This window comes from Pararhodobacter zhoushanensis (genome assembly GCF_003990445.1).
Lineage (GTDB): Bacteria > Pseudomonadota > Alphaproteobacteria > Rhodobacterales > Rhodobacteraceae > Pararhodobacter > Pararhodobacter zhoushanensis.
The window spans coordinates 1-686,347 of sequence record NZ_REEZ01000001.1 but is presented as its reverse complement, the minus strand read 5'-3'; the positions used below and the strand labels follow the sequence as shown (position 1 = coordinate 686,347).

At 64.8% G+C, this 686,347-nt stretch carries 671 protein-coding genes, 9 tRNA genes, 2 pseudogenes and 2 riboswitches; of the genes and pseudogenes, 320 read left to right on the top strand and 362 right to left on the bottom strand.

Annotation, left to right across the window (positions count from 1 at the left end):
• Both EAE28_RS24140 and mraY read left to right on the top strand, forming a co-directional pair.
• Positions 1-854 (top strand): glutamate ligase domain-containing protein (locus EAE28_RS24140; RefSeq protein ID WP_246022247.1); only part of this gene is annotated, 854 nt, incomplete at its 5' end.
• A 2-nt stretch (positions 855-856) separates the two neighbouring features.
• Complete coding sequence (mraY, locus tag EAE28_RS03380; RefSeq protein WP_127104396.1) at positions 857-1,942, top strand: phospho-N-acetylmuramoyl-pentapeptide-transferase; 1,086 nt, start codon at positions 857-859, stop codon at positions 1,940-1,942.
• Between the two features lie 93 nt (positions 1,943-2,035).
• On the opposite strand, the gene EAE28_RS03375 is transcribed toward mraY, so the two are convergent.
• The 4 genes from EAE28_RS03375 to EAE28_RS03360 all read right to left on the bottom strand — a co-directional run bounded on the left by EAE28_RS03375 (position 2,036) and on the right by EAE28_RS03360 (position 6,017).
• Entirely contained in the window at positions 2,036-2,296 is a 261-nt protein-coding gene (locus EAE28_RS03375) for a DUF6455 family protein (RefSeq protein WP_127104395.1), read from the bottom strand.
• A gap of 196 nt (positions 2,297-2,492) precedes the next feature.
• A complete protein-coding gene (gene der, locus EAE28_RS03370) occupies positions 2,493-3,971 on the bottom strand; it encodes a ribosome biogenesis GTPase Der (protein WP_127104394.1) in 1,479 nt (492 codons plus the stop codon).
• Between the two features lie 60 nt (positions 3,972-4,031).
• Complete coding sequence (locus EAE28_RS03365) at positions 4,032-5,339, bottom strand: outer membrane protein assembly factor BamB family protein (RefSeq protein WP_127104393.1); 1,308 nt, start codon at positions 5,337-5,339, stop codon at positions 4,032-4,034.
• A gap of 18 nt (positions 5,340-5,357) precedes the next feature.
• Positions 5,358-6,017, bottom strand: a complete 660-nt coding sequence (locus EAE28_RS03360) for a hypothetical protein (RefSeq protein ID WP_127104392.1) — start codon at positions 6,015-6,017, stop codon at positions 5,358-5,360.
• Between the two features lie 395 nt (positions 6,018-6,412).
• Here EAE28_RS03360 and EAE28_RS03355 point away from each other — a divergent pair, with 395 nt between their 5' ends.
• On the top strand, positions 6,413-7,555 hold the full coding sequence (locus tag EAE28_RS03355) for an efflux RND transporter periplasmic adaptor subunit (protein ID WP_127104391.1): 1,143 nt from the start codon (positions 6,413-6,415) through the stop codon (positions 7,553-7,555).
• Positions 7,556-7,559: 4 nt separating this feature from the next.
• Positions 7,560-11,279 (top strand): efflux RND transporter permease subunit, encoded by a 3,720-nt coding sequence (locus EAE28_RS03350; RefSeq protein ID WP_127104390.1) that lies wholly within the window; start codon positions 7,560-7,562, stop codon positions 11,277-11,279.
• 376 nt (positions 11,280-11,655) lie between these two features.
• On the opposite strand, the gene tig is transcribed toward EAE28_RS03350, so the two are convergent.
• Positions 11,656-12,987, bottom strand: a complete 1,332-nt coding sequence (gene tig, locus EAE28_RS03345) for a trigger factor (RefSeq protein ID WP_127104389.1) — start codon at positions 12,985-12,987, stop codon at positions 11,656-11,658.
• A gap of 202 nt (positions 12,988-13,189) precedes the next feature.
• Here tig and EAE28_RS23685 point away from each other — a divergent pair, with 202 nt between their 5' ends.
• The 11 genes from EAE28_RS23685 (at position 13,190) to EAE28_RS03295 (ending at position 23,381) form a co-directional block, all read left to right on the top strand.
• Positions 13,190-13,366: a hypothetical protein gene (locus tag EAE28_RS23685; RefSeq protein ID WP_164736541.1), complete on the top strand. Its 177-nt coding sequence runs from the start codon at positions 13,190-13,192 to the stop codon at positions 13,364-13,366.
• A 300-nt stretch (positions 13,367-13,666) separates the two neighbouring features.
• Complete coding sequence (locus tag EAE28_RS03340; protein ID WP_127104388.1) at positions 13,667-14,650, top strand: TRAP transporter substrate-binding protein; 984 nt, start codon at positions 13,667-13,669, stop codon at positions 14,648-14,650.
• A gap of 69 nt (positions 14,651-14,719) precedes the next feature.
• Positions 14,720-15,259: a TRAP transporter small permease gene (locus EAE28_RS03335; RefSeq protein ID WP_127104387.1), complete on the top strand. Its 540-nt coding sequence runs from the start codon at positions 14,720-14,722 to the stop codon at positions 15,257-15,259.
• Positions 15,256-16,548, top strand: a complete 1,293-nt coding sequence (locus tag EAE28_RS03330; RefSeq protein ID WP_127104386.1) for a TRAP transporter large permease — start codon at positions 15,256-15,258, stop codon at positions 16,546-16,548. The genes EAE28_RS03335 and EAE28_RS03330 overlap by 4 nt, the downstream gene beginning before the upstream one ends.
• Positions 16,549-16,560: 12 nt before the next feature.
• Positions 16,561-17,871, top strand: coding sequence for a histidinol dehydrogenase (gene hisD / locus EAE28_RS03325; protein ID WP_127104385.1), 1,311 nt, complete (start codon positions 16,561-16,563; stop codon positions 17,869-17,871).
• Positions 17,868-18,632: an SDR family NAD(P)-dependent oxidoreductase gene (locus tag EAE28_RS03320; RefSeq protein WP_127104384.1), complete on the top strand. Its 765-nt coding sequence runs from the start codon at positions 17,868-17,870 to the stop codon at positions 18,630-18,632. Before hisD ends, EAE28_RS03320 begins: the two co-directional genes overlap by 4 nt.
• Entirely contained in the window at positions 18,629-19,654 is a 1,026-nt protein-coding gene (locus tag EAE28_RS03315; RefSeq protein WP_127104383.1) for a LacI family DNA-binding transcriptional regulator, read from the top strand. Before EAE28_RS03320 ends, EAE28_RS03315 begins: the two co-directional genes overlap by 4 nt.
• A gap of 19 nt (positions 19,655-19,673) precedes the next feature.
• The gene (locus EAE28_RS03310) at positions 19,674-20,642 is read left to right on the top strand and encodes a cupin domain-containing protein (RefSeq protein ID WP_127104382.1); all 969 of its coding nucleotides are present in this window, start codon (positions 19,674-19,676) and stop codon (positions 20,640-20,642) included.
• Complete coding sequence (locus tag EAE28_RS03305; RefSeq protein ID WP_281279565.1) at positions 20,639-21,334, top strand: alpha/beta fold hydrolase; 696 nt, start codon at positions 20,639-20,641, stop codon at positions 21,332-21,334. Before EAE28_RS03310 ends, EAE28_RS03305 begins: the two co-directional genes overlap by 4 nt.
• Positions 21,331-22,023, top strand: a complete 693-nt coding sequence (locus tag EAE28_RS03300) for an RraA family protein (protein ID WP_127104381.1) — start codon at positions 21,331-21,333, stop codon at positions 22,021-22,023. Before EAE28_RS03305 ends, EAE28_RS03300 begins: the two co-directional genes overlap by 4 nt.
• Before the next feature lie 872 nt (positions 22,024-22,895).
• On the top strand, positions 22,896-23,381 hold the full coding sequence (locus tag EAE28_RS03295) for a hypothetical protein (protein ID WP_127104380.1): 486 nt from the start codon (positions 22,896-22,898) through the stop codon (positions 23,379-23,381).
• On the opposite strand, the pseudogene EAE28_RS24420 reads toward EAE28_RS03295, so the two are convergent.
• From EAE28_RS24420 to EAE28_RS03160, 30 genes and pseudogenes are all read right to left on the bottom strand, one after another.
• Positions 23,382-23,456, bottom strand: a pseudogene (locus EAE28_RS24420) (DUF6471 domain-containing protein); the annotation flags it as partial. It abuts the gene before it with no gap.
• A 612-nt stretch (positions 23,457-24,068) separates the two neighbouring features.
• A complete protein-coding gene (locus EAE28_RS03290) occupies positions 24,069-24,311 on the bottom strand; it encodes a hypothetical protein (RefSeq protein WP_127104379.1) in 243 nt (80 codons plus the stop codon).
• Entirely contained in the window at positions 24,308-25,315 is a 1,008-nt protein-coding gene (locus tag EAE28_RS03285; RefSeq protein ID WP_164736540.1) for an N-acetylmuramidase domain-containing protein, read from the bottom strand. The genes EAE28_RS03290 and EAE28_RS03285 overlap by 4 nt, the downstream gene beginning before the upstream one ends.
• On the bottom strand, positions 25,312-25,644 hold the full coding sequence (locus EAE28_RS23680) for a hypothetical protein (protein ID WP_164736539.1): 333 nt from the start codon (positions 25,642-25,644) through the stop codon (positions 25,312-25,314). The genes EAE28_RS03285 and EAE28_RS23680 overlap by 4 nt, the downstream gene beginning before the upstream one ends.
• 49 nt (positions 25,645-25,693) lie before the next feature.
• Entirely contained in the window at positions 25,694-25,879 is a 186-nt protein-coding gene (locus EAE28_RS03280; protein ID WP_127104377.1) for a hypothetical protein, read from the bottom strand.
• A gap of 64 nt (positions 25,880-25,943) precedes the next feature.
• Positions 25,944-28,919 carry a hypothetical protein gene (locus EAE28_RS03275; RefSeq protein ID WP_127104376.1) on the bottom strand — a complete coding sequence of 992 codons (2,976 nt, stop codon included), beginning with the start codon at positions 28,917-28,919 and terminating at the stop codon, positions 25,944-25,946.
• A 63-nt stretch (positions 28,920-28,982) separates the two neighbouring features.
• Complete coding sequence (locus EAE28_RS03270) at positions 28,983-31,274, bottom strand: phage tail protein (protein ID WP_164736538.1); 2,292 nt, start codon at positions 31,272-31,274, stop codon at positions 28,983-28,985.
• 5 nt (positions 31,275-31,279) lie between these two features.
• A complete protein-coding gene (locus tag EAE28_RS03265; protein WP_164736537.1) occupies positions 31,280-31,648 on the bottom strand; it encodes a DUF6950 family protein in 369 nt (122 codons plus the stop codon).
• A 14-nt stretch (positions 31,649-31,662) separates the two neighbouring features.
• Positions 31,663-32,259, bottom strand: coding sequence for a hypothetical protein (locus EAE28_RS03260; protein WP_127104373.1), 597 nt, complete (start codon positions 32,257-32,259; stop codon positions 31,663-31,665).
• Positions 32,250-32,987: a hypothetical protein gene (locus EAE28_RS03255; RefSeq protein ID WP_127104372.1), complete on the bottom strand. Its 738-nt coding sequence runs from the start codon at positions 32,985-32,987 to the stop codon at positions 32,250-32,252. The genes EAE28_RS03260 and EAE28_RS03255 overlap by 10 nt, the downstream gene beginning before the upstream one ends.
• Entirely contained in the window at positions 32,984-34,744 is a 1,761-nt protein-coding gene (locus tag EAE28_RS03250) for a phage tail tape measure protein (protein WP_127104371.1), read from the bottom strand. Before EAE28_RS03250 ends, EAE28_RS03255 begins: the two co-directional genes overlap by 4 nt.
• A 161-nt stretch (positions 34,745-34,905) precedes the next feature.
• Positions 34,906-35,118 carry a hypothetical protein gene (locus EAE28_RS03245; RefSeq protein ID WP_127104370.1) on the bottom strand — a complete coding sequence of 71 codons (213 nt, stop codon included), beginning with the start codon at positions 35,116-35,118 and terminating at the stop codon, positions 34,906-34,908.
• 35 nt (positions 35,119-35,153) lie between these two features.
• Positions 35,154-35,552, bottom strand: a complete 399-nt coding sequence (locus EAE28_RS03240; RefSeq protein WP_127104369.1) for a hypothetical protein — start codon at positions 35,550-35,552, stop codon at positions 35,154-35,156.
• Positions 35,553-35,554: 2 nt separating this feature from the next.
• Positions 35,555-35,980, bottom strand: a complete 426-nt coding sequence (locus EAE28_RS03235) for a phage tail tube protein (RefSeq protein ID WP_127104368.1) — start codon at positions 35,978-35,980, stop codon at positions 35,555-35,557.
• The gene (locus tag EAE28_RS03230) at positions 35,977-36,369 is read right to left on the bottom strand and encodes a DUF3168 domain-containing protein (RefSeq protein WP_127104367.1); all 393 of its coding nucleotides are present in this window, start codon (positions 36,367-36,369) and stop codon (positions 35,977-35,979) included. The genes EAE28_RS03235 and EAE28_RS03230 overlap by 4 nt, the downstream gene beginning before the upstream one ends.
• On the bottom strand, positions 36,369-36,542 hold the full coding sequence (locus tag EAE28_RS23675) for a hypothetical protein (RefSeq protein WP_164736536.1): 174 nt from the start codon (positions 36,540-36,542) through the stop codon (positions 36,369-36,371). Before EAE28_RS23675 ends, EAE28_RS03230 begins: the two co-directional genes overlap by 1 nt.
• On the bottom strand, positions 36,542-37,015 hold the full coding sequence (locus EAE28_RS03225; RefSeq protein ID WP_127104366.1) for an HK97-gp10 family putative phage morphogenesis protein: 474 nt from the start codon (positions 37,013-37,015) through the stop codon (positions 36,542-36,544). Before EAE28_RS03225 ends, EAE28_RS23675 begins: the two co-directional genes overlap by 1 nt.
• Positions 37,008-37,349: a head-tail adaptor protein gene (locus EAE28_RS03220; protein ID WP_127104365.1), complete on the bottom strand. Its 342-nt coding sequence runs from the start codon at positions 37,347-37,349 to the stop codon at positions 37,008-37,010. The genes EAE28_RS03225 and EAE28_RS03220 overlap by 8 nt, the downstream gene beginning before the upstream one ends.
• Entirely contained in the window at positions 37,349-37,906 is a 558-nt protein-coding gene (locus EAE28_RS03215; protein ID WP_127104364.1) for a head-tail connector protein, read from the bottom strand. The genes EAE28_RS03220 and EAE28_RS03215 overlap by 1 nt, the downstream gene beginning before the upstream one ends.
• 6 nt (positions 37,907-37,912) lie before the next feature.
• Positions 37,913-38,260: a hypothetical protein gene (locus EAE28_RS23965; protein ID WP_181954473.1), complete on the bottom strand. Its 348-nt coding sequence runs from the start codon at positions 38,258-38,260 to the stop codon at positions 37,913-37,915.
• A complete protein-coding gene (locus EAE28_RS03205) occupies positions 38,260-38,721 on the bottom strand; it encodes a hypothetical protein (protein WP_127104363.1) in 462 nt (153 codons plus the stop codon). Before EAE28_RS03205 ends, EAE28_RS23965 begins: the two co-directional genes overlap by 1 nt.
• Before the next feature lie 70 nt (positions 38,722-38,791).
• On the bottom strand, positions 38,792-40,096 hold the full coding sequence (locus tag EAE28_RS03200; protein WP_127104362.1) for a phage major capsid protein: 1,305 nt from the start codon (positions 40,094-40,096) through the stop codon (positions 38,792-38,794).
• A 12-nt stretch (positions 40,097-40,108) separates the two neighbouring features.
• Entirely contained in the window at positions 40,109-41,050 is a 942-nt protein-coding gene (locus tag EAE28_RS03195; RefSeq protein ID WP_127104361.1) for a S49 family peptidase, read from the bottom strand.
• 11 nt (positions 41,051-41,061) lie between these two features.
• Positions 41,062-42,306, bottom strand: coding sequence for a phage portal protein (locus tag EAE28_RS03190; RefSeq protein ID WP_127104360.1), 1,245 nt, complete (start codon positions 42,304-42,306; stop codon positions 41,062-41,064).
• A gap of 3 nt (positions 42,307-42,309) precedes the next feature.
• Positions 42,310-43,890, bottom strand: a complete 1,581-nt coding sequence (locus tag EAE28_RS03185; RefSeq protein WP_246022243.1) for a terminase large subunit — start codon at positions 43,888-43,890, stop codon at positions 42,310-42,312.
• A 108-nt stretch (positions 43,891-43,998) separates the two neighbouring features.
• Positions 43,999-44,475 (bottom strand): hypothetical protein, encoded by a 477-nt coding sequence (locus tag EAE28_RS03180; RefSeq protein ID WP_246022241.1) that lies wholly within the window; start codon positions 44,473-44,475, stop codon positions 43,999-44,001.
• Positions 44,476-44,532: 57 nt separating this feature from the next.
• Entirely contained in the window at positions 44,533-44,889 is a 357-nt protein-coding gene (locus EAE28_RS03175; protein ID WP_220443877.1) for an HNH endonuclease, read from the bottom strand.
• Between the two features lie 235 nt (positions 44,890-45,124).
• Positions 45,125-45,751, bottom strand: a complete 627-nt coding sequence (locus tag EAE28_RS03170) for a transcription termination/antitermination NusG family protein (protein WP_164736535.1) — start codon at positions 45,749-45,751, stop codon at positions 45,125-45,127.
• A 2-nt stretch (positions 45,752-45,753) separates the two neighbouring features.
• Positions 45,754-46,338: a hypothetical protein gene (locus EAE28_RS03165; RefSeq protein ID WP_127104356.1), complete on the bottom strand. Its 585-nt coding sequence runs from the start codon at positions 46,336-46,338 to the stop codon at positions 45,754-45,756.
• Positions 46,339-46,548: 210 nt separating this feature from the next.
• Positions 46,549-47,199, bottom strand: coding sequence for a hypothetical protein (locus EAE28_RS03160; RefSeq protein WP_127104355.1), 651 nt, complete (start codon positions 47,197-47,199; stop codon positions 46,549-46,551).
• A 194-nt stretch (positions 47,200-47,393) separates the two neighbouring features.
• Between EAE28_RS03160 and EAE28_RS03155 the strand changes: the two genes are divergently transcribed.
• Positions 47,394-47,618, top strand: a complete 225-nt coding sequence (locus tag EAE28_RS03155) for a hypothetical protein (protein ID WP_127104354.1) — start codon at positions 47,394-47,396, stop codon at positions 47,616-47,618.
• A gap of 110 nt (positions 47,619-47,728) precedes the next feature.
• Here EAE28_RS03155 and EAE28_RS03150 read toward each other — a convergent pair whose 3' ends face one another.
• The 6 genes from EAE28_RS03150 to EAE28_RS03125 all read right to left on the bottom strand — a co-directional run bounded on the left by EAE28_RS03150 (position 47,729) and on the right by EAE28_RS03125 (position 51,041).
• The gene (locus EAE28_RS03150; RefSeq protein ID WP_127104353.1) at positions 47,729-48,208 is read right to left on the bottom strand and encodes a DUF1937 family protein; all 480 of its coding nucleotides are present in this window, start codon (positions 48,206-48,208) and stop codon (positions 47,729-47,731) included.
• A gap of 151 nt (positions 48,209-48,359) precedes the next feature.
• Positions 48,360-49,220 carry a DUF2303 family protein gene (locus tag EAE28_RS03145; protein WP_127104352.1) on the bottom strand — a complete coding sequence of 287 codons (861 nt, stop codon included), beginning with the start codon at positions 49,218-49,220 and terminating at the stop codon, positions 48,360-48,362.
• A gap of 33 nt (positions 49,221-49,253) precedes the next feature.
• Positions 49,254-49,601, bottom strand: coding sequence for a hypothetical protein (locus EAE28_RS03140; RefSeq protein WP_127104351.1), 348 nt, complete (start codon positions 49,599-49,601; stop codon positions 49,254-49,256).
• Positions 49,602-49,906: 305 nt separating this feature from the next.
• A complete protein-coding gene (locus EAE28_RS03135) occupies positions 49,907-50,575 on the bottom strand; it encodes a hypothetical protein (protein WP_127104350.1) in 669 nt (222 codons plus the stop codon).
• On the bottom strand, positions 50,572-50,796 hold the full coding sequence (locus EAE28_RS03130) for a hypothetical protein (RefSeq protein ID WP_127104349.1): 225 nt from the start codon (positions 50,794-50,796) through the stop codon (positions 50,572-50,574). Before EAE28_RS03130 ends, EAE28_RS03135 begins: the two co-directional genes overlap by 4 nt.
• Entirely contained in the window at positions 50,796-51,041 is a 246-nt protein-coding gene (locus tag EAE28_RS03125; protein ID WP_246022239.1) for a hypothetical protein, read from the bottom strand. The genes EAE28_RS03130 and EAE28_RS03125 overlap by 1 nt, the downstream gene beginning before the upstream one ends.
• A gap of 364 nt (positions 51,042-51,405) precedes the next feature.
• On the opposite strand from EAE28_RS03125, the gene EAE28_RS03115 reads away from it, so the two are divergent.
• The 3 genes from EAE28_RS03115 to EAE28_RS03105 all read left to right on the top strand — a co-directional run bounded on the left by EAE28_RS03115 (position 51,406) and on the right by EAE28_RS03105 (position 52,873).
• Positions 51,406-51,720, top strand: a complete 315-nt coding sequence (locus EAE28_RS03115; protein ID WP_127104347.1) for a helix-turn-helix domain-containing protein — start codon at positions 51,406-51,408, stop codon at positions 51,718-51,720.
• Positions 51,721-52,015: 295 nt separating this feature from the next.
• Positions 52,016-52,348: a hypothetical protein gene (locus EAE28_RS03110; protein ID WP_127104346.1), complete on the top strand. Its 333-nt coding sequence runs from the start codon at positions 52,016-52,018 to the stop codon at positions 52,346-52,348.
• A 42-nt stretch (positions 52,349-52,390) separates the two neighbouring features.
• Entirely contained in the window at positions 52,391-52,873 is a 483-nt protein-coding gene (locus EAE28_RS03105) for a hypothetical protein (RefSeq protein WP_164736534.1), read from the top strand.
• A 43-nt stretch (positions 52,874-52,916) separates the two neighbouring features.
• On the opposite strand, the gene EAE28_RS03100 is transcribed toward EAE28_RS03105, so the two are convergent.
• Positions 52,917-53,162: a hypothetical protein gene (locus EAE28_RS03100; RefSeq protein ID WP_127104344.1), complete on the bottom strand. Its 246-nt coding sequence runs from the start codon at positions 53,160-53,162 to the stop codon at positions 52,917-52,919.
• Between the two features lie 4 nt (positions 53,163-53,166).
• Positions 53,167-53,334 (bottom strand): hypothetical protein, encoded by a 168-nt coding sequence (locus tag EAE28_RS23670; RefSeq protein WP_164736533.1) that lies wholly within the window; start codon positions 53,332-53,334, stop codon positions 53,167-53,169.
• Between the two features lie 179 nt (positions 53,335-53,513).
• Here EAE28_RS23670 and EAE28_RS03095 point away from each other — a divergent pair, with 179 nt between their 5' ends.
• From EAE28_RS03095 to EAE28_RS03040, 11 genes are all read left to right on the top strand, one after another.
• A complete protein-coding gene (locus EAE28_RS03095) occupies positions 53,514-53,720 on the top strand; it encodes a hypothetical protein (protein WP_127104343.1) in 207 nt (68 codons plus the stop codon).
• On the top strand, positions 53,720-54,004 hold the full coding sequence (locus EAE28_RS03090) for a hypothetical protein (RefSeq protein WP_127104342.1): 285 nt from the start codon (positions 53,720-53,722) through the stop codon (positions 54,002-54,004). Before EAE28_RS03095 ends, EAE28_RS03090 begins: the two co-directional genes overlap by 1 nt.
• A complete protein-coding gene (locus EAE28_RS03085) occupies positions 54,004-54,432 on the top strand; it encodes a hypothetical protein (RefSeq protein ID WP_127104341.1) in 429 nt (142 codons plus the stop codon). Before EAE28_RS03090 ends, EAE28_RS03085 begins: the two co-directional genes overlap by 1 nt.
• Entirely contained in the window at positions 54,429-54,743 is a 315-nt protein-coding gene (locus tag EAE28_RS03080; protein WP_127104340.1) for a phosphopantetheine-binding protein, read from the top strand. Before EAE28_RS03085 ends, EAE28_RS03080 begins: the two co-directional genes overlap by 4 nt.
• Complete coding sequence (locus tag EAE28_RS03075; RefSeq protein WP_127104339.1) at positions 54,740-54,985, top strand: hypothetical protein; 246 nt, start codon at positions 54,740-54,742, stop codon at positions 54,983-54,985. Before EAE28_RS03080 ends, EAE28_RS03075 begins: the two co-directional genes overlap by 4 nt.
• Positions 54,986-54,994: 9 nt before the next feature.
• The gene (locus EAE28_RS03070) at positions 54,995-55,204 is read left to right on the top strand and encodes a hypothetical protein (protein ID WP_127104338.1); all 210 of its coding nucleotides are present in this window, start codon (positions 54,995-54,997) and stop codon (positions 55,202-55,204) included.
• Positions 55,201-55,392 carry a hypothetical protein gene (locus EAE28_RS03065; RefSeq protein WP_127104337.1) on the top strand — a complete coding sequence of 64 codons (192 nt, stop codon included), beginning with the start codon at positions 55,201-55,203 and terminating at the stop codon, positions 55,390-55,392. Before EAE28_RS03070 ends, EAE28_RS03065 begins: the two co-directional genes overlap by 4 nt.
• 264 nt (positions 55,393-55,656) lie before the next feature.
• Positions 55,657-55,845 (top strand): hypothetical protein, encoded by a 189-nt coding sequence (locus EAE28_RS03055; protein ID WP_127104335.1) that lies wholly within the window; start codon positions 55,657-55,659, stop codon positions 55,843-55,845.
• A 195-nt stretch (positions 55,846-56,040) separates the two neighbouring features.
• The gene (locus EAE28_RS03050; RefSeq protein ID WP_127104334.1) at positions 56,041-56,337 is read left to right on the top strand and encodes a DUF4031 domain-containing protein; all 297 of its coding nucleotides are present in this window, start codon (positions 56,041-56,043) and stop codon (positions 56,335-56,337) included.
• Complete coding sequence (locus tag EAE28_RS03045; protein ID WP_127104333.1) at positions 56,334-56,579, top strand: helix-turn-helix domain-containing protein; 246 nt, start codon at positions 56,334-56,336, stop codon at positions 56,577-56,579. The genes EAE28_RS03050 and EAE28_RS03045 overlap by 4 nt, the downstream gene beginning before the upstream one ends.
• Positions 56,576-57,616: a tyrosine-type recombinase/integrase gene (locus tag EAE28_RS03040; protein WP_127104332.1), complete on the top strand. Its 1,041-nt coding sequence runs from the start codon at positions 56,576-56,578 to the stop codon at positions 57,614-57,616. Before EAE28_RS03045 ends, EAE28_RS03040 begins: the two co-directional genes overlap by 4 nt.
• Before the next feature lie 53 nt (positions 57,617-57,669).
• On the opposite strand, the gene EAE28_RS03035 is transcribed toward EAE28_RS03040, so the two are convergent.
• From EAE28_RS03035 to EAE28_RS03015, 5 genes are all read right to left on the bottom strand, one after another.
• A tRNA-Arg gene (locus tag EAE28_RS03035) sits at positions 57,670-57,746 on the bottom strand.
• A gap of 56 nt (positions 57,747-57,802) precedes the next feature.
• Positions 57,803-58,543 (bottom strand): alpha/beta fold hydrolase, encoded by a 741-nt coding sequence (locus tag EAE28_RS03030; protein ID WP_127104331.1) that lies wholly within the window; start codon positions 58,541-58,543, stop codon positions 57,803-57,805.
• Complete coding sequence (locus EAE28_RS03025; RefSeq protein WP_127104330.1) at positions 58,540-59,361, bottom strand: creatininase family protein; 822 nt, start codon at positions 59,359-59,361, stop codon at positions 58,540-58,542. The genes EAE28_RS03030 and EAE28_RS03025 overlap by 4 nt, the downstream gene beginning before the upstream one ends.
• A gap of 57 nt (positions 59,362-59,418) precedes the next feature.
• Positions 59,419-60,087 carry a DNA-3-methyladenine glycosylase I gene (locus EAE28_RS03020; protein WP_127104329.1) on the bottom strand — a complete coding sequence of 223 codons (669 nt, stop codon included), beginning with the start codon at positions 60,085-60,087 and terminating at the stop codon, positions 59,419-59,421.
• A 55-nt stretch (positions 60,088-60,142) separates the two neighbouring features.
• The gene (locus EAE28_RS03015) at positions 60,143-60,694 is read right to left on the bottom strand and encodes a cysteine hydrolase family protein (protein WP_127104328.1); all 552 of its coding nucleotides are present in this window, start codon (positions 60,692-60,694) and stop codon (positions 60,143-60,145) included.
• A gap of 75 nt (positions 60,695-60,769) precedes the next feature.
• Here EAE28_RS03015 and EAE28_RS03010 point away from each other — a divergent pair, with 75 nt between their 5' ends.
• Positions 60,770-61,690: a GlxA family transcriptional regulator gene (locus EAE28_RS03010; protein WP_127104327.1), complete on the top strand. Its 921-nt coding sequence runs from the start codon at positions 60,770-60,772 to the stop codon at positions 61,688-61,690.
• An 85-nt stretch (positions 61,691-61,775) separates the two neighbouring features.
• Positions 61,776-63,722 (top strand): threonine--tRNA ligase, encoded by a 1,947-nt coding sequence (thrS, locus tag EAE28_RS03005; protein ID WP_127104326.1) that lies wholly within the window; start codon positions 61,776-61,778, stop codon positions 63,720-63,722.
• Positions 63,723-63,788: 66 nt separating this feature from the next.
• Here thrS and EAE28_RS03000 read toward each other — a convergent pair whose 3' ends face one another.
• Both EAE28_RS03000 and EAE28_RS02995 read right to left on the bottom strand, forming a co-directional pair.
• Positions 63,789-64,259, bottom strand: coding sequence for a hypothetical protein (locus EAE28_RS03000; protein WP_127104325.1), 471 nt, complete (start codon positions 64,257-64,259; stop codon positions 63,789-63,791).
• A gap of 1 nt (position 64,260) precedes the next feature.
• Entirely contained in the window at positions 64,261-65,304 is a 1,044-nt protein-coding gene (locus EAE28_RS02995; protein ID WP_127104324.1) for an aldo/keto reductase, read from the bottom strand.
• Positions 65,305-65,397: 93 nt separating this feature from the next.
• On the opposite strand from EAE28_RS02995, the gene EAE28_RS02990 reads away from it, so the two are divergent.
• The gene (locus EAE28_RS02990) at positions 65,398-66,147 is read left to right on the top strand and encodes an ImuA family protein (RefSeq protein WP_127104323.1); all 750 of its coding nucleotides are present in this window, start codon (positions 65,398-65,400) and stop codon (positions 66,145-66,147) included.
• A gap of 232 nt (positions 66,148-66,379) precedes the next feature.
• Here EAE28_RS02990 and nusB read toward each other — a convergent pair whose 3' ends face one another.
• The 3 genes from nusB to ribB are packed head-to-tail and all read right to left on the bottom strand — an operon-like array spanning position 66,380 to position 68,502.
• Entirely contained in the window at positions 66,380-66,844 is a 465-nt protein-coding gene (nusB, locus tag EAE28_RS02985; RefSeq protein WP_127104322.1) for a transcription antitermination factor NusB, read from the bottom strand.
• Positions 66,841-67,380: a 6,7-dimethyl-8-ribityllumazine synthase gene (locus tag EAE28_RS02980; RefSeq protein ID WP_127104321.1), complete on the bottom strand. Its 540-nt coding sequence runs from the start codon at positions 67,378-67,380 to the stop codon at positions 66,841-66,843. The genes nusB and EAE28_RS02980 overlap by 4 nt, the downstream gene beginning before the upstream one ends.
• A gap of 3 nt (positions 67,381-67,383) precedes the next feature.
• Positions 67,384-68,502 (bottom strand): 3,4-dihydroxy-2-butanone-4-phosphate synthase, encoded by a 1,119-nt coding sequence (gene ribB / locus EAE28_RS02975; protein ID WP_127104320.1) that lies wholly within the window; start codon positions 68,500-68,502, stop codon positions 67,384-67,386.
• A 236-nt stretch (positions 68,503-68,738) separates the two neighbouring features.
• Here ribB and EAE28_RS02970 point away from each other — a divergent pair, with 236 nt between their 5' ends.
• Positions 68,739-69,455, top strand: coding sequence for a transmembrane-type terpene cyclase (locus tag EAE28_RS02970; protein WP_127104319.1), 717 nt, complete (start codon positions 68,739-68,741; stop codon positions 69,453-69,455).
• A gap of 27 nt (positions 69,456-69,482) precedes the next feature.
• Here the strand turns inward: EAE28_RS02970 and EAE28_RS02965 are convergent, their stop codons facing one another.
• The 5 genes from EAE28_RS02965 to EAE28_RS02945 all read right to left on the bottom strand — a co-directional run bounded on the left by EAE28_RS02965 (position 69,483) and on the right by EAE28_RS02945 (position 76,769).
• Positions 69,483-72,035 (bottom strand): HWE histidine kinase domain-containing protein, encoded by a 2,553-nt coding sequence (locus tag EAE28_RS02965; RefSeq protein WP_127104318.1) that lies wholly within the window; start codon positions 72,033-72,035, stop codon positions 69,483-69,485.
• Positions 72,032-72,532 (bottom strand): heme oxygenase-like domain-containing protein, encoded by a 501-nt coding sequence (locus EAE28_RS02960; RefSeq protein WP_246022238.1) that lies wholly within the window; start codon positions 72,530-72,532, stop codon positions 72,032-72,034. Before EAE28_RS02960 ends, EAE28_RS02965 begins: the two co-directional genes overlap by 4 nt.
• 187 nt (positions 72,533-72,719) lie before the next feature.
• Entirely contained in the window at positions 72,720-74,615 is a 1,896-nt protein-coding gene (locus tag EAE28_RS02955; protein WP_127104317.1) for a heavy metal translocating P-type ATPase, read from the bottom strand.
• A 386-nt stretch (positions 74,616-75,001) separates the two neighbouring features.
• Positions 75,002-76,195: a GAF domain-containing sensor histidine kinase gene (locus EAE28_RS02950; protein ID WP_246022236.1), complete on the bottom strand. Its 1,194-nt coding sequence runs from the start codon at positions 76,193-76,195 to the stop codon at positions 75,002-75,004.
• Between the two features lie 232 nt (positions 76,196-76,427).
• Positions 76,428-76,769 (bottom strand): lysozyme inhibitor LprI family protein, encoded by a 342-nt coding sequence (locus tag EAE28_RS02945; RefSeq protein WP_127104315.1) that lies wholly within the window; start codon positions 76,767-76,769, stop codon positions 76,428-76,430.
• Between the two features lie 573 nt (positions 76,770-77,342).
• Between EAE28_RS02945 and EAE28_RS02940 the strand changes: the two genes are divergently transcribed.
• Positions 77,343-78,035, top strand: a complete 693-nt coding sequence (locus EAE28_RS02940) for an outer membrane protein (RefSeq protein ID WP_127104314.1) — start codon at positions 77,343-77,345, stop codon at positions 78,033-78,035.
• A 72-nt stretch (positions 78,036-78,107) separates the two neighbouring features.
• Here the strand turns inward: EAE28_RS02940 and EAE28_RS02935 are convergent, their stop codons facing one another.
• The 3 genes from EAE28_RS02935 to EAE28_RS02925 all read right to left on the bottom strand — a co-directional run bounded on the left by EAE28_RS02935 (position 78,108) and on the right by EAE28_RS02925 (position 79,791).
• The gene (locus tag EAE28_RS02935) at positions 78,108-78,728 is read right to left on the bottom strand and encodes a hypothetical protein (protein WP_127104313.1); all 621 of its coding nucleotides are present in this window, start codon (positions 78,726-78,728) and stop codon (positions 78,108-78,110) included.
• A gap of 59 nt (positions 78,729-78,787) precedes the next feature.
• Positions 78,788-79,411, bottom strand: coding sequence for a hypothetical protein (locus EAE28_RS02930; RefSeq protein WP_127104312.1), 624 nt, complete (start codon positions 79,409-79,411; stop codon positions 78,788-78,790).
• 296 nt (positions 79,412-79,707) lie between these two features.
• A tRNA-Leu gene (locus tag EAE28_RS02925) sits at positions 79,708-79,791 on the bottom strand.
• Positions 79,792-79,938: 147 nt separating this feature from the next.
• Between EAE28_RS02925 and EAE28_RS02920 the strand changes: the two genes are divergently transcribed.
• Positions 79,939-80,451, top strand: a complete 513-nt coding sequence (locus tag EAE28_RS02920; RefSeq protein ID WP_127104311.1) for a Hint domain-containing protein — start codon at positions 79,939-79,941, stop codon at positions 80,449-80,451.
• A 22-nt stretch (positions 80,452-80,473) separates the two neighbouring features.
• Here the strand turns inward: EAE28_RS02920 and EAE28_RS02915 are convergent, their stop codons facing one another.
• Positions 80,474-82,003 (bottom strand): NAD(P)H-hydrate dehydratase, encoded by a 1,530-nt coding sequence (locus tag EAE28_RS02915; RefSeq protein WP_127104310.1) that lies wholly within the window; start codon positions 82,001-82,003, stop codon positions 80,474-80,476.
• Between the two features lie 184 nt (positions 82,004-82,187).
• Between EAE28_RS02915 and EAE28_RS02910 the strand changes: the two genes are divergently transcribed.
• The 4 genes from EAE28_RS02910 (at position 82,188) to EAE28_RS02895 (ending at position 85,428) form a co-directional block, all read left to right on the top strand.
• Positions 82,188-82,526 carry a P-II family nitrogen regulator gene (locus tag EAE28_RS02910; protein WP_127104309.1) on the top strand — a complete coding sequence of 113 codons (339 nt, stop codon included), beginning with the start codon at positions 82,188-82,190 and terminating at the stop codon, positions 82,524-82,526.
• Between the two features lie 33 nt (positions 82,527-82,559).
• Positions 82,560-83,966 (top strand): type I glutamate--ammonia ligase, encoded by a 1,407-nt coding sequence (glnA, locus tag EAE28_RS02905; protein WP_127104308.1) that lies wholly within the window; start codon positions 82,560-82,562, stop codon positions 83,964-83,966.
• 121 nt (positions 83,967-84,087) lie between these two features.
• The gene (locus EAE28_RS02900; RefSeq protein WP_127104307.1) at positions 84,088-84,513 is read left to right on the top strand and encodes a hypothetical protein; all 426 of its coding nucleotides are present in this window, start codon (positions 84,088-84,090) and stop codon (positions 84,511-84,513) included.
• A gap of 114 nt (positions 84,514-84,627) precedes the next feature.
• Positions 84,628-85,428: a hypothetical protein gene (locus EAE28_RS02895; RefSeq protein WP_127104306.1), complete on the top strand. Its 801-nt coding sequence runs from the start codon at positions 84,628-84,630 to the stop codon at positions 85,426-85,428.
• Here EAE28_RS02895 and EAE28_RS02890 read toward each other — a convergent pair.
• Positions 85,425-86,204, bottom strand: a complete 780-nt coding sequence (locus EAE28_RS02890) for a heme-dependent oxidative N-demethylase family protein (protein WP_246022234.1) — start codon at positions 86,202-86,204, stop codon at positions 85,425-85,427. The two genes, EAE28_RS02895 and EAE28_RS02890, sit on opposite strands and share 4 nt — an antisense overlap.
• An 82-nt stretch (positions 86,205-86,286) precedes the next feature.
• On the opposite strand from EAE28_RS02890, the gene dddP reads away from it, so the two are divergent.
• Positions 86,287-87,621 (top strand): dimethylsulfonioproprionate lyase DddP, encoded by a 1,335-nt coding sequence (dddP, locus tag EAE28_RS02885; protein ID WP_127104305.1) that lies wholly within the window; start codon positions 86,287-86,289, stop codon positions 87,619-87,621.
• Between the two features lie 160 nt (positions 87,622-87,781).
• Here dddP and EAE28_RS02880 read toward each other — a convergent pair whose 3' ends face one another.
• The 6 genes from EAE28_RS02880 to EAE28_RS02855 form a co-directional block, all read right to left on the bottom strand.
• Positions 87,782-88,600 carry a DMT family transporter gene (locus tag EAE28_RS02880; protein ID WP_127104304.1) on the bottom strand — a complete coding sequence of 273 codons (819 nt, stop codon included), beginning with the start codon at positions 88,598-88,600 and terminating at the stop codon, positions 87,782-87,784.
• Position 88,601: 1 nt separating this feature from the next.
• Positions 88,602-89,735, bottom strand: coding sequence for an aminotransferase class V-fold PLP-dependent enzyme (locus EAE28_RS02875; RefSeq protein ID WP_127104303.1), 1,134 nt, complete (start codon positions 89,733-89,735; stop codon positions 88,602-88,604).
• A gap of 66 nt (positions 89,736-89,801) precedes the next feature.
• Positions 89,802-90,500, bottom strand: a complete 699-nt coding sequence (locus EAE28_RS02870; protein WP_127104302.1) for a polysaccharide deacetylase family protein — start codon at positions 90,498-90,500, stop codon at positions 89,802-89,804.
• A 38-nt stretch (positions 90,501-90,538) separates the two neighbouring features.
• Positions 90,539-91,144, bottom strand: coding sequence for a LysE family transporter (locus tag EAE28_RS02865; protein WP_127104301.1), 606 nt, complete (start codon positions 91,142-91,144; stop codon positions 90,539-90,541).
• A gap of 3 nt (positions 91,145-91,147) precedes the next feature.
• A complete protein-coding gene (locus tag EAE28_RS02860; RefSeq protein ID WP_127104300.1) occupies positions 91,148-91,600 on the bottom strand; it encodes an Lrp/AsnC family transcriptional regulator in 453 nt (150 codons plus the stop codon).
• 104 nt (positions 91,601-91,704) lie between these two features.
• The gene (locus EAE28_RS02855) at positions 91,705-92,595 is read right to left on the bottom strand and encodes a LysR substrate-binding domain-containing protein (protein WP_127104299.1); all 891 of its coding nucleotides are present in this window, start codon (positions 92,593-92,595) and stop codon (positions 91,705-91,707) included.
• Positions 92,596-92,680: 85 nt separating this feature from the next.
• Between EAE28_RS02855 and EAE28_RS02850 the strand changes: the two genes are divergently transcribed.
• Genes EAE28_RS02850 through EAE28_RS02825 form a run of 6 tightly spaced genes read left to right on the top strand, consistent with a single transcriptional unit; the run spans position 92,681 to position 97,934 of the window.
• Positions 92,681-93,886, top strand: coding sequence for a trans-sulfuration enzyme family protein (locus EAE28_RS02850; protein WP_246022227.1), 1,206 nt, complete (start codon positions 92,681-92,683; stop codon positions 93,884-93,886).
• A gap of 51 nt (positions 93,887-93,937) precedes the next feature.
• Positions 93,938-94,819, top strand: a complete 882-nt coding sequence (ehuB, locus tag EAE28_RS02845) for an ectoine/hydroxyectoine ABC transporter substrate-binding protein EhuB (protein WP_127104298.1) — start codon at positions 93,938-93,940, stop codon at positions 94,817-94,819.
• Between the two features lie 24 nt (positions 94,820-94,843).
• Positions 94,844-95,503, top strand: a complete 660-nt coding sequence (locus EAE28_RS02840) for an amino acid ABC transporter permease (RefSeq protein ID WP_127104297.1) — start codon at positions 94,844-94,846, stop codon at positions 95,501-95,503.
• A complete protein-coding gene (gene ehuD / locus EAE28_RS02835; RefSeq protein WP_127104296.1) occupies positions 95,493-96,152 on the top strand; it encodes an ectoine/hydroxyectoine ABC transporter permease subunit EhuD in 660 nt (219 codons plus the stop codon). Before EAE28_RS02840 ends, ehuD begins: the two co-directional genes overlap by 11 nt.
• Positions 96,153-96,177: 25 nt before the next feature.
• On the top strand, positions 96,178-96,921 hold the full coding sequence (locus EAE28_RS02830; RefSeq protein ID WP_127104295.1) for an amino acid ABC transporter ATP-binding protein: 744 nt from the start codon (positions 96,178-96,180) through the stop codon (positions 96,919-96,921).
• A gap of 11 nt (positions 96,922-96,932) precedes the next feature.
• On the top strand, positions 96,933-97,934 hold the full coding sequence (locus tag EAE28_RS02825) for a succinylglutamate desuccinylase/aspartoacylase family protein (RefSeq protein ID WP_127104294.1): 1,002 nt from the start codon (positions 96,933-96,935) through the stop codon (positions 97,932-97,934).
• 353 nt (positions 97,935-98,287) lie between these two features.
• Here the strand turns inward: EAE28_RS02825 and EAE28_RS02820 are convergent, their stop codons facing one another.
• Positions 98,288-98,758 carry a hypothetical protein gene (locus EAE28_RS02820; protein ID WP_127104293.1) on the bottom strand — a complete coding sequence of 157 codons (471 nt, stop codon included), beginning with the start codon at positions 98,756-98,758 and terminating at the stop codon, positions 98,288-98,290.
• A gap of 175 nt (positions 98,759-98,933) precedes the next feature.
• Between EAE28_RS02820 and EAE28_RS02815 the strand changes: the two genes are divergently transcribed.
• The gene (locus tag EAE28_RS02815) at positions 98,934-102,470 is read left to right on the top strand and encodes an Ig-like domain-containing protein (RefSeq protein ID WP_127104292.1); all 3,537 of its coding nucleotides are present in this window, start codon (positions 98,934-98,936) and stop codon (positions 102,468-102,470) included.
• A 169-nt stretch (positions 102,471-102,639) separates the two neighbouring features.
• Here EAE28_RS02815 and EAE28_RS02810 read toward each other — a convergent pair whose 3' ends face one another.
• Both EAE28_RS02810 and EAE28_RS02805 read right to left on the bottom strand, forming a co-directional pair.
• A complete protein-coding gene (locus tag EAE28_RS02810; RefSeq protein WP_127104291.1) occupies positions 102,640-103,875 on the bottom strand; it encodes a sensor histidine kinase in 1,236 nt (411 codons plus the stop codon).
• Positions 103,872-104,525, bottom strand: a complete 654-nt coding sequence (locus tag EAE28_RS02805) for a response regulator transcription factor (RefSeq protein WP_127104290.1) — start codon at positions 104,523-104,525, stop codon at positions 103,872-103,874. The genes EAE28_RS02810 and EAE28_RS02805 overlap by 4 nt, the downstream gene beginning before the upstream one ends.
• Positions 104,526-104,710: 185 nt before the next feature.
• On the opposite strand from EAE28_RS02805, the gene EAE28_RS02800 reads away from it, so the two are divergent.
• The 3 genes from EAE28_RS02800 to EAE28_RS02785 all read left to right on the top strand — a co-directional run bounded on the left by EAE28_RS02800 (position 104,711) and on the right by EAE28_RS02785 (position 107,104).
• Positions 104,711-106,360, top strand: coding sequence for a phosphoethanolamine transferase (locus tag EAE28_RS02800; protein WP_127104289.1), 1,650 nt, complete (start codon positions 104,711-104,713; stop codon positions 106,358-106,360).
• A complete protein-coding gene (locus tag EAE28_RS02795; protein WP_127104288.1) occupies positions 106,357-106,752 on the top strand; it encodes a diacylglycerol kinase in 396 nt (131 codons plus the stop codon). The genes EAE28_RS02800 and EAE28_RS02795 overlap by 4 nt, the downstream gene beginning before the upstream one ends.
• A 278-nt stretch (positions 106,753-107,030) precedes the next feature.
• Positions 107,031-107,104, top strand: a tRNA-Gly gene (locus EAE28_RS02785).
• Between the two features lie 17 nt (positions 107,105-107,121).
• Here EAE28_RS02785 and EAE28_RS02780 read toward each other — a convergent pair.
• Positions 107,122-107,718, bottom strand: a complete 597-nt coding sequence (locus EAE28_RS02780; RefSeq protein ID WP_127104287.1) for a sulfotransferase family 2 domain-containing protein — start codon at positions 107,716-107,718, stop codon at positions 107,122-107,124.
• 173 nt (positions 107,719-107,891) lie between these two features.
• Here EAE28_RS02780 and recA point away from each other — a divergent pair, with 173 nt between their 5' ends.
• Positions 107,892-108,959, top strand: a complete 1,068-nt coding sequence (recA, locus tag EAE28_RS02775) for a recombinase RecA (protein ID WP_127104286.1) — start codon at positions 107,892-107,894, stop codon at positions 108,957-108,959.
• A 12-nt stretch (positions 108,960-108,971) separates the two neighbouring features.
• The gene (locus EAE28_RS02770) at positions 108,972-109,523 is read left to right on the top strand and encodes an MOSC domain-containing protein (protein WP_127104285.1); all 552 of its coding nucleotides are present in this window, start codon (positions 108,972-108,974) and stop codon (positions 109,521-109,523) included.
• A gap of 6 nt (positions 109,524-109,529) precedes the next feature.
• Here the strand turns inward: EAE28_RS02770 and EAE28_RS02765 are convergent, their stop codons facing one another.
• Complete coding sequence (locus tag EAE28_RS02765) at positions 109,530-110,705, bottom strand: aminotransferase (protein WP_127104284.1); 1,176 nt, start codon at positions 110,703-110,705, stop codon at positions 109,530-109,532.
• A 124-nt stretch (positions 110,706-110,829) separates the two neighbouring features.
• Between EAE28_RS02765 and EAE28_RS02760 the strand changes: the two genes are divergently transcribed.
• The 9 genes from EAE28_RS02760 to EAE28_RS02720 all read left to right on the top strand — a co-directional run bounded on the left by EAE28_RS02760 (position 110,830) and on the right by EAE28_RS02720 (position 120,061).
• Entirely contained in the window at positions 110,830-111,999 is a 1,170-nt protein-coding gene (locus EAE28_RS02760) for an RsmB/NOP family class I SAM-dependent RNA methyltransferase (RefSeq protein WP_127104283.1), read from the top strand.
• Positions 112,000-112,079: 80 nt separating this feature from the next.
• A complete protein-coding gene (locus EAE28_RS24135) occupies positions 112,080-114,608 on the top strand; it encodes an ATP-binding protein (protein WP_246022226.1) in 2,529 nt (842 codons plus the stop codon).
• Positions 114,609-114,686: 78 nt separating this feature from the next.
• Positions 114,687-115,688, top strand: a complete 1,002-nt coding sequence (gene cobT / locus EAE28_RS02750; protein ID WP_220443876.1) for a nicotinate-nucleotide--dimethylbenzimidazole phosphoribosyltransferase — start codon at positions 114,687-114,689, stop codon at positions 115,686-115,688.
• A gap of 3 nt (positions 115,689-115,691) precedes the next feature.
• Entirely contained in the window at positions 115,692-116,420 is a 729-nt protein-coding gene (cobS, locus tag EAE28_RS02745; RefSeq protein ID WP_127104280.1) for an adenosylcobinamide-GDP ribazoletransferase, read from the top strand.
• The gene (gene cobC / locus EAE28_RS02740; protein WP_127104279.1) at positions 116,411-116,932 is read left to right on the top strand and encodes an alpha-ribazole phosphatase; all 522 of its coding nucleotides are present in this window, start codon (positions 116,411-116,413) and stop codon (positions 116,930-116,932) included. The genes cobS (EAE28_RS02745) and cobC overlap by 10 nt, the downstream gene beginning before the upstream one ends.
• Entirely contained in the window at positions 116,929-117,453 is a 525-nt protein-coding gene (cobU, locus tag EAE28_RS02735) for a bifunctional adenosylcobinamide kinase/adenosylcobinamide-phosphate guanylyltransferase (protein WP_127104278.1), read from the top strand. Before cobC ends, cobU begins: the two co-directional genes overlap by 4 nt.
• Positions 117,454-117,500: 47 nt before the next feature.
• A complete protein-coding gene (gene radA / locus EAE28_RS02730; RefSeq protein WP_127104277.1) occupies positions 117,501-118,859 on the top strand; it encodes a DNA repair protein RadA in 1,359 nt (452 codons plus the stop codon).
• Between the two features lie 19 nt (positions 118,860-118,878).
• Positions 118,879-119,445: a CvpA family protein gene (locus EAE28_RS02725; protein WP_127104276.1), complete on the top strand. Its 567-nt coding sequence runs from the start codon at positions 118,879-118,881 to the stop codon at positions 119,443-119,445.
• 4 nt (positions 119,446-119,449) lie between these two features.
• Positions 119,450-120,061: an aldehyde dehydrogenase family protein gene (locus EAE28_RS02720; RefSeq protein WP_127104275.1), complete on the top strand. Its 612-nt coding sequence runs from the start codon at positions 119,450-119,452 to the stop codon at positions 120,059-120,061.
• Here the strand turns inward: EAE28_RS02720 and ppk2 are convergent.
• Entirely contained in the window at positions 120,027-120,899 is an 873-nt protein-coding gene (ppk2, locus tag EAE28_RS02715) for a polyphosphate kinase 2 (protein WP_127104274.1), read from the bottom strand. The two genes, EAE28_RS02720 and ppk2, sit on opposite strands and share 35 nt — an antisense overlap.
• Before the next feature lie 377 nt (positions 120,900-121,276).
• Here ppk2 and EAE28_RS02710 point away from each other — a divergent pair, with 377 nt between their 5' ends.
• Entirely contained in the window at positions 121,277-121,636 is a 360-nt protein-coding gene (locus EAE28_RS02710; RefSeq protein ID WP_127104273.1) for a TfoX/Sxy family protein, read from the top strand.
• Positions 121,637-121,647: 11 nt separating this feature from the next.
• Positions 121,648-122,127, top strand: coding sequence for a lytic transglycosylase domain-containing protein (locus tag EAE28_RS02705; RefSeq protein ID WP_127104653.1), 480 nt, complete (start codon positions 121,648-121,650; stop codon positions 122,125-122,127).
• 69 nt (positions 122,128-122,196) lie between these two features.
• On the opposite strand, the gene ndk is transcribed toward EAE28_RS02705, so the two are convergent.
• Both ndk and EAE28_RS02695 read right to left on the bottom strand, forming a co-directional pair.
• The gene (gene ndk / locus EAE28_RS02700) at positions 122,197-122,619 is read right to left on the bottom strand and encodes a nucleoside-diphosphate kinase (RefSeq protein WP_127104272.1); all 423 of its coding nucleotides are present in this window, start codon (positions 122,617-122,619) and stop codon (positions 122,197-122,199) included.
• A gap of 115 nt (positions 122,620-122,734) precedes the next feature.
• Positions 122,735-123,925, bottom strand: a complete 1,191-nt coding sequence (locus EAE28_RS02695; RefSeq protein ID WP_127104271.1) for a multidrug effflux MFS transporter — start codon at positions 123,923-123,925, stop codon at positions 122,735-122,737.
• A 125-nt stretch (positions 123,926-124,050) separates the two neighbouring features.
• On the opposite strand from EAE28_RS02695, the gene EAE28_RS02690 reads away from it, so the two are divergent.
• Positions 124,051-125,895 (top strand): ABC-F family ATP-binding cassette domain-containing protein, encoded by a 1,845-nt coding sequence (locus EAE28_RS02690; RefSeq protein ID WP_127104270.1) that lies wholly within the window; start codon positions 124,051-124,053, stop codon positions 125,893-125,895.
• Positions 125,896-125,920: 25 nt separating this feature from the next.
• Here the strand turns inward: EAE28_RS02690 and EAE28_RS02685 are convergent, their stop codons facing one another.
• Positions 125,921-126,802: a hypothetical protein gene (locus tag EAE28_RS02685; protein ID WP_127104269.1), complete on the bottom strand. Its 882-nt coding sequence runs from the start codon at positions 126,800-126,802 to the stop codon at positions 125,921-125,923.
• A 107-nt stretch (positions 126,803-126,909) separates the two neighbouring features.
• Here EAE28_RS02685 and EAE28_RS02680 point away from each other — a divergent pair, with 107 nt between their 5' ends.
• Together EAE28_RS02680 and EAE28_RS02675 are read left to right on the top strand one after the other, a co-directional pair.
• The gene (locus EAE28_RS02680; protein WP_127104268.1) at positions 126,910-127,524 is read left to right on the top strand and encodes a MarC family protein; all 615 of its coding nucleotides are present in this window, start codon (positions 126,910-126,912) and stop codon (positions 127,522-127,524) included.
• Between the two features lie 76 nt (positions 127,525-127,600).
• Positions 127,601-128,209, top strand: a complete 609-nt coding sequence (locus EAE28_RS02675) for a retropepsin-like aspartic protease family protein (protein WP_127104267.1) — start codon at positions 127,601-127,603, stop codon at positions 128,207-128,209.
• Here EAE28_RS02675 and EAE28_RS02670 read toward each other — a convergent pair.
• Positions 128,206-128,694, bottom strand: coding sequence for an RrF2 family transcriptional regulator (locus EAE28_RS02670; RefSeq protein WP_127104266.1), 489 nt, complete (start codon positions 128,692-128,694; stop codon positions 128,206-128,208). The genes EAE28_RS02675 and EAE28_RS02670 overlap by 4 nt on opposite strands.
• Positions 128,695-128,972: 278 nt before the next feature.
• Here EAE28_RS02670 and EAE28_RS02665 point away from each other — a divergent pair, with 278 nt between their 5' ends.
• The 10 genes from EAE28_RS02665 to EAE28_RS02620 all read left to right on the top strand — a co-directional run bounded on the left by EAE28_RS02665 (position 128,973) and on the right by EAE28_RS02620 (position 137,721).
• The gene (locus EAE28_RS02665) at positions 128,973-129,917 is read left to right on the top strand and encodes a DMT family transporter (RefSeq protein ID WP_127104265.1); all 945 of its coding nucleotides are present in this window, start codon (positions 128,973-128,975) and stop codon (positions 129,915-129,917) included.
• Positions 129,918-130,108: 191 nt separating this feature from the next.
• Complete coding sequence (gene cysS / locus EAE28_RS02660; protein ID WP_127104264.1) at positions 130,109-131,527, top strand: cysteine--tRNA ligase; 1,419 nt, start codon at positions 130,109-130,111, stop codon at positions 131,525-131,527.
• 112 nt (positions 131,528-131,639) lie between these two features.
• The gene (gene cimA / locus EAE28_RS02655) at positions 131,640-133,307 is read left to right on the top strand and encodes a citramalate synthase (RefSeq protein WP_127104263.1); all 1,668 of its coding nucleotides are present in this window, start codon (positions 131,640-131,642) and stop codon (positions 133,305-133,307) included.
• 61 nt (positions 133,308-133,368) lie between these two features.
• Positions 133,369-133,770, top strand: coding sequence for a hypothetical protein (locus EAE28_RS02650; RefSeq protein ID WP_127104262.1), 402 nt, complete (start codon positions 133,369-133,371; stop codon positions 133,768-133,770).
• Positions 133,767-133,970: a helix-turn-helix transcriptional regulator gene (locus EAE28_RS02645; protein ID WP_127104261.1), complete on the top strand. Its 204-nt coding sequence runs from the start codon at positions 133,767-133,769 to the stop codon at positions 133,968-133,970. The genes EAE28_RS02650 and EAE28_RS02645 overlap by 4 nt, the downstream gene beginning before the upstream one ends.
• Positions 133,967-134,950 (top strand): alpha/beta hydrolase, encoded by a 984-nt coding sequence (locus EAE28_RS02640; protein WP_127104260.1) that lies wholly within the window; start codon positions 133,967-133,969, stop codon positions 134,948-134,950. Before EAE28_RS02645 ends, EAE28_RS02640 begins: the two co-directional genes overlap by 4 nt.
• Before the next feature lie 45 nt (positions 134,951-134,995).
• Positions 134,996-135,751 carry a squalene/phytoene synthase family protein gene (locus EAE28_RS02635; RefSeq protein WP_127104652.1) on the top strand — a complete coding sequence of 252 codons (756 nt, stop codon included), beginning with the start codon at positions 134,996-134,998 and terminating at the stop codon, positions 135,749-135,751.
• A 138-nt stretch (positions 135,752-135,889) separates the two neighbouring features.
• Positions 135,890-136,345, top strand: a complete 456-nt coding sequence (locus EAE28_RS02630) for an SRPBCC family protein (protein WP_127104259.1) — start codon at positions 135,890-135,892, stop codon at positions 136,343-136,345.
• Positions 136,346-136,347: 2 nt separating this feature from the next.
• Positions 136,348-136,956: a nucleoside/nucleotide kinase family protein gene (locus EAE28_RS02625; RefSeq protein WP_127104258.1), complete on the top strand. Its 609-nt coding sequence runs from the start codon at positions 136,348-136,350 to the stop codon at positions 136,954-136,956.
• Between the two features lie 264 nt (positions 136,957-137,220).
• A complete protein-coding gene (locus EAE28_RS02620; RefSeq protein WP_127104257.1) occupies positions 137,221-137,721 on the top strand; it encodes a BLUF domain-containing protein in 501 nt (166 codons plus the stop codon).
• Positions 137,722-137,734: 13 nt separating this feature from the next.
• Here the strand turns inward: EAE28_RS02620 and EAE28_RS02615 are convergent, their stop codons facing one another.
• Positions 137,735-138,886, bottom strand: a complete 1,152-nt coding sequence (locus tag EAE28_RS02615) for an ROK family transcriptional regulator (protein ID WP_127104256.1) — start codon at positions 138,884-138,886, stop codon at positions 137,735-137,737.
• A 131-nt stretch (positions 138,887-139,017) separates the two neighbouring features.
• Between EAE28_RS02615 and EAE28_RS02610 the strand changes: the two genes are divergently transcribed.
• From EAE28_RS02610 to pstB, 5 genes are all read left to right on the top strand, one after another.
• On the top strand, positions 139,018-139,923 hold the full coding sequence (locus EAE28_RS02610) for a carbohydrate kinase family protein (protein ID WP_127104255.1): 906 nt from the start codon (positions 139,018-139,020) through the stop codon (positions 139,921-139,923).
• 172 nt (positions 139,924-140,095) lie between these two features.
• Positions 140,096-141,106: a PstS family phosphate ABC transporter substrate-binding protein gene (locus tag EAE28_RS02605; RefSeq protein WP_127104254.1), complete on the top strand. Its 1,011-nt coding sequence runs from the start codon at positions 140,096-140,098 to the stop codon at positions 141,104-141,106.
• A gap of 72 nt (positions 141,107-141,178) precedes the next feature.
• The gene (gene pstC / locus EAE28_RS02600; RefSeq protein WP_127104253.1) at positions 141,179-142,543 is read left to right on the top strand and encodes a phosphate ABC transporter permease subunit PstC; all 1,365 of its coding nucleotides are present in this window, start codon (positions 141,179-141,181) and stop codon (positions 142,541-142,543) included.
• On the top strand, positions 142,540-143,904 hold the full coding sequence (pstA, locus tag EAE28_RS02595; protein WP_127104252.1) for a phosphate ABC transporter permease PstA: 1,365 nt from the start codon (positions 142,540-142,542) through the stop codon (positions 143,902-143,904). The genes pstC and pstA overlap by 4 nt, the downstream gene beginning before the upstream one ends.
• A gap of 28 nt (positions 143,905-143,932) precedes the next feature.
• The gene (pstB, locus tag EAE28_RS02590) at positions 143,933-144,742 is read left to right on the top strand and encodes a phosphate ABC transporter ATP-binding protein PstB (protein ID WP_127104651.1); all 810 of its coding nucleotides are present in this window, start codon (positions 143,933-143,935) and stop codon (positions 144,740-144,742) included.
• A 217-nt stretch (positions 144,743-144,959) separates the two neighbouring features.
• Here the strand turns inward: pstB and EAE28_RS02585 are convergent, their stop codons facing one another.
• The 10 genes from EAE28_RS02585 to EAE28_RS02540 all read right to left on the bottom strand — a co-directional run bounded on the left by EAE28_RS02585 (position 144,960) and on the right by EAE28_RS02540 (position 155,645).
• On the bottom strand, positions 144,960-145,970 hold the full coding sequence (locus tag EAE28_RS02585; protein WP_127104251.1) for an SMP-30/gluconolactonase/LRE family protein: 1,011 nt from the start codon (positions 145,968-145,970) through the stop codon (positions 144,960-144,962).
• Positions 145,971-145,974: 4 nt separating this feature from the next.
• Positions 145,975-146,850 (bottom strand): SDR family NAD(P)-dependent oxidoreductase, encoded by an 876-nt coding sequence (locus tag EAE28_RS02580; RefSeq protein ID WP_181954472.1) that lies wholly within the window; start codon positions 146,848-146,850, stop codon positions 145,975-145,977.
• Complete coding sequence (locus tag EAE28_RS02575) at positions 146,843-147,322, bottom strand: OsmC family protein (protein ID WP_127104250.1); 480 nt, start codon at positions 147,320-147,322, stop codon at positions 146,843-146,845. The genes EAE28_RS02580 and EAE28_RS02575 overlap by 8 nt, the downstream gene beginning before the upstream one ends.
• A 2-nt stretch (positions 147,323-147,324) precedes the next feature.
• Complete coding sequence (locus EAE28_RS02570; protein ID WP_127104249.1) at positions 147,325-148,107, bottom strand: cyclase family protein; 783 nt, start codon at positions 148,105-148,107, stop codon at positions 147,325-147,327.
• A gap of 9 nt (positions 148,108-148,116) precedes the next feature.
• Positions 148,117-149,430: a TRAP transporter large permease gene (locus EAE28_RS02565; RefSeq protein ID WP_127104248.1), complete on the bottom strand. Its 1,314-nt coding sequence runs from the start codon at positions 149,428-149,430 to the stop codon at positions 148,117-148,119.
• Positions 149,427-149,981, bottom strand: a complete 555-nt coding sequence (locus tag EAE28_RS02560; RefSeq protein WP_127104247.1) for a TRAP transporter small permease subunit — start codon at positions 149,979-149,981, stop codon at positions 149,427-149,429. Before EAE28_RS02560 ends, EAE28_RS02565 begins: the two co-directional genes overlap by 4 nt.
• 69 nt (positions 149,982-150,050) lie before the next feature.
• Positions 150,051-151,130 (bottom strand): C4-dicarboxylate TRAP transporter substrate-binding protein, encoded by a 1,080-nt coding sequence (locus tag EAE28_RS02555; RefSeq protein ID WP_127104246.1) that lies wholly within the window; start codon positions 151,128-151,130, stop codon positions 150,051-150,053.
• A 69-nt stretch (positions 151,131-151,199) separates the two neighbouring features.
• Complete coding sequence (locus tag EAE28_RS02550; protein ID WP_164736531.1) at positions 151,200-151,859, bottom strand: TetR/AcrR family transcriptional regulator; 660 nt, start codon at positions 151,857-151,859, stop codon at positions 151,200-151,202.
• Positions 151,860-151,956: 97 nt separating this feature from the next.
• Positions 151,957-154,518: an AAA family ATPase gene (locus EAE28_RS02545; RefSeq protein ID WP_127104244.1), complete on the bottom strand. Its 2,562-nt coding sequence runs from the start codon at positions 154,516-154,518 to the stop codon at positions 151,957-151,959.
• Complete coding sequence (locus EAE28_RS02540) at positions 154,515-155,645, bottom strand: metallophosphoesterase family protein (RefSeq protein ID WP_127104243.1); 1,131 nt, start codon at positions 155,643-155,645, stop codon at positions 154,515-154,517. The genes EAE28_RS02545 and EAE28_RS02540 overlap by 4 nt, the downstream gene beginning before the upstream one ends.
• Positions 155,646-155,975: 330 nt before the next feature.
• Here EAE28_RS02540 and urtA point away from each other — a divergent pair, with 330 nt between their 5' ends.
• The 5 genes from urtA to urtE all read left to right on the top strand — a co-directional run bounded on the left by urtA (position 155,976) and on the right by urtE (position 161,516).
• Positions 155,976-157,247 carry an urea ABC transporter substrate-binding protein gene (gene urtA, locus EAE28_RS02535; protein WP_127104242.1) on the top strand — a complete coding sequence of 424 codons (1,272 nt, stop codon included), beginning with the start codon at positions 155,976-155,978 and terminating at the stop codon, positions 157,245-157,247.
• A 118-nt stretch (positions 157,248-157,365) separates the two neighbouring features.
• A complete protein-coding gene (urtB, locus tag EAE28_RS02530) occupies positions 157,366-158,964 on the top strand; it encodes an urea ABC transporter permease subunit UrtB (RefSeq protein WP_127104241.1) in 1,599 nt (532 codons plus the stop codon).
• Positions 158,965-158,980: 16 nt separating this feature from the next.
• Complete coding sequence (urtC, locus tag EAE28_RS02525; RefSeq protein ID WP_220443875.1) at positions 158,981-160,078, top strand: urea ABC transporter permease subunit UrtC; 1,098 nt, start codon at positions 158,981-158,983, stop codon at positions 160,076-160,078.
• Complete coding sequence (gene urtD / locus EAE28_RS02520; RefSeq protein WP_127104239.1) at positions 160,075-160,812, top strand: urea ABC transporter ATP-binding protein UrtD; 738 nt, start codon at positions 160,075-160,077, stop codon at positions 160,810-160,812. The genes urtC and urtD overlap by 4 nt, the downstream gene beginning before the upstream one ends.
• 2 nt (positions 160,813-160,814) lie before the next feature.
• The gene (urtE, locus tag EAE28_RS02515) at positions 160,815-161,516 is read left to right on the top strand and encodes an urea ABC transporter ATP-binding subunit UrtE (RefSeq protein WP_127104238.1); all 702 of its coding nucleotides are present in this window, start codon (positions 160,815-160,817) and stop codon (positions 161,514-161,516) included.
• On the opposite strand, the gene EAE28_RS02510 is transcribed toward urtE, so the two are convergent.
• Positions 161,517-161,852 (bottom strand): winged helix-turn-helix transcriptional regulator, encoded by a 336-nt coding sequence (locus EAE28_RS02510; RefSeq protein WP_127104237.1) that lies wholly within the window; start codon positions 161,850-161,852, stop codon positions 161,517-161,519.
• Positions 161,853-161,947: 95 nt separating this feature from the next.
• On the opposite strand from EAE28_RS02510, the gene EAE28_RS02505 reads away from it, so the two are divergent.
• Positions 161,948-162,655, top strand: a complete 708-nt coding sequence (locus EAE28_RS02505; protein WP_127104236.1) for an MBL fold metallo-hydrolase — start codon at positions 161,948-161,950, stop codon at positions 162,653-162,655.
• A 2-nt stretch (positions 162,656-162,657) separates the two neighbouring features.
• Here the strand turns inward: EAE28_RS02505 and EAE28_RS02500 are convergent, their stop codons facing one another.
• Genes EAE28_RS02500 through EAE28_RS02490 form a run of 3 tightly spaced genes read right to left on the bottom strand, consistent with a single transcriptional unit; the run spans position 162,658 to position 163,862 of the window.
• Complete coding sequence (locus EAE28_RS02500; protein ID WP_127104235.1) at positions 162,658-163,077, bottom strand: GFA family protein; 420 nt, start codon at positions 163,075-163,077, stop codon at positions 162,658-162,660.
• A gap of 21 nt (positions 163,078-163,098) precedes the next feature.
• A complete protein-coding gene (locus EAE28_RS02495; RefSeq protein ID WP_127104234.1) occupies positions 163,099-163,545 on the bottom strand; it encodes an SRPBCC family protein in 447 nt (148 codons plus the stop codon).
• Positions 163,542-163,862 (bottom strand): ArsR/SmtB family transcription factor, encoded by a 321-nt coding sequence (locus EAE28_RS02490; protein ID WP_127104233.1) that lies wholly within the window; start codon positions 163,860-163,862, stop codon positions 163,542-163,544. Before EAE28_RS02490 ends, EAE28_RS02495 begins: the two co-directional genes overlap by 4 nt.
• 146 nt (positions 163,863-164,008) lie before the next feature.
• On the opposite strand from EAE28_RS02490, the gene nagA reads away from it, so the two are divergent.
• Complete coding sequence (nagA, locus tag EAE28_RS02485; protein WP_127104232.1) at positions 164,009-165,127, top strand: N-acetylglucosamine-6-phosphate deacetylase; 1,119 nt, start codon at positions 164,009-164,011, stop codon at positions 165,125-165,127.
• A gap of 37 nt (positions 165,128-165,164) precedes the next feature.
• On the opposite strand, the gene metK is transcribed toward nagA, so the two are convergent.
• The 14 genes from metK to ssb form a co-directional block, all read right to left on the bottom strand.
• Complete coding sequence (metK, locus tag EAE28_RS02480) at positions 165,165-166,331, bottom strand: methionine adenosyltransferase (RefSeq protein ID WP_127104231.1); 1,167 nt, start codon at positions 166,329-166,331, stop codon at positions 165,165-165,167.
• Between the two features lie 7 nt (positions 166,332-166,338).
• A riboswitch (SAM-SAH riboswitch) is annotated at positions 166,339-166,387 on the bottom strand.
• A 32-nt stretch (positions 166,388-166,419) separates the two neighbouring features.
• A complete protein-coding gene (gene lnt, locus EAE28_RS02475; RefSeq protein WP_127104230.1) occupies positions 166,420-167,970 on the bottom strand; it encodes an apolipoprotein N-acyltransferase in 1,551 nt (516 codons plus the stop codon).
• Position 167,971: 1 nt separating this feature from the next.
• Positions 167,972-168,901, bottom strand: a complete 930-nt coding sequence (locus EAE28_RS02470) for a hemolysin family protein (protein WP_127104229.1) — start codon at positions 168,899-168,901, stop codon at positions 167,972-167,974.
• Between the two features lie 20 nt (positions 168,902-168,921).
• Positions 168,922-169,464: an rRNA maturation RNase YbeY gene (gene ybeY, locus EAE28_RS02465; protein WP_127104228.1), complete on the bottom strand. Its 543-nt coding sequence runs from the start codon at positions 169,462-169,464 to the stop codon at positions 168,922-168,924.
• Positions 169,461-170,510: a PhoH family protein gene (locus EAE28_RS02460; protein WP_127104227.1), complete on the bottom strand. Its 1,050-nt coding sequence runs from the start codon at positions 170,508-170,510 to the stop codon at positions 169,461-169,463. The genes ybeY and EAE28_RS02460 overlap by 4 nt, the downstream gene beginning before the upstream one ends.
• 169 nt (positions 170,511-170,679) lie before the next feature.
• Complete coding sequence (locus EAE28_RS02455; RefSeq protein WP_127104226.1) at positions 170,680-171,015, bottom strand: hypothetical protein; 336 nt, start codon at positions 171,013-171,015, stop codon at positions 170,680-170,682.
• Between the two features lie 16 nt (positions 171,016-171,031).
• On the bottom strand, positions 171,032-171,613 hold the full coding sequence (locus tag EAE28_RS02450; RefSeq protein ID WP_127104225.1) for an OmpA family protein: 582 nt from the start codon (positions 171,611-171,613) through the stop codon (positions 171,032-171,034).
• A gap of 238 nt (positions 171,614-171,851) precedes the next feature.
• A complete protein-coding gene (gene miaB, locus EAE28_RS02445; RefSeq protein WP_127104224.1) occupies positions 171,852-173,186 on the bottom strand; it encodes a tRNA (N6-isopentenyl adenosine(37)-C2)-methylthiotransferase MiaB in 1,335 nt (444 codons plus the stop codon).
• Positions 173,187-173,560: 374 nt separating this feature from the next.
• A complete protein-coding gene (locus EAE28_RS02440) occupies positions 173,561-174,016 on the bottom strand; it encodes a carboxymuconolactone decarboxylase family protein (protein WP_127104223.1) in 456 nt (151 codons plus the stop codon).
• 205 nt (positions 174,017-174,221) lie between these two features.
• Positions 174,222-174,974, bottom strand: coding sequence for an SDR family oxidoreductase (locus EAE28_RS02435; RefSeq protein ID WP_127104222.1), 753 nt, complete (start codon positions 174,972-174,974; stop codon positions 174,222-174,224).
• A 487-nt stretch (positions 174,975-175,461) separates the two neighbouring features.
• On the bottom strand, positions 175,462-179,988 hold the full coding sequence (locus EAE28_RS02430; RefSeq protein WP_127104221.1) for a peptidoglycan-binding domain-containing protein: 4,527 nt from the start codon (positions 179,986-179,988) through the stop codon (positions 175,462-175,464).
• Between the two features lie 300 nt (positions 179,989-180,288).
• Positions 180,289-180,687, bottom strand: a complete 399-nt coding sequence (locus EAE28_RS02425) for a type II toxin-antitoxin system HicB family antitoxin (protein WP_127104220.1) — start codon at positions 180,685-180,687, stop codon at positions 180,289-180,291.
• A 420-nt stretch (positions 180,688-181,107) separates the two neighbouring features.
• Positions 181,108-181,181, bottom strand: a tRNA-Gly gene (locus tag EAE28_RS02420).
• Between the two features lie 94 nt (positions 181,182-181,275).
• Positions 181,276-181,797 (bottom strand): single-stranded DNA-binding protein, encoded by a 522-nt coding sequence (gene ssb, locus EAE28_RS02415; protein WP_127104219.1) that lies wholly within the window; start codon positions 181,795-181,797, stop codon positions 181,276-181,278.
• Positions 181,798-181,985: 188 nt separating this feature from the next.
• On the opposite strand from ssb, the gene EAE28_RS02410 reads away from it, so the two are divergent.
• Positions 181,986-182,567, top strand: coding sequence for a lytic transglycosylase domain-containing protein (locus tag EAE28_RS02410; protein ID WP_127104218.1), 582 nt, complete (start codon positions 181,986-181,988; stop codon positions 182,565-182,567).
• A 77-nt stretch (positions 182,568-182,644) separates the two neighbouring features.
• Here the strand turns inward: EAE28_RS02410 and EAE28_RS02405 are convergent, their stop codons facing one another.
• Together EAE28_RS02405 and miaA are read right to left on the bottom strand one after the other, a co-directional pair.
• Complete coding sequence (locus EAE28_RS02405; protein WP_127104217.1) at positions 182,645-183,478, bottom strand: AraC family transcriptional regulator; 834 nt, start codon at positions 183,476-183,478, stop codon at positions 182,645-182,647.
• A gap of 129 nt (positions 183,479-183,607) precedes the next feature.
• Complete coding sequence (gene miaA / locus EAE28_RS02400) at positions 183,608-184,498, bottom strand: tRNA (adenosine(37)-N6)-dimethylallyltransferase MiaA (RefSeq protein ID WP_127104216.1); 891 nt, start codon at positions 184,496-184,498, stop codon at positions 183,608-183,610.
• 158 nt (positions 184,499-184,656) lie between these two features.
• On the opposite strand from miaA, the gene pyrH reads away from it, so the two are divergent.
• From pyrH to lpxB, 14 genes are all read left to right on the top strand, one after another.
• A complete protein-coding gene (gene pyrH, locus EAE28_RS02395; RefSeq protein WP_127104215.1) occupies positions 184,657-185,379 on the top strand; it encodes a UMP kinase in 723 nt (240 codons plus the stop codon).
• A gap of 7 nt (positions 185,380-185,386) precedes the next feature.
• Complete coding sequence (locus EAE28_RS02390; RefSeq protein WP_127104214.1) at positions 185,387-186,049, top strand: hypothetical protein; 663 nt, start codon at positions 185,387-185,389, stop codon at positions 186,047-186,049.
• 102 nt (positions 186,050-186,151) lie between these two features.
• Positions 186,152-186,715, top strand: coding sequence for a ribosome recycling factor (frr, locus tag EAE28_RS02385; RefSeq protein ID WP_127104213.1), 564 nt, complete (start codon positions 186,152-186,154; stop codon positions 186,713-186,715).
• 52 nt (positions 186,716-186,767) lie between these two features.
• On the top strand, positions 186,768-187,481 hold the full coding sequence (gene uppS / locus EAE28_RS02380; RefSeq protein WP_127104212.1) for a polyprenyl diphosphate synthase: 714 nt from the start codon (positions 186,768-186,770) through the stop codon (positions 187,479-187,481).
• The gene (locus EAE28_RS02375; protein WP_127104211.1) at positions 187,481-188,284 is read left to right on the top strand and encodes a phosphatidate cytidylyltransferase; all 804 of its coding nucleotides are present in this window, start codon (positions 187,481-187,483) and stop codon (positions 188,282-188,284) included. Before uppS ends, EAE28_RS02375 begins: the two co-directional genes overlap by 1 nt.
• Positions 188,284-189,465: a 1-deoxy-D-xylulose-5-phosphate reductoisomerase gene (gene dxr, locus EAE28_RS02370; RefSeq protein WP_127104210.1), complete on the top strand. Its 1,182-nt coding sequence runs from the start codon at positions 188,284-188,286 to the stop codon at positions 189,463-189,465. The genes EAE28_RS02375 and dxr overlap by 1 nt, the downstream gene beginning before the upstream one ends.
• 14 nt (positions 189,466-189,479) lie before the next feature.
• Positions 189,480-190,805, top strand: coding sequence for an RIP metalloprotease RseP (rseP, locus tag EAE28_RS02365; RefSeq protein WP_127104209.1), 1,326 nt, complete (start codon positions 189,480-189,482; stop codon positions 190,803-190,805).
• A gap of 86 nt (positions 190,806-190,891) precedes the next feature.
• Positions 190,892-191,059 carry a hypothetical protein gene (locus EAE28_RS23660; protein ID WP_164736530.1) on the top strand — a complete coding sequence of 56 codons (168 nt, stop codon included), beginning with the start codon at positions 190,892-190,894 and terminating at the stop codon, positions 191,057-191,059.
• A 332-nt stretch (positions 191,060-191,391) separates the two neighbouring features.
• A complete protein-coding gene (bamA, locus tag EAE28_RS02360; protein WP_164736529.1) occupies positions 191,392-193,689 on the top strand; it encodes an outer membrane protein assembly factor BamA in 2,298 nt (765 codons plus the stop codon).
• On the top strand, positions 193,689-194,303 hold the full coding sequence (locus tag EAE28_RS02355) for an OmpH/Skp family outer membrane protein (protein ID WP_127104207.1): 615 nt from the start codon (positions 193,689-193,691) through the stop codon (positions 194,301-194,303). Before bamA ends, EAE28_RS02355 begins: the two co-directional genes overlap by 1 nt.
• Before the next feature lie 93 nt (positions 194,304-194,396).
• On the top strand, positions 194,397-194,882 hold the full coding sequence (gene fabZ / locus EAE28_RS02350) for a 3-hydroxyacyl-ACP dehydratase FabZ (protein WP_127104206.1): 486 nt from the start codon (positions 194,397-194,399) through the stop codon (positions 194,880-194,882).
• Positions 194,883-194,885: 3 nt separating this feature from the next.
• Positions 194,886-195,683 (top strand): acyl-ACP--UDP-N-acetylglucosamine O-acyltransferase, encoded by a 798-nt coding sequence (gene lpxA, locus EAE28_RS02345; protein ID WP_127104205.1) that lies wholly within the window; start codon positions 194,886-194,888, stop codon positions 195,681-195,683.
• On the top strand, positions 195,680-196,480 hold the full coding sequence (locus EAE28_RS02340; protein ID WP_127104204.1) for an LpxI family protein: 801 nt from the start codon (positions 195,680-195,682) through the stop codon (positions 196,478-196,480). Before lpxA ends, EAE28_RS02340 begins: the two co-directional genes overlap by 4 nt.
• On the top strand, positions 196,477-197,634 hold the full coding sequence (gene lpxB, locus EAE28_RS02335) for a lipid-A-disaccharide synthase (RefSeq protein ID WP_127104203.1): 1,158 nt from the start codon (positions 196,477-196,479) through the stop codon (positions 197,632-197,634). The genes EAE28_RS02340 and lpxB overlap by 4 nt, the downstream gene beginning before the upstream one ends.
• 275 nt (positions 197,635-197,909) lie before the next feature.
• On the opposite strand, the gene mnmA is transcribed toward lpxB, so the two are convergent.
• Positions 197,910-199,049, bottom strand: a complete 1,140-nt coding sequence (mnmA, locus tag EAE28_RS02330) for a tRNA 2-thiouridine(34) synthase MnmA (protein WP_127104202.1) — start codon at positions 199,047-199,049, stop codon at positions 197,910-197,912.
• Positions 199,050-199,205: 156 nt separating this feature from the next.
• Here mnmA and sciP point away from each other — a divergent pair, with 156 nt between their 5' ends.
• The 5 genes from sciP (at position 199,206) to EAE28_RS24315 (ending at position 204,908) form a co-directional block, all read left to right on the top strand.
• Complete coding sequence (sciP, locus tag EAE28_RS02325) at positions 199,206-199,484, top strand: CtrA inhibitor SciP (protein WP_127104201.1); 279 nt, start codon at positions 199,206-199,208, stop codon at positions 199,482-199,484.
• Positions 199,485-199,578: 94 nt separating this feature from the next.
• Complete coding sequence (gene ctrA / locus EAE28_RS02320) at positions 199,579-200,292, top strand: response regulator transcription factor CtrA (RefSeq protein ID WP_127104200.1); 714 nt, start codon at positions 199,579-199,581, stop codon at positions 200,290-200,292.
• Between the two features lie 83 nt (positions 200,293-200,375).
• The gene (gene ligA, locus EAE28_RS02315; RefSeq protein ID WP_127104199.1) at positions 200,376-202,616 is read left to right on the top strand and encodes an NAD-dependent DNA ligase LigA; all 2,241 of its coding nucleotides are present in this window, start codon (positions 200,376-200,378) and stop codon (positions 202,614-202,616) included.
• Complete coding sequence (recG, locus tag EAE28_RS02310) at positions 202,613-204,700, top strand: ATP-dependent DNA helicase RecG (protein WP_127104198.1); 2,088 nt, start codon at positions 202,613-202,615, stop codon at positions 204,698-204,700. Before ligA ends, recG begins: the two co-directional genes overlap by 4 nt.
• 79 nt (positions 204,701-204,779) lie before the next feature.
• Entirely contained in the window at positions 204,780-204,908 is a 129-nt protein-coding gene (locus tag EAE28_RS24315; protein WP_281279558.1) for a hypothetical protein, read from the top strand.
• Positions 204,909-205,036: 128 nt separating this feature from the next.
• On the opposite strand, the gene EAE28_RS02305 is transcribed toward EAE28_RS24315, so the two are convergent.
• Positions 205,037-205,477, bottom strand: a complete 441-nt coding sequence (locus EAE28_RS02305; RefSeq protein ID WP_127104197.1) for an iron-sulfur cluster assembly scaffold protein — start codon at positions 205,475-205,477, stop codon at positions 205,037-205,039.
• A gap of 33 nt (positions 205,478-205,510) precedes the next feature.
• Between EAE28_RS02305 and hisI the strand changes: the two genes are divergently transcribed.
• A complete protein-coding gene (hisI, locus tag EAE28_RS02300) occupies positions 205,511-205,870 on the top strand; it encodes a phosphoribosyl-AMP cyclohydrolase (protein WP_127104196.1) in 360 nt (119 codons plus the stop codon).
• 95 nt (positions 205,871-205,965) lie between these two features.
• Here hisI and gluQRS read toward each other — a convergent pair whose 3' ends face one another.
• The 5 genes from gluQRS to gyrA all read right to left on the bottom strand — a co-directional run bounded on the left by gluQRS (position 205,966) and on the right by gyrA (position 211,843).
• The gene (gluQRS, locus tag EAE28_RS02295) at positions 205,966-206,820 is read right to left on the bottom strand and encodes a tRNA glutamyl-Q(34) synthetase GluQRS (RefSeq protein ID WP_127104195.1); all 855 of its coding nucleotides are present in this window, start codon (positions 206,818-206,820) and stop codon (positions 205,966-205,968) included.
• A complete protein-coding gene (trmFO, locus tag EAE28_RS02290; RefSeq protein WP_127104649.1) occupies positions 206,808-208,142 on the bottom strand; it encodes a methylenetetrahydrofolate--tRNA-(uracil(54)-C(5))-methyltransferase (FADH(2)-oxidizing) TrmFO in 1,335 nt (444 codons plus the stop codon). The genes gluQRS and trmFO overlap by 13 nt, the downstream gene beginning before the upstream one ends.
• A gap of 81 nt (positions 208,143-208,223) precedes the next feature.
• Positions 208,224-208,616 carry a DoxX family protein gene (locus tag EAE28_RS02285; protein WP_127104194.1) on the bottom strand — a complete coding sequence of 131 codons (393 nt, stop codon included), beginning with the start codon at positions 208,614-208,616 and terminating at the stop codon, positions 208,224-208,226.
• A gap of 111 nt (positions 208,617-208,727) precedes the next feature.
• Positions 208,728-209,078: a DUF6614 family protein gene (locus EAE28_RS02280; protein WP_127104193.1), complete on the bottom strand. Its 351-nt coding sequence runs from the start codon at positions 209,076-209,078 to the stop codon at positions 208,728-208,730.
• Between the two features lie 56 nt (positions 209,079-209,134).
• On the bottom strand, positions 209,135-211,843 hold the full coding sequence (gene gyrA, locus EAE28_RS02275; RefSeq protein WP_127104192.1) for a DNA gyrase subunit A: 2,709 nt from the start codon (positions 211,841-211,843) through the stop codon (positions 209,135-209,137).
• Between the two features lie 156 nt (positions 211,844-211,999).
• On the opposite strand from gyrA, the gene EAE28_RS02270 reads away from it, so the two are divergent.
• Positions 212,000-212,590 (top strand): rhodanese-like domain-containing protein, encoded by a 591-nt coding sequence (locus tag EAE28_RS02270; protein WP_127104191.1) that lies wholly within the window; start codon positions 212,000-212,002, stop codon positions 212,588-212,590.
• An 81-nt stretch (positions 212,591-212,671) separates the two neighbouring features.
• Positions 212,672-213,076 (top strand): universal stress protein, encoded by a 405-nt coding sequence (locus tag EAE28_RS02265; RefSeq protein ID WP_127104190.1) that lies wholly within the window; start codon positions 212,672-212,674, stop codon positions 213,074-213,076.
• Here the strand turns inward: EAE28_RS02265 and EAE28_RS02260 are convergent.
• Together EAE28_RS02260 and uvrB are read right to left on the bottom strand one after the other, a co-directional pair.
• Complete coding sequence (locus EAE28_RS02260; RefSeq protein WP_127104189.1) at positions 213,073-213,564, bottom strand: YdcF family protein; 492 nt, start codon at positions 213,562-213,564, stop codon at positions 213,073-213,075. The genes EAE28_RS02265 and EAE28_RS02260 overlap by 4 nt on opposite strands.
• 34 nt (positions 213,565-213,598) lie before the next feature.
• The gene (gene uvrB, locus EAE28_RS02255; RefSeq protein ID WP_127104188.1) at positions 213,599-215,785 is read right to left on the bottom strand and encodes an excinuclease ABC subunit UvrB; all 2,187 of its coding nucleotides are present in this window, start codon (positions 215,783-215,785) and stop codon (positions 213,599-213,601) included.
• A gap of 175 nt (positions 215,786-215,960) precedes the next feature.
• Between uvrB and EAE28_RS02250 the strand changes: the two genes are divergently transcribed.
• Positions 215,961-216,272: an ETC complex I subunit gene (locus EAE28_RS02250; protein WP_127104187.1), complete on the top strand. Its 312-nt coding sequence runs from the start codon at positions 215,961-215,963 to the stop codon at positions 216,270-216,272.
• 61 nt (positions 216,273-216,333) lie between these two features.
• On the opposite strand, the gene EAE28_RS02245 is transcribed toward EAE28_RS02250, so the two are convergent.
• The 5 genes from EAE28_RS02245 to EAE28_RS02225 form a co-directional block, all read right to left on the bottom strand.
• Positions 216,334-217,200 (bottom strand): universal stress protein, encoded by an 867-nt coding sequence (locus EAE28_RS02245; RefSeq protein ID WP_246022224.1) that lies wholly within the window; start codon positions 217,198-217,200, stop codon positions 216,334-216,336.
• 10 nt (positions 217,201-217,210) lie between these two features.
• Positions 217,211-218,701, bottom strand: a complete 1,491-nt coding sequence (locus EAE28_RS02240) for a SulP family inorganic anion transporter (protein ID WP_127104186.1) — start codon at positions 218,699-218,701, stop codon at positions 217,211-217,213.
• A gap of 169 nt (positions 218,702-218,870) precedes the next feature.
• Positions 218,871-218,945: transfer RNA gene (locus tag EAE28_RS02235), tRNA-Gly, on the bottom strand.
• Positions 218,946-218,994: 49 nt separating this feature from the next.
• Complete coding sequence (locus EAE28_RS02230; RefSeq protein ID WP_127104185.1) at positions 218,995-219,630, bottom strand: winged helix-turn-helix transcriptional regulator; 636 nt, start codon at positions 219,628-219,630, stop codon at positions 218,995-218,997.
• A 340-nt stretch (positions 219,631-219,970) separates the two neighbouring features.
• Positions 219,971-220,612 carry a TetR/AcrR family transcriptional regulator gene (locus EAE28_RS02225; protein WP_246022223.1) on the bottom strand — a complete coding sequence of 214 codons (642 nt, stop codon included), beginning with the start codon at positions 220,610-220,612 and terminating at the stop codon, positions 219,971-219,973.
• Positions 220,613-220,721: 109 nt separating this feature from the next.
• Between EAE28_RS02225 and EAE28_RS02220 the strand changes: the two genes are divergently transcribed.
• Positions 220,722-221,330: a DUF2306 domain-containing protein gene (locus tag EAE28_RS02220; protein ID WP_127104183.1), complete on the top strand. Its 609-nt coding sequence runs from the start codon at positions 220,722-220,724 to the stop codon at positions 221,328-221,330.
• A gap of 49 nt (positions 221,331-221,379) precedes the next feature.
• Here the strand turns inward: EAE28_RS02220 and EAE28_RS02215 are convergent.
• Positions 221,380-221,454, bottom strand: a tRNA-Gly gene (locus tag EAE28_RS02215).
• 243 nt (positions 221,455-221,697) lie between these two features.
• Here EAE28_RS02215 and EAE28_RS02210 point away from each other — a divergent pair.
• A complete protein-coding gene (locus EAE28_RS02210) occupies positions 221,698-222,222 on the top strand; it encodes a PhnA domain-containing protein (RefSeq protein ID WP_127104182.1) in 525 nt (174 codons plus the stop codon).
• Between the two features lie 84 nt (positions 222,223-222,306).
• Positions 222,307-222,501, top strand: coding sequence for a CsbD family protein (locus EAE28_RS02205; protein ID WP_127104181.1), 195 nt, complete (start codon positions 222,307-222,309; stop codon positions 222,499-222,501).
• Positions 222,502-222,553: 52 nt separating this feature from the next.
• Here EAE28_RS02205 and EAE28_RS02200 read toward each other — a convergent pair whose 3' ends face one another.
• The 5 genes from EAE28_RS02200 to EAE28_RS02180 form a co-directional block, all read right to left on the bottom strand.
• Positions 222,554-225,994, bottom strand: coding sequence for a pyruvate carboxylase (locus EAE28_RS02200; protein WP_127104180.1), 3,441 nt, complete (start codon positions 225,992-225,994; stop codon positions 222,554-222,556).
• A 100-nt stretch (positions 225,995-226,094) separates the two neighbouring features.
• Positions 226,095-226,511 carry a hypothetical protein gene (locus tag EAE28_RS02195; RefSeq protein ID WP_127104179.1) on the bottom strand — a complete coding sequence of 139 codons (417 nt, stop codon included), beginning with the start codon at positions 226,509-226,511 and terminating at the stop codon, positions 226,095-226,097.
• 84 nt (positions 226,512-226,595) lie between these two features.
• The gene (locus tag EAE28_RS02190; protein WP_127104178.1) at positions 226,596-227,543 is read right to left on the bottom strand and encodes a Gfo/Idh/MocA family protein; all 948 of its coding nucleotides are present in this window, start codon (positions 227,541-227,543) and stop codon (positions 226,596-226,598) included.
• 194 nt (positions 227,544-227,737) lie between these two features.
• The gene (gene typA / locus EAE28_RS02185; RefSeq protein ID WP_127104177.1) at positions 227,738-229,558 is read right to left on the bottom strand and encodes a translational GTPase TypA; all 1,821 of its coding nucleotides are present in this window, start codon (positions 229,556-229,558) and stop codon (positions 227,738-227,740) included.
• A 69-nt stretch (positions 229,559-229,627) separates the two neighbouring features.
• Positions 229,628-230,242, bottom strand: coding sequence for a YitT family protein (locus EAE28_RS02180; protein ID WP_164736527.1), 615 nt, complete (start codon positions 230,240-230,242; stop codon positions 229,628-229,630).
• Between the two features lie 158 nt (positions 230,243-230,400).
• On the opposite strand from EAE28_RS02180, the gene EAE28_RS23655 reads away from it, so the two are divergent.
• From EAE28_RS23655 to EAE28_RS02170, 3 genes are all read left to right on the top strand, one after another.
• Entirely contained in the window at positions 230,401-230,571 is a 171-nt protein-coding gene (locus EAE28_RS23655) for a hypothetical protein (protein ID WP_164736526.1), read from the top strand.
• 81 nt (positions 230,572-230,652) lie between these two features.
• Positions 230,653-230,862 (top strand): hypothetical protein, encoded by a 210-nt coding sequence (locus EAE28_RS02175; RefSeq protein ID WP_127104176.1) that lies wholly within the window; start codon positions 230,653-230,655, stop codon positions 230,860-230,862.
• A 59-nt stretch (positions 230,863-230,921) separates the two neighbouring features.
• Positions 230,922-231,476 (top strand): dihydrofolate reductase family protein, encoded by a 555-nt coding sequence (locus EAE28_RS02170; RefSeq protein WP_220443874.1) that lies wholly within the window; start codon positions 230,922-230,924, stop codon positions 231,474-231,476.
• 56 nt (positions 231,477-231,532) lie between these two features.
• Here the strand turns inward: EAE28_RS02170 and EAE28_RS02165 are convergent, their stop codons facing one another.
• From EAE28_RS02165 to EAE28_RS02155, 3 genes are all read right to left on the bottom strand, one after another.
• Complete coding sequence (locus tag EAE28_RS02165) at positions 231,533-232,912, bottom strand: 5'-nucleotidase C-terminal domain-containing protein (RefSeq protein WP_164736525.1); 1,380 nt, start codon at positions 232,910-232,912, stop codon at positions 231,533-231,535.
• A 92-nt stretch (positions 232,913-233,004) separates the two neighbouring features.
• Positions 233,005-233,610 carry a YitT family protein gene (locus EAE28_RS02160; RefSeq protein WP_127104174.1) on the bottom strand — a complete coding sequence of 202 codons (606 nt, stop codon included), beginning with the start codon at positions 233,608-233,610 and terminating at the stop codon, positions 233,005-233,007.
• Between the two features lie 27 nt (positions 233,611-233,637).
• Positions 233,638-233,967, bottom strand: a complete 330-nt coding sequence (locus EAE28_RS02155) for a DMT family transporter (protein ID WP_127104173.1) — start codon at positions 233,965-233,967, stop codon at positions 233,638-233,640.
• A gap of 358 nt (positions 233,968-234,325) precedes the next feature.
• Here EAE28_RS02155 and EAE28_RS02150 point away from each other — a divergent pair, with 358 nt between their 5' ends.
• The gene (locus tag EAE28_RS02150) at positions 234,326-236,527 is read left to right on the top strand and encodes an NADP-dependent isocitrate dehydrogenase (protein ID WP_127104172.1); all 2,202 of its coding nucleotides are present in this window, start codon (positions 234,326-234,328) and stop codon (positions 236,525-236,527) included.
• 357 nt (positions 236,528-236,884) lie between these two features.
• Here the strand turns inward: EAE28_RS02150 and EAE28_RS02145 are convergent, their stop codons facing one another.
• Positions 236,885-237,409, bottom strand: a complete 525-nt coding sequence (locus EAE28_RS02145; protein WP_127104171.1) for a TetR/AcrR family transcriptional regulator — start codon at positions 237,407-237,409, stop codon at positions 236,885-236,887.
• 10 nt (positions 237,410-237,419) lie between these two features.
• Complete coding sequence (locus EAE28_RS02140) at positions 237,420-238,871, bottom strand: MFS transporter (RefSeq protein ID WP_246022222.1); 1,452 nt, start codon at positions 238,869-238,871, stop codon at positions 237,420-237,422.
• Positions 238,872-239,456: 585 nt separating this feature from the next.
• Here EAE28_RS02140 and EAE28_RS02135 point away from each other — a divergent pair.
• The 3 genes from EAE28_RS02135 to EAE28_RS02125 all read left to right on the top strand — a co-directional run bounded on the left by EAE28_RS02135 (position 239,457) and on the right by EAE28_RS02125 (position 241,608).
• A complete protein-coding gene (locus EAE28_RS02135; protein ID WP_127104169.1) occupies positions 239,457-239,723 on the top strand; it encodes a hypothetical protein in 267 nt (88 codons plus the stop codon).
• A gap of 110 nt (positions 239,724-239,833) precedes the next feature.
• Positions 239,834-240,532 (top strand): aspartyl/asparaginyl beta-hydroxylase domain-containing protein, encoded by a 699-nt coding sequence (locus EAE28_RS02130; protein ID WP_164736524.1) that lies wholly within the window; start codon positions 239,834-239,836, stop codon positions 240,530-240,532.
• Positions 240,533-240,579: 47 nt separating this feature from the next.
• Positions 240,580-241,608, top strand: coding sequence for an alpha/beta hydrolase (locus tag EAE28_RS02125; protein WP_127104167.1), 1,029 nt, complete (start codon positions 240,580-240,582; stop codon positions 241,606-241,608).
• Here EAE28_RS02125 and EAE28_RS02120 read toward each other — a convergent pair.
• Positions 241,605-242,135 carry a dihydrofolate reductase family protein gene (locus EAE28_RS02120; protein ID WP_127104166.1) on the bottom strand — a complete coding sequence of 177 codons (531 nt, stop codon included), beginning with the start codon at positions 242,133-242,135 and terminating at the stop codon, positions 241,605-241,607. The two genes, EAE28_RS02125 and EAE28_RS02120, sit on opposite strands and share 4 nt — an antisense overlap.
• A gap of 127 nt (positions 242,136-242,262) precedes the next feature.
• On the opposite strand from EAE28_RS02120, the gene EAE28_RS02115 reads away from it, so the two are divergent.
• Positions 242,263-243,669 (top strand): amidohydrolase, encoded by a 1,407-nt coding sequence (locus tag EAE28_RS02115; RefSeq protein WP_127104165.1) that lies wholly within the window; start codon positions 242,263-242,265, stop codon positions 243,667-243,669.
• A 10-nt stretch (positions 243,670-243,679) separates the two neighbouring features.
• Here EAE28_RS02115 and EAE28_RS02110 read toward each other — a convergent pair whose 3' ends face one another.
• On the bottom strand, positions 243,680-244,120 hold the full coding sequence (locus EAE28_RS02110) for a MaoC family dehydratase (protein WP_164736523.1): 441 nt from the start codon (positions 244,118-244,120) through the stop codon (positions 243,680-243,682).
• Between the two features lie 313 nt (positions 244,121-244,433).
• On the bottom strand, positions 244,434-245,747 hold the full coding sequence (locus tag EAE28_RS02105) for an Nramp family divalent metal transporter (protein ID WP_425466752.1): 1,314 nt from the start codon (positions 245,745-245,747) through the stop codon (positions 244,434-244,436).
• A 136-nt stretch (positions 245,748-245,883) separates the two neighbouring features.
• Here EAE28_RS02105 and mntR point away from each other — a divergent pair, with 136 nt between their 5' ends.
• The 3 genes from mntR (at position 245,884) to EAE28_RS02090 (ending at position 248,298) form a co-directional block, all read left to right on the top strand.
• Positions 245,884-246,342, top strand: a complete 459-nt coding sequence (mntR, locus tag EAE28_RS02100; RefSeq protein ID WP_127104163.1) for a manganese-binding transcriptional regulator MntR — start codon at positions 245,884-245,886, stop codon at positions 246,340-246,342.
• 97 nt (positions 246,343-246,439) lie between these two features.
• Positions 246,440-247,891: an IMP dehydrogenase gene (gene guaB / locus EAE28_RS02095; protein WP_127104162.1), complete on the top strand. Its 1,452-nt coding sequence runs from the start codon at positions 246,440-246,442 to the stop codon at positions 247,889-247,891.
• A gap of 104 nt (positions 247,892-247,995) precedes the next feature.
• On the top strand, positions 247,996-248,298 hold the full coding sequence (locus EAE28_RS02090; RefSeq protein WP_127104161.1) for a DUF4389 domain-containing protein: 303 nt from the start codon (positions 247,996-247,998) through the stop codon (positions 248,296-248,298).
• Positions 248,299-248,548: 250 nt separating this feature from the next.
• On the opposite strand, the gene trpE is transcribed toward EAE28_RS02090, so the two are convergent.
• The 6 genes from trpE to EAE28_RS02060 form a co-directional block, all read right to left on the bottom strand.
• Positions 248,549-250,069 carry an anthranilate synthase component I gene (gene trpE, locus EAE28_RS02085; RefSeq protein ID WP_246022215.1) on the bottom strand — a complete coding sequence of 507 codons (1,521 nt, stop codon included), beginning with the start codon at positions 250,067-250,069 and terminating at the stop codon, positions 248,549-248,551.
• Positions 250,070-250,110: 41 nt separating this feature from the next.
• Entirely contained in the window at positions 250,111-251,970 is a 1,860-nt protein-coding gene (locus EAE28_RS02080; protein ID WP_164736522.1) for a peptidylprolyl isomerase, read from the bottom strand.
• Positions 251,971-252,292: 322 nt separating this feature from the next.
• Positions 252,293-254,029: a SulP family inorganic anion transporter gene (locus EAE28_RS02075; protein WP_127104159.1), complete on the bottom strand. Its 1,737-nt coding sequence runs from the start codon at positions 254,027-254,029 to the stop codon at positions 252,293-252,295.
• A gap of 396 nt (positions 254,030-254,425) precedes the next feature.
• Complete coding sequence (locus EAE28_RS02070; RefSeq protein ID WP_127104158.1) at positions 254,426-255,493, bottom strand: 4-oxalomesaconate tautomerase; 1,068 nt, start codon at positions 255,491-255,493, stop codon at positions 254,426-254,428.
• A gap of 101 nt (positions 255,494-255,594) precedes the next feature.
• Positions 255,595-256,266, bottom strand: coding sequence for a 4-carboxy-4-hydroxy-2-oxoadipate aldolase/oxaloacetate decarboxylase (locus EAE28_RS02065; RefSeq protein ID WP_220443873.1), 672 nt, complete (start codon positions 256,264-256,266; stop codon positions 255,595-255,597).
• Between the two features lie 94 nt (positions 256,267-256,360).
• Positions 256,361-257,092: a PIG-L deacetylase family protein gene (locus EAE28_RS02060; protein ID WP_127104157.1), complete on the bottom strand. Its 732-nt coding sequence runs from the start codon at positions 257,090-257,092 to the stop codon at positions 256,361-256,363.
• A 128-nt stretch (positions 257,093-257,220) separates the two neighbouring features.
• Here EAE28_RS02060 and EAE28_RS02055 point away from each other — a divergent pair, with 128 nt between their 5' ends.
• Both EAE28_RS02055 and EAE28_RS02050 read left to right on the top strand, forming a co-directional pair.
• Entirely contained in the window at positions 257,221-258,072 is an 852-nt protein-coding gene (locus EAE28_RS02055; protein WP_127104156.1) for an NAD(P)-dependent oxidoreductase, read from the top strand.
• Entirely contained in the window at positions 258,069-259,238 is a 1,170-nt protein-coding gene (locus EAE28_RS02050; protein ID WP_127104155.1) for a LysR family transcriptional regulator, read from the top strand. Before EAE28_RS02055 ends, EAE28_RS02050 begins: the two co-directional genes overlap by 4 nt.
• Here EAE28_RS02050 and EAE28_RS02045 read toward each other — a convergent pair.
• From EAE28_RS02045 to EAE28_RS02015, 7 genes are all read right to left on the bottom strand, one after another.
• A complete protein-coding gene (locus EAE28_RS02045) occupies positions 259,235-260,809 on the bottom strand; it encodes an acyl-CoA dehydrogenase family protein (protein WP_220443872.1) in 1,575 nt (524 codons plus the stop codon). The two genes, EAE28_RS02050 and EAE28_RS02045, sit on opposite strands and share 4 nt — an antisense overlap.
• Entirely contained in the window at positions 260,806-262,107 is a 1,302-nt protein-coding gene (locus tag EAE28_RS02040) for a TRAP transporter large permease (protein ID WP_127104154.1), read from the bottom strand. The genes EAE28_RS02045 and EAE28_RS02040 overlap by 4 nt, the downstream gene beginning before the upstream one ends.
• Positions 262,104-262,598 (bottom strand): TRAP transporter small permease, encoded by a 495-nt coding sequence (locus EAE28_RS02035; RefSeq protein ID WP_127104153.1) that lies wholly within the window; start codon positions 262,596-262,598, stop codon positions 262,104-262,106. The genes EAE28_RS02040 and EAE28_RS02035 overlap by 4 nt, the downstream gene beginning before the upstream one ends.
• A gap of 77 nt (positions 262,599-262,675) precedes the next feature.
• Complete coding sequence (gene dctP, locus EAE28_RS02030) at positions 262,676-263,800, bottom strand: TRAP transporter substrate-binding protein DctP (protein ID WP_127104152.1); 1,125 nt, start codon at positions 263,798-263,800, stop codon at positions 262,676-262,678.
• A gap of 34 nt (positions 263,801-263,834) precedes the next feature.
• On the bottom strand, positions 263,835-264,716 hold the full coding sequence (locus EAE28_RS02025; RefSeq protein WP_281279556.1) for an amidohydrolase family protein: 882 nt from the start codon (positions 264,714-264,716) through the stop codon (positions 263,835-263,837).
• Positions 264,707-265,186: a MarR family winged helix-turn-helix transcriptional regulator gene (locus EAE28_RS02020; protein WP_127104151.1), complete on the bottom strand. Its 480-nt coding sequence runs from the start codon at positions 265,184-265,186 to the stop codon at positions 264,707-264,709. The genes EAE28_RS02025 and EAE28_RS02020 overlap by 10 nt, the downstream gene beginning before the upstream one ends.
• Before the next feature lie 12 nt (positions 265,187-265,198).
• A complete protein-coding gene (locus EAE28_RS02015; protein WP_127104150.1) occupies positions 265,199-265,972 on the bottom strand; it encodes a crotonase/enoyl-CoA hydratase family protein in 774 nt (257 codons plus the stop codon).
• 149 nt (positions 265,973-266,121) lie between these two features.
• On the opposite strand from EAE28_RS02015, the gene EAE28_RS02010 reads away from it, so the two are divergent.
• The 10 genes from EAE28_RS02010 (at position 266,122) to EAE28_RS01965 (ending at position 276,209) form a co-directional block, all read left to right on the top strand.
• Positions 266,122-267,954, top strand: coding sequence for a feruloyl-CoA synthase (locus EAE28_RS02010; RefSeq protein WP_127104149.1), 1,833 nt, complete (start codon positions 266,122-266,124; stop codon positions 267,952-267,954).
• A 3-nt stretch (positions 267,955-267,957) separates the two neighbouring features.
• Entirely contained in the window at positions 267,958-268,719 is a 762-nt protein-coding gene (locus tag EAE28_RS02005) for an SDR family NAD(P)-dependent oxidoreductase (protein WP_127104148.1), read from the top strand.
• A 270-nt stretch (positions 268,720-268,989) separates the two neighbouring features.
• The gene (locus tag EAE28_RS02000) at positions 268,990-269,736 is read left to right on the top strand and encodes a GntR family transcriptional regulator (RefSeq protein ID WP_127104147.1); all 747 of its coding nucleotides are present in this window, start codon (positions 268,990-268,992) and stop codon (positions 269,734-269,736) included.
• 127 nt (positions 269,737-269,863) lie between these two features.
• Positions 269,864-271,279: a vanillate/3-O-methylgallate O-demethylase gene (gene ligM, locus EAE28_RS01995; RefSeq protein ID WP_127104146.1), complete on the top strand. Its 1,416-nt coding sequence runs from the start codon at positions 269,864-269,866 to the stop codon at positions 271,277-271,279.
• A 195-nt stretch (positions 271,280-271,474) separates the two neighbouring features.
• Positions 271,475-272,464, top strand: a complete 990-nt coding sequence (locus EAE28_RS01990) for a TRAP transporter substrate-binding protein (RefSeq protein ID WP_127104145.1) — start codon at positions 271,475-271,477, stop codon at positions 272,462-272,464.
• Position 272,465: 1 nt separating this feature from the next.
• Positions 272,466-272,975: a TRAP transporter small permease gene (locus EAE28_RS01985; RefSeq protein ID WP_246022213.1), complete on the top strand. Its 510-nt coding sequence runs from the start codon at positions 272,466-272,468 to the stop codon at positions 272,973-272,975.
• The gene (locus EAE28_RS01980) at positions 272,972-274,276 is read left to right on the top strand and encodes a TRAP transporter large permease (protein ID WP_127104143.1); all 1,305 of its coding nucleotides are present in this window, start codon (positions 272,972-272,974) and stop codon (positions 274,274-274,276) included. Before EAE28_RS01985 ends, EAE28_RS01980 begins: the two co-directional genes overlap by 4 nt.
• A gap of 2 nt (positions 274,277-274,278) precedes the next feature.
• Positions 274,279-274,959, top strand: coding sequence for an alpha/beta fold hydrolase (locus EAE28_RS01975; protein WP_127104142.1), 681 nt, complete (start codon positions 274,279-274,281; stop codon positions 274,957-274,959).
• A 12-nt stretch (positions 274,960-274,971) separates the two neighbouring features.
• Entirely contained in the window at positions 274,972-275,286 is a 315-nt protein-coding gene (locus EAE28_RS01970; RefSeq protein ID WP_127104141.1) for a YciI family protein, read from the top strand.
• A 17-nt stretch (positions 275,287-275,303) separates the two neighbouring features.
• The gene (locus tag EAE28_RS01965) at positions 275,304-276,209 is read left to right on the top strand and encodes a methylenetetrahydrofolate reductase (RefSeq protein ID WP_127104140.1); all 906 of its coding nucleotides are present in this window, start codon (positions 275,304-275,306) and stop codon (positions 276,207-276,209) included.
• A gap of 103 nt (positions 276,210-276,312) precedes the next feature.
• On the opposite strand, the gene EAE28_RS01960 is transcribed toward EAE28_RS01965, so the two are convergent.
• The 8 genes from EAE28_RS01960 to aroQ all read right to left on the bottom strand — a co-directional run bounded on the left by EAE28_RS01960 (position 276,313) and on the right by aroQ (position 283,245).
• Positions 276,313-277,056 carry a hydroxypyruvate isomerase family protein gene (locus EAE28_RS01960; protein WP_127104139.1) on the bottom strand — a complete coding sequence of 248 codons (744 nt, stop codon included), beginning with the start codon at positions 277,054-277,056 and terminating at the stop codon, positions 276,313-276,315.
• A complete protein-coding gene (locus EAE28_RS01955) occupies positions 277,053-278,099 on the bottom strand; it encodes a DUF1513 domain-containing protein (RefSeq protein WP_127104138.1) in 1,047 nt (348 codons plus the stop codon). Before EAE28_RS01955 ends, EAE28_RS01960 begins: the two co-directional genes overlap by 4 nt.
• A 3-nt stretch (positions 278,100-278,102) precedes the next feature.
• Positions 278,103-279,086 (bottom strand): imelysin family protein, encoded by a 984-nt coding sequence (locus tag EAE28_RS01950; RefSeq protein WP_127104137.1) that lies wholly within the window; start codon positions 279,084-279,086, stop codon positions 278,103-278,105.
• Positions 279,086-280,621 carry a di-heme oxidoreductase family protein gene (locus tag EAE28_RS01945; RefSeq protein ID WP_246022211.1) on the bottom strand — a complete coding sequence of 512 codons (1,536 nt, stop codon included), beginning with the start codon at positions 280,619-280,621 and terminating at the stop codon, positions 279,086-279,088. Before EAE28_RS01945 ends, EAE28_RS01950 begins: the two co-directional genes overlap by 1 nt.
• Complete coding sequence (bfr, locus tag EAE28_RS01940; protein ID WP_127104135.1) at positions 280,608-281,093, bottom strand: bacterioferritin; 486 nt, start codon at positions 281,091-281,093, stop codon at positions 280,608-280,610. Before bfr ends, EAE28_RS01945 begins: the two co-directional genes overlap by 14 nt.
• Positions 281,094-281,095: 2 nt before the next feature.
• On the bottom strand, positions 281,096-281,335 hold the full coding sequence (locus EAE28_RS01935) for a (2Fe-2S)-binding protein (RefSeq protein ID WP_127104134.1): 240 nt from the start codon (positions 281,333-281,335) through the stop codon (positions 281,096-281,098).
• Positions 281,336-281,368: 33 nt separating this feature from the next.
• Entirely contained in the window at positions 281,369-282,628 is a 1,260-nt protein-coding gene (locus EAE28_RS01930) for an imelysin family protein (RefSeq protein WP_127104133.1), read from the bottom strand.
• A gap of 173 nt (positions 282,629-282,801) precedes the next feature.
• Positions 282,802-283,245 carry a type II 3-dehydroquinate dehydratase gene (aroQ, locus tag EAE28_RS01925; RefSeq protein ID WP_127104132.1) on the bottom strand — a complete coding sequence of 148 codons (444 nt, stop codon included), beginning with the start codon at positions 283,243-283,245 and terminating at the stop codon, positions 282,802-282,804.
• Positions 283,246-283,438: 193 nt separating this feature from the next.
• Here aroQ and EAE28_RS01920 point away from each other — a divergent pair, with 193 nt between their 5' ends.
• On the top strand, positions 283,439-284,797 hold the full coding sequence (locus tag EAE28_RS01920) for a DUF1800 domain-containing protein (protein ID WP_164736521.1): 1,359 nt from the start codon (positions 283,439-283,441) through the stop codon (positions 284,795-284,797).
• A gap of 2 nt (positions 284,798-284,799) precedes the next feature.
• Complete coding sequence (locus tag EAE28_RS01915; RefSeq protein ID WP_164736520.1) at positions 284,800-285,954, top strand: DUF1501 domain-containing protein; 1,155 nt, start codon at positions 284,800-284,802, stop codon at positions 285,952-285,954.
• Positions 285,955-285,992: 38 nt separating this feature from the next.
• Here the strand turns inward: EAE28_RS01915 and EAE28_RS01910 are convergent, their stop codons facing one another.
• The gene (locus EAE28_RS01910; protein ID WP_127104129.1) at positions 285,993-289,049 is read right to left on the bottom strand and encodes an efflux RND transporter permease subunit; all 3,057 of its coding nucleotides are present in this window, start codon (positions 289,047-289,049) and stop codon (positions 285,993-285,995) included.
• Positions 289,046-290,170 (bottom strand): efflux RND transporter periplasmic adaptor subunit, encoded by a 1,125-nt coding sequence (locus tag EAE28_RS01905; protein ID WP_164736519.1) that lies wholly within the window; start codon positions 290,168-290,170, stop codon positions 289,046-289,048. The genes EAE28_RS01910 and EAE28_RS01905 overlap by 4 nt, the downstream gene beginning before the upstream one ends.
• A gap of 207 nt (positions 290,171-290,377) precedes the next feature.
• Between EAE28_RS01905 and EAE28_RS01900 the strand changes: the two genes are divergently transcribed.
• The gene (locus EAE28_RS01900) at positions 290,378-290,836 is read left to right on the top strand and encodes a GbsR/MarR family transcriptional regulator (protein WP_164736518.1); all 459 of its coding nucleotides are present in this window, start codon (positions 290,378-290,380) and stop codon (positions 290,834-290,836) included.
• Positions 290,837-290,851: 15 nt separating this feature from the next.
• On the opposite strand, the gene EAE28_RS01895 is transcribed toward EAE28_RS01900, so the two are convergent.
• The 10 genes from EAE28_RS01895 to EAE28_RS01850 all read right to left on the bottom strand — a co-directional run bounded on the left by EAE28_RS01895 (position 290,852) and on the right by EAE28_RS01850 (position 302,069).
• Positions 290,852-292,138 (bottom strand): flavin-dependent oxidoreductase, encoded by a 1,287-nt coding sequence (locus EAE28_RS01895; RefSeq protein ID WP_127104126.1) that lies wholly within the window; start codon positions 292,136-292,138, stop codon positions 290,852-290,854.
• Positions 292,139-292,234: 96 nt separating this feature from the next.
• On the bottom strand, positions 292,235-293,500 hold the full coding sequence (locus EAE28_RS01890; protein WP_127104125.1) for an FAD-dependent monooxygenase: 1,266 nt from the start codon (positions 293,498-293,500) through the stop codon (positions 292,235-292,237).
• Positions 293,501-293,528: 28 nt separating this feature from the next.
• Complete coding sequence (locus EAE28_RS01885) at positions 293,529-294,710, bottom strand: cytochrome P450 (protein WP_127104124.1); 1,182 nt, start codon at positions 294,708-294,710, stop codon at positions 293,529-293,531.
• A complete protein-coding gene (locus tag EAE28_RS01880) occupies positions 294,707-295,906 on the bottom strand; it encodes a cytochrome P450 (protein WP_127104123.1) in 1,200 nt (399 codons plus the stop codon). Before EAE28_RS01880 ends, EAE28_RS01885 begins: the two co-directional genes overlap by 4 nt.
• Positions 295,876-297,156, bottom strand: coding sequence for a TRAP transporter large permease (locus EAE28_RS01875; RefSeq protein WP_127104122.1), 1,281 nt, complete (start codon positions 297,154-297,156; stop codon positions 295,876-295,878). The genes EAE28_RS01880 and EAE28_RS01875 overlap by 31 nt, the downstream gene beginning before the upstream one ends.
• Positions 297,156-297,671 (bottom strand): TRAP transporter small permease, encoded by a 516-nt coding sequence (locus tag EAE28_RS01870; RefSeq protein WP_127104121.1) that lies wholly within the window; start codon positions 297,669-297,671, stop codon positions 297,156-297,158. The genes EAE28_RS01875 and EAE28_RS01870 overlap by 1 nt, the downstream gene beginning before the upstream one ends.
• Positions 297,672-297,724: 53 nt before the next feature.
• Complete coding sequence (gene dctP, locus EAE28_RS01865; RefSeq protein ID WP_246022209.1) at positions 297,725-298,732, bottom strand: TRAP transporter substrate-binding protein DctP; 1,008 nt, start codon at positions 298,730-298,732, stop codon at positions 297,725-297,727.
• 36 nt (positions 298,733-298,768) lie between these two features.
• On the bottom strand, positions 298,769-299,893 hold the full coding sequence (locus EAE28_RS01860) for a CaiB/BaiF CoA transferase family protein (protein ID WP_127104120.1): 1,125 nt from the start codon (positions 299,891-299,893) through the stop codon (positions 298,769-298,771).
• 47 nt (positions 299,894-299,940) lie between these two features.
• Positions 299,941-301,200: a 2-hydroxyacyl-CoA dehydratase family protein gene (locus EAE28_RS01855; RefSeq protein ID WP_127104119.1), complete on the bottom strand. Its 1,260-nt coding sequence runs from the start codon at positions 301,198-301,200 to the stop codon at positions 299,941-299,943.
• The gene (locus tag EAE28_RS01850; protein ID WP_127104118.1) at positions 301,197-302,069 is read right to left on the bottom strand and encodes a hypothetical protein; all 873 of its coding nucleotides are present in this window, start codon (positions 302,067-302,069) and stop codon (positions 301,197-301,199) included. Before EAE28_RS01850 ends, EAE28_RS01855 begins: the two co-directional genes overlap by 4 nt.
• Before the next feature lie 111 nt (positions 302,070-302,180).
• Here EAE28_RS01850 and EAE28_RS01845 point away from each other — a divergent pair, with 111 nt between their 5' ends.
• A complete protein-coding gene (locus tag EAE28_RS01845; protein ID WP_127104117.1) occupies positions 302,181-302,717 on the top strand; it encodes a MarR family winged helix-turn-helix transcriptional regulator in 537 nt (178 codons plus the stop codon).
• 110 nt (positions 302,718-302,827) lie between these two features.
• Here EAE28_RS01845 and EAE28_RS01840 read toward each other — a convergent pair whose 3' ends face one another.
• Genes EAE28_RS01840 through EAE28_RS01830 form a run of 3 tightly spaced genes read right to left on the bottom strand, consistent with a single transcriptional unit; the run spans position 302,828 to position 305,816 of the window.
• Entirely contained in the window at positions 302,828-303,949 is a 1,122-nt protein-coding gene (locus tag EAE28_RS01840) for an ABC transporter permease (RefSeq protein ID WP_127104116.1), read from the bottom strand.
• Positions 303,946-304,869, bottom strand: a complete 924-nt coding sequence (locus EAE28_RS01835) for an ABC transporter ATP-binding protein (protein WP_127104115.1) — start codon at positions 304,867-304,869, stop codon at positions 303,946-303,948. Before EAE28_RS01835 ends, EAE28_RS01840 begins: the two co-directional genes overlap by 4 nt.
• The gene (locus EAE28_RS01830; protein WP_127104114.1) at positions 304,866-305,816 is read right to left on the bottom strand and encodes an HlyD family secretion protein; all 951 of its coding nucleotides are present in this window, start codon (positions 305,814-305,816) and stop codon (positions 304,866-304,868) included. The genes EAE28_RS01835 and EAE28_RS01830 overlap by 4 nt, the downstream gene beginning before the upstream one ends.
• 204 nt (positions 305,817-306,020) lie before the next feature.
• Between EAE28_RS01830 and EAE28_RS01825 the strand changes: the two genes are divergently transcribed.
• Positions 306,021-306,923: a LysR family transcriptional regulator gene (locus EAE28_RS01825; RefSeq protein WP_164736517.1), complete on the top strand. Its 903-nt coding sequence runs from the start codon at positions 306,021-306,023 to the stop codon at positions 306,921-306,923.
• A gap of 156 nt (positions 306,924-307,079) precedes the next feature.
• Here the strand turns inward: EAE28_RS01825 and EAE28_RS01820 are convergent, their stop codons facing one another.
• Entirely contained in the window at positions 307,080-307,556 is a 477-nt protein-coding gene (locus EAE28_RS01820) for a GFA family protein (RefSeq protein WP_127104112.1), read from the bottom strand.
• A 164-nt stretch (positions 307,557-307,720) separates the two neighbouring features.
• Here EAE28_RS01820 and EAE28_RS01815 point away from each other — a divergent pair, with 164 nt between their 5' ends.
• From EAE28_RS01815 to EAE28_RS01795, 5 genes are read left to right on the top strand one after another with little or no spacing between them, the layout of a single operon-like run.
• Positions 307,721-308,812 (top strand): type 2 periplasmic-binding domain-containing protein, encoded by a 1,092-nt coding sequence (locus EAE28_RS01815; RefSeq protein ID WP_127104111.1) that lies wholly within the window; start codon positions 307,721-307,723, stop codon positions 308,810-308,812.
• Between the two features lie 58 nt (positions 308,813-308,870).
• Entirely contained in the window at positions 308,871-310,835 is a 1,965-nt protein-coding gene (locus EAE28_RS01810; protein WP_127104110.1) for a tripartite tricarboxylate transporter permease, read from the top strand.
• A gap of 12 nt (positions 310,836-310,847) precedes the next feature.
• Positions 310,848-311,924, top strand: a complete 1,077-nt coding sequence (locus tag EAE28_RS01805; RefSeq protein WP_127104109.1) for an amidohydrolase family protein — start codon at positions 310,848-310,850, stop codon at positions 311,922-311,924.
• Positions 311,917-313,026, top strand: coding sequence for an amidohydrolase family protein (locus EAE28_RS01800; protein WP_127104108.1), 1,110 nt, complete (start codon positions 311,917-311,919; stop codon positions 313,024-313,026). Before EAE28_RS01805 ends, EAE28_RS01800 begins: the two co-directional genes overlap by 8 nt.
• Positions 313,027-313,048: 22 nt before the next feature.
• Positions 313,049-313,462 (top strand): Rieske (2Fe-2S) protein, encoded by a 414-nt coding sequence (locus EAE28_RS01795; protein ID WP_127104107.1) that lies wholly within the window; start codon positions 313,049-313,051, stop codon positions 313,460-313,462.
• Between the two features lie 6 nt (positions 313,463-313,468).
• Here the strand turns inward: EAE28_RS01795 and EAE28_RS01790 are convergent, their stop codons facing one another.
• From EAE28_RS01790 to uraD, 6 genes are read right to left on the bottom strand one after another with little or no spacing between them, the layout of a single operon-like run.
• On the bottom strand, positions 313,469-314,371 hold the full coding sequence (locus EAE28_RS01790) for a BMP family protein (RefSeq protein ID WP_127104106.1): 903 nt from the start codon (positions 314,369-314,371) through the stop codon (positions 313,469-313,471).
• Positions 314,372-314,380: 9 nt separating this feature from the next.
• Positions 314,381-315,367 (bottom strand): ABC transporter substrate-binding protein, encoded by a 987-nt coding sequence (locus EAE28_RS01785; RefSeq protein WP_164736516.1) that lies wholly within the window; start codon positions 315,365-315,367, stop codon positions 314,381-314,383.
• Positions 315,367-316,335, bottom strand: a complete 969-nt coding sequence (locus tag EAE28_RS01780; protein WP_127104104.1) for a Bug family tripartite tricarboxylate transporter substrate binding protein — start codon at positions 316,333-316,335, stop codon at positions 315,367-315,369. The genes EAE28_RS01785 and EAE28_RS01780 overlap by 1 nt, the downstream gene beginning before the upstream one ends.
• A 35-nt stretch (positions 316,336-316,370) precedes the next feature.
• Complete coding sequence (locus EAE28_RS01775) at positions 316,371-317,882, bottom strand: tripartite tricarboxylate transporter permease (RefSeq protein ID WP_127104103.1); 1,512 nt, start codon at positions 317,880-317,882, stop codon at positions 316,371-316,373.
• Between the two features lie 3 nt (positions 317,883-317,885).
• A complete protein-coding gene (locus tag EAE28_RS01770) occupies positions 317,886-318,413 on the bottom strand; it encodes a tripartite tricarboxylate transporter TctB family protein (RefSeq protein WP_127104102.1) in 528 nt (175 codons plus the stop codon).
• Positions 318,410-318,967, bottom strand: a complete 558-nt coding sequence (uraD, locus tag EAE28_RS01765) for a 2-oxo-4-hydroxy-4-carboxy-5-ureidoimidazoline decarboxylase (RefSeq protein WP_127104101.1) — start codon at positions 318,965-318,967, stop codon at positions 318,410-318,412. Before uraD ends, EAE28_RS01770 begins: the two co-directional genes overlap by 4 nt.
• A 96-nt stretch (positions 318,968-319,063) precedes the next feature.
• On the opposite strand from uraD, the gene EAE28_RS01760 reads away from it, so the two are divergent.
• Positions 319,064-319,996 carry a LysR family transcriptional regulator gene (locus tag EAE28_RS01760; RefSeq protein WP_127104100.1) on the top strand — a complete coding sequence of 311 codons (933 nt, stop codon included), beginning with the start codon at positions 319,064-319,066 and terminating at the stop codon, positions 319,994-319,996.
• Here EAE28_RS01760 and EAE28_RS01755 read toward each other — a convergent pair whose 3' ends face one another.
• From EAE28_RS01755 to EAE28_RS01735, 6 genes are all read right to left on the bottom strand, one after another.
• Positions 319,997-322,087, bottom strand: coding sequence for a molybdopterin oxidoreductase family protein (locus tag EAE28_RS01755; protein WP_127104099.1), 2,091 nt, complete (start codon positions 322,085-322,087; stop codon positions 319,997-319,999).
• A 106-nt stretch (positions 322,088-322,193) separates the two neighbouring features.
• Positions 322,194-323,453, bottom strand: a complete 1,260-nt coding sequence (locus tag EAE28_RS01750; RefSeq protein ID WP_127104098.1) for a D-amino acid dehydrogenase — start codon at positions 323,451-323,453, stop codon at positions 322,194-322,196.
• Between the two features lie 129 nt (positions 323,454-323,582).
• Complete coding sequence (locus EAE28_RS01745; protein WP_127104097.1) at positions 323,583-324,611, bottom strand: NADP-dependent oxidoreductase; 1,029 nt, start codon at positions 324,609-324,611, stop codon at positions 323,583-323,585.
• Between the two features lie 208 nt (positions 324,612-324,819).
• Positions 324,820-326,025 (bottom strand): MFS transporter, encoded by a 1,206-nt coding sequence (locus EAE28_RS01740; RefSeq protein WP_127104096.1) that lies wholly within the window; start codon positions 326,023-326,025, stop codon positions 324,820-324,822.
• A 182-nt stretch (positions 326,026-326,207) separates the two neighbouring features.
• Positions 326,208-326,339 carry a hypothetical protein gene (locus tag EAE28_RS24310; protein ID WP_281279554.1) on the bottom strand — a complete coding sequence of 44 codons (132 nt, stop codon included), beginning with the start codon at positions 326,337-326,339 and terminating at the stop codon, positions 326,208-326,210.
• Between the two features lie 120 nt (positions 326,340-326,459).
• Entirely contained in the window at positions 326,460-326,732 is a 273-nt protein-coding gene (locus EAE28_RS01735) for a putative quinol monooxygenase (RefSeq protein WP_127104095.1), read from the bottom strand.
• A 97-nt stretch (positions 326,733-326,829) separates the two neighbouring features.
• On the opposite strand from EAE28_RS01735, the gene EAE28_RS01730 reads away from it, so the two are divergent.
• Entirely contained in the window at positions 326,830-328,974 is a 2,145-nt protein-coding gene (locus tag EAE28_RS01730; RefSeq protein ID WP_127104094.1) for an esterase-like activity of phytase family protein, read from the top strand.
• 53 nt (positions 328,975-329,027) lie between these two features.
• Here EAE28_RS01730 and guaA read toward each other — a convergent pair whose 3' ends face one another.
• Positions 329,028-330,599 (bottom strand): glutamine-hydrolyzing GMP synthase, encoded by a 1,572-nt coding sequence (guaA, locus tag EAE28_RS01725; RefSeq protein WP_127104093.1) that lies wholly within the window; start codon positions 330,597-330,599, stop codon positions 329,028-329,030.
• A 219-nt stretch (positions 330,600-330,818) separates the two neighbouring features.
• Here guaA and EAE28_RS01720 point away from each other — a divergent pair, with 219 nt between their 5' ends.
• Positions 330,819-331,055 carry a hypothetical protein gene (locus EAE28_RS01720; protein WP_127104092.1) on the top strand — a complete coding sequence of 79 codons (237 nt, stop codon included), beginning with the start codon at positions 330,819-330,821 and terminating at the stop codon, positions 331,053-331,055.
• Positions 331,056-331,169: 114 nt separating this feature from the next.
• Complete coding sequence (locus tag EAE28_RS01715) at positions 331,170-332,714, top strand: trimethylamine methyltransferase family protein (protein ID WP_127104091.1); 1,545 nt, start codon at positions 331,170-331,172, stop codon at positions 332,712-332,714.
• 206 nt (positions 332,715-332,920) lie between these two features.
• Here the strand turns inward: EAE28_RS01715 and EAE28_RS01710 are convergent, their stop codons facing one another.
• Positions 332,921-333,385 (bottom strand): Lrp/AsnC family transcriptional regulator, encoded by a 465-nt coding sequence (locus tag EAE28_RS01710; protein ID WP_127104090.1) that lies wholly within the window; start codon positions 333,383-333,385, stop codon positions 332,921-332,923.
• A 123-nt stretch (positions 333,386-333,508) separates the two neighbouring features.
• On the opposite strand from EAE28_RS01710, the gene EAE28_RS01705 reads away from it, so the two are divergent.
• The 4 genes from EAE28_RS01705 (at position 333,509) to EAE28_RS01690 (ending at position 337,121) form a co-directional block, all read left to right on the top strand.
• Positions 333,509-335,119, top strand: coding sequence for a GMC family oxidoreductase (locus tag EAE28_RS01705; protein ID WP_127104089.1), 1,611 nt, complete (start codon positions 333,509-333,511; stop codon positions 335,117-335,119).
• Between the two features lie 92 nt (positions 335,120-335,211).
• Positions 335,212-335,667, top strand: a complete 456-nt coding sequence (locus tag EAE28_RS01700) for a DUF934 domain-containing protein (RefSeq protein ID WP_164736514.1) — start codon at positions 335,212-335,214, stop codon at positions 335,665-335,667.
• A gap of 73 nt (positions 335,668-335,740) precedes the next feature.
• Positions 335,741-336,553, top strand: a complete 813-nt coding sequence (locus EAE28_RS01695; RefSeq protein WP_127104087.1) for a ferredoxin--NADP reductase — start codon at positions 335,741-335,743, stop codon at positions 336,551-336,553.
• Positions 336,554-336,566: 13 nt separating this feature from the next.
• On the top strand, positions 336,567-337,121 hold the full coding sequence (locus EAE28_RS01690; RefSeq protein ID WP_127104086.1) for a sugar O-acetyltransferase: 555 nt from the start codon (positions 336,567-336,569) through the stop codon (positions 337,119-337,121).
• Between the two features lie 5 nt (positions 337,122-337,126).
• Here EAE28_RS01690 and EAE28_RS01685 read toward each other — a convergent pair whose 3' ends face one another.
• The 3 genes from EAE28_RS01685 to EAE28_RS01675 all read right to left on the bottom strand — a co-directional run bounded on the left by EAE28_RS01685 (position 337,127) and on the right by EAE28_RS01675 (position 341,703).
• Positions 337,127-337,801, bottom strand: a complete 675-nt coding sequence (locus tag EAE28_RS01685; protein ID WP_127104085.1) for a pentapeptide repeat-containing protein — start codon at positions 337,799-337,801, stop codon at positions 337,127-337,129.
• 2 nt (positions 337,802-337,803) lie between these two features.
• Positions 337,804-340,332 carry a penicillin-binding protein 1A gene (locus EAE28_RS01680; RefSeq protein WP_127104084.1) on the bottom strand — a complete coding sequence of 843 codons (2,529 nt, stop codon included), beginning with the start codon at positions 340,330-340,332 and terminating at the stop codon, positions 337,804-337,806.
• Between the two features lie 114 nt (positions 340,333-340,446).
• Complete coding sequence (locus tag EAE28_RS01675) at positions 340,447-341,703, bottom strand: N-acetylmuramoyl-L-alanine amidase family protein (RefSeq protein ID WP_127104083.1); 1,257 nt, start codon at positions 341,701-341,703, stop codon at positions 340,447-340,449.
• A 187-nt stretch (positions 341,704-341,890) separates the two neighbouring features.
• On the opposite strand from EAE28_RS01675, the gene EAE28_RS01670 reads away from it, so the two are divergent.
• Positions 341,891-342,655 carry a DsbA family protein gene (locus EAE28_RS01670; RefSeq protein ID WP_246022207.1) on the top strand — a complete coding sequence of 255 codons (765 nt, stop codon included), beginning with the start codon at positions 341,891-341,893 and terminating at the stop codon, positions 342,653-342,655.
• Between the two features lie 226 nt (positions 342,656-342,881).
• Positions 342,882-343,922 (top strand): hypothetical protein, encoded by a 1,041-nt coding sequence (locus tag EAE28_RS01665; RefSeq protein WP_127104082.1) that lies wholly within the window; start codon positions 342,882-342,884, stop codon positions 343,920-343,922.
• 66 nt (positions 343,923-343,988) lie between these two features.
• Here the strand turns inward: EAE28_RS01665 and infC are convergent, their stop codons facing one another.
• Positions 343,989-344,528 (bottom strand): translation initiation factor IF-3, encoded by a 540-nt coding sequence (infC, locus tag EAE28_RS01660; RefSeq protein WP_127104081.1) that lies wholly within the window; start codon positions 344,526-344,528, stop codon positions 343,989-343,991.
• Positions 344,529-344,702: 174 nt separating this feature from the next.
• On the opposite strand from infC, the gene EAE28_RS01655 reads away from it, so the two are divergent.
• The gene (locus EAE28_RS01655) at positions 344,703-345,548 is read left to right on the top strand and encodes a hypothetical protein (protein WP_127104080.1); all 846 of its coding nucleotides are present in this window, start codon (positions 344,703-344,705) and stop codon (positions 345,546-345,548) included.
• A gap of 73 nt (positions 345,549-345,621) precedes the next feature.
• Here EAE28_RS01655 and EAE28_RS01650 read toward each other — a convergent pair whose 3' ends face one another.
• On the bottom strand, positions 345,622-346,029 hold the full coding sequence (locus EAE28_RS01650; RefSeq protein WP_127104079.1) for a GFA family protein: 408 nt from the start codon (positions 346,027-346,029) through the stop codon (positions 345,622-345,624).
• A gap of 61 nt (positions 346,030-346,090) precedes the next feature.
• Between EAE28_RS01650 and EAE28_RS01645 the strand changes: the two genes are divergently transcribed.
• The 29 genes from EAE28_RS01645 to EAE28_RS01505 all read left to right on the top strand — a co-directional run bounded on the left by EAE28_RS01645 (position 346,091) and on the right by EAE28_RS01505 (position 372,332).
• The gene (locus tag EAE28_RS01645; protein ID WP_127104078.1) at positions 346,091-346,552 is read left to right on the top strand and encodes a winged helix-turn-helix transcriptional regulator; all 462 of its coding nucleotides are present in this window, start codon (positions 346,091-346,093) and stop codon (positions 346,550-346,552) included.
• Between the two features lie 67 nt (positions 346,553-346,619).
• Positions 346,620-347,258, top strand: a complete 639-nt coding sequence (locus tag EAE28_RS01640) for a glutathione S-transferase family protein (RefSeq protein ID WP_127104077.1) — start codon at positions 346,620-346,622, stop codon at positions 347,256-347,258.
• The gene (locus EAE28_RS01635; RefSeq protein ID WP_127104076.1) at positions 347,251-348,108 is read left to right on the top strand and encodes a hydroxymethylglutaryl-CoA lyase; all 858 of its coding nucleotides are present in this window, start codon (positions 347,251-347,253) and stop codon (positions 348,106-348,108) included. The genes EAE28_RS01640 and EAE28_RS01635 overlap by 8 nt, the downstream gene beginning before the upstream one ends.
• Positions 348,105-348,890, top strand: a complete 786-nt coding sequence (locus EAE28_RS01630) for a crotonase/enoyl-CoA hydratase family protein (RefSeq protein ID WP_127104075.1) — start codon at positions 348,105-348,107, stop codon at positions 348,888-348,890. The genes EAE28_RS01635 and EAE28_RS01630 overlap by 4 nt, the downstream gene beginning before the upstream one ends.
• Positions 348,891-349,483: 593 nt before the next feature.
• Positions 349,484-349,849 (top strand): NADH-quinone oxidoreductase subunit A, encoded by a 366-nt coding sequence (locus EAE28_RS01625; protein WP_127104074.1) that lies wholly within the window; start codon positions 349,484-349,486, stop codon positions 349,847-349,849.
• On the top strand, positions 349,849-350,373 hold the full coding sequence (locus EAE28_RS01620) for a NuoB/complex I 20 kDa subunit family protein (protein ID WP_127104073.1): 525 nt from the start codon (positions 349,849-349,851) through the stop codon (positions 350,371-350,373). The genes EAE28_RS01625 and EAE28_RS01620 overlap by 1 nt, the downstream gene beginning before the upstream one ends.
• An 11-nt stretch (positions 350,374-350,384) precedes the next feature.
• Complete coding sequence (locus tag EAE28_RS01615; protein ID WP_127104072.1) at positions 350,385-350,996, top strand: NADH-quinone oxidoreductase subunit C; 612 nt, start codon at positions 350,385-350,387, stop codon at positions 350,994-350,996.
• Positions 350,996-351,901 (top strand): sulfotransferase family protein, encoded by a 906-nt coding sequence (locus tag EAE28_RS01610; RefSeq protein ID WP_127104071.1) that lies wholly within the window; start codon positions 350,996-350,998, stop codon positions 351,899-351,901. The genes EAE28_RS01615 and EAE28_RS01610 overlap by 1 nt, the downstream gene beginning before the upstream one ends.
• 37 nt (positions 351,902-351,938) lie before the next feature.
• On the top strand, positions 351,939-353,159 hold the full coding sequence (locus tag EAE28_RS01605; protein ID WP_127104638.1) for an NADH-quinone oxidoreductase subunit D: 1,221 nt from the start codon (positions 351,939-351,941) through the stop codon (positions 353,157-353,159).
• Positions 353,156-353,812, top strand: a complete 657-nt coding sequence (locus EAE28_RS01600; protein ID WP_127104070.1) for a hypothetical protein — start codon at positions 353,156-353,158, stop codon at positions 353,810-353,812. Before EAE28_RS01605 ends, EAE28_RS01600 begins: the two co-directional genes overlap by 4 nt.
• A 79-nt stretch (positions 353,813-353,891) precedes the next feature.
• A complete protein-coding gene (locus EAE28_RS01595) occupies positions 353,892-355,064 on the top strand; it encodes an NADH-quinone oxidoreductase subunit E (RefSeq protein ID WP_127104069.1) in 1,173 nt (390 codons plus the stop codon).
• A 17-nt stretch (positions 355,065-355,081) separates the two neighbouring features.
• A complete protein-coding gene (locus EAE28_RS01590) occupies positions 355,082-355,315 on the top strand; it encodes a DUF5337 domain-containing protein (protein ID WP_127104068.1) in 234 nt (77 codons plus the stop codon).
• Between the two features lie 3 nt (positions 355,316-355,318).
• Positions 355,319-356,617 (top strand): NADH-quinone oxidoreductase subunit NuoF, encoded by a 1,299-nt coding sequence (gene nuoF, locus EAE28_RS01585; protein ID WP_127104067.1) that lies wholly within the window; start codon positions 355,319-355,321, stop codon positions 356,615-356,617.
• Between the two features lie 157 nt (positions 356,618-356,774).
• A complete protein-coding gene (locus EAE28_RS01580; RefSeq protein ID WP_127104066.1) occupies positions 356,775-357,206 on the top strand; it encodes a DUF5333 domain-containing protein in 432 nt (143 codons plus the stop codon).
• A 3-nt stretch (positions 357,207-357,209) separates the two neighbouring features.
• Positions 357,210-359,231, top strand: coding sequence for an NADH-quinone oxidoreductase subunit NuoG (nuoG, locus tag EAE28_RS01575; protein WP_127104065.1), 2,022 nt, complete (start codon positions 357,210-357,212; stop codon positions 359,229-359,231).
• A 3-nt stretch (positions 359,232-359,234) separates the two neighbouring features.
• The gene (locus EAE28_RS01570; RefSeq protein WP_127104064.1) at positions 359,235-359,654 is read left to right on the top strand and encodes a hypothetical protein; all 420 of its coding nucleotides are present in this window, start codon (positions 359,235-359,237) and stop codon (positions 359,652-359,654) included.
• 9 nt (positions 359,655-359,663) lie between these two features.
• Positions 359,664-360,704: an NADH-quinone oxidoreductase subunit NuoH gene (gene nuoH, locus EAE28_RS01565; protein ID WP_127104063.1), complete on the top strand. Its 1,041-nt coding sequence runs from the start codon at positions 359,664-359,666 to the stop codon at positions 360,702-360,704.
• A gap of 1 nt (position 360,705) precedes the next feature.
• Positions 360,706-361,200, top strand: a complete 495-nt coding sequence (gene nuoI / locus EAE28_RS01560) for an NADH-quinone oxidoreductase subunit NuoI (RefSeq protein ID WP_127104062.1) — start codon at positions 360,706-360,708, stop codon at positions 361,198-361,200.
• Complete coding sequence (locus EAE28_RS01555; RefSeq protein WP_127104061.1) at positions 361,197-361,598, top strand: carboxymuconolactone decarboxylase family protein; 402 nt, start codon at positions 361,197-361,199, stop codon at positions 361,596-361,598. The genes nuoI and EAE28_RS01555 overlap by 4 nt, the downstream gene beginning before the upstream one ends.
• Positions 361,595-362,005 (top strand): carboxymuconolactone decarboxylase family protein, encoded by a 411-nt coding sequence (locus EAE28_RS01550; RefSeq protein ID WP_127104060.1) that lies wholly within the window; start codon positions 361,595-361,597, stop codon positions 362,003-362,005. Before EAE28_RS01555 ends, EAE28_RS01550 begins: the two co-directional genes overlap by 4 nt.
• On the top strand, positions 362,002-362,619 hold the full coding sequence (locus EAE28_RS01545) for an NADH-quinone oxidoreductase subunit J (protein ID WP_127104059.1): 618 nt from the start codon (positions 362,002-362,004) through the stop codon (positions 362,617-362,619). Before EAE28_RS01550 ends, EAE28_RS01545 begins: the two co-directional genes overlap by 4 nt.
• A 63-nt stretch (positions 362,620-362,682) precedes the next feature.
• Positions 362,683-362,988 (top strand): NADH-quinone oxidoreductase subunit NuoK, encoded by a 306-nt coding sequence (nuoK, locus tag EAE28_RS01540; RefSeq protein ID WP_127104058.1) that lies wholly within the window; start codon positions 362,683-362,685, stop codon positions 362,986-362,988.
• Between the two features lie 5 nt (positions 362,989-362,993).
• A complete protein-coding gene (nuoL, locus tag EAE28_RS01535) occupies positions 362,994-364,961 on the top strand; it encodes an NADH-quinone oxidoreductase subunit L (protein WP_127104057.1) in 1,968 nt (655 codons plus the stop codon).
• Entirely contained in the window at positions 364,961-366,550 is a 1,590-nt protein-coding gene (locus EAE28_RS01530) for an NADH-quinone oxidoreductase subunit M (RefSeq protein WP_127104056.1), read from the top strand. The genes nuoL and EAE28_RS01530 overlap by 1 nt, the downstream gene beginning before the upstream one ends.
• 13 nt (positions 366,551-366,563) lie before the next feature.
• The gene (gene nuoN / locus EAE28_RS01525; protein ID WP_127104055.1) at positions 366,564-368,003 is read left to right on the top strand and encodes an NADH-quinone oxidoreductase subunit NuoN; all 1,440 of its coding nucleotides are present in this window, start codon (positions 366,564-366,566) and stop codon (positions 368,001-368,003) included.
• Complete coding sequence (locus EAE28_RS01520; protein ID WP_127104054.1) at positions 367,993-368,736, top strand: biotin--[acetyl-CoA-carboxylase] ligase; 744 nt, start codon at positions 367,993-367,995, stop codon at positions 368,734-368,736. The genes nuoN and EAE28_RS01520 overlap by 11 nt, the downstream gene beginning before the upstream one ends.
• A 15-nt stretch (positions 368,737-368,751) precedes the next feature.
• Positions 368,752-369,531, top strand: a complete 780-nt coding sequence (locus EAE28_RS01515) for a type III pantothenate kinase (protein WP_127104053.1) — start codon at positions 368,752-368,754, stop codon at positions 369,529-369,531.
• On the top strand, positions 369,528-371,201 hold the full coding sequence (locus tag EAE28_RS01510; RefSeq protein WP_127104052.1) for a ribonuclease J: 1,674 nt from the start codon (positions 369,528-369,530) through the stop codon (positions 371,199-371,201). Before EAE28_RS01515 ends, EAE28_RS01510 begins: the two co-directional genes overlap by 4 nt.
• 72 nt (positions 371,202-371,273) lie before the next feature.
• Entirely contained in the window at positions 371,274-372,332 is a 1,059-nt protein-coding gene (locus tag EAE28_RS01505; RefSeq protein WP_127104051.1) for a FliM/FliN family flagellar motor switch protein, read from the top strand.
• A 14-nt stretch (positions 372,333-372,346) separates the two neighbouring features.
• Here the strand turns inward: EAE28_RS01505 and EAE28_RS01500 are convergent, their stop codons facing one another.
• From EAE28_RS01500 to bcoG, 11 genes are all read right to left on the bottom strand, one after another.
• The gene (locus tag EAE28_RS01500) at positions 372,347-373,087 is read right to left on the bottom strand and encodes an ABC transporter ATP-binding protein (RefSeq protein WP_127104050.1); all 741 of its coding nucleotides are present in this window, start codon (positions 373,085-373,087) and stop codon (positions 372,347-372,349) included.
• Positions 373,084-373,866: an MlaE family ABC transporter permease gene (locus EAE28_RS01495; RefSeq protein WP_127104049.1), complete on the bottom strand. Its 783-nt coding sequence runs from the start codon at positions 373,864-373,866 to the stop codon at positions 373,084-373,086. Before EAE28_RS01495 ends, EAE28_RS01500 begins: the two co-directional genes overlap by 4 nt.
• The gene (alr, locus tag EAE28_RS01490) at positions 373,863-374,906 is read right to left on the bottom strand and encodes an alanine racemase (protein WP_127104048.1); all 1,044 of its coding nucleotides are present in this window, start codon (positions 374,904-374,906) and stop codon (positions 373,863-373,865) included. Before alr ends, EAE28_RS01495 begins: the two co-directional genes overlap by 4 nt.
• 259 nt (positions 374,907-375,165) lie before the next feature.
• On the bottom strand, positions 375,166-375,981 hold the full coding sequence (locus EAE28_RS01485; protein ID WP_342773055.1) for a cytochrome c: 816 nt from the start codon (positions 375,979-375,981) through the stop codon (positions 375,166-375,168).
• Between the two features lie 103 nt (positions 375,982-376,084).
• A complete protein-coding gene (locus EAE28_RS01480; RefSeq protein ID WP_127104047.1) occupies positions 376,085-376,543 on the bottom strand; it encodes a c-type cytochrome in 459 nt (152 codons plus the stop codon).
• Between the two features lie 154 nt (positions 376,544-376,697).
• The gene (locus tag EAE28_RS01475) at positions 376,698-378,011 is read right to left on the bottom strand and encodes a 3-deoxy-D-manno-octulosonic acid transferase (protein WP_127104046.1); all 1,314 of its coding nucleotides are present in this window, start codon (positions 378,009-378,011) and stop codon (positions 376,698-376,700) included.
• A 63-nt stretch (positions 378,012-378,074) separates the two neighbouring features.
• Positions 378,075-378,869, bottom strand: a complete 795-nt coding sequence (locus EAE28_RS01470; RefSeq protein ID WP_127104045.1) for a carnitinyl-CoA dehydratase — start codon at positions 378,867-378,869, stop codon at positions 378,075-378,077.
• Entirely contained in the window at positions 378,866-380,854 is a 1,989-nt protein-coding gene (locus tag EAE28_RS01465; protein ID WP_127104044.1) for an acetate--CoA ligase family protein, read from the bottom strand. The genes EAE28_RS01470 and EAE28_RS01465 overlap by 4 nt, the downstream gene beginning before the upstream one ends.
• Positions 380,855-381,174: 320 nt before the next feature.
• Complete coding sequence (locus EAE28_RS01460; protein ID WP_127104043.1) at positions 381,175-382,338, bottom strand: acyl-CoA dehydrogenase family protein; 1,164 nt, start codon at positions 382,336-382,338, stop codon at positions 381,175-381,177.
• Positions 382,338-383,798 (bottom strand): carnitine 3-dehydrogenase, encoded by a 1,461-nt coding sequence (locus tag EAE28_RS01455; RefSeq protein WP_127104042.1) that lies wholly within the window; start codon positions 383,796-383,798, stop codon positions 382,338-382,340. The genes EAE28_RS01460 and EAE28_RS01455 overlap by 1 nt, the downstream gene beginning before the upstream one ends.
• A gap of 10 nt (positions 383,799-383,808) precedes the next feature.
• A complete protein-coding gene (gene bcoG / locus EAE28_RS01450; protein WP_127104041.1) occupies positions 383,809-384,723 on the bottom strand; it encodes a 3-dehydrocarnitine:acetyl-CoA trimethylamine transferase BcoG in 915 nt (304 codons plus the stop codon).
• Between the two features lie 69 nt (positions 384,724-384,792).
• Between bcoG and EAE28_RS01445 the strand changes: the two genes are divergently transcribed.
• Positions 384,793-385,764, top strand: coding sequence for a GlxA family transcriptional regulator (locus EAE28_RS01445; RefSeq protein ID WP_127104040.1), 972 nt, complete (start codon positions 384,793-384,795; stop codon positions 385,762-385,764).
• A 124-nt stretch (positions 385,765-385,888) separates the two neighbouring features.
• Here EAE28_RS01445 and tyrS read toward each other — a convergent pair whose 3' ends face one another.
• Positions 385,889-387,139: a tyrosine--tRNA ligase gene (gene tyrS, locus EAE28_RS01440; RefSeq protein ID WP_127104039.1), complete on the bottom strand. Its 1,251-nt coding sequence runs from the start codon at positions 387,137-387,139 to the stop codon at positions 385,889-385,891.
• Positions 387,140-387,203: 64 nt separating this feature from the next.
• On the opposite strand from tyrS, the gene EAE28_RS01435 reads away from it, so the two are divergent.
• The gene (locus tag EAE28_RS01435) at positions 387,204-388,283 is read left to right on the top strand and encodes an anhydro-N-acetylmuramic acid kinase (protein WP_127104038.1); all 1,080 of its coding nucleotides are present in this window, start codon (positions 387,204-387,206) and stop codon (positions 388,281-388,283) included.
• A gap of 227 nt (positions 388,284-388,510) precedes the next feature.
• On the opposite strand, the gene EAE28_RS01430 is transcribed toward EAE28_RS01435, so the two are convergent.
• Positions 388,511-388,666, bottom strand: a complete 156-nt coding sequence (locus EAE28_RS01430) for a hypothetical protein (protein ID WP_246022205.1) — start codon at positions 388,664-388,666, stop codon at positions 388,511-388,513.
• A 63-nt stretch (positions 388,667-388,729) separates the two neighbouring features.
• Here EAE28_RS01430 and EAE28_RS01425 point away from each other — a divergent pair, with 63 nt between their 5' ends.
• The 6 genes from EAE28_RS01425 (at position 388,730) to EAE28_RS01400 (ending at position 395,224) form a co-directional block, all read left to right on the top strand.
• Positions 388,730-389,236: a MerR family transcriptional regulator gene (locus EAE28_RS01425; RefSeq protein WP_246022201.1), complete on the top strand. Its 507-nt coding sequence runs from the start codon at positions 388,730-388,732 to the stop codon at positions 389,234-389,236.
• 57 nt (positions 389,237-389,293) lie between these two features.
• On the top strand, positions 389,294-390,547 hold the full coding sequence (locus EAE28_RS01420; RefSeq protein ID WP_127104037.1) for a sarcosine oxidase subunit beta family protein: 1,254 nt from the start codon (positions 389,294-389,296) through the stop codon (positions 390,545-390,547).
• Positions 390,510-391,451 carry a hypothetical protein gene (locus EAE28_RS01415; protein ID WP_127104036.1) on the top strand — a complete coding sequence of 314 codons (942 nt, stop codon included), beginning with the start codon at positions 390,510-390,512 and terminating at the stop codon, positions 391,449-391,451. The genes EAE28_RS01420 and EAE28_RS01415 overlap by 38 nt, the downstream gene beginning before the upstream one ends.
• Positions 391,452-391,516: 65 nt before the next feature.
• Positions 391,517-391,777, top strand: a complete 261-nt coding sequence (locus tag EAE28_RS01410; RefSeq protein ID WP_127104035.1) for a sarcosine oxidase subunit delta — start codon at positions 391,517-391,519, stop codon at positions 391,775-391,777.
• Entirely contained in the window at positions 391,774-394,701 is a 2,928-nt protein-coding gene (locus tag EAE28_RS01405; RefSeq protein WP_127104034.1) for a sarcosine oxidase subunit alpha family protein, read from the top strand. The genes EAE28_RS01410 and EAE28_RS01405 overlap by 4 nt, the downstream gene beginning before the upstream one ends.
• Positions 394,694-395,224 carry a sarcosine oxidase subunit gamma gene (locus tag EAE28_RS01400; RefSeq protein ID WP_127104033.1) on the top strand — a complete coding sequence of 177 codons (531 nt, stop codon included), beginning with the start codon at positions 394,694-394,696 and terminating at the stop codon, positions 395,222-395,224. Before EAE28_RS01405 ends, EAE28_RS01400 begins: the two co-directional genes overlap by 8 nt.
• On the opposite strand, the gene EAE28_RS01395 is transcribed toward EAE28_RS01400, so the two are convergent.
• On the bottom strand, positions 395,221-395,994 hold the full coding sequence (locus tag EAE28_RS01395; protein WP_127104032.1) for a DeoR/GlpR family DNA-binding transcription regulator: 774 nt from the start codon (positions 395,992-395,994) through the stop codon (positions 395,221-395,223). The two genes, EAE28_RS01400 and EAE28_RS01395, sit on opposite strands and share 4 nt — an antisense overlap.
• 156 nt (positions 395,995-396,150) lie before the next feature.
• Here EAE28_RS01395 and glpD point away from each other — a divergent pair, with 156 nt between their 5' ends.
• The 6 genes from glpD (at position 396,151) to EAE28_RS01365 (ending at position 400,263) form a co-directional block, all read left to right on the top strand.
• Positions 396,151-397,728, top strand: a complete 1,578-nt coding sequence (glpD, locus tag EAE28_RS01390; protein WP_127104031.1) for a glycerol-3-phosphate dehydrogenase — start codon at positions 396,151-396,153, stop codon at positions 397,726-397,728.
• A gap of 78 nt (positions 397,729-397,806) precedes the next feature.
• On the top strand, positions 397,807-398,319 hold the full coding sequence (locus tag EAE28_RS01385; protein ID WP_127104030.1) for a peptidylprolyl isomerase: 513 nt from the start codon (positions 397,807-397,809) through the stop codon (positions 398,317-398,319).
• Positions 398,306-398,884 carry a peptidylprolyl isomerase gene (locus EAE28_RS01380; protein ID WP_127104029.1) on the top strand — a complete coding sequence of 193 codons (579 nt, stop codon included), beginning with the start codon at positions 398,306-398,308 and terminating at the stop codon, positions 398,882-398,884. Before EAE28_RS01385 ends, EAE28_RS01380 begins: the two co-directional genes overlap by 14 nt.
• 132 nt (positions 398,885-399,016) lie before the next feature.
• Positions 399,017-399,391: an NADH:ubiquinone oxidoreductase subunit NDUFA12 gene (locus EAE28_RS01375; protein ID WP_127104028.1), complete on the top strand. Its 375-nt coding sequence runs from the start codon at positions 399,017-399,019 to the stop codon at positions 399,389-399,391.
• On the top strand, positions 399,392-399,856 hold the full coding sequence (gene mlaD / locus EAE28_RS01370; protein ID WP_127104027.1) for an outer membrane lipid asymmetry maintenance protein MlaD: 465 nt from the start codon (positions 399,392-399,394) through the stop codon (positions 399,854-399,856).
• A complete protein-coding gene (locus tag EAE28_RS01365; protein WP_127104026.1) occupies positions 399,853-400,263 on the top strand; it encodes a DUF2155 domain-containing protein in 411 nt (136 codons plus the stop codon). The genes mlaD and EAE28_RS01365 overlap by 4 nt, the downstream gene beginning before the upstream one ends.
• On the opposite strand, the gene EAE28_RS01360 is transcribed toward EAE28_RS01365, so the two are convergent.
• Positions 400,250-402,040, bottom strand: a complete 1,791-nt coding sequence (locus EAE28_RS01360) for an aminopeptidase P family protein (RefSeq protein ID WP_127104025.1) — start codon at positions 402,038-402,040, stop codon at positions 400,250-400,252. The genes EAE28_RS01365 and EAE28_RS01360 overlap by 14 nt on opposite strands.
• A 144-nt stretch (positions 402,041-402,184) precedes the next feature.
• Here EAE28_RS01360 and arr point away from each other — a divergent pair, with 144 nt between their 5' ends.
• Positions 402,185-402,598 carry an NAD(+)--rifampin ADP-ribosyltransferase gene (arr, locus tag EAE28_RS01355; protein ID WP_127104024.1) on the top strand — a complete coding sequence of 138 codons (414 nt, stop codon included), beginning with the start codon at positions 402,185-402,187 and terminating at the stop codon, positions 402,596-402,598.
• Positions 402,599-402,622: 24 nt separating this feature from the next.
• Here arr and cobT (EAE28_RS01350) read toward each other — a convergent pair whose 3' ends face one another.
• Both cobT (EAE28_RS01350) and EAE28_RS01345 read right to left on the bottom strand, forming a co-directional pair.
• On the bottom strand, positions 402,623-404,497 hold the full coding sequence (gene cobT / locus EAE28_RS01350) for a cobaltochelatase subunit CobT (protein ID WP_127104023.1): 1,875 nt from the start codon (positions 404,495-404,497) through the stop codon (positions 402,623-402,625).
• A gap of 133 nt (positions 404,498-404,630) precedes the next feature.
• Entirely contained in the window at positions 404,631-405,233 is a 603-nt protein-coding gene (locus EAE28_RS01345) for a hypothetical protein (RefSeq protein WP_127104022.1), read from the bottom strand.
• Between the two features lie 155 nt (positions 405,234-405,388).
• Here EAE28_RS01345 and EAE28_RS01340 point away from each other — a divergent pair, with 155 nt between their 5' ends.
• Entirely contained in the window at positions 405,389-405,973 is a 585-nt protein-coding gene (locus tag EAE28_RS01340; RefSeq protein ID WP_127104021.1) for an NADPH-dependent FMN reductase, read from the top strand.
• Between the two features lie 252 nt (positions 405,974-406,225).
• Here EAE28_RS01340 and cobS (EAE28_RS01335) read toward each other — a convergent pair whose 3' ends face one another.
• Positions 406,226-407,200, bottom strand: a complete 975-nt coding sequence (gene cobS / locus EAE28_RS01335; RefSeq protein WP_127104020.1) for a cobaltochelatase subunit CobS — start codon at positions 407,198-407,200, stop codon at positions 406,226-406,228.
• 203 nt (positions 407,201-407,403) lie between these two features.
• On the opposite strand from cobS (EAE28_RS01335), the gene EAE28_RS01330 reads away from it, so the two are divergent.
• From EAE28_RS01330 to EAE28_RS01315, 4 genes are all read left to right on the top strand, one after another.
• The gene (locus EAE28_RS01330; protein WP_127104019.1) at positions 407,404-408,324 is read left to right on the top strand and encodes an AEC family transporter; all 921 of its coding nucleotides are present in this window, start codon (positions 407,404-407,406) and stop codon (positions 408,322-408,324) included.
• A 55-nt stretch (positions 408,325-408,379) separates the two neighbouring features.
• Positions 408,380-409,348 carry a DUF808 domain-containing protein gene (locus tag EAE28_RS01325; RefSeq protein WP_127104018.1) on the top strand — a complete coding sequence of 323 codons (969 nt, stop codon included), beginning with the start codon at positions 408,380-408,382 and terminating at the stop codon, positions 409,346-409,348.
• A 64-nt stretch (positions 409,349-409,412) separates the two neighbouring features.
• The gene (locus tag EAE28_RS01320) at positions 409,413-410,129 is read left to right on the top strand and encodes a DUF5765 domain-containing protein (RefSeq protein WP_127104017.1); all 717 of its coding nucleotides are present in this window, start codon (positions 409,413-409,415) and stop codon (positions 410,127-410,129) included.
• A gap of 200 nt (positions 410,130-410,329) precedes the next feature.
• Complete coding sequence (locus EAE28_RS01315; protein WP_127104016.1) at positions 410,330-411,412, top strand: zinc-binding dehydrogenase; 1,083 nt, start codon at positions 410,330-410,332, stop codon at positions 411,410-411,412.
• Positions 411,413-411,414: 2 nt separating this feature from the next.
• Here the strand turns inward: EAE28_RS01315 and EAE28_RS01310 are convergent, their stop codons facing one another.
• Positions 411,415-411,849: a GNAT family N-acetyltransferase gene (locus EAE28_RS01310; protein ID WP_164736513.1), complete on the bottom strand. Its 435-nt coding sequence runs from the start codon at positions 411,847-411,849 to the stop codon at positions 411,415-411,417.
• A 31-nt stretch (positions 411,850-411,880) separates the two neighbouring features.
• Between EAE28_RS01310 and EAE28_RS01305 the strand changes: the two genes are divergently transcribed.
• The 5 genes from EAE28_RS01305 to EAE28_RS01285 all read left to right on the top strand — a co-directional run bounded on the left by EAE28_RS01305 (position 411,881) and on the right by EAE28_RS01285 (position 419,539).
• Positions 411,881-413,113 carry a mandelate racemase/muconate lactonizing enzyme family protein gene (locus tag EAE28_RS01305; RefSeq protein WP_127104014.1) on the top strand — a complete coding sequence of 411 codons (1,233 nt, stop codon included), beginning with the start codon at positions 411,881-411,883 and terminating at the stop codon, positions 413,111-413,113.
• Between the two features lie 214 nt (positions 413,114-413,327).
• Positions 413,328-414,971 (top strand): ABC transporter substrate-binding protein, encoded by a 1,644-nt coding sequence (locus EAE28_RS01300; RefSeq protein ID WP_246022199.1) that lies wholly within the window; start codon positions 413,328-413,330, stop codon positions 414,969-414,971.
• Positions 414,972-415,101: 130 nt separating this feature from the next.
• Positions 415,102-416,187, top strand: a complete 1,086-nt coding sequence (locus tag EAE28_RS01295) for an ABC transporter permease (RefSeq protein ID WP_127104013.1) — start codon at positions 415,102-415,104, stop codon at positions 416,185-416,187.
• Positions 416,188-416,199: 12 nt separating this feature from the next.
• On the top strand, positions 416,200-417,360 hold the full coding sequence (locus EAE28_RS01290; RefSeq protein ID WP_127104012.1) for an ABC transporter permease: 1,161 nt from the start codon (positions 416,200-416,202) through the stop codon (positions 417,358-417,360).
• A gap of 94 nt (positions 417,361-417,454) precedes the next feature.
• A complete protein-coding gene (locus tag EAE28_RS01285; protein ID WP_127104011.1) occupies positions 417,455-419,539 on the top strand; it encodes a dipeptide ABC transporter ATP-binding protein in 2,085 nt (694 codons plus the stop codon).
• Positions 419,540-419,554: 15 nt separating this feature from the next.
• Here EAE28_RS01285 and trmB read toward each other — a convergent pair whose 3' ends face one another.
• The 4 genes from trmB to EAE28_RS01265 all read right to left on the bottom strand — a co-directional run bounded on the left by trmB (position 419,555) and on the right by EAE28_RS01265 (position 421,955).
• Positions 419,555-420,289: a tRNA (guanine(46)-N(7))-methyltransferase TrmB gene (gene trmB, locus EAE28_RS01280; protein WP_127104010.1), complete on the bottom strand. Its 735-nt coding sequence runs from the start codon at positions 420,287-420,289 to the stop codon at positions 419,555-419,557.
• A 39-nt stretch (positions 420,290-420,328) separates the two neighbouring features.
• Entirely contained in the window at positions 420,329-420,775 is a 447-nt protein-coding gene (locus EAE28_RS01275; RefSeq protein WP_127104009.1) for a DMT family transporter, read from the bottom strand.
• Between the two features lie 65 nt (positions 420,776-420,840).
• A complete protein-coding gene (locus EAE28_RS01270) occupies positions 420,841-421,419 on the bottom strand; it encodes a thymidine kinase (protein WP_127104008.1) in 579 nt (192 codons plus the stop codon).
• A 107-nt stretch (positions 421,420-421,526) separates the two neighbouring features.
• On the bottom strand, positions 421,527-421,955 hold the full coding sequence (locus EAE28_RS01265) for an FKBP-type peptidyl-prolyl cis-trans isomerase (protein ID WP_127104007.1): 429 nt from the start codon (positions 421,953-421,955) through the stop codon (positions 421,527-421,529).
• A gap of 530 nt (positions 421,956-422,485) precedes the next feature.
• Here EAE28_RS01265 and EAE28_RS01260 point away from each other — a divergent pair.
• The 3 genes from EAE28_RS01260 to EAE28_RS01250 all read left to right on the top strand — a co-directional run bounded on the left by EAE28_RS01260 (position 422,486) and on the right by EAE28_RS01250 (position 426,578).
• Entirely contained in the window at positions 422,486-424,237 is a 1,752-nt protein-coding gene (locus EAE28_RS01260; RefSeq protein WP_164736512.1) for a bifunctional helix-turn-helix transcriptional regulator/alpha/beta hydrolase, read from the top strand.
• Between the two features lie 101 nt (positions 424,238-424,338).
• On the top strand, positions 424,339-425,058 hold the full coding sequence (locus tag EAE28_RS01255; protein ID WP_127104005.1) for an endonuclease/exonuclease/phosphatase family protein: 720 nt from the start codon (positions 424,339-424,341) through the stop codon (positions 425,056-425,058).
• The gene (locus EAE28_RS01250) at positions 425,058-426,578 is read left to right on the top strand and encodes a phospholipase D-like domain-containing protein (RefSeq protein ID WP_127104004.1); all 1,521 of its coding nucleotides are present in this window, start codon (positions 425,058-425,060) and stop codon (positions 426,576-426,578) included. Before EAE28_RS01255 ends, EAE28_RS01250 begins: the two co-directional genes overlap by 1 nt.
• On the opposite strand, the gene aat is transcribed toward EAE28_RS01250, so the two are convergent.
• From aat to accB, 3 genes are all read right to left on the bottom strand, one after another.
• The gene (aat, locus tag EAE28_RS01245) at positions 426,573-427,205 is read right to left on the bottom strand and encodes a leucyl/phenylalanyl-tRNA--protein transferase (protein ID WP_127104003.1); all 633 of its coding nucleotides are present in this window, start codon (positions 427,203-427,205) and stop codon (positions 426,573-426,575) included. The genes EAE28_RS01250 and aat overlap by 6 nt on opposite strands.
• A 110-nt stretch (positions 427,206-427,315) precedes the next feature.
• Positions 427,316-428,662: an acetyl-CoA carboxylase biotin carboxylase subunit gene (gene accC / locus EAE28_RS01240; protein ID WP_127104002.1), complete on the bottom strand. Its 1,347-nt coding sequence runs from the start codon at positions 428,660-428,662 to the stop codon at positions 427,316-427,318.
• Between the two features lie 9 nt (positions 428,663-428,671).
• Positions 428,672-429,166 (bottom strand): acetyl-CoA carboxylase biotin carboxyl carrier protein, encoded by a 495-nt coding sequence (gene accB, locus EAE28_RS01235; RefSeq protein ID WP_127104001.1) that lies wholly within the window; start codon positions 429,164-429,166, stop codon positions 428,672-428,674.
• A 206-nt stretch (positions 429,167-429,372) separates the two neighbouring features.
• Between accB and EAE28_RS01230 the strand changes: the two genes are divergently transcribed.
• From EAE28_RS01230 to EAE28_RS01215, 4 genes are all read left to right on the top strand, one after another.
• Positions 429,373-430,710: a helix-turn-helix transcriptional regulator gene (locus EAE28_RS01230; RefSeq protein WP_127104000.1), complete on the top strand. Its 1,338-nt coding sequence runs from the start codon at positions 429,373-429,375 to the stop codon at positions 430,708-430,710.
• Between the two features lie 115 nt (positions 430,711-430,825).
• Positions 430,826-431,263, top strand: a complete 438-nt coding sequence (locus EAE28_RS01225) for a response regulator transcription factor (protein ID WP_127103999.1) — start codon at positions 430,826-430,828, stop codon at positions 431,261-431,263.
• 7 nt (positions 431,264-431,270) lie between these two features.
• On the top strand, positions 431,271-431,567 hold the full coding sequence (locus EAE28_RS01220; protein WP_127103998.1) for a hypothetical protein: 297 nt from the start codon (positions 431,271-431,273) through the stop codon (positions 431,565-431,567).
• Positions 431,564-434,293, top strand: coding sequence for an ATP-binding protein (locus EAE28_RS01215; protein ID WP_127103997.1), 2,730 nt, complete (start codon positions 431,564-431,566; stop codon positions 434,291-434,293). Before EAE28_RS01220 ends, EAE28_RS01215 begins: the two co-directional genes overlap by 4 nt.
• A 141-nt stretch (positions 434,294-434,434) precedes the next feature.
• On the opposite strand, the gene EAE28_RS01210 is transcribed toward EAE28_RS01215, so the two are convergent.
• Positions 434,435-436,213: an ABC transporter ATP-binding protein gene (locus EAE28_RS01210; RefSeq protein ID WP_127103996.1), complete on the bottom strand. Its 1,779-nt coding sequence runs from the start codon at positions 436,211-436,213 to the stop codon at positions 434,435-434,437.
• A gap of 161 nt (positions 436,214-436,374) precedes the next feature.
• Between EAE28_RS01210 and EAE28_RS01205 the strand changes: the two genes are divergently transcribed.
• A complete protein-coding gene (locus EAE28_RS01205) occupies positions 436,375-438,135 on the top strand; it encodes an SLC13 family permease (protein WP_127103995.1) in 1,761 nt (586 codons plus the stop codon).
• A gap of 77 nt (positions 438,136-438,212) precedes the next feature.
• Here EAE28_RS01205 and EAE28_RS01200 read toward each other — a convergent pair whose 3' ends face one another.
• The 3 genes from EAE28_RS01200 to EAE28_RS01190 all read right to left on the bottom strand — a co-directional run bounded on the left by EAE28_RS01200 (position 438,213) and on the right by EAE28_RS01190 (position 442,246).
• On the bottom strand, positions 438,213-440,075 hold the full coding sequence (locus EAE28_RS01200) for a pentapeptide repeat-containing protein (protein ID WP_127103994.1): 1,863 nt from the start codon (positions 440,073-440,075) through the stop codon (positions 438,213-438,215).
• Between the two features lie 160 nt (positions 440,076-440,235).
• On the bottom strand, positions 440,236-441,750 hold the full coding sequence (locus tag EAE28_RS01195; protein ID WP_164736511.1) for a pentapeptide repeat-containing protein: 1,515 nt from the start codon (positions 441,748-441,750) through the stop codon (positions 440,236-440,238).
• A 73-nt stretch (positions 441,751-441,823) separates the two neighbouring features.
• Positions 441,824-442,246, bottom strand: coding sequence for a hypothetical protein (locus EAE28_RS01190; protein ID WP_127103992.1), 423 nt, complete (start codon positions 442,244-442,246; stop codon positions 441,824-441,826).
• Positions 442,247-442,417: 171 nt separating this feature from the next.
• Here EAE28_RS01190 and proS point away from each other — a divergent pair, with 171 nt between their 5' ends.
• Positions 442,418-443,758: a proline--tRNA ligase gene (gene proS / locus EAE28_RS01185; protein WP_127103991.1), complete on the top strand. Its 1,341-nt coding sequence runs from the start codon at positions 442,418-442,420 to the stop codon at positions 443,756-443,758.
• A gap of 190 nt (positions 443,759-443,948) precedes the next feature.
• Complete coding sequence (locus tag EAE28_RS01180) at positions 443,949-444,857, top strand: isopenicillin N synthase family dioxygenase (RefSeq protein WP_127103990.1); 909 nt, start codon at positions 443,949-443,951, stop codon at positions 444,855-444,857.
• Positions 444,858-444,893: 36 nt separating this feature from the next.
• On the opposite strand, the gene EAE28_RS01175 is transcribed toward EAE28_RS01180, so the two are convergent.
• From EAE28_RS01175 to EAE28_RS01160, 4 genes are all read right to left on the bottom strand, one after another.
• A complete protein-coding gene (locus EAE28_RS01175) occupies positions 444,894-445,076 on the bottom strand; it encodes a hypothetical protein (protein ID WP_127103989.1) in 183 nt (60 codons plus the stop codon).
• A gap of 470 nt (positions 445,077-445,546) precedes the next feature.
• Positions 445,547-445,783, bottom strand: coding sequence for a hypothetical protein (locus tag EAE28_RS01170; protein ID WP_127103988.1), 237 nt, complete (start codon positions 445,781-445,783; stop codon positions 445,547-445,549).
• Positions 445,761-447,167 (bottom strand): IS30 family transposase, encoded by a 1,407-nt coding sequence (locus EAE28_RS01165; RefSeq protein ID WP_220443871.1) that lies wholly within the window; start codon positions 447,165-447,167, stop codon positions 445,761-445,763. Before EAE28_RS01165 ends, EAE28_RS01170 begins: the two co-directional genes overlap by 23 nt.
• Positions 447,168-447,642: 475 nt before the next feature.
• A complete protein-coding gene (locus EAE28_RS01160; protein WP_127103986.1) occupies positions 447,643-448,335 on the bottom strand; it encodes a nitroreductase family protein in 693 nt (230 codons plus the stop codon).
• Between the two features lie 264 nt (positions 448,336-448,599).
• On the opposite strand from EAE28_RS01160, the gene EAE28_RS01155 reads away from it, so the two are divergent.
• Positions 448,600-449,652: a DMT family transporter gene (locus EAE28_RS01155; RefSeq protein ID WP_127103985.1), complete on the top strand. Its 1,053-nt coding sequence runs from the start codon at positions 448,600-448,602 to the stop codon at positions 449,650-449,652.
• Here EAE28_RS01155 and ureG read toward each other — a convergent pair whose 3' ends face one another.
• Genes ureG through EAE28_RS01135 form a run of 4 tightly spaced genes read right to left on the bottom strand, consistent with a single transcriptional unit; the run spans position 449,653 to position 451,721 of the window.
• Positions 449,653-450,270 carry an urease accessory protein UreG gene (gene ureG / locus EAE28_RS01150; RefSeq protein ID WP_181954471.1) on the bottom strand — a complete coding sequence of 206 codons (618 nt, stop codon included), beginning with the start codon at positions 450,268-450,270 and terminating at the stop codon, positions 449,653-449,655.
• Positions 450,267-450,905: an urease accessory protein UreF gene (locus EAE28_RS01145; protein WP_127103984.1), complete on the bottom strand. Its 639-nt coding sequence runs from the start codon at positions 450,903-450,905 to the stop codon at positions 450,267-450,269. The genes ureG and EAE28_RS01145 overlap by 4 nt, the downstream gene beginning before the upstream one ends.
• Complete coding sequence (locus tag EAE28_RS01140; protein ID WP_127103983.1) at positions 450,898-451,179, bottom strand: YrhK family protein; 282 nt, start codon at positions 451,177-451,179, stop codon at positions 450,898-450,900. Before EAE28_RS01140 ends, EAE28_RS01145 begins: the two co-directional genes overlap by 8 nt.
• Positions 451,176-451,721, bottom strand: a complete 546-nt coding sequence (locus EAE28_RS01135; RefSeq protein ID WP_127103982.1) for an urease accessory protein UreE — start codon at positions 451,719-451,721, stop codon at positions 451,176-451,178. The genes EAE28_RS01140 and EAE28_RS01135 overlap by 4 nt, the downstream gene beginning before the upstream one ends.
• Positions 451,722-451,792: 71 nt before the next feature.
• On the opposite strand from EAE28_RS01135, the gene EAE28_RS01130 reads away from it, so the two are divergent.
• Positions 451,793-452,107, top strand: a complete 315-nt coding sequence (locus EAE28_RS01130; protein WP_127103981.1) for a hypothetical protein — start codon at positions 451,793-451,795, stop codon at positions 452,105-452,107.
• 256 nt (positions 452,108-452,363) lie between these two features.
• Here EAE28_RS01130 and EAE28_RS01125 read toward each other — a convergent pair whose 3' ends face one another.
• The 8 genes from EAE28_RS01125 to EAE28_RS01090 form a co-directional block, all read right to left on the bottom strand.
• Positions 452,364-452,585, bottom strand: coding sequence for a hypothetical protein (locus EAE28_RS01125; protein ID WP_127103980.1), 222 nt, complete (start codon positions 452,583-452,585; stop codon positions 452,364-452,366).
• Positions 452,586-452,901: 316 nt separating this feature from the next.
• On the bottom strand, positions 452,902-454,611 hold the full coding sequence (gene ureC, locus EAE28_RS01120) for an urease subunit alpha (RefSeq protein ID WP_127103979.1): 1,710 nt from the start codon (positions 454,609-454,611) through the stop codon (positions 452,902-452,904).
• 11 nt (positions 454,612-454,622) lie between these two features.
• The gene (locus tag EAE28_RS01115; RefSeq protein ID WP_127103978.1) at positions 454,623-455,117 is read right to left on the bottom strand and encodes a GFA family protein; all 495 of its coding nucleotides are present in this window, start codon (positions 455,115-455,117) and stop codon (positions 454,623-454,625) included.
• Positions 455,118-455,120: 3 nt separating this feature from the next.
• A complete protein-coding gene (locus EAE28_RS01110; protein WP_127103977.1) occupies positions 455,121-455,423 on the bottom strand; it encodes an antifreeze protein in 303 nt (100 codons plus the stop codon).
• Positions 455,423-455,728: an urease subunit beta gene (locus tag EAE28_RS01105; RefSeq protein WP_127103976.1), complete on the bottom strand. Its 306-nt coding sequence runs from the start codon at positions 455,726-455,728 to the stop codon at positions 455,423-455,425. The genes EAE28_RS01110 and EAE28_RS01105 overlap by 1 nt, the downstream gene beginning before the upstream one ends.
• Positions 455,729-455,737: 9 nt before the next feature.
• Positions 455,738-456,292: a HupE/UreJ family protein gene (locus EAE28_RS01100; protein WP_127103975.1), complete on the bottom strand. Its 555-nt coding sequence runs from the start codon at positions 456,290-456,292 to the stop codon at positions 455,738-455,740.
• A gap of 10 nt (positions 456,293-456,302) precedes the next feature.
• Positions 456,303-456,605: an urease subunit gamma gene (locus tag EAE28_RS01095; RefSeq protein WP_127103974.1), complete on the bottom strand. Its 303-nt coding sequence runs from the start codon at positions 456,603-456,605 to the stop codon at positions 456,303-456,305.
• Between the two features lie 9 nt (positions 456,606-456,614).
• On the bottom strand, positions 456,615-457,409 hold the full coding sequence (locus EAE28_RS01090; RefSeq protein ID WP_127103973.1) for an urease accessory protein UreD: 795 nt from the start codon (positions 457,407-457,409) through the stop codon (positions 456,615-456,617).
• 242 nt (positions 457,410-457,651) lie between these two features.
• On the opposite strand from EAE28_RS01090, the gene EAE28_RS01085 reads away from it, so the two are divergent.
• Together EAE28_RS01085 and tsaA are read left to right on the top strand one after the other, a co-directional pair.
• Positions 457,652-458,530: an HAD-IIA family hydrolase gene (locus EAE28_RS01085; RefSeq protein ID WP_127103972.1), complete on the top strand. Its 879-nt coding sequence runs from the start codon at positions 457,652-457,654 to the stop codon at positions 458,528-458,530.
• Positions 458,527-458,976 carry a tRNA (N6-threonylcarbamoyladenosine(37)-N6)-methyltransferase TrmO gene (tsaA, locus tag EAE28_RS01080; protein ID WP_127103971.1) on the top strand — a complete coding sequence of 150 codons (450 nt, stop codon included), beginning with the start codon at positions 458,527-458,529 and terminating at the stop codon, positions 458,974-458,976. The genes EAE28_RS01085 and tsaA overlap by 4 nt, the downstream gene beginning before the upstream one ends.
• Here tsaA and EAE28_RS01075 read toward each other — a convergent pair whose 3' ends face one another.
• The 8 genes from EAE28_RS01075 to EAE28_RS01040 all read right to left on the bottom strand — a co-directional run bounded on the left by EAE28_RS01075 (position 458,977) and on the right by EAE28_RS01040 (position 466,561).
• The gene (locus EAE28_RS01075; protein WP_127103970.1) at positions 458,977-460,485 is read right to left on the bottom strand and encodes an MDR family MFS transporter; all 1,509 of its coding nucleotides are present in this window, start codon (positions 460,483-460,485) and stop codon (positions 458,977-458,979) included.
• Between the two features lie 159 nt (positions 460,486-460,644).
• Positions 460,645-461,109: an RrF2 family transcriptional regulator gene (locus EAE28_RS01070; protein ID WP_127103969.1), complete on the bottom strand. Its 465-nt coding sequence runs from the start codon at positions 461,107-461,109 to the stop codon at positions 460,645-460,647.
• A 119-nt stretch (positions 461,110-461,228) separates the two neighbouring features.
• Positions 461,229-461,477: a hypothetical protein gene (locus EAE28_RS01065; protein ID WP_127103968.1), complete on the bottom strand. Its 249-nt coding sequence runs from the start codon at positions 461,475-461,477 to the stop codon at positions 461,229-461,231.
• Positions 461,478-461,623: 146 nt separating this feature from the next.
• Positions 461,624-461,950 carry an SH3 domain-containing protein gene (locus EAE28_RS01060; protein ID WP_127103967.1) on the bottom strand — a complete coding sequence of 109 codons (327 nt, stop codon included), beginning with the start codon at positions 461,948-461,950 and terminating at the stop codon, positions 461,624-461,626.
• A 95-nt stretch (positions 461,951-462,045) separates the two neighbouring features.
• Positions 462,046-463,866: an adenylate/guanylate cyclase domain-containing protein gene (locus tag EAE28_RS01055; RefSeq protein WP_164736510.1), complete on the bottom strand. Its 1,821-nt coding sequence runs from the start codon at positions 463,864-463,866 to the stop codon at positions 462,046-462,048.
• Positions 463,859-464,548 carry a Crp/Fnr family transcriptional regulator gene (locus tag EAE28_RS01050; protein WP_127103965.1) on the bottom strand — a complete coding sequence of 230 codons (690 nt, stop codon included), beginning with the start codon at positions 464,546-464,548 and terminating at the stop codon, positions 463,859-463,861. Before EAE28_RS01050 ends, EAE28_RS01055 begins: the two co-directional genes overlap by 8 nt.
• Positions 464,549-464,612: 64 nt before the next feature.
• The gene (locus EAE28_RS01045) at positions 464,613-465,221 is read right to left on the bottom strand and encodes a FecR domain-containing protein (protein WP_127103964.1); all 609 of its coding nucleotides are present in this window, start codon (positions 465,219-465,221) and stop codon (positions 464,613-464,615) included.
• 86 nt (positions 465,222-465,307) lie between these two features.
• A complete protein-coding gene (locus EAE28_RS01040) occupies positions 465,308-466,561 on the bottom strand; it encodes a glycerate kinase type-2 family protein (protein ID WP_127103963.1) in 1,254 nt (417 codons plus the stop codon).
• A gap of 146 nt (positions 466,562-466,707) precedes the next feature.
• Here EAE28_RS01040 and EAE28_RS01035 point away from each other — a divergent pair, with 146 nt between their 5' ends.
• Positions 466,708-467,016, top strand: coding sequence for a Dabb family protein (locus tag EAE28_RS01035; protein WP_127103962.1), 309 nt, complete (start codon positions 466,708-466,710; stop codon positions 467,014-467,016).
• Positions 467,017-467,566: 550 nt separating this feature from the next.
• Here the strand turns inward: EAE28_RS01035 and EAE28_RS01030 are convergent.
• The 6 genes from EAE28_RS01030 to EAE28_RS01005 form a co-directional block, all read right to left on the bottom strand.
• Entirely contained in the window at positions 467,567-468,484 is a 918-nt protein-coding gene (locus EAE28_RS01030; protein ID WP_127103961.1) for a LysR substrate-binding domain-containing protein, read from the bottom strand.
• Between the two features lie 13 nt (positions 468,485-468,497).
• Complete coding sequence (locus tag EAE28_RS01025) at positions 468,498-469,703, bottom strand: NAD(P)/FAD-dependent oxidoreductase (RefSeq protein WP_127103960.1); 1,206 nt, start codon at positions 469,701-469,703, stop codon at positions 468,498-468,500.
• A complete protein-coding gene (locus EAE28_RS01020) occupies positions 469,700-470,521 on the bottom strand; it encodes an NAD-dependent epimerase/dehydratase family protein (protein WP_127103959.1) in 822 nt (273 codons plus the stop codon). Before EAE28_RS01020 ends, EAE28_RS01025 begins: the two co-directional genes overlap by 4 nt.
• Before the next feature lie 63 nt (positions 470,522-470,584).
• Positions 470,585-472,204, bottom strand: coding sequence for a hydantoinase B/oxoprolinase family protein (locus EAE28_RS01015; protein WP_127103958.1), 1,620 nt, complete (start codon positions 472,202-472,204; stop codon positions 470,585-470,587).
• Complete coding sequence (locus tag EAE28_RS01010) at positions 472,201-474,285, bottom strand: hydantoinase/oxoprolinase family protein (protein ID WP_127103957.1); 2,085 nt, start codon at positions 474,283-474,285, stop codon at positions 472,201-472,203. Before EAE28_RS01010 ends, EAE28_RS01015 begins: the two co-directional genes overlap by 4 nt.
• Positions 474,282-475,946, bottom strand: a complete 1,665-nt coding sequence (locus EAE28_RS01005; protein ID WP_127103956.1) for a thiamine pyrophosphate-dependent enzyme — start codon at positions 475,944-475,946, stop codon at positions 474,282-474,284. The genes EAE28_RS01010 and EAE28_RS01005 overlap by 4 nt, the downstream gene beginning before the upstream one ends.
• Before the next feature lie 247 nt (positions 475,947-476,193).
• Here EAE28_RS01005 and EAE28_RS01000 point away from each other — a divergent pair, with 247 nt between their 5' ends.
• Complete coding sequence (locus EAE28_RS01000; RefSeq protein ID WP_127103955.1) at positions 476,194-476,619, top strand: hypothetical protein; 426 nt, start codon at positions 476,194-476,196, stop codon at positions 476,617-476,619.
• Here the strand turns inward: EAE28_RS01000 and EAE28_RS00995 are convergent, their stop codons facing one another.
• From EAE28_RS00995 to EAE28_RS00965, 7 genes are read right to left on the bottom strand one after another with little or no spacing between them, the layout of a single operon-like run.
• On the bottom strand, positions 476,620-477,594 hold the full coding sequence (locus EAE28_RS00995; protein WP_127103954.1) for an ornithine cyclodeaminase family protein: 975 nt from the start codon (positions 477,592-477,594) through the stop codon (positions 476,620-476,622). It lies immediately after the preceding gene.
• Positions 477,591-478,448 (bottom strand): alpha/beta fold hydrolase, encoded by an 858-nt coding sequence (locus tag EAE28_RS00990; protein ID WP_127103953.1) that lies wholly within the window; start codon positions 478,446-478,448, stop codon positions 477,591-477,593. The genes EAE28_RS00995 and EAE28_RS00990 overlap by 4 nt, the downstream gene beginning before the upstream one ends.
• Positions 478,445-479,920 carry a M81 family metallopeptidase gene (locus EAE28_RS00985; protein WP_127103952.1) on the bottom strand — a complete coding sequence of 492 codons (1,476 nt, stop codon included), beginning with the start codon at positions 479,918-479,920 and terminating at the stop codon, positions 478,445-478,447. Before EAE28_RS00985 ends, EAE28_RS00990 begins: the two co-directional genes overlap by 4 nt.
• A complete protein-coding gene (locus tag EAE28_RS00980; protein WP_127103951.1) occupies positions 479,917-480,471 on the bottom strand; it encodes a TRAP transporter small permease in 555 nt (184 codons plus the stop codon). The genes EAE28_RS00985 and EAE28_RS00980 overlap by 4 nt, the downstream gene beginning before the upstream one ends.
• 14 nt (positions 480,472-480,485) lie before the next feature.
• Positions 480,486-481,460 carry a TRAP transporter substrate-binding protein gene (locus tag EAE28_RS00975; protein WP_127103950.1) on the bottom strand — a complete coding sequence of 325 codons (975 nt, stop codon included), beginning with the start codon at positions 481,458-481,460 and terminating at the stop codon, positions 480,486-480,488.
• A gap of 40 nt (positions 481,461-481,500) precedes the next feature.
• On the bottom strand, positions 481,501-482,787 hold the full coding sequence (locus EAE28_RS00970) for a TRAP transporter large permease (protein ID WP_127103949.1): 1,287 nt from the start codon (positions 482,785-482,787) through the stop codon (positions 481,501-481,503).
• Positions 482,784-483,917, bottom strand: coding sequence for an NAD(P)/FAD-dependent oxidoreductase (locus EAE28_RS00965; RefSeq protein WP_127103948.1), 1,134 nt, complete (start codon positions 483,915-483,917; stop codon positions 482,784-482,786). Before EAE28_RS00965 ends, EAE28_RS00970 begins: the two co-directional genes overlap by 4 nt.
• 117 nt (positions 483,918-484,034) lie before the next feature.
• Here EAE28_RS00965 and EAE28_RS00960 point away from each other — a divergent pair, with 117 nt between their 5' ends.
• Genes EAE28_RS00960 through EAE28_RS00950 form a run of 3 tightly spaced genes read left to right on the top strand, consistent with a single transcriptional unit; the run spans position 484,035 to position 486,236 of the window.
• A complete protein-coding gene (locus EAE28_RS00960) occupies positions 484,035-484,670 on the top strand; it encodes a helix-turn-helix domain-containing protein (protein ID WP_127103947.1) in 636 nt (211 codons plus the stop codon).
• A 43-nt stretch (positions 484,671-484,713) separates the two neighbouring features.
• The gene (locus EAE28_RS00955; protein WP_127103946.1) at positions 484,714-485,376 is read left to right on the top strand and encodes a DUF1007 family protein; all 663 of its coding nucleotides are present in this window, start codon (positions 484,714-484,716) and stop codon (positions 485,374-485,376) included.
• Complete coding sequence (locus tag EAE28_RS00950) at positions 485,358-486,236, top strand: nickel/cobalt transporter (protein WP_164736509.1); 879 nt, start codon at positions 485,358-485,360, stop codon at positions 486,234-486,236. The genes EAE28_RS00955 and EAE28_RS00950 overlap by 19 nt, the downstream gene beginning before the upstream one ends.
• Before the next feature lie 243 nt (positions 486,237-486,479).
• Here the strand turns inward: EAE28_RS00950 and EAE28_RS00940 are convergent, their stop codons facing one another.
• The 7 genes from EAE28_RS00940 to EAE28_RS00910 all read right to left on the bottom strand — a co-directional run bounded on the left by EAE28_RS00940 (position 486,480) and on the right by EAE28_RS00910 (position 491,890).
• Entirely contained in the window at positions 486,480-486,950 is a 471-nt protein-coding gene (locus EAE28_RS00940; protein WP_127103944.1) for a MarR family winged helix-turn-helix transcriptional regulator, read from the bottom strand.
• A 19-nt stretch (positions 486,951-486,969) separates the two neighbouring features.
• Complete coding sequence (locus EAE28_RS00935; RefSeq protein ID WP_127103943.1) at positions 486,970-487,839, bottom strand: alpha/beta hydrolase; 870 nt, start codon at positions 487,837-487,839, stop codon at positions 486,970-486,972.
• Complete coding sequence (locus EAE28_RS00930) at positions 487,836-488,642, bottom strand: aspartate dehydrogenase domain-containing protein (protein ID WP_127103942.1); 807 nt, start codon at positions 488,640-488,642, stop codon at positions 487,836-487,838. The genes EAE28_RS00935 and EAE28_RS00930 overlap by 4 nt, the downstream gene beginning before the upstream one ends.
• 30 nt (positions 488,643-488,672) lie before the next feature.
• Positions 488,673-489,569, bottom strand: a complete 897-nt coding sequence (locus EAE28_RS00925; RefSeq protein ID WP_127103941.1) for an ABC transporter permease — start codon at positions 489,567-489,569, stop codon at positions 488,673-488,675.
• Between the two features lie 9 nt (positions 489,570-489,578).
• A complete protein-coding gene (locus EAE28_RS00920; protein ID WP_220443869.1) occupies positions 489,579-490,379 on the bottom strand; it encodes an ABC transporter ATP-binding protein in 801 nt (266 codons plus the stop codon).
• Positions 490,366-491,337, bottom strand: coding sequence for an ABC transporter substrate-binding protein (locus tag EAE28_RS00915; RefSeq protein ID WP_127103940.1), 972 nt, complete (start codon positions 491,335-491,337; stop codon positions 490,366-490,368). Before EAE28_RS00915 ends, EAE28_RS00920 begins: the two co-directional genes overlap by 14 nt.
• 160 nt (positions 491,338-491,497) lie before the next feature.
• Positions 491,498-491,890, bottom strand: a complete 393-nt coding sequence (locus tag EAE28_RS00910; protein WP_127103939.1) for a DUF2177 family protein — start codon at positions 491,888-491,890, stop codon at positions 491,498-491,500.
• 128 nt (positions 491,891-492,018) lie between these two features.
• Here EAE28_RS00910 and EAE28_RS00905 point away from each other — a divergent pair, with 128 nt between their 5' ends.
• A complete protein-coding gene (locus tag EAE28_RS00905; RefSeq protein WP_127103938.1) occupies positions 492,019-493,191 on the top strand; it encodes a winged helix-turn-helix domain-containing protein in 1,173 nt (390 codons plus the stop codon).
• Positions 493,192-493,197: 6 nt separating this feature from the next.
• Here the strand turns inward: EAE28_RS00905 and EAE28_RS00900 are convergent, their stop codons facing one another.
• Positions 493,198-494,250, bottom strand: coding sequence for an AraC family transcriptional regulator (locus EAE28_RS00900; RefSeq protein WP_164736508.1), 1,053 nt, complete (start codon positions 494,248-494,250; stop codon positions 493,198-493,200).
• A gap of 103 nt (positions 494,251-494,353) precedes the next feature.
• Between EAE28_RS00900 and EAE28_RS00895 the strand changes: the two genes are divergently transcribed.
• From EAE28_RS00895 to EAE28_RS00845, 11 genes are all read left to right on the top strand, one after another.
• Positions 494,354-495,676 carry a type I glutamate--ammonia ligase gene (locus EAE28_RS00895; protein ID WP_127103936.1) on the top strand — a complete coding sequence of 441 codons (1,323 nt, stop codon included), beginning with the start codon at positions 494,354-494,356 and terminating at the stop codon, positions 495,674-495,676.
• A gap of 3 nt (positions 495,677-495,679) precedes the next feature.
• Positions 495,680-496,414, top strand: a complete 735-nt coding sequence (locus EAE28_RS00890; protein ID WP_127103935.1) for a glutamine amidotransferase-related protein — start codon at positions 495,680-495,682, stop codon at positions 496,412-496,414.
• Positions 496,411-497,673, top strand: coding sequence for a cytochrome P450 (locus tag EAE28_RS00885; protein WP_127103934.1), 1,263 nt, complete (start codon positions 496,411-496,413; stop codon positions 497,671-497,673). The genes EAE28_RS00890 and EAE28_RS00885 overlap by 4 nt, the downstream gene beginning before the upstream one ends.
• Positions 497,674-498,294: 621 nt before the next feature.
• Positions 498,295-498,708: a Rieske (2Fe-2S) protein gene (locus EAE28_RS00880; protein WP_127103933.1), complete on the top strand. Its 414-nt coding sequence runs from the start codon at positions 498,295-498,297 to the stop codon at positions 498,706-498,708.
• Positions 498,709-498,734: 26 nt separating this feature from the next.
• Positions 498,735-499,808 (top strand): amidohydrolase family protein, encoded by a 1,074-nt coding sequence (locus EAE28_RS00875; RefSeq protein WP_127103932.1) that lies wholly within the window; start codon positions 498,735-498,737, stop codon positions 499,806-499,808.
• 1 nt (position 499,809) lies between these two features.
• The gene (locus EAE28_RS00870; RefSeq protein ID WP_127103931.1) at positions 499,810-500,916 is read left to right on the top strand and encodes an amidohydrolase family protein; all 1,107 of its coding nucleotides are present in this window, start codon (positions 499,810-499,812) and stop codon (positions 500,914-500,916) included.
• Between the two features lie 397 nt (positions 500,917-501,313).
• A complete protein-coding gene (locus EAE28_RS00865; RefSeq protein ID WP_220443868.1) occupies positions 501,314-502,354 on the top strand; it encodes an ABC transporter ATP-binding protein in 1,041 nt (346 codons plus the stop codon).
• On the top strand, positions 502,351-503,370 hold the full coding sequence (locus EAE28_RS00860; RefSeq protein WP_127103930.1) for an ABC transporter ATP-binding protein: 1,020 nt from the start codon (positions 502,351-502,353) through the stop codon (positions 503,368-503,370). Before EAE28_RS00865 ends, EAE28_RS00860 begins: the two co-directional genes overlap by 4 nt.
• A 48-nt stretch (positions 503,371-503,418) precedes the next feature.
• Entirely contained in the window at positions 503,419-504,996 is a 1,578-nt protein-coding gene (locus EAE28_RS00855) for an ABC transporter substrate-binding protein (protein WP_127103929.1), read from the top strand.
• Positions 504,997-505,020: 24 nt separating this feature from the next.
• Positions 505,021-505,977, top strand: a complete 957-nt coding sequence (locus EAE28_RS00850; RefSeq protein WP_127103928.1) for an ABC transporter permease — start codon at positions 505,021-505,023, stop codon at positions 505,975-505,977.
• Entirely contained in the window at positions 505,974-506,852 is an 879-nt protein-coding gene (locus tag EAE28_RS00845; protein WP_127103927.1) for an ABC transporter permease, read from the top strand. The genes EAE28_RS00850 and EAE28_RS00845 overlap by 4 nt, the downstream gene beginning before the upstream one ends.
• 67 nt (positions 506,853-506,919) lie before the next feature.
• On the opposite strand, the gene EAE28_RS00840 is transcribed toward EAE28_RS00845, so the two are convergent.
• Positions 506,920-507,744: an aldo/keto reductase gene (locus EAE28_RS00840; protein WP_127103926.1), complete on the bottom strand. Its 825-nt coding sequence runs from the start codon at positions 507,742-507,744 to the stop codon at positions 506,920-506,922.
• 78 nt (positions 507,745-507,822) lie between these two features.
• Positions 507,823-508,143, bottom strand: coding sequence for a nuclear transport factor 2 family protein (locus EAE28_RS00835; RefSeq protein ID WP_127103925.1), 321 nt, complete (start codon positions 508,141-508,143; stop codon positions 507,823-507,825).
• Between the two features lie 95 nt (positions 508,144-508,238).
• Between EAE28_RS00835 and EAE28_RS00830 the strand changes: the two genes are divergently transcribed.
• Positions 508,239-509,147, top strand: a complete 909-nt coding sequence (locus EAE28_RS00830) for a LysR substrate-binding domain-containing protein (protein ID WP_127103924.1) — start codon at positions 508,239-508,241, stop codon at positions 509,145-509,147.
• Between the two features lie 59 nt (positions 509,148-509,206).
• On the opposite strand, the gene EAE28_RS00825 is transcribed toward EAE28_RS00830, so the two are convergent.
• The 3 genes from EAE28_RS00825 to EAE28_RS00815 form a co-directional block, all read right to left on the bottom strand.
• Complete coding sequence (locus EAE28_RS00825; protein WP_164736507.1) at positions 509,207-510,739, bottom strand: hypothetical protein; 1,533 nt, start codon at positions 510,737-510,739, stop codon at positions 509,207-509,209.
• 338 nt (positions 510,740-511,077) lie between these two features.
• Positions 511,078-511,407: an arsenate reductase family protein gene (locus EAE28_RS00820; RefSeq protein WP_127103922.1), complete on the bottom strand. Its 330-nt coding sequence runs from the start codon at positions 511,405-511,407 to the stop codon at positions 511,078-511,080.
• Between the two features lie 81 nt (positions 511,408-511,488).
• Positions 511,489-511,716: a DUF1127 domain-containing protein gene (locus tag EAE28_RS00815; protein ID WP_127103921.1), complete on the bottom strand. Its 228-nt coding sequence runs from the start codon at positions 511,714-511,716 to the stop codon at positions 511,489-511,491.
• Positions 511,717-511,803: 87 nt separating this feature from the next.
• Here EAE28_RS00815 and EAE28_RS00810 point away from each other — a divergent pair, with 87 nt between their 5' ends.
• Positions 511,804-513,204, top strand: a complete 1,401-nt coding sequence (locus EAE28_RS00810) for an aminotransferase-like domain-containing protein (protein ID WP_127103920.1) — start codon at positions 511,804-511,806, stop codon at positions 513,202-513,204.
• Between the two features lie 25 nt (positions 513,205-513,229).
• Here EAE28_RS00810 and EAE28_RS00805 read toward each other — a convergent pair whose 3' ends face one another.
• Both EAE28_RS00805 and EAE28_RS00800 read right to left on the bottom strand, forming a co-directional pair.
• Entirely contained in the window at positions 513,230-514,117 is an 888-nt protein-coding gene (locus tag EAE28_RS00805; RefSeq protein ID WP_127103919.1) for an SDR family oxidoreductase, read from the bottom strand.
• Between the two features lie 69 nt (positions 514,118-514,186).
• Positions 514,187-514,984 carry a fumarylacetoacetate hydrolase family protein gene (locus EAE28_RS00800; RefSeq protein ID WP_127103918.1) on the bottom strand — a complete coding sequence of 266 codons (798 nt, stop codon included), beginning with the start codon at positions 514,982-514,984 and terminating at the stop codon, positions 514,187-514,189.
• A gap of 859 nt (positions 514,985-515,843) precedes the next feature.
• Between EAE28_RS00800 and EAE28_RS24415 the strand changes: the two are divergent.
• A pseudogene (locus EAE28_RS24415) lies at positions 515,844-516,223 on the top strand (FAD-dependent monooxygenase).
• A gap of 240 nt (positions 516,224-516,463) precedes the next feature.
• On the opposite strand, the gene EAE28_RS00780 reads toward EAE28_RS24415, so the two are convergent.
• The 3 genes from EAE28_RS00780 to EAE28_RS00770 form a co-directional block, all read right to left on the bottom strand.
• Positions 516,464-516,553 (bottom strand) — tRNA-Ser (locus EAE28_RS00780).
• Positions 516,554-516,593: 40 nt separating this feature from the next.
• Complete coding sequence (locus EAE28_RS00775) at positions 516,594-518,603, bottom strand: hydantoinase/oxoprolinase family protein (protein WP_127103915.1); 2,010 nt, start codon at positions 518,601-518,603, stop codon at positions 516,594-516,596.
• A 64-nt stretch (positions 518,604-518,667) separates the two neighbouring features.
• Complete coding sequence (locus EAE28_RS00770; RefSeq protein ID WP_127103914.1) at positions 518,668-522,705, bottom strand: PAS domain S-box protein; 4,038 nt, start codon at positions 522,703-522,705, stop codon at positions 518,668-518,670.
• Between the two features lie 140 nt (positions 522,706-522,845).
• Here EAE28_RS00770 and EAE28_RS00765 point away from each other — a divergent pair, with 140 nt between their 5' ends.
• Positions 522,846-523,712 (top strand): urea carboxylase-associated family protein, encoded by an 867-nt coding sequence (locus tag EAE28_RS00765; protein ID WP_127103913.1) that lies wholly within the window; start codon positions 522,846-522,848, stop codon positions 523,710-523,712.
• A 278-nt stretch (positions 523,713-523,990) separates the two neighbouring features.
• On the opposite strand, the gene EAE28_RS00760 is transcribed toward EAE28_RS00765, so the two are convergent.
• Together EAE28_RS00760 and EAE28_RS00755 are read right to left on the bottom strand one after the other, a co-directional pair.
• Entirely contained in the window at positions 523,991-524,983 is a 993-nt protein-coding gene (locus EAE28_RS00760) for an SUMF1/EgtB/PvdO family nonheme iron enzyme (RefSeq protein WP_127103912.1), read from the bottom strand.
• Between the two features lie 13 nt (positions 524,984-524,996).
• A complete protein-coding gene (locus EAE28_RS00755) occupies positions 524,997-526,742 on the bottom strand; it encodes a hypothetical protein (RefSeq protein WP_127103911.1) in 1,746 nt (581 codons plus the stop codon).
• Positions 526,743-526,991: 249 nt separating this feature from the next.
• Between EAE28_RS00755 and fumC the strand changes: the two genes are divergently transcribed.
• The 3 genes from fumC to EAE28_RS00740 all read left to right on the top strand — a co-directional run bounded on the left by fumC (position 526,992) and on the right by EAE28_RS00740 (position 529,601).
• Entirely contained in the window at positions 526,992-528,386 is a 1,395-nt protein-coding gene (gene fumC, locus EAE28_RS00750; protein ID WP_127103910.1) for a class II fumarate hydratase, read from the top strand.
• A 136-nt stretch (positions 528,387-528,522) separates the two neighbouring features.
• Positions 528,523-529,422, top strand: coding sequence for a KPN_02809 family neutral zinc metallopeptidase (gene ypfJ, locus EAE28_RS00745; protein WP_127103909.1), 900 nt, complete (start codon positions 528,523-528,525; stop codon positions 529,420-529,422).
• A complete protein-coding gene (locus EAE28_RS00740) occupies positions 529,422-529,601 on the top strand; it encodes a DUF4169 family protein (RefSeq protein ID WP_127103908.1) in 180 nt (59 codons plus the stop codon). The genes ypfJ and EAE28_RS00740 overlap by 1 nt, the downstream gene beginning before the upstream one ends.
• A 129-nt stretch (positions 529,602-529,730) precedes the next feature.
• Here EAE28_RS00740 and EAE28_RS00735 read toward each other — a convergent pair whose 3' ends face one another.
• From EAE28_RS00735 to EAE28_RS00710, 6 genes are all read right to left on the bottom strand, one after another.
• A complete protein-coding gene (locus tag EAE28_RS00735) occupies positions 529,731-530,720 on the bottom strand; it encodes an NADPH:quinone reductase (RefSeq protein WP_342773048.1) in 990 nt (329 codons plus the stop codon).
• An 11-nt stretch (positions 530,721-530,731) separates the two neighbouring features.
• On the bottom strand, positions 530,732-531,874 hold the full coding sequence (locus EAE28_RS00730; RefSeq protein ID WP_164736506.1) for a CapA family protein: 1,143 nt from the start codon (positions 531,872-531,874) through the stop codon (positions 530,732-530,734).
• 167 nt (positions 531,875-532,041) lie between these two features.
• Complete coding sequence (locus EAE28_RS00725) at positions 532,042-533,427, bottom strand: glutamine synthetase family protein (RefSeq protein ID WP_127103906.1); 1,386 nt, start codon at positions 533,425-533,427, stop codon at positions 532,042-532,044.
• Positions 533,424-534,782, bottom strand: a complete 1,359-nt coding sequence (locus tag EAE28_RS00720; protein WP_127104630.1) for an aspartate aminotransferase family protein — start codon at positions 534,780-534,782, stop codon at positions 533,424-533,426. Before EAE28_RS00720 ends, EAE28_RS00725 begins: the two co-directional genes overlap by 4 nt.
• 264 nt (positions 534,783-535,046) lie before the next feature.
• On the bottom strand, positions 535,047-535,721 hold the full coding sequence (locus tag EAE28_RS00715; protein WP_127103905.1) for a GntR family transcriptional regulator: 675 nt from the start codon (positions 535,719-535,721) through the stop codon (positions 535,047-535,049).
• Positions 535,721-537,085 carry a formimidoylglutamate deiminase gene (locus EAE28_RS00710; RefSeq protein ID WP_127103904.1) on the bottom strand — a complete coding sequence of 455 codons (1,365 nt, stop codon included), beginning with the start codon at positions 537,083-537,085 and terminating at the stop codon, positions 535,721-535,723. The genes EAE28_RS00715 and EAE28_RS00710 overlap by 1 nt, the downstream gene beginning before the upstream one ends.
• 82 nt (positions 537,086-537,167) lie before the next feature.
• On the opposite strand from EAE28_RS00710, the gene hutI reads away from it, so the two are divergent.
• The 4 genes from hutI to hutU are packed head-to-tail and all read left to right on the top strand — an operon-like array spanning position 537,168 to position 542,345.
• Positions 537,168-538,337 carry an imidazolonepropionase gene (gene hutI, locus EAE28_RS00705; RefSeq protein ID WP_425466757.1) on the top strand — a complete coding sequence of 390 codons (1,170 nt, stop codon included), beginning with the start codon at positions 537,168-537,170 and terminating at the stop codon, positions 538,335-538,337.
• A complete protein-coding gene (hutH, locus tag EAE28_RS00700) occupies positions 538,331-539,848 on the top strand; it encodes a histidine ammonia-lyase (protein ID WP_127103902.1) in 1,518 nt (505 codons plus the stop codon). The genes hutI and hutH overlap by 7 nt, the downstream gene beginning before the upstream one ends.
• A complete protein-coding gene (gene hutG, locus EAE28_RS00695; RefSeq protein ID WP_127103901.1) occupies positions 539,845-540,648 on the top strand; it encodes an N-formylglutamate deformylase in 804 nt (267 codons plus the stop codon). The genes hutH and hutG overlap by 4 nt, the downstream gene beginning before the upstream one ends.
• Before the next feature lie 17 nt (positions 540,649-540,665).
• Entirely contained in the window at positions 540,666-542,345 is a 1,680-nt protein-coding gene (gene hutU / locus EAE28_RS00690) for a urocanate hydratase (RefSeq protein ID WP_127103900.1), read from the top strand.
• A 104-nt stretch (positions 542,346-542,449) separates the two neighbouring features.
• Here hutU and EAE28_RS00685 read toward each other — a convergent pair whose 3' ends face one another.
• The 3 genes from EAE28_RS00685 to EAE28_RS00675 are packed head-to-tail and all read right to left on the bottom strand — an operon-like array spanning position 542,450 to position 544,070.
• A complete protein-coding gene (locus EAE28_RS00685; RefSeq protein ID WP_127103899.1) occupies positions 542,450-543,424 on the bottom strand; it encodes an NAD(P)-dependent alcohol dehydrogenase in 975 nt (324 codons plus the stop codon).
• A complete protein-coding gene (locus EAE28_RS00680; RefSeq protein ID WP_127103898.1) occupies positions 543,414-543,620 on the bottom strand; it encodes a helix-turn-helix transcriptional regulator in 207 nt (68 codons plus the stop codon). The genes EAE28_RS00685 and EAE28_RS00680 overlap by 11 nt, the downstream gene beginning before the upstream one ends.
• Positions 543,621-543,623: 3 nt before the next feature.
• Positions 543,624-544,070, bottom strand: coding sequence for a hypothetical protein (locus tag EAE28_RS00675; protein ID WP_127103897.1), 447 nt, complete (start codon positions 544,068-544,070; stop codon positions 543,624-543,626).
• A 179-nt stretch (positions 544,071-544,249) separates the two neighbouring features.
• On the opposite strand from EAE28_RS00675, the gene EAE28_RS00670 reads away from it, so the two are divergent.
• The 8 genes from EAE28_RS00670 to EAE28_RS00635 all read left to right on the top strand — a co-directional run bounded on the left by EAE28_RS00670 (position 544,250) and on the right by EAE28_RS00635 (position 552,314).
• On the top strand, positions 544,250-545,536 hold the full coding sequence (locus EAE28_RS00670) for a lipoprotein-releasing ABC transporter permease subunit (RefSeq protein WP_127103896.1): 1,287 nt from the start codon (positions 544,250-544,252) through the stop codon (positions 545,534-545,536).
• A complete protein-coding gene (locus tag EAE28_RS00665) occupies positions 545,529-546,218 on the top strand; it encodes an ABC transporter ATP-binding protein (RefSeq protein ID WP_127103895.1) in 690 nt (229 codons plus the stop codon). Before EAE28_RS00670 ends, EAE28_RS00665 begins: the two co-directional genes overlap by 8 nt.
• Before the next feature lie 108 nt (positions 546,219-546,326).
• Positions 546,327-546,752 carry a L,D-transpeptidase gene (locus EAE28_RS00660; RefSeq protein ID WP_127103894.1) on the top strand — a complete coding sequence of 142 codons (426 nt, stop codon included), beginning with the start codon at positions 546,327-546,329 and terminating at the stop codon, positions 546,750-546,752.
• A gap of 151 nt (positions 546,753-546,903) precedes the next feature.
• The gene (nrdR, locus tag EAE28_RS00655) at positions 546,904-547,371 is read left to right on the top strand and encodes a transcriptional regulator NrdR (RefSeq protein ID WP_127103893.1); all 468 of its coding nucleotides are present in this window, start codon (positions 546,904-546,906) and stop codon (positions 547,369-547,371) included.
• Between the two features lie 112 nt (positions 547,372-547,483).
• Positions 547,484-548,566 (top strand): bifunctional diaminohydroxyphosphoribosylaminopyrimidine deaminase/5-amino-6-(5-phosphoribosylamino)uracil reductase RibD, encoded by a 1,083-nt coding sequence (gene ribD, locus EAE28_RS00650; protein WP_425466756.1) that lies wholly within the window; start codon positions 547,484-547,486, stop codon positions 548,564-548,566.
• 219 nt (positions 548,567-548,785) lie between these two features.
• Entirely contained in the window at positions 548,786-551,194 is a 2,409-nt protein-coding gene (lon, locus tag EAE28_RS00645) for an endopeptidase La (protein ID WP_127103891.1), read from the top strand.
• 189 nt (positions 551,195-551,383) lie between these two features.
• A tRNA-Val gene (locus EAE28_RS00640) sits at positions 551,384-551,458 on the top strand.
• A 196-nt stretch (positions 551,459-551,654) separates the two neighbouring features.
• The gene (locus EAE28_RS00635) at positions 551,655-552,314 is read left to right on the top strand and encodes a glutathione S-transferase family protein (RefSeq protein WP_127103890.1); all 660 of its coding nucleotides are present in this window, start codon (positions 551,655-551,657) and stop codon (positions 552,312-552,314) included.
• A gap of 6 nt (positions 552,315-552,320) precedes the next feature.
• On the opposite strand, the gene EAE28_RS00630 is transcribed toward EAE28_RS00635, so the two are convergent.
• Complete coding sequence (locus tag EAE28_RS00630; protein WP_127103889.1) at positions 552,321-552,872, bottom strand: alpha/beta family hydrolase; 552 nt, start codon at positions 552,870-552,872, stop codon at positions 552,321-552,323.
• A gap of 187 nt (positions 552,873-553,059) precedes the next feature.
• Here EAE28_RS00630 and parE point away from each other — a divergent pair, with 187 nt between their 5' ends.
• Together parE and EAE28_RS00620 are read left to right on the top strand one after the other, a co-directional pair.
• Positions 553,060-555,012 (top strand): DNA topoisomerase IV subunit B, encoded by a 1,953-nt coding sequence (gene parE / locus EAE28_RS00625; RefSeq protein WP_127103888.1) that lies wholly within the window; start codon positions 553,060-553,062, stop codon positions 555,010-555,012.
• 303 nt (positions 555,013-555,315) lie between these two features.
• Entirely contained in the window at positions 555,316-555,735 is a 420-nt protein-coding gene (locus tag EAE28_RS00620; protein ID WP_127103887.1) for a hypothetical protein, read from the top strand.
• 92 nt (positions 555,736-555,827) lie between these two features.
• On the opposite strand, the gene EAE28_RS00615 is transcribed toward EAE28_RS00620, so the two are convergent.
• Positions 555,828-556,220: a YccF domain-containing protein gene (locus EAE28_RS00615; RefSeq protein WP_127103886.1), complete on the bottom strand. Its 393-nt coding sequence runs from the start codon at positions 556,218-556,220 to the stop codon at positions 555,828-555,830.
• Between the two features lie 88 nt (positions 556,221-556,308).
• On the opposite strand from EAE28_RS00615, the gene EAE28_RS00610 reads away from it, so the two are divergent.
• Positions 556,309-558,135: an ABC-F family ATP-binding cassette domain-containing protein gene (locus EAE28_RS00610; protein WP_127103885.1), complete on the top strand. Its 1,827-nt coding sequence runs from the start codon at positions 556,309-556,311 to the stop codon at positions 558,133-558,135.
• Here EAE28_RS00610 and EAE28_RS00605 read toward each other — a convergent pair.
• From EAE28_RS00605 to EAE28_RS00595, 3 genes are read right to left on the bottom strand one after another with little or no spacing between them, the layout of a single operon-like run.
• The gene (locus tag EAE28_RS00605; protein WP_164736505.1) at positions 558,132-558,752 is read right to left on the bottom strand and encodes a DedA family protein; all 621 of its coding nucleotides are present in this window, start codon (positions 558,750-558,752) and stop codon (positions 558,132-558,134) included. The genes EAE28_RS00610 and EAE28_RS00605 overlap by 4 nt on opposite strands.
• Entirely contained in the window at positions 558,724-559,068 is a 345-nt protein-coding gene (locus EAE28_RS00600; RefSeq protein ID WP_127103883.1) for a hypothetical protein, read from the bottom strand. Before EAE28_RS00600 ends, EAE28_RS00605 begins: the two co-directional genes overlap by 29 nt.
• A 7-nt stretch (positions 559,069-559,075) precedes the next feature.
• Positions 559,076-560,710 carry a hypothetical protein gene (locus EAE28_RS00595; RefSeq protein WP_127103882.1) on the bottom strand — a complete coding sequence of 545 codons (1,635 nt, stop codon included), beginning with the start codon at positions 560,708-560,710 and terminating at the stop codon, positions 559,076-559,078.
• Positions 560,711-561,003: 293 nt separating this feature from the next.
• On the opposite strand from EAE28_RS00595, the gene EAE28_RS00590 reads away from it, so the two are divergent.
• Positions 561,004-561,477: a peptidase S1 gene (locus tag EAE28_RS00590; RefSeq protein WP_127103881.1), complete on the top strand. Its 474-nt coding sequence runs from the start codon at positions 561,004-561,006 to the stop codon at positions 561,475-561,477.
• A gap of 63 nt (positions 561,478-561,540) precedes the next feature.
• On the opposite strand, the gene EAE28_RS00585 is transcribed toward EAE28_RS00590, so the two are convergent.
• Complete coding sequence (locus EAE28_RS00585; protein WP_127103880.1) at positions 561,541-562,257, bottom strand: SDR family NAD(P)-dependent oxidoreductase; 717 nt, start codon at positions 562,255-562,257, stop codon at positions 561,541-561,543.
• A 240-nt stretch (positions 562,258-562,497) separates the two neighbouring features.
• On the opposite strand from EAE28_RS00585, the gene EAE28_RS00580 reads away from it, so the two are divergent.
• Together EAE28_RS00580 and EAE28_RS00575 are read left to right on the top strand one after the other, a co-directional pair.
• Positions 562,498-563,070 carry a biotin transporter BioY gene (locus EAE28_RS00580; RefSeq protein ID WP_127103879.1) on the top strand — a complete coding sequence of 191 codons (573 nt, stop codon included), beginning with the start codon at positions 562,498-562,500 and terminating at the stop codon, positions 563,068-563,070.
• A 118-nt stretch (positions 563,071-563,188) separates the two neighbouring features.
• Positions 563,189-564,370 carry a trans-sulfuration enzyme family protein gene (locus EAE28_RS00575; RefSeq protein WP_127103878.1) on the top strand — a complete coding sequence of 394 codons (1,182 nt, stop codon included), beginning with the start codon at positions 563,189-563,191 and terminating at the stop codon, positions 564,368-564,370.
• A 176-nt stretch (positions 564,371-564,546) separates the two neighbouring features.
• Here EAE28_RS00575 and EAE28_RS00570 read toward each other — a convergent pair whose 3' ends face one another.
• Entirely contained in the window at positions 564,547-566,196 is a 1,650-nt protein-coding gene (locus EAE28_RS00570) for a hypothetical protein (protein ID WP_164736504.1), read from the bottom strand.
• 220 nt (positions 566,197-566,416) lie between these two features.
• Between EAE28_RS00570 and EAE28_RS24410 the strand changes: the two genes are divergently transcribed.
• Positions 566,417-566,794, top strand: a complete 378-nt coding sequence (locus EAE28_RS24410; RefSeq protein ID WP_127103876.1) for an RCC1 domain-containing protein — start codon at positions 566,417-566,419, stop codon at positions 566,792-566,794.
• A 24-nt stretch (positions 566,795-566,818) separates the two neighbouring features.
• Here the strand turns inward: EAE28_RS24410 and EAE28_RS00560 are convergent, their stop codons facing one another.
• The 4 genes from EAE28_RS00560 to EAE28_RS00545 are packed head-to-tail and all read right to left on the bottom strand — an operon-like array spanning position 566,819 to position 570,730.
• Positions 566,819-567,550, bottom strand: coding sequence for an SDR family oxidoreductase (locus EAE28_RS00560; RefSeq protein WP_127103875.1), 732 nt, complete (start codon positions 567,548-567,550; stop codon positions 566,819-566,821).
• On the bottom strand, positions 567,547-568,866 hold the full coding sequence (locus EAE28_RS00555; RefSeq protein ID WP_127103874.1) for an FAD-binding oxidoreductase: 1,320 nt from the start codon (positions 568,864-568,866) through the stop codon (positions 567,547-567,549). The genes EAE28_RS00560 and EAE28_RS00555 overlap by 4 nt, the downstream gene beginning before the upstream one ends.
• Positions 568,866-569,297 (bottom strand): GtrA family protein, encoded by a 432-nt coding sequence (locus EAE28_RS00550; RefSeq protein WP_127103873.1) that lies wholly within the window; start codon positions 569,295-569,297, stop codon positions 568,866-568,868. Before EAE28_RS00550 ends, EAE28_RS00555 begins: the two co-directional genes overlap by 1 nt.
• Positions 569,294-570,730 (bottom strand): UbiA family prenyltransferase, encoded by a 1,437-nt coding sequence (locus EAE28_RS00545; protein WP_127103872.1) that lies wholly within the window; start codon positions 570,728-570,730, stop codon positions 569,294-569,296. The genes EAE28_RS00550 and EAE28_RS00545 overlap by 4 nt, the downstream gene beginning before the upstream one ends.
• A gap of 765 nt (positions 570,731-571,495) precedes the next feature.
• Between EAE28_RS00545 and EAE28_RS00540 the strand changes: the two genes are divergently transcribed.
• Positions 571,496-572,200 carry a sulfotransferase family 2 domain-containing protein gene (locus EAE28_RS00540; RefSeq protein ID WP_164736503.1) on the top strand — a complete coding sequence of 235 codons (705 nt, stop codon included), beginning with the start codon at positions 571,496-571,498 and terminating at the stop codon, positions 572,198-572,200.
• 16 nt (positions 572,201-572,216) lie between these two features.
• On the opposite strand, the gene EAE28_RS00535 is transcribed toward EAE28_RS00540, so the two are convergent.
• Genes EAE28_RS00535 through EAE28_RS00515 form a run of 5 tightly spaced genes read right to left on the bottom strand, consistent with a single transcriptional unit; the run spans position 572,217 to position 578,350 of the window.
• A complete protein-coding gene (locus EAE28_RS00535) occupies positions 572,217-573,458 on the bottom strand; it encodes an NAD(P)/FAD-dependent oxidoreductase (protein WP_281279571.1) in 1,242 nt (413 codons plus the stop codon).
• A gap of 31 nt (positions 573,459-573,489) precedes the next feature.
• Positions 573,490-573,738: an acyl carrier protein gene (locus EAE28_RS00530; RefSeq protein WP_127103869.1), complete on the bottom strand. Its 249-nt coding sequence runs from the start codon at positions 573,736-573,738 to the stop codon at positions 573,490-573,492.
• A 9-nt stretch (positions 573,739-573,747) separates the two neighbouring features.
• Positions 573,748-575,265 carry an amino acid adenylation domain-containing protein gene (locus EAE28_RS00525; protein ID WP_127103868.1) on the bottom strand — a complete coding sequence of 506 codons (1,518 nt, stop codon included), beginning with the start codon at positions 575,263-575,265 and terminating at the stop codon, positions 573,748-573,750.
• Positions 575,262-576,389 (bottom strand): acyl-CoA dehydrogenase family protein, encoded by a 1,128-nt coding sequence (locus EAE28_RS00520; protein WP_127103867.1) that lies wholly within the window; start codon positions 576,387-576,389, stop codon positions 575,262-575,264. The genes EAE28_RS00525 and EAE28_RS00520 overlap by 4 nt, the downstream gene beginning before the upstream one ends.
• A gap of 2 nt (positions 576,390-576,391) precedes the next feature.
• Positions 576,392-578,350: a lysophospholipid acyltransferase family protein gene (locus EAE28_RS00515; RefSeq protein ID WP_127103866.1), complete on the bottom strand. Its 1,959-nt coding sequence runs from the start codon at positions 578,348-578,350 to the stop codon at positions 576,392-576,394.
• A gap of 113 nt (positions 578,351-578,463) precedes the next feature.
• Here EAE28_RS00515 and EAE28_RS00510 point away from each other — a divergent pair, with 113 nt between their 5' ends.
• The 4 genes from EAE28_RS00510 to EAE28_RS00500 all read left to right on the top strand — a co-directional run bounded on the left by EAE28_RS00510 (position 578,464) and on the right by EAE28_RS00500 (position 582,021).
• Positions 578,464-579,453, top strand: a complete 990-nt coding sequence (locus EAE28_RS00510) for a hypothetical protein (RefSeq protein ID WP_127103865.1) — start codon at positions 578,464-578,466, stop codon at positions 579,451-579,453.
• A gap of 75 nt (positions 579,454-579,528) precedes the next feature.
• On the top strand, positions 579,529-579,951 hold the full coding sequence (locus EAE28_RS00505; protein ID WP_127103864.1) for a hypothetical protein: 423 nt from the start codon (positions 579,529-579,531) through the stop codon (positions 579,949-579,951).
• On the top strand, positions 579,944-580,456 hold the full coding sequence (locus tag EAE28_RS23650) for a hypothetical protein (protein ID WP_164736501.1): 513 nt from the start codon (positions 579,944-579,946) through the stop codon (positions 580,454-580,456). The genes EAE28_RS00505 and EAE28_RS23650 overlap by 8 nt, the downstream gene beginning before the upstream one ends.
• Positions 580,453-582,021, top strand: a complete 1,569-nt coding sequence (locus EAE28_RS00500; RefSeq protein WP_164736500.1) for a rhamnan synthesis F family protein — start codon at positions 580,453-580,455, stop codon at positions 582,019-582,021. The genes EAE28_RS23650 and EAE28_RS00500 overlap by 4 nt, the downstream gene beginning before the upstream one ends.
• A 144-nt stretch (positions 582,022-582,165) precedes the next feature.
• Here the strand turns inward: EAE28_RS00500 and EAE28_RS00495 are convergent, their stop codons facing one another.
• Positions 582,166-586,119 carry a glycosyltransferase gene (locus tag EAE28_RS00495; protein ID WP_164736499.1) on the bottom strand — a complete coding sequence of 1,318 codons (3,954 nt, stop codon included), beginning with the start codon at positions 586,117-586,119 and terminating at the stop codon, positions 582,166-582,168.
• Between the two features lie 393 nt (positions 586,120-586,512).
• Between EAE28_RS00495 and EAE28_RS00490 the strand changes: the two genes are divergently transcribed.
• Both EAE28_RS00490 and EAE28_RS00485 read left to right on the top strand, forming a co-directional pair.
• Positions 586,513-587,697, top strand: coding sequence for a serine hydrolase domain-containing protein (locus tag EAE28_RS00490; protein WP_127103861.1), 1,185 nt, complete (start codon positions 586,513-586,515; stop codon positions 587,695-587,697).
• 34 nt (positions 587,698-587,731) lie between these two features.
• A complete protein-coding gene (locus EAE28_RS00485) occupies positions 587,732-589,312 on the top strand; it encodes a serine hydrolase (protein ID WP_127103860.1) in 1,581 nt (526 codons plus the stop codon).
• Between the two features lie 38 nt (positions 589,313-589,350).
• Here EAE28_RS00485 and EAE28_RS00480 read toward each other — a convergent pair whose 3' ends face one another.
• The 3 genes from EAE28_RS00480 to EAE28_RS00470 are packed head-to-tail and all read right to left on the bottom strand — an operon-like array spanning position 589,351 to position 591,654.
• Positions 589,351-590,049, bottom strand: coding sequence for a pirin family protein (locus EAE28_RS00480; RefSeq protein ID WP_127103859.1), 699 nt, complete (start codon positions 590,047-590,049; stop codon positions 589,351-589,353).
• 1 nt (position 590,050) lies between these two features.
• Positions 590,051-590,662, bottom strand: a complete 612-nt coding sequence (locus EAE28_RS00475) for an alpha/beta hydrolase (RefSeq protein WP_127103858.1) — start codon at positions 590,660-590,662, stop codon at positions 590,051-590,053.
• 59 nt (positions 590,663-590,721) lie between these two features.
• Positions 590,722-591,654 (bottom strand): ring-cleaving dioxygenase, encoded by a 933-nt coding sequence (locus tag EAE28_RS00470; protein WP_127103857.1) that lies wholly within the window; start codon positions 591,652-591,654, stop codon positions 590,722-590,724.
• 124 nt (positions 591,655-591,778) lie between these two features.
• Here EAE28_RS00470 and EAE28_RS00465 point away from each other — a divergent pair, with 124 nt between their 5' ends.
• The 3 genes from EAE28_RS00465 to EAE28_RS00455 all read left to right on the top strand — a co-directional run bounded on the left by EAE28_RS00465 (position 591,779) and on the right by EAE28_RS00455 (position 594,783).
• Positions 591,779-592,678 (top strand): LysR family transcriptional regulator, encoded by a 900-nt coding sequence (locus EAE28_RS00465; RefSeq protein WP_127103856.1) that lies wholly within the window; start codon positions 591,779-591,781, stop codon positions 592,676-592,678.
• A gap of 117 nt (positions 592,679-592,795) precedes the next feature.
• The gene (locus EAE28_RS00460) at positions 592,796-593,473 is read left to right on the top strand and encodes a hypothetical protein (protein WP_127103855.1); all 678 of its coding nucleotides are present in this window, start codon (positions 592,796-592,798) and stop codon (positions 593,471-593,473) included.
• A 527-nt stretch (positions 593,474-594,000) separates the two neighbouring features.
• Positions 594,001-594,783 (top strand): 3-hydroxybutyrate dehydrogenase, encoded by a 783-nt coding sequence (locus EAE28_RS00455; RefSeq protein WP_127103854.1) that lies wholly within the window; start codon positions 594,001-594,003, stop codon positions 594,781-594,783.
• A 49-nt stretch (positions 594,784-594,832) separates the two neighbouring features.
• Here EAE28_RS00455 and EAE28_RS00450 read toward each other — a convergent pair whose 3' ends face one another.
• Positions 594,833-595,969: an alpha-D-ribose 1-methylphosphonate 5-triphosphate diphosphatase gene (locus tag EAE28_RS00450; RefSeq protein WP_127103853.1), complete on the bottom strand. Its 1,137-nt coding sequence runs from the start codon at positions 595,967-595,969 to the stop codon at positions 594,833-594,835.
• 83 nt (positions 595,970-596,052) lie between these two features.
• Here EAE28_RS00450 and EAE28_RS00445 point away from each other — a divergent pair, with 83 nt between their 5' ends.
• Positions 596,053-596,715, top strand: coding sequence for a DUF1045 domain-containing protein (locus tag EAE28_RS00445; RefSeq protein WP_127103852.1), 663 nt, complete (start codon positions 596,053-596,055; stop codon positions 596,713-596,715).
• Here EAE28_RS00445 and phnN read toward each other — a convergent pair.
• The 7 genes from phnN to phnG all read right to left on the bottom strand — a co-directional run bounded on the left by phnN (position 596,688) and on the right by phnG (position 601,702).
• The gene (gene phnN, locus EAE28_RS00440) at positions 596,688-597,236 is read right to left on the bottom strand and encodes a phosphonate metabolism protein/1,5-bisphosphokinase (PRPP-forming) PhnN (RefSeq protein ID WP_127103851.1); all 549 of its coding nucleotides are present in this window, start codon (positions 597,234-597,236) and stop codon (positions 596,688-596,690) included. The genes EAE28_RS00445 and phnN overlap by 28 nt on opposite strands.
• The gene (gene phnL, locus EAE28_RS00435; protein ID WP_127103850.1) at positions 597,233-597,910 is read right to left on the bottom strand and encodes a phosphonate C-P lyase system protein PhnL; all 678 of its coding nucleotides are present in this window, start codon (positions 597,908-597,910) and stop codon (positions 597,233-597,235) included. The genes phnN and phnL overlap by 4 nt, the downstream gene beginning before the upstream one ends.
• 61 nt (positions 597,911-597,971) lie before the next feature.
• Complete coding sequence (gene phnK / locus EAE28_RS00430; protein WP_127103849.1) at positions 597,972-598,748, bottom strand: phosphonate C-P lyase system protein PhnK; 777 nt, start codon at positions 598,746-598,748, stop codon at positions 597,972-597,974.
• Positions 598,745-599,611, bottom strand: a complete 867-nt coding sequence (locus EAE28_RS00425; protein WP_127103848.1) for an alpha-D-ribose 1-methylphosphonate 5-phosphate C-P-lyase PhnJ — start codon at positions 599,609-599,611, stop codon at positions 598,745-598,747. The genes phnK and EAE28_RS00425 overlap by 4 nt, the downstream gene beginning before the upstream one ends.
• Positions 599,608-600,678 carry a carbon-phosphorus lyase complex subunit gene (locus EAE28_RS00420; protein ID WP_127103847.1) on the bottom strand — a complete coding sequence of 357 codons (1,071 nt, stop codon included), beginning with the start codon at positions 600,676-600,678 and terminating at the stop codon, positions 599,608-599,610. Before EAE28_RS00420 ends, EAE28_RS00425 begins: the two co-directional genes overlap by 4 nt.
• Positions 600,678-601,262: a phosphonate C-P lyase system protein PhnH gene (gene phnH / locus EAE28_RS00415; RefSeq protein WP_342773047.1), complete on the bottom strand. Its 585-nt coding sequence runs from the start codon at positions 601,260-601,262 to the stop codon at positions 600,678-600,680. The genes EAE28_RS00420 and phnH overlap by 1 nt, the downstream gene beginning before the upstream one ends.
• Positions 601,262-601,702, bottom strand: coding sequence for a phosphonate C-P lyase system protein PhnG (gene phnG, locus EAE28_RS00410; protein ID WP_127103846.1), 441 nt, complete (start codon positions 601,700-601,702; stop codon positions 601,262-601,264). Before phnG ends, phnH begins: the two co-directional genes overlap by 1 nt.
• 77 nt (positions 601,703-601,779) lie before the next feature.
• Between phnG and phnF the strand changes: the two genes are divergently transcribed.
• Both phnF and EAE28_RS00400 read left to right on the top strand, forming a co-directional pair.
• Entirely contained in the window at positions 601,780-602,493 is a 714-nt protein-coding gene (gene phnF, locus EAE28_RS00405; RefSeq protein ID WP_127103845.1) for a phosphonate metabolism transcriptional regulator PhnF, read from the top strand.
• A 57-nt stretch (positions 602,494-602,550) separates the two neighbouring features.
• Positions 602,551-603,711: an alpha-D-ribose 1-methylphosphonate 5-triphosphate diphosphatase gene (locus EAE28_RS00400; protein WP_127103844.1), complete on the top strand. Its 1,161-nt coding sequence runs from the start codon at positions 602,551-602,553 to the stop codon at positions 603,709-603,711.
• Here the strand turns inward: EAE28_RS00400 and EAE28_RS00395 are convergent.
• Genes EAE28_RS00395 through EAE28_RS23645 form a run of 6 tightly spaced genes read right to left on the bottom strand, consistent with a single transcriptional unit; the run spans position 603,708 to position 608,511 of the window.
• On the bottom strand, positions 603,708-604,325 hold the full coding sequence (locus EAE28_RS00395) for an LbetaH domain-containing protein (protein ID WP_127103843.1): 618 nt from the start codon (positions 604,323-604,325) through the stop codon (positions 603,708-603,710). The genes EAE28_RS00400 and EAE28_RS00395 overlap by 4 nt on opposite strands.
• A gap of 20 nt (positions 604,326-604,345) precedes the next feature.
• On the bottom strand, positions 604,346-605,674 hold the full coding sequence (gene phnE / locus EAE28_RS00390; RefSeq protein WP_246022193.1) for a phosphonate ABC transporter, permease protein PhnE: 1,329 nt from the start codon (positions 605,672-605,674) through the stop codon (positions 604,346-604,348).
• Between the two features lies 1 nt (position 605,675).
• Positions 605,676-606,542 (bottom strand): phosphonate ABC transporter, permease protein PhnE, encoded by an 867-nt coding sequence (phnE, locus tag EAE28_RS00385; RefSeq protein ID WP_127103841.1) that lies wholly within the window; start codon positions 606,540-606,542, stop codon positions 605,676-605,678.
• 60 nt (positions 606,543-606,602) lie between these two features.
• Positions 606,603-607,505 (bottom strand): phosphonate ABC transporter substrate-binding protein, encoded by a 903-nt coding sequence (gene phnD, locus EAE28_RS00380; protein WP_127103840.1) that lies wholly within the window; start codon positions 607,503-607,505, stop codon positions 606,603-606,605.
• Positions 607,506-607,559: 54 nt separating this feature from the next.
• Positions 607,560-608,378 (bottom strand): phosphonate ABC transporter ATP-binding protein, encoded by an 819-nt coding sequence (phnC, locus tag EAE28_RS00375; protein ID WP_127103839.1) that lies wholly within the window; start codon positions 608,376-608,378, stop codon positions 607,560-607,562.
• Positions 608,371-608,511, bottom strand: coding sequence for a hypothetical protein (locus EAE28_RS23645; RefSeq protein WP_164736498.1), 141 nt, complete (start codon positions 608,509-608,511; stop codon positions 608,371-608,373). The genes phnC and EAE28_RS23645 overlap by 8 nt, the downstream gene beginning before the upstream one ends.
• 207 nt (positions 608,512-608,718) lie before the next feature.
• Here EAE28_RS23645 and EAE28_RS00370 point away from each other — a divergent pair, with 207 nt between their 5' ends.
• The 4 genes from EAE28_RS00370 to EAE28_RS00355 are packed head-to-tail and all read left to right on the top strand — an operon-like array spanning position 608,719 to position 612,094.
• Positions 608,719-609,834 (top strand): MFS transporter, encoded by a 1,116-nt coding sequence (locus EAE28_RS00370; protein WP_127103838.1) that lies wholly within the window; start codon positions 608,719-608,721, stop codon positions 609,832-609,834.
• Positions 609,831-610,412 (top strand): cupin domain-containing protein, encoded by a 582-nt coding sequence (locus EAE28_RS00365; RefSeq protein ID WP_127103837.1) that lies wholly within the window; start codon positions 609,831-609,833, stop codon positions 610,410-610,412. Before EAE28_RS00370 ends, EAE28_RS00365 begins: the two co-directional genes overlap by 4 nt.
• Positions 610,413-610,418: 6 nt before the next feature.
• Positions 610,419-611,195 (top strand): SDR family NAD(P)-dependent oxidoreductase, encoded by a 777-nt coding sequence (locus tag EAE28_RS00360; RefSeq protein WP_127103836.1) that lies wholly within the window; start codon positions 610,419-610,421, stop codon positions 611,193-611,195.
• Positions 611,195-612,094, top strand: coding sequence for an NAD-dependent epimerase/dehydratase family protein (locus tag EAE28_RS00355; protein WP_127103835.1), 900 nt, complete (start codon positions 611,195-611,197; stop codon positions 612,092-612,094). Before EAE28_RS00360 ends, EAE28_RS00355 begins: the two co-directional genes overlap by 1 nt.
• Positions 612,095-612,098: 4 nt before the next feature.
• Here EAE28_RS00355 and EAE28_RS00350 read toward each other — a convergent pair whose 3' ends face one another.
• From EAE28_RS00350 to EAE28_RS00335, 4 genes are read right to left on the bottom strand one after another with little or no spacing between them, the layout of a single operon-like run.
• A complete protein-coding gene (locus EAE28_RS00350; protein ID WP_127103834.1) occupies positions 612,099-612,734 on the bottom strand; it encodes an ABC-type transport auxiliary lipoprotein family protein in 636 nt (211 codons plus the stop codon).
• 7 nt (positions 612,735-612,741) lie between these two features.
• Entirely contained in the window at positions 612,742-614,481 is a 1,740-nt protein-coding gene (locus EAE28_RS00345; RefSeq protein WP_127103833.1) for an MlaD family protein, read from the bottom strand.
• Positions 614,482-615,285 carry an ABC transporter ATP-binding protein gene (locus EAE28_RS00340; protein ID WP_127103832.1) on the bottom strand — a complete coding sequence of 268 codons (804 nt, stop codon included), beginning with the start codon at positions 615,283-615,285 and terminating at the stop codon, positions 614,482-614,484.
• Between the two features lie 2 nt (positions 615,286-615,287).
• Positions 615,288-616,424: an ABC transporter permease gene (locus EAE28_RS00335; protein ID WP_127103831.1), complete on the bottom strand. Its 1,137-nt coding sequence runs from the start codon at positions 616,422-616,424 to the stop codon at positions 615,288-615,290.
• Between the two features lie 200 nt (positions 616,425-616,624).
• Here EAE28_RS00335 and EAE28_RS00330 point away from each other — a divergent pair, with 200 nt between their 5' ends.
• The 5 genes from EAE28_RS00330 to thiE all read left to right on the top strand — a co-directional run bounded on the left by EAE28_RS00330 (position 616,625) and on the right by thiE (position 623,245).
• On the top strand, positions 616,625-617,770 hold the full coding sequence (locus tag EAE28_RS00330) for a lytic murein transglycosylase (protein ID WP_127103830.1): 1,146 nt from the start codon (positions 616,625-616,627) through the stop codon (positions 617,768-617,770).
• A gap of 55 nt (positions 617,771-617,825) precedes the next feature.
• A complete protein-coding gene (gene ggt / locus EAE28_RS00325; protein ID WP_127103829.1) occupies positions 617,826-619,616 on the top strand; it encodes a gamma-glutamyltransferase in 1,791 nt (596 codons plus the stop codon).
• 174 nt (positions 619,617-619,790) lie between these two features.
• Positions 619,791-619,913, top strand: a riboswitch (TPP riboswitch).
• Between the two features lie 97 nt (positions 619,914-620,010).
• Positions 620,011-621,813 (top strand): phosphomethylpyrimidine synthase ThiC, encoded by a 1,803-nt coding sequence (gene thiC, locus EAE28_RS00320; RefSeq protein ID WP_127103828.1) that lies wholly within the window; start codon positions 620,011-620,013, stop codon positions 621,811-621,813.
• Positions 621,810-622,619 (top strand): hydroxyethylthiazole kinase, encoded by an 810-nt coding sequence (gene thiM, locus EAE28_RS00315; protein ID WP_127103827.1) that lies wholly within the window; start codon positions 621,810-621,812, stop codon positions 622,617-622,619. Before thiC ends, thiM begins: the two co-directional genes overlap by 4 nt.
• Complete coding sequence (thiE, locus tag EAE28_RS00310; protein ID WP_127103826.1) at positions 622,616-623,245, top strand: thiamine phosphate synthase; 630 nt, start codon at positions 622,616-622,618, stop codon at positions 623,243-623,245. Before thiM ends, thiE begins: the two co-directional genes overlap by 4 nt.
• A gap of 36 nt (positions 623,246-623,281) precedes the next feature.
• Here the strand turns inward: thiE and EAE28_RS00305 are convergent, their stop codons facing one another.
• The 7 genes from EAE28_RS00305 to EAE28_RS00275 form a co-directional block, all read right to left on the bottom strand.
• Positions 623,282-624,028 carry a sulfite exporter TauE/SafE family protein gene (locus EAE28_RS00305; protein WP_127103825.1) on the bottom strand — a complete coding sequence of 249 codons (747 nt, stop codon included), beginning with the start codon at positions 624,026-624,028 and terminating at the stop codon, positions 623,282-623,284.
• A complete protein-coding gene (locus EAE28_RS00300; RefSeq protein WP_127103824.1) occupies positions 624,025-625,626 on the bottom strand; it encodes an FAD-dependent monooxygenase in 1,602 nt (533 codons plus the stop codon). Before EAE28_RS00300 ends, EAE28_RS00305 begins: the two co-directional genes overlap by 4 nt.
• Positions 625,627-625,640: 14 nt before the next feature.
• Positions 625,641-626,657 (bottom strand): amidohydrolase family protein, encoded by a 1,017-nt coding sequence (locus tag EAE28_RS00295; protein ID WP_127103823.1) that lies wholly within the window; start codon positions 626,655-626,657, stop codon positions 625,641-625,643.
• A gap of 25 nt (positions 626,658-626,682) precedes the next feature.
• On the bottom strand, positions 626,683-627,474 hold the full coding sequence (locus EAE28_RS00290) for an IclR family transcriptional regulator (RefSeq protein WP_127103822.1): 792 nt from the start codon (positions 627,472-627,474) through the stop codon (positions 626,683-626,685).
• On the bottom strand, positions 627,471-629,411 hold the full coding sequence (locus EAE28_RS00285; protein ID WP_127103821.1) for a TRAP transporter permease: 1,941 nt from the start codon (positions 629,409-629,411) through the stop codon (positions 627,471-627,473). The genes EAE28_RS00290 and EAE28_RS00285 overlap by 4 nt, the downstream gene beginning before the upstream one ends.
• Positions 629,412-629,420: 9 nt before the next feature.
• On the bottom strand, positions 629,421-630,368 hold the full coding sequence (locus EAE28_RS00280; RefSeq protein ID WP_127103820.1) for a TAXI family TRAP transporter solute-binding subunit: 948 nt from the start codon (positions 630,366-630,368) through the stop codon (positions 629,421-629,423).
• A 680-nt stretch (positions 630,369-631,048) separates the two neighbouring features.
• Positions 631,049-631,123 (bottom strand) — tRNA-Gln (locus EAE28_RS00275).
• A 338-nt stretch (positions 631,124-631,461) separates the two neighbouring features.
• Between EAE28_RS00275 and EAE28_RS00270 the strand changes: the two genes are divergently transcribed.
• The 4 genes from EAE28_RS00270 (at position 631,462) to EAE28_RS00255 (ending at position 636,111) form a co-directional block, all read left to right on the top strand.
• Positions 631,462-632,625 (top strand): BaiN/RdsA family NAD(P)/FAD-dependent oxidoreductase, encoded by a 1,164-nt coding sequence (locus EAE28_RS00270; RefSeq protein ID WP_164736497.1) that lies wholly within the window; start codon positions 631,462-631,464, stop codon positions 632,623-632,625.
• 61 nt (positions 632,626-632,686) lie between these two features.
• The gene (locus EAE28_RS00265; RefSeq protein ID WP_425466751.1) at positions 632,687-633,451 is read left to right on the top strand and encodes an RNA methyltransferase; all 765 of its coding nucleotides are present in this window, start codon (positions 632,687-632,689) and stop codon (positions 633,449-633,451) included.
• Between the two features lie 48 nt (positions 633,452-633,499).
• Positions 633,500-634,645: a heme A synthase gene (ctaA, locus tag EAE28_RS00260; RefSeq protein WP_127103817.1), complete on the top strand. Its 1,146-nt coding sequence runs from the start codon at positions 633,500-633,502 to the stop codon at positions 634,643-634,645.
• Positions 634,642-636,111 (top strand): carboxypeptidase M32, encoded by a 1,470-nt coding sequence (locus EAE28_RS00255; protein ID WP_127103816.1) that lies wholly within the window; start codon positions 634,642-634,644, stop codon positions 636,109-636,111. The genes ctaA and EAE28_RS00255 overlap by 4 nt, the downstream gene beginning before the upstream one ends.
• 177 nt (positions 636,112-636,288) lie before the next feature.
• On the opposite strand, the gene EAE28_RS00250 is transcribed toward EAE28_RS00255, so the two are convergent.
• The 6 genes from EAE28_RS00250 to EAE28_RS00225 all read right to left on the bottom strand — a co-directional run bounded on the left by EAE28_RS00250 (position 636,289) and on the right by EAE28_RS00225 (position 644,106).
• Positions 636,289-636,918 carry a thiamine phosphate synthase gene (locus EAE28_RS00250; protein ID WP_127103815.1) on the bottom strand — a complete coding sequence of 210 codons (630 nt, stop codon included), beginning with the start codon at positions 636,916-636,918 and terminating at the stop codon, positions 636,289-636,291.
• Between the two features lie 90 nt (positions 636,919-637,008).
• A complete protein-coding gene (locus tag EAE28_RS00245; protein ID WP_127103814.1) occupies positions 637,009-638,646 on the bottom strand; it encodes an ABC transporter ATP-binding protein in 1,638 nt (545 codons plus the stop codon).
• On the bottom strand, positions 638,639-639,457 hold the full coding sequence (locus tag EAE28_RS00240; protein WP_127103813.1) for an ABC transporter permease: 819 nt from the start codon (positions 639,455-639,457) through the stop codon (positions 638,639-638,641). Before EAE28_RS00240 ends, EAE28_RS00245 begins: the two co-directional genes overlap by 8 nt.
• Positions 639,454-640,410, bottom strand: coding sequence for an ABC transporter permease (locus tag EAE28_RS00235; protein ID WP_127103812.1), 957 nt, complete (start codon positions 640,408-640,410; stop codon positions 639,454-639,456). The genes EAE28_RS00240 and EAE28_RS00235 overlap by 4 nt, the downstream gene beginning before the upstream one ends.
• Before the next feature lie 6 nt (positions 640,411-640,416).
• On the bottom strand, positions 640,417-642,003 hold the full coding sequence (locus EAE28_RS00230; protein WP_127103811.1) for an ABC transporter substrate-binding protein: 1,587 nt from the start codon (positions 642,001-642,003) through the stop codon (positions 640,417-640,419).
• 141 nt (positions 642,004-642,144) lie between these two features.
• Positions 642,145-644,106 carry a CocE/NonD family hydrolase gene (locus EAE28_RS00225; RefSeq protein ID WP_127103810.1) on the bottom strand — a complete coding sequence of 654 codons (1,962 nt, stop codon included), beginning with the start codon at positions 644,104-644,106 and terminating at the stop codon, positions 642,145-642,147.
• 153 nt (positions 644,107-644,259) lie between these two features.
• Between EAE28_RS00225 and EAE28_RS00220 the strand changes: the two genes are divergently transcribed.
• Positions 644,260-645,666 carry an amidase gene (locus tag EAE28_RS00220; protein WP_127103809.1) on the top strand — a complete coding sequence of 469 codons (1,407 nt, stop codon included), beginning with the start codon at positions 644,260-644,262 and terminating at the stop codon, positions 645,664-645,666.
• A gap of 106 nt (positions 645,667-645,772) precedes the next feature.
• Positions 645,773-645,979: a Flp family type IVb pilin gene (locus EAE28_RS00215; RefSeq protein WP_127103808.1), complete on the top strand. Its 207-nt coding sequence runs from the start codon at positions 645,773-645,775 to the stop codon at positions 645,977-645,979.
• Positions 645,980-645,981: 2 nt separating this feature from the next.
• Here the strand turns inward: EAE28_RS00215 and pyrC are convergent, their stop codons facing one another.
• Positions 645,982-647,019, bottom strand: coding sequence for a dihydroorotase (gene pyrC, locus EAE28_RS00210; protein WP_127103807.1), 1,038 nt, complete (start codon positions 647,017-647,019; stop codon positions 645,982-645,984).
• Positions 647,020-647,059: 40 nt separating this feature from the next.
• The gene (locus EAE28_RS00205; protein ID WP_127103806.1) at positions 647,060-647,986 is read right to left on the bottom strand and encodes a phosphoadenosine phosphosulfate reductase; all 927 of its coding nucleotides are present in this window, start codon (positions 647,984-647,986) and stop codon (positions 647,060-647,062) included.
• 236 nt (positions 647,987-648,222) lie between these two features.
• Between EAE28_RS00205 and EAE28_RS00200 the strand changes: the two genes are divergently transcribed.
• Positions 648,223-648,924 carry a class I SAM-dependent methyltransferase gene (locus EAE28_RS00200; protein WP_127103805.1) on the top strand — a complete coding sequence of 234 codons (702 nt, stop codon included), beginning with the start codon at positions 648,223-648,225 and terminating at the stop codon, positions 648,922-648,924.
• Between the two features lie 95 nt (positions 648,925-649,019).
• Entirely contained in the window at positions 649,020-649,931 is a 912-nt protein-coding gene (locus tag EAE28_RS00195; protein WP_127103804.1) for a tetratricopeptide repeat protein, read from the top strand.
• Here the strand turns inward: EAE28_RS00195 and hpt are convergent.
• Positions 649,924-650,460 (bottom strand): hypoxanthine phosphoribosyltransferase, encoded by a 537-nt coding sequence (gene hpt, locus EAE28_RS00190; RefSeq protein WP_127103803.1) that lies wholly within the window; start codon positions 650,458-650,460, stop codon positions 649,924-649,926. The genes EAE28_RS00195 and hpt overlap by 8 nt on opposite strands.
• Positions 650,461-650,536: 76 nt before the next feature.
• On the opposite strand from hpt, the gene EAE28_RS00185 reads away from it, so the two are divergent.
• The 4 genes from EAE28_RS00185 to EAE28_RS00170 all read left to right on the top strand — a co-directional run bounded on the left by EAE28_RS00185 (position 650,537) and on the right by EAE28_RS00170 (position 652,477).
• The gene (locus tag EAE28_RS00185) at positions 650,537-650,992 is read left to right on the top strand and encodes a type II toxin-antitoxin system RatA family toxin (RefSeq protein WP_127103802.1); all 456 of its coding nucleotides are present in this window, start codon (positions 650,537-650,539) and stop codon (positions 650,990-650,992) included.
• A gap of 121 nt (positions 650,993-651,113) precedes the next feature.
• Positions 651,114-651,398 carry a PepSY domain-containing protein gene (locus EAE28_RS00180; RefSeq protein ID WP_127103801.1) on the top strand — a complete coding sequence of 95 codons (285 nt, stop codon included), beginning with the start codon at positions 651,114-651,116 and terminating at the stop codon, positions 651,396-651,398.
• A 1-nt stretch (position 651,399) separates the two neighbouring features.
• Entirely contained in the window at positions 651,400-651,933 is a 534-nt protein-coding gene (locus tag EAE28_RS00175) for a cytochrome b/b6 domain-containing protein (RefSeq protein WP_127103800.1), read from the top strand.
• A 1-nt stretch (position 651,934) separates the two neighbouring features.
• Entirely contained in the window at positions 651,935-652,477 is a 543-nt protein-coding gene (locus tag EAE28_RS00170; protein ID WP_127104628.1) for a helix-turn-helix transcriptional regulator, read from the top strand.
• Here the strand turns inward: EAE28_RS00170 and EAE28_RS00165 are convergent.
• The 4 genes from EAE28_RS00165 to EAE28_RS00150 all read right to left on the bottom strand — a co-directional run bounded on the left by EAE28_RS00165 (position 652,467) and on the right by EAE28_RS00150 (position 655,917).
• Positions 652,467-653,645, bottom strand: coding sequence for an ammonium transporter (locus tag EAE28_RS00165; protein ID WP_127103799.1), 1,179 nt, complete (start codon positions 653,643-653,645; stop codon positions 652,467-652,469). The two genes, EAE28_RS00170 and EAE28_RS00165, sit on opposite strands and share 11 nt — an antisense overlap.
• A 162-nt stretch (positions 653,646-653,807) precedes the next feature.
• The gene (locus EAE28_RS00160; protein WP_127103798.1) at positions 653,808-654,278 is read right to left on the bottom strand and encodes a CinA family protein; all 471 of its coding nucleotides are present in this window, start codon (positions 654,276-654,278) and stop codon (positions 653,808-653,810) included.
• Positions 654,275-654,769, bottom strand: coding sequence for a phosphatidylglycerophosphatase A family protein (locus EAE28_RS00155; protein ID WP_127103797.1), 495 nt, complete (start codon positions 654,767-654,769; stop codon positions 654,275-654,277). The genes EAE28_RS00160 and EAE28_RS00155 overlap by 4 nt, the downstream gene beginning before the upstream one ends.
• Positions 654,766-655,917: a bifunctional 2-C-methyl-D-erythritol 4-phosphate cytidylyltransferase/2-C-methyl-D-erythritol 2,4-cyclodiphosphate synthase gene (locus tag EAE28_RS00150; RefSeq protein ID WP_127103796.1), complete on the bottom strand. Its 1,152-nt coding sequence runs from the start codon at positions 655,915-655,917 to the stop codon at positions 654,766-654,768. The genes EAE28_RS00155 and EAE28_RS00150 overlap by 4 nt, the downstream gene beginning before the upstream one ends.
• A gap of 228 nt (positions 655,918-656,145) precedes the next feature.
• On the opposite strand from EAE28_RS00150, the gene dusB reads away from it, so the two are divergent.
• The 9 genes from dusB (at position 656,146) to hflX (ending at position 668,055) form a co-directional block, all read left to right on the top strand.
• Positions 656,146-657,135 carry a tRNA dihydrouridine synthase DusB gene (gene dusB, locus EAE28_RS00145; protein WP_127103795.1) on the top strand — a complete coding sequence of 330 codons (990 nt, stop codon included), beginning with the start codon at positions 656,146-656,148 and terminating at the stop codon, positions 657,133-657,135.
• Positions 657,132-658,235, top strand: a complete 1,104-nt coding sequence (locus EAE28_RS00140) for a two-component system sensor histidine kinase NtrB (RefSeq protein ID WP_127103794.1) — start codon at positions 657,132-657,134, stop codon at positions 658,233-658,235. The genes dusB and EAE28_RS00140 overlap by 4 nt, the downstream gene beginning before the upstream one ends.
• The gene (locus EAE28_RS00135) at positions 658,235-659,635 is read left to right on the top strand and encodes a response regulator (protein ID WP_127103793.1); all 1,401 of its coding nucleotides are present in this window, start codon (positions 658,235-658,237) and stop codon (positions 659,633-659,635) included. The genes EAE28_RS00140 and EAE28_RS00135 overlap by 1 nt, the downstream gene beginning before the upstream one ends.
• Positions 659,636-659,718: 83 nt before the next feature.
• The gene (locus EAE28_RS00130; protein ID WP_127103792.1) at positions 659,719-662,019 is read left to right on the top strand and encodes a sensor histidine kinase NtrY-like; all 2,301 of its coding nucleotides are present in this window, start codon (positions 659,719-659,721) and stop codon (positions 662,017-662,019) included.
• Positions 662,016-663,407, top strand: coding sequence for a nitrogen assimilation response regulator NtrX (ntrX, locus tag EAE28_RS00125; RefSeq protein WP_127103791.1), 1,392 nt, complete (start codon positions 662,016-662,018; stop codon positions 663,405-663,407). Before EAE28_RS00130 ends, ntrX begins: the two co-directional genes overlap by 4 nt.
• A 21-nt stretch (positions 663,408-663,428) precedes the next feature.
• Entirely contained in the window at positions 663,429-664,805 is a 1,377-nt protein-coding gene (trkA, locus tag EAE28_RS00120; RefSeq protein ID WP_127103790.1) for a Trk system potassium transporter TrkA, read from the top strand.
• Between the two features lies 1 nt (position 664,806).
• Positions 664,807-666,303 (top strand): potassium transporter TrkG, encoded by a 1,497-nt coding sequence (locus tag EAE28_RS00115; RefSeq protein WP_127103789.1) that lies wholly within the window; start codon positions 664,807-664,809, stop codon positions 666,301-666,303.
• A 168-nt stretch (positions 666,304-666,471) separates the two neighbouring features.
• On the top strand, positions 666,472-666,705 hold the full coding sequence (gene hfq, locus EAE28_RS00110) for an RNA chaperone Hfq (protein ID WP_107750348.1): 234 nt from the start codon (positions 666,472-666,474) through the stop codon (positions 666,703-666,705).
• 21 nt (positions 666,706-666,726) lie between these two features.
• Positions 666,727-668,055, top strand: coding sequence for a GTPase HflX (hflX, locus tag EAE28_RS00105; protein ID WP_246022191.1), 1,329 nt, complete (start codon positions 666,727-666,729; stop codon positions 668,053-668,055).
• Between the two features lie 8 nt (positions 668,056-668,063).
• Here hflX and EAE28_RS00100 read toward each other — a convergent pair whose 3' ends face one another.
• The 5 genes from EAE28_RS00100 to EAE28_RS00080 all read right to left on the bottom strand — a co-directional run bounded on the left by EAE28_RS00100 (position 668,064) and on the right by EAE28_RS00080 (position 673,998).
• Positions 668,064-669,185 (bottom strand): flagellar motor switch protein FliG, encoded by a 1,122-nt coding sequence (locus tag EAE28_RS00100; RefSeq protein WP_246022189.1) that lies wholly within the window; start codon positions 669,183-669,185, stop codon positions 668,064-668,066.
• Between the two features lie 254 nt (positions 669,186-669,439).
• The gene (ispG, locus tag EAE28_RS00095; protein ID WP_127103788.1) at positions 669,440-670,564 is read right to left on the bottom strand and encodes a flavodoxin-dependent (E)-4-hydroxy-3-methylbut-2-enyl-diphosphate synthase; all 1,125 of its coding nucleotides are present in this window, start codon (positions 670,562-670,564) and stop codon (positions 669,440-669,442) included.
• 104 nt (positions 670,565-670,668) lie between these two features.
• Positions 670,669-671,880 carry a helix-turn-helix domain-containing protein gene (locus EAE28_RS00090; protein ID WP_127103787.1) on the bottom strand — a complete coding sequence of 404 codons (1,212 nt, stop codon included), beginning with the start codon at positions 671,878-671,880 and terminating at the stop codon, positions 670,669-670,671.
• 151 nt (positions 671,881-672,031) lie between these two features.
• A complete protein-coding gene (hemA, locus tag EAE28_RS00085) occupies positions 672,032-673,261 on the bottom strand; it encodes a 5-aminolevulinate synthase (RefSeq protein ID WP_127103786.1) in 1,230 nt (409 codons plus the stop codon).
• Positions 673,262-673,407: 146 nt separating this feature from the next.
• Entirely contained in the window at positions 673,408-673,998 is a 591-nt protein-coding gene (locus tag EAE28_RS00080; RefSeq protein ID WP_127103785.1) for a 5-aminolevulic acid synthase, read from the bottom strand.
• A gap of 177 nt (positions 673,999-674,175) precedes the next feature.
• On the opposite strand from EAE28_RS00080, the gene EAE28_RS00075 reads away from it, so the two are divergent.
• Positions 674,176-675,564: a dipeptidase gene (locus EAE28_RS00075; protein WP_127103784.1), complete on the top strand. Its 1,389-nt coding sequence runs from the start codon at positions 674,176-674,178 to the stop codon at positions 675,562-675,564.
• Here EAE28_RS00075 and EAE28_RS00070 read toward each other — a convergent pair whose 3' ends face one another.
• Positions 675,565-675,930, bottom strand: coding sequence for a hypothetical protein (locus EAE28_RS00070; RefSeq protein ID WP_127103783.1), 366 nt, complete (start codon positions 675,928-675,930; stop codon positions 675,565-675,567).
• Positions 675,931-676,053: 123 nt separating this feature from the next.
• Here EAE28_RS00070 and EAE28_RS00065 point away from each other — a divergent pair, with 123 nt between their 5' ends.
• Complete coding sequence (locus EAE28_RS00065; protein ID WP_127103782.1) at positions 676,054-677,235, top strand: cytochrome P450; 1,182 nt, start codon at positions 676,054-676,056, stop codon at positions 677,233-677,235.
• Positions 677,236-677,401: 166 nt separating this feature from the next.
• Here the strand turns inward: EAE28_RS00065 and EAE28_RS00060 are convergent, their stop codons facing one another.
• The 4 genes from EAE28_RS00060 to EAE28_RS00045 form a co-directional block, all read right to left on the bottom strand.
• Positions 677,402-677,974: a nucleotidyltransferase family protein gene (locus EAE28_RS00060; protein WP_127103781.1), complete on the bottom strand. Its 573-nt coding sequence runs from the start codon at positions 677,972-677,974 to the stop codon at positions 677,402-677,404.
• Positions 677,971-678,336: a hypothetical protein gene (locus tag EAE28_RS00055; protein WP_127103780.1), complete on the bottom strand. Its 366-nt coding sequence runs from the start codon at positions 678,334-678,336 to the stop codon at positions 677,971-677,973. Before EAE28_RS00055 ends, EAE28_RS00060 begins: the two co-directional genes overlap by 4 nt.
• The gene (locus EAE28_RS00050; protein WP_127103779.1) at positions 678,333-678,698 is read right to left on the bottom strand and encodes a hypothetical protein; all 366 of its coding nucleotides are present in this window, start codon (positions 678,696-678,698) and stop codon (positions 678,333-678,335) included. Before EAE28_RS00050 ends, EAE28_RS00055 begins: the two co-directional genes overlap by 4 nt.
• A 178-nt stretch (positions 678,699-678,876) precedes the next feature.
• Positions 678,877-680,007: a GlxA family transcriptional regulator gene (locus EAE28_RS00045; RefSeq protein ID WP_127103778.1), complete on the bottom strand. Its 1,131-nt coding sequence runs from the start codon at positions 680,005-680,007 to the stop codon at positions 678,877-678,879.
• 217 nt (positions 680,008-680,224) lie between these two features.
• Between EAE28_RS00045 and EAE28_RS00040 the strand changes: the two genes are divergently transcribed.
• A complete protein-coding gene (locus EAE28_RS00040; RefSeq protein WP_127103777.1) occupies positions 680,225-681,595 on the top strand; it encodes a class II 3-deoxy-7-phosphoheptulonate synthase in 1,371 nt (456 codons plus the stop codon).
• Between the two features lie 140 nt (positions 681,596-681,735).
• Here the strand turns inward: EAE28_RS00040 and EAE28_RS00035 are convergent, their stop codons facing one another.
• On the bottom strand, positions 681,736-682,365 hold the full coding sequence (locus EAE28_RS00035; protein WP_127103776.1) for a PAS domain-containing protein: 630 nt from the start codon (positions 682,363-682,365) through the stop codon (positions 681,736-681,738).
• A 153-nt stretch (positions 682,366-682,518) separates the two neighbouring features.
• On the opposite strand from EAE28_RS00035, the gene EAE28_RS00030 reads away from it, so the two are divergent.
• Genes EAE28_RS00030 through EAE28_RS00020 form a run of 3 tightly spaced genes read left to right on the top strand, consistent with a single transcriptional unit; the run spans position 682,519 to position 684,594 of the window.
• Positions 682,519-683,421 (top strand): YicC/YloC family endoribonuclease, encoded by a 903-nt coding sequence (locus tag EAE28_RS00030; RefSeq protein ID WP_127103775.1) that lies wholly within the window; start codon positions 682,519-682,521, stop codon positions 683,419-683,421.
• A gap of 4 nt (positions 683,422-683,425) precedes the next feature.
• Positions 683,426-684,079, top strand: coding sequence for a guanylate kinase (gene gmk / locus EAE28_RS00025; protein ID WP_127103774.1), 654 nt, complete (start codon positions 683,426-683,428; stop codon positions 684,077-684,079).
• The gene (locus EAE28_RS00020; protein ID WP_127103773.1) at positions 684,076-684,594 is read left to right on the top strand and encodes a gamma carbonic anhydrase family protein; all 519 of its coding nucleotides are present in this window, start codon (positions 684,076-684,078) and stop codon (positions 684,592-684,594) included. Before gmk ends, EAE28_RS00020 begins: the two co-directional genes overlap by 4 nt.
• A 5-nt stretch (positions 684,595-684,599) precedes the next feature.
• Here the strand turns inward: EAE28_RS00020 and EAE28_RS00015 are convergent, their stop codons facing one another.
• The 3 genes from EAE28_RS00015 to EAE28_RS00005 all read right to left on the bottom strand — a co-directional run bounded on the left by EAE28_RS00015 (position 684,600) and on the right by EAE28_RS00005 (position 686,180).
• Positions 684,600-685,094, bottom strand: a complete 495-nt coding sequence (locus EAE28_RS00015) for a hypothetical protein (RefSeq protein ID WP_127103772.1) — start codon at positions 685,092-685,094, stop codon at positions 684,600-684,602.
• Between the two features lie 73 nt (positions 685,095-685,167).
• On the bottom strand, positions 685,168-685,386 hold the full coding sequence (locus tag EAE28_RS00010) for a ribbon-helix-helix domain-containing protein (RefSeq protein WP_127103771.1): 219 nt from the start codon (positions 685,384-685,386) through the stop codon (positions 685,168-685,170).
• Positions 685,383-686,180, bottom strand: a complete 798-nt coding sequence (locus EAE28_RS00005) for a phytanoyl-CoA dioxygenase family protein (protein WP_127103770.1) — start codon at positions 686,178-686,180, stop codon at positions 685,383-685,385. Before EAE28_RS00005 ends, EAE28_RS00010 begins: the two co-directional genes overlap by 4 nt.
• Positions 686,181-686,347: the final 167 nt, after the last annotated feature.

Sequence of the window (686,347 nt, the reverse complement as noted above, 5' to 3'; positions counted from 1 at the left end):
TTGCGCCCGCACATCTGGAGGCCTTCGCCGATCTGGCGGGCATCGCGCGCGAAAAGGCCGATATCTACGCTGGTCTCACCCCCGGCGGCACCGCGATCTACAACGCCGATCTTGAGACCTCGCCGATTCTGGCCGATGCCGCCGGCCCGCAGGGCGTGAGCTTCGGCAAGGCCGGTCAGGTGGCGTTGACCTCACTGCGTCAGACGCCGTCGGCGCTGGTCGCCACCGCGAGCGTGGACGGCGACAGCTATCACATCCGCCTCTCTGACGCGGGCGCGCATTTCGCGCTGAATGCGCTGGGATGTCTGGCGGTGGCGCGCGCGCTCGGCCTCGATCTGGCGCTGGCCGCGCAGGGGCTTGGCCGCTGGCAGCCCCCCGCTGGCCGGGGCAAGCGCGAAACGCTGCTGCTGGATCCCGCGACCGAGGCGACAGCGATCCTGATCGACGACGCGTTCAACGCCAACCCGACCTCGCTGGCCGCCGCCCTTGACGTGCTGGCGGCCACCCAGCCCGGCCCCGGTGGCCGCCGCATCGCCATTCTGGGCGATATGCTGGAACTTGGCCCCGATGAGACAGCGCTGCACGCCGCCATCGCGCAGCACCCGGCTGTCGCCAAAACGGATCTGATCCACACCGTTGGCCCGCGCATGAAAGCGCTCTGGCAAGCGCTGCCGCAGGGCAAGCGCGGCCATTGTGCCGCGCAGGCCGACGATCTTGGTGCCAAGGCGCATCACCTTGTGCATCCCGGAGACGTGGTGCTGGTGAAGGGGTCCAAAGGCAGTTATGTGTCGCGCGTCGTCGACGCGCTGCGCCATCTGGGCCACCCATTGCCTGACGATACCACGGGAGAGTAGCCATGCTGTATTGGCTCGCAGAATTTTCCGAAGCCTTCATCGGCTTCAACCTGTTTCGCTATATCACCGTGCGGGCAGGGGCGGCGTTCTTTACCGCGCTGATCTTCGGCTTTGTCTTTGGCAAGCCGCTGATCAACTTCCTGCGCAAGCGGCAGGGCAAGGGCCAGCCGATCCGCGAGGACGGGCCGGAATCGCACCTGCTGACCAAGAAGGGCACGCCGACGATGGGCGGGCTCTTGATCCTGTCGGCACTGACCTTCTCGACGCTGATGTGGGCGCGGCTGGACAATGTCTATGTCTGGCTGGTGCTGGGCGTGACGCTGGGCTTTGGTGTGATCGGTTTTGCCGATGACTATGCCAAGGTGACCAAGGCCAATACCAAAGGCGTCTCGGGAAAGATCCGCATGGCGGCGGGCCTGGTGATTGCACTGATTGCGACGGTGATCGCCGCCTATGCGCACCCGACCGAGCTGTCAGGCCAGCTGGCGCTGCCGGTGTTCAAGGAATTCCTGCTCAATCTGGGCATCTTCTATGTGCCCTTCGGGATGATCGTCATCGTCGGTTCGGCCAATGCGGTCAACCTGACCGATGGTCTGGACGGGCTGGCGATCATGCCGGTGATGATCGCCGCCACCACGCTGGGCGTGATCGCCTATGCCGTGGGCCGGGTCGATTTCACGTCCTATCTGGATGTGCATTACGTGCCCGGCACCGGCGAACTCTTGATCTTCACCGCCGCGCTGACGGGCGGGGGACTGGGCTTTTTGTGGTACAACGCGCCGCCGGCGGCGGTGTTCATGGGCGATACCGGCTCGCTTGCCTTGGGCGGCGCGCTGGGGGCGATTGCGGTGGCGACCAAGCACGAGATCGTGCTGGCCATTGTCGGCGGCTTGTTCGTGGTCGAGGCGCTGTCGGTGATCATCCAGGTGGCGTATTTCAAACGCACCGGGCGACGGGTGTTCCTGATGGCCCCTATTCACCACCATTTCGAGAAAAAGGGCTGGGCCGAGCCCCAAATCGTCATCCGCTTCTGGATCATCTCGCTGGTGCTGGCGCTGATCGGTCTGGCGACGCTCAAGATCCGCTGAACGGGCGGCTGTCCCATCGTGGGACAGCCCGGCCGGTTGTGGTTTTTCAACGGGTTGAGCGGGTGCGGTAACGCTGTGTTAACCGCTTTTGCGTCAGAGCGGCTTTTGCAGGCGCTGTAACAGCGCGCTGTTGCGACAATAGGCGGGCGTTTCATCGGCCCCGTCGGCATGCGCCTCGAGCCAGCTTTCGCAGTCGCAGACACCCTCGCAGCCGATGCAGGTAAAGATCGCGTTGCGCAGCTCTTGCGCCGACAGATCGGCGCGGATGATCGCCTCGTCCAGATCGGCATGAACGGTCGTCGCCATGCGGTTCATCAGGTCGGCGTGGCGGTCGATTTTGGTAAACAGGCCCATCGGTCAAACTCCTTGCTATTGCAACAGAGTGACCCGCGCCGCGCCGCTTCACCTTGATTCAGATCAACCGCGCTTCTTTGCTCAGAAAATATCCACGGGGGGATTCCCAAGGGGGGCGCGTGCGCCTCCCTTGGGCGGGGTGTGGGGCTGGCCCCACCGGGCCGAGAGGGGGCTCGATGCCCCCCGAGGCCCGCTCTTAGTGCCCCGGCTTGATGTGCTTCTTCAACCGTGACGGCTGCGAGGATTTGCGGTCTTTGTAGGGGTTCTGCTCGGCACCGCTGCGCAGGAACAGCCGGATCGGCGTGCCCGGCATGTCGAAGCTCAGCCGCAAGCCGTTGACCAGATAACGCTTGTAGCTTTCCGGCAGCGCCTCGGGGTGCGAGACCTTGACCACGAATCCCGGCGGGCGGGTCTTGGCTTGGGTCATGTAGCGCAGCTTCACCCGCTTGCCGCCCGGAGCGGGGGGCGGGTGGGCCTCGGTCATCGCGGCCAGCCAGTTGTTCAGGCGCGAGGTGCCCACACGGCGGTTCCAGATCGTATGCGCGCGGATGATCGCCTCGTGCAGCCGGTCCATGCCGCGCCCGGTCTTGGCGGACACGGTGACCAGCGGCGCACCCTTGAGCTGCGGCAGATAGCGCTCGAAGGACTCGAGCAGCAGTTTCAGCTTGTCTTGCCGGTCTTCCTCGATGTCCCATTTGTTGACCGCGATGACCACGGCGCGGCCTTCGGTCTCGGCCAGATCGGCGATGCGCAGATCCTGGGTTTCGAACGGAATGGCGGCATCCAGCAGCACCACGACCACCTCGGCGAATTTCACCGCGCGCAGCCCGTCGGCCACTGACAGCTTTTCCAGCTTGTCGGTCACGCGGGCGCGGCGGCGCATGCCGGCGGTGTCGAACAGCCGCATCGGCGTGCCGTTCCACGAGAAGGGCAGGGCGATGGAATCGCGGGTGATCCCGGCCTCAGGCCCGGTCAGCAGGCGCTCTTCGCCGATGATCTGGTTGATCAGCGTCGATTTCCCGGCATTCGGTCGGCCAATGACCGCCACCTGCAGGGGGCGCTTTTCGGACGGTGCCCAGTCGGGGATCTCTTCGCCGAAGCCCTCGGTGTTGTCGGCTTCGCTGTCTTCGTCAATGCTGACGTCGGTCTGCGGCGCTTCGGCCTGCGAGCGTTCTTCAAACGTGGCGGCCAGCGGCACCAGCAGGTCGTAAAGCTCGTCCATGCCCACGCCATGCTCGGCGGACAGGCGCACAGGCTCGCCAAGGCCCAGCGAGAAGGCTTCCAGATAGCCGCCTTCGGCCGCGTTGCCTTCCGATTTGTTCGCCGCAAGGATCACATGCCGCGCGCGGCGGCGCAGGATGTCGGCGAAGATCTCATCCGCCGGGGTCACGCCGATACGGGCGTCGATCATGAACAGGCAGACATCGACCATCTCGACCGCGCGCTCGGTCAGGCGGCGCATGCGGCCCTGCAGGCTGTCGTCGGTGACGTTTTCCAGCCCGGCCGTGTCGATGACGGTAAAGCGCAGGTTGTTGAGCCGCGCATCGCCTTCGCGCAGGTCACGGGTCACGCCCGGCTGGTCGTCGACCAGCGCAAGGCGGCGACCGACCAGACGGTTAAACAAGGTAGATTTGCCCACATTCGGGCGGCCCACGAGGGCGACAGTGAAGCTCATTGCGGCCCCTGGATGCTCAGAAGCCGCCGACATAGGCGTCGGCGGGAGCTTTGTAAAGCGTCAGCGGTAGGCGAGCAGGTTGCCCTCGCGCGACAGGATGTACATGACACCCCCCGCAACGATGGGCGACGAGGCCGCGCCACCGGGGATCGGGATCTCGGCGACGGTGTTGCCCGAGACCGGATCGAAGCCGCGCAGCACCCCGTCACCCGAGGCGACCCACAGCTTGCCACCGGCCAGAACCGGGCCGTTTTGCGGGTAGATCGCCAAACGGCGGCGCACGCGGTCCGAGGTATAGAGCGGCAGATCCTGCGCCCAGATCAGTGAGCCGTCGCTGGCGTCCAGGCGCATCACGCGGTTCTGGTCGCTGACCAGAAACACCGAGCCGCCCACCGGCCACACCGGGTCATTGGCCCCCTCGGGGCTGGTCCACAGCGTTTCGCCCGAGCGCACGTCGATGGCGAACACACGGCCCGACTGGTTGGCGGCGTACAGGCGGTTGCCGTCAATCACCGGATCGCCGGTCAGCGCCGGGATCGAGGCCAGCGCGGCCCCGGTGCGGCGGCCTGCGGCGACCGTGGTCCACATCCGCGCGCCGTTCGAGCGGCGCACGGCGGTCAGTTCACCGGCTTGCGTCGGGAAGATCACCGTATCGCCCGCGATGGCCGGGGCCGAGCCGCGCGCGACGGTGGTCAGGGCAGGGGTGCCAGGCAAGGTCCAGTCGATGCGGCCGGTGGCGGCGTTGAGGCTCCACATGCTGCTGTCGATGGCGGTGACATAGACGTTGTTGCCATTCACCGCCGGCGAGCCGGTCAGCGGGGCGTCAAAGTCCACCCGCCAGATCTCCGCCCCGGTTGCGGCGTCCAGCGCGGCAAGGAAGGCATAGGCCGAGGTGACATAGACCCGCCCGCCCGACACGGCCAGCGATCCGCCCGAGGCCGAGGTGCCCCGGTCACGCGGTGCGGTCAGGTCTGTGCTCCACAGTACCGCCCCGGCGGTCGAGGTGGCTTGCACCCGGGCCGCGGCGTCGAGCGTATAGACGCGGCCATCGGCGACCACCGGATCGGTGGTCAGGCGTCCACGGCGGGTGTCGCCGGTGCCGATGCTCGCGGACCAGATCAGCTGCGGGTTGGCCGACAGTGCCGGGTGCTGCGGGCGCGCGCCGGGCGTGCCCTGACGTTGGGTCCAGCTGGCATTGGCGCTTTGCGCCGGCAGCGAGATCGGCAGCGCGCGGTTGGCTTGCACGCCGTCCGAGCCGCCCCACGGGGCGCGCAGGGCGACGCGCTCGCCTTCCAGCGGGCGTTCACGGTTACAGCCGGCGCTCAAAGCCACCAGGCCAATCAGGGTCGCGGTACGGATCAGGCTCACGGGTTATCCCCCAGTAGGTCAGCCGAGGTCGCTGGGCTGGTCACCGCCCAGGACGACGATCAGTTGCGCGACCCGGCGCCGCAGCGCATCGGTCACATCGGGTTCTTGCAGCAGGGCCTGCGCCTGGGCCAGCGCGCCCTCTTGGTCGCCGGTCTCCATCGTCAGCAGGGCCAGCTGTTCCAGCGCCAGCGGGCGGAAGGTCTGCCCGGGCTGTGCCAGCCCTTGCAGCGTCGCACGGCGTTCGTCGACCGGAATGTCGGCGCCGCCGATGATCACCCGCTTGAACGCGGCGATCTGGCGATAGGCCAGCGGCATGGTGGAATCGTTTTCGACGCGGGCCAGCGTTTCCATCGCACCGGCGCGATCGCCGGCCTCGATATCGGCAGCGCCCAGCAGCAGGTTCAGGATGCCCGCGCGGTCGCCGGTTGCATCGATAGCGGTCAGTTCGGTCCGCTGGGCAGCCGGGTCGGTGGTGTCGAGCGCGGAAATCACCGCATCGCCAAAGCTGCGCGCGGCGGCTTCGTCCTGCGCCTTGCGCCATTCGTTGAAAGCCGCAGCGCCGACGATAATCAGGACCAACGCAATCGCGATCCAGCCGTATTTGCGCATCGCCCCATACAGGCGGTCGCGCTTGAGTTCCTCGTTCACCTCGTCGATGAAGCTGTCGGGGTTGCTCACGTCTGGCCTCCGGTTTTCTGAACGGCTGCGCCTTTTGGCACACGTCGCCTCTCATAGCCCGAGACGCCAGCCCTTGCCAAGGGCGCTGCCTGCGCAGGCGCGGTGGTTCGCCGTTTTTCCTATCAACTCATTGTTTGAGGGCCTGCCGCCTGTGCAGGTGCAGAATCTTGGGTGCAAGTGCCGCATGACGCTGCGGCAGGAGGCCCGCAACGTTTGCAAAATAAGGGGTTTGGGGGTAATCCACAGGCAACCTGTTGCGTATAGACAACGTGTCAGGCTGCTTGCGACAGACTCGCCTGACGGGCGAAGGGCGCAAGCTGCGCGATGATCGGATTGAAAAGGCCCGAGGAATTGCTGCGCCGCGCCGCGGTTCCCGGCCCCAAGAGGTTACATTGATGCGTGTCGTTCCGCTGATTACTGCCGCGCTGGTGTTGGCGTTCCTGTACCTGCTGGTCATGCAGCGCGACGCGCTGATGGCCTTTGTTGGTGTGGAACCCGGCCCGGCCGAGACGGCACCGATGGGCGCTGCCGCTGCGGCACCGGTCGAGGATACGCTGTTCACAGTCGTTGTCGAGCGGATCACCGAGCGCGATCTGGAAAGCGCCATCGTGCTGCGCGGCCGCACGGCGGCCTCGCGCAGTGTCGAGGTGCGGGCGCAGACCGGCGGTCTGGTCACGTCGCAGCCGCGCCCGCGCGGCGCGCTGGTCAGCGCCGGCGAGGTTCTGTGCCAGCTCGATCCCGGCACCCGCGCCGCGCAGATGAGCGAAGCACAGGCACGGCTGAGTGAAGCCCGTGCGCGGCTGTCTGAAGCGCAGATCAACCAGACCACCGCCACGCGTCTGGCCGAAGAAGGGTTCCGCGCGCAAAACACCACCGCCACGGCGGACGCTGCCGTTCAGGCGGCGCTGGCCGGTGTCGAAGCGGCGAATGCCGGGGTCGAGGCCGCCAGAACCGAGCTGGACCGCCTGACCATCGCCGCGCCGTTTGACGGGTTGCTTGAGGTGGACTCGGCCGAGATCGGCAGCCTGATGCAATCAGGCGGCCTGTGCGCGACGGTGATCCAGCTCGATCCGATGCTGATCGTCGGCTACGCCGCCGAGGCGCAGATCGACCGTCTGGCCGATGGTGCGCTGGCCGGGGCGCGGTTGTCGAACGGGCGCGAAGTTCAGGGGCGGGTGACATTCCTTGCCCGCGCCTCGGACCCTGCGACGCGGACTTTCCGGGTCGAGGTGACGGTGCCCAACCCCGATCTTGAGATCCGCGATGGCATGAGCGCCGACATTCTGGTCGCCGCCACCGCAACGCGCGGGCATCTGGTGCCCGGCTCGGCGCTGACGATCAGCGATGACGGCACGCTGGGCCTGCGTCTGGTCGATGAGACCAACCATACCTTCTTTCAACCCGTCACCGTGCTGCGCGATGCGCCGCAGGGTTTCTGGGTCAGCGGGTTGCCGGAACAGGCCGATGTGGTCGTGGTCGGGCAGGAATACGTAACCGACGGCATCGAGGTGCGGGTATCGCGCCGCGGCGAGGACTGAGCGCATGCATGGCATGATCGACTGGGCGGCAGCCCGCGCGCGGATGGTACTGGCCTTCGTGTTCCTGACGCTGGGCGCCGGGGTCATGGCCTATGTCGGACTGCCCAAAGAGGGCGAGCCGGATATCGAGGTGCCCGCGCTGTTCATCTCGGTGCCGTTTCAGGGCATCTCGGCGGCGGATTCCGAGACGCTGCTGGTCCGCCCGATGGAGCAGGAGCTGTCGGGGCTGACGGGTCTGACCGACATGACCGCCACCGCGCGGCAAGGCTACGCCAGTGTCGTGCTGGAATTCGAGTTCGACTGGGACAAGACCGCCACCATTGCCGACGTGCGCGACCGCATGAGCCGGGCTGCGACGAATTTCCCCGACGGTGCAGACAGTTACTCGATCAACGAGTTCAACTTCAGCCAGTTTCCCATCGTGATCATCGCCGTATCGGGTGACGTGCCCGAACGCACGCTGTTGCGCGCCGCCCGCAATCTTGAGCGCGCGATCGAGGGCGTCGATGCGGTGCTGTCCGCCGATGTGTCGGGCACCCGCGACGAGATGGTCGAGGTGATCATCGATCCCCTGCGGCTTGAGGCCTATAACGTCAGCGCGGTCGAGCTGATCAACGCCGTGACGATGAACAACCAACTGGTTGCGGCGGGGGATATCGAGACGGACTCGGGCCGCTTCTCGCTGTCGTTGCCCGGCAATTTTGAAGACCCGCAAGACATTTACGATCTGCCGATCAAGCATGACGGCGACCGGGTGGTCACGTTGGGCGATCTGGCGACGATCAACATGACCTTTCAGGACCGACAGGGCACCGCCCGGTTCGAGGGGCACCCGACACTGGCGCTGCAGGTGGTCAAGCGCAAGGGCTTCAACCTGATCGGCACGGTCGAAGAGGTGCGCGCCGCTGTCGATGCCGAGGTCGCCAGCTGGCCGCAAGAGTTGCGCGATTCGATCACCGTCACCCCGGCGCTGGACCGCAGCTATCAGGTTGCCTCGATGATCAGCCAGCTGGAAGGCTCGGTGCTGACCGCTATCGCGCTGGTGATGATCGTGGTGCTGGCCAGTCTGGGCACGCGCACGGCGCTGCTGGTCGGCTTCTCGATCCCGTCGTCGTTTCTGCTGTCGTTCATTCTGTTGGGCGTGATGGGGGTGACGATTTCCAACATCGTCATGTTCGGCCTGATTCTGGCCGTGGGGATGCTGGTGGACGGGGCCATCGTGGTCGCCGAATACGCCGACAGCGAGATCGCCAGCGGCAAGGGGCCGATGCAAGCCTATACCACGGCGGCCAAGCGGATGTTCTGGCCGGTGATCTCGTCCACCGCGACGACGCTCTGCGCCTTTCTGCCGATGCTGTTCTGGCCCGGTGTGGCCGGTGAGTTCATGGGCATGTTGCCGATCACGCTGATCTTCGTGCTGTCGTCCTCGCTGATCGTGGCGCTGATCTTCCTGCCCATTCTGGGCGGCGTGACGGGCCGGATTGCCCGCAGCTTTGACGGCATCGCCCAGCAGTTGCGCCGCCTGCCTTGGCTGCTGCGCCTGCCGTTTCTGGCCGTGGCGCTGGTGGTGATGGTGGGCGGGCTGGCCACGATGCTCAACCCCGGCCTGCTGATCCCCGACGCCGATGCCGTCGCGCAGATGGGCGTGCTGGCCGTGCTGCCCGGTGCGCTGGCGACGATGCTGGGGGCGGCGGGGATGTCGATCAGCCTGAACGCGGTCAAGCCGCGCCCGCGCGCCCGCGCGGTGCAATCGGGCTATCGCCGCACGCCGTTCGGCTGGCTGACCAAGGCGGTTGTCGGCAACCCGGTGATGCCCTTCGTGGTCACGGCGGGCATCGTGTTCGGCGTCTGGCAGGTGTTCTCTTATTACGGCGAGAATAACTACGGCGTCGATTTCTTTGTCTCGACAGAGCCTGAGCAGGGCATTGTCTATGTCCGCGCACGGGGCAACCTGTCGCTGGCCGAAAAGGACGCGCTGCTGCAACAGGTCGAGCAGATCGTGCTGGCCGAACCCGGCATTGCCTCGAGCTTTGCCTTCGGCGGCTCGGGCGGGCTGGAGCAGAACACCGGCGGCGGTCAGGCTCCGCGCGATATGGTCGGGCAGATCCAGTTCGAGCTGCTCAACTGGGATGAACGCGATGGCCATCCCGAGCTTTTGGGGCAGGTGGTGCTGGACCGGATGGAGGCGCAGTTCCGCCAGATCCCCGGCATCATCACCGAATACATGATCATGTCGGGCGGGCCGGCCTCGGCCAAGCCGATCCACCTGCGCCTGACGGGGCAGGATTTCGATGTGCTGGGGCAGGCGGTGGAAACGGTCGAAGCGCGGATGCGCGAGATCGGCGGCATCACCGGGATCGAGGACAGCCGCCCGCTGCCCGGCATCGACTGGGAAATCCGCGTCGATACCGCCACGGCGGGCCGCTTTGGTGCCGATGTCGCCACGGTGGGCGGCATGGTGCAGCTTGTCACCCGCGGGCTGATGCTGGACACGATGCGCGTCGATACCTCGGATGAGGAAATCGAAATCCGCGTGCGCCTGCCCGAAGAGGACCGGTTGCTCGCCACGCTCGACACGTTGCGCGTGCAGACGCCGCAGGGGCTGGTGCCGCTGTCGAATTTCGTCACCCGCGAGGCTGTTGCGCAGCGCGGCACCATCGACCGCTATGGCGAGCAACGCTATTTCGACGTCAAGGCCGACGCCGCGCCCGAGATGGTCAGCGTGGTGAATGCCGATGGCTCCATCGCCCGTCTGGCGCCGCTCGCCACGCTTGACGCCCGCGTGCACCCCGAAGGCTCGGAGGCGGCGCAGGCGGCCCAGAGCGCGCGTCAGGCGGTCGTCGAGGCGGGCCAGCATATCGTGCCCGTCACCCCGACCGAGCGCATCGCGGCGCTGACCACCTGGCTTGAGCAGGAGGCCCCGCTGCCCGACGGCATCGGCTGGCAATGGACCGGCGAACAGCAGGATCAGGAAGAGACCGGCGCGTTCCTCGGGGTCGCCTTTGGCGCGGCGATGGGGCTGATGTTCATCATCCTGCTGGCGCAGTTCAACAGCTTTTACAATGCGGTGCTGGTGCTGCTGGCGGTGGTGCTGTCCACGGCAGGCGTGTTGATCGGCATGCTGGTGATGAAGCAACCCTTCTCGATGATCATGACCGGAACGGGGGTGGTGGCGCTGGCCGGGATCGTGGTGAACAACAACATTGTGCTGATCGACACCTATCAGGACTTCCTGCGCTACATGCCCCGGATCGAGGCGATCATCCGCACGGCGGAACAACGCCTGCGCCCGGTGCTGCTGACCACGATCACCACCATGGCAGGGCTGGCCCCGATGATGTACGGGCTGTCCATCGACTTTGTGAACGGCGGCTATACGCTGAACAGTCCGACGTCGATGTGGTGGAAGCCGCTGGCCACGGCGGTGGTGTTCGGGCTTGGCATCTCGACGGTGCTGACGCTGGTGCTGACCCCGGCGTTGCTGGCCGCGCGTATCTGGATCGAGAGCTTCGCCAAGGCCCTGCTGCCCTCGCTGCGGGCTTTCGCGCCGGGCCGCGCCCGCGCCGACCGCGCGCTCAAGCGGCGCAGCGGCAAGGTGCGTCATGCCGAGATCATCTGGGACCCGGCACCTGCCGCCGCGGGTCCGGCGCTCCCGTCCGTCGCGACGCCCGAGGCACCGCCTGCGCCCCCGCTCAAACGCGGCCCCCGCCACGCGGCGGAGTGAACGGCATCAGGGGGCTCCCGCCTCGGCTTACGGATCAGAGATCCGCTCGCCTCGTTGGGCCGGGCGCGCCACGCTGACGCGTGGCGCGCGCCGCCTCTGGCTCAGCGGCGGGATGAACCGAGCCGTTGCTGAGTATTTAAGACAAGATGATGGGCAGGGGCGCTCTGGCGCGCGTCTTTGCTCATCAAGTATCCTCAGGGGGTGAATTCGGCTTTAGCCGAAGAGGGGGCTGACAGCCCCCTGACACCGCGCGGCGGTAACGCCGCGCTTACAGGCGCGCGCGGCCTTCGGGCCGCGCTCCGTCGGGTAACCGAAAACCCCCGCGCCGGTTGGGGCGCGGGGGCGATTGCAGGGTCGCGATGCCGTCAGACGGTGATCAGGCTTCGTTTTCCAGCGCGTCCAGAGCGGCTTTCAGCTCGTCCTTGGTGACCTCTTTTTCGGTCACGGCGGCTTTGCCGAGGATCAGGTCGACGACCTTGTCTTCAAAGATCGGCGCGCGCAGCTGCTGTTGCATCTGCTGGTTCTTTTGCACGAATTCAAAGAACTCGCGCTCCTGACCCGGGTACTGACGGGCCTGGCCCATGATCGCCTGGGTCATCTCGGCGTCGCTCACCTGAACCTCGGCCTTGCGGCCCACTTCGGCCAGCAGCAGACCCAGTTTCACCCGGCGCACGGCGAGCGATTTGTGCTCGTCGGTCGGCTCGACCGTGTCGTGGTTGTGGTGGTCGACCTCGGGGTTTTCGTCATGCCACAGCTGGTGGGCAATCTGCGAGGCTTCGGCGTCGACCAGCGATTGCGGCAGCTCGAAGGTGACAGCCGTGTCCAGCTGGTCCAAGAGCGCGCGTTTCACGATGGCGCGCGAGGCCTGGGCGTATTCGCCTTCCAGACCGTCACGGATCTGACCCTTCAGCGCGTCCAGCGACTCGGCGCCAAAGCGGCTGGCCAGCTCGTCATTCAGCTCGGCTTCTGCCGGGGCCTTGACGCCTTTGATCACGCATTCGAAGACGGCTTCCTTGCCGGCCAGATGGGCAGCCTGGTATTCCGCCGGGAAGCTGACGGTGACGTCCTTGGTCTCGCCGGATTTCACGCCAACCAGTTGCTCTTCAAAGCCGGGGATGAACTGGCCCGAGCCCAGAACCAGCGGGTAGTCCTGCGCGGTGCCGCCGTCAAAGGCTTCGCCGTCGATGCGGCCGGTGAAGTCGAACACCACCTGATCGCCGTTCTCGGCCGCGCCGTCCTTGTCTTCGAAGTTCTGCGCTTGCTTGGCGAGGTTGCCCAGCGCCTCATCCACAGCAGCGTCGTCAGCCTTGACGACCAGACGCTCCAGCGTGACGCCCGAGAAGTCGGGTTCTGCGATGTCGGGCAGGGCCTCGTAGGACAGATCGACGACGACATCGTCGCCCTCTTTCCAGGTCTCGCCGTCTTTCATCTCGACTTTCGGCTGCATCGCCGGACGCGCGCCGGTTTCTTCGAAATGCGACTGCATCGCGCCGTCGACGGCTTCCTGCATCGCTTCGCCGATCAGGCGTTGGCCGAATTGCTTTTTCAGCATGGCCATCGGCACCTTGCCCTTGCGGAAGCCCTTGATCTCGACCTCGGGCTGGGCCTCGCGCAGCTTTTCGTCCACCTTCGCCGTCAATTCTGCGGCGGTAACGGTGATCGTGTAGCCACGCTTCAGGCCGTCATTCAGGGTCTCGGTGACTTGCATTGTGTTCCTCGCATATGCTGACAGGCCGCCCGGACGGCGGCCTGAAGAAATCTGCGCCTTACTAGTTTGCGGGCCGGGGCGGATCAACCCTGAATCGGCGTGTGGACAAAGGCGATGCGCGGGCGTTGGGCCCGGCTCTGGCTACCGGTGGCGAAGGCACGCATACTTGGCGGCGAAACACCCGATACCAAGGGAGGCGCCAGTGCCGCTTATCGTCCTCTTGTTCCGCCTTTTTCGGCGCACAGCCCGCCAGCCGCGGGGCCGGGTGGTGCTGACTTTCGCCATCACGCTTGTCGTGATTGCGGTGATCCTGGGGATCGAGGCCGCAGGGTTGTGGCCGGACTGGGCGCATGTACAGGGCCGCGGGCGGTTTTACTGAAGCGGGATTGCGCCGCTGAAGACGGCTTGCCGGCGAAGGCCGAGCGAAGATTGCGGAAGGGAAGGGGGACGACAAGCGGAACAGGCCGCTTCCCTCTCTCGGCAACCCCGCACCGCTGGAATTCTCCTTGAAATCGAGATTGGCAACCAAGGCTGCATGCGGCTGCAGATAGACGACTGCTCGCCATGAAAGGGGACGTCTCAGGTCATGGCTTGACTTGCATACGAATGCATTGCATACGAATGCAAGAGTATCGGACCACGAGGAATGGCCCGAGCGACTCAGATCAGGGAGGAAACCATGAAGACGCAATTTCTTGCGGCGATGACGCTTGCCGCCAGCCTTCTCGCAACCACCGCGATGGGGCAGACCGTCATCCGCATCGCCCATGCCCAGCCCGAAAGCTCGCCGCTGCATCAGGCGATGGAGCATTTCCGCCAGACGCTGCAAGAGCGCTCGGAGGGCGGTTTCGAGGTCGAGATCTATGCCGGCGGTCAGCTGGGCAGTGTCAACGAGACGCTGGACCTTGTGCAATCGGGCAATATCCAGATGGCTACCGGCGCTTCGGTCAACCTGTCACCATCGATCCCCGAACTGGGCGTGCTGGACCAGTTCCTGCTCTTCGCCGACGAGGACCACGCGCGCTCGACGCTGGACGGCCCGGCCGGTGACCTGCTGAACGCGGCGATGGAAGAGCGCGGACTTGCCGGTATGGGCTTTCTGGAGCTTGGCTTCCGCAGCTTCTCGGGCAACCGCGCGCTCGACAGCCTTGATGCCTTCCAGGGCTTCCGCCTGCGCTCGGCTGACAATCCGGTGCAGATCGCGGCCTGGCGCGCCATCGGCGCGGTGCCGCTGCCGCTGGCCTGGGGCGAGATCTATTCTTCACTGCAGCAGGGCCTGATCGACGGACAGGAAAGCGCGCTTTCCTCGATGGTCGTCGAGCGCTTTTACGAGGTGCAGAGCAATGTCTCGCTGACCGGCCATATCTATTGGCCCGAGGTGTGGTTTGCGAACCTTGAGTTCGTCAACAGCCTGTCCGAGGAAGACCGCGCCCTGATGATGGAGGTTGCGGCAGAGACCGTGACGCTGCAGCGCCAGCTGGTGGCCGAGGCCAATGCCGCGACGCTCGCCCAGCTGACCGAGGCGGGGCTTCAGGTCAGCGAGCTGCCCGCCGAGGATCGCCAGCAGATGGCCGCGACGATGAATGCCGCCATCGAGCGCATGATCCGCGAGCGCGTCGGTGACGCCTTCTTCGACCGCTTCAGCGCCTATCTGGCGGAGTAAGCACCTTTCGGTCGGCCGATCAGGCCGACCGTCCCCCCCCAAAAGACAGTTCGCTCAGGAGGAGCGCATATGCGTCGCAGGCTGAGACTGGCGGAAAGGTTCTTTGAGCCGACGATCATCGTGACCAGCCTTGGGGTGGTCATCATCCTGCTGTTCGCGGATGTGGTCGCGCGCTTTGCCTTCCAGACTTCGGTGCCCTGGGCCGGAGAGGTCGCGCGGTTCGCTTTCGTGTACATGATCTATTTCGGCATCAGCTATGCCATCCGCGAGAAACGCCATTTGCGCGTGACCATTCTGGTCGATGCCATGCCGCGCGCCCTGCGCCGCTGGACGCTGGCTTTCGCGGAAGCTGTCTTTCTGGCCTATTCCATCGCCGTCTGCGTGCTGGGCATCCAGATTACCGCCAATGCCATCGAGCGCGGACAGTCGCTGTCCGCCACGCAATGGGCGACCGGCTGGCTCTATGCGGCGATCATCTTTTCTGGCGCCTTGTCGGCGCTGCGCCTGTCGCATTCCCTCTGGCGCATCCTGCGCCACGGCGAGGAGCCGCTTCGGGCGGATACCGCGCTTGAGGACGAAGGCCTGAAACCCGGCGAGGCCCGCTCATGACCACCGCCATTCTGTTCGGCAGCTTCGCCGTCCTTCTGCTGGTGGGCGTGCCCATCGGTATCGCACTCGGCGCGGCAAGCTTGCTCGCCATCGCCTATATCCCCTTCCTCGGCTTCGATTTCTATGCGCTGGGGCTGGTCAGCGGCATCAACTCGTTCACGCTGATCGCCGTTGTGCTGTTCACGCTTGCCGGCAGCGTCATGAGCCGCGGCGGCATCTCGCGCCGGCTGATCGCGGTGGCCGAGGCCTTCTTCGGCAATGCGCCGGGGGGCTTGGGCACGGTGACGATCATGGCCTGCCTGTTCTTCGCGGCGATCTCGGGCACCGGCTCGGCCACGGTTGCGGCCATCGGGCTTGCGATGATCCCTGCGCTGGCACGGCGCGGCTATGACCGGGCCTATGCCGGGGCCATGGTCGCCTCGGCCGGGGCGCTGGGGGTGATGATCCCGCCCTCGGTGGTGATGATCATCTATGCCGTGACGGCGCAGGTCTCGGTTTCGGCGCTGTTCCTTGCCGGCATCATCCCCGGCATCGTCATCGCCATCGCGCTGATCCTCTACAACATCTACCAGACCCGGAAAGGCGGCTGGGAGGCAAAGACCATAGCCGTCAGCTGGCGCCAGCGATGGGCAGCGGTGAATCAGGCGAAGCTCGCGCTGCTCATGCCGATCGTCGTGCTGGGCGGGATCTATGGCGGCATCGTCACGCCGACGGAAAGCTCGGCCGTTGCGGTGGTCTACGCCCTGCTGGTCTCGACGCTGGTCTACAAGGAACTATCGTGGCGCGAACTGGGCCCGATCATGCTGCAATCGGCGCTGTTGGTCAGCGCGGTCCTGGTGATCATCGGCGCTTCGGTCGCCTTCGGCCGGATCATCGCGCTGGAACGCATTCCGCTGGAACTGTCGCAGTTCGTCCTTGGCATCACTGACAACTGGATCGTCGTGCTGCTGGCCATTCTGGTGCTGCTGCTCATCATCGGCACCTTCCTTGAAACGCTCGCCGCCATCGTCATCCTGACCCCGGTCCTTTTGCCGATGGTGACGCAGCTTGGCATCGATCCGATCCATTTCGGCGTCATCATGATCGTCGCGCTGGCCATCGGTTTCGTCACGCCGCCGCTTGGGGCGAACCTCTTCATGGCGTCGCAGGTCGGCGGCATCCCCTTCGACGATTTGGTCAGGCGGATCTTCAAATGGGTGCTGGTGATGACCGCTGCCCTGCTGGTGATCAGTTTCTGGCCCGATCTCTCGCTCATCCTTCCGCGCCTGTTTCTGGGCTACGGGTCATAATCAGGAGTTCCCATGACCATCACCTATCTCAAGACCGCCAAGCCAGAAGCCGAGCGCGCCGAGGACGATGCCAAGGTCCGCTCCACCGTCGAGGAGACCCTGCGCGAGATCGAAACGGGGGGCGACGCAGCGATCGCCAGCCTGAGCCAGAAGTTCGACGGGGTCAGCCGCCCGTCCTTTCGTCTGACGCAATCCGAGATCGAGGCGGCGATGGCCAAGGTTGGCGCCCGCGACATGGAGGACATCCGTTTCGCCCAGACCCAGATCCGCCGCTTCGCCGAGGCGCAGCGCGCCAGCATGACGGATATTGAGGTCGAGACGATGCCCGGCGTGGTTCTTGGCCATCGCAACATCCCCGTGCAGAGCGTCGGCTGCTACGTGCCCGGCGGCAAGTTCCCGATGGTGGCCTCGGCGCATATGTCGGTGCTGACCGCGACCGTGGCCGGCGTGCCGCGGATCGTCGCCAGTGCGCCCCCGGTCAAGGGCGAGCCCCATCCTGCCATCGTCGCCGCCATGCATCTGGGCGGCGCGCATGAAATCTATGTGCTGGGGGGCATTCAGGCCGTCGGCGCCATGGCCATCGGCACCCAGACCATCGATCCCGTCCACATGCTGGTCGGCCCCGGCAACGCCTTCGTGGCCGAGGCCAAGCGCCAGCTCTATGGCCGCGTCGGCATCGACCTGTTTGCCGGGCCGACCGAGACCATGGTGATCGCCGACGATACCGTGGATGCCGAACTGGTGGCGACCGATCTTCTGGGCCAGGCCGAGCACGGCTACAACTCGCCCGCCTGCCTGATCACCAATTCCCGCGCGCTGGCTGAGGCCACGCTGGCCGAAATCGACCGGCTGCTGGCCATCCTGCCGACCGCCGAGACCGCCTCGGTCAGCTGGCGCGATTATGGTGAAGTCATCCTGTGTGACAGCCATGACGAGATGCTGCGCGTGGCCAATGACATGGCTTACGAGCATGTGCAGGTGATGACCGACCGCGACGACTGGTATCTTGAGCAGATGCACAGCTACGGCGCGCTGTTCCTGGGGCCGCGCACCAACGTGGCCAATGGCGACAAGGTCATCGGCACCAACCACACGCTGCCCACCAAGAAAGCTGGCCGCTATACCGGCGGGCTCTGGGTCGGCAAGTTCCTGAAGACCCATTCCTACCAGCGCGTCACCACGGACGAGGCTGCCGCGACGGTAGGCGAGTACGGTTCGCGGCTGTGCATGCTGGAAGGCTTCGTTGGCCATGCCGAGCAGTGCAACATCCGGGTGCGTCGCTACGGCGGGCGCAATGTCGGCTACGGGATGGCTGCCGAATGAGCCTGCCGCGCACCCCGTCGTTCCGGCTCGAGGGCAGGCGCGCCCTCGTCACCGGGGCTTCCTCCGGCATCGGCTTGGCCTGCGCCAGCGCGCTGGCCGATGCCGGAGCCGAGGTCACCATGGTGGCGCGCGGCGCCGAGCGGCTGGAGGCGGCAGCCGCCGACCTTCGCGCCGCGGGCGGCAGCGTCCGCGCCCGGTCGCTGGACATTGCCGATACGACGGCCTTGCGCGCCTTTGTCGCCGCCGAAGGCCCCTTCGACATCCTCGTCAACGCGGCGGGGATGGCGCGGCACAGCGCGGCGCTGGAGACCACCGAGGACGATTTCGACTCAGTCACGGCGATCAACCTTAAGGCCGCGTATTTTACCGCTCAGGCCGTGGCGCAGGGGCTGGTCGCGGCGGGCAAGCCCGGCAGCCTGATCCAGATTTCCAGCCAGATGGGCCATGTCGGCGGCGTGGATCGCGCGGTCTATTGCGCAACCAAGCACGCGGTCGAGGGCATGACCAAGGCCATGGCGATGGAATGGGGCGCGCATGGCATCCGCGTCAACACGATCTGCCCGACCTTCATCCTGACGCCCTTTACACAAGCCACTTTCGACGACCCCGCGCGCCGCGCCTGGATCGAGGAAAAGATCAAGCTGGGCCGTGTGGGTCGTGTCGAGGACGTGATGGGCGCGGTGGTGTACCTTGCCTCTGACGCCGGGTCGATGGTGACCGGGACGGCGCTGAAGGTCGACGGGGGATGGACGGCAGGATGAGCATCAAGGGTCGGATCACTGCACAGGATGTTGCACGGCTTGCCGGGGTCAGCCAATCGGCGGTCAGCCGGGTCTTCACCCCGGGCGCCTCGGTTTCGCCGGCGACGGTCAAGAAGGTCCGCACAGCGGCCGAGACGCTGGGATACCGGCCCGACGCGCTGGCCCGCGCAATGATCACCGGGCGCAGCCGCATCATCGGTCTGGTGGTCGCCTATCTGGAAAACATGTTCTACCCGCTGGCCATCGAGAAGCTGTCGCGGGCCTTGCAGGCGCGGGGCTACCACGTGCTGATCTTCATGGCCGAGAATGCCACCGAGAATGTCTCGGAGGTGGTGCGCGAGCTTATCGACTACCGCGTCGACGGGATCATCACGGCTTCGGTTTCGATGTCGAACGAGCTGACCGGCCGGCTGGCGGGGCAGGGGATTCCGGTGGTGAATTTCAACCGTGGTCAGGAAAACCCGCAGCTGACCGATATCACCTCGGACAATGTCTCGGGCGGGCGCCGCGCGACCGAGCATCTGATCGCCGCCGGGCATCGCCGCATCGCGCATATCATGGGCTGGCAGGGCTCTTCGACCGGCCGTGACCGGGCCGAAGGGTTCCGTCAGGCGATGGCCGCAGCGGGGCTGGAACCGGTGGCGATGGTCGACGGCATGTATGCCCGCGACGTCACGATCCGTGTCACGCGCGAACTCTTCGAGCGTCCTGACCGGCCCGATGCGCTGTTCGTCGGCAACGACCACATGGCCTTCGCCGCGATGGATGAGCTACGGTTCGGCCTTGGGCTCAGCCTGCCCGGCGATGTGTCCGTCATCGGCTATGACGACGTCCCGATGGCCGCCTGGCCCGCCTATGACCTCACCACCATCCGCCAGCCCGTGAACCGCATGGTTTCGGCCACCGTCGAGGCCATCCTTGGCCTGATCGAGGGGGTGCTCGAACCCCAGAAAACCTTCATCGACGGCCCGCTGGTCGTGCGGGGCTCGACCCGCCAGCCGCCGGCCGATCCCGCCCCGTGACCGCAAAGGAAGACACGACATGACGCCTGCCCAGATGGACGCCCGCATCGTCCGCTACGGGGATCTCAAACCCTGCAAGACCGCCTTCATCGACGCCCATACCCCGGGCAGCGACCAGAAAGAGAATTTCACCATCATCGGCGGCGGCGTGTCCGAAAGCGCCGACCAGCATGTCCACATCACCGAGACCCCGGGCTTCAACATCGGTGCTGCCGGTCAGCCGCCGAAATGCCGCAACAGCCTGCACAGCCATCGCACCGCCGAGGTTTTCTTCGTTCTCAAGGGGCGCTGGCGCTTCTTCTGGGGCCGTTGGGGCACAGCGGGCGAGGTGGTGCTGGAAGAGGGCGACATCATCAATATCCCGACGGGGATCTTCCGCGGCTTCGAGAATATCGGCACCGATTACGGGATGATCATGGCCGTGCTGGGCGGCGACGACGCGGGCGGCGGCGTGATATGGGCGCCGCAGGTGATCGAGGATGCGCGCGACCACGGCCTTGTGCTGGGCGCGAACGGCAAGCTCTATGACGCGAAGAAAGGCCAGAGCCTGCCCGAGGGGGTTGCGCCCATGCCGCTGCTCACCGACGCGCAGCTCAAGGATTTCCCCGAACTCACCACGGCGCAGGTCCTGCCCGATTACGTCGCCCGCTATTGGGACATGGTCGCGCTCTCGGACCGGCAGCCGTGCAAGGTACTGGGCGCCGAGGGGATGCTGCGCGATCGCCCGGGGTTTGAAATCGACTTTCTGACCCGCGGCTCGATCCCCGACACCGCCTATGCCACCCAGCGCCACGAGGTGCTGATGCCGGTGCGTGGTCATTGGCGGCTCGATTGGGACGGTGGCAGCACGGTGCTGAACCCGGGCGATACGGCGGCGATCCCGCCGGGCCTTTCGCATGCACTGAGCCCCGCGATGACGGGTGAGGCCGCGCTCTACCGGGTCCGCAACACCGACGATCCCGCGGGCCTGACCGGACGCCTGTCGTGAACGATCCGCTGCCGCTGGTCCTTGTGCCCGGCATGATGTGCGACGCGCGGATGTGGGGGGCGCTGCCTGCGTCCCTCGGTCCGCGCGCCGTCCGCCACGCGCTGCCCACAGGCGACGAGACGCTGCCCGGCATCGCCGCTTCCCTGCTGCGCGATCTGCCTGCGCGCTTCGCGCTGGCGGGGCTGTCGATGGGCGGCATCGTCGCCATGGAGATGCTGGCGCAGGCGCCCGGGCGGATCGACCGGTTGGCGCTTCTGGACACCAACCCCTTGGCGGAGTTGCCCGAAATCCGCGCCCGCCGCGAACCGCAGGTGGCGCGGGTGCTGGCCGGGGGGCTCGACGCGGTGATGCAATCCGAGATGATGCCGCATTACCTTGCCGACCCTTCGGACACCGCCACGCTGGCGCTGTGCCTCGACATGGCCCGCAGCCTTGGTCCCGAGGTCTTTCGCCGGCAGTCGCTGGCCCTGCGCGACCGCGCCGACCGGACCGAGACCCTGCGCGCCTTCAAAGGCCCCGCGCTGGTGCTGACCGGCGCGGAAGACCGGCTGTGCCCCCGCGACCGGCACGATCTGATGCACGCGCTGATGCCGCAATCGCGGCTGGTCGTCGTGAAAGGCGCCGGACATCTGCCGCCGCTGGAACAACCTGCCGCCACGCTCGCGGCGCTGAAGGAATGGCTCGAGACATGACACCGACACTTCTGGACCTGCTGCGCCGGGTCGACACGCCGACCGTCTGCAACGCCATCGAGGTGGTGCAAGGAAAGCGCGGCTTCGACGGTTTTACCCGCGGCACCATGCTGTGCTCGGAACCCGGACGCAGCGTCGTGGGCTATGCCGTCACCGCGCAGATCGCCGCCCTCGCGCCCCCGAGCGAAGCGCCCGAGGTGATCCGCGCCCGCCGCATGGCCTATTACAAGGCGATGCATGACGCGCCCAAGCCGTCGGTCGCGGTGATCGAGGATCTGGACTACCCCGACTGTATCGGCGCCTATTGGGGCGAGGTGAACACCACCATCCATAAGGGCTTCGCCATGGCGGGCGCGCTGACCAACGGCGTGATGCGCGATCTTGGCGACCTGCCCGAGGGCTTCCCGGTGATCGCCGGCAGCATCGGTCCCAGCCACGGTTTCGTCCATGTCCGCAGCCTTGGCACCCCGGTCACGGTCTTTGGCCTGCGGGTGGCGCAGGGGGATCTGGTGCATGCCGACCGCCATGGTGCGCTTGTCATTCCGCCTTCGGTGATGGCGGGGCTCGAGGCGGGCATCGGGCAATTGCTGGCCTCGGAGAAGCTGATCCTCGATCCGGCGCGGGCGGAAGGGTTTGACTTCGCAGCTTTCGAAAAAGCCTGGACCGACTTCGAGAACGCACGCACCTGAGGGCGCAGATGCCGGGATCTGGTGGATTCGCTGGATCGTGACGCTGTCTGGCGCTGAAGTCGAGGTCTTGCCGCTGTTCTCGCCGGGCCTGAGGCCGCTCAGGGCCTTGAGTTAGCGCGTAAAATCGTAAGCTGCCATCAGGTTGCAACTCGTCATGGATGTTCCACTGCAAGCGCCTGGCGTTGGCGTCCCTGACCGTGCGGATCCTCCGTTCTACTTGGCCAGCCGTCCGTGGCGGATTGGGCTTGGTCAGGCGATGCCCGATCCCGTTGGCGGTCAGGGGCGGATCCACGCGGCAGGGAAGCACGTCAGGCCGGTGCCCCAGAAACGCCCAAGCCGTCCGCCTGTTGGCCTTGGCCACGAAACGCCCGCGAGCGGCCGGTCCAGCGCTCTCCCATCGAGAGCTACTGAATCCTTGCGCAAGCGTATGCGCTCGTTGCTTGCTCTGGCTTCAAGGCTTTGTGGCGATCCCGGAAGGAACGGAAAAATCCCATGATTGCAACGCGATGTGCTGTAAAATAGCGCCTTGTTAGATCATGTTATTTCAATGGCTTACAAACTGAATTGTAAAACTGCGCCGGCGACAGCCGGGAAAGGAAGACGATGATGCAAAGCCGAAATCTAAGCCGTGCCGCGCTGACCCCTGTGTCCACGCATATGCCCAGCGTTATGTATCAAACGCACCAAGCCATCAGAAAATGGGTGCGTGAAATGACTTCCAGAATCATCCCGCGCCGCGCACTATCGGCCGCATGCTGCAAAGGTTTCTTGCGTGGGTCTTCTCTATCGGTGGAATTCTCTGGGGTGCCCTTACGCACTTCACTGGGGCGATCACTGTATGGCCGGACCTTCACGATTTCTGGATCGAGAACATGAGCGGCGATCCGTGGATGCCGTGGGCTCTTATGGCCTTTGGGTTAGCCATGCTAGCTTGGACTTACTGGCCCGCACTTCGCCACAAGTTTATTGGAGGGAAGAACTTGGCTGATGAGGGAAATAAGGGACTAAACCAATCTGTAAACATCGGGACAATGACCGGCGGCGCCGTGTCGCCTGTTTACAACAACAACTTCAATACAATTGTTGCGCCAGGTCGGGCAGAGCTGTCCGATGACGGATTCGAGAAACTTGTAAATGCTTTGAGTGGCAAGACAGTGAATGTCGAAATCGTGGGTGATGACAAGTGCCAGGAAATCGGCAACCGGCTTATCGCGCGGCTTGCCGAACGAGGGATCAGCCTAGGTTCCATTTTCCGCATCGGCATGCACTTTCCGCCGCCATCCGACCCCTACTCCATTCGGCTTACTGGAAACGGGGGGCCTGCGGCCCTGATCATCAGCCCAGCGACTTTGCCTTAACTAAAGCCGAAGATCTTGCGCCCCTATCGCGTTTAGGCACTGCAACATGAACGCCGCCGTGAACTTCCCTCGGGAAAGAGCGTCTGCAAGCCAAACTCAGCATGTGAGCGAGAACGAAAGGAAGAGATGATGCTGAACCCTTCGCAGATAGACCGCCGCATCAAGGCTCTCGCTGGCAAGATCCTTGACGGAGATCAGAGCGTTGAAGCTTGGGGCGAGCTTGCATCGCTACAGGCTATCCGGCGGGATGGGTTGATGATGCGCAACGGAGAGGCTTTCCGGCTAAAATCGCGGTATCGGCGCACTCGCATGGCCATTTACTCGCGCCGATAGCTGCCCCGATAGGGCGGCGTCGTCTCGCCAGCATGCCATGACTTGATGATGTCCTCGCGCGCGGCCTGCCGCCCGCAGGCACTGCACCGCAGCCGGTGGAAGGCCATGAAGCGCGCTGGCTCGCAGCCGAGCTGACCAGCCCCGAGGGTCGCGGAATGACCGCAGCCAGGGCAAATGACGTGGATAAGAATCGCGCCGGACATGCGCGGAACGTAGCGCGAACATGCGGGCGCGGAAAGGTGTCAGGTGCACGTCCCTGTCATGCGTGTGTCAGTGGTCGCTATCCAGTCGCCCCACGCGCCCTCTGGCACCGTCTCGGGCGGCGGCATTGACAGCCGGGCCTCGCCATAGCTTTCACATCCAGCGCCCATCGTTCCGACGCAGGCGCTCGGCAGGATCAGAAACATCATCGCGCCGAACCGCATCGCGGCCCCGCTCGACCGCATCGCGTGTGTCTTGTGCATCTTCTTCCCTTTGGTTTGAACTGCCATCACGTCGTCCGGCGGCATAGGCTGCGAGAACCGCCACCAGCGCGGCGGCGGCCAGCGCCAGCCACGTCTGCACGCGGCGGCCCAGCCCCATGATAAAGGCGATCATCGGACGGCCCCCCGCCAGCGCCGCAGCGCCCTTGCCAGAAGCCAGATCGCCGCAAGCCCCACAGCGCCCCAGACAAGCACCGAGAAGGCGCTCTCCGGCAGCGCGGTGCGCAGTTGCGCAGCACCCGCACCGATGGCCGTCATGGCCGCCCCTGCGCCCGTAACCGTGGCCGTGATATCAGTGCGCCTGTCAACGGGCGTCTCTTGGACGGGAGGCTCTGCGGCATCCGGCGCGGCGACCCCCAGGGCGTCCCATGTGCGCCGACCGACCACGCCATCCACCGGCAGGCCAGCGGTGGCTTGGAACGCCCGCACAGCCTGATCAGTACCGGGGCCGAACACGCCATCGTCCTGCGTGCCGAGAGCGCGTTGCAGAGCCGTCACAGCCGCGCCACGGTCGCCAATGCGCAAGACAACGGGCGACGGGACGCCAGAGTGCTGACGATACGCCGCCTCGATGCGCGCGGCATAGACGGGAACCTGACCGCTGCCGTTGTAACGCGCGGCGAAGGTGGTCCAGTCCTGCGCCCGCAGCGCGCTGTCCAGCCCCCAGCCCTCAACCAGTTGCACGAATGCGCCCAGCTGGTGCGCTGCGCTCACCGCCATGTGCGAAACCATCGCCTCGGCAGTATCGAACCCAGCCGACCGGCAGTTGAAACCCATGATCTGAGGTGCCCCCCAGCTGGATGCGGCCATTGCAGCAGTTTGGTCAATCGCCGCCGCGCTCTGAAACATGGTCTCAGTGGACAAGCGAACGCTTGCCCGCCATGCAGCCTCACCGGCGCGCGGGAAAAAGCCGATGCGCTCCCAGTGCTCACGGGGGAAGTGATGCGGCTCGAACCGACGCACGACTGACCCATCAGCGAGGAAGTGCCGCCCTGCCGCCTCGACCCCCCAGACGGCCCTGATCGCCGCCGGGTCACAGCCCAGACGGCTTGCCGCAGCAGCGAAATCGACATCACTCAATTCGCGCGGATTTGCCGCGCCGATCCATTGTGTGTTCATGGCGTTCTCGCCTCCAATAGCCGCTCGATCCGCGTCAGGCTGGCCGACATGGCGCGCAGATCTGACGACTGACCGGCCTGCGTCAGTTCCGTGGCGCGCAACCGAGCCTCGCGTCCGGCTGCATCCGCCCGAATGGCGGTCACCTCTGAGGCGATCTCCGCGCGCTGGCGGGATAGCTCGATCTGCAACTGGGTCACGTCGGCGCGCAGATAGATCACCCCGGCGAGAACGGTGCAGGCGACCGTGGCGGCGGTGAGAATGTGACCGAGATTCACCGTCCGGTCGTAGTGCATCCAGCCGGAGCCGGGTGGGTGTCCTTGATCCGCCATGCGGGCCTCTCATTTTGAGATTGGCATTTCGAAAGGGCGCGCGAGATTACTATTCGACCTGAGCGTCTGTCGATTGTGCCTCTGCTGGTCCTTTGCTTGCCCCCTGTTCAAGCTCGGACACCCGCTGTGACAGCGCCTGATTACGCACCTGCGCGTCGATCATGCCGATCATCGCTTGCCCAAGTTGCGTGGCGATTTCCTGCTGGACGCGTTGGTAGATTTGGCTCTGGTTCACTTCTCGTTCCTTCCTTATTTTAAGACGCCACGGCCAATTGTAGCTGTGCGTTCATGTTCCATTCTCACCAAGGACTGACGGAATACGGCTTGTAGACCAAGGTTCCATTGGCGAGCTTTTCTGCAATATAGCCGTCTGCTGAGAAGGCCGCGGGGTTAGACGCGGCCACGCCAACGCCGTGACGCAGAACGCCAGAACCCTTTGGAAGTATCCGCATATCAACATTCGCGCTGTCGCCCTCCGCGTAGAGGGTCGCGAGTCCGTTTCCATTTTGGAGCGCTGGATAATCGACCGCGCCAGCGCCACTGTCCCTCATTTGCCACAGTATCTTATTGTCGGACGTCCTGCGCCCGGTCAGGCTCTGTGCGCCAGCTGTGAGATACCATGCCTCTGCGGCAGTTTTCACGGAACTGTGGAACGAGAAACCAACCGTCTCCGTACCCGGCTCGAACCACGCAATCCTGTGCATCCTGGCAAGCTTTATGGCGTCACCAGTCGTAGTGGACGCGGCAGAACCATCCGTGCCAAAAATCGCATCCGCCCTGACCGTGAGCGCCGACTCCCACCCGCCGACGCCAAGCCCGCTTAAATTATTCCGCAGGCAATGGATCAAACTGTCCGCCGGTTTAAGCGCCGGGTCTCCGAAACTAGCGTCGCCGCCTCCAGCGCCCCAAATACCAAATACGCCGCCGCGCGTCACGTATGGTGTTGATGGGTTCCTTGATGCAGTCGAGGTGTCCTTAGCCCCGATTTCCATGCCATAGATAGTGCCGCCGGCGCGTTGCAGGTCCAGTTCTGCGATCCACGCCCATGCCGCAGTCGGGTCGCCATCATAGCCGTCGTTAACGACGTATGACCCCGCCCCAATAGTTGGGCGCTGGTCAGTTGTCCTGTCCGATGTCCGCGAGACAAAGGCTGCACCAACGAGGCCGTCGCCGGAAAACACCGCGCGCGCGTCGCGCGGCAGATATGACGCCCCGTTCGCGCTATCACCAAACCACGCCGAACCGCCATCGTTGCCGACCATGGTATCCGCAGCATACTGCGCCGCTGCCTGAAACCCGACAAAAAGGCGGTCAGGCATCCGGTAGGGATAGCCCGGAATGGGGCTTTGTTCCTCAGCTTGCGTGACCCTGCCACCGCCCCATGTGATGCTTCCGCCACCAGTCAAGGTTTCCCAACTCGCTGTTGCGTCAAAGATTGCATCAACAGCATCGAGCGCGATGGGCGCAGACAAGTTCCATGCTGTGGGTGGAACGGGGATGTAAGCTCTCCCGCCTGCCGCGTTCATTTCGGCAAAGGCTGGACGATCATTTGCGGAGTCATCGCCAAGCGCCCCATGGTGCCACGGCGTGCGAACACCATCTGCAATCCAGCCCGGAAGCGCGGCAAACTCTGTCGCCAACGCTAAGCGGGCAAAGGCGATCGTGCTCCCGTCAGGGGCCTTGCAGGCCACTCGGGTGATCGATGCGGACAGCGAAGATGCCACCGCAGTGAATGCCGCCAGGTTCGGATAGACATAGCCGCCCCAGACGCCAGCGCTTGCCGCCGCCTGCTGAGCCAGCCAGCTTTCCGTCACATCACGGAACTGGATGCTTCCGATCAGCACGACGCCAGTTCCAGCCGCGTCATAGGCATAGATATAGGCACGGGCAGATGCCGCTGGATCAAGCAAATGATCCACGCCCGCAACGTCGAGAGAGAACGTCTGGCCGATCGTCTGCCGTCCGTCTGCAACAGAGAATGAGTTGTCGCTGTAGGAGATCATATCGACCTGCGTGGTGCCGTCAGCCTCCCACGTCCTGACCCGCAGGTTGATACTGCCCGCACCCGACAGATCGGTTGCGCGGCGGAAATCCCAAGTGGCCTGAAACACCCGGCCCGGCACAAGGTCGATGCGCGCCCGGTCTGAGGCATAGAGGTTTTCGCCGCCAGTCAGCTGAATTGCCGATCCGAGAACAGCATCAGCCACAACGTCATCGTCGCTGAACCCGGTCAGGCTCGCTGCCGAACCCGTTACCTCGGAAGAGAGAAGCCACGGACGGTCAGCGCCTGGCGAGCCAGTTGCTACTGCCTGCGCATCGAGGGCTCGGCTTGTGGAAGTCGAAACATCCAGCCCAGTCTGAACGCTCGCATCGGTAGCCTCCCCCGCTTTCGTCGTTGCGACCACTGCAGCAGCAACAGCGGTCGCAGAGGCATCTTCGGCCCGCAACCCTACCCACGCGCTGCTGATGTCAGTCAGTTCGACACGGGCGATCCGCGTTTGATGATCGGTGCCATAGGTGCGGACCCATGGGGCACCAAACGCAGCGCCCGCTGGAATGGTGTAGTCGACGCCTTCGACATCGATCGAGAACGTCGCGTCGAAATATTGCCAGCCATCAGCGGCAACAAGCGGGTCATCGATCGAGATAACCCGGTTGCCCGAGCCGCCTGCAACACCGGTCAGAGCGGGCTGCAAGAAGCGCACCCCGTATTCAACGGCATCACCCAAGGGGTCGGCGGGGTCGGACTCGCGCTTGACGGCAACACGCAACAGATAGACCCGGCCGGGCTCAGTCGGCGTCGGCTGGCGGGCAGCAACATGGGTCGCCACGTCAACCAGCTCGATACACGCGCCGAGTTCGTCATCGACGACCACATTCGAGCCGCTATAAGGGGTGCCCGCGCTGGCCGCGCCGGTGATCTCGCTGCGGTATGCTTCCGGCATTTCCCCCGGGCGGGCATAGCCGACAATCACGTCGCTGAGGATTCGGCCCGCTGTTTCGGTGGTGAGGGCGGACAGCGCGGCCTTGGCGTCAAGCGCCGCTTGCGTTGCGGTGCTCACCGGCTTGTCGACGTCCGCGGTGTTGTCCACGCTGCCGAGGCCAAGCTGCGCCTTTGTCACGCTGTGCGGGTTGTCCGTGGCCGCCTTGTGCGCCTCGATGTTGCCGTAGTTTTCGGCCAGCGCGCCATCAATTGCGGCCTTGTCTGCCTCGATCGAGATGCCCTTGTTGGGCGCAGTGCCCGTGACGGGCCGCGTGACTGTCGGTGCTGGCATGGGGATTACCTCAACGAATAAAGCCCCGCACGAAGCGGGGCAGGCTTGCTGCTAATTGCGGGATCAAGTTGGGGTGGCAGTGACGGTCGCGGCCCAGGGGCCAACGGCGGTGTTTTCGGTGACGGCGCGGACAAAGACGCGGTGCAGGACGCCAGCAGGAAGACCGGTGACGGTGGTGTTCACCGGGTCCGAGGGATCGCAAAGGATCTCGGCATAGAGGATGGCAAGCTCTGGATCGGTGCTGGTGCCAATCCAGATCTGAAGCGCCGCGCAGGCCGTGTCAGACGGGGCAGTGGCATCAACCTCGATCGAACCCGCGCCAGCGGTAAGGGCGACGCCGGAAGGTACGCCAAGAGTGAACCCTACCTGTGCCGCATATTCGATGTTCCACGCTCCGACGCGATCATCCACAAGAGACCGAAGCCGAAAATCATAGCTCGAACCCGAAACAGCTGGGTTGATGGTTTGCGTGAACGGTCCGCCGTCACCCATGATCGCAACGGGAAGCCAGAAAGGATCTTGATTGCGTCGGTATTCAAGCTCCAACGCGTCGATCACGTTGAAGATTACGCCGATGCCGACAACCACGACCTCGATTTCAGTGCCGGTGACGGTGATTGAAGTATAAGCGGCATCGATAACTGTCGGGTCTGGCGGGACCGTCGATTGGTCGGGCCGCTCAACTTCGTCGGTGGCAGCGTCCCACGCATAGACGCCCTCTGCATCCTCTTCGAGATCGAGCGGCAATTGCAGCGCCACCCCGTCGCCACTTTCGAGCCACTGCGCCGGGTGTGAACGCGTCACACGATAGGTGCCGTTGCGGGCATCTGTCGGGCGATCGAGAAGCGACACTGATACCCTGCCACCGGCTTGCGCTTTCAGGGCGCTTGGGGGGAACAGCGCGGACAACTGCCGCTGCACTTTCAGGCGCTCCGCGATGATCTTCTGGATCCGCTGCGCCTGCGGGCTCGAGAACACCAGGCCAAGGTCAAGCGAGGTGATCCTGTCGTCTGCACCTTCCCAGTCAGCCGATACCGGATAGGGCGATTCTTCGGTGCTTTCCCATCCGGCTGAAGGATCTGGATGCACAGCCTTGATCGCGCCGGGGAGGTCGCGCGTGGGCCGCGTGCGGCGGAATACCACCGGCTGGTTGCGCAGGCACTCTGTCAGCGTCACCTCGGGCGCTTCCCAGGCCCCCGGCGAATAGCCGATCCTTCCGCCCGAGCGGAACAATGACCCCGCCCCGGCGCTTTCCAACGGTTTGAGCACGTCGGAAAGCTCAGCCCCATTGCCGTAAGCGATCATCCCGCCCACGCGATAGCGCCGCTCTGCCCCTCCTGATTTAAGAGGGACAACCTCATCCGCAATATTTGCCGCATCCGTGAAGTCATCGAGCCTGATCTGCGCCGAACTATATCGGGCGATGGGATTGAAACGCAGCGCGTCCAGCAGACATAGTGCTTGATTGTCGCTCACGGCCCATGTTTCCGGGTCATCCGCATCCTGATCGGGATCGCGCGGGTCCCAAACAGTTGTCCAATCAGCTTGGACTTCAACCATCGGTGGGCTGGACGGCCAGCGGTCTAAGCGCTCCTCATCGTCACCAGCCGCAAACCGTACCCAGAGCACCGTGCGGCCAGTCCAGCGATCAGTCGCCCAGAACTTTGTCGGGTTCAGGCCGCGCAGGTCTCCGACCTCCTCAAGGATTTTAGACGGCGGATGCGTTTGGTCGCCTCGGCCAAACCACACATTGACATGGCCAGAAAACGGATAGTTCAGCCCGACGCCGCCATTCGTTCCTTTGACTGCCCGCCACGTTACGATGGTGCCACCCACGGGCGCAGCTGCGCCAAGAGTGACCCTCAAAGTGGTTGAGCCGACGGTCGAGATCGTTACCGGGCCATCATCGGTCCATGCGGCCATACCGTCACCAATGGGTGCGGAGGCAAGTCCGTGCGCAAAATCGACTGTAGTGTTGCCCTCAAGGACGGTGGCCGTGCCAGTTGAGTGTCCGCCGAAATCGTACGCATCGCCAGACAAGCCGACAGCGCGGCGGTCGATGTAAAGTGAAAAGTTTCTCCCCTCGCTGACGCGGCTGCTCAGGAGCAGGCAGCCAAAGAGCACCCCATTCTTGACTACCCAATACGGCGCAGGAGACCCTTGGATGCGTACGTTGCGGCCATAGGCCGTGCGGTATGGCGGCAGGCTATCTGGCGTCGCAAGCTCGCGCGAAAGATCAGAGCCTTGGCTATTTTTCTGAAGCAGCTGACTCGCAGCCGATAGAACAACCGACACGCCGAGATTCGCGATGACGACCGCAAGGGTTTTGCTTACGCCCCAGCTGATGAGCTGCATTGTGATCAACTCTGGCATGACAGGATCACTTTCTTGAACGTCGCAAATCCGCCATCGACGCGGGATGCCCACATGTCGCCCCCGACCGATATGGCGAGCGCCCGCCGCCCACCCGCACGAATGAGGCCAATTTCCCCCGGTGAGCCGTCACCGGGCTTGAGGTTCGATTCAGCAGCCAGCCCCATGAAAAGCCGTCGCCAGCCCCCTGCATCACGGATCAGCGCATAGGCCCCAGCCTCGGTGCTGTACCTGCCCCGCAGCGGTGCCATCGCGTCAATGCCGTGCAGGCGCTGGAACACGTCGCACGCCGCCGTGCAGCAGTCCGACACCCCCCAGACCCACGGCCCGGACATTACGTCCAGAACCGCGTCCATAGCCGCATCGTGCGTCACCATTTCGGCAGCGACGCCACGAGATTGCCGATTGCCCCCGACACCCACCGCCCTGCCGTGTCGTCAGGGTCGGTGCGCCGCTGGTCATCCCAGCTGTGATGCGTCGCGGCGCGCGAGCGCTGCGACGGGCCGCTGGTGATCTGCAGGCTCACCAGCCGGACCATATCAATGTCGCCGTCGGCAGTGTCCTCATCGCTGACCGTGCCAATGCCACCGGTGAAGCACAGCATGGGATCCCCGATCAGGACCGTTCCGGCCCGCTCGGTTGTCGCGCCGAACCATACCTGTACCGTCCGGCCGCGCGCTGCCTCGGCATCGCCAAGGATCTCATCGATCAGGTCTGGATCACCGCCCGCCGTTGCCGTGCCCTCGACCATCGCCAGCGATGCTGCCTCATCGGGCAGGGTCACGGTTCCGGCGTTCATTTCATGCAGGCCGATCCAGTCGTGCCCGCCCCAGCTGATCGTCCCTGACCCGGAATGCACGCGCACGGGGTCATCCGGCCAGTCCACGAAAACCAGCGTCACAGGGTGGAAGCCGCCCGCCGAGATGGCCGCGAGCAGATCATCATCGATGTCGCGCGTCAGGCCCATGGGTCAACCTCGGTGGCATCCTCGGGATACTCATCCGGCAACACCTCGCGCAGCGCCCAGGAATACATCCAATTGCCGCTGACCGGCTGGTCCGATGGCGACCGGCTGGTGACCCGGAAAACCGCTGTCTCGGTGTCGCCCACGCTGACGATCCCGGCAGGCAGCGCATCGAACAGCGGGATCACCGCATCGCCCGACGCATCCGCAAACACTGTCTTGACAGCGCGCGATGCCCCGCCGTCTTCGCCCTCGACGTATACCCTGATCACATCATAGGCGCGGCAGACCAGAGCGCCCGGCGTCAAGCCCGTGAGCGCCAGCGCAGCAAAGCCGTTCAGCGTGGTGACAGTCGCCGCCAGGGCAGGGCCGGTGAACCACAAGAGCGGATCGCCGCCATCCGTCCATTCAAGCGGGTCACCCTCGGTTGTCCAGGTCAAAGGAGCCGAAGCCAGCGGGCGCGCTTCATGGCACCAGTTGATCGATGGGCACGCCATGCGCACCAGATTGACACCGCCGTCCAAGAGGCGATTGAGGCTTGCGCTCATGCCCGCCCCGTCGCGGTTTCCCGACAGCGATGACGCTGTGACGCGAATGACCCGGCGGCGAGGACCCGACGACGACACATAGTCCTGCCCGCTGAACACACCGCGAGACGACCGCGACGGCAGTTCGTCGTCGAGCAGCGTGGCGGTGTATTTGAGCGGCGGAAAGGCGTAGATCACCGTCATGCGGGACGCACCTCACCGAAGCTTTTATGCGTCGCGGTGACTGAATCGCGGATGATTCCCGGCTTGGCGCGCCGCAGTGCCTGCTCGATCTGCTCGGCAACGCCCTGCTGCGCCCCGCGCGCGTCGATGTAAAAGGTGCTGGATCCCGTGCTGCCGCCGTTCTTGTGATCAATAACGGTCTCATCAGGATGCACCATCGCAAGCTTGCCGCCGCGACCATCCAACCCACCGGCGCGCACCCCCATCCCGGTATAACCGCCCCCTTCAAATGAGATCATGGAAAGCAACCCGCTCAAGAAGCCGCCGCCTTTGCCGCCAGACCCACCGCCGAGCAAGGACATAAAGGCTTGGTTTGCCAAAGCCTCAGCAGCTCGGGACAAGAGCTGCGATAGCGCCTGTCGGGCCGCATCTGCGCCCCGCGTCGCGGCCATAAACAGTCCCGTTAAAGTCTGCGCTTGCGATTGCAGGCGATCATTGGCCTCTTCGCTCGCGTCGGTGACCTCTTCAACTGCTGCCGCAGAACCGCTTGCGGCTGCGCCTGTCGCAGCCACTGCGACATTCAAAGTTTGGGTTGTGGCCGTCAGGTTTGCCGCGACTTCGATGTTCTCGGACATAGCGCCCGTCACTGCTCGAACCGCGCGGTCGGCAGCGGCCTCTGCCTCGATAAGCGAAGCGCGGGCGCGGTCGAGATCCACTTGAGCTGCAAGCACATCATTTGCGCGGTTGCGCTCTTCACTGTCGCCAGTCATCAGCCCGCGCTCTTCAACTGGCGCGTTCTGGAACCGCGTCAGCTCGGCCTCGAGCAGCGCAAGCTGTGATGCCGCAGCATCGCGAGCTGCTGCCGCCTGTGTGCGCAGTGCGTTCGCGGCGGTGATCGCACTGCTTGCAGTCTGCGGTGAAGCTGACGTGTAGAATGTGCCCATCGCCGTATTCAGCGCGCCCATGGCTGCTGCCGTTTCCTCGGCGGCGGTTTGTGCCGGGGCGGCATTATCGCGGAACAGCAGAAAGTAGCCCGCTGCAGCCGCGACAAGAGCCGCCAAAATGCCCCAGGGGCCCGATGCCGCCACAAGGGCAACCCGCAACGCGCCGAGAGATCGCACAAGAGTGCCCAGCACAATCAAGGCCGGGCCGCCCACAATTGTAATCCCCGCGATCGCCGTCGCCAGCGTGCGCATTTCGGGCGAGAGACCAGCCATTCCAGCGACGATCTGTGAGAACCATTCAGCCAGCGCGCCCAGAACCGGGATAAGTCCGGCGGCGAGCTGCGTCATCAGTCCCGAAGCGGCTGCCTGCAGTCGCGTGATCGCATCATTGAACTGGGCCGCAGAGGTAGCGGTCTCTTGCGATATTGTTCGCCCGAGGGCGTCGGCCTCGGCCATCATTCCACGCAACGCAGCAGATCCGCCATTCAACAGCGGGATCAACTCAGCCCCCGATCGACCCATCAACTCGATCGCCAGAGCGGTTTTTTCGGCCCCATCTGGCATCGCAGCAAACCGATCCGCGAGTTCTGCCATTACATCCGTCACGGGCCGCAGTGTGCCGTCCGAATTGCGCGCGGCTATCCCCAGTGCCGTCAGGCGATCAGAACCATCAGCCATCCCGCGTGAAAGCCGCTGGACCCCGCTGTCCAGCGCGGTGACCGACGCCGCCGACAGATCCGCTGCATAGCGCAGTTGCGACAGTGCCTCGACCGGGATCCCGATGCGTTGCGCAGCCTTGCCCATCTCATCTGCGGCATTGATCTGCCCGCGCATCGCAACCACGATCCCCGCGCCGATGGCCGAGATGCCCGCCCCAAGGCGCTGCATTTGAGCGCCGAGGCGCTGCGTCGTGGACTGGGCCTGCCGAGCCCCACGCGTGAACTGCGCCGAATCCAGCCCTAAGTTTACGCGCAGCGCTCCGATGACCGATTGTGTCATTTATCCACCCATTCCGCGCCCCAAGCTGTCGCCAGGGCCATCAGCACCGCGTTCAGTTCCTCGCGCGACTGACGCGTCGCACGCGGTTTGGGCCGCACGAATTCGTCATGACTTGGCCGTTTCTTGAGGTGGGGCATCATGGCACCGAACCAGGTGAGCGAGCGTTCGCGCTCAGCACGCAGCCGGGCACCGCCCAACTCGATCAACATCAGCCGCGGCGTGATTTCCCAAAAGCGTGCGGGATCTAGCCCCGCGCCGACGTATTCCGTGAGCCACGCGGTGAGGTCGATGGCTTTCGCGTCTTCCTCACCTTCTGGGCGTTTCCCTGGCCACCATCGGCGTCAGGAAACGCAGCTGCCATCATTTGCGACATGCCATCAGCATTCTGTACAAACAGGTCGTCGGGCAGATAGGGATCGGCAACAAGGTCATCGACGTGGAAGCGCTGCAGCGCCTCACGATAGATATCGACCACAATCCCGAAATCGAGGCCAGCACCGCCCGCCTCGATCGCGCCCTCAAGTTCCGCCAGGAAGTTTTTCCCGTATTTTGCGCACAATGCCGCAAGTGCAGTCGTGCCAAAGAACATCCTGTATTCTTTGCTGTTCGCCGTCAGCCGCACGACACCGGTGATATCAGCCATGATCAAACCGCCGCATGCAGGGTCGGCTTGCCGGTCGTGCGCTTGAGCACCGCCTCGGCCCGCATGATCCCGTTCTCAAGCGTCGGCGTGGTGTAGCTCTCAAACGCGCCGACAAAGCGCATCATAACGCCGTTGGGGAAGGTGAGCTGATAGCCGGTCGCTGCAGCGAGCATCTGGGTGTAAAACACATCGCTGGCGCTGGGGGCGAAGTTCAGCGTAAGCGGCACCGAACCCGTGTCGAACAGGCCCAGGACGTATTCCTTGAACCGGTCGTCGCTTTTCAGATGCGTGGCATCGAAAAACTCGCGGGTGAACTGCATGCCGCCGATCGAGACGATCTCGGCGAGCGCAGTGTAAGTGCCCGAGCCCTTGGTGGCCTCGAACCCGACTTCGGAATCATAGCCGATGTCTGCTGCAGTTTCGGTCATGTCATATCCCTCCAATGGGTGATGAAATCTTGGCTGCGACGGTGCGGCCGGTCAGGTTCGTTGGAGCCGCCCTCGCGGTTGTCGCGGGTGCCGACATGCTCGATCAGGCGGAAGTTTCCGGCGCGGTAGCCATGCAGGGCGTGGCGGATCAGCTTGCCCAAGGTCATCGCACCCGATGCCGTCGAGGCGTAGCAGTCGACCTGCACCCGCCCTGCGGACAAGCCGTCGCTGCCCTTGAGCGTGAGGCCCGCACCATCGCCAATGGTCGTCAGAACGACATAGGGCAGGGCGGTGCCCTGCGGTGCTTCGCCGAAATTGATCGCTGTCGTCGGCGCGATAGCCGTGATTGCCGACGTGCCGGTGAGGATGGCGCGGAATTCGGCCTCCATCAGGAATCGACCCGGATGCCAGCGCTAACCCATGCGGCCACCCGGTCACACCAACGATCGGGGGCGATTGTGCCGGGGAGCAGCCATTCGATGACTGAAAGGGCAGAGATGAACGGCCTGGCGGCGCGGATACGCCAGCGCGGGATACGAATTTTCAGGATCACCTGTGCCATCACTGCCCCCTCGCGGCCAACTGCGCTGCACGTCGCTCGGCCCGAGCGACGGTGCGGTGAATGTCGATTGCCAGTTCCCGCCCCAGCTGCTCGAGCATCGCGGCGCGGTCCTGATCCCACGCCGGGCGCAAATATGGCTGGGCGGCGTGGATCCGGTTGCCGAACTCTTGGTTCCAGCTGGCTGGATGCGGGGCGGCCCCGACGAACATCTCGACCGCCGCCCGGTCGTCGCGAAACATGCGGCGATGCTGGCGCGCCTGACGGCGGCTTAGCCGGGTGCCGACAAGCACCTCGATGCTCTTTCCCTCGGTGGACGTATCATTCGGCGCCAGGCCATTCGCCGTCGCGGCCATCGGCTCAGCCGACTTGCGCAGCGCCCGACGCGCAGACGCCTTGCGCGCCGTTGGGTTTGCGAGCTGCGCATAGACCGCCTCAAGCTCGCGGAAACCTGTGAGGGACACGGTGCTAGACATTTTCGACCGCGCGGGCAACGGCGCTGATCTCGATAAAATCGAGATTGTTGCCGACTGGCTTGATGCCCGTTATGTCATAGAGTTCGCCGCCGCAGCTCAGGCGATCCTTGAGGGTCAGGCCCCGCGAAAATGCGGATGACCACAGCTTGAAACGGGCGCTGATTTGCGCCTGAACCTGCTGCGCACGCCACTTTTCGCCGTCGCTGGCATAGACCCGTTCTGCCCAAACAGGATCGCCAAGCGCAGTGAAGGTCTCGACCTGTTCAACCCCGTTGTCGGTTTTTGACGCGCGCAGGAACTGAACTTCCTGATCAAGTTGGCCAGCACTTGTCATCACAAAACCAGCCGGTTGGAGACAAGCAATCCTTCATATGAAGGATTGATGTAGCGCTGCGCCCCCGCTGCCTCGGGCGTGCGCAGGAAATCGGCGGCGCGCATCATGACCAGTTGGCTCAGCGCCGGGTCGCTGGCGTCCGCGCCACCGACCATCGTCAGGATCACCGGGAAATCTTCGGTCTGAGACAAGCCGGGCAGCACTGTCGCGTCCCACTCTACAATCGGCCGTCCCCGGAAGGGCAGGCGCAAGGTGTACGCAGTTTCGGGAAGTGTCTGTGTGTCGCCGACCGTGTCGACATATTCCACCGTAAGGCTTTGCAACGGGGTGATCGGCAGCGCGATCGGCCCGCCAAAAAGGGCGAGCCGAAGAACCCATGTCTGGGTCATAATGCACCTGCCCAACGTTCCGGCAGGGCCATCGAGTTCGCTTGCTGCGGCTGACAGGTAGGTCGCGAGCAAGGCGTCCTGATCGTCGTGCCGAATGCGAAGATGTTCCTTGAAGGTGGCCAGAGTGACGGGCGCACTCTCAGGCGGAACGGTACGCTGCAGGTTCATTGTGGGTCAGCCCTTCGCAGCCTTGCCGCCTTTCGTCTTGGCAGCCTCCTCGGCAGCCAGGCGATCGGCTTCTGCCTTGGCAGCCTCCTCGGCGGCCAGGCGATCGGCTTCTGCCTTGGCAGCCTCCTCGGCAGCCAGGCGATCGGCTTCTGCCTTGGCAGCCTCCTCGGCGGCCAGGCGATCGGCTTCTGCCTTGGCGGCCTCCTCGGCAGCCAGGCGATCAGCTTCTGCCTCGGCCGCGACATCGACGACGAAACCCTGGTCGATCAGCGTTTTCGCTTCGCTCTCAGGGAACCCGGCAAACTCACCTCGCATCAGGTTGCGGAACGGCCGGTTGACACGAACCCGCAGCATCAGATCGGCAACCTATTGGAACCACCGAATGCGATCACCGCGCCCACACGGGCGGTGTCGGTGGCACCTGCGGACAGGTCAGGGGTAAAGTTGAGGCGCACATAGCGCTTGGCCCCGGCGAGGCTGACATCAACCTCGATCTGCGATTGCTCGGTACTGCCCCCCGATTCACCCGTGGCGGCGACACCGGAAGCGATAGCGGCGAAGGTCGCGGCATCACTCAGCGCCGAATTGTCGCCGTCTTGCAGCGTGGCCGTCACCGAAAGCGTTGCTGCGGCGGCAAGGGTCGCGATGAAGGGGATCACCACCGTGCAGGACTGCGGCCAGTTCAGCGCAGCGCGGTCGATGATGACGCCGGTCACGGCGGTGTTGTCGCCGGTCCCGGCTGCGGTCAGCGCGGCGGGGCCCGCCGCGTTGCGCACGGCGATCAGATCGCCGATCGAGCGGATTTGCGTGGTCATAATCTTGACTCCACTTGGATCTGTGAGCGGCGCGGCAGGTCATTCCGCCGCGCCAATGGCAAGGCCGCGATCAGACGCCCCAGGTGACGCCCGTCAGCCAGGCAACGGCGGGCAGGTGGCGCAGGCCGATGTCGTGGTGCATGATCAGCCGCATCAGCGTCTCATCGCGACTGAAAGCGGCCTGCATCGTCCCGTTGCTGTCCTTGTAGGCAGCCTCGGTCGACATCGCGATTGCGATTCCCCCTTGCTCACCGATCACGACATGCGAGGGATGGATCAGTCCGATTTCGGACTCGGTGCCACCGCCCAGATTCGACGGGATCTGGTTGGTCACCTTCACCGGCTTCATGCGCAGTTGGCCAGCCGACATTTCGGGATAGACCTTGTTGCCGTTGCCATCGCGCAAATTGGTCAGATACATGGCCGAGCGCGGCGACATCACCCAGTGCGCGGCACTGGGGTCGATGCTTTGGTTCATCATCGCCAGCTCCAGCCGCCCGAGATCGTTGTCGATCTTCTGAAGGTCCGGAGACGCCGTCATGGTCAACACATTGAGGCTCGCGAAGGCGCTACCGATCAGCTGGTTGCGAAGCCCCAAGGGCGCGTTCTCGGTGCCAGGACCGCGAAGGAAGTACAGATCTTCCGACGATGCCGCGCCTTCGACGATGTCGTCGCGCACCAGCATGTCGACGCTGGTTGAGGCCGAACGCAGAAGATCATTCGAGATGGGCACCAGTCCCGCAAACTTCTTGGCCGACAGTTTCATCTGCCCGAAGGTCATGCCCGACGCCGCGACATCCTGCTGCTCACCGACATAGCCGAACGTGGCACCCGTGGCGCGCCGGTTGGTGGTCAGGTTGCCATTGGGCAGCGGAATGACACGCGGCCCCATCGCCCGCACAACACTGCGCGGGCGCAGCAGTTCGATGATCTCGGCCGACACGTCTTCGGGAACCAGGAAGCCGCCGGCACCGCCGCTGCCCATGTTCTGGTTGGCAAACAGACCACTGTCGCCGTTGGCCTCGGCGATCTGAGTTGCCACGAACACGTTGCCGCTGCCGGCCGCCAGGTAACGCGTCATCCGCGCAAAGGTCAGGCCCTGAACGGCTGGGGTCGCTGGAACGCTTGCGCCCGCGGCTGGTTGCGCCGGGGTCGGAATGATCCCGACCGGGCGTGCCTGCTCGGCCTTGCGCCGCTCGATGTCCTCAAGAACGTCGATCTGCTCCTTGAGCTTGTCGTCTTTGACGCGCATGGCTTCAAAATCGGCGCTCTGCTCGGCGCTCATGCCGCCGTCATCATCGAGGGATGCGACCAGCGCTTCCATCTGATCGTGAAGGGCCGCGCGTTCGGCCCGGAGTTGCGTGATACGGTCCATGTGTCCGTTCCTCTACTGCGCGGCCAGTCGCCGCAGTTGCATCTCGGCAGCCAGCCGCGCACGTTGGCCGCCCACCACTTTACCGCCCGCACCGCGAGCGCCTTTCAGAACGCCCTCGAGCGTGCCGATCTTGTCCGCCATCCCCAGTTCGACGGCGCGGCGCGCGGCAACTGTTGCCCCACGCCCGAATTCACTGCGCACAGTGGCGACACTGACCTTGCGGCCCTTGGCGACGTCGGCGTGGAACACCGATTCGATCCCGTCGAGTTCCGATTGAAGCGCCGCGAGACCATCATCGGTGGTCGGATCAGGGCGTTTGTTCGGCGCATTCGAGCTGACGATTTCGTAGTTCATGCGTCCATCGGCACCGGGCTGAACCTGCCGCGACATCGAAAAGGCAACGCCGATGCTGCCAACCTGTGCCGATGAATCGAGCACGATTTCCGATGCCTGGCTGGCTAGCCAATATGCCGCCGACGCACCAAGCCCAGTGACAAAGGCCGTCACCGGCTTCGCTGATCCGCGAATGGCGGCCGCTGCTTCTCCGAGACCGGAGACAACGCCGCCCGGGCTGTCGATCATCAGAACGATCCGGCTCACATCAGCATCGGCTTGCGCAACGCGGAAGTCGCGCATGATCCCATCGAGAGACGTGCCGCCGGCCGACGAATTGAGCATCGTGGCACGCGGGAAAATCGGGCCAAAAACCGGGATCACGGCGGTGCCATCGCGCACCGTGGACATCGTCGCGCCTGCAAGGGGTGTCCCTGTCGCCGCGATTGCCGTCATATCAGCAGCAAGGCGCGCTTGGTGACCATCCTCTGCGACCGCAGCCAGCGCGCCCGTCTCAAACGCGCGCATTGCGATGGCCTCGATCGCGGCCAGATAGTCGGGCATGATCGCCCAGGGATGCGAATGGATCGCGCCGAGAACGCGTTGCAGGGAATCGGGCATGTCAGGATCTCCTAAGGGGTGCCGGGCACTGGCTCTGCGGCATCGACCATGTTACCGGGGCGCCAGTATGTGGTGCCCGCTGCACCGCCGATCGGCTTGATGTTGTCGCGCTGGCGCAGCTCATCGGCGCTGACCATGCCCATCTGACGCTGCAGCCAGTAGGCTTCCATGCGGCTTTTAAGATCGCCTTTCACCAACGCATCCGTCAGGTGTTCGGCAAAGTGGTCGGCCTCGGCGAGCCGCATTGTGATTGCCGACGAAACCCGCTCGAAATGCGGGCCAAGGTGATAGGTCAGGAATTCTAGTGACTGCTGCTCGATGTTCGAGAATGTCGCCTTTGACAGATCAAAGATCAGATGGGGCGGAACGCCCCAGATCCGCGCGAGATCGCCCAGCTGGTAGCCGCGCGTTTCCAGAAACTGTTGCTTTTGGTGGTCACTGTTCAGAAACTGCGCGGTGACGTCCTGGTCGAGCACGGCGACATTGGTCGCCTCAGGGTTTCCATAGAGACGCGCCCAGTCTTCGCGCATAACCGCCTTGTTCTCGCGGCTGATGCGACCCTTGCCCTGCAGAACGGTGTCGACCTTGCCGCCGCGCGCCCAGAACCGTTGTGCGTGGCGTTCGGTGGCGATGGCGCCGCCTAAAGCTTCCCTGGCATAGCGGATGGGGTTCATGCCGTTCAGGCCGTCGCGACTGAGGCCAACGATGTGCAGGATGTCACGACCAGAGAACCGGGCAGAATGCCCATCCGGCAATGTCGCATCGTAAAAGACCGTTTCGCCTTCTGCCGCGCTGAAATAGAGCGCCGGGGTACAGGTTCCGGGGCGCAGACGGGTCAGAGCTACAGGGCGTCCGAGGCGGTCGCGACTGACATAGGCGTTGAATTCGCCGGCCAGAAGGATGTCGCCCATCATCAGTTCACGGAAATGGAACGCGCTCTGGTGACCATTCGCTGCGACCCGCAGCAGATCGTAAAGGATATTCCCGCGCGCTGGCGTACGCCCCTCACCATCGCGGCGATAGTAGACCAGCGGCGTCATCGCGAAGACACCGCACAACACGCGCAGGGCCTGCAGTGTTCCCGGCAAACCGATCACGGTGGACTCGTCAACCCGAACCCCCGCCGTCGCCATGCCCGGCGTGATAAATCCGTTCGACCATTGGGTCGTGCTTTCGACCGACGACGCGGCCTGCAGGCTGGGCTCTACCCGTGCCTGAGACGGCTCCGAGCGGCGGAAAAAATCGATCAGGCCCAAGGGTCACATCCCATCATAGGTGTAAGCAGCGGCTGCAGAGGCTACCGGATTAGCGAGCATTAAGATCGCCGCGTTCATCGTCGCCATGAATGGGTCGATCTTCGCCGCGCCCGCTGCCTGTTTTGTCACCACGATGTTGGATCCTTTCAGCTCGGCTTTGGCGTTACCCACGGACCAAGCCATGATGGCCTGTCCGCAATGCCGCATGGTGCGGTCTTTGATCTTGCGCGGCACGGTGTTGATAGCGCTCTGCAGCTTGTATCCTTGCGGCACAGCAGCGGTGAGCGCGCCCAACTCCGCTTCGTCCAGCGCATCGAGGATCGTGGCGACCCCAAAGGCATCGAGGCCTATGCCAGCGGTTTCCGGGAATAGTCCCGCCTCATTGACGCGTTTGCAGATCTCGGCGATCTCAGCTGCGTCCTGGTCTGTCGATGTGCAGATGACCAGATCGCCATCAGCCTCGAAATCTCGCAACCGCGGCACGATCGACTTGCGCCGCTCAAGAACGTCTGGCTGCGCCCAGGCGCGCACCCAATGCAGCCAACGACGCGAGCCCTTTTCCCGGCCAATCAGCGACAACGCAACGAGATCATCCAATCCACCGCCGTCGATCCCCGCAACCACTACGTCGCAGCGCCTTATGATCGCGTCGAAATCCAGCCCCGGTTCCGCCGCTGCTTCCCAATAGGGCGCGCCAGCCCAGGCATTCGACATCAAACCAAGGCCGATCTGCACGTTCAGGAACTGCGACGCGAAGAGTGCCAGCGATTCCGGGCCTGAATCCTTGGCCTCGATAAACTTCGAGCGCAACACATCCAGCGATGTCGAGCGCTCCAGATTGGGATTGACCAGCGCCCAGTTTACTTCGTCTTCCCAGCGGCGATCCTTCTGCATCGCTTCGGGAAATTCGTAGATGATCGGCAGCATTGGCAGGTCAAGCCGCCCGTCACGCACATCGCGGGCGCGGTCGAGCCGCTTCTTGAACTCGCCATGCGGCGGAACCTTCGACTGCGTGGTGATCTCCAGGACAAAGCCTTCTGGCCTCGATGATAGGCCGCCCTCGATCTCAAGGAACACTTCCGCGGCCTTAGCCTTGTGACCCAGCACATGAGTTTCGTCGATCAGGACATAGGCGGCTTTCGAGCCGGTCACCACGTCGCCGTCCGCCGACAGGATCTTGATCACCGCGCCTGTGTTTAGGTGGGTGATCTCTTTCAAATTGGTGTTGACCCGGAATAGCGCCTTTATGCCGTCATCCAGTTCGATGATGCCCTGCGCCTGCCGGAAGGCGATCTTGGCGATATTCTGCGTCTCGGCGATCAGGATAAGCTCGGCCATCGGCCGATCGTTCAGAATCGCCGCAACGACGATGATCGCAGCCGAGATCGAGGACTTGCCGTTCTTTTTCGGGATCATCAGGAAAAAATTCCTGATCATCCGACGCCGGGCTTCCGGGTCGTACGATCCAAAAATAACCCGCACAAGGTCGAACACCCATTGTTCGCAAACCTCGTCATTGGTCGGCGTCCCGGTGATGTCTGGCACCCGCAGGCGCTTGAAGATCCGCAGCGCCTTTTCCGCCACTGCGTCGAACAACGGAAGGTCGGGGATCAGGCTCTGGCCTTTGACGATCCGTTCTTCCCAGTCCGGGCAAGCCATGGACCAAGCTTGTGCTGCTGGAGCTGCAATCATCTAGTGCCAGAGCCCCGGCGTGAGATCGTTGTCACCTGCGGCAGCCGTCTTCGCGGCACGCCGGGCCTGTTCCTTCTTGCCGACAGCTTCGGGTTCGGACACAGCGTCGCGCAACTTTTTCTCTGCCGCTAGACGATCGAATCGCAGCATGGTCTTTTCCAGTTCCTTCAGCGCGCCGACGTTTCCGCAGTCGCCCAATTCCGCAAGTTTGGCGGCGCGCCACAACTCATAGCGAGTCCTGTGCATGTCCCGCCGCTGAAGCGCAGAAAAATAATACTTGCGCAGCGTGGGAAGGCTTACCCCGATCCCCTGCGCAATTTCGCCGTCGCTCAGCCCCAGTGCACAGCCCATTGTCACCATGTTTTCAGTCGAGAGCGCCCAGCAATGAGCGGGCCGTCCACGCCGCCCGGAGGGCAGCACAACGGTGTCCCCGAACAGGTTGACCCCAACAGCGGACTGATTTTCGCTCTTTCCCAAAAAAAAATCTCCGCGTGAGATGTACGCCGGTCTAGAGCGGGTAGGGGGTTGGGGAGATTAGACCCCCCCCTCCCTCTCGGCCCGCCGGTCTTGGCGCTGCTTGATGGTGTCGTGGCACGCCTTGCACAGGCACTGCAGGTTGCCTGGTCCCCAGAACAGGGCGGCGTCGCCTTTGTGCGGTCTGATATGATCCACGACCATGTCGGGCGCTTTGCCCTTGATCAGATCGCTGCGACCCAACGCCTTGAGGGCGATGGCATCACAGGTGAGAGGATGCTCGAAACCGCAAGAACGGCAGGTGAAGTCGTCGCGGATCAGGATATCCCAGCGAAGGCGCTGCCACTGCGCAGTCTTCTGCAGCTTGCGCCAGGGCGATGCGGCATCGCGAGAATGTTCGTCTGTGTGGTCGACCATCGGTGCAAGGCGTCGGGGTGCTGATGTCACCAATCGAGACGAGATCGCTGTGAGCCTGCCCATACCCTGAAACGCAAAAGCGCCCGGCGTTTCCGCTAGGCGCTATTCAGGCGTGGTGGGCCTCGCGTTTGAACGAACCCTCGCCGCCCACCCGACTGCGTCCGATGCCCGTGTGGGTGGGTTGCGCAGCCATGAGGCTATGAGCAGGGACATTAGCGACGCCTTGGGCCGTCTGTCAACTGGCCTTGCGGATCGAGATCAGATCTTCTGCGTGTGCCGAGACCAGGTGCTCAGCCCCAAAGAGGCGCAGACGAACCCGCACATCGCCCGATCCTGCAATCTCGATCACCTCGCAGCGTGTTCCAGCCATCGGCCCCGCGCGAAACAGTGCACCACCGCCGGCACGCAGAGCACGCGCTGCCTTGCGCCGCGCCGCGGCTGCTGCCTCGGCATCCTTAATCTTCGCATCGACCTGCCGCATGTCATAGAGCGCGCGCAGATCCTCGGGCTTGATGCAGGCCCAGTTACCATCCTGCCCCGTCAGCGCGCCCAGAACATGAGGCAGGGTGCGGATGGCATGCACGACAGGATACCCAGGGAACCGGGCGAAGACATAACCGGGCAGGTAGCGCTTGGCGTGAAGAATCTTGCGCCCGCGGCGTACCACCATGCGGGTCTCAACCGGATGGAACCCCATCACACCCCGCAGTGATAGCCAGCGCTCAACGAAGTTTTCGCGCTGCGCTTCCACACGCAGGGCGTACCACTGCGCCGGGCCGGGGCGGAACAAGGGTTCAGGGCCAGAGGTGCTGACCACATCGCCCACAGCCACGGCACCGCGCCCGTCAAATGCTCTTGCCATCATCATCCCTGCACCGCCTCTGCCTTTGCCGCGCGCACATCCTGCAGCAGCTTCATCATCCGTTCCTGATCGCCCTCATACAGGCGCACGAACTCGGCCTCTGCCCGGTCGACACCCCAGCCGCCATCCCGGCGCTCATGGACGATGGCAATGCGCCGGGCAGCGTCGCGCGCCCGGTCCAGCACCAGCGCCCGCGCTTGCGGCGTGGCGGGCGGAATGCGCTTGGCCTCGAAATAGCGCCAGGTCTCGACCAGCGTGCCGTCCTGCACCATCTGGTCGCCCTCGCGCGAGGCGAACCAGCTGATCAGCTTGGTGTCAGCTTCGAGGGGCAGGGGCTGGCACAGATGCGCAAAGCTGATGAAGGCGGCGCGGGCGGGCCAGAAGTCGCGCGATGATCCTTCGCCATGCACCCGCATCATACGCGCCAGCACGGCAAGGTTGTCGTCGCTCATATAGGACAGCTCATCCGCCACGGCGTTCAGCATCGCGACGCCCGCCGCCTCTGCCACCTTCTTTGGGTGCCTGAACCCCAGCGGCTCGAACAGCAGCCTGCGCACCCGGTCCCGATTGGTCTCTGTCGTTTCCATCTTCGCCCCTTTCTCAGCCCTGCCGGACTTATCCACATGCAACCGGTTGCCGTTGTTTCCTAAGTTTTTCATTTCCTTCTCTTCTCCTTTCAGTCCGGAAGGTTTTCGGGCCGCAAAAACGGGCAAATGTGCCCGTTTGGTCGGTTTCTTTCCGAAAACGTTCCAGAAACTTTCCGGCGGAAGGTTTTCGGAATGTTTTGACGCGGCCCCTCAGCGGCCCATAGATGCCAGATCCAGTGCCTCCATTGCCTGCTTGACCCGCAAAACGGTGCGCGATGTGCCGGGCTCCAAGGTTTCGCAAAGCACCTGATCCAGCCGGACCACATAGGACTGATCTTCCGACATGCGGCGTGACCCGCCCGCGCGCAGAATGCGCTCTGGCAGGTCTTTCAGACGCTTGCGCTCGCGGTCATCTGCACGCCTCTGCTCGGCGTCGACCTTTGACTGCGCTGCCGATTTTGTGACGGTCAGCAGCTTGGGATGATAAAGCCGCACGCGCCCGTCGCTGACGATGCAACGCGTCCAGCCATAGAGCGGCGTAATCGGCCGGGCCATCAAGCGCATCCACTCGTCCAGGCTGATACGCGCGACCCACGCCAGATCGCTATCGCTGACCGGCAGCGTGCCAACGGGATCTTCATCCTGCGACGCGCAGAGCAAATCGAGGAACACGCCGCGCACGTCGCGGTCAGCATCCCTGCGGAAATCAGACGTGCGCCACCACGCGTGGTGGAACTGGAACCAGCCGTGCGATTCCAGCCGGACGCCAAGCGGTATCGGGTAACGGAACACATCGTCGGTGCCGACTGGCTGTAAATGCGGCTTGGCGCTCATTGTCGCCGGGGTGCTGCTTTGGGTCATGAACGCCACTCACTGCATTCTGCAAATATTTCCCGTTTTGCAGTGCAAATTGGGTGAACAAAACAGGACTCCCGCGACATGTCGTCACAGGCTAAAATCCGTGGTGTGGGGGCGACCCGTCCAACCGAATCGCCCCCCGCAGCAGTCGAGAAATCCGTCTCGCTGCCACTCATAGCCATATGAAAGGACAACCCATGGCTACGATCCGACACCCCACGACAGGGGTGATACTCAATGAACTGTCCGTTCTCAGGCCTCGCAATCTCAGCGAAGCCGAAGCGGAGACGGCGCGCCTGCTGCGCGACGCAGGGCACAAGGTTCAGGACATCAGCTCTATGCTGGGTACGAACCAAGGCCGCGTGCAGACTGCTATCGGAGGAACGGGAGGTTCTTCTGATACGCAGTCCAGCCTGTTCTGATCCGCAAAAATGTTGTTTTTGGGAGGAGACAACCAGTTTTGCAGACTGAACTGACGGGCGGCAGCGCGAGCTGATCGCCCGTCTTTTGTTATGACGAACCGAAGCCGCGCTCATGGCCAGCCCGCCACATAGACCGGCCGGGGCCGCGCGACGAAACTGCTCACCTCATGCCGGATCCCGTCCGAGTCGCGCCACCCGGCGATGTCGGGCACATAGATCGCGCTGGACGCATCGAGCATCGGCGAACACCAGCGGGTCCAGAACGCAGCGTCCAGCGCAAGAGAAGCCGCAGCTGCGCCACCTTTCCACGACCGGACATCCCGGGTAACGGCCTGCGACTGCACGATCGGCGAGACGGCGGTGACGCCCCGCATCGCCAGCCAGCGCTGCCATTGCGCCGCAAGAGCGGCGGCATCCTCTGCCCGGGCCGGATCGTAAACCCCAGCGGGCGCGGCAAGGCGCGTGTAGGGTGTCGCCAGGTACACCTGACCCCGCGCGACCTTCGCCATCAGTTCCACCGTAACGCCAAAGCGCACGGAGGGGTGGTCGCGCAGATCGGCCCAGAAGGCCTTGGCGTCGAGCGCGCTCATGATGCCACCCCCGGCACCCACCGCAGGCAGTCACCGGCCACGCCGATTTCCCGGAATGCCAGCAGGATGAACCGACATATCTGCTCATCGGCCAGCAACCCCATAGGCTGCTGGCCTGAGCCTGTCTCAAGCATGAGGCGCCAGAAGATCATCAGCCGGCCAACCGACCGTAGAACAGCGGGCGCCCGGTTCCCTCGGACGCCGCAGCGGCGATCTGCGCGAAATAGGCCTGACGCAGGTACTCGACCCGGCGCCACTCGAAACCCAGCACCAGCCCGCCGCCGCCCACGTTCCAGCGGAAGGCACAGCGCAATTCGACCGGCTCTTCGCCCTGATAGAGCGGGATCAGGATCTTGAACTCGCGCGGGATATGCAGCTCGCCACGGGTGCGCGTGTCGGTCTCATAGACGAAGCTGCGATCGCCATTCTCCAGGCGCACCGACGATTTGAAGGTGACCCCCTGCGTCGCTTCAAGATCGCGGCTGATCTCGATCATCACGGTCGGGTCCGGCTCGCAGATGTCCTCCGAGTTTTCCTCGAGGAAGGCCGCGAATTCATCCTGCGGGATCTTCTTGCCCTGCATCGCGTTCCAGCGCTTGAATTCTTCGCTGTCGCGCAGCTTCAAGGTGACGGCGTGCTTGAGCGGCCCGGCCAGCAGATCGCCTGCGCCGTTGTCGCCGTGATAATCGAGCATCGCCCGGATCGCGCCTGCGTCATAGTCAGCCACGAGCACCGAGCGGGGATCCGAGAAGCGGTTGACATAGGCGACCAGCGACGCGCGGTCATCGACCGTCACCAACTGCTTGATGAACGGCGCAGGCCGGTCAGGGTTGGACACGTCCTGCAGCTTGTGGTCGCCGGGCAGGCGGATGAATTCGCGCCCGTCGGTCAGCTCGATATGCGGATTGTTGAGCGCAACACCCGCCAGCACGGTTTCCAGCGTCTCGCGCGGGCTGCAGATGTCTGCAACCAGAGGCACGTCGGCAGGGGTTTCAGTCGATTTCTGGGCCATGGATCAATCCTTCACGGCAAGGGGGTTTCGGGGTTACTCGGCAGCGTCGGCACGGGCGCGCGCACGCCGCCCGGACAGTTCCTGCTCTTCCAGCCAGTCCGCCTGGTTGGGGTCGCGGCGGGTCAGCTTGCCGTCGTCGGTGGCATAGAAGATCCCGGTGCCCAGCGGGCGGCGCGGCTTCTTGGCAGCGACCACCGGCAGGCATTCCAGCTGCCCGGCCTTGTTGACCTTGAACGGCAGCTTGAGAACCAACTCGCCGCTGCCACCGGTTTCGGTGACGGCGGTGATCAGCTCGGACAGCTGCGTGTCGGCCTCGTTCAGCAGGTCGCCACGGCGAAAACCCTGCAGGAATTCCAGAAAGTTCAGCTCTTCGCGGGCCATGGCCTACCTCATGATGCTGGGAACAGATCGAGCGCGCCCGCACCGGCCGGAATGGCCACCGTATGGGGTGCGGTTAACAAAAACGGAACCGGACGCGCTCGGGGCTGCGTCACGCGGGCGCAGGCCGGAAAGCGGCTGAGAAAAGGCCCCGGCAGCGTGGGCCGCCGCCGGGGAAGTTGACAGGAAGCAAGCAGCGCGGATGACCCGCCGCGCACGGGATAAGGTGCTGCCGACAGCAACGGGGGAGCAACTGTCGGCAGCGATCCGCGCGGGGAGGAGGTCGCGCGAATGGGGAACGGGGGCGCTCACGCGCTGACCCCGCAGGAGGCGTTGCACAAGGCCCGGGCGGCAGCGCCGGCCAGCGGCTTGCGGATCGCCCAGGTCCAGCGGCGGGGATCGACATGCACCGGATCCTCGGGCCAGCTGGCCATCGCGCAACCCGCCGCGTCAGCAACGTCGCGCGCGATCCGGCCCAGTGCCGGGGCAGGGCGGTTCACCCCGGTGTGGAAGGCCAGCAGATGCCCGGCGGGCAGCGCGTCCAGCTGCTCGGCTAGCGCCTGCACCAGCACCGCGCGTGGCTCTGCCACATCGGCAACCCAGTCGACGCGCCGCGGCACATGGCGCAGCGGCGCGGGCGCGTCAGGATCGGCGTTGACGCGATCCACCTCGATCAAGGCCCAGACGGCGGACAGCGGTTCACTGGCCCGCCCGGCGCGTTGCTCGACAATCGCCAGACCCTGCGTGCCAAGCTTGCCCACCAGACTGTATTTTGACACGGCAAACGACCGCGCGATGATGCGGTCAGGGTTGTGACGGAACTCACGCGGGCCGAAAGTCCGCAGCGCCAGCCGCGACAGATCGCTGGGCCCTTCGCTCAGAATGTCGACCAGCTGATGACCCAATGATGTGGGGTCCAACAGGGCGCGCACCCGCGACAGCTTGGCCTCGGGGATCGGGGTCCACTCGGCGCTCACGAGATCGCCCCCCGCACCGGCACAGACACGACGGTTTCGGTCGACGCCTTGCGTTCCACGGAAGGGCCTGTGCTTTCCGCATCCATTTTCAAGGGGGCCGCACATCCCCCGGAAAACTTTCCCAACCGGCGCGCAGCCTTGGCCTGCCACCACGCGCCGAACGCGCGCACATGGGTGGCAAGCAGCAGCTCGGCGACCGTCGCGCGAAACCGAATACCCATCACACGGAACCCCCCAGAAAACGCGACGCCGCATCCGGCGCCAGTGAAAACGCATAGCCAACAGCAAACCCCGAGGGCGCATGACTGCCCTCCCACCATTTGCGCGCGGTCGATCCATCGACGCCGAACAGATGCGCCGCATGCTCGGGGCTGTCGAAGCTTGCGCGCAGGAATTGCGACCATGCCTCGGCAAAATGCTGGCGATAGGTCAGCGCCTGCCGCTTGGAACTCTTTCCGGGGGACATGCTCAGACCTTCCATGGTTGAGTGACGCGCGGCATCATCGAGGGGATAGGGGTTTGGAACGGATGGCATCAGGACGCAGCGGGAAGCGGCGGTTCTTCTTGTTCTTCCCGCATGAATGCGAGGAGGCGTTGCGCGACATCGGTCGTGCAGTCCCCGCCGTTCTTCATGCGAGAGTACAGGCGACTATTCCGAACGGCTCGCTCGGTTACAGTCGATGGCGCGAGGCTGTGCTTCGCAGCGTAGGCCTCTATAGCGCTGATGATATCTGTGCGGTTCATGGCCGCAATGTGGACTATTGTCCATTCGCAGTCAATGGACTTTTGTCCGGTGGCGCAAAAGCCCCCAGAAGCCGTACAAGTGCGACATGACCAAGCGCTTCTATGACGCCCTAAAGGACGCCCTGACCGTCGCTGGATGGTCGATCCCGCAGCTTTGCGAGAAGGCTGGCGTATCTAAAGACCAGGTCACGAAATTCATGCAGCGATCAGCTAAGGGCGTAAAGGCATCCACGAATGTCGATGATGCAGTTAAGCTCGCTCACGCTCTTGGTTTTACTCTTGACGAAATGCTGCAGGACGACTCAGCCGCTCTTCGATCAGACATCGCGTCTCTGTGGCGATCACTTGATGAAGGAGAGCGGGATCTTCTGAGAGCTGCTGCACGAGGGCGGCGCGAATAGTTGGGTCTGTTTCATCCACAATAGCAGTCAGTGCCAACTTAAGCGATCTTAGGTCGCAGCGCGCCATACCCAATCCTAGCCATTGAAATTCCGTTAATAGAACATTCAGTGAACAATCTGCGCCCGTCAATTCGGCAGAATTTGTGTCGAATGATCGAACAGCGGGCACCGATGGTGTCATAGCAACTAACGGTTGCAGAATCATCCCTGCTGGTCCTGCCTTCTTTTCGTCACTTTCAAATCGCGGCTACGTGTGAAAGCGTAATAGACGCAACTCTCGGGGGGGGAGAATCACATGAAACGCGCTCTTATTGGGGCATCGGCCCTTTGCATCTTGGTGTCATGCGCCGAGCGGCCCGAAAACATCGCCGCCGCTGATATTGGCAGCGATGTCTATCGCGGGCAGACGTGCTCGCAACTGGCAGAGCGAAATCTGCACTACACACAGCAACTCGAAACTCTCAGTGCCGATCAGAACCGCGCCGCGAACGCCGACACCTGGGGTGTCGTTCTCTTGGGTCTGCCCCTATCCAGTATGAGCGGAAATGACCGCGAAACCGAAATCGCCGTCACACGAGGGCACCTCAACGAGATCGAGACGGCACGTCAGGCGCGCAACTGTGAGTGATTGGACTGATCAACCGGACGGCGCTGAATATAAGAGGGAAAAATGGAAAAATACGGAGCAGCGCGCGCGATAAACCTGATGATCACGATTCTGGGGTGGTGCACCATCGCCTTGGCTGGCTTCATGGCTTTGGGTATGTTCGAACGCCTCGGCCTTGGCGGCGTCCTCACAGTGGCACTTCCCGTTGCGCTTGGCGGCCTAGCGCTTCTGGCCGTGGCGCAGATTGCGTCTGCCCAGCTCGACACCGCCGAAAGCACGGCGCGCATGGCAGATGACATGGCCGCGATCCGAAAGCGCCTGACGCTGGGCAAGGCCCGCGAACAAAAACCGAGGCACTACGCGCCGCCCGTTCGCCAGCGCGAGGCAGAAGCGGAAGAGCCGGGTGCTGCGGTGGTCGTTCACAAGGGAAAGCCGATCATGCGTGAACCCCTAGGCTACAGCGTCGATGGCCGCGCCTTCGGTAGCATCGCTGCAGCGAAGGTCTGGATCGAGGCCGAGGCGTTGCGGCCCGGTTCTGGGTCGTAACCAAACGAGATCGCCGAGCGATGCTGGAAAAGTGAAGTCAGGACTAAAATGAGAAAAGACGGTTTCGCCTCAATAGGCGATCAACCATATCCAGAGCGAAATTGTCGATCTGCGCGGCGAGATAAAAACCGTTGCTGCTCTCGCCACGCTGAATAACGCTCTGAACAAGATGAAAATTGGCGCCCTGATCGACCTTGGCTTTGTCTCGTACGACGGACTTCGCAGCAGCTTGGAGCAGCTCAGCGAAGTGGCCGCTGACAATCCTGAGCGGCAGGGCATGATCAACCATCTTATCAGTTCAATGTGCGCGCCACAGCAATCCGAGGCACCGGCTGAGCCAACGCGGCTTCGACTTGTTCACGAACTGCCGTCGCCACCGCCATATCCTGAAGATTGACGGTCACGGTTAGCTGGTGCGCCACCCTTCGTGGTGCAGGGCTGCCCAATATCAGTTTCTTCATCACCACCTTCGCCCCGCCTCGTGCGGGGTTTTTTCATGCACGCCACCATGGCGCGGTGTGGGAGGTATAGCACCGATTCGCCGCCAGCAAAGGACAAATGTCCATTTTCCTGTTGACGTGGACATTTGTCCATCGCATGTTCACTCAGTCGCCCATCACGGCCCAACTGGAGAAACAGCATGCCCGCCACCCCCGAACCCCAGACCGCCACGGTCCTGCACGACGCGCCGACCGCCGAACTGCTGCGCCAGTTCCGCCGCGCGCTGATCGTCCGCCCCAACACCCCCATCCTCGACGCCGAGGACCGCCTCGATATCTGGGGCACCCTCTTGACCGCCGCCCGGCGCAAAGCCCCCACCCCCCGCCAGGCCGGGGGTGCCGCGTGATGACCAGCCCAAAGACTGCCCAAGACGCGTACGACGAAATCCGCGCCATCTTGGACAGGCAGCTTTCCCGCGTCGTCGCGGAATGGCTGGGCTCCGGTGCGCTGGAGCGTTTCATACTTCGGGGCGACGGCACCGGTCACAAAGACATCGCGCTGTCGCGCTTCAGCCAAGGCCCCAAGCGCGCTTGGGGTTGGCGGCGTCTTGCGAAGTTCAAAACCATCAACGGCAGGCGCTTCCAGCTTCACGCGACGCGCGGCTGGAAGTGCATCGGGCGGGCCCAGTGATGACCAGCCCCATCCACCACCCCAACCACGTCCGCGCGGCCATCGACCGCCTCGGCCTGCCGGTCGACGACGTCCCACGCGCCGATCCCCAAGCCCAAGGAACCCCCGCTATGGAAATCCCCCACCGCGCCACCAGGGTCAGCACCGACACGGTGCAGCGGCTCGGCATCGTGCTCGACAGAATCGTGCAGCTGTCCCAGCTGATTGAGGATCTGAACAGGGCGCGCAATAGTGGCGTCGCCCTCGCTACCCTCGGTGCCGCTCTGCGGCAAAGCTTTGAAGATCAGGGGCCCGTTAGCGTCAACGCCTTGCCGCACAATGCCGAACTTGGGCGGGGCGTGATCGACGGAATCGTAGCCGTAGCGTCCGTCATGAGGGACGAGTTGCGGGAGCAGGCTGCCCCTTACGTCAAGGAATTCTGCGGATGACCTTTGACGCCGTGATCACGCTGGCGCAGGGCAGCCAGATCCACAACGCCGCGACGCCCGTGCTCGACCGCATCGCCGCAATCCTGCGCCTGCTGCGCGAGACCCTTTGTCTGGGCGACGTCGACCTGACGCCCGAAACCACCTTCGCCGAGCTTCCAATCGACAGTCTCGACAAGGTCGAACTGATTATGGCGTTCGAGGATGCCTTTGCCGTCGACCTGACCGACGACGACATCGAGGCGATGCAAAGCGTCGGGGCGGCGATCCGCATCCTGACCCGCGATCTGGTGATCGAAGGGGCAAGCGCATGACCGCGCTCGCCCGGCGGGCCGGGATCCTGTGCAACGACGAACGGTTCCGCCTGTTCGTGGCCCTGCGGATCACCCAGCCGGGCGGGCCGGTCACCGCGACCGCCGCCGCAGAATACCTGCGCGGTCAGTGCGGCATCACCAGCCGCCGCGCGCTGGACACCGACCCCGACGCCGCCGACCGCTTTGCCGCCCTGTGCACCGACTTCGACGCATGGCGCGGTCGCATCGCAACCCAACGCTGAGGTTTAGCCATGACCACCGCTTCCACCAACCCGCCCCTGCGCCACGGTGCCGTCGCACTGATCTGCGCCGCGCCCATCGTCGCGCGCCGCTGGGCGATGAAAGACACCAGCCTTTCCCTGGCCACCCGCCAGCGCGCCGCCCACTGGCTGCGCCTGCACGGCACCCCCGCCGATCAGGCGGCGGCGCAAAAGTTTTTGACGCAAGGAGTTCAGCCGTGACAAGCAAACACCCCAGCTGCTGGGCCACGGCCCATGAACGCGCGCGCGCTCGCCTTGCTGCCGCCAGAACGGTCAAGCGCATCCAGCCAGACGACACGCCGCTGCGCACCACCCCGCTGGTCATCGTGATCTACCTGGTCGCCCTCGCAAGCCTAGCGTTCGCGATCGCCCTTCCGTTTGTGATGTGAGGGCACCATGCACCCAGCCCGCCACAGCACCGGCCATGACCTGCCGCCCATGATCATCGACAGCTTTGCCGGGGGCGGTGGCGCATCCAGCGGCATTGAGAACGCCCTCGGCCGCAGTCCGGACGTGGCGATCAACCACAACGCGGCGGTGAGGGAGGGGCACAGCGACGTTGGGTCTCTTGTCCTACATCTGCTAGAGGCGGCTGAGGATGCCCGCGCCGCCCTTCGCGCCCTCGCCGGGTCCAGTGATGGGGAGGGCGGGGTGTGAAGTGGTTCCTGATGATTGCTGGAATCTTAATGGCAAGTTCCATCGCGAAGAACATCACACCTGCTGCTGCTGAGGTCTTTATCGACGCTATCGCGTTCGGCGTTTGCAATGCCATCAGCTACGTGCGTGGCCGCATGGATATGCGGAAAGAGATCCGCGATGCATTCTTGAGGTTCAAGCAATGACCGCCCTCCACCTCACTCTCAAGCGCCTGCTCTGCCGCCACCAGTGGGAGCAGATCGGCGACCACAGCGAATGCATCAAATGCGGAAGGACCAGGCAATGAGCGCGCGTGCAATCATCACCGTCGCCGCCATGCGAGAGGCCATCCAGGCCGCCCTGCGCGCCCTCGCCGGGTCCAGTGATGGGGAGGGCGGGGTGTGAGCGTCTACGTCGACCCAGCCCGCCACCCATACGGGCGCATGATGATGTGCCACATGATGGCGGATTCAACCGAGGAGCTGCTGGCGATGGCGGACAAGATCGGCGTCGCTCGAAAGTGGATACAGAAGGCGGGAACCCGGTTTGAGCATTTCGACATCGCCAAGAGCAAGCGCACCGAAGCTATAGCTCTGGGTGCTGTCGAGGTGAGCGCGATGGATATGGCGCGCATAACCAGGTGGCGCGCAGGGCGCGGACCGAGGCCGAGCTTCATATCCGATCAGGCAAAACCATGACCGCCCGCGCCAGCATCACCTTTGCCCCGCGCCTGCTGCCGGTTGCCGAGGCTGCGGCGTATCTCGGGATCTCGCCATCGAAGCTGCGCGAGTTGCAGATCCCGCGTCGGATGCTGGGCGGCAAGCGCGTGTTTGACCGTATGGACCTTGACCGGTTTGCGTCGGATCTGCCCTATGAGGGCGACGATCAGAGCAAACGAGACGAGGCTGCATGCGACCAAGCATTCGGGATCACGCCGTGAAACTGCCCCGGGTCCATAGGGTCAAGCGCGGCGGCCGCGTCTATCGGTATCACCGCGTGACCCGTGCCCTGCTGCCCGACCTTCCCGAAACGCACCCTGATTTCATCGCCGCATGGGTGGCCGAGGACTCGCAAACGCCGGTCAGATCCAAGAGCGAGTGCGGATCTCTGGCGCATGCCGTCGAGGATGTCAGCCGCGCACGCAGTTTTTCCGCCCTGTCCGAGGGTTACCGCGCGATGATGCGCCGCGAGTTTGATATCATCCGTTCGGACTATGGCACGGTCAAGATCACCACGCTGCGCCCCAAGCACATCCGGGCTGATCTGGCGAAGTTGGAGCCGATCAAAGCCAACAAGCGCCTGCGGGCGTGGCGGCTGGTTTTTGCGAATTGCATTGAACGGGCGTGGCTCGACGCAGACCCAAGCCTTGGCATCAAGAAGCAAGCCGAGGGCACCATGAACCGCGCCGCCTGGACGCACGAAGAGGTCGCCGCCTTCCGCGCGCGCTGGCCTATCGGCACCTCGGCGCGCGGGTGCTTTGAACTGCTATGGTGGACAGGCTGCCGGGACAGTGATGCGGTGAAACTGGCCTGGTCGCAGATCGGCCCTGACGGCGTGCTGACCTTCCGGCAGGAAAAGACCAAGGGTCTGGCGTATGTGCCATGGACCGCCCCGCTGCCAACTTGGGCGGCCAGCTGGGCCGGGGACCGCGCCACCGCGATCGAGGCCGTGCGCGCCGTAGCACCGGGCGGGTTCACCATGCTCGAAGCCCACGGCGGGCGCTCGCGATCGGCAAAGGGTCTGTCCAATCTGATCAGCGCCTCAGCCCGGGCCGCTGGCATTATCGGAAAGACAGCTCACGGCCTGCGCGTCGCGCGCCTGACGGCCATTGCGGAATCGGGTGGCCCGACCCAGGCGATCATGTCGTGGGGCGGGCACAAGACGCTCAAGGAAGCCGAGCACTACACCCTCACGGTGAACCGGAAACGTCAGGTCGTCGGGGCGGAACAAGAACAGAACGATGTAAAACAAGCGTAACGGCCTGTAAAACATGAAAATAAAGCAGTATTTTCAAACGCTTGCGGATATAGTGGCGATCCCGGAAGGACTCGAACCCTCAACCACCTGATTAGAAGTCAGGTGCTCTATCCAGTTGAGCTACGGGACCGCTGGGTCTGTACATGCTTCACCCGGGCGGGGAAGGTCAAGACGTCGTGTGGCCGGTCACAGGGACAAGCTGTCTAAAGTCTCGGCCAGCAGACTCAGGTTATCGGGGTTCGAGAAGCGGTGATCGGCGCCTTTGACCAGTGTCAGGGTCATGTCGGGGCTGTCGGCATGCGCGAAGAGCCTGAGTGCGACGTCTTGCGGGACGTCCACATCCGCCGAGCCTTGCAGCAGGCGGACAGGGAAGGGCAGCGGCAGCGGGTCGCGCAGGACCAGCTGGGTGCGGCCATTCTCGATCAGGCGGCGGGTGATGATATAGGGGCCGTCGTCATACTCGGACGGCAGGGCGACGTGCCCGTCCCGCTCCAGCGCGGCGCGCTGGGTCGCGTCAAAGCTGGCCCACATGCTGTCTTCGGTGAAGTCGGGGGCGGCGGCGATGCCGACCAGGGCTGCGATGCGCTCGGGCATCGCCTTGGCGGTCAGAAGCGAAATCCAGCCGCCCATGGACGAGCCGACCAGCACCAGCGGCCCAGCGGTCAGCGCGGTGATCGCCTCGACTGCGTCCTGCGCCCAGTCGCCGATGCTGCCGTCAAGGAAGTCTTCGCTCGACTGGCCGTGGCCCGAGTAGTCGAACCGCAGAAAGGCGCGGCCGCGCTCTTTCGCCCAGGCTTCAAGGAATTGCGCCTTGGTGCCGGTCATGTCGGATTTGAACCCGCCGAGGAACACCACGGTGGGGCCGGTGCCCGGCGTCAGGACATAGGCCAGACGCCGGCCTTGCGGGGTGGTCAGGTACTCGGTCACGCGAAGGGCACCCCTTGCGTGCCCTCGCCGCGCTTGTCGGCGGGAGCGGCCCAGGTGGCGGGGTCGGTGATCAGGGCGGCGAGCGCCTCGGCCCCGGCCTCCAACATCTTCTCGCCCTTGTCGGCACTGGCGCGGGTCGGATTGCCCGCCATGCCGTTGCCGGTCGCGGCGGTAAACGGCCGCCAGCGATAGCTTGCCTTGCCTGCCTTGAGGAACCCCGCACCGTCCATCCCGTCGGTGATGCCGCCAAGGTTCGAGGCATCGACCAGTTCCGGCTCACAAGCCAGCATCATCGAGGTTTCCGCCTCGCCTGCGTGCATCACGCCCGGCTGATCCTCGCAATACTGCGCCAGCGATTGACCGGCCTCGGACACATAGGTCGTCGCCACCAGCGTCGCGGGCGAGGTCGGGCTGAGTTCGTCACAGATCTGCTGCATGGCGATCTGGTTGCCGCCGTGGCTGTTGGAAATAAGGATGTCGCGGAAACCGTGGCGGGTGATCGCCTCGATCAGATCGCGGATCACGGCGCGGAAGGTGGCGTGGCTGAGCGTCAGGGTGCCGCCATAGGGCATGTGATGCTCGCTGAGGCCCGACCAGACGACGGGGGTGACCACCACCGGGCGCTGCTCATAGGCCTTGCGCGCGGCGCGGGTGGCGATCTCGTATCCCAGACGCGTGTCGGTCATGGTGGGCAGGTGGGGCCCGTGCTGCTCGATCGAGGCGATGGGCAGGATGACCACGGCGTTCTGCGCGGCGAGGGCGCGCAACTCATGCGCCTTGAGCTGGGACCAATCGACGATAGGCATCTCGGTGGGCATGGGCAGGCACTCCTTTTGCCGGGCATTCTGCACGGGCGCGGGGCAGGTGCAAGCGGCTCAACCCACGCTTTGCGCCAGCACCCGGCTGATGGTGGTCAGCGACTGGCCTGATTGCGCGCGCCAGTCGTTGAACGCGGCCTGCACGGCGGCATGGGCCTTCTTTGAGGTGGGTTCCTTGTCGATAACCCCCTCGGCCACCAGCCGGGCGACTACGTCCTGCGACAGGATATAGCTGTCCTTGCCCATCTGGCGCAGCATGTAGGGGCCGGTGTTGCCGCCCAGCCGCGCGCCCTCGGACTTGAGCCATTGCACCAGCCCGCCGAAATCATCCTCGGGCCAGTCGGCGATGAAGCGGCCAAAGCCGCCGTGGCTGTCACGCACCCGGCGGATCAGGGCGGCATTGTCGAGGATGGCGCGCAGTTTGGGCGGCGAGCGGATGACGCGCTTGTCCTCGCACAGGTCATAGAACCAGTCGTCGGGCTGAAAGGTGATCGCGCTGATGTCGAAGTGCAGAAACGCCTCTTCGATGCCCGGCCATTTATTCTCGACCACCTTCCAGCTGATCCCGGCCTGCAGGATGCCGCGCGCCATTTGCGCCAGCCAGCGGTTGTCAGGGATCGCGGCCAGTTGGTCGGGGGTCAGCGGGGTGGGGATCGCTGCCATCACGGCCTTTACGCCGCCCTTGCGGGCGGCGGCAATCGTCAGGATTTCGTCAAAGCTGCGCATCGCCTCACCCCCGTTTGGCGCGATCCTGCGGGGTGAGGCGTCGCATGGCAAGCCCTCAGGCGAGATGGGCCAGAACCGCGTCAGCCGGTGCGACAGTGGCGTAGCTGGTCAGCCCGGCCATCATCGTCGCGTGGACCTGTGCGGCGGGCACGTCAACGCCGCCGTGGCTGAGCGCGAGGGTGGCGCAGGCGTCGTCGGCGACAAGGCAGGTATAGCCCAGGTCGCCCGCCGCGCGGGTCGTCGCGTCGATGCACATGTGGCTCATCGCTCCGGCGATCACCAGCCGCTCGATGCCCAAAGCGTCCAGCGCGGCCTTCAGCCCGGTTTCGCGAAAGCTGTTGGGGAAGGCTTTGACGATCAGCGTCTCGCCGTCCTGCGGGGCCAGCGAGGGATGGATTTCGGCCCCCTCGGTCCCGGCCTCGAAAAAGGGTGCGGGGCTGCGCGCCATGATGTGCTGAACGTGCAGCACCGGCCAGCCCTGCGCGCGGAAGTGTGCCATCAGCTTGGCGGCCTGCGCGGCGGCGGCGTCGGTTCCTTCCAGCGCCATGCGGCCGCCGGGGAAATAGTCGCGCTGCATGTCGACGATGAGAAGGGCGGTCTTGGGCATGGGAACTCCTGTGGTTGTTGCGGCCAGCTTGCACCGTGCGGCGTGCGCGTGCTACTGGCGGAACAGACATAAACCATGCCGAACCCGCCAAACCGCACCCTTGCCCTGATCGCCTATCCCGGCGCCTCGCGCGCCGCGCTTGAGGGGCTGGACGAGATGTTGACCTATGCGGGCAGGCTCTGCGCGCAGCGCGGGTTGCCGGTGATCACGGCCAGCCGCGTCGGTCCCGATATGCCCCAGCAGCGTTTTGACGCGGTGGTCGTGCCGCCCGCCTTTGGTTCGCTCGATTACCTCACCCCCGATCCCGCGCTTGCCGACTGGATCGCCGGGCAGCGGGCGCAGGGGGCGCTGATCGCCTCGGCCTGTGCCGGGGCGTTCTATCTGGGCGCGGCGGGACTGCTGGACGGGCGGCGCGCGACGACGCATTGGGCGCTGGCCGACCAGCTGGCGATGCGTTTTCCCGAGGCCCGGATCGAGCCCGAGCGGGTCACGCTGAACGACGGGCCGGTGCTGACGGCGGGCGGGTTGTTTTCGTGGATCGATCTGGGGCACGAGCTGATCGCGCGGCTGGCGGGCAGCGCGGTGATGCGCGAAGTCGGGCGCTTTTTCGTGCTCGACACCGGGCGGCGCGACCAGCGTCCCTATCGTCCGGCACCGCAGGGACGCGCACATGCCGACGCCGCCGTACACCGCGCGCAAGAGGCGATGCAGGCCGATCCGGCGCGGGGCTGGCGTATCGCTGATCTGGCGCGGCTGGCGGCGCTGTCCGAGCGCAGTCTGCACCGCCGCTTTGCCGCCGCGACCGGGCAGTCGCCGCTCGACACCCTTGCCGCGCTGCGCATCGCGCTGGCGCAGGATCTGCTGGCCGACACCAGCGCGCCCATCGACGCCGTTGCCGCCAGCGCCGGTTATGCCAATACCGACGCGTTTCGCCGCGCTTTCCTGCGCCATACCGGGCAGGCGCCTTCGGCCTACCGACGTCACCTGCGGCGTTGACAAAGCCCGCCGGGCGGCGCAGAAACCGCCGACATAACCCGCAACCGGGCGCTCCGTGGGCGCCAAAATGACGAGGAACCGGCCGATGAGCCAGATTTCCCTGACCTTTCCTGATGGCAATGTGCGCGACTACGCGGCAGGCGTGACGCCTGCTGAAGTGGCAGCCTCCATCGCTCCGTCGCTGGCCAAGGCCGCGATTTCCGCGCAGGTGAACGGCGCGCATTGGGATCTGCAATGGCCCATCACGGCCGATGCGAATTTCTCGATCAACACGCTGAAAGACGACGCCCCGGCGCTGGAGCTGATCCGGCACGATCTGGCGCATATCATGGCGCGCGCCGTGCAAGAGCTGTGGCCGGACACGAAAGTGACCATCGGCCCGGTGCGCGATTACGGCTGGTTCTATGACTTTGACCGCGCCGAGCCTTTCACGCCCGACGATCTGGGTGCGATTGAAGCGGTGATGAAGAAGATCATCAACGCCCGTGATCCGGTCCGTACCGAGGTCTGGTCGCGCGCGGATGCCATCAAGTTCTACGAGGACGCCGGCGAGCCCTACAAGATCGAGCTGATCAACCGCATCCCGGCGGATCAGGATCTGCGCATGTACTGGCACGGCGAGTGGCAGGATCTGTGCCGCGGCCCGCATTTGCAGAACACGGGCCAGGTGCCCGCCGACGCCTTCAAGCTGACGCATGTCGCCGGGGCCTATTGGCTGGGCGACAGCTCGCGGCCCATGCTGCAGCGCATCTATGGCGTGGCGTTCCGCAAGCGCGATGACCTCAAGGCCCACATGACCATGCTGGAAGAGGCCGCCAAGCGCGACCACCGCAAGCTGGGCAAAGAGATGGACCTGTTCCACATGCAGGAAGAGGCCCCCGGTCAGGTGTTCTGGCACCCGAACGGCTGGACGATCTATGCCGCGCTGCAAGACTACATGCGCCGCAAGCAGCGGGCGAATGGCTATGTCGAGGTGAACACGCCGCAGGTGGTGAACCGCAAGCTGTGGGAAGCCTCGGGGCATTGGGAAAACTACCGCGAGAACATGTTCATCGTCGAGGTTGACGAAGAAGGCGCGCGCGAGAAGGTGGTCAACGCCCTCAAGCCGATGAACTGCCCGTGTCACGTGCAGATCTTCAACCACGGCCTGAAAAGCTACCGCGACCTGCCGCTCCGCATGGCCGAGTTCGGCTCGTGCGCGCGGTATGAACCCTCGGGCGCGCTGCATGGCATCATGCGGGTGCGCGGCTTCACGCAGGATGATGGTCACATCTTCTGCACCGAAGAGCAGATCGAAAGCGAGGCGCGCGACTTCATCGAATTCCTGTCGGGCGTTTATGCCGATCTGGGCTTTACCAAGTGGCGCATCAAACTGTCGACGCGCCCCGAAAAGCGCATCGGCACCGAGGAAAGCTGGGACTTCGCCGAGGGCGCTCTGGCTGGCGCCGTGACGGCGGCGGGGCATACCTATGAGATCTTCGAGGGTGAAGGCGCCTTCTATGGTCCCAAGCTGGAGTTCGTGCTGACCGACGCCATCGGCCGCGACTGGCAATGCGGCACGCTGCAGGTTGACCCCAACCTGCCCGAGCGGCTGGACGCGGAATATGTCGGCCCGGACGGCGCCAAGCATCGCCCGATCATGCTGCACCGCGCCACGCTGGGCTCGTTCGAGCGCTTCATCGGCATCCTGATCGAAGATCACGCCGGGAAACTGCCGCTGTGGCTGGCGCCGCAGCAGGTGGTCGTGGCCTCGATCGTGTCGGATGCGGATGACTATGTGTACGAGGTCGTAGCGGCCCTGACCAAGGCCGGGCTGCGCGCCGAGGCGGATATCCGCAACGAGAAGATCAACTACAAGGTCCGCGAGCATTCGCTGGCCAAGGTGCCGGTGATCCTGGCGCTGGGCGCGCGCGAAGTGGCCGAGCGCACGGTCTCGGTGCGCCGTCTGGGCGATACGCGCACCGCGTCGATGGGGCTTGAGGATCTGGTGGCCGAACTGGCCGCCGAGGCAACGCCGCCCGATCTGGCCTGATCGCAGAATGACAAAACCCCGCCTTTCGAGGCGGGGTTTTGCATGGCGGGCCTAAGTGGCTTGGCCTCAGTCGATGCAGAGCGTCTCGCGCCGACCGGGAGCGGTAAACACCTCCTGACAGCCAAACAGCGGCGTGAACGGCGCGCAGGTGCCCGAGCGCGCCAGACACAGCCCCTCGCAATCGCTGGCCGCATCGCAGCGCTGCCCTGCATCGCGCGTGGTGTGGAGGCAGGCATAAAGTCCCCCACCGCGCGGTGTGAGACTGCCCCCGTCGCGCAGACAGGCGGCGCGTTGCTGGGCGAGCATCGGGGGATCGGGCGGCGGCGCGGGTGCGGGGATGTCGGCTGGCTGGAGTATGGTGACCGGCTCGGGGAGCAGATCAGCGCCTGAGCCCGCTGGGGGCAGGGTGGTTTCGGTGATTGCCGGTGCCAGTGCCTGTACGGGTGCCTGTGCGGGGACCGGGGCAGCGGCAGGGGCCATCTGACAGGCCGCCACCAGCAGTGCTGTCACCAGGATCAGGGCGTTGCGCAGGGCCATCTTAATACGGCATCGGATGCGCGCGGTGGATCGCGTCGAGCTGGGTCACCAGCTCTGCATCCAGCGCCATGTACAATGCCGGAAGCTGCTGCTCCAGCTGCGCGGTGGTCGTTGCCCCAAGGATCGGCAGCACCGGGAAGGGCCGGGTCCTGAACCACGCCAGCGCCATCTGCACCGGGTCCACACCCCAGTCGCGCGCCGCGCCCAGATAGGCGGCAACGGCGTCGAAGACGCGCGGGGTGATCCGCCCGCCCAGATCCGGCGTCGCGCCGCGGCGCGAAGGGTCCGGCGTCACATCGCCTGCGTATTTCCCGGTGAGCAGGCCCGCTGCGAGGGGCGAGAAGGCCAGCATCGGCACCTGCTCCATCGCCAGCGCCTCGGCCATGTCGGTGTCGGCCAGACGGCAGAGCAGGGAATATTCGTTCTGGATCGAGGCGACGCGGGGCAGGCCCTCCTCGTCGGCGATGCGCAGCCATTGCGCCAGCCCCCAGGCGCTTTCATTCGACAGCGCGATCTGGCGGATCTTGCCCTCGGCGATCAGGGCCGCTGCCTCGGTCAGCACCTCGGTCATGTTGGCGCGCACGGCGGCGGCGTCATGGCCCGGCTTGAAGCCCCAGTTGCGGCGGAAATGGTACGAGCCGCGGTTGGGCCAGTGCAGCTGATAGAGGTCGATATGGTCGGTCCTGAGGCGGGACAGAGAGGCCTCGACACCAGCGCGCAGCCGCGCCGCGTCGATCAGGGGCGCGCCGCCGGGGATCACCGCGCTGCCCTCGCCGGTGACCTTGGTTGCCAGGATCAGGCGGTCGCGGCCCCCGTGCCGGGCGATCCAGTCGCCGATGACCGTCTCGGTGCCGCCCAGCGTTTCGGGCTGCACCGGATTGGTCGGGTACATCTCGGCGGTGTCGAGGAAATTCAGCCCGTGCTCGAGCGCCAGATCAATCTGGCGATGCGCGTCCGGGGTCGCGGTCTGGCGGCCCCAGGTCATGGTGCCAAGGCAGAAATCGGGAATTTCGGGGCCGTTTGGGCCGAGGGTGTGGGTGCTCATGCGGTCTCCTGTTGCGGTGAACGTAACCTGTCGGGGGGGAAAGGCAAGCGGAGCGAGGTTGAGAACATAAAGGGAACATGCTAGAATTCTGGGATGGCTGATCCCGACGATTCCTCCTCGCAACGACGGCTCGCGGACCTCGCCGCGCTGGCGCAGCAGATTGCGGCAGTGCAGGGCACAGGGGGAGAGAGCGGGCCGCTGCCGCCCCCCGCACCGCTGGCCCCGCTGCCGCAGATGACGCTGGCGCGCGGGCGCGTGCATGAACTGACAGGCCCGGCCCGCACCACGCTGGCGGCGCTGGCGGCAGCGGTCGCGCAGGCCGAGGGGCCGGTGCTGTGGCTGCGGCCCGGCTGGCGGAACGAACAACTCTGCCCGCAGGGGCTGCGCGCGCTGCTGCCCGATCCCGGCGCGCTGATCGTGGTGCCCTGCGCCAAACCGGTGGATGTGCTGTGGAGCCTGGAAGAGGCCCTGCGCGCGGGCTGCGTGGCGCTGGTGCTGGCCGACCTGGCCGAGGCCCCCGACCTGCGCGCCCTGCGCCGCCTGCACCTGGCGGCGGGCGAGGGGCTGGCGCGCAACCGGCAGGCCGGCCGCGCGCTGCCCGCACCGCTGGGGCTGGTCATGGCCTGCGACAGCGCCGACAGCCGCATCGCGGGGGTGGAAAGCCGCTGGGCGCTGCACCCGCTGGCGCCGACACCGGACGCGCGCCGCCATCGCTGGCGGCTGGACCGGCTGCTGACCCGCAGCCAGCCACCGCGTGACTGGGAAATCGACGGCGGCCCACTGCCTGAGGGTACGTCCTGCATGCCGCTGGGCCCTGACGAGGATCTGCGCGACGTTGCGTGACCGCGCGGAGAGCCCTGCGGGCTCACGCCTTTGAGTGCGTTTGAGGGGCGCTGCCCCTCTGGCGCGTGCCGCGCCATTCACCCCGGGATACTTAGCAGAGCAAAGAGCGGCGTTAACGAAGGATTAACAGCGCTTTCTTTGCTCTTCAAATATCCTCGGGGGGTGAATTCGCTGAAAGCGAAGAGGGGGGCTGAAGGCCCCCCTTTACCCGGTCCGCCGTCTTGCGCTGCGATCAGAAGGCTTCGGGGCGGATCTCGTGCGCCATGTGGTCGAGCACGGCGTTGACGAATTTGGACTCGCGGCCCTCGGGAAAGAACGCCTGCGCGATCTGGACGAATTCGGTGATCACCACGCGCGGCGGGGTGTCGGTTTCGGCCATCTCAGCCCCGGCGGCGCGGAAGAGGGCGCGCAGGGTGGGGTCGATGCGCGCAATCGGCCATTTGGCGACCAGCGCGCGGTCGGTGAGCTGGTCGATCTTGCCTTGCCGGTCCACCGCAAGATCCACCAGTTTGCGAAACAGCGGCACGTCGGCGTCGACCCAGTTTTCTTCCTCGGTCTCGGCCCCGATGCGGTGGGTTTCGAACTCGGCGCGCACCTGCTCGACCGTCTGGCCCGAGATTTCCATCTGGAACAGCGCCTGAACGGCGTAGAACCGGGCGGCGGCGCGTTTGGCGCGTTTGTCGTTGGGCGCGCTCATGCGTCAGAGCCTCCGTCAGCCATCAGAACCGGGTCGCCTGCCGGACGAAAGCCGACAGTGCCGCGGGCACCGCCCCAGCGGCGTTGCAGGGCGATCAGATGCAGTGCGGCCGCCGCCGCGCCGCCGCCCTTGTTCTGGTCCTTGGGGTCGGCGCGGACGGTGGCCTGTTCGATGGTTTCCACCGTCAGGATGCCATTGCCCAGACACGCGCCTTGCAGGCCCAGCAGGGTCAGCGCGCGCGAGCTGTCGTTGCACACGGTGTCGTAATGCGTGGTTTCCCCACGGATGACGCAACCCAGCGCCACAAAGCCGTCGAAATTGGCCATGCGATGGGCCTGACCAATCGCCGCGGGCACTTCCAGCGCGCCCGGCACTTCGATCAGCTCATGCGTTGCGCCGGCCTCGTCCAGGGTCGCGCGGGCGCCGGCGATCATCATGTCGGCGATGTCGCGGTAATAGGGCGCAACGACGATCAGCAGTTTGACCGGTTTGTCAAAGCTGGGCAGCGGCAGGGTATAGTGGCTGGCTCCGGCCATGGCTCACTCCTTGGGAATGGGGCGGGTGCCCGCAATGCTGAGCCCGTAGGCCTCGAGTCCCACCACACGCGGGGTGGGCGAATTGGTCGCCAAGGTCAGCACATGCAGGCCAAGCGCGGCGAGGATCTGCGCACCCAGACCGTATTGGCGCAGGGTGCTGGGCGAGGCGCCTTCGTCCAGATCGAGGGTCATCGCCGTATCGCGCAGCAGAACGACAACGCCGCGCCCCTCGGTGGCGATCATCTTCATCGCGCAGCGCAGGTCGCCCGCGTGGTCCGCGCCGATGCCCAGCACGTCCTCGAGCGGGTTGAGCTGGTGCATGCGCACCAGCACCGGCTCGGGCGTGGTCAGGTCGCCCATGGTCAGCACGACGTGTTCGGCCCCCTGGGTCTGGTCGGTGAACACGCGCATCGACCAGTCGCCGCCATGCGCCGAGGTCACGGCGCGCTGCGCGGTTTCGCGCACCAGATTGTCGTGGCGGCGGCGATAAGCGATCAGGTCGCTGATCGTGCCGATCTTGAGGCCGTGCATCTGGGCAAAGGCGATCAGGTCGGGCAGGCGGGCCATTTCGCCGTCGTCCTTCATGATCTCGCAGATCACGCCCGACGCGTTCAGCCCCGCCAGCCGTGAAATATCGACCGCCGCTTCGGTATGACCGGCGCGCACCAGCACGCCGCCCTCGCGGGCGCGCAGCGGGAAGACATGGCCGGGGGTGGCAATATCGGCGCCGGTTTTGGACGGGTCGATGGCCACCGCGACGGTGCGCGCGCGGTCATAGGCCGAGATGCCGGTGGTGACGCCTTCGCGCGCTTCGATCGACACTGTAAAGGCGGTCTCGTGGCGCGAGGCGTTGTTGGTGGACATGAGCGGCAGGCCCAGAGCGTCGATCCGGTGCCCGGGCAGCGACAGGCAGATCAGCCCGCGGCCATGGGTCGCCATGAAATTGATCGCCTCGGGCGTGGCCATCTGGGCCGGGATCACCAGATCGCCTTCGTTCTCGCGATCCTCATGGTCGACCAGAATGAACATCCGTCCATTGCGGGCCTCGTCGATGATCTCTTCGATCGACGAGATGGCGTCACGCCAGTTGTCCTCGACCGGGCCGGGCTTTTCGTAATCCATCGCGCGCTCCTGTCCGCTTGATGTGCAGATAGCGCAAGGCAGAGGCAGGTGAAAGGGGGCGAGGGGTGCTACGTGGCGGTGCTGCGCGCATTGCAGGCCCCGCTTGGTAGACAAGCGACGCAAACCGTGATCAATCCTGCCCTGTTTTGCGGACAGGCAGCTTTCGGCAGCGGCCTGCCATGGACCCGGAAATGATGCCCCGCAAGGGCAAGACGACACAACGGACGGCCCCGAGCATGCAGAGCTACACCATTTTCGCCTATCACCTTTGTACCTACGCCTGGGCGCTGGCCTATGCGGCGATCATCTATCGGGGGTTCAAGGATAAGTCCTACGGCATGCCGATTGTCGCGCTGACGCTGAACCTGGCCTGGGAGCTGGTGTTTGCGCTGCTGATCCCGCCTTATGGCAGCGCCGATGCGACGCTGATCCCGCATGGCGGGCTGAAGGCGCAGATGATCTTTCTGGTCTGGGCGACGCTGGACGTGGTGATCCTGTATACGTATTTCAAATACGGCTACAAATATTTCGTCGAGAAATACAATGTCAGCCGGCGCTCGTGGGTCGCGTTCACCGTGGCGATGCTGATCTTTTCGTTCTTCATCATGTACAACGGCGGCAATTTCCTGCGCCAGTTCACGCTGTATTTCAACAACGACCAGATCGAGGGCGCCAAGGTTATCGCCTTCATCCAGAACGCGTTGATGTCGATCTCGTTCATCGCGATGTACTACATGCGCGGCAATACCGACGGGCAGAGCTTTACCATCGCCTGGGCCAAGTGGATCGGCTCGTCGATGACCGGCGGGATTATCTATACGATCACCCATGCCGATGACGGGGCCTTCGTGATCACCTTCATTGCCGCGATCTTCGTGGCGGATCTGTACTACATGTTCCTGATGTACCGCGCGCTCAAGCGTCAGGGGATCAACCCCTGGACGCGGTTCTGAGGCGGCAAGACCGGCGCGTGGGGCCCCTCACGCGCCGGGTTCGTCCCGGGTAAACGCCGCCTTGATCGAGGCGGCCGAGAATGGCTTTTGCACGATGGGGCAGGGCGGATAGACCTCGGCCAGTTCGGCCGAGGCGCCATAGCCGGTAGCCAGCACGAAGGGCACGCCCTTGGCATGCAGGGCTTCGGCCACCGGGACCGACTGTTCCTCACCCAGATTGACATCGAGCAGCGCCAGATCGACCGGGTTATTCGCGATCCAGTCCAGCGCGGCGGCGACGCTGGCGACGATCTTGACTTCAGACGCACCCAGATCCTCAAGGATGCCTGCCGCGTCCATGGCGATGATCAAGGTATCCTCAAGCACCAGCGCCCTGCCGGAGATGCCGGCCGTGCGCGCGGGGTCAACGGCCGGCGGGCCGGCGGGTACGGTTTCGGTGGTGCGGATTTCACTGATCGCGGTGGGGGGCAGGCGGAATTGCGCCTCGACCCCCGACGTCCGATAGGCAATCTGCGCATCGCCGCGCAGCTCGTGCGGGATGGAATTTTCGATGATCGTAGAGCCAAAGCCGCGCCGCTTGGGAGGCGACACCGGCGGACCGCCGCGCTCGACCCAATCGATGAGCAACCCGCCCGAACTGTCGGTGCCCAGCGTGATCTGGATGCGCCCCGATCTGTCGCAGAGCGCGCCGTATTTCATCGAGTTGGTCGCCATCTCATGCAGCACCAGCGCCATCGTCGTATAGGCCCGCGGGGTGATCATCGCGTCGGGGCCGGTGATGTGCACCCGTTCTGTCTTGTCGTCGGCATAGGCGGCAAATTCGCAGGTGATCAGCGAGATCAGCGAACTGGGCTCCCAATGCTCGGCGGTCAGCTGGTCATGGGCGCGGGCCAGCGACTGAATGCGACCGTCCAGATTGTCGGTGAACTCCTCCAGCGTGCGGGCTGAGGACCGCGACTGTGCCAGCAGTCCGCGCATCAGGTTGAGGATGTTGCGCACCCGGTGGTTCAGTTCGGAGATCAGCAGCTCTTGCTGCTCTTGCGCGCGCTTGCGCTCGAGGCTGGTCGCCTCGGTGATCTTCAGGAAGATCTCCAGCAGCACCGTGCGCAGTATCTCAGCCGCGTGAACCTGCTGGCCCGTCCACGGCGCGCTGCGCCCCTGAGCCGTTTCGCGCCAGACATCGAAGCTTTTGCGCGGGGTCAGGCGGACGCCGTTGGGGCCTACGGTCACCGGCTTGGACGGATCGCCTGCCCAGTCGATGGTCTCATGCACCGGGCGGCGCGAGAGCAGCAGATAGTCGCGCGGGCGCTTGGAGATCGGGATCGCCAGAATGCCCGCGACCCGGTCCTGATAATCGCGCGCCGTGTCATGCACCTTGCCCAGACACTCGCTGGCGAACACGCCCGAGCCGATGGAGCGGTCCAGAAACCGGGCCAGCGCGCGGGCTTCTTCTTCGCTGAGTGCGGTGCCGGTGGCGCTGTAGGTGCCATCTTCGATCAGCGCGAGGCCGTCATGCGGGATGACGCCGCGAATATCCTCGGACGCAAACAGCAGGCTTTCCGACAGCGCGCGGCCATCGGCCATATGGCTCATCAACAGGGTCTGCAGGCGGCCGGTCTGTTGCTCGGCCTCCTTGCGGGCGCGGTCTTCGAAGCTGGTCAGCTCATACGAGAAGATATGCCCGAACATCTCGATCGCGGTGCGGCGCTCGTAGTCGATGTAGCGCGGGCTGTGGTGGTGGCAGGCAAACAGGCCCCACAGCTTGCCCTCTTTCATGATCGACACCGACATCGAGGCCTGAACGCCCATGTTGGTCAGATATTCGATATGGATCGGTGACACGGCGCGGGTCACGGCCAGCGACAGGTCAAGCGGACGGCCCGACAGGTCAATACCCGGATGGATCGGGCTGCCGGGATCGCTGACATCGGCGATCAGCCGCAAGAGCGAGCGTTGATAGAGCGCGCGGGCCTGTACCGGAATGTCCGAGGCCGGGAACATCATCCCGTCATATTTCTGCCGCCCGTCCAGGCGGGCCTCGGCGATGACCTTTCCCGAATGATCAGGCTGGAACTGATAGACCATCACGCTGTCAAAGCCCGACAGCGCCTGCAATCCGCGCGCCGCGTCCATCGCCAGCGTGCGCAGGCTGCCATTGCGGCGGACGGCGGCGATCTGGGGGTAAACCTCGGACATCACGTCACGACCGCTGGCGGCGCGCTTGGGCTCAAACTCGACAATCAGATGCGTGCCGGATTGATGGATCGACACGTCAAACGCCCGGCCATTGGCGCGCATAACCACGCCAAACAGCCGCACCACGCCATCGGGAGACTGCACGCTGCGCAGGGTCTCACGGATGCGGGCGAAGCCGTCGGACACGATCAGCGCCGTCAGCGGCGCGCCGAGCGCCTGCTCAACCTCAACCCCCAGAATATCGGGCAGGTTGGCCGAGGCATGCTGCACGATCCAGTCGGATGAGACAGCCAGCAACGCGCCGTAAGATTGCACGCGGCCCAGCTGGTGGATCGGCTCGCGGTCGCAGTTGGTCAGATCGACAGAGGGGGTGGGAGAGATCATAGAGCAGCAACTTTTTCAGGGGCGTCTTGCAGGCGCGCGGCCTGCTGAAACAGCGAGAAGGCGGTGTTGGTATCGGCGATGACCGCCGCCGCGCGGGGCGACGCCGGATCAAGGGCGTCAAGCGCCGCGCAATGCGCGCGCCACAGGTCGGGCTGCGGCGACAGCTGGAAATAGGTCGGGATGGCGCCGGGCGGATGATCGCCAAAGATCTGGCGGCGCAGCACCTCGGTGCCCAGCCGCGAGCCGAGGATCAGGTAATCGACCGCCAGCGGGTCAAGCCCCCGCAACGGCTGCGCCGGGTGCGCAGTTGTCCCGCAGGCCGCAAGATCGGCATCGAGACGAGCGATCAGATCCCGCAGCACGGGCGTGCAGATCAGTGCCCCAGGGTCAGCGCTGCAAAAAACCGCCCACAACCCGGCGCGCTGGGTCGCCAGAAACCACAGCAGGTGTTCGATCGGAGCGGCGGTGAAACGGGCGAGGCCGTGCTCGGTTGCCACGTGCTGGGCCTGCGTCTGCTGACGCAGATCGTGTCGAAAAGAGAGACGCGTCAAAATAGGCCGACCCTTTGTGCACCTTGGCTTTCAAAGCGTTTCACAATTGAGAGTCGCAAAACGTTGAACACAACGTTGATGGACTGCAAAAAGTTCCGCGCGGCGAGGGGATTTTTCCAATAAAACGTACGTTCTACCGGCGATTGTGCGACCGGTCGGCGCGGATCGGATCGCCCAGCAGCCGCAACCCGTTGAGCACCACCAGAACCGTCCCGCCCTCATGCCCGATCACCGCCAGAGGCAGCGGCAGTTCGAAGAAAAGTCCGCCGGTGACCAGCACCGCCATCGCCCCCAGCGCGAAGATCAGGTTCTGCTTGACGATCCGCGCCGTGCGCCGCGCAAGGCGATGCGCCTCGGCCAGACGGGTCATGTCGTCGGACAGCAGTGCCACATCGGCGGCCTGCAACGCCACCTCGGACCCTGCCGCGCCCATCGCGATGCCGACATCGGCCCGCGCCAGCGCTGCCGCGTCATTCACCCCGTCGCCGACGAAAGCCACCTTGCCCCGCGCCGCCATCGCGGCGACCAGCGCCACCTTGTCGGCGGGCAGCAGGTCGGCGTGGATTTCATCGGGTTCCAGCCCCAGATCCGCCCCGATCCTGAGCGCCACGGCCCTGCGGTCACCGGTCATCATCGCGCGCTCGGATATGCCGCCCGCGCGCAGCGCCGCCAGCCCGGCGCGCGAGCTGGGGCGCGGCTGGTCGGCCACCGTGACCGCGCCCAACAGCTCGGCCCCGCGTCCCGCATAGATTAACGTCTGTGCGCCGTCGGCCAGTGCCGTGACCGCAGGCCGGGTCACATCCGCCCCCATCCGCGCCGCCATGCGGGCGTTGCCGGCCCAGAGCGCGCCCTGCGCATCCTCGCCCAGAATGCCCTCGCTGGGCGCGGCATGGACGTTTTGCGCCGCGACGATGGTCAATCCGCGCCGCGTCATCTCGGCGCGCAACGCGTGGCCAATGGGATGCTCTGAATGCGCCTCAAGCCCTGCCAAAGTCGACAGAAACGCGTCTTCGTCGCCCGCCGCCCAAACCCCTGTCACCTCGGCCTTGCCGGTGGTCAGCGTCCCGGTCTTGTCGAACGCAAAAGCGCGCACCTCGGCCAAGGTTTCCAGCGCCGCGCCGCCCTTGAACAACACGCCGCCCCGCGCCGCTGCCGACAGCGCCGACAGGATCGCGGCGGGGACCGAGATCACCACGGCGCAGGGACTGGCCGCCACCAGCAGCGTCGCGGAACGGTAAAGCGCGTCGTCCCAGCTCCAGCCCAGCAGCAGGAAGACGCCCAAGGCCAGCGACGCGCCAAGAAGTACCGCCACAGTATAGCGCTGGCCAAACCACGCGCTGAACCGCTCGGACGGGGCCTTGGCCGCCTGCGCATCGGTGACCAGCGCGATCATCCGGGCCACGGTTGACTCGGCTGTGCCATGCGAGACGGTCACATCGAGCACGCCGTCCAGATTGACCGTCGCCTCGAACACCGGGTCTCCGGCGGCTTTGTGAACGGGCATCGACTCGCCGGTGATCGTGCTTTCATCCAGCGCGCCATCGCCCGAGGCAATCACCCCGTCCACCGGCACCCGCGCGCCGGGGCGCAGGACGACGGTGTCGCCGGGGATCAGCGAGGCCACGGCGACCTCGCGCAGCGCGTCGCCTTCGCGCTTCAGGGCCGTATCCGGGCGCAGCGCCATCAGCGCCTCGACCGCGCGGCGGGCGCGGCCCATGGCGCGATGCTCCAGCGTGTTCGACAGCGAGAAGAGCGTCAGCAGCACCGCCCCCTCGATCGCGGCCCCGACCGAGAGCGCGGCCAGCGCGGCGACGACCATGAGCAGGTCGATGTCGAACACACGCGCGCGCCACAGTTCACGCCCCGCCGTCAGCGTCGCGGGCACCCCACCGGCCAGATAGGCGAGGATCAGGGCGGGCGGGCCAAACCCGTCGGGCATCGGTGTCCAGTGCGCCAGCGCGGCCACGATCAGCCCCAGCGCCGTGAGGGCGCTCAGCGCCAGGTCCATCGTGTCGATCCAGCGTTTCATGGCATTCGTCCTTGGTTCACGCCGCAGGCAGAGCATGGCGGGCGGTCTGAAACAAGGGCCAAGCACGCGTTGTGGGCTCTTGGCCTTCGGGCACGGCGTCGCAGCTTCCCCACTGAAAACCCGCAAGACGATTTGGGGACTGGGATTGTGGCGCGCGGTCAGCCGACTGTCCTGACTGTCGCGAGCTGGGGGCCTTGTGCGTACATCAGCGCTTTTGCTTGAGGGACGGCTGGCTGCCGCTATCGTCGGCCCGTATCGCGGTGTGGTAAATCCGGCCTTTCGCGAAAAGGTACGCGAAGCCGTGAAGGTGCCCCTGACAGTTCCACGCCGCATCATGAGCGGTTGAGAGCGCGACCGGCCGGGGGCCGGGCGCGCCTTTGTTGGTTTCACGCCCGGCGCGCGGTGGCGGGTTCGGGGATCTCGGTGCGCCAGACGGGCAGGCGGATGACCGCGCGCGTGCCGGTGTCGGTGGTGCGTACCAGAAAGTCGCCGCCGTGCAGCTCGACCAGCTTGCGGGTCAGCGGCAAGCCCAGCCCCAGACCGCCGCGCGTGTCACGGTTCTTGATGGCGCCGCCCACCACGAAGGGCTCATAGAGCCGCGCCAGATCGACGTGATCTTCCAGCCGCCCGTTGTCGGAGACCCACAGCTCAAGATTACCGTCGTCATCCAGCTGCGCACCGACGCTGATCTGGTCGCCGCCGTGGTTGATGGCGTTCAGCGCCATGGCATTCAGGGCGGTTTTCATATGGTCGGGATCAAGCTGAACACGCAGTGACACGGAATCCGGATCGCGCTTAATGGTTTTCAAAGCACCCGAGGCACCCGGCAGCGTCATGCCCTCGATGGCCGCGAACAGCTCGGACAGGTCACACAGTTGCTCGTTCAGCTGCACCTCGCCCGTCGTGGCATCACTGAAATGGATGATCGTCTCGACCAGTGCCATCAGATGTTCGACGGATTTGCGCGCGGCATGGGTCAGGCGTGGGTTCGCGGGCTCGCCTTCGTGCATTTCGAGCAGGCGCAGGCTGCCAAACAGGATGGTCAGCGGTGTACGCAGTTCATGGCCGATCAGGGCAATGAAGGCCTGCTTGGCCGACAGATCCTCGGTAAGGGCAGCGGGCTGCGGCGGGGCCGCTTCCAGTGCTGCGACAACGGCCCGTCCCAGATCGGCGAGGATGGCGATCGGGGCTTCGGAGGGGCTTTCATGCGGCTTGAGATCGAGCGCACAGAGACTGCCCAGCCGCTGGCCCGAGGTCAGAACCAGCGGCACACCGGCGTAAAACCGGGCCTGCGGACCGCCCGGAGCCACCATCGGGTGACGCTTGAAGCGGGGATCGGCGGACAGGTCGGGGACAACGAGCGGATCGCTGGTCATGACCGTATAAGCGCAAAAGCTCATTTCCCGCGGCATGCGGTTAAGATCCATGCCGACGACGCATTTGTACCATTGGGTATCGTCTTCAAGGATGCTGATATGCGCTACGGGGCAATCCAGCAGCTTTCGGGTGGCTTCGCAGATCGCCTCGAACAAGGCGTCATTGTCCGACCCGAGGCCGGGTACGGCGAAAACAGACCGCAAACGGGCTTCTTCGTTAAAGGGGATAGGGTAAGTACGCAACGAGATCGCTTCCTAAGGGACAGTAGTGTTGACCTAATGGTAGCGCGATTTGGGGCGCGTCAAGGGAACCCGGCTCAACGGGTTCCCGCTGCGCTGTTGCAAGAGCCGAAACTGTGCGGTTTGTGCCACGCTTTGTTTCCGGGCGCGCCCTGCTGCGGACCGGTTCGAAAGGCGCTGACAGCGCATCGTTGCCTCAGATCGGGCGGTCGATGCCGTCGTAGACCGCCTGCAACGCCCGAATGCGCCGGGTGTAGGCGTCGCGGATGCAGGCAGCATTGGCGCCGCAGGCCATACGCTCGTGCAACCAGGCACTCTGATCGTCGTGCATTGCGCCGCGCATGCCCATTGCGAACAGGCCCGAGAGCAGCCGGTACATGGTGGCCATCTCGACATCGAGATCGTTGAGGTCGCGGTTCTGGCAGATCACCTGTTCGTTGGGGGTGAGCGTGGTCAGCGTGCAGTCAAAACTGGCCGCCTGCACCGCGCCGGGCAGCAGCAGGGCAAGACAGGTAAGAGCGCTCAAAAAGCTCCGCATGGGTGTGCTCCAATCGGGCGGGGTGCCCGCGCGAAGGATACACGACGCCGCAGAGCGGTCCATGGTGCTGGCGGCTGTCCATTGGCGTCGTGACGCTAGCCTTTGGCCGGTGGGGTGCAGCGAGGGCCGCCGGACAGCAGGCAGCCGAGCGACCGTGCTCCCAAAGGGCTGGCTGTCAGCATGAGGTCCTGTCACACCCCGCGCTCGCGCTGAGAGAGGGGAGGGGCACTTATCCTGACCGACGTGCCCTCAACGCGCGCGTTTTGGTCCTGACGATATTTGCGTGCAGAAAGGGGCGGGTGGGCCAGTTTTGATTCGTTGGAATGCACAGGCGTTTGCGGCGGGTCGGGTTTTATCGGCACCGTTCCCGCAATTTGCCTCGTTAACACGCCTCTCGATTGAAGGAGACTGCTGTGGTGGTTGAGATCGGCGGGGGTTTAATCCCTTGATATCAATTTGGGGCATTTATGGCCGAGAAATATTATCGGTTGTCCTTTTCTCCCTTCTTTGTCTAGGTTTCGCGCGTCTTGCATTGCCTGTCGCAACGAATCAATTGTCCATTTGGAGACGTCTATGCCTGTTCCCAGTCGCCCCGTCGCCGTCGCCGCTTGCGCCCTGCTATGCGTCGCGGCCCCTGTCTCTGCGCAGGACTGGTCAGGCACTTACGCAGGCCTGAGCGCGGGTTACGCGGAGAGCGACGTCGATTGGACGGCCATGGGCACAAGCCTGTTCGTGCCGCCGAATGCTGGCTATTCCGCCGCCGAAAACGGCACAAGCTACGGGTTGCACGTCGGCCAGCGTTTTCAGCGGGACAATGGTCTGGTGCTTGGCTGGGAAATCGGTGTTACCGAGCTTGGCCATGATCGCCTCGCCGAGAATCCCTACACATCCGGCGAAACTTTTCAGACCCAGTTCGGCCCAATGCTGACGGTCACCGGGCAGATTGGTCAGGCGACCGGTAATTGGCTGGTTTATGCCGAAGCTGGTTTGGCATGGGCTGATCGCCAGGTCACCAATCGTGCGCCGTATTGCTCCATGGGGCCTTGCACGCTTGATCTGGCGTCCTCGCGGCCGGGGCTCGTTCTTGGGCTTGGCGTGGATTATAAAGTGAACGACCAGATGTCGATTGGCGTCAATTATCGCAACACGCGCTTTGGCTCGAGCGAAGAAGCGGGGACTGTCTCGCAGATTGGCTTCGCGGAACAGCTGCGTATTGATGGCGATGCGTCTGTCGTCAGCCTGCGGCTGAACTGGTACTTTAACTGAGCGCGTCGCCGGCACGGTCGCTGACGATTGTGCCGCGACAGCGCATTATCCGCATACCGCTTGGCGCGCCGTTCACTCAGGTGATCGATCCAGCCGTGCGGCGTCTGTGATGGCCTGCGCGACGGCCACGGGCGGCAGCGCCGTGACGGGTGTGCGTCCGACGGCCATGCGGCGTTGCCAGTTCCGGCCCCCGGCCTCGAGCCGCTGGTTGATGGCGCGCGTCGTGGCACCCTCGCTCGCCGGCAGCGGGCCGCCGAGCTGGACCGCGAGCGTATCGATGGCCTGAGTTTGTGGCCCGGCCCACAGGCACGAAAGGCTGTCGCCGTCCCACAGGATCAACGCGCGTTCATTGCCCTTGATCAACAGCGTGCCGCCGCTGTCGAGCGTGCGTTCGACCGCGGCGGTCAGCGAGTCGAGAAGCTCGATCTGCGCCTCGGGCGTGCGGTCCGGCAGGAAAGACCACAGATGCGCCGCGGCGAGTGTCGTGAGAGCGGCGCGACGCTCGGCGGTGTCGGGCTCGACCCACCCGCGCGCGTAGAGACCGTCGATAATCTCTGCGCCCTGCGCTGTCGTCGGCGTGCAATCGGCCATCAGGGCCGAAACCTCGGGCGCGGCGGTTACGGTGATCTGCGCGGCGGCGGGCAGAGGGCCGAGGCACAGGGCAGCGGCGAGCAAAAGCGTATGCGTTTTCATCTTTATCCTTCTTGCGTGAACCGGCAGCAATGACGGAAGGGGCTGGCAGTGCGCCCCGCTCAACCCTGGGGCGTCAGGCGTTCCATGTAGAACAGGTCGGTCAGCGGCGTCGGCGACGGCTCGTGCGTAAGCCGCGACCAAAGGCGCATCGACCGGGTGCCTGCATCGTCGTCCTCGATCACCCGGCGGCTCAGCTGGCCGGTGTCGGCATCGTCCTGTGCCCCGCCGTGCTGCTCCATCAGCGCGTCTGTCTCGGGGTCGCGCGGCATGCCGAGAATGCAGGTCACCTGTTCGCCACCCTCGAGCAAGGGGCGCATCGCCACAAACAGAAGTGCTGCGTCCTTTTCATAGACACGCGCCGCACCAGAGAGGACCATTTGCTCAAAATTCCCCGCCAACTGGGGGGCGCGCGCGAAGCGCTCGTCAAGATCGGCACCCTCGTCGGTGATCTCGAGCACCAGCGCGGTGGCGAGGTCCGTGTAGCGGCCGTCGCGATCGACCACGGCTTGGTGCCAGCCCTCTTGCTCAAGCGTGGCGCGGATCCCGAGACCGTCACGGCTGCGGTCGAAACACAGGGCGCTGACATCGGCCATGGTGCCGCCAAAGGCAGTGGTCGCGGTAAGGGCAAGGATGAGGCTTTGGGCGACGAGGCGAGGGGCTCGGGTCGGCAGGAAATGGGGCATGGTGTCTCCGTCAATCTGGGCGGGCATGGTGGCAAGCCCTGCCACGCATGACAAGGCGCTTGCGATCTGCGGCAGATCTGGGAAGGGACAGGAAGCAGCTCTGCGGGTCCGCGAGAAGGCAGGGCGCGAAGCCATTGGAACGGGTCTTGGCGATCCGGGGCTGGCGCTGCAATGCCGCTCAGCTGCGCCGAGGACGGAACAGTGACAGGACGTGAGGGCTGGAAACTAACGGGAAAACATGTCCATCCGGCCACCGGTTGTTGCTGCGGTGTGTCGCGAAAAATGGGTAGTCAAAGTGGTGCGGGTGAAGGGACTCGAACCCCCACGCCAAAGGCGTCAGAACCTAAATCTGGTGCGTCTACCAATTCCGCCACACCCGCAAGCCAAGGCGGCTTCTAGCAAGCCATGGCCCCGAGCGCGAGGGGGAATCGCCGTCAAAATGCGCCGGGCAGGTCATAATTTTGCCCTGATTGGTGCCAAAATGGAAACAATATAGAGCATCGCGTTTTTGTCAGAGGAAGTCATCCATGTTGTCATCCATCACGCCCCAGCTGTCGCCGCTTCCGCTTGCCACGCGCCGGTCGCGTCCGACCGGGTTGGTGCCGGGAACGTTGGTTCGGACGCGGGATGGCGAGATGCCGGTGGAGTTTCTGCTGGCGGGGGATCTCATCGAGACGGCCGACGGTCTGGTCGAGCTGCGCGGCACCTCGGTGCTGGCGGCGCGGGATGTGGATGTCGTGGTGATCGAGCCGGGCGCGCCGGTCGCGGCGGTCGGGCAGGGGCGGGCGCTGGTGGTGCCGGTGGATCAGCAGGTGCTGGTCAGTGACTGGCGGGCGATGATCCTGCACGGGCAGACGCAGATGCTGACGCCGGCCTCGTCTCTGGTGGACGATCTGCTGGTGCGCCGGGAGACGCGCGCCGCCGTGCACCTGATCCGGCTGCATTTCGACACACCCCAGGTGATCCGGGCCGACGGGATCGAGGTCGCCAGTGCGAGCACCCGCGCGCCCGTAGCCGGGGTCGAGCGCTACCTGCACTGAAGACGGTGCGCTCAAGCGCACCCTACCCGGTGGGGCCGATTACGCTACTCAGCACCGCAGGCAGGGCTTCGGGCAGATCCTCGGCGATCAGGCCCGGTCCGACGTGCCGAGCGGCGGCGGCGTGCAGCCACGCGCCGGTGCAGGCGGCAGCGTAGGGGGCAAAGCCCCGGGCCAGCAGGCCGGTGACGATCCCCGCCAGAACATCCCCCGATCCCGCCGTTGCCAGCCACGGCGCAGCCTGAGCACCGCTGGCGGCGTGGACCGCGCAGCGGCCATCGGGCGCGGCGATGACCGTATCGGGGCCTTTGAGCACCACCACGCAGCCCGCGCGCACCGCCGCCTGCCGCGCAGCGTCGAGGCGCGAGAAGGCGGGGCCGTTGACCGGTTCGGCGCCCAGACGCGCCGCCAGATCGGGAAACAACCGGGCGAATTCGCCGCCATGCGGGGTCAGCACCCAGTCTTCGGGCAGGGTGCCGCTGACCGGACCCAAGGCGGTCAGCGCATCCGCGTCCACCACCGTACGGCGGGGTTTCACCCCGCCTTCCCGCAACACGTCCATCAGCGCCGCCGCGCGCTCGATCCCCAGACCGGGGCCGAGGCAGAGCGCGGTGATGCGTGCGTCTGCCAACGCTTCCGCCAGTGTCTCGGGGCCATCGATCCGGCGCAGCATAAGCGCGGTGATCTGCGCGGCGACCTCCATCATCGCCGAGCCCGGCACACCGAGTGTCACCAAACCGGCCCCGATGCGCAGCGCGGCACGGGCAGAGAGACGGGCAGCACCGGTACGGCCCATGCCGCCGCTCAGGATCAACGCGTGGCCATGGGTGAACTTGTGCGCGGCGGTGGTTTTGTCGAGCTGCGCAAAGGCGGGGTCGGTGGGGGTGACGAGGCTGACCGTCCCACCCGCAACCTTTCGCCATGCGCCCACGCCGATATCCACGGTTACCACGTCGCCGCACAGCTCTGGTCCCAGGGCCAGCACATGACCCGGCTTGCGCCAGCCGAAGGTGACGGTGAGCGCCGCACGGGCCGGAGTGCCGCCGGGGATCAGGCTGCGCCCGCTGTCCAGGCACAGGCCTGAGGGGGCGTCGACGGCCACCAACCGTTCGGATACTCCCGCAAGCGCTGCCATGACCCGCGCCAGTTCGCCCTCGAGCGGCCGCGACAAGCCAGTGCCGAACACCGCGTCGATGAAGACATCCGCCTGCGGCCCCTCTGCCAACGCCTCAACCGTCAGAGGCGCAACCGGCCCTTTCCATGCCCGCGCGTTCCACGCGGCGTCAGGGGGCGTCCGGTCCGCGCCTGCGGCCGCCAGAACCCGCACCGTCCAGCCCCGTGCCGCCAGCAGCCGCGCAACTGCGAACCCGTCGCCGCCGTTGTTACCCGGCCCGCAGAGCACGCAGCCGCTTTGCGCTCCCGGCCAGCGGGTCAGAAGGGCGGCAACGACCCCCCCGGCGGCGCGTTCCATCAGGGTCAGACCGCTCACCGCCGCCGACTCAATCGCAGCCGTTTCTATGGCGCGCATTTGTGCAGATGTTACTAATTCGGTCACGTCCGCCCCGTTTGCATTCAGTTGAAGCCTAAACTATAGTACATTTGCACAAATAATGTGCGATATAGGGGGATTTCCGCCGCGAATGGTGGAAAAGCCGTAGCCCGGCAGGCTAGCGGATTGTCGCCTTGGCGGGAACGTGGTCTGAGGGTTGCGAGCCCGAACCCGGAGGGAGCGTCCGCGCATGAAAAAGATCGAAGCTATCATCAAGCCCTTCAAACTGGATGAAGTGAAGGAAGCCCTTCAGGAAATCGGTATTCAGGGGCTGTCGGTGATCGAGGTCAAGGGCTTCGGACGCCAGAAGGGGCACACGGAACTCTATCGCGGCGCTGAATACGTCGTCGATTTTCTGCCCAAGGTTAAGATCGAAGTGGTGCTGACCGACGATATGGTTGATCCCGCGATCGAAGCGATCATTGCCGCCGCGCGGACCGACAAGATCGGCGATGGCAAGATTTTCGTTTCACCCGTCGAACAGGTGATCCGCATTCGTACCGGTGAAACCGGCGACGACGCGGTCTGAGCCTAAACTTTACACTACAATCAGGGGACAAATATGAGCGTTGAAACGGTTCTCAAACTGATCAGCGACGAGCAGGTCGAGTATGTGGACATCCGCTTCACCGATCCGCGCGGAAAGCTGCAACACGTCACGGTCGTGTCGGATCTGGTCGATGAGGATTTCCTCGAAGAAGGCTTCATGTTCGACGGCTCGTCGATCGCCGGCTGGAAATCCATCGATCAGTCGGACATGAAACTGATGCCGGACACCACCAGTGTCTACATCGACCCGTTCTATGCCGAGAAAACCATCGCGCTGCACTGCGACGTGGTCGAGCCGGACACCGGCGAGTCCTATGACCGCTGCCCGCGCCAGACCGCCAAGCGCGCCGAGGCCTATCTGAAGTCGTCGGGTATCGGCGATGAAGCGTTCTTCGGCCCGGAAGCCGAGTTCTTCCTGTTCGACGACGTGCGCTATTCGGTCACCCCGCAGAAAGTGGCCTTCCAGATCGACGCTGATGCAGCGGCCTGGAACACGGATGCCGAGTTCGAGAGCGGCAACCTTGCACACCGCGCCGCGCATAAGGGCGGCTATTTCCCGGTCAACCCGGTGGACGAAGCGCAGGACATCCGGTCGGAAATGCTGTCGACGATGAAGTCGATCGGCATGAAGGTCGACAAGCACCACCACGAGGTCGCGACCTGCCAGCACGAACTGGGCATGATCTTTGGCGGCCTGTGCGAGCAAGCCGACAACATCCAGAAATACAAATACATCATTCACAACGTGGCCGCTGCTTACGGCAAGACCGCGACCTTCATGCCCAAGCCGATGAAGGGTGACAACGGCTCGGGCATGCACGTGAACATGTCGATCTGGAAAGACGGCAAGCCGCTGTTCGCGGGCGACCAGTATGCGGATCTGTCGGTGGAAGCGCTGTATTTCATCGGTGGTATCCTCAAGCACGCCAAGTCGCTGAACGCGCTGACCAACCCGTCGACCAACAGCTACAAGCGCCTGATCCCGGGCTTCGAAGCCCCCGTTCTGCGCGCGTATTCGGCCCGCAACCGCTCGGGCTGCGTTCGCATCCCGTGGACGGAATCGCCCAAAGCCAAGCGCGTCGAAGCCCGCTTCCCCGATCCGGCAGCGAACCCCTATCTGGCCTTCGCCGCTCTGCTGATGGCTGGGCTTGACGGCATCAAGAACAAGATCCACCCGGGCGAAGCCTCGGACAAGGATCTGTACGACCTGCCGCCCGAAGAACTGGCTGCCATCCCGACCGTCTGCGGCTCGCTGCGCGAAGCCCTGGAAGAGCTGGAAAAAGATCACGACTACCTGCTCGCAGGCGGCGTGTTCACCAAAGGCCAGCTGGAAGGCTACATGGCGCTGAAATGGGACGAGGTTTACTCTTTCGAGCACACCCCGCACCCGATCGAATACGCGATGTACTACAGCTGCTGATCTGAGGATCACGGTTTTGAGGGGCGCCCATAAGGGCGCCCCTTTTCCGTTTGGGGACGGGCGGATATAGACTACAGTTGCGCCGGACCCTCATGGTGTCGGGTCTCTGCAAGGACGGGCTATGACCAAGTACCACCCCCTCGATGTGCGTCATCCCGACAACCGGCCGTATCTGAGCAAGAATTACCTGCTCGACCCGCCGTCGATGACGCATAACACGCGCTATGACGCGGTCGAGCCCGCCCGTGGACGCGCCGCGCGTCTGGCCGAAATGGTTACCGCGCCGCTGGGCCGGGGACAGCGCGCCAGCACCGCCACCCCGTCCAGCCCGGTTCAGGCGACCGCGCCCTGGGGCAGCACGCCGTCCCGCGCCACACCGGTCGGCGCGACGTCCTCGGGTTCATCCCGCGCCGCCGGGATCTTGCGGACCGTGTTCTTTCTGGGGGTGTTTGGTTTCATCGTGCTGAACCAGACCGATGCGTTCGAGCAGATCACCGCCGAGCTGCGCGCTTGGTTCGCCGCGATGGGCATTGCGTTTCCTTTCTGATTTCTTCGGTCAAAGTCGTGCAAAATTGTTCAGACTTCCGGCGCGCTTGCGGGCCGGGCCTCTGGTATCCTTGCCCTCTGCGCGGCCAAGTCAGCGCAGCGGTGAAAGGGCATTATGCGCAAAGGGACAGGCATCGCCGGGGCAACGCTGCTCTTTGATGCGCGGGACAGTGAGCCGGACCTCGTGCTGGCCATGCAGTACCTGCTGGATGATCTGCGCGCCGAGGGGCGGCGCATTGTCGGCCTCAAGCTGACCTCCAGCACCCTGCGCCTGCGCGCAGAGCCGTATGAGATGGTGGTAACCGTCGCGCCTGATCCGCTACCCGCCAGCGCGATGCACGGCCTGCTGCGGCCCGCCATCGGCGACGCGCCCGATTTCGCCCGCGTCCATCTGGGTCGCGCCTTGCGCACCCATAGCCGTGCGATGGGGTTCCTGCTGCGCCGCCGGGGCGCTCCTCTGGCCGATCTGGACGAGGGCGAGCGTTTGCTGGTGCATGAAGGCCGCCATTGCCTGTTGTCGGTGCTTGAGGCGGCGACGCCCTCGTTGCTGATCTGGCAGCCGGGGGGCCTGGTGCTCAGCCTTGACGAATTCCGCCGCGCCGACGCCGCTGTACTGATCGCTCAGGGCGACCTCTCTGCGCCGCTGACCGCGCCGTCGCCGGACCGGCTCAGCCTGCCGCGTCCCGGCACCGAACGGGAACCGAGCGCCGAACAACCGCCGCCGGAAGCCGCCCTGCTGACCCGCGCGGATCGCCATGATAAACGCAGCCTCGGGCGGCTTTTTGGCAAGCCATCGACGCGCCCGCCCGTGGTGCCGCAGCTTGACCGCCAAAGCGAAAGGCTTGCCGTCGCGCTGCGTCAGGGCGACGGGCCAGAGCCACCGCCAAAGCGCCGCTTCTGGGCGGGCCGTGCTTAGCCGCGATGGCGCGCGTCAAAGGCGGCTTCTTCGACCGGGGTCAGCGTCTCGCGGCGCACCTGATAGGTGTGGATGGCAAACAGCACCGCCCGCGTCCGTTGCAACCGCATCAGGACCTGCCGCTCGCTGCGGATATAGCCACGCCGCTCGGTATCGGGCGCCCGCTTCTCGGCTTCGCGTCGCGGCTGAAACAACGCCGGATCGATGTAATCGAGCACATTGCCGCGCCACAGCGGTTGTTCTGGCCGGATCAGATCAAACAGGCGCTGAACCCGCTTCCCAAGGTTGGTATCATAGGACGAGACCGGCGTGTGAATGCCGGGCAAGCCGCGCCCGATCTTTTCGCTCAGCGTCCAGCTGGCGGGAAAGCAGAGCACGGCGGCCGTCATCACATGATGCCCGTCGGGGCCATCCTGCAACAGCACCAGATCCTCTTGCACCAACCTGCCCAGCACCGCCAGCGGCGCTCCCTCGCACGCGACAAACCGTCCGTCCGGGCAGCGCCAACCATCGCTCTGTGCCGTAAACCCCAAGGCGGGCAGCCGCGCCGTGACGGCTTCGAACAGCTCATCGACCGCCGCTTCCGAACCGGGCAGGGCGGCCATCACCGCGCAGGGTCGCTCGGCGAGCAGGCGTTCGCGCTCGGCCATCTGCTGCGCGTACACCTCGTCAACGCGCAACCAGTCCTCGGGATCGAGGGGCTGAATGCCGGGCAGGCGGCTCAGGCGCGGGTCCATCCAGGTCTTGAACGGCAAGGCATCGTGCAAAATCGCCATTGTGGCCTTTCCCCAAGTCGCTTTTGGACAAGACTGTCCATAAACCCTGCGCAAGGCTGGGCAGGGATTTCGGGGGCAGACGATGGACCACTACGCAGACCGGCGCAAGATTGACCCAACCCGCGGCGCAGAGCTGGGCGACGGCAGCGCCAATGACAATGACCGGGTCGAGATCGGCCCGACCCAACTGTCCTTCCGCGAATGGGAGGCTGCCGGCCTGACCTTGCCCGACCTGGCCAGGATGCGCGAGTACCGGCTGTCCCGGCTGGTGCAGGCGATACAAGCGCGCGATCTGGCCGGGCTTTTACTGTTTGATCCGCTCAATATCCGATACGCCACCGACACCACCAACATGCAGCTGTGGAACAGCCACAACCCGTTTCGCGCCTGCATGGTCTGCGCCAACGGGCACATGGTGGTCTGGGAATACAAGAACGCGCCGTTTCTGGTCGACTTCAACCCGCTGGTGAAGGAACTGCGCCACGGGGCGTCGTTTTTCTACGCGGTGACCGGCGACAAGGGGGGCGACGCGGCCAACGGCTTTGCGGGGCAGATCACCGAGGTGCTGCGCGCTCATGCCGGGGAGAACAAGCGGCTGGCGATCGACAAGATCCAGATCCTCGGGCTCAAGGCGCTGGAACGCGCCGGCTTCGAGATTCATGAGGGCGAGGAAGTCACCGAACGCGCCCGCGCGATCAAAGGCCCCGACGAGATTCTCGCCATGCGCTGCGCGAGCCACGCGTGCGAGGCTTCAATCGCAGAAATGGAACATTTTGCCCGAACCGAAATCCCTAAAGGCGGCGTGTCCGAGGATGACGTGTGGGCTGAACTGCACAAATCCAACATCCGGCGCGGCGGTGAATGGATTGAAACCCGCCTTCTCGCCTCGGGTCCGCGCACCAATCCCTGGTTTCAGGAATGCGGGCCGCGGATCATTCAGCCCGATGAGATCGTCGCCTTCGACACCGATCTGATCGGGGCATACGGCTTTTGCATCGACATCTCGCGTACCTGGTGGATCGGCGAAGGGAGACCGACCAATGCCATGGTCTCGGCCATGCACCACGCCGTTGATCACATCGCGCAGAATATGGCGATGCTCAAGCCAGGTGTGACGATCAAGGAACTGGTCCACAGCGGCCACCCGCTCGCGCCCGAGTTCTGGGCGCAGAAATACTCGTGCAAGATGCATGGCGTCGGGTTGTGCGATGAATGGCCCTATGTACCCTATCCCGATGGTTGGGTTGAGGGAGCCTTCGACGTCGCCCTGGAGCCGGGCATGGTGCTCTGCGTCGAGGCGCTGGTCTCGCCTGAAGGCGGGGATTTCTCGATCAAGCTGGAAGATCAGGTGCTGATCACCGAGACCGGTTTTGACAACCTGACGCGCTATCCGCTTGACGCTGCTCTGCTGGGGTAAGCCGCGGAACCGGGAGGATTTTCCATCCTCCCGAACCCTCCTGGAGGATAGTTGAAGACAGAAAATGGCGCATGATCATCTGTCCTTAAATATCCTGGGGGGTGAATTGGCCGTCAGGCCAAGAGGGGGGCAAGGCCCCCCTTGCCCGGTCCGCCACCGATCACCGTCGGCGTGGCAGGGTGGCCAGGGCGACCCCGGCCAGGACCACCACGCAGGCGACAAGCGCACCGCTGCTCAGCCGCTCGCCCAGCAGCATGGCACCCGCCGCCAGCGCGATCACCGGCACCGTCAGTTGTGCGGCAGCAGCTCGGGCGGCACCGAGCTGCGGCAGCACTGCGTACCACAGCGCGTACCCCAGACCTGAGGTTACGGCGCCCGACACGATTGCCAGCACCCAGCCCATCGGGGCGATGCTGCCCAGACCAGCAGGGAGGCAGGCCAGCGCGACCATCGGCGTCGCCAGCAAGAAATTCGCCGCCGTCGCCTGAAGCGGATCGGCAGCGCGGCGACCGGCGAGGGAATAGAGGCCCCATCCAAGCGCGGCGGCGCCCATCAGCAGGGCGGGGGGAAGGGCGGGAACCGCATCAGCGCCCGGCAACAGCAGCCCGGCCAGCCCGGCCAGCGCCAGCCCCGCGCCCCAGAATCGGCGCGCGGGCGGCTGTTCGCCCCCCATCACGGCACCGGCCAGCATCGTTACCTGCACGCCCGCGAACAGGATCAGCGCGCCGATGCCGCTGTCCAGCGCCCGGTAAGCCAAGGAAAAGCCGACCAGATACAGCGTCAGCCAGACTGCCGGGAGCAGGTTCGTCCGCCCCGGTCGCGCCCGCGCCAAAACCGCCAGCACCAATGCGCCCGCCGTCACGCGGATCAGCGCGAAGGGCAGGGCCTCGATCAGCCCGCCGCCAACCGCGGCGCGGTTTAGCAGCGAGTTGGCGGCGAAGGCTACCATCACCAGCGCGCTGAGCGCGAGCAGGCGCATGTCAGGCAGTGACTTCCACGGCTTTCAATGCCGCATCGAGTCGCGACAGCGTACCCGGCACGTCCTTGAGCTTGTCCAGACCAAAAAGGCCGATGCGGAAGGTGCGGAACCCGTCACCCTCGCCAACCATCAGCGGCACGCCCGCCGCGATCTGATACCCGGCGGCGGCAAAGGCCGAGCCGTTCTGCAACTCAGGCCGCTCGGTAAAGCACACCACGACGCCCGGCGCGCCGAAACCCTCTGCGGCCAGCGGCGGGTGGCCATAGGCGGCCAGCAGCGCCCGCGCGCCTTTGCCAAGCGCGCATTGTGCCTTCTTCGCGGCCTCGAAGCCCAGTGCCTTGGTTTCCAGCATCGCATCGCGCAGACCGGCCAGCGCGTCGGTCGGCAGGGTGGCGTGATAGGCGTGGCCACCGTCCTCATAGGCCTTCATGATCGCGCGCCATTTCTTCAGGTCCAGCGCGAAACTGTCCGAGGTGGTCTCGGCCAGACGCGCCTCGGCGCGCGGGCCCATGACCACGATCCCGGCGGACGGCGAGGCGCTCCAACCCTTTTGCGGGGCGGAAACCAGCACGTCGACACCGAGCGCTTTCATATCGACCCAGGCCGCGCCCGAGGCGATGCAATCAAGCACCATCAGCGCGCCGATATCATGCGCCGCATCGGCCAGCGCCTTGATATAGTCGTCGGGCAGGATCATCCCGGCCGAGGTTTCCACATGCGGCGCGAAGACAGCCTGCGGGGCTTCGGCGCGGATCTTGGCGGTGACCTCGGCGATCGGGGCCGGGGCATAGGCCGCCTGCGGGCCATTGCCACCGGGGCGGGCCATCATCACCTCGGTGCCGTCGTTCAGATCGCCCGCGTCAAAGATCGCGCTCCAGCGGAACGAGAACAGCCCGTTGCGTACGACAAGGCATTTGCCCCGCGCGAACTGGCGGGCAACCGATTCCATCGCGAAGGTGCCGCCACCGGGCACCAGCGCCACAGCAGTGCCGTTGTAGACCTCTTTCAGCATGCCCGAGATGTCACGCATGACACCCTGAAAACGCTGGGACATATGGTTCAGGGACCGGTCGGTGAAGACGACCGAGAATTCCTCGAGTCCGCCTTGGTCGATGGCATCATGAAGCGCGGGCATCGGGTTCTCCGTGTTTGATTTGCGCGCCAACTTAGGCCGGGCGGCCCCCCGGCGCAACGTGGCGCGTCACGGCGTCGCGGCGATCAGCGCAGCGACCGTGACAAGACGGAAGCCGCGAGCGCGCAGCCCGTCGATGATCCCGGGCAGGGCTGCGCGGGTGGCGGTGCGGTCGGGGGCCATCGCGTGCAGGCGCAGGATCGAGCCGGGCCGAGCCGCGTCGAGTGCCGCGCGCACGATGCGTTCAGCGCCGGCGTTGGGGTCCTGATCGGGGGCAATATCCCACATCACGGTCGTGCGGCCCTGTTGGGCCAGCACCCACGGCAGCACAAACAGGCGTCGTCCCTGCGGCGGGCGAAACAGGATCGGCCCGGTAAATCCGGCGGCCCGGATCGCGGCATCGGTGCGGGCCAGCGTGTCTTCGACAAAGGCCGGTCGCACCAGCAGCAGGGGGGTGTCGCCAAAGGACTGGTTGCCCAGTTCATGGCCCGCCGCAACCAGCGTCGCGGCCAGGTGCGGGTGCGCGACAACCGCGCGTCCGGTGACAAAGAAAGTCGCCCGTACTCCGCGCCCGGACAGGATGCCGAGCAGGGCCTCGGTCTGGCCGGGTTGTGGCCCGCCGTCGAAGGTCAGGGCGATCAGCGGTTGCGCGGTCTCGACGCGGGCAATCACCGTCCCGAACAGCTGAAAGTTGCGCGCCTGCGACAAGAACCAGAGCGCGGCGGCGCCCAGCGTCAGGATCACGATCAGGGCAAGCAGGCGTCGCATCCGTGCAGCCTGCGCCCCGGGGGCAGGCTCAGTCCAGCCTAGAGCGCGGGGATGAGCGCCCAGCCGCCGAGGCCGATCAGCATCAGCGCCGAGAGCCGCGCAACGACGCGACCGAACCCTGCGGGCAGGCGGCTGCGAGTCAGCGCCACACCGCCCGACAGGATCGCCCACCACATCAGCGACCCAAGGAACACACCGGTCACGGCCAACGCCGCGCTGCTGGCGCTGGCGTCTTCGGCCAGCCCCAGCCCGGCGAACATCGCCACAAAGGACAGGATCGTTGCCGGATTGGCGATGGTCAGCGCATAGGTCGCCGCCGCGGTGGTGATCAGGGTGCGGGCATTGGCTGTGGCGGGCGTTGCTTGGCCGCCACCACTCAGCCAGCCGCGTATCCCCAGGCCGATCAGCAACAGGCCGCCAAGGATGCGCACCCAGCCCGCGCCACCATCCAGCACACTGGCCAGAGCGGCAAAGCCGAAAGCGGCGAAGGCGGCGTAGGTCGCATCGGCCAGCGCGGTGCCGACGCCCCCGGCAAACCCGGCGGCGAAGCCCATTTGCAGCGTGCGCGCGATGCATAGCGCGCCAATGGGGCCGAGCGGGATGGCCACGGCGAAGCCCAAAAGAATCGCTTTGAAGAACAACATGCTTCAGCCCGCGCAGGGCGGCACAAAGACCCCCGGCACCGGGGAGGACAGCGCCAGCACCGTTTGCGAGCGACCCAGAAATCCCTGCTGTTTCAGTCCCGCCAGAAACGTCTCAAGATCGGCCAGCGACCCTGTGCGCATCTTGACCAGATAGGACCACTCACCAGTGACATGATGGCACTCCTCGATCTGCGGATCGGCGGCGGCATGGGCGCGGAAAGCGGCCTCGTCGGCGCGCTCGGACAGGGCGATCCAGACAAAGGCGAGGATGGGCAGATCCAGCGCCTGCGCCTCAACCGCGACGGTGAACCGCTGGATCGCACCACTGGCCACAAGGCGGCGCAGACGTTCGTTCACGGCCGAGGGCGACAGGCCAACATGCGCGCCGATATCCGAAAGCGCGCGGCGGGCATCTTGGCTCAGAAGGCTGATGATTGTGCGGTCAATGTCATCCATGACCGCAATATTTGTTGAGAGGCTGGCGATTCGCAAGGTAAATTCATGGCTGGGTCAGCTTGGAGCGTCACGCTAGGGAAAGCCCGCACCTTCAAGGCACCCGATCAGCCGGTCTGCTGGCGCGCGACCTCTTCGAAGGCATCAATGCAGGCTTTGACAATCCGTGAGGGGCGGGTCTGCGGCGCGGTCAACAACAGCGTGCGGAAGTGGATCGCGGGCACAAAGGGGCGCAGTTCGATCTGGGTGCCGCGATACAGCTCGGCGGTGAGCGGATTGACAAAGCCGCAGCCGATCCCCGCCGCGATCATCGCACACACGGTCGAGGAATAGGGCGTCTCGAACACGATCCGCGGTGTCGATCCGGCGGCGCGCAGGATCGCGTCGGCCTCTTGCCGGGTGGTGTCTTCTGCGGCCAGCGCAACGAATTCCTGCCCGTCCAGATCCTTTGGCGTGATCGACTCCAACGCGCACAGCGGGTGCCCCTTGGGCAGACCAACCATCGCGCATTTGGTCACGAAGGACCGCGCATCGACGCCGCTCAGGTCGATTTCGTCGGCAGCAAGGCCAAAGTCGAATTGCCCGGCCACAACCAGATCACGCACAACGGACGACATATGCGTCTGCATGGTGATCGCGACCTCGGGGTACGCGCGGTGAAAGGCGGCCAGCGCCAGCGGCGCGATGGTGGTGCTATAGGCTGACAGGCAGGCGATGCGAATCTCGCCCGCGCCGAAATCGCGGATCCGCGCGGCAGCAGAGTTGAGCCGCGACAGGCCGATGAAGCAGGCTTCGACCTCTCGGTGCAGCATCTGCCCTTCGGCGGTGGGAACCATGCGGCCCTTGATCCGCTCGAACAGCGCAAAGCCGATGCTGCGCTCAAGCTCGATGATCGCCTTGGACGCGGCAGGTTGCGAGATGCGCAGCAGATCGGCGGCCCGTGACACCGTGCCGGCGGTCATGATGGTGTGGAAAATCTCGATCTGTCGTTGGTTCACGGCAAGGAATCCATAACCTGAGAGAATGGAGTAATCAGATCTTAGTATTGGACGGAATAGATCGCAACGCCGTAAAACCGGGGCTATGAAGACGAGTCCCGAGGATGCCATGCACGACCAGACGCTTTGCGTGACCCCGCCTGAGGCCGATATGACTGGCTTTGACACGCTGGCGGTGCCGGTCTACCGCGCCAGCACGATCCCCTTCGCCGATGCCGAGGGCTATCAGAACCGCCGCCTGCGCGGGCCGGATGGCTACAGCTATGGGCTGGGCGGTACGCCGACCACGCGGTCGCTGGAAGGCCAGATCACCGCGCTGGAAGGCGGCGCGCGGACCGTGCTGGTGCCGTCGGGGCAGGCCGGGATTTCGGTGGCAATGCTGACCTTGGTTCAGGCGGGGCAGAAGATCCTGATGCCCGACACGATCTATCCCCCCGCGCGTGATTTTGCCCGTCAGGATCTGGCGCGGATGGGGATCGTGACTGACTTCTACGATCCCGGTTCGCTGGATGATCTGCGGGCGCGGCTCGACGACCAGACGCGACTGGTGTGGCTGGAATCGCCCGGCTCGACCACGATGGAATTGCAGGATTTCGCCGCCATTGCCGATCTGGCGCATGCGCATGGCGCGCTGGTGGGCTGCGACAATACATGGGCGACGCCGCTCAATTTCAAACCCATCGCCCATGGTGCCGATCTGGTGGTCGAGGCGCTGACCAAGTATTTCTCGGGCCATTCCGATGTGCTGATGGGCTCGATCACCACCGCGTCGGTCGAGATGGGCCACCAGTTGCGCCGGTCGCTGGGGCGTTTGGGCATCGGCGTGTCGCCGGATGATTGCTCGCTGGTGCTGCGCGGTATGCAGACGATGAGCATTCGCATGCAGCATGCCTCGGCGGTTGCCCTGCGGGTGGCGCAGTGGATGCAGACCCGCGCCGCCGTGACGCATGTCCTGCACCCCGCGCTGCCCGACTGCCCGGGCCACGCGCTGTGGAAACGCGATTTCACCGGCTCAAGCGCCGTGTTCAGCATCGTCCTGACCGCCGAGGCGGAAGCGCGGCTGATGCGGGCGCTGGATACGTTGGACCATTTCGTGATCGGTGCCTCATGGGGCGGCACACGCAGCCTGCTGGCGCCGATGAACATCTCCGGGGACCGCAGCCTGCCGCGTGCAGGCGCACCCGAAACCTATCTGCGCGTCAGTATCGGGCTCGAAAATGAAGCCGATCTGATGGCGGACCTCGAGCGGTTGTTCGCAGCACTCGAAGAAACAGCGCGTGACGCTGAATAAAAACAAACCTGGCCGACAGCCAACCCCCCTCCCAACAGACAGGACGTCCAGATGACCCAGACCCGACGCAACTTTCTTGCCGCCACCCTGTGCAGCGCCGCGCTTGCCAGCGGATTTGCCGCGCCTGCCATGGCCGATACTGCCCTGACCGAGCGCCTGTCTTCGGACACGCTGGTCATCGGCATTCACAACCGTGCGCCCTGGGGCTTTCGCGGCACCGACGGCGAGGCCACCGGCTATCACCCTGATCTGGTGCGGGCCGCCTTCTCGCATCTGGGTGTCGAGAACATTGAATTCGTTATCTCGGATTTCGGCGCGCTGATCCCCGGCCTCAGCGCCAACCGTTTCGACATGATCGCCTCGGGGATCGCCATCACGCCTGAGCGGTGCGAGCAGGTAATCTTCAGCGAGCCGGATCTGTCCATCGGCGACGGGCTGCTGGTCGAGCAGGGCAACCCGCATAACATCCACTCCTACGCCGATTTCGTCCAGAACCCGGATCTGATACTGGCCGGGGGCCGGGGCACGCTGAACTCGCGCAACGCGATGGAAGCCGGCGTACCCGAGGATCAGATGCTGCAACTGCCCGAAACCAACGATCTGGTCTCGGCGCTGCTGGCCGGACGGGCACAGGCGGCGACGCTGTCGTCGCCCTCGGTGATCTCGCTTCTGGCTGATCCCAACCTGGCCGAGCGCGGACTCGAGCGCGCTGAGCCGTTTGAGGGCCTGATGCGGGCTGACGGCACCCCGGCGGCGATGTATACCGCCATCGCCTTCCGGCCCGAGGATACCGCGCTGCGCGACGCCTATAACGCGCAGCTGTCCGTCATGATCGAGGACGGAACGCTGGAAGAAATCATGGGCCGCTATGGCTTCGGCCCGGCTGAAATGCCGCCGTCGCGGACCACGGCTGATATCTGCGCCGCCAACTGACGTCGTCGTTGAAGGACAGGCTTCGTGACCTTCCCAAACATCCTTGCGGGCATCTTTGAGGGGTTCGGCGTCACCGCTACCGTGACGTTCTACGGCATGCTCTACGCCGTGCCCTTCGCCTTTGGCGCTGGCATCCTGCAGCACTTCACGCGCGGGTGGGCCCGGCTTGCCGTTACCGCCGTGATCGAGTTCTGGCGCTCGTCGCCGGTGATCATCACCTTGTTTGTGATGTATTACACGCTGCCCAGCTTCGGCCTCACCCTGTCGGGGATGACGGTCGGGGCGATGGCGCTGGGGCTCAACATCGGTGGCTATGGCAGCCAGGCCGTGCGGGCAGCCCTGCAATCGCTCGACAAGGGACAAGTTGAGGCCGGGCTCGCGCTCGGCCTCAGGCGCTGGGAGGTGCTGGGGCTGGTTGAGCTGCCGCAGGCCTTCACCGCCATGCTGCCCAGCTTCGTCAACCAGTTCATCCAGCTCGTCAAAGGGACTGCGCTGGTGTCGCTGATCACCCTGACCGACATGACCTTTCGCGCCAAAGAGCTGTCGCAGCTGAGCTATGACCCGGTTGGCACCTATACCGGCCTGCTCGTGGCCTATTTCATCGTCTGTTATCCCGCGACCATTCTGGGACGGATGCTGGAGCGGCGGGTCTCAACGCCCGCAAGGGGGCTTCATGACCTTTGATGTCGATTTCGCACTCTCGACACTGCCCTTCATTCTCAAGGGCTTGTTCACCACGCTTTGGGTCACGGTGGCCAGCGCGCTCGGCGCGTCGATCCTGGGGTTCGTGTTCGAGGTATTGCGCCGCACCAGCCGCGTGATGGGGCTGCTCATGCGCTTTGTCATCGACGCGATCCGCTCGACTCCGGTACTGGTGCAGCTCTATTTCTTGTACTTCGTGTTGCCGTTCTGGGGCGTCGTGCTGCCTGCGCTGGTCGTCGGCGTGATCGGATTGAGCGTCTATTACAGCGGCTATCTGGCCGAAGTGTTCAAGGCCGGGATTGATGCCATCCCGCGCGGGCAGACCGAGGCGGCCAAGGCCATCGGCCTGACCCGGCTCGATGTCATCGCCTTTGTCATCGCCCCGCAGATGCTGCGCAACATCGCGGCACCGATGGGCAACTACTTTGTGTCGATCCTCAAGGCGACGCCGTATCTGGCGGTCATCGCGGTGCCCGAGATGCTGGGCTCGGCGCTGGATATCGGCTCGCGAACCTTCCGCTATGCCGAACCCATGCTGGTGGTCGGCGCGATCTTCCTGGTGCTGGCCGTCGCGATCGGGCAGGGCGTCCGGTGGCTGGAACTGCGCCTGCTCGCCTCGGCCAAACGCTGAGCGCCGCGTATTGAAAGTGAGAGCAATGACCGAAACTGTGATCCCCGCCGTCTCGCTGCAGGGCGTGACCAAGAAATACGGGACGTTTCAGGCGCTGACCAACGTCTCGCTCACCGTCGCCAAGGGCGAGCGCGTGGTGATCTGCGGGCCATCGGGGTCGGGCAAGTCCACGCTGATCCGCTGCATCAACCAGCTTGAGCGGCACGACGGGGGCAAGATCATCGTCGACGGGGCCGAGATCGGCGCGCACGGCACCCGCCTGCCGGAACTGCGGCGCGAGGTCGGGATGGTGTTCCAGCACTTCAACCTGTTCCCGCACCTGACCGTGTTGCGCAACTGCACGCTGGCGCTGACCCGTGCCCGCAAGATGCCGCGCGCCAAGGCCGAAGAGATCGCGCATCATTACCTTGCGCGCGTGCGCATCCCCGAGCAGGCTGACAAGTTTCCCAGCCAGTTGTCAGGCGGCCAGCAGCAGCGCGTCGCCATCGCGCGGGCGCTGTGCATGAACCCGCAGGTGATCCTGTTCGACGAGCCGACCTCGGCGCTGGATCCCGAAATGATCAAGGAAGTGCTCGATGTCATGATCGACCTTGCGCAGGGTCAGATGACGATGATCTGCGTGACGCATGAGATGGGCTTTGCGCGCAAGGTGGCTGACCGGGTGGTGTTCATGGACCGGGGCGAGATCGTCGAAGCCGCGCCGCCCGAAGACTTCTTCAACTCCCCGCAGAACGAGCGGACGCGCTTGTTTCTCGGGCAAATCCTGTGAAAGGCGCGGCGATGGACAAGAGCATGGTCTGGTGTGGACTGGATTTCGACGCCGAAGGCAAGGACAGCGATTTCCTGCGCATTCCGCATTCGGTCGACACCTCGGCCTATGGCTGGATCGGCGTCCCGGTGGTGCGCATCAAGAACGGCGAGGGGCCGACCGCCTTGCTCTGCGCAGGCAACCATGGCGATGAGTACGAGGGACAGGTCGCGCTTAACCGTCTGGCCCGCGCGATCGACGCGGCGGATGTCACGGGCCGGGTGATCATCCTGCCCCCGCTCAACGCCCCGGCCGTGCGCGCCGGACGCCGTGTCTCGCCCCTCGACGAGGGCAACCTGAACCGCGCCTTTCCCGGGCGCGCTGCGGGGACGCCGACCGAGATGCTGGCGCATTACATCTCGACTGAACTTTTTGCGCGTGCCGATCTGGTCATCGACCTGCATTCGGGCGGGCGTTCGCTGAACTATGTGCATTGCGGGTTGGGACACTACGGCAAGGCACCCGAGACCGATGCAGCCATCCGCAAGCTGCTTGAGGTCTTCAGTGCTCCCTGGAGCATCTTGACGCAAGGCGGTGGTGGCGGGGGGGCGACAACCCTCTACGCCGCTGCCGCCGAGCGCGGGATACCGGCGATCACCTGCGAACTGGGGGGCGGTGCCACGCTGGACCCCGAAGGCACACGCCACGCCGAAGAAGGCACGCGCCGCGTTCTGGCGGCCTACGGGATCTGGCAGGGCGCTGACGTTCCGCCGCGCGCCGAGACGCGTTTTGCGCGGACCTTGCCGCGCGATCTGTCGATCTACGCCCGCCACGCCGGTCTGTTCGAGCCGCACGCAGCGCCGGGCGACGCGGTCAGCAAAGGCCAGAGTGCGGGCCTGCTCTATCACATCGATCAGGTGCTGACCCCGCCGACCGAACTGCGGTTCGCCGCGGAAGGCATCGTCTCATGCCGCCGGGCGCTGACGCTGGCGGGACTGGGCGATTGTCTGTTCAATCTGGCGGAAACGATCTGACGGCAGCGACGCCGAGACGTGGCGCGTGTCACCGGCATAAACGCGGGCGTGACGGGCGGCATTGCGCGGATCGCTGAGGCGGCCGGGGGAAGCCTGACGGTCTGTGCTTAGGGGCCTCTGGCGCGCCAATTGTCCACGCGCGGTCCATGGTGTCACGAAAGCCATGAACGGTGCCGGGCGGCTTTCGGCCCAAGGCAAACAGTCAAGCAATAGCGAGCGGGTGGTTGTTCTTGCCTGGGAAACAGAGATGGTTTGCCAGAGGCAATATCTGTTGATTTTTACAGACCAACGGTCGCAACAGAGTTTTCGGTTTTAATAGCTGTGACCTAAACGCCGCACAAGCCGTTGTTTTCTCATGACAAGCCAGCAGGCTCTTTTCCTTTTTCCTTTAATTGTGGAAATTGCCGCTGCTTGAGAACCCCCGGTGTAAACAGCCTCACCGGTAAGATGTCGGCTTTCGGGAAGATCCGAAGACGCGTATTCGCGTCTTTCCGTCGCAAGCAACTGGCTAAATGGATGCAGCGCAGTCGAAGGACTGTGTCACCCATGGGGTATGTTGCTTGTTCTTCATGCCCCAGACTTAAGGGGAAGAAGATGAACGGACGAAGTTTTCTCAAACACATCGCGATGGCTTTGGTGGTGCTGTGTTGCACCAGTGCTTTTATCCAGAAAGCCCATGCCCAAGACACCAGGCGACCACGCGTCGTGTCGATTACACGGTATGATCCTTTAGAGGAACGTGTCGATGCAAAAAGCGAATTGATGTGGGAAATAACCTTTTCCGAACCGGTGACAGACGTCAATCTCTCAACGGATTTTGGCATATATCACTCAAGCGGCCTTCCATTTCGCTCTGCCTTAGCAACGACAGAAACCGAAGTGTCTTCATCTGTCTATCGTTTGGGACTTACATTCGATGTTGGCGCGAGTGATGGTACGGGCACTGTAAGCTTAGGGTTATTCTCCACAGCGACCATCTACGATCTTGCGGGTAATGCCATGACCATTTTTTCAGTGATCGGCACGAGTGAGGGCTACCGCATTGACAATATGGGCCCGACGCTGTCGATCACCTCGTCGTCCAGCCAGCCGACCAACAATTCCGTGGTCCCGCTGACATTCACCTTTTCCGAAACCGCGACCGGGTTCGACGTAAGCGACCTGACCCTGGTTTCAGGCACCGGCTCCTTTTCGAATTTCAGCGGCAGCGGCAATACCTATACTGCCGATCTGACCCTCAGCTCCACAGGAGCGTTTCAGGTCTCCGTTGCCGATGCGGCAGCCGCCGATCAGCTCGGCAATCTGGGCACAGGCGCGACATTCAGCGGCACGCGGGATGTGACAGCGCCGAGCGCTGTGATCTCCGCGATCCCCACTGAGGTGAATGGCCCTTTCAATGTGACCGTGACCTTCAACGAGGACATGACCGGATTTGCACTTGGCGATTTCACCGTTGTGAACGGCACGGCGTCGAACCTTCAGACCGTCTCGGCACAGGTCTACTCTGCCACGATCACGCCCGACGCCGACGGCACGGTCTCCGTGTCCGTGGCTGCAAGCGCTGCCACGGATGCGGCGGGCAATGGCAACACCGTGTCCAACACGGTGAGCACCACGGCGGATGTGACCCGCCCGACGGTGACGCTCGATGTGCCAACCGGGCCTGTGAATGCGCCCTTCACGCTGACGATGACCTTATCCGAACAGGTGAGCGCGATCGCTTTGGGCAACATTTCGGTCAGCAATGGCGCGGCCTCGAACTTGCAACAAACCAGCACGACCACTTTCACGGCGACGATCACCCCCACCGCAGACGGCACGGTGACGGTCAATTTCCCTGCGAACCTCGTGACGGACCTTGCCGGTCTTGGCAACGAGGCGGCGACGGCGGCGACCATCACTGCCGACCTGACCGCCCCGACGCCGACGGTAAGCCTGACCGCCAACGCACCGGGCGACCCCTATACCGCCACGATCAGCTTCGATGAGGATGTGACGGGCTTCGCGCTCGACGACATCACCGTGACGAACGGCGTTGCCTCGAACTTGCAAACCGTCTCTGCACGGCTCTATTCGGCCTCGATCACGCCATCGGCCGACGGCACGATGACCGTGTCGGTGGCCGCGGGCGTCGCCAGCGATGCGGCGGGCAATAGCAACATCGCCTCCAACACAGCAAGCACCACGGCGGATGTGACCCGCCCGACGGTGACGCTGGCTATGCCCTCGGGTCTGGTGAACGCGGCCTTCACGCTGACAATGACCTTCTCCGAAGAGGTAGCCGGGCTCGAGCTTGGGGACATCAGCGTCACCAACGGCACGGCGTCCGATCTGCAACAGACGAGCGCCACGCTCTACACCGCCACGATCACACCCACCGCAGACGGGGCCGTGACGGTCAACTTTGCCGAGAACGTCGTGACGGACCTCGCCGGGCTGGGCAACACGGCCGCGACGGCTGTGACCAACACCGCCGACCTGACCGCCCCGACGCCGACGGTCAGCCTAACCGCCAACGCGCCGGGCGACCCCTATACCGCCACGATCAGCTTTGATGAGGATGTGACGGGCTTCGCGCTTGGCGACATCACCGTGACGAACGGCGTTGCCTCGAACTTGCAAACCGTCTCTGCACGGCTCTATTCGGCCTCGATCACGCCATCGGCCGACGGCATGATGACCGTGTCGGTGGGCGCGGCTGTCGCCAGCGATGCGGCGGGCAACGAGAGCATTGCCTCGAACACGGCAAGCACCACGGCGGATGTGACCCGCCCGACGGTGACGCTGGATATGCCCTCGGGTCTGGTGAACGCGGCCTTCACGCTGACAATGACCTTCTCCGAAGAGGTGGCCGGGCTCGAGCTTGGGGACATCAGCGTCACCAACGGCACGGCGTCCGATCTGCAACAGACGAGCGCCACGCTCTACACCGCCACGATCACACCCACCGCAGACGGAGCCGTGACGGTCAACTTTGCCGAGAACGTCGTGACGGACCTTGCCGGGCTGGGCAACACGGCGGCGACGGCTGTGACCAACACCGCCGACCTGACCGCCCCGACGCCGACGCTTACCGCAACGCCGGGCTTTCCCGGAACGCCTTATACGGTGACGATCAGCTTTGATGAGGATGTGACCGGCCTGGCGCTGGGGGATTTCGCCACCACGAATGTGGATCTTTCCAACTTGTCGGGCACGGGCGACAGCTACACGCTTCAGGCAACGGGCACCGATTTCGCGCAGTCGGTCCAGCTACTTGCCGGCACGGTTCTCGACGCGGCGGGCAATGGAAATCTCGCGTCGAACACCATTGTCGTGGTGCCTGATGGCAGTACGCCGGGTTTGACGATAGCGGGCGTCCCGGACAGGATCACCCGCGGCCAGACCTTCGATGTGACCTTTACCTTCAGCGAGACTGTTATCGGGTTCGAGGCGTCGGATATTTCCCTCACCAACGCGTCGATGGGGACGCTGAGGGGAAGTGGCGCGGTCTATTCTGCGACCCTCACGCCGAATGATCGCGGCAACGTCACCGTGGCGGTTGCAGACGGTGCGGCCCGCGACATCACGGGGGAGCCGTCTGTCGGGGCCACGGCTGTCGCGCAGCTCGACACATCGGCCGAGCAAAGCGAAGCGGTCGCGCATTTCTTGCAAGGACGCGCGCGCAGCCTGATCCAGAACCAACCGGACGTCGCGCGTTTTGTCACAGGGGAGCACTCGGGCAGTGCCTCTGTCAGTGTCACGCGTGCGGGCGGAAACTTCACCCTGAGCTCGCGTGGGAACGGACCGCTGTGGCTGGCCGTTTCCGGTTCGTGGTCCGAAAGCGATAGCGAAGAATTGCGCTATGGCCTCGCGTCCCTTGGCTATCACAGGCAGCTGTCTTCTGGAGCAATCGTCGGCGCGATGCTGCAATATGACTTCGCGCAACAAGAGGACGCGCGGGGGACCACGGTCGAAGGGACGGGCTGGCTTGTCGGCCCCTATTTCGCTGCCCAGATCGGCGATCATCCGTTCTTTGTCGATGGGCGGCTTTTGTTCGGACAGACGGACAACGACATCACCCTGTCCACCGGACAGAGCGGCCGCTTCTCGGGTGACCGTCTGTTGGCCACCTTGGGGGCGCAGGGGCGCATCGCGACGGAAAGGGGATGGACCCTTATCCCCAATCTGACGCTGAGCCATGTCAGCGACGCGCAAAATGCCTATGTCAGCGCCGGTACGGTTGTTCCTGAGCAAAGGGTGACCCTGACCGAGCTTGCACTCGGAATGGATTTCGAAGTTCCGATCCTTGTGTCCCAAGGCGATCTGCTGCTCGATTTCGGGGTCTCGGGGATCTACAGCCGCACCGAGGGCAGCGGGGCTGCCAGTGCCTATATTACGCAAGAAGAAGGCCATCGCCTGCGCCTGGATTTCGGTCTGAGCTATGACAACGGGCAGGGGCTTCGCTCCTCCGGCGCTGCCTTTGTCGAGGGTTTGGGCCGCGATGCCGACGTCTCCGGCTACGGCCTGTCTTTCGAGGTCGCCCTCACCTTCTGACCGTGAATGCGCCGAAACATGGAAATACAACGCCCGCTGACCCCTGGTTGGCGGGCGTTCTGTTTCGGGTGGTGCTCAGGTGTCTGATCCCAGGGTTTGATGGTGCGATCCTTTCGCCAAGACCTCGGGCGGCGAGGCTACTGCCGCAGGATCGCGGGGCTTTCGACGCTCACTCCGTCTCGAACTGAGGGAAGCGCAGTTCGACACGCACCACTTGCTGCCGTGTCGTCCGTGTCAGCGAAACCCCTATCGCCTTGGCGAGAGCCGCGACGATGGACAAGCCCAGCCCGACGCCCGAGGAGCCGTCGCCGCGACTGAAACGGGTCTCGGGAAGAAGGATGCTGTCTGCGGGGTTTTCAATGGTCAGTACACAGGAAGGCGTGAGGAGCAGGCGCACCTCGCCGGTGCCGTGCTCGAGCGCATTCTCTATCAGGTTGCGCAGCAGGATCGCCAGCGCGTCGGCATCGGCGGCGACCATCAGGCTCTCGAGGTCCGCATCGTCGAAGTGGATCGGGTGGGGGCTCGACGGGCGCAACTCGTCGATCAGCAACCGCAGGATGCGCACCAGATCCGTCGGGCCGCGGCCAATTCCGACGCCCGCTTCGAGCCGCGCAAGTTGCAGCAGCCGCTCTACCCGTCTGGTCAGCGCATCGACCGTCACCACGGCAGCCACCGCATCGGGATCAGCCGACAGCTCCAGCCGGCTGCGAAGGGCGGCAAGCGGGGTGCGCAGTTCGTGCGAGGCATTGGCGACGAAATCGCGCTCGGACCGGCGCAGCTCTTCGATCCGGGCCAGATAGGCGTCGAAGGTCTCGGCAAGTGGGATCAGTTCCTGCGGCAAGCCCGCGGCGCCGAGCGGCGAGAAGTCATCCGGGCGACGCACCGCCACCGCGACGGCCAGTTTGGCGACCGGGCGCGTGGCATCGGTCACGATGCGACGAAGGCCCCATAGCAGCAGTGCGACCAGCGGAAGGGTCAGAACCAGCAGCGCAGAGGCGGCTTCCATCACCTCTTCGCGCCGCCATGTGGTGGTATGAGCGGCCTCTATTACCGCGCCTTCGGCGGTTCGGCGCAGGATGCGCCAGCCCGGCGCATCCTGATAGCCGTCGACGGTGGACGATGGCCAGGGGGCCGGGGCGGGGGGCACCAGTGGTGAAAGAATGCGCAGCACGCGCTCACCGTCGCTGGTCTCGACCCCCAGACTGCGGGGAATAACCCCGTCCTGCGTGCTGTCAAGAAACAGCAGCGTGGCCTCGACAAGGACGTTCAACTCCTGGTCGAACATTTCGTTCATTTCATGGTTCAACGCCATGATCGAAAGCGTGATGGTGGCAAGCCAGCCCGCGATGACCAGACCCAGAACGCGCCCGCTCAGACGCCGGTTCAAGGACCAGGGCGTCGTCATGGCAGCACATAGCCGAGACCGCGCCGTGTCTCGATGAGGCCTGCCCCCAGCTTCTGCCGCAGGCGCGATACATAGACTTCGACGGCGTTGCCTTCGACGGCGGCATCGAAGGTATAGAGGGCCTCTTCCAGCGTGGATTTGCTGAGCACCCGCCCACGGGCGCCGATGAACGTATCGAACAGCGCCCATTCGCGGGCGGTCAGGCGGATCTCGGCGCCGTCGCGCCAGAGGCGCGCGGCCGCGCGGTCGACCTCAAGTTCGGCCACCTGCATCCGTGTTTCCGGCAGGCCCTGTCCGCGGCGGGCATGAGCGCGGATGCGGGCGGACAATTCGCGCAGGTCGTAGGGTTTGACGACGTAATCATCCGCACCCGCATCCAGTCCTGCGATCCGGTCGCTGATCTGGTCAAGCGCGGTGGCAATGATGACCGGTGTGCGGTCGCCCGCTGCGCGCCACGCTTTCAGCAGCGAAAGGCCGGACCCGTCGGGCAGGCCGAGGTCGAGAATGACGCAGGCAAAATCTGCCCCGTCGCGCGCAGCGCGGGCTGTCGCAGCATCGGGCGCATGATCCACGGCGTGGCCCTCGCCCTGCAGGAACCGCAGGACGGACCGGGCCAGATCGTCACTGTCTTCGACAAGCAGGAGTCGCATGGCCCTGCATAGCGCGCCCAAGCCGAGCCGGCGACAGAATTAATTGCAAAGGGCCGGGTCTGTAAGCTTGTCGAAAGTTTGGCTTGCTAGGACCGCCGTGTTGGCCGTGGCCGGGATCCGGCCAGGGATGATCCGATGATGCCTCCCCGGCGGCCAGTCCTCACAGTGCGAAAGTAGTCCACCCCATGACAGAAACCTCCGTCCAGCCCCCGAAGCTGTTCCTGACCCGGCCCGTGATCGGGCAGACACTGCTCACCGTCCTTGTTGCCAGCTATATCATGGTGATGCTGAACGCCGGGTTCTGGTCGCGGCTGTCGCAGATATTCCCTGACTCGCTCTGGCAGGAAGCCCTGTTCGGGGCGGCCATCTGGGCGCTGACGGTCCTGACGCTCGAGCTGCTGGGGCCCTGGCGGTTGCAACAGCCGGTGGCGGCGCTGTTGATCGTGATCGCGGCCTCGGCCAACTACTATGAGCAGTCTTTCGGTGTGCTGATCGACCGCGAGATGGTGCGCAACATTTTCGAGACGACGGTGGCAGAGTCGCGGCATCTGGTGACCTCGGGCATGGTGGTGCAGATCGCCCTTACCGGGGTGCTGCCGGCCTTGCTGGTGTTTTGGCCAAGGGTGCGCAGACTTGCGTGGTGGCATCACCTCTGGCGCTGGCCAGTGGCTGTGATCGTGTCTTTCGCGCTGATGTTGGGCGCCCTGTTTGCCGACTACAAAGCCTTCTCGGCGGTGTTGCGCGAGCACCATGACCTTATGACGGCGTATCTGCCGGGAGCCCCGATCATCGCCGCACTGCGCTATGGCCGCGAGCAATGGAGCACCGCCGATCCGGTTGCCCGCCCGCTTGGCACGGATGCGCACCCGGGACCGGCGCTGGCGGCGGCAGACGAGCCAGTGCTGCTGGTGATTTTCGCCGGTGAAACCCTGCGGGCGCAGAACTTCGGTCTGAACGGCTATGCGCGTGACACGACGCCGGGGTTGCGTGAGCGTGGCGTGATCAATTTCAGCGACATGACGTCCTGTGGCACCTCGACTGCTGTGTCGCTGCCGTGCATGTTCTCGCGGCTGACGCAGGCCGAATATTCCCGTTCCAGCTTTCTGCAAGAGGAAAATCTGCTTGATGTTCTGGGGCATGCGGGGCTGGCCGTGGAATGGTATGACAACAATACCGGCGACCAGCGGATCGCCGCGCGCGCTGGCTGGCAGCGGGTGGATGCCGCGCTGGCACCCGAGGCCTGTACCGGCGAATGTACAGATGAGGTCTTTTTGCCGCTGATCGAGGACCGACTGGCCACGATCACGCAGGACACGGTTCTTGTCTTGCACATGATCGGCAGCCATGGCCCGGCCTATCACCTGCGCTATCCGCCCGAACGGGCCGTTTTCCAGCCGTCCTGCGAGACCTCGCAGTTTTCAGACTGTGCCGTCGCCGAGATCGTGAACGCCTACGACAACTCGGTTCTGGAAACCGATTTCGTTCTGTCGCGCGCCATCGACCTGATGGCAGCCTCGAACAGGGTTCTGCCGGCGATGATCTTCCTGTCGGACCACGGCGAGTCGCTGGGCGAAAATGGCCTCTACCTGCACGCCGCCCCCGGCTTCATGGCACCGGCTGAGCAAACCCATGTGCCCATGGTGATGTGGTTGGGCGACGATTTCCGCACAGCCATGGCGCTGGACCCTGTCTGCCTGTCCGAAGCAGCGAACCAGCCGGTCAGTCAGGACAACCTGTTTCACACCGTGCTGGGGTTGCTGGACGTCACAACCTCGGTTCGTGACCCCGGACTCGACTTGGCCGGGCCGTGCCGCCGCGCGGAGGTCAGCGGATGACCGCACCGCTTCGCGATACACCCCGCGCCGTGACGCCTGCGCGAGGCGGGTTGCTCCATGTGCTCGACGCGGCCAGCTATTCCCTGGCCGGGCTGCGTCGGCTGTGGGGCGAAACCGCCGCCCGGCTTGAGATCGGCGGGGCTGGGATCGTCGCCATCGCCTTCGTGTGGTTCGGGGTGCAGCCGTGGCACTGGCTGGTCGCGGTCGGGCTTTTCGCCGCGATCCTCGCGACAGAGGCGATCAACACCGCGATTGAGGTGCTGACCGACCGTCTCTCGCCCGAATGGTCGCAGATGGCCAAAGACGCCAAGGATCTCGGCTCGCTCGCGGTCGGGCTCATGCTGCTGGTGGCCGCAGCCTTCGTCGGGTTGGTGTTGACGGGGTTGGTGTGACACGGGCGCGCTTAAGCCCGCCGTCACCCCGAAGATCATTGCCGCCGCCGCGGTGGCCGCCATGGCCAGCGCGCCCCGAAAGGTGACGCGGATGGCACCCTTTGCCCGGTTCGCACCGCTGACAGAAGGCCAGAGGCCACCCAGCACCGACGCTTTGGCGCGTCGGCTTGTCGGGGATGAAGACCCGACAGCACTCGCCTTGGGACCAAGATGCGGTCTTATCGAAGCGAGTGCTCTTGACGGGCGAAAGTCGATGAAATACCAGCACGACGTACTGTGCGGGCGTTGTGTAATGGTAAGACCTCAGCCTTCCAAGCTGATGACGCGGGTTCGATTCCCGCCGCCCGCTCCAGATTTTCCGCCCAGATCTCAGCCGATGGACGCATACAGCGCGTAGTCTGCCGACAGCCGCGATTGTGCACGGGCACGCAAAGCATCGGGCAGGGCACCGTCGCCCTTGGGTGAGACGTTCACCTCGGGCAGTTCGATGGCGAAATCCAGAAGCTCTTCCAGATACGCGACAAACCCGCCGATCGCTTCATAGCGAAACAGCCGGTCAACGCCGCAGGCGCTTCCGTCATCGCCCCTCAGAAACGCCGATTGGCAGCCCACATCGGCGACCACGCTGCGCGGGGTGTCGAGATGCCCCTCGATGAAGTCGGCAAAGCTCATGCCCATCGTCGAGCCCGGCAGCTCGAACATATCCTCGCGCTGGCGTACCCGGTACCACGAGCCCAGCCAGTCGATCGGCTCGCGCATCAGCGCCACGGCTGTGAAGTCCTGACCCGACAGCTCGCGCAGATAGGGCCGCAGGAACCGCTGCCAGTTGCGCGCATCGCTGTGCTTGAGCGCGCCGGGTTGCATCACCGACAGCGATGCGAGCGGTGCCAGCGCGGTTTCGATCGCCGTGGACCCGGTTTTTGGCGTGGCCAGGATCACCAGGCGCTGTTCCCAGAAGACAAGCATCGCGCGCCCTTTCCCCGACGGTTTGAACGGTTTCTTAACTAAACTGGCAAAAATAGGGAATGCGACAAAGAAAGCTTGAAATGTTCTCTCTATGTCCGCATATAGATGAGAACATTGACGGAACAAACGCTGTATTGTGGCCCCGGGCGGGCTGTGAAATAAGGGGCTAAACCATGGCAACCGCGAGCCTTCTCGACATGCAGGACAAGCGTTCACAGGATAAGCAGAAAGCACTCGACTCGGCATTGGCCCAGATCGAACGTCAGTTCGGTAAGGGGTCGATCATGCGTCTCGGGGCCGATAACCCTGTGGCCGAGATTGAGTCGACCTCGACCGGCTCGCTCGGTCTGGATATCGCGCTGGGGATCGGTGGACTGCCCAAGGGGCGGATCATCGAAATCTATGGGCCGGAAAGCTCAGGTAAAACGACTCTGACCCTGCATGTGATTGCAGAGGAACAGAAAAAAGGCGGCGTCTGCGCCTTTGTCGATGCCGAGCACGCGCTTGATCCGCAATATGCCAAGCGTCTGGGCGTCAATCTGGACGAGCTGCTGATCTCGCAGCCTGACACGGGCGAGCAGGGGTTGGAGATCGTCGATACGCTGGTGCGTTCGGGCGCGGTGTCGTTGGTGGTGGTCGACTCGGTCGCTGCCCTCACCCCGAAGTCCGAGCTTGAGGGCGACATGGGCGACTCCAGTGTGGGCGTTCACGCCCGCCTGATGAGCCAGGCCATGCGCAAACTGACCGGTTCGATCAGCCGGTCGAACTGTATGGTCATCTTCATTAACCAGATTCGCATGAAGATCGGCGTCATGTTCGGCTCGCCCGAAACGACGACCGGCGGCAACGCGCTGAAATTCTACGCCTCGGTTCGTCTGGACATCCGCCGCATCGGCTCGGTCAAGGACCGTGACGAAATCGTCGGCAACCAGACCCGCGTGAAAGTGGTGAAGAACAAGGTTGCGCCGCCGTTCAAGCAGGTTGAATTCGACATCATGTATGGCGACGGGATCTCGAAAACCGGCGAGCTGATCGACATTGGCGTCAAGGCGGGCGTCGTAGAGAAGTCCGGCTCGTGGTATTCCTACGGCGATGAACGGATCGGGCAGGGGCGTGAGAATGCCAAGGGCTATCTCAAGGCCAACCCGACCATCGCGATGGAGATTGAAGACAAGATCCGCGCCGCCAACGGTCTGGATTTCCACGTCGGTGAAGAAGAAGGCCCCGTGCTCGACGATTAAGGAACGGTTTGGATGAGCGATCAGGCGACCCGCGCCGAACTTGATGCCGCAATCCCGCATATCATGGCCGCGCCAAAGGACGGCGCGGCCATTGAACAATTGTGCCTGCGCCCCGGCTATGGGGCCCGTCAGTTCGTCGACCAGATTGCGCTGACCGTTGCCGGGGGGATCCCGGGCGAACGATGGTCGACTGCCCCTTGGTTGCGCTTGCCCGATGGCAGCCCGCATCCGGGCATTCAGGTCTGTATCCTGCAACGCCGCGTGCTCGATCTTGTCTGGCGTGACCGCAGGGCCACACCACATCCGGGCGATACGTTCATCGTCGATATGGACCTGTCCGAGGCCAATCTGCCGACCGGGACGGTGTTGCAGGTTGGGACAGCGCAGCTGCGTGTGTCCGACGTGTTCAATGATGCCTGCGTCAAATGGAAGACCCGCTACGGTGCCCCGGCCAAAGACTGGGTCACCGCGCCGGGCAACCCGGCTTTGCGGCTGCGGGGCGTCTTGTGCAGCATCACGCAGGACGGTGTGATTCGATCCGGCGACAGGCTGCGCAAAGGCTGAGACGGCTCAGGTCACTGCCTTGAGCCGTTCTATCAATTGCCCGATCTCGCCGACATCCGCGTTGGCAAAGGCGATTCGCATCTCACCGGCACCTTCGCTTTGTGTATCGGGCCGGAACATCGTGCCCGGAAGCATGAGAACGCCGACCTCTGCCAGCAACCGTTTGGCAACAGCGGTTGAATCGGTTTCAAACGGGTGGCGCGCGTAGCCGAAATAAGCGCCGCAGCCCAGCAGTTCCCACCCTGGAACCTGCGCGAAACCGTCCAGCATGGCGCGGCGCCGCCGCAAAATTTCCAGCCGCTCACCGGCCAGCCAGCTTTCAAGGTTCTCCAGCCCCCAAAGCGCCGCCATTTGCCCGGGGCCTGATACGCAAATCGTCACTGTATCGAGAAATTTCTCGATCTCGGCCAGACGCGCGGGCGACGCGGCGATCGCCCCGACGCGGTGGCCGGTCAGGCGATAGGCTTTGGAGAAACTGTAAAGATGAATGAAATTCCGGTCCCAGTCAGGGTTCTGGAACAGCCGATGTGGCGGCCCGTCTTGGGTGTGGAAGTCGCGGTAGGTCTCATCGACGATCAAGGCGATGCCATGGCGTTCGGCCAGGTCAGCAAATGCGTCCAGCGTCTCTGCGGAATACTCGACGCCGCCGGGATTGTTGGGCGTCACCAGAGTGATCGCTTTGGTGCGGGGCGTTATCAGGGCGGCGCAACGGTCCGGATCGGGCAGCAGATCCGAGCCCGTGGGCAGCGGAACAGCCGTTACACCGTTCATGCTCAGCCACATAACATGGTTAAAGTACCACGGTGTAGGCAGAATGACTTCGTCACCCGGCCCGGCGAGCGTGGCAATCACCGCGCAAAATGCCTGGTTGCAACCCGATGTCAGCGCCACCTGATCGCCCCGCACGACGCCAGCGTACAACCCAGCCGTCCGCGCCGCCAACCTCTCTCGCAAGGCGGCGTTGCCCAAAACTGGACCGTAGAGATGGATCTCTGGGTCTTGCTCGATTGCCCGCGCCATCGCTGCGCGCAGCTCTGCGGTCGGCGGTTCGACCGGGGCCGCTTGCGACAGGTTGAGCAGGGGATAGTCCAAGGGCAATGTGGTCTGGCTCAACCACCGGCGCGCTTCGGGTACCGGCGGGGCAAAGGTCGTGGCGAAGGCGGGGTTCAGGGGCAGGGACATGGCGTGCTCGCGTTTGATCGTGGTCAGAGTGCCGCATGCCGCCATGATCGGCAAGGTGGCGGGCCTTGCCATCCGTGCGACACTGCCGCATGCACGATCGGTAATCAAAAACCCCTGAGGCCCCATGACACCTGCCGCGCGCGAGGCTGCCGCTATTGAACTTCTGGACCGCTGGCTGGCCGGGCTCCCTGTTGAGCAGGCGCTCACCCTGTGGGCGCGGGCCAGCCGGTTCGCGGGTTCCGGTGATCGCGAGGCCGTGCGCGATCTGGTGTTTCAGGCGGTGCGGCGGCGACGGTCGGCAGCGGCTCTAGGTGGCGCCGAGACGGGGCGCGCGCTGCTGCTCGGCCTCGCCCGCGAGGCCGGGATCCGGCCAGAAGGCTGGACCGGCGTCGGTCACGCTCCAGCCGACCTAAGCGAAGCCGAGGCCCGCCTACTGGACGCACCTCTGCCTGTTCTGACCCGATCCGCCGCGCTCGACTGTCCGGATTGGCTGCTCGACCATTTTGACGCCGCACTGCAGGGGCAGACCGACGTTATTCTGTCACGGATGCGCGACCGCGCTCCGGTTTTTCTCCGCGTCAACACGGCACGGACAAGCCGTGACGCTGTGATCAGCGAACTCGCCGCGCTGGGGATCGAAGCGCGACCGCACCCGTTGGCGACCACGGCGCTCGAGGTCACCGCAAACCCCCGTCGTTTGCGCAACTCTGACGCGCTGATCGAAGGGCGGGTCGAGATGCAGGACGCAGCCAGCCAGGCCATTGCGCTCGACTTTGCCGCCCATGCCCGCGGCCCGGTGCTGGACTATTGCGCCGGGGGCGGGGGCAAGGCACTGGCGCTCGCCGCCGAAGGCTTCTCCGTTTCGGCGTATGATATTGATCCCCGTCGCATGGCCGACCTGCCAGCACGCGCCAAACGTGCAGGTGCAGCTGTCAAGGTTCTTTCCGGCCCGCCCACTGGGACGTGGTCCGCCATTTTTGCGGACGCCCCCTGTTCCGGCTCGGGCAGCTGGCGGCGTGCGCCCGAAGCGAAATGGGCCTTCACCCCTGCGCGGCTGGCCGAGTTGAAGTCAATACAGGACACGATCTTGCGCCAATGCGCGGACCTCACGGCGCCAGGCGGTTTGGTTGGATATGCGACCTGTTCGATGTTGCGCGACGAAAATGAAGATCGGGTTAAAGCGTTTTTGGAAAACCGGCCCGACTGGCGCTGCATTCTCGAGCGGCGCTTGTCGCCCTTGGACGGGGGCGATGGCTTTTATCTGGCGGTGTTGCGCAAGAGCTCTGCCAGCTAAACCTATGCGCGAAACCTGTTTCACGGTAATAAGGTCCTCTTGTTAATCATGCCTTAATGCCTTGGAGCCACAACGGGGTCATGCCCAGTCCCGTGCGCCATTCCGATTCGCAGATCCTCAACAACCATTTAGTGGTGTCAGAGGTGAAAGCACGCGGCGGTTTTGCTGCACTACTCAAGAGCGTTGCCGGCGCCGCGAATCGGATACTGGTCGCTGCTTTCGGGGGCGCTCTCATCGCGGCAGGGGCCGCTGTGTCTGGCTTCGGGGCGGCAGCACTTGTCATTGCCAGCGTCTCAGGAACCCTTGTGATACTGGCTTTTGCGGCGGCGCTGTCCCGTCTGCTGTATGAGAGGCGCGATTCAGTCCTAAGCGCTTCACTCCTGCAAGCGGCGGAGTTTGATCCTGATCCGTTGGTCATAACCACGCTCAACGGTGCACCACGGGCGGCCAATCCAGCCGCAAGAGAGGAGACGGATCCGGTACGGATCCTGGGTGCCTGGTGTGTTGAGGCCGCGTCGGTGGTCGCCGCACTCCTCGCAGAGGTTGAAGCGACAGGCGGCGTCACGCGTGAATTCTGGCGTCAAAAGAAGGGTCTAAGGCTTTCCGTTCATCGTCTGGACGCCGCTGGGGACCTGGTCGCCTGGCGTTTTTCCGCGCTCAATCGCGGCGGGGGCAGATATATTGAAGACTTGGGCATGCCGGTGATTACCCGCGATACCGAGGGCGTGCGCGCAAACGCGGCGACACGCAGTCTGATCGATCCTGGTGCGGAAACCGCGCAGGTCCTGGAGGCTGTCGAAGCCGCCCGCGACGCTGGCGAGCAAATGCCTTTGGCGCTCACGTTGCACAATGGCCATTGTGTGCGCGCCTTGCCGGTCGGTGGACGGGATGGGTTGCTTGACGTGGTCTTGATGCCAGCTTGGCGCGTGTTGCAAGAAGGTGAAGGGGCGGCGGCGTCAAATTTCGAAGAAATTCCAGTCGCTCTCATGCAGATCGACCCTGAGGGTCGCATTGGCGAAACAAACCGGCACGCGCGCGCCCTGCTGGGGGTGGCAGAGGGAGACCGACGTTTTTTCTGGGAGGTTGTCGAAGGGTTGGGGCGTCCGGTTGCCGATTGGCTTGAAGATGCGCGCAACGGTCGAACACTTGGACGCCCCGAGGTTTTGCGAGCGCCTTTGACGGGGCAGGACACTTTCGTCCAGATTATTCTGCGTCGTGCTACGGCGCCGGAGATGCAGGGGGCGCTGGTTGCCGTTGTTTCGGATGCAACCGAACTCAAGTCGCTTGAGGCGCGCTTTGTTCAAAGCCAGAAAATGCAGGCAATCGGGCAACTTGCCGGTGGCGTCGCCCATGATTTCAATAATTTGCTAACCGCGATCTCGGGTCATTGCGATCTGCTGTTGCTGAACCGGGATCGTTTTGATCCTGACTATAATGATCTGTTGCAGATCCACCAGAATGCCAACCGCGCTGCCGCTTTGGTGCGCCAGCTTCTTGCCTTCTCACGCAAGCAAACAATGAAATCCGAAGTCCTGCGCCTTGAAAGCCTTTTGGAGGATCTGACCCATCTGCTCACCCGGCTGGTCGGCGAACGCATCACCGTGTCCCTGAGCCACGACCCCGACGTTGGCGCGATTCGCGCGGATCGGCGGCAATTGGAACAGGTGATCATGAATTTGGTGGTTAATGCGCGTGACGCGATGCCGATGGGAGGAACGATACGGATTGAGACACAGTCTCTGCGCCTGCGCGAAGAGCGCGAATTGGGGCGCGCTCGCATTTCACCGGGGACGTATGCTCTTATCCGCGTGATTGATCAGGGTCTCGGCATACCGGACGATATTATTGACAAGATCTTTGAGCCATTCTTCACGACCAAAAAACTTGGTGAGGGGACAGGGCTGGGCCTGTCCACAGCTTATGGTATTGTCAAGCAAATGGGCGGTTACATTTTTGCGGATAGTTTTGAGGGTGCGGGGACTGTGTTCACCCTCTATTTCGGTATCGCGGCCGGCGTCGAAGCCCGTGACCCGGTTCAGCCAGGCCGGATGAGCACCACCCACACCAGCAAAGATGCTGCGCGTGCGTTTACCTCGCCGGTCACACTGACGGCAAAATTGGGCGGTTTTGACCAGCCCGCCGCACCGTTTACGACGATTCACCCGTCGCCGCAGTTGGCAGCCGCCCATACCGGTGATGCATGGCCGGTGGTCGCCTCGCGGGGCGCGTCAGTTCTTCTGGTCGAAGATGAAGCCCCCGTACGCGCCTTCGCCGCGCGCGCGCTGCGGCTGCAGGGTTACCAGGTGTTCGAGGCGCAAGATGGTGAACAAGCTCTGGAATTCCTGGCTGAATCCACGATCCGCGTCGACATATTCGTCACCGACGTCATCATGCCCGGCATCGACGGTCCTGGCTGGGTCGCCGAGGCGCTGGTCTCGCGCCCCGGGACACCGGTGGTCTTTGTCTCGGGGCACACTGCGGATACTTTCAGCGCGGCGCTGAACCGTACGCCGCGCGCGGTATTTCTGGGTAAACCCTTTTCGCTCAAGGATCTTACCGACACCATCGCCCAACAACTCGATCCACCCGGTGTCGCGGCGCGGGCATGAGCGGTCGCCCGTGGTGCTTGCAACGCAAGGGCGGGGTGTTAGGAAGGTCCGGAACCCGACCTGAACCCGAGGCTGACCTTGATCGATACTCTCGCCGCGCGCATCCGTCAGACCATCGACGCAAAGACCAAACCGCAGGGATCGCTGGGGCAAATCGAAACCCTCGCCGAAACCATTGCGTTGTTACAAGAAACCACCGAGCCTAAGATGCGCAGCTGTACGCTTGTCATCTTTGCTGCGGATCACGGCATCGCGCTCGAAGGTGTCTCAGCCTTCCCTCAGGTCGTCACTGGCCAGATGGTACTGAACTTCCTTTCCGGCGGTGCGGCAGCGAATGTGTTTGCCACGGTGAACGGCGTGATGCTCAAGGTCGTGGACGCCGGCGTCGCGGGCGCGCCGATTTCACATCCCCAGCTTATTGACCGACGCCTTGGCGCCGGTACCGCCAGCTTTTTGACGGCCCCCGCGATGAACGCGGCGCAGGCGCAGCTGGCGCTGGACCATGGGGCCGCCTGCGCGCGCGAAGCCGAGGGTGACGCGCTCGCTTTTGGCGAGATGGGCATTGCCAACACGGCGACGGCCAGCGCGTTGGCGCATAAGCTGACCGGATTGCCGCTCGCGGATTTGATCGGCCGTGGAACCGGACTGGACGATGCGGGCGTTCAGCGCAAACTTGCCATCCTGACCGAGGCCGTCGCGCGGACCGGTGCGCTGACACCCCAAGAGGCGATGACCGAATACGGCGGGTTTGAGATCAACATGATCGCCGGTGCGATGCTGGAAACCGCGCGCCAGCGCCGGGTGGTGATCGTGGATGGCTTCATCGCCACCGCTGCAGCACTTCTGGCGACCAGGCTCGAACCCGAGTCGCGCCGTGCCATGGTCTTCGCGCATCACTCGCATGAAGCTGGCCATACCGCTTTGCTCAACCTGCTCGACGCCAAGCCCTTGCTGGCGCTGGACATGCGGTTGGGAGAGGGTACCGGCGCATTGCTGGCTTGGCCTTTGCTCAAAGCCGCGGCGGCGATGATGACCGATATGGCCAGTTTTGAGGCCGCCGGGGTCTCGAACAAGGACTGAGCGATGCGAGGCGCGCGCGCAGCTCTGGCATTTCTGACGCGGCTCCCTGCGGGCGCGCTTGAGAGTGCCGATTTCGCCCGCGCGCCGGGCTGGTTTGCGGCTATAGGCCTGTTGATCGGTGGTCTCACGGCGGTGATCTGGTGGTTGGCGGCGCTGGTCTGGCCGCCTGTCATTGCCGCAATCATCGCGGTCGCGGCGGGATTGTTGCTGACCGGGGCGCTGCATGAGGACGGGCTGGCCGATACGTTCGACGGTCTCGGTTCGGGCTGTCCGCGTGAGCGCGCGCTCGAAATTATGCGCGACAGCCGGATCGGCAGCTACGGCACCCTGGCGTTGGGACTGGCGCTTGCGGCTCGCGTGGCGGCGCTCGCCGCGCTGGGGCCGTTTGCGCCCGTCGCCTTGATCGCGGGGCAGAGCCTCAGTCGTGCGGGCATGGCCATGATGCTGCGCGCCGGGCCCTATGTGCGTGCCGCAGGGGCGGGCACCGGAATGACCGGACCGCTGGGCGCGACCCGCTGGCCGCTGTTCGCAGCGCTGCTCGCGGCGACCGTGCTGACGGGCGCGACGCTCGGCTGGGCGCTGGTTCCGGCGCTGGGCGGTTTGATCGCCGCGCAAGGGTTGATGCGCGCCTGGGCCGTCAAGCGGCTGGGCGGACTCACCGGTGACGTGCTGGGCGCGGCGCAGGTGCTGGGTGACTTGGGCTTTTTGTTGGGAGTTTTAGCATGGCGTTAATACTTTTGCGTCACACTCGACCGGAACGGGCCGAGGGAACCTGCTATGGACGCACCGACATGCAACTGGACGACAGCTTTGCGGCCGAGGCCGCGCGCATCGCCGCGGAGTTGCCTGATGTAACGCGCATTCTGTCCTCGCCCCTGTCGCGCTGCCACCGACTTGCGCAAGCCGTGGCGCAAAGCCGCGACCTGCCGGTGGAACTGGATGAACGTCTGATCGAGATGGATTTCGGTGCGTGGGAGAACACGCCCTGGGATGCCATCCCGCGTGATCAACTCGACGACTGGATGCGTGATTTTCTGGGCGCGCGGCCACATGGGGGGGAATCGGTGCAGCAACTCTACGACCGCGTTACTGCGGCGCTGAGTGATGCGGCTCAGGGCCCCGGGCCTGCCTTGGTCGTCACGCATGCGGGGGTTATCAAGGCAGCGAAGACGGCGCGCGGCGATGAAAATGGCTGGCAAAGCGACATTGCTTTTGGCGGCTGGGTACAGGTGGACTGGGCATGAGCACGGTGCTGGTGCTGGGCGGCGCGCGTTCGGGCAAAAGTGCCCTAGCCGAGCGCCTGACGCTCGCAGCAGGTGCCGCGCCGCTCTACATCGCCACGGGGCAGGCGTGGGATGATGAGATGCGCCAGCGCATCGCCGACCACCGCCAACAACGGGACGGGCAGGGCTGGACGACCTGTGAAGCCCCCCTCGCGCTGGCTGACGCCCTTGCCGCCGCCCCTGACGACCAGCCTGTCCTGATCGACTGCCTGACGCTCTGGCTCACCAATCTGATGCTGGGCGAGCACCCCATTGACCCCGCCACGCAGACGTTGCGCGATACCCTCGCCGCCCGTCCGGGCCTGACGGTTCTTGTCGCGAATGAAGTCGGCCTTGGCATCGTGCCTGATAACGCGCTCGCCCGTCGCTTCCGCGACGCGGCGGGACGGCTCAACCAACAGATCGCGGCCCAGGCCGACACCGTGGTTTTCACCGCCGCTGGCCTGCCGATGATCCTGAAGGGGCACCTCCCGCCCGCGTGACCCGCGCCTCTCTTGCGCGGCGCGGACGGGCAGGCGATAACCCCTGCATGGCCAAGGCATCCCCCCAATTCACCTGCACGGAATGCGGCGCGCTCCATACCAAATGGAGCGGGCGCTGCGACGCCTGTGGCGCGTGGAATTCCATCGTTGAAGAAGCACCGCTGAACGCCGGTCCCAAGGGCCCGGTGGCGCGCGGCCGCTCGATCCAGCTGAGCACGCTGACCACGCAAGAGGCACCGCCCCCCCGCACCCTGTCCGGCGTGGCCGAATTCGACCGCGTGCTGGGCGGCGGTCTGGTCAAGGCATCTGCCATCCTCGTTGGCGGCGATCCGGGCATCGGCAAATCAACCCTGCTGTTGCAGGCCGTCGCAGCCTTCGCACGCAACGGTTTGAACACGCTCTATATTTCCGGCGAAGAAGCCGCCGCTCAGGTTCGCATGCGCGCGCAACGACTTGGCTTGGGCGATGCGCCGGTGCGGCTGGGCGCTGAAACCAACCTGCGCGACATCCTGACCACGCTCGACACCGAGCGCCCCGATCTGGTGATCATCGACTCGATCCAGACCATGTGGCTGGACAACATCGGCTCTGCCCCAGGCAGCGTTTCGCAGCTGCGCGCGGCGGCGCATGAGTTGGTCACGCTGGCCAAACAGCGCGGCGTGTCGGTGATTCTGGTCGGCCATGTCACCAAGGATGGCCAGATCGCCGGTCCCCGCGTGATCGAGCATATGGTCGACTGTGTGCTCTATTTCGAGGGCGAGCGCGGCCACCAGTTCCGCATCCTGCGCGCCGTCAAGAACCGCTTCGGCCCGGCTGATGAGATCGGCGTGTTCGAGATGACCGGCGCGGGGCTGGCCGAGGTGCCAAACCCTTCGGCCCTGTTCCTGTCCGAGCGCGGCAAACCCGCCCCCGGTTCGGTGGTTTTCGCCGGGATCGAAGGCACGCGCCCGATGCTGACCGAAATTCAGGCCCTCGTCGCGCCGTCCCCCTTGTCCAACCCACGGCGTACGGTGGTCGGACTGGACAGCGGGCGGCTGTCGACGATTCTGGCCGTGCTCGAGGCCCGCTGCGGCATCCCTTTCGCCGGGCTCGACGTCTTTCTCAACGTCGCCGGGGGGATGCGCGTCAGCGAACCCGCGGCGGATCTGGCGGTCGCTGCCGCACTTTTAAGTGCGCGGGAAGACATCGCACTGCCCGCAGACACTGTCGTCTTTGGGGAAATCTCTCTGTCGGGCGCGTTGCGGCCGGTAAGCCAGACAGAAAACAGGTTGAAAGAAGCCGCAAAACTTGGTTTCACCACGGCCATGCTACCCAAAGGTGGTAAAGCAGGGCCCAAGGTCGGCGTTCAGCTGCGCGAGATGACGGATCTCACGGGTTTTGTCGGCGAAGTTTTCGGCGCGGGATAGTGCCAAGGAGCGGATTTCTATGGATTCCTTTACTCTGGTCGACGCCGCAGTCGCGCTGGTCATCATTGTCTCGGCCATCCTCGCCTATTCGCGGGGGCTGGTGCGGGAGTTGCTGGCAATCGCGGGCTGGATCGTTGCTGCCGTGGTCGCCTTTGTCATGGCCCCCACGTTCGAGCCCTTGGTCCGCGAGATCCCCTATATCGGCAATATTCTGGGCGACAGTTGCGAGCTGACAATCATTGCGGCGTTTGCCGGGGTCTTTGCGATCATGCTGGTGCTGGTGGCGCTGTTCACGCCGCTGTTCTCCAGCCTAATCCGCAATTCGGCGCTCGGGGGGCTTGATCAGGGCCTGGGGTTCTTCTTCGGTGTGTTGCGCGGCATTCTGCTGATCGCTGTCGCGCTGATCGTCTTCCAGAACGCCGTGCCGCCGGGGACTGTGCCGATGGTCGACAACGCGCGCTCGGTTGCGCTGTTCGCTCAGGTTCAGGCCGCGATCACCGATACGCTGCCCGCCGATGCGCCCAACTGGATCGTTCAGCGCTATGAAGAGCTGACCGCCAGCTGCACGGCCACGACGGGCACCTGATCCCTTGATCGACCCTCAGTTTCGCGCCGAGCTGAACGAGAGGCTGTTCACCTGCTATATCGGGGGGCGCTGGACGGCGCCCCTTGGCACACGTGCCGTGCCGGTTCACCCGTTCGACGGCGGCCGCATGGGCACAATCGCTTGCGCCGAGCAGGGCGATATCGCACGCGCGGTCGCGGGTTTGCGCGGGCCGCTGCCCGAAAGGGCCGCGCTTGAGGAAGCCTATGCCGGCAGCGCCTATCTCTTGCGGGCGCTGCGCCGCGAGGAAGGGTACGCCGACGCTGTCGCGCCCCCGCGCATGCCGGTAACCTTACCGCCCGGTGACGGGCCGCTGATTGTGCTCAGTGCCGCCGCGACCGCCTTTGCGCGGATCGTCGGGGTGTTGCTTGCCGGGGCCGGGCGCGGGGTGATCTGGAAACCCGCGCCGCGTGCTGCCGCGTCCGCCCATCTGCTCATGCGGGCGCTGGGGCCGGTATCGGGGATGCGGCTGGCGATGGTGCAGGGCGATCACGCCACCGGCGCGCTGTTGGCGGGGCAGGGCGGGCTGGTGTGGCTGTCGCGCGCACCGTGCCCCTTGGTGGTTAACGACCCGGCCACAGCGCCACTCCGCCAGTGATCCCCGCGTCCAGCGCGCCCAGAGCCGCCTCATCCTTGCGGTCGTAGTCGAAGCTTGAGAGCAGCCGTTGCACAGCCGCGATCCGGGCACGGTATTTGTCGTCGCCGCGGATCACGGTCCAGGGAGCAAAGCTGAAATCCGAGCGCGCGAAGGTCTCGCCGATTGCCTTGGTATAGGCGTCCCATTTTTCCAGCCCGTTCACGTCAATCGACGACAGCTTCCATTGCTTGAGCGGGTGCTTTTCACGCTCCAGCATACGGCGGAGCTGTTCGGCCTGACCGACGTTGAACCACAGTTTGATCAGCTGGATGCCGTCATCGACCAGAGCCTTCTCGAAGCCCGGCAACTGGTCAAAGAAATGGGCGCGTTGCTCAGGGGTGCAGAAGCCAAAGACCTGTTCGACCACGGCACGGTTGTACCAACTGCGGTCCAGCAGCGCGATTTCTCCGGCGGCGGGCAGATGGGCGATATAGCGCTGAAAGTACCATTGTGTGCGCTCGCGGTCGGTCGGTTTGGGCAGGGCGACGGTCTTCGCACCACGCGGGTTGAGGTTCTCGCGCACCCGCTTGATCGCGCCGGACTTGCCCGCCGTATCGCGCCCCTCGAAGACCACGACGATGCGCTGGCCGGACGACTCGACCCAGCGCTGAAATTTGACCAGCTCGACCTGCAGGTCTTTCATCCGCGCTTCGTAGTCGTCCTTTTTCATCCAGCGGTCATAGGGGAAGTCGTCGATCAGGATGTCGCGCTTGGCACCCTCTTCAATCGCCTTGCGCACCGCCTTGGGGGCGCCATTCTTGAAATACTCGGAAATCGCGCCGTCGAAAGGCAGGTCCATGGGGAGGCTCCAGTGTTTTGCGCAGGCTAGGCTGGCGGGGCGGGAGACGACAAGCGGAATTCTGTTTATAGATGTCAGGCATTATAATGACTGACATTAAGTGTGGGCAAGTTTGATTAGTCTAAGTCCGTCGCCGGCATGCTGGGAAACAAGGTGGAGGTTTCCGACGCCAAAGCGCGGAAACCTGAACTATACGCTGCTTTCAGGTTGCAACGTGTTGAAAATAAATAATGCCTGACAATACGCATGGCCGCAACTTCCGCTGATACAAAACCGCGCGCATGGGTATCCGGCGGGCTGCACCGGTTCGCGCCCTGCTTAACGTCACTCTGTCACGACCTCTTGCCAACCGCCTCGCCACGCAGCACTCTTTACCCATGCCGACACCGATTTCAGACCTGCGCAACCTTGGCCCCGCGAGCGAAGAGAGCTTCGCCCGCGCCGGGATCCATGACGCCGAAACGCTGCGCGACCTTGGCGCTGATGCGGCCTATGCCCTTTTGCTCAAATCCGGCGAGCGGCCGCATTTCATCGTTTACTACGTGTTGCACATGGCCCTGCAGGGTCGGCCGTGGAATGATTGCAAGGGCGCGGAAAAGGACGCGCTGCGTCTGCGCTTTGATGGGCTGAAAGCCGCGCATAAGGCACAAGGGGGGATTGAGGGAATCGAGGCGATCCTTGATGAGATCGGCGTGATCGACCCTGCCGGACCCCGGCGTAAACGACGGAGCGGATGACAGTGCCGATGATGAAGACAACCCTGGCCTTGCTCGTGGTGCTGGCGCTGGCTGCCTGCGGTGGCGGGCGCCCGGATGACATTGACGTGCCCAGCCGCCTGTTCCCCGGAGAGACGCCGCAAATGCGCGTGCTCATCGTGCGGGCGTCGCGGGATCTGGAGATCCCCGAGGCGCTGCTGCACCGCGTCATCCAGCGCGAAAGCGACTACCGCGCCGATGCCCGCAACGGGCCGTATTACGGGCTGATGCAGATCCTGCCACAGACCGCCCGGACCATGGGCTTTCGTGGCGAGCCGCGCGAGTTGCTCGATCCCGAGGTGAACCTGCGCTACGCCGGGCGCTATCTGCGCGGCGCGTGGCTGGTGTCGGATGGCGATATGGATGAGGCGGTGATGCATTACGCGCGCGGCTATTATTACGACGCCCGCGACCGCTGCCTGCTGGTCGAGACCGGACTGGCCACGCGCGAAACCAACCGTCGCTGCCGGTAAGCGCCTGAACGCGCGCATAGAAAAAGGGCGGGGAAATTCCCCGCCCTCAATCGTTCATCAAGCGGTGGCTCAGCCGACCAGCTCTAGACCCGAGAAGAAATACGCGATTTCCTGCGCGGCGGTTTCCGGCGCGTCCGAACCGTGGACCGAGTTCTCGCCGACCGACAGCGCGAAATCGGCGCGGATGGTGCCTTCGTCGGCTTGCGCCGGGTTGGTTGCGCCCATCACTTCGCGGTTCTTGGCAATGGCGCCTTCGCCTTCCAGAACCTGCACGACGACCGGAGCCGACGCCATGAATTCACACAGTTCGCCATAGAAGGGGCGCTCTTTGTGCACTTCATAGAACTGGCCAGCCTGCGCCGGGGTCAGGTGAATGCGCTTTTGCGCGACGATCCGCAGGCCCGCATCCTCGAACTTGGCGTTGATCTTGCCGGTCAGGTTGCGGTTGGTGGCGTCGGGCTTGATGATCGACAGCGTGCGTTCGATAGCCATGTGACTCTCTCTCGATGTGCGACAAAGGCCCCATGCCCGTGCCGCCGGTTAAATCCCGTGCGCGTCTACCATGGGTCGCCGGGCTTGAAAACCCGCGACGGGTGGGCGTTGTGGCTCACAGGTCGTCAAATCCTCCGGCCCGGTCCAGCCAGATCGCGATGATCCCCGCCACCAGCGCTGCCAGCGCCGAGCCGAGAATCAGCGACAGCAGCATGATGGGCGTGCTGCTGCGCTCTACCGCCATCAAGGTGATCCACGTCAGCGCCGCGCCGCCCGACACCGCCAGCGCGCCCGCAAGGCTGGCCGCCGTCCCGGCCAGATCGGGCCGCACCGAGATTGCGCCGGTGTTGGCATTGGCCATGGTCAGGCCATTGCCGATCCCCACGGTCATGGTGAATCCGAACAACAAGAACGGGCTGGAATAGCCCATGAGGAAGGCCAGCAGACCCATGCTCAACCCCACCGCCGGGATCAGCCGCCCGACCAGGATCAGCCGGTGGATGCCCAGCCGGGGCGCCAGCCGTGCCGTCGCCAGCGCGCCCAGCAGGAACCCCCCGGTGATCGAGCCGATCCCGGCCCCGATCCACGCCGGCGACAGGTTCCACAGCCGGGTGGCCACGAACGGCGCGCCTGCGATGAACACATAGAACGCCCCGACCGAGAACGCCTGACACATCGCATAGCTCCAGAACCGGCCCGAGCGCAGCAGGGAGGTGTAATCCGACAGGCGCAGCGGGCGCGGCCCGGTTTTCAGCGTCTCGCCCAGATCGACCCAGACCAGCGCCAGCGCCATCGCCCCCAGCGCGGCATAGAGCGCGAAAATCGCCCGCCAGCCGATCACCGTATCCAGAATGCCGCCCACCGTCGGCCCCAGCATCGGCGCCAGCGCCATCGACGCGCCGATCACGCCCATCTTGCTGGCCGCCTCGCGGGCCGGGAACTGGTCGCGGATGATCGCCGCCCCCAGCACCGTGCTGGTGATGATCACCGCCTGTGCCATGCGGAAAACCAAAAACAACATTTCGTCCTGCGCCAGCACGCAACCGACCGAGGCCACCATATACAGCGCCACCGCGAACAGCATCACCGGGCGGCGGCCAAGCCGGTCGCTGATCGGTCCCATGATCAGTTGCAGCACGGCCGAGACGATCATGTAGCCCGAGACGGCCAGCGCCATGCTGCTTTCCGTTGCGCCCAGATCGACGATCATGCGGGGCAGCGAGGGCAGGAACATGTTCAGGCTGAGAACGGCCATCCCGGTCAGCAAGATCAGGGTGGTCAGATGGGGCGGTGTTCGCGTGTGCATGGATACCTCGGCTGTGTGCGCCATCCAAAGGCGGGCCGGCGGGGAAATGCAACCCGTTCAAGAATTTCTGCATCCGCAAAGGCCCCCGCTGGCGTGTGTCGCGCCCTTCTGCTAAGCGGCGCAGCATGTTGACCATAAATGACCTCAGTTACTCTGTTGACGGACGCCCGCTGCTTGTGGGCGCGTCGGCGCGCATTCCGACCGGCCACAAAGTTGGCCTCGTGGGCCGCAACGGTTCGGGCAAAACCACGCTGTTTCGCCTGATCCGGGGCGAGCTGGTGCTTGAGGGCGGCTCGATCAGCCTGCCGTCCCGCGCCCGCATCGGTGGGGTCGCGCAAGAGGTGCCGTCATCCTCGACCAGCCTGCTGGACACGGTGCTTGAGGCGGATGTCGAGCGCGCTTCGCTTATGTCCGAGGCGGAAACCGCCACCGACGCGCATCGCATTGCCGAGATACAGGCGCGTCTGGCCGATATTGATGCGTGGTCGGCTGAGGGGCGGGCGAGCACGATTTTGAAAGGTCTGGGATTTACGGCTGAGGAAATGCTCATGCCCTGCTCGGATTTCTCGGGCGGCTGGCGCATGCGCGTGGCGCTGGCAGGGGTGCTCTTTGCCCAGCCTGACCTTCTGCTGCTCGACGAGCCGACCAACTATCTCGATCTTGAGGGGGCGCTCTGGCTTGAGGCCTATCTCGCCAAGTATCCGCACACGGTCATCGTCATCAGCCACGACCGCGGCCTGCTGAACCGCGCGGTCGGGGCGATTCTGCACCTCGAAGACAAGAAGCTGACGCTTTACACCGGTGGCTATGACACCTTCGCCAAGACCCGCGCCGAACAGCGCGCGGTGCTGGCGGCTGAGTCCAAGAAGCAAGACGTGCGCCGCGCGCATCTGCAAAGCTTCGTGGACCGCTTCAAGGCCAAGGCGTCGAAAGCCCGTCAGGCCCAGTCGCGCGTCAAGATGCTGGAAAAGATGACGCCGATCACCGCGCCGGCCGAGGCGGCGAAGCACGTCTTCACCTTCCCAGCGCCCGAAGAACTCTCGCCCCCGATCATCAACATGGAGGGCGTATCGGTCGGCTATGGCGACACGATCATCCTGCGCCGTCTGGGGCTGCGCATTGATCAGGACGACCGCATCGCCTTGCTGGGCCGCAACGGTGAGGGCAAGTCAACGCTGTCCAAGCTGCTCGCCGGCAAGCTGGAGCCGCGCGGCGGCAGCTATACGCAGTCCAACAAACTGCGCGTCGGCTATTTCGCGCAGCATCAGGTGGACGAGCTGTTCCTTGATGAGACCCCGGTGCAGCACCTGCGCCGCATCCGTCCCAATGAGGGCGAGCCGCGTCTGCGCGCGCGTCTGGCCGGGTTCGGCCTGATGGCCGATCAGGCCGAGACGGTGGTGGGCCGCTTGTCGGGTGGGCAGAAAGCCCGCCTGTCGCTGCTGCTTGCGACCATCGAAGCGCCGCATATGCTGATCCTGGATGAGCCGACCAACCACCTTGATATCGAGAGCCGCGAGGCGCTGGTCGAGGCGCTGACCGCCTATAGCGGCGCGGTCATTCTGGTCAGCCACGACATGCACCTTCTGTCGCTGGTCGCGGACCGTCTGTGGCTGGTCAAGGACGGCGCGGTCGAGCCGTATCTCGAAGACCTCGACGCCTACCGCGCGCTGTTGCTGGGCGAGGGGTCGGAGAAGCCCAAGGCCGAGAAACCGGCCAAGCCCAAGGCCACGCGCGAGCAGGTTTCGGCGCTGAAATCCGAGCTGCGCAAATGCGAGCAGCGGGTCGCCAAGCTGGAAGAGATGCGTGAGAAGCTGGCCAAGAAGCTGGCCGACCCGCAGCTTTATGAAGACGGGCGCAAAGGCGATCTGGACGTCTGGAACCGCAAATATGCCGAAGTCATGGACGCCGTTGACCGCGCCGAAGCTTTGTGGATGAAAGCCGTGGAAGCGGTTGAAAACGCTGGTAAGTAAACGTCAGACTTTTAAGGTCTGACGTTTAATTACCTGCCGCTGCGACTGCGTGGCAAGGCGGCGTATCCAGATACGGCCCCGGTGCCGCCAGAAGCGCGAGAGCGGCTTGTGGCGCGGTGCTCTGCGGCGGCAGACAATTGTCTGACATAAAGGATTCCAGCGCGCCGGTGGTCTCTGGTCGGTCGGTGCCGTCCATCAGGCCCGGCTGATACCCGCGCAACGTCAACGCCACTTGCACGGCTTGAAGATCGCCTGCGGAAAGCGCCGCGTTGCGCGTCTCGTCACCGGCTTGCGCGGGCGACAACCACCCCAGCTGTTCGACCCGCTGCAACACGCCGTCGCGGAACTCGACCGCGCGCAGTTCAGCCCCGACAATCGCGCAGGCGCGGCAACCATCGGTCAAGTTCTCCATCAGCACAAAGCGCTGCAGGCCACCCGATTCACGATGCCCGGTGACGCGAAGCCGCGAGTCGCCAAAGGCCTGCGGATGGGCGGCCCGCAGGGCCCGCGATTGCGGGTCGTCGGGGTTTTCGGCGGTCAGCGTCTGCGGCAGCAGCGCGCCCCGTGCGCCGTTCACGAAGACCGGCTGCACATTGGTATTGGCGCGGAAGGGGAATTCGACCTCGGCCAGATCGACCACGCCCAGTTCAACAAAATCGGTGGCCACCCCCGGTTCGCCAATCCGCGGATCGTTGGCAAGGCGCTGCGCGAAGCGCAGGCCACCCGACGGCACGCCCGCCGCATCGAGACAGGCCCACAACGCGTCGGTGATCCCGTCGTGCTGACAGCCACCGGCAGCACCCGCCGGGGCGATGTCGAGACGGCTCAGCACGGGCTCGGTCTGCGCTGCCAGTGGAACGGAAAACAACAACGTTGCGACGGCTGCGGGCAGAAATGTATGGGGCATGAGAGCTCGAATAATCTTCGCGTAAGTCTTACCATATGGAGCTATGCTGCACTGCGTCAAATCACAGCGGCGTTGACTTTGACGCGCGGACACGGAAGCCTCTCACCATGCTTGATCTCGCGTTTCTCACCTCGGCCTTTGTGACCCTGTTCGTGATCATTGATCCGATCGGGCTGGCCCCGCTGTTCATCCCGCTGACCGCAGGCATGACCGCGCAGAATCGCCGCGCCGTGGGTCTGCGGGCCTGCCTTATCGCGGCCGCCTTGCTGACGCTCTTCGGGCTGGCGGGCGAAAGCATCCTGACGACCATCGGCATCACCATGCCCGCATTCCAGATCTCGGGCGGGGTGCTGTTGTTCCTGACCGCCCTGGACATGCTGTTCGACCGCCGCCAGCCGCGGCGAGAAGGGCACGCGTCGCAGGACGCGCCCGACCCGTCGGTGTTCCCGCTGGCGATGCCCTTGATCGCGGGGCCGGGGGCGATGACGTCGATGATCTTGTTGATGAACCAGACCACCGGCTGGGGCGGGGCGGCGGCGCTGCTGGGCGTGATGCTGGCCGTCGTCGGCTCGGCCTTTGTCTTTTTCCTGCTCGCCCCGCCGATCGAGCGCCTGCTGGGCCGTACCGGCGAGATGGTGATCACCCGCCTGCTGGGCATGCTGCTGGCGGCGCTGTCGGTGCAGTTTATCCTGAACGGCGCACGGGCGGCGGGGATCGTCTGACGCAGGCGTGACAGCCGGTATCCCTTGGCGCAGGCCCTTCGCGGGCCTACATTGAGCGAACCCCAAGGACATATGGATGCCCAGTTTCGAGCAACTCAGTGATGATCAGATCGCCCGGCTCGTCTATCTGACGATCCTTGGCGCGGTTCTGATCAGCTACATGCTGGTGGCCACACGCGGACGCATCCTGACCGTGGTGCGTCACCTTCTGCTCTGGGCGCTGATCTTCACCGGAGCGGTGGCGGCCTATGGGCTGTGGGACAACTTTCAATACACCACCGCAGCCGTGCAATCCGCCGATGGCGAGGGGCTGATCCTGCGCCGCAGCCATGACGGGCAGTATCACCTGACGCTCGACATCACCGGCCCGGATGGTCGCGTGCAACCGGTGCGTTTCATCATCGACACCGGCGCGACCGAGATGGTCCTTACCCAGCAGGACGCCGCCAAGCTGGGCTTCGACGCCGACGATCTGCGCTATCTGGGCACGGCCAGCACCGCCAATGGCATCACGCGCACGGCGCAGGTCACCTTGTCGCAAGTCACGCTGGAGGGGCACACCGCCCGGCAGGTGCGCGCGCTGGTCAATGAGGGCGCGCTGCATGCGTCCTTGCTGGGCATGGGGTATCTTGAGCGGTTCTCGCGCATCGAAATCATGCGCGACCGGCTCAGCATCACCTTTTAGGCCGCGACGGTCTTGGCCTTCTCGCAGCGCGCCTGCGACGCCCCGCGCGCAATCGAATCCAGCGCCAGGATCGATTCCAGACCCTCATTGCATTCCACCAGCTCGCCCACGGTCAGCGGGTCCAGCGTGGCATAGAAAGCCTCGACCGCGTTGGTCAGATGGCCGGCCATCCGGCACACGCCTTTGAGCGGGCAGGTGTTGTCCTTGGCCATGCATTCGATGAACGGCAGATCGGATTCGAAGGTGCGAAACACCGCCCCCACGCTGATCTCGCGCGCTGGCCGGGCCAGCATGAAACCGCCATGGCGACCGCGCAGCGTGGTGATATAGCCCGATTGCCCCAGTTGATTGACCACCTGCGCCAGATGGTTCTCTGAACCATTGATGACAGCGGCGACATCGCTTTTGCGCACGATCCGGTCCGGATTGACCGCGCAAACCATCAGCGTACGCAGGGCGAGGTTGGTTCGGGTTGTCAGGCGCATGGGCTCTCCGGGATACTGGGGGCACTGATTGATACGGGGCAGGGTCACGTTTTTTTGGCGCCATTACCTTGATTGAGATCAAATGCGCCCACGATTGGCGGTGCCGCACCTCGACCTGTTTGTGCGAGGGGGCCGCCGGGCGAAACGACGGTTGGCGCAGCCCGCGACGGGGGCGCGGCGGTTGCCGAAAAATCCTGCTCAGCGGGCCGAAGGGGCGATCTTTTCTTTCGCCTGTGAAGCGTCTAGGCTCGCCCGGAACAAGACCGGAATCCCCGCATATGCGCTCGACCATCCTGATTGCCGTCGTCTCGATGCTGGGCTGCACGATGCTTGTCGCGGGCACCTCGTTGATCGCCAAGGCGTTGGGTAGCGGGGCGCTCGGCACGGTGATCCATCCGCTGATGGTCAGTCAGGCGCGCTTTGTCTTCGGGTTTCTGGCCGTCGCCGTGGTCCTGTCCCTGCGCCTTGCCTCGGGACGCAAGGCCTGGGCACAAGGCCCTGACACGCCCAAACCCAACTGGACCCGCCACGCGGTGCGCACCCTGCTGGGCTGGACCGGCGGCGGGCTGATGTTCGCGGCGGCGGCGCAATTGCCGCTGGCCGATGTGAACGCGCTCAGCTTTACCAGTCCCGTCGCCACGATGTTCTTCGCCATGCTCCTCTTGGGTGAGCGGGTCGGTCCGTGGCGCTGGGGTGCTGCGGTGATCGCCATGCTGGGGGCGTTGGTGCTGCTTCGGCCCGGCGCGGGGGTGATCCAGCCCGCCGCGCTGCTGGCGGTGGGGGCGGCGGTCGCGATGGGGATCGAGGCCATCGTGATCAAGCGGCTGGCGACCTCGGAACCACCGGGGCGCACCATGCTGATCAACAACGCCATGGGCGCGGTGCTGTCCTCGGTTGTTGCGCTGACGGTCTTTGTCTGGCCGCAAGGCGCGACGGTCTGGGCCGGGCTGATCGGCATGGGCGTCGTCATGGTCACGGCCCAAATTCTGCTTCTGGGCGCAAACCGGCTGGTGGATGCCAGCTTTGTCGCCCCGTTCTTCTATCTCACCCTCGTCTGGGCGGCACTCTATGACATCGCGTTTTTCGGCGTCTGGCCCGATGCCGTCAGCCTGACGGGTGCATCGATCGTCATCGCGGGGGGGCTGGTGATGACATGGCGCGAGGTGCTGAATTCGCGCCGCGCGGCCGTTTCCGCCTCGGTCACGGTGCAGGCGCTGCGCTGATTGTCTTGCGCGTGCAGGGCCAGAGTGCTAGGGCAATCGCATGACAACGCTGCGCACCCTCATTTGCTGCTGCATTACCCGCTGACCGCAAGGTCGCGCGGGGCGCTGTCTTTCCCCACCCGGAAGGTCTGTCGCTAACCCCGCGCATGGGGTGTATTTGGCATGAGATCAGCACGGGAAAGGGACAGGAAATGACCGCGATCCGGCTTTACAACACGCGCTCGCGCTCGAAAGAGGGGTTCACCCCGTTCGATCCGCTCGATGTGCGGCTGTATGTCTGTGGCCCCACGGTCTATGACCGCGCGCATCTGGGCAATGCACGGCCGGTGGTGGTGTTCGACACGCTGTTCCGGCTGCTGCGCCACGTCTATGGCGATGGCCACGTCCGGTATGTGCGCAACTTCACCGACGTCGATGACAAGATCAACGCCACCGCGCTGGCCCGGCACGAGGCGGGGGCCAAAGGCACGCTAGAGGAACTGATCCACCAGCGGACCGAGGAAACAATCGGCTGGTATCACGCCGACATGGACGCGCTGGGCGCGCTGCGCCCGACGTTCGAGCCGCGCGCGACCGAGTATATCGGCGCAATGATCGCGATGATTCAAGGGCTTGTCGACAAGGGCCACGCCTATGAGGTCGAAGGCCATGTCCTGTTCGATGTGCGCTCGTATCCGGACTATGGCCGCCTCTCGGGCCGCTCGGTCGATGACATGATCGCCGGTGCCCGGGTCGAGGTCGCGCCCTACAAGCGCGACGCGATGGATTTCGTGCTGTGGAAACCCTCGGACGCCTCGCTGCCGGGGTGGGAGTCGCCTTGGGGCCGGGGCCGTCCCGGCTGGCATATCGAGTGCTCGGCGATGAGCTTCGAGCTGCTGGGCGCATCCTTCGACATCCACGGCGGCGGCATCGACCTGCAATTCCCCCACCACGAGAACGAGATCGCCCAAAGCTGCTGCGCGCATCCGGGGTCCGACTTTGCGCGGGTCTGGATGCATAACGAGATGCTGCTGGTCGAAGGCAAGAAGATGTCCAAATCTCTGGGCAATTTCTTCACCGTGCGCGAGCTGCTGGAACAGGGCTATCCCGGTGAGGTGATCCGCTTCGTGATGCTATCGACGCATTACCGCAAACCGATGGACTGGACCGCCGAGAAAGCGCGCGAGGCCGAGGCCGTGCTGCGCCACTGGCGCAGCCTGACGGCAGGGGCCGAGCCGTTGGGGCCGGACGTCGAGGTGGTTGACGCATTGGCCGACGACCTGAACGGCGCCGGTGCGATGGCCCGGCTGCACGCGCTGGCCAAAGCCATCGCCAGCAATCCGCAGAAGGATTGTTTTTACGAAAAGGGCGTTCTGCTCGCCTCGGCGCAGCTGCTCGGGCTGTTGGAACCGGGTATGGGCGATTGGGCTGAGGGCGTTGATCTGGCCCCGCTGGCCACGAAACTAACCGCGCTGCGCGAGGCGGCGATGGCGAGCAAGGATTTCGCGCCGGTCGATGCGCTGAAGGCGGCGCTGATCGAAGCCGGGGTTGAAGTGCGCATGTCGAAGGCGGGCGTCGAGCTGGTGCCGGGGCCGGGATTCGATGCGGCCAAACTGGGGGCGCTGCTGTGAGCGGCGCGCGGGTTTCGGTGTCGGAACCGGGGGTTTCACACCCCCGGACCCCCGTGGCGTATTTCGGGCAAGATGAAGCGCGCGGGTTAAGAAAAGGTAAACGGGGGGCGGTATGTCGTTGAATTCGCACGAGGCAGGCGCGCGTCCCATCGGGGGACAGCGCGAGCGGCTCTATCTGTATGACACCACGCTGCGCGACGGGCAGCAGACGCAGGGCGTGCAGTTTTCCACCCCCGAGAAGGTCGCGATCGCCAAGGCGCTGGATGGTTTGGGCGTCGATTATATCGAAGGCGGCTGGCCAGGCGCGAACCCGACCGACAGTGAGTTCTTCGAGGCGCGGCCGCAGACCAGGGCGGTTTTCACCGCCTTTGGGATGACCAAGCGGGTCGGGCGTTCGGCGGCGAATGACGAGGTGCTGGCCGGGGTGATGAACGCGGGCACGCCGGCGGTGTGTCTGGTCGGAAAGACGCATGATTTCCATGTGACGACCGCGCTGGGCGTTGCGCTTGAGGAGAACATCGAGGCGATCCGCGAGTCCGTGGCGCATATGGTGGCGCAGGGTCGCGAGGCGCTGTTCGACGCCGAGCATTTCTTTGACGGCTACAAGGCGAACCCGGACTACGCGCTGGCCTGCGTGATGGCGGCCTATGAGGCAGGGGCGCGCTGGGTGGTGTTGTGCGACACCAACGGCGGGACGCTGGCCGGTGAGGTGAGCGCGATCGTGCGGGCGGTGATCGCGGCGGGGATACCGGGCGATCATCTCGGCATCCATTGCCATGATGACACCGGCAGCGCCGTGGCGGCCTCGCTGGCCGCGGTCGATGCCGGGGTGCGCCAGATTCAGGGCACGCTGAACGGGCTGGGCGAGCGCTGCGGGAATGCCAACCTGACCAGCCTGATCCCGACGCTGCTGCTCAAGGAACCCTATGCCAGCCGCTATGAGACGGGGATCACCCGTGAGGCTATGGCGGGGCTGGTGAAGATCTCGCGCACGCTGGACGATATCCTGAACCGGGTTCCGCTGCGCTCGGCGCCTTATGTGGGCGCTTCGGCCTTTGCGCATAAGGCCGGGCTGCATGCCAGTGCGATCCTGAAAGACCCGACCACCTATGAGCATATCGAGCCCGCGCTGGTCGGCAACACGCGGGTGATCCCGATGTCGAACCAGGCCGGGCAGTCGAACCTGCGGGCGCGGCTGCAATCGGCGGGGATCGAGATCGACAAGGGCGACGACCGGCTGACGCGCATTCTGGACGCGGTCAAGGCGCGCGAGGATCAGGGCTATGCCTATGACAGCGCGCAGGCCAGCTTCGAGCTGCTGGCGCGTGCAGAACTGGGGCTGTTGCCGAGCTTCTTTGAAATCAAGCGCTACCGGGTCACCGTCGAGCGTCGCAAGAACCGATATGATCAGATGGTCAGCGCCTCGGAGGCCGTGGTGGTGGTGAAGATCGGCGATCACAAGGTGCTGTCGGTCAGCGAAAGCGTTGACGAGACCAGCACCGATCGTGGCCCGGTCAACGCGCTTTACAAGGCGCTGAGCAAGGATCTTGGACCGTATCAGGCTACGATTGACGATATGAAGCTGGTCGACTTCAAGGTGCGCATCACGCAGGGCGGGATAGAAGCCGTGACGCGGGTGATCATTGACAGCGAGGACGGGCAGGGGCGGCGCTGGTCGACGGTGGGGGTGAGCGCCAACATCGTCGATGCGTCGTTCAGCGCGCTGCTGGATGCGATTACGTGGAAGCTGGTCCGCGACGGGATTGAGCCGGTAATGTAACCTTGACGGGACATCTTGCTGCCGTTATGTAACCCTTGGGTTACTTGATGGAGGTGGCGCGATGCGGCCCGAAACGATTGCGGCGATACGGACGACGGCGCTGGGTCTGACCGGCTTGGGCTGTCTGGCCTATGGTCTGGCTGCTCTGGTGCTTGGGCGACCCGATCCCGTGGCGTGGTACTGGCCATCGGTGCTGGGGCTGTTGGCGGCGGCGGTGATCTCCGTGGCCTTCATGGCGGCGGGCCGCGCTGCCGCCACGGCCTCGAAGGACGAGCTGTACCGGTTGGTCTGGCAGCGCGCGTCGGCGCAGGCCTATTGGGTATCACTGGCGATCTTTGCGCTGTTTGCGGTACTGGGCGCAACGGGACAGGTGGTCTGGCCTGCCGCGGTTGCGGCGATGGGATGCCTGATGTCGACCGCGTTCCTGTTCCTCTTCGTGCTGCATGATCTGAGGATGCGATGAGCCTGATCGTCCATCTGGCCGAATACCGCCGCCGCGCGGGCCTGACGCAGGCGCAGCTGGCGCAGGAGGCGGGGGTCAGCCGCAAGACCATCAACACAATCGAGAACCGGGTGTTTGTGCCCTCGACCACGCTGGCACTGACCTTGGCGAAGGTGCTGGCGGTCAGCGTGCATGACCTGTTCGCATTGGAGGAAGAATGACTGTGCTCGGAAAAATTGCCGTCTCTGTTGCGCTTGGTGTCACGATTACAGGCGCGCTCGCGCTGGGATTGATTGCCAGTGACCGCCCCGTGCAGGATCTACGCGCCGAAACTGGCGGGCTGGACTTCAGCGTCTTGCAGGGTGCTGAGGTGCCAGAGTTGCAAAGCTACCGGGCGCGGGACGGGGCGGTGTTGGGGTTCCGGCGCTGGGACGCCGGGCAAGAGGGCGCGCCGCTGATCGTTGCCGTGCATGGCTCGGGCTGGCATGGCGCACAGTTTGCTGGGCTGGGGGCGGCGCTGGCCACACAGGGGTTTGACGTGATCGCGCCGGACCTGCGCGGGCACGGACCCGCGCCGCAGCGACGGGGCGATGTCGACTATATCGGCCAGTTCGAGGATGATCTGGCCGATCTGATCACGCTTGAGGCCGCGCCGGGGCAGGAGGTGATCCTGCTTGGCCATTCCTCGGGCGGTGGGCTGGTCATCCGCTTTGCGGGCGGCGCGCACCGAGGGCTGATCGGCCGCGCCATCTTGCTTTCTCCCTTCGTGCAATACGACGCCCCCACCGCGCGGCCCGAGTCGGGCGGATGGGCACGGGTGATGACGCGGCGGGTCATCGGACTGACGATGCTCAACGCGGTGCATATCCGCGCGCTGAACGCGTTGCCGGTGATCCAGTTTCGCTTTCCTTCCAGCGTGTTGGATGGCCCGCAGGGGCAGACGGCCACGCGCGCCTATTCGTATCGCCTCAACGCCAGCTTTGCGCCGCGTCGCAACTGGCAAGCGGATGTGGCCGCGCTGCCGCCCTTCTTGCTGATCGCGGGCGCGCCGGATGAGGCCTTCCGCGCCGAGGCCTATGAGCCCACCTTCCGCGCGATTACAGACCGAGGGCAATATGCGCTGACCGGGGCCACGCATCTCTCGGTGGTGGATGATCCCGAAACCGCGCAACGGATCGTCGCCTTCCTGCAAGGCAGCTAACGCGCGGGGCTGGTGAAACGCCCGCCGTCGCGCTATGCGGCGGGCATGACACCTGATGCCATCAATGCCTGCGCTGCTCTGGTTGACCGGGGCGATCCGGACCGCTTTCTGGCCGCGATGGCCGCACCTGTGGTCCAGCGTGGCCCGCTGTTCGTGCTCTATGCCTTCAATCTGGAACTGGCCCGCGCCCCGTGGGTCACACGCGAAGCGATCATCGCGCAGATGCGGCTGCAGTTCTGGCGCGATGTGGTGGCGCTTGAGGAACCCAAGGCGCATGAGGTCGCAGACCCCCTGCAGGTTCTGATCCGCGACGGGCTGCCGGTTGGGCCGCTCAACGCCATGATCGACGCGCGCGAGGCCGAGATCGGCACCTCGGCCCCGTTCGAGGATGAACCGGCACTGTGGCGCTATCTCGACGGCACGGCGGGCGCGCTGATGCAGGCCTCGGTTCAGGTGCTGGGCGGTCCGCAAAGCGATGCCGCGCGCAGTCTGGGGACCGCGCAGGGGTTGGCCAATTACCTGCTGGCAATCCCCGCGCTGGAGGCGGCAGGCCGTCACCCTCTGCCCGACGGTCGCCCCGAGAGCCTTGTCTCCCTTGCCCGGCAGGCGCGGGCACGGTTGAAGGCTGCACGTCCTGCGCTGCGCCAGTTGCCGCGCGCGGCGCTGTTGGCCGCATGGCGCGCCGATGCCTTGCTCGCGCAGGTCGAAAAGGCCCCGCAGACGGTTGCGCAAGGGTTGCTTGGGCAGTCCGAATTCGCCCGAAGGGGCAGCTTGCTGATGCGGAAACTGTCCGGCTTCTGAGCCAAGCCTCCATTGAACGGTTGACGCGTCTTGGCCCTGAGTTTACCTCAGAATTAGTTCTGTCCATTTGGTTATTTTTTTTGGCCAATGTCTCTGTTGCGTGGCTAAACTGTCTACAGCAATTTTGAGGAGACAAAGATGATCGGTCATGGCGTGCCGGGACTCGATATTCGGCAAGACCATGAGTTTGTCGCAACAGCTGCCGCGGTTTTCGCGGCGCTGACGATTGGGCTGGACGCATGGTGGCCGGTCAGCTTGCGGCTAACCGGTCAAGGCGGGCATATGCATCTTGAGCCCGAGCTCGGTGCAAAACTGACGGAACTGGGCCCCGGAGGGTCGGGCGTGATCTGGGGCGTGGTCGACGCCATTGACCCGGACCGCAGGATTTACATTCAGGGCTGGTTCGGTGTGCGCGGTGTCGTTGCCGGGCGCGTGCATTTCGATCTTGAACCCAGCCCAAGCGGCTGCCGCCTGAAGCTGGTGCATCAGGCCATTGGTCCGGTGCCCGAAGATCAGAACACCCGCTATCGCAAGATGTGGCGCGAAATTCTGGACGGGGCGCTGCGGCGCTATCTGACGGGAACTGCGGTCTGAGCATGGCTGTGCTTGCGCCTGACGCGCTTGCCGCCCTGATCGACGCGCGGCAGGCGGCGTCGGGCGGGCGGTTGATCGTAGCCCTTGCCGGGGCGCCAGCCAGCGGGAAGTCGACGCTGGTCGACGATCTTGCGCAAGAGCTGGGCACGCGGGCTGCTGTGCTGCCGATGGATGGCTATCACCTTGATAACGCTGTACTAGAGGCGCGCGGGCACCGCGACCGCAAAGGTGCACCCTGGACCTTTGACGTCGGGGGACTGGCGCGCGATCTGGCGCGGGTGCGGGCCGATGATGCCCCGGTTCTGGTGCCGGTGTTCGACCGCGCGCTGGATCTCTCGCGAGGCTCGGCCCGCGAGATCACCCCGGACGTGCGCATCGTGCTGGTCGAAGGCAATTACCTGTTGCTCAATGATCCGCCCTGGGCGGCGCTGGCCGGATTTTGGGATCTGACGGTGATGCTCGACGTGCCACTGTCCGTGCTGGAAGCCCGGCTCATCCAGCGCTGGGAGGGGCGTGCCGCCGCGGCGGACTGGATCCGGCTGAACGACCTGCCCAACGCGCGTATCGTGATCGAACGGTCGCGGCCGGCGGATGTGGTGATCGGCGGCTAAACGGCGCTTGCAGGCCGCAGGTCACGGCGTTTTCCGGCCCCGAGAGATTCCTTGACGTCACGGGCGACGGGCTGCGCTTTTGTGGTGGAACCCCCCGCTTTATTCATGTTAGCGCCCATAAGGTAAGGGTTCGCTTTGACGCATCTTTTCCAGCGTCTGTTGATGGGTTCGCCGCGGCTCGGCCTTTGATTTGTTGCGCGCGCCTTTGACCTGTGATCGCCTCTGGATCTGACATTCAGCGGCGTTGTGTGATCGCGTAAGCCCTTGAAAAGGGGCGGTAGCCATCCGTTTTTCCGTCCGGTTTCATCCTTCGATGCTGGGAGCAGCGCTATTCACTTGCACCATATCGCCTATGTCAGCCGATCGCTGGCACCGTTGGACGCATTGATGCTGGATGATATCCTCGATGCGTCGGTGCGTAATAATGAGCGTGACGGGATTACGGGTGTGCTCATGTACCATGATCAATTGTTTTTTCAGGTTCTGGAAGGTGGCAGGCAGGTTGTCGAGCTCTGTTACGAGCGTATCAAGAACGATCTGCGCCACAGCGGTGTCTCGCTGATCTGGAGCCATGTGGTTAAAGCGCGCGTCTTTGCGGAATGGGCAATGGGCTATGCGGGACCGGAAGAGATCGGCGCATACTCGGATGACAGTTTTCATTCCCTTGCCGACATTCTGCTCGGCAAAGACACTGTGCCTGCCAGCGAATGCGTCGCGCTCAGTCTTGCCCGGTTGATGTACAAAGACTTCAAGGACTGCGGCTGAGACCGCAACGGCGTCAGGTCTCGCTGAGAAACCGTGCCGCCAGTGGCAGGGCGGCGGCCCCCAGCGCGCGCGCATCGGGGCCGAGCGTGCCTTCGATCAGGCGCGGGGCGGTGATGCCGGGGGCGGGCAGGGCTTTCAGCGCCGCCTCGGTCGCGACCAGCAGGCGTGTCCGCAATGCCGCGGGCATCCAGCCGTCGATCACCATCGCGTCGATATCCAGCAGGGCTGTGGCCGTCAGTGCCACTTGCGCCAGCCCCTGCGCGGCGTCGGCCAGCCAGTCAGAGACCAGCGCTTCGGGCACGTCCCAAGCGTCGGGCGATGCCCAGAGCAGGTCTGGCGACAGGCCGTGACCCTGCAGGCGCTGCTCAAGGCCGACCGTCGAGGCGAGGTCGATCAGTTGGCGCGGCTGCCCCGCCCGGTCGAGGACGGTGAGCGATCCCAGCGCACCGGCATTGCCCTGCGGCCCGCTGCGCAACCGCCCGTCCAATGCCAGCCCGCCACCGGCAAAGAAGCCGACATAGGCATAAGCGATGTCGGCGGGCAGGGCGGTCTTGCCGAAGACCAGCTCGGCCTCGCAGGCGGCGCTGGCGTCGTTCTCCAGAAATACCGGATAGGGCAGGGTGGCCGAAAGATCGTGGCGCAGATCGGCCGTGCGCCAGGCCTCCATCGCCTGTTCCGAGCCGCCCGGCCAGTCCCACAGCCGGAACGGACAGGCGATGCCCAGCCCGGCAAGGCGCGGTTGCAGCGCGGCGGGCAGCTGGGCGATCAGCTCATCGGCGGCGAGTTGGGCAAATCGCAGGGCGGCGTCGGGCGTCGGCCAGTCGTGGCGACGCAGGCGGCGACCCCGGATCTGGCCGGTGAAATCAACCAGCAGCATCTCGTTCGAGCGACGGCCGATCTTGAGGCCCAGAAAGAACGCGCCATCCGGGTTCAGCGCCATCGGGACCGAGGGCTGACCCACCCGCCCGCGTTGCGGCTCGCCTCGGGTCAGCAGCCCTTCGGCTTCCAGATCGCGCAGGATGACCGACGCGGTCTGTGCCGACAGCCCGCTGAGCCGCGCCAGCGCCGCGCCGGGTTGCGGACCGTGGCGGCGCAGCAGGGTCAGCAGCAAACGGCCATTGGACTGGCGCATGCTGGTGGCGTTGGTCGCGTGAGAGGTGTTCATTGGCGGGTCTCCTGTCGCTGACCATGCGAAGGGGGCGGGGGGCTGTCAATAGATAAGTCAGAGTGATTTATTTATTGACAGACTCACCCGTTTCCCGCGAAGACAAAGCATCAAACCGGGGAGGGGACCAGATGATCCTGTGTTGCGGCGAGGCGCTGATTGACATGTTGCCCGTGGACGGCGGCGCTTTTGCGCCCCACGCGGGCGGGGCCGTGTTCAACACCGCGATCGCGCTGGGGCGGCTTGGCGCGCCGACCGGGTTCTTTTCAGGGCTCAGCGCTGATTTCATGGGCGATATCCTGCGCGCAAAGCTGGCCGAGGCGCGGGTGGATACCAGCCTGAGCGTCACGGCGGATCGGCCCTGTACGCTGGCTTTCGTGCAATTGGTCGACGGGCAGGCGCGTTATGCGTTTTATGACGAAGGGACGGCAGGGCGGCTGCTGAGCGTTGCCGACCTGCCGAACGTGACCGCTCAGGCGCTGTTCTTTGGCGGCATCTCGCTGGTGGTCGAGCCTTGTGGCGCGACCTACGAAGCGCTGATGCAGCGCGAGGCGGGCAAGCGCGTGCTGATGATCGACCCCAACATCCGCCCCGGTTTCGTGCGCGACGAGGCGGCCTATCGGGCGCGGCTGGGTCGGATGCTGGCGATGGCCGATATCGTCAAGCTGTCGCTTGAGGATCTGGACTGGCTGGCCCCACAAGGGCGCGAGTCCTTTGTGCAGGGGTTGCTGGACGGCGGCACGGCGCTGGTGCTGCTGACCGATGGCAGCGTCGGCGCGACGGCGATCACGCCAACGCTTCGGGTGTTCGAGCCCGCGCGCAAAGTGAGCGTGGTGGACACGGTCGGGGCGGGGGATACGTTCAACGCGGGTGTGCTCGACAGCCTTCAAAAAGCCAGCGCGCTGAGTCGCGAACGACTCAAGGATCTGGACGAGCAGACGATTCGTGACGCTTTGCGGCGTGGAGCGGCAGCGGCGGCGGTTACTGTCAGCCGGGCGGGGGCAAACCCGCCCTGGCCCTCGGAATTGATGGATTAACAAGGAGTTAGACGCAGCGGCCCGCGGGGCGGCTGCGTTTGGGCGCACGATCGCCTTGGGGTCTGTTACGGAACTGTCATGAAGCCGTGACAGAAGCGTCATGTATCGGGCGTACCCGGTGCACAGCCTCAAGAGTAGGGGCTGGACCCCGAACCGATCCAGGAGCAATTCCATGTTCGCCAAGACCACGAGCCGTATCGCGATTGTCGCCGCCACCGGCGCCCTGCTGGCCGCCGCGCCGCTGGCCGCGCAGACCCGCACCAACATTCAGGTCGCCGGTTCGTCAACCGTGCTGCCCTTCGCCTCGATCGTCGCCGAAGAATTCGGCCAGATCTTCCCGGAATTCGAAACCCCCGTCGTCGCGTCGGGTGGTTCGTCGGGCGGCCTGCGCCAGTTCTGCACCGGCGTTGGTGAGAGCACCATCGACATCGCCAACGCCTCGCGTGCGATCAAGTCGTCGGAAATCGAAACCTGCGCCGCCAACGGCGTGACCGACATCCGCGAAATCCGCATTGGCTATGACGGCATCGTCTTTGCCTCGGCTGCCGACGGCGACGCCTTCGCGCTCGAGCCGCGCGACGTGTACATGGCCATCGCTGCCACCATGCCCGAGGGCGTTGCCCAGCCGACCATGTGGGACGAAATCAACCCCGAGCTGCCGCACCAGCGCATCGTGATGGCGATCCCCGCCTCGAACCACGGCACGCGCGAAGTGTTTGAAGAGAAAGTCATCTTCCCGGGCTGTGAAGCCGTTCTGGGCGAAGACACCGACCACGAAGTCTGCGGCGCCCTGCGTCAGGACAACGTGATCGAAATCGCCGGTGACTACACCGAAACGCTGGCCCGTCTGGCCTCGGACCGTGACACCGTCGGCGTGTTCGGCCTGTCGTTCTACGAGCAGAACCGTGACACCCTGCGCGTCGCCACCATGAGCGGCGTCACCCCGTCGCTGGAAACCGTTGCCTCGGGCGAATACCCCGTGTCGCGCCCGCTGTTCTTCTACGTGAAGGGCGAGCACATCGGCGTCATCCCCGGCATCACCGAATACGTCGAGTTCTTCCTGTCGGACGCGATGACCGGTGCTGGCGGTCGTCTGGAAGAAGCCGGTCTGATCCCGATGCCCGACGCCGAGCGCGCTGCCGTTCTGGAAGCCTACACCAACGGCGTGTCGGTCGGTCAATAACCTGCCCTGATCCCATGTGGCGCCCCGATCCCCGGGGCGCCATGTCCTTGTCTCAAAGATGAAGCCGCGCGCATGACCAGCGTCCTGATCGCCGCCCTTGTTCTGGCCATGATGGCCTTCGCCTACCGGCAAGGGTATTCGCGCAGCCGCGTGTTGGCCGGGCAGTCCCGCCTGCACTCGCGGCCGCAGTACCACGGAGCTTTGCTGGCCCTCTGGGCTGTCGTTCCCTTCCTTCTCATTCTCGCGCTCTGGGGCCTGACCTCGGGGCAGGCGCAGGAATGGTATCTGGCCAGCCTGATGCCCTCGGATATCGCTGCGGGCTCAGACTATGCCTCAGCCGCCGCCCGGTTGCGCAACATTGCCTCGGGCTTTGGCGTCGCCGGTGACATGGCCGACTGGGAGCGTACCGCTGGCGAAAGCCTTGGCCGGTTCAATACCATCCTGAAACTCTCGGCCGTCGCGCTGGGTGCGCTTCTGGGCATCGCCGGTCTGGTGATGGCCCGCGCGCGTCTCTCGGCCCGGCTGCGCGCGCGCAACCATGTCGAAGCCGCCATCAAGGCGCTGCTGATCTTCTGCTCGATCGTGGCCATCCTGACCACGCTGGGCATTGTCATCTCGCTGGTCACCGAGACCGTGCGCTTCTTCACCTATGTGTCGCCGATCGACTTCTTCTTCGGCACCGTCTGGAACCCCGGCTATTCCACCACCTCGAATGAGGCGAGCGGCTCGTACGGCATGCTGCCGCTGCTGTTGGGCACCGTGATGATCTCAGGCATCGCCATGCTGGTGGCCCTGCCCATCGGTCTGATGAGCGCGATCTGGCTGACGCAATACGCCAAGCCACGCGTGCGCAACATGATCAAGCCGGTGATCGAGGTTCTGGCCGGGATCCCGACCATCGTTTACGGCTTCTTCGCCCTGGTGACCGTCGGTCCGGCCCTGTCGGGTCTGGGCGATGTCATCGGCCTAAGTATCAACGCCACCTCGGCGCTGACCGCCGGTATCGTCATGGGGATCATGATCATCCCCTTCATCAGCTCGCTGTCGGACGACATCATCCGGCAGGTGCCGCGCACCATGCGCGACGGCTCGCTGGGGCTGGGGGCGACGAAATCCGAAACCATCCGCATGGTCATCGTGCCCGCCGCCCTGCCGGGGATCGTCGGCGCCATCCTGCTGGCTGTCAGCCGCGCGATTGGCGAGACGATGATCGTGGTACTGGCCGCCGGGAACGCGCCGATCCTGCGCTTCAACCCGGCCGAGCCGACCTCGACCTTCACCGTGACGATCGTCACCGCCCTGACGGGTGATGCCGATTTCGCCTCGCCGCAGTCGCTGGTCGCCTTTGCGCTGGGCCTCACCCTCTTTGTCATCACCCTGATGCTGAACATCGGCGCGCTTGTCATCGTTCGGAAATACCGGGAGCAATACGAATGACCAGTGTCGAGACTGAATTCGACGCCAACACCCGTCGCCGTGCGCAGGTCCGCCAGTCGCTGACCCGCCGCAACCGCGCCGAGACCCGCTTTCGCCTGCTGGGGCTGGGCTCGGTGCTGGCGGCCATGGCCTTTGTCGCCGTGCTCTTTGGCAACATCCTGTCCAACGGTCTGCCCGCTTTCTGGCAGTATAACCTGCAGACCGAGGTCTACTTTGATCCCGACGTGATCAACGTCCCGGCCCCGCCGGTGCAGGAAGCCGGTCAGTCCGACGCTGACTATCAGGCGGCTTCGCTCGCCTGGCAGCGCCGGTTGGCGATGGTCAACTGGAACCGGCTGATCACAGCGTCGATTGCGCAGGCCATGCAGGGCGTAGATGTCGAGATCGACGACCGTTCGGCCCTGTCCATCGTCGACACCGGCACCCGCTTCGTGCTGCGCGACATGGTGCTGGCGAACCCGGATCTGATCGGCCAGACGCGCGACGTGAGCATGCTGCTCTCGGCGGATGGCGACAACTGGTCCAAGGGCAAGCTCAGCCGCGACCTGCCCGACGCGCGCCAGCAACTGACCCGACCGGCCCGCGACGCGATTGACGCGCTGACGGCGACCGGGGCGATCCACCCGGCGTTTGCCTGGCATATCTTCACCAATGTTGACAGCCGCTCGTCACCGGCAAGCGCCGGTCTGGCCGGGGCCTTTGTCGGCTCGCTATATATGATGCTGGTGGTGATCCTGCTGTCGGTGCCGATTGGCGTGTCGAGCGCGATCTATCTTGAGGAATTCGCGCCCAAGAACCGCATCACCGACCTGATCGAGGTGAACATCAACAACCTTGCCGCCGTGCCCTCCATCGTGTTCGGCCTGCTCGGGGCGGCGGTGTTCATCAACATCTTCCACCTGCCGCTCTCGGCCCCGCTGGTCGGCGGTCTGGTGCTGACGCTGATGACCCTGCCGACGATCATCATCGCCACCCGCTCCAGCCTGCGCGCCGTGCCGCCCTCGCTGCGGCAGGCGGCGCTGGGGATCGGCGCCTCGCGGATGCAAATGGTGTTCCACCATGTGCTGCCGGTGACCTTTCCGGGCATCCTGACCGCCTCGATCCTCGGCGTGGCACAGGCGCTGGGCGAAACCGCGCCGCTCTTGCTGATCGGCATGAACGCCTTTGTCGCCAACATCCCGGCAACGCCGCTGGAGCAATCGGCAGCACTGCCGGTGCAGATCTACCTCTGGCAGGGCAACGAGAACCGCAACTTCTTTGAAGAACGCACCTTTGCTGCGATCATCGTGCTTCTGGCGCTGATGATCCTTCTGAACGCTCTGGCGATCTGGCTGCGCAGCCGCCTTGAAAGGAAAGCATGACATGAACGCCACTTCCGAACCCCGGCCCATGGCCACAAGCCACCGCATCGTCCCCAGCGCACCGGCGTCGGCGGGCGAGCGCGCCAGCCGGATCTCGGCCCGCGATGTGACGGTGCATTACGGCCCGAAACAGGCGATTTTTGACGTGTCCATCGACGTGCCCGAACGCTCGGTGACGGCCTTCATCGGCCCGTCGGGCTGCGGCAAGTCGACCTTCCTGCGCTGCTTCAACCGGATGAACGACACGATCGAGGGCTGCCGCGTCGGCGGCACGATCACCATTGATGGCGAGGACATCTACGATCCCTCGCTCGACGTGGTCGAGCTGCGCGCCCGTGTGGGGATGGTGTTCCAGAAGCCGAACCCGTTCCCCAAATCGATCTATGACAACATCGCCTACGGCCCACGTATCCACGGGCTGGTGAAAAGCAAGGCCGAGACGGACGCGCTGGTCGAATCTTCGCTGAAAAAGGCAGGGCTGTGGAAAGAGGTGTCCGACCGCCTCGACGCACCGGGAACCGGGCTGTCGGGCGGCCAGCAGCAGCGCCTGTGCATCGCGCGCACGATTGCGACGGGGCCGGAAGTGATCCTGATGGATGAGCCTTGCTCGGCGCTGGACCCGATCGCCACGGCGATTGTCGAGGATCTGATCCACGAACTCAAAGAGCAGTACACGATCATTATCGTGACCCATTCGATGCAACAGGCCGCGCGGGTCAGCCAGAAGACGGCGTTCTTCCACCTGGGCAAGCTGATCGAGTACGGCGACACCGAACAGATCTTCGTCAACCCGCGCGACAAACAGACCGAGGCCTATATCACCGGGCGTATCGGCTGACGGCAACGGGGAAGGGGGGCTTTCAGCCCTCCTCTTCGCTTTCAGCGAATTCACCCCCCGAGGATATTTGAAGAGCAAAGAAAGCGCGGTTAACCAAATGTTAACGCCCCTCTTTGCTCTCTAAATATCCCGGGGGGCGGGCCGGAACGGCCCGGTGGGGGGCAGCGCCCCCCGCGCGGCGCGAAGGGGCTCGATGCCCCTTCGCGCCGCCACTCCGTTACCGCCAATGTGCCATCGGCAGGCCTGCGACCGGGCTGCGGAACGCCGGAATGCGGGTGCCGCGCAGCGAGCCGATGTAGAGGGTTTGCAGGTCAGCGCCGCCGAAGGTGACCGAGGCGAACCACGGCGCGATCTGGCCCCCGCAAGCGAGCATGTGGTTGGGCGTGACGGCGTCGCGCTCGAAGGCTTCATAGAGCGCCGCCGACGGGCCGGGGTTGTCATCGTCCAGGATCACCCGGAAATCCCCTTGCGGGGTGATCGCAAAGATCCGGTCGGACATCACATGTGTCCCCCAGAGGTTGCCGAAGCTGTCAAAGGCGATCCCGTCGATGAACCCGCCGGTATCCGAGGGCCCGAAAACCTCGCGTTCGAGCACCGTCGCACCCTCACCGATGCGCAGGCGGGTCACGCGGCGGCCCGAGGTCTCGACGACGTAGAGCCATTCCTCAGCCGCATCGAAGCGGATCTCGTTGGTGAACATGAACCCGTCCGCCACGATCCGCGCGCCGTCATTGTCCAGCACTGCTACGTAGCCGTCGCTCAGCTTTGGACTGATCGCGGCCATCCAGTTGGTGATCCGGGTCGAGATCGTCAGCCAGATCCGCCCCTTGCTGTCGCGCAGCACGAAATTGACCTTGCCAATGGCGGTGCCGTCGATCGTGTCCAGCACCACCGTCGTGCGCCCGTCGCGGGTCATGCGTTCCAGCCGGTCGGTGCCGAAATTCGAGATCAGGATCGAGCCGTCCACATCGAAGGCCAGACCGTTGGGCAGGGTGCCCTGGGTGAAGCGATCCGCCTCGTCCAGCGTGCCGCCGAAGCGTTGGTCCAGCGATTGCGCCACCAGCGCCTGCGTGCCGTCGGGCCGGATATGCACCACCCCGCCGCGCGCATCGGCGGACCAGAGCGAGCCGTCGGGCTCGGCCAGAATGCACTCGGGCCGTTGCAGATCTTCGCCGACGTACCACAGATCCTGCGCGGTGACGGTGAAGCCATCAATCGGGTTGCTCATCACGTCACCCTTTGCCCTTCGCCATATCGACGAATTTCTGCGTTTGCTCCCAGGCGGCCTGCACCGACTTGTGGATCGGTTGCGCCTGCAACGCCTCCCAGGCGGCAGCGACGTCATCGACATCGGGGGCGTCGCCCAAAGCAAGGCCCGGCGTTTCCTCGATCCGCGCCACGGCAAAGACACCGGCACCCGCCGTCAGGATGGTTTTCGTCGGCGCGCCCTCGCTGACCAGAAACAGCGCGGCGGGCGAGACTTTTTCCGGCCCCAATGCCTCGGCTGCGCCCGCGGGCAGCAGCGCTTCGGTCATCTGCGTCATCGCGGCGGGGGCAAGGGCGTTCACCCGGATGCCGCTTTTCTCGCCCTCGATCGCCAGCGTGTTCATCAGCCCGACAAGGGCCAGCTTGGCGCTGGAATAGTTGGCCTGACCGAAATTGCCATATAGGCCCGAGGACGAGGTGGTCATCAGCACCCGCCCATACCCTTGAGCGCGCATGATCTCCCAGACCGCCTGCGTGCAGACCCACGCCCCGCGCAGATGCACGTCGATCACCGCCTCGAAGAACTCGGTGGGCGTCTTGGCAAAGCTCTTGTCGCGCAGGATGCCGGCGTTGTTGATCAGGATGTCGATGCGGCCCCATTGCGCCATGATCCGCGCCACCATGTCCTGAACGGCGTCGGCATCGCTGACCGAGGCCGCGCTGGCCATCGCCTCGCCCCCGGCGGCGCGGATCTCGTCGACCACGGCCTGCGCGTTGCCCACGTCGTTAACCACGACTTTGGCGCCGCGCGCGGCCAGCGCCAGCGCATGGGCGCGGCCCAAGCCTCCACCGGCGCCGGTGACGATGGCAACGCGGGTGTCGAAACGGATCGGGTCAGACATCTACCCAGCCTCCTTGAGTTTTCAGCCGGTGGCGGATCGGATTGCTCCGCCCCAGCGTCTGTTCGATGAAACACCCCTTCTTAGCGGCCTCGATCAGGGCTGCAACCTCGGCTTGTGTATTGGGGCTTTCCATCAGCACATCGATCTCAAAGCTCTTGGGCGCGGTCTCGTAAACGCGGCCCTTGGCTTGCCAGTCCCACTGCACGCGGGTTTCGACCTTGAGGTCGCTCAGCGTCACGCCCATGCGTTTTGCGAAAGCGCGGATCTGGGTCATGATGCAGCCGGTCAGCCCGCCGACGAACAGCGCCAGAGGCGGGGGCGCGCTGGCGTCGCCCCCGTGGAACGAACCCTCATCGGTGGCCATTTCCCATGGCCCTTCGGCGAAGGGATGCACCATGGTGACGCTCAGATCGTTGCGCATCTTGCCCGAGGCGGTGCCTGTGGCGTCGAACTGGACGATTGCCTTTTCCATGCTCACTCCATGATCGCGACGGCGCGGACGAACCCGGCCGAGGCGCGTTTGATCTTGAACGGAAAGCAGGACACCTTGAAGCCGGTGGCAGGCAACTGGTCCAGATTGGCCAGCTTTTCCATGTGGCAATAGCCGATCTCCATCGAGGCTCGGTGCCCCTCCCAGATGATCGCCGGGTCGTGGCTTTCGGCGTAGCGCTGCGCGGTGTGGTAGAAGGGCGCGTCCCAGCTCCACGCGTCGGTGCCGGTCACGCGCACGCCACGTTCCAGCAGGTACATCGTTGCCGCTTTGCCCATGCCGCAGCCTTTGAGCAGGAAATCCGGCTGACCATAGGCCGCGCCCGCCGAGGTGTTGATCACCACGATTTCCAGCGGGCTGAGCGTATGGTTGATGCGTTTAAGTTCGGCCTCCACATCCTCGGGTGTGACCACATACCCATCGGCGAAATGGCGGAAATCCAGCTTTACGCCGGGCTGAAAGCACCATTCCAGCGGCACTTCGTCGATGGTGATCGACGGGCGGCCCCCCGGCACCAGCGCACGGTCCATGGTCGAATGGTGGTGATAGGGCGCGTCCAGATGGGTGCCGTTATGGGTGCTGACCACCAGCGTTTCGACCGCCCAGCCATCGCCGTCAGGCAGGTCAGCCGCCGTCATGCCGGGGAAGAAATCGGTCATCTGCGCCTGCGTCTCGCGGTGGTTCATGTAGTTGATCTGCGGCAGCATCGGCGGCGGGTCCGAGGCAATGCCGGATTCAAGCGCGACGGAAAGGTCGATGATCTGCATACAGGCTCCTTACAGCAGTCCGGTGGACATAGGGGGGAAGACGATCAGCGCCAGCAGCACCAGCACCATGATCGCGGCAAAGGGCAGCGCGCCTTTGAAGACATCGCCCAAGGGGATCGTGGGATCATCCAGCGCGCCTTTGATGACAAAGACCGACAGGCCGAGGGGCGGCGTGAGCAGCCCGATCTCGACCGCCAGCACGGTGACGATGCCGAACCAGATCAGGTCAATGTGCATGGCCTGCGCGATGGGAAGGACCAGCGGCAGGGTGATCATCATGATCGACGAGCTGTCCAGAATGGTGCCCAGCACGATCAGGATGGCGCAGAAGATCAGCACGAAACCGACGGTGCCCAGCTCCAGCGCGATGGCCCATTCGGTGACGGCGGCGGGCAGGCCGCTGAGCGACAGAAAGCGCGAATACATCGTGGCGGCGATGATCAGAAAGCAGATCGAGGCGGTGATATGCCCGGTCTCCAGCGTCACCTGCCACAACACGCGTGGCCCGATCCGGCGTTTGACACCGGCGATGATGATCGCGCCGAGGGCACCGATGGCCCCGGCCTCGGTCGGGGTGAAGATGCCGCCATAGATGCCGCCCAGCACCAGCGCGATCAGCGCGGCGATGGGGAAGAGTTTGGATAAGGTATCGCCCAGCAGCGAGCCTTCGTGCGCACTGGCCGGGGCCGGGCGCGGGGTGCCGGTGAAGCGGGGCCAATAGCGCACCATCAGCGCGATGCCGAGGCAATAGGCGACGGCCAGCACCAGACCCGGCCCGATGCCCGCCAGAAACAGCAGGCCGACCGATTGCTCGGCCAGAATGCCGTAGAGGATCAGCAGCAGCGACGGCGGGATCAGCATGCCCAGCACGGATGAGCCCGCCACCACCCCGGTGGCAAAGCGCGCGGAATAGCCGATGCGCATCATCTCGGGCACGGCGACCTTGGTGAAGACGGCGGCCGAGGCGATGGAAATCCCGGTAATCGCCGCAAAAATCGCATTCGCGCCGACCGTCGCCATGCCCAGCCCGCCCTTGAGCCGACCCAGCGCGCGATTGGCGACGTCAAAGGTATCGCGGCCAATGTCGGCGCGGCTTACGACCAGCCCCATCAGCACGAACAGCGGCACGACGCCGAACAGGTAGCTTGAAATGCTCTCGCGCGTGGCCAGCGACATCATGCGGGCGGCGTATTGCGCATTGTCGCGCAGCACCCAGATGCCGACGAACGAGGTCAGCGCCAGCGCGATGGACACATGCATGCCCAGCCAGATCAGGCCCAGAATACCGGCCAGCGACCACAGACCAATCTCGACGCCGCTCATGCGGGAACTCCTTTGACGGCCCGGATCGCCAGCACCAGCGCGCGCAGGCCAAAGACCAGCGCCATCATCGCTGCCCCCAGCAGCACGATGCCATGCACCGGCCAGATCGGTGCCAGAAACTGGCCGACTGTACCGACCATCTCATTCCGCCCGTAAGAGCGCAGGAACAGCGGATAAAACGCCGAAACCATTGTGCAAAGCAGTACCGCGCCCGCCAGATGCAACACCGCGTCAAAGGCTTCAGCCAGACGCGGGTTGTTTCGGTGGAGCGCCCCCAGCAGCGCGTCCGAGCGCGTCAGTTTGCCCTGTGCGGTGGTGTTGGCAATCTGCAGGAACACGATGGCGAGAATGGACATGGCGACCATCTCGGGCACCCCGGCGATGGGGTGGCCAAAGAAGAACCGCCCGACCACATCGGCGGCGATCAGCAGCATCACGGCCAGGATCATCAACGTGCCCAGAACGGAGAGCAGCGCGGTGATCCGGTCGATTAGGCGGGAAAAGGCGTCCAGCGGAGCGATGCCCGTGGAAAGCTGGTCGAGCGAGGCCATGGCAGGGGCTCCGTCAGAGGGAAAGGGCCGGGGGAAAGCACCCCCGGCCCGCAGGGATCAGCGCCCCGATCAGCGCATCGACCAGTCGCGGCCAAGATCGGCCCCGGCGGCTTGCAGCGTGGCGACATAGGCGTTCAGCACTTCGGTCGCGGGCAGGCCCGCCGCATCCGTCGCAGCAGCCCAGGTGCCAGCCACGTCGGGCAGAGCGGCGGCCCAGCGCGCGCGTTCTTCCGGGGCCAGCGTGTGCAGGTGCTCGGCATCCGGTGCGATGGCGGCCATGGCAGCCGTCACGCGGGCGCTTTGCTCTTCCAGATAGCCAGCCTGATAGGCCGCAGCCCCGGCGCGCAGCGCGTTCTGGACGACTTCCGGCTGATCGGCGAACCACGTCTGGTTGGCAACGATGCCACCGGCCGATTGCGCGCCAAAGTCGGTCACGGTCACATAGGGCGCGACCTCTTGCAGACGGGCAGGGGCGGCGGCGGTGGCGAACACGATCACCCCGTCAAACACCCCGGTCTGCAGATCGTTGTAATAGGTCGTCAGGTTGCCCGCCACACCAACCGCGCCGGTGCCTTCCAGCCAGTTGACCGCCGGCCCGGGCGCCGCGATGCGGTGACCGGCCAGATCGTCGATCGAGGTGACCGGGAAGTTGGTCATCAGGATGTAGTTGTCCAGCGCAAAGCCGCCGCCGAGGTATTCGGTATCATAGGTATGCCAGCTCTCGCCCATCGCCGGGATGGTGTCATAAAGCACTTCCATCGCGCTCATCACCATCTGCGCGCTGGAGGGGCCAAAGGGCGTGTTGTAGGTGACGTTCTGCAACGGCAGCTGGTTGGGCATGAACACCGTCGGCACGCTGCCGATCTCGGCCAGACCGTTCTCGATGGCTTCCAGCTCGCCGCCGACGCCGGCCAGCGTGCCGCCATACGCTTCGGTCCAGTTGATCGAATAGCCCGAGCCTTCAAGCGCTGCATCCACGGCGGGGATGAAGGATTCCGTCAGGTGCTTGACCCACAGAAAGATCGGCGGGTGGCCGTTGACGATGGTGATGTCGATGGTCTCGTCAGCCATTGCAGGAAGCGCCAGACCGGCGCTCAGTGCGGTTGCCAGTGCGGTGCCTGTCAAAAGGCGGCGGATGGTCAATGTCATGGTCTCTCCTCCTCGGTTGGTCGTTGCCGGATCCTCCCCGGACCCGGATTTCCGTGCGTTTTCGTTGGGCTAGTCGCCGGTTTGCGCCATCGCGCGGATACCCGCCGCGTTAAAGCGAACCGCTCCGGCGATGACCTCCTCCAGATCGTCATCGGCCAGCGCCCCGTCCGACAGGGCCTGCACGCGGCCTGTCGGAGCCATCAGCGTGATGCCGATGGAGATCGTGTTCAGATACCCGCGCACCGCGCCTGCGCGGCCCAGTCCGGGCACCGCAGCGGCCAGTTCGGCCACAAAGAGCCGCGCGATGTCGTCATAATAGGCCCCGATGATCCGCTGCGAGCGCGCATCGGTCCCGGTCGCTGCATGGCCCAGCAGGCGGGCATAGGATGCGCCGCCGCCTACCGGGTTGCGGCCCATCGTGATCGTCGGGCGCAGCAGGGCATCCAGCACCATTTCCAGCGTTACGTCGCCCGCCGCATGCAACTGCGCCAGCCGGGCGCGGCGCGCGTCGTTGATCGCCCCCGAGCGCCGGGCGATCACCGCTTCATATAGCGCTTCTTTCGAGCCGAAGTAGTAGTGGATCAGCGCCGCATTGGCCTGTGCACACAGGCCGATGGCACGGGTGGTGGCGCCATGAAAGCCGTTCTCGGCAAAGACGATCTCGGCGGCATCCAGGATCGATTCCTGCGCCAGACTCCGGTCCTGTCGCTGCTCAACGGGTCGCGTCACAACCGACTCCCCCCGGTTAATTAATCGCCTGATTAAATTGCGGCGCGCACGGCCATTCTGTCAATGGGAAACTTTGCATTCTGCAATGCAGCAAAGTTCAGTTTACGTGTTCGAACTGCAAAACCGTTCCGCCCAGTTGCCGTAAGGCTCTGGTACGGCAGCTGAAAACGAGGATCTGAAGATCGGCCGCCTGCGCATGCAGGGCGTTGAACATCGCTTCCATCCGCGTGTCATCGGTGAACACCAGTGCGTCGTCCAGGATCACCGGCGCATGTTGGCCGCTGCGCGCCAGCAGCCGGGCAAAGGCCAGCCGGACCAGCAGCGAAATCTGCTCGCGCGTGCCACCAGACAGGGTGCCAATCGACTCAACCCGCCCGTCGCGCAGCAATTCGACCGGCAAAAGGCTGTCGCCGTCGAAACTCAGCTCGGCACCTGGCCAGAGCAGGCGCAGCATCGGGCGCAGTTCGGTCAGCACCGGCTCGAAATAGCGGTCGCGCGCGGCGGATTGCGCCGCCTCCAGCGCACCGATCAGACAGCGCAGCACGGCGACCTCACGCTCATGCGCGTCGCGGGTGGCCTGTGCGGCGCTCAGGCGGGCGGTGGCATCGGCGAGATCTTCCTCGACCCCTTCGCCCGACAGGTGCGCGACGGTCGCGTCCAGCCCGGCGAGGGCGGTGTTCAGGGTGTTGATCGCGTCATCCGCCGCCTTCACCACGCTCTGCGCCCGATTGAGCGCGGCGCGGCTGAGGGTCAGATCGGGGGCCTCGGCGGCAAGGGCTTGGTGGGCTTGAGACGCGGTTTGGCGCTGGGTCTCGGCTTGCGCGAGGGCCTCATTCAGCGATTCGGCGTCGGGCTTTTCGGTCAGATCGGCACGCGCGTCGGACAGGCGCTGGCTGAGCGACCCAAGGTCGTGGCGCGCGCCCAAAGCGGCCTCGCGCGCGGTGTCGAAGCCGGGGCGCAGGCGGGCGGTTTCCAGCTCGGCAGCGGTCTCGGCGGTGCGGGCGCGCTCGACGGCGTCGGTCGCGGTGGGCAGATCGGGGGCCTCGGGCAGCGCTTGCGGGGCGAGGCGGGCCAGCGCGCCGCGCAGCGAGTCGATGCCTTCGGGGGCGAGTCGTTTGAGGGCTTCCTGCGCCTCTTTCAGCCGTTGCGCGGCTTCGACTCGTGCGCGCGCCGCGCGCCGCGCCGCCTCGGGTGCATCGGTTCCGGCCTGCGCCAGCGCGCGTGCCAGATCGTCTTGCGCACCGGCCAGCCGGTCGGGCGCATCTCCTGCGCCGGGGGCGATGTGCAGCGTGCCGAGGCCGGGCAGGTCGAGCGTAACGGCCTGCGTGATCGCATGGGGGCTGGCGTCAAGCGGGGTGCCGTCCAGCGTGACAGCGGGCGCACCGGGGCGGGGGGTGAAGGTCAGATGAGGCGCTGCCGCCTGTGCCAGCCCTTCGGCGATGGCGAGGGCTTTGGCCGCGTCCTCAAGGGCTTGCAGCTGGCGCGCGTCGGGACCGGTTGCTGCAGCCTCGCGCAAGGCGGGCAGGGTGGCGGCGAGGGTTTCGGCCTGTGCCAGCGTTTCCGCCAGCTGCGCGTGGCGCTCTACCTCGGCCCGGCGGGCTTCGATCTTGAGCGCGGCTTGCATCTGCGCTTCTGCCTCGCGCAGGGTTTTGCGGGCTGCGGTGTGGGTTTCGGTGGCTTTCGTCAGCGCGGTTTGCGCCTCGGTCGCGCGGGCGTCGGCAGCCTCGGCGGCGGCTTGCGCGGCGGTGCTTTGCACGGTGAGCGTCTCAATCGCCTGCACAGTGCGCGCCCGGTTGTCGATCTCGCGCCGGGCCGCCTGCAGTGCCAGATCGGCGGCCTTGAGCGCAGCCTCGGCGGCCTGCAATTGGCTGGCGTGACGGTCGGCGGCTTTGAAGGCGGCATCGGCCTGCGTCAGCCGTTCGGTGCGGGTCTTGACCTCAACCGGGTCGGTTAGCTCGGCCAGCTCCCGCCGCTTGCCGCGCCGCTCGCCCAAGGCCGCGCGCAGCTTCGATGCCTTGTCATTCAACTCACTGACACGGGTTTCCAGCACGGCCACGGCCTTGAGCGCGGTATCCAGCGGTCCGCCCGCCTTGGCCCCGCGCAACGTCACCAGCCGGTCAAGCTCTTCGCGCGCTCGGGCCAACGCCCGGTCCATCCGCTTGCCGCCAGTCAGCGCCGCGATTTCCCCGGTGACCGAAGTCAGCAGATCCTGCCGCGTCTTTACCGCAGCCTTGTCGGTGTCGTCGAGCGCCGTCACACCTTGGCGCACCCACAGCAGGCCAGCAGGTCCGCCGTCAGCTGGGGACTGGGTGAGGGCGGCGATCTGCGCCTCGGCCTCGTCCGATTTGGCGACAAGCTGGCCGCCGCGCCAGACCTCGGCATAGGGGCCACGGCCCCAGCGTTTGCGCAGGGTCAGCGGGCCGCGCGCGTCTTCCAGCGTGACCTCGATCTCGGGATTGCCGCCGACATCGGGGCGCAGGGATTTGATCTTGGCCGAGCGGTGGGGGATGAAAAACGCCGCATGGATCGCGTCGAACAGCGTGGATTTGCCGCTTTCATTGGGGGCCGAGAGCAGGTTAACGCCATCGCCGATGCCCGCCACGCGCACCGGGCTGGTGAACTGGCGCACGTCGTTCAGGGTGACCGAGCGCAGCTTCATGCGCCCTCGCTCAGATAGGCGTAGAGGCGGTTGAGCGCGCCTGCGGCGATGCGGCGGTCATCCTCAGCGCGGGCGGGGTCGCGGGCCTGGGCGGCCAGCGCCTCGGCGGCGACCCGCAAAGCGCCGCCGTGGTCGAGCGCGTCCAGATCGGCGGCGTCGATTTCGGTGTCGAGGGTGGCGGTGTCCAGCGCGAAGAAGGCGAATTCGGGGGCGGCGGCCTCAGCCGCATCGCGCAGCGCCTGCTGCTCGGCCAGCGTGGCACGACCCTGCGCGCGCAGGCGCAGGAGGTGGTCGCGGCGACCGGCACCCGAAGGGGGGAGGAGCGCCGACAGGGCAGCGGCGGCGTCCTGACCGGGGACCAGCGACAGCGGTTGCTCGGTCCAGTCGAACTGGCCGGTCTCTACCCGTTCGATCTGCGGAACAGCCCCGGCGAAGGCGGTGACGGCGAGACAGGCCCCGCGCCCTGCATGGCGGAATTCCTCGAACTCGGGCGTGCCGGCATAGGCGGTGCGCGGGCCGACGGTCATCTGCCCGTGCCAGTCGCCCAGCGCCAGATAGGCCAACCCGGCGGTGGCGGCGCGGTCGGGGGGGATGATGCCCTCGTCGCTGGCATCTTCCGAGAAGGTCTGCACGCCGCCATGGGCCAGCCCGATCCTGAGCGTGCCCTCAGCCGTGGCGGCGGCAGGCATCCAGTCGGTCAGGTCGCGCCCGGCGTGGCGGCGGGGCAGGGGGGCAGGCAGCAGGGTGACGCCGGGGGACAGCTCAACCGGCGCGGCTTGGGTCAGGGGCTGCACATTGGGTGGCGCGATGCGGGCGATGTTGTCCCACAACGCCTCGGCCGCGAGCGAATCGTGGTTACCGGGCAAGAGCCACCAGCGCAGCGCCGGGTCCGCGCCCATCGCCAGCAGCGCCTGCCGCCATGTCGGGTCCGCCGGGGTTTCGCTGTCGAATGTGTCGCCCGCCAGCAGGATGTCGCGCGCGCCGTGATCGCGCGCCGCCTGCGCCAGACGGGCGATGATCTGGTGCCGCGCTTCGATCAGACGACCGCGCACGCCGTCGGGCAGGCTGCCGAAACGGCGCCCGAGATGCAGGTCGGCAGAGTGCAGGAAGCGGAACCCGTCGGTCATATCCCGCGCAAGGTGAGCGAAAACTGCATCGGCGGCAAGGTGCCGATCCACTCACGCTGCCGTGATTCTGTGGGGTCATCGGCGGATCTTCGCTTTGTCAGACGCTTAAAACATGCACTCGCCGCTCAGATTTGCCGCTTGGAAGGGCAATAGGCGCTCAAAAAGACGGCGATCCCGGCCTGACATCCTGCCGTCGCGTAAAACCGCGCCACTTTCGCCGCGACGCGGCAATAGCGTGTCCTTGGGCGCATTGACGCCCAACGGAACGCAACTCCGCCCTGCCGGGCGCGACCGTCGCGCCGCAGGGAGAAAAAAGATGGACAGGGGATTATGAAAAAATTGCTGCTTTCGACCGCGCTCTGCGCGAGTTTCGCCACGGGCGCTTTCGCGCAAGAAGGCGAGCCGATCCGCGTTGGTATCCTGCACTCTCTGTCGGGCACGATGGCGATCTCGGAAACCACCCTGCGCGACGCGATGCTGATGCTGATCGAGCAGCAAAACGAAGCCGGTGGCCTGCTGGGCCGTCCGCTGGAAGCCGTGGTTGTGGACCCTGCCTCGGACTGGCCGCGCTTTGCGGAACTGGCCCGTGAGCTGATCGCCGGTGACGGTGTCGCGGCGGTGTTCGGCTGCTGGACCTCGGTCTCGCGCAAATCGGTGCTGCCGGTCTTTGAAGAGCTGAACTCGATCCTGTTCTATCCGGTCCAGTACGAAGGTCAGGAATCGCAACGCAACGTGTTCTACACCGGTGCCGCCCCCAACCAGCAGGCGATCCCCGCCGTTGACTATCTGCTGGCCGAGGGTGTCGAGCGTTTCTACCTTGCCGGGACCGACTATGTGTACCCGCGCACCACGAACCAGATCCTTGAGGCCTATCTGCTGGCGCAGGGCGTCGCGCAGGAAGACATCATCGTCAACTACACGCCCTTTGGTCATTCCGACTGGCAGACCATCGTGGCCGAAATCGCCGCGTTTGGCTCGACCGGCCGTCAGGCTGCCGTTGTGTCCACGATCAACGGCGACGCCAACGTGCCGTTCTACAACGAGCTGGCCGCGCAGGGCATCTCGGCCGAAGACATCCCTGTCATCGCCTTCTCGGTGGGTGAGGAAGAACTGGCCGGTATCGACACCGCGCCGCTGGTCGGCCACCTGGCCGCCTGGAACTACTTCATGTCGGTCGACACGCCCGAGAATGACGCCTTCATAGACGCCTGGCATACCTATATCGGCAGCGACGAGCGCGTGACCAACGACCCGATGGAAGCCCACTATATCGGCTTCAACATGTGGGTTGATGCCGTTGAAGCGGCAGGCACCACCGACGCCGACGCCGTGATCGACGCGCTGGTTGGCGTGGCGGTTCCGAACCTGACGGGCGGTCTGTCCTCGATGGGGGCAAACCACCACATCACCAAGCCGGTGCTGATCGGCGAGATCCAGGATGACGGCCAGTTCGAAGTTGTCTGGGAAACCTCGGGTCTGGTTCTGGGCGACGAATGGTCCGACTTCCTGCCCGAATCGGCTCCGCTGATCTCGGATTGGCGCGCGCCGCTGTCGTGCGGCAACTTCAACGTCGAAACCGGAACTTGCGGCGGCTCTGAATGAGCCATCGCCGGGGGGCGCCCCTTCCTGCCCCCCGATTTTTCTGACGCGCGCGGCGGCAGTGCCGCGCGCACCCCTCACAGAACCCGCGACCTGACATCCGCGTCCCCCCGGAGAACCCATGCTCCTGCGCCTGATGACGCTGTGCCTCGCGCTGCTGCTTCCCAGCCTCGCGTCTGCCCAGACCCTCGACGAGCTCGTGGGGCAATTGCCCGACGGAAATTACAACGACCGCGCCGCTTTGGTCACCCGGATCGCTGCCACCGGCGACCCGCGTGCCGCCAGCGTGCTGGACGCGCTGCTTGAGGGCGAGCTGGAGCAGCGCACTGCCGATGGGCGCATCGTGCGCGTCACCGGCTCGCGCAACAATGAGACGGCTGTGGATGTGCTGACCGGCGAAGAGCTGGGCACCGTTGCGCGGCGTTCCACCGAATCCATCCGCGTCAACAACAGCCTGCGCCGCCAGATCCGCACTGCGCTGGGCGTGCTGACCCTGCGTGATCCCGATCCCGCGCGCCGTCTGGCCGCTGCCGAGGCCGCGCTGCGCAGCCCCGACGCCGATCAGCTCGACCCGTTGACCGAGGCGTTGGAGGCCGAGCAGAACAGCACCATCCGCACCGCGCTTGAGCGCGCCCGCGCGGCCACGCTGCTGGGCACCGACGCGCCAATTGACGCGCGCCTCGCCGCTATCATCACGCTGGCCGATGCGCCCGCGATGACCGTGCAATCTGCCCTGAACGCGCACCGCGCCGATGCCGATCCGCAGATCGCTGCTGCGGTCGCTGCGGCTATTGCCGCAGCAGAGCGCCGTCAGGCTGTGTGGTCGCAGGCGCAGAACCTGTGGTTCGGGCTGTCGCTGGGATCAGTCCTGCTGCTGGCGGCGATTGGTCTGGCGATTACCTTTGGTGTGATGGGGGTGATCAATCTGGCGCATGGCGAGCTGGTTATGCTGGGCGCCTATACCACCTATGCCGTGCAGCAGGTGTTTCGCGCCTATGCGCCCGATATGCTGGGCTGGTCGCTGGCCGTCGCCGTGCCGGTCGCGTTCCTGCTGGTGGGGGCCGTGGGTGTCGCCATTGAGCGCGGCATCGTGCGCCATCTCTACGGGCGGCCGCTGGAAACGCTGCTGGCGACATGGGGCGTCAGCCTGATCCTGCAACAGCTGGTGCGCACGCTCTTTGGCCCGACCAACCGCGAGGTCGGCACGCCGGACTGGATGTCGGGCGCGTTCCAGCTGGGCGAGATGACCGTAACATGGTCGCGCGTGTCCATCGTGGTGTTTGCGCTGTTCGTGTTCTTCGGCCTGTTGCTGCTGATGCGCTATTCAGCCTTTGGCCTGCAGATGCGCGCCGTTACCCAAAACCGCCCGATGGCCGCCAATCTTGGCATCCGCACCGGCTATGTGGACGCGCTGACCTTCGGTCTGGGCGCAGGCATCGCCGGGCTGGCCGGTGTCGCGCTCAGCCAGATCGACAACGTCTCGCCCAACCTGGGCCAAAGCTACATCATCGACAGCTTTCTGGTCGTGGTGTTTGGCGGGGTCGGCAACCTGTGGGGCACCTTCGCGGCTGCGCTCAGCCTTGGCATCGCCAACAAGTTCCTCGAGCCCTGGGCCGGGGCCGTGCTGGGCAAGATCCTGATCCTGATCTTCATCATTCTCTTCATCCAGAAGCGTCCGCGCGGGTTGTTCCCGCAGCGTGGCCGCGCGGCCGAGGGCTGATCCCATGAAAGCAAGCATGACCCGTCTGATCGACCTGCGCCTCGGCCTGTTTCTGGCCGCGCTGTTCGCCGTCACCGTGCTGGCGCCGCTGGCCACCACGCTGTCGTCGTCCTCTCCCTTCAACCTGCCCAGCTATCTGATCCCGCTGATGGGCAAATACCTGTGCTATGCGTTGCTCGCTGTCGCACTGGACCTCTGCTGGGGGTACGCGGGCATTCTGTCACTGGGGCACGGCGCGTTCTTTGCGCTGGGCGGCTATGCGATGGGCATGCACCTGATGCGCGAGATCGGCGCGCGCGGCGTCTATGCCAACCCCGAACTGCCCGATTTCATGGTGTTTCTCAGCTATGACCACCTGCCGTGGTTCTGGTGGGGCTTTGGCAACTTCGGCTTTGCCGCCGTGATGGCGCTGGCCGTGCCGGGGCTGCTGGCCTTCGTCTTTGGCTGGTTCGCCTTCCGCAGCCGGGTGTCGGGCGTGTATCTGTCGATCATCACCCAGGCGCTGACCTTCGCGTTGCTGCTGGCCTTTTTCCGCAACGAGATGGGCTTTGGCGGCAACAACGGCCTCACCGATTTCCGCGACGTGCTGGGCTTCTCGCTCTCGGCCCCCTCGACCCGCATCGCGCTGTTCGTGCTGACCGCGATCTGCCTTGCCGCCTGCATCCTGATCGCCCGCGCGATCACCATTTCCAAGGCGGGCAAGGTGCTGGTCGCCGTGCGCGACGCCGAAAGCCGCACGCGGTTTCTGGGCTACCGGGTGGAAAGCTATTCGGTCTTTGTCTTCACCATCTCGGCCATGATGGCGGGTCTGGCGGGGGCGCTCTATGTGCCGCAGGTCGGCATCATCAACCCCAGCGAATTTGCCCCCGCCAACTCGATCGAGATTGTCGTCTGGGTCGCCTTGGGCGGTCGCGGGACGCTGGTCGGGGCAGCCATCGGCGCGCTGGTCGTGGTGGCGCTGAAAAGCTGGCTCACCGCGACCTTCCCTGACCTGTGGCTGTTCGCGCTGGGCGGGCTGTTCATTCTGGTGACACTGGCGCTGCCGAACGGGCTGCTGGGTCTGCTCGACCGCTTCCGCCGTGCCAAACCCGCCCCCAAGGAGGTCCCCGCATGACCGCGCAACTCTATCTGGATGGCGTGACCCGCAGTTTCGACGGATTCAAGGCGATCAACAATCTGGCGCTGTCGGTCGACAAGGGCGAGCTGCGCGCGGTGATCGGCCCCAATGGCGCGGGCAAGACCACGATGATGGACATCATCACCGGCAAAACCCGCCCCGATGGCGGCGAGGTACTGTGGAACATGGACACCGACCTGACCCGTCTGGACGAGGCGCGCGTCGCCCGGCTGGGCATCGGGCGCAAGTTTCAGAAGCCTACGGTGTTTGAGACCCACACGGTCGAGGACAACATCCGCCTGTCGCTGAAAGCGCCGCGCGGGGTGTTTGCTTCGCTGTTCCACCGCTCGACCAAGGCGGAAGAGACGCGGGTGACCGAACTGATGGACCAGATCCGCCTGACCCATCTGCGGTTTGAGGATGCGGCCAATCTGAGCCACGGTCAGAAGCAATGGCTGGAAATCGGCATGCTGTTGGCGCAGGAGCCGCAGCTGTTGCTGGTGGATGAGCCCGCCGCCGGCATGACCGACGCCGAAACGATGGAAACCGCCGAGCTGCTCAAATCCATCGCCGGAGAGCGCACGGTGATCGTGGTCGAGCATGACATGGACTTTGTCCGCGCGCTCGATTGCCGGGTGACGGTGCTGCATCAGGGCTCGGTTCTGGCCGAAGGGTCGCTCGACTATGTGTCGGGTCGTGATGACGTCATCGAAGTGTATCTGGGGCGCTGAGCATGTTGGAAATTACCGATCTCACGCTGCATTACGGCGCGGCGCAGGCCCTCAAAGGCATCTCGCTGACCGCGCAGGAGGGGCAGATCACCACCGTTCTGGGTCGCAACGGGGTGGGGAAAACCTCGCTCATGCGGGCCATTGTCGGGCGGCATCCGGCCTCGGGCGGGAAAATCCTGTGGAATGGCGAGGAGATCAACAAGCTCTCGCCCCCCGAACGCGCCAAGCGCGGCATCGCCTATGTCCCGCAGGGCCGCGAGATTTTCCCGCTGCTGACGGTCCGCGAGAACCTCGAAGCCGCCTTCGCCACCCTGCCGCGCGGCTCGCGCAAGGTGCCCGACGCGGTGTTCGAGCTGTTCCCGGTCCTGTTGCAGATGATGAACCGCCGGGGCGGGGATCTGTCGGGCGGACAGCAGCAACAGCTGGCGATTGGCCGCGCAATGGTTATGCAGCCGCGCCTGTTGGTGCTGGACGAGCCGACCGAGGGTATCCAGCCGTCGATCATCAAGGACATCGGCCGCGCGATTGAGTATCTGCGCGATCAGTTCGGCATGGCGGTGGTGCTGGTCGAGCAATATTTCGACTTTGCCCGCGCGCTGGCCGACCGCTTTGCCGTGCTCGACCGGGGCGAGCTGGTCATGTCCGGCACCAGCGCCGATATCGACGCGAACGAGGTCGAGCTGCGGCGTTGGCTGACGGTGTGATCACGCGGGCTGCGTGCTCCAGTCATAGAGCTGCGCGATGATCGCCCCCAGCGCCTGACCGCGCGGGGTGAGCGCATACGCCACCCGACGGCGCGCGTCCTGCTTGGGCGTGCGGCTGATCAGGCCTTCGGCCTCGAACACCCTGAGTTGCTCGGTCAGCACCTTGCGGCTGATGCCGCCAAGGGCGCGTGACAGCTCGAGAAAATGCATCTCACCGCCGGTCAGGCAATGCAGCAGGGTGGGGCCGTGCTTGCCACCCAGCAGGCGCAGCGTCTCGGCCACCGGGCAGACGCCGGTCACCGGATCGGCCCAGGGGCCGGGGGTATGTGCGGTCATCGTGAACCCTCCGGTTCCCAAAAAGTGCCCAATTGCGGGGTTGCGGTGTGGATGCGATCAGCCGGACCACAACACCATAATAGGCGGGTTCCTTGATGACGCAAACCTCTGTGCACCGGCTGGCGATGCTCCCTTTCGGCATGCTGAACGCGTTCCTGCTTGTCCGTCAGGGCAGGGCGATGCTGGTCGACACCGGCCTGCCGGGCGCACAGCCCCGGATCGAGCGGGCCTTGCGCGCGCAGGGGTTGGGCTGGTCGGATCTGGCGCTGATCGTGCTGACCCACGCCCATATCGACCACGCCGGGTCTGCCGCGCAACTCCAGCGCCACACAAAAGCGCCGCTGATCCTGCACCGGGATGAGCTGGCCTATGCGCAGGGCGCGAAGCCGCTGCTCAAGCCCTCGGGGCCGTTCGGCTGGCTGTTCCACAAGACCGGCGCGATCGAGCGTCCCTTCGAGCCGGTCACGCCCGACCGGCTGATGACCGCCGAGACGCTGGATCTGGCCGAGTATGGCTTCTCCGCGCATCTGGTCCACACGCCCGGCCACACGCCGGGGTCACTGTCGGTGGTGCTGGACGGGGGGCGGGTGATTGCTGGTGACTTGCTGGCCTCGGGCATCCTGCTGGGCGGGATCGCGTTGCGCGGGCGGCCCAAATCCCCGCCGTTCGAGGAAGACAGCGCCGCCGTCGCCGCCTCGCTGCACCGCCTTCTGGCAATGGGCTGCGAGACCTTCTACCTCGGCCACGGCGGACCCTTGCCCGCCGTGGCGGTGCGCCGCCATATCGACCGGCTGCAGCGCTGAGGTCAACCCGTCGGCCCCCTGTCGAATACCCTCAGGCCCGCGTCCAGCCGGTCCCAGTCCAGCCCGCGCGACCCGTAGGTGACGAAACCGGGCGCGAAACGCTCGGGCGCGTCCAGACTACCCGGGTGGATCGCGGTGATCCCGGGATTGGCGGCGAAGGTGACGTGGGTGGGGATGCCACAGACCGGACAGAAGGCGTGGTGCTTGTCTGTGCCGCTGTCACCCTTGAGGCTCCAGACCCGGACCTCACCCGTCAGCGTGACGGCATCCGGCCCGGCGAACACCAGATACGACGCGTGTCCCGTTCCGCTGCGCTTCCGGCAGTGGGTGCATTGGCAATGCAGTTGCGCGACCGGTCGGCCCACCGCCTGATAGCGCACCGCGCCACAGCCACAGCCGCCGATATAGACGTCGTCCGACATTCGCCTTCCTCCCGATAAAGGTTACAGATCAAAGCCCTGTCCGGTTTCGAGCAAGGATTTCAGGCTGGACAGCACCATCGGCCAGCCCTTGCTGATCCCGGCAAGCATGCCGCTGCCCGGTTGCAGATCGGTATGGGTGACCGTCAGCTTGACGCCATCCAGCGCAGGCTCGATGTCAAAGGCGACGATGCAGGTGTGGTCGGGGTCATGCTGCTGGCTCTCATTCGACCAGTTCAGGACCAGCCGTTTCGGCGGGTCGTTTTCCAGCACCGTGCCCACCAGATCGACCACATTGGCATCGCTGGCGCGCACATGTTTCCACGTCGAGCCGGGCTGCCAGTCGTCCGAGACATTGGCGTGGCCCCAATAGCGCAGCGCGATCTCGGGTTTGATGATCGCCTCGAACACCTGCTCGGGCGTGGCGCGGATATAGGTGACATAGATGAAGCTGGCGGATTTGTCGGTCATGGCTGGTCGCTTTCAAGCTGGGTTTTGAGGTCGTGCAAAAGGCTCAAGCGGCCTTCCTCGAACTTGCGGATCCAGCGCTCATAGACCTCGTACAGCGGGATCGGATTGATAAAGTGCAGTTTCTCCCGGCCCTTACGGGTCGTGCTGAGCAGGTTGGCATCCTCCAGCAGGCCCAGATGCTGGGTTACCGACTGGCGGGTCATTTCCAGCGCTGCGCAGAGTTGGCTCAGCGTCTGGCCGTTGTGATCACACAGGCTGTCCAGCAGCTTGCGGCGGCTGGGGTCGGCCAGTGTTTTGAAAACCTTGTCGTCGTCCATCGGGCCTCGTTTCTCTTGCGACTCAATTAAGCAGGTAAATGCCTGCCTGTCAAGAAAGGCAGGTGAATACCTGCATGATGGGTTGCGGACCCCTGTGACTTTCCCGCTGGCCTGTGCTTTTGTGCCCGCAACAACAGGAGGCTGACATGCGGCAGATCTGGCGCGGGGCGCGGGTGTTTGACGGCTGGTCGTTGCACGACCGCTGCGCGCTGGTGGTCGAGGGCGGGCGCGTTGTGGCGCTGGCCGAGGACACGGGCGCGGGCGTTGATCTGGGCGGCGGGATACTAGCACCCGGGTTCATCGACCTGCAGGTCAATGGCGGCGGCGGCGCGCTGCTGGGGCAGGGCGACCCGGATAAGGCCTTGGCGCTGATGTGCGCGGCACACGGGCGGCTGGGGACGGCGGGGCTGATGCCGACGCTGATCACCGCCGACCGCGCGGTGACCGCAGACGTGCTGGGGGCGGGTATCCGGGCGGCGAAGGTGGGCTTGCCGGGGTTTCTGGGCCTGCATCTGGAGGGCCCGCATCTGGACCCGCGCCGCAAGGGCGCGCACGACGCCCGCCTGATCCGCCCGATGGAGGACGCCGACCTCGCGCAGCTGTGCGCCGCCGCCCGCGCGTTGCCGGTGCTGATGGTCACGCTGGCCCCCGAGAGCGCTACGCCCGCGCAGATTGCCGCGCTGGCGGCGGCGGGGTTGCTGGTGAGCCTGGGCCACAGCGATTGCACCGAGGCGCAGGCGCACGAAGCGCAGGAGGCGGGCGCGCGCGTCGTGACCCATCTTTTCAATGCCATGTCGCCGCTCGGCCACCGCGCCCCCGGCCTGACCGGCGCGGCGCTTGAGGGCACGGCGCTGGTCGGCATCATCCCCGATGGCGTGCATGTCGCGCGCACGCCGTTCCGGCTGGCGGTGCAGACGGCGGGCGAGCGGCTGTTTGCGGTGACCGACAGCATGGCGGTGGCGGGAACGGACGACGACCGCTTCACGCTGAATGGCCGCACCATTCTGCGACAGGACGGGCGGCTGACGCTGGAAGATGGCACGCTGGCCGGGGCCGATGTCAGCTTTCCACAGGCGCTGGCGTGGATGACCGGGCAAGCCGGGATCGCGTTGGAAACCGCGCTGGCGATGATGACCCGCCGCCCGGCTCAGGTGCTGGGCCTGACCGACCGGGGCGTGCTGACCGAGGGCGCGCACGCCGATCTGGTGCACCTGAGCGACGCGGGTGCGCTGCTCGGTGTCTGGCGCGGCGGCGTGAGGGTGTAGAAAAAGGGCCGGGGAAATCTCCCCGGCCCTTACTGCTTCAGACCGCCTTCTTCAGCGTCTCGACCAGATCGGTCTTTTCCCACGAGAACCCGCCATCCGCCTCAGGCTCGCGCCCGAAATGGCCGTAAGCCGAGGTGCGCGCATAGATCGGCTTGTTCAGCCCCAGATGCGTGCGGATGCCGCGCGGGGTCAGGTCCATGCTGCGGGCCACGATCCGCTCGATTTCCTCATCCGGCATCACGCCCGTGCCATGCGTGTCGACATAGATCGACAGCGGTTTGGCCACACCGATGGCATAGGATATCTGCAAGGTGCAGCGTTTGGCCATGCCCGAGGCGACGATGTTCTTAGCCAGATAGCGCGCGGCATAGGCGGCAGAGCGGTCCACCTTTGTCGGATCCTTGCCTGAGAACGCGCCGCCGCCATGCGGGGCAGCGCCACCATAGGTGTCGACGATGATCTTGCGCCCGGTCAGGCCCGCGTCACCGTCCGGCCCGCCGATCACGAAAGTGCCGGTCGGGTTGACCCACCATTCGGTTTTCTCGGAAATCCAGCCCGAGGGCAGAACCTCACGGATGTAAGGTTCGACGATGGCGCGGATGTCGTCCGAGGTCTGGCTTTCCAGCGCGTGCTGGGTCGAGAGCACGATGGAAGTCACCTCGACCGGCTTGCCACCCTCATAGCGCAGCGAGATCTGCGATTTGGCGTCAGGGCGCAGCGTCGGCTCTTGCCCCGATTTGCGCACTTCGGTCAGGCGGCGCAGGATCGCGTGGGCGTACTGGATCGGGGCGGGCATCAGCTCGGGCGTTTCATCCACGGCATAGCCGAACATGATGCCCTGATCGCCCGCGCCGTCGCGGTCAACGCCCTGCGCGATATGCGCCGATTGTTCGTGCAGGAAGTTCAGGACGTGCAGGGTGTTCCAGTGGAAGTGCTCTTGCTCATAGCCGATGTCCTTGATGCAATCGCGCGCGATCTGCGGAATGCGGCCCATGTAGTCCTTCAGACGCTCGGGGTCGGACAGACCAACCTCACCGCCGATGACCACCATCGACGAGGTGGCGAAGGTCTCGCAGGCGACGCGGGCGTTGGCTTCTTCGGCGAGAAAGGCGTCAAGGATGGCATCCGAGATCCGGTCGCAGACCTTGTCAGGATGCCCCTCGGAAACGGATTCCGAGGTGAAAATATAGTTCTGTCGGCTCATGGGCGAGTGCTCCGTTAGGGTTCAGCCGTCACGCCAGGAAGCCGTTGTGACGGGATTATTAAGGCGCTAGCGCGTTGTGTCTGGCAGGTCAATCAGCTTGTCGGCTTAATTGGATGCGTTTCAGACCCCATGCCAGCATCGCCAACATCGCCAAACCCAGCGCGATATGCCACGGCAGGTCACCCCATCGCACATAGGGTGTCGGGGGCAGTGCGCCCGGAAGCACAGCGTCCAGCGCGCCCATCTGGTCCAGCGGCAGGGATGCCGTCACCCGCCCACGCGCATCGACAAAGGCCGAGATCCCAGTGTTGGCGGCGCGCACCAGCGGCAGGCCGGTCTCGATGGCCCGCAGCCGCGCTTGCGCGAAGTGCTGGTAGGGGCCGATGCTGGTGCCGAACCACGCGTCATTGGTGGCTTGCAGGATCCATCCGGGGCGCTGATCGGTGCGCAGGTCGCGGGGAAACACGGCCTCGTAGCAGATCAGCGGCAGCGCCATGCCTGCAGGGCCAAGGTCCAGCAGGGCCGGGCCGGGGCCGGGGGTGTAGCCCGACAGCGCCTGAGCGGCGAGGCCACCCCAGCCGTTGCGCGCGGCGTAGTCGCCCAAAAGCGGGATGTATTCACCGAAGGGCACGAGGTGGTGCTTGTCATACACGGCACCGACCGTGCCGTCGGCGGCGAGCACTGCCAGCGAATTGTAATAGCGCTGTACGCCCTCGGCATCGGTTTCGCGCCGCTGGATACCCATGATGAGGGGCACGCGTGCCGCTTCCGCTGCCATCTCAAGCCCGTCGCCGGAGCGGTCCAGAAAGAAGGGCGCGGCGGTTTCGGGCCAGATGACCAGATCGGGCGGGGTATCGGAGGGGGCGGCGCTCAGATCGAGATGGCGCTGATAAAAGCCGCGCACCAGATCGTGCTGCCATTTCAGATCCTGCGGGACGTTTGCCTGTACCAAACGCAAGGTCACGCCCGGCCCTTCAGGCAGGGGCTGCGCCAGCCGCGCCGTGCCCGCTAGCCAGACGCCGAGCAGCGCGACAGCTGCGACAGCCGCCACGACGCCCCCGCGCAACCAGCGGCGTTGTTTGAGGCGGAGTGCAACGGTTGCCAGAGCGGCGGACAGACCCAGCGTCAGCGCGCTGAGCAGCAACGCCCCGCCATAGGCGGCGATCTGATCCGGCGGCGTGCCGATCCAGATGTGCCCGCTCAAGGCCCAGGGGAAGCCCGTCAGAATCACTCCGCGCGCGTCCTCAAACGCCAGCAGCGCCAGTGCCAGCAGCCAGATCCGCGCCACGGGGCGGCGGGTGGCCCAGGCGACCAGCAGCGCCGGAACCGCCCAGAACAGCGCCATCCCCAGCGCCATCAGCGCCAGAGCAAACGGGGCCATCCACGCGGTGACGGCCGCGTCGACCAGAAACGGATCGATGATCCACGCCATCACCGGCGCGAAATGCGCAAGACCGGCGATCAGCGCGCGCGCGAACGCCGCGCGCGGCCGCGGTGCGCGGGCCACCAGCCACAGCATCCCCGCCATCCCGAGCAGCGTCAGCGGCCACAAGCCCCACGGCGCCTGACCGGGCGCGGCCAGCGCGCCGCACAGGGCGGCGGCAAGCCACGGGATCAGGCGCAGGCGGGCAGGGGTCATGTCAGGCGGTTTCGGTGCCGGTTTCGGCAGCTTCCACCACGGCACCCGTGCCGTTACCCTTGCGCCGCAGGCGCAGCCGCTTGACGCGGCGCGGGTCGGCTTCGAGCACTTCGATCTCGTGCCCTTTGGGATGCTCGATCACCTCGCCGCGCGCGGGAACCCGACCCAGCAGCACAAAGACCAGCCCGCCGATGGTGTCCATATCCTCGTCGGTGACGTCGGTGCGCAGATCGATCTGCAGCGCCTCTTCCAGATCGTCGATCAGCGCGCGGGCCTGAACCAGCCAGACGCCCGGCGATTCCTCGGTCCACAGGTTTTCGTCCTCGGTGTCGTGCTCGTCGTCGATCTGGCCGACGACCTGTTCGAGCAGATCCTCGATCGTCACCAAGCCGTCCACGCCACCGTATTCGTCGATCACCAGCGCCATATGCGTGCGCTCGGTCTGCATTTTCTGCAGCAAGACGACCAGTGGCATCGAGGGGGGCACGAACAACAGCGGGCGCAGCATGGACGCAATGTCCAGATCGCCCTCGCTCAGATTGAACCCGCGTTGCAGGACAACATCCTTGAGCAGCAGCAGACCCATCGGCTTGTCGAGCGTCTCGCTATAGACCGGCAGACGCGAGAAGCCCGACTCGCGGAACACCTCGATCAGCTCATCGCGGTCAATGTCGACGGAAATTGAAACGATCTCGGCCTTGGGCACCGACACATCGGCAACGCGCAGGCGCCGCAGATTGGCAAGTCCCGGCAGAACCTGCCGCATCGAGGCGCTGAGCGCCGTCTCGGCTTCGTTCTGGGCGTCGTGCGGGGTCAGGGCGTCGAACAGGCGACCGAACAGGCCGCGTTGTTGTTGATTGCCGTCCGGACTCTGGTCGGGGTCATCGGCAGGATCCGCCGATGGCGTCGAACCGGAAGTGATATCGCTCATGGGTCCTTTCCAGGATCGTTTCAGTCCACCGCCGTCACGCCGAGTGGCGTGGCGTCGTGGTCGTCTGCATATGGGTCCGCGATGCCCATCTGCGCAAGGACCAACACTTCGGTTTTCTCCATCAGAAGCGCGTCTTCGTCAGTTTCGTGATCGAATCCCAACAGATGCAGCGTCGAATGGACGATGAGGTGTGTCACATGGTCGGCGAATCGCTTGCCCTGTTCCTCGGCCTCACGCGCGCAGGTCTCATAGGCCAGCGCGATATCGCCAAGCGCTTCAGGGTCATCCGGGGTGCCGGTTTCAGGCTCATCAGGGGTGCTGCCGAGCGTTTCCGGCGACAGATCCCACGCAGGCCAGGACAGCACATTGGTCGGCTTGTCCTTGGCGCGAAACTGGCCGTTCAGGCCCTTGATGCGCGCGTCGTTGCAGGCCAGCAGACTGACCTCGAAACACGCAGGGTCATGGCCCAGATGCACCAGCGTCGCGTCAATGGCAGCGCGCGCCAGAGGGTCCAGATCCCCCCAGCGCGGCTCTTCATCGTTGATATCCAGAGAGACGCTCATACCTGTGCGGGCGACTGCCTGTCATAGGCCTCGACGATGCGGGCAACCAGCGGGTGGCGCACGACATCGACCGAAGTGAAGTAGTTGAAGCTGATACCCTTGACCCCGTTGAGCACCCGCTCGGCCGAGACCAGCCCCGATTGCATCCCGCGCGGCAGATCGACCTGCGTGCGGTCGCCGGTGATCGCCATGCGCGAGCCTTCGCCCAGACGGGTCAGGAACATCTTCATCTGCAACTCGGTCGCGTTCTGCGCCTCGTCCAGCACCACGAAGGCATTGGACAGGGTGCGGCCGCGCATGAAGGCGAGCGGCGCGATCTCTATGCGCTTTTCCTCCATCAGTTTGGCCAGCATCTTGGCGGGCAGGAAATCACCCAGCGCGTCATAGAGCGGCTGCATGTAGGGATCGACCTTTTCCTTCATGTCGCCGGGCAGATAGCCCAGTTTTTCGCCCGCCTCGACAGCAGGGCGCGACAGGATGATCCTGTTCACATGTCCTTCAATCAGAAAGTTCACCGCCGCCGCGACCGCGATATAGGTCTTGCCGGTGCCCGCCGGACCGATGCCGAAGTTCAGTTCGGTATCAAAGAGCGAGCGGGCATAGTCCTGCTGCGCCTTGGTGCGGGGTGCCACGTTCTTCTTGCGGGTGCGGATCTCAACCTGCCCGGTGCGGAACATTTCCAGCTGGTGCTCGCCGCGTTCGCCGGCGGACAGGCGCACCGCGCCGTCAACATCGCCCATTTCCACAGGGTTCCCTCCTTTGAGCCGGTCATAGAGCGATCTCAGTGTCTCGGCCGCGCGGGTGCGCGCCTCGACCTCGCCCATGATATGCAACTGATTTCCCCGGTGGATGATCTGGACGCCCAACTCGGTTTCCAGCTTGACCAGATTGCGGTCATATTCACCGCAAAGGTCGACCATCAATCGGTTGTCGGCGAATTCCAGCAGTGTCTGCATCGTATCACCGGCGGTGGGCGGGGGGGTCAGCGCGCTGATGCCCAAATGGCTCTCCTGCTTCAAAACGGGGCCCCGAGGGGATAGCCCCATGCTGCCGCGCGCGTGCCTTTCTCGCAAGCAAAGATCGTGTGACAGTCGCTCAATAGGCGAGATGCGGCTAATTGTTGTGCTTTTGCCATGGTGACTTGCAATATCTGGTCCGGAAATGCGGAACGGCCCCACCGGGGGCCGCACCGTTCTTGACAGGGTGATGGCAGACTCAGGTGCCGCGGCGATAGCGGCCCACGGCGATGGTCGGCGGGGCGATGCCCGAGCAGACCGGGTTGCCATACTGGTCCAGACGCGCGGACATATAGCCCTCGATGCCTTCGTCGATGATCCAGTGATCACAGCCATGCGGGTCGACCCAGATACCGGCGTCGCGCATGTTCGACAGATGGTTCGGCACGCCCAGTTCGCGGTCCGAGGTGTTGTCGGCGGTGTTGATCTCAAAGAACCCGGCTTCGCGGTTCTGGTTGCCGCCCGGAGCGGTGCTGACACAGGCCGACAGCGCAACGGCGCTGAGGCCAAGCAGGACGAGTTTCGTGGTTTTCATGATGTTTCCCCCGACCTTACTGCACGCACAGAACTTCGACGCGGCGGTTTTGCTGCATGCCCGCTGCCGAGTTGTTCGAGGCGACCGGATACATCGGACCAAAGCCGCGCACCGTCGACACGCGCCCGCCATTGGCGATGGCGACGTTGGCGACGACACGCGCACGGTTTTCCGATAGCGCCATGTTGTATTCGAACCCGCCGCGCGGATCGGTGTGACCGTAGACCACAAAGGCCGTGTCATTGCGCGACCGGAAGAACGCGGCCAGACGCTCTGCCGCACCCGAGCGCAGCGTATAGCTGCCGGTGGCGAACAGCGTGTCGGTGCTTTCCGACAGGCACACATTGGTGCGGTGGCAGACCGGGCGCCCGTCAGGCGTGCGATTCGGGGTCATATAGCCTTCGATCCCGTTGTCGATCACCCAGTGTTCGCAACCGTCCGGGTCGATCCAGATCGTTGGCACATACCGCTCGCCGACAATCGTGCGCTGGCGCTGCGCCGCTGCGTCGGTGGCCGTCAGGCTGATCAGCAGCAGTGCCATGGCAGCAGCACCGGCGATCAGCCGTACAGCGTTGGAAACTGACTTAACCACAGTCATTATCCTTTTAATTGTTAAACCCCCTGGCAAGACCCGCCGCCATCAAGATGTTCCGAGCAGAGAAACATCGGACGAGATAAGTGCCTACCACTTCGGAAACATTAGCAAATCGCAGCCGGTTTGGAAGACCGATTCCCCCAAACCGTGCCGAATCCTTGTCATCGACGTGCAACAAGGCACCACCTGTTCCGCTTTTGCGCGGCTCGCACCCAAAATATGGGTCATATCGGGGCAGGGGTCAGAGCGCCTCGCCAGCCAGCGAGTTGGTCGAACTGGCAGTGATTCTGACGCGTTGCAGCGTTCCGGGCTCTGCCTGCGACCCGCCGGGCTGGCCCGTGACATGCACCGCGTGCAGGTATTCGGTCTTGCCGACCATCTGGCCGGGCATGCGTCCGGGCTTCTCGAACAGCACGGAAACCTCGCGCCCGACCATCGCTTCCTGCGCCGCGCGCTGTTGCTCGGTGATCAGCGATTGCAGCGTATGCAGCCGCGCGTCGAGCACGCTATCGGGCAGCACCGGCCGCTCGGCGGCGGGGGTGCCGGGGCGGGCGGAGTATTTGAAGCTGAAGGCCGAGTGATAGCCGACCTCACGCACCAGTTTCAGCGTGTCCTCGAAATCCTGATCCGTCTCGCCGGGGAAGCCGACGATAAAGTCGCCCGACAATGCCAGATCGGGGCGCACCGCGCGCAGCCGGTCGAGCAGCCGCAGGTAATCCGCCGCCGTGTGCTTGCGGTTCATCGCCTTCAGGATCGCATCCGAGCCCGACTGCACCGGCAGGTGCAGATAGGGCATCAGCTTGTCCAGATCACCATGCGCGGCGATCAGATCATCGGTCATGTCGTTGGGGTGCGAGGTGGTATAGCGGATGCGCCACAGATCGGGGATCTCGGCCAGTTCGCGCACCAGCCGCGCCAGTGTCCAGGTTTTCCCGTCGGTCCCGGCACCGTGGTAGCCGTTGACGTTCTGGCCCAGCAGCGTGATCTCGCGCACGCCCCGATCCACCAGATCGCGCGCCTCGCGCAGCAGGCGCTCGGCCGGGCGGCTGACCTCGGAGCCACGGGTATAGGGAACAACGCAGAAGGCGCAGAACTTGTCGCAACCCTCCTGCACGGTCAGGAACGCGGTCGGCCCACGCCGGGCGCGCGGGCCCTTGGGCAGATGCTCGAATTTGTCTTCCTGCGGGAAATCGGTGTCGACGGGGCGGGCGCCGCCGCGCATGGCGATCTCCATCTCGGGCAGGCGGTGATAGGTTTGCGGTCCGACCACCAGATCGACCACCGGCGCACGGCGCAGGATCTCTTCACCCTCGGCCTGCGCGACGCAACCGGCGATGCCGATGCGCAGGTCCGGGTTCAGATCCTTGAGCGGGCGCAGGCGGCCCAGCTCGGAATAGACCTTCTCCGCCGCCTTTTCGCGGATATGGCAGGTGTTGAGCAGGATCATGTCCGCATCATCGGCCCGGTCAGTCGTCACATAGCCGTTCACGCCCAGCGCTTCGGCCATGCGTTCGCTGTCATAGACGTTCATCTGGCAACCATAGGTCTTGATGAACAGCTTGCGGGGCTGGGTCATTGTTCGATCCTGTTGAGGGCCTTTGAGGGCTAGCGCGTCAGATAGACCAGAAGCGGCTGTGCTTCAACGGGCAGGGGCGCTTAAGCAAACGGCGCCCCAAGGGGCGCCGGTCTGTCAGATCTGGAGGCGGGTAGCGGGAGCCGAACCTGAGCGTTTAGCTTGGGAAGCCTAGCTGATAATCTTGTAACTATATGAAAATAATTAGCTATCGTTATGTCTTCGGGGTTTCCTTGGGACTTATGTCCAGGTGCGGCGTTCCCAATTGAGCTGCAGCGTCTCGTTGCAATGTTCGATTCGGCCCATGATGGACGTTGGCGTCTGTTACGGCCAACGGCCACCTTAAGCGCCTTCGCCTCAGTCCGGCGCGATCCTGTCTACTCGGCGTCGGGCCGAACCTGATAGCGCATGGCGACGGCAAGGCGGTTCCAGAGGTTCATCAGCCCGATCAGCATCGTAAGATCGGCAATCTCCTTGGCGTCGAACAGATCGACAAGAGGGGAGTAGGCGTCGTCTGCGGCGCGGCTCTCGCTGATCTTGGTCACGGCATCGGCCCAGCGGAGCGCGGCCTGTTCCCGCTCGGTCCAGACGCCGGCCTCGTCCCAGCCGGCGAGCAAAAAGAGCTTGCGCTCCGACACGCCGGCCTTGATCGCCGCCTGGCTATGCATATCGAGGCAGAACGCGCATCCGTTGATTTGCGATATGCGCACTTTCACCAGTTCGATCAGTGGCTTGCCGAGAGATGAGCTATAAAGCTTTTGATCGACTGCGGCGATTGCCTTGTAGACCTCAGGGGAAACCTCTTGAGGCGAAATCCGGCTCGTTCCGGTCATTTTCCTGCTCCTCTAGTTTTGAGGCCCGACTATAGAATCTGCGGGGGAACGTCAAAGCCGGCACTGTCCACGCAGCGCAATTCGGTGCAGCTTCTACAAACCGGCCATCGCTGGCATCGTGCGCCTTGCTCTGGCGCGACAAGGTAAGGGGGGCAGGACGAAGCGGACGCTGTCCCTTAATTGAGCAAGGTCCGCTTCGAGTGCCTTAGAATTTGTTGATCGAGTTCCCGCCATCCGCGATCATTGCGGTCCCGGTCACGAAGGACGCATGATCGGAAAGCAGGAAGAGAGCCGCCTGCGCGATCTCGGATGGATCAGCCATACGCTTCAGTGCGTGGAAACCCCGCACGACCTCGTGAAACCCGGCATCCTCTCCAGCCATCGGCGTCATGGTGCCTCCGGGCAGGAGCGCGTTGACGCGGATGTTCTGGGCCCCATGTTCCGCTGCCAGAACCTGAGTCATGCCGATCAGGCCCGCCTTTGCCGCGGCATAAGCGCCCATGCCAGGCAGACCGATCGTGTGCCCGACGAAAGACGACGTGAAGACAATCGAGCCGCCGCCGCGTTTGCGCATCGCCGGTATCTGATGCTTTGCCGCATAGAATCCGCTGTTGAGATTCACGGCCATCACTTTGTGCCAGTTGCTCTCATCCATGTCGGGGATCGGCCCGACGTCTCCTGTTGTGCCAGCATTGTTGAACGCACCATCCAGGCCACCGAAGCGCTCTTCGGCGCGTTTTACCAACTCTTCTGCATAGCCGTTCTCTTCAACGTCCCCTACGATGAAATCCGCTTCGCCACCGGCAGCCGAAATCTCGTCGACGATTGTCTCAAGCAGTTCGGCACGGCGCGCACCGAGGACCAGTCGCGCGCCCTGCGCCGCGAAAATTCTCGCAGCCGAGGCACCGATGCCGCTGCTTGCGCCGGTAATAATGATTGTCTTGCCTTCCAGAAGCATTTCCGTCTCCGTCTGATGATGTCTCGGGAACTGCATAGGCAATGGCTCGCTACTCACTCGACCCGATTCTTGCGCAAACGCCCGCGTTTGAGGGTGAGATGAGGTATTCGCGTACTGTGAGGGATTCGGGAGGTTGGGCGACACGCCGCGCGGGTCATGCATGTCGCCTATCGGCTCGAAGTGGTCGTGGAGCGCTCGGGTAGCCCGCGCGCTTGGTCACTTGGCGCGCGCGTCGCTCCCGGCCCTTGGCAGAGCCTTCTGTTCGCCGCAGCGAATGACCTGCTCGGGCCGACGGGAGCCTGTCGATACGGCGCAAGAAGGTCACCCAAGTTTACTCGAAAACCGCTACCCGCGCGCCGTTCAACGGCTGTCGGGTGATACATATGCGTCCTGACTGATGTGCTGTCGCCGGTGACATGAGGGCAGAAAAAAGGGCCATGCACCTGAGATGCATGGCCCCGGACTTGATGACACGTCGTTCCCGCGCTTATTCGCTTCCGCGCAGACCCGGGATCAGTGTTTCGAGCAATGGCCCACCGAGCGAGACGCAAGCCCCGTTCAGCGTCAGGCCGGACCGGCAGGGCTCATCCGGGTTGTCGTGTGGCGCTGTCGGTGTCGGGGCAGGCACCGGCGCAGGTGCCACGACACGGCGGCAGCCTTCGCCCCCCACCAGCTCGGTCCCACGCGGGCACGAACAACTGGTGGCATTACGACGGGTCATGCCGTCATAGCGACAGGCACAACTCTCGCCCTGTGCGACGGTCGTCGCGCGGTTGCACTGCAACGCTGGCGCGGGCATGCGCGGCAGCGAGATCTGGGTGCAAGCCGGTTCCGTTGGCGGTGCCAGCCCCAGCGCGCTCAAGAGCGCCGGTTCGAGCTCGCGGCTGAGCGGCACGCCCAACCGCGCCTGCATCTGCGCCAGAGCGCCATAGGTCCGGCGCCCCGTGAAGCCGTCCACCGGCCCGGCGTCATAGCCGCGCTGGTTCAGGCTGTTCTGCACCATCGCAATACGCTGGCGCTGATTGTCGGGCGCGCCAAGCTGCGCGCAGACCTGCATCTGACCGCCATTGGGCCGACCGGGCACCACCAGCGACAGGTCGATCCGGTAAACGTGACGCGGCTCCCACGATACCTGAGGGATCGAACAGGTCACCGCGTTGTCGACGGGACCAGCGCAGGCTGCACCTTCGCCCGAGACCAGATGTGCGGCGTTGATGCCCGGTGCTCCGAACGTCTCAAGCAGAGCGATTGGGCCGCTGTAGGGTTGCGCGCCGGTGTTTTCGACCCGCACCCCGACCACACAGTCATAGACCTGACGATCCCGGTCCGCGTGGCAGCTGCCGATCTGCTCGGGCGTCAGCAGCAGCTCGGCGGAAGTGGGCAGCGCCTCGGGCTCGTGCAAGACGTCGATTTCGGCGCAAGCCGACGGTGCATCGACGTAATTGCTCAGGCTGTCGAGACGGACGGTAGCGCAGTTGCGCAAGGTGCGACCGGCGGCAAGCGGGCCAAGCTCAGCCGTCCACTCGAATGTCATGGTGCCACCGGCGGCATTCATCACATCGCCGGAAACCGAGCAGATACCAGCGCCATGGGCAAGACCATAGGGATAGTCATTGCAGGTCCAGCCGTTCGCGCCGGTGAGATTGCTGAACGGGCCGACGATCGGCACCACCGGATCATTTGCCGCCCAGGGCGAATAGCCCAACTGATCGATCAGATGCAGGCTGTTGGCCGAGGTCAGGTTGTGCCCCGTCACCGAGATGGTGCATCGCATCTGCGAGGTTTGCGCCCCGGCAGCGACGACGATGGGGTCGCATGTTTTCGATACCTCGATCTGCGGGGTCGGCGGAACGACCAAGCCTCCGCCGCCCAGAGTGCCGATGTTACCGCCAAAAACCGGACCCGAAGGGACAGCCGGATCAACAATGACGGGGTTGGCGACGCTGCCGATGGTGCCGCCGGGGGCGACAATCGGGCCCGTCGGATCGACCACCACAGCGGGGTCATTCAGGATCGGGTCGAGCGGTGAGTGGTTGAACAGAATGGGCACGCATTGGCGGTTATTCGCGCCTGCCGGTGCATGCAGGCTGGGGTTCGACAGATCCGCGTAGACGCAGTTCTGCGCTTGCGCGCCGTTCAGCGTCCGCCCGGCAGGCCCGGTGAAATCAGCGCTATAGGGGATCGTTACGCTGCCTCCCTGAGCGGTGATGAAATCGGTGGTCAGCGTGCAGGCGCTGCCAATCCCATTCGCGACGCCATACCCGCCACACGCCAGGTTCCACGAGGCCGAGGGCGTAAAAGCTCCCTGCCAGACGGATTGCGTGGCGGACGACGTGATTTCGTCGCGAACTTGCACCAGCTGTCCGCCGGGCAGGTTGCTGCCGGACACGATGATCGCGCAGGCGACATGCCACGCTCCAGGCGTACCCTGCACCGCAGGCTCGCAGGTCTTGATGATCGACAGTTCGGGGTCAAGACGCACGGGCGTGGGCAAGATTTCCACACAATCCGACGCTTGCGCAGCGCTGATGTCGACCACTGGCGCATCGCCCAAGGTCACACCAACGCAGTTTTCCGCCCCGCTGATGCTTGCCGGTCCGCCATAGAGTACAAAATCGACGAAAACTGTCGAGCTGCCTGCCGCATGCGGGAATTGTGCGCCTGAAATCGCGCAAACGGGAAGATTGGTTTGAGGCTGACCCGGCGCCGTATAGGGCGCCTGCGAGCACTGCCACGGGTCCGCCGAGGAGAGCGTTGCAAGCGTGCCGTTCATCGAGTTGGGACCATAGCTCAGCTCTTCGGTCAGCCACAACGGCGCGGTAAACGGCACACCGTTTGTGGTGACGGTCAGCGCGCAGCGCATTTGCTGCGTCCACATCGTCCGCGACAGAATTTGCCGATCACCGATCGCCTCGCAGGTCTTGGTGACATCAATCACCGGTTCGCGTGGGGTGTCACCGGGCTTGATCTCGGTCTGCACGCAGTAGTCACCGGTGTCGATCTGAGGGTCAGTCCCGGTGCCGAGACCGCTGACGCAATTGGTCCACAGGATGCTGCGATTGGCGTTTGTCGCGGTGGCAAACATTTGCACCGACATCGATTCCGCGCTGGAGGCAGTTGCCCCATCGATCTGACACTGCAGCACATCGGTGCCGATGCCGGTACAGGGTCGCGACGCCGACACGAAAGACGCGGTGCCATTGGTGATCTGACTGGCGTTCTCGGTCAGGGTAAAGCTGCCGTCGAAGGGCGCGGGGTTCAGAACGACATTGACCTCACAGTCCCACAGGAAGCCGTTGACACCCGCAACCTGACCCGCACGCGGGGCATCACAGGTTTTCCAGGTGTACGCATCTTCCAGCACCGGCAGGGGCGGGGTGGGCGCGGGCACATCGATGAACACGCAGCCGTCGGGCAGCCCGGCAGGCCATCCAGTGCCATCGGGGTTGCGCATCGTACCGGAAGCGCTGCGCTGGTTGCCGGGCATCAGCGTGTCTTCAATGCTCAGGATCGGGCAATTCATCACCTGCGTCGGTGCCTGATCGGTGCTGAAATCGAAGGTCATGTCGATGACCGAGCTGCCACCCGCGTTGAAAAGGTCCAGCGTGCTCAGTTGGCACACGCCCATCGTTCCCGTCCCGCCGGTGTTGGGGACGTCCTGACAGCTCCACGGCTGGGCAGAGGTGATGTTGGTCATCGGGCCCACGACGGTCGCTACGGCGGGTGGCCGTGCGGCGAACATGTCGATGAGCGAGACGTAGCCGTTGGCAGGCAGGTTGCTGCCAGTCACGGTGATTTGGCACGTCAGCGACATCACGCCGGAGTCGGTCGCAACCACCGGATCGCAGGTTTTCACCACGTCATGACGGGCCGACCAGCTGGCCTGAACGCAATTCCCCGGGACCGACACGGTCGAATCGTTCAACACATAGCTGCCGCTGGTGCAGTTTCGCAGTGACTCTGAACGCTCAGCCGTTTCGCTGGTGACAAATACCTCGAACAGCAGGGTCTCCGTACCCGTTGGGTCGAATTGCGCACCGTCAATTGTGCAAGAACTCACCGCCGAGCAATCAAAATTGCCCGATTGCGCGCTGCTGGAGAGGATCTCGCCGGTGACCGTGGCAGGCAGGCTCAACAGATCATTCACCGTCAAGCTGCCGGCAAACGGCGCCTGGGGCACGGTGACGTCGACTGAGCAGCGCCAGGTTTGTCCTAAAACGCCATTCTGAACACTTGCCTCAAGCGCTTCGCAGGACTTTGTCAGGGAGATATCGCTGGGGTTGAAGGGCGGCACGAAGGGGGCAAGATCAGGGACCATTACCGCTCCGATATTCGGCTCTGCCCCACAATCATCCATCGAAACAAATGTGACCGAGGCATTATCGACGTTGCCGTCGCCCGAAACACGCGCGGCAAAAGCATACGTTTGCCCTGCGACGACGTTCGCTGAATTGGTAGGCAAGACCACCCAAGAATGGGTGCGTGACGGCGTGCTGGGGAGCATTTCAGTCGTGGCGACCGCGTCGAACGCGGTACTGAACGCTATGAAATCCTGCGCGACGGCGCTCTCTTCAAGTAAATACTCACCGCGCACCGGGGCTGTGAGCGGGTTCGAAATTGGACCAACGATGCCCAGCGCAACCGGCGCACTGCGGTCGGCTCGGTTCGAAAATGCCGCCGATCCCTGAACCGGGCCTGAGCATTGCGGTGTGAAATACTGCCACAAGAGCATTTTGCGGCCACCGCCAGAGTCGTCGACATAATGCATGGCCGATCCGGCAGGACCACCGTCGGCATCGCTCTCGGGGCCTTGGATGCCGTAATCCCCACCCCCTGGTCCATCGACCTGAACGAGGTTACCCGAGTTCCAGGCGACAAAGTCACCAAACCAATCGCCACCCGATTCCCACGCTGGAATATCAAAGGATCGATGATCGCCAAATCCGATATCGCCTGAGGCTTCAAAATCACCGTTGGACAGCAGATTTTGCGAAAACGCTGGGGCTGCGGCCAATGAAGTGGCCGCCGCCAAAATGGGCAAAAAACGCACAGCATATCCTTAAATTATGTTTGCAGAACGCCGCATTCCTGCGATGGGCATTCTTTGATAGGCAATAACAGCCCACTGATACGCCGCGACACTAACGCACAAAACGTCAATTAAAAGCCGAAAGTGGAAAAAAGTCTTTCTGGGGTCAGGGCCGATTAATGCAAGGATGACCAAGCTTCGCAAAGAAACCGTTCATTCGCATCGCTGCCGTTGGCGTCAGCGCAGCGAATGGCCGCTTCATGACTTTTGTGACGCAAAGGCGTGTCAGCTCGCTCCCACCAGTTCACGACGGTTGGCTGAGGCGAGGAATGACGAACGGTTCATGCCCCTCGCTTTTGCTGTCTGATCGATCGCTTGTAACAGCCCGCGCTCAATCGGGATGTTGACGCGCTGCACGGCGGTGTCGGCGGGGATGTCTGGCACAGGAAGCAGATCTGCCCCGGCTTTACGTTTTCTGGAAACTTCAGGGCGGGCCCGGATCTCTGAAAGTGATGCCGGCTGTCCGGACGGCATGTCCTCGAACCAAAGATCGAGCGCTTCGGCGGCGGCAGCGGAGATCTCATCCCAGCTGTCGGCCGCGGCGAAGCAGCCAGGAAGGTCAGGGAAGGTCAGGCCAAACGCGCTGCCTTCGTTATGATGAACGATCGCGGTGTCGTCGCGCATGTCCAAGCGCGCAAGTTTATGCGGCGGAGGGGCGACAGGGTTGCCGGGCTAAAGAAGTCCGGCCTGCTGCTTTTGCCGGTTCCCAGCGATTGGTCTTTTTCCGGGTGGGGCAGGATCACAGTTCGAACGCCTTACCGACGTTTGAAGTCGGCGCCTAATGCGCGATGTGCGCTAAAGCGTGTACTTTGGGTCGCTCGATCTGAGATGCGTGGATCGCAGGTGTTCGACGTTGATGCTCAACACTCGAATGAGTGTGAGGAACAACTGCGGACGGTCTTCGGGATTTTCTTCGGAACTCTTCGGGAAACTCTGGCCGATTCTGGTAGAAGTTGTCCGAAAGTTCTCTTTTGTGGCTGCATCCAGCGGGGCCGGATGAAGCCTGTAAGGCTTTGACTAAGCTGACAAATGTTCGGAAAATATTGGAGCGGGTAGCGGGAATCGAACCCGCGCGTTCAGCTTGGGAAGCTGACAGGCTACCATTACATCATACCCGCGCTGATCGGGGGAATAGCGGCAGGGCGATGGGGCGTCAAGTGGCCCCGGTTCGCTCGCGTCTCGTGCTGCCGTTCCCCCGGTCGCGTTTGTTCCTCAGAACGGAATTTCGTCGTCCATGTCCGAGGCGCCGCCGCCAAAGCCGCCGCCCGAGGACCGGCCGCCGCCACCGCCACTGCCGCCCGACGAACCGCCGCCGTAGCCACCGCCACCGCCCATCGGATCGTCATAGCCGCGCCCACCGCCGCCGCCCGAACCGCCGTCATTGCGGCCATCGAGCAGGGTCAGTTCGCTGCGGAACGGACGCAGCACGACCTCGGTCGAATAGCGGTCCTGACCCGACTGGTCCTGCCATTTGCGGGTTTCCAGCTGGCCCTCGATATACACTTTCGAGCCTTTGCGCAGATACTGCTCGGCGATCTTGCCCAGCGGTTCGCTGAAAATCGCCACCGAATGCCATTCGGTGCGCTCTTTGCGCTCACCCGAGGCCTTGTCGCGCCACGTCTCGCTGGTCGCGATCCGCAGGTTCACAACTTTGCCGCCGTTCTGAAAGCTGCGCACCTCAGGGTCGCGGCCCAGATTGCCGATCAGAATGACTTTATTGACCGATCCCGCCATATTCAGCGCCCCTTGTTCTTGTTCCGAATCTGTTGACCGCTTGGGTACACCACATGAACTTGGTTGCGAAAGGGTTATCCGTGTCCGCGGAGCCTGCGCGCGCTCCCGCTCAGACCCCGGACGCCCCGCTTGGCGCATAAGCGATTCGGGCGTATAGTCCGCGCCACTTGGGGACAGGATTGGGGCGGATGATGCTCAGAACGCTGCTGGTGGCAGGCCTGATGGTCAGTGCAACGATGGCGGATGCCAGCGGGTTGCGGCTGGGTGGCGGCTCTGCGGCGCCGACGTCGCGGACCGAGGCGTTCCGCTCGCAAACCCGCCTGATGGACACCCGAATGTCACGGCAATATTCGGCGGCGGTTCCTGAAAACGCCGCCCCGGCAGTGGTCTACAATGGCGCGTACCGGGGCGAGTATATCGCGCTGGCCCGTGCCGCAGCACAGCGCCACAACGTGCCCGAAGAGCTGTTCCTGCGGCTGGTGCATCAGGAAAGTGGCTGGAACCCCAATGCAACCTCGCCCGTCGGTGCGCATGGTCTGGCGCAGTTGATGCCGGAAACGGCGGCACTGCTGGGCGTGAATATCAACGATCCGCGCCAGAACCTTGAGGGCGGCGCGCGCTATCTGCGTCTGATGTACGAGCGTTTCGGCGACTGGCGGCTGGCGCTGGCGGCCTATAACGCGGGGCCCGGCGCGGTCGAGCGGCATAACGGCGTGCCGCCCTTCGCCGAGACAACGCAATACGTCAGCATCATTCTGGGCGCGGGCTGAGGACGACCAGCCCCGTCGGACACACAAAAGCCGCGCCTGTTTTGGGGCGCGGCTTTTGTCTTGCATACACGGCGCACTTATACCCGGGGAACGACAGGCCCCGCCGGTTTCTTGCGGAACGCCGACGGGGTGACCCCGGCGGTTTTCTGGAAGGCGCGGGTGAAGTAACCCGGCGAGTTGAAGCCAAGCATCTCGGCCACGTCCTTGACCGGCAGCCGCGTTTCGGCCAGCAGGCGGCGGGCCTCGAACAGGATGCGGTCCTCAAGCAGCTGATGCGCACCCTTGCCGCAGGCCCCCCGGCACACGCGGGTCAGATGTGTCGGCGTAACGCCAAGCGCCTCGGCATAATCGGCGACGGCCCGGTTCGAGCGGAAATCGCGTTCCAGCAGCGAGGCATAGCGCGCCACCAGCTGCTGCGAGGCCGCAGGGCGGTGCGGCATCGTCTCGAACGCCTTTTCGCGTTCCAGCTGGCGGTCAAGCCAGACGCCCAGCAAGCCCAGATGATGCTGCGCAGCTTTCAGCGAGCCCGAGCGCGCGCTTTCCAGTTCGCGCTGGATCGCCTCAAGCGTGGCGATCAGCTCTTTTTGTGAGATCGGATCGCGGGGGCGCAGGAACTGCGGCGTGGCGGGCAGGTCGAGACCGTGGTTGCGGCCAAAGAACACCACTGTGCCTTGCACGCGCGGCGCGATCTCGAACCCGTGCATGACGCCGGGCGGAATGAAGGCCGCGTTGTTCGGGCCATAGGCGCGGGTGGTGCCGGCGACGGTGATGCGGCCCTGACCTTGCGTGAACCAGAGCAGCACCGGTTCGCGCAAAGAGCGCATCGCCTCAACGCGCCAACGCCCACCGGCGGCCAGACGCGAAATGGGCGTCAACCTCAGTTGCGAAGGGGTATCGGGTATGATTGTCATAATTCTTCCGTGGCAGCGGTGCCCCAGCGTAGGGAGCGTCACAGCCACTCTGGAAGGAGAATCACGGTCAAAGCTGGGCGGATTTGTGAATCGACTCACAGGCGTTGCAGTTTGGTGACTCTGGATAAGTCAGGGGATAACCACCGCGTTCCAGTTCTTCATGCGGTTGCGAAACCAGCTGCGCTGGCGTTTCGCGTATTGCCGTGTGGCTAATGTGGCGGAATCCCGCGCATTCTCTAACGACATGTGGTTTTGCAGATGGGCGATCAATTCGGGCGCGCCGATGGCTCTTGTCCACAACGGGGCCGAAGGTGTGCCTGCGTCGGCGGGCCAATGCGGCAATGCGGCCTGTGCCTCGATCAGCGCGCCGGTTGCCAGCATGGCGTCGAACCGGGTGCCGATTCGGTCGTTCAGCCAGTCGATTCGGGGGGTCAGCACCAGCCCGGTGGCCTGTGATAGCGGCAAGAGCGGCGCGCCGGTCTGGTCTTGCCATGCCGCCAACCCCTTGCCGGTGGCGCGCAAAACTTCCCAGGCGCGCTGCACGCGGGCCGGGTTGCGCTGGTCGAGGCGGGCGGCGGTCTGCGGATCCAGATCGGCCAGCAGCGTCGCAAGCCCGTCGTCGCGCAGGATCGCGTCCGCTTCGGCGCGGATCGCGGGCGGGGTGGGCGGGATCTCGGCCAGCCCCTCGGTCAGCGCGGTGAAATAGAGGCCGGTCCCGCCCACGATCACCGGGTTCGCGGCCAGCAGCGGCGCCACCTCGCGCAGCCAGTGGCCGACGGAATAGTCAGCGTCGCGCGCCACATGGCCATAGAGCAGATGCGGCACCATTGCCTCGTCGCGCGCATCGGGCCGGGCGGTCAGCACCCGCCAGCTGTCATGAACCTGCAACGCATCCGCGTTGATCACCGCGCGCCCCTGCGCCTGCGCGATGCGCAGCGCCAGCGCCGACTTGCCGCTGGCGGTGGGGCCGGCGATCAGCACGGGGCGGGACGGGTCGGGCAGGGGCAGCTCGGCGAACATGCGCGCTCTTCGTGCAATTGGGGGCGATCAGGCGTTGAACCTGCCGGGGTTTTCCGACATTTTGCAGCCGAATGAAACCACCCCCGATTGCCGCCCGCTGCCAGCGCCCGTGCCACCACCCGCACCCGGCCCGCATCGCGCCGCAAGGAAAGGCTCCGATGATCGACCAGTCCCCCTCGTATCGCCGCGTAATGTTGAAGATTTCGGGTGAAGCCCTGATGGGGGACCAAGGATACGGTCTGCATCCGCCAACCGTTGCGCGCATCGCGCAAGAGGTGAAGTCGGTGCATGACATGGGCGTTGAGATCTGCATGGTCATCGGCGGCGGCAACATCTTTCGCGGGCTTGCAGGCTCGGCGCAGGGGATGGAACGCACCACGGCCGACTATATGGGCATGCTGGCGACCGTGATGAACGCGCTGGCCATGCAGTCGGCGCTGGAAGGTGTCGGCATCTTCACCCGCGTGATCAGCGCCATTCCGATGGATCAGGTCTGCGAACCCTACATCCGCCGCCGCGCCGTGCGTCACCTTGAGAAAGGCCGCGTCTGCATCTTTGCAGCAGGCACCGGCAACCCGTATTTCACCACCGACACCGCCGCGACCCTGCGCGCCAGCGAGATGGGCTGCGAAGGGGTGTTCAAGGGCACCAAGGTCGATGGCGTCTACGACAAGGACCCCAACAAATTCGCCGACGCCAAGCGGTATGACACGGTGTCCTACGACGAGGCGCTGGAAAAGAACCTCGGCGTGATGGATGCAACCGCGATCGCACTGGCCCGCGATAACCAGTTGCCGATCATCGTCTTCTCGCTGGACGCTTCGGGCGGGTTCCGCTCGATCCTGAACGGCGAAGGGACGTATACCCGCGTACAGGGCTGATTTTGCCGTGTCGGAGAAGGTTGACGCTGCGATACTTCGGGCCGCTTCAGAGGTTCTGGACGTCGCGCCGGAACGGCTGAGCCCGCACTCTCGGTTCTCTCAGCTCAAGGCTGGCCCCCATGACCGGACGCTGATCCTCGAGCGGGCGGCTTTGGAGGTCGGGGTCAACCTGCATCCGATTTTCGAGACGATGCCTTACTATTCCGTTCGGTTTAACGGGATCACAATGGCCTCCTTGCGCTGGTTGTCGGGGATTTCCCCGTCAGCTAAGCACTTGCTCGCACGCTCGACACTGCAACCAGTCGACGACACGCTGGGCTCGATGGCCGCGTCGTTGCAGCAGGGGCGCTATGTCGACAGCGGTCTGCGCTGTGCGCCAATGCATCCGCCCAACAGCCCGTGGCGCAGTCTGCGCTGGGCTTTGGTGCCGCTGGCGATCGTGGTCATTCTGCTTGCGGTAACGACAGTACACACGATGGTGTTTGTCATGCCGGAGGGGACGCAGCCGCTGCCGTGGTGGTTCTTCTATGGCCGGATGATCGGCGTGGCCTGGGTGTATCAAACGCGAATAGAGCTGTTTTTGGCGATCTGGTATGGGCACTTGATCGTGCCCGGCCTTATTGCGCTGTACCGTGAATCCCGTAAGGCCGCACAACGCCGGTCGATGTAGCGCCCACCCCTCTATACCCAGAGGCGGCCTTGGCTTATAGAAACCCAAAGACGACGTGCTTCGGACCTGACGGTCGCAGGCGAGAAAAGGAAAACTACCATCATGTCCGACGAAATCGACATCGACATCGACGACCTCAGCCGCCGGATGGACGGCGCGATTTCCTCTCTGCGGGTTGAATTCGCCAGTTTGCGCACCGGGCGGGCCTCGGGCTCGATGCTGGAGCCTATTCAGGTCGACGCTTATGGCCAGATGACCCCGATCAACCAGCTGGGCACCGTCAACGTGCCCGAACCGCGTATGGTCACCATTAACGTCTGGGACAAGGCGATGGTGAACAAGGTTGAAAAGGCGATCCGCGAAAGCGGGCTGGGCATCAACCCGCAGCTCAACGGCACGATCATCATGCTGCCGATCCCCGAGCTGAACGAGGAACGCCGCCGCGAGCTGACTAAGGTTGCCGGTCACTACGCCGAAAGTGCGCGCGTCGCCGTGCGCAACGTGCGCCGCGACGGGATGGACCAGATCAAGAAGGCCAAGGCCGCCGGCATGTCCGAAGATGACCAGAAGCTCTGGGAATCCGAGGTGCAGGAGCTGACCAACACGCATATCTCGCTGGTCGACAAGGCGCTTGAGGCCAAACAAGAAGAGATCATGCAGGTCTGACGACACCTGGCTGTCGCGCTATTGTGCCGTCTGTTTCACGCTCGGAGTACTCATGTCTAATGCGCCCGCCACGCCTCGCCATGTGGCCATCATCATGGATGGGAATGGCCGCTGGGCGACGAGCAAGGGCTGGCCGCGTCTTGTCGGCCATCGCAAGGGCAGTGAGCGCGTCAAGGAGATCGTGCGCGCCGCGCCCGATCTGGGTATCCGGTATCTGACCGTCTACGCCTTTTCGACCGAGAACTGGAAACGCTCGACCGAGGAAGTGCTCGGGCTGATGAAGCTGTTCGGGCGCTACATCCAGCGCGAGGCCGAGGCGCTGTCGCGTGAAAACGTGCGCATGTGCTTTATTGGCGACCGCAGCCGTCTGGACAAGAAGCTGCAAGACCTGATGGGGTGGATCGAGCAGCGGACCATGGCGAACGACCGGCTGACCGTAACCGTTGCCATCAACTATGGCGGCCGGGACGAGCTGATCCGCGCTGCCCGCAAGCTGGCGCTGCGCGTCGCGGCGGGTGAAATCACCGCCGATCAGATCGACGAGGCGGCGCTGGACGGCGCCTTGGATACCGCGCATCTGCCCGACCCGGATCTGGTCATCCGCACCTCGGGCGAGACGCGGGTGTCCAACTTCCTGCTCTGGCAGGCGGCGTATTCAGAATATGAATTCACCCCGGTGCTGTGGCCCGATTTCACCCCTGAGGTGATGGCCGAGATCCTTGGTCGCTTTGGCACCCGCGACCGGCGTTTCGGCGGGGTTAAATAATGGCGAATTTTGGCGATCTGCGCGCTCGCGTGCTCTCGGGTATCGTGATGGCTGTGGTCGGTGTCGCCGCGATCTGGCTGGGTGGCTATACCTTCGGCGTGCTGGCCGTGGTGCTTGCCGGTCTGATGGGCTGGGAGTTGCACAAGATGATGGTCCCCGACGCGCCCGAAGGCCGCGCCGAGGCGACCGGCGTGGTTGCCGCCATACTGGTCGGTGTCTTCACCGTCTGGCAGGGCGGCTGGTTCGCACTGGCCGGGCTGGCACTGGGCGCGGTGGCGATGGCGTGGAAGATGCCGCGCGACCGGGTGATCTTTGGCCTTTATTTCGCGCTGATCCTGTGGGCCGCGCATGGGCTGATCGTGCTGCGTGAAGGTTACGGGCTGATCTTCGTGCTCTGGCTGGTCTGTGTGGTCATCGCGTCCGATGTCGCGGGCTATTTCGCCGGGCGGGTGATCGGCGGGCCGAAGTTCTGGCCGCGCGTCAGCCCCAAGAAAACATGGTCCGGCACCGTGGCGGGCTGGCTGCTGGCCGCTGGCGTCGGCGCGGGCTTTGTGGTCTGGGGCGGAATGCCGGGCGAAGTGATCGCACTGTCGTCGTTGCTCGCCTTCGCCGGGCAACTGGGCGACATCGCCGAGAGCGCCATCAAGCGTCGCATGAAGGTCAAGGATTCCTCGAACTTGATCCCCGGCCATGGCGGTGTACTCGACCGCTTTGACGCGATGATTGCCGTCGCCGCGCTGGCACTGGTTCTGGCCTATCTGGGCGCGTTCAGTGGTCACATCGTGCCCGGACTTCCGGGCTGATGCGCAAGGTTTCGGTCTTTGGCGCGACGGGATCTGTCGGGGTCAGCACGCTGGATCTGCTGGGCCGCCGGAATGACATCGCGGTGGTGGCGCTGACCGGCGGGCGCAACGTGGCGCTGTTGGCAAGGCAGGCCATTGCCCACAAGGCCGAGCTGGCCGTCACCGCCTTTGACGACTGTTACGAGCCGCTCAAGGCGGCGCTTGCGGGCACCGGCATCCGCGTTGCTGCCGGGACGCAGGCCGTGGTTGAGGCCGCGCATCGTCCCGCCGACTGGATGATGTCAGCCATTGTCGGCGCTGCCGGGCTTGCGCCGGGCTTTGCCGCGCTGGCGCAGGGGCGCACCGTTGCGCTGGCCAACAAGGAATCGCTGGTCACCGCCGGGCCGCTGCTGCTGGCCGAAGCCCGCAGCCATGGCGCGACGATCCTGCCGGTGGATAGCGAACACTCGGCGGTGTTTCAGGCGCTGGCCGGTGAGGATATTGCCGCCGTTGAGACCGTCACCCTGACCGCCTCGGGCGGGGGGCTGCGTGACTGGCCGATGGAACGCCTTGCGCATGCGACGCCCGACGACGCGGGCAAGCACCCCAACTGGGACATGGGCCAGCGCATCACCATCGACAGCGCGTCGATGTTCAACAAGGCGATGGAGGTGATCGAGGCGCACGAGTTCTTCGGCCTCGCCCCTGACCAGATCGCCGTGCTGATCCATCCGCAATCGCTGGTCCACGCGCTTGTCGCCTTCCGCGACGGCGCGGTGATGGGCCATCTGGGCGCGCCTGATATGCGCCATCCGATCGGCTATGCGCTCAACTGGCCACAGCGCGGCGACCTGCCGGTGGCGCGGCTGAACCTTGCGCAAGCCGGGCGGCTCGATTTCGCCGAGCCGGACCTGACCCGCTATCCGGCGCTGGCGCTGGCGTGGCAGGTCATGCGCACCGGCGGCGCGGCGGGGGCGGTGTTCAACGCCGCCAAGGAAATCGCGCTTGATCATTTCATTGCCCGCAAGATCGGGTTTCTCGACATGGCCCCGCTGGTTGAGGACACGCTCAGTGCCTTCGCCGCGCGGGCGGATATCACGCAAACCCCGCGTAGTTTGGCCGAGGTTCTGGCCATCGACACCGAGGCGCGCGCTCTGGCAGGCGAGGCCGCGCAGGCCCGTCACCGGGCCGCGCCAGCGTAACAAAGGAAGTCCCCATGGGTCTGCTGCCCGAATTCGGCAACCTCTTCTTCACGCTTGCTGCCTTCATCGTGGCGCTGTCGATCATCGTGACGGTGCATGAATACGGCCATTATATCGTCGGCCGCTGGTCGGGCATTCATGCCGAGGTGTTCAGTCTGGGCTTTGGTCCGGTGCTGTTCAGCCGCACCGACAAGCGCGGCACGCAATGGCAGGTCGCGGCGCTGCCCTTTGGCGGTTACGTCAAGTTTCTGGGCGACGCCAACGCGGCCTCGGCGGGTGCCGATGATGAGGTGATGTCACATCTCGACGCCAAGGAACGGCGGCGCACGATGCATGGCGCACCGCTCTGGGCACGGGCGGCGACAATCTTCGCAGGCCCGGCGTTCAACTTCATCTTCTCGATCCTGATCTTCACCGCGTTTCTGGCCGTGCAGGGCCTGCCCGACAAAACCCCGCGCGTCGGCCCGCTGTTCGCGATGCCGGGGCTGGTTGAGTTGCAAGAAGGCGACATGATCACCGCCATCGAAGGCCAGCCGACCCCGGAACTGACGGATTTCTACCGCGTCGGAAGCGACATCGCACCGGCTGAAACCGTGCTCTACACGGTCGAGCGCGACGGCCAGACGCTGACCGTGCAAGGCCCGCACCCGATCCCCGCCCGCGCGGCGGGTATCGCGCTGAACTCGGCGGCCCGCGATGCGTCGATGCAGACCGGCGATGTCGTGTTGTCGGTGAACGAAACCCCGGTCTGGGCGTTTTCGCAACTGCCGCCGCTGGTGTCTGATGGCGCGGGCGCACCGGTCGCGTTGCAGGTCTGGCGCGGTGGCAGCGAGCTTGACCTCAGCCTGACGCCGCGCCGCACCGACTTGCCGCTGCCTGACGGCGGGTTTGAAACCCGCTGGTTGATCGGGCTGCAAAGCGGGACGTTCTTTGAACATCCGACCCGCTCGGTCGGTGTGGTCGAGGCCGTGCCGCTGGCGGTCGCCCAGATCGGCGAGATCGTGACGAATTCGATCTCCGGTCTCTACCATATGATCACCGGGGCAATCAGCACCTGCAACCTGTCGGGGCCGGTCGGCATCGCCACCACCTCGGGCGAGATGGCGTCTGATGGCGCGGCCAGCTTCATCTGGTTCATTGCAGTGCTGTCGACCGCTGTGGGCCTGCTCAACCTGTTCCCGATCCCGATTCTGGACGGCGGGCATCTGGTGTTCCACGCCTATGAAGCGCTGGTCGGCCGTCCGCCCAATGAGCGGGTGATGGGGTATCTGATGAGCTTTGGTCTGGTCCTTTTGGGGGCGATGATGCTGTTTGCCCTGGGCAATGATCTGTTCTGCTGACGGTGTCGCGGCGGCGCCACGGTGCCGCCGCATTTACGCCATCTTTCAGCGGAAGATGGGCAGTTCCAGAGACATCGGAGGCTGCCATGCATCTCGTCCTTCCTGCCGCGCAAGGCCTGCGCACCCTGTATGCGCTGTCATCCGAACGGCTGTGGTTCTCGCTGGCTGTCGTCGCCGGCTTGGTGCTCGCCGCGGAACTGGCTGAGCTGATCTTGCTCCTCAACGCCCCGATGATCGAGCCGCTCGCCTTCTGAGCCGATTCTCTGATCCAGACGCACGCCCGCTCAGCCCTTTGGCCGAGCGGGATTTTTTTGTCTGAATGCCCCTTGCGCACCGAATCCTGTGGCCGTCATCGGCACGGAAACGGCGATAGCGGTACATTGAATCCCCATATGCTGCGAAACTGCCCTTCGGGTGACGCAACGCTTTGACAAGCAAGCCTCGCGTCGCTAGCAAGAGGAAAACAAAGTGCGGTAATAAACGGGGCTTGGAAATGCGCGTTTCTCACGTGGACATTTCTGCACGCGCCCTCACTCGGGCTACTCGCCCGGTGCGAGGTCTTGCAGCAGTTCTTCTATTTTCTTCAATGATTTCGGCTGGTGTTGGCACCAGCGCCGGAGCGCAGACCTATCAGTTCTCGACCATTCAGGTCGATGGCAACGCCCTGATCGATGACGATACCATTGTCTCGTTCGCCAGAATCGTTCGCAACCGCAGCATGAGTGCCGCGGAACTGAACGCGGCCTATCAGCGCGTCGCCGGGACCGGGTTCTTCCGTCAGGTCGATTTTACCCCGTCGGGCAACCGGCTGGTGATCAACGTTCAGGAATATCCGCTGATCGGTCAGGTCGCGTTCGAAGGCAACCGCCGCCTCGACGATGACCGTCTGCGCCCTGTGGTGACCTCGCGGTCGGGCGGCGTCTATTCGCCTGCCACCGCCGAAGCCGACGCCAACGCTATTGCCGAGGCATATGCCGACGCTGGCCGTCTGTCGGCACGGGTGACCCCGCGCCTGATCGAGCGCGCCGGTGGGCGTGTGGATCTGGCGTTCGAGATTGAAGAGGGCGCGGTCGTCGAGATCGAGCGCATCTCTTTCGTCGGCAACCGCTCGTTCAGCCCCCGCCGTCTGCGCAACGCCGTTGCCTCGGCTCAGGCTGGGCGTCTGTCGACCTTCTTCCGCGCCGACAACTACAACGAAGCCCGCGTCGCCAGCGACCGCCAGTCGCTGCAGGACTTCTACCTGTCGCGCGGCTATCTGGACGTGCAGGTGCTGTCGGGTGTGACCGAACTGGCGCGTGAGCGCGACGGCGCTTATGTCACCTTCACCATTCGTGAGGGCCAGCAGTACCGTGTCGGCAACGTCCGCGTCGTGTCTGAAATCGGCGGCATCGATCCGGCGGCGTATCAGGCTGGTCTCACCGACCGCACGGGCGTCCTGTTCACCCCGACCATTCTGGAGAACATGATCCAGCAGGCGGAAGAGGTGGGCTACGAATCCGGCCAGCGCTTCGTGCGCGCCGAACCGCGCCTGACCCGCGATGAGCGTACCGGCACCATCGACGTGGAACTGGCGCTGGTTCGCGGTGACCGCGTGTTCATCGAACGCATCGACATTCAGGGCAACGTGACCACGCAGGACCGCGTGATCCGCCGCCAGTTCGACGTTGCCGAAGGCGACCCGCTGAACCCGCGTGAGATCCGCGAAGCCGCGGCGCGCATCCGGGCACTGGGGTATTTCTCGGATGTGCAGGTCAACCCGACGCCGGGCTCCAACCCCGAGCAGGCCGTGGTCGACGTGCGGGTTGACGAAACCACCACCGGCTCGTTGGGCTTTGGCCTGAGCTATGGTGCCAGCGATGGCATCGGCGGCAACATCACCTACAACGAGACCAACTTCCTCGGCCGTGGGCAGGCGCTGAACCTGACGTTCTCGACCGTATCGAACGCGCAAAGCCTGTCGATGTCGCTGACCGAGCCCGCGCTGCTGGGCCGCAATCTGGCGCTGGGGCTCAGCCTTGGTCTGTCCACGACGACGTCGAACGGGTCGAGCACCCAGTTCGGCACCCGCGTGGTGCAGTTCTCGCCCTCTCTGACCTTCCCGGTCAGCGAATATGGTCGTCTGGGCGTGCGCATGTCGCTGTCGTCGAACGAGATCACGGTAAACCCAATCCCGACCCCTGCGACCGACGATACCGTCGCAACCCGCATCCGCCGCGATGCCGGTCGTGCCATAACCTCGTCCGTTGGCTACACCTATTCGTTCGACACGCGCAGAAACGGCGCCGATCCTGATCGGGGCTTCGTGTTCCGCTTCAGTCAGGATATCGCCGGCTTGGGCGGTGATCGTCGCTGGCTGCGCAGCACCCTGATGACCGGCTATGAGCGCCGCATCGCCAATGGTGATGTGACTCTGCGGGCCGAGTTCGAGGCGGGTGCGGTGTTCCACGAATCTGGCGCCAGCCGGGTCAATGAACGCTTCGTGCTGACTTCCGAGCAGTTCCGTGGCTTTGACTCCTACGGCATGGGCCCTGTGGCCTACAGCGCCAATGGCACCCGCAACGGTCTGGGCGGCAACTTCTTCGCCGTCGCCCGGTTCGAGGCCGAGTTCCCGCTGGGCCTGCCGCAGGAATACAACATGCACGGCGGCTTGTTCCTGGACGTCGGTTCGGTCTGGGGCGTGGATGAGCTTTACGCATCGGCCTGTACCCCCGGTGCCGAAACGAACTGTGCCTATAGCGACCGCGCCCTGCGCGCCGCTGCCGGCTTCTCGCTCTTCTGGGGTTCGCCCCTTGGGCCGCTGCGCTTCAACTTTGCGGTGCCGCTCATGGAAGAAGAATACGACCGGTCGCGTCGCTTCGATCTGTCGCTGGCTACCCGGTTCTGATGAACCGTTTGTCGATGATCCTGATTGCGGGGGTGCTCTTGGGCGCCCCCGTCTTCGCATCGGCGCAGTCCGCGCCGCCGCTGGCCCCCGATCCGTTGACCGGCATCTCGCCGGTGCCGTTCCGCGTGCTCGATCAGGACCGGCTTTTGCGCGGCTCGCGTCTGGGGCAGCAGATCCTTGCCGGTATCCGCCGTGCCGAACAGGCGCTTGAGGCCGAGAACCAGCAGATCGCCGACCAGCTCGCCGCCGAGGAAAGCGCCCTGACCGAGGCGCGCTCGACGCTGACACCCGAAGAATTCCGCACCCGTGCCGATGTTTTTGACACACGGGTCGAGCAGATCCGCGAAGAACGCGCGCAAGCCAGTCAGGCGCTTACCCGCCATTCGGAAACCGAAGCGCAGCGGTTTTTCGACACTGCCTTGCCGATTCTGGTGGAGATGATGAACGATCAGGGCGTGCTTGGTCTGCTCAAGCCCGACGCCGTGATCCTTGGCTCGGACTGGCTGGACATCACCGACGCGGCGATTGCCCGCCTTGATGCGTCACCGATCGACGCAGGCGACGCCCCGGCGCCCGCCACGCCCGACGACGCCACGCCGACGCCCGCGCCCTGAGCGTTGCCCAACGCCTTGTCGGCGCGGGGTTTCGTTGGTACGTCTTGAGCAGCGGGCGCGCGCGCCCACCCCGATTTCCAGCGGAGACACCCGATGCCCGATACCGCCCAAGCCCGCGACTGGTCCACCACGACCGAGGCCGATCTGTCGCTGATCATGCGCATCATTCCGCATCGCTATCCGTTTCTGCTGATCGACAAGGTGCGCGACATCAAGACCGGTGAAGAAGCCACCGGCGTCAAGAACGTCACTTTCAACGAGCCGCATTTTCAGGGCCATTTCCCCGGTGCGCCGATCATGCCCGGTGTGATGATCATCGAAGCGCTGGCGCAGACCTCGGCGGTGCTGGTCGGCCTGACGCTGGATCTGGTCGACAAAGAGCCGCTGGTCTATTTCATGTCCATCGACAAGGCCAAGTTCCGCCGCAAGGTGGTGCCCGGCGATGTGGTGGACCTGCACGTCAAGGTTCTTCGCGGATCGTCGAAGATCTGGAAATTCCAGGGCACGGCCACCGTGAACGGCGAAATGGCTGCCGAGGCCGAGTTCATGGCGATGATCGACCTGTCGGCCCGGGGCTGACCGATGTCTGTTGACGCCACAGCGCAGATCCACCCTTCGGCCGTCGTCGAAGAGGGGGCAGTGATCGGCCCTGAGTGCCAGATCGGCCCGTTTTCCGTGATCGGGCCCGAAGTTACGCTGGGCCGGGGTGTGGTGGTGAAGTCGCACGCCGTGCTCACCGGCTGGACCGAAATCGGCGACGGGTGCACCATCTATCCTTTCGCCACCGTTGGCGAAACGCCGCAAGACCTGAAGTTCAAAGGCGAACGCACGCGGCTGGTCATCGGCCAGCGCACCCGCATCCGCGAGGGTGCGACGCTGAACACCGGCACCGAGGGTGGTGGCGGCATCACCCGCGTGGGCGATGATTGCCTGATCATGACCGGTGCCCATGTCGGTCATGACTCGCAGATCGGCAACCGCGTGATTCTGGTGAACAACGTCGCTGTCGCCGGCCACTGCGTGCTGGGCGATGACGTGATCATCGGCGGCTTGTCGGGCGTGCACCAATGGGTCCGCATCGGCAAAGGCGCGATCATCGGCGCGGTGACCATGGTGACCAATGACGTGATGCCGCACGGGCTGGTGCAGGGGCCGCGCGGCGATCTGGAGGGGCTGAATCTTGTCGGTCTGAAACGCCGGGGCGTCGAGCGGTCCGAGATCACCGCCCTGCGCGCCGCGTACCAGATGCTGGCGCAGGGCGAAGGCACCTTCATGGACCGCGCCCGCCGTCTGGCCGACGAGACCGAAAGCAGCCATGTGCGCGAGATCACCGATTTCATCCTCGCGGCCTCGGACCGGTCGTTCCTGACCCCGAAATGAGCCGCATCGCGTTGATTGCCGGGGCAGGGGCCTTGCCTGCCGAACTGGCCGCCTTGCTCGACGCCCCGCTGATCTGCGCCCCCGCCGGGGTGCAACCGCAGGGACTGGCCGTGGATATGGTCTTCAATTTTGAGCGTCTCTCGCCTTTCCTGCGCGCGCTTGGCGATCAGGGGATCGACAGCGTCGCGCTGGTAGGTGCCATCCACCGTCCCCGCCTGGACCCCGCGCTGTTCGACCGTGAGACGGCCATGCTGGTCCCGCAATTGCTCGCCGCGATGAAGGGGGGCGATGATAGCGCGCTGCGCTGGATTATCGCCCTGATCGAAGAGTACGACCTGCAGGTGAAGGGCTTGGCCGAACTCGCACCATCCTTGCTCGCCGCTGAAGGGGTGCTCACCCAACGGGCGCCCTTGGACAGTGAACGCAGTGACGCCGCGCGCGGCCACGCCATCCTCGATGCGCTGGCACCTCAGGATGTGGGGCAGGGCTGCGTTGTGGCCGATGGTCTTTGTCTGGCCGTTGAGGCTCTGTATGGCACCGACGCCATGCTCGGTGATGTTGCGCGCCACCGGGCCGAGCGTACGCCGCAGCAAGGGGGCGTCTTCGTCAAACGCGCCAAGCTGGGGCAGGATCTGCGCGCCGATCTGCCCGCCATTGGCCCCGAGACCATTGCCGCAGCGCAGGCGGCTGGCCTGACGGCCATCGCCCTGCAGGCCGGGCGGGTGGTCGTTCTGAACCGCCCCGCCGTGCTGGCCGCCGCCGAGGCCGCGCAGATCGCCATCTGGGCCGCGCCATGAAGCTGTTCCTCATCGCAGGCGAACCTTCGGGCGATGCGCTCGGCGCGGCCTTGATTGGCGGCCTGCGTCAGTTGGTGCCCGACCTGACACTTGCGGGCGTCGGCGGGCCACTGATGCAGGCGCAGGGCCTGCAAAGCCTCTTCCCGATGGAAGAGCTTTCGGTCATGGGGCTGGCCGAGGTGCTGCCGAAATACTTCCCCCTCAAACGCCGCATCCGTGAGACCGCGCAAGCCATCGCCGATCATGCCCCCGATGCCGTGATCACCATAGACAGCCCTGATTTCTGCCTGCGTGTGCTGGCCATCGCCAAGCCGCTGAATCCTGCGCTCAAGACCATCCACTATGTGGCCCCCTCGGTCTGGGCGTGGCGGCCCAAACGCGCGACGAAGATGGCGCGCTGGGTGGATCATGTGCTGGCACTTCTGCCGTTCGAGCCGCCCTATATGCAGGCCGCCGGGATGAGCTGCGACTTCACCGGCCACCCCGTCACCACCGAACCCGTGGCAACGACGGCCGAGGCCGCAGAGTTCCGCACCACCCACGGCATCGCCGCCGATGCGCCGCTGTTGCTTGTGCTGCCCGGTTCGCGCAAAGGCGAGGTTGAGCGTCTTGGACCGCTCTTTGGGGCGACACTCGAACAGCTACATCAGCCCGGCCTGCGCGTTGTGATCCCCAGTGTCGCCGCCCGTGCCGATCAGGTGCGCGCGCTGGTCGCCGATTGGCCCGGCGACCCGCTGGTGCTGGACGCCGCCAGCACGCCGCTCGCGACCAAACGGGCAGCGTTCCGCGCCGCCGATGCCGCTTTGGCCGCGTCTGGCACGGTGTCGCTGGAACTGGCAGCGGCAGGCACGCCGATGGTGATCGCGTACCGGATGAATGCGCTCAGTCAGGCGATCATTACGCGGATGCTCAGGATCGACACGGTCACATTGGTTAATCTGGTCAGCGACACCCGCGCCGTGCCCGAATTCATCGGCCCGCGCTGCGATCCCGCGCGCATAGCGCCTGCCGTTCAGGCCCTGCTCAACCCCGGCCCCGCGCGCGACGCGCAAGTGGCCGCGATGGAGCTGACCATGACGCGCCTTGGTCGCGGTGGCGAGTCCCCGGGTTTGCGTGCTGCGCGGTCCGTTTTAAGTATTCTTGACGCAGGGTAAACTAGCGTCGGTCCGGCTTTGAGGCGTCACCTCGGCTTAGGCATAAACTCCTGAACCCGCAGTGATCGAGATTAACAGGTTAAATATTGATACGCGCGCGCTGAGTACGGCGAGTCGGATTTACCGCAATGCCATTTGGGTCCGAATCACTGGCCTGACAGGTTAACCGGCCAAAGCCGACTAATCTTACAATGCAAGATTAGTTAATCAATTAATTCCAGATACTGTATACGGGTTTAGGACTGATACGCCTTTTCCAGGCGGGCTGGAAAAAATTAATATCCGCGCCAGATCCATCCACCGCCGAAGACCCGGCTACCATCGGGCGCGTAGAACACGCAGGCTTGCCCCGGGCTGACACCATCCTCTGGCGTCAGCAACTCAACCATAGCGGTAGTCGGACCGGTTGGTCGCAGCACCGCTTCCGCGGGTGGTTTCGTCGACCGGATGCGCACGCGCATCGGCCATTCCGCCCGGCTCTCAAACGGGGTGTCGCCCAGCCAGTTGATCTCGCGGACCGGAACCGACTGAGTCGCCAGCGCCTCTTTCGGGCCGACAACCACCTGTCGGCTGTCCGCTTTCAGCGCCACGACATAGAGCGGATCGGCCAATCCGCCGATGCCAAGGCCCCGGCGCTGACCGATCGTGTAGTGGATCACACCGCGATGGGTTCCCAACACGCGGCCCTCCAGATCGACGATCTCACCGGGGTCGGCGGCACCGGGGCGCAGCTTCTCGATGACGGCCGCATAGTTGCCGTTGGGCACAAAGCAGATGTCCTGGCTGTCCGGCTTGTCAGCCACCGCCAGACCGTATTTGGCCGCCAGCGCGCGCGTTTCGGCCTTCGACGCCAGATGGCCCAGCGGGAAACGCAGGTAGTCCAGCTGCTCTTGCGTCGTCGAGAACAAGAAATACGACTGGTCGCGCGCGGCATCGGCAGCCATGTGCAATTCAGCCCGCAAGGGGCCCTGATGGCGCTGGATATAGTGGCCGGTGGCCATACAATCGGCGTCCAGATCCCGCGCCGTGCCCAGCAAGTCCTTGAATTTGACGCGTTCATTGCACCGGATGCACGGAACCGGCGTGGCACCGGCCAGATAGGCATCCGCGAATTCTTCCATCACGGCTTCGCGGAAGGTGTTCTCATAGTCCAGCACGTAATGCGGAAAATTGAGCATTTCGGCCACGCGGCGCGCGTCATGAATGTCACGCCCGGCGCAGCAGGCCCCGGCCTTGGCCAGCGCCGCGCCGTGGTCATACAGTTGCAGCGTCACGCCGATCACGTCATAGCCCTGCATCTTCAGTTCGGCGGCCACCACCGAACTGTCGACGCCACCTGACATGGCGACAACCACCCGCGTTTCCGACGGCGGTTTGGCAAAGCCCAGCGAGTTCACGTCCATATCGCGAGCCATCTTGGTCTCGTTTCATTGTGCAAGGGTTAACAAGGGTTGCGCGACATATAGTAAAATGCGCGACACTCTCAACCCCTGTGGCCCATTCGCCTCAACGGCTCCTTAAGCCTAACGCGCCACGCTCGGCAACGGGATGAAGGAAAGGGGTGAAAGCCAATGTATCTGAAACGGATTGACGGCCTGCGAGCGGTGACTTTGCCGGATGGCACTATTCTCAGCCGGGCGGATCTTCCGCCACCTGCAACGCGGCGCTGGGTGGCCAGCCGGAAAGCGATTGTGGTCAGGGCAGTCGCCCATGGGTTGATTCAGCGGGGTGAGGCGATCGAGCGATATGGCCTGTCCGAAGAAGAATTCGATACCTGGGTCAGCGCCATCGCGACGCATGGCGTCGACGGTCTGAAGGTCACGGCGATACAAAAGTATAGACAACTTTAGATGGTATCTGCTTTCCTAAAGCAACCAGTAACCGTGCGTTAACGATTGTTCTGCATGGTTTACAGATTAATAGGTAAAAGCGGAGTCCTGAACCATGCGTGTCCTGCTTGTTGAAGATGATCCGACGACGTCCCGTAGCATCGAACTGATGCTGTCTCATGCCAACTTCAACGTCTATTGCACGGACCTTGGTGAAGAGGCGGTCGAGCTTGGTAAACTCTACGACTATGACTTGATTCTGCTGGATCTGAACCTGCCGGACATGGCGGGGCTCGATGTCTTGCGGCAAATCCGGCTGGCGCGGATCAACACGCCGATCCTGATTCTGACCGGTGAGGACAGCACGGATACCAAGCTCAAGGGTTTCGGCCACGGGGCCGATGACTTCATGACAAAGCCCTTCCATCGCGATGAGCTTGTCGCCCGCATTCACGCAATCATCCGCCGCAGTCAGGGGCACGCCCAGGCGATTATCCATACCGGGCGGATTTCGGTGAACCTTGACGCAAAAACGGTCGAGGTTGATGGAATGGCTGTGCATCTGACCGGTAAAGAATACCAGATGCTGGAACTTTTGAGCCTGCGCAAAGGCACGACGCTGACCAAGGAGATGTTCCTGAACCATCTCTATGGCGGCATGGATGAGCCTGAGTTGAAGATCATCGACGTTTTCATCTGCAAGCTGCGCAAGAAGCTGACCGAAGCAACCGGCGGCGACAACCACATCGAAACCGTCTGGGGCCGCGGCTATGTCTTGCGCGACCCGGTCCACAAAAGCGAAAAGACCCCTCGCGCCGTAAGCGCGTGATGCGCCCGCACACGGCGTGTGCTTAGGCGCTGGAAAATCCCCCGCCGCCCCCCTATCACAGGGAGAGCAGACAGGAGGGGGACATGCCGCAAGAGCGTCCAGTTGAGGATCTGACCGAGGCGGACGCCAAGGCCGAACTTGACCGCTTGGCCAAAGCGATAGCGGCTGCGGATCAGGCGTATCACCAGAACGATGCGCCAGACATCACCGACGCCGAGTATGACGCGCTCAAACGCCGAAACCGGGCCATCGAGTCCCGCTTTCCAGAGTTGAAGCGCGATGACAGCCCGTCCGATAGCGTGGGTGCTGCCCCGGCAGACGGGTTTGGGAAGATCCGGCATGAAATCCGAATGTTGTCCTTGGGGAATGCCTTTGACGATTCCGATGTTACCGATTTTGATGCCCGTATTCGCCGGTATCTCGGCCTGCCCGGTGATGCGCCGCTGACTTACACGGCTGAGCCCAAGATTGACGGTCTGTCCTTGTCGTTGCGTTATGAAGCTGGCGTGTTGGTTTACGCAGCGACCCGTGGCGACGGCGAAACCGGTGAGGACGTCACCGCAAACGCCCGCACCATCGCGCAAATCCCCCAGAAGTTGACCGGAGCGCCCGCCGTGCTCGAGGTGCGCGGCGAGGTGTACATGACCCACGCCGCCTTCGCAGATCTTAATGCTAACGGCCCCAGAACCTTTGCCAATCCCCGCAATGCCGCTGCCGGATCGCTTCGCCAACTCGATGCAGAAATCACACGAGCCCGTCCGTTAAGCTTTTTTGCCTATGCCTGGGGGGTGGTGTCCGAACCTCTGGCCGCAACGCAGTTCGAAGCCCTCGAACGCCTCGCGTCGTTTGGTTTCAGCGTCAATCCCCTGACCCGGCTCTGCCTAAGCCCGGCCGATCTGCTGACGCACTACCGCCGTATTGAAGGGGATCGGCCCGATTTGGGCTATGACATCGACGGTGTCGTCTACAAGGTTAACGACCTTGCCTTGCAAGCGCGTCTTGGCTTCCGCGCGACCACGCCCCGTTGGGCCATCGCCCACAAATTCCCCGCGGAAACCGCCTGGACCCGACTCGAAGCGATCGATATTCAGGTTGGTCGCACCGGTGCGCTCAGCCCTGTCGCGCGCCTTGCGCCCGTCAATGTTGGCGGCGTTCTGGTGTCTAATGCCACGCTGCACAATGAAGACTACATCGCCGGGCGTGACTCGCAGGGCGAACCGATCCGCGGCGGCCGCGACATTCGCGTCGGTGATTGGGTGCAAGTATATCGCGCCGGCGACGTCATTCCCAAGATCGCGGACGTCGATCTCACGCGCCGGCCGGCCGATTCAACCCCCTATGTGTTTGAGACGACATGTCCACAATGCGGCTCGGCAGCGGTTCGCGAACCGGGCGATTCTACGCATCGCTGCACGGGGGGGCTGATTTGCCCCGCGCAAGCTGTTGAAAAATTGAAGCATTTCGTCAGCCGCAATGCATTCGATATCGACGGTCTGGGTGCCAAACAGATCGAGATGTTCTTTGCCGATGACGTGCTGTCGATACGGGAGCCGGCGGACATTTTCACGCTTGCCCGCCGGGACAGCAGCAATCTCGGCAAGCTGAAAAACCGCGACGGGTTCGGTGAGCGCTCGGCGACCAAACTCTTCGCTGCGATCGAAGAGCGTCGCACTATTCCGCTGGCCCGTTTGCTCTTTGGGCTCGGTATTCGCCATCTGGGTGAGGTTGCCGCTGCCGATCTGGCCCGGCATTTCGGCAGTTGGGATGCGCTGATTTCCACGGTCGACCGTGCCTCGCCAGCTGCCGAGCGCGCGGTCGCGGCGGATAGCGCCGAGCTGGTCGAGCGCGCACGTGCTGCTGATGAAGGGCGGCGTGCCGAGCTGAAGAAAACGCGCGATGCGATCTGGGATGACCCGCCTTTGCCCGACGGGGCCCGCACTGCTTGGGATGACCTCATCGGGATCGAAGGGGTGGGCTCGGTCTTGGCGGTGTCACTTGTGACCACGCTCAGTCAACCTGGCGAACGTCGATCGATCAACCGGCTGATCGCAGAGTTAACCGAAATTCAACCCCCGGAAGCCCGCGCGACCCAGAGTCCGGTCGCAGGCAAGACCGTGGTCTTTACCGGCACGCTCACCCGCATGACGCGCGCCGAGGCCAAAGCCCGGGCGGAAGCGTTGGGGGCCAAGGTCGCAGGCTCGGTGTCGGCCAAGACAGATATTCTGGTCGCAGGCGAAGCCGCCGGGTCCAAAGCAACCAAGGCCGAGGCACTGGGGATCACGGTGATGGATGAGGACGCCTGGCTTGCGCTGATCGGCGGATGACCGGACGGCCGGAAATCCTGTTTCCGTTGTTCGGCGATCTTGAAGGGCTTGACGGGATCGGTCCCAAAACAGCGCGCCTTTTCAAAGGACTGTCTGTTGAGACCCCGCGCGATCTGTTGTTCGTTTTGCCGCATTCCGGCATTGATCGTCGCCTGCGAAACAGCGTGCGGGATGTTGAGCCGCCCGAGGTTGCGACTGTTGAGGTCGAAATCGGCAATCATCTTCCGCCGCGCCAGCGGGGACGGCCGTACCGGATCATCGTGCAGGATGCGCTGCAGGAGTTCCAGTTGGTCTACTTTCATGGCAAAGGCGACTATCTGCAGAACCTGCTGCCGACGGGTCAACGCCGGATCATTTCGGGCCGGGTCGAGACCTTTGACGGCGTTTATCAAATGTCTCATCCTGACCATGTGTTGCGCCTGGAGGAGGCCGATACGCTTCCTGACTGGGAGCCGGTCTATCCGCTGACCGCCGGGGTTACGCAGCGGCTGATGTTCAAGGCGATGGCGAGCGCTTTGACGCGCGCGCCGGGGCTGTCGGAATGGATAGATCCCGCTCTGAAGGCGCGGATGGGATGGCACGATTGGCGCAGCGCGCTGCATGCCGCGCATGCCCCCGGGTCCGGAGCCGACCTCGCCCCCAGCGCCGCCCCGCGGCAACGGTTGGCCTATGATGAACTCTTTGCGCACCAGTTGACGCTGGCCATTGCGCGCGCGACGCGCCGCCGCGTCGACGGTGCTGTGACTCAAGGGGGCGGCCATCTGGTTAGCCGTGTCATGGCCTCGCTTCCCTATGAGCCGACATCCGCGCAACGCCGCGCCATTGGCGAGATAACAGCGGACATGGCAACCCCTCAACGGATGAACCGATTGCTGCAAGGCGATGTTGGTGCAGGCAAGACGCTGGTCGCTATGGCTGCCTTGCTCACGGCGGTCGAGGCTGGCGGGCAGGGTGCCTTGATGGCCCCGACCGAAATTCTGGCGCGGCAACATGTCGAGGCACTTGCCCCCCTTGCCGCTGCCGCCGGCGTGCGGGTCGAGCTGCTTACCGGCCGCGACAAGGGGCGTGAGCGGGCGCGCAAACTGGGCGCCCTGGCGGGCGGACAGATCGATGTACTGATCGGCACGCATGCGCTCTTTCAGCGGGATGTTACCTTTCATGACCTGCGGCTGGCCGTGATCGACGAGCAGCACCGGTTCGGTGTCGCGCAACGGATGGCGTTGGGGGAGAAGGGTGCCGCGGTCGATATTCTGGTGATGACGGCGACACCAATCCCTCGTTCGCTCGCACTGGCGCAATACGGCGACATGGATCTTTCGCTGCTCGATGAGAAACCGCCGGGACGGCTGCCCATCGTGACCTCGCTGGCGTCGACAGAACGGCTGGCTGAAGTGGTTGGGCACCTGCGCCGGGCTGTGTCGGACGGCAAGCAAGCCTATTGGGTCTGCCCTTTGGTCGAAGAGAGCGAATCCGTGAACCTGACGGCCGCGCAGGCGCGGTTCGAGCAATTGCGCGCGCAGCTTGGCGAGACTGTAGGGTTGATCCATGGTCAGCTACCGCCTGCAGAGAAAGACGCGGCGATGGCGCGTTTTGTCGCGGGCGAGTCGCGGGTTCTGGTCGCGACCACGGTGATCGAGGTCGGCGTCAATGTGCCCGCCGCTACCATTATGGTGATTGAGCGGGCAGAGAGCTTCGGCTTGGCCCAGTTGCATCAGTTGCGCGGGCGTGTCGGGCGCGGGGCGGGCGCGTCGACTTGCCTGTTGCTCTATGATCCGCCGCTCGGTGAGACGGCGGCGCGGCGGCTCAAGCTGATGCGTGACACCGAAGACGGTTTCAAGATCAGCGATGAAGACCTTGCGATCCGGGGTGCCGGCGACGTGATCGGCACGGCGCAATCCGGGCTGCCAAGGTTTCGTGTGGCCGATCTCGAGCGGCAGGCGCCGTTGATGCAAATTGCGCAGACGGATGCGCGCAAGCTTTTGCATGACGACCCGTCATTGCAGTCGCCCCGGGGTAAAGCGGCGCGCGTTTTGCTGTGGCTGATGGAACAGGAGAAGGCGATTCGGTTGATGCAAATTGGGTGATCTCTTTTTGTTCTCATTTGGTTCTTGCTTTTATCGCCCGAAAATGAGAACAAAGCGTTAACAGAACAGGAGATACGCCATGCGCCGCATCCTTCGCCAACTTCATGATCCGCGTGATGAACGCGTCGCCATGCTCACCGACGCGGTGGGGGCCATCGCACTGTTCGTTCTGCTGGCCGCTGCACTCTATATGCCGTTGATTGCCTGACGTTTTTGCCACTGCCTTGCGGTCTGGAGCAGTGCCACCTGTCCCGGCACTCTGACCCAACCAGACACGCCACTTGCCGCCGCACTCTCGTGCGGCGGTTTTTTTACGTTTTCTTAAGGCGACTCAGATCAGGATGAGGCTTGGCGGGCAGCTTCGGCGGTGGCTTGCACGGCCAATAGGATAGAGGCATGGCGATTCTTGAAGTCGCGCGCGGGCAGCAGGGCCTCGTATCCATCAAACGGCGCGCCTGGAACAGGGCCGTCCGTCTTGAGCATTGCTTCGAGGTCGCGCGCAGCGGCTTCAAGCTCTACTGCGCTGCGGCCGATCACCGCGGCGCCCAACACGGCGGCCGATGCCTGGCCAAGGGCACAGGCCTTGACCTCTTGCGCGAAGCGCGAGACGCGGCCGTCGGTTACATCCAGGTCGACGGTCACCGTCGATCCGCACAGCGGCGAGCGCTTTTTGACGCTGGCTTGCGGTGCTTCAAGCCGGCCCAGATGCGGGATATCGGCAGCAAGCGCGAGAATTCGCGTCGAATACAGCTTGATCAGATCGGAGGTTTCGGACACTTCAAGGCTCCTCTTCGCGAAAGGATATAAGCCATGGCCTTCGATCCGCAATCCCTGCTCTACGATGATAAGGGTCTCCTTCCCGTCGTCGCGCAAGACCATGCCTCGGGTGAGGTGCTCATGGTGGCCTGGATGAATGCTGAGGCGGTTGCGCGCACAATGTCGACGGGGAAGGTGACCTATTGGTCGCGGTCCCGGCAGGCGTTTTGGGTCAAAGGTGAAAGCTCTGGTCACGTGCAGCGGCTGGTCGATTTGCGGGTGGATTGCGACCGTGACTGCCTGCTTGTGTTGGTCGAGCAGACCGGGCCTGCGTGCCACACCAACCGGCGGACATGTTTCTACACAGCCGTGCGCGGTGAGGAAGAGATCGAGTTGATGAAGCCCGAGGTCTGACGCTCGCAAGGACTGGCCGCACGTGGGCAGCCATAACGGTGCGAAGTACCGCCGACAGGGCGTGTGGATGACGCGGTTTGCGCTTTCGGGCCGGGCTAAACCCGCCGAGCCAGTCCAACGAGGGCGCGGATGTCTTCCGGTGTTGCCCCCTCGGCACGATAAAGTCCAAGCGCCTGCGAGTCGTCGCGTTTGGCCAGCCGTTTTCCAGTGGCGTCGCGGATCAGGCGATGGTGATGGTAGGCGGGCGTTGGCAGGCCCAGAAGGCGCTGCAACACGACGTGAATGGCCGTCGCATCGAAAAGGTCGTCGCCACGTGTCACCAAGCTGACCCCCTGCGCCGCGTCATCGACGGTGACGGCCAGATGATACGATGTGCCGATGTCGCGGCGCGCGAGGACAATGTCGCCAACTCCAGCGATCAGCGCCTCAGGATCAAAGAGGTGCGGCCCCGTATGAAGCGGGCCCAATTCGTCGAACCCGAGGTCGCGAATGCGCGCGACGGCCCGCGCCATGTTCAGACGGATCGCTGCGTCGGGGGCGGGACGACCAGCGTCGCGGCATATGCCCGGGTATACGGGGCCATCCGGACCGACCAGAGGCAAGCCTTCTTGCGGGGCGGAGAGGGCTGCGCGAATATCCCCGCGCGTACAGGTGCAATGATACGTGACACCGAGGGACTCGAGCCGCGCGAGGGCCGCAGCATAGGCAGCGCTGCGCCGGGATTGGTGCAGGACGGGCTGCGGCCACTCGATCCCGAGCCAATGGAGATCTTCGTAAATCGCCTGCTCAAAACCCACTTTGCACCGCGCGGAATCGATGTCTTCAATCCTGAGCAGACAGTGCCCGCCAACAGCACGGGCATTGTCAAAGGCGGTCAAAGCGGAAAAGGCGTGGCCCAGATGCAGCGGCCCGGTGGGCGACGGTGCAAAGCGGGTGATCAGCCCAGCCACGCCGTGAAGGCCTCTTTGGCGCGGTCGGTATAGGCCTTGTAGCGGTCCTTGCGGCCCCGGCGGCCGCCGCGGATGTCGTCAATCGGCGTGAACAGACCAAAATTCACGTTCATCGGTTGGAAGGTCTTGGCTTCGGCGTCGCCGGTGATATGCGCGATCAGCGCGCCCATTGCAGTGACGCGGGGCGGGGCGGACAGCGTCCGGCCCTGAATCTCAGCCGCCGCAAGCCGACCGGCAACCAACCCCATCGAAGCCGATTCGACATAGCCCTCAACACCGGTGATCTGCCCGGCGAAGCGCAGATTGGGCCGCGAACGCAGGCGCATCTGATCGTCCAGCAGGGTCGGCGAATTGATGAAGGTGTTGCGATGAATGCCGCCCAGACGCGCAAAGCTGGCGTCCTGCAGGCCGGGGATCATGCGGAAGACCTCGGTCTGCGCGCCGTATTTCATCTTGGTCTGGAAGCCGACGATATTATACAGCGTTCCCAAGGCGTTATCTCGTCGCAGCTGAACCACGGCATAGGGCTTGTTCAGCGGGTCATGCGCATTGGTCAGGCCGACCGGCTTCATCGGGCCGTGGCGCAAGGTCTCACGGCCGCGTTCGGCCATGACTTCGATGGGCAGGCAGCCGTCGAAATAGCCAGCCGTCTCGCCCTCATGGAACTCGGTCTTGTCGGCAGCGAGGAGCGCGTCGATGAAGGCCTCATATTGCGGCTTGGTCATCGGGCAGTTGAGATAGGCTTTCTGCTCTTCCTCGGTCTCGCCCTTGTCATAGCGCGATTGCAGCCAAGCAGTGTCCAGATCGATGCTCTCATAATGCACGATCGGAGCGATGGCGTCGAAAAAGGCCAGCGCTTCGGCGCCGGTTTCGACGCGAATCGCCTGGGCCAGCGCGTCCGATGTCAACGGGCCGGTGGCAAAGATCCAGTGGCCCGACTCCGGCAAGGCATTGATTTCGCCCGCATGCGTGGTGATCAGCGGATGCGCCAGCAACCGCTCGGTCACCGCTTGGGCAAAGGCGTCGCGGTCGACGGCCAATGCGCCACCGGCGGGAAGGGCGTGCTGGTCGGCCATTTCCATGATCAACCCGCCCGCCGCGCGCATTTCCCAATGCAGCAGGCCGACGGCATTCTGTTCGTCATCGTCCGAGCGGAACGAGTTCGAGCAGACCATTTCGGCGAAGTTGCCGGTCTGGTGTGCGAAGGTGCCCACATGGGGGCGCATTTCATGCAAAACGACGGGCACGCCCGCTTGCGCGGCCTGCCAGGCGGCTTCGGATCCGGCCATTCCGCCGCCGACGATGTGGAGTGCTTCGGTCATGGTGCTGACATAGCCGCGAGGCCGGGCAAAGAAAAGGGGCGGCCCCAAGAGCCGCCCCGATTGTCCGTGTGCCATGTCGGCTCAGACGGTCGCGGGCTTGCGTCCCAGCATCGCGTCGATCGACCAGGCGCCGGGGCCGGTGACCCAGAGCAGCAGGAAACCGCCGGCCAGACCGAGGTTTTTCATGAAGCTGGTCATCTGCATCTGATCGGCCGGGTCAAAGTGGAACATCGCACCGGCGACCACACAGAACGCAGCCAGCGCCAGCGCAGCCGGGCGGGTGAAAAGACCGAACAAAATGGCCAGACCGCCCAGAACTTCCAGCGCGATCACCGGCCAGATCAGGAAACCGGGAACGCCGCCCGATTGCATATAGGCGGCCATGCCTTCAGCGTTGGGGATCTTGGCGAAGCCAGAGACGATAAACAGAACCGACAGCAGAATGCGGGCAACGAGGAGGGGCAGGGCGGTCATGGGGGCAAACCTTTCAGGGGTGCGAGTTGATCTGCCCCCTACATAGACTGCGCCCCGGGTTTCGCGCTATTCGGCGCAACCCAACAGATGTTCTGCGCTGGCGCACAGAAGTCAGATCAGCGCCATCCGCTCCACCCGCTCACGATCGGGGAAGGGGCGGTAGAGCCCAAACTCTGCCCGCGCGATGAATTGGTGCATCTTGTCATAGCGCTGCCACGCCTCATCATCACCGCGCCCCAGATAGCGAAAGGCCGCGTCCAGCTGGGCGAGATCCTCAACCTCGATCTCCAGCAGGAAATCGGCGCCGCCGTCCCCGGCAAGGTTCAGTTTGCGCCGCATCAGCCGCCAGCCCATGATCCGCCCGGCGTCGCGCAGCAGGGTCATCCAGGCGTCGAGCGCATGGGCGAAAGCCAGCGCGCGCGCGTCGGATTTCAGATCAATCATGCAGTGATAAACGTTCATGGCCGGGCCCCTCTCAGGTACCCGGCCATGCTACGCGCAAGAGGCTGAAGAAAGCGTTACGCTTCGGCCTCATCCTCGCTCTGTTCAACCACGCGGGCGACCGAGACGACCTCTTCGCCCGGCGCGGTCTTGAACACGCGCACACCACCGGCGCTGCGTGAGCGGAAGCTGATCTGACCCACCGGCGTGCGGATCGACTGGCCGGTCGAGGTGGCCAGCATGATCTGGTCGGTCGGATCGACCGGGAAGCTGGCAATCAGCGACCCGCCGCGCATCGCCTTGTCCATCGCCATGACGCCCTGGCCCCCGCGACCGCGCACCGGATAATCGTGGCTTGAGGACAGTTTACCCGCGCCGCCACTGGTGACGGTCAGGATCAGATCCTCAAGCGCTGACATCTCGGCGTAGCGCTCGGTGCTCAGTTGCCCGGCCTCGACCGCTTCTTCCTCATCGGCCTCGCCCTCATCGGGGGCACCGGCCATCAGGCGGCGTTGCTTGAGATAAGCGGCGCGTTCTTCGGCGCTGGCGTCGAAGTGGCGGATGACCGACATCGACACGACCTTGTCGCCCTCCGCCAGCCGGATCCCGCGCACCCCGGTCGAATCGCGGCCCTTGAAGACGCGCACGTCGATGGTCGGGAAGCGGATCGCGCGGCCCAGAGCCGTGACCAGCATCACGTCGTCCTGCTCGTCGGCGATGCGGGCGTTCACCAGCAAAACACCCTCAGGCAGTTTCATCGCGATCTTGCCGTTACGCATGACATTGGTGAAGTCGCTCAAGGCGTTACGCCGCACATCGCCCGCGCTGGTGGCAAAGACGATCTGCAGGTTCTGCCAGTCTTCCTCGGCCGCATCGACAGGCATGATGGCCGCAATCGACACACCAACGGGGATTGGCAGAATGTTGACGATCGCCTTGCCGCGCGCGTTGCGCCCGGACAGGGGCAGGCGCCAGCACTTGAGCTTGTAGACCATGCCGTCGGTGGTGAAGAACAACAGATGGGTGTGCGTGTTGGCCACGAACAGCGTGGTGACCAGATCGTCCTCTTTGGTCGACATGGACGACAGACCCTTGCCGCCGCGATTTTGCGCGCGGAATTCGGCCAGCGGCGTGCGCTTGATATAGCCGCCCGAGGTCACGGTGACGACCATGTCCTCACGCTCGATCAGATCCTCGTCGTCCAGATCGCCCGCCCAGTCGATGATCTCGGTCCGGCGCGGCACCGCAAAGAGCGTGCGCACCTCGTCGAGTTCCTCAACGATGATCGCCATGATCCGCGCGCGTGAGCGCAGAATATCTAGGTAATCCTTGATCTTGCCGGCCAGCTCTTCCAGCTCGTCGGTGACTTCCTTGACCCCGATTGCCGTCAGGCGCTGCAGGCGCAGTTCCAGAATGGCGCGGGCCTGCACTTCGGACAGGTTATAGGTGCCGTCCTCGTTCATCGTGTGGCTGGGATCGTCGATCAGCTTGATGTAATCGGCGATGTCATGCGCGGGCCAGCGCCGCGTCATCAGCTTTTCGCGCGCATCCGCCGGATCGGCCGAGCCGCGAATGGTCGCGACCACCTCATCGACGTTGGACACCGCCACGGCCAGACCGCACAGGATGTGGCTGCGCTCGCGCGCCTTGTTCAGCTCGAACGCGGTGCGGCGGGTGACGATCTCTTCGCGGAAGCCGACGAAATGGTGCAGGAAATCGCGCAGGGTCAGCTGCTCGGGACGGCCACCGTTCAGCGCCAGCATGTTGCAGCCGAAGGTAGTCTGCATCGGCGTGAAGCGGAACAGCTGGTTCAGCACCACATCCGCCGTCGCGTCGCGCTTGAGTTCCACCACCACGCGCACGCCGATCCGGTCGGATTCGTCGGCGACATGGCTGATGCCTTCGATGCGCTTGTCGCGTACCGCTTCGGCAATCTTTTCAACCATTTGCGCCTTGTTCACCTGATAGGGAACCTCGTCGATGACGATGGCGAAACGGTCTTTGCGGATCTCTTCGATATGCGTCTTGGCCCGGATAAGCACCGAGCCGCGCCCCTCGATATAGGCCTTGCGCGCCCCCGCCCGGCCCATGATCAGCGCCCCGGTCGGAAAATCCGGGGCCGGGATATACTGCATCAGCTCTTCACTGGTCAGATCGGGGTTCTCGATCAGCGCCTTGGTCGCGTCGATCACTTCGCCCAGATTGTGCGGCGGGATGTTGGTCGCCATGCCGACGGCGATACCGCCCGCACCATTGACCAGCATGTTGGGGAAACGCGCGGGCAGAACCGTCGGCTCGCGGTCCTTGCCGTCATAGTTGTCCTGAAAATCGACCGTGTCCTTGTCGATATCGGCCAGCAGATAGTTCGCCGTCTTGTCCATGCGCACTTCGGTATAGCGCATGGCCGCGGCCTTATCGCCGTCCATCGAGCCAAAGTTGCCCTGACCGTCCAGCAAAGGCAGCGACATCGAGAACGGCTGCGCCATGCGCACCAGCGCGTCATAGATCGCGCTGTCGCCGTGGGGGTGGTATTTCCCCATCGTGTCGCCAACCGGCCGCGCCGATTTGCGATAGGATTTGTCGAAGGTGTTGTTGGTCTCGTGCATCGCGAACAGGATGCGCCGGTGGACCGGCTTCAGCCCGTCGCGCAGATCGGGGATCGCGCGGCTGACGATCACGCTCATCGCGTAATCCAGATAGGCCGTGCGCATTTCCTGCACGATCGAGACGCCCGGGGATACGGGTTTCAGGTCGGTCTCTTCGGGGGGTTGCGTGTCGTCGCTCAAAGCCTGCCTCGCGCGCGAATTTACTCAAGATCTTGTTGTCGTTCTTATAGCCGAACCCTACCCGCAGGCGCAATGCCGCCGGGCTTGTACACCGCGCTGACCGGCGACAAACCTTCAGCGCCCTGCTACATTGCCCGCTCAACCGGAGGAGTAACCATGACCCGTGCCCTGATCTGTGCCGCCATCCTTGGCCTTTCCACCCCTGCGCTGGCTGAACCCGTCAACATCACGCCCGATATGGCCTCGGTCATGGTGCAAACCGATGCCGGACCGGCCGAGATCGCCCGCGTTCAGGATAATGACAATATGGTAAACGGCGAATGGGCCCGCACCTCGCGCCCCTGTCCGAATTTCTGCATCCAGCCGATGAGCCCGGCTGAGGGCGTCACCACCGTTGGCGAGCTTGAGGTCATCGCTGCGCTGCAAGACCCTGACGTCGTTGTGGTCGACAGCCGCGTGCGCGCCGATTATCTGGGCGGCACCATCCCCGGTGCGGTGCACATTCCCTATACCGAGATGACCGACCGGCTGGATGAAGTCGGCTGCGAGGTCGATTTCGACGGTTTCCAATGCGATGACCCGTCGCAGGTGCTGCTCTTTTGCAACGGCCCGTGGTGCGGTCAATCCCCCACCGCCATCCGCCGCATGATTGAGGCCGGCTTCCCCGCCGATCACATTCACTATTACCGCGGCGGTATGCAGGTCTGGCGGATGCTCGGCCTTTCCGTGCTGGTTCCTGCCAACTGATCTTGGGCCAGCGGGCTTCGCGCCCTACATAAAGAGTAAGCGGCGCCTGCTGTCGGGCGCCCCTTTGCCGGAGAGACCCTCATGTACGCCAAAATCCTGATCCCCGTCGCTTATGAACCCGGCTATGACATCGGCCGCGAGCTGCAGGTCGCTCGTGCCTTGGCCAAGCCGCATGGCGCGCAGGTCATACTGGCGCATGTGATGGAAAAAACGCCGTTTTATGCCATCGACTATATGCCGCAGGGCTGGCGCGAGGAACTGCACGATGCCATCCTCGCCGATCTGGCGCAGCACGCCGCCACGGTGCCTGGCGGCTCTGTCGCCGTGCTTGAGGGCGAGCCGGGCCGCACCCTGCTCGACCACGCGCAGGCCGAGGGCGTCGACTGCATCATCCTCGCCGCCCACCGCTCGGAGCCCGCGTTGATTGGCTCCACGGCAACCTGGATCGCGCGGAACGCGACCTGCGCGGTGCATTTGATTCGTTAACGCAGCCGCAGAAGCGTGGCGCAGAGCGCCAGCGCTTCGCGGGGGATGTGACGCAGGCGCTGCCGTGGGCCGATCTGGTGCCACGGCGGTGCCGCGGTGGTGATCCGCATCCCGAGTTGCCGCGCAATCAACCGCGCACGGGGCAGGTGGTAGGGGTCGCTGACCACCACGACGTCCGAGATCCCAAGCGCCCGCAGGATCTGCTGCGCATTAACCAGATTTTCCCGGGTGCTGGTCGATTGATCTTCCAGCAGCACCGCCGTTTCGGGCACGCCGGCCTCAAGGCAGAGCCGCGCCATCACCGCCGCCTCGCTCGGCCGATGCCGCCCGACACCGCCACAGCCCAAAATCGCCGCGACCCGCCCGTCGTGGTAAAGCCCAACCGCGCAGTCAACCCGTCTGCGCAGGGTGGGTGACGGCTCGCTTCCCGCCCAAACCGCCGCGCCGAGAACAACCGCGACGCGACTCACCGTAGGGTGCGCAGTCATTGCGCACCGTCACCGCACCAACCGCGCGCAGCCGTCACCGCTTGCGCTTCCCCGGTTTCCCAAACGACCCAGCCTTGCCGCCCGTCGAGCGCCCGCGCTGTTTCACCGCGCCCTCGACGGCCTCGTCCACCGCCGATTGCCGCGCCAGCGGGTCGTCGGCAATCGCCAGTTCCACGGCTTCCAGCCGCTTGACCTCATCGCGCAGCCGCGCCGCTTCCTCGAACTCCAGATTCTCGGCCGCCTTGCGCATCGCCGTGCGCAGCGCGTCCAGATGCGCGGCCAGATTGGCGCCGACCATCGGTTTGTCGACCTTGGCAGTGACGCGCGACTGATCTGTGTCGCCTTGCCACAACCCGGCCAGCACGTCGTCGACGTTCTTTTTCACCGTCTGCGGCGTGATGCCATGCTCGGTGTTATACGCCATCTGCTTGGCGCGGCGGCGGTTGGTTTCATCCATTGCGCGCTGCATCGACCCGGTGACGCGGTCGGCATACATGATCACCCGCCCGTCGACGTTGCGCGCGGCGCGGCCAATCGTCTGAATGAGCGAGGTTTCCGAGCGCAAGAAACCCTCTTTATCCGCATCCAGAATCGCCACCAGCCCGCATTCGGGAATATCCAAACCCTCGCGCAGCAGGTTGATGCCGACCAGAACGTCGAACGCCCCCAGCCGCAAATCGCGCAGGATTTCAATGCGTTCTATGGTGTCGATGTCCGAGTGCATATAGCGCACGCGGATGCCCTGTTCGTGCAGGTATTCCGTCAAATCCTCGGCCATGCGCTTGGTCAGCGTCGTTGCCAGCACACGCATGCCCGCCGCCGCCACCCGGCGCACCTCATCCAGCAGATCGTCCACCTGCATCGACACCGGCCGGATCTCGATCACCGGGTCCAGCAGGCCGGTGGGGCGGATGACCTGCTCGGCGAACACGCCGCCCGCCTGCTCCATTTCCCAGGCCGAAGGGGTCGCCGACACGAATACCGACTGCGGGCGCATCGCGTCCCATTCCTCGAACTTGAGCGGGCGGTTGTCCATGCAGCTGGGCAGGCGGAACCCGTGTTCCGCCAGCACCGACTTGCGCCGAAAGTCACCCTTATACATGCCGCCGATCTGAGGCACACTGACGTGGGATTCATCCGCGAAAACAATGGCGTTGTCGGGGATGAATTCGAACAGCGTGGGCGGTGGCTCGCCGGGGGCGCGGCCGGTCAGATACCGCGAGTAGTTCTCGATCCCGTTGCAGACGCCTGTCGCCTCCAGCATCTCAAGGTCGAAGTTGGTTCGTTGCTCCAGCCGCTGCGCTTCCAGCAGTTTGCCGCTCTCGTTCATCTGTTTCAACGTCTGGAACAGCTCGGCCTTGATGCCCTTGATCGCCTGCTGCATCGTCGGGCGCGGCGTGACGTAGTGGCTGTTGGCATAGATGCGGATCTTGTCGAAGCTGTCGGTCTTTTTCCCGGTCAGCGGGTCGAATTCGGTGATGCCCTCCAGCTCTTCGCCAAAGAACGACAACCGCCACGCGCGGTCATCAAGGTGGGCTGGCCACACCTCGATCACATCGCCGCGAACGCGGAACGCGCCGCGCGAAAAGGCCGCGTCGTTGCGCCGGTATTGCTGCGAGACCAGCTCGGAAATCACCACGCGCGGATCATAGAGGTCGCCCACCACCAGATCCTGCGACATGGCCGAGTAGGTCTCGACCGAGCCGATACCGTAGATACAGCTGACCGAGGCGACGATGATCACATCGTCGCGTTCCAGCAGCGCCCGGGTCGCCGAGTGGCGCATCCGGTCGATGGCTTCGTTGATCTGGCTCTCCTTCTCGATATAGGTGTCCGTGCGCGCGACATAGGCCTCGGGTTGGTAGTAATCGTAATAGCTTACGAAATACTCAACGGCGTTATCGGGGAAGAAGCCCTTGAATTCCCCATACAATTGCGCAGCCAGCGTCTTGTTCGGGGCCAGAATGATCGCCGGGCGCTGGGTTTCTTCGATGATTTTCGCCATCGTGAAGGTCTTGCCGGTGCCCGTGGCCCCCAGCAGCACCTGATTCTGCTCGCCGTCGCGCACACCGCGTGACAGCTCGGCAATGGCCGTCGGCTGGTCGCCGGCGGGTTCAAACGGGGTCGACAGGACGAATCGCTTGCCGCCTTCCAGCTTTTCGCGCTTGGGCACGGCGGCGAGGGGCATCTCGTTCAGCACGTCGGGGCGGTTGTTGTGCATCGGGCTCTCCGCACGGACTCGAAAGGGGATTGATCCCTACAATTGTGCCTATTTTGTTCTTCTGCAAGGGCAGGGGCATGATAGGATGGCAGCAACGGGTCAACAAAGGGGGAATCCCCTTGTCACAGCGGGTCGAATTTCGGATAAAGCCCCAGCACTTCACGGAGACCAGCCCATGCGCGCCCGCATCTATCGCCCCTCTCGCAATGCCATGCAATCGGGCATGGCCCGGACCAAAGCCTGGGTGCTGGACTTCGCCGCGAGCGAAGCGCGGGTGAAAGATCCGCTGATGGGGTGGACCGGGTCCAGTGATACGCAAAGCCAGGTCAAACTGCGCTTCGCCACGCAGGCCGAGGCTGAGGCCTACGCCAAGGCGCAGGGCATTGACTATGTCGTGCAGCAGCCCAAGGAACGCGCCGCGAATATCCGCAACGGCGGCTACGGCGAGAATTTCGCGACCAACCGCAAACAGGTCTGGACGCACTGAGACTGGCGGCTAAAGGCCCTCAGAACCGAAAACCCGCGCCAGAAGCGCGGGTTTTGTCGTTTCAGCGCATCAGCACCACCGGCACCTTGCACGAGCGCACCATTTCCGTCGTGGTCGAGCCGATGATCAGGCTGCGGATGCGCGAATGGCCATACGCACCCATCACCAGCATGCCGAACCCGGCTTCATCGACATAGCCGCCAAGCGCCTTGTCCGGCTGACCGGCCAGCACTCGCGTCTCGGCCATGATCCCCGCCGAGCGCAGCATCGCCTTGGCGTCGCTCAACCCCTTCGTGACCTCAGCCGTTTCGCTGCCGACCGTTACCACCTCGACGCTCAACCTCTTGAAAAGGGGCGAGCGGGCGATGTGATCGACGGCTTTCATCGCCGACGCGCCGCCATCATAGGCCACCAGCACCTTGTCGATCGGCCGGAACGCCCGCGAGGCCACCATCACCGGCTTGTGCGAGGCGCGCACGATGCGCTCCATATTCGAGCCCAGATGCCCCTTGGCGAAATCCGCCGCCTCGCCGCGCTTGCCGATGACGATGACGCGGGCCTGTGCCTCGACCTCGCTCACCGCCTCGATCAGATCGCCGTGGCGCAGGCGGGTCGTGACCTCGACCGAGCCCTGCGCGGCGACCAGCGCGCGCGCATCATCCAGAATTTCGCGCCCGCGGTGGCTGATCAGCTTGGCGCGCTGCTCGTCCAGCGCGGCCAGCTCGGCCAGCAGCGCCGAGCGCGCGCCCAGCCGGATCGAGCCGGACAGGTCCTGCGTCCCCGGTGCCTCGCGCCGTCCCAGCACATGCAGCAACTCGACCGGCGCGCCGGTGCGTCCGGCGATCCATGCCGCGTGTTCGCAGACCGAGGCGGCGTAGATCGAGCCATCCACCAGCGCGATGATCTTGTCCATCGGTGCTTCGCTCATCACATCCTCCTCAATGCGCGCCCAGCGCGTCCATCGCGCCGGGCTTGTCCTGCAGGGACAGCTTGTCCATCAGCGTCTCGGACGCCGCGTTCATGCCGACAATCTCGACCTCGGCCCCGTCACGGCGGAACTTGAGCACGGCCATGTCCAGCGCCTGCACGCTGGAAATATCCCAGATATGCGCAAGGCTGACGTCGATGGTCACCCGGTCCAGCGCTTCCTTGAAGTCAAAGGCGTTCATCAGATCTTCAACCGAACCATAGAACAATTGTCCCTCGACCACATAGGTCCGGCTGCGCCCGTCGCTGCTGGCCGTTGAGGTGACGCGGAACAGCTGCGCGATTTTGCCAGCAAAGAAGATACCCGACAGCAGCACGCCGACCAGCACGCCGATGGCAAGGTTATGCGTCCAGACCACCACCACGACCGTCGCCAGCATCACCAGCGAGGACGAGCGCGGATGGGTGCGCAGGGATCGGATCGAGGACCACGAGAACGTCCCGACCGACACCATGATCATGATCGCCACCAGCGCGGGCATCGGGATCTTGGCAACCAGATCGCCCAGAAACACCACCAGAATCAGCAGCACGACCCCCGCCGTGGCCGAGGACAACCGTCCCCGCCCGCCGGATTTCACGTTGATCATCGACTGGCCGATCATCGCGCAACCCGCCATGCCGCCAATGAACCCGGTGGCGGTATTGGCCAGACCCTGACCGATGCACTCCTGATCGCGGCTGGTTTTGGTGTCGGTCAGCTCGTCCACAAGGTTCTGCGTCATCAGGCTTTCGAGCAGCCCCACGACGGCCACGGCCAGCGAATAGGGCAGGATGATCAGCAGCGTGTCCAGCGTCAGCGGGATCTGCGGCAGCGCGAAGACCGGCAGCGTATCGGGCAGCGCGCCCATATCGCCGACGCTGCGCACGTCCCAGCCGAAATAGACGGTGAGCGAGGTGATCACCACAATCGTCACCAGCGGCGAGGGGATCGCCTTGGTCAGCAACGGAAACAGGTAAATGATCGCCAGCGACGCCGCGACCAGCACATAGGTCAGCCATGTGACCGAGGCCGGGTTCAACTCAGGCAGTTGCGCCATGAAGATCAGGATCGCCAGCGCGTTCACAAAGCCGGTCATCACCGATTTGGACACATAGCGCATCACAAAACCCAGCTTGAGCAGCCCCATGGCGATCTGCAGCAGACCAGCCAGAACAGTCGCGGCCAACAGGTATTCCAGCCCGTAATCGCGCACCAGCCCGACCATCAGCACCGCCGTGGCAGCAGTCGCCGCCGAGATCATGCCGGGCCGCCCGCCGGTGATTGCCGTGATCAGCGCGATGGAGAAGCTGGCATAAAGCCCGACCTTGGGGTCCACGCCTGCGATCAGCGAAAAGGCGATGGCTTCGGGGATCAGCGCCAGAGCCACGACAAGGCCGGACAACAGATCCCGCCGCGAGTTTCCGAACCATTGCGCGCGGTATGCGTCGAGCGAGATCATGCACGTCTCCTTTAGGGGCGCTGGCCTGATAGGCGCAGCCTTGCGGGAATGGCAACCCGCGCAGGCGGGGCAGCAGAGGTGGTCGGGCGTCACGGCCCGCAGTGTGGGCGGGCTTCAGGCCTTCGCCAAACAAAAAGGCCGGACCAAAGCATGGTCCGGCCTTTTCGTATGGAGCGGGCGAAGAGATTCGAACTCTCGACCCTAACCTTGGCAAGGTTATGCTCTACCCCTGAGCTACGCCCGCTCGATGGCCGCGAATTAGCACCGGGCGCGGCCGGGCGCAAGCGCTTCTGTCACGCTTTTAGCGTGAAACGATCAATGAGTGCCTGACCCACCGCCAGATCGCCCGACGCCTGAATGCGACCATCCGCAACCATGGTCGCCAGCGGCTTGCGGCCATAGATCACCGCCGACATCTCGTTGCCGGTGCCCTTGAGGATGATATCCCCCTCGGCGGCACCGACGCTGGCGGTCAGCCCATGCGGTCCGGCCTCGGCGACAAAGCTTTCATCGCCCATCACGAATCCGGCGTGCAGCCGTTTGGGCGCGGGGATGTAGAAGGCGAAGAGCGAAAACATCAGCGCCGTCGGGCTGATGAACTTGCGCGGATCATAGCCCGGCTGGCGCATGCCCCACCGGCACAGCGCGTCCAGAATGCCGCGCGTGCCTTCGCCCGCAGCGGTCAGCGCATAAGTGTGGCCCAGTGACGGCGGCGGCAGGTCACGGCGTTCGAGCAGGCCGGCAGCTTCCAGACCCTCCAGCCGTTGGGTCAGCACATTGGTGGCGATACCCGGCAGTCCCGACTTGATGGTGCTGAAGCGCTTTGGCCCCAGCATCAACTCGCGCAGGACCAGAATCGCCCAGCGGTCACCGATAAGATCCAGCGCGTGGGCGGCGAGGCAGCCCTCATTGTAGGATTTGCGCGCCATTGGGGTCTCCTGTCTTGCACTCGTACGGGTTCTCGGTTGCTCGTTAAAAAGACACGCCCGGACCACTGGGCGCTTGGTAGGGGTAGGGCGCAGGGCCCTGCGCGCCCCGGTGCTGATAAGGCTTGACCGGGCCTGATCGGCGAAATCTTGCAGTTCCATCGACTCGCCAAACAGTTGAAGCACGACAAAAGCGCCTAGGGAAGCTTTTGTTCACATGTGCATGTCTGGCAGCGAATCACGTATAGGATGGTTTGTAGCGCCGCCGGGCGCTGGGCTTCCAGTCGACAGAAGTGTTGATTTCGCCTTCTCGCCAGTGACGCTACGGCAAATTTTCGCGCGTTTACCGGGGCGTGCGTCCCGCTGGCAGAGGGTTGGTCGCCTGTGACGCAGCGTCCGGCAGGCGCTCATCGCCGTCGCGCGGCACGATCTGGGCCAGCATGGCCTCGAACGGCAGCACGGCGTCATTGACCCTGCGCGTCGGGTCATTGAACCCCAGCGTCGCGTAGCCATGCACGGACGACCACACCAGCCCCTCAAGCACGGGATCGGGCACGCCCCCCGAAAACGGCAGGCAGCCGATGCGCAGCGTGCCGTAAGCCCGGTCCGATTCGCGCACCAGATCGGGGTCGGTCGTATCCAGATCGGGGCAGCCGAACATGATGTGGAACAGACCGGACCGGCTTTTGGCAAAGTCGAGATACCCGTCGCTGATTGCCAGCAGCCGGGCGAAGGGGCGGTCCGGAGCCTCGGCCAGCCGGGTCAGCATCGCCTCGGCAAAGATCGCGAAGGCACGCGCGGCGATGGCGGTGCGCAGCCCGGACAACCCCTTGAAATGATGCGCCGGGGCGGCGTGAGACACGCCCGCCCGCGCAGCGGCGCGGCGCAGGGTCAGACCGTCGGGGCCGTCTTCGATCAGCAGGGCGAGCCCGGCCTCGATCAAACGGTCACGCAGAGAGTCGGGGGAAGTCGCAGCAGTGTCCATCATCCTCTCCCTATGCGCTGCGTGGTTTACACTGTCAAGTTTTCACCTTGACAGTGTAAAGTCCGTGCCTATTCTGGCCCTATCTTTACACTGTCAACCTGAGGTTCCCATGCTCCTGACACTCCCTCGCTGGTATTCGTGGTTTTTCTGGATCGGGGCGCTGTCTGTCGGTCTGATCTCGCTGCGGACCCTGGTTCTGCCGCTTGACGTGGTGATGCCCGCCATGGCGCATTACCTCGCTGATGTGCCGCTGGGCTTGCAGGCGCATATCATCGCTGCGCCCCTCGCGTTGATCCTCGCGCCCTTCCAGCTGTGGCACAGCCTGCGCGCGCGCCGTCCGGCGCTGCACCGCTGGACCGGGCGCGTCTATGGGCTGGCCGTGCTGGTCGCGGCCATCGGCTCGCTGGTCATGGTGCCGCATTTCACCGGCTCGACCTTTGCCGCCCTGGGCTTTGCCACGCTGGCGGTGCTGTGGATCGGCTTCACCGCGCTGGGCATCGCCAGGGCCCGCGCCGGAGACCTGAACGCCCACCGCCGCTGGATGCTGCGCTCGGTCGCGCTGACCTTTGCGGCGGTAACGCTGCGGCTGATCATGGCGCCGCTGATGGCGATGGGCTGGGAACTGAATGACACATATCTGATCACCGCCTGGGGCAGTTGGTTGCTCAATCTGGCAGTGCTGGAACTCTGGCAGGCCCGTCGCCTGCAACACGCCTGAGGGCGGTAAAAACAAAAACGGCGACCGAAAGGTCGCCGTTTTTGTTTACTGGAGCGGGCGAAGAGATTCGAACTCTCGACCCTAACCTTGGCAAGGTTATGCTCTACCCCTGAGCTACGCCCGCTCTCTGTGAGGGGTGATTTAGGGGAAGCGCGAACGGGCCGCAAGAGGGAAAAAGCACGCACGCAACGCTTTTTCTGTCGCCGCCAGATCGTCCCCGCTGGTGCTCCTGTCGTCAAAGCGTTGTCAGAAAGCCGTATGCTTTCCGCGTCTTACACAAAATCCGCAAAACCGCCGCCCAGACCGTGCTTGCCACGGGCCGGGCAGGGGCCTATGGCCGAAGCAACCCCAACCGACAGGAACCCCGATGACCGACGCCGCCCTGAGTGCCCGCGCCAACAACGAATGTGAATTTTGCGGCGCGAGCGGCGATCTTGCTGCGCTATCCTTTGCCCCCGGCGGCGATGTCCTGCTCTGCCCGGTCTGTCGCGGCGAGGCTGATCCTGACAGCCCGGCGCATTGGCAGTGCCTGCAAGGCGCGGCCTGGTCGGCCGAGCCGGACGTGCAGTTCGCGGTCTATCGCAAACTTGCCAGTCTTGATGAAAGCTGGGCGACCGAGTTGCGCGACACGATGGTTTTGTCCGACGACGCGCAGGCCTGGGCCGATGCACCCGTGGCGATCGAGCACCGCGATGCCAATGGCGTTCTGCTTGAGCGGGGCGACACGGTCGTCTTGCTCAAGGATCTGCCGGTCAAAGGGTCAAGCATGATCGCCAAACGCGGCACCGCTGTGCGCAGCATCGCCTTGGTGCCTGACAACGCAGGCCAGATCGAGGGCAAGGTTGACGGCCAACGCATCGTGATCCTGACAGAGTTCGTGAAAAAACGCTGAACGCGGAACCGAAATCGTTGTGGTGAGTTTTCCTTGCAAGCCGCGAGAAAAACTCTTGCGACACCTGACGATAAGGAGAATGCCATGAACAGCGACCAAGTCGAAGGCAAGTGGAAGCAACTCAAAGGTGAGGCCAAAGTCCAGTGGGGCAAGCTGACCGACGACGATCTCGACGTCGTGGCAGGCCACAAGGACAAGCTGGCCGGCAAGATCCAGGAACGCTACGGCAAATCCAAGGAAGAAGCCGAGGCCGAGGTCGACCGCTTCTGGGCCAAGTAATCCACTTGTCCTGACACCGATGAAGAAGGGGGCGCTGATGCGCCCCCTTTTGTCATTCCAGCTCGATCAGCAGATCATGCGCTTCGATCTGTCCGCCCGCCTGCACATGCACCGCCTTGACCTTCGCGTCGCGGTCGGCATGCAGGCCGGTCTCCATCTTCATCGCCTCGATGGTCAGCAGCAGATCGCCCGATTTCACCGCCTGACCCACGCTGACCGCGACCGATGCCACCGAGCCCGGCATCGGTGCGCCAATGTGGTCGGCGTTGCCGTCCTGCGCCTTGGGCCGCACCGCCTGCGTCGCCTTCACCTTGCGGTTCGGCACACGGATGGTGCGCGGCTGGCCGTTCAACTCGAAGAACACTTTGACGTCGCCGTCTTCGCCAGTCTCACCCACGGCCACCAGCCGGATTTCCAGAGTCTTGCCGGGGTCGATCTCGGCGCTGATCTGGTCGCCCGGCTCCATGCCGTAGAAGAAGTTCCACGTCGGCAGCGCGCGCACCGGACCATAGACGCGGTGGCGGCCCATATAGTCCAGGAACACCTTGGGATACATCAGGTAGCCGTTCAGATCCTCGTCGTCGATCTTGTAGCCTTCCAGCTCCTTGATGACCTGCGCGCGGACCTCTTCGACATCGACGGGGGCCAGATGCAGGCCCGGCCGGTCGGTCGAGGGCTTTTCGCCCTTGAGCACCTTGGCGGTGATGCCTTCGGGCCAGCCGCCTTCAGGCTGACCGAGATTGCCCTTGAGCATGTCCACGACCGACTCAGGAAACGACATATCCCGCGCCGGATCTTCGACATTGGCGCGGCTCAGTCCTTGCGTCACCATCATCAGCGCCATGTCACCCACGACCTTGGACGATGGCGTCACCTTGACGATATCGCCAAAGATCTGGTTCGCATCGGCATAGGCGCGCGCCACTTCCGGCCAGCGCTCTTCCAGCCCCAATGAGCGCGCCTGCGCCTTGAGGTTGGTGAACTGCCCGCCCGGCATCTCGTGCAGATAGACCTCGGAAGAGGGTGCCTGCTGCCCCGTCTCGAACGCGCCATACTGCGCGCGGACCTGCTCCCAATAGTCGGAAATCTCGCGCACCAGACCCATGTTCAGCCCGGTGTCGCGCTCGGTGTGGCGCAGCGCCTCGATCACCGAGCCCATGGTCGGCTGGCTGGTGTTGCCGCTGAACGCATCCATCGCCGCATCGACCGCATCCACCCCGGCATCGCTGGCCGCCAGAATGGTGGCGATCGCCGCGCCCGAGGTATCATGCGTGTGGAAGTGGATCGGCAGATCCACCGCGTCTTTCAGTGCCGAGAACAGCACCCGCGCGGACGGCGCTTTCAGCACCCCGGCCATATCCTTGACGCCCAGCACATGCGCACCGGCAGCTTCAAGCTCTTTGGCCATTTTCACATAGTAATCAACGGTGTACTTGCGCTGACCCGGGTCCAGCATATCGCCGGTATAGCAGATCGTGCCCTCGCAGATCCGCCCCGTTTCGATCACCGCATCCATCGCGACGCGCATGTTTTCGACCCAGTTCAGGCTGTCGAACACGCGGAACACGTCCACGCCGGTCTCAGCCGCCTGCTTGACGAAGCCCTGCACCACATTGTCGGGATAGTTGGTGTAACCCACCCCGTTCGAGGCGCGCAGCAGCATCTGCGTGAGCAGGTTGGGCATCGCCGCGCGCAGATCGCGCAGACGCTGCCACGGGCATTCCTGCAAGAAGCGGTAGGCCACATCAAACGTCGCCCCGCCCCAGCATTCGACCGAGAACAGCGTCGGCAGGTTGGCGGCATAGGCCGGGGCCACGCGGATCATGTCGATCGAGCGCATCCGCGTCGCCAGCAGCGACTGATGCGCGTCGCGCATTGTCGTGTCGGTGATCAGCAGGCGCTTTTGCTCTTTCATCCAGCGCGCCACAGCCTCGGCACCCTTTTCCTCAAGCAGCGTCTTGGTGCCCGGCGCGGGCAGGGCGCGCAGCGCGGGCGGCACCGGCGAGCGCGGCTGCGCGGCAGGCTTGGCGCGGCCTGCGGTCTCGGTATGGCCGTTGACGGTGATGTCGGCCAGATAGGTCAGGATCTTGGTCGCCCGGTCGCGGCGCTTCTTGAACTGGAACAGCTCGGGCGTGGTGTCGATGAATTTGGTCGTCGCCTTGTCGGCCAGAAACACGGGGTGTTTCAGCAGGTTCTCGACAAAGGCGATGTTGGTGGAAACGCCCCGGATCCGGAATTCGCGCAGCGCCCGGTCCATGCGCGCGATCGCCTCGGTCGGCGTCGGCGCCCAGGCGGTGACCTTGACCAGCAGGCTGTCATAGAAGCGCGTGATCACCCCGCCCGCATAGGCCGTGCCGCCGTCCAGACGAATGCCCATACCCGTCGCGCTGCGATAGGCGGTCAGGCGGCCATAGTCGGGGATGAAGTTGTTGAGCGGGTCTTCGGTGGTGATCCGGCATTGCAGCGCATTGCCCGACAGCGTGACATCGGCCTGACTGGGGGTGCCCGTCGCCTCGGCCAGCGTCGCGCCCTCGGCGATGCGGATCTGCGCTTTCACGATGTCGATGCCGGTGACTTCCTCGGTCACCGTATGCTCGACCTGAACGCGCGGGTTCACCTCGATGAAATAGAAGTTGTTCGAGTCCATATCCATCAGGAACTCGACCGTGCCTGCGTTCTGATAGCCGACCGATTGACCGATCTTCAGCGCCAGCCCGCAAACCTCGGCGCGCTGTTCGTCGGTCAGATAGGGGGCCGGAGCCCGCTCGACGACCTTCTGATTGCGCCGCTGTACGGTGCAGTCGCGCTCATACAGATGGTACAGCGCTCCATGCGTGTCGCCCAGCAGCTGCACCTCGACGTGGCGCGCGCGCAGGATCATCTTTTCCAGATAGCCTTCGCCGTTGCCAAAGGCCGCCTCGGCCTCGCGTCGACCCTCGCGCACCTTGGTTTCCAGCTCGTCAGGGCCCATAATGGGACGCATCCCGCGCCCGCCGCCGCCGTGGCTGGCCTTGAGCATCAACGGATAGCCCACCGCCTCGGCCATGGCGCGGACCGCTTCCATGTCATCGCCCAACAGCTCGGTCGCGGGGATCACCGGCACATCCGCCGCAATCGCCACCCGCCGCGCGCTGGCCTTGTCGCCAAGCGCGCGCATGGTGTCGGCAAGCGGGCCGATAAAGGTGATGCCCGCCTCGACACAGGCGTCGATCAGCGCGGGGTTCTCGCTGAGCAGGCCATAGCCGGGGTGAATCGCGTCCGCGCCGGCTTTCTTGGCCACGCGGATAATCTCAGGGATCGACAGATAGGCGGCGACCGGGCCCATGCCCTCACCGATGCGGTAGGCCTCGTCCGCCTTGAAGCGGTGCAGGCCCAGCTTGTCCTCTTCGGCATAGACGGCAACCGTCTTCTTGCCCAGTTCGTTCGCTGCTCGCATGACGCGGATAGCGATCTCGCCGCGATTCGCGATCAGAATCTTCTTGAAGCCGGACATGCCAACCCTCCCCTTTAGATCGGTCAGATACTTAGGCCAATTTCTGCGGTGCGGCGCAGTGAAATGCAAGGGAAGTTAAGGCGGGCGTCCGACTATCGGCTCACTCGGCCATCTGTGCGGCACCGTCGGCATCGTAAATTTGCACCAGTTGGCACTCCAGAAGATAAGAGCGCGTGCTGCGGTCGCACAGGGCTTCGGCCACCGCCTGACCCGCCTCGGCCGAGGGCAGGCCGCAGATCACCTCGTGCCAGTGCAGGCCCTCCTGATGCTGCAGGAACACGTCGATCGACCAGCCCGCGGGGTAGCACCAGTTGGTCTGAAGACAATCCTCGGCCAGCGCGCCGCCGTCGACGCATTGCGCCGTCGCGGCGGCAAAGGCTTCTTCCGGCGTCGCGCCCATGCCCATGCCCCAGCTCAGCTCGGGCGCCTGAACAAAGGCGATGCCGCCGGGGCCGTCTTGGGCGTGCAAGGGCAGGGCGGCGAGCGAGAGGGCGAGGGTCAGGGACAACAGGCGCATGGGGGCTCCTTTGGCGATGCCGCCCCAGCCTAACCCGACACGCGTCGTGGACCAACAACGCTTTTGGCCTTGGGCCAAAGGCGGTCACTGGGCCAGAATGCGGTTGATCATCATCTGGTTCGCGCGCGAGAATTCCAGCGGGCACGCGAAGGGCACGCCTTGGGTTGCCGAAACCTCGAACGCCTCGATCATCCGCTGATAGTGATCGACCGGCTCATAGCGCTCGATCCGCGTCTCGTCATAGCCGCGCTTGATCAACAGATGCGCCGGACCGGCGACCGAGGCGTTGAACGGGAAGGGCACCTCGATCACCCCTTCGGTGCCGTGAAACACCATGCCTTGCCGCGCCCCCATGCGAATGCCGCAATAGAACGACAGGGTGAAATCGTCGAAATCCGCCCACACGCGGCCAAAGACATCGATGCCGTTCTCGCGCCGCAGATCGGCGCGGACCGAGACCGGCTCGGCCCCGGTGGCATAGCGGGTGGTGGCGCAGGGATAGACCCCGATGTCATACATCGCCCCGCCGCCGGTCTCGGGCCGGTTGCGGATATTGGCCGGATCGGGGTTGTTGAAGGCAAAGGCCGCGTCGACATGCTGCAACCGGCCAATCGCGCCGTCGGCCAAGAGCTGGCGCACGCGGTGCCATTGCGGATGATGGCAGACCATGAAGCCCTCGGCACACAGCAGCCCCGAGGCATCGCGCGCCGCGATCAGCGGATCGATCTGCGCCGCCTCCAGCGCCAGGGGCTTTTCGCACAACACATGCTTGCCCGCCGCCAGCGCCTTCAGGCTCCACTCGACATGCAGATGGTTGGGCAGCGGGATATAGACCGCATCAATCGCGGGATCGGCCAGCAGGGCCTCGTAGCTGCTGTGCAGCGTCAACCCGGGCTGCAAGGCCCGGAAGGGGGCTGCCTTTTCTTCGGAACTGGTCGCCAGCGCGGCAAATTCCGCCCCACGGGCGCGCTGGATCGCCGGTGCCAGATTGGTCTGCGCGATCTTCGCCGCGCCCAGAATTCCCCACCGCATCGCCGTCTCCCCGTTCGCGCTAACAGGCCCCTTCATGCCAAAAGACATCAAAAAAGGCGAGGGAAAACCCCCCGCCTTAATCTTAACGAGCCGTTAAGCGCCAACTTTATGCCCCAAATATCCACGGGGGGTTTCCAAAGGGGGAGCGTGCTCCCCCTTTGGGCGGGGGTGCGGGGGCGGCAGCCCCCGCCGCCTCAGGTGTCGCTCTTGGCTTTGCGTTTGCGCTCATGCGGATCCAGATAGCGCTTGCGCAGGCGGATCGACTTGGGCGTCACTTCGACCAGTTCGTCATCGTCGATATAGGCAATCGACTGCTCCAGCGACATGATCACCGGCGTCGTCAGACGCACGGCTTCATCGGTGCCGGACGCGCGCACGTTGGTCAGCTGCTTGCCCTTCAGCGGGTTCACTTCCAGATCGTTGTCGCGCGAATGCTCACCGATGATCATCCCGGTGTACACGGCTTCCTGCGCACCGATGAAGAACTTGCCGCGATCTTCCAGTTTCCACAGCGCATAGGACACCGACACGCCGTTCTCCATCGAGATCAGCACGCCCTGACGACGACCCTGGATCTGCCCTTTATAGGGCGCCCACGAGTGGAACAGGCGGTTCAGAACCCCCGTGCCGCGCGTGTCGGTCATGAACTCGCCCTGATAGCCGATCAGACCGCGCGACGGCACATGCGCCACGATGCGGGTCTTGCCGACACCGGCGGGTTTCATCTCGGTCAGATCGCCCTTGCGCGGGCCGGTCAGCTTTTCGATCACCGCGCCCGAGTATTCGTCATCCACGTCGATGACGACTTCCTCGATCGGCTCGTGCCGCACGCCGTCGATGTCCTGATAGATCACCCGCGGACGGCTGATCGACAGCTCGAAACCCTCGCGACGCATGTTCTCGATCAGAACACCCATCTGCAATTCGCCACGTCCCGACACGACGAAGGCATCGCCACCCGGCGTGTCCTCGATCTTGATCGCGACGTTGGATTCGGCTTCCTTCATCAGACGCTCGCGGATGACGCGCGACTGCACTTTGGAACCGTCACGGCCCGCCAGCGGCGAATCGTTGATGCCGAAGGTAACCGAGATGGTCGGCGGATCGATCGGCTGGGCAGGCAGCGGGGTGTCCAGCGACAGATCGCACAGCGTATCGGCCACGGTGGCCTTGGTCATGCCGGCGATCGAGACGATATCGCCGGCGATGGCCTCGTCGATGGGCTGCTGGCCCAGACCCCGGAACGCCAGGATCTTGGTCACGCGGAACTGCTCGATCTTCTCGCCGGTGCGCGACAGCGCCTTCAGCGTCTCGCCCACTTTCAGCGTGCCCTCTTCGACACGTCCGGTCAGGATGCGCCCGATGAACGGGTCGGCGCCCAGCGTGGTGGCCAACATGCGGAAGGGGGCGGCGGCCTGAGCAACCTGCTTGGGGGCCTCGACATGGCGCATGACCATCTCGAACAGCGCCGTCATGTCCTTGCGCGGACCGTCCAGTTCCTCATCGGCCCAGCCATTGATGCCTGAGGCATAAAGTACCGGGAAATCAAGCTGCTCGTCGCTCGCGCCAAGGTTGGCGAACAGATCGAACACCTCGTTCAGGGCGCGGTCGGGCTCGGCGGCGGGCTTGTCGACCTTGTTGAGCACCACGATGGGCTTCAGGCCCAGCGCCAGCGCTTTCGAGGTCACGAATTTGGTCTGCGGCATCGGCCCTTCGGCCGCGTCCACCAGCAGGCAGACACCGTCCACCATGCTCAGGATCCGCTCGACTTCACCGCCGAAATCGGCGTGGCCGGGCGTGTCGACGATGTTGATGCGCGAGCCTTTCCATTCCACCGAGGTGGCTTTGGCAAGGATGGTGATCCCGCGCTCGCGTTCCAGATCGTTGGAGTCCATCGCGCGTTCGGTCGTGGCCTGACCTTCGCGATAGACACCGGATTGTTTCAAGAGCTCGTCGACCAGCGTGGTCTTGCCGTGGTCGACGTGAGCGATAATCGCAATGTTGCGAAGGTCCATAAAGCTGTCCTGTTTGCTGCGCTGCCGCGCATACACGAGGTTTGTGACTTTGGCGAGTCAGGTTACGACTCAGGTGACGACATACCAGTCACGGCGGTGATTGAAGGCAATCACCCCGTTCAGCACCAAAGCCCCCAGAAGCGACCACATAACCCGGTCAACGGGAAGAAGCCACAGGGCCAGCGCGAACAGAATGACGTCGTGGATCGCCTGAGTCCAGCCCGCCCTGAACCCCCAACGATCCTGCACGATCAGCGCCATGATCGACACGCCGCCCAGACTGCCCGAATGCCGGAACAACCCCAGCAGCCCGACGCCCGCGCTGATGCCGAACAAAAGGGCGGCAGCGGCGGGATGGATGGAGTCGATGTGCAACACCGGCTTGAGCGCCTCGGCCAGCACCGAAACCAGCGTAACGGTGCCAAGGCTCTTGGCGCAAAACACCGGCCCGCGCGCAACCCATGCCAGCGCGAAGAACGGGATGTTGAGCGCGAAGAACACAAGCGAGAAATTCCAGCCGGTCACATAGGCCAGAATCAGCGCCGTGCCCGCCGTCCCGCCCGTCACCAGCCCGGCGGCGCGCAGCAGATGAATGCCCAGCGCGGCCTGCACCGAGGCAATCACCAGACCCTGCAGGTCTTCGGTGGGGGTGTAGTGGTGGGGGGATGGTGGGTCAGTAATCATGACCTAAATATGCCGCTTCGCAGCATGCGCGTCCAATGCTCTCTGGGAAGGGTTGGCATGCGTCCCGCGAATGCCGGGGCCTGTGCCCCCGGGAACCGCCACGGGGCGCCGGATCGGGCAGGGTAGGGTCATCGCAACCCCTTATCGGAGCGCCCACCATGACCCGCCTTACCACCCTCACGCTGATCCTCGCCCTGCCGCTCATCGCCAGCCCCGCCGCCGCGCAACGCCGCCTCTGTGTGACCAGCACGATCGGCACCGGCCCCGACGCCTGGAGCCTGCGCACCTGCTACCCCATCGACCGCCCGCACATCCTGCCGCGGCGCTGAGCGCGCTGTTCCGCCGGGAACTGCCGAAACTCCCAAAATGCTGCACCATTATCCCCACGCAACCCGCCACCGGAGCCCCCCATGACCCACCTCATCGCCCGCTTCGCCCTCGCCGCTGTCCTCGCTCTGGCCAGCCAGACCGCACCCCACAGCGCCCACGCCAACGCCCCGGCCTTTGTTGCCGACGCGCTGGGTGACAGCGTGCAGGAGCTGCGCTTCTGCCGCCCCGGCGAGCGCCCCACGCGCCCCGGTCAATGCCTGATCCGTGGCCTGCAACGCCCGCTGCGCTGACGCCCGCGTTAGTCTGGGCGCGCTTGTCTGAGACCCGGCGCCGCGCTAATCATCGTGGCATGATCGCTCAAGCCCATGTCTTCATCGCCACCTCACTGGACGGCTACATCGCCGATGCCTCAGGCAGCGTCGACTGGCTCGCCACGCTCCCGGCAATCGAGGGTGAAGATCACGGCTACGCGGCCTTCATGGCCGGCGTGGACGCGCTCTTGATGGGAGCTGGCACCTACCGCTCGGTGCTGGGCTTTGACGACTGGCCCTATGAAAAGCCGGTGGTCGTGCTGTCGACCAGCCTGACGCAGGACGACGTGCCCGCCGCTCTGCACGGCAAAGTCCGCATCATGGGCCTGACCCCCGGCGCGGCGCTTGAAGCGCTGGGCGCCGAAGGCGTGAAGCGGGTCTATATTGACGGCGGAAAACTGATCACCAGCGCGTTGCAGGACGGGCTGGTGCAGCGCCTGACCGTCACCCGTGTCCCGGTGCTGCTGGGACGCGGATTGCCGCTCTTTGGCGATACCGGACGGCTGAGCCTGACGCATGTCGAAACCCGCTACTGGGCGAACGGTTTCGTGCAATCGACGTATGAGCTGGCCTCGCCCACAACGGTCGGCTGAGGCTACGACGCCCGGCGTCGCAGCCTCGTCCCTTTTCAGAAAAGTCTTGGGCCGTGTCAGAACCGCGCGGTGAAATCGTCGATGATCAGCTGACGCAGTTCCAGCCCTTCGACGGTCTCGAAGGCCAGATCCTGCGTGCCCAGATAAGCCGCCTGATTGGTCGCGGTCCAGCCGTTGACCGCCAGCCGGTACGTCCGGGCAGGGTCGATGTCCATCTCGGCGACATGCACGTAATCGCCGGTGCGCTGATCCAGCGATTGCGCGGCGAACTGGTTGCCCAGCGCCAGCATCCCGGCCAGCTGCGCGCCGGAGATCTCGGCCACCGCCACGGGGCCACCAAAGCGCAGATAGGCAGCCAGATCGTAGCGGGTCAGCGGCCCGGCAGCCAGCGGCGCACCAAAGGTGGTATGGCCCAGCATCGCCACATCCGCTTCGGTCGCCAGCCGCAAGGCCTCGGTCGCCAGCAGGATCGAGGCGTGCAGGTCATAGGGCTGCGGCAGCACGGCGATCACCTCGCTGTCCTCGGCGGTCAGATGCTCGGCCTTCAGCGCCTCGATCTGCGCGGCAAGCTCGGCATCGCCGCCGCTGGCGGCTACGTCTTGCGCGCTGTAGCGGGCCGAGACCGCGCCGCCGCTCTTGCTCAGCTCGATCATGCCGATCCGCGTGCCCCAGCTGCCGCCATGGGCGTAATGGACATTGGGCAGCGCGTAGTCGCACAGCAAATGGTCATGCGCGCCCTGCACCAGCGTGCCATCGGGCAGGGTGTCGAGGAACGTCTTGTCGGCCATCAGCCCGGCATGGCTGAGGATCATCGCCTGATCGGCCCCGCCCGCCACGCCCGGCAGGGCGTCGGCGACGAATTGCGCGGTGTCGAGGAAGGTGAAGGCACTGCGCGCCGGCTCGCGGTAGACGAAAGGATTGGTCGCAGCCAGACCCAGCAGCGACAGCTCGATCCCGCCCAGACCCAGATGCGCGGCATAGGGGGCCACGAAGCGTTCGGTGCGATTGTCGATCAGGTTCGAGATCACCTGCGCCCCGGCCCGGTCGGCGCGGGCGGTGAAGCTGGCGATGTCGTCCAGAATCGCCGTCTCATGGTTGCCGATGTTGATCACCACCGGCATCTCGGCGCAGAGCGCCTCGATGAAGGCCCAGTCGGCGGCAGCGCCCGAGCGCAGGCAGACCACGTTGCCCCGCTCAAAAATATCGCCGTTGATCAGCAGCGCCGCCGGGCGGTTGGCCTGCGCGCGCAGGCTCCGCAGCTGGTCGAGCATCGCGGGCAGACGGGCATAGGGCGCGTGCAGATCGGCGATGGTGAAAAGCACGGCATCGGCGCTGCTCTGCGCGCGGGCGGCAACGGGAGCGGCCAGCACAGCGGCAGTGGCGGCAACGCCGCGCAGCACGAAGCGGCGGTCAACGGAGAGGGTGAAGCGATCCATGGGGGTCTCCTGAAGGGAATCAGCGACTGACGACATGCACCCGGTTTGTGGCAGCTGTGTAATCCAGGCCGCTTTATGTTACGTCACCCCCCTCAGGTTGCAACATAGCGATCGCGCCGGTGGTTGATGGCGATCACCCCGTTGACCACCAGCGCCCCCAGCGCCGACCAGGCAACCAGCCGCCAGTCGGGCAGGATGAACAGCGCGACGGCGAAGAGCACGGCGTCAAAGCCCAGCTGCACCCAGCCCGCGCGCAGGCCCCAGCGCTCCTGTATCGACAGCGCAACGATGCCGATTCCGCCCAGACTGGCCCCGTGGCGGAACAGCGCCAGCAGGGCGGTGCCCGACACCATGCCAAACAGGATCGCGCCGACAGCGACGTTCAGTGTGTCAAAGCGAATCCAGTCAGGCGCGGCCAGATTGAGCGCCGACATGATCGCCACGGCAGCGAAGGTCTTGAGGGTGAAGGTCAGGCCAAAACGGCGATAGCCGATGAGGTAGAAGGGGATGTTGATCACGAAGAACACCAGACCAAAGGCCCAGCCGGTCGCGTAAGAGATCAGCACCGCCAGCCCGGCCGTCTGCCCGGTGATCAGACCCAGATGGGTGAGGATGGTGATGCCAAACGCCGCCATCGCCGCGCCGTAAGCGATGCCTTGCGCGTCCTCGAGGGCGGAATGGTGGGACGGGTCGGTCATCGGCACGGTCCTTTCAATGCGGTCCGTTCAATGGGGGGCCGTGTTGGAAAACAGGTTGATCACCAGAATCCCGGCCATGATCAAGCCGATCCCGGCAATCGCGGGCGTATCCAGCCGCTGGCCGAACGCCACATAGCCGATCAGCGCGATGAAGCAGATGCCCAGCCCCGACCAGATCGCATAGGCGATGCCAACCGGCACGGTTTTGAGCACGATCGCCAGCAGCCAGAACGACAGCGCATAGGCGACGACGACGATCAGCGACGGCCCGAGGCGCGAAAAGCCCTCGCTGGCCTTGAGGGCGGTGGTGCCGACGGTTTCAAACGCGATGGCGGCGGCGAGAAGGAACCAGTGCATGAGCGGGCCTTGGGTTGTTGCGCGGGATGTGTCGCAGGTTCGGGCGGATTGAGGAAGGGGGGGCGGCGCTCGGCCCCCGTTGAGGGGGCCTCGCGCCGCGTGGGTTGCCACCCACACCCGCCCGGGAGGATTTTCCATCCTCCCGGACCCTCCTGGAGGATATTTTCAGCATAAAGTTGGCGGGACGCGGTGCGCGCGTTCATTCATTGTATACCATTGCACACAGACCTTGACGCAGGCGCGGTTTTGCGTCAGAGAGCGGCCAGAGAACGGTGGCAGCCGCCGCCGTCCGATTCCCACGCGCCCGGTGACTGGCCGCGCAGGCCGCCCCGGTGCATCGCTCGCAGAGGACGCACGCATGGCCACGACCACAACCCCCGATATCATCTACACCAAGGTGGACGAAGCCCCCGAACTGGCCCGCATCTCGCTGGAGCCGATCATCCGGTCTTTCGCCAGTGCCGCCGGCATTTCGGTGGAAACCCGTGACATCTCTGTTGCGGGCCGCGTTCTGTCGCTGTTCCCCGAGCGCCTGACCGAAGCGCAGCGCGTCTCGGACGATCTGGCCTGGCTGGGTGAGCTGGTGAAGACGCCGGAAGCGAACGTGATCAAGCTGCCGAACATCTCGGCTTCGATGCCGCAGCTGAACGCCGCCATCAAAGAGCTGCAGTCCAAGGGCTATGACATCCCCGACTATCCCGAAGAGGCCACGACCGACGAAGAAAAGTCGATCAAGGCGCGCTACGATGCCGTCAAGGGCTCGGCGGTGAACCCGGTGCTGCGCGAGGGCAACTCGGACCGGCGCTCGGCCAAGGCGGTCAAGGCCTATGCCAAGGCCAACCCGCACCGCATGGGCACTTGGACCGCGGCGTCGAAAACCCATGTCTCGTCGATGCCGGGCAATGATTTCTACGCCAACGAGCTGTCGGCGACCATCACCGCCGCGCAGGCCGGGGCAGCGAAGATCGTCTTCACCGGGTCGGATGGCACGCAGACCGTGCTGAAAGACAAGGTGACTTATACCGAGGGCGAAGTCGTCGATGCGACCTTCCTGTCGGCCAAAGCCTTGCGCGCCTTCATCAAGGCGCAGATCAAGGCGACCGAGCCGGGCGTGCTGTTCTCGGTGCACCTGAAAGCGACGATGATGAAGGTCTCGGACCCGATCATCTTTGGCCATTTCGTCAGCGTCTATCTGGAAGACTTCATCGCCAAGCATGGCGCGGAACTGGACGCGCTGGGCTGGAACCCCAACTCGGGCATCGGCGATCTGGACAAGCGCATCGCGGGCAATGCCACGCTGGAAGCGGATCTGAAAGCCGCGATGGCTGCGCAGCCGCCGATGTATATGGTGAACTCGGACAAGGGGATCACCAACCTGCACGTGTCCTCGGACGTGATCATCGACGCCTCGATGCCTGCCGTGATCAAGGCGGGCGGCAAGGGCTGGGGCCCGGATGGCGCAGAGGCTGACGTCAACTGCTGCATCCCCGACAACGCCTATGCCAGCGTCTATGACGAGACGATCAAGTACTTCAAGGAAACCGGCACGCTGGACGTCACCACCTGTGGTGCGGTCTCCAACGTCGGCCTGATGGCGCAGAAGGCCGAAGAATACGGCTCGCACCCGACCACCTTCGAGATCCCCGGCAACGGCACGGTCGCGATCGTGCTGGCCTCGGGTGAGGTGCTGCATTCGCAGGCGGTCGAGAAGGGCGACATCTGGCGCTCGTCCACCGCCAAGAAAGCGCCGATCCTCGACTGGATCCAGCTGGGCATCGCCCGCGCCAAGGCCACCGGCGCTGCCGCTTTCTGGCTGGACAAGAACCGTGCCCATGACGCCGAGCTGATCAAATACGTCGTGCCCGCGCTGAAAGCCGCTGGCATCGACATCCCGATCATGGCTCCGCGCGAAGCCACCCGTTTCAGCTTTGAGACGATGCGCGCCGGCAAGGACTGCGTGACCATCACCGGCAACGTGCTGCGCGACTACCTGACCGACCTGTTCCCCATTCTGGAACTGGGCACTTCGGCCAAGATGCTGTCGATCGTCAAGCTGATGCAGGGCGGCGGCATGTTCGAGACCGGCGCCGGTGGCACCGCGCCCAAGCACGTCCAGCAGGTTTATGAAGAAAACCACCTGCGCTGGGACAGCCTTGGTGAGTTCTGCGCGCTGGGCGAGAGCTTCAACTTCCTGGCCGAGGCCAAGGGCATGCCCAAAGCCGCCGTGCTGGGCGCTGCGGTCGACTATGCGACGCAGCAGGTGCTCGACAACGCCAAGTCGCCGCGCGGCCGCGTGGGGCAGGACGACAACCGCACCTCGCATTACTACTTCGCCCGCTACTGGGCCGAGGCGCTGGCGGCACAGACGGACGACGCCGAGCTGGCCGCCCACTTCGCCCCCATCGCCAAGGCGCTGGTCGAGGGTGAGGACAAGATCGTCGCCGAACTGCACAGCGTCGAAGGCGCGCCCGCGGATCTGGGCGGCTACTACCTGCTCGACCCGGCCAAGGTCACCGCAACCATGCGCCCCTCGGCCACGCTGAACGCGATTATTGGCTGAGGCGGGGCTTTTGCGACAGGAAAGGGGGCGGTCCCGCGGGGCCGCCCTTTTTCGCGTGGTGGTGAGAACGTCGTATGCAACAGGCCCCTGACCGTGTTTCCGCAGGGGGCCTCTGCCAGCGCTGCGCTTCTGGGCATGCACTTTGACTGTCCGAAAGCGAGTACCGGTAAAATCTGGCCGTTTGCTGCGCTTCAAATGGGTGGCCGCTTCGCGGACCTTCCGGACTTTCGCTGCGTCTACACGCTCCCAACTGCTTTTTTCCAAGGCGTATTTGGGGAGGGGGGTAAGCCGACTGTCGGCAGTGCAGCATGACAATCGCGGCTAGACCGCGAAAGCACGCCTTCGTATGCGCCTCGGCTACTGCTTGATCAATTTTAGGATCGATCCGGATACCATGGCCTTGACCTCAGAGGGCAGAGGCTGCCCCGTCATGGTCCGGTGCGCCCAAAGTCCATCTGCGGCAATCCGCGCCAGGAAATGTGTCAGGCCTACAGGATCATCCGACTGTGGAACCGGTGGTGCCCAACGGTCGATTACGTCGGACCAAACCTGAGCCAAACGCTCATCTCCGGCGCTTTCCAGCATCATCAGCAGTTCGGCCCGAGTTGCATCCCGACTACAGCTTTGCACATAAGCTCTGTAGCGGTCGACGGGCAGGTCCGAGTCCGGCGTCAGGCTTCGCAGTTGCGCCTCCCATTGCCGGGCCAGATGCTGGTGGGTGGCCAGGATCAGCTCTTCGCGGGAGGAAAAGTGATAGATGATCCCGCCCCGGGTGATCCCCGTTTCCGCCGCCACTGCGTCGAAGGTGATGGCGGTGACGCCGTCTCTCTCGATTAGCCGCACCACCCCATCGAGGATCTTTTCACGGTTGCTCTCTCTCATTTTGATGACCTCAATGCGGAAAGTGTGACGATTGCGAACCCGGCCCATAGGACCGCAGCAGCACACCGGTGAACAGCGCGCCCAGTGCGATGACGCCTGCGACGACATACATCACCATCAGGAAAGCGCGGTCAAACGCCATTGATGCGGCTTGTTTCAGCACAGTGCCCTCAGGCCCCATTGTCTCGACGATTGACAGCGCATCGGACAAGCTGTCACGGGCCGCTGCAGGAATGCCCTCCGGCAGGATAATGCCCAGTGAATAGACCGCCGCCATTAAGCTGCCCAGCAGTGCAACGGCAATCAAGCTGCCGAACTCAAACGAGACCTCCTCAACTGAGGCGGCCATCCCGGCATTCTGCACCGGCGCATTACCGACGATGGCGGTCGAGGCTACGGACATGGTCGCCCCGACCCCGGCACCGGCCAGTGCCGATCCGGCGATCAGCCAACTGAGGCCGTGGCTGATCCCCAAGGTGGAGATCAGGACGCCGACGGTCGCCACCGCAAGCCCGCCGGAGATCAGTCTGAGCAGTCCGATCCGGTGCAGGAAGGCGCCGCCGAGCATCGCGGTGGGCAGCGAGCCAATGGCTGCCAATGAGACCAGAATCCCCGACTGCATGGGCGTGAAGCCGGCCACAAGCTGGAAGCGCTGGGTGATCGCTAGTTGCATCCCGGCAAAGGCGAACATGGCAAAGGCCGCCGCAAGAGTGCCCGCAAGGAAGGCGGGGTTGCGAAACAGAGCGAAGTTCAACAGCGGGTCTGCTAGCCGGGATTGTCGGCGTGTGAACAGGACACTGGCGATCAGGCCGATGACGGCTGCCGAGGTCGGGGTCGCCCAGGATTGCCCGGCATGGGCGGTTTCCTTGATGGCGATCACAAGTGCTGCCAGTGCCACCAGCGCCAGGACGGACGAGATGAAATCCCATCTTCGCGACCTGTCGGGAGCGACCTTCGGCGCCACGATTAGCGTCGAGATGAACGCCAGGATCACGACCGGCACGTTCACCAGAAAGACCGACCCCCACCAGAATTGCGACAGCAGGAAGCCCGAGATGATCGGCCCCAAGGCGATGCCGATCACCGAGATCGAACCCCAGATCGCGATGGCGACATTGCGCTCTCGCTCGTCGATGAAGCTGACGCGCAACAGCGCCAGCGTGGCGGGCATCATCGCCGAGGCGCCGACCGCAAGGAAGGCACGAGCAGCAATCAGGACATTGGCCGTGGGTGCAAAGGCTGCGACCAGTGAGGCGACGCCGAACGCGACGAGGCCGAGCAGAAACATGAGCCGATGTCCAAACCGGTCACCGAGCGTGCCCGCTCCAAGCAGCAGTCCGGCCATGACCAGCGGATAGGCGTTGATGATCCATAGGCCTTGGGTCTGGCTCGCCCCCAATTCTCGGGTCAGGGTCGGCAGGGCAGTGTAGAGGATGGAATTGTCTAGGGTGATAAGAAGCAAGCCCGCTGCCACGGTCACCAAAACTGCCCATCTGTTCCGGGGGGATTCAGTCATCTCTTATACACCTTATGTAACAACCAAACTTTACTATCATGTTTGTATAGTTTGACAAGGGTTATATGATTTGAGTCATCCGAGCCTGCATCTCTTGAACATGATCGAGACGCTCCTGCCTCTCGTTCCTTGTCCAAGCTCTTGCCGGGCGACAAAGTCTGGCACGTACCGCAAGCCCTATGACCAGCGCCGAGTAATTGCCGCACTTCAGGCCAAACGGGAAATTCGGCGAATGCCGCCGCGCAGCGTGAAGCTGGTTCGAACGGAGGGTAAGGCCTGGTCGCACCGAGGCCCGCCTAGCTGCACATGCAAACCCGCTCTGGCGCGCCGCGGGTGGTTTGGTCTGATAGCGGCCATCCACGACAGCGCGCGTAGGCAATCGCTTGGGTGTCGTCGAACTGGACCATCGGCTGAACTCTCCCGCTCCTTTGGTCTTCACCCCCGGAACCATCGTTAGGCCCCACGCCCCCGCCGTGCTAGCGTCCCCGATGCGCGGCCATGTCCCATGGTGGCACCGAAAAGGATACGCCCATGCGACTCTCCCTCGTGCCAGCCTTTGCCATTGCCCTGTTCCTGCCCCTTGCCGCCACGGCCGAAGGCACCGACACCTTCAACGAAGGTGCCTGCCAGCAGACCTGCGAGGTCTACCGGGACTGCGCCCATGACGCCCTGCAAGCCATCTATAACGGGACGTTTCAGGGCGAGTGCCGGGACTACAACAGTTGCGGCACCCGTGTTGAGCAATGCCGCGCCGCCAGCGGAACCTGCGAACAGACCTGCGCCGACCCGCGCAACTGACAGCGTCCTTTGCCATCAGACCGCCCCCGGTCCGTCATCGCCCTGTCACACCCGGCTTTCACACCTCGCGCAGTTTGGTCTACGCTGACCACGTTGCTCGCAGGTGCCCTATGCTCCAGAAACTCATCCTCAAGCGCCTGACGAAGCGGTTGCGGCAGGTCTACAGCGACCTCGACACGCCGCCCGTTCTGGACATGGCGCGCTATTTCCCGGCGCATACGGCGCTGGCCGCCCTCTATCCTGCGCTGCGGGCCGAGGCGCTGGCGGTCTATGCCGCCAACCCCGATATGCCGCGCTTTCATGACATCACCGCCACGCAGACGCGGATCTCGGCCGGGGATGGCAAGAACTGGCGGATGTTCATGGTGAAAGCCTACCGCCATCTCATCGCCGCCAACGCCGCGCAAACCCCGGTGCTGGCCGGTTTCCTGCGTGACCACCCCGAGGTGACCACCGCCACGCTGTCCTACCTCGACCCCGGCAAGCATATCCCGCCGCATCGCGGCCCGTTTCGCGGCGTGCTGCGTTATCATCTGTGCCTGTACGCGCCCGATTGCGGCAGTGACGCCGCCCCGTGGCTGAAAGTGGACGGCACCCGCGTACCCTATGCCGAGGGGCAGGCGCTGCTCTGGGACGATACCTTCACCCATGAGGTGCTCAACCCCGGCCCCAACCCGCGCATTGCGCTGCTGCTCGATATCCGCCGCCCGGTGCGCCGCTGGCGGCACCGCGCGGCGTTTCGCTGGGTGATGGCGGCGGGCTGGGTGCAGGCGCGGCTGTTAGAGCGGCGGATGTCGACAAAGGCTTGAACCTGCCGCGCGCCTCGTGTCCCTTAGGGCAAACCTGAGAGGACGCCATGGGAAAACTCACCCTTCTGACCCTGTTCGCGCTGACCCGCCTGCCGGAACCCGCCGCTGCCCTGTGGCTGACGGGACGGCGCAAAACCGTCGACGGGCGGCGCATCGATGCCAAGGCGCAGGTGCTGGGTGAGCTGTTCAACTCGGTCCGGGTGCCCGGCGTGACACCGACGCTGGCCGAGAGCCGCCAGTCGCTCAGCATTCTGGCCGACAAGTTCGACCTGCCATCCCCGCCGCAAGTCGCCAAGCGCGACATCACCATGCCCGGCGGTGACGGCGCGCGGCCCGCGCGCGTCTATGACACCCAGCCCGACGCCACCAACCGCCCGACGCTGCTCTATATCCACGGCGGCGGCTGGGTGCAGGGCAGTATCGACACGCATGACGGCCTGTGCGGCCAGATCGCTCTCGAGGCCGGGATCAGGGTGATCTCGCTCGACTACCGCCTTGCGCCGGAACATAAGTTCCCTGCCGGGCCGGATGATGTCCTTGCCGCTTACCGCGCGCTCATCGACGATCCGCAAACTTACGGCGTCGATCCCGCCCGCCTCGCTGTCGGCGGTGACAGCGCCGGGGGCAACCTGACCGCCGCACTGATGCATGACCTCGCCACCGCCGGTCTGCCGCTGCCCAAAGCGCAGGTGCTGATTTACCCGGCTGTCGATTTCCGCATGAACAGCCGCTCGATGCAGGTGCTCAAGGACGCTTATGTCCTGCCCGCCGACCGGGTGGACTGGTACATCGAGCAATACCTGCCCGCAGGACAGGACCGCAGCGACCCGCGCGTGGCGCCGCTGACCTCGGACCGGCTGACGGGCCAGCCGCAGGCGCTGATCCTCCACGGCGGCCATGACCCGCTGTGGGATGACGCGACCTATTACAGCGACGCGCTCAAGGCCGTGGGCGTGCCGGTGACGCTGCTGCCGTTCCCCGGCCAGATCCACGCCTTTATGTCCACCCGCCGCGCCATCCCGCAGGGCGTGCAGGCGACCACGGCGATCAGCGACTGGCTCAGGGCGAAACTCTAGGCCGGGACATAGCTGAGACAGACGTACTCCTCGGCGATGGTCTCGGTTGAGACCAGCCGCAGGCGCGGCAGGGGACCGCTGAAGAACGGCGTGCCCTGTCCCAGCACGACCGGGTGCAGATAGAGGCGATACAGGTCGATCAGCCCCAGCGCCCCAAGGCTCGCCGCCAGCGTCGGCCCGGCCACCTCGATCTCGCCCTCGACACGGGCTTTCAGCGCCCGGACCTCAGCTTCGACGTCATCGCCCAGCAGCGTGGCATTCGGCCCGACCGAGGTCAGACTGCGCGACACCACCCATTTGGGCTGCCGCCGCCACGCCACCGCAAACTCCTGCTCGGCATCACCCCAACCGGGCTGCTCAGCGTCCCAATAGGCCATCAGCTCGTACAGGGTACGCCCGTACAGGCTGCCCGCCTGACCCTTGGCCTGTTCGATGAAATGGCGAAACAGCGGGGGGCTGGGGGCAAATTCCGTGTAATCGACAAAGCCATCGAGCGAGACATTCATGCCAAAAACCAGCGTCGCCATCCGAGGCCTCCGTGACAGGGCTGCCAGCTCAGGCTAGCCCCCTTCGGCGCAGCTATCAACCGACGCCGCCCGCCCCGCTTGCCTTCTCGCGCCCGGCGTCGCAGGATCGCCCAAACCGGAGATTAACATGCGCAATACCCACCCCATCGACACCGCCATCGACACCCACCGCGACGACCTGACCGGCATGGCCGACCGGGTCTGGGGCACGCCCGAGCTGCTCTATCAGGAAAAAGCCTCGTGCGCCGAGCATACCGCGATGCTGAAAGCCAAGGGCTTTCGCGTGACCGAAAACGTCGCGGGCATCCCCACCGCCGTGATGGGCGAGGCAGGGCAGGGCGGTCCGGTGATCGCGATCCTTGGCGAATACGACGCGTTGCCCGGCCTCAGTCAGGTCGCCGGACTGGCCGAGCCGCAAGAACTGGTCAAGGGCGGCAACGGCCACGGCTGCGGGCACAACCTGTTGGGTTCTGCCGCGCTGCTCGCCGCCTGCGCGGTCAAGGACTGGCTGGAGCAAACCGGCACCAAGGGCCGCGTGCGCTACTACGGCTGCCCGGCGGAAGAGGGCGGAGCGGCCAAGACCTTCATGGTCCGCGATGGAGCCTTCGAGGGCACCGATGCCGCGATCACCTGGCACCCCGACAGCATGACCCGCGTCGCCGATCCCTGGTCGCTGGCCAACACGCGCATCGACTTCACCTTCCACGGCCGCGCCAGTCACGCCGCCATGTCACCGCATCTTGGCCGCTCGGCGCTGGACGCGGTGGAACTGATGTCCGTCGGCGTCAACTACATGCGCGAGCACATGGTGCAGGATGCGCGCATCCATTACGCCTATCTCGACGCGGGCGGCAGCGCGCCCAATGTGGTGCAATCCAAAGCCAAGGTGCGCTACTCGATCCGCGCGCTCAAGACCTCCGAGATGCTGGCACTGGTCGAGCGGGTCAAGGACATCGCCAAAGGGGCGGCGCTGATGACCGGCACCACGGTCGAGGCCAAGGTCTATTCCGCCGTCTCGGCCATGCTGGAAAACCTGACCATGGACCGCACAATGCAGCGCGTGCTGGATGCCATCGGCGGTGTGCCTTTTGATGACGCCGACCAGCCCTATGCCGCGCAAATTCAGGCGACGCTCACGCCCGAGGACATCGCGCTGCCTTACCGTATCGTGGCGATGAAACCGCGCGCCGACACGCCGCTGTCCGACTGGATCGTGCCGCTGCGACCGGGGGGCGAGATCATGACCGGCTCGACCGATGTGGCCGACGTCAGCCACGCCGTGCCGCTCACGCAGGTGCAGGTCGCCACCATGGCCATCGGCACGCCGCTGCATTCGTGGCAGGCGACGGCGCAGGGCAAAAGCCCCGCTGCGCACAAGGGCATGACCCACGCCGCCACCGCCATGGCCCGCTGCGCGCAGCTGTTGATCAGCGAGCCCGACACATTGGCCGCCGCCAAGGCCGAACACGCCGAGCATCAGGCGCAAGACCCCTACGTCTGCCCGATGCCCGAGGAGGTGAAGGCGCCGGTGTAAACCGCGCGTCTCAGCTCTGGCGCTTTTGAACCAGCAAGTTGTCCAGCATGCTCAGGACAATTTGGTTGTGTTGATTGATCAGCGTTTGCCGCGTGATCACAATGCCCCGCTGCGGGTTCGACGCCGATAGACGCTTGCTTTCGACATCAAGGATCAGCGTTACGGTGTCGTTCGCGTAGGCATGGGTATTGAACCGCACGTCGTCATACCCGAAGGACGCGATGATCGCCGGGGGTCGGTCCAGACCGTGGATCAGCCGGTTGCGCAGGGCCAGTAAATACGCTTCCGTGGCACGTATTTTATCGTGATTAACGCTTGAGATACGCTTGATCCCGAGCGCGCTGTCACCCCATGATTTTGCAAAAGCCTCAACTTCGGCTCGGCTGATACTCTGGCTGGCACCACGGATCCGAGAGGGGCATTCGATGTCGTCAAAATAAATTAAATCCACACATACACCTGAAACTGTCACCGCAATAAACACAGTGATTTAGTCCAGAGTTAGTTGCAAAAATCAAGTGTTGGGTTCCGATCAGCGACGGACCAGCGACTGAAGGCTGCGCAGCGCTCGCTTTGGGCGGTGTCGGTCCGGGACACTCAGCAGGTCTGGCCTTTTGCGCGCCATTGATGGCGCACAAATGAGCAGGTTCGCTGCCGCCTGATCCCGCGTTTATAGCGCCGGGGCAGGGTTGCGAAAAGGTTAATTTCTGTCGCTAAGTCCCTGTTTTGCATGCATCCGCCTGCCTGTCCCATCGTGGGACATCTCATCCCAGCCCCGGCACGCTGATCCCGAAGAACCCCGCCAGCAGCACAAAATTCAGACCCAGCACCACGACCGATCCCAAAACCGCCAGCCCGCGCATCAAAGGGCCGGTCACATGCTCGCCCATCAGATCGCGCCGTCCGGTAAAGATCACCAGCGCCACCATCGGCACCGGCAGGGCGATGGACAGCACCACCTGTGAGAGCACCAAAGCCTCGGTCGCATTGACCCCCATCGCCACGATGGCGAAGGCCGGGGCCATCGTCACCACCCGGCGCAGCCAGATCGGAACATGGATGCGCAAGAAGCCCTGCATGATCATCTGCCCGGCCATCGTCCCCACCACCGAGGACGAGATCCCCGAGGCGATCAGCGACACCAGAAACGCCCCCGCTGCCGCCGCGCCCAGCAGCGGGGTCAGCATGTGATAGGCGGTCTCGATCTCGGCCACCTCGGCGTGGCCCTGATGGAAGGCCGAGGCGGCCATGATCACCATCGCCATGTTGACCATCCCGGCCACTGCCAGCGCGACGATCACCTCGATGTTCGAGAAACGCACCAGCCTGCGGCGCTCGCCCGCCGTCGGGTTCGTCGCCCGCGCCTGCGTCAACCCCGAGTGCAGATAGATCGCGTGCGGCATCACCGTCGCCCCGATGATCCCCACCGCAATAGTCAGCGCCGCCGTGTCGGGCAGACCCGGCGTGACCAGCCCGGTCAGCGCGCCGCCCCAGTCGACGGGCGCAATGAGCATCTCGGCGAGATAGCACAGCCCGATGATCGCGACGAAGGTGCCGATCACCAGCTCCATCGGTCGAAAGCCGCGCTGCTCGACCATCAGGATCGCGTAGGTGATCACCGCCGTCGCGATCATCCCCTGCATCAGCGGCAGACCGAACAGCAGCGCCAACCCGATCGCGCCGCCCAGAAACTCGGCCAGATCCGTGGCCATAGCGGCCACTTCGCTGATCCCCCACATCACCCATACCACCGGGCGCGGGAAATGATCGCGGCACAGCTCGGCCAGGTTCTTGCCGGTGACGATGCCCAGCCGGGCCGAGAGCGCCTGAAACAGCATGGCAATCAGGTTCGCCATCAGCACGACCCACAGCAGCATATAACCGTAGCCCGCGCCGGCCTGAATGTTGGTCGCATAGTTGCCGGGGTCGATATAGGCGACCGAGGCGATCACGGCGGGGCCAACGAAGGACAACAGCGCGCGCGGTCCGCGTCGCCGTCCGGCAAGCGCTTCGGTCATGGTTGAGCGGGTACGGTCGGTCAGGCTGGCCGTGTTGCGGGGCTGGGAAGTGGGCTGCACGGGACGACTCCGGGGTGTTTGCGCGGAATGTAGCCAAGGCTACACTACTTGCAAGTGGCAAATTAATGGAGACGGCTTTGCATTCACGCCGCCTCGTCGATAGAATGGGTAAGGGTTCGCGACAGGGCGGCCCACAATGACGGACCCCGACACAGTGCCAGAGCCCGCCCCCGAGACCCTTCCAGACAGTGCCGAAACCTCGGACCGCTTCGCGCAGGCGCGCACCGCGCAATCGGTGGCCTTGCTGGAGGATTACGTCGAGCTGATCGGCGATCTGATCGCCGAGCATGGCGAGGCCCGCATCACCGATCTCGCGCAGCGCATGGGCGTGACGCATCCGACGGTCACCAAGGCCGTGGCGCGGCTGCGGCGTGAGGGGCTGGTGATCTCGCGGCCCTATCGGGGGGTGTTCCTGACCGACTCAGGCGCGGCGATGGCCGACAAGGTGCGCGCGCGCCACCGCACGGTGGTGTCGCTGCTGGTCGCGCTGGGCGTCCCGCCCGAGACGGCAGAACTGGACGCCGAGGGCATGGAACACCATGTTTCCGAGGTCACGTTGCAGGCTTTCGAGGCTTATCTGGCCCGTCAGGGCTGATTGACCACTCTCTATAGCCTGCGGCCCTTTCCTTTCCCCCAAACCCATGCCATAGGGCCGTGCCAAGCGACGACTCCCCCTGCCACAGGAGCATTCCATGCAGATTCGCGAGGCTCTCACCTTTGATGATGTCCTTCTGGTCCCCGCGGCCTCTTCCGTTTTGCCCTCGACGGCGGACGTTTCAACCCATGTGACCAAGTCGATCCGGCTGAACATTCCGCTGCTGTCGTCGGCGATGGATACCGTGACCGAGGCCTCGATGGCCATCGCCATGGCACAAGCCGGCGGCATGGGGGTCGTGCACCGCAACCTCGATCTGGAAGCGCAGGCCGAGGCCGTTCGCCGGGTGAAGCGCTTTGAATCGGGCATGGTCTATAACCCGATCACCCTGACGCCCGAGGCGACGCTGGCCGATGCCCGCGCACTGGGCGAGCGGTACAAGGTCACTGGCTTTCCGGTGGTCGACAAGGCCGGGCGCGTCGTGGGGATCGTCACCAACCGCGACATGCGCTTTGTCACCGATCCCAAGACGCCCGTGCATGCGATGATGACGGCGGATAATCTGGTGCTGCTGCAGGAGCCGGCGAACCGCGAGGACGCGCGCGACCTGATGCACGCCCGCCGGATCGAGAAGCTGCTGGTGGTGGACGCAGAGGGCCGCCTGAAGGGGCTGCTGACGCTGAAGGACACCGAACAGGCGGTGTTGCACCCGATGGCCTGCAAGGACGAACTGGGCCGCCTGCGCGTGGCGGCGGCCTCGACAGTGGGCGACGCCGGGTTCGAGCGCTCGGCCGCCCTGATCGACGCGGGCGTGGACCTGCTGGTCATCGACACGGCGCACGGGCATTCGGCCTCGGTCGCGGAAGCGGTAGAGCGGGTCAAGGCCCTGTCGAATGCGGTGCAGGTCGTGGCGGGCAACGTCGCGACGGCGGAAGCCACCAAAGCGCTGATCGGGGCGGGCGCGGATGCGGTGAAGGTCGGCATCGGCCCGGGCTCGATCTGCACGACGCGGATCGTGGCGGGTGTGGGCGTGCCGCAGCTGACGGCGATCATGGACGCAGCCTCGGCGGCGGGCGACGTGCCGATCATCGCGGATGGTGGCATCAAGTTCTCGGGCGACTTCGCCAAGGCGATCGCGGCCGGGGCCAGCTGTGCCATGGTCGGCTCGGCGATCGCCGGAACGGACGAGGCGCCGGGCGAAGTGATCCTGTATCAGGGCCGTTCGTACAAATCCTACCGCGGCATGGGTTCGCTGGGGGCGATGGCGCGCGGGTCGGCGGACCGATATTTCCAGAAGGATGCGGCCTCGGACAAGCTGGTGCCTGAGGGGATCGAAGGCCAGGTGCCCTACAAGGGGCCGGTGTCGACGGTCATCCATCAGATGGTCGGCGGCTTGCGCGCGGCGATGGGCTATACCGGCAACGCCACGGTGCCCGAGATGCGCAAGGGCTGCAATTTCGTGAAGATCACCGGCGCGGGCCTGAGCGAAAGCCATGTCCACGACGTGCAGATCACCCGCGAGTCGCCCAACTACCGGCTGGGCGGCTGAGGCCTTGACCTTGGCGCGCGGCGGGGCTTGAAGGCGCCGCCGGGCTGAGGCAGGCTTGCGGCGGGCGCTACACCGCCCGCATGCCCCAGACCCGGAGACCGCCGATGCAGCGCCAGCACCCGCACCTCGACGATGACGAGGACCCCGGTTTCGAGCCCGGCACCCGCGAGCTGATCCCGCGGATCCTGTGGATTGTGGTGATCACCATGATGATCAGCGGCGCGCAATCGGTGCTGCTGGCCGTGGCTGTGCTGCAGGTGGTGATCATGATCGCCAACCGCGGACGCCCGAACGAGGAGCTTGGGGATTTCGGCTCGATGGTCGGCGCTTGGGTCGCGAAGGCGGCGCGCTATCAATCGGCGGCGAGCGATCAGAAGCCCTGGCCCTGGACTCCGATGGGATCGTAGAGGGGGGCGGCGCTCGGGGGCATCGAGCCCCCTCGCGCCGCATGGGGCCAGCCCCACACCCCGTTCAAGGGGGACGCACGCGCCCCCCCTTGAAAATCCCCCCGTGGATATTTGACGAGCAAAGAGAGGGCACGTGGTTAACGAACCCTTATCATCTGTCCTTAAATATCCTGGGGGGTGAATTGGCCGTCAGGCCAAGAGGGGGGCAACGCCCCCTTTTCGGTCGCCCGAGGCACGAGGGCGAAACCGCTCAGCCATTGCCGCGCAAAAACAGCCCCGCGCCTTCGGCTGCCGCCCGCAGCGCCTTGGCCTTGTTCACCGATTCCTGCCATTCGGACTCAGGGTCGCTGTCATAGACCACGCCGCCGCCAGCCTGGGTGTACATCACCCCGTCCTTGACCACCGCCGTGCGCAGCGCGATGCAGAAGTCCATTTCGCCATTCGCCGCGAAATAGCCGATGCCGCCGCCATAGACGCCGCGTTTTTCCGGTTCCAGCTCGTCGATGATCTGCATGGCGCGGATCTTGGGGGCGCCCGACACCGTGCCTGCAGGCAGGCCTGCCAGCAGGGCTGACAGCGCGTCCTGATCGTCGCGGATCTCGCCGACGACGTTCGAGACGATGTGCATCACATGACTGTAACGCTCGATGATGAATTTCTCGGTCGGGTGCACGGTGCCGATCTTGGCCACGCGGCCCACATCGTTGCGGCCCAGGTCAAGCAGCATCAGGTGCTCGGCCAGCTCTTTTTGGTCCGCCAGCAGATCCAGTTCCAGCGCCTTGTCCTGCTCGGGCGTGGTACCACGCGGGCGGGTGCCGGCGATGGGGCGAATGGTGACCTCGCCGTCGCGCAGCCGCACGAGGATCTCGGGCGAGGCGCCGACAATGTGGAAGCTGCCGAGGTCGAAATAGACCATGAAGGGTGACGGGTTCATCCTGCGCAGCGAGCGGTAGAGCGCGAAGGGCGGCAGCGGGAAGTCCTGCGCCCAACGCTGCGAGGGCACGACCTGAAAGATGTCTCCGGCGCGGATGTAATCCTTGGCCTTGTCGACCGCCGCCTTGTAGCCGTCCTTGGTGAAGTTCGAGACCGCCTCGCCGACCTGCGCCATATCTCCCAGCGCGCGCCCGGTGCCCATCGCCTCGCGCTCGAGGTCGCGCAACGCGTCCATCACCCGCTCGGCCGCCTGTGCATAGGCGGCGCGGGCCGAGAGCCCGTTGCCGACCCAGGCGGGCGAGACCACCGTCACCTCGCCCTTGACCCCGTCCAGCACCGCCACGATCGAGGGGCGCATCAGCACCGCGTCGGGCAGGTTCAGCGGGTCGGGGTTGTTTTGCGGCAGATCCTCGACCAGACGGATCATGTCATAGCCCAGATAGCCAAAGAGGCCCGAGGCAACCGGTGGCAGATCCTCGGGCATCGCGATGCGGCTCTCGGCCAGCAGCCCGCGCAGGGCATCGAGCGGGTGTCCGGGCAGGTCGACAAACGCCTCGTCGTCAAACCGGGCATCGCGGTTCAGGCGGCTGGCGCCGCCCCGGCACTGCCAGATCAGATCGGGCTTGGTGCCGATGATCGAATAGCGCCCGCGCACCTCGCCGCCGGTGACCGATTCCAGCATGAAGCTGTCTTTGCGGTTGCCGACGATCTTGAGCATCAGCGAGACCGGCGTGTCGAGGTCGGCGGCCAGGCGGGCATAAACCACCTGGTTTTCACCGCGCGCCCATCCGGCTTCGAAATCGGCGAAACCGGGGGTCAGCAGGGCGGAATGGGTCACGGCTGGAAACCTTTGCAGCGGGACGGTCTGGGACGGTCAGATCAGGGGAAGGTGGCGTGTACCGCGTCGATGGCAGGCTGGTTCAGGGTGATCCCGGCCTCGGCCTGCAGCGCGCGGGCGAAGTAGGTGAACACATCCTGTGCCAGCGCCTGACCGATCTGCTCGTTGATCGCGCCGGTCAGCTGCTCGGTCTGCTCATCGGCGCTGTCGGGCGCTTCGGTCTCACCGACGTAGACCAACAGCAGCCGCCCCTCGGCCACCGACATCACGGGCGTGTTGGTATCGCTGGTCATGATGGTTTCCAGCATGGTGGCGGGAACCTGCGTCAGCCGGTCCAGACGGGTGATGTTCTCGAACACTTCGGGTGACAGGTCGCGCGTCTCGCCAAAGGTTTCCGGGCCTTCGGCAACCAGATCGGCGCTGAGCGTCTGGCCCATGCTTTGCAGGGCCGCATCGACAGCGGCGACACGGGCACCGGCAGCGACGGCTTCGCGCACGTCTTCAATCGGACGCGGGGTCGGCGGGGTGACCGAATCGAGCCGGATCGCAAACAGACCGCCATCCGACAGGCCGGCCAGTTCGGGGAAGTCATCGGCGCTGACGGCAGCGGCAGCCGTGCCGAATTCCGAATAGGCTGCGATGCCTTCGTTCGAGTCGCGGTTCCAGTCGATGGTGCCCAGCTGCATCGGGGTTTCCTCGGCCAGCTGTTCCAGCGTTGCGCCGCCCGCCAGAAGATCGTCAAAGCCTTCCTGCTGGTCCTGGATCGCCCGGCGCGCGCCATCGCCTGCCAGTTCGGCACGCAGCTCGTCGCGCGCGTCCTCATAGGGGGTTTCCTGGGCGTTCAGGATCGCGTTCATGCGAAACAGGGCTGGCCCGAGGTTCGAGGGCAGGGGGCCGACAACGGTGCCCGCATCGACCAGGCCGAAGACCGCAGCGCCGGCAGCGCCCAGTTGCGCCTCGCTCACATCGCCCATATCGGCGTCTTCCAGCGACAGGCCGCGCTCTTCGACCAGCGCGTCGAAGGTCATCTCGCCGGAATCAAGGCGCGCCTTGGCGGCCTGTGCTTCGTCATCCGAGCCAAAGACCAGACGCTCGACGAGGCGGCGTTCAGGCTGCACAAATTCGTCGATGCGCTGCTCGTAAAGGGCGCGGATCGAGTCCTCATCGACCTCGACCGTGTCGAGCACCATTTCCGGCGTGAGCCAGGCGTAGGTAATCGAGCGGGTTTCGGGGGCGGTGAAATCGGCGATATTGGCCGCGTAATAGGCGATGATCGCGGGCTCGTCAGGGTCCGCGACAGGCGCGGGCAGATTGGACTCGGTCAGCGTGAACAGCGTGAAATTGTGGCGCATGGCGTAAAAGCCAAGGAGCGCGCTGCGCAGGTTGTCGGGGGTTTCGACCCCGGCGGCTGTGGCCGCCTGCAAGATGCCGCGCGCGGCGTCGCGACGGACTTCCTCTTCGAATTCGGCCGGGGACTGGCCAACGTTTTGCAGGGCAAAACGGTAGGCATCCATGTCAAAATTGCCGGTCGGGCCCTGAAAGGCGCGGATCCCGACAACGGTGCGCTGGACGTTTTCGTCGCCAACCGAGATGCCGATGCGCGCCGCTTCGTTCTCCAGTGCCGCCTGTGTGATCAGTTGCGCCCGGACCTGTTGGTCAATGCCGACTTGCTGGGCGAAGGCGATGGTGACCGGCTGGCCGATTTGCTGTTCGACCGCGCGCATCTCGCTTTGCAGGGCGCGGGCATAGGCCTGCGTGCTGATCTGGCGGTCACCGACGCTGCCGATCGAGGTGACGCGGCTGCCAAGGAAACTGTCAATGCCAAAGCCACCCAACCCCGCAATCAGCAGGATCATCATCCCCCAGGCAAGGATGGATTGGGCGCTATTTTTCTTGGCCATCTCAGGGGCTCCGACTGTCAGGACTGGCCCTGTGTAGGGGCGAAAGCGCACAGGGGCAAGCGGGTTGCGCGGGGGTGATCGGGGGCTCCCGCCCGTCGGGCGCAGCATCACAGATGCTGCCCCTCCCGTTGGGCCGGGCGCCGCGCAAGCGCGGCGCGGGAAGGGGGGCCTTGCCCCCCTCTTCGGCTGCCGCCGAATTCACCCCCCAGGATATTTGGAGACAGATGATAAGGCTTCGTTAACCCTGTTTCATTTTCTGTCTTAAAATATCCACGGGAGGAGTCCAGAGGAGGGGGTGCGGGGGGCGAGCAGCCCCCCGCTTTTACGCAACCGCGTCGGGCAGCGGTCGGGGTGCGCCCGTAAGACTGCGCCAGCCGTCGTACTGCGACTGGAACACCCGCCCGTTCAGCTCCGCCAGCAGATGTGACTTGCGCAGGCGGTCCATAACCGGGCCTTTGACCTCACTCAGGTGCAGTCCGACGCCCAGATCCTTGAGCCGCCGGTTGATCGATTCCAGGCTTTCCAGCGCCGAGTAGTCGATCTCGTTCACGGCCGAGCACATCAGGATCACATGTTTGATCGCGCAGCCCTGGGTGACGCGGTCCTGGATCAGATCTTCAAGGAAGCGCGCGTTGACGAAATACAGGCTCTCGTCCACGCGCAGGCTGAGGATGCTGGGAAGGGTTTCAACCGTGTGGCGGTTGATGTTGCGGAAATGTTGGGTGCCCGGAACCAGACCCACCTCGGCAACATGCGGCCGCGAGGTCTTGTAAAGATGCAGGCCGATCGACAGAATCACCCCGGCAGATACACCGGTCTCAACCCCGAAGCCCAACGTCAGCAGGATCGTCGCGGCCACGGCAAAGAAGTCGGCGCGCGAGTAGCCCCATGTTTTCTTCAGGATCGAGAAATCCACCAGCGACAGCACCGCGACGATGATCGTTGCTGCCAGCGTCGCTTTGGGCAGGAAGAACACCAGCGGTGTCAGCGCCACCGCCGCGATGGCCAGGCCCACGGCGGTATAGGCCCCTGCGGCGGGCGTCTCGGCCCCGGCGTCGAAGTTGACGACAGAGCGGGCGAAGCCGCCGGTGACCGGGTAGCCGCCGGTAAACGCCGCGCCGATATTGGCCGCGCCCAGACCGATCAGTTCCTGATCCGGGTTGATGCGTTGGCGTTTCTTGGCCGCCAGCGTCTGCGCGACCGAGATCGATTCGACAAAGCCGATGATCGAGATCAGCAGGGCAGGGATCAGCAATTGCTTGAGCAGTTCGGGCGAAAACGACGGCATCGTCAGGGGCGGCAGGCTTTGCGGGACCGCGCCCACGACCGCCACCCCGTGATCCGCCAGCCCCAGCCCCCAGGTCAGCACCGTCGTCAGCACGACGGCTGCGACCGGCCCGGCCTTGGTCAGAACGTCAGCCATCTTAGGCCCCAGCCCGGCAGCGCGCAGCCGGGGTTTGAGCCCTTTACGCACCCAGAACAGGAACCCCGTCGCCGACACGCCAATCGCCAACGTGGCCGGATTGGTGTCGCCCAGATGTGCAACCAGCGTCTCGATCACCTCGATCAACGTGTCGCCGCCAGCGGCAACGCCTAGAATATGCTTGAGCTGGCTGGCGGCGATCAGGATGCCCGAGGCCGTGATGAAACCGGCAATCACCGGATGCGACAGGAAATTCGCCAGAAACCCCAGCTTGAACACACCCATCGCCAGCAAGAACACACCCGACAAAAACGCAAGCGTCAGGGCTGCGAGGGCGTAACCCATGGTCCCGCTCTGCGCCACCTGCCCAACCGCGGCGGCGGTCATCAGCGACACCACGGCGACCGGTCCGACGGCCAGCGCGCGCGAGGTGCCGAAGATCGCATAAAGCACGATTGGCGCGATCGAGGCATAGATACCGGCTTCAGGCGGCAAACCCGCCAGCAGCGCATAGGCCAGCGATTGCGGGATCAGCATGATCGTCACGATCACCGCCGCAATCATATCATTGGAGAAATTCTCGCGGTTATAGCTGCGGCCCCATTCAAGAACCGGGATGTATTTGGCAAGGGTCATGGTCTTGTCTTTCAGGGTCAAAGGCACCGGGCGCCATCCGTCGCCACCGTGGCAAATCGTTGAGCTTAGTTCGCCAGCTGGAATTTGCCGACAATCCTCGCGCTGACGGTGCGCCCAAAGGCGGCGTTCACGGCGACGATGCCGAGCCCGCCGCAGCAGGGAAACGTTGGATTTGAGGTAACGGGTCTGCGGCTGCGCTTCAGTGAGTTTGTCACAGAGGGGCGGGAAAACATATCTAAAAAATAAAATATGTTTATGGATGCCGGTAAATCAGGGCGTATCGGGGGGCTGCTCGCCGCCGTCGCCAGAAGGGGGAGCACGCTCCCCCTTCCGGACTTCTCGCGTGGATATTTTCAGGCAGAAAATGCCGCGAAGGGGTTGTTAAGGTTAACGCGGTCAGGCGCGTGGGAAGACCCGGCCGTCGAGGAGCTTGCGCGCCGTGCGCAGCGTGCCCGCACCCGTCACGGTACCCTCTGCATCCGTTTCGATCAGCACTTCGGCGGCGCCGGTCGGATGCTCGATGTGATAGCGCCCGTCGCCCGGGATCGCAGCCAGTCTGGCCGCCGGGCTGCCTTCAAGCGTGCAGGCCGTCGCCACGCTGACGGCGGCAAAAACCCCGATCGAGGCATGGCAGCGATGGGGAATGAAGCTGCGGGTATTGATCGCGCCGCCGTTTGTGGCTGGCGAGACCAGTGTCATCTTGGGCACGGATTTCTCGGTGACATCGCCCAGATTCATCATCGGGCCGACCTGCAGGCGGATCTTTTCCAGCCGCTCTTTCAGCGCCGTATTCGCCTCCAGCTCCTCGCGGCTTTCCTGCCCGGTCACGCCGAAATCCGAGGCCGCCATGATCACACAAGGCATGCCGTTGTCGATCAGGGTGCAGTCCACCCCATCAACGACATCAACCACGTTCCCCGAAGGCAACAGCGCCCCGCACATCGACCCGGCAATGTTCTGGAACATCAGCGGGATCGGCGCATGGCCGCCCGGCACCCCGTCAATCTGCGCGGTTCCGGCATAGGTTACCCGCCCGCCCGGGGTCTGCACCACGGCCTTGGCTACCTCACCGGTGTTGAGCATATGGATGCGCACCGGCGTCTCCTCGCCCGCCACCACCACCAGCCCGCGTTCGATCGCCGCCGGTCCGACGCCCGACAGGATATTCCCGCAGGCCTGCGCGCCCGAGACCAGCGCCTGATCCACGAAGACCTGCAAGAAAAGATAATCCACATCCGCATCGTCGCGGGTCGAGGGCGACAGGATCGCAACTTTCGAGGTCAGCGGGTCCGCCCCGCCGATCCCGTCGATCTGGCGCGCATCGGGTGAACCCATCACCCGCAACAACAGATCATCGCGCGCCGCGTCATTCCTGGGCAGATCCGAGGCCAGAAAATACGCCCCCTTCGAGGTCCCGCCCCGCATCCACAGGCAAGGGATACCGTCAATCGCTGGATCGCTCATCATCTGTCCTCAAATATCCACGGGTGGAGTCCAGAGGAGGGGGCGTGCCCCCTCCTCTGGGCAGGGGGTCCGGGGGGCAGCAGCCCCCCGGCTTTCCCCGCTCAGATATACTTCAGGCCTTTCTCGGCCAGCCGCTCGCGCATCGAATAGATGTCCAGCCCCAGCTCGCCCGCCGCCAGTTTCAGCCGCTTGGCTTCCTCGGCATCCAGACGCTTCTGGGCGGCGGCCTGCACCGCTGCCGCGTCGGCGCGCGGCACGATGACCACGCCGTCGTCATCGGCAATCACCACATCGCCCGGATTGACCAGCGCGCCCGCGCAGACGATCGGGATGTTCACCGAGCCCAGCGTTTCCTTGACCGTGCCCTGCGACGACACCGCCGTCGACCACACGCCAAACCCCATCGACCGCAGATCGCGCGTGTCGCGGACGCCCGCGTCGATGATCAGCGCGCGGCACCCCCGTGCCAGCGCCGAGGTCGCCAGCAGATCGCCGAAATACCCCATGTCGCAGGGCGAGGTCGGTGCCAGCACCATCACATCGCCCTCTTGCAGCTGCTCGATGGCGACGTGGATCATCCAGTTATCGCCGGGCGCTGCCGAAATCGTCACCGCCGATCCGGCGATGCTCAGATCCTGCTGGATGGGGCGCATCTTGCAGCCCATCAGGCCGGTACGCCCCTGTGCTTCGTGAACGGTGGCGACCCCGGCCTTGCCGAGGGCTTCGATGATTGCCTTGTCGGCACGCTCGATGTTCTGAACGACTACAGCCATGATCAGCCTCTTTCGTGAATATTCAGTCGGGGGCGCCGGTGATCGGCACCCCCGGGATCCTGTGGCGCGGGCTTGCATCCGCGCCGCAGGAGGCTCAAAGCTCGTCGACCGTGCGCGGGAAGATCGACTCAAACCCTTCAGCGTATTTGCAATCGCGCCCGCCGGACATGCCGCCCGAGTTGCGCTTGAAGTGGTTGGCGCGCTGCTGGGCGACACGGGTGTAGAAGTCCCACAGGTGGACCTGACCGTTCATGGCCTCCATCGCTGCGCGTTTCTTGTCCCAGACCGACGTGATGTCGAGGAACACGTCCGGCTTCCAGCCCATCTGCTCGGTCTGGTGCGGCTCGAACAGGTAGACCTGCGGCGCGCCAAGGACTTTCTCGCCGGGGTTATGGCCCCAGGCCTGCGCAGTGGCGCGGCATTCAAGCACGATCTGCGTGGTCTGCATGTGGTCCGAGTTATACGGATCCCATTTCGAGTGCGACATGATGAAGGACGGCTGCACCGCGCGCATCACATCGACCAGCTTGAAGCGGGTCTCGCGGGTGAAATCCATCGGGTAGTCGCCCAGATCGAACTCGACCAGATCATGCACACCCAGCGCTTTGGCAGCGGCTTCGGCCTCGGCCTTGCGGATGTCCTTGACCTCTTGCAGCGATTTGCCTTCTTTCCACAGCTTGGCGCTTTCGCCGCGCTCGCCATACGACAGGCAGGCGACGGTGACGTTATAGCCCAGCTCGGCGTGCAGGGCGATCGCGCCGCCGCAGCGCCAGACGAAATCGGCGGCATGGGCGCTGACGATGAGCGCGGTTTTCTTCGGTGTCATGATGGGTCCTCCAAATCTGCGCGCAGAGTGCGGAAAACCCGGCGTAAACGCAAATCGGAAAGCTGTGCGCAGGTATAAGGCGGTGCTATAGTCCCTGCCGAAGAGCAGGGGCTGACCCAGAGGAAAGAATGAACGGAAAACTGGCATTTGTCGGGTTTGGTGAAGCGGGACAGGCCTTTGCGGGAAGCCTGTCGCGGGGCGGGCTTGAGCGGGTCGCGGGCTATGACGTGAACCGTGAGCGGGCTGCCGCGATGCGCGCACTCGAGGTGATGCCGGGCGACCGGGCGCTGGCTTTGGCCGGTGCCGGGGCGGTGTGGTGTCTGGTGACGGCGGACCGCGCTGCCGCAGCGGCTGAGGACTGCGTGCCGCATCTGGCCCCCGGTACGCTGTGGTTTGACGGCAATTCCTGCTCGCCCGGCACCAAGACGCAGGCCGCCGCGCTGATCGAGGCGGGGCAGGGGCGGTATGTCGATGTGGCAATCATGGCGCCGGTTCATCCGCTGCGCGCCAGGGTGCCGCTGTTGCTGGCCGGGCCCTGGGCCGAGGAAGCCGCCGGGCAGCTGCGCAGTCTGGGGATGAACCCGACGGTGGTGGGCGACACGGTGGGGCAGGCCTCGACGATCAAGATGCTGCGCTCGGTGATGATCAAGGGGATCGAGGCGCTGACCGCCGAATGCGTGCTAGGCGCGCGCAAGGCGGGGGTTGAGGAGCGGGTGCTGGCCTCGTTGCAGGCGTCCGATCCGGGCTTCGACTGGACCGCGCGCAGTGCCTATAACTTCGAGCGCATGGCGGTGCATGGACAGCGGCGTGCTTCGGAAATGCGTGAAGTTGCCAAGACGCTGCGCGAGCTGGATCTGCCCGACCGCATGGCCGCCGCGACAGCGCAATGGCAAGATCAGATTGGCAGTTTGAAGGTGGCGATGGACAGGGACGACCTTGGCCCGCGCGCCGATGCGTTGCTGGCCGCGCTGAAACCATGACCCCCAGCCTGCGCCATTTGCGGGTGTTTCTGGCCGTGCTTGACTGCGGCACGATCACCGGCGCGGCGCGGGCGTGCAACATTTCGCAACCTGCGGCCTCGCAGGCCATCGCGCGGCTGGAACGCGAGGCGGGCATGGCGCTGATCCATCACGCGCGCGATGCGTCCGGTCCCACGGATGCCGGGCGCGCCTTTGGCCTGCGGGTGCGGCGCGCGCTGGCGCGGCTCGATGCGTCGCTGGCGGTGGTGGCCCCGCGTCTGGTGCTGACCGCCACGCGCTCGCAACTCGGCGCGCTGATCGCCGTGCGCGACGCCGAGAATTTTACCTTTGCCGCCCAGCGTCTTGGCCTGTCGCAGCCCAGCGTCCACCGCGCGGTGACGCAGCTTGAGTCCGAAGCGGGGCGGCCACTGTTCCAGCGCACCGGCAAACGGATGCAGCCGACCCGTGCGGCGCAGATGTTGGCCGATGCGGCGCGGTTGTGTTTTTCGGAACTGGAGCAGGCCGCCGCGGAATTGGCCGATCTGGCCGGGCATGAAGCCGGGCAGATCGTCATTGGCGCGTTGCCGCTGTCACGCTCGATTGTGCTGCCGCGCGCGATTGCCGAGTTCCGTCTTTTGCGCCCGACCATGCCGCTGCGCATTCTGGACGGGCCGTATACGGACATGCTGGCAGGTCTGCGGCGCGGCGAGATCGATATGATCGTCGGCGCGTTGCGCGAGCCTTTGCCGGTGCCCGAGGTGGTGCAGACACCGCTGTTCACCGACGATCTGGTGTTGGTGGTGCGACCGGGCCATCCGCTGCTTCAGGGCGGAGAGCCGAGCCTTGACCAGCTCGCGCGGTATCCGTGGATCGTTCCGCGCCCCGGTACGCCTTCGCGCGCATCGTTCGAGCGGTATCTGGCCGAATTCGGGCCGCGGCGGCTGGCGATGATCGAGTGCAGCTCGCTGGTCTTGCTGCGCGAGCTGCTGATCCTGAGCGATCACATCGGTTGCCTCAGCCGGATGCAGGCGGGGGCCGAGATCGCGCTGGGGGCGCTGAGGCCGCTCGATGTGACCTTGCCGGAAACCGCGCGGTCCATCGGGCTGACCACGCGCGAGGACTGGTTGCCCACCGCGGCGCAGGCTCAACTGGTCGAGATCCTGCACCGGGTGGGCGCCAGCCTTTAGGCGACGGGGGCTTGTGCCGTGGCGATGTGCATCGCCAACTGGGCTGAGGCGCTGGCCATGAAGTGCTTGGCCTCGGGCGTGTCGGCGATCCGCGTGGACAGCCACGCCTGCACCGCCACCCAGCCCGCACGCAACACGCTGTCGGCCATCCACGCCTGACGGCTGCGGTCGGGTTCGGCCATCGCGTCGTCCATGAACGCCGCGAATTGCTCGATCACCGCTGCCTGCGCCGGGTGATCGGCGCACTCAACGCGGGCGCGGGTCAGGAAGCTTTGCAGCGCCTTGCCGCCATCGCCCAGCGTCTGACGCAGGAAGAAATCCTGCCCCTGCATGCCGGTCGTGCCCTCATAGATCGCGAACACGCGGCTGTCGCGCAGCGACTGTTCCAGCGTGTAATCCTTGGTAAACCCGGCGCCGCCCAGCACCATGATCGCCTTGCCCGCGGTGTCGAAGGACAGCTCGGCGCCGAAGTTCTTGACCAAAGGCAGCATCCACGCGGTGAAGCGGGCGAGGTCTTCATCCTCGGCGCTCAGATCGGCGGCGGTGGCGGCTTCGAGCAGGGCCAGACGGTAGATGTCGATCGCGCTTTTCATCGCGATCAGCTGGCGGCGCACATCGGGGTGCTCGATAATCGCGACTGGCGGTTCCTTGGGGTTGCCGCCTTGGCGGCGGTCGGCGGCGTGGGTCGCGGCCACGTCATAGCATTTGAGCGCGGTGCCCAGACCCTGACAGGCAACGGTCAGGCGCATGTGGCGGATCATGGTGAACAGCTGCGGCAGACCGCGCCCTTCCTCACCGATCAACCGCGCGCGCGCGCCGTCGAATTGCAGCGCGCAGGTGGGAGAGCCGTGCAGGCCCATCTTTTCCTCGAGCCGCTCGCAGGTGACGCCGGGGCCGCGCTCGACCAGAAACAGGCTCAGGCCGCGCGTGCCCGGCGCGTCTCCGGTGCGCGCCAGCAGGCAGTGCCCGATACGCTCGCGAATGTCGTGATCGCCAAAGCTGATCCAGATCTTCTGGCCGCTGACCGACCAGCCATCGGCGTCCTTGACGGCCTTGGTACGGATTCGGCCCACGTCCGAGCCTGCGCCCGGTTCGGAAATGCAGATCGTTGCGCAGCGCTCACCGGCAACCAGCGCGGGCACCCAGTCATCGCGCAGCGACGGCTCGGCCCATTCGGCCAGCAGCAGCGCGGCCGAGCGGGTGCCGCCCACAGCCATCATGAAGGCAGGGCAGGCGCGCTCGAACAGCGGGTTGGCGGCGGCGAACATGGTCAGCGGCATACCCATGCCACCGAAGTCCTCGGGCTGTTCCAGACCCAGCCAGCCGCCCTCGACCAGCGCGTCAAAGGCGGGGTGATAGACAGCGGGGACACGCACAGAGCCTGCGTCAAACACCGCGCCCTCGCGGTCGGCGGGGATGTCGAGCGGGGCGATAGCGCCTTCGGCCATCTTGGCGGCTTCGGTCAGGATCGACTCGAGCGTTTCATCGTCGATGGGCCCGCGAACGCGGGCCCAGTTCGGTGTCACGGTGAGCGCCGCCATCATTGCGGACGCGTCATGTCTGTAAGTCACATCAACCTCGGCAGGAACAGGATCAGAGAGGGGAAGGCGATGACGATGAACACCACCACGATGTCAGCCGCCAGGAAGGGCACAACGCCTTTGAAGATCTGCGAAACGGTCGCGTATTGGCTGGCGACATTTCGGATGACAAAGACGTTCATCCCCACAGGGGGCGTTATCATGCCGATCTCAAGCAGCTTGACGAGCAGCACGCCGAACCAGATCAGGTCGATACCCTCGGCCCGGAAGATGGGCAGCAATACCGGCAGGGTGACCATCATCGCGCCGAAGGGTTCCATGAACATGCCAAGGATCAGGTAGATCACCACGACGCTGATCATCAGCTGAACATAGCTCAGCTCGGCACCGCTGACCCAGTTCGAGATATAGCTCGACAGCCCGGTGAGGCCCAGAAAGCGCGTGAACATCGCGGCACCAACGCCGATGATGAACAGCGAGGACGAGGTTTGCAGCGTCTCGATCATCGAGGTCTTGAAGATCTGCCAGTTCATCCGCTTGGTGCCGACACCGATCAACAGCGACCCCAGCGCCCCCACGGCACCCGCCTCGGTGGCGGTGAACAGGCCCGAAAACAGCCCGCCGAAGACGATGAACATCAGCAACAGGATCGGCCAGATGTTGAGCAGGGCCTTGCGGGTGTCCAGCCCGTCGGCATCCAGCGGCCGGGGCGGTGCGATGTCGGGGCGCAGCCAGCAGGTCAGCAGGACGATGATGGAATAGGACACCGCCGTGACCAGACCGATGGTGATGCCCCCGACGAAGACCTTGGTGATCGAGGTTTCGGCGAAGACGCCATAGACGATCATCAGAATCGACGGCGGGATCAGCGCGCCGATGGTGCCACCCGCCGCAATCGCGCCCGAGGCGAAGCTGGGCGAATAGCCCGATTTCACCATCTCGGGGATGGCGATGCGGCCCATGGCGGCAGCGGTGGCCAGCGACGAGCCGCAGACGGCGGCGAAGCCCGAGCAGGCGAAGATCGAGCTGATCGCCAGCGCACCGGGCACCCGGCGCAGCACGGCCTTGGCGGCCTCGAACAGGCCCGCTGTGAGCCCGGCGTGGTATGAGATGAAGCCCATCAGCAGGAACATCGGCACCGCTGAGAGGGTCCAGTTCGAGATGAACGAGAAGGGGGTGTTCGAGATGATGCCGATCGCCGGGGTCAGGCCCAGCATCCAGGCGACACCGCCAAACGAGACGCCGATCAGCGCGATGGCGACGGGCACGCGCAGGGCCAGCAGCACAAAGAGCACCGCGATGCCTGTAAAGCCGATGGTGATACTCATACGCGCGGATCCTTCAGCGGCGAGAAGAGGCGAAGCAGGGTGACCAGACCGGCAAGTCCGAAGCCCAGCGGGGGCAGCCAGTAGGCGGGCCATGTCAGCACGCGGGTGCTGTTGGCCATCAGGTAGCTGCCGCGGGCGGTGTTGGTCAGCGCGACCTTGAACGTGACCCAGGCGAGGATGAGGTAGACGATGGTCGAGATCAGCGCGACCATGCGGTCCGAAAAGCGCAGCACGCCGGGGCTCATGAAGCCTTCAAGCACCTCGACCTGCACCATGCCGCCCGACCGTTCGACCCAGGCCAGCGGAATAAAGGCCAGCGCGACCATGTAATAATTGGTGACGATCTCGAATGTCGCGGGGATCGGCGCGTTCATCAGGTTTCGCATTGTGATGTCGATGGCGACATGGGCCATCAGGGACAGAGTGGCCACGGCGCCGATGATGGCGAGCATGGCCAGCAGACTGTCTTCAATCCGTTCTAGGCGTTGCATGGTTCCTCCCCGGAAACCGGCCGCAGGGTAAAAGGCATGCCGCCGGGGAAGTTCCCCGGCGGCATGGTTTTTGCGGATTACTGGCCGTAGGTCGCGTAGTCGACGTTGGCCCAGACGGCCTCGTTCACACGCTCAGCCATGGCCACCGGGTCGTTGTTGACCTCTTCGGCAACAGCTGCCCAGTTGCTGTACAGCTCCTGGAAGCGCGCGATGCGCTCTTCGGCGTCGGCAATGCCGTAGCGTTCGGTCGAGATCTGCGCGGCGCTGGCCGCTTCGGTCGCGACGAAGTCCTGCACCGCAGCAACGAACTCGTCGTCCGCTTGATACAGCTCGATCCCGGCTTCACGCGCTGCAGCTTCGGCCTCTTCGGGCATCGAACGGCCCCAACGGTCGGTGAAATCGGCGTTGGCGCGGTTGGCAGCCCGGGCCATCGCGGCACGGTCCTCGACCGACAGGCTTTCCCAGGTCAGGCCCGAGGTCATGAAGTTCGACGTTGCCTGATACAGACCCAGCGGCACGAAGGTGACATGGGTGATCACGTCGACCAGACGGAACGAGATCAGGTCAGCGATCGACGCCATCGAGCCGTCGACAACACCCTGGCTGATGGCCTCAAACGTGTCGTTCACCGAGATCTGAGCCGGGACAGCGCCGAAATGCTCGGCGAAACGGGCCCAGGGCGAGCCGCCCGAGCGCAGACGCATGCCTTCCAGATCTGCGATCGAGTGCACCGGACGGGTCGACAGGATCTCGTAGACGTCCGACGCGCCCGAGCCCAGATAGACAAAGCCGAAGTCGTGCAGCTCTTGCTGGCACGGCTCGCATTCGACGATGAACTGGGTCATCGCGGCCGCGGCAGCCTGACTGTTGCCCGAGGTCAGCGACAGCTCACCGGCCAGCGCCATGTAGGGCAGTTCTGCCGGGAAGTAGAGCGGCAGGAAGTTACCGACTTCGGCAACCTGGCTCTGCAGCGCGTCCTTCATCTGGCCCAGATTGACCACTTCCGGGCCCAGCATCGTGGTGCCCAGACGGCCCTCGGATTCTTCGGGCAGATACTGCGCGAAGTTGGTGTAGAGCACACCGTTGGCCGGGTGCGCCGGCGGGGCCGCCGGTGCGATCCGCAGCACGCGGTCTTGCGCCGCTGCACTGAAGGCAAGTACCGAAGCTGCAATTGTGAGTCCGGCGAGTTTCGACAGTTTCATCTTGGTCTCCTCCCAAAGACGCCCTTTGTAATGCTCAGAGATTCAGCAGTCTCATGGCATTCTCTTTCAGGATGAGGGGGCGTACCTCGTCCCGAAATTCCGCTTTCTCGAAGTCGGCCAGCCAACGGTCCGGCGTGATCGCCGGCCAGTCCGAGCCGAACAGCATTTTCTTGCGCAGCATGGTATTGGCGTATTGCACCAGAATCTTGGGGAAATACTTGGGCGACCAGCCGCTGAGGTCGATGTAGACATTGGGCTTGTGGGTCGCCACCGACAGCGCCTCTTCCTGCCAGGGGAAGGACGGGTGCGCGAGAATGATCTTCAGATCGGGGAAATCAACCGCCACATCGTCCAGATACATCGGGTTCGAGTATTTCAGCCGCATGCCCATGCCGCCGCGCATCCCCGAACCGACCCCGGTCTGGCCGGTGTGGAACAGCGCAATCGCGCCTTCGTCCTGAATGGCCTCATAGAGGTCATAGGCCATACGGTCGTTGGGATAGAAGCCCTGGAACGTCGGGTGGAACTTGAACCCCTTGATGCCGAAATCGCGCACCAGACGGCGGGCTTCGCGCACACCCATCTTGCCCTTGTGCGGATCAATCGAGGCGAAGGGGATCAGAATGTCGTCGTTGGCCGCCGCGATCTCGGCGACTTCCTCGTTGTGATAGCGGCGAAAGCCCGTCTCGCGCTCGGCATCGACCGGAAAGATCACGGCCGCAATCTTGCGCTCGCGGTAATAGGCGGCGGTGTCCTGAATGGTCGGCAGCATGCCCTCGGCGCCAGCCGGGTTCTTGAAGTAGTTCGCCATGCCCGTCTGAAATTCATTATACCCGTCGTCACGGCAGGTATCGCAGGGCTCTTCGGCGTGCGTGTGAATGTCGATGGCGATGATATCGTCGAGATTCAGGGGCATTCAGGGGCCTCTTTGAAGGTAAGTTTGCCAAGCAGGCCGAGCAGTTGCTCGACTTCTTGTGGCGTCAGGCCGATACGTTCGGCGGCGTGTACGGCGAGAAAGCTCGCGCGGTAAGTATCCAGATGGGTCTGCCCGGCTGCCGTCAGCGAGAGCAGAACCGAACGGCGATCCTCAGCCGGGACCGTCCGCTTGATATAGCCTGCGCGCACCAGCCGTTGCACCAGCTTGGTGGTATGCGCAGGCTTGATGTTCAGCGTGCGCGCCAGCGTTCCCTGCTTGAGCCCCGGGTTCAGACCCAGAACCCAGATCACCGTGAATTCGCCGGGGCGCACATCGCTGTCGGCAAACTCGCGAAAGAACTGATCGTAAGCGCGGGTCTGTGACATGCGCAGCATGAAACCCACAGAGCCGCGCAGATCACCCAGCTCGACGATTTCTTCGTCGACGGTGGCAGGGAAGGGGGCGTTCATCGCGCCCGGTCCTTATTCGCCGGGGCGGGCGACTTTGCCCACCTTTTTGGACAGGAAGGCGTTCAGGCGTTCTTCGGCCTCAGGCGAGGTCGCGGTGAACGACGCGATGAAGCTTTCGACGAACAGCCCGTCATCGGTGCCCATGTCGTTGATTCGCGGCAGGGCGTTGATGATCGCATAGGTCGAGATCGGCGCGTTGGTTGCGGCATGCCTGGCCAGCTCGATTGCCTTTGCCAGCGCTTCGCCTGCGTCCACGACATAGTTGACAATGCCCCAACGCTCGGCGGTGACCGGATCGACCGAGCGGCCCGTCAGCATCAGATCGGTCATCCGCGACACGCCCATCAGGCGCGCCGAACGCACCGAGGCCCCGCCGCCGACGAAGATGCCACGCTGGCCTTCGGGCAGCGCAAAGAACGCGGTCTGGTCGGCAACACGAACGTGCACGGACGACGCCAGTTCAAGCCCGCCGCCGACAACCGCGCCATGCAGCGCCGCGAACCACGGCAGCTTGCCGCGCTGGATGCGGCCGAAGACTTCGTGCCAGCGGCGCGAACCGTGGACGCCCTCGAACGGGGTTTTCTTGACGTGCTCGGCCAGATCGAGCCCGGCGCAGAAATGCGGGCCGTGACCGTGGATCACGGCGGCTTTGGCGTTGGCTTCAACGTCGGTGATGACGTCGTTCAGCTCTTCGATGAAGGCGTCGGAAATTGCATTGCGCTTTTGCGGACGATTCAATCCCACAACCGCGACATCGCCGTTATACTCAAGTGTGAGGTAATCCATAGTTTGGCCCTGTCGCTGTCTGAAAAGCGAACCGCCCCTCCCGGTCGATTCCTGCGGAAGTATCCCCGCAAAAAGTATCCGTGTAAACAATAATTCGCTATCCGCGGAAAATGTATCCGAGTATACATTTTGCCACGGAGGACCCTACCATGACAGAATCACCGCTTCGCTCGGTTGAGCTATGGAATCCCGACGTCGACTGGGAGCGCCGCGATGACGGCTCGATCCTGGTCTGGCAAAACGGCAAGCTCGGCGATTATCCCGCACGCCTGTCCGACCGCATCAAGCATTGGGCCAAAGAGCGCCCCGACACCCCCTGGATGGCCGAGCGCGACGCTGACGGTGTCTGGCAGCGTGTCACCTTTGGTCAGCTTCTGACGCATATCCGCTCCATCGGGCAGGCCCTGCTGGACATGGGCCTGTCGACCGACCGGCCGCTTGTCATTCTCTCGGGCAATTCGACCCAGCACGCGCTGATCGCGCTGGGTGCGCAATACGCGGGCATCCCGTCGGCGGCGATTGCCCCCGCCTATTCACTGGTCGCCGGCGAGTTCGGCAAGCTTGACGCCGTACGCGACCAGATCACGCCGGGCGCGGTCTTCGTGCAGGATACCGGCCCCTTTGGCCGGGCGATCGAGGCGGTATTCGGCGATCTGCCGGTGCTGGGTGTTTCGGGCGAAGGCCTTGCGATGAGCTGGGACGCGCTGCTTGCCACCCCGGCGACGGACGCGGTGGACAAGGCCAATGCGGCCACCGGCCCCGATACGATTGCGAAATTCCTGTTCACCTCGGGCACCACGGGGTCGCCCAAGGCGGTGATCCAGACCCAGCGCATGATGTGCGTGAACATGGAGCAGATGACCGATTGCTACACCTATCTGCGCACCGAGCCGCCGGTCATCCTGGACTGGTCGCCATGGAACCACGTTGCGGGCGGGAACCTGTGCTTCAACACTGCCATCTATAACGGCGGTACGTTCCACATCGACGGCGGCCGCCCGACGCGTGAGATGATGGCCAACACGATCCGCGATATCCGCGAGATCAAGCCGAACTGGTACTGGAACGTCCCCTTCGGCTACGAGATGCTGGTCGAAGCGATGGATGCTGACCCGTCGCTGGCCGATGCGTTCTTCAAGAACCTCAAGCTGAAGTACTACGCCGGTGCGGCGATGGCCCAGCACACCTGGGATGCGCTGGAACGGCTGGCAGAAAAGTCCACCGGCGAGCGCGTGCTGCTGGCCACCGGGCTTGGCTCGACCGAAACCGCACCGTTTGCGCTGTTCAACACCGATCCTGAGGCCCCTGCCGGCTGCATCGGTGTGCCAGCAAAAGAGATCATCCTGAAGCTGGTTCCGGTTGAGGGCAAATGGGAGGCCCGCGTCAAAGGGCCGAACGTGACCCCGGGCTATTGGCGCAACGAAAAGCTGACGGCCGAAGCCTTTGACGACGAGGGCTTTTACTGTCTGGGCGACGCGCTGAAATTCGTGGACGAGCAAGACCCGTCCAAGGGCTTCTTCTTCGACGGGCGCGTGGCTGAGAACTTCAAGCTGTCCACCGGAACCTGGGTCGGCGTCGGCGCGCTGCGCGCCAAGCTGACCGATGCGCTGGGCGGGTTGATGCGCGACGCGGTGATCGTGGGCGAGGGTGAGGATTACCTCGGCGCGCTGCTGGTCCCGTTCCGCCCGGCCATCGAGAAACTGGTGCCGGGGGGCGAGGGCATGTCCGACGCCGAACTCTGCCGCCATCCGGTACTGACCGAGGCACTGGCCGAGAAGCTGGCAGCCTATAACGCCACCGCCACCGGCTCGTCGCTGCGCGTGCTGCGGGTGATCGTGATGGATGAGGCGCTGAACATGGATCGCGGCGAAGTGACCGACAAAGGCTCGGTCAACCAGCGCGCGGTGCGCGCCAACCGCGCCGAGCTGGTTGCCGACATCTATGCAGGCAGCAAGCGCGTTATTCTGGGCAAGAAGGGCTGAGCGATGCAGATTGACGGATGTTCGGTTCTGGTCACGGGCGCAGGCTCGGGGCTGGGCGAAGCAACGGCCCGCATGCTGGCCGCGCGCGGCGCCAAGGTCGCGATCCTGGACCGCGATCTGGCCAAAGCGCAGGCCGTGGCCGGTGAGATTGGCGGGATTGCGGTCGGCGGGGATGTGACCTCGGAAGAGGATGTGAACGCGGCGCTGGATGCGGCGACCTCGACGCATGGCATTCCCCGGATCGTGGTGAACTGTGCGGGCATCGGCACTGCCGGGCGCGTGCTCGGCCGTGACGGGCCGCTGGCGCTGGAGATGTTCCAGCGCACGATCAACGTGAACCTCGTCGGTACGTTCAACGTGATGCGTCTGTCGGCCGCCCGCATGGCGCAGGCCGAGCCGCTTGAGGATGGCGAACGCGGTGTGGTGATCAACACCGCGTCCGTTGCGGCGTTTGACGGACAGATCGGGCAGGCGGCCTATGCGGCCTCCAAGGGCGGCATCGTTGCCATGTCGCTGCCGGTCGCACGCGAACTGGCGCGGGTCGGTGTGCGCGTCAACGTGGTGGCGCCGGGGATTTTCCTGACCCCGCTGCTCTATACCTTGCCCGAAGAGGCGCAAAAGGCGCTGGCGGCGGACATTCCCTTTCCGCAGCGGCTGGGTGATCCGGCGGAGTTCGCTGACACCGTCTGTTTCATGGCCACCAATCGCTACATCAACGGCGAATGCGTGCGGCTGGACGGATCGGCGCGGCTGAAAGCGAAGTAAACCGCGCAAAGCGGCGCGCCGGTGGCCAGACCCGGGAGGGTTTTCCACCCTCCCGGACCCTCCCGGAGGATACTTTCAGACAGAAAATGCGGCGCGGTTAACGAAAGCTTAACGCGCCTCTTTGCTCTTCAAATATCCTCGGGGGGTGAATTCGCTGCAAGCGAAGAGGGGGGCTGAAGGCCCCCCTGTTGCGTTGACGGGCGTCGCGGCAACGTGGGGTTTGCGTGTCGCGGCGAAATGTATACATTTACTGTATACATGGGAGGGTTCATGTCCGAATCGAAAAGCGTCAACCTGACCAAGCGGGCGACCTACGAGTTGCGCCAGCGCATCATACACGGCGGATTGCCGGGTGGCACGCGGCTTTACGAGGTTGCTCTGTCCGAAGAGTTGCAGATCTCGCGCACACCGGTGCGGGAGGCGATGTCGCGGCTGGCCGAAGAGGGGTTGCTCGAGCGCGCGCCGGGGGGCGGGTTTCAGGTACGTTCGTTCAGCCTGCGCGATGTGACCGATGCCATCGAGCTGCGCGGTGTTCTTGAGGGCACCGCAGCGCGGCTGGCGGCGGAGCAGGGGGTTGAGCCTGCGCAACTGGTGGCGATCAAGGCATTGCTCGACAGGCTGGACGGCTGCTTTGCGCCGGGCGGTGCCACGGGGCGCGAACAGATCGATTTTGACGCCTATAGCGAGTTGAATGCGCTGTTTCACCAGCGTCTTTCGGAATTATGCGCCAGTCCCGTCATCCTGCGCGAGCTGGAACGCGTTGTGTCGCTTCCTTTCGCGTCACCCTCGGCCTTTGTGCTGGGGCAGGCGGATGCTGCACGCTCGAACCGTTCGCTGGCGTTGGCGCAGGCGCAGCACCGCGCGCTGGTGCAGGCGATCGAGCAGCGCGAAGGGGCGCGGGCCGAGTTCATCGCGCGCGAACACGCCCGGATCGCGCGCGGCAATCTTGAGGCCAGCTTCGTTTCGGACCCGCAGGCGCCGGAATGCGTGCCGGGCATGGCGCTGATCATTCGCTGACAGCCGGCGATGCATACACGGTTTGTGTAAAATCGGCCGAAACTGGCCGGTGAGGGGCGAATTTACTTGCATCCAGCCCTCCTTCTAAGCATGTTGTATACATTCTTGCCTTGGGAGGAGAATCGAAATGGTTGCAACCAGCCTTGAAGCCCTGATCGCACAAAACAATGGTGACCCCGTCACCATGCTGCGCAATTCGAAAATTGGCATGTATGTCTATCCGGTCGTCGCACCGGAATTCAGCAACTGGCGTGTAGAACAGGAAGCCTGGCGCAAGTCGGCCGTGCTGTTCGACCAGTCGCACCACATGGACGAGCTGATCGTCGAGGGCCCGCAGGCCACCGAGTTCCTGGCTCACCACGGGATCAACGCATTCCACAACTTCGGCCTGAACCGTGCCAAGCACTACGTTCCGGTCACCCCCGCTGGTCACGTGATCGGCGACCACATCATTTTCCGCGAGCGCGAAGACAAGTACATTCTGGTGGGCCGCGCGCCGACCTCGAACTGGCTGATGTTCTGCGCTTCGTACGGCAACTGGAACGTGCGCATCCGTTATGACCCGCGCTCGAACAGCCGCCCCGAAGGTGAGCGCGTTCTGCGTGAGCATTACCGCTTCCAGATCCAGGGCCCTGACGCCGGTGCGATCTTTGAGAAGATGAACGGCGGCCCGATCCCGGACATCAAGTTCTTCCACGTCGAGTGGATCAACATCGGTTCCAAAAAGGTGCAGGCGCTGCGTCACGGCATGTCCGGCGCGCCGGGTCTGGAAATCTGGGGTCCGTACAAGGACAAGGATTACATCCACTCGACCGTCATGCAGGCTGCACGCGACGCCGGTGTGAACCTGGTTCAGTGCGGTAGCCGTGCCTATTCGACCAACACGCTGGAATCCGGCTGGATTCCGTCGCCGCTGCCGGGCATCTACACCGGTGATGGCATGACCAAAGCCTACCGTGAATGGCTGGGCGCTGACATGTACGAGTCGGCGGGTGCCATCGGTGGTTCGTTCGTGTCGGACAACATCGAAGACTACTACGTCAACCCGTTCGAAGTTGGCTATGACTTCTACATCGGCTGGAAAAAAGACGACTTCATCGGCAAGGCCGCTCTGGAGAAAATCAAGGCCGAAGGTCCGAAGCGCAAGAAAGTCACGTTCGAGTGGAACCGTGACGATGTGCTGAAAGTCATCGCCTCGTCCTTCGAGCAGGGCACGCCCTACAAGTGGATCGACTTCCCGCAGCCGAACTACGCGTCGTCCTCGGCCGACCGCGTCGAGCGCGATGGCAAGATGGTCGGTATGTCGATGTTCAACGGCTACTCGTTCAACGAGCGGTGCCTGCTGAGCCTCGGCGTGGTGAGCACCGATGTCGAAATCGGCGACGTGCTGACCCTGAAATGGGGTGAGCCCGAGACCACCGGCAAGACCTCGACCGAAGCCCACAAGCAAGCCGAGATCCGCGTTCGTGTCTCGCCGACGCCGTATGCGGCTGAAGCGCGCACCTCGTACGCCGACAGCTGGCGGACCCGCACCAACGGGTGATACGATCTCTGGGCGGCGCCGGTGCAAACCGTGCGCCGCCTGGACCTTCGGGCCCGGGCCTGTTGGATGATTATAGCCGCTCCTTATGATGGGATCAGCGAAATCCATTTTAACGCGCGGTGTTCTTGGTCATAGTAGGTCCGGTCGAATGTAAACGATCCGGGGCATCGCGCCCCGAACCTTGGGAGGACTACCATGCTCAATTTCACAACCCTTCGCGCCGCTGGCGCGGTGGCTGCCACCGCTGCTGTTCTGGCAGCGCCCGCAGGTGCCACGACGCTGCGCTTCGCCCACTGGGTGCCGCCGCAGCACACGCTGACCGCCTCGACCATCCAGCCGCTGATTGATGCCACTGCCGCCTCGGGCCTGGAAATCCAGGTGTACCCCGGTGGTGAGCTGGGCGCCGGTCCGCTGGAGCAATATGTGCGTGCCGTGACCGGTGCTGCGGATATCGTCTGGGGGCTGCAAGGCTACACCTCGACCCAATTCCCCCGCACCATGATCTCCGAGCTGCCGGGCGCGCTGCCCGAAGGCATGCACGGCTACGACATGCTGTGGAACGCCTATGACGCGGGCGAGCTGGCCAACGAGTTCCCGGGCACCGTGCCGCTGGCGCTGTGGCTGTCCGAGCCCAACGTGTTCATCATGCGCGACCACGACATCCGCACCCCGGCTGATCTGGCCGGTCTGAAGATCCGTGTGTCGGGGTCGGCTGCTGCCGCTGCTGTTGAATCGCTGGGCGCAACGCCGGTGCAGATGCCGGCGGGCGAGATCTACAACTCGCTGCAAACCGGCCTGATCGACGGCGTGATCACCGGGGCGTCGGCCATTGGCGATTTCCGTCTGGATGAAGTTGCCAACAGCTACACGCTGGGCGCACCGCTGGGTCACATCTCGTTCTACGTGGTGATGAACCAGGGCGCCTATGACAGCCTGTCGGACGAAGAGCGTACGGCGCTGGACTCGATTGCCGGTCGCGAGCTGTCGGCCTCGGCTGAAGCTGGCTGGTATGCCCGCGCTGATCAGGTGATCGGCCAGATCACCGATGCCGGTGACAACACCGTCTACACGCTGACCCCGGAAGAAGCCGCTGCCTTCAGCGACCTGACCTTCCCGGTGCGTGATGCGGTCGTCGCCTCGATCGACGGCGGCGAGGAAGTCCTGCACACCATGCAGGGCATGTAACGTGCTTCGTACCCTCGATACGTTTGCGGGCAGGGTTATCGCCCTGGCCGCAGTCCTCGGCACCCTCGGCCTTTTGGCCGAGGTTGTCGTGATCCTGATCGACGTGATCGGGCGCTATTTCGGCTCGCCGCTGCGCGGCGCGCAAGACGTGACGCAAATGGCCATGGTGGTGCTGGTGTTCGGCGGCATGGCGTTGTGCGACCGTCAGGGCGGCCATATTGCCGTAGATCTGTTCGAGCGGTCCTTCCCCAACTGGCTGAACAAGCTGACCGATATCGTGGCGGCCGTGCTGGGCGCTCTGGTCTTTGGCCTGATCGCCTGGAACATGTGGAAGTCGGCTTCGATCTCGCAGATGCTGAACCTGTCGACCAATATCATCAATCTGCCCAAGGACTGGTTCCAGTATTACGTGGTTGTATGCTCGGTGATCACCGCTGCGGGCATGACGCTGCGCGCCGTCTACCTGAGCCTTGGCGGTTCGGTAACGCGACCGGAAGGTTATAATTCATGAGCGATTTCGGTATCGGCGTCACCGGGGTGGTCATTCTTTTCGCCCTGCTCGCCCTGCGCGTGCCCGTCGCCTTTGCGATGTTCGCGGTCGGATTTGTCGGGATTGCCATCCTTAACAGCCTCAACGCCGCTATGGTGTCGATGGCATCGGAAAGCTTCACGCTGGCCTCGTCGCCTGAACTGGTCGTGGTGCCGCTGTTCATCCTGATGGGCAACGTCGCGACCGAGACGGGGATGAGCCGCAAACTCTATGACGCGGCCTATGCGATGATCGGCTCGGTGCGCGGCGGTCTGGCCTCGGCCACGATCATCGGCTGCGGCGGGTTTGCCGCGCTGTCGGGCTCGTCGGTGGCCTCGGCGCTGACCATGGGCAAGGTCTCGCTCGGTGAGATGGAGCGGTTTGGTTACGACCCGCGCCTGAGCACTGGCGCTGTGGCTGCCGGCGGTACGCTGGGCATCCTGATCCCGCCGTCGACCGGCTTCGTGATCTACGCGATCCTGACGCAGGAATCTATCGGACGGCTGTTTCTGGCCGGGGTGTTCCCGGGCCTGCTGCTGCTGCTGATGTTTGTGCTGACCGCCACCATCCTGTGCTGGATCAACCCGGCCATGGGTCCGGCGGGTCCGCGTACCTCGGTGAACGAGAAACTGCGTGCGATGATGGGCGCGCTGCCGATCCTCAGCGTGATCGTGCTGACCATTGGCGGTATCTACACCGGCATCTTCTCGCCCGTCGAAGCCTCGGCTGTCGGTGCGGGTCTGATCATCATCATCGGCCTTCTGGCCCGGACGCTGACGCTCAACGCCTTCTGGACGGCGGCGAAAAGCTCGGTCACCACGACGGCCACGGTCATGCTGATCCTGATCGCCGCGCATATGATCAACCCGTTCCTTGCGCTCAGCCATATCCCGCAGGAACTGGGCCAGTTCCTTACCGAACTGAGCCTGCCGCCGATGGTGATTCTGGCGCTGATCCTGTGCTGCTACCTCATTCTGGGGTGCTTCCTGGAAGGTTTCGCCATGCTCGTGCTGACCATGCCGATCTTCTTCCCGATCATCCAGCAACTGGGCTTTGACCCGATCTGGTTTGGTGTGCTGGTCGTGCTGACGCTGGAGATGGGCCTGATCTCGCCCCCGGTCGGGGTCAACGTGTTCATCGTGAAATCGGTGGCACCCCATGTGCCGCTGGGCACGATCTTCCGCGGGGTCATGCCGTTCTGGTTTGCGATGATCATCACGCTGATCCTGCTGGTGGTCTTCCCGCAGATCTCGCTTCTCTTGCCTAACACGATGATCAACTGACCATGACAACGACGCTTCTGATCCCCGGCCTTTTGTGTGACGCCTATTGCTGGGAGCCGGTTCTTGAACGGCTCCCGGCGCAGGTGGCCGATCTGTCCACGCAGGACAGTCTCACCGATATGGCGCGGGATCTGCTGGCGCAGAACCCCGGCCCCCTGCGGGTGGCCGGGCATTCGATGGGCGCCCGTGTCGCGATCGAGATGACGCGGCTGGCGCCCGAGCGGATCGAGAAGCTGGCGCTGCTGGACACCGGCATCCATCCGCTGAAACCCGGCGAGCCTGCGAGCCGCGCCGAGATCGTGAAATTCGCCTATGACCACGGCATGCAGGCGCTGGCAGAGCGCTGGCTGCCGCCGATGGTCTGGACAGGCAACCAGACGAATGCAGCCCTGATGGCGGATCTGACCGCCATGGTGCTGCGCATGAACCCCGACCTGCACGCCCGCCAGATCAAGGCGTTGGTCGAGCGGCCGGATGCCACCGCGGCAATGGCGCAGATCACCTGCCCGGTGCTGCTGATGGTCGGCCGGTACGACCAATGGTCGCCGGTCGCGCAGCATGAGGACATGCTGGCGCTGTTGCCGGATGCACAGTTGGACATCATCGAAGACGCGGGCCATTTCGCTCCGGTCGAGCGGCCCGATGCGGTCGCGGACCGGCTGGTCCCCTTCCTGCGCGACTGACGGAGGGCGCTCATGTTTTTTCTTATGGAATGCCAACACTTCCCGGCCAAGGATTCCGAGCGGGACCGGCTGCGTGCGCAGCACCGCGACTGGGTTGCCTCGGGCGGCGAGGGGCTGTGCTCGGTGCTGATCGGCTCGGCTCTGTGGGCCGATGACGGCAGCGCGCTGGGGCATTGGGGCATCCTTGAGGCCGAGACGCCGCAGGCCGCCCGCAGCTTTGCTGAAGGCGATCCTTTTGCCCGCGAGGGCGTGGTTTCGGCCATCGATATCACCCGGCTGGCGGATGGCTTCAAAGCCGACCGTATCAGCCCCCGCATGACCACCTGACACTGGAGGACCCTGTCATGGCTCTGTTCAACCTGCGCGCCAACAAAGGCGCTGCCGACAAGCCCGAGCTGAAGACCGGCGCGCTGTCGGCGCTGCTTGAGGGCACCTCGATCGAGGTGATGCCGCGCACCGCTGCCAAGATCGAAAGCTTCGCCGAAATCCTGCCCGCCGGCACCCGCGTCTATGTCGCGCATCTGGACGGCACGCCGATCGACGAGATGGTCGAGACGGTCAAGCGGATCACCGATGAGGGCTTCCCGGTGATGCCTCACGTCCCCGCCCGCATCATCGACAGCCGCGCCACGCTGGAAACCTGGCTGAAACGCTACCGCAACGAGGCCGGTGCCGAACAGGCGCTGGTGCTGGCGGGCGGCGTGCCGACGGTGGCGGGTGAGTTCACCTCGTCCATCGACCTTTTGAAAACCGGGCTGTTTGACGAGCTGGGCTTCAAGCGCCTGCACGTCGCCGGGCACCCCGAGGGCAACAAGGACATCGACCCCAAGGGCGGCACGGCTGTCGTCGATGAGGCGATGCTGTGGAAGCAGAACTTCTCGAAGAACACCGACGCCGAGATGGCCATCGCCACGCAATTCGCCTTCGAGAGCGGCCCGATCATCGCCTGGGCTGAGCGTCTGCAAGCCATGGGCGTCACCCTGCCGATCCATCTGGGCGTCGCCGGTCCGACCAAGCTGCAAACCCTGATCAAATTCGCCATCGCCTGCGGTGTCGGCCCGTCGCTGAGCGTGCTGCAGAAGCGCGCGATGGATCTGACCAAGCTGCTGGTGCCGTTTGCACCGACCGAGATGCTGGCGGAGATCGCGGCCTACAAGACCTCGCATCCTGACAGCCTGCTGGAGCATGTGCACCTGTTCCCGCTGGGCGGGATCAAGACCTCGGCGACCTGGTTGAGCGAGCACAAGTAAACAGAAGCGGGGGGCTGCGCGCCCCCCGCACCCCTGCGCCAAAGGGGGGAGCACGCTCCCCCCTTTGGAAACCCCCCGTGGATATTTAGAGACAGAAAATGGGTCAGCAGGCGGAGAGCCTGGGGAGCCAGTCGAGCGAGGCGTCGGTCGGGCCGGTGGGTTTGTACTCGGCGCCGATGGGGCCGGGCCAGTTGAGCCGGGGTAGAAGCGTCGCGTAGTCGACACTGCCGTGATCGGGCGTGCCACGGTCGGGGACGGCGGCGATCTGGATATGGCCGATCAGCGGGCGCAGGGTGTCGAAGCGGTCGAAGACCTCGGGCTCGGTGCGGCCGACATGGTAACAGTCGAACATCAGTTTCAGGTTGGGGCGGTGGAGCGTTTTCAGCGTGTCGACCGCCTGGGCGATGGTGTTGAGGTGGTAGCCGGGCACGTCCCAGCGGTTGATCGCCTCGATCAGCAGGGTCATGCCGGGCGGCGCGCTGTCGCAGGCATAAGCGAGGTTGGCGTGGTAGGTCGCGTCGTCGCCGTGTTTGCCGGCCATGACGTGCACGGCGCGGGTGTCGGTGGCTAGCGCGTAGGCGAAGGCTTCATCGATGGCGGCGCGGGCCTCGGTTTCCCGGCCCTTCAGGGCAAGAAGCCCGAAGTCGCCGGGTCCACCGGGGCGGGTGTTAAGGCTCATCATCCGAAGGCCGGTCTCAACGAGCGCGGCGCGGGTCTCGGTGGCGGGGATGGCATAGGGGAAGTGGCACTCGACCGCTGCGAAGCCTGCGGCCTTGGCGGCGCGGATCGCGTCGGGCAGGGGGCGGTCGGTCCACAGGAAGCCGAGATTGGCCGAGAACGCCCTCACAGCGTGACGATGTGGTTGTCCCAGGCGCGCGGGCGCAGGCCCAGCGGCCGGGCGTGGCCTTGCGTGACGCGCAGGACACCGCCGCCGCCATCGGTGGTCAAGAACCCGCCGGGGCAGGGCGCAAGGCCGCAGATGTCAGCGCGGGGGGTGGCACCAAGGAACGCGCCGCTGGTGTCGAAACGGTGCAACCGGCCGCCGCGGGGAGAGGTGATCGCTACCTCACCGCCGGTGAAGGCGCAGGAGCCGGCGTAGCCCTGCATCAGGGCCTGCTCGGCGTGCGGGGCTGAGGCGAGGAGGGGCGCGTCGCCGCGACGGTGCAGGCCGAGGAGCGGGACGACCTGTGCCGGGTCGCCCTCCCATTGCATCGCGAAGGCGAGGGTGCCGTCCTCATAGCCAAGGTGGCGGATCGAGGCGAAATGCAGGGCAGGGTCCAGCGTAACCTGCTCGGAAATGGTGCCTGCGTCGATGTAGCTCAGCGAGGGGGCCATATCGGGCAGGTTCAGCTTGGTGCGGTCGCTGGGGTCGGTGGCAATGCCGCCATTGGCGACGGCGAAAACGTCGCCGGGCAGGCGCAGTACCTCATGCGGGCCGATGCCGCCGGTCTCGATTTGTCCGAGACGGCGATAACCGGCGTCCCAAATGCCCAGAAAGCCCTGACTGTCGGACGCGCGCTGCTCGGTGGTGTAGAGCATGCTGCCATCCTCGGTAAAGGCACCGTGGCCGTTGAACTGCATCCCCTCGGGCGGGGTCAGCTGGCGCAGCAGGCTGCCGGTCGCGCAGTCGAGCACCAGCGCAAAGGCACCGGGGCGGCGGGCGAAGACCACGGCCTGAGGCCGGTGCGGATGCCCGGCCCCGGCATGGCCGCGCGAGGGTAGGGGAAGGCGGAAGGTGTCCGCGCCATCTTCGGCGATGCCAAAGAGTGCATAAGCGCCGTCGCTTTCGCGCGCGCAGGCCAGCCAGCGGGGCCCGCCCGCATCGGCCCAGCTGGGTTTGGGCGCGGCGACGGCCACCAGCCCGGCGAGGAAAGCGCGGCGGCTGGTCATGGCTCAGTCTCCGTCCGCCGAGTTGAAGCCGGGCGCGATGCCCATCGTCTCGCCGATGTCGACGATCAGCACATCGCCAATGGTGCGCACCCGGCCTTGCAGTGATTCCAGCCGAAGCCGGGCTTGCGGATCGGTGATGTCCTGAAACGCCGGATCTGCGATCGTGCCGGCGAAATATTTCGCCGTGTCAAATGCTTGGTCGACTGCCTCAAGCGGTTGGCCTGCCAGCGCGGTGGCCATCTGGTGCAAAGCTTCCAGCGACAGGGTCACGTTGCGCATGCTGCGGTTCGCGCGCCATGTCTCGGCCCGTTGCGGGCGCGGGTGGTCCAGTGTGCCCATCGGGCGGCCAAGGCGCTGGTCGGCGATGAACTCGATCCCGCCGTGCAACTGGGTGAAGAGCGCGCGCTCGGCCTCTTGCGGCGAGAGGTAGACGCCGTTGTCGGTCGCCCCGGCATTACGCAACTCAGGCGCGAATTTCTGGTTCCAGGCGGCGTTCACGGCTTCGGCCTGATTGGCCAGATCCTGCGCCATGACCGTCACCAGCGTGCAGGAATAGCTGCCCGCCGCATAGTCGTTGAACTGCGGATCGTAGAGCATGGTTTCCAGCGCATAAAGCCCGCGCGCGGCGGCCGAGACCTCGGTAAAGGCCTCGGCGTCGGTACCCATCGTGTCCTCATCGGCGATCAGCCGGGCCAGTGTGCGCCGCCCGCTGCTGCGGTCGTCGGGCCAGTAGGCCATGCTGAGCGTCGCCTGCTCCTGCGGTCCCATGCGCAGATGGCTGATGCCCATCCAGGCGTCAAAGGCATTGTTCCACGCGGGGGGCAGCGCGTCGGGCAGGCAATTGTCGGCGGCGGCGCTGGCCAGATCCTGCGTGGCGCTGGCGAAGGCGGCCTCGCCGGGCAGGATGTGGGTGTCGATCACGGCGTTGACATCGGCCAGCGCGGGGGCGGCGGCGAAACACAGGGCGAAGGCTAGGCTGTGGCGCATCAGAGGGACTCCAGAAAGCGCAGCAAGGCCGCGCGGTCATCAGGGGCGAGGGCGACCACGGCATCGCGGGCTGTCTGCGCCTCGCCACCGTGCCAGAGCACGGCTTCCAGAAGAGACCGCGCACGCCCGTCGTGCAGGAACTGGGTATGCCCGCTGACCCGCTCGGTCAAGCCGATCCCCCACAAGGGGGCAGTGCGCCATTCGGTGCCGGTCGCGCGGGCTTCGGGACGGTGGTCGGCCAGAGCCTCGCCCATGTCGTGCAGCAGAAGGTCGGTGTAGGGCCAGATCAACTGGAAGCTTTGCTCAGGCCGGTCGGGCAGGCGGGCGGTGACAAAGGCGGGCTGGTGGCAGCTCGCGCACCCCAACTGGTGAAAGATCGCGCGGCCGCGCAGCACTTCCGCGTCATCCACGTCACGCCGGGCGGGGACGCCCAGATTGCGGGCGTAGTAGGTGACCAGATCGAGCGCTTCCTGACTGACCTCGACGCCGCCCTGCTCGGGGTCCGCGCCGTCGATGGCCATGCGGCAGACGGTTTGCGCCGCTGTGCAGTCGCCGGCGCTGTCGGGGAACAGCGGCGTCGACAGACCCATGTCGCCCGAGAACGCGGCGGCACTTTGCTGCATCACTGTGGGCGCGCCGGCCTTGTGGCCGAAACGGCCCAGCATGGGCGCGTTGAATTCAGGCGACCAGACGATGTTGGGGCGGCCCGAGATGCCGTCGCCATCGGCATCGTCGGGGTCGGCGTGGGCGAGGATGTCGGTGACTGGGATCGCTTCGAGCAGACCGAGGCCGAGCATCTGGGGGGCGACGCGGGGGCTGAGCAGGGCGTCGTCGCCCAAGGGGCCAAAGGCCAGATCCTCGGCCCGCCAGCTGGGACGCCGCAGCGAAGCGGTTTCGCCCCCGGCCAGTGCAACCGGGATTTCCTCCCAATCCACGGCCAGCCGGTATTCGGCCTGCTGGCCCTGCAGCGCGAAGTCCTGCATCTGCGCACCGTAAACCGGGTGCGGCAGGGTGGCGATGTAGTCGGCGATACCGGCGGGGCCAGCCGTGCCCTCGGGCGCGGGGACCGAGACGCGCAGGAACATCGAGATCGCGTTATCGTCGCCGGGGCCGGGCGGATGGCCGCGCCCGTCGAGCAAATGGCAGGTCTGGCAGCCGCGCGCGTTGTAGAGCGGACCCAGACCATCCGACGCAATCGTTGACGAAGGGGCCGAGACCCAGAGCCGGGTGAACAGCCCGTTGCCCAGACGAAAATCCATCTGGTCTTCAAAGCTCATGTTCGCCGACGGTTGCGAGAAAGCGTCATTGCCCGTGCGCGCCCGCACCGTCGCGGCACCGCCCGAGCGCAGCTCAAAGCGCTGCGGCAGGGTTGGATCGCTGGGCGGCGCTGTCACCAGAGCGACGCGCCGGGCTTCGGCTGGGGTGCGGGGGGTGGCGTTCAGGTGCAGGTCGGTCAGATCCTGCGCGGCCAAGGGAGCAGCGAGTGGCAGGGCTGTGAGCAGCCCTGCCAGCAGGCGGGCCTTACTCGGCCTCATCCATCGGCGCGGCGTTGAGCAGCGCATAGCGTTCGTCTCCGAGGCGGTCATAGAGCGCCAGCTGGGTTTCGAGGAAATCGATATGGCCTTCCTCGTCGACCAGCAGCGCCTGAAACAGCTCCATCGTGCCGAAGTCATTCACCGACTGGCAATAGGCGCGGGCCTCGCGGTAAAGCGCTACGGCTTCCTCTTCAGCCGCCAGATCGGCGGTCAGGGTTTCGCGCGGGCTTTCGCCGATGCGCAGCGAGTCGAGCTTTTGCAGGTTGGGATGGCCGCCCAGAAAGATGATCCGCGCGATCAGCTTGTCGGCGTGTTGCATCTCTTCGATGCTTTCCTCACGGCTTTTCTTGGCCATGCGGGCCAGGCCCCAGTCTTCCTGCAGACGGAAATGCAGCCAGTACTGGCTGACCGCCGTCAGTTCCGAGCGCAGGGCCTTGTTGAGATACTCGATGACCTTTGTATCACCCTTCATCGTCAGTCCTCCTGTTGGGCCGCGCGGCGCAAACCGCGCAGCTGACTGGGAACTTCCGTATTCGGATTTCCCCTCAGGGTCGAGAGGAAGGTCTTCATGCAACCACCACAATCGGCGGATTTACCCAAGGCGCGGTACACTTTGCCGGGCGTGATGATCGTCAGCGGGTCCGAGGCCCGCATCCAGTCCACGGCGGCATGGATGTCCCGGTCGGTGATGCCGGTGCAGGAACAGACGATCATCGCAAAGGCCCTCAGTGCTTGCTCTAAACGGGTTTACTCGAAAACGGCGCCGGGGTTGTCGAGGCTGTCCGAGCCTTCGATCGCCACACCGTCCAGATTGAGCGCGACAATGACACGCTCGATGTCACGGGTCTGCGCGACCAGCGCATCCACCGCTCCCATGATCACAGTCTCGCCGGTCTCGTTGCCGGGCGCGAGCATCATGTCATAGGTCATGCCGCCCTCGGCCGTGTCGACCATGGTTTGCAGCGCGGCGACCGAGGCATCCAGACCCGCGCTCAGCGCCTGATCCAGCGCCGGATCGGTTTGCGCGACCAGATCGCTCAGGCTGGGGCCGTCGACAACGCTGCCATCTGTGCGGGTATAGCTGCCGGTATAGACGTTCCGGATGCCCAGCCCGTCGTAGTAGTGGCTGTAATGTGTGTTGTCCGAGAAGCAGTCATGCTCTTCCTCGGGGTCGTTCAGCATCAGGCCCAGACGGATACGCTCGCCGGCCAGCTCGCCGTAAGACAGGCTGCCCATACCGGTCAGGATCGCCGCAAGGCCGGCGGTCTCATTGGCGGTGACCGCTTCGCGCGCTGCGCCGCCATCGGTCCAGTTGGCGGCCATTTCCTCAAGATCGGTGATCAGCAGCCCGGTTGCAGCGCGCAGATAGGCCGCGCGGCGGTCGCAGTTGCCATTGGTGCAGTCGTCGCCCTGCGCATAATCGGTCCAGGGGCGTTCGCCCGCGCCAGCGTCGGTGCCGTGCAGATCCTGACCCCAGAGCAGGAATTCGATGGCGTGATAGCCGGTGGCGACGTTGGCCTCGACCGCGTCGGCCTCTTGCAGCACGTCTTGCAGCAGGGTCGCGTCGATCACCGAGGCATCAATCGTCTCGCCCGAGAGGGTCAGACTGGGATTGGCGATCACATTGAGCTGCGCGGCGGGGTTGTCGTCACCACCGATATAGCTGCGCGCGACATAGTCGATCAGGCCCTCGTCCAGAGGCCAGGCGTTCACACGGCCCTCCCAGTCGTCGACGATCGGGTTGCCAAAGCGGTAGGCCTCGGTCTGCTGATAGGGCACGCGCGCAGCAATCCACGCAGCGCGGGCGTTCTCCAGCCCGGCTTCGGACGGGGCGGCCAGAAAGGCGGCAATCGCTTCGGACAGGTTCTGCGCGCTGTTCAATGAGTCGCTGTAGGCGGCTTCGGCGATGTCTGAATAGGTGGTCAGCACCTCGGCAGGCGTCACGGCGTTCGCGGCCATGGGGAACGTCAGGGCGGCGGTCAGGGCAAAGGTCGAAATATGGCGCATGAATCCTCGGGCTGGCTGGGCGCCGGGGATGGGAACGGCGCTTGAAAATCAGGCCGGGCTTGTCCGTGTCAGGGTGGCACAGCTTGGCTTGGCTGAGCGCAATCTGCGTCCGGCCAGCCTGAATGTCAATCCTGATATCTTTACTTGGAATAAGCGCGGGGCCGCGCGGCGGGCTATTTCCCCGCCAGCAACAGCGCCATATGCCGCATCGCCAGCGCGTAACCATGCACGCCGAACCCGGCCATCACGGCATCCGCGCGGGCACTGACATAGGAATGGTGGCGAAAGGCCTCGCGCTTGTGGACCTGGCTGATATGCACCTCGATCACCGGCCCCTCAAAGGTCATCAGCGCATCGAAAACCGCGACCGAGGTATGGGTCAGCGCAGCCGGATTGATGATGATCCCGGCCGCTGTTTCGCGCGCCTCGTGGATCCAGTCGATGATCTGCCCCTCCCAGTTCGACTGGCGCAGCACCGACTCAAGACCGGCCTCATGGGCAATGGCGGCACAGGCGGCGGCGACATCATCCAGCGTCTCGCGGCCGTAGATCTCGGGCTGGCGCTTGCCCAGCAGGTTCAGGTTGGGGCCGTTCAGGATATGGATGGTGCGGGTCATCGGATCTGCTCACAAAACTGTTTGCACAGCTTACCGATTGGGCAGGGGCTGCGCCAGCCCGTTGGCGCTGCGCTGTTTCCTGCCGAGCGGCCACGCGCACAGGGTTGTGTTTTCCAAACCGCTAGGTCTGTCACCGCAGGCGCGCTACCCTGTGTCATCGCCCCTGACCGGGGCGCGCACCACCGGGGGGCCCATGCGGACCATTGCCAGCTTTATCGCCCTCAATCGCTTCGGTCTGGGGGCTGCACCGGGTGAGGCCGACGCAATCGGCGATGACCCGCGCGGCTGGCTGAGCGCGCAGATTCAGCCAAGCGCGCCCTTGCCCGAGGCGCTGCGCGGCTTTCGCAGTTCGGAAGCGATCATCAACGGCATTCTGAGCGCCCGTCTGGAGAGCCCGGAGGCCCAGCAGCGAGAGCGCCGCCGCGCGCAAGAGCAGGATTTCGACGCCGAGATGCTGGCCCGCGCCAGCCAGATGATCACCACGCGCGCCCCGCTGGCCGAGCGTCTGGTGCTGTTCTGGTCGAACCATTTCACCGTGTCCTCGGCACGTCGTCAGATCGCCCCTGCAATCCCGTCCTTCGAGCGCGAGGCTATTCGCCCGCATGTCTTTGGCCGCTTTGCCGATATGCTCCTGACTGTCGTCCAGCACCCCAGTATGCTGGTTTATCTGGATAATACCTATTCCATCGGCCCCGGATCGCCGGCGGGCCTGCGCCATTTGCAGCGCAATCCCACCAGAACGACGCTGAACGAGAACCTCGCGCGGGAGGTGCTGGAGCTGCACACTCTGGGCGTTCACGGTGGCTATACGCAGGCCGATGTCATCCAGTTCGCGCTGGCCCTGACCGGCTGGACGCATGGCGGCGTGCGGCGCGGGGACCGGCCGCGGCACGGTGGTTTCCAGTTCATCCAGCGCCATCACGAGCCGGGCGACAAAACCGTTCTCGGCCAGCGCTATGCCGAGGGCGGTGTGGACGAGGGGGTGCAGATCCTCAACGCTCTGGCCCGGCACCCGGCCACGGCACACCATCTTGCGACCAAGCTGGTCCGTCATTTCGTCGCCGACGATCCGCCAGAGGCGGCCGTCGAGCAGATTGCGCGGGTCTATCTGGAGACCGACGGCGATCTGGGCCGCGTCATGCAGGCGGTGATTGACCTCGACGCGGCATGGGCGGATCCGCTGGCCAAGGTCAAACCGCACTACGACTATGTCATCGCCGTGCACCGCGCCGCGGGGCAGGGCGCGCCGCACCGGCGCGACATCGTCCAGCCCCTGCGGTTGCTGGCGCATTTGCCCTTCACTGCGCCGTCGCCGCAAGGCTGGGGCGACCGTGCGGCGGACTGGATCGGGCCTGAGGCGCTGATGATCCGGCTCGAATGGGTCAACCGCTTCACCTCGCGCCTGCCCGGCGGCGTCAACCCGCGCGCGGTGATGGAGCAAAGCATCGGTGCCGTGGCGCGCGATGTGACGCAGACATGGGTCTACCGTGCGCCCTCGGCGGATGCGGCGCTGACGCTGTTGTTCGGCAGCCCCGAGTTTCAGAGGAGATGAGCATGCTCACCCGCCGCCGCTTTCTGCATCTGACCGGCGCGTCGCTGGCCGCCTCGCTTGCGGCATCGCGTGTCGCCTTTGCCTCGGCCCCGACTGATAACCGCTTTGTCTTTGTCTTCCTGCGCGGCGGGCTCGACGGGCTGCACGCGCTCGCGCCCTTTGCCGACACCGACTATCAGCGCCTGCGCCCCTCGTTGGGGCTGAAGGCGGATCAGGTGCACAGTCTGGACGGCTACTTTGGCCTGCATCACGGTTTGGGTGCGCTGATGCCGCTGTGGCAGGCAGGCGAAATGGCCCTGATCCCCGCAGCGACCACGCGCTACCGCGACCGCTCGCATTTCGACGGCCAGAACCTGCTGGAGAATGGCACCGGGCAGCCCTTTGGCGCTGGCGATGGCTGGTTGAACCGGGCGATTGCCGGGCTGAACGGCGGCGATCAGCGGTTGGGCCTGTCACTGGGCCCCTCGGTGCCGCTGATCTTGCAGGGGCAGGCGCGGGTGCAGGCGTGGTCGAACGAGCAATTGCCGGATCTGGATGAGGATTTCCTCGCGCGGCTTGCCATCGTCTATCGGGGCGATCCGCTGTTCGCGATGGCGCTGGGCGAAGCCACGGGCGCGCCTGAGCCGGATATGGGCGGCGCCAGCGAGACCGGGAATTTCCAGATCGCCGCGCATGCGGCGGCGGACCTGCTGGCACAAGAACACGGCCCGCGCATCGCGGTGATGGAACTGGGCGGCTGGGACACGCACGTCAATCAGGGCGGGCGCCTGACTGGCCTGCTGGGGCGGCTGTCCGCCGGGTTGATGACGCTCCACGCCGGGCTGGGGCCCGAGTGGTCGCGCACGGTCGTCATGGTTGCGTCGGAATTCGGGCGCACAGCGGCCGAGAACGGCAACGCCGGCACCGATCACGGCACAGGCGGGCTGGCGCTGTTGGCCGGGGGCGCGGTCAACGGCGGGCGTATTCTGGGGGCGTGGCCGGGGCTTTCCAACCGGGCGCTGTTCGAAGAACGCGACGTGCTGGCGGTGAATTCCTACGAGGGGATCTTCAAGGCAATCCTGACCGGGCATCTGGGGCTGGACCCCGCTTATGCCGAGCGGGTGGTCTTTCCGGGCAGCACCGATCTGTCCCCGATGGACGGCCTCTTGCGCGGATAAGGAAATGGGGACCGAGCCTGCGCCCGGTCCCCGTTGTCTTAGTGGATCTGCTGCTCGTCAGGGCGTTTGTCCCCGGCCAGCACCTTGCCCAGCAGCCAGCGCAACCGGTCCTTGAGGCCCTCAAGCACCGAGAACACCGAGGGCACGAACAACAGCGACAGCGCGGTGGAGAGCAACAGCCCGCCGATCACCGCCACAGCCATCGGCGCGCGGAACTCGCCGCCCGTGGCGCTGCCCAGTGCCGAGGGCACCATGCCTGCCGCCATGGCAATGGTCGTCATCACGATGGGACGCGCCCGCTTGTGGCCTGCGTCGATCATCGCGGCGGCGCGGTCCTTGCCTTCGGCCACGCTGGTCAGGGCGAACTCGACCAACATGATCGCGTTCTTGGTGACGATCCCCATCAGCATCAGAAAGCCGATCACCACTGACAGACCGATGCCCGAGCCATAGATATACAGCGCAAAGATCGCGCCGCCGATGGCCAGAGGCAGCGACAGCATGATGGTCAGCGGCGTGACGAAGCTGTTGAACAGCAAGACCAGCACCACATAGACCAGCATCAGCCCGGCGCCCATCGCCAGCGCAAAGCTGGAGAAGATCTCGTTCATGGTTTCCACATCGCCCGAGGCCTGCAGCTCAGCCCCCTCGGGCATGTTGCTGGCTGCGGGCAGCGCGTTGATCGCCTCTGACGCCGGTCCCAGATAGACACCGGGCGCAAGGTCGGCCTGAATCGTGACGCGGTAGCGGCGGTCATACCGCTCGATGATGCTGACACCCGAGGCCAGCTGCACATCCGCCACCGCCGACAGCGGCACCATGGTGCCCGAGCTTGACGGGATGCGGAACCCGGCCAGCCGCGAGATGTCGCTGCGCGCCGCTTCGTTCAGGCGTACGCGGATCGGGATGCGTTCCTCACCGGCGTCGAACTGCGCCAGATTGGCGTCGATGTCGCCAATCGTCGCCACCCGGACCGCCGCGGCCAGCGTCGATGCCGTTACACCCATTTCCGCCGCCCGCTCGGGGTTGGGCGTGATCTGGATCTCGGGCCGCCGAAGCGCGGCTTCGGACGAGACGCCACGCAGCTCGGGCAGGCTGCGCATTTCGTGCAGCAGGTCGGTGGCGGCCTGCGCGACGGCGGTCTGGGTATCGGCCAGCACGTTGATCGAAATGTCGCGCTGCCCTTCTTCGCCCAGCACGAAGACGCGCAGGTCGGGCAGATCGGCGAGATGGGCCGCGATATCGGCGTTGACCTCGGTCCACGAACGCTCGCGCTCGGATTTGTCGCCGTAGTTCACCTGCAGGCTGAGCGAGGTTGCCGACGAGCCGTTGACAAAGACGCGCTGAATCTCCGGCACTTCGAAAACCCGCTCGCTGACCACCTGCGCGGTGCGGCGGGCTTCGGGCAGGGTGGTGCCCGGCGGCAATTCAACCGTAACGACCGAGCGGCCGGTATCCGAGGGCGGCACAAATTCCTGCGGCAGCAGGGTCGCGGAATAGATCGACCCGGCAAACAGCATCAGACCAAACAGCAAGGTGATCGTGCGGTTGCGCAGCGTCCAGCGCAGGACGCGCATATAGGCGCGCATGATGAAGCCGTCCTTGACCTCGTGCACGACGGCTTTGCTCTTCATGAAATAGGCAGCAAACAGCGGCGTGATCAGCCGCGCCACGGCCAGTGAGAACAACACAGCCACGGCCACAGTCAGCCCGAACTGCTTGAAGAACTCGCCCGCGATGCCGCCCATGAAGCTGACCGGCGCGAAGACCGCCACGATGGTCAGCGAGATCGCGACCACCGTGGTTCCGATCTCGGTGGCCGCTTCGATGGCGGCCTCATAGGCGGATTTGCCCATGTGGATGTGTCGGTCGATATTCTCGATCTCGACAATGGCGTCGTCGACAAGGATGCCGACCACCAGTGTGATCCCCAGCAGGCTGATGGTGTTGAGCGAAAAGCCCAGCAGATCCATGACGATAAACGTCGGAATGGCTGACAGCGGCAGTGCCACGAAGGCCACCACCGTCGCGCGCCAGTTGCGCAGGAACAAGAAGACCACGATGATCGCCAGCAGCGCACCCTCGTAGAGCGTCTCCATCGCGGAATCGAAGTTGGCCTCGGTATAGATCGTCGCGTCGTCGATCAGCGAAAATTCGGTGTCGGGGTACTGGGTGCGCAGCTCGTCAAGCCGGGCTTCCGCGTTCTCTGCGGCCAGCAGATCGCTGGCCCCTGTGGCGCGGTAGACGCCAAAAGCCACCACCGGACGCCCGTTATACAGCGCAAAGCTGCTCGCCTCGGACGCGCCATCGGTGACGGTGCCCAGCTGGTTCAGCGGCACGGTCTGGCCGGTGGGCAGCCGGATCGGCGTTGCCGCCAGTTGTTCCAGCGTCGGGGCCGACCCCAGCGCGCGGATCACGTACTCCGAGCCGAAAAGATCGCCCTGACCGCCGCCCTGATCCAGATTGGTCTGTGCCAGTTGCTGACTGATGGAACTGGCGCTCAGGTTCAGCGCCACCAGCCGGTCAGGGTCCAGATCGACGCGGATCTCGCGCTCGGCCCCGCCCAGACGCGTCACGCTGCCAACGCCCGCCGCCCCTTGCAGGGCGCGGGCCACCACGTCATCGACAAAGCTCGACAGCTCTTCGATGCTGCGCGTCTGGTCGGCAACGGCGAAGGTCAGGATCGGACGGCCGGTGAAGTCCAGCCGCTGCACCACCGGATCGCTGGTGGTGTCGGGCATCTGGTCGCGGGCCGAGGTGACGGCATCCTTGACGTCATTCAGGGCACGGTCGGTGTTCGTGCCCATCTCGAACTGGATCACCAGCTCGGCCACACCGTCGCGGGCGGTGGCCTCGATATGGCGCAGCCCGGCGATGTCGCTGACCTCATCCTCGATCGGCTGGATCACCTGACTGGCGATTTCCGAGGGGGCCGTGCCCGGTGCCGCGACGCCGATGGTGATTACCGGCAGGTCGACGTTGGGCATCTCGGTGACCGGCAAGCGGCCAAAGCTGACCAAACCGGCGATGCACAGCACGACAAACAGCGCGATCGGCGGCACGGGCTGCCGGATCGACCATGTGGAAAGGTTCATTCTGCGGCCCCTTCACGCACCGGGCGGATCACGTCGCCATCGCCAAAAAAGGCCCCGGCCCGCGCGACAACCTCATCGCCCTCGACCAGCCCGTCCGTGACCTCTTGCCAACCATCCCACGCGATGCCGGTCTGGATCATGCGGCGCTCAAGCGTGTCGTTGGCCCCCAGACGCAGCACGAAACTGCCCTCCACATCGCGCAAAACCGAAGCGACGGGAACTGCCAGCCCGGTGCGATCAGCCACCACGATGCGTCCGCCGACGTACAGGCCGGGACGCAGGCCGGTCGTGTCATCCAGCGAAATGCGCACCTCGCCCAAGCGGGTGGTCGGGCTGACCACCGGGGCGATCAGGCGGACATGGCCCGTGACCGGTGCCAGCCCTGCAATGTTCAGGGTCGCCGGATCGTCGGGGTGCAAGAGTACCAGCTCGGTCTCGATCACTTCGGCGGCGACCTCGACCACACCATCCTCGATCAACCGATAGATCGGCTCGCCGCCGGTTGCGGCAATCGCGCCGATCTGACCGTTGCGGTCCGAGACGATGCCAGCCACGGGCGCGGTGATTTCGGCGTTCTCGAAATCCAGCTGCGCCACTTCCAGCGACGCCTGCGCCTGTTGCAGCGCCGCCCCTGCGGCCTGCACGCCGTCGCGCGCCGATTGCGCATTGGCCTGTGCGCTCAGCTGCGCGGCCAGAGCCTCATCCAGTGCCGATTGCGTCGCGGTCCCGCTTGAGCGCAGCGCGCGCGCGCGTTCGAGCACCTGATTGGCTTGCTGAAGCTGGGCTTCGCTGGAGTTGACCTGGCTTCGGGCCTGTCCTTGCGCCGCTTCCGCATTGGCCAGCGCCGCTTCGGCCTGACGCACGCGCAGTGCCAGCGTGCGGTCGTCTATGCGCGCCAACACCTCACCGGCTTCGACATGATCGCCGATATCGGCATTCAGTTCGGTGATTGCGTAGCCGCCCGCGTGCGGCGAGACCAGCACCTCGCTGCGGGCGATCAAGGAACCCGACACCGGCACCACCTGCTGCAACGGATGCACCGCGGCCGTGGCGACGGTTACCGAGGGCGCCGGGCGCGGTTCGACCGACGCCTCTTGCGCCATCAGGGGCAGGGGCGCCATCAGCAAACCCAAGGCGGCGGCGGCCGTCCGGATAAGAGAGGAAGGGGCAGCGTGCATCCGGATCTCCGTCAATGGGCCAAGCGGCACCATGATTTGTTCAATTTTAACTGAACGCAGGTAGGGGTGCAGGGCCCCTGCGTCAAGGAGCGTTCAGTCTTGAATGACCTTTGGTGGCGTTTAAGATAGCAGGGGTTCATGGAAGATACGATGACAACGCATATTTTGACCACACGCGCCAATTTTATCGACTTTATGGGTCATGCTCTTGAAGGCAATGGCATGCCGCCGATTGCCGGGCGTATTCTGGGTCTGCTGATCTTTGACGGCGAACCGCGCTCGTTCAGCGATCTGGCAACCGAGCTGGGGGTCAGCCGGGGCAGCATCAGCGCCAATGCGCGCGCGTTGGTTCAGCGCGGATCAATCATCAAGGTGAACATGCCCGGAGACCGGCAGGACTATTTCCAGCTGGCCGACGAGTCATTCTGTGTGCTGTTGCAGACCATCGCAACCCGCATGCGCAGCACGTCGCAGGCCGTGCAGGGCTTTGCCAGCGAGTTGCCAGACGACGCCACGCCGCACAAGCGGCTCGACGGGCTGGCGGTGTTCTTCACGGCAATGGCCGACGGAATAGAAAACGCAGCCAAGACGCTCAATCAGCGCTGCTAGGCTGCGCTGTCCACGTCAGCCGACGACTGGCGCGGTTCTCTTGACGCGGGCACCCGCTGGGATCGTCGGCGGGGCCGCATTCAGCTTTTCGATGGCAAACCCCGCGGCGGCCTTGTAGCCGGCCATGAACCCACTGCGCTCGTCGGGTGAAATCACCGCATCGATATCATCGAACTCGCCGCCGCAGCGTTCATCCACCATGTTCAGCAAGCCAAACGGCCCGGCCCCCCGATTGCGCAGGATCACGGCTGAGATCGGGCCGCAGAGTTGCTGATCGAACGCGGCAAGCGCTTGCGTGGTCAAGCCGTTTGCAACCATGCTCGCGCCCAGAATGCGCGCGTCCACAATCGCCTGACTGGCCCCGTTCGAGCCCGTGGGATACATCGCATGCGCCGCGTCGCCGATCAGCAACACATTGCCATCGCGCCAGGTGTCCACCGGGTCACGGTCGATCATCGGGTTTTCATAGGCAATGCTGCCCGCCCGGATCAGCGCCGGTACGTCCAGCCAGTCATAGGTCCAGCCATCGAAGTGATGGGCGAAATCCTCGATCGCAACTTCACGGAACCAGCCGGTATTTTCGCGCGCCGAGGGGTCGTCATAGGTGACCTCGGCGATCCAGTTGATATCGGCCATGCCATCGGCATCGGGGTGCGAAATCGGATAGATCACCATGCGGTGTTTGTGCGTACCAAGGCCGACAAAACTGCTGCCCGTGCGGATCGGCTTGGCGCGCGTCACGCCGCGCCACATCACCGCGCCGCCCCAGTGGATCGGCGGCTGATTGGGGTGCATCTGCGCGCGGATGGCGGAATGGATGCCGTCCGCGCCAATCAGGAACGCCCCGGTTTCTTCGCGCCCATCGTCGAACAGGGCGGTCACGCTGTCATCGGCATTCTGGCGGTAGCCGGTCACCCGGCGGCCCAGTTGCACCGCATCGGCGCCCAACCGGTCGCAGACCGTCTGGTAAAGCAGCATGTGCAGCGCGCCGCGATGCGCGGCGTATTGCGGCCAGTTGTAGCCTGCCAGTTCACCGCGCGGTTCGGCATAGATGTCGTTGCCATTCAGCCCGACCAGCGCCCATTCGCGCGCCGGAACGCCGACGGAATCCAGAACCTCAGGCCCAAAGCCCAGATCATACAGTTCGCGCACCGCGTTGGGCTGCAGGTTGATCCCCACGCCCAGAGGTTTGAGCGCGCGCACGGATTCGAAGACCACACAGTCGACGCCGATCTGATGCAGCGTCAACGCTGTGACCAGACCGCCGATACCGCCCCCGGCAATCATCACCTTTTGCGTCATCCCTGTATCCCCCTGAATGATCCGCGCGCGTTTTCGCAAGAAAACGCCGCCGGAGCAACAGGGCGCGCGCGGCTTTTGGCGGCGTTGCAGGCTTGCTCAGGCAATCGAGGCCCGGGCGCCGGGCGCGATGATCGGCGGTGTCTTGTTCAACTGGTCAGCCGCAAACCCGGTGATGGCCACGAAGCGCGCCAGATACCGCGCGCGTTCGGCGGTGGGGCAGACCTCTTCGATATCGTCAAAGGACCCGCCGCAACGGGCGTCGATGATGCTGAACAGCTCGAAAGGCCCCTCGGCGCGGTTGCTTTCCACCACCGCTGAAATCGGTGCGCACAGCTTGTCATCATAGAGATCGAGCGCCCATTCCGTGAGACCATGTTCGACAATGCTGGCACCCAGCACACGGGCGTCGATGATACCCTGGCTTGCGCTGTTGGCACCTGTGGGAAACATCGGATGGGCAGCGGCACCCAGCAGCACGACGCGGCCATCGCGCCAAGTGGGGACTGGATCACGGTCCCGCATCGGCGTTTCGAAGGCGACCTCGGCGGTGCGGATCAACGTGCCAGCGTCGAGCCAATCCTTGCAAAAGCCAGCAAAGTGTTTTGCAATTTCAATGGGCTGGACAGGGTTAAACAAGGCTCCGTCCGGACGCACCGTTTGTTCGCCACGCACCAGATGCGCGATCCAGCAGATCTTGGCCAACCCTTCCCTGCCCGGATGCGAGATGGGGAAAAAGACGAGCCGCTTGTCTTTCGTGCCGACTGCTATCGCGCTTGAGCCTGTGCGCATCGGACGCGCACGCGTCACACCCCGCCAGAGCACACCTTCGGCCCGGTTGATGGGGGGCTGATCAGGGTACATCTGGGCGCGCACGCCCGAATGGATCCCGTCTGCTGCTACCAGAATCGCGCCCCTTTCTTCTCGGCCGTCAGCAAACAGTGCCGTCACACCGTCACGAGTCTGCCGGTAGCCTGTGATGCGCGCGCCCAGAACCACACAATGCGTGCCAAGGCGCTGCATCGCGATTCTATAGAGCATGGCATGGAGCATGCCGCGATCGACCGAGAATTGCGGCCAGTGAAACCCGGCATGGATGCCGCGCTGCTCACTGCTGATGTCCTTGCCATTCAGGCTGACCATGGCCCATTCCCTGAGCGGCAAGCCGACAGAGTTCAGGTGCGCCCCGGCGATCCCCAGATCGTAAAGCTCTCTCACCGCATTGGGCTGCAGGTTGATGCCAACGCCTGCGCGCTGCATCTCGGGCGCCGCTTCGTACACAGTACATGCGACCCCGATCTGGCGCAGCGTCAGGGCAGTAACCAGCCCGGCAATTCCGGCCCCTGCAATGATGACCCGTGTCATGCTCCCTCCGGTCTATGGTGACCGCAGGTTATCGGGCAGGTGTCAACGCAAGGTGAACGGCAAGGGGTCCATATTCCGGCCAGCGGGTCATTTCCATCGTGCCGGTCAGGCGCAGATCACGGGTTTTCTGCACGATTTGGAGCAGCACTTCGGCCAGCAGCACCCGCGCCAGCGGCGAGCCGGGGCACATATGTGGGCCACGGCCAAAAGTGACCAGATCGGGCTCGACCCGGTCCAGCCGGTAGCTGTGCGGATCGGGAAAGACATCCTCGTCCCGGTTGCCCGAGGTGAAGACCACGGCCAGCGGATCGCCCTCTTTGACCAGCTTGCCGCCCAGCTCGACGTCGCGCGTCGCCGTGCGGGCAAAGCCACGATAGGGGGTGTAGAGGCGCAGCAGTTCTTCCAGCGCAACCGGCACCAGGTCGGGGTTTGCGGTCAGTTCCGCGTGGTGCTCGGAGTGACGGGCAAGGTGCACGGCCATCGAGCCGATGAAGGTGGTCGGCGCGATGATGCCGACCAGCAGGAACTGCCGCAGCGCGCCGAGGATCTTGTCATCGGGGAGCGCCGCACCGTCAACCCGGACGGCCAGCAGGTTTGACACCGGGTCCAGATCGGGGTCTTGCGGGTTGGCCTTGCGGTCCTCGATCAGCCGCGCGGCGATGTTGTAAAGCGCATCCGAGCGTTCGCGCAGCAGGTCGAAATCCTGCCGTTGCAGCGCCATGTTGAACTCGGCACCGACGATGCGGATCTCTGCCGCTTCATCGGGCGCAAGGCGGAAGAACTCGGCCAGCAGCGCGATCGGCAGGGTGAACGAGAAATCGGCGCAGATATCGCCGCCGCCTGCCGCGACGAACGGGTCGAAATGCTCGGCCACCATCGCAGCGATCACCGGCTTCCACTCCTCGATCCGCCGGGGGCTGAGAAAGCGCAAAATGGCGTTGCGGTAGGGGATGTTACCCGGCGGGTCCAGATGCAGCGGCGGGCGGCGCTGGGTGGTGGCGACGCGGGGCACCACGTTCTGCACGGTGGTGGTAAAGGTCTGCCATTCGGTCAGCACGCGGCAGATGTCGGCGTGTTTGGTCACCGCCCAGAAACCGCCCATTTCATCGGCCCAGGCGACCGGACAATGCCCGCGCAGCTCGGCAAACAGGGCGTGCGGGCTGTCGAAATCCTCGACCTCGGGGACGGTGAAATCGGCGGGGTGGGTCATGATGCGAACCTCAGATCCAGATGGGTGACGCCGTATTCCGTCCAGCGTGCCCAGCGGGTGTTGTCGCCCAACGTGAAGGCGGGCAGGGCGGCCAGCACGTCGAGCGTGATACGGGCCTGCAGCTTGGCGACGGCTTGGCCGAGGCAGATATGCGGGCCGATGCCGAAGGCGAGGTGGCGGTTGGGGCTGCGGTCTTCGATGAAGTCCATCGGTGCGTCGAATACCTCGGGGTCGCGGTTGGCGCTGAGGTAGTTCAGCGCGACCGGGCAGCCCTGCGGGATGGTGACGCCGCGCAGTTCGGTGTCTTCGGTCGCGACGCGCACCAGCGCCTGATTGGGCGAATAGCAGCGCAGCATCTCTTCGATCAGCAGGCGGCGGTCGGCGGTGCCGTCGCGCAGGCGGGCCTGCAGGTCGGTGTCGCGCGCCAGATGCCACGCCATCGAGCACAGGAAGTTGCGCGGCACGACATGCCCGCCGATCAGCATCAGGCGGACCATGCCCGCCAGTTCCTCGAAACTATACGGCCCGCCTTCGGGCGCAAAGGCCATCAACCCGCTGACGATGTCGGTCTCGGGATCGCGCGGTTTGGCGACGCGGTCCTTGACCAGTGCAATGGCGAATCCGTCAATCGCCTGGCTGATGCGGCCCGCGGCGGGCATGTCGAGGCCCTGCACCGCGGCGACGTAATCATGGCCCAGACGGCCCAGCTCCTCGGCCTCGTCAAGATCCATGCCGGCCAGAATGCACAGGCTGCCCACGGTGAAGGGCGCGGCGAAGCCGGTGCCGAATTCCGGAGCCTCGGCGGTTTGCAGCGCCTCGGCCAGTTGCTCGGCCAGTGCCCGCGTCGGTGCTTCAATCGCCCGGATGCGGTTTTCCTTGAAGAACAGGTTCAGCCCCTTGCGATAGCGCATCGCCTCGGGGGGGTCTTTTTGCAACGGCAGGCGAGGCAGACCCTTGCGCGGGCTGGCCGGGATCACCGTCTGCACGGTCGCAGTGAAGCGTGCGTAGTCCTTGGACGCCATGACCACATCGTCATACTTGGTCAGCGTATAGAACCCGCCCCAGTTCTGCGATCCGGCGACCGGGCAGCGCTCGCGCAGATCGAGCAGCGCGGCTTGCGGATCGGCCTGCACGTCGGCCGAGGTCGGGTCCCAGTCATGCGGGATCATCGGGCGAACACCGTCGTCGGCAGCCATAGCGATATCTCCGGTATGTAGGTGACAAGGATCAGGAACACCGCCATCGCAGCCACGAAGGGCAGCACGCCGCGGATCGCCTCGCTGAGCGGGGCTTTGGCGATGGAGGAGAGCACGAACAGGTTCAGGCCAATCGGCGGCGTGAGGAACGCGATCTCCATGTTCACGATCAGGATGATGCCGAAATGGATCGGGTCGATGCCAAGGGCGGGCAGCAGCGGCAGTACGATGGGGGTGACGATCAGCAGCACCGCCACGGCATCAAGGAACATGCCCATGATAAGCATGATCACGTTCAGCGCGATGAGGAATTGCCACGGTGACAGGCCGGTTGCGGCGGCCCAGCGGACCAGCGCCGTGGGGATGCCGCTGCCGGTGATCCAATGGGCGAAGAGCATGGCGAACATGACGATGAAGGTCACGGCCGAGGCGGCTTTCATCGCCTCGGCGGTCATCCCGAAAATGTCGCGCCAGGTCACCTCGCGGTAGACCAGCACCGCGATCAGGACCGAGGCGATCGCGGCAACCCCGGCGGATTCGGTGACGGTGGTGATGCCGGTATAGATGCCGACAAAGACCGAGATCGGGATGAACAGCGCGGGCAGGGCGCGCAGGTTGCGGCGGACGAACTCGGCCCCCGACACGCGGGTGCCCGAGGCATAGCCTTTCTTGCGCGAGATGATCATCACCACGACCGCAAGGATCACCGCCTGAATGAGGCCCGGGATCACCCCTGCAAGGAACAGGCGCGGGACCGAGACTTCGGCGATCAGGCCATAGAGGATCATCGACAGCGACGGCGGGATCAGGATGCCCAGCGTGCCCGAGGCGCCGACAGTGCCCAGCGCGAAGGGGCGGTCATAGCCGCGCGCCATCATGGCGGGGATCAGGAAGGTGCCCATCGCCATCGCGGTGACCACGGACGAGCCGCTGATCGCCGCGAACAGCGTCGTTGCCAGCACGCAGACCAGCCCCAAGCCGCCACGGAAATGGCCGACCCAGGCCTCGGCGGCGTCGATGATGATGCGGGCGATACCGCCGCGCTGCATGAAGGTGGCGGCCATGACGAAGAACGGCACGGCAAGAAACGTCGTCGAGTTGATGCCCGAGATCGACGTCATCGCCGCGTCCATCAGCGGACGTCCCTCGAACGACAGCATGACCAGTGCCGACACGCCCAAAGCCACGAAGATCGGCGCGCCCAGTGCCATCAGCACCAGCAGCCCGCCCAGACCAAGGATCGCTTCCATTATTCGACCTTTCCGGGCAGCGCTTCAGCAGCAGTGGTGATCCCGCGTCCGACAATCGCCAGCAGAACGATGCGCAGGGCCATCAGACCCATGCCGACAGGCAGCGCCAGAAACAGTGTCCATGCTTGTGGTGTCCGCAGACTGGATGCCGAACGGTCATCGAGCATTTTCGAGAATTCAAAGGCTTCCCAGCCAAACCAGAACATCGCGGCACAGAACGCCAGTGTCAGCGCGCCGGTGAACAATACCGCCGCGCGGCGCAGATGCGGGGGCAGGCCGGTCACCAGAATTTCGGTGTTGATGTGACGGCCTTCTGCCGCCAGCACGCTGCCCCCCAGCGCGGTGGCCCAGACGATGAAATAGAGCGCAACCTCGTCGGCCCAGTCGACCGCATGCTGCGGGGCCAGAACCCGCAGCGCGGCGCCGCCCATGAAGGTGAACAGCGCGCACAGCACCAATGTGCCGATCAGCACGGTTTCGATCCGTGACCAGATCGAGAGTAATCGCTCAAGCATCTCAGACTCCGCGGGGAAGGGTGGTCAGGCGGGGCGGCCGCCTGACCGACGTGTCACTGGCTGTGCAACGCTGCCGCGACGCGACCAACGAAATCGGCGTTCATCCCTGAGGCGTCGACGATCGCGGGCTGAAGATCCATCATCTGCGTGCGCATCGCAGCGATCATCTCGTCGGACGGATCGGCATAGGTGATGCCGTTTTCCTCATTCGTGGCGCGGGCATGCTCCAGCTCTTCGGCCGAGGCGTCACGCGCCCAGCCGACGACCTGCGCCCATGCCTGATTGATCACGCCGCGCTGTTCTTCGGTCATGGCGTCCAGCGTGCGGGCCGAGACGAGGGGGATATAGACCCCCCAGCCCGCGTTATCGTTGAAGGCATAGCGAATGCCCGCCTCCCACAGACGCCCGCCTGAGATGGTCAGATCGGTGACCGACCCCAGCCCCTGAATCTGGCCCTGCGTCAGTTGCAGTACGATCTCGGTGCGCGGGGTGGCTACGCCGTTGATGCCCATCGCGCTCATGATCTGCACCACGACCGGGCTGGGCGGGGTGGCGACGGTGCGGCCCGCCAGATCCTCATAGCTGGCCGCGGGTTCGGTGGTGTAGGCGGTGTTGTTGGGGGCGAATTCGAAATGCCCGCCTTCGGGCACCACGATACCGCGCTGGGCGACCATGCCCCACAGCTCGGCCCCCAGCGGGCCATCCAGCACCGCGCGGATGTCATCGCGGGTGGCGCCAAAGAACATCGGCAGGGTGATCACGCTCAGGTTCGGCTCAAGCCGGCTCAGCGTCGGGCTGGCCTGAATTGACAGATCCAGCGCGCCCGAGGCCAGTGCCCGGATCGCATCGGCCGAGTTATAGAGCTGACCGGCCGGGAACACCTCGACCGTGATGTCGCCGCCCGACAGCTCGGCAATCGCCGCCGCCCAATGCTCGGCCGCCTGATTGCGCACATGGCCCGGCGGGGTTTCCACCGACAGCCGCAACTCAAGCGCCTGCGCGCCCGAGGCGATCATCAGTGCGGCGGTCAGAGCGCCGCTCAGTTTGAAAAGCTTAGTCATGGTGAATCCTCCTCCCAGTGGATTGCGATGAAGTCGTCAGCCAGCCCCCAGAACGGGGGCAGGCCGGTCGGTGCCCGGTCCGCCCTCGCGGAACCGGAACCCGGCGTTCAGAACGCGCTGCGTACCGCCATCTGGGGCAGGCAGCGTCAGAAACAGATCGCGCTGGGCGAGATGCGGCATGGCCACGGCTTGGCCCACATCCTGCACCCGCGCGGCGGGGACACCGACAGCCCGCAACGCATCCTCCCAGTGCGCTGCGGGCTGGGTCGCCAGCGCCGCCGCCAGCCTCGCGGCAAGCGCGTCGGCATGGGCGGCACGGGCGGTTCGGGTGGCATAGGCGGGATCGTCCAGCAGATCGGCCAGCCCCAGCACAGCAAGCAGCTTGGCGACATGCCAGTCCTCGACCGCGCCGATGGTGATCTCGCCGTCAGCGCAGGCGAAAGTGTCCGAGGTCGGCGCGCGGCTGAAGCCCCGGTTGCCGGTGCGCAGGGGTTCCTCGCCGGTCATCAGCAGCGGGTTGACCACCGACAGCAGCATGACCAGCGCCGCATCCAGCATCGCTACGTCAATCTCTTGCCCCGCCACAAGCCCGCGCTCGCGCTGCAGCAGCGCCGTCTGGATGGCAAAGGCGGCAAGCAGCCCGGTGAAGGTGTCGACCAGCGGAAAGCCGATGCGCAGGGCGGGATCGCCGGGCAGGCCGCTCAGCTGCATGACGCCTGACAGGCTCTGGATGATCTGATCCATCGCCGCGACATCGGCCATCGGCCCGGACTGGCCAAAGCCCGACACCGCGCACCAGATCAGATGCGGATATTTCGCCCGCATTTCGGCAGGCCCCAGACCGAGACGGGCCATCACGCCGGGACGGAAATTCTCGACCACCACATCGCTTTGCGCGATGATGGCTTCGGCCTTAGCGCGGCCCTCTTCGGTCTTGAGATCCAGCACGACCGAGGTCTTGCCGATGTTGATCCCGCCAAAGGCCGGGGCCATGCCGCGCTGCGCCGGGTCCAACGTGTAATTGCGCAGGGCATCGCCGCGCGGCGGCTCGATTTTGACCACCTCGGCACCGTTGAGGGCCAGAAAATGCGTGGCCAGCGGACCGGCCACGACATGGCTGAAATCCGCGACCCTGAGTCCGGTCAACGCGCGTTGTGCCATGAATGGCCCTCCCTTGTAGTTCATTCAATGAACTAATTGAGAGTCTGTCAACGCTCTTTTCGCGCCCGCTCGATCCCATCCATCACCAACGCCCGCGCTTTGTCGCCATCCCACGCCCGTGCATCGACCATATCGGCCTCGATTGTCACGGTTTTGACCCCGGCTTGCTCCAGCGCCCGCGCGATGAACCGTGTGCCATAGCCCGAGGGCCGGTCGCTTTCCGGCACGATGATCACCGCCAGATCAATCCGCGCACGTAGTGCTTCCTTGACGTGCCATGCACCGGCCCAGGGGGGCTGGTGCAGGTGTTCGTTCAGGTCGATGACCCGCGCGGCCAGCGCGCGCATCGGATCACCATGATCGGTGCGCAGATAGCCGTCAGCCGCAAAGGGAAGGTACATCGACCACGCGAACACGGCGCCAAGCGCTTCGAACGCCTGATAAAATCCAGTGTCGAACCACAGTCCCGCGCCTATCCACATCATGCGGACCTGCTCGTCCTCAACCACCGCTGCCCCCTCGGCGATGCGCGCCGCCACCGCGTCGCGGAACCGCTCGGCATGGGCCAGCGCCCAGTCGCTGCCGCGGTGCCATTGCGGGATCATCACGTTGGGGATCATTTCCGAGATGCGGATCGGGCAGCGCGGCGCTTCGGCGATCATCTGCGCGGCCTCGTCGAACAGGCGTTCCTGCCGGTCAATCCGCGCCATCAACCCCGCCAGCGCGCCGTCCGGCGTGCGCCGCCCGGCTACCTCCTCGGCCAGCGCGGTCAGATCCTCGATCTCGGCCACCATCAGGTCCAGCCGGTCGCCGCCGGTGCCTTTTTCCCATCCGTCACGCAACATGTCCCACCAGTCGGGTGCCGGGTCGGGATGCCCCGGCGCGCTGAGAATGCGCAGCGGAGCGCCGGTCAGGCGCGCCCATTCGGCAAAGATCAGCGGGTGGTCATCGGCACTGGCCCGCGCGCAGAGCAAACCCGGAGCAGGCAGGCCGCCCCACGGCTGCATCTCGGGCCGGCCATCCATCGCCGCAAAGAGCGGAAGGGCCGAGTATTTGGCCAGCCGCCCGTGAAACCCGGCGGCCTCGGACGCGGCCAGATGCGCTGCGCTCAGCTTCTTGGCCGCGATGACCGAAGACCACCACTGGTTGACCACCACCGGCATCCCCAGTGCATGAAACACCTCCATCGGCGTATCGGCATTGGCAAAGGCATAGGGCTCACCCGCTGCCAGCCGCGCGCGCAAACCCTTGGCCCAGTCGCGCTGATAGGCGGCGGCCTCGGCGGTACAATCCAGAGCGCGTGTCATCGCAGAACTTTCGGTAAATCAGGGCGTTGGGGCCAGGGAGAGAGGAAGCCAAGGTCGACAAACCGGATCCCCATCTTGGCACAGAGCCGCAAGAGCGCGGGTTTGCGCCAACCATGCAGATCGTCGTTCGGGTCGACCTGCCAGACCAGCACCGAGACCCTGCGCCGTGTGAGCAGGTCGCCGACATCATCGCGCGGCGCATCCGGCCCCTGCAGGTCAAGAACCAGTGCCCCCTGCCGGTCCAGCCATGCGTGCAACTCGCGTCCGCCGAGGGGGGCGCCGGCCAAAGCGAAACGGGGGCCGGCAGTACGGTCGCTCGCAGGCGCTTGAACCGGCGCGGTGCTTACTGGCTCGCCGCAGGCCCGCGCGCGCAACCGCCGCCGGAACGCCTCGCCGCCGGTGATCTGCGCTGCGGCCTGCATCGCCTCAAGCACGGCCAGAGGTCCGGCGCGGTCGACCGGTGTCTCGCGCGGCAAACGCGCCAGCGCCTGTGTGAGTTGCGCATCCTGCCGCGCGTCAAAGACCTGCGCCGCCGGGCCTGCGCTGACAGCGCGGTTCCAAAGATGCAGGGGCGGCCCCGCTGGCAGCAGGCCTTGCCGTCGCAGTTCCGTGGCATAGCGATAGGCATGCAGCGCCCCGGCTCCCTGTCGCCAGACGACAATCGCGGCGGCCTCATCGAAGGCCCGCGCTTCCATCCCCAGCAGGAAGCCGCGAACATAGGGGTCGAGGAAGGGTTCGAGCAGCGCGTCGATGCGGCTGCCGGGGGCGGGTTCCTGAAAAAGCCGGGTTATATCGCGCACGGCCAGTCCGGCGAGCACCGGGTCCGACAGGGGCACGCCGTGACCAAATAGCAGAACTGAAGCGCTCACGGTTCCTCCGAAGGCCGGTAAAGTTTATTTTATGAACTAAATGAGGCGCCGGTCAAGCGTGTCGAGCTGCGGCCCCTTGCCTTGGCCTCGCGCGCCGGGCAGGTTGGCGTGATGAGTGATCCCGTCCAGCCCGCCCCTCAGGAAGACCGCGCGTTCCGGTTCAAATCCGGCGCCGTCATCTGCGCCGGATGGCTGGCCGAGGATCTGCCGTTTCTCACCCGCAGCCTGCGCTATCTGCTGCGCCCGCAAGGCGAAGGTCTGCGCCACGATTTCGCCCTCGAGGCGGGGGATATCGGGGTGCTGGCGGTGCTGGACGCCAATCCCGGTGTGACCCAGAACGATCTTGCCGCATCGCTGGTGCTCAAGAAATCCGCCGTGACGCGGGTGGTGCAACGGCTCGAAACCCGCGGTTTCCTGACGCGCGAACGCAGCGCCACGGACCGACGCGCCAACTTGTTAACCTTAACCGCAGAGGGGACGCGCTGCGCCCGCGCGGTACAGGAAGCGACGCGCCTGCGCCATGCCGACTGGTTCACCGGCATCACCCCGCAAGAGCGCGCGGTGTTCTTCGATGTGCTGTACCGTCTTGTCGACCGGCTTGCCGAAACCCATGACGGCGATCTGCCCGAAGGGCGCGACGACGAATAAGCGCCGCATCATCTGTCCCTAAATATCCACGGGGGTTTCCAAAGGGGGCCCGTGGGCCCCCTTTGGCGAGGGGGGCTCGGGGGGGCGAGCAGCCCCCCCGATCTGCCCGGTCAATCCAGAGTCCGCCGGAACCGCAACAGCGCCATCAGCGCAAAGACCAGCACAAACGCCGTCAGCGCCGCCAGCGAATCCGCCACTGTCGCCGCATCCGCGCCCTTCAGCATCACCGACCGGATCAGCCGCAGGAAATGCGTCAGCGGAAAGATCTCGCCCAGCCACTGCGCCCACTGCGGCATCCCGCGATAGGGGAACATGAAGCCCGACAGCATCAGCGACGGCAGAAAAAAGAAAAACGTCACCTGCATCGCCTGCATCTGGGTGCGCGACACGGTCGAAATGACATAGCCGAGGATCACCAGCGCCAGCACGAACAGCAGCACGCCGCCCAGGATCAGCGCCAGCGAGCCGATCAGCGGCACGCCAAAGATCACCCTTGCTGCCAGTAGCACGACAACCACCTGCACCGCACCGACGACCAGATAGGGCAGCACCTTACCCAGCATGATCTCCAGCGGCGTCGCGGGCATCGACAGCAGGTTCTCCATCGTGCCGCGCTCGGTCTCACGGGTCAGCGCCATCGAGGTCATCATCACCATGGTCAGTTGCAAGATCACCCCCAGCAGCGCCGGGACGATGTTGTATTGCGTGATGCCTTCGGGGTTATAGCGCCGGTGCACGACGATCTCTACGGCGGGTTGCGGCGGGGTCACCCCCGCCTCGCGCGCCAGCGCCGAGGCGGCGACCGTGGACAGCGTCGAGATCGCGCCCGAGGCCACGGACGGGTCGGTTGCGTCCGCCTCGATCAGGATCTGTGCCGGGTCGCCGCGCTCGATCCGGCGGCCGAAATCTGACGGCACCGTCACCACGAAGGACACATCCCCGCGCGCGATCATCCGCTCGGCCGCGTCCGCCGTCGCGTCGGGGGCGATGAAGCGGTAATACCCCGTCAGCTCCAGCGCCGAGACCATCGAACGGGTGAAACGGTCCTGCGTCGGGGCCACCAGGGCTGCGGGCAATTCGCGCGGGTCGGTGTTGATCGCGAAGCCAAACAGCAGCAGTTGCACCAGCGGCACCGCCAGCATCATCGCAAAAGTCAGCCGGTCGCGGCGCATCTGGATGCTCTCCTTGACCAGCAGCGCGCGCAGGCGGGTGGGGGAGAAAAGCCGCCTCATGCCATGTTATCCGTGGCTTGGCCCATCAGCTGGATGAACACGTCTTCCAGCGAGGTCTCGGATGCCTCCGCCCGGCAGCCCGTGGCTTCGGCCACAATGGCCACCGTCGCGCGCAGTGCGGCACCATCGCGGCCCACCACATGCAGCGTATTGCCGAACGGGGCGACCTGATCCACTCCCGAGGCCCCGCGCAATTGCTGCGCCGCCTCGGCCACGCGCGGCCCGGTCAGCACCATCGTGGTCAACGCCGCATCGCGCACGACCTCGCCCACCGTGCCCTGCGCGATCAGCTTGCCATAGCTGATATAGGCGATGCGGTGGCAGCGCTCGGCCTCGTCCATGTAATGCGTTGAGACCAGCACGGTCAGACCGCCCACCGCCAGCCGGTGAATTTCGTCCCAGAATTCCCGCCGTGCCTTGGGGTCGACGCCCGCCGTCGGCTCGTCCAGCATCAACAAATCGGGCTTGTGCATCACGCAAGCCGCCAGCGCCAGCCGCTGTTTCCAGCCGCCAGACAGTGACCCGGCCAGCTGCCCCTTGCGCGTGGTCAGCCCCAGATCGGCCAGCGTATCGCGCACCACCGCGCGCGCGGGTTTCATCCCGTAGAGACCGGCCACAAAGCGCAGGTTTTCTTCAATCGTCAGATCCTCGTAGAACGAGAATTTCTGCGTCATATACCCCACACGCCGCTTGATCGCGTTGCGCTGGCGCAGGATGTCGAGGCCCAGCACCTGACCCTTGCCCTCATCAGGCTCCAGCAACCCGCACATCATGCGGATCGTCGTCGTCTTGCCCGAGCCGTTGGGGCCCAGAAACCCCAGGATCTCGCCCTTGGCGACTTCAAGCGTCACATCATCCACGACCGTGCGCGTGCCGAACCGCTTGGTCAGGCCGGTCACGCTGATCGCAGGGTCGCTCATTCCGACGCACCCGGCAGCGCGACATCGACGATCTGGCCGGGGCTGAGGGTGCTGCCCTCGGTTGGCGCTGCCTCGACCAGATAGACCAGCGTCTGACGGTTTTGCAGCGAGTAGATCACCGGCGGGGTAAATTCGGGTCCGTCCGAAATATAGGTGATGCGCGCCTGCGCGTCGGCGGCGCAGCCGTCGCAATGGACGTCCAGCAGATCGCCGACCGCGATGCGGGCAAAGGATTCCTCGGGCACATAAAGCCGCAGCTTGACCGCGCCGTCGCCAAGGACCGACAGCACCGGGGCTGACGGCCCGGCGATCTCTCCGGGCTGGCGGATCACGTCGACCACGGTGACCGGCTGCGGCAGGGTGAGCTGCCGCTGCTCCAACGCCCACCGCGCCTGATCGCGCGAAGCTTCCGCCGCGCGCACACTCGCATCCGCTTGCGCGATGGCCTGCGGTCGGGCGGGCAGGCGGGCGACGGCCAGTTGCGCCTCGATCTGGGCGACTGCCGCCTCGGCCACCTCAACGCTTGTCTGGGCGTCCTCAAGCTGCGCATCCGTCGCGACACCGCGTTCCGCCAGACTGGTAAAGCGTCCGCTGCGCCGCAATGCCTCGTCGCGCTGGGCCTGAGCCGAGGCGAGGTTGGCCTCGATCACGTTCAGCTCCTCGGGCCGCGCGCCCTGAGCAAGATTGCTCTGCGTCGCCTGTGCGCCTGCCAGATTGGCCTCGGCCAGCGCCAGCGCGATCTCGGCGTCTCGGGTCTCCATCTGCACCAGCAACGCCCCCGCTTCGACCCGGTCGCCGCGCACCACCAGCACTTGATCGACCTGCGCGACCTGCACCGGGGCGACCAGTGTATAGACCCCCTCGACATAGCCGGTGGCAAAGGGCGACGGCGGGGCACACAGGGTAAAGAGCGTGGCAGCGAGCGGGAGGGTGCAGAGAAAACTCATGGGCGCGCCTTTCGGTGTTGCATGATCCTTTCCCACGCATGGCGGGCTGGCAAGAGTGCAGTGAGAGCGCCGCACGCGGCCAATCAGCGCGTCGGGCAGTGCATCGGCCGTGTCAATGTCGACATTCCGACCGCCACAGGTTGTGCTGATGCTTGCGCCGCAGGGGGCAAAGCGTTTACCCCTTGGGGTCAGGAGGAAACACCCATGCGCGTTGACGTTCTGGGGTTGCAGGCGTTCATCGCCATTGCCGATCACGGCTCGTTTCAGGCCGCTGCCAAGGCGCTGAACCTGTCGCAAACGGCGCTCAGCCACCGCATCGCCAAGATCGAGGCCGATCTGGGCCTGTCGCTGTTCGTGCGCACCACGCGCAAGCTGGCGCTGACCCACGAAGGGCTGGCGCTGCTGCCACGCGCGCGCCGCGCCATCGTCGATCTGGAAAAGGCGATGAGCGAACTCAAACAGCTGGGAGAGCTGCGCCGGCAAGAGGTGACGCTGGGCTGCATCCCGTCGCTGGCAACCTCGGTGCTGGCCGAGGTGCTCACCGCCTATGCCGAGCAAATGCCGCAGGTCCGGGTGCGGGTTCACGACGGCTATGCCCGCGTCATCGCCGCGCAAGTCAATGGCGGAGAAGTGGAATTTGGCCTGGCTGTGCGCATGGGCACGCATTACGAGCTGGACTTCAAACCCATCGTTACCGAGCGTTTCGTCGCTGTCTGCCGGGTCGACCACCCGCTGGCCGGGCACACATCGGTCAGCTGGGACGAGTTGAAAGATCACCGCCTGATCGGCAATACGGTGATCAATCAGGCGCTGCGCATGTCGGCGCACCAGCCGTACTGGGACTATGAGGTCGAGACGATCTCGACCGCCGTGAGCTTCGTCAAGCAGGGGCTGGGCGTGACCTTGCTGCCTGCGTTCGAGCAGTACCAGCCGGGGTATCGCGAGCTGCGCAAACTGCCGGTTACAGGACCGGAAGTGACCCGGCAGGTCTGCTTCATGACCCGGCCCGATATGCCGCTGTCCAAAGCCTCGCAGGTTTTGATGGCAAGCATCGAGACGCATCTGAAGGGCTTGGCCGAGCGCGAGAATTCCGCCGCTCACCCGTGATCATCAACAGCCCTGACGGGCGATTGATGCATCTTGCTCATATATTATCCCATTCTTCGCGTTTGTCTTTTTGTATACATGGCGCGACCATCCACCCCGGGAACAAGGGAGGATGGCGTGACGATCTTAGCGTCGATCAGCGCGAGCGGGCAGGGGTCAGGCAAAGACCGGCGCGAAGCGCTCTTGCCACAGGCTGACGATCGGCTGCAGGTCGTCGGGCTGTCCGTCATAGATCAGCGTCTCGGCGCCGAAACTGACCCAGGGTTGCGCGCTGCTGGTCCAGATATGCGCCGAGGGGCGCAGCCAGCTGGTGTCGTCCAGCGTGCCGCCGCGCAAATGGCACAGCGCCGTGCCGGGCCGCGCGTTGAAAATGCGCCCGCCGCAGTCGGGGCAGCAGACCATCTCGGATTTCGTGCCCCGGTCGGTGTCGCGCAGGCGGGTTTGTGTCGGGCCCTCAAGATGCAGGTCGGCGCGGGTCACGCGCATCGACAGGCCAAAGGCGCTGCCCGACTGGCGCTGGCACAGGCTGCAATGGCAGGCGAACAGCGCCAGCGGCGCACTGGTCAGCGTATAGCGCAGCGCGCCACAGGCGCAGCCGCCGTGCAGGGGCAGGGAAACGGAAGGGCGGGGCATGGCATGTCCTTGGTCAAACTGGGGTGACCGCCATCAGAACAGCCGCGATGACGCAGGGCAATAGGTAAAATAAACAAAGACTTATCATCCGATTCCGCACCGGGAGGGGCGTGGTTTCGGGTGCGCGATACGACCACAACAATGACAATCAGGGAGGGACGACCATGCTTTTGAAGACCACACAGGCCGCGCTTTTCGGCGCCGCCGCCGCGCTTGCGCTGAGTGCCGCCAACCCGGCGCTGGCGCAGGTGATCGACCTTGAGGGGCGCACCGTGACCATCGTGCACAACGCCTCGCCCGGCGGCTCGACGGGACTGACCGCGCAGCTGGTCGCGGATGCCTGGACGCATACCATGGCGGGCGAGCCGACGATCATCGTGCAATCGGTCGAGGGTGGCGCGCTGTCGCGGGGCATCCTGCAGGTGATGAACGCGCGGCCCGACGGGCGCACGCTGGGCTGGCTGGCATGGCAGGGCTCGACCCGCATTCTGGACCCCGAGGATCGCCAGATCGCGTTTCAGGACTTTGGCCTGATCGGCGGGGCGGGGGGTGCGACCTTCGTGCTGCACGCTTCGGTCAATCCCGAGATCGGCCTGTCCACCGGCGACGATCTGCCATCGGTTGAGCATTTCACCTTCGGCGGGTTCTCGGCGCGCTCGGCGGCCTCGATCCGCACGGCGGGGGTGATGGATATGCTGGGGGTGGATTATACCTTCGTGTCCGGTTTTGCCGGCGACACGCCGCTGGAAGCCGCCCGCCAGCGCGGCGAGATCGACGGGTTCCCGGTGACCGGTGTCTATTATAACCGCACGCTGGTGCCGGGGCCGATTGCAGACGGCACCGACGTACCGATCTTCTATTTCACTGGCCCCAATGAGGACGGCACCGGGCTGGCGGTCGATCCGCTGATCGACGGGGTCGAGCCGTTCGACGTCTGGTACACCCGGGTGCGCGGCGAGGCACCTTCAGGCCCGATCTGGGACATGATCCAGTACCACGGACGGGTGACTGATCCGATCAACTGGCTGGTCGTCGCCCCTCCGGGTACGCCCGAGGAGCATCTGCAAATGCTGCGCGAAAGCTTCGCCGCCGCCACGCAAGACCCGACCTTCCTGGCCGAGGCCGAGCGCGTTCTGGGGCAGGTGCCACAGATTTCCTACTATGAGGACGTGCAGGCCATTGTGGACGAGATCGCGGCCACGCCCGAAGACATGCGCCAGCTGATGCGCGACTACATCGCGGCGATGGAGCACTGACCCGGCGCGGACCGGGCGCTGACGCGCGCCCGGTCCCGCCTCGGTGTCGAGGGAAGTCATGGAACAATTCTTCGCGGGCCTCGGCCTTGTGCTGCAGGGCACGACGTTTCTGTATCTGATGGGCGGCGTGCTGCTGGGCCTGTGGTTTGGCGCGATACCGGGTCTGGGCGGTGTCACCGCGATGATCCTTGTGCTGCCGTTCACCTTCGGCATGGAACCGGCGGCGGCCTTTGCGCTGCTTCTGGGGGCGCTGGCGGTCTCGACGACCTCGGACACAATCAGCTCGGTCATGCTGGGCATTCCGGGCACCATCGCCTCACAGGCGACGGTGATCGACGGGCACCAGATGGCCAAGCAGGGCAGGGTGCTGACCGCCTTTGGCGCGGCCTTCACCGTGTCGGCGATCGGCGGGGTGATCGGCGGGCTGGCGCTGGCGCTGAGCTTGCCGATCATGACATGGCTGGTGCTGACCTTCGGCGCGCCCGAGTTCTTCGTGCTGTCGCTGATCGGTCTGGTGATGGTCGGCGGCGTCAGTGGCAATGCCATCGGCAAGGGCATCTGCGCCGGGGCGCTGGGCCTGTTGATCTCGCAGATCGGCTATCCGGTGGCCAGTTCCGAGCCGCGCTACTGGTTCAACTCGATGTTCCTGATCGACGGGCTGCCGCTGGTGCCGGTGGTGATCGGCCTCTTCGGCATCCCCGAGATGATGCAGCTGGCGACATCCGGCAAATCCCTCGCCACCCGCAACTATGCGCAATCCGAGGGCGACAGCCTGATGGCCGGGGTGCGCGCCGCCTTCGCCCATCGCTGGCTGGCGCTGCGCTGTTCGGTCATGGGCACCTATATCGGTATGTTGCCGGGGCTTGGTGCTTCCGTGGTGGACTGGCTGGCCTATGGCCATGCGGTGCAAAGCGCCAAGGACGACCGCAGCCAGTTCGGCAAAGGCGACGTGCGCGGCGTGATCGCGCCCGAGGCCGCGAACAACGCCACCCTCGGCGGCTCGCTGATCCCGACGCTGTCCTTCGGCATCCCCGGCAGCGGCGCGATGGCGATCATGATGGGGGCAATGACCATTCATGGGCTGGTCCCCGGTCCGGCCATGTTGAACGAAAACCTGTCGCTGACCTTCAGCATGGTGTGGAGCGTGATCCTCGCCAATATCGTCGGCGCGGTGGCCTTGATGCTGTGGTCCAAGCAGGTCTCGCGCGCCGCCTTCATCAACGGCAATCTGGTGGTGCCTGCGGTGTTCGTGTTTCTGGTCATGGGCTCGTTCATTGGCCAGCCTGACATCCGCACGCTGATTGCCCTGCTGTGCATCGGTTTCGCGGGCTTTGCGCTGCGCGCCGCCGGATGGCCGCGCCCGCCGCTGATCCTGGGCTTCGTGCTGGGGCCGGTGATGGAGAACTCGCTGGCGATCACCGCACAGGCGTATACTTGGGGCGAGGTGCTGGCCCGGCCGACGATCATCATCCTTGGCCTGCTGCTGGTCGGTGTGTTCTTCGCGGCGTCCCGCACCATCGCCAAGCGCCGCAACGATTTCCAGATCGAGCTGAGCGAACGCAGCAAGGGCAGCCTGACCCTGTCGCTGGGGCTGGCACTGGGAAGCGTGGCGCTGTTCGTCTGGGCCTATCTGCAAGCGACCGAGTGGAGCTTTCTGAGCCGCGTGTTCCCGATGGCGATAGCCTCGGTTGGGGCGCTGACCGCGCTGTGCATCGTCGTTGCCGATGTTCGCGCGCTGAACCGCTATGTGCCGGTGGACGGGGGCGACACGCTGCGCGGGTTCTGGCACCGCCATGCAAGGGAACTGGCCGTGTTTGCCATGTTCGCGCTGGCCGTCGCCATGGCCCCTGTTGTGGGTCTTGCCGCAGCGATGGTCGGCTTCACTGCGCTCTATTTGCTGGCCTGGGGGCGGTTCACGCTGCTCACGGCACTGATCTACGCCGCCGCCGTAGGGACGTTCCTGTATGTGGTCTATCACCGCATGCTGCACGTTCCCTTCCTGCCGCCGTTCTTCCTGAGCTGAAGGGAAACCCTGATGACTAACGACACCCTGACGCCGCCGGACGCGCCATCGCGGCTGTGGCGCATCGACTGCGACGTGCATCCGCGTCTGCCGCGCATGGCCGATCTGGCCCCACATGCGCCGCGTTACTGGGCGCAGATGTTCGACTATCGCAACATCGACCGGCAAGAGCTGATGACCTATCCGGTCTCGACCCTGCCGTTCCGGCCCAAAGACCCGGCCGACGTGGCCGATGCCGCCGGGCTGGCGCGGGCGCATCTGGACCCGCTGGCGCTGGATGCCGCGATCCTGAACGTGCTGTCGGGCGCGCAGGCGGCCTATGACCCGTACCTGTCAACGGCGCTGTGCGAGGCGACGAACCGCTGGCTCGCCGCCGACTGGCTGGACCGCGATCCGCGATTGCGCGCCTCGGCGCTGGTGCCGTTCCAGAACCCCGAGGCCGCGGTGGATGAGATCGAGCGTCTGGCGCAGGACAAGCGCTTTGTGCAGATCCTTGCGGTGCTGGGCGGCGAGAAGCCGCTCGGACGGCGCGAATACTGGCCGATCTACAAGGCCGCCGCCGCGCATGGCTTTGCGCTGGGCCTGCATCCCGGCGGCACCAACCGCCACGCACCGACGCAATCGGGCTTTCTGGCCACCCGCGTCGAAGAGGTGTCGCTGCATCCACAGACCTACGCCAGTCAGGTCGCCAGTCTGGTGGCCGAGGGTGTGTTCCAGACCATCCCCGACCTGCGCGTCGTGCTGATGGAGAGCGGGATTTCGTGGCTGCCCGGTCTCATGTGGCGCATGTCCAAGGACTGGAAGGGCGCGCGGATCGAGGTGCCGTGGCTGGAAGAGCCGCCCTATGACATCATCGCCCGCCATTTCCGCTTGACCACCCAGCCCTTCGACGGCCCGCTCGACAGCGTTTCCGCCGCCAAGGTGCTGGACCAGCTGCCCGACCCGTCGATGCTGCTGTGGTCCAGCGATTTCCCCCACCGCCATTCAGGCGACGGGATGCCCCATGGTCTGCCCGATGCGCTGCACGGTGCGGTGCGCGGTGCCCATGCCCTTGCCACCTATCCCAGACTGGAGCTGTCCGATGTCTGACACGTTTACCAAGGATCTGACCGGCGCCACGCCCCCGGCGCGCACACAGCAGCCCGTGGTGGATTGCGACATTCATCCGGCCTATCGCTCACCCGACGAGATGGCCTCGTACCTGCCGCTACGCTGGCAGCGCCATGTTGCCGATTTCGGATTGCACTCGCCGTCACCCCTGATCGGCGCGCTGCCTTATCCGCGTCTGGCGCATGGGATGCGGCAAGACAGCTATCCGCCGGTCGGGGGGCCTCCGGCCTCGGATCTGGCGTTTCTGCAAGAGCAATTGCTCGATCCGCTCAACATCACCCACGGCATCCTGCAACCGCTCAGCGGCGGGCATGGGGTGCTGAACCATGCGCTGGGCGAGGCGCTGTGCGCGGGCACCAATGACTGGCAGATCGAGCGCTGGATGGACCCCGATCCGCGCCTCAAAGGCTCGATCGCGGTGATGCAGGAAGACGCGCCCGCCGCCTTGCGTGAGATCGAGGCGCGCGCCAAGGACAAGCGCTTCGTGCAGATTTCGGTCACGCCGCGCACCGCCGAGCCTGCCGGTCATCGCCGCTATTGGCCAATCTATGAGGCGGCGCAGGCGCTGGGCCTGCCGATCAGCCTGCACTCGGCGGCCTTCGGGGCGCGGGCGAATACCGGGGCGGGCTGGACCTCGTTCTATATCGAGGAACATTTTGCGTTCTCGCACGCCGCACAGCACACGCTGGTCAGCCTGATTTTCTCGGGCGTGTTCGATGCCTTCCCCAAGCTGAAGGTGGTTCTGGTCGAGGGCGGCTTCGCGTGGCTGCCACCGACCGTCTGGCGGATGGAGCGTGAGTTTGACCGCTATCGCGGCGAGGTGCCCGACCTCAAGCGCCGCCCGGCCGAGTATGTGCGCGATCACATCTGGCTGACCACCCAACCGGTCGAGGAACCGACGCGTTCGAGCCAGCTCAGTGACCTGATCGACTGGGTGGGGGTGGACCGGCTGCTCTTCTCAACCGACTACCCGCATTGGGATTTCGATCACCCCGATTTCGCCTTCCGCGTCCCGCTGCCGCCTGAGGACCGCGCGAAGCTGATGCATGACAACGCGGTCGGTGTTTTCGGCCTGACCTGACCGACCCTTTAGGAGTGACTGCATGACGGACCACGTCGTCTGCCGGCTGGATGAAGTCCCGGCCGGTGCCTCAAAACGCGTCTCGATCAACGGGCGCGCGATTGCCATCTTCAACGTCGCGGGCACGTTGTCCGCCATCGGTGACCGCTGCCCACATGAAGGGGCCTCACTGTGCCTTGGCCGCGTCACCGGCGTGGTGCGCGCTGATGGGCCGGGCAACTACCGGCTGGAACGCGAGGGCGAGCTGGTGCGCTGCCCGTGGCACGGGTGGGAGTTCGATCTGAAGACCGGCAAGTCCTATTGTGATCCGACGCGGCTGAAAGTGCGCACCTTTGACGTGCAGGTGAAACCCGGCGAAACGCTGGCCGAGGGGCCCTATACCATCGACGTTTTTGACGTGGCGGTGCGGGATGACTACGTGGTGGTGTCGCTGTAGCTTTGGTTAAAGCGTGAACTCGGGGCCGGTGTAGCGGGTCGGCACCGGTATGGTGCCCTCGGCGATCCGGGTGGCGATCTGCGCCATCTCCTCGGCCACCGCCGCGGGGACATCGGGGGCGAGGGTCAGCGAGACAGCCCCTTGCGCCAGACCCAGAGGCACGACCTCCGCCGGAACGCGGCCCGCCAGCATGTCGGCAATCGCCTGCTCGACGCCCAGATCTATCTGCGCCACGGCAGAGCCGACGAACACCGCCGGGTCCACCGCGCACCAGTCGGTCGCATTGCCGATCTGCCGCATGCCCGAGGCGCGGCAGGCGTCACTCGCCCCGTCGCGCGCGGCGTTGAGCATGGTGAACAACACACCCGCCCCCGCCGAGGCCTGCGCGCGTGCCCAGCTCTCGGTCACCGTGCTGTCATCCTGCGAGCCGCAAAAGCCGGTGAGCACAGGCATCTCTGGCGCCAGGTGCCTGACGCCCGCGACGAACGCCGCGCGCCCTTTCAGGCCCGGCGTGACCCGGTGGCCCGACAGATGCGCGACGGTGCCGGTCCTGGTCATCCGCGCCGCCAGACACCCGGCCAGAAACGCCGATTGTTCCTGCAGCACGTCATAGCTGGCCAGATTGGTCGCTGTGACCTCGCCTTGAACGATAGCGAAGCGGCGGTCGGGGTAGAGGCTGGCGATCTGCGGCGTGATCTGGTTGCCCTGACCGCCGATGAACACCACGCCGTCCGACTCGGCGGCGGCAAAGTTCAGCGCTTCGAGCATATCCGCCAGATCGAAGGGCACGCCGCTGACGATCTCGATCTGCGCACCGGGCAGGGCACGGGCGCGCTCGGCCCCTGCCAAAGCACGGCTGTTGAAGCCGTTGTCATGCAGCGTTCCGACGAAAAAAGCGATGATCTTCAAAGGTCTCTCCTAGCCCAACATCCGGGCGCGGTTTTCCATCGAGGGCAAAAAGAAACGATCGAATACCGCAGTTGGTTCCGGCTGTAGAGGATAATCCTTTGCCTCGGCAATCAATTTTGCGATCTCGCGCAGTCGGTCGTCGTCGACATCGCCCAGGCCCGCTTGCGCGGCCGCATCGCCCATTTCCAGCGCCAGCGTGCCGATCAGCCGCGCGCGGTTCGCCGCGCGGTCCAGCGCCGGATTGCGCCGGGCGACGGCGTCGATGGCCGCGTCGATGTCGGCCACGGTATCCGCCAGCCCCCGGCTGATCGCGCGGCACAGGCCTGCGACCGCCTGCGGATGGGCCGCGCGAAATGGCCGGCTGACCATCAACGCGCCGCCGTAAAACGCAGGCGCGTGGTCGATCCATGTCAGGTGATGCAGGGCTGTGGCCACGTCGACCCCGGCCTCGATCCCTTGCGCGTTCAGGGTGTTCACAAAGCCAAAGATGCCGTCCCACTGCCCGGCCAACATCTGCGGCACCATCCTTGTGTGTGGCGCGTCCGAGAAGGTGACGCTCACGCTGTCCGGGTCCAGCCCGGTCGCCCGGCAGAACTCAGGAAACAGCAACCACGCGGCGTCTTGAGGGTGCGAGACCAGCCGCGCGCCCGCCAGATCGGCAGGGGCTTTGATCGGCCCCGCCGCATCCACGGCGATGGAATAGGGCGGGCGGTTGTGGATCGCCATGACGGCGATGGGGGTTTCCTGCTCCGCTGCCTGCAGGCGCACCAGCTCATTGAGATCGCCGTATCCTGCGTCAAACCCGCCGGTAACCATGTCACCCACCGCACGGGCGAGCGAGGTGCCCTCGGTGAAGCTGACCTCAAGCCCCTCATCCGTGAAATAGCCATTGTCCGCAGCAAGGAAGAACCACGCCTGCGGGCCGGAATAGAAGGTGTTGAGCAAAAAACGCACAGGGAGCAGACCCCCCTGTGCGCGCAGACCGTCGCCGATCATCAGTTGCCGTTCACGTTGGCGGCTTCGATGAGCGGGCGCCAGACCTCGATGGTGGTGCCGACAAAGCCGGTGAACTCGTCCGAGGTCATCACGGTATGGGTGATGCCCCATTGTGCCAGCTGGTCGATGACCGGCTGCATCCCCATGATTTCCTCGATCGTGTCGTGGATCGTCTCCACCATCGCCGGGTCCATGCCCGCCGGGCCGCTCAGGCCGGTCCAGTTTTCGACCACGACGTCATAGCCCAGTTCTCGGAACGTCGGGATTTCGGGGAACAGCGGCGAGCGGGTGGGCGAGGCCAGCGCGATGGGCAGGGTCTCACCCTCGGTGATCAGATCGCGGTTCTGGGCGAGCATGTCATAGTAGCTTTCCAGCACCCCGGCGCGGAAGTCCTGAATGGCGGGGGCGCTGCCCTGATAGGGGACGTGGATCGTCTCGATCCCCAGCGCCTGATCGACGGCCTGACCGAGGATATGCGTGATCGAGCCGACACCGGACGAGCCATAGGTGATGCCCTCGGCATTGGCGCGCTCGATGAACTGATCGAGCGTGGTGATGCCCATCGACGGCTGCACGAAGAGCGCGGGCGTCGAGGCACCCAGATAGGCGATATGCGTAAAGCTGGTCAGCGGGTCATAGGGCAGGCTTTCGAACTGCGTCGGTGCGATGGTGAAGGGCGCGTTGTTGCCCAGGATCAGCGTCGTGCCATCGGGGGCCTGCTGCGCGACATAGTCGGCGGCGACCGTGCCGCCTGCGCCGGGGCGGTTGTCGACCACGGCGCGCTGGCCGTATTCGCTTTCCAGATACTGCGCCAGAATACGTGCGATCAGGTCGCTGGTGCCGCCCGGCGGGAAGGTGACGACGATGCGCACGGGCGCGTCGCTCCAGGCGCCGGCATCGGCATAAGCGGCGGTCGAGGCCAGCAGCGAGGCGCTGAGCGTGAGGGCAGTGAGGAGACGGGATTTCATCGGTGGCAGCCTTTCAGAGAGGGGGAAGGGGGGGATCAGGACACGCGCAACGCCGCACGGCTGCGCGCTTTGGCGCGCAGGGCCGAGACGATGCTGTAAACCAGCAACAGGATGGTAACGATGATCAGGGTTCCGCTGATCGGGCGGGTCAGGAACACGGTCGCATCGCCGCGTGAGAGCAGCATGGCGCGGCGCAGCTGTTCCTCCATCATCGGGCCCAGCACGAAGCCGATCAGCAGCGGCGCGGGCTCGAAACGAAAGAGCCGCATGAGGTAGCCCGCATAGCCGAAGATCAGCGTCAGCCAGATGTCGAAGACATTGTTGTTGAGCGAATAGATCCCCATGCAGATCAGCACGATGATCGTGGGGTACATATAGCGGTAGGGGATCTGCAGCAGGCGGACCCACAACCCGATCAGCGGGATGTTGAGGACGAGGAGCAACAGGTTGCCGATCAGAAAGCTGGCGACCAGACCCCAGAACAGATCGGCGTGGTCCACCAGCAGACGGGGCCCCGGCACGATGCCGTGGATCATCAGCGCGCCGATGACCAGCGCCATGCTGGCACTGCCGGGCACGCCCAGCGTCAGGGTGGGGATAAAGGCGGTCTGCGTGGCCGAGTTGTTGGCGGATTCAGGCACCGCGACGCCCTCGATGGCGCCTTTGCCGAACATGTCGCGGTTGCGCGAGACTTTCTTCTCAACCGCATAAGCCACTGCCGACGCCACGGTCTGCCCGGTGCCCGGCAGCGCGCCAAAGAAGCTGCCAATCGCCCCGCCGCGCAGGATCGGGCCGAATATCGCCTTGCATTCAGCGCGGCTGGGGTAGAATTTCTTATAGTCGATGTCGGTCTGATGCGCCCCGCTGGCATTGGCGCGGATCGACACGATCAGCTCACCCACACCAAACAGCCCCATCGCCACGATCACCAGACTGACCCCGTCGCGCAGCTCCGGCACGCCCATGGTGAAACGCTCGGCCCCGGTGGTGATGTCCACGCCGATGGTGCCCAGCATCAGCCCGGCGACGACCATGGCGATGCCTTTAATGGGGCTGCCGTTGGAGACCGCTGAGGCTGCCACCAGCCCCAGCAGGATCACCGCGAAATACTCGGTCGGGCCAAAATTGAGCGCCAGCGCGGCCAACCCCGGTGCCAGCACCGCCATGACCACCATGCCGATCATCCCGCCGCCAAACGAGGCAATCGCGCTGGTGAAGAGCGCAATCCCGGCGCGGCCTTCCCGCGCCATCGGGTAGCCGTCGATGCAGGTGATGGACGAGGACGGCGTGCCCGGAATGTTCATCAGGATTGAGGCGATAGAACCGCCATATTCCGCGCCGTAATACACCCCCGCGATCATCACCAGCGCCGAGGTCGGCTCCAGATAGAAGGTCAGTGGCAGGATCATCGAGATCGCCGCCATCGAGCCGATGCCCGGCAGCACGCCGATAAACGTGCCCAGAAACACGCCGATAAAGCAGTAAAGCAGGTTCTCAGGCTGCATTGCCACCATCAGCCCGTGACCAAAGCCGGTGAGAATATCCATAGCTCAGAACCCCTTGAACGCGCGGAACGGCAGGTCGAGGATGCCGATGAAAAGCCCCCAGCAGCCCAGAGCGACGACCAGCCCCAGCAGCAGCTTGCCCGTCAGGCGCAGGCTGGGATCGGGTAGGCTGGCCGTGAACACGGTCAGCAACACGCTGGGCACCAGACCCACACGTTCGACCGTCACGGCAAAGACCGCGAGCGCCGCGCCGATGGCCGCGAACGAGATCCAGTCGGGCCGCTCGGCATCCGACGTGTCGCGCAGATCCATCGCGATCACCGCCACCGACAGCGCCCCCAGCGCAAAGCCGGTCAGCACCGGGAACGCCCCGGTTCCCAGACGGCGCGGCGAGCCGACGCCCAGCCGCAGCCCGCCAATGACAAAGATCAGGCTCAGCGCCAGCAGCGCGATGCCGCCCAGTGCGCCAAGCCACGCATGCGGCAGGCGCGCGGTGTCATCAGACCGGCGCAAACGCAGCAGGAAGTCTTTCATCGCCCAGCCTCTCTCGTCGGGGGTCGCGAGTCGGGTCATGGTGTCACCGCGATACTGGCGGCAGGCCCGGCCTCTGAGAGTCGAGCCAACCGCGCGAGGACGACCGACACAACTTCACCCAGCGCGCGGGCGCGTTCTTCGTGGGGGGTGTTTTTCAGTCTGCCCTCGAACTGGGCAATTACGGCGTCCATGTCCGAAACCGCGTGCAGCGCGATGATGAAAGGAAAGCCGAAGCGCGTATTGTAGAGGCGGTTCAGGTCTGCCAGCCGGATCGCAAACGCCGCCGAGGGCCGCGCGAGGCTCAGGCGGCCCTGTTCGCGCTGCGAGGCTTCGGTCATCTCGTCAGGCGCGCTGGGCGCCAGTTCGGGATGCGCACGCAGCAAGCGCAGGGACTCGGGCTCGTTCAACCCCAGGATTGCGGCGTTGAGCGCCGCACCCAGTGCCGCCCGGTCGGCAAAGGGCCGCCGGGTTACGATCCGCTCGGCCAGCCAGGGCGACCGCTCGATCACCGGGGCAAGCATTTCAAGCGCTTGCGCGGTATCCGCCCGGTTCAGGGCATCGATTGACAGGCGGGGGCCAGTGGTGTCGGGCATCGGGTCTGTTCCTTGGTTGCGCAAACCCTAGCCAAGAAAACCATTGCTCTCTATTTCAATCAAGGTCACGCTGCATACGCAAAAAGAGAACGCACTATGCCCCTGCACCTGCTGCCCCGCTCGCTGCACTATCTCGAAACCGTGGCGCGCATGGGCTCGGTTCAGGCCGCGTCACGCGCGCTGGGCATCGCCGCCTCGGCCATCGACCGGCAGATCATCACCCTTGAGGAAGCCTGTGGCGCCCCGCTGTTCGAGCGTCACCCGCGCGGCATGCGTCTGACCACGGCGGGGGAAAGCGTCATCCTGATGGCGCGGCGCTGGCGGGCGGATGAGGACCGTCTGGAAGCCGAACTGCGCGAGATGCGCGGCCTGCAGCATGGCACGGTGCGGCTGGCGGCGATGGACAGTCTGGCCAACTCGATCCTGCCGGTGTTGATCGACCGGATGGCGCAGGATCATCCGCGTATCCATCTGGCCATCGACATCATGACCCCCAAGCAAGCCGCGCAAGAGCTGGACAACGGCACGATTGATCTGGCCATCGCGTTCAATCTGCCCAATGACCGCACCCGGCACGTCCTGTGGTCCGCACCCTTGCCCTTTGGCTGCGTGGTGGGGGCAGGGCATCCGCTCTGGGGGCAGGCCAGCATTGCGCTCAAGGACGCCGCCCAGTACCCCATCGCCGCGCAAAGCCGGGTGCTGCCGTCGCGCGAGTATCTGGACCGGCGCTATGGCTGGCTGTTTGACCCGGTGGAACCGGCGCTGGTGACCAATTCACTGCAATTGCTCAAGCAGGTGGTCAGGCAGGGGCGGTTGATGGCGATCTCATCCCAGTTGGACACGCTGGCCGAGATCGAGGCGGGCGAGCTAAGCTTTATCCGCCTGACTGACGCCGCGCTGAAACCGCAGTCGATCGGCGTTGTCGTCGACGCCCGCCGCATGCTGCCCCGCGCCGCCCGGCTGGTCGGTGAGACACTGGCCGAGGTGGTGGGCGCGCGACTGGCCCGCGTCACCGCCCCCGCCGCCTGATCACCCCGCCGCGCGCAGGGCGACAGGCACACCGTTAAAGGCCGCGTTGCCGCTGATCGGATCGACGCGGGCATCGTCGGTCAGGTCGTTGATCGACACGGTGCCCAAGGCTCCCGCGACGCTCAGCCCTGTGCCCGATTGCCCCCATCCTTGTGGGATCGAGACGACACCAGGGGCCATCGCGTCGGTGATCTCGGCGTTCAGGGTCAGCTGGCCGGTGCGCGACGACACCACCACCGCCGTCTCGTCGGCAATGCCCAGCTTCATGGCATCGTCGGGGTGGATCTGCACCGTGCAGCGGTTGCGGCCCTTGACCAGGCGCGGGCTGTTCTGCGTCCAGCTGTTGTGGCTGCGGGTCTGGCGGCGGCCGATCATCACGAAGGGATGCGCGGCGTCCGAGCCAGGGGCGAAGGCCAGCAGGCGCGGCAGGTCATCAAGGAACGCCCGCGGGGCGAGGTGGATACGCTCGTCCGGCGTCTCCAACCGCTCGGCCACATTCGGGGTCAGCGGCCCAAGGTCTACGCAGCCGGGCGTTTCCAGCAGCCTTTCCACACTGACCGTCCCTCCATGCGGACCCGTTGCAAGGAAATGCGCCAGCAGCGCCTCGGGGTCCGGTCCCAGCTCATTCGCCCCGGTCAGGGCGGCGGTCAGACGGCGGAGGATCTCGGATTCCGTCGGATTGCCATGCGGCGGCGGGAAAATCCCGTGCGCATAGCCCGCCGTGTTGCGCACGGCAAAGCTGTGGAACACCATGTCATAGACCGGCTCTTCCAGCGCCACGGTGCCGGGCAGGATCAGGTCGGCATGTTCGGTCGTGGCGTTGTGGTGGATGTCGATGGCGACCATGAAGTCGAGCTTTTCCAGCGCCTTGCCGATCCGTCGGCCATTAGGTGCGGTCAGCACGGGGTTGCCCGCAATCGCCACCAGCGCGCGGATCTGGCCCGCGCCGGGGGTTTCCATCTCTTCGGCCATGACTGACACCGGGAACTCGCCGTTGTAAAGCGGCAGGCCGGAAACGCGCGAGCGTTTCTCGGGGTAGCTGCGGGTGCGGCCCTTGCGGCTGGTCATCGCCACGTAATCGACAGCGGGCGTGGTGAACATCGCGCCGCCGATGGTGTCGAAATTCCCGGTGATCAGGTTGAGCACATTGGATGCCCACTGGCACAGGCTGCCGAAGCTTTGGGTCGAGGCGCCCATCCGCGCATAGCAGACCGCGCGCTTGGCGGCGGCGAAGTCGCGGGCCAGATCGCGGATGACCGGCGCGGGGATGCCTGTGCGCTCGGCGGCCATCTCGGCGGTGAACGGCTCAACCGCGACGCGCAGCGCCTCCAGCCCCACGATGATCGGGGCCAGATGGCCCAGATCCTCGGCCCCGGTCGCCAGAATCTCCCGGATCAGGGCGATCATCAGGAAAGCGTCGGTCTCGGGTCTGATGAAGTGATGCTCCCCCGCGCGCTCGGCCGTCTCGGTCCGGCGCGGGTCGATCACCACGGCGCGCCCACCACGCATCCGCAGCCCATCCAGCCGCTTGCCATAGCCCGGCGCGGTCATCAGCGAGCCGTTCGAGATCACCGGATTGGCGCCGATGATCACGATCATATCGGTGCGGTCGATGTCGGGGATCGGGATCAGCATCGGGTGACCCATCATGTGGATCGAGGCGACGTGATGCGGGATCTGATCCGCCGTGGCCGAGGAATAGCGGTTGGTCGTGCCCAAGGCGCGCACCAGCGGCGGGATGGTCATCAGGTTGCCGAACTTATGCGCGTTGGGATTGCCCAGATACACCCCCACCGCATCCGCCCCATGCGCCGCCTGAACGGCGCGCAGGCGGGTGGCGGCGATCTCGAATGCCTCCTCCCAGCCAATATCGCGCCACTGGCCGTTTTCCTTGAGCCGGGGTCGGGTGATGCGGTCGGGATCGGTGCGGAAATCCTGCAGGGCGACGGCCTTGGGGCACAGGAAGCCTTCGGACAAAGGATCGTCAGGGTCGCCCTTGATCGACAGAACCTTGTCCGTTTCATGGGTGATGATCAGGCCGCACATGGCCTCGCAGATGTTGCAGGTGCGTTTGTGGATGTGCGTCGTCATGGCCTGACCCTCCCAGAACAAGCAATGAGCGAAGGCTAGGGGCTGGCCCGGCCCAAGGCAAACGCTTTGCGCGGGGGTGCCGCTGCGGCAACCCGGCCCGCGCCCGTCAGCGCGCGTAGCGCTCGGCGGTCAGCCCGTCGAACGAGATGTCCGGCGTCTTGCCCAGCACCACATCCGCCACCGCCCGGCCCGAGCCGCAGGCCATCGTCCAGCCCAGCGTGCCATGACCGGTGTTGAGGAACAGGTTGTCATACCGCGATGGCCCCAGAACCGGCGTGCCATCGGGGGTCATCGGGCGCAGGCCCGTCCAACCCTCGGCCTTGCTCAGATCGCCGCCCTTGGGGAACAGATCGCTGATCACATGGCGCACCGTATCGGTGGCATGTGGCCCCAAGCGGCTGGAATAGCCGGCAATTTCCGCCGTGCCCGCCACGCGGATACGGTCGCCCAGCCGGGTGATCGCCACCTTGTGCGTCTCGTCCATGATCGTTGACTGCGGCGCAAAGGCGTCATCGGTGACCGGCAGGGTGACCGAGTAGCCCTTGACCGGGTAGACCGGCAGCTTGACCCCGATGGGGTTGAGCACCTTCGGCCCAAAGCTACCCAAGGCGCACACATAGGCGTCGCCGGTGATACGCCCGGCAACCTCGGTATCCACGCCCGCGACCCGGCCGTTTTCGATGGCGATGCCTTTGATCGACTGGCCGTACTGGAACTCGACCCCCAGCTCGGCGCATTTCTCGGCCAGCGCCATGGTGAACAACCGGCAATCGCCGGTGCGGTCGGCGGTCAGGCGCAGCCCACCGACGAATTTGCTGCGCACCTCGGCCAGCGCCGGTTCCACGGCGATGCACGCGTCGCGGCCCAGCACTTCGTAGGGGCTGTCGTATTCGGCCAAGATCTCCTGATCCGCCTTCGAGCCCTTCATCTGCTTGGCGGTGCGGAACAGCTGCAACGTGCCCTGCGCGCGTCCGTCGTATTCGATGCCGGTTTCGGCGATCAGGTCTGGCATCACGTCGCGCGAATAGTTCGAGATCCGCACCATCCGGCCCTTGTTGACGCGGTAGGCCTCGTCATTGCAGTTGCGGATCATGTTCAGACCCCACAGCCACATCGTCGGGCTGATCAGCGGCCAGATGAACAGCGGGCGGCGTTTCATGAACAGCCATTTCACCGCTTTCATCGGGATACCCGGCGCGGCCCAGGGCGAGGTCATGCCGTAACTCAGTTCGCCCGCGTTGGCGTAGCTGGTTTCCAGCCCCGGTCCCAACTGGCGGTCGAGCACCGTCATCTCGGCCCCGCCCTTGGCGAGATACCAGGCCGTGGTGACGCCGATGACACCGGCCCCCATGACGACGACTTTCATGCCCTGCTGTCCTTTTGCGCGACGTGCTCGGACAAGCCTTGCGCAGGTATGCGCGCATTGCAAGGAAAGAAGGGGGCGGCGGGTCGGGCGATGCTGCGCTGCCGCATTTCACGGCAGCGCAGGGGCCGGTCAGCTGACGCGGATCACGCGCTTGCCGAAATTCTCGCCGCGCAGCAGGCCGATGAAGGCCTCAGGTGCGTTTTCCAGACCGTCGATGATCTCTTCGCGGTACTTGACCTTGCCGTCCTTGATCCAGCCCGTCATCGCCTTGGCGAATTCGGGATAGAGATGGCCGAAATTGTCAAAGATGATAAAGCCTTGCACCCGCAGCTTCTTGCGCAGCACATTGCCCATCAGCCAGTTCATCCGGTCGGGGCCGTCGGGCAGGCTGGTGGCGTTGTATTGCGAGACCAGCCCGCAAATCGGCACCCGTGCAAAGGCGTTGAGCAGGGGGATCACCGCGTCGAGCACCTTGCCACCGACATTCTCGAAATAGATGTCGATCCCGGCGGGGCAGGCTTGTTTCAGCTGCGCGGCGAGATCATCGGATTTATGGTCAAGGCACGCGTCAAAGCCCAGTTCCTCCACCGCATAGGCGCATTTCTCGGGGCCGCCGGCGATGCCGATCACCTGCAAGCCCATGAGTTTACCGATCTGTCCCACCGTCGCGCCCACCGGCCCGGTCGCCGCCGCAACCACCAGCGTTTCGCCTGCTTTCGGCGTGCCGATCTGCGTCAGGCCAGCCCATGCGGTGAAGCCGGGCATGCCCATGATGCCCAAGGCCCAGGAGGGATGCTCAGGCGTTTTGCCAAGGTTGGTCACGCCCGTACCATCCGACAGCGCGTAATCCTGCCAGCCGTTGCCGGAAAGGACCAGATCGCCGGTGGCAAAGCCGTCGATATCCGAGCTGACAACCTCGGCCACCGTGCCACCAACCATCACACCGCCGACCTCAACGGGCGCGGCGTAAGAGGGGGCGTCGCTCATCCGTCCGCGCATGTAGGGATCAAGCGAGAGGTAACGCGTGCGCAGCAGCATCTGGCCTTTGCCGGGCTGTGGGATCGGGGCCTCCGTCAGACGCAGGGTCTGTGCGGTTGGCTCGCCCTTGGGGCGTTCGGCCAGAACGAGCTGGCGGTTGGTGGTGTCGGTTTGGGTCATGGTCGTCTCTTCCCTCAATCGGTGCCGTGTTGAGATCAAGGTAAGGACTTCGCCACCAGATAACAGGGGCGCGCTTGCCGAACGCCGCGCCCAGTCCGATCAGCAGGAAGGTTCCGGCAACGATCGAGCCGAAGCCAAGTGTCAGCGGACGCGTCGGCAGCCCGACCACGGCCATGGCGCGTCCCCCGATCGCGTGCCGCTTTCGGGATCAGGCCTGCCGGGTGGCGTTTCGGTGATCCAGCGTCACCAGCCCCAGCACCAAGGCCAGGGCGATCAGCACGGTGATGTTGAGCACAGCCCAGCTGCTCAGCGCAAACAGCACGCCTGCGAACAGCGAGGCGGCGGCGACAAAGGCGAAGATCAGGAAATCGGCCAGCCCCTGCAACGCCACAGACCCCGCCGCTGCCGAGGCGCGGGCGATCATCACCGTCGAGCCGGTATAGGCAAAGTTCCAGCCAACGCCCAGAAACACCAGCGTTGTCCAGAAATTCCAGCGCGCCTCGCCTGACAGCGCAAAGACCGCACCAATCACCACCAGAACGATCCCCGCCACCATCACCGGCCTGTAGCCATGGCGGTCAATGATCCGTCCGGTGAAAAAGCTCGGCCCGAACATCGCCAGAATGTGCCACTGGATGCCAAGCGCCGCGTCGCCCGCTGTAAAGCCGCAGGCGATCATCGCCAGCGGGGCGGCGGTCATCGTGAAGGTCATCGAGCCATAGGCGAAGGCCCCGCAGACCACCGCGATCATATAGGCGCGGGTCAGTGGCGGCAGGTTGAAACGCCCGGTATGCGTGGCGCGTGAGGCGGCTGTGCGCTCGGGCATCGGTGGAAGGCGCAGGCCGATCAGGAAGGGCAGCGTGCCCGCTGCCAGCATCGCCTGACCCAGAAACGCCGCCACATACGGCGCGCCGATGATCATGTCGTTGGAATGAATGGCGATCTGAGGGCCCAGAATGGCCGAGCCGATTCCGCCCAGTAACACCATCGACACTGCACGGGCGCGGTACTCCGGCGCGACCGCCTGTTGCGCGGCAAAGCGGTAGCTTTGCACGCAGGCGATGTTCAGCCCGAACATCAGCGCCCCAAAGCAGAACAGGCCAAACGAGCCGATGAACACCCCCAAAGCACAGAGCAACGCGCCGCAGACCGCGACCAGCGAGCCGAGGATGTAGATCGGCTTGCGGCCAAAGCGCTGGAACAGCATCGCGGCGGGAAGGGTGGCGATACAGGTGCCGACCATAAACATCGAGACCGGCAGCGTCACCAGATAGGGAGAGGGTGCCAGCATCGCACCGATCAGCCCGCCCAGCGAAACCATGATCGGAGGCAAGGCCCCGGCCAGCGCCTGCCCGATCATCAGCAGGTAAAGGTTCGCTGAAGGGCGGTGCGGGGCGGTGTCTATGGCTGTCATGTGGCATCCTGGCTGCGTCAATCCGGCGGTGACGTGCGAGTCGTCCGCTCAAACCGCCTATCATAAAAGCCGGATAGCCGCATCAAATTGATGCACAGGTGCAGTAATGGCGCGCAGTACGCAGGATGATGGCGAGCCCAACAGCCGCCCGCGTTGCCGCAGCCGCGCAGGCCGTTGTCGGCTCAGTGAACTTGCGGCCTCATCCGGCGGGCGAACCATGCGGCCAGCCCGGGCGTGCCTGCAGGGAGCTTGCGCAAGCCGGGCTCGCCGCGTTTGGCTTCCAGATCGAACGGGGGAAAGGGGGTGCTACTCATCGGTGCTCTCCAAATGTTTGGCCAGTTGTTGGCCTGAGGTTTGGAGAGAAAACGCAGGTCAGGCCGGTCAGGTTTCCGCGCGCGCCGTGAAGCCCATTCTTTGGGCGGAAACCCGCCGCGTTAGGTCTCGCTTATCTCGTATTCGCGCGCGATGTCGGCGGTCATCTGCCCCCAGACGCTCGCCTTGGTGCGTGCTTGATGCGCCTCGAAGGACGGGCGATCGACAAAGCGCTCATCCACGCTCCAGATCATCGAACCCTGATGATCTACCTCGAATTCAAGGCAGCCGGGTTCGGTGCGGCTCAAGCGGATATGCTCGGGCAAGTACTCGCGCACAAGGGCGGCTTGCTCGTCGGTGGCACAGATCAGTTTGCCGGTCAGTCGGATTGCCATGTCGTCACGTCCTGTCATCGAAGCGTCACTGAAACGTTGCGCTTCCGTGACGCGCGAGGGCTAGCGCACGCTCAGTCACTTCTCAAGGGAGAATTCCATGCCCGCCCGCCTCTTGGCCTCGACCGCGCTGCTCGCCGTGGTGGCCGTGCCTGCCGTCGCTCAGCAGATGAACTTCAACCGGATCGCGTCTTTCGCGGTTGCCCTGAACCTGCCTGAGGCCGAGGAAACCTCGTCCGAAATCATCGCCGCCACGGCAGATGGCCTGACGCTGGTCTATACTGACAGCCCCGCCGGTTCGCTGGGTTTTGTCGACATCACCGACCCCGCGCAGCCGCTCCCCTTGGGCGCGCTGGCGCTGGACGGCGAGCCGACCTCGGTCGGGATCGCGGGTGCGGTGGCCTATGTCGCGGTGAACACCTCGGCCAGCTATGTCGAGACCGGCGGCGCGCTGCTGAGCGTCGATGTCGCCACCCGCGCGATCACCGACAGTTGTGATCTGGGCGGGCAGCCGGACTCGGTCGCCATTGCGCCGGACGCCAGCTTCCTTGCCGTCGCGATCGAGAACGAGCGTGACGAAGATCTGGGCGACGGCGGCTTGCCGCAGATGCCCGGCGGCTGGGTCGCGATCCTGCCGATGACCGACGGTGCCGTGGACTGCGCCGCGATGATCCGCGCGGATGTGACTGGGCTGGCCGAGATCGGCGCGGAAGATCCCGAGCCGGAATTCGTCGCGATCAACGACGCGGGCGAGATTGCCCTGACGCTGCAAGAAAACAACCACATCGTCATCATGGACCGTACCGGCGCCGTGCTGTCGCATTTCAGCGCGGGCGAGGCGACGGCCGAGAATGTCGATACCGCCAAGGACGGCCAACTGGTCTTTGATCAGACGATCACCCGCCTGCGCGAACCCGACGAGATCGCCTGGGTTGACGCCGACCACGTCGCCATCGCGAACGAGGGCGACTGGAACGGCGGCAGCCGTAGCTGGACGATCTTTGATCGCGACGGCGGGGTGACGTATGGGAGCGGCTCCAGCCTTGAGCATGCGATCATCGAGATCGGCCACTACCCTGAGGGCCGTTCAGGCAAGAAGGGCACCGAGCTGGAAGCCATCGCGGCGGGGACGTTCAACGGCACGCCGATGATCTTTGTCGGCTCCGAGCGTGGCAGCGTGATCGGCGTCTATGACGTGACCGACCCCGCCGCGCCGGTGCTGCGCCAGTTGCTGCCCTCAGGCATCGCGCCCGAAGGCGTGCTGCCGATCCCGTCGCGCAACCTGCTGGTCACCGCGAATGAGGCCGATCTGGGTCAGGACGGCGCCGCCCGCTCGCATGTGATGATCTACGCGCTGCAGGACGCGCCTGCGGCCTATCCGCAGCTGACCTCGGCCGGAGCCGACGAACTGATCGGATGGGGCGCGATCTCGGGCATGGTCGCGTCGGACGACGGGATGCTCTATGCCGTCAACGACAGCGCCTATGGCGCGCAGCCGACGATCTTCGTGATCGACCCCGCGCAACAGCCCGCCCACATCACCCGCGCGATCCGTGTGACCCGCGACGGCGAAGCGGCGCAGCATCTGGATCTGGAAGGCATCACGCTGGACGGGCAGGGCGGTTTCTGGCTGGCCAGCGAGGGTCGCACCGACCGCGATGTGCCGCATGCGCTGGTTCACGTCGGTGCCGATGGCGCGATCCTGGAAGAGGTTACGCTGCCCGAGGCCTTACTGACCCACGAGACCCGCTTCGGGTTCGAGGGCGTCACCCTGATCGACGGAACGCTCTGGATGGCCGTTCAGCGCGAATGGGGCGACGATCCGGCGGGCTTGGTCAAGCTGGTCGCCTATACCCCGGCAACTGGCGACTGGGGCGCCGTTCACTACCCGCTCACGACGCCCGCGCGCGGCTGGGTGGGGTTGAGCGAAATTACTGTCCATGGAGACTATGTCTATGTTGTCGAACGCGACAACCAGCTGGGCGCCAATGCCGCGATCAAGCAGGTGATGCGCATCCCGCTGTCGCAACTGGTCGCCGCGCCTCTGGGCAGCGAACTGCCAGTGGTGACGCCTGAGCTGGTGGTGGATCTGCTGCCGCATCTGACCGCGACCGGCGGCTATGTGCTCGACAAGGTCGAAAGTCTGGCCATCGCGGCCGATGGCACGATGTGGACCGCCACCGACAACGACGGCGTTGACGATCATTCGGGCGAGACAATGTTCTTCGCGCTCCCGCCGATGTAAGCGCCTGACCCTAAACGAAAAGCCCCCGCGATTGCGGGGGCTTTTTGCGTTGGTCATTCCAGTTCGATCGTGCCCGGCGGCTTCGAGGTGCAATCATAGAACACCCGGTTGATGCCCTGCACCTCGTTGATGATCCGGGTCGAGGTTTCGCCCAGAAACTCATGCGTGAACGGGTAGTAATCGGCGGTCATTCCGTCGACCGAGGTCACCGCCCGCAGCGCCAACGCAAAGTCATAGGTGCGCCCATCGCCCATCACGCCGACCGTGCGCATGGGCAGGATCGCAGCGAAAGCCTGCCAGATGTCGTCATAGAGGCCGTGCTTGCGGATCTGGTCGATATAGATCGCGTCCGCCTTGCGCAGGATGTCCAGCTTTTCGCGGGTGATCTCGCCGGGGCAGCGGATCGCCAGACCCGGACCGGGGAAGGGGTGACGCCCGATGAACGAGGCGGGCAGGCCCAGCTCGGTTCCCAGCGCGCGGACCTCGTCCTTGAACAGCTCGCGCAGCGGTTCGACCAGTTTCAAGCCCATCTTCTCAGGCAGGCCGCCGACGTTGTGATGCGACTTGATCGTGACCGAGGGGCCGCCGGAAAACGACACCGATTCAATGACGTCGGGGTAGAGCGTGCCTTGCGCCAGAAACTCGGCACCCTCGATCTCATTGGCGTATTTCTGGAACACGTCGATGAACAGCTTGCCGATGGTCTTGCGCTTGACCTCAGGGTCGGAAACCCCTTCGAGCGCGTTCAGGAACAGATCGGATTCGTCGGCGTGGATCAGGTTCAGGTTGTAATTCTCGCGGAACATCGCGACGACCTGCTCGGCCTCATTGAGCCGCAACATGCCGTGGTCCACGAACACGCAGGTCAGCTGATCGCCGATGGCCTCGTGCAGCAGAATGCCGGTAACCGAGCTGTCCACGCCACCCGACAGCGCGCAGATCACCTTCTTGTCGCCGACCTCATCGCGGATCTTCTGGATCATCTCTTCGCGGTAGGCACCCATCGTCCAGTCGCCGGTGAACCCGGCCAGCTTGACGAAATTCGCATAAAGCGTCGCGCCGTTGGGCGTGTGATGGACCTCAGGGTGGAACTGCACGGCGTAGAAGCGGCGCTCCAGATCGGCGGTCATCGCGAAAGGCGCACCCGACGAGGTGCCATAGACGTCAAAGCCCGGCGCCAGCTTGGCGACGTGGTCGCCGTGGCTCATCCAGACCTGCTCGCGCCCGTTGGGGTCCAGGAACCAGCCGTTGAAGAGGTCGGTCTTCAGTTCGGTCGGCTTGACATAGGCGCGGCCGAATTCGGCGGTGTGGCTTTGCCCCGCTTCGACGATCCCGCCCAGATCCTGCATCATGACCTGCTGGCCATAGCAGATGCCCAGTATCGGCACGCCCATCGTATAGGCGCTTTGCGGCGGACGCGGAGAGCCCTCACGCGTCACCGAATCGGGGCCTCCCGAGAAGATGATCGCTTTCGGCGCGAACTCGGCCAGGAAGGCGTCGGTCACCTTCTGGTACGGGTGGATTTCGCAATAGACATTCAGCTCGCGCAGGCGGCGCGCAATCAGCTGCGTCACCTGGCTGCCGAAATCGATGATGAGGAGGCGGTCATGGCTGTGCTGGGTCATGGAAAGCCTTTAGGCAAGCCGCCCGACCGACGCAAGGGGGCGCGCGCGCGTTCGGCATTGTGGGCGGATCTGGTGGGGCTTATGAGCGCAGAAAACAAGCTCTCCTCGGGCCGTTCAGCCAGATCCGCGCGCGTCGCAAGGGCTAAGCGGTGCTGGGCTTGCCGCAGCGGGCGCGCTATGCGTCGCTGACGCGAAACCCCAAACGAAAGAGTCCGCCTTATGAGCACCGCCCCCGCAACCTGGAGAATCATCCTTGCCGCGATTCTCGATTTCTTCACCATCTTCGCCGTCGGCGGCTATGTCATTGCCAAGCTGACCGGTAACGTGACCGAGAGCGGCTTCAGCCTGTCTGGCATGCCCGCGGTCATGCTCTTTGCCGTGATGATCGGCTATTTCGTCGCGGGTCATTACCTTGGCGGCACGCTCTGGCAGAGGATCCTGCGCGCCCGTCGCTGAGAGCGGCGCGCCACCAATGTCGCCTTTCGCCCCCAAAGGGCGCTTCCGGCTGATCCCTCGGCGGGGCTTGGCCCTATTTCTCAGCCCCAGATCCATTTTTTCGGAGCCAGAGCGATGAATGAAGTCAGGGGCGAGCGTCGGACCCGAGGCGGCGGCGGAGCCGCACGGCGGGCCGAGCGGACAGCGGTGTCCATCGAGACCGCCAAATTCATCGAGCGCAAGATCCCCAACTTCGAGATCCTTAACGAAGAGGCGCTCGAGATCATCGAGTATAACGCCGACACCGTGCTTGAGGAAATCGGCGTCAACTTCGTCGACAACCCCGGCGCACTGGCGCTGTGGCGCGAAGCCGGGGCCGATGTGCAGGGTGAACGCGTGCGCATCCCCCGGGGTCTGGCCCGCGAATTGTGCAAGACAGCACCTTCGCGCTTCACCCAGCACGCCCGCAATCCTGAGCGCAATGTCGAGATCGGCGGCAAGTCGCTGGTGCTCGCACCGGTCTATGGCCCGCCCTTCGTGCGGGACCTCGAAGGCGGCCGGCGCTATGCCACGATCGCGGATTTCCGCAATTTCGTGAAGCTGGGCTATATGTCCAAGTGGCTGCACCACTCGGGCGGCACGGTCTGCGAGCCGACCGACATCGCGGTGAACAAGCGCCATCTGGACATGCTGCAGGCGCATATGACGCTGTCCGACAAGCCCTATATGGGCTCGGTGACGGAGCCCGTGCGCGCCGAGGATTCGGTGGCGATGTCCAAGATCCTGTTCGGCAACGACTTCGTCGACCAGAACGCAGTGATGACCTCGCTGATCAACATCAACTCGCCGCTGACCTTTGATGGCGTGATGATGGGGGCGCTTGAGGTCTATGCACGCGCCAATCAGGCGGCGATCATCTCGCCGTTTATCGTTGGCGGCGCGATGGCGCCGGTGACGGTGGCGGGCACGCTGACGCAGGTTCTGGCCGAGGTGCTGGCGGGCGTGGCGTATAGCCAGCTGATCCGCAAGGGTGCGCCGGTGATCTTCGGGGCCTTTGTGACCTCGATCGACATGAACTCGGGCGCGCCGACCTTCGGCACGCCGGAAGCGGCGCATATCACCTATGGTGCGGGGCAACTGGCCCGCCGTCTGGGGCTGCCGTACCGGTCGGGCGGGTCGTTCTGCGGCTCGAAGCTGCCCGACGCGCAGGCGGCCTATGAAACGGCGAACACGCTGAACATGGCGCTCTTGTCGGGCGTCAACTTCATGCTGCACGCCTGCGGCTGGCTTGAGGGTGGGTTGGTTTCGTCGTACGAGAAATTTGTGCTGGATGCGGACCAGCTGGGCGCACTGCATCACATCGCCAAGGGCGTGTCGATGGATGACAACGGGCAGGCCATGGACGCGATCCGCGAAGTGGGGCCGGGCGGTCACTATCTGGGCTGCCAGCACACGCAGAACAACTTCAAGACCGCCTTCTGGCGCTCGGATGTGCTGGACTACAAACCGTATGAGACCTGGGAAGACGAAGGCGGGCGCGATTCCGCGACGCTGGCCAATGTGCGGGTGAAAAAGCAGCTGCGCGACTATCAGGAACCCTCGCTGGACCCCGCGATCGCCGAAGCGCTGCAGGCTTATGTCGACCAGCGCAAGGCGAGTGAGCCAGACGCCTTCGGCTAAGCGCGCGTGTCGGGTGGGCTGCTCGCCCCCCCGACCCCCCCTCGCCAAAGGGGACCCACGGGCCCCCTTTGGAAACCCCCGTGGATATTTAGAGACAGATGATAATCAAGGTTAACAAAGCCTTATCATCTGTCCTTAAATATCCTGGGGGGTGAATGCGGCGCATGCCGCAGAGGGGGGCAAGGCCCCCCTTACTGTGCCGCGTCTCACACGGGCAGGATCGTGGTCGATTTGATCTCTTCCATCGACAAAAGCGCGGTGACGTTGTGGATTTTCACGTCTCTGATCAGCGCCTGATAGAAGGCATCATAGGCGCGGGCGTTGGTCACGCGGACCTTGAGGATATAGTCGATATCCCCCGCCAGCCGGTGCGCCTCCATCACCTCGGGCCGGGCACGGACGGAGCCGAGGAAGCGGTCTTGCCATTCAGGGTCATGATCCGCCGTGCGCACCAGCACGAAAAAGCAGGCCTCGAGCCCCAGCGCTTCGGGATCCAGCAGAACGGTCTGCCGACCGATCACGCCTTGCTCACGCATCTTGCGGATGCGGTTCCACACCGGGGTCTTGGACGAGCCGACCTTGCGGGCGATGTCGTCGAGCGATTGGCTCGCGTCTTCTTGCAGTTCCATCAGGATCTTGCGGTCGAGCGGGTCGAGATCGGGTCGGGTCATGGGCGCATCTCCGGTTCGCCCGACAGGTGTACCCTCGCGGCAACCCTGCGTCCAGCAGGAGCCCCCCTTGCGGGCCGCGCAGACATGACGTTTCAGTAACGCCAAACCCAAGCGGAGGCCGCCATGGATGGGACATTCGACTATGTGATTGTGGGCTCGGGCTCTTCGGGTTCAGTGTTGGCGGCGCGACTGGCCGACGCCGGGCGGCGCGTGCTGGTGCTGGAAGCCGGGGTCAGTGACCGGCGGTTTTATGTCCATATGCCGTTGGGTTACGGCAAACTCTTCTATGATCCTGCCGTTAACTGGGGCTACCGGACCGAGCCAGACCCCGGCCTGAACAATCAGCGCGACTACTGGCCGCGCGGCAAAGTGGTGGGCGGGTCGTCGTCGATCAACGCGATGGTCTGGATACGCGGGCATTCCAGTGATTACGATGACTGGCAGGCGGCGACGGGATCGTCCGCCTGGGGCTGGGAGGCGGCGCGCGCAGCGTATTGCGCGATCGAGGACAATGCCGACGGTGCCGACCATTGGCGCGGGCAGGGCGGGCCTTTGTCGATCCGTTCCAGCCGGGATGCTGCGCATCCGCTGGTCGCGCCCTATATTGCAGCCTGCGAGGCAGCCGGGCTGCCGCACAATGCCGACTTCAACGGCGAGAGTCAGGAGGGCAGCGGCACGTATCAGCTGACCATCAAGGACGGCCGGCGCAATTCGGTCGCGCGGGCTTTCCTGCGGCCGGCGCTCAAGTCGGGGCGCGTCGCGCTGCGCACCAAGGCGCAGGTGACGCGGGTGATGTTCGAGGGCAAGCGTGCCGTGGGCGTCGAATACCGCTGGAAGGGCGCGCTGCATCAGGCGCGGGCCGGAGAGGTGATCCTGTCGGGCGGCGCGATCAACACGCCACAGCTCTTGATGCTGTCGGGCATCGGCCCGGCGGCGGATCTGCGCGCACAGGGCATCGCGGTGCTGCACGATCAGCCCAATGCCGGCGCGCATCTGAATGACCATCAGGGCATCAATTATACCTACCGCATGACCGTGCCGACGATGAATGACATCTTGCGCCCATGGTGGGGCAAGGCGTTGGTCGGCATGCGCTATCTTCTGACGCGGGGCGGCCCGCTGTCGGTGTCGATCAACCACGGCGGCGGTTTCTTTCGTACAGATCCATCACTCGTCCGCCCGAACATGCAGCTCTATTTTCAGGCATTCTCAACCCTCATGCCGCGTGAGGGTGAGCGCCCGATCCTCAGCCCCGATCCGTTTCCGGGCCTGAGCATCGGGTTGTCGAACTGCCGCCCCACCAGCCGGGGACGGATCGAGCTGGCGTCGAGCGATCCCTTTGCCGCGCCGCGCATCATCGCCAATGCGTTCTCGACCGAGCAGGACGTGGCCGAGATGCTGGCGGCGGTCAAATTCATCCGCCATATCGCGGCGCAAAAGCCCATCGCCGATCTGATCGCCGAGGAATTGCGACCCGGTCCTCAGATCACCAGTGACGCGGCGTTGATCGATGACTTCCGTCAGCGCTCGGGCACGGTCTATCACCCCAGTTGCACGGCGCGGATGGGCGCGGATCCGGCGACCAGCGTCGTGGATGCCGATCTGAAGGTCCGTGGCGTCGAAGGCCTGCGTGTCTGCGATGCCTCGGCGTTTCCGACGCTGATCGGCGGCAATACCAACGCACCCGCGATCCTGATGGGCTGGCTGGGGGCTGAGCGTATTCTGGCAGGTTGATGCGTTAACTTGATCCGTATCATATCCGCCTGCCTGCGGCTCGGGCATGCTGGGATCTTCATCAAGGGTGGAGCAGGCGCATGACGGTTTTGGTGAAGGATAAGACATTCGTGCCGGACGACTGGCACGCAGGCTACGTGCCCTTGGCGGCACTGACGGATTGGCCGGATGGGGTGGGGGTTGATCTGTCGTCGCCGGAGCTGGGCGCACGGGACTGGGCACGGCTGGCAATGCTGCTTCCCCGCCTTGAGTTGGTACGCATCCGGTTACGGCATTTCGGTGATCTGGCGGCACTGGATCTGGCGCATGCGATCCGGGCGGCAGGGTATGACGGGCGGCTCAGGGCGCATGGCGCGGTGCTGGCGCGGGCTTACACGCTGATCCGCTGTTCAGGGTTCAGCGAGGTTGAGCTGGACCATGCCCAGGCGAGCCGCCAGCCTGCCGAACACTGGCGGCTGGACAGCGCGTGGCAACCGATACCACGGCGCGGAATCTGGGTGCCGTCGCAGCCCGCAGCGCTGCGTCGCGACGACGCAGAGCATCGCTGAACGCCGCGTCCGGGCTTTCGTTTTTGCGCAATCCGGCCTATGAGCGCCACAGACCCTTACAAGAGGCCGCAGCATGTCCGACGCCGCTCCCGCCCCGCAGATCAAGACCTTGCCCGATGCGCAGACCGTGACGGCGGTGACGCATTGGACCGATGCGCTGTTCTCCTTCCGCTGCACGCGGCCGCGCAGCCTGCGGTTCCGCTCGGGTGAATTCGTGATGATCGGGCTGATGGGCGAGAACGGTAAACCCTTGCTGCGGGCCTATTCCATTGCGTCGCCCAGCTGGGATGACGAGCTGGAGTTCTATTCGATCAAGGTGCCCGACGGGCCGCTGACCTCGAAACTGCAGCACATCGAGGTGGGGCAAGAGATCATCCTGCGACCCAAGCCGGTCGGCACGCTGGTGCATGACGCGCTATTGCCGGGCAAGCGTGTGTGGTTCCTGGCAACGGGAACCGGGCTGGCCCCGTTCGCCTCGCTGATGCGCGACCCGGAAACCTATGAGAAATTCGAGCAGGTGGTGATGATGCACACCTGCCGCACGGTGGAAGAGCTGGAATACGGCCGTCAGCTGGTCGAAAGCCTGAAGGACGATCCGCTGATCGGTGAAATGGTCGAGGGCAAGCTGCTCTACTACCCGACCACCACGCGGGAAGACTTCCACCATCAGGGCCGGATCACCGACAACCTGACCTCGGGCAAGGTGTTTGCCGATCTGGGCATCCCGCCGATGGACGCCGCGCATGACCGCGCGATGGTCTGCGGCTCGCTGGCGTTCAACGTCGATGTGAAGGCGGTGCTTGAGGGCTTCGGTCTGGGGGAGGGCGCGAACAGCGATCCCAAGGAATACGTGGTCGAAAAGGCCTTTGTGGGCGAGGGCGTCTGACAGCGGGGCAGGGATGAAAACCGAGCGGCAGAAGATGGAGGCGGGGGACTGGTACACCTGCCTCGATGATGAGCTGGAGGCGCTGCGTGTTGTCGCACGCTCGGCAGTACATCAGCACAACACGTTGCCGCCGGACGAGCGCGGTCCCATCGGGCCGAAGCTGGCGGCGCTGATCACCGCCCGAAACGCGATCATCGAGGCACCGTTTCACTGCGCCTACGGGATCAACATCCACCTTGGCGATCAGGTGTTTCTGAACGCGGGCTGCACCATTCTGGACACGGCAAAAGTGACGATCGGCGATCAGTGCCAGCTGGGGCCGAATGTGCAGATCTACTGCGCCGAGCACCATCAGGACCCGGTCAAACGCAATGTCGAGGGGCTGGAGGTGGCGCACCCCGTGACCTTAGGCAATCGCGTCTGGATCGGCGGCGGCGCGATCATTCTGGCGGGCGTGACGATTGGCGACGGGGCTGTGGTGGGCGCGGGCAGTGTGGTGACGCGCAATGTTGCCCCCGGTGCGGTCGTGGTCGGCAACCCGGCGCGGGTGATCGAGCGCAAGGGCTGACGCCCTTACATCACCCGCAGCCCCAGCTGACCCAGCAGATCGGCGGCCTGCGCCTTCGAGATCAGCGCGCCCTTGAACCGGCGCGCATCGGTCAGCTTGACGCCGCCCAGATCGGCCCCGCGCAGATCGGCATCCTCGAACCGGCAATCGACCAGATGCGCATCGCGCAGCGAGCATTCGTCCAGCACCGCTTCGCGAAAGTCGCAGGCGCGCATGTCGGCATCGCTGAAATCGACCCGCGTCAGGGTCTTTTTGCGAAACGACAGCTTCGGCAGCACGGCCAGCACCAGCAACACGTCTTCCAACGCGAGCCCGATGGCCTGCACATCGGTCAGATCGGCACCGGTCATCTTGCAGCGGCTGATCTTGACGTCGGTAAGGGTCGTGCCCCGGAAGTTGGCGTTGCTGAAATCGCCGCCTTCGATACTGCCATCCAGCAGATCGGCGCCGACAAAGCTGGAGCCCGCCGCCCGGCACCCGGCAAACCGCGCGCCTTCCAGCCGCGCGCCGTTGAACACGGTGCCCTTGAGCGTACAGCGCTCGAATTCCCAGCCGGTCAGGTCGAGGCCAGCCAGATCCATCCCGTCCAGATCGCAACTGGTCAGCGTGACCGGCTCGCCGTCGCGGCTCAGGCGTTCAAGATCGGCGCGTGTCGGGGTGACATCGGTAAGGGAGCGCATTCTCAGTACAATCCGCCCGCGCTGAGCGTACCGAAATCCGAGGTCGCCGGTACGGGGATCTGGCCCTGATCCACCGGGATCTCGGTGCCGTCCTCGGTCACCAACAGGTCGTTGACAGCGTCGGGTTCAAACACCGGCAGGGACATGCCCATGGCAAACCCGCCGTCGATCAGCGCGTCGATGCCGAAGACCGGCTCTTCGCCATCGCGGAAATACTCGGCCACCACGTCGCCGCCCGATCCGTCGGGCACCCGTTCGCCGGTATGGCGGTCGATCGAGATGAAATGACCACCCGGCGGCACGGCGAAGCGGCCACCGCCGTATTCCTGAATGGCCTGCGTCATGAATTCCTGAAACACCGGCGCGCACAGCCCGCCGCCCGAGGCCCGACGGCCCAGCGACCGGGGCCGGTCAAAACCGATGTAGCAACCCGCCACCATGGTCGAGGTATAGCCGACAAACCACACATCGCGCGCGTCGTTGGTGGTGCCGGTCTTGCCTGCCACCGGCACCGGCAGGCGGATCGCGCCCGACGCCGTGCCGCGCTGCACGACGCCCTGCAGCATCGAGGTCAGTTGATAGGCGGTGATCGGGTCCATCACCCGTTGACGCTGCGAAGCGATCCACGGGGCCTGACCGGCGGGCAGATCCGGCTCGGCGCATTCCACGCAGCGGCGCTGGTCGTGGCGATAGACAGTGCGGCCCCAGCGGTCCTGCACCCGGTCCACCAGCGTCGGCTCCACGCGCTCGCCGCCATTGGCGAACATCGCATAGGCGGCGACAACCCGGAACAACGTGGTTTCCTGCGCGCCCAGCGAGTTGGCGAGGAAGGGTTGCAAGCTGTCATAAACGCCGAACCGCTCGGCATAGCCTGCGACCACATCCATGCCGACCTCTTGCGCCAGCCGGACGGTCATCAGGTTGCGCGATTGCTCGATCCCGGTGCGCATCGGCGTTGGGCCAAGGTAATCGTGACCGGCGTTGTTGGGCCGCCAGATGCCTTCGCCGGTGTCGATCTCGATGGGGGCGTCGATGATGATCGTGGCGGGGGTAAAGCCCGAATCCAGCGCCGCGGCATAGACAAAGGGCTTGAACGACGAGCCGGGTTGACGCATCGCCTGTGTCGCGCGGTTGAAGCCCGAAACCTGATAGCTGAACCCGCCCTGCATGGCGATCACCCGCCCGGTGTTCACGTCCATCGCCATGAACGCCCCCTGAGCTTCGGGGATCTGGCGCAGGGACCAGCGCTGGAAGCTGCCGTCGCTGTTCGACGTCACGGCGCGCACATAGACCACGTCGCCGACGTTCAGCGTATCGGCCAGTGAGCCCGGCAGCCAGTCAATGTCGGGCCGGTCGATCTGGCCGATCTCGGGGATGCCTTCGATGCCGACACGGGCGCGGTCGGGGGTGACGTCCAGCACCACCGCGGGGTGCCACGGGTTGTCCAGCGTGATGTCGCGGGCCAGCCGGGTTTCCGCCAGCGCGGTGCGCCAGCTGTCCTCATCCGCCAGTGCATCGCTGTCCAGCGCGATGCCGGTGCCGCGCCATTCGCCTTGGCCCCGGTCGTAGTCTTCAAGCGCGCGCTGCAGGGCATGCGCGGCGGTGACCTGCAGGCCGGGGTTCACCGTGGCGCGGATGGTCAGGCCACCAGTAAAGAATTCCTCTTCACCAAAGGTCGTCGACAGTTGGCGGCGGATCTCGTCAGAAAAGTAATCGCGCTCGGGAAGGCTTTCGCGGAAGGACGGGATGTCGCCGCCTTGTACCGACAACAACGGGCGCGCTTGCGCGGCTTCGGCCTCGTCGGTGGTGATATAGCCGTTTTCGGCCATCTGCCCCAGAATCCAGTTGCGCCGCGCCGTGACGCGCTCACGGGCGCGGACCGGGTGGTATTCGGACGGGGCCTGCGGCAGCGAGGCGAGGAAGGCCATTTCCTCAAGCGACAGCTCTTCGAGGGTCTTGTTGAAATAGGTCTGCGCGGCAGCGGCCACACCGAACGAGTTCTGGCCGAGGAAAATCTCGTTGAGATACAGCTCAAGGATCTCGTCCTTGCTCAGCGATTGCTCGACCCGCCACGCCAGAATGATCTCGCGGATTTTCCGCTCGCCCGTGCGGTCCGAGGACAGCAGGAAGTTCTTCATCACCTGCTGGGTGATGGTCGAGGCCCCACGCAGATTGCGCCCGCGTGAGATCACGGCATCGCGGAACGCCGCGACGATGGCCAGCGGGTCAAAGCCCGAATGCTCGTAGAAATTGCGATCTTCGGCCGAGATGAACGCATCGCGCAGCAAGGGCGGGATGTCTTCGATGGGGGTGAAAAGGCGCCGTTCGCGGGCGAATTCGTCCATCATCTGCCCTTCACCCGCGTAAATCCGCGAGATCATCGGCGGTGAGTAATTCGCCAGCTGCTCGGTCGAGGGCAGATCATGCGTATAGACCCAGATCACCCCGCCCACCGTCAGTGCACCAAACACCATGCTCAGCAGCAAAAAGCTGAACAGGCCGCCGAAGAAGGACAGAATGGCTCGGGTCACTGGCAGCTCCGGCAGGGGTAGGATCAGGTCTTTGGCCCCGTCTATACACTCAAGTGTCAGGGGTCAAAACCTGCCGACGCTACAGGGGCAGGAAATCGCGTAGAGGTGATGCCGTCAGCGCAACCGCAGGGCCTGCTGGGCCACCTCGGCCTCGACCCAGGCGTCCAGCCCGCCGACCAGAGCCTGTTCCATGCTGGTGCGCCACGCACGATCGCGCAGCCGTTCGCGGTCGCGGTCCGAGGACAGAAACCCGATCTCCAACAGCGCCGAGGGCACCGAAGGGGATTTGAGCACCGAAAACGCCGCCTGTTGCCACGGGTGCCGATGCATACGCAGATCCGCGCCGCGGATCGCGCCAACCAGCGCGCGGGCCAGCCGGTCGGTGGCCGGGCCGGTTTCGGCGCGCGCGAGGTCCATAAGGACCGAGGCAACGGCGTCATCGGTCCCGGTCAGATCAACCCCGCCGCCCAGCATGTCGTCGCGGTCATGACGCTCTGCCAACGCGGCCCCGGCGGCATCGGTGGCGGATTGGGCCAGCGTGTAGAGCGTGGCACCGACGGCCTGACCATCCTCCAGCGCATCGGCGTGCAGGGACAAGAACACATCGGCCTGTGTGGAATGCGCTACCGTGATGCGGCCTTCAAGCGAGATGAAAGTGTCGTTGTCACGGGTCAGCACGACCTCATAGCGCCCGGTGCGGCGCAGGGCCTCGGCCAGTTCGCGCGCGAAGGTCAGGGTGATCGAGGCTTCGGTCACGCCCTCATGGATCGCGCCGGGATCGACGCCGCCATGTCCGGGGTCGAGCACCACGCGGGTAGGGCGCTGGCCCAGCGGCAACCGATCGGTCGCCGCGCGCAAAACATTCGGACCCGGTGCGCCATCGGTCGCGGCCAAAGCCGAGGCCTGCGCAGCAAAGCTGGTGTCTGACAGCGGCGACAGCGCAATCGACAGAACGGCCGCGCCGGTTTCCTGATCGGTGGCGAGACCGGCTTGCGCAAACCCCATCGGGCGGTTCAGTTCGATCACCAGCCGCGACCAGCCGCCGCCAGCATTGCCGACGCGCAGCGCCACAGCCTCGCCGAGCAGCGGCACGGAGGCAGGTTCGAATCCCGTCCAGTCCAGCGTGCGGAAATCGACGATGGCGCGCGGCGGGTCACTCATCAGTCGGGTGCGCCACGGCACGGCCTGAGTCATAGGGATCGACAGCGACAGGCTGCGCCAGCCGGCCTCAAGCGTCACGGCCCCGTCCAGACGTGCCAATCCGCCCAGTTCCTGCGCCGGGGCAGGCAGGGCAAGCGCCATGCACAGCGCCCAGACGAAAGCCACGGGCACCAGAAAACCCGCCCGCAATCGTCGCCAACCCTGCGCCATGCCCGCTCTCCTGTCGTTTTCCCGTTCCTAACGCGAAAGCCCCGTCGGGGGAATCCCCTGCCGAGAGACAGCGACGGCGGACGCTTCACGATTGGGTCAGCCTTAACGCGGCCCTGCGATTGGGGGCTTGATCCTGACTGTCCCGACGCTCAAAGTGCCGCAACCTCGCACAATGGAGCCTTTCCGCATGGTCCGCCAGCCGCTTATCGCCGCAACTCTTGCCGCCCTGACCTTCGCCTCGCCGGTTCTGGCGCAATCGACTGCGATGCAGATGAGCGACAGCGAGCGCTCGGCTTTCCGTGCGGAAGTGCGCGCCTATCTGATGGAAAACCCCGAAGTGATCTTCGAGGCTGTCTCCGAATTCGAGCGCCGCAATCAGGCGCAGCAGGGCGAAATGGATCTGGCGCTGGTCGAGATCAACGCCGAGGCGATCTTTGACGATGGTCATTCCTGGGCCACCGGCAACCTTGATGGCGACATCACGCTGGTGGAATTCATGGACTACCGCTGCGGCTTTTGCCGCCGCGCGCAGCCAGAGGTTCTGTCCATGCTGGAAGCTGATGGCAACATTCGCCTGATCATCAAGGAATTGCCGATTCTGGGGCCGGATTCGGAAATCATGAGCCGCTTTGCCGTCGCCGTGCAGCAACTTGCCGGGGATGAAGCCTACGGTGCCGTGCATGACGCGCTGATGGCGTGGGAAGGCAGCGTGACGCCCGACGATCTGCGCTCGATCGCCGCCGATATCGGCTTTGATGCCGAGCCTGCGCTGGCAGCGATGAACAGCCCCGAGGTCAATCAGGTGCTCAACGAGAACCGCGCGCTGGCGCAACGCCTGCAGATCAGCGGCACGCCGACCTTCGTCATGGGAGATGGCACGGGCGGCGAGCTGCTGCGCGGCTACATGCCTGCCGCCGAGATGTCCAACGTCGTGACCCGCCTTCGCGGCTGACCCCGCGACATCGGGTATACCCCGCGCAATTCCGGGCACCCAATGGGTGCCCGTTTTGCGCGAATGACACCGCAGGGCGGGCTTCGGGGCATAATTCGATTGCACAATCCGCGTGCAGTTCGCACAGTGCCGATGTCGGCACTGCATTTTTCGTGATCCGGGCAGGGGCCGGCCTTTAGGTCCGGTGATTCCTGTGTCTTTCCGCCGTCTTTCACCAGGTTTGCATTTGACCGATTGCCGCTTCCTCACTCGCTTTCTGGGCCGTACCGCACCGCGCTTTGCCGCCGTGCTGGGGCTGGTCCTGGCGGCGCAGGCCGTTCCTGCCACGACTCCGCCGCCGCTCGACGGCGCAACCGATGCCGTCTTCACGCAGGCGCTCGACGCCTGGCTGGCCGATGACGAGGCCAGCGCACTGCCGGCATTCTCGCGTCTTGCGGTCGAGGGCAACACAGCCGCGCGCATCCTGCTGGGGGTGATCGACAAATCCCCCGCGCTGCAAGGGCCGTTCCTGGCCCAAATGCCGCGCCACCAGCGTATCAGCCTGCTGCGCCTGCCCGGCGGCATGTCTGGGCAAAGCTGGCTGCGTGCAACGCCCGACGTGCCTTTGGCCGACGCCTGGGTCGCCTTGTTGAATGTGCGCAGCGGTTCTGACCTTGTGCTGCGATTCGAAGAACTGGGCGAAGACCGCGCCGCGCGCGAGGCGCTGATGGTGCTGTCGGCGCGCGGTCATCCCGATCTGGCGCAGCTTGATCCGCAAAGCGTGCCGCAGGACATGCTCTATCTGCTCTGGCGTCGAGCCGGCGCTGCGCGGCAGACCGAGGTCGCCTCTTTCGTGCCAGCCGGCCATCCGCAATGGCTGATGATGGGCGAGACGCTGGAGGAGGGGGTCTTGCAACGCTGGCTGGAAACCAGCGATGCGGCGGCGCCCTTGTCGTCTCTGTGCCGCAGCATCTGCGCACAGTCGGTCGGCAGCTGTGTCAGTGCGGCCTATGACGCCTTGGGCAGCCATGATGCGCTGATGACGCTGGGCACACCGGCCGCCGCGCTGGTTGATCAGACACGCTTCGTGGACAGCGCGCGTGGGCATGCCTCGGTGTTGCGCCGGATCATGCTGGGAACGCCGATGCGCGGCCGGCGCGTGTTGCTGGCGCGGGTGAGCGAACGCTCTGAATGTCTGGGCAATGCGCTGTCGACCGATGATCTGCGCTATCGCCCGCAGATTCCCGGTGTTTCGCCCGTACCGCTGAATGCACCCGAAGGCGGCTGAGCGGTGAATTGAAAACGCCGCCCACAAAAAGGGGCGGCGTTTTGAGGTCTTTGGCAAAAGAGCTGATCAGCGCGGGGCGATCATCATCACCATCTGACGGCCTTCCAGCCGCGGGAAGTTCTCGATCTTGCCGATCTCGTTCACATCCGCCGCAACCCGGTTGAGCAATTCCATGCCCAGCTGCTGGTGCGCCATTTCGCGACCGCGGAAGCGCAGCGTCACCTTGACCTTATCGCCTTCGCCGAGGAACTTCTCGACCGAGCGCATCTTGACGTCATAGTCATGCGTGTCGGTGCCCGGACGGAACTTGATTTCCTTGATCTCGATGATCTTTTGCTTCTTGCGTGCTTCGGCCTCACGCTTTTGCTGTTCGTACTTGAACTTGCCGAAATCCATGATCTTGCAAACCGGCGGCGCCGCGTTCGGCGAGATCTCAACCAGATCCAGACCCAGTTCCTGGGCCATCTGCATCGCCCGTGCGGGCGTCACCACCCCGACGTTTTCGCCTTCCGCACCAATCAGGCGGATCTCAGGCGCGCGGATCCGGTCATTGACGCGGGGTCCGGTGTCGCGGCTGGGCGGGGCATTGTGGGGTCTGCGGGCTATGGTTGAATTCCTTCTATGATCTATCGGGCCGCAAAATAGCCCTGCAGAGGCTCAGTTGCAAGAGGTGGTGCGCGTGATTGGTCCTGCAAACGTGGCAGAAATCTGCCCGTCGGGATTGCGTTTGCGGCACGGCAATGCCACATCATCTGTGAAGTGCGTTTTTGAGGATTAGTCATGAAAAAGCTCCTGATCGTTGCCGCGATCGTTCTGGCGGCCGGACTGGGTATCTGGGTTTCGCGTGAGCGGCCGCAGCCGCAACCCGCACCCGAGCCTGCCGCTGCGCCCGTCGCACCGGTTGAGCCTGTCGCACCGCCGCCGGCCGAGGCCGAAGAGCCGACCGCGCTCGAAACGGCAACGCAGGCGGTTCAGGACGCAATGGAAGAGGCGGCTGAGACCGGCGCCGATGCAACCGAAACCGCGGCCGAGGCCGTGGATGCGGCGACCGACGCGGTCAGCGAGGCCGTCTCGGACGCCGTGCAGAACGCCACCGGCATCGGCCAGGAAGCCAGCGACGCCGTCGGCGATGCGGTCAGCCAGGCAACTGAGCGTCTGCGCGATTCGGTGACCGACACCGCTCCGGCCGCTGACGCACCGGTCGTCGAAGCCGCGCCAGTGACCGAGACTGCGCCCGTGACCGAGGCGGCTCCTGCCGCTGAACCCGAAGCCGCAGCTCCCGAAGCTGCTGCCCCGGCGCAAGACGTCGCGCCCGCTGCTGAAACCGCCCCGGCACCCGCTGCTGAGCCGCAAGCCGCAGCCCCCGCCGCCGCACCTGAAGCTGCCGCCGCGCCGGAAGCGTCGGTCGAAGCCGAGGCCGCTGTCGAGGCAGAGGCGACGCCGCCGCTGGAGACGCTCTTCACCGCTGAAGGCTTCGACTATGATCAGGCCATCGCCGCGATCAACGCGTCCGATATGAGCGCGCTGCGCAAAGCCACCGCCCGTCGGGCGCTGGAAGGCGCGCGCGACAACCCCGAACTGCTGGGCGCTGCGCTGACGCAGGTGCGCGGTCTGCTGGGTCTCTGACCCAACCCTTTGCAGAGACTACAGGAACGGGCGGTGACCTTGGTCGCCGCCCGTTTTCCGTCGCGGGCGCGGTTTATCGCGGTGGCAGATCCGCGAACGCGGGCAAACCCTCGGGCAGGACGTGCCAGGGGGCTTTCTGCGCGGTGTAGATCGCAAAGCCCGGCCCTGACCAATCCTGCGCCCGGTCCAGCGTGCCGATCTTGACAATCACCGCCCGCTGACCGGGCCGCTGCGTGCTTACCTGCGTCCCGCAGGCGAGGCAAAAGGCGCGGGTCACGGCGTCGGCCTTGTCGGGATGGGTGAACACGGCGGGCTGGCCGCGCGTCCAGACAAAGCGCTCTGGTGCGACCAGTCCGAAGGCATTCGGCCCCCCGCCCGAGGCATGCTGGCAGGCACGGCAAAAGCACAGGCCTCCGCGCGGCATCTCGCCTTCGATCGAATAGCGCAACGCGCCACAATAACACCCACCCTCGATGGCCATGACTTTCCCTACCCAATCTGATACCGATTTCCGAACTCAGATTAGGCCAGGATAAGTCCGAATGGCAAACTCAGCTTCCTCTGCCCGCCGCGCCCCGGTGCCGGTCGAGCGCTGCGGCGCTGCCCGCGCGCTGGACGTCATCGGCGACCGCTGGACGCTGCTGATCCTGCGCGAGGCTTTCTATGGCGTGACCCGTTTTGACGACATGCGTGCCGATATGGGCATCCCGCGCTCGGTGCTGACCCAGCGGTTGGCGCGGTTGGTCGAGCACGGCTTGCTGACCCGCGTTCCCTACCGCGATGAGGGCGCGCGCGCCCGCAGCGGTTATGCCCTGACCGCGCAGGGCAGGGCGCTGGCCCCGGTGATTCTGGCGCTGATGCGCTGGGGCGACGCGCATCTGGCCCCCGATGGCCCGGCGCTGGCGGTAACCGACCGCGCCGGTCGGCCGCTCAAGGTGGCGCTGGTCGCGGGCGACACGCCCGAGGTCGCGCTGCGCGACGTGGTGCTGACGCCGCTGGTGTGATCTTCGTAACGTCACCCTTGCGCCGCGCCGCGCCGCCCGCTCAACTGACGGGCAGAGGAGAGCCGCCATGATCACCCTGCACCATGCGCCACAATCGCGCAGTTTCCGCATCCTGTGGTTCCTGCACGAGGCCGGTCTGGACCACGAGGTCCGCTATCACAGCTTTGCCGGCAAGGCGCTGCGTGATCCGGCGTTTCTGGCGCTCTCGCCCGCCGGACGCGTTCCGGCGGTGGAAGTCGATGGTGGCGCGCTGTTCGAATCCGGCGCGATTCTGGAGTACCTGTGCGAGACCCGCGCACCCGCTCTGGGCCGCGCACCCGGCTCGCCTGAGCGTGGCAAGTATCTGGAATGGCTGCATTACGGCGAGACCATCGCGCAGCATCTGGCGCAGCTGACCTTCCATCATATCGCCCTGCGCCCTGCCGACCGCAGCCCCGTTGTGCAAAAGCTCGAAGCCCTGCGCCTGCGCCGCGTGCTTGAGGGCGTTGAGACCGCCCTGCATGGCGAGTATCTGCTCGATGGCTTCTCGGCGGCGGATATCATGGTCGGATCTTCGGCCATGATCGGCGCGCGTTTCGTCCGGCTTGACGGCTTGCCGCGCGTTCAGGACTGGATCGCCCGGCTGAAAGCTCGCCCGGCCTTCAGCGCAGCCGAGGCGGTCGATGGCACGGCAGAGCTCTATCTCAAGGAGTATTACGGTGACTGAGACGGTCGAGATTTTCGAGGTCGGCCCGCGTGACGGGTTGCAGAACGAAAAACGCCTGATCCCGACGGCGGAAAAGATCGCGCTGGTCGATCTGCTGAGCCGCGCCGGGTTCCGCCGGATCGAGGTCGCCAGTTTCGTCTCGCCCAAATGGGTGCCCCAGATGGCCGACAGCGCCGAGGTGCTGGCGGGGATCACCCGCGCGCCCGGCATTTCCTACGCCGCGCTCACGCCGAACCTGCGCGGTTATGAGGGGGCCAAGGCGGCCCGCGCCGATGAGATCGCGGTGTTTGCCTCGGCCTCCGAGGGTTTCTCGAAAGCCAATCTCAACTGCTCCATTGCCGAGTCCATCGAGCGTTTCCTGCCCATCGTTGAAGCCGCCCAAGCCGATGGTATCCCGGTGCGCGGCTATATCTCTTGCGTCACCGATTGCCCCTTCGACGGCCCGACCCCACCGGGTGCTGTGGCCGCTCTGGCCGAGCGTCTGATCGCGCTCGGCTGCTATGAGGTCAGTCTGGGCGACACGATCGGCAAGGCGACGCCCGAGACATTGAGCGCAATGTTGACTGCCGTCACCGGCGCGGTCTCCGCCGCGCAGCTGGCGGGCCACTACCACGACACCGGCGGGCGCGCCTGCGACAACATCGAGGCCAGCCTCGGCTTCGGCCTGCGGGTCTTCGACGCCGCCGTGGGCGGTCTGGGCGGTTGCCCCTATGCGCCCGGGGCGCAGGGCAATGTCGCGACCGAGGCCGCGCTCGACCGCTTGCATTCCCTGGGATTCTCCACCGGCCTCGACCGCGCGCTGATCCTCAGTGCCGCCGAGTTGGCCCGCAGCATGAGGGCCGCGTTATGAGCTTCGACACCATCACCCTGAACACCGACCCCCGCGGCGTCGCCACGCTGACCCTGAACCGCCCCGACAAGCACAACGCGATGTCCGCGCCGATGATCGACGAACTGGCGCAGGCTGCGGCGCAGCTGGGTGCCGATGACGCCGTGCGCGTGGTGGTGCTTACCGGGGCAGGGGCCAGCTTTTGCGCCGGGGGCGATCTGGGCTGGATGAAAGAGCAGATGGCAGCTTCCAGCGCCGAACGTGCGGCGGGGGCCGCGCGGCTTGCAGGGATGCTCGGCGCGCTCAACACGCTGCCCAAGCCGCTGATCGGGCGCATTCAAGGCCCGGCGTATGGCGGTGGCATCGGCATGATGTCGGTCTGCGATGTGGCGATCGGGGCGAACACCGGGCGCTTTGGCCTGACCGAGACCCGGCTCGGGCTGATCCCGGCGACCATCGGCCCCTATGTGCTGGCGCGCATGGGCGAAGCCATGGCGCGGCGGGTGTTCATGTCCGCCCGCCTCTTTGGCGCGGACGAGGCGGTGACGCTGGGTCTGCTGGCCCGCGCGGTTGCGCCCGACGATCTGGATGCGGCGGTCGAAGCCGAGGTCGCGCCCTATCTCGCCTGCGCTCCGGGAGCCGTCGCCGAAGCCAAAGCCCTGACGCTGCGGCTGGGCGGCGCGATCACGCAAGCCGACATTGACCATTCCATCGGCGCGCTGGTCGCGCGGTGGGAAAGTGACGAGGCCGGGCAGGGCATCGACGCGTTCTTCGCCAAACGCAAGGCGCCCTGGGCGGGGTGAACGGCGCTTGAGGGGCGTAGAACCCCGGAAATCTAGGTCAAATTGCTCACAACCTTCGCTGCGCCGCCGCATCTCGATAGCTGCGGCGTGGCGTCGCGCCTGCGCAGGCATGAGGACGCCGACCAGCTTGTCGATGCAGCCCCCCGTGCACCACATCCGTCATCGGGCAAGCAGGTTCCCTTGTCGCGCCAACCTCCTGCAATTCCTCACCGCCTTTCAATCCAGCGCCCGTTGTGCCTTTCACCTTGCCACAAATACGCCGGGGGTGAGGCCGTCAGGCCGAGGGGGCTGGCCCCCTGCGCGTGGAACACGCGCCGCGGTGCCGGGGGCTCGATGCCCCCGGCACCGCGGCCCTGCTCCTGCGGACACCCCCGGTATGAGTCGTCCTGCCAGCCCTCCGATGCCTGAGATTGCCGCACAGCAGCGAAGCCGGACAAAAAAATTCTTAACCGTTTGCAGACAGGCGTGGAAAACCTTGAAAACAGACACCTGTTCACCGGTGCCCTCGGTTGACCCGCGCGGCGGGCGGGAGTAAACGGGCCATGAGCCAACTTGAGCAGCGCCCGGGGCACCGTGCGCCAAAGGAGCCAGCCTTGGACGACCTTCTCCGAGATTATCTCCCCATCGTCATCTTTCTCGTGATTTCCATCGGACTGGGCCTCATTCTGATGCTCTCGGCCATGGTGATCGCCGTTCGCAATCCCGACCCTGAAAAAGTGTCGGCTTATGAGTGCGGCTTTAACGCGTTTGACGATGCGCGGATGAAATTCGACGTACGGTTCTACCTCGTGTCGATCTTGTTCATCATTTTTGACCTCGAAATCGCGTTCCTGTTCCCCTGGGCCGTTGCCTTTGCGGATATGAGCATGGTCGCCTTCTGGTCGATGATGGTGTTCCTGGGCGTGCTGACCATCGGCTTTGCCTATGAGTGGAAGAAGGGAGCTCTCGAATGGGAGTGATGACCGGAGCCAACACCGCCGGTGCCGACCGCGAGGTCGCGACGCAGGCGCTGAACGCCGAGCTGCAGGACAAGGGTTTCCTGCTGACCACCACCGCCGATATCATCAACTGGGCGCGCAACGGCTCGCTGCACTGGATGACCTTCGGTCTGGCCTGCTGCGCCGTCGAGATGATGCACACCTCGATGCCGCGCTATGACCTTGAGCGTTTCGGCACCGCACCGCGCGCCAGCCCGCGCCAGTCGGATCTGATGATCGTGGCCGGCACCCTGACCAACAAGATGGCCCCGGCTCTGCGTAAGGTCTATGACCAGATGCCAGAGCCGCGCTATGTCATCTCGATGGGGTCATGCGCCAATGGCGGCGGCTATTATCACTATTCGTACTCGGTGGTGCGTGGCTGTGATCGTATCGTTCCCGTGGACATCTACGTCCCCGGCTGCCCGCCGACCGCTGAAGCCCTGCTCTACGGCATCCTGCAGCTGCAGCGGAAAATCCGCCGCACCGGCACCCTGATCCGCTGAGGGAGACACCCATGTCCGACGCACAAGACCAGGCGCTGCAAGAGCTGGGCGACTATATCGCAACCAAGCAGGCCGACGCGGTGATCGGGTCCGAGGTCGCCTTCGGCGAGCTGACCCTGACGGTGACCGCCGCCGCGCTGCCCGCGTTGGTGCGGTTCCTCAAGACCGACGTCACCTGCAAGTTCTCGTCGCTGGTTGACATTACCGCCGTCGACTACCCCGCCCGCCGGGCGCGGTTCGACGTGGTTTACCACTTCCTGTCGATGTACCGGAACCAGCGCATTCGTCTGCGCGCGCAGGTGCGCGACGATGAGATGGTGCCGTCGATCGTGCTCGAGCACCCCTCGGCCAATTGGTTCGAACGCGAAGTGTTCGACATGTTCGGCATCCTGTTCTCGGGCCACCCCGATCTGCGGCGCATTCTGACCGACTACGGTTTCCGCGGCCACCCGCTGCGCAAGGATTTCCCGACGACCGGTTATGTCGAGGTTCGTTACGACGAAGCCGCCAAGCGGGTCGTTTATGAGCCTGTCAAACTGGTGCAGGACTACCGTCAGTTCGACTTCATGTCGCCCTGGGAGGGCGCGAAGTACATTCTGCCGGGCGACGAAAGGGCCAAGTGATGGACGCGTCCGCCCCGAACATGCTGCGCTGGCCAACAGGAGTTTCGCTCCTGATGGGTGTTGGCGCGCAGAAATCGGGAACGACCTGGCTGCATCAAACGCTTTCCCGGCATCCGAACTGCCGAGCGTTTCCGATCAAGGAAGTGCATTATTTCGACACGGTTACCAACCTGACGCGGGCTGGCTATGTGTTGATGTTCAAGCGCCTGAAGGCGTTGAGCGCGCGCGGCGATGCCGCAGGCGAGGTGGCCAAGGTGTCGCGGCTGGTGGATCTGGTTGAAAAGCCGGGCGGCAATGATCAAGGCTACATCGATCTGATGACCGAAGGGCTTGCGCCCGGGTCGGTCGCTCTGGATATCACGCCTGCCTATGGGATGCTGGATGACGCGGGTTTCGCCCGTGCTGCCAGTCTGGGGGCCACGCGCTTTTTGTTCATTCTGCGTGAGCCAGTCGCGCGCTTCTGGTCCGGTGTTCGCATGATGGCCAAACTTACCGGCGACGCGGCTGACCCGGTCGAGATCGCTGCGCGTGAGATTGCCGATGAGGCCCTCTCGGCCAGTGGCGGGCCGCGGCTTGAGGCGATGGTGGCACGCGGCGATTATGCGACCACGCTGGATCGCCTTCAGCGGCATGTCCCGGCCCATCGGCGGCTGGTCGTGTTCTTTGAAGATCTCTTTACCCAGGCCACGCTGGATCGGATCTGCGCGTTTCTGGGTCTCTCACCGATGCCTCTGACGGATACGTCTCCCCGTCTGGAAGGCGTCAGTGCCACCCTGCGCCCCGATCAGATCGAGCGCGCAACAGAATTTTTCCGCCCCCAGTACGAGGCCGTATGCGCGGCACTCGGTGATGCGGTTCCAGCGGCCTGGCACGAGCGTTTCGCGCGTGGGTCGGTGGCAGCGTGAAGGGGATGTTGATTATGCGACGGAGGTTGCAGCGATGATGGACGGATCCAAAGGCTTTACGGACGCCCAGACGGGCGAACAGAAGATCCGCAACTTCAACATCAACTTCGGGCCTCAGCACCCGGCGGCACACGGCGTGCTGCGTCTGGTGCTGGAGTTGGACGGTGAGATCGTCGAGCGGTGCGACCCGCATATCGGCCTGCTGCATCGCGGCACCGAGAAGCTGATGGAAAGCCGCACCTATCTGCAGAACCTGCCGTATTTCGACCGGCTCGACTATGTCGCGCCGATGAACCAGGAACACGCCTGGTGTCTGGCGATCGAGCGGCTGACCGGCACTGTCGTGCCGCGCCGCGCCTCGCTGATCCGCGTGCTGTATTCGGAAATCGGCCGGGTGCTGAACCACCTGCTCAACGTCACCACGCAGGCCATGGACGTCGGCGCGCTGACCCCGCCGCTGTGGGGCTTTGTCGAGCGTGAGAAGCTCTGCATCTTCTACGAGCGCGCCTCGGGCGCCCGGTTCCACGCCGCCTATTTCCGCCCCGGCGGCGTCCATCAGGACCTGCCGCCCGCGCTGATCGACGATATCGAGGCCTGGGCCGAGGCGTTCCCGGCCGTTCTGGCCGACATTGATGGTCTCCTGACCGAGAACCGCATCTTCAAACAGCGCAACGCCGATATTGGCGTGATCACCGAAGAAGAGATCCAGCAATGGGGCTATTCCGGTGTGATGGTGCGCGGTTCGGGTCTGGCCTGGGATCTGCGTCGTTCGCAGCCCTATGAATGCTACGACGAGTTCGACTTCCAGATCCCCATCGGCAAGAACGGCGATTGCTATGATCGCTATCTGGTCCGCATGGAAGAGATGCGCCAGTCGGTGTCGATCATCCGTCAGGCCATCGCCAAACTGCGCGCGCCCGAAGGGCAGGGCGAGGTTCTGGCGCGGGGCAAGATCACCCCGCCGTCGCGTGGCGATATGAAGACCTCGATGGAATCGCTGATCCATCACTTCAAACTCTACACCGAAGGGTTCCACGTTCCCGCCGGTGAGGTTTACGCCGCTGTCGAGGCTCCCAAGGGTGAGTTCGGCGTCTATCTGGTCGCCGACGGCACCAACAAACCTTACCGCGCCAAGCTGCGCGCGCCGGGCTTCCTGCATCTGCAGTCGATGGACCACGTTGCTTCGGGGCACCTGCTGGCTGACGTTGCCGCGATCATCGGCACCATGGATATCGTGTTCGGTGAGGTTGATCGGTGAAGATCGCGGCTCCGACCCTGATCCTGTCTTTGCTGGCAGCGCCTGCGCTGGCCTTCACGCCCGAACGTGCGGCGCTGATGGTGGATGCCATTCGCACCAATGAGTGTGCCATGGCCAGTGATCAGGCCGAGGCAGCTTTGGGTCCGCTGGGTCTGGACGCGGTCGAGGTTCAGGCCTTTGTCGATACGCTCTACGGGGCCGGTCTGGTGTCGATCTCGGCCGATATGTCGGTGCTGAGCCTGCAGCCGATCCTGTGCAACGCGGGTGAAGATGCCTCGCTGGCGATGATCACGCAGGCGTTCGAAGCGCAAGAAACCAGCATCGAGGTCTGGCGCCCCGAGTTCGATCCTGCGCGCGGTGCCGAACTGATCGCGACCCTGCGCGGAATTGACTGCGTGCTGACCGAAGACGCCGCGCAAGACGTTCTGCCGCCGCTGGGTTTCACGCCGATTGAGACGCGCGACATCGTGGCGGTGCTGGTCGATAGTGATATGGCCAGCGTCACTGAAGACGGCACCGAGCTGCGCCTGAGCGAGGCCACCTGCGCCGCCGATCCTGCGACCGACGCCCCGGCACTGGCCGCGCTGCTCGCCGCATGGGACGAAACACATCCGGCCCCTGGGGTCGTCATCGAAGAACGGGCCAGCGAATGAGCCAGTCCGTCAGCCTTACGTCCGCCATGGCGGGCAGCATACCCCCGGCCCATGGCCGGTGCCAGTCAGGAGCGCTTTGATGCTACGTCGTCTGCATCACGAACAGCCCGCGAGTTTTGCTTTCACGCCCGCCAACATGGAATGGGCGCAGGGCCAGATCAGCAAATACCCTGAGGGGCGTCAGGCCTCGGCGATCATTCCGCTGCTGTGGCGTGCCCAGGAGCAGGAGGGGTGGCTGACCCGTCCGGCGATCGAGACCGTCGCGGACATGCTGGGCATGGCCTATATCCGCGCTCTTGAGGTTGCGACCTTCTACTTCATGTTCCAGCTGGTCCCGACCGGCTCGGTTGCGCATGTGCAGGTCTGCGGCACGCTGTCGTGCATGATCTGCGGGGCCGAGGATCTGATCGGCGTCTGCAAAGACAAGATCGCCACGTCCGCTCACGCGCTGTCGGCGGATGGCAAGTTCTCGTGGGAAGAGGTGGAATGCCTTGGGTCCTGTGCCAACGCGCCCATGGTGCAGATTGGCAAGGATTATTACGAGGATCTGACGGCCGAGAAACTGTCGTGGATTCTGGATGAAATGGCCGCTGGGCGAGTTCCGACGCCGGGCCCGCAGAACGGTCGCTTCACGTCCGAGCCGCTTTCGGGGCTGACCAGCCTGAATGAGGGCGAGCGGACCGAGTATCACAACGGTTCGGTGGCGCTGGCGGTTGAGCTGGGCGATACGATCAAGCGGATCGACGGCACCGAAGTGCCGATCCTGACGCCATGGCTGGACCGCAGCGACAAGCCGGTGAAAACGACCCGCGCCGATGGCAAGCCGGTCTCGCCGCGTCTGGGCAAGGCGCCGGCGGAAACCAAGCAGCCGATCCCGGCGGAGAAAGCTGGTCAGATCCCGGCTCAGCCCGAGGCTGCGGCGGCTGCCGTTCAGCCGGCGGCGACCGAGATCGCCGAAGCCGATCAAACCCGCCCCGCCGCGCTGGAAGGCGCGCGCGACGGCAAGGCGGATGATCTGAAGAAAATCAAGGGCATCGGCCCGAAACTGGAAACCCTGTGCAACAGCATGGGCTTTTACCACTTCGACCAGATTGCCGCCTGGACACCGCAGGAAATCGCCTGGGTGGACAGCAACCTCGAAGGCTTCAAGGGCCGCGTGACCCGTGACGAATGGGTTTCGCAAGCCAAGCAGCTGGCCGAAGGTGGTGAGACGGAATTTTCCAAGCGCGTCGACAAGGGCGACGTGTACTGAGGGACTGACAGAGCGGTATGCAGCACAACGCGGATCAGATACGGCAAGGGCGCGTGATCGCGCTGGTGATTGTGATCACCGCCCTGGTTTGGGTTGGCGCGCTGGCGCTGGGGGACTCGCTGGGCTGGACCCAACGGACCCTTGCCTTCTTCGATCTGGCAGCACTTGCCGGGTTCACGATGGCGCTGTGGTTGTTATACGGGCTCTGGCGGTCACGCCGGACGAACAAGGCCCCCGAGGCGAAGGATTGAGCGATGCTGAAGGATCAAGACCGGATCTTTACCAACATCTACGGCATGTACGACCGTTCGCTGAAAGGCGCGCAGGCGCGTGGCCATTGGGACGGGACCAAGGACATCATCGGCAAGGGCCGCGACTGGATTGTGACCGAGATGAAAGCCTCGGGCCTGCGCGGTCGCGGGGGCGCGGGCTTTCCGACCGGTCTGAAGTGGTCCTTCATGCCCAAGGAAAGCGACGGTCGTCCGGCCTATCTGGTCGTGAACGCTGACGAATCCGAGCCGGGCACCTGCAAGGACCGCGAGATCATGCGCCATGATCCGCATACCCTGATCGAGGGTTGTCTGATCGCCTCCTTCGCGATGAACGCGCATGCCTGCTACATCTACATCCGCGGCGAATACATCCGCGAGCGTGAGGCCCTTCAAGCCGCGATTGACGAGGCCTATGATGCCGGTCTGGTCGGCAAGAACGCCTGCGGCTCGGGCTGGGATTTCGACATCTACCTGCACCACGGCGCCGGGGCCTATATCTGCGGCGAAGAAACCGCGCTGCTGGAGTCGCTGGAAGGCCGCAAGGGCATGCCGCGCATGAAGCCGCCGTTCCCGGCGGGCGCGGGCCTCTATGGCTGCCCGACCACGGTGAACAACGTCGAGTCGATTGCCGTTGTGCCGACCATCCTGCGCCGGGGCGGCGCGTGGTTCGCGGGCTTTGGCCGTCCGAACAACGCGGGCACCAAGCTCTTCGCGATCTCGGGCCATGTGAACAACCCCTGCGTCGTCGAAGAAGCGATGTCGATCAGCTTTGAAGAACTGATCGAGAAGCATTGCGGCGGCATTCGCGGCGGCTGGGACAACCTGCTGGCGGTGATCCCCGGCGGCTCGTCCGTGCCGCTGGTGCGCGGCGAAAAGATGCGCGACGCGATCATGGACTTCGACTATCTGCGCAACGATCTGGGCTCGGGACTGGGCACCGCTGCGGTGATCGTGATGGATAAATCCACCGACATCATCAAGGCGATCTGGCGTCTGTCGGCGTTCTACAAGCACGAAAGCTGCGGCCAGTGTACGCCCTGCCGTGAAGGCACCGGCTGGATGATGCGCGTCATGGACCGTCTGGTCAAAGGCGAGGCCGAGCTGGAAGAGATCGACATGCTGTGGGACGTGACCAAGCAGGTCGAAGGCCATACGATTTGCGCGCTCGGCGATGCCGCTGCGTGGCCGATCCAGGGCCTGATCCGCAACTTCCGCGACGTGATCGAAGATCGCGTACGTTCGCAGAAAACCGGCCGGGTTTCGGCCGTGGCCGCCGAGTAAGATCATGACGCACACCGCTTTCCCTGCTCACATCGCTCAGGACCGCCTTTCGGCGGCTCTGACGGCGTGCGCGGGCCTCGCGGGTGTGATCACGCGTGTTCCCATGACTGTGCTATCTCTCTCGCGCGCACTCCTGCGCGTAAGGGAAGGATCACTCATGTCGATCAAACACGCTGCTTTTGGTGCGGTCGTCGCGGCCACTTTGGGGATTGCCGCCCCGGTTCAGGCGACCTCACAGGAAGAGATCAACGCAACGCTGCAGGCGGATCCGCAAATCTGGCGCGATCTGTTCTCGCTGGCCGTGGCCGATGAGATCCGCAAGAACTGCGAGACGATTGAGGCGCGAACCCTGCGGGCGACGGGGTTTGTGCTGGGCCTGTACAATGAGGCGCGCTCGCGCGGGTATTCGCGTCAGGAAATCCGCGCCTTCCAGACCGCCGATTCGACCGAAACGCGCATGCGCGCCGAGGTTATGGCGTATTTCGCCGAACACGGGGTGCGCGAGGGCGCACCGGACACCTATTGCGCGCTCGGCCTGTCCGAGATCGCTGCCGGCAGTCAGGCCGGTGAACTTCTGAGAGCAAGGTAAGCCATGTCAGATCTCCGCAAGATCATCATCGATGGCCGCGAGGTCGAGGTTCATCCCGCGATGACCCTCATCCAGGCGTGTGAAGTGGCCGGCGTCGAAGTGCCGCGCTTCTGCTACCACGAGCGCCTGTCGATTGCGGGGAACTGCCGCATGTGTCTGGTCGAGGTCGTCGGCGGCCCGCCCAAGCCCGCCGCGTCCTGCGCGATGCAGGTCAAGGATCTGCGTCCCGGGCCGGAAGGCCAGCCGCCGGTGGTGAAAACCAACTCGCCGATGGTCAAGAAGGCCCGCGAAGGCGTGATGGAGTTTCTGCTGATCAACCACCCGCTGGATTGCCCGATCTGCGATCAGGGCGGCGAGTGCGATCTGCAGGATCAGGCCATGGCTTATGGCGTTGATTTCAGCCGTTTCCGCGAGCCCAAGCGCGCGTCCGAAGATCTGGATCTGGGCCCGCTGGTCGAAACCCACATGACGCGCTGCATCAGTTGCACGCGCTGTGTGCGCTTCACCACCGAGGTCGCGGGCATCACGCAGATGGGTCAGACCGGGCGCGGTGAAGATGCCGAGATCACCAGCTATCTGAACCAGACGCTGGATTCGAACCTGCAGGGCAACATCATCGACCTGTGCCCGGTGGGCGCTTTGGTGTCCAAACCCTACGCCTTCACCGCCCGCCCGTGGGAACTGACCAAAACCGAATCCATCGACGTGATGGATGCGCTGGGGTCCAACATCCGCGTTGACACCAAGGGCCGCGAAGTGATGCGCATCCTGCCGCGCAACCATGACGGCGTTAACGAAGAGTGGATTTCGGACAAGACGCGCTTCGTCTGGGACGGGCTGAAACGCCAGCGTCTGGACACGCCGTATATCCGTGAAAACGGCAAACTGCGCAAAGCGGGCTGGGATGAGGCGCTGAAATTGGTGGGTGCCAAGCTGAAGGGTGCCACGAAAGTGGCGGGCCTGATCGGTGATCTGGTGTCGACCGAGGCGGCCTATTCGCTCAAAACGCTGGTCGAAGGCCTTGGCGGTTCGGTGGAAGCCCGCGTTGACGGCAGCCGTGTTCCAGCGGGCAACCGTTCGGCCTATGTGGGCAATGCGACGATCGAGGACATCGATTCCGCCAAGATGATCCTGCTGATAGGCACCAACCCGCGCGAAGAAGCGCCGGTGCTGAACGCGCGTATCCGCAAGGCGTGGCTCAACGGTGCCAAGGTTGCGCGGATCGGCCAGCCGGCGGACCTGACCTATGACGTCAGCGAGATCGGCACCGACCGCGCTGCTTTGGCAAAACTGGCTGCGATGGATCACAGCGAGAAGCACGGCGTGCCGGGCGTGATGATCATCGGGCAGGGCGCCCTGAATGAAGCCGATGGCCTTGCCGTTCTGGGCACCTGCATGAAAATGGCCGACGCCGCGCAGTCGAAGCTGATGGTCCTGCACACCGCCGCCAGCCGCGTTGGCGCGCTGGATATCGGCGCTGTGACCGAGGGCGGGCTGCAAGCCGCGACCGACGGCGCGGATGTCGTCTATAATCTGGGCGCGGATGAGCTGGACATCGATGCCGGTCCCTTCGTGATCTATCAGGGCAGCCACGGCGACCGCGGGGCGCACCGCGCCGACGTGATCCTGCCGGGTGCTGCGTATACCGAAGAGAACGGGATCTTCGTCAACACAGAAGGTCGTCCGCAACTGGCGCTTCGCGCCGGGTTTGCGCCGGGTGAGGCCAAGGAAAACTGGGCCATCCTGCGCGCCCTGTCGGCTGAGGTCGGCACGGTGCTGCCGTGGGACAGCCTTGGCGCGCTGCGCAGCCATCTGGTTGCCGCCGTGCCGCATCTCGAGATGATCGACGAGGTGCCGGAGAACGACTGGCAGCCGCTGGAAGCGGGCAAGCTGGGCGATGCCAGCTTCCGCCCGGCGGTCAAGGATTTCTACCTGTCCAATCCGATTGCGCGCGCCTCTGGCCTGATGGCCGAGCTGAGCGCATCGGCGGCGGCGCGCAAAGCGCAGCCGATGGCGGCGGAGTAACGCATGACGCTTGGCGCTCCCTTCACGCTCTCCCTGGCGCTGGTCCTGATCGGACTGGCGGGATGCGGCACTGCCGCACCGCAGCCGGGTGACGCGGTGCTGGGTGCGCCGGAAGACGCCGTTTACCGGGGCGTGCAAACGCAGCTGCTGGACGGTGATCTGGTCCATTTCGTGGTGGCGATGGAGGGTGCACGCGATACCCAGGATCCCATCGTCTATGCCCGCTGTGCGGCAGCGCAATACGCGCTGATCCGTGGCTATGGCTTTGCGCGACACGTGCGCACCACGGTGAACAACGAGGGTGCTCTGTGGCAGGCGGATGCGGTGTATACCGTGTCACCGTCGCTGCCACGGGGATTTCGGACAATCGACGCCGAAGTGACGGTGGCCGATTGTATCGAGCAGGGAATACCGACGGTCTGAGGACAACACATGGCTGACTTCTTTACCACAAACTACTTCGGGATTTTCCTGCTGATCGTCGGGCAGGTCCTTTTGGTCATTGTGCCGCTTCTGGTGGCACTGGCGTTCCTGATGTACGCTGACCGCAAGATCTGGGCCGCCGTCCAGATGCGCAAAGGGCCCAACATCGTTGGTCCCTTCGGCCTGCTGCAAAGCTTCGCCGACTTCATCAAGTATATCGTCAAGGAAGTGATCTTCCCCGCCGGGGCCGACCGCATCGTGTTCCTGCTGGCACCGATGGTGTCGCTGGTCATGGCGCTGATCGCCTGGGCGGTGATCCCGTTCTCTGAAGGTCTGGTCGTTGCCAACATCAACGTCGCGATCCTGTACATCTTCGCCGTCTCCTCGCTTGAGGTGTATGGCGTGATCATGGGCGGCTGGGCGTCGAACTCGAAATACCCGTTCCTGGGCTCGCTGCGGTCCGCGGCGCAGATGATCAGCTACGAGGTGTCGATCGGTCTGATCATCATCGGGGTGATCATCTCGACCGGGTCGATGAACCTGACCGATATCGTGCATGCACAGCAAGGCGACTACGGACTGCTGAACTGGTACTTCATCCCGCATTTCCCGATGATGTTCCTGTTCCTGATCTCGGCGCTGGCGGAAACCAACCGCCCGCCGTTCGATCTACCCGAAGCGGAATCCGAGCTGGTGGCTGGCTATCAGGTGGAATACTCGTCCACGCCGTTCCTGCTGTTCATGATCGGCGAACTGGTTGCGGTCGTGCTGATGTGCGCGCTGATCTCGCTTCTGTTCTTCGGCGGCTGGCTGTCCCCGATCCCGGGTCTGCCCGATGGCATCTGGTGGATGGTCATCAAGATGCTGCTGGCGTTCTTCGTGTTCTCGATGGTCAAGGCTATCGTGCCGCGCTACCGCTACGACCAACTAATGCGCATTGGCTGGAAGGTCTTCCTGCCGATGTCGCTGGGCTGGGTCGTGATCGTGGCGTTCCTGGCGAAATTTGAAGTGCTTGGCGGCTTCTGGGCTCGCTGGGCGATTGGGGGCTGATATGAGCCAGATCGATTATACCCGCGCCGTAAAATACTTCCTGCTGGCGGACTTCTTCAAAGGGTTCGGGCTGGGGCTGAAGTATTTCTTCCGGCCCAAGGACACGCTCAACTACCCGCATGAAAAGGGGCCGCTCAGCCCGCGTTTCCGCGGTGAGCATGCGCTGCGCCGGTATCCCAACGGTGAAGAGCGCTGCATCGCGTGCAAATTGTGCGAAGCGATCTGCCCCGCGCAGGCAATCACCATCGACGCGGAACCCCGTGACGACGGCAGCCGCCGCACCACGCGCTACGATATCGACATGACGAAATGCATCTACTGCGGCTTCTGCCAGGAGGCTTGCCCGGTCGATGCCATTGTCGAAGGCCCGAACTTCGAATTCGCCACGGAAACCCGCGAAGAGCTGTTCTATGACAAGGACAAGCTGCTCTCGAACGGCGACCGCTGGGAAGCCGAGATCGCCCGCAACCTGGAACTGGACGCGCCCTACCGATGACCGCTGACCTGCAACAGTCTGACGCCTACGCGCGTGGCAAGGCCTATACCGAGGCGACGAACCCCGGTATGGAAACGGCCCTGCGCGCGCGTTATGACGCGCTGTTGCCGGGGCTGGCCCGCGATCTGGTCGAGCTGAACGGGCGCACCTATACGCGCGGCGTTCTGGACGACAAAACGCGGGAGCTGGCCACCATTTCAGCGCTGACAGCCTTGGGCGCGCAGACCCGCCCGCAGCTGAAGATCCACGTTGCTGCCTGCCGCAAGCTGGGAGCCTCGCGCGAGGAAATCGCCGAAGTCATTTATCAAATGGCGCTTTATGGCGGGATGCCTGCCATGTTCAACGCGCTCAACGCGGCCATCGAGGTTTTCGACGCCGAAGGGGAGGGCGTGGCATGACCGAAGCGTACAACAAGATGCTGCAGCAGATGATGGAAAGCTCGCAAGAGATGCTGCGTGCTTTCAACCCGGCGCTGGAACAGTTCAAGGTTCCGGGCTTGGACAAGTTGATGCCCACCATGTCCAAGGACATGATGGAAATGTGGTTCGGGCGCACCTTCAACCGGGAAGGGCTGGACGCCAAGACGCGGCTTCTGGTGACCGTTGCGGCGCTGACCGTGCTGGGTGCACAGGCCGAGCCGCAGCTGAAGACAACCGTGCGCCACGCGATGGAAGCCGGGGCGACACAACGCGAGATCGCCGAAGTGATCTGGCAAATGAGCATGTTCGGCGGCTTGCCCGCCATGCAGAAGGCGCTGGAAATTGCCCAGAGCGTCTTTGCAGAGACCGAGGAGAAGAACGCATGAGCGTTGCCGATTTTGCCTTCTACGCCTTCGCCATTGTGGCGGTTGTGGCGGCTTTGCTGGTCGTGGTGGCCCGCAACCCGGTACACTCGGTCCTGTGGCTGATCCTGACCTTCCTCTCGGCAGCCGGGTTGTTCGTGCTGATGGGGGCTGAATTCCTCGCCATGCTGCTGATGATCGTCTACGTCGGCGCGGTGATGGTGCTGTTCCTGTTTGTGGTGATGATGCTCGACATCGACTTTGCCGAGCTCAAAGCCGAAATGGCGCGCTATTTCCCGCTCGCCTCGGTCGTTGGGATCGTCATCCTGATGCAGCTGGCGCTGCTCTTCGGGGCCTGGACCTCGGCCGAGGGCGCCGATGGCATGCGTCTGGCGGTGACGCCGGATCTGGCTCAGGTCGACAACGCCCGCGCGTTGGGCCTGTTGATCTTCGATCAGTATTTCCTGGCGTTCCAGTTGTCCGGTCTGGTCCTGCTGGTTGCCATGATCGGTGCGATCGTGCTGACCCTGCGCCACCGCACGGACGTCAAACGCCAGAACGTGTTGCACCAGATGTGGCGCGACCCGGCCAAGGCGATGGAACTCAAGGATGTCAAACCGGGCCAAGGCCTGAACTGACATCCACCAGACGATACCGGGGCCCCCTGCGGAGCCTTGGATAAAAAGATAACGAGGGACCAAATGGTGGGACTTGAGCATTACCTGACAGTGGCGGCAGCGCTGTTCGTGATCGGGATTTTCGGGATCTTCCTGAACCGGAAGAACATCATCGTCATCTTGATGTCGATCGAACTGATCCTGCTGTCGGTGAACATCAACCTGGTGGCGTTCTCCAGCCATCTGGGGGATCTGGTGGGGCAGGTTTTCACCATGTTCGTGCTTACCGTCGCCGCCGCCGAGGCTGCGATCGGTCTTGCGATCCTGGTCACCTTCTTCCGTAACCGCGGCACGATCGACGTCGAAGACGTCAACGTGATGAAAGGCTGAGTGTGATGGCGACGACGCTTCTCTTTGCTCCTCTGGTGGGCGCGATCATCTGCGGCCTGTTCTGGCGGATGATTGGCGAAAAGACGGGGATGGTGATTGCCACGGCGCTTCTGTTCCTGTCGGCGCTGCTCTCGTGGATCCTGTTTCTCAGCTTTGACGGGCACGACACCTCGATTCAGGTGTTGCGCTTCATCGACTCGGGCTCGCTGGTTGGCGGCTGGGGCATCCGGCTTGACCGGCTGACCACGGTGATGCTGATCGTGGTGACCACGGTCTCTGCGCTCGTGCACCTCTATTCGTTCGGCTACATGGCCCATGATGAAAACTGGACGCATGACGAAAGCTACCGCGCCCGGTTCTTCGCGTATCTCTCGCTTTTCACCTTCGCCATGCTGATGCTGGTGACCGCCGACAACCTGATCCAGATCTTCTTTGGCTGGGAAGGCGTGGGTCTTGCCTCGTATCTGCTGATCGGGTTCTATTGGAAAAAGCAGTCGGCCTCGGCCGCTGCGATGAAGGCCTTCATCGTCAACCGCGTGGGTGACTTTGGCTTCATCATCGGCATCATGATGCTGTATTTCCTTGCGGACTCGGTCCAGTTCGACGACATCTTCCATCAGGCCGAGGCTCTGTCTCAGCAGTCGATCCACTTCCTGGGCACCGACTGGAACGCGCTGAACACCGCCTGTTTCTTCCTGTTCATCGGTGCGATGGGTAAATCGGCGCAGCTGTTCCTGCACACCTGGCTGCCCGACGCGATGGAAGGCCCGACGCCCGTGTCGGCGCTGATCCACGCCGCGACCATGGTGACGGCGGGCGTGTTCCTGATCTGCCGCATGTCGCCGCTGATGGAGTATGCCAACGACACCCGGACGTTCATCGTGCTCATCGGCTCGGCCACCGCGTTCTTTGCGGCGACCGTGGGTCTGGTGCAGAACGACATCAAGCGCGTGATCGCCTATTCGACCTGTTCGCAGCTGGGCTATATGTTCGTGGCGGCGGGTGTGGGCGTCTATTCGGTCGCCATGTTCCACCTTCTGACGCACGCGTTCTTCAAGGCAATGCTGTTCCTTGGCGCCGGCTCGGTCATCCACGGGATGCACCACGAGCAGGACATGCGGAACTATGGCGGTCTGCGTAAAAAGCTGCCCTACACCTTCTACGCGATGATGATCGGCACGCTGGCGATCACCGGCGTCGGCATTCCCTTTACCCATATCGGCTTTGCTGGCTTCGTGTCGAAAGACGCGATCATCGAAAGCGCGATGGGCGGCGGGGCGACCTATGCCTATGTGGCGCTGGTTGTGGCGGCGGCGATGACCTCGTTCTACTCGTGGCGCCTGATTTTCATGACCTTCTACGGCACGCCGCGCGGCGATCATCACACGCATGACCACGCGCATGAAAGCCCGCTGACCATGGTGATCCCGCTGGGCATCCTGGCCATCGGCGCGGTTTTCGCCGGGATGATCTGGTACGAGCCGTTCTTTGGCTCGCACGAGGCGATCCATGAGTTCTTCGGCCATTCCATCGCCATGCTGGACACCAACGAGACCCTGCACAACGCGCATGAGAACCTGAGCGCGCTTACCAAGCTCGCGCCGTTCCTGGCGATGCTGGTGGGCTTCGTGCTGGCGTATATCTTCTACATCTGGAAGCCCGAGTCCCCGGCCAAACTGGCCGCGAACCAGCCGATCCTGTACCGCTTCCTGCTCAACAAGTGGTACTTCGATGAGATCTACAATTTCATCTTCATCAAACCGACGCTGGCCATCGGCCGATTCCTGTGGAAGCGCGGCGACGGCAATACCATCGACGGGTTCCTCAACGGGCTGACCATGGGCGTGATGCCGATGCTCAACCGCGTCTATGCCCGCGTCCAGTCCGGCTATATCTACACCTACGCCTTCGCCATGGTTATCGGCATCGCGGTGTTGGTCACTTACGTTACGCTCTCCGGAGGGGCGCACTGATGCTGAACCTGCTGTCCATCATCACTTTCCTTCCTGCGATTGCGGCGCTGATCGGGGCTGTCTTTCTGCATGGCGAGGATGAGAACACCCAGCGGCAAGCCAAGCTGCTGGCGCTGTTCGCCACCGGCGCGACGTTCCTGATCTCGCTGATCCTGCTGTTCGAGTTCAATCCTGCGGATACGGGCTTTCAGTTCGTCGAGCAACGCGACTGGATCCTGGGCCTGAAATACAGCCTTGGCGTTGACGGGATCTCGGTCCTGTTCGTCATGCTGACGACCTTCCTGATGCCGATCACCATCGGTGCCTGCTGGGGCGTCAAGACGCGCGTCAAGGAATACATGATCGCCTTCCTGCTGCTCGAAACGCTGATGATCGGCGTCTTTGTGTCGCTGGATCTGGTCCTGTTCTACCTGTTCTTCGAGGCGGGCCTGATCCCGATGTTCCTGATCATCGGCATCTGGGGCGGTCAGAACCGCATCTATGCGGCGTTCAAGTTCTTCCTCTACACCTTCATCGGCTCGGTGCTGATGCTGGTCGCGATGATCTACATGTACCTGCAAGCGGGCACGACGGATATTCCGACGCTTCTGGCGTTCGAATTTGACGCCGGGCCGATCTCGCTGCTGGGCTGGCAGATTGCTGGCGGCGCGCAGACGCTGATGTTCCTGGCATTCTTTGCCTCGTTCGCTGTGAAGATGCCGATGTGGCCGGTCCACACCTGGTTGCCCGATGCGCACGTTCAGGCACCGACGGCAGGTTCGGTCGTGCTGGCGGCGGTGCTGTTGAAGATGGGCGGGTACGGCTTCCTGCGCTTCTCGCTGCCGATGTTCCCGGTTGCCTCTGATCTGCTGGCACCGCTGGTGCTGTGGATGTCGGCGATTGCCATCGTCTATGCCTCGCTGGTCGCCTTGGTGCAGTCGGACATGAAGAAGCTGGTCGCCTATTCCTCGGTGGCGCATATGGGCTTTGTGACCATGGGCATCTTTGCCGCCAACCAGCAGGGCCTTGATGGCGCGATCTTCCAGATGATCAGCCACGGCTTTGTCTCTGGCGCTCTCTTCCTGGCGGTCGGCGTGGTCTATGACCGCATCCACACCCGCGACATCGACGCTTACGGTGGTCTGGTGAACCGGATGCCGGTGTATGCGGCCGTGTTCATGCTGTTTTCGATGGCCAACGTCGGCCTGCCGGGGACGTCGGGCTTTGTCGGTGAGTTCCTGACGTTCATGGCCGTGTTCCAGGTCAACACCTGGGTTGCTGCCGTGGCGGCGACCGGGGTGATCTTCTCGGCTTGCTACGGTCTGTGGCTCTATCGCCGGGTGGTCTTTGGTCAGCTGGTCAAGGACAGCCTGAAACAGATCACCGATCTGGACATGCGTGAAAAGCTCATGTTCGCGCCGCTGGTGGCGATGACCCTGCTTCTGGGTGTCTATCCGTCGCTGATCACTGATCTGATCGGTCCGTCGACCTCGGCGCTCGTCACCCAATACAACGCTGCGAACGGTATCGATCCCGCCGCCCGCGTGGTGGTTCACACCCCCACCGACGCAGCCAATGAGGCCGCGTCGCACGCGGCCCCCAGTCACTGAAAGGCCCGCTCCGATGACCTCGGTTGATCTTTCGATCGCGCTGCCCGAAATCCTGCTGTCGCTCTGGGCGATGGTGGCGCTGATGGCGGGCGCTTACTTTGGCAAGGACCGGCTGGCGCAGGCTCTGACCTGGGCGACGGTGGCTGTGTTCATCCTGCTCGCCGTGCTGATCGGCGTGCAGGAACCTGTCTCGCAGAGCGCCTTCGGCGGCCTGTTCGTCGAGGATGCCTTTGCCCGCTTCGCCAAGATGGCCATTCTGCTGGCCGCCGCGGCGGTGCTGGTGATGGGCATGGACTATCTCGAACGCACCAAGATGATGAAGTTCGAGTATCCGATCCTTGTTTCGCTGGCGACGGTCGGGATGATGGTCATGGTCTCGGCGCAGGATCTGATCACGCTCTACATGGGGCTGGAACTGCAATCGCTGGCGCTTTACGTCCTCGCCGCCTTCCGCCGCGACAGCGCCAAGGCGACCGAGGCCGGTCTGAAATACTTCGTGCTGGGCGCGCTGGCCTCGGGCCTGCTGCTCTATGGCGCGTCGCTGGTGTACGGCTACTCGGGCACCACCCGGTTTGAGGGGATCGCCAGCGTCGTGCACGGCGATCACCTGCCGGTTGGTCTGCTGATGGGGCTGGCCTTCATGCTGGCAGGCCTTGCTTTCAAGATCTCGGCGGTGCCGTTCCACATGTGGACGCCCGACGTGTATGAGGGCTCGCCCACGCCGGTCACCGCCTTCTTCGCCACAGCACCCAAGGTTGCGGCGATGGGGCTGCTGGCGCGTTTGGTGTTCGACGGCTTTGGACAAGCGCCGGGCGACTGGGGTCAGATCCTCGGCTTCCTTGCTGGTGCGTCGATGGTGGTCGGTGCGATCGGTGCGCTGGGTCAGCGCAACCTGAAGCGCCTGATGGCCTATTCGTCGATCTCGCATATGGGCTTTGCCCTGCTGGGCCTGACTGCCGGGACCGAGGCGGGCGTCAAGGCGACGCTGCTCTATATGGCGATCTACGTCACCATGTCGGTCGGCGTCTTTGCCTTCATGCTCACCATGCGCCGTGAAGGTCGCCCGGTGCAGAGCATCGACGATCTGAACCTGTTGTCCAAAGCCCAGCCGGTACAGGCACTGGCGCTGCTGGTGTTGATGTTCTCGCTGGCGGGCGTGCCGCCGTTGATCGGCTTCTGGGCCAAGTTCGCCGTGCTCGCTGCGGTGATCGGTTCCGGCTATGTCGTGCTGGCGGTGATCGGTGTGATCGCCTCGGTGATCGGCGCGTTCTACTACCTGCGGATCGTGTATTTCATGTACTTCGGTACCGAAATCGACCCGCTGGACGACGACGGTGCCCCGGCTCAACGCTGGCTGACGCTGGCCGCCGCTGCGGTCACCGTGCTGGGCGTGATCAATCTGTTCGGGATCGAGGGCGCGGCCGCCGTCGCGGCGCAGGCGCTTGTCAACTAACCCGGACTGGCCGCAGGGCCATGATCGGCTGGTGCTGTCCGAGACGGACAGCACCATGGCCGAGGCCCTGCGCCGACTGCCTGACCTCAAAGCTCCGACATGGATCCTCGCCCTGCGTCAGACCGCCGGGCGCGGGCGACGGGGCAGGGCGTGGGTTGACCCCTCGGGGAACTTTGCCGCGACGCTCATCCAACGCCTTGACGAACCACCACAACAACTGGCGCTGCGCTCCTTCGTGGCCGCACTGGCGCTGCACGAGGCGCTGATCGGGCTGACCGGGCTTGAGGCGGGCTTTGCGCTGAAGTGGCCCAATGACGTGCTGCTCAATGGCGGCAAGCTCTCGGGCATTCTGCTGGAAAGCCCGGGGCAGGGCGTGCTGTCGCTGGGCATCGGCGTGAACCTGCGCGCCTCGCCCCCGACGGACCCTGCGGCCGCCTTTCCCCCGGTCAATCTGCGCACGGAAACCGGCCTGACCGTGCAGCCCGAAGCCTTGCTCGATCACCTTGCCCCTGCCTTCGCCACGTGGGACCAGCGCCTGCGGACCTACGGGTTTGAGCCGATCCGCACCGCTTTCCTGCAATGTGTCACGCGGCTGGGCCAGACCCTCATCGCGCGCACGATGACCGAAGAGGTGCAGGGCACTTTCGAGACCATCGACGCCACCGGCGCGCTGGTGCTGCGCACCGCGCAAGGTCCGCGCGCCATCCCCGCCGCCGACATCTTCTTTCCCTGATCGCTGAGGATTGCCATGCTGCTCTGCATTGACTGCGGCAACACCAATACCGTCTTCTCCGTCTGGAACGGCTACGATTTCCTCGCCACATGGCGCACGGCGACCGATCACCGGCAGACGGCCGACCAGTACTACGTCTGGCTCTCAACCCTGATGAACCTCGGCAAGATCGACGCCGACATCACCGAGGTGATCATCTCCTCGACCGTACCCCGCGTGGTGTTCAACCTGCGTGTCCTGTGTGACCGCTATTTCGGCTGCCGCCCGATTGTCGTGGGCAAGCCTGACTGCCAGCTGCCGGTCCCGCCCCGCGTGGATCAGGGCACGACCGTCGGTCCTGACCGTCTGGTCAACACGGTCGCCGGGTTTGACCGTCACGGCGGCGACCTGATCCTTGTGGATTTCGGCACCGCGACCACCTTCGACGTGGTCGACACTGACGGGGCCTATATCGGCGGGGCCATCGCGCCGGGGGTAAATACCTCGCTTGAAGCGCTGCACAGCACCGCTGCGGCGCTTCCGCACGTCGATGTCACCCGCCCACAAAGCGCGATTGGCACGAATACGGTTGCCTGTATGCAGTCTGGCATCTACTGGGGGTATGTCGGCCTGGTCGAAGGCATTGTGCGCCAGATCAGGATCGAGCGTGAACGGCCGATGCGCGTGATCGCGACCGGCGGTCTGGCACCGCTCTTTGACCAAGGAACCGAGATCTTCGACTCGGTCGAGGACGATCTGACGTTGCATGGCCTCGTGCTCATCAACCGATACAACAGGGAATTGACGACCGCATGACGACCAGAGACCGTTTGATCTATTTGCCGCTGGGTGGCGCCGGAGAAGTGGGCATGAACGCCTATGTCTACGGCTATGGCCCCAAGAACAATGAGCGGTTGATCCTGGTCGATATCGGGGTAACCTTTCCGGACATGGACGGCACGCCCGGCATTGATCTGATCACCGCTGACATCAGCTGGCTGGAAAAGCGCCGCGACCGTCTGGACGGGATCTTCATCACCCACGCGCATGAAGACCATGTCGGCGGGCTGGGGCATCTCTACAGCCGCCTGAAAGCACCGGTCTATGCGCGCGATTTCACCGCGCGGATCGCGGCCAAGAAGATGATGGAGGCGGGGCAGCCCGTCGACAAGATCATCACACTGGGCAAAGGTGAGGTGGTTGAGCTGGGGCCGTTCAAGGTCTCGTTCCTGCCCATCGCGCACTCTCTGCCCGAAGCCTCGTCGATGCTGATCGAAACGCCGGCAGGCCGTCTGCTGCACACAGGCGATTTCAAGCTGGACATGGCGCCGGGCGTCGGCGATCCCTTCGACGAAGACCTGTACCGGTCGCTCGGCGACAAGGGCGTCGATGTGATGGTGTCGGATTCGACCAACATCTTCTCGCCGCATCCGGGCCGCTCGGAAAGCTCGCTGCCGCAGGCGATCACCGATCTGGTCAAGGGCGCGCCCGGGCTGGTGGTGGCGACGACCTTCGCGTCCAACGTGGCGCGCGTCCGCACGCTGGCCAAGGCCGCGCGCGCTGCCGGGCGCACAGTGTGCCTGCTGGGCCGCGCGATGCAGACCATGGTGCGCACCGCGACCGAGGCCAAGCTGCTGCACGACTTCCCGCTGGTGGTCAGCGCCGAAGAGGCCAACGAGATCCCGCGCGAAAACCTGATGCTGATCGTCACCGGCAGTCAGGGTGAACGTCGCGCTGCCTCGGCGCAACTGGCGCGCGGCTCGTATCTGGGCTTCTCGCTGAAAGAGGGGGATCTGTTCCTCTTCTCGTCGATGACCATTCCGGGCAATGAGCGCGACGTGCTGCGCATCGTCAACGCGCTGTCGGAAAAGGGCGTTGATGTCGCGGATAACAGCCAAGGCATTTACCACGTCTCGGGCCATGCCAACCGGCCTGACCTTGAGCGCATGCACGAGCTGGTGCGCCCCAATGTGCTGATCCCGATGCACGGCGAACACCGCCATTTGCGTCAGCACGCGATGCTGGCCCAGAAACGCGGCATGATTTCGGTAATTGCGCCCAACGGCACGATGCTGGACCTGACCGGGCCTGAGCCCAAGGTGGTCGAGCATGTCGATACCGGGCGGCTCTATATTGACGGATCGGCGATCTATGGCGCGATGGACGGCGTGGTGCGTGAGCGCATCAAGATGGCGCTCAACGGCATGGTGCTGATCACGCTGGTGATCGACGAAGACGGGCAGCCGCTGGGCGATCCTTGGGCCGATTGTTCGGGTCTGGCCCGGCAGGGACGCTCGAATCGGGCCTTGTCCGAGGTTATCGAGGACGAGCTGGCCGAAGAGCTGGAGCGCACGGGCCGCAAGGTTCTGGCCTCGGACGACCGGTTGACCGAAGTGATCCGCCGCCGCGTCCGCAACTGCTGCGTCGATGAGATCGGCAAGAAACCCGAAGTGATGGTTGTCATCAGCCGCCTGTCCGACGCGTAAGATAAAGCGGCGAATGGCAAGGGTTTTTTAACACCGGCCTGCGATCTTGCAGCACGTGCAGGAAATCAGGCCATGACCCTTTTAGACCGCGATCCGGTGCTGCGGCGCAAACTGTCGCCGCGCACCCCGCCCGCCGAGGCTGAAACCCCCGTGGTTCTCGGCCCTGCGCCGACGCTGGTGCGGGCCTTTGGTCACGCGGTGTCCTCGGGCGCGCCGCTGGTCGCCGAACAGGGCGAGGTGCATCGCAAATCTGCCACGCTGGCCGAGTTGCTCGATGGCATCGCGCCAGAGGCCTTTGTCACCTTGCTGGGCCCCACCAGCGCCGGGCCTGCGCTGGCGCTGATCGATCTGGACGGGTTCATCACGTTGATCGAGGCGATGACCATCGGTCGTCTCGGTGCAAAGCAGCCGGGGCCGCGCCGGCCGACCACCACAGACGCTGCCTTGTTGTCCGAAGTGATCGATACCACGCTGATCGCGCTGGGGCCGGATGATCCCTTATCCGCCTTGCGCTGCGCGCGCCCGGTGCCTGACCACCGGCTCTTGCCGATCCTGCTGGATGAAACCGACTATGATCTGGTCGCCCTGACGGCAACGCTGATCTCGGGCAATGTCACGCGACCCCTGCGGCTGATGCTGGCGCTGCCCCATTCCCCGGAAGTCGACCCGGTCGAGGCCGAGGCATTGGGCGCGGAAGCGGTCAAGGATTGGTCCAACGCGCTGGAAGAGGCAGTGTTGCGCGCCCCTGCGGCGCTGCGCGCTGAACTGGGCCGGGTCACGCTGCCTCTGGCTGAGGTGTTGCGGTTGGGGGTCGGCAGCGCGCTGGAGTTGCCGCTCTCCAATCTGGAAGAGGTGCGCCTGGTCGCGCTGGACGGTGTACCTCAAGCCATTGGCAGGCTGGGCCAGACGCGGGGCATGCGCGCGATACGTCTAACCGGATGGCCGGGGGGGATGCAGCAACACAGCATGATCGACGCCGCTCCGCCTGTCCGCGCCAGCGCGGTACCAGACGGGGGATTTTCCCCGCCTGCCGCACTGTCCTTGCCCCCCGATGCGGCAGAAGAAGAACTCATGGCATTCCCAGCAATGGCGCCGATGGCTGCGCTCAATCTGGGAGAGGCGGACGAATGAACGCGGTGGAGTGCTCAGCGCAGGGTAGGGATCGGTCCGGTGGTGCGGCCTTCGGTGAACTGGCGCATCACCGGATCATCGGTGGTCAACGCCTCTGCGGTGGTCCCTTGCCAGTAGAATCGCCCCTCATGCAGCATCGCTACCCTGTCCGCCACATCGCGCAGGGTGCGCATGTCATGGGTGATGGTCAGGGCTGTCGCGCCCATTTCTGTGACGATTTCGCGGATCAGGGCGTTGATCACCGCCGACATGATCGGGTCCAGCCCCGCCGTCGGCTCGTCAAAGAACAGCACCGGCGGATCGCCCGCGATGGCCCGCGCCAGACCGACGCGCTTTTGCATCCCGCCCGACAGCTCGGCCGGGAACAGATCGGCCGTGCCCTTGTCCAAGCCAACGCGCGCCAATTTCTCGATCGCCAGCGCCTTGGCCTCGGGCGCGCGCAGGCGTCCCGGCCCGCGCATCAGACGAAACGCGATGTTTTGCCAGACGGGGATCGAATCAAACAGCGCGGCCCCCTGAAACAGCATGCCGACATGCGCCGCCAAGACTTGCGGTCGCGGATTGCGCAGGCCCGCAACCTCGACCGATCCGCTGTCGGGGCGTTCCAGTCCCAGCAGGCATTTCAGCAGCACCGACTTGCCGGTGCCCGAACCGCCGATGACCACCAGACTTTCGCCCTTGGGCACATCAAACGACACGCCGCGCAGAACCTGCTTGGCGCCGAAACCTTTGAAAAGAGTGTCAGCGCTGATCATGAGGTGAAGAACGCCTCGGTCAACAGGTAGTTTGAGGCAAGGATCAGCACCGATGCCAGCACCACCGCCGATTTCGTCGCCTCACCCACACCCTGCGCGCCGCGGCCTGAGGTCATGCCGAAATAGCAGCCAGACAGGGCAACCAGAAACCCGAACACGGCACCTTTTACCAGGCCCGAGCCTATGTCCCAAAATTCAAGAAAATCGAGCGTATTGGCCAGATAGGTCGGACCATCAAAGCCCAGTCGGGTCACGCCAACCGCATAACCGCCCAGAATACCGATGGAATCGCCGACGGCCACCAGAACCGGCATCGCAAGCGTCGCTGCCAGCAGGCGTGGAACAGTCAGGTATTGCATCGGCTCAACAGCCAGGGTGCGCAAGGCGTCTATCTGCTCTGAGACTTTCATTGTGCCGATCTCGGCCGCAATGGAAGACGCCACGCGCGCCGCCACCATCAACCCGCCCAGCACGGGTCCCAATTCGCGCACCATGCCGATGGCGGTGATCGACGGAACAGCGAATTCAGCGCCATAACGCGCGGAACCTGCAAAGATCTGCAACGCCAGCGCGGCACCGGTAAAGAGCGCGGTCATGCCGACAACGGGCAGTGAGAGCCAGCCGATCTGGATCAGTTGAACACCCAGTTCGCGCAGATGAAACGGCCGGCGAAGCATCCAGCCGACCGCCTGCCCGGCGAAGCCGACAAAGCGACCCAGGGCACCCAGCATCCCGGCAAAACTCCGGCCCGTCGCCCCCAACAACGCAGCTGCGGTCATGCCCCGTGGCCCACATAGCGACGCCGATAGCGCCCGCCCAGCGAGGTAAGGATCTCATAGCCGATGGTTCCGGCGACCTCGGCCAGCGCGTCGACAGTCTGGTGCGCGCCCAGCATGTCGAGTGCGTCAGGCTCAACCGCCAGATCGGTCACGTCGCAGGTGATCAGGTCCATCGACACGCGCCCGACAACCGGGCAGGGCGTGTCACCGGCCCACAGTGTCGCTTTGCCCGACAGCGCGCGCAGCAGCCCGTCGGCATAGCCCGCCGCAACCGTGGCAATGCGCGAGGGGCGCGTGGCAACCCATGTGCCGGAATAGCCGACAGCCTCTCCGGGTTCGACATCACGGACCTGAATGATCGGCAGCGACAGCGTGGCGACCGGGTAGGCATCGTCATACGGCGCGCCGCCGTAAAGCCCGATGCCCGGACGCGTTATGTCGAAATGATAGTCGCGGCCCAGCAGGATGCCACCGGTCGCCGCCAGCGAGCGCGGCGCGTCGATGCCGCTTGTCATGCGGGTAAAGGTCTCAAGTTGCTCGGCGTTCATCACATGCAGCCGGTCGTCGGCGCAGGCAAGGTGCGACATGATCAGTTGGGGACCGGCCTGCAAGACCATGGGGCGCACGGCGGCCCATTCAGCGGGCTCCATCCCCAGACGGTTCATGCCGCTGTCAAGCTGAACGCCGAACGGGTGTCCGGCCAAGGCCTCGGCATGGCGCACCATCTGCTCGGCCGAGTTGATCAGCGGGATCAGGTTCAGGTTGCGCAGGCTCTGCGTGTCGCCCGCCATATGCCCCGAGAACACGAAGATCCGCGGACCTGTGCCGAGCGCCTTGCGCAGCGTCGCCCCTTCTTCGGCCAGCGCGACGAAGAAGGTGCGCGCACCCGCTTCGGCCAGACGCTGCGCCACCGGGCCGATGCCAAGGCCATAGGCATCGGCTTTCACCGTCGCCCCGGTTTCGGTTTCGGACAGGCGCGACAGCGCCTGCCAATTGGCGGCGATCGCGTCGAGATCGATGGTCAAACGTGCGGCTGTCATGCCCGTTGGTTTCCCGTTCCGGCCCGCTCAAGTCAAGCGCGAAAGCAGGCCCGGCACAGTTCCGCCGAGCTTGTCTTAAACTCGCCCAAAAGTGACCCGATTTTTCATTGAACCTCTTGAGGTCAAGGCACGACCCATAGATGTACACCGTGCGATTCGAACCCGGATCGTGCAGCACCCAAGGACAGGCAAATGTCGACCACCGCTCGTAAATCCGCCCCTCAGCCGGCACCCAAGCAACCGCGCCCGACGACGCGCTTCACGGACTGGGCGATGATCTGAGCGTCACCAGATAAGCCCCGATCGCTGCGCGATCCTGGGCCGAAATCCGGCTGGTGTTCGCAATGACCCCAGCCATTTCACCTCCGGCCGTATCAAATTCGGGGGTGAAGCCTGTCTCAAGATAGGCGGTGATGTCGAAAGCGCTCCAGCCTTGGGGTGGCAGCGCAGGGATCCGGCCCTGGCCCACGGGATTGGGCGCTCCGGCCAGCCAGTTTGCGCGGTCCAGTCCCCCAAGCGCGTCGCGCGGGGTGTGGCATTCGCCGCAATGGCCCAAAGCCTCGACCAGATAGTGACCGCGGGATTCCACCGGATCCGTGGGGACGGGGCGCACGAAATCAGTGTTGAAATTCAGCAGCTTCCACATGCCGACCGCCCGGCGCATCGAGAAGGGAAAACTCACGTCATGCGCGCGTGACGGTGTCGGATCGGCGGGCAGCGTCTGCCAGAACGCCCACAGATCGGCGACATCGCCCGGCGTGGCGTGGGTATAGGTCGTGTAAGGGAAGGCGGGATAGTAGTGCTCACCCTCGGGCGAGACACCTTCGGTGAGGGCTGTGGCGAATTCGGTCAGCGTCCAGGTGCCGATGCCCTGTTGCGGGTCCATCGAGATGTTGGGGGCGTAAAAGGTGCCAAAGGGTGTGGCAAATTCGCGCCCGCCGCCAAGCACCAGACGCGCCTCGGTCAGCGCATCGAACCCCACACCGGGGCCGGTATGGCAACTGGCACAGCCGCCCTGCCAGAAAACCGCCTCGCCGCGCGCTGCGTCAGCGTCATGGGCGGTGAGCGCTGCCAAAGTTTCCTCTGGCAGCGCCGATGGCCGGGTCAGGACCCAAAAAACGCCTCCACCAAGAGCGGCGAGGACGATGGCGCCTTGTACCAGCCGTTTCATCATCAGCTTATTGCGGCTGACGGAAGGACTGGTGGCAGCCGCCGCAAGCGCTGCCCAAGGGACCCATCGCGCCCTGGAGCGACGCCAGATCGGTGCCGGCGGCGTTCATCATGGTTTCGGTCGCGGTTTGCAGCGCCATGAAGTCCTCGCCAAAGCCTGCCATATCATCCCAGATCGCGGGCAGGGCGCGGGTGCCTTCGATGCTCATGCTGTCGGTGCCTTCGGGCCACATCCGGGCCGAGCCCGAGCGTGCCAGATGATACAGGCTGGTTGCCGCCGAGCTGGCCGCGTCTGCGTCATAGGGCATGCGCGCCTGCGCCATCGCGCCCAGCACGCCGAGGTTATAGGCGTAAAGATCCATCAACGACTGACGCGCGTGGACATTGGGGTCGACCTCTTGGGCCGAGGCGAGGCTGGGGAATGCGAAGGCGGCGGCAAGAGCCAGTGCGGCGAAACGGCTGGTCATTGGAAAACTCCCTGGAGTGAAATCTGGGTCGTGTGGCATCGTGAAGGATACGCATGAAATGCGCAATGCTGCGGTCGCGAATGCGTGATCGATGCGCACTCTGTGCACAGAGTCTGTGACCTGGCGCACAGTCAGTCAGCACGACAGGCAGCGCTCAGACCGGTTTCGACTGATCCAGATCCCGGAGCAAATCGTCCATCAGCGCCACCACCATCGTCAGCGGGTGCATGTTCTCGGCGTGAATTCTGGCGGCTCCGGCCAGAAACGGGGCGCGGAAAGCCGGGTCTTGTGCCGCCGTCACAGCCTGTGCCATCTCGACGGCGCTGGCCACTTCAAGCGCGCCGCCTTCGGCGTGCAGGCGCCCGTAGACATGCGCAAAGTCGCCGATCTGCGGGCCGTGCAGCACCATGACCCCCAGCGCGATGGCTTCGAACGGGTTGTGGCCGGTCAACACCATGCCCTCAACAGGCATTGAACTGCCGGTGTAAGCGACCGGCGTCAAACGATACCAAAGGCCCATTTCGCCAATGGTATCAGCGATATAGACCACGGTTTCCGGCGTGATCTGTTCGCCGCGTGACCGCCGGGCGATTGCCGTTGCCGGAAACAGAGCGCGCGCGGCGGCCTCGGTCTTGTCGGCTTCGGCCTTCTGGCGCGGCGCGATCAGCATCAACAGATCCGCCACCTGCGCGACCGCCAAAGCCTGCGCCTGCATCAACAGCGGCTCTTCCGCCGATTTGGTCGACGCCGCCAGCCACACAGGCCGCGTGCCGATCGCCGCCTGCATTGTCGCGCGTTCCTCAAGCTTGTCGGGCAGTGGGTCACTGGCCGCCTTGAGCACACCCATCAGGTGCATTTTCTCTGCCGGTGCGCCCAGATCCTTGAACCGCTCCAGCGAAACCGCGTCCTGCACCAGAATCTGATCGAACATATTCATCAGATAGCCGTTCGTCGCGGCAGCCTTGCGCCGCCGGTTATAACGCCGTTCGGTCACATGGGTGTTGAGCAGCACCATCGGCAGGCCGGCGCGCTTGGCCTGCATCAGCATCACCGGCCACATATCGGCCTCGGCCACGATCAGCGCGTCGGGTTGCCAATGCGCCATGAACCGCCGCACCGCGCCGGGGTAATCGGCGGGGGCATATTGGTGCATCACCCGCTCGGGCAGACCCCGCTGTGCCAGCGCCTGCGCCGAGGCTACGGTGTGCGTGGTCAGCAAAATGCTCAGCTCAGGGTGCGCTTTGGTCAGCCGGTCCAGCAGCGTCACCAGGGATTGCGCCTCACCGACCGAGACGGCGTGGAACCACAGCAGTCGTCCGGTCGGCCGGGGCAGGGTGAAATACCCGCGCTTTTCACTTACGCGCTCCGCGTCCTCACGCCCTTTGCGCTGGCGCAGCCAGAGCACAGTGCGCCAGAACGGGGCCGAGACGGCGGCAAAGCCAAGATACAGGCGCAAAAGCAACGGCATGGAGCAAAGACCCTTTCGCCCGATTGACTAGCGCCCGGGCGGCGGGGTGGCAAGGGTTGCGCCTTAACGCCCGCGCCAGACCGGATCGCGCTTTTCGGTAAAGGCGATCTGCCCTTCCTTGAGATCCTCTGACCCATAGAGCCGGTCGACGGTGGGAAACTTGCGCCCGGTGATCCGGTCCAGTGCTTCCTGAAAACGCATCGCTTCGGCCTCGCGCACGACCTCCTTGATCGCGGCATACACCAGCGGCGGGCCGCTTTCCAACAGCCGCGCCAACTCCCACGCTTTATCAAGCAATTGATCCGGCGCGCAAATCTCGCGGATCAGGCCCCATTGCTTTGCTTCTTGGACGTCAAACCAGCGCCCGGTGAGCAAAAGGTCCATCGCCACATGATAGGGAATGCGCTTGGGCAGCTTGATCGAGGCCGCATCGGCCACCGTGCCCGAGCGGATCTCGGGCAGCGCGAAGCTGGCCGTTTCGGACGCAAGGATCAGATCACAGCTCAGCGCCAGTTCCAGCCCGCCACCACAGCAGATCCCGTTCACCGCAGCAATCACCGGCTTGTTCAGATCGGGGAGCTCCTGCAAGCCGCCGAAGCCACCCACGCCGTAATCCCCGTCCACCGCGTCGCCCCCGGCAGCGGCTTTCAGATCCCAGCCGGGGCAAAAGAACTTGTCACCCTCGGCGCGCAAGATCGCGACACGGAGCGCCTCGTCGTCGCGAAAATCCGCGAAGACGCCCCCCATGATCCGGCTGGTGGCCAGATCAATCGCGTTGGCCTTGGGGCGGTCGAGGGTTACTTCCAGAATGCCCCCCTCGCGGCGGGTTTTGATCGGGCCCGTGGTCAAGTCTTTCATGCATCCCTCCAGATGACGGCATCGGCGGCGACAGCGCCGTTTGTTTTCACGATCAAGGGGTTGACCTCAATCTCGTGCAAGCTGGCGTCGGCCTGCATCATCGCCTGCATGCCCAGAACGGCTGTGATCACAGCCTCGGTATCCGCCCGGGGCCGCCCGCGCCAGCCGTCGAGCAAAGGCCAGAGCTTCAGGCGATGCAACGCTGCGTCAATGTCCGCGTCGGTGACCGGCGCGATCAGCGTCACCGTATCGGCGATCAACTCTGCCGTCACGCCGCCAAGCCCCAGCGTCAGCGTGGCCCCGTAAACCGGATCGCGGCGCAGGCCAATGAGCAGCTCGGCCACGCCGCCCTGGACCATCTCTTCCAACAAGTAACCTTCCGCGCCCGGCATCTCTGCCTCGGTGTACGGGTTGGTTACGCCCAGACGTACCGCCCCGGCCTCGGTTTTGTGTGCAAAGCCAAGGCCTTTCAGAGCGAAGGGCACACACAGGCTCGACGTGTCCAGCGCCGACAGCGTCGCCGCCGTCACCCCCTTGGGCACCGCCACGCCGGCCCTTGCGAGCGCGGCCTTCGCTGCCGCTTCGTCCAGCATCCGCGCGCGACCGGTTGGCGTCACGGACCACGGCCGCCACCCGATCTGTCCGGCAGGGACTTGCAGGGCAGCGAGCGCCTCAAGCGCCGTCTCCAGCCCCATCAACGGCACGACACCTCGGTCGATCATCGCGACTGCACGCGTTTCGTCGAAATTCTCGGGCAGCGAAGCGACCGGAAAAGCCGGTTTCCCCGTCGCCGCCTGCGCCGCTTCAATCGCGGCTATTGCAGGTTCGAAGCTGCACGGGTCGCAGCGGTCTGGTCGGGGCGGATCAATGAGGAAGAGGCCGGCGTCGTAACCGTCAAGCATGGCGGTGAAAACCTCGGTGGTCTTCGGCCCGTCCCCCCAGATGAAAGTATGGTAATCCAACGGGTTGGCGAGCGTCACCAAAGGGCCAAGCACCGCGCCCATGCGGGCCTTTTGTCCCGCGCTTGGTGGCTCGAACGCGATCCCCGCTTTGGCACCCAGATCCGCGACCAGCCCGGCCTCTCCGCCCGAGCAGGACAAAGAGCACAGGCGTGTGCCCAAACCGGGGCCGTGGACGTGCAGGATCTTGAGCGCTTCGATCAGCGCCCCCAAGGTGGAAACCTCGGCAACCCCGGTCTGACGCAGATAGGCAGCGCTCGCGGCACCGCTCCCGGCGAGCGCTGCCGTGTGGCTGGTCGCGGCGGCGCGCGAGGCCTCGGTCTTGCCCGATTTCACCGCAACGATCCCCTTGCCCGCCGCCCGCGCCGCCTCGGCCAGCGCGGCAAAGCCAGCGGTATCGTCGAAGCCCTCAACATAAAGCCCCAGCGCCGTGACCCGTGGGTCCCCCAGTACCGCCGCCGCCAACTCAGCCAGCCCGACCTGAGCGGCATTCCCCAGGCAGGCGACATAGGCCACAGCCAATCCGCGCGCCTGCATGGTGAGGTTGATCACGATATTCGACGACTGGCTGATCAGCGCCACACCGCGCTCAACCCGGCGTCCGCCATGCTGATCGGGCCACAGGAGCGCGCCGTCGAGATAGTTGATGATGCCGTAGCAATTCGGCCCGAGAATCGGCATCGCTCCTGCCGCTGCGACAAGTGCCGCTTGCAGAGCGGCATCGCCGGTTTCTTCCCAACCGCTGGCAAAGCAGATCGCACCGCCAGCGCCCATGGCCGACAGGTCTGCGACCACATCAAGCGTCGCGTGACGGTTCACGCCGACGAAAACGGCATCCGGCGCCTGCGGCAACTCTGCCAGCGACCGCAAGCAGGGAACGCCCGCAATTGCGTCGCGTGTCGGGTGGACCGGCCAGACCGGCCCGTCGAAGCCCATCTTGGCGCATTGCGTGATGACATTCGCCGCCCATCCGGCGCCAAGCACGGCGATGGAGCGCGGTCTGAGCAGGCGCGACAGATCTCTCATCCCCGACACCAGCGCGGATAGGCATCCGGGCAGGGGGGCCGTCTGCCCCCCTCTTGGCCGATGGCCAATTCACCCCCCGAGGATATTTCCGGACAGATGATATCGCGGCGTTGTCGCCCGGTCCCCAGCCAAGGGGACCGGGAAACATCACCTGCCGCGGTCATCGGCATCCCTGCCTGTACCGCCCCGCTATCATAGGGACAAAAAGTAAACATTTCGTTCCATCATCTGTCTGAAAATATCCACGGGGGGTTACCAAAGGGGGGCGCGTGCGTCCTCCTTTGGCGAGGGGGTTCGGGGGGCGAGGAGCCCCCCGATCTTCAGCCGCCGACCGAGCGCAACAGTTCTCGTGAAATGATATGCCTTTGGATTTCGCTGGTGCCTTCCCAGATCCGCTCGACCCGCGCATCGCGCCAGATCCGCTCCAGGGGCAGCTCGTCCATCAGCCCCATGCCACCGTGGATCTGGATCGCTTCGTCGGCAATCATCGCCAGCGCCTCGGTGGCCTTGAGCTTGGCCATCGCCATATCGGCATCGGTCACGCTGCCTTGATCAAATTTCCATCCGGCTTCGAGCGTCAGCAATTGCGCGGCCTTCAGTTCGAGCGCCATGTCGGCCAACTTGAAAGAGACGCCCTGGAATTTGCCAATCTGCTGGCCAAACTGCTTGCGCTCGGCGGCCCAGCTCAGCGCGTGGCCCAGTGCGCGGTCGGCGCGGCCGAGACAGGTGGCAGCGACCTGCAGGCGGGTGGCGCCGAGCCATTGGTTGGCGACATCAAAGCCGTGATGAACCTCCCCCAAGACATTCTCGGCAGGAACGCGGCAGGCATCGAACTCCAGCACCGCGTTGGAATAGCCGCGATGCGAGACGTTGCGGTACCCGTCGCGAACGGTGAATCCCGGCGTGCCCTTGTCGACGAAGAAGGCCGTGATGCGTTTCTTGCGCCCGCGCGCGGTCTCCTCTTCTCCGGTTGCCATGAAGGCGATGGTGAAACCCGCGATATCGGCGTGGCTGATGAAATGCTTGGTGCCGTTGAGCACCCAGTCGCCGCCGTCCTGCCGCGCCGAAGCGGTCATTCCACGCAGATCAGAACCCGCACCGGGTTCCGTCATCGCCAGGCAATCCCAGGTTTCGCCCCGAATGCAGGGCGTGAGGTACTTTTCACGCTGCCCGGGCGTTCCGGCCAGCAGGATGTTGGACGGGCGCGCAACACAGGTCCAATGCAGCGCATAATTCGCCCGGCCGAGCTCTCGCTCGTAGAGCAGCCAGCTGAGCGTATCGAGGCCGGCGCCGCCGATGTCCTCTGGCATGTTCGCCGCGTAAAGCCCTGCGTCCATGGCCTTTTTCTGGATCTCGCGGATCAGCTCAATCGGCAAATGACCCGTCCGCTCGACCAGCGCTTCGTGTGGATATAGTTCGTTTTCGACGAAGGCGCGCGTCGTCTCAACGATCATCCGCTGCTCGTCTGACAGTCCGAAATCCATCAGCTTTTCCTCTGTCCGACATGGCGGCCTGCGGTTTCCGGGCGCGGCAGCGCGGCGTGTGCTTCGGCCAGCGGACGCAGGCGCGCCAGAACCTCGGGCCTGGCCGAGCAGGATTTCCCGGCGGCCATATCGACATGCAGCAGCATTTGCTCGATCGAGGCGACCAGCGTCTCGCCGCGCTCGATACGGATGAAAAGATGCAGCCGTTTGTCGTCCGCCCCCAGCACCTGCACCGAGCCGGTCAGCCGGTCACCGAGCTTGGCTTCGCCCGCATGCATGATGTGGCTTTCGGCGGTATAGTAACTGAAGCCGCCCGCAACATAGTCCATATCGGCGCCGATATGTCGAAGGAAAGCGTCGCAAGTCTCTGACGAAGCGAACAAATATCGGCTTTCGGTCATATGACCGTTGTAATCGATCCAACCCGGCAGCACCTGCATATGGGCCAGCACCAACGGCACTGCGCTGTCAGGCGTCGGGTCCGGTGCGGTCACGCGGCGGCGGGCGTCATGCTCCAGCAGCACCTTTCCCGCGCCCCAGTTGCTGTCTTTCAGCACGCGCAGAAAGCCGATCAGGTTGCGGTCGCGGATGCGTTCCAGCTCGCGGATCGTGTGGTGGCCGGATTGCGCATCAGACTGACCGGCGATCAGATCGACAAGTTCGTCGGTAAATTCAGGCACATCCATCAGCTTGGTCCAGGGCCAGCTCAGGCAGGGGCCGAACTGCGCCATGAAGTGCTTCATGCCCGCCTCGCCCCCGGCGACGCGGTAGGTCTCGAACAGCCCCATTTGTCCCCAGCGCAGGCCAAAGCCCATACGGATGGCTTCGTCGATTTCCTCGGTGGTGGCGACGCCGTCCTTGACCAGCCAGAGCGCCTCGCGCCAGACGGCTTCGAGGAAGCGGTCGGCGATATGGGCGTCGATCTCTTTGCGGATATGCAGCGGGAACATCCCGATCTCGCGCAGGATTTCTTTCGCCTCCTCAATGCGTTGCGGATCGTTCTTTGGCGACGGGACGATCTCGGCCAGTGGGAGCAGATAGACAGGGTTGAACGGATGTGCGACGAAGATCACCGCCGGATTTGCGGAGTTCTCCTGCAATTCCGAGGGCTTGAAGCCGGACGTTGAAGAGCCGAGCAGCGCATCGGGCGCCGCCTGTTGGATATGCGCAAAGACCCGGTGTTTCAGATCCAGCCGTTCGGAAACAGATTCCTGAATATAGTCAGCGCTTTGCACGGCGTCCGTTAGCGTTTCGGCAAATGTCAGACTTCCCTCGGCGGGCATCGGCACATCGGCGAGCGCCGGCAGCGCAGCGCGGGCGTTGGCCAGCACCTCGCCGATCTTGCGCGGCGCTTCCGGGTCGGGGTCGAACACCGCGACGTCCCAGCCCGAAAGCAGGAAGCGTGCGGCCCAACCGCCGCCGATAACGCCCCCGCCGATGATTGCTGCCTTGCGTGCCATATCCGTCCCCTCAGCGTGCCAGCGGCGCGCGTTTTTCCAAGTTCAGCCGGGTGCGCACCTCGGCCGGTGTGATCACACGCGCGCCCATGCCCTCGATCACGCCAACGGCGCGCTTGACCAGTTGCGCGTTGGTCGCCAGCACGCCCTTGTCCAACCACAGGTTGTCCTCGAGCCCGACACGCACATTGCCGCCCGCCAGAACCGAGGCCGCGACATAGGCCATCTGGTTGCGCCCAAGTGCGAATGCGGACCAGTGCCAGTCGGCGGGGACGTTATTCACCATTGCCAGAAAGGTGTTCAGGTCATCCGGCGCACCCCACGGAACGCCCATGCACAGCTGCACCAGAACCGGGTCTTTGATGATGCCCTCGGCAACCAGTTGCTTGGCGAACCAAAGATGCCCAGTATCAAAGGCTTCGATCTCGATCTGCACGCCCGAGGCGGTCATCCGCGCGGCCATGTCGCGCAACATGCCGGGGGTGTTGACCATGACGTAATCGGCCTCGGCGAAGTTCATGGTGCCGCAATCGAGGGTGCAGATTTCCGGGCGGCACTCGACCACATGTGCTACGCGCTCTTCGGCGCCGGCCATGTCCGAGCGTTGCGACATGCGGTTCATCGTCTCGGTGCCGTCGAACAAAAGGTCGCCGCCCATGCCCGCCGTCAGGTTCAGCACCACATCGGTGCCCGAATCGCGGATGCGCTCGGTCACCTCGCGGTAGAGCACCGGATCGCGTGAGGGGGCACCGCTCTCGGGGTCGCGGACGTGACAATGCACCACCGCAGCACCCGCCTTGGCGGCGTCGATGGCGCTGTCGGCGATCTGTTGTGGCGAGCGGGGCACGTGCGGGCTGCGGTCCTGCGTTCCGCCCGAGCCGGTCACGGCACAGGTGATAAAGACCTCACGGTTCATGGTCAGCGGCATGGTAAACTCCCTTGTTGCGGTCAGCGTAACAGGCTTGCGGCGCAAGACTTGGCGATTTACGAAATGGATATGGCCATTCCCGCAACGATTTTTGCCCCCTCGACAGAGCCGCTCGACATCGCGGTGCTGGTTTTGCCGCGCGCCTCGATCCTTGAGGTGGCCTCGGTGCTCGACCCGTTGCGCGCCGCCAACCGGCATTTGGGACGCGAGGGGTTTCGCTGGCGTGTGATCACACCCGACGGCCAACCCGCGCCGCTGACCTGTGGGATTGAGTTGCCGGCGCGCGGAGGCTTGGCGGCAGCGGACGGGGCAGATGTGCTTATCGTCATCGCCGGGTATTCGCAGGCCGAGGTTGTTACGCGGGGGTTGCTGGCCGGGCTACGGCGCGCGGCGGGACGGTTCCGCGCGGTCGGTGGGGTCGATGCGGGGCCTTGGGTGCTGGCGCGGGCGGGGTTGCTGGACGGGCACCGGGCGACGGTTCATTGGGAGGATCTTGAGGATTTTTCTACTGCCTTCCCGGCAGTTGAGGTGGTGCCGGACCGCTTCGTGCTCTCGCGCAACCGCTTTACGGCGGGCGGTGCGGTTCCAGCCGCCGACTTGATGCTGCACCTGATCGGCACACGCTGCGGTGCCGGGGTGGCGGGGAGGGTCGCGGACTCGTTCCTGTTCGAGACCCGCGCCGATGGTGCAAGACCGCAACGGCCCGGGCTGCTGCCCGGTGCGCGTGACCCACGCCTGTCGGCGGCGCTGACGCTGATGAGCCAGCATCTGGACGAGCCGCTGTCGCTGGAGGCTGTGGCGGCGGCGCAGGGCGTCGGCCTGCGGCGGCTGGAGCAGCTGTTTCGCGATGGGTTGGGGCAGGGGCCGGGGGCCGCCTATCTGGAGCTGCGCCTGCAGGCGGCGCGGCGGATGATGGCGGATACGACGCATCCGATTCAGGACATCGCGCTCAGGACTGGCTTTGCCGATCGGTCGAGTTTCTCGCGGGCGTTTCGTCGGCGGTTCGGCGTGGCGCCGAGGGCGGCGCGGGCCGGGCGTTAGGCGAGGGTGAACAGGAAAGGGCGCGAGGATAACTCCTCACGCCCTTCAATTCAGAGACGGAAATCAATTCACTAACAGTAAGTTAATGGCATGGATAAATGACAGACAATTAAATGTCTGTCATTCAATCCAGCGCCACCAGAGCATGCCGCTTGCGGCCCGCCGTCAGTTTCAACGGTTCCGCCAGATCTTCGGCCTTGATCATCAGACCGGCATCCGACAGCGCCTCGTCATTGAGCCTTGCGCCACCCTCGGTGATCAACCGCTTGGCGTCCTTGCCTGACTTGGCCAAGCCTGCGCGCACGAAAAGCTGCGCGATGGACACGCCTTCGGCGGCCTCCTCGGCGCTCAGCACCACACGCGGCAGATCGTCGCCGGTGCCGCCCTGCTCGAACACTGCGCGGGCGGTGGCCTCGGCGGCAGCGGCCGCCTCGGCACCATGGCACAGGGCCGTCACTTCATTCGCCAGGATCACCTTGGCCGCGTTGACCTCGGACCCCTCAAGCGCACCCAGACGGTCGCACTCGTCCACCGGCAATTCGGTGTAGAGCTTGAGGAACCGTCCGACATCGGCGTCGGTAGTGTTGCGCCAGAACTGCCAGAACTCGTAGGGCGACAGCATGTCACCGTTAAGCCAGACCGCGCCGCCTTGGCTTTTGCCCATTTTGCGGCCGTCCGAGGTTGTCAGAAGCGGCGTCGTCAGGCCAAAGATCTGCGCATCCTGAACCCGACGGGTCAGGTCGATGCCGTTGACGATATTGCCCCATTGGTCCGAGCCGCCCATCTGCAACAAGCAGCCGTAGCGGCGGTGGATTTCAAGGAAGTCATAAGCTTGCAGGATCATGTAGTTGAATTCGAGGAAGCTGAGCGACTGCTCGCGGTCGATCCGCGACTTCACGCTTTCAAAGGACAACATCCGGTTGACGCTGAAATGCCGCCCGATATCGCGCAGGAATTCCAAGTAGTTCAGGTGATCCAGCCATTCTGCATTGTTCAGCATGATCGCGTCGGCAGGCGCGTCGCCATAGTCGAGATACTTGGCGAATACTTGCTTCATGCTGGCGATATTGGCGTCGATGGCTTCAGTGGTCAGCAGCGGGCGCTCATCGGCGCGAAACGACGGGTCACCCACTTTGGTGGTGCCGCCGCCCATCAAGGTGATCGGCTTGTGCCCGGTCTTTTGCAGCCAGCGCAGCAGCATGATGTTCAGCAGATGGCCGACATGCAGCGACTGTGCTGTCGCGTCGTAGCCGATATAGGCTGGCACCACACCGGCCATCAGCCGGTCATCGAGGGTCTGCAAATCGGTGCAATCGGCCAGAAAGCCGCGCTCGATGATGATACGCAGAAATTCGGATTTGGGTTGGTGGCTCATTTCGCTTGTCCTCGGCGCGCGGGTCGGGCTGTCTATAGCGCGAAGGCCGCACGAAGGGAAAGCCATGTTGAAAGCCGGAGTGCAACGCGTGCTGGGCACGATGTCGGGAACCTCGCTGGACGGGGTGGATGCGGCGGTGCTGCTGACCGACGGGGTCGAGATCGCGGGGTTCGGCGAAAGTGCCTACCGGGCCTACACCGCGCCGGAGCGCGCAGTGCTGCGCGCGGCGCTGGGGTGCTGGCCGGGGGATCCGCGGGTCGAGGCCGCGGCCGAGGTAGTCGAGACGGCGCATGCCGAGCTGCTCGCGGGCTTTGAGGCCGTCGATATGGTGGGCTTTCATGGCCAGACGCTGGCGCATGAGCCGGGCGGGCGCGGCACGCATCAGGCGGGCTCGGGGCAGGTGCTGGCGCAGGTGCTGGGCTGGCCGGTGGTCTGGGATTTCCGCTCGTCCGATGTGCGGCTGGGCGGGCAGGGCGCGCCGCTTGCGCCGTTCTATCACCACGCGCTCGCCCGGTATCTGGGCCTGCGCGCGCCGGTGGTGTTTCTCAACATCGGGGGGGTGGCGAATGTGACCTGGGTGGACCCGACGGTCGTTGCGCCGGAACAGGGCTGCGTGGCCTTTGACTGCGGGCCGGGGAACGCACCGATGGATGACTATTGCGCGCAGCATCTGGGCGTGGCGCGCGATGAGGACGGCGCATTGGCTGCGCAGGGGACGCCGCAAGGCGCGCTGCTGGACCGTTTCGCCGAGCACGGTTTCTTCCGGCGTATCCCGCCCAAATCGCTGGACCGTGCAGCGCCTGTCCCCGATGTGTCGGGCCTCAGCGCCCAGGACGCGCTCGCAACCCTCGCCGCTGCCTGCGCGACCGGGGTGGCGCTGGCGTTCGAGCATTTCCCGAAAGCACCGGAGAAAGTGCTGGTCTGCGGCGGCGGGCGGCACAACGCGACGCTGATGGCGATGATCGCGGCGGGCTGTGATTGTCCGGTCATGGCGATTGAGGCTGTCAATCTGGACGGCGACATGATCGAGGCGCAGGCTTTCGCCTTTCTTGCCGCACGCGTGGCGCGGGGGCTGCCGACCTCGGGGCCGATGACGACCGGTGTGGCTGCGCCCGTTGGCGGCGGGATACTGAGCAAGCCTTAGCCGATAGCGCAACAGAAAGGGGGGCCGTCTGCCCCCCTCTTCGGCTAAAGCCGAATTCACCCCCCGAGGATATTTTCAGACAGAAAATGCGCGGTTAACGGAATGTTAACGCCCCTATTTTCTGTCTTTAAATATCCCGGGGGCGGGCCGGTACGGCCCGGCGGGGGCAGCGCCCCCGGACGGGGCTCGGCCCCCTCGAAGGGGGGCCGAGCCCCGCACCTGCCGGCTCAATGCCCGTGCGCGATCTCGTGGCCGGCGCGGCGCAGGATTTGCACTGACGAAGACAGAAACAGCCCAGCCATCCCGACCGCGACCACCAGATCCGGCCAGCCCGAGTTCAGCGTGGTTACCGCGACCGCCGCCCGAGGCACCGTCGAAATCATGGGAATGGTCGTGGGGCATTCTCTTTCTTCCAGCTTCTCGGGGCCTGAGTCGCGGCCTGGGTCTTGCGGAACATCTCAAGTCGCTGGAGGAGCAAGGAGGAATTTTTTATCGCTGACCACACCATCGGCGAGGCCGCGCGCGTCAGCGGCATCAAGGTTAACACCATCCGGTTCCACGAGGGGCGCGGGCTGCTGCCCGAAGCCCCCCGCACCGAGGGCAACCGCCGCCTGTACGACCGCACCGCCATCGACCGGCTCAGTTTCATCCGCCACGCCCGCGATCTGGGTTTTGCGCTTGAGGACATCGCCGAGCTGCTCGCCCCGCAGGGTCAGCCCGGGGCCTCGTGCGCCCCTGCTGATTCCCTTGCGCGTCGTCACCTTGCCGCGGTCGAGGCGCGCATCAGGGCGCTGGAAGCGCTCAAGGCCACGCTGACCCAAATGGCCACCGCCTGCGACGGTGCGTATATTGCCCAGTGTCAGGTCATCGAGAGCCTGTCGGGTCACGCCCATTGCCAGAGTGATCACCGACTGGGGCGCGAGGCCGCAATCGGAGCGCAAGCGTCGGATTGAGGCTTGTCTTCGCGCTCTGGACAGGGTTGTCTGGAGCCTGAGACAAGGGGTTCGGTGATGCGCTACAGCGGTTTTCGCGTCTTTACGCAGGGTCTGTCCGGTAACCGGGGCTGGCGGCCTGCCTGGCGGCGGCCGGAGCCGAAACCGGCCTATGATATCATCATCATCGGCGGTGGCGGGCACGGGCTGTCGACGGCGTATTATCTGGCCAAGAAGCACGGGCTGAAGAACATCGCCGTGCTGGAAAAGGGCTATCTGGGCAGTGGCAACATTGGCCGCAACACGACGATTGTGCGCGCCAATTACTTCCTGCCCGGCAACAGCGAATTCTACAGCCATTCCCTGAAGCTGTGGGAAGGGCTGGAGGGAGAGCTGAACTATAATGTCATGCATTCGCAGCGTGGGTTGATCAACCTGTTCCATTCGGACGGCCAGCGCGACGCTTTCGCGCGGCGGGGCAATGCGATGCTGGCGCAGGGCGATGACGCGATCCTGCTCGACCGCGAGGGGGTGCGCGAAAAGCTGCCCTATCTGGACTTCGAGCAGACGCGCTATCCGATCTACGGCGGGCTTTACCACCCGCGCGGCGGCTCGGCCCGGCATGATGCCGTCGCATGGGGCTATGCGCGCGGGGCGGATCAGTTGGGCGTCGATCTGATCCAGAACTGCGAAGTGACCGGCATCGACATCGAGAACGGCAAAGTCACCGGCGTGCAGACCACGCGCGGCGCGATCAAGGCCAAGAAGGTGGCGATGGTTGCCGCAGGGCGGTCCAGTCAGGTGGCGGCGATGGCGGGCATGCGCCTGCCGATCGAGAGCCATGTGTTGCAGGCCTTTGTGACCGAAGGCCTCAAGCCCGTCATCGACCACGTTGTCAGCTTCGGCATGGGGCATTTCTATATCAGCCAGTCCGACAAGGGCGGTCTCGTCTTTGGCGGCGATCTGGATTTTTACGCCTCCTACGCCGCGCGGGGCAATCTGCCGATGGTCGAGCATGTGATGGAGGCCGGCATGACCCTGATGCCGATGATCGGGCGCGCCAGGGTTCTGCGCTCGTGGGGCGGGATCATGGACATGTCGCCCGATGGGTCGCCGATCATCGACAAGACGCATATCGACGGGCTCTACGTCAATTGTGGCTGGAATTACGGGGGGTTCAAGGCGGTGCCTGCCTCAGGCTGGTGCCTTGCGCATCTCATGGCAACCGACGCACCGCATCCGGTGGCGGCAAGGTTCAGGCTGGACCGGTTCCGCACCGGCAGGGGATTGATGGATGAAGAAGGCACAGGCTCGCAGCACAACCTGCATTGAGCGGGCGCTGGCCACCGGGGTTGCCCTGATGCTGGCCGGAACCGCCATTGCCCAGGCGCCCCAACAGGGGTGCTTTGTGCGCAGCTATGATGCGGCGCATCTGCAGGCGCATCCCGAGCATGGCGTGGCGGCGCTGCGCCTGTGGTTTTATTCCGAGACCAACGACCGCCCGTCGCCCGCCGCGATCATCGAGGCGCAGATGGCCGATCAGGGGCAGGGCGCACGCGACGGGGTAGGTGGTCAGACGCTGACGCAGGACGCGCTGTGCGAGGCGTCGGGGGATTGTTTCGTCGAATGCGACGGCGGGCATTTCGAGGCGCAAAGCCTTGCGGACGGCCGGGTGCAGATCGAGACGTCTTCGTTTGCCATCGGTGACGCGGATTCCTGCGGCGGCAGCTCGGATCTGGCCGAACAAAGCGGTACGCCGACAACCTATGTGCTGAACCCGGCCCCGACCGCCGCCTGCGAAACCCTTGCCCAGATCCACCCGCTGCCCGGTCCCGGCTGCTATGGCATCGACTATTCCGACCGGGGCCATGGGCAGGGCCTGCTGGCGCTGCGCCTGCTCTTGCGCGCGCCGCAGCCCGGTTTCACCTATCCGGTGGCCGAAGGCAGCATTGCCGTGCGCCTGCCCGATGCCGCGCGCGCCCGTGAGGCTGGACTGGCCGGGGTCAGGGTTTCTTTGCCGGTGGTCTGCTCGGCGCGCGACGGCGCGTGTCACTCAAGCCCCGGTGACGGATCGCTGGCTGTGGTGCCCATGGGGCAGGGGCTGGCGCTGTCGACGGCGCGGTTTCTGGTGTACGGGCCCGACTCGGAAACCTTCGACATCGCCGACCCAACGCAAGAACGCACGCGCCACCAGCTGCGGCTGATGCCCGATGATGCGTGCCGGGGGATGGAATGAGCCCCTCTCCCACGATCCCCAAACACGTAAGGCCCGCCCCATCGCGCGGCCTGCAGGAGTAACCCATGCGCATCCCCTGTCCCTGTTGCGGCCCGCGTGACCGGCGTGAGTTCACCTATTACGGTGCCTCCGACTATCTTGACCGTCCCGCCGAGGGCGCGGACCTTGAGGCATGGGACAACTACCTGCATCTACGCGACAACCCCGCCGGGGTAACGCGTGATCTGTGGTATCATGACCCCTGTCAGGCGTGGCTGGAAGTGACGCGCAACACCGTCACGCATGAGATCCTGTCGGCGCATCCCGTCAGCGAGGTGTCGGCATGACCAACGCGCACCGCATCCCCGGCAAGGGCCTGCTCATCGACCGGTCGCGCCCGGTGCGCTTTGCCTTCGACGGGCGCGAGGTCGAGGGGTTTCAGGGCGACACCCTGGCCTCGGCGCTCTTGGCCAACGGGACGCGCCTCATGGGGCGCAGCTTCAAGTACCACCGCCCGCGCGGCGCGATGACGGCGGGCAGCGAAGATCCGTCCTCGCTGGTGGAAATCCTTGACGGCGCACAACAAACGCCCAATGTCCGCGCGACCGTGCAAGAGATTTACGAGGGGATGCAGGCGCGCAGCCAGAACCATGTCGGCCCGCTGAATTTCGACCTGCTGGCGTTGAATGACCTGCTCGCGCCCTTCTTCAGCGCCGGGTTCTATTACAAGACTTTCATGTGGCCGCGCGCCTTCTGGGAAAAGCTCTACGAGCCGCTGATCCGCCGCGCCGCCGGGCTGGGGCGGTTGTCAGGGCTGCACGACGAGAGCATCTATGAAAAGGCCTGGGCGCATTGCGATCTGTTGGTGATCGGTGCCGGGCCTGCCGGGCTGATGGCCGCGCTGAGTGCCGCACGGGCTGGGGCGGATGTGATCGTTGTGGAAGAGGACGTGCGCCTTGGCGGCCGTCTGCTGGCCGATCAGCCGATGGTCGGCGGCATGGCCGGGCCGGTCTGGGCCGAGTGGGCGGCGGATGAACTCGCGTCCCTGCCCAACGTCCGGGTGATGACCCGCACCACCGTGACCGGCGCGTATGACGACGGCACCTATGGCGCTTTGGAACGCGTAGGCCTGCACCGCGCGCCGTCGGACACGCTGCCGCGCGAGTGTTTCTGGCGCATCGTCGCCAAGCGCGCGATCCTGACCACGGGCGCGCTGGAGCGTCCGATTGCTCACCCCGATAACGACCGGCCCGGTGTCATGCTGGCCTCGGGCGTCACGGCGCATCTGGCAAAATGGGGGGTGAATCCGGGCCGCGTGGTGGTGTTCTCGAACAACGATTCCGGGCTGCAGACTGCGCGCAACCTCACCGCGCAAGGCGTTGAAATTGCCGCCTATGTCGATCCACGTCCCGTATCGGTGCTTGAGGACTTCCCGGTCTACGCGAACGCGCAGGTCACCGGCACGCGCGGCCGTCTGGGCCTGCGCGACGTGGCGATCCGTCACGCGGGCGGCACCTCGATGATCGAGGCGCGCACGCTGGCGCTGGCCGGGGGCTGGAACCCGACGCTGCATCTGGCCTGCCACCGCAACGGGCGGCCAACGTGGGATGATAGCATCGCCGCCTTTGTGCCAACACCGGGCATGGTGCCGGGCCTGAGCGTCGCCGGGGCCGCGCGAGGCCGCTTCTCGACCGCCGCCTGTCTGGCTGACGGCGCTGCTGTTGCCGCCGAGGCACTCAGCGATCTGGGTCTGACCGCACGCCCCGCCGACGTGCCCGACGCCGAGGATACACCCTACGCCATCGCCCCCTTCTGGGCGGTCGAGGCGGGCGGGCGCGCGTGGCTCGATTTCGCCAATGACGTGACCACCAAGGACGTGAAACTGGCCGCGCAGGAAGGCTATTCCAGCGTCGAGCACATGAAACGCTACACGACGCAGGGCATGGCGCCGGATCAGGGGAAATCGTCGAACGTCGCAGCACTTGCAGTGCTGGCCGAGGCGACCGGACAGGGCATCCCCGCCACCGGCACCACCACCTATCGCCCGCCCTATGTGCCGATCTCGATTGCGGCGCTGGGGGCCGGGGGCCGGGCCGAGGGCTTCGCGCCCCAGCGCTTGCTGACCTCGGACGCGCAGACCCGCAGCATGGGTGCGCCGATGATCGAGGCGGGGCTGTGGTATCGCCCCAGCTATTTCCCGCAAGGTGGCGAGACCTCATGGCGCGCCGCCTGCGACCGGGAGGTCGGGCAAGTGCGCAACGCGGTCGGGGTCTGCGATGTCTCGACCCTGGGCAAGATAGACGTACAAGGCCCTGACGCCGCACGTTTTCTCGATTTCATCTATACCAACACCATGTCCACCTTGCCGCTGGGCCGCGTCCGCTATGGCCTGATGCTGCGCGAGGACGGGTTTGTCATGGATGACGGCACCTGCGCGCGCATCGGCGATCAGCAGTTTGTGGTGACAACCACCACTGCCGGGGCCGGTCAGGTGATGCGGCACATGGATTTCATCCATCAGGCTTTTTGCGCGGGATGGGACGTGCGCATGGTCTCGGTCACCGAAGGTTGGGCGCAATTCGCTGTTGCCGGGCCCAAGGCGCGCGATCTGCTCGCGGCATTGGGCATCACGGCCGATCTGCCGTTCATGGGTTGCGCCGACATCGCGCTGGGCGGTGTGCAGGCGCGGCTGTTCCGCATCTCGTTCTCGGGCGAGGAGGGGTACGAGATCGCCGTGCCCACACGCTACGGTGCCGCACTGTTTGCGCAGTTGGTCAGTGCCGCCGAAGCCTTGGGCGGCTGCGCTTACGGGATGGAGGCGCTCAACGTCCTGCGCGTCGAAAAGGGCTTTATCACCCACGCCGAAATCCACGGTCGGGTGACCGCCGGGGATGTGGGGCTGGGCAAGATGGTGTCCGCCAAGAAGGACTGTATCGGCAAGGGCGCCAGCCTGCGGCCCGGTCTTGTCGAAGAGGGGCGCGAGCAGCTGGTCGGGCTGATGCCGGTCAATCAGGGCGAAGTGCTCAGCGCCGGGGCGCATTTGTACAACGAAAGTGACCCTGCGAAACGCGAGCATAATCAGGGCTATGTCACCTCGGTCGCGCCCTCGCCGACGCTGGGGTGCTGGCTGGGCATCGGTTTTCTGAAGAACGGTCGGGCACGGCATGGCGAGGTGATCCGCCTCGTCGACGGGTTGCGCGGGTTGTCGGTGCTGGTCGAGGTCTGCAATCCGGTGTTTTTTGATCCTGACGGAGGACGGATGCGTGGCTGATCTGATCTCTCAACCGGCCCTGACGGGCCTGCCTGTCACCTTGGGGCGCGCCACAGTGGCGGCGCTGGATCCCGGCCGCGTCACCTCGATCGCGCCCTATCCGGGCCGTGATCTGTCCACAGCACTTGCCCCATTGCGCTTTCCGGCCCCCGGTGAGGTGGTCAGCAACGGCAGCATCCGTCTGGTCTGGGCCGGGCGCGAGATGGCGTTCCTGCTGGGTGCGCCCGCGCCGGATCTGACCGGGCTGGCGGCGGTCACGGATCAAAGCGACGGGTGGGTCTGGGTCTCCCTTGAGGGTGACGATGCCGCCGCTGTGCTGGCCCGGCTCTCCCCGCTGGACCTGCGCCCCGCCAGCTTCGCTCCCGGAACTGCCGCGCGCTCGACGCTCAACCATCTGCCCGCGCTGATCATCCGCACCAGCGAGACGCGTTTCGAGCTGGCCAGTTTCCGCTCCATGGCTGGCACACTCAAAGAAGAGCTCCACCACGCGATGCAGGCCGTCGCCGCCCGGGCTGCGCTTTAGACCGCCTCGGCGGGCGCGGTAACCACCCGTGTTTGCCACTGCGCGCAGCGCGCCATCAGCGGCGCGGGCAGGGGCTGGTCAGTGAACACGCTGTCCAGCACCGCCAGCGAATCGATCCGTGCCGGGGCGGTGCGGCTCAACTTGCTTTCATCGGTCACCAGCCACGCCTTGCGCGCCTGCGCGATCAGCGTGCGGCTGACACCGACCTCATGGATGTCGTAGTCGAGCATGTCGCCCGCGGCATCCAGAGCCGAGCAGCCGATCACGGCGATATCCACCTTGAACTGCCGGATCGCGGCTTCGGTCAGGGGCCCGGTCAGGCCGCCATCCGACCGGCGCAGCGTGCCGCCCGTGACGATCACCTGACATTGCGGGTTCTCCGCCAGGATATTGGCGACGTTCATGTTATTCGTCACCACCATCAGCCCGGCATGGCGGCGCAGTTCGCGCGCGACGGCCTCGGTCGTGGTGCCGATGGCAAGGAAGATCGACGCGCCCTCGGGGATCTCGTCGGCGCAGGCGCGGGCAATGGCGCGCTTTTCTTCGGCATGCAGCGCCGCGCGCTCCTGATAGCCGATATTCACCGTGCCCGAGCGCAGGATCGCGCCGCCATGCACGCGCTCCAGTTTGCCGGCATCGTCCAGCTCGGCCAGATCGCGGCGGATGGTTTGCGCCGTGACGCCAAAATGCTGCGCCAGCTCGTCCACCGTCACGCGCCCCTCGCTGCGGGCGCGTTCAAGGATCTCTGGCAAACGAAAACCCTGGGCCATGATTCGGCTCCTTTTGGCGCGATTTTCGGCGTTGGGCGCGCCGGTGGCAAGCAAGAGTGCGCGTTTCCGCGCTAACTTCCCCATCGTTCCTTGAGAAAATCGTTACAAAGCGCATATATTCGCGTGAAAACGAAAACCTTCGCGCACAGGCACCCCATGATTCGCTCCCAGACTCCGTCCGACAGCCCCGATGTGCTGGACCTCGTCGTCATTGGCGGGGGGATTAACGGCTGCGGCATCGCGCGCGACGCGGCGGGGCGGGGTCTCAGCGTCCTGCTGGCCGAGCAGGGGGATCTGGCGGGCGCAACCTCGTCGGCGTCGACCAAGCTGTTCCACGGCGGGCTGCGGTATCTGGAGTATTTCGAGTTCCGTCTGGTGCGCGAGGCACTGATCGAGCGCGAGGTGCTGTTGCGCGCCATGCCCCATATCGCCTGGCCGATGCGCTTTGTGCTGCCGTATCACAAGGCGATGCGCTTTGACGCCGAAACGCCGACCTCGCGCCTGCTGGGTTGGGTAATGCCCTGGATGAAGGGCCGCCGCCCGGCGTGGCTGATCCGGCTGGGGCTGTTCCTGTATGACCATCTGGGCGGTCGCAAGATCCTGCCGGGCACGGAAAAGCTGGACCTGCAGCACGTGCCCGAGGGCGGTCCGCTTAAGGAAATCTTCAGGACTGCCTATGAATACTCGGATTGCTGGGTGCAGGATTCGCGGCTGGTGGCCTTAAACGCGCGCGATGCGGCTGCGCGCGGGGTTGAGGTGCTGACGCGGACCAAAGTGACAGAAGCACGGGTAGAGGAGGGGGTCTGGACCGTTACGCTTAGCACTGGCCGCACAGTGAAAGCCCGCGCGCTGGTCAATGCTGCCGGACCGTGGGCCGGGGATGTGATCAAGGGTGTCATGCACCGTAACACCAAGGACCATGTCCGCCTGGTGCGCGGCTCGCATATCGTGACGGCCAAGTTGTTCGACCATGACAAGGCGTATTTCTTTCAGGGCAAGGACGGGCGCATCATCTTTGCGATCCCGTATGAGCAGGAGTTCACGCTGATCGGCACCACCGACGCCGAGCATTCCGACCCCGACGTCAAACCCCGCTGCACCGAGGAAGAGCGCGATTATCTCTGCGCCTTTGCCTCGGAGTACTTCAAGCGACCGGTCTCGCCTGAGGATGTCGTCTGGACTTATTCCGGCGTCCGCCCGCTTTATGACGATGGCGCGCGCAGTGCCACGGCAGCGACGCGGGACTATGTGCTGGTGCTCGACACCGGGGCCGGTGCGCCGGTGCTTAACGTCTTTGGTGGCAAGATCACCACCTATCGGCGGCTGGCGGAATCGGCGCTTGAGAAGCTGGGCGCGCATCTGCCGATGTCGGGCGACTGGACGGCGGGCGTGCCGCTGCCGGGCGGGGATTTCCCGGTCGACGGCGTGGCCGACCTGATCGCCGATCTGCGCGCGCGGCATCTGTTTCTGACCGCGCCCTGGGCGAAACGTCTGGTGCGCAGCTACGGGACCGAGGCGGCAGAGCTGTTGCACGGCGCTGAAAACGCCGCGGATCTGGGCGAGGATTTCGGCGCCACGCTCACCGCGCGCGAGGTGGACTGGCTGATCGCCAAGGAATGGGCGCGCAGCGCTGAAGACATCCTGTGGCGGCGCACCAAACTGGGTTTGCACCTGGACGAAGGCCAGGTTGCCCTGCTGGAAGCCTATGTCAGCGCGCATCTCGCTGTGTCTTGACGCGATTTTCACGGTCATAACCGTTTCCCTTGGCCGAAACCCGCGCTAGGGTGCGCGCAAATCGCAAAGGAGACCGGCATGGCCGAGTACAAGGACCCCGAGAACACCATCCTGATGGAGCTGAAGACCGGCACCGTCGTGATCGAGCTGCTGCCGGAAATCGCCCCCAAGCACGCCGAGCGGATGAAGGAACTGGCGCGCGCCGGGGCCTATGACAACGTGGTTTTCCACCGCGTTATCGACGGCTTCATGGCCCAGACCGGCGACGTCGCCAATGGTAATGCCGAGAAAGACTTCAACCTGCGCCGCGCTGGCACGGGTGCGTCCGAGCTGCCGGATCTGCCGGCGGAATTCTCGGGCATCCCGCATGACCGCGGCACGCTGGGCGCCGCGCGCTCGCAGAACCCGAACTCGGCCAACAGCCAGTTCTTCATCAACTTCAAGGACAACCATTTCCTGAACCGCCAGTACACGGTCTATGGCCGCGTCGTGTCGGGGATGGAGCATGTGGACCAGATCGTGCGCGGCGAGCCGCCTGCGACCCCCGACCGCATGATCAGCGTGAAAGTGGCCGCCGATGCTGCGTCGTAATCTGCTGGCTGCGGCAGCCCTTGCGCTGCTGCCCTTCGGCGCTCTGGCGAGCGATGCGCCCGCCGACGCGCCGCAACTGGTGATCGAAGTCGCGGGCCAGGCCAACGGCACGATTCGCATCGCGCTGCGCCCCGATCTGGCGCCGCTGCATGTCGAGCGGGTGATGGCGCTGGCCGAAGAGGGGGCTTACGATGGCGTCGTCTTTCACCGCGTGATCGACGGCTTCATGGCGCAGACCGGCGATGTGCAGTTCGGTCGCGCCGGTGCGGATACCGCGCGCGCGGGCATGGGCGGCTCGGAGCTGCCCGACCTGCCCGCCGAGTTCAGCGATGAGCCCTTTGAGGCTGGTGTGATGGGCATGGCCCGCTCGCGCAGCCCCAACTCGGCCAACAGCCAGTTCTTCCTGATGTTCGACGCGGCCCCGCATCTTAACGGTCAATACACCGTTCTGGGGCAGGTTATCGAAGGCATGGATGTCCTCGACGCGATCAAGCGCGGCGAAGGCCCGAACGGCGCCATGATCGGCGCGCCGGACGTGATGGTCTCGGTCAGCGTCGTCCCCTAAGGCGGCGGTCAGCATCATGGGGCAGGGCGGGGCAAATCCCGCCCGCCCCGTCCCGCCGCAGTGCAGCGGGGCTTTATTTCCCCGGCGAACTGCGTCATATGTCGGGGCAATCCAAGAACCGGGGACCTGCCCATGAATTTCCTGCTTCGCATCCTGACATGGTGGAACGGCCAGACCGTTGGCACCCAGCTTTTTACCTGGCGCAAAGGCGTCAAGGTCGGTGAGGACGCGCAGGGCAACCTGTTCTACAAGACCCGTGACGGCAAGCGCCGCTGGGTGATCTACAACGGAGAGATCGAGGCAAGCCGCATCGACCCCGAATGGCACGGCTGGCTGCACGGCACCTGGGACCAGACGCCCGCTGAGCGCCCGCTGGTTCACAAAACCTGGGAAAAACCGCACCACGCCAACTTTACCGGCACTGCGGCGGCCTATGCGCCTGCGGGCTCGCTGCGTCAGGCTGTCCCGGCTGACCGGCGTGATTACGAAGCCTGGCAGCCGGAATAAATGGCTTACCGCCTTTGGGAGATTGCGCTGGGTGCTGTCGTCATGGCCGCTGCCGTGGTGTTCGTCGTCTTCGCGCTGTCCGCCACGGGCACCCGCCTGTCCGAATCGCAGGGCTACGCGCTGACCGCGACTTTCCGCTCGGCTGAGGGGGTGCGTCCGGGAACGGATGTGCGTCTGGCCGGGGTCAAGATCGGCACCGTCTCGTCGCTGAGTTTGGACCCGCAGAGCTTTCGCGCGCAATTGTCGGTCACCATCAACAACGGCATCGACCTGCCGCGCGATTCGACGATCCAGATTGCGTCCGAGGGTATCCTTGGCGGCACCTTCGTCGAGATTCTGCCGGGCGGCGACATGGACAATCTTGCCGCCGGCGACCAGTTTCAGGACACGCAAAGCGCTGTCAGTCTGGTCACATTGTTGCTGCGCGCCTTCACCGGTTCCGATGCGTCGGCGGTTGCAGAATGATCCGCATCGCCGCCGCTCTTGCTCTGTCCCTTGCCGCATTGCCGGTCAGCGCGCAACAGGTCGACTGGCGCACGCTGGGCGAGGCACTGCACGACACCCGGCCGCAGGGCCCTGAGATGTCCTCGGGCACGCAGGCCGTGCTCAGGGCGCTGGACAAAGTGTCGGGCGATGTCGAGGATCTGCCGGTCGACGTGGGCGCGACCACCAGCTATGGCCGCCTGACCATCGCGCTGACCGCCTGCCGTTTTCCGACCGAAAACCCGGCCTCGGACGCCTTCGCGTTCCTGCAGATCACCGACAACATTGGCGCGGAATCGGTGTTTCGGGGCTGGATGATCGCCTCCAGCCCCGCGCTCAACGCGCTCGATCACCCGCGCTATGACGTCTGGGTGCTCAGCTGCTCGTAAACGGCGCGCAGGCTTTGGCCAGCCACGCCCTGGCGTTGTCACTGACCAGCGGGGCAATCTCGGCCAGGACACGCGCGTGATAGGCGTTGAGCCAGCTCACTTCGTCCTCTGACAGCGTGCCCGCAGCGATCAGCCGCGTGTCGATCGGGCAGAGCGTGATCGTCTCGAAATCGAGCATCCGGCGGTTGTCCCCCAGTGCCGGGGCCTCTTGCACCACCACCAGGTTTTCGATGCGGATACCCCAACCCCCGGCGCGGTAATAGCCCGGCTCGTTGGACAGGATCATCCCCGGCTCAAGCGGCAGCAGCGAGGTCCGCGACAGCCGCACCGGCCCCTCGTGCACACTCAGCGCCGCGCCGACGCCATGCCCGGTGCCGTGGTCGTAATCCAGCCCCGCCAGCCACAGCGGATAGCGGGCCAGCGCGTCCAGATGACCGCCCGCCACGCCGCGCGGAAAGCGCGCGCGGCTGACGGCGATCATGCCTTGCAAAACGCGGGTGTAGGCCTCTTTGCGGTCCTCGGCTACCGCCGGGCCTACGGGCAGGGTGCGGGTGATGTCGGTGGTACCGTCGGGATACTGGCCGCCCGAGTCGAGCAAGAACAGATCGCCGTTTTGCAGACGGCGGTTGGTGTCTTCGGTCACGCGGTAGTGGATGACGGCGGCGTTGGGGCCGGTGGATGAGATCGTATCAAAGCTCAGATCGCCCAATTCGCCCGTCGCGGCCCGAAAGCCCTCAAGTGCCTTCGCCATGTCGATTTCGGTCAGGGTTTCAAGGTCTTGCGAATCGTACCAGGCCAGAAACTCGACCATCGCCGCGCCGTCCCGGCGGTGGGCTGCGCGCATCCCGTCCAGCTCGGCGGCATTCTTGACCGCCTTGGCCATCAGGCACGGGTCTGCCCCAGCCACCCCATGCGCCAGCGCGCGCTGCACGGCCACGGGTGCTGTCGCAGCATCATAGCGGGTCGCGCCGTTCAGCGCCTTCAGGGCGGTTTCAAAGCTTTCAGGCGCGTGCCGGGTGACGCCCGCTTCTTCGGGGATATGCGAAACTTTGCCCGCCTCGACAAACAGATCCAGCCGCGCGTCATCATGCAGGATCGCGAAACCCTGCACGACGGGATTGCGGATGATGTCCGAGCCGCGCCAGTTCATCAGCCAGGCGATGGAATCGGCCAGCGTGATCACCGTTGCCCCCACGCCCGCGCGTTTGAGCTCCGCCGCCAGCGTCGCCCGCTTTTGCGCCGCCGTGACCCCGGCCAGCGCCAAGGGATGCTCGCGCACCGTCCCCGAAGTACCCGCAGGCCGATCCGACCAGACCGCATCCAGCGGGTTGTCGTCCGCCGCGCGCAGGGTGATGCCGGTGCCGCTCAGCCCGGCCTCGATCTTGGCGATCTCGTCGGGGGTGTGCAGCCACGGATCGAAGCCGATCACCGCCCCCTCGGCGGCATGCCCGCGCAGCCAGTCGGCGGCGCTGGTTTCGGGCCAGTCAACGGGGGTGAAATCGCTCAACGCCACCTGATCGCGCACCTGCAGCCGGTAGCGCCCGTCGATGAACACGCCCGCCACATCCGGCAGCACCACGCAAAACCCGGCCGAGCCGGTGAACCCGGTCAGCCATGCCAGCCGCTCGTCCTGCGCGCTGACGTACTCGCCCTGATGCGCATCCGAGCGCGGGACCAGAAACCCCGCCAACCCGCGCGCCGCCAGTTCGGCGCGCAACGCGGCCAGACGGGGCGGGCCGTCAGAGGGGCGGGTCGAGGCGGTGAAGGATTGGAACATGGGGCAACTCGCTGTCATTTGCGGCCACCATGGCATTGCCGCAAGGCACTGGCAACCAAAGCAGAACCGCCACAAAAGGGATCGCCTTATCGCATGCCGGTGTTACCTTGCCCACCTGACCTGTCGCCAGAAAGGGACACCAGCATGTCCGCAGCCGTCACCGTGTTCACGCGGCAGTATTTCCACGGCACGCGGGCCGATCTGGCCCCCGGTGATGTGATCAGCGTGGGCTACAGGTCGAATTTCACAACGGGCAGCGCGCTGTCCTGGGTCTATTGTACCGGGACGCTGGACGCGGCGATCTGGGCGGCGGAGCTGGCCACCGGCGAGGGGGCCGGGCGGATCTATGTCGTGGAACCCACCGGGCCGGTCGAGGATGATCCCAACGTCACCGACAAGAAATTCGCGGGCAATCCGACGCAATCCTACCGCTCGCGCGATCCGCTGCGGGTGGTGGCCGAGGTCGTGCGCTGGCAGGGGCACCCGCCCGAGCAGGTGCAGCAGATGAAAGACGGGTTGGCGCGCCTGCGTGCGCAGGGCGCCCAAATCATCGACTGACGCGCAGACTGACTCGGGCAGGCGTTACCGCCGCCCGACGTTCGCCATGCCCATCACCCGGGCCCGCGCGCGCGGGTCGCTGTCGAACAGCGCCGCCAGTTGCTCGGTCATCGCGCCCGCCAGTTGCTCGACATCGGTGATCGTCACCGCGCGTTCGTAGTAGCGGGTCACGTCATGGCCGATGCCGATGGCCAGCAGCTCGACGGCCTTGCGCTTTTCGATCATCTCGATCACGTCGCGCAGGTGTTTTTCCAGGAAATTGGCCGAGTTGACCGACAGGGTCGAATCGTCCACCGGCGCGCCGTCCGAGATCACCATCAGGATCTTGCGCTGCTCGCGCCGACCTGTCATCCGCCGGTGCGCCCATTCCAGCGCCTCGCCGTCGATGTTCTCTTTCAGCAAACCCTCTTTCATCATCAGGCCCAGATTGTCGCGCACCCGCCGCCACGGCGCATCGGCGCCCTTGTAGACGATGTGGCGCAGATCGTTCAGTCGACCGGGGCTTTGCTTGCGGCCTTCGGCGAGCCATTTCTCGCGGCTCTGGCCGCCCTTCCACGCGCGGGTGGTAAAGCCGAGGATCTCGACCTTGACCTGACAGCGCTCCAGCGTGCGGGCCAGAACATCGGCGCAGATGGCGGCGATCGAGATCGGACGACCCCGCATCGAGCCTGAGTTATCCAGAAGCAGCGTCACAACCGTGTCGCGGAAATCGGTGTCTTTTTCCCACTTGAAGCTGAGCGGCGTGGTCGGGTTGGCAACGACACGGGCCAGACGACCGGCATCGAGGATACCTTCCTCTTTGTCGAATTCCCATGAGCGGTTCTGCTGTGCCTGCAAGCGGCGTTGCAGCTTGTTGGCCAGACGGCTCACCGCGCCCTTGAGCGGCTCAAGCTGCTGGTCCAGATAGGCGCGCAGGCGCTCCAGCTCGGCGGGCTCGGCCAGTTCTTCGGCAAGAACCTCTTCGTCGAACTGCGAGGTGAAGACGGTGTAATTGGGATCGGCGTCCGAGTAGGGCGCGGGTGCCGGCGGCTCGGGCGGAGCCTCGGCCTGCGGCATCTCGGTTTCCTCGGACATTTCGTCCTCGGCCTGATCGTCCATCACCGTTTCGGTTTCGGCGGATTCCTCGCGCGGGCCTTCGTCCGATTGCTCGGTCTCGTCCTGCTGCTGGTCGTCGTCGCCCTGCGAATCCGGGTTTTCGGGGGCCTCTTCGGACTGATCCTCGGTGCCCTCTTCGTCATCGCCCATGTCGTCGGGATCGTCGCCCAGCTGATCGCCATAGCCCAGATCGCTGATCACCTGACGCGCCAGCTTGGCGAATTGCGACTGGTCGCGCAGCGCCTTGTCCAGACCTTCCAGCGTGCCGCTGGCCTGTTCTTCAAAGAACGGACGCCACATGTCGGCGACGGTGTTCGCGCCCTTGGGCAGCGGACGGCCCGAGGCCATCTCGCGGATCAGATACCCTGCCGCAACCGACAGCGGGGCCTCGGCCTGGCTGCGGATCTGTGAATAGCCTTTGCGATCCGCCTCATAGCCGATGCGCGCGTCGATGTTCGACGCGGTGCCGGGCATGTATTGCGCGCCGACGGCCTCGCAACGGGCGGTTTCCATCGCCTCATAGAGATCACGCGCCATCTGGCCTTGGGGCAGATAGCGGTTGTGCACGCCCTCATCGTGATAGCGCCGTTTCATGGCGAAACTGTCCGCCGTACCGCGCGCCAACAGGACCTCATCGCGGGTCATGCGACGGGTCACCTGCGGCAGGCGCATGGTCTCTTTGGTCATCCCCGGAGGATCAACCGTGAAGCTGACCGCAAGGTCGGCGTCATCGGCCAGAACGCGCGTCGCTTCGGTCAGCGCCTTCTTGAAGGGATCGGCGGGGTTATCTGAGGGTTTTTGCATGGGTCAGCGTCGGCCGTTCATTTGTCGTGAGGGGCGCACGCAAGCCTTGCTGGCCATCGCGCAGGTCTCTTTGCAACAGGTAAACCACCCTCGCCGGGTCGGGGCAAGGGGAACCACGGCCCGCAGCGTGGCGTCAGTCGAAAAGCCTGCTGCAGACGGGCGGCACGAAGTCTTCGGTCAGCGCACTCAGCGCGATCGCCCGGCTGCTGCTGGTCCCGGCTTCGATCACCTCGGCGCGGCCTTCGCCCGGGCCGTAAGTCAGCGTGTAGCGGCCGGTCAACAGGTTGACCGAGCAAGTGCCGTAGTGGTCGAGGTCAATCCGGTCGTGGAACGTGTAGTCATAGCCCGCGACCTTCCACATCCCGTCGCGCCAGGCCACGGTGATGTGCTGGTCCCACGGGGTTCGCCCGATGGCGGTCTGCGTGGAGCGGATCGCGAAGCTGGTGGCGCTGCGGGCCTCAAGCCGGGGCGTCTGCCCGGCCATGGGTCCGGCCCAGATCACCCCGTCGAGCCGCAACACCGGCTCGAGCCCGGTCATCTCGTTGCCCTCATAAAGCACCAGATCCGCCATTCCCTCATCGCGCAAGAACAGGATGGCCGCATCGGCGCTTTGATTGGCGTTCCAGTCGCCCGACAGCACCGAAACGATCCGCGATTCCGCCTGAGCAGGCAGGGCCGAGCCAAGGCAGATCAGGGCCGCAAACCCCTGCAGATACGGAGAAATTTCGTGTTTCATGAGGCTATTGTGCCACCGACGGCTGCGCCTTGGCAAGTCCTTGCCAAGCGTTTCACGCAGTTGCGCACACTGCATGTGCGGCATTGCGGGAATGACAAATGCTGCGTCATGCACATCTTAGGCACAGCAAACAACACAGTGCCAGGAGACTTCCAATGACCAGCAAACCCCGCATCGGCGTTATCATCAGCTCGACCCGCGACTCGCGCTTCGCCGACAAGCCCGCCCAGTGGATCCTTGAAAAAGCCAAGGCGAAAGACTGGGACGTCGAGCTGGTTGACATCAAGGATTTCGATCTGCCGTTCTTCAACGAGCCTGCCTCGAACGCCTGGATGCCCTCGTCGGATCCGGCGGCGATCAAATGGCAGGAAAAGATCGCCACGTTTGACGGCTTCATCTTTGTGCTGGCCGAATACAACCACTCGATCACCGGCGCTCTGAAGAACGCGCTGGATCAGGCTTACGTCGAATGGAACCGCAAAGCCTTTGGTGTTGTCGGTTACGGTGGCGTTGGTGCCGCCCGTGCCGCCGAACACCTGCGCACCATCGGTGTCGAGCTGCAAATGGCGTCGACGCGGTCGGGCGTGTACATCGGCGGTGGCGACTTCATCGCGATCCACCCGCTGGGTCAGCAAAACAAGCCGATGTCGGAGATCGAAGGTTCGATCGGCCCGTCGGCTGGTGCGATGCTGGACGAGCTGGACTGGTGGACCCGCGCCACGATGGCTGCCCGGGGCTGAGGCCTTGTTGGTGGGGTGAAACCCCACCCTACCAGAGCGCCTGCGTAGGGTGGGGTTCAACCCCACCTGTACAAAGACGGCTGTCGGCGCGGCCTGAGCGACGACCCTTCACGCTACCTCGTGAAGAACGGCGGTCCCTTCGGGGGCCGCCCTTTTTGTGTCGGGTCCCGTCAAGCGTCTGAAACCAACACTGCGGACACGAAAAAACGCCCCGCAGGGCGTTTTTCCAATCTCGGGGCAGGCGCCGGGGTCTTAGCCCAGGGCGATGCTCGCCGCGCTCTCGGGCAGTTCTTCGCCAAAGCACCGCTGATAGAACTCGGCGACCGTCTGGCGCTCAAGCTCGTCGCATTTGTTCAGGAAGGTCAGGCGGAATGCATAGCCGGTGTTGCGGAAGATCCGGGCGTTTTCTGCCCAGTTGATCACAGTACGCGGCGACATCACGGTCGACAGCTGGCCTTTCATGAACGCCGTGCGCGTCAGATCCGCAACGGTCACCATCTGGCTGATTTCCTGACGGCCCTTGGCGGTGTTGTAATGCGGGTTCTTGGCCAGCACGATGTTGGTCTCGGCATCATGCGACAGATAGTTCAGCGTCGCGACCAGCGACCAGCGGTCCATCTGGGCCTGGTTGATCTGCTGGGTGCCGTGATACAGGCCGGTCGTATCGCCCAGACCGACGGTGTTGGCCGTGGCGAACAGGCGGAAGGACGGGTGCGGGGTGATGATCTCGTTCTGATCGAGCAGCGTCAGCTTGCCGTCATGCTCCAGAACCCGCTGGATCACGAACATCACGTCCGCGCGGCCCGCGTCGTATTCGTCGAACACGATGGCGCAGGGGTTGCGCAGCGCCCAGGGCAGGATGCCCTCGTGGAATTCGGTGACCTGCTTGCCGTCGCGCAGCTTGATCGCATCCTTGCCGATCAGGTCGATCCGGCTGATGTGGCTGTCGAGGTTGACGCGCACCGTCGGCCAGTTCAGGCGGGCGGCGACCTGTTCGATATGGGTCGATTTGCCCGTGCCGTGATAGCCTTGGATCATCACGCGGCGGTTATAGGCAAAACCGGCCAGAATCGCCATCGTGGTGTCGGGGTCGAATTTATAGGTCGGGTCAAAGTCGGGCACGCGGTCGGTGGCCTCGGCAAAACCCTTGACCTTCATCTCGGTGTCGATCCCGAAGACCTCGCTGACAGAGATTTCCTCGGTGGGTTTCGCAATGGTATCGAGCATGGGGCCGCCTTTTATCCGTATCGCAGCCCGCACGCGCGCGCCGTTCGGGGTTTTGTGGAGCATTCCGCCAGCCTGCGCAAGGGGGCGCTGGGTCACGCAACGGCACGTCAGTCGTGCGGTGCAGCAAAGAATGCCGCCGTACCCTTGTCCCCGGCGGCACGCGCCCCTAGCGTCGCGCCCGTCCGTCCCCCTGAGTCGCTGCCATGACCTATATCCTTGCGACCCTGCCGGTTTTGGCGCTGATTCTGGCGGGCTATTTGCTGGTTCGGCTTGACGTGATCCCGCGCGCGCAGTGGCAGGGCATCGATACGCTGGCCTTCCGGCTGCTGATCCCGGCAATGCTGATCCGCGCGATTGCCCTGTCGGATCTGTCGCGCGTCACCCATGGTCCCTTTGTGCCCGCGCTTCTGATCACGCTGGCCTTGCTGGCCGCGCTGGTGCTGGCGCTCAAGGCCCTGTCACCGGGGATGAGCGCGCCGGTTTTCACCACGCTTTTTCAGGCCGCGACGCGCTGGAACGCCTTTATTGCCCTCACCGCCGCCGAACAGCTGGCCGGACCCGAAGGACAGCTGTGGCTCGCCGTGGCGATGGCGGTCACCGTCCCGGTTATCAACGTGGTCAATATCGGTGTGCTCAGCCTGTGGGGGACCGGCAGCTCTGGTCCCGTCGCGGTTTTGTCGATGATCGTCAGAAACCCGCTGATGCAGGCATGTCTGATCGGACTGGCGCTGAATCTCTCGGGCCTGCCGATGCCTGAGGTTCTGATGACAACCCTGGACCTAGTCGGGCGCGCGGCGCTGGCCGTCGGGCTGCTGGCTGTCGGGGCAGGTCTGATGCCGGCGCGGCTGTTTCAGGCCTCGGCCCCGATGGTGACCGGCATCCTGCTGCGCCCGGTGGTGGCGCCGGCGCTTTTTGTCGGCGTGGCGCTGGTGCTGGGGCTTGAGCCATCGGCGGTGCTGGCGGGCGCACTGGTCTTTGTCGTTCCTGCCGCCTCGAACGGGTATATTCTGGCCCGCAAGATGGGCGGTGACGCCGAGCTTTATGCCGCGATCCTCACCTGGCAGACGCTACTGGGTGTGGCGCTGATCCCTGTGCTGGCGATCGTGGTGGGGGCCTTGGTCTGACGGGTTGCGGCGGCGCAGCACCGCCGCTACGCTTCCGCGCAAAACAGGAGCCAACATGAGCGGACTTCTCGCGCTTCTCGACGACGTGGCGGGTATTGCCAAAGTGGCGGCAGCCCAGATCGACGACATCGCCGGAGCCGCCGCCAAGGCTGGCGCCAAGGCCGCCGGTGCGGTGATCGACGATGCCGCGGTCACGCCGAACTACGTGCAGGGATTCGCCCCCGCCCGCGAATTGCCCATCGTCGGCAAGATCGCTCTGGGCTCGATCCGCAACAAGCTGTTGATCCTGTTGCCCGCCGCCATGCTGATGTCGGCCTTTGCACCGTGGCTGATCACGCCACTCCTGATGCTGGGGGGCTCGTATCTGTGCTTTGAGGGGGCAGAGAAAATCTGGCACCTGTTCCGGCCCCACACCCCGCACGCCGATGGCAAGGTGCTCAACGGCGATGCCCAACATCTTGAAAGCGAGAAAGTCGCCGGGGCAATCAAGACCGACTTTATCCTCTCGGCCGAGATCATGACCATCATCCTTTCGGCCTTGCCACAGGATCAGGGCATCTGGGTGCAGGGCGCGGCGCTGGGACTGGCGGCGGTGGGGATCACGGTCGTGGTTTATGGTGGTGTTGCACTGATCGTTAAGGCCGATGACGTCGGTCTGTGGCTGGCGCGCGAGGGGCATTTTTCGCTGACCCGTGGGCTGGGCCGTGGCGTCGTGCGGGTGATGCCGGGGTTCATGAAAACGCTGACCATTGTCGGCACGGCGGCAATGATCTGGGTCGGCGGCTCGATTGTCGTTCATGGGCTGTACGAACTGGTCTGGCCGCTGCCCTATGAATGGATCCACCATCAGGCCGTGGCGGCTGCGGCGCTGGTCGGCAGTGTGTCCGGTTTCGTCGAATGGGCGGTGACCGCGTTCTTCGATGGTATCGTGGGACTGGGCTACGGGCTCTTGCTGATCCCCGTGGCGACATGGGTGATCAATCCGGTGCTGAACGCGTTCAGCCGGGACAAACCCGCGCATTGAACGTTTGCCTTGGCCCCCGCGCGTATGCTTGAGTGCGCGCACCTTTGGGGGAAGGACAACGCCGATGTGCTGGACGATGGGTGTCTCCGCGGCCATGGTCGCGCTTGGCGGAACCGCCACGGTGGTCTCGGCCCGGCGCAAGGATCCTCTCGCGATCCCGGTGACGCTTGGGTACTTCACGCTGATGGAAGCGCTACAGGTCGCGGGCTATGCAGTGATCGACCAATGTTCGTCGCCGGTGAACCAGACGGTGACTTTGCTGTCCGTGCTTCACATCGTCTTCCAGCCCTTGTTCATCAACGCCTTTGCCATGACGCTGGTGTCCAAACCCGTCGGGCGCGGCATGCGCTCGCTGGTGTTTTCGCTTTGCGCGGCGTCGTCGGTGCTGATGATCCTGCAACTCTACCCGTTCGACTGGGCGGGCAGCTGCGCGCCCGGCTCCAATCTGTGCGCGGCGCAGCTGTGCACGGTGAGCGGCGACTGGCATCAGGCGTGGGACGTACCGTTCAACGGGCTGATGGTGCCACTTGAGCAATCGTTGGGCCTGAAATGGGGCTTTCCAAGCTATATTGTCGTCACCTTTGCGCTTCCGCTGCTCTATGGCGCGTGGCGGCTGGTGCTATTTCACGCGCTGGCCGGGCCGATCGCGGCCGGGTTGCTCACCACCAATCCCAATGAGATCCCGGCCATCTGGTGCCTGTTCTCGATCGCCATCGTGCTGATTGGCCTCAGCCCCTTTATCCGCCGCCAGTTCACCGCGCCGCCGCCGTCGCCTGCGTGAGACGGGGCAGGGGGGCCGTCTGCCCCCCTCGGCCCGTGCCGGGCCTCACCCCCCGAGGATATTTGCCGACAGAAAATGCGCGGTTAACGAAGGCTTAACCGCGCCTCTTTGCGCCTTTGCCACGCGTCCTGACGCTTCACAGGGGTTGCCCACCGCTGCTGTGCGGTGTTCTGTGGCACCAATCTGGGAGAGGAGCCTGTATGAAAGCCGCTGTTTGCCGAGCCTTTGGCGAAAAACTGACCATCGAAGAGGTCGCGCTGCGTGCCCCCGGGCCGGGCGAGGTGCAGGTCACCGTCGAGGCCGTCGCCATCTGTCATTCCGACATCGGCTTTCTGGACGGGCTCTGGGCCAGCCAGTTGCCCGCGGTTTACGGCCACGAGGCGGCAGGGCGCATTGCCGCGCTGGGGGACGGGGTGCAGGGCCTTGCGGTGGGCGATGCTGTCGTTGTGTCGATGATCCGCGCCTGCGGTCAGTGCCGCGCCTGCCGGACCGGCAAGCCGTTCCTGTGTGCCACGGGCTATAACCGGGGCAACGGTGTGCTGAGCCTGCCCGATGGCACCGTGGTCGAGCAGGGCCTGTCCACCGCCGGTTTTGCCGAAGCCTGTGTCGTGCACGCCAGTCAGGTCGCCAAAGTGCCCGACGATCTGCCGATGCAGCTGGGCGCTCTGCTGGCCTGCGGGGTGATCACCGGCACCGGGGCGGTGATCAACACCGCGCAGGTCGCGCCCGGCGACAATGTCGTGGTGATCGGCGCGGGCGGTGTGGGGCTCAACGCGCTGCAGGGCGCGAAGCTGGCGGGTGCCAACAAGATCATCGCCATCGATCTGGCCGAGGAAAAGCTTGCCGCAGCCCTGGAGTTCGGGGCCACCGACACGCTGCGCGCTGATATGAAAGGCCTGCGCCGGGCGGTCATGGGCCTGACGGACGGCTATGGTGCGGATCACGTTTTTGTCGCCGTGGGCGCGATTGCCGCCTATGCGCAAGCGCCCTCGCTGGCGTGCAAGGGCGGGCAGGTGGTAATGGTCGGCATGCCGCCGTCGGGCGCGAAGATGGAGGTCGAGCCGGTCATCGTTGCCGCCACTGCGCAGACTCTGAAAGGCAGTTTCATGGGGGCGACCGTCGTGCAGCGCGACATTCCCTATCTGGTCGAGATGTGGCGGCAGGGCCGGTTGAAACTGGAAGAGCTGGTGACGCAGACCTATGCCTTCGATCAGATCAACGAGGCCATTGCGGACGCCCGCCAAGGCCATGTCCGGCGCAATGTGATCCTTATGGACCGTTGATGTCAGTCGTCCAGCGCGCCGTCCCAGCCATAGCCGACGAAGGGCACTTCGTCGGCGCCCAGCCGCCGGTACAGCGCGCGGGCGGCGGTGTTGTCTGGCTCGGTGCCCAGCCAGATCCCCTTGCAGCCAAGGCGGCGGGCATGGTCGATCAGTGCCTGCGTCACCGCCGTCGCATAGCCGCGGCGCAACACAGCGTCGCGGGTGCCGACCTCGTTGATGAACAACGATGGTGCCTTGTCAGGGTGCAGCAGGACTGTGCCCGACGCAAAGCTGACGATCTCCCCGTCGAGCAGGCCGACAACGATGTGGTGCAGCGGATCGCCGAGGAACGCTGCACTTTGCTTGGGGTCAACGGCATTGTCGAACAGCCCCGGCGGCGTTGCCAGAAGCAGGGGCAGGTCGGCAGGCTCCAGACGTTTCACGAAAAGTTCCGTCACGGCATTTCCCCGATTGCGCAGAGGTGAGGGCATGAAGCTAACAGACCTTGAGACCTTCGTCATTGGCACCCCGCCCCCCGGCTGGGGTGGGCGTTATTGGCTGATCGTCAAGCTGACCACCGACAACGGGATCACCGGCTATGGCGAGGTCTATGCCGCCTCGGTCGGTCCCAAGGCGATGGTGGCGGTGATCGAGGATGTCTTCGAGCGCCACATGCAGGGCGAAAACCCTGAGAGCATCGAGAAGATGTTCCGGCGCGCGTATTCCTCGGGCTTTACCCAGCGCCCGGATCTGACGGTGATGGGCGCGTTTTCGGGGTTGGAGATCGCCTGCTGGGATCTGATCGGCAAGGCACTGGACCGTCCGGTTCATGCGCTTCTGGGCGGGTTTCTGAACGAACGGCTGCGCGCCTATACCTATCTCTATCCGCTCGACGGGATGGATGCCGCCGCCTTCTGGTCCTCACCCGAGATGCAGGCGGAATCGGCGATTGCGGCCGTCAATCAGGGCTTTACAGCGATCAAATTCGACCCCGCCGGGCCGTACACCATCCATGGCGGCCACCAGCCGGCGCTCTATGACATCGATCTGAGCGTGCGGATGTGCGCCGCGATCCGCAAAGCGGTGGGCAACCGGGCGGATCTGCTGTTTGGTACGCACGGGCAATTCACCCCCGCAGGCGCGATCCGGCTGGGGCAGGCGCTGGAACCCTACAGCCCGCTCTGGTACGAAGAACCGATCCCGCCCGACAACCTGCTCGATTTTGCGCAGGTGGCGCAGGCGGTGCGCATCCCGCTGGCCACGGGCGAGCGGCTGACGACCAAGGCCGAGTTCGGCACGCTTTTGCGCAGTGGCGGGGCGTCGATCCTGCAACCGGCGCTGGGCCGGTCGGGGGGCATTCTTGAGACAAAGAAGATCGCCGCCATGGCCGAGGCCTTTGGCGCGCAGGTCGCACCGCATCTCTATGCCGGGCCGGTCGAATGGGCGGCGAATGTGCAACTGGGCGCGACGCTGCCCAACCTCCTGCTGGTCGAGACGATCCAGACCGGCGGTACCTTCCATCTGCCGCTGATCTGCCACTCGCTGCGGGTCGAGGAGGGCTATATCCCGGTCCCGACCGCCCCCGGTCTGGGTATCGAGTTTGACGAAGATCTGGCCCGCGCGCACCCCTACACCGGCCGCGATCTGCACCTTCAGGTGCAGGAAGCACCGTGCAATTACGCGGCGGAAAACGCCTTCACGGGCGGTGCGCCGCGCGAGTAAAAAACAGGCCCCCCGGCAAAACCGGCCTGCGTGCAAGGGTGAAGTTTCCGCGATGGCACCGGAATTCGGGTTGAAAAACTGGACCCGTCGCGTTTGGATAAGGACGGGTCGCATTTGGAGCGGCGTGTGTCGCACTCCTGAGGCGCCATGACGGCAAGGATGGAGCAGGCACAGAACCGCCGCCCGCAAGATGATAACAAACAGGGAGACTGTTATGAATTTTTCCAAGGAAGCCGTTTCTGATCGTATCCATCCCGCCGCCAAGATGTACGCGCGCGAATGTCAGGACGGCAAACTGAGCCGTCGCGAGTTTCTGACGCGGACGACCGCGCTGGGTGTCGCCTCGGTCACCGCTTATGGCCTGCTGGGTCTGGCCGCGCCTGAGGCTGTCGCGCAAGAGACCCCCGTCATGGGCGGCACGCTGCGCATGCAGATGATCATCAAAGCACAGCGCGATCCGCGCACCTGGGACTGGTCCGAGCACGCCAACGCGGTCCGCGGCTGGCTGGAATACCTGGTCGAGTACCAGCGCGACGGCTCGCTCAAGCCCGTGCTGATGGAAAGCTGGGAAGCCTCGGACGACGCCACCACCTACACGCTGCACATCCGTCAGGGCGTCAAGTGGAACAACGGTGACGACTTCACCGCCGCCGACGTCGCCCACAACATCGCCGCCTGGTGCGACACCAGCGTTGAAGGCAACTCGATGGCCACCCGTATGGGCGCGCTGGTCGAGGATGGTCAGCTGCGCGAAGGCGGGGTCGAGGTCGTCGACGATTACACGCTGCGCCTGAACCTCGCGACCGCCGACATCGCGCTGATCGTGTCGATGGCAGACTACCCGGCCGTGATGATGCACCCCTCGTTCGAGGGTGACGATGTTGTCGCCAACCCGATCGGCACCGGGCCCTATCTGCCGGTCAGCTATGAGCCGGGCATCGGCTGCGTTGTCGAGCGCAACACCGATCACACGTGGTGGAATGAGGGCAATGGCGCCTATCTGGACCGTATCGAGTTCGTCGATCTGGGCACCGACCCGGCGGCTTGGGTTGCGGCAGCAGAAGCGGGCGAGATCGACCTGAACTATCAGGCGCAGGGCGACATCATCGATATCTTCGATGCCATCGGCTACCCGCGCTCGGAAGCAGTCACCGCCTCCACCATCACCGTGCGCTTCAACCAGGACAGCGAGCCGTACGACAACCTCGCCGTACGTCGCGCGCTGCAAAAGGCCGTCAACAACGCCGTGGTGCTTGAGCTGGGCTACAGCGATCTGGGCACCGTGGCTGAAAACCACCATGTCTGCCCGATCCACCCCGAATATGCCGAACTGCCGCCGCTGGTTGTCGATCCGGCTGCCGCTGCTGCCGAAATCGCCGAAGCGGGCTTTGCCGATTACGAGTTCGAGCTGATCTCGGTGGATGAACCGTGGCAGGCCGAAACCTGCGATGCCGTCGCCGCTCAGATCCGCGACGCGGGCATCAACATCAAGCGGACCATCCTGCCGGGTGCGACTTTCTGGAACGACTGGACCAAGTATCCGTTCTCGGCGACCGAGTGGAACATGCGTCCGCTGGGTGTGCAGATCCTCAACCTGGCCTACAAGACCGGCGTTCCGTGGAACGAGGCTGCCTTCTCGAACGAAGAGTTCGACACGCTGCTCGATCAGGCCAACGGCATTGCCGACGCCGATGCGCGCCGCGAGGTCATGCACCGTCTGGAAGAGATCATGCAGGAAGAAGGCGTGCTCATTCAGCCCTACTGGCGCTCGATCTTCCGCAACGTGGCCGAGAACGTCCACGGGGCAGAAATGCACCCGACCTTCGTTGTGGACTATGTCCACTACTGGAAGTCGTAAGACACCGGGGCAGGGCGCGTTCATCACGCGCCCTGCGTCTTTCTAAGCCCGTCCCCTCCCGGAATCCTTCGCCGCAGCGGCGCAAGGGGCTGCATTTCGCACCCTGACGCTGCCCGCCACAGGAGTCGCCATGCTGCTGTTTCTTACCCGGCGTATCGGCCTGATGTTGATCACGGCGTTGTGCCTGACCTTCATCGTCTTCGCGCTCACCAACATGCCCGCCAAGCTGAAAACGCTGGCCAAGACGCAGGCGGGCGGTCGCCTGACCGACGCCGAGGTCGTCAGCTGGATCAACGAGAATGGCTACGGCACGCCGATGCTGACGCGCTACGGCGAATGGTTGGGCGTGGTGCCGGGCTGGGTGCGCGAGGAAGACGGCGTTGTTGTCCGCGGGCGCTGCGTTGATCTGACCAACGATCCGGGCAGGGCCGGTGAACGCTGCGGGCTGCTGCAAGGCGACTGGGGCTATTCCACCCGCTTTCAGGACAATGTCGGCACCGTGCTGAGCGCAAGGCTTGGGGCAACCGGCCTGTTGATGATGTGGGTGCTCATCGTGATGGTGCCCATGGCGCTGATCACCGGCGTGCTGGCCGGCATGCGCGAGGGGTCGCGCACCGACCGGACGCTCTCGACCTTCGCCATCGCCTCAACCGCCACCCCCGAATATGTCTCCGGCGTGGTGTTCATCGCGCTGCTGGCCTCGTCCACCGTCGGCATCTCGCCGATCCTTGCCGAGTGGGGCTGGATCGACGGGCGCGTGCTGTTTCAGGGCAACGCCCGCTCGGCGATCGAGGGGATCACACTGTCGAACTTCACCCTGCCGGTGCTCACCGTCGCGCTTTACGGCATGGGTTACGTCGCCCGCATCACCCGTGCCTCGATGACCGAGGTGATGACCCAGCAATACATCCGCACCGCGCGCCTCAAGGGCGTGGGGTTTGCCAGCATCGTCATGCGCCACGCCCTGCGCAACGCGCTGATCGCGCCGTTTACCGTGATCATGCTGCAGATCCCGTGGCTGCTGAACGGGGTGGTGATCACCGAGGTGCTGTTCAGCTACCCCGGTTTTGGCTGGACCCTCTATGAAGCCGCCGTGAACAACGACATCGAACTGCTGCTGGCGTCTTCGGTCGTCGCCGTGGTGGTCGTGCTGGTGACGCAGCTGATCTCGGACATCGGCTATGTCTACCTCAATCCCCGCATCCGGATTTCGTAAGGAGCCATGTCGATGGACCCCCTAAGCTGGCTCCAGATCTTCGCCCGCCTCGCCCAGCAACTGCTGCCGGTGTGGATCGCCCTCGTTCTCACCTTCGGCTTGTCGATCCGCTACCGGCGGCGGCTGGGCCTCTATGGCAAGCTGTTTGACTCGACCGTCGGCATGATCGGCTTCGGCATCGTGCTGTTCTGGGTGTTCAGCGCGATCTTCGCCGACCTGATCATCACCCATGACGCGCTCAGCCAGGTCAGCCGTATGCGCAACGCGGTACCCGGCTCGCCGCTGCCCGATCCCGGCGATCTTTACCCCTACTACCTGCTCGGCGGCGACAGCCTCGCCCGCGACGTGTTCTCGCGGGTGATCATGGGCGCGCGTGAGGTGCTGCGCATCGCCCCCTTCGCCGCGATGATCTCGTTCATGATCGGCATCACGCTGGGCTTGCCTGCCGGGTATTTCGGCGGCAAGCTGGACACGGGGCTGACCTTTCTGGCCAACCTCGTGCTGGCCTTCCCGGTGATCTTGCTGTTCTTCCTGCTTGTCGCGCCCGAGATTCAGGAAACCATCATCCCGCTGATCATGGCCGGCGTGCTGTTTATTGCGCCGATCTTGTTCCTCACGGTGTTGCTGAACGCGCGTTTCTTCACCCAGCCGCAGAAGCGAAATCTCTATGTCGGCGGCGTGCTGCTGATTGGCGCCTGGGCCTATATCGGCCTTGTGTTCAACGCTGATCCGACCGGCATCTGGTCGATGTCGCCCAACCTCTTGAACGTCTTCGTCGCCGTGGTCTTCGTCAACGCGCCCACCGTGTTCCGTATCGTGCGCGGCATCACGCTGGACATCAAGACGCGCGACTACGTCGCCGCCGCCCAGACGCGGGGCGAGGGGCCGTGGTACATCATGTTGTGGGAGATCCTGCCCAACGCCCGCGGCCCGCTGATCGTCGATTTCTGCCTGCGCATCGGCTACACCACCATCCTTTTGGGCACGCTCGGTTTCTTCGGCCTCGGCGTAAGCCCCGAAAGCCCGGACTGGGGCTCGACCATCAACGCCGGTCGCCGCCTGCTGACCGTCTACCCGCACCCGGCACTGGTCCCGGCGCTGGCGCTGATGAGCCTCGTGCTGGGCCTCAACCTGCTCGCCGACGGGTTGCGCGAAGAAAGCCTGCGGGACTGATGCGCCGCGCTCGCTCCATCATCTGTCTGAAAATATCCCACGGGGGTCCGGGGGTGTGAAACCCCCGGTCCGTCAGTCGCCACAGGAGCCACCGATGACCAACTGGGACCCGTCGCAGCCGATCCTCGAGATCAAGAATCTCTCGATCTCGTTCTTCACCCGCTTGCGGGAAATTCCGGCGGTGATGGATTTCTCCTGCACCGTCATGCCCGGCGAGGCGATGGGCCTTGTCGGTGAATCCGGCTGCGGCAAATCCACCGTCGCGCTGGCGGTGATGCGCGATCTGGGCGTCAACGGGCGCATTGTTGGCGGCTCGATCACCTTTAAGGGCCGCGATCTGACCAAGATGAGTCAAAACGAGCTGCGCAAGCTGCGCGGCTCCGAGATCGCGATGATCTATCAGGAACCCATGGCCTCGCTGAACCCGGCGATGAAGATCGGCGCGCAGCTGGCCGAGGTGCCGATCATCCACCAGAACATGCCCAAGGCCGAGGCCTGGGCACTGGCGCGCAAGGTCGTCGCCGATGTGCGCCTGCCAGACCCTGACCGCATCCTGAACGCCTATCCGCACCAGCTCTCGGGCGGTCAGCAACAGCGCATCGTCATCGCCATGGCGCTGATGTCCAAGCCAGCGCTGCTGATTCTGGACGAGCCGACCACCGCGCTCGACGTGACGGTCGAGGCCGGGATCGTCGATCTGGTGAACGTGCTGGCCGAAGAATACGGCACCTCGATGCTGTTCATCTCGCATAACCTCGGGCTGGTGATGGAGGTTTGCGACCGCCTGACGGTGATGTATTCGGGCGAGGCGGTGGAAACCGGCGACATCAAGGATGTCTTCGACGTGATGCGCCACCCCTATACGCAGGCGCTGTTCCGCTCGATCCCGTTGCCAAGTGCCAACAAATCCGAACGCCCGCTGCGCGCCATTCCCGGCAATTTCCCGCTGCCGCACGAGCGCCCGCAGGGCTGCAACTTTGGCCCGCGCTGCGACTATTTCGAGGACGGGCGCTGCAACGCCACCGAGATCGCCATGATCCCCGTCGCAGGCGACAGCCGACACGCCAGCCGCTGCCTGAAGTTCGATGAAATCGACTGGGACGCAGCGCTGTCGGTCGGCAAGCAATACGCGCCGTCGCCGATCGGGGATGTGGTGCTGCGCATGGATGACGTGCGCAAATATTACGAGATCGCGGCCTCGTCGATGTTCTCCAGCGGCGACACCAAGGTGGTGAAGGCGAACGAGACACTCAGCTTCGACGCGCGCGAGGGCGAGACGCTGGCGATTGTGGGCGAATCCGGCTGCGGCAAGTCGACCTTTGCCAAGGTGCTCATGGGCTTGGAAACCGCGACCTCGGGCAACATCATGCTGTTCGATGAGAACGTGCAATCCACCCCGATCCAGTCGCGCAACACCGACACGGTGTCCTCGCTGCAAATGGTGTTCCAGAACCCGTTCGACACGCTCAACCCCTCGATGACCGTGGGCCGCCAGATCGTGCGGGCGCTGGAAATCTTCGGCGTCGGCAAGACGGATGCCGAACGCCAGACCCGGATGCTGGAACTGCTCGATCTGGTCAAACTGCCGCGCGAATTTGCCACGCGCATGCCGCGCCAGCTGTCAGGCGGTCAGAAGCAACGCGTCGGCATCGCCCGCGCCTTCGCCGGCAATGCCAAGGTGGTCATCGCCGACGAGCCGGTCTCGGCGCTCGACGTCTCGGTACAGGCGGCGGTGACGCAACTGTTGATGGACATTCAGCGCGAGCATGGCACCACGCTGCTGTTCATCTCGCATGACCTCAGCATTGTGCGCTATCTCAGCGACCGGGTGCTGGTGATGTATCTGGGCCATGTGGTCGAACTGGGCACCACCGATCAGGTCTTTGCCCCGCCCTATCACCCCTATACCGAGGCGCTGCTCTCAGCGGTGCCCATCGCCGACACCAAGATCGTCAAGAAACGCATCGTGCTGGAAGGTGACATCCCCTCGGCCGTCAACCCGCCGCCGGGCTGCCCGTTCCAGACCCGTTGCCGCTGGAAATCTCAGGTGCCGGGCAACCTGTGCGACACCGAGATGCCACCGATGCGCGATCTGGGGGGCGGTCATCAGGTCAAATGCCACCTCAGCGCCCAGATCCTTGCGGATATGGAGCCCGTGTTCAAAGTGGCGGCTGAATAAGCCGGACCGCAAGCCTCAGGGCTTGCGGAACGTCATGTAATGGGGCGTGCGGCCTTCGCGCAGGGCTTTTTGCTCGTACCGGGTCGAAAACCAGTCCGCCCAGGCGGTCCGGCTGTCGGAGACCAGCTCGAAACCGGCCAACGGCACTTCTTCAAGCGTCTGACGCGCGTAGTCTGCAATATCGGTGGCCACCCGGAACTCGGCACCGGGTTTGCAGGCGGCAAACAGCGGCACAAGATGGTCCTGGGTCACAAAGCGGCGACGGTGATGGCGCGCTTTGGGCCAAGGGTCGGGATAGTTCAGAAAGACCTTGTCGAGCGTCGCATCGGGCATCACGTCGAACAGATCGCGCGCGTCGCCGGGATGCAGCAGCAGGTTGGGGCAGGGGCGGTTGCGCAGCAGCCCCAGCGCCATGGCGACGCCGTTGACGAACGGCTCGCACCCAATCAGGCGGACCTTCGGATAGGCCGCAGCCATATGCACCATATGCTCGCCGCCGCCAAAGCCGATTTCCAGCCAGATCGGCCCGTCACCGGGCAGCGCCTGTGCCATGTCCAGCGGGCTGCGCTCGGGGTTCTCGTCTATCGACACGCCGCGCAGGCGCAAGTCGGTGAGATCCTCGGACAGATAGCTTCGCTGCGCCGGGCGCAGGGTTTTGCCGTGCACCCGGCCATAGAAATTGCGATGCGTGCGCAGCGCGGCAAGCGCGGGGTGCGGCGGCAGGTCGGGTTTCTTGGGCTGGTCACTCATGCGCGGGCGAATAGCGCGCCTGCGGCTGGCTGGCAAGCCTCAGGCGCGCTGGATCAGAAACAAGCCCAAACCCATGAAGCCAAGGCCCGCAGCCCGGGCAAGGGTGATCGGGCGCAGGATGGCACCGAACAGACCGAACTGATCGATGGCCGCTGCGCTGATCACCTGTCCCAGCAACACAAAGAACACCGCATTGCCCACACCGAACCGGGGCGCCACGAAGGTAACGGACAGCACGTAAAAGCACACGAAAAGCCCGGCCAGAAACAGGTGCCACGGCTGGCCGGGCAGGCTGGCAAAGCCGCTTTGGCCGCCGGTGACCAGCATCACGACCAGAGCCCCCAGCATCGCCACGCAAAACAACACCACCGCCGCTGCGGTCGGCGAGGCAAGCCGCGCACCCAGCTGCGCGTTCAGCGCAGCAAGGACGGGGATGCCGATCCCAGCGGCGAGCATGATCGCGGCATAGCGCAGGGTGTCGGGCATGGGAGTCACCTTATGATGTCAGCAGCGGCCAGACTGGCGCAGCGCCAACGGCGAGGCAAGAGCGCTCAGCGCCCGACCGCCGCGCGCCAGTGGCGGCGGCAGAGCGAGACATAGGTTTCGTTTCCGCCGATCTGTACCTGCGCGCCCTCGCGCAAGGGCTGGCCGTCGGCGCCTTGTCGGATCACCATCGTCGCCTTCTTGCCGCAATGGCAGATCGTGCGGACTTCGCGCATCTCGTCCGCCAGCGCCAGCAGCGCGGCCGAACCGGGGAACAGCTCACCGCGGAAATCGACCCGCAGACCGTAGCCCATGATCGGCACGTCCAGATCGTCAACGGCGCGGGCCAGTTGCCAGACCTGTTCGTGCGAGAGAAACTGCGCCTCGTCGATGAACACGCAGGCGATGGGGCCTTGGGCGATGCGCGCCTCGATCTTGGCGAAAAGGTCTTCGCCGGGGGCGAAGGTATCGGCTTGCTCGCCGATGCCGATGCGCGAGGCGATGCGGCCATCCCCCGCGCGGTTATCGAACTGCGCGGTGATCAGATAAGTCTGCATCCCACGTTCGCGGTAGTTATGCGACGCCTGCAACAGGATCGTCGATTTACCGGCGTTCATGGTCGAATAGTGAAAATAGAGCTTGGCCATCGTCGCGGTTTAGCGCGCGGCACGCGGGCTGAAAAGCCCGTTTGCACCCTCGTCCGCAGGCGGGTTGAGAACCGTCGCCCGGGACGAGGGGCCTTGCCTCAGCCGGTTCAGCTGACGGCGACAACCTCGACCGCGAAGGTCAGGTCTTTGCCCGCGAGCGGGTGATTGGCGTCGAGCACGACCTGCTCGTCATCGGCCTCGATCACGACGACCGGAATCACCTGGCCCTGGGCCGACTGCATCTGCAGCTGGGTGCCCGGATCGGTCGGGATATGGTCGGGGATCTGAGCGCGCGGGACGGCCTGCCGGGCGTTGGCGTCATGCTCGCCATACGCCTGGTTCGCCGGAATGGTGACGGTTTTCTTGTCGCCCACGGCCATGCCGTCAATCGCGGCATCGAGACCGGGAATGATCTGACCCGACCCCAGCGTGAAGCTGAGCGGCTCGCGGCCTTCCGAGCTGTCGAACACGGTGCCGTCGGACAGGGTGCCGGTGTAATGGAACTGAACGGTGTCACCCGCCTTTGACTGGGTCATGAAATCTCCTGAGATCGGAGTGAATGGCGGAGGCGCCCTTGGCGCGGTTTCTCCGGTTGAGGCCTGAGTTTAACAGCCTCGTTCCCAGAGTAAAACCCTGGGGCCCGCGTTGCGCCGCGGCGGAGGAAAGCTTGTAAGGAAACCAAGGGGCTAAGGTGGAATTTCATAGCCGCCCCGTACAAGGACACCGGCCGCTTCGGCGGCGAAACCGCTCACCACGACCCGGATCATTCGCCCGCGCGCGCATGCTGCAACCTTGCCTTGCACGACGCGCCACAATGGTCGCGCCTTACGGCGCAGATCGCCTGAAAGAGGAGGGCTGGGCTGGGAACCGGGACGCCGCCAGTCGACAGAGAGTTCAGCAAAAAAGGGATAGTTAAAATGAATACGTGCTTAAGATTGTCCTAATGTGATCGGATTCGGCGCGCTTGGCTTCACCCATTCGGGCTAAATCCCTCGCCATACTGGGCGAAATGAGGCAATCTGACCCAGTTAACGCAAGAATTGTTGCAAAATGCGGGGCAGGGCCAGTGAGAGATCAGAACGAGGACGACGCCCTCGACGCTGAACGGGCGCGGCTGATTGGCAGCATCTATGACGTCGTGCTCTCGCCCGAGCATTACGACAGCTTCATGACCGACTGGTCCGATTTCGTCGACAAACTGGCGCGCCGATTGGGCGAGTTGCATGTCACCGACGGCCCGTCGGCCCGCCAGTTGCAAGACCCGGTGATCGAGGCGCATTTCCGCCGCGCCTTCGCGCTGTTCGAGCGCATGGGGCGCGGCGAGCCCAGCGAGCCTTTGGGCGGCCACCGCGCGCCGCTGGTCCGGCTGGGGCGCGGCGGCGTGGTGTTGTCGGCGCAAGAGGACGCGGCGCAGCTGTTTGGCGACACACTCTCGTTGGCCACAATCCGTGCTGCACTCGAACCTGACAGCGCCGCGCGGCTGACCACGCTGCTGGCGGCCTTTGACCGGGCTCCGGCATCGGGGCGCTTTGCGGTGCTGTCGCTGTCCGAACCGCCAGAGACCGGCGCGGGTACCTTGCCGGGCGGGGGGCTGGTCTCGGTGGTGACGACGCGCGATCCGGCGGGACAGGATTTCGTGGTCGAGCTGCGGGCCATGAGCATCGGCTGGAGTGCGCCACTGGCCAGCGTGCTGGTCGAAACCTTCCACCTGACCCCGCGCGAAACCGAACTGGTGCGCGAACTCACCCGTGGCGGCGATTTGCCCGCTGTGGCGCTGCGCATCGGGCGCTCGCTCAACACCCTGCGCGCGCAGTTGAAATCGGTCTTTGCCAAGACCCGCACCAATGCGCAGTCCGAGCTGATGCGCCTGATCGCCGCGATGGTGCTGCACGGTGCCGAAGACAGCCGTGCCGAGGCTGCCGTTGGCGATGGCACCGAAGTCGCGGTGGATCTGGGCGACGGGCGGATCATGCCGGTCGCTGTGCTGGGGCCAGAAGACGGGCTGCCGGTGGTTTTCCTTCACGGTATGCTCGAAGGGCTGGCCGCGCTGCACCGCCTTGGCCCGGCGCTGCATGCGGCGGGTCTGCGGCTCTATGCGCCGATGCGGCCCAATTTCGGCATTTCCTACCCCGCGACCCGCATCCGTGAAGCCCCGGATCATTTTGCCCGCGATCTGGGTCTGGCGCTTGGCGTGCTGGGCCTGTCACGGGTGGTGGTGATCGGCCATATGGCGGGGGCGATCTATGCGTACGGCGCCGCTGCGCGGCTGGCTCAGCAGGTCGCCGGGGTGGTCTGTGTGGCGGGCTGTGTGCCCATCGTCACAATCGAGCAATTCGCCCAGATGACCCCGCGCCAGCGCGCAGTCGCCTATACCGCCCGCTTTGCGCCCGCGCTGTTGCCCGCCGTGCTGCGGGCCGGGATCGCCCAGATCGACAGCCATAACGCCCAGAACTTCATGACACCGCTCTACCCCAAGGGCACCCGCGATCGCGAGGTCGTCGAGCGCGAGGGCATCGCCGAGGCCTTGCTCGAGGGCTACCGCTTCACCGTGGCGCAGGGGCAAAAGGCGTTTCAGATCGACGCCTGGCATGTGACGCGGGACTGGTCGGCGCTGGTTGCTGCGTCCGATTGTCCGGTCGCGCTGATCCACGGCGGTGCAGATCCGGTGGTCCGGTTAGAGAGCGTGCGGCACTTCGCCCAGCGACAGGCCCGGGTGCACCTGCACGAGATCGACGGCGAGGGTCAGCTTTTGCTCTACAGCCAGCCCAGCGTCGTCCTTGCCGAGATCCGCGCCTTTGCCGAACGCTGCCTGGCCTAGCCCGCAGCCTTCACTGTCGTGTGTGAGGCTTTCGGCCGCGCAGCCATTGCCGCGGCGGGGTTGCGCCCTATACTCGGCTAAGTCCCAGCAAAGAACGTCCCATGCCGCACCGTCCAGAGCTGATTGTCGGCTCCTACAATATCCACAAGGCCGTGGGCACCGATCGCCGCCTTGATCCGCATCGCGTGATCTCGGTCATTCGCGAAATGGCGCCCGACCTGATCGCCTTGCAAGAGGTCGACAAGCGCTTTGGCGACCGTCGCGGGATTTTGGATCTGGATGAGCTTTACGCCCAGACCGGGCTGCAACCCGTCCGCCTGAGCCTGCGCAAAAGCGAGTTGGCGCATGGCTGGCACGGCAATCTGATCCTGTTCAAGAATGCCGAGCTTGAGGACGTGCGCACCATCGATCTGCCGGGCATGGAGCCGCGCGGGGCCATTGTCGCCGACCTGAGCTTTGCCGGGCAGCCGATCCGCATCATCGCCGCGCATCTGGGGCTGCTCAAGGGCTCGCGCCTGTTGCAGGCGCGCAGGCTGGCCGACGAGATCAGCCCCGACCGCCCGACGCTGATGATGGGCGATCTGAATGAATGGCGGCGTGGGCCGGGTTGTTCGCTGATGCCGTTGAAAACCGGTCTGGACGCGGTGGCCCGCGCCTCGACCGTCGCCAGCTTTCCCTCGGCCCGCCCGATGCTGGCACTGGACCGCATCATCGGCTGCACGCGGGCCGAAGTGGTCGACCTGTCACCGCATACCTCGGCGCTGTCGCGCATGGCCTCTGACCACCTGCCCATCCGGGCGCGCATCCGATTGGGCACATAATGCACTGGCAATCTTGGATCGTGATCGCGCTGCTGGTGGCCGGGGCGGGGGCGTTGATGACGCTCTGGGCCACCGGCCGCTTTGCCAAACGCAAGCGCGGCAAGGCCACGCATGTGCTGCCCGCCGGGTCGGACACCCGGCTCGATGCACTGATGGAACCGCTGGAACGCGCGCATCCGGGGCTGACGGGCGCGCGACTTGTGCCGGTCGACAAGGACGCGCTGACCCTGCGGCTGGCGCTGGCGCACAGCGCCGAGCGCAGCCTCGATCTGATGTATTACATCTGGGAGGATGACCTGAGCGGCCGTCTGCTAGCGCAGGCGGTGCTGGACGCGGCGGATCGCGGCGTGCGGGTACGGATGCTGTTTGACGACGTCAACACGCTCAACCGCGACCCGACCTACCGCGCGCTCGACCGCCATCCGCGGATCGAGGTCCGGCTCTTCAATCCGATCCGCAACCGCGACCGGGGCGTGCTGCGCGGGCTGGAAATCCTGTTCAACCTGATGCCTTACAACCGACGTATGCACAACAAGATGTGGCTGGCGGATCAACGACTTGCCATCTCGGGCGGACGCAATGTGGGCGATGCCTATTTCGGTCTGCAACGGGGCTGGGACACCGATTACGACGACCTCGACATGCTGCTGTCGGGGGCCGTTCTGCGTGACATGGGCGCGCTCTATGACCGATTCTGGAACTCCGGCCTCTCGCTGCCGGTGCGTCGGCTCTGGCTGGGAAAATCCACCCGGCTCAAGCGCTTTCGCCGCAACCTGAACCGGATTTTGGCGAAGAAACCCAGCCAGGAGCGGATCGAAAAGCTTGACCTGCCGCTCGCCGATCATGCCGAAGAAGTGCTCAACGTCGAGACCCTGCGTTGGAGCGACGGGCTGTCGTTTATCGGCGACCCGCCCGAAAAGACGCTGGGCACCCGCCGCAATGGCTGGATGGCCAGCGAATTGATGCCGCTTCTGCAATCGGCCAAGCGCGAACTGCGCATCATGACGCCGTATTTCGTGCCCGGAGGGCCGGGGCTCAAGGCGCTGGTCGATCTGCAGAAATCCGGCGTGCAGATCGAGATCATCACCAACGGTTTGCGCCGCACCGACAGCGTGTTGGTCTACGGGGCCTATCGCTGGTATCGTCCGCGCTTGCTGGCCGCCGGGATCAAGCTGGTCGAGGCCGCAACCCCCGGCGCGCCCGACACGATGGTGCACGCCAAGACCTTTATCGTCGATGGCCAGCGCGCCTTTGTCGGCTCGTTCAACTTCGATCTGCGCTCGGCGTTTCTGAACACCGAGCTGGGGATGTTGTTTGACGATCCGGGGTTGATCGAGGATCTGACCGCGCTGTTCGAAGAAGCCTGCACGCCCGACAAAGCCTGGCGTCTGTCAATGGACGGCCGCTTTATCCGCTGGCAGCGCGGCGACGAGAGCACCCATACGGAACCGGGCACCACAGCGTGGAAACGCGTGCTGACCTTTGCCATCGGCCACCTGCCGATCCACCGCTTCCTATGACCAGAAGGCCCCGTCCACGCTGTCAGGGTTAACGGGCGCAAAGGCGGCGTCGGCCTGTGCCGGTGCGATCAGCGCCTCGGCGAGCAGCTGACGATAGCGCGCGCGGGGGATCTCGGTGCCGCCCAAACTGGCCAGATGCGGTGTCAGATACTGCGTGTCCATCAACTGAAACCCGCCGCGCTGCAACCGCGCCACCAGCTCGGCCAGCGCCAGTTTCGAGCCATCAGTCACCCGCGACACCATGCTCTCGGCAAAGAACGCACCGCCGATCGCCAGCCCGTAGACGCCCCCGGCCAGTGACCCGTCCGGGCTGCGAACCTCGACCGAATGGGCCAGTCCCATCGCGTGCAGCTCATTGAAAACCCGGAAAATCTCGTCGTTGATCCAGGTGACTTCACGGTCAGCACAGGCGCGCATCACGCCGCCGAAATCGCTGTCGCAGGAAAAGCGGAACCCACCCCGCCGCCGCGACCGCTGCAAGCTGCGCGAGGCGCGGAACCGGTCCAAGGGCAACACACCCCGCTGACGCGGTTCGAACCAGTGAATGGTGGGATCGTCGGCGGTCTCGGCCATCGGAAAGGCCCCGCCCGCATAGGCCCTGACGATCAACTCCGGCGTCAACCGCATCGCGCCCCTATTTTCTGTCTAAAAATATCCACGGGGGGATCCCCAAGGGGGGCGCGTGCGCCCCCCTTGGGCGAGGGGGTCCGGGGGGCGAGCAGCCCCCCGGTTCCCGGTCACCCCAGCTCTTCGGCCAGAAACTTCTCCAGCCAGTGGATGTTGTACTCGCCGGTCACGACGGCTTCATTCTCAAGCAGCGCAAAGAACAGCGGGATCGTCGTGTCGATACCGTCAATGATCAGCTCACCCAAGGCCCGCTTGAGCCGCGCGATCGCCTCGGGCCGGTCGCGGCCGTGGACGATCAGCTTGCCGATCAGGCTGTCGTAATAGGGCGGGATGCGGTAGCCGCCATAGAGCGCCGAATCCATCCGCACGCCCAGCCCGCCGGGTGCGTGGAAGGTGTTCACCAGACCGGGGCAGGGTGAGAAGTTCGGCAGTTTCTCGGCGTTGATGCGCACTTCGATGGCATGGCCGTTGAGCACCAGCTCATCTTGCGTGAACGACAGGCCCATGCCCGAGGCAACACGGATCTGCTCGCGCACAAGATCGACGCCGAAGATCGCTTCGGTCACCGGGTGCTCGACCTGCAGACGGGTGTTCATCTCGATGAAATAGAACTCGCCGTCCTCGTACAGAAACTCGATGGTGCCCGCGCCCGAGTATTTCATCGCGCCGATGGCATTGGCGCAGATCGCACCGATCTCAGCACGCTGCTCGGGCGTGATCGACGGGCCGGGGGCCTCTTCCAGCACCTTCTGGTGGCGGCGCTGCAGCGAGCAGTCGCGTTCGCCCAGATGGACCGCGTTGCCTTTGCCGTCGCCGAACACCTGAATCTCGATGTGACGCGGCTTTTGCAGATATTTCTCGATATAGACTTCGTCGTTGCCGAAGGCCGCTTTGGATTCCGAACGCGCGGTGCGAAAGGCGACTTCCAGCTCGGGCTCGGATTTCGCCACCTTCATGCCGCGCCCGCCACCGCCGGCGGTCGCCTTGATGATCACCGGATAGCCCATGGCGCCCGCGACCTTCTTGGCCGTCTCGACATCCGGCACGCCGCCCTCGGATCCCGGCACCACCGGGATACCCAGCGCCTTGGCGGTTTCCTTGGCGGTGATCTTGTCGCCCATCATGCGGATATGCGCCGCGCTGGGACCGATGAAGGTCAGGTCATGATCTTCGACCATCTGCACGAAACTGGCGTTTTCCGACAGGAAGCCATAGCCCGGATGGATCGCCTGCGCGCCCGAGATTTCACAGGCCGAGATGATCGCGGCCATGTGCAGATAGCTGTCAACCGAGGGGGCGGGTCCGATGCAGATCGCCTCGTCGGCCATGCGCACATGCATGGCGTCCGAATCGGCGGTCGAATGCACGGCAACCGACTGGATGCCCATCTCGCGACAGGCCCGGATGACCCGCAGCGCGATCTCGCCGCGGTTCGCGATGAGGATTTTGTCGAACATGGACCTGCCTTATTCGATGATCATCAGGGGGGCGCCGTATTCGACCGGCGTCCCGTCGGAAACGAGGATGCGCTTGACCGTGCCCGACGTCGGCGCCGGAATATGGTTCATCGTTTTCATCGCTTCGATGATCAGCAGCGTATCACCGGCGCTGACCTGCTGGCCGACGCTGACAAAGGGAGCGGCACCCGGCTCGGCGGCCAGATAGCAGGTGCCGACCATCGGCGAGGCCACGGCGCCCGGATGCTCGGACGGATCGGACGACGCGGTGGTGGCGGCGGCGCTTGCCGGCGCGGCTGCCGCAGGGGCGGCGGCGGTCGGTGCGGGGGCGTAATTGACCGGCGCGGCCTGAACGACCGGCGCGTGCTTGGCGACTTTCACGTTGAGCGTGTCGTTTTCACCGTACTCGCGCTTGACCGAAATCTCGGTCAGCTCGTTGGTGTTCAGAAGCTCGGCGAGTGCCTGAATGAAGGCCACGTCGGCCGTGATGTGATCTTTGCTCATGGACATCCTCGTTGGGGAAGAAGGCTTGCGCCCCGGCCCCGATGCTTGTCTGGCTGCGTGTCTGGCGCGTCATGCGCTTTGCCGCGGCGTTATACGTCAGGCCCCTGCGTCTGAAAAGTGCCATTCGCCCCGGTGTCTGTCGGGGCGCTTTTCCCGCGCGTTGGGCCGGTGCATGGTGTAACAGGTTTAAGAGGGAGGCAAGGGATATGCCCAAATCGGCGCTCTCAGGCACGCGTATCCGCGCATTGCGCACGGCTCGGCGGCTCGGCCAGGCCGATCTCGCGCGCATGGCCGGTGTGTCGCCCTCCTATCTCAACCTTATCGAGCACAACCGCCGCCGCGCCAGTCCCCGCATCATCGAGGCCATCGCCGGGGCGCTGCAAATCCCGCCCGAGGCCTTGGACGAACGCGCCGGAGATGCCCAGGTCGAGGCCTTGCGCGCCGCGGCTGCCCGCGCGCAGCCTGCGTCTGTCACCGGCACCGCGCCCGAGATTGACCGCGCCGAAGAGCTGACCGGCCGCTTTCCCGGCTGGGCCGCGCTGATCACCCAGCTGCACACCGCGACCGAAACGCAGGACCGCACGATCGAACGGCTTTCGGACCGTATGGCGCATGACCCCAACCTGTCCGAGGCGCTGCACGAGATCGTCTCGGCGGTGACGGCGGTGCAGTCCACAGCGGCGATTCTGGCGGAATCCGAGGATCTTGAGCCAGAATGGCGCGCCCGTTTTCACCGCAATATCCATCAGGATTCGGTCCGGCTGGCCAATGCGGCCGAGGCCTTGGTGGCATTTCTGGATACCTCGGGCGAAGAGACCGGCCTTGCCGCCCCGCAGGAAGAGCTGGAAAGCTGGCTCGAGCATCAGGGCTTTCACGTCGCCGCCATCGAGCAGCCCGCCGGTCCCGACTGGAATGCCCTGACCAGCGGGCAGGCCGAGCTGGCCTCTGCCGCCGCGCGCACTTTGGCCGTCAGCTGGCTGGAACGCGCCCGCGTTGATGCGCAGGCGCTGCCCTTGGCGCGACTGATGCCGGTGTTGACGGCGATGCTGGGCGGCGGCGGGGTCTTTGCGCCCGAGGTTCTGGCGCGCCAGTTCGGCGTCAGTCTGGCGCAGCTGTTCCGCCGCCTTGCCACGCTGCCGGCCGCGCCGGGTGTCCCTCGGTTTGGCTTGGCGGTCTGCGATGGTTCGGGAACGCTGACCTTCCGGCGCCCGGTCGACGGCTTCCAGTTGCCCCGGTTTGGCGGGGCCTGTCCGCTCTGGCCGCTGTATGAAGCGCTGGGGCAGCCCGACCGCCCGGTGCGGGCGCTCGTCGAGTTTGCCGGACGCCCGCCGGCGCGCTTTGTCGCTCATGCCATCGCCGGGGCACGCGATCCGCTGCGCTTTGAACCGCCGCATGTGTGGGAAGCCAGCATGCTGGTGACGCCCGCTTTGGTTGCGACGATGTCGGGGGATACCACCACGCCGCGTGGCGTCGGGACCAGTTGCCGGGTCTGCCCGCGCATGGACTGCCCGGCACGGCGCGAGCCGTCGATTGTCGCCGGGTAAGTCCTTCGACCCGTTGAGGCATGCTTTGACAGAGATGTGATAAGACGCAATAGTCTGTGCCAGACGCTGTCCGGGGAGGGCGGCGCAGGCGACAGCACCGGGGGAGGACCACGGCATGGAGCACGATGGCACCGCACCCTCGGGGACTGCGGCGGTGACGGGCCCCGGCAGCCCGGGCGCTGGCGGCGGTCGTTCGGTGCTGGTGGTCGAGGATGAGCCGAACATCTCGGAAGCGATTCGCTATATCCTTAAACGGGATGGCTGGTCGGTAACGCTGGTCGACAGCGGGGCCGAGGCTTTGGATTTCGTCACAACAGCGCGCCCGTCGGTGATGATATTGGACGTCATGCTGCCTGGCGTCAGCGGTTTCGATATTCTGCACGCCCTGCGCAGTCGGCCCGAGACCGAGGATCTGCCAGTCATCGTGCTGACCGCCAAAGGCTCGGTTGCCGTTCGCGATACGGCGCTGCAGGCCGGGGCCTCGCGGTTCATGGCCAAGCCTTTCGCCAATGCCGAGTTATTGGCTGCCGTGCGCCAGCTTGCCGGGCTATGATCGCCCGATGAAAGCGCCCCGAGCCCCCCTGTTTCTGGAACGCAAGACCTATCGCCGCCGTCGCCTGATGGACGCGGCGCGCATTTTGCCGGTGGTCGGGCTGGTGATGATCCTGTTGCCGGTGCTCTGGTCCAGCAGCGAAGGCGGCATCGGTACAGCGGGTGAGACGGTCTATCTTTTCGTGCTGTGGATCGGGCTGATCCTTGCCGCCGGGTTGCTCTCGCGCCCGCTGCGTGCGGCGCTTCGGCGCGAAACCACGCCCCCCGCCGCCGAGGCCGGAGGCGACAGGGACGGCGTGTCATGACCCTGAACATTCTGATCCCCGCGGCGCTGGGGTACGTCGTCTTTTTGTTCGTCATCGCCTCGCTGGCCGAGCGCCGGGCGGAAAGCCTGCGCGCCTCGGGCCGCAAACCGCGCTTTCTGCGCTCGCCGCTGATCTACACGCTGTCGCTGTCGGTCTATTGCACGGCGTGGACGTTTTACGGCGCGGTTGGTTACGCGGCGCGGTCGGGGTTGGAATTCGTCACCATCTACCTGGGGCCGACGCTGGTTTTCGTCGGCTGGTGGTGGCTCTTGCGCAAGCTGGTGCGGATCGGCAAGGCGCAGCGGGTGACGTCGATCGCCGACCTGATCTCGTCGCGCTACGGCAAGTCTAACGCAGTGGGGGTGATCGTCACCATTCTGGCCGTCGTCGCCACCACGCCCTATATCGCGCTGCAGCTGCAATCCATCGCGCTGGCCTTTGGCGCCTTTGCCGCCGACCAGCCGCTGGCCCCGCGCCAGCTGGCGCTGTGGGTGGCGGTGGGGCTGGCGCTGTTCACCATTCTGTTCGGCACGCGCAATCTGGATGCCAACGAGCAGCACCACGGCGTTGTCACCGCCATCGCGGTCGAGGCGGTGGTCAAACTTGTGGCCTTGCTGGCCGTGGGGATCTGGGTGGTCTGGGGGCTGGCCGATGGGCCCGCCGACATCATGGCGCGCATCAGCGAGGCCGAACGCCCCGAATGGGAAATCCAGCCGGGCCGCTGGCTGGGGCTGACCTTTCTGGCCGGGGTGGCAGTGATGACCCTGCCGCGCATGTTTCAGGTGCTGGTGGTCGAGAATGCCGACGAAAGCCATGTCGGCGTCGCCAGCTGGGCCTTTCCGCTCTATCTGATGGCGATGAGCCTGTTCGTGCTGCCCATCGCGGTAGCCGGGCTGACCTATTTGCCACCGGGGATGAACCCGGACCTGTTCGTGCTGACCCTGCCGCACGCACTGGGGCAGGACGCGCTGGCGATGCTGGCGTTTCTGGGTGGGTTTTCGGCAGCAACCTCGATGGTGATCGTCGCGGCGCTGGCGCTGGCGACGATGGTATCGAACCATATCGTCGTGCCGCTGTGGCTGAGCACGCGCAGGCGCGCGCCATGGCCGGTGCCCGAGGCTGGCGACATGCGCGGGCTGGTGCTGAACGCGCGGCGGCTGTCGATCGGGGTCATTCTGGGGCTGGGGTATCTGTATTTTGCCGTCTCGGGCGGCTCGCGCGCGCTGGCGGCGATCGGATTGATCTCGTTTGCCGGAATGGCGCAGGTGTTTCCGGCGCTGATGGGAGCGTTGTACTGGCGCGGTGCCAGCCGTCTGGGCGCTGTGGCGGGGCTGGTCGTTGGCGCGCTGGCCTGGCTCTATACGCTGTTTCTGCCGTCCTTTGGGCCGGGCGTGATGATGAGCGCGGATCTGATGGCGCAGGGGCCGCTGGGCATCAACTGGCTGCGCCCCCACGCGCTGTTCGGTGTCGAGGGGATGGACCCGCTGCTGCACGCGCTGTTCTGGTCGCTGGCACTGAACGCGGTGGCCTTTATCGCAGGCTCGCTGCTCAGCTTTCCCAGCCCCGTCGAGCGCGTGCAATCGGCGCAGTTCGTCAATGTCTTCGACTATAGCCGCGGCGAGGATCGCCCCAGCGCCCGCGGTTGGTCGCGCGAGGCCGCCGAGAACGAGGCTGAGGATCTGCTGGCGATGTCACAGCGCATCCTTGGCGGGGCCGATGCGCAGGGGTTCTTTCAGGCCGAGGCGCGTGCGCAGGGCAAAGGCGGCTTCCTGCCCGATCCCACGCCTGATTTTCTGGACCGGCTGGAGCGCGAACTGGCAGGCTCGGTCGGCGCGGCGACGGGCCACGCGATGATCGCGCAGATCGTCGGCGGGCGGCTGGTGACCGTGGATGACCTGATGGCGGTGGCATCCGAGACCGCGCAGATCATGGAGCATTCCGCCCAGCTGGAAGCCAAGTCCGAGGAACTGGCCCGCACCGCCCGCCAGCTGCGCGAGGCCAACGAGATGCTGCAGAAGCTCTCGGTGCAAAAGGACAGCTTTCTCAGCCAGATCAGCCACGAGCTGCGCACGCCGATGACCTCGATCCGGGCGTTTTCGGAAATCCTGATGGACGACGAAGTCAGCCCCGACGAGATCTCTCGCTACGCGCGTATCATCCATGACGAAAGCATCCGTCTGACCCGGTTGCTAGATGATCTGCTGGATCTGAGTGTGCTGGAGCACGGGCAGGTCAATCTGGATATCCAGAGCGAACGGTTGAGCGTTCTGCTCGACCGGGCACTGATGGCGTCGAATTCGGTGCAGCCGCAGCGGGTGTTCACCATCCGCCGCCAGACGGTTGACGAGGACATCGCCCTGCGCACCGACATCGGGCGGCTGACGCAGGTGTTCATCAACGTGCTGTCCAATGCCCGCAAGTATTGCGATGCCACCCAGCCCGAGATCCGCATCACCACGCGTCAGCGCGGCGGGCGGGTCACGGTGGAGTTTGTGGATAACGGCTCTGGCATTCCGAAGAAAAGCCAGATGCTGATCTTCGAAAAATTCGCCCGGCTGACCGATACACACCAGGCTGGCGGTGCCGGGCTGGGTCTGGCGATCTGCCGCGAGATCATGCAGAATCTGGGCGGCGAGATCGCCTATCTGCCGGGGCAGGGCGGCGCGGCGTTCCGGGTCAGCTTTCCGGCAGTGTTGCAGGCCCGGCCCAGCCGCGCCGCCCGGTGAGGTCTTTTGGTGCGGGGGGTTGCTGTTAGTGCCGGGGGGCTGCCGCCCCCCGGGCCCCCTGCTTCAAGGGGGACGCACGCGCCCCCCTTGAAAATCCCCCCGTGGATATTTTGAGAGCAAAGAAACGCGCGGTTTTTGGTTTCAGTCCTTGAATTGAAGGGCGTAGAGGCGGGCGTAGGTGCCGCCATTGGCCAGCAGGGTTTCGTGATCGCCTTCCTCGACGACGCGCCCGGCCTCCATCACCACGATCTTGTCGGCGTGGCGGATGGTCGAGAGGCGGTGCGCGATGACCAGCGTTGTGCGGTTGGCGCTGAGCTTGTCGAGCGCCTGCTGCACCAGCGCTTCCGAGCGGGCGTCGAGGGCCGAGGTCGCCTCGTCCAGCAGCAGGATCGGGGATTCGCGCAGCAGGGCGCGCGCGATGGTCACGCGCTGGCGCTGGCCGCCCGACAGCGCCGAGCCGCGCGGTCCGACGCGGGTGTCGAGCCCATCGCTGAGCGAGGGCAGGAATTCGTCGACATGCGCGGCCGAGAGGGCCTCGGCCAAGCGTGCTTCAGAGACATCGCTGGCCCCCATCAACACGTTATCGCGCAGCGTTTCGTCAAACAGGGCGCTGTCTTGTGCGACGACGCTGAACAGATCGCGCAACCCGCGCAGGTCGGTGCGCGTCACATCCGCGCCGCCGACACTGACTCGCCCGGCCTGCGCATCGGCCAGCCGGGTGACCAGCGTGAAGACCGTGGTTTTGCCCGCTCCGGACGGGCCGACCAGTGCCGTGGTCTTGCCCGGCTCGGCGGTGAAGCTGAGGCCGCGCAACACCGGTTCGCCGTCATAAGCAAAGGTGACATCGTCAAAGCGGATCTCTTCGGTGCCCGGGGCGGGAAGCGGATCAAGCGGTCCCTCGGGTTGGGCGATGCGCGGCTTTTCGTTGAGCAGCCGGTAGATGCGCTCGAGCGAGGCCAGCACGTTCTGCCACGTCCCGGCCAGCGCCCCCAGACGGCGCAACGGATCAAACAGGAAGGCGATGGCCGAGAAGAAGGTCATGAATTCGCCCACAGTGCGCTCTCCGGCGACGATCTGGCCACCCGCCAGCACCAACACCAGCGCAAAGCCCAGAGCGGCCACCAGATCCGACATCGAGCCCATCGCCGCCTGACCGCCGGCCACGCGCACGCGCGCCTTGACGAAGCGCGACAGCACCTGACTGAGGCGGGTGGTTTCCTGCTCTTCCAGACCAGCACGCTGGATCGTGACGACACCGTGGAAGATTTCATCCAGCCGGGTCGAGGCCGCCGCCGAGGCATCCCGCGCGCGGATGCCCATCTTGCGCACCGCGCGTTGCAGGATTGCGGCGGGCAGCACCAGAAGCGGGACACCGACCAGAGCGACGACCGTCCAGAGCCAGTCGGTCCAGAGCGCCACCGCCAACAAGGCCAGGATCGAGATCGAGTCGCGCGCGACGCCGGGGATGAGCCTGTCAAAGATCGCCGCCACCTCGACCGTGTCACCGCGCACCCGGTCAATCAGATGGCCCGGTGGATGCGTGTGGTGGAACCCCTGATCCAGCGTCATCAGATGGCTGGTCAGCTTGGATTGCAGGCCGGTCACCACCTTCTCGGAGACATAGGCCATGACTGTGCGATAGGTGAACGACGTGATGGCGCGCACCACGAATGTCGCGCCGAACGCCAGGGCCACCCACAGCACCATATCCGCCCGACCCGCGACCAGCACATCGTCGAACATTGGCTTGAGCAGCGCGCTGAGCACGCCCGTCATGGCACCGTCGATCACCATGCACAGCGCGCCCAGCAGCAGCCAGGGGATCCAGCGGCGCGCATAGCCGTTCCAGAACCAGCGCGCCAGCACGCGATCATGGGCGCGGGAGACGGTAGGGGCGTCGGACTCAGGGGTAGAGCGCATGGCGGCAGGCCTGTTGGGGATCGCGCGGGTCTATACCGCGGATTGTGGCGCAGGGAAACCGGGCATGCGGAACCGCGAGCGCGCGCAGGGGTTTGCTCCTTGGTAGAAAATCGGTCAGGTTGGCCGCTTGTCGCCGGTTCAGGATCGCGAGAGGGGCACCAATGGACAGCCAACAGATGATGATCCTAGCCGTGCTGGGCCTGACCGTGGCGGGTTTTCTATGGGGCCGCTTTCGCCATGATGCCGTCGCGCTGGCGGCACTGGTCGCCTGTGTGCTGACCGGGCTGGTGCCGGTCGAGACCGCCTTTGCCGGGTTCGGCCATCCCGCCGTGGTCACGGTGGCCTGCGTGCTGATCCTCAGCCGGGCGTTGCAGCATACCGGGGCCGTCGACGCGCTGGCGCGGCGGGTGTTGCCGGCGCAGGCGGGGCAGGTCCCTGCCGTGGCGGCGCTGATGGGTCTGGGCGCGGGCTTGTCGGCGTTCATGAATAACGTGGGTGCGATGGCGCTGCTCATGCCGCTGGCGGTGCAGCTGGCAGGGCGGCTCAAGCTGCCGCCGGGACAGGTGCTGATGCCGCTGGCCTTTGGCACCATCCTCGGTGGCATGGTTACGCTGGTCGGGACGCCGCCGAACCTGATCGTCGCCGGCTTCCGACCTGACTCGACGTTTCGGATGTTCGACTTCACCTGGGTCGGCCTGCCGGTGGCCGCCATCGGCATTGCCTTCGTGGCGCTGATCGGCTGGCGGCTGGTACCGGCGCGTAACCCCGGCGGCGAGGCACCGTTTGAAACCGGCGCCTACCTGACCGAGTTGCGCATTCCGGAGGACAGCAAGGCCGTTGGCCTGACCCTGCGCGGGTTTGAGGATGCGCTCGACGGGCTGGACATCGAAGTGCTGGCGCTGGTGCGCGGCACGACGCGGCAGAACAACCCGCATCGGGGGCGCAAGATCAAGGCGGGGGATCTGTTGATCGTCGAGGCCGAGGCGAAAGCGCTGACCGAGAGCGCTGCCCAGCACGGCATCGCGCTGGACGGGTTGTCGGCGTTTGAGGAGGAAGAGGACGACGACGAGATCGTCCTGCGTGAATTTGCCCTGCTGCCCGGCTCGGCGCTGATCGGGCGCTCGGCGCGGCAACTCCAGCCCCGCTCGCGCTGGGGGGTGTCGCTGCTGGCAATCTCGCGCGAGGGACAGCGGCCGCGTGGACGGCTGGGCAGCCTGATGCTGAAATCGGGCGATCTGCTCTTGCTGCGCGGCACACCCGCGCTGCTGGCCGAATTCGCGCGCGACATGAACTGCGTGCCGCTTGATACCGCGCCTGTGTCGGTGCCCGACAAGGGCAAGGCCATCGCGGCGGCGGGGATCATGACGGTGGCGATCCTTGCCTCGGCGGTCGGTCTGGTGCCGGCGGCGGTGGCGTTCGCGGCGGGGGTGCTGGCGACGATGCTGACCCGGACCCTGCCGCTTCGTGAGGTCTATACGGCGCTGGACGGGCCGGTGATCGTGCTGCTGGCCGCGCTGATCCCGGTGGCGGGGGCGATGCAGGCGACCGGGGCGGCGGATCTGCTGGCGGGCGGGTTGGTCGACGGGCTGGCGCAGGGCAACACGGTGGCGGCGCTGGTGGTGGTGCTGGTGGTGACGATGGTGCTGTCGGACGTGATGAACAACGCGGCGACGGCGGCGGTGATGGCCCCCATCGCGCTGGGCATCGCGGCGCAACTGGGCGCGAGCGCCGACGGGTTCCTGATGGCGGTGGCGATCGGGGCGAGCTGCGCCTTCCTGACGCCGATCGGGCACCAGAACAACACGCTGATCCTGGGTCCGGGCGGGTTCCGCTTTGGCGACTACTGGCGGTTGGGACTGGCGCTGGAGGTGGTGATCGTGGCGGTCTCGGTGCCGATGATCCTGTGGGTCTGGGGGGTGTGAGGGGTCCGTCTGGCGGGGGTGTCCCACGATGGGACAGGTATTCGGGGTGAGCGAATTCAAGGGGTTGGGTGGGGGTGTTAGGGTTTTGGTAAGGGGTGTCCTCTGGTTTGGGCGGGGTCAGGGGGTGGGGTGTAGTCGGCAGGGTTTGAGCGCCAACGGAAGATCTCTGATTCGAAGCTATCATCGTCGAGACGATATGAAGGCCAATGTTCGGGCGTGACCACGCCATATGGGAGCGTGACGGAGGAATCGCCGAAGCAATGTTCAAGGGATTCAACTGGGATTTCAGAAAGTGAAAAATCCCCAGAACGAAGAATAGTGTTCCCGAGCAATGCTCCGTGAAGATCGGTATTTTGGTTCACTTGAACAAACGAAAGGTCTGCGTCACGCAGGTCGGTCATGTTTGCCGTCAAACCTTCTAGTCTCGCACTGAGAAAATCCGCACCTACCAAAATCGCAGTAGATAAATTCGCAAATTCCATTCTCACTGCCTCGAAGGAAGATGAGTATCCCTTTGAATCGCCTAGATCAGAACCTTCCAAGCGCGACCAGTTAAGGAACGCGCATTCCATGTTGGCTGAGCTGAATATGGCGGACTCAAGGCGAGCTTGAGAGATACTGGACCCATTTAGATGTGCTTTGTGAAGTAGTGCACCGATAATCTCGGCATGGTCCAGCGTTGCGCCTTCCATCGTTGCTTGCTGAAGTGAAGCTCCATTGAGTTTTGCTTCAAGAAAGTTCGCACATTCCAGCCGAGCGTGACTAAGATTCGCGCCGTGCAAGAGCGAACGCCAAAAGTCGGCCCCTTCCAATCGAGCCCCTTCAAACAGCGCGCCAGAGAACATCGAGTCGGATCGGTCTGAGCGCATAGCACTGAAGTCAGCACATTGCAGGTTGGTTTCGCGAAGGTCGATACGGTACCCGGAATAAGCCTCGATATTCGCCCTCCATGCATCTAGCCGTTCTTCGAAATCCCTGAGATTGTCTATGGATAATGCCGCTTCTCTTGGATGATCGTTTAAACGTGGGCAAGGGATATCAAAAGGCCAGATAGTGTCATGATTGGGAGGCTTGGGCCAGGACGCTTCGACTAAGCGCTGTTCGGCAGTGCGTCGACCCAGAACGCGCATGGCTTTCTGAATGTCTTCGCGCGGTTCCCGAAGAGTTTCGGTAACCCACTTTTCAATTTTACCCATTTGTTCGTCTCCTCCGAAGCGTTCACGACAACGATCCGAGTGCATTAGCTGTTCAATAGTCGTGGAGTGACGATTCAATGGTTTCCATGCTCCAAATGGATGATCCTGCGCTGTGTTGGCTGGCGAATTCTCACGCACATAGGCGCAGAGGACCTCCATCACCCGAACATGATCGCGGCCTTTGTCATGGGTGGTGCTGTCTTGCGCGATGCGTTCGAGGGAGAGGATCGCGCCGATGCGAACTTCGAGGTTGGGGGTTGTGCGCTCAACTGCAACCGGAGTTCCGTCGTCGGCAATGTGGTATTCCTTGACCGTCTTTTCCGCCCCCAGCATCTCGACCGCTTTGGCGATGCGGTCGGTCATGTGGCCTTCTTTCTGGTAGCGGACGGTCTGGTGTTTCAGCACCGTGCCCCAGATCAGAAAGGGCGCGCCGAGGAGGGCGGCGATCAGCGCGCCTGCGCCGAGGTTTGGGCCTGCGCCGCCTGTTTCGGTTACGCGGAACGTGTGGAGGAGCACGGTGAACGCTGCGCCCACAGCGCCGAGAAACAGGAGTGTGCCGAGGATCACCATCGCGGCGAGCAAGGCGTTTGCGTCGGGGTTGGCGAAAGGCCAGCGGCTGGCGACGGGCTTCGACAGAAGCGGTAGCGCGGCCCAGATCAGGAGCACGAACAGCGCCAAGGCGAGTGCGATGACGGCCCATACGGGCACAGCGAGGGTTGTGGAGACGGAGAAGGGATCAGGCATACGCAACACTCACCAAGGGGGTGCGGGGAGGGTGCCTCAGGGGTGGGGGTTTGGGAAGGGGGATGTGCCGGGGCGCCGCCTCTGGCTTTTGGGGCAAGGTGGCGCGGTCAGAGGGCGGAGCCGTTCGGGCCTTGCGAGGGCGGGCCGCAGAGCTAAGGGGTCAGGCCGAGGGTTTGGCCGGGGGCACATAGGTGTCGGGGTCGGCCCGAAACCGGCGCCATTCGTCGCGGAAGCTGGGGGTGACGTCGGTCTGGCTGTCCCAGAGCGTCCAGTCGGGCCATGTCGCGGGCCGGGCCAGAGCCTCGGGCAGGATGACCGAGCGGTCGGCGAAGCTGTGGGCGGCCTGATCGGCAGACAGGCCGGTGGTTGACAGATCCATGCCGCGCAGTGCTGCGCCGTGGAGGTCGGCGGCGTTGAGGTCGGTGTGCTGATCGAGCCGAGCGCGGGTGAGGTCGGCACCGTGCAGCTGCGCTTCCTGCAGGCTTGCGCCTTCGAGGCGGGCCTGGGTGAGGGTTGCGCCCTGCAACTGCGCATGAGCGAGGCAGGCGGCTTCAAGGCGGGCTTGGCGCAGGTCAGCCTGTGGCATCTGCACATAAAGCAGGTCGGCCCCTTCAAGCCGCGCCTGCCGGAGTGTTGCGCCGTGCAGGCGGGCGCGGGTCAGGGTCGCGCCTTCGAGCCGGGCCTGACTGAGGTCGGCATCCTTTAGCGCGGCGTGGCTGAGGTCCGCGCCTTGCAGCGAGGCGTGACGCAGATCCGCGCCCGGTAGTTGCGCTGCGGTGAGGGTGGCACCCTGTAACTGGGCGTTGGCGAGCCTGGCACCCGCCAGGTACGTCCCGGAGAAGTTTGCCCCTTCCAACCGGGTTTGCGTCAGGATCGCACCCTCCATGCGCGCCTTGTCGAAGCGGGCGCCGCGGAAATTGTCGCCGGAGAGGTCGGCGGCTTGCAGATTGGTGGCGCGCAGGTCGAGCCGGTAGCCCGCGTCGCTACGGACGGCTTTGAGCCAGAGGTCGAGGGTGTCCTTGAAGACCGCGACCTCGGACCGGGTCAGCGGGCGGTCGCGCGGAGGGGCGGGCAGAGCGGGGCAGTTGCGGGTGAAGGGGTCGTCGGTGTTGGCATCGGGGGTGCCGGGCCAGGCGGCCTCGACCCGCAACTGGGCGGGGGAGCGGCGACCGAGGATCCTGAGCGCGACGGCGATATCCTGACGGGGCGCGGGAGCGGGGGGTGAGGCAAGGTCAGGGGCGGTGGTTTCAGGACCCGGGCTTGCGCTGCCGGGGCGCGCGTCTGCGGCCCCGGCGGTCTCGCGGATATAGGCGCACAGGAGTTCCATCACGCGGACATGATCGCGGCCGTTGTCGTGCTCGGTGCTGTCTTGCGCGATGCGTTCGAGCGTGAGGAGCGCGGCGATGCGGGTGTGGAGATCGGGGCGGAGAGGATGGGCCTGTGGCGGGTGGTTTGCGCTGTCGGGGGCCGGGGGCGGGATGGCTTGCGTGGCGCCCGGTCGTTCGGCCGCTTTTGCGATGCGGTCACTCATCTGGCTATCCGCCATGCGGCGATCCGGGTGGCGTTTCAGTCGCATGAACAGGATGGCAACACTGGTCGCCAGCGCCATCAAGACGGCGATGAGCAGCCAGACCGGCACCGGGACGGTTGAGGACAGCGAAAACGGATCGGGCATGCGCAACACTCGACAAGGGGGCGCAAAGGGTGGCGACCGGTGCGCGACAGGCATTGCACCGGTCGGACAGGCGTCAGGCGTCGCAGTCGGGGTAGCGGATCACGTCGCCGGGTCGGTCGATGATGACGGTGCCGTCGGCGCGCAGTCGGTCGAAGGCGGTGTCGATGGGCCGGAAATAGGGGCCGTCGCGGCTGAGGGTCTCGTCGGCGGTGACGCCGAGCTGGGCACCGAGGGACTCGGCCAGGATGCGTTCGCCGCCGTTCAGCGGCAGCTCGCAGCCGTGTTCGGCGAAGCCGGCGCGGATGAGGGGGATCATCGTCTCGGGCGGGATGGTCGAGGGGGCAATGGGCGTGCGCGACAGGTCGGCCATGCCGCCGGGGCTGCGCGGCGCAGAGGGCGCGTGCGGGGATTGCGGGGTCTTGGGCGACAGTTGCGCCTGGGCAATGCCGGTGGAAAGGGCAAGGACGGTGAGGGCGATAACGGAGCGATGAAACATGGGATGGGTCCAAATCAGGGCGATAAAAGGGGAGCGTCGGTCAAGCGCCGGGGCCTGTCAATCGCCTGATGCGTGTGCTGACGGCTTGGTGATGGCTTTGGTGCCGCGCTGCTTGCCGGTTGCGCGGCAATCGCCTAGACAAGCGCGAACCGTTCCTTCCAAAGGTGAACCATGCGCCTGAGCCGCTATTTCCTGCCCGTCCTCAAGGAAAACCCCTCGGAGGCGCAGATCGTCAGCCACCGGCTGATGCTGCGCGCGGGGATGATCAAGCAGCAGGCGGCGGGGATTTATTCCTGGCTGCCGATGGGCTTCAAGGTCTTGAAGCGTATCGAGCAGATCGTCCACGAGGAGCAGGTGCGCGCCGGGCATATTCCGCTGCTCATGCCGACGCTGCAATCGGCGGATCTGTGGCGCGAATCCGGGCGCTATGATGCCTACGGTCCCGAGATGCTGCGCATCAAGGACCGGCATGATCGCGAGATGCTCTATGGACCGACGAATGAGGAGATGATCACCGACATCTTCCGGTCGCATGTGGGCAGCTACAAGGATCTGCCGCTGACGCTGTACCACATCCAGTGGAAATTCCGCGACGAGGTCCGGCCCCGGTTCGGCGTGATGCGCGGGCGCGAGTTCCTGATGAAGGACGGCTATAACTTCGATGTCGACAAGGACGCCGCCCTGCATGCCTATAACCGCCATATGGTCAGCTATCTGCGCACCTATGAGCGGATGGGCCTGACGGCGATCCCGATGCGCGCGGACAGCGGACCGATTGGCGGCGATGACACGCATGAATTCCTTGTGCTGGCGCAGACGGGTGAGTCCGAGGTGTTCTTTGACGACCGCGTGACCACGCTGACGCTGGGCGACCGGGCGGTCGATTATGACGACCGTGAGGCCGTGGCGGCGGTGTGCGAGGAGTTCACCACGCTTTATGCGCGCACCGACGAGACCCATGACGCAGGCCTGTTCGAGGCGATCCCCGAGGAGCACCGCAAGGTGGCCCGGGGTATCGAGGTGGGGCAGATCTTTTACTTCGGCACCAAGTATTCCGAGCCGATGGGCGCTGTCGTGGTCAATGACAAGGGCGAGCGGGTGCCGGTGCATATGGGCTCGCACGGGATCGGCGTCAGCCGCTTGCTGGGCGCGATCATCGAGGCCAGCCATGACGATAAGGGCATCATCTGGCCCGAAGGCGTGACGCCATTCCATGCCGGGATCGTCAACTTGAAGCAGGGCGACGAGGCGGCGGATGCGGCCTGCGAGGCGCTGTACAAGGCGCTGGCCGGGGTCGGTCTGGAAGCGCTCTATGATGACCGCAACGACCGGGCGGGGGCGAAGTTTGCGACGATGGATCTGATCGGTCTGCCGTGGCGCATCACCGTAGGCCCGCGCGGGTTGGCCAAGGGCGTGGTCGAGCTGACCTCGCGCCGCACGGGCGAGAGCGAAGAGATGACGCCGGAAGCGGCGGTGGCCCGGCTGGTCGAGATCTACGCGCCGCATCGGTGAGCGGGTGCGGCGCGCGGCCCCCATCGAGGGGGCCGCGCGCCGGCGCCTGTCGGCGCAGGGGGGCTATGCGCCCCCCTCGGGCGCTGGCGCGCCCTTCACCCCCTGCAGAGTATTTCTGACAAGATGAGGGGGCGCCGTTCCCGGATCGGGTCAGGGGCGTATTTGGGGCAAGATGAAGGGGCGGCGGGCGATGGCCGAAGGTGTGGCGATCCCGAAGGTTGACTGGGCGGCTCTGATAGCGGGCGATCCGGTGCAGCGCGATGAGGTACGGCGCGGGGCCTGTGAGGTCGGGTTTCTGACGCTGGTGAACACGCCGATTGAGGCCGGGCAGGTGCGCGCGGTGCTGGCGACGTATCGGGCGTTCTTTGCGCAGCCTTTGGCGGTGAAGGCGGCGGTGGATATGGCGCGGACCGGGGCCAACCGGGGCTGGGGCGGGCCGGGGTCCGAGCAGGTCGATCCGGCGGCGAACCCGGATTACAAGGAAGTCTTCGATCTGGGGTTCGCGGTGGCGGGATCAGCGCTGGCTGTGCATGCGCCCAATCTTTGGCCGGAGCGGCCTGAAGGGTTTCGCGCCACGCTTGAGGGGTATTACGCCGCAGCGCGGGCGCTGTCGCTGCACGTGCTGGGCGCGATAGCCGGGGCGATTGGTGAAGACCCGCACTGGTTTGACGGCGCTTTCGATCAGCCGATGGCGTTGTTGCGGGGGAATTTCTATCCGCAGCGGCCGGGTTGGGCAGGCGAGAAGGATTTCGGCATCGCCGCGCACACCGACTATGGGTGCCTGACGCTGCTGGTCACCGACGGCGTGCCGGGGCTCGAGGTGCAGCGGCGCGACGGTGGATGGCTGGGGGTGGTGGCCGAGCCGGGCGAATTTGTCATCAATTTTGGTGAAATGCTGGAGATGTGGTCAGGCGGGCGCATCAGGGCGACGCCGCACCGGGTTGTCGGCAGCGCGCAGGCGCGCATTTCCGTGCCGCTGTTCTTCAACCCCAGTCCTGAGGTGAACGTGGCACCCTTGGGAACAAGCGGCGTGCTGCGGGCAGTCGATCACCTGCAGCGGCGGTTTGACGAGACCTACGTGCATTTGCAAAAACGCTGACCGCGCGCCCATAGGGCGCTGCCCTGACGCCCCGCGTCAGGAAGCGGCAGCTGGGGCGACCTCGGGCTGGGGTGGCACCGGTGTGACCTCGGCGCTCTCAGGCGGATAGCGTTGCTCATAGACGCGGCAAAGAATGCCGATGCTGAGAACGACCGGCAGGGAGGTGACGATAAACGCCACGACCGAAAACGCGAAGGGGATCAGTGTAACAAAGGCCATTTCGGCGACAACGTTGCGAAAGTCTGGTGTGTCCCGTGGCGTAAAAACGACCGTCAGGATCGCCGGGAGTGGGATGATGACGAACGCCACCACCGGAAACGAGTGAGCGACGGCCCTGACCAGATACGCGAATAACGACGGCTTGAACGCTCTTGCCTTACTTTGCACGCTCAGGGTGTGGACCGAGAGGATGGCTACGTCGTTGTGAAATCACCAAACCCAGGTTTGAGGACACGGATCTGTGATCGATGCGCCACAGGCGGGGAGGCTGCCGACGTGGTGAGATATGCTCAGGTGGACGGCGTCTCGCGCAGGAAAGCGCGGCAGAGGATGGCGACTTTCAGGACCCCGATCAGGGCGACGGTTGCCATTGTCATAGCCGCAACGATCACCATCTGCGCAGACGGGGCGCGGTGGTTGAGCTATGACAGGACATCGTCGGTGAGCATCGGTTCTGGCCCGAAGACGGGCTAAGACCACGACATGGCGGGCAGGAACGCGACACCAAGCCCGAGCGGAAATACCAGAAGCTGAAACGCAATCCGATACCATGTCGAGCGCGCCGCTTTCAGTGCTTTGAGTGGGGAAAAGGGCAGGCCGAGGGCTGCACCCGGCAGCAGCGTGCCAAAGGCGGCGAGCACCGGCCAGAGCGTCACCACACAGATCATGGCCGTGAGGGCGGATTCAACCGGTCGTCGCAACACCATCCATCTTATCCTGTTTGAGCAGTCGTTCGAGTGCCTCTGCCGGGGTTTGCCAGCCGAGTGTCTTGCGTGGCCGCGTGTTCAGCGCATGGGCCACGGCGTTCAGCTCGTCCGCACCGTGCCGGCTAAGGTCCGTTCCCTTGGGAAAGTATTGGCGGAGCAAACCATTAGTGTTCTCGTTGCTGCCGCGCTGCCAAGGACTTTGCGGATCGCAGAAGTAGACGTCGAGACCTGTTTCGATCCGGGGCTGGGCGTGTTGTGCCATCTCGGCGCCCTGGTCCCACGTCAGTGATCTGCGCAGGTGTGCCGGCAGTTCCATGATGGTGTCCGCGATTGCGTCGCGAACGGCTTCAGCGCCATGACCGGCAAGAGCCGGGCCGTTCTTGATGGATTTGGTCTTTCCATGCCCCTCCATCCGCGGCAGATGCAGCAGCATCGTGAAGCGCGTGGTTCGTTCGACCAGGGTGCCGATCGCCGAGCTGCCGAGACCGAGAATGAGATCGCCTTCCCAGTGGCACGGCGCCGCCCTGTCGCCGACGTCCGCCGGGCGATCACTGATCATCAGCGCATCCCCGACCAATGACTTGCCTCGGTTCCGAGCCCGTTCCCGAGGGAGACGCAGTGCCCGGCCCGAGCGCAGGCAGGCGGAGAGCTCCCGCTTAAGGGCACCGCGCCCCTGAACGTAGAGAGCCTGATAAATCGCTTCATGGCTGATACGCATGGTCGGATCCTCGGGGAAGTCCACCTTCAGGCGCTGCGCAATCTGTTCCGGGCTCCAGGCCGAGGACCAGCGTCGGCTTTGCCGGTGAACCGCCCGCCGTTTCTTCCATACCACGACAGGGCCGTCGAAAGCGATGCCGTCCGACGTGGCGATCACACCCGCGAGCCGGTCCTGCACGTAGTCACGCAGGGCGGGATTGTTTGCGAGCTTGCTGGCCTTCGGGCGTCGCGCTGCACGGTCCGCATGCCACTGCGCTGTGATGGCGCGGTAGTCGAAGTCCCCGCCGCGGGTCGCGGAGTTACGCCTGATCTCACGGGAGATCGTGCTGGGTGAACGCCCCAGCTTGCGGGCAATGGCACGCACTCCGGTCCTCCTCGCGCATTCCAGAGCTATTTCCTCGCGCTCGGCAAAAGAAAGACTGCGGTTCGTCGGCCGAGGTGAAGAAGGGGCCAGATGTGTGGGGGGCATTCCGCCAGAACTCCGAAACCAACGGCTTCCGACAGGCGCAGAAACACCGGCTTCGACACCGGCCTCTTCACTGGAGAGACCTGCCGCGATCCCCCGCCAAAACCGACACAGATTCTCACGCTGCCAGACAGGCGGCCGTCCTGGCGAGGATAATTTGTCCCGAGTTGACCGTTCCGATTTCCGTCTTCCCGTCGTCATCTACACCTCCAAAATTGGGGTGTTGCGACGACCGGTTGAATCCGCCGAGCGCTCCGGAGTCTGAGCGATGGGCCGGATCACGCGGCCTCACAGTATCGGTCAGGGAGAGGGCAGCAAGATAGCAAGACAGCCGAGCAGCGCCGCAACCAGAAGGAAGCGCAGGCGGCTTAGTCCGGGGCGGGAAGTGCTCCCGCCAGTGGCCTGCGCGAGGCGTCGCCAGTGTCCTGGCCCCAGGAGGAGCAAGGTAGAGAAAGGCGGCGGTGAGAAGCAAGGTGCCGATGAACGCGGGTGAGAGCAAGGTGATCACGACAAAGCCCACGATCAGCGGCAGGCAGTCGCGGACGCTTTGAGCAAGGTAGAGGGCGATGTTCTGGTGCACAGGCGGCCCTTGCTTTCAACCGAGAGGTGATGACCGGGCTCGATCGCGTCAGGCGCGAAGGGCTTGGGCAATTTCTGCTCCGTTGGTGCGTGGGGATCAGCGGAACACGCTCAGGATTTCCTCCAGCGGTTTCTTGATCTTGGCCACGGCGGGGACGGTGGCATCCTCGGCCGGATAGCCGACGGGCAGGATCATCACCGGCTTTTCCGAGGCTGGCCGCCCGCATAGATTGTTGAGGAATTTCATCGGGTTGGGCGTGTGCTCCAGACACACCAACCCCGCGTGGTGCAGGGCGGCGATCAGGAAGCCGGTGGCGATGCCGACGCTTTCGGGGACGTAGTAATTCTTGAACCGCGCGCCGCCGGGCCGTTCGCCCCAGCGTTGCGCGAAGATGACGATCAGCCAGGGCGCGTCGGTCAGATGCGGCTTGGAGGCGCCGGTGCCGATCGGCTCGAGCGCGGCCAGCCATTCATCGCCCGCGCCGCCGGCGTAGAAGGCGCGCTCTTCGTCCTCGGCGGCGGCGCGGATGCGGGCTTTCATCGCCGGATCGGCGATGGCGACAAAATGCCAGGGCTGGTGGTTGGCCCCCGAAGGCGCGCTGCCGGCGGCGGCGATACAGGCCGCGATGACCGCCTCGGGGACCGGGCGGGCGCTGTAGTCGCGCACCGAATGGCGCTTGCGCAGGTAGGTGAGGAAGGCCTGCGCCTGCGTCAGGGCGAGCGCATCCGTCGTCTGGACGCGGTCCGGCAGCGGGACGGGCTGGTACTGGGGCGTTTCACTGTCGGACATGGGCACCTCCTGAGATCTCTTGCGTAGCAGCGGGGTGCAGGGTGGTCCAGCGGTGTCGTCTTAACCTTCGGGCAAGGGTTCTGTGCGCAGACTGGGCAGGCAAACCGGGTGCCACCGATGCCACACAGAAAGGAAGGTCGCCTGGACATGAACGCATAAGAGGCTGGTCGGCGCCGTTCCCGCGGCTGTGGATTGACGCGCGGGGTGGTGGGCGGTAGGGGTCCATCTCGCACACCCATCCGCCCGGTCGGGGATCCGATACCCATGCCCACCCCCTTACTCCTGATCCTCACAGCCGCCGGTTTTGGTGCCTCGCCGCTGTTGATCGCGCTTGCCGTCGCCTATTTCCCGCCCTGGACCTTGGCGGCGCTGCGCTCGGCTTTCGCGCTGCCGTTGCTGCTGATCGCGGCCGGGGTCTTTGGCAGCGGGCTGCGCCTGTCGCGGCATGATCTGCTGACCGCTCTGGTCGGCGGTGTATTGGTGGTGTCGATCCCGTTCGTGAGCATGGCGGCGGGGATGCAGTATATCCCCACCGGCATGGGGGGCATGCTCTATGCCACCATGCCGCTGTTCACGCTGGCGCTGGCAGCGTTCTTTCTGGCGGATGAGCCCGCGACACTGGAGCAGGAAATCCGTATCGGCATCGGTATGGTTGGCGTCGTGCTGATCTCGATCCCGGCGATCCTGTCGGGCGGTCTGGCCGAGGCGGGACTGGGCACGCTGCTGACGCTGATCTCGCCGCTGAGCTATGCGGCGGGCAACGTGTGGTTCCGTCGGCGTGAAAAGATGTCGCCGATGGTCCTGTCGGCGGGAATGTTCGCGGTGGGCGTGGTGACGGTCTGGCCCGTGGCACTGCTGGTCGACGGGGCGGTGCAGGTCACGCCCTCGCCCTATGTTCTTTTGGTGCTGCTGGCACTGGTGGTTCTGGCGACGGTCGCGCCAAACCTGCTCAATTACGCGCTGGTCCGCCGTGCAGGGGCGAACCGGGCGGCCTTGGCGATGTTCCTGATGCCAGCGTTCAGCGTGGTGTTCGGGATGATATTTCTGGGCGAAAGACTGCCGGTTCTCGCTTTTGGCGGTCTGGCGCTGGTCATTGCTGCATCGACTGCGCCAGTGCCGGGCTTTGTCCGCCGACTTGCCAGAAAGCGCCGCTCAGCGGGTAACGCGTCCCGGGGCGGCGGGCGGGGGCGCGGCCGCGGTCGTGGCCGGGGCCAGCGGGTCGGGGGTGTGCCGTTGTCGCCCGAAGAACGCGCGGAATTCCGGGCGCGGCGCGAGGCGCGGCAGGCCGCGCGCGCGCTGGCCCCGGTTGACGAGTGATCAGCGCAGCCGCAACCCGCCTTCACGCTCGAGGAATGCGATCACGGCCTCGATGCCGATCCCGTTGCGCACCTGCGCCATGACATAGGGCCGCTGGCCGCGAGCACGTTGGGTGTCGGCCTCGAGCTGTGCCAGATCAACCCCGACATAGGGCGCCAGATCGGTCTTGTTGACCACCAGCAGGTCGGATTTTGTCAGGCCGGGGCCACGCTTGCGCGGAATGTCCTGCCCGGCGGCGGTGTCGATGACATAGATCGAGAGATCCGCCAGCTCGGGCGAAAACGTCGCCGCCAGATTGTCGCCACCGCTCTCGATCAGGATCAGGTCCAGACCGGGGATCTCAAGGCTCAGCTCAGCCACGGCGGCCAGATTGATCGAGGCATCCTCGCGGATCGCGGTATGCGGGCAACCGCCGGTTTCGACGCCCTTGATGCGCGCCTCGGGCAGGACCTGCGCACGGACCAGATAATCGGCGTCCTCGCGCGTGTAGATGTCGTTGGTGATCACCGCCATCGAGCAGCGGCTGGCCAGTGCGCGGGCCAGTTGCTCGGTCAGCGAGGTCTTGCCGCAGCCGACGGGGCCGCCGATTCCCACCCTGAGGGGGCCATTCATGCTCATGTTCGAAAGATCCTGACGTCTTGGGTTTCGTGTTCAAAGGCGGCAAGGTCGGCAGCCAGCGCCGCCCCGCCGAGGTCATCAAGCGTTGCCGTGGCCGCACTGGCAGCAAGGCTGCCCAGCACCGGTGCCAGATTGGCCAGAACCGCCTGTCCTGCGGTCTGGCCCAGCGGCACATGGCGTACGGCGATGGTGGTCAGGTTGCCTGCAAAGCCTTGCAAGAACAAGGCAATAACTGTCGCGGGCGGCAAGGATAGCGCCTGCGCGGCCTCACCCAGCGCTATCGGGAGCGCACGCGCGGGCAAGTTGCGACCGGTGATGCCCGCAACGGTCCGGGCAAGCGCTGTACCCTGATCCAGCGTTTCACGCAGACGCTCGGCCGATGGTGCAAGGGCACGGGCAAGAACGTCGAGCGCATCAAGGTCTGTCCCGGGCCTGAGCGCGTGCGCCAGTAACACCGCGTCCTGCCACCCCGCGCCATACAGCAAAATGCCGGTCAGCCAGTCTTCAAGTGTGGCGGCGTCGCGGATCGTGCCCTCGGCGACCACCCGTTCGAGCCCGTGGGAATAGGCAAAGGCCCCTGTCGGAAAGGCGGGGGAGAGCCATTGCATCAAGGTCAGCAGATCCGTGTCAGCCATCGAGCCGTTTGGCGACCTCGTTCACGTTCCCCAGCGCCACCAGCCGGATCTCGCGCGTCAGGCGCAAGGTCGGTTTCAGGCCGAAAAACACTGATCCGATGATGAACAGCCAGGTGCCGGTTTGCGTGGTTTGGGGGCTCAGAAACAGGATCGAGCCGACGATGAACAACCCCGCGGCCAGGAAATCAACCATTGTATAGGCGATTTCATAGGCGGCCCAAAGGCGCTCGTGCTCTGGCGAGAGACTGCGGTTGGCGGGGTGGAACAGTTTCATCTGGTGGCCTCCTCCCCATGATGATGCCCATGGTCATCATGCCCATGGTGATGATGTCCATGGGTATGATCGCCATGCGTATGGTGTTCTGCCGGACCATGGTCATGGCCCATCGTGCGTCCGGTGCCATAGGCCCCGGATTCCGGAGCGAAAGGGCGTGAGGCGCGGGTGATCTGCGCGCCAAGACCGGTGAGCATTTTCTCGAGCACATGGTCTTCGCGGATCAACAGATGATCGTCGTGAATTTCGCACGGTGTGTGCCGGTTGCCGATGTGCCAGCACAGGCGGGCAAGCGGCCCGGTGATCACAAGGACAGATTCCTCGGCGGGGACGATCTGAATGCTGCGTCCGTCTTCCAGTTCGAAACCCCAATAGGCGTCGAGATTGGTGACGTTGGGCAGGTCGACCAGAAAGCTTTCGCCCTGCACCGTCGTCAACCGTTTGCGGCGCATCAGACGGGCGTCGTAATCCAGCACCACGCGGTCATCGGCCTGCGCAGGTTCTTGGGTCAACAGTCGGACGGCGGGGGGCAGGTCATTCATCAGGGAATCCTCGTAAACGGTCCGTTTACCCTCGCAGGGCTAGAGTGTGGGTGCAAGCAATGGAGGCGCCCATGCGCAGCGAGTCGCAGGCTGATGAACTGACTTTGGTCCGCGAAAGGATTGACGCGCTGCGGTCGCGTGAACGCGATCTGTGTTCGGCTCTGATCGCCGGCGGTGAGGACGTTCGTCTGGGACAATGGAGCCGGGTCGAGGTGGTGGAGCGACGCGTGCGAATCTTTGACCACAATCTGTTGCCGCAGGTTCTGCGCGAAGACCCGCTGTTCTGGCGCGATCGCGTGCTGACCGAGGTGCACTGCGACCGACTGGGCGCGGGGCTGATGGGGGCCGATGATGCGGCGTTGATTGGAATGTCCCTGTGGAATTAAGGGATTGGCGCGTCAAAGCGGCGCGTTTGGCAGGCAGGTTACCAAAGCTGTAACTGCCAACGCACGCCTGGGCGCTGGAAGGCGCTCGGGCGCGGTACAAGAATTCTGTGCCGGGTGGCGTGCTCAAAATGCAGGCCAAAAACCAGCGGCGCGGCGCGCCCGAAGGCGACGCCGTCCGCGCAATGGCATGGGGGCCTGCGGGGCGCGCCTGTGCGCTCAGCGCGCGGCCCCGAAAAGAGCGGGGCCGCGTGCTGGGTCAGAAGCCGATGCGATCGCGGAAGACGTATTGCACGATACGGTCGCGGCTGGTGCCGAGGTCGGCCAGTTGCGCGTCGGTCATCATTTGCAGGCGTTCGATCTCGTCGCGGCGCGAGCGGGCTTCAAGATAGGCGTTGAAGCCCTGGCCGAGCGTGGCGAAAAAGGCGTCGATCTGGGCGCGGATGCGCGGGGTGAAGTCGGTGCTGGTAATGAAAGCCATTTGGAAACCTCGTGTGAAGAGTTCTCTCCCTTGAGACGAAGATAGGGCATTGATGCTGACATAACCACTGCCGGTTGGGCATGCGTGCTTTGCAGGTGCAGCATGGCTCATGCCGGGGGCGTGATGGCGAATTGGTTCGGGAATTCAAAGGGGAGAGGTAAAGCTCTTCACAGTTCATCGGCGTGACGACAGCGCGCGCCATCGCGAAGGCACCGGATTTGCTGCAATGCAGCATAATCTTGGCGTGGTCGCGGGAAACGGAAAAGGCGGGGCGGGTTTTACCCCACGCCGCCCTCATTCAACGTCACGCTTGCGTTCAGAACAGGAAGTAGCGCTGCGCCAGTGGCAGTTCGGAGGCGGGCTCGCAGGTGAGGAGTTCACCGTCGGCGCGGACCTCGTAGGTCTCGGGGTCGACCTCGATGCTGGGGGTGGCGAAGTTGAGCTTCATGTCGGATTTAGTCACCCCCCGGCAACCCTGCACCGCGACCAGCGACTTGCGCAGACCCAGCGCTTCGCCAATGCCCGCGTCCAGCCCGGCCTGACTGACGAAAGTCACGGCCGAACGCTCGACCGCGCGGCCCAGTGCGCCGAACATCGGGCGCGAATAGACCGGCTGCGGCGTGGGGATCGAGGCGTTGGGATCGCCCATCTGCGCCATGGCGATGGAGCCGCCGATCAGCACCATTTCCGGCTTGGCGCCGAAAAACGCCGGCGACCAGAGCACCAGATCGGCGCGTTTGCCGGATTCGATGGAGCCGATTTCATCGGCCATGCCATGCACGATGGCCGGGTTGATGGTGTATTTGGCGATGTAGCGGCGGGCGCGCAGGTTATCGTTTTCGCCGGTTTCCTCGGCCAGCCGCCCGCGTTGTTGCTTCATCTTCGAGGCGGTCTGCCAGGTGCGGGTGATCACCTCGCCGACGCGGCCCATGGCCTGACTGTCTGAGGAAATGATCGAAAACGCGCCCATGTCGTGCAGGATATCCTCAGCCGCGATGGTTTCGCGCCGGATGCGGGATTCGGCGAAGGCGACATCCTCGGGCACCTTGCGCGACAGGTGGTGGCAGACCATCAGCATGTCGAGATGCTCTTCGATCGTGTTGATCGTGTAGGGCATCGTCGGGTTGGTCGAGGACGGGATGACATTCTGCGACGACACGACCTTGATGATGTCGGGGGCATGGCCGCCGCCCGCGCCCTCGGTGTGGAAGGCGTGGATGGTGCGGCCCTTGATGGCGTCGAGGGTGTTTTCGACGAAACCGGATTCGTTAAGTGTGTCGGTGTGGATCATCACCTGCACGTCCATCTGGTCAGCGACGGTCAGGCAGCAGTCGATGGCGGCGGGGGTGGTGCCCCAGTCTTCGTGCAATTTCAACGCACAAGCGCCCGCCGTGACCATTTCGACCAGCGCGTCGGGCTGGCTGGCGTTACCCTTGCCGGCAAGGCCGATGTTCATCGGCAAGCCGTCGATGGCCTGCAGCATGCGCCCGATATGCCAGGGGCCGGGGGTGCAGGTGGTGGCCAGCGTGCCATGCGCCGGGCCGGTGCCGCCGCCGAGCAAGGTGGTCAGACCGGAATGCAAAGCGTCCTCGACCTGTTGCGGGCAGATGAAATGGATATGGGCGTCGAAACCGCCTGCGGTCAGGATCTTGCCTTCGCCCGCGATGATCTCGGTTCCCGGGCCGATGATGACATCGACGCCGGGCTGAGTATCAGGGTTACCCGCCTTGCCGATCACCGCGATGCGCCCGTCGCGCAGGCCGACATCAGCCTTGTAGATGCCGGTATAGTCGAGGATCAGCGCGTTGGTGATAACAGTGTCCATGGACCCCATCGCGCGGGTGATCTGGCTTTGGCCCATCCCGTCGCGGATCACCTTGCCGCCGCCGAACTTCACCTCGTCGCCGTAGAGGGTCAGGTCACGCTCGACCTCGATGATGATCTCGGTATCGCCAAGGCGCACGCGGTCGCCGGTGGTCGGGCCGAACATGTCGGCGTATTGGGCGCGGGAGATGGCGTAGGGCATGAAGGCTCCTTTCAGACGACCCAGAGGCCGTGCGATTTGTGCCAGTCCTCGATCGAGGTGTCGGGATAGCGGGGGAATTCAGCGTCTTGGCGCCCGGCGTTGACTGGCACCCAGTCGGGTTTGGCGTCGAGCATCAGGTGGGTCAGGACAGGCGCGGGCGGCAGCGGCGTATCGATTGCGCTGGCGAGCGGGTGGATGAGGTCCGGCCAGGTGGGATCATAGAGCCACAGGTGGCTGCCGCAGCGCGAACAGAAGTGGCGCTCGGCGGTGGAGTGGCGGGTGGTGCCATCTTCGGTGATCGTGGCGCGGTAGATTGCCAGCGTCTCGCGGTTCTCGACCACCAGACTGTCGGCGCGGGCGGCGAGGTTGATCGCGTAACCCCCGCCGCCGGTGGTCTTGCGGCACACCGAGCAATAGCACAGCTGGTAGGGCACCGGCGTGTGGCTGGTCATGCGAAAGCGCACGGCCCCGCAGTGACAGCTGCCTGAGAGGAGGGTGCCGCTCATCGCTCAACCCGGCCCGCGCCGTGACAGGCTGCGGGCATTCGAGCGGGTGCGCTTGGCGTAGGGTTTGAGGGCTGCGGTGGCCACAGCGAGCGGCGGTTTGGACTGGGTGAGGGCGGTGTGAATGGCGGCGCTCGATTCGGTGAAAGCGGCCATTTTCTCGGACACCATGCGCGCGGTTTCACCGTCGCGCAGGTTCCAGCCGCCCATCATGCCCAGCGTGCGCATGGCCACGACTTGCTGCGCCTGCATCATCATGGTGCCGGTTTGCAGGGCAAGGCGCAGGGCGTCAAACGCGAAGGCGGCCATCACAGCGCACCCATGACTTTGGCATTGAAGCCATAGACGGTGCGGTTGCCCTGATAGGGGATCAGGTTGACCTCGCGCGTTTGCCCCGGCTCGAAGCGCACGGCGGTGCCGGCGGGGATGTCGAGCCGCTGGCCGCGCGCGGCCTCGCGATCAAAGCTGAGGCCGGGGTTGGTTTCGGCGAAGTGGTAGTGCGAGCCGACCTGCACCGGGCGGTCGCCGGTATTGGCGACCGTGAGCGTGGTGACGGGGGCGTCGGGATTGAGGATGATGTCGCCGGGGGCGGCGAAAATCTCTCCGGGGATCATGGCGTGTCCTTACACAAGAGCCAGCGCAAGACCCGCCACAGCGGCGGCCCCGCCCAGCGAGCGCGTGGTCAGAGCAGAAAGGCTGCGACCCATCGCGATGCCAGCTGCATGTAGCGCGGCGGTGGCCAAAGCAAAGCCCGCCGCGTAAAGCGCCATGCCGGTCGCCGGGCCTTCAGCCCCATGCGCCCAGCCATGGGCCAGACCGAAGACGGCGATCATCGGCAGGGTTGCGGCCAGCGGCAGGCGGGTGGCGAGCGCGGCCAGCACGCCGAGGATGACGATAGAGGCCAGAATCATCGGCTCGACCGCGGGCACGGTGACGCCGACAAAGCCCAAAGCACCGCCCGCCAGCATCGCGCCGACAAAAGCCAGCGGCATCGCCCAGAGCGCGCGGCCCCCGGTCTGCGCGGCCAGCAGGCCCACCGCGAGCATCGCCAGCACGTGATCCAGCCCGCCCAGCGGGTGCGCGGCGCCGTAAGCGAAGGTGCCAAGGTCATGGGTGCCGTGGGCCAGCGCCAGCGTGGGCGAGAGCAGCAGCATCAGGGCGAGGGGGAGTGCGCGCATGGGGAACCTCTTAGCGGATCGGGTGGTGAACGGTGACGAGTTTGGTGCCGTCGGGGAATGTCGCCTCGACCTGCACGGAATGGATCATCTCGGGGATGCCGGACATGCATTGCTCGGCGGTGATCACATGCGCGCCGGTTTCCATCAGCTCGGCCACCGGGCGGCCGTCGCGGGCGCCTTCGACAACGAAATCGGTGATCAGCGCGATGGCCTCGGGGTGGTTGAGCTTGACGCCGCGCGCCAGCCGTCCGCGCGCGACCATCGCGGCGAGGCTGATCAGCAGCTTGTCCTTTTCGCGGGGGGTAAGGTTCATGCCTGTCTCCTAGATCTGCCAGACGCGGGGCAGGCTGCCAGTGTTAGCAGGTCGCAACACGGATACCAGCCGTGCGATCTGCCGTCTGAGCGGCCAGCCATCGGCGGCGATCAGCCGCAGCGTCAGTTTTCCGTCGAATGCCGAGGCCGCGCCGCGCACGCCGGGCTCATTGAGGGTGGCGCGCACCGGACCCAGCGCATCCTCGGCCCCCTGCGCGACCAGCGCGATCGAGGCGAAGGCGCGCGCGCCCTGCAGCGTGGCGGGGCCGGTCAGGGTGCCGCCGTGCATTTTCAGCGGCTCGACCAGTACGGGTTTACCTGCGCGCAGGATCTCACGCCGGTCGGTCAGGGTGAAATCGCGGACTGTCTCGCCCATGGCGGCGCGGCCCAGCACGATGGCTTCCAGCAGCAGACACTCGGCCTGCGGGCCCAGGCTGATGCGGGTGTGGCGGCGCAGGGCTGAGCGGTCGAAGAGGATGGTCTCCTGTGGCAGCCAGTCGAGCCTGCCATGGGTGATGTCGAGCGCGACGCTCATCTGCGCCGTGCCGTCGCTGGCGCGGTAGGCGCGTTCGGCGGTTTGGGTGGTGGCGGTGGTGTCGCTGTCGGTTTGCAGGGCAAAGGACAGCCGATCGCCGCCGGTCAACCCGCCGGATGTATTGAGAAAAACCACCTCTGGCCGCGGGCCGGTCAGCGGAATCGCCTTGGCCGAGCCTTGGGTATAGAGCCGCTTGAGCCGCCCGCCCGCCATCACGACCTCGGCCGAGCCGCGCGTGCGCTGGTGAAGGGTCGGGGCTTGGGCGTTCATGGGGTCTCCGTTCACGCTAGCTCAAGCGTGTGCGGCGGTCGGGTTCAAGACGGGACGCATGGCGGGCGTTTGCTGCTTTGGCGGGCGTCGCGTTGATGCCTATGTCTTGGGCGTTTCGCTCAAATTCCGGGCGGAACAGGAAGCGATGCCGACACAGATCGCGCTTTCGCCGGATGCGGATTTTTGCCAGCATGTCGGGGAGTTTGCGGGGCCTTTTTCGCCCCAGACGATGAGGACGCTCGATGCAGCCAAATGCCCGCTGGGCCTTCGCCCGCTACTGCGCCATTGCGCATCATTACCCGCAGCCCGGGCGGATCTTTCCGCCGTTCAGCGCCAGGATTGACGACCTGCGGGGCGTGATTGAGCGCTATGACGGCTTCATTCTGGACGCGTTTGGCGTTTTGAATGTTGGCGAGGGGGTCTTGCCGCAAGCGGTGGCGCGGATCGCGCAGATGCGGGCTGCAGGTAAGCGGGTGGTGGTGCTGACCAACGGCGCCTCGGCCACGCGGGACGAGGCGCTGGCGAAGTACCACAAGTGGGGCTTTGATTTCACCGCAGATGAGGTGATCGCCAGCCGCGATCTGGCCGGGGAGGCATTGAAAGGGCGCGGCGGCGTCTGGGCGGCGATTGCGCCAGAAGGGGCCGCGTTCGACGATCTGCCGGGCGATCTGCGCGCGCTGGATGCGGGGTTGCTGGACAGCGCGGACGGGTTCTTGTTCCTTGGCTCGCAGGGCTGGGATGACGCCAAACAGGCGGCACTGGTGGCGGCGCTGAAGGCGCGGCCCCGCCCGGTGATCTGCGCCAACCCTGATGTTGTCGCCCCGCGTGAGGGCGGGTTCACCTGGGAGCCGGGGCATTATGCAGTGGATCTGCCGGTGCCGGTCGAATTCTACGGCAAGCCGTTTGGCGGGGCGTTCGAGGCGGCGCTCAGGGCGCTGGACCTGCCGGCCAAGCGCGTGGCGATGGTCGGCGACTCGCTGCATACCGACATTCTGGGCGGGCGCGCGGCGGGGTGTTTCACCGTGCTCATCCAGTCGCACGGGTTCTTCAAGGGCGTCGACCCCAAGGCGTTCATCGCCGCCAGCGGGCTGGTGCCGGATTTCATTGCGATGGAAACATGACGCACAAGCCGTTGAAACCGAATGAGGAAGTAACCGACGCCGTGCTGGCCGCGGATGCCACGTTGGGTTTCATCGGGAAGGTCGAGACACCCTACAAGACGCTCCGTGATTGCCCAAAGCGTGTCGGGCCTGACGGGCCGGAGTGCGCGGTGGTGCTGAACCCGCCGTGGGACCGGGCGTTGCAGGGGATCGACGATTTCGAATGGATCGAGCTGTTCTTGTGGTTCCACAAGGCGCGCCGCGATCTGCTGATCATCGAGCCGAACCACGGCAACGGCCCGCGCGGCGTGTTCTCGCTGCGCTCGCCCGTGCGGCCCAATCCGATTGCGGTGACGACGGTTAAGCTGGTCGCGCGGCAGGGGAACCGGCTGATCGTGCGCGGGTTGGAAGCGCTTGATGGCACGCCCCTGCTTGATCTCAAGCCGGGGCGTTGTCCGTTGGCGTAGTTATTCGGCCTGCGGTGCGGGCGTACGGCCCGACAGCGGGATTTCGCGCAGGATCAGCGCGACGATCAGACCCATCACACCGAAGGCCGCAACAACCCAGTAAATCGGGGCGATGGCGTCGACGATATGCGTGGCGATGCCAGCGCGGATCGCCGGGTCGAGCTGCGCCAGCGCCTGCGGGCCCATCTCGGCCGAGAAGTTCAGCCCGCCTGCCTGAGCGGCCAGTCGAGCGGTCATCATCGCGCCGAACATGGCGACCGCCAGTGAGCCACCGATCTGGCGGAACATGACGCCCGACGAGGTCGCCGTGCCCAGTTGCGCGCGCGGCACGGCGTTCTGCACGGCGGTGGTCAGCACCGGGAAGCACAGGCCCATACCAAAGCCGAACAGCACGATCATGCCCGAGAAGCCCCAGGTCGACGTGTCCACCGAGATCTGCGACAACAGCACGCCGCCAATGGCAAGGATGGTCATGCCGACAATCGGCAGGATCCGGTAGCGCCCGCTGCGGCGCATATAGGTGCCCGCGACCGTGGTGGCGGCGACGATGCCCAGCGTCATCGGGGCCAGCAGGAGGCCTGAGATCATCGGGCTCACACCGCGCGCGACTTGCAGATACAGCGGCAGGAACGTCACCGCCCCCAGCATCGCCGCGCCGGTGAGGAAGCTCAGCATCGAGGTGGTGGTGAAGACGTTCAGCTTGAACAGCTCAAGCGGCAGGATCGGTTCGACCGCGCGGCGCTCGATCAGGATGAACGCCACCAGCGCCACCAGCGACAAAGCGCCCAGTCCGTAGGTCTCAAGCGAATCCCAGGGCAGGGTATTGCCCCCCAGCGCGGTCATCAGCGTCACCGACGCCAGCGTGAGCGACAGCGCCGCAGCGCCCGCCCAGTCGATCTTGTGCTTCTTGGTGGCGGTATGCGCCGGGAAGCTCATGGCAAAGCCGATCACGGCCAGAATGCCCAGCGGCACGTTGATCAGGAAGATCCAGTGCCAGCTGAACTGCTCGACGAAATAGCCGCCGATCAGCGGCCCGACCATGGACGAGATCGAGAAGACAGCCGCGAACATGCCTTGGATCTTGCCGCGTTCCTTGGCGGTGAGCACGTCGCCCACCACCGACAGCGCCAGCACGAACAAACCGCCGCCGCCGAGACCCTGAATGGCGCGCGAGACGATGAGGAACGTCATGTTGCCCGCCAGCCCGCAGAGCAACGAGCCGATCAGGAACAGCCCGACCGAAACAAAGACCATAATCCGGCGGCCATAAAGGTCGCCCAGTTTGCCATAAAGCGGCGCTGCCACGGTCGAGGCCAGGATATAGGCGGTGACGACCCAGCTGAGGTGTTCGAGCCCGCCCAGATCCGAGACAATGGTGGGCAGGGCTGTCGATACGATGGTCTGATCAAGCGCTGCGAGCAGCAAAAGCGTGGCGACAGACGCGATGACCAGCCGGACCGACCGGACAGCGGTGGGGGTGACGTCTTGAGGCGTGGGGGAGGATGTCATGTTGAAAATACCGAACCTGGAATGCGGAACCGTCTGGCGGTGCGCGGCACGCGACACATAGTCCCGTGCGCCCGACTCGATCAAGAGAATGCAGGAATTTAATTTGTGAAGTTTTGTGTAGGTGCAGGCGCTCTGCACCCTGCGCAGCGGGCCGCGCGGCTACGCCGGCGTCTGCACGTCCTGCTCCACAGCCTCGCGGGCAAAAATGCCGGTCAGTGCCGCGTTGTTGTCGACCAGGTCAAGGAGCGTATAGCGATCGAGCGCACCATAGAAGGCACCGAGCGCCTCGCACAGCATGCCCTTGAGGCGACAGGCCCCGGCAAGCGGGCAGGTGTTCCGCTTGAGGTCCATGCATTCTGCGAAGGGCAGCTCGGCCTCGAACAGGCGGATCACCGTGCCGACGCCGATCTCGTCCGCCGGTCTGGCCAGCGCGATACCGCCCCCGCGGCCCTGGGTTGTCGTCAGAAAGCCTTCGCTTTCCAGCTGATTGACCACCTGCGCAACGTGGTGAAAAGAAGCATTACAGGCACTTGCCACGTCGGCGGTGCGCAAGCTGACCGGGAACTGCGTGGCGCAATGCATCAAGGTGCGCATCGCAAGATTGGTTCTAAGGGTCAAACGCATACAAACTAGCCCTGCACGACGCGCAAATCTGCGCTTTGAATGCGGCTTTCTTAGCGTCTGATCGTGCAGCGGCCTTGATTCAGATCAAACAAGGCCGCGCTCCGGCATGATTTGCGTTTTCAGGAAAAGACGCGGGTTTGCGGCTCGATCGGGCGATAGGCGGCGTCCAGAAGGGGCGCCGTGCGAGGGGCGTCGCTTGCGGGCTGCGTCAGCGAAATGACCGGCAGGGCCAGTCCCGCGCCCGACGGGGCGGTGACATGCCGGGCTGTGATGGGCGCGGCGGGGACAAGACCGGTGTCGCGGGCAAGAGCGGCGCTGCCAGCGAGTTGGGCGGTAAGGATCAGGGCGGCAAGGGCGGTGCGATACATGGGGTGGCTCCGTGGGGTGTTGGGGTGGTTATGAGATCACCTTAGCGCCGGGCTGGCTGCGCCTCAGTTCCCGGGGGAACAGCGAGCAGCGGCCGGATGCAAAAAAGGGCCCCCGAAGGGGCCCGCCGTTGCAAAGGTCTTGGGGGTCAATAGCGGCGGTACGCGGTGCCCTGCGCCGGGGCGTGATAGGCCGGGGCTTGATAGGCGGGCGCCTGATAGCTGCAATGCGCATTGCTTTCAGCGATATAGCTGCCCGAGAGCCAGCCGTACTGCCCCTGCCATTCGGCCCGGACCCAGCCGCTCTGCCATTCATAGGTCTGGATCACCGCGCATCGCGGCAGGGTGGCGATGACAGCGTAATAGCTGCTCGGCCCGTCGCGAAAGTTGACGCCGGCGGTGGTCCAGGCGTCAGAGGCAGAGGCCGCGGCAGGGATCAGGGTGAGGGCGGCGGCGATGAAGGCGTGGCGGATCATGGGCTTGGTTCCTTGTGCGGGTTGCGGCGTTGGTGCCGATGGGACCAACCTAACGGGCACAGGCTGTGCGCTCAGTTCCCGGGGGAACACTACAGTCAGGACAGGGTAAAAACCTCAACCGGCCCGAAACCGCGCAGCTCATGCAGGCCAAGGGCGCGCAAAGGCTGCGTGCTTTGCGCCGCCGCGGCGGGGCCGATGATCACGGCGGGCCCCAGCGCCTTGCCCGCCGCCTCCAGCCGCGCAGCAAGGTTAACGCAGGCACCATGCGCGGTGTAGTCGATGCGCGCGCCCGAGCCGACATCGCCCAGAATCGCCGCGCCGGTCTCGATACCGATGCGGGTTCGGCCCAGACCGAGGCTGGCGCGCAAGGCCTCGGTCTGGGCGACGATCTCGGCGGCGGCCTGAAGGGCTGCGTCTACATGGCCGGGCTGGTCCAGCGGCGCGTTGAAAAGCGCGTGGACCGCATCGCCGACGATTTTGTCGATCATCCCGCCATGGCGCAAAATCACCGCGCAGACTACGGTGAAGTAGCGGTCGAGGGCGTCGATCAGGGCTTCAGGCTCCATCGTGACGGTGGCGGCGGTAAAGCCTTCAAGATCGGTGAAAAGCGCGGTCACAAGGCGCCGTTCACCGCGCAGACGCAGCAGGCCGGGGTCATTGGCCAAGCGCGCAACGACGACCGCAGGCAGCAGCTGGCCCATACGTTCGCGCAGGGCGCGCTCGGCCCGGGCAGTGAGCGCAGCTTGCAGCAGGATCGCGGCCGTGGCGGAAAAAAGCACGCCTAGGGCGGGCATTAACGGATCATAAAGACGATTGGTGGCAAGATAAGTCGTCGTCGCGGTCCCGGTCCAGACCAGCGCAAGGGTGAGCGCAAGGGCAACCCCGGCCAGCGGGGCAAGGCGCGGCAGCATGCCGGCAAGGATGAGGCCGGCAAGGGCGAGGGCGGCTGCCTCGACCCAGGGCGCGTTGGCGGGGCGCCAGGGGAGCTGGTCGGCGATCAGGTCGGCGGTCAGATCGGCGGCGATCTGGACGGACGGATAAAGGGGGCCCATGGCAGTGGGGCGCAACCCGCCGCGTTGCGGCACGGAGGAACCGACGATGACCACGCGGTCGGCAAGGTCGGGAACTGGACCGCTGAGCAGGGCGGCCGCGTCGAGCGTGCGCGCTGCGCGCATCGCGGCGGGGCGGGGACGCAAACGCAGCGTGCCGTCCCTGTCCAGAGGCACGGCACGCGGGCCAAGATGCAGGCTCAGCGCGCCACTGGCATCGGCTGCGAGAACCACGGCTGAGGGCGCGCGAACGCGCCGGGCCAGCTCTACCGGGAGCGACGGCCAGGCAAGGGTCGCAACGGTGACGGCGGCGGGAACACGGCGCACGCGGGCTTCGGTGTCGCCGGGCAAAGACAGGCTGGCAAGGGTCACCGGGTCGGACAAAAAGGTTTCACAGGGGGCTTCCGCCCCCGGCGCGCTCCACAGCCGCGTGCCGGCATCGCCGCCAAGGGCCAGCGCGGGGGCGGGGCCGGGCAGGGCCTCGGACTGGTTGGCGAGCAGGAAGCCAAGGACGGTTGCGCTGCGGCTGAGCGTGGCGGTCAGCGCCAGATTGGCCGCGTTTGGCGCGCAATCGTCTGCAAAAACCACGTCCCAACCGACGACGCGCGGTGACGCCTCGGCCAACCGCGCTGCCAGCCGGGCTGAGGACGCGCGCGACCACGGCGCGCCGGTGTCATCAGCACGCGGGATATCGATGACGGTGACGCCTGTGGTTGGCGGCGCAGGGACCAGTACAAGCAGGGCATCCAATGCCCGCTCTTGCCATCGAACCAGCGGTGCGGGTTGCCACGCGATCAGCGCCGCAAGCGCCAGGCAAAGCCCCAGCGCGACCCTTCCGGCCAGCGGACGGCGTGGGGTCTCAGCCATCCGATCCGGCCTCGGCCCGCAGCCCGGTAACATGGCACCGCCAGCTGCGTCCGTCATCGATGATCAGCCCTTCGTCGCGGAAATCCTGCAAGACGCGGTTCACCTTGGGCCGGGTCGCGCCCAGTACGGCGGCCAGCTCTCCTTGTGACAGGCCCAGCGAAAGCCCGGCCTGATCAGGGATATCGGCCCCGTGCAGCTGTTCGAGCGTGATCAACAAGAAGCGCGCGACCCGGCCACGAAGCTGATAAAGGGCAATGGATTCAAGCTGCAACGTGGTGCTGCGCAGCATACTGGACAGATGCGCCAGCGCCGAGCGGTAAAACCCTGTATCGGCCTGAGCCAGCGTGTGAAACGCACTGCGGTCCAGAACAAAGCCGCTGACAGCGCCCACGGCCGTGGCATCGGCCGAGCGTGGGGCGTTGTCGAACAGCGCCATCTCCCCCAGAATTTCGCCCGGTTCAGAGTGTCGCAACACCAACTCGCGCCCACCCGGCGTCACCAGCGAGATCCGCACTCGCCCGCTTTCGAGCGCGACCAGCCAATCGCCGGGGTCATGGCGTTGAAAAAGCAGCTCCCCAGGGCCCCAATGGCGCGCGCGCGCTGTTGCGGCGACGGCATCAAGCGCCTCCGGGGACAACCCCGAAAAGAGCGCGAAGGATTTCCAGAACCCGCGATTGCGCATGCCGCCCCCTTTGGTGCGGCGATGGTGCCGCAGGCGGCATCCGGCGTAAAGCCCTCAGGCGGTGTCAGTCGCGCGACAGGCCGAGGCTGGCGAAGGCCTCGTCGATGCGCGCCTCGCCCCAAGGAGTGACCTCGGACGGGACGCCGGCGGACATCGTGCATCCTTCGCCCGCATTCAGCAGGCGGGTCACGCCGGCATTCGACACGCTGACCTGTCCGCGCTGGACGAAAACCGCATAATCGCCGCGCGACCAACCGACGAAAAACCGCGTGCCGCGCACGCCGATCTCACCGAACGCGGTGACAAAGCGTGCGTCCAGCGCTGGCAAATCGTCAGGCCGGTCAAAAACCATGGCGCCGCCGACCCGTATAGTGCCGCCGATTTCGGACAGGAAACTGGCCAGTTCGATGTGGCTATTGGTGCCCAGTGCAATCCGCGTGCGCGCGTCGAGCAACAGCAACGCCAGCCCGCTGTCACCCGTCGCCGCTGTGTCACCTTCGTGCAACGCGAGGCCCGGCGCCAAGGGCAGCCTTAGACCATCGCGGATCAGATCGCCGGGACCGGTGGTTTCCAGCACCTCGCCCAGTCGCGACGGGGTGCTGGTAAAGGCAGGGCTGGCCAGCGGCAGGCTGGCCGCAGTCAAGAGAAGCATACGGCGGGAAAAAACAGTCATGAGGCGCCTCGATTCAACAAATGTTAAGAAATGTGGCGTTCAACTAGCATGTGCGGGCGCGAGCATGACGTTCCCAGCGGAACCCGTCAAAGGGGTTCGATCAGAAGTGCGCGGAAATCGTTGACATTGGTCAGGGTCGGACCAGTGACAACCTGCGCACCCACGCGGGCGAAGAAACTGTGGGCGTCATTCTGGGCCAAGGCGTCCTCGGCTGCGGCGCGCTGGCCGTTCAAGGTGTCGGGGCTTATCACGGCCCCGGCGACCTCGGCTGCGCCATCGACGCCGTCGGTGTCACAGGCTAGGGCGTAGATACCGGGTGCGCCGTTGAGGGCAAGAGCCAAGGCAAGGCAGAACTCGGCGTTGGGTCCGCCGATGCCATCACCGCGCCGCGTGACCGTCAACTCGCCGCCCGAGAGCAGGACCAACGGCGCGTCGCCTGGGGTGAGCGTCGTTTGCAAGGCAAGGGCTTGGGCCGCCATCGCGCGCGCAACGTCGCGCGCTTCCCCTTCGAGCGCGTCGCCAAGGTGACGCGTCTGACATCCGTGAGCGGTCGCCAGTTCGGCGGCGGCGGCAAGTGATTGCGCAGGGGCTGCGTAGATCCGGTTTTCTACCCGCGACAGGCGCGTGTCGCCGGGGGGGATCACACCGGTCGGGCGATTGAGGGCGTCTGTCACCGAGAGCGGGACGCCAACTTCCCAGCGCGCCAGCACGGCGCGGGCGTCGTCGGGTGTGGATGCATCGCCCACGGTTGGACCCGAACCGATAAAGGCCGGATCATCGCCGGGGACATCAGAGATCATCAGTGCCAACAGGTGGGCAGGATAGGCCGCCGCCGCCAGCTGGCCACCTTTGACCCGGCTCAGGTGTTTGCGCAGCGTGTTCATCTTGTCAATCGGCGCACCAGAAGCGAGGAGGGCGCTGTTAACCGCCTTCTTCTCGTCCAGCGTTATGCCGTCACAGGGAGCAATCAGCAGCGCCGACGCCCCGCCTGAAATCAGGGCGAGCACAAAATCTTCCTCGCCCAGCCCATCCAGAAGGTCGAGCATCCGGATCGTCGCGTCGGCGCCAGCCTGATCCGGCACCGGATGCGCAGCCTCAACAATTTCAATGCCCTGACAGGGGCGGGCATAGCCGTAGCGGGTGATCACCAGACCTTCGCACGGACCCCATTCGGCCTCGACCGCCTCGGCCATCCGCGCGCTGGCCTTACCCGCACCGACCACCACAACCCGACCGGTGGGTTTGGGCGGGAGATGGGCAGCGAGCGAGCGCATCGGATCGGCAACCTCGACCGCCCGATCAAACAGGGCGCGCAGCAGCGGGACAGGGGACAGGGGCATCGCGACTCCTCTTTTCACCATAATGGCGCGCGCGGGGCACGAGGGAAAGGGCCCGGCTTGCGCTGACGGCGCGCGCTTCATCCGCCTTTCGCTGTCGGGCGAAGAATGGCAGGCTCGGCAAGGCTTGGTGATTGAAGGGAAATACCATGATCCGTCATACTGTCTTGACTAAGTTCAAACCAGAAATGGACGATGAACGTGTGGCGGCTCTATATGCGCAGCTCTCTGCTCTGGTCGACAGTTTGCCCGGTGCTCATAACTTTGTCGGTGGTCGATCAGAAAGCCCGGAGGCATTGGAAAGAGGATATCTGCATGGATTTTTCATCGATTTTAACAGTTGGGCCGATCTGAAAGCCTATGCCGAACACCCTGAGCATCTGGCTACCGCCGCCCGCTTAGTTAACAGTGCGATTGGCGGCATCGACGGTGTTCTTGTCTTTGATTTACCCGCATGATCAATGGTTTGCGAAGGACTTTGGCGTCGTGGCCGCGGCAGGTTATTCCGAAAATCCGTAACCATTATTTTTTAAGCTGATATTAAGATTTGAGTCGCACACTGATAATTGCGACGGAAGGAGGGTGTAGCTTTTGAGCAGGGTCGTACTGGTTACTGGCGGCGTGCAGAGCCTGTTGGACCTTAACGCAACCTACCCTGCTATCCTGACTGCGCAGGATTGGGACCGGTTGGCTGACGGTGTGCGTGGTGAGGTTGACCTCAATGGGCGATGTTTGGGCCTGGCAGGATACAGGTCGATGTTGGGGGGGTGATTTCCGCGTTAACCCGGGCATACGTTTTGTTGTGACCCAAGATGTGTCCAATCCGCCATCTATCGCCGGGCGCTAACATTTTTACTGCGCAGCGACGGGCGTCCTGTTTGGCCTGCCGGTTCAGGGTAAACATGTGCAATGTGATATGACGGAGTTTTAGACGCTCGCTGACGGAAGAAGTCGCGGGGAGCGGCAGGTGATCGATACGGCAGCGATGGCGGCGCAGAACTGAGTTTTTCACGGCTGTGGATGGCTTGTCCAATCCTCGCCGGTGACCCAGTCGCAGAAGGCGGCGACAGATTTCAGGCGGCGGTGAGCGCGCGGAACGACGAGGTAGAAGCCGGGGATCTGGGCTGCGGGCATGGTGCGCAGGGCATCGGGCCCGAATGGAGCAATGAGACTGCCGGTCGCCAGATCTTCAAGCGCGTCGATGGTGGAGACAAGGCCGACACCAAGGCCCGCCAGCGTGGCACGGCGCATGGTGGCGGCGTCCTGAAAGCGGATGTCGGCGGGTTTGCTGCGGGCGTCGACGCCCAGATGGGTCAGCACGTTGGACCAGAGGTCGGTCGAGAGGACGGGGTGCAGAAGCGGCAGGTCGAGCAGATCGGCGGGAGTGGAGAGGCGCGCAGCCAATGCGGGAATGCAGCAAAGGATCTTGGGGTCGCGCATCAACAATACGGGCTCGTATTTGCGCCAGTTGCCAAAGCCCCACTGGATTGCCACATCGACGTCGTCGGCGATGAAGTCGGGCAGATCGACCATGGTGGTCAGGCGGAGATCGGCGTCGGGGACGATGGCGCGGAAGCGGGCGATGCGGTCGAGCAGGAAGCGGGTGGCGAAATAGGGGCTGGCGTTAACGTTGATGCGGGTGCGCTGGGTGGTTTTGGTGACGCGGCGCACGCCCTCTTCAAACTCGTTGAACCCGGCCTGAACATAGTGGGAAAGCAGGATGGCCTGTTCGTTAGGCTCAATAGCGCGGCCCTTGCGATCGAACAGCGGGGTGCCGAGCGTGTCTTCCAGCAGTTTAATCTGCTGGCTGACGGCCTGCGGCGAGACGCGCAGCTCGTCCGCCGCGCCGCGAAAGCTTTTGTGCCGCGCGACGACGTGGAACACGCGCAAGGCGTTCAGGGGCGGCAGGCGGGCGTCTCGGCTCATCGGCAGGTGCGCATCAGATCACCGCTTTTTCCAGGAACGGGCGGTTTTCCACGATGCGCTCATAGCCGACTTGCGTGAAGTCGAGGCTGCGGTAGGCACCATAGGTGATCAGCTCGGAGACGGCGCGGCCAACGGCGGGGGATTGCTGCAGGCCGTGGCCCGAGAAGCCATTGGCGAACAGGAAGTTGGTGACCTCAGGATGGCGGCCGACGATCAGGTTGTGGTCAAGGGTGTTGTAATCGTAATGGCCGGCCCATTGGTTGATCACCTTCATTGCCTCGAAAGCCTCGGAGCGTTCGGCCAGCGCGGGCCAGATGATGTCCTCGAATTCCTCGTAGCGCGGGGTGAAATCGTCGAAATCGACGGCGGGGTCGTCAACCGGCACGGCGCCGGACAGGAAGTAGCGCCCCTCAGGGCGGATAAACACGCCCGAGGTGTCGATCATCAACGGCAAACGCCCCCCGGTGACGCGGGCCGACCCTTCCGGCGTTTTCGCGCAATCGAGAACAAAGAGTGTGCGCTTGCGCGGTTCGACCGGGACATCCAGCCCGGCCATGCGCGCGGTCAGCCCGGCGCGGGGGCCAGAGGCGTTTACCACGATACCCGCCTTGACCACCGCGCCGGATTTCAGCGTGACGCTGCTGACGGTGCTGCCGTCGCGACCGATCGCTGTCACCTCGTCATGGACCAGCTCGGCCCCCTGCGCGCGGGCCTTGGCGCGAAAGCCGTTCATCAGGCCAGTGTTGTTGAACCAGCCCTCACCCGAGCGGCCATAAGAGGCCAGCACGATGTCCTCGACGCGCAGATGCGGGAAGGCATCGGCCAGCTCGGCCTGCGACCAGAGCACCGTGTCGGCCCCGCAGGCGCGCTGAACGGCGTGGTTTTCGCGCAGGATCTGCGCCTGCGCGTCGGTACTGGCCAGAAACAGATAGCCGGATTCGTGAAAGTTCAGGTCGGGCCGGTCGTCGCCGACCTGCATCGCCTCGGCAAAACCCCGGATGAAACTCAGCCCGAACTGGCTGATCTGCACGTTGATCGGATTGGAGAACTGGGTGCGGATCGACGACGCCGACAGCGCCGTCGAGGCCTGGGCGAAACGTGGGTCGCGTTCGACCACCAGCACCGAGCCGGTGAAATCGGGGTTGGCGGTCAGGAAATACGCCACCGATGCGCCGATCACCGCGCCGCCTACGATCACCACGTCATAGCTGTCTTTCATTTCGAAGGCTCGTCGTCAGGGTGCGGGAAATCGACATAGGCGCCGCCGAGGCAGCGGGTCGCGGGCGCGTCGGGGTCCTGCACCGGCACGGTCGCTTCGATCCGGGCGCGGTGGGGTTCGGCGGACTCCTGAGGGCGGTAGCCGAGGTGATTGGCCAGCCGGTTGTCGGTGACCTTGACCTTGTTGTCGGACATGCCGAACACGACCGTGTGGCCCACGCGCGGGGCGGTCAGCGCGTCGGTGACCAAACGCACGCAGTCGTTGTAGGTCAGGAAGGACCACAGGTGGCGCCGGTCGGCAGGCTCGGGGAACGAGGAGAAGATCCGCACCATGACGCTCTCGATGCCGAACTTGTCCCAGTAGAGGCTGCCGAGATCCTCAACGAAGCATTTGGACAGTCCGTAGAGCGTGTCGGGGCGGTGGGGCGAGCGGGCGTCGATGTGGCTTTCCATCTGGTGAAAGCCGATGGCATGCACGGATGAGGCATAGACAACGCGGCTGATGCCGTGTTTCCGCGCGCCCTCATAAATATGGTACGAGCCGCGGATCGAACTGTCGAGCACCTCTTGCCACGGTTTCTCAACTGGTGCGCCGCCGAAATGCATAATCATGTCAACGCCTTCGCAGGCGGCGATGACTGCATCCATATCAGCGAGGTCACAGGTGACCATCTCCTCATTGGGCTGCAGGTCACTGACGGTGACGCGGTCGAGCAGGCGCAGCCTGCGGGCCAGCGGGGCAAGGCCGCGGCGCAGCTCTCGGCCCAGATTGCCAGCCGCGCCGGTGATCAGAAGGGTGTCAAAACGCGGGTTGGTCATGGGTTTTCCTTACAGTTTGATGGTGCCTTGGTGCGCCTGCGGGGCAGGCGCGGTCAAGGTGGGTCAGTCTTTGGGTGCGGTGACGTAGCCCTTCGAGAGATCGTCAGCGCGGGCGGCGGGCGCGCGCTGCGCAGGATCGCCAAAGCCGCCGCCGCCGGGCAGGGTCAGCATCAGGCGGCGACCGGCGGGGACGTGCTGCCAGCCCTTCGGTTTCAGCCTTGTGCCATCGTCGAGCGCCACACCGCCGGGCGCGCCGGGGCTGCCGCCATCGCGCCCCTCGGCTGCGTGGTTCACGCGGTCGAACATGGCCGAGAAGTCGAACTCGTGCCCCGGCATCGGCGCGATCTCGATCCGCTGGCCCAGGCCGCCGCGATACTGGCCGTCGCCGCCGCTGTCGGGGCGCAATTCCTTGCGCCAGACGACGATGGGACCGGTCTGTTCGGTGGCCTCGACCGGCATGGTCATCACGCCCGAGGGGAAAGCGGTCGCGCCCAGCCCGTCAAGTCCCGGTCGCGCCCCCATGCCGCCCGAGTTGAACATCAGGATCTCGGCCTTGCGGCCCTGCGTGCCCGCGACCGGACGGGCCGAGATATGCAGGTTCCACAGCGCGCCCGCGCCTTGGGCGAGGATCTGTCCGGGCAGCGCCTGCGCTAGCGCGTTCAGGATCAGGTCAGGCACCATATGGCCGATGACATGGCGCAGGCTGACCGGGGCGGGGCGTTGCGCGTTGAGGATATTCTCGGGCGAGGCGATGGTGACCAGATCGAGCGAGGCCCAGTTGTTCGGGATATCGGGGGCCACGACGCATTTCAGCGCATAGCTGGCATAGGCTTTGGTGTAGATCAGCGGAACGTTGATGCCCCAGCGGCTGGGCGCATCGGTGCCGGTGAAATCCACATGCACGCCGTCCGGGCGCAAGCTGACAGTCGATGCAAGTGTGACGGGCGCGTCGTAGCCGTCGGTGGTCAGCGTGCTGGACCATGTGCCCGAGGGCAGGGTGGCAAGCCGCTCCAGCATGGCGGTGCGGGTGCGGGTGAAGATGAACTCGGCGAGCGTGTCGAGCGAGTCTAGCCCGATCTCCTGCATCATGTCGATCAGGCGGCGGTGGCCGACATCGTTGCAGGCGGCAAGCGAATAGAAGTCGCCAACCACCTGATTGGGCTCACGAACATTGGCGCGGAGCAGGCGAATCAGGGTGCTGTTGACCTGACCCTTTTCAGCGAATTTCATGATCGGGATCTGGATGCCTTCCTCATACACCGACTTCCCGTCGGCCCCGAATCCGCGCCCGCCCACATCGACGACATGCGCGGTGCAGGCGAAGAACCCGACCAGCCGGTCGCCCAGAAACGAGGGCGAGACCATGGTGATGTCGTGCAGATGCCCGGTGCCCTTCCACGGGTCGTTGGTGACATAGGTGTCGCCGGGGAACATGTCCTCGCGCGGGATTTCGGCCAGAAAATTGCCCACCGCCTCGGCCATGGTGTTGACGTGGCCGGGGGTGCCGGTGACGGCTTGGGCCAGCATCCGGCCCTGCGGGTCATAGACGCCCGCCGACAGATCGCCCGCCTCGCGTACCGAGGTGGAAAAGGCGGTGCGGATAAGGGTCATCGCCTGCTCTTCCACCACGGAAATCAGGCGGTTCCACATGACTTGCAGGCGGATCTCAGTGATGGCGGTCATGCGGTGGCCTCTTTGCGGATGAGCAGCAGGCTGCCGTCGTCTTGCATCACCACATCGAAGGGCGAGGTGACGACGGTCGAGGTTTCGCGCTCGCTGATCACGGCAGGGCCAGAGACACGGTCGCCGGGGGTGAGCGTGTCGCGGGCGATGAGCGCGGTCTGTAGCGCGACACCCTGTGCGGGGTCAAAGACCGGGCGGTGTTGCGTGGCCATGTGGTCACGTTGGCCGGTGGTCAGCGCGGTGCTTTCAGGCGCGGCGCGCTGGTCTTCGGCTTTGACCGAGAGGGTGACGATTTCGATGTCCAGCCCGTCCAGCCCGTCGATGGCGCGGCCAAAGAAGCGCGCGTAAGCCTCGCGGAAGCTGGTGGCGAGCAGGGTGGCATCCTGCGCCGTAAAGGCGCGGTCAGGCAGCGGCACGGGGATCTCCCAGCCTTGCCCGGCGTAGCGCATGTAGCCCGTAACCGCGCGCGTGATCACGCCGTTCGAGCCGGTGCGCACGAAGCCCTCGGCGGTGGTTTTCAACCCGTCGAGCACGGCGTTCAGGCTGGGTGCATCGAAGCGCGACAGGGGCAGGACGCGCGACGCCAGCGCCTCGTACCCGAAGGGCGCTTTTAGGAACCCGATGGCCGAGCCGACGCCCGCGCCCTGCGGGATCAGGCAGCGGTCAATGCCCAGTTTTTCGCATAGACGGGCGGCGTGCAGCGGCGCGGCACCGCCAAAAGCGACCATTACGTTGTCGGCGATGTTCTTGCCGTTCTCGACGGCATGGACGCGGGCGGCGTTGGCCATGTTCTCGTCCACCACCTCGCAAATGCCGAAGGCGGCGGCAGTGGGGTCGAGGGACAGGCGCGTGCCGACATCCTGCGCGATCGCGGTTTGCGCCGCGTCCAGTGACAGGGCGATCTTGCCGCCAGCGAAATTGTCGGGGTCCAGCTTGCCCAGCACCAGATCGGCATCGGTGATCGCCGGATGCGTGCCGCCGCGCTGATAGCAGGCGGGGCCGGGTTCCGAGCCCGCGGATTCCGGGCCGGTTTGGATGCGGCCCATCGCATCGACCCAGGCCAGCGACCCGCCGCCTGCGCCGATCTCGATCATCTCGATTACCGGGATCGAAATGGGCATGCCCGAGCCCTTGGCGAAGCGGGTCGAGCGCGCGACTTCGAAGCTGCGGGCGGTCTTGGGGGCGAAGTTTTCGATCAGGCAGATCTTGGCCGTGGTGCCGCCCATGTCATAGCTGACGACCTTCTCCAGCCCAAAGCGCTGCGCGACATCGGCGGCGAAGATCGCACCGCCGGCAGGGCCGGATTCGATCAGGCGGACGGGGAATTGTGCAGCGGTTTCGACCGAGATCAGGCCGCCGCCCGAGTGGATCATGAACACGGGACACGTCGCGCCCATGTCCTTGAGGCGGATCTGCAGGCGGGCGAGGTAATCGGCCATCTGCGGGCGGACATAGGCGTTGGCGCAGACGGTGTTGAACCGCTCGAACTCGCGCATCTGCGGTGAAACTTCGCAAGAGATCGAAATAGGCAGGTCCAGCACCCGCGACAGGATTTCGCGCGCGCGTTCTTCATGCGCAGGGTTGACGTAGGAATGCAGAAAGCCAATCGCCACCGCGCCAAAATCCTGCGATTTGATGGTCTTGGCGATGGTTTCCAGTGCCACCTCATCCAGCGGCGCCAACTCTTGCCCCTGCGCGCCGATGCGGCCTGCGACGGGGAAGCGATCCTCACGCGGGACCAGCGGGCGGGGCAGCACAAGGTTCAGATCGTATTGATCGAAGCGGTTTTCGGTCCGCATTTCGATCACGTCGCGGAACCCTTCGGTGGTCACAAACGCCGTGCGCGCGCCGCGCCGCTCGATCAGCGCATTGGTGGCCAACGTCGTGCCGTGGATGACCAGATCGAGGTCGGCAGGGGTCAGTCCTGCGTCGGCCAGAACGATCTCGATCCCGTCCAGAATCGCCTGTTCGGGCGCGGCATAGGTGGTCAGCAGCTTGGTTGAATAGAGCGCGCCGCTATGTTCCAGCGCGATATCGGTGAAGGTGCCGCCGATATCGGCACCAAGGCGAATGGCAGTCATGATTTTCCTTGGGCGGCAAGGGCTGCGGCGCGCATCTGGCTGAGGGTCTGGCGCGGGGTCAGCGCCTCGGGCGAGATGTCGAGGTCGAGCACCGCGCCGGTTTTCGACGCGAGCGCGCGCTCAAACGCGGCGGGGAAATCGGCGGTGGTGGCGACGCGCTCGCCGTGGAAGCCGTAAGCGCGGGCGAGGGCGGCGAAGTCGGGGTTGATCATCGTCGTGCCCGATACGCGGGCCGGGTAGTGGCGTTCCTGATGCGCACGGATGGTGCCGTAGATGCCGTTGTTGACGATCAGTACGATGGGCTGCGCGCCGTATTGCGCGGCGGTGGCGAGTTCCTGACAGTTCATCTGGAAATCGCCGTCACCGGCGAAGCAGACCACGGTGCGCTCTGGGTAGGCCACCTTGGCGGCGATGGCGGCGGGCAGGCCGTAGCCCATCGCCCCGGACTGTGGCCCGAGCATCCGGGCATTTGGTCCGTATTTCAGGAACTTGTTGGGCCAGACGGTAAAATTGCCCGCGCCATTGGTGGTGATGAAATCCTCGGGCAGCACGTCGCGCAGATAGGCGCTGACGGCGACCATATCGACCGGTGAGGGCTGGGCGGGGGCGTCAAAACTGGCCTCATAGGCCGCGCGGGCGTCGGCGCGCCAGTCGGCCCAGCCGCCTTGCACCGGGTGCAGCGCCTGGGCAAAGGCGTTGTGACCAGCGTGGATGCCGAGTGCGGGTTGATACACCTTACCGATCTCGCGGTCCGAGGCATGGACGTGGATCACCTTTTGCGTTGGCATCGGCACGCTGAGCAGGGTGTAGGCGTCGGTGGTCATCTCGCCAAAGCGGATGTTCAGCGCGAGGATCACATCGGCGTTCTGGATCAGGCCGCGCACATGCGGCGGCATGCCGACGCCCGCCTCACCGACAAAGGCGGGCGAGTGGTTGTCGACCTGATCCTGATAGCGGAAGGCGGCGACGACGGGGATGTCCGAGGTCTGCGCGAACTCCTGCAGCGCGGCGCGACCTGCATCGGTCCAGCTGGTGCCGCCGAGCAGGATCAGCGGGCGCTGTGCCCCGGCGAGCAGGGCCTGCGCCTGCGCCACGGCTTCGGCGGTGGGCGCGGGGGCGGTCATTACGGGCGCATGGGTCAGCGCGGGGAAATCGGCGGGGCCTGAGAGCATATCTTCGGGCAGGGCGATGACCACCGGGCCGGGGCGGCCGGTGGTGGCGGTGATCCAGGCGCGCGAGAGGATCTCGGGGATGCGGGCGGCGTCGTCGATCTCGACCGCCCATTTAGCCATGGTGCCAAAGACAGCGCGGTAGTCCAGCTCTTGGAACGCCTCGCGCCCGCGCATGTCGGTGCCGACCTGACCGACGAACAGCAGCATCGGCACGCTGTCTTGCATCGCAGTGTGCACACCGATGGAGGCATTCGTCGCGCCCGGTCCGCGCGTCACCATGCAGATACCGGGCTGGCCGGTCAGCTTGCCCCAAGCGGCGGCCATGAAAGCGGCACCCCCCTCATTACGGCAGTTGATGAAGTCGAGGGCCCCGCCGGTGTCGTGCAGGGCGTCGAGCATGGCCAGATAGCTTTCTCCGGGCACGCCGAAGGCCTTGCGCGCACCCAGTGCCACCAGACATTCGACCAGAAGCTGTCCACCATGTTTCATATCGGTTCTCATCCCCTGAAGCGTTGCAACCGATCCTGCCGCTGTCTTGGGGCAAGGACCATCAAGAAAACAGCTGGATCGGCAAGAAAGACTTGTCAATCGTCCTGCGCGGGAAAGCGACCGGCGGAGAGACGCCCAGTGGGAAACCAGCGCTGGACCCGGCGGCGGGATGAGTGCGTTGTACCGCTGATCAGGTGGCCGGGCTGACGATGTCGGACGGGCCGCTCCCATGAACAGGAATAGACCCATGAAACGCATTGTGATTGCCGGTGTTGCCGTGGTCAGCACCTTTGCCTTTGTTCCCACCGCTTCGGCAGACAGGGGTGGTCATTCTGGCTATGCGCGCTGCGACTATGGTGCGCGCGGTTGCCCCAGCCGCGGCGAACGCGGCCACGGTCGCCATGACGAGCGTCACGGCGGGCGGCATGCGGACCGTCATGACCGGCGCGACGGTTACTATGACCGCGACCGCTACGACCGCCATGATCGGCACGCGCGTGTCGGTGGCTATGGGCATCGCGGCCAACGCTTTGAGTGGCGCGAAGGCTATCGGTTTGGCCCCGCGCCACGCGGGCGCGAGTACCAGATCGTCAACAATCAGGTGGTGCTGGTCGACAGCGAAACGATGCAGATTCTGGCGATTGTCGGACTGCTCAGCGATATCCTGAACTGATCAGAAAGACGCGTCCTGACCGCGACCCTCAGCGACCGCGCGGTCCAGCACATGCTGGGCCGCGGCCAGATCCTGCGCCACGACTCCCAATGAGCGATACGCGGTGATCGCCTGCGCCGAGCTGCGACCGGGGGCACCGTTCAGAACGCTGCCGATCTCGGATTTGAGATCGCTTTCGGTGAAAGCGCCCGCTTTCAGCCCCTCGACGATCTCACCGGCCTGCGCCAGCAGCGAGGGGCGGTAGTCGAAGAAATACTCACAGCGCGTGACGACATCGGCATCCACCTCGCGCTTCGAGGCGACCGAGGAACCGACGATGTTCACATGTTGGCCGGGCTCCAGCCACGCCCCCTGCAACACCGGGGTGGCCGAGTTTGTGACCGTGCAGATGATGTCGGCCCCTTTGATCCCGGTTTGCACGTCGGTGCCATGCGTGATCACCAGCGCCGGATAGGCGTGGCCGGCGTGGACGGCCATCGCCGCCGCCTTTTCGGCGCGGCGGCCGACGATGTGGACATGGGCAATCGGGCGCACGGCCAGCATGGCGGCAAGGTGATGTTCGGCTTGCTCGCCCGTGCCGATAATCGTCAGGCGCTCGGCATCCGGCCGGGCCAGCGCGCGGGTGGCAACGGCGCTGGCGGCGGCGGTGCGGATCGCGGTCAGAAGGCCTGCGTCCATCATCGCCACCGCGCCGCCGGTCTCGGCCTCGAACAGCACGACCGCGCCGCGATGGCCTGAGAGGCCCTTGTCAGGGTTGCCGGGGAACAGGCTGACCAGCTTGACGCCGTAACAGCTGGGCTCGGCCAGCGAGCCCGACATCACCCCCATCATATTCGCCCCGCCGACCGGCACGACATGCCGCAGCGGCAGTTGCGCGGTGCCGTCCGAGACGCCGCGCATGGTGGTGTCGATCACGTCGATCGCCTCGGCCATGGGCAGCAGCTCTGCGACATCGGCGTTGGAAAGAATCTTCATGCTTCAAAAACCCCGTCGTTTTCAGCCCATTCGCCGCCCATGGGGACCCGCCCAAGGCGCGAGAGCAGCAGGTTCGCGTAGGTTTCATTGCGGACCAGATAGGGGAAATGCCCGCCCCACAGGAAGCGATAGGAATGGCCCGGCGCGTTGCGTTCGCGCACGGCGGCGCGCATCGGTGCCGGGATGAGCGGATCATCCAGCGACTCGATGGTGGTTGCCGTATCGGCGGTGTTGGTCAGCGGCGGCAGCACCGGGCCGGTTTTCAGCGCGTCCAGACGCGCGCGCATTTCCATTTCGGGGATGCGGCCCGCGGCTTCGGCCAGCAGGAAGTCGATCACCTCGCGCTGGTCGGGATGGGCGTCGGCCCATGCGCTCAGGCCCATGGCGAAGCCACGGCGCAGCTCGTCGATGGGGGCCGCCCACAGGTCCGAGGAATAGGGCGGACGCTCACCGATCCCGGCAAGCGAATGCAGGGTGTTGGCGGCGAACAGGTGGCGCACGCGCTCGGGATAGGTGGCCGCGAAATACTGCGCGACGAAGCCGCCCAGCGACGAGCCGAGCAGCGACACCTTGGCCACGCCGAGCTGATCGAGCAGGGTGATCAGGCTGGCCGCCCAGTCTACCACGCCCCCGCTTTCAGGATACGACACCGCCAGCACGCGCATATGCGCGGCCATGGGTTCGATCACCTTGAAGAACACATCCGCGCGGCCCAGCGTGCCGGGCATGAACAAGAACACATCGCCCGTGCCGCCGGTGTCGATCAAGCCCCAGCTGCGCCCGTCCAGCGTCAGCGTGGTTTCGGGATGGCGCGCCAGAAAGGCGTCGCGTTCGGCCATCAGCGTGTTGCTCATGCGAAGGGGTTCTCCACCTTGGGCCAGTAGTTCAGCGCGCGTTTCTTGTACGGAATCGCGGTGAAATCCGGTGTGATTGCGCCCGGAGGGGCGACGGGGATGATGGTGCTGGCGATGGGCGCAAAGCCCGCGCGGTAATGGTTCGAGGACTTGACCACAACATGCCGCTTCTTCGCAACCTCAATCCCCAGTTGTGTAAACGCCTCGGGGTGGAAGGTCTGTGTGCGCACATCATTGACGGCAAGGTCGATGTTGTCGCTGGGATCGGGCGTGCCCGCATCGATGCTCAGCCAGACGGTGGTGCCCAGCTCAACCGGCAGCGAACCGAAGCGCTGGGTAAGGCCCTTGGCGATGCGCTTGACGGTAACGGTCAGGTCAAGCGGGTCGCCCGACATCGGCCCGGTCTTGCCGCCAAGGCGGACGGGCAGGGTGGCGCCTTCGCCGGCGTCCTCGGCCAGCCGCACCAGTTGCGGGTCCCAGTACAGGCCCGAGACCACCGAGGTCAGCCCGCGCTCCAGCATGGCGCGCAGCATGAAGGTGCTGTCACCGGGCGCGCCGCCGCCGGGGTTGTCGGACATATCGGCCAGCACGATGGGGCCCTGGTTGTGGCCTGCGGCAAGGTCCAGCGCGGCATCGATGCTCAGGACTTCCTGGAAGATCGCCTCTTTCTCGGCCCAGAGCTTTTCGCCCAGCTCGCGCGCCGTTTTCTCGGCCAGCGCCGGGTCGCCATCGGTGATCGCCAGCGCCCGCGCGCCGGTACGCTCATGATCGCCCCACGGAAAGCCATGGGCCAGCGACAGCGAGAGCACGCCCGGCTCGGATTCACGTGCCGTCATCGCGTCGACATAGGCGCGCATCGGACCTTCGGGCGTCGGCATCGCCATGATGATGCGGCAGTCATAGTCGCGCATCACCGGGTTGGTCTTGCCCTCAGCCGCATCGGCCAGCAAGGCGAACAGCTCAGCCCCGCGCTCCAGAATGTCGATATGCGGGTATTCCTTGAAGCAGATCAGCGCGGTGGCTTGGGTGAGCATGGCGTCGGTCAGGTGGCAATGCGGGTCCAGCGAGCCGCCGATCTTGGCATTAGGGGCAATGGCACGGATATGGGTGATCAGGTCGCCTTCGCAATCATCGTAGCCATCGGCAATCATCGCGCCATGCAGCTGCAGCAGGACAATGTCCACCGGCATCGCGGCTTTCAGATCGCGCAGGATCTCGTCGCGGAAATCCTCGTACACCTTGCGCAGGGTCAGACCGGCGGGCTGGGCAAAGGCGGCGAGGCTCTCGACAACCTCCCAGCCGCGTTTCTCGGCCTCGGTCCGCCACAGGTTGATGGCGCCGGTCCAGTATTTCGGCGCGCTTTTGGTGGCGTCGCCGTGGTGGATCATGCCCTCTTCAAAGCCCGACAAGGCGGTGGGCAGGGGCGAGAAGCTGTTGGTCTCGGTGGCAAGGCAGGCAATGAAGGTCTTCATGGGGTCTTTCCGTCGCGCAGCTCAAGCGCGGGGTCGGTCTGACCCGTCGCTGAAAGCGCCAGTTTTGCGGCCAGATGGATCAGGATCAGCGCGAAGGCCACGGGAACGGCTGCGGTGAACCAGATCATCGGGATGGGGATCATTTCGGCGGTGCGGCCCAGCGAGCGGCCCAGAAACCCGCGCGCGGGGTTCATGCCGGGGCCATAGATCGAGAACCACAGGATCGGCACGGCAAAGAGCAGGACGCCCGCGCCGCGCAGCACGGTCCAGAGCGCGCCCAGCTTGCCGCGCAACAGCACGGCCTGTGGGAAGAGCGTGGGGTCAGCCCCGGCGCGAAACGCGACCGAGGCCCCCAGCATACCGGCCCAGACCATCGCCCGGCGGGCGAGTTCTTCGGTCCAGACCGGCGGGGCCGAGAGGAAATAACGCGCGATGACCTGCCAGCTTGCGGCATAGACCATCGTCAGCACCGCCAGCACCGCGCCGACAATCGCCACGGCATTGAGGGTGGATGACACCCGGTCCAGTCCACGGGCAGTTTTCGTCAGCATCGCGCGCGCTCCTGTTACTCGGTGATGGCGGCTTGCCAGGCGGCAAGCTCGTCAGCGTTGACGATGGTGGTGTAGGTGACAGCCGAGGCATCCTGGAATTCGGCGCGCGCCTCGGGGGTCAGTTCGGTGATGGTCACGCCCGCCGCTTCCAGCTGCGCATGCACGCCGGTCTGGGTGCTGAGCCATTCACGGTTCGCCTCGGTCGCCGCCGCAATCGCGCCGTCAACGGTGGTGCGCTCTTCGTCGGACAGGCCTTCGTACCAGTCTTCCGAGATGATCGCGCTGCGCATCGAGGTGATGATGTCGGCGGGGGTGTAATAGTGCAGGAACTCGGTGTGCCCGAAGAGCAGCGGCACAAAGGCCGGGTTCACATAGCCATCGGCCACGCCGGTCTGCAGCGCGTTGGGCACTTCGGCCCAGCTGACGATGGTGCCGGTGGTGCCCCATGCCTGAAACAGGTCAATCTGCGCCTGATCGAGCGCGCGCATGCGCAGGTCGGCCATATCGGCCATCGTGGCAATCGGGTGGCGGGTGTTGAAGAGGCCCGCCGCCGGTCCGACGGTCACGACGCTGGCAATGCGCACGCCTGCCGGCGTGATACCCTCATTGATGCGCGCCAGCATGCCGTTGTCATAGAGCGCGTGGTCGATCTGCTCGATGCCCGAGAAGAAATAGGGCAGGCGCAGCCCGTTGATCATCGTGTCAATCGACGATGCGATGCCCAGCGGGGCCATGGCCACCTCGACCAGCCCCTGCGTGACCTGATCAAAGACCTCGTCGTCACCGCCCAGAGCGCCGCGCTGGTATTCCTCGGCCTCCATGCCATGCTCATTGAGGTAGGTGGCGAAGGCATGCGCCCAGACATAGGTGCCCGAGCCGTCCAGATCGGCGGGGCTGTCGAGAGCGACCTTGATCTGCGCCTGAGCAGCGCCCGAGGCGGTGATGAGCGCGATCACGCTCGCGGCTTTCAGCAGGTGTTTCAGTGTCATTAGAGCCTCCATGTTGTTTTTTGTCGTGGTCTTGCGTGGTTCAGTTGCCCATCAATCCCATCATGCGCGGCAGGAAGAGGGTCAGGTCCGGCAGCCAGACCAGCAGGCCCAGCACCAGAATTTCAGCGGCGAGAAAGGGCAGCACCGCGCGTGCCAGCCGCCAGTAGTTCAGCCCCGTCACGGTCGAGACCACCAACAGGCAGCCGCCGAGCGGGGGAGAGATCAGGCCGATGGACAGATTGAAGCACAAAACAATGCCCAGATGAACCGGATCGGCCCCTTGTGCGATGGCCACCGGGGCCAGCAGCGGCACCAGCAGCGCCAGTGCTACGGGAATATCCAGCACCATCCCCGCCAGCAGGAAGATCACGTTCAGCAGGATCAGGTACTGCAGCGGGCCAAGGCCCAGCTCGGTCACGCTGGCGGCGATGGCTTCGGGCAGGCGTTCCAGTGCGCCCAGATAGCCCAGTGCGGACACCGCCGCGATCAACATGAAGATCGAGCCCGACAGCATCGCCGTGCGTTTCAGGGCTTCCCACAGGGTGGCGATCCCGAAGCGTTCGTAGAAGAACCCGGCCAGCGTGGCGGCGAAGACGGCGACAGCGGCGGCTTCGGTCGGGGTCATCCAGCCAAAGACGATGCCGCCGACGATGATCACCGGGATCGACAGGGCGGGCAGGGCGCGCAGCAGGGTGGGGAAGAAGGGGGGCAGTTCCGCGCGGCTCAGCCGCGGGTGACCGTCACGCCAGGCGAAAAACGCATTCAGCAGCATCAGCGCGCCGGCCAGCAACAGGCCGGGGACGATACCGGCGATAAACAGCGCGGTGACCGAAGTGCCCATGAGCGCGCCGTAGAAGATCATGATGATCGACGGCGGTACGATCGGCCCGATGATCGACGAGGCGGCGGTGATCGCGCCTGCATAGGGCAGCTTGTAGCCCTGCTCGGTCATAGCGGGCACCAGCGTGTTGGACACCGCCGCACTGTCGGCCACAGCCGAGCCCGAGATCCCCGCGAAAAACACCGACGTCAGCACGTTCACATGCCCCAGCCCGCCCGGCATCCGTCCGACAATCGCCATCGCCAGCCGGATCAGCACCCGCGTCACGCCGCCCCGGTTCATCACTTCCCCGGCCAGAATGAACAGCGGCATCGCCATGAGCGCGAAAACGTCGATCTTGGAGAAGATCTGCTGCGGCAGGATCGCCAGATAGCGCGTGTTGTCGGTGGCCCAGAAGGTCAGCACCGTCGCCCCGCCGATCACATAGGCAATGGCGAGGCCCGAGGCGAGCAACACGGCACCGATCAGGGGGATGATGTACATCATGCGGCAAGCGCCTTGCGAAGGGGAGAGAGGGCCTGAGCGGTCACGCCCTCGGCGGTGATGTCGTCGGGGATCGGCTGGCCCAACACCAGCGCGGCGGCGGTGCGCGCCAGCGCCGGGGCGCTCTGGATGCCATAGCCACCCTGACCTGCCAGCCAGAAGAAGCCCGGTGCGCTGGGCGCGAACCCGGCGACGGGGGCCTTGTCGGCGACGAACGAGCGCAGACCGGCCCATTTATGCTCGATCCGGCGGACGGGCAGGTCAAAGGCGGTCTGAATGCGGTCGATACAGATGGCGACGTCCAGCTCTTCGGGCTGCGCGTCGCAGGGGGGCGAGGGGGTCTCGTCCGCGGGCGAGAGCAGCAGTTTTCCGGCATCGGGGCGCAGGTAGAATTGCTCGGCGATGTCCACCGCCATCGGCCAGTGCTCGACAGCGCACCCGGCGGGCGGCGATACCAGCACGGCGGTGCGCCGCTTGGGCGTCAGGCCAATCGTGCCCGCACCCGCCATGCCGCCCAGCACATCAGCCCAGGCCCCGGCTGCGTTGATCACCATCTCGGCGCGGATCTCGCCTTGCGGTGTCTCGATCCGCCAACCCTGACCGTCACGCGACAGGCCCGTCACCTCGGCCTTCATCCGCGCCTCGCCCGTCGTGCCCAACTGGCGCAGGTAGTGGCGGTGCAGCGCTTCGACATCAATGTCGGCGCCGCTCTGGTCCAGCAGCACACCGCCCAGATAGTCGTCCTGAAGGATCGGCAACAGGGCCCGCGCGGCGTCGGGCGAGATCAGGCTGACCGACGTGCCCAGTTCGGCCTGCATCGCCTCCAGCTCGGCCTGTTGGTCGGGACGGGCCAGAAACAGCACGTCGCGCTGGCGCAGCAGCGGGTGCGGACGCTCAGGGGTAGGCGGCGCGTTGAACGCGGCAATCGAGGCGCGGGTCAGTGCGCGGATCACCGCCGGGCCATAGGTCGGCGCGAACAGCGCCGCCGAGCGTCCGGTGGTGTGATACCCGGGTTGGGATTCGCGTTCCAGAAGCAGAACATCCTGCCCCGCCAGCGCCAGTTCAGCCGCGACCGAAGCCCCCGCCATGCCGCCGCCAATCACCACGATTCCCCGCGTTTGTGCCGTCACCATTGTCCAACTTTCCTTGCTTTGGTCAGGACGCTAGCATGAATTTGCGTATAGGAAAGAGAAAATTTTCCGATACGAAAAATGATTTGCGCGGCGGCGGGAAGCGCTTATGATTGCGGCATGTCGACCCGTATCCAGTCAATCAGTCCCGACTCTCCTGACACCCAGCGTGCCGATTTCGGCCGTCGCCTGCACGCGCTTCGGCGCGACCGGGGGTGGACCTTGAGCGAGCTTTCCGAGCGCTCGGGGCTGGCCGTTTCCACCATTTCCAAGGCCGAACGCGGGCTGATGTCGCTGACCTATGACCGCATGCTGCAACTCGCGCGTGGCATCGGCGTCGATATGTCCGAGTTCTTCTCGGCCGAGGGCACCTCTTTTGCCAAAGGCAGTTTCGCCGTGGCCCCCAAGGGCACGTTCCAGCGGCAGGAAACGCCCAATTACGTCTATGAAATGCTGTTCCCCGAGATCCGCAACAAGGCGATGGTGCCGATGATGGGCTCGCTCAAAGCGCATGATCTGGTGGATTTCGAGGATTTCGTGCGCCATCCGGGGCAGGAATTCCTGCTGGTGCTGGAGGGCGCGGTGACGGTGTTTGCCGAGGGCAAGGCCCCGGTCACGCTCCGGCAGGGCGACAGTCTCTATTTCGACAGCGCGCGGGGGCATCTGTATGCCTCGGCAGGGGCCGTCGATGCGCGAATTCTGGTCGTGTGCACCGAGCTGAGCACCGACGCCGATGGTCAGGCCGTCGCGCGCTAAGCTGTGACTGGCACTGCGCGCGCGGGTCGGTTACCAAACCGGCATGCACCCGAACCGATCCCTTTTTACCTGTGTCGCGCTGCTGGGTCTGGCCCCCGTGGCCGCCGTGGCGCACCCGCACGAGTTCATCGACACCACGCTGACCCTGCGATTCGATGCGGGCGGGGATCTGGCGGCGGTGGGGTTTGTCTGGGCATGGGATGATTTCACCTCGATGCTGATTCTCGCCGATCAGGGGATGGACGGCGACGGTGACGGGGTGCTCAGCGACGCGGAAACGGCGGCGCTGACGGACCTCTATTCCCACTGGCCGCCGGAATTCGACGGCCATTTCTATCTGCACAAGGGCGCGGATACGGTGGCCTTGGCCGGGCCGCAAGGCGTTCAGGCGGCGTATCGCGACGGGCAACTGATCGTGTCGTTCGAGCGGGCTTTGGTTGCGCCGGTGGCCGCCGACAGCCTGACGCTGCAGGTCTACGATCCCAGCTATTACAGCTTTTACGCCCTGACCGGAGCGCCGGTGATCGAGGGGCGCAGCGATTGTCGGATCGCCACGCAGGCCCCCGACGTCGAGGCGGCGCAGCAGCTCTATGAGCAGGCGATGGGCAGTCTGACCGAGGCCGATCTGATGTCAGGCGCGAATGAACCGCAGGTCGGCGGCGCCTTTGCCGATACCGTGAGCATCACATGCGCCGCACAGCCCTGATTGCCCTGATCCTTGTCGCGGTTCTGGCCGTGGTTCTGGTTGCCTCGGGCGCGACCGACTGGCTGGCGGGCCGCGCGATTGTCTGGCAGCGCGAGGCACAGGATGCGTTGGCGGGTGCCCTGCGCGCCCTGCGGGCGGGCCAGCCGGGCGCGGTCACCGGCTTTCTGGCGTTGTGTTTCGCGCATGGGTTTTTGCACGCGGTCGGGCCGGGGCATGGCAAGGCGGTGATGGCGGCATACGGCGCGGCCTCGGGCGCGTCGTTGCGCTGGCTGGCTCTGATCGCGGCGCTGTCGAGCCTGTCGCAAGCGGCGGTGGCGGTGCTGGCGGTCTACGCCGGGGTCTGGCTGCTGGGCGGCGCGCGCGACCGGGTCGAGGGGCTGGCGGCGTTCATCGAGCCTGCCTCTTTCGCGGTGATCGGCCTGCTGGGGCTGATGCTGGTCTGGCGCGGGCTGCGGCGGCTGCGCGCGCCGGTGCACCCCCATCACCACCATCATGACGCGCATTGCGGCCATTCCCACGGCCCCGACCCTCAGGCGGTGCTGGCCGCGCAAAGCTGGCGCGAGGCGGCGGTGCTGATCGTCGGCATCGCACTCAGACCCTGCACCAGCGCGCTGTTCCTGCTGATCCTGACCTGGCGGCTGGATCTGGACGCTATGGGGATCATCGGCGCGTTCGTGATGGGGCTGGGCACGATGATGGTGACGCTGTTCGCGGCGCTGTCCTCGGCGCTGATGCGGCGCGGCGTTGTGCTGGCGCTGCCGCAGGGGCGCGGGATCGGGCAGGCACTGACCGTCTTCGAGCTCGCCATCGGCGCGGCGGTGGCGCTGCTGGCGGGACTGGCACTGCTGCGGTTGCTGTGACGCGAATCAGAGGGGTCTCGCCCGCGGCGCCAGGTGGCCAACGGGCGAGCAACACTTAGCGCAAGCCGAAAAAGCTCAGGATAAACAAGACAACGACGACAAGGCCGACGATATAAATGACTCGGTTCATAGCAGCCCTCTGCGATCTGACATTGGCCGTTGGTGACCAACAGGGGGCTATGTAGCGTGCGAACAGTGTTCGGCGACCGCGCAGCCAGGTTTTATTGATCCCGTCGGCGCTGATCAGCGCAGTCCGAGCATCCGGTGCAGTAGGACGACAAGCTGCTGCGCGTCCTCGGGCGTTAAGTTTTTGGCAAGACCTGCCTGATACGCCGGAGTCAGCGCGGCGGCTTGGGCAACCATCGCGCGGCCCTCGGGGGTCAGGTACAGACCAAAGGCGCGCCGGTCGTCGGACGACCGGATGCGTTCGAGCAACCCTTTGCGCTCGCTGCGCTTGGCCAGATCGCTGAAGGTGTTGGCGTCAAAGCCGACGGCCTCGGCCAGTTCTGTCTGGCTGGAGCCGGGCTTGCGGTTGATGGCAAACAGCAGCGCCAGCTGGCGTGAAGTAACTTCAAGGCCGGGATAGGCGGCGGGAAAGGCGGATTCGGCGGCAAAATGCGCCCGACGCAGCAGATGCGACAGAAGTTCATGAACTTCAAACGGAACGGGGATGCGCGCATCGCCGGGGGCGGGTTTGACAGGCGGGGCGGTCATTGGCGGGGCCGTCCTAAAATTACGCGGTTCTTACCGGGATAAGCGACACAAGGGCCTTGAACAATGGGCTGTCAGGATCGGTCAGATCCAGCGCGGCATCAAAATGATCGCGGTCCGGCAGTTCCATCAGCCTCGCGTTGCGCCAGACCTGCTGCAGCGCGCGGGACTGGGTGGCAAAGCCGCTGGGCTCATCGCTCCCCCAGGCGAGAATCGCGCGGCAGCCCTGCGCAAGCGGATAAGACAAAGGGCTGAGAGCGGCGATATCCGCCGGTGCCAGCCCCAGCCACGCCTGCACGAAACTGCGCGCGATGGGCGACAGATCAAACAGGCCGCTGATCGGCACGCCGCCGGCAAGGGCGTCTTCGGGCAGACCGAAATCCGCCTGCCAGCCGGCGACCATCAGCATCGCCGCCAGATGCCCGCCAGCCGAGCTGCCGGTGACGATCATGCGATTGCGGTCAATGCCAAGAGCCTGCGCATTGTGCCACAGATAGGCGAGCGCTGCGCGGCACTGGCGGGTGATCTCGACCAGCGAGGTGTCAGGGGCCAGCGCGTAGTCGAGCGTGGCAAAGCTGATGCCCGCGGGAACCAGTCCGAGGGCGGGAAAGCGCGACTCGGCCCGCGACAGGGCGCGCCAGTAACCGCCGTGGATATACACCACCAGCGGCGTGCCCGGGCCGGCCGGGAACAGGTCCAGACACTGGCCGCTGGCCGGATCATAGCACAGACCGGCCTGCACCGGCAGCGTTGCCAGTGCCCGATCCGAGGCGTCGCGATACGCCGCCATGCGCTGCGCGAATACGGTCGGGCCGACATACGCGACCGGGTTATAGGCGGCGTTCAGTGCGTCGCCATCAAGGCTGGCATCGAGGTTGGGCAGGGCCTTCATGCAAAGCTCAACCCCGGTTGCGACACCCGCGCGGCCCGCAGCATCGAGCCGACCTGTGCCGCCAGCATCTCGGTGCCCGAGACGCCGACGACCGGCTGAACCTTGCGCGACTGGTGCAGCGAGCCGTCCTTGCCCACCGCGCGGACCTCGGCGATGGCAACGGTGAGCGACGGGTCGGCGATCAGCACGGCGCGGCATCGGTCCAGCCCCACGGTGGCCAGCGCGCAGGTGGTCATCGTGTTGACGTTGCGGGGAAATTTCGCCGCAATGCCCCGGACCGGGCCGTCATAGACGACCGTTTGCGTGGTGATCCGGGTGGGGTCGATATCGGTGTCGGCGAAGTCGATATTGGCCGGGTTCTTGCGGAACGTGATGGTCACCTCCTGCCACATCTCGCGCACCTCGACGAGGTTATCGAGCCCGATCAGCGCCCCATGCGGGATGATGATCCGCCGACCTTGCGCCTTGGCTAGCGCGACCAGCCGCGCTTCGGTTGCGGCATCGGCGAAGGCGTTGACCGACAACGGCAGGTAATCCGCCGCGCGCAGGATGGCCTCGCCGTGGGTCACGCTGACGGCGGGGTGGGCGCATTCGACGACCAGATCGGGCTGGCGGCTTGCCAGCTCGTCCAGATCGTCCAGCGGCAGGTCGGCAGGCAGCCCGGCCAGCTTGGTCCTGTCACGGTTCCACACGAAAGCCAGCTCAAGGTTCCACTCGGGCGTGTCGCGGATCAGGCGGCACAGTTCGCGACCGATAAACCCGTAACCGGCTACCCCGATCCGGGTTTTCTGCGAGGGGGTCATACATCTTTCCTTAATATTGCGGGGGCAGACTTACAGCCCGGCCCCCGAGACTTTGCGACCAATCAGCACCGGCCAGCCGATGGTGAGCAGAACGAACAGGCCCGTGACCAGTTTCAGGTCCGACGGGTTCAGACCCAGCGCCAGCGCGAGCGAGGCAAGCTGGTAATAGACGACGGCCCCCACGACCGGAGCCGCGATCTGGCGCAGCAGGGTGCGGCGTCCGGTGATCGCCTCGCCGATGATGACCGAGGCGAGTCCGTTCACCAGCATGCCCACACCCATGCCGACATCGGCATAGCCCTGCGATTGCGCCATCAACGCTCCGGCCAGCGCGCTGATGCCTGAGGCGAGGCCGAGGCCCCCGGCGGTATAGAGCACCAGATTGACCCCCAGCGCCGGGGCCAGCTGCGGGTTCGCGCCGATACCGCGCAGGCCCAGCCCCATGTCGGTTTGCAAAACCCACCAGAGCGCCAGCACCAGCGCGACGGCCAGCGTGGCGGCGACGGTGATCTGCAACGGCAGGCTGCGCAGGATCTCGGGGCTGATCCAGTCGTAGAGTGTCTCGATGCCAAAGATCGGTGCGTTCGGGCGGCCCAGGATCCGCAGGTTGATGCTCCAAAGCATCGTTACGGTCAGGATACCGGCGAGCAGCGAATGGACCTTGAATTTCAGGTGGATCATCGCTGTGGTTGCCCCGGCAAGGAAGCCCGCGGCCACCGCGCAAGCTGTGGCGATGAGCGGGTGTGCCCCGGCGCTGAGCAGCGCGGCGGCGACGGCGGCACCCAGCGGGAAAACCCCCTCGGACGACAGGTCAGGGACCGAGAGGATGCGGAACGGGATCATGATCGCCAGCGCGATCAGCGCATAGGTCAGACCCTGCACCAGCGTGACGGGGACGAGGTTCCAAAAGAGGTGAAGAATATCCATGTGGTCCCTCTATGCGCGCAGCAATTGGTCGTCGCTGGCGCCAAAGCGCTGGACCAGCGCCTCGATGGTCAGGCCGGCCTTGGCCTGCGCATCCAGATCCAGCCGCACCTGACCCGCATTCAGCGCCAGTAGACGGTTCCCGGTGTCGAGGGCGTGCTGCATGTTGTGGGTGATCATCAGCGTGGTCAGCCCACCCTCGTCGACGATGCGGCGGGTCGCCTGCATGACCAGCTCGGCAGTGCCGGGGTCGAGCGCGGCGGTGTGCTCATCGAGCAGCAACAACCGGGGCTTTTGCATCGCGGCCATCAGCAGCGCCAGAACCTGCCGCTGCCCGCCCGATAGCTTGCCCGCCAGCACGCCCATCCGCGTTTCCAGCCCCAGTCCGAAGGGGGCAAGCAGATCAGCAAACCGCTGGCGGTTGCCGCGTCCCAGCGCCAGCCGGAACCCGCGCCGCAGGCCGCGCCGCTGTGCGAGGGCCAGGTTTTCCTCGATCGACAGGGCGGGGGCCGTGCCCAGCATCGGGTCCTGAAACACCCGGCCGATGAAACCCGCGCGGCGGTGGACGGGCAGGTCGGTGACGTCCTGCGCGCCAAACAACACGCGCCCGCTGTCAGGCTGCAACGCGCCCGAGATGGCGTTGAGCATGGTGCTCTTGCCCGCGCCATTCGAGCCGATGACGACGGCGAAATCGCCCTCATTCATGCGCAGGTTCAACCCATCCAGCGCGACCCTTTCATCCGGGGTGCCCGGATGAAAGGTCAGCCGCAGCGCGTCGAGGGTCAGGGCGGGGCGGGCGTCAGTCGACGACACAGTCGCACCCGGTCAGCGCCTCGGGCAGGGTCAGGCCAAGCGCGGTCATTTGACGCTGGCTGATGCGGATCAGGTGATCCTCAGGTGCCGGAACTGCGATGGCAATGGTGGCGGGGTCTTCACCGCCGAGGATGCGCGCGGCCAGTTCACCCGCGCGTTCGCCGATACGGTAGAAATCGACGGCAAAGGTCGCCAGCGCCAACGCATCGCCAACCGACTGGGTGTTCGAGCTGAACACCGGCATCGATATCCGCCCGGCCGCCGAAGCAATCGCCGGGCTGGCGGGTTGCAGCAGGCTGGAGGCCGGAACGAACAGCGCATCCACCCGTCCCTGCGCCGAGGTCACACGCTGCGGGATGTCATTGGCGTTATCAACGCCGATCAGCAGCACCTCGACGCCCTGCTCTGGCGCAAGGGTTTGCAGGCGGGTGGCAAAGGCGGTGTCGCTGTCATCGCCGGGGTTGTAGAGCACGCCCAGCCGGGTCATGCCGGGCACCAGTGATTGCATGAAGGCGACCGTCGCCGCCAGATCGGGGATGTTGGACACGCCGGTCAGCAGAGGGGCACCCGCGTCCCAGGAGTCGACCAGCCCCGCCTGAACCGGGTCGGTGACGGGTGCAAAGACGATGGGAAAATCGCGGTTGGCAAGGATCTGGCGCGCCGATTGCGCCATCGGCGTGGTGATCGTCAGCATCAGATCCGGGTCGGCAGCGGCCAGACGGTTCAGGAACTGCGGTACCAGCGACCGGTCGAAGTTGACGTTGCCCTCGTCATAAACCGGCGCATAGCCTGCAGCGTCGAGCGAGGCTTTGAACCCGTCCGAGACCTGCTGAAGCGATGGATGCGGCCCGAACAAGGCGATGGCGATGCGTGGTGCGGTTGTCTGGGCCAGAACCGGCGTTGTCAGCGCGGCGGCGACGGCCAGCCCGGTGACCACCGTGCGAAGTTTAGCGAACATGGCGTTCTCCCTGCGATGTTGTTTTTATACTACGTGCTCGTAGTAAATTGCGGGGCAGGGCGTTTTGTCAACAACGAAGGCGGCAGGGGCTGGCGGAAGCAGGGCAATTTGCCCCGGCTACCGCGTGCCTGCCTAAAACTTGGACATCCGGTGAAGGGGCTCAGCCCTGAAGGCGCAACAACAGCGCAACCCCGGCCCAGGCGCAGAACCCGGTCAGCATCGTGCCCCACAGCGTGTCGGTGGCGACCATCGCCCATGACCAGTCTTTCATGATCGACATCGAGGTGAACTCGTACGTGCCATAGGCCATCGCGCCGATTACCGCACCTTGCAGCAGTGCGCGCAGGGGGTCGGCATCGCGCAGGGCAGGGGCCGAGACGAGGAACACCAGACCTGCCACATAGGCCAGATAGAACAGCCCCGCCGGTGCCAGCATCGGGCTGTCGCGCATCGTCGCGCCCAGATGGCGGACAAACAGCGGTTTCATCACCAACGTTAGCATCAGCGCGTCGATGGCAAGAAACAGGAGGGCGGTGATGGCGTAGAGGATCATGGCGGGCTCCGGGATTGGGTGCGCGGGCACAGGTAGCGCGGTGTTTCGCCAAGGCGAGGGGGCCTTGACCATTGCATAACCCGGCCTCGGGCGGCATCACTGTCGTCTTGCAACAGGTGAGCCGGTCTGTGTCTGCCCTGAAGATCTCAAATTCCGACGCCAGAGCCCTGTGGCTTCGCGCGCATGGTCTGACCGCGCCACCGGCAGGGGCGTGTGATACGCTGGGGCTGATCCGCGCGCTGGGGTTTGTCCAGCTGGACACCATCCAGATCGTGTCGCGCGCGCATCACCATATCCTGTGGAGCCGCAACCCGCGCTATCGCGAGCCATTGCTCGACGGGTTGCTTGCCAAAGACCGGCAGGTGTTCGAGCATTTCACCCATGATGCCTCGGTCCTGCCGATGGAATTTCTGCCGCTGTGGCAACGCCAGTTCCGGCGGATGAAGGCCAAGGTCGAGCGTTCGTCGTGGTATGGCGGCGCGTTGGAGCCTGAGCTTCTGGCGCTGGTCAAGCGGCGCATTGCGGATGAAGGCCCGCTGTCGACGCGCGATTTCGACACCAAGCTGGAGGGGCCCAAGGAGATGTGGCGCCGCCCGCCGCATAAAAAGGTGCTGGATTACCTGTGGTATGCGGGCGAACTGGCGACCTCGCACCGGGACGGGTTCATCAAATATTATGATCTGGCTGACAGGGTGTTTCCAGCAGAGCTGAGAAACGCGCAGCTGTCCGATAAGGCGCAGATCGACGGGCTGTGCCGCGCGGCACTGGACCGCATCGGCTTTGGGACGCTGGGCGAGATCCGCAAATTCTGGGACGCAACCGATCCAGCAGAGGTTGCAGCCTGGGCAGAGCGGGACAGCACCGCGCTGATCCCGGTTGAGGTTCAGGGTGCCGATGGCAGCTGGACCAAGGCCTGGGGCTGCGCGGATATTGAGGAACGGCTGACGGCGCTTTCGGCTCCGGGCGGGCGGCTGCGCATTCTCAGTCCGTTCGACCCGGCGATCCGGGACCGCGCACGGCTGAAACGCCTGTTCGGGTTCGACTATACGGTTGAGCTGTTTTTGCCGGCGGCCAAGCGGCAATGGGGCTATTACGTGTACCCGGTGCTTGAGGGCAGTCGCTTTGTCGGCCGGATCGAGGCCAAGGCGGACCGCGCGGCGGGGGTGTTGAGCGTGCTCAAACGCTGGGACGAACCGGGTGTCCGGGCATCGAGGGCGCGCGCCGAAAAGCTCGAGGCCGAGCTTGCGCGCTTTGCCCGGCTGGCAGGGGTTGGGCAGGTCGTCTGGGAGTGCCCGCGCTAACCCGGCTCATCGGCGCAGGCGGTTCACTTGTTTGCGGTGCAGGCTGGGGCTGACCCCGGTTTCGGCGCGGAACGCTCGGGTAAAGGCGGCGGCGTCCGAATAGCCCAGCTTTTGCGCGATATCGAGGATGGAGAACTCGGTATCCTCAAGTTGCCGCATCGCAACCGCGATTTTCTTGGCGCGCAAGAGTTCACGAAAGCTCACCCCTTCGGCACTCAGCTTGCGGCGCAATGTGTGCTCCGTCGTGCCCAGCCTGAACGCGACATCGGCCACCGTCACCGGGTCCGCGCCGACGGTTTTGGCCAGAACCGCGTCGACCTGATCGGTGACGCGGCTGGGCCGGTCCTTGGTGGGGCGGATCATCGTCAGATAATGGCGCAGCAGGCTGGCGAGCCTCGGGTCATGCCGCCGCGCCTTCAACGTCAGATCCTGCGGGCGCATGATAAGTGAATTTCTCGCTTGCTCGAAATACACCGGGCATCCGAAATGGCGCTCATAGCTTGATAGCGGGGCAAGCCGTGCATGCTCGAATGTCAGCTCGACCGGCGCATAGGGCGTGCCCAGAAACAGGCAGATCAACTGGTGCATATAAGCCAGCGAGAACTCGGCATCCTGACGCCGTGAGGTCAGGGTCTGATCGACGATGAAATAGCTCATCATCGGGGTGGGGGCGCGGATAAAATCCAGAAAAGTCGCGCCCTGAATGGCGAACACCGTGCGCACGAATTCGTCGATGGCGGTGCCCAGATCCGGAGCGCCCAGAAACAGGTAGCCCGGTGCGCCGGCCAGATCCGGCCCCATCCGGCGCGACAGTTTCAGACCGAGCGTGGGCTGGCGCTGGTGGTCGGCGAGGCTCTCGAAAATCTCCAGATAGGCGGCAAGCGGGATCGCCCCGTCTTCACCGTCGATGTCGGCATCGCTGAGCCCGTAGCCGCCCAGCAACCCGAGGCGCACCGCATCGGTGAGGGCGCATTCGTCGAAGATCTGGCGCAGCACGGTGCCGCGGATTTCGGCGCGGGGCCGGGCGGTTTCAGGGCGCATGCGGGTATGGCTGTTCAAAAATGTATGTTTTCTGTTCGAAACTATCAGGAAGGCGCGGACGCGCGGTGTCAAGCTTTGTGAAAATCAAAACCCGGCTACGGGCAAACAGGGACACTGCAGCATGACGAAAGACCGCTTTTTCACCGTTGCCATCGTCGATACGAACGGGCTTTTGCGCGGGCAGAAGTTCCGCGGCGCCGATCTGCCGGGCGTGTTGGCGCATGGCATCGGCATGTCGCCGGTGCAGCTGGCGCTGGATCCGACGGATGACATCATGGCGATGCCCGGCGTGACCGACGACAGCGCCGATTTCCACGACAGCGAGCTGGCGGTCGATGCGGCCAGCCTGCGGCACATCCCCTTCGAGCGGGATGAGGATTCGGCGTTGTATCTGGCCGAGTTCACCGGCGAGGCCGCCGGGCTCTGCCCGCGCAGCCTGCTGCGCCGGGTTCTGGCGCGGGCCAAGGCGATGGGGCTGTCCACCAAGGCCGGGATCGAGCTGGAATTTACCCTGTTTGACGAAACGCCGCGCAGCCTGAAGGCCAAGGGCTATGAGGAACTGCTCACCGCCACGGCGCATCCCAGCCACGATCTGATCATCTATCAGGCCGCGCAATCCGCCTTCTACGCCGGGGTTGCCGATTTCTGCGAACCGCTGAAAATCAGCCTGCAGAAGATGCACGAAGAGATCGGCGGCGGCTTCATGGAGGCCTGCATTGGCGCGATCCCGGCGCTGGAGGCTGCGGATGAAGCCGTCTTGCTGCGCAACTTCCTGCGCGTGTTTGCCATGCGGCAGGACCAGACCGTGTGTTTCATGCCCCGCTGGTCCGAGGATGTGGACAGCCAGTCCTCGCATATCCATATTTCACTGCTTGATGAGGCGGGCCAGTCCCTGTTCTGGGACGCCGATGCGCCGGATCATCTGTCGCCCGCGTTCCGCTATTTTCTGGGCGGGCTGCAGGAATATCTGCCCGGCCTGATGCTGCTCTTTGCCCCGACCGTGAACAGCTGGCGGCGCTTTGCCGAGGGCACTTTTGCGCCGCCCGCGTTCTCGTGGGGGATCGAAAACCGCACGACCGCGTTCCGCGTTGTCGGGGCGCGGCCCTCGACTCTCAGGGTCGAGAACCGTCTGCCCTGCGCCGATGCCAACCCGCATCTGGCAATGGCGGCCACGCTGGCTGCCGGTCTGGCGGGGATCGCGGGCAAGGTCGAGCCGACCGCGCCGACCATGGGCAACGGCTATGTGCCCGGCGTGGCCAAGGGGCAGGCATTGCCCGACGGGATGGCGGCGGCGATCGATGCGCTGGAGGGGTCGGCGCTGGCCTCCGACTGGCTGGGTGAGCGGTTCGTGCGCGCCTATTGCGCCACCCGTCGCGATCAGCTGGCCAAACTCGCGGGCAAGTCCCTGATCGACGAACGCCGCCGCTTTTTCGAGTTGGGGTGAGCCATGCGTTTAGGATTGATTGAATGCGGGACGCAAAGGCCGGATTGGTCAGATTTCGGCGCGTTCGGCGCGTGGTTTCCGCCCTTGCTGCATCTGGCCGGTGCAGCGCCCGAGTATCGCGTCTGGAACGCGGTTGAGGGGCAGCTTCCCACCGATCCGGCGGCCTGTGACGCCTATCTGCTCACCGGCAGCCCGGCCTCGGCCTATGACGACGCGCCGTGGCAGCAGGCATTGACCGGGTTTCTGCGGCAGGTTGCCGGGCAGGTGCCTCTTATCGGTATCTGCTACGGCCACCAGCATTTGCACCATGTTCTGGGCGGGCAGGTGACCGAGGGGGCGGCCTGGGGTGTCGGGATTCATCATTACGACGTCACGGCGCTGCCCGTCTGGCTGCCCGATGCTGTGGCGAGCGACAGCGCGCAAGGCTTTGACCTGATTGCCTTGCACAAGGATCAGGTCACCCGCCTTGCCCCCGACACGCAGGTTCTGGCGCAAAGCCCGTTCTGCCCGGCGGCGGTGACGCAGATCGGCGATACGATCCTGACCTTTCAGGCGCATCCCGAGATGGACCCGGCTTTTGCCGCCACCGTTTACGCCTATGAGCGCGACCGCATCGGCGCGGCCCAGACCGACGCTGCCACCGCCAGCCTGACCCAGCTGCGCAATCCCGCTTTGGCGGCGCGCTGGATCATGGCCTTTCTGACCCACACCCTCGCCAAAAGCGGAGCCTCGCAATGACCCTCTCGACCGTACGCCCCACCACGCAGGTTGATCTGTCCAACGCGGGCAACTGGCAGACCGGCGTCCCGCGCGCCGAGTTCGCCCGCCTGCGCCGCGAAGCGCCGGTGGCATGGAACCCGCGCAACGACGGGCACAAGGGGTTCTGGGCCGTCACCCGCTACGACGACATCGTGCTGGTGTCGAAAGACACCGAAACCTATTCGTCGCGCAACGGCGTGATCTCGCTTGATGATTTCGACGATGCGCAGAATGATGCGCGGCGGACGCTGTTGGAAATGGACCCGCCGCAGCATGGCAAGATGCGCCTGCTGACCATGCCGGGCTTTACCCGGCGCGGGGTTGGCGGGCTGGAAGAGGATGTGCGCGCGCGCATCGGGGCCTTGCTCGACCGGCTGGTCGGGGCGGGCAGCTTTGAGGCGGTGACGACGCTGACCAAAGAGGTGCCGATCCTGACCTTGTGCTCACTGCTGGGCATCCCGGCCGAGCGCAAGGACGACCTGATCCGCTGGTCCGATCTGCTGATCGGCTCGGATGATCCCGATTTTATTGACCCGATCTTTGAGCGCTATTCGGCCGAGGAACGGCGGATGCTGCCCTTTGGGCACCCGGCCTCGCTTCTGGCGTTCGAGATGGGCCGGGAACTGGCCGCCGACCGCCGCGCCAACCCGCGTGAGGATGTGATCACCATGCTGGTGCAGGCGCAGGTCGATGGCAAGCCGATCAGCGAAGATGATTATCTCAATTATTTCCTGATGTTGGTTGTCGCCGGGAACGAGACGACGCGCCACACCATGTCCCACAGCCTGAACGCGCTGGCGCAGAACCCGGGGGAATGGGCGCGTTTTCGTGAAGGCGGGATCAAGAGCCAGACGGCAACGGATGAATGCGTCCGCTGGGCGACGCCGGTGCATTTCGTGCGCCGGATCACCACGCGGGCGACCGAGCTGGGCGGCGTTCAGATCGACAAGGGCGAGAAGGTCGCGATGTATTATGCCTCGGGCAACCGGGATGAGGCGTATTTCGACGCGCCCGATGAGTTCCGTCTGGACCGCAGCCCCAATCCGCACATGGCCTTTGGCAAAGGCGGGCCGCATTTCTGTCTGGGCAATTACGTGGCGCAATTGCAGGTGCGGGTGCTGCTTGAGGAAATGGCCAAGCGGGTGGCGACGATCCGCACCCAGTCGGGGCCGAACCTGTTGCGCAGCAACCATGTGCATGGCGTCAAATCGCTGGATCTTGAGCTGACGGCGCTGTGAAGGCTGCGGTTTTCCTTGGCGACTCTCGGTTCTCTTGCAGGCGACAGCGCGGCCGGTGAGCGGGTGTTACCTGCGACGCTGAGGGGTGCCAAACCACCGATTGCCGCGGCGCGGGTGCTCACCATCGCGCTACCGGTTGCGTGTAGGGGCTACACGACGAACCGTTGATGGTGTATACAACCCCTGAGACCCGCCCGAGTGGCGGCTCAAGGGGGGAGAGATGACGATACGACCTGACGTGCCGAGCGCACTGTCGGCACCCTTGTCACAAGCGCTGCGCAGATTGCGCGTTCTTGCTTTGGTGCGTACTCGCAGCGAAAAGCCGACTTTACGGTGTGTTATCAGAAGGATGTCACGTCTCCTTACCCTAGGCGGCGTGCCGATCGGGTGGTGTGTTTCCACCCTTGGCTGCACCCGATTCCCTGACATTGCTGACGTTTCTCTGCCCGCATGGCGTGAGGCATTTCGCATACAGCGTCTGGTTCGGCCCATAGAGCAAGAATCATGTATACAATGACGCCAAGTAATCGCAGTCTCACTGATATTGGGCATCACGCCCCTTTGTATGCGTTGCCCCCTGCTTTTCGTCACGACCGCTGACCCTTCGAGGAACAAGATACGATGCCCAACTATGTCGTTTGCAAGCTGACCGATATTCCACAAGGCGAGGCGCGCAGGTTCTCGGCAGGTAAACGCGATGTGGCGATTTTCAACGTGCAGGGCACCCTGCACGCCATCGCCGACCGCTGTCCGCATGAGGGGGCGAGCCTGTGCAAGGGCAAGATCACCGGGCTGGTCGATTCGGATGGTCCCGGCGACTACCGCATGGAACGGCGCGGTGAGCTGGTGCGTTGCCCTTGGCATGGCTGGGAGTTCGATATCCTGACCGGAAAGTCCTATTGCGACCCCAACCGTCTCAAGGTGCGCAGCTATGACGTCAAGGTCAGCCCCGGTTCGGATCTGGCCGAGGGGCCTTACCAGATCGAAGTCTACGATGTGTCCGTGCAGGACGAATACGTGATCGTGACGCTGTGAGCGGCCACGCGAAAGGAGATGTTTGAATGAGCGACACCCTGACCAAGCCCCGCGCGATCACCACGGCAGGCGCCATCGACACTGATGTGCATCCGCCGCTGCCGCGTCAGGCCGATCTGCTGCCCTATGTCGACGACTACTGGAAAGAGACCTTTCAGTCGCGCGACATCGACGTGCTCGAACTGATGAGCGCGCCCGAACGCACCAAGCCCTACCGCCGCCCCGATTGGGTGGGCGAGGGGGACGCGCTGGTGGCGATGCAGAAGAACCTGCTCGACCCGCTGGAACTGGGCCATGCGATCCTGAACGTGGTCTCAGGGGCGCATGCGCTCTTTGACCCGTATCTGGCGCAGGCCGTGTGCCGGGCGACGAATGACTGGCTGGCCGATACCTGGCTTGATCGCGACAGCCGTTTGCGCGGCTCGATGCTGGTGCCGTTCCAGAACGTCCCCGCCGCCGTGGCCGAGATCGAGCGGCTGGCATCCGACAAGCGCTTCGTCCAGATCCTGACGCTGGCGGCGGGCGAGCTGCCCTTGGGCCGCCAAACCTACTGGCCGATTTTCGAAGCGGCCGAGAAGCACGGCCTGCCCATCGGCATCCACGCCGGCAGCATGCTGCGCCATGCGCCCAGCCACTCGGGCTATCATTCCTTTCTGATCGAAGATCACATTGCGATGACGCAGGGCTTTGCCACGCAGATCGCCAGCATGATCGCCGAAGGGGTGTTTGCGAAATATCCCGACCTCAAAGTCGTCGCCATCGAATCCGGTGTGTCGTGGATCCCGCCTTTGATGTGGCGCATGTCAAAAGACTGGCGCGGTACGCGGATCGAGGTGCCATGGGTCAAGGACAGCCCCGCCGCGCTGATCCGCCGTCATGTGCGCGTAACCTCGCAACCTTTTGACGGCCCCGAAGATCCCGCCGAGGTAGAAAAGATGCTCTCGCATCTGCTCTCGGATGATATGCTGCTGTTCTCCAGCGATTACCCCCACTGGCACTATGAGGGGCTCGACGTGTTGCCCCACGGCGTGCCGGACGCGCTCCTGCAAAAGGCCATGCGCAGCAATGCGCTGGCCACGTACCCCCGTCTTGGAGGCTGACATGGAAGCAACTGAACTCGACCGCGAAACCACGGCCCCCAAGCGTCTGGGCGTCGTGGATTGTGACATCCACCCGGCCTTTTCCAACCCGCAGGAACTGGGCAGCTACCTGCCGCAGCGCTGGCGTGATCACATCCGCGACTATGCGCTGCGCACGCCGAACCCGTTTCTGGGCGCGATGATCTATCCGCGGATGACCCCCGGCAACGGCATGCGCCGCGACAGCTGGCCGCCCAACGGAGGGCCGCCCGCCTCGGATCTGGCGTTCCTGCGTGAGCAGTTGCTGGATCAGTGCAACATCGACCACGGCGTTTTGCAGCCGCTGGCCGCTGGCGCTGTTACCAACAATCAGGATCTGGGTGCGGCGCTGTGCATCGGCATCAACGACTGGCAGATCGACAAATTCGCCGGACCCGAGCCGCGCCTGCGCGCCTCGATCTGTGTGGCGCAAGAGGATGCGGCGGAATCGGTGGCCGAGATTGACCGCCGCGCGCATGACCGGCGCTTTGTGCAGATCTCGATCCCGCCGCGCACCATCGAGCCGATTGGTCGTCGCCGCTATTGGCCGATCTTCGAGGCTGCCGAGCATTACGGCCTGCCCATCGGCCTGCACACCGGAGCTTTCGGACAGCGACCGAACACGCCGTCGGGCTGGTCGTCGTTCTATCTGGAAGAGCATTACGCCGCCTCGAACAGCCTGCAAACGGTCATCGTGTCGATGATCATGGAGGGCGTATTCGAGCGCTTTCCCAAGCTGAAGATCGTCGTCGTCGAGGGAGGCTTTTCGTGGGTGCCCTCGCTGGCCTGGCGGATGGACCGCGAGTGGAAGCGGATGGGTGCCGAGGTGCCGCAAGTCAAACGCAAACCCAGCGAGTATCTGCGCGATCACTTCTGGTTCACCACGCAGCCGATCGAAGAGCCCGAAGAGAATCGCCATCTCGACGATATCGTGCGGTGGATCGGGGCGGACCGGTTGATGTTCTCGACCGATTATCCGCATTGGGATTTCGACGATCCACGCTTTGCTTTCCGCACGCCGCTGGACCCGGCGGACCGGGCAAAGATCTTTCGCGATAACGCAATGCAGCTGTTCCGATTGGACCAGTAATCAGCGCCGGGCAGGGCCCGGCGTGATCAAAATGTATACAGGTGCCGTGGAAACGGGCACGCCACAGCCGCTCGCCGGGATGGGGAGCGGCCTGTGGGTGTTTGAGCCTGCGTAGGCTTCGGTTGGCGCGGATCTGCCGATTTATTAATAAATATAAGCATTTACGCGGCGTTCTAGTAGCGACAACGGCTATTTTCACTGTCAGCACAGTCGCTTCCCTGCTTCGTTTAATTATCAACGCCAAAGGTGCAATAAAGATATTGCTTAGGGGTGTTGGCTGTGTTTGCATACACGTGGAGAGACGGCGCAGAGGGGGCGACAGGGCGGATACTTTGGCCCATAGCCTGGACAACTTTGCGCCGGAAGCGTGGGCGAGAGCCCGCACGGGAGGTAACGGATGTCCGTAACTGAGGCGCAGCGGCCTGAGGTCGCAACCGGCATGTCAGCCGGCGCTGGTGCGCTGTTGAGCGTCGACGGCCTGAAGCTGGATTTGCGCGATGAAAGCGGCTGGGTCCGCGTGCTTGACGACGTGTCCTTTCAGATACGCCCGCGCGAAACGCTGGGTGTCGTCGGTGAAAGTGGCTGCGGCAAGTCGATGACCGCGCTGTCGATCATGCAGCTTTTGCCGCCGCGCTATGCGCGCACCGAAGGGCGCATCCAGTTCGGCGACCGCGACCTGCTGACCCTGTCGCGCCGCCAGATGAGCCGCATCCGGGGTCGCAACATCTCGATGATCTTTCAGGAACCGATGAGCGCGCTGGACCCGGTGTTCACCGTCGGCGCGCAGATCGTCGAAACCGTGCTCTGCCATTTCAAGGTCTCGCGCCGCGAGGCTGAAGAGCGTGCAATCGATGCGCTCGACAGTGTCGGCATCGCCGCCCCGCGCGAAATCGCGCAGCTTTACCCGATGAGCCTGTCGGGCGGCATGCGCCAGCGGGTGATGATCGCCATGGCGCTGGTGTGCGAGCCTGAACTGCTGATCGCCGATGAGCCGACCACCGCGCTGGATGTGACCATTCAGGCGCAGATCATGGATCTGCTGCTCAAGCTGTCCCAGCAAAAGGGCACGGCGATCATGTTCATCACGCATAATCTGGCGCTGGTGTCGCAAAACTGCGACCGGATGATCACCATGTACGGCGGTCAGGTGATCGAGGGCGGGCCTGTTGCCGATGTCCTCGCCACGCCGCGCCATCCCTATACCACCGGCCTGCTGCATTCGGTGCCCGAAGCCGGCCGCGCGCGCGGCACGCTGAACGCTATTCCGGGCCGCGTGCCCTCGCTGCGCGCCATGCCGCCGGGCTGCCGGTTCGAGCCGCGCTGCCCGCATGCAGCGCCTGTCTGCCGCCAGCCGGTCGGTATCGAGCAAACCGGCGACCGCCAGATCCGCTGCCATCGCTGGCAAGAGCTGACCCAGCAGCAGGCTGTCTCGCAATGACCACGCAAGCCTCCAACGCCGTCGACGTTCAGAACATGACCGTCACCTTTGGCCGCAGCCGCACGTTGGTGCGGGCCGTGGACGGGGTGTCGTTCACCGTCGCGCCCGGTGAGATCTTTGGCATCATTGGCGAATCCGGTTCGGGCAAGTCGACCTTGGGCCGGGCTGCTGTCGGCATGATCACGCCTTCGGGCGGTGAGGTGCGCCACGGTGACGTTGATCCCTTTGCGCTGAACCGCAAAGCGCTGAACGTCCACCGGCGCAAGTATCAGATCATCGCGCAGGATCCCAACGCGGCCTTCAACCCGCGTATGACGATCCTCGAAAGCGTCATGGAGCCGATGTACATCGCGGGCATCGGCAACCGGGCTGAGCGGCGTGCGCGGGCGCTGGAGATGCTCGACACCGTCGCGCTGTCGCCCGAACTGAGCAACCGTTACCCGCATGAGCTGTCCGGCGGCCAGAAGCAGCGCGCCAATATCGCGCGGGCGCTGGTGCTGGACCCTGAAGTGCTAGTCTGCGACGAGGTGGTCGCGGCGCTGGATGTGTCGATTCAGGCGGACATGCTGAACCTGTTTTGGAAACTCCAGCAGGACTTCAACCTGACCTATCTGTTCATCAGCCACGATCTGAATGTCGTCAGTCACATCAGCGACCGCGTTGCGGTGATGTATTTCGGCAAGATCATGGAAATCGGCCCGGCCGAGGCGGTGATGAACCGCCCGCTGCATCCATATTCCGAGGCGCTGCGCTCGGCCGAGCCTGAGATCATCGCCGATCAGGCCAAAGCCCGCGAGCGGATCATCCTGCAAGGCGAGATCCCCAGCGCGCTCAACCCGCCCTCGGGGTGCCGGTTCCATACCCGCTGCCCGCGCGCGGCGGACCGGTGTTCGACCGATGAACCCGTCCAGCGCGAACTGGTGCCGGGCCGGTTCGTCGCCTGCCATTTTGCCGAAGAGATGCTGGCACGTTTCGCGGAGGGAGGTGCAGCAATGCGCCGCGAGACCGTCAGCTGAAGTCAACACGTCGCGGCGCGTCATGGCCGCAAACAGGGAGAGAGAACCATGCATAAAGTGATCTTCGATACCAGCCTTCGCCCGACCCGCCGGTCCATCCTGATGGGGGCCGCTGCCGCTGCCGGGGCAGGAATGATGCTGCCGGGCGGTGCCTTCGCGCAAGAGGCGACGCCGCAACGCGGTGGTACGCTGCGGGTTTCGATGCCGTATAACCCGGCCTCGCTGGACCCGATCACCGGCCGCAATCTGCCGGATTTCAACACGCTCTACGCGCTCTATGACGCGCTGATCGGCTTTGACGACGAGACGCTCGAATTGCAGCCGATGCTGGCGAAAAGCTGGGATTGGGCGGATCCGAGCACGCTGGTTCTGGACCTGCAGGACGGTGTGATGTTCCATGACGATACGCCCTTCAACGCCGAGGCGGTCGTGTTCAACCTGCGTCGCGGGCTGGACTATGCACGCTCGAACGTGAAATCCGACCTCGCCGGCGTTCAGGAGATCGAGGCAACCGGCCCGCTTCAGGTCACGATCCGTCTTGAAGCCCCCAACGCCGCGCTGCCCGCCATCCTGTCGAACCGCGCGGGCTGCATGGTGTCGCCTGCATCCGTGCAGGCAGCCGAGGACGGCAATATCGACCGGGCGCCGGTCGGTGCCGGACCGTTCCGCTTCATCGAATGGCGCGACAATGACCTGATCCGTCTTGAGCGCAACGAGAGCTATTGGCAGGGACCGGAACTGCCGTATCTCGACGGGCTTGAGCTGCGCATCATCAACGAGCTGAACACGGCGGCGCGTACCGTCACCTCGGGTCAGGCCGATGTGGCGCTGCAACTGGCAGCCCAGCAGATCATGGTCGCGCGCCGCAGCGACAACATCATCGCCACGGCGACGACGTCGATGACCTATTACACCGCCTTCTTCAACTATGCCCGGGGCCCTCTGGCGGATCTGAAAGTCCGTCAGGCGATGAACTACGCGCTGAACCGTGCTGATCTGCAGCAGGTGCTGCTGATGGGTCTGGGTGAGGCGACCTGCTCGGTCTTCCCGCGCGAGTTCTGGGCATCGGGCCCCGACGCCGCCGATTACTACCCCTACGACCCCGAACGCGCGCGCGCCTTGTTGGCCGAAGCGGGGTATCCCGACGGCGTCGAAATCGCCACGCTGTCCTGGCCCGACCAGGCGGCGATGCAACGCACCGAGATCATCGGCAACCAGCTCGCTCAGGTCGGAATCCGGCTGAACGTCACGCCGGTGCAGCCCGCACAGGCGATTCAGGTCTTCATGATCGACCAGCAGGGCGACATGCTGCTCTCGCCGACCGGCGGCAACCCGGATCCGTCCCTTGCCTTCGACCGGCAATTCTCGGCCACCGCGTTGCGCAACGCGGGCAAGATCGAGCTTGACGGTTACCGCGAGCTGCTTGAAGCGACGATGTCGACCTATGACTTCGACGAGCGCCAGCAGAAGCTGTTCGAACTCGAAATGTTCGTCGTCGAAAATGCCCTGCATCTGCCGCAGTACATGTCGGCGGGGATGTCGATCCAGACTCCGCAGGTGAAGGACTTCACCTTCGGCATTCTGGCGGCACCGCGCTTCCACACTGTCTGGCTCGATCAGGCCTGAGCACGGCAGTAGGGGAGGGACGCCATGCACGGCGTAGGCAAAATGGTACTGCGGCGGCTGGCTCAGCTGATCCCGGTGATGATCATCGCGACCTTCGTGGTGTTCGCGCTGGTGTTTCTGATGCCGGGCGATCCCGCAGTCACGCTGGCTGGCGAGTTCGCAACCGAGGCGCGGATCAACGAGATCCGCGCGCTCTACGGCTTCGATCAGCCGTTCTGGGTGCAATACGGGCACTGGTTGTGGAACGCGCTGCACTTCGATTTAGGCCGTTCGCTGTTCTCGAATGAAGAGGTCAGCCGCCTGATCAGCATGCGCCTTCCCCATACGCTGCTCTTGGTTTTCTACGCGCTGTTTCTGGGTGCGATTACCGGGATCCCCTTGGGGATTCTGGCCGCGACCCGGCAGGGCACGCGGCTGGACAAGGCGATTACCAGCCTCGCGTCGCTGGGCGTCGCGGTGCCGAACTTCTGGCTCGGTATCATCCTTGTTTCCGCTCTGGCCCTTGACTGGAGACTGTTCCCGGCAACCGGGGCGGTTTCGATCTTTGAAGACCCGCTGGGCGCGATCTATTACGCCACGCTTCCGGCACTGGCGTTGTCGACCAACGTCACGGCGGTGCTGACGCGGCAAGTGCGCTCGGCCCTGCTCGAGGTGCTCAGCTCGCAGTTCATCCGCACGCTGCGTGCCAAGGGGCTCAGACCGGCGGCGGTGCTCTGGCGGCATGGTTTGCGCAACGTGGCAGCGACGATGCTGACCATCGCGGGCTTGCAGTTCAACCTGCTGTTCTCGTCGGCGGTGATCGTCGAGTCGGTGTTTGCCGTGCCCGGTGTCGGCTCGCTGATCAGCTATTCCGCCCTGAACAAGGACTTCCCCGTCGTGCAGGGCGTGGCGCTGGTGTTGGTGGTGCTGGTGATCTTCGTCAACCTGCTGGTGGATGTTCTCAATTCGATCCTCGATCCCAGAGTGGCGGCTTCGACATGACAGATGCAACGGTAACGACCCCCGTACCGGCAGGCCCGGCGCGGTTCTCGGTCTGGCGCTGGATGCGCAGCGATATGCGCGCGGCGCTTGCATTGACCTATCTCATCATTCTGGTGTTGGGGGCTGTGCTGGCGCCGTTTCTGGCGCCGTATTCGCCGACCGACCAGAACATCATGAACATGCTCGCCGATCCGTCGGGTGAGCATTGGCTGGGCACCGACGATCTGGGTCGCGATACGCTGTCGCGGCTGATGTATGGCGCGGGCAATGCGCTCTATGCCAGCGGGCTGGCGGTGGGCATCGCCGTGTTGATCGGCGTGCCGGTCGGTGTGTTCATCGGCTTTGTCGGCGGCTGGATCGATGAGGCGGTCAGCCGTGTGATCGACGCCATTCTGGCCTTTCCGCCGATCGTGCTGGCCGTTGCGATCACCGGCGCGCTGGGGATCGGGCTGACCAACGCCATGCTCGCCGTCGGCTTCGCCTTTGCTCCGTATCTGGCGCGCACGATGCGGGCACAGACGCTGGTGGTGAAAAGCGCGCTCTATGTCGATGCGGCGGTGGGTTTCGGGGCCTCGCGGTTCCACCTGATCCGCAAGCACATCCTGCCCAACGCGATCCAGCCGGTTATCGTCGAGGTGACGCTGCTACTGGCCGTGGCACTGCTGGCCGAGGCGGGGCTGAGCTTCCTGTCATTGGGCGTTCAGGCACCCGAGGCCAGCTGGGGCGGCATGCTGGCGCGGGCCTATTCTTATATCGAAATCGCCCCGACCCAGATGTACGCGCCGGGCTTTGCCATCCTCTTCACCGCGCTGGCCTTCAACGCATTGGGCGAGTCGATCCGCGTCTTGCTGGACCCGACGGTCAAGAAGATCTGATCACGCGCCCCGGCACCGGCCCCCGGCAGCACCCGCGAACGCGGCGTGCCGGGGGCTGACGTGGTGCTTATGCGTTCCAGTCCGGCGACAGGCCCGGCGGACTGACGATCCGGCCATCGCGACGCGAGAGGCTGGCAATCGTCGCCATGTCAGCGTCGCTGAGGGCGAAATCGAAGATGTCGATATTCTCGGGCACCCGCGCGGGCGTCGCGGTCTTCGACAGCACAATGAACCCTTGTTGCACCATCCAGCGCAAACCGACCTGCGCCGCCGTCTTGCCAAAGCGCGCCCCGATCTCGCCCAGCACAGACTCGTGCGGCACCGCGCCATTGGCCATGGCGTAATAGCCGGTCAGGCTGGTGCCGGTTTGTTGCGCCAGTGTCACCATGGCGGATTGATCGAGGTAGGGATGCATCTCGATCTGGTTGGTGATGATCGGTGCCGCGCTCAACGCAACCGCGTCGCGCAGTTGCGCACGGTTGTAGTTGCTCACGCCGATAAAGCGCGTCTTGCCCGCGGCCTGCGCCGCGTTCAGCCAGTCGATCTGTTGCGCCACCGGCACCGCGTCGCCGGGCCAATGGGCAAGCAGCAGATCCACCTGCGCGACGCCCAGCTTCTCCAGACTTTCATCAACCGAGGCCAGAAACCTGTCGTCGCTATAGTTCGAGACCCAGACCTTGGTGGTCAGAAACAGCGTGTCGCGCTGCGCCCCGGCGGCGGCAAGCGCCCGGCCAAGGCCAGCCTCGTTTTCATAGATCTGCGCGGTGTCGAAATGCCGGAAACCGGCCTCCAATGCGGCAGGGATGACGGCTTCGACCTCGGCTTCGGACATGCGAAACACGCCAAACCCCAGTGCGGGGATCTTTGCGCCATGGGCGGTGACAGACTGCATCGTGTTCTCCGGTATGGTGGTCCCCCCTCTATACGCCGAAGTTATGCCTTTGATAATCGCACGCATGGCAGGGCGGGATCAGCCGATCTTCAGCGCGGCGATGCGCCCGCCTTCCAATGCGAAGGTAAAGGTCAGGACCGCCGGGCTGCCGGGAAAATCACCGGTGACCCGCGCCTGCACCACCGCTTCGCCGTCAGCCTCGCGCAGCGAGAGGGGCTCGGCATGGTGGCGGTACTTGGCCTTTGACGCCAGCCACCAGCGGCGGATTTCCTCAGGCCCGCGGTGTTGGTTGCCCTCGTCATGGACGACAGCTCCGTCGGTAAAAGCTGCGGCAAAGGCAACGCCATCCTGCGGCGGTTGGGCGGTGAAATAGGTCTGGATCGAAGCGGGAAGCTGCATGGGTCTGTCCTTTCTGTGCTGTGGGAAAGATAGGGCTCGACGGTCGGCCCGATAATCGGGATAAATCGGCATCAGGTGGTGACGGGATCGGGATAATGGCCGAGACGGGGCTGAAAGGGTTTGAGGCGGTGCTGAGCATCGCGCGGCACGGATCTTTTCGCGCGGCGGCGCTGGAGCTGGGCTTGTCGACCACGGCCCTGTCGCACACGATCGGGCGGCTGGAGGCCAGTCTGGGCGTGCGTTTGTTCAACCGGACCACCCGCAGCGTGTCGCTCAGCGGGGCCGGTCGGGCGTTTGTCGAACGGATCACCCCGGCGCTGGCCGAGATCCACGCGGCCATGGACACCGCCCGTTCACAGCGCGACATCCCAGCGGGGATGTTGCGCATCAATGCGTCGGTTCAGGCGGGTCGCGAGATCGCACCAACGGTCCTGGCCTTCTTGCGGCAGTATCCGCGGATGCAGGTCGATCTGGTGACCGAAGGGCGGCTGGTCGACATCGTGGCCGAGGGGTTCGATCTGGGCATCCGCCCCGCCGATCTGGTGCCGCGCGACATGATCGCGCTGCCGTTGCCAACCCCGCAGCGGTTTGCGGTGGTGGTGTCGCCGCACTGGCTGTTGACCCACCCCACGCCGACCAATCCGGCCGAGCTGCCGCTTGGCGAATGCCTGCGCGTGCGGTTGCCGAACGGCGCAGTCTTGCGCTGGCCATTTGAGAAAGACGGCGAGCACGCGCAGATCGACGCCAAGGGCCGGCTGACCGTGGACGAGGCCGCCATCGCCCGTGCAGCCGTTCTTGACGGGTCGGGCATCGGCTTTTTCATCGAGCAGGATGTCGCTGCGGATATCGCCTCTGGTCGGCTGATCCGTCTGCTCGAAGACTGGACGCCACCGCGCCCGGCTTTCAGCCTGTATTACCCCGGTCGTCGCCACCCGTCGGCAGGCTTTGCGGCGTTCCTTGCGATGGTGCGGGGGCTTGGCAGCAAACAGCCACCGCTCGGGTAAGCGGTGGCTGTTCAATCCGTTCGTCGCGCCACCGCAGCAGAGCGGGACGTGCGCCGCCCCTACGAGCGTGTCGGCAGCGAGAAGCGGTACGTGACCCCAAGGCCGATCGAGTAATTCTCAAACGTGTTGGTATGCGATCCGACATACTGACCCAGCGACACCGCCGCGCCCAACTGGCTGTACAGCGACAGGCGCTCGTTGAGATGGTAGCTCACGCCAACGGCGGGATAGAGCAACGCGCCGACCTCGTGCGCGGCATCGACGCCAACATCATTCAACCCATACATCAGCTGCGCGTAGGCCTGAAGCCGACCATTCGCATAGGCGTTGCTCTGCCAGCCGACGCCCACAAAGCCCTCGGCGTAACCGGCATAGCCCCGGAATGCCGTCGTCGCGGCCGCAATCTGTCCGGCGATGTACCAGTGATCGTTGAGCGCATAGTCAGCCTGCACGGCGATCATGCTGATGCCATCGCTCTCGCGGCCATTGTAGGTGATGCTCGACGTCGTGCGACCAAAGACGTTCAGGCGAATGCCGCGCAGGCTGTAGTCCAGCCCGTTGGGCGCGCTGCGCGCTTGGCTCTCCGAATGCGACAGGTGATAGTTCAGGCCCAGACCCAGCGTCCAGTTGCGCGAGGTTCCCATCGGTGCATAGAGGTACCCGGCAGAGACCGTCGCACCGACGCCGTTGCCCCACAGGTATTCGAGCATGGCCTTGGGGTAGATGATGAAGCCGGGGCCGGTATCGACGGTATCGGTCACCCAGCCGCTGCTGCCCAGACCGATCTGGCCATAGAGATTGACGTTCGGCGACAGCGCCACCCGCGTGCCGATGCCGCCATGGGCCTGATTGTACCAATGCAGGCCGGTGACGCCGATATCGACGGCAAAGAACGAATAAAGGTTCGGGCTGTGGAAGTGGGTGAACTGGGTCGAGGCAACGCCGATATCCCCGGTATAGCTGCCCGTCGGGTTGATCTGCGCGAAGTTGTTGAACTGAAGCGAGAGGATGTTCTCATGCGCGGGTGCGTCGAAATCCGCCGAGCTGACCACCGATCCCGCGTCCCCGTAAGAGCCGACCGAGAACGAGAACGGGCGTTGCACGAAGAAATTGATCGTCGAGTCGTTGATCGGCGAGCCGGCGATGGCGACCCGCGCATAGTTCACGCCGAAGCTGAGGTTGCGATAGGTGTAGCCCAGGCCAACATAGGCCCGGCTGTAAAGCCCGTCGCCCGACAGGCTCTGGATCCCGGCCACGCTGGCGCCGCCCGCCGCCGCGCCAACCGAAATACCGGCGTTGGCGAACCAGTTTCCGGCAATCTGGCGCTGGATGTGAAGGGTCGCATCCGCCCCGAAGAAGCCGCCGTAATCGCCGCGCGCGAGGGGCGCAAAAGCCCCGACGCCGTAATACAGCCAGTCATTCGCGCGCTGCATGTAGTGCACGCCAAACAGATCGAACGCGCCGCCGTTCGACAGTGTGATCGTGCTGTAATCCAGCATGATCATCCCCGAAACGTCCCGCATCGCCGGGCGTCCGGCAGAGGTGTCTGTATAACCCGTCTGCGCCAAGGCGGGCAGGGCTGTGGCAGCCATCCCGGCCATCGCCGCGCCCAGAACCGCTGCTCGAGCTGTCACGGGACGCAGGGGCGTTGTGGTTTCTTTTCTGCTGCGTGCGGCAAAACTGCCCACGAGTCGAGATAAAGCACTCATTGAAAACGTTCCCGGAGTTCCGTTGCAGTCCAAGACAGGTTCAGCCCAAACCTGTTGGGGCAAACGCTACTATGACGGGAACGTGATTCCTTGGGCTTTTTTGGCTTGGGACGAGAGAAGTCCTGCACTGCGGCAAACTTGCACACCATATGGTCCCGATCGCGTCCGCAGCCACCATAGTTGCGGTGATCCCGGTCGTGCGCAGCCCGTGTCCTGGGTGATCAATCCGTCAGCAGCGCTTGTTGCACCGCGTCATCCCATCCCAGATACCACACGCCATCCGCCTCGATGACCGGACGCGTCATCAGCTTGGGCTGGGCGGCAATCTGGGCCTCGGCCTCGGAGTTCTTCAGCCATGCGCTGAGCCCGCGGTAGTCGCTGGATTTGCGATCAACCAGCCGGTCGCCAAACTCGGCAATCAAGGCGGCCAGTTCCGTTTCGGTCAAAGGCTCTGCCCGGATATCGCGGAAATCGACCGTTTTACCCGTCGACTCCAGCGCTTTGCGGGCATTTTGGCATGTGGCGCAGGTGTTCAGTCCATAGATCATCATGCCGTGCTCTCCCGTGGTGCTCTCTGGCATCACGGGTGTACCGGACCCGATGCGCCGACGCAAATCCTGCGCATCGCCGGTTCAGTCGCGCCAGAACGGCTTGGTGGCCTCGATATAGGCGTCGTCGCGGGAAAGCCCGATATCCTTCAACAGATGCGGCTCAAGGCGATGAAGCGCTTTGCGCGTGCGCCGGTGGCGGTCCCATTTGGTCATCACAACAGCCAGGACGATCAGCGCGCGTGCTGCCGAGGGCAGGCCGGCCTGATTGTTCAGGAGCGCAAGTTGAGCGGCGTGAAGTGAACGTGACATGGGGTCATCCCTTGCGTATTGTGTTGACACAATCTTCGAAATCAGTACGATCATTTGATACAAAAGAAGCGGGGCGGGCGCTACAAAATGATTGTACCTGACACAATTTGGCAGCCCGAGGGGCCGATCACCGGAAAAGCCAAGTACAAAGCGCTGGCGCAGGCGCTGCGTGAAGGCATCGCATCGGGGCAGCTGACACCGGGGATGAAGCTGCCGCCGGTGCGTGACCTTGCCTACCGGGTGCAGGTCACGCCGGGCACCGTCGCGCGGGCGTATACGCTGCTCACCGAAGAGGGGCGGCTTCAGGCGGAGGTCGGGCGCGGCACCTTTGTTGCGGCGGGACGCGCGGTTAAAAGCGAGGGCGTCACCGCTTTGGTCAATCTGCCCGTCGATACGGTGGTGGATTTCCGCAGCAGCCGGGTGCCGGATGTAGGGCAGGGGCGGATCATCGACGCGGCGCTGATCAAGCTCGCGGAAAGCCATCGGCGGCGCCACATCAACTACCCGACCGCCGAAACCGATCTTGAGGCCCGCACCGCCGTGACCGCGTGGGTCGATCAGCAACGCCTGGGAGGTGCCGGGCCAGAGGATATCGTCCTGGGCAACGGCGCGCAGAATTGTTGCCTGCTGACGCTTCAGGCGGAACTCAGCGGTCACAACCCGATCATCATGACCGAGGAGCTGGGCTATCCCGGCACCCGCCACGCCGCGCGCCTGCTCCGCGCGCAGACTGTCGGGCTGCCGATGGATGACGAGGGTATTCTGCCCGAAGCCTTCAAGCAGGCCTGCCGCACGCATGGCGGCCGTATCCTGCTGACGGCGGCTGAAGTGCACAGCCCCACCACCATCCGCACCAGCCTGCGGCGCAAACAGGAGATCGCCGAGATTGCCCGGCAACTGGATGTCACCATCATCGAGGATGATTGCCACACCACCGCCCCCAGTGACATTCCCAGCTATCGGTCGATGTTGCCGGAACAAAGCTATTTCGTGTCGTCGCTGACCAAATCTGTCAGCGGAGCCTTGCGGTTTGGCTATGCCATCGCCCCGGTCGGACGGGAAAAGGACTTGCGGCAAGTCGCGCAAAGCTCGTTCTACGGGGTGGCGCAGCCCATACTGGATCTGTGCCACGCGCTGATTACCAGCGGCGCGGCGCAGGGCATCCGGGACCGGGTGATCGAGGCGACGGCAAAGCGCACCCGTTTGGCGGTCAATGCGCTGGGGGCCTGGGATCTGCGGTGGCGCGAGGATGCGCCCTTTGTCTATCTCAATATGCCGCAGGGATGGCGCGCCTCGCGGTTCGCCATGGCCTGCGAGAAGCGCGACATCCTGATCAAGCCCGCCGATGAATTCGCCCTGCCCAATTGCAGCGCGCCGAATGCCGTGCGTCTGTCGGTCAATACCTGCGCCTCTGACGAGCTCTTTCTCAAGGCGCTGGATGACATGAACGCGTTGCTGGCCAATCCCAGTTCGCCGGTCGATGGGTGAGGGGCGCGCCTGACCCGGCTCTGGACTACATCCCCGACAGCGAATTGATCAGCGTGGCCACCGACCGGTCCGCCGAGGCATCCGGCACGAACAGATCGCGCGCCAGTGCCGAGCCGGGCGAGACAGTGTAGCGATCGAAGTCGGTGACACCCTCGGCGCGCAGAACCTCTTCATCGATAAAGAACATCCCCGTCGATGCGCGCGCGTCCCGCGTCAGGATCGCATGCGCCGCGTCCGCCATGATTTGCGGCGTCCGGCTGACCGAGGCCAGCGCCGCACCGCCCAGCAGGTTGCGCACGGCGGCGGTGTCGATGGCTGTCATCGGCCAGAGCGCGTTGACCGCGATCCCTGCGGGTGCGAGTTCCGCGCTCAGCCCCAGCACGCATAGCGACATGCCGAATTTCGACAGCGTATAGGCCGGGTGATCCTTGAACCACTTGCCCTGCAGGTCCAGCGGCGGCGAGAGCACCAGAATATGCGGGTTGGCCGATTTCCTCAGATGCGGCAGACACAGCTTGGACACCATGAACGTCGCCCGCGTGTTGACCTGCTGCATCAGGTCGAACCGCTTCATGCTGATATCCTGCGTGCCCGACAGGTTGATCGCGCTGGCGTTGTTGACGCAAATGTCGATGCCACCGAACCGCTCGACCGTTTGCTGCACCGCCTGCGCGACCATCGCCTCGTCGCGGACATCGCACACAAGCGGCAGCGCCTTGCCGCCCGCTTCCTCGATAGCCTCGGCCGCGTCATAGATCGTGCCGGGCAGGGTGGGCTGCGCTGTCACCGTCTTGGCGGCGATGGCAACATTGGCCCCATCGCGCGCGGCAGCCAGCGCAATCGCAAGCCCGATCCCGCGCGACCCGCCGGTGATGAAGAGCGTCTTGTCAGCCAGTGATCGGTCCTGCGTCATAGCGGTCTCCAGTTTTCTTTTCGTGGGGCGTCGGGCACAGGCCGGTCGGGGTTGGCCCGCGCCCGTGGATCAGGCGGTAATCGGCGTGGTGACGGCTCCCAGCCCTTGAACCTCGACCCGCACCACGTCGCCGGGTTTGAGGTAGCGTTGCGGTTTCATCCCCATGCCGACCCCGGCAGGCGTGCCGGTGATGATCAGATCGCCCGGGTTCAGCGTCATCTGGCGCGAGACACAGGCGATGATCTCGGGCACGGTAAAGATGAAATCGGCGGTGTTTCCGTCTTGCACCCGTTCCCCGTTCACGTCGCAGGTCACCTGCCAGCCCTCGGCAGGGTTGCCTGCCTCGTCCGCGCTGACGATAGCACCCACCGGGCCTGAGCGGTCGATATTCTTGCCCAGCGTCCATTGCGCGGTTTCCAGCTGCAAGGCGCGGTTGCTCAGATCGTTGAACGTGCAATAGCCAAACACGGACTCCAGCGCCGAGGCGGCATCGGCGGCCCTCGTCTTTTGCCCGATCACCACGCCCATCTCCGCCTCCCAGTCATAGGCTTGGCCGGACACCGGCGACGGCTCGCCATCCGCGATCAGGGTCTCGGTCCAGCGGCTGAAGACGACGGGTGTGGTCGGGATCGCCATGCCCGCTTCCTCGGCATGCGCGCGGTAGTTCAGACCGATGCAGATCACCTTGCCGGTGCGCGGGATTGCCGGGCAGAGGGTGGCGGCGGACAGTGGGACAGGCGCTGCGCTTTCGGTGGCCTTGGCAGGGTCGTCCCAAAAGTCTGCGATCGGTCCCAGTGGCACGATCATGTCACCCTCGATACGGCCGATCTGGACGCCTGTGTCTGTCTTGAATCCGGTGATCTTCATACTGTGTTCCTTTCGTCAGCGGTCAATTCAGACCTTCATGCGATCCGTCGTTAATCTGCAGGTTCTGACCGGAAAGGAAAGATGGCTGAACGCAACATGCTGTTGCGCCGACGTCGGAAAACGGACGGCGCGGCGTTGGCGATGACAAGGCCCGTCCTTGCGGCTGTCACGTCACGACTGCTGACCTGTCGGCAGTTTGGCACTGCACCTGTGCTGCTGGATGGATGGGGGGGAGATCCCTTCGATCCCTTGGCGCTGAACCCATTATTCGGCTTGCGACCTCCATGCCGGCGTTATTCACGCTCCCGAACTGATGGGGGCATGATGAGCTATCTCTTTCCGGCTGAGCGACGAGCAGAGGGCCGGCTGCGGCCGCTCTTTCAAAAGAGCCACAGTAAGCCGTGGGTGGATGATCGATGTGAGCAGGCGAAGGTCATGCGTTCGATTAAGCCTGCGCAAGTATTTCAAGGTTCACCGCACGGCTTTGAGCCCGCGGTTGAAAAAGCGAGGCGTGGCAGCCTGATCGGGCGGCCGTTACCGACGCGAACGGCCGCCCGATCATGGTCGGCAAGCTCAAGGACTGGCACCCCGTTGCTACAGGTGCCCGAGGTCTTTCTGTCCGCCGTCGCCCTCGCGGCAGCTGTCATGTTCTGGCTTTGAAAGTTAACGAGTTTGGCGGCTAAGGGGACTTCATGCTCAGCAGCCCATGGAGGCCCTGCGCCAATGCCGCGGTAATCAGCCGGTCTGAGAAGCCTGGCACGCTCGGCGTCGGGGCATAGGATCCTGAAAAGACCCGCGCACCGTCGCGGACCTTGAGCAAGGCGTCGCGCAGGCTTCGCGCCATCGCCTCCGGTAGATCTTGTGTCGTGGCGTATCGGTCAGCGATGAAACGCGGCTCGCGACGCATTATGGCAAGGGTCGGCTGTTTCTCGTTGGCGACGCGGCCCATATCCGTGCACCCATGGGGGGCAGGGACTGAATGTCGGCCTGCAGGATGCAATGAATCTGGGCTGGAAGCTGGCGGCCGTGATCCGAGAGAAAGCACCCGCAAGCCTGCTGGACACCTATGAAAACGAGCGCCGCCCGATTGGCGAACGTCTGTTCGTCAACACGCTCGCCCAGGTCGCTCTGGTATCGCGGCTGGACACGCGCGAATACTCCTGCTGTGCCGGTATGGATGCTGCACTCATCAGGCCCGTTGGCTATATTGCCTCGGTGGGTCGGAGGGCGCAGCCATGATGCTCGATCTTAGCGAATATCCATTGGTGAGGGTCCTGGAACGCAACACGACCACGCGTCAGATCGAACGTCTTCTCGATCGTGAAGAGCGCTTCGTCATCATGATGACGAGGCCTTCGGAACGAAACAGCGCCGACACACTTGAGAACCGCAGGTCACGGTCCAAGTTCTTCAAGCCACTTTGGCACATAATGAAAAAGGCCCCGCGAGGGACCTGCTTTCGGCTTTGCAATGTGCAAGTGGCGGAAGCGGTGGGATTCGAACCCACGGTACGGTTCCCCGTACGCTAGTTTTCAAGACTAGAGCCTTAAACCACTCGGCCACACTTCCGTTCTACGCCTCTTAGCCGGGCAGCGCGCGGTCTGCAAGATCACCCTGTCGCAATGCGCGGGCGGCCCGAAGCGGTGACGCGCAGGCGGATTTCGACAAGCAGGGGCTGGCCTTCGATCTCGGCCCCGATGTCTTCGCGGGTGGTTTGCACGCGGGGATCGGGGACGCCGGCGGCTTGGGCGCGGGCGCGCGATTGGGCGGTCAGATCCCCTGTCAGTGCCTCGACGGCGGCCTCGACGGTGGTGTAGCGGGCAGGGCCGTCCGACAGATGGGCAAGGAACGCGCCGGGTCCGGGCACGGTCACCTGACCCTCGGCGTGCATCGAGACCTGACCGACCACAGCGCCCAACGCATTGGCGACACCGGCGAATTCCGGCACGACCATGTCGCAGCCCAGTCGCTCACCGACTGCGCCGTAATAGCATCCGGCCGAAGCGCCCAAGCCAATCACCGGGACACCCAGCCGCGCCTCGAGCCGGACAAGGCTGGGTGCGCGGCTCAGCGCGGCCTCAGTCAGCGGGTGGCGGGCGAGGGTTTCTGGCGGCAGGGGCCAGTCGCGGGGATCTTCGGCGAAAGCGGCTTCCAGCAGGCACTCGACCGTCTGCCGGGTCAGCTGATCGACGATCTGTTGTGCCATCGCCGCCGCATCCGCCGCCAGCCGTTCGCCGTTGCCGGTGCGTCGCCGGGCCAGCAGGGTCAGCGCCTTATGCGCCGCAGCACCGTCCCAGCCGCTTTGTCGTCCCAGCACATGCGCGGCGTCTGACGGGGTTGGCCCGGCCAGCATCACATGCCCGGCCTGTACCAGCCGCATCAGCGCCGGGCCCTCAAGGCGGGTGCGGATCAGCGCAGACACCCGCTGCGGACCGTCAAGCAGCCGTTCGGCCACCGCGGCATCGCGGACAGACAGGCCGGCGGGCAGGGTGGTGAACAGGGGGAGCGCCAGCCGCCATGTTTCCTCGGGCGACGGATCGCGGCCCAACGCTTCATCCAGCATCCGGTGCACCAGATCCGGGTGTTGCGCGGCGGCCAGCGACATGGGCATCACGCGGCGGGGGCCGAGGGTCAGACCGCCCTCCAACCCCTCGCGGATCTGCACGGCGCTGTCGCCGCCCAGCCCGGTGGTGCGCATCGCCACGGCTTCGACCATCGTGCGCCAGCCGCCGACACGCGCGCCCTGCGGGTCAATGGACGGCTTGCCGTCGCGCAGCAGGCACACATCGGTGGTGGTGCCGCCGATGTCCGACACCAGCGCATCCTTCAGCCCGGTCAGCCAGGCCGCCCCGGCAATCGACGCGGCCGGGCCGCTGAGAATCGTCTCGATGGGCCGCTCGCGCACCAGCGCGGCTGAGACCAGCGCGCCGTCACCGCGCACCACCATCAGCGGCGCGGTGATGCCCAGCCGAGCCAGATGCCCCTCGCAACTGGCAATCAGCCGGTCGATCATCGCTACCAGCCGCGCGTTCAACAGCGCGGTCAGCGCGCGTTTGGGGCCGTTCAACCCGGCACTGAGCTCGTGCGAGCAGGTCACCGGCAGGCCGGTCAGGGCGCGGATCAAGGTGCGGGCGGCGATCTCATGCGCGGGGTTGCGGGTGGCGAACTGGGCGGCGACGGCGATGGCGCTGATGCCTTTGGGCAGCGCGGAGAGTGCCTGTTCCAGCGCGGCCAGATCCAGCGGCGCGGCTTCGCCGCCGGCATGGGAATGGCCACCGGCCAGCGCAATGAGGGGATCTTCGCCCAAAGCCTCGGTCAGCCCGGCGCGGGCACGGTCGCCGCCATCGAAACCGATCAGCACCAGCGCGGCCCTTGCGCCTTGCCCCTCGACCAGCGCATTGGTGGCCAGCGTGGTGGACAGCGCCACCATCGCCACATCGGCGGGGGTAAGATCCGTCGCCTGCGCCAGCACCGCGTCAATCGCGCCGCCGATGCCCTGCGCCAGATCCGGGCGCGAGGTCAGCGCCTTGGCATGCGCGCGGATCGCCTGCGCCGTGTCGTCCAGAAGGACGGCATCGGTATAGGTTCCGCCCGTATCGACCCCAAGCAAGATTGCCATGCGTGCCTCCGCTGCCCTGAAACCCGCTTAGGGCCGGACGCAGACAAAGAAAAGGGGGCGCGTATCAGCCCGCGACCGCCAGTGTCAGTGCCCGCGTCAGGGTTTCGCGGCGGAAGGGCTTGGCGACGTGCCCGGTAAAGCCCGCAGCCAGATATTCGTCGATCTGGTGCTGCATCGCATTGGCGGTCACGGCCAGCGCCGGAACCGGCACGATCCCGGCCTCGGCCTCGCGCATGCGGATCGCCGCCAGCGCACCGGTGCCGTCCAGACCGGGCATCGAGATGTCGAGCAGGATCACATCAAAGGCGCCCGGCAGGAACTTGTCGCAGGCATCCTGACCGTCTTCGGCCAGCGTGACGCTGATGCCCATAGCCCCCAGCATGGATTCCAGAATGCGGCGGTTGGTGTGGTTGTCATCGGCGACAAGCATGCGCATCCCGGTAAAGTCGATGCCGGGTTGCTGACTGGCACCACCCCCCATGGCGACACCGCCGACATGCAGAACGGCGCCCGCCTTGTCATCGTCGGACAGCCGCGGGGCAGGGACCGTCATCACCAGATGCGTGCCTTGTCCCGCCACACTGTCCAGCGTGATCGAGCCGCCCATCAGCACCGCCAGCTTGCGCGTGATCGACAGGCCCAGCCCGGTGCCGCCATAGCGCCGCGCGGTCGAAGTTTCGGCCTGCTCGAATTCCTCGAACACTTTGGCCGTCTGCTCGGGCGACATGCCGATGCCGGTGTCGCGCACTTCGAAGCGCAGCGAGTCCTTCGCGACCGGATCAGGCCGGACACTGACGTCAATGCTGCCGGATTCGGTGAATTTCAGCGCGTTGCCGACCAGATTGTTGAGCACTTGCAACAGTCGATTGGCATCGCCCATGCGCGGTGCCTGGCAGTCGGGGTCGACATGGATGCGCAGCGCCAGCCCCCCGGCTTCGGCCCGGGGCAGGAACAGCGCGCGGACCCGGCCCAGCAGCTCGGTTGGGCTGAAGGGTTGATGCTCGATCATCATCTTGCCCGCTTCGATCTTCGCCAGATCGAGGATGTCGTTGAGGATCGCCAGCAGCCCCTCGCCGGAATCGCGAATGGTGTTGATCATGTCACGCTGATAGGGCGCGACCTCGGTTTCGCCCAGAAGCTCGGCCATGCCCAGCACGCCGGTCAGCGGGGTGCGCAACTCGTGGCTCATGTTGGCCAGGAAGCGTGATTTGGCGTGGCTCGCAGCCTCGGCCTTTTCGGTGGCGGCGATCAGCGCGCTGACATTGGTGCCGACACCGCGATAGCCCGCATACTGGCCCGCAGCGTTGAAGAAGGGCGCGCCGCTGATGCGCAGCCAGATCGGATCGGCGTTGCGGCCGGGGCGCAGGCGAAACAGGAAATCGGTCAGCTTCTCGCGGGCCATGACGTTGCGCGCCAGCCGCTCCCAATCGCCCAAGGCACTGTCGGAATCGGGCGTGACCCCCAGCTCTTCCAGCCCGCGATTGAGAATGCGGTCGACGGGAATGCCCGTCGTGCGCTCGAACCCGGCGGTCAGGTGGGTGATCTTGCGACCCGGCGCGACCTCCCAGAACCATTCATCGCTGGCCTCGGCAATATCGGAATAGCGCTGCTCGGATTCGCGCCGCGCTTCGAGCGCCTCTTCCAGCCGCAGTTTGGCATCGGCCAGCGCAGCCTCGCGCATCTTGCGCTCGGTGATGTCGATATGGATGCCGGTTTCTTCGGCGGGCACACCCGGCGATGTCCAGCGTTGCACCCGTATGTGCGACATTACCCAGACCCAGCGCCCGTCGCGGTGACGAATGCGGAATTCGTGGCCGACATTGGCGGTGTCCGCCCCGTAGATGCTGGAGACGCCACTGCGCAACTGCGGCAGGTCGTCGGGATGGACCAGTGCATCGAACTTGTCGCGCGTCCAGGGCACCAATTCGTCCAGATGATAGCCGATCATCGCGGCGTATTGCTCGTCGATGACGACGCGACCGGTTTCGCAATCAAGCTGCCATGTCGCAACCGAGGACGATTCCAGAATTGCCCGCAGCCGCTCTTCGGCGTGGCGGCGGCCGGTCATGTCGAAGCCCAAACCGCTGATGCGCAACGGATTACCTTCGTGGTCGCGCGCGCTGATCCGTCCACGGACCAGCACATGCACCCAATGGCCGTTGGCGTGGCGCAGGCGAACCTCCAGCTCGACCGCGTCGCGGGTCCCGTTGATCACCGCGCGCAGGTGTTCGCGCATCATGTCGTTGTCGTCGGGGTGGAATGGGGCAACCCAGTTCTCACGGGTCAGCACATGGTCGAACGGGCCGCTCCATCCCAGCATCGAGCGCCAGTGCTCGTTGATGGTGGTCTCGCTCCGCAGCAGATCCAGATCCCAGGTGCCGACACCGGCGCCGACAATGATGTCGTTCATCCGCTGCTCGGCTTCCTTCATCGCCGTGACATCGACCCGCAGACTGACGCGCCCGCCTTCGGGCGTCTGGCGTTCGAACACACGGACATAGCGTCCGTCTTTGAGCAGCAACTCCATGCGGTTATAGGGCAAGCGGTGCTTTTCCATCCGCTCGGCCAGCCACGCGTCTTCGTTCCCGACCGCATCGGGGAACTCGCCATGATACAGGCCGGCCCGGATCACGTCTTCAAAACGCACACCGGGTTTGAGCATGGCGGCGGTGCGCGGCGTCGATTGGCGATACCGCTCGTTGCACAGCACCAGCCGGTCGTCAGCATCGTAATAGGAGAATCCGTCCTGCAGCGATTCAATCGCAGCGTGCAGCCGGTCATGAGATTGCCGCCCCTGCGCGATGGTGCGTTCGAGATCGGCCTCATGGCGCTTGAGCGCGGTGATGTCGTTCTCGATGATCAGAAAGCCCTGTGGCATCCCCGCGCGATCCTGCATCGGCTGGACGGTGACATCCACCCAATAGGGTGCGCCCTTGCGGTCGTGGCGCAGCAAATCGGTGGTGTAGGTGACACGCGCCCGCATCGCATCGCGGATGCGGTCCATGGTCGCCTCGTCCGCCAGAGGATCAAGGAAGGTCGACACCGAACCGCCGCGCAACTCCTCCAGTGCCCACCCCGAACGCTTCTCCATCGCCGGATTGGCCCAGATGACGTTGAGATCCTCGTCCAGCACCATGACAAGATTGGTCATGCTGCGCGAGATTTCGATCAGCATCGCGTTCTCGGCTTCACGCTGATGATCTTCGGTGACGTCGCGGATGCGGAAGACGTAACCGTACTGGCCGCTGCCCTTGGTCCGGTGCGAAATAATCGTGTCATACCAGCGCGTCTTGTCGGCATGGTCGATCGAATAGCGGGGCACCGCTGCGGTCCCCTCGACCCGCGCCCGCGCCATCCCATCGCGCTGCAATTTGGCGACGGCGGCAGGAACACTGTCCTCCAGTGCCTGCCCCAGTGTCGATGAGGGCGAAATCTCCAGAAGCTCGGGAGAGCCGCAGTGAAAATCGATGCAGGTGCCGTCGGCATCCATCTCGAGCACCAGTTCCGGCGTCGCCGCGAGGGTCGCGCGCAGCCGCTCCAGCGTCGAGGCCTGCTCGCTGCGCGAGGCCTGAAGCTCGCACTCCGTCCGCCGCCGACCCAAAGCGGCCAGGATGCCATCGGCCAGCGACTGGATCAGCCACAAGTCGCGCGTCGAGCCACAGCTGGGCTGGTGGATATAGTCGAGCGCAATCAGCCCGCTCAACGTAGCGTCTTGCAGCATCGGAATGACCACCGACGAGCGAATGCCACGCGCCTCAAGCGCCGTGCGCAACGGCCCTGTCGGCAGAGAGCCAACGTCCTGCAAGGCCATGGCTTCGCCCGCCGCAAAGGCGTCAGGGTCACGCACCAGGCATTCCAGCGGCACGACAGCGCCGTCCTGCAGCGGGCCGTGACTGGCGCACCAGCCGGTGCCTTGGGGCTGGTACAACACGCCGCAATCGGCACGCGCCATCACGCAAAGGCGCTGCAAGATCTGGGTGATTGTTGCATCAAGGTCGCCCGGACTGCTACGCAAAAGCTGCCCCAGAGCGTCAATGACCAGCTCTTGGGCAGTGTCAGCGGAGCGGTGAGAAGGGCTCGATTGCCGAGAGCCATCGTCCATCGGGTACTTTTCCAAAGGCGAACACGTTAAACGAGCATAGCAGGGTCTCAGGCAGCTTACATCTTGAATTTGCCTGTTTCTGTGACTCTTGCGTAAAGGCGTCACAACGGCCACGCTGGGGCGGCAAGTTTGAGGTCCGCATGACAGCCATCCCGCCGCTCCACGCAGCACCGCCGGCACCGGCCGACGCCGAGGCCCGCCGCGCCATTGCGCCGGTGATCTGCTATCCGACGCAGGCTTTATCGCAACCGCCGCTGGCGCTGTACGCGCAGGCGCGCGCGCAGGCCCGCCCGGTTTCGCAGTGCCTTGTACCCGCCCGCGACGCGGCGGCGTTCCGGGTTCCAGCCGGCGGGTTCTTTCGCATCACCTGCACCGGCGAGCCCCAGGTGGGCGATCTGAACCTGTTCAACGCCACCAACCCGCTTGAGCGTTTCTACTCAGGCAAAACCCGCGCTCTGCAGGGTACCCACCTGAAGGTCGGCGACAGGATGTGGTCCGGCTTTCCCTTCCTGCGCCCGATGGCAACACTCGTCGAGGATACGCTGGGCTGGTACGGCGTCGATGCGTTCGGTGGCAGGGTGCATGACGTGATCGGCACCCGCTGCGATCCCTATACCCATTGGCAGCTGTCGGGGGGTGATCAGTATCACCATTGCTGCCATTCAAACCTGACCCGGGCACTGGCCGCCGAGGGACTCCAGGACGCCGAAGCGCTGGTGCATGATGTGCTTAACGTCTTCATGTGCACGGGGTTTACGCCCGATACGGGACAGTATTTCATGAAAGCCAGCCCGGTGCGCCCCGGCGATTATCTGGAGTTCTTCGCCGAGATCGATCTGCTGGGGGTGCTTTCGGCCTGTCCGGGCGGTGATTGCGGGGCCGAGCATTCCTCGGACACCGCCGCGTGCCATCCGCTGTTGGTCGACGTCTTCGCGACGCCGCCGCAGGCGCTGGCCGACTGGACGCCGCCGGAGCCAAATGGCTACGACCGCAGCCACGGAACATAGGCGGGGTTTCGCCCTCGGCCCCTGTCGGCTGTCGCCGCCGCGCCCTCACGCGACCGGGCAGGGGGGCCTTGCCCCCCTCTTGGCCTGACGGCCAATTCACCCCCCAGGATATTTAAAGACAGATGATAAGACTTCGGTAACCCTGCTTCATTTTCTGTCTGAAAATATCCACGGGGGGATTTTGAAGGGGGGCGCGTGCGCCCCCCTTCAAGCGGGTTTGGGCGGCAGCCCATGCGGCGCGAAGGGGCTCGATGCCCCCGAGCGCCGCAGTTGCAGGCTCACCGAATGTCGCGAAAGCAGCGGAAGCCGAGGTGATAATTCGCATGGCTCGAGCGCGACAGCACCCGCGTGCCATGCCAGAACGGGGCGCGCCAGCGGGCCCAGTGCTCATGCGCGCGAACCTGATCCCAGATGAACCACGACCCCTTCATCTCGGTCACGCCCAGCGTGGTCGACCCGCGCGAGGCCATCTGATCCTCGGCCAGCGGCAGGTTCATGTGTTCGGCGGCGTTGCCATCGATGTCATAGACCCCCAGCGGCGAGTGGCATTGTGGAAAGCTGCCCGCCGGATAGGTGTTCGACCCGCAGCCCGAGAACGAGCCCCCATTGCAGCCCGGCGTCTTGGAGCTTCCCGTCGCGCAGACGCCCGAGCGCCATTGGCCGATCGAGAAGACGTTCGACTGGTTGGCGTAATGCCGGTTGTGCCAGGCGCGCATCGCCTGCTGGCTGCCCAGCTGGAACTGGTAGTCCGGCGGCAGAAGCTGGCCGGCGGCAGCGCCTTCCCATTCATGCGCATCGCCAATGCGCGCGCCTTCGGCGGCGCACAAGGCAACCACCTGATCGGCGCGCACCCATGTCACGGGATAGGCCAGCGGCACGTTGGGATATTCAAACATGAAGGCGCAGACGCGGGCGTCTTCGGGCGTCTCTGTCTCGGGGTTGTAGAGCGGCACCTCATAGGGGTGGCCGCAGATCCGCTCAAACCGGGCGTTGCGATACGCGCGGCGCACCGAGTCCACGGTGCCACCCTGCCGCTGCGCGGCCTGCTCGGGCGTCATCGGGTGGCGGGTCACGGCCGGGTTGCCCTGACCCATGATGTTGGACTGCGCGAAGATCGCGCGGATGCGGTCCAACGTCGCGCCGGACAGCCCGCGCCACTGCTGCATCTCGGCGAACATCGTTTCGTTATTCTGCGCCAGACTTTGCGCAGAGGCCATCACGGGCGTCAGGGCAAGACCCAGAGCCAGTGCCAGTTTGACCAGCGGTTTCATAGCGTTGTCCCTCTCAGCGGCGGAGCAGGTAGAAGAAGTCGCGGTTGTCTGAAAACTCGATGAAGCGGCCCATCGGCGTGCCATCGCGGTGGCGCGAGTCGCTTTCGGCCATGCGGCGGTCCAGATGCACGATCGAGAAGTCCTCGGACCCCGGTTCGCGCGGGTAGATCGCCGAATAGGTCAGGTCGAGCGAGTTCATGTCGAGCAGCATCGCCATGTCGCAGTGATAGGCCTGAAACACCCGGGTCATGGCCGAGGGGGTCGCCGACATGAACACCGCATAGATCAGGAACTGCCGGTCATCGACCGTGCGCATGCACACGCCCGAGCGCAGGGTGCGCAGTTGCGCCTCGGCGCTGCCCGACCAGTTGCCGCCCATCCAGCTACGGACCTGACTGCCCGGAACGCCCACGCCGTCAGCGTTGCGCTCGACCAGCGGCGTGCCGTTCTGGCGGGCAAAGCGGATATGGGGCAGCATGAAATCCAGCTGCTCGGACCAGATGTCCATATGCACCGTGCCGTCCTGCAGCACATAGAGCGTCGCCAGACCCGGCTGAAGGCGCGACAGCACCACGCCATTCACCACGAAACCATAATGGTGGCCGTGGTTGGTATAGGCGTAATCCGTCAGCCGCCACGCGCCGTGGTCGCGTTTGAAGCCCCCGGCGAAGATCCCGGCCAGTCGGTCCATGAACACCGGGTTCATCATGCCGGTCATCTGCAGCGGCTCGACCGTGCCAAAGCCATCCGGCCCGGGCAGGTTATAGTCGCGGCCTGCGCCGGAAGGGCGGGGCGACCAGTCGACCTCGGGGTGCGAGGTGCCGATCTCGTAGCGCAGATCGAAGCGCGACATGTCGAAGGCCCACATATGCACGTCCGAGCGGTTCTCGACCCCGTCCATCCCGTTCGCCCCCGGTACCGCCAGCACGTCCTGGCTGACCATGCCGGGCTGCACGACGCTGGCGTAGATGCCCGGCGCGTTCTGCACGGCGTACCAGGCCCCCGCCTCCATCTGCGTGCTTTCGGCACCGACCAGATCGACCCGCAGGTTCGAGCGCATCACCGGATGCGAGCGCAAGTCGGCCTGACCCAGCGCGTTGACCACCGAGCCGGCTTCGGCCGCATCCATGGTCTGCGCGGTGGTGAGATAGGCGTCCTCATACAGCGTGTCCTTGATCACGTTGATCAGGCTCTCGCCAAAAGGTACGTAATCGCGCAGGAATTCGGTCACAGCCTCACGCGTCGTGCGGCTGCCCGAGCCGCGGTTGCGCAAGAACATCCGCTGTTCGCAGATCGGCGAATAGGGAAGACCGCTGTCGCGTGCGGTTTGCAGATCCCCCTCCCAGGGAGCGCAGGTCACAGTGCCCGCTTCGCTTTCGATCACCAGCGCGCGCCCGTCCGTGGCCAGCGAGACCGTGAACAGCTCGGGCGCGGCGTTCTCCAGATGCCACGAGCGCGCATTGCGGCCCTCGCCGGTTTCCAGCACGAACCACGCGTTCACATAGGGGTTCAGCGAGGTCAGGCGTAGCGGCGTGCCATCGGCGGCAATGCCGGTCAGTTCGGCGCGGAAGGGTTGAAATTCGACAACGGTGCGACGGTAATCTTCGCGGAAATCGGCAAATTGCGCGGCGCGGGTTGCGGCGGGTGCATACCAGGGGGCCATCGTGTCGGCCGCAGCAGGCAGAATCGTGGCCCCCAAGCCCAGCGCCGCAACGGTTGCAGCAGCGCCCAGGCGGGCCAGGAAGTCTGTCGTGATCAATGTATTGCTCCTGAAAATCGGGTTTCCCCGCACAGGGCAGGGCATATTTTTGCCACGTTGCAACAATCCGCCGATTCAGGCAACAGGGCCGCCCCAACTGTGATGCAGTCTCAACACATGGTGATCGCAGGGGACTTGACGGCAAGAAGCAGCCGAGGCGTTTCAAGGGTTTGCATACAAAGGTATGCCGATTGATTTTCCCGCGCGCTCTGGCTAAGAGGGCGCAAACCCATGCAGGAGAGTGCCGCCATGACCGCCACCCGCACCGAGACCGACAGCTTCGGTCCGCTGGAAGTTCCCGCCGACAAATACTGGGGCGCGCAGACCCAGCGCTCGATCCTGAACTTTCCGATCGGCTGGGAGCGTCAGCCGGTTCCGATCATCCGCGCTTTGGGCGTGGTGAAAAAGGCCTGCGCGATGGCCAACAAGGAACTGGGCACGATGGACGCCCGCATCGCCGACACGATCATCGAGGCCGCTGGCGAAGTGATCGACGGCAAGTTCGACGACAACTTCCCGTTGGTCGTCTGGCAGACCGGCTCGGGCACCCAGTCGAACATGAACGCCAACGAGGTCATCTCGAACCGCGCGATCGAGATGCTGGGCGGCGAGATGGGCTCGAAAAAGCCCGTCCACCCGAATGACCATTGCAACATGGGGCAGTCCTCGAACGACACCTTCCCGACCGCGATGCATGTCGCCATCGCCATGCAGGCGCGCGATGTGCTGCTGCCGGGGCTGCACAAACTGCACGACGCGCTGGCTGCCAAGTCCGAAGAGTTCAAGGATATCATCAAGATCGGCCGCACCCACACGCAGGATGCGACCCCTCTGACGCTGGGTCAGGAATTCGGTGGCTATACCCATCAGGTCAAGAAGGGCATCGAGCGGGTCGAAGCCTGCCTTGGTGACATCTATGAGCTGGCGCAGGGCGGCACGGCGGTCGGCACCGGGCTGAACACGCAAAAGGGCTGGGCCGAGATGGTCGCCCGGAATATGGCGCAGATCACGGATCTGCCCTTCGTCACCGCCCCCAACAAGTTCGAGGCGCTGGCCGCCCATGACGCGATGGTCATGTTCTCGGGCGCGCTGAAAACCGTTGCCGCCTCGCTGTTCAAGATCGCCAACGACATGCGCCTTCTGGGCTCGGGCCCGCGCTCGGGTCTGGGCGAATTGATCCTGCCGGAGAACGAGCCCGGCTCATCGATCATGCCGGGCAAGGTGAACCCGACGCAGGCCGAGGCGCTGACCATGGTCTGCGCGCATGTGATGGGCAATGACGCGGCGGTCGGTTTTGCCGGCAGCCAAGGCCATTTCGAGCTGAACGTCTATAACCCGATGATGAGCTACAACGTGCTGCAATCCATGCAGTTGCTGGGCGACTCGGCGTCGGCCTTCACCGACAATATGGTGGTGGGCACGCAGGCCAATATCGCGCGCATCGACAAGCTGATGAAGGAATCGCTGATGCTGGTGACGGCACTGGCGCCGACCATCGGCTATGACAACGCCACCAAAGTCGCCAAGACCGCGCACAAGAACGGCACCACGCTGAAAGAGGAAGCCATCGCTCTGGGCTTCGTCGATGCCGAAACCTTCGACCGGATCGTCCGGCCCGAGGATATGATCGGCCCCAAGGGCTGATCTGACGCGAATGACAGCGAAGGGCGGTCCATGGGGCCGCCCTTTTTGCGTCGCCGGGAACCCGGGGGCCTGTCCCGGCGTTTGACATTCACCGGGGCTGCGGCAACATGACCCCCGCAGTGTGGAGAGACCGATCATGCAGTGGCGCGGCAAGAGAACCAGCAGCAACATCGAAGACCGTCGCCGCTCAGGCGGTGGACGCCGTTCGGGCGGGTTGCCGGGCATCCGTATCGGCGGCGGCGGTGGTCGACGCGGCGGTGGGCTGGGCATTGGTGCCACGATCATCGTCCTGCTGATCGGCGCTTATTTCGGTGTGGACGTGTCGGGCCTGGTCGGTGGTTCGGGAAGCGGTCCGGTCGCCAGCGCGCCGCAACAAAGCGGCCCCAACACCATTGACGACGATCAGGAGGCCTTTGTCGCCACCATTCTGGCCGAGACCGAACAGGTATGGACCGGGATCTTCCAGAGCTCGGGCCAGCGCTATACGCCGACGACGCTGGTGCTGTATCAAGGCGGCACGACCTCGGCCTGCGGCATGGCGCAATCGGCGATGGGGCCATTCTATTGCCCCGGTGACCGCAAGGTGTATCTGGACACCGATTTCTTCCGCGTCATGGAGCAGCAGCTGAACGCGGGCGGCGAATTCGCCAATGCCTATGTCATCGCCCATGAGGTCGCGCATCACGTCCAAAACCTGACCGGCATACTGGGTCAGGTCAACGCCCAGCGCGAACGCGCCAGCGAGCGCGAGTCGAACGCGCTGTCGGTGCGCATCGAATTGCAGGCCGACTGCTACGCTGGGGTCTGGGCGCATAACGCCGCCGACCGACTGGCGGTGACCGAGGCTGACATACGGCAGGCGCTGGCCACAGCCGCGCGCATCGGCGACGACGCGCTGCAACGGGCAGCGGGCGGGCGCGTGGTGCCTGACAGCTTCACGCATGGCACCTCCGAGCAGCGCCAGAACTGGTTCTTTGCCGGCTACCGCGCGGGCGACCCGGCGCAATGTGACACCTTCCGCGCGGCGAGCCTTTAATGGCCAAGGTGATCAACCTGCGCACCCGCCGCAAACAGGCCGCGCGCGACGAGGGCAGGGCGCAGGGTGCGGTCTCGGCGGCCAAGCACGGGGTGAGCAAGGCGCAGGCCTCACTTGAGGCGGCGCGGACTGAGAAGGCGCGGCGCGAACTGGACGGGCATCAGCGCGAGCAGGAGTAGCGGCGTTCCGGTGGTGGACGGGCAAGGGGGCCTTCAGCCCCCTCTTCGGCTAACGCCGAATTCACCCCCGAGGATATTTTCAGAGCAAAGAGGGGCGTTAAGGGTTTGTTAACCACGCCGTCCTTGGGGTCAGTCGATGTCGATCAGCGCGCCACCTACACGCGCGGTGTTCTCGCAGGCTTCATGCGCCTTCCAACCCTCGGCCATCGGCACGTGCATTGCGACCGGGTGCTGCAGCGCTCCCGCGGCCAACCAGCGGGTGATGTCGGCGAGCGCGGCGGACCGCGCGACTGGCGGCAGCACATAGACCAGGATCATCCGCAGTGTCTGGCTTGCGAACATCATCGGATAAAACGGCAAGGCGGGTTCCGGCACCGCCATCGAGCCATAGGTGGCAACCGTGCCATTCTCGCGCAGAACCTGTCGGGTAATGGGCAGGTTGCCGCCAAACTCGACCTCGACGATCCGGTCCACGCCACCGCCACTGGCCGCAAGGATCTGCGCGGCGGCGTCCGGGTCGCGGTAGTTGATCACCGCATCCGCCCCCATCGCCCGCGCGTGCCCGGCCTTTGCCGCCGAGCAGGTCGCGATGACCCGCCCGGCTCCACCGAGCCGCGCCATCTGTACGGCATAGGCTCCAACCGCGCCCGCACCGCCGGTCACCAGCACGTCCTGCCCGGTGATCGGTCCATCGGCAAACAGCGCGCGGTGCGCTGTCATGCCGGGGATGCCCATCATTGCCCCGGCGGCGTCTGCCGCGGTGTCGGGCAAGGGGACGGCCTGCGCGGCGGGCAGGGCGACATACTGGGCAGCGGTGCCGAAAGGGCGGCGAAAGGCGGCGTTCCACAGCCAGACGCGCTGGCCGATCCGCGCAGCATCGACCCCGTCGCCCACAGCCTCGACAACGCCGGCGCCATCCGAATGCGGGATGATCAGCGCAAAAGGCGCCGGTCCGCGCGTACCCGCGCGGGTCTTGGCGTCCGACGGGTTGGCCGAGGACACGCGGACCCGCACCAGCACCTCACCGGGGCCCGGCGCGGGCCGGGGCAGGGTGCGCAGGGTCAACACCTCCTGCGCGGGGCCGGTTCGGTCATAGGCAAGCGCGGTCATTTCGGTCATCGGGGGGCCTTTCATCGGTCCTGGCGCAGCGCGGGCGCGGCGCGGTGGTTGGTGCAGTCGGTCACGGCACTCAGATCGCGCCCCGGGATCAGGCGGGTCAGCAGCGCGCGCCCCGCGGCCCCGCGCGGATCAGTGCCCGGACGGACCAGCAGCGGATCTGTGCCGTCAAACGCCATCTGCAGCGGCAGATAGCCAGCACCGCCAACCTGCGGGCCCTGGACCCCGGCGCAGAGATCCAGCCAGACCAGTGGCGCGGTTGCCTGCTCCAGCGCCGTCTGGGCCGAGATGAAATTGCCGGTCGAATAGACCACCGGAACGACGCCCACCGGCCCGTCGAGCATTTCCCACGGCTGCGGCACATGCGGATGCGTGCCGATCACCGCCATCGCCCCGGCCTGTACCAGCGCGCGGGCAAGACTGCGCTGCTGAGCGTCCGGCTGCAATGTGTACTCTTGCCCCCAATGCGGGAACACCATCACCCCGGCACCGCGCGCGACCTCTGCCCGCACCGTGGCCAGCAACCCGGCCCGGTCGTCGTAACAGCGCGGCACCTGACCGCGCGGATCGGGAAGGCCGTTGGTGGAAAAGCTGCACCCGATCAGTGCGACCACGCCCACCGGCGTGCGCAACCGCAGCGGTTGCCAGCGCGCCTCGCCGCCGCGAACCGACCCGACATGCGCCATGCCACCCGCATCCAGTGCATCCAGCGTCGCCTCCAGTCCCGCCGGACCCCGGTCCAGCGCGTGGTTGTTCGCCGTCGTCACGATGTCGATCCCGGCCTCACGCAACGCCGTAATCAGGATGGGGTGATAGTTGAACACCGGATACTCGGTATAAACCTCGTCATCAAACACCGGCCCCGGATCAGCCACGCGCCGTCCGCCGCGCGCGAAACCAGCGGCGACCGGCCCCTCCAGATTGGCGATCGCCAGATCGGCTCCCTGCAACAGTGGCACCGCCGCGGTCCAAAGCGTATCGAATCCGCGCGCATACCCGCGCCAGGCCAAAGCCTGATGCACCAACACATCGCCGATAATCGCCAGACTGACATGCGCACGGCCCGAACAGGTATTCACCGCAGGCAGCGTGCGCGGCGCACAGACCTGCGCGCCAACGGGCGAGGCAAGGCACAAAAAGAGGGCGAGAACACGCATCCCCGAACTGGACCATCTCGCCCCAAATCCGTCAACCGCGTCCATCATCTGTCCCTAAATATCCACGGGGGTTTCCAAAGGGGGAGCGTGCTCCCCCTTTGGCGAGGGGGCCCGGGGGGCGAGAAGCCCCCCGTTTCTCCGCAAACAGTGGGACGAGCAGCCCCGCGCTAAACCCGGTGCAGATAAAGCTCGTACTCCAGCTCGGGGATTGCCCGCGCAACCCGCGTATATTCCGCCGCCTTCACGGCGGTGAAGGTCCGGTGCATCTCGTCCCCCAGCGCGTCCTTCAGGAACGCCGATCCCTTCGCCGCCTCGATGGCGCTGCGCCAGTCGCGCGGGATGCCGCCCGCGTGGTGGTCATAGCCGTTGCCGGTCGTCTCGGCCCCCGGCTCAATCCGCTGCTCGATCCCCCGCCGGATCCCCGCCAGCACCGTCGCCGCAACCAGATAGGGGTTCGCGTCCACCCCGGCAGGCCGATGCTCGATACGCCTTGCCTTGCCATCGCCTGCCGGAATGCGCAGCGCGACGGATCGGTTGTTGACCCCCCAGGTCGGCGCGACGGGCGCATAGGACTGGTTGGCGAACCGACGCCACGAGTTGGCATGCGGGGCAAAGATCAGCATCGACTCGCCCATGGTTTGCAACAGCCCGCCGATCGCGTGGCGGATCGTGTCCGTCCAGCCCGCGCCGGGGGCCTCGGTGAACACGTTGCGCCCGGTTTCGTCGCGCAGCGACACATGCAGATGCATGCCCGATCCCGCATAATCCTCCATCGGCTTGGCCATGAAACAGGCCACCACCCCATGGCTGCGCGCCTGCGCACGCACGATGCGTTTCAGGCGCACCAGATCATCCGCAGCACTCAGCGGATCGTCGCGGTAGTGCAGGGTCAGCTCGTATTGCCCCGGCGCGTATTCCGAGATCAGCGTCTCGGCCACGATCCCGGCCAGCGCCGCCCCGGCATAGATGTCATCAAACAAGGGCTGCATGCCGATCAACTGATCGACCGAATACACTTCGGTCCGCGTCGAGCGCCGCCCGTCCACCACATCACGCGCAGGCTGCACGCGGCCCTGACCGTCGCGCTCGGGCGCAAGCAGGAAGAACTCCAGCTCGAACGCCGCCGACGCCTGCAAGCCCATCGCCGCCAGAGCCTCGACCTGCCGCTTGAGCGCATGGCGGGGGTCCGACAGCATCGGCGTGCCGTCCAGATGATACTGGCCCAGAAACAGCTCTCCCCGCGCCGGGTCTGTGCCGTGCTGCGCTTTCAGCGTCCCGGGCACCGGCCAGGCGCGCAGATCGCCGTCGCCAGCTTCCCAGATCAGGCCGGTTTCCTCGACGTCCTCGCCGACAATATCCAGCCCCAGAATCGAAATCGGCAAATGCCGTCCGCCCTCATAGATCGCCATCAACTCATGCCGACGAATGATCTTGCCGCGTGCAATGCCATTGGAATCGTGGAGCAGGATATCGAAGGCCTGCACTTCGGGGTGAGCATCGAGAAAGGCTTGCGCCTCGGCAGGGGTGGCGCCCGAGGGGCAGGTCTGGGTCATGTGGTCAACTCGCTGAGGATTTCGTCAAAACCGGCAATCAGCCGGTCGATCTGCCGCTGTTTGGTGACCGGCGAGACCAGCATCATATTGTGAAACGGCGCGATCAGGCAGCCGCGGTTAAGCAGACCCAGATGCAGCGCCGCCTCCAGCTGCGGCGCATGGGCGGCAGCGGCGTCCGAGCCATTGCGCAGCGGGCCCGGCGCACAGATGAACTCAACCCGCGCGCCGACCCGCGCCACATGCCAGGGCAGGGCGTGGTGCGCGATGACACCACTCAGCCCGCGCGCCAGACGCCCTGCACCGGCCTCCATCGCCGCATAGGCCTCGGGCGTCATCACCTCGGCCAGGGTCGCCTCCAGCGCGGCGAATTGCAGCGGGTTGCCCGACAGGGTCGTGCCCATGCCCGAATGGCCCGACGGGCGCGCGGCATCATAGGCGGTGAAGGCCTCGGCCACGGCCTCGGTCATGCCCCAGACCGCCGTCGCCACACCGCCCGCCACGCATTTGCCGACGACGAACAGGTCAGGCACCAGCCCGTGTACGCGACTATAGCCGCCAAGGCCCGAGGATTGCGTGTGTGTTTCGTCGATGATCAGCAGCGTGCCGTAACGCTGGGTGAGCGACCTGAGCCCGCGGTGAAATCCGGGCGCGGGCAACACCATGCAGGAGTTGGTCATCACGGGCTCTGTCAGAACCGCCGCCACCTCGCCACTGGCAAGGGCCGCCTCAACGGCGTCAAGATCGTTGAACTCGACGCACACCGCCTCGGCCGAGATGTCGAACACCTGACCGACCAGACCGGGCCGCGCCACCGTTCGGCCACCCTCAAGCGCCACCATCGTGTCCTGCAACGTGCCGTGATAGCAGCCGTTGAAAACCAACACCTTGCGCCGCCCGGTCACCGCCCGCGCCACGCGCAAGGCGTTGCGGTTGGCATCCGTCGCCGTGGTGGCGATCTGCCAGACCAATGGGCCAAAACGCTCGCACAACAACCGCCCGGCGCGCAAGGCGGCCTTGGAGGGAAGCATATACGTCAAGCCCCGGCGCGCCTGCCGCCGGATAGCCCGCGCGACCGGGGCAGGCGCGTGCCCGAACATCGATCCGGTATCGCCCAGACAGAAATCGTCGATCTCGAACCCGTCCGCATCGGTGAGCCGCGCCTTTTCGGCCCGCTTGACGACCAACGGAAAAGGCGAGGGCCAGTCCCGCATCCAGTGCATCGGCACGCCCCCAAGCCATGCCTGCGCCCCCTGATCCAGCAAGCGCCGGGTCTTTGGCCGCACACGCGCAAATCGCGCGCTCTCGCGGTCCCTGAACGCATCGAGACGCTCCGGGCATACGCCATGGACTGGCATCTGGGGATCTGGGAACATAATGCACTCCGGCTCGGAAAATTTGATCATATTACGGCGCGCGAAACTTGCAATGGTCTCCTTGCTCCAGATGTGCGGCGCGGTTGAGACCGGGTCAGGGGGGCTAGCCCCCCTCTGCGCGCAAGCGCGCATTCACCCCCCCAGGATATTTCCAGCATAAAGTTGGGAGTTAAGCTTTCGTTAACCGCCAACTTTATGCGCCAAATATCCTCCGGGGGATCCAAGGGGGTGGAAAACCCCCTTGGCCTAGAGTGCCGCCTGGACCCGGTGTCCGGGGGCATAGACCAACCGCACCCAGGTGATCGGCACCTCACCGCGGGTTTCGCGGTCGAGCGCCAGCAGCGCGTCGCCTTCTTTGCAGCCCAGTGCGCGGGCCAGTTCCGCTGTCGCTGGCACCGCGTGGAACGCCAGTGTCCCTTCGGCAAAGCTGACGTTGCCGACCAGCCATTCATTGGCGCTGAGTGTCTCGAAGCTCACATCCCCGACCACCGCCGGGTTCAGCCAGCGGTCTTCGAGGCAAAAGCCCGCGCCATCCGCCGTGTGCAGCGCTGTGACATGGCGCAGCGGGCCGTCGCCCATTGCGGCGCGGACCTCGGCCGGAGCGTCCTCCACGATGTCCCCCAGCAACCGGTAGCCGGGCACCTGACCGCGTGCCTCGATATCCTGACGGATGATCGCGATGCTGAAGGTCGCCTTGCGCACCGGCGTCAGCGGCACGCGTGTGCCCCCCTTGCGGCGGCGTTCGAGCAGCCCGGCCTCCGCCAGATCGCGCAGCGCGCGGTTTACCGTGGCGCGCGCGCAGCCCAGTTCCTCGGCCAGCGCCGCCTCGTCGGGGATGCGGTCGCCCGGGGCCCAGAGGCGCGCGCGGATGCGCCGCAGCGCCTCGTCGCGCACCTCTTGCCAGCCGGTTCCACCGCTCATCACACCGCCTTCAACCGCCGCAACACCGCCCGGTAGCCCGTCTCGATCTCTGCCCGCGCCACATGCCGCCCGGCTTGAACCACATGCCGCCCGCCAGACCACACGTCCCGCACTGCCCGGTCGTCGCCCGCAAAGATCCACGCATCGAGCAGCGCATCGCCCGCGCGTCCCTCAAGGTCAACCCCGCCCGTGTCCAGCGCCAGCAGATCCGCCAGCGCGCCCTCGCGCAGCGCCCCCGCATCGCGCCCTGCCGCCTGCGCTCCCCCTTGCGCCGCGCCCTCCAGCAACACCCGCCCGGTCGAGTGTTCCGCCGTCGCCAGCGCCGCCCGTGTATGGTCGCGCAGGCGTTGCGAATGGTCCAGAACGCGCAGCTCCTCATTCAGCGTGATGCGGATGTTGCTGTCCGAGCCGATGCCGAAGCGCCCGCCCGCCTGACCCCAGGCCACGCCGTCAAAGATCCCGTCGCCCAGCGAACTTTCGGTGATCGGGCACAGCCCCGCCACAGCGCCGGTCGCCGCCAGCGCCACAGTCTCGGCCCGCTGCATCTGCGTACAATGGATCAGGCACCAGCGCGCATCGACCTGCGCATTGCCCAGTAACCATTCCACTGGCCGCGCGCCATGAAACGCTTGAACTTCCTCGACTTCGGCGATCTGCTCGGCCAGATGCATGTGCAGCGGCGCGCCGGGGCGCAGCTGTACGCAGCCCGCCAGTTGCTCGGGCGTCACCGCGCGCAACGAATGCGGCGCGATGCCCAGAACCGCGTCGCCGGGCAGGGCGCGCAGCGCCGCCTCGGCCCCCTCGATCAGCCGCGCGAACCCGTCCAGATCATTGCCAAACCGCACCTGACCCGGCCCCAGCGCGCGCCCGTCGCAGCCGCCCTGACTGTAGAGCACGGGCAGCAGCGTCAGCCCGATCCCGGTCTGCTGCGCGGCGGCCACGATGCGCGCCGCCATCTCGGCCCGCTCGGCATAGGCCACGCCACCGGGGGCATGGTGCAGATAGTGGAATTCAACCGAGGCGCCATAGCCCGCCTCCAGCATCTCCATCTGCACAAGGGCGGTGATCGCCTGCACGTCGTCCGGTGTCAGCTGGTCCAGAAACCGGAACATCAACTGTCGCCATGTCCAGAAACTGTCGTGCGCCGAAGGCCCGCGCCGCTCGGTCATCCCCGCCATGGCGCGCTGAAAGGCGTGCGAGTGCAGGTTGGCTGGCGCTGGCAGCAGCGCGCCCAGCCGTTGGTGGCCGGGCGCCGGGGCCACGCCGGTCTCGATCCGCGCGATGCGGGGGCCGTCCAGCGTGACGGCGACGTCGCGCGCCCAGCCTGTGCTCAGAAGCGCCTGTTCGGCCCAAAGTCGGCTCATGCGGATTCTCCGTTGACGGCGTTATTAAGTATATACATATTATCCGCATCCCTGACGGAGTCGCAAGATGGAATCGCCAGACCTGATCCTCACCAACGCCCGCCTCGCCCCCGGCTTTGATGACCCGCGCGGTGCTGTGGCGATCGGTGGCGGGCGCATTCTGTATGCGGGGCCCGAGGCCGGACTGACGCTGGACGGCCCGCGCCGTGACCTTGGCGGGCGGCTGGTGACGCCCGGCCTGATCGACTGCCACACCCATCTGGTCCATGGCGGCGACCGCGCGCGCGAATTCGCTCTGCGGCTTGAGGGGGCCAGCTATGAGGCGATTGCGCGGGCAGGGGGCGGCATCGTCTCCACCGTTTCCGCGACCCGCACGGCCAGCGAGGATGCGCTTTATGCACAGGCCGAACCGCGCCTGAAGGCGCTGCTGGCTGAAGGGGTGACAACTGTGGAAATCAAGTCCGGTTACGGGCTTGATACTGATACAGAACTGAAAATGTTGCGCGTTGCCAGAGCGTTGGGTGACCGCCTGCCGGTCCGCGTGCTCACTACGTTCCTCGGCGCTCATGCTTTGCCGGAAAGCCATAAGGAAAAGCCAGACGTTTATTTGTCTGACATATGTATCCCCGCTTTGCGCGCCGCTCATGCCCAGGGCCTCGTCGATGCCGTCGACGGCTTTTGCGAGGGTATCGCCTTCACCCCGGAACAAATCGCCCGCGTATTTGATGTCGCGCTTGAACTCGGCCTGCCCGTCAAACTCCACGCCGAGCAGCTATCCCACCTCGGCGGCACCGCGCTCGCCGCGCGTTACAAGGCGCTCAGCGCCGATCATGTCGAATACGCCACCGATGCCGACGCCCGCCTGATGGCGGCCTCGGGCACCGTCGCCGTCCTGCTCCCCGGTGCCTTTTACACCCTGCGTGAAACCCAAGTGCCGCCCGTCGCCGCCTTCCGCGCCCACGGCGTCCCGATGGCCGTCGCCACCGACGCCAACCCCGGCACCTCGCCGCTGACCTCGCTGCTGATGGCGATGAACATGGCCTGTACGCTGTTCCGCCTGACCACCGACGAGGCCCTGCGCGGGACCACCGAACACGCCGCCCGCGCGCTGGGGCTTGCCGATACCGGCCGCCTCAAACCAGGCCTGCGCGCCGATCTGGCCGTCTGGGACGTCCGCGATCCGGCTGAACTGGCCTACCGCATCGGCTTCAACCCGCTTCACACCCGTTTTCTGGAAGGCCGCGAATGCTGACCCTGACCCCCGGCGCCACCACGCTCGCCCAGCTCGAAACCCTGTTCCGCCAAGGCCTTCCCGCCCGCCTGTCCGACGACTGCCGCGCGCCCGTTGCCGCCGCCCACGCGCAGATTCAAGCCGCCGCGCAAGGTGAGGCTGCGGTTTACGGCGTCAACACCGGCTTTGGCAAACTCGCCTCGGTCAAGATCGCCGCGCGCGACACCGCCACCTTGCAGCGCAACCTGATCCTCAGCCATTGCTGCGGCGTGGGCGAGCCGCTTGATCCCGCCACAACCCGCCTGATGATGGCGCTCAAGCTGCTCAGCCTTGGCCGTGGCGCCTCGGGTGTCCGCTGGGAGGTCATCGCGCAAATCGAAGCGCTGCTGGCCCACGGCATCACGCCCGTCGTCCCGTCGCAAGGCTCGGTCGGCGCGTCGGGCGACCTCGCGCCGCTCGCGCATATGACCGCCGTGATGATCGGCGCGGGCGAGGCGCTGGTGGGTGGCCAGCGCATGAACGCCGCGCAAGCCCTTGAAAGGGCAGGGATCGCGCCACTGACCCTTGGCCCGAAAGAGGGACTCGCCCTGATCAACGGCACGCAATTCTCCACCGCGTTGGCGCTGACCGGCCTCTTTGACGCCTGGCGTCTCGCGCGCGGCGCGCTGCTCACCGGCTGTTTGTCGACCGACGCGATCATGGGCTCGACCGCGCCGCTGCAAGAGGCGATCCACGCTCTGCGCGGCCACCGCGGCCAGATCGAGGTTGCCGCCACGATGCGCGCTCTGATGGCCGGCTCGGTGATCCGCGAAAGCCACCGCGACGGCGACACCCGCGTGCAGGACCCGTACTGCATCCGCTGCCAGCCGCAGGTTCTGGGTGCGTCCATCGATCTGCTGCGCTTCGCCGCGACCACGCTTGAGACCGAAGCCAACGCCGTCACCGACAACCCCATCGTCACACCAGAGGGCATTCTGTCCGGTGGTAACTTCCACGCCGAACCCGTTGCTTTCGCTGCCGATATCATCGCTCTGGCTCTGGCCGAGATTGGCGCGATTGCTCAGCGCCGCGTCGCGCTGATGGTGGACCCGACGCTCAGCCACGACCTGCCGCCCTTCCTGACGCCCGAACCGGGCCTGAACTCGGGCTACATGATCGCCGAAGTGACCACCGCCGCTTTGATGAGTGAAAACAAGCACCTTGCGAACCCTTGTTCAACCGATTCCACCCCTACTTCGGCCAATCAGGAGGACCACGTCAGCATGGCCGCCCATGGTGCACGGCGGCTGGGCCGGATGACCGCGAACCTGTCAGTTATTCTGGGGGTCGAGGCGCTGTGTGCCGCGCAAGGCATCCACTACCGCGCCCCCCTGACCACCGCGCCGCGCCTCGCTCAAGCAATCGACGCCCTGCGCACCCATGTCCCGCCACTGGCCGCCGACCGCTACCTCGCGCCAGAGATCGAGACCGCCGCGTCCCTGATCCGCACCGACGCATTGGCGCAGGCCGCCGGGCTGGAGTTTGAACTGTGAGCCCGGTCGAGGTTTTTGAAGGCGACAGCCCGCTGATCCTTGGCCTGCCGCACACCGGCACCGATCTGCCGCCTGAGATCTTCGCAAAGCTGACACCGCGCGGTCAGCTGCTGGCCGACACGGATTGGCATATTCATACGCTCTATGAAGGGCTTATACCCGGCGCCACCACCGTGCGCGCCACCTTCCACCGCTATGTCATCGACGCCAACCGCCCACCCGACGGCGAAAGCCTGTACCCCGGCCAGAACACCACCGGGCTGGTGCCGCTGACCGATTTCGACGGCGAGCCACTGTGGATTTCAGCGCCGGATTCCGCCGAAATCGATGCGCGCCGACGGGCGTATCATGGCCCGTATCACGCGGCGCTGGCAGCGCAGGTGGAACGGGTCAAGGCGCTGCATGGGATGGCGATCTTGTATGACTGCCACTCGATCCGCTCGCGCATCCCATTCCTGTTTGACGGCGTGCTGCCAGACTTCAACATCGGCACCGTGGGTGGCACCTCCTGCGATCCGATGATCGAGTCTCTGGTTGCGGATCATTGCATTGAAGCAATGGGTTACACCTCAATCCTCAATGGCCGCTTCAAGGGTGGCTGGACCACGCGCCACTACGGCCAGCCTGCGCAGGGCGTTCATGCGATCCAGATGGAACTGGCCCAGTCCACCCATCTTACGACCGAAACGCCGCCCTTTGCCTATGACCCCGCCAAGGCCGAGGCCCTGCGCCGCCACCTGCGCGCGATCCTTGGCGATCTTGTCGCTCTCGCTCCCAAACTTCGCGCCGCAACGCGCTGAACTTACGAGGTTTCCCTATGACCAACCCCCGCCACAACACCCGCGACATCTTTGCCCCGACCGGCCCCGAGATCACCGCCAAATCATGGCAGACCGAGGCCGCGATGCGGATGTTGATGAACAACCTGCACCCGGACGTGGCCGAGAACCCGCATGAGCTGGTGGTTTATGGCGGGATCGGGCGGGCGGCACGGACGTGGAAGGATTTCGATCAGATCGTCAGCAGCCTGAAAACGCTCGAGAATGACCAGACCCTGCTGGTGCAGTCCGGCAAGCCGGTCGGCGTGTTCCAGACCCATGCGGACGCGCCGCGCGTGCTGATCGCCAACTCGAACCTCGTGCCGCATTGGGCGACCTGGGACCATTTCAATGCCCTCGATAAGAAGGGGTTGATGATGTATGGCCAGATGACCGCCGGATCGTGGATTTACATTGGAACCCAAGGCATTGTGCAGGGAACTTACGAGACCTTTGCCGAGGCCGGACGCCAGCATTTCGGCGGCGATCTGACCGGCAAATGGATCCTGACCGCCGGGCTGGGCGGCATGGGCGGCGCGCAACCACTGGCGGCAGTGATGGCCGGGGCCTGCTGTCTGGCGGTGGAATGCGACGAGACCCGCGCCGATTTCCGCATCCGCACGCGCTATTGCGACGCCAAGGCGCATACGCTGGACGAAGCGCTGGCGCTGATTGCCGGCTGGACCGCCAAGGGTGAGGCAAAATCGGTCGCCCTGATCGGCAATGCCGCCGATGTCTTCCCCGAGCTGGTGCGGCGGATGAAAGCGGGCGAGGTGCGGCCGGATATCGTTACCGATCAGACCTCGGCCCACGATCCTGTCCATGGATACCTTCCGCAGGGCTGGAGCGTGGCCGAGTGGCGCGCAAAGCAGGAAAGCGACCCCAAGGCAGTGGAACGCGCGGCACGGGCGAGCATGAAACTGCAGGTCGCGGCGATGGTGGATTTCTGGAATGCCGGCGTTCCGACGCTGGATTATGGCAACAATATCCGTCAGGTAGCATTGGATGAGGGGCTTGAGGACGCCTTTGCTTTCCCGGGTTTCGTCCCCGCCTATATCCGCCCGTTGTTCTGCAAGGGCATCGGGCCGTTCCGCTGGGTGGCGCTGTCGGGCGACCCCGAGGATATCGCCAAGACCGATGCCAAGATGAAGGAACTCTTTCCCGACAACACCCATCTGCACCGCTGGCTGGACATGGCCGCCGACCGGATCGCGTTTCAGGGCCTGCCCGCACGGATCTGCTGGATCGGGCTGGGGGACCGGCACCGGGCGGGCCTCGCGTTCAACGAGATGGTGCGCAAGGGCGAGCTGAAAGCGCCGGTGGTGATCGGGCGGGACCATCTGGACAGTGGCTCGGTCGCGTCGCCCAACCGCGAGACCGAGGCGATGCAGGACGGCTCGGACGCGGTGTCGGACTGGCCGCTGCTGAACGCGCTGCTCAACACCGCCTCGGGTGCGACCTGGGTGTCGCTGCATCATGGCGGCGGGGTCGGCATGGGGTTCTCGCAGCACTCGGGCATGGTGATCGTGTGCGACGGGACGGCGGATGCCGACCGGCGGCTGGCGCGGGTGTTGTGGAACGATCCGGCGACCGGGGTGATGCGGCACGCGGATGCGGGGTATGAGATCGCGCTGGATTGCGCGCGGGAGCATCAGTTGGAGTTGCCGGGGATCTTGTGAGGGCAGGTGCGGGGGGCTGCCGCCCCCCGGGCCCCCTGCTTCAAGGAGGGTACACGTACCCTCCTTGAAAATCCTCCCGTGGATATTTTCGGACAGAAAATGCGCTAAAGCGTGACGACGACATTGCCGCGTTTGTGGCCGGTTGAGGCGAGCTGGTGCGCCTGTTGGATGTCGGTCAGCGGTAGGGTTGTGATCGGTGGCCGGTAGCCTTGGGCGTGGTAGGCCAGCGCGCGCGTGAGGGCGGCGGGGGATTCCTTTGTGACGCCTGCGAGAAGCTGGTGCGTTCCGCGCCGTGGACGCAGGTTCGCGCCGAGCTGGCCCTTCAGGTCTGCGGTGATCAGGGCAAAGCGGCCACCATCGGCCAGCAGCGGTTTGGCGCGGGAATAGGGCAGGGTGCCTGCCACATCGAGTATCACGTCATAGGGGCCATCGGGCAGCGGGCGGGCATAATCGGCGGTGAGGTCGGCGCCGTAGCTACGCACGAAATCGTGGTTGGCGGGGGAGCAGACGGCGGTAACCTGCGCGCCCTCGTGCTTGGCCAACCAGACGGCGGCGATGCCGACAGCACCGCTGGCACCGTTGATCAGCACGCGGTCCCCGGGTTGCAGCTTTGCCTGATCGAGGAGGAAATCGGCGGCGGTGAGCAGGCCGAAGAAATACCCGGCGGCCTCTTCGGGCGTCAGCGTTTCGGGGCGGCTGGTCAGCCGGCCGTCTGCGGGCACGGCGCAATACTCGGCCCCCGCGCTCAGGCGCATGCCCGGCGTGATGCCCATCACCGCATCGCCTATTGACCAGCCGGTGACACCGTCGCCCACAGCCGCCACGACACCGGCAAACTCACGCCCCTGGATGGGTCGGCGCGGGCGGGTCAGGCCGAAGATCAGCCGCATCAACAGGCCCATGCCGCGGGGTACGTCAAGACCGCGGATGCGGGCATCACCGCGGGTGACGCCAAAGGCGGCGGTCTCGATCAGCAGCTGCCCCGGTCCGGCCACCGGGCGCGGCAGGGTTTCGATCGCCATGACCTCGGGCCCGCCATAGCGGCGGGCGGTGGCGGCGCGCATGGTTTCAGTCGACATAGGTAAACACCTCCTCCAGTGGGCGCTCAAAGGCGCGCGCGATGCGAAACGCCAGATCCAGCGTGGGCGCGTATTTGCCCGCCTCAAGCGCGTGGATCGTCTGGCGGGTGACGCCGACGCGCTCGGCCAGTGCCTTTTGCGTCATCTCGCCCGCGTCGAAGCGCAGGCGGCGAATGGTATTGGTGATTTGCGCCACGCTTCAGTCCCCCAGCCCGTAGCGAAGCAGTTTGGCGGCATTGCCGCTCAGATCGCCCAGGGCGAAGGCGCCCAGCATCAGGTTCAGCGCCAGAAAGGCGCTTGCCCCCCAGGCCAGAGCCGCAAGCGCCGCGACGAAACCGGCCGAGATGACAATCGCCGTCACCTTCCAGCCCCAGCCGGTAATCATGCGGTCCCGCTCGTCGACCAGATCGTCGAATTTGGCGCGGGTGGTGGCGTGATAGGCGACGGCCAGCAGGACGGTAACCACGATGCTGACCGCGATGGAGGCGGGGATCATCCACAGGACCTGACGCGCCCACTGGGTTAACCCCTCGGGGCCGTCGAAGGCGCCGGCGGCGTGGCGGGTGGTGATCAGCCAGGCGAAGAGCGCCACCACGATCAGGGACGAGACGAGTTCAGCGATAATGCTGCGTTGGGTGAAGGACATGGGAGCGCCTTTGGTGTCGAATCAATGCGACTTTAAGTACTATCTGGCGTACATAATGTAAAGTGAAGCGTACACAACACAGCCGTGATCCCGTCCCCCCTTGACCAGACCGGGCTTTCAACCGACTTTGCGCACGCCTTGCGCAGAGCCCTGCGCCCCCTCGCCGGAAATCCCGTCTCATGAGTGCCAAGACCCCGCCCTTCGCCGCCTTCGAATGGACGATCGCCTGGCGCTATCTGCGCGCCCGCCGGGCCGAGGGCGGTGTCAGTGTGATGACCGTGATCTCGCTGGTCGGGGTCGCGCTGGCGGTGTTTGCGCTGATCGCGACGCTCGCGGTGCGCTCGGGCTTCCGGTCGGAATTTGTCGACACGATCCTGGGCTCGAACGCCCATGCGACGGTGTATTATTCGACCAGCGTGACCGAGAACGGCCAGACCAGCCGCACCATCGACGACTTCGCCGATCTGGCCGAGCGGCTGGCGGCGGTGCCCGGCGTCATCGGCACGGCGCCTCTGGTCAAGGGGCAGGTCATGGCCACCAACGATGGCCGCAACGCGGGGGTCGAGGTATTCGGCATCCGCTATGACGACTTGCTGGCCATCCCCCGGATCGCCCATTCCGACCGCGCGCGCGGCGACATCACCCGCTTTGACGAGGGTATCGCCATTGGTGAGGGTGTCGCGCGCGAGCTGCAGGCGTCGGTCGGCGACCGCATCCGCATCATCTCGCCCGAGGGGGCGCGCACGGCGTTTGGCACCTCGCCGCGGGTGAATGCCTATGAGGTGGTCTATATCTTCAGCGCCGGGCGCTATGATATTGATCGCACACGGGTTTATCTGCCTTTCACCGAAGCCCAGAGCTTTTTCAACCGCGACGGCGTGGCGGATGAGATCGAGGTGATGCTGGAGCGTCCCGAGAACGTCGAGGAGATGGTCTATCCGCTGATGCAGGCCGCAGGCCCGCGTGCGATGGTCTGGACGTGGCGCGACAGCGCCGGGTCGTTCCTGCGCGCGCTGGATATCGAGGATAATGTGATGTTCATCATCCTGTCCATTCTGGTGCTGATCGCTGCAATGAACATCATTTCCGGGCTGATCATGCTGGTGAAGAACAAGGGCCGCGACATCGGCATCCTGCGCACGATGGGGCTGTCCGAAGGCTCGATCCTGCGGGTGTTTTTCCTGTGCGGCTCGCTGGTGGGTGTGGTTGGCACCGGCATTGGCGTGATCGCCGGGTGTCTGTTTGCGCTCTATATTGATCCGATCTTTGGTTTCGTGAATTACCTTTCGGGCGGCGGTGTCTGGGATGCGTCGATCCGGGGGATCTATGCGCTGCCGGCGGAGCTGAGGCTGGTCGATGTGCTCAAGGCGGTGTCGCTGTCGCTGGGTCTGTCCTTTATTGTCACCATCTTCCCGGCCCGTCGCGCGGCACGGATGAACCCGGTCGAGGCGCTGCGCTATGAGTGAGACAACGCTGGTCCTCGACGGGATCTCGAAAAGTTACAAAGGCACTGTGGGCGGGCCGGTGACGGTGCTCAAGGAAGCCTCGATCACGCTGAAGCGCGGCGAGGTGGTGGCGCTGGTCGCGCCTTCGGGGGCGGGGAAATCGACGCTGCTGCATATCGCGGGGCTGCTGGACACCTGCGATGCCGGGCGGGTGGTGATCAATGGCACCGATTTGACCAAGCTGGGCGACAACGCCCGCACGGCGGCGCGGCGGCAGCAGGTCGGGTTCATCTATCAGTTCCACCATCTGCTCCCCGAATTCACCGCCGCCGAGAACATCATCCTGCCGCAGCTGGCCAATGGTGTGCCCAAGGCCCAAGCCCGCGACCGCGCCGCCGACCTTCTGGCCCGCGTTGGCCTGTCACCGCGCGCAGGGCACCGGCCCGCGCAGATGTCTGGCGGCGAGCAGCAGCGCGTGGCCTTCTGCCGGGCGATGGCCAACCAGCCCAGCGTTCTGCTGGCCGATGAACCGACAGGTAATCTGGATCCTGACACCTCGGACCAGGTGTTCAGCGTGTTGATGGAGCTTGTGCGCGACACCGGGCTGTCGGCGCTGATCGCCACGCATAACCTGCAACTGGCTGCCAAAATGGACCGCGTTCTGCGGCTGGATGCAGGCAGAATTGTCACGGCGCAGGCGTAGTTAAGCGAAAAACCGCCTGAAATCTTGACTCATCCCCCTGTGATTACCGAACTGGACCCAGGCGCTGCCACGCCGTCTTGAGTTCCAGTCTTCAACCGGGGGGTTGATATGAAGTTAATTTTGCAGGCCGTTTTCGCGGCCAGTGTCTTTTTCGCGCCGATTTCCGCCAAAGCCGAAGCCATCGTTGCCCGCGTCAGCGTCGAGGCGCAAACGATGCATGTCTATATCGACGGCATGCTGCGCTATGAATGGCCGGTGTCCACGGCGCGGTCGGGCAAGTACACACCGCGTGGCGAATGGACGCCGCAATGGCTGTCGCGCTGGCACCGCTCGTCGCTCTACAACAACGCGCCGATGCCCTACGCCATCTTCTACAGCGGCGACTATGCCATCCACGCCACCGACGCCGTCAGCCGTCTGGGCCGCCCGGCCAGCGCTGGCTGCGTGCGCCTGCATCCCGACAACGCATCGTTGCTGTTTGCGATGGTGCAGGAGCAGGGGATGGAGAACATGCGCGTGGTCGTCGTGGACTGAGGTTTGAGCCTCGATTGCAACAGGCCCGCGTCCCTGATCTCGGGCCTGATCTGGGGCCCGATCTGGGGTTCGCCTTTTTGCTCTACCCAAGGTTTCGCGGTTTCCCTATAGTCCAAGTGGATTTGCTGACACCCACCCCGAGGGAGAGTTCATGCGCTGCCCGTTCTGCGGAAACGTCGATACCCAGGTCAAAGACTCCCGTCCCGCCGAGGACCATGTGTCAATCCGCAGGCGGCGGTTTTGCCCGGCCTGTGGCGGACGCTTCACCACGTATGAGCGCGTGCAACTGCGCGATCTGGTGGTGGTGAAATCCTCGGGCAAGCGCGAACCGTTTGATCGTGACAAGCTGGAACGCTCGATCCGCATCGCGATGCAGAAGCGGCCGATTGAGCCGGAACGCACCGAGCAGATGATATCCGGCATCGTGCGACGGCTGGAAAGCATGGGCGATACCGACATCCCCAGCCGGGTGATCGGCGAGATCGTCATGGAGACGTTGGCGCGTATCGACACCGTGTCCTACGTGCGCTTTGCCAGCGTCTACAAGAATTTCCAGGCGGCGGATGATTTTGACAAGTTCGTTTCGGAACTGCGTCCGCCGATCCTGAACGAGGATTGAGGGGCAAGGGGGGCCTTCTGCCCCCCTCTTCGGCTGACGCCGAATTCACCCCCCGAGCGTATTTTGAGCAAGATGAAGAGGCGCGGTTATGAGCGAGACCGATCGCAGATTCATGCGTATGGCCCTGTCGCTGGCGGCGCGCGGGCTGGGCACTGTCTGGCCCAATCCGGCGGTGGGTTGCGTGATCGTCAAGGACGGGATCGTCTTGGGGCGTGGCTGGACGCAGCCCGGCGGGCGGCCGCATGCCGAAGTGCGCGCGCTGATGCAGGCAGGGGGCGCGGCGCAAGGGGCGACGGTCTATGTGACGCTTGAGCCCTGCGCGCATCACGGGGTGACTCCGCCCTGTGCCGAGGCGCTGATTGCCGCCGGGGTGGCGCGGGTGGTGAGTGCCTTGACCGACCCGGACCCGCGCGTGGCGGGGCGCGGCCATGCGATGCTGCGTGCAGCCGGGATAGGGGTGACCGAGGGTGTGGAAGAGGCGGCAGCACGGCAGGCGAATGCCGGGTTTCTGAGCCGGGTGACGCAGGGCCGCCCGGTGGTGACGCTGAAGCTGGCGCTGACGCTGGATGCGCGGATCGCCACGGTGACCGGCGTCTCGCGCTGGATTACCGGGCCCGAGGCGCGTCGGCGAGTGCATCTGATGCGCGCCAATCACGATGCGGTGCTGGTCGGCGCGGGGACGGCGCGTGCGGACGACCCCGACTTGCGCATCCGCGATCTGGGCATCGAGCGCCAACCGGTGCGGGTGATTGCGGACAGCCGTCTGGGCCTGTCGCCCGACAGCCGTCTGGGGCGCAGCGCCGCCGACAGCCCGGTCTGGATCCTGCATGGCCCGCAAGTGCCCATCGGCGCGCGCGCGGCATGGGTCGAGCGGGGGGCCGACCTGATCGTCTGCCAGATCGATGCGATGGGCCGGATCGACATCACCGATGCGCTGACCCAACTGGGCGCGCGCGGGCTGACGCGGGTGCTGTGCGAAGGCGGGGGCGGTCTGGCGGCATCTTTGGTGCGCGCAGGGCTTGTGGACGAGCTGGCGGTGTTCAGCGCGGGCCGGCTGTTTGGCGCGGATGGCACGGCGGGGCTGGCCTCACTTGGCGTCACCCAGATCGGTGCCGCCGAGTGGAAACTGCTCAAATCCGAGCCCGTAGGGGACGATTTGCTGCACCAATGGCGCCGGGTTGAGCCCGTCGTCTGACCGCGCGGCCGTTGAAAACGTTAACCTTTTGTTAACTCATTCCCAAAAGCGCCCAAGTCGGCGCAAACTTGTGCCACACTGGCCGGTCAAGGATACGGCATGGGAGTGTTACAGGATGTTGAATTTTCCATCCGTTGGTACCAGATATGTTTGTGAACGGGATCGCCCGCACCCATCCCTAGGGGCAACACGGGCGACTGAAACGAGTTGAGGTCAGGTATGACGAACCCAATCAAAGCCTACGCAGTCCTGCCGCTGCGCGATATGGTCGTGTTTCCGCACATGATCGTGCCGCTGTTTGTCGGTCGCGACAAGTCGGTGCGCGCGCTGGAAACCGTGATGCGCGATGACCAGCAGATCCTGCTGGTGGCCCAGCGTGATCACGCCGCTGAAGATCCGGGCGCGGATGGCATGTATGAGGTTGGCGTTCTGGCCAATGTCCTGCAACTGCTCAAGCTGCCCGATGGCACGGTCAAAGTGCTGGTCGAGGGGAAAACCCGCGTCAAGATCGGCAGCTTCGTCGAGAATGAAAACCATTTCGAGGCCGAGGCCGAGGTGCTTGAGGACGCTTTGGGCGACGCCGATGTTGTCGAGGCGCTGACCCGCGCGGTGTCCGACGATTTCGAGCGTTACGCCAAGATCAAGCGCAACATCCCTGAAGAAGCGCTGACCGCCATCTCGGATGCCGGCGAGCCTGCCCGTCTGGCCGATCTGGCCGCCGGTCATCTGGGCGTCGAAGTTCCGCGCAAGCAGGAACTGCTGGAAACGCTCACCGTCGCCGAGCGGCTGGAAAAGATCTATGGGCTGATGGAGGGCGAGATTTCCGTCCTTCAGGTCGAGCGCAAGATCAAGAGCCGCGTGAAATCGCAGATGGAGCGCACCCAGCGCGAATATTATCTGAATGAGCAGATGAAGGCCATTCAGAAGGAGCTGGGCGAGGGCGAGGATGGCGCGAACGAACTGACCGAGCTGGAAGACCGCATCAAGACCACCAAGTTCTCGAAAGAGGCGCGCGAAAAGGCCGAGGCCGAGCTCAAAAAGCTTAAGTCGATGTCGCCGATGTCGGCGGAAGCCACGGTTGTGCGCAACTATCTGGACTGGCTGCTGGCCCTGCCATGGGGTGTGAAAAGCCGCGTCAAGAAAGACCTGAACCGGGCGCAGATGGTGCTCGATCAGGACCACTACAGCCTTGAGAAGGTCAAGGAGCGCATCGTCGAGTATCTCGCCGTGCAGTCGCGCTCGGCCAAGCTGAAGGGGCCGATCCTGTGCCTCGTCGGGCCTCCGGGCGTGGGGAAAACCTCGCTCGGTCGGTCGGTGGCGAAAGCCACGGGGCGCGAATTCATCCGCATCAGCCTCGGCGGCGTGCGTGACGAATCCGAGATCCGCGGCCACCGTCGCACCTATATCGGTTCGATGCCCGGCAAGATCATTCAGGCGCTGAAGAAGGCGAAAACGACCAACCCGCTGATCCTGCTCGATGAAATCGACAAGATGGGGCAGGATTTCCGCGGCGATCCGGCCAGCGCGATGCTCGAGGTGCTCGACCCCGAACAGAACGCGACCTTCACCGACCACTATCTTGAGGTCGAGTATGACCTGAGCGACGTGATGTTCATCACCACGGCGAACAGCTACAACATGCCCGGGCCGCTTCTGGATCGGATGGAGATCATCCCGCTCTCGGGCTACACCGAGGACGAGAAGGCCGAAATCGCCCGCCGTCACCTGATGCCCAAGGCGATCAAGAATCACGGGCTGCGCAAATCCGAACTCAGCGTGTCCGATGACGCGCTGACGGCGATCCTGCGCCACTATACCCGCGAGGCCGGGGTGCGGAACTTTGAGCGTGAGCTGAGCAAGATCGCGCGCAAGGCCGTCACCCGGATCGTGCGCAAGCAAGAGAAAACGGTCGAAGTCACGGCTGAGAACCTGTCGGACTATCTGGGCGTCGAGCGGCACCGCTATGGCCTGGCCGAGAAAACCGATCAGGTCGGCGTGGTTACCGGGCTGGCCTGGACGCAGGTGGGCGGCGATCTGTTGCAGATCGAAGCGCTCAAGCTGCCGGGCAAGGGCCGGATGAAAACGACCGGGAAACTGGGCGATGTGATGAAGGAATCCATCGACGCGGCGTCCAGCTATGTGCGCTCGATCAGCCCGCAGATCGGCGTCAAACCGACGATGTTCGAATCGATGGACATCCACGTCCACGTCCCGGACGGCGCCACGCCCAAGGACGGACCCTCGGCGGGTCTGGCCATGGTCACGGCCATCGTCTCGGTGCTGACCGGCATCCCGGTGCGCAAGGACATCGCCATGACCGGCGAGGTCACGCTGCGCGGCAACGCCAGCGCTATCGGCGGCTTGAAGGAAAAGCTGCTGGCGGCGCTGCGGGGCGGCATCACCAAGGTGCTGATCCCGATCGAGAACGCGAAAGATCTGCCCGAGATCCCCGACAACGTGAAAGCGGGTCTGGAAATCGTGCCGGTCAGCCACGTCAGCGAAGTGCTGCAGCACGCCCTGGTGCGTCAGCCCGAGCCGATCGAGTGGGATGAAGCCGCCGAGGAAGCAGCCCAGGCCGACCGCATGGCGCATGCCCGCGCCCACGGCAGCGGTGCTACCGCGCATTGAGCTGACCAGAACTCTGGGAATGCCCGCCTCCGCGACGTCGGGGGCGGGCTTTTTCATGCGCCGCGCTGCCCGCCACCGGGCCGCGCGGCGTTGGTTGCAGCAGGCTCTCTGATGTCAGGACAATTTGGTGACCCAACCCGTGAAAACCCTCTTGAGCCTGCCCGCGTGAGCAGCTAAAGACGCGCACGGGGGCGATTAGCTCAGCGGTAGAGCGCTTCGTTCACATCGAAGATGTCAGGGGTTCAAATCCCTTATCGCCCACCATTCCCCTTCTTTGTTTTACCTGCTCAGCCTGCGGGCGCTTGCCGCGCGGGGTAGGGTGCGCTTCAGCGCACCAATCTCGCCAAGGTGCGCTGAAGCGCACCCTACCGCCGCGAAACCGGCAGCCCCTTTTGATGACCTCTTGCACGCTGCGTGATGCGCGCTACGCTCGGCGCAAACACAGCAAAAGGGCAGGGTCATGGTCACGATTTACGGGGTGCTGCGGTCACGGGCGACGCGGCCCATCTGGCTGATGAAAGAACTGGGCGAAGCCTTCGAGCACGTCCCGGTCATTCAGGCGTACCGCCTGTCCGACCCGCAGGCGGCTGATGCGCCCTTCAACACCGCCTCGCCGGCGTTTCTGGCGATCAACCCGCAAAGCCAGATCCCGGCGATGACCGATGGCGATCTTGTGCTGACCGAATCCATGGCCATCGCGCTCTATCTGGCGCGCAAATACGGTGGGCCGCTGGCCCCGGCCTCGCTGGCGGAAGAGGGTGAGGCGTTGCAATGGGGCTTTGCCGCGATCTCGGCGATCGAAGGCCCCGCGCTCGACATCCTCTATACCTACGCTGCCAAGGAGCAGGAAACGGCAGAAGGGCAGGCCAAACTTGCAGCGCTGTGTCAAGCACTGGCGCGACCGATGGCCCGGCTCAACACGCATCTCTCGGCCCATCCCTATCTCATCGGCGACCGCTTCACCGTGGCCGATATCATGGTGGCCGAATGCGTGCGCTACGTGCAGCCGCACGGTCCGGCCATGGCACCCTATCAAGCGGTGCAGACATGGATCGACCGCCTGCATGCCCGCCCGGCCTTTGCGCAGATGATGGCCGAGCGCAACGCCGAGCCGATGTAGCCCTCCTCATAAGCCCGCCTGAAACCCGTCGATCAATTTGCCGATGGCCTGCCAGTCCGGGGCCGGGCGGGTGAATTCGTGGTTTGTGGCGATCTCTTCATAGCGGATCGCTGCCGACAGCGTGACCTGAGGCAGTCGCGTCGGCGTGCCATAGACATCCTGCTGGCCCTGCACGATCAATGTGGGCGTTTGCAGCGTGGCAAGATGCTGGTAGCGATGCGGCTCGTCGGGGCGGTTGGGGTTCTTGAACGGATAGCCCAGCACGATAATGCCGCTGATCAGCCCCGGCACATCCGCCGCCAGCTGCGTCGCCGCCACCCCGCCCGAGGAACGCCCGACCACCACCGCGCGCCGTCCCGGATGCGACAGGATCTCGGCCTTCAGCGCCGCGATGCGTTGCGGCAGGGTGAACCAGCGCCCCGGCGCCTCCCGCCGCGCGACAAGATCGGCGAATGGCACAAGCTCGACGGGGCGCAGCGCGACAAAGGCGTCTTCGATATACTGGTCGGCAGGAAAACTATCGCCCATCATGCTGTAAAACAACACCGCCTCGCTCACATCCGCTCTCCGCTCCGGGCCCCCGGCCCCAGTTTGCGCATCACCGCCCCGGCTGTCCATCGCACACGTGCAAGCGGGCCACGATCAGCCGTGGTCACGCGCCCGCGTTCCCCCTATACCTTGCGCCCCCATCAAGCGAATGGTCTATTGGGCGGCAACTCATCAAGACCAAGAATCGAGCAGTGCAATGACCGATTTCCTCTCGGGCCAGCCCGAAACCTATGACGCCTCCTCGATCGAGGTGCTCGAAGGGCTCGAACCCGTCCGTAAACGCCCCGGCATGTATATCGGCGGCACGGACGAACGCGCGCTGCACCACCTCGTGGCCGAGATCCTCGACAACTCGATGGACGAGGCCGTCGCCGGCCACGCCAACCGGATCGAGGTCGAACTCCACGCCGACTACTCGCTCACCGTGCGCGACAACGGGCGCGGGATGCCCTTTGACCCGCACCCCAAATTCCCCGGCAAATCGGCGCTCGAGGTGATCTTGTGCACCCTGCACGCGGGCGGCAAATTCTCGGGTAAGGCCTATGAGACCTCGGGCGGCTTGCACGGCGTCGGCGCTTCCGTGGTCAACGCCCTCAGCGACGTGATGATCGTGCAGGTCGCCCGCGACCGCAAACTGGTCGAGCAGCGTTTCTCGCGCGGCATCCCGCAAGGCCCGGTGGTCGAGATCGGCTCGGCCCCCAACCGGCGCGGCACCACCACCACCTTCCACCCTGACGAGCAGATCTTCGGCCAGCTGCGCTTCCGCCCCTCGCGCCTGCTCAAGATGGTGCGCTCCAAGGCGTATCTGTTCAGCGGCGTCGAAATCCGCTGGAAATCCGCCATCGAGGATGGCGACACGCCGATGGAAGCCATCTTCCACTTCCCCGGCGGACTGGCCGATTACCTGAACGAACAGCTCGGCAAAGACGTCACCTATGCCGACAAACCCTTCGCCGGGAAGGTCGGCTTTCAGGAGAAATTCGGCGTCCCCGGCTCGGTCGAATGGGCGATCAACTGGACGCCGGCCCGCGACGGTTTCGTGCAGAGCTACTGTAACACCGTGCCGACGCCCGAGGGCGGCACGCATGAGGCTGGCTTCTGGGCCGCCATCCTCAAGGGCGTGCGCGCTTACGGCGAGCTGGTCGGCAACCGCAAGGCCAAGGACATCACCCGCGAGGATATGGCAGCGGGCGGCTGCGCGCTGGTCTCGACCTTTATCCGCGAGCCGGAATTCGTGGGGCAGACCAAAGACCGCCTCGCCACGACCGAGGCCGCACGTCTGGTCGAGGGCGCAGTGCGCGACCATTTCGACAACTGGCTGGCCGGTGATCCCAAATCGGCGGGCGCGATCCTTGATTACCTGATCCTGCGCGCCGAGGAACGCCTGCGCCGCCGTCAGGAAAAGGAAACCCAGCGCAAGACCGCCACCAAGAAACTGCGCCTGCCCGGCAAGCTGGTCGATTGCTCGGCCACCAACCGCGAAGGGACAGAGCTGTTCATCGTCGAGGGCGACTCGGCCGGTGGCTCGGCCAAAATGGCCCGCGACCGCAAGAAACAGGCGCTGCTGCCCCTGCGCGGCAAGATCCTCAACGTGCTCGGCGCCGCGTCCGGCAAGATGGGCGCCAATGCCGAGATCAACGATCTGTGTCAGGCGCTCGGGGTGTCTATGGGCACCAAGTTCCGCGTCGATGATCTGCGCTATGACAAGATCATCATCATGACCGACGCCGATGTCGACGGTGCCCATATCGCGGCGCTGTTGATGACCTTTTTCTTCACCCAGATGCGCCCGATGATCGACCACGGCCACCTGTATCTGGCCTGCCCACCGCTGTTCCGCCTGACGCAAGGGGCCAAGCGCGTCTATTGTCTGGACGAGGCCGAGAAAGAGGAATGGCTGGCCAAGGGTCTGGGCGGCAAGGGGAAAATCGACGTGTCCCGCTTCAAGGGTCTGGGCGAGATGGACGCCAAGGATCTGAAAGACACAACGATGAACCCGGAATCGCGCAAGCTGATCCGCGTGTCGATTGACGAGGATATTCCGGGCGAAACGGGCGATCTGGTCGAGCGGCTGATGGGCAAAAAGCCGGAACTGCGGTTCCAGTATATTAGTGAGAACGCGCGGTTTGTTGAGGATGTGGATGTGTGACGTGGTGCGTAGGGTGGGGTTTAACCCCACCCCCTGCCACACCGCCAAGCCACCCATAGGGTGCGCATTCATTGTGCACCGAGCCCCGCCCTGTCATGGTGCGCAATGAAGGCGCGCTCTACTTGTAACACGCTTTGATCTGCCGACCCATGTGCCCCAACCCGCGCCGGTCTCCCGTAGGGCGGGGTTCACCCCGCCATGTCGGCGTCGGGTGGTGGGGTGAAACCCCACCCTACATCCAGCCCATTCGGTTTTTCTTAACTCCTCCCTGCCACCCTCGGGCTAACCACCCTTGAGGGCCCCATGCGCCTTGTCCTGCTGTTCATCTTTCTGGCGACGCCGCTCTACGCCGACCCTTGCGCCGATCATTTCCGCGCCGGGCTGCGGGTGGCCCGTCCGCTCGACGTCTGGCTGGCCGAAACCGAAGCGACGCTTTACGCCGGTCTCGACTGGGTGACCCGCGCCCGGGTTATGGAGCGGCTGGAAGCCCGCTCGGCCGTCACCAGCGCCTGTCAGGAGGTTGCCACCCTGCGCCGCGATCTGCGCGTCGCGCAGGATCGCCTCATCGCCGCGCAGCGCAGTTTTCAGCTGGCGTCGGCGCTTTGTTGGGACGTCAACCGCGCCCGCGCGCAGGGCAATCTGGCGTCGCTGGATGACCACGCCACCGCCCTGCGGGATCTGGCCGGGTACATCGCATCGCTCGACGACCGATGTCCCGGCTGATCCAACCCGGCGACAACCGTTACCACAAGGTTAACGAGACGTGCTAACGGGTTGAAAACACGCAACCCGCCGCTCTGTCCCATCAGGGGACATCACCGTGGCACGATGGTTTTCCCCACCGGCCACAGCGCGAACCCGGCCAGCTTCAGATGCGCCCAGGCGAAGGGCAGCCCGATGATCGTCACCGCCATCAGCACCGCCGAGATCAGATGCCCCAGCGCCAGCCACCACCCGGCCAGCACCAGCCACAGCAGGTTGCCCAGCGTCCCGAAGGCGCCCGTGCCGATATCCGGTCCCGACACCTCGGTCCGGTCGACCGCCTGCATGCCGAAGGGCAGCAGGCAATACCCGGCCATCACCACGGCAGAGCGGGCCCAGGGCAGCCCCACAATACTGATCGCCATCAGCAGCGCTGCGAACAACCAGCCAACGGCCATCCACACGCCACCAAAGACAAGCCACAGAACATTCAGGATCAAACTCATGCCGGGTCTCCTTTCTCATCACATGGGGACGCCGCCGCGCCGTTCAAGCCATCTTGACCCCGACACGGCCCCGCGCTAGCCCCCGCGCATGGCACCCGCACCCCTTTTGCAACTCTCCGGGATCTCGCTAACTTTCGGCGGCAATCCCTTGTTCGACAACCTCGATCTGGTGATCCAGCCGGGCGACCGTCTGGCGCTGGTCGGCCGTAACGGGTCGGGCAAATCGACGCTGATGAAGATCATGGCCGGGCTGGCCGAAGCCGACAAAGGCATCCGCGTGCTCACGCCCGGAACGACCGTCGGCTATATGGAGCAGGACCCCGATTTCAAAGGCTTCGCGACGCTGGGCGATTACGCGCTGTCGCAGCTGGACCCGTCCGAAAGCTACAAGATCGAGATCGCCGCCGAGGGGCTGGGCTTTGATCCCGATGTCGCGGTCGAGACCGCCTCGGGCGGTGAACGCCGCCGCGCCGCGCTGGCCAAGCTGCTGGCTGAAGCACCCGAGCTGATGCTGTTGGATGAGCCGACCAACCACCTCGATATTCAGGCGATCGGCTGGCTGGAAGAACGCCTGCGCGAAACCCGCGCGGCCTTTGTGATGATCAGCCACGACCGCGCCTTCCTGAATGCGCTCAGCCGGGCGATGCTCTGGGTGGATCGCGGGCAGGTGCGCCGGCTGGAGCAGGGGTTCGCCGCGTTCGAGGACTGGCGCGACAAGACCTGGATGGAAGAAGACGACGCCCGCCACAAGCTGGATCGCAAGATCAAGCACGAGGCGAAATGGGCGGTCGAGGGCATCAGCGCGCGGCGCAAACGCAATCAGGGCCGGGTGCGCGCGCTGCAGGAGCTGCGCTCGGAACGCTCCAGCCAGATCCGCCGTCAGGGCACTGCCGCGATGGCTCTGGATGCCGGGCAGCAGTCGGGCAAACTGGTGGCCGAGGCGGTGGGCATCTCGAAGACCTTCGACGGTGTGCCGATCCTCAAGGATTTCAGCCTGAAGGTGCTGCGCGGCGACCGGGTGGCCTTTGTCGGCCCCAATGGCGCGGGCAAAACGACGCTGCTCAAGATGCTGACCGGTGAGATGGAGCCTGATGAGGGCACGATCCGGCTGGGCACCAATCTGGATATGGCGCTGTTCGACCAGACCCGCGCGCGGGTCGATACCGAGATGACACTGTGGGAAAACCTGACCGGCGATCCTGAGATGCGGGTCAGCGGGCAGGCCGACCAGGTGATGGTGCGCGGCGTGCCCAAGCATGTCGTGGGCTATCTCAAGGAATTCCTGTTTGACGAAGCACAGGCCCGTGCCCCGGTGCGCAGCCTGTCGGGCGGTGAGCGGGCGCGTTTGCTGCTGGCCAAGATCATGGCGCGCGAGAGCAACCTGCTGGTGCTCGACGAGCCGACCAACGATCTGGACGTCGAAACGCTGGATCTGCTGCAAGATATCCTGGGCGAATATCCGGGCACCGTGCTGCTGGTCAGTCACGACCGTGATTTCATCGACCGGGTGGCGACGACGACGCTGGCCTTTGAGGGGCAGGGCAAGGTTGTCGCCTATGCCGGGGGCTGGTCGGATTACCGGGCTCAAAAGGCGCTGACCGAGCCGAAGCCGGTGGCAGACAAAGGCGCTTCCAAGCAAGCGGGGAAGGCTGGTCAGAAACCGGCCAAGGCCACGGCGGCACCGGTCAAGGGGCTGACGTTTTCCGAGAAGAAGCGCCTGGAAGCGCTGCCCAAGGACATCGCGCGGCTTGAGGCCGAGATCGGCAAGCTGACCGAGCTGTTGTCAGACGCCGCGATCTACACGCGTGAGCCGGTCAAGGCCTCCAAGGCCAGCCAGATGCTGACCGAGCGTCAGACAGCTCTGGGCAAGGCCGAGCAGGAATGGCTGGCGCTGGCCGAGCGGGATGAGGGTTAAGGCGCTGGTTTGTGCCATCTTCGGCGCACCAGCACCCAACCCAGCAGCACCGTCACGGCGAGGGATGCCATCAGGCCCGAGGCGTTGGTCAACGCCTCGCCAATTTCGGTGATCGAACCACCGGCCAGATACCCGACACCGACATAAACCAGCACCCAGACGCATTCTCCTGCGATCCCGGCGGCGGTGAAGTGGAGCCATGTCATCCCTGCGCCCCCGGCCAACAGGTTGACATAGGGCCCCAGAACGCTGAACAGCCAGCGCGACAGGAACACCGCCACCGCGCCACGGCGGTTGATCGAAAGCCGGGCGCGTTCGAGTACGGCTGCGCGGGTGTGATTCTGGTTCAGCCAGACTGCGGTGCGTTGATAGCCGACCCGCCCCAACTGATAGCCGGTCTGATCGCCCAGAATTGCGCCAATGAGTGCGGCGCTGGCGGCGGGGAGCAGGTCTAGATCGCCCGACGCGGCAAAGGCGCCGGCGGCGAGCATCATCATCGAGGAGGGCACCGGCACCGCCAGACAGGACAGGAAGGTCACGATGGCCAGCGCCGTGGCGCCCCAGTCCGCGACCTGCGCGAGCATCCACTCAGTCATGTCCATGCTCACGATACGCATGGATACCATCCTGAATCCGCGCGATCAGCACCGACAACGGGATGCCCTCGTCCCGCGCGATCATCTCAAGGCTGCGGCGCGGGCGGTTGTTGGCGGTCACCCCGGCAGCCTCCATCATCACCGCGCGCGGGACGTCCCACGAGCGGCCGACATAGCCCAGGGGCATCCAGCCTTCCATCGTCTGGTCGATGTGGGCGGGGTTGGTCCAATAGAAGGCGTTGAGCGCCAGCCGCGCGCCAAAGAACAGCGTCAACCCCAGCGCCAGCACGAAAGCACCACGCAGCAGCCAGCGGATCTTGGGGTGTTGCTTGGGCATTGGGGCCTTAAGGTTGGGCGGTGTCCCGGGGGATCAGCCGGATAAAGGGCACACCCCAGGGGCGCGCGACGGTGAGCATCTCAAAATCGAACAGGGCGAGTTCGGGTTTCACGCGCTCATCCAGAAACGAGGCCTCAAGATAGTGGCGAATGGTGTCGCTGTCCCAGTCCTCGGCCCCTTCGGGGACGCGCAGATACTCATACGAGGACAACAGGGTGAATCCGTCGGTATAACTGTCGCGTAGAAGCCGACCGTGATGCAGGGCGTCCAGACTTTGGGCGTCGCCGGCAAAGACAAAGCCGTGGCGGACGGGAAAATCGAAGGTGAAGTTGATCATCCCGTCGCCGAATTCCATCACCTGCGGGTTGGGCTCTTGTGCGCGGACCGCGGCCTCGATCTGACCGCGCGCCAGCCAGAAGTCGCGTTGCGCGGGGCGCAGGGGATCGGTGGCGAGCGTGGAGGCCCAGAGGCTGGCGTGCAGCAGCGTCAGACCGCCAAGCACCGTGGCAACCAGAGCGCGCGCGCCGCGTCCGCGCAGACGGCGGGCGGCGGGGGCGAGCAGGATTGCGGCACCGGCGCTCATCACCGCCATCGACAGGGCGTAGTACCACGTCGCCTGATGCCAGTAGTTGACGTTGACGAAATTATAGAGCGCTTTCAGAAGGATGCCGATGCAGATCCCGGCCATCACCGGCGCCCAGGGCTGAGTGTGGTAGCGCTTGAGCACGGCGCATAGAAACCCGGCGGTAAAGAGCGCGGGGATCACCAGCTCGACCACCCGGAAGGCCCCGCCCAGCAGGCCCGCGCGGTCGGCGGTGTAACTGGTCAGCGCCTCGCGCAGGTCGATAAACGGGGTGAAGAAGGTCGCCAGCGTGACCCATGCATTCTGCAACAGCGCGCCCTCTCCCTTGGCCGCACCGCTGACCGGGGCGAGCATGCCCGTGGTCCAGACCGACCAGCCCACGTAGAGCGCGACCGCGATGGCCGTGGGCGCGACAAGGAGTGCGGCGTCGGTGATGCGGCGGGCAAAGGGGCGACCGGGCCAGAAGGTGACACACAGGGCGACGCCGGCGGGCACGAAAACCTCATCCAGCCGGGTCAGGACCAGCGCGGCGATGACCAGTCCGAGGGTCAGCGGGTGGGTCGTCTGACGTGCGACCAGCCAAAGCAGCATGCCCGAGATCAGAAAGGCCAGCCCCGCCTCCATCCCGTCAAAGAACCCCCAGACCGGCAGATTGTGCAGGGTCTGGCCGATGGTCAGGTAATAGACCCCGGGCACCGTCAGCAGCGCCAGCAGCCAAGAGCCGGTGAAGCGCTGGATCGCCGCCCCCAGCGCCAGAACGCCGCCCAATGTGCAGACAATGGCGCTCCACGCCACAAGGGTCATCGCGCCCAGTGGGTCGCCGGTCAACGCGGTGGCGAGGCGTACCCAGACCTGCCAGGCCGGGTGAAACCCGTTGGTCGGGCGCAAGCCGTCAAAGCTCATCGCCAGTCCCTGCGAGGCCTCGCCGATGCCCAGATAGAGATACGCGTCGCCGGCCAGAAACCAGAAGGGGGCCATCGCCCCCATGGTCCACGCAACAACCAGCGCGGGCATCAGCGTGGTAAACGACGCAAAGGCAAGAAAGCTGATGGCACGCATAACGAGGCCTTTGCAGTTTGGCAGGCTGGAATGGGGCAGGGTGCGGCCGTCGGACGCTCGCCGCATTGAATTAACCAGATGCAGGCCCTGCCGAAAACCCCGTATGGCTGCGGCAGTTACGCCAATTGTTTCAACATCTGACAAAGGCCGGAGGTTCAGGAAACATTCTGGACAGGTGACGGAATTGCGGGCAGCATCGCGACATTCCTGGGTCTGTGCGATGCTGGCGATCTTTTGTGATCATTGGGCCGCCGGACCATGGCAGGAGAGAATTAACGCGATTGGAGGATCAAATGATCAAACGTTTCAAACTGTTTATTGCCGCGGCCATCGCCGCCACGACGCTGGGCGGTATTGCTACCACGGCCACGGCGCAAAACTATTCGCTGGCACCGTCCTATGGCAGCGCCACGCTGAACGCAGGATTCCTGCCCGATCCGCGCTCGGTCCGGGTGCGCGCCGGGGGGGATTATCATTTCGGCGGCAGCGGCGGTTGCCCGGGGGGCGGCTGGTTCGCCAATGCGCCCGATTTCCGCCTGCACTACCGTGCCGGGGGGTATCCGCTGACCATTTATGTCAGCGCGCCGGGCGACACGATGTTGCTGATCAATGATCCCTCGGCCACCTGGTTCTGCAACGACGACTACAACGGGCTTGACCCGCTGATCCGCTTTTCGAACCCGCGTTCGGGCCAGTATGACATCTGGGCGGGGACCTATAACCGCTCGCGCGTGCGCAACACGATGATCTATATCAGCGAGCGCTGATCGCTGGAAAGCAATGCGAAAGGCCGGGCGATTGCCCGGCCTTTTTGCTTGCAGATAAGGGGCTTAGCCCAATATCGAGAGGATACGCTCGGCTTCAGCCGCGCAAGGCGTCAGCGCGCTGGTATCCTCGCCAGGGAAAAACCGGGCGCGGGTGGCGGTGGGCATCGGCGCTGGCGTGTCGATGATCACGCGCGGCGCACCTTTGGCGGCCAGACCGGCGTTCTCAGCGGCCCATGCGCGGGCAAAGGCGATCTGCGCGGCCTTTGAGGCGCCATAGGCGGCGAAAAACTTGGTAACGCCGTCGCCGTCATGCCAGCTGGGATCGTCAAAGAACAGCGCCGTGCCACGTGGGCTGGGACGCAAAAGCGGCTCGATCAGCGGGATTAGCGCGCCGGTGGCCCGGACGGTGACGTTGATCGTCTTGTCCCAATCCTTTGCCGCGACATGCCCGGCGGGCGACAGCGGCGGGACATGGACGGCGCAATGCGCCCACAGATCGACCTTGCCCCAGCGCTCGTAGATCGACAGGCAGATCTGGCGCATCGCGTCGTCATTGGTGATGTCGACGGGCACAAGCGTGGCACTGCCGCCCTTGGCCTTGATGCGGTCGTCCAGCTCTTCGAGCGCGCCGGTGGTGCGGGCGAGGGCGACGATATGCCAGCCGCGCGCCCCCAGCGCCTCGGCGAGAGCTGCGCCCAGACCGCGCGACGCGCCGGTGATCAGCGCAATCGGGGCCTCAGGGGCGGCGGTTGATTCGGGTGTGTCAGGGTTCTGGCTCATGCTGCGCTCATGCCATCGCGTCCCGCGCCATGCAAGGCGGCGATGGGACGCGCCCGCGACGGGGTGCTGCAGGGCGCGGATTCGCGCCCGGTCCTGATTGCGAAGTTTTGAAATTAGCAGACGCCGGGGTTTGCAAAGTCAACGCGCAGTAAAGTTGCCGAGGGCGCGCGCGCCGCTTGACCCGACCGCGCCGACACCGGATAAACACGTCAACTTGGACCGACGAACAGGGAGACCCTCATGGCCCAGCAAACTCTACTTCAGGCCTCTTTTGGCACGCAATCGCTGCTCACCAAACTGCTCGCCGTTGTCGGCGGCTCTGCGGTGGTCGCTCTGGGCGCGCAGGTCAGCGTACCGATGCTGCCGGTTCCGATGACCCTGCAAACGCTCGCCGTGCTCATGGTCGGTCTGGTCGCGGGCTCGCGTCTGGGCGCGGCGGCGGTGCTGACCTATCTGGCCGAGGGTGCCATGGGGCTGCCGGTGTTCTCGAACGGTGCTGCGGGTGCGGCCTATCTGTTCGGGCCTACCGGTGGCTTCCTGATCGGCTTTGTTGCCATGGCCTATGCCGCTGGCCTGCTGGCCGAGCGGGGCGTGGCGCGCGGCTTCCTTGGCACGGCTCTGGGTGTCGCGGCGATCTCGGCGCTGCTGTATGTGCCGGGCCTGATCTGGCTGACCGCTGTGACCCCGCTGGATCTGGGCGGCGCTGTGTCGCGCGGGATGCTGCCGTTTCTGGCCGGTGATCTGGTCAAGTCGGTGATCGCGGCGCTGATCGTCACGGGTGCCTGGACCACGCTGCGCGCCCGTCGCGGCTAAGCTGCCCCCGACTGCCTGAAAAACAGCCCCCGGACGCCGCGCGCGTCCGGGGGTTTTTGCATGTCTTGCGGGGGGCTTGGCCGCGTGTCATCAACTGGGGAAGAAAAGGAGATTGCCCATGTCCGATACCCCTTCGCTGGTTCGTCGCACGCCCTGGCCCGCCAGCGCCTCGCGCCCGGTGGTCACGCCGCTGCAGCCCTCGGTGGTCTATGCCTCGCCCGATCCCGACACGCTGGATGCGCAATACGCGGGCACCAATCCGGGCTTTACCTATGCGCGCGAAGGACACCCCAACGCGCAGGTGCTGGCCGAGAAGATTGACATGCTGGAAGGGGCCGAGGGCGGGTTGATCACCGGTTCGGGCATGGCGGCGGTGACGGCAGCGCTGATGGGTGTGCTGAAGGCGGGCGATCACGTGCTGGGGGGCGATCAGCTTTACGGCCGCTCGCTGCGGCTGATGGGGCAGGATCTGAACCGCTTTGGCATCGCCACCTCGCTGGCCGATTCGACCGATGCGCGCGCCTTTGCCGCGGCGATCCGGCCCGAGACGAAGATGATCCTGCTCGAAGTCGTCTCGAACCCGACGCTGCGGGTGGCGGATATCGAGGGCATCGCCGCTGTCGCGCGCGAAAAGGGCGTGTTGCTGGCGATCGACAACACCTTCACCACGCCGCGCGGCTTCCGCCCGTTCGAGCATGGCGCGGATATCGTCATCCATTCGGTGACCAAGATCCTGTCCGGGCACTCGGACGCGACGCTGGGCTATACGGCGACCAAAGACCCAGCGCTGCGCAAGGCGATCTATGATTTCGCCGTGACCACGGGGATGACGCCCAGCCCCTTCGATTGCTGGCTGGCCGAGCGCGGGCTCTATTCATTCGAGCTGCGCTATGACCGGGCCGAGGCGAATGCCGCGGCGCTGGCCGATCATCTGGCGACGCTGCCGGGGGTGAAGAAAGTGCTGTATCCGACGCGCTCGGACCACCCGGACCAGAACCGCGCGGTGTCGCTGCTGGGCGAGCGCGGCGGCCATATGGTGAGTTTCGTGATCGAGGGCGACCGCGCTCAGGCGAACGCGCTGACCCGTGGTGCACCCGATCTGGCCTTTGCGCCGACGCTGGGCGACATCGGCACCACGCTGTCGCATCCGGCGTCGTCCTCGCACCGGGCTTTGGCGCCTGAAGCACGGGCCGCGCTGGGGATCACGGAAGGGTTCTTCCGGGTGTCGGTGGGGATCGAGGATATCGGGCTGTTGAAGAGCGAGTTCTCTAAAGCGGTGGCGGCGTCACAGGCGGTGTGAGCCTGTAGGTGCGTTTACTATTAGTGCGGGGGGCTGCCGCCCCCCGGGCCCCCTGCTTCAAGGGGGACGCACGCGCCCCCCTTGAAAATCCCCCCGTGGATATTTTTAGACAGATGATAAGAAAAAGGCGCGCCGGACGAGGACGCGCCTTTTGGGTTTGGTGTCTCGCGGGTGGGTCAGTCGGCGAGGGCGAGAAGCTGGCGGTTCGAGATGGTGCCTTCGGCGCTGACCAGCCCGGCAAGGCGGCTGTCCGAGAGCAGATCGCGCAGGTCCACGGCGCGGCCGTTGACATAGGCGCGGCGGGCGACCAGCCGGATGCCGTGGCTGTAATCGGCGTATTGCGCGCCGTGGACGGTGCTGAGCGGCTGGATCGCCTGACCGTTGCGGCGGTGCCAGCCGTAGATGGCGACGCGACCGGGATGCGATTGCAGGCGGTTGGTCAGCACGAGGTCCTTCTTGTGACCCGAAACCAGTTGACCGAGATGGCCACCCGCCTGACGGCGCTGGCCTTCGACTGTGGCGTTGTGGCGCAGGAAGTAGTTGGTCGAGGCCATCTGACCGTTCGGCTCCATCGGTGCGGGGCTGAGGTGGATCGCGGCTTGCTGGTAGATCGCGTCGACCATGCGGGTCGTCGGCAGCACCATGTCGAACCGTTCTGCCACCCGCATTGCGGCGGGCAGGCCCAGTGGCACGCGGACGAAATCGCTGTCCGAGCCGACGGCGAGGTAGTCGGGCGTGACGCAGATGGTGACGCGGGTGGGCTGACCGCTCGCGCCGGTGCCGTTGAAAGTCACGGGCACCAGATCACGAAGGAAGTCAGGAATATTGCCCGCGAGAACCTCGGAGATCACCGCGTTGTCACGCTCGCCACCGCCGCTGCCGGTCAGGCGGCCGATCACGCTGCTGCCGTCACCGGCATTGCGTGCACGGCGAGGGATGGCGCGCGTGAGGTTGCTTTCGCAGCGGTCGGATTGTCCGGCGATGGCCGAAGTCAGCGGTGGCACCGAGAGCGACGGGGCAGGCGCCTGCGCGCGCGGCGCTGTCGGTTGCGGCGTATCGAGCGAGGCGCTGGCGAGACGGGTAACGGCCTCAGGGCGCGGTTGTGGCAGGCGCGAGCGGATCAGGCTGGTTGTGTCGCCGCCGAGGCTGGCCAGAACGATCTGACCGGGCGCGGCCTGGGTTTGGGCGGGCGCTGTGTCGGCCACCTGAGGCGTGAAGGGCCGCGCGCGCGGCGTGGGCGAATGGGTGGGGGCGCGCAGGGCCGCGAGTTGCTGGGCGTCGAGCGGCGGCTCGTCGGTGGCCACCGCGTCAGGCTGCGGGACAACTTGCGGGCGGGGCGGCGGTACCGCGCGAGGTGCCCGCAAAATAATTTGTGCCGGGGCGGGAACCGGAACGCTGGTGGTGCGTTCCCCTCGTGTCAGCAAGCTGCCTTCCGGCGCAGCGACGACCTCGGGGGCTGCGGTTTCCGAGGCGTCAGCTGCCGGAGCGGCGGGTATCGGAGGTCGCGCCGCTTGAGGCGTGCGGCGGGGAAAGACCGCCTCATCCGCGTAGTCATGCGCGGCGAAGCCTGTCACCTGCGGCGAATTCAGCGACGCCAGCCACACCTGTGGTGCAGGGCTGCCAGACGCGGCGGGTTGAGCGCCTGCGGACCGTGGCACGTCGCTTGCCGCTGCAAGCGTTGCTTGCGGCGCCGGTTGCCAGAGCATCTGGGCGCTGACCGCCACCAGGGCGAGCGCGCTCAACCCCGTAGCAACCAGCGTCAACGGCCGAGCAGCCGCGTTCAGGCGCATCTTTGCGGTGCGCAATTCTTGTGTGTCCCTCGTCATACTTATCCACATACCGGCGATTGTCTTAACCGGCAATGAAGGCATCTTGGATGTCGCGACGGATCGGCGGCGCCTTGCCGACCTGCGCAGCACCTGCGCGAAGGGTAACACGGGACTCGCGGTATGGGTGCGAAAATCTCCAGCGCGATTTCAGGCGGCATGCCACGCTCTCGCCCGGTTCCGCCCCGCCCGAGGCGTGGCGCATCCCGGGAGCGATATCATGGTCAAGGTGTTGATGTGGCTTGCAGTCGTAGCCCTCGGCATGGTGGGTGCGCCAGCGATTTTGCGGGCGCGGACGGACGCGCATTTTCTGGAAATCGAGGCGGCACCCTTTCACGCCTGCGGGCGTGTCGCCGATGGCGCGGTTTTGTGCTGGGGAGCGAATGTTCAGGGCCAGCTTGGCTCGGGCAGGGCGAGAGGCTGGCGTTTTGCGCGTCGGGTGCACGGGATCTTGTCGCCAGTGAGGGCTATCGGCGCGGGTGAGTCGCACAGCTGCGCTATCGCGGCGCTGGGGCGGCTGCGGTACTGGGGGCGGAAAGCCGAGGGCCAGTTGGGGGGGGCACGACAACCGCCTCGAGCGAGCCGATGCCGGAGCTGACGCCCTGACGGGCGTCAGTGCTGCTCAGAGGCTGGTCTTTTTGAACAGCGCCTCGGGCAGCAGGCGGATGATGGTCATCACCAGCCGCCAGATGCCGCGCACATAGATCACGTTGCGGCCCTTGTCCTGTGCGGTCCAGATCGCGCGGGCCACCTCGTCGGGCTGGGCGGTCAGGCGGGGGTTCAGGTCCATGCCCTCGGTCATCCGGGTCGCAACGAAGCCCGGCTTGACGGTGATCACCTGCACCCTGGTGCGCGACAGACGGTTGCGCAACCCGCTGAGGAAGGCGGTGAACCCCGCCTTGGCCGAGCCATAGACATAATTCGACGCGCGCCCCCGGTCGCCTGCGACCGAGGAAATGCCGACCAGCGTGCCGGAATTGCGCTCGGCAAAGCGGTCGGCCAGCAGGCTGAGGATCAGCGACGGGCCTTCATAGTTCGAGCGCATCACCAGCGCAGCGGCCTGCGGGTCACGCTCGCTTTCGGCTTGGTCGCCCATGAAGCCCACGGCGCAGATCACCGTGTCGGGCAGGATGGGCAGGGCCTCGATGAACCCGGCAAAGCTGGCGGTGTCGAGCACGTCAAAGGCGTGGCAGGTCACCGGGACGCCGTGGCGCAGGTGCAGGTCGGTGGCGTCGGCTTCAAGGCTGGCGGCGTCGCGGGCGGCGAGTTGCACGGCGTAGCCTTGCCTGGCGTAGTGCTGCGCGCAGGCGCGGGCGATGTCCGAGCGGGCACCGAGGATCAGAACGCTGCTCATAGTCCCAGCCTTTCGCTTTGGGCCGAGGCGAAGGCCTGCGTTAGCCCCTGTTGACGGCGCATCTCGGCGAAGGCCTGCCAGCGCGGATCGGTGCGGCGCAGGGTGTCGGCGCTCATCCGGCTGTCTTTCGCCAGATAGAAGCGCCCGCCGTGATCGGCGGTGATACGGTCAAGTTCGGGCATCAGGTCGAGGCTCCGGCGGGTCAGGGGGAAATCGAGGGCGAGCGTGTAGCCCTCCATCGGAAAGGACAGGCGGCTGTCTTGCGGGCCAAAGCGCTTGAGGACAGCCAGAAACGAGCCGGCCCCGGTGCGGGTGATCGCGTTCAGGATCGCGCGCAGCCCTTCGGCGTGGCTTTCGAGCGGCACGACGCATTGGAACTGCATGAAACCCTTGCGGCCATAGATGCGGTTCCAGTTACGGATCGCGTCGAGCGGATAGAAGAACGAGTCGAGGCCCACGATGCTGGTCGGTGGCGTGCGCTTGCCCTTGAAATAGTAAAGCTCGTTGAAGGCGCGGATCGACCACGGGTTCAGCGCAAAGCCGGGGAAGTCGAACGGCACGCTCAGATTGCGGTGCAGGGCGGTGTCCAAAGGGCGCGGGCGTGCGAGGGGGGGGAGTTCATCGCGCGTTGCATGCTCACCGTTCATCACGATCGAGCGGCCCATCTTCGCGCCGGTCGCCGCGCAGTCGATCCACGCCATGCTGTAGGTTGCGTCGTAGGTTTGCTCGAAGGCAGCCAGCGCCTCATCCAGATTGCGGGTCGCGATGGTGGTCTGGCGGATCCAGCCGCTTTCGACCTTCTTGAGCCGGATCGCGGCGCGCAGAATGATGCCGGTCAGGCCCATGCCGCCCAGCGTCCAGCGAAACAGATCGGCGTTGTCGTTGCGCGAGCAGCGGGTGACGCTGCCATCGGCGCCCATCAGGTCGAACCAGTCGACGAAGACGCCGAAAGATCCCTCGGAATGGTGGTTCTTGCCATGCACATCGGCGGCAATCGCGCCGCCCAATGAGACGAACTTCGTCCCCGGCGTCACGCTGAGAAACCAGCCGCGCGGCAGGAAGGCGTCCATGATCTCGCCCAGCGTCACGCCGGATTCCGCGACCAGCTCACCCGTCGCGTCATCGAAAGCGATCATGTGGTTAAGGTGCCGGGTCGAGACAGCATGCGCCCCGATCGCCGGATCGCCATACGCCCGGCCCGACCCGCGCGCGATCACCGGGCCATCGCCGAGCAACGCCGCGACGCCCTGCGCGTCGCGCGGGGTGCTCAGACGGGTTTCCTGATGCGGGTAACGGCCCCAGCCTGACAGATCCATCACACGCCCTCGGCCAGCGGGGGGGTGAAAACGAACCGCTTGTCCAGCTGATACTTGACCATGTAGCCGACGGCCAGCCCCAGAACCGCGCCAATCTCGCGCGCGGTATGGGTGCCGCCGATCTGCCAGAACAGCGTCTCGCTGCCCCAGAAGATCGCCGTCGTCACCAGCCCCATCACCGTATAGAGCGCGAATTTGCGGGAATTGGCTTTCACGCCCGTCTCAGGGTCCAGAAAGATCCACCGCTTATCCAGCGCATATTTCACCACCAGCCCCAACGCGGTGCCGACCAGCACCGCCAGCGCGAACAGCGCGGGCGTCTCGCCCAATTGCAAGACCAGCCGCTGCGCGCCCAGATTGGCCAGCGTGGCGACAACGGCGAAGCCGCTGTATCGGACGACAAGCGTCCAGCCGGTTGGGGTCTGGCTCACAGCACTTTCGCTCCGACAAAGAGGCAGGCGATGATGAGCACCACCAGCTGGCTGGCCGGGTCGCGCATGGCATAGACCACCGGGTCATCGTCCATCTGCCCGCGCTGCGCCACCAGTACCATGCGCGCGATCCAGTACAGCATTACCAGACAGGCCGCCCACAGCATCAGCGGGTGGTGGTAAAGCGTCAGCGTCGCGGGCTCATTCAGATAGAGCATCAGCACCAGCACGGCGACAAACCCCGAGGCCGTGGCCATCTGCGTGATCACCGGCAGATCGCCCACGCGGTAGCCGCGACCGGCGGCCTGATCGACTCCCCGTTGAGCCATGTCGACCAGCTCGGCCTGTCGTTTGACGGCGGCGAGCGAGAAGAACAAAAACGCCGAGAACGCCAGCAGCCAGACCGACAGCTCGATCCCGGTTGCGGCACCGCCTGCAACGACGCGCATCGTGTAAAGACTGGCAAGTGCCGCGATATCGAGGATCGGCTTGCGCTTGAACCACAGCGAATAGGCGATGGTCAGGCCGTAATACCCGGCCATCACCAGCATGAAGATCGGCGGCAACAGCGCCGCCACGGCGATGCCGATCACCAGCAGCAACGGCACCATTGCCATCCCCGCTTTCAGCGGCAGCGCGCCCGAGGCCAGCGGTCGGTTGCGCTTGCGCGGGTGGGCGCGGTCCGAACCGATGTCGAGCAGGTCGTTGAGCAGATAGACCGACGAGGCCATCAGGCTGAACGCGATAACCGCCAGAATGGTCTGCCCCAGCGCCAGAAGGTTGAAATCATGCGCGGCCACCATCGGGAAAAACACCAGCGCATTCTTGGCCCATTGGTGCGGCCGCATCGCGCGGAACGCTGCGGGCAACAGCGAGTGTCTTGGCGCCAGATGACGGGTGCCGGGCCGCAGCGCCTCGACCTTGGTGCGCAGGCTGGCGTCCGCCCCGACCGTGACCGCGCCCGAGGCTTGCGACCAGACCGCCAGATCGGCGGTGCTGTCGCCCGCGTAGATGAAGGCCCCGCTGCCGAACCGTTCGCACAAGAAGGCGGCCTTGGCCGGGCCCTTGAGATTTGTTTCGCCGTTCGAGCCATGCACCTCATCAAACAGCGTGAGGTGGTCGGCAATCGCATCGGCGATGGACTGATCCGCCGCCGTCACCAGCGCCGTGCGCCCGCCGGATGCGCGCCAGTCGCGGATTTCGTCCAGAACTTCAGGAGTATAGGGCAGGGTTGCAGGATCAGGCATCCCCAGTGCCGCCAGCCGCGCTTTCAGCGCCGCTTTGCCGTGCAACAGGCCCGCCACCGCCCGCATCGGCGTGCGCCAATCGCGCGAGAACGCCGACCAGAAGGTCTCGTACAGCATATCCGAGCGGATCAGCGTTCCATCCAGATCAACGACCAGAACGGGCCGGGTGTCTGTGACCTGATCCATATGTGCAACCGACCCTGTAACCATGCCTACGCGCCTTACTGTGGTGAAAATGGCATGTCAGGCGAATGCGGCGCAAGGGGGGCTGCGGCGGGCCAAGTTCAGGGCGGTCCCGGGCCGGGCGGGGGCTTTCGGGGCGAGTCGCTTGGGGGTGTACTCTACCTTGCGAGCTGACCCCTTCCGATCTGGTCAAGAATGATGGCGGGAGCCCTTTGAACTCTTAGACCGCCATTGTCGCAGCCGGTGCCGAGACCTGTTCTCCGCATCCGGGGTATTAACATTATGAGTGTTCTCTGAATTCGGGGGATCGCGGCTTTAATCGTGCCGGATACATCCTAAATCCGTTACGTGACGTCTGGGAAGGTGCGGCGTTTGAGCGAAGCTTGCGATCCCCATTGCTGCCGCGGCCTGTGGGGAATCTGGCGTCGTGTCGTGCAAGCAATCTGTGGGTTGGGAGCGGGTGCGCTTGCCAAGTGCCGGAGTAGTAGAAACTTTCTTGCCGCGTGATCGGGTGTCAAAGCCCGGGAGGATGCGCGGCAGAGGGGGTATCTCTCTTTTAGCGCGAAATTTGGTCGATTTAATTTAATGTGTCTGAAGTCGCATGAGGGGAAGTCGCGTTTAGGTTGGAAAAGGCAACGCGATTCCCGTTAGGAGCTCACCGGATCGCCCCGATTTTTCAGCATTTGCCCGGAAAAGTCGCTGGCACTTGCCTCTTTGCTTTGCTACGTTGCCTAACGCTCGTTTTCACGTTCACTGAAGGGCACTCTTTTGCGCACAGTCATCCTACATTACCACCTCTTCAAGAATGCAGGCACGTCGGTCGACAGCATCTTTCAGGCGAATTTCGGTGAACGTTGGGTTACGCGTGAATTTCCGGCAATGGCCGGCAATAACACGAGCTTGGTAAAGGCGTGGATTGAAGAGACGCCGGAGGCTGTCGTTTTCTCCTCCCACACTGCCGCGGGTCCGCTGCCGCAGATCCCTGGCGTACAGATCATTCCGATCCTGTTTCTGCGTGATCCGATTGCGCGCATAGAATCCGCCTATGCGTTTGAGCGGGTGCAACAGGCCGAAACCTGGGGCGCCGAGCTTGCGCGCACGCATGATCTTGGTGGCTATGTTGATGCCCGTCTGTCGCGTCTTGGTGACCGGCAATGCCGCAATTTTCAGGCGGAACGATTGGCGGCCTTTTTCCCCGGACCGGAAAGCGAAGTCGAGCGCGCGACCAAGGCGTTGGCCATGCTGAACCAGACCGGGGTGGTGGGAATCGTCGAAGACTTTGACACGTCCGTTGCGCGGATCAATGCGCGGTTGCAGGGACTGTTCCCTCAATTTCAGGGGGTTAGCGCCCACAAGAACGTCACGTCGAAAGAGAAGAACGCGATCAGTCCCGCGCTGCGCACCCAACTCAATTCGGCCAACGCCGACGATTTCAGGTTGCTTAGGACCGCGAAAGAGATGATCGCCGCCTGACCCGGTTGGCGGGTCGTCAGGCCCGCCCATCCCCTGCAACGCGCCTTTTGGCCAGCAGATCGCGCATGATGATCCCGGCTTCATTCATTTCGGCGCTTTGGCTGTAGAGCCTGCCTGACAACAGCTCGGCTATATCGGCCTGACGGTCGTAATGAGCGAGTTTAAGAAAGGCGAGCGGGAACTCCCAAAACGTATCGATCAGCGTTTTTACGCGCGCTTGTGCCCGCGAAACAATATCAGCGTAGGTGTGAATGGGGTGCATCCTGTCGACGCTCCGGGCGGTCAGATAGCCGTCGATGGCGCCCGCAGCCAAACTTGCCTCCTGCACTGAATTGGAAACGCCAAATGAGAAGATGGGATCGGTGAATTGATGCGCATCGCCAATACACAGGTATCCGTCACCGGCGAAATCGTCGATGTGATACGAGTAGTTCGACGTTGACCATGTTTCGGATACCGGCTGCGCTTCGCGCAGGCGCTCGGAAAGCTCGGGGTGAAGGGACGCGAGCTGCTCGGTCAAATATTCCTGCACCGACTGACCCGATTCTTTGAACAGCGCGCCCGGCGTCACGACGCCGATGCTGGTGACCGTGCTGCTGATCGGGATGAACCAAGCCCACAGGTGCCGCGCGGCATAGAAGATATGGGTGGCCCCATCGTCTGGAGCGGCGTCGCGGCGGGCCCCTTCAAACTGGCCGTAAAACGCGACCTGCTTTTCGTACCCGCCCCGGTGTCGCGCACCGCACACGCCCGAACGGCTGAGGAACGTCTGCAACCCCGACGCATCGGCGACGAAATCCGCTGTCAGATCGCTGTCTTCTCCGGTTTCGTCCCGCAGGCGCAGGCCGCTGATCCGGCCATCTCGGCGCAGGACGCCCCGGGCCTCGGCCCGGATCAGTTCTGCGCCCTCGGCAAGAGCGCCGTTCAGCAACAGGCTGTCGAACTCGGGGCGTCTGACTTGCCAGGTTTGGCCGGGGATGATCACACCATCCTCACCCAGCCGCTGCACGGGAACCCGGAAGCGGTTGAGTTTGTTGGGGCCATGGACGGTGACTGCGCGTTTGACAGGAAACCCTGCGGCGTCCATCGCGTCGCCAAAGCCCATCTCGCGCAGCACGATCGCGCATTCGCCGGTCAGCGATTCACCGATGTGTTCGCGCGGAAACGTCGCTTTCTCGACCAGCACCACGCGGTAGCCCAAGCGGCGCAGCCGAACGGCAAGTGTTGCGCCGCCCGGACCGGCCCCAACGATGGCCACCGTTTTTACGGGGCGAGCACAGGTCACGGCGTCATCCGGCCTGAAGGCGGTCGAGCATCTGGACAATGCTGCCGACTGTTGCAAAATTCTCGCCGATCACGTCTTCAAGCGGGATGGTGATCCCCAGATCGCTCTCAACCGCCATCGTCAGATCCATGATCTTGAGCGAGTCCAGAACGCCGCTGGCCAGCAGCTCTGATGTGTCGGTCAATTCGGTGACTGAAAGGTCCGTTTCGGCCGCCAGCCAAGCGGCAAGATAGTCCCGGTTTGCAGCAGGCATAGGTATTTTTTAATCCCGTTGAAGGTGGTCTGTGGCAAGTTGGCGTATCGCATTGCGGTCTATCTTGCCGGAAGATGTGAACCGAAAGCTAGGGACGATAAAAATGGTATCCGGCAGGGCGTGTCGCGGCAAATGCTTCGTCAGGCTGGCTTTTATCGCCTTTGGGCTGATGGTGTCATCACGGAGGATCGCGCAGAGCACAAGCTTGGGCCTCTGCGGATCCGTTTCGATCAGCACGGCGCAGGCTGCTTGCACCAGCCCGGTGGCGAGGGCTTTCGCCTCGACCTCGGTCAGTTCCAGACGGTGGCCGCGGATCTTCACCTGTTGGTCGCGTCGCCCCAGAAATGTAAGGCTGCCATCGGCGGCAAAGCGCCCGAAATCCCCGGTGCGATAGCTCTCATCTGCGCCAGCGACGCGCGCGTCTTGCGTGGCCTGAGGCCGGTTCCAGTAGCCCAGCATGACGCTGGGTCCGTGAACACAGATCTCGCCCTCGGTTCCGCCGGGCAGTGCGACGCCGTCGGGATCGCAGATGGTGATTTGGCTGTGCGCACAGGGCAGGCCGATGGGCGTTGTCGGCAGGCTTGGGTCAACGGTTCCGGCGATGTGGCAACTGATGACATTGGTTTCTGTCGGGCCGTAGAGATTGGCGATCCTTGTGTCGGGCAATGCTGCTTTCAGGCTGGTCAGCAGCGCGGTCGGCAAGACTTCTCCGGCCGAGAGCAGCCAGCGCAGATCCGCGCCGACGCCACCGCTGAAGGCCTTCAGCGTGGTCATCATGGTCAGGACGGTGGGCACGGTATAGGCAATCGTGATGCGCTTTTCGTGCAGGGCTTTGGCAATGGCGCCGGGAAAGCGGGTTTCGACCTCGCCGAGCAGGTGCACCGACGCGCCGATCATCTGGCTTCCCAGCAGATCCAGCGTCGCGAGGTCAAAATGAAACGGCGCGATGCTGAGAAACCGGTCGGCGCGGGTCAGGGCGAAATGCTCGACCGCCCAGTGCAGGAAGGTCGTCACATTGCGATAGGACAGCACGACGCCTTTGGGCGTGCCGGTCGATCCCGATGTCGGCAGGATAAGCGCCGCCGTGTCGACGGGCCGGTCAAAGCACCCGAGGGGCCGGGTGCTGTGGGGCAGGGTGGCGGGATCGTCTGGCGTGACGGCGATCAGGCGGAAGGTCCGGGGCAGATCGGCGCGGCGCTCGTCTGTGGTGATCACCAGAGCGGGGGTGAGATCGTTCAGCAGGTCGGTCGTCCGTGCCGCCGGGGCGTGAAAGTCACACGGGACAGCGATGACACCGGCGGCCAGACAGGCCAGCAGCGCGGCGGCTGCGGTCGGGCCTTTGGGCAACAGCACCGCAACCCGGTCACCGTGTGTCAGCCCGGCGTCGGACAGCCAGCTGGCAAGCCCGGTAACCTTGTCATGCAAGGCGCTCTGGTCGATCTGACCGCCTGTCCAGCTGAGCGCCGTGGTGGCGGGGTCCGGTTGGCGCTGCAGATACTGCCCGATGCAGGTCTCGTCCGGGGTCATTTGCGCGTCAGCCTCGCGCCGATGGCATTGAGCTGCACAAAGGTCGAACCCGAGGCGCTGAGCGTGCCCATGACATCGGCAAGACTCGAGGCGATCCCCAGCGTGTCCAGCCAACCAGCCCCGGCCATCACCTCTTGCAGCGTGCGCGCGGCCGAGACGATGGCACGGCTGACCACCAGCTTGCTCGCGGCCGGGTGGAAGATCGGGTCTTCCCCCTGATCAAGCGCCGAGGCGCTGCGGTAGAGCGTCCATCGCGCGCTTTCCAGCGACGCGCGAACCTCGGCGAGGCTGTGCAGAACTGCCTGATGCCCCAGAACGCTGCCCTTTGAATCACGTCGGGCTGCCAGATGGCCGGTGACCGCGACCAGATCGCGGTCGGCGGCGCCCAGAAACCCGGCCAGAATACAGCTGCGCTCCCATTGCATGGCGGACAGGATGACGGGCAGGGCGCGCCCTTTTCCCCCCAGATACGCGGTCGGAGGAAGGCGCACAGCATCGAAGGTGACGCGCCCCATCGGCGCGTCGCGCAGGCCCAGAGATCCGGTTACCGGCGCTACCGATACGCCGGGCGTGTCGCGGGGCACGCAGAGCGCGGCATTGTTGAGGGCCGAGCGCGGACCTGTCTGGCGCGCGCTGACGATGAAGAGATCGGCCATCGGTGCGTTCGAGACCAGCGTCTTGACGCCGTTCAGGATCAGCGTGTCTCCATCCTCGGTGATCGTGCAGTCCAGATCGGCAAGGTCAGAGCCGCCCTCGGGCTCGGTCAAGGCCAGTGCCCCGACCGCGTCGCCCCGCGCAAGCCGGGGCAACCAGTGCTGCTGATCCACCGCACTGGCGTGATTGGCCACGACCATCGCACAGCCGAACAGATGCGCACCCATGGCGAACAGCGCCGAGCGTGACACACCGGCGCGCCCCAGCGCCTCGACCACCAGAACCGTGGTGAGCGCGTCGAAACCCGCGCCGCCTGCCGCTGTGGGCAGGCAGTACCCCACCCAACCGTTTTCCCCGGCCGCTTGCCAGAAGGCCCGTTCGGCCGGGCGCAGCGCGGCATCGAAGGCCAGCGCCTGCGCGCGCGCATGTGCCACGGCGTCGCTCTGTGCGGGTGTCTGGCCGAAATCCATAGTCAGGCCATTCCTTGTGGCGGTGTGTGGCGCGGAGCGTTTGAGAACGGGATCAGGTTGCCCAGTTGGATCATCTCTGGTTCCCGGCGCCACCAGTCTTCAAGATAGGTGGTATAGCGCTGAACCATCGTCGAGACAGCCTCTTTGCGATCAAGCTCTTTGGGGATGTCGCCCAGTTCCTTACCAAAGCGGATGATCAGTTTGCCGCTTTCATCCACGCTGCTGTAGGCCGTGATCAGGGTGTCTGCATGGGTATAGGCCAGATGGGCAAACCCGTCTGAAATCATGCATTCGCGGGTCAGAAAGCGACGCTTCGGACCGGAGTTTGTCTGGGCATCCGGCAGGATATTGACGATCCCGGGTTTCTTGAGAAACCGCGCTGCCTGAATGGTCACACCGGCGGCAAGTCTATCCGCGAGCGCTGCAATCTCCAGGTCGGGGTGCTTCAGAAGCACGAGATTGGGAAAGCCGCGCGTGACAGCGACAGTCAAGACGCGGAGCGAGGCCCGCAGCAATGTCTGGACGATGGACCAGGCATGTCCCACGTGGGCATTGACCATGACGATCCGCGCGCCGCTGTCCAGGGCATCGCGCACAAGATCCAGCCCCTGCACGTCGACATGCTGCCCAAAGACCGGGTCGGGCAAAGCGCCGATCCGCAAGGCGTACCATAGCTGAAACATCTCGCTTGTCAGGGTCTGGCAGAAAGCGGCGTGTTGCGGCGATACGTCTGCCTTCGGCGCGATCTCTGGGAGCAAGCGGTGAAAGAGCGGCATGTCAGCTTGCAACATGCCCTTTGTTGCCTGAACGGTGGGCGCAGCGTGGGTTTTTTCGCGGATCGTTGACAAAACCACGTCCATGGGCTGGGTCATGATGTCGCCGATTTCGTGTCGCGTTAAACCATGCTTCATGAACAATCCCTGATTTTGGTTGATGCTGGACAACCGCGAAATTTCTGCTTCGGAATTTGGTTTGAGCTGCTCCGCAAGGGGTTTACGCTTGGTCGCAGGATGGGGTTGTGTGTCAAAGAAGCCGGTAGCGGGATCGAGCGTCGAAAGTTTCGGGTGCGGCAGGCGGCCTTCCTGATGCCCGAGCAAAATGAAATGGGCGAACGTGTTCAAGACGGCCTCGCTGACGTCCGGGTTCGATGCACGGTAGAAGCGGGTTGAAAACCCCGGGTGAGGGTCCAGCCCAGCGGCTTCACCATCGGTGACAAAGTGATCAAGCAGGTCGTAGACATTGGCGTCATCGGACAATTGCGCGCGGTAATGTTCGGCGTCGAAATAGGGGCTGATCAGGGCTCCCAACTGGTTCGGATGAAGGCCGGTTGCAAGGACGTTCTCGGCGAGTCCGGGCGCACGGTTGGCGGTATGGCGGGTGCGCGGCAAAACTGTCTCGACCGCGAGGTTGCCGCCCGCAGTAACGAAATGGACGAGCGGGTTGACGCGCGTGTTTGCCAGATCCGGGTGGCGACGGAAATAGGCGGTGGCGGAGAAACGCGGACTGGGATCGCGCGCTTCGATCCAGCCGTGCTGACAATAATGCAGCAGTGGATCCATACCCGACGCGGCGACATCCGGGTTCGCCCGCAGGTAAAACTCTGCGTCAAACTGTTCGCGGATAAGGGCCATATTCTGTTGAAGTTTGCTGACCCCGCCGTCTTTCTTTGGCTTTGGCTGCGGGTCAGGACGCAGCTTTCGTCCCTCGGCCTGTCCGTGCCGGACATAGTGGACCAGGGGATTTATCTGTGCGGTGGCAACATCAGGATTGGCGCTGAAATACCCTTCGGTTGAAAATTCCGCTGAGGGGTCGCGGTTCTCCTGCCATCCTGTGTCGAGGTAATGTTCAATGGGGTCCAAACCGGCTGCGCGCACATCCGGATACGTCGACAAATAAAACGCTTCGTCGAAAAAAGGGCTATCAGCCAGTATTTTCGCTGCCGATTCTTTCGTCGCTGCCACAGGTTTCCCCCAGAGCTTGCAGGTATCGTGTGCGGAGCACCGGCATCAACGTTGACACCTGTTTTATATCACGGTTTATCAGCCACAGCCCTGATCGCAATGGAAAGTCTGCCATGTCTCGTCTGATCCTCCACGTGGGGACCCACAAGACCGGAACATCGTCGGTTCAGCGCGTTCTGTACGACAATCGGGCGCAACTGGCGGGGTTGGGTGTGGTGTATCCGGACCCTTTTTACGGCGTCGAACATCACGCCATGATCGGAAAACTGACCGAGCTGGCCCCTGCCTATCTTCCCCCGAAAGGGCGTCTGTCCCTGTGGGAGGCGATGGCGGACCAGTATGCCGGAACCGACGCTTCGGTCATCATCAGCAGCGAGTTGCTCTCTGTTGCCGCCAACGCTGAGGAAGATTTTGTTGCACAGATTGCACAGGTGGCACGGCGTTTTGACGACGTTGTGGTTGTGTGCTTTTACCGAAATCAGGTGTCTTTCGTGCAGGCTTCCTATCTGGAAGTGATAAAAAAGCGCGCAGGCCACCCCATCATTGATACGGTCGCCGTAGCGCTCCGTAACGCCGATTTTCGGGGAGCATTCTATCATAATCGCGCAACTCACGCCGCGTTGAAGCGCAGTTTCGGCACACAAGCGATGCGACCGCTGAGCTATGACACTGTATCGGTCACGCCGACCGGCGTTCTGGATGCGATTCTGGCGTTGACCGGGCGCCCGGTTCGCGCCGCTCAGCTTGACAGGCTGGAGGGATTGAACTCGAACCGGTCGCCCGATCCCTTGGCAACCTATGTTGCCCGGCAGGTGTCGGATGTGCCGAATATCCCGCAGTCGGTCATCGATCTGGCGCAGAAAGCTCTGGATCGGCATTTCGGTGCAGGACGCGCCACGACCTTGCTGACACGGGCGGAAATTGTCTCACTGACCAAAAAATTTAGCGCCGACAATGAGTTGATGAATGCGGACCTTCGTCACGATGGCCACGAGCCGCTTGTGTTGCCGTTCCCCGATTGGTCTGATCGTATCCACCGTGACGATCTGCATGCCGGCTACTGGCTCGAGCTGGCGCGCGTGATGGCGCTGGCACTTGCGTGATGGCAGTATGCGGCGTTTTTGGCGTGGTGGGGACTGGTCGACCTTTGGTGCGGGTGCATGCGTAATGTGGCGGTTATGACTGCAGATCAACGGATCTCGTTGGCAACCTCTGCCCAAGTCCCGCCGCCGCGCGCCGAAACGGTGCGGGGCGAATGGTATGCGGATGGCTGGACGTCACCCTTTCTCTGTCTTGTTTTCCCTGAAGTTCCGGCCAGCCACACGCGTTTGCACCTCAGAGCATTCAGGCCGGCCGTATCGCCGGATTTCGCGCTTCGGCAGGACATTGTGGTGCGCTCGGGCGCCGAGTTCCTGACCGAGTTTACCTTTTCGCGTCTGACGTCTCAGGTTTTGACTCTGAGCATCCCGTTACCGCCGCGCGATTCAACTGGCCCGTTGCCGATTTCCCTGCGTGTCTCGCGTCCCCTGATCCCGGTGCTCCCGGACAAAAGGTCGCTTGGCGTTGTTTTGCTTGACCTCTATCCTGTGTGCCATGACTGATTTTCTTCCCCATATTTCGCAAATTGAAGCCCGGCTCGGTCTGGGCGAGACCGAAAGCTTGCAGACCGTCGACCGTGTTGTGGTTGACGGGGCGTTCTTGCGCTTTCTTCTCGAGCGGATCGCCGAAGGGTTCGCGCTGGATGCGCGCGCCTATCGCAAAGAACATGGCCTGAGCACGGGCGCGGATTGGGATGGCCTAGCGTCGGCATCCGAACACTTTGCTGCGACCGGATTTCTGGCTGGTCTTTCGGCGACTCCGCGCAATTTTGACGAAGACTGGTATCTGAGCACCTATCCCGATGTACGCGCTGCGATTCAGGAGGGCGGCTATGAGGACGGCTTGGCGCATTATCTGGCCGTTGGCCGCAGCGAATGGCGCTTGCCAAATCCGGCGGTGTCGGAAGCTGTGCACGACTGGCGTCGCATCCTGCGCGCAGTCAGGGAAGACGCGGTCCACGTCGCACCAGCGAAAGACGCCCCCGGAGTAGACGACGGGGCATCGTGACCGAACTGGCGAAACCGCACCGCGCGGCACTTGAAGCCTGGCTTGCCTGCGGGCTGATAGCGCCGCAGGCAGCGCAGCGCGCTGTCGGCGCGCCGATTTACTATGTCGATGAATTCATCGACCTTTTCCCGCAAGTGCCGGCAGACCGGCGGGCCCTGCTGTTTCCGCTGATCGAGCCCGAGCATTACGCGCGGCTCTATGGCGTGACCGGAGCCATGGAGCAGTTGGAGGATTTTCTGACGGCGGGTCCGTTGGCGCGCAAATGGCCGCATCCGCTGGTCCGCCTCGATTTCGCGCTGGCGCTCCGTCCTGACCTTGCTGCTGAAATGCGCACTGCCGCCGGATTGTTTGCATTGATTGGCGACGGTGTCGTGGCCCTCAGCCCGTGGCTGTCGGCCGATCCCCGGCGCGCCTTGGCCCAGTTGTGCGACCAGCAGCTTGATGCGAGCAGCGCGGCATGGATCGACCCGCATTTCCTGCGCCGCCAGTACGGCGATTGTGTCGGCAGCGACTGGGACGCGATCCTGCACTATGCCTCGCTCGGTGATGCGCGCGGGGATTGGCCATCGGCCAGCTTCAATGCCCATGTCTGGGCCGAAGACGCGGCGCTCACCGGACCGTTGCCCTTGCAGCCTTTCGCGCATTTTCTGTGGCAAGGACGGATTGCCGGCTTCCCCCAGTTGGCGCCTTTCTTGGGCAGCGGTCTGGCAGGCAGCGCGATGCTGGTCGATGCTGACCGTCACAGCCTGCCATCAGACCGCCGCTTTTTTCAGGTCACAGCGCAGTCCGGTGACGCAGCGGGTGGCGCGCAGACCCGGCCCACGCTGGCCGTCGCGCTGCATATCTTTTACCTTGATGTCTCGGAAGCGATCCTGCTGCGTCTGGCGCGATCTGACTGGCCGATGGCGCTGTATGTCACCACCTCTGCCGCGCTGGAAGGCACGGTGCGCGCGCGTCTCGACGCGACCGGTTTGCCCTATGCGCTGTCTGTCGTCGAAAACCGGGGGCGCGATGTCGCGCCGTTCCTGAACGTCCTGCCGCGGATCGTCGAGGATGGGCATCCGTTTGTGCTCAAGCTGCACACCAAGAAATCCACCCACCGACTGGATGGCGTTCATTGGGCCACACATTTGTTTGACGCGCTCACCAGTCCCGACAGCCTTGAGGCTGCGATCACTGCGCTGATGAGCGCGCCCGATATCGGGTTTGTCGGGCCTTCCGGCCATGTGCTGCCGGTCGGGGATTTCATCGGCCCCAATGACGCGCAGGTCGGCAGGTTGCTTCAGCGGCTCGGGTTGCGGCTGGACAGGTGCCGGTTGCAGGGGCATTTCGTGGCGGGAACCATGCTGCTGGCCCGCGTGTCGGCGCTGGCGCCCCTGATGTCGCTGGGTCTGCAGGTCGAGGATTTTGAGCGCGAAGAAGGTCAGCTCGACGGCACGCTTGCGCATGCGGTCGAGCGTATCCTCGCTGTGTCCGGCTGGTGTGTCGGGCAAAAGCTGCTGGTGCAGGGTGGAGGGGCCGAGAACCTGAAGAACCGGTCACGGTTCTATGGCCCCCCGGGATAAGGTGATCGGGGCGTTTGGCGTCCCTTGCATCAGTGATCACCCCTGATGGCCAGTGCCGCAACCGGTGCCAGCACGATGGTCACCGAGCCGCACGGGCCCGCGATCAGTTCCCTGACAGCAGGCCCGAGAAAGGCGAACCCGCCTTCAGTCCAGCGAGCGGTACATATCGACTGCCTCGAAGGCAGCGCGCATCAGGCGGCGGCCGCGCTCGAACGAGAAATTGCGCCGCGCCAGATCAATCCCGTTCTTGCGGATCTTCTCCCACAAGAGGTCATCGTCGGTCAGCTGGGTGATCTTTGCGACCCATTCCTGCGGTGTCTCGGCGATCAGGCAATCCACGCCATCGCGCAGGCCGATCCCTTCGGCCGCGACGGGTGAGAGCACGGTGGGAATGCCCGCCGCCAGCGCGTTCAGGACTTTTCCCTTGATGCCGGCCCCCGACAACAAGGGCGCGACAAAGATACGGTGGCTGTCGTAGGCGTCCTCAATCGCTTCGATATACCCGATTGGCCGGATTGTGGGCGACTCCAGCTTGCGCATGTCATCGCCCATCCGCGAGCCATAGACCGATAGCACGATATCCGGCCTATTGGCAGAAAGCAGGCTCATGACCGACTGTGCAAACCAGGTCAGCCCTTCGACGTTGGGATGATGCGCAAAACTGCCCAGGAAGGAAACGCCTGTGCGCCCCTCGCGTCCTGGGGTTGTGTCGGGGACGTCCAGTACCCAAGGGCATTTGCTCAGCTTGATCGACCCTTCGGACATGGCCTGAATGATCGACATTTCGGTGTCATTATACGAGACGACCAGATCGACGCTGCCCATCGCGTTGAACTCGTCGATCCGCACGCTGCGGGCTTCCTGAATGTGGCCTTCGTTGTTCGCCGACAACCCCCGGCGCAACAGCCGCAGATAGTGCAGGTCAGCACCATTCATGATCACCTTGGCGTTGGGCGCACGCTCGCGGATGGTTTTGATCATCGTGTTCACCACATGGTAGCGGGTGATATAGACCAGATCGAACTCATGCGCGCGCTGTTCCAGAAAGCTTTGCGGTGTCGCATGGAAGGGTGCGGTGATCACCTCGACGCCGGACTTTTCCAGATCGGTGGTGTAGCGGCCCATGTAGGCAAGGTTCTCGGGCATGAAGGTGACCTTGTAGCCCAAGGACTGCACCAGCCGGATTTCCTGCAACGCCGCATAGCTGCCCGCATCGCGGTCGGGCGATGGTGTGGTATAGTCGATGAACAGCACACGCCCGACGATGCCGCGATCCTTCTCAAGATCGGGCGCGGTGCCTACCGGGCTGAACCCGGCGCAGGCGCGGGCCCAGCGTTGCTTGAACTTGGGGCGGTTTATGTCCTGAAAGCGCTTGAAGCCGGTCGATGGATCGGTGCCGCTGGACATGCCTTCGTAATGATACACTTCGGACGCCGGGACATACCATGTGGTATAGCCCGCATCGCGGACCTTGAAGGCGAAATCCGTGTCCTCGAAATACATCGGTTCAAGGTAGCTGCTCAGACCGCCGACCTCATCCCAGATCGCCTTGGTGGTCATCATCGAAGCGCCCGACAGATAGTCGGCCTGACGCGCATAGCTGAAGCGCGGATCGGCCGGGTTCTGAAGACGCCCATAATTCCACGGGTCGCCCGTACCCCAGATGATCCCGCCCGCATCTTGCAGGCGTCCGTCCGGGTAGAGCAGCTTGGATCCGACAAGCCCGACATTCTTGAACCGTGCGAACCCGTCGATCAGTTCATCCAGCCAGCCGACCGTCGGCTCGGTATCGTTGTTCAACAAGACGACATACGTGCCTTTGGCCGCAGCGGCCCCGGCGTTGCACGCGCCGATAAAGCGTTTGGGTGCGGTGTTGTGGATCACCGTGATGCCCGAGACGATACTCTCCAACTGTGCCGTTTCATCGGTCGATCCATCATCGACCACGATCACTTCGAACGAGGCCTTGTTATGCGCCAGCAGCAGGGCGCACAGACAGGCATAGGTCACCTCGACCTTGTTATGCGCCGGGATCACCACGGAAACGTCAGGGTTGCTCACCTTGGGAAAGGACAGGGGCTTGATCTTGAGCGCGGCATAGCCTGCTTCCAGAGCGTCAATCGCCTGTGTCAGCTGCTGGAGCACCTTGCCCGATGCGCCGGCTTCGCAATGCGCACGCAGGCCCCTGAAGCGCTGCGGGCTTTGCACAAACAGGTCCGGCTGGTAGGGCGCGCGGCTTTCACGGCGCAGGTGGTCGACCGTGGTCAGTTGCTTGGGGGCAAGGAACCAGCTGTGCCACAGCGTCTGCACACCCATCTCGTCGCGAAGCTCGATCTTGCGGTGGGTGCCGTTCAGGAACTGGCCGGGAATGCGCACACTGTTCTCGCCCTGCGCAAGGTCAGTGCAAAGCGCGAAGGTGCCGTCAATGTAAATCGCGCTTCGGAACAGGGTGTTGCTTGAGAATTCAAGCACATGGCCCCAATCGGCGGTGAGTTTCACATCGATGGGAGACGGGGCGATCAGCTCGAATTTCTGTGCGTCGATGATCAGCGATACCGCTGACCCCGCGTCGCGCGCCGACAGGGGCAGGGTGCTGACATGCCAGATCGGGTTCGCCACATCGTTCAGGAAATACACGTAGGGATGCAGTCTGGATCCCACGCTACCGACGACCGACACCCGGGGTTCGGCGATGAAAAACACCGTGCCGTCGCCAACGTGGTCAACGAAAGGCTCTCTTTCCAGATAAAGCGAAATATGCGTTTCGCCGCGCTCTGCCGGGAAATCTATGCTGACGCTCTGGTAGCCGCCGGGCTGCGAGCCACCCTCGAACCGAGCGTCATAAGGGATCTTGAGCAGCCGCGTCGTCTTGCCCTGCGCATCGGCAATCACCAGGCCCAGATGACCTGCACCGCGATGCAGCGCTAACTTGGCATCAAAGCGGAACGTCTCGCCGGGGGCCGTCAGTCGCAGCGTGCCGGTCAGCGGAATGCGGCGGTTGTCAGCGATGCCGCTGGCGCCAATGCGATAGGTCGTCCAGCCATCGACCTGCCATTCGTCCAGCCCATCCTTTTGCGTCGGCCAGCCGTTGGGATCTGCCTGGATCGGAAAGTTGACGGGCGGCAGGTCGCGCAGCGCGACCGAGGATTGGCGTTCCAGCTCATAGGCCACGCCATTGGCGTCGATATGAACGGCCTTGCCTTCAAGATCGCTGTTCGAGCAGACATAGACCCGGCCGTCCATCAAGGCGAAGCCGCTGATCTCGACGGGGTTGGACAGGTGCTGCGAGCCGGCGGGGGGCGTTTCGAAAAAGACCCGTGGGCGAAGGCGGGGTTCGTCCGACGGGGCAGGGCCGCTGTCGCCCTCCCCGGCGGTTTGCGCGGCGTCGTCGCGGCGTTGGGCGAGCCGCGCGCGTGCCTCGGTCAGCCAGAGCCTCTCGTCATCCGTGAGCTGGGCGATGAACAGATCCGCGCCATACTCGGCAAGTTCGTCGTCATAGCCGCGACCCGGTGCATGCTCGATCTTCACCGTGGTGTCGCGCAGAACGCTCAACCCCTGCGTGCGGCAATACGAGATGGCGGCCCAATCAATGCCCCAGCCGAATTTGTTCTCGTGGAAATCCAGGTTGTGCAGCCGCGCCAGCACCGGCGGTGTCAGCGCCAGCACCACGCCGTCGGTCTGTTCGACCGACAGCAAGCCGGTGTCGCCAACGCTGCCTTCGCCGACCAGCGTGCTCGGCCAGGGGGTGTTGTCCAGATCAGGCGCCCACAGGCCAAGGTCTTCGTTGGTTTCAAGCGCCAGTCGCAGGCGGGCAACCAGCGCGGGCCAGTCGTGATAGGCCGCATCGGCATGGATCACCAGCAAGGCATGCTCGGCGGGGTTGAGAATGATGGACTGTTCGAACTTGAGACCGAAATACCAGTCATGCGAGACGCGGTGCCAATCGCCCGCACCGGTTTCACGCCGGTTGCTGGCATTTGAATAGATCACCGAAAGCTTGTCGACCACGCCGTCGAGGGCGTCGGCAATGCCCGCTGCCTGGGCGCCGAGGCCATCCCAGCTGATGATGGCCGCATGAATCCGTAGGGTTGCTGTCACGATCGGTATCGCCTTCAAGCATGTAGGGTCACATCGGTTTTCCAACCGGATGCAGGGGGGATAACAGAACCACAAAACTCGCGGCAAAGTTGTCTTACTGGCCAGCGCCTGTATAGGGGGTCCTATGGGCTTAGGCTTGAACAAACGACGCTGGTCGCGCTTCTTGTTTTGCATTTCCTTTCTTGAGATGCAAATAAGTTACCTCATTTTTTTATCGCCAAAATAAGCTTGTTATTCGCAGTTTGAACAGCTTGCGCGTCACCGCCGGGATATAGCGCGGTATTGTTGCGCCTTTCACGACAGGAAGGCGGAGAACTGGACGCACTGAATTGGCGTGGCTACACTTAAACGCGAGTTGTCCCTGAACCGGCAACACAGGAAAGCGGTAATCAGATGAGACAGTCTATCATGGCGTCCTGCGTTGCTTTGTTGCTTGGCGCGGGTTTCGCCAGCGCCCAAGTCCGGCCTGATGTGGATCTGGCTGCGATCCGCGACATCGCGCAGGAACAGATGGACCAGCACGAGCTAAACGCGCTGCTCCTTCAGGTCCGTATCGGGGGCGAGGTGCAGCTGACGCTGGCGCTGGGGCAGGCGATGACCGGTGTGCCCGTAACCGCCGACGCCCGGTTTCGCAACGGAGCGGTGGCGCTGGCCTATGTCGCGGCGGTGATGCTGCGGCTCGCCGAAGACGGGGTGATCGATCTGGATGCACCGGTCGCACGCTGGTTGCCTGAACTGCCCGACAGCGACACCGTAACCCTGCGGATGCTGGCGAACATGACCTCAGGCTATCCCGACCATGTCGCGAATGAAGAAGCGTTCGTTGCGCCCTTCCTTGCCGATCCTTTCGCGGCGTGGAGCCCGCAAGCGCTGATCGATGTCAGCCTGTCCACGCCACGCCTCTTCGCGCCCGGGACAAACTGGGACTATTCACACACAGACTATGTCATTCTGGGGCAGGTGCTTGAAGCCGCGACCGGCCAGCCCTTGCACGAGGTGATGGCGCGCTATGTCCTGACCCCGCTCGCGTTGACCGGGACCGCCGGTTTTGACACCGCCCAGATCCCCGCGCCGGTCCTGCACGGGTTCACCGCAGAGCGCGGCGTGTGGGAGGATGCGACGTTCTGGAACCCGTCGTGGACCCTGCCCAGCGGTGCCATTCAGGTCACCACCATTTCGGACATGGCGCGCAGTTTTGACGGGATCGTCGGCCATGACGGGTTTCTGACGCCGGCGTCGCGCCAACAGATGATCGAACCGTCGCTCATCGGCTTTGGGTCGCCGTTGCCCGGCTGTCCGACCTGTCACCAGATGACCGAGAGTTTCAGCTACGGGCTGGGCGCGATGTTGCAGGGCGACTGGGTGTTCCAGACGCCGTCCTTTGGCGGTTATGCGGCCTCGGTCGGCACCTTGCCTGACGAACATGCGCCGCAAGGCCGGATCACCATTGCCGCGGTGGTTACCCATACCGCGGCCTCGTTCGAGGACTGGAGCGCGGCTACGCCGAACTGGGCGGATCAGACCGTGCGACGGATCGGGGAGTTGCTCAGCCCCCGGAACCCGCCACCGATGCGCTGAACGTGCTACCCTAACCGCTGAATGAGGAACCTCGATGCTGCATATTTCCAAGCCGGGCCGGTCGCGTCCCCTTGCGGTGTCAGCAGCCGTTCTGCTGGCGATGAGCCTGCCGCTACAGGCGCAAACCCCGCAGCAGGCCACCGGTTCGCCCGCGCAGTATTCTGCGGTGCCGGTTTCATCGGCGCAGATAGATCACGCGGTTGCAAATCTCGATGCTCTGGCCGCTGATATTCTCGAACGCAGCGGGATTCCGGGACTGGCGGTTGCCGTGGTGCGCGATGGCGTGACTGTCTATGCGCGCGGCTTCGGGCTGCGGCGGATCGATGCGGATCTGCCCGTTGACGCCGACACCGCCTTTCTGCTGGCCTCACTATCGAAACCGATCGGTGCGACGGTGGTTGCCACGCAGGTCAGTGCCGGGGTGGTTGAGTGGGACACGCCGCTGGTTGATCTGCTGCCGTGGTTCTCGCTTTCCGATGAGTGGGTGACGCGGCACCTCACCATCGGCGATCTGTATGCGCATCGCTCGGGCTTGCCGGATCATGCGGGCGACGAACTTGAGGATCTCGGCTATGCGCGCCGTCAGGTACTTGAGCGGCTGGCCCTGCTGCCGCTGGCACCGTTCCGCGCGAGCTATGCCTACACCAACTTCGGCATGACCGCCGCTGCTGAGGGGGTTGCCGTCGCGGCCGGTACCGACTGGGCCAGCCTGTCGCGCCGCGCGCTTTACGAGCCGCTGGGCATGACCGCGACCAGTTCGCTGAATGCCGAGTTCATGGCCCGCGCCAACCGCGCCTCAAGCCATGTGCCGGTTGAGGGTGGCTATGCCGTCGCCGATCTGCGCCAGCCCGACGCCCAATCGCCCGCCGGGGGCGTCAGTTCCAGCGTCAACGATGTCGCGCGCTGGATGGCCCTGATCCTTGAAGGCGGCGCGCCGCTCATTGCCGCCGACGCGCTGCTGCCCGCTGTGTCCCCACAGGCGATCGCGTCACCGCCGGGGACGATGGACGCGCGCGGCGGAACCTATGGCTATGGCTTCAATGTCGGGGTGCAGCCCTCGGGCCGGGTGATGCTCAGCCACTCGGGCGCTTTCGCGCTGGGGGCAGGGACCACGGTGTCGATGATCCCGTCGCTGGGCGTGGGGATTGTCGTGCTGACCAATGCCTCGCCGCTGGGCGCGGCTGAGGCGATCAGCGCAACCTTCATGGACGAGGTCCAGTTCGGCCATTCGACGCGCGACTGGTTCGCGGCGTATCGCCCGATGATCTCGGCCCTGATGGCGCCGGTCGGGCATCTGGTCGGGGCCGAGCGACCAGAGACTGCCGCGCCGCCGCGTGCGACTGCGGCCTATGTGGGCACCTATCAGAACGCCTATTTCGGGCCGGCTGAGGTGATCGAACAGGATGGCGGCCTGGCGCTGGTCCTTGGTCCGAATCGTCAGATCGAGCTGCTGACGCCCTGGGATGGCGATGCCTTCACCTATTTGCCGTACAGCGAGAATGCTTCGGACGGGTCTGTATCCGAGGTGGGTTTCGCCGCATTCACCGATGAGCAGGCGCAAGAGATGCGCATCGAGCATCTTGATGAATTCGGCTTGGGCACGTTCCGCCGCTGAGGGTTTCTCAATCCGGTGCCGAAGCGTCGGCGAGGCGCTTACAGTGCCAGATCGAACAACAGCGCCTGCCCGTCGCTTTGCCATTCCAGCGCGGGCAGGGTGTCCCGCGTGACCTGAAGGCCATCGCCCTCGACCAGTTTCTCGCCCTGCATCAGGGCTGATCCCGCGACCATTTGCACAAAGAACTGGCGGTTTTTCCCGTCTGGAAATGTCGTCACCGCCCCGGCCTGCGCCGAGACAATAGACACCCGTGTGTCCGACCACAGATGCAGCGGGGCTGCACCCTCAACCCCGCTGGCCAGAAGCTGCCAAGTGGCATCACCCTGCGGCAGCACCGCGTTCTGATAGCGCGGCGCGCCACCGGTGCGGTCGGGGATCAGCCAGATCTGCAGCAGATGCACGGTCTGAGTATCCGAGGCGTTCTTTTCGGAATGCGCGATGCCGCTGCCTGCCTGCATCAACTGCACCTCGCCCGGTGTGATCACCGCCGCGTTGCCCAGACTGTCCTCATGCCGCAGCGCGCCGTTGAGCACGATGGTCAGGATATCCATCTCGGCATGGTCATGACGACCAAAACCCGCGCCCGGGATGATCCAGTCCTCATTGATCACGCGCAGCGCGCCAAAGCCCATGCGCATCGGATCGCGAAACCCGCCGAACGAGAAGCTGTGGAAACTGTCCAGCCAGCCCCTCTGCGTACGGCCCCGGTTCATGCGGTCGTGGATCAGGATGCTCATCTCAGTGCTCGCGTTGCAAAAGGGCTGCGACGGCGGTGAACTCCTCTGGCCGGACCTCGTGCCCGCCGTCCTGCAGCACCATCGTCAGCTCGGCATCTTGCCGCTGGTAATAAGCGGCGAGCGCCTCGGTCAGTGGCAGCGGGCAGATCGGATCGCGGCGGCCGCCAGTGATCAGCACGCGGCGACCGGCAAGGCCCGGTTGATCCGCCGGGGTCCAGGGGATCAACGGATGCAAAAGGGCGATCCGGTCGAAGAGGTCGGGGTGTTCGAAGGACACCGACGCCAGAATGTTCGCGCCGTTCGAATAGCCCAGGGCATAGACAGGCGCATCGGGATGCTCGGCCTGGTGCGCTGCAATGAACGCGGCCATCTGCGCGCTGCGCTGCGCGAGGTCGGCCATGTCATAGACGCCTTCGCCGGTGCGCTTGAAGAAGCGGTTCGCGCCGTGCTCGGACACGTCCCCGCGCGGCGCGACAAGACCCGCGTCCGGCAGGATCTGCCGGACCAGCCCGGCAAACTGGTGCTCATCGCCGCCGGTGCCATGAAAGGCAAACACTAGCGGTGCGCCCTTGGCGGGGGGCGTGATCAGGGCGTGATAGGTGGACAGGCTCATGACGGGTCTCCAGTCAGCGGAAGGCGTCGGGCCGGGGATGGCCCGACGCTGTGGCGCACTTAGTCGGTGATCGGCGGCAGGAAGTCTTCGATCCGCGCCCGCAGGGCCTCGTGCTGGGTCGGCAGCTTCAGCGCCGTGCCCAGATTGGCCAGATCCTCGTCCCGGTCAAAGCCCGGCTCGGCGGTGGCCACCTCGAACAGCACGCCGCCGGGGGTGCGGAAATAGATCGCCCAGAAATAGTCGCGGTCGATGACCGGGGTGACCTGATAGCCGGTGTCCATCAGCGCCTTGCGCACCTCAAGTTGCGCCGCGCGATCCTTGACCGAAAAGGCCAGATGGTGCACCGACCCCGCGCCTTGCTGGCCACGGGCCAGACCGGGCTGCACGTCGATGTCGACAAAATCCGCGCCATTACCACCGCTGACCCCGTAGCGCGTGACGCTGCCGTCGCTCTCAAGCTTGTCATAGCCCATGAAGCGCAGCAGTTCCGCCGTCGCATCGCCGTCGCGCAGCCGCAGGTTGACCCCCTGGAACCCGCGCAGGGCTTCGGCATTGCTCACGCCAGCGCCGGTCCAGCCTTCGCGGTTGTCGTTGTCGGTCTCGATCAGGGCAAAGCCGTCGCCATCGGGGCCGGTGAAGCTGAGGCGTTTTTCGCCAAAGCGCGTGCTCTCGGACAGGCCGCTGACAGACTGGGCCGTCAGCCGTTCCTGCCAGTAACCCAGCGAGCCTTTGGGCACCGAGAAATGCGTCTCGCCAACCTCACCCGTGCCCAGCACCGCTTTGCCGATGCCGCGGAACGGGAAGTAGGTCATCACCGAACCGGGCGTGCCTTTTTCGTCGCCATAGTACAGGTGATAGGTTTCCGGGCTGTCAAAGTTCACCGTTTTCTTGACGCGGCGCAGGCCCAGCGTCTTGGTGAAGAAGTCGTTGTTTTGTTGCGCATTCGAGGCAATCGAGGTGACGTGGTGCAGGCCATTGATCGGCAGGGACATGATCGTATCTCCTTTCGGCCATCGAAGGCCGTGATGGTGTTGGGGCTAAGATGGGGTCAAAAGAGCTGGCTGAGAATGGGAATAAAGTTGACTTGTCTATTCCAATTTCTGCAATAATCGGGCCATGAGCCTCCAGAACGCCATCGAGATCTTCCTTGCCGTGGCCGAGCATCGCAGCTTTGTCTCGGCCGCCCGCCATCTGGCGATGACCCCGCCCGCCGTGACCCGCGCGGTCAGCGCGCTCGAGGACCAGCTCGGCGTGCAGCTGCTCTTGCGCACCACACGCCAAGTCTCGCTCACCTCCGCCGGGGCGGCTTATGCCGCGCGGGTGGCACCGCTGATCAAAGGGTTGGCCGAGGCCGCCGCCGAATTGCACGAGGGCCAGGGACAGGCCGCCGGGCTGATCCGTGTCAACGCGCCGATGTCGATGGGCGAGCGGGTGCTGCCCGATGTGATCTCGCAGTTCCGCACGCTGTTCCCGCAGGTCTCGCTGGCATTGACGCTGACCGACCGGCACATCGACATCGTATCGGAGAACGTCGATCTGGCGATCCGCATCTCGACCCAGCCCAAGGACAAGCTGACCATCTGGCGCAAGATCACCGAGGTGCGCCGCTGCTTTGTCGCCTCGCCGCAGTATCTGTCCCGGTTCGGTACACCCGAAAGTGTCGATGACCTGAGCGGCCATTGCCTGCTGTCTTATGATGCCGAGGCCGGGCCCGAGACATGGGATCTGACAAACGGCCCCAAGCGGCGGCGGGTTGTGGCGGGGGATGTGCTGTCGTCCAACAACGGCGATCTGATCGCGAAGCTGGCGGCAAACGGTGAGGGGATCGCCATGCTGCCGCAGTTCATTATCGACGAGCCGCTGAAATCCGGCGCACTCGTGCAGGTGTTGCACGACTGGCAGCCGCCGCAACTGTGGTTGACGCTGTACTACCCGCCTTATGACAAGCTGCCGATGCGGCTGGTGACGTTCTCGGATTTCTTCGAGCGCTATGTGACCGAGGCGCGTCCGGTTTGAGCTGCGCCGCCTCTGCCACCGCCGTCGCTTGCGTGCTATCGGGGAAGGGCGGTGGTTGCCCTTGCCGCAAGAGGCGCACGCGTCGAGCGGCGGACACAAGGGCGCAGGTGTAGCGCGATGATCCAGCCGAGCAACGACCCGCCGCCCAGACCGCCCCGGTTGCCTGCCGTGGTCTGGTGGGGGCTGGGGCTGGCGGTTTGCGTGGCGCTCAGCGTCGGCGGTCACGGGCTGTTGCTGTGGCTCGCCGCGGTGCTGGACCTGTCGCCTGAGAGGGTAGGCGCGATGATGGATGGCCGGCTCTTTGTGATCGTCCTTGCGCTCTACATTCTGCTGCTGGCGATCCCGTTTGTGCCCAGCACCGAGCTGGGGCTGTTTCTGCTGGCGGTCTTCGGGGCCAAGGCGGCGCTGCCGGTGTATGGCGCGACGGTTGCAGCGCTGATCCTCAGTTTCCTCATCGGGCGCGCGGTGCCGGTGGCGCGACTGGTCGCCGGGTTGCGGGCGATGGGGTTGCACCGCGCGGCGGCGCTGCTTGCGTCTGGCAGCCCGCTCACGGCGCTGGACGCGCCGTCAGGCGGGCCGAGAACCGTGCTTTCCCGCGTCTTGCGCTATCGCTGCGTCGCGCTGGGGCTGTTGTTCAACACCCCCGGCAATTCGCTGATTGGCGGGGGTGGTGGTATCGCGCTGGCAGTCGGGACCAGCCGGTTGCTCAGTGTCGCGCAATTCGTCGCAACGGTGCTGATTGCCGTTGCGCCGATCCCCGTGCTGGTGCTGATCGCGGCAGGCGTGGTTGACTGACCCGGTTCGGCAGGGCCGGTTTCGCCAAGAAAATCCTGTCGTCACGGGCACCCATGAGATCAAGCGCGGCATCACAGGGATTTCAGCACCCGACACGCGGATTGTCACACCGACCGCCTATATGAAGAGCAGCACCGCCCGGCCTTGGGGCAGCCCTTGCAGGCAACGCGAGCGTGGGCAACCCTACCTGGAGCGCAAGCTCTATCGTTTCGATTTTCGCGCGTATATGTTTTGCGGATATCGCGTCCCTATCGGCCCGCTGCACGGCCCGAACTGTTGGAGATCACCGACGCCTCTGCCCATCCCGCTCTTCTCGGCCTGCCGACCCCAGCCGCGTCCGGCTCTCTCGCCAAAAGCGGGCAGGGCAGGTGGCAAACTGGTGACGCCTTCAGGTCTGGTGGCCGCCATGTCGGCGGACGAGTTTTTCCCGGCGATACAGGTGGTCGCCCAGCTGGCCCTTGGCTCAGGCGGGGTCGTACGCGACCACTGCAGCCTCCGAACCCCCCTCATGAAAATGGAGCAAGACTATGAACCTCAAGGATAAAGTCTGTATCGTCACCGGTGGCGCCAGTGGCATCGGCAAACGCATCGCCGAGCGCTATGTCGCCGACGGCGCCTGGGTGGCCATCGCTGACCTCAAGCTGGAAGCCGCGCAGGCAACGGCCGACGAGCTGACCGCGAAAGGTCCGGGCAAAGCCATGGCCGTCGCGATGAATGTGACCGATGAGAAGATGGTCAACGACGGCGTTGCCGCCGTGGTCGCTGCATGGGGCGGGGTCGATGTGCTGGTCTCGAACGCCGGCATCCAGATCGTTCACCCGTTGCAGGATTTCCCATTCGAGGATTGGAAAAAGCTGCTCTCGATCCATCTGGACGGGGCATTCCTGACGTCGAAAGCCGTGCTGCCGCATATGTACAAGGCCGGGTCGGGGTCGATCATCTTCATGGGTTCGGTCCACTCGAAAGAGGCTTCGGAACTCAAATCCGCCTATGTGACGGCCAAGCACGGGTTGATGGGGCTGTCCAAGGTCATCGCCAAAGAGGGTGGCAAGAAGGGCGTACGCTCGAACGTGATCTGCCCGGGCTTCGTCAAGACGCCGCTGGTGGAAAAACAGATCCCCGAGCAGGCGCGCGATCTGGGGATTTCAGAGGAGGAAGTGGTCAGCAAGGTCATGCTCGGCGGCACGGTTGATACCGAATTCACCACCGTTGCGGATGTCGCAGAAATCGCCTGGCTCTTTGCGGCTTTCCCGACCAATGCGCTGACCGGCCAGTCGCTGAACGTCAGCCACGGCTGGTCGATGACCTGAGCCTTTGCGATCTGTCAGGCGGCGGTTTCGCCGCCTGACTGGGGCCAAGTCACGCCACCCGCGCGCCGTTCACCCAGGTGCCACGCACGGCGGCAGCGGTGCCAAAGCGGTGGACGCGGATCAGGTCCGCCCGCATGCCCGCCGCCAGTCGGCCCCGGTCCGACAGGCCCGTCGCCTGCGCCGGACGGGACGTCACCGTGGCAATTCCCCGCGCCATGTCGCCCCACAGATCCCCCAGCATCAAGGCACTGCTCAGCAGCGCCGAGGGGACGTAGTCCGACGAGACCACATCAAGAAATCCAGCCACGGCAAGGTCTTGCGCGGCGACATTACCGGAATGCGAGCCACCCCGGATCAGGTTCGGTGCCCCCATCATCACCGCGATCCCTTGCGCTGCACAGGCCTTGGCGGCGGCTTGGGTCGTCGGAAACTCGGCAATCGCTGCACCATGGCGGGCCGAGGCCACGACCTGCTCGACCGTGGTATCGTCGTGGCTGGCCAGCGTCGCGTTCAGCAGCCGTGCCGTCGCCACCGTAGCCTCTTCATGCGCACCGCGCACGCGGTTGCCCAAGGCGGTCTGCACGTCGACATGGGCGAGGAACTCGTCCTCGGTCAGCCCGTACTTGCCGCGCAGATAGCGGCGCAGTTGCGCAAGATCGGCGAACTGGCGCTGGCCCGGCGTATGGTCCATCAGGCTGACGATGCCGACCGCGTCCTCGGGTCCGAACTTGGCCAGCTCGTCGATCAGCGTTTCCGAGCAGACCTCAGCGCGCAGATGGATCAGGTGGTTCACCCGCAGCATCCCGGCCTTGCGCGCGGCCAGAATTTCATCCGCCATCCCGCGCGCGTATTCCCGCGCCCCGCGATCGCGCGACACCAGCGAGCCGACGCGCAGCGCGTCGAACACCGTGGTGATGCCGACGCCCGCAAGTTCGGCATCATGCGCGATGATCGCCGGACCATGCGGCCAGTCCACACCAGGGCGCGGCTGGATATGGCGTTCCAGATTGTCGGTATGCAGCTCGATCAGGCCGGGCATCAGCAGATCGCCCTCGCAGTCAAGCGCGCCCGCCGGAACGCCCGCCCCGCTATCGATGCGCGCAATCAGCCCGTTCTCGACGGTGAGCGACCCGCGCTCTACGCGGTCGGGCAGCACAAGGGTCGCATTGGCAAAGATCGTGGTCATTGGGTATCCTGAGGCAAGGTTAGGGCAGTGAGATGAACGAAGATCGTCACGGAACCGTGACACGACGCGGGCAAGGTGGACGCATGAAACGTTATGCTCTGTATTACGCGCCCGACACCGGGCCCTTTGCCGATGCCGCTGCACAATGGCTGGGTCGCGACGCGGCGACCGGGCGAGCCGTGGCGCAACCGGATGCGATGCTCCCGGCGCTGACGCTCAGCGCCCGGCGTTATGGGTTCCATGGCACGCTCAAGGCACCGTTCCGGCTGGCCGAAGGCGTGTCCGAGGACGATCTGATCGCCGCTGTCGAGATTTTCGCGGCAGGCCGCAGTTCCGTTGTGGTTGACGGGCTGCGCGTGGCCTCGCTGGACGGGTTTCTGGCCCTGATCCCCGAGGGCGACACAACCGCGCTGGACGATTTCGCCGCCAAAGTCGTGACGCGCTTCGAGCGGTTGCGCGCGCCCTTGACCGAGGCCGAGGTCGCGCGGCGCAAGCCCGAGCGGCTCAGCGCGCGCCAGCGCGCCTTGCTGGAAACCTACGGCTACCCCTATGTTCTGGACCAGTTTCGCTTTCACATGACGCTGACCGACCGGCTGGATGCCGGACAGACGGCGGTCCTGCAACCGATGGCCAAGGCGCTGTTCGAGCCGCTGTTGCCGCGCCCGTTTGCTTTCAAGGCATTGAGCGTGTTTGGCGAGGCCGAGGATGGCAGTTTTCATCAGCTCCTCCGCGCCAGACTGGGCTGAAGCGCGGCCTTGAGCCGGGCGATGCCCGCGGCGGGCGTTGTGTCATTGACGATCTCGATCACCGGCAGATGCGGCGGCAAGGGGGCAACATCGCGCGCCAGACGCTCGGCGATCTGCGCGGCGCTCTCGCGTCCGCGTCCGGCAAGACGGGTCGCCAGCACCGCGACGGGGGCGGTGACCACGATCACCTGCAACGCGGGAAACGCCGCCGCCGCCTGCTCCAGCGCAGCGCGCGAGCCGTTGAAGACCACGTCGCGCCCGGCCTCTAGCGGGGCCAGTTCCGCCGCCGGAATACCGTAAGCCAACCCATGCGCGCGCCACGTCAACGCGAACGCCCCCTCTGCTTCGCGGCGGTCGAACTCAACGGCGTCGACGCCTTCGAACGGCTCGCCCCCGGCGGCGGACGGGCGGGTGATCACCCGGCGCACCCAATGCGGACCCGTCCCGCCACAGACGCCCGCCAGCAAAGTGTCCTTGCCCGCGCCCGAGGGGCCGACGACGGCGAACAGACGCCCCCTCATGGCGCGACGGCGAAGCTGGTCACGTCGACCTCGCGGTCGCAGACCTGCGCGCGCGCCGACTCGTCGTGAAAGATCCCCAGAATGGCCGCGCCGCGCGCCTTGGCCTCGGCGATCAGCGACAGGACCACCGCGCGGTTGCTGCCATCCAGACTGGCCGTCGGTTCGTCCAGCAACAGCGCGGGCCAATGGTGCACGAAGCCACGCGCGATGTTGACCCTCTGCTGTTCGCCGCCTGAAAACGTCGTCGGGGACAGCGACCACAGGCGTTCGGGGATGTTCACCCGCGTCAGGATCTCTGCCGCGCGTTCGCGGGCCTCGGCCTCGTAGATGCCCAGCGCCAGCAGCGGCTCGGCCACCACCTCCAGCGTCGGCACGCGGGGCACGACGCGCAGGAACTGGCTGACATAGCCCAGCGTGGCGCGGCGCAGCGCGATGATCGCGCGAGGCTCGGCGCCCGAGACGTGCACATCGCCCACCCGGATCAACCCGCCATCAGTGCGGTAATTGCCCCAGATCATCCGCATCAGTGTGGACTTGCCCGCACCCGAGGCCCCGATCAGCGCCACGCATTCCCCCGGCGCTACTGACAGGGAGGCACCCGCCATCACCTGCAACACGGCGCCGCCCTGTGTGTGCAGCGTGAATCTCTTTTCGACGTCCTGAACCGCGATCATGCGTCGCCCTTTCATCTTGCCTTAAATACGCCCTTGCTCGGCCGCAGCCCGGCACCCGGTTTCAGACCTGCAGCACCGAGCTGACCAGCAGTTGCGTGTAGGGGTGTTGCGGATCGTCGAGTACCTGATCGGTCAGCCCCTGTTCCACAATCCGTCCGTCCTTCATCACCACCAACCGGTCCGCCAGCAGGCGCACCACGGCCAGATCATGCGTGACAATCACCGCACTCAGCCCCATCCGGCGCACCAGCCCGCGCAGCAGGTCCAGTAGGCGTGCCTGCACGCTGACGTCCAGACCCCCGGTCGGCTCGTCCATGAACACCAGCCTTGGCCCGGTCACCAGATTGCGGGCGATCTGCAACCGTTGCTGCATCCCGCCCGAGAACTGGCGGGGCTTGTCGTCAATCCGGTCGGCGTTGATCTCGACGCGGCCCAACCATTCGGTCGCCTGATCGCGGATCTGGCCGTAATGGCGCGCACCCACTGCCATCAGGCGTTCACCGACATTGCCGCCGGCGCTGACCCCCATGCGCAAGCCGTCGCGCGGGTTCTGGTGGACAAAGGCCCAGTCGGTGCGCGCCAGCATCCGGCGCTCGGGTTCGCTCATCGCCAGCACATCCCGCGGGCCGTCAGCGGTGGTGTCAAAGATCACATGGCCGGTGTCAGGGGTCAGATGCCCGGCCAGACAGCCCAGCAGGGTGGATTTGCCCGAGCCGGATTCGCCCACGATCCCCATGACCTCGCCGGGCCACAGATCGAAGGACACATCCGCGCAGCCGATCCGCGCACCGTAGGATTTGCCGATGCCGTCAACGGTCAGAAGCGGGGTAGCGCTCATGCTGCATCCTCCTGCGGGGCCAACCGGCCACGGTAGCCAGCGTCACGGCGGGTTTCGCAATGGTCTGTATCCGAGCACACGAACATCCGACCGCCGTGATCATCGGTGATCACCTCGTCCAGATAGGTCGTGTCATCCGCGCACAGATCGCAGGCGTGCGGGGCTTTGCTGGCCTCGAACGGGTAATCCTCGAAATCGAGACTGACGATCTGCGTAAAGGGCGGGATCGCGTAGATCCGCTGTTCACGGCCCGCGCCGAACAGTTGCAGCGCGGGGGTATTGGACAGTTTGGGGTTGTCGAATTTCGGGATCGGGGAAGGGTCCATGATATAGCGCCCCTCGACCTTGACCGGATAGGCGTACGAGGTCGCGATCGCGCCGTTGCGGGCGATGTCCTCGTAGAGTTTGACATGCATCAGACCGTAATCCTCAAGCGCGTGCATGCGCCGCGTTTCGGTCTCGCGCGGTTCCAGAAAGCGGAGGGGTTCGGGGATCGGCACTTGGTAGACAAGGATCTGCCCGTCGCTCAGCGCCGCCTCGGGGATGCGGTGGCGGGTCTGGATGATCGTTGCCTCGGCCGTATGGGTGCTGGTCGCAACCCCCGCCGTGCGCTCGAAAAACTTGCGGATCGACACGGCATTGGTGGTGTCGTCCGCGCCCTGGTCGATGACTTTCAGCGTGTCGTCGGGCGTCAGGCATGCCGCCGTCACCTGCACACCGCCGGTGCCCCAGCCGTAGGGCATCGGCATCTCGCGGCTGGCAAAGGGCACCTGATAGCCCGGCACGGCGACGCCTTTGAGGATCGCGCGGCGGATCATCCGTTTGGTCTGCTCGTCGAGATAGGCAAAGTTGTAATCGCTCATTCTGCGGCCTCCTGCGCGCCGGCGCGCAAGCGGCGCACCAGCTCAAGCTCGGATTGGAAGTCGACGTAATGGGGCAGCTTGATATGCTCCAGAAATCCCGTCGCCTGAATGTTGTCGGCATGCATCAGCACGAATTCGGCGTCCTGTACCGGCGCGCCGGTGTTGTCCTCGCCCAGCTCTTCCCAGCGCAGCGCACGGTCCACGAGGCTCATGGAAATCGCCTTGCGCTCGGACTGGCCAAAGACCAGCCCATAGCCGCGGGTGAACTGCGGCGCCTTGGTTTTCGAGCCGGTGAACTGGTTGACCGTCTCGCATTCGGTGACGGTGATCTCGCCGATCTCGACGGCGAAGCCCAGTTCGGGGATCTCCATCTCGACCGCGACCTCGCCGATGCGCAATTCCCCGACGAAAGGATGCGTGCGCCCGTAGCCGCGCTGGCTGGAATAGGCGAGCGACAGGATGAATCCCTCGTCGCCTCGCGTCAGCGCTTGCAGGCGCAGGGCGCGGTCGGCGGGCAGTTCCATCGGTTCGCGGGTCAGATCGCGCGGGGTGGCGTCGCTGTCCGGTTCGGCCTCGATCAGGCCTTCGCGGTCCAGAAAACCGGTGACGCGCGGCACAGGGCCAAGCGGTTCGGCTTGTGGTGCGCGCGGGGCCTCACCCTCAGCGGCCAGCGCGAAGTCGATCAGCCGGTGGGTGTAGTCGAAGGTCGGTCCCAGAACCTGCCCGCCGGGCAGATCCTTGTAGGTCGCCGAGACCCGCCGCACTGCCGCCATCGCGCCGGTATCGACCGGGTTCGAGTGGCCCAGCCGGGGCAGGGTGGTGCGGTAAGCGCGGATCAGGAAGATCGCCTCGATCAGATCCCCGCGCGCCTGTTTGATCGCCAGCGCCGCCAGATCGGGGTCATAGAGCGAGCCCTCGGCCATAACCCGGTTGACCGCCAGAGTCATCTGCTCGCGGATCTGCGCAACGCTGAGTTCGGGGACCGCAGGGTCGCCCCGGCGCTCTTCGGCCAGCAGCGCATGGGCGTTGTCGATGGCGCGCTCGCCACCCTTGACGGCGACATACATCAGCGGCCCTCCACGATGGTGCTGCGCGGCAGACCGGCAAGCTGGTCGCCGCAGCAAAAGAGCGTATCGAAGCCCAGCGGGAAAAGCGCCCGGTTGGCGCGGAAGGCGCCGGTTTCGGGCAGGGATAGTTGCGCGCTGCCGTCGATGCCGGGGCCGCGCAGGGTGGTGCCTTCAGCGGTGAGGTGGTCACTCTCGACGATGAGCGTTGCTGCCCGGTCGGGGTATTCCGGTGTGCCGATGGCGAAACGGGTGACCGGGGTCAGCGCCTGCCACGTGCCAATCGCGAACATTGCCGCCTCAGCGGCCACAAGGGGCGCGCCGGTTTGAAAGGTGATCCAGTCTCGCAGGGCCGGGCAATCATGCGCGCCGGCCAGATGCACGGGCGTCGTGCCATCCAGCAGCACCAGTGCGACAACACCCGCGGCGGGCGACATCGGCGCAGGCGGGGTCGCGCCCGAGAGCGTGACGATTTCACCGGGCTGCGACAGCGCGCGCAACACGGCGCGGAAACCATGGGCGGCTTGCACCGGTGCATCGGTGAAACTGCCGGTCATGGCTTCGGCATTCATGGACAGCGCTGTCATCAGTCGTCTCCTCGCACCATGGTGAAAAATTCGACCTTCGTCGCGGCGGCCTTGCGGGCGCGGGTTTCGCGCCGCGCGGTTTCCTCGGCGGCGAGAGGCGACAGCACGGCGCGGGTCAGGGCCTCGGCGTCCTGCGTTTGCAGCAGCGCGTCGAGCACGGCGGCGCGGCGGGCATGCGCCTTGTCACGACCCTGCACATGCGCGTGGCCGACGGTGCCGCAGGGAAGCTGGACCGAGCAGCGGGTGATCGTCACCTCGCCCAGATTGAACGGTGCGCCGGTGCCGCCTTGCCGCCCGCGCACCATCACCGCGCCGGTTTCGGGACCGCGCAGCAGGGTGCTGTCGGGCATGTCGGGAAAGACGGCGGCCAGACGGTTGGGGCGGGCGCGGGCCAGCAGGCCCATGGCGGCTTTTCTGTCGAAGGGTGTGCGTGTGGACATCTTGCCAACTTGTCTAGATAACTATACAACTAGACTTGTTCTAGCTTTCCATCGTCCCAAGGTCACGTGAAATTTCGATGACAGACCGCGATCAACCCCTGTGGAGCCGCATCGCCGACATGCTCGGGCAAGAGATTGCCGCAGGCCTGGCCCCCGGTGCGAAACTGCCGACCGAGGCGCAACTGGCCGAGCGTTTCGGCGTCAACCGTCACACCGTCCGCCGTGCGATTGCTGATTTGGCCGAACGCGGCACGGTCTATGCGCGGCGCGGGGCGGGGGTGTTTGTGGCGGCCAAGCCGACCGAATACCCTCTCACCCGCCGCATGCGTTTTCACCGCGCGCTGTCGGCAACGGGCCGCGTTCCGGGGCGCAAGGTGCTCAGCGTGCAGGCCTTTGCGGCGAGTGAGGATGAGGCAGCGGCGCTGCACCTTGCTGCCGGGGATGAGGTGCTCAGGGTCGAAGGGCTTACGCTGTCCGACGGCGTGGTCATTGGCCATTTCCGCTCGGCCTTTCCGCAGGCGCGCTTGCCCGGGATGGCGGCGGCAATCGGCTCGGGGCTGGGCGTGACGGAGTCGCTTCAGGCCTGCGGGGTGCCCGACTACACCCGCGCCTGGACAAAGATCACCGCCAGCGCTGCGGATGCCTTGCTGGCCGGGCATTTGCAACTGCGCCGGGGCGATCCGGTGATCAGGGCCGAGTCGCTCAATCTGGGGCCTGACGGGACACCGGTCGAATATGGTCTGGCGCATTTCGCCGGCGAACGGGTGACGTTGAGCGTTATCCCCGACTGACCGTCACCGCGCTGTCATCGGCGCGCGGGATAGAGGGCGCGACCACTGGAGACCGCTATGCCCTTGCTTCCCCCGATCCGCCTGACGGGCGCCCGCGTCCTGAACGACGCCATCCTGCACGACGCCCCGCTGACACTGGCCGACGGCCACATCACCGACGGCCCCGCGCGCGCGGTCGATCTGAGCGGCTTTCTGCTTCTGCCCGGCATCGTCGATCTGCACGGCGACGGGTTCGAGCGTCACCTGACACCCCGGCCCGCCGCACCGTTCGACAAGGCCCGCGCCCTGCGCTCGGTAGCGGCCGAGCTGGCGGCGAATGGCGTGACCACCGCCTGGCTGGCGCAAAGCTGGAGCTGGGAGGGCGGTTTTCGCAGCGCCGACGCGACCGAGGCGTTGTTGCAGGCGGTGGACGCCATGCGCGCCGATCTGATTGCCGATATCCGCGTGCAGATCCGGCTGGAAACGCATGTCGTGGACGAGCATCCCCGTCTGTTGGCTGCGGTGAAACGCTACGGCGTGGACTACGTGGTGTTCAACAACCACCTCGCCGAAGCGCTTGAGATGGCCCAACAAAAGCCCCAACGCTTTGCCGGATGGGCCGCGCAGCAGGGCCGCCACCCGCGCGAGTTGCTGACGATTGTCGAGCAGGCGCAACTCAGGGACGCGCAGGTGCCGCAGGCGCTGTGCGAACTGGCGGCGCGTCTGGGGGATGAGGGTGTGACAATGGGCTCGCATGATGACGGCGACGCGGCGGTCCGTGGGTTCTTCCGTAGTATCGGTGCACCGATTGCCGAGTTTCCAACCACGGTTGCGGCAGCCAGATCCGCGCGCAAGGCTGGCGAACCAGTGCTGATGGGCGCGCCCAATGTGGTGCGCGGTGGCAGCCAGTCGGGCAATATCGCCGCAGAAGGGCTGATTGCGGACGGGCTGTGTGACGCGCTGGTGTCGGACTATTACTACCCGGCGCTGTCGCAGGCGGCGTGGTCATTGGCCGACAAGCGTACATTGGGATTTGGCGCTGCCTGGGAGATGATCTCGACCCGACCGGCAGCGATCCTTGGGCTGACGGATCGCGGACGGCTTGCGGCTGGGCAGCGCGCCGATCTGGTTGTGATGAACCCCGACACGCAAAGCGTCGAGGCGACGATTTCGGGCGGGCGACTTGCCTTCGCGCAGGGCAGGGCCGGTCGGCAGCTTCTCTCGGCCGGTGCCGCCTAGCCGCTGTGTTTTTCAAGGAAGGCTTCGGCGGGCAGGCTGCGGAAGTCGCTGAGCGCGGCGCGCAAGGCCTCATGCGGCCAGTCCCACCACGCCAGTTCCAGCAGCCGGTCGATTACCGGCTGCGCGAACCGCGCCCGCAACGGCGTGGCTGAAACGCCCGCAACGATCACGAAGGGCGGCACGTCTTTGGTGACCACAGCGCCCGACGCTACAATCGCGCCGATGCCGACTGTCACCTCGGGCTTGATGATCGCGCCGTGACCGATCCAGCAGTCGTGGCCCAAGCTGCAACGCCGGGCGGCGCGGCGCTCGAAGAAAGCGCCATCGTCAGGGGTGTCGTCCCAATAGTCAGCCGAGCGATAGAGGAAATGGTGTTGCGCCGCGTTTTGCAGCGGGTGATCGGTGGGGCCGATCCGGGTGAAGGCGGCGATATTGGCGAATTTGCCGACGGTGCAGTTGGCGATATCGGCATAGCGGTCGCAATAGGCATAATCGCCAAACGCGCTGTTGGTCACCCGACTGCCGCGCCCGACCTCGCAATAGGCCCCAAAGGTCGCGTTGCTGATTTCGCACTCAGGATGGAGGAACGGTTCGGTGGGCGACAATCTGGGCATTGTGTGTCTCGATTTTGGGTTTAACGACCGCTGCCGTCGCCTTTGATCAACCGGCGGCGCAGCCAGCCCGACAGGGCGTCCATGGCAAACACCATCAGCACGATCAGGATGATGTAATAGGTCACCTTCTCCCAATCCGCCGTGGTCTGGATCGCTTGCGTCAGCAGCAGGCCGATCCCGCCACCGACGATGGCACCGATGATGGTGGCCGAGCGGGTGTTGGATTCGAACATATAGAGCACCTGGCTCAGCAGCACGGGCAACACCTGCGGGATCACACCGAAACGGTAGCGCTGGATGACATTGGCGCCGGTCGAGCGGATACCCTCGATCTGCTTGTCATCCACGTTTTCAAGCGCTTCCGAGAAGAGTTTGCCGAAGCTGCCGGTATCCGTGGTCAGGATCGCCAAGGCGCCGGTCATCGGTCCGGGGCCAAAGGCGCGCGACAGGATGATGGTGAAGATCAACCCGTCAACGCCGCGCACAAAGTCGAAGATCCGGCGCATGACGAAGCGGATGGCGCGCGAGGGCGCGAAATTGCCCGCGGCAAGAAACGCCAGCGGCAGTGCGATCATCGCCGCGCCAAAGGTCCCGAGGAAGGCCATCAGGATCGTCTCGCCCAGCGCCCAGACCACGTCGCCATGCCGCCAGATGGTGTTGTTCCAGATGTTCGACACCATCAGTGAGACGTTGCTCTGTGCGGGATCAAGACGCTCTCCGACCAGCACGGTAGAGGCAACCTGACCCCAGCTCATCCCCCAGTACGGGCTGGCGAGGTCGAAGAAGAACAGCTCCCACCCCGGAAAATAGCGCAGGGTTTCGGTGCGCGAGCGGGTCACCGACAGACGCCCGGCGGGGGTGGTAATCGCGACACGCGTGGACGAGGCGTTGATGAAATCGGGGACTTCAGGCGTTGGCAGGTCCAGATGGATGCCATTGTCCGACGTGATGCGGATCACGCCATAGCCCGGATAGTCATAGCTGACCACCGGCCCGTCATAGGTCACCGAATGGCCCTGCGGCAGGTCGATCTGGACGGTGTCACCGTCGACCTGCACCCAGTCGGGGCGCTGGTTGGCGGCGAAGGTCATACGGCGCGACCCTTCTATGGACACCGACATCTCGCCACTGCGGTTGTCGCGGGTGACGTGGACCTTATGGGCAACCGCATCGCTCATCAGGATCGCCGCGTTGTCGAGCCGGGCACGCGAGGCAAGGCCGGGCAGATCGAAAGCGAAGAAGACATAGGTCAGATAGACGAGGATCAGCGCCGGAACGGCGAAAGACCGGATACGTTTGCCGCGAAACCGGGCAAGAAGATCGCTTTGCATCGCTGCGGTGGCGGCCATGTCAGGCGTCTCCATAGGTGAGGCGGTGGCGGATCACGCCGGACAGCTGGTCGAAGATCACGATGGTCGCGAAAAGGACGATGAAGATGCCGGCTGCCTCATCGAGTTTACCCTGACCAAAGGTCATCGCATTCTTCAGCTCATAGCCGATCCCGCCCGCACCGACGAAGCCAAGGATGGCCGAGGCGCGGATGTTGATCTCGAAGCGCAGCAGCGCGTAGCTGAAATAGTTCGGGGCGACCTGAGGGATCACCCCCAGCATCATCCGCTGAACCCAGCCCGCGCCGACCGAGGCGAGGCCTTCGACCGGCTTGAGGTCAGCGTTCTCGTTCACCTCGGAAAACAACTTTCCCGTCGCGCCTGCCGTGTGCAGGGCGATGGCGATGGCGGCGGGGACCGGACCTGCGCCCAGCACAAAGATCAGCACCAGCGCAATCACGATCTCGGGCACGGCGCGCAGCACGTCCGAGGTCCGGCGAAACACCACGATCAGCCGTGGCCAGGCGGCCAGCCCGCGGGTCGAGGCCAGTGCCAGCAGCCCGCCAAACAGCGTGCCGATCAGCGTGGACACCGCCGCGATGTTGATCGTCTCGATCAGCGGGGGCAGGGCGTCCCAGATATGGCCGGGCAGATTGCCCGCCTTGGCGATCGCCTCGTCGACGATATCGGCGGGAAAGTCGAAAATATGGGTGATACCGTTCAGGAAATCACCGGCGTTCCGCGCCTGCGCGATCTGAAAGCCCGAGACCATCAGCGCCACAAAAAGGATCGTCAACAGGCCCGAATACAGCCGTCGACGCTGAACTTGGGCGAGATAGGCGTGTCGCAGATCGGCTGTACCGCGCGCGCCGGTGGCGAGGAATGTCATGCAGGATTTCCAATAAAAAGCGGGCCCGCGCTGGACGCGGGCCCCTTTGTGTCTACCGGCTCAGTTCATCTGTGCGCGGCGAACTTCGATGATGGTCTCATAGGCGTCGTGCGAGATCGGCGAGAAGCCCGCAGTGTCGCCAGCCGCGACGCCATAGGCGCAGGTCGGATCGTTGGCATACAGGTTTTCAACCAGCGCGGTAACCGTGTCACGCACGTCCTGCGGCAGCGAGCTGCGGACCACGACCGGACCTTCGGGGATCGGGCGCGAGCGCCAGATTTCGACCAGATCGTTCATGTCGACCAGACCGGCATCGACCGCGCGACGCAGCGCGCCCGAGTTGTAGCCGTCTTCCCACGCGCCCAGACCATCGGCCCAGGTCACACCCGCATCGACACTGCCGTTGTTGACCGCGATGATGGTCTGCTCATGGCCGCCGGTGAACACGACTTCACCAAAATAAGCGCCGTTTTCCATCGAATGCCCGGTGACCTGCGGGATCTCGACCGACGGGATCAGGAAGCCCGAGGTCGAGTTGGGATCGCCAAAGCCAAAGCGGCGGCCCTGCAGATCATCCAGCGACGTGATGCCGCTGTCAGCGCGGGCAAAGCCGATGGAGAAATACGAGTATGACCCATCGAGGTTGGTCTTGACCAGCACCGGCTCGACAGCGTCGGGGTCGGCCAGATAGACGGCGGCATAACCCGACGCGCCCAGGATCGCCAGATCGAGGTTGCCGCCCAGCAGGCCCTGAATCACGCCGTTGTAGTCGGCCGGTGCGAACAGCGTGGTCGGTACGCCCAGCGCTTCCTCGACATAGGTGCGCAGGCATTCGTTATTGGCCAGACGGTCCTGAGCGTTCTCGCCACCCAGCAGGCCAATTCTGAATTCGGTGATTTCCTGAGCCTGGGCAACGCCGGTCAGGGCGGTGGTCAGAGCCAGAGCGGCAGCAAGCGTCTTCATCGGTTTTCTCCGTTGCGACATGAGGCCCGAATGGGCCGGAAAAGGGGGTAATGGTTACTGCGCGGCCATCGGCAGGACGTGCAGATGCGCGACCTTGTCGGCGGGCAGGGACGTGGACGTCGCGTCCTCGTTGAAGCTTTCATCCGCGCCGTAGATTTCGCGCGCGGCGTCTGTGGTCAGATCGGCGGGCACACCGTCAAACACGATCCGCCCGTCACGCAGCCCGATCACCCGGTCGCAGTAGCGCCGCGCGGTGTCGAGCGTGTGCAGGTTGGCGATGACCATGCGGCCATCTTCGGTATTGATCCGCTTGAGCGTGTCCATGACCATCTGGGCATTCATCGGATCGAGGCTGGCGATCGGCTCGTCAGCCAGAATGATCTTGGGGTCCTGCATCAGCGCGCGGGCGATGGCGACGCGCTGCTGCTGGCCGCCGGACAGGGCTTCGGCGCGCTTGGGGGCCTGCTCGGCGATGCCGAGCCGGTCCAGAATATCCAGCGCCTGTACGATGTCGGCGCGCGACCACATGTTGAAGATCGTGGTCAGGGTCGACCGGCTGTTGAGCTTGCCGTGCAGCACGTTCGACGCCACGTCCATGCGCGGCACCAGATTGAACTGCTGAAAGATCATCGCGCACTGGCTTTGCCACGCGCGGGCCGCAGCTCCGTTCAGCGCAAGGATGTCGGTGCCGTCGACGAGGATCTGTCCCGCACTCGCCGTGGTCAGCCGGTTCATCATGCGCAGGAAGGTGGATTTCCCGGCCCCCGAGCGCCCGATGATGCCAATGAACTGCGCGCCGTCCACGCGGAAGCTGATGTTGTCCACGGCCTTACGTTGACCAAAGACCCGAGAGACATTGCGAACTTCAAGCATCAACCGCACCCATCTGTGTGTTGCGGGACAGATGCAGGGCTTCGACGACAGAAGGGTGACTGATTTGAATCAGTTCGGTGAAAGGCGCGGTCGGGGGCCAAACAACGCCGCTTTGGCAGGGCGTTTTGGTCATCTATAGAATCCGCAAATGGTTAACATTAGAAAGATCAATTTCTCAAATGCCCTCGGCGCCCCTATCCACACAAGACAGAGTGCCAGCACCGATGTGCGTCGGGATGCTGTGCTTTGATGTCTGACGGGGCCCGCTGGGATGGCCTTGGGCGATATCGCAGCCAGCGTTGCAGTCCTGCTGCGGCCATCCTTGGGAGGGGAATACAGAATGAAACTGGGGATCATGGGCGTTGCTGCCCTGCTTGTGGCGCATGTAGCAGGGATGCTGGATCTGGTGGCGCTGCCTGTCTGGGTCGGCGCATTGCGCGACCGATTCGGGTTTTCGCTGCAACAGGCCGGTGCTTTGCCGACGCTGTTCCTGCTGGGGGCCGTGCTGGCTTCGGTCCTGTTCGCCGCGCGGGTAAACCGTCTCAGCCATAAGCTGGTCGCCACTCTGGGCTTTGCGGTTGCGGCAGCGGCCTTTCTTGCGGCCTCGACGCAGACCGGTTTTGGCGTGCTGGCCGTGCTACACGTCGTCGCCGGGGTTGCGGTGGGCTCGGGCCTGTCGATGGTCCACGGGGCCATCGGGCGCTCGCAGAACCCGCACCGTCTGTTTGCCATGGCCGGGATCTGCCTTGGCATCTTTGCGGTGGTGTTTCTGGGCGCCGTCCCGCAACTGCTGATCGCCTTTGGCGGCGCGGCAATGTTCGTGTGCTTTGGGGCGCTGATGGCGGTGGCTGCGGTTACCAGCCTGCTGTTTTTCCCCAAGACCGACCTTGTCGAGATGCCGTCGCAACTGCCGCCCCTGTCACGGCCGGTCTGGTTCCTGATCTTCGGGATCAGCCTGATGACCTTCAATCAGGCAATGGTCTTCTCGTTTGTCGAGGTCATTGGCGGTGTCCGCGGTTTTCCCGTCGAAAGCGTGCTGGCGGTGCTGATCGCGATGGGTCTGGTCAATCTGGTCTTTCCGGCCCCGCTGGCGATCTTCCTTGAAAAGCGCGTCTCGGCCTACCGGGTAGTGCTGGTCGGACCGATGGTTCAGGCAGCGCTGGCGCTGGTGGTGACCATGGTGACGGTTCTGCCGGTCTGGGCACCGTCTGCCGCGGTTTTCGTCGCGGTGCAGATTTTCACCCACACCTTCGCCTTTGGCCTGCTGGCGCGCATTGACCGGACCGGTCGCGCCGTGTCGGCGACGCCGGCCATGCTGATGATCGGCGCGGCACTGGGGCCGTTCATCGGTGGCGCGCTCAGCCAGAACTTCGGCTTCCCGGCACTGGGCATTGCGGCTGTGGTCGTTGCGGCGGTATCGTGCTTCTTCTTTGCCCAATCCAAGGCCCGCACATGACAGAATTTCCAGCAATCCACCGCGTCGTGACAGGGCATGACGCGGAGGGGCGGGCGGTGATCTCGCAAAACGGGCCTTTGCCCACGGTGATCCCGCTGGCCTCTATCCCCGGCACCGTCTTTCACGAGGTCTGGGCCACGCTGCAAACGCCGGCGCCGGTCGGAAACGAGGCCGATCCGACGCTCGGCCCGCTCACCCTGCCGCCGCCTGCGAACGGCACGCGCATCCGTTTCGTCGATATCCCGCCCGACACCGAGGACTTTCTGCAAACCGGCGCCGCCAAGATGGGTGCCGCGTTCTCCGAAATCGGCGACAAGGGCGCGTCTACGGTCACGGCGACAAGCCCGCATCCGCTGATGCACCGCACTGAATCGGTGGATTATGGCATCGTGATCTCGGGCGAGATGACCCTCGTTCTGGATGAGGGCGAGGTGGCGCTGAAGCCCGGCTCGGTGGTCATCCAGCGCGGGACCAATCATGCCTGGGCGAACAGATCGGGGGCGATGTGCCGCATGCTGTTTGTGCTCATTGATGGCACGTTTGCGCCCGAGATCGCCCTGACCGCGCAGGCTGATTGACCCGGAATGATGGATCTCTTTGACCTGACAGGAAAGATTGCTCTGGTGACCGGTGCTACCGGCGGGCTTGGCGCGGCGCTGGTCGACGCGCTGTCGCAGGCGGGTGCTCATGTGGTGATCTCGGATCTCGACCCTGAGCGCTGCGACAGCGCGGCCGAGTCCCTGCGTCAGCGGGGCGGATCGGCCACCGCCCTCGCCGCCGACATGGGACAGGCGGACAGCCGGGCGACGTTGGTTGCAGCCCTTGACCGTACGGGTCTGCGCCCCGATGTGCTGGTCTGCAACGCGGGGCTGCAAGGGCCTGCCGGGCCCATCGCTGCGGTTACCGATGCCGAGGTGGACGCGGTGTTCGAGGTCAATCTGCGCGCCGCGATGGATCTGACCGCGCAGCTGATCCCGACGATGGCCGAACGCGGTGGCGGCAGTGTGGTGCTGATGGCCTCGATCGCCGGCCTGCGCGGCAACAAGGCGATCGGGCTGTATGGCCTGTCCAAAGCCGCACTGGCCCAACTGGCGCGCAATCTTGCGGTGGAATGGGGGCCGTCGAACGTCCGTGTCAACGCCGTGGCGCCGGGCGTGATCCGCACACCTTTTGCGGAAACGCTGATGGAAAACGCGGCCTTCATAGAGCGTCGCCTAAGCCTGACACCGCTGCGCCGCGTCGGCGAGCCGGACGAGATCGCCGGCGTGGTGGTGATGCTTGCCAGCCGTTCGGGCGGGTTCATCACCGGGCAAACGCTGGTAGTCGATGGCGGGACGACCCTGTCGGACGGAAATCTGTGATGCGGGTGCTGATTACCGGCGCGGGCGGGTTCATCGGGCAGGCGCTGGCGCGGGCGGTGGCGGACCACCGCCCGGATCTGTCGCAGCTGGTCCTGACCGATCAACACATCACCAAGGGTCCGCAGGGAGCAGCGCTGCAACCGGGGGATCTGACTGATCCGGGGTTCGTGGACGCGCTTCTGGCACCCGGTTTCGATCTGGTGTTCCACCTTGCCAGCCTGCCCGGTGCCAAGGCCGAAAGCGAGCCTGACCTCGGCCACCGCATCAATCTGCTGGCCCCGATTGCACTGGCGCGCGGGGTCGCGCAGCGCAAACCCGGCGCGCGCTTCGTGTTTGCCTCGTCGATTGCGGTCTACGGCGCCTTGCGTGAAACGGTGACGCCCGCTACGCCCTGCGACCCCGCGCTGAGTTATGGTGCGCACAAGCGGATGACCGAGGTACTGCTGGCAGATCTCACCCGGCGAGGCGATCTGAACGCGGTCAGTCTGCGGTTGCCGGGCGTCGTTGCGCGGCCTGCGACCGAGACCGGCCATGGCTCGGCCTTCATGAGCCTGCTGTTCCACAAGATTGCCGCAGGGCAGGGCTATGACTGCCCTGTGCCCGAAACTGCCCGCTGCTGGTGGCTGTCGCGTCCGGCCTGTGTCGAAGCGTTCTTGCACGCCAGCACGCTGGACGGGGATGCGGTGATCCAGCCGCCGGTGCTGCACCTGACCACCGGCGCGGTGGCGCAGGCGGTGGCCGAGGTCACCGGTCAGACCAGCCGCGTCACCTGGGGCGACGACGCCCGTCTGACCGGACTGTTCGGCGCCCTGCCTGAGCTGGACGCATCCCCCGCGCTCAAAGCCGGGTTTCGCGCGGATGCGGATGTGCGCGCGCTTGTGCGCAACGCGCTGGCCTGAGGGCTCAGTTCACGCGAACGGCGGTCATCGCCCAAGGCGCGAAGTCGCGCATCACCTGCCCGACGGCGGCATCGAAGGCGTCCACCAGCACCGGCGTGTCGCTCGATGCGGCGGGCACGCTGGCGGTAAAGGTCCGCGAGGCGACGATGCCCAGATCACGCTCGCGCACGATGCGGGCGATCAGGCGGACCTCAACGGTGGCACTGTTGGCATCGGGGGCCAGATCAGCCTGAAAATCCACCAGCTCGCTGACGATGGCGAAATCGCCACTGGCACCCAGCGGGCGGCGACCGACGTAGCGCAGCCCCTGCGTGGCATCCAGCGCCCGCAGCATCAGGGTTTGCACCATCACCGGCGTCGGCTCGCTCCAGCGCACATCGGCGAGGTATTGCGCCTGCAAGGGGCTGGGGCGCACCATGATCCGATCAGTGGCCAGCGCGCCGCCCGAGGTTGGCAGCTCGATCACCACATCGCGTTGCAGCGCCCGTCCGGTTGTGACGGGCAGATCGGCAGGGACGCGCAGTTCATAGACATCCAGCGCCGCCGTGGCGCCATTGATCGCGGATATCGCCCCGCAGCCCGAGAGCAGGGGCAGGCCGACGGCCAGCAAAACTGTCCTGATGGAAGAGGCATAGGTCATTCGAGTCTTACCTTCTGAAGGTCGGGACGTCCTGGTCCAGAAAGAACCGGGCCGGCGAGCGCGAGATCTGCTGCGTAAGCTGGTCGATGTTGTCTATCAGTTCGCGCGTCTCCTGGGCCAGACGCGTATAAAGCGGCAGGCCCGTCGTCGTGAATTCGCGGACACCGGGGGCCGAGGAATCCACGAGCCGCTGAACCTGCGCGAAGGTGTCCGCCGCCGATTGTCCGGCAGCGCGCAGGTTGGCCGAGATCCCCGGCAGATCCGCCGAAACCTGACCGACGGCCTGATTGACCCCCTCGACCGTCGCGCGCAGTTCCGTCATCAGCCCGTCGATATCCTCGTTCAGGAAACGGTCGGCGCCGGTGAAGGTGCTTTCGGCGGCGGCAAGGGTGCGCTCGCCCACGGCCAGTGCGCTGTTGATGGCGCTCAGGGTCTGGTTGGCGTCGCTGAAGGTGGTGGTGATCTGTGTCAGCGTGGCGCGCGCGTCGGTCACGACGCCGCCGACACCGTCCGCCGCCGTCGTCAGCGTCGTGCCCAGATCGGCGATCACCGTGCGGGCGTTCTCGACCGCCGCCTGAACATTGGCGATGGTTGCGGGCAACTGGGTCTGCGTTACGGCGTTGACCGAGCGGATGGTCTGCGTGGCCTCGGCCACGGCGACCCGTGTTTCGGCAAGGAGCGGCGCGGCGTCGCTTTCGATCAATCCGTCGATGCGCGTGGCGACATCGGTGACCGAGCCTGCGGTTGTTTCCAGCCCGGCCATCAGGGTCTCGGCCCGGGTGAACAGCGCCTGAAGCTCCTCCAGCCGCGCGGTCGCCGTCTGGCCGGTGGTGTCGAAGGTGGTCATCAGCCTGTCGGCGTCGGCACTCAGCGTCGCAAGTTGCGTGTTCAGATCGGCCAGGGTGCTGCGAACGGTGGTGGTGACCGGGGTCAGATCTTCGGTGATATAGCGCTCGGCCTCGGCGACGGCGGCTTCGATCGACACAACAGCAACGGTGCCGTTGTCCACCAGAACCGTCGAGCGCGCGGCCAGCGTGGTGATGGATTCCAACGTCTCGTCCGCCGTTGAGAGAACCCCGGTCAGACTGGTGGTGAGCGTATCGAGCGTGGTGTTGAACCGGTTGATTTGCTGCGCAAATTCGTCAACCGTTCCGGCGACGCCAGAGAAGCCTTGCAACGCGGTGGACAAGCCTTCGGATGCTGTTTCGGCATTCGTCAGGATCGCCTGAATGCGCTGCTGGTTGTCGTCGCTCAACAGCGCGCTGATTCCCTGCACCACGCGCAGCGTTTCGTTGACCAGTTGAGGTCCGTCCTCGGACAGGGTTTGCAGGATCGAGCGCCCGGCGGTGATCTCGGGCACCGACTGGCGCGCCGTGGGAACCAGCAAGGGCTCGGTCGAGGTGCCCGCGCTGATGCCCACGTAGGACACGCCGGTCACACCCTGCGATTCGATGGTGGCCACACTGTCGGTGCGTACCGGGGTGTCGGCGGCGATCTCCAGTCGTACAGTGATGCTGCCATCGTTGTCCGGCGACAGGCGCACAGCGACGACCTGTCCCACGGGCAACCCGCTGAAGCGCACGTCAGACGCGTTGCTCAACCCCGAGACCGAGTCAAAGCGCACGTCGTAATAGGCGAACTGGCGATCCAGCTCGACCTGCGCGAACCAGATAAAGAACCCCAGAAGCCCGACAATTCCGGCGATGGTGAACAGGCCGATAAGAACGTAATTGGCTTTCGTTTCCACTTAGTCGCCCTTCCCGGCAGTCTGGCTCTCGGCGTGATCCAGCGCGGCGCGTGCGCGCGGACCGTGAAAATAGCTGTGCACCCACGGATGATCGACGCTGAGCATCTCTTGCATCGTGCCGGTGACCAGAACCTTGCGTTCAGCCAGAACGGCGATCCTGTCGCAGATAGCATGTAGCGTATCCAGATCGTGAGTCACGAGGAATACCGTCAAGCCCAGCGATCGGCTGAGGCCCTTGATCAGCTGATCGAAATCTGCGGCACCAATCGGGTCAAGCCCCGCTGTGGGCTCGTCAAGAAACACGATATCGGGGTCCAGCGCCAAGGCCCGCGCCAGACCGGCCCGCTTGCGCATGCCGCCTGACAGCTCGGACGGGTATTTGTCGCCCGCCAGATAAGGCAGGCCGACCATCGAGATCTTCAGATCGGCCAAAGCCCGCACGGTTTCGCGCGACAGACCCGGCACGCTGCGCATCGGCACCTCGACGTTTTCGCGCACGGTCAGTGACGAGAACAGCGCGCCGTCCTGAAACATCACGCCCCAGCGTGCCTCGATGGCTTTGCGCTGGTCTTCGGTCGCCGTGCTCAGGTCGGTGCCCAGCACGGTGATGGTGCCGGCAGCGGGCTCCTGCAACCCGGCGATGGTGCGCAGCAGTACCGATTTCCCGGTGCCGGAACCGCCCACCACGCCCAGGATCTCGCCGCGCCAGACATCAAGGTCCAGATTGTCATGCACCAGATGCGTGCCGAACTGGTTGCGCACGCCGCGCACCGTGATCACCGCATCCGAGGGGGTGTCAGTCATCGTCAGAACCCGATCTGTGCGAAGAAGATGGAAAACGCGGCATCGGCGACGATCACCGAGAAGATTGCCATCACCACGGCCTTTGAGGTCATTTGCCCCAGCGATTCCGCGTTGCTTTGCACCTGCATGCCCGACCGGCAGCCAATCACGCCGATGATCAGCGCAAAGACCGGGGCCTTGATCACGCCAGCCAGAAAGTGGCTGACATCGGTGCCTTCGACCAGTCTGGTCTGGAACATGGCAGGCGAGATGCCCAGCTCGACCCATGCCATCAGCGCGCCGCCGAACAGCCCGGCGATATCGGCGATCAGGCCAAGGATCGGCAGCATCAGCAGCAGCGCCAGAATGCGCGGCACAAACAGCGTCATCGCCGGGTCCAGCCCCAGCGTACGCATCGCGTCGATCTCTTCGCGCATCTTCATCGAGCCGATCGCGGCGGTGAAGGCAGAGGCCGTCCGCCCCGCCACGATGATCGAGGTCAGCAAGATGCCCAGCTCGCGCAGGATGGACACGGCGATCAGGTCGACGACGAACACTTCAGCCCCGAATTGCCGCAGCTGCGAGGCGCCTTGAAACGCCAGAACCACCCCGATCAGAAACGCCATCAGTGCCACGATGGGCACGGCCTTGAGCCCGACTTCTTCGCAATGATGCACCAGTGCTGTCAGGCGGAATTCACGCGGGTGGCGGAAGGCGCGGGCAAGCCGCGCCAGAAACATGCCGAAATACCCCAGCAGGCTGAGCAGCAGGCTGACGGCGCCAACCACCGCCGCGCCGATACCCGCAACCAGATCGGCGATCGTCTTGCGCTCATCGCTCGCGGCCTCGGGGTGTGGCATCGCTTTTTCGACGCTGTCGAGAAAGCTCTGGGCTTCGGGCGCAAGGCCGCGAACCTCGAACCCGGCACCGCGCGCGGTGATCTTTTCCCTGAGCGTCGTCACCAGCCATGCACCGGCTGTGTCCAGCCGCGTGACCTGCGTCAGATCGAGCGACACATCCGGCCCTTCGGGAAGGTTGGCGAGCTGCGCCTGGACCGCGCTGAGCGAATAGATCGTGACCTGCCCGCGGATTGCCACCGTGGTGGACGCAGGCTCGGCGACGACAGTAATCTCAGGGGCAAGGTCTGGCGGCACCGTCATGAACTCCGTTCAAGCGCATTCCGCTTGAAGTTACAAGGATAGCGCGGCTGATCTGATAGAACAGAGCCCGGCGAGAGAGTAAAGCCAGGCTGCACCACGCCTTGGACAGATTGTGATCGCCGTGCCTGCAACTGCGGCATTGTGTGAGGGGCAACTTGTCGGCACCATAGGCGAAAATGAAAAAAATGGTGGGCAGAGTGATGCAGATGAATAGACGCCTCTTTGGTCTGGGGCTGGGCAGCCTTGGTCTGGCGGCGTGCTCGCGGTCGGTGACAGCGCGCATGAGTACCGCGGCACCCGAGGGGTTGCCTGACGACCTGCTGCCCGCGTCCAACCGGGCCTATGACGCCTGGGTGGTGTCGTTCCGCGAGCGGGCGATGGGGCAGGGGATCACCAGCGCCACCCTGAACACGGCGTTTCGGGGTGCGGGCTTTTTGCCCGGCGTGGTGACGCGCGATCAGAACCAGACCGAGTTCCGCCGCACACTTGAGGATTACCTCTCTATTGCAGCCTCGGATGAACGGGTCGAGAAAGGCCGCGCTGCCTATGCCCGGCATCGTCGGACGCTGTTTGCGATCGAAGAGAATACCGGCGTCGATGCCAAGATCGTCACGGCAATCTGGGGGCTGGAAAGCTATTACGGCGAACGCCAGGGGCTGATCCCGGTGATCTCCGCCACCTCGACGCTGGCGTTTGAAGGCCGTCGCGGGCGGTATTTCGAGCGCGAGCTTATCGCCGCGCTCAGGATCGTGCAGAACGGCGACATTCAGGCCAGCCGGATGACCGGCAGCTGGGCGGGCGCCATGGGGCACACGCAGTGCATGCCCACAGTGTTTCAGGAATACGCCGTCGATTTCACCGGCGACGGGCGGCGCGACATCTGGTCCGAGGATCCCTCGGACGCCTTGGCGACGACAGCGGCCTATCTGGAACGTCACGGCTGGGTCCGGGGGATGAGCTGGGGGCGCGAGCTGGTCAGTGGGTCGCCCACTGGCACGGTGATCCAGCCGCAGGCGGGCGGGCCGCAGTTCGACACCACGCGCAACTTCCGGGTCATCAAGCGCTATAACCCGTCCGACGCCTACGCGCTGGGGGTCGGGCATCTGGCTGACCGGATCGGCGGGGCCGGGCCGCTGCGTGGCACATTCCCGCCCGATGCGAATGGCTTGACCAAAAACGACCGCATCGCCCTGCAAGAGCGCCTCACGGCGCGCGGGTTCGACACGCAGGGCGCGGACGGCGTGATCGGGTCGAACACCGAAAGCGCGATCAGCGCCTATCAGGCGAGCCGTGGCTTGCCGGTCACCGGAACCCCGTCACAAGCGCTGCTGCAAAGCCTGCGCTGAGGGGAGAAAACCACAGCGGGACAACACCCCGCCTGCCAACCAGAAGGGAATGACCATGCGCCTTGTCTCAGCCAGTTTCCTGCTACTCTGCGGCTCGGCCTTGGCTGCCCATGCCCAGCAAGCCGCCGACACCGTGGCCCCGGAAGCAGCGACCTCTGCCGGGGTCTGGGCGCTTGGCGAGGCGTCACAGGCTGCGCTTGCAACGCGGGATGCTGGGCTGCCGGTGACAGCCGAGCACTGGATGGTCGCCGTCGCCAATCCGCTGGCGGCCGAGGCTGGCGCAGGCGTATTGGCCGCAGGCGGCACCGCCGCCGATGCGATGGTTGCGGTGCAGACGGTGCTCGGGCTGGTCGAGCCGCAAAGCTCAGGGCTGGGCGGCGGCGCGTTTCTGGTCTGGTATGACGCGCAAACCGGCGCGCTGACCACGCTCGACGGGCGCGAACGCGCGCCGCTGGCCGCCGATACGAGGCTGTTCCAGGTCGACGGCGCGGCGATGGGGTTCTGGGATGCGGTGGTCGGCGGGCGCTCGGTCGGGGTGCCGGGCACGCCAGCGCTGATGCAGATGGCGCATGACCGGTGGGGGAGGGCCGACTGGTCGGATCTGTTCACGCCCGCGATCACGCTGGCCGAGGACGGCTTTGCCGTCTCGCCGCGCATGGCCGAGTCGATTGCCGCCGATTCCGAGCGCCTGTCGCGCTTTGCCCCGACGGCTGATTATTTCCTGCCCGGCGGCGAGCCGCTCATGGCCGGCGCGATACTGACCAACCCCGCCTATGCCGAAACCCTGCGCGCGATAGCGGTGGGCGGCGCTGCCGTCTTCTACCAAGGCGACATCGCGCAAGGTATTGTGGACACGGTCCAGAACGCGCCGGGCAATCCGGGTCGGCTGGCGATGATCGACCTCGCCGCCTATGAGGCTGTCGAGCGGCCTGCCGTCTGCGCTGCGTATCGCGCCTATGAGGTTTGCGGCATGGGGCCACCCTCGTCGGGGGCGCTGACCGTTGGGCAGATCCTCGGGCAACTCAGCCATTTCGACCTGGCCACGATGGGGCCGGGCGATCCGCAGACATGGCGGCTGATCGGCGATGCCTCGCGGCAGGCCTTCGCGGACCGCGAACGCTATATGGCTGATCCCGATTATGTGCCGGTGCCGACCGCGGGCCTTGTCGATCCCGCCTATCTGTCGTCGCGGGCCGAGGCCTTGCGCGGTGATCGGGCACTGGAGAGCGTCGAGGCCGGGATGCCGGTGTTCGAGCATGCACTCAACTGGGCAGATAACGTGCCGATCGAGATGCCCGCGACCAGCCATATTTCCATCGTCGATGCCTATGGCAACGCGCTGTCGATGACGACCACCATCGAGAACGGCTTCGGCTCTCGCCTGATGGCGCCGGGCGGGTTTTTGCTCAACAACGAGCTGACGGATTTCTCGTTCCGCAGCCATGAGAATGGCGTGCCGATTGCCAACCGGGTCGAGCCGGGCAAGCGGCCCCGGTCGTCCATGTCGCCAACCATCGTGATGCAGGACGGCGCGCCGGTTCTGGTCATCGGCTCGCCCGGCGGCAGCCAGATCATCGGCTATGTCGCGCAGGCGATCATCGCGCATCTCGACTGGGGGATGAATGCGCAAGAGGCCGTCGATATGGCGCATGCGGTGAACCGCTTTGGCCGCTACGATCTGGAAGAAGGTACCGTCGCGGCAGATTTTGCCGAGTCTTTGACGGCGCTTGGCTATGAGGTGCGCGTCGGGGATCTGAACTCGGGCCTGCACGCGATTCAGATCACGCCAGAGGGTCTGTCAGGTGGGGCCGACCGCCGCCGCGAGGGGATCGCCCTGGGGGGCTGAGGCTGATCGACGGCGGCAGGGATTTCAGTTCAGCGTGCGCGACATGTCTGGCTGCCCGATGTCTATCCGCATGAAATTGCTTAGATAAAGCTCGTCTCACGGCGCTCGCTTCGCGATCCTGCCGCGATGGCACGTGGCGGATTGACAACCCTCAGGCCTTTGGCGCAGGTTGGGCGCACTCACCCGGGGGGTCTCGACAAGAGGCTGAGATACTGATCGTGCCGCAAGGCGCAGCGCAGTGACCCGATGAACCTGATCCAGTTCATACTGGCGTAGGGATGGTGCACCGGCTGCGCGGCTCTTGCCGATACGTCACAGGCGTATTCCGCTCAGCCTTTCTCCATTCGACGCGGAACTGGGTCTCCAACGCTTTGAGCACTGGAGGCTCTGACCGATGAAAGACCTTACCCCCCGCGTGACCACGGGTCCGCTGCCCGCGTCGCGCCGCGTCTGGCACGCGGGCGTTCTGCACCCGCAGATCCGCGTTCCGATGCGCGAGATCGACCTGCACCCCAGCGCGGGCGAACCGCCCGTGACGGTCTATGACAGCTCGGGCCCCTACACCGACCCGGCAGTCGAGATCGCGATTGACGGTGGCCTTCCGCGTATCCGCGAAGCTTGGATTGCCGGGCGTGGCGATACCGAAAGCTATGACGGCCGTCATGTCAGGCCCGAAGATAACGGCCTCGCCGAAGGCGCGCGGCTGGTGCCCGAGTTCCCCGTCCGCCATGAACCGCGCCGGGCGAGCGGGGGCCGTGCCGTTACCCAGATCGCCTATGCCCGCGCCGGGATCGTCACGCCCGAAATGGAGTTCGTCGCGATCCGCGAAAACATGGGCCGCACGGCGGCCAAGCAAGCGCTGCTGCGCGACGGCGAGAGTTTCGGCGCTGACATCCCCGATTTCATCACGCCCGAGTTTGTGCGCGATGAGGTGGCGCGGGGCCGGGCGATCATCCCGGCCAACATCAACCACCCCGAGGCCGAGCCGATGGCCATCGGGCGCAATTTTCTGGTCAAGATCAACGCCAATATCGGCAACTCGGCAGTGACCTCGTCGATGGAGGAGGAGGTCGAGAAGATGGTCTGGGCGACCCGCTGGGGGGCCGATACCGTCATGGACCTGTCGACGGGCCGCAACATCCACAACATCCGCGACTGGATCTTGCGCAACAGCCCTGTGCCCATCGGCACCGTGCCGCTCTATCAGGCGCTGGAAAAGGTGAACGGGATTGCCGAGGATCTGACGTGGGAGGTCTACCGCGACACGCTGATCGAGCAGGCCGAGCAGGGGGTGGATTACTTCACCATCCACGCCGGTGTTCGCCTGCACATGATCCCGATGACGGTGAACCGGGTGACGGGGATCGTCAGCCGGGGCGGGTCGATCATGGCGAAATGGTGCCTGCATCACCACCGCGAGAGCTTCCTGTACGAGCATTTCGACGAGATCTGCGACATCGCGCGGGCCTATGATGTGTCGTTCAGCCTGGGCGACGGGCTGCGTCCCGGCTCCATCGCCGACGCCAACGATGAGGCGCAATTCGCCGAGCTGGAGACGCTGGGCGAACTGACGCAGATTGCCTGGGCCAAGGATTGTCAGGTGATGATCGAAGGGCCGGGCCATGTGCCGATGCACAAGATCAAGGCGAATATGGACAAGCAACTTGCGGTCTGCGGCGAGGCACCGTTCTACACCCTCGGGCCGCTGACCACCGATATCGCGCCGGGCTATGATCATATCACCAGCGGCATCGGCGCGGCGATGATCGGATGGTTCGGCTGCGCAATGCTGTGCTACGTCACGCCCAAGGAGCATCTGGGCCTGCCCGACCGCGACGACGTGAAGGTCGGCGTGATCACCTACAAGATCGCCGCCCACGCCGCCGATCTGGCCAAGGGCCACCCGGCGGCGCAGATCCGCGATGGCGCGCTGAGCCGCGCGCGGTTCGAGTTCCGCTGGGAGGATCAGTTCAACCTGTCGCTCGATCCCGACACCGCGCGCTCGATGCATGATGAGACCCTGCCGAAGGAAGCGCACAAGGTTGCGCATTTCTGCTCGATGTGCGGGCCCAAGTTCTGCTCGATGCGCATCTCTCACGACATCCGCGCCGAGGCGCAAAAGGAAGGCATGGCCAAGATGGCCGAGAAATTCCGCGCAGGCGGGGATCTGTACATGCCGCTGGAGGACACGAAATGAGCCAGTCACCCGGAACCCTGCTTGCCGCCCTGCGCGCCGAGCCGCCGCTGGTGCAATGCATCACCAACTATGTCGCGATGAACATCGCTGCCAATGTGCTGCTGGCGGCGGGGGCCTCGCCGGCGATGGTCTCGGACGCCGAAGAGGCGGGCGAGTTCGCACAGATCGCGGGGGCGCTGACGGTGAACATCGGCACGCTGTCGGGGCCGTTTGTCGACGGGATGCGCGCCGCAATTGCGGGGGCACAGCAGGCCGGTCGGCCCTGGGTGCTGGACCCGGTCGCCTGTCAGACCACCGCCCTGCGCCGCCGGGTTGCCGCCGAGCTGGTGGCGCTGAGGCCGACGATCATCCGCGGCAATGCCTCGGAAATCCTGTCGCTGGCTGGTGAGGCCAGCCGGGGGCAGGGCGTCGATGGCCGCGATGCCGTCGCCGCCGCCGAGGACGGTGCGAGATGGCTTGCGCAGCGCACCGGCGGTGTGGTGGCGGTCACGGGCGCGGTGGACTTTGTGACGGACGGCAGTCGTGCGGTTCGCATCGAAGGCGGCTCGCCGTGGATGCCGATGAACACCGCGCTGGGGTGTTCGCTGACCGGCTTGTGCGGGGCCTATGCGGCACTGGCAGCCGATCCGTTCGACGCGACCGTCGCGGCGCTGGCCCATTTCGCCGTCGCCGGGCAGCGGGCGCACCCGGGCGCGCAGGGGCCGGGCAGTTTTGCGCCCCGGTTCCTCGATGCGCTGCATGCGGTGACTCCCGAGGCGCTGGACGCCGAGGCGGTGATCCACAGCGCCGAGGATGTCGCGGCGTGAAGGATTTCGATCTCTCGCTCTATCTCGTGCTCGATCCCGGGCTTTGCGCCGGGATCGGCATGGTCGAAACTGCCCGCCGTGCCGTGGCGGGCGGGGTCACGATGGTGCAGCTGCGCGACAAAGACGCCGATACGGCGGCGATGATCGCGACCGGGCGTGCGTTGCAGGCGGCGCTGGCGGGCACCGGCGCGCGGCTGATCATCAACGATGATGTCGCCGCAGCGGTGGCGCTGGGGGCGGATGGGCTGCACATCGGGCAGGGCGATATGTCGGTGGCCGAGGCGCGGGCGCGTGTCGGGGCCGGGGCGATCCTTGGACTGTCGGTCGAGACGCCCGCGCTGGCGAAGGCGGCTGACCCCGCGCTGGTGGATTACATCGGCGCGGGGCCGGTCTTTGCCACGCCGACCAAGACCGACCACAAGCAGCCCGTCGGCTTTGACGGGCTGGCGGCGCAGGTCGCTGCCAGCCGGGTGCCCGCCGTGGCCATCGGCGGACTGAAAGCGGCGCATGTCGCGCAGGTGGTTGCGGCGGGTGCGCAGGGGCTGGCTGTGGTCTCGGCCATTTGCGGGCAGCCTGATCCTGAGGCGGCGGCGCGGGCGCTCGCGCAGGCGCGGCGGTCAGTCTGAGGGCCAGCGTTCCGCCGCTTCCCTGCTGCGCCACTCTCAGAACGCGGTGACCAAAAGCTTGATCGCAAGGATCGCAAGCAGGCCCAGGATCACGCGATCAAAGACTTCCTTGGGCAGATGCCGCACCAGCCGGGCGCCCAGTGGCATCGCCGCGGTCAGCGGGATCAGCGCGGCGGCCGAAAGCAGCGCGCGCTCGGGCGTCAGGAACCCGTAGCCGATCAGCATCGGGATCTGCACCACGCCCAGACCGATGAAGAACGCCGAAACGGTGGGAATAAAGGCCGCACGATCCAGCTTCATCGCGCTCAGAAACGTGACCGATGCCGGAGCGGACAGGCCCGACGCCGTTTGCAGCATCCCGGCGATGAAACCGACCGGCGGAGCCAGTTTCACGGCCTTGGGGTAGGGCAGAACCCAATGCGGGCGCAGCAGACGAAAACCGATGTAGAGAAGGACGGCACCCGCGACACCGAGCGGCAGCAGATCCGTGGGTGCATTGGCCAGAACCCATGTGCCACAGGCCGCGCCCACCATGCCAGCCAGCGTGAAGGGCACAACAAAGCGCAACGGCAAAAGCGTCTTGCGATAGGCCCATGCCTGCCAGATGTTGGGCAGGATGTTCGGGATCGAGAAGATCACGATGGCGAAGCGCACATCGAAATAGATCGCCAGCAACGGCACCGCGATGATCGGTGCGCCGACGCCGGTCGCGCCTTTGAGAATACCGCCCAGCGCGAAGCCGATAGCGATGACGGTAATGGTTTCAATCAGTTCCAGTGTCATGAAGGCTCGCTGCTATGCCCTGCGGCACGGGTGAGAATCCGGGTGGCATCCGTGGCATCGGTGCCCGACCAGGCGACATAGTGATCCGGTCGCACGAGCACCAGCGGCGCTTCATAGCGCGCGCCCGCCGCGCCGGCGTGGGGTTGGTGGACAAGGGTCAGCGGGATGCCCGCCGCGTCGGCGGCCCGGCGAAAGGCCTGAGTCGCCTCGTCCGGGGCCCCCAGCGCCAACAGCGTGAAGCCGCGGCCCAATGTGTCGAAAACCGCGCGGCCATCGTCCAGCGTTGCCGGTGCAAGGTGATGCCCGCCCCGGGTGGCGAACTGATGCGTACCGCGCGCGTCCGGGTGTCCCGGCTCGCCGGTCACGAGGGGCGAGCCCTGATAATTCGGCGCGAAAGACATCACTTCGCTCGATCCCTCGTTACGGCTGTCCCACGCCTTGCGGAAAGCCGCCTCGCCCTGCTCTTCGGGGCTGTGGGCGTTGAGGAAATCGCGGTCTTCGCGGATGAAACGCTCGATGAAATGCTCGGCAGTGCCCTTGAAAACCGGCTGGCGTTCCGCGCTGTAGCTGTCGAGCAACGCGTCCCCGGCCCAGCCTTCAAGCGCGGCGGACAGTTTCCAGCCCAGGTTGCGCGCGTCTTCCAGCCCGGTATTGACCCCGTAGCCGCCATAAGGCGGGTGCGAATGGCAGGCGTCGCCCGCGATGAAAACCCGTCCTGCACGGTAGGTGTCTGCCAGCGCGATGCGCAGATCCCAAAAGCCGATATGCTCGAACTCGACGCCAATCGGCGCGCCGACCGCCTGTTCGAGATAGGCCTTGAAGTCGAAATTCTCGCGCGTCGTGCCCGCCGGGACCGGCGCATGGAAAAACCACGTCGTGCCCAGATCGACCCGGCCAAAAAACAGCCAATAGCCTTCAAGCGCGCGGTCCAGCACGCAATAGAACTGTTTGCCGGGATAGCGTTTGAGGTGGTCATGCAGGTCGGTCGATTTGAACACCAGCAGGACCATCAGTTTGTCATGCTCCGAGCTGGTCTGCGGGATGCCCACAGCCTCGCGGATCGCCGAACGTGCACCGTCGCATCCAACCACGTAGCGCCCCGCTACTGTGGCGGGGTTGCCTTGGGCATCGGTGAGCGTGACCGTCGCACTCTCGGCGTTTTGCGCGACATCCCGGGCGGTCCAGCCAAGCGCTATGTCCACGCCCGGCAACTCAGCGGCACGGGCGCGCAGGACGGCTTCGGTCTGGTACTGCGGCAGGCGTTCATTGGCGGCGTTGTAATAGGGCGCGACCAGATCTCGCTGCAGCCAGTCGTAGTGATACCCCGACAACAGCGTGCGATACGAGGTCATGCCGCCAATCGCATAGCCCTGCGGAACAGTGCGGGCCGCTCGGATCGCGGCCTCGCATCCCCAGGACTGAAAATGCTCCATGGTCCGCTGTGTCAGGTTCTGGCCGCGGGGCACCTTATGGAGTGTCGCGTGGCGCTCGATCAGGGCGACCGAGTGGCCGCGTTGTCCCAGTTCGATGGCAAGCCCGGTACCGACCGGGCCGCCGCCGACAATCACGACGTCATAGGTTTTTGAGAAATCAATCATGGCTTAGTCCTGTCTCAGAGTTTCAGACCCAGAAGCGCCACGGCGTTGTCCTGAAACAGTTTGCGGCGCAGTGCATCGCTGATCTCCATGTCTTCGATGATGCGGATGGTCTCGCGGATATACATTGGCCCGCCTTCGGGATCGAACGGCGCATCCGAGGCAAACAGCACCCGATCCTCGCCAAAGAACGAAATCGCGTGCTCGATTGCCTGACGTGAGCCGAAGGTGGCGGTGTCGGCGTGGAACTCTTTGAAATAGTCCAGATGCGGGCGTTTGAGGGATGTCAGCACCGGCTTGAGATCGCGGTCCGTGGTGCGTGCGCCCATCTGATCCCAGCCCGGCCCGACGCGGCCTTCGAAATAGGGCACCATGCCGCCTGCGTGATGGGTGATGACTTTCAGGCCCGGGAAGCGGTCGAAGAACCCCGAAAACACCATGCGCGCCATCGCGGCCGAGGTTTCATACGGCCAGCCAAAGGTCCACCAGATCTCGTATTCCGAGCGCGTCTCGTTCTTGTAGTCCGAGAACCCCATGCCGCGCGCGGGATGCAGCCAGACCGGCTTGCCCGCCGTGGCCATGTAGTCAAAGAACGGGGCGTATTGCGCCAGATCCACCGGGTCACCGGCGATGTTGGTGAAGATCTGCATGCCGACAGCGCCCAGATCTTCGATGGCGCGGCGGCATTCGTCGATGCAGGCGTCCATGTTGTTCATCGGCGCGGTGCCGATAAAGCCGGGAAAGCGGTCGGGGTATTTCAGGCACAGCTCGGCCATCGCGTCCGAACCGATCCGGCTCAGCTCGAGCGCCTTTTGCGGGCCTGCCAGCAGCTCCAGCGGCGGCGAGGCCAGCGACAGGATCTGCACGTAATCGGGCCCGAACATATCCATGACCGCGAAGCGGCGGTCGAGATTGGTCATCATCGGAACCTGACCCGAGCGGTTGGTGATGTCGCTCATCGTGCCGATGTGATCGATCAACGCCTCGTAGAAGGGTGTGGGCCAGATATGGTTGAAGACGTCGATCTTTTTCATGGTCGCTCCGTATCGGACGTTGGTCTCAGTCATTGGCCGCCCGGCGCGGGGGATCCTGATCCGTGCGCCGCTGGCCCAGATCGGCGGACAAGGCCGCAGCATGGCGCATGATGTCCGAGGCGATCGCATCCAGCCGCTCAGGCGTCACTTCTTGCCCGGCGATTGTGACTGTCAGCGCCGCAATCGGCGCTTGCCCTGCGTCAAAGACCGGCGCCGAGACGCCGATCACGCCGGGTGTGACCTCGCCATGTGCGGTGGCAAACCCGGCGCGGCGCACCCGGCGCAGTGAGGCCAGCACCTCGTCCGTGGTGCGGCCCAGACCGACGCTCGACATTTCGGCCAGATTTTCCTCGACCATCGTTTGCAGTTGGCGGATTGGCAGCCATGCCATGATCGCCCGGCTGATCGCGCCCCGGGCCAAAGGCATCGGCCGTCCGCGCGGATACGAGGACAGCGGATGCGGGGTCGAACACTCAGAGGCGACGCAGAGCAATTTGCTGCCATACCAGCGCACCAGAAGCGCCGAGCAGGGGTAGGCCTGCGTCAGGGACTGCAGAATGGACTGCCCGGACGCAACCAACGGATCGGATTTGCGCATCAGATAATCGAGCTCGACCATGCGCGGACCCAGCGTGAACCCTGCACCGGGTTGCGAGATCAGCAGCCCGGATTCGCGCAAGGACTTGAGGTAGCGATAGAGCGTCGGGCGCGAATAGCCCAAGGCGGCCATCAGATCCTCAGGCGTCCATTCAAGACGATCCTCGGTGAACAGATCGAGGATCGCAAGAATGCGGTCGGCGCTGTTGGTGCCGCTCATGCTGCCCCCCCGGCGGCCAGCCGTTTGCGTTTGATGATCTCGAAGGTCATCACCGCGATCCCGCCGGCGACGCCGAGCAGATCGGAAACCTCAGCCCCCGGGAACGCCCCTGCCGGGATCAGCGCGAGCAAGCCGAAGGCGGCAAACAACCCGCGCATCGCCCCCGACAGCCGCCGGGCGAAGAACCCGGCGAACGCGGCCGAGATCAGCCAGACGCCCATCACGGCGGTGATGATCGCAATGGCGATATCGACCGGCGCGCCGATCATGATCAGCGTCGGCGAGAACACGAACAACACCGGGATGACATAGGCCGACCAGCCAAACCGCATCGCCGCCCAGCCGGTCGCCATCGCTGGCGCGCGCGCAATCGAGGCTGCCGCAAAAGCGGCAAGCGCGATGGGCGGCGTGATCATCGACATCATGCCGAAATAAAGCACGTAAAGATGCGCGGCGATCGGTTCGATGCCAACCTGCACCAGCGCGGGCGCAACCAGCGCGGCAAGCAACACATAGACGCCCAAAGTCGGCAGGCCCATGCCCAGAATGATGCAGACGATGGCCGACAGTGCCAGCAACGCGATCACCGACCCGCCACCGACCTGCACCAGCAGATAGGTCAGGTTGAAAGACAACCCGGTCACGTTGAGCGCGCCGATCACAAGCCCCGAGGCGGCAGAGATCAGGATGATCTCGACCACCGCGTGCCCGGTCGAGGCCAGCGTGCCGATCAGCGCGCCGATCTTTGGCCGCTCGCCCTGATAGCCAAAAATCAGCGCCGTGAGCATGAGCGACAGCGCGCCAAGCAGCGCCGCTTTCTCTGGCTGCCAGCGCATCACGAACAGCGCATAGATCAGTACGGCAAAGGCAAAGACGAAGTGCAGGCCAAAGATCACGCCCTTGCCCGAGGGCAGAGCGTCCTTGGGCACCGGGGCGATGTTCAGGCGCGCGGCCTCAAGATCGGCCTGAATGAACAGGGCGACGTAATACAGGATCGCCGGGACAAGGGCGGCGACGACGATGGTCGAATAGGGCACCGACAGGAACTCGGCCATCAGAAAGGCCGAAGCCCCCATCACCGGCGGCATCAGCTGCCCGCCGGTCGAGGCGACAGCTTCGATCGCGGCGGCCTTGTGCGCCGGATAGCCATCCTTCTTGATCATCGGGATGGTGATCACGCCGGTCCCCACCACATTGGCCACCGCCGATCCCGAGATCGAGCCGAAGAGCCCCGAGGCCAGAACGGCGATCTTCATCGAGCCGCCGCGAAACCGGCCCATGCCGAGCATCGCCGCATCGGTGAAAAATCGGGTGCCGCCGGTCGTCGCCAGCAACGAGCCGAACAGGATGAACGTGATCACCACGGTCGCAGCGACGGAAATGGGCAACCCAAGGATACCATTGGAATCAAACGCCATATACCCGGCCAGCAAATCCCAGGGCTGGGCCCGGCCCTGCAGGCGTCCGGGGATGTAATTGCCGAACATCGCATAGATCAGGAAGGCGGCGATGATGATCACCAGCGCCCAGCCCGTCGCCCGGCGCAACGCTTCCAGCACCAGAAGCGTGACGATCAGACCCGGCAGCCAGACCGCCATGGGGCGGCTGAAGATCTGAAGCACCAGTTGCGGGTAGTTGATGGTGATATAGAGCATCGTCGCCATGGCCAGAACCGCCAGCGCCAGATCATGCCAGGGCAGGGTGATGCGTTGTGACGTGCGGCGCGCAGGATAGCTCAGGAAGGCCAGCGGCAATGCCATCGACAGGATCAGCGCAAAGAATTGCTGCGGGTAATAGCTGACACCCAGATAGCGCGGCACGTTCAGCGCCCAGGCGCAGGCGATGAGGATCAGCAGAGCGGCCAGCCCGTTGGCCACAGGACGCCAGAGCTGGGGAGAGAGGCCGCGAACGGCCCCTCCGGTACTGGTTTCGGACATCTGCCGCCCTCAGTTCAGGCCGGCTTCGGTGAAGAACCGAAGCGCACCCGGGTGGAACGGAACCACGCCGGGATCACCGTGCATGCTTTCAGGGTCGAAGGCGCCGAACGGCGGGAACACGGCGATCATATCGTCGCGCCCTTCGTACATCGCCCGGGCCATGGCGTAGACCACATCATCGGACACGCTGGCATTGGTAAAGACCACCTGCGGGAACGAGATATAGACGCCGTCCTCAAGCACACCGGGCGCGGACCCGGCGGCCATCGTCACAAAGGACGCCGTGGGCCAGAAAGCCCGCGCTGCCGCGAGGCCGGCCTCGGAGGAATCCGTCACGGTCAGGGCGCGCAAGCCGCCGACGGCCGCATCAGCCTCGCGAACCTTGCCAGCGCCATGGGCAAAGATGAAGCCAACGGCGTCACCCGAAATGAAGGCATCGGCACCGGCAACCACCGATGCGACGTTCACGCCGGTCATCTCGTCCCGCGTCATCCCGGCGGTTGCATAGATCGCATCAAGCTGCGGCAGGATCGTGTTCTGGGCGGTGTAGCCATCCGTCATCGGCTGTCCGCGCAGGTCTTCAAGCGTCATGATGCCACTGTCCGCCCGCACGAAGATCGCTTCGTTGAGCGGCATCAGCATGCCGACGATCCTGAGGTTGGGGTTCTGCACACCGTTCCACCAGGCCTCGCCTGAGAAAGCGTAATTGACCTCTTGCAGGTTGGCGACTCCGAATTCGATCCCGCCCGAGTTCAGATAGGGAATGAACTGGTTGGGGCTGGTGGCGGGCTGGATGGTGGTGTTGAGCCCGGAATTGTTGGCCGCGTTCGCGACGGCGGTGCCAATGTTGTAAAACAGCGACCCCGGATTCGAGGTGGCGATACCGACGGTTTGGCCGGACGCCGCCGTTGCAGCCAGTCCAAGGCCCAAGCCTGCCGCGATGAGTGTTCTGAGCATGTCTTCCTCCCTAGTGTTTTCGTTGACCGAGAATTCGGCAAGAATCTCCCCCTGTGAGACTGGAAGACTACCGGTGTTGGCCTTTTAGGCAAGCTTGAATCCCTCTCGCGCAAGAGAGGATGCGCGATCGGTGATGCTTTGTTCCGGTTTATGCTGCGACCTTCCCACTGGAGGCACCTCGATTTTACCCAACAAGCGAGGTGTGGCGGGAGTTTTGCTGAAATGCTTGGGATCGAAAATCTTGATAAATGAGATTAACGGGGAATCGTAGGCTGCCCCAAAATCACCAGCCTCGTCTCGGCATGAGCTCTGCCCCACGGGTCTGGCGCTTCCCGCGCCGGAAGTGGCGAAAGTGCGCAGATCTAATCCGTCACAAACGGCACGATCCTGGCGGTGAAGATCCCCGGCACCGTGCGTCTTTCACGTACGGCCAGTGCCGCTCCCCGCTCGCTCCCTCGTCTCCTCTAACCTTAACCAGCGACGTGCAGCGGGTGAGACGCTGGGCGGTCACCCGAAAGGAGCGTCGAAAAAGCGTTCAGAAAGAAGGGTGTCGCGGGCGTCGTCTGGGGCCAAGAGCATCGGCAAACCCTCGCTGATCTGACGAAGGCTCCACAGGTGGACACGCAAGGATACACCACTGCTGGTGTCGCCAAGGCGTTCAATTCACACAAGGAATGAGTTGGCTGGGGCGGTAGGATTCGAACCTACGGTACACGGTACCAAAAACCGATGCCTTACCACTTGGCCACGCCCCAACTGCGGCGGTATTTACCCAACAGGCATGGGGGCCGCAAGAGGGGCTTGGGAAAAAAATGTGACAGTTTGTGCGACGGCGCGGGCGTCGCGCTGCGCGGCCCTGAGAAACTTGGAAAAGAACGCGGCTCGGGGGCACAAATTTTTTGCTATGGGGCGACAAAGACGGGGGCATTCACCCCGGCCAACCCGCTGAAAAGCGCCAATACAGACCCTCGGCCCACCCGAATCTCTCACCTCGGCAGCGGCTGGCGTTCCCTTTGCCCGCCGCCTGCTGTCGCGCGACTGTTCAGTCAGGCCTGCGCGGTGTACGAGGGCGCGATTATGGGAGACGGTGGCTATGTGGGATGTGATCGTACTGGGCGCAGGGGCCGCGGGCCTTATGTGCGCCATCGAAGCAGGGCGTCGCGGGCGCCGCGTGCTGGTGCTGGATCACGCCAAGGCACCGGGCGAGAAGATCCGCATCTCGGGCGGTGGCCGGTGCAATTTCACCAACCTGCAGATCGCGCCCGAGCGTTTCCTGTCACAAAACCCGCGCTTTGCGCTGTCCGCCCTGCGCCGCTACACCCAGCGCGATTTCATCGCGCGCATCGACCGGGCGGGAATCGCCTGGCATGAGAAGACGCTGGGGCAGCTGTTCTGTGACGGATCGGCGCGGCAGGTGGTGGACATGCTGCTGCGCGATCTGGCCGAGGCGGGGGGCGAACTGCGGCTGGGTGTCTCGGTCAGGGCGGTGCGGCCGGGGTTCGAGGTTGAGACGGATCAGGGCGTGCTGAAGGCTGCGTCTGTGGTCGTGGCAACGGGCGGCAAGTCGATCCCCAAGATGGGGGCCTCCGGCATGGGCTATCAGATCGCCGAGGCCTTCGGCCTGCCGGTGATCGAGCCGCGTCCGGGTCTGGTGCCGCTGACCTTCACCGATGCGCAGCTCGACGGGATGAAGGCGCTGGCGGGGGTGAGCGTGCAGGCGCGGGTCGGGGTGAAGGGCGCGAAAATCGTCTTTGAAGAGGGGATGCTGTTCACCCACCGGGGCCTGTCGGGCCCGTCGATCCTGCAAATCTCAAGCTATTGGCGCGAGGGGCAGGAGATCACCGTCGATCTGGCCTTGGGCCGCGATCTGGGGGCCGAGGCGCAGGCGGCACGGGCTGAGCGCGGCGCGCGTGAGCTGGCGAATGCGCTGGATCTGCCTGACAAGCTGGCGCGCGCGATCACCGAGCGGGCCGGGCTGTCGGGCAAGCTGGCCATCCAATCCAAAGCCGCGCTGCAACGTCTGAGCGACGCGACCCACCGCTGGCATCTGACCCCGGCGGGCACCGAGGGCTGGCGCACCGCCGAGGTCACGCTGGGCGGCGTGGACACCACGGCGCTGGATGCCAAGACGATGCAGGCGCGCGCCGTGCCCGGCCTTTATTTCATCGGCGAGGTGGTCGATGTGACCGGCTGGCTCGGCGGGTATAATTTCCAATGGGCGTGGTCCTCGGGCTGGGCGGCGGGGCAGGCGGTCTGAGAGGCGCTTTGCCGCGGCGCGCTTGCTTGCACGGCGGCGCGGGCGGCTGTAAGCGGGCAGGATGAAGGTGAACACGATGAAAGAGCTGTCGACCGAGCTGGGGCAGGTGCCTCTGGTGGTCCTCACCCGCCCGCAAATGGGCGAGAACATCGGCGCTGCGGCGCGGGCGATGCTGAACTTCGGTCTGGAACACATGCGCCTTGTCGCGCCGCGCGATGGCTGGCCGAACCCGGCCGCCACAGCGATGGCCTCGGGCGCCAGCGTGGTGCTGGACCACGCCGGGGTCTTCGGCGATGTCGGCGCGGCCGTGGCGGATTGCGATTACGTCTATGCCACCACCGCGCGCAGCCGCGGGCTGGTCAAGCCGGTGCTCACGCCCGAAACCGCGATGGCCGAAGCCCGCGCGATGATCGCGGCGGGCAAGCGGGTGGCGGTGCTGTTCGGGCCGGAACGCGCCGGGCTTGAGAACGACGATGTCGCCCATGCCAACGCGATCATCACCGTGCCGGTAAACCCCGGTTTCTATTCGCTCAATCTGGCGCAATGCGTGTTGCTGACGGCCTATGAGTGGATGCGTCAGGGCACCGATGTGCCCGGTATGCGGCTGGATCTGGCCGGAACCGATCTGGCCAGCGCGATCGAGCTGGAAAAGCTGGGCGACCATTTCGAGGAAAAGCTCGAAGCGGCCAATTTCTTTCACCCGCCGGAAAAAGCGCCTTTCATGAAGATGAACCTGCGCAACATGCTGGGGCGCTGGGGCATGACCCGGTCCGAAGCCCAGACGTTGCACGGGATCTTGCGGCAACTGGTGCGCGGGCGCTCTTGAAGCCCTGAGGCCCCGGTCCTAATTTGGCGCGAACCAAGGAGCCTGCGCATGGCGAAACGCCCCATTTTCGAGGAAACCGCCGCCCCGGCTCAGGCCGCGACGCCCGCGCGCCGGGCGGGGATCGAAGCCCCCAAAGGCGCGCGCCGCGCGATCCAGATCTGGCTGGGCCTGCTGTTCGTCATGGTGCTGGCGATGATCACCGTCGGCGGCATGACCCGGCTGACGGACTCTGGGTTGTCGATCACCGAATGGCGGCCTTTGTCCGGTGCACTGCCGCCGATGTCACAGGCAGACTGGCAGTCGGAATTCGACCTGTATCAGCAGATCGACCAGTTCCACCTGCTCAACGCCGAGATGACGCTGGGCGAGTTCAAGCAGATCTACTGGTGGGAATGGTCGCACCGCCAGCTGGGCCGCGCGGTCGGGTTGGTCTGGGCGGTGGGTTTCCTGTTCTTCTGGGCAACCCGCCGCATTCCCAGCGGCTGGACCGGGCGGCTGATCCTGCCCGGCGCGCTGGGGGGCGTGCAGGGCGCGATTGGCTGGTGGATGGTGTCCTCGGGCATCACGCAGGGGGAAGGGGTGATCTCGGTCGCCTCGTACCGTCTGGCACTGCATCTGGGACTGGCCTTTGTCATCCTCGGCGTGATCGCGTGGTACACGCTGCTTCTGGGCCGACCCGAGGCGCAGCTGCTGCAAGCCCGCCGGGCGCGCGAGGGGCGGTTGTTCTCGATGGCCACAGGGTTGATGCATTTCGCCTTCCTGCAGATCCTGCTGGGCGCGCTGGTTGCCGGGATCGACGCCGGGCGCGGCTATACCGACTGGCCGTTGATGGCGGGCGGTATTTTCCCACCCGGCATGTGGGATCTGACACCGGTCTGGCGCAACCTCTTTGAGAATGACGGCACGGTGCAGTTCATCCACCGCGTCTCGGGCTATATCGTCGCATTCTATGGGGTGTTCGTCTGGACGCGCGGTCGTCGCAGCTCATACGCTGACACGCGCAAGGCCTTCCATATGGTCATGGGCGCGCTGGCACTGCAGATCGTGCTGGGCATCGTCACGGTGATGCACGGTGCGCCGCTGGAACTGGGCATCGCGCATCAGCTGATGGCCGTGCTTCTCTGGGTGCTGATCATCCGCGCCCGTTATCTGGCCCAGTATCCGCTGGGTCGCACCATCCGGGGGGCCGCATGAGCGCTTTCGACAACATCGCCGCGCATGAGCGCACCAGCTGGTCGCTGGCGCAAGTCATGGGCCGTCTGGGCTGGGATCAGGAAACTGTCATGCCGCGCGGCGCTGCCGAGCAGCGTGGCGAGGAAATGGCGGCGCTGGAGGAAGTGCTGCATGCCCGCCGCACCGACCCGCAGCTGGGCGAATGGCTGGCCGACGCCGTCGCCCCCGACGCCAAGGGCGAAGCTCTGCTGCGCCACGTCCGCCGCTCTTACGGGCGCAACACCCGCGTACCGGCCAAACTGGCGTCCGAGCTGGCGCGTGTGACCTCGGTCGCGCAGGGCACCTGGGCCGAGGCCCGCGCCAAGGACGACGTCGCGCATTTCCTGCCGACGCTGGAACGGGTGATCGCGCTCAAGCGCGAGGAAGCCGCCGCACTGGCGCAAAACGGCGATCTCTACGATTCGCTCCTGGCGGATTACGAGCCCGGCATTACCGGCGACGAAATCGGCGCCATGTTCGCCCGGATGCGCCCGCGTCTGGTCGCACTGCGCGAAAAGGTGCTGGGGGCGGCGTATCAACCCAAGCCGCTGACCGGCAGCTTTGGCCGCGAGGGCCAGTTGCGCCTGAGCACCAAGCTTGCCGAGATCTACGGCTATGATTTCGCCCATGGTCGTATCGATATGGCCGTGCACCCGTTCTCGTCGGGGTCGGGCGGCGATGTCCGCATCACCACGCGGGTGGCCGAGAATGACCCGTTCAACTGCCTCTATTCGACCATCCACGAGGTCGGCCACGCCTGCTACGAGCAGAACATCGACCCCGCGTACCGCTATTCGCCGCTGGGCGAGGGGGTCTCGATGGGCGTGCACGAGAGCCAGAGCCGGATCTATGAAAACCAGCTGGGGCGCTCAAAGGCGCTGACCGGCTGGCTGCACACCCAGATGAGCGCCGAATTCGGCGATCTGGGCATGGACCCGACGGCGTTTTACGGGGCGGTTAACCGAGTGCAGCCGGGCTATATCCGCACCGAGTCCGATGAGGTTCAGTACAATCTGCACATCATGATGCGCTTCGATCTGGAACGCGCGCTGATCGCGGGCGACCTGACGCCCGGCGATCTGGAAGCGGCGTGGAACGACCGCTTCGTGGCCGACTTCGGCGTGGCCGTGGACCGGCCGTCGCACGGCATGCTGCAGGATGTGCACTGGTCGGTTGGGCTGTTTGGCTATTTCCCCACCTATGCGCTGGGGAACGTCTATGCCGGCTGCCTGATGAAAGCCCTGCGCAACGATCTGCCCGACATTGATGCAGCACTGGCCGCCGGTCAACCGACCGTCGCTACCGCCTGGCTGCGCGAGAAGCTGCAACAACACGGCGGCCTGCGCGAGCCGCGCGATACCATCACGCAGGCCTGTGGGTTCGAGCCGGACGAGGGGCCGCTGCTGGACTATCTGGAAGAAAAATTCGGCGCGATCTACGGTGTGTAACGCGGCGGGGCCAGCCCCGCACCCCGCTTAAGGGGGGCATGCCCCCCTTAAGGATCCCCGTGGATATTTAGCAGAGCAAAGAGGGGGCTTAACGAAAGGTTAACGCGCCTCTTTGCTCCTGAAATATCCCGGGGGGTGAATTCGCTGAAAGCGAAGAGGGGGGCTGGCCCCCCTGCCTCAGTAGCCCGCAGGCGCGACGAGGGTCTTGAGCGCCGCCAAAGGATCGTCCTGGCCCCAGATCTCATCGCCGATGGCAAAGAAATCGGTGATCGGCGTCAGGGTTTCGACCAGGGCCTGCGTCAGCGCGCCTTCGGCGACGACCGGCACTTCGATCACTTCCGACCACCACGAGAACAGCTCGATATCCGCCACGCCGCCGGTGCCCAGCCCGGTCTCGCCCATCGGCCCGAAGGCGACGTAATCCGCCCCGGCCTCGGCCGCCGTCAGCCCGTCATGGCGTGAGGTGCCGCAGGCGGTGCCGATGATCGCGTCGTCGCCCAGCGTCTTGCGCAGTTTGCGCAGGTCGCGCGCGCCTTGCGGCAGGTGCACGCCATCCAGCCCCAGCCTTTCGGCCAGCACCACATGCCGCTCGATCACCAGCGCGATGTCGCGCGCATGGGCCACTTCGCGCAGCGCATCCGCGGCGCGCGAGATCGCATCCTCGTCCTGACCGGCCATCGCCAGACGCAGGCAAGCGACCTCGACCCCGTCGAGCACCCGTGCGAGGCGCGGTGCAAAGACGTCGGGATCAAACGCGGCGGGCGTGATCAGGTAGAGCTGCGGGCGTTCGGGGGTGGTGTCGGACATCGGGGAAACCTCGGGCAATTCGGCCCTCAATAGACGCGCCCGGCGAGGCGCGCAATGCTCCTCGGCCGGGCGGTTCCGTTTCGGCGGCTCTCAGTTGCCGGCGCTGGTCATCTTGCGGGTCTCGATGACATGCTCCAGCCAGCCCAGCTTCATTTCCGGCACCGAGGACAGCAACAGGTCGGTGTAGTCATCGAACGGCGGTGCCAGCACGTCGCTTTTCGGCCCGTAGCGCTGCACACGGCCCTGGTACATCACTGCGATGCTGTCAGCGATGGCGCGGACCGTGGCGATGTCATGGGTGATGAACAGATACGCCACCCCCTCACGCTTTTGCAGATCGAGCAGCAGCTTGAGGATCCCATCCGCCACCAGCGGGTCCAGCGCCGAGGTGACCTCGTCGCAGATGATCAGCTTCGGCTTGGCCGCCAGCGCGCGCGCGATGCACACGCGTTGCTTCTGACCGCCTGACAGCTCGGCCGGATAGCGGTCGCCAAAACCCTTGCCCAGCTCGATGGCATCGAGCAGCTCCTGCACGCGCTGATCGCGCGCCTTGCCACGCAGGCCGAAGTAGAACTCCAGCGGCCGCCCGATGATCGCCGCGACCGTCTGGCGCGGGTTCATGGCCACATCGGCCATCTGGTAGATCATCTGCAACTCACGCAACTCCTCGCGCGAACGGTTTTTCAGCGCCGGGGGCAGGGCTTTACCCTCGAACAAGATCTCGCCCTTGCGCGGTGGCAAGAGGCCGGTGATCACCCGCGCCATGGTCGACTTGCCCGACCCTGACTCGCCCACCAACGCCAGCGTCTGGCCCGGATGGACCTCGACAGAGACATCGCTGAGCACGTCCTTGCCGATCAGCCCATAGCGGGCGCTGACGTTCTGCACCGTCAGCAGCGGCGCGGGGCTGGGCAGCTTTTCCTTGTGGTCAATCGAGCGGACCGAGATCAGCGCCTTGGTGTAGTCTTCGCGCGGCGCTTCGATGATCTGTTGGACGGTGCCATGCTCAACCATCTTGCCCTGACGCAGCACCATGATCTCATCGGACACCTGCGCCACCACCGCCAGATCATGCGTGATATAGAGCGCCGCCACACCCGTTTCGGCAATTGCCGTCTTGATCGCGGCCAGCACGTCGATCTGCGTGGTCACATCCAGTGCCGTTGTCGGCTCGTCGAAGATCACCAGATCCGGCTTGGGGCAGAGCGCCATCGCCGTCATCGCCCGTTGCAGCTGCCCGCCCGAGACTTGATGCGGGTAGCGGCGGCCAAAGGATTCAGGGTCAGGCAGGGACAGGGTGCGGAACAGATCGACGGCGCGCGCCTCGGCCTCGGATTGCGACATCAGGCCGTGGTGCAGCGTGGCCTCGATGACCTGCTCCATCAACCGCTTGGCCGGATTGAAAGCGGCGGCGGCGGATTGCGCGACATAGGTGACCTCGCGCCCGCGCAGACTGCGCAGGGTTCCGGCCCCGGCACCGCGGATCTGGCGACCGTTGAGCACGATCTCACCACCCGACAGCCGGATACCACCGCGCCCGTAGGCCAGCGCGGCCAGCCCGATGGTGGATTTCCCCGCCCCGGATTCGCCGATCAGCCCCATCACCTTGCCGCGTTCCAGCGCCAGCGAGACGTCATCGACGATCACCGCGTTGCGGGGTTTTTCGCCCGGCGCGTAGACCGTCGCTTCGATGCGCAGGTTCTTGATCTCTAAGAGAGTGTCAGCCACCACGGCCTCCCTTCAGGCTGGTGGTGCGGTTGAGCGCCCAGTCAGCCACCAGATTGACCGAGATCGACAAGGTGACGATGGCAATCGCGGGGATCAGTGCCGCCGGAATGCCATAGACGATGCCTTCACGGTTTTCCTTGACGATGCCGCCCCAGTCCGCTGACGGCGGCTGGATGCCCAGGCCAAGGAACGAGAGGGTCGAGATAAAGAGAATGGCGAAGATGAAGCGCAGGCCCAGTTCGGCGACCAGCGGCGACAGGGCGTTGGGCAGGATCTCGCGGAAGATCACCCAGCGCTGGCCTTCACCGCGCAGGCGCGCGGCCTCGACAAAGTCCATCACGTTGATGTCCACCGCCACGGCCCGCGACAGGCGGAAGACGCGAGTCGAGTCGAGCAGGCCCATGACAAGGATCAGCACGGGCAGGGTGACGGGCATCACCGACAGTACCACCAGCGCGAAGATCAGCGTCGGGATCGACATGACCAGATCGTTCAGGCGCGACATCACCTGATCGGTCACGCCGCCATAAACGGCTGCCGTAAAGCCCAGGATCGAGCCCAGCGTGAACGACACCGCCGTCGCCATGGTGGCGACGAAGATCGTCGTCTGCCCGCCATAGATCATGCGGGTCAGCAGGTCGCGGCCCAGATTGTCGGTGCCCAGCCAGAACTGGCTTGAGGCCGGCTCCCAGACATCGCCGACGATCTGCGACATGCCGTAGGGTGCGATCCAGGGCGCGAAGATCGCGGCCAGAAAATACAGCCCGGTGATGAATAGCCCCAGAAGGGCGGAAAGCGGAATGCCCTTCATTTAGGATGCCTCAATCTTGGGTTGGACAGGATCGACACGATGTCGGCGGTCAGGTTCAGGCCGATGTAGATGGTCGCAAAGATCAGCCCGCAGGCCTGTACCACCGGCACATCGCGTTTGGACACATGGTCGACCAGATACTGGCCCATGCCGGGATAGACAAAGACCACCTCGATCACCACGACGCCGACCACCAGATAGGCAAGGTTGATCATCACCACGTTGACGATGGGCGCGATGGCGTTCGGCATGGCGTGGCGGGCGATCAGGGTCAGGCGGCGCAGGCCCTTCAGCTCGGCGGTTTCGATATAGGCCGACTGCATGACGTTCAGAATCGCCGCGCGGGTCATGCGCATCATATGCGCCAGAACCACCAGCGTGAGCACCATGGCGGGCAGGGCGACGGCGTTCAGCTTTTGCCAGAACGACATCGAGCTGTTGATGTTGGACACCGAGGGGAACCAGCCCAGCTTGACCGCGAAGATATACATCAACACATAGCCTAGCAGGAATTCGGGCAGCGAGATCGTGGTCAGCGTGATCGCCGAGATCAGCCGGTCAGGCCAGCGATCGCGGTAGCGCACGGCGACAAGGCCAAGCAGGATCGCCAGCGGGACCGAGATCACGGCGGCGACAGAGGCAAGGAAGAGGGTGTTGCCCATGCGTTGACCGATCGAGTCCGCGATATCGCGTCCGTTCGACAGGGCGACACCAAGGTCGCCGTGCAACGCATTGTAAAGCCATTCAAAATATCGGATATAGGCGGGCCGGTCGAGGCCCATCTCTGCGCGCATATTGGTCAGGGCTTGCTCGGTCGCCCCTTGCCCAAGGATCGCTTGAGCCACGTCTCCGGGCAGGATCTGCGTACCGATAAAGATCAGCACCGACGCTGCCAGAAGAAGCAGGAGACCCAGCGCAAGGCGCTGGATCACCACTTTGAGGATCGGATGCATCGGCGCTTACGTCGCCGACCACATCATGATGGGGGCTCGCCCGGCCATCAGCTCGGCCGAGGGGTTCGACTCCCAGCCGGCGATCTGGTCGTTATGCGCGTCGATGAAATCGTTGAACATCGGTGCGATCAGGCCACCGTCGTCACGCACCATCGTGCCCATTTCGCTGTAGATCGCCTTGCGGCGCGTCTGGTCCAGCTCACCGCGTGCTTCGATCAGCAGGCTGTCGAAACGCTCGTTGAAGAAGCGGGTATCGTTCCAGTCGGCGTTCGACAGATAGGCGGTCGAATACATCTGGTCCTGCACCGGACGGCCACCCCAGTACGAGGCGCTGAACGGTTGCACGTTCCAGGTTTCCGACCAATAGCCATCACCCGGCTCGCGGATGATCTCCAGCTCGATCCCGGCGGCAGCGGCGCTTTCCTGAAACAGCTGGGCGGCGTCGATGGCGCCCGGGAAGGCGACTTCCGAGGTGCGCAGCTGGATGGGACCGGAATGGCCCGAACGCTCATAGTGGAAGCGCGCCTGATCCGGATCATAGGTGCGCTGCGGGATGGTGTCATCGAACAGCGGGTAGGCGGCGTTGATCGGCATGTCGTTCCCGACCGAGCCATAGCCGCGCAGAATCCGCTCAACCATGTCTTCGCGGTCGATGGCCAGTTTCAGCGCCATGCGCAGGTCGTGGTTGTCAAAGGGCGCGGTGTTGCAATGCATGATGAACACATAGTGCCCGCGCCCGGCGGTGGATTGCACCGACACGTTCGGCGCGCGCGCCAGCAGACCGGCAACCCGCGGCTCGACGCGGTTGATCAGCTGGACCTGACCCGACTGCAGGGCCGAGTTCCGCGCCGTCGCGTCGTTGATCACCAGGATCTCGATGCTGTCGAAATGGCCGACGCTGGGATCCCAGTGGTTGGCGAATTTTTCCATGACGTGACGCACGCCCGGCTCGTTCTCGGCCCATTTGTACGGGCCGGTGAAGATACCGGCGTTCGGATCGTCAAAGCCGCCATTGGGCTGAATTACCAGGTGATAATCGGCCAGCAGGTAAGGAAGGTCAGCGTTCGGCGTGGTGGTTTGCAGAACGACCCAGTCGCCCTCGACCGCGATGGACGACACGCCCCGCATGATCCCCAGCGCACCCGACTGCGAATCCTCGTTCGAGTGGCGGCGCAGGGTTTGCGCGACATCCTCGGCGGTCAGGGTCTGGCCGTTGTGGAACTCGACCCCGCTGCGGATCTTGAAGCGCCAGGTCTGCGCGTCAGCCGAAGCTTCCCATTCTTCGGCCAGCTTGGGCACCAGGTTGCCCTGCGGGTCGATGATCAGCATCGTCTCGCCGGTGCAATAGGCGTAGGTGAACGGCACCTGGCTGGCGGCTTGTGCCGGGTCCAGCGAGTTGGTGCTTTCACCGCCCTGCATGCCCATCACCAGACGGCCACCGCTGCGCGGTCCCTGGGCCAGAACGGCCTTGGACAAAAGCCCGGTGGCAGCGGTGCTGGCCACGCCGAGCGCGGCGGCGCGCCCGAGAAAGGCGCGGCGGTCCAGTTTGCCACGGGCAGCGCGCGCAAGCAGATAGCGGAATTCGTCGTTCATCGGTTTCTCCCTGAGAAGGCTTCGCTGTGGAAGCGCATCGTGTTGAACACCATTAGTGGCGCCCGATTTTTGTTGACTGATAAATCAATAACAGCGGATTTGCGAAGCAATCAACGATTATGTTGCCGGTAACTGTAACAATCATACGTGGGTACGCGCAACACGCGTACTAAAATTTCTTTCGATGATTTCCGGTACTTCCGAGCCGTCCTTGATGTAAGCGGTGACCGTCGCGTGCAAGATCAGCGCCTCGGCGTCGCATGTCTGAGTCGCCTTCACCTCGGTTTGCACGCTCCACGTGTCGCGCTGGAAGCGTTGAGTCCAGACGACCTCGGCACGTGCGGCCAAGGGATTGTCGGGGTGAGTCTCCCATGTTTCGACCATCGTGTCATGGGTACACAGCCCGTGGTCGGGGTTTTTGGATTCCCCGCTGTCAGCGCTGACGATCAACCGTTCAACACCGCTCAGCAGGTCAATCTCGCGCCGTCGCGTGTCGCGGCCGGGTGTGAGGGGGAGCAGCCTTGAAGCGGGTACGGCTTCGGGGTCGGCAAAGGTCCAGCCCGGTGCCGCGCCGGTATAGTGCGGCAGGTCGAGCGCGCCTGCGGTGAGGTGCAATGCAACCTTTGCGGGTGAGGGCCAGACGAACGGCCAGTAGCTGTTGGACAGCGCCAGCCGCAAGCGGTGGCCGGGCGCGAGGTCATAGGCGCATTGATCCAGCGTCAATGTGACGGTGATCGCCTCGCCGGGAACCAGCGGTTCGGGCGGATCGCAGCGGTGGTGCAGGTTCAGCATGCCATGCGCGATTCGCGTCGACGAGCCATCCGGCGCGACATCACACAACCGCGCGACCAGAAAACCAAAGGGCTGATCGGCGCTGAGCGTCACCGTCAGACGCGGCGCACCCAGCAGCCGCAGGCCCTCGGGGCAGGCTTGCTCGAAGCACACCGACAGCGCGTCATCGGCGCGCTGATCGCCGGGCATCTCGGCGTTCAGGCCCATGGGGAAGAACTCACCCGAGGTGATCCCCAACGTCTGCGGCGTGGCAATCGTCACATCGGGTGCCCCGTCGCCGCCAAGCACACTGCCAGCCCCCAAGGGCAGCGTCAGAGGCTCAACGTCAGGCGAGGGCAGGCTCGCCGCAACCCAATATCCGGGCCGTTCGGCCGCCGAGGGATCGGGCGGCGCGCTGGTCAGCATATAGGCGCGGTAATTGGGCCAGCTCTCGGCCCCGTTCTCAATGCCCTTCAGCCAGCAATCCCACCAGCTCTTCATTTCGGTCAGGAAGCCTATGCGCGGCGCGGGCACGGCAGTATGCGGATACTGGTGGACCCAAGGGCCGACGATCGCTTTGCCCATCGCAATGTTTTCAACCAGATGCGCGGGGGCGTTCATGTAGTTGTCGTTCCAGCCACCCACCGTCAGCACGGCGGCTTTCATGCGGGTGTAATCCTCGCAGACCGAGCCGTGCTTCCAATAGTCGTCGCGCGCCTGATGGCTGGACCAAAGTTCCGTCAGATGCGGCAACGTGGCAAGACGCTGGCGGAAATCCTCGCGCCAGTCCGCCCGCAACAGCGGGTCGGCGGGGCGCGCGGCGTAGGACAGCATCAAAGAGCCCCAGCCGAAATTCTCACCCAGAAGGCAGCCACCCTTGTAGTGGATGTCATCGGCAAAGCGGTCCACGGTGGCGCACACGCTGACCACGGCCTTCAGCGCAGGCGGGTTCAGGAAGGCGGTCTGCAGGCAATTGAACCCGCCCCAGCTTTTGCCCATCATCCCGACCGCGCCGCTGCACCAGTCCTGCGCCGCTATCCAGGCGATCACGTCGCAGGCGTCTTGCAGTTCCTGCGCCGAATATTCGTCGTCGAAAACGCCTTCGCTATCGCCGTTGCCGCGAATGTCCACCCGCAGGCAGGCATAACCCTGCGCCGCCATCCACGGGTGGATTGTCTCATCGCGCGGCAGCGTGTTGTCGCGTTTGCGGTAGGGGATGTATTCCAGAACAGCGGGAACGGCTGGTCCGCTCGCCGGTCGCCAGAGCCGGGCGGACAGGCGCGTGCCATCGGGCAGGGGGATGATAAGGTCGTCTTGGTCGATAAGGTCCACAAAGTTCTCTCGATTGGCGTGTGATGAGGCGACGCTACTCTGCGCTGCAATGCTTGGCAAATTGCGACGCGTGTGATGGCGGAACACGACAGCTTGGCCTTGCCAAGCGCAGTTTCGCGTCGATTATTGCGGAGAAACAAGGCGGGGGCGATGATGGACGATCTGTTGGACAAAAGCGCGTTGGCGCAAGCGGCGGCGCTGGAGTCGCGCGCGGTTTCGGCCGAGGAGCTGATGCAGGCGACGCTGGCGCGGATTGCCAAGCGCAACCCTGCGGTCAACGCCATCGTCAGTCTGCGCGACGAAGACGCGCTGCTGGCCGAAGCGCGCGCTGCCGACAAAGCGCCGCGCACGGGCTGGATGCACGGGCTGCCGATGGCGGTCAAGGATCTGGCCAATGTCGCCGGACTGCCGACCAGCATGGGCTCGCCGATCATGGCGGGGCAGGTGGCGCGCAAGGATGATCTGCTCGTCACGCGGATGCGCGCAGCGGGCGCGGTGTTCATCGGCAAGACCAACACGCCGGAGTTCGGTCTGGGCTCGCACACCTTCAATCCGGTGCATGGTGCGACTGGCAACGCCTATGACCCGACGCGCAGCGCCGGGGGGTCGTCAGGCGGGGCGGCGGTGGCGCTGGCGTGCAACATGGTCGCGGTCGCCGATGGCTCGGACATGATGGGCAGCCTGCGCAACCCTGCGGGCTGGAACAATGTCTATGGCTTCCGGCCCAGCTGGGGCCGGGTGCCGGATGAGGCGCAAGGCGACACGTTCCTGCACCCGCTTGCCACCAACGGACCGATGGCGCGCAACCCGCGCGATCTGGCGGCGCTGCTCGAGGTGCAGTCGGGTCCGGTGGCGGGGCGCCCCTTCACGTTGCCCAAGGAACCCTATCTGTCACGCATCGACGCCGACATGCGCGGGCGTCGCGTGGCGTGGCTGGGCGACTGGGGCGGGGCCTATCCGATGGAGGCGGGGGTGCTGGAAACCTGCGAGGCCGCGCTCGAACGCTTTGACGCCATGGGCGTGACGGTCGAAGCCATCCCGGCCCCTTTTGACGCGCGCAAGCTCTGGAAATCCTGGCTGGATCTGCGGGCTTTTGCCAATGCCAACCGACTGGGACCACTCTATGGCAACCCCGTCTGGCGCAAGCAGCTGAAAGCGACGGCGATCTGGGAGATCGAGACCGGCCATTCCCTGACCCTTGATGCGGTGCAGGCGGCCAGTCTGGCGCGCTCGGAATGGTACGCGCGGGCGGCTGAGCTGTTCGACAGGTTTGACGCCCTGATCTTGCCGACAGCGCAGGTCTGGCCCTTCCCGCTTGAGGTCGAATATCCGACGGAAATCGCCGGGCATCCCATGGAAACCTATCATCGCTGGATGGAGGTGGTGATCCCCGCCTCGCTGATCGGGCTGCCTGCGCTGGCGGTTCCGGCGGGATTCGGGACTGCGGGGCTGCCGATGGGGCTGCAACTGATCGGTCGGCACGGCAATGACCTTGCGCTGCTGCAACTGGCCGAAGCCTGGCATCAAACCAAGCCGCAAGAGCGAGCGTTAACCTATTAATATTAAAGGGCTATCGAATGTGCCGGGCTTGGAGATGGCGCATTCTGCCATAGTTTTGACCCAATCCGTCGTTAAGCCATAACGACATCCCTTGCTGGAGGTCATCATGGTCCGTCACGCCTATCGCTTCCTGTCGGATGAGACGGGCGCTGTGACGGTGGACTGGGTGGTGCTGGCGGCGATATCGGCGGGGTTTGGCATCATGGTGTTCACAACATTGGGCAGCGGCGCCAATGACGTCGCTGCCACGATGGAAACCTCGTTCACCGCGATGGAAGTCGCGCCGTTGCAAGAGCTGGGCTATTCGCAATAGCCTCAGCCAACCACTTTCCAATGCACGTCAAAGCCCGGTTCGAACACGGTGACCGGACCGGCCCCGGTCTGGATCTTGGCCGGAAAGCGCACCGGCTCGGCCTGCTTTTCCAGCGTGATCGTCGTGGCATTGCGCGGCAGGCCGTAGAAATCCGCGCCGTGGTGCGCGGTGAAGCCTTCCAGCCTGTCCAGCGCGCCCTCACGCTCGAACACCTGCGCCAGCAGCGGCATCGTGTTGGTCGCGGTGAAACATCCGGCGGCGCAGCACTCGCATTCCTTGCGGTCGTCGCTGTGCGGGGCCGAGTCGGTGCCCAAAAAGAACCGCGCATCGCCCGAGATTGCCGCCTCGACCAGCGCCTGACGATGCAGTTCGCGCTTGGCGACCGGCAGGCAGAAGTAATGCGGGCGCATGCCGCCCACCAGCAGGTTGTTGCGGTTGATGATCAGGTGATGCGTGGTGATCGTAGCACCCAAGCCCTTGGGGTTTGCGCGCACATAGTCCACGGCGTCCTTGGTCGTCACATGCTCCATGATCACCCGCAGGCCCGGATTGGCCCGGCGGACCGGATCGAGCACGCGGTCGATGAACACCGCCTCGCGGTCAAAGATGTCGATTTCGGCGTCGGTGACTTCACCGTGCAGGCACAGCGGCACGCCCGCCTCGGCCATCGCATCAAACACCGGGCGCACCTTGTCAAAGTCCCGCACGCCCGAGGCCGAGTTGGTCGTCGCCCCGGCGGGGTACAGTTTGACCGCCGCGATGATGCCCGCCTTGTGCGCGGCGACAACATCAGCCGGATCGGTGGTCTCGGTCAGATAGAGCGTCATCAGGGGCGTGAAATCCGCCCCCGGCAGCGCCGCAGCGATCCGCTCGCGGTAGGCCGCAGCTTGCGCGCCCGTCACAACCGGCGGCACCAGATTGGGCATGATGATCGCACGGGCGAAATCGCGCGCGGTCTCGGGCGCGATCCCGGCCAACATGGCGCCGTCGCGCAGGTGCAGGTGGAAATCGTCGGGGCGGGTGAGGGTAAGGCGGGTCATACCGCCCCCATAGCGCGCCGACGCAGGGCTGTGAAGAGGGTTAGCGCTGCGCCGCTTCGACCTTGGCCAGCGCCTGTTTGAGTTGCGGGTGATCAACCCTCTTGTTCGCCGCCCGCAAGGCGCGCAGCAAAAGCGCGGGCCGCTTCAGCGTCTGCAACCGCCCGATCAGCCGACCCAGGTAATGCGGGTTATCGCGCCGCGCGCGCCACAGGGAATAGAAGCGCTGCGGGGTCAGCGTGCCGTCACAGGCTGCGTCAAGCAGCGGGCGCAGGACGTTGATGCGCGCCAGTTCTGCCTGCGGATCCCGCCCGATATTGCGCGCGCGCAGGCGTGAAACATGAGCACCCTTGAACAGGGCTGCATGGACCGCGTCGACCTGCTGGATCGGATCATAAACAATGAACACGCGCTCGCAGCCCTCGGACATGTCAGGGGCGTAGCCAAAGCGCGTGTTGAAATCAAAGCGCCGCGCGCGCAGGAACCGGCGGTCCCACTCGGCCACGTCGGTGTCCAGCGTCGCCTGCGGGGCCAGCGCCAGAACGGTGCAGCCCGGTGCCGCGACTGAGAACGCCGCCGCGCCATAGCCCCCCATGCCCGCGCCGTAAAATACCACGCGGTCGAAATCCTCAAAGAACGCGTCGTCAATCAGCCGGTCGACATAGCCGTAAAGATTGGCGTCGCGGAACCATGTCTCGTCATGCGCCAGGATTGTCAGCGATGACCAGCCGCGCGGGGCTGCGATCTGGTAGCCCAGAGGCATCTGCCCGCCGCCCGCCTGACGCACGCCCGACAGGGTTTCAAAGCTGACCAGCAGCACGCCGCCCAGATCCGAGAAGAACGCCGAATGCTTGTCACCCAAAGGCGAGAAGTATCCCGCCTCTTCGCCAATTTCCTCCAGGATCGACAGCCAGTCGGCGTCGGTCTCGGCCTCACTGGCGTCGAACATCTCGATTGTGTCGTTACTCATGGACCCTCGTCACACTACGGGATGACCGTCACTGGTTTACCACGGTTACACCAAGGCCGCGTGGCGGAAAACCGGACAGGCAAAGGCATCCTTGTGGTTTTTGATGCTCTCGGCGGAAACGGTCCGAGCGCTTTGATGCCAATAAGGAAACAAAGCGACAGCGACAGCCGGGCTTGCAGGATGGCGACACGCACCCTAGCGTCGAAACCTGAGTTTGTGCGGTTACAGGAATCCCCATGAAGTTCGACGAAATTCCCGGCTGGTTCATGCCGATTGATCAGGCCGCGTTCAGCTGGATCTTGCAGCATCAGAACAAGGTGCAATCAGAGGGCAGTCTGGTCGAACTGGGCGTGTTCATGGGGAAAAGCGCCGTGTTGATCGGCAATCATCGGCGCGACGCCGAGGTGTTCACCTGCGTCGATCTGTTCGAGGATATTGCAACCTCGGATCAGGCGGATCCGGGTGAAAGGCAGTTCTTCACCAACCAAGGTCAGACGCAGGCTGCTTTCGAGCGCAATTATCTGGCGTTTCACCGCGTTCTGCCACGCGTGGTGCGGGGGCCGACGGCTGTGCTGACGCGCTATGTCGCCCCGCAGACCGCGCGCTTTGTCCACGCTGACGCGGGTCAAACCTATGAGCTGCTGCGCCAGGATATCGCCTCGGCCCGGACGGTTTTGCGACAGGACGGCGTGGTCGCGTTCGGCGATTACCGCAAGCCCGCGACAATCGGCACGGCAGCAGCGGTATGGGAGGCAATTCTGAACGATGGTCTCAAGCCGATCGCCCATACGGATTTCAAGCTCTACGCAACCTGGGGGGATCCGGCACCGTATCAGGCGGACCTGATTGCCCGCGCGGCCGAGGCGGGCTGGTGCACGACACAACAGGGCGTGAAAATCCGCGGCATGCCGATGGTCTATTTGCACCGTAAAGCCTGAGCCTTAACCAGTTTGGGTGTAGGGCGGCCCGGCGATTCGGCGCATCTTGTGGTTTTCCGGGCCTTTTGTGGGCCGATTTCCACCAGGAGTGTTTGATGCGCGCGTTTTGTTTTGCCCTGGCGCTGGTGGTAGCCAGCCTGACCGCCCCTTCCTCACGCGCCGAGCTGATCTCTAACCCTCCGGCAGCCGGCGCGACCCCGGCCTATGCTGCCGCGTATGAGGTCTTCGTCGACGGGCGCTACGCTGAAGCCTTGCGGATGCTGCTGCCTCTGGCTGAAGCGGGCGATGCAATGGCGCAGAACATGATCGGCGTCGCCTATGACGACGGGCTGGGGGTCGCTGCCGATCCACTGGCCGCGCGGCGCTGGTTCGAGCGCGCTATGGCGCAGGGCAACGCCCGCGCGCAGATGAATCTGGCTCAGATGCTGCGCGACGGACGGCCAGGTGTGGCGATCAACTTCGCCATGGCGCGCCAGCTGTTTGAAGAGTCGGCGGAGCGTGGCTATGGCCCGGCGCTTTCTGCTCTGGGCAGGATGTGGCAAAACGGCGAGGGCGGCGCTGCGGATCTGACGCGGGCACTGGCGCTCTATGAAGAGGGCCGCGCTGCGGGCGATCCCTGGGGGGCGGAATATCTGGGGCATCTGTATTACAGCGGCGAGGGCGTCGCCGCTGATCCGGTCCACGCCCGCGCGCTGTTTGCCGAGGCGTCAGAGCGCGGTCTGGCGCAATCAACCAACAATCTGGCCTACATGATCGAACGCGGGATGGGCGGGCCGTCGGATCTGGTCGAGGCCGAGCGGCTCTACCGTCAAGCCATCGACGGCGATTATGCCCGCGCCGGGATCAACATGGCATGGATGCTCTATGAGAATGCTGGCACCCGCGAACGCGCTGTCGAAGCCTCGGGGTATTGCATCTGGGCGATGGATCACGGCGACGCGTTGGATCGCGCCGCCTGGGCCGATGATTGCATGACCATCGGCAAAGCTGCCGCGCAGCTCAGGTAAAGCGGACCTTGCCGATATAGGGCAGGTTGCGGTTGCGCTGCGCGTAGTCGATGCCATAGCCGACGACGAATTCATCGGGAATCTCGAACCCGGTCCAGGTGGCTTTCATGTCCACCTCACGGCGCGACGGCTTGTCGAGCAGCGCGCAGATTTCCAGCCGCCGGGGTTCCCGGCTGAGCAGCAGTTTCTGGACATGGTGCAGGGTAAAGCCGGTGTCGACGATATCCTCGACCACCAGCACATCGCGCCCGCCGATTTCGCCGCGCAGATCCTTGAGGATGCGCACCTCGCGGCTTGACTGCATCGAGTTGCCGTAAGAGCTGGCCTCAAGGAAATCCACCTCAACCGGCAGGTCGATCTCGCGAACGAGGTCGGCAATGAAGACGAAAGACCCGCGCAGCAAACCAACGACGACCAGTTTGTCGGTGCCCTTGAACGCGGTGGTGATCTCTTCGGCGAGTTGCTCGACACGGGCTGCGATCCGCTTGGCCGAGATCATCTGATCGATCACGTAAGGCTGCTGGGGCATTGGTCTCTCGGGTTTTGGGGGTTGAAAACTCGGACCCACTCTAGGAAAAGGCGCCCGCATATGCCAGAGGTGCCGCATGCCCAAACACAGTGAAAACCGTGTTCTGCCTTACTCGGCGGTTCAGATCTATGATCTGGTCGCCGATGTTGCGCGTTACCCCGAGTTCCTGCCCTGGACCGCCGCCGCCCGCATCCGTTCGCGCGACCCGCTGCCTGAGCGGGGCGAGGGTGCTGAGGTGATGGAGGCAGATCTGGTGATCAGCTTCAAGGTCTTCCGTGAAAAGTTCGGCTCGCGTGTGGTGCTGCTGCCCGCTGAACGGCGCATTGAGACCGATTATATCGACGGGCCGTTCAAGTATTTGCATTCCTACTGGGTGGTCGAGCCCGAGGGTGACGGCTGCCGCGTGCGCTTCGAAGTCGATTTCGAGTTCCGCAATGCCATGCTGCAGCGGATCATCGGACTGGTGTTCGACGAAGCCATGCGCCGTGTCGTTGGCGCGTTTGAGGCGCGCGCGCACAAGCTTTACGGCTGAACCTGCCTCCATCCCGAGGTTGAGAGCGCTGGTTTGCGCCCGTGGACGCATGGCGATGAGGCGTCTCAGGTGGCAGAGTTGTGGCGAGCCGAACCCAAGCGGCTTGCCCAAGGGAACTGCCATGCACGCCCTTTTCAAGCCCGCCACATTCGCGTTGATCCTGGCCACAAGCTTTGCCCTGCCATTCCCCGTGCAGGCGTGGAGCTGGCCGGCTTTCTTGGATCGCAGCGTTGACGCCGAGACGCGCACGCGCATCGTGGCGGGTCTTGAGACCCAAGGGTATCATGTCTTTACCGTTGAACGGGAACGCGGTGGCTACGAGGTCAAGGCCGAACGCGAAGGCCGTTTGTGGGAGCTGCGGCTGAACGCCGACCTGGCCGTGACCCGCAGCGCTCTGGACGACTGAGATGGAAACCCACCGCGTCTGGGGCCCTGTCGTGCGTCTGCTCCATTGGGCGCTGGCGCTCAGCTTTCTGGCCGATGCCGCGCTGATCGACCGGCACAGCCCGCTGCACCGCTGGGTCGGTTACGGCATCGTTGCGCTGGTGCTCTTGCGATTGCTCTGGGGGTTTGTCGGCCCCCGCCACGCCCGTTTTGCCGACTTTCCCCCGGACCTGACCGCCACCGTCGCGCAAATCCGCGAGCTTGCGCTGGGGCGCCGGGTGCGGCATCTCGGCCACTCGCCGCTGGGTGCGCTGATGGTCTATAACCTGCTGGCGGTGATGCTGCTGTTGGGCCTGACCGGCTGGATCCTGACCTTGTCCGAGTCCACGCTGGGCCATGATCCTGAATGGGCGGAAGAGCTGCACGCGTTGCTCTTTGGCTGGGCGCTGATCAGTGTGCTTGTCCATGTCGCTGCGGTTGTGTTTCTATCGCTGCGAACCCGCGTCACCCTGATCCGGGCCATGATAACAGGGCGCAAGACCTTCCTTGATGAGTAAAATGCAGGCTTTTCCGACCGCTTCGCCGCGTCTGGTGCGCGCCATCGTCCTGCTGATTGCCCTGCAGGCGGCCTGTGCGGTGTTCTTTGCGCTGGATGTGATCGACGATCTGTCGGTTTATGGCCGGTTGGGGCTGGGGACGATTACCCTGCACCTGTGGGTCGAAGCCGCCGCCAGCCTCGCGCTTGTCGTCGCCATCGTGCTCGAGGTCCGGCTGCTGCTGTGGCTGCTGCGGCGGCAGGCCTTGATCGAGCACGACCTGCGGCTTGCCAACTCGGCGGTGCAAGAAGTGGTGCTCGAGCATTTCGAGCTGTGGCGGTTGACCGGGGCCGAACAGGACGTCGCGATGTTCATGGTCAAGGGCCAGTCGATTGCCGAGATCGCGGCGCTGCGCGGCTCGTCCGAGGCGACGGTGAAAAGCCATCTCAACGCGATCTACCGAAAATCGGGCACCAGCGGGCGCCCGGATTTGTTGGCGTTGATCCTAGACAGCCTGATGGGGCGTGAGCCCGACCCGGCTGCCGAGGGGACAATCAAGACGTGATATCGTAAGCCCGCTCGCCGTGGACCATGATGTCCAGACCGCTTGTCTCGGTCTCGGCATCGACGCGCAGCGGCGTGACCAGCCCGACCAGCTTGACCAGCGCGAAGGACACAACCACCGTCCAGACCCCGACAATCGCCAGCGCGCCCAACTGTGCGGCCCATGTGCCGTGACCGAGCACCGCGATCATGATCGTGCCAAAGATCCCGCCGACACCGTGGACGGCGAAGACGTCCAGCGTGTCATCCAGTTTCAGCCGGTTGCGCAGCAGATTGACCGCTTCCTGACACAGGATGCCCGCCACGCCGCCAATCACCAGCGCCGCCACCGGCCCGACATAGCCAGAGGCCGGGGTGATCGACGCCAGACCCGCAATCGTCCCGGTGACCAGACCGACCATCGAGGTGCGGCCAAACTTGATGCGCTCCCACAGACCCCAGGTCAGCGACGCCGCCGCCGCCGACAGATGCGTCACCGTGATCGCCATCGCCGCCTGACCGTTCGCCGCCAGCGCCGAGCCGCCGTTGAAGCCGAACCAGCCGACCCACAGCATCGCCGCCCCCATCATCACCATGCCCGGCTGATGCGGCGGGGTGGTGCGGTTCAAGCGTGGACCCAGTGCCAGCGCGATCACCAGCGCGGCCAGACCGGCGGTTTCGTGCACCACGATCCCGCCCGCGAAGTCGCGCGTACCGATCGCGCCGAAGATCCCGCCATCCGACAGGAAACCGCCGCCCCAGATCCAGTGAACGACCGGCGCGTAGACCAGCAGCATCCACAGGGCCGAGAAGACCAACACAAACCCGTAGCCGATGCGCTCGACATAGGCACCGACGATCAGCGCCGGCGTGATGATCGCGAAGGTCATCTGGAACGTGAAGAACAACACTTCGGGCACGGTGCCGCTTAGGCTGTCGGCGTCGACGCCGTTCAGGAACATCTTGCTCAGTCCACCCCACAGCGCATTCCCTTCGCCAAAGGCGATGGAATAGCCAAAGGCCAGCCAGAGCACCGACATCAGGCAGGCCAGCGAGAAGACATGCATGAACACGCTGAGCACGTTGCGGGCCCGGACCAGCCCGCCGTAAAACAGCGCCAGCGCGGGCAGGGTCATGAACAGCACAAGGGCTGTTGCGGTGATCAGAAAGGCAGTGTCGGCAGCGTTCATGGGGTTCCTCCGTGTCCTTGCTGCTCGTCAGAGCGTCAAAAGACTGGGCGGAAAAGCGCCATTCAGGCTGACAAGCGCAATTAATGCACTCAAAGCGCAAACTGCGGGCCAATGGATCGAATATTGACCCGCTTTGCTTGGATAATAAGCGAAACTGAAACGCTAGATGGCGCTCATGAGCAAGCGCAAGGCATGCTCGACCGACGCCTGCCGCACATTTGCGCGCCCCAGCGGGCCAAAGTCGACAGTCTCAACCCGGCAGCTGCCGTTTTTCCGGGCAATCCCGAAACAGACACGCCCCTCGGGCTTGAAGTCAGAACCGCCCGGTCCCGCAATCCCGGTGATCGACACGGCCAGATCGACGGGCGCATGGGCCAGCACACCCATTGCCATCTCGCGCGCGACCGCTTCGCTGACCGCGCCATGGGCATCCAGCGTCTCGGCCTTCACGCCCAGCATCTCGCGCTTGGCAGTGTTGGAGTAGGTGACAAAGCCGCGCTCGACCACATCCGAGGAGCCGGCAATATCCGTCAGCGCCCCGGCAACCAGCCCACCCGTGCAGCTTTCAGCCGTCGCAAGGGTCAGCCCGGCGGCGCGGGCGGCGGCGAGTACCTGCTCGGCCAGCGCGCTCACATCAAGAACCCATGCGCGACGCCTGCGGCGATAACCACGGCGACACCGGCAAAAAGCCCGGCCAGCAGGTCATCGAGCATCACGCCCATCCAGTCCGACCGTCGATCCGCGCGACCAATGATCCACGGCTTCCAGATGTCGAACAGGCGGAAGAACACGAAAGCGGCGACCCAGCCGGGGTAGGGCATCCAGTCGTCCCACCCGCGCCACCAGAAGGCGACGGCAGGGAAAAGAAGGGCGATCCACTGACCGGCGACCTCATCGATCACGATCTCGGACGGGTCCGCGCCGGGCCGGTCGCGCAGCTCGGCGTGGCACGACCAGAACCCGGCCAAAATCGCGGCGACGGTCGCGACGGCGAGCACAGGGGCACCCAGATACCGGTCGATGATCAGCCCGACGGCCAGCGCGCCCGCTGATCCCCATGTGCCGGGGGCAGGGCGCAGCAGGCCAAGGCCGAAGCCGATGGAAGTCAGGCGGGCAAGGGTCATGATTTCACCAGAGTTGCGGTGGCAATAGAGGCAATGCCTTCTTCGCGACCGGTAAAGCCCAGCCGTTCCGAGGTTGTGGCCTTGACCGAGACGCGCTCGACCTCGATCTGCATGATCTCGGCCAGCATCGCGCGCATGGCGTCGGCGTGCGGCCCGATCTTGGGCCGTTCACAGATCAGCGTGACATCGCAATTGCTGATCGCAAAGCCCTTGGCGCGGGCCAGATCGGCGGCGTGGCGCAAGAAAATATGGCTTTCGGCGCTTTTCCACTGCGGGTCGGACGGCGGGAAGTGGCGGCCAATATCCCCCTCGGCCATGGCCCCATACAGCGCATCGGTCAGGGCGTGCATGCCGACATCGGCATCCGAATGACCAAGCAGGGCTTTGTCATGGGGCACCTTGATCCCGCAAATCCAGCAATGATCGCCCTCAGTGAACGCGTGCACATCAAAACCGTTGCCGAGGCGAATGTCCATTGTCTGACTTTCAGTTGTCTGGTGGGCGATCAAGATCTGTTCGGCGCGCTGGAAATCAGCGGGATAGGTGAGCTTGATATTTGTCTCACTCCCCTGCGTGATCCACACGTCCATCCCGGCGGCCTGCGCGATAGCGACGTCATCAGCAGCTTCATCCGGGTGGGCGCGGTAGGCGGCCAGCAACGCCGGAAAGTCGAAGCCTTGCGGCGTTTGCGCCCGGTACAACCCGCCCCGAGCCTGCGTTCCGGCCACCTTGCCCGCCGCGCCGCGCCACAAGGCGTCGGTCACGGGCAGGGCCGGCGCGGCAGCGGGATGGGTTTTGAGGGCCTCAAGCACAGCGTCGATCTGCGCTACCTCAACCAAAGGCCGCGCGCCGTCATGGATCAGCACCCGCGCCGGGGCATCGGTAGCGAGCATCTCGAGCGCCGCGCGCACCGACTCGGTTCGTGTGGCACCGCCATTGACCAGTTGCAGGCCGAAAGACTCGGCACGCGCGTGGTCATCGGGGTGGATCACCAGAAGTATCCGCTCCAACCCCGCCGCGCGAAACGCGGCAACGGTATGCGCCAGCACCGGCTGACCGGCCAGATCGCGCCATTGTTTGGGCAAATCACCGCCCATCCGGCTGCCGCGACCGGCGGCGACCAGAATAACGGCTGTATCAAAGGACATCGGGCTGACAAAGGACATGCCACCGGATTAGGCGAAGGTGTATGGCGCTGCAAGGCCAAGTCACGGCGCCGCTGCGCGAATAACGCTCAATTTATGAGCGATTGGAGTTGATAGATGCATACTAAAGACGCGAAAGATGAAAGACTGGGCAAATCTGTAGGCACTTGCCTTTCCGACCAGCCAATCTGCGCGCTATATGAGCACGAAATCTCTGCCGCACAGGGGCCTATGAAATCTGCCGCTTTCCCTGTTGACCTGCATCCGCCCGTTGTTCTGGCGCCCATGTCGGGAATTACTGACCTGCCATTCCGGCAGGCGGTCGCCGGATTCGGCGCGGGGCTGCTGGTGAGCGAGATGATTGCCTCGGGTGAAATGGTCACGGCCCGGCCGTCGCGCCGGGCAGCCTCGCGGGCGCGGGCAGAGGTGGATGACCGAATTCCAACGGCCGTACAACTGGCCGGTCGCACGCCCGAGGCCATGGCCGAAGCCGCGCGGATCGCCGAAGGGCAGGGCGCGCCGCTGATCGATATCAATATGGGGTGCCCGGCGAAGAAGGTTGTCGGTGGTGCCGCAGGCTCGGCGCTGATGCGCGAGCCGGATCTGGCGCTGTCGCTGATCGACGCGGTTGTTGGCGCGGTCTCGGTTCCGGTGACGCTGAAGATGCGGCTGGGATGGGACAGCGACTGCCTGAACGCAGCGTCCATCGCCGCGCGGGCCGAGGCAGCAGGCGTTCAGATGATCACCATCCACGGCCGCACCCGCGCGCAATTCTACACCGGAAAGGCCGACTGGCAGGCGATCCGCGCGGTCACCGAGGCGACAAGCGTGCCGGTGATCGTCAATGGCGACATCGACGGCCCCGCCGCCGCCCGCCGCGCGCTGGCGCAATCGGGGGCGGCCGGGATCATGGTAGGACGCGCCGCACAGGGCCGTCCGTGGCTTTTGGCGCAGATCGGGGCCGCTCTCTATGGCACGCCCGCGCCCGAGGTGCCGCAGGGCGCCGCGCTGGTTGAGCTGGTGGCGACGCATTACGACGCGATGTTGAGCTTTTACGGACGCGATCTGGGCATCCGCATCGCGCGCAAACATCTGGGCTGGTACATCGACGCGGCGCAGGGCCCGGCAGAGCTGCGGGCGCGGCTGATGCGTGAAAGCGACCCGGCTGCGGTGATCGCGGCGCTGCCCGATGCGCTCGCCCCAACAAAGGCCGCAGCATGACGACACACCCCGCTCAAGTACCGGTCCCGGGGGCGATCTTTTCGGCCTTGCCGATTCCCGCCTTCATGACCGGTTTGCGCGACGGGGACGAGGTCATCCTCGACTGCAATCCGGCAGCCGAGCAGTTTCTGTCGGCATCGGCCCCCATCCTGCGCGGGGCTGTAGCCACCGACCGGCTCTATATCGACGCCCCGATGGAAGAGGCGATGGCCCGCGCCCGCCACAACCGCGCGCCGATTTTCATCAACGATTGCGATGTCTCGACCAGCGAGAAGCCGTCGGTTCTGTGCACCATCCAGATCGCGCCGATGAACGACCCGGCGGACACGCTGCTCTTGCTGATCACCCCGCGCGATATTGCCGGGCGGCTGGGGCGCACGCGGGTGGTAAAGGCGGCGGCGAAATCGGCCATCGGCATGTCCGAGATGCTGGCGCATGAGATCAAGAACCCGCTGGCCGGTATTGCCGGGGCCGCACAGCTGCTGTCGATGGGGCTGAACGCCGCGGACCGGGAACTGACCGACCTGATCGTGGCCGAGACCCGGCGGATCGTAAAGCTGCTCGATCAGGTCGAGCAATTCGGCGATCAGCGCCCGCCGGATCGCAAGCCGATCAACATCCATGACGTGCTCGAACGCGCCCGCCGGTCGGCGACGGTCAGCTTTGGCGCGCATATGCAACTGAGCGATGACTACGACCCATCGCTGCCCGATGTCTGGGCCGATCCGGACCAGTTGCAACAGGTGTTTCTGAACCTGATCAAGAACGCCTCTGAAGCCCAACCACAGGGCGGCAAGATCCGCATCCATACCTATTTCGAGCGCGGCCTGCAGGTTGCAGGCCATGACGAGCGGCGCGTTGCCTTGCCGCTTCATGTTGAAATCATTGACGATGGCCCCGGTTTGCCCGCGGCCATCGCCGAGAATATTTTCGAGCCTTTCGTATCGGGCCGTGAGAACGGCACCGGGCTGGGGCTGGCGTTGGTCTCAAAGATCATCGCCGCGCATGAGGGCTGGATCGAGGTCAAGTCGCGCCCCGGCCAGACCATCTTTCGGGTGTCGCTGCCAATGGCCCCCACCACAACCAAGGAGACCCGCTGATGGATGGAACCGTCCTCGTCGCTGATGACGACCGCACGATCCGCACCGTGCTGACCCAGGCGCTGACGCGCGCCGGGTGCCGGGTTCACGCCACGTCCAGCCTGACCACGCTGCTGCGATGGGTCGAAGAGGGCAAAGGCGATCTGGTGGTGACCGATGTGATGATGCCGGATGGCAACGGCATCGAAATGTTGCCGCGCATCAAGACCCTGCGGCCGGGGCTGCCGGTCATCGTGATCTCGGCGCAAAACACCATCATGACCGCCATTCAGGCGACCGAGGCCGAGGCGTGGGATTACCTGCCCAAGCCGTTCGATCTGCCCGATCTGCTGTCGCGGGCGGGCAAGGCGATGGAAAGTTCGCGGCGCGGGGTACGGGCCCCGGCGCCGTCACAGACCCCGGCACCGATTTCCCTGCCCGAGCCGTCGGCCGCCGAAGACCTGCCGTTGGTCGGGCGGACGCCGTCGATGCAGGCGCTGTACCGGCTGGTCGCGCGGGTGATGAACGCCGAACTTCCGGCGCTGATCACCGGCGAATCCGGCACCGGCAAGTCGCTGATTGCACGGGCGCTGCATGACTTCTCAGATCGCCGGGCGCAGCCGTTCGTGCTGGCCTCGGCGCAGGATTTCGGCACGGATCAGGGCAGCTCGGGCGCGGCGCTGATGGCGCGCGCACGCGGTGGCTCGCTGGTCATCGATGGGCTGGGCGATCTGGACGGTCCGGCGCAGGCGCGTCTGGTGCGTCTGCTCGATGCGCTGCCTGCCGACGGCCCGCGCATCATCGCCATTGCCGATGGCAGCCTGACCGGCGCGCTGGAGTCGGGCCAGTTCCGCCATGACCTTTACTACCGGCTGTCCGGCGTGACGCTGCATGTGCCACCCCTGCGCGAACGGATCGAAGATATTCCGCTGCTGGCCGAGCATTTCCTCGCCCGCGCCGCCCGAGAAGGCGGCAACCCGCGCCGTCTGTCGGCCTCGGCGCTGGAACTGGTGCGCCAGTACCGCTGGCCCGGCAACGTGCGCCAGCTCGAAAACGTGATCCGTCGGCTGGTGATCACCGGGCAAGAGCCTGATATCACCCGGGCCGAGATGGAATCGGCGCTGAACGCCCATCCCGCCACCTCGCCAGCCGGCGAATCGACCGAAGCGGGGACCTTGGCCGAGTCTGTAGCCCGTCATGTACGCCGCTACTTCGAGTTGCACGGTGCCGATCTGCCGCCACCGGGGGTCTACCAGCGCATCCTGCGCGAAGTCGAAGCGCCGCTGATTGATATCGCCCTGGAATACACGGGCGGAAATCAGGCACGCTGTGCTGATTTGCTGGGTATCAACAGAAACACGCTTCGAAAGAAGACAAACGAACTGGATATTCGCGTGACACGGCGGCGCAAATTGATGTAGTCAGGCAACAGGGCGTGGCCTAAGTGCCGCACCTGTTGACCTTATACCGCGTTGTTGCCGCCCGTGTTGCCTGAATCTCGTCCATGAGCCCGTCTGACAGCCCTGTTGGCGTGACTGCGCCCGCGGCCGAGCATGTCTTGCCGCGCCGCAGTCTGTTTCAGCGGCGGCTTCAGGCTGGCGGGACGCTTGTTCTGGTTGTGCTGGCACCCATCCTCGTCGTGGCGACGACACTGGTGTTGGGTCCGTTCTCCTTCGTGCAGAACCTGCCATCGCTGCGGCTCGTGCTGGTCGCGGACCTGTTCTACATTCTGATCGTGGCGGGGCTGGTGCTTTTGCGCATCAGCTGGATGATCGGCGCGCGGCGTTCGCGGTCTGCAGGGTCGCGGTTGCACCTGCGCTTGTCCGCCTTCTTTGCGCTGATTGCGTTGCTGCCAGCCATCACCGTCGCAGTCTTTGCCGTGGTGACGATCAATCTGGGGCTCGAGGGCTGGTTTTCTGACCGGGTGCGCAATGTGGTCGGCAATTCGCTGTCTGCCGCCGAGGCCTATCAGGCCGAGCAGGAGCGCAACCTGACCGAGGATGCGCAGGCCGTCGCAAACCTGCTCGAAAGCGCCCGCCGCGCCAGCCCGGCGCTGTCCGAAGGCGATACGCGCCAGTTGCTCAGTCAGGCGCAGGCTGCCATTCAGCGCGGGCTGCGGGTGGCGTTCATCATCGATTTTCAGGGCACGCTCCGGCTGCGCGGCGAACGATCGTATCTTTTTGATTTCATTCAACCCGATCGCGCGGACCTGGCGCAGGCCGCCGGGGGGCAACTGACGCTGATCAAGGACTGGCCCAACAGCGAGTTCCGCGCGCTGGTGCCGCTGACCGGGTATCCGAACCGGCTGCTTTATGTTGCGCGGGCAGTGGATGGCGAAATCCTCAGCTTGCTGGACGAAACGCAACAGACCATCCAGCTTTATAACCAGCTCGAGGCCGAGCGCGGCACGGTGCTGTTCAATTTCGCGCTGCTCTATATCGGCTTTGCGCTGATCCTGATTCTGGCCGCTGTCTGGCTAGGGATGTGGTTCGCCGAAGGTCTGTCGCGCCCTATCGGGCGGCTGGCGGGGGCTGCCGAGCGGGTCGGGGATGGCGATCTGGACGTGCAGGTGCCCGAACAGCGCGGCGAAGATGAGATCGCCACCATGGGCCGGGTGTTCAACCAGATGATCCGCCAACTCAAGGGCCAGCGCGAAACGCTGCTGACCAATACCCGCCAGATCGAAGAGCGCCGCCGGTTGTTTGATTCCGTGCTGGGCTCGGTCACAGCCGGGGTGATCGGCCTGACCGCCGACGGGCGCGTCGATTTCGTCAACCGCGCCGCCGAGACGCTGACCAAGATTTCCGCCGACGGAGTCGCGCATCAGTCGCTGGTCGAGGTCGTGCCCGAGTTCGGCCCGCTGCTCTCACGCCTGCAAGGCGGCGAGGGGCGCATGGTCGGCGGGCGGGTACAGGACGAGGTCCGCATCAGCCGCAACGGGCGGCTGGAAAGCCTGCTGGTCCGGCTGGCAGAGCGGCGCAACGCCAGTGGCGAGCTTGAGGGCTATGTGGTTGCCTTTGACGATGTGACCGAGCTGGTCTCGGCCCAGCGGATGGCTGCATGGGGCGACGTCGCGCGCCGCATCGCGCATGAGATCAAGAACCCGCTGACCCCGATCCAGCTGTCAGCCGAGCGCATCAAGCGGAAATTCGGCAAGATGTTGCAGGACGAGGATGCGGCATCGCTTGGCCAGCTCAGCGATGTTATCGTGCGCCAAACCAATGACTTGCGGCGTATTGTTGATGAGTTCTCGCGCTTTGCCCGTATGCCGGAACCGGACCGCCGTCCGACCGATCTGGTGCAACTGCTGCGCGATGCGACGATGCTGCAAGAGGCCGGGCAGGAAAGCGTTGAATTCGATGTGCAGCTGCCGACCGAGCCGCTGATCGTTGAAATCGACCCTACCATGATCACGCAGGCGATGACCAATTTGCTCAAGAACGCGGGCGAAGCCATTGAAGGGCTTATCGAAGCCGGGCGCGCGCCCGACGGCTTTCAACCCCAGATCCACGTGTCGATGGCGGTCAGCCCCGAGCGCGCGACCATCGAGATTGCCGACAATGGTGTGGGCTTGCCGGAAGATCGCGCGCGGTTGTTTGAACCCTATGTGACGACGCGCGAGCGGGGCACCGGGCTGGGCCTGCCCATCGTCAAGAAGATCATCGAAGAACACGGCGGTACACTCGTGCTGCGCGATGCACCCGCCATGGCGGGCTGCACGCACAGCGGTGCGCTGGCTGAAATCCGGTTGCCGGTCTTGCGCTCTGCGCGCGGCAACCATGCTGACACAGGAGCCGAAACATGAGCGACATCCTTATCGTGGACGACGAACGCGATATTCGCGAGCTGGTCGCCGAGATCCTGCGTGACGAAGGCTATTCGACCCGCGTCGCCGCCAATTCGGATGATGCGATGGCTGCGGTGGTCAGTGACCCGCCGATGCTGATGATCCTCGATCTGTGGTTGCGGGATTCCAAGCTGGACGGCATCGGTATTCTGATGTCGGTCAAGCGCGAGTATCCGTCAATTCCGGTGGTCATCATCTCGGGCCACGGCAACATCGAAATCGCGGTCGAGGCGATTAAGAAAGGGGCCTATGACTTTGTCGAAAAGCCCTTCAACACCGATCAGTTGCTGGTGGTGATCGGCCGCGCGATGGAAACCTCGCGGCTGCGGCGCGAGAACACCAAACTGCGCAAGCGCGACACCGGCCCGACCGAGATGATCGGACAGTCGGCAGCGATGAAGTTCCTGCGCGCGCAACTGGGCAAGGTCACGCGGTCGAACGGGCGGGTGATGCTGACCGGGCCGTCGGGCAGCGGCAAAGAGGTCGCGGCGCGGTATATCCACGCGCAATCCAACCGCGCCGATGCGCCGTTTGTCACCGTCTCGTGCGCGTCGATTGAGCCGGACAAGATGGAAACAGTCCTCTTTGGTCAGGAAAGCGGCGCGCGGGGGATCATTCCGGGTCTGCTGGAACAGGCGAATGGCGGGGTGCTATACCTTGACGAAGTGGCCGATATGCCGCTGGGAACGCAGTCGAAAATCCTGCGTGTGCTGGTCGAGCAGACCTTCACCCGCGTCGACGGCGCGGACCGGGTGCGCGTCGATCTGCGGGTGATTTCCTCGACCACGCGCGACCTGCGCGCCGAGATCGCGGCGGGGACGTTCCGTCAGGAGCTGTATGACCGGCTCAATGTCGTGCCGATCCAGGTGCCCGCGCTCACCGACCGGCGCGAGGATATCCCCGTTCTGGCCCGCCATTTCGTCGAGCTGTTGCACCAGACGCAGGGCTTGCCCAAGCGCGAGCTGTCCGAGGATGCCGAAACTCAGCTGCAATCGATGAACTGGCCGGGCAACATCCGCCAGTTGCGCAACGTGATCGAGCGCGCGCTTATTCTGGGTGACGGCCAGGAGGCGATTGAAGCGCGCGATCTGATCGCGGAATCGGCCGATCCCGAGGAAGAGGGGCGCGTCGTCCTGGGCGGCGGTCTGGCGGCCTTGCCGCTGCGCGAGGCGCGCGAGTTGTTCGAGCGCGAATATCTTTTGACGCAGATCAACCGCTTTGGCGGCAACATCTCGCGTACCGCCGCGTTTGTCGGTATGGAACGCTCGGCGCTGCATCGTAAACTGAAATCGCTGGGGGTGAACACCGCAGCGCTTTCAGGCGGACGCGGCGGGCGCGACGACTGACGACATAGGGATTAACGGGCGATGAAAATCATCATCTGCGGCGCGGGGCAGGTTGGCTGGCAGATCGCCCGCCATCTTGCGGGCGAGGCGAACGATGTCTCGATTGTCGACAATAACGCAGCGCTTGTGCGCCGCGCGACGGATACGCTTGAGGTTCAGGGGGTTGTCGGCTTTGCCTCGCACCCCGATGTGCTGGAACAGGCGGGCGCGCGTGAGGCCGATATGATCATCGCCGCCACGCATTCCGACGAGGTGAACATGGTCACCTGTCAGGTGGCGCATTCGGTGTTCAATGTGACGCGCAAGATCGCGCGGTTGCGGGCGCAGAGCTATCTTGAGCCGCGCTACACCGAGTTGTTTCGCCGCGATCACATGCCCATCGACGTGGTCATCAACCCTGAACGCGAGGTCTCGCGCGCCGCTTTGCGGCGGCTGGCGGCACCCTCGACCTTTGACATTCAGGACTTTCTGGACGGCAGCGTGCGCATGGCGGGGATCTCACTGGATGCCGACTGCCCGGTGCTGAACACGCCCCTGCGGCAGCTGACCGAGCTGTTCTCAAGCCTGCGCGCCATTGTCGTCGGCGTGCGGCGCGGCGGCAAGCTGTTCGCGCCCGAGCCGGGGGATCAGTTGTTTGACGGCGATCAGATTTATGTGGTTTCCGAAAGCAGCGATCTGGCACGCACGCTGGCGATCTTTGGCAAGCCGCTGGCCAAGCAGGAACGCATCGTCATCGTCGGCGCGGGCAATGTCGGTCTGGGCGTTGCCCGGGCGCTGGAAACCCAGCGTGACCGCGTGCGCGTCAAGGTGATCGAGCGGGACCGCGCCCGCGCCGAGGTGGCTGCCGACGCGCTCGAGCGCACGATTGTGCTGCACGGTGACGGGATGGACAGCGAGCTGCTGACCGAAGCGGCGATTGAAAGCGCCGATGCGGTGCTGGCCGTGACGGATGACGACAAGACCAACCTTCTGGCCTGCGTGCGGGCCAAGGCGATGGGGTCCAAGATGACCATCGCGCTGGTGAACGACCCGTCGCTGGTGCCGTTGATGGACCACCTGGGCATCGACGCGCATATCAACCCGCGCGCCACGACCGTGTCGTCGATCCTGCGGCATGTGCGTCTGGGGCGCGTCAGTTCGATCTACACCATTGGCGACGGCGAGGCCGAGGTGATCGAGGCACAGGTGCTGTCCACCTCGCCGCTGGCCGGCCGGACCATCGGCGCGATCGGTTTCCCTGAGGGGGCGCTGGTCGGTGCGGTCAAGAAGAACGGCGAGTTCGTCAAACCGACCGGCACGACCGAGCTGCAAGAGGGCGACCAGCTGGTCATCTTTGCGCTGCGCAACGATGTGCCGGTGATCGAGCGCCTGCTGCAGGTGGCGGTGGAGTACTTCTGACATGCCCGAGCGCCTGACACGGGTGCCGCCGCTGGTCGCGCTGATCGCTATCGCCGGGGCGCTGATGATGGTGCCGGCGGGCAAGGCGGTGGCCGATGGCAACGCCAGTCTGGCGCGGATCTTCTTTTACTGGGGGCTGTTGTGTCTGCTGCTGGCCGGGTTCGTGGCCATTGCCATGGCGGGTCAAACCCGCCGCAGCAGCGTCCCCGGCGGCCCGTTTCCGCTGCTGGCGGCGATCTATATCCTGCTCCCCGCCGTCATGGCGCTGCCGCTGGCGGATGCCTTGCCGCAACTGCGCTATGTCGATGCGTGGTTCGAGATGATCTCAAGCTTTACCACAACCGGGGCCTCGATGCTCGACCTGCCCAGGCGGGTACCCAATGCGGTGCATCTATGGCGCGGCATGGCGGGCTGGCTGGGCGGGCTGTTCATCCTGTCGGCGGCCACGGCACTGCTGGCCCCGCTGCGGCTGGGCGGCTACGAGATGATCCGCCGCAACCCGATGAAGATCCCGCGCAGCGGGGCAGCGGCAGGCAGTGGCATGCGTCTGCGTGCGCATACGATGATCCTGCTGCCCGCCTTCGCCGGGCTGACACTGGCGCTGTGGATGCTGTTGACGATGATGGGCGTTCCGGGCTTTGACGCGTTGATGCAGGCGATGGCGACGCTGTCGACCTCGGGCGTGCTCCCGCGTGAGACGCTGGGCAACATCGGCCTTGGCGCCGAGGTGGCGATCTTTGCCTTTCTGTGTCTGGCGCTCAGCCGCCGGTTCCTGCCCGGCCATGGCGCACGAACCCGTGCGCTGCACCGCGACCCGGAGATCCTGACCGCCGTTGTGCTGATCTCGCTGATGACGCTGTTTGTCGTGGCCCGGCACTGGGCCGGCGCGTTCGAGACGCGCGAGGGCGAGAACCTGCCCGCCATGGGCCGCGCGGCCTGGGGCGCGGCGTTCACCTCGCTGTCGTTCCTGACCACAACCGGGTTCGTCAATCAGGACTGGATCGCCAGCCGCGTCTGGTCCGGCCTGACGCCGCCGGGCCTGATCCTGATGAGCATGGCACTGCTCGGCGGTGGTGTCGCCACCACGGCGGGTGGGATCAAGCTGTTGCGGCTCTATTCGCTGGGCCGCCTCGGCCGGTTCGAGCTGATGCGGATGATCTACCCGTCAATGGTGGTGGGCGGGAACGAGTATGACCGTTTTCTCGCCACCACCGCCGCGCGTTCGGCCTGGCTGTTTTCGATGGTTTTCGCGCTGACCTCGGTCGTGGTGGTGGCCTTGCTGCTCTTCAGCGGCATGAGTCTGGAAACCGCGATGATCTTTGGTGTCGCCGCGCTGACCAACACCGGGCAATTGGTTCAGGTCGCAGGCGATCTGCCGCTTTATTGGGTTCTTCTGAGCGATCCTGCGCGTGTTGTCTTGGCACTTGCCATGATTCTTGGCAGGCTCGAAATTCTTGTTTTGCTGGCTGCGATCCTTGACCGATCGCGGCGCAATTGATCAAAGCACGCCTGACGACTCATGTCAGTGATGCGATTCGCCGTGTAATCCGCTGAAAAGGCGCTCTTTCGGGCTGGAAACTTGCGGAGCCTCCCTTCATACTGCTGCGCGCAGGGGGAGACTACGCCAGCATATGGCTGCGTGGGCCGATAACAAAAGGCAAAGAAAATGGCCGTAGACAAACAGAATTTGCAGGACGCTTTTCTCAACCATGTTCGCAAGAACAAGGTTCCAGTAACGATTTTCCTGATCAACGGGGTCAAGCTGTTGGGCGTGATCACGTGGTTTGACAACTTCTGCGTGCTTCTGCGCCGTGAAGGGCAGAGCCAATTGGTCTATAAACATGCCATTTCGACCATCATGCCGGGTCAGCCGATCTCGCTCTATAACGGTGAGGATTAAGGCCCGTCTGGGCCGCCTATCGTGACCATTGACGTAAGCGAACTGGACGGAGACGGCGGAACCCGGCGCCAAAAGGCGCTGGTGCTGCATCCTGATATCCGGGGCAACGATGCCTCGCGCAGTGCCGAGGCCTTGCTGGCCGAAGGGCTGGCGCTGGCGATGGCCCTGCCGGGAATTGACGTTGTGCGTGGCCAGATCGTGCGGCTGCCCAAGGCATTGCCGGGGCGGTTGTTCGGGTCGGGCAAGGTCGAAGAGCTGAAGGCGCAGATCGAGGCTGACGAGATCGAGCTGGTTCTGGTCGATGGCCGGGTCACGCCGGTGCAGCAGCGCAATCTGGAAAAGGACTGGGGCGTCAAGCTTCTGGACCGCACCGGGTTGATCCTGGAGATTTTCGCCGACCGCGCGCGCACCCGTGAGGGTGTGCTGCAGGTCGAGCTGGCGGCGCTGAGCTATCAGCGCACGCGGCTGGTGCGCGCCTGGACCCACCTTGAGCGTCAGCGCGGCGGTTTGGGGTTTGTCGGTGGCCCCGGCGAGACGCAGATCGAGGCGGACCGCCGCGCGATCGACGTGCAGATGGTGCGCTTGCGCCGGCAGCTGGACAAGGTTGTGCGTACGCGTGAGCTTCACCGCGCCGCGCGGCGTCGGGTGCCGTATCCCGTCGTGGCACTGGTGGGCTATACCAACGCCGGAAAATCCACGCTGTTCAACCACTTGACCGGCGCGGATGTGATGGCGAAGGACATGCTTTTCGCCACGCTGGACCCGACCATGCGCGCGGTCACGCTGCCCGGCGGGCTGTCGGTGATCCTGTCTGATACGGTGGGCTTCATCTCGGAACTGCCGACCCAGCTGGTCGCGGCCTTCCGCGCCACGCTGGAAGAGGTGCTTGAGGCCGATCTTATCCTGCATGTGCGCGACATTTCGCATCCCGACACCGAAGCGCAGGCCGCGGATGTCGAGTCGATCCTGTCCGACCTTGGCGTCGGCAAGGACGTGCCGCGCATCGACGTGTGGAACAAGATCGACCTGCTGCCCGCTGAAGACCCGCTGCAAACCGTCGCCGCGCGTACGGATAACGTGATCGCGGTGTCAGCGCTGACCGGGCAGGGGCTGGATGATCTGATCGCGGCAATGGGCCAGTCGCTGGGCGACGAGCGCCGGGTCGAGACCGTCGCGATCGGCCATAGCGAAGGCAAGGCGCGCGCCTGGGCCTATGCCGAGGGCATCGTACAGAGTGAAGAGGGCACTGATGAGGGGCCCGTCCTGACGGTGTCGTGGTCGGCCAAGCAAAAGCGGCGCTTCGAGTCGATGCTCACGGCGGTGGTTGCCCCGCCGGATGACGAGAGCTGAGCAGCGCGTCACTCGTCTTCATCGTCATCCTCGCGCAGGGTGATTTCCCCGTCTTCGACCAGCGTGCGCACCGCGTTGACCACCGCCGACAGCGCCGCCTCTGCCTCTTTCGGTTTGATCTTGCCGCGGTTTTCAACCTCATCGCGCAGGGTCGAGGCCATGCGTTGCGACATGTTCGACAGCATGAAGGTCGCCGCCTGACCATTCGGGCTGTCGGGCGCGGCCAGCGAGGCGGCCAGCGCGATGATCAGGTCGTTTTGCGGCAGCTCGCGCAGCACTTTGGGGACGTCACGGGGGTTGAGCCGCTCGGCGAGATTGGCAAAGGTAAAGATCGCCCGTCTGACGCCTTCGGCGAAATCCACGTCTTCCTCGGTCAATCCGTCCAGCAAGGTGTCGCGGACCTGCGCGGTGGTGTTGTTCAGGATCGCCCCGACGCGCGAGGCCGGCGCCGCCGGGAAAGCGCGGGTCGGGCGGTTGTCCAACTCACCGGCGATGGAATAGCCGATGCGCGCCACCATCGGCGGCGCGATCCCTTCGGTCAGCGACACCGCATAGGCCACCCGCCGCGCCCGTTCGCCGGGCAGTCTGCCCAGCACCTCGGCTGCGCGTTTGACCGGCAGTTTGGACAGCACCACCGCCGCCACCTCGGCGCTTTCAGGCTCCAGCACGGCGATCAGCGTATTGGTATCGGCCTGCAACACCCGTTCCCACGGATCCGTGCCATCGCGGGCCATCTGGCGCAGGCGCGCACTGGCCCCGTGGCTCAGCTTGCCATCCAGCGCCTTGAGCGCGCCGCCCAGACCGCCGGGAAAACTGAGACCGACCTGCTCGACCGTTTCGATAAACTCACTGATCACGGCGCTGAGCGTATCGCGGTCGACCAGCCGCATTTCGCCCAGCGTTTCGGTCAGCTTGGTTTGCATGTCTTCAGGCAGGGTCGAGAGTTTCACATCCGCCCCTTCAGCCAGCAGCAGTCGCACCAGGATGGCGGCCTTTTGCTGGCCGGTCAGCGCCCGGATGCTGCGACCCGAGGGCGCGGTGCCCCGCGCTGCGGGCATGGCAGGCACATCATCATCAAGTGCGGCAGCGGCAAGCGCGAGGGGTGACAGGGCGGGCAGGTCCATGGGCATAAGCGATTCCGTTTCTGGATGCGCTCACACTGCCCTGACTCGGTTAATCGACGGATAATGTCGCAGGCCGTGCCGGGAAAAATAGGTCGGTTGATCCAGATCAAGGATCGATGCACCTGCAAGGGTTTAGACAACAGGTGAAGGGTTGGCCCCGAGCCTAACCTTCATCTCCCGTTTCCTGGGCGCACCTCTCTGCACCCGGAACACTAATCGCCGCGAGACCTCCCTCTCGCGGCGTTCTTTTATTCGGTCTCTTACTCCGCAGCTTCCTTTGCCGCCGCCTCAAGCTGCGCTGCGCGGGCTTCGACCAGCTCGACGATATGCTCGATCATACGGTCGTTGGACAGCTTATGGTCCTGCTTGCCCGCCATATAGATCATGCCAGACCCGGCACCGCCGCCGGTAAAGCCGATGTCGGTCATCAGCGCCTCTCCGGGGCCGTTGACCACGCAGCCGATGATCGACAGGCTCATCGGGGTCTTGATATGCGACAGCCGGTCCTCAAGGGCCTCGACGGTCTTGATCACGTCAAAGCCTTGCCGCGCGCAGCTGGGGCACGAGATGATCTGCACACCGCGCGTGCGCAGGCCCAGAGATTTGAGGATCTCGTAGCCGACCTTGACCTCTTCAACCGGATCCGCCGAGAGCGAGACGCGGATCGTGTCACCGATCCCGGCCCAGAGCAGGTTGCCCATGCCCACGGCAGATTTCACGGCACCCGAGACGAAGCCGCCCGCTTCGGTGATGCCCAGATGGATCGGCGCATCCGTTGCGTCGGCCAGTTGCTGATAGGCAGCGGCGGCCAGAAACACATCCGAAGCCTTCACGCTGATCTTGAACTCGTGAAAATCGTTGTCCTGCAACAACTTGATATGATCCATGCCGCTTTCGACCATCGCGTCGGGGCAGGGTTCGCCATATTTGTCGAGCAGATGCTTTTCCAGCGACCCGGCATTCACACCGATGCGGATCGAACAGCCGTGATCGCGCGCGGCTTTGATCACCTCCCGCACCCGCTCGGAAGAGCCGATGTTGCCGGGGTTGATGCGCAGGCAGGCGGCACCGGCCTGCGCGGCCTCGATGGCGCGTTTATAGTGGAAGTGGATGTCCGCGACGATCGGCACCGGGCTTTCGCGGGTAATTTCACGCAGCGCGCGGGTACTGGATTCGTCAGGGGTGGAGACGCGCACGATGTCGGCGCCCGCCTCGGCTGCGGCGATGATCTGCGCCAGCGTCGCCTTGACGTCCGAGCTGTCGGTGTTGGTCATCGTTTGCACCGAGATCGGCGAGTCGCCCCCCACGGGGACAGTGCCCACCATGATCTTGCGCGACACGCGCCGCTCAATATTGCGCCAGGGACGGATCGGGTTCAGCGACATGGGGATTTCCGGGCCTTGATCAGTTCGCCCCAGACATAAGCCCGGGGCAGGCTAAGGGCAATGCGGCGGACAGCAAAAGGCCCGCGCGGGGCGGGCCAGTTGGGCTATTGGTCGGTCAGCTGGGCGACAAAGACCGCAAGGTCCTGATCACGTCCGATATCGGCGACCTGATAGTTTTCGCGCAGCGCGGCGACATCGAGCGGCACGTTACGCACCACCTGCGCACCGGGGGCCGAGGGGCCATACGCCTGACCGTTGATCAGGAAATAGACCGAGCCCGAGTTGCCCGCATGCAAGGTCGGCGGCTGTTCGGTCTGCGGGATCGTATAGCGTTCGCCGGCATCCAGAATCCGCTCGAAGATCACCGAGCCGTCAGCCCCGCGCACGCGCAGCCATGAGGGGCGCACGGCCAGCAGTTCAACCGTATCCGGCCCGGCACCCACAACCTGCGGCGCGGCGGCATCGTCCGACAGTGCCAGCATCACGGCTGCATCGGTCGAGGCGTTGCTTTGCTGCGGCTGGGCCGCTTCAGGAACAATCGATGCAATGGGTCCATCACGCGGCACCAGAACCGGCACGTCCAGTGCCGGAGCGCGGGCGATACGGACCAGACCTTCGGCCCCGATGGTGGGGCTTTCGGGTGCTTGCGAGCGGGGCGCGGTGCCGGCACCCAGAAGCGGGTCGGTTTCATTGGCTGCCAAAGCGCCGCCCGGGCTGCGCATCTCGGCGCCCAAGGGGTTGATATCGCTGGCAACGTTGGGAACCATGTCTGCCGGAGCAACCTGCACGCGCTGCACTTCTTTCAGCACGGTCCAGCCCGCATAGCCCAGACCCAGAATCAGTGCCAGCAACACGCTGACCGATCCCAGCGCACCGGGTTCGATCCTGCGCCAGAAGGGCTCGGGATCCGGCAGAATGCCAACGCCCTTCAGCGCGCCCGAGCGATACTCGGGCCGTTCGATCTTGGCGACCTTGGGTGTGGCATTGGCGAAACCGGACATGCCGTGCGCGACCTGAAAGCCATGCTCGACGCAGAAGCGCTCATAGACCCATTCGGGTTCCATGCCGAGATACCGTGCGTAAGACCGCACGAAACCGGCAATAAAACTAGGGGTTTCAAAGGCTTGGAGGTCACCGTTCTCGATGGCCGCGATATAGGTCGCGCGGATGTGCAGCTCTCGCTGAACGTCCAGCAGCGATTTTCCCAGCGTGGCACGCTCGCCTCGCAGGATATCCCCCAATCGCAGTTCGAAATCGTCGAACCCGCGCTGGCTGACCTCAGGCTGAGCCGGAGGCTGTTCCTTACGCCAAATCATCTGCCCTGTCCCTGCTTACCGCCTGCTCGCCTCGGGTCGTTTTGGGCGCGGCACGCGTGGCGTCGGGATGAACGCACGCGAGTCGCACCGTAACGACCTCTTGATCACAGTCTTAGCAGATCGCGAGAAGCATTTGAAGCATAAGGCGTTGTTACGCCGACAACTCAGCGCGATTCAGCGCACAGTGCGACCAGAGCCGGTCCATCGCCTTCACAAGCGCGTCAATTTCCTTGGGATCGTGAACCGGCGACGGGGTGAAGCGCAAACGCTCGGTCCCGCGGGGCACGGTGGGGAAATTGATGGGCTGAACATAGACGCCGAAGTCTTCCAGCAGCATGTCCGACAGCATCTTGCAATGGACCGGGTTGCCGACATGGACGGGGACGATATGGCTGCCGTGATCGATGATCGGCAGACCCATGCCCTTGAGCCGGTTTTTCAGGATGCGGGCATGCAGTTGCTGCGCGTCGCGCAGATGCTGGCCTTCTGCGGTCTTGAGCAGGGCAATCGACGCTGCGCAACCGGCCGCAATCGCGGGCGGCAGCGACGTGGTGAAGATGAAGCCCGGCGCGTAAGAGCGTACAGCGTCTACCATTTTTGCCGATGCAGCGATGTAGCCGCCCATCACGCCAAAGGCTTTCGCCATCGTGCCGTTGATGATGTCGATGCGGTGCATCAGCCCGTCACGCTCGGCCACGCCGCCACCGCGGGGGCCGTACATGCCGACGGCGTGAACCTCATCAAGATAGGTCAGCGCGTTGAACTCGTCCGCCAGATCGCAGATCGCCTCGATCGGGCCAAAGTCGCCGTCCATCGAATAGATCGACTCGAAGGCGATCAGCTTGGGGGCCTTGGGATCATCGGCTTCCAGTAGGGCGCGCAGGTGCGCGGTGTCGTTGTGACGGAAGATGCGCTTTTCCCCGCCGTTGCGACGCACGCCTTCGATCATCGACGCATGGTTGAGCGCATCGGAATAGATGATCAGGCCGGGGAAGAGTTTGTGCAGGGTGCTCAGCGTCGCATCGTTGGCGATATAGGCCGAGGTGAAGACCAGCGCGGCTTCTTTCTGGTGCAGGTCGGAAATCTCGGCCTCAAGGCGGTTGTGGTACACCGTGGTGCCCGAGATATTGCGCGTGCCGCCCGAACCGGCGCCGGTCGCATCAATCGCCTCATGCATCGCTTCCAGAACGGCGGGGTGCTGCCCCATACCCAGATAATCGTTGCCGCACCAGACGGTTATGTCCTTCTCCGTGCCATCGCGTTTCGTCCACACAGCGTGTGGGAAATGACCCTTCTTGCGCTCGATATCGATAAAGGTCCGGTAGCGGCCTTCATCATGAAGACGTTGGAGGGCGGAATCGAGGGCTGCGTCGTAGGTCAAGGGTCTTCTCCTGGCGTCCTGCTGGGCACGATTTTCAGGGCCCAGATGTAAAGCTGGACGTTCTTTGCATGTTTGAATGCGCTAAAAACATGACCTGGATCAATTCTAAAAAGTGTCGCAGGCCGCTGCGCAGGCTACTTTTTTAGTCAATCGGCAATAACGACGGCGCAATCGGAAACTTCGGTGTCTGCCTGACAGGCCGCGACGGCCTCAGCGGGCGCACTGTTCCCGCGACCGATTCCCCACTGACCCGAGGCCAGCGACACCGCAAAGGCCCGCGATCCGCGTGCCCGGCGGTAGTCGTCGTCGAACGCCGTTGTCGCATCCGCCGACAGCATCAGATCGCGCGCTTCCCATCCCTCAGGCCGGACCTCCATTGCCAGCTGGCAGGGGCGTCCCCCGTCGCGCCGGGCGTTGCAGCCGCTGAACGCGGCCTCGCGGGCGGCGTCGGGCGAATGGTAATTGGCAGCCAGCACCGTCGGTTCAGCCATGATGCCAGCATCCGGTGCAAAAGCAATGGCGGCATAGTATTTCTGGGTTTGCGCAACCGTGGTCAGCACAGTGACTTCCTGCTCGCTCAGCCCCGTCACGTCATAGCGCAGCACTTCGACACGGTCGGCGGGGTACAACTGGCTGCGGGCCGAGGCAGCATCCAGCGGATCGGCGGCGGCTGGCAGGGCAACGGAGGCACACAGTGCGCTGGTCGCAAGCAGGGCAAGGGCGGGACGGAAATGCATGGTCAACTCCACAGCGCGTCTGAGAACACCCCTGTCTAGCGGATTTGTTGCGCCGGTGCAGCCCCTTACGCGGGGCTTTGCCAACACACGTTCGGTTGAACACGGCGTCCCCGCGCGCAAGCTGGACTTATCCGCGCTGCCGGGACTAGGTTGACGCATAACCATTAGGAAAATGTGATGACTTCTGACGCCGTGACTCCTGTCCTTGCCCATGTCGATGCTCAACTGGACGCCTCGGTTGAGCGTCTGATGGGGCTGCTGCGTGTGCCCTCGATCTCGACCGACCCGGCCTTCAAGGCGGACTGCGACAAGGCCGCTGACTGGCTGGTCGAAGAATTGGCCGAACTGGGCTTTGACGCTGCCAAACACACCACGCCCGGCCATCCCATGGTCGTTGCCCATGATGACGAGGGCGAGGGTATCCACGTTCTGTTCTATGGTCACTACGACGTGCAACCCGTTGATCCGCTTAACCTTTGGAACCGGGAACCGTTCGACCCCGCTATCGAGGAAACGCCCAAGGGCAAGGTGATCCGCGGTCGTGGCGCTGCCGATGACAAGGGCCAGCTGATGACCTTCGTCGAAGCCTGCCGCGCGTGGCGCGCGGTGCATGATGAACTGCCGATCAAGGTGTCGATGTTCTTTGAGGGCGAAGAGGAAAGCGGCTCGCCGTCGCTGGTGCCGTATCTCAAGGCCCATGCAGACGATCTGAAGGCCGACATCGCGCTGATCTGTGACACCGGCATGTTCGACCCCGAGACCCCGGCGATCACCACCGCGCTGCGCGGTCTCGCCAAGCTGGAGCTGGTGATCACCGGGCCGAACAAAGACCTGCATTCGGGCATGTTCGGCGGCGCGGCGCGCAATCCGGCGCATGTGCTGTCGCGGGTGCTGGCCGATCTGCACGACGAAGACGGTGCTTGCACGCTTGAGGGATTTTATGACGGCGTGCCCGAACTGAGCAACGCCCAGCGCGCGCAGTGGGACAATCTGGGCTTTGATGCCGAAGCTTTCCTCGGCAGCGTCGGTCTGTCGGTCCCGGCGGGTGAAAAAGGCCGCTCGGCGCTGGAAATGATCTGGTCGCGGCCAACCTGCGAAGTGAACGGCATGACCTCGGGCTACACTGGTGCCGGGTTCAAGACGGTGCTGCCGTCGAAAGCCTCGGCCAAGGTCAGCTTCCGTCTGGTCGGCACGCAGGATCCGCAGGCCGTGCTGGCCGCGTTCAAGGCCCATGTCGCGGCGCGGATGCCTGCTGATTGCAGCTTTGAGCTGCTCGACACCGAGGGCAGCTCGGCCACCACGATGCCGATCGAAAACCCAGCCTTCGAGGCAGCGCGGCAGGCGTTGTCCGACGAATGGCCGCGCCCGGCGGCGTTTATCGGCTGTGGCGGCTCGATCCCGGTTGCGGGACATTTCCAGACCATTCTGGGGATGGATTCGATGCTGATCGGCTTTGGCAATGACGATGACCAGATCCACTCGCCGAACGAGAAATACGACCTGACCGCGTTCCATAAGGGGATCCGCAGTTGGGTCCGGGTCCTGGACGCGCTGTCGCGCGTCTGATCAGCGCCGTGTGTGGCGGCAGGCGGCGGTGGTGAGGATCACCCAGACGCCTGCCGCCCCAAAGGCCAGCGCCACCCCGAGCGGCAGCCCCGGGTTCATCAGCACCAGTGCCACCGGCAAGCTGAACGCCAGCGCGCTCCACACCGTTGCCAGCAAGGGGTGACACCGGGCCGCGGGCAGCACCAGCGCGACGGTCAGCGAGCCGAGGATGCCGATAAGCATGCCAAGCGGCTGACCCTGAGCGGGCAGCACCGAGACGATTCCGGCGAGCACCGCCAGAACCAGCAGGGCCGCCGCGCCAAGGCCGGCGGTGGCGGGTGACAGGGGCGTCGGGCGCGCGCGCGATGAGGTTTGGGGATTTTCCATGGCCATGTGTCGTGGCGCAGAGCGGCGGCGTTCAAAGAAAGGGGCGCCGCGTCGCGCCTTGACCCTTGCGAAGGCGCGCGGCAGGGTCCGGCGTTCCTTGCTCCTGACCTGAACGGCCCTTTTATGCAGCGCGTCCATCAATCCCCCACCGATCCCGAGTTCGTCCAGAATCCCTATCCTTTCTATGACCGGGCGCGCGCCGCCGGGTCGGTGGTGTACTGGGACGAGTATGGACTTCCCTGCGTGTTTGGCCATGCGGCAGCCAATGCCATTCTGCGCGACCGCCGTTTCGGGCGTGAGATCCCGGCCGACAAACAGCGTCCGATCGCCGAACACACGGCACCGTTCTACGCGGTCGAGGCGCATTCGATGCTGGAACTGGAGCCGCCGCGGCACAGCCGCTTGCGCTCGCTGGTGCTGCGCGCCTTCACCTCGCGCCGGATCGAGGGGATGGGTGATGAGGTCGAGGCACTGGCGCGGTCGCTGGCGGAAAAGCTGCCCGAGGGGCCGTTCGATCTGTTGAGCCACTTTGCCGAAGTGATTCCCGTCGTGATCATCGCCCGGATGCTGGGCGTGCCCGAAGAGATGAAAGACCAGCTGCTGGGCTGGTCCCATGCGATGGTAGGCATGTATCAGGCCGGGCGCACCCGCGCCATGGAAGAGGCCGCCGCGACAGCCAGTGCCGAGTTCTCGCAATTCCTGCGCGATTATGTCGAGACGCGGCGACGCGCCCCGCGCGAGGATCTGATCACCTCGCTGATTGCGGCAGAAGAGCAGGGCGAGAAACTGTCGACCGATGAGCTGATCTCGACCTGTATCCTGCTGCTGAACGCGGGGCATGAGGCGACGGTGCATGGCATCGGCAATGGCGTGAAGGCGTTGCTGGAGCACGGCGGCCCGCGGGACTGGTTATCTGCCGCCAAGATCGACGGCACGGTTGACGAAATGCTGCGCTTCGATCCGCCGCTGCACATGTTCACCCGCTGGGCCTATGAGCGCATCGAGGTCATGGGCCATGTGTTTGAACCGGGCGATGAGGTCGGGGTGATGCTGGCGGCGGCCAATCGCGATCCGGGGATGTGGGACGCGCCCGGGCGCTTCGATCCTGCGCGTCCGGCCAAGCCGCATCTGGCCTTCGGTGTCGGGCTGCATTTCTGCGTTGGTGCGCCGTTGGCGCGGCTGGAGATGGCGCGGGCTCTGCCGGTCTTGTTCGAGGTTTGCCCGAAGCTGCGGCTTGTGGGTAAACCGGCGTATGCGGGCACGTATCATTTCCACGGGCTGACCCGTTTGCTGGTCGAGAGGTAGGGGCGCGCGGCGGGGGCATCGAGCCCCCGCCGCGCGCGCGGGTTGCCACCCGCACCCGCCCGGGGGACGCAGCCTGCGTCCCCCGGACCCCCTTGGCGTGCCCCCGTCTGCAGCCGGGTTTTGGCCGGAAACGGTGGGTTTGAGTATTTGGAACAAGGTGAGGGGCTCAGGGGCGTTTCGCGCGCCAGTCGGTCCAGGCCTCGGGCGTATCAAGATCCGTCGTGGCGTGGTGTGCGGGAAGTGCTATCAGCTGCGGCGGGTGGGCGTTCAGGACGGAGCGCGCGCCCTCATCGCCGGTGAGCTTGCCCAGAAGCGGCAGCAGGTTGGCAGGAAAGACCACCGGGTGGCCGGGCGTGCCGTCTTGTGCGGTAGCGCGCGCGGGTCGCATGCCATCATAAGACGCGATGAGGCGCGCGAAATCCTTCGATGTGAGTTCGGGCATGTCGGCGGGGCAGACCAGCAGCGGTTGATCCTGTGCCCAGTCAGCGGCGGCGCGCAAGCTGGCGCTCATGCCTTGCGCCGCGTCGGGCACCGGGATCACGGTGACGGACAAACCATCAAGCACCCTGTGCCGGGCTGTGTCGTCGCAGGGAAGTGTCACGCCGACTGGTCCCGCCCCGGTTGCCAGCAGCGCCAATACCTGACGGCGCAGGAGGGGCAGGCCGTCGACCTCTTGCAGCAGCTTGTCCGCGCCGCGCATCCGCCGCGATGCGCCTGCCGCCAGCAGAACCAGTTTCATCGCGCCGTGCAGGTGCCGGACCATTGCGCGGCGCGGTTGACGTGGCCGACCAGGATCAGGTTCGAGGAATGCACCGCCGTCCCATCCGAACCGATGTTGGTAAGCGTCGATTGCGCGCGGTCATAGGCGACGAGCACGCCCTCATCGGTCTGATGAACCGCCATCGGCTCGCTATAGGTGTCGCCTTCATAGCGGGCGCTGTCGCCGTCCACGACCAGGGCGAAGTCGAGTGACGTCTGGATGCAGGCCGCGTCCGAGGTGCTGCACTCTGTGGTGAAGGCGCAGTCATAGGTCAGCGGACCTGAGTCCGCGAGGGCAGGCAGGGCGAGGGGCAAAAAGGCGGCGGCAAGCAGGAATTTCATGAGGACTCGCAGGTTAACCAGAACACCTGGCTCTGCTCGAAACTCTGACCGTCTTGGGTGGCAAAGACAACACCCGTGTCCGCGCCGGTAAAGCGCAGTTGATACACCGTGTCATTGGCGCGAAAGGCAGCGGTCCGCAGGCCGGTGTCATAGCGGGCCTGCGATGTGGCACCCGCGAGGATGATCGACAGGCGCTCATCCTCTTCAAGCACCATGGTGAAGCTGGTGTCGGCGTAAAGGCACGCCTCACCAACCCGGCACGATTGGGTAAGGTCGCAGGTGAAATGCACGGGCCCGTCAATCGCCGAGGCGGGGGCGGCACAGACGAGAAGGGCGGCGGCAAGGGCGGCGGGGCGGTGCATGGATCTCTCCTGTGACAACGGCCTTGGCCGGGCAACGCGCGGTTGCCACGGGCTTCGGACGGGGTGAGGATGATCGCAAACAGCAAAGAAATCGTATACGCGGGCCTGGCCCGTTGAGCCTGGCCCGGTGACCGGCCCCGCCGCGATCATGTGCGGTAGGGCCGGCTCAGTCCCAAAGTCACTCCAGATCGTCGAGATCGAGTTCATCCTCGAGCCCGGGTTCGCCATCGGCCTCATCATCAAGGCCATGCGTGCCGCGTTCGCGGTAAGGTGTGGTGCCATATTGCGCGCGGTAGCATTTGGAGAAATGCGAGGGCGAGGCAAAGCCGCAGGCCAGCGCCACGTTGATCACGCTCAGCTCGGTCTGCATCAACAGGTTGCGCGCGCGGGCGAGACGCAGTTCCATATAGTAGCGCTTGGGCGAGCGGTTGAGATAGCGCCGGAACAGCCGTTCGAGCTGGCGGGTGGACATGCCCACTTCTTCGGCCAGATCGGCGGGGGACACGGGTTCCTCGATCGACTGCTCCATGCGCTCGATCACCCGGCTCAAGCGCGGGTGGCGCACGCCGATCCGTGTGGGGATCGACAGGCGCTGAATATCGCGGTCGGTGCGGATCGAGGTATAGATCAACTGATCGGCCACGGCATTGGCCAGATCCTTGCCGTGATCATCGGCGATCATCGTCAACACAAGGTCGATGGATGCCGTGCCACCCGCCGCCGTCAGACGGTTGCCATCGATCACGAAGACCGATTTGGTCAGATCGGTGTCGGTGAATTCTTCAAGGAAACCATCGCGATTTTCCCAATGAATCGTCGCGCGGCGGTTTTCGAGCAGCCCGGCCTCGGCCAGCGTGTGCGCGCCGGTGCACAGCCCGCCAATGACCGAGCCTTTGCGGGCCACCTTTCGCAACCAGTTGACCACCGGCTGTGTGGTGTTGGCGCGGATATCGACGCCGCCGCAGACGATCACCACATCATCGCGGCCCATGTCGGGCAAGGGCCCTTCAACGCGCAGGACGGTGCCGTTGGAGCAGGCAACATCGCGGCCGGTCTCGCTGACCATTGTCCAGCGATAGAGGGGTTGGCCGCTCATCCGGTTGGCGATGCGCAACGGTTCGATCGCTGCCGAGAACGACAGCAACGTGAATTGATTGAGCAGCACGAAGACGAACTGACGCTGGCGCAGCGGTGCGGGTTGCGCACGGGCGGCGGCAGGGGCGGTGACGGTGGCAGGTGAGCGCCCGGTGCGAAGACCCGGCTTTGCAGCCGGGGCAGACGGGGGGCGCGAAGGGGAAAAGTCGCTCATTCAGGCTTTCCGGTGAAGAGGCGCCACGGTCGGGATGCGACACATGGCCGTCGCAATCCAATCAGGAAAGCGAAACCACTGCAAGAACCCACGAAACAGCACGCGCGGCCTTATGCGTATTTGCATCGCGTTTAGACGCAGTGTAAGAGCGCTGATACCGCTGACAGGGGGTATTTTCCCTGTGACCGTTACCAGCGGTGCATCGACGGAGGATACGATGACAGAAGCCTGGAGCAAGTCGGCCTGGCGCGCCAAAGAGCGCATCCAGATGCCCGATTACCCCGACACGACCGCCCTGAACGCGGCCGAGGCGCAACTGGCCAATTTTCCGCCGCTGGTCTTTGCCGGAGAAGCGCGCGCTCTGAAGCGCCAGCTCGGTGAAGCCGCGCAGGGGCGGGCCTTTTTGCTGCAAGGGGGCGATTGCGCCGAGAGCTTTGCCGAATTCAGCGCCGATGCGATCCGCGACACCTTCAAGGTGATGCTGCAAATGGCAATGGTGCTGACTTACGGCGCCAAGGTGCCGGTGATCAAGGTTGGCCGCATGGCCGGTCAGTTCGCCAAGCCGCGTTCGGCCCCGATGGAGAGTGTCGGCGGCGTCGAGCTGCCCAGCTATCGCGGCGATATCATCAACGGGTTCGATTTCACGCCTGAGGCGCGTCTGCCCGATCCCTCACGGATGCTGCAGGCCTATACGCAGGCTGCGGCCTCGCTCAACCTGCTGCGCGCGTTTTCCAAAGGCGGTTTCGCCGATATTCACCGGGTGCACGCCTGGACGCTGGGCTTCACCCGGGGCGAGGATGCCGAGCGCTACAAGGCGCTTGGCGACCGGATTTCGGATGCGCTGGACTTCATGACGGCGGCGGGGATCACCTCGGACACCACGGCGGCGATGAGCACGGTGGATTTCTACACCTCGCACGAAGCCTTGTTGCTGGAATACGAAGAAGCGCTGTGCCGCATCGATTCGACCACCGGACTGCCGGTGGCGGGCTCGGGTCACATGATCTGGATCGGCGACCGCACGCGGCAGCCGGACGGCGCGCATGTCGATTTCGCGCGCGGTGTGCAGAATCCGGTCGGGTTGAAATGCGGCCCGTCGCTGTCGGCGGAAGACCTCAAAGTGCTGATGGCCAAGCTGAACCCGGAAAATGAGCCGGGCCGGCTGACGCTGATCGCGCGCTTTGGCGCGGGCAAGGCGGGCGAGCATCTGCCGCGGCTGATCAAGGCGGTGAAGGACGAGGGCGCGAATGTGCTCTGGACCTGCGATCCGATGCACGGCAACACGATCAAATCGCCGTCGGGCTACAAAACCCGGCCCTTCGACCGCGTCTTGCAGGAAGTGCGCGAGTTCTTCGCGGTGCACAGCGCCGAGGGGACGATTCCGGGCGGTGTGCATTTCGAGATGACTGGCAAGGACGTGACCGAATGCACCGGTGGCCTGCGGGCGGTATCGGACGAGGATCTGTCGAGCCGCTATCACACGGCCTGCGATCCGCGTCTGAATGCGTCGCAATCGCTGGAACTGGCGTTTTTGGTAGCCGAAGAGCTGTCGCAGCGTCGCAAGGATCTGGCGCGCAAAGCGGTGTGAACAGGGCGCGCGCCGAGGGGGCATCGAGCCCCCTCGGCACGCATCGGGGGCGCTGCCCCCACGCGCGTGCCGCGCTCCCCCGGGATATTCAAGGCATAAAGTTGGGGCGGCGGGCGGTCGGGCTTGCCGCCCTTTTTGCGTCAGGCCTTGCCGCCTTTGATGACGATCAGGCTGGGTTTCTGACCAACAGGAACGCGGGCGGGTGTGCTATCGCGCTGTGTGCGCATCGGCTCGGTCAGGCGAAAGCGGCGCGGCGCACGGCCGGTGGGGCCGCGGGTTTCGAGCACGCCGAGGATACGGGTAATGCGGTTTTCGGTGTCGGTCAGTGGCAGTAGCGCGAGCATCCCGTCGAGCGCGGGCTGCGCCAGTCTGGCATCAGCGCGCAGGGGCAAAAGTGCACGGGCGCCCTGACCGACCTGCAAGAGCGCTTCGGCCAGTTCATCACGGGCAGTGGCCGCAAAGAAGACGCTGAGCGGCATGCCGCGGGGTTCCATGCCCAGAAGGTCGTTGAGCTGCTGGCCGGCAAGGCGCAGCCGGGCAACACGCGGCGCGACCAGTTCGGCGACGAACATCACATCCAGACAATGCGCCAGCGGGCGGGGGTCGATTTCGGACCGGGCGGGGGCGATGCGGCCGTCGCGCAGCGACTCCCAGTGGGTTTGCACGGCGCGAACAGTGGGAAAGTCCGGCGCGGTTTCGCGGGTGGCGAAGGGCAAGCGCAGGATCCTGCCGCGTTGCGGGGGGATGGTATCGGACAAGGCGTCAGACATGGTGTCTCCGGGGCTACAGGCAACACGGGGCCGGACGGGCAGGGGCAGTGCGCCGTTGTTTCGGGAACCGCAGGTGTTAACCTTTGATTGAGAAGTCTTACTGATGCCTTAATGTAGCCTCATTCTCTTCAAAACAGGACGAATTTTAGGAAAATGGTTAAGTCGATGACGGGCTTTGCCGCCCAAACGGGCGATATCGCAACCGAAACGGGTATTTACGCCTGCCAATGGGATCTGCGCAGCGTCAACGGGCGCGGGCTGGATCTGCGGTTTCGAGTGCCCGACTGGCTGGATGGTCTGGAGGCTGCGCTGCGAAAACGGCTGGGGAACCGGCTGAATCGGGGCAATGTGAGTCTCACGCTGAAACTGACCCGAAGCGACTCAGGGGCGTCCATGCGCGTCAACGCCGCCGCGCTGGATGCGGCTGTCGCGCTGGTGATCGCGGCCGAAACACAGGCTGAGCGACAAGGGCTGCGGCTGGCCCCGATAACGGCGGCGGATCTGCTGGCGATCAAGGGCGTGGTGGATAGCGGGCCCGAACAGGTCGACCCGGCGCCGCTGGTCGCGGCGCTGGTCGAGCGGGCCGGGCCTTTGATCGACGCGTTTGAGGCCGCGCGCGCCGCAGAAGGCGCGGCGCTGGCGGCGATCCTTGGCGGACAGGTCGCGGCAATCTCCGATCTCACCGAGCAAGCCCGTGCAGCCGTCGAGGCGCGCCGCCCCGATCAGGTTTCCGGGCTGAAGGCGGCGCTCGCCCGCCTGACCGAAGCAGCGCCCACGCTGGAGCCGGGCCGTCTGGAGCAGGAACTGGCGCTGATCGCCGTCAAGACCGATGTGACCGAAGAACTGGACCGGCTGGCCGCCCATGTCGACGCGGCCAAAGCGCTGCTGGCCTCGGATCAGCCGGTGGGCCGCAAGCTGGATTTCCTGATGCAGGAATTCAACCGCGAGGCCAACACCTTGTGTTCCAAGGCACAAAGCGCCGAGCTGACCCGGATCGGGCTTGACCTCAAGACCGTCATCGACCAGATGCGCGAGCAGGTTCAGAACGTGGAGTAGGCGCATGGCGCGGCGTGGTCTCTTGATTATCCTGTCCTCACCCTCGGGTGCGGGCAAATCGACGCTGGCACGGCGGCTGATGCAGTGGGATCCAACGCTGAGCTTTTCGGTTAGCGCCACCACCCGCGCGCCGCGTCCCGGTGAGACCGACGGCGTTGAGTACTATTTCCGCTCAAAACCCGACTTCACCGCCATGGTCGATGGCGGCGAAATGCTGGAACATGCCGAGGTCTTTGGCAACTATTACGGCACCCCCAAAGGCCCGGTCGAGGCCGCGATGAAAGACGGGCGCGATACGCTGTTTGACATCGACTGGCAGGGTGGCCAGCAGGTGCGCAACTCGTCGCTTGGCAAGGATGTGGTGTCGATTTTCATCCTGCCGCCCTCGATCGCTGATCTGGAATCGCGGTTGCGCAGCCGGGCGCAGGACAGCGACGACGTGATCGCGGGCCGTATGGCGAAAAGCCGTGACGAGATCAGCCATTGGGCGGAATACGATTACGTCGTGGTGAACCACGATGTCGAACAGGCCGAGGCCGAGTTGCGAACCATCCTGCAGGCCGAGCGCATGCGCCGCGACCGACAGCCCGGTCTGAGCGACTTCGTGCGGGGCCTGAACCGCGAATTCGAAACCCGCAGCTTTGGAGACCGCCAATGATCTACGCCCTGGGCGACCTGATCCCTGAGATTGATGCACAGGCCTGGGTGGCGCCGGATGCCAATGTCATCGGCAAGGTGCGGCTGCTTGCAGGCGCGTCGGTCTGGTTCACTGCCACACTGCGCGGGGATAACGAGTGGATCGACATTGGTGAGGGCTCGAACGTGCAGGAGGGCTGCACGCTGCACACCGACATGGGCTATCCGCTGAGCATCGGGCGCGGCTGCACCATCGGCCATAACGTGATCCTGCACGGCTGCACCATTGGCGACTATTCCCTGATCGGCATGGGCGCGACGATCCTGAACGGCGCGAAGATCGGCAAGAACTGCCTGATCGGTGCCGGTGCGCTGATCACCGAGGGCAAAGAGATCCCCGATGGCAGTCTGGTGATGGGCTCGCCGGGCAAAGTCGTGCGCGAACTGGATGCCGCGGCGATCCAGCGCTTGCAGATGTCCGGCGTGCATTATCAAGAGAACGCACGCCGGTATCGCGACGGGCTCAAAGCCCTGTAACCGCCTCAGGCGCGGCGCACGCAGCCTGCATACAGGGTCGAGGTGTTTGGCCCATCGGACAGGATGGCGTGCACTTCGAGATAGCCCTGCGACTGCAGGCAGCTGTTCATGGCGCCGACCATCTGGCGATAGATGTTTGTTGCGTCCCCCGTGCGGGTGCCGTGGCGGATGCACAGATGACCCGAAGTGCAGGTCGTGGTCTGCGCGCGCTCCTGCGCAAAGACCCGGTTCAGATCATTCCGGTCGCTGGTACATTCCAGCGTCACCGCATCGGCTGAGGTCATGCGCAGGCGGATGAACCCACCCGATGAGCGACAGTTGGCATCCTGTGTGGCGTAGCAGGTGATCGCGCCGGGGCCGCAATTGTCGAGTGCGGCAGCTTCACCCGGGCCGCTGCCGCCACCACCGCCGCGGCTTTGGGCGAGGGCGGTAGGCGTCAGGCTGGGCAGCACGAACAATGCAAGGGCGACGCATTTGGGCAGGGTCGAGAAGACCGACATGGGGGCAGCTCCTTCTGGAATGATGCCCATGGGTCGCGCCACCCGCCCGCAGCGTTCAAACAGCCCGTTGCGCTCAGCCGTCTCGCGCTTGCAGATCGCGCAGCACCGCCAGCCGGATCGCCGTCGCCAGCCCGGTATCGCCGCGCGCCTCGTCGATTTCGGCGGCCAGCTCGTTGAAGCCCTTGTCCTGCGTGCGGGCCAGCGCGCGGAACGCGTCCCAGAACTCGGGCTCCAGCGAGACCGAGGTCCGGTGGCCGTGCAAGGTCAGCGAGTGCTTTTGCGGGCGGCTCATGCGCCGCGCAGCATCGGGAACCAGTCCTCGCGCAACCGCTGGCCCGGTTGCATGTCATGGCCGGGGTAGGGCGGCGAGGTGCGCCCCGGGCGCTCGACATAGCGCGCATCGTCGCCCACCAGCCGCAGCGAAAACGCCCGGCGGCGGTTCTGGGTGGTGTTTCCGCGAGAGCCGTGAAGGGTCAGAAAGTTGAACGCCACGGCATCCCCCGGCTCCAGCGCCCATTCCAGCACCTTCATGCCCTCGGCATCGGGGTCGGGGACCGGCATATAGGCGTCTTCATCGGGATAGAAGCTTGTCTCGGCCAGCCAGCGCGTCGGCAGCACAGGCTTCGGCCACAGATGCGAGCCGGCAACGCAGCGCAGCGTGGCGTCGGTCACCGGGTCGAGCGGCGACCAGAAGCTGACGGTCTGCTGACCCTCAACAAAGTAGTAGGGCCCGTCCTGATGCCACGGCGTCGGTTTCGAGGTGCCCGGTTCCTTGACCAGCACATGATCGTGGAACATTTGCACCGATTGCGAGCGCATCAGCTGCGCGGCGACATCGGCGGCGGGCGAGTGGCGGATCGCGTCGGCGAATTCCGGAATGCGTTCCCAGTTACAGTAGTCGTCAAAGAATCGCCCGCCTTCGCCGGGTTTGAGGTTCTCGGCAGCATAAGGGCCCGGTTCGTCCATGTTGCGTGCGATCCCGGCGCGCAGGGGTTCGACCCAATCGGCCCAGAGCCCGCGAATAACGACCGCGCCGTCGCGCTGGTAGGCCTCGACATCGGCTTCGGTGACAAGCGGGTGGGACATGGCGCGGCTCCTGAGCGTTGATTGCGGGCAGACTGAGCGGAGGCGCGGGGGGAAGTCAATCACCCGCAACCTGCGCGCGGGTTTGGCGCAGGGTAGGGTGCGCTTCAGCGCACCGGGGGCGGCTGGGTGATTCGGCGGCACGGCGCGCTTGGCCCCCCATCCCCTTT

Coding starts and splice junctions, on each gene's coding strand:
- mraY (WP_127104396.1), top strand. CDS start 857: ATGCTGTATTGGCTCGCAGAATTTTCCGAAGCCTTCATCGGCTTCAAC.
- EAE28_RS03375 (WP_127104395.1), bottom strand. CDS start 2,296: ATGGGCCTGTTTACCAAAATCGACCGCCACGCCGACCTGATGAACCGC.
- der (WP_127104394.1), bottom strand. CDS start 3,971: ATGAGCTTCACTGTCGCCCTCGTGGGCCGCCCGAATGTGGGCAAATCT.
- EAE28_RS03355 (WP_127104391.1), top strand. CDS start 6,413: ATGCGTGTCGTTCCGCTGATTACTGCCGCGCTGGTGTTGGCGTTCCTG.
- EAE28_RS03350 (WP_127104390.1), top strand. CDS start 7,560: ATGCATGGCATGATCGACTGGGCGGCAGCCCGCGCGCGGATGGTACTG.
- tig (WP_127104389.1), bottom strand. CDS start 12,987: ATGCAAGTCACCGAGACCCTGAATGACGGCCTGAAGCGTGGCTACACG.
- EAE28_RS03340 (WP_127104388.1), top strand. CDS start 13,667: ATGAAGACGCAATTTCTTGCGGCGATGACGCTTGCCGCCAGCCTTCTC.
- EAE28_RS03335 (WP_127104387.1), top strand. CDS start 14,720: ATGCGTCGCAGGCTGAGACTGGCGGAAAGGTTCTTTGAGCCGACGATC.
- EAE28_RS03330 (WP_127104386.1), top strand. CDS start 15,256: ATGACCACCGCCATTCTGTTCGGCAGCTTCGCCGTCCTTCTGCTGGTG.
- hisD (WP_127104385.1), top strand. CDS start 16,561: ATGACCATCACCTATCTCAAGACCGCCAAGCCAGAAGCCGAGCGCGCC.
- EAE28_RS03320 (WP_127104384.1), top strand. CDS start 17,868: ATGAGCCTGCCGCGCACCCCGTCGTTCCGGCTCGAGGGCAGGCGCGCC.
- EAE28_RS03315 (WP_127104383.1), top strand. CDS start 18,629: ATGAGCATCAAGGGTCGGATCACTGCACAGGATGTTGCACGGCTTGCC.
- EAE28_RS03310 (WP_127104382.1), top strand. CDS start 19,674: ATGACGCCTGCCCAGATGGACGCCCGCATCGTCCGCTACGGGGATCTC.
- EAE28_RS03300 (WP_127104381.1), top strand. CDS start 21,331: ATGACACCGACACTTCTGGACCTGCTGCGCCGGGTCGACACGCCGACC.
- EAE28_RS03295 (WP_127104380.1), top strand. CDS start 22,896: ATGAGCGGCGATCCGTGGATGCCGTGGGCTCTTATGGCCTTTGGGTTA.
- EAE28_RS03290 (WP_127104379.1), bottom strand. CDS start 24,311: ATGATCGCCTTTATCATGGGGCTGGGCCGCCGCGTGCAGACGTGGCTG.
- EAE28_RS03285 (WP_164736540.1), bottom strand. CDS start 25,315: ATGAACACACAATGGATCGGCGCGGCAAATCCGCGCGAATTGAGTGAT.
- EAE28_RS23680 (WP_164736539.1), bottom strand. CDS start 25,644: ATGGCGGATCAAGGACACCCACCCGGCTCCGGCTGGATGCACTACGAC.
- EAE28_RS03275 (WP_127104376.1), bottom strand. CDS start 28,919: ATGCCAGCACCGACAGTCACGCGGCCCGTCACGGGCACTGCGCCCAAC.
- EAE28_RS03270 (WP_164736538.1), bottom strand. CDS start 31,274: ATGCAGCTCATCAGCTGGGGCGTAAGCAAAACCCTTGCGGTCGTCATC.
- EAE28_RS03265 (WP_164736537.1), bottom strand. CDS start 31,648: ATGGACGCGGTTCTGGACGTAATGTCCGGGCCGTGGGTCTGGGGGGTG.
- EAE28_RS03260 (WP_127104373.1), bottom strand. CDS start 32,259: ATGGGCCTGACGCGCGACATCGATGATGATCTGCTCGCGGCCATCTCG.
- EAE28_RS03255 (WP_127104372.1), bottom strand. CDS start 32,987: ATGACGGTGATCTACGCCTTTCCGCCGCTCAAATACACCGCCACGCTG.
- EAE28_RS03250 (WP_127104371.1), bottom strand. CDS start 34,744: ATGCGCGGGCAGATCAATGCCGCAGATGAGATGGGCAAGGCTGCGCAA.
- EAE28_RS03245 (WP_127104370.1), bottom strand. CDS start 35,118: ATGTTGATCGAGTTGGGCGGTGCCCGGCTGCGTGCTGAGCGCGAACGC.
- EAE28_RS03240 (WP_127104369.1), bottom strand. CDS start 35,552: ATGGCTGATATCACCGGTGTCGTGCGGCTGACGGCGAACAGCAAAGAA.
- EAE28_RS03235 (WP_127104368.1), bottom strand. CDS start 35,980: ATGACCGAAACTGCAGCAGACATCGGCTATGATTCCGAAGTCGGGTTC.
- EAE28_RS03230 (WP_127104367.1), bottom strand. CDS start 36,369: ATGGAGGCCGAATTCCGCGCCATCCTCACCGGCACGTCGGCAATCACG.
- EAE28_RS23675 (WP_164736536.1), bottom strand. CDS start 36,542: ATGGCACAGGTGATCCTGAAAATTCGTATCCCGCGCTGGCGTATCCGC.
- EAE28_RS03225 (WP_127104366.1), bottom strand. CDS start 37,015: ATGTCTAGCACCGTGTCCCTCACAGGTTTCCGCGAGCTTGAGGCGGTC.
- EAE28_RS03220 (WP_127104365.1), bottom strand. CDS start 37,349: ATGACAAGTGCTGGCCAACTTGATCAGGAAGTTCAGTTCCTGCGCGCG.
- EAE28_RS03215 (WP_127104364.1), bottom strand. CDS start 37,906: ATGAACCTGCAGCGTACCGTTCCGCCTGAGAGTGCGCCCGTCACTCTG.
- EAE28_RS23965 (WP_181954473.1), bottom strand. CDS start 38,260: ATGCTGCGGGTTCGTGTCAACCGGCCGTTCCGCAACCTGATGCGAGGT.
- EAE28_RS03205 (WP_127104363.1), bottom strand. CDS start 38,721: ATGACCACGCAAATCCGCTCGATCGGCGATCTGATCGCCGTGCGCAAC.
- EAE28_RS03200 (WP_127104362.1), bottom strand. CDS start 40,096: ATGGACCGTATCACGCAACTCCGGGCCGAACGCGCGGCCCTTCACGAT.
- EAE28_RS03195 (WP_127104361.1), bottom strand. CDS start 41,050: ATGCCCGATTCCCTGCAACGCGTTCTCGGCGCGATCCATTCGCATCCC.
- EAE28_RS03175 (WP_220443877.1), bottom strand. CDS start 44,889: ATGGTCGACCACACAGACGAACATTCTCGCGATGCCGCATCGCCCTGG.
- EAE28_RS03170 (WP_164736535.1), bottom strand. CDS start 45,751: ATGGCAAGAGCATTTGACGGGCGCGGTGCCGTGGCTGTGGGCGATGTG.
- EAE28_RS03165 (WP_127104356.1), bottom strand. CDS start 46,338: ATGGAAACGACAGAGACCAATCGGGACCGGGTGCGCAGGCTGCTGTTC.
- EAE28_RS03160 (WP_127104355.1), bottom strand. CDS start 47,199: ATGACCCAAAGCAGCACCCCGGCGACAATGAGCGCCAAGCCGCATTTA.
- EAE28_RS03155 (WP_127104354.1), top strand. CDS start 47,394: ATGGCTACGATCCGACACCCCACGACAGGGGTGATACTCAATGAACTG.
- EAE28_RS03150 (WP_127104353.1), bottom strand. CDS start 48,208: ATGAGCGCGCTCGACGCCAAGGCCTTCTGGGCCGATCTGCGCGACCAC.
- EAE28_RS03145 (WP_127104352.1), bottom strand. CDS start 49,220: ATGGCCCAGAAATCGACTGAAACCCCTGCCGACGTGCCTCTGGTTGCA.
- EAE28_RS03140 (WP_127104351.1), bottom strand. CDS start 49,601: ATGGCCCGCGAAGAGCTGAACTTTCTGGAATTCCTGCAGGGTTTTCGC.
- EAE28_RS03130 (WP_127104349.1), bottom strand. CDS start 50,796: ATGGGTATTCGGTTTCGCGCGACGGTCGCCGAGCTGCTGCTTGCCACC.
- EAE28_RS03125 (WP_246022239.1), bottom strand. CDS start 51,041: ATGTCCCCCGGAAAGAGTTCCAAGCGGCAGGCGCTGACCTATCGCCAG.
- EAE28_RS03115 (WP_127104347.1), top strand. CDS start 51,406: ATGACCAAGCGCTTCTATGACGCCCTAAAGGACGCCCTGACCGTCGCT.
- EAE28_RS03110 (WP_127104346.1), top strand. CDS start 52,016: ATGAAACGCGCTCTTATTGGGGCATCGGCCCTTTGCATCTTGGTGTCA.
- EAE28_RS03105 (WP_164736534.1), top strand. CDS start 52,391: ATGGAAAAATACGGAGCAGCGCGCGCGATAAACCTGATGATCACGATT.
- EAE28_RS03100 (WP_127104344.1), bottom strand. CDS start 53,162: ATGGTTGATCATGCCCTGCCGCTCAGGATTGTCAGCGGCCACTTCGCT.
- EAE28_RS23670 (WP_164736533.1), bottom strand. CDS start 53,334: ATGAAGAAACTGATATTGGGCAGCCCTGCACCACGAAGGGTGGCGCAC.
- EAE28_RS03095 (WP_127104343.1), top strand. CDS start 53,514: ATGCCCGCCACCCCCGAACCCCAGACCGCCACGGTCCTGCACGACGCG.
- EAE28_RS03090 (WP_127104342.1), top strand. CDS start 53,720: ATGACCAGCCCAAAGACTGCCCAAGACGCGTACGACGAAATCCGCGCC.
- EAE28_RS03085 (WP_127104341.1), top strand. CDS start 54,004: ATGACCAGCCCCATCCACCACCCCAACCACGTCCGCGCGGCCATCGAC.
- EAE28_RS03080 (WP_127104340.1), top strand. CDS start 54,429: ATGACCTTTGACGCCGTGATCACGCTGGCGCAGGGCAGCCAGATCCAC.
- EAE28_RS03075 (WP_127104339.1), top strand. CDS start 54,740: ATGACCGCGCTCGCCCGGCGGGCCGGGATCCTGTGCAACGACGAACGG.
- EAE28_RS03070 (WP_127104338.1), top strand. CDS start 54,995: ATGACCACCGCTTCCACCAACCCGCCCCTGCGCCACGGTGCCGTCGCA.
- EAE28_RS03045 (WP_127104333.1), top strand. CDS start 56,334: ATGACCGCCCGCGCCAGCATCACCTTTGCCCCGCGCCTGCTGCCGGTT.
- EAE28_RS03025 (WP_127104330.1), bottom strand. CDS start 59,361: ATGCCCACCGAGATGCCTATCGTCGATTGGTCCCAGCTCAAGGCGCAT.
- EAE28_RS03020 (WP_127104329.1), bottom strand. CDS start 60,087: ATGCGCAGCTTTGACGAAATCCTGACGATTGCCGCCGCCCGCAAGGGC.
- EAE28_RS03015 (WP_127104328.1), bottom strand. CDS start 60,694: ATGCCCAAGACCGCCCTTCTCATCGTCGACATGCAGCGCGACTATTTC.
- EAE28_RS03010 (WP_127104327.1), top strand. CDS start 60,770: ATGCCGAACCCGCCAAACCGCACCCTTGCCCTGATCGCCTATCCCGGC.
- thrS (WP_127104326.1), top strand. CDS start 61,776: ATGAGCCAGATTTCCCTGACCTTTCCTGATGGCAATGTGCGCGACTAC.
- EAE28_RS03000 (WP_127104325.1), bottom strand. CDS start 64,259: ATGGCCCTGCGCAACGCCCTGATCCTGGTGACAGCACTGCTGGTGGCG.
- EAE28_RS02995 (WP_127104324.1), bottom strand. CDS start 65,304: ATGAGCACCCACACCCTCGGCCCAAACGGCCCCGAAATTCCCGATTTC.
- EAE28_RS02990 (WP_127104323.1), top strand. CDS start 65,398: ATGGCTGATCCCGACGATTCCTCCTCGCAACGACGGCTCGCGGACCTC.
- nusB (WP_127104322.1), bottom strand. CDS start 66,844: ATGAGCGCGCCCAACGACAAACGCGCCAAACGCGCCGCCGCCCGGTTC.
- EAE28_RS02980 (WP_127104321.1), bottom strand. CDS start 67,380: ATGGCCGGAGCCAGCCACTATACCCTGCCGCTGCCCAGCTTTGACAAA.
- ribB (WP_127104320.1), bottom strand. CDS start 68,502: ATGGATTACGAAAAGCCCGGCCCGGTCGAGGACAACTGGCGTGACGCC.
- EAE28_RS02970 (WP_127104319.1), top strand. CDS start 68,739: ATGCAGAGCTACACCATTTTCGCCTATCACCTTTGTACCTACGCCTGG.
- EAE28_RS02965 (WP_127104318.1), bottom strand. CDS start 72,035: ATGATCTCTCCCACCCCCTCTGTCGATCTGACCAACTGCGACCGCGAG.
- EAE28_RS02955 (WP_127104317.1), bottom strand. CDS start 74,615: ATGAAACGCTGGATCGACACGATGGACCTGGCGCTGAGCGCCCTCACG.
- EAE28_RS02945 (WP_127104315.1), bottom strand. CDS start 76,769: ATGCGGAGCTTTTTGAGCGCTCTTACCTGTCTTGCCCTGCTGCTGCCC.
- EAE28_RS02940 (WP_127104314.1), top strand. CDS start 77,343: ATGCCTGTTCCCAGTCGCCCCGTCGCCGTCGCCGCTTGCGCCCTGCTA.
- EAE28_RS02935 (WP_127104313.1), bottom strand. CDS start 78,728: ATGAAAACGCATACGCTTTTGCTCGCCGCTGCCCTGTGCCTCGGCCCT.
- EAE28_RS02930 (WP_127104312.1), bottom strand. CDS start 79,411: ATGCCCCATTTCCTGCCGACCCGAGCCCCTCGCCTCGTCGCCCAAAGC.
- EAE28_RS02920 (WP_127104311.1), top strand. CDS start 79,939: ATGTTGTCATCCATCACGCCCCAGCTGTCGCCGCTTCCGCTTGCCACG.
- EAE28_RS02910 (WP_127104309.1), top strand. CDS start 82,188: ATGAAAAAGATCGAAGCTATCATCAAGCCCTTCAAACTGGATGAAGTG.
- glnA (WP_127104308.1), top strand. CDS start 82,560: ATGAGCGTTGAAACGGTTCTCAAACTGATCAGCGACGAGCAGGTCGAG.
- EAE28_RS02900 (WP_127104307.1), top strand. CDS start 84,088: ATGACCAAGTACCACCCCCTCGATGTGCGTCATCCCGACAACCGGCCG.
- EAE28_RS02895 (WP_127104306.1), top strand. CDS start 84,628: ATGCGCAAAGGGACAGGCATCGCCGGGGCAACGCTGCTCTTTGATGCG.
- EAE28_RS02890 (WP_246022234.1), bottom strand. CDS start 86,204: ATGGCGATTTTGCACGATGCCTTGCCGTTCAAGACCTGGATGGACCCG.
- dddP (WP_127104305.1), top strand. CDS start 86,287: ATGGACCACTACGCAGACCGGCGCAAGATTGACCCAACCCGCGGCGCA.
- EAE28_RS02880 (WP_127104304.1), bottom strand. CDS start 88,600: ATGCGCCTGCTCGCGCTCAGCGCGCTGGTGATGGTAGCCTTCGCCGCC.
- EAE28_RS02875 (WP_127104303.1), bottom strand. CDS start 89,735: ATGCCCGCGCTTCATGATGCCATCGACCAAGGCGGACTCGAGGAATTC.
- EAE28_RS02870 (WP_127104302.1), bottom strand. CDS start 90,500: ATGCGACGCCTGCTTGCCCTGATCGTGATCCTGACGCTGGGCGCCGCC.
- EAE28_RS02865 (WP_127104301.1), bottom strand. CDS start 91,144: ATGTTGTTCTTCAAAGCGATTCTTTTGGGCTTCGCCGTGGCCATCCCG.
- EAE28_RS02860 (WP_127104300.1), bottom strand. CDS start 91,600: ATGGATGACATTGACCGCACAATCATCAGCCTTCTGAGCCAAGATGCC.
- EAE28_RS02850 (WP_246022227.1), top strand. CDS start 92,681: ATGAAGACGAGTCCCGAGGATGCCATGCACGACCAGACGCTTTGCGTG.
- ehuB (WP_127104298.1), top strand. CDS start 93,938: ATGACCCAGACCCGACGCAACTTTCTTGCCGCCACCCTGTGCAGCGCC.
- ehuD (WP_127104296.1), top strand. CDS start 95,493: ATGACCTTTGATGTCGATTTCGCACTCTCGACACTGCCCTTCATTCTC.
- EAE28_RS02830 (WP_127104295.1), top strand. CDS start 96,178: ATGACCGAAACTGTGATCCCCGCCGTCTCGCTGCAGGGCGTGACCAAG.
- EAE28_RS02825 (WP_127104294.1), top strand. CDS start 96,933: ATGGACAAGAGCATGGTCTGGTGTGGACTGGATTTCGACGCCGAAGGC.
- EAE28_RS02820 (WP_127104293.1), bottom strand. CDS start 98,758: ATGCCAAAATCCGTTGAGAGATTGACGTCTGTCACCGGTTCGGAAAAG.
- EAE28_RS02815 (WP_127104292.1), top strand. CDS start 98,934: ATGACCATTTTTTCAGTGATCGGCACGAGTGAGGGCTACCGCATTGAC.
- EAE28_RS02810 (WP_127104291.1), bottom strand. CDS start 103,875: ATGACGACGCCCTGGTCCTTGAACCGGCGTCTGAGCGGGCGCGTTCTG.
- EAE28_RS02805 (WP_127104290.1), bottom strand. CDS start 104,525: ATGCGACTCCTGCTTGTCGAAGACAGTGACGATCTGGCCCGGTCCGTC.
- EAE28_RS02800 (WP_127104289.1), top strand. CDS start 104,711: ATGACAGAAACCTCCGTCCAGCCCCCGAAGCTGTTCCTGACCCGGCCC.
- EAE28_RS02795 (WP_127104288.1), top strand. CDS start 106,357: ATGACCGCACCGCTTCGCGATACACCCCGCGCCGTGACGCCTGCGCGA.
- EAE28_RS02780 (WP_127104287.1), bottom strand. CDS start 107,718: ATGCTTGTCTTCTGGGAACAGCGCCTGGTGATCCTGGCCACGCCAAAA.
- recA (WP_127104286.1), top strand. CDS start 107,892: ATGGCAACCGCGAGCCTTCTCGACATGCAGGACAAGCGTTCACAGGAT.
- EAE28_RS02770 (WP_127104285.1), top strand. CDS start 108,972: ATGAGCGATCAGGCGACCCGCGCCGAACTTGATGCCGCAATCCCGCAT.
- EAE28_RS02765 (WP_127104284.1), bottom strand. CDS start 110,705: ATGTCCCTGCCCCTGAACCCCGCCTTCGCCACGACCTTTGCCCCGCCG.
- EAE28_RS02760 (WP_127104283.1), top strand. CDS start 110,830: ATGACACCTGCCGCGCGCGAGGCTGCCGCTATTGAACTTCTGGACCGC.
- EAE28_RS24135 (WP_246022226.1), top strand. CDS start 112,080: ATGCCCAGTCCCGTGCGCCATTCCGATTCGCAGATCCTCAACAACCAT.
- cobS (WP_127104280.1), top strand. CDS start 115,692: ATGCGAGGCGCGCGCGCAGCTCTGGCATTTCTGACGCGGCTCCCTGCG.
- cobC (WP_127104279.1), top strand. CDS start 116,411: ATGGCGTTAATACTTTTGCGTCACACTCGACCGGAACGGGCCGAGGGA.
- cobU (WP_127104278.1), top strand. CDS start 116,929: ATGAGCACGGTGCTGGTGCTGGGCGGCGCGCGTTCGGGCAAAAGTGCC.
- radA (WP_127104277.1), top strand. CDS start 117,501: ATGGCCAAGGCATCCCCCCAATTCACCTGCACGGAATGCGGCGCGCTC.
- EAE28_RS02725 (WP_127104276.1), top strand. CDS start 118,879: ATGGATTCCTTTACTCTGGTCGACGCCGCAGTCGCGCTGGTCATCATT.
- ppk2 (WP_127104274.1), bottom strand. CDS start 120,899: ATGGACCTGCCTTTCGACGGCGCGATTTCCGAGTATTTCAAGAATGGC.
- EAE28_RS02710 (WP_127104273.1), top strand. CDS start 121,277: ATGCCGACACCGATTTCAGACCTGCGCAACCTTGGCCCCGCGAGCGAA.
- EAE28_RS02705 (WP_127104653.1), top strand. CDS start 121,648: ATGAAGACAACCCTGGCCTTGCTCGTGGTGCTGGCGCTGGCTGCCTGC.
- ndk (WP_127104272.1), bottom strand. CDS start 122,619: ATGGCTATCGAACGCACGCTGTCGATCATCAAGCCCGACGCCACCAAC.
- EAE28_RS02695 (WP_127104271.1), bottom strand. CDS start 123,925: ATGCACACGCGAACACCGCCCCATCTGACCACCCTGATCTTGCTGACC.
- EAE28_RS02690 (WP_127104270.1), top strand. CDS start 124,051: ATGTTGACCATAAATGACCTCAGTTACTCTGTTGACGGACGCCCGCTG.
- EAE28_RS02685 (WP_127104269.1), bottom strand. CDS start 126,802: ATGCCCCATACATTTCTGCCCGCAGCCGTCGCAACGTTGTTGTTTTCC.
- EAE28_RS02680 (WP_127104268.1), top strand. CDS start 126,910: ATGCTTGATCTCGCGTTTCTCACCTCGGCCTTTGTGACCCTGTTCGTG.
- EAE28_RS02675 (WP_127104267.1), top strand. CDS start 127,601: ATGCCCAGTTTCGAGCAACTCAGTGATGATCAGATCGCCCGGCTCGTC.
- EAE28_RS02670 (WP_127104266.1), bottom strand. CDS start 128,694: ATGCGCCTGACAACCCGAACCAACCTCGCCCTGCGTACGCTGATGGTT.
- EAE28_RS02665 (WP_127104265.1), top strand. CDS start 128,973: ATGCGCTCGACCATCCTGATTGCCGTCGTCTCGATGCTGGGCTGCACG.
- cysS (WP_127104264.1), top strand. CDS start 130,109: ATGACCGCGATCCGGCTTTACAACACGCGCTCGCGCTCGAAAGAGGGG.
- cimA (WP_127104263.1), top strand. CDS start 131,640: ATGTCGTTGAATTCGCACGAGGCAGGCGCGCGTCCCATCGGGGGACAG.
- EAE28_RS02650 (WP_127104262.1), top strand. CDS start 133,369: ATGCGGCCCGAAACGATTGCGGCGATACGGACGACGGCGCTGGGTCTG.
- EAE28_RS02645 (WP_127104261.1), top strand. CDS start 133,767: ATGAGCCTGATCGTCCATCTGGCCGAATACCGCCGCCGCGCGGGCCTG.
- EAE28_RS02640 (WP_127104260.1), top strand. CDS start 133,967: ATGACTGTGCTCGGAAAAATTGCCGTCTCTGTTGCGCTTGGTGTCACG.
- EAE28_RS02635 (WP_127104652.1), top strand. CDS start 134,996: ATGACACCTGATGCCATCAATGCCTGCGCTGCTCTGGTTGACCGGGGC.
- EAE28_RS02630 (WP_127104259.1), top strand. CDS start 135,890: ATGATCGGTCATGGCGTGCCGGGACTCGATATTCGGCAAGACCATGAG.
- EAE28_RS02625 (WP_127104258.1), top strand. CDS start 136,348: ATGGCTGTGCTTGCGCCTGACGCGCTTGCCGCCCTGATCGACGCGCGG.
- EAE28_RS02615 (WP_127104256.1), bottom strand. CDS start 138,886: ATGAACACCTCTCACGCGACCAACGCCACCAGCATGCGCCAGTCCAAT.
- EAE28_RS02610 (WP_127104255.1), top strand. CDS start 139,018: ATGATCCTGTGTTGCGGCGAGGCGCTGATTGACATGTTGCCCGTGGAC.
- EAE28_RS02605 (WP_127104254.1), top strand. CDS start 140,096: ATGTTCGCCAAGACCACGAGCCGTATCGCGATTGTCGCCGCCACCGGC.
- pstC (WP_127104253.1), top strand. CDS start 141,179: ATGACCAGCGTCCTGATCGCCGCCCTTGTTCTGGCCATGATGGCCTTC.
- pstA (WP_127104252.1), top strand. CDS start 142,540: ATGACCAGTGTCGAGACTGAATTCGACGCCAACACCCGTCGCCGTGCG.
- pstB (WP_127104651.1), top strand. CDS start 143,933: ATGGCCACAAGCCACCGCATCGTCCCCAGCGCACCGGCGTCGGCGGGC.
- EAE28_RS02585 (WP_127104251.1), bottom strand. CDS start 145,970: ATGAGCAACCCGATTGATGGCTTCACCGTCACCGCGCAGGATCTGTGG.
- EAE28_RS02580 (WP_181954472.1), bottom strand. CDS start 146,850: ATGTCTGACCCGATCCGTTTCGACACCCGCGTTGCCATCGTCACCGGC.
- EAE28_RS02575 (WP_127104250.1), bottom strand. CDS start 147,322: ATGGAAAAGGCAATCGTCCAGTTCGACGCCACAGGCACCGCCTCGGGC.
- EAE28_RS02570 (WP_127104249.1), bottom strand. CDS start 148,107: ATGCAGATCATCGACCTTTCCGTCGCGCTTGAATCCGGCATTGCCTCG.
- EAE28_RS02565 (WP_127104248.1), bottom strand. CDS start 149,430: ATGAGCGGCGTCGAGATTGGTCTGTGGTCGCTGGCCGGTATTCTGGGC.
- EAE28_RS02560 (WP_127104247.1), bottom strand. CDS start 149,981: ATGGCCTCGCTCGACCAGCTTTCCACGGGCATCGCTCCGCTGGACGCC.
- EAE28_RS02555 (WP_127104246.1), bottom strand. CDS start 151,130: ATGACATTGACCATCCGCCGCCTTTTGACAGGCACCGCACTGGCAACC.
- EAE28_RS02545 (WP_127104244.1), bottom strand. CDS start 154,518: ATGAAGCTGCGCTCGGTCACCCTGAACGACGTGCGCCAGTTCACCAGC.
- EAE28_RS02540 (WP_127104243.1), bottom strand. CDS start 155,645: ATGACCGACGGGTTCCGCTTCCTGCACTCTGCCGACCTGCATCTCGGG.
- urtA (WP_127104242.1), top strand. CDS start 155,976: ATGAAAAAATTGCTGCTTTCGACCGCGCTCTGCGCGAGTTTCGCCACG.
- urtB (WP_127104241.1), top strand. CDS start 157,366: ATGCTCCTGCGCCTGATGACGCTGTGCCTCGCGCTGCTGCTTCCCAGC.
- urtC (WP_220443875.1), top strand. CDS start 158,981: ATGACCCGTCTGATCGACCTGCGCCTCGGCCTGTTTCTGGCCGCGCTG.
- urtD (WP_127104239.1), top strand. CDS start 160,075: ATGACCGCGCAACTCTATCTGGATGGCGTGACCCGCAGTTTCGACGGA.
- urtE (WP_127104238.1), top strand. CDS start 160,815: ATGTTGGAAATTACCGATCTCACGCTGCATTACGGCGCGGCGCAGGCC.
- EAE28_RS02510 (WP_127104237.1), bottom strand. CDS start 161,852: ATGACCGCACATACCCCCGGCCCCTGGGCCGATCCGGTGACCGGCGTC.
- EAE28_RS02505 (WP_127104236.1), top strand. CDS start 161,948: ATGACGCAAACCTCTGTGCACCGGCTGGCGATGCTCCCTTTCGGCATG.
- EAE28_RS02500 (WP_127104235.1), bottom strand. CDS start 163,077: ATGTCGGACGACGTCTATATCGGCGGCTGTGGCTGTGGCGCGGTGCGC.
- EAE28_RS02495 (WP_127104234.1), bottom strand. CDS start 163,545: ATGACCGACAAATCCGCCAGCTTCATCTATGTCACCTATATCCGCGCC.
- EAE28_RS02490 (WP_127104233.1), bottom strand. CDS start 163,862: ATGGACGACGACAAGGTTTTCAAAACACTGGCCGACCCCAGCCGCCGC.
- nagA (WP_127104232.1), top strand. CDS start 164,009: ATGCGGCAGATCTGGCGCGGGGCGCGGGTGTTTGACGGCTGGTCGTTG.
- metK (WP_127104231.1), bottom strand. CDS start 166,331: ATGAGCCGACAGAACTATATTTTCACCTCGGAATCCGTTTCCGAGGGG.
- lnt (WP_127104230.1), bottom strand. CDS start 167,970: ATGACCCCTGCCCGCCTGCGCCTGATCCCGTGGCTTGCCGCCGCCCTG.
- EAE28_RS02470 (WP_127104229.1), bottom strand. CDS start 168,901: ATGAGCGATATCACTTCCGGTTCGACGCCATCGGCGGATCCTGCCGAT.
- ybeY (WP_127104228.1), bottom strand. CDS start 169,464: ATGAGCGTCTCTCTGGATATCAACGATGAAGAGCCGCGCTGGGGGGAT.
- EAE28_RS02460 (WP_127104227.1), bottom strand. CDS start 170,510: ATGGGGCTATCCCCTCGGGGCCCCGTTTTGAAGCAGGAGAGCCATTTG.
- EAE28_RS02455 (WP_127104226.1), bottom strand. CDS start 171,015: ATGAAAACCACGAAACTCGTCCTGCTTGGCCTCAGCGCCGTTGCGCTG.
- EAE28_RS02450 (WP_127104225.1), bottom strand. CDS start 171,613: ATGACTGTGGTTAAGTCAGTTTCCAACGCTGTACGGCTGATCGCCGGT.
- miaB (WP_127104224.1), bottom strand. CDS start 173,186: ATGACCCAGCCCCGCAAGCTGTTCATCAAGACCTATGGTTGCCAGATG.
- EAE28_RS02440 (WP_127104223.1), bottom strand. CDS start 174,016: ATGACCGGAACGAGCCGGATTTCGCCTCAAGAGGTTTCCCCTGAGGTC.
- EAE28_RS02435 (WP_127104222.1), bottom strand. CDS start 174,974: ATGCTTCTGGAAGGCAAGACAATCATTATTACCGGCGCAAGCAGCGGC.
- EAE28_RS02425 (WP_127104220.1), bottom strand. CDS start 180,687: ATGCGCGACGACACCGCGATCGTTCATCATAACGAAGGCAGCGCGTTT.
- ssb (WP_127104219.1), bottom strand. CDS start 181,797: ATGGCGGGATCGGTCAATAAAGTCATTCTGATCGGCAATCTGGGCCGC.
- EAE28_RS02410 (WP_127104218.1), top strand. CDS start 181,986: ATGATGCTCAGAACGCTGCTGGTGGCAGGCCTGATGGTCAGTGCAACG.
- EAE28_RS02405 (WP_127104217.1), bottom strand. CDS start 183,478: ATGACAATCATACCCGATACCCCTTCGCAACTGAGGTTGACGCCCATT.
- miaA (WP_127104216.1), bottom strand. CDS start 184,498: ATGTTCGCCGAGCTGCCCCTGCCCGACCCGTCCCGCCCCGTGCTGATC.
- pyrH (WP_127104215.1), top strand. CDS start 184,657: ATGATCGACCAGTCCCCCTCGTATCGCCGCGTAATGTTGAAGATTTCG.
- frr (WP_127104213.1), top strand. CDS start 186,152: ATGTCCGACGAAATCGACATCGACATCGACGACCTCAGCCGCCGGATG.
- uppS (WP_127104212.1), top strand. CDS start 186,768: ATGTCTAATGCGCCCGCCACGCCTCGCCATGTGGCCATCATCATGGAT.
- EAE28_RS02375 (WP_127104211.1), top strand. CDS start 187,481: ATGGCGAATTTTGGCGATCTGCGCGCTCGCGTGCTCTCGGGTATCGTG.
- dxr (WP_127104210.1), top strand. CDS start 188,284: ATGCGCAAGGTTTCGGTCTTTGGCGCGACGGGATCTGTCGGGGTCAGC.
- rseP (WP_127104209.1), top strand. CDS start 189,480: ATGGGTCTGCTGCCCGAATTCGGCAACCTCTTCTTCACGCTTGCTGCC.
- EAE28_RS23660 (WP_164736530.1), top strand. CDS start 190,892: ATGCATCTCGTCCTTCCTGCCGCGCAAGGCCTGCGCACCCTGTATGCG.
- bamA (WP_164736529.1), top strand. CDS start 191,392: ATGATTTCGGCTGGTGTTGGCACCAGCGCCGGAGCGCAGACCTATCAG.
- EAE28_RS02355 (WP_127104207.1), top strand. CDS start 193,689: ATGAACCGTTTGTCGATGATCCTGATTGCGGGGGTGCTCTTGGGCGCC.
- fabZ (WP_127104206.1), top strand. CDS start 194,397: ATGCCCGATACCGCCCAAGCCCGCGACTGGTCCACCACGACCGAGGCC.
- lpxA (WP_127104205.1), top strand. CDS start 194,886: ATGTCTGTTGACGCCACAGCGCAGATCCACCCTTCGGCCGTCGTCGAA.
- EAE28_RS02340 (WP_127104204.1), top strand. CDS start 195,680: ATGAGCCGCATCGCGTTGATTGCCGGGGCAGGGGCCTTGCCTGCCGAA.
- lpxB (WP_127104203.1), top strand. CDS start 196,477: ATGAAGCTGTTCCTCATCGCAGGCGAACCTTCGGGCGATGCGCTCGGC.
- mnmA (WP_127104202.1), bottom strand. CDS start 199,049: ATGGCTCGCGATATGGACGTGAACTCGCTGGGCTTTGCCAAACCGCCG.
- sciP (WP_127104201.1), top strand. CDS start 199,206: ATGTATCTGAAACGGATTGACGGCCTGCGAGCGGTGACTTTGCCGGAT.
- ctrA (WP_127104200.1), top strand. CDS start 199,579: ATGCGTGTCCTGCTTGTTGAAGATGATCCGACGACGTCCCGTAGCATC.
- ligA (WP_127104199.1), top strand. CDS start 200,376: ATGCCGCAAGAGCGTCCAGTTGAGGATCTGACCGAGGCGGACGCCAAG.
- recG (WP_127104198.1), top strand. CDS start 202,613: ATGACCGGACGGCCGGAAATCCTGTTTCCGTTGTTCGGCGATCTTGAA.
- EAE28_RS24315 (WP_281279558.1), top strand. CDS start 204,780: ATGCGCCGCATCCTTCGCCAACTTCATGATCCGCGTGATGAACGCGTC.
- hisI (WP_127104196.1), top strand. CDS start 205,511: ATGGCCTTCGATCCGCAATCCCTGCTCTACGATGATAAGGGTCTCCTT.
- trmFO (WP_127104649.1), bottom strand. CDS start 208,142: ATGACCGAAGCACTCCACATCGTCGGCGGCGGAATGGCCGGATCCGAA.
- EAE28_RS02285 (WP_127104194.1), bottom strand. CDS start 208,616: ATGACCGCCCTGCCCCTCCTCGTTGCCCGCATTCTGCTGTCGGTTCTG.
- EAE28_RS02280 (WP_127104193.1), bottom strand. CDS start 209,078: ATGAACGTTTATCACTGCATGATTGATCTGAAATCCGACGCGCGCGCG.
- EAE28_RS02270 (WP_127104191.1), top strand. CDS start 212,000: ATGACCCGTGCCCTGATCTGTGCCGCCATCCTTGGCCTTTCCACCCCT.
- EAE28_RS02265 (WP_127104190.1), top strand. CDS start 212,672: ATGTACGCCAAAATCCTGATCCCCGTCGCTTATGAACCCGGCTATGAC.
- EAE28_RS02260 (WP_127104189.1), bottom strand. CDS start 213,564: ATGACTGCGCACCCTACGGTGAGTCGCGTCGCGGTTGTTCTCGGCGCG.
- uvrB (WP_127104188.1), bottom strand. CDS start 215,785: ATGCACAACAACCGCCCCGACGTGCTGAACGAGATGCCCCTCGCCGCC.
- EAE28_RS02250 (WP_127104187.1), top strand. CDS start 215,961: ATGCGCGCCCGCATCTATCGCCCCTCTCGCAATGCCATGCAATCGGGC.
- EAE28_RS02245 (WP_246022224.1), bottom strand. CDS start 217,200: ATGAGCGAAGCACCGATGGACAAGATCATCGCGCTGGTGGATGGCTCG.
- EAE28_RS02240 (WP_127104186.1), bottom strand. CDS start 218,701: ATGATCTCGCTCGACGCATACCGCGCGCAATGGTTCGGAAACTCGCGG.
- EAE28_RS02230 (WP_127104185.1), bottom strand. CDS start 219,630: ATGGCGCGCAAATCCTACAATGAGGGCTGCCTCGCCGCCCACGCGCTG.
- EAE28_RS02225 (WP_246022223.1), bottom strand. CDS start 220,612: ATGGACACTGCTGCGACTTCCCCCGACTCTCTGCGTGACCGTTTGATC.
- EAE28_RS02220 (WP_127104183.1), top strand. CDS start 220,722: ATGCTCCTGACACTCCCTCGCTGGTATTCGTGGTTTTTCTGGATCGGG.
- EAE28_RS02210 (WP_127104182.1), top strand. CDS start 221,698: ATGACCGACGCCGCCCTGAGTGCCCGCGCCAACAACGAATGTGAATTT.
- EAE28_RS02205 (WP_127104181.1), top strand. CDS start 222,307: ATGAACAGCGACCAAGTCGAAGGCAAGTGGAAGCAACTCAAAGGTGAG.
- EAE28_RS02200 (WP_127104180.1), bottom strand. CDS start 225,994: ATGTCCGGCTTCAAGAAGATTCTGATCGCGAATCGCGGCGAGATCGCT.
- EAE28_RS02195 (WP_127104179.1), bottom strand. CDS start 226,511: ATGCGCCTGTTGTCCCTGACCCTCGCCCTCTCGCTCGCCGCCCTGCCC.
- EAE28_RS02190 (WP_127104178.1), bottom strand. CDS start 227,543: ATGCGGTGGGGAATTCTGGGCGCGGCGAAGATCGCGCAGACCAATCTG.
- typA (WP_127104177.1), bottom strand. CDS start 229,558: ATGGACCTTCGCAACATTGCGATTATCGCTCACGTCGACCACGGCAAG.
- EAE28_RS02180 (WP_164736527.1), bottom strand. CDS start 230,242: ATGATTACTGACCCACCATCCCCCCACCACTACACCCCCACCGAAGAC.
- EAE28_RS23655 (WP_164736526.1), top strand. CDS start 230,401: ATGACCCGCCTTACCACCCTCACGCTGATCCTCGCCCTGCCGCTCATC.
- EAE28_RS02175 (WP_127104176.1), top strand. CDS start 230,653: ATGACCCACCTCATCGCCCGCTTCGCCCTCGCCGCTGTCCTCGCTCTG.
- EAE28_RS02170 (WP_220443874.1), top strand. CDS start 230,922: ATGATCGCTCAAGCCCATGTCTTCATCGCCACCTCACTGGACGGCTAC.
- EAE28_RS02165 (WP_164736525.1), bottom strand. CDS start 232,912: ATGGATCGCTTCACCCTCTCCGTTGACCGCCGCTTCGTGCTGCGCGGC.
- EAE28_RS02160 (WP_127104174.1), bottom strand. CDS start 233,610: ATGACCGACCCGTCCCACCATTCCGCCCTCGAGGACGCGCAAGGCATC.
- EAE28_RS02155 (WP_127104173.1), bottom strand. CDS start 233,967: ATGCACTGGTTCCTTCTCGCCGCCGCCATCGCGTTTGAAACCGTCGGC.
- EAE28_RS02150 (WP_127104172.1), top strand. CDS start 234,326: ATGGCCACGACCACAACCCCCGATATCATCTACACCAAGGTGGACGAA.
- EAE28_RS02145 (WP_127104171.1), bottom strand. CDS start 237,409: ATGAGAGAGAGCAACCGTGAAAAGATCCTCGATGGGGTGGTGCGGCTA.
- EAE28_RS02135 (WP_127104169.1), top strand. CDS start 239,457: ATGCGACTCTCCCTCGTGCCAGCCTTTGCCATTGCCCTGTTCCTGCCC.
- EAE28_RS02130 (WP_164736524.1), top strand. CDS start 239,834: ATGCTCCAGAAACTCATCCTCAAGCGCCTGACGAAGCGGTTGCGGCAG.
- EAE28_RS02125 (WP_127104167.1), top strand. CDS start 240,580: ATGGGAAAACTCACCCTTCTGACCCTGTTCGCGCTGACCCGCCTGCCG.
- EAE28_RS02120 (WP_127104166.1), bottom strand. CDS start 242,135: ATGGCGACGCTGGTTTTTGGCATGAATGTCTCGCTCGATGGCTTTGTC.
- EAE28_RS02115 (WP_127104165.1), top strand. CDS start 242,263: ATGCGCAATACCCACCCCATCGACACCGCCATCGACACCCACCGCGAC.
- mntR (WP_127104163.1), top strand. CDS start 245,884: ATGACGGACCCCGACACAGTGCCAGAGCCCGCCCCCGAGACCCTTCCA.
- guaB (WP_127104162.1), top strand. CDS start 246,440: ATGCAGATTCGCGAGGCTCTCACCTTTGATGATGTCCTTCTGGTCCCC.
- EAE28_RS02090 (WP_127104161.1), top strand. CDS start 247,996: ATGCAGCGCCAGCACCCGCACCTCGACGATGACGAGGACCCCGGTTTC.
- EAE28_RS02080 (WP_164736522.1), bottom strand. CDS start 251,970: ATGGCCAAGAAAAATAGCGCCCAATCCATCCTTGCCTGGGGGATGATG.
- EAE28_RS02075 (WP_127104159.1), bottom strand. CDS start 254,029: ATGACCCTTGCCAAATACATCCCGGTTCTTGAATGGGGCCGCAGCTAT.
- EAE28_RS02070 (WP_127104158.1), bottom strand. CDS start 255,493: ATGAGCGATCCAGCGATTGACGGTATCCCTTGCCTGTGGATGCGGGGC.
- EAE28_RS02065 (WP_220443873.1), bottom strand. CDS start 256,266: ATGGCTGTAGTCGTTCAGAACATCGAGCGTGCCGACAAGGCAATCATC.
- EAE28_RS02060 (WP_127104157.1), bottom strand. CDS start 257,092: ATGACACCGAAGAAAACCGCGCTCATCGTCAGCGCCCATGCCGCCGAT.
- EAE28_RS02055 (WP_127104156.1), top strand. CDS start 257,221: ATGAACGGAAAACTGGCATTTGTCGGGTTTGGTGAAGCGGGACAGGCC.
- EAE28_RS02050 (WP_127104155.1), top strand. CDS start 258,069: ATGACCCCCAGCCTGCGCCATTTGCGGGTGTTTCTGGCCGTGCTTGAC.
- EAE28_RS02040 (WP_127104154.1), bottom strand. CDS start 262,107: ATGAGTATCACCATCGGCTTTACAGGCATCGCGGTGCTCTTTGTGCTG.
- EAE28_RS02035 (WP_127104153.1), bottom strand. CDS start 262,598: ATGCAACGCCTAGAACGGATTGAAGACAGTCTGCTGGCCATGCTCGCC.
- dctP (WP_127104152.1), bottom strand. CDS start 263,800: ATGAAACTGTCGAAACTCGCCGGACTCACAATTGCAGCTTCGGTACTT.
- EAE28_RS02025 (WP_281279556.1), bottom strand. CDS start 264,716: ATGCCCCTGAATCTCGACGATATCATCGCCATCGACATTCACACGCAC.
- EAE28_RS02020 (WP_127104151.1), bottom strand. CDS start 265,186: ATGAACGCCCCCTTCCCTGCCACCGTCGACGAAGAAATCGTCGAGCTG.
- EAE28_RS02015 (WP_127104150.1), bottom strand. CDS start 265,972: ATGGATTACCTCACACTTGAGTATAACGGCGATGTCGCGGTTGTGGGA.
- EAE28_RS02010 (WP_127104149.1), top strand. CDS start 266,122: ATGACAGAATCACCGCTTCGCTCGGTTGAGCTATGGAATCCCGACGTC.
- EAE28_RS02005 (WP_127104148.1), top strand. CDS start 267,958: ATGCAGATTGACGGATGTTCGGTTCTGGTCACGGGCGCAGGCTCGGGG.
- EAE28_RS02000 (WP_127104147.1), top strand. CDS start 268,990: ATGTCCGAATCGAAAAGCGTCAACCTGACCAAGCGGGCGACCTACGAG.
- ligM (WP_127104146.1), top strand. CDS start 269,864: ATGGTTGCAACCAGCCTTGAAGCCCTGATCGCACAAAACAATGGTGAC.
- EAE28_RS01990 (WP_127104145.1), top strand. CDS start 271,475: ATGCTCAATTTCACAACCCTTCGCGCCGCTGGCGCGGTGGCTGCCACC.
- EAE28_RS01980 (WP_127104143.1), top strand. CDS start 272,972: ATGAGCGATTTCGGTATCGGCGTCACCGGGGTGGTCATTCTTTTCGCC.
- EAE28_RS01975 (WP_127104142.1), top strand. CDS start 274,279: ATGACAACGACGCTTCTGATCCCCGGCCTTTTGTGTGACGCCTATTGC.
- EAE28_RS01970 (WP_127104141.1), top strand. CDS start 274,972: ATGTTTTTTCTTATGGAATGCCAACACTTCCCGGCCAAGGATTCCGAG.
- EAE28_RS01965 (WP_127104140.1), top strand. CDS start 275,304: ATGGCTCTGTTCAACCTGCGCGCCAACAAAGGCGCTGCCGACAAGCCC.
- EAE28_RS01955 (WP_127104138.1), bottom strand. CDS start 278,099: ATGACCAGCCGCCGCGCTTTCCTCGCCGGGCTGGTGGCCGTCGCCGCG.
- EAE28_RS01950 (WP_127104137.1), bottom strand. CDS start 279,086: ATGCGCCACAGCCTAGCCTTCGCCCTGTGTTTCGCCGCCGCCCCCGCG.
- EAE28_RS01945 (WP_246022211.1), bottom strand. CDS start 280,621: ATGAGGCCGAGTAAGGCCCGCCTGCTGGCAGGGCTGCTCACAGCCCTG.
- bfr (WP_127104135.1), bottom strand. CDS start 281,093: ATGAAGGGTGATACAAAGGTCATCGAGTATCTCAACAAGGCCCTGCGC.
- EAE28_RS01935 (WP_127104134.1), bottom strand. CDS start 281,335: ATGATCGTCTGTTCCTGCACCGGCATCACCGACCGGGACATCCATGCC.
- EAE28_RS01930 (WP_127104133.1), bottom strand. CDS start 282,628: ATGCGCCATATTTCGACCTTTGCCCTGACCGCCGCCCTGACGTTCCCC.
- aroQ (WP_127104132.1), bottom strand. CDS start 283,245: ATGACCCGCACCATCCATATCCTGAACGGCCCCAACCTGAACCTGCTG.
- EAE28_RS01920 (WP_164736521.1), top strand. CDS start 283,439: ATGCGGACCATTGCCAGCTTTATCGCCCTCAATCGCTTCGGTCTGGGG.
- EAE28_RS01915 (WP_164736520.1), top strand. CDS start 284,800: ATGCTCACCCGCCGCCGCTTTCTGCATCTGACCGGCGCGTCGCTGGCC.
- EAE28_RS01910 (WP_127104129.1), bottom strand. CDS start 289,049: ATGAACCTTTCCACATGGTCGATCCGGCAGCCCGTGCCGCCGATCGCG.
- EAE28_RS01905 (WP_164736519.1), bottom strand. CDS start 290,170: ATGGCGCCCCTGCCCCTGATGGCGCAAGAGGCGTCGGTCGAACCGCGC.
- EAE28_RS01900 (WP_164736518.1), top strand. CDS start 290,378: ATGACAACGCATATTTTGACCACACGCGCCAATTTTATCGACTTTATG.
- EAE28_RS01895 (WP_127104126.1), bottom strand. CDS start 292,138: ATGACGCAAAAGGTGATGATTGCCGGGGGCGGTATCGGCGGTCTGGTC.
- EAE28_RS01890 (WP_127104125.1), bottom strand. CDS start 293,500: ATGACACGGGTCATCATTGCAGGGGCCGGAATTGCCGGGCTGGTTACT.
- EAE28_RS01885 (WP_127104124.1), bottom strand. CDS start 294,710: ATGACCCACCCCGCCGATTTCACCGTCCCCGAGGTCGAGGATTTCGAC.
- EAE28_RS01880 (WP_127104123.1), bottom strand. CDS start 295,906: ATGGCTGCCGACGACGGTGTTCGCCCGATGATCCCGCATGACTGGGAC.
- EAE28_RS01875 (WP_127104122.1), bottom strand. CDS start 297,156: ATGGAAGCGATCCTTGGTCTGGGCGGGCTGCTGGTGCTGATGGCACTG.
- EAE28_RS01870 (WP_127104121.1), bottom strand. CDS start 297,671: ATGCTTGAGCGATTACTCTCGATCTGGTCACGGATCGAAACCGTGCTG.
- dctP (WP_246022209.1), bottom strand. CDS start 298,732: ATGACTAAGCTTTTCAAACTGAGCGGCGCTCTGACCGCCGCACTGATG.
- EAE28_RS01860 (WP_127104120.1), bottom strand. CDS start 299,893: ATGGCACAACGCGCGTTGACCGGACTCAGGGTCGCGGATTTCAGCCAT.
- EAE28_RS01855 (WP_127104119.1), bottom strand. CDS start 301,200: ATGACACGCGCTCTGGATTGTACCGCCGAGGCCGCCGCCTATCAGCGC.
- EAE28_RS01845 (WP_127104117.1), top strand. CDS start 302,181: ATGAGTGATCCCGTCCAGCCCGCCCCTCAGGAAGACCGCGCGTTCCGG.
- EAE28_RS01840 (WP_127104116.1), bottom strand. CDS start 303,949: ATGAGGCGGCTTTTCTCCCCCACCCGCCTGCGCGCGCTGCTGGTCAAG.
- EAE28_RS01835 (WP_127104115.1), bottom strand. CDS start 304,869: ATGAGCGACCCTGCGATCAGCGTGACCGGCCTGACCAAGCGGTTCGGC.
- EAE28_RS01830 (WP_127104114.1), bottom strand. CDS start 305,816: ATGAGTTTTCTCTGCACCCTCCCGCTCGCTGCCACGCTCTTTACCCTG.
- EAE28_RS01825 (WP_164736517.1), top strand. CDS start 306,021: ATGCGCGTTGACGTTCTGGGGTTGCAGGCGTTCATCGCCATTGCCGAT.
- EAE28_RS01820 (WP_127104112.1), bottom strand. CDS start 307,556: ATGCCCCGCCCTTCCGTTTCCCTGCCCCTGCACGGCGGCTGCGCCTGT.
- EAE28_RS01815 (WP_127104111.1), top strand. CDS start 307,721: ATGCTTTTGAAGACCACACAGGCCGCGCTTTTCGGCGCCGCCGCCGCG.
- EAE28_RS01810 (WP_127104110.1), top strand. CDS start 308,871: ATGGAACAATTCTTCGCGGGCCTCGGCCTTGTGCTGCAGGGCACGACG.
- EAE28_RS01805 (WP_127104109.1), top strand. CDS start 310,848: ATGACTAACGACACCCTGACGCCGCCGGACGCGCCATCGCGGCTGTGG.
- EAE28_RS01800 (WP_127104108.1), top strand. CDS start 311,917: ATGTCTGACACGTTTACCAAGGATCTGACCGGCGCCACGCCCCCGGCG.
- EAE28_RS01795 (WP_127104107.1), top strand. CDS start 313,049: ATGACGGACCACGTCGTCTGCCGGCTGGATGAAGTCCCGGCCGGTGCC.
- EAE28_RS01785 (WP_164736516.1), bottom strand. CDS start 315,367: ATGATCGGCGACGGTCTGCGCGCACAGGGGGGTCTGCTCCCTGTGCGT.
- EAE28_RS01780 (WP_127104104.1), bottom strand. CDS start 316,335: ATGAAATCCCGTCTCCTCACTGCCCTCACGCTCAGCGCCTCGCTGCTG.
- EAE28_RS01775 (WP_127104103.1), bottom strand. CDS start 317,882: ATGGATATTCTCACCGGCTTTGGTCACGGGCTGATGGTGGCAATGCAG.
- EAE28_RS01770 (WP_127104102.1), bottom strand. CDS start 318,413: ATGACCCGACTCGCGACCCCCGACGAGAGAGGCTGGGCGATGAAAGAC.
- uraD (WP_127104101.1), bottom strand. CDS start 318,967: ATGCCCGACACCACTGGCCCCCGCCTGTCAATCGATGCCCTGAACCGG.
- EAE28_RS01760 (WP_127104100.1), top strand. CDS start 319,064: ATGCCCCTGCACCTGCTGCCCCGCTCGCTGCACTATCTCGAAACCGTG.
- EAE28_RS01755 (WP_127104099.1), bottom strand. CDS start 322,087: ATGACGACGCACATCCACAAACGCACCTGCAACATCTGCGAGGCCATG.
- EAE28_RS01750 (WP_127104098.1), bottom strand. CDS start 323,453: ATGAAAGTCGTCGTCATGGGGGCCGGTGTCATCGGCGTCACCACGGCC.
- EAE28_RS01745 (WP_127104097.1), bottom strand. CDS start 324,611: ATGACCCAAACCGACACCACCAACCGCCAGCTCGTTCTGGCCGAACGC.
- EAE28_RS01740 (WP_127104096.1), bottom strand. CDS start 326,025: ATGACAGCCATAGACACCGCCCCGCACCGCCCTTCAGCGAACCTTTAC.
- EAE28_RS24310 (WP_281279554.1), bottom strand. CDS start 326,339: ATGAGTAGCACCCCCTTTCCCCCGTTCGATCTGGAAGCCAAACGCGGC.
- EAE28_RS01735 (WP_127104095.1), bottom strand. CDS start 326,732: ATGGCAATCCGACTGACCGGCAAACTGATCTGTGCCACCGACGAGCAA.
- EAE28_RS01730 (WP_127104094.1), top strand. CDS start 326,830: ATGCCCGCCCGCCTCTTGGCCTCGACCGCGCTGCTCGCCGTGGTGGCC.
- guaA (WP_127104093.1), bottom strand. CDS start 330,599: ATGACCCAGCACAGCCATGACCGCCTCCTCATCATCGATTTCGGCAGC.
- EAE28_RS01720 (WP_127104092.1), top strand. CDS start 330,819: ATGAGCACCGCCCCCGCAACCTGGAGAATCATCCTTGCCGCGATTCTC.
- EAE28_RS01715 (WP_127104091.1), top strand. CDS start 331,170: ATGAATGAAGTCAGGGGCGAGCGTCGGACCCGAGGCGGCGGCGGAGCC.
- EAE28_RS01710 (WP_127104090.1), bottom strand. CDS start 333,385: ATGACCCGACCCGATCTCGACCCGCTCGACCGCAAGATCCTGATGGAA.
- EAE28_RS01705 (WP_127104089.1), top strand. CDS start 333,509: ATGGATGGGACATTCGACTATGTGATTGTGGGCTCGGGCTCTTCGGGT.
- EAE28_RS01695 (WP_127104087.1), top strand. CDS start 335,741: ATGTCCGACGCCGCTCCCGCCCCGCAGATCAAGACCTTGCCCGATGCG.
- EAE28_RS01690 (WP_127104086.1), top strand. CDS start 336,567: ATGAAAACCGAGCGGCAGAAGATGGAGGCGGGGGACTGGTACACCTGC.
- EAE28_RS01685 (WP_127104085.1), bottom strand. CDS start 337,801: ATGCGCTCCCTTACCGATGTCACCCCGACACGCGCCGATCTTGAACGC.
- EAE28_RS01675 (WP_127104083.1), bottom strand. CDS start 341,703: ATGGCGCAGGGTTGGCGACGATTGCGGGCGGGTTTTCTGGTGCCCGTG.
- EAE28_RS01670 (WP_246022207.1), top strand. CDS start 341,891: ATGGTCCGCCAGCCGCTTATCGCCGCAACTCTTGCCGCCCTGACCTTC.
- EAE28_RS01655 (WP_127104080.1), top strand. CDS start 344,703: ATGAAAAAGCTCCTGATCGTTGCCGCGATCGTTCTGGCGGCCGGACTG.
- EAE28_RS01650 (WP_127104079.1), bottom strand. CDS start 346,029: ATGGCCATCGAGGGTGGGTGTTATTGTGGCGCGTTGCGCTATTCGATC.
- EAE28_RS01645 (WP_127104078.1), top strand. CDS start 346,091: ATGGCAAACTCAGCTTCCTCTGCCCGCCGCGCCCCGGTGCCGGTCGAG.
- EAE28_RS01640 (WP_127104077.1), top strand. CDS start 346,620: ATGATCACCCTGCACCATGCGCCACAATCGCGCAGTTTCCGCATCCTG.
- EAE28_RS01630 (WP_127104075.1), top strand. CDS start 348,105: ATGAGCTTCGACACCATCACCCTGAACACCGACCCCCGCGGCGTCGCC.
- EAE28_RS01620 (WP_127104073.1), top strand. CDS start 349,849: ATGACCGGAGCCAACACCGCCGGTGCCGACCGCGAGGTCGCGACGCAG.
- EAE28_RS01615 (WP_127104072.1), top strand. CDS start 350,385: ATGTCCGACGCACAAGACCAGGCGCTGCAAGAGCTGGGCGACTATATC.
- EAE28_RS01610 (WP_127104071.1), top strand. CDS start 350,996: ATGGACGCGTCCGCCCCGAACATGCTGCGCTGGCCAACAGGAGTTTCG.
- EAE28_RS01605 (WP_127104638.1), top strand. CDS start 351,939: ATGGACGGATCCAAAGGCTTTACGGACGCCCAGACGGGCGAACAGAAG.
- EAE28_RS01595 (WP_127104069.1), top strand. CDS start 353,892: ATGCTACGTCGTCTGCATCACGAACAGCCCGCGAGTTTTGCTTTCACG.
- EAE28_RS01590 (WP_127104068.1), top strand. CDS start 355,082: ATGCAGCACAACGCGGATCAGATACGGCAAGGGCGCGTGATCGCGCTG.
- nuoF (WP_127104067.1), top strand. CDS start 355,319: ATGCTGAAGGATCAAGACCGGATCTTTACCAACATCTACGGCATGTAC.
- EAE28_RS01580 (WP_127104066.1), top strand. CDS start 356,775: ATGTCGATCAAACACGCTGCTTTTGGTGCGGTCGTCGCGGCCACTTTG.
- nuoG (WP_127104065.1), top strand. CDS start 357,210: ATGTCAGATCTCCGCAAGATCATCATCGATGGCCGCGAGGTCGAGGTT.
- EAE28_RS01570 (WP_127104064.1), top strand. CDS start 359,235: ATGACGCTTGGCGCTCCCTTCACGCTCTCCCTGGCGCTGGTCCTGATC.
- nuoH (WP_127104063.1), top strand. CDS start 359,664: ATGGCTGACTTCTTTACCACAAACTACTTCGGGATTTTCCTGCTGATC.
- nuoI (WP_127104062.1), top strand. CDS start 360,706: ATGAGCCAGATCGATTATACCCGCGCCGTAAAATACTTCCTGCTGGCG.
- EAE28_RS01555 (WP_127104061.1), top strand. CDS start 361,197: ATGACCGCTGACCTGCAACAGTCTGACGCCTACGCGCGTGGCAAGGCC.
- EAE28_RS01550 (WP_127104060.1), top strand. CDS start 361,595: ATGACCGAAGCGTACAACAAGATGCTGCAGCAGATGATGGAAAGCTCG.
- EAE28_RS01545 (WP_127104059.1), top strand. CDS start 362,002: ATGAGCGTTGCCGATTTTGCCTTCTACGCCTTCGCCATTGTGGCGGTT.
- nuoK (WP_127104058.1), top strand. CDS start 362,683: ATGGTGGGACTTGAGCATTACCTGACAGTGGCGGCAGCGCTGTTCGTG.
- nuoL (WP_127104057.1), top strand. CDS start 362,994: ATGGCGACGACGCTTCTCTTTGCTCCTCTGGTGGGCGCGATCATCTGC.
- EAE28_RS01530 (WP_127104056.1), top strand. CDS start 364,961: ATGCTGAACCTGCTGTCCATCATCACTTTCCTTCCTGCGATTGCGGCG.
- nuoN (WP_127104055.1), top strand. CDS start 366,564: ATGACCTCGGTTGATCTTTCGATCGCGCTGCCCGAAATCCTGCTGTCG.
- EAE28_RS01515 (WP_127104053.1), top strand. CDS start 368,752: ATGCTGCTCTGCATTGACTGCGGCAACACCAATACCGTCTTCTCCGTC.
- EAE28_RS01510 (WP_127104052.1), top strand. CDS start 369,528: ATGACGACCAGAGACCGTTTGATCTATTTGCCGCTGGGTGGCGCCGGA.
- EAE28_RS01505 (WP_127104051.1), top strand. CDS start 371,274: ATGACCCTTTTAGACCGCGATCCGGTGCTGCGGCGCAAACTGTCGCCG.
- EAE28_RS01500 (WP_127104050.1), bottom strand. CDS start 373,087: ATGATCAGCGCTGACACTCTTTTCAAAGGTTTCGGCGCCAAGCAGGTT.
- EAE28_RS01495 (WP_127104049.1), bottom strand. CDS start 373,866: ATGACCGCAGCTGCGTTGTTGGGGGCGACGGGCCGGAGTTTTGCCGGG.
- alr (WP_127104048.1), bottom strand. CDS start 374,906: ATGACAGCCGCACGTTTGACCATCGATCTCGACGCGATCGCCGCCAAT.
- EAE28_RS01480 (WP_127104047.1), bottom strand. CDS start 376,543: ATGACCAGCCGTTTCGCCGCACTGGCTCTTGCCGCCGCCTTCGCATTC.
- EAE28_RS01475 (WP_127104046.1), bottom strand. CDS start 378,011: ATGCCGTTGCTTTTGCGCCTGTATCTTGGCTTTGCCGCCGTCTCGGCC.
- EAE28_RS01470 (WP_127104045.1), bottom strand. CDS start 378,869: ATGAAAGACTTGACCACGGGCCCGATCAAAACCCGCCGCGAGGGGGGC.
- EAE28_RS01465 (WP_127104044.1), bottom strand. CDS start 380,854: ATGAGAGATCTGTCGCGCCTGCTCAGACCGCGCTCCATCGCCGTGCTT.
- EAE28_RS01460 (WP_127104043.1), bottom strand. CDS start 382,338: ATGGATTTCGGACTGTCAGACGAGCAGCGGATGATCGTTGAGACGACG.
- EAE28_RS01455 (WP_127104042.1), bottom strand. CDS start 383,798: ATGGCACGCAAGGCAGCAATCATCGGCGGGGGCGTTATCGGCGGCGGT.
- bcoG (WP_127104041.1), bottom strand. CDS start 384,723: ATGCCGCTGACCATGAACCGTGAGGTCTTTATCACCTGTGCCGTGACC.
- EAE28_RS01445 (WP_127104040.1), top strand. CDS start 384,793: ATGGCCATTCCCGCAACGATTTTTGCCCCCTCGACAGAGCCGCTCGAC.
- tyrS (WP_127104039.1), bottom strand. CDS start 387,139: ATGAGCCACCAACCCAAATCCGAATTTCTGCGTATCATCATCGAGCGC.
- EAE28_RS01435 (WP_127104038.1), top strand. CDS start 387,204: ATGTTGAAAGCCGGAGTGCAACGCGTGCTGGGCACGATGTCGGGAACC.
- EAE28_RS01430 (WP_246022205.1), bottom strand. CDS start 388,666: ATGATTTCGACGGTGCCTCGGGCGGCGGTCGCGGTAACCACGCTGAAC.
- EAE28_RS01420 (WP_127104037.1), top strand. CDS start 389,294: ATGCGCTACAGCGGTTTTCGCGTCTTTACGCAGGGTCTGTCCGGTAAC.
- EAE28_RS01415 (WP_127104036.1), top strand. CDS start 390,510: ATGAAGAAGGCACAGGCTCGCAGCACAACCTGCATTGAGCGGGCGCTG.
- EAE28_RS01410 (WP_127104035.1), top strand. CDS start 391,517: ATGCGCATCCCCTGTCCCTGTTGCGGCCCGCGTGACCGGCGTGAGTTC.
- EAE28_RS01405 (WP_127104034.1), top strand. CDS start 391,774: ATGACCAACGCGCACCGCATCCCCGGCAAGGGCCTGCTCATCGACCGG.
- EAE28_RS01395 (WP_127104032.1), bottom strand. CDS start 395,994: ATGGCCCAGGGTTTTCGTTTGCCAGAGATCCTTGAACGCGCCCGCAGC.
- glpD (WP_127104031.1), top strand. CDS start 396,151: ATGATTCGCTCCCAGACTCCGTCCGACAGCCCCGATGTGCTGGACCTC.
- EAE28_RS01385 (WP_127104030.1), top strand. CDS start 397,807: ATGGCCGAGTACAAGGACCCCGAGAACACCATCCTGATGGAGCTGAAG.
- EAE28_RS01380 (WP_127104029.1), top strand. CDS start 398,306: ATGCTGCGTCGTAATCTGCTGGCTGCGGCAGCCCTTGCGCTGCTGCCC.
- EAE28_RS01375 (WP_127104028.1), top strand. CDS start 399,017: ATGAATTTCCTGCTTCGCATCCTGACATGGTGGAACGGCCAGACCGTT.
- mlaD (WP_127104027.1), top strand. CDS start 399,392: ATGGCTTACCGCCTTTGGGAGATTGCGCTGGGTGCTGTCGTCATGGCC.
- EAE28_RS01365 (WP_127104026.1), top strand. CDS start 399,853: ATGATCCGCATCGCCGCCGCTCTTGCTCTGTCCCTTGCCGCATTGCCG.
- EAE28_RS01360 (WP_127104025.1), bottom strand. CDS start 402,040: ATGTTCCAATCCTTCACCGCCTCGACCCGCCCCTCTGACGGCCCGCCC.
- arr (WP_127104024.1), top strand. CDS start 402,185: ATGTCCGCAGCCGTCACCGTGTTCACGCGGCAGTATTTCCACGGCACG.
- cobT (WP_127104023.1), bottom strand. CDS start 404,497: ATGCAAAAACCCTCAGATAACCCCGCCGATCCCTTCAAGAAGGCGCTG.
- EAE28_RS01345 (WP_127104022.1), bottom strand. CDS start 405,233: ATGAAACACGAAATTTCTCCGTATCTGCAGGGGTTTGCGGCCCTGATC.
- EAE28_RS01340 (WP_127104021.1), top strand. CDS start 405,389: ATGACCAGCAAACCCCGCATCGGCGTTATCATCAGCTCGACCCGCGAC.
- cobS (WP_127104020.1), bottom strand. CDS start 407,200: ATGCTCGATACCATTGCGAAACCCACCGAGGAAATCTCTGTCAGCGAG.
- EAE28_RS01330 (WP_127104019.1), top strand. CDS start 407,404: ATGACCTATATCCTTGCGACCCTGCCGGTTTTGGCGCTGATTCTGGCG.
- EAE28_RS01325 (WP_127104018.1), top strand. CDS start 408,380: ATGAGCGGACTTCTCGCGCTTCTCGACGACGTGGCGGGTATTGCCAAA.
- EAE28_RS01320 (WP_127104017.1), top strand. CDS start 409,413: ATGTGCTGGACGATGGGTGTCTCCGCGGCCATGGTCGCGCTTGGCGGA.
- EAE28_RS01315 (WP_127104016.1), top strand. CDS start 410,330: ATGAAAGCCGCTGTTTGCCGAGCCTTTGGCGAAAAACTGACCATCGAA.
- EAE28_RS01305 (WP_127104014.1), top strand. CDS start 411,881: ATGAAGCTAACAGACCTTGAGACCTTCGTCATTGGCACCCCGCCCCCC.
- EAE28_RS01300 (WP_246022199.1), top strand. CDS start 413,328: ATGAATTTTTCCAAGGAAGCCGTTTCTGATCGTATCCATCCCGCCGCC.
- EAE28_RS01295 (WP_127104013.1), top strand. CDS start 415,102: ATGCTGCTGTTTCTTACCCGGCGTATCGGCCTGATGTTGATCACGGCG.
- EAE28_RS01290 (WP_127104012.1), top strand. CDS start 416,200: ATGGACCCCCTAAGCTGGCTCCAGATCTTCGCCCGCCTCGCCCAGCAA.
- EAE28_RS01285 (WP_127104011.1), top strand. CDS start 417,455: ATGACCAACTGGGACCCGTCGCAGCCGATCCTCGAGATCAAGAATCTC.
- trmB (WP_127104010.1), bottom strand. CDS start 420,289: ATGAGTGACCAGCCCAAGAAACCCGACCTGCCGCCGCACCCCGCGCTT.
- EAE28_RS01275 (WP_127104009.1), bottom strand. CDS start 420,775: ATGCCCGACACCCTGCGCTATGCCGCGATCATGCTCGCCGCTGGGATC.
- EAE28_RS01270 (WP_127104008.1), bottom strand. CDS start 421,419: ATGGCCAAGCTCTATTTTCACTATTCGACCATGAACGCCGGTAAATCG.
- EAE28_RS01265 (WP_127104007.1), bottom strand. CDS start 421,955: ATGACCCAGTCAAAGGCGGGTGACACCGTTCAGTTCCATTACACCGGC.
- EAE28_RS01255 (WP_127104005.1), top strand. CDS start 424,339: ATGCCGCACCGTCCAGAGCTGATTGTCGGCTCCTACAATATCCACAAG.
- EAE28_RS01250 (WP_127104004.1), top strand. CDS start 425,058: ATGCACTGGCAATCTTGGATCGTGATCGCGCTGCTGGTGGCCGGGGCG.
- aat (WP_127104003.1), bottom strand. CDS start 427,205: ATGCGGTTGACGCCGGAGTTGATCGTCAGGGCCTATGCGGGCGGGGCC.
- accC (WP_127104002.1), bottom strand. CDS start 428,662: ATGTTCGACAAAATCCTCATCGCGAACCGCGGCGAGATCGCGCTGCGG.
- accB (WP_127104001.1), bottom strand. CDS start 429,166: ATGAGCAAAGATCACATCACGGCCGACGTGGCCTTCATTCAGGCACTC.
- EAE28_RS01230 (WP_127104000.1), top strand. CDS start 429,373: ATGCCCAAATCGGCGCTCTCAGGCACGCGTATCCGCGCATTGCGCACG.
- EAE28_RS01225 (WP_127103999.1), top strand. CDS start 430,826: ATGGAGCACGATGGCACCGCACCCTCGGGGACTGCGGCGGTGACGGGC.
- EAE28_RS01220 (WP_127103998.1), top strand. CDS start 431,271: ATGAAAGCGCCCCGAGCCCCCCTGTTTCTGGAACGCAAGACCTATCGC.
- EAE28_RS01215 (WP_127103997.1), top strand. CDS start 431,564: ATGACCCTGAACATTCTGATCCCCGCGGCGCTGGGGTACGTCGTCTTT.
- EAE28_RS01210 (WP_127103996.1), bottom strand. CDS start 436,213: ATGCGCTCTACCCCTGAGTCCGACGCCCCTACCGTCTCCCGCGCCCAT.
- EAE28_RS01205 (WP_127103995.1), top strand. CDS start 436,375: ATGGACAGCCAACAGATGATGATCCTAGCCGTGCTGGGCCTGACCGTG.
- EAE28_RS01200 (WP_127103994.1), bottom strand. CDS start 440,075: ATGCCTGATCCCTTCTCCGTCTCCACAACCCTCGCTGTGCCCGTATGG.
- EAE28_RS01195 (WP_164736511.1), bottom strand. CDS start 441,750: ATGCCCGATCCGTTTTCGCTGTCCTCAACCGTCCCGGTGCCGGTCTGG.
- EAE28_RS01190 (WP_127103992.1), bottom strand. CDS start 442,246: ATGTTTCATCGCTCCGTTATCGCCCTCACCGTCCTTGCCCTTTCCACC.
- proS (WP_127103991.1), top strand. CDS start 442,418: ATGCGCCTGAGCCGCTATTTCCTGCCCGTCCTCAAGGAAAACCCCTCG.
- EAE28_RS01180 (WP_127103990.1), top strand. CDS start 443,949: ATGGCCGAAGGTGTGGCGATCCCGAAGGTTGACTGGGCGGCTCTGATA.
- EAE28_RS01175 (WP_127103989.1), bottom strand. CDS start 445,076: ATGGCCTTTGTTACACTGATCCCCTTCGCGTTTTCGGTCGTGGCGTTT.
- EAE28_RS01170 (WP_127103988.1), bottom strand. CDS start 445,783: ATGGTGTTGCGACGACCGGTTGAATCCGCCCTCACGGCCATGATCTGT.
- EAE28_RS01165 (WP_220443871.1), bottom strand. CDS start 447,167: ATGACGACGGGAAGACGGAAATCGGAACGGTCAACTCGGGACAAATTA.
- EAE28_RS01160 (WP_127103986.1), bottom strand. CDS start 448,335: ATGTCCGACAGTGAAACGCCCCAGTACCAGCCCGTCCCGCTGCCGGAC.
- EAE28_RS01155 (WP_127103985.1), top strand. CDS start 448,600: ATGCCCACCCCCTTACTCCTGATCCTCACAGCCGCCGGTTTTGGTGCC.
- ureG (WP_181954471.1), bottom strand. CDS start 450,270: ATGAGCATGAATGGCCCCCTCAGGGTGGGAATCGGCGGCCCCGTCGGC.
- EAE28_RS01145 (WP_127103984.1), bottom strand. CDS start 450,905: ATGGCTGACACGGATCTGCTGACCTTGATGCAATGGCTCTCCCCCGCC.
- EAE28_RS01140 (WP_127103983.1), bottom strand. CDS start 451,179: ATGAAACTGTTCCACCCCGCCAACCGCAGTCTCTCGCCAGAGCACGAG.
- EAE28_RS01135 (WP_127103982.1), bottom strand. CDS start 451,721: ATGAATGACCTGCCCCCCGCCGTCCGACTGTTGACCCAAGAACCTGCG.
- EAE28_RS01130 (WP_127103981.1), top strand. CDS start 451,793: ATGCGCAGCGAGTCGCAGGCTGATGAACTGACTTTGGTCCGCGAAAGG.
- EAE28_RS01125 (WP_127103980.1), bottom strand. CDS start 452,585: ATGGCTTTCATTACCAGCACCGACTTCACCCCGCGCATCCGCGCCCAG.
- ureC (WP_127103979.1), bottom strand. CDS start 454,611: ATGCCCTACGCCATCTCCCGCGCCCAATACGCCGACATGTTCGGCCCG.
- EAE28_RS01115 (WP_127103978.1), bottom strand. CDS start 455,117: ATGAGCGGCACCCTCCTCTCAGGCAGCTGTCACTGCGGGGCCGTGCGC.
- EAE28_RS01110 (WP_127103977.1), bottom strand. CDS start 455,423: ATGGCCGCCTTCGCGTTTGACGCCCTGCGCCTTGCCCTGCAAACCGGC.
- EAE28_RS01105 (WP_127103976.1), bottom strand. CDS start 455,728: ATGATCCCCGGAGAGATTTTCGCCGCCCCCGGCGACATCATCCTCAAT.
- EAE28_RS01100 (WP_127103975.1), bottom strand. CDS start 456,292: ATGCGCGCACTCCCCCTCGCCCTGATGCTGCTGCTCTCGCCCACGCTG.
- EAE28_RS01095 (WP_127103974.1), bottom strand. CDS start 456,605: ATGAACCTTACCCCCCGCGAAAAGGACAAGCTGCTGATCAGCCTCGCC.
- EAE28_RS01090 (WP_127103973.1), bottom strand. CDS start 457,409: ATGAACGCCCAAGCCCCGACCCTTCACCAGCGCACGCGCGGCTCGGCC.
- EAE28_RS01085 (WP_127103972.1), top strand. CDS start 457,652: ATGCAGCCAAATGCCCGCTGGGCCTTCGCCCGCTACTGCGCCATTGCG.
- tsaA (WP_127103971.1), top strand. CDS start 458,527: ATGACGCACAAGCCGTTGAAACCGAATGAGGAAGTAACCGACGCCGTG.
- EAE28_RS01075 (WP_127103970.1), bottom strand. CDS start 460,485: ATGACATCCTCCCCCACGCCTCAAGACGTCACCCCCACCGCTGTCCGG.
- EAE28_RS01070 (WP_127103969.1), bottom strand. CDS start 461,109: ATGCGTTTGACCCTTAGAACCAATCTTGCGATGCGCACCTTGATGCAT.
- EAE28_RS01065 (WP_127103968.1), bottom strand. CDS start 461,477: ATGTATCGCACCGCCCTTGCCGCCCTGATCCTTACCGCCCAACTCGCT.
- EAE28_RS01060 (WP_127103967.1), bottom strand. CDS start 461,950: ATGATCCGCCACGCCTTCATCGCCGCCGCCCTCACCCTGATCCCTGCC.
- EAE28_RS01055 (WP_164736510.1), bottom strand. CDS start 463,866: ATGGCTGAGACCCCACGCCGTCCGCTGGCCGGAAGGGTCGCGCTGGGG.
- EAE28_RS01050 (WP_127103965.1), bottom strand. CDS start 464,548: ATGCGCAATCGCGGGTTCTGGAAATCCTTCGCGCTCTTTTCGGGGTTG.
- EAE28_RS01045 (WP_127103964.1), bottom strand. CDS start 465,221: ATGACTGTTTTTTCCCGCCGTATGCTTCTCTTGACTGCGGCCAGCCTG.
- EAE28_RS01040 (WP_127103963.1), bottom strand. CDS start 466,561: ATGCCCCTGTCCCCTGTCCCGCTGCTGCGCGCCCTGTTTGATCGGGCG.
- EAE28_RS01035 (WP_127103962.1), top strand. CDS start 466,708: ATGATCCGTCATACTGTCTTGACTAAGTTCAAACCAGAAATGGACGAT.
- EAE28_RS01030 (WP_127103961.1), bottom strand. CDS start 468,484: ATGAGCCGAGACGCCCGCCTGCCGCCCCTGAACGCCTTGCGCGTGTTC.
- EAE28_RS01025 (WP_127103960.1), bottom strand. CDS start 469,703: ATGAAAGACAGCTATGACGTGGTGATCGTAGGCGGCGCGGTGATCGGC.
- EAE28_RS01020 (WP_127103959.1), bottom strand. CDS start 470,521: ATGACCAACCCGCGTTTTGACACCCTTCTGATCACCGGCGCGGCTGGC.
- EAE28_RS01015 (WP_127103958.1), bottom strand. CDS start 472,204: ATGACCGCCATCACTGAGATCCGCCTGCAAGTCATGTGGAACCGCCTG.
- EAE28_RS01010 (WP_127103957.1), bottom strand. CDS start 474,285: ATGACTGCCATTCGCCTTGGTGCCGATATCGGCGGCACCTTCACCGAT.
- EAE28_RS01005 (WP_127103956.1), bottom strand. CDS start 475,946: ATGAAACATGGTGGACAGCTTCTGGTCGAATGTCTGGTGGCACTGGGT.
- EAE28_RS01000 (WP_127103955.1), top strand. CDS start 476,194: ATGAAACGCATTGTGATTGCCGGTGTTGCCGTGGTCAGCACCTTTGCC.
- EAE28_RS00995 (WP_127103954.1), bottom strand. CDS start 477,594: ATGAAGATTCTTTCCAACGCCGATGTCGCAGAGCTGCTGCCCATGGCC.
- EAE28_RS00990 (WP_127103953.1), bottom strand. CDS start 478,448: ATGAGCAACACGCTGATGGCCGAACGCGACGCCTTTCTGGCGCGCCAT.
- EAE28_RS00985 (WP_127103952.1), bottom strand. CDS start 479,920: ATGAAGACCTTCATTGCCTGCCTTGCCACCGAGACCAACAGCTTCTCG.
- EAE28_RS00980 (WP_127103951.1), bottom strand. CDS start 480,471: ATGCTGACGAAAACTGCCCGTGGACTGGACCGGGTGTCATCCACCCTC.
- EAE28_RS00975 (WP_127103950.1), bottom strand. CDS start 481,460: ATGACACTGAAACACCTGCTGAAAGCCGCGAGCGTGATCGCGCTCATC.
- EAE28_RS00970 (WP_127103949.1), bottom strand. CDS start 482,787: ATGATGTACATCATCCCCCTGATCGGTGCCGTGTTGCTCGCCTCGGGC.
- EAE28_RS00965 (WP_127103948.1), bottom strand. CDS start 483,917: ATGGTGACGGCACAAACGCGGGGAATCGTGGTGATTGGCGGCGGCATG.
- EAE28_RS00960 (WP_127103947.1), top strand. CDS start 484,035: ATGTCGACCCGTATCCAGTCAATCAGTCCCGACTCTCCTGACACCCAG.
- EAE28_RS00955 (WP_127103946.1), top strand. CDS start 484,714: ATGCACCCGAACCGATCCCTTTTTACCTGTGTCGCGCTGCTGGGTCTG.
- EAE28_RS00950 (WP_164736509.1), top strand. CDS start 485,358: ATGCGCCGCACAGCCCTGATTGCCCTGATCCTTGTCGCGGTTCTGGCC.
- EAE28_RS00940 (WP_127103944.1), bottom strand. CDS start 486,950: ATGACCGCCCCGCCTGTCAAACCCGCCCCCGGCGATGCGCGCATCCCC.
- EAE28_RS00935 (WP_127103943.1), bottom strand. CDS start 487,839: ATGAAGGCCCTGCCCAACCTCGATGCCAGCCTTGATGGCGACGCACTG.
- EAE28_RS00930 (WP_127103942.1), bottom strand. CDS start 488,642: ATGACCCCCTCGCAGAAAACCCGGATCGGGGTAGCCGGTTACGGGTTT.
- EAE28_RS00925 (WP_127103941.1), bottom strand. CDS start 489,569: ATGGATATTCTTCACCTCTTTTGGAACCTCGTCCCCGTCACGCTGGTG.
- EAE28_RS00915 (WP_127103940.1), bottom strand. CDS start 491,337: ATGTTCGCTAAACTTCGCACGGTGGTCACCGGGCTGGCCGTCGCCGCC.
- EAE28_RS00910 (WP_127103939.1), bottom strand. CDS start 491,890: ATGATCCTCTACGCCATCACCGCCCTCCTGTTTCTTGCCATCGACGCG.
- EAE28_RS00895 (WP_127103936.1), top strand. CDS start 494,354: ATGACGAAAGACCGCTTTTTCACCGTTGCCATCGTCGATACGAACGGG.
- EAE28_RS00890 (WP_127103935.1), top strand. CDS start 495,680: ATGCGTTTAGGATTGATTGAATGCGGGACGCAAAGGCCGGATTGGTCA.
- EAE28_RS00885 (WP_127103934.1), top strand. CDS start 496,411: ATGACCCTCTCGACCGTACGCCCCACCACGCAGGTTGATCTGTCCAAC.
- EAE28_RS00880 (WP_127103933.1), top strand. CDS start 498,295: ATGCCCAACTATGTCGTTTGCAAGCTGACCGATATTCCACAAGGCGAG.
- EAE28_RS00875 (WP_127103932.1), top strand. CDS start 498,735: ATGAGCGACACCCTGACCAAGCCCCGCGCGATCACCACGGCAGGCGCC.
- EAE28_RS00870 (WP_127103931.1), top strand. CDS start 499,810: ATGGAAGCAACTGAACTCGACCGCGAAACCACGGCCCCCAAGCGTCTG.
- EAE28_RS00865 (WP_220443868.1), top strand. CDS start 501,314: ATGTCCGTAACTGAGGCGCAGCGGCCTGAGGTCGCAACCGGCATGTCA.
- EAE28_RS00860 (WP_127103930.1), top strand. CDS start 502,351: ATGACCACGCAAGCCTCCAACGCCGTCGACGTTCAGAACATGACCGTC.
- EAE28_RS00855 (WP_127103929.1), top strand. CDS start 503,419: ATGCATAAAGTGATCTTCGATACCAGCCTTCGCCCGACCCGCCGGTCC.
- EAE28_RS00850 (WP_127103928.1), top strand. CDS start 505,021: ATGCACGGCGTAGGCAAAATGGTACTGCGGCGGCTGGCTCAGCTGATC.
- EAE28_RS00845 (WP_127103927.1), top strand. CDS start 505,974: ATGACAGATGCAACGGTAACGACCCCCGTACCGGCAGGCCCGGCGCGG.
- EAE28_RS00840 (WP_127103926.1), bottom strand. CDS start 507,744: ATGCAGTCTGTCACCGCCCATGGCGCAAAGATCCCCGCACTGGGGTTT.
- EAE28_RS00835 (WP_127103925.1), bottom strand. CDS start 508,143: ATGCAGCTTCCCGCTTCGATCCAGACCTATTTCACCGCCCAACCGCCG.
- EAE28_RS00830 (WP_127103924.1), top strand. CDS start 508,239: ATGGCCGAGACGGGGCTGAAAGGGTTTGAGGCGGTGCTGAGCATCGCG.
- EAE28_RS00825 (WP_164736507.1), bottom strand. CDS start 510,739: ATGGCTGCCACAGCCCTGCCCGCCTTGGCGCAGACGGGTTATACAGAC.
- EAE28_RS00820 (WP_127103922.1), bottom strand. CDS start 511,407: ATGATGATCTATGGACTGAACACCTGCGCCACATGCCAAAATGCCCGC.
- EAE28_RS00815 (WP_127103921.1), bottom strand. CDS start 511,716: ATGTCACGTTCACTTCACGCCGCTCAACTTGCGCTCCTGAACAATCAG.
- EAE28_RS00810 (WP_127103920.1), top strand. CDS start 511,804: ATGATTGTACCTGACACAATTTGGCAGCCCGAGGGGCCGATCACCGGA.
- EAE28_RS00805 (WP_127103919.1), bottom strand. CDS start 514,117: ATGACGCAGGACCGATCACTGGCTGACAAGACGCTCTTCATCACCGGC.
- EAE28_RS00800 (WP_127103918.1), bottom strand. CDS start 514,984: ATGAAGATCACCGGATTCAAGACAGACACAGGCGTCCAGATCGGCCGT.
- EAE28_RS00775 (WP_127103915.1), bottom strand. CDS start 518,603: ATGGCAATCTTGCTTGGGGTCGATACGGGCGGAACCTATACCGATGCC.
- EAE28_RS00770 (WP_127103914.1), bottom strand. CDS start 522,705: ATGGACGATGGCTCTCGGCAATCGAGCCCTTCTCACCGCTCCGCTGAC.
- EAE28_RS00765 (WP_127103913.1), top strand. CDS start 522,846: ATGACAGCCATCCCGCCGCTCCACGCAGCACCGCCGGCACCGGCCGAC.
- EAE28_RS00760 (WP_127103912.1), bottom strand. CDS start 524,983: ATGAAACCGCTGGTCAAACTGGCACTGGCTCTGGGTCTTGCCCTGACG.
- fumC (WP_127103910.1), top strand. CDS start 526,992: ATGACCGCCACCCGCACCGAGACCGACAGCTTCGGTCCGCTGGAAGTT.
- ypfJ (WP_127103909.1), top strand. CDS start 528,523: ATGCAGTGGCGCGGCAAGAGAACCAGCAGCAACATCGAAGACCGTCGC.
- EAE28_RS00740 (WP_127103908.1), top strand. CDS start 529,422: ATGGCCAAGGTGATCAACCTGCGCACCCGCCGCAAACAGGCCGCGCGC.
- EAE28_RS00735 (WP_342773048.1), bottom strand. CDS start 530,720: ATGACCGAAATGACCGCGCTTGCCTATGACCGAACCGGCCCCGCGCAG.
- EAE28_RS00730 (WP_164736506.1), bottom strand. CDS start 531,874: ATGCGTGTTCTCGCCCTCTTTTTGTGCCTTGCCTCGCCCGTTGGCGCG.
- EAE28_RS00725 (WP_127103906.1), bottom strand. CDS start 533,427: ATGACCCAGACCTGCCCCTCGGGCGCCACCCCTGCCGAGGCGCAAGCC.
- EAE28_RS00720 (WP_127104630.1), bottom strand. CDS start 534,782: ATGCCAGTCCATGGCGTATGCCCGGAGCGTCTCGATGCGTTCAGGGAC.
- EAE28_RS00715 (WP_127103905.1), bottom strand. CDS start 535,721: ATGAGCGGTGGAACCGGCTGGCAAGAGGTGCGCGACGAGGCGCTGCGG.
- EAE28_RS00710 (WP_127103904.1), bottom strand. CDS start 537,085: ATGAGCCGACTTTGGGCCGAACAGGCGCTTCTGAGCACAGGCTGGGCG.
- hutH (WP_127103902.1), top strand. CDS start 538,331: ATGCTGACCCTGACCCCCGGCGCCACCACGCTCGCCCAGCTCGAAACC.
- hutU (WP_127103900.1), top strand. CDS start 540,666: ATGACCAACCCCCGCCACAACACCCGCGACATCTTTGCCCCGACCGGC.
- EAE28_RS00685 (WP_127103899.1), bottom strand. CDS start 543,424: ATGTCGACTGAAACCATGCGCGCCGCCACCGCCCGCCGCTATGGCGGG.
- EAE28_RS00675 (WP_127103897.1), bottom strand. CDS start 544,070: ATGTCCTTCACCCAACGCAGCATTATCGCTGAACTCGTCTCGTCCCTG.
- EAE28_RS00670 (WP_127103896.1), top strand. CDS start 544,250: ATGAGTGCCAAGACCCCGCCCTTCGCCGCCTTCGAATGGACGATCGCC.
- EAE28_RS00665 (WP_127103895.1), top strand. CDS start 545,529: ATGAGTGAGACAACGCTGGTCCTCGACGGGATCTCGAAAAGTTACAAA.
- EAE28_RS00660 (WP_127103894.1), top strand. CDS start 546,327: ATGAAGTTAATTTTGCAGGCCGTTTTCGCGGCCAGTGTCTTTTTCGCG.
- nrdR (WP_127103893.1), top strand. CDS start 546,904: ATGCGCTGCCCGTTCTGCGGAAACGTCGATACCCAGGTCAAAGACTCC.
- ribD (WP_425466756.1), top strand. CDS start 547,484: ATGCGTATGGCCCTGTCGCTGGCGGCGCGCGGGCTGGGCACTGTCTGG.
- lon (WP_127103891.1), top strand. CDS start 548,786: ATGACGAACCCAATCAAAGCCTACGCAGTCCTGCCGCTGCGCGATATG.
- EAE28_RS00635 (WP_127103890.1), top strand. CDS start 551,655: ATGGTCACGATTTACGGGGTGCTGCGGTCACGGGCGACGCGGCCCATC.
- parE (WP_127103888.1), top strand. CDS start 553,060: ATGACCGATTTCCTCTCGGGCCAGCCCGAAACCTATGACGCCTCCTCG.
- EAE28_RS00620 (WP_127103887.1), top strand. CDS start 555,316: ATGCGCCTTGTCCTGCTGTTCATCTTTCTGGCGACGCCGCTCTACGCC.
- EAE28_RS00615 (WP_127103886.1), bottom strand. CDS start 556,220: ATGAGTTTGATCCTGAATGTTCTGTGGCTTGTCTTTGGTGGCGTGTGG.
- EAE28_RS00610 (WP_127103885.1), top strand. CDS start 556,309: ATGGCACCCGCACCCCTTTTGCAACTCTCCGGGATCTCGCTAACTTTC.
- EAE28_RS00605 (WP_164736505.1), bottom strand. CDS start 558,752: ATGCGTATCGTGAGCATGGACATGACTGAGTGGATGCTCGCGCAGGTC.
- EAE28_RS00600 (WP_127103883.1), bottom strand. CDS start 559,068: ATGCCCAAGCAACACCCCAAGATCCGCTGGCTGCTGCGTGGTGCTTTC.
- EAE28_RS00595 (WP_127103882.1), bottom strand. CDS start 560,710: ATGCGTGCCATCAGCTTTCTTGCCTTTGCGTCGTTTACCACGCTGATG.
- EAE28_RS00590 (WP_127103881.1), top strand. CDS start 561,004: ATGATCAAACGTTTCAAACTGTTTATTGCCGCGGCCATCGCCGCCACG.
- EAE28_RS00585 (WP_127103880.1), bottom strand. CDS start 562,257: ATGAGCCAGAACCCTGACACACCCGAATCAACCGCCGCCCCTGAGGCC.
- EAE28_RS00580 (WP_127103879.1), top strand. CDS start 562,498: ATGGCCCAGCAAACTCTACTTCAGGCCTCTTTTGGCACGCAATCGCTG.
- EAE28_RS00575 (WP_127103878.1), top strand. CDS start 563,189: ATGTCCGATACCCCTTCGCTGGTTCGTCGCACGCCCTGGCCCGCCAGC.
- EAE28_RS00570 (WP_164736504.1), bottom strand. CDS start 566,196: ATGACGAGGGACACACAAGAATTGCGCACCGCAAAGATGCGCCTGAAC.
- EAE28_RS24410 (WP_127103876.1), top strand. CDS start 566,417: ATGGTCAAGGTGTTGATGTGGCTTGCAGTCGTAGCCCTCGGCATGGTG.
- EAE28_RS00560 (WP_127103875.1), bottom strand. CDS start 567,550: ATGAGCAGCGTTCTGATCCTCGGTGCCCGCTCGGACATCGCCCGCGCC.
- EAE28_RS00555 (WP_127103874.1), bottom strand. CDS start 568,866: ATGGATCTGTCAGGCTGGGGCCGTTACCCGCATCAGGAAACCCGTCTG.
- EAE28_RS00545 (WP_127103872.1), bottom strand. CDS start 570,730: ATGGATCAGGTCACAGACACCCGGCCCGTTCTGGTCGTTGATCTGGAT.
- EAE28_RS00530 (WP_127103869.1), bottom strand. CDS start 573,738: ATGCCTGCTGCAAACCGGGACTATCTTGCCGCTTGGCTGGCGGCCGAA.
- EAE28_RS00525 (WP_127103868.1), bottom strand. CDS start 575,265: ATGACCCCGGACGAGACCTGCATCGGGCAGTATCTGCAGCGCCAACCG.
- EAE28_RS00520 (WP_127103867.1), bottom strand. CDS start 576,389: ATGGATTTCGGCCAGACACCCGCACAGAGCGACGCCGTGGCACATGCG.
- EAE28_RS00510 (WP_127103865.1), top strand. CDS start 578,464: ATGTCTCGTCTGATCCTCCACGTGGGGACCCACAAGACCGGAACATCG.
- EAE28_RS00505 (WP_127103864.1), top strand. CDS start 579,529: ATGACTGCAGATCAACGGATCTCGTTGGCAACCTCTGCCCAAGTCCCG.
- EAE28_RS23650 (WP_164736501.1), top strand. CDS start 579,944: ATGACTGATTTTCTTCCCCATATTTCGCAAATTGAAGCCCGGCTCGGT.
- EAE28_RS00490 (WP_127103861.1), top strand. CDS start 586,513: ATGAGACAGTCTATCATGGCGTCCTGCGTTGCTTTGTTGCTTGGCGCG.
- EAE28_RS00485 (WP_127103860.1), top strand. CDS start 587,732: ATGCTGCATATTTCCAAGCCGGGCCGGTCGCGTCCCCTTGCGGTGTCA.
- EAE28_RS00480 (WP_127103859.1), bottom strand. CDS start 590,049: ATGAGCATCCTGATCCACGACCGCATGAACCGGGGCCGTACGCAGAGG.
- EAE28_RS00475 (WP_127103858.1), bottom strand. CDS start 590,662: ATGAGCCTGTCCACCTATCACGCCCTGATCACGCCCCCCGCCAAGGGC.
- EAE28_RS00470 (WP_127103857.1), bottom strand. CDS start 591,654: ATGTCCCTGCCGATCAATGGCCTGCACCACGTCACCTCGATTGCCTCG.
- EAE28_RS00465 (WP_127103856.1), top strand. CDS start 591,779: ATGAGCCTCCAGAACGCCATCGAGATCTTCCTTGCCGTGGCCGAGCAT.
- EAE28_RS00460 (WP_127103855.1), top strand. CDS start 592,796: ATGATCCAGCCGAGCAACGACCCGCCGCCCAGACCGCCCCGGTTGCCT.
- EAE28_RS00455 (WP_127103854.1), top strand. CDS start 594,001: ATGAACCTCAAGGATAAAGTCTGTATCGTCACCGGTGGCGCCAGTGGC.
- EAE28_RS00450 (WP_127103853.1), bottom strand. CDS start 595,969: ATGACCACGATCTTTGCCAATGCGACCCTTGTGCTGCCCGACCGCGTA.
- EAE28_RS00445 (WP_127103852.1), top strand. CDS start 596,053: ATGAAACGTTATGCTCTGTATTACGCGCCCGACACCGGGCCCTTTGCC.
- phnN (WP_127103851.1), bottom strand. CDS start 597,236: ATGAGGGGGCGTCTGTTCGCCGTCGTCGGCCCCTCGGGCGCGGGCAAG.
- phnL (WP_127103850.1), bottom strand. CDS start 597,910: ATGATCGCGGTTCAGGACGTCGAAAAGAGATTCACGCTGCACACACAG.
- phnK (WP_127103849.1), bottom strand. CDS start 598,748: ATGAGCGCTACCCCGCTTCTGACCGTTGACGGCATCGGCAAATCCTAC.
- EAE28_RS00425 (WP_127103848.1), bottom strand. CDS start 599,611: ATGAGCGATTACAACTTTGCCTATCTCGACGAGCAGACCAAACGGATG.
- EAE28_RS00420 (WP_127103847.1), bottom strand. CDS start 600,678: ATGTATGTCGCCGTCAAGGGTGGCGAGCGCGCCATCGACAACGCCCAT.
- phnH (WP_342773047.1), bottom strand. CDS start 601,262: ATGACAGCGCTGTCCATGAATGCCGAAGCCATGACCGGCAGTTTCACC.
- phnG (WP_127103846.1), bottom strand. CDS start 601,702: ATGTCCACACGCACACCCTTCGACAGAAAAGCCGCCATGGGCCTGCTG.
- phnF (WP_127103845.1), top strand. CDS start 601,780: ATGACAGACCGCGATCAACCCCTGTGGAGCCGCATCGCCGACATGCTC.
- EAE28_RS00400 (WP_127103844.1), top strand. CDS start 602,551: ATGCCCTTGCTTCCCCCGATCCGCCTGACGGGCGCCCGCGTCCTGAAC.
- EAE28_RS00395 (WP_127103843.1), bottom strand. CDS start 604,325: ATGCCCAGATTGTCGCCCACCGAACCGTTCCTCCATCCTGAGTGCGAA.
- phnE (WP_246022193.1), bottom strand. CDS start 605,674: ATGGCCGCCACCGCAGCGATGCAAAGCGATCTTCTTGCCCGGTTTCGC.
- phnE (WP_127103841.1), bottom strand. CDS start 606,542: ATGACATTCCTCGCCACCGGCGCGCGCGGTACAGCCGATCTGCGACAC.
- phnD (WP_127103840.1), bottom strand. CDS start 607,505: ATGAAGACGCTTGCTGCCGCTCTGGCTCTGACCACCGCCCTGACCGGC.
- phnC (WP_127103839.1), bottom strand. CDS start 608,378: ATGCTTGAAGTTCGCAATGTCTCTCGGGTCTTTGGTCAACGTAAGGCC.
- EAE28_RS23645 (WP_164736498.1), bottom strand. CDS start 608,511: ATGACCAAAACGCCCTGCCAAAGCGGCGTTGTTTGGCCCCCGACCGCG.
- EAE28_RS00370 (WP_127103838.1), top strand. CDS start 608,719: ATGAAACTGGGGATCATGGGCGTTGCTGCCCTGCTTGTGGCGCATGTA.
- EAE28_RS00365 (WP_127103837.1), top strand. CDS start 609,831: ATGACAGAATTTCCAGCAATCCACCGCGTCGTGACAGGGCATGACGCG.
- EAE28_RS00360 (WP_127103836.1), top strand. CDS start 610,419: ATGATGGATCTCTTTGACCTGACAGGAAAGATTGCTCTGGTGACCGGT.
- EAE28_RS00355 (WP_127103835.1), top strand. CDS start 611,195: ATGCGGGTGCTGATTACCGGCGCGGGCGGGTTCATCGGGCAGGCGCTG.
- EAE28_RS00350 (WP_127103834.1), bottom strand. CDS start 612,734: ATGACCTATGCCTCTTCCATCAGGACAGTTTTGCTGGCCGTCGGCCTG.
- EAE28_RS00340 (WP_127103832.1), bottom strand. CDS start 615,285: ATGACTGACACCCCCTCGGATGCGGTGATCACGGTGCGCGGCGTGCGC.
- EAE28_RS00335 (WP_127103831.1), bottom strand. CDS start 616,424: ATGACGGTGCCGCCAGACCTTGCCCCTGAGATTACTGTCGTCGCCGAG.
- EAE28_RS00330 (WP_127103830.1), top strand. CDS start 616,625: ATGCAGATGAATAGACGCCTCTTTGGTCTGGGGCTGGGCAGCCTTGGT.
- ggt (WP_127103829.1), top strand. CDS start 617,826: ATGCGCCTTGTCTCAGCCAGTTTCCTGCTACTCTGCGGCTCGGCCTTG.
- thiC (WP_127103828.1), top strand. CDS start 620,011: ATGAAAGACCTTACCCCCCGCGTGACCACGGGTCCGCTGCCCGCGTCG.
- thiM (WP_127103827.1), top strand. CDS start 621,810: ATGAGCCAGTCACCCGGAACCCTGCTTGCCGCCCTGCGCGCCGAGCCG.
- EAE28_RS00305 (WP_127103825.1), bottom strand. CDS start 624,028: ATGACACTGGAACTGATTGAAACCATTACCGTCATCGCTATCGGCTTC.
- EAE28_RS00300 (WP_127103824.1), bottom strand. CDS start 625,626: ATGATTGATTTCTCAAAAACCTATGACGTCGTGATTGTCGGCGGCGGC.
- EAE28_RS00295 (WP_127103823.1), bottom strand. CDS start 626,657: ATGAAAAAGATCGACGTCTTCAACCATATCTGGCCCACACCCTTCTAC.
- EAE28_RS00290 (WP_127103822.1), bottom strand. CDS start 627,474: ATGAGCGGCACCAACAGCGCCGACCGCATTCTTGCGATCCTCGATCTG.
- EAE28_RS00285 (WP_127103821.1), bottom strand. CDS start 629,411: ATGTCCGAAACCAGTACCGGAGGGGCCGTTCGCGGCCTCTCTCCCCAG.
- EAE28_RS00280 (WP_127103820.1), bottom strand. CDS start 630,368: ATGCTCAGAACACTCATCGCGGCAGGCTTGGGCCTTGGACTGGCTGCA.
- EAE28_RS00270 (WP_164736497.1), top strand. CDS start 631,462: ATGTGGGATGTGATCGTACTGGGCGCAGGGGCCGCGGGCCTTATGTGC.
- EAE28_RS00265 (WP_425466751.1), top strand. CDS start 632,687: ATGAAGGTGAACACGATGAAAGAGCTGTCGACCGAGCTGGGGCAGGTG.
- ctaA (WP_127103817.1), top strand. CDS start 633,500: ATGGCGAAACGCCCCATTTTCGAGGAAACCGCCGCCCCGGCTCAGGCC.
- EAE28_RS00255 (WP_127103816.1), top strand. CDS start 634,642: ATGAGCGCTTTCGACAACATCGCCGCGCATGAGCGCACCAGCTGGTCG.
- EAE28_RS00250 (WP_127103815.1), bottom strand. CDS start 636,918: ATGTCCGACACCACCCCCGAACGCCCGCAGCTCTACCTGATCACGCCC.
- EAE28_RS00240 (WP_127103813.1), bottom strand. CDS start 639,457: ATGAAGGGCATTCCGCTTTCCGCCCTTCTGGGGCTATTCATCACCGGG.
- EAE28_RS00235 (WP_127103812.1), bottom strand. CDS start 640,410: ATGCATCCGATCCTCAAAGTGGTGATCCAGCGCCTTGCGCTGGGTCTC.
- EAE28_RS00230 (WP_127103811.1), bottom strand. CDS start 642,003: ATGAACGACGAATTCCGCTATCTGCTTGCGCGCGCTGCCCGTGGCAAA.
- EAE28_RS00220 (WP_127103809.1), top strand. CDS start 644,260: ATGGACGATCTGTTGGACAAAAGCGCGTTGGCGCAAGCGGCGGCGCTG.
- EAE28_RS00215 (WP_127103808.1), top strand. CDS start 645,773: ATGGTCCGTCACGCCTATCGCTTCCTGTCGGATGAGACGGGCGCTGTG.
- pyrC (WP_127103807.1), bottom strand. CDS start 647,019: ATGACCCGCCTTACCCTCACCCGCCCCGACGATTTCCACCTGCACCTG.
- EAE28_RS00205 (WP_127103806.1), bottom strand. CDS start 647,986: ATGAGTAACGACACAATCGAGATGTTCGACGCCAGTGAGGCCGAGACC.
- EAE28_RS00200 (WP_127103805.1), top strand. CDS start 648,223: ATGAAGTTCGACGAAATTCCCGGCTGGTTCATGCCGATTGATCAGGCC.
- EAE28_RS00195 (WP_127103804.1), top strand. CDS start 649,020: ATGCGCGCGTTTTGTTTTGCCCTGGCGCTGGTGGTAGCCAGCCTGACC.
- hpt (WP_127103803.1), bottom strand. CDS start 650,460: ATGCCCCAGCAGCCTTACGTGATCGATCAGATGATCTCGGCCAAGCGG.
- EAE28_RS00185 (WP_127103802.1), top strand. CDS start 650,537: ATGCCCAAACACAGTGAAAACCGTGTTCTGCCTTACTCGGCGGTTCAG.
- EAE28_RS00180 (WP_127103801.1), top strand. CDS start 651,114: ATGCACGCCCTTTTCAAGCCCGCCACATTCGCGTTGATCCTGGCCACA.
- EAE28_RS00175 (WP_127103800.1), top strand. CDS start 651,400: ATGGAAACCCACCGCGTCTGGGGCCCTGTCGTGCGTCTGCTCCATTGG.
- EAE28_RS00170 (WP_127104628.1), top strand. CDS start 651,935: ATGCAGGCTTTTCCGACCGCTTCGCCGCGTCTGGTGCGCGCCATCGTC.
- EAE28_RS00165 (WP_127103799.1), bottom strand. CDS start 653,645: ATGAACGCTGCCGACACTGCCTTTCTGATCACCGCAACAGCCCTTGTG.
- EAE28_RS00155 (WP_127103797.1), bottom strand. CDS start 654,769: ATGACCCTTGCCCGCCTGACTTCCATCGGCTTCGGCCTTGGCCTGCTG.
- EAE28_RS00150 (WP_127103796.1), bottom strand. CDS start 655,917: ATGTCCTTTGATACAGCCGTTATTCTGGTCGCCGCCGGTCGCGGCAGC.
- dusB (WP_127103795.1), top strand. CDS start 656,146: ATGAAATCTGCCGCTTTCCCTGTTGACCTGCATCCGCCCGTTGTTCTG.
- EAE28_RS00140 (WP_127103794.1), top strand. CDS start 657,132: ATGACGACACACCCCGCTCAAGTACCGGTCCCGGGGGCGATCTTTTCG.
- EAE28_RS00135 (WP_127103793.1), top strand. CDS start 658,235: ATGGATGGAACCGTCCTCGTCGCTGATGACGACCGCACGATCCGCACC.
- EAE28_RS00130 (WP_127103792.1), top strand. CDS start 659,719: ATGAGCCCGTCTGACAGCCCTGTTGGCGTGACTGCGCCCGCGGCCGAG.
- ntrX (WP_127103791.1), top strand. CDS start 662,016: ATGAGCGACATCCTTATCGTGGACGACGAACGCGATATTCGCGAGCTG.
- trkA (WP_127103790.1), top strand. CDS start 663,429: ATGAAAATCATCATCTGCGGCGCGGGGCAGGTTGGCTGGCAGATCGCC.
- EAE28_RS00115 (WP_127103789.1), top strand. CDS start 664,807: ATGCCCGAGCGCCTGACACGGGTGCCGCCGCTGGTCGCGCTGATCGCT.
- hfq (WP_107750348.1), top strand. CDS start 666,472: ATGGCCGTAGACAAACAGAATTTGCAGGACGCTTTTCTCAACCATGTT.
- EAE28_RS00100 (WP_246022189.1), bottom strand. CDS start 669,185: ATGCCCATGGACCTGCCCGCCCTGTCACCCCTCGCGCTTGCCGCTGCC.
- ispG (WP_127103788.1), bottom strand. CDS start 670,564: ATGTCGCTGAACCCGATCCGTCCCTGGCGCAATATTGAGCGGCGCGTG.
- EAE28_RS00090 (WP_127103787.1), bottom strand. CDS start 671,880: ATGATTTGGCGTAAGGAACAGCCTCCGGCTCAGCCTGAGGTCAGCCAG.
- EAE28_RS00080 (WP_127103785.1), bottom strand. CDS start 673,998: ATGCATTTCCGTCCCGCCCTTGCCCTGCTTGCGACCAGCGCACTGTGT.
- EAE28_RS00075 (WP_127103784.1), top strand. CDS start 674,176: ATGACTTCTGACGCCGTGACTCCTGTCCTTGCCCATGTCGATGCTCAA.
- EAE28_RS00070 (WP_127103783.1), bottom strand. CDS start 675,930: ATGGAAAATCCCCAAACCTCATCGCGCGCGCGCCCGACGCCCCTGTCA.
- EAE28_RS00065 (WP_127103782.1), top strand. CDS start 676,054: ATGCAGCGCGTCCATCAATCCCCCACCGATCCCGAGTTCGTCCAGAAT.
- EAE28_RS00060 (WP_127103781.1), bottom strand. CDS start 677,974: ATGAAACTGGTTCTGCTGGCGGCAGGCGCATCGCGGCGGATGCGCGGC.
- EAE28_RS00055 (WP_127103780.1), bottom strand. CDS start 678,336: ATGAAATTCCTGCTTGCCGCCGCCTTTTTGCCCCTCGCCCTGCCTGCC.
- EAE28_RS00050 (WP_127103779.1), bottom strand. CDS start 678,698: ATGCACCGCCCCGCCGCCCTTGCCGCCGCCCTTCTCGTCTGTGCCGCC.
- EAE28_RS00045 (WP_127103778.1), bottom strand. CDS start 680,007: ATGAGCGACTTTTCCCCTTCGCGCCCCCCGTCTGCCCCGGCTGCAAAG.
- EAE28_RS00040 (WP_127103777.1), top strand. CDS start 680,225: ATGACAGAAGCCTGGAGCAAGTCGGCCTGGCGCGCCAAAGAGCGCATC.
- EAE28_RS00035 (WP_127103776.1), bottom strand. CDS start 682,365: ATGTCTGACGCCTTGTCCGATACCATCCCCCCGCAACGCGGCAGGATC.
- EAE28_RS00030 (WP_127103775.1), top strand. CDS start 682,519: ATGGTTAAGTCGATGACGGGCTTTGCCGCCCAAACGGGCGATATCGCA.
- gmk (WP_127103774.1), top strand. CDS start 683,426: ATGGCGCGGCGTGGTCTCTTGATTATCCTGTCCTCACCCTCGGGTGCG.
- EAE28_RS00020 (WP_127103773.1), top strand. CDS start 684,076: ATGATCTACGCCCTGGGCGACCTGATCCCTGAGATTGATGCACAGGCC.
- EAE28_RS00015 (WP_127103772.1), bottom strand. CDS start 685,094: ATGTCGGTCTTCTCGACCCTGCCCAAATGCGTCGCCCTTGCATTGTTC.
- EAE28_RS00010 (WP_127103771.1), bottom strand. CDS start 685,386: ATGAGCCGCCCGCAAAAGCACTCGCTGACCTTGCACGGCCACCGGACC.
- EAE28_RS00005 (WP_127103770.1), bottom strand. CDS start 686,180: ATGTCCCACCCGCTTGTCACCGAAGCCGATGTCGAGGCCTACCAGCGC.